Origin of the sequence: Alteromonas sp. LMIT006 (genome assembly GCF_024300645.1) — a bacterium.
Lineage (GTDB): Bacteria > Pseudomonadota > Gammaproteobacteria > Enterobacterales > Alteromonadaceae > Opacimonas > Opacimonas immobilis.
Map to the genome: position 1 here is coordinate 980,414 of NZ_CP101291.1, position 922,746 is coordinate 1,903,159.

Here is a 922,746-nt window from a genome sequence, read left to right on the forward strand (position 1 = left end):
CGTGCGGTGTGCGACCCCATTTTCCAAAAGCCACTAAACGAAATCTCATTTGGTCATGTACTGTTGCAGTTATTTAACACTGCGCGACGCTTTAATATGCAGGTGCAACCGCAACTGGTGTTACTGCAAAAAACCTTGTTGTACGTGGAAGGGCTTGGGCGACAGTTGTATCCACAACTCGATTTGTGGGCGACGGCCAAACCGTTTTTAGAAAACTGGATGAATGAGCAAATAGGCTTTAAAGCATTCTTCTCCAAAGTTCAGCAAAATGCGCCTTACTGGGTTGAAAAATTCCCGACAATGCCCGATTTGTTTTTTAATACCTTACAGCAACTCAAAGGCCTTCCAGAACGTGAAGAGAAACTGTTCCTCAAACAGCGCAGGCAACAGCGTGAATACCAAAAATCGACATTGTATGGGATGTTAGGTTCAACGTCTTTTGTTTTGGCGCTATTATTGTTTATCAATGATAAGCCGTGGTATTACGATGCCAGTGCGGTAGTAGTCGGGGTGTTATTTTGGCTAAAAGCTGCAGTGAAAACTCGATTTTTGGATGATGATTAGGTTTTAGAACTGGAAATTAGCATTGTCGCCAAAGAACCCCTCAAAGCGCAATGCTAGGCCATAAGAGCGACGAAAGTCTTCTTCTTTTAACCAGAGCACAAACGGCTCAATTTCAAAAAATAACCAAGGGCGCAGCGGATTACTGCGCAGTTTCGCACTCATATAAATATGCTCAGTATGCATGTTTGGCCTCGAGAAACCTTGAGCATAAGCATTCAGTACAAATGTTGATTGAGCCGACAAGCGATAGTATCGCTGAGCTTCAATGTTCCACTTGAACCGATTGGTCTTATCCTCAAAATACCAGCGATGACTGAATCGGTCTAACTTAGTACCAGTGCGTTCTAACAACAATGAAGCCCCAGCTTCGGTACCCCAACCATCTCGGTTATAGTAATAGACTCGACCTTCATATAACAAATTCATTTTTGGTGAAAAGCGATGATAGTCTTGGTATGTACTGCGGGCAAATACTTGGTCACGTCGCCCAAAACCCACGCGATAGCTGATTTTGTCATTGCGTGGACTAAAGTACCTTAATGCGAGAGTGGTGTTATCTTTTTGAGTTTGCAGTTCTCGACTGACATTCAGTGCGTCATCTAGGTAATTATCCTCATCATCACTGAGTAACACATCCACTTTATGCTTCAATGATGGCAGTCGCAATCCTATTTTGAATCTCGGTTCGATATTACTCCAATCTCCACTGCGTGGCTCCCAGCCTAAGCGTACCTTACCGTACGCACTTGCCTTATCACTCGGTAAGTCAGTTGGAGAAAACCAGGCATCTAACGTCTGAGCTTGTAAATGAAAGGTTTGGGTAATATTGCGTTGCCAGTCGTCAAACCATTGTTCATCGGTGTTCGATAAGTGGGTGAAAGGCGCTTCTGTGGGGTAAGACTTGGCTGGACTCTCATTTGCCGAAGCAGAGTTAAAAACAACACCAAATACGCAATACGCCAGCACACTGATGCAGCGTAAAAGCTTCATTGAGGTAAGACATGTTTTGCAACGATTCATTTTAATACTATATCAGTCGTAACAATTGAAACATAATGTTTATTTCACATGAAATCTACTGATAACTCACATATAATCATAGCAATTCAATTGTTTAAAGGGATCCGACATGGGCGGAATTAGCATATGGCAGTTACTGATCATCGCATTAATTGTGATTTTGTTATTTGGAAGCAAAAAGCTAAGAGGCTTGGGCGGTGACCTTGGTGACGCTGTGAAAGGTTTCAAAAAAGCGGTCAATGAAGACAATAATGATGCTGACTTCACGCCCGAGCAGCTCGAAGCGCAACAAAAACAACAAGCACAAGCAACCAAGAAAACTGAGCAAAAAGACTAGTGTTTGATATTGGTTTTTGGGAGCTTCTTGTCATAGGTATTATGGCGCTGTTGGTTTTAGGCCCACAGCGTTTACCCGGTGCCATCCGCAGTACGTTAGGGACGGTGCGAAAAGTCAAACAAGCAGCATCAGGATTTAAATCTGAAATGGAAGAACAATTACGGATCCATGAGTTGCACGAAAACCTGCGCAAAGCTGAAGAACAAGGCTTCAAAAACCTCGATCCTGAATTACAAAAAAGTGTTGATGAACTCAAAGCCGCGGCTCAATCTGTACATCAACCTTACAAATCTTCTACGGTAAACCCCCTCGAGCCCGAACAAGATGACAGAAAGCAATAACCTCATCGCCCATCTGATTGAACTCAGATCGCGCATTTTGAAAATGCTACTGAGTGTTTTAGTGGTCTTTCTGGCTCTGGCATATTTTGCGCAAGACATCTATCACTGGCTCGCCAGTCCTTTACTTGCGGTTATGCCAGAAGGCAGCAATATGATTGCCACCGATGTGGCATCGCCTTTTTTTACACCGTTTAAACTGACTATAGTAGTGAGTTTTTTTATTGCAATCCCATATATTCTTTACCAGTTATGGGCGTTTATTGCACCGGGACTTTACCGTAACGAAAAGCGACTCGTCGCACCTTTACTGCTTACCTCCACACTTTTATTTTATGGCGGAATGGCTTTCGCATACTATATTGTATTTCCTTTGGCCTTTGCCTTTTTTAGTTCAGTGGCACCGGAAGGTGTCGTCATTAGCACCGATATCAGTAGTTATCTTAACTTTGTTCTCAAAATTTTGTTTGCGTTTGGTGTGTCGTTTGAAATCCCAATTGTGATTATTGTCATGCTGTGGACCGGCGCTACAACAGCGGAAAATCTTCGGGCCAAACGTGCCTATGTGATTGTAGGTGCATTTGTGATCGGTATGTTGATGACGCCACCGGATGTTATTTCGCAAACTTTATTGGCCGTACCCATGTGGTTACTCTATGAATTAGGCATCATTGTTGGTAGCATCTATACCCGAAAGGCGTCAGATACAAGCGACACCCAAGACGCCTGAGATATGATAATAATAACGTTTTCAGACTAGAAAAAAGTGAAAGAGCCGCTTATGTTACGCAAACCAATTATTCTAATGACCATTGCATGGTCAACTCTTGTTCTACCACAATCAGTTTATGCTGATCAATCCGTTGCTGAAGCAGTAAAACAATGCGCACAAACCCAAAATAGCTTACAACGCTTAGTGTGTTTTGATGGCATTGCTTCGCGTCTACAAGATTATTCAGATGACGTTCTACCACGAGCTCGAGTAACGCCCAGTGCCCCTGCTAATGTAGCAGCCCAAGTACCACCTGCGACCTCAGCAATGCCAACAAGCCCTGCAAATGCAGCGGATTTGCCGTTTGAACCAAACAATAGAGTGGAGGACTTTGGTCGCGTCGAAATCGTCAAAGACACTTTGTTAGCCTCAGTTACTGCGTTGACATACGACCGTAACGATTATTTTACAGTAACGCTCAATAACGGCCAAATGTGGCGCCAAACCGAAGTCAGTCGGATTAAAATCGATGTGGGTGACCGCATTGAAATTGAAGAAGGCGTCTTTGGCAGTTTTATTTTGACTTCTGAGGCTTCGAACCGGACGGCAAGAGTGAAGCGAGTGAAATAGTTCATGGCTGTAAAATTGACTTTCCCCAACTCGCGTCCACGTCGTTTACGATTAAATGACAATATCAGAGCGTTAGTGCAAGAACACAGTTTGTCGGTAAGCGACTTTATCTATCCCATGTTTGTCAGAGAAGGGGAAGGTGAAATTGAGCCAATTACGTCAATGCCGGATGTGTATCGTTATTCTATAGATACTTTGTTAGTTCGCCTTGCCGATGTGGTGGCACTTGGTATTCCTGCGATTGCTTTGTTTCCAGTTACACCTATGTCAGCTAAATCATTGGATGCCGCAGCAGCGTTTGCTACCGATGGCCTTGCCCAACGTGCAGTTCGGGCTATTAAGGCTCAATTTCCAGATCTTCTGGTCATTACCGATGTAGCATTAGATCCGTTCACTACCCATGGACAAGACGGAATTATTGATGACTCGGGTTATGTACTAAATGACGAAACAACCGAGATTTTGGTTAAGCAAGCCCTATCTCATGCCCGAGCCGGGGCCGATGTCGTAGCGCCTTCCGATATGATGGATGGGCGAATTAGGGCAATCCGCGATGCCCTAGAAGCTGAACGCTTTATTCACACCAATATTATGGCCTATTCAGCCAAATATGCGTCTAGCTATTATGGGCCGTTTCGTGATGCGGTCGGCTCAGCTAGCAATCTAAAGGGTGGGAACAAATTCACTTATCAAATGGATCCGGCTAATTCAGATGAAGCTTTAAAAGAAATCGCGTTGGATTTGCAAGAGGGCGCGGATATGGTCATGGTCAAACCGGGAATGCCATATTTAGACATCGTTCGTCGCGTAAAAGACGAATTCAAAGTACCAACCTTTGCCTATCAGGTGAGTGGTGAATACGCCATGCACCAAGCTGCTTTTGCTCAAGGCTGGTTGCAACGTGAAGCAGTAATTCTTGAATCACTGCTGTGTTTTAAGCGCGCTGGAGCGGATGGAATATTAACGTATTTTGCAGCCCAAGCCGCAGAGATATTACAAAATTAGGGTTATTACACCGCTGCGATTTCAATGCTTTCAATAGTCAAATGCCATTTTGCTTTGTGTTGTAACCAAGCTTCGTTAGCTAGTTCAGCTTGCACTAGTTTGTTGTTGTTTAACCACATTTGGTCAATCTGAATGGTCCAACTATCATCTTGTATGGCTAACCTGATGTTGGCGTCGTGGAGTAAACTCGGGGCATGGTTGCGTTTTATATGTAATATGGTCGCAAGCCGTAATATTCTGATCATTGCCAATATGTCTTTACTCAAACTTGCCGGAAAACCATCACTACAGAAAAGGTTAACATCACCTTTGTGATTGCCAATGATTGCGGCGATGCATTCTTTTTGTAACTTGGTGAATCCGGCTAATTCATGGTGCATTAAGATATATTGAGCATGCACTTGTTGGTTTTTGTAGCCGATGTGCAAGCCAATCTCATGTAACATGCCAGCGGTATACAACAAGGTGCGGCTGTCGAGGGAGCAGATATTACTTTGTTCACAAAACTGTTGATATAAGCCAAGGGCGGTATGCGTAACTTGTTGTGCTTGTAATGGTTGAATATGAAATTGTTTGACGCAACGTGTTATGGTTTGATGGCGGCGATCATCTAAAGGTTGGTCTTCGATCATTCCGTAAATCAGTCCTTCTCGAAGAGCTCCGCCTGCTAGATTCATTGAATCAATATCCAAGCTTTCAAATAAGGCAATCAAAATGGCGAGGCCACTAGGAAAGATAGCTTGTCTCGACTCAGCTAAACCGGTAATTTCTAGCTCATCTAGATGGTTATATGCTGTACACTGACGCTTTAGTTCATCTAAATAGCTAAGGCGTATTGCATCTTTATTACCCTGTCCTTGTAATATCTCGACGATGGCTTGTGGAGTACCAGATGCCCCTAAACACAAGTCAAAATCAAAGCATTTAAATGATGCTAGATGTGGCTGAAGGATTTTTTTTGCTGAATCGATGGCTTGTGTAAACGCCTTACCACTGATTTCACCATTAGCAAAATAGCGTTCAGTGAAAGTGACACAACCCATGTCGAAGCTGTGCAAATGAATGGGAACCGTATCTCTACCAAGGATCACCTCAGTACTTGCTCCACCAATATCAATGACCAAAGTGTTACCCTTGGTCGCAGAGGTAAATGCTACCCCGCGATAGATTTCTTCAGCCTCTTCAAGCCCAGAGATAACGTTGATTTTGTGTTCGAGGATCTGCTCAGCTTGAACCACAAACTGTTGTGCATTATTAGCCAAACGCAAGGTGGCGGTTGCGACGATTTTGATGTTTTGCGCAGGAATGTCTTTTAAGCGGTCTGCAAAGGTGTGTAAACAGTCCCATCCGCGTTGCATAGACTCTTCTGACAACATATTCTGGGCATTGAGTCCTGCAGCGAGTTGGACTTTTTGTTTTACTTTGGAGACGATCTGCACATTGCCGTTTACCACGTGGACCACCACAAGATGAAAGCTATTCGAACCCATATCAACGGCTGCGAAGTATTCACCTTGAGGTTGTAACGTGGTCAAATCTTGATGTCGCATAAGCTTTTTTGTATTTTTTGAAGGGCTATTTGTTAGCCCTTGGTTTGCGATGATTTGGCTTTCCATGGCGCTTCCTTGTCGTTGGTTTGGGGGCTTTTATGTCCGTTAAAAGCATTTCAGCATCATATTCACTTACTGGTATTTGATGATCAATATACTCCTCTATAGCGGGTAAATTCAAGGCGTATTTTTCACAGGCAAAACTAATGGCGTGTCCAGTCTCTCCTGCACGACCTGTACGACCAATGCGATGGACGTAATCTTCCGCATCATCAGGTAGATCATAGTTAAAGACATGGGACACTTTGTTTATATGAAGTCCACGAGCAGCCACATCAGTGGCGACTAAAAAGTCCAAATGCCCTTGAGTAAATTGTTGTAGTATTTGTAAGCGTTTCTTTTGCGGCACATCACCACTAAGTAAACCTACTCTGTGCCCATCTGCTTTGAGCCAAGCGGTGACATTTTCACACTCGTGTTTGGTGTTGGCAAAGACCACAGCACGATCTGGCCATTCATCTTCGATCAGCGTCAACAGCAAGCGCATTTTGTCCTGGCCTGACGGATAGAACAACTCTTCTTGAATGCGTTCACCGGTTTTTTGTTCTGGTGCAACCTCAACATGAGTAGGGGTGTTCATATGCTCATATGCGAGCTCCTGGACACGAAAACTTAAGGTTGCTGAAAACAACATACTCAAGCGTTGCGAGGGTTTTGGCATACGGCGAAACAAAAATCGAATATCTTTAATAAAGCCCAGGTCGAACATACGATCTGCTTCATCGAGAACGGCAACTTCGATATGCTCTAAGCTGAAAGCTCCTTGCTTGTAAAAATCGATAATCCGACCAGTTGTCCCAATAATGATATCGACACCGTTTTGTAATTGTTGACGTTGATTTTCGTATCCTTCGCCACCATATATCAAGCCACAAGATAGGCTAGTTTCTTGACTAAGTATTTTAGCATCACTGTGTATTTGGACGGCTAACTCACGAGTTGGAGCCATGATGATTGCTCTAGGTTTGCCATGAGTTGTCTCTTTTTCGAGCAATTTATGATAGGTTGCTACTAAAAAAGCAATGGTTTTGCCCGTTCCTGTTTGCGCTTGACCCGCAACGTCATTGCCTGCCAACAATGGGGGCAGTGCCATCGCCTGAATCGGTGTGCAGTGTTCAAAATTAGCTTTATTTAAAGCACTTTGTACCTTAATATTGATTGGCAAATCTTGGAATCGAGTATCTGTTAAGTGAGTGTTTTGCATAATTTATTATGTTTTGACCTTGCATTATAATCAGATTCTTATAAAACTATGGTGAACAATTACTAGTTCATCTACATTGGAGAAAAGAATGAGCGACAAAATTATCACATTGTCTGATGATAAGTTCGAAGCAGATGTTATCAATGCTGAAGGCCCAGTCCTAGTTGATTTTTGGGCTGAATGGTGTGGCCCATGTAAAATGATTGCCCCTATTTTATCTGAAATTGCTGAAAGTTACGACGGTAAAGTCACAGTCGCTAAACTCAATGTTGATGAAAACAGTGAAACACCCCCTAAATATGGTATTCGCGGTATCCCAACCTTGTTGTTATTTAAAGGCGGTAGCGTTGTAGGAACTAAAGTTGGCGCATTATCTAAAACTCAATTAGAAGAGTTTTTAGCAGAACATATTTAATGTTTTAGTTCTGCAAAGCTCAGTCAAACCCCTCGTGCATCGAGGGGTTTTGCATTTCTGTTACAAAATACTTGTACACACATAAATTAAGTGTTAACTTTATTTTTATGACTCAAGCAAGAGTTACACAGTACATCCTTCAACGCCTGTACTGTGCTATTCCCTGTTCTTAACCATAAATACTTTCAAGCTTAATAGCTAACCTACTTGCAGACCTATTCAACTATGAATCTTACCGAATTAAAAAACAAACCCATCAGTACCCTTGTTGCCCTTGCCGAAGAAATGGGCATTGAAAATATGGCGCGAGCTCGCAAACAAGACATTATCTTTTCAATCCTTAAGACGCATGCCAAAAGCGGAGAAGATATTTTCGGTGATGGGGTATTAGAGATACTGCAAGATGGCTTTGGATTTTTGCGCTCGGCTGACTCTTCGTATCTAGCGGGTCCTGACGATATTTATGTTTCACCTAGTCAAATTCGTCGTTTTAACTTGCGCACCGGTGATACGATTTCTGGGAAAATTCGCCCCCCAAAAGACAGTGAGCGTTATTTTGCATTGCTCAAAATTCGCGAAGTCAACTATGACAAGCCTGAAAACTCGCGCAATAAGATTTTGTTCGAAAACTTAACGCCGCTGCATGCTAATGAGCGTTTGACCATGGAGCGTGGTAACGGTAGTACCGAAGACATTACTGCACGTGTATTAGATTTAGCATCGCCGACCGGTAAGGGTCAACGTGGTCTGATTGTTGCGCCACCTAAAGCGGGTAAAACCCTTTTACTTCAAAATATCGCGCAATCAATCGCGGCTAATCATCCTGAGTGCACCTTAATGGTACTGTTAATTGATGAGCGTCCGGAAGAAGTTACCGAGATGCAACGTCTGGTACAAGGTGAGGTGGTTGCATCAACGTTTGATGAGCCTGCTAATCGTCACGTTCAAGTGGCTGAAATGGTTATCGAAAAAGCCAAGCGCTTAGTAGAGCACAAAAAAGACGTAGTTATTCTGTTAGACTCGATAACTCGCCTTGCTCGTGCTTACAACACAGTAATACCTTCATCAGGTAAAGTCTTAACGGGTGGTGTGGATGCGAACGCATTACACAAACCAAAGCGTTTCTTTGGTGCTGCTCGCAACGTCGAAGAGGGTGGGAGCTTGACTATTATTGCAACGGCATTGATCGATACCGGCTCTAAGATGGATGAAGTGATTTACGAAGAATTTAAAGGTACGGGTAATATGGAATTACACCTGAACCGTAAAATCGCTGAGAAGCGAGTCTTCCCGGCAATTGACTTCAACCGTTCTGGTACTCGCCGTGAAGAACTACTCACCTCTCAAGAAGAACTGCAAAAAATGTGGATTTTGCGAAAAATCGTGCATGAAATGACGGAAATTGATGCAATGGAATTCCTTATTGGCCGCTTGGCGATGACCAAAACAAATGATGAGTTTTTTGAGGCCATGAAGCGTCAAAAAGGTTAAGTTATTTATTGCATAACCCCAAAAACCAAAAGCCCCTCACATTGAGGGGCTTTTTGGTTGTGTAAATAAGTTAAATTTGAGCGTTTTGCTGTTGTCCGACAATTTGCAGGTGAGATTTAAAAGCGGTTAATACCCCACTAGATGGGCGACTCATAACTGAAACTGCATGCCAGTGACTGACAAGAGGAAAATCAATGATGTTGAGTTCTTGAACTCGATGTTTATCAGTTTGGGCAATGGTGTGCTCTGAGAGCACCGAAATACCAATACCAGAATGCACAGCGAGTTGAATTGCTTCATTACTTTCGATAACTAATGCATCTTTTAAAAGCACATTGTTTTGTTCGCAATATCGATTGAACGTGGAAAAGGTATTTGAACCTTCCTCACGCAACAAAAATGTTTGCTCAGCTAATGCTGAAAGGTGGCAGTGATTAGGGCCACTATATTCTAGTGGTGCAACCACTTTCAACCGGTTTTGCATAAATGGGGTCACCTCAACTTCCAAGTTCTCAGGAACATTGGCAACGATATATAGGTCATCATGCTGTTCACTCATTCTCGCATCAATTTGTGATGAATTTCCAACTTTTACTTGAACATAAACGTCGGGATATTCTTTGCAGAAAGTCTTGAGTATTTGTGGCACAAGGTATTTGGCAGTAGATACCACTGCAACCTTAAAAGTACCCGCTTTTTGGCCCTTTAATGCATGAATATGGTTCTGTAAACTGCGTTGTGATTCCATTACGGAAGTGGCACACTGATAGACCGCGCGACCTGCATCGGTAAGCGCGATTGAACCATGGTGAGTCTCGAGTAATGTTATGCCATAAATCTCACTGAGTTTCTTCAGTTGCAGAGAAACGGTTGGTTGCGATAATGACAGTGCGGTTGAGGCCGCGGTAATAGAACCGCTTTCAACGACACACTTAAACACTTCAAGTAATCTAAAGGTTACGTTATTCATATCATTTATTATTATTGCAACCATCATAAAAGTAAATAGTGTATTTCTTAAACACCTCTCTTTTTTTTATCAAATTGGGATTTTTCGAGACAAATGTTTCAATTCCCTGTTTATTCTTGATAAAATGACCTGCTTTCAAACATTGTCACTGTTGTAATCAGTGGTAACTCAATAAGAGATAAGATATGGCACAAGTTGCTATTGTAATGGGTTCTACTTCAGATTGGCCCACCATGCAGAAAGCCGCAGAAATGCTCGAGTCCTTTGGTGTATCGTATAAAGCACAAGTCGTTTCGGCTCATCGCACTCCTGAATTATTAACTGAATTTGCTAAAACGGCAGAAGCGGAAGGTTATCAAGTCATCATCGCTGGTGCGGGTGGCGCTGCACATTTACCTGGAATGATCGCGGCACACACACATCTTCCTGTGTTCGGTTGCCCTGTACGTTCGAGTCAATTAAATGGTGTGGATTCCCTACTCTCAATTGTACAGATGCCGAAAGGCGTTGCCGTAGGCACGCTAGCGATTGGTGAAGCCGGCGCTGCTAATGCTGGATTACTCGCAGCGCAAGTCATTGCATTGAACAACACCGCAGTAAGACATGCCATTATTGAATTTAGACAGCAACAAACCGAGACCGTACTCGCCAACGGGCAACTGGAGCTATAACAGCATGCAAGTTCTAGTATACGGCTCAGGTCAATTGGCGCGGATGATGTATCTTGCTGGTGCGCCTTTATCAATAGATGTCAAGGCCGTAGATGTCGCGACTAAAGCGGTTGTTCACCCAGTCAGTAAGGCTGTGTTGGGCACTGATTTAGAGCAATATATTGCCGATGCGGATGTGTTGACGGTTGAATTTGAACACGTTCCAGAAGATTTGTTAGCACAAGCCAGTGCATCTGGGAAGCTAGCTCCAAATATGCCTGCTATTTTGATCGGCGCTGACCGAGTCAGAGAAAAAGCACTGCTCGACAAATTAAATATTCCCAACTGCACTTATGAAGTTATCACAGATGTTAAACAGCTAGACGGGATCGAATCTCGTTTGGGTGAGCGTATTATTTTTAAAGCTTCACGCGATGGTTATGATGGATATGGACAGTGGCGTGCCAAATCTGCAGCAGATTTGCCATTACTTGCCGCCAAATTTGTTCAGTTGGATCTGCAGTCGGTGCCAATTGTTGCGGAACGCATGTCCGATTTTTCTCGTGAACTTTCTTTGATTGGAGCTCGAAACGCCTCAGGTGATGTGGTGGTCTATCCTTTATCTGAGAACACGCACTACGAAGGCCAGTTGCACCTATCCGTCGCACCTGCTCCTGAGTACACGGATGAGCTTGCTGAACAAGCGCTGTCTATCTTTACTAAAATTGCCAACGAATTGGATTATGTCGGTGTGCTGGCAGTGGAATTGTTCCAGGAGGGTAATACGCTTTTGGTGAATGAACTCGCACCACGAGTTCATAATTCAGGGCATTGGTCCATGCATGGTGCGCATACCTGTCAGTTTGAAAATCATTTGCGTGCAGTGTGTAACTTACCACTAGGTTCGACTCAAGCAAGGACGGTGAGCGCAATGATAAACATCATTGGTTGCGACAACCTAGGTCCAGCTGCATTAGAAATGGAAGATGCACATCAGCATTGGTATGGTAAAGCAGTGCGAGCAAAGCGCAAAATGGGGCATATTAATGTCAATGCTGATTCGTATGCCGACTTGGGGCAAAAATTACTAGACTTGAACGGTCAGTTTCCCTCAGAATATTTTCCTGAACTTGGCCCACAGGCTCAATTATTACTGGTAAAGTAATCTGAGTCGTTGAGGTTCGTAAGTTGAGCCGTTCACTAATAAGGGAAATAACATGTCAAGATTGCTATGCTCTATAAGTATACTGTCAGTTGTCACATTGGCAGCCGCCTGTTCACCTCAGCAAGAATCACATTCTCACGCGCAGCCTTCACCTCAACATCATGCTCATCAAGCAACAGCTGTTGTGGATATGTCGACACTGCCCGAAGGACTTACGCTCTCTGATGTACGAATACGAGCCGCATTTTCAGGCGCAACAACTGGAGCTGCGTATGTCACTATCAACAATAATACTGAAGATGATGTGCATTTAACGTCAGTATCTGTTAGTGAAGATATCGCAATGAAGGTAGAAATCCATGACATGCGTATGGAGGGAGAAATGATGCAGATGTTTGAACTAGAAGACGGGGTCATAATCCCTGCAAAATCTCAACTTCAGCTACGTCCGGGTGGAAAACACATCATGTTGATGGGATTGGCAACTGAATTGAGTGAAGGCAAATCGCTTGAAATGACATTGAAGTTTGCACAACATCCAGCTCAAACTGTTTTGGTTCCAGTAGTTAGAATGTAAACTCAGACTTATTGAGAAACGTATAAGAATAATACTACTGCGATAGGACGGATAAACGATGCGATTCATTTCTTTTTTGTGTTTATTAATGAGTGGGATCACACTGGCTGCACCAGAAGTTACCACAAAAACCATAACTGATGGATTGGAACATCCCTGGGGCGTTGCGCCTTTACCTGATGGACGGTTTTTAGTCACAGAACGTCCTGGTTACATTACCTTAGTCGAACGAGATGGGGCGAAAACGCGTTTGACAGGTGTGCCTGAGATCACTGCAGAGCGCCAAGGTGGCGCATTAGGCATCACCTTGGATCCCGATTTTGAAAAAAACCAAACGTTTTACGCATGCTTAGTGATTGCGGATGCCTCGGGCGCGACATCTTCAGAAATACATAAAGGACAGTTAAAGGGAGCACAATGGGTTAATGTGAAACCTATTGTGATTGCTCAACCAAAAGATAAGTCTGGTTTCCATTTTGGTTGTCGACTTGCTTTTGCAGAAGATGACTCTTTGTATGTTGGGTTAGGTGATCGCTGGGTTGGTATGGAAAAAACCCAAGACTTAGATAATCATTACGGTAAAGTATTAAGAGTCACAAAAGATGGCAACCCCCATCCGCAGAACCCTTATCTGGATAGTGCTGTGCCTGAAGTATTCTCAATTGGTCACCGTAATATCCAGGGTATGGCTTGGCACAGTAAGTACTCACAAATGTGGGCTCACGAGCATGGACCGAAAGGCGGAGATGAGATCAATATTTTACGAGCAGGCGCTAATTATGGCTGGCCAACCATCACTTATGGCGTCAACTATAACGGTACGCCGATTACTGACAAGACCAAGCAAGAAGGTTTAGAACAGCCATTACATTATTATGTTCCTTCCATTGCTCCAAGTGGAATGGCTTTTTATAAAGATGATTTACTGATGGGCTCTTTAAAGTTTCGCTACCTAAATTATGTCGAACTCAAAGAGGGTAAGGTGGTTGCTGAGCATGAATTACTCAAAGACCTGGACGCTCGTATTCGCGACGTAGTAGTTCATAATGAGCAAGTTTTTGTGGTAACTGATGAAGTCAATGGGCGTCTGTTGGAAATAGTCTTTCAATAAGCTCTCTAAAACACAATTGATTGAATACTTGCAGGCTCATCAGCAAAGCAATGTTCGGATGTGAATTCAAGCCACTCATTCGTTGCGGGGTGAGTAAGTCCTAATTCACCTGCATGCAGGTGCATTCTTTCAATGCCAATACGGCTGGCTTCAGATGAATACAGCCTATCGCCCAAAATCGGATGTCCCAAACTGAGCATGTGTACTCGTAACTGATGCGAGCGACCTGTTTTGGGTTCAAGCCGTACTAAACTGGTTTTATCATCACGACTGATCACACGGTAGTGGGTAAGCGAGGCTTTACCAGTTTGGTAACAAATTTTTTGCTTAGGACGATTCGGCCAATCCACAATTAAAGGCGCATCACATACCCCTTCATCTTCAATGGGATGACCTAAAACCCGTGCGTAATATATTTTATGAGTGTTTCTTTCGGCAAACTGTTTACCTAGGTTGGTACTGGCTGTTTTGTGCATAGCAAGAACCATTAGCCCAGAGGTTGCCATATCCAACCGATGAACGATATACGCTTGCGGGAAGACGGTATTGACACGTTTTTGGATACTGTCTTGATGTGCATCACCACGCCCACGTACCGATAGAATCCATGCTGGTTTATCAACGACCAATATATCATCGTCTTGATAGATGATCTTCAGATAGGGCACCATCGGCGGTTGGTAGTTAAAAAAAGCCATGACAGCAAACTCGTTATTGTGGGTTATTGACAAGGACACGTATCGAGTCAAGGTTGACTGGTGCGTTTTCGATTTGCCAGCATGCCTCGCGCAACTGTGCCTCTAATATACTGATTTCTTCAGGTCTTACAGCTGGGTTGATATGTTGCAAATAGTGCAAACGTTCCAGCTCGGTCCCGAGTGTTAATTGCATGTGTTGGAGAGCGTTATTCTTAATGTGCACTGCTTGTTCTAAGGCAGTGTTTTCGCACGTCCTTATGGCTTGTTTAATTTGGGCTGCCAAGGCGGTGATCAGTTTGGCTGCGATGACTTTTTTGACTCTGTGAATCGACTCAACAGTCTCATTGAAGATTTGATTTGCATGATCACAGCTCACAACAAAACTTTGCGGAGTCAAATAGGGGTTGTGCTCAGCTTGAGATGCTGCTTGTATCACAAATTGACATTGCACAATAAACGCCCCAACCGGTTTATTACTATCTGAAAATAGACCGATGCTGGCTTTCCCTGTGTTATCACTGAGTAATGTTGCCATTAGTTCACGCACGAATGGATGTTCAAAACTGATAAAATGATAGTCTTCTCTAGCGGTGGCTACGCGTCTTGAAAATGTCACCGTCATACCTTCATCCGGTAAGGTTTGTAATGGGTATAACAAATCTTCTGTAGGTTGTATGACATAGCTCACGTGATCATTGATGATAAATTTAAAGCCAACCACATCTGCCATAGAGCTTAAATACTGATAAACCTCTTCACCTTCAGCTTCATCATCAAGTGCGGCGATAATGTCTGCATGTTGGTCAAAACCTTTGGCATTAAGTTCGAGTAGTTTGTTTCTGCCTTGCTCTTGTGCCGTAACCAAGTTTTTGGTGAGTGAGGCAATATTCGGTAATTCGGCATCAAAGTCAGGATCTTGTATCAGCTTAGCCAAAGGTTGTCCGAGTTCCGTTAACACTTCATTTCCGACAGTACAGGTTTGGTTAAACGCATTCAGACCGACATCAAAAAATCGGAAAAGGCGTTCTTGCGCACTATTGCGATGAAAAGGCACAATAATTTCGACCTGACTGGTTTGCCCGATGCGATCCAGGCGTCCAATGCGTTGTTCTAACAAATCTGGATTAAGTGGCAGATCGAATAAAATAAGTTGCTGACAAAACTGGAAATTTCGACCTTCTGAGCCAATTTCTGAACACAATAGCATGGGGGCGCCATCTTCGTCATCGGCGAAGAAATGTGCCGCTCGATCCCGCTCACTAATACTCATTTGTTCATGAAATACAGGTAATGAAATACCTCTCTTGATACGGATATGTTCTGCTAATTCAAGAACGGCCCGAGCGGTTCGACAGATTAAAAGGGTTTTTCCTCGAGCATTTTGTAAAAATTCCAAAAGCCAATTGACCTTTGGATCCTGTTCAAGCCAATCTTTTACCCAATCGGTATCTTCATGAATGTGGGCAATTACTCTGTCTTTAATTGTCGTGTATTCTTCCGGGGAATCTAGTGGGTGAGCAATCACCTGTCGAGCATTAGCATGGCCAATGGCCTTGCGTGTGTTGCGATAAAATAGTCTTCCCGTACCGTGCCGATCGATGAGTTCTTGAATTAATTCAAAGACACTTTTGTCAGCAATATCTGAAATGCTTAATTCGGGCAAAAATTCATGACAACGAGCAATTAAATCGTGATCCAACTGTGTGCAAGACAATAAGGCATCACTTAAATCCGCAAGGGCTTGATAGCTAGCCTGTTCAGCATGAAATTGCTCTGCACTGGTAAACCGATTTGGATCAAGTAGCTGTAATTGTGCAAAATGGGCGTCGCTACCTTGTTGATCAGGAGTCGCAGTGAGTAGTAACACACTTGGGATGAGTTGACATAGTTTGGCAATCGCCTCATATTCGCTATTGTGAGAGCTTTGCTCGGTGAGATGGTGTGCCTCGTCGACAATTAAGCAGTCCCAAGGCGTTTCACACAGTTGTTGTAGAGCCTGAGGTTGCGCTTGTAAGGTACTCACATTGGTAATGACCCATTGAGCAGTTAGCCATGGATTGTCATTTTCATCGCTCAATGCTTCAAGTCGTTCTTCATCGAACAAAGAAAACATCATATTGATGCGGCGATGCAATTCAACCAGCCATTGGTGTTGCAATGACTCAGGAACGATGATCAAAGCTCGTTGGCAGCGACCCAGTAAGATTTGTTTGTGCAAAATCATCGCCGCTTCGATGGTTTTACCCAAGCCTACTTCATCAGCAAGGAGTACTCTTGGGGCAAAACGCTGGCCTACTTGCTGAACAATATTCACTTGATGCTCCAGTGGCGTCATCCGTGCACCCAATAGGCCTATCCCAGGATGAGTGTTGTGTTTGTATTGTGCTTGGTAGGTTTGATGGCGCACATCAAACCAAGCGGTATGATTGATCTGGCCATTGAATAGGCGTTTTTCAGGTTGATTGATTTGTAAGTGATGCGCGATTTGGGTTTCAAAGAGAGTGGTACGCGCACCGTTTGGATATTCTACCTCATAGCTCATCAATCCATTGTCTTCGTCAGAGCTTATGACCTCAAAGGTACGGTTATTGATGTCTTGAGCACATTCACCGACGTCTAAGGTGAAACGCAATAAAGGAGCCGATTCGCTTGCATAGCGCGCGTCGCTATCGACAAGAGGAAAATACAAAGCGACTTGGCGTCCTTGTACTTCGGTTACTAAGCCTAATCCTAGCTCGGGTTGTTGGCTGTTAAGCCAACGTTGTCCAATCACATACATATTTTAAAACCAAATCTTTCTTATGTACCTATTATGACATCGAACGTCGGGCTTAACAAAAAAACGTGCTTTTTGTTCAAACTTGCAGTAGGGTTAAATTTGAATCTAAGTTGAGGAGTCACGGATGTCAAAAGACGCTACCAAGATTTATATATTAGATACCAATATCTTATTACACGAACCACTCGCATTTTTATCTTTCCAAGAACACGACGTCATGATCCCAATGACGGTTTTAGAAGAACTCGACCATATAAAAGACACTAAAAAAGACGTTGCTAGAGACGCTCGAGTGGCTATCCGAGCAATGGAAAATATTCTGGCGAATGCCTCACCAGAACAAATGACCGCAGGAGTCAGCTTGGCTGGACAGGGCTCCAAAGAACATGGGCCAAGTGGTCATTTATCGATTTATACGGATTTGTTGATGGAAGCCAACAAACAAGTATTTACCAGTAATGAAAACGATAATCGCATCATCAATGTTGCTTTAGACATGCAAACTACTCATCCTCAGCGCGAAGTTATCTTGGTTACCAAGGACATTAATATGCGTCTGAAAGCCAAAGGCGCAGGGATGAAGTTTGTTGAAGATTACCGTACGGATCAGCTCATTGACGATATAAAATACTTATCCACAGGATATATTAAAGTGGATGGTCGCTTTTGGGATGCTGTGAGTGATGTCGAAAGTCATACTGAGGGACGAGATACGATTCATCGGATTGCACTGTCACAACTCCCAGAGTTGTACATCAATGCATTTATTGTCGATGAGGTGAATGAATTTTGTGGCGTAGTTGAAGCAATCGATGAGACCCATGCAGAGTTACTCGATCTAGGTGTAGAGCGCTTGATGTCCCGACAAGCATGGGGGATCCACCCCAAAAATATGCCACAAGCCATGGCATTACATGCTTTGTTAGATCCACATATTGATTTAGTGATTTTGACCGGTCCAGCGGGTTCAGGTAAAACCGTATTGGCGCTAGCGGCAGCACTCGAAATGGTTGTTGAAAAAAATATGTATGACAAAATTATTGTGACGCGTTCTACACCTGAGATTGCTGAATCGATTGGATTTTTACCCGGCACGGAAGAAGAAAAAATGGCACCATGGCTATCTGCGATTACCGATTCTTTAGAAGCCTTGCATCATCAGGATGTCAATACATCTGGTTCGTTATCCTACATCATGGAAAAAGCCAACATTCAGTTTAAATCCGTTAATTTTATGCGCGGTCGAAGTATCCAAAATGCCATTGTTATTTTGGATGAATCACAAAATCTTACTGCGTCACAACTCAAAACAATCATCACTCGTTGTGGGGAAGGCACCAAATTGATTGTTGGTGGTAACTTAGCACAGATTGACAGTAATTATTTGTCTGCTGTGACATCGGGGTTAACCTATTTAGTAGAAAAATTTAAACATTTTTCTGGCTCCTCTACGATAATGCTGGATGGCGTTGTAAGAAGTCGACTAGCGGAGTTTGCAGAAAATTCGTTATAAGTTGTGAGCAGTGGCATTTTGGGGACATCTAACTAAACTTTTATCATAATTTGGTTAAAAGTATTTTCAGGCCTAGTGTCGGGTTACCGAAACAAGGACAATTTGCCTCGCAAGATTTGTCCATACATAATCCAATCGCCCAAAAAACTGTACCAAGGATGTTTAAAGGTCGCCGGTTTGTTTTTTTCAAACAATAAGTGACCAAGCCATGCGCAACCATAGCCGATCAAAGGTAAGCCCCATGCCAACACCCATTGTTGGGTAAGCAAGACATAGAACAGCAATATCAGCACTCCAGTCGAGCCAATAAAATGTAACATGCGACATTGTGGGTTGCGATGTTCTGCAAGGTAATAAGGGTAGAACTCTTTAAAGCTTGAAAAGGTCTTTTCGTTCATAGGTATTGAATGTTGTTTTTTTGAGCATATTACCAATACTGAATTGCTGTGCCAAGACTTGAGTTTTGGAATATTGCCCCCAATATTACAACAAAGATAATTAGGATTTTTATTATGCAAACCCCTCTGGCCATTACCCTTGAGAATTTTCAGCAAGTCATTTTAGAAGACAGTAAAGAAAAGTGGATTTTGTTGCAATTTTACATGCCTGAAAATCAAGCGTGTGTACAAATGACTCAGCTTTTAGCAACGGCTATACAGGGCTATGAGTCGCATTTAGTCTATGCTCAAATCAACTGTCAAAGCGAACAGCAGATTGCGATGCAATTCGGTATTCAAAGCCTACCTACAGTGATGTTAGTGAAAGATGGCCAACCTGTTGATGGCTTTGCTGGCATGTCAGATGAAGCCGGTATACAAGCATTACTGGAAAAGCATCTGCCCAAGCCGGAAGATGAGTTGTTACAAAAAGTGGCTGAGTTAGTGCATGAGGCAGACTATAGCCAAGCTTTGCCGTTGGCGAAACAAGCATTTGAATTAAACGGAGCCAATGTACAAGCGCGTTTCGTCTATGCGGATTGTTGCATTGAAACGGGGCAAGTTGAATTGGCGAAAACGCTGTTGGAGCCAGTCGGTTTGGTTGACCAAGACAACTATTATCAAGTCTTACAGGGTAAAATAGAACTCGCCGAACAAGCAGCCGAGTCACCTGAAATTAAAGCGTTGCAAGCTGCAGTCGAGGCGTCACCAAATGATCTTCAGCTCAAAATTGATTTAGCGGTGCAACTGCATTCTGCCCATCAATCAGCTGAAGCATTAGCTTTACTGTTCAGTGTCGTCCAGTGCGATATGAATTTTGGCGATGGCAAAAAAACCTTTCTAGACATGGTGAATGCCTTGCCTGATGGAGAGCCGTTAAAGTCAGAGTATCGTCGTAAAATGTACAGCCTGCTGTATTAGACCAAAAAGTCATAACAATCTACTGAACTTAGGCGTGAATTTTGTCCCGAATGTGGTAAAATCCACGCCTATTTTTTTACACACAGTAAACAGTATTGAGTTATGGCAAAGAACGTCGTCGTGCTCGGAACCCAATGGGGTGATGAGGGTAAAGGTAAAATCGTTGATTTATTAACAGAGCGTGCAACCTATGTTGTCCGTTATCAAGGTGGCCACAATGCTGGGCATACCTTAGTGATCGACGGTGAGAAAACCGTTTTGCATTTGATCCCATCGGGTATTTTGCGCGATAACGTCACTTGTGTGATTGGTAATGGTGTAGTCCTCAGCCCTGAAGCGTTATTGACTGAAATGCAAATGCTGAATGAGCGCGGAGTGCCAGTTGCTGAGCGATTGAAGATCTCTGAAGCGTGTCCGCTGATATTGCCGTATCACATTGCCTTAGATCAAGCTCGTGAAATTGCCCGCGGTGCAAAAGCCATTGGGACGACTGGTCGTGGCATTGGCCCAGCCTATGAAGACAAAGTATCACGTCGTGGTTTACGTGTAGGTGATTTGTTCAATGCCGAAGATTTTGCGGTCAAACTGAAAGACATCCTGACCTATCACAACTTCATGTTGACTGAATATTATAAAGTTGAACCAGTTGACTTTGATACGGTTTATGCGCAAGCGATGGAGTTTGCCAAGATCCTCAAGCCAATGATTGTCGACGTGACTGAGTTGTTAGATAACGCGAACAAGCAAGGTTTAGAGATTATGTTTGAAGGCGCCCAAGGTACTTTACTTGATATCGACCACGGCACGTATCCATATGTAACTTCTTCTAATACTACTGTTGGTGGTGTGGCGACCGGCGCTGGTTTTGGCCCTCTCAATCTTGATTATGTCTTAGGGATTGTCAAAGCTTATACCACACGTGTTGGTTCAGGCCCGTTCCCAACTGAACTCGATTGCGATGTAGGTCAACACTTAGGTGTTAAAGGACATGAGTTTGGTGCGACAACCGGCCGTAAACGTCGTACCGGTTGGTTTGATGCCGTGGTTATGCGTCGTGCCGTACAAATCAACTCAATTACAGGACTGTGTTTAACCAAATTAGACGTATTAGATGGCTTAGACACTCTATCGATCTGTGTTGGTTACAAAGACAAAGACGGCAATGTGTCTAATGTCCCACCAATGGCCGCTGACGGTTATGAATTGATTGAGCCGGTTTATGAAGAAATGCCAGGTTGGTCAGAAAATACTTTTGGGGTAAAAGTGTTTGAAGAGTTACCGCAAGCGGCTCGTAACTATATCAAACGTTTAGAAGATTTATGTGAAGTACCAATTGATATCGTATCAACAGGTCCTGATCGTGTTGAAACCATTGTTTTACGCGACCCATACGACGCATAATCTTCGTTTGCTATAACATCCGTCATGGTTCAGCCATTTCATCTTGCAATACCAGTCACTGATTTAGAGCAAGCTCGCCAGTTTTATGGTGAGCTTCTTGGTTGTGATATGGGGCGCAGTAGCGATCAATGGATTGATTGGAACTTCTTTGGGCATCAGCTCGTGACGCACTGTGTTGCGCAGATGCCATCTTCTCCCCAGTACAACAGTGTAGACAGTCATGCAGTGCCCGTGCCGCACTTTGGTGTCGTACTCTCTGTCGAGCAATGGCATGCGTTATGTGAAAAGGTGCGCGGCAAAGTGGATTTTGTGCTCGAACCTTATACCCGATTCGCCGGTCAAGTAGGCGAGCAACATACCATGTTCTTTACCGATCCATTTGGTAATGCATTGGAGTTTAAAGCGTTTGCTGACATGGGACAGTTATTCGCAACTGACGAATAACCCCCAGTTTTTTCAGTATGGAATTGACGTTTCACTGCTGAGCAAGTGCGACTTGCGCTTTACCCCGGCCATTGGTCTCTGATGCTGCATCGATACCGTTATCAGTTACTGCCAACAAATGAATATCACCAAAACGACTTTCTCGCACGTTGTAACCCATCTCTTCAAGTGCTTCTATGGTTTCTTCGGCCATGCCTTGGTGATGACGAATGTCGTCTTTGGGTAACAGCTGATGATGAAAACGTGGTACATCAACGGCCTCTTGAGCGCTCATTCCGTACTCTAATACATGCAAAATCGATTGATAGACGGAGCTGATGATCGTCGTGCCGCCAGGCGAACCGGTCACAACCTTGACCGCATTATTAGAATCCAACACAATAGATGGGGTCATTGATGACAGCATACGCTTTTTAGGTACAATTGCATTAGCCTCACCACCTACCGCACCAAAGAAATTGGGCACTCCCGGTTTGACGCTAAAATCATCCATTTCGTTATTTAATAAAAATCCAGCGCCTTCCACCACTATACCACTGCCAAAACCTAAGTTAATCGTCGTGGTATTTGAAACCGCATTGCCTTGCGCATCAATGATAGAGAAATGTGTTGTATCTTCGCTTTCGGGTAATCCAGGCTTCATTTTTTCGGTATCCGAAATGCCATTGCGCTTGACGCCACTGGCGCGCATCGCAATGTATTCATCCTTAATCAACTCTGCAACGGGGACATCAAAAAAATCTGGATCGCCTAAATACTCCGCTCGGTCGGCAAATACGCGTTTACCAATTTCGGCCAGTAAATGCACATATGGGGCGGAATTATGCGGATACAAAGGGGTGGATTTACCTTCATCATTATAAATTCGCGGGGCGAGGATATCGTACATTTTGAGCCATTGAGTCACTGCGATCCCCCCAGAACTCGGTGGCGGTGCGCTCAATAATGTATACTCACGCCATTGGGTTTGAATTGGTTCGCGAGCAACTGCCACGTAGTTTGCGAGATCTGCTTCAGTAATTAACCCATTGTTGTTGCGCATAAATTCAGCAATTATTTTGGCGGTCTTACCTTTATAAAAACCATCAGGTCCCAAGTCACGAATGCGTTTTAGTGTGAGTGCTAATTCGGGTTGAACAAATTTTTCACCAGCTTCAACATGCCCAAAATATTCTGGGAAATTCAAATCCAATTCGCGCTTTGCCATGCGTTCCATAAAACGTGCGACATTACGAGCGAGTTTGGGGTGCACGACAAAGCCATCTTCAGCAAGGCGTACAGCAGGCTCGACAAGCTCTGCCCACGGCAATGAGCCATGGCGCTGGTGGGCTAGCCACATACCTGCGACGGTTCCAGGGACACCGGAGGCAAGGCTATCATAGAGACTTTGTAGGCGCCGAGGATTACCTTCTTCATCTAGGTACATATCACGATGCGCCCTAGCCGGTGCCATCTCACGATAATCAATAAAATCATTTCCTTCCGGGGTATGAATCAACATGAACCCTCCACCGCCAATATTTCCAGCCTCAGGCAAGGTCACAGCCAGCGCGAACTGTACGGCAATTGCCGCATCGATAGCATTACCCCCTCGCTTCATAATGGCCATGCCCACATCTGAGCTATAGCTGTCTGGGGCGGCAATGGCCATCTGAGAGTTAGCCGAAACCGGTAAGGTGAATACGAGAGCGAGGCACAATATTATTTTTTTCATAGCCAATTCCTAATTAATCATCATGTCATCAGCAATTCGCTGATCAAAAATTCAATAAAACTCAAGATACCACCAAATACCGCATAAGGTAACTGTGTTTTTACATGAACCAATAAATCACACCAGAGACTGATACTCTCTTGTTGTCATTTCGATAAAATGAATAAGTTGTTGTGCAAAATGGGTACAGCTGGATATAAAATAGGGTATCAAATGTAATTTTACAAAATGTTTTTTATTGACTTAGGGAGTGTTAATGATGCTACCACAAGGCGTATACAGACTTCTGCATTGTTTATATGTCGCGATAACATTGTTGTTTTTTTCGGTTCAAGCCGATCCTCGCCTAGGCCAAAAACTCATGCTCGATATTCGGTATTTTTGTCAAGATGGCATAAGTATCGAATGTCGAGAACCCGTTACGGAATTACCATTAGAATTACGTGAATGGTTACAAAAATATCACATTGGCGGGGTGATTTTGTTTGCAGAAAATATTCACACGTCTAAACAGTTAATAAAGTTGACCCAAGATTTGCAGTTGAGTATGTCAGACATTGAGGCTCCGCCGTTATTTATCGCTGTGGATCAAGAAGGCGGTCGAGTAGCGCGTTTACCGCAACACGTTTTACCGGCTTTCTCTGGAAGTATGGCACTTGGCGCGACTTATGCCGGCAGTCAGGATAATTTTGCCCGTGCCGTAGCAAAGGTTCAGGCTCAAAAATTACTCAGTCACGGGATTAATGTCAACTTTGCGCCGGTGTTAGATGTGAATAGCAACCCGGAAAATCCAGTGATTAATGTCAGAGCTTTCGGCAGTGACCCAGAAACGGTGGCTGCACTTGGTAGCAGTATGGTCAAAACGTATCAAGACAATGGGATTTTGAGCGCAGTTAAGCACTTTCCCGGTCACGGTGATACTCAAGTTGACAGTCATACGGGGTTGCCTCAAGTGACGCACTCTTTATCACAAATAATGCAACAGGATATTGCGCCTTTTGCGCAGGTCATCAAAGACGCACAACCTGCATTTGTGATGACTGCACACATACAATTTCCTAACTTGGATGATACGAAATTGAGTACGATGGATGGTACTTCTATCATTGTGCCGGCCACTTTTTCCCGAAAAATTCTTCATGACTTGTTGCGAGAGCAATTAGATTTTGATGGGATTGTCATTTCTGATGCATTGGATATGGCAGGTATTGCGGATCATTTTACCTCAGAGGAAGCACTTTTGAATACATTTGCCGCTGGCAGTGATATTGCGCTAATGCCGTTTGCAATCCGTACCCCAGATGACATCGTTGCCTTCGATCGTTGGTTTCGTGCAGCTCGACAAGCATTGAGCGAGCGGATGCAAGAGACATCGTGGCAAGCGTCTTTGAGCCGTATTGCAACACAAAAAAACAGCATGCTACGCAATAAGCATTCTGCGATTACGCAGCAAATATCTGAAAAGGGAATCGATACGTTAGTGGACAACCTCGCCATGGCTAGCCTTACGGCGTTGCCTGGTTCGCAAGCCGTCACCCTAAAACCCGATGATAGGGTATTCGCGGTAATGCCCGATGACTTGCGGTGTGCTGGTTTAAGAAAAGCGTTGTATGATCAAGGCATTGTCAATCTCGAATGTATTTCGACATTGTTGGACGCATCTTTACCAGTTATATGGGACTTTGACAAATATCACTATGTTATTTTAGGCGAGTTATCACCAGCAATATCAGCAGTAGAAATGGGCGGTATGGACGATGTTTTCGCATTGCGTCAACGCACAGCCCAACGAGCATCGGCAAACGATGTTCTGCACTATATGACCTCACTATTGACAAATCAGGAGCTTGCAAAGAGAACCATTCTCATTGGACTCAGAGCACCTTATGTTGTGCGTCAACTGGCGGCACAGACGCAACCGTTAGCGACGTTTTTACTGTATGATTATCGGGTCGACGAAACGACATTTACCAGTCCGTCATTCAAATCGTTGAGTCAAATATTGACGCAAGGGCTTATGCCAACCGGAACGCTTCCGGTGGATTGAGCATTGTAGCACTCTGTACACACAAGCTGTGATTGTTTTCCTTACAAGATGATTATGCAATAAAGTATTAGGGTGAAGCGTCCCTTGCATAAAGAAAATACTTTTCTGCTTTAACCTTATACGCTTTCAACTCTATTTGCCACTTTTGTTCAAGCGCCTTTAGTTTGTCTCGATTGCCAAGAGCCATGCGTAACTCCGACGTACCAGCAAGCTTGTCAAAAAAATCAGTCGAGGTAAAAAAAGGGTCATTGTGTAGCTTACTTTGCGTAAAGGCATGTTGAATCAGACTGACATCAAAGCCGCTCAATAATGGGTTCGTTTGTTTAATCAACATTGCATGAATAGCTTGGTCTTGCCATTTGGGATATGGTGCAGCGTATGGAGTTGATATCGGCGTAATTGAAACGGTGTTGCCCGACAGTATTATCCGAGGATGCCCAATCATTTGGAAAGGAAATGGAGTACCTCTGCCGACACTGAATGTAGTTGGCTCAAGTAAACATAAGGACGCATAAAACTGAATTGCCGCAGCATTGGGTAAATTAGGGCTCGGGGGGATCGGTAACTCATACGTATCTGCTGCACTGTAATGCGCGACTGGCACAACCGTTAGAGACAAGGATTCGGCATTGGCAATCCAACGTTCTCCTTTAATCATTAAGGCTAGTTCCCCCACAGTTAACCCATGTAAAACCGGTATTGGGTGCATGCCGACAAAGGATTGCAGTTCAAGATCAAGGATAGGCCCTGCAATATGTGCAATATTAGGGTTGGGCCGGTCGAGAATGATCATGGGGATACCAAACTCCGCTGCGGCTTCCATCACATAATGCATCGTGGAGATATAGGTATAGAATCGCACTCCGACATCTTGGATATCAAAGAGAATAACGTCGATGCCTTCTAGCATGGCTGCACTTGGCTTTTTTTGTTTGCCATAGAGCGATACGATAGGTAATTGGGTCGATAGATCCACTCCGTCTAGGACGGTTTCTCCCGCACCTTTATTCCCCCGAAACCCATGTTCAGGAGCAAAAACCACACGGACATCGACCCCTTTTTCTAATAAAATATCAACTAAGTGTTGCTCGCCAACGGTTGCAGTTTGATTTACAACGAGCGCGACTTTTTTGTCTTTTAAAAGGTGTAAGTACTCACTAATTTGCGCTGCACCTAATTGATCCTGGCCGACTTGAGCCACAGCAACATGAGAGTAAACCAAATAGGCGCAACTCCAAATAAAGAGTCGCACACAATGCATGAGCATGGTCTAGTCCCTCTCTACATTGGTGGGAGATTCAAGTGCGGCGCGCAAAAATCCATGATGCTCATCCAGTAATCTGCGTGCCGTCGTGCTCTCTAATCCTGAATGCACCATTAAAATGGCCAGTTTAGCACTGTGATCGGCTGCGATGAGTGCCGCACTGGCCACATCTTCACTGCATTGAGTGGCTTGCATTACAATGCGTTTGGCGCGAGCAACGAGTTTGGCATTGCTCGCATTAACATCCACCATGAGATTTTGATATACCTTACCCAGCTTGACCATGACAGTGGTACTGATCATATTCAAAATCATCTTTTGTGAGGTACCGGCTTTCATCCGAGTCGATCCAGTGACGACCTCAGGTCCAACTGGTGCACATATAACATGTTGGGCAAGCGAGTTGATGATGCCATTAGGATTATTGCTTATCGAAATAGTAAGTGCTCGCTTTTGATTGGCATATTGCAATGCGCCAACCGCGTAAGGCGTGCGCCCAGAGGCGGCGATGGAAACCACACAATCCTTTTCAGTGATGTGCTTATCCGCTAAGTCTTGTATAGCGAGATTGGGATCATCTTCAGCGCCTTCTGCGGCTTTAATAAATGCGCTTTCTCCTCCAGCAATGCAGGCCTGAATCATGGTATCTGGCACACTGAATGTCGGGCGGCATTCCACCGCATCAATGATCCCCATCCTGCCAGAGGTGCCCGCGCCACAATATAACAAACGCCCTCCTTGCTTGAGCCTAATGACAATTGCATCCACAGCGTGACTGATTTGGGGGATGACAGAACAAATTGTAGAGGCCACCCTTTGGTCTTCTCGGTTAATGAGTGTCAATATTTCGCACGAGCTTAACGTATCTAAGTTCATTGAATCAGAATGACGGGATTCAGATAAAATAGCATTGAGTTCATCTTGTGACGCACTAGGCTGGGTCATACTTGTGATTTTCCAGATAAACAGATTAGTGTATAAACCAGTGTACCGAGACACAATTGCCATGTAAATCCTAGTTACCGCCAAACAGACAATGCAATGCCACATACGCTGTTATCAGTAACATGGACAGCGGTACACTGGTAGGTTAAATGTTGGTAAAAATACGCATAGACAGAGCAAACGCAGCCATGAAGAGTCGAGCGGCAACATGAGAACGATTGACCCACTAACCTGATATGACTAGAATCGGGATATAGCTAAAAATACCAGAATATCGAGCCATTAGTATTCAGACATATTGATGTGATTGAACGGATTGAATATTTTTTCAGCATCACGTGAAAGGACCGAAAGTTGCAACGCAAAACCTTCGCCGAGATCGACTTGGCCGCCTTACGGCACAATATTAAGCTTTTGGATGATGGCCAGGCAACGCTGATTGGTGTGGTGAAAGCCAACGCGTATGGTCATGGTATCGAGGTCATTGCGCAGGAACTTGTTCATTCAGGTATAGAGGTTTTGGCGGTCGCATTTATTGATGAAGCAGTATTGTTGAGAACACGTGGCATTCGTCAGCCAATCTTGGTGCTAGAGGGGCCAATGGCTAAAGACGAGCTTGAGTGGATGCTCGCGCATAATTGCTGGCCGATGCTGCATACGCCAGAGCAATTTACGTGGTTGCCCAAACACAGCGAGCCGAGTGTGCCCATTTGGTGCAAACTAGACACTGGTATGCATCGTTTAGGACTTAGCCCCGAAGAATTGGAACCGGTGTTATCACAAACTAGCTTGTGGGGCATCAAAAATAACATCGTATTGGCGACGCATTTTGCGTGCGCGGATACGCCCAATGACCCATTCTCTCAACAACAACTAGCGCGATTCACTCGAATTCAGCAGAAGTTTAATTGTCCAGTGAGCATCTGTAATTCTGCAGGGCATATATACCAACTGGGTCAAGGTATTGAGCAACAACAATACGCACGTGTTGGCATCAGTTTGTACGGTTGTGCGCCCAGTAATCAGGTTGAAGACATGGCTCTATTGGATTTACGCCCCGTTATGACTTTGCAAGCCCCAGTGATTGCCTTACGACAAGTCAAGCAAGGCTGTAGTGTTGGATACGGGCAAAGCTGGCGTGCAGAACGTGATTGTTTGATTGCGACGGTTGCAATTGGATACGCCGATGGATATCCACGCCATGCTAGTAATTGTGCTCATGTGATGCTCAATGGGGTGACTTGCCCAGTGGTTGGCCAAGTATCAATGGATATGATCACAATTGATGTCACTGATGCTTCAGTAAATATTGGGGATTGGGTAGAGCTATGGGGCAACAAGTACCCTGTCGAGCAGCTTGCCAACGCAATTGGAACCATCAATTATGAGTGTGTTACGCGTGTTTCAGAACGAGTGCCAAGACTGTACTTGGATCCACAGCAAATAGATTAAAAAAAGTAATCCAAAACACTAATTTAATTTACGCATGATAACTAGTCAAAATCACTAAAAAAGCGTAAATTTGCATTGATAATAATAATAATAATATAAGACAGAAATCCTTAAAGAGGCAATGCATGTTGTTATCTCTCCCTGATTCCGCACATTCTTTTTTGCGTCAAACGATTCGCCAACACTATCGCATCGACGAAGCTCAGGCAATGGCAAGTATTTTGCCTCGGGCAGAAATCCCGTTAACCCAGCGCACTCGAGCATGGGAGCGTGCCCGTAAGATGGTGTTGCACATTCGCCAAGCGCAACAGGGACACGGAGGGGTCGATGCGTTGCTCAACGAATTTTCGCTCTCCACAGCAGAAGGCATTGCGTTAATGTGTTTGGCGGAAGCCTTATTGCGCATTCCCGATACCAAAACCCAGGACGATTTAATTCGAGATAAATTGGCACGAGGCGAATGGACACCGCATCTAGGTAATAGCGATTCGCTGTTTGTAAATGCCTCAGCTTGGGGGTTATTGTTTACTGGCAACTTAGTTGAGTACGCTGATGAAAAACGCACAGCTGAGTTTGGAGTATTGAAAAAAACCCTCGGCCGTCTTGGTGAACCAGTCATTCGTAAATCCATGAATATTGCGATGAAAGTCATGGGTAAGCAGTTTGTAATGGGGGAGACCATAAACGAAGCAGTTAAACGAGCTCGTACTAAAGAATCAGCGGGTTATGCATATTCTTACGACATGCTTGGCGAAGGTGCTCGTACGCAGCATGATGCCGATCGCTATTATCAAAATTACGTCGATGCGATTCATGTTATCGGTAAAGCGGCAGAGGGCAAAGGGCCAATAAAATCCCCCGGAATTTCAGTCAAATTATCTGCGATCCACCCTCGCTATGAATGGACGCATTACGATCGAGTTATGTCGGAGTTACCGCAGAGATTAAAGTCGCTTTGTCTTCTTGCCAAACAGTACGATATTGGTTTGACAGTCGATGCCGAAGAATCAGAGCGACTGGATATTTCGTTAGACATTATTGGCCAAGTGTACAGTGATCCTGAACTAGGGCCATGGTGTGGTTTTGGTCTGGCCGTTCAAGCGTATCAAACCAGAGCGATTCATGTCATTGATTATTTGTGCGAGCTAAGTCAATCGGTCGGGCGCAAGTTAATGGTTCGTCTGGTGAAAGGTGCCTACTGGGATTCGGAAATTAAGCATTCACAACAACTTGGTGTTGCTCATTATCCGGTCTTTACCCGTAAATCTTCTACCGATGTATCTTATCATGCGTGTGCCAATAAACTGCTGGCGCATCGCGATACGATTTTCCCCCAATTTGCCACGCATAATGCGTATACCGCATCGGTCATCATCGAAGCGTCAGGCGGTTGCAAAGATGATTTTGAGTTTCAGTGTTTACATGGCATGGGTGATTCACTATATGACCAGGTTGTTTCAGAAGAAAAAATTCAATGTCGAGTTTACGCACCCGTCGGACAGCATGAAGATTTGTTGGCTTACTTGGTAAGACGATTGTTAGAAAATGGTGCGAATTCCTCATTTGTGAATGCCATAGTTGATCCAGACCTACCCGTTGAGTCCTTGTTAATAGACCCAGTGGAGCGCACAACAAGACTGGCTCAGATTGCCAATACACAAATACCTCTGCCCACCGAAATGTTCCAAGATCGCAAGAACTCAAAAGGTCTTGATATTTTTGACCAGCAGGGAATGGAGCCATTAGTAGAAAAAATTAACCAGTTTGTGTCTACTTACCTACCGCTGGATTTATCGCAAAAGCCATATCAGTCAGATGATCAACTTGTCATTTATAACCCAGCTCGGCCAAATGACGTCGTCGCAGTGCTGCCAAAAGATAATCAAGACGCAATGTTGGACAAATTAACTAAAGCCCAACAAGCACAGTTAGAATGGTCTTCAATCAGCGTAAACGCACGAGCAAAATACATTAATCAACTGGCAGATGCACTAGAAATCCATCAAGCCGAATTGATCGGATTGTGTATGCAAGAAGCGGGTAAAGTGTTGCAAGACAGTATCGACGAGATCCGCGAAGCCGTAGATTTTTGTCGTTATTATGCGGTCGAAGCTCAAACACTTGAAAAAGATCCGCGTTTATCGCCACGAGGCGTTGTTTTGTGTATTAGTCCATGGAACTTTCCGTTGGCGATATTTTTGGGCCAAGTGGTGGCAGCCTTGGTCACCGGTAATACGGTATTGGCGAAACCCGCAGAACAAACCAGTCTCATTGCGCATTACACAAGAGAATTGATGACACAAGTCGGGATCCCTTTAGATGTGTGTCAGTTAATTTTTTCTGAAGGCAATCCAGTTGGTGAGTGTTTACTTCCAGATGATCGAATCAATGCTGTAATGTTCACTGGGTCAACGCAAACAGGCACTCGAATCTCCCAAACTCTAGCTCAGCGCAAGCATGAGCAAGTGCCACTGATTGCAGAAACAGGCGGCCAAAATTGTATGATTGTCGATTCAACGGCTCTCCCTGAGCAGGTGGTTGATGATGTTATTACTTCCGGTTTTCAAAGTGCCGGGCAACGTTGTTCCGCACTGCGAGTCTTATACGTGCAGGAAGACATTGCCGATAAGGTCATTACTATGATCAGTGGGGCTATGCGAGAGCTAAATATCGGTTTGCCTTCCAATTTAGCGACCGATATAGGTCCTGTTATTGATGCCAAAGCATTGCGAAACTTGGAACAACACGCACATTACATGAGCGACTTAATTGGCCATGGACATGCTCAATGCCATTATCAATGCGAGATTGATAATGAACTAGAAGGCTACTTTTGGGCGCCGAGACTATATGAAATCGATTCTATTTCTCGACTCGAAGGCGAGGTGTTTGGGCCCTGTGTCCATGTGATTCGCTTCAAAGGCGATGAGATAGACGCGGTCGTGGAGCAAATTAATGCAACCGGCTTCGGTTTGACAATGGGGATCCATTCTCGTCTTGAATTTCGGGCAGAAGCCTTGTCACGAGCATCTCGCGCCGGTAATGTCTATATTAATCGCAATATGATCGGCGCTGTGGTGGGAGTACAACCTTTTGGTGGACGCGGCCTTTCTGGTACGGGGCCAAAAGCGGGTGGACCGAATTATTTACCCCGTCTGTTATGTGAAAAAGCAACGCCCAACGTTGGCGCTGCAGTCAGCCATCAAGATGAATTGTTACAATCGACTCAGAATTCACAGGACGAAGTCAATGCTATGTTGACTGCATCAGAAGCACAATTTTCTGCTTGGAGAGGATTATCTGTTATGCAGCGCACTTCGGTATTGCGCCAGATGTTGGCACAATTAGATGACGTACCTATGTTACTCGACTTTGCCGATGACCTTGAAAGAACACTGGGTGTGTGTCGTCAACAATTAATGGACATTGAAAAGCATTTGAAGAGCCCTAGGGTGTTACCTGGTCCTACAGGTGAGCGCAATGTTTTGCGGTATGAACCGAGAGGTATCTTGGTCTGTTTGGCTGATAAGGAAGTGTCATTTGAATACTGGGCTTTGTCTTTGGTCACAGCATTAGGCACGGGTAATATGGTAATTTCGGTCGTTTCGGATGAGTTTTATGCTCCGGCACAGGCTTTTGCGCAAAAATTAGCGAAAACAGGAAGATCATCAGACATATTTCAAATTGCAAGATTACATCATGTGCAGGCTTTATTGAAAGACGCGAGGTTAGCAGGGGTTATCATTGATAGCAAATCCATGCGTAGCGGCGTGATAAGCTCTATGCTGGCAGCGCGTGAAGGAGCAATTTTACCCGTGATCACGGCTGAATATAATGATACTCTACTGCAACGCACAGTCACAGAAAAAACCATCAGTATCGATACCACTGCATCTGGAGGCAACACCTCGTTAATGACATTGGTCGATAGCGATGACTAGTTAGGGTATTAATGGACGTTAATCAACCGCAGACACAACCTTTGGAAGTCGAGCTTAAGCTCATTACTCAGCACGATGCATTAAGTGTTTTCCAAGAAATAATACTGCCTCAATTTTCAGGTACTGTTGAGAAGGTTTCGGCAACGCTCAAAAATCAGTATTTTGATACGCCTGAACAGTTACTGAGACAGCACCGGATGGGGCTGAGAGTGCGCAGTATTAATGACGTTCATGAGCAGACTTTAAAACAAAAAGGGGCAGTCGTTGGTGGTTTGCATCGACGTCCCGAATACAATGTGCCACTTGCCACAGCAAATGTCGATATTCGGTTATTTCCAGAAGAAATTTGGCCTAGTGATTTTCATATCAATACCGTTCAAGATACGTTGGTACCTATTTTTACGACTCACTTCCACCGCACAACGTTTACCTTAGCTGATGCAAGCGGTAACGTGTTTGAGGTGGTGTTTGATGTGGGGGATATCGCAACAGATAAGGCCAACCGCGCAATCAATGAAATTGAGTTAGAGCTTGTCAAAGGACAACCAGAACAACTATTTGCCTTTGCCAAAATAATTGCCAAACACATTCCGGTTAGGGTAAATGATCTGACCAAGGCTGCGTTTGGCTATGCTTTAGCGAATGGCAAAGAGTTTAAAGTAAAACATTTACCTTATGTACTCCCACTATCTCGCCATGCAACTACTGAAGAAGCCTTTATTGCCGCGGTAAATGCTGCGTTAAGCCACTGGCAATATAACCAAAGTGTCTATATGGAGTCCTTTAAGTTACAGGCACTGACTGAAGTGGTCAAAGGAATACGTCTGCTATTACAAGCTTTGTCATTATATTTACCTGTATTACAGTGTCGCGAGTTGTTGAACCTGCATAAGCAACTGATCAAGTTTTCACAGCAATTAGATTGGGAAGATGAGATTCATGCGATTCGATACTTGCGTTCTCGTAAAGGACCTTTCAGCAAACGCATCAATAAAGAACAAGGCTTGATGGGGTACTTACAAGGTCGCAAAGAAGGTATATTAAACACGCAAGCTCCCCAAGAAATCATCTTTTCTCAACAGTCGTCTACTTTGCAATTAACAACGGCGGAGCTCATGCTATTAAAACCATGGCGAAGCGTTGCAAAAGCTTATGACGCTCCCGTTACCGAACACGCTCATGGCTGGCTTTCCCAGGGTTGGCAAACTATTCTGCAAGCGATGCCCAAGCGCGCTATGACGGTCACACAATATCTCTCTACTGAAGCTATGTTACGTCAAATATTGCGCAATGGCTTTATGCTGGCGGGATTGTTTGACGAAGAACGAGAACAATTTCGCGCTCCTTGGTTAGATCTTGCACTAGGTTTAGAAGAACTTAATGCTCTAGTGTTACTCGATGAGATTTTGTTGGAGATTGACCTCGATGAACAACATGAACTACAACAGTGGACAAAAGACAAAATCAAAGCATTGTTAAATGTAATGGAAATGACTCGTCAAGTTGCGATCAGTGCTGATATCTATTGGTGATCAGCAGTAAATAAGTTTAGAAGGGCTGGCTTGGTAATACGATATGATATGATTCTGAGTAAGTTTAATTGGATAAGTCAAAGGAATGTAGTCAGTCAACTTGTGTGTATAAGCATTGATTATCTGGTCAAAATGATCGATCTGATGGAAACTGAATTTGTTAAACGCACTGTGCAAATGCTGAAGCGTATTGATTATTACCGAGTTTGGCCGTCGCACAAAATAAATACGACGTTCAACTTGGTAAAACTGAGTGTTGAAAAACAACTGCCAGCCAGCTTCTCGCATTAATAATTTATCAGAGCTTTGGCACTCGGTCGGAATGTTATGCTCTGCTGTCCAGATAAAACAATCATGACTCGCCAACATCCCATCTCCGTGATAAATATCGATATGAGTCGGTTTTGGATTGAATGGATGCAATAAATAAAGACCAGATCGAATCGGATGGCCAATAACTACGGGACGATTTTCCTGAGTGATAAAGGTAAACATAATGTTCAGGTATTTAATCAATTCTACTGTTTTAACAATAGACGATTTCAGAAGGTTTTGCGTAATAATAAGAAATAATATCAGTAGAACTGAACTTTAATGGAAACATCAACGGCAAATAATCGTTGACTCTATGCCTGACTGAATTTTTGAGTTGTTTAAAGTGCGTCAGGTGACGAAAGTCAAATGCTTGAAAATTGGGGTTAATTGAGATTAATGAGTTGATAATCATTTTGTTGGGCTTGCGGGTAAAAAACAACGTCGTCCCTACTTGGTAAAAACTGACATTAAAAAATAACTGCCAACCGGCTTCACGCATGATGTGGAAGTCATCACACTGCATTTGCACTGGTATATTGTTCTCGGCTATCCACAAGAAGCAGTCTTTATTGGCAAAGACACCATTGCCATCGTAACTTTTAATTAGAGTAGGTTTATTGTGAAAAGGATTAAGTTGAAACAAATCATCGTAGATGTGTTTCTGGATCATAATTGGCTGATTGTCTTGGTTTGTAAACGTAAACACAGGTAATGCAGAACCCTTTATGTAAAATTGGGTAACCACTCAAAAGGGTGGAAATTTTTTTTCTAATGCTATCACTCAAATATAGACTGAGTAAATGATTTTCGCAAATAAAAGCCTCGTGGTCGAGTTAAAATTGACTCTCCTTTGCTACCGGTTGCTGGAGTTAGGGCTTTCCCATCGGCTGCTTTAGGTCGAATGTGCAGCGCAACGCCTCGTTTGGCGTTGATCTTTTCAATATTGCCAAGGCTTATCATCTCACACAGTTCTTCCCAGTCTTGCTGCAAAACTCGTTCTTGCTGAGTGTTAGGGCGCCACAGTTTTGGCATGCCGACGATGCGTTCTCGCGGTGCAATACTTCGCTCGCCTAGAATAGGTACAAACAATACACGTTGGAGTTTGTTTCTGACTGAGCTATTTTGCCAAGTGGTACCAAAAGGGATTTTGGTATGGGCAAAGCAGACATAGGTGGTCTCTAAAACTTTTCCACACCGGTCTACCGGAATAGTTTTGAGTTCCACTCCTAACTCAGGGAAGTCTTGTTGTGGTGTTGAGCCCGCGGTTGCCCCAAGCCATAATTCAATCAATTGCCCAGTAAAGCCTTTGTGTTGCCGAAAATGCTCAGGCACATTTACATTTGCTAACTCACTAAGCTCGCCTAACGACAGCCCTGCAATCAACTCAGCTCTATTCAATAGGGATGTTATGTCTGGTGGGGGGGTCGATGGAGGATGCAAAATAATATTCACTTAACGCTAGGAAATGTTAACAGTTTGTGGAAAAATGACAGTATATATAAGATTGATTTGAATTGGTATTCAAGTGATTGATACTGAAGGCTACAGAGCCAATGTCGGTATCATTATCTGCAACCAACAAGGGCAAGTTTTTTGGGCTAAACGCATAGGCCAACACACTTGGCAATTTCCCCAAGGGGGAATTGATGATGGGGAGACCCCTGAGCAGGCAATGTACCGCGAATTGCAAGAGGAAGTTGGGCTTGCGCCAAGTGATATTGAGATTCTTGGCGTAACCCGAAATTGGATCCGTTATAAACTACCAAAACGTTTTATTCGTACAGGCTCACAACCTGTATGCATCGGACAAAAACAAAAGTGGTACCTACTGCGTTTAACCTGTCCTGAAGATAGTGTTGATGTGCTGCATTCAGGGCATCCAGAATTTGACGGTTGGCGTTGGGTCAGTTATTGGTATCCCATTCGCAACGTCGTCTCGTTCAAACGGGAAGTCTATCGTCGAGCGTTAAAAGAGCTATTACCCTGGATTCAAGCGCTGACGCGTTCGCAACAACCAGGTCGTCGGCATCGCCACAAACGCAGAAAACAACGTCAAGCTGGAACTACGTATTCATGAACATGCTTACCACGCTGCAGCGTATTGTCCAAGAAGTGAATCGAATCCCAGAGATTGAACGGGCATTGCAGTATTTGGTGAGTACGATTAAAGCCACAATGCAAGTTGATTCTTGTTCTGTTTACCTTTCTAATTATGACGCACAACATCATGTTCTCACTGCAACGGATGGACTTTCTCCCGATGCGGTTGGTGCGGTCTGTATTGGTTTTTCTGAAGGATTGATAGGATTGGTAGGTCAGCGTGAAGAACCGCTAAATATCGACGATGCACATCATCATCCGCGGTTTAAACACTATCCTGAGGTAAAAGAAGAAAACTACAATGCATTTTTGGGCGTCCCAATTATCCATCAACGTCGCGTATTGGGCATCTTGACCATGCAACAAGGTGAACAACGACGGTTTAGTGCAGATGAAGAAGCTTTTTTGGTGACTCTAGCAACGCAACTTGCATTAGCGATCGCCCACGCAAATACGTTTGGCGAGTTAATGTTCTCAGAGGCCAATGCAACGCCAACAGTTGCGCAAGTGATCAATGGTGTACCTGGTTCGACAGGGCTTGGCCTTGGGCGTGGTTATGTACCGGTATTAAGCGCAGACATTGATAAAGTCATCCATCGCAAAGCAAGTGATATCTCGGAGCAGATCGTTTTATACCGGCAAGCCGTTGAGGCGACTCGCACTGAGGTTGCACAACTATCATCGAATCTGGACGATAGCTTACCAGAAGACGTCAAAGCAATATTTGTGTTGTATGACCAATTATTAGATGCCAATTCTCTTGGGCGCGAAGTTGAAGCACAAATTAAAGACGGCTGGGATGCTGCAACTGCTTTAAAACTGGTGATTCAAGATTATGCCGGTCGATTCAAAGCAATGGACGACCCATACATGCAAGAACGCGCAGTAGATATTGTGGATTTGTCTAATCGCATTCTCAAACACATTATGTTTGATGATACATATACTGCGATCCCACAGGACGATGTTATTGTGGTCGCTGAAGAACTCAGCCCGACGTTACTAGCGGAATTCCAGAAAGAACGCCTTAAAGGGATAATCACGATCCGTGGTTCACAAAACTCGCATGCGGCGATTTTAGCTCGTGCCATGGGTATCCCAGCGGTGATGGGGGTAAGCTCTATTCTGCCCAATTTGTTACACAATAAAACCTTGTTTATCGATGGTTATGCAGGTTCTATAATCGTCAGCCCGTCTGAGGTGCAAGCCAAAGAATGCGCTTTATTAATAGCCGAAGAAGAATCATTGCACGAGCGCATTGATGCGCAAAAAGACCTGCCTACCGTCACAAAAGATTCTCATCCAATGGATTTGTTTGTTAACGCAGGATTAGCGGCTGACCAAGAGCTAAAAGATAATCAAAACATTATGGGAGTCGGTCTATTTCGTACTGAAATCCCTTTTATGATGCGCGAACGCTTCCCTTCAGAAGATGAGCAATTTGAGATTTACCGCGGAATTTTGCAGGCGCATCCTGAAAAACCCATCACTATGCGCACACTTGATGTCGGTGGCGACAAGCCGTTACCTTATTTTCCTATTGTCGAAGACAATCCATTTTTAGGCTGGCGAGGGATCCGCATGACGCTCGACCAGCCGGAGATATTTTTGGTACAAGCCAGGGCCATGATTCGGGCAAGTGAGGATCTCACCAATCTACAAATTTTACTGCCGATGGTGTCATCGCTTAATGAAGTGCGAGAGGCAAAACGTTTGTTACAACAGGCGTTTTATGAAGTGAAAGAAGAATCGAACAAAAATCGCACTACTTTGATGATGCCCAAACTCGGGGTAATGCTAGAAGTCCCTGCGGCGGTACACATCATGGCACAGCTAGCTAAAGACGTGGACTTTTTCTCAGTGGGTACGAATGATTTAACCCAATATTTGTTGGCCGTTGATCGCAACAATCCACGGGTTTCTGCTTTGTATCAAAGTTATCATCCAGCCGTGTTGCAGGTGATGATGCACATTGCTGAGCAAGCTGAATTACTGAATAAGCCAGTGACCGTGTGCGGAGAATTAGCTGGCGATCCAGCTGGAGCGTTGTTGTTAATGGCAATGGGCTATACCAAACTCAGCATGAGTGCGTATAATGTGCGCAAGATCAACTGGGTATTGCGCAGTATTCGCTTGTATTCAGCTCAGCACTTGTTAAGTGAAGTACTGAACTTGTCTGATCCGCACATCATCAAATCCCATCTTGATGCCTATCTCGAATCACATCAACTGGGCGGCCTTGTGAGAGCCGGCAGTTAATACGGAGCTTTGTTTACTTTTTTATGCCTGTTGAAATCATTATATTATTGTTCTGTGTTGGGATTGGTTCGATCGTTGGTATCTTAGCCGGGATGTTGGGAATTGGTGGCGGTCTCATTATCGTGCCAGCGCTGACTTATATGTTGAGTTATTTTTTGGGCTTATCGCCTTTCTTAACGATTACCATTGCTATTGCGACATCTTTATCGACCATTATTTTGACTGGATTGTCCTCTTCTCGTGCCCATTATGCTTTGGGTAACGTCAAGCGAGACATTGTATGGTATTGCGCGTTAGGCATTGCATTTGGTGCATCTTTTGGGGCACAAACGGCCAGTGTTTTAGACGGTAGAATACTTAAGGGGATTTTTGCGGGGTTGGTGATTCTGGTTGCTTTGCAGATGATTTTGGGTAAAAAATCCAGCTCTTCTGTGTCATATACTCCGGTTATCCTCTTGGTAGTAGGCCTAATTGCCGGATTTTTATCAGCGTTAATGGGAATAGGCGGGGGGGCATTGCTTGTGCCCGCTCTAGTGTTATTTCGTGTTGAATTACGCCAAGCCATTGGTTGTGCCGCAGTATGCGGGTTGGTGATTGCGCTATTTGGAACAGTTAATTTTGTGTACACCGGTTGGTCGGTGCCGGAGTTGCCCCCGTATTCGTTAGGTTATGTATATTTGCCGGCGGCTTTGGGGATTGTCTTAAGTTCAGTCTTTACCGCACCTGTGGGCGCGCGTTGGGGGCAGGCAATGGATACGGTAAAGTTAAAACGATTTTTTGCCCTGTTTTTAGTCATTGTGAGTATTCGTATGCTTTACGACATAGGAGTGTAAATGCAACCTGAGCAAAGTTATTGGGTATTTGAAGCTATTGATCCGGTGATATTTAGTATCGGCCCTTTGGCAGTGCGCTGGTATGGATTGATGTATTTAGTGGGTTTTGTGGCCGCTTACTATCTTGCCAAATCTCGAATGAAACGCATTGGCTGGAATGAAGACGATATTGGTGATCTGTTATTCTGGGGGTTCGTCGGTGTGGTCGCCGGAGGCCGAGTTGGCTATGTGTTGTTTTATCAGTTTTCATCTTTTTTGGCTGATCCGCTGTACCTTTTCAAGATCTGGACCGGTGGAATGTCCTTTCACGGTGGTTTAATCGGGGTACTGGTGGCTTTGTGGCTGTTTGCCCGCAAGAAGACGGTCTCGTTTCTCACCGTCGGGGATTTTGTTGCACCGATTGTTCCGCTTGGCTTAGCAGCCGGTCGAATTGGTAATTTTATCAACGGTGAATTGTGGGGACGAGTCACGGATGTGCCTTGGGCGATTGTTTTTCCTGCGGCAGGTCCTGAACCGCGTCATCCCTCTCAGTTGTATCAATTTGCCCTAGAAGGTCTTACTCTATTTGTGTTGATTTGGTTGTTCTCTCGTCAGCCTCGCCCGACTGGTGCAGTGGGCGGACTGTTTCTTGCAGGTTATGGTGTATTCCGTTTCATCGTTGAATTTGCACGTCAACCGGATGCGCATTTAGGGTTGAACACGCTCGGACTGTCGCAAGGACAAATGCTCAGTATACCTATGATTTTGCTTGGTTTAGGCTTGATCGTGTATGCTTACAAATATAACAACAAAGAGGGCAAAGCATGATTTACCGCCAATACGAAGATTTGTGTCAACGCATCATTGATGAGGGTGAATGGGTCGCTAATGAACGCACCGGTAAGCGCTGTTTGACGCTAATTAATGCTGATTTGGAATACGATGTTGAGAACAATGTGTTTCCTTTGTGTACGACGCGTAAAAGTTTCTATAAAGCGGCCATAGCAGAGCTTCTAGGGTATTTACGCGGTTACGACAATGCCGCTGATTTTCGTGCCATTGGTTGTAATACCTGGAATGCCAACGCCAATGAAAATGCGTCTTGGCTGGCCAATCCTCATCGCAAAGGTGAGGACGATATGGGGCGTGTCTATGGCGTACAAGGGCGTCGTTGGCAAAAGCCGGACGGTTCAACCTTAGATCAACTACGCAAAATCGTCGATGATTTATCTAATGGGGTGGACGATCGCGGTGAGATCCTAACCTTCTACAATCCGGGCGAATTTGAGATGGGCTGCTTGCGTCCGTGTATGCACACGCATCATTTTTCATTACTCGGTGGTAAGCTGTATTTGAATAGCATGCAGCGCAGTGCGGATATTCCATTAGGTGTGAATTTTAATCAGGTGCAAGTGTATGTGTTGTTGGCGTTGATGGCGCAGATCACCGGTCACAAGCCGGGTAAGGCGTATCACAAAATAGTCAATGCTCACATCTATGAAGACCAACTCGAACTGATGCGTGATGTACAGCTCAAACGTGAACCGTTTGCCGCGCCGAAGCTGTGGATCAACCCGGAAATCAAATCACTTGAAGACATTGAAACATGGGTGACGCGAGATGACTTTAAAGTCGAAGGGTACGAATGTCATGAGCCAATCGCTTATCCGTTCGCAGTGTAGTTGCGGTCAGCAAAAGGTCTCATTTCTAACCTCTATTTAATCAGTGATGCATTACCTCAACACTGTGCGCGTTTGGACGAGTTTGAAGGCGCATATCGGTTCTATGAATTGATGATGCGCCTGTGGGTCGAACGGCGTTTAGTTATGGAAGATTAAACCAATGCCTCTAACTCCGCTTTCGCTGCGTTCAAAACGGTCTCAGGCTCTTCCATGCCTAAACCTTCTGCATGCACAACATGCACATCGGTTAGCCCCAAGAAATTAAAGAAAGTGTGTAACCAAGGAGTCAAGGTGTCCATCGGTGTGCCTTTGTATTTGCCGCCGCTGGCAATGGCGATGATGACTTTTTTGCCATCAAGCAACCCTTGTGGGCCCGTTTCGGTATAGCGAAAGGTCACGCCAGCACGCGCAATATGATCGACCCAAGCCTTGAAAGTCGAAGGCGCCCCAAAATTATACATTGGCATCCCAATCACTATGGTATCTGCCGCTTGCACTTCAGCAATCAAATCATCAGAAATTTGGGCTAATTCATTTTGTTCCGCAGTACGGGTTGAGGTATCGGTCATCCAAGCCCGCATCGCTTCGCTCGATAAAGAAGGTATTGCATTCGGGGTTAAATCACGTTTTGTAATAGCAACGCCACTTAACTTACTGACATAGTGCGCCGTTAATGCGCTAGAATTGCCGTTATCACCTTGAATTGATGCGTTGACCACAAATACTTGAGTCATCTTGTTCTCCAAAAAATAGTTTAATCAGGGTAAGTGAGATAATCATAGTATTAAATTATTTAGAATAAAAATGATAAAAATAGCGCATAATGTTCGATTTTATAGAATGAAAAAGATTCGAAAAAATAGATGGAAACATTGGGGTTTTTGCACTGGAAGTTACATCATATTGGGGTATAGTAAAAGGACGCAGCCAAGGAGAAGTTAACATGCCACGATTACTCAAAGCCAAACAACACGATATTGGTGGATTATACGTGAAACGCATTTTGCCCAATCCGGAGCAGAAGATGGTGGGGCCGTTTGTGTTTTTTGATCATATGGGCCCAGGTCAGTTTGCCCGTGGAGAAGGGATCAATGTTCGTCCGCACCCACACATCGGTTTGTCCACTTTGACGTATTTGTTTCGTGGCAGTATTTTGCATCGCGATTCGTTGGGAAATCATCTTGAAATTTATCCAGGTGACTTGAACTGGATGACCGCAGGGCGGGGTATTGTGCACTCTGAACGTGAGACCTTGGAGGTCAAAGCCAGTGAGCATGATATCGATGGATTACAGTGCTGGATTGCATTACCACCAGAGAAAGCAGAGATCGCGCCAGATTTTGCGCATGTCAAAAAACATCAGCTGCCTCACTATATTCATGACGGCATTACACTTCGCTTGGTTGCGGGCGATGCCTATGGTATGTCCGCTCCGTTCAAAACCCACTCCCCGCTGTTTTACGTGGATGCGTTGCTCGATGCTGGGAACCACATTGATAGGCCTCACTCACATCAAGAAACGGCTGTGTATGTGATCTATGGTGAGGTCGAAATTGGTAATGAAACTTATAACCAACACGATTTTGTGGTACTTGATAAAGATAAAACGATCACAGCAAATCAGCATTCACGCGTGATTATCTTAGGCGGTGAGCCTTTTGCTCAAAAACCACTGTTGGAATGGAATTTTGTGGCTTATAGCAATGAGCGTTTACAAAAGGCTAAAGAAGACTGGCGCGCTGGCAAATTCCCATCGATTCCGGGGGATGATCATGAATTCATTCCGTACTAACGATGAGTGGCTTACTGAAAAATTTGCGCTAACGCCCTTCTAAGCGATGTATTTCATGCCGGATTCGATACAAAAACCACAGACTTGGGATCACCATCACGGCCGTTAACACAAAAAACAGCGCCCAATTACCATCCAAGCCATCGACAATAAGACCGCTGGACGAGGCCAAGAGAGTGCGACCAAATACCCCCAATGAGGCCATAAGTGCATATTGAGTCGCACTGAAGGCTTGGTTGCATAGCAAGGATATAAACGCAACCAGCGCCACACTGCTCCATGCTGAGGTAAAGCCGTCCACAAATACCGTCGCAGCAAATAATGCCTGGTTAGGACCCACCATAGCCATAAGGGAGAACATCAAATTCGAACTGGCCATTGCAATCCCACCAATCATTAGCCCACGGTAAATGCCATATTTCATATTTACCGCACCACCAATCACGGCAAAAATGATCGTTACCCACCAGTTTAACAGTTTGGAGTACGTGCCAATCTCGGAATTGCTAAAGCCAATTTCTTTATAAAAGACAATGGACATTCTACCTAAGAACGCTTCTCCGATTTTGAATAAAAAGATGAACAACAAAATGGATAACGCCAAGCGCACCCCATTGCGAGTAAAAAACTCCTTAAACGGTTCAATGACCGTCACTGCAATCCAGGTAAAGTATTTGCTGTAAGCAGTGTGAGTGCCTACTTTATTTTGAAAGTCAGTTGTGGCTTGCGCTTGCGTGGCTTGTCGGTTGGTCTGCGGTTCTGATACCCACCACACTGTGATGGATAACAACAACATGACCGCAGCCATCGCCCAATACAATGTGTGCCACTCGAACACTGGCAAATCTATTAGAAAAAACGGCAATGCCCCCAGCCCACCATAGCCAGTCCACCACCCAGCAGTAGCCATCGCGGACGCGCCGGACAAGGCTTCTTTTTCATGTCGCGCAATACTGTCTACGCGAAACGCATCAATCGCAATGTCTTGTGTGGCTGAAGCTACCGCGATGCCCACCCCAAACAGTGCCACAAAATACAAATCCGACGTGATATTTAACGTACCCATCATCACACACAATACGATGATGCAACATTGCGTAAGAAGGATCCAACTGCGCCGTTGCCCTAGGCGCCCTAGCAGTGGTAAGCGTACCCGGTCTAATAAAGGCGACCACAAAAAATTGATGGAGTAGGCCACAAAAATTGACCCGAATAAACCAATGGCAGAACGACTCAGTCCTGCCTCTTGCAGCCAAGCGGTCATCGCGGAGCCAATTAACACCCATGGGAACCCACTGGCCATGCCCAAGCAGAAAATGGCAAGCAGCCGTTTATCGCGATAATAAGAAAAGCTTCGAGTGAGAGTGGCGAGCAAGATACGTCCGATGGATTTTTTGTTTTATTGTAAGTGAGCGCGCCAACAAAAGAAAGGGCTAAGGCCTAACCCCTATCCAGTCGAACGGACACGATCCATGATGTAGCAAAAAACCTTTGATTTCTTTTTGCAAATACTTTGCTTGTTTGCGGATGCTTAAATACTGGCTGATTAAATTACATTGGGTCAGATAAACTTGGTTGGTACCAATTGAGTTCTTCACGCAAGGAGACGACCGTCCCAACAATAATCAATGCAGGTGGCTTGACCTCTGCGGCTTCGACTTTGGCTTTGATATCAGTAAGTGTACCGGTGACAACATGTTGGTGCGCAAGGGTAGCGCTTGCGACAATGGCGATGGGCATATCTTTGGGCATACCGTGAGCAATGAGTTCTCGGCAAATGATATCAAGCCCGGTCATACCCATATAAAATACCAAGGTTTGATTGGTGTTGACGAGCGCTGGCCAATCAAGATTGATACTGTCGTCACGCAAATGTCCGGTGGCAAACGTCACTGATTGCGCATGATCACGGTGGGTAAGGGGGATCCCGCTATACGCTGAGGCACCAGACGCAGCGGTGATCGCAGGGACCACTTGAAAGGCTACCCCTTGCTCGACCAAGGTCTGTAGTTCCTCGCCACCACGACCAAAGATAAACGGATCGCCGCCTTTGAGACGAACGACTCGATTCCCCAATTTGGCTTGGTCAACTAATAACTGATTAATCTCTTCTTGTGGAATGGTGTGCTTAGATTTGGCTTTGCCAACATAGATCTTTTCAGCGTCGCGTCGAACCAGTTCAACAATCGCTGGTGAGACAAGCCTGTCATAGACGACCACATCGGCTTTTTGCATCAAACGCAGGGCGCGAAATGTCAATAAATCCGGATCACCCGGCCCAGCTCCGACAAGATAAACTTCCCCTTGAGCTTTTTCGCCTTTGGCGAATGCATCTAACGCTACAGCAAAATCGGCTTCTGCCTTGGAATCATTGCCTTGTAAAACATCTTCGGCAATCTGTCCATCGAGTACGTCTTCCCAAAAATATCGGCGCTGGGTCACACTGCTCAGAGATTGCTTAACCGAATCGCGAAATTTCTCACTGAAGGTACCTAATCGAGCAAAATTGACAGGAATCAACGATTCGAGTTTTTGGCGCATGTAGCGCAAAACCACAGGAGCTACACCACCACTTGACATGGCTATGATCAAGGGTGAGCGATCAACTATTGAAGGGGTAATGAATTCACATAATGGGGTATTATCAACAACATTCACAAGTTGATTACGTTCGGTCGCTAGACGATGAATCTCCCGATTCGTGTCTTCACTGTCAGTGGCCACAAACACAATATTTTTGTCATTCAGATCATCTTCGACAAACTTTCTCTGTGCTAATTGCAAATTGTGTTGCGTGGCAAGGTTTTTGACCGTATCGCACACCCAAGGGGCGACGATGGTAATATTGGAGGTACTTTTGAGGATGAGTTCTAGTTTGCGAGCGCCCACTTCTCCTGCACCCACAATCAACACCTTGAGGCTACTGCCTTTCAAAAATACCGGAAAATACTCCATCATCTACTCCTAACCGTTTCTTACATGATGATTACTTGCGAGGTTTACGCTTCTCACCGTCACGTTTACCACCGCCATCACGTTTTCCTCTTGTCGGTGGTTTATCAGACCAAGCACGGATGTCGAGCTTTTGCCCAGCCACGCGCGTATTGCGCAAATGTGATTGTAAGTCTTCAGGCATGCCTTGAGGCAAATCAACAGTAGAGTAAGTATCATAGATTTCAATGGCACCAATGTTTTTACTACTAATGTTTGCTTCGTTTGCAATCGCGCCGACAATGTTACCTGGCTTGACTTTGTGCATATGACCAACCGCGATACGGAAGCGTTGCATACCCGCTTCTGGCTTGCTGTTACCACGTTGGCGTCTCTCGCCGCGCTCACGTCCACTGCGTTCACGACCTGAGCGATCGCCACGATCACCGCGTTCAGGACGCGCATTCAAATCTGGACGGTCCGCTTCATTTAGGAATAATGGTTCATCGCCTTGCGCAAGTTTGGCAAATGCAGCCATTAACTTCTCAGGAGCGGCTTCGGTTTCGGTTTGAATCGTTTCAATCAAGGGAATAAAGCTTTCAATTGAATCGTCTTCTAACGCTTCCACTATACTCGTTTTGAAACGTACCAAGCGCGATTCGTTAAGATCTGAAATAGAAGGAATCGCCATCATTTCGATGGGTTGTTTGGTCGTACGCTCAATTTGATTCAGTAAGCGTTTTTCACGATGAGAGATGAACAAAATGGCATCACCATTACGTCCTGCACGTCCGGTACGACCGATACGATGCACATAAGATTCGCTATCGTAAGGGATATCGTAATTGATCACGTGACTGACGCGTTCGACATCCAGGCCACGTGCGACAACGTCTGTCGCCACTAAGATATCAATGGTGCCTTTTTTGAGGCGGTCAACGGTGCGCTCGCGAGCATTTTGTGGAATGTCACCATTAAGTGGTTCGACATCATAGCCCCTCGCAGATAATTTATCAGACAGCTCAATGGTCGCGGTTTTGGTGCGCACAAAGATAATTACGCCATCAAACTCTTCTACTTCAAGAATACGGGTTAACGCTTCGAGTTTATGATGACCAGCTACCTGACAATAACGTTGACGAATGGTATCAGCAGTCGTTACTTTAGGGGTGATCTTGACGTGTTCTGGCGAATGCAAATAGCGCTCGGTGATCTTTTTGATCGGCGGCGGCATGGTCGCGGAGAACAAGGCGGTTTGTTTTTGCTCTGGTGCGTGGCTCAAGATCAATTCCACATCATCAATAAAGCCCATACGGAGCATTTCATCCGCTTCGTCCAGAACTAAAAAGCGCAACTGGTCGAGTTTTAAGGTTTTGCGTTTGATGTGATCGATGATTCGACCTGGAGTACCTACAACGACTTGTACACCGCGTTTTAATTGACGGATTTGATTGTCGTACGACTGACCGCCATAGATGGGTAATACTTTGATTTTTTTGGAAAAACTAGCATACACTTGGAATGCTTCAGCGACCTGAATCGCGAGCTCCCGTGTTGGGGCTAACACTAATAATTGTGGGAAGTTCTCATCTGGGTCGATGTTGGCAAGCATCGGTAATGCAAACGCGGCGGTTTTGCCCGTACCGGTTTGTGCTTGTCCTAGCAAATCTTTGCCGTTGAGAATGTGCGGGATACTGGCCGCTTGGATCGGAGATGGTTTTTCATATCCGACTTTTTCTAATGCCTGCAAAATGGGCTCAGGTAAACCTAAGTCACTAAAAGTCAATTCGACTGTGTCTGTCATGTGGGATCCTAACTGGAAGCAGACGCTGCGGTATTACAAAACTGATCTGCTATATGAACGTGGTAATTATACGCTGTAAGTTGCCGATATACCATGTTAATGCACTTTTATTTTTGTCAGTATCGACTAAAATTTAAGATATAGAATAAAAAAGGATTTTGTCTATGGTCTCACTACAACACAAAGCTAAAGTTACATTAGTTGCTTCTTCCATTGCATTCGTATTGGTTGGATGCGGTCAGAAAACAGCGCAACAGGCATATAATGACGCCAGTCAGAAGCTAATTCAAAAGCAATATAACTCTGCAGTTATCGAGTTAAAGCATGCTATTCAACAATCACCAGATTATGCTGATGCTCGATTTTTACTTGGCAAAATCTACATGCAGCAGCAGCTTTTTGCATCGGCACAAAAAGAATTTGAAAAAGCAAAGAAAACAGGGTTTACCAATTCCGAACTGACCGTTTTATTAGCAAAAGCGTACCATAAAACCGAAAATCTCGTCGGTTTAATTAACTTAGATGCGCAACCTGACTTTACAGCAGAGCAAGACGTTCAATTTGGTTTTTATCAAGCTTATTCATTACTGCGACTAAAAAAAACCGATCAAGCAATGCTTCTTCTACAGCAATTGCAATCTGTCGATACGAACACTGAGTTTAGCCAACTGATTGATGCACTTGCTCATGTCCAAAATAGTGAACTAGAAAAAGCAGAAACGCTCTTATTATCAATGGCAAAAGCATACCCTGAATCAGTTGACACGCTCGAGATTTTGACTCGAATATATTTATCGCAAAACAACTTATCTAAGGTTTCGCCAGTTATTGAGCAGTATTTAGAAATTACGCCAGATGATTTAGAACGGAAATTTATGTTCTCACAGATACTCTTTGAAACTGGACAATATCAACGAGCATTGTCGGAGGTTGACAGCTTATTAGAGGTGACAACGAATAATCCACGAATTCATCAATTAAAAAGCATGATTCATGCTGGAACTGAGCAATTTGATCTCGCTTTTGACAGTGCAGTGAAGTCATTACAACAAGGTCTCGATAACACATCTGTTCGTTTCGTAGCGGGTATGAGCGCATTTATGTTGCAGAACTACAGTGACGCGAATGAGCACTTGAGCTTGATAGCAAGCCAAATGCCAGATAATCATCCCGGCCTCAAAATGTTAGCAGCGGCACGACTGAATTTAGGCCAATCATTAGATGCGAGTGAATTATTATCTCGGTATACCGATGTCAATCATAATGATTCAGCGCTTTTAGCAAAAGCAGGGTTTGATTTATATAAAGACGGACATTTAGCTGAAGCAAAAACGGTTATGGAGCAACTAGAAAAGATATCTGAATCTTCGATGGCGAAAACGAAGCTGGGCATTCTTAAATTGCAACTAAAAGATATAGAAGGCATTCGTGATCTAGAAGCTGCCGTTGATAAAAACCCGAACAATCAAAATGCCCTAGAAGCTTTAGCTAAGGTTTATGTGAGAACTAACCAGCTTGATAAAGCGAATGAACTTGCAACAAGGTGGCAATCAATCCACCCGGAAAATTATAAAGGTTTTCTATTAGCAGGAGAAGTTGCACTGCAAAGGGAGGATTTAAAAACGGCTAAAGTGGCTTTTGAAACCGCGACTCAACTTGCACCGGACGTACCGCAAACTCATTTGGCGCTTGTTAATATCAATATGAAACAAAAAAATTACGATGCTGCTTACCATGCAGTCAGCAACACGTTAGAGCGCTTTCCGAACAATATGAATGCCATAGCAGCACATTATGCATTGGTTAAAATGCTCCAAAAAGACGTTGATGCAATTATTCCTTTAAAAACGTATTTAGCCACAGGCAAGGTAACATCAGATGAGAAAATACTCAGCGCTGAATTGATGCAAAAAGAAGGTATGTTAGACGAGGCGGTCTCCATATTAGAGTCTATTCAAATCGACACGTCAACATCGAGAAAATATTGGACTACAAAATCTCGAGTGCTTCTGCAACGCAATGACTTCAAATCGTTAGACGAACACTATCAGAAGTGGAATCAAACTCTACCCTCTGATTTAGCCGGTTTCATTGGTCGTCTAGTCATGTTCGAACTTAAAAAAGATTTTGTTGGCGGTTTGGATTTTATTGACCAAAATCCCCTAATTGCCAGTAACAACGTGATATCCAGAGTACTCCATACTCACTTTGCAACCAAAGAACGCCGAGTACGTGTGGCACGTAGAGTGTATGATTCAATACCTGAATCGGTCCAAAAAACGCCGAATGTTCAAGGAATTTACGCCCGTTTATTACTGCTTGAGGGCAAAGTTAAAGAAGCAATAGTTCCGGCTAGAGTGGCTTTTTCGGCAAGACCAAGTGAAGATAACTTTAAATCGTATTACGATGCTTTGCGTTGGAGCGGCAAAGAAGAAGACGCATATGTGCTTGTTTCAGAGTTTAGCCAAATGAAACCTGATAACTCTCTAGCTAATTTGATATTAGCGCAAGAATATATTGAGAGTGAACCGTTAAAAGCGATGAAAAAATATCAGGCTTTTGTTGAAAAAAATCCGAAACATTTTGTAGCGTTAAATAATTTAGCGTATTTGATGACTCAACAATCTCAATATGAACAAGCACTAGAATATGCTGAAAAGGCTTTGGGGCTAGCGCCAGATAATGTTGCGGTACTGGATACCGTGGCACAAATTCACATTGCCTTAAATGCGCCGGAAGTTGCTTTAGAGTATTATCAAAAAGCGTTTGAACAAGATGTCACTAATAAAGAGATTGTTTTAAATTATGTTGAAACGTTATTGCAGAATAACCAATCGCGTATTGCACAACGAACGATTGAGCGACATGAGTTCAGTGACCGGTTATCCCAAGACCGGTTAAATGTACTGAAAGCCAAATACAATTTGTAAATGATGCTCGATAGAGTTAAAAAAGCGGACATTTAGTCCGCTTTTTTGGGTGGGGTTTGGAGATTTGTCGATGCCTAGCTCGCCGCAGGGACTAATCCTTGATTAATGGCTTCAAGATCCGCCACACTTAATGTGCCTGCCGCGCGTTTTAAGTTCACTACCGAGGTAATAAAGTCATAACGTGCATTGGCTAGGTTCTTACGGGCATTAAACAAATTACGGGTCGAATTTAACACGTCAACAATAGTGCGCGTGCCCACATCAAACCCAGCTTCAGTTGCGCGCAGGGCACTTTCCGCTGAGATGACCGCTTGCTCAAATGCTTTGATGGTCGACACATTTGCACGAATATCATTAAACGAATTGCGAACATTGCGAACGGTTGCGCGGTAGGTCTGCTCCAAAGTCTCGCTTTCAGCAACAAACTGTGAGCGTGCAGATTCGGTACGAGCAGTGGTCGCAAAACCTGAGAATATCGGTACATTCATGGTCACACCGAGAGACGAACTGTTGGTTCGAGCCAGATCGATGTCATTGTTCTCAACGTCAGCGCCACTGAGTGAGCCAGATAAAGACAATGTTGGGTAGTTCTCCGCTTTCGCACTATCAATACTTGCCTTAGCGATATCCACCGCAAATTGTGCGGCTTGAAGCTCTAAGTTATTGTCTTGTGCGAGTGTTAACCAATCCTCCACATTCGCAGGGCTCGGGGTTACGGCGCTGAACGTATCCGTGTTTAGCACGTTGACATTGTTATAAAATACACCAGTGATTTCTCTAAGCTGTTCTTTACGCAGTTCAAGGGCGTTCAGCGCACGGATTTCTGATGCAACGGTGGTGTCAAAGTTTGCTTGCGCTTCGTGTACATCGGTAATGGCGGTCAAACCAACTTCAAAACGCTGCTTGGTTTGCTCAAGTTGACGCTCGATGGCGCGCTTTTCCGCCTGCACAAATTCCACATTGTCTTGAGCGCGTAAGATATTTAAGTAAGCATCAACTACCCGAACGATTAAGCCTTGTAGGGTGGCCGCATAATTTGCTTCCGCTTGTTGCGCTGATTTTTCAGCTCGGTCTAAACCAACGTAGTTGGCATGATCGTATAATGACATGCTTAAGCCTAGACTGTAGCTTAGAGCATTTCTGTCGCTAGAAGAGACTTCAGTGGCCGAAAGAGCGCTTTCCGAATCGGAAATAGAATAGCCAATTTGCCCAGAGATCTTGGGTAACAGGGCAGAGCGAGAAAGAGTGACTCCAGAGAACGCAGTATCGCGTATCGCTTTTGCACGATTAACCACAGGATCTTTAGCCAAAGCCTGAGCATAAATTTCAGATAAATCTTGTGCTTGCACGACACCGCATAAAGTAATACCGACAAACACGCTAAGAAGGGTTTTTTTCATGGCTCTATCCACGTAATATGTTTAATTCCATTAAGTTAGGTTAAAGTGTAAAAAATTCCATCGAATTGATAAATCTTTTTACTACGACTTTATCCGGTTATGTGTAACAGAATGTAATAAATAAGGAAACAAATGTCGAAAATCCAAAGGTTTACTCACGCAGATGTGCAAATAACACAGACGGAGACCGCTTTTCGTGGATTTTTCAAAATGATGCGCTATCAACTCAAGCACAAATTATTTGCTGGGGGCTGGTCTACACCGATTCAAAGAGAGATGTTTGAGCGTGGCCATGCTGTCGCACTATTACCTTATGATCCGGTAACCGATGAGTTTGTGTTGATTCAGCAATTTCGCCTCGGTGCCATGGCAACCTGTGATAATCCATGGTTGGTCGAAGTCATTGCCGGTATGATAGATGAGGGCTACACCGCAGAAGAAGTCTGTCATAAAGAAGCTATGGAAGAGGCAGGTATTACATTAACCGATTTGCAAAAAGTAACTAGTTACTTATCCAGTCCAGGCGGCACAACGGAGCGCATTGATATTTTTGTGGCGCGCACCGATAGCACGGTTGCTGTTGGATTACACGGTTGCGACAACGAAGCAGAAGATATCAAAGTGTTGCGAGTTAAACGTGAACAAGCTCGGCAGTGGTTAAGTGACGGCACCATGAATAATGCTGCGGGGATCATTGCCTTACAGCATTTTTTCTTAAACGAAGCGACCCTCATTAGCGCATTAAAGACTCATGCATAAGAAAAACCCCATCAAACGCAAGTATGTCCCACATTTACCCAGCCTATTAGCGATGGGGGAGCACAACTATGGCAAATTAATGATGCTATTGCCCGAAGTGGACGAGGTGAATCTGCAATATGAGTTCTCTATTAATGAAACATTAACCTATCGAATCGTGATCAAAGATGCCGCGCGCTACACCACGACCGTCGACATCGCACAAGTGGCAAAAAATTTACCGAAATTTTTACTACCATCTCTTACAGTCCGGTTATATCATGACGTACGCAGCGCCGAAGTATTGGCTGCGCAAAATATTGGACGTATTAAAGCAAGTTATGATTATCCTAACTTGCACATGCATCAAAAGAATGAAAAGTTCATGGTCAATGTGTTTTTGACTGAATGGCTGACCTTTTGTATGCAACATCAACCATAACCGCCGAGGGAAAACAGATGGCAGGTTCTTTACTTTATTTACATGGATTTTTGAGCTCGCCACAGTCTGCGAAAGCATGCCAAACGTTTGCTTACCTGCAACAACACCATCCTAAAGTGCGATTTGTCGCCCCTCAGTTGAGTGGTATTCCTTCTCAAGCATGGCAACAAGCCCAAGAGGTTATGTCTGGCTTAAAAGAGGATATCATCGGCATCATGGGCAGTTCGATGGGCGGCTTTCTCGCCACGCTTTTAGCTGAAAAGCACCAGTGCAAAGCCAGTATTATTAATCCAGCGGTGGCGCCGCATATTCTCTTTCCTGATTACTTGGGTAATCATGTGAATCCATATACCAAAGAAGCGTTTGAGCTTACCTCTGAGCATATCCATACGGTCGAAAAGCTCGTTGTGAATCGCATTAACCAGCCTGATAATTATCAAGTGTTTTTGCAAACCGCAGATGAAGTACTCGATTATCGATTGGCTGAAAGGTTGTATGCTCAAGCAAATCTGCATGTGGTACAAGGTGGCGATCATGCTTATCAAAATTTTGCCAGTGAATTGCCTAAAGTCATGCGATTTTTGGGGCTAACTAAGTCTTAATTGCTCAAGGCGATAAGTATTGGTAATATCGTGACATTCTCAAGCGTCATAATACTTATAAAAGCGTAATCACCTTATGTCGAATCAATATACCGCAGATGCCATTGAAGTTCTTAACGGATTAGAACCAGTTAAGCGTCGACCAGGGATGTACACAGATACCACCCGCCCCAATCACCTCGGTCAAGAAGTCATCGATAACTCAGTGGATGAGGCGCTTGCCGGGCATGCTCGTTCAGTCAAAGTTATTTTGCACGATGATAATTCACTCGAGGTGCATGATGATGGTCGCGGGATGCCGGTGGATATTCACCCAGAAGAAAAAATCTCTGGTGTCGAACTCATCATGACTAAACTCCATGCTGGGGGCAAGTTCTCCAACAAAAACTACGAGTTCTCTGGTGGTTTGCACGGGGTAGGTATTTCAGTTGTGAACGCTTTATCAACGCGAGTTGAGGTAACAATTCGCCGCGATGCAAAGGTTTATCGCATTGTGTTTGCTAATGGTGACAAAATCGAAGACTTGGCGGTGATTGATAGCTGTGGTCAGCGCAACACTGGTACGTCCGTGCGTTTTTGGCCAGATCCTCAGTATTTTGATTCTGACAAATTCAGTGTGCGCCAACTCACCCATAATTTACGTGCCAAAGCAGTGTTATGTCCTGGCTTGCGCATTCGCTTAGACAACAAATTCACTAAAGAAACCACCGAATGGTACTATGAAGATGGCTTGCGTGATTACTTATTAAGTTCGGTAAAAGATTGCATCACTCTTCCCGAAGACGAGCCATTTGTTGGGACGTTTTCAGCTAATTCTGAAGTGGCTGATTGGGCGGTCTTATGGCTACCTGAGGGTGGTGATATGGTCACCGAAAGCTATGTGAATCTTATTCCTACCGCACAAGGCGGCACGCATGTCAATGGTTTACGTCAAGGTTTGCTGGAGTCCATGCGCGAGTTTTGTGAGTTCCGCAATCTATTGCCTCGTGGCGTAAAACTCACGCCTGATGATATTTGGGATCGCTGTGCATATATTCTATCTACAAAGATGCAAGATCCTCAATTTGCCGGGCAAACCAAAGAGCGCTTATCCTCGCGGCAAGCGGCGGCATTTGTGTCTGGAGTAGTCAAAGACGCATTTAGCTTGTGGTTGAATCAACACACTGATGTCGCTGAATTACTTGCGGAAATGTGTATTAGCAACGCCCAGAAGCGTTTGCGTCAAAGCAAAAAAGTCGCTCGCAAAAAAGTCACTCAAGGCCCGGCATTACCGGGTAAACTCACTGATTGTTCCTCGCAAGATATTGATCGTACAGAGCTATTTTTGGTTGAAGGTGATTCTGCAGGTGGTTCAGCGAAACAAGCTCGCGACCGTGAGTTTCAGGCGATTATGCCATTACGAGGTAAGATTCTGAATTCCTGGGAAGTAGATTCGTCACAAGTCTTGGCGTCACAAGAAATTCACGATATTTCGGTTGCTTTGGGCATCGATCCCGATTCTGATGATTTATCTGGTCTGCGCTATGGCAAAATTTGTATTTTGGCCGACGCGGACTCAGATGGTCTGCACATTGCTACATTATTGTGTGCGCTATTCGTTAAGCACTTCCGCACCTTAGTTGAACAAGGTCATGTCTATGTGGCGATGCCACCGCTATTCCGAATCGATGTGGGCAAAGAGGTGTATTACGCTCTTGATGAAAGTGAAAAGCAGGGTGTACTCGACCGCATAGAAGTTGAGAAAAAACGTGGAAAAGTCAACGTTCAACGCTTCAAAGGTCTAGGTGAAATGAACCCGCTCCAACTTCGCGAAACCACTATGGATCCCAATACCCGTCGGCTGGTGCAGTTGACCATTGATGATGCCCAAGGAATGTTAGAGTTGATGGATATGCTACTGGCGAAAAAGCGCTCTGGCGACCGCAAAGAGTGGCTGGAAAACAAAGGGAATTTGGCTGAAGTTTAGATGTTTAACGCACTAAAAAAAACGGTTTTTTCCTTCATCGTTATTGCATTGATAGCTGTCTTTATCGTCCTTGAAGGAAAGCCGTTAGTAAGTGTTAACTCAGCTGAGCAAGTTGAAGCTGCTCAATCGGTCACTCATCTTTTTAAAGATCTCAATCAGTTACGCGAACGCGACCGCGCCTATCACGATTTAGTTTTAACCACAGCACAAATTAATAGTTTATTAGGCTTTTTGCAACGTGCCCACCAGCCGTTATCGGCAGGGTTTTATACCCAAGATGATATTGGAAGCTTGTTAGTTACTTATCGTTTCTCTGTTTTTGGAATGACTCGCTACCTAAACCTCGATTTGCAACTTACATCCGGTTCGAGAGCGAATATAGAACGGGCTAAATTAGGTAAAATTCCCTTACCAGGAAATGCCCTTTTGTCTTTTGCGCGATGGAGTGTCAACCAATACACTCGTTCAGAGGTAGCTGACATTGCTTATAATACACTGCAAGGACTCACCTTTGCAGAGCAAACTGTAACCTTGCTAGTGGCTCCTACCTTACCTTTACTGCAAGAACTCAAAATAGTCCAAGCTCGTATGGGCTATGAAAAACCTGATTTACTCGATTTGAAAGTCCAAAATTATTTGGATTACTTAGTCAATAATCACAAAACCATTGGCGATAGTGGGCGCTCACTTGCACCTTTCATAAGAGAAATTTTCCTCGAAGCGCAAATTCAATCACAATACGGCGACCCTGCACTTGAGAATAAGGCTGCGATTCTAGCGTTAACTATATTTATGGGCGATAACCGCTTTATACGTTTATTTACCCTTAACGACCGTGTGGAGTATCGAGCTGGGCTCAAGAAACAAGTTACACTGAACAATCGACGTGACTTAGCGTTGCATTTTTTATTCTCTGCAAGTATTGAATTGTTATCCGCACAAAGTGTCTCTATTGCGGTTGGCGAATTTAAAGAATTGATGGATAGAGCAGAAGAAGGCTCAGGTTACAGCTTTGTAGATTTGGCAGCAGACCAGGCCGGGATTGCCTTTGCTGAACGAGCTACCGAGCCCAAAACTGCCGTGCAGATGCAAACTTTACTCGCACAAAAAGCCGATGAATCTTTGTATTTACCATTCGTAGATGACTTGCCAGAAGGTTTGAAAGTCAATGCCTTTACCGAACGCTTTAAAAACGTTGACAGCCCAGAGTATCAAGCCAAATTCGAGATGATCATTGCGCGAATAAATGCGCTGCCAATTAGTCAGCTTTGAGTGATTGTTTAAAGTTGTCTAACGTCGTCATCAATGACTCAATTTGTTTGACAATCGTTTGCAGTTTTTTGGTAAGCGCCTCTTTGTCAGAATAGCCATCTTGCATGGCACTGAGCTCATCCAACAACTCGCAGGTTTCAGCAACATAAGGCTCAAACGTTTTTGCTCTGGTCGAAAAGGGCGCATCCTCTGCAAAAATCGCAACATATTGTCCTTTACCTTGTTGTTGGTAAGATGCTAATAAAGCGTCAGCGTCGACTGCTTTGCGATAGATGAGTTGAAGATTCGCTTGAATTTGTTCGATGACTTTTTGCATAGCGTTGTATGATCTATTTGCAGAAAAAATAAAATAATTACTCGAGTTTATCATAAATCAGCCAATAAAAAGCCAAATTGTGTTTTTGGCGTCACAAGGCAATTACAAAGATTTATACGTCTAGCGATAAGTCGAGCCAAGTTTTGCTTTTGCGATTGCCAATTTCTCTGACCAATTTGGGGATCATATAACCAGATTGTTTGGCAATGACCTCACGCATCAAAGATACAACCTGTTCATCCGATACATAAAAATGAGAGGCCCCTTGTACTTTATCAAACGCATGCAAGTAGTAAGGTTGAATATGATTGTCGTATAGCTTTTCATTGAGATGCATGAGCGTTTTGGCATCATCATTAATGTTCCTCAAGATGACAGCTTGGTTATAAACTCGGATCAAATTACGTGATAACTGCGCAACTTTTTCACTCAGTTGAGTGCTGATTTCTTGAGGATGATTAATGTGTAACACCATATTAGCTGTTAGACGAGAGCGCTGCAAACGATCAACTAGACCTGAAGTAATACGTTGCGGAAGCACCACAGGGAGTCTGGTGTGAATACGCAATCGCTTAATGTGTGAAATGGTCTCAATTTGACTTATCAGCCAGTCTAATTGACTGTCATTGGCCATGAGCGGGTCCCCACCAGATAAAATCACTTCATCCAATATGGGATGCTTTTGAATGTATGTTAAAGCATCTTGCCACTGCTGCCGATTGTTGTGATGTTCATTGTATGGAAAATGCCGACGGAAACAGTAACGACAGTTGACGGCGCAGCCTGTGCGAACGATTAATAATACGCGATTCTCATATTTGTGCACGATACCATGATTGGCTTTATCGTGTTCTTGCGTTGGGTCTTGGCCAAAGCCATCCACGCTCAAAAACTCATCTTTGAGAGGTAACACTTGCTGAAGGAGTGGATCATTGGGATCGTGTTTGGTCATCAAATCCGCAAAAAAACGCGGTACGCGCATAGTAAATAAGCGTCTCGCTTCAATGTCTGCAAGATAATCGTTTGGGTTTAAACCTAGGTGTTCTAAGAGATTTTTAGGATCCGTGAATGCGGATGCTAATTCTTTTTGCCAATCGGTCTCTACAGTCACTATATTTTTGTGTATATTATGCACGAAATTAACCGTCAACTAACTAAGTTAAGAGGATTTATGGCGAATTTTAGCACAAATGAATTCAAAGCTGGATTAAAGGTCATGATTGATGACGAGCCATGCAATATTTTAGAAAATGAATATGTTAAACCGGGTAAAGGACAAGCGTTTAACCGTGTCAAAATTCGTAAACTGATCTCTGGCAAAGTATTAGAAAAAACCTTCAAGTCAGGTGATTCTGTTCCAGGAGCGGACGTGTTAGATACTGAGCTTTCATATTTGTATAACGATGGTGAGTTCTATCATTTTATGAATAACGAAACGTTTGAACAAGTTGCAGCAGATGCTAAGGCGGTTGGTGATAACGCTAAGTGGTTAGTTGAAAATACGGACTGTACGATTACTTTATTCAACGGCACGCCGATTGTGGTCACTCCACCTAACTTTGTTGAGTTGGAAATTACTGAAACCGATCCTGGTTTGAAAGGTGATACTGCGGGAACGGGTGGTAAGCCTGCAACACTTGCGACCGGAGCAGTGGTTCGAGTGCCTTTGTTTGTGCAAACCGGTGAGATCATCAAAGTGGATACTCGCAGTGGCGAATACGTATCACGTGCTGGCAAATAAGCATGACTGACCGCGTGGTCAATTTACAAAAAAAGGCTCGGATCTTATCTCAGATCCGAGCTTTTTTTTCAGAACGTGGCGTCCTCGAAGCAGACGTACCATGTCTAGATACTCATGCCGTAACCGACCCTTATTTGACTAATTTTGAGTGTGACTGGCAAGGTCGCAAACTGTATCTACAAACTTCACCAGAATACGCATTGAAACGATTACTCAGTGAAGGGTTTGGCGACTGTTATTATTTGGGCAAAGCATTTCGCAATGAAGCAAGATCGCCACAACACAGTCCAGAGTTTTTAATGCTTGAATGGTATCGAGTTGGAATAACACCTACTCATCTCATGGCTGAGATAGCAGAACTCCTTAACTGTATCCTAGGTGTTGACAAGACAGCTTCTATTTCCTATGCCGATGCATTTGAGCAATACGCCAATATTGATATTTGGCAAGCTGAGAATGAGCAGCTCATTGCAGCCTTTCCGGGGGAGCCGCATTTTGATCTTGCTGCAGAATCGAGAACAGATCTCATCCAAATGCTATTTAGTATCCTAGTTGAACCTCATCTCGGACAAGAGATTCCATGTTTCGTATATGACTTTCCACTGGAACAAGCAGCTTTGGCCAAAGCAAACCATGATGGGCGGACAGCACAACGTTTTGAGCTCTATTATAAAGGCTTCGAGTTAGCCAATGGTTATGGTGAATTGACTGACCCAACTGAACAGTCCAACCGTTTTCAGTGTGATATCGAAAAAAGATCTCGCTTAGGACTACCACAAGTTGCGCCCGATAATAGGTTATTGGCTGCGCTTGAACATGGGCTACCGCAGTGTAGTGGGGTAGCTCTAGGGGTCGACCGTCTGTGTATGCTGGCTTTAGGGCTTCGCCATATTGATTTGGTACAATATAATTAATTGGCTTGCTCGTAGACTTTTACGAGATCTTGTAAAACCCATTCAACAATTTGCGCTAATATCTGGTTATCAGAATGTTCTAAATGGATGAATACATCGATGGCCTTACAAATCAAGGGTGTTGTTTCTAAAATTTCATCTGGTAATGCTGAACAAGCATGAATGAGCGCTTCCACAGATTCAATTTGACAACTTCCCTGTAGAGAAATCTCCTGCAGACAGACATTAAGTTTGTCTTTTAATATTTCTGCAGTCATAAGGATTACCTACTATTAGTAATACACTAAGAGTAGGCTATTTATTACTTGGTTATTGGGATGCCCTTATAAAAGTATTCTTTAGTCTAAATGAATGCTTAGACTTAAGTTTAAAAAGTAGCAATAATACATTACTTTACAAGTTTACCTGCGCTTAAAAAACAACCAATATCAAATGTTGATAAACATCTTTTACTAGAAATTTGTGCAAAATAGAGTTACAACGTCTGCCATGACAACACAAAAATACATCATAATCACTCCATACTATTCGTTACGAGAAATAGATTTAAGGGATGCTCAACAGATTTTGGTTTTAACCAACGATCCTGACTGGCTCAAATACATAGGTGATCGGGGCATTTACAGCTACGACAATGCCTTGGCTTATATTCAAGAGCGGTTCATAGCGAGTTACCAAGAGTACGGTTTTGGCAGTTGGGCGATTATTGATAATGAAACCGGAGCGTTTATGGGGATCTGCGGTTTATTACAAAGAGAAGCGATGGCGTTTCCAGAGTTGGGATATGCTTTACTCCCGGAATATCGAGGTAGAGGCGTTATTCAAGCGCTTATCCCACCTGTTTTGGAATGGGCAAAACAGCATGAGGTTAGTTTTTTAACAGCACTAACAACACCCGATAATCACACGTCCATTCATATTTTAGAAAAGCATGGTTTTACTTTTTCACGCATTCATTTTGAGGAAGATAATTCAATTAATGTGTATCAACTTATGCTGTGAAGGAGCCCTAAAATTGAGGCGGTAAGATCTCAGCTTTTTGCAGAATAATTGGTTCAATCGGCACATCGGGTTGGCCGAAATTAATTGAATATTCTGTTTCAACCTCACCCATCGCGTCAATGACTTCAAAGCCCTCGACAACTGAACCAAAAACGGTGTAGCCCCAGTTCCGACCGGGATCGAGTGATTCGTTGTCTTTGAGATTGATAAAAAACTGTCTGGTCGCACTGTGTGGGTCAGTTTCTCTAGCCATTGCAATACTGTAGTAAGTATTTTTTAGGCCATTGCCTGATTCATTAAAGATTTTGCCGAGCGATGGTTTGCTTTTGTAATCGACTGTATAGCCTCCACCTTGCACGACAAAATCCGGCACCACTCGATGAAAAATCGTATCTTCATAACTGCGCAGGGCAACATAGCGCAAAAAGTTATTGACGGTGATTGGCGCTTTAAAGCGGTCTAGTTCAAGTATAAATTCGCCTAGGTTGGTGTTTATTTTGACTCGCGGATAAGCATTGTCTGGCTGAATCTCGGAGCCATCTTTGACTTTCAATGCGAAGCTTGGCGCACTCAAACACAGCATCACCATCACACACAAACAGTGAACATATCGCTTTCCCATGAATTAACCTTTTTTGAACGTTGATAGTATGGTGAACTTATCACTATTTGCTTTGACAGTAAAACCGCCGAAACGCTTTTTCAATATTCTGCCATAGGTTAAGTGCCGGTTCGCAACAATGCGCAATTCACCACCTGGTTTTAATGCAAAATAGCTGTCGTGAAACATCTGTATAGCAATATGCTCAGTAATGGTGTTATTTTGATGAAATGGCGGATTACACAAAATCAAATCTGCAGGTTCACGCCGTCCATAGTAGCTCAGACAGTTATTGTGCCAAAACTCGCAATTCGCTAATGCGTTAGGGTGATTGGTTGCCACATTGTGTCGTGCCGAGGCAACTGCATGGTATGATTCATCGACAAAGGTAACCGATGCTTCTGGGTTAAGGCGCAGCGCAGCGCAGCCTAATACGCCATTGCCACAGCCTAAATCAATGATGCGCTGTCCACTGACAGGATGTAGATGCTCTAACATAAATCGCGCCCCAATATCGAGCTGATTGCGAGCAAATACATTAGGCAGATTGGCAATGTTTAACTGATATTCTGGCACTTTCCAGTGACACATATCCATTTGGTAATCAGACGTTGCAGCTCTGACTTCGGCTCGCAGTAAACGAGATTTTTTCCATGCCAGACCAGTACGATTAGGGCCAATGTATTGTTCAAACAAAGCTTGCACATTCTTGGTCATGTTTTGCATTTTACTACCAACTAGCACAATACTGTGTTTATGCAATAATGGACGTAAACGCTGTAACTGATCAGCCAAAAAGGTGAGATTTTTAGGGAGTTTAATTAATGCTATATCAATTTGCTTAGAGGGTGTTTCAAGTGAGTGACACCAGTTCACCGTATCTTCCAATTCATTACTGGCAAGATTGGCTTTGGCCGCTTGCTGGGCAATCAATGAATCGCTCCAATGAGTTAAATGATATTCATGCAAGGCACATGTCAGCGCCCCAAAATCGTCGTTGAGTATCGCGATATGTGCGTTGGCTAAGCTGTCAACGTGGGTATCGGCAAGCGTGCGTAACAGATACTCATCAGAGGCATCCCATGCTTGTAGGGACTTGTGTTGTGCTCCACGAGGATAGCGATGTAATATGTGTGTGCCAAAAGCGTGTGTTAATTCAATCTGCATAGACTTATTAAAGGTGACCGATGTTCGACGAGCTCCCCATACAATTGTCATTACCGGATGCGACCGTGACCTACTATCCGCAATGGCTAGAGGCCAACCAGGCATCGTCGTATCAAATGACGTTGCAAGATGAACTACAATGGTCGCAAGATTATATCAAACTCTACGGTCGCGAGGTAAAGATTCCTCGTTTACAAGCTTGGTATGGTGAACCAGAAGCGACCTATACCTACTCGCAACTGGCGATGAAGCCTATGCCATGGCATTCGGTCTTAGCTGATTTGCGCGCCACACTTGAGCAAGAGTGTAATACTCAATTTAACTCGGTATTGGCCAACTGGTATCGCCATGGGCAAGATAGTATGGGCATGCACAGTGACGACGAGCCGGAATTAGGAGCGCAACCAGTCATTGCGTCTTTGACCTTCGGTGCAGCTCGGGGATTCATCATGAAACATAAACTAACCGGTCAAAAGGAGGTGTTGGAATTGGCACATGGCAGTTTGTTAGTCATGTCTGGTGACACCCAAACGTATTGGCAGCACGGTATAAACAAGACAAAAAAACGCATTGCTGATAGAATCAATCTCACTTTTAGACACATTACACCAGTCGAATCATGAACATTGAGCAACAAATTACGCAAAAATTAACCGATGCATTTTCCCCAGAGCATCTAGAAGTGCATAATGAAAGTCACATGCACAATGTCGCCCCAGGTAGTGAAAGTCATTTTAAAGTAGTGATTGTGAGTCAGGCGTTTGCCGATAAGCGTTTGTTACAGTGTCATCGCATGGTCAATGAAGTGCTAGCCGATGAGTTATCTAACCACATTCATGCCTTGGCGATTCATACATATAGCGCAGAAAAGTGGGCCGCCACAAATGCTGCCCCCGATTCACCGAATTGCATGGGTGGGAGTAAGCGCTAAGCTGAGCTTGATGTCAACTTAGCATTGCTTAATTATCGTTATTCGCCTTGAATAGAGCTTCTAAATTAAGTCCTTGCTGGCCCAAGAGATCGCGTAAGCGACGTAGCGCTTCGACTTGAATTTGGCGGACTCGCTCTCGGGTCAAACCTATCTCAGCCCCCACATCTTCTAATGTTGAAGGCTCATAGCCTAACAAACCAAAGCGTCTAGCAAGGACTTCGCGCTGTTTGGGATTGAGATCTTTGAGCCATCGCACAATCGAATGACGTAGATCATCGTCTTGTACTTCATTTTCAGGACCTGAGTGGTTCTCATCTTTAAGTACATCGAGCAAGCCCTTGTTTTCACCATCTTGATTGACTGGCGAATCCACGGAGCTAATGCGCTCATTGAGTTTGAGCATTTTAGAAACAGTTTCGACATCGTGACCAAGTGCAGCGGCAATGTCTTCTGCTGTGGGCTCATGGTCGAGATCTTGTGCCAGTTGACGAGCGGTACGCAAATATCCATTGAGTTCTTTGACTACATGAATAGGCAGGCGAATGGTGCGCGTTTGATTCATGATGGCGCGTTCGATGGTTTGTCTAATCCACCATGTTGCATAAGTTGAGAAGCGAAAGCCTCGTTCGGGATCGAACTTTTCTACCGCTCGAATTAAGCCTAAATTACCTTCTTCAATCAAATCGAGTAAAGCCAAACCTCGGTTGTTGTAGCGTCTAGCAATCTTGACAACCAAGCGTAAGTTACAGACGATCATCCGCTCGCGCGCTTGCATATCTCCAGACAAGGCTTTGCGTGCGTATAATACTTCCTCCTCTGCGCTAAGCAATGGAGAAAAACCAATCTCACCTAAATAAAGCTGTGTAGCGTCTAAATTACGTTGAACATCTTCAGCGATATTGACGTCATCAAAGGCGTCAGCGTCTTCTTCAGAAAACAAACTAATATCGTCTGTGTTTGATTGTGAAATTTTATCTTCGTATTCAGCGTCAAAATCCTGAGATATGAGTTCGACATCTGAATCTTGCTTTTTCTGACCCATTACTGCATCTCCTGCAAACCGGAATAATCATTAACTCCTCCTAACGTCCATTTAGGTATTTTATTATTATTTTTTGGGCAAAAATTGTTGTGGATCCAGTGATTTGCCTTTAAAGCGGATCTCAAAGCGAAGCTTTGCCTCAGTCGTCCCGGAGTTACCCATTTCGGCTATCATCTCTCCCGCCTTGACAAATTGGCGTTCCTTGACCAATATTTTATTATTGTGTGCATAAGCACTCAAATACGTATCGGTATGCTTGATAATAACCAGGTTTCCATAACCTCTAAGAGCATTTCCGACATACACGACTTTACCCTCAGCTGCTGAGACGACCGGGGTACCAATAGAGTTTGCAATAAGCAGTCCACTGTTGCCCGCTTCAGCGGTTGAAAACTTACCAACAATTTTACCTTCTGTTGGCCATACCCATCGCGAAACCCGCGAAGGGAGTGTTTTAGTTGAAGCTACTTGTGATAAAGATTTATCACTAGTAGTTTTTCCACGATACTCCTGAGTTTGAGTTGACGCAACTGGATTTTTGGACTTAGGAGCAGTATTAACTGTCTCTAATGAACTTGTATCGGCTTTAACGCTTGGTTGTTTAATGACTTTTGTTGAAAGATTGAGTTTTTGCCCAATCCTAATTTGGTACGGTTCTGTTAAACCGTTGAGTGTTGCGAGTTCCTGATAATCTTTGCCATGGAGCCACGCGATTCCATACAAAGTTTCATTTGCTTGAACTTCATGAATAAATTGCGATTGGCGGTCGTTATCCAAGCTTATTTGTGTGTCGATGACTGATATGGGCGCGGGCACTGAACGCTGAGCACAGCCAATTAACCCGATGAATGTCACTGCAAACAGCGCTATTTTTCCCACAAATACTTACCTGTAAATCAAATATAGAATCACTGCAAGTAGGATAACGCCCCAGCCAAGAATTTCAACATATTGACGCAATTTGCTTTCCATTTTTGCGCCCCCCCAATACATTAATCCAGCAACCAAAAAGAACCGTACACCTCGGCCAATTGCCGATGCGATCACAAAGGGCAAAAAGGCCATCGACATCATACCTGCAGTGATTGTAAACACTTTATAAGGTATTGGTGAAAATCCTGCTATGAAAACGACCCAAACGCCATAATGGGTAAACCATTCCATAGTGAGCGCCAATTTGTCGCTGTAACCAAAATCCACAATGATAGGATGGATAAATGCATCAAATGCAAAATAGCCTAACAAATATCCGGCGATACCGCCTAATACAGATGCAACGGTGGTAATCATTGCGTACCACCAAGCTCTTTGCGGTTGAGCCAAGGCCATGGGGGCGAGCATGACATCCGGTGGGATTGGAAATATAACCGACTCAGTAAAACTTAAGCCAGCCAGATATTTATCTGCATGGCGGTGCTGAGCCCATCCTAAACAAGCATCATATAAAGGAGTAAAGAGTTTCATGATTAAATGATCGTTCCTTGAATTAATGGCACAAAGCGCGCCTCGTCGAGTGGTATCCGTTGCACAGTTTGCCCAACTTTACGGACATAGGTTAGAGTTTGCTGAGTATCCCCAATTGGAATCAGCATACAGCCGTTGTCGTTAAGTTGCGCAACTAATTCCTCGGGTAACGTTGCCGCGGCAGCAGTTACCAAAATGCCATCATAAGGCCCTTTGGCGCGCCAACCTTCCCAGCCATCCCCATGTTTGCATGAGATGTTGTAACAATCTAATTGACTGAAACGGCGCTGAGCCTGAAATTGCAGGGCTTTGATGCGTTCAACGGTAAAGACGTGGGCAAAGAGTTTGGCGAGCACTGTGGTTTGATATCCCGAACCAGTACCAATTTCCAATATTTTGGGTGATTTGAACGAGTATTCTGCCATATGGGCACGCAGTGTTTGAGTCATGAATGCCACAGTAGATGGCTGGGATAAAGTCTGACCTTGCCCAATGGGTAAAGCGTCATTAATGTATGCTTGGTGCGATAAAGTAGAGGGTAAAAAGTGCTCTCGTGGGATATTACCCATTACTTCAAGTACTGCCTTATCTTCTATGCCATGCTGTAGTAACAGCTCGATAAGACCTTTGGCTCGGGGCAAAGTTTTGATCATCGCTGGGCCATCCATGCTGACAAAGACTGTTGTGCTTGATAGTCCGTCATATCTACGGATAAAGGTGTCACTGAAACATAACCGTTGGCAATGGCATGAAAATCGGTTCCAGGACCCGCGTCCTGTTCCGGTCCGAGCTTGCCATACCAAAAAATAGTGCGACCAAAGGGGTCTTTATCTTTCACCATATTTTCGGCTTGGTGACGATTCCCCAATCGAGTGACTTGAACGCCCTTGAGTTCCTGATAAGGGACATTTGGCACATTCACATTCAGGATACTGGTATTTGTCAAAGGCATTTCTTTTAGTTTTTGCAGTAAGTCCAATAACACTTGTCCAGCAGTAGCAAATTGCCAGTTTGTATATCCATGCATCGAAATCGCAATTGCTGGCAACCCTAGGTGACGTCCCTCGGTTGCAGCAGCGACCGTTCCTGAATAAATGACATCATCTCCAAGATTAGGACCGTGATTGATACCCGATACAACGATGTCTGGCGCAGTCATAAAATCTCCATTGACACCAATCTGTACACAATCTGATGGAGTACCATTAACCGCATGAAAACCGTTATCTAGGGTTGTCACGCGTAATGGTGAATGTAGAGAAAGTGCATTACTGGCACCTGAGTTATTGCGGTCAGGTGCAATCACAGTGACCTTATATTGGCTACTTAACGCTTGATGAGCGGCTATGATCCCTTGAGCAAAAGCGCTGTCATCATTACTTAACAAAATGTGCATTTATTCTCCCCAGTGACATAGTTCACGCAAAACGGATGTGGCAAAGCAGCCTTTTGGTAGAGTAAATTCCACATGTAGGTTATTCGCTTCCCACTGCCATTTAAGTTGAGACGGCAATAAGCGAATCGCTCGGCGTTCTTGCTTTAATCCTAATTGAGATAACGTAGCACAGATTTGTGGATATTGCGCAAACAGGTTTTCTTCTAATGCGATAGCCTTGTCTTGAGTATTTAATGACCCTCTACCAAAAAGGGCGGCAGAGATATGAATATCGCCCTCAGCGAGCCGTTTAGCGATGATGTCATCATTTCTTTCTGGAATGAAAAAGCTATTACTTCCTGCCAGCATAAATGCATCGCCAGATATTGGTTGGAAGAAACAACCTCGTTCAATTCGAGTGTGAATCAGAGTATTAAATAGCCAGCTGCGTAAGGCGGATATGGCTAGATTTTTCTTGTTGCGTTGTTTAATCGTTTTACCGTCAAGCAAATTTTTCGCGAGCTCTAGGTTACCGCCATAGCGAATAGCAGAGAGCCCATTTTCATCAGTATAATGCATCTCACCAAAACGCTGTTGTCCATAATAGTTGGGCACACCAGACTCACGAATGTGATGAAGTCGACTCTCGACGTCTGCACAATCGGAAACATCGCGTAAAATTAAGGCAAATCGATTGCCAGCCAGATGGCCGGTTTTGAGTTTTTTATGGTGTTTGGTTACGCTTAAAACGCGTAAACCTTTGAGTGCAAATTGAGTGAAATCAAGTTCAGGGTGCAGTGGGTGATGTACGCCGAAGTATTGCCTGGTGCGTCCGTATTTGTCTTTTCTTCCCGCATACGTTACCTGACGCAGTGGAAGACGGTAACACTTGGCAAGCTCCTCTGCAACATAAGCGGTATTTAAGCCAGTTTTTTCGATGTGTACGTAACTGTGCTCACCTTCCCCTGATAATTCGTAGCCAAGAATTTCATCTACCACAAAATCATCGATAACACGTTTGAAATCGGCTTTAGCCACAGGTTTTTGATAAAGGTGTGCCCAGTCTTGTGCAGGATACTTCATGTAGCGAGCTCTTAGTCTTCAGCTTGAATCAACAAGACAACTGCATGAGTGGCAATGCCTTCTTTGCGTCCGGTAAACCCGAGTTTTTCAGTCGTCGTTGCTTTAACATTTACTTGTGAGGGTTCAACCTCTAATGTGTGCGCAATATACGCTTGCATTGATGGAATATAAGGGGCCATTTTGGGCGCTTGTGCCACAATCGTGATGTCGGTATTGCCAAGTATGTAGCCTCGCTGTTTCACTTGAGAATAGACGTCACGTAAGAGGACGCCACTGTTTGCACCGGCAAAAGCAGGATCGCTATCTGGAAAATGATGACCAATATCGCCAAGCGCAACTGCACCAAGTAATGCGTCACATAATGCGTGTAATACAACATCGCCATCGGAATGCGCGAGCAACCCAGTTGTGTGAGCCACTTCAACTCCACCTAAAATTAACGGTTTATCGCCACCAAATTTGTGTACGTCATAACCATGTCCTATGCGAAAGGGAAGACTCATATTATAAGCGTCCTTGTTGTTGTAAATAAAACTCAGCCAATGCTAAGTCTTCGGGGTGGGTGATTTTTATGTTATCACTGCTACCAGCAACTAACTCAACAGGAATATCACAAAATTCTAATGCGGAAGCTTCGTCGGTCACGGTCGTATTTGTCATGGCTTGCTCAATAGCATTAATTAGGGTAGCAACACCCGATGCTTGAGGGGTTTGCGCTCCCCAGATATGTTCTCTAGGTAAGGTTTTTGCAATAGTTGAGCCATGGGCAGATTTGATGGTGTCCGTCGCCGGTCTAGCCAAAATCGCCGCTTGAGCGCTGTGCTCAAGTTTTGCAATGAGTGCGTCAATATCAGTGTGACGCAAACAAGGCCGTGCGGCATCGTGCACTAATGCGGTTGCGTCTGGGGGACATGCTTTTAGTGCAGCTAGTACCGAGTCAACCCGCTCATCTCCACCAGTGACGGCGCGCAACTTGGGATGAGACGCAATCTCTAGGGATGAGAAATGATAATCCTCAGGATGTAAGGCAACCACCACTTCTGCTAATTTAGGATAAGTTAAAAGTTGTGAAAGTGAGTGCTCAATCACTGTCTTGCTTCCGATTTTGAGGTATTGCTTGGCAATATTAGCTTGCATTCGTGAACCGATACCGGCAGCTGGAACAATGGCGATATATTGATTTGGCATAGTGTTTTATTGTTCTGATGGGAGAATGCGATAAAACGTTTCTCCCTCTTTGATAAGGCCTAATTCGTTTCTGGCGCGTTCTTCAATCGCTTCGAGACCAATTTTAAGATCCGCAATATCCGCTGCAAGAAGTCGATTGCGCTGTGCTAAATTCGCATTTTGCAACTGACGCTCAGCGACCTTTGCTTGCCCTGCCCACAAATCGGGAATACTGTGCTTACCGAACCACAACCTATGCTGTAGCAAGACCAGTAAAATCAGCAAAGCAAAATTAATAATGTGTTTTTGCTGCACAAGGAACCCCTCAAATAAGTGTATCTATTGTAGCGTTTTTTGATAAAGATACCAGTGTGAGATCACTATAGGTTTGTTCCGGCTTAGCATTATTCGACTCCGATAAGTTAATCCGCACTTGAGCTAAGACAGTCCCCGTTGTTAAGAAACACATCAAACAGTCCAGGGGTAAAAAGGTGCGCATAAATCTTGCACTCAGTCCGTGGTCACATTATCTTTGTCTTTGAAGCATAATGAACTAGTTAAAAAAGAGATGCAATGGCCTCTAATCATCCCCCAATAATCGCCATCGACGGTGGTGGCACGTCATGTGACGCAGCCCTTTTTATTCAAAATACATGCATAGATAAAGTGGTGACAGGACCGGCTAATGTGTATGTCGATCCTTCTCGAGCACAACAAAACATTGTCGCAGCGGTCAGTGAACTCGCGAGTCGTCATGATTTGGGGCTCGATCAAATCCTAGTTTCAGGAGGTTGCGCTGGAATGGGGATCGCAACGGCTCAACAAGAGATGCAAAAATGGCAATCGCCATTTTGTCGGTTAGCGCTTACTACAGATGTGCATGTTGCCAGTCTTGGAGCTAATTTAGGCGCAGACTGTCACACTATCATCGTTGGTACAGGTTCTTGTGCACTCACCTTACATCAAGGAGAGTTGACGCAAACAGGCGGGCATGGGTGTTTATTAGGCGATGACGCCTCTGGGGCATGGTTAGGTCAAGAGTTATTACGTTATTGCTTGTTGGCCAGTGATGGCCTTACCGAGACGAGTGAACTCATCGAAGCAGGATTTGCCTTTATCGGTACACGCCAAGCAGCTGAAATCGTCTCTCGCTATCACACTTTGGACAGTGCTATCTTGGCGACACTGGCGCCGCTTGTGTTTGAGCACGTTGGTGAGGATGAGCTGGCCAATCATTTGGTGGCACAAGGTGTCGATTATTTGGTGCATCTGCACGGTCATTTAGATGCTCAAATGGCACTGCCTAGTTTTGCCTATGGCAGTATTTGGAATGCTTATAAAAAGTGCAACATTGAGGAGTTAACGGTCTTACAAACACCTTTATCCGATCCACTTCATGGCGCGTATCTCTATGGGTTATCTGCATTTGGATTTCAGTCATGAAAATTCGTGCGCACAATCTGCTATTAGATAATGAGTTTGTCACAGAACAAACCGTACATATAGAATCTGGCAAAATCATCGATATTTATCCTAGTCGTAACGAAGCTGTCGAGCATGACGTGCATTATTTGGTGCCAAGTTATATCGATTTGCAAGTCAATGGTGGTGGTGGTGTATTATTACAAGAAGATGTGAAGGCATCTGATATATTAAAGGTTGTGAGTGCTCACTCTAAATTTGGTTCTGGATTTATATTGCCGACCTTGATCACGAATTCTTATCTTGCAATGCAACAATGCGCTGATGCAGTGATCCAGGCCAGAGAACAAACCAGTGCAGTGCTTGGCGTGCATTTTGAGGGGCCTTGGTTAGCTAAAGCAAAAAAAGGGATCCATCTTGAGCAACATATTCGTGCACCATCGGATGCTGAGCTTGCTTTGATTTCGGATGTTCAGCTGGGCAAAGTGCTCATTACTTTAGCCCCAGAAACCGTTCCTGTTGATGTGATTACCGACTTGGTGGCACGAGGCGTTGTTATCAGCTTGGGGCATTCTAATGCCACCCACGAACAAGTATTAGCGGCTATTGAGGCTGGAGCTTCGGGTTTTACGCATTTATACAACGCTATGAGTGGCTTGCAAGGGCGGAACCCGGGTATGGTAGGGGTCGCATTAGGCGAGGAGAGTACTTTTGCCGGGCTCATCGTTGATCATCATCACGTAAGCCCTTATGCCGTTCGCTTGGCATATCAAAATAAATCATTCCAACGTTTGTGTTTGGTCACCGATGCGATGGCGCATGTTGGTTCATCAAATGATGTTCTACCGTATTTTGATACTCAGATTACGCAACGAGATGGAAAACTCACGACCCCTGATGGGGCTTTGGCTGGATCTTGTTTGACCATGCATGAAGCCGTTTTGAATATGCATAGAGATATCGGGGTATCATTTGAGCACAGTGTCATTATGGCGTCACGTACTCCTGCAAACTGGCTGGGATTGTATGAGTATGGACGAATAGGTATTGATGTGAGTGCAAATTTACTTGGAATAAACAGTGAGTTAGTCATTACTTCTCATTGGCGTGATGGAGTGTTAGTTGAGTGAATGCGTTAACCAGCAGGTGAATCAGTATTAGACAGGTGGATAAAAAAACGCATCTCAGCTAACCAAGATGCGTTTTCTATTTTGTGTAGGTGAGTGCTACATCTTCTCAAAGATTGTTGCGATACCTTGTCCGTAACCAATGCACATGGTTGCAAGGCCAACGTTGTGACCTTGTTGCTCCATCACATTGATGAGCGTGGTAGAGATCCGCGCACCTGAGCAACCTAACGGGTGCCCCAAAGCAATCGCGCCACCATTTTGGTTGACTTTCTCATCGTATTGCTCAAGCCAACCAAGTTGCTTAATACAAGATAAAGCTTGTGCAGCAAAGGCTTCATTGAACTCGGCAATATCGATATCAGCCATGGTCATCCCAGCACGCTGCAAGGCTTTCTTGGTCGCGGGTACTGGACCAAAACCCATGATTGCGGCATCACAACCCGATACGGCCATTGCTTTGATCTTAGCGCGAGGGGTTAAGCCTAGGGCTTTGGCGCGATCAGCCGACATCAACAACATGGCCGATGCTCCATCTGAAATAGCAGAAGACGTACCAGCTGTGACCGTACCATTGGCTGGGTCAAACACAGGGCGTAAACCAGCTAAGGTTTCTACCGTCGTTTCAGGACGAATCACTTCGTCGTGTGTAACAAGTGTTAGAACGCCATTGGCGTCATGGCCTTCAATCGGCACAATTTCTTTATCCCAACGGCTTTCGAGATGAGCCTGATGCGCTCGCTGGTGCGAACGCGCAGCAAATTCATCCTGCATTTCGCGAGAAATACCGTTCTGCTTACCAAGTAACTCAGCGGTAAGGCCCATCGAGCCTGAGGCCATTGCCGTGGTGCGATTAAGCTGGGTGTTCAAATCAATGTTGTAGTCCATCGGCACATGACCCATGTGTTCGACACCACCGACCATGTAGACATCGCCTTGCCCTAACATGATACCTTTCGCGGCGTCATGCAGTGCTTGCATAGAGGAACCGCACAGACGATTTACCGTGACCGCAGCCGTTGAACGAGGAATGTCTGTCAATAGCTGTGCATTTCGCGCAACATTAAAGCCTTGTTCTTTGGTTTGTTGCACACAGCCCCAAATGATATCTTCAATCTCAACTGGATCCACCTCTGGGTTGCGTTTAAGTAATGCTGTCATCAAGTGAGCAGACAGTGTTTCTGCACGAACGTTGCGAAATACACCACCTTTAGAACGACCCATCGGGGTACGAATACAATCGATTACGACGACTTCTTTCATTTTTTCTCTCCTTTGGTCGTTTAAGCGGTGAAATATGATTGGCCAGTGGCGGCCATTTCGCGCACACCATCTGAAATTTGATAAATCGGACCTAAGTGCGCGTATTTATCTGCTAAATCAACGAAGTTTTGTAAGCCCATGGTTTCAATATAACGGAAGATACCGCCTCTGAATGGCGGGAATCCGATGCCGTATAACAGAGCCATATCAGCTTCAGCAGCGCTCGCCACAATACCTTCTTCCAAACAGCGAATGGATTCATTAGCCATAGGGATCATTAAGCGTGCAATGACTTCCTCAGCGTCAAACGTTTTAGTGGGTGCGGCGTGTTCGGCAATCATATCAATCGCGACTTGTGCGGGCGTTTTCATTGGGCGACCGCGTTTGTCTTTGCCGTGATCGTAGAAACCAACACCATTCTTTTGGCCTAAGCGATTAGCGTTGTACATTAAAGACACAGGATCGTTTTCGATTTTTTGCATGCGCTCAGGAATACCTTCTGCCATGACACTTGAAGCATGATCAGCGGTATCAATGCCTACGACATCCAATAGGTAGGCGGGCCCCATAGGCCAACCAAATTGTTTTTCCATGATTTTATCTACAGCAACAAAATCCGCGCCATCCAAAATCAGCTGACTGAAACCAGCGAAGTATGGGAACAGCACTCGGTTAACCAAAAATCCAGGACAGTCATTGACCACGATAGGCGTCTTGCCCATGGTCAAGGCCATGGCAACAACCGCTGCGATCGTTTCATCTGTGGTTTTTTCACCGCGAATGATTTCAACGAGAGGCATTCTGTGCACGGGGTTAAAGAAGTGCATCCCGCAAAAACGCTCTGGCTTTTGCAGTGATTCAGCCAATTGATTAATAGAAATCGTCGATGTGTTCGAAGTAATGATGGCATCATCTGCCACATGTGTTTCGGTTTCGGCTAATACAATCCCTTTGACTTTCGGGTTTTCAACAACCGCCTCTATCACCAAATCGGCATGGGCAATCGCACTGTAATCCAACGTTGGTGTAATATTGTTGAGGGTTGCCGCCATTTTCTTAGGCGTAACCTTGCCGCGTTGCATGCCTTTTTCAAGGATGCCTGCGGCTGTAGTCAAACCTAAATCCAGCGCTTCGGTGTTGATGTCTTTCATCACCGATGGCACGCCTTTGACGGCACCTTGATAAGCAATGCCTCCGCCCATGATACCAGCGCCCAATACGGCATTTTGCTTGACTTGTTTGGTGGCTTGTTTAGCGAGTTTTTTACCCTTTCCTTTCACCAATTGATCGGCGAGGAAGATGCCAATTTGTGCTTTCGCGGCATCGGTTTTGGCCAATTGCACAAACCCTTTATTTTCTAATGCCAACGCACCGTCTCGTTCAAGACTTGCTGCGGCTTCCACGGTATTCACCATGACGTGAGGGGCAGGGTAATGCTTCCCAACTTTGGCAAACACCATGCCTTTGGCGACATTAAAGCACATAGCTTTTTCATTCGCACCCATTGGCAGTGGAGACAGTTTACGATTGCGACGAGCTTGCCAGTCGATGTTGCCTGCGATGGCATCGTGCAGCATTTGTTTGGCGCTTTCAATAAGCTGTTCTGGGGCAACTACAGCGTCTATGGCTCCTTCCTCTAAGGCTTTTTCTGCTGTGCGAGGTGCACCAGTGCTCATCCAATCCATCGCAGTATCTGCGCCAATGATTCGAGGTAAACGCACGGTGCCACCAAAGCCCGGCATAAGTCCTAGCTTCACTTCGGGTAAGCCAATGCTCGCGGTGGTATCCGCAATTCGCAAATCACAGGCTAAGGTCATTTCACACCCGCCACCAAGCGCAAAACCGTTGATTGCAGCTATGGTTGGAACAGATAAATCTTCAAAACGGTCAAAAATCTGAGCACTCTTTGCTACCCACCCCAAGACGGTTGCTTCATCTTGTTCAAAGGCACTCGAGAATTCGGTGATGTCGGCGCCAACAATGAAGGCGGCTTTATCTGAACGAACCAAAACACCTTTGACACCAGCATCGGCTTTGATGGCTTGAGTAGCAGCGTCGAACTCGGCTAAGGTCGTTTGGTCAAATTTGTTGACGGATCCTGCGGCAGCAAAAACACATTCTGCGATTCCATCGTCGTGTAGGCGTACGGTTATATTCGTACCTTGGTACATAGGCTTCTTCTCCTTTGGCTAGACCAAAAAGTGTAGAGTTATTAAATATCTGTTGTTTTTTTGTAACTGGTCGTACAAGTTAACATTTAACAATGTTTTGCACAATAGTCCAAATTGCTTGTCTACTTATATAATTATCATAGTGTCTTTGATTAAGCTCTGTCCTATGCCAAAATCAGAATCGATGACCTGACACTATCTACGCAACGTGCTAGACTCAGCGCATTATAAAATCATAACAAAAACAACGACATTAACGAATTATGAAAGATATCGCCGTTCTATATCCTGCGCACATAGCGCATTTACAACAGGTTACCAAAGAAGCCTTAACCCGTGAGGGCCTCGATGGTTTAGTGATCCATTCCGGTCAACAAAAGCGGATGTTTTTGGATGACAATCACTACCCATTCCACGTTAATCCACAATTTAAAGCATGGTGTCCCGTGGTGGATAATCCGAACTGCTGGTTAGTTGTGGATGGTGTGAATAAGCCGAAGTTGATATTTTATCGTCCGGATGATTTTTGGCATAAAGTACCGCCAGAACCAAATGATTTTTGGACCTCTGAGTTCGATGTTGTATTACTCGCAGATGCCAATCAGGTCGAAAAGCACCTGCCGTTTGATAAAACACGCTTTGCTTATATTGGAGAATATGTTGAAGTTGCTAAAGCGCTTGGTTTTGAAAATGTAAATCCAGATAAAGCACTGCATTATTTGCATTACCACCGTGCAGTGAAAACGGAATACGAACTCGCTTGTATGCGCAAAGCTAACCAGATTGCACTTGCCGCGCATGCCAGTGCAGAAGCCGCTTTTCGTGATGGTGCTTCAGAGTTTGATATCAACTTGGCGTATCTCAAAACCGCTCGCCAAGGGGATAATCAGGTTCCGTATTCAAACATCGTTGCACTCAATGAAAACAGTGCAATATTACACTACACCGTATTAGAAACGCAGAGCCCAGCTGAATCTCGAAGTTTTTTGATTGATGCGGGGGCATCTTTTCACGGCTATGCAGCAGACATTACTAGAACCTATGCCACAGCTGAAAATGATTTTGCCAACATGATAAAGGCCGTTGATGCGTTGACGTTGCGCCTAGCCGACACACTCAAACCTGGGCTGTCGTATGTGACTGTCCATGAGTTAGCACATGATGGGATTGCTCAGATATTACATGATTTTGGTATTGTGAATCTGAGTCCGCAAGAAATTGTGGAGACTGGCATTAGCAAAACGTTTTTTCCACATGGGATTGGGCATTTCTTAGGGCTACAAGTGCACGATGTAGGCGGTCATGTACATGATGATCGCGGTACCCCAAATCCAGCACCTGATGCCCACCCATTTTTGCGCTGTACTCGCACTATAGAAGCTGGGCACGTGTATACCATTGAGCCTGGATTGTATTTTATCGATAGTTTGTTAGCAAAATTAAAAGGAACGCCTGGTTCTGCATATATCAATTGGGATCGAGTAGAAGAGTTCAAACCCTTTGGGGGGATCCGCGTCGAAGATAACGTGATTGTACATGTTTCGTACAATGAGAATATGTCTAGGCCGAACTAGTTAAGCTTACAGGTCTCGTTCCACTGCAATGTGCGCGAGACCTATTAAAGCGTCTTTGTAAGGTGATTCTGGTAGAACATTGAGGTGTTTAATTGCTCGCTCAGCCTCAGTTTTCGCAATGCTCATGGTGTAATCTAACGCGCCGGTTTGGTTCATTGCTTCAAGTATAAGGTCAAAATTAGCCAAGCCATTGCCTTGTTCAATGGCATTGCGAATGATGGTTTGGGTTGCCTCATCACTGTGCCACATTGCGTAAAGAAGTGGTAGGGTAGGCTTACCCTCAGCGAGATCATCACCCACATTCTTGCCCATATCATTGGCATTGGCAGTGTAATCGAGAATGTCATCAACCAGTTGAAACGCCGTACCTAAGTGCTTACCGTACTCTTGCAAAGCAACTTGTACACGTTCATCTTGGCGCGTAATTACTGCGGCAAGCTGTGTCGCGGCCTCAAATAAACGTGCAGTTTTGGAGTAGATGACAGCCATATAAGAGGCTTCAGTGGTGTCAGGGTCGTTGACGTTCATCAACTGCATGACTTCGCCTTGAGCAATCTCATTAGTGGCATCAGATAGGATCTGCATGACTTGCATTGAATCCAGCGTGACCATCATTTGAAAGGCACGAGAATATAAAAAATCTCCCACCAAAACACTGGCTTCATTCCCAAACATGGCGTTGGCTGTTTCACGGCCACGACGCAGTTTCGAATCATCCACGACATCATCGTGTAATAATGTCGCAGTGTGAATAAACTCAATAATGGCTGCTAGAGTGTGATGTTGAGTGTTCTCGATATTGAGAGCGCGAGCCGCAAGTACGGTTAACAAAGGACGTAAGCGTTTACCGCCACTATTAACGATGTAAAACCCCAATTGATTCACCAAACTTACATCACTTGCCACTTGTACTTGGATCAACTCATTGACCGCTCGCATATCCGCTTGTGCGAGCTCAGTTATTTGGGATAAAGACATCGTGGACATAAACAAGTATCGTTATTTGTGGAAAGCTTCGTTCAGTTTATGGGTCGCAAAATACAGTTTATAACAGCAAAAATCAATAATACCTTGCGCTTTAGTCTTTATTTTACAAGCTTTTGACGCAAAGAGAGGCGAAAAGCAAAAAAATTATATTTTATTCGGATCTCACTTGATCAACGAGTGCTCTTTGCGTATAATCCGCGCCCTGTATTTTTAATTATTGTGCAATGTGCACAGAGCGGAGTTTTATATGTACGCGGTTTTCCAAAGTGGTGGTAAACAACACCGTGTGGCTGAAGGCCAGACCGTTCGTTTGGAGAAAATCGAAGTTGCTCCAGGTGACTCGGTAGAATTCGACAATGTATTAATGGTTAGCAATGGTGACGATGTTAAAATCGGTACCCCTGTAGTTGCTAACGCAAAAGTAACTGCTGAAGTGATTACTCACGGTCGTGGCGATAAAGTCAAAATCGTCAAGTTCCGTCGTCGTAAGCACTCGCGTAAGCAGCAAGGCCATCGTCAGTGGTTCACAGAAGTGAAAATCACTGGTATTAACGCATAATAGGAGTAACTAACTAATGGCTCACAAAAAAGCTGGTGGTAGTACCAAAAACGGTCGTGATTCAGAAAGTAAACGTCTTGGCGTTAAGCGTTTCGGCGGTCAATCTGTATTAGCGGGTAACATCATTGTTCGTCAGCGTGGTACTAAATTCCACCCTGGAAACAATATGGGTATTGGCCGTGACCACACGTTATTTGCATTATCTGACGGTAAAGTTCAGTTTGATGTTAAAAACAACAAGAAAGTGGTTAGCATCGTAGCTGAATAATCAGCGCTTGCCATTTTTTAAATTATTAAAAAAATCCCGAGCATCAGATGATGGTCGGGATTTTTGTTTGTCTAATTGATTTACAGCGTTTATGCAAAATAGGCTTCTAAATCGTCACTGCCACCAATGTGTTTACCACCAATGAAGACCTGAGGTACGGTCTCACGACCAGTGACCGCTTTCAGTGAGGTAAGGGTAGCACCTCGTCCTAACACGATTTCCTCATATTCAAACCCCTTCTCTGTCAGTAACGTTTTGGCTTTATCGCAAAATGGGCAACCTGGCTTAGTAAATAGCGATGCGGCTTGTGGAACAATGGCATCCGGCGCAAGATACTTGAGCATGGTATCGGCGTCAGATACTTCAAAAGGATCTCCTGGTACATCTGGTTCAATGAACATCTTTTTAATAACGCCATCAACCACCAACATAGAATAGCGCCATGAACGCTTGCCAAAACCAATCGCTGACTTGTCTACAAGTAAGCCCATCTTATCGGTGAATTCGCCATTGCCATCTGGGATCATGGTAATGTTTTCGGCTTCTTGATCAGCCAGCCAAGAGTTCATGACAAAGGTATCATTGACTGAGATACACACAATCTCATCCACACCATGCGCATTAAATAATTTGGCAAGCTGGTTATAGCGAGGTAAATGGGTTGACGAACACGTCGGAGTAAAAGCGCCAGGTAATGAAAACACGACAACGGTACGATTCTCAAATATGGCTTTGCTGTCTAAGGTTTGCCATTCGTCATTTATACGCACCGGCCATTGACACTCTGGTACGGGTTGTCCTTCGCTATTGGGTAAGTGTAGTGCACTCATGTTGAATTCCTTCTATGGGTTATTGAGTTAGTCGTTAATGAGTATACGCACAAACTTAACAATTGATAGCCAATAAAATGAATTGGTCTTATCTAAGTTATGAATCAGTACTAATCATCCTTTAAACATTCATGTATAATTAATGGCGTTTGAACAATTAGTGACTTCTAAATGAAATTTGTAGATGAGGCGGAAATCCGCGTTGAAGCCGGTGACGGTGGTAATGGTACAATCGGCTTTCGCCGCGAAAAATTCGTGCCCAAAGGTGGCCCTGATGGAGGCGACGGTGGTGACGGTGGTTCAGTGTATCTCGTTGCCGATGAAAACCTCAATACGTTGATTGATTTTCGCTTTGAGCGCTTTCATCGCGCTGAGCGTGGGCAAAATGGCCAAGGCAGTAATTGTACCGGTCGCGGTGGAGCTGATCTTGAAATCAAAGTCCCAATTGGTACTCGCGCAACCGATACCGAAACCTTAGAAGTACTAGGTGATTTATTGCAACATGGACAGCGCTTAAAAGTCGCACAAGGCGGCTTTCATGGTCTAGGTAATGCGCGCTTCAAAAGCTCAACCAACCGAGCACCGAGACAAAAGACCAATGGCACGCCTGGTGAAATTCGCAATTTGAAGCTGGAGTTGATGTTGTTAGCTGATGTAGGGCTTCTTGGTCTGCCTAACGCCGGTAAATCAACCTTTATTCGTTCTGTCTCAGCGGCCAAACCCAAAGTGGCTGACTATCCATTTACCACATTAGTCCCTAATTTAGGTGTTGTCAGACAAGATGCTCAGCGCAGTTTTGTTATTGCCGACATTCCAGGGTTGATCGAAGGTGCGGCAGATGGTGCTGGCTTAGGTATTCAGTTTTTGAAGCATCTTGAGCGTTGTCGAATCTTATTGCACATGGTCGATGTGCTGCCTGTTGATCAAACTGATCCAGTTGAGAGTGCAAAAGCAATCGTTGCTGAGCTAGAAAAATACAGCCCGAAACTTGCCAGTAAACCGCGTTGGTTAGTGTGCAACAAGATTGATCTGATGCTACCGGAAGAGGCTGAAGTCTTGTGTGCATCCATTGCCGAAGCCTTGGGTGCTGAAAAACACTTCCAAATTTCTGCATTCCAAAAGATGAATACCGATGAGTTGTGTCGTGACATTATGGAATTCATCGAATCTTTACCACCAGAAGAAATCGTCGAAGAAGACGAAGAAGTCGAATTTAAATGGGACACGTATCACTCAGAAGTACTCGAGAGTCACTCGGATAATGAGTGGGATGACGATGACTGGGATGATGATGAAGACGATCATCCTAATGTGGTGTACACCCGCGAGTAATTATAAAATAGCTAAAACCAGCGCGCCACTTTGCGCTGGTATTGAGCGTATTCTTCACCGAACTTGTCCAACAATATTCGCTCTTCAGGCAAGATCTGAAAGCAATGCAGATAGGTCATTGCCCCTAAAGCAAATAGAATAAAGCCTGTATGCTGTAGATATAACCCACAAGCGATGATGCTCATCACAAAACTCAAATACATTGGGTTACGAGAAATGGCAAAAACGCCACTTTGAACTATCTTAGAGGTGTGATCAGGACGCATTGGGTGTACGGTCGTTTGGTGCTTCTTAAATACGTACACGCCCATGACCGCAAAGGTCATGGCACTGAATAATACAAATCCTGCAAACAAATTAGCCATGACTTGTGGAAAACCAAAATGCGGAAATATCTCGCGAGTCAGGTACATCCCTAAAATTGCCAAAATAGGTAAGATAACCGGTGGAATTTTGAGTTCAAGTGTGCGAAACATAAGCAATCATGGTCTTATCATTATTAGATACCGTACAATATAGTCAAATACTGATTAACAATGCAACTGTGAGTTTTCCATGAGCAAAATGTCGATGATAGTCGCAATGGCGCACAACCGTATTATTGGGGCAGATAATGATATGCCATGGCATATGCCGGCAGACTTAAAACACTTCAAAGCCACCACAATGGGCAAGCCTGTCGTCATGGGTCGCAAGACGTATGAATCAATAGGGAAGGCTCTACCTGGCCGGCGCAATATCGTGATTACAAGAGATAGCTCATATCAACTAAGCGATGCTGATGTCGCACATGGTATCGATGACGCTTTGGCATTATGTGCAACCGAGGACGAGGTCATGATCATTGGCGGAGGCTCAATTTATGCCTCTTTAATCGAACATGCTGATACTTTGCATTTGACCTTTATTGATGTTGACGTGGCTGGTGATACGGAGTTCCCTGATTGGCACCAATACGGACAGTGGCGAGAAGTCTCTCGTGTGGCACATCAAGCGGATGACAAAAACCCACATAACTACGAATTTGTGCAATTAGTTCGAGTTTAGTGAGTGCGCTTCTAACGCTTCCAACCGCTCTCTTTTGGCGGGATGAGTCGAAAACCATAAAGTCTCTGATTCATCGGGCATTTCGTGCAAGAGAGTCGCGAGTGCTTCACTGATTAGGCTTTGCGAAAACCCAGCCTTCGCCAATAGGTCATGTGCATAGGCATCTGAAGCCAGTTCAAAATCTTGACTGTGCTGGAACGCATACAGATTCACAATCGCCGCCAAAAAATCCTCAGAAATGCCTTCTTCTGCCCCAAAAATGACTGAAGCAATAGCCAGGCTACCCGAGACCAGCACAATCTGTTGCATCGAATGACGCTCTTCAATATGAGCGAGTTCGTGCGCTAATACGGCCGCGACTAATTCAGGCTTGGCAAGCTTGTTAACCAGATCATCCGTCACCACAATGGGGCCGCCCGGGAAGGCGAGCGCGTTGGCGCCAATGGTATCTGAGGAATGAAAAAATAACTCAGGCCGAGAAGCAATTTGGCTATGGCGATGCAATTGTTTGTACATCTCGATGATGGTTAAGCGTTTGTCTAGCGGAATACGCGAAGGTTCGAAATGCATGCTGTTGATGCGGTTATACCCCATTTCTCCGATTTCACGTTCAAGTGACATGGGAATAAGATTCACCACAACAGGGGTGGCAAAGACCAACGCAAGACGTAAAGCAATAATCAGAACAACAAAGCCACTCATCAGCAATAAAACATTACGCCAGGAAAATAACTCTAACGCAGCAATACCTTGCTGAACTTTATTTCGCTGTGAATTGACAAATGCCTCAGGTAACTTTAATTCCGCAACGAAACTAGCGCCATTATCGAAGTAGATGTGCCGCCCTTGAAACCCCTCAACGGACATCGGAATTTTAGCACCGGTTGATAAAATGAGTTGTTTATGTTGCCAATCATAATCAGCCGGAATGGTAACCGCTGATGCTGGAGCAAAGTATTCTCCACGGATCATTATAACCCCAACTCGATGCCTTCAAAGTCAGCAAACTCTTCGCCAATGGATGATTGCTCTTTTTGTGCGGTACCGATGTAATCTGAAAAATCAGGACTGGTTTGTGTGTATATATTGGCGCAAAGATAACGTGATTTGCGGACTTGCGCCCATGGGATAGCTAATCCAATAGTACAGACAATAGCAACAATATTAGAGAACAAAATCCACAGAAGACGTGGAGAGGAAATACTTGATGAAAAAACGATCTTATTGGGCAATTTTAAGTTGTTAAACACCAGTTTGAGGCAACAAACACGATACACCACATACACTAAAAATAGCATTACATAGACCGCAATCACGCCAAGGGCAAAAGACGCTTCTGCTGGCACCACAAAACCAGCGAGTAAACCTATTAGTAAAAGGGGAGATATTACAACAAGCACATACACCTTATAAAAGGCCTTGTAAGTTAATTCAACAGAGACTCTTTTACCGCCATAAGCCAAACCATTATATACATAATCAAAGGCTTTTTTGACCGCAACGGGGGCTAACAATCCAAGCGTAAATAGGGCGAGCAAAGGCATGATTTGGAAGGTTAAAAACGCCTCCCAATAATCGCCTCTAAATTGGAACCTAAGATTGCGATAGGAGGTGACTTTTGCATTAAACTCGAGTGATAGATTAATTAAATAAGGGATTGTGAAAAATAAAATAATGATTAGAAATATATAAATAGCGGGAAAAAAAGTCGCTGCTACATTTAAAAATATTAAGGTTGCAACAACAATCAATCGTCCTTTTAAAATTTGTAATCCATCGGCGTGATAACCAAATGCATAATCGTCAAGGTAGGTGTGGTTGTAGAAATACTGTAAGCGCCTGACTTTGGCCCAAGCACTGTAAATACCTAAAGTGACAATAGAAAGCAAAAGGTTGGAAAGCCAAATACTAAAGTATTCAGAAGTGATTCCTGAAAAACGCATTGCTTTGGGTTCGCCTAAGCAATGGTTTTGATGGGTATGCGAATCCTGCATTGGTTCTTCCATTGGTGTTGCTATAAGACTCTAGTCTAACAATAAATAATATTTAAAAGCAATGTAAATAATTTGTAAATTAATTATTTTTTGCTAATGAGAAAGTATAAATGTAACCATAAATACCACTAAATATTATAGAGGGAAGTATCGTTAATATAATATTGGGCGTGTTCTTTATGATGTGAATACTTGTAATTAAACTCGCTTGTTTAAGCATAGGCAAAAAATGCAATGCTGGCTGACATCCATAAACGTGGGTTCATCTTTTATCCTGTTTGTGCCGGAGCGACAACCCCAATTGCAATTAACAGCACAAGTGTAGACATCATTATGGGGATGGCGACAAGAGTGGTAGTGACAACGATATTGGCCGCTAATACCGGATTGGCATTATTTTTCTTGGCCATGATGTAACTCGCCGCAGCCGTCGGCGACGCACACATCATAAAAAGAATGCCCATCTCAATTGGATCAAGGCCAATCCAGTAACCTACAGCAAGAATAACGGCGGGGTAAACTAAACATTTACCCACATTGGCCAAAACCAGAGCAAACCAGTCACACTTCATAGCATAAAACTGCAAAGAGGCGCCGGTACAGATTAATGCAAGTGGTAAAGTGAGCTGGGCAAAATACGCAAGGCTGACTTCTGCCACCACAGGCAAACTCAAGGAAAAGTATGAAAAAATAAGTGCAATGACGATAGAACCTATGATGGGGTTTTTCGCAAGCGCAACAAGGTTGTCTTTAATGGAATGATTTTTGTCGGTGTAATGGTTCAGTAATAAAACGGCTAGCAGATTATAGATAAGGGTGGTACAGGCCATAAAGACCGATGCCGTGGCAAAAAAACTCGGATACGCATTGGCGCTTAATGCCAAACCAACGATGCCAATATTAGAACGATACGCACCTTGCACCACGACACCGCGATCAACCCGTTGTGCGACGATAAAATGACAAATAACGACAAACAGTGCGACGAGTGCAATCGTACCTAATACACTCACCAAGATCATGTTGGTATTGGCTGCGGTGGCAAAATCCGCTTGATAGATGCTGTTAAATAACAGCGCAGGCAACGAAATATTATAAATTAGCTTAGACGCATCATCGACAAACGCATCCGACACAAAGCCGATGCGTTTAAGACACACACCTACCATGATTAGACAAATGACTGGGCCGACCACGATGAGCGCGGTCATAACGGCAGAGGACATATTTTTCTCGTTGAAGTAAAGCGAACATTATGGCGCTAGAACATGTCTTGCGCAATTGATGATTGAAGTAATTCCCCTCGGATTACATTTAATTAACAGAAGTCGAGGGTGATTTGTGCTACCCTGCGCGCGGTTATTGATAGATACACAAGCGCGTGAAAATTTATGTTCGATTTTAAACACAGCAACATCAAAAACGATGTACTCTCTGGTATTACTGTTGCCTTAGCTTTGGTCCCTGAAGCGGTAGCTTTTGCTTTTGTTGCAGGGGTTGAGCCGATGATCGGTCTTTATGCCGCTTTTATGATGGGGTTGATTACGTCTGCGATAGGTGGTCGTCCTGGCATGATTTCTGGTGCCACTGGCGCAATGGCAGTTGTCATGGTGGCTTTGGTTGCGCAACACGGGGTGCAATACTTGTTTGCGGCGGTTCTGCTAGCCGGTGTACTACAGATATTGGCTGGCGTATTTCGACTCGGTAAGTTTATCAGGCTAGTGCCGTATCCGGTGATGCTCGGCTTCGTAAATGGCCTAGCGATTGTGATCTTCTTAGCGCAGCTGGGTCAATTCAAAGTGTTCAATGCTGAAGGTATTCAAGTTTGGATGCAAGGCGAGATGCTCTATATCATGCTTGGACTCGTCGCTTTAACCATGGCGATCATTCATTTTCTGCCTAAATTCACTAAAGCCATACCGTCTTCGTTAGCAGCGATTATCATTGTCACGGCCATTGTTCATGGCTTAGGCGTTGATTCACGGACCGTGATTGATTTTGTGCGTGACATGTTACCGGAGGCCGAAAAAGCCACCGCAACGCTGGCGGGGGAATTGCCAACTTTTGCAATCCCAGCAGTCCCATTCACGCTTGAAACCCTGTATATTATTCTGCCAACAGCGATCATTTTGGCGCTTGTAGGTCTAATTGAATCGCTATTAACCCTCACTTTGATTGATGAGATGACGGATACGCGCGGTCGCGGCAACAAAGAGTGTATTGGCCAGGGGGTTGCCAATTCGGTCAATGGTTTCTTCGGAGGCATGGGGGGCTGTGCGATGATTGGTCAGTCCATGATTAATATCAATTCTGGTGGTCGTGGCCGATTATCCGGTATCACCGCTGCACTGGTTTTGTTGGGCTTTATTTTATTTGCCTCTTCATTGATTGAGATGATCCCGCTTGCAGCGTTAGTCGGTGTGATGTTCATGGTGGTGATTGGTACGTTTGAATGGGCGAGTTTCCGCATCATTCGTGGCGTCAACAAAGAAGATGCCTTCGTCTTATTTCTCGTGACATTCGTGACGGTTATTGCTGACCTCGCCATTGCCGTTATAGTAGGTGTCATTGTGTCTGCGCTGGTCTTTGCATGGAAACACGCTACGCATATCAACGCCAAAACCCATACTGATGGCGATGATTGGAAAGTCTACGAGTTAGATGGGCCTTTGTTCTTTGGTTCGATAACGCATTTTAAAGCGCTGTTTGATATTCAGAACGATCCGAAAGACATCGTACTGGATTTTGCTGAGTCTCGGATCTGGGACTCATCGGGAATAGATGCTTTGGATTCACTTGCGGATAAATATGAAGCAGCAGGCAAAAAATTGCATATTCGGCATATCTCGCCAGAGTGTGCGACGTTATTGCGAAAAGCATCTAAATACGTTGAGATCAACGTCAATGAAGATCCACGCTACAAAGTAGCGACGGACGAGCTAGGCTAAATACAAAAGTTCTGTCATGATTTTGTCATCGTTGTGACATCAAATTTACGCAGAACTTTCATCAAACTGCCTTTGTTTAGAAAACAATTTGTCATTTATCTCCCTCACAATGTGCGCAACTAAACTCACATACTTAGGGAATATCCATGACAAAATTACAACCACTAGCTATTGCAGTTGGCGTTGCACTAAGTGCCTCAGTATTAGCTGATACAACAGAAGAAAATAAAGTCATCGATGAGATCACCGTGGTTGGCAAGAGCGTGTCTTTTGCCAACAGTGCCACGTCTCAAGAAATGCAACTTCAACAATCTACTCTAACTAGTGCGTTAGCTGTTATTGACAACCTTCCGGGTGTATTGGTCAACGAAGGGGACACCTTCGGAGCGGATGATTGGTCTACTACTGTGTCAATTCGTGGTTTTCAGTTGAGCTTAGACGAGCAACAAATCGGTATTACTATCGATGGTATTGCGAACGGTAACTCAAATTATGGCGGTGGTGCCAAAGCCAACCGTTACATCGACACCGAAAACCTTCGCGGTGTAGACGTCTCTCAAGGTACAGCTGATATTGCTTCTCGCTCAAACGAAGCACTAGGCGGCACATTAAACTTCACCACCGTTAACCCAACCGAAGAGCAAGAAGTATTAACGAGTTTCTCTATTGGCGATTTTGGGGCGCAAAAGGCCTTTGCACGTATTAATACTGGTGAGATTGCGTCAGGCACCCGTGCATGGTTCTCTGTTTCCAAATCGCAAAGTTCTGATTGGATTGATCAATCCGCTGAAAATGACCGTTTCCACATGGCTGCCAAAATGGTCAGCGAACAAGGTCAAATGACCTACACTGGATATGTGTCTTTTGACGACACGCATGAAGATAACTATCAACGTATCAGCCTTGGACAGTTTGCAGAAAACCCTGAGTGGGACCGTCTCACATCAGAATGGACGGGAATTCCATACGTTGACCAGGCATATCGTCGCGGCTGGTCGACTTTGCGCGAAAACCTCTTTGCTTATCTTCAAGCAGAGTATGCAATAGATAACCTAACCGTGAAAGCCAATGCTTACATGCATCGCAACGAAGGTCGCGGTGATTGGGTGCCACCGTATATCGTTAATGTTACAGATGATGGTGCAGGTAATGCCGAATCAGAAGTGACGACGGATAGAACTGTTCTGGGCGGCGCACCATTGGGTCGTTTATTCTTTGTTAACAATGCTGGTGTAGCCTTGGCACCGAATACAGAATGCCAAGGCTCAATTACTTTCCCTTACGGTGGCGCAGGCGCAGAGTATGACCCATTATGTTATGGCGCTGGTGCGGTTCCGGTTGGATCATATCGTCATACACATTATGAAAAAGACCGCGTTGGTATCAACGTAGATTTTGCTTACGATTCCATGATTGGTGATATTGTCAACACCACACGCGGTGGTTTCTGGTACGAAGATTACGAGCGTGGCGAATACCGTGACTGGCACCGTATGCTGGATTCTAAGACAGGCTATGAGTTCGACCACGTTGCTTATTGGAAGCAGTACGACCGTACTTTCCCAGTTGAAACCATGATGTTTTACATCGAAAACGAAATGGATTTTGGTGGCGTACAAGCGCGTATTGGTGCAAAACAGTTCTTGGTGGAATTAGAAGCGCAAGATAACTTCGCGAATACTTCAATTGACGTAAACTCTGATTCTGACTTGTTATTAAACGCAGGTTTAGTGGCACAAACGGGTGTTGACGGTTTAGAAATATTTGCTGGGTATGCGGAAAACTTCGCGGCAGTCAAAGACACAGTGTTAGAGCGCGACGCATCAGCCTTTGATTTGATTGAACCTGAAACAGCAGAAAACATTGATTTGGGTGTGCGTTACACGTCAAACATGATCAATGCTTCAGCAACCTTCTATGACATTACGTTTGAAGACCGCTTAGTCTTCTTGTCACCAGACTCACCGGATGCGATTAACTACTTAGTCGGTACCAACGGTTCATACGTCAATGTCGGCGGTATTGAATCCACTGGTTTTGAGTTATCCGCAACGGTATATCTCAATGATAACTGGGCGGTATATGGTTCCTATACAGCAAACGAATCTGAGTATGCGGATGGTTCATTAGATTACCCTCAAGGTAACACCGTATTTGGTTCGCCAGAAGACATGTACGTATTATCGATTGACTATGCCAAAGATAGTGTCTTTGCTGGCTTATCCAATAAATACGTTGGTAAGCGTTGGATGGATGCGGCGAATTCACAACGCATTGATGACTATATGGTATCTGATTTGTATATCGGTGCGAGTTTAGAAAACTTTGCTCAAGGTCTAAAAAATGCCGAAGTGCGTTTAACCGTCAACAACTTATTTGATAAGAGCTATTTAGGTGGCGTTGCGGGACAATCGGCATGGATTGGTGCGCCTCGTACTGCAGCATTAAATGTGAACTTCACTTTCTAACAGTTTGGATTGTCTTGTTCCCTGGAACAGTCCCACTTCCGGATGGTTGTGGGACATTTTTTTATTTGGAGATAAGGTATGCGTCCTATAGTAATCACACTCTTTTGTTTATTATCACTAAATACCCAGGCTGCGGATAATGTATTGGTCGTTACGCTTGATGGACTGCGTTGGCAAGAGCTATTTTATGGTGTCGATGAAACATTATTAGAAACGGAAGACAACCCACAGGTACGCGATGCGGTTATGGCAAGATATGGCCAAGGTACGATTGAGGAACGAAGAGCTGCTTTGATGCCGTTTTTTTGGTCTGAGATTGCCCAAAAAGGAACCCTTATTGGTGATCACCGCAATGATTCCAAAATGTCCCTGAGCAATGCTTGGTGGTTTTCATATCCCGGATACAATGAAATTTTAACGGGCGTTGCCGACGATAAAATTGACTCAAACGCATCTGAGTTCAATCAAAATAAGACGTTTCTCGAGTATTTACACAAACAAAATCATCATGTCGCTGCCTTTGGTAGTTGGGACGTATTTCCATATATTATCAATACTGAGCGCAATGACTTTGTGGTTAATGCTGGATTTACCGGGGTTAACTGGGACGATGCGTCAGAGCATGCACATTGGCTGGCAGAGCTGCAATCTCAGATCCCATCTCCTTGGTACACCGTGCGTTTAGATGCCTTTACCCATGGCTTTACACAAGAATACATCAAACAACACCAACCGAATATCATCTATGTTGCTTTAGGTGAAACTGATGATTTTGCCCATGATGGAGAATATGTGCAGTATCTTCAAGCGGCTCACCGCAGTGACAGTTTTATTAAATCATTGTGGGAGTTACTACAATCCATTCCACAATATAAGGATAACACGAATATCCTTTTGACGACCGATCACGGTAGAGGAACCACTCAATTAGACTGGACACATCATGCTTCAAAAGCGTCTCTCGATGGCTATATGAGTAAATTAAAGCCTGAATTTCCAGAAGGGATCGTCGACGCAGATCAGGTATGGTTTGCTGCTATGGGTCCCAACATCGCTCAACATGGTATTGTTCGCTCTACAGAAACGTATTCATTGAATCAATTTGCAGCAACCGTGTTAGCCACTCTTGCTATAGATCATCGTGACTTTAATCCAAAAGCAGGGAAGCCACTTCCCGTTTTAACCCCCACAGCTCAGATTACACCGGTAAATGAAACAAAGAGTCTTACTCGTATCGGATTTGGTTCTTGTCTCAAAGAAAATAAACCACAACCATTGTGGGATGATGTCATGGCGCAAAACCCTGATTTGTTTGTGTTGATGGGCGATAATGTCTATGGCGATACCGAAGATATGCAAGAATTAGCAAACAAATATCAATTGTTAGCACAACAACCAGGCTTTGCGAAACTGCGCTCGATCACGCCAGTTATTGGGATCTGGGATGATCATGATTATGGAGAAAACGACGCTGGTGCTGAATATCCTAAAAAGGCAGAATCAAAACAGATTATGCTAGATTTTTTCGGTGAGCCTAAACATTCTGAGCGCCGGATGCGCGAGGATGGAGCTTACACGAGTTACATGTTTGATGATGGTAAACGCAAAGTTCACATTATTTTGCCAGATTTACGCTACAATCGAACACCATTAGAATCTGTGAATAAGCTCAACTATACCGTTAATCGCTTGCCTAACGACCAAGGGCCTTACCGCATCATAGATGCCTCTGAGGCGACGATGTTAGGTGAACAGCAATGGCAGTGGTTAGAGACAGAATTGGCTAAGCCAGCAGACCTGAAAATCTTGATTTCCAGTTTACAAGTTGTTGCAGATTTTACCGGATGGGAAGCTTGGGCAAACTTTAAAGCTGATCAAAGTAGGCTGTATGGGTTGATCCAATCTTTGGCGTTAGATAATTTACTGATTATCAGTGGCGATACACATTGGTCAGAAATTTCTCGCCGGACTGTAGGCGACATTGATCTAGTGGATATGACAGCCTCTGGAATGACTGAAGAATGGAAGCAAATCTCTCCCAATCAATATCGAGCAAGTGAAGCGCATGCAATAGCGAATTTTGGTATGCTGACGATTGATTGGGATACCGACCCAATCAATGCCACATTGCAAATCATTGCCGAAGACGGCAAAGTGTTGATTGAACAAAATTGGCGACGCTAAGGCGTTGCTCTATCACTCAATGCCTTAAGCACATTCATCGCATCTTGTGCATCTCTTTTCGCCACAAAAATGTGGTCGTGATAATATCCTGCGACCACATTAGCGCTGATGTTTGCTTTAGACAGTGCTTGAGCAAACGCAGCAGTTAAGCCAACAGCTTCTAGTGAAGAATGCACATTTAAAGTTATGCAAGCGTAAGGGCCATCGGCCTTTATTTCTAATTCGTGAGCAATAGTTTCCTGTAAAATTAAAGTCACGCCTTCTTTTTCGACAAACATGCCTTTTGCCAATGAGTACATTTTGGCTGTCGGATGGAGCACACTTGCAAAAACAAATGTTTCTGAGTCTAACTCAGGTGCCATCGAAGCAATAAGCGTGTTTAGATCAGTGATCCCAGTCATAGTCTCGCCACTAGTGATTGCCGATAAAAAAAAGCCGATACACACTGCGTACCGGCACAAGTTTCAACTAAATCGTCTTTAGTTTAGTTCAGATAAAAATACAATCAAATCAATCATGTCATCAGGCGTCATATCTCTAGTGAATGTAGCTTGGTATTTGCCATTAACAATGAAATTTGGCACACCTGAAACGAATTTACGAAATTCGTCGATCGTTTTGTTGTTTTTACGCAACATGCTGGTAATGGTAAAAGAGCCAATTTTTTTATCAAACTCAGCGCTATCTACCCCATTTACCGCAAAGATACTGCGTAGGTCGTCGCGATTGGTAATTGCAGCACGTTGGCGATGGATGTAGTTAAAAATTGCAGTATTTAATTCTTGCTCGCGTTTTAAAGCACGCCCTAATAACATCGCACGCGTCACATCGTCTTGCAAATCTCGACCTGCAAAGCCCATGAAATTAACGTGGATTTTATTAAATTCTACGTCGGGATCTAAGCGCTTTTTCATCTCTAAAACAAGCGGTTCGAAGTTAAAGCAATGTGGGCACCAAAAACTGAAAAATTCAGTAACTTGACGCTGTTCGGATACGTCATCAGCAATGACTCGATAATGTTCACCTTCAACATAACGCGCTTGAGCACAGGCAGCGGTAGAAAACACCACAGCGAACATGATTACGATGGAACGAAAAAGGGACTTCATACTGTTTTTACTCTCATTAAGAATTGTTCAAATCATACTAATCGAGGTCTGAATGTAAACTTAATTACTTCGCTCAAGGCTGTTTACCATAGATAGCGATAGCTCAGTTGCAAGGTGCGTTCTTTGCCTCGATATCCAACAATATCGGAATAGTCTTTATCTAATAGGTTACGTCCTGATAAGCCAATACTGTGTTTGGCATCCAGCTCAATATTCAATGCCATATTAAATAGCCAGTAGGCATCGAGTTTGACAATCTGACTTGGTTGGGGCCAGGGTGGAAAAAATTGATCCAACTGAGACCCTTGATATAAGGCTTGACCTTGTAAAGACCACTGTGGAGCCAATGTGATATTGGTGGTCACAGAAGCATTGTGGCGTGACCGCCGCAGTTCACTTGCCGAGCCATCTGATGCATCTGTATAGCTGTAATGCACTGCCAAATCCCAGCTGTCGAAGGCCATACTCGACTGCCATTGCCAGCCTTGACGCTGACTGGTGCCATCGACATTGTCTGCGGTAAAGCCTCCACTATTGGCATCAAAAACAAACCCATTAATTTCATTTTTAAGGTTAGTATCAAAAATACTGAGCTGGATAGACGTGTTTTGTGCCGACCACGCAAGGCCGATTTCTTTGTTGTCTGCAACCTCCGGTTTAAGGTTTGGATTGCCTTGAAAGGTGCCAGCAAAAAAGCCAAAACGCTCAGTAAAAGTCGGTTTTTTACTTGCACGACCACTCTGCACAAAGACCCTCAAGTTAGGGCGAGCGTGATAGCTTGCACCCAGTGTATAGTCACGGCTTTGGTCAAAATCACTGTTTTGTGTTAAACGCATGGAGCCGGTTAAAACAAGTTCATCCGTTACTCGATAAGCGGTATCTGCAAAAAAAGCTTCCGAATTAATGTTTTGTGCTTGATTCGGATCGCCAAAGCCAATAGGGCCTTTTTGTGTAAAATCAATATCACTGAACTGCACTCCGGCAGACACATCCATATCTGAATGGTTAACGGTTACCCATGCCAAATAGCGATGCTCGTCGGTATCACTGGCACTAGTCAAGGCACCATTCGCGGTATTTTTGACTGCATCACGCTGATTTTGCCACTGCGCATTGAGGGTAACATTGTCACTGAGTGCTTGAGTGTAATGCAGTGAAAAGGTTTGTTTAACCCCATTCGATTCACTGTCTGCATCAATTGGCAAGCCAGTCACAGCAAAATCAGTTTCATCAAATGCTGTGACATATTCTGTATAGCGCAGAAACCCCTGCAATTGTGAAGCGTCAGATAGTTGAATAGTTGGCTTGTAGACAAACTGCATATTTTGATAGCCATCGCGTTCCCTTTGTCCTTCGACCACGGAGATGTTCTGTCCATCGGTGTGGTAGGCGGAGACACTTAAGCTATGACGATAGCTGTCTTGTTTGATGGTTTGTGTCAATGCAACATTTGCTGTGCGGTGTAAACCTAAGTCAATGTTTACTGTGTGTTGGTTCCTGTCGGCAACGAGGGTCGTAATAGATAATACACCGCTGAGCGCCCCGTCACCCCATTGCGCACCAGAGGTGCCTTGCAATAGTTCAATACTTTCGATGCTACTCAATGGGATATGGGCAAGATCGATTAAACCACCTTGGGCTTGGTCGTTGATTTGGATGCCATCAAGTAGAACGACTAAATGGTTTGTTTCACCACCGCGCACTCTCAACTCGGCAAATTGTCCTGTACCGCCGTTATTTGAAATATCAACACCGGCAAAGGTTGGTAGGATATCACTTAAAAACTGTGCTTGAGAACGCTCTATGTCGTCTCGGGTGAGGATCTGGCGAAACCCAGCAAGTTCATTAGCTGGGATCGCTAAACGAGAACTCGTCACCGTTATAGTGTCAACGGTGTCATTTTGCAAAGGTGTTTGTGCTTGAATAGAAAAAGAGGTCGCAAACGCAACAAGCGCTACGGAGGATTTTATAGAACTAAACATGAAAAATGTATCCAATCAACTAAGTGCCCACCGCACCTATGAGTGATGTGTATCCATCTGCCACTTGCAGAGATATCGGAGTTAGGCCGGTATCCGGACTGAGCACGAGTCAGTATATAAATACTGACGAGCATTTTTACCTTCCCATGTCGTTAGACACAGTGGCGATATCAAAAATGCGAACGCGCGTTCACCGTTGCGGGGGCAGTGGATGATTTGCACATCCTTCCCGATTATCTGACGTTAAGTCAGCACCTAATTCGGGCGTAGTATACTTGAATTTGACTTATTTGTTATCGGTTTCTCACTTTGTTTTTTCACTACCTCAATCAACACTTTTCGAGTACACCGTTTTTTAATTTATGGCATTAATTTAAGTGGAGGTTCATTGAGCGCTGCCAACTGTTCTTTCAAAGCGAGTATTTGATGCTCCCAATATTTGTCTTCGGCAAACCATGGAAAGGCTTGTGGAAAAGCAGGATCTGCCCACCGCTGAGTTAACCAAGCCATGTAATGTACCATGCGCATTGCCCGCAGGGGCTCAATTAAAGGCAGCTGACTGTGGTCAAAATCCGCAAATTCTTCATATGCGCCAACCAGCGTATCAAGCTGCAATAACTGTTGTTGGCGATCACCATTGAGCAACAGCCAAAGATCTTGTATGGCAGGGCCTTGACGACAATCATCTAAATCAACAAAGCACGGGCCATCTCGCCACAAAATATTCGATGGGTGACAATCGCCATGCAGACGAATGTGAGGTGTCGTGATATAACGAGCGGCAGTTTCATTGACCACAGGCTCTAATATGGCAAAAAACGCTGTGCGCAGATGCATTGGGATCATGCTTGATTCATGCAAAATAGCAAAGGGCTCATGCAGATGAGATTGCGTGGAAAACTCAGCGCGATGAACAAAGGGCTTTGCTTGCCCAATCTGATGCGTACGTCCTAAAAAGCGACCGACCACTTCAAGTTGGTCAAGATTATCGACTTCAAGTTGACGCCCACCCGCAGAAGGAAATAGGGTAAAACGACACGATTCAAAGTGATGCAATGTTTGTCTTGCAATGCACAAAGGAGCGATGACAGGCACTTCGTTGCGCTCAAGTTCCAGAGAAAAATCGTGTTCTTCTTGGATCTGAGCATCAGACCAACGCCCACTGCGGTAAAATTTGACCACATAGCGAGCGTCTTCGGTCGCAAACTGGTACACTCTATTTTCATAGCTATTTAGAGCCAGTAAACCCGAGGTAGGATAAATCCCGATGGACTCAAGGGCATTGAGTATCACATCGGGAGAAAGTTGGGCAAACGTAAAATCCGTCGCTGAGCCAAATTGCGCTGTCATGCTCTTCCTAAAGCGTATAAATTGCGCTTAACGATATAGGAATTTAGCTGGCTCTTCAATGCTGATCACTTCTCCATCACTATCGGTGGTACTTAACGTAAAGTATATTTCAGTCACGCGTTCTTCAAGGTTATAAGCATCGGTGGCAATACTGATTGGAAGATTTAACACTTCACCACCGCCGACAGTGACGTGTTGCTCGCCGATCCACTCATACGTGGCAAGGCCTGAGACACTCAAGTCAAAGGTACGAATTTGTTGTGATTTATTGAGCACTTTTAAGGTAAAGACATTTTCAATTAGACCCTGATTCGTCTCTCGATACAAGGAATTCCGGTCACGAATAATATCCAAATCAAGCGGTTTACGACTCATAAAATCTGCTGCAAGTAAACCTGTCATGACGGCTAAAACCACGGCGTAACCAATTAATTTAGGACGAATTATTTTGGTTTTGCCGCCCGCAAGTTCATGCTCTGAGGTAAAGCTAATTAAGCCTTTGGCATAGCCCATCTTGTCCATGACACCATTACATGCATCCACACATGCACCGCAGTTAATGCACTCGTATTGCAGACCATTGCGTATATCAATACCCGTCGGACAGACTTGTACACATAAGTTGCAATCGATGCAATCTCCTAATCCTTTGGCTTGCAATTGTTCTGTTGTGGCTTTGCGCGAACGTGGTCCTCTTCCTTCACCCCGTTTGGCATCGTATGCTACGGTGAAAGTATCTTTGTCAAACATAGCCGATTGGAAACGCGCATAAGGACACATGTGTAAGCACATGATTTCTCTCATCCAACCAGCGTTGCCATAGGTACATCCAGCGAACAATAAAATACTAAACGCGGCCCAAAAACTCGTATCAAGTGTGACCACGTCAATAAATAGTTCTCGTATCGGAGTAAAGTAACCCACAAACGTCATCGCCGTAAGGAGTGATATCAATAACCACGTTGTGTGTTTGGCGGATTTGCGCAAGAACTTATCGGTATCCATTTTGCGTTGGTCAAGCTTCATGCGTTTGTTGGCATTACCTTCAAACAGTTCTTCAAAATAGATGAACATATAGACCCAAGTCGTTTGTGGGCACATGAAACCACACCATACACGTCCGGCAAAGGTGGTGACAAAAAATAATGCAAACGCCGCCACAATGAATATATAAGCCAATACTGTTAAGTCTTGTGGCCAAAGCGTCATTGCAAAAAGGGTAAAACGTTGCTCAGGAATATCAAATAAAATAGCTTGCTGCCCGTTATATGTAAGCCACGGAATGACCGCAAACAAGGCGAGGAAAATAAAACCAAAGAACCGACGGAAATTTTCAATGGTGCCTTTTACGGCGCGAACATAGATACGTGAGCGAGCGGGATATTGTGTTTGCCCAGCATCATCTGCTGGTTTAACCGTTACGCGTTTGGGTACGGTTTTGGGTTTTTGCTCTGGAGGTATAACCTTGATAGGGATTTGTTCGCTCATGTGACACCTTGATTGGTTGACTCAACTATTTCGATTATAAATGATGAGTCCGGTTCCTTTATTGAAGTATATCAATGTTTTGCTGTGTTTTTTGTTATCTAACTGTATGTTTTGCGTGAATTAAATGTAAATCTTTGCTTGGTTTAGTCTGAATTCAATCTGAACTTTACCTTAGCCATCTAGTGAAATACTGTGGTTTTTGCTAGATTGGTAAATGTAACTTTTTGTAATTATCGACCGACGTTGAGGTAAACGTAATGCGTGCCCTAATCATTAGTTTTGTTGTGGTAAGTTTTTTTGCACAGATGCAAGCTAACGCGGAAGAATCAGCACAAGACATTGTGTCAGAAATAGAGCGAGTGTCCATTATATGGCAAGACTATCGCTCATTTAATGATGTGAAGCCGGTCAATCAAGGTCGAACCAAATTCGCTAAACACGTGTTTAAGGAACTCAGCGACTATTTTGCTCAACTTGCTTCAGAGCTCCCTGATGGGCAGCGCTTTGAGATCACTGTGACGGATTTAGATCTTGCCGGACAGGTATTTCCTGCAAGCTTTGTTGGTTTGGGCTCTGGTGGCCAAGATGTTCGTTTAGTGAAAGATGTACATATTCCTCGAATGGACTTAAGCTGGCGCATCTTGGACGCCAATGGAGTTCAAATAAAAGCGGCTGAAGACTCGATAAAAGACATGAGTTTTAACCAACGTCACAATCCTTTTTTCAGTCATGAATTTTTGCGTTACGAAAAAAATATGTTGCGCTCGTGGTTCAAGCGCAACATTGCTGAAGATATCGCGCAAAATTAATCGAGCGTAAACACCTTTAAGGGGATGTCGTTTACGCATTCTGCACATGAGAGTAATGATTTATGATGTTCTGCTCGAGGCAAAATGTATTTTAAATAAAACTGCCCAGTGAAAGACTTATTTTCTGTGTAAAGTGAATCTTCAACTTGATTAAGCGTATCTAAAACTGAACACCACAATATCCCAGTAACTTGATACCCACAATATTGCAAATAATCATGCGCTTGACTGGCGCTCGTTGCAGCAGAAGTCCCCATTAATGATTGCGATGTGTGATACCAATCATCCAGCAGTTGTTGTGCCTTATCGACAAGCTGCTCATCTTGGATCCTGTCAATTAACCTAGCGAGTTCGATTTGTGTTGCGCGAAGATATTCGCCATGACTGCGTGTCAACTTGCGCCCGATCAAATCACCCGCCTGGATCCCGTTGGTCCCTTCGTACAACTGTGCAATTCGATTATCACGAAGTAGCTGTTCCATGCCCCATTCGCGGATGTAACCATGTCCACCCAATATTTGAATGCCATGATGCGCAGCTTCGGTGCCAATATCCGTAAAAAAGGCTTTTGTAATTGGCGTTAAGTATGCGATCACGTGTGAGGCGTGAGATTGTTGTTCAGGTTCACCATGCTTTTCAATATCCATCAGTTTGGCGTACCACAAAGACATGGCGCGACAACCTTCGGCCAATGATTTTTGTGTCAATAACATGCGTTTGACGTCTGGCTGGGCAAGGATCGGGTCTGCTTTTTTTGAAGGGGTTACAGCACCAGATGGACTGCGTGATTGTAAGCGATCACTAGCATAGGCTAGGGAGCCTTGATAAGCGATTTCAGCGGTACCTAGGCCTTCTAATCCAACTTGAAACCGTGCATCATTCATCATGGTAAACATACACGCTAAACCGTTATTTTCTTCCCCTACAAGATAGCCAATGGCGCCATCGTAATGCATAACACACGTTGGGGAGCCCTTGATCCCCATTTTGTGCTCCAAACTACCCACGCTAAGCGAGTTTGCTGCACCTAAATTTCCTTGATCATCGATTGTGATTTTGGGGACCAAAAATAAACTAATGCCTTTCACTCCTGGTGGCGCATCCGGCAACCGCGCGAGCACCATGTGGATAATATTATCAGTCCAATCGTGATCGCCGCCGGTAATGAATATTTTGGTGCCGGTGATCCGATACGACCCGTCATCTTGGTGTTCGGCTTTGGTCGACAACAGACTCAAATCAGTGCCCGCATGAGGTTCCGTTAGATTCATCGTGCCGGTCCACTCACCACTGATGAGTTTAGCCAGATAGGTGTCTTTTAGCGCTTGCGAACCGTGTTTGGTTAATGCCAGTATGGCTGATTCTGTCAGCATAGTGGTTAAACGCCAACTGATGTTAGCTGAATTAAGACACTCATGGATGGGAACCGCCATGGTATAAGGCAATGCAGAACCGCCATAAGCGACATCGCCGAGCATCGCATTCCAGCCATTGGCAATATATTCCGCGTATGCCCGGGCAAATCCATCGGGCGTTGTAACTTTGCCATTTTTCAAGCGACACCCCTGATCATCTCCTATTTGATTGAGTGGTGCAATGACATCCTGGGCAAATTTAGCACCCTGCTCGAGGATATTTTGCGCCAATTCACTGTCATAATCAGATAGACCAAGAGCTTGATAATGAGTATCTAAATCCAGCCATGTCTGTTGTAAAAACTGTAAATCTCGGAGCGGAGCACGATATTTAGGCATAGCAAATCCTTTATGTGGTTAGACCAGTCAATCTAATTGTAGCGGATTTGTTAAATGGGTGTAAAGTTTAGTCGAGGTTTGCTCTGATGGATTTGGAACTTGGGGTTTGCAAAAACGTGTTTTTGATTGCAACGAGATCATCAGGATGATGAAGATTTTTGTGCGTCAGCGTGAAAGGATCTAACAAAACTAATTCCAAGCCGCTTGTGCTGGTTCGTGGAAATTGATTAGCGTTAATGACATTATCAAGAGAACATGCAAGCAGTTGTATTTGCGATGGTGTTATTTGTCCCAAGTTTACTAGTTTTGCATTCCAGCCTGTGGAAATAAATAGCCCCTTATGTGCCGCGCACACATTAACACCCGTCTGTGAGATTAAGCTGTATCGACCATCGGTTTGTTGTAATAGAATTTGGTCATCAAAACGAATGACACACGCGTAGGTCATGGCCGTATTTGACATTGCCCATACATCACTGCGGCATGTCGCTGTAAAGTCATTACTGGGTTGCGAACAACCACTTAAAAACCATAGGCTTAAGACTAAGGTAATAGATCTAAACATTTGCATTGTCGGTATTAATCGGGTGAATGTATAATACATTAGTGAAAGATTATATATAACTATAAATAAAAAGGATCCCCATGCTTAACGCCCTACGTTCCCCAATTTGGTACGGTGTCATCGCTTTAGTTATTTTTTTGGTTTATTTGAATTGGCCAGCGGAAGATCAACAACGGCGCGGCGGACCTCGTGCAACACCCGTAATTACTCAAGTTGTTAGCCAGCAAGCGTTGCCCATTACCGTAGAGGCATTAGGCACAGGTCGAGCAAATGAATCCATCACAATTGCAGCGCAAGATTCAGAAGTGATTGATGCTATTTATTTTGATGACGGGCAACAAGTCAGCAAAGATACTCTGTTAATTCAACTCAATGCAACACAAGAAAAAGCGCGTTTCAACGAGGTTCAAACAAATTTAGACGAAGCTTTGCGTCAGTTAACTCGGTTACAGAATTTGGCTCAGACCAACGCGACGTCCAAGCAACTTCTTGATGAACAAAATGCCCGAGTAGAAGCCTTACGAGCGCAATTAGCGGTAGCACAAGCCAATTTGGCAGATAAACAGATCACCGCTCCGTTTTCTGGTGTGTTGGGGTTGCGCAACGTGTCTACCGGAGCTTTTGTTCGAGCCGGTGAAGTGTTGACGACACTAGATGATTTATCGGTACTAAAAATGGATTTTGCGTTGCCTGAAAAACATCTTGCTACTGTTGCCGTTGGTCAAGAAGTATTTGCCACAACGAGCGCCTATCCCAATGACACCTTTGCTGGAAAAATCACAAGTATTGATTCTCGCATCGATCCGGTCACACGTTCTATCAACGTGCGCACTGTGATTGACAATGCCGATGGGCGCTTGCGTCCTGGAATGTTGCTCAAGGTAGTGTTACAAAAAGACGTGTTGCAAACCTTGGTGATTGATGAAAAAGCATTAGTGCCAGATGAAGATCGCCAGTTTGTGTTTAAAGTCGTTGACGGCAAGGCAGTAAAAACGCAAGTGCAACTCGGTGTTCGTCGTCCGGGCAAGGTACAAATCCTTGATGGATTAGTGCCCGGAGATGAGGTGGTAACCCAAGGCACCTTGAGGATCCGTGACGGGTCTTCGCTTAATGTTCTCAGCAACGAGGGCTAAATTATGTGGCTTTCAGATACGGCCGTTAAACGTCCGGTTTTTGCATCGGTCGTAAACTTACTTCTGATTGTGTTTGGGCTCGTCGCAATTAGTTTGTTGTCTCTTCGGGAATATCCAGATATCGATCCGCCTATTGTATCTGTTAATACCAGTTATCCAGGCGCGTCTGCTGAAATTATTGAAACTCGTATCACGCAACTATTGGAAGATCGCATAAGCGGTATCGAGGGAATCAAAAACATCAATTCCTCTTCGCGCAACGGTCGATCGAGTATTTCCATTGAGTTTAATCTTTCACGTGATATTGATGCGGCTGCAAATGACGTCAGAGAGCGAATTAGTCGTGCATTGGGTAACTTACCTGACCAAGCATTTCCTCCGGAGGTGTCAAAGGCCGGTGGCGATGAAGACACGATTGTTTGGTATAACTTGCGCAGTACCAATTTATCCGTGATGGAGCTGACCGATTATGCTGACCGGTTCATTGTTGACCGATTATCGGTGGTGGACGGTGTCGCCCGAGTGCGCTTAGGTGGAGGCAGCAGTTATGCCATGAAAATACTGCTCGACCGTGATGCGATGGCGGCGCGTGGCGTGACTGTCAGTGATATCGAACGCATTATTCGAGCAGAAAATGTGGAATTGCCAGCGGGGCAAATCGAATCCACTTATCGCGATTTTGACGTGCGTGTTGCTAGGAGCTTTTTGACCCCAGATGACTTTGGGCGATTGGCGATAAAGGCGAATGCCTCGGGCTATATCGTGCGCTTAAACGAAGTGGCGCAAGTTTTGTTAACTGCAGATGATGATGAAACCGATTTTCGCGGTGATGGCGTCAATATGATTGGATTGGGGATCATCAAACAATCTAAAGCCAATACGCTAGCTGTAGCAAGAGGTGCCAAAGAAGAAATTAAACGCATTGAGGAGACTTTACCGGACAATATATTTATTGTGCCCAGTTATGATTCTTCGGTGTTTATCGAGCAATCGATTCAAGAGGTATACAACACACTCGCGATTGCGATGATGATGGTCATCATTGTGATTTATCTCTTTTTAGGCAATATTCGTGCAACCTTAATCCCGGCAGTGACGGTGCCTGTGTCGTTGATTTCGGCGTTTATTGTTATGTATGCGTTAGGCTTTTCAATTAACTTATTGACCTTATTGGCATTAGTGTTAGCCATCGGCCTTGTCGTAGATGATGCGATTGTGGTCCTCGAGAATATTTATCGCCGCATCGAAATGGGCGAGCCGGCTTTACTTGCTGCGTATCGCGGTACAAGAGAAGTCGGTTTTGCGGTTGTTGCAACGACGCTCGTGTTGATTTCGGTGTTTGTGCCTTTGGTGTTTTTGGAAGGCAATATCGGCAGTTTATTTACCGAGTTTGCTCTTGCCATTGCAGCGGCAGTGGCGTTTTCAAGCTTTACTGCGTTAACGCTTTCGCCGATGTTAAGCTCTAAACTCCTCAAGAAGCGTTCGCGCAGCAGTGGCTTTGGCAAGCTTGTCGAAAAGGTGTTTAGCAGAGTTGAACTCTCATATACTTCGACGTTACAACGCACCATCAAGCAACCTATAGGTACTTTAGCATTGCTGATTGCCTCAGGGGCTGTGATTTATTTATTACAAGCAAGTTTACCGTCAGAAGTGGTGCCGCGTGAAGATCGAGGAAATTTCTATATTTTGATGCAAGCACAAGAGGGCGCGTCGTACGAATCGAATAGTGCAAACCTCAAAAAAATTGAAGATATCCTATTACCCTATTTAGAAACCGGAGAGATGGTTCGCGTGTTAGTCAGAACGCCTGGTTTCGGAGGCCGTGCCGGTATTGCGATTGTAGGTGCTGCGGATTGGGATTCGCGCAGCCGTGATACCTTTTCTTTGATGAATGAGGTAACAGGCAAGTTACAAGCGATTCCGGATGTGAGAGCCTTTGCAATTATGCGTTCAGCAATTGGCGGGCGTGGACTTGGGCGTCCAGTGCAGTTTGTATTGCAAGGCAATACCTATGAAGAGCTGGCACAGTGGCGTGACATCGTCATGGAAAAAGCACGAGAAAATCCAAAACTGCAGCGCTTGGACTCAGACTACAAAGAAACGACCCCACAAATTCTACTCAATATTGATAAAGAACGTGCGGCTGATCTGGGTGTGTCCATTTCGGATATTGGGCGAACTCTTGAAACCATGTTGGGACAGCGCAGAGTATCGAGATACATTGACCGTGGTCAAGAATACGAAGTGATCATGGAAGGCATCGAGTCAGATTATCGAGATCCAAGTAGCATCGACAATATCTTTGTGCGTTCGAGTACAAGTGGTCAACTTATTCCGATGGAGAATTTGTTGCAAGTGTCTGAGCAGGCAACATCTGCCACATTAAATCGCTATAACCGCATGCGCAGCATTACTATTTCGGCGAATTTAGCAGATGATTATACGCTGGGTGAAGCCTTGGCTTATTTAGAAAATATTGTGGCAACCGAATTACCTGATGGAGTGAGTATTGATTACAAAGGTCAGTCCTTATTACTTCAAGAATCGGGCAGCTCATTTTTGTTTATATTTGCCATGGCGTTGGCGGTGACCTATTTTGTCCTTGCTGCGCAATTTGAGAGTTGGATACACCCGTTGGTCATCATGTTGACGGTTCCTCTTGCCCTTGCTGGTGCCTTCATTGGCTTACAGTTGTCGGGGATGTCATTGAATATTTATTCCCAAATTGGGCTCGTGATGCTCATTGGTTTGGCAGCCAAAAATGGTATTTTAATCGTCGAGTTTGCCAATCAATTACGGGATGCGGGTAAAGAGTTTTCAGACGCCTTACTCATGGCTTCCAAACAACGTTTTCGCCCTATCGTGATGACGGGTTTTACGACCGTGTTTAGCGCGCTGCCTCTAGTGTTGGCAACCGGTCCTGGTGCCGAAAGTCGCTCGGTGATCGGAATGGTGATATTTGCTGGGGTGTTATTCTCGGTGTTTTTGACACTCTTTGTGGTGCCGACAATTTACTATTATTTGGCGCGTAACACTCGCTCACCGCAAGCATTAAGTCAGCAAATTGAACAATATGAGGATGAGATCCCTTATCGTAAGGGTGAGTAGAGCTTAAGGATACCCATAAAAAATCCCGCCATCGTTGCCGAGGCGGGATTTTTCAATTTAAGAGATTTAATTACTCGTCTAAGAAGCTCTTGAGTGGTTCAGAGCGGCTAGGATGACGTAACTTACGCAATGCCTTGGCTTCAATTTGACGAATACGCTCACGCGTTACATCGAACTGTTTACCAACCTCTTCGAGCGTGTGGTCAGTGTTCATATCAATACCAAAACGCATGCGCAGAACCTTGGCTTCACGTTGAGTCAATCCGGCAAGGACTTCTTGCGTGGCGTTTTTAAGGCTACCGTTGGTTGCATTATCCAAAGGTTGGGTAATGGTCGTATCCTCAATAAAATCGCCTAAGTGCGAATCTTCATCGTCACCAATCGGCGTTTCCATTGAAATCGGCTCTTTTGCGATCTTCAATACTTTGCGGATCTTATCTTCTGGCATCTGCATGCGTTCAGATAGTTCCTCTGGAGATGGCTCTCGACCCATTTCTTGAAGCATTTGACGGCTGATGCGATTGAGTTTGTTGATGGTTTCAATCATGTGCACTGGGATTCGAATGGTACGTGCTTGGTCTGCAATTGAGCGAGTAATTGCTTGACGGATCCACCAAGTTGCGTAAGTTGAAAACTTGTAGCCACGGCGGTATTCGAATTTATCTACCGCTTTCATCAAGCCGATATTACCTTCTTGAATTAAGTCCAAGAACTGTAATCCTCGGTTGGTGTATTTTTTGGCGATGGAGATCACCAAACGTAAGTTGGCTTCAACCATTTCTTTTTTGGCGCGTCGAGCTTTAGCTTCACCTATTGACATGCGGCGGTTGATGTCTTTGATGTCAGCAATCGCGAGTCCGGTTTCAGCTTCGACAGCATTCATCTTTGAAACACTGCGCTCAATGTCTTCGGTAAACGACGCGAGTGCCGCGGAATAGGCTTTGCCCGAATCCACAGCCTTGTAGAACCAATCCGTTGTGGTTTCATTGCCAGCGAAGGCTTTTATAAAGTCTTTCTTTGGCATTTTGGCTTGCATCACGCAATGCTTCATAACCAAGCGTTCTTGGATGCGCACACGGTCCATCATGTCTCGCATATTTTTGACCATGCGGTCAAACTGCTTAGGTACAAGACGAAACTCTTTGAAGACATCAGAAAGGGCTTCGATTTCCTTTTTAGCAGATTTATGAGCTCGGCCTTTTGAATTGATGACTTTTCGAGTTTTCTCGTATTGTTTACGCAAATCAGCAAATTTCTCTGCCGCGAGTTCAGGATCAACACCGGTATCGGCTTCTTGGTCTTCTGAATCATCGCCGTCATCATCTTCATCATCAAGTTCTTCTTCAGATAAGTCAGAACCGATGTGAGTAGCTGTAGGTGCCATTTCATCCACTTCATTTGGATCGACAAAACCAGATACGATGTCTGACAAGCGAATTTCTTCCGCTTCGTAAAGCTCATACTGGTCAAGTAGATAGGTAATAGCTTCTGGGTATTCAGCCACTGAGCACTGGACTTGATTTATACCCTCTTCAATGCGTTTGGCGATTTCGATTTCGCCTTCACGTGTCAGAAGTTCAACGGTACCCATTTCACGCATATACATACGAACGGGGTCAGTAGTTCTACCAATTTCACTTTCAACGGTAGCAAGTGCTTGTGCGGCAGCTTCTGCGACATCTTCATCGGTCGATGTTTCAGCCATTAATAACTCATCTGAATCCGGTGCGGATTCAAATGTTTGAATGCCCATGTCGTTGAACATGCGAATGATGTCTTCAATCTGGTCTGAATCGACGATGTCTTCAGGTAAGTGGTCGTTAATCTCCGAGAATGTGAGATAACCCTGTTCTTTACCTTTTGCAATCAGGAGCTTTATCTGAGACTGCTTACTTTGCATATATTTTATACACTTCTCATGAAAACCAATAAACGACTACTCGCATCCATACTGTGTAAACTATCGGTTTTTGAAATTGAAATGACTCGTCTTTGAGGCATTAGTAAATACTGAATTATAGCAGACTATTGCAGTATGATGCTAGTTAGTATACGTCCTAACATTATGTTTGTATCGTTAGTTAGTACTAAATATTGAAGTTTTTTTGTATTTGTCAAATTTTAATGTGTTTTTGGGTTAACAAAATGCAAATAGTTATTTATGCGCGAGTAATTTACGCAGTTCTTCTTTCTCACCAAGCGTCAGCTGGCTATGTCGAGATTTTGCCAATAATTCGTCCGCACGACCTTTAAGATATTGTTGAATTAAACGCGAAAAAGCATCGGCATACACCGTGTCATAATCTTCTGGATTGACCAGACATTCCTGCTGCATAAGTGCGGTTAAATGGGGAGACGCATCGTGGTCTTTAAACGCTTCAAACAACATACCGGTATTTGCGTTCGGATGCTCTACGCAATACGCATGGAGTTGCATAAAAATAGGCCAGCCTTTGAACCCAGCGGTGACTAGAAGTTGGGGTTGTACTTGCTGTACATCAGTCGCTAGTTGCGGCGCTTCCAAAAGTAAGCGGATTAACATCCGAACGGGGGACTGCTCAAGTTTTTGCGCCCCTTTGCTAAAATCTTTTTTGGGTTTGCGCTGAGATTGTGCCGACTTGATATCACGGTCAATTTGATATTTGTCGTGCTCACCACAGATGCGCGAAAGTTCTGAAGTGAGAAGCTCTTTTTGGTTTGTACCCAAAATACTGTCAATCAGAGGTTGGGCAACTTTTTTAAGCGCGGCTTTGCCTTCAGTTGACGTCACTGAGTGCTCTTTGAGGAGGTGTTCAAACATAAACTGTGAAAGGGGTTGTGCTTGTTGGAATAAATCTTCCATTGCCTCTTTGCCAATTTGACGCACCATGGTATCCGGATCTTCTCCATCGGGCAGAAACATAAACTTGATCTGTTTGCCATCTTGTAACATGGGTAAGGCATTTTCTAAGGTACGCCATGCCGCCTTGCGTCCAGCATTATCCCCATCGTAACAGCAGACGATTTCATCCGTATTGCGGAACATTAACTGTACATGATCGGGAGTGGTTGCTGTACCTAGGGAAGCGACAGCATAATCAATCTCGTATTGACTCAAGGCAACCACATCCATATAGCCTTCTACAACGACTAAGCGTTTTAATGAGCGATGTAATGTTCGAGCCCGATGTAATCCATAAAGCTCTGAGCCTTTATGGAAAATTCGAGTTTCGGGTGAGTTGAGATATTTGGGGCTTTGTTCGGCCTGCATCACACGACCACCAAAGCCAATAACCCGACCGCGCCGGTCGCGGATCGGGAACATCAACCTCCCACGGAAAAAATCATAGCGCTTACCGCGTTCATTCTCAGTCGTTAACTTTAAATCTAAACATTGTTGCGAGCGTTGCGGGTTGGTGGCTAATGCATCACTGAGGTATTGCCATTCATCAGGGGCAAAACCGATTTCCCAAGCTTTAGCAATTTCCCCACTTAAGCCACGTTGTTTGAGATAATCGATAACTTGAGCATGATCTGGGTGTTTACGCAATGCAACCTGAAATAACTTACAGGCTTGTTCCATTAATTCAAAGTCATTATCGGCTTGTTGTTTTTTTTGCGCAGCTTTGCTTGGATCATAGTTGGAGTGTTGTTCTCGAGGAACATCAATCCCATGGGTACGAGCCAATTCTTCAATGGCTTCAACAAACTCTAGACGGTCATAGTCCATCAAAAAACTGATGACATTACCGTGCGCACCACACCCAAAACAATGATAAAACTGTTTGTCAGGGGCAACGCTAAAAGATGGGGATTTTTCGTTGTGAAAAGGACAGCAGGCTTGGTAATTACGACCGGCTTTTTTGAGCTTTACGCGCGCATCAATAATATCCACGATATCTGATCGCGCGATTAGATCGTCAATAAATTCCCGAGGGATCCTACCCGCCATTTAATCGTTTAGCCTAATTGTGCTTTGATTAAACCACTGACTTGTCCTAAGTCCGCCCGACCTTGCATCTTTGGACGTAAAACACCCATGACTTTGCCCATATCAGCCATGCCATTGGCGCCCGTTTGGGAAATAGCCTCGACAATCATGGCATTGATTTCAGCTTCGCTGAGCGCTTGTGGCAAGAAGTCTTGCAAGATTACAATTTCAGCGTCTTCATTGTCAGCCAAATCATCACGGCCTGCGTCGCGGAATTGCTGTGATGCATCTTTGCGTTGCTTTACCATCTTGGTAATGATCTGCAAAACATCCGTATCGTTCAGCTCAACGCGCTCGTCTATTTCACGTTGCTTGACTGCTGCCAGGGCCATGCGAATAGTTCCCAAACGCAATTTGTCTTTGGCGCGCATCGCGTCTTTTTGAGCGTTTTTTAACTCATCTAGTAAAGCCATATTGGTATCCTTTGTTCTTAAAGATAATCGCAGACTATCTATTTTTTATTGTCAAATATAATACAGCAAAAACACAAAAAGCGGTTAAAAAACCGCTTTGAGTTTATACCTTGTAAACATATGAAACGCTACAAGGAATGCTAATCAATGATTAGTATAATTTAACGCGACGAGCGTTTTCGCGAGATAGCTTCTTCAAGTGACGCTTTTTCGCAGCCGCTTTTTTGCGCTTGCGTTCCCACGTTGGCTTCTCGAAGAACTCACGCTTACGGACTTCTGATAAGATACCCGCTTTTTCGCAAGAACGCTTAAAACGACGTAGTGCTACGTCAAACGGTTCGTTGTCTTTTACTTTAACGATCGGCATTAAAACTCAACCTCAATATGTCAATAATCTTCAATTCGAGTCGTGTGCGTCTAGTGCATCAATGCCGGTTTGGGCAAATAAAGCGACATTTCACGAGTCGACTTGGCTAAAAAATGGTGCGCTATACTAATCTTTATAGCGTCTGTTGTAAAGTCAGAATTGCGATTATTTGAACATTTGTGGCAAATGGTTGAAAAATCCGTACAATCCACACCATTGTTACTCCATCTCGACTAACACCATGCGTATTTTGGGAATTGAAACCTCTTGTGATGAAACCGGCATAGCTGTGTACGACAGCGAGCAGGGGTTACTCGCTCATCATCTTTATAGTCAAGTTAAATTACACGCTGATTATGGCGGTGTGGTGCCTGAATTAGCCTCTCGTGACCATGCCCGAAAAATCATACCTTTGGTACAGAAGACCCTTGCTGAAGCACATTCCTCACGCCGTGATATTGATGCAATTGCCTATACTCGAGGACCAGGTTTAATCGGAGCATTACTCGTCGGAGCAAGCGTAGGTCGAAGCTTGGCTTATGCCTGGGGCATCCCAACTGTTGGCGTACATCATATGGAAGGACATCTTTTAGCCCCCATGCTAGAGGACAATGCACCTGAATATCCATTTATTGCGTTGTTAGTCAGTGGAGGGCACTCGATGATCGTCGATGTCAAAGGCATTGGCGAGTACACTGTATTAGGTGAATCGATTGACGACGCCGCAGGTGAAGCGTTTGATAAAACCGCTAAACTGATGGGACTGGACTATCCTGGGGGGCCGCATTTGGCCAAATTGGCGGATCAAGGCGAAGCAGGTCATTATCAATTTCCTCGCCCCATGTGCGATCGTCCTGGCTTAGATTTGAGCTTCAGTGGTCTCAAAACGTTTGCGGCGAACACGATCCGCGATAATGCCAATGACGAAATCACTCGAGCCAATATCGCTTATGCGTTCCAAGAAGCGGTAGTGGATACGTTACTTATCAAATCCAAACGCGCCCTCAAAGCAACCGGATATAAGCGAGTGGTGATTGCGGGTGGAGTCAGTGCCAATCGCATGTTGCGTAGCCGTTTTGATGAAGAAATGCAAAAGCTCGGCGGACAAGCTTATTATCCTAGTTTGGGTTTGTGTACAGATAATGGGGCGATGATTGCCTATGCGGGAATGCAACGATTGTTAGCGGGGCAAGTCGAAAATGAATTCGCCAAAGTCATGCCGCGTTGGCCGTTGGAAAGTTTACCTGCATTAACCGACTAAACCCATTTATTACGTTTTTGGCTCAGTACCATGCAGAAGCCTTGCAATATTGCCACGATGTTGCCAGATGATCAGTGCGCTAAGCATACTCACCGCATATACATAGTCTGGTTTGAGCCAATAGGTTAAAGCGGGCGCGATGCAGACTGTCGTAAGAGCCGCGAGAGATGAGAAACGAAACGCTTTGTAAACCAGCAACCAAGTGGTCAGAATTCCAACCAAAACCCCCCAATCCAGAGGGATCATGCAGCCTAGCGCGGTGGCAACGCCCTTGCCCCCAGTAAAACGAAAAAATAAAGGGTACATGTGTCCCAAACTCGCGGCGACGGCAATGCAGCCAAGCTCAAATGGATTCATACCTAGCATAAAGCCCGTGTAGACTGGCACTAAGCCTTTTCCAAGATCAAATAATAAAACGCACAGCGCAGGTATTTGACCTGAAAGGCGATACACATTGGTTGCCCCAGGATTTTTTGAACCATGCGTACGTGGGTCAGGCAGTTTACCTATACGACTGATCAAAATGGCACTGGAAATTGAGCCAAGTAAGTATGCAAAAAGACACAGAAATATCGCTAAGACAGAAATATACTTCCCCTGAAACATGGATATATGTGTATAATTTACCTGTTTTTATCCACAGATGCCAAATCAATCGACGAAGGTAGACAAGTTATGTCTGATAAAGTACTCATACGCAATTTGCAATGCGATGTTCTCATTGGTGTGTATGATTTTGAGCGCGAGGCGAAGCAACGTGTGATTTTTGATATTGATTGTTTGGTGGATAATCGTAAAGCTGGTCAATCTGATGACGTCAAAGACGCCGTCGATTATGCACAAGTCGTTGGTATGATAGAAGAATTGTGCGATACCACACAGTATCATTTACTTGAAGCATTAGCAGAACATGTTGCACGTGATGCAATAGCTCGGTTTAAGGCATTGAACGGCATTGTAATCACCTTATACAAGCCCGATATCATGCCAAATGATGTGAATGTGGCCGTACAGATTGAACGGTTGCGCGGATGAGTCAGCCGCTTCACCACATATTAATCAGCGTGGGTTCGAATATTCGTAGAGAGTATTACACTCAGCGCGGACTACAATCATTGAAAGATGCATTTGGGCACATTCTGATTTCTCCCACCTACGAAAGTGCCGCGGTGGGTTTTGTCGGCAATCCTTTTTATAATCTCGTGGTCAGTGCGATGACAGATTTATCCATTGCCGAGGTAAATCGTTTATTCAAACAAATTGAAGACGCAAATGACCGCGATCGCAGTGAAAAAAAATTCGCCCCGCGCACTTTAGATATTGACCTGCTGACGTATGATGATACCGTGTGTATCGAGCCTGTGGTTCTGCCCAGGCCCGAAATTGAATACCATGCATTTTGTCTAAAACCCATGGCGGATTTGGTACCTGAGCACGTTCACCCAGGTACGGGCAAAACGTATGCCCAAATGTGGGCGAGCTTTGATCGCCCAGAGCAAACATTATGGACTATCAACAAACAATGGAACTTGAATTAATATGACGATTTTTGAAATCATCATCCTTGCGATCATCCAAGGGATCACCGAATTTTTACCCATTTCATCTTCTGCTCATTTGCTTTTACCTGAAGTGTTCTTGGGCTGGGAAGCGCAAGGCCTAGCATTTGATGTGGCGGTGCACATGGGGAGTTTATTGGCGGTTATGATTTATTTTCGTAATGACATCATTGCCATGACCATCGATTGGGTCAGCAAAGGGTTTACCCGTCAGCAGACTCCCAATAGCCGCTTAGCGTGGTGGGTCATTTTGGCGACACTACCGGCTATCGCCTTTGGTGCGGTGTTCAAAAATGTCATTGAAGTATATTTACGCACTGGCGAGGTAATTGCCTTTACGACCATCGCCTTTGGTCTATTATTGTGGTACGCCGACCGCAAAGCTTCTTTGGCTCATGAAGTCACTCATATTGGTTGGAAACACGCGCTCACGATAGGTTTTTCTCAAGTGCTCGCTCTCATCCCCGGCACCTCTCGATCAGGGATCACGATGACTACTGGTTTGTTATTGGGTTATAGCCGTGAGGCGGCTGCGCGGTTTTCGTTTTTATTATCCATTCCAGTGATTTTGGGCGCGGGGTTGTTGTCTACACTTGATCTCTTGGAAGAACCTTATCTTGTTGATTGGGCGGCCTTAGGCTACGGTGTATTATTTTCATTTGTCTCAGCTTATGCGTGTATCAGTTTATTTTTAGCTTGGATCAATCGCATTGGTATGACGCCATTTGTTATTTATAGATTAGCGCTTGGCGCGATTCTTATATTGGTTCTCATTTAGGGAGACACGTTATGTCCGAAACCATTTTTGATAAAATCATCAGCAAAGCGATCCCAGCCACCATCATATACGAAGATGAGGATGTGTTGGCATTTAACGATATTAATCCGCAAGCCCCTATACACTTTTTGGTGATCCCAAAAAAACGCATTTCTACGATTAATGATATTGAAGTCGAAGATTGTGCGGTGGTAGGTAAGCTCTCAATGGTAGCGGCCCAAATAGCCAAAGAACAAGGCTTTGCCGAGGAAGGCTTTCGCACAGTGATGAACTGCAATCAGTATGGTGGACAGACGGTGTATCATATTCATCTGCATGTTCTGGCAGGAAAACCATTAGGCTGGCCTCCCTACCAGGAGCGATTAAAAGAAGCCTAATCGTTTAACGCAAAGGTGTCTTGCAAGAACTTGGCTAAGGCTAGGATCTCAGAAGAAGATAAAGCATAGTCTGCGTCAAAGCGAGCGGCTTGCTGATCTTTTGGAATGTCTTGGTTTTGTTCTTTCAAATCATCCGCATATTTTATGCGTTTTATGCTGCAATCGGCGGTCAGTAAACAGCTGATTTGCTCATTAAGTGAAATACCGAGTTGCTCCACTAATTTGCCATGCGAAATATGTTGTAAGATCTCATCTGCTTGTAGGTCTTGATTTTTACATTTGACCACTGCACCTTCGTCATCAAACGCTTTGAGCTCCGCTTCCATGAGCAACTCAACCTCCACTGGAGGATTGTCCGTTACCCAGGCAGTTAATTGTGCGTGAACCGGCGATTTACAAAGCGGAACAACCGGAAGTGATTCTATGGCTTTGCGCAACATCGCAAGAAACACCTCCGCTTTCCCATCCGCTGATGCATCAACCACCACTAAATCATCTTTGAGTGAAATAAACCCATAGGTTTTGGCATTTTTGGTAAAAGCTTGCGGCAATAATCGTTGAATAATCTCTTGTTTCAGATCCTGTTGGGCTTTTTTACCAACTAGAGCACCGGTTTCACGTTCTACTTGGGCGACTTTGTCAGCTAATTCAGAATTGATCACAGGTGCTGGCAAAATCCGTTCTTGCTTTTTCAGACAGAACAAAAACGTATCGCCAACAATGTGAAACAGCATCTCGCTATCAGGTAATGGCGGTACAAATCCCATTGTTGCCAATTCTTGTGAGCCGCAAGGGCGAAAAGCAACATTGGATAATTGCTCGGATAAGGTGTCTTCCGAAAAAGACAAGGGTTGAGTTAGTTGGTAAAGCTTAGCGTTTTTAAACCACATGGAGGATACCTAGTTGGCAATAAATGGGGCGCAGACAATAGCAAAATTTTGCCATTGTCACAATTGAGATGCACTTTTAATAAAAATGTCATAAAGTCGGATGATAATGAGTCCAAGATATTTGAAGGAACTACCTATGTCTCGTTCTATTTTATTGATTGAAGACGAAGCGCCAATTCGTGATATGTTACGTATTGTGCTTGAACAAGCCGGTTATGAAGTTGCCGAAGCAGGTGATTTTGATGAAGGTTTAGCCAAAGTGGTTGAACCGTTTCCAGATTTGATTTTGCTCGATTGGATGTTGCCAGGTGGCAGTGGTGTCCAGTTAGCGAAACGCTTAAAAGAGCAAGAGTATGCTCGAGATATTCCCATCATTATGCTCACTGCACGTGGTGAAGAAGAAGACAAAATTCGAGGTCTTGAAGCCGGTGCGGACGATTACATCACCAAACCATTTTCACCCAAAGAACTGGTGGCACGAATCAAAGCCGTTATGCGTCGAGCCACGCCTACCACAAATGAAGAGCCGATTTCATATAGTGGTTTGGTGTTAGATCCTGTTTCGCATAGAGTGACTGCTAATGGTGACCCCGTTGATATGGGGCCAACGGAATTTAAGCTGTTGCACTTTTTTATGTCTCATGCTGAGCGTGTGTATTCACGTGAACAGTTGTTAGACAATGTTTGGGGGACGAACGTGTATGTCGAAGACCGAACGGTGGATGTGCATATTCGTCGTTTGCGCAAAGCGATTTCGCAACACGGACATGATGCGATGATTCAAACGGTGCGCGGTGCGGGATATCGGTTCTCAGCAAAATAATTTTAGCTTATTAACATTGGGGTTAGGGCGTGTATTACCCACTCTCTTTAAAAAAGAGTATCGGTATCCTAGTTGTATTTCTGCTTGTGTGGTTGGTAATAGGCAGTTGGGTCAACGATTACTTATTATCACTTAGTATCGCCATGGCGGGATTGGTCGTTTTTAATTACTATCAGCTATTTCGCTTGAACCATTGGATCTGGCATTCAAAAAGATTATCTCCCCCGTCTGTCTATGGTGCTTGGGAATACATTTATGAAGGTGTGTATTTTTTGCAGCGTCGCAACCGCGCTAAACGCAAAGAGTTAGGTGAGTTAGTTAAGCGCTTTAGGGAAGGAGCGGAAGCCTTGCCTGACGCGGTTGTGATCATCGATTCAGATTCAACGATTTTGTGGTGTAACCGTTTGGCCAGATTAGAATTGGGAATTCAATGGCCGTCTGATTTGGGCTTGCGTATAGACAACTTATTACGTCATCCTTTGTTTGTCGAGTATTTTAATGAAGGAGATTTTTCTCATCCCATTGAAGTGCCGTCTCCAATTAATCAAAACAAGACCAATGAATATCGTATTATGCCCTACGGGGATGATAACTTGTTATTGATTTCAAGGGATGTAACACGTGTATCTCAACTAGAAGATATGCGCAGAGATTTTGTGGCCAATGTTTCCCATGAAATGCGCACACCATTGACTGTGATTTCTGGGTATCTTGAAATGCTTCCTGAAAGTGCCGTTAATGCGGATCCGTTTGCTGGAAAGGCCCTGCATGAAATGTCAGAGCAAACTAAACGTATGCAACATCTGATTGAGGATTTGTTAGTCTTATCTCGCATAGAAAGCAGTTCGGAACGCATCTATGAAAATATCGTGCAAATGCCCAATATGCTATCGCAAATTGAGCAAGAAGCCTTGCGTTTAAACAAAGAGCATGGTCATTTGATTCGTTTTCACATTGATAAGTCTTTAACCATGTTTGGTGTGGAAACCGAGATCCGTTCGGCGTGTTCGAATCTCATTTTTAACGCAATCAACTATACCCCTGCAAAAGGCCAAATCGACGTTCATTGGTATCGCGACGGTGATAATGCGGTCTTTAAAGTAATAGATAATGGCGATGGTATTGAAGAAAAACATTTGTTGCGGTTAACGGAACGCTTCTATAGAGTGGATAAAGCACGTTCACGTAAAACGGGCGGTTCAGGATTAGGCTTATCCATTGTCAAACACGTCTTAAACCATCATAATTCAATGCTCAAAATAAAAAGCATCGTTGGAGTCGGCAGTGAGTTCTACTTTATTATCGGACCAGAATTGTTACCCGAAGTGGTTATGGACGCTACTATTTAGCATCTCGTTGACACTGTGTTTTCCAGCGTATTCTGATTCAGAAGAGCAACAGTTTGGAATTGTTGGCATCTTGCATTCAATTGGCTCTGATACGTTAGATGATGTCATTACTCAGTGGGCGAGTGCCTTCCAAAAACGCTACCCCCATATTCGTATTCAAATCCAGACCTCAGGTTCATCTGCTGCACCCATAGCGATTATTGGTGGCACCGCTTCGATAGGGCCAATGTCTCGTCCCTTACGAGACTCCGAGCGGCAATCATTTGTCAAGAAATATCACTACGAACCAACGATGTTAACGGTAGGCATCGATGCGATTGGTGTATTTGTCCACCCGGCCAATCCGGTGCAACAAATTTCACAATACGATTTGGATGCTGCATTTTCAGTAACTCGCTTCTGTGGAGCTCGAAATAATATTAACCGTTGGTGGGGGCTAATAAAAAGCAATGATTTGACCGAATTTGCGCAATCAGAAATCCGCTTGTATGGACGAAACTCAGCTTCTGGAACCTATGCGTTTTTTAAACAAACGGCCTTGTGTGCTGGCGATTACAAAGCTGAGGTTCATCAGCAACCGAGTTCGTCTGCGATTATTCGGTCGGTTGCCAACCAAATCGACAGTCTTGGTTATGCTTCAATAGGTGCGATTTCGAATCTGGTAAAGCCACTGGCATTGGAAAATCAATCAGGTGAATACATATCATTGAACGAACAAAATATTCAATCAGGGGCTTATCCTTTAACTCGGAACCTATATTTAATGATTAATAAACCGCCAGAGGCGGATCTCTCTCCAAGCTTGAGGGCGTTTTTGCGTTTTATTTACTCGGATGAAGGGCAGTCCATTGTGTCACAGAATGGTTATGTGCCGGTATCTGATGCTATGCGCCGTCGTGAGTTGGCTAAGTTTGCCCCGCTAAAGACCAAGCAAATCCTTGAAGTTATTCGTTAATCTTAAAAAATATGAAAGTTTTGTGACAATTTTCTCATGTAACATTACTGTCATTTTCACCATGTAATCTTCGCCAGAATTATATTTTGGAAAAAATTCCATAACTTAGTCCAAACGGAGAACAACATGCGTTTAAAGCACATCTTTCAAACGTCAGCACTTGCAGCGGCATTAGCGCTTGCTGGTTGTGGTGGTGATATCAACATTAGTGAAGGTGACATTGTTACTACTACTAATACAACCAATAATAATGCGCCAAGCACACCAACCACTCCGACTACACCAGTCGATACAGCACCGGGTCAGGCATCAGCCTTTTTATCGACTCAAGTGTCAAATGCATTGGGTGAGACAGTGGAAGTACGCACATTGTCAGGTCGTTTAACGGCGTCTGATGCGGATGCACAAGGAAAAGTCATACTTACCAATGACACAGTGTGGGCTCTAGAAGGCCCTGTCTTTGTCGGTGGTGATAATACCGATAGCGTCATTCTTGAAATTGAAGAAGGTACTATTATTTTCGGTCGCTCTGGAGCGGATTACTTGGTTGTTAGCCGTGGTTCACAAATCGAAGCATTGGGTTCTGCGTCTGCTCCTATCCTAATGACGTCTTATAACGACGTGCTTGGTGATGTTGTTGGTGCTGGTCAATGGGGTGGTTTAGTTATTCTTGGTAACGCACCAACTAACGCTTGTGAAGTAGGCGACGCAACGTGCTCAATTCAGGTTGAAGGGGTACAAGAAGGTGCTGTATACGGCGGTGTAGATAGCACTGACGATTCAGGTACATTAAACTACCTAGTTGTTAAATATGCTGGTTTCGAAATTGCACCAGATAACGAATTAAACGGTATCACGTTTGGTGGCGTTGGTTCTGGTACGACGGTTGAGAACATCCAAGTTCACGCTAACGCGGACGATGGTATAGAATTCTTCGGTGGTTCTGTAAATGCTAAGAACGTTGTTTTAACTGGTATTCAAGACGACTCAGTCGATTGGGATCGCGGTTACAACGGCAAGCTTCAGTACATTTATATCCAACACGCACGTGACAACTCTGATGCCAACCGTGGTATCGAAGGTGACGGCGATGGTAGCGGTACGAACCCTAATTTCTCAGCTCCAATGGTAGCTAATATCACCATCATTGGTAACGACTTTGACGGTGAAGATGATTCTGAAGGTGTTTTATTACGGGACCAAACGGGCGCAAAAATCATGAACATGCTTGTGACTGGCTCTGCTGGTATGGGCGAATGTTTAGAAATGGATCACGACGATACAGTGCAAGGTAACTTGCAAAACGGTGGAATCGAGATTACTCACTCTGTCATTTCTTGTGCAGAAGCATTTAAAGGCGTAGCTTCAGATCAAACTGGTCTGGATGCAGCTGGACTTGAAGCGTGGTTTGAAGGTCAAACTGGTAACCAAAACATTGCTTATGCAGACCGTGCTAACCTCGGCTTAAACATCGATGGTACGCTTACGACTGAGTCAGCATTATTGACAGCTGGCGGAAACCCTGCAAGCTTGGATAGCTTCTTTGAAACCAACTCATTCGTTGGTGCGGTAGGTGCTGATGACTGGCGTCAAGGTTGGGCATTTGGTTTTGGTGGCGGAACAGTTGACGTAGTGTCTACTGCATCTGGCTGTCCTGCAGGTACCACAACGATTGCATCTGTTGATGGGGTAACACCAACTTGTCAAGTATCAGGTCGTTTAACTGCAAACTTACGTTTAACCGCAGGTAACCACTACGCTCTAGACGGTGCAGTATTTGTCGGTGGTGACAATGTTGATTCTGCAACCTTGACTGTTGACCCAGGTGTCATCGTTTACGGTTCTTCTGGTAACGATTATCTTGTAGTTAGCCGTGGTTCGAAAATTGAAGCAAACGGTACTGCGTCAAACCCAATTACCTTTACTTCACGTCAACACGCACAAAACCCAGCTACATTGGATAATGGCGCTGCTGGTCAATGGGGTGGTTTAGTTATCTTAGGTAACGCACCATCAACTAAATGTCCTGCAGACTCAGCTTGTGCACTTCAAGTAGAAGGTGTAGCAGAAGGTGCCGTATTCGGCGGTAACAACGAAGCTGACAACTCTGGTACATTACGTTACGTTCGCGTCATGCACGGCGGTTTCGAAATCGCACCGGATAACGAGTTAAACGGTATCACGTTTGGTGGTGTTGGTTCCGGTACAACAGTTGAGTATGTACAAGTACACAAAAACGCTGATGACGGTGTTGAGTTCTTCGGCGGTACGGTTAGTGCTAAGTACGTTGTTCTTACAGGTATCCAAGATGACTCGGTAGACTGGGATAACGGCTACAAAGGCAACATGCAGTTCGTACTGGTTAAGCACGCTGACGACAACTCTGATGCAAACCGCGGTATTGAAGGCGACGGTGACGGCGGTGATGACGCAGTTAACTTTGGTTTCTCAAACCCAGTCGTTGCAAACATGACTGTGATTGGTAACGACTTCGACGGTGAAGACGATTCAGAAGGTTTACTATTACGTGACCAAACGTCTGCTAAGCTATATAACTTCGTAGTGACTGGTTCTGCTGGCATGGGCGAGTGTTTAGAGTTTGACCATGACGACACAGTACAGGGTAACCTCACTAACGGTAACATGGTTATCTCGACTTCAGTGCTAGCCTGTGCCGAGAACTTCAAAGGTGTCGCATCTACCGAAACAGGTTTAGACGCAGCCGGTGTTGAAGCATGGTTCCTAGATGCCTCTCGTAACAATGCAGTTGCAACTGACCAAGCAGCAGTGTTAAACGGTATCTACACAATTGACACTTCAGTGACTGCAACGGATGCAGCAACACTTGGTAGCTTCTTTACAACAACTGATTTCATCGGTGCGGTAAAAGATGCGCAAAACGATTGGACAGCAGGTTGGACTGTAGGTCTATAAGACCCACACCCACGCTGTAAGATGAAAAGTGCGTTACTCTATAGTTAGCTATAAGTAACGCACTTGTGTTTCAAAAATCCAAGTTCTCAGCTCACCATATGAGCTAAGGAAATGAGGTAACCATGAAAAATTCTAACCATAGGTTTCCTGTTGCACCTTTATCAATTGCTATTTTAGCAGCATTATCTTTTACGCCGGCAGTACATGCTCAGGAAAGCGAAGATGAAGTCATTGAAGAGGTTGTTGCGACGGGTACACGCTTAAAAGGAACGGCAACAGCGGTTCTTGAAGAGCGTAAAAACCAAGCATTCGTTGCAGATATCTTAGGTGCTGAGCAAATCTCACGTACCGGTGATAGCGATGCAGCATCAGCTTTACGCCGTGTGACAGGCCTTACGCTTGTCGATGGTAAATTTATTTATGTTCGTGGTTTAGGTGAGCGTTATTCATCAACGCTTCTAAACGGCGCAAATGTGCCAAGCCCGGATCCAACTCGTAACGTTATTCCACTGGATTTGTTCCCATCAGATATTATTGAAAGTCTCTCGGTACAAAAATCTTATTCACCGTCGATGCCTGCATCGTTTGGTGGTGGTAACGTGGATATTCGTTTAAAGTCTATCCCTTCAGACTTTATTTTTAATGTGTCAGCGTCTTTGGGGACGAATTCAGAAAACAGTGGCGATGCCATTGGTTATAACGGCGGTGACCGCGACTGGTTTGGCGAAGATGACGGTTCGCGTGCAGCGCCTGCTGTGATTGTTGAACGCTGGACAAATAAGAACTTTTTAGATGGTCTTGAACAAGAAACGGCTCTATCGTATTTCTCGCTAATGAAGCGCGATTACGATCCTGTTTTTGAGTCAGTTGGTCCTGATTTTGGTTTGAGCCTTTCTTTAGGCAATAACTACGACATCAATAATGATTGGCGTTGGGGTTATTTGCTGACGTCAAGCTATGACCGTGGTACTAATGTCTCGGAAGAATACGAGCTTGAACAAGCTAACCGTGTAGGTGATATAACTGAAATTGTTCGTTTTTTCGATGAAGTTTTAGTCACGGAGAAGACGGTAAAATGGTCAACTATGTTCAACCTAGGTCTCGATTATAACCGCAATCATCGCGTGGATTATTCACTCATCGCCCTGAACGATACCTCTGATGAAATCAAAGAGAAGTTTGGTAATACTGAAAACTTCAACTTAGGTGAAGGGTTGCGCATACGCGATATCGGTGTCGATTACGAAGAACGTCAAATGTTTACCAATCAAATTAAAGGCATGCATACTTTCCCAGAGTATAACTTCGCTGGTTTTGATTGGAAATATTCACTCGGTCGTTCGATTCGTAATGCTCCTGGTAGTTTTAAAACCCGTTTCTTGATGGAAGATCTCAATGGTGATGGCATGTTTGATACCACCAATGAGATTGCTTTGACAAACTCAACGGGTGCGGCGCAGTACGATTTCCAAATCTTACATGACCGGGTTGAGAACTACGGTTATAACTTTACTTTGCCCGTCACGACTGAAGATTGGGAAATGGAGTTTAAATTCGGTGCAGACTTCCTAAGCAAAGCGCGTACCGCTGAAAACCGTCGTATTGCGGTGAGCACACGTGCGTTTACTAACTCGTCTGATCTTGCTGGCGGTGCGTTCGCTGACATCATGAGTAACGATGTGCTTGCAAACGGCGATTTCCGCGAAGGTACGCCTTTGATCCGTGACTTGACGATCGCAGGTGATGATTATGTTGCTGCACAAAAAGTCGATGCATATTACCTTGAAGGTGATTTTTTCTATCAAGGCAAGTGGCGCTTTAGCGGCGGCGCTCGCTTTGAAGACTTCCGTCAAGCGGTTGTACCTTTTGATCCTCGTACGAATCAAATTGATTTGGCAGATGAAGATGATCGCGCCCAATTAGCATTCCAAGAAGATGACTTCTACCCAGCATTTGCCTTGACGTACTTTATGGAATCAGACATGCAGTTACGTGCTTCCATTGGTCAAACCGTGGTTCGTCCTGATTTGCGTGAAGTATCATCTGCTACGTATATCGACCCATTAACTGAGTTCCCAGTTGCGGGTACTCCAGGTGTACGTACTACGTCTATCTTAAACTATGATTTGCGTTGGGAATGGTACCGTGAAGCTGGTAATAACGTCTCTGTTGGTATTTTCTATAAGGATATGGAAGACCCGATTGAATCAGTACAGTCTCCAGCCCAGGATGGTCCGCCATTGATTCGTATTGCCAACGCTGAAAGCGGTACCTTGTTTGGTGTCGAAATTGAGTTCTTGCAAGATTTGATGTTTGTCGGTGACGGTATTTGGGAAAACTTGTTCTTGTCAGGTAACGTGACAATCTCTGATTCAGAAATTGAATTAGATCGTCAAAACATCGTTGAGCAAACCGGTGTGTCAGCAGCGATTACTAATACAAAACGTCGTTTAACTGGTCATTCTGAGTATGTAGTGAACCTACAGCTTGGTTTTGATTCTGATAATGGTGAGCGCAGTGCATCATTAGTGTACAACGTATTTGGTGACCGCATCTTGATCCCAGGCATTGACGGTTTTGATGATAACTTTGAGAAACCGTTCCATTCTTTGGATTTGGTCTACAAGTTTTATCCAGATTTTAACACGACATGGACATTCAAGGTGGGTAATATCCTTGGTGAAGAAAAAGAGTTAGAGTTTGAAGACACACTCTTGCGTCGTGAGAGCAAAGGCACGAGTGTCAGCTTGTCGTTCAAATACGATTTCTAATTACACTGTAATCAAATATCAAGGCGCTATACATTTTTATGTATGGCGCTTTTTTTGATGAATGACTAAGGTAATGTGAGCATGGCCATGTTATTGTGATTTAGAGAACCAAGATAGAGGAAGTTGCCGTTGCGCACTGTCGTTGTGATTTGCGTATAGCCAGAGTCTGCTTGTAAATTGTGAACCACATTCCCTTTTGCATCGACGGCAATCGTCATTGCGTAATTGGATGAAGGTTTTAAAAATGTCTTGGGCAATCCCCCAATCCACCTTCTCACCATCGGATAGGACGCAAGCTGAGTGATCAAAGGGTCATTTAAGCCAATAACACTGATCCACAATAATCCTTCATCGTCCAAAAACAGATTATCTGGCATCCCGGGTAAGTTGATAAAGGTGAGTAGCTCATTACTTGTCAAATCGAGCGCAAGCGTCCGAGACCGCCCTGTTTCGTTAATATATAAAATCGACTCGTCTGCATTTAAGGCAACGCCATTGGCAAAAAATAGCCGATCCACCAATAACTCCAAAGTATTTGTGGTTGCGCGATAGACAAAAATGCGTCCAGTGTGACTCGCTTCGATAAAATCTAGGATGAAATCGTGATAACTGAAGCGTGTTGACGCATCAGAAAAATATATATCCCCGTTGCTAGCGATGACGAGATGATCAACAAAAAGCAAAGGGATTGCTTGGTACTCATTCGCTAAAACCGTCCATGAATTATCCGGTTCAAGCCGAATTAACCCTTTATCGGCATCTGCGACAACCAGGCGTTGTTGATTGTCAAAACGCATTCCAAGAGGGCGACCTCCGGTATTAGCGATGAGTTGTGGTTGACTGGTATCGTAAGGAGGTAGGAGTTTAACGATATCGCCATTGGCTAGCCCTGTCCACAGTGCACCTTGGTCATCAAAAGTGATGTCTTCAGGACCTTGACCGCATGGCTGACAAATCAGTTGATAGTTTACTAGCTTGTTATTTGGTGAAAAGTGACCATCTAATGTCACAGCGGTTGATGGCTGCCAAACTTCTGGGCGAACAGGTGAGAGAGAATAGGGCAGAATGAGCAGCGACATGATGCATCCTAAGACACATCCTGTCACTAGCCAACTGCGATTGCACATTAGTATCTAAAAGCCCAATGGAATGCCAAAGGCAAAAAAGCCAATGAGCAACGCCGTCCAAAAGACCAAGAACGTGATGGAGTATGGCAACATGGTCACGATCATGTCACCAAAAGTGAGTTGCGGCTTGTATTTGCGCATAAAGGCCAATACCACTCCTGAGTAGACCATCATGGGAGTAATGATATTGGTTGAGGAATCCGCAACACGATAGGCAGCAGCAACCAGGTCTGGTGTCATCTCCGGATTAACTTGATATAACATGGGGACAAAAATTGGCCCTAATAGCATCCATTTTGACGTCAGTCCCCCAACGAACAAATTAATAATGGCAGTCGTTAAGATAAATCCAATGATCAATAGAATAGGGAACTGTTGTAATCCAAGCGCTTGCAAAAAGCTCGCCCCCAAATACGTAATATAGGTGCCTAGCCCAGAGTATCCTAATAATCCCAGAAAGTTATAACAGAAAAACGTCAACACCATGATATATCCCATGGTATTGGATTGTTTGATCATGGATTGAATGATGTCCATTAAAGACGTGAACGTCTTTGCACCATAACCATACGCTGCACCCGTAATGACGAAGACGAGAGTAATCATCAAAATGACGTTATTGGTAAATGGCGTGACAGTGTTACCCGCATCATCAGTAAAACTCGCCAGAGGTCCCATCGCCATAAATACAACGATTGCCAAAGATATGAGTAAGCCCCAGAATGCGAAGGTAAGGCCTCGACTTTCTTCAGGCTTCACGGCGAAGTCTTCTAAATTCATCTCGGCAGGGACTTCGTATTCGTCATTGGCATAGCGCGGAACAACGAACTTATTGGTGACCCATGTGCCCAATACGACCAGTAAAAACGTGGATACTAGAATGAAAAAGTAATGCATGGTCGCAGGGACTAACACCGTCCCTTCTGCAGTGGTAAAGGGCACGCCTTGGCTCTCAGCAAAAATCTTAGCATTCATCCCTATAATGACATCCACTGGCGTTGCAGGGATCAAATTGGCACTGAAGCCTGCTGAGACGCCAGCAAACGCGGCCGCCATACCAATGATTGGATGCTTGCCTAATCCGGCAAATAACAAACCCGCAAGCGGGATCAAAATCAAATAGCCAGCATCGGTCGCAATGGAGGACATAATGCCCAAAAAGACCAAAGAGGGAATGAGGAGTTTTTCAGGGAGTCGGTTACCGAGTTTTTTGATAAGCGTCGCAAATAAACCTGAGTATTCCGCAACACCAACGCCCAGCATCACAATTAAGATAACCCCTAACACACCTCCACCAAAGGCCAGCCAGTTCGCTACTAAGGCATTATCAAATAACCAAACGACATGTTCGCTTTCTGCCATATTTTTGATGGTATGAGTAATAGTAGAGCCATCGGCTGATTGGGTTTCGAAAGTCAAACCGCCAATCAGGGCTGTTAATATAAAAGCGAAAACAAAAAAGTAGATAAAGATGATGATGGGATCCGGGATCTTTTGTCCGGCTTTTTCGATAAATTGAATGATTTTGGATGGAGAAGTTTGCGTCGTCATGTTGTTTTTTGTGATGTTTTTTTGTTAACTAAAGCAAAAATGATAGCAAACTGCAAGTGTTACTGCTGAGATTAAGGTTGCTGAACCTGTATTTGCTGGTTGCGACACCAGTCGATAAAAGCGGATTCGTGCGCACATGGAACGCTAGCGCAAATTTGCACACTTTGCGAGTAGACGACCTCTTGAATCAATATATTTAGCTTTTGTGCTTGCTGCCGTAGCCATGGTTCTTGGTGAAACTCGCAAACGATATTATATATATGGCGCTCGATAAATGGGGTGGTGTCAGCATGTTCGAGCACCAACTTGGTTGCTTGAGAATAAGCTCTTACCAAACCTCCAGCCCCAAGCTTGATACCCCCAAAATACCGACTAATGACGATCATGACATCACCGCATTCAGAGTGAGTTAGCACATTAAGCATGGGTTTTCCTGCGGTACCAGAAGGTTCTCCATCGTCATTGTAACCTTGATTATTTGGTTGTTGCGGATTGCCTAATAAATATGCCCAGCAATGATGACGGGCATCGGGATAAGATACTTTCTCTTTGGCTAATGCATCCATTGCCTCAGCGCGTGAAGCAATGGGGTAGACGGCTGCGTGAAACAGGCTTTTTTTGATTTCATAAGTGTGAAATGCCGGCTCCGTGAGCTGTTGGTAAGTCATTTAAATAGGCTACTCAATACCTAATAACTCAACTTCAAAAATCAGGGTTGAACCGGGTTCGATTTTACCGGCTGCATTATTGCCATAGGCTAGTTCAGGCGGGATGAAAAATCTGAATTTGTCGCCAACCACCATCAGCTGGACACCCTCCGTCCAACCTGGAATAACGCGATGCAATGGAAAGCTAATGGGCTGGCCACGCTCTACTGAACTATCAAACACCACGCCATTGATCATGGTACCGTGGTAGTGCACTTTGACCGTATCTGAAGCTGTTGGGTTTTGTGTGCCGTCTCCTTTGGTTAGAATTTCGTATTGCAAACCTGATGAGGTGGTTTGAATACCATCCTTGCTTTGGTTTTCCTGTAAAAACTGCTGGCCGATAACGAGATTTTCGGCAGCGATTTTTTTGCTTTCAGAGCTTTTGTAAAAGACGAATAAAACGACTAGGGCAATAATCCCAATGATGACAAACTTCATATAATTCTCTTGGTTAACTAATAGATTTGAAAATTAATTTATTATAACAGCTTATCTGTACATTTTGAGAAGTTCCGTTACAATACACATCCTCAACGCACCCTTAGCTCAGCTGGATAGAGCGCGCCCCTCCGGAGGGCGAGGCCGCAGGTTCGACTCCTGCAGGGTGCGCCATAAACAACAAAAACCAGCCTTGTGCTGGTTTCATTCTTTTTTCATAGATTAAAGCGCTGCCTAACAAACCGCGCTACACCATCTTCATGATGATGACCTATTACTTTTGTCGACATGGCTTTGATTTCATCAATGGCGTTTGCCGGAGCGTAACATTCATCTGCAATCGCAAACATTGATGCGTCATTATCATTGTCCCCAAAACAAATAATATTGGCGTCTTCGTATTTAGCTTTGACTTGTGCAATAGCACTGCCTTTTGAAGCAAAGCGATGATGAATATCTATCCACCAATGTTCGTCAGACTCATGTGTCGGTCCAGAATACGCGATGAGTTCCTCTGTGTCATTGATTTGATGATACAACGATTTAACCTTTGTAGATGTGCCGATCATACTGATATTGGTAACGACTACCTGTTCATTAATTTTGTGCAGAGGTTGCAAGCGAAATTCACACTTTTTTTCACAATATGCTAACCATATTTTCTCAATGGTCGTTTGGGGGACAGTATGAAAGATAAAGTGCTCGGGGACTTGTTTGCCTTGAATGATACCGCTGACAAATGGGGTTAAATCAGATTGGTTGGCAAGTAACAGGATGGTTTCTACGTCTTGGGAAGTCAGAGTGTGGCTAAAATCTAGTTGTTCTTTTTGAGGATGCCATAAAGTCACGCCATTGGTGTAAATTTGTGATTGAGTTAATGGATGATTTCCCAACACCTGTGTCGCGGATGCTAAAGTGCGCCCCGTGGCAACCGTATAAGCAATCCCATGCGCATCAAGCAACTTAAGCGTATCGCGTGTAAAGTCACTTAACCCAGAGGATTGATTGAGTAAGGTGCCATCAAGATCAAAAAAGATAAAGTCCATATACTATTTTAATTTTTCTTTGGGTAGAAATTAAAAATAACGAATTTGTCGAACTTTGTATAGTGTAAGGCTCAAATACGAAAAAAGCCAATGAGCACGACACCCATTGGCTTTTGATTCTACAAGCGATTAGTGACTATACACGAACCGCAGGAATGATATCCGAACCAGCTACCGCCAAGTCTTCTTGTGGCGGTTGGAACGTGGTCAAATCGATACCAGCAACGGCTTCTTGATATTCTTGCAATGTCGGGAAACGACCTAAGATACAAGATAAAACCACCATTGGCGTTGAGCCAAGTAAAGATTCACCTTTCTTCTCAGAGCTGTCTTCAACCACACGACCTTGGAATAAACGCGTAGAAGTCGCAAGAACAGTATCACCCGGTTCGGCTTTTTCTTGGTTACCCATGCACAAGTTACATCCAGGACGCTCTAGGTATAAGATGTTGTCGTACTTAGTACGCGCAGCTTCTTTTGGATTCTCATCTGAGAATTCGAAACCAGCATATTTTTGCAGGATATCCCAATCACCTTCGGCTTTCAGCTCATCCACGATGTTGTACGTTGGTGGCGCAACCACTAGCGGTGCGTTAAAGCTGATAGGACCTTTTTGCTCAAGGTTGCGAAGCATCGCAGCAATGATCTTCATGTCGCCTTTGTGGACCATACAAGAACCCACAAAGCCTAAGTCAACTTTACGGCCATCATAGTATGATGCTGGGCGGATCACGTCGTGCGTATAACGCTTGGAGACGTCTTCGTTGTTCACATCTGGGTCAGCAATCATTGGCTCAACGATTGAGTCAAGGTCAACAACGACTTCTGCATAGTACTTAGCATTGTCATCTGGTGCTAGTGCTGGTGCTTCGCCAGATTTCACTTCTGCTATACGCTTATCAGCAAGGTCGATTAGTCCTTGAAGCATCTTCGCTTCGTTGTCCATACCCTTGTTGATCATGATTTGGATACGTGACTTAGCCAGCTCTAAAGAAGCAATCAATGTCTCATCGGTAGAGATACAGATAGACGCTTTGGCTTTCATCTCAGCAGTCCAATCGGTAAACGTAAACGCTTGGTCAGCTAATAGAGTACCGATTTGTACTTCGATAACACGGCCTTGGAAGACGTTTTCGCCAGCAAATTGCTTAAGCATTTGTGCTTGTGTGGCGTGAACGATATCACGGAAGTCCATGTGCGGCTGCATGTTGCCTTTGAATGTCACTTTGACAGACTCAGGAATCGGCATTGCCGCTTCACCTGTTGCAAGCGCAAGTGCAACCGTACCTGAGTCCGCACCGAATGCGACGCCTTTTGACATGCGTGTATGCGAGTCACCGCCGATAATGATGGCGCGATCATCCACTGTGATGTCATTCAATACTTTGTGGATTACGTCAGTCATTGAGTGATAAACGTGCTTAGGATCGCGTGCTGTGATTACACCAAACGCATTCATGAATGCCATCAATTTAGGTGTATTTGCTTTGGCTTTGTTATCCCAAACCGATGCTGTGTGACAGCCAGATTGGAATGCACCGTCAACGCTAGGAGAAATCTTAGAAGCAGCCATTGCTTCCAGTTCCTGACACGTCATTGGGCCAGTGGTATCTTGTGAGCCAACGATGTTGACTTTAACTCGTACGTCAGAACCTGCGTGCAGTGGCGTCGCAGATTTCACGCCGATTGCATTGCGGTTGAAGATTTTTTCAACGGCAGTAAGGCCTTGGCCTTCGATAGAAATTTCTTTAGATGGAGCGTATACCACAGGTGCTTCAATACCTAATGTTTCCGCTGCGAACGTTTGTAATTTCTTACCGAAAACAACTGCGTAAGAGCCGCCCGCTTTCATGAATTCGACTTTTTGCGGAGTAAAGGCGTCAGAAACGTCTACTAACTCTTGGTCGCCGTTGTAAAGTTTCTTCGCTTTGGTATCAATTGTTAGAATCGTACCAGTTGCAACTGAGTAAGCTTCTTCTAATACGGGATCGCCATTTGCGTCACGCACGATTTCGCCGTTTTCGTCAGTCTTTTTCACCCAGTTTTTAAGGTCAAGACCGATACCGCCAGTTACACCAACGGTGGTTAAGAAGATTGGCGCGATGCCATTCGTTCCTGCAACAACTGGCTTATTGTTCACAAATGGAATGTAAGGAGAAGTTTCTTCGCCCGCCCATAATGCCACGTTGTTCACACCCGACATACGCGAAGAACCAACGCCCATAGTGCCTTTTTCAGCGATCAGCATGACTTTGCAGTCTGGGTGAGCGGCTTTGAGCTCAGTGATTTCTTTTTGAGCTTCAGGAGAAATCATACATAAGCCGTGAAGCTCGCGGTCTGCACGTGAGTGAGACTGATTGCCTGGAGAAAGAAGGTCAGTAGAAATATCACCTTCAGCGGCAATATAAGTCACGACGTTGATTTTTTCTGGGATATCGTCAAGCTTAGTGAAGAACTCAGCGTTCGCATAGCTGGTTAGTATGTCTTTTGCAATCGTATTACCCGCTGCGTTCGCTTCCGCTAAACGGCTAGTATCTGCGTCATACAAGAATACTTGTGATTTTAATACTTCGCCAGCTGCTGCTGCTTGTGGGTGGTCAGAAAGTGCAACATCAAGTAGAACTTCAACAGAAGGACCGCCTTTCATATGAGAAAGTTGCTCAAGTGCAAATTCAGGCGTAATTTCAGCTACTTGTTGCTCACCTAATACGATGTCTTTCAAAAATGCCGCTTTAACACCTGCAGCTGGCGTCGTACCAGGCAATGTGTTGTAGATAAAGAAGTTTAGAGAAGCTTCGCGGTGCTCATTACCCGTATCTTTGATTTGTTCAATGATTTCTGACAACAATTCTGCGCTGTCAATTGGTTTAGGGTTTAGACCAAGTTCGTTTTTGCGAACTTCAATCTCTTTTAGATATTCAGAATAATAACTCATCGTATGTAACGCCTTTTTTTAAATCCATTAATGATTAACCCGCGGATTATATGAAAAAAGTGAGTCAATGCCCATAGGTAAGAGGTGTCATAATCATAATTCATGCTATGAATGGTTTGAAATCCTTTTATATCAAGGATTTATTACCACTATACCTTAGTTGTAATCCCTTGGTGATTGTGTGAAATCTTAGCGGGTATTGGTTTTATTTGGATTGTAAAAGGACTATTTGCTCGTTTGCGGAGACTTTTCCTTTTAAGCCGTCCTCCAGCACAACGCTCTCTAAACACTTGATGTTAAAGTGATGGCTGTAGTGTTTTTCAATTTCTTGCATATCAATGCTAAACGGTGGGCCAGATAAAGCTGATTGGTCGTAGACAAACGTGACCAATAACATGGGGCACTGTTCAGTGAGCATGGGTAACCTTCGCACATAGCGTTGTCGGATCTCTGGCGGCAAAGCCACCATGGCCGCGCGGTCGTATACCGCATCGATAGGCCCTAATTGCTCCGGCGTTAAGGCAAAAAAATCCCCCACAAACAAACAAATATTCTCATATGAGTAGCATACGTGGTCGCCAACTATTTTGATATTGGGAGATAGATTTCGCTCCGCAAAAAATTGCTCAACCGCGGATTCATTCAATTCAACGCCTATTACTTCACAGTCTTGTGAGGCTATCCATTCAATATCAACGGCTTTGCCACATAAAGGGATAAATACTCTTGCCTGGTGCGGCAAAGCCAACGCTGAAAAATACCTCGCAAGCAATGCATTGACTTGACCTTCGTGAAAGCCAATCTCTTGTTTCGTCCATCGGTCATGCCAAAATTCATGATGCATTGCTCAACGTCCTCTTTGATTAAAGGCTTTTTATGCCCATGTGATATAACGCAAAACCAAACATGTCTGCAGATTCTTCAATGCGTTTACTGATGGGGGTACCTGCACCATGGCCAGCATCCTTCTCAATACGGATAACAACGGGGTTATCGCCGGCATGATGATCCTGTAGTTCGGCAATAAACTTGTAAGAATGGGCGGGTACAACGCGGTCATCATGATCTGCGGTAGTAACCATAGTCGCTGGATAGCGCACGCCTTCTTTGACGTTGTGTACCGGTGAATACCCCAATAGATATTCGAACATTTCTTTACTTTGCTCAGACGTACCATAATCATATGCCCACCCAGCACCTGCAGTGAAGGTGTGATAGCGCAACATATCTAGCACTCCCACATCAGGAAATGCCACTGCTGCCAACGTTGGGCGTTGGGTCATGACCGCACCAACTAATAAACCTCCGTTGGATGAACCGCTTAATGCCATTTTTTCTGAGGAGGTGTAGCCGTTTTCAATTAAGTATTCACCTGCAGCAATAAAGTCGTCAAATACGTTTTGTTTCTGCATTTGCGTACCGGCTTTGTGCCATGCTTTACCGTATTCACCACCTCCACGGATATTTGGCACTGCATACACACCACCTAACTTTAGCCATGCCGCAACAATCGGGCTAAAACGTGGCGTTAAACTAATATTGAAGCCGCCGTAACCGTACAAGATTGTAGGGGTTGAACCATCTTTGACTAAGTCCTTGCGATGCGTAATGAGCATGGGTACACGTGTTCCGTCTTTCGATGTATAAAAGACTTGCTCACTGACATACTTGCTCGCATCAAATGCGGTTTTAGGTTGGGCAAACACGGTTGGCTCACCAGTTGCTAAATCCAGCGCATAAATCGTAGTCGGCGTGATGGCATTGGCAAATGTGAAATAGGTCTTGGTTGCATCGATTTTGCCATTGTTAACCGAAGCAGTGCCAACACCGGGCAAGGTAATTTCGCGAATAAGTTGACCTTCAAGATCGTATTGGAAGACCTTAGACTTAGCATCGATCATGTAATTTGCAAATAGCTGTCCACCGACGGTTGAAATGGATAGCACATTTTCAGTTTCAGCAATCACATCCACCCAATTTTCCGGTGACGGATTGGTAATCGATGTTTTGACCAAGCGCTTGTTCGGTGCATCTAGGTTAGTGATTAAATATATATCATCCCCTTTAGACGTGACCCAGTCCACATCGACACCGTCTTGGTCATAAATGACTTGCCATTGTGGGTTTTCTAACGATAAGTCTTTGACAAAATAATGATTGCCTGAGGTCGTATTTGCACCATAGGCGATTAAATAGCGACCATCTTCAGATACCCCAGCGCCGGCGTAGCGGTATTTTTCACTGTCCACGTGACCAAAGACTTTGGCATCTTCTGACTGTGCGGTGCCAATGCGATGATAATACACTTTATGTTGGTCGGTTTTGGCTGAGAGCTCAGAGCCGTCTGGCTTGTCATAACTAGAGTAATAAAATCCCTCGTTTTTGTACCAAGATAAACCGCTGAACTTAATGTCTTTGAGTGGCTCGCCTATTAGTGCTTTCGTTTCGGTGTCCATAATAAAGGCTTCGCGCCAATCACTGCCACCGGTAGAGGTCATGTAGGCAACCATCGACGCGTCTTCAGAAAACGCAACGGTCGTTAATGATACAGTGCCATCTTCACTAAAAGTATTGGGATCTAAAAATACTTCGGGTTCGCCAGCGTCTTTTTGACGAAACAACACGCTGTGATTTTGTAATCCATCATTTTTATAAAAATAGGTATACTCACCTTCGACGAATGGCGCGGTGATTCGCTCATAGTCATACATGCTTTTGAGTGTCGCAGAGATTTTGTCGCGATAGGTAATTTGTGAGAGCACTTGCTGAGTCAATGCATTTTGCGCATCCACCCAAGCTGCGGTTTCCTCACTGAGATCATCTTCTAACCAGCGATATGGGTCGGCTACTTGAGTGCCAAAATACGTATCTACGACATCGCCTTTGCGGGTTTCAGGGTAAGGCGTAGGCATTTTGGACATATCGCTCTCTTTGTTTTTTGCTAATTGTTGTGCGTTTGTGGTGTCAGGCTGACAGGCACTGAGACCAATAACCGAAGTGGCAATCGCGGCGCAAATCAGAGAGCGTCGCCACAATTTGTTAAATAAAGAGGGGGTTGGCATGGAGCTATCCTTCTTGTCGTTTTTATTATTATCACGGCAAATCACAACACAAAATTAGGAGCTTGCCAAGGGAGGAATTGTAAACACTTATTTTTGTAATATAGTTATTTTTAATCATACCGATAAAACTTTACGGAGTGATATTCACAGAAAGTTAAACCCATAGCATATGTCGAATCATTGAATCTCTTGGCCATTAAACCCACCAAGCAGCTGATGGGCGAGACGCCATCGAGCAACTCCAAACCCTTACAGTAGACTGTGATTAACCTTCATAAGCAAAAAAGCGAGCCGGATAGGCAGGATAGTTAAAGCCCGAGTTGTTCTTTTGCCAAGCCGATTACATCAGGATCAAGTGGCGGAGGAGTGATGTCTATTCCAACACTGAGTTGGTCTACAACGGTTTGCAAAACGGCCAAACGAGCATACCACTTGTGGTTGCCTGGAATAACATGCCAAGGAGAACGCACGGTAGAAGTATGAGTAAACATTTGATTAATCGCAGTTTGATAGTCAGCCCATTTTTCTCGGTTTCGCAAATCTTCGGTGGTCAATTTCCAACGCTTCATTGGATTGTGTAAACGTTCAGCAAAGCGTCTGAGTTGTTCATCTGCACTGATGTGCATGAAAATCTTAACAATCCGCGTATCGTCAGCCAATTGCATTTCTTCAAATTGATTGATTTCACAATATGCTCTATGCCACTCAGTTGTGTTGGCAATGCCTTCTACGCGTTCGACTAGCACCCGCCCGTACCAGGAACGGTCAAAAATCGCGATATTACCTTTTGCTGGCAATCGATTTTGAAAGCGAACCAGATAGTGTTGCGATAATTCCGTAGGTGTGGGCGCACTGATTGGATGTACTGAATAACTTCGCGGATCAAGCTTCTCAGTCATACGCCTGATCGCTCCACCTTTTCCGCTGGCATCAGTACCTTCAAATACAATAATGGCACGTTTATTTTGATGCCAATAAACTTGCTGGATGGCTAGTATTGATGTTTGCAAAGATATTAATGCGCTTTCATATGCCTTTTTAGAACCTTCATATTTAATAGCTGCAGAGATAGCTGATAACTGATTTGCTTGCAACGCATTTGGTGTGCTGTTCATACAATATAACCTTAAGGAGAAATGACGTATCCTAAATAAGCATAGCCGCATAATCCTTGTTCTCCCACCCCAAATAGTTCCCGCATGACAGATGTGTGAATATGACAATTTTGTAATAAAACTGTCACACATTGCATTTATTATTTCGCACAGTTTTAAATTGCCTCTAAAAGGCATCAAAGAAGGTCCTAACTATGAATCGCGTAATCTCTCTTGTGGCGCTTGTGTTAGCTGGAAGCATTGGCTTTTCAGTGCTAGCTCAAGAAGACCAAGCCGTTGAGAAAGTGGTAACAGAAGCTGGCAAAATCAATGAGTCCGCTGCTAAGTCACAAGTCAAAATTGACAACATTGCCGACCAAATTGATGGTAAGTTGCAACAGTTCAAAGCGTTGAATAAAGAAATTGAAGGGTTAAATGTATACAACTCTCAATTACAAAAGCAAATCGACAATCAAATAGACGAGATGGCTGCGTTAAACGAAGCGATTGACGAAGTCAGTGTGATTGAGCGTCAAATCACGCCACTAATGATCAATATGATTGATGGCTTAGAGCAATTTGTACAATTAGACGTTCCTTTTTTACCAGAAGAGCGCAACGCACGTATCGCCGATTTACGCAGCATGATGGACCGTGCTGATGTCGCACCTTCCGAAAAATTCCGTCGCGTAATGGAAGCGTTCCAAGTTGAAATGGATTATGGACGCACGCTTGAAGCTTACCCAGGGACACACACAGTTGCTGGTGTTGAGCGTGAAGTTGAGTTTTTACGTCTTGGTCGTACGGCTCTGATTTATCAAACACGTGATGCATCAAGTCAAGGTGTTTGGAATAAGCAAACACGTCAATGGGAAGCATTAGATTCAAGCTATCGCACACAGATCACTAAAGGTTTACGCATGGCGAAGAAGCAACTCGCACCTGATTTATTAATGTTACCAGTCGCAATTACTGACTAAGGCTAGCACGATGAAATTATCAATGAAAAATATCCTAGCGGCCGTTGCTGTTTCAGTATTGAGCTTTTCAGCAACTGCTAACGACCGCGCACTAGACTTAGATGCGTTATTGAAGCAACTTGAGCAGGGTCAATTTGCACAGACTCAAGAAAACAAAGCGCGTGAAGCCGAGTTTGTTGCCAAGCGCGCAGAACAAGATCGCATCTTACGTCAAACTCGCAACACACGTGATAATGCGTTAAAGCTTTCTGAAACGCTTGAAACTCAGTTCGAAGAAAACGAATTTAAATTAGCAGACTTAAATGACGCGTTAAACAATCGCTTAGGTTCGTTAAAAGAATTGTTCGGTGTATTACAACAAGTATCTGGCGATACCAAAAACAAATTCTACAACTCTATGATTTCAGCGGAAATTCCCGGTCGTGCAGAGTTTCTTGATGAAATGGCTCAGTCTATGGGCTCAAGCTCAAAACTTGCTTCTATTGAAGAAATTGAGCGCGTATGGTTTGAAATGCAACGTGAGATGACCGAAAGCGGCAAAGTCACTAAGTTCGAAACCACAGTCATTGAAGCCGGCGGTAACAAAGTAAACAAAGAAGTTGTTCGCGTAGGACCTTTCGCTTTGGTCTCTGACGGCAAATTCCTTGAATACAACGGAGTTACCGGCAGCGTTGCAGAATTAATTCGTCAGCCAGCAGAACGTTTTGGTAGCTCTGCAGCAAAACTACAAGCGTCTAATGGTGAATTAGTCGAGTTTGGTATCGATCCAACAGGTGGTTCAATTCTTGGCCTATTGGTTCAGGCGCCTACGTTAAAAGAACGTGTTGAACAAGGTGGCCTAGTTGGTTATATCATCTTAGCCGTCGGTGCAGTGGGTCTATTGCTTGCCTTAGAGCGTCTAGTGTCACTGACTCTGATTCGCACTAAAGTAAATTCACAGCTTAAATCGGATACCTTCAAAGACAACAACCCACTTGGTCGTGTCATGATGGTGAAAGACAAGTACCCGGATGCGGATACAGAAGCGATGGAACTGCATTTGACCGAAGCGATTTTATCAGAGGTGCCTAAATTAGGTCGCAACCTAACCATCATTAAGATTATCTCTGTGGTCGCACCATTGATGGGTCTACTAGGTACAGTAACCGGTATGATCAACACTTTCCAAGCCATTACTTTGTTCGGTACAGGTGACCCGAAACTGATGGCTGGTGGTATTTCACAAGCACTAGTGACCACAGTACTCGGTCTAGTGGTCGCGATTCCAATGACTTTGTTATACGCAATGCTTAACACGCGTAGCAAAAACATCGTCTTCATTCTTCAAGAACAAGCAGCTGGTGTGATTGCTGAGCGCGCAGAGCGGAGCTAAGTCACATGGTTGAGTTCTTAGAAGCAATCCGAGATTTTACAGAAACAGGTGGCCAAGTACTCTTGGTCATCGGGTTCTTGATCTTCGTTATGTGGTTGCTGATTTTAGAACGCGTTTTGTACATCCTAATTTGGCACAAAGAAATCAAAAACGATGTGTTGTCGCAATGGCAAGAACGCCAAGACAAAACGTCATGGAATGCAGAGCAAATCCGTCAAGCAGCCATATCACGTATGGTGATGGCACTTAACGGCAGTATTCCAATTATCCAAGCGCTTGTCGCTTTGTGTCCATTATTAGGATTGATGGGAACCGTGACCGGTATGATTGAAGTATTTGACGTCATGGCGATTTCTGGTTCTGGTAACGCGCGTTCGATGGCATCCGGTGTCTCGAAAGCCACTATCCCAACAATGGCGGGAATGGTTGGTGCACTTTCTGGCGTATTTGCCTCGACGTGGTTAACGCGTAAGGTCAAAACAGAACGTGCGCATTTAGAAGATCAAATTCAACTAGACCGTCATATTTGAGTGGCGGTGAGGGTTAAACAATGAAACAACATTTTCAAAACTTAATGGACGAAGAAGAAGCGGCGATTGATATGACGCCAATGCTTGACGTCGTCTTTATCATGCTGATCTTCTTTATCGTCACAGCGTCATTTGTCAAAGAAGCGGGTATTGATGTTAACCGTCCTGATGCGGCGACAGCAGTCAAAAAAGACCGCGCTAATATCCTCATCGCGATCAGTGACAAGGGTGAAATTTGGATCAACAAGCGCCGTGTTGATGTGCGTGCAGTACAAGCCAACGTTGAGCGTCTAAAAGCCGAAAACCCACAAGGCTCAGTTGTCATTCAAGCGGACCGCAAATCGACAACAGAGACCCTGATAAAAGTCATGGACGCTTCTCGTGCCGCGGGTGCATTTGATATATCTATTGCAGCGCAAGAACAGTAAATAGGCAGTTATTATGTCACGTTTTTTAATTGCCATTATTGTTTCTGCAGCGATAACATTAGGCTTATTCTTCCTAATGCAATCTTTGATTCAAAGTGGTGGTAGTGCTTTGACCGAACCGCCTAGAGGCAGTGTCCTGGATTTTGTTCGCGTCAAAAAAGAAGAAGCGGTTGAGAAAAAAGACCGCAAACCGAAAAAGCCGCCCAAGCCAGAAGAGCCACCTCCGCAAATGGAAACCCCACAAATGGATGCCCCAGCACCTGATGGTGAAGGCACTGGAATGGATTTCGCCTCGGATGTTTCTACCGAAATGTCACTCGATGGTGGAGTTGGCCTAGAGTCAGGAGATGGTGAGTACTTACCAATAGTCAAAGTTGCACCGGTTTATCCACGCCGTGCCTTACAGCGCGGTATCGAAGGCTTTGTGATCGTTGAATTTACAGTGAACAAGCAAGGTGCGGTGACCAATCCTATTGTGATTGAAGCCCAACCTGAAAAAATCTTTGATCAAGCCGCACTTGATGCTGCTAAGAAGTTCAAATACAAGCCTCGAGTCGTGAATGGCGAACCCATTGCGGTGTCTGGTGTGCAAAACCGCATTACTTTTAAGATTGACGGATAAGGAGAGGGATAACAATGAAATCTACTAAACGATTTTTGTCTAGCCTATCTGTTGTGGCATGCGTTTTGGCAACCAATGTTGCACTCGTTGAACCGGTCCATGCTGAAACCAAGGCCAGTGAAAAGAAGACGCGCAAAGTCCCTACTTTACGTGGCAAAGTGTATGAGCAACTCTCTCGTGCACAGACTTTTGCAGACCAAGACCAAAGTGATGAAGCCTTTGCCGTATTAGCGGAAGTCGAAGGCAAAAAGTCTTCCATGAACAGCTATGAAATTGCCATGCTGTATAACTTTTATGGATTCATTTACTACAATCTTGAGCAGCCAGATAAAGCGCTTGAGTATTTTAATAAAGTGGTGGAACAACAGCCAATCCCTGAAAGCTTCGAGCAATCTACGGTCTTTACTATTGCTCAGTTGTCCTTGATGCAAGGGGATTATAAAGCAGCAATCGCAAATCTCGAGCGTTGGGAAGACTTAAATGTAGGGCCAACGCCGCCAAAGAATTTATTCATTAAAGCGCAGGCCTATTATCAGGATAAACAATACGAACAAGCTGCAACATTCATAGACCAAGCTGTATCAGATAAAGAAGCGGCAGGTATGATTCCAGATGAAGGCTGGTTGATTTTACAACGTGCGATTTACTATGAGTTAAAGGACACGCGTAAAGTCAAAGACATCATCGTCAAGATGGTCAAGCTGTTTAACGAGCCAAAATACTGGATCCAACTTGGTGGTATGTATGGTGAGTTAGAAATGGAAAAACACCAATTAGCTATTATGGAAGCGGCGTACCAACAGGGATACTTGGTGAAAGGCGCGGACTTATTTAATATGGCACAGCTGTATTATTACCATAAAGCTCCGATTAAATGCGCCAATGTCATGCAAGCGGCCATGGATGATGGTTTATTGGAAGAAAATCTTCGCAACCTTAAGTTTTTAGGTCAGTGCTTACAGTTAGCAAAAGAGAACGAGAAGGCCGTTCCTGTGATGCGTGCTGCTGCTGAGTTAGCGCCTGATGGTGAACTATATGCTCAATTGGCTCAGTTGTTTTTGAATATTGATAAGTATGATGATGCGATTGCCAATGCTGAACTCGCTTTGGAAAAAGGCGATTTGCGCAACCAAGGTACCGTTCATTTGGTGCTGGGTATGGCCTATTACAACCAGCGTCAGTTTGTCAAAGCGCTCGACCAATTGGCCAAAGCCGAAGCGTTCAAAAATACGCGCAAGATGGCAGAGCAATGGCAACAATTCGTCTCTGGTGAAAAGCGAACGTTTGACGCCCTTCAGGCTGAGATAGCATCAGAATAAGCTCTCAATCCATTCCTAGAAGCTCCTTATGGGTTCCCCAGAAGGAGCTTTTTTATTTTTGGGAATATATTGCACAAACATAAAATTTTATCTATTTTATCCAGATAATAAATTAAATAACTTAAACTCTCCGATGCTCAAACAAATCTTTATAGCTGGCTTGGCAGGTTTATTATTTTCCTGTTCCGAAGTTCCTTCGTCACCTTCATCGACAATGAAAGAAACAACCGATATGTCAAATTACTCTCATCCATATGCGCGCATCAAACAACTGACTACAAACGCACCCGTTGCAATGCGTGAAGACGCAATTGTATCCCACCATGGATTTAGCGTAAGTGATCCATATCAATGGCTTAAAGACCAAGGCTACCCCGAAGTCAATGACCAAACCGTGTTAGATTATTTACATGCAGAAAATGCCTACTACGGTGAATTTAAAGCGCAACATCAGCCCCTCATTGATACTTTGTTTGAAGAGTTTAAAGGCAGAGTGGATGATGAATTTGTGTCAGTACCTGTTACTAATCGTGGCTATGAATATTGGTATGAGTATCAAGCAGGGAGTGATTACCGAACGTATTTGCGGCGCAACCTTGAAGACGGTGGTGAGCAAATCATTTTAGACCTACCAACCCTTGCTGAGGGAACGGATTATTTTGTCTTGGGCAGTTACGATATTAGCCCAGATAATAATTTGATTGCTTACACTATCGATACTACAGGCGATGAGCGCTATGAACTATTTATCAAAGATCTCAATACTGGAGAAATATCGAGTACGGTTTTGACTGATGTTAGAAGCAATATTACCTTTACATCCGATAGTAAGGGAATCGTCTATGACAAGTTGTCTACGCAGCGTTGGGCGACAGAATCCGTCAATTATCATCAGTTAGGGACAAAACAAGAAGTTGATATTGTACTATACGCTGAAACCAATGATGAATTTGGGTTAGGCCATTACGCCACTTCAGATGATGAGTATTTAGTTTTGTTGACTGGTACTCGTGACGTATCAGAAATCTATGTTGTGCCATTGGATAACGTGCAACAGCCGTTGCAACAACTGGTCAATCGTGACCAAGGATTCAGTGCCACCGTTGATCATGCGTTTGGAACCTTTTACATAGTCGCGAATGATACACACAGCAACTATCGTGTCGCGACCCTCGCCGATAACGCCTCAGGTTATGACAATTGGGAAACATTGATGCAAGGAGACAGCAGTTTGTATATCAAAAGCCTGGCGACGTTTCGTCATGGCTTGGTCATTAAACTGGCCCGCAATGGACTTGATGCACTGCAAGTCATCCCGTTTGCAGAAGAAGAAAGCCCTTATGACATTGAGTTTCCAGAGCAGGTCTTTTCTGCTAGTTTAGGAAACAATCCGGATTTTAATGCGACCTCTATACGTATTACTTATGAGAGTATGATTACGCCGGATACCTTGTTTGCTTATGATTTTGCAAACCGACAAAAGACAGTGCTTAAGAAGCAAAAAATTCCATCAGGTTATGATGCTTCGCTATATCATACAGAACGCCGAATGGCTCCTTCTCGTGACGGAGTCATGATCCCAGTGTCGATAGTTTATCGCAAAGATTTTGTGAAAGATGGCACGCGACCATTACACCTTTATGCCTACGGTGCGTATGGTATCGGCATGCCGACCAGCTTTTCATCTGTACGCTTGAGCTTACTCGATCGTGGGTTTGCGTTTGCCATTGCGCATACGCGAGGCGGAGATGAGATGGGCTATCAATGGTATCTCGATGGCAAAATGGAACAGCGTCAAAATGCCTTTAACGATTTTGTTGACGTGGCTAAGTTTCTCATTGCTGAACAGTATGCCTCAGCAGGTAATATCTCAATATCTGGCGGAAGTGCTGGCGGTAAAATGATGGGTGCTGTTACCATCTTGGAACCTAATTTGTGGCGCAGTGTATTACTTGATGTGCCATTTGTTGATGTACTTAATACTATGCTTGATGAATCTTTGCCGTTGACCCCACCTGAGTGGAGTGAGTGGGGTAATCCAATTAAGGATAAAGAAGCGTTTGAACGAATTTTGAGTTATTCACCATACGATAATATTGATGCGCGAGAGTATCCACCAATGATGGTGACAGGCGGCCTAAATGATCCTCGAGTGACGTATTGGGAACCAGCCAAATGGACTGCCCGTATGCGAGCAGAAAAAACCGATGATAATCTGTTGATCATGCGCATGAACATGAGTGCAGGTCACTATGCTAACTCAGGGCGTTACGGTCGATTACTAGATGCGGCAGAAGAGTATGCGTTTATATTGGCATCGCATCAAATCAACGAGTGATGATATGGCCATATCTACTGTAGAGATAAGCGAATAGCCAGCCACCCATAATTCCTGCGTTGATTTGTAGGATAAAACCAATGGGTGTGCGGGCTCCCGCAATTAAAGTGACGCCCAATATCGGTTGCATAGCAAATAGTACCAATGCCATCACCGTTCCACCGGCGAAGATCCTTAATAACGTCGAACTAGTGCGCTTGAATATACAATGTTTGAGCAAAGGCACACATAAAAAAGCCAAGCATAAAGCGACAGCTATGATGACCCCATAACTTGCTAACATCCCCCACCAATCTGCGACAAAGTGGTAAAAAATATCGCTAATCGTCAGCTGAGCATCGATTTGTGCCAAGCCAATCAGAATCATCAAAGAATGTGAAAAACTCGCAAATGTAAACGTGGTTAACCACGCTAAGCAAAAAGCAAAAAAAGTATTGAGTTTAATTATTTTCATGATTGCTTTAGACTTGATTTCATATTGCAAATATAGAAAAGCGAAAACTAAGATGCAAGGTTTTTTGTTCAACTTGATATGCATGGCTATTCTGACGATTTTTTTATCTCCAATTAAAATTACACAGGCAGCAAATTTTGATGTGCAGTCTATTGTTTCTGATTTGAATAATCCATGGTCTATCAAGAGCGATGCTTTTGGTCGCTATTGGATCACGCTCATGTCTGGAGAGTTGGTGATTGTGGAGCAAGACTCCCGGCAAATTGTCCCTTTAAACTTAGCCGAACTGTATCAGCAGGGGCAAGGGGGGTTGTTGGACATCGTATTGGTTGAAGTTAGACACGATGCTATTCAAGCAATCGTGAGCTATGCTCAAGGTAATGCGGTTGCCAATCGCTTGGCATTAAACAAAATTGCCCTCAACAAAGTGAATCATGTTTGGAAAATTACCCATCAACAGCAACTGTTTAGCGTGAAAGATGATAAGCAAACGCCGGTTCATTATGCAGGGCGTTTATTATTATTACCAGATGATACCTTGCTAGTGAATTCTGGCGACGGTTTTGATTACCGAGAAGATGCGCAGCGCGTAGAATCGCAATTGGGTAAAACTTTGCGTATGACATTAGAGGGTAAACCCGTTGCAGATGCACCGTTTGCTGACGACCCATATTTGTATAGTCTTGGACATCGCAACGCACAAGGTCTAGCCTTGGATGCGATAGGACAAATTTGGCAACATGAACATGGCCCGGCAGGCGGTGACGAAGTCAATTTATTAATGGCCGGTGCCAATTATGGCTGGCCGATTATCACCGAAGGTAAAGACTACAGTGGGGCATTAATTAGCCCTATAAAACAGGCCGCAGGAATGATGTCGCCAAAGGTGAACTGGACGCCATCAATTGCGCCATCTAGTATGGTGTACTACCGTTCAGATGCGCTTCCTGAATTATCCGGAAGTCTTCTAATCGGGACGTTAAAAACCAAAACTATTCATCGTATTGATCTGCAAAATGACTTTCGTGAAACAGTTTTAAGTCTACCCATCAACAAACGCATTCGAGATATTACCGTGGATCACCAAGGCCGAGTATTGCTGCTAACTGACGGTGAAAACGCGCAGGTTTTTATGCTCACTCAAGGACAAAACTAAATTGAAAGAACTATTTGGATTATTTTTGTGTGTGATATCGGCCTGGGCTGTCGCTTCTAGTGATTTTGGCACTGCGCGCATACAGGTATCCAATTTGAAACCGCTAACGGTTGAGTTAGCTGCCACAGACCGACAAAGGGCACGTGGCTTGATGCATCGTACTGAATTGTGTGCGGATTGCGGGATGTTGTTTGATTTTGGCGAAACTCGTTACGTTGGAATGTGGATGAAAAATACCGTTGTTCCCCTAAGTGTGGCGTATTTTAATGAACAAGGTGTCATTGTTAATATTAGACAAATGCAACCGCAAACATTACAATCCCACCCATCTGACGCACCGGTAAGGTTTGCCTTAGAAATGCCTATGGGATGGTTTAACAAAAATAAGATCCAGGCGGGTGATCGTATACGAATCATCTCAATGCAACCATAACATAAGCATAACGCAATAATAAAACGCAGCAATCCTAACGACAGAGACATTCAGAATTTATTTTAGGAATTGATGCTCATGAATACAGCGCTAACAATAGCCAAATTTGGTGGTACTTCCGTAGCTGATTATGCTGCAATGCGTGCTTGTGCCAAAATTATCCAGCAATCCGCTGACACTCGTGTCGTTGTGGTCAGTGCCTCTGCAGGCGTTACTAATCACCTAGTTTCGCTATGTCACGATGTATTGGATGATCAACAAATTGATGAAATCTTGGCGCAGATCACCAAAATTCAACATAATATTCACGAGTGCTTACCAGAATCAGCACAACGCGATGGCATTTTACAAGCGTTAATCGATGAGTTATCTCTACTTGCCAAACAGCCTTCTCTGCGCACCAATGATCAGCTCAAAGAGCAAGTGTTGTCGATGGGAGAGCGGATGTCGTCAGTGTTGTTTGCAGATGTTCTAAATGAACTTGGTGTGCCTGCTGAGAGCTTCGATGTCAGACAAGTCTTGCGTACAGATGACAATTTTGGTGCGGCCAACCCACAGCTTGCGGAGATCAAATCTTTAGCCGATACTCATTTAGCGCCGCGATTGGTTAATAAAGTACAAGTTACCCAAGGGTTTGTTGGCGCCGACAGTGAAGGGCGCACGACAACGTTAGGGCGCGGTGGTTCTGATTTTACCGCAGCTTTACTCGCAGAGGCGTTAGGGGCTCAATTATGTCAAATTTGGACCGACGTCATTGGCGTATATACAACCGATCCGCGCATTACTGATGCAGCCCGTCCACTAGCAGAACTCAGTTTTGAAGAAGCCGCTGAAATGGCAACATTCGGTGCCAAAGTGCTTCATCCAGCGACGATGGAGCCAGCCCTCAGACAAGATATAAAAGTGTTTGTTGGCTCGTCCAAAGAACCAGAAAAAGGCGGTACTGTAATAGTGCGTGACTGTGTTGAAGAGCCACCATACAGAGCCATTACCCGACGTAAAGACCAAGTTATGGTGACAGTTAAAACCCCAAAGATGATGTATGCACAGGGTTTTCTTGCAAAAGTATTTGAAATCATCGCCGAACATGAACTCAGTGTCGATTTGGTGACGACTTCTGAGATTTCAGTGTCATTTACATTGGATAATCCACCCAATTCAGTGGCTGAACGTTTGAATAAAGAAACCATTGCGGATTTAGCTGAAATATGTGATGTGACTGTCGAAAGAGGGTTCGATTTGATCACAGTGGTAGGTAATCACATGCAAACGGCGCCAGGGGTAAGTAGCAAAATACTCAGCGCAGTTGCTGACTATGAGTTGCGTATGATTTGTTTTGGCGCGAATCCCCATAACATGTCATTTTTGGTGCAAGCACAAAATAGCGATGAAATCGTGAAGGGACTTCACCGCACGCTTTTTGAATAAACCTTTTGTCAAATCAGTGTACTACGCAACGTTAAACGCCTTAATTAAAGAGAAATAGCCTGATTGTTTATCTGATATCTCTTAAATTAGGCTTTGACGCTGTAGCGAGTGCGATTCGTCAACTCATAAGCAGTCAGTTGATTCCCCCAGACATAACCTGTATCGAGGCCAATATACTGTGTCGAATTGGTCTGCCCTTGTAGGCTGGCCCAATGCCCAAATACGACACGTTTATTTAATAGATATGGGTTGTAAAACTGAAACCAGGGGCGCAGGCTTTGAGGCGCTTGCGAAGGGTTGACTTTGCAGGCAAAATCCATCGCACCATTGTGGTCAAGGTAGCGCATACGAGTAAAGGCATTCACAATAAAACGCTGTCTATCTATTGTTTTATGAGCTGGTGCCCATACTTTTGGCGTATTGCCGTACATATTTTGTAAAAAATGCGCAAAGTTCGGTTGTTGCAGCACGTGTTCGATTTCTTGGTTAAAGCGCATGGCGTCATCGAATGACCAGGCGGGATAAAGACCGGCATGAGTGATTAATGTATTTTTTTTATAACAAAGCGCCAGCGGCATATACCGGATCCACTCAAATAATTTGTCTCGGCCAGAATAAGAAAGTAGTTTTTGTAATCGGTCACTGGGTTTAGCACTGCGTATTTCTGCGCTGATTGCCAGTAAATGTAAATCATGGTTACCTAAAACCGAATGAAAATGTTCGCCAAGGTCATAACAATACTGAAGTACAGATAATGAATCCTCACCTCGAGCAACGAGATCTCCAACAGCATAGAGATGGTCTTTTTGAGGGTTAAATTTTAATTTGGTGAGAAGTTTTTTGAGGCCTTTATAACATCCTTGGATATCCCCTACGACATAATCAGCCATATCTAATGTACAATATTATCTTTCGAAAGTTGAAACATGGGGATTTCAGCTTTAAAACGAAGCCCCCGGGGACCGTCAAATTCGTAGTGACCTTCCATTGTGCCAAATGGAGTTGCAATCACTGCACCGCTAGAATAAGAATATTCTTCTCCTGCCGCTAGAATGGGCTCTTCACCTACTACACCAGCGCCATATACATTCTTTGATTCACCATTGCCATCAGTGATCATCCAATAGCGAGAGCGCAACTGAACAGTGTGCTGGCCAAGATTTCGAATGCACACGTAATAGGCGAAAGCATAGCGGTTTTCTGCAGGATCAGAGTGACTTTCAAGATATTGGCTGATTACCGATACGCGGATGTCGTCAGATAAATCCATAGTAATTACATTTAATCAGTATTATTTAAATTATTAGCAATCAGTGCATATTGTGCAAGAGATAAATTTTCAGCTCGCAAATTTGGGTCAATGCCCAATACCTCAAGCTCCTCACTACTGATACAATTTTTGAGGCTATTGCGAATCGTTTTGCGACGCTGATTAAATGCTTCAGCAGTCACTCGCGCCAATTCCTCTACGTTATTTACCTTAACAGGAGGAGTTTTATGCGGGATGAGTCTGACAACTGCACTATCTACCTTGGGCGGCGGCACAAATGCTTGCGGTGGGACTTCCAAAACCGGCATGACCTGACAGTAATATTGCGCCATTACTGAAAGCCTTCCGTAGTTTTTGTGTCCGGGGCCTGCAGCTAAGCGCAAGACGACTTCTTTTTGCAACATAAAATGCATATCTTGGATATGCTCGGCAAAACTGAACAGATGGAACATCAATGGAGTTGAGATGTTATAAGGAAGATTACCAAAAACTTTTAGTGGCTTATCCTTGATGACGGACGCAAAATCAAATTGCAATGCATCAGCAAAGTGAATGACAAGTTTGTCTTGAATAAACGGATGCGTCTCTAGTCTTTTGACCAAGTCTTTATCAAGCTCAACGACCTGTAATTGCTCTACCTGTTCACACACGGGCTCAGTGAGTGCACCAAGGCCTGGACCGATTTCTAACATAGTGGCATCGTTGGTGGGCGCAATCGCTGCAACGATTTGGTCGATGATGAATGCATCTTGCAAAAAGTTTTGGCCAAAGCGTTTCCTTGCTGTATGACCTTGATGGCTTTTACTCATGGGTATGGGATAACTCAATAGCGCTTTGAATCGCTTTTATTAAACTACCAGCATTGGCTTCACCTTTGCCAGCTAAATCAATCGCAGTGCCGTGATCAACCGAGGTGCGAATGAAAGGCAAGCCCAGCGTGATATTGACCGCTTCACCAAAGCCTTTGTACTTGAGTACTGGAAGGCCTTGGTCATGATACATTGCAAGCACAGTATCGGCTTCGGCTAAATATTTGGGATTAAAGATCGTATCTGCCGGCAATGGTCCAGTTAAATCAATTCCTTCAGCTCGCAGTAGGTCTAAAGTAGGGATGATCGTATCGATTTCTTCTCGGCCAAGGTGACCATCCTCTCCTGCATGTGGATTCAGTCCACACACGTATATTTTGGGTTTCTGAATACCAAATTTGAGTTTCAGATCCGTATGAATGATGTGAATGACCTTGTGTAAACGTTCTGCAGTAATGGCTTTTGAGACATATGCTAATGGGATGTGAGTCGTTGCTAGCGTAACTCGTAAACCGTCAGTGGCTAACATCATTACAACATCTGATGTATTGGATTGTGCAGCAAAATATTCAGTATGTCCGCTAAATGACATCCCACCTTTATTAATGATGCCTTTGTGCACCGGACCTGTCACAACCGCAGCAAAGTCGCCCTGCATATTGGCTTCGCATGCTTGGCGCAGGGTTTCGACAACATAAGGACCATTTTCAGCATTTAGCTCTCCGGCAACTACCTTGGCTTGAACGGGTATATGTTGTACATATAGAGAACCTTGAGGAGCAGGTTCTTCTTGTCCTGTGTAAGGAATAAGCGAGACGTCATGTTGCAGTAATTTAGCTCGCGCTTCGAGCATGGCACAATCAGCAAATGCGACTAAAACAGCTTGCCAATCTATGTAGGCAAGCTGTAATGTTAAATCGGGACCGATCCCTGCTGGCTCACCAGGAGTAACGGCTATTTTGGGTAATTTTGACATCATGATGTTCCATCATCAAATACTTCTATGTAGGCTTTTTCACGCAATTCACGCAACCAAGCTTCTGATTCTTCTGCGAACTTACGATTAAATAGCAATTGATAGGCTTTGTCTTGTTGGCGTTTTTCGGTGGCATCATCCACCCGACGATCCATCAATTCAATCAAGTGCCAGCCGTGAACTGAGCGCACTGGTGCACTGATTTCACCGATTGCTAATTGAGCCAAAGCATCTCTAAATGCAGGAACATACACACTAGGATCGGTCCAGCCCAACTCGCCACCTTTAATGGCCGAGCCCGGATCTGCTGAATGCTCTTTGGCAAGCTCGGCAAACGTCTTGTCACCGGCAATGATCTGGGATTTAAATTCTTCAAGCATCTGCTTTGCTTTGTCTTCGCTCAAAATGATCGATGGCTTAATCAAAATATGACGTGAATTCACCTCTTCGATTGTTGCCACCTCAATACCTCGCGTTTCCAAGATCTTGAGGAGATGGAAACCTGCGCCACTGCGAATCGGGCCAATCAATGAATCTTTAGTTCGACCTTGCACAACTTCTGCAAACAAAGTTGGCATTGCATTGATATTGAGCCAACCCAAATCACCACCTTCTAATGCTTTGGCACCAGATGATGAGGCGATAGCAATCTTAGCAAAATCAGAACCGTTGGTTAACAGCTCCAGTACTTTGTCCGCGCGTGAGCGAGCTTCTTCAATATCTGCATCAGTCGGTTCCGGAGGGAAGCCAATCAATATATGACCTAAGCGATACTCTGCCTGTTCGTTACCTTGTTCCTTGATGATGTCAACTAATCCTGCAATTTCTTGCGGGGTGATATAAATACGACGACGCACATTGGCACGTCTGACTTCACCAGTGATGAGTTCTTTGCGAACCTGTTCGCGGTATACGTCATAGGTTAAGCCGCTCGCTACGATAGAAGCGCGCAGCTGTTCAAGCGTAGCATTTTGTTGGCGTGCAATATTCTCAATGGTTTGTTCAAGCTGAGGGTCAGAAATACGGATCCCCATGCGATCAGCCATCTGCATCTGTAAGTTTTCCAGAATCAAACGTTCGATGGCCTGGGTACGCAGTGCGCGCTCAGAGGGTAATGATTGGTTTTGTTTGGCAGCATTCGCTTTAACGGTTTCGACCAATGCGTCGATTTCACTTTCTAAGATGACGCCTTGGTCAACGATAACAGCTACTTTGTCTAATGATTGTTGAGCGAACAAATGGCTCGATGCAAAGAGGCTTAGTGCAACAGCAAGGATAGTGGAAATTTTACGCATAATGACTCGTTTATTATATTTTCAATTATTATTGGGTGAAATACGGCTGTCGATAACCGAACATACCATCTAACAACATATTAGCATTCTGTTGATTTGAAGATAAGCCTTTGAAACTAAATTGTAAGCTTACTCCAGAATCAAAATTATTGATATCTCTTTGTCCGTCTAGTTGATAGCGATTGAGCAGCTGACGTTGCGCTACCAAACGAATTGACCAGCAGCAGGATTCGTATTGCAGACCAGTATATGTCTCAATAGTTCGATTTTGTTCTTGGTCGTGATACCAACGCCCGACCCATTGCCATCTATCTGACAATGGATACGCCGCACTTAAACCAATTTGATGAATGGTCTCATTGGACAAATTTCGTACATAACGCTGGTTGAATTGCAATAAACTATTATCATCACGGCGATATTCTAAAGTGGTGGATGAACGTTCCACTTTATCTGTTTTTGAAGCGAGTTGAATTTGGCTTTTTAGAAACCAGCGCGATGAGATTCTAAAATCAAAATCCGCAATGAGAGATGAGCGGTTTAATTCGTTGTCTCGTGTTAAAACACGACTATCTGAAAAATAAAAAATCTGTCCTAGGCTAAACGATGCTCGCTCGATACCTTGTGCATTGACAAAACGTGAGGTTAGGGCAATGGTCAGCTGATCATTATCTGTGATACGGTCAATGCCAGTAAATGATTGTCCGCGAAACAAATTATCCACGGTGTTGAACAACGGCGCTGTATCGTATATTCCTATATCAGATTGGTCGGCAAACTCGGTATACAAATATTGTACTTGTGGCTCGAGGGTGACAATTGAGCCAATTTCAGTCAAGGTTTGCGGTCGTTCAAAGTGCCAATGTCCGTTTACTTTGAATTGAGCAATATTGCGTTTGACATCGCGCGCAAGGGCACTGTCTTCCGCCACGTTTTGGCGGTATCGCGTAGCAAAATAGCTCATTTGCGCCGAATAATCTGACCAGGAGTTATGATAGTTAAAGGTCAGCGAAGGTGTCACATGAACCCGAGTTGCATCGTGTAAGTTCGGATTTTGATTGGTAAAATGGGTCAGCTCAGTGCGCAAATCAAAATGCCACAAACGGGATAAGGCAAAGTGACTATCACTCGAGATCCGCGGCATTGCTCGATAGTTGTCGGTCTGTTCCCCTAACACCGTAAAATCCTGTAATTCAAGATTGAATTCAGTATTTGGCATGGAGTAGCGCAGGCCAAAATAACGGTTAAGAGACGTATCAGCTCGATTATAAAAATCTGAACCAAAATCAATCACGTGATTCGCGTCATTGACATCATTAAAATCAATGCGGTATTGCAAGTGTTGTGAAAGGTTCCCAGTTTGTTGCCAACGCACAAAATATCTAGCCTCATCTTGGTTTTCATCATCCTTGTGGAGATATTCCACGTTTATCTGACCTTGATTTTGTTGTTGTAAAAAACGCAGTTCGGAAGTCAACATTAGACCACGGTTGGTCAACAGACGAGGGGCGATAGTAGCATCAATATCTGGTGCAATATTCCAGTAATACGGCGTGGTGATATCAAGTCCATTGTCGCTGGAACTCGATATTTTGGGAAACAATAATCCGGATTGTCTTTCGCTTGTCACCGGAAAGGCAAAATAGGGCAGGTAAAAAACGGGTACGCCAGCAACATAAAATCGAGTATTGAACGCTTGACCAAAGCTATCCCCTTCATCGACACTGATACGACTCGCTTTGAGAAGCCAATCTTGGCTTTGCAGCGGACAGCTGGTAAAAGTCACGTCCGACAGTGTGAGCGATTGGTCCTGTACAATACTAATCTGACTAGCCTGTCCTTGCGCATTAATAGTATTGAGTCGATATTCGGTTTCTTCCATTACAAAATTGCTTTGCCGATTATCTAAAGCAATAAGATTACTTTTGACTTGAATTTGTGGATTAACAAAAGCGATATTGCCAGAAGCTGTGACTTGCTGGCCAGAGTCATTGACCGTTGCTTGGTCGGCACCGATTTGTGCTGTGGGATGAAGAATGTCGACATTTCCAGCAAAACGAGCCACCTCATCATTGACGATATCAGCGTGTTGCGCAAGTACGATGATTTGCCCTGGTCGTGTTTCAGTTTGCAGGTCGTATGTTCGAGCTGCAATCCCATCAAACAGAGGTGGGTTCACACACTGAGCGATTGGCATAGTCTGAGGTGTGGCATTCGACTCAATTGAATCAGCATGGACGAGGCTTGAAAGCAAGGCAAGCGACGAGAGCATGCTTGTTACTATTCTCGCAAATACAGGCCTTTTCATTAATGCAATCCATCCCCAAAAAACTGCGCTATTGTACGTTTTTATAATGAATAATTCATTAATTCAGTATCAAAAAAGGGCTTTTTTCTTTCTTTATGCGCCTAATGTGTTAAAAATAGATAAATCACACTCTTCAAAGGATGAGAATCTCTTCAATGCAAGGACATATAGGTAAAATTTTAGGCACTGTCTTTGGCGCTATGGTAGGTAAGATCCCCGGCGCGTTTGTCGGCTTTGTGATAGGTTGGTACTTCGATAACGCATTAAACAAAGACTTTTCTGGAGGTATGAACTTTTCTCAGTTTTTCTCTGATAAGAGTGAACTTACGTCTAGTACGATTTTCTTTCATTCTCTTTTTGGTTGCTTAGGTCACATCGCCAAAGCGGATGGTACCGTGACGCAAAGCGAAATTGCTATTGCGACTCGTCTAATGGACGATATGAAACTCTCAGGCGCGGTTCGCAAAGAAGCGCAAAATGCGTTTCGCGCGGGCAAAGATCCACATTTTCCTCTAGAAGATCAGCTTAACGACCTAATCAAAGATGTACAAAATCGCTTCGATGTATTGAATGTATTCTTAGAAATTTTGGTTGAAGCGACGTTTGCCGATGGCGAATTATCGATCAATGAGATGAATCTACTCACCAAAATTGCAGCACAACTCGGCTTTAGTGCTAAAGAACTCAACACTAAGATCAAACAATGCGAGGCGGAAATGCGTTTTCGTCAGCGCAAACAAGCGTTTGAGCAGGCTAAAGCCGAAGCGGAAAAGCGCGCACGACAAAAACAAGACGACTTTAGACGCTATGCAGAAGACCGTGCTAGACAAGCGTATGAGCGCTCTCATAGACAATCACATCAAGCTCCGCAATACAATTCTCAAGAGCGTCTTGCGGATGCCTACCAAATTTTAGACGTGCCAGCTAACGCCGATGAAAAAACATTAAAGAAAGCCTATAAACGAGCAATGAATGCGCATCATCCAGATAAGTTGGCCGGAAAAGGATTGCCAGAAGCAGCGCTAGAGAAAGCCAAAGCGAAGGCGCAAGATATTCAAGCCGCCTATGAGCTGATAAAAAAGGAGAGAGGCTAGGATTTTTCCTTGCGAACTCTTACAATACAACAAAATATAAGGTGTAGAAAAAAGCATGACAATCAAAAAATTCAGATGGTTCGGAAGTCTAGTGTTGTTAGCGACAATGAGTTTTTCTGGCTGTTCTCAAGAGCAGTCTGCAAGTATCACTGAGCAAGCGACACCACACACCACTGAGCGCGAAACCCCAAAGTTAATCAGTGATAAGGCCTTAGCCAAATTCAATGCAGCGACCAATATTCCTGTGCAATCTGTTTCTCCCGCTCCCATAGACGGTTTTGTGCAACTGACTACACCTGCTGGGGTTTTGTATTTATCGCAAAATGGTGAGTTTTTGTTTGCGGGAAATTTATTTAACATCGAACAGGGGATGCGCAATGAAACGGAACAGGCCATGTACAAAGTGCGTCAATCCGTGATGGCATCACTGGGCGATTCAGCGATTGAGTTTAAGGCTGAAAATGAACAATATGTTGCAAATATTTTTACTGACATCACGTGTGGATACTGTCGCAAACTGCATCGTGAAATTCAAGACTATCTCGATCTAGGGATTACAGTGCGTTATTTTGCCTACCCAAGAGCGGGTCTTTCAGGACAATCGTATCGCGATATGGTCTCGATCTGGTGTTCAGACACACCGCAAGAAAATATGACTTCAGCGAAAGAAGGCAATGATGTATCTGCGCGTACCTGTGACAACCCAGTGGCTAGTCATTATAGAGCAGGTGGGCAAATCGGCGTATCCGGGACACCTAACATTGTTTTAGAAAATGGCGCATTAATTGGTGGTTATGTACCGGCACAAACTATGTTACAGCAAATTAGAGAAAAGCTTGGCTCAAGCGGAGAGCAGTAATGCTGCACTCCGCTCAGATTATTTCTCGTCAAATCACACCTGAACCCGAATGGGTGCGAACGCTTTCAGCAATATTTCCAAGCCATACTGCACTCTTTGCTCGAATTTTACAGGCGAGAAATATTCAAGATCCTCGGGCACTATCAAATAGCATGAAAGACCTGATCCACTACCGTACATTGCGTGGTTTAAACGTCGCAGTTCAAGTCCTGGCGGATGCCGTTGTGCAGGATCAGCGGATTGTCATTGTCGGTGATTTTGATGCTGATGGGGCAACTTCAACTGCCTTGTGTATGCTCGCGCTCAATGCCATGGGACATCACAATGTCCAGTATATTGTGCCAAATCGTTTTGATTTTGGTTATGGCTTATCTGTCCCCCTAGTTGATATCGCACACGAGGAATATCAAGCGGATATATTGTTGACAGTGGACAATGGGATCAGCGCCCATGAGGGCGTGGATAGAGCGAATCAACTGGGCATCAAGGTCATAGTGACCGATCATCACCTAGCCGGTGACACACTACCTGATGCAACGGCTATTGTGAATCCGAATCAACCTGACTGCGCTTTTATTGGCAAAAACAGTGCTGGGGTGGCTGTGGCTTTTTATGTGCTCAGTGCTCTGCGAGCTGAGTTACAATCCCGACAATGGTTCAACCCGCACAGGCCGATGCCAAACCTCGCGGAATTTCTCGACCTCGTTGCACTCGGTACGGTAGCCGATGTCGTTAAGCTAGATCACAACAATCGTATCCTAGTTTATCAAGGCGTTGCCCGAATTAAGCGGCAACTCTGTCGTCCTGGGATATTGGCCTTGTTAGATGTGGCAGGTAAAGTGGCGGACAAATTAACAGTCAGTGATTTAGGCTTTATCCTAGGCCCTCGCTTAAATGCCGCGGGTAGACTCGATGACATGAGTATTGGCATCGAATGTCTCATTACGCAAGATCCCTTTGTGGCGCGTCAGCTTGCCGAACAACTCGATCAGTTTAACCGTGAGCGCAAACAGATAGAACAAAGTATGCGAGATGATGCAGAGACTCACCTAGCCAGTATGCAACCTAGTCATAACGATTTACCAGCGGCACTCGTACTCTTCAACGACACCTTTCACGAGGGGGTCATAGGCATAGTGGCTGGTCGCATCAAAGAGCAGTGCTATCGTCCAACCGTAGTGTTTGCAGATGCCGGTGATGGTGAGCTAAAGGGGTCTGCACGCTCTATCCAAGGGTTACATATTCGTGATGCGCTGGAACGAGTAAATACTCGTCATCCCAAACTCATAAAAAAATTCGGCGGGCATGCCATGGCCGCAGGTCTTACCATAGAGGCGAGTGGCTTAAAACAATTTGAACAAGCGTTCATCGACGTAATAGGCGAGTTGGGTTCTGAACTGCCCAAAACCCCACAAGTGGAGACAGATGGTGCCTTGCAGGCCTCCGAATTGGATTTGGGGCTAGCTAAACAGTTGGAACAATTATGTGTCTGGGGGCAGGGATGTCCTGCACCTATGTTTGATAATGTATTTACGGTGGTTAACCAGCGAATTGTTGGTGAAAAGCACCTCAAATTGGTTTTATCTCTCAACGATCAAACTGTTGATGCGATCGCTTTTAATGTTGATGTCAGTCAATGGCCGAACCCCAGCTGTCAACACATCCATGCTGCATATAGTTTGAACGTGAATGAATTCCGTGGCAATGAATCGGTGCAGTGTCTGATTCACACCTTCCACCCGGTGTAACATGGCGCGGCTCGTGCTCAATACTCAGGCCTTTGTATTGCACAGTCGGCCATATCGCGAAACCAGTTTATTAGTCGACATGCTGACTCGAGAACAGGGTAAATTACGCTGTGTGGTGCGAGGAGCAAAGAGCAAAAAATCCCCCAAAGTTGCTTTGTTACAACCTTTTTTACCATTGCAATGTGAGTTTATGGGCTCAGGAGAGCTCCGCAACTTGGGCCAGCTAGATACCATGGGGCAAAGCTTCGCGCTTGCGGGGACTAATTTATTTTGTGGTCTGTACCTCAATGAACTTTTACTGCGTATTTGTCCCAATGAATATGCCGACCCCGAGTTATTTGATGCTTATCAAACGACTTTGCGGCATTTGGCTGGTGCACAAACGCAGTGGTTAGAGGCGTTGTTACGGGAATTCGAATTGTATTTGTTGCAGCATATTGGTGTTTTAGGCCGGTTGGATTCTGAAGCAGAAGGCGGTTTGGATTTAGTCGATGAAGGGTGTTATCGCTATCAAATTGGGATAGGTGTTATCGCTTGTATGCCAAGTGTAAAGTGGCATTTTAGTGGGCGTGTTTTCATTGATGTGGCCAATCAAATTTGGCATGAACAATCTTTGTTATGCGCCAAAATCATTTGCCGCCAAGTGATCTCTGATTTACTTGGTGATAGACCTCTCAAAAGCAGAGAACTATTCAAAACCTTACGGACTAATTCACAAAGCTCTGATTGAAGCTCAGACTCTCGTTAAGGTATACTGTCGTCAAACAAATGTAGAGTAATTGTTATGAATCAGTCCACCACGTTTGAACCGATTTTGTTAGGTGTGAATATTGACCACGTTGCGACATTGCGCAATGCCCGAGGCACGCATTATCCCGACCCAGTACATGCTGCAGATGTTGCAGAGCGAGCGGGTGCGGACGGGATCACAGTGCATTTGCGCGAAGATCGCCGTCATATCAAAGACCGCGACGTAGAGATATTAGCGAAAACCATCAATACACGTTTAAATTTAGAGATGGCAGTGACAGATGAAATGCTCGAAATTGCCATCAAAACGCAACCAACGTTTGTATGTCTTGTACCAGAAAAACGCGAAGAACTCACCACTGAAGGTGGTTTAGACGTAGTAGGCCAGTTCCAAAAAGTCAGACATGCCTGTCAAGTATTGGCTGAGGCAGGCATAATGGTCTCGTTGTTCATTGATGCAATAGAAGAACAAATCGATGCAGCAGTCGCCTGCGGTGCTCCGTACATTGAGATCCATACCGGACAATACGCAGAAGCTGCTAATCACGTAGTTGCGCAAGCAGAGCTTGCGAAACTTCAAGCGGGTATCGCTTATGCAGCAAACAAGGGGTTACGGGTCAATGCCGGTCATGGTTTGCATTATCACAACGTCAAACCGATCGCTGCCATCCCACAAATCGAAGAATTGAATATCGGTCATGCTATTATGGCTCGTGCCATGTTTGATGGGATGGAAAAAGCAGTACGAGATATGCGTATACTGATGCAAGAAGCGCGTATGCAGGCGTTGGTTTAAGCAAACAATGGCTTTGCTTGGACTCGGAACGGATATTGTTGCAGTTGCTAGATTAGCCAAGCACACACCAGATTCCCCCGCGTTTGCCAAACGTGTGTTACATCCTTGTGAATTTGAGGAATATATGTCACATAAGCAGCCAACCCGATATTTGGCGAAACGTTTTGCTCTCAAAGAAGCTGCCGTGAAAGCACTTGGCACCGGTATAGGTAATGGTGTTAACTTAGCTGATGTTTGGTGCGAATATACCAAATTGGGACAACCATGGTTGCGTTATTGTGGGGGGTTTGCCAAACAAGCAGAAGCCATGGGGGTTACGGTTGGTCATGTATCTATTTCTGACGAACAGGACTATGTTGTTGCAACGGTTATCCTGACCAATGACTAATCAGCCATGGTAAAACTCTTCCAACCCAAATCAGGTAAAAATAATAAAGGCGCTCGTGGCTTCAAAGGGAGTCAGGGTAGCTCAAAATTCTCTCCAAATAAGCCATTGATGAACGTCACAACGACGGAACTGACTCTACAAAACCAAGTGAAGTTAGAGGACCACAGCAATGTGTTCGTAAAAGGCGCCTTACCTGGGGAGCGTATCAATGCATTAATACTGGACTCCGGAAAAAACAGTTCCACAGCGGTTGCAACCAAGATTCTAAAGGCCAGCGGATCTAGAATTGACGCACATTGTCAATATGCGCTTGGACATCCGAAGATAACGCATACTGAACATGCATGTGGCGGTTGCCTATTGGGTTTTACATCTGACGAAGCACTGTTAACACTGAAGCAAAAAGCGCTATGTGAAGCAATGCAAAGGGTGTTTGGTGAACGTTATAACGATAAAGTTTGGGCAGAGCCAATAACCTCTCCAATCCAATACCGACGCAAAATCCGTCTCGCAATCGATGCTCGTAATCCGAAGCAGATCAAAGTCGGCTTTCGACAGCTCAATGGCAAAAACGTGTTACCCATTAATCAATGCGAAGTATGTGAGCCTCCACTACAGAAAGTGTTAAGCGGCCTAAGCGCCTGCGTTCCCGATTGGCATTGGTTAAAATCCATTGGCCATATTAGTCTTTTACAGACACACGCAGGCGGAGCAGTTGGTTTCCATGCTACTGGGAATTTAGGGCAAGCCGCTCTCAATGCGATGCACGTCTTCGGTGACACTCATCAATGTATGGTGTTAGTAAATGATAAAGGCGCTGGGCATTTGCCTGAATGGCAATCAACACAGTCATACGGTCAGTTGAGTGAAGGAATATGGGTGACGCCAGAACTGTGCTTAGCCACGATTGATGATGATCTGTATCCCATCACCATGGAAGACTTTATCCAGGTCAACAGGACCGTAAATGACCAAATGGTACAAGCAACCTTAGCGGCACTTGCACTGGATAAAACTGATCGCGTGTTGGATTTATTTTCTGGTGCTGGAAATTTTACTCTGCCTCTTGCTAGGCGCTGCTCTAGAGTATTGGCCGTAGAGGGGGTAGCCAAAGTCGTGGAACGTGCTGCTCACTATGCTAAGAACCAAAAGTTTGACAATATTAAGTGGTTGGCAGGTGATCTGGCGAGTTCGGATGTGCTTGGCAACATAGAAGATTTTAATGCGAACAAAATGGTGTTAGACCCGGCTCGTGCTGGAGCAGGATTTATTCTGGAACAGTGCGACTTTTCAGCAATAAAAACTATCGTCTATGTTTCTTGTAATCCACAAAGTTGGCTGTCGGATACCAAAATTCTTCACCGCAAAGGATTTCAGCTAAACCGAGTGCAGTTGTTGGATATGTTTCGGGCGACGCATCACACAGAACTATTGAGTGTGTGGACGCAAGATGAATAGAGCGTTCATCTTTCTCTGATTAGAGATTTTTTCTACCACCCTAACTAGTTTACTTGTATGATAAACCCATTAGTTATACAAGGAGTTTGTCTTGGTTTCAGTTCGCAGTGTGCATCGAGCGCAACGTCCCCCATTTGATGAATGGCTATCTCAACTAGATGTTGCGGTTGGGACCAAACGCAAACTACGCGAAATCGTTAATCACCCAGAAAACCTTCTTATTGGCCAAGAAATGGTTGAGATATTGGCCGAGTTGAATATGGATGATGTCACATTGATGGCAGCTATGGTTTTTCCTTATTGTGAAATGCACAAGTTAGACGAGGTTGCAATCAGTCAGACCTTCTCTGTTGACATTGCTAATTTAATCAGCGGTGTGCGTAAGATGGACGCAATCAAAATCTTGCAAACAAAGCATCAACGCAATGAAGCACAAGTCGATAATGTTCGCAAGATGCTTCTGGCAATGGTTGAAGATGTACGTGCAGTCGTGATCAAAATGGCAGAGCGTATTTGCACCTTGCAACGAGTTAAAAACGAGGACGAAGAAACGCGAGTGATGGTAGCACGTGAGTGTTCCACGGTGTACGCTCCGCTTGCTAACCGTTTGGGGATCGGTCAGCTCAAATGGGAATTAGAAGATTTGGCGTTTCGTTATTTGCATCCGCAAAAATACATGCAAATAGCGTCTTGGTTAGATGAAAAGCGCTCAGAGAGAACCCAATACATCGATGATTTTGTTGCAGCTTTGGAAGATGAATTAGCAGCGCAAAACATACAAGCTTATGTCTATGGTCGGCCAAAACACATTTTTTCAATCCACAAAAAAATGCACAAAAAGGGTCTCTCATTTGAGCAATTATTTGATATCAGGGCGGTGCGAGTCATTGCGCAAACGCTCCCAGATTGTTACGCCGCATTAGGTACAGTTCATGCCAAATGGCATCACCTTGTTAATGAATTTGACGATTATATTGCAACGCCCAAAGCCAATGGCTATCAGTCTATTCATACCGTCATTCGAGGTCCGGAACAACGCACTATCGAAATTCAGATCCGTACTCAACAAATGCACGATGATGCAGAACTTGGGGTGGCAGCGCATTGGAAATATAAAGAAGACCACAAAGGCAAAACCACCGCTGCAGAGGCTCGCATTACTTGGTTGCGCAAAATTCTTGCATGGCAAGAAGAGGTTGCTGAGTCCGGAGATTTGGTCGAAGAATTGCGTTCACAAGTGTTTGATGACCGAGTCTATGTGTTTACGCCCAACGGTGATGTCATTGATTTACCGGTTGGTTCTACGCCGCTTGATTTTGCCTATTATATTCACTCAAATGTCGGTCATCGTTGTATTGGTGCCAAAGTGGATGGACGCATTGTGCCCTTTACGTACAAGTTACAAAGTGGTGACCAAGTCGAAATTCTCACTGGCAAACAGCTAAACCCGTCACGCGATTGGTTACACCCTGGATTGGGCTATGTTTTTTCGTCTCGTGCCCGTGCCAAGATCCATACGTTTTTTAAAAAGCTGGATCGCGATGATCACCTCTCTGCCGGTAAAGAATTGCTCGAACGGGAGTTAGCCAAACTCCATTTTACAATAAAAGATATTCCATCTGATTTATCGCGATTTAATGTCCATCAGCTAGAGGACTTGTTTGTTGCAGTGGGTGCCGGCGATCTGCGAGTGATGTCAGTTGTACATTACATAGAGCAGTTGCACAAACCTGAGGTTGAAATAGAGCCTGTTGCACCTAAGCCCACGCCACAAAAACCGCGTAAAACCGACGGTCATATTGAAGTGGAAGGTGTAGGAAATCTGATGAGTAGTATCGCAAACTGCTGTCAGCCATTACCTGGGGAACCTATTTCTGGGTATATTACGCAAGGGCGAGGTGTCAGTGTGCACAAGCAAGATTGTGAGCAGTTAGCACACCTGTTAACTCAGCATCCCGAACGCGAAATAGAAGTCAACTGGAGTGGTGGGCAAGCGCATGGTTTACAAGCGAAAATCGCCTTAAAATGTTCAGACCGTACTGGATTGATGCGAGATATAATGACCCAGACGAGTAACGATAAAGTACCGGTTTTGGGTATCAACAGTATCAGTGACACGCAAACGGGCACATGTCAAATCGATTTGGTGGTTGAAGTGAGTCACCTCAATAGCCTCAATATTCTGCTAAAGCGGTTACGTAAAATCAAAGGTGTTATCGACGCCTTCAAATATGAGCACTAAGCATGAAGTCATCAGAGCTTGCGCAGTATGAACATCTCGTCGCCTCTGACCCTGTAGCGGGGTTAGTGGCAATCATGCGTCAATTAAGAGATCCCGATTCGGGTTGTCCATGGGACCTCAAACAAACTTTTGCAACGATTATTCCACACACCATAGAGGAGACCTACGAAGTAGCTGAAGCTATAGCGGTTGGTGAACCTCAACACCTGTGTGAAGAACTTGGGGATTTATTATTTCAAGTTGTATTTTACGCACAGTTAGGCGCCGAAAAAGGGTGGTTTGAATTTGCCGACATTGCACAAACGATGTGTGAAAAGCTTATTCGTCGACATCCTCATGTTTTTGGGGAACAAACCGAACTGAGCCCAGACGAAGTCAAGTCACAATGGGAGGCAATCAAAGCAAGCGAGAAAAAATCTCGACCCCAAACAGTACTCAGTAGTATTCCAAATGGAATGACCCCACTAATGAGGGCACAAAAAATCCAAAAACAATGCGCAAAAGTCGGTTTTGATTGGGCTGATATTGCTCCGGTTTATGCCAAAATTCGAGAGGAATTAGCTGAGGTAGCTGAAGCAGCAGAGCATCAATCACACGCTGAAGTGACTGAAGAAATAGGTGACTTATTATTTGCAGTTGTGAACTTAGCTAGACACTTAGATGTGGATGCAGAAAGTGCTTTAATTGCAGCGAATCAAAAATTTACTGATCGTTTCAACGCATTAGAAAGTCAAGTTCAACAATCAGGACAGGATATAACCGCACTCTCTCTCAAGGAACTTGATGCCATTTGGGATGAAGTAAAAAAACGTCATTAAGTTACATTTGGCTTAAGCCTAGTCTTTTATTACTTGTTATTTGAGCAGATGTTGACAGGACTCGGTCTGGGGATAATACATTAGGTCTACTAGGGACGACCGACAGTGCTATTACAGCACAGTTTGAAGTGGTAAAAGGCCCATGTCAACAAGCTAAATCCGTATTTGCTAGTGTCACCTCAGCAAGCTCTGTAATCACGCCCACAAATAAATACAGTCGCAAAATTAAATATCCTATTGCTCAATGAAATGAACAAAGCCGTTGGTATGTATGAGTAACTCGCAAAATAAGCACATTAAATTGTTGAAAAATTGAGTAATCTGCGTATAATCTTGCGCCTGCCCAGTTACAACCCATCCGTGGGAGGATGGAAGAATCAGCAAACTCGAAGGGGTTAGACGTTGATTTCACGTTGTATGCATGGTGCATACGACCGTAACTAATTATTCAATTTCGGGTGAAATGAAACAATGAAAACTTTTGTTGCAAAACCAGAGAGCGTTGAACGCGACTGGTACGTAGTAGATGCTGCGGACAAAACTCTTGGTCGCTTAGCGGCTGAAATCGCTTTGCGTTTACGTGGTAAACACAAGCCAGAATACACTCCTCACGTTGATACAGGCGATTACATCGTCGTTGTTAATGCCGAGAAGATTACTGTGACTGGTAACAAGTTCAAAGACAAAGTCTACTATGCTCACTCAGGTTACCCTGGTGGTCTCAAAGACATTACGTTTGATAAGTTACAAGCGAAAAAACCAGAGATGGTTCTTGAAGTAGCGGTTAAAGGCATGCTACCAAAAGGTCCTCTTGGCCGTGCTATGTTCCGTAAGCTTAAAGTTTACGCAGGTAGCGAACATAAACACGCTGCGCAACAGCCACAAGTACTTGACATTTAAGGAGCGAGACAATGGCAGATACCCAATATTACGGCACTGGTCGTCGCAAGAGCTCAACAGCTCGTGTATTCCTTCGTCCAGGTACTGGTAACATTACTGTAAACCAACGTCCTCTTGACGTGTTCTTTGGCCGTGAAACGGCTCGTATGGTTGTTCGTCAACCTTTAGAACTTGTTGAAATGACAGAGAAATTTGACCTATACATCACTGTTAAAGGCGGTGGTATTTCTGGTCAAGCTGGCGCCATCCGTCACGGCATTACTCGTGCGTTGATGGAATTTGATGAGACTTTACGTCCAAGCCTTCGTCAGGCTGGTTTCGTTACACGTGATGCACGTCGCGTTGAGCGTAAGAAAGTGGGGCTACACAAAGCACGTAAGAAGCCACAGTTCTCAAAACGTTAATATTTACACGTTATTTACAAATACCGCTCATAGAGCGGTATTTTTTTGCCTTTTCTTTGCCCTAATCTATCGAATCTTAGATATTTACCTATGTTATGGGTTTCAAGATACCCTAAACCCAGCAGATATAAGATCAACGACCATTGTCTTAACCTGAATCTAAGATAAATAACGCGTTAGACTTGTAATTTTTGTGTGTTTTCTTTACCATTTTGCGCAGAATTTTTTTATGGTTGATGATCCGTTTAGTTAGCGGTGTATCCCAGTTTTGGAGAAAGTGGATGAGCAATGTATCAGTAGATGCAAACAAAGCAAGCCCAGAAGCCCAGCCTGAGAATAACAACCGTCGCAAGTTTTTGACTGTTGCGACGTCGGTTATTGGTGGGGTTGGTGCAGTGGCTGCAGCAGTGCCTTTCGTCGCGTCTTGGAATCCAAGTGCAAAGGCAAAGGCTGCCGGTGCTGACGTAGAAGTTGATATCAGTGGTATCGCTCCTGGTCAGCTAATTCGTGTCATGTGGCGTTCTAAGCCAGTTTGGGTTGTGCGTCGTACTCCTGAGTTGCTAGCTAGTTTAAGCAATCATGAAGATCAACTGCGTGATCCAAACTCTGATGTCGAACAACAACCTGCATTTGCTAAGAATCAATATCGTTCTTTGAAAGAAGAGTATTTAGTTTTGGTTGGTATCTGTACGCATTTAGGCTGTTCACCTCAGCATTTAAGTGAAGGTGCATTTGCGCAATACGCCGAAGGTGTTTCTGAAGGCTTCTTCTGTCCTTGTCATGGTTCAAAATTTGACATGGCTGGACGCGTTTTCCAAAACGTACCTGCTCCCTCTAATTTGGTCGTTCCGCCGTATCAATTCCTTGATGATACGACGTTACTGATCGGCTCTGAAGCATAAGGTGGTTTGATTATGAACGGTTTTATGAATTGGATTGAACAGCGCATTCCCTTGGCTCGTGTCGCAAACATGCACGCGATTCAGTACCCTGCGCCAATTAACATGAACTTCTGGTATGTATTTGGTTTCCTTTCAACGATTGTTTTGGTAAACCAAATTTTGACCGGTGTATGGTTAACTATGAATTTCGTACCGTCAGCCGAAGGCGCTTTTGCTTCAGTTGAATACATTATGCGTGAAATCGATTACGGATGGTTAATCCGTTACATGCACTCCACGGGGGCGTCCGCATTCTTCATCGTTGTTTACTTGCACATGTTCCGCGGTATGATCTACGGTTCTTACCAAAAGCCTCGCGAGCTATTGTGGGTGTTTGGTATGCTGATTTACTTAGCGCTAATGGCGGAAGCGTTCATGGGTTATGTATTACCATGGGGGCAGATGTCATACTGGGGCGCTCAGGTAATCGTCTCATTGTTTGGTGCTATTCCAGTCATTGGTCCTGATTTAGTTGTTTGGATCCAAGGTGACTATGTTATCTCTGGAGCTACGCTTAACCGATTCTTTGCTTTGCATGTTATTGCTTTACCCTTAGTCATCGTGATTTTGGTGTTCTTACACATTATCGCGTTGCACGAAGTAGGTTCGAACAATCCTGATGGCGTTGCGATCAAGCACAAGAAAGGTTCTTTGTCAGAAGATGACAAGACGAAATTTGAGATCCATGAATACTACACTAGCAAATACGACATTGCGGATGACGTAGTACCATTCTTCCCGCACATTGTGCTTAAAGATTTGGTCGCGTTCACAGTGTTCTTAGCTGGTTTCTGTTATGTGTTGTTCTTTGCTCCAGAAATGGGTGGTAAGTTCCTAGAACATCCTAACTTTGAAATTGCAAACCCGTTGAAGACGCCTGAACATATCTTCCCAGTATGGTATTTCACACCGTTCTATGCAATCTTGAAAGCGGTACCAGACAAGTTATTCGGTGTACTCGCGATGTTTGGAGCGATTGCAGCACTCTTTGCATTACCTTGGATTGACCGTGGCAACGTTCGCTCATGGCGCTATCGCAGTGGCTTACACAAGTACAACATCCTAGTGTTCGCAGTGGTATTTGTATTCTTGGGTTATTTAGGTGGAACGCCACAAGAGAACTGGAAGATTGTTGCGTCACAGATAGCAACCCTCATGTATTTCGGCTTCTTTGGCTTACTCTTTATCTACAGCAAAAACGAGAAGACTAAACCTGTTCCAGCGAGGATCCCTAAATGAAAAACTTAGTTTTAGCCTTGGCACTTTTAGTGCCAAGCTTAGCCTTCGCTGCAGGTTCTTCGGTACCTCTTGATAAGGCTAATTTTGACCTAACGGATAAAGCGTCATTACAACGTGGTGCACGTATCTTTATGAACTATTGCTTGGGTTGTCACCAGCAACAATATCAGCGTTACTCAAGAACATTTGAAGACCTAGATATTCCTGCGGATATTGGCCAAGAGTATTTACAATTTACGGGTGAAAAAGTCACTGACTATATCACTTCGCCAATGCCACAAGAAGCTGCTGCAACATGGTTTGGTGCTCCGCCACCCGATCTAACGTTGGTGGCACGTGTACGCGGTGCAGATTGGTTGTATACCTATTTACGCACGTTCTATGTGGACCCTTCAAAAACCTTTGGTGTAAACAACCTTGTCTTCCCTAACGTAGGTATGCCTCATGTATTAGAAGAGTTACAAGGTACACCTCGCATTTATCACGAGGAAGCTTTGGTCGATGGAGAAACCGTTAAGCGTTATGCCGGCATCAAAGCCGATGGCAATGGCGTAATGAATACTGAAGAGTATGACCAGGCAATATTAGATTTGGTTAATTACCTTGAGTACACTGGTGAGCCGACTCGATTAGAATCTGAAGCGATTGGTCGTGGTGCATTAATCTTTGTATTGATTTTCTTCATCTTTGCGTACTTACTCAAGAAAGAATATTGGCGCGGATTAAAATAACACAAACGTGTAAATTTTCTGTATAATAACAAAAGGGGCAATTAGCGCCCCTTTTTTTAATTTAGCAGTAAATGATAGCTAATGTGAGTCAACAGGAGATAGCTAAATGGCAGTAGCCGTAAACAAACGTTCTATTATGACCCTTTTTTCGGATACCATTGATATCTACAGTCATCAGGCACGAATTGTGTTGGCTGAGAAAGGGGTAGGCGTTGAGATCATTTATGTGGATCCGCAAAACCTTCCAGAAGAAATGCTTGAGTACAATCAATATGGCACTTTACCTACATTAGTTGACCGTGACTTGGCTTTGTATAAGTCGCACATTATCATGGAATATTTAGATGAGCGTTTCCCGCATCCGCCATTAATGCCCGTGTATCCTGTTGCACGTGCAGAGAGTCGTTTGTTGATGCACCGTATTGAACAAGACTGGTATGTACAAGCTGGACTGATTTTCCGCGGTGAAGGTGATGTTGCAGCACTGCGTAATGAACTAAAAGAAAATCTACTAGCGCTGGCGCCTATTTTTGCGAATACCGAATATTTTATGTCTGAAGAATTCAGCTTGGTTGATTGTTACCTAGCGCCGTTGTTATGGCGTTTACCAGCATTGAATATTCAATTGACGGGCAATGGCAGCAAAGAAGTGCTGGCATACATGAAGCGCATATTTGACCGTCCATCGTTTATCGCATCGTTAACTGACCAAGAACGCGAAATTCATAAACCACTTTCATAAACCAGTATGAGTGATATTTCAATGACACCGAATCAGCCCTATATGCTTAGGGCTTTTTTTGATTGGATCGTAGACAATGATCTGACGCCGCATCTAGTAGTAGACGCAACTCAGCCTTATGTTCAAGTGCCCCAGCAATATGTTCAAGAGGGTCAGATTGTGTTGAACGTCTCACCGAGCGCATGTGTGAATTTTCATTTATCAATAGAAGGCGTGAGCTTTCAAGCTCGCTTTGGTGGGCAACCGCAACAAATCAGCTTTCCTTGTGAAGCTGTATTGGCCATATATGCAAGAGAAAATGGTGCGGGTACTGTTTTTACCCCCCCCGAACCAATGGACTCAGACATTCAAGCGGACCGTCATGAGAATGTAATCGATGACGATGAGTCTGATCCCCCACCAGAGCCACCGAAACCAGCTCGTGGTAAGCCAAATCTAAGTATTGTTAAATAGATAAAAGCGCGTTAACTAGAGTCAGTTAATTATTTCAAATACTCTATTAACGCGCACAACGTTCTGTACATTACGTGCGATGTCTACGGCAACCGTCGCTTGGGAATTATTGACTAACCCCATCAAAAATACTTCTCCACTGTTTACAATCACCTTCACAGCAGTAAGATTGACGTCATCATGGGCTAATAATTTGGCTCTTATGGTGTTGGCAATAACAATGTCTTTTGCTTGAGTAGAAGCGTTGGCCAGCGGTGTAACTCGTAATTGGTTATGAATTTTGGAAAGATATGAGTTCTCTTGTGCCGTTGCAACGATTTGTTTGACAAGGCTAGCATCTGTCACTTGTCCAGTAAGAAGCAGTTGACGGTTATACACATCGATATCAATATTTGTATTTTCCGCGTATCCTTCAATTTTGGATAAGGCGTTAGCAATACTTAGGCTGTTGGTGCGATCATCAATTTGAGTTCCGATGGTTCGAGGATCTGAAACGCTTCCAGCCGTAACCGCAGCAACACCGCCAAGCGCAATAGCAGCACAGTTAGATAATGTTAGGATTAGAGTGATGGCCAAAGCAATTCTAAGAAACATCTTTGTCTACCTTTATCGTTATTCTGGAGTTTGTGGGAACAAGGTCTCATCGATACAATCGCAGAGGTTGTGAATTGCGAGAAGATGCACTTCTTGGATCCGCGCTGTACGATTTGATGGAACACGAATTTCAACGTCGTTCGCCCCTAAAAAGCCTGCCATTTCTCCACCGTCTTTACCCGTTAACGCGACAATAGTCATATCTCGACTTAATGCTGCCTGCATGGCATTGATGACGTTTTTGGAATTTCCAGAGGTCGATATGGCAAGTAGAATATCGCCAGGTTGTCCAAGCGCACGAACTTGCTTAGAAAATACCTCATCGTAACTGTAGTCATTGGCAATCGAGGTTAATGTCGACGTATCTGTGGTTAACGCCATCGCTGGTAATGAAGGGCGTTCACGCTCATATCGATTTAATAATTCTGAGGAGAAGTGCTGCGCGTCGCCTGCCGACCCCCCGTTCCCACAAGAGAGGATTTTATTGCCATTCATCAGAGCCTCAACCATCATATTGGCCGCTTTAGCAATGGATTCTGGCAACGTTTCTGCAGCTTCAATTTTGGTTTGAATGCTTTCTGTAAAATGCGCTTTGATACGTTCGATCATGAGGTTTCCTATATTTAGACCGCTTTATACCACTTTGCACGTCGTCCGTTGATAGCAAATAGATCAATCCTGTGATCATGGTATTGTAAATTTATATTGTATTGTGCCACAAAAAATTGAATTGCTTTAGTTAAACGCTGTCTTTTTTGTTTGGTAAATGCATCTTCTGCTCGGCCATATTGTTCAGACTGGCGAAATTTTACCTCAATGAAAATCCACATTAGCCCATCGCGAAATACTAAATCAATTTCACCATAACGAGTATAAAAATTATTGGTGACAAACGTTAATCCTTGCTCCTCTAGATAGGTTTTCACTTTTTGCTCAATGGCTCGCCCTTTTTCGACGGTGTTTGCTCTGTTAAAACTTAGGGTCACGGTTGGGTAACTTGACCTACCACACGAATCGAGTTCTGTGAAATTTGAGCTTGTGGTAAACGGCGATACAAAGTGTTATTTTCTAACCGTAATTCACCTGTTAAGCCTATAAATTGTAGGTTAGGCACCTTAGATAACTTGTTGAGATTAAACAACAATTGATAGGCATCATACCCCATAGCAAAAAGGCGTTGTTCTGAAGTGCTCGCGGTTGGATTAAGGATATTATATGTCGCTTTGAGTTCTTGTGCTGTGCTATCTAATACCCACGGCATTTCAATAAAAAATACATTTTGCAGATCTCTTAGCGAATTCTGATTAAGGTCGTGGTTGTAACTGCGTGAGGAGGCATAAACCGGAGTGATTTTGTCACTGAATGTACTTAATGACGCTTCAATCATGGGATTAATAAGTTCAGTCTGTTTGGCATTGGCAAAGACAATAAAAGCATCCACATCACGACGATTGCGCGTGACACTAAATACTTCTGAACCATGAAATTGCTCCAGTTTGCGCGCGCGTTGTTGACTAGTAGCTACCCCTAGCGCTTCGGTTATTTGTTTACGCATGTCAGCATTGTTGGTAAATGTCAGGGTTTTTAGAGGCGCGTTGGGATTAATGGTTTGCCAACGCAGAGCAAACGCTTCTGCCATACGAGTAGCGGTAGCGTCTTGCGCATGAATCATTATTGGCTGTTGATACTGATTGGTATAAACGTATTCAGCCAACTGTTGTGCCTCATCTTCTGGGGCTAAGCCAAAGAAAAATTGCTGGGAAGCAACTAAATTGTCACCATTCTCTGTATTAGTTTGTTCAAGAGTTACAGGAATACGATTGAGCGCAAGTAAAATCTGCTGTGGACGCAGTAAAGGGCGAAGGGCATTGATTTCAGTTTTTAGCAAGGGACCAATCACAATATCCACATCTTGAATCTGTTGTACAATAGCTTCAACATTCACTTCATGAGTATTGATAAAGCGAAGTTGAAAATTGTGTTTAGAGGCAAAGTAAGCCGACAAAATACCATCTTTGATTTGCTTGCCACTATTCCCTAAGCGTCCTTCTAAAGGGAGTAATATGGCAATCTCTGTGTCGCTTGGAAATTCACTTGCACTGAGCAATAATTCAAAGGGAATGATATTCCCATTCAGTATTTCGTGATTTGGGTGAGAAAACTGCCACTGCGTTAATGCTATCGCTAGCTCACTTGGCACTAATGCGTATTGCCGAATGATTTTGGCAAGTGATAAGTATGCATCAACGTTAACCACACCCGTCAGAGATAATTCAGATAGTGACATTTGTTGGGTTAGCGCCCATGCCGTTTCTGCAGAGGCATCACTGGTTTGTAAATACGCTATCAGGGCTTCGCGATAATTTAGAGATTCAATATAAAGTTCGGTTAATAATTTGGCTCGTTTCTGAGCAAGAGTTTGGGTCTTTGGGACAAAACCAAGCAGGTCAATACGTGTTGCAATATCATCATTTGGGTGTTGACATGCCGACCGCAAATACCTTGCTTGCTGCCATGAGGTTGAGTTCGGTTCAACGTATGCTTCAAGACCAGCCAAGATAGCATGAACCTTATTGCAGCTTCCTGCAACTAGCAGTTCTTCAGCCAGATTCAGATACATTTCCACAGACGCTAACAATTGCCCTGTATGAAACAGTTGTTCAGCTTGGTTTAAACGTTCGTCTAACGAGGTAAAAGCCACTGGGAGAACCGGTATATTCGCTGTTGGCGCAGTTCCGGTTGCTGGTTTAGGGCTACTGCCACAGGCTACTAGCCATGAACAAAAAACAAGGGTAATGAGCCATTCTGCTCCCCTTCTTTTACACAATTGAAAATTTGTCCCTATCACACACATACCCTTACACGCTATAATATCTACTATACTGTATTTACGTCTGTTGCGCACTATGTCTGATTCGTTGGCTTCATCTAACCACACTGGAACACTGTTTATTGTACCAACTCCAATTGGTAATCTTGGCGACATTACTCAGCGAGCCTTGGAAACATTGTCAAGCGTTGCCGCGATCGGTTGCGAAGACACTCGACACAGTCGCATTTTGTTGCAACACTTTGGGATCACGACCCCGACTTTTGCGATACATGATCATAATGAATCAGTGCAGGCAAATAAAGTGATCCAAAGGCTAGAAAACGGCGAGGATATTGCTCTGGTTTCTGATGCAGGGACGCCTTTAATAAGCGATCCGGGCTTTGTACTGGTGCGAGAATGTCGGACTCAAGGTTATCAAGTTACCGCACTACCAGGGCCATGCGCATTGACTACTGCTCTATCTGCGGCAGGTTTACCAACCGATCAGTTTCATTTTTTTGGTTTTTTGCCGGTCAAACAACAAGCGAAAACTGAACAATTACAACAACTCAACCAACATGCCTTTACTAGTGTGTTCTACGAATCCCCCCGTCGTGTGTTAGATACGATGAAACTTGCGCACAGTGTTCTCAGCAATGAGATAAGTGTGGTTTTGGCTAAAGAATTGAGTAAATCGTTTGAAACTTATGTGAGTGGTTCTTGCCAAACTGTTATTGACTGGCTCGAGCAAGATTCTGCGCATCAAAAAGGTGAGTTTGTTCTCATGTTTGGTCCCGCACCTCAATCAAGTGACGAGATCAGTGAACCAGCCAAGCGACTCATGCAAACTCTATTATCTGAACTTCCCGCAAAAAAAGCAGCGGCGATAGTGGCGCAGCATTATCAACTCAAAAAGAACGCCTTATACCAATGGGCGTTGGATCAGAAAAAATAATCCAACAGCACTAGATTATCCGTATTGTATATTGGTTATAACAATCAAGGATATTTATCAAAATGAATAAATTGCTTGCTCTAGTGGGCAGTATTCTGACGTTTACTGTGATAGCTCAACCTTTGACGGTAGAATTTTCAAACTCGCCAAGTCGAGCTGTTGAGCAACATGTCTTCTTTGTGAATGACGCTCAAACGAAGCAACTTCCAGCTAAGTTGGCCGATTTAAATGAACAAAGTAATGAACGCCTAAAAAAACTCATCAACCATCATGAATTTACGGGTAAGAAAGGGGCAACCTTACACTTGGAAATGGTTGGCGATGTGGAAGAATTACTCTTAGTTGGCATTGAATCTGAAGCCAATTTAACGCCTGTAGATTGGCACAATCTAGGTGGCAAAATTGCTGCTGCGCTGCAATCTACCACACGTAATTTGAACGTGAGTGTTTACACTGCAAATCTACCACCAAATAGTGCAGCACACCTGGCTATGGGCTATCAGCTTCGGCATTACCATTTTGATAAATACAAATCAGACAAGCAAGATAGTATTTCACGCCTGACGATGGTGACCGATAACATTCCAGCGAATAAGCAATTGTTTGAAAATGACTTAACTCACGTTGCCAAAGGCACTCATTTTGCTCGAGATTTGGCTTGGGAGCCTGGCAAAGCTATATATCCGCAATCTTTTGTTGATGAAGTGAAAGCCTTGTTCAACGGTGTCGACAATGTTTCGATTGATGTATTGAGTCTGGCAGAGATGCAGCGCCTAACTATGGGGGCATTATTGGGCGTGGGTAAGGGGTCGGTTCACGAACCTAAACTTCTGGTCGTCGAATATCGAGGAGGCATCAAAGGTGGTGCACCAATTGTATTAGCTGGTAAGGGCATCACTTTTGATACAGGCGGTACCAGTATCAAGCCAAACAATGGTATGTGGGCGATGAAATCCGACATGTCAGGCGCTGCGGCCGTCGCTGGGGCAGTATATGCCAGTGCAATGCGTGGCGAAAAAGTCAATCTGGTGGGTGTCATGCCGTTGGCTGAGAATATGCCTGGGCCAGATGCGATTCGTCCCGGAGACGTGCTTGAAACCATGAAGGGCACGACTATCGAAATCATCAGTACTGACGCTGAGGGCCGTTTGATATTGGCCGATGCGGTTTACTATGCTCAGCAACGTTTTCAGCCTAAGATGTTGCTAAATATCGCAACATTGACCGGCTCTGCTGCGCGAGCGTTATCAGATGAGTACGCTGCGTTAGTGACGCGTGATTTTGCGTTTTCAACGGAAATCATGGCCGTTGGCGAGGCCTCTGGAGAGCATGTTTGGCCACTACCATTGCATCCTAACCATTTTGATCAGCTCAAATCGGATATTGCTGATATCAAAAATAGTGGGGTAGGCAACCCGGGCGCATCCATTGGCGCTGCAGTGGTAGGGACGTTTGTAGATGAGGACTTACCTTGGGTACACCTTGATATTGCAGGTGTTGATTGGTTAGACAGTGCTACAGATACTGCACCAAAAGGAGCGCATGGCTGGGGCGTAAGATTCATGGATCAGCTAGTACGTCAATATAAATAGATCGTTGGGGCGGCTAGATTAAGATAGTCGCCCTAAAAAATCTTCGTAAGTAAACTCGCGCACTAATTCGAATTCACCGTTTTCTCTTAAAATCCCAATTGCTGGATGTTGCACACCATTAAAGAAACTGGTTTTGACCATAGTGTAATGCATCATATCGTTAAAAATAATGCGTTGACCGACTGCAATCGGGGCCTCGAAACTATACTCTGGAAGTACGTCGCCCGCGAGACAGGAATTTCCGCCAAAGCGATAGCTATAGGGGTATTCCCCAGCCTCGCCTGCACCCATTATATGGGGGCGATAGGGCATCTCAAGGACGTCTGGCATGTGCGCTGTAACCGAGATGTCCAAAATGCCAATTGGCCCATTGTTCTCGACAATGTCAACGACTTCTGCGATCAATGGGCCGGTATCCCAAGCAACCGCAGAACCCGGTTCCATGATGATCTGGAGATGTGGATATTTAGCCTTAAAAGATTGTAATACATCAATCAAATGGGCTAAGTCATAACCGGGTTTGGTCATAAGATGACCACCGCCTAAATTGAGCCATTTTAGCTGCGGGAAATAGCCTGAAAACTGTTTTTCAATCGCTTTTAACAGACGTTCAGTAGCGTAGCTATCACATTCGCATAGTGCATGCACATGGAAACCATCAATGCCTTTGAGTGGTTGCCCATCTAACTGGTCTTTGGTGATCCCCAATCGAGAACCCGGTGCACATGGGTCGTATAAAGCCGTATCCGCCTCTTGATGCTCTGGATTAACCCGTAATCCCATACTCACACCGGCTTTTTCGCAAACACTTTGGTGCAGTAAAAATTGCGCCATTGAATTGAACGAAATATGGTCCACCTCTGCAACAATCTCGGGCATTTCACTGGTTTTAAATGCTGGTGAGAAGGCATGCACTTGGCCGCCTAAGGTCTTGGCTAATTTCGCTTCCCATAAAGCAGATGCAGTACCACCTTGTAAGTACTTACTAATCATAGGGAAGGCTGACCACATTGAAAATCCTTTTAAAGCAAGAATTATCTCTACACCTGTTTGCTCCTGCACTTCACGCATGAGTTCAAGATTTTTGCGAAGCTTTGCTTCTTCGAGTACATAGCAAGGCGATGGTATTGCTGGATTATTTGTCCAATGTGGCATAGCTATCCAATCCTTAAAACTGTCAGTATGACTTAGTGGTCGCTAAACGGAGCGTCGCATTCTAGTACATGCCACGGCAACCCGTGTTCGTTAAGCATCGCCATAAACGGGTCTGGATCCATTTCTTCCATATTGACGACACCCTCTTTACGCCATGTCCCATTCAGCATCAACGCAGCGCCAATCATAGCCGGAACACCCGTTGTATAAGAGACAGCTTGTGCACCGACTTCTTCGAAACAGGCTGCGTGGTCACAGTTGTTATAGATAAAAATGGTTTTCTTTTGTCCGTCTTTGATACCAGTAATATAGGTCCCGATACACGTCATGCCAGTGTAGCCTTCAGCAAGTGAGCCAGGGTTTGGAAGAACGGCTTTTAGGAACTCTAGAGGGACAATCTGCTGTCCTTGGAAGTCGATTGGCTCGATTGACGTCATACCAATGCCTTCTAACACACGTAAGTGGTTTAGGTAAGCGTCGCCAAACGTCATCCAAAAGCGGGCACGCTTAATGCTTGGGAAGTTTTTGACGATGGATTCAAGTTCCTCGTGATACATCAAGTAAGATGCGCGAACGCCAATGTTTTGATAATCCAAATCTTCGCGCACGCTGAGTGGATCGGTTTCCTTCCATTCGCCATTTTCCCAAAAACGCCCACGCTGGGTGATTTCACGAATGTTGATTTCTGGATTGAAGTTCGTTGCAAAAGCTTGACCGTGGTCACCGCCGTTACAATCGACGATATCCAAATAATGGATTTCATCAAAATAATGCTTGGCTGCGTAGGCGGTATAGACATTGGTCACACCTGGATCAAAGCCTGAGCCCAACAAAGCCATCAAACCTTTTTCTTTAAACTTATCTTGATATGCCCACTGCCAAGAGTATTCAAATTTGGCTTCGTCTTTGGGCTCGTAATTAGCCGTGTCTAAGTAATCAACGCCACACGCTAAACACGCATCCATGATCGGCAAATCTTGGTAAGGCAGGGCTAAATTAACGACCAAATCAGGTTGCGTTTGTTGAATCAGCGCAGTTACTTCATCTGCATTATCAGCGTCGACTGCAAAAACCGCTTTGACACGGTCCGCACCCACTTCGCGTTGCAGCGCTTCGCATTTTGAAACAGTGCGAGAAGCTAAGTAGATTTCTGAAAAATACTCAGTGAGACGAGCGCATTTTTTGACGGTCACCGCGGCAACACCACCAGCACCGATGATCAATACTTTTGACATAGAATTTTCCTAAAAAAGGTTAGGTCATTTTGGGCGGATAATAAACCAAAAGTCGCAATAAACCAATGATTATTGCAGATCTATTCGGAGGTAAATGGCGCCCCAATTTGTGGGTTAGCACAGGCAAAGTTAACCGGATAGTAAATCTGTTGTTGTTCGCCTTCTTGTGTGGTGACATCGCACACGACCACATCGCGTTTGTGCCCACGATCATCGACCATAAGCCCTGAATATACCAGAACTGATAAAGATTGTTGAACTTGATGAGTACGCGCCCAGATTTCGTCCTCTAACTGTTCGATTATTTGATGTTCTCGATGTACGCCTTCCGAATGGAAGATACACTGAATATCACCATCAATCGCGACAGATGCAAAGGGATAAAACGTTTCGTTATGCTTTAAAAGCGTTCGACACAAATCAATGCTCGATTGAAGCATGCGCTCAAGTGTTGTTTGAATATCAGGTTCTGACATAGACCACCACAGGTTGCATGAGTTTATAATATAAACGTTGTGTTTATAAGATTAGTTCAGAAATTCAGGCTTTTCTTGCTCCTTGTAGGCCACCGGTATGTAAGTAAATGATATGTTTGCTGTTTATTTTTTGCTGTTCGATGAGATTGTTTAATCCCCATACAGCTTTGCCAGAGTACACCGGTTCAATAGGGCAAGCTTCATGATCCCATTGATCTAAAAAATCGTTCAATTCTGGGGTCTTTTTCGCATAACCGCCTGCATGAAATTCATGATTGATGTGCCAGTTTGTGTAAGAATCACCAATAAGGGCATGCACATTATTCTCCAAATATTGCTGTCCTTTTAGCACGGCAATGCCTTGAATGAACCAGTTTGCTGGTGCTTGTTTGACTAAACCCGCCAGTGTTGTTCCGGTTGCGACGGGCACAACAATGGTCACCGCTTCTGTGGCAAACGCTTGGTGCTGTGCCAGTAATTCTTGAATGATTACACCAACCCCTGCCAATCCAGATTGCGTAAATCCACCTTCAGGAATGACTAACACGCCGTCTTGGATTGATTGATGGGGCTGTTCTCTAACCTGTTTGAAGGCTTGCTTGTCAAGGTATTCAATCTGTGTGCCCCAGTTGCTTAAATCGGTAATCATCGGGGTTGGGTGCTTTCGGTAATCACCACGGATCCGCGCGGTAAAATGGATATTTTCTCGGTAACAGATATAGCCTAAAGCATGCAAATGATTTGAAAAACCACCACCATAGCTAATGATGTGATGAATACCGTTGTGGTGAGTCAAAGTATGCACGAGTTTACGCCATTTGTTGCCACTGATAATGGGATGAATCAGGTCGTCTCGTTTGCACCATAATAATTTCGTAGCACCATGATTTTCTGCAATAGGAGCGCCGATATTTTCTGAATTCAAACTTAATTGTTGTAATGGGCTGGGCAATTTGAGTCTTATTTGCTGCATCATACGTAAAGATTAAAAACTGAAAGTTTAACGCATATATTTTATGGTACCACAGAGGTATGAGATAAGGGTAAAGGAGCCAATATGAGAAAAACTGTTGTCGTCTTCTTATGGTTATTCACCTCGTTGTTTGGGATGGATGTGAAAGCTAATGAGCAAGTGCCCACTTACGTTTTGGATTCTGTGCCTAATGCACAGATGTTAGGTGAGGGGCGATTAAAGGTACTATTTTGGAATGTGTATGATGCAACCTTATATACACCGTCAACTGGTTATCTTGCAGATACGCCATTTGCTCTAAGTCTGACGTACTTGATGGATTTTGCTGGTCAGGACATTGCCAAACGCAGCGTTGATGAAATGCAGAATCAAGGTTGGCAGGATACAACACAGCTTGAATCTTGGAAAAATCAAATGAGCAGTCTATTCCCCAATGTAAAAGAGGGGGACACGCTTGTGGGAATTCAAACAGCAGAAGGCTCCGCGCGTTTTTATTACAACGACACCTTTGTTGGGGAAGTCGAAGATAGCGAATTTAGTAAAGCGTTTTTTGGCATTTGGTTATCACCTAAGACCTCAGAGCCAAAATTACGCCGTAAATTATTAGGAGAATAGCGATGAAAAAAATACTGATGGCGCTCGGCACAATAGCCCTTTTATCAGGATGTACTTTATCCATAGATGGCAATGATTATTTAGGTAAGCAGCCGAACTTCGATTTGGAAGACTTTTTTGTGGGTGAAGTGACTGCATGGGGCATCGTACAGAATCGTTCCGGTGAGGTCGTGCAAAGATTCATTGTTGATATTGATGGCTCTATGGATGGAAACACTTTGGTGTTGGATGAAACGTTTCAATATATTGTTGGCGAGGGAGCCAAAACGCGCGTATGGCGCTTAACCCCTCAGACTGACGGCACCTATATTGGAACAGCAGGCGATATCAATGGTAACGCGACGGGTAAGGCGTTTGGCAATGCGTTTAACTTTGTTTATGAAATGGATTTAACGGTGGATGGCACGACTTACTCAGTGAACTTTGATGACTGGTTTTTTGCCATGGATGACGATACTTTAATGAATCGTTCCTACATTAAAAAGTTTGGGCTTGTGGTGGCTGAGGTAACGATATTTATGCAGCGTCAAGATTAGTTGCGGTAGAGCGTCTTAATGATGTGAAAACCAAATTTGGTTCGTACCGGCCCGTGCAGTTCTAGTACGGGCTTTTTAAACACTACATCATCAAATTGCTTGACCATTTGACCACGACGAAACTCACCCAAATTTCCACCGTCTTTTTTGCCCGAGGGGCACAGTGAATGTTTGCGCGCCAGTTCGGAGAAGTTTTTGCCTTTTTTGAGCTGGCGTAACAGGTCTTGTGCCTCTTTTTCAGTTTTGACTAGGATATGTACAGCGCAGGCTTTCACAATTCACTGCCTCCCATGCTTTCTGCCAAATCATCAAGTTTACTGCAGGTGTAATCAAATGCTTTGGGATCTTGCTCATAGGTGACAATAACACTACTATCGCTGTCATAAAAACGCGCTTTGACAGGGCCTTCTGTCCAAGGCGTAAGGGTGTTTAGAAACCTCGTAGCGTCTTGGGCATTGCCAAATTGGTATTTGATTTCGTTGATCATGTGACTCTATAAATAAAAGCGTTATCGGTAATTTCGCATGATTTCATCATGTAGCGCATTAATCTGCTGGCTCACCTTGTGTTTTGGATGACCCACCACGATGGGACGCTGCTCTGCATGAGATTCTTTGACTTTGATCGCGGAGTGTATTTTATTCTCGAACAAAGGTAAACCTTGCTCGGTTAATTGCGCGCTCAGTTTTTGTGGATAGTTGGCTTGTGCGTGGTATTGATTGATCATGATCCCGCCGAAAATTAAATCGGGATTGTGGTCGGCTTTGATTTCCATGACGTTATCGAGCAAGCGGGTAACGGCCTGTACTGAAAAGTCGTCGCAGTCCACCGGAACGACGAAACCATCCGCTGCGATAAGCGCGGCTTTGGTGTAAAAGTTAAAATTAGGCGCCGTATCAATCCATATATCATCAAAGGTGTTATCGAGCGCTTGAAGTGTTTCTCTTAACTTAAACATCTTGTAGCGTGATTCTAGCTCTCGTTCTAACTCAGCTAAGTCGGGCGCAGATGGCATCACGTTAAAATTATCAATGATACTTGGTTGGACAAAATCCATCGGGGTCTTTTTGTCACCAAACCAGCCAACGACCTGTTTGAACATATCTGCCACGGTCAAGATCTTATCATCAATGGGCGTCCCAGCATAAAAGGTACTGTTGCCTTGGGGATCTAAATCAACGAGTAGAGATGCGCGACCTTGCATGGCGCCAGATGCCGCTAAGTTGGTGCATAAGGTAGATTTGCCGACACCGCCTTTTTGATTAAATACGACCCATTTCATGTGCGATTCCTTTTATTTTATTGAGATTGTTATACAGAAAATCAAAATGTTACACTGACCCTTAATACGTAACTATAAAGAGTTTACCTTACCTAAAGGTATACAACTCGTGAATATTGGCTATAAGTGAAGGGTGATATGAAAATTTGGGTCGATGCGGATGCTTGTCCGGTGGCAATTAAAGAGATTCTGTTTAAAGCGTCTCAGCGTACTTCAGTGCCATTGACCTTAGTGGCCAATCACTATTTAAAAACACCACCCACCCCTTGGATTACCTCTATGGTAGTAGAAAGCGGATTTGATGTGGCCGATGACGAAATCGTCAAGCGCGTCGAAGCTGGTGATTTGGTGATCACAAGTGATATTCCGCTCGCGGATGAAGTCATTACCAAAGGCGCCCAAGCCTTGAGTCCTCGCGGTGAATTACATAGCAAAGAAAACATCAAGAGTCGGCTGAATATACGCGATTTTATGGATACGATGCGCGCGTCAGGTGTGCAATCTGGTGGACCACCACCGCTTAGTCAGCAGGATAAGCAGGCGTTTGCGAATCATTTGGATAAAATCTTGGCAAGGCGTTAGCAAGGCATTTGCAAAATCGCCACTTTCTTTTTACATTAAACCCTGTAGATAATTATAAAAACAGGACAGTTTATGTATCGCCTTGTATTTTCATTAGTTTTTGCTTTAACAGTCGCTTCTTTTAGCGCTTTTTCACATGCTACTTCTCCAGTGTTTGAACAAGGGCGTGTGATTAGCGATATGCCAGCTGTTTTGCCGTTTAAAGAACGTATTGAACCTATCAATGCCATGCTTGAAGAGCGCTTAGATAAGTTGTTGCCAGAGCTCATGGCTGAATCCGATATTGATATGTGGCTAGTCATCAACCGTGAGTACGGAGAAGATAAACTTTTTTATACCCTAGTGCCACAGCCAACCTTTGCCGCGCGTCGCACGACTATCTTGGTGTTTGCTAAAACCGATGATGGTGTAGAGCGCTTTAGTGTCAGTCGCTATGCCATTGGCGATACCTACCCAACCGTATGGGAGGGCGGTTCATTGGAACAACAATGGGCGCGTCTTGCTGAAGTAATTGCACAGCGCGACCCCAAGCGCATCGGTATTAACATCAGTCGTGATTGGCCGATGGCGGATGGCTTATCGGCAGGTCTAGAGCAGTTATTGCGTGAGGCATTACCGCCAAAATATGAAGAGCGCTTAGTCAGTGCTGAAAAGCTTGTGTTGCGTTGGCTTGAAACCAGAAGTCCCCTCGAACAACAAGTCTATCCGCAAGTCGTAAATATTGCGCGAGCCGTCATCGCGGAGGGCTTTTCAAATAAAGTCATTACGCCAGGAAAAACGACCACCGATGATGTGGCTTGGTATCTGCGTAATCGCTTTGAAGAATTACAGCTTCGGCCATGGTTTCAGCCTTATGTGAATATTCAGCGTCGCGGCGATGCCACCACCAAAGACGATGTGTTTATGGGCAAAGAAGGAATTGTCATTATGCGCGGAGATATACTGCATACCGATGTGGGCATTTGTTATCTCAATCAATGCACGGATACGCAAGAAATGGCCTATGTATTAAACTTAGGCGAAACCGATGCACCACAAGGTCTCAAAGATGCCATGGCGATTGGCAATACATGGCAAGATATTTTGACCAGCGAGTTTGTAATGGGGCGTACAGGCAATGAAATTCTTGCTGCGACCCAAGAAAAAGCCACAGCGCAGGGTATTTTGAGCTCTACTTATACGCATCCCATTGGTTTCGTCGGCCATGCCTCGGGACCAACCATTGGCATGTGGGATAACCAAGGCCCAACGCCAATCCGCGGTGATTATCCGCTGTATCCTGACACTGCTTATGCCATTGAGGGGAACATCAAAACCCAAGTGCCCGAATGGGATAATCAATGGGTACAAATTAAACTAGAGCAAAGCGCGTTGTTTGATGGTGAGAAAGTATGGTATCTCGCAGGTCGTCAGACCCACTGGCATTTGGTGCGCTAACCACAAATTACAAAAGCTTACAAAGCTTTACAAAGTACTACTGTATTAAAGCGCTCCAATTACCCACAATAATCATGGACTAAATCAGTTAGAGCAATCTGAACTATCCATAATTCCACTTCTTAGGACATGATTTATTGTGAAAAAAATGACATTACTCACGGCGTTTGTATTGAGCCCGTTGTCGGTAGCTGAGCCAATGCCCCTGCCTTATAATTACCTTCAGGGTGGAGCCACACAAATCGAGTTTGCTGATATCCCGCAATTTACCGCTCAAGGATTCGAAGTCATTGCGAGCAAACGCTTGGGCAGTGATTTTTTTGTGGAAGGCACTTACTTTGATACCAAAGACAACAAGTTTGGTGAGGAATTTACGGCTGATAAGTGGGAATTGTCTATCGGTTATATTCAATCAATTTCATCGGCAACACACATTGATTATCAGCTGGGTTATGGTGAGATCGATTTGGGTTTGAGTAATGGCATAGAGGCAATTTCAACTGGCACTGAATATCTTATGTTAGAAACCAATGCTCGACACATGTTATCTCATGACTGGGAAATTTCAGCAGGACTAGAATGGCAGTTTTGGCGGGAAGGTAGTGACCAAAAAGCCTATAATCTTGGCGTGCAAAAATACTGGGGCAGTTTAATTGGCGGTGTTAAGTATACCAAGTATTCAGACTCGGAAATATTTGGAGTCTATGGGCGTTATGTATTTTAGTCTACGTGATGTGAAAAGATGTATATGAAAGGCACACAAGTTACAGGGTTAGTCATCACACTCAACCCTTAGTGCAAATAATCGTAATGCCTGTCAGGATTATAATGGAAGCTCTTTTTCGGGTTATATGGCGTAAAGTTTAAGTACTTTCCTTCTTTACAGATCTCTTGGATTTTACGCCAGTACTCTGCGGTCATGATCTCGCCGTGGAGCTCCTTTAGGATATCTTTATGCACTTTGCGTCCAATAATAAAGTGCTCAAACTGCTGCGGAAAGACATCGTTTGGTGCCACAGATAAAGTATCAAGCACGTATGGATCGTCGGTGACCGGCAAATCACGAAAATTCCGTTCATCCATATAACATATCTCGTCATAGTCATAAAAAATCACCCGCCCATGGCCAGTAATTCCGAAGTTTTTGTGGAGCATATCGCCGGGGAAGATGTTGGTTAGGGCGATTTGCTTGATGCATAAACCCAACTCATCAATCGCATGACGGATTTTGTCTTCATCGGTTTCTTGATTGAGATACAGATTCAGCGGCGTCATTTTGCGTTCGATGTACAAATGCGTAATGGTCAGCGTATTGCCTTCAATGATCAGACTCGATGCACAGGTATCTTTGAGATATCGCAGGAGCTCGTCATCGATGCGATCTAAGTCGAACTTATAATTCACATACTCATGGGTATCCGCCATACGCCCGACACGGTCGGACATTTTGACCAAGCGATAACGGTTTTTGACAAAGTCTCGCGTGATTTTTTTACTCTCGGCAAATTCGTCTTTGATGACTTTAAACACAATGCCATAGCTAGGTAGGTGAAATACGGTCATTACCAGCCCTTTGATCCCTGGTGCTAACTCAAACTTATCTTGTGTTGATGCCAAATGTTCCAGGTAATTGCGATAAAATTCCGTTTTGCCATGCTTGTAAAAGCCCAAAGACATATACAGTTCGAATTGTTTTTTGTTGGGCAAAAGCTCAGCTAAGAATGCAACCAGTTCGGCAGGATACTGAGTATCCGCATTAAAATAAGAACGTGCAAAGCCAAAGATCACGGATAAATCACGACGGTCTGTTAATAAGGCATCGACAAAAATTTCGCGATCTTTGTTGATCCGCAGCGCAATGACAAATGGCAGAGTTTGCTTGGGCAAACACATGCGACCAATCAAATACGCCGCTTTACCGCGATAAAATACCGGCTTGAGCATTTCCATCGTATGCACAGAAGCCAATTCTTCAGTGGTTAATACTTCACGCAGACCGCGCTCTAGGTTGGCCAAGTCTCGTTCTTTTTCGGCGAAGGGGACATTAAATTTGTAAATGCGAAAAAGTTCTTCGTACATTTCACTGACGGTACAATCCACATCAAAACTGTTAATGACCTTCATTCGATCAGGTCCAGGCAGATAACAGCGAGTGGGCGAGATGAACATGTATTGATCGTCGATTTTTTGGTGTTTAAAAATACGGCCAATGACTGAATTATAATAGGTTTCTGCTAGTTCGAATTGTGGGTGGGTGGCGAGCAGTTTGGCATAGTTTTGTTTCATCAACATCCAAAACTCATCGCCTTCTGCATGAGGTTGGAGATGCTGATAGATTTCAGTAACAACTTCATTGAGACTTTGCTCATAGATGGTAATACGCTCTTTTATCGCTTGTTGCGAAGCCGCCCATTGGCGTTGTTCAAAGCGCTCTTGCGCTCCTTTGGTAATGCGAGAATACCAGCGATAACTTTTATCGAAACCACTTAATATTTGGTAGGCTATTTTTTGTGCGCGATCCATGAGTTAACCTGTCAAAAAAATCTAGAGCTAGTGTGATATAAGTTATGCTTATATACATTAATACAATAGTCTCAAAAGATTGCCAAGTTGAGTTAACTCAGATAATCTTAAAATCGTATAAAAACATTGACTTTTAGACGTCTATACGGATAATCACCTCATGAAAATAATACTAACAAGCACCACCGACATGATGATTATTACCACCCCAAGTGGGGCGGACGTTGGTTAGTGCACGACACAAATCTACTGAAGCCCGCATCCACTGCGGGCTTTTTCGTTTTTAAGCGTTATGTTTTAGCGTGATGGAAGCACCAAGTTCGAGATACTGGGGAAAATAGGAGCATACATGAAAGTTTTAAAATTTGGCGGTTCGTCGCTAGCTGATGCAGAGCGTTACTTAGGCGTCGCCAAAATCGTCACAGAATATCATAGCGACACCGGTGCTGCGGCAGTGCTATCTGCACCGAAGGGCGTGACTAATGCGCTTTCATTATTGATTGAGCAAGCCTCATCAGGACAGGATTTTTCTGAGTTATACGCCAAGCTCAATATGACCTTAAATGGCATTGCCCAAGAATTGGGTGAGCGTGAAGCAAATTTCCCACTTACTCAGTTAACAGATTTTATTCAAACTATTCTTGCGACACTGGATGAAAAACTGCGTGGTATGCAGCTGCTCGGTTGTGCCCCAGATAATACCGCCGCTGAATTACTTTCCATGGGTGAGTATGTATCGGTAAATATTTTGCAGTCGATTTTTGCCGCGCGAGGCATTAACGCGCAAATCGTAGACCCAGCCGAAAAAGTCCTAGCTTATGGTCCTTTCCTTGATGCGTTAGCAAATGTGGCTGAGTCCAAAGCACGTTTTGCTGATGTCGATAACTCAGGTAAAACCTTGTTAATCATGCCTGGGTTTGTCGCTGTGAATGAAGACGGCGACAAAGTTACATTAGGGCGTAATGGTTCAGATTATTCTGCGGCGATCCTCGCTGCGTGTATTGATGCTGAAGTGTGTGAGATTTGGACAGACGTGGACGGTGTGTACAACGCCGACCCACGACAAGTCGAAAATGCCGTGTTAATGGACAAACTCACCTACGAAGAAGCGATGGAGCTATCCTATTTTGGTGCCAAAGTGCTTCATCCCAAGACCATTGGCCCGATTGCTCAGCATCATATCCCATGTTTAATTAAAAACACGTTAAACCCTTCTGCTCCGGGGACTTTGATCTCGAATGAAAAGAGCGAAAAGTGGACCAATGTAAAAGGCATTTCTCATCTTGACGATATGGTGATGCTCAATATTGCCGGCCCAGGTATGAAAGGTATGGTCGGTATGGCAACACGTATTTTTGATTCGATGGCACGAGGTAATATCTCTATCACGTTAATTACCCAGTCCTCCTCTGAATACAGTATTAGCTTTTGTATCGCGCAAAAAGACCAAAGTAAAGCCTTGGATATTTTACACGATGAATTTGCCCTTGAACTACATAACAAGCTACTAGAGCCAATTGATTTCAAAGAAGATTTGGCGATTGTGACTCTGGTTGGTGATGGTATGAAGCGCAGTAAAGGCATGGCAGCTCGCTTCTTCCAGGCTTTAGCGCAAGCGCGTATTAATAACATTGCCATTGCGCAAGGCTCATCTGAACGCTCAATCTCAACGGTCATTGATGCCGATAAAGCCAAAAAAGCCATCAAAGTCGTGCATCAAAACTTCTTTGGTCGTCAGCATTTTATCGATGTGTTCCTAGTCGGCTGTGGCACAGTGGGTGCCGAATTAGTCCGTCAGATGGCGAAGCAACAAGCGGCACTTGCCGAAAAATCGATTCGCTTGCGTGTTTACGGCATTGCCAATTCCAAGCAGATTTTATTTGATAATAACGGCATTGATATCTCGGATGAAGCGGCATGGCGTGATGCTCTCACTAGTCGTGGTGTGCACTATGGCTTAAAGGAGCTCAAGCAGTTTGTCGTGGACAACAGTTTAACCAATCCTGTTTTTGTCGATTGTACCTCTGCGCAATCGGTAGCCGACCAATATGTGGATATACTCGAAGCGGGTTTCCACGTGGTGACTCCGAACAAAAAAGCCAACACTGGCTCTACCCAATATTACGCTGAAATCAAAGCGGCCACGATGACGCAAAAACGTCAGTACTTATATGAAACTACCGTTGGTGCAGGCTTACCTGTCATTGATAATTTGCAAAAATTGTTCAATGCTGGTGACGAGTTAGAAAGCTTTGAAGGGATCCTGTCAGGTTCATTGTCCTATGTGTTTGGCAAATTGGAAGAAGGGTTGAGTTTGTCAGCAGCTACAGCCGTCGCCAAAGAAAACGGCTTCACTGAACCAGACCCTCGTGATGATTTGAGTGGGATGGATGTAGCACGTAAACTCTTGATTATGGCGCGTGAGGCGGGCTTAACGCTGGAATTAAGCGATATTGATATCGAATCGGTATTGCCACCAGGATTTGATGCCAGTGGTGATATTGATACATTTATGGCTAATTTACCCAAAGCAGACGGTCACTATGCAGATTTGGTAAGCCGAGCACAGCGCGAAGACAAAGTACTGCGCTATGTGGGAAGCATTAGCAAAGACGGTAAGTGTGCAGTGAAGATCCAAGCTGTATCCCAAGACCATCCTTTGGCAGCCATTAAAGATGGCGAAAATGCCCTCGCTATTCGTTCCGCATACTACAGCCCAATTCCTTATGTCATTCGTGGGTATGGTGCGGGTGCTACTGTAACCGCTGCTGGTGTCTTTGCTGATATCTTACGTACCCAAGCGTGGAAACAAGAACTATGAGTTCACTATCATGAAAATAACTGCTTACGCGCCTGCGTCGATAGGTAATGTCAGTGTTGGTTTTGATGTCCTAGGTGCAGCTTTAGCACCCATTGACGGCACGTTATTGGGCGATAAAGTCTCCGTTGAGCCAGCGCCAGAATATGCTTTGACGGTGTCTGGACGCTTTGCCGAACGTTTACCGTCGGGTACTGAAAACAACATTGTGACTCAGTGTTATCACTTTTTTCACGAGCAAATGCAACAACGTGACTTAGCGACGCAACCGTTATCTTTGCACCTTGATAAGACATTGCCGATAGGCAGTGGATTAGGTTCTTCAGCGAGCTCAATCGTCGCTGCGTTTTATGCCTTAAATGCGTTTTATGATAAGCCTTTTGATGACAATGAGTTATTGTTTATGATGGGAGAATGCGAAGGGCAAATCAGTGGTGCGGTGCATTACGATAATGTTGCCCCTGCTTTGTTTGGTGGTATGACGCTTATGACGGGGCTAGGTAATCCGATCTGTGAACTCGTTCCAACGTTCAAGGATTGGTATTGGGTGTCGTGTTATAGCGGCATCAGTGTCTCGACTTCTGCTGCTCGAAAACTGCTGCCAACACGGTGGGATACGGCAACCACTTTGACCTTTGGCCGTCAACTTGCGGTGTTTATTCATGCCTCGCATACACAGAATGCGCAATTAGCAGCAAGTGTTTTCCATGACGTTTTGGCCGAACCCTATCGCAAGTCACTGTTGCCCCATTTCGATGAAAGTCGTGCCTATGCCATGGCACAAGGAGCCTTGGGTTTTGGTATATCAGGCTCAGGTCCAACTGTATTCGCAGCTTGTGATAATTTGCAAAGTGCTCAGGCCATTGCAACCTATCTACAAGACAACTATATTCAAAATGACGATGGTTTTTGTCATATTTGCCGCATCGACGATGCCGGCACACGCACACTATAAGTAAGGTACCTTCGATGCATTTAGTCAATTTAAAAGACGCGACTCAACAAGTTAATTTTCAGCAAGCCGTGATGACTGGATTAGGCCGGAATCAAGGTTTGTTTTTTGTCGAACACATTTCACCGCTCGATGATATAGACGCCTTGCTATCCTTATCTTTACAAGAACGCTCTAAGGTGATTTTGCAGCATTTGTTGGGGGATGAGTTTACCAGCTCTGAAGTTTCAGAATTGGTCGATAACGCGTTTAACTTTCCAGCACCTGTGGCTAAAGTTGATGATACCACCTATTGCTTAGAATTATTTCACGGACCAACGTTAGCGTTTAAAGATTTTGGTGGCCGTTTTATGGCGCAGTGTTTGGCCAAAATAGCCCAAGGTGCTCCAGTGACCATTCTTACCGCCACATCAGGCGATACTGGTGCGGCTGTGGCGCATGCCTTCCATGGTCTAGATAATGTCAATGTGGTTATCTTGTTCCCTAAGGGCAAAATCAGTCCGTTACAAGAAAAGCTATTCACCACATTAGGTGGCAACATTCACACGGTGGCCATTGATGGTGACTTTGATGCGTGCCAGGCCATCGTTAAGCAAGCATTTGAAGATCAACAAATGCGCGATGAGTTGCATTTGAACTCAGCAAACTCTATCAATATTTCTCGCCTTCTGGCCCAGGTTTGTTATTACTTTGAGGCGTTTGCTCAACTACCTGCTGAAAAGCGTGATGAGCTGGTTGTGGCAGTTCCCAGTGGTAACTTTGGCAACTTGACCGCTGGCATGATTGCTAAAGCATTGGGTTTACCAATCAAACGTTTTGTCGCGGCAACGAATTTGAATGACACGGTACCGCGTTATTTACAAAATGGTGAGTGGGCGCCGAAGCAAACGGTTGCCACGATTTCGAACGCGATGGACGTGTCTCAACCTAACAACTGGCCGCGTATTGAAGCGATGTTCGAAAAAGGAATTTTGGCAAAAGATTGCCTAACGGGTGTCGCCGTTGACGAAGATTACACTCAATTGGCCATGAAACAATTACAAAGCTTAGGCTACACCAGTGAGCCACATGCAGCGGTAGCCTATCGTGCACTGCATAATACCCTGGCAGAGAGTGAAATTGGTTTATTCTTAGGAACCGCACATCCGGCAAAGTTCAAAGAATCAGTCGAAAACATTTTGGGTGCGCCTTTAGCGTTGCCAAAGGCTTTGATGGATGTAGCAGATAAGCCCTCATTAGCAGTGGATAAACCGGCAGATTATGCTTTAATTAAACAACACATGTTTGATTTATTAGCTTAACAAAGAAGGTCTTATGACACCCAGCTGGTCGGCTTTTTTAGATACCCAGCAAGGATTGCCATATTACAAGGAGTTACAACAGGCATTGGCTCAGCGTCGCGCCTCCGGTGAAATAGTGTATCCACCGGAGAGTGACGTGTTGAAAGCGTTCAAGATGTCCGAGCTTTCCGACACTAAAGTGGTTATCCTTGGCCAAGACCCTTATCATGGGCCGCATCAAGCACATGGCTTGGCGTTTTCGGTTGCCAGAGATATCAATATTCCTCCCTCGTTACGCAATATTTTCAAAGAACTCGAACACGAATTTTCCGATTATCAAATACCCATGCATGGCGACTTGACGCGTTGGGCAGAGCAAGGAGTCTTATTACTTAATACGGTATTGACGGTCGCTGAAGGTGAACCAAATTCACATAGTGGGTTAGGGTGGCAGAATTTTACGCATGCTGCAGTGAGGTATGTGAGTGATTATGTCGATAATGTTGTATTCATGCTATGGGGAGCCCATGCACAAAAACTGTCCATACTGATTGACAACCGCAAACACTGTGTGTTGAAAGCACCGCATCCTAGTCCATTGTCGGCACATCGCGGGTTTTTTGGGTGCCGCCATTTTATCATGGCGAACCAATGGCTCACCAAAAAGGGTAAGCCCGTAATCGAGTGGTGAGATCACTACTTACTGTGATTATTCTTCTTCGTCTAAATCAAAGTTAAAATCATACTTATCAAGCTCTCTTTCAAGTTCGAGTTTAGCTTTTAAGGCTTCAATTTCTCGCCATTTGCGTTTGGTGCGTTTACTGCGACGACGAGAGGGAGGGGAATCGCTATCGATGGTGTATTGTTCTTCCAGTACACTGGTATCCATGTGTAATGCTTCCCTATCAAAATAATGCTGTCTATCCATTTGTATCTGCTCCAAAGAAGAAACCATAAGGCATATCAATTACCTGTAGGTTAAATTAATCCCTGTATGTGACAGATTCATTACGCGCGTGTGAAATTACTTACATAATTTGATTATATAGTGAACAAGCATGAATGGTAGGAAAATAATTTAGAATATTTTGTACTATTGATTACTATCAATAGAATTAAAAAAACCGTGTGAGATAAGTGCACACGGTCTTTTATTTGGCCTCAATCAAGGTTTTGCATTAGGATTGTGCATTGCGATAGCGATTGACTAAGTCTTGTGTAGAGCTATCAAGCTGAGCATTTGAGGCACCTTGCAGTGCGTCCAACACTTGATTACCTAATACTTTGCCCAGTTCAACACCCCATTGGTCGAAGCTGTTTAAGCCCCATATAGCACCTTGTACAAACACTTTATGTTCATATAAAGCGACCAGCGAGCCAAGATTAAAGGGTGATAATTCATCACACAATAAGGTGTTGGACGGTTTGTTGCCAGGCATGACTTTGTGAGCCGCAATGACTTCGCGATCGGGCATGTCCCCAGGTAAATCAGCGTAACATTCATCGAATGTTTTCCCCTGCATCAACGCTTGCGCCTGACCAAAACAATTAGCAGCCAGCATAGCGTGATGGGTTGCGTCTTGATCCGGAACTCTTAATGGGAAAATAAAATCGACCGGCAACAGAGTTTCACTTTGATGGATGAGTTGATGAAATGAGTGTTGCCCGTTGGTTCCCTCAGAACCAAAAATGATTGGACCTGTTGCGTAACCAAGTTCTGATCCATCAAGCGCATTACGCTTACCGTTACTTTCCATATCCAACTGCTGAACATAAGCTGGGAAGCCACGTAAATAATGATAGTAAGGCAGTAACACATGGCTTTGCGCATCATTAAAATTGCGATACCAAATCCCCAAAAGAGCAAGTAATACAGGCATATTTTGTTCAAGAGGCGCAGTCTTGAAGTGTGTATCCATCGCAAAGGCACCCTCAAGTAACTGCTTAAAATGAGTAAAACCAATTGCCAGCGCAATTGGTAAACCTATCGCAGACCATAGCGAATAGCGCCCACCAACCCAGTCATTCATTGGAAACACCATATCTGGCGACATTCCAAATTCTACTGCTGCAGGCACGTTAGAAGACACCGCAGCGAAGTGCTTGGCAATGGCTTGTTGAGGTGCGCCAGACCCTAGAAACCACGATTTTGCGGTTAAAGTATTTTGCAGGGTTTCTTGAGTGCTAAATGATTTTGACGACATTAATACAAACGTCGTTTCGGGATTGCACTGTGCTAAGACGTCTTGTATGTGACAGCCATCAACATTTGCCACAAAATGCACCTTAAAGACGTCGTGCTGATAAGGCTTGAGTGCTTCAGTCATGATTTTGGGACCTAAAAAAGAACCGCCAATCCCGATGCTAACCACATCAGTGATGGGCTTATCCGTGTACCCAAGGTGTGTTCGATCAATCATCGTGTCGCAAAACGCTTCCATTTTGCTTAAAGTTGCCATGACCTCTGGTATCACATCGTGACCGTCTACCAATACAGGTTCACCAGAAAAATTACGCAAAGCAGTGTGCAAAACCGCGCGGCCTTCAGTACTATTGATGGTCTCGCCGCCGAACATGGCGTCGCGTTTGGCTTCTACTTGTGACTCTTGTGCGAGCTTCACAAGGGCTGTGAAAACCTCTTGATTAATTCGGTTTTTGGCAAAATCCAAGTGCCAACCTGCCGCATCTAACTGATAGGTTTGAGTGCGTAGAGGATCGTTGGCAAACATTTCTCGCATATGCGGCAATGATTGACTCGCTAACTCCTTTAGTTTATCCCAAGCTGACAACATAGTTAAAGTTTCTCCGCCAACAGTTGCTCAAGTTTGATTTGGTCTTTGGTAAAGTTGCGAATGCCTTCGGCGAGTTTTTCGGTGGCCATCGCATCTTGATTCATATCCCAACGGAACTCGGCTTCTGTTAGTGCATTGGGCGCTGCTTGCGTTGCGCCGTTATCAACAAGTTTGACGTCCAACTCAGAGTCGGTATTGGCAAGTTCTTCTAATAATGCTGGCGCGATAGTCAAACGGTCACAACCTGCCAATTCAAGTATTTCACTGGTATTACGGAAACTGGCACCCATGACAACAGTTGGGTAGCCGTGGTCTTTGTAATAGTTGTAGATATTGGTTACTGAGATGACGCCTGGATCATTGGCACCGGTAAAATCTCCTTCGCTGTTGGCTTTGTACCAATCCAAAATGCGACCGACAAAGGGAGAGATCAAAAAGACACCCGCTTCCGCACAAGCTCTTGCTTGAGCAAATGAGAAAAGGAGTGTCAGATTACAGTTGATACCTTCTTTTTCCAATTGCTCAGCCGCTTTGATACCTTCCCAAGTGGACGCAATCTTAATTAAGATGCGGTCCTTGCTTATCCCTTCTTCTTCATACAAAGCGATCAATTTATGCGCTTTTGCGACGGTTGCTTCCGTGCTAAAAGACAGACGCGCATCCACTTCCGTGGAGATGCGTCCGGGGATGACGCCGACAATTTCTTTGCCGATCAATACTGCAAGTTTGTCTGCAGCATCAATAACTTGTTGGTCAGCATCGTTTGATTGTGCTTTTGCCCATGCAATCGAGGACTCTATCATTGAGGCATATTCAGGAATACCTGCTGCTTTCAATAACAATGATGGATTGGTGGTCGCATCGACTGGAGAATATTTTTTGATTGCTTCAATGTCACCGGTATCAGCAACAACAGTGGTAACGTTTTTCAATGCGGAGAGTAAATCAGCCATGGTAATCCTTAAAATCGATTAGCTTGATAGAATTTATCCTTTAGAATAAATCAATATGATGTTCCATAATCGAAAACGTCGATTAAGACGTAATACGATTATAGAGGAATTCAATATGCACAAGATTATCAATTTTTTTATCAAAAAACCATCTAAGCCAAAGCAAGTTTGTAAGTATTCAGATGACTGCTACTTGTATGGTAAACTAGCTCCGACCAATAAGGAGTGAATATGTTAGTTCTGTTATCCCCAGCTAAAAATTTAGATTATAAAACACCGGTTCCCGTAGCAGAGTACTCGCAGTTATCTTTGCGTGATGACACACAAGCTTTGGCGCAAGTCTGTAAAACCCTGACTCCGGCTGATTTATCTAAGTTGATGGGGATAAGCGATAAGCTCGCGATTCTCAATGCCGAGCGCTTTAATGATTTTGCCATGCCATTTGCTCCCGAAAATGCGCGTCAAGCTATGTATGCGTTTAACGGTGATGTGTACACAGGACTCGATGCGTATTCGTTGAGTGAGGAAGATGTTGCTTTTGCTCAGTCTCATTTGCGGATCCTATCGGGTTTGTACGGTGTGTTGAGACCACTTGATTTGATGCAACCGTATCGCCTGGAGATGGGCACATCTTTGGCTACCGAGCGCGGTAAAAACCTCTACGAATTCTGGGGCAACAAAATTACCGATGAGCTAAATGCAATGGGTTCAGAGGTTGTGGTCAATTTGGCTTCTAACGAGTATTTTAGCGCGGTCAAAACTAAAGAATTAGCGGGTCGTTTGATCACCCCAGTGTTCAAAGATGAAAAAAATGACAAAGTCAAAATCATCAGTTTCTACGCCAAAAAAGCACGTGGTCTGATGGCGCGTTGGATCATTGAACATCGCATCACAGACGTTGAATCATTATCGGGTTTTGATGTGGCGGGCTATCGTTTTGCACCAGAGCAAAGTGACGACACAACGTTAACATTTATCCGTTTGGAAAAGGACCGAGCGTAGTTTGGCGCTATGAGAGCATTTCCAGTAATGTGTTGTGTCAATGCACAAATAAAAAGGTACTATATTTTATCCTCTGTCAGCCTTTTTCGTTTTGATATAAAAATGATTAAGAACAACGATGAGTATTCCCACACTAACAACCAATATGACTTCTTCAAAGGTATTGAGTTTTAGTAGGTGAGAAATGAGCAGACTTGCTAATAAGCCCAAAAAAAATACCATCCATTTATTCATTTTAATTTCTTTTCCTGTTTAAAAATATATGGCCAGAAAGTTATCTACCATAAATGAGATAATACTTAATATAATAGGTTAAACTGTTCTCGATTGTTCAAAAAATATTGGTTGCTTGCAGAATGGTCTTGTTCCGAGAACGCAATGACATGGTTTTTAAAGCTATCAATTGAAACATCCAAAACTTTACCTGCCCCATAGCCTACTAAAAAACTGAGTAAAGCATTGCCGCCCGCGACAGTCTGAGTTTCTGTATTTGACAAAATTTTCATTGTTTTAACTATTGGTTCGTTTAAGGGAAAACAATCATATCTAAAGTTGAAATAAAAAGAACCTGTGAGAAAGTTCAGTTTTAATCAACATACATCTGTTGTTGAAACTCTAGCACTTCTGTTTGGCCACGGTCATTAATAGTAACCTTGAACCGATATGTTTCGCGGTCGCGGTAGGCGAGGGGAGCAAGGTAATAGACCGCATCGCCATCGACGACGCGTTTAAATTTGAGTTCCTTGCTGGTACCTATAAGGTTTCGAGCAGTGCCTTCAACATCTGGCATCTGCGCTTCTTTGGTGTCTTTATCTAAGACTGAGATATTCACCACGGCATTGAACTTAGAACGGACCAAACCATTGGCTTTGGCAATTTCGGGTGTCAAAAACGTAGAAGGGAACACAATGTAGTGAACATCCCAAGGGCCCAAAGTTTGTTTGATTTCAGCGTGTGCCGACAAACAAAATAACCCAATCAGTAAGAAGCTAAACAGTTTACGCATATCAACACCCCAGTAATTTTTAACAATGCACCGAATCTTTAAAATGCACCAATGTATTGTGATAGTAACAACTTCACAAATTGTAATGCGATAATAGCAACCAAAACGGACAAATCTAATCCGCCAATCGGTGGTATTATTTTACGAATAGGGCGTAAAAACGGTTCAGTGAGTTGCGCGATGACCAGTTCAATCGGGTTCTGTCCTTGTGATACCCAACTCAATAATGCACGAATAATTAACATCCAAAACATCAAGTTGAATACTTCCTTAACCACTTCAATGAAGCCAACAATGACTAAGCTTACAGGGTCAATAGACAATCCTCGCACCAACGCGACTATCACAAATATTTTCAAGCAGGCGATGAGTAACGCAAAAACAAACGTCGCTGTATCGAATTTACCTATTGCAGGGATAAAACGGCGTAGCGGTCCGACAACGGGTTGAGTCATCTTAACCACAAATTGAGAAAATGGATTATAAAAATCCGCACGCACCAGCTGTAACCATAAACGTAAAATCACGACCATCAAATACAGGCCAAATAGGGTTTCAACTAAAAAATGAGAAGCAGTCATGAGGTTCCTTAAATCAATGTTTGCATTTCTTCAGCGCGGTCAACTGCCGCTTGCATTGCATTACCTACGATAGCAGTTAGCCCAGCATTTTGAAAGGACTCGATCGCCTTGGCCGTTGTGCCACCTTTGGACGTGACGTTCGCTCGCAGTTCACTAAAAGGCGTATCGGCATGTTGCAGTAACATTTGACCCGCACCGGCCAGTGTTTGTGCCACGAGTAATTTGGCATCGTCTTTGGAGAAACCTAAGCTCTCAGCTTTTGCCTGCATGGCTTCTGCAAACAAGAAAAGATAGGCTGGTGCAGACCCCGCAGCAGCGATAACCGAATTGATCATTGCTTCGTCTCGTACCCACAAAGTTTCGCCGACTTGATTGAGACAGTATTCGGCCAAATCACACAACACCTTATCTGTATTCACATTGGCATACAATCCGGTCATCCCCATGCCCACACTCGATGGCGTATTCGGCATGGTTCTCACAATATCACACGATGTCCCGAGCATTTCTTGAATACGCGCAACAGTAACGCCAGCGGCGATGGAAATATACTTTTTGGACTGTCTAGATGACACAGGTAAAGCGTTTATGACGTCACTTAACATCTGCGGCTTGACCGCCAAGACGATGTAATCGGCAAATGTCATTGCGTCATGATTATCGGTACTGACGTTAATCCCCAACTGGTCTTTTAGCCTGATTAATTTTGCCTCAGAGCGATTGGTGAGTAATATTTTATCAGGACTGTAACCTGCTTTAACCATACCAGTGACGATGGCACTGGTCATATTGCCTGCGCCAATAAAGGCAATGTTGGCATGAATTGTCATTGAGGTTCCTTAATTATTTTGTTTTAGGGGTGCGTGCACCAAAAATATCAGTACCGACTCTTACCATGGTCGAACCATGTGCTATAGCAGGTGCTAAATCAGCGCTCATTCCAACCGATAAGGTATCCATACTAGGGTACTTTTGTTTCAGTTGGTCAAACAGAGAATGTAAGTTTGACAATGTTTGCGCCTGCTCAATTGGGTCAGGTTGTGCTTTTGGTATGGCCATCAAGCCACGCAATAATAAGCGAGGTTGGGTCTGGATGAAATCCGCTAAAGGTGCAATGTCATCAGACAAAACACCTGACTTGGTTGGCTCGTTATCAATATTGACTTGGATGCAGACGTTTAACGGTGGCAAATTCTCGGGCCGTTGTTCATTGAGTCTGCGAGCGATTTTTTGACGATCAATAGTGTGACACCATGCAAATTCTTTACTTATTAATGCACTCTTATTTGACTGAATTGGACCGATAAAATGCCACGTTAGGTCAGATAAATGTTGCAAGGATTGCACTTTATCAACGCCCTCTTGTACATAGTTTTCCCCAAAATGGCGCTGACCTGCTTCATACGCAAGTTCGATATCAGATACCGGTTTGGTTTTGCTGACGGCTAATAATTGAATAGTGGCAGGGTCGCGTTGTGCTGCCTCTGCGGCCTCAATAATGCGCTGCTGAATCTGGTCTAACTTTGCTGCAATGTGGTTAGTCATAATTTAATAGAATATAAGGTTATTTATGGATATTACCGAATTACTTGCCTTTAGTGTTAAGAATAACGCATCGGACCTGCATTTGTCAGCAGGGCAGCCTCCAATGAACCGCGTCGATGGTGAAATGCGTCGCCTCAATGTGCCCGCTCTTGACCATAAAGTGGTACAGGCTCTTATTTACGAGGTAATGAATGACCAGCAACGCTGCGAATTCGAAGAAAATTTCGAAGTTGATTTCTCCTTTGAAGTCAAAGGATTAGCTCGTTTTAGGGTCAATGTATTTGGTCAAAACCGAGGTTGTGCCGCCGTTTTACGAACCATACCGAGTAAAGTCTTAACTCTGGATGAAATCGGTGCACCAAATATTTTTAGAGATATTATTGACCAACCGACAGGAATTGTTTTGGTCACAGGAGCAACAGGCTCAGGTAAATCCACCACCCTTGCGGCGATGATCGATCACATTAATACCCACAAGCGCGAGCATATATTGACCATTGAAGATCCGATTGAATTTGTGCATGACAACAAACTATGTTTGATCAATCAGCGCGAAGTGCATCGTGATACCAAATCGTTTTCTAACGCATTGCGTTCAGCATTACGTGAAGATCCAGATGTGATTTTGGTTGGTGAGTTACGTGACCTAGAAACGATTCGCTTGGCCATATCCGCAGCAGAAACTGGGCATCTTGTGTTTGGCACCTTGCACACCAACTCCGCACCCAAAACCATAGATAGAATTATTGATGTATTTCCGGCAGAAGAAAAATCGATGGTGCGCTCTATGCTTTCGGAAAGTTTACGCGCGGTGATTTCACAAAACCTGTTAAAACGCCAAGGGGGAGGCAGGGTTGCTGCACACGAAATCATGCTAGGCGTACCTGCGATCCGCAATTTGATTCGCGAAGATAAAGTACCGCAGATGTACTCAGTCATGCAAACGGGGCAAGGACATGGTATGCAAACGATGGCTCAATGTGTACAGCGTCTTGTGGCACAAGGTTTAGTCTCCTCGACTGATGCTCAGGAAGTCTTTTCAGACGGTAAAAATTCAGTGAATTTCTAGGAGGCACCATGCGGATTCACCTAACGACTTGCGTTTGATGATAAAACTTGAAGAAACCTCGCCTACTGGGTTAGGCTCTCTATCAAATGTTTTGTTTGATATGGATTAATGCAAAAATTTTACGCTTCTTTTGACCCGATAGCGGTGCATCAAGTCATGCAAATGTTGCAAGACGCTGGTATTCCGGTCTTACTTAAAAACGACTTTATTCAAGGTGCCATTGGTGAAATCCCTGCGGTAGATAACGACATCGAGGTGTGGTTGGTCGATGATGAATGGCGCTCCCGCGCCGATGCCTTACTCGCGCAGTGGGAGGCCGACCGAGATGTTCAAGGATATGCGTGGGTGTGTACAGAGTGCGGCGAGGACAATGAGGCAGAGTTTGGCGTGTGTTGGTCCTGTCAAGCTTCTAGGCCATAGACGAAACTCCGCTATTCAGGCATACCTTGCTCAAGCCAATTTTCAAAAATCACACAGGCTGATACGCTATCTACTTTACCTTTGGATAGTTTTTTATACCCGCCCAATTCAAACAAGCGCGCTTTTGCATCCGTAGTGGTCAGTCGTTCATCAATCATAGTGACTTGAGTGCGGCATTGATTAGCCAGGCGATTGCCAAATTTTCGAGCGCGTAACGTCATCTCTTGCTCAGTGCCATCCATATTATATGGGATCCCTACAATACACCGCTCTGGCAGCCATTCACGATGCAGTGCTTTGACTTGTTCCCAATCAGGTATACCGTCTCTTGCTGGAATCGCTTCGAGCGGTTGAGCGGTTTCGGTAACGAGTTGCCCGACAGCGACACCGATACTTTTGGTGCCAAAGTCAAAGCACAAATAGGTACTCATGCATGACCTGCGCTTTCAGATAGTTGCCAAGGTTCAATTCCTAGAGCTTTTACTGCACTTTCCCAACGCAGATGCAAAGGCGTGTCAAAAACCAACTCTCGCGAAGCGGGAATAGTGAGCCAGGCATTATCTTGAATTTCTTGGTCGAGTTGCTCAGGACTCCAGCCGGCATAACCAAGTGCGATAATTTGTCGCTCTGGTCCTAAGTCGTTGCCCAATGCCCCTAAAATATCTTTGGATGTTGTGACCATAAAGTCATCACATAGCTGCAAACTACTTTCCCAACAGTGTTGTGGGGAATGTAAGATAAACCCGCGTTCTGGGGAAACTGGCCCGCCCTTGACGATGATTTGATCTTTTTTGGTCTCATCGACCTGAGCGTCGGGTACGGCTTGTGCTAATAGTTCTTCTAAGCGCATATTGATTGGAATATTGATCACAATGCCCATTGCCCCCTCTGTATTGTGCTCGCAGACATAGATCACACTGCGTTTAAAATACGCATCGGTGAGACTCGGCATCGCAATTAACAGATGATTAGCAAAAGACATATCTACTCCTTATATTAATTACATCGAGCTTCAATTGCCGCAAAAAGTTTTGCGCAGATATTGATATCATAGGTTGCTTCCAGTTCGCGCACACAGGTTGGTGAGGTAATATTAATTTCGGTTACGCGATCACCAATGACATCTAAGCCAACAAACAAGATATTATGCGCTTTTAACATCGGCGCAATTGTTTCTGCTAGTGCTCGGTCTGAGTCACTAATAGGCTGTGGTCGTCCCACGCCACCGGCAGCTAAATTACCTCTGGTCTCTGTCCCTTGCGGTAAACGAGCTAGACAATAAGGCATGACTTCACCATCGACAATCAATACGCGTTTATCACCGTCTTTAATTGCCGGCAGATAACGCTGAAACATCGCTAATCGAGACCCATTTTCAGTGAGCGTTTCAATCACAACACCTAAGTTATTGGCGTCGTCTTTGATGCGAAATATACCGACGCCGCCCATACCATCTAGTGGTTTGCAGATGATATCTTTGTGTTCAGCGTGAAACGCTTTAATTTGCTCTTTGTCACGGGTGACAAGGGTTGGAGGAATCAGTTCTGGAAAATAGGAAGTAAAGAGCTTTTCATTAAAATTGCGTAAGGCTTGGCTGTGATTGACGACTAATACGCCATGCGCTTCGGCCAGTGCAAAAATCTGAGTAGTAAAGACAAATTGGTCATCCACCGGTGGATCTTTGCGCATCAAAATTGCATCAAATTCGGTGAGTGCCATTTTGTTTGCTTCACTTAACGAGTAATAATTCTCTGCACCATCGGTCAGTTTTAGAATACAGGCTTGTGCATAAGGTTGACCTTGCAGGATGGATAAGTCCTTTTGTTCTGCATAATACAAGGTATGACCACGGCGAATTGCTTCTAAGCCCAAAGCAAAAGAGGTGTCTTTATAGGGGGTAATGTTGGCGATAGGATCCATTACCATTAAAATATTCAGACTCATAACAAATCTCCAAATTGTGCCTGAAGCACAGATAATACGGTAAGCGCAGCGGTTTCAGTACGTAAAACCCTAGGTCCCATTTTGATATGGGTAAAACCAGCTTCACCTGCTTGATAAATTTCAGCATCACTTAATCCGCCTTCGGGGCCAATCAGAATTCTGGCACCTTGACTGCGAATGGGCAGTGCCGGCAGAGCTTGCTCCGCATCAGGATGCAACAATAACCGTACTTGCTGTGTTGGTTGTTTTAACCATTGAGCTAGAGTGATGGGTGGATGTAAGGTCGGCAACTGGTTGCGTCCCGACTGCTCACAGGCACTGGCGATGATTTTGAGCCATTGTTGAGATTTCTTCTCCCATCGTTCCGTATTCAGTTTGACATTACAGCGCTCAGTGATGATGGGGGTAATGTCAGTGACGCCAAGTTCGGTTGCTTTTTGCAAAACGAAGTCCATGCGGTCGCCTTTGGCGATGCCTTGGCCCAAATGCAATGACAAAGGAGACTCGCAACTTAATGCAAGTTTAGCATTAACTAAGACTTCAACACTGCGTTTTTGGACAACGACTAACTCTCCAGCATATTCGTTGCCATCACCATTAAATAGGACCACAGGCTCGCCTTCTCGTAACCGTAAAACATTATGAATATAATGGGCTGTTTCGGCGGGCAATTGACAAGTCGAATCAACACTTAACGTGTCAGGGACAAAAAAACGAGATATTCTCATAAATGCAAGATGCCATTAATTTTTGTGTAATGATACCTAACCCATGCCCAGTAAAATAGTACTGTATTTAATTTTTTGTGCGGTAACGTTGGACTTTTTGACTCAGGGATTTATCAGTTGATGAAAAACTCGTGACTGGAGGGGATTATGTGTGTTTTGCCAGCATGAGGTGAAAATTTTTCTAAGTTTTTCATAAGTCCTTATTTGCATAATAACTTTTTCAGTCTATTGTATGAAATAGAATACCTCTAACATGTAAGGGATAAGGACAAGTGTTACATTCCACCCAAAATTTTATTCAAGACGCATCGTCAGAATCAGAAACGGCTACAACTGATGTCAGCGAACAAATAGCATCTGCAACAGACGTTGTGGCAAATTTCAATGTGCAAAATTTCGTAGATACTTATGCTTTGCCCTGGGGCATTAATATTGTTTTAGCGATTATAATTTATATTATTGGTAAAATGGTCGTGGGTATTTTGGTCAATGTATTTGGCAAAATCATGGCCAAATCCAAATATGACGATATGTTAGTGGACTTTTTGAAGTCGATTGTTAAAGCGGTACTCATGCTGTTTGTGATTGTTGCGTCTTTGGATCAGTTAGGCGTAGATACGACTTCATTGGTGGCGATTTTAGGTGCTGCTGGTTTGGCTATCGGTTTATCGTTACAAGGTTCACTGCAAAATTTTGCAGCAGGTGTCATGTTATTAGTGTTCCGTCCGTTCAAATCGGGTGATTTTGTCGATGCCGGTGGCGTTGCCGGTTCCGTTGTGAGTATTGGGATTTTCTCCACCATTATGAATACGCCAGATAACAAAGAAATCATTGTGCCAAACGGAGCGATTTACGGCGGTAACATCACTAACTTCTCCGCCAAACCGACTCGTCGAGTGGATATGACATTCGGTATCGGTTATGACGATGATTTGAAAAAAGCCAAAGCGGTGCTTGAAGAAATGCTCAATGCTGACGAGCGAGTCTTAAAAGACCCCAAATATACTGTGGCCGTTGCGTCGTTAGGTGACAGTTCGGTCAATATTGTCGTTCGTCCATGGGTCAAATCCAGCGATTATTGGGGCTTGCAATTTGATTTTACAGAGGCAGTCAAACTGCGCTTTGATCAAGAGGGCATCAGCATCCCGTATCCGCAAATGGATGTGCATCTAAACAAATCAGAATAATAACTGCAACTAGCAGTTATTATTTTTAATTTGTCCAGCATATTGCTTTATCACTTTAGGGATTGCATTGTGTAAATCCCTAATTCTAGTCTCTGCACTTGGATGGGTCGAAAGTAGCTCGGGAGGCACTTTTTGGCCGTCTTTGGCCGCGATCATATTTTGCCATAGTTCCACTGCAGCATAAGGGTTATAGCCAGCTTGCACCATTAATTCTAAGCCAATTAAATCTGCCTCTGATTCATGCGTGCGAGAGTAGGGAAGATTCACACCAACTTGCGTCCCTAAGCCGAGAATACTCATGTAAGTTTGTTGTTCCGCAACACTCACTTCATTGGCTTCCATGGCCACTTGAGTACCCAGTAAAAACGCTTGTGTCCCTAGTTGAATGGAGGCGCGTTCTGAGGCGTGTTGTGCAATAACGTGGCCGATTTCATGGCCAATGATCGCAGCAAGTTGGTCGGGAGTTTGCGCAACATTTAAGATCCCTGTATACACTCCAATTTTGCCACCTGGCACCGCAAAAGCATTAATTTGTTCATCATCAAATACAACTACTTCCCAGTTTTGTGTAGAGTATTTTGCATCGACAACAGGCGTGAGAGAATCTACCACACACTGAACCAGTTGGTTAGTAGCAGGGTTAGTGCTAGTGGGTACTTTTTGTTTTAATGCGGTGAACGCTGCAACCCCCTGCTTATCTAAAGTATTCCCAAATAAATTGAGTTGCGAACGACCAGTTGGAGAGGTTGTGCACCCAGTTATCAGGTATAAAGATAAAACGACACAAGAGATAGAGGCTAATAACCGCATAAATCATCCTTTAACTTATGAATGGAAATTGTTTCTCTTGTATCGTCTGTTATTTGCGTAGATTAAGCAAGTTTATAATACGCTTTTCAGTAAATCCGCTTTATCGGTCTTTTCCCAAGGATACGCTTCATTACCAAAGTGTCCGTAAGCCGCAGTTGGCAAGTAGATAGGACGTTCTAAATCAAGCATTTCAATCAGACCATACGGACGCAAATCAAAATGTTCACGCACCAACTGTGTGATAACGTCATCAGCTACCTTACCGGTCCCAAATGTATCGACGCTAATTGACGTTGGTTCCACCACGCCGATGGCGTAAGAAACTTGGATTTCACATTTATCAGCAAGACCGGCTGCAACAATGTTCTTAGCCACGTATCGTCCAGCATAAGCCGCACTGCGGTCGACTTTGGAAGGATCTTTCCCAGAGAACGCACCACCACCGTGACGCGCCATACCCCCGTAGGTATCGACGATAATTTTGCGTCCAGTCAAACCGCAATCGCCCATTGGGCCACCGATCACAAAACGGCCAGTAGGATTAATATGAAACAGAGTATCAGGTTTAATCCATTCAGCAGGTAGAATCGGCTTGATGATTTCTTCCATTACGGCTTCGCGTAAGTCAGCTGTAGTGATTGAATCACAATGTTGAGTCGATAAAACCACAGCATTAATGCCAACAGGTTTACCGTCTTCATAGGCCAAAGTGACTTGTGATTTGGCATCAGGGCGTAACCATGGTAGCTGTCCAGACTTGCGAACCTCAGCTTGGCGTTTAACCAATTTGTGTGAATACATGATCGCAGCTGGCATCAATTCAGGCGTTTCATTACAAGCAAAACCGAACATAAGCCCTTGGTCGCCTGCACCTTGTTCTGCTCGCTCACCACGGTCGACACCTTGGTTAATATCGGATGACTGTTTACCAATTGCGTTTAACACCGCACATGAGTCTGCATCAAAGCCCATTTCAGAGTTGACGTAGCCGATGTCGCGGACGGTATCTCGAGCGATTTTTTCAATATCGACCCAAGCGTGAGTATTAATTTCACCTCCGACTAAGACCATCCCGGTTTTGACAAATGTCTCGCAGGCAACACGTGCAGTAGGATCTTCTGCAAGGATCGCATCTAATACCGCATCAGAGATTTGATCGGCAATCTTATCCGGATGGCCTTCTGAAACAGATTCTGACGTAAATAAATGTTGTGCCATGATTTGGACTACACCTTAATAAAGTTAAAATTTTATAGTTATGCTTATAAACCAATCTAGTTTAACAGTTTTTCCATCTAGACGTCTATATGTCTATTTGTATTACTTTTATACGCGTCATCCTTCTCTTCAGTTCATACTCTTTAATATATTGGTCTGAAAAGTAAGCTTTTTTCCTCTGACCACTCGAATAGACGTTGCACTTGTGCAAAGGGTAAGGGAAAATGCATGCAATTTTTGAAAGATTAAGTTCAACTTTAGTCAATCGACCAGATGCAACACCTCAGGAGTGATATTTAATGTCTTCACCGCAACAACTCGCCAATGCAATCCGTGCTTTGAGTATGGACGCCGTTCAACAAGCCAACTCAGGTCACCCCGGTGCTCCGATGGGTATGGCGGATATTGCACAAGTCTTATGGTGTGATTTTTTATCCCATAATCCTGCAGACCCAGCTTGGACGAATCGCGATCGCTTTATCTTATCCAATGGCCACGGTTCGATGTTGCTCTATTCCTTATTGCATTTGTCTGGATATGCTTTGCCGATTGAAGAATTAAAAAACTTCCGTCAATTGCACTCTAAAACCCCAGGGCACCCAGAATATGGCTACGCTCCAGGTGTCGAAACAACCACTGGGCCACTAGGACAAGGAATTACCAATGCGGTAGGCATGGCGATTGCTGAGAAAACCCTAGCGGCGCAATTTAACCGTCCAGAATATAGTATTGTTGACCATTACACTTATGCGTTTTTAGGTGATGGCTGTTTGATGGAAGGAATTTCTCACGAAGCTTGCTCACTAGCAGGTACCCTAGGTCTTGGTAAGCTTATCGCGTTTTGGGATGACAACGGTATCTCAATCGATGGTGAGGTGGAAGGCTGGTTCTCCGATGACACCGTTAAGCGTTTTGAATCTTATGGTTGGCAAGTCATTGCGGATGTTGATGGTCATGATCCGGCACAAGTTGCAAGTGCAATCAGAACGGCACAAGCTGAAAGCCAAAAACCAACTCTTATCTGTTGCAAAACCATCATTGGTTTTGGTGCACCAAACAAAGAAGGTACTGAATCTTGTCATGGCGCGCCGCTCGGTGCAGAAGAAATCGCAGCCGCGCGTGCTAAGCTAGGATGGGAGCATGATGCGTTTGTCGTACCTGATGAGATTTATGCTGGCTGGGATGGCAAAGTTAAAGGCGCCAAAGCGCAACAAGCATGGGAAGAGCTCTTTGCTGCCTATGCTGAAACCTATCCTGCACTAGCCGTTGAATACAATAGACGAATGAATAATGTCTTGCCGGATAACTGGGCTAAAGCGTCACAGCAATACATTGAAGAATTACAAGCAAACCCAGCTAATGTAGCAACCCGAAAAGCATCACAAAATGCCCTAAATGCCTATGGTCCGTTATTGCCTGAATTGTTAGGTGGTTCAGCCGATCTAGCCGGATCAAATTTGACTTTATGGTCTGGCTCTAAGGGTCTTACGGCCGATGATGCATCGGGTAACTACGTCTACTACGGTGTACGTGAATTTGGTATGTCAGCGATGATGAACGGCATTGCTTTGCACGGCGGTTTTAAAGCGTATGGCGCGACCTTCTTGATGTTTATGGAATACGCTCGTAACGCGGTTCGCATGGCGGCATTAATGAAACAACCGGTGATCTTTGTTTACACACATGACTCAATTGGTCTTGGTGAAGATGGACCAACACACCAACCGGTCGAGCAGCTTGTGGCATTGCGTTCTACTCCGAATCTAGACAACTGGCGTCCATGTGACCAAGTCGAAAGTGCCGTCGCTTGGCAGGCCGCAATTGAAAGAACAGATGGCCCAACAACACTGATCTTTACTCGTCAAGGTTGTGCACAGCAGCCGCGTTCTGCAGAGCAAGTCAAAGCGATTCGTCGCGGGGGGTATGTCTTGAAAGATTGCTCTGGTACACCTGAGATCATTTTGATCGCAACGGGTTCTGAAGTGGAACTCGCTACAGATGCCGCGGCACAATTAACTGAACAAGGCAAAGCTGTGCGGGTTGTTTCAATGCCATCAACTGATGTATTCGATGCTCAATCAGCTGAATATAAAGAATCGGTATTACCTGCAGCAGTAACCAAACGTGTTGCTGTTGAAGCTTTAGCCAAAGATAGCTGGTACAAATACGTTGGTCTGAACGGTGCAATCATCGGGATGGACACATTTGGCGAATCAGCCCCGGCAGGCGAATTATTCAAACACTTTGGCATTACAGTGGATGCAGTTGTAGCCGCCGCCAATAATTTGTAATTCTAATGCTTAAAGTCGCAATAAATGGGTTTGGCCGGATCGGGCGCAATATATTACGCGCCCTATACGAATCTGGCCGTCACCAAGCCATCAAGGTTGTTGCGATAAACGATGTTGCTGCGCCTGAGGGCATGGCGCATCTGTTACAATACGATACTGCGCACGGTCGTTTTGGGCTTCCTGTGCGCCTTGATACGACTCATTCCCCTGTATTATACGTAGGTACTGATGCAATAGCATTACTGCAAGAATCCCAAATATCTGCTTGTCCTTGGGGCGAGCTCGGTGTGGATGTTGTGTTAGAATGCACTGGTCTTTACGGTGAAGCTAGACACGCCAAGATGCACATACATCAAGGCGCTAAACGTGTATTGCTGTCAGAACCGGGATCACCCGACGTAGACAACACTATTATTTACGGCATTAACCACGATACTTTGTGTGTGGATGATGTGGTCGTATCGAATGGCTCTTGTACGACCAACTGTATTGTCCCCATTATCCAAGCATTGGATGAGGCGTTCGGTGTAGAAAGTGGTACCGTAACGACTATTCACTCATCAATGCATGACCAACAAGTCATTGATGCCTATCATCCTGATTTGCGCCGTACCAGAGCCGCGAGTCAATCCATCATTCCAGTTGATACGCGTCTCGCACAGGGGATTGAACGGATATTACCGAAGTTTGCGGGCAAATTTGAAGCGATTGCTGTGCGGGTTCCGACGATCAATGTCACCGCAATGGACCTGTCCGTTACGGTGGCTCAAGATGTAACGATTGCGCAGGTAAATCAAGTTTTTCAACAGGCCAAAATTGGCAAATTAGCCGGCATTCTCGACTATACAGAAGCCCCGCTTGTGTCGGTTGACTTTAATCATGACCCACACTCTTGTATCGTCGATGGCACACAAACTCGTGTCAGTCACGGCAAACTGATCAAAACCTTAGTCTGGTGTGACAACGAATGGGGGTTTGCTAACCGTATGTTGGATACGGCATTTTCTCTTTATCAATTTACCCAAAAGTGAAGGAAGTAACATGACTATCAAAGCGATGTCAGAATTGGATTTACAAGGCAAACGCGTCTTAATTCGTCAAGATCTTAACGTGCCCGTAAAAGACGGCGTAATTACCTCAGACGCGCGTTTACGCGCATCTCTACCTACGTTGAAACAAGCTTTAGAGGCCGGCGCAGCAGTATTAGTCATGTCCCATTTGGGACGACCCACTGAGGGAGAGTTTGCCAGCGAGTTTTCAATGCAACCTGTAGCGGATTATTTAACTGAAGCTTTAGGTCAATCAGTGAGTTTGCTAGCGGACTTAGATGCAGCAAGTGTTGCACCAGGTCAAGTCGCATTACTCGAAAATGTGCGCTTTAACCAAGGCGAAAAGAAAGACTCTGATGAGTTAGCTAAGCGTTATGCTGCGTTATGTGACGTATTTGTAATGGATGCATTCGGTACTGCACACCGCGCTCAAGCATCGACTCACGGCGTGGCCAAATTTGCTCCAGAAGTCTGTGCCGGACCACTGTTAAAAGCTGAACTGGATGCACTGGGTAAAGCATTAGATAACCCTGCGCGTCCATTGGTTGCCATTGTAGGTGGCTCGAAAGTATCCACTAAGTTAACGGTACTCGACAGTCTTGCAGGCAAAGTTGATCAACTTATTGTCGGTGGCGGTATTGCTAATACCTTTATTGCTGCAGAGGGAAACAATGTGGGGAAATCATTGTATGAAGCTGATCTCGTTGCCGAAGCACAACGCCTACAAGCCCAAGCAAATGCGGCGGGTGGCAAAATCCCAGTACCATCAGATGTGGTGACTGGACAAGCGTTTAGCGCCGATACGTTAGCTGAAACCAAGTCGGTATCAGAGGTCGCTGATTCGGATATGATCTTTGATATTGGTCCTGATACGGCTAATGAGTTATGTGAAATTTTGAAAAATGCCGGTACGATAGTTTGGAATGGTCCGGTTGGTGTTTTTGAACTTGCCCCTTTTGCTTCGGGTACCAAAGCGATAGCCGAAGCGATTGCAGAAAGTGATGCATTTAGTATCGCTGGTGGTGGTGATACCCTGGCTGCAGTAGATATGTTTGGCATTGCTGAAAAAGTGTCCTATATTTCTACTGGAGGCGGTGCGTTTTTAGAATTTCTAGAAGGTAAAACACTCCCGGCAGTAGCCATCTTAGACCGATAAGAATTGCTTTAAACAAACCGCTTCCACTTATCACAAAAATAATAATAAAAAACAGTGAAATGGAAGCGAATCTGTAACCCTACACCTCTTCACAAAAGAGGCCTACATCGGAGGTAGACGTTATGTCTTCAGTCCAATCTACTATGCTAGAGAAAGTACGCTCTGGCCGTGGTTTTATTGCAGCCCTTGATCAAAGTGGCGGCTCAACCCCTAAAGCTCTTGCTCTGTATGGTGTCGAAGCAGATGCCTACAGCAATGACGATGAAATGTTCACAAGAGTGCATGAAATGCGCACTCGTATTATCACCGATGCGTCTTTCAACGGTGAAAGAGTACTTGGGGCGATTTTATTTGAAAACACCCTAGACCGTGAAATCAGTGCCAAATCTTCTGCTAATTATCTCTGGGAAGAAAAAGGCGTTGTGCCTTTTTTGAAGGTTGATAAAGGTCTTGAAGAGGAAGCCAATGGCGTGCAATTAATGAAGCCAATGCCTGAATTGGACGCGTTACTTGCCAAAGCCAATGCGCAAAATGTCTTTGGCACCAAGATGCGCTCTGTGATCAAGTCAGCAAACGCTGATGGTATCAACGCAGTTGTTGCTCAACAGTTTAGTGTTGGCAAACAGATCATAGCTGCTGGTTTAGTCCCGATCATTGAACCTGAAGTGGACATCAATAGTGCGACCAAATCTGAATGTGAAGCGTTATTACAAGACGCGTTGATTGCGCAACTGGATAACTTAAACTCGGACCAACTTGTGATGTTGAAGCTCACCTTGCCTGAGACAGATGGTTTCTACCAAGCATGTGTTGACCATCCAAATGTGGTAAAGGTTGTCGCATTGTCTGGCGGGTATTCACGTGATGAAGCCAATGCGCGCTTGTCTCGTAACCCAGGCATGATCGCGAGTTTCTCTCGTGCGTTGACACAAGGCTTGAGTGCGCAACAAAGTGATGCCGAGTTCAACCAAACGTTAGACGCCGCAATTGCAGCGATCTATCAAGCATCGATTGCTTAAGATAGTTTTAAGTCTATGTTGATAAGGCGCAGCCAATGCGCCTCTCTATCAAGATCTGCACTGAATACAGGTTTATTTTTGAGCCAGCTTTTGGCAAACTTTAATTCGATGCGATTGCCCTCACACTTAATCTTATAGTTAGGCAATATACCGTCTTGTCTTTTTTGGTTTAATAACACACTCAGTCGCAAAAGTGTCAGCATTCGAATGACTTCATCAGAACTGTATTGCTCAAACGCGGGAAACAGCTCCAACTTAATTTTTTTGCGACAAGCCTTGACTAAAAGAGCGAGTAAGCCTTGCTCCTCTAGATTGAATCCGGGTAAATCAGAATGTTCAATAATGTACGCCGAATGACGATGATAGCCTCTTGAATTGATTGCAATGCCTGTCTCGTGTAATAAACACGCAAATCCGAGCATGTTTTTGAGCGCTTCACGGCGGCACAACCAATCGTGAGGTACTTGGCTTAACATATAATGGGTACTTTGCATGACCCGTTTGGCTTGTGCAACATCAACGGCATAGCGTTCGGTCAAAGCTTGTATAGTGCGTTCTCGAGTTTGTGACTGCCACAAATCAGATTGCATTTCATACATGACGCCTTCGCGTAACGCTGAACTTGCGAAACGCATCGACGTAATCGAAAAACTCTTAAATATCCCGATGAGAATAGCCAAACCAGCCGCATAGACAGATGCACGATCAGCGTTTGCATCACCCAAACTCAGCTGCTCATAATGGCCAGCTTGAATTGCCTCATCGCGCAGACGTTTCAGATCGATTAACGTAATTTTGGCAAATTCAGACTCTTGTTGAGAGGTGATTTGCAGCAAAATGTTTTTGATGGTACCCGAGGTGCCTATACAGGTGTCCCAACCTATGTAGGAATAATGGTTTACAATCAGACTCAGGGTTTGTCTCGCCGCAGTAATCGCTTGCTTAAATCGGGTTTTATTGATTTTCCCATCAGGAAAAAAACGTTTGTTAAAGGACACACAGCCCATTTGCGTACTACGACATACTAAAGGTTGAAAACCATTACCAATGATGAATTCTGTTGACCCTCCACCGATGTCGATGACAAAACGTCTGCCCTCATCGTGTTCAGTATGCGCCACACCTGAATAAATTAAGCGAGCTTCTTCAATGCCAGAAATCACTTCTATAGGGTAAGGTAATATACGCTTGGCTCGCGAGATAAACTCGTGTGTGTTACGCGCTTTGCGCAAGGTATACGTGGCCACAATACGCACTTGTTCAGGCTTGAACCCTTGCAGACTTTCGCGCATGACTTTAAGGCCATCTAGGCCTCGTTCAATCGCTTCTTGAGACAAAAAGCCCTCATCATCTAACCCATCAGCCAGATGGACGCGTTGTTTGATGCGATGCACAATTTGCAAAGAGCCTGACACGATGCGTGTGATAACAAGATGAAAGCTGTTCGAGCCCAAATCTAAGGCAGCAATGTGTGGATACTGCGCTTCGTTGAGCTCTTGGACAATGTCTTCAGGTAACGCCAAGGTTAATCTGCCGTCTGAATATTTTCTTGATAATACGGTAATTCTTCTAGCGCTTGCAAGTACTTGTAAGTCTCGAGTTGTGATTGTAACAAACGGCGATTCCCGCGTTTTACATAGGCATTGGTTTGTTCAGCGTCAATCACACGCGCTTTTAGCGTATCTCTAAAATGCAATTCAATCATATCCGTAATTTGCTGGCGTAGGCGCTCTGAGTAAATAGGGCAACCGACTTCGATGCGTTTTTCCAAATTACGAGTCATCCAGTCCGCAGAAGATATGAATACTTTTTTATCCCCGCCGCCTTCAAAAATCATTACTCGAGGATGTTCTAAAAAGCGGTCGACGATACTGATAACAGAAATGTTTTCGCTTAAACCGGGCACCCCTGGGCGCAATGCACACATACCACGAATGATCATTCTAATTTTGACACCCGCTTGAGACGCGCGGTACAAGTCATCAATTAACTCATAATCGACCAAGTTATTGATTTTTAATGTAATACCAGAGGGTAATCCTTGATTTAAATTTTGAATTTCTTGACGGATTAGGGACTGAATTTTGGTTCGCGTATTAATCGGAGAAACTTGCAAGTGTTGGAATTTCACATTGCGATACGGGTTGATAATAAAATCAAATACCTGCAAAGCCTCTTGGGCTAAGTCTTGGTTTTTGGTAAACAACGCATAATCGGTGTAAATTTTGGCGGTTTTTTCGTTGAAGTTACCTGTGCCAAAGTGTGCATAGTGCTGTTTAACCCCTCGCTCTTCGCGTGAAACTACACATAACTTGGAGTGGATCTTGATGTTGGGGTTACCGAACACCACTTTAATGCCGGCATCCTTCATTCGTTTAGACCATTCAATATTGGCTTCTTCATCAAAGCGAGCCCGAAGTTCTACGACAACCGTTACATTTTTGCCATTATCTACGGCATCAATCAAGGAGTTAATGACTCGAGATTGTGAAGCAAGTCGATATACATTGATATAAATGTGAGTCACTTTGCGATCAAATGCCGCCTGGCGTAAGAATTCGGTAAAGTGTAAAAAGCGATGATATGGGTAATACAAAAGCACATCATGATGGGTAATAGCATCAAAAACAGTATCAAAGTTGTTGAACTGTTGTGAGCTTATTGCTGGGAGTTTTGGGTGCTCTAGATATTGACGTCCGACATTTGGAAAACCAATAAAATCTCGGAAATTTCGATAATACCCAGCTTCTTGTAAGGTGTCCGATGATTTGATTTTGAGACGCTTTGCCAAATCTAGAATCATATACTCTGGCATGTTGAAGTCGTGTATGACTCGTACAGGCTCAGCGATCAGACGCTGCTTCATACTTTCCGACATTTTTTCAACATAACTTTCGTCGATTTCATCATTAATTGAGTATTCAGCGTCTCGGGTCAATTTGAATGAATAGGCTTCGATTTCGTCAAATGGCACAAAGCCTTTGAAAATCGTAGGCATCGACATTTTGACAATATCATCGAGTAAAATAATGCGTTTTTCTTTTTTGCTTTTAGTCGAAGGCAGCAAAATAAACCGAGATATTTCCTCGGTTGGCACTTGCACAACGGCGTATTTTGTTGCGCGTTCGGCTCTTTTCAACGCGACATAAAAATACAATGCATTGCCATTTAAACGTTGTGATAAGTCAACTTTGTTATGAACTAAGATAGGAGCGATGTGACGTAAAATCTTGTTAAAAAATAGAGACTCTATCCACTCGCGATGGAACGCCGATATCGTTTCGGTCTTCTCAAGGTGAATGTTGTAACGTTCTAAAGTGCGAATGATATCTTTATGAATTTTGTCAAATTGACGCGAGTACTTAAGCACTCGTGCTTGTACTTGCTCTAACAGTGCTCTTTTTTCTTCGGCCTCAACGCATAAGTCTTTCGATTCTGCAATCGAAATAGAGCGCTTTAACTCGGCTACACGAACACGGAAGAATTCGTCTAAGTTATTTGAATATATGCCTAGAAAACGCAAACGCTCAACAACTGGGTTGTTGGTATCTGAAGCTTCTTGCAGAACTCTCTCGTTAAATGCGAGCCAACTAAGTTCTTTTGGGTAATACATTGATAGATTGTCCATGACTCTTTTCATGCAGTGAAAACTTTATCCTTATACATTGATTATATTACAATTTTAAGAAAATTAATTCGTTATCTTTGTCGATTCTTGTGTCGTACTAGATGCTGGGGTAGACTTGTTAAAAAAAAACACTAACTACGTATGCATTTCCTCGGGTTCGCACAGCATCTATTTCGGTTTCGCAAGGCTAATGCGTTTTATTTTTTATCTGCATTTAGTGCATACGTCGTTGTTATCTCTTTTCTTATTCTAATTGCAACATTGGTCATTCGTTCATTTCCAGTAATTACTACCCCAAACTATGAACTCAAAGCCGAACCATTGGTAGCGATGGAACAACAGGACATAGATGCAACAGCGACAAACACCAATGGCAAAACAGGTCTAACACTCAAATACACAGCGGGTCAATTAGAATTATTTGATGCAAATACATTCGTGTCAGCAACTCCTTTTATCGAAGTTGCTGAGATATTTCCAAGTAACATACCATACGTATTTTACCTTGTTGTCGCTAGGGATAGAGAGCCTCAACAACTATTAAGAGTTCATTGGCAAGCAAATAAACCACTGCAATTCCTGCAGCTTTTTGATCTGAGTTATGAGCAAGCATTGGTTGCAGTCATTGAATCTGATATCCATAACATCGTTCATCTGTTACTACACAACAATGGCCTCACTGAGCTGGTCATGCTTAATTTGGTGACGGCTGAAGAGTTGACTCGGATAGAACTAGAAGGTGTTGGGGCATTACATTTGGCCGACCGTGATGCGATTCATTTGCGCATTCGCGATGAAATCACAACGGTTGCAGTACTTAATTTAGAAGCCAGTGTCACGTTTAAGGAATTATTTTTACCACACGCATTTCCCGGTTATGACAGTGCCACTATGGCTTGGCAAACCAATCCAGCTCAAGATTATCAATTGCGTAAATACAATATTATGCCGTTGTTAATTGGCAGTTTAAAAGCGGCAGCGCTTGCTCTTGTCGTCGCTATCCCTATTTCTCTAGGTGCAGCGGTATACGTTGGATTCTTAGCCAAAACCAGTGCCAGAATCTGGCTCAAACCCATGATTGAAGTGCTTGAGTCTATTCCCGCTGTCATTATAGGACTGATTGCAGCAACTGTTTTGTTTAATGTTGCGGCTGGGATATTGTGGAGTGTAGTGAGCGTCATTGTGTTCATGCCAATATACATGTGTGTCTGCGCGGTGCTATATCAGATTGCCAAACGCTCTAAATTTGAACATATATTTATTCGTTTTGAATTACTGATTGTGGTGTTGAGCTTACTCTGTTTTTTATGGTTATCGAGTGTTTTCGGGACTTGGTTCTCATCATTGGATGGGGTGCAAAGTGTGACGCCGAGTAATCAAATTATGCTTATCGTTGCACTGGGTTTGGGCGTAGGTATTGCACCGACTATTTTTTCTTTGGCAGAGGATGCAATAAACGGTGTGCCCAATGCAATGATCAAAGCGTCCTATGCACTTGGTGCTACGCGGGTGCAAACGTTGTTGCAAATTGTCTTATTTACGGCATTTCCAGGGCTAATGGCTGCCGTTATGCTCGGTTTTGGTCGTGCCTTTGGTGAAACTATGATTGTGCTGATGGTGTCCGGGAATACACCGATAGCGGATTGGGAAATATTTACCGGTCTGCGTGCGTTAACGGCAAATTTGGTAATTGAAATGCCGGAGGCAAATTCGCAAAATAGCCATCTGGTTGTGTTGTTTTTTACGGCATTGATGCTGTTCTTATTCACCTTTGTACTCAATTGTTTTGCTGAGTGGTTGCGCCGACTCAATCAACAGGCTCGAGGTGGGCAACGATGATGATGTCCGTGTCTTGGTTTAAACGCTTCTGCGCAGTCAACATTCCATTAGTGGCTACAGCATTGCTGACGGTTTCATTATTATCCATTCTGTTACTTGTTATCAGTAAGGGGATGACCCATTTTTCAGTCAAGCCGATTTACCAAGTATCTCATTCTAGTTTTGCTTCGCCGGTACTAGGCATGGTCCAAAACCATGGGGCTAAGGAAACAAATATATTTTGGTTTGACCCCATAGCGAAAGAGTTACAAAGCAGTCGATTGGCGCTTTCTGAGCCGCAAATCACGCTTCATCAACAAACCTTTGTACTAAAAACTCGAACAGGTAATTTGCTTTTTGCACAAGGTCTAATGTTAGGTGACCAACCATTTAGCAAGGAGGCTTGGCAAAGGCTTTTAGATGAGAATAACGCACTTACCGAACAAATTGAGCAGCTCAATACAATAATTTACCCATTAGAACTCCGGTTCGCTCAATATAGTGAGCAAAATATCCCTTTATCAGCACCCGTATTTGCACGTTTACAAGCTGAATTAGAAACCTTACACGAACAAAAAAGACATTTGCAAAAAAAGCAACAACAAAACCGCACGGTTATCCAATTTTCAGATGGGGCAACAGCTGATTTTCCAATATCAGAGATTGCATTGATTTGGCAGCCAAATGCGATGTCATTTGGCGAAAAAATGTGGTTCAGTATGGGGGAGTTTTGGCGTTTCATCACGAGTGATCATCAAGCAATAAGTGGTAGTGCAGGGATCTTTCCTGCTCTATTTGGTACGGTTCTGATGGTTTTTTTGATGACAGTGTTTGTTATGCCAATTGGCGTATTGACCGCTATTTATCTGCATGAGTATGCCCCTGATAATCATTTTGTATCAGGAATCCGGGTGATCATTATCAATCTTGCAGGGATCCCATCAATCGTATACGGAGTGTTCGGTTTGGGCTTGTTCATAATGGGGTTGGGGACGCAGATAGACCAAATTTTTTATGCGCAAAACTTGCCGAGCCCCACCTTTGGTACACCTGGTATTTTGTGGGCATCAATCACTATGGCGCTGTTGACTTTACCAACTGTGATTGTCGCAACAGAAGAAGGGTTACAACAAGTACCTCAAACTTTGCGCAATGGCGCACTTGCATTAGGCGCCACAAAATACGAGGCGATTCGTTTTAATGTCTTACCCATGGCCTCTCCAAATATCTTGACGGGCGCGATTTTATCTATTGCCCGTGCAGCCAGTGAAGTGGCCCCTCTTTTGCTGGTTGGTGCAGTGATTTACGCGCCGACGTTACCCGTTGACGACATTTTTCCCTACCTTCATCTTGAACGTCAATTTATGCATCTTGGCGTATTGATTTTTGATAGCGTCTTTCATTCTGCAAATACCTTTGACAGCCAATCAATGATGTTTGCGATTTGTTTACTTTTGATTATAGTGGTTCTAAGTTTGAATGTGCTGGCAGCTATTTTACGTGCCAAGTTGCGTCGCAGATATGAAAGGTATAGTTAAATGGTTAAGTTGTTTAAAAGTACAAAGCCTGCTCTCAAAAAGCTAAGCACCGAAGATATTTCTGTCGAAATAAGCGACTTGTGGGTTTATTTTGGCAAGAAAACGGTTTTGCGGGATATCTCCATGGTGATCCCTAAGAATCGCATTACCAGTTTTATCGGGCAAAGTGGATGCGGTAAAACGACTTTGATCAGTAGTATGAATCGCATGAATGATTTGAACAAAAACCACCGTTGCACCGGAAGCATCACCATTGATGGGCAAAATATACACAGCAAAAACATTCATGTTGCCAAACTGAGAACTCAGGTAGGTATGGTCTTCCAGACGCCGAATCCATTCCCAATGTCTATTTATGATAACGTTGCGTTTGGATTGCGCTTGCAAAAACAAATTCCTCGACGTCAACTTGATGAAGCCGTAGAGAAAGCGTTACAGAGTGCAGTATTGTGGGATGAGGTTAAGGATCAGTTATTTGCTTCAGCCTCTATTTTGTCAGGTGGTCAACAACAAAGGCTAATGATTGCGCGTGCATTGGCATTAAAACCAAAGATTTTATTGTTAGATGAACCCACTTCAGCATTAGATCCTCTAGCTACCTTACATATTGAAGAATTGATGCAAACCCTTAAAAAAAATACCACTATTGTCATGATCACGCATAATATGCAGCAAGCTGCTCGGTTATCTGATTACACTGCGTTTTTCCATCAGGGGGAGTTGGTTGAATACGCAGATTCAGATAAGCTTTTTACTCAGCCTAAACACAAGCAAACGGAAGATTATATTACGGGGCGCTATGGCTAATTTTTCAAATAATACGCGTTTTAATTCACACATATCGCGAACGTTTAATCGTGAACTTGAAGATTTGCGCAATGCTGTGCTGGTCATGGGAGGCGAAATTGAGGTGCAATACCAAGATGCCTTAGAGGCATTGTTGCAGCACGATATCAAACTCGCCGAAAAAGTCATCTTAAATGACGTTAAAATTAACGCAATGGAAGTTGAAATCGACAGTGAATGTTTGCGTATTTTGGCTATCAGAAACCCGACTGCGAGTGATTTGAGATTAGTGATGACGGTCTCAAAAATGGTAATAGAATTGGAAAGAATGGGTGATGAAATAGAAAAAATAGCCCAATTTGTTAATTCAACCGAATTTGTTTACAGCGACGAACTTAAGTTGGGTATCACACATATGGCGCAAGATGTGCAGACTATCCTACGTGATACATTTAATGCGTTTGCTAGGCAAGATCTCAAAACCACCATGAAAATATTTGCTCTAGAGCGTTTGATCGATGAAAAATACAACGAGCTGCGCTTACAACTTGAGCAAGAAATACAACAAAATGTCCAGCATATTCATTATTGGCTCGATGTTAATACGCTCATTCGCTCTTTTGAACGCATTGCTGACCGTTGTATAAACCTTTGTGAATACTTAGTTTATTTAGCTGGTGGAAAAGATTTGCGGCATAATAGTGGCAAAAAAATTCAGAAAAAAATCCAAGCACTGATTAAGTCATAAAAGTTTAACTTAAGTTTTTCGTACATAAACTATAATAGAACAAAATTTTTGTGTATCATCCGCACTTTATCTGACTTGTCCCGACGAAAGGCTGAGCTGTGACAATTTTAGAAACCTATGGTTTATTACTCATCTTACTAGCTGCTGGCGTGGGCTTTCTCATGGCTTGGGGCATAGGAGCAAATGACGTTGCCAATGCCATGGGCACATCGGTAGGCTCAAAAGCTTTAACTCTAAAACAAGCCGTACTCATTGCTATGGTGTTTGAATTTGCAGGTGCCTATCTAGCTGGTGGAGAAGTCACCTCCACTATCCGTAAAGGCATCATTGATACGGCCTATTTCGTCGACATACCACATTACCTTGTATTAGGTATGATCTCTGCTCTCTTATCTGCGGGTATTTGGTTGGCCGTGGCGTCGTATTATGGCTGGCCGGTGTCGACGACCCATTCTATTATTGGTGCTATTATCGGTTTTACTGCCGTTGGAGTCAGTGCAGACGCTGTTGCATGGGGAAAAGTAGGTGGTATTGTCGGGAGCTGGGTTATCACGCCAGCTATTTCAGGTGTGATTGCCTATTTACTGTATATCAGTGCCAAACGTATTATCTTTGATGCCGTGGATCCAATCGCTGCGGCAAAGCGATTTGTCCCGATTTACATGGCGTTAGCTGGCTTTATGATGTCGTTGGTTACCATTAAAAAAGGGCTGAAGCACGTTGGTTTAGGGCTTGATACCGTGACTGGTTACACTATGGCAGTGGTCATAGGAATAGGTGTCGCTATCATTGGGAAATACGCAATATCTCGTATTCGTTTCAAAGAAAACGCTTCAAGCGAAGAACAAAATCGAGCAATCGAAAAAATCTTTGCGATTTTAATGATCTTAACCGCTTGTTGTATGGCATTTGCACATGGCTCAAATGATGTGGCAAATGCGATTGGACCATTGGCTGCAGTCATCAGTGTAGTCAACTCAGGTGGGCAGATTAATGCTACTGCACCTCTAGAATGGTGGGTATTACCTCTTGGTGGCATTGGCATTGTTGCAGGGCTTGCACTTTTTGGTCATCGTGTCATCAAGACGATAGGTTCGAATATAACCCATCTCACTCCGTCTAAAGGTTTTGCTGCAGAATTAGCAGCTGCAACAACCGTCGTTGTTGCATCGGGTACGGGGTTGCCGATATCGACTACGCAAACACTTGTCGGGGCCGTAATTGGCGTCGGTTTAGCAAGAGGGATTGCGGCTCTCGATTTAGAGACATTTAAGAAGATTGCGATTTCTTGGGTGGTAACATTACCTACCGGTGCTGTACTATCGATTGTGTTTTTCTTTATTCTTAAGTGGTTGTTTGGTGTATAACTGAGGACTGGACGATGAAATGGCCGAACTTGAAACATCTGCATTATTTGGTCGTTTTACACGAAGAGCAACATTTTCATCGAGCGGCCAAACGATGTTTTATAGGGCAATCCACATTATCAGCGGCCATTCAAAACTTGGAAGAGCAATGTGCGTCGCAAATACTCGAACGTGATAATAAGCAGTTTGTGTTCACGCGGTTCGGGGAAAACTTAGTTGCTCAAGCCAAGCAACTCTTGTCTCATGCGGAAGAAGTTTCAGCATATGCCAATACTGGAGGCCAATGGCAACAGTCTACGGTTTCTATTGGTGTAATACCTACCATAGCGCCATTTATCTTTACTGATATATTGACCCTCGCAAAACAAACTTATCCTCAGATGAGCCTGGCGTTGAGCGAGGATACTTCTGCAAATCTAGTGCAACAGCTCAGCGATGGTAAAATGGATGCGGTAATCCTCGCTTTACCTTATCCAATACCAAACTGTCGCCATCGTGTCTTGGGGCACGACCCATTTTTCTTGGTTGGACGTCAGGAATCTATTGCCCACTTACCTAAACCAATTGACTTTGCCAGCTTACCTCGTGAAAGTGTCTTTTTGTTGCATGCAGAACACTGCATGACTGAGCATGCGGTATCCGCGTGTCAAATTGCCTATCAAGAACAAGTCAGTCACCTTGCTGCCAGTAACATTTTGACCTTACTCCAACTTGCTCAACACCAAAATGGTTTCACATTTATACCGCAATTAGCCAAGCGTAAGGGTATTTTGGACAATACCCAGCTAAGTGCTGTTTCTGCAGGCGATGAAGCATATCGTGAAATAGCTTTGGTTTGGCGTAATACTTCTCAGCGATCTGAAATGTTTTCGTCATTGGCTTCGTTATTTGCAGAGGTCATGCCCATTCCATTATTATCAAATAACCAACAATTTTAAACTTTTAGCTAATAATAATTATTGTACTTTTCATCTATATTTAAACAAATATTTTGAGAAGACTATGATTTCACATAACCTGCTCCAACTGCAAAAGAAGCAACAAACCTTTGAGGTGACGATAGAACCGACACTTCTGAGTACTTTAAAGTTATCTGTCGATGAAACGATGGAACTCCTTAGAGTATCTGGTGCTGGAATAGTGCTATTGCAACACGAGAAGTTAAGGATGGTCGTTGCCTCTGATAAAGCTTTATCAAAAATTGAACCAAGTCAATTTTATACTCAACAAACGATTAAACAAAATAGAATTAATGAGATTATGATGCCGTTTGGCTGTCATCAAGGAGACCATAAAGAAGACAAATTCTTTCAGCAAATTTACTACTATCACGGGATCCCAATTCGCAGTCAAGATGGTCATTGCATAGGGTGTTTATTCGTGATTAATAATAAGCATTGTTCGTTATCGGCATTAGAGCGAAAAACGTTTTCTCTATTGCATAGGGCTCTTCAATTAACGATCTCAATGCATGCGCAGCAACAAATCACTACTCGGTTCTTGCAAACGCATTCTTGATTTGTATGATGCAACATTGGAAATCGCTCCTTTTTGGTCATCTCATAAAATTTCCATATTCTGGCCCAATCAATAATAATTATTTGGCATCCTTTCAGTTTCCAGTTAATCTTAAATAAAACATAAAATTAGGTCATTATGGAACAAAAAGTAGTTATAAGTGGTTCTGGACTTTTTACCCCTGAGCATTCAATTAGTAATGAAGAACTCGTTGATAGCTATAATCGGTATGCAGCACAAATCAATCAACAAAACGCCGAGGCAATTGAAGCGGGTACCGTCGTGGCATTGCCATATTCTAGTGCCGATTTTATTCACAAAGCCAGTGGCATTCGTTCTCGTTATATATACCAAAAAGAGGGCGCGCTCGATATTGATAGAATGCGCCCAAAGATTACGCCTCGGGCAGATGACGAATTATCACATCAAGCTGAGATGGGGCTTGCAGCAGCTCGAGACGCTCTGGCAAATGCCAACAAGTCCGCCAATGACATCGATTGCATCATTGTGTCTTGTGCTTACACTCAGCGAGCTTATCCTGCGATTGCAATAGAGATTCAACATGCGCTTGGTGTTCAGGGTTTCGCTTTTGATATGTTAGTAGCATGTTCTGCTGCGACGTTTGGAGTGCATCGTGCATTTGAGATGGTCAAAGCGGGTACGGCGAACTCCGTGTTAGTGATCAATCCAGAGTTGGTCTCACCACAGGTGAATTATAAGGATCGGGATAGTCATTTTATTTTTGGTGATGTTGCAACCGCGATGGTTATTGAGAGAGCAGAAACAGCTAGCTCAGCGCATGTTCATAAGGTTTTGAGCACCAAAGCCGTCACTCAATATTCGAATAACATTCGTTCTAATTTTAGTTACTTAAATCACGCGACTGATTTAGCGCCATTTGCTGCCGATATGTTATTTCACCAAGAAGGTAGAAAGGTGTTCAAAGAAGTCTGCCCAATGGCCGCTGCGCATATTGAGTCGCATTTAGGCGCACATCAATTAGTACCAAACGACGTTAAAAAATGGTTTTTGCATCAAGCGAACATCAATATGAATACGCTAATCATTAAAAAATTACTTGGTAGAGAAGCTGATAAAGATGAGGCCCCCATTGTACTAGACACTTATGCCAACACAGCCTCGGCCGGCTCAATTATCGCATTTCACTTGCACCAATCCTCCTTGCTTTCGCAAGAGTACAGCTTACTCTGTTCGTTTGGTGCGGGATACTCCATAGGGAGTTTGGTGTTACAAAAGGAATAACTAACCATGCAAGGATGCAATAGTGTTTGGAAATATCGGATTTAGCTTAACGGCTGTAGGTTTTGCCTCGCTTTTTTTGTTGCTACTGACAGTGACAAATTCCTCTCGCGTAAAGTTTTTTCTGGCATTAGCCTTTCTTCTGACTGCTTTGTGGGCATTGCAACATATTACATGGATCGTGCCGCAAAGTACTCTACAACAATACCTTCTATTTGATAGCTTAAAGCAACTCGGCTGGATCCTGCTGTTGAGTGCTGCGTTGCATAATCAAGCTGATAACGTCCGGCAAGTATTTGCGCAACGCTCTACTGTCCTCGCTATTATTGCACCTGTTTTTTGTATTGTATCGAGTATTGCTAACCCAAGTTTGACGGAATGGATTTTTTTGGCACTTACGGTTAGCGCGCTAACGATTTTATTGCAACTAGAGCTTTTGTTTCGTCAAGCGGGTGAGCAAAGGTGGGCGTTTAAGCCGTTAGTCATTTTTCTTGGCATGGTCAATGTCTTGGAGTTTGTGACGTATGCAAATGCCAGTATGGTGAACTATCTTGGCGTTCACTTTATTGCGGCAAAAGGGTATGTCTATACCTTGTTTTTACCTTTTATGTTTTTGGCGATGCGACGCATGGAGCATTGGGGGATCAAAATATTTGTATCGCGTGAAATTGTCCTACACTCAACTTTGTTGTTAGTAGCTGGCGCGTATCTGTTTTTGATGGCAGTAGTTGGTTACATTATAAAATATCAAGGCGGCACATGGGGCACATCGGTCCAAATCGTAATAGCAATTGTGGCGTTATTTTTATTGGGGGTCTTATTGGCGTCAGCTAATTTGAGACAACGTATAAAAGTATTTATTACCAAAAACTTCTTTGCTAACCAGTTTGATTATCGAGAACGCTGGATTGCACTAACCAATATTTTGGAAGTGGGGGAGAAGGAACTCAATGAAGTGTATGACACAGCCTTGCATGGGTGCTTAAAGTCAATTGAATACGACCGAGGGGTTTTATGTAAGTTTAAAAATAACGAGTTATTACCTGTTGCCTCATCCGAAGACATCCATTTACGTAGCATGGACTGGTATGCCTTAAATGCAGTGGCAGTATACTGTCAAGATAAGCCTTGGATAGTTGACCTGAATGAATTGATCGTTCATCCTGAAAACTACCCCAATATCGCATTAACTCCTGTTCAAGCAAAGCAATCTAGCTTACAGTTCATCATGCCGATTTATCACGAATCAACATTGTGGGGCGTGGTGGCTATGTACCAAGTTGAAAGTGTATTTCGAACACTCAATTGGGAGTTGCGCGATTACCTAAATGCCATATTGGCACAAGTCTCGAATTTTATTTTGCACCACGAAGCCTCTCATATGGTGGCAGAAAATGCTCAGTTTGCCGCATTTAGTCGAATGTCTGCATTTGTTGTCCATGATCTGAAAAATGTTTTGGCACAAGTCGATTTGATTCTGGCTAATGCGACACAACACAAACACAATCCTGAATTTATCGAAGATACATTCGTAACTCTTGAGCATACTCAAGCAAGAATGCAAAAAATGCTCAAACAGCTCACTGAAAAGCACACTCAAGCGCAAACTTCAGCGCAAGTTTGTGAACTATCCTCTATATTAAAAACAGTTATTCATCAACTATGTGCGACATTACAGCCAACACCAACACTATCGATCACCACTGATCTGCTGGCAAATTGCGATTGCGATAAGTTACAAAACGTGTTGTACCATATTGTCAGTAATGCACAACAAGCAACTCCAGACGAGGGAGCGATTACAATAGAGGTTAGAACGGTGGATCCAAAGCACATATTGCTTACGGTCACTGATACAGGCTGTGGTATGAGTGAGGAATTCATCAAGCATAGGTTATTCAAGCCGTTTGATACAACGAAAGGCAATGCAGGCATGGGTATTGGTGCGTATGATGCCAAACATTTTATTGAAGATATTGGCGGGCGGGTTGACGTAATGAGTGAAGAGGGTAAAGGCACTGTATTTTCACTTTATATTCCCGCAATCAGTGCCGATAAATCTACAACAGCTGAAGACAAGGAAGTGAATATATGAGCAAAGTGCTCGTTGTAGACGACGATTTAGGGATCCAAAAACAGCTTAAATGGTGTTTGACAGATTATGAACTTGCATTTGCTGATGACCGCGCATCAGCGATTACGGCTCTTCGTCGTCATGAACCTAGTGTCGTGACTTTAGATCTTGGCTTACCGCCTGACTCTACTAATGCTTCAGAAGGCCTTAAAACCCTCGAAGAAATTATTGCTCTTGCTCCACATACCAAAGTCATTGTTGTGACTGGTAACAATGATAAAGCTAATGCACTTAAAGCAATTGAGCTTGGTGCATATGATTTTTATGAGAAACCCATCGATTCAGACACTATCAAAGTATTGGTAGCTCGCGCTCAGCAAATGTCAGCTTTGGAAACTGAAAACCGACGTTTACAAAATGCTAAGCCAGCTATGGGGCGTATTATTGGAGTGAGTGAGAGTATTCAAGCTGTATGCCGTAGGGCTGAAAAGATTGCCAAAACCGATATCACTACCTTGCTATTAGGCGAGTCTGGTACAGGTAAAGAGGTGTTCGCTCGCTCAATTCACGAAGCCTCGCCGCGCGCAGAAAAGCCATTTGTGGCAATCAACTGTGCATCCATTCCTGAAAATTTACTAGAAAGTGAATTGTTTGGTTACGAGAAAGGCGCGTTTACTGGCGCGAATAAAACCACCTTAGGTAAAATTGAAACGGCGCAAGGTGGTACATTATTTTTAGATGAAATTGGCGATATGCCGATTGGTCTGCAAGCCAAAATGCTGCGTTTTTTGCAAGAGCGAGTCATCGAGCGAGTGGGGGGGCGCAGCGAGATCCCGGTTGATATTCGGGTGATATGTGCAACACATAGAGATTTGCAGACCATGGTTGCAGACGAAACATTTCGTGAAGATTTGTATTATCGCGTAGGTGAAATGGTCATTAATATTCCACCGCTAAGAGAGCGTGAACAGGATGTGTTACTCCTGGCGAAAACGTTCCTCAATCAATACGCAGAAGATTTTGCGTCAAAAGTAAAAGGGTTTAGCGAGGAGGCGCAGCAAGCTATGGTAAGTTATGACTGGCCAGGCAATATTCGACAACTGCAAAACAAACTAAAATCAGCAGTCATTTTGGCTGATGGTCAAATGGTGCAACTTCATGATCTCTCGTTGCCACAAGGTCATGCCGATCCAACGCCCAAAGTCATCAACCTTAGAGCGGTTCGTGAAGCGGCAGAGAGCAAGGCCATACGCAGAGCGTATTCACAAGCGGAACAAAACATGTCACGAACCGCTGAGTTATTAGGGGTGACTAGACCCACCTTGTATTCTTTGATTGAAAAATACAACCTAGATGACTTAAGGGTAGGTGTTTAATTGCGAATGAATTGGGTATACTTAGCGGGTAGTTGAAGCTATTAAGGATGCTCAATGTCGCAAGGTCTGAATGGGTTATGGTTGTTGTTCGTTTTGAGTACAACAGTTTCTTACGCTCAACCAAATGAATCTTTTCTTCATAGTTTTTATGATTTGCATGCCACAACATTAACCGCCACAGTTTGCCACAATGAACCGACTTTGGCGGATGCGCAATTTGTTTTTTGTGCAGAAGAATTACGTAACGCAGGCAATGCACCATTTGTCTTGTGGCACCGACAGTTTGATGGCTCAATGGCGACTGACCATCCCGTGGTCGTCTTGTTGCACGGCTTAAGTGATTCACCATTTTACTTGCAAAGTGTCGCGCAAGCGGTACATCAGGCCGGGATGAATGTAGTCGTTGGCTTGCTTCCAGGCCATGGGTTAAAAACAAACTCAGAGTCGATTCTTCACGACAATAACTTGCGCCAAATTTGGCGTGATTACACAGATAATCTCATCGCCGCTAGCAATTCTTTAGGCAATGGTATAGTTGTCGGTGGTTTTTCTACCGGTGGTGCATTGGCGGTCGATCATATCTTGAGGTATCCGGGGCAGACTAAAGGTTTGCTCTTGTTTTCTGGTGCGCTAGCGCTGGCCGATAATGCTGAAACCTTAAGTAAGATCCCGTTTGCAAAGTGGTTGAGTAAGTGGATCGATGGTGATTATCCCGAAGCGGGAACAAACCCTTATAAATATCCAAATATTTCGAGTCATGCAGCACTGATATTGATGGATATTATTCGCAATATTCGTACGGGGCTACACGACTCTACCGGACTAAAGTTGCCGATATTCGTCGCCCACTCTCAGTCTGACAATGTGACACCCATTGCTGGGGTAGAAGGTTTATTGTCCTTTTCAGTAGCAGAGCATACTGTAATCCAGATAGCAGAATCTATGGCAGTGTGTCATGCTGCAGTGCCTTTGACTAAACAGCAAGTACAGCAAATTAATGAAAAGGATCCAAATCCTCTCGTCAACTGTGACAGCCCAGAATACAATCCAATCCATGCGCAAATGATCGCAATGATGCAATTTTACTTATTAAATAGCGTCAAATAGGAGAATAATAATATGCGACAGTTTTTTTGGATCATCATCGCCATTTATGCGCTACTGTATTTTTACGCGGTGTATTTATATGACGAATTTAACCTAGGCATTGCCTTTGGTATTTTTGCAGCCATTATTGCTCAGTTTTATTATGCGCGTAAAAAGCTCGCGCAACACGAAGCCGATATCGCTTCGGGCAGGTTGGTGACAAAAGAGGTAAAAGTCAAGCCATTGTCTTTTTGGTCTTCGCCATTCCCTTATGTAGGTATCGCGTTTTTGACCTACTTAGGCGTTATTATTATTCTGTAGTGTATCAATTGGCGCTTTCGAGTGACTGGCTCACCTAAACATCAGCACATTACAAAGGGTAAAACACGACCGACGATTGTTCATCAATACACCGTTTTGTTGAATATATAAACACTGTCACAAAGTAAATCGACAAGATACTAAGTGAAAACAACAAATGTTTAACAAATCGAGGTTTCGTCTAGCCCCAAAGAAGATAAATTGGTACTATTCAAAACAAATACTGTCACATCAAATTAGAGAAAAAACATGACGATGAATTATGTACCACTCGACAAAAATGTTCACAAAGACACGAAGATTTTGACGGGTAAAGATTATACCTTTAGTGCTCAAGCACACATTAGTGCGGCGAGCATTCGCGAATTTCCACAGCTTGCTGCATGCACCCCCATTGTGTTTATCAAAGACTCAGGTAATGACAGTGTGCATACGGTTGCGATGCTAGGTGTTGAGCAAGGCCAGAACTTGTATGTTCACGAAGGCAAATGGCAAGCTCCGCACATTCCAATGAATATCCAGCGTTATCCATTTGATATTCGCCCTGATGGAGATAAGCTTGGTTTGTTCATCGATGAGAACTCTCCGTTAATTAACGCGGACGGTACTGCGCTTTTCCAAGAAGACGGTGAAGCATCTCCATTATTACAACAATCATTGCAGTTCATGGATTTCTTGGCCAATAGTGAAAAACTCACCGCTGAGTTTGTTAAACGTGTAGTTGAATTAGATCTATTGAGTGAACTTGAGTTGCGCATGGTCACTGTATCTGGTGAGCGTAAAGCGGTTAAAGGCATGATGGGAATAAACGAAGCGAAGTTGTTCGACCTCGCTGATGATGTGGTGCTTGACTTACACAAAAAAGGTTTCATGGGCGCACTTTACGCCATTATGCTATCTCTTGGTCAAATCAACCGTATCGTTGAGCTAAGTAACAATACTGATCAGCCAATCCGCTCTCTTCAAGTGGTCAACCTTGAGCAAGAAGCCGCAGCCAAAGCCAAAGCAGAAGCTCAACAAAAAACAGAATAAATCCTCATAAATTTTTTCTGAATTAAAAAAGCCCATAGCACAATGTGTTGTGGGCTTTTTGTATGCTTTTCGTACAAAAATTTACGAACTATGCTTGACGTGGATCAGCTTACCCAATAAACTGCAGATTAGTGGGTAAATGTGGCAAAAAGTGGATCATTAGGGATCACAATAACAAAACTCCTAATTGAAACAAGCGTCACTTTTAAAAAAGTCTCAATAATCATAAGTAGAAAAGGGTCTGAGGAATGTTCCGCGGCGCTAGTGCAATTAATCTCGACAGCAAGGGCAGGGTCACGATACCAACGCGTTATCGTCAATCTTTGTTGGATGATTGTCACGGTCAGCTAGTGTGTACGGTTGATACACAACAAAGCTGCTTGCTACTTTACCCACTTCCAGAATGGGAAGACATCGAACTCAAGATTTCCAAACTTTCCACCACGAATCCACATGAACGTCGCATCAGACGTTTGCTTTTGGGCTATGCCACTGAAGGCGAAATCGACCGCAATGGACGATTTTTACTGTCATCCCCACTAAGACAACATGCCCATTTAGAAAAAGAAATTATGCTTGTTGGCCAATTCAACAAATTTGAAATTTGGGACGCTGAACGTTGGCATAAGCAGATTGAAGCAGATATCGCTATGGAACAAAGCGGTGATTTTGAATTGACTGAACGCTTACAGGATTTTTCGATATGAGCCAGCATATTCATTCATCAGTGCTTTATCACGAATGTCTTGAGGCATTGGCGATTGGTTCAGAAGGAATTTATATTGATGCGACCTTTGGTCGTGGAGGACACAGTCGCGGAATTCTGAATGCCTTAAATACTGCAGGTCAATTGATTGCATTTGATCGCGACCCGAGTGCGATTGAGTATGCTCATCACCATTTTTCAGAACCCAATTTTAAGATCATTCACAGCGAGTTCGCTGCGATGGCAGACGTCTCTGAGATCCAAGAATATCATGGTAAAGTCGATGGAATATTGATGGATCTTGGTGTCTCATCGCCCCAATTAGATGAAGCTGAACGCGGTTTCAGTTTTATGCGAGACGGTCCATTGGATATGCGAATGGACACCTCAAAAGGGGTAACCGCAGCGGAGTGGCTTGCCACTGCGGATGAGCAAGACATCAGTCAAGTAATAAAAGAATTTGGTGAAGAGAAGTTCGGTAAGCGCATCGCGCATGCGATCGTTCAAACTCGAACTCATACACCGATTACCCATACTCTGCAGTTGGCACAAATCGTGACTGATGCGATGCCGGTTAAGGATAAGCATAAACATCCTGCCACGAGAACTTTTCAAGCCATTCGCATGTATCTCAATAGTGAACTTGAGCAAGTAAGAGAAGGACTTAAAGCAGCGGTAGCTATGTTAAAACCAGGTGGACGCCTAGCGGTTATTAGCTTTCATTCGTTAGAAGATCGTTTAGTCAAGCGCTTCATGAAAGAGCAGTCAAAGGGCAAAAATGTCCCTGCTAATTTACCCATTACTCAAGCTGAGATCGATGCGGATAAAGTCCTCCGTTTAGTCGGACGCGCCATAAAAGCAAGCGAAGCAGAACTTGCTCACAACACTCGCTCGCGCAGTGCTGTGTTGCGTATTGCGGAGAAGTTGTGATGTTTCAAATGCAATTACTTAGCTCTGTATTAAATGACTTGTTTGAGCAAAAACTAAGAATTTTATTGGTGCTCTGTGTGTTACTCAGTGCTTTCGGTATTATTTTGAGTACCGACGCCAACCGCAATGTATCAAGAGATCTTGAAGCTCTCATGGTGGAACAAGATGAGTTAGATGTTGAATGGCGTCATCTGATATTGGAGCAAAGTGCGTTGACTGAGCACAATCGAATTGAAGCATTGGTTGATTCTAAATTGAATATGCATCGTCCTTCTGCGACAGATGAGATTGTGGTAAAAATTGAGTAGCATTATGACGAGTAAACCAGTCAAACGGACCCAAGCCAAGAAAAAAGTTCGTCCAACTTTTCAATCTTGGCGTTATTTTGTCGTAATGTTTGGTTTAGTGATGGTGTTTGCTGGATTGGGTACACGCGCCGCCTATATCCAAATCATTGAACCTGACCAACTGATAAAACAAGGCGACTCACGTACTAAGCGGGTGCGTAATATGCCAGCTCACCGAGGGTTAATCACTGACCGTCACGGTGAGGAGTTAGCCGTAAGTATACCCGTACGAGCAGTATATGCCGATCCGAAAATCATTGCAGAAAAAGGCGCTTTGGCTGACACTCGACGCTGGGAAGCACTTGCTAAAGTACTAAATATCGATAAAGACAGTTTAATTAGCCGAGTCAGTAATCCCAAACGACGCTTTGTTTATTTGCAACGTCAAGTCTCTCCAGCTATGGCCGAATACGTTGAGGAGTTAGATATACCTGGTGTGTCATTGCGTAATGAGTCAAGACGCTACTATCCAGCCGGAGAAGTAAGTGCTCACGTATTAGGGTTCACTAATGTGGATGATGAGGGCATAGAAGGCATTGAATACTTATATGATGACCATCTGACTGGCAAGCCTTCATCAAGAACCATTCGCCGTGATGGTCGTGGACGCCAGGTTGAAATCATCACAGAGCGAGAAGGCGAGAAAGCTAAGGATATCACATTAACGATTGATCAACGTATCCAAGCACTGGCGTATCGAGAAATCAAAAAAGCACTGACCTTGTATCAAGCCTACTCAGCCTCAGCCATCGTTGTTGATGTTGAGACATCAGAAGTATTAGCGCTCGTAAACGGGCCATCATTTAATCCCAATAATCGCAGTAACATTGGTTCTCATCGGGTACGCAATCGCGTCGTGACAGATGCGTTTGAACCGGGCTCAGTGCTAAAACCTTTAGCGGTATTGAGTGCCCTTGAATTTGGCTCGGTTGAACGAGGTGATACGATTGATACTCATCCAGGCTGGATGCGTTTAGGTGGTTCACGGGTTGGCGATCCAAAAAATCTAGGCGAAATTGATTTGCGCACCATTATTCAAAAATCGAGCAATATGGGCACATCAAAACTGGCCCTTTCTGTGCAAAAAGAATTCCTGTTAGATACGTATTATAACATGGGGTTGATGACGGAAACGGGAATGAACTTACTTGGTGAAAGCCACGGTATTTTTCACGAACGCAGCCGATGGTCTGATTTTGAGTTAGCAACTTTATCATTTGGGTATGGTATATCGGTAACGACTGCGCAACTGGCAAAAATGTACACCACTTTAGCCAATGGTGGAATAAAACGAGACCTCAGAATTGTAAAAGATGGCTTTATGCGTGATGAAGAACGCGCCTTTAGCCAAGCCAATACTCAATATGTCATTGAATTAATGGAGAGTGTGACTCAAGAAAACGGTTCCGGTGTAAAGGCATCAGTTAAAGGATATCGCGTTGCTGGCAAAACCGGTACCTCGCGAAAAGCAGTTGCCGGTGGCTACGGAGAAGAGTATGTCAACATTTTTGCTGGCCTTGCGCCTGTATCAGACCCTCAGCTTGTGGTGGTAGTACTGATCAATGAACCCAGTGGTGATCTTTATTACGCAGGAGATACAGCTGCTCCGGTCTTTAGTAATATTATGAGTGGTGCATTGCAATTGCTCAATGTTGCGCCAGATGACAGCAAAAGCATGCGTCATTTAGCCCATACCTCAAACCCTGTACAAGAGTAAAGAATAATGGTTAATGTAAAAATTCACGAAGTCGTTGCTTGTCTTTCTGCCAAAATTTATGGGGAGTTTTCTGAAGGCTTAGGTGATATCACAATATCTGGAGTGAGTACTGATACCCGTTCAATTCAGCCTGGAGATTGCTTTGTAGCTTTAGTCGGGCCCAATTTTAATGGACATGCGTTTGTCAAGGAAGCGCGTCAAAAGGGAGCGGTAGCGGTTATCGTAAGTGAGCCTACCGACGCAGGTATTCCAGAACTACTGGTCGATGATACCAATATTGCACTTGGCCAGTTTGGTGCCATGGTGAAACGCAAAGTATCCCCAAAAACCATTGGGATAACAGGCAGTAGCGGTAAAACCACAGTAAAAGAAATGACCACGGCCATATTACAAGAATGCGGGGCTGTTTTATCCACAAATGGTAATTTTAACAACCATATTGGTGTACCTCTTACTTTGCTTCGTTTAGAGGAGCAACATGAATTTGCCGTGATTGAGATGGGGGCAAACCACATGGGCGAGATCGCTTATACCACCAGTTTGGTAAAACCTGATGTGGCAACGATCGTCAATGCTGCGCCTTCACATCTTGAAGGGTTTGGCAGTGTCTTTGGTGTGGCTAGAGCGAAAGGGGAAATATTCAAAGGTTTGGCAAAAGATGGTGTTGCATTGCTCAATCATGACGATCAATTTTATGATTTTTGGAAAGGCAAATTAGATAACGAATTAAATTATTCCTTCTCAATTAAGGACGCGCCAGGTGAGGGAGCAGATTACACTGCTTCACAAGTTGGGTTAGCGTTTGATGGTTGTGCGCATTTCATTATGCATACACCCGTAGGTGAAATGAATATACAACTCACTCAGCCAGGTTTACACAATGTTGGCAATGCTTTATTAGCAGCAGCGCTGGCAATTAATGTTGGCGCGAGTTTGGAAAATGTTCGCGACGGCTTAGCTAAAATGACCAACGTCGGTGGACGACTTACCGTTAAACAGCTATCCGAGCAAGTGCGCCTGATTGACGACTCTTACAATGCCAATGTCGCTTCGGTGAATGCCGCAATTGATTTGTTGTCCGCGTATCAGGGAATACGGATATTGGTGTTAGGGGATATGGCTGAATTAGGCGACAAATCGCGTCAATATCACGAGCAAGTTGGACAATATGCAAAAGACTGTGGCATCGATTATTTGTTTACGCTTGGGGTTTTAAGTCAATCTGCAAGCACAGTATTTGATGGTCAAGGTAGTCATTTTAGTGACATTGACCAGCTAGTTGACTCACTTTATCAAACGGTAATGCATCTAGATGATGACATTACGATTCTGGTCAAAGGATCACGCTCCTCAGGCATGGAACGTGTGGTCAAAGCTATGGAGGACTCACCTGTGGGAAAGTTGACTAGGCAGTATGGGGCAATCGCATGCTGATATGGTTAAGTGAGTGGTTGATGCAATTAGACGTCGGCTTCAGTGTTCTGAACTATTTGACGCTGCGTTCTATTTTAGCCGCTCTTACTGCATTAATCGCTTCTATCCTGATTGGGCCGAAAATGATCAAGGCCTTGCAACGACTGCAAATTGGACAGACGGTTCGCGATGACGGACCCGAAACACATTTACAAAAAATGGGTACTCCAACAATGGGTGGGGTACTGATTCTGGCAACGATCTGTGTTAGCGTTTTGTTATGGGCAGATCTTAGTAATGAATATGTCTGGATAACACTGACGATATTACTTGGTTACGGTGCAGTGGGTTTTGTTGATGATTATCGCAAAGTGGTGCGCAAAGATCCCAAGGGGCTGATTGCGCGATGGAAGTATTTTTGGCAGACCGTTATAGCACTTGCAGTCGCCGTGTATTTATACGCTAACACCACTTTGCCAGAACAAACGGCGTTAGTTGTCCCGTTTTTCAAAGACGTTATGCCTCAGTTAGGTTTGATGTTTATTGTGTTGGTTTACTTCACCGTAGTTGGCAGCAGTAATGCTGTTAATTTAACAGATGGGCTAGATGGATTAGCCATTGTACCGACTATCTTGGTTGCAGGCGCCCTAGCAATAATGGCTTACGCTACAGGTAACATAAATTTTTCGGAGTACTTGCATATCCCATACATTCCCCAAGCCAGTGAATTAGTGATTATATGTGCAGCTATATTTGGTGCGGGACTTGGATTTTTATGGTTTAACGCCTACCCAGCATCGGTATTTATGGGGGACGTTGGTTCACTCGCTTTAGGTGGCACTCTGGGCATAATCGCCGTGCTAGTGAGACAAGAAATCGTTCTGGTGATTATGGGCGGAATTTTTGTGATCGAAACGCTGTCGGTCATTATTCAAGTCGCGTCATTTAAATTACGCGGCAAAAGAGTATTCCGCATGGCACCGATTCATCACCATTTTGAGTTAAAAGGGTGGCCTGAGCCAAAAGTCATTGTGCGCTTTTGGATTATATCGTTGATTTTGGTCTTGGTCGGATTGGCAACCTTAAAACTCCGATAAAGAATCTATGAAAATGTATTACCGAGGATAACATGCAACTCAGTTTGCGCCAGATGTTTCAAGAACAATATGATGAGCATCCCACTGTTGAATATGATCGTGGAATTTTGCTCGTTGCCGCCATCTTAATGTTCTTGGGCATCGTCATCGTTGCATCTGCGTCCATGCCTGAAGGGATCGCTAAATACAATAATCCTTACTTTTTTATTATTCGGCATTTGGTCTTTGCCACGCTCGCCATCATTGCAGGTATGATCACATTAACTATTCCCGTTGCCCAATGGCATAAACACAGCGCTATATTGTTATTTGCGGCGTTGGCCCTGTTGGTTGCGGTTTTGTTTATTGGGCACAATGTCAATGGTGCAACTCGTTGGATCCGAATTGGTCCAATTAATATCCAAGCAGCAGAGCCGGCAAAATTGTTCTTTTTTGCGTTTTTTGCCAGTTATCTCGTGCGGCGAAATGAACAAATCCAAGAGACATGGCGAGGCATATTAAAACCAGTAGTTATGTTGAGCATTCTCGCTTTCTTATTAGGTTTACAGCCGGATCTAGGCACGATTATTGTCTTATTCGTAACCACCTTTGCGGTGATGTTTTTAGGCGGCGCAAAAGTCATAAACTTTGTTTTTTTAGTCTGCTCAGGCTTGGTATTCATAGTACTAATGATCATTTCCAAAGAATATCGAATGCGTCGAATTGAAGCGTTTCTCGATCCTTGGGCCGATCCATTTGGTTCAGGCTACCAACTGACACAGTCACTGATGGCTTATGGCCGAGGAGACTGGTTTGGTCAAGGGTTGGGCAATAGTTTGCAAAAATTGAGTTTCTTACCCGAGGCACATACCGATTTTATTGTGGCAATACTCGCCGAGGAACTTGGTTATATCGGTCTCATGTCGTTGTTGCTTTTGATTTTTGTACTTGTCTTTAAAGCCATGCGCCTCGGTAACAAATGCTTGCAAACTCAACTCCCCTATCACGGTTACCTCGCCTATGCGATAGGGATATGGTTTAGTTTTCAGACGCTGGTCAATGTTGGTGCCAGTGCAGGTATGTTGCCCACCAAGGGGTTAACCTTACCATTGGTGAGCTATGGTGGTTCAAGTTTAATTATTATGGCCATTGCGGTGGCACTCTTGGTCAGAATCGATTTTGAATATCGTTCTACGTATCGTGCGAAGCACAAACAGCTAAAACAAAAGCAAACAGAACCGCACGATCAAAATGATGACGAGGTATCTGATGCCTAAGTTACTGATCATGGCTGGCGGTACTGGGGGCCATATTTTCCCCGCTTTAGCTGTTGCAGATGCTTTAGCCAAAAAAAATTGGGAAATCGCTTGGTTAGGTACGGCTGATCGAATGGAAGCGAAGATTGTCCCCAAACACGATATTCCCTTCTACCCTATAGTAGTTAAAGGGCTTAGAGGAAATGGACTATTACGGGCTGTGGCTGCCCCTTTTATGCTCATAAGATCAGTCTGGCAAGCCTTTCGAATAATCTGTAAAGTCAAACCAGATGTCATGTTGGGAATGGGCGGATACGCAAGCGGGCCAGGCGGTGTTGCAGGATATTTATATGGTTTACCGCTGGTGTTACATGAACAAAATGCGGTGTTTGGAATGACAAATCGATGGTTGAGTAGAATAGCTAAACATACGTTAACAGGCTTTGACTTCGGTTCATCCAGGTACCGCTATGTTGGTAATCCAGTACGTGAAGATTTTTGGCAAATCCCACCGCTACAGACACCTTTGCAAAATAATATTCTCATTGTTGGTGGTAGCTTAGGTGCACAGGTGCTCAATACCGAAGTGCCGAGCATTTTACGCAATCTAAAGGTCGGTAAAGTAACCCATCAAACGGGTAAAAATAACGTTGAGGCCGTAACCAAGGCTTATGCTAATATGCCAGATGTGACGGTGTGTGAATTTATAGACGAGATGTCAAATGCATTTGCCGAACACGATATTGTAATTTGTCGAGCGGGTGCGTTAACGGTAGCCGAAGTAGCCGCAGCTGGAAGAGTGGCGATTTTTGTCCCTTATCCACATGCTGTTGACAACCATCAATACCAAAATGCACAAAGTCTTACTTTGGCAGGTGCTAGTACAACGTTATTGCAATCTAATATCCAGGACTTAGGCACTGTATTACAAAATTTATTAAACGATCCGACATTCACAATGCAAATGGGACGTAAAGCAAAAACGTTTGCATCACCGAATTCAGTTGACAATATATGTTCAGTTTTAGAGGAAGTAGTCACATGAAAGTAGCTGTTTTGATGGGTGGCAAGTCAGCTGAAAGAGACGTTTCTTTAGCATCGGGACGTGCAGTGTGCGAAGCGTTATCAACCTTAAAAATTGAACATGTAATGTTTGACCCAGCGGAGCAACCACTCTCTGAACTACAAGCAATGAATATTGATCTGGCGTTTATTATATTGCATGGCCGTGGGGGCGAAGATGGCACCATTCAAGGTGCATTAGAGTATTTAGAAATACCTTATACAGGGTCTGGTGTACTTGGTTCAGCATTGGCTATGGATAAGATCCATACCAAAGAGGTTTGGGTGGCAAGACAGTTGCCAACGCCGAATTTTGTGCGGGTAAACTCGCCTTTACAAGAAGCTGAAGCGAACAAAATTTTATGTGAATTTACGCATAATATCATGGTCAAACCGAGTCATGAGGGTTCCAGTATCGGCATGGCAAAAGTTCAAAATAGTGCAGAATTAATTGCAGCAGTGAATACTGCATTAGAACTTGATAATGAGGTGTTACTCGAAGCGTATGTGACTGGACAAGAATATACAGTCGCGATTTTGGATGACGTTGCGCTTCCGAGCATCCGCATGGTTACGCCACACGTGTTTTATGATTATGCTGCCAAATATCAAGATAATACAACTGAATATTTTTGTCCCAGCGGTCTCACCGATGACGAGGAGCAGCAATTAGCGACCCTCTGTCTCGATGCATTTCGCAGTGTTTCTGCAACTGGATGGGGACGAGTTGATGTGATGCGCGATGAGACGGGGCAATTTTTATTACTTGAGGTCAATACAGTACCAGGCATGACAACCAAAAGCTTGGTACCAAAGGCAGCGCGTCAAGCAGGAATAGATTTTCCAAACTTGGTGCTCAAAATAATGCAAACGGTGCGGTAATGACCAGCGTAGATCAAGACTCATCAATAAGTTATGAACGCTGGGTGAGTTTGATTTTTTTAACCGGTGTATTGGTTAGTTTTGCTGTTGGTGGTATGAGCTTGCGCAGCTGGATGTTGGATGCGCAAAAAGTGCCAGTGCGACATATACAAATTCTAGGAAAAACGGAATACGTTCAGCGAGAGACTTTAGTTGAATTTATTCGTGAATCCCATACCGGGAGTTTTTTTGCTTTAGATGTCAATGCCATTTATGAGAGCTTATTGGAACAACCTTGGGTATATCAGGCTTCGGTCAGAAAAAAATGGCCAGATACGTTGCAGGTATTTGTCGTTGAGCAGATTCCAGTGGCGAATTGGAATGGTGATCAGTTAATCAATTCTGAAGGCAGTGCCTTTAGTGGAAATATTCAGCTGGCAAAATTACCGAGTATGTATGGCCCTAATGGTGCTGAACAAACTGCATTAACAGGGCTTAAGGCGATGTCCAGTTTATTGACTCAACATGATTTGGTGATAGATAGTTTGTTGTTGACTGAGCGTTTTGCTTGGCAAGTTGAGCTTAAAAACGGCATCAGAATTAATTTAGGGCGACAAGATTTTATTGAGCGAGTACAACGGTTTGTGAATTTGTACCCGCTGTTATTAGAACAAAATAAATCGATAGAGTATGTTGATCTACGCTACGACACAGGTGCAGCAGTACGTTTCGTAGAAAAGACTACATCGATTTAACGAATGGTTTAAATAGGAAGATTGCGCACATGGCAAAAATCGAGACTTCAGGTTTGCTTGTTGGATTAGATATTGGTACACACAGTATTAAAGCTGTATTAGGTGAAGTGCTAGATGATGGTGATATCAATGTATTGGGTGTCGGCAATCACCTTGTAAAAGGGATGGATAAAGGCGGTGTGAACGATCTAAACCTAGTCTCTGACGCGTTAAAACGGGCTGTAGAAGAGATGGAGTTAATGGCTGATTGTCGTGTTTCATCTGCTATTTTAGGTATTTCTGGACGGCATATTGGTTGTCAAAATGAACACGGTATGGTGCCAATAAATCATAATGAAGTGACCCAGGATGATATTGTGAATGTTATACATGCTGCGCGTTCGGTGCCCATTCCTGCAGATCGTAGGATCTTGCATGTGTTGCCACAAGAGTACAGTGTTGATGTTCAAGAGAACGTTAAAAATCCGTTAGGTATGTCTGGTGTACGGATGGAAGCAAATGTTCATATTATTACCTGTGCAGATGATATGGCTAAGAATTTTATCAAGTGTACCGACCGATGTGGTATTAGTATCGACAGTACCGTTTTCTCAGCGTTAGCCTCAAGCCACTCTATACTTACCGAAGACGAAAAAGAGCTCGGTGTCTGTCTAGTCGATATCGGGGCAGGGACAGTTGATATAACTATCTATGCTGATGCGTGCGTGAGATATTCAGCGGTGATCCCGATTGGTGGCAATCAAATCACTAATGATATTGCCAAAATATTCCGCACACCATTGAATCATGCGGAACAAATCAAGATATCTCAAGCGTGTGCGCTCAAAGATCTCGTCAGCATGGAAGAAACGATCAATGTACCGAGTGTAGGTGGACGTGAAGATCGCAGCATGTCCCGCCATACGTTGGCGGAAGTGATTGAACCTAGGTTCCATGAAATTCTAGAACTCGTTTATGAACACATTAGAGATAGCGGATTATTCGAACAGGTTGCTGCGGGTGTTGTATTGACTGGTGGTACCAGCAAAATGCCGGGTGCCTTAGAATTAGCTGAGAGCATTTTCAGTTTACCAGTGCGAATCGGTAAGCCAATGAATATCAAAGGGTTAACAGATTATGTCAACGATCCAACGTATGCACAAGTCATCGGTTTATTACATTACGGAAAGCTAGAAACGATGGAAAATATATCGCCTATCAGGAATACAGAAGAAGGGATTTTTCAGCGAATAAAAGCTTGGTTTAAAGGCGAATTTTAAAAAATAATAATATATAATAGTGAAAATATATTGGAGAGCAGAAATATGTTTGAATTAATTGAAGACGATAGTACCGAAGCGGTGATTAAAGTCATTGGCGTAGGTGGTGGCGGCGGTAATGCCGTTGAACACATGGTCAAAAATAAAATTGAAGGTGTTGAGTTCATCGCAGTTAATACAGATGCTCAAGTCCTAAAAAAATCTAATGCAGATACAATCTTGCAAATCGGTAATGCTGTTACCAAAGGCCTAGGCGCAGGAGCTGATCCAAATATTGGCCGTGAAGCGGCACACGAAGATCGCGAAACCCTTCGCCAGGCTATCGACGGTGCTGATATGGTATTTATTACCGCTGGTATGGGTGGTGGCACCGGTACGGGTGCGGCGCCAGAAGTTGCTAAGATTGCTCGTGAAATGGGGATCTTAAGTGTTGCAGTGGTGACCCGTCCATTTCCATTTGAAGGCAAAAAGCGTAACGGCTATGCTTCGCAAGGTATCGATGAGCTGGCTAAACACGTTGATTCACTCATTACCATTCCGAATGAAAAACTCTTAAAAGTTTTGGGCAAAGGTACTCCGTTATTAAAAGCCTTTGAAGCTGCTAATGACGTACTATTGGGCTCAGTAAGAGGTATTGCGGAATTGATCACGACTGAAGGTCTGGTCAATGTTGACTTCGCAGACGTTAAGACAGTGATGTCAGAAATGGGGACGGCAATGATGGGTACAGGTTCCGCTACAGGTGAAGACCGTGCTGAAGAAGCCGCAAGCCAAGCAATTGCCTGTCCGTTGCTAGAAGATATCGATTTAACTGGTGCGAAAGGTATTTTGGTAAATATCACCGCAGGTCCTGATTTTGCGATCGACGAGTATGAAACTGTAGGTAACGCAGTAAAAGCTTTTGCCTCAGAAAACGCCACGGTAGTCGTTGGTACGGTTATCGACATGGATATGACTGACGAAGTGCGCGTAACAGTCGTTGCAACCGGGATTGGTACTGAAAAGCCAGATATTTCAGTGGTACCAACTTCGCCACAGGTGGCCAAATCTGTTGTTGTTGGAGCGTCTCATGCTGCTGCACCAGCACCTGATACGACTCCAGAAAAAGACGCTGAGGAGTATTTGGATATTCCAGCGTTTTTACGTCGTCAGGCAGATTAATTCATCTGATTGAATTATGATTGACTGTTAACTGGTACGACCATATAATATACCACCAGTTTTCAAGGGTTTACTATGATTAAACAACGTACAATCAAACATGCGGTTCAAGAAACCGGTATTGGCTTGCATAAGGGCAACAAGGTCACGATGACACTGCGCCCCGCTCCCGCTAATACTGGGATTATTTTCCGTCGTATTGATTTGTCTCCACACGTTGATATACCTTCCCGTGCAGACGCAGTTAAGGACACAGTGCTATGTACTTGTGTGAGTAACTCTGATGGCGTGGCAATTCATACCGTTGAACACCTTGTTTCTGCTCTAGCTGGGCTTGGCATTGATAATATTATCGTAGAAGTAAACAGTCATGAACTCCCTATTATGGATGGCAGTGCGAGTCCATTTATCTTTTTACTACAATCGGCAGGGATTGAAGAGCTCAATGCACCTAAGCAGTTTTTGCGCTTGATTAAGCCGGTTCGAGTTGAAGAAGGTGATAAGTGGGCAGAATTACTTCCGTACAATGGTTTTAAAGTTGATTTTAGAATTGATTTTGACCATCCAGTAATCAGCCAAACTCGTCAACATATGGAATTAGATTTTAGTTCTGACTCCTACATTGACCATGTATCTCGTGCAAGGACCTTTGGTTTCATGCGTGATCTTGAAACCATGAATGCGATGGACTTAGCTTTAGGCGGCAGTATGAATAATGCTGTAGCGCTCGACGAATATCGGGTCCTGAATCCTGAGGGACTGCGCTACAGTGATGAGTTTTTAAAACACAAAATCCTTGATGCCGTCGGTGATCTGTATTTAGGTGGTTACAGCATCATTGGCATGCTCAAAGCTTACAAGACGGGGCATGGCCTTAATAACAAGCTTCTCAATGCTGTGATCAACGACAAATCGGCATGGGAGTTTGTGACATACGAAGCTGGTGATGTACCGATTCAATATATTAATCCGGTACTTGCCACTATTTAGCGCCATCGTCTGCTTGAATTCCATAGCGATTCAGTTAAAATCGCTGTTTGAATATCTTTTAAACAACACATATGCGCTTGCAACTTCAACTAGAACACAGCGGTAAACGTTATCGAACAGACTTGTCGATTCGACGTGTTTTGGTCTGTTTTGTAATGGCCAGTTTAGTGTTTATTGTGTCCTCGCGTTCTACCCAAATTACTACAGAACACGCCAATCAAGTGAGTTTAGTCAAACAGGGTTTGCTGGCACAGCAAAGCATGTTAGAGCAAGTCATTGAGCAATCTGACATTGAACAAAATGCCCTACTACAGCACATCTCGGCAATGCAAGCACAGTTATCTCTGCTTTCTTTACAGCAGATAGACATTGCCAAAGCAATGAATGTCAAACTTATCGATATCCCTATACCCGTTCCAGAACTAGAATTTGAGCCATCGGTGAGTGGTTCTTTGCAAGCTCTACAACGCCAATTAGACGATCAAATTAAGCAACTAGCGATCCTTGAAAATGTCTTTAACAACACCCATATAGATATTCAACAACGTATAACCGGTCGGCCAATACAAACCGGTTGGTTATCTTCCTATTATGGAATGCGGGATGACCCCTTTACAGGGAAGCAAGCCATGCACAAAGGAATTGATTTTGCAGGGAATGAAGGCGATCCAGTTATCGCGACTGCCGCTGGCGTAGTGACTTGGTCAGGTGAGCGGTTTGGCTATGGAAATTTGGTCGAAATTAATCACGGTAATGGATTAGTCACTCGATACGGGCACAATCAGAGCTTAAACGTTGTCGTCGGGGAAGTGGTAACAAAAGGACACCGTATTGCTACCATTGGTAATACGGGGCGTTCGACAGGCGCACACGTTCACTACGAAATAATAAAACAAGGTAAACAAATTGATCCCCTCCCTTATGTTTACCGCAAATAACTAAATTTACGGAATTTATTACAGCATGTTTTCATCAATCGCACGGAAAATTTTTGGCAGTCGTAACGATCGCATTCTCAAACAAGTAAACAAACGCGTTAAGTTAATTAACCAACTTGAAGCTGAGTTAGAGGCTTTATCAGATGAAGAGCTAAAGGGTAAAACCACGTTTTTTAAACAAGCTTTAGCTGAGGGCAAAACCTTAGATGACATTCTTGTAGAGGCATTTGCTGTGGTTCGTGAAGCCAGTAAACGCGTTTACGGTATGCGTCATTTTGATGTGCAGATGACCGGTGGTGTGATTTTGCACGAAGGTAAGATTGCTGAAATGCGTACCGGTGAAGGTAAAACGTTAACTGCAACTACGGCGACTTATCTCAATGCCTTGACCGGTAAAGGTGTCCATGTCATTACAGTCAATGATTACCTTGCCAAACGTGATGCGGATGGATTGCGTCTGTTATTTTCATTCCTCGGTTTAACCGTCGGCTGTAATATTCCAGGTATGTCTCAGCAAGAAAAAGTTGAGGCATACGCGTGTGATGTAACTTACGGCACAAATAACGAATTTGGCTTTGATTACCTTCGCGATAATATGGCATATAGTCCTGAACATAGAGTTCAACGCGGTTTGTATCATGCTGTTATCGATGAGGTGGATTCGATTTTAATTGATGAAGCAAGAACGCCTCTAATTATATCTGGTGCAGCTGAAGACAGTTCTGCGCTGTATAAGCAAATTAATGCTTTGGTTCCTAAACTTGTTCAGCAGGAAAAAGAAGATACTGAAGAAGAAGTTGGTGAAGGTCATTACACGGTAGATGAGAAAGCTAAACAAGTTTATTTGACTGAAAAAGGTCAAATATACGTTGAAGAACTCATGATTCAAGCAGGCATATTAAAAGAAGGTGACTCTTTATTTGCTTCTGCGAATATTGCCTTATTACAACACGTTAACGCAGCTCTTAAAGCGCATAAAATCTTTGTCAAGGATGTGGACTACATTGTCAAAGACGAAGAAATTGTGATTGTCGATGAACACACTGGCCGTACGATGGAAGGACGTCGTTGGTCTGAAGGTTTACATCAAGCCGTAGAAGCGAAAGAAGGCGTAAAGATCCAAAACGAAAATCAGACTCTTGCATCTATTACTTTCCAAAATTACTTCCGACTGTACGAAAAACTCAGTGGTATGACAGGGACTGCAGATACTGAAGCGTTTGAATTTCAGCACATTTATGGTTTAGAAACGGTTGTTATCCCAACCAATAAGCCTATGGTCCGCAAAGACTTGTCCGATTTGATTTATCGCACAGCGGGCGAAAAATATTTAGCGATTGTTGAAGACATCAAAGAATGTGTGAAACGAGGTCAGCCAGTCTTGGTAGGCACGATTTCGATTGAAAATTCAGAGCTATTGTCTTCTGTTCTCAAAAAAGAAAAAATCAAACACAAGGTCCTCAATGCCAAGTTTCATGCGCAAGAGGCTGAAATTGTCGCCCAAGCTGGGATGCCAGCAGCTGTAACCATTGCCACAAATATGGCTGGTCGTGGCACTGACATTGTATTAGGTGGTAATTTACAAGCTGAGCTAGAAGGTGTGACTGATGAAGCTAAACGTCAAAAGTTGACCGAAGCCTGGCAGGAGCGTCATGCAGCGGTGCTAGAAGCCGGCGGCCTGCATATCATTGGTACCGAACGCCATGAATCACGGCGCATCGATAATCAGTTGCGAGGCCGTTCAGGACGGCAAGGTGATGCGGGGTCTTCGCGCTTTTATTTGTCTTTAGACGATCCGTTGATGCGTATTTTTGCATCCGAAAAAATGGGCGCAATGATGCAACGTCTTGGTATGGAAGAAGGGGAAGCGATTGAGCATCCTTGGGTAACTCGAGCCATTGAAAATGCCCAACGCAAAGTCGAAACGCGTAACTTTGATATTCGCAAACAGCTTTTGGAATATGATGATGTTGCAAATGATCAGCGTAAAGTGATCTATGAACAGCGTAATGAGCTCCTAGAAGACGGTGACATGGGCGAAACGATAGCCGCAATTCGCAATGATGTGGTTAACGATATTATCAGCGAATATATTCCACCTGAGTCATTGGAAGAGATGTGGGATGTACCCGGTTTAGAAGAGCGTTTAAGAGCCGATTTTCAAGTCGAATTGCCTTTGCAACAATGGCTTGATGAAGACGACAAGCTGTTTGAAGAAAAACTGCGCGAAAAAATTCACGCTGAGATAGATGCAGCTTACCAAGCCAAAGTTGACATGGTTGGTGAAGATGTGATGCGTCAGTTCGAAAAAGCTGTCATGTTGCAGAGTTTAGACAACCATTGGAAAGAGCATCTTGCGGCGATGGATTATTTGCGTCAGGGTATTCATTTACGTGGTTATGCGCAAAAGAATCCAAAGCAAGAATACAAACGCGAGTCTTTTGAGTTATTTGCAGCCATGCTTGACAACCTTAAAGCAGAAGTCATTAGTCTGCTGTCTAAAGTAAAAGTACAAGCTCAAGAAGATGTGGATGCAGTCGAACGTCAGCGTGCAGAACAAGCTGCAAAAGCGACCAAAACCAATGAGGATAACCAGCCGGCGGGCACTGTCAGAGTCGGTAATCGCACAGAGCCTAAAGTAGGTCGAAATGAACCTTGTCCTTGTGGCTCAGGCAAAAAGTACAAGCAATGTTGCGGTAAACTTTAATGACTCAATCTTCATCTGACATCGATGTTGCGGTTGGGGTGATCCTCAGAGATGGTGCTTGCTATATCACTAAGCGCTCTGAGACGCAACATCAAGGCGGTAAGTGGGAATTTCCTGGCGGTAAATTAGAGGGCGATGAAACCCCTTTCAATGCCTTGGTTCGTGAACTCAGAGAGGAAGTAGGGATCAGCATTCTGGATGGTGAAGCTCAGTTTGTGATTACTTTTGAGTATCCTGAGAAGACGGTTCACTTACACGTTTTTTGGGTACACTTATTCAATGGTGAACCTGAATCAAAAGAAGGGCTAGAGGGACGTTGGGTGGCGTTGAGTGAACTACCATCCTTGACATTCCCCGAGGCCAACCAACCAATCATAGATAGCTTACTGGAACTTACCAAATAAATTTATCGGCGGTGGCAAAGGCCACTGCGCTTGCTTTATAAGCAGCTTCATTAATGAAATGAGGATAAACGCTCTGCTCGCCGTCGTAATTAATACAACTTCCATCAAACATTAAAAACATAGGTTGACCTGGTTCTAGAACAGCAAAGTCACGATCTTGGATGTTTGGATGAACAAGGCCTAGTATTTTTTCTTCTTCCGACAATGGAAAATGCATCACTTCGAGAAGCCTATAGGCTTCAAAACCGCCAAACTCTGGTACTGCTTCGCGATTGTACAAGACAATATATTCAAGAATGTGACCAAGCATCTCAACACTTTGGGCATAGACATCGGCTCTACATACGCCTTGAGGTTGAGCTCCGAGTTCGAGCATAATGCCGTATCTCCCACACGTGCAAAGGTAAGGATGTTCTAAGTAACTGACTTCGTCTTCAACAAGAATGTGAGCACTTGGCATCTGTTGTTTCAGGTAGGCTGCCATATTGCGATAAAAATCATTCGATTCTAGGACGATCAACGTGGCCCCCATATTGGAGGTAGTATTGTGGATATCGATGACTAAATCGGTGCGAGGGTTATCTTTCGGCCCAATTTTACGATTGATGGTTTGGGCAAGGTTAAGCTCATATAGAGAGTTTGCTTGGTAAGCTAAGTTATCCAATGCAAATTGACGATTTAAATCTACGTCTATAAAACGAGTATTGGCAGCAACAGCATCGGGGTTTGCAATCAGGAAACTATAATCCAAAGAATCAGGCAAACTGTGAATGCCCCCAGCTAAGTTATTGATGAGATGTATTCCGGTAAGCTCGTTACCATGAGTGCCGCCTACTATTGCGACAGAAGAAATTGAGGGCATACTAATTATTCTTTAAAAAAAGTGTCTTCTTGCTGAGCTAAAAAGGCCTCAATATCTTCCTCATTGGGTATAATATTGGCTTGATGGTCTTTTGATGCACCACATGGAATGGTTTTTTCTTCATCTGCCCATTCACCCAGGTCAATTAATTGACATGTCTTCGAACAAAAAGGGCGATAAGTAAATGCCTTACTCCATTCTACCGAAGTTTGGCATGTTGGACAGTTGACGTGCATTAACAGCTCGCAAGTTTAAAAGAGATGTCTTTATTATTATCGTTTTCGGGCTGATTGTCATCATTAAAGCGAATAAATCTTACAGCGTACCTGTATTTATTGCCACTTAATGTTGGATAATAGTCTAGAGTATGGCTGTACTCAATCCGAATCAACTCAACCTTGTTGTCTGCAACACCTTGATAAAAGCCATTCGTCGCGGTAACGTCTTCTAACGGTTTTCGCTGCCGAATAAATGTCAACACTAGGCGAATCGATTCTTGTAGGAGTCGCATGGGGGCTAACCAATCTTGCATTTGTTTAATTTTTGATTCAGAGGATTGATTTAACCAAAAATGCAGTTTTGGTAAGTCAAAGCTACAAGTCGCTCCTGGGATAGAAAAGCGTTGGCGGATTGCAGATAAAAATCTGTCTTGCTTGAGACTGCAGCCGATACGAGGTGAGGTGTTTAAGGCTTCAATTGTTTGGGTTACCTCATCAAGCGCGGTGTTGAGTTTATCTTTATTTACGTTGGGAAAGGTCAGCCAATGATTTAAATGTTGAGTATAAATATTAAGGTCTCTAATCAATTCACTTTTCAGATCCACTCTTTCTATCAAATCAAGTAGTTGAAATAAATTGCGTAGAAAAGTCACTTCATTGTTTTTGGCGCAACAAGATTCAAGGTCTGCAATAGAATTGAACATATGTTCAACTCTTAAATAATTACGGACTTTTTCATTGAGTGGGAACTCAAAGTTGGCCTGATTCATTAATACACTCCATACAACATGTAGCAATAAACACCATATTTATGACTTTTTCAAGTCATAACGAAGATTTTTGTAAACATTGTGTAAAAATTCTACTTGTTTTGCTGTATCTATCTTATTTTTACTATTATCAATGACGTCGTGTGCAATGGATAGCCGTTCATTTCTTGAACACTGGTTGGCCATGATGTGTTTGATCTGCTCTTCCGAATTGTTATCCCTAGCACTTGCTCGAGATAACTGTTGGGATTCTGGCAAATCAACTACACATATTCGGTCACACCATTCGTATAATTTGTTTTCATACAGTAGAGGGACTACAAACAATACATAACTTGAACTAGCTTGTGTTAAAGACTGCTTCATCTTATCTCTAATCAGTGGATGTAAGGTTTCATTCAACCACTGAGTCTTTTCAGGAGAAACAAAGACGATTTTTCTTAACTTCGCTCGGTCAAGCGTATTCTGATCATCAAGGATATCTTTACCAAAATAGGCAACCAACTTTGCTAATCCCTCAGTTCCAGGGCCCACTACTTCTCTGGCAACGACATCGGCATCGACAATATCAATACCGTGTTGGGCAAAGCATTCAGCAACAAAACTCTTACCACTGCCAATTCCTCCGGTTAGACCAATAATCGGTACCGACATTAGGCTATCCCCATCCATGCAAAATACCAGGTAACAATCGTTTCACCATAAAGAATAGTAATCCAGCCGGCAATGCCCAAAAAAGGACCGAAGGGAAATGCGCCCTTGGGAAGAGATGGATCAGGTTGTTTTTGATTCGGGAAAACTTGTGCGATCAAAGCAACGGCTAGGGCAACCACAGATGATAATAAAATGATGAGGACTAAATGTTGCCATCCAACAAAAGCTCCTAATGCGGCTAGTAACTTAAAATCACCATAGCCCATGCCTTCTTTGCCCGTGAGAAGCTTAAATCCCCAATAAATAATCCACAGTATGAGATACCCAATAACGGCTCCCCATACGGCATCCTCTAACGACACAAACCAGTTTTGGGTTGCGCTTAATAATCCCATCCACAACAAAGGTAAGGTTAGTTGGTCAGGCAATAACATGTGGTCCAAATCTATACATACTGCGCTGATTAATGTCCAAGTGGCGATCAGCATAACGGCACATTGTAGTGTTGGTCCATAATGCAAAGCACACCATAATGAAAGCAAGGCGGACATTCCCTCAATTATCGGGTAGCGTTTAGGGATAGAGTGATCACAATGTTGACAGCGCCCTTTTTTGAGCAGGTAAGATACAATCGGGATGTTTTCTGTCGCCGTAATCAAGCGCTTACAATTAGGACATGCTGAACGTGGGTGAGCAAGATTAAATTTGTCACTTAAGGCAATACCTCCGGGAGGGTCTGGTCGTTCTTTTGGAGCAAAATAATGAATGAATTCAGATTGCCATTCGCGTTGCATCATAATGGGTAATCGATAGATCACCACGTTTAAAAAGCTACCGACTAATAAACCTAACAAACAAACCGTTACTAAGAATGCAAGTGGGTAGGTAGTAAAGGTGAAAGCGATGGATTCAAAGATATTCATTGCGCGGCCAAAATGCCAAAATGGTTAGTTTACAAAATGTTATACCACATTGCCCATTTGGAAGATAGGCAAATACATCGCAACGATTAAGCCACCGATAACGACGCCCAACACAGCCATGATTAGGGGCTCTAATAAACTGGTTAAACCATCTACCATATCCTCCACTTGGCGCTCGTAAATATCTGATATTTTTCCTAGCATGTCATCGACAGATCCTGATTCTTCACCGATAGCAATCATCTGCACGACCATATCAGGAAACAAGGTCGTCGCTCGCATTGCAATGTGCATTTGCGAACCACCTGATACCTCTTTTTTAACAAATTGAATAGCATCGCGGTAGATGGCATTGCCAGCTGCCCCAGCCGCTGAATCTAAAGCTTGAATAAAAGGCACACCCGCGGCAAAAGTGGTGGCTAAGGTTCTGGCAAAGCGAGCAATGGCGGCTTTTTCTAGGATTTCGCCGACAATAGGGAGTTTTAATATTTGAGCATCGACTTTATCTGCCACAGCAGGTGAACGCTCTATACTTTTTTTGCTCCCCCAAAAACAAGCAATAAAACTGATTAAAATGGCAAAGCCGTAATCTTGCAAAAATTGGGATATATTTAATACCAATTGTGTAAAAACAGGAAGTTCTGCGCCAAAGCTAGCAAAAATATCCTGGAATTGCGGCACCACGTAAATCAATAAAATCGTTGTGACAATCAATGCGACGACCACAACCGCAATAGGGTAGAACATGGCTTTTATTATTTTAGATTTTAAGGCTTCTGCTTTTTCTTGATAAAGTGCGATGCGTTCAAAAATCTGCTCCAGTGCACCGGATTGCTCACCACTTGCTACCAAATCACAATATAGGTCACCAAAGTGTTTGGGGTATTTGCGCAAAGCGACACTAAGCGGATTCCCCGCTTTGACCTCACTAGCGATGCTCCGTAATACGTCTCGGGCTTCTGCTTTTGCATGGCCTTTAGCTAACATATCGAGTGTCTGCATAATGCTTATACCAGCATTGAGCATTGTGGCTATTTGTCGAGTGAGGACACAGATATCTTCTGAATTGAGTTTATCTTTAGCAACTGAGAGCCAAGATTTTTTGACTAATTTAATGTGTTGCGCACTGATCCCTTGCTTGCGTAATATGAGTTTGACGTCTTTGGGCGAGGCGGCGGTCAATTTTCCTTTTACTTTATTACCGCGACGGTCAGCGCCTTGCCAATAATACATAAATGAAGACTGGGCCATAGCTTATTCCTTAACGAGTGACAAAAGGTCTGACAAAAAAGCCCAACACAATGCAGGGCTTTATTAAATATCAAATGGCATGAGTTCATTAGCATAAGGTTGCAGGGTTACAAACGGCTCCCCAAGTAACACGACCATTAGTTGCAACAGTTGGAGTCAATGTGTACGTACCTAAATCATGGGTAGCAAGAATGACACCAGCTGTTGTAGTGACGGTTACATCACCAGTAGTGATATTATCTGGAATCCCGTTAGATGAACCGTTGCAATTTGTTGTTGCTCCAGTTACTTGGACACAGACTCCGACGGCTGTCTTGGCCGCAGCTGTAGCCTGAGTGACCTCGGTAAATTCAGCTTTGTTCGTGTAGTTACTATAGGCAGGCAGTGCAATAGCGGCGAGTATGCCGATAATTGCGACCACAATCATTAATTCAATTAAGGTAAAACCCAGGTTGTTTTTGCTAGTGAATAAAGTGTTCATAATCATCTCCGCGTAATACGTTTTAGTTTGTTAAACAACGTCCGTTTACAACAGGTATGTATTCATTACTTGATTGGAAGTATATGAAGCGCGAGATGGTTTGTCGGTACGAAGGTTTATACCTATGTTTACTGTCATCACAACCATTAACATAGGTGCTAGATTGTCTGCGTATCAGTCGATGATACGCAAAGACAAATCCACAGCGAGAATATTCTTGGTCAAAGCGCCACTGGATATAAAATCCACGCCAGTTGAACTGAGCTCTGCAATTCGCTCGGCAGTAATGTTACCTGAGACTTCTAGTTTACAGCGACCGTCGTTAAGTGCTACTGCCTCTTGGATCTGTTTTGTTGAGAAATTATCAAGCATGACGATGTCTGCACCTGCCTCAAGGGCTTGCTCAAACTCGTCTAAGTTCTCTACTTCGACTTCGACAGGAAGCTCAGGGTGATTGTGGCGAGCTTGAGAGATTGCTGGTGCAATACCACCGCAGGCAAAAATGTGATTTTCTTTGATCAGGAAGGCGTCATACAGACCAATGCGATGATTTTGACCACCGCCGCATTGCACCGCGTATTTTTGTGCCAAACGCAAATGAGGAATGGTTTTACGCGTGTCCAAAATGCGCAGTGAATTATCGCCAACCAAATCGACATAGTGCGCAGTTTGTGTTGCCGTAGCGCTGAGCATTTGTAAAAAATTCAACGCAGTACGTTCGGCGGTTAATAACGCTCGAGCATTGCCCTTGATTGTAAATAATAATGTATCAGGTTCAACGATGTCACCGTCGGCAACATGAAAGCTTACTTCGGCGTTGGGGTCGCACAGCTCAAAGCAATGAGCAACCCAAGCACAGCCAGCAATAGTGGCGCGATCACGACAAATCACATGAGCGGTTTTTACCGTATCGGGCGCAATCAATTGTGCTGTGACATCTTGTAATAACCAATCAGATGCAAATGCAGCGCTAGATGTTATTCCGAGATCTTCAGCTAATGCACCGGCAACGTTGTTGTGGATTACATCAATTGAAATCAATTCGTCAGTTGCCAAATGCTGTGGATACTTTGCTTTTAAATTAGTGCTCATCGTGGAATTGTAATTGTGAGTTGCTGATTGGTCTGGGTGAATTGTAAATCTTTTAGGACATTCATGCCTAATAATATTTTGTCACTGCGCATGCCTGGGTTTAAGTGAGCTTGCACATTATTGAATGGAATATTACCAAGGATAAGTGTTGGCACTTTAGTTTCATACACTGTAACTGTGCCATTGGCTGTCATAACAGGAAACGGTCTACCCGATTCTAAGCCTAATCTTGTGGCAAGATGTGCTGGAATTGATACGCTTGTAGCACCGGTATCAAGTAGAAATGTGACCTTTTCACCATTGATCAAGCCGTCCAATAAATAATGGCCTTGTCTATTTTGTTGCAAGACCAAAGTATACCCTGATGAATCGGATACCGCCTCAGAATCTATGTTGGGGTGACGTTGTTTGGCAAGATATTCTGAATAAATAATCACCAATATAAAGAGAATGCTAAGCCAGGCTCCGATAACAAACACACCACTTATAGATGATTTTTGTGGATTGGATTCTTCCTTCAAGTTCGCTTCCCCTTCTGCTTGTATCCAAGTTGAACATGACGATAAAATACGCATTATTCATTAGACCAAAATAATATACCAATAATGATCTATCCTCTGGCTGATGTGAAGCTTTCTCCATATCAAAATGCAAGGCCTGACCATACCGACGTATCATTGTTGGTGATTCATAATATCAGTCTGCCTCCTCGCTTATACGGCGGTCACTACATAGATGATTTATTTTTAGGTAAACTTTCATCAGAGGATCATCCTTTTTTTGGGCAAATTAAAGGATTACAAGTCTCTGCACATGCTTGTATTCGTCGTGATGGGCGCGTCACGCAATATGTCCCTTTTGATAAAAAGGCCTGGCATGCTGGAGTCTCCTCGTTTCAAGGTCGCAAGGCTTGTAATGATTTTAGTATTGGTATTGAATTGGAGGGATGTGATGACATGCCGTATACATCAGAGCAATATTCAGCATTGGTGGAGTTGAGTGTTTTTATTCAAACGCATTTTTCAGCCATATCCATTGGACGAATTGTTGGGCATAATGACATAGCGTTTGGACGAAAGACCGACCCAGGTTTTGCCTTTGACTGGGCTAGATATCGGCAGGCATTACAAGCAAAACATCAACATTCACACGTTGCGATGGAATCTCTCACATGACTCTCATTTATCTGTTACTTACCTTGTTCACTGAGCGCATGGTACAAAAACCCCATTATTTGCGGACTGATTTTTACTACACCTTATATAAAAAACAGTTAGTAGAGCGAAAGCTATTGTGCCCAGAAACCACTGTTTGGCAGTTTCTTGCAATGTGGCTTGGCCCGGCTATTTCCGTTGCCATACTATTACATATACTCAATCTTGGTTTGGTTACTTTTGTCGTGACCCTATTTGTATTGTTTGTGAGCATAGGAAGCCACTCATTACGAGAAGCGTTTAAATGTTATTTGCAAGCGGCTGAGCGAGGTGATTTGCAAGCTTGTGATATGTATGCAAGGAATTTGGGGTTACCAGATCACAGCCCACAAACGTTTGCCGGGCATCTTGTCTGGCTTAATTACCAGCGCTATGCCGCACCGATTTTTTTCTTTGTTGTATTTAATGTATTCGGTGTGATCGCATATGGGACGTTACGTGTGCTCAATGGTTATGCACAAAAGCACGCCTTAGGACTACAACATACCACACAAAAAATCCTACTAGTGGTTGAATGGGTGCCAGTTCGTCTGGCTGCCGTAGGCTTTTTGATTGTAGGGCACTTTTCTCGCGCCCTTCCAGTGTGGTTGTCTTTGTGTTTTGATACGAGTACTTGCGCTAAAGACGTATTAACTAGAGTCGCAATCGCAGCAGAAGACGTTCAATCTGAGCCTGATGATCTGGTAACCGAGGCCGTTACTTTGGTCAGCTTAGCTAAACGAAATATATTATTTATCTTATCAATAGTCGCTATTTTAACCCTTTTGGGTGTCATCCAATAGTGGTAAGAGATCGTGGTGCTTTATTTTCGATTTCTCTTTAACTATTGTTTTACCAAGTCTTTTTTCCTATTTATTACAGTCCTAACGCAACTTTTATGTTTATAAAAAAACAGTGGGGTTGTGTTAATCATTGTTCTCAGTTAAACTTTGGGTAAATGGTATTACCAATGTGGTTATTTAGTAAATTTTTTTTACAAGCTGAGAACTCATGGCCGGCATTAAACAACAAAAATTATCCGATATTATTACGGAAAAACTCGAAAGTATGATCCTCGACGGTTCGTTCGTTGCAGGTGAACGCTTACCTGCAGAGCGAGTCTTGGCTGAAGAGTTTAATGTTTCTCGCCCTTCACTGCGTGAGGCTTTCCAAAACTTACAAGCTAAAGGTTTGGTTGAGCGCAAACAGGGCGGAGGCACGTTCGTCAGCTCAAAGCTCAACGCGAACATGACCGACCCATTGTTAGCACTCGTTGCGAATCGACCTGAAACACAGTTTGATCTGCTAGAGTTTCGCCATGCTTTAGAGGGTATGGCCGCTTATTACGCCGCTTTACGAGGTCAACCTGAAGATTATCAAAACTTACAGCGTGCATGGCTTGCCTTGCAAGCGGAAGAACAATTAGAGATAGCGCACGAGGCGCACTTACTGAGTGAATTTTATTTGGTGATGGCTAAAGCCACGCATAATATGATCTTGCAGCACGTCATGCGCAGCCTCAAAGGCATGTTGCAAGAAAATATCCATAAAAATCTCGAGATGCTCAAAATCGTGCCTGACGCTGGAAGCATCATTAAAGAATATCGGGAAAAAATTGTGTCTGCGATTGTGACACAAGATCCCGATACCGCTCGCACCACTAGCAATGCTTTGCTGGTATATATCGAAACCACTTTATTGGACATCAATCAGCGTGACACTGCAGTACAACGAGCCATGCGTCGCATTGATGTAAATTCAAATTAAGCTAACAGGACCCCTTATGACAGAACAAATTTTAGCTGACATCGATCCCCAAGAAACGCAGGAATGGATAGAATCCTTAGAATCTGTATTAGAAGCAGAAGGCGTGGATCGTGCTCACTTTTTACTTGAGCAACTTATTGAAAAAGCTCGTCGCAACGGCGCACATTTACCATATGATGCGACTACAGCGTATTTGAATACCATCCCACCCGGACAAGAGCCAACAATGCCTGGTGACCAAACCATTGAAACCAAAATTCGCAATGCGATTCGTTGGAATGCGTTGATGATGGTATTGCGTGGCTCTAAAAAAGACCTAGAGCTGGGTGGTCACATCTCGTCATTCCAGTCATCAGCGATGTTGTACGATGTGGGTTTTAACCATTTCTTCCGCGCGCCGAATGACAAAGACGGCGGTGATTTTGTATTTGTACAAGGACACGTTTCACCAGGTATTTACTCACGTGCGTTTATTGAAGGTCGCTTAAGCGAAAGTCAGCTAGATAATTTCCGTCAGGAAGTCTCGGGTGAGGGTCTATCTTCTTATCCGCACCCTAAATTAATGCCTGATTTTTGGCAATTCCCAACGGTTTCTATGGGCTTAGGTCCGATGCAAGCGATCTATCTCGCGCGCTTCTTGAAATACTTAACCAACCGTGGCTTAAAAGATTGTTCTGACCAACGCGTGTGGTGCTTTATGGGGGACGGTGAGGTAGATGAGCCAGAAAGCTTAGGAGCAATTGGCCTGGCATCTCGTGAAGGCTTAGATAATTTAACCTTCGTGATTAACTGTAATTTACAGCGCTTAGACGGTCCAGTTCGTGGTAACGGCAAGATCATCCAAGAGTTAGAAGGCACATTCCGCGGTGCTGGCTGGGAAGTGATCAAAGTCATTTGGGGTCGCTATTGGGATCCACTACTGGCCCGTGATACCTCAGGTAAGTTATTAGACTTGATGAATGAAACCGTGGATGGGGAATACCAAAACTATAAAGCAAACGGTGGAGCTTACACCCGTGAACACTTTTTTGGCAAATACCCAGAGCTCAAAGAAATGGTCGCCAACATGTCCGATGATGATATCTGGCGTCTAAACCGAGGTGGTCATGATCCGGTGAAGGTCTACGCAGCTTACAAAAAAGCCTCAGAAACCCAAGGCCGTCCTCAAGTTATTCTAGCGAAAACAGTCAAAGGTTACGGCTTAGGTGCGGCAGGTGAAGGTAAAAACATCGCTCACAACGTGAAGAAAATGGATAAAGAATCCATTCGTATTTACCGCGATCGTTTTAATATCCCTGTCTCTGATGAAGATTTGGAAAACTTACCGTATTATAAGTTTGACGAAGCGTCAGAAGAGTATCAGTACTTAAAAGCACGTCGTGATGCGTTACATGGGTTTATGCCGCGACGTTTACCCAAATCTACGGTAGAGCTTCCAGCGCCACCGCTGAAAGCATTTGAAGCTGTGACCAAAGGCTCAAACGGCCGTGAAATTTCTACTACGATGGCCTTTGTGCGCGTATTAACAACATTACTCAAAGACAAGCAAATGGGTAAGCACGTCGTGCCGATCATTCCAGATGAAGCACGCACCTTTGGTATGGAAGGCTTGTTCCGTCAAGTGGGTATCTATGCCAATGAAGGTCAAAAATACGTACCACAGGATGCCGATCAGGTGGCATTCTATCGTGAAGATAAAAAAGGTCAGGTATTACAAGAGGGGATAAACGAACTTGGCGCGATGTCTTCATTCGTCGCTGCAGGGACCTCTTACTCATTAAATGATGTCCCGATGTTGCCGGTTTACATTTATTATTCTATGTTTGGCTTCCAACGTGTTGGTGATATGGCCTGGGCGGCAGGCGATAGCCAATGTCGCGGTTTCTTGGTCGGTGGTACGGCAGGTAGAACCACACTAAACGGTGAAGGTTTACAGCACCAAGACGGTCATTCGCACATTCAAGCGGGCCTGATCCCAAACTGTATTTCTTACGACCCAACCTATGGCTATGAAATGGCAGTCATCGTACAAGACGGTACACGCCGTATGCTAGAAGAACAAGAAAACGTCTTCTACTACTTGACGGTAATGAACGAAAACTACGTTCAACCAGAAATGCCAAAAGGCTGTGAAGAAGGCATTATTAAAGGTATTTATAAACTGGACACTGTTGGTAAGAGCAAACTTAAAGTCAAACTCTTAGGTTCAGGTACGATTTTGCTGAAAGTGCGTGAAGCAGCTACATTACTAGCTGAGAAATTTGGCATCGAATCAGAAGTGTATTCTGTGCCTTCCTTTAACGAGTTAGGGCGTGATGGTCTTTCAGTTGAGCGTCATAACATGTTGCACCCGACTGACAAGCCACAAAAAGCTTACATCACCGAGGTACTCGAAGCCGGCAATTCAGGTCCAACCATTGCAGCCACTGACTACATCAAAGCGTATGCTGAACAAGTGCGTGCCTTTGTTCCTGGATCTTATCGCGTGTTGGGTACCGATGGTTTTGGTCGTTCAGATAGCCGTCAGAACTTGCGTCGTCACTTTGAAGTCGATGCTGAGTTTGTCGCTATTGCGGCGTTGTATGAGCTGGTGAAAGCTGGCGATTATAAAGCTCAAGACCTAGCAAAAGCGATTGTAGAGCTAGGTGTTGATGCAGACAAAATTAACCCACTTTACGCCTAAGGAGCAAAGACATGTCTGATATGAAAGATGTATTCGTCCCTGACTTGGGTGAGGATTCGGTTGAAGTCATTGAAATTTGTGTGTCGGTTGGCGACAGTATTGATGCTGAAGACGCCATTGTCACAGTAGAGTCTGATAAAGCCTCTATGGATATCCCTGCACCGTTTGGTGGCAGCGTCAGTGAGATCTGTGTCGCGGTGGGGGATAAAATCTCAGAAGGGACGTTATTGGCAAAGATTGCCAGTGCTGACTCAGGAGATGCGACAGCAACTGAAGCGCCTGTGGCTAGTGAAGCGCCTGCGGTGGAAACAGTCCAAGCGGAGGCGCCGAGCGGTGAATCCATTATACAAGTCACTGTACCTGATATTGGCGGTGATGAAAATGTAGACGTTATTGAAGTATTAGTGGCTGTAGGCGATAGTGTTGATGCCGAAGATGGCTTGATTACGCTAGAGACTGACAAAGCGTCTATGGACGTACCATGCCCAGAGGCTGGTGTCGTTAAGGCGATTCATGCCGCGGTTGGTGATAAAGTTTCTGAAGGTTCCCTTGTCATAGACTTAGCTGTATCGACTGGGGCGACTGATTCTGCCACTGCGGCACAGCCTCATGTAACAGCTGAACCACTAGCCCAACCTGCACCAGCTGTGGTCGCAACATCTGCTGCTCAAAGCACCATTCAAGTGACTGTCCCTGACATTGGTGGTGATGAGAACGTCGATGTGATTGATGTATTAGTCGCAGTGGGTGATAAAGTTGAAGCCGAAGATGGTTTGATTACGCTAGAGACGGATAAAGCGTCTATGGACGTACCATGCCCAGAGGTGGGTATAGTCAAAGCGATTCACACGTCTGTAGGGGATAAAGTATCACAGGGCTCTTTGGTTATTGATTTAGAAGTTGCCGGGGCACCAGTTGTTGATACACCAGCGGCTCCTGCTCCGGCGCCACAAGCCACTGCGCCAGCTACGGCACCCGTTGTTAGTAAAGCACCACCTGTGCCACATCACCCGTCAGCGGGAGAGATCAAGCGTACTGGTCGTGTGCACGCATCACCTTCAGTGCGTCGTTTAGCCCGTGAGTTTGGAGTTGATTTAACCCAAGTCACAGGCTCTGGCAACAAAGGCCGTATCGTAAAAGAAGACGTGCAGTCTTATGTGAAATACGAATTGTCACGTCCAAAAGCCACTGCCGCGCCAGCAACAGGTGGTGGTGAAGGCGGTCTGCAAGTGATTGCGCAACCTAAAGTTGATTTTAGCAAGTTTGGTGAGGTAGAAGAATTGCCGTTAACGCGTATTCAAAAACTATCTGGCCCTAATTTGCACCGCAACTGGGTGACGATCCCACATGTTACACAGTTTGATGAAGCGGATATTACGGATTTAGAGGATTTTCGTAAGCAGCAAAATGTGGTGGCTGAAAAGCGCAAGTTAGGCTTCAAAATCACGCCACTTGTGTTTATGATGAAAGCCGCTGCAGATGCTTTAAAAGCCTATCCAACGTTTAACTCCTCATTGTCGGTCGATGGTGAGAGTTTAATTCTCAAAAAATACTTCCATATCGGGATTGCGGTAGACACCCCTAATGGTTTGGTTGTACCAGTGGTACGTGATGTAGACCAGAAAGGTATTTATGAGTTATCACAAGAGTTGATGGAGATCTCTATCAAAGCTCGTGAGGGCAAATTAAAGGCCGCAGATATGCAAGGTTCGTGTTTTACCATTTCAAGCTTAGGCGGTATTGGCGGTACGGCATTTACGCCAATTGTCAATGCCCCAGATGTGGCGATTTTGGGTGTGTCAAAATCTGAGATAAAACCAAAGTGGAATGGTAAAGATTTTGATCCAAGGTTAATGTTGCCGTTATCTTTATCGTACGACCATCGTGTGATCGATGGTGCGCTCGCCGCGCGCTTCACGGTTCACTTGAAAAATGCGTTAGAAGATTTGCGTAACATATTGCTATAACAGTGTCTGAGTCAGGGGTTGTGAAAACCTCTGGCTCAATTTAATCGATTGAAATCGTTGTGTTTTTTTGAACATAACGGATAAAACAGGGTACAATTTCCCTGTCATATTAACTCCAAGTTTTGAGGTCATAATGAGCGAAATAAAAACGCAACTAGTCGTACTAGGTGCAGGTCCAGGCGGATATAGTGCTGCATTCCGTGCAGCGGATTTAGGGATTGAAACCGTGCTAGTGGATGCACGTGCTACGCTTGGTGGTGTGTGTTTAAACGTCGGTTGTATTCCTTCAAAAGCGTTATTACACGTGGCAAAGGTGATTGAAGAAGCGAAGCATTTATCTAGTCACGGTGTCACATTCGGTGAGCCACAAATCGATCTAGACAAAGTTCGTGCTTGGAAAGACAGTGTAGTTAGCCAGTTGACCAAAGGCTTGGGCGGCATGTCAAAAATGCGCAAAGTTAAGCATGTACAAGGTTACGGCAAATTCACAGGCTCTAACACATTAGAAGTGACAGGAGATGATGGCGTCACGACCATTACCTTTGATAATGCCATCATCGCAGCAGGTTCTGAACCAGTTGCTCTGCCTTTCATCCCAGAAGATGACCGTGTGATTGATTCAACGGGTGCACTTGAGATGAAAGACATCCCAGGCAAGATGCTTGTTCTAGGTGGCGGTATCATTGGTCTTGAAATGGGCACAGTATATCGCTCTTTAGGTTCACAGATTGACGTGGTTGAGTTTTTAGATCAGCTCGTTCCTGCTGCCGATAAAGACATCATCAAAGTCTACATGAAAACCATCAAAGACAAGTTCAACGTGATGCTAGAAACCAAAGTTACCGCGGTGGAAGCAAAAGATGACGGTTTATATGTGACGTTTGAAGGCAAAAAAGCCCCAGCAGAGCCAGTGCGTTATGACAAAGTGCTTGTTGCAGTAGGTCGTCGTCCAAACGGCTCACTTATTGCTGCTGAAAAAGCAGGTGTAACGGTTGATGAGCGTGGCTTTATTAATGTTAATAAGCAAATGCAAACTAACGTACCGCACATTTATGCGATTGGTGACCTAGTTGGTCAACCAATGCTTGCGCACAAAGCGGTACATGAAGGTCATGTGGCGGCTGAAGTCATTTCTGGTCAGAAACATTACTTTGATCCGCGTTGCATTCCTTCAGTTGCGTATACTGAGCCAGAAATTGCTTGGGTTGGTCTCACTGAAAAAGAAGCGAAAGAGCAAGGCATTAACTACGAAGCAGCAGTATTCCCTTGGGCGGCTTCAGGTCGTGCGATTGCTCAAGCAGCAACAGACGGTATGACCAAAATGATCTTCGATAAAGATACAGGTCGTGTCATTGGGGGGGCAATCATCGGTACAAATGCTGGTGAAATGCTTGGTGAAATCGGTCTTGCGATCGAAATGGGTGCGGATGCTGAAGATGTTGCATTGACCATTCATGCTCACCCAACCTTAAATGAATCCATTGGTATGGCCGCTGAAGTTTACGAAGGCAGCATCACGGATATGCCAAATCCAAAAGCGAAAAAGAAGTAATATTCTGCACGTTTAACTTATTGCAAAAAACCTGATTTAGTTTTCTAAGTCAGGTTTTTTTTGTAAATTCAAAAAAGTTGTGTATCTTAAGCACTATGCGTCAAATTGAAATCTTTGAAGTCCCTAGTCCTTGTATCGGAGTGTGTACTAATGGCCCTCGTGGTTATTGTACAGGCTGTTTTCGCTCGAGAGACGAAAGGTTGCACTGGCTTAATATCGATAATAATACACGCAAGCAAATCAACGATGCTTGCTCCAGGCGTAAAGCCTCTTACCTCAAACGCAAGCAAAGCCAAGCCAATACCTCACAACCTACTCAAGTTCAAGAGTCGATACCACAACAAGATTCTTTGTTTTAGCTCGCACAATAGACGGTTATGTCTATACTAATGCAAGCCCAAGCTATTTGATGGATCAATGAAGACATAAAATAGCTGAACAAAGATTCTTCAATGCTGGTTCATTGAAGGGTTCTGAATTAAAATGCACTGAAATCTTACAGATGTATCAACAAGCACAACCAGATGCGAATAAGATCCATAATTTAATCTACAAAACAGCAGGAATACACTATGAAATTGCGACTAGCTACTGCAATAGTTGCCGTATTAGTTGGTGCAGCGGCGCACGCAGAGGATGTCCAAAAACCGTTTACAATGGACGGTGAGTTTGGCTTTATCTTGACTTCAGGCAATACTGAAACTACCTCTTTGTCAGCCGGTTTAAAAAGCACGCAAGAGCTAACGGATTGGAGTAACGAGTACACGGCTGAAGTCCTTTACAAACAAGATGAATTAGATAATGGTACCGAAACCACTGCCCAAAAATTCTTTATTTCAGGACAGGGTAACTACAAATTGACCAATCCAAGACAACGCTTGTTTGCATTCGCTTCTTACGAGGATGATCGCTTCTCGAATTTTGCTTTTCAGTCCACTGTCGCGCTTGGTTGGAACGAAAAAGTGCTCGATACAGAACAACAAAGATTCAGTTACTCAGTCGGTCCGGGTTACAGCTTTGCTGAAGATCAAATGGGAGAAGACTTGAGCAGTGTGATCTTGCGTGGTGCCATTGACTATTCGTATAAATTATCGGATAACGCCAAATTAACCCAAGTATTTAGTACAGAATACGGTGAAGATAACGTCAAATCACGTTCGAAAACCTCAGTCAGTGCAAAACTTGCCAACGGCTTATCAATGAAAGTGTCGTTAAAGTTAGATCACAATACGGAAGTGGATGAAGGCCGCGAAAATCTCGATACTGAGACTTCCGTGACCTTAGTATACAGCTTCTTTTAGAACAAAATACGTGTTTTGATGGTGCCTTTGATCTGCACAAGTTCAGCAAAGGCATCTTCGGCACGGTCAGTTTCAACTTCAAGCACTACATAACCAATATTTTCATTCGTTTGAAGATATTGTGCTGCAATGTTAATGCCTTCTTTAGCAAAGGCTTGGTTAATTTGCGTCAATACACCAGGGGCATTTTCGTGGATATGCAATAAACGTGAATGCTTGGCATGACCTGGAAGGGAGACTTCTGGGAAGTTTACGGCAGAAAGTGTCGAACCATTGTCTGAGTACTTCGCCAATTTACCAGCTACCTCAATACCAATATTTTCTTGAGCCTCTTGCGTTGAGCCACCTACATGCGGGGTTAAGATAACATTGTCAAATTTGCGCAGTGGTGATTCAAATTCTTCATTATTTGATTTGGGCTCAACTGGAAATACATCGACAAGTGCTCCGTTAAGTTTACCTGATTCTAATGCTTGTGCGAGGGCATCGATGTCAACGACGGTACCGCGTGCAGCATTTATCAAAATCGCACCGTCTTTCATTTCAGCTAATTCTGAAGCACCAATCATATCTTGAGTATCAGCCGTCTCAGGGACGTGTAAGCTGACAATGTCAGAGGTATTTAATAGTTTTTTCAAGGTCTTTATTTGGACTGCATTACCCAATACGAGCTTGTCTTCGATATCGAAGAACTGCACTCGCATGCCGAGATGTTCAGCTAGAATAGACAGCTGTGTACCAATATGACCGTAGCCAATAATACCTAAAGTTTTGCCTCGTGCTTCATAAGAGCCTACGGCGCTTTTTTCCCATTCACCGCGATGCGCTTTGGCGTTTTTAGATGGGATCCCACGAAGCAGTAAAATCAAGCTTCCTAACACTAATTCAGCAACCGATCGAGTATTGGAAAACGGGGCATTGAACACTGGGATGCCGCGAATCTGTGTGGCTTTTAAATCAACCTGATTAGTGCCAATACAAAAACATCCAACAGCGATAAGCTTTGGTGAATTGGCAACCACATTTTCTGTGATTTGGGTACGTGAACGAATACCGACAAAGTGCACATCTTGCATTTTCTCAATCAACTCATCTTCAGGAAGAGATGTCTTGAGGTATTCAATGTTGCTGTAACCATTGCTGTGTAAGGTATCTACAGCACTTTGGTGTACGCCTTCTAGGAGAAGGATTTTGATTTTGTCTTTGGGCAATGATACTTTGCTCATGTGATTGCGTTCCTGTGTTGCGTTTGATGTCAATTAAGACATCTAGACGTCTAAAATATATAAGTGCGCAATTTAGCAAAGTTCCGTTGCTAAGGATAGTCCTTTTTCGTCTATACTAGACTTTATTGCGAGAGTGTTTTACTGAATGGAAGTAACACCATTATCTGTGGCTACCAATACAATATCAGCACCGCGTTGAGCGAATAAACCATTGGTCACAACGCCAACGATTTGGTTGATTTGCGCTTCTAATTTACGTGGCTCTAGTATTTCTAAATTGTGTACATCTAATATAACATTGCCATTGTCTGTGACAACGCCGTCACGATAAACCGGATCGCCACCTAACTTAACCAACTCCCTGGCAACATAAGAACGAGCCATTGGGATCACCTCAACCGGAAGAGGGAAATCGCCTAAGACGCCAACTTGTTTTGAGTCATCAATGATACAAATAAACTTTTTGGCAACTGCGGCAACGATTTTTTCACGCGTTAAAGCTGCGCCACCGCCCTTGATCATGTGTTTATGTTTGGTAATTTCGTCCGCACCGTCCACATAAATATCAAAGTGATCGACACTATTGAGATCAAATACATCTATCCCTAAGGCCTGTAAGCGCCGCGTTGATTCATCGGAACTCGACACTGCGCCCTCAATGAGGTGCTTTTTGTCAGCCAGAGCTTCAATGAAGTAGTTCACGGTTGAGCCCGTGCCAATGCCGATGATATCTCCATCTTTCACATACTGAAGCGCGGCAATCGCAGCTGCTTTTTTCTTTTCATCTTGTGTCATAGTATTTCTCGACCAGTTGTTTGCTGTATTTTACCTTAGGGCGTTGAACGTACAAAAACCTTTTGTTCAGTTATTACATAATCCATTGGTATATCCCACGGATTAACAGGTAGCTTAGGGACTTGCTGTACGCTGTGCGCAATACCTATAAATTCAGGGCGCTCCGGTTGGCTAACTAAATCAGCCAGAGTACGGTCATAAAATCCCCCACCCATGCCGAAACGCATACAATGTTCGTCAAAGCCAACTAATGGCGTACAAATCAGATCTAGCTGATTTGCATCAATACAACGAGAACGGTCCAGTACGGGCTCCAAAATAGCAAATTTATTCGCCTGCATTTTTGTCTTCGGCGTGTATAGTTGAAATAACAAAAAGCCATCTTTATCTGGCTCAAGAATGGGTAAATAAAGTGATTTTTGAGCTTGCCACGCCCATTCAAAAAATGGCTGTAACGACACTTCACCATCAAAGGCGAGATACACAGCAATGTGCTGACTGTTTTTTATACTGTCATGCTCAATTAAACGTGCGCATAATTTTGCGGCGGTCATGGTTTGGTACGCAGTGGTAAAACCTCTACGCAAATGCCGTAATTTTTGCCGCAATTCATGCTTGGTCATAGAGAGTACGTTTCTATCAGTAATTCAACTAAAGCGGTGTGCTCAAAGTGGGTAGCTACATTCACTTTGGGGGCATCAAGCCAAATTGGGCTGTGGGTTGTTCCTGTTGGCGCAATACTGGTTTGTCCACGATCTACTTCGCCAACTCCGATTTTGGCATGTCCTTGAATAAACCCAAAAATATCAGGTTGCACCAAATACGCCAAAGGAAATACATCGTGAAAATAACATACCCGTTGGTCTTTACCTTGAGAATAAAAGTCCATGTAAAATTGAGAGGAATCTCGGACAAAGCCACCCAACATCTCATTGGCTTCAGCAAGTTTATTCACAAAATCAGGTTCGAAAGGAATATCATACGTCACATCTAACCCAAACATAGTGAGCGACCAGTCAGCCGCAAATACTTTGGCTGCGGCATGGGCGTCATTCCAGATATTGGCTTCTGCTAAAGGGGTCACATTGCCCTTCACAAACGCCGCACCGCCCATGATGTAAACTTGTTTGATCAAGTTAGGAAGATTCGGTTCAAGATGCAGTGCGGTGGCTAAGTTACCCAAAGGTCCGACTGCAACAAGCGTAATCTCTCCGGGATATTGACGAGCCATATCAACGATGAATTGCGCAGCTGGACGAGGATCTAATGCACGTTTAGGCGCTTGGATGGGGATATCGCCAAATCCGTTTTCGCCATGTACAAAATGGGCGTAGGTAGACTCAGGCCCTACCCATGGCATCGCTACGCCTTGGGTGACCGGTATATCTTGTTCAGCAAGATCACATAAGCGAAGTGCGTTTTGTGCAGCCATTTCTACGGGAACATTGCCGTATACCGTGGTCAGCCCCAATACGTCAATGTCAGGGTGCTGAAAAGCGAAAAATATGGCCATTGCATCATCGATACCGGGATCCGTATCCAAAATGATTTTGTGTTTGCTCATGCTATCCATGCTCCGCTAAAAATTGTGAGACTTCATCATGGCTAGGAATGGAGGGCGCAGCCCCTACTCGCGTGACAGCAATCGCAGACGCTGCGCAGGCATGTCGTAATGCTTGCTTGGGTTGTTGATGGATTTGATAATGCGCTAAAAAGAAGCCGATAAAAGTATCGCCTGCCGCAGTAGTATCTACTGCATCCACCGAAAACGCTGGATACGCGATATGGTCGCCTCGACTGAACCATTCGACCCCTTGCTTCCCGAGCGTTAACAAAACAGAGCCATGTGCAAAACGCTCTTCAATGAACATCACAATGTCATCATAGTGTTCACTTCCCGCCAACTCTGCTGCTTCTATTTCGTTGACAATTAATAAATCAATAAGTTGCATGTTTAAATCGTGAATATCAGCGGTCATTGGGGCTGGGTTGAAGGCTACCTTTAAGCCTTTGGCTTTGGCTTGTTCTAGTACCGCTTTGGTACCTGTGGTTTCGTTTTGCAATAGGACCCAGTCGTCTTCGTTGGCGTCAAATAACGCTCGTTGAATGTCTTTTTCATTGATAAGGCGATTCGCGCCACCAAAGATAAAAATCGCGTTTTCGCCACTGGGTGTTACTTGAATGATCGCATGTCCAGAGGCAGTCGAAGTGCATTGAATAAAGCGACCATTGATCCCGAGTTTGATCATTTCTTGCTTAAACTGAACATCATTTTCGTTGATATAGCCGACGTGTAATACGTCGGCGCCAGCCTTAGCGAGCGCAATGGATTGGTTGGCACCTTTACCTCCGAGTAAAATTTGATAATCAGTGGTATCGAGTGTTTCACCAGGTTGAACAAAATGAGGCACTTGATAAACATGATCAATATTGATCGAGCCAAAATTAATAATCGCCATCTGTCGTTGGTCTTTAAAAAGTAATTGATGGGGATAGTATAATACGAAATGTTGCGAACGCACAAAAAGATGAATCACCCAAGATGCCGCCGCACATAATTCGCCCGAACGCCGAAATGTTCAGGGCGGAAATATCATCACTGCCGTAGGTTTCTTGATACGGGTCAAGCTTACACAAAAGCAGTTAAGTCAACTTCCTAAATAAGTAGCATCGGCCAGGGACATGTATGTACAAACGCGCACCCCAGGAGACAATTTCAGAATAGCAAACTGGGATTAAATGTCTAGTGAAATAATTTTTATTTTGTGTGCTTTGAGGAAGATCATTTGCAGAGTTTTTGCTAACATCGAGGCATGTAAACGCAAAAGGTGAACTATGGATTTTATTGGTCTGACGAAGGTCTTAGCACAACACGATATTTTGATTGATGGAGCGGAAGCGCAAGGATTAATTTGTGGCATGTTGTGTGGCGGTATGTCCACTGATGATAAGCAATGGCGCTCGGTATTTGCTGATTTGGTAAACAATGGCGTTGCCATGCCTGAAACCGTTATAGAGGGACTCAACCAGACGTTCACACAGTTAGTTTCGCAACTCACTAGCCATGATTTTGCTTTGCAGTTATTTATTCCCGATGAAGATGAACCTTTATCTGCTCAAGGCTTAGGACTCATTAATTGGGTCAATGGCTTTAATGCTGGTTTTGGTCTACACCAAACAAACTTAAAAAAATGTTCTGAAGATGTCCAAGAAGGGATTGAAGACTTAGCTCAGATCGCACGTATGGAACCGCCACTAGACGAAGAAGACATAGAGGCGGAATTGACCGAAATCATAGAATATGTGCGTATTACAGCTATGTTATGCTTTAACGAGCTTCACCCTGAAAGTGAAGAAAAGCCCACATTGCACTAATGGATTTGCCCATGTTTACACAGCGCCGTAAAGCTTTATTAGAGAGTTTGCCACCCGATAGTTATGCGATCATTTTTGCTGCGCCAGAAAAAACACGCAGCAACGATACTGAGTTTTTATTTCGTCAAGACAGCGACTTTTATTACCTCACTGGGTTTAACGAACCGAATGCGTGCTTGGTGCTTGTATCTGATACTCAAGAAGCGATTTTATTTTGCCAAGAAAAAGACCCAACCGCAGAAATATGGCATGGACGACGTTTAGGAGTCGAGCAGGCGGCTGATACTCTGGGGATCACCAAAGCGTTTGGTTTTGCTGAGATAGCCGAACACTTACCCAATATCATTAGAGGGATTGGCCAATGTGGGTATATGTTTGGCCAGCAAAGAGTATTTTGGGATACCATAGACCCCATCTTACTGTCATTGCGTAATACGCCTAAGGCACCCGATTCCGCACCGGTAAATCTATTTGATATCACGCCAATATTACATCGTAGCAGAATGCAAAAGAGTGATGCAGAGCTTGCGTTAATTCGACGCAGTTGTGACATCGCAGCGAATGCGCACAAAGCTGCCATGCGAGCCTGTCAACCAGGTCTATCGGAAGCCACTTTGGAAGCCGTTTTGCATTATCATTTTGCGTTAGAGGGGGCTCGCTTGCCTGCTTATAATTCTATTGTGGGTGGCGGTGACAACGCTTGTATACTGCATTACACGGTCAACGACCAACCCTTACGCGAAGGTGATTTGGTATTGATTGACGCAGGGTGTGAATATGAAGGGTATGCCGCAGATATTACCCGAACTTTCCCTGTCAATGGTCAGTTTAGTCCGGCTCAAGCAGAGTTATATGATGTGGTCTTAGCTGCACAGGCTGCGGCCATTGCGCGTTGTGTTGCGGGTAACGAATTTGCGGATATGCAACACGCAGCCCTTGAAGTCTTAGTCGCGGGGCTGATTGATTTAGGGATTTTGCATGGTACAGTTGAAGACAATATCGACCAGCAAACCTATCGTGCCTATTACATGCATGGGATTGGGCATTTTTTGGGACTGGACGTGCATGATGCAGGGGTTTACCAGCATAAAGGGGTGCCCACAAAGTTACAACCAAATATGGTACTGACTATTGAACCTGGACTGTATATTGCTAAAGATAGCGAGTGCCCTGAGCAGTACAAGGGGATAGGTATTCGCATTGAAGATGATGTCGTCGTGCAACACAACGGGTGTGAAGTCTTAACCAGTGGTGTGCCCAAAACCCGAGCACAAATTGAAGCCTTGATGGGCGAAGCTTACCGTGATCCATTATGTCCCTCTCAAGCATAAATACTGATGTGTGTATTGTGGGTGGCGGTAGTGTAGGTGCTCTGCTGGCCTTACACCTTGCGCATTCTACTGATTTGTCAGTGCATTTGATTGAACAACAAAGCTATGATGATGTGTGTGCCGATCCAAGGCACATTGCGTTAGCCGCTTCGACAGTTGATACCATGACTCAGCTTGGCATCGACTGTGCCACATTAGGGTACCCAATCAAACAAATTCACGTCAGTGATACTGGGTACTTGGGACAATGCCGCTTACAGGCTTCTGAGCTAAATGTGCCTGCGTTAGGATATGTTGTATCTTTATCCGCCTTAACTCGACAACTTCACTTACAGCTCGGTGATCATCCTCAAGTCATTGTCCATTACCAAAACCGTATTGCCTCTTATGAACACTCTAATGGGCACCACCACATTGCCAGTGACACCCAACAATGGGTCTGCCAATACTGTGTGGTTGCCGCCGGCAACAGCCAAATGATACCATGGCTACTGGAGACCGAGACACAAAAAGATTACGGGCAGTATGGCGTTGTGGCAAACATCAAAGTCGCTGGCAATGGCCCGCAGCGTTACCGGCATACTACCGCTTTTGAACGTTTTACCAACACCGGTCCTTTGGCCATGCTGCCAATAGAGGACGATACGTACAATATGCTGTGGTCGATGACTCAAGACCAGGCTGAAACGTTTGTGACACACTCATACACTAAACAATGTGAATTAGTGCAAGAAGCATTCGGTACTCGTCTAGGTCGGTTTATGCAGATTGAGCGACCTGTGATGTTTCCACTGCGTTTGACTCAGCAGCAGTCACAGCATCAAGGTATTATCGTATTAGGTAATGCGTCACAAACCTTACATCCTATCGCAGGTCAGGGATTCAATTTGGCTCATCGTGATGTGGTTGCGCTCGTTAGATTATTGGCTGAGAAGTATTCGCCGATAGATATTGCTGAGACTTACCGCAAAACGCGCACGCGCGATCGCCAAAGCACCATCCAGGCAACCGATTGGTTGTTGCACAGTTTCAGTCATGAATTATTGCCATTTGTCCTGCCACGTAATCTTGGGCTCCTTGCGATGCAAAAATCACGCTGGTTACGCCGGTGGTTTGCGCGTCTGGCTATGGGGTATCGATAATTCCAAGTTTGACTTAATCTCTGCAACTCGAGGCCGATAATCTTGTAGTAGAGAATATGACTCAAGGACGAATACCGTATGTACGAAAGTCACTATGGACTGACGGCGAAACCATTTCAACTCACCCCCGATCCCAATTTCTTTTTTGCCAGTAAACTGCATCGTCGAGCGATGTCATACCTGCAATATGGCTTATCCCAAGCAGAAGGGTTTATTGTCATTACAGGAGGCATAGGCACCGGGAAGACAACTCTTGCCAATAGTTTATTGGCCAATATAGAGCAAGACATCGTCGCGGTGCAGATCGTCACGCCCAAGCTTAGCCCTGATGAAGCCGTTAAGATGGTAGCGGCTAAATTTGGAATTGAGGTCAGTGAACGCAGCAAAACAGAGATATTAAAAGATCTGGAAACTTACCTCTATCAATTATCGAAAGAAGGGCAACGTGCCTTACTATTGGTGGATGAAGCACAAAACTTACCGTTAGAGACCATTGAAGAATTACGGATGCTGTCGAACTTTCAACAAAATGGCAAACCGTTATTGCAAAGTTTTTTACTCGGTCAGGATGAGTTGCAACCCATTTTGCGTGCACCCAATATGGAACAGTTCCGCCAGCGTATTGTGGCGTCCTGTCACCTTGCTGCATTGAGTCAAGAAGAGGTCTACGAATACATCCCATACCGTATGGAACACGCGGGTTGGGATAAGGAAGAGAAGGGCGATTTATTCAGTGCAGAAGCACTGGAGAGAATTTATGAGTTCACCAAAGGGATCCCCCGTAAAATCAACACATTTATGGATAGAGTGTTGTTGGTTGGGTTTTTAGAAAATACGCATAATATTGAGCTGGAGCACATTGAAAAAGTCATCGATGAAGTGTCACAAGAGATGTTTACTAGTGAAGAAATGGCCGATTATGAAGCTGGTCAAGAGGCGATGGCGCAAGTCCGTGCGCAACAAAAATTGGCTAATGAACTACCGCAAAATCAGATCGCTCAACCACTCGTCGAACCATCTGCTGCACCTCGTAATCCCAGTGTTCCTTATACCAACAAAGCACATACTCAGACACGTGATGTCGTGTTACAAACGCTTTCAGAACAAGCGCTTGAAGATGGCGAGAACGGTCAGCCATTAACGGCCGAAGAACGCTTGAAGTTGGCCGAATACGACATTGAATATTACAAATCACAGCTGGATGAGCTCGTTGGGGCGCTTGATCAAGCGCTTGCCAACAAACTCAAGCTGACCCAATACATCGATACTCTACTGAAGCATAAGTACCGTCGGTACGATAATGAAACGCGGTATCAGAAGGAAAAAGAAGAGAATAAAGGCAGTGAAGAGAAAGAGAAACCCCTTAACTAAGGGGTTTTTTTGATTATTGCTCTTCGTATGACAACGAGAAGGTGATGCGGCTTTCCGTATAATCCTCGTCTGTAAACACCCCAAACGAATTAAATCCAGTGACAGAGCCTTCTTTATCAAGGCGTTTGAGTGTCAATTCAGTATTGAGTGATCGACCAAAATCACGGCTTAAGGTCATCCCATATTCTGTGAACGTACCTTCTGAGGTGGATGCATCACTCAACAGGGTTTGGAGATACTCTTGTGTTGAGTATTCTAGGCTGATACTGGTATAGCTTCCCACCTGGTAGCCAAGTTGGAAGTCAATGATGTCGGCATCAATAATATTTTGTTGCCGCAAACGCTCTTGTGAGGTTTGCGAAAAAGTTAAACTGATCGTCGTTTTGCGTTTATCGTAAAGCAAAGCCAAGCTGTCAGACTTGCGAATGATGACAGAATCGACCAATGCAAATACCGGTTGTGAAACATTAATAAATTGCTCACCCGCGCCCAGCGTATAATCGGTAGTCTCGGGTAAGAAGCAATCATTAATGGAACTCGCTCCAGCACCACAGACAAACGGTGTCACAATCGAGCCTTGGTTGAGTAATCGAGAGGTGGACGTTACCGCTTCACTTCGAGAGGCTACTGCCCGCAGATGCTTTAAGTTATAGACAAAATTCGCACTTGAGGTGCGTCCAAAGAAACGCTTTGAAGTCCGTGCATTGAGACGAGTGCGAGAGCTGAATGCCCAATCAATTGCGCCGACCAAGTAGTCTTCCTCATCTGCCTCAGGGTCATCACTTTGACTGGTATTCCAAGTCAACGAGAGGGAACGCTCCGCAGACGGCGAATAACTCAATCCAACCCCATAACTGGTAAAATCACGAATTTGTGCATTACCGGTATCAGCAAGGGATGCTTCATTGGCGTCAAACGATGCATTCAAGGCCAATCCAACCTTACCGAACAAGCGATAACTGGCATCTAAGTTGGCATAAGTCGTGTCAAAATCTCGATTGGTAAACTCTGATGAGTCGGTTTGAGTTACTTGCAAAGACCATTTCAAGTCAGGCAAGGCATTGCCATTGACTAGATTGAGGCTGAGCCTATGAGAGTCACTTTTCAAAACTGCGCCACCATCGCGCTGCGTTTCAGAAGAAGTAACGTCGCCAGTTAAGCTCCCACCAAAGACCGAACCAGTTAACCATTCTGAGGTAAAGCCCACGCCATAGCGTTGGGTTTTATTCAAATCTCGGTTGGGAGACAAAAACAAGTTACGCCCTAGGTTATTCACATTAAAACTATTGTAGCCTTGGCGGGCATTGGCATTGATTTGTAACAGGCGCTCAATGACGGTCCATGAGGTACTCAAACTTGCGTTGGTAAAATCATAAGATTGTGTGTCTGTACCATTGTCAAAACGTTGCTGGATGTGCTCGGCATTAAGGTTGATATTGAGCAGTTTGGCATCGTATTGTATGCCAATTTGCGGACGGATTTGTTGGGTCTGCGCGGCGATAGCTCCGCTTTGTGACAACGTAAAATATTGCTCAATGTGTTCACCCGTCACCTTGGCAACGACAGATAATTCTCCAGCCGCAGCGGTTGATACTGACGTGATGGCTAACCACATCGCGACCTGTAATCGATTGAATTTCACCTATACTACTCCATTAGGTTTATGATGGTTTGGCACCGTAGTAGTAACCGTAATAATCACCGTATTTTGAGCCTTGATGAGTGGATTTGTTCATCACAAACCCAATCGCCATGTCTGGGTTCAAGCGCTCAACCGTCTCTTGAATGTCAGACAGTTTGGCTCTCCCCTCCTCAACCACCAGCACTGCTTGACCCGCAAAGCCAGCCATGATGGCAGATTCATTGATCCCCAATAACGGAGGCGTATCAATAATGACCACGCGGTCAGGGTAGCGTTTGGAAAACTCTTCAATGGTATTTTCCATGCGCTTACTCGCCAGAAGTTCAGTAGATAAGTGATGTGTTTGCCCAGCAGGTATGATTTTCAACTTAGCGACATTCGTATTGTAGAGTACCTGTGATAAATCCATCTGGTCGTTATTCAAGTATTCCATCAAACCTTGCTCTGCTTCAACACCGAGTGTACGTAACACATTTGGCTTGAGCACATCGGCATCCACTAACAATACCGTTTTGTCTTGTTCAGCCGCGATGGATAGCGCTAAGTTGATAGCCGTGAACGTTTTGCCCTCAGAAGGTCGAGCACTACTGACCATAATGATGTTACTGCGTGCTAGTGTCGTCGATAAAAAGCCAAAAGCATTTTTTAGCAGCTTACGCTTAATTTCTCGATACTCTTCATTAATTCGAGTGCGCTTGGTATTTAAAGATACAAACCCTTTTTGATCCAACTCATCCAAGTTCAAGGTGAGGCTTTGATTGTTTGAAACAGCAGATGCTTTTGTGGGAAAGGGAGCTTGCAACGTACGTTCAACCGATGTTGTCGTTTCCGTTTCTGTTGCCACAGTTTGAGGAGTATCCTCACGTTGGCGCTGGAGGGCCTTCTCGATTGAATTATCCATTACATGACTCGCTCTACGATATTGATATTGAACAGCTCAGCGCCGACTAAGCCCAAATATAAGGCTATAAGCAAACCGGATGAGACGGTAAAGGTCAACAATTTCATCTTGTTCTTGTGGCTGATGTCACTGATCTCTAAGTGACTCACGACCCCAAGGACTGGATACGCCGTTAATTGACTGAGTTGTTGTGCACGATGCAATACCGGTGACATCTGACTTAAGAAGAAGGCTAATCCGGTACCAGAGCCAAACCCCACGAGGATAACCAAGGTATAAAAAACTAAGCGCTTTGAACCTTGTGGTTCAGTGGGTACCATCGGCGGCTCCAAAATTCGGAATTTCAAATCATCTGTTGTGTCATCGGCTCGTCTTGATAACTCTGCTGACTCTTTACGCACGAGCAGTTGCTGATGTTTTTGTTGCATGATGCCGTAATCGCGGTTCAGCGCGGTGAGCTCCGCCTCGACTTGTGGGACTTGATCTATTTTGGACCGCAACATAGCAATTTTGTTGTTGAAGTCGTTTTCACGCACTTTCATTGAGGCAATGCTGCTTTCTAAACGCGAAATTTCGAGACGAATTTCTTGGGTGAGCAAGTTCATGTTATCCTCGCTCGAAGCATTTGAAGTGAGAGAGGCAATCTCGCGTTCTCTGGCCTCGAGTAATGAAGTCAGCAAATCGCGAGTTTCTACAACATCTGGATGAATATCAGTATAACGCAGCTTTAACTCATCCATGCGCTCTTGTAAGGATTCAATGCGTGCATCAAAACGTGTTGTAATGCTCAAATCACTGTATCCGCTGTCTCGCGGACTCAACTGAGACTTCAGTGAGTTAACTTGTTGTTCCGTTTCTTTGATGGTGAGTTGCAGTTCTTCCAAATTGGTCGTTATGCGAGACAGGTTATCGTAAAAGTTGCCTTGCTGTGGCAGAATATTTGAATATTTGCGTTTAAAATCCGATAAGCGCAGTTCAGACTCGCTCAGTCTTGTTTCGTATTCAGCAATTTGTTGATCGATAAATTCATTCGCATTATCCGAATCGCGTCGATTGTTGCCCAATGAGCCGGTTACAAACAGATCAAGCGTTTTTTGGACCACCGTTTTTGCCATTTCTGGGTTTTGGTGACGATATGAAATCGTGTATATGTTGTCTTTTGATGTCGTTTTGAGCTTGATGTTTTCACTCAAATTGTTGATCAGTGACGTATACTCTTGGTCTGTGGTGACAGACAAGTCTAAGTCAGTTTGACGGGCAATTTCTTCCACATTATCCCGACTTAATAACGTTTTCGCCATTTGCTCGACTTCGGCTTGGGTGTTGTTTTGAATCGTTAGACCACGCAGTAATGGCTGAATGATGGAACGTGTATCGACATAGACCACCGCGTTTGATTCGTATTCATCGGGGAGCATCGCCACGTAAGCGAAGCCGATGGGACAGATTAACCAAGAGGTCATGATAATAAATCGTTTCTTGATCCAAATACCACGCACAAAGTCAATTAATTGCGCAAGTGTCTGTTGCAAATCCTGCATAGATAAAATCCATTTTAGAAGTGAAAAGCTTAGCTAGAGCGTCGTTAAAAACGACCGACTTAATACCAAGCTTCTGGGATGATCACGATATCGCCCGGCAACATATCAATGTTTTTATTGATGTCGCCGTCTTTGACTAATCGCTCCAAATTCAAAGCAAAGCTTTTTTGCTGGCCATTGATACGACGGATCAGAACCGCATTGTCGCCGTCAGCGAACTCCGTTAATCCACCCACTGCAATCATGAGATCCAATAAGGTCATGTGTTGAGTGTAGTTGATCGCAGCTGGGTTTGTGGCTTCGCCAATGACGCGGACTTGCTCTGATAACGGACCAGAAAATGAATTTACACTCACCGTCACTCGTGGATTATTGATGTATTTGGATAATTCTTGTTCGATGTGACGAGCGAGCATAGAAGGGGTTTTGCCCGATACGGAGATGTCTTCCACTAATGAAGTGGTGACTTTGCCATCAGGTCGAACGATAAAGGAACCTGAGATCTCAGGGTTTCGCCATACAAAGATCGAAAGTTGATCACCAGGTCCAATTAAATATTGATAATTGTCCACATCGGTTGTCAGGGTGGTACGGACTTTGGCAGTTGGCAACGTTTGTGTTGCACACCCGCTAAGTAGTAAAGCAAATAGGGCACATACGGCCATCCATAGACGTGTCATTTTCATTAGATAATCCTTTAATCTTTTTACTGTCAGACTGACGGTATAGTCTTTATCGGACAAAAAACACAATACTAAAGAAAAAAAATTATGACGGGTATAGGTTAAGAAAAAAAGCCATCAGACGATACATAGTCGATAAGACAATTTTAAGTTCTCAAGGAAGAGAAAGATGGCTAAGCCTGTAGTAAAAGCCCGAAGACGCCTAACGTCACTGATATTAGCTGAAATCACGCTCGTGACGTATTTTGCTTATCTTTCTTTTTTTATAGTTGAGCTTGCCACACCATACACATCAGGCTTTCACTCAAAGTTCACAACTTACCTCGTGATTATACCTCTGTTTACGTTTCTGGCCGCATTGGCTGTAGGGTTATACGAGTCAAAATTACGTGAAAGTTACCGAGGCATAGTACGGCGCATCTTTGTCGCACAAGGCTTGGCTTTTTTTGCACTAATGGTCATCGAGGCAGTGATCCTGCGCAACTTAGACGTGCACCCCTATTACTTGGTGATCACCGCTTGCCTTAACATTATCGGAATATCAATATTTCGATATTTGTTGTTTCGTTATCACGCACTGGGTGTAGGCAAAAGCCGCATTGTTATTTTAGGAGCGGGTCAGCGAGCGTCCATTATTGAAAAGCGCATGCGACGCTCTGCGGACCGCAAAAATTTTGAATTGATAGGATTTATTCCAGTCCCTGGCGATAATCGTGATGAAAAAGGGATTCAACATGAATTGCTATTGGATATTGATATTGATGCCTCGTTCGTTGAGTTTATCCAAGCCAACAACATTGATGAAATAGTGATTGCCGCCGACCAACGCCGTGGCACGTTACCCATTGAAGTGCTGTTTGATTTGCGATTACAAGGTGTGGTGGTTACCGATTTATTGGACTTTATGGAACGTGAGGTGGGGCAGATTGTAGTGGATTTGTTGTTTCCAAGTTGGTTGATTTTCTCTAATGGGTTCAATTCTCAAAACTACGCCCGTCAATTAGTGGACAATGGTTTAAATTGGTTCTTAGCATCGCTGGTATTGTTTTTTGTGTGGCCATTTATGTTATTAACGGCATTAGCAATTTATCTTGATGACGGTCGACGAACCAAAACTTCCGTTTTTTACAAACAAATTCGTACCGGTAAAAACGGCGAACCATTTGCCATTTATAAGTTCCGTAGCATGGGCAAAGACGCGGAAAAAGACGGCGCGAAGTGGGCGACCAAAAACGACATGCGGGTCACGCGTATTGGTGGCTTTATTCGAAAATATCGCCTGGATGAATTACCACAATTATACAATGTGTTTCGTGGGGACATGTCTTTTGTTGGACCACGACCAGAGCGACCTGAATTTGTGGAACAGCTGGCGACTGAAATCCCATTTTACAATCATCGTCACACTGTAAAACCGGGATTGGCAGGTTGGGCACAATTGAACTACCCATACGGCGCAAGTGTGAATGATGCAAGGGAAAAGCTCAAATTCGATCTATATTATGTTAAACATCAGAGTTTTTTGCTCGATATATTAATACTGATACGGACCGTGGAAGTGGTTTTATTTGGCAAAGGACAATAGGGAGATTATGTCGTGCAATGGAACGCGATGACAGTGGATGTGGAAGATTACTTTCATGTGTCTGCTTTTGAACAAGCGATAGCCAAAGACGATTGGGGCTTTCTTACCCCAAGAGTCGATCACAACACTCACCGGCTACTTGATATTTTTGCCGAGCACAACGTCAAAGCGACTTTTTTTACTCTGGGTTGGGTAGCACAACGCTGTCCGGCTTTGATTCAACGCATTGCGGCAGAAGGCCATGAACTAGGCAGTCATGGGAGTAATCATGCTCGTCTCACGACCTTGACGCAGCAACAGGCCTATGAAGACATTGCGCACAGCAAAGACCGCATTGAACAGATTTCAGGCAAAGCAGTGATGGGATATCGCGCGCCGAGTTTTTCGATGAATGCCAAGACCGAATATGTCTATGACATACTGGCTCGTCTGGGGTTTATGTACTCGTCGAGTACGTATCCGATAGAACACGATTTATATGGCGTACCTCACTGGCCAAGGTTTTCCTACTGTCACCCTTCTGGCATTGTTGAGATCCCCATTCCCACCTTGCGCAAGAACCAGACCAATATAGGTATTGGTGGCGGTGGGTATTTTCGTTTATTTCCTTATTGGTTTTCTAAACGTCGGATCAATGAGTTCTTAACACAAGAAAAAAAGCCATATAGTTTTTATTTTCATCCTTGGGAAATTGACCCGGACCAACCTCGAGTCAAAGACGCCCCGTTAAAATCTAAACTCCGCCACTATGTGAACTTAAATAGCATGGAAGATAAGCTGAACAAATTGCTTCGTGATTTTGCCTGGTCTTCTATGGCGATGGCGTATGCGGATGAGCTTTCAGAGCTGGCTCCCAAAGTCCCAATGGATCTGTCGAGAACAGCATGACAACGGCGACGTACAGTCATCTAAAAGCGTCCCAAAGGATGTTTTTTTCCTTGTGCTTGGTGTTATTGGGTTGGGCGTTCTTTAGCTTTGCCGGGATCAGCAGTGCAGTCGGTATTTGGTCGGTTTCAGAGATCTTCCAGCACTGCTTTTTGGTGATCCCCGGTGCACTCTACTTGATATGGCAAGAGCGCGGTGTGTTGCAACAGTTACCGATACGACCAGCATCGCAAGCCTTGCCGGTTGTCTTTGGGCAGTTGGTGTTATATGTGGTGGGCGTTGCGGGCGATATTCAGCTGTTTATGCACGTTGCAGCGTTTTCTCTCTTGCCGACGTTAATTTGGCTCGTCATCGGTAATCGTGCGGCATACCACATCATGTTTCCTTTGATGTTCATGTTGTTTGCCATTCCTATTGGCGAAGAACTGGTGCCCTGGTTACAACAAATCACCGCGGATATCGCAGTGTACTTGTTGCAACTCACGGGTGTGCCATTGTTTCGCACAGGGTTGTACATCGAGGTACCTGGCGGGACGTTTTTGGTTGCTGAAGCTTGCTCTGGCATAAGCTTTTTCATCGCGTCAGTAGTGATTGGTAACTTGTACGCGTATATGAACTTGTTTTCTTGGCGGCGCCGAGTGAGTTTTGTGATGTTATCTATTGCGTACCCCATTGTTGCAAATGCAGTCAGGGTGTATGGCATTATCTTAACTGGGTATTTGAGTGACATGGAACACGCAGTCGGAGCAGACCATCTTGTGTATGGCTGGGTGTTTTTTGCAATGGTTATTGTGAGTTTGATTTTTTTGGGTGAGCTATTTCGTCGCGGAGACAGCAAGGTGAAGGACACTGATAAGGCTCATCCTACTGTACACAGTACGTCCACTTCCCCACAATATTGGGTGGTGATCTTGGTATTAATATTGTTAGGGGCTGCCCAGTGGTGGCAAGCACAAGTCCAGAACCGAATTGAAGCACCTTGGTCGTATTCGAACACACCTATCAAAGAAGTGATGAGTGTAGGAAATAATGCACAATGGAGAGCTTCTTTACCCAGCACTCCCTGGGCACCGCAGTTTCATCATGCAGCGGCTGAGCAATTATCTACCCACCAATACCTCGACCAAGTCTATCAAAGTTATCAAGTCTCGTTTGATGGGAAACACGGTGAGTTAGTGAGCTTTCAAAATAAACTCTATCTGCAAGATCGTTGGACGTTGGTTGAGCGCAACCAAGTGACATTGAGCGACTCCAGTGTGGTATTGGCCGATCACATAAGCTCTCCACGAGGTGAACAGCACGTGATCTATTATGCATACTGGTTTGATGGGCAGTGGTACAGCAGCAAAACCCAGGTCAAACTGATGCAAACGTTCGCAGCATTGTTGCATCGAGAGACTGTAATGCGACTGTTCGCCATCAAATTACCAGTATCAAACGATGCACTGTTACAACAGCGCCATCAAGCCATCATTAACAATCGCTTTACTGAGTATCTTTCCCGTACCGACGCCCTTCGGGTAGCTAGTATTGAGCGACTTTCACAGGAGGCGCAATAATGGGCCAAACCAAAGCTATGAAGGGCATGAAGGTATTGTTTGTTTGTCAACGCGTGCCATACCCTCCGAACAAAGGGGAAAAGCTCAGAACCTATCATCAGATTGATTATTTGACCCAGCATGGGGTGGATGTTGATGTGTTGGCCTTGGCGGAATCCCAATCCGATGAGCAAGATTGTGCAGCGTTGGCACAACATGTCTCTCGAGCCAAATGTGTTAGGTTGCCTCATAAATTACTGCGTTATCTCACGGCGTTGACACACGGCTGGGCCATCAGTGAAGGGTATTTCTATTCTGACCAGATGCAAGCAATCTTCAATGAATGGGTTGCTGAGACAGAGTATGAGGCGGTGATATTGAGTGCATCGAGTTTGTATCGCTATGCCCAGTGCAGTGGATTGTTACCGCAAGGGATGTCTCAAATGGGGGGCGGTGAGATTTTGTATCAACCAAAGCGTATCTTATTTGATTTTATGGATGTGGACTCGGACAAATGGTCTCAGTACGCAGACGCCGCGTCATGGCCGATGTCTTGGGTGTATCGAAGAGAATCCAAAAAGGTGGCTGAGCTTGAACGGCGTGCGCTCATCGATGCAGACAAGGTGTTTTTGATCGCCGAGAAAGAACGTGAGTTGTTTGTGTCTGCGCATCAGCCCAACCATGAAAACCTTGAAGCAATGGATCTCAAAAAAGCACTCGATGAACGGGTGGAAGTGATGGGCAATGGCATTGATCAGAGGGTCTTTTTTCCAGCATCCCAAGATCGTACTGGTGACACTCCACTGACACGATTCTTATTTGTCGGGGTCATGGACTACAAACCCAATGTGGAGGCCATGTTGTGGTTTGTCGAATACGTTTGGCCGTCGATCAAAATGCATTATCCTAAAGCTAGCTTGTCCATTGTGGGGATGAATCCTGTAAAGGAGATAAGAAAGCTTGATACAAGGCATGATATACAGGTCACGGGGCGTGTTGATGATGTAGTGCCGTATTTTCATCAGGCGGATGTGTTTGTGGCGCCATTTCAAATTGCACGTGGCGTACAAAACAAAATCTTACAAGCCATGGCATGTGGTCTTCCCGTGTTAGGTTCAAGTCTAGGTTTTGAGGGGATTGAGATGACCCATGGGAAAGAGGGGTTTGTGTGTAACGATGTAAGTGCTTACCTATCTGCTTTAGCAGATTTGCAAGATTCTATATTGTATCAGGACGTGGTCACTCAGGCTGAGCGATTAATCGACACACGATATTCTTGGGCTGGACAATTACAAGCCTTGGCAGAGCAGTTGTCGACTGAGCAGCGAGATGACGAGTACATGAAACAGGTGTGCGCATGAAGCGGTTGTTTTTTTTGATCATATCTTTCCTGCAACTGCCGATAATACTTTTATATATGTTGGCCAGTTTCGCGGTTGGTCAAAGTAGCCGAGACAGTGTGTTTCAAAGTTTTATGCAGTTTTTGTCTCTGGCACCAGGGAAAATAGGCAGTTATCAGCGCAATGCCTTTGCCCATTGGGTGATTAAACACTGGCATTGGAACAGTTATATTGGCTTTGGGGCATTGTTCTCACATACCGATACTGCCATCGGTGAGGGGGTCTATATTGGACCTCAGTGTAACATTGGCAAATGCTCGATAGGCAAAGACACTTTACTGGGCAGCGGGGTGCATATATTAAGCGGCAAAAATCAGCATGATTTTGCCCGCAGTGATGTGCCGATCCGTGACCAAGGGGGCGTATTTGAAAAGATATCCATCGGTCATAACTGCTGGATTGGTAATGGCGCGATTGTGATGGCCTCGGTGGGCAAAGGTTCGATTGTCGCAGCCGGTTCGGTGGTCGTGAATGATGTGCCAAGCGGTGTCATTGTTGGCGGGAATCCAGCAAAAGTGATTAAAACCATCAAGGAGGCCCCCCATGCAACTCATAATGAGTAAGTTGATGCAAGGGATGATATTTGGGATTGGCACGCTCATAATCATGGGCGGCGCGGGTATCGTGGGTGTGACTCAGTTCACCAACTACAATCTAAAAGACATTCTCTACAAAGTTCAAGAAAAAACCGGCACTGCCACCGTTATTGAGCCGTTTGCCGAGCCTGTGTCGGTTATTAAAGATTTTAGCAAAATCCCGCGTTTAACGGTTTCCCCTAATATGAAGGTACGTTACGCCTCTAATGTGCAAGAGCTCAATGAGGCGCTGGTGGATGCAAATAAAGTTGGCAACACCGTCATTTACCTAGTGGATGGGGTGTATAACATCGGAAGGACAATGAATATTAACGGTGAAAACATCACCATGATGTCAGTGTCGGGCAACCCTTATGAAACGGTGATTATGGGAAGTGGGCATGATAGCGGGATTGGAAATCTGATAAGAGTCAATCGTTCTGGTTTTCGCATGGATGGGATCACCTTGACGGATGCGTCATTCCATACCGTTCAAGTGGCAGGTGAGTTGGATGTAGATAATGTGCATTTTAATCGGATGATTTTTCAGGATGCGAAAGAGCAGCTGTTTAAAGTGTCTCACAATTACAATAATTTTCCAGAAAAAACCAGTGATAATGGAATCGTTGAACATTCTATCTTTCAATATACCCGAGGGATCGCCTACCAATATTACACCGGGGGCATTGATGCCATTGGTGCAACCAATTGGGTAGTTAAAAATAATGTCTTTCGGGATATTTCAAGTCCTGCAAAGAGGATTGCTCAATATGCAGTGCACTTTTGGATTAACTCAAAAGACAATGTCGTAGCCGATAATTTATTTATTAATAATGATCGGCATATCGGTTTTGGCTTAGGCCATCAAAAGAAAAATGTAAAACACAATCACTCCGGTGGTGCGATTCGAAATAATGTCATTCTGCACGCAAAGACAACACCCTTTGCGGATACCGGAATTGCACTAGAACAAAGTCCAAACACGCTGATTGAAAATAATATTATATATCTTAATCACAATTACCCTCGAGCTATTGAGTATCGTTTCCCTGAAACAAGTAACGTTGTAATAAAAAATAACCAAGTGAATAAAAAGATCTCGTCAAGGGACGGGGGCACAGCGGATGTTGCACAAAATGAATTATCCGTCAGCGAGGAGGTATCTTTAGCCGTCTTTTCAAAAAAAGCCACTGAGTTACATATCACGAGTATTTATTAGTGAAAGTATTCTCATCTGTAATCATGGTTGTATCCATTGTGTTAGGTATCATTAATGTATACGGTCTGACACAGTCGATGAATCAGGATGATATATCATCTGAGCATTTGCGCTTTGGCGACAGAGATAAACTCATTTCTAGTGAGCAGTTAAGTTCTGGTATCAACAAGCTAAGAGGTGAGAGTGATGCTGATTTTGCAAAACGGATTACCAAGTTAATTGCGGATGGAATATCTCACATTCATTGGGAAGATTACCAGCCTGAAAAGTTTATGCAACAAATACCAATTTGGGAAAATTGGATTTTATGGGCGATGGGTGAGTTTTCAGGTATTCCTGAATTCGAAAAATACCACTTCACACAAATTGACAAATCGATTGAGCGAGGGATTGGATTGTGTGGGGATGTGAGTATGTTGTTAAGCGAAATTTTGCGAGTTAACGGTATTGCGAATCAAATCATTACGACACAAGGTCATGTTGTTGTTGAAGCAATTGATGATGGTTTGGTTTTAGACCCTGATTTTGGTGTTTATATTGAAGCTCCATTTATAGCGATAAATGAAAATCCTGAATTAACCAAGACTGCTTACAGTTCTGCGGGTTACCCAAATGATGGCTTGTATTTATCAGAATGGTACTTGGGAGATTTTACTCGATGGGATGGGGCGATGCACTTTGTTACCCAAAAATACTATTTTGAACGCTTTTCATACGTGGCAATCTGGATGATGCCACTCTTCTTATTGTTTATAAGTTTATGGTTAAGGACGATACATGCAAACTATTCTACTGCTCAGCGAAATTTTCCCGCCGACTAGTGGTGGCAGCGGACGTTGGTTTTATGAGTTATACCGGCGTATAAACGATAAACAAGTTTTTGTTTATACGCACTCGCAAAGTGCAAACAGAGTTGTCGCTTTTCCCCATGTAATTACACGACAGCCGATGCAAAGTGCAGAATGGGGAATAGCAAGCCTGACTGGATTAGGATTCTATATTTCTCAGTGTTGGCGTGTTTTACAGTTTTGTAGACGCAATAAAGTAACTCAAATTCACGCAAGTCGGATACTACACGAGGGCTTAACGGCAGCATTGGTTAGCTTTTTGTTGCATCTAAAACTTGTCGTATTTGTCCATGGTGAGGATGTTGAAACGACCGCATACAGCCGTGAACATAATGCCCTAGCTAAGTTTATATTTAAACGCGCTGATGTGATTATTTGTAATAGCGAGAATTCTCGAAATATATTATTAAGGTCGGGCTACGGTCTTCCAGAAAAAATTCAAGTACATCACCCCGGTGCAGATATGACCCGCTATTTACCAGCTTCTCCAGATCATGATTTTAGAAATCTACACGGTTGGAATGAGCGATTTGTGTTGTTAACTGTAGGACGTCTACAAGCAAGAAAGGGTCAGGATTATATGATCCAAGCGCTGCCTGAACTTATCAAATATCATCCTAAATTGCTTTATGTCATTATCGGACATGGCGAAGAAGAGGCGAGGCTGAAATCGCTAGTTGAAGAATGTCGAGTTTCAGATTATGTGCGCTTCATGCCGAATGCGAGTGATGACGACTTACTGGCATGTTATCAACAGTGCGATTTGTTTATTTTGCCGAACCGAACGATTGATAATGATATTGAAGGGTTTGGCATGGTGCTCGTAGAAGCTCAGGCATGTGGGAAAATGGTCATTGCCGGCGATTCAGGTGGCACAAAAGAGGCAATGCTACCCGGACAAACCGGTCAAATTATCGATTGTGCTAGCGTGTCTTCTTTAATTGAACAACTTAGTCCTTATCTTGACTTTTCAGAGCGCGCCCAATATGAGCGACGAGCAATCAATTATGTGAATCAACAATTTGATTGGCAATCACACACAAAACGACTCAATCGTGTATTCGATGAATTAGCGTAAGGAGTGGGTATGTTATTAAACAAAAATTGCCCCACTGTTGCCATTGTTCATAGTGTAGCTGAAATGGGGGGAGCAGAAAGAATGTCTCAAGTTATTCTAGAACAACTCCACGGCGTCGAAGCTAATATGGTATTGATAACTCCAGAAGTTGGGCCTTTTACTGATTGGGCAAAGTTGCACAACGTGCCAGTTAAATACCTTACACAACTCCAGTTTAGTGCGAGTCAAAGTATAGCATATATCAAGCAGACCATTCGTTGGGTGCAATACTTAAAAGAAGAGAAGATAGATATCGTTCATACGGCAGACCCGTTTTGTACCCAAGCCATAATGCCAGCCTGTAAAATAGCAGGAGTTAAGGTGTTAACTCATTTTCATTTTCCATTTAGCGAGGAAGTGATACGTTGGGCATATGGGCGTTTCGCACCAGATATAGCCGTATTTTGTAGCCAAGAATTACAAACTTCCACAGGATCAGTGCTCGCAAAAATAAGCCCTAAAACCTTACAAAGTGTCGTGCATAATGGTGTTAAATATCAATCGTTTCCACCAAAAAAACGCACACCTAATCTTATTGAACCCGTCATTGGCATAGTTGCGAATTTACAAGAACGGAAAGGTCACGATGATTTTATTGATATGGCGAACATACTTACAAATGCGAACATTAATGCGCAGTATCGCGTAATCGGTGGCGATATCTTAGCGATGCCACGTGATGCAATTCTAAAAGAAAAGGTTAATACCTTAGGTTTGGCGTCACGCTTTACGTTTACAGGGCAGGTAGAGAATGTATCAGAGCAACTAGAACAACTTGATATTTATGTTTGTGCTTCACATCAAGAAGCGTTCCCTGTGTCTATTTTAGAGGCTATGGCTACACAACAAGTCATTGTATCGACAAATGTGAATGGTATTACTGAGGCCTTAGATGAAACGTGCGCTTATTTAGTGGAACCCAATTCGCCAAAGATGCTTGCTGCACAGGTGCATAAAATCCTATCTCAGCCAGAGGAGGCACTTTGCAGAGCTAAGCGAGCTAGAGAAAAGCTTGTTAATGAATTTTCACTCGAAACGTATTTAGCTAAGTTTATACAAATTTATAGAGCATTATCGACTAAGGATAGTTTACATGTCTTTAGACTGCTATTCAGTAGGCTCTTCATAAGTATTGGCAAACAAGAGGATTAGCTTATTTTCACATTCAGCAAAATGAGTTCGTTTATTATCGTGCGCTTTAAATGTGCTAACTCCATCCTTAATGCCATTAACAACGGCTTCCTTCCAAAACTTCCGTGTCCACATTAAGTCCTTTGAAGGTATGCAATAACGCAACAGCGTGTAGATGTGTTTAGGTAATTTGAGTAATTTGTCTTTTAAGGGGCGAGACAGCATCCATAGGGTGTGATTGTGATAGGTACCGCGATACCAATTAACACCGCGAGTGCCTTGATTACCACAACCGCCGTCGGCGGGGGCGCGATGAAATACAAAACAATCTTCGCCTAAAGCGACCTTACCGTGGCGATTAAATACTTCTGCCATTTCCCAATCAATTGTAGAGAATGGAGGTTTCAACCAAGACGCTGCGCCGTACTGTTCAAATGTTGTTTTTCTTGCTGACATATGGGCACAGGACATTGACGTGGCAATGCCGTGCTTAGCTGACGGGATCCAGGGATAATCGATATGACCCGCATAATAGCAACCGGCTACAGCAATGATATCGGGTTCGCGGTAATATTCTAGATGCTTCGTAATAATATCTGTGTCGGCAAAATCTAAATCGTCGTCCATGATTAGCACAATCGGGGCGTTTGCTAGTTGTGCACCCGTATTAATTGCAATCGACACCGAAGCAAAAGATGGTGCCATATAATATCTTATATTACATTGCGCGCATATCTCGGCTAGTTGTACTTTGTGCTGCTCAGGCTGTCCATCGTCAGACTGATCGATGATGATAATTTCGCCCTGCGCATACACCATGTCTACAATTTGCGGCAGGGTGAGCAAGAGTTCGTTTAATCGATTAAACGTCGGGATCACAATACTGTATTGATAGGATGGTGATTGAGCTTTCATGACGTAGCTTCCTTGTTGATAAAACGGTTAATTTTGTAAAAGAAGTGGCTGTCGATAAGGTCATTAATATAGGATAATTCTGAAATGGTGTTGGATGCTAGACGGCATAAAGCTATAAATCCTAAGGTATAAGAGAAAATGAAAACCAGACCGTTAAATATCACCTCAAGCAGTTTGTGTTCGAAGGGGTTAAGTATTATTCCTGCGAATACACTAATGACGCTTAGACCCAGAAGTCCAAATAAGGCAACTAAGCTAAGGATGCATTTTTGTAGACTGACATAGCGAATTACAGAGATTGTAAAAAATAGCAATATCAAACATAGCTCAACCGCAATTTTAGTCACAGCAAATTCCGTGATGTCCTGGAATTTTATGGATAACAAGGTTACACCAATCACTATGCAGCTGGTTAACTCGAAGATGAGAAGGGGCTTAGTTTGCGCAAAAATATAATATAATCTTGCTGCTGCAGTGTATAGGCACATAGTAATGATCAGCACTGAGAAACAGGCAAATACTGCAGAAAATTTAACCCAGTTATCGCCCATCAATACCCAAATAATAGGCTCTGCATTAAATACACAAAATATCCCTATTGGCACCGATAATGCCAGCGATATGATAACTGATACACAAAAACGATTTTGAAAATGCTCGGGCTTATTTTTTAAATGCGCAAGCTGAGCAAGTAGAGGAGTAGTCATTGGAGTAATAATGTTTTGGCTAGGGATATAGGCGAGGTATTTCATCGTGTTGTAGCTACCTAAACTTGCTTTACCAAATAGAGTACTGGCAATGAATGTATCAAATTGCGTGCGCCCAAAACCTAAGATCGCCTGCGGGATCAGCCATTTTGAAAACGACCACTGTGACGCCAGGTGCTGAACAGAAAAACGCGGTAAATACGGATAGGCAGTATAACTGCCTAGAATTTGAATGGTACTGCTGATCATTAATCCCACCACTAATGCCCAGTAGCTTTGATAAATTAGAGCGATAGACACTGCGCAAATGACAGAGACAAATTTAGCAATAATGGTGACTTTTATCAGTGGTTTATATTCTTGACGACGTCTTAACAAAAATGACGCTGGATTCTCGAAACCTTCGATCAAAATGATATAACAAAAAGCAACGATTAAAGCAGTCAGCCGTGACTCGTCAAAGAAAACTACCGCCAGAGGAATACATACGATAACTAGTACTGTAACGAGAAGGCGAATGAGTATACTTAAAGTAAAAGCAGTATTTAACACGGCACGTGTGGGGCGTCGTGAGCGAATGATGTACGCTTCACTGCCGAGCTGTGTAAAGCTACTCACAAACAAACTAATAATTGTGGCAATTGCTACCAATCCAAAGTCATCGGGCGTGAGCACTCTCGCTAAGATGAGTGTACTTATTAGACCAATAAACTTTCGTGCAAAAGAATCAAATACTAGTAGCAAACTGCCGCTAAGCATTTTGTTAATATTCATTTGCTGGTTTCCTCACGCTAAAATCAAGCGCTTCTTCTTCACTATCGCTGGCTACTTTCAGTGTTTGGGTGAACTGGTGATAGCCCAACATATTAATTAATATGAGCAAATAAAAGGCTTCGAATATTAATAAATCCAAGAAGAGCGACGTGATAAAGAATCCTAGGATCCCAATCGTTGATGCGTCTCGAATATAGCCCCAGAAAGATTGCTCCTGGTGATGCTTGAAATGCTGCTTAGTATTGCGAAAACGTGCCCACACGCTTAAGAGCATCCAAGCATAAAACACCATGGCAATGATGCCATTATTTGCGGCAATAGATATTAGAGTATTGTGAGCAATGTGTGGTGACTTTCCGGGAAAATATGCACGCGATGCTGTGACAAAGCGCTGTGGTCCCACCCCTAGCACAGGGTGTTTGAAGGCAAGATCAATCCCTATTTCCCATGATACCAAGCGCGGGTTGGCGGTTTCTCCGCTATTTTCTTTAACAACTTGATAGGTGTCATACGCACGGTCAATAACGATTTGTCCCTGCGTTAATATAAATCCAGAAAAACCAATACACAATAAAATGTTGAGGATTTTGGATTTGAGCATAAAGGCGCACAGTAATGTCATTACGCCAAGGGCAAGTAAGGCTCCACGTGAACTAGTTAACAATACCGCGTGCCACAAAAATGGTATGATAAGCAGGCATGACACTCTAATAATTTTTGTTTTGAAATAATAAAAGCCGAATAAGAAAAACGGCATAATAATCACAAACAATACGGCAAAGACGTTACCATCTTTAAACGGCGAATTTTCGGGCCCCATCAAGCGATTATTTCTAAATTGCGACCACTCTTGGTTGAAGTACGTGCTGTTGGCCCAGTAAATGTAATACGCAATAACGCCCATAAACAAGAACGTCAGAACCTTGAGACCTTTTTCGTGATTGAGTGTGCCAACCAAGATAAAGTACATCAGCACAATGGTGTTGAACGTGCCTAATAAAATCTCCGAATTCACGTTAGCAGTATACACTGGGAATGGCGAAAAAATATCGGATAAATTGACTAGTGCCCAAATTAGAATAACGAACAGGTTTTGTTTATACCAGTACCCTGACCAGTCAATTTCTTTGCGCATCACCATGATTATAAAGCCAATGATAGCCATGCCTGCACTGATTTTGTAAATCGGGATACCGTCTAAAGCCCAAAACCATATCGCTTGAGGCTGTAAAATAGACGTTGCCAAATATACCGCACTGGCTAACCAAGGCAATTTGACGATACTAAGTGCCAAAAAAGCGATGATTAAATAAACTAGGCCTTTAAACATATCTTGTTCTCTTAATTGGTGACTTGCGCATATAGCGCGCAGTACTCGTCCTGCATTTTTTGTGCTGTAAATCGATGAAGGTAAGTCGCTCTTGCACGTTCTCCAAGATGGGTTCGCAAATCGGGAGCGGCAAGTTCAATCATGGCATCCACAAGTTCGTCTTCATTATCGTTTTGGATAACAAAACCATTTTGTCTGTGACTGACTATTTCAGGATTGCCGCCCACATTTGTGACGATGGCGGGTTTACCCATTCTTAATGCGTCAATTAATGTCATTGAGGTACCTTCGCTAAACGATGTTAACAAGAACACGTCGATTAGCTGGCAATAAACCTCTGGCTCGCTTTGATAACCAGTGAACAGCACTTTGTCTTGAATACCAAGCGATGAAACCAGCGAATGAAGTTCATTGCGGGTTTCGCCATCGCCTACGAGCATGAGTGTTGCTTTAGGGTATTGTGCTAAAACACGAGAAAAAGCTTTAACCATCAGTGGGTGATTTTTGATGGGGTCAAATCTCGCCACAGTGCCAAAGACAAGCGCATCATCCGGAAGTTCGACAGCAACGTGTTTATGCATTGGAGGAGCGTTATCAGCAATGCCATTATAAATCACATGAATTTTATTGCGGTTTAAGAACTCAAAGCGATGTAGCGCATTTCTAGTAGCGTCAGAAATAGAAGTAAACCCACTTGTAAATGCAGCAAGCACAGGGTTGATAAAGCGTCTTTTCTGATTTGAAACGTCGGGGTAGAAACGCCCGTGTTCAGTAAATATAACTTTCGTTTTCAAAAAACCAAGGCAGCCAAGTGCTCCGTAGCTCCATGGCGTATATTGATGGCAGTGCAGTATATCAATATTATGTTTTGAGCAAAATTGGCGAATAGCCAATATGGTATTGATGCTAAAACCACTTTCCCATGTTAAACAGTCAATTGGAACTCCCTGCTGTTTTAACTGTGTACCAAAGGGCCCGAGCTTTGGCTGCAAACACAAAATTCGCTGTTTGAGTTCAGGGCGTTGTGCGAGCACAAGGTTTTCAATGACCTTTTCTGTACCGCCAATACGCATATCGTAGGTGAGGTGGCAAATGTTCAAGCCATATACCTCGAAAACCACATCTGAAACATCAATAAACTCCATAAAACCGTACTATGATCAGCTTTTTGTTGCTGGTGTTCATCCCACAAATGTTTAACGGCACTAATATCAAAATAATCACTAATTCCAGATGGTGAATCAAATAAGTAACGCTTTGCTAGATCATGAATATGCTCTCTAAACCAAGCCGCAAGAGGTACCAAAAATCCCATTTTCTTGCGATACAACAAATCATCGGGCAGGAGTGGTTTAAATGTTTCTTTAAGAATGTGTTTCTTGTCACCATCTTTGTATTTCATATCGATAGGCAAGGTTGCTGCAAACTCAATCACATCCTTATCCAAAATGGGCGCACGAACTTCTAATGAATTTGCCATGCTCATGCGGTCAACTTTGACTAGTATTCCACCTGGTAAATATGTCTTTAGGTCGGTGTATAATATTTTGTCAAAATGATTATCGCCATCAGCTTTATCATAAGCATCTAGCGTGATCTGCGCAGGGTGATAATTGTCTAAAGCTGATTTAAATTCAGGTTTCGCAATCTTATCCCAAGTCTTATCGGTTATTTGAGAGTTCGTAATATAAAAACCCATGGCTGGGTCTTGGCTTAAACTCGTAAGTAATGAATTTCCTTTTTTAAAGAACGTATGTGAGCTTTTCTGAAAGAGTTTAGCCAATTTGGGAAATACATTTTCGCGAATGCCTTTTGGAAACTTCTCGCGTAATTTATTTTCTAGCACGTCTAGTGTGTATTTTTCATAGCCTGCAAATACCTCATCGCCACCATCACCGGCAATCGCAACGGTCACCGCATCTCGCGCTAATTCACTGACAAAAAACGTTGGGACAAGTGATGGATCGGCAAATGGCTCATCAAAATAGCTGACAATATGCTCAAGTTCCTGAGCTACGTCTTTTTGTACGATAAATTCATGATGCTGACATTGATATTGTTCAGCTACTTGGCGCGCAAACTCTGCCTCATTAAATCGCGGATCATCAAAGCCGATAGTACAGGTGTTAACGGGGGTATCTGAGAGTTGAGACATCATCGCAACGACACCACTAGAATCAACCCCGCCACTTAAAAACGCACCAAGTTTTACATCAGCAAGCATTCTGGCTTTGGTTTTATCGTATAGCAATGTTGCAAGACGGTCTTTAGCTTGCGCAACATTATCAGTCGTCTTGTTGGCAAACGAGACATCCCAGTATTGCTCAATATGCTTTTCTCCATTTTTGAGTAACATAAAATGCCCAGGAGATAGCTTATGCACATGCTTAAAAATAGTTTTAGGGTCGGGCACATATTGATAGGCAAAAAAGTCGTATACAGCATCATCCCTAATGTCTTTTTTAATATTGGGGAGTGTTAACAGGGCTTTTATCTCCGATGCGAATGCAAATCTTCCCTCATCTTCGTAGTAATACAGTGGCTTTTTACCAATGCGGTCACGCGCTATGAATAGTTCTTCTTTGGTAATATCCCATAACGCAAATGCAAACATGCCATTGAGGTGTTCCAAGCACTCCACACCATCTCGTTGATACAACGCGAGGATAACTTCGGTGTCAGTTTGAGAATGGAATTCATAGCCTTGCGTAACTAGCTCATCTCTAAGTGCAGAGAAATTATAGATTTCGCCATTAAAGACAATGACACACTGTCGGTCTGCAGAAAACATCGGTTGAATTCCTGCATCTGACAAGTCGATGATACTAAGTCGACGATGCACTAATCCAATATGTTCATCCAAATAGGTATCACTTGCATCTGGTCCTCGATGAAGTATCGCTTCTCCCATCTGAACCAAACTTGACTCAGATAAATCCTCGTATCCTTGTTTTAGAAAACCAGCTATTCCACACATACCGAGTCGTCCATGACAATTTTAGGGCCTGAAGATAACAGCTTTTCCAATCGCTGCTTGACTAATAAACGTTTTATTGGTTGAGAAACATTTTTCACCATATTTTGTGCATGAATTTGTAGATTGATTTCATGCATATCCCTCGGCCACCTTTTAACTGGAATACTGTCCAGTATGACCTCTTGCAATTTCCCTAACTCATATCTCGCAATACGATTTTTATAGAGCTTGATATCATCAAACTTAAAAGGAGATAGCGAATCAAATTCATATCCATGCCCAAGCTTATAGGTCACTCTGTTGGGTAAGTTGTAGTCCAGAAATTGAATATCTGTGTTGACGGCTTTTGTTAAAAAAGAGTCAATCCAATTTAAACCTACTGGCATATAAAATGACTTTTTCTTTATCATCTGAATAAAGTTATTTGAAAGGCCATATAAATTACCGAAAAAACAACTCCTATCAGTAACCAAGGATTCATAGTACGCTTTATTCCTTCCAGACGCTGGAACCCCTGCAACTGCATGTGCTGATGAGTTTTGTAACTGTTCATGGAGAATTGGGAACACGTTGGATGTGAATTTTACATCAGCATCAATAAAAAAATGCGTATCTACATCAGGAGCATTTTCATGAATATACGTATTCCATGCATTGCATTTGTCTCCTAAAGATAACTCGATTACATTGAGTAAGTTGTTTGTATTTGCCATCTGTTGTGCAATTGACACGGTTTGGTCTGTGCACCCATTTGCCATCAGCGTGACATTTTTACATTCACTATCAATATTTGAAAAAACGCTCGAAAGGCTGGTTTCAATATGTTTTTCTTCATTGTATGCAAACATGCAAATAGCGTAAGACATCTTATTCCTTTACAAACTGATCAAACCACGCACCCGACTCCCCACCAAAGTGGTCATCGAGAGAGGCAAATGTTGCCAAACTTGAATCGCAACTTGCTTTAGTTGCTCACCTCCAGTTTCACCTCTCTTTTGTTTAGGTGAAGTTGCCAAACAATCCTGCCAATCCAATGCATGTGGCCTTGCCCCCCACTGTTTTTTAAACCGATAAGTCCCTTCATTAAACGTCGAACGCCCAAAATCAAAAACAGGTATTTGTTTGTCAGCAGCATATCCAATCAATGCCCCATATAGCATCATATTGGGTGCTAATCGATTGTACTTCGCTAGGGTGGATGCCCAAGGGATACTGCATTGATAAGGGTGGAGTAATATGAGACCTGCGCCAATTGCCATATCTCGGTCATACACCACTCCCATGCAAAAGCGTCCCTGATAATGCTTAACAATTGCTTCATACCAACTTTTTTTGTGAACAGGAGAGCCCAGTTCACGCATGTTTTGCGCAATAACTTGATAGAAATCATTGATCAAATCATTCCCTTCAGTCAGTTTGATAGATAATCCATTTTTTTCCGCTTTGCGGATCTGGCTGCGTAGCTTTGATTTGTAACTTGCCATCTGCTCCGAAGCATTGGATTGCAAGGGCATTTTCATGGCGACTTTTTTGCCAGTTAGTGCGTTGTCATCTAGATTATCATTAACTGAACAAATATCTCGATGCACGAAAGATGAGATGAAGTGTGATGCGCCATACTCACAGATATCTTTTATTAATTCTTGTTTAATGGCATCAGAATCTGCCAGAACATGCCCCACATCACAGTAAGGCAGTGCACAAAATGATGGCTTACCCCAGAACCGTGAAAACAACACCAAAGGAGCTACCCCGACGAGCGTATTATCTTCATATGCTAGGGCAATGATGGCATCGTGATTATAGGCTTCATACACACACACTAGCCAAGCGCTAAAATGATAAGCTGAAGCTCCTGCATGACATTCTACATACTCATCATAAATCGCTCGATTAAGTTGTGAAAGCGCGACAAATTCTGTTCTCATGACACCATCCTGATATCTTGTCTCGATGCTGATAAAGGCTGGGTGTGGCTGTTAACCTGATTTTGCATACCGAGCAGATGCGCGGCTTCAGAAATCGTTGCACACGTCACGTTGGCTTGATGTGATAGGTGTTTGAACACTCGAGTCACACTATCTAAAATATGCTTATGGGCGTCTCTATCTAGATAAAAACCCGTTCCATTGTCTAAGAAACTCGAGCTATGCAGATACATGTGAATGACCGGTCGTTCTTGACGTAAGCAATTATCGACCAAGGATTTCATATCCTCTATTGAAGAGAGTTCTGGGCTGAGATAAAGCTTGCGCAACAACGTGGTATGCCACAACAAAGCATTGGCTCGACAGTAGTGCCAGATGCCTTTTTCTGCTTTTGTTTGCAAATGTCTGCCTGTCTCATCATCCATGCGGTTAAATCCCACAGTGACAGGCAGTTCTAATAAGTGACGCTGTTGCCCAGCAAAGTTGGGCAACCCGAAGTCTGGGTAGTAGGGTACAAACGGTGCGTCATAACAGCTAAAATAATCATTGTCATACATCGGATAAACACTGGAGTCTATCCAGATGCCGCGCTCGACCAGTAACTCAAAAATGGTCTCGTTAATGCCCCAGCGCCCAGTCCGAAAGGATTGCGGCCTGATCCCTAATGTGTCTTGTGTTTTTTGGATTAAGGCATCTAATTTGGTCGCGACGTGTTCTCTAGGTAAATTCACCACATGCGATTCAAATTCTGTCGTTGGGCCAAAGTAGGGTGGGTTACACCATGGGTGCAAGTGAGCGCCCACTTCACACTGTCGATGTTTAATAACCTGCTTAATTTGTTCTAGCGAGGTTGGGTCATCCAGTACAGGATAGTCAACAAAGTAAGTAGGACGGATCCCCAGTTGTTCCATCTGATACTGAAACGATGGCAAATGCTTGACGTTATCCACCGCAAAATCAGACTCTGGGAAAGGTTCATCCCATTGCCATTCTTCTTCGGTATCTATACTCAGTACAAACAGTACGTCAGGCTTTGACATAATCTCGACTATCCTTAGTCATCATCTCTTGAAATAAGTCATCGTATTCATTCGCCATTCGTTGCGAAGAATAGTGTTGCTGTACATAGTTAACGGCATTTTCTGCAATGACTTGAGCGCTATTTGCATCATCCAATAATGTTTCCCAATGGCGCTTGAGCATAGCGATATCATGCAGTGGTGCTAGTAATCCCGTCTGTTCATGATGGATCAATTGATCAATGCCGTCGATGTCATACGCTGCAACAGGGATCCCCATGGCACAGGCTTCCATTAAACATCTTGGGATCCCCTCCAAGGTCGAAGTCATTACAAACAAATCAAAGGTTTTGAGCAACGCCAATCTATCGTCGCGAAACCCCAAAAAATGAATATCGTCTCGACAATCAAGTGCTTGTGCTCGGCGCTCTAACGCTTCACGACAATCCCCATCGCCGAGCAGCACTAATTCAATGTCCTGACGAGTGGCGGCTAATTCAGAAAAAATCTGCAGGATAGCGTCGATATTTTTACGCGAAATCATCTGCCCAATGAAGCCAATTCGTTTTTTATCCGTTTGAGCAGGCACTGTGTCGTCGTGTTTGACGCTGTATACTTCCGATAGATCGACACCATTTTGAATATAGCGTAACTTGGGTGGAGTAAGACTAAACTTCTCCACATCTTCATATAAAGCAGAAGACAAGGGTACGACATGATCAGCAAAGCGCATGGCCTGACAGCCTAACCAAATAAAAGTACGTAATTTAACGTCTGAGGCATTTTCAAAACCGTGCGGGGTAACGACGACTTTGATGCCCGCTTTTTTGGCGACAATCACGCCTAAAATATCAGATTTGTAACCATGGGTATGGATGATGTCAATGTTGTGCGCTTTGATATATTGCACCATGTGTGCGACCACAGACCAATCGAATTTACCGGTCATGGGAAACTCGGCCGTTTCGAAACCAAGTGTTTGGGCTGCACGAATGAGCTGAGTGTTGTGATTCTCTGGCTCTTGGGTCACAGCAATGATGGAGTTAATGTGCGTAGGCAGATGTTTGGTCAATGCCAAGATCCAGCGTTCCGCCCCATAAAATCCAGTAGGGCAAATAAACTGCATGACGTTTAAAGTGTGTTTCATGAATGACTGTCCGTGGTCAATTCACCAAATATTCCTCTGACCGTACCGATGGCACGCGCTGGAAAATAATAGGCGTAAAACTGTGTGATATCCCACCAAGAAACAGGAGGGGAGACGTGTTGTTTGAGGCGGATGCAGTAAGCGACAAAGGGCAGCAAAGACAACCCGATCAGGATGAATGCGGCATCAAAGTACCCAGTTATGGCGAGGAATAGGGCACTGAGTAAGGCAAACATCATCCCTGGAGGAATCAAAAAGCTCGGGATCTCACGCAACGGAATGTCGCGACCTTTCATCGATGCAATGTTGGATTGTCCTCGCCAGACTTCCTTTTTCGCCATCTCTGTTAAGACTTTATCTTCACCAATATGGACGTACTCTGTTTTGCTGGTGTAATGCAATGCACCGTGTTGCGAGAGCGCATGGGTAAAATAATAATCCTCACACGTTTCAAGATGTTCTGGAAAACCGTTGACTTTGATAACATCTGAACGCCGAACCAATAAATTGCGTCCAGGTAAAAAAGTCACATCTCGGTCAATATCCACATTGGATAATGAGGTGCGTATACGTTCTAGTACAGTGGGGTTGGCGGATGTGATTTGTTTGGCACTTACCAGCAAGCGACCAGGAACCTGAAGTTCTTGGTGTAAAGTGCGCAACCAATGTTGAGATAACTCGACATCCGCATCGATAAACGCGATGAAGGAGGCCTTTGTTTGACTCACTCCGTAGTTGCGAGATGCAGAAATGTTTCCACAACCTTTGCGATTATGCACTTTCAAATCTATATCCGGTATTGCATGTATTTCATCAGACACGGAATCATTTTGCGTGACCAAATGCACTTCCACCGCAAATCCATCACGGTCTAATTGCGCGATACTGCGTAAAGTTTGGAGTAGCATCTCTTCCCTTCCTTTGTGAGGGATGATAAATGCGACCCGTTCTTGTATATCATTGATGTGTTGAGAACCGGTGTCCGTCATATGTTTAAATCCATTTGCGTAGTACTTTATGACGTAGCTTGAGCTGGCTAAGTTCTCTTTGTATCGACCAAGGGGGTTTTCGTTTGAGGCGATAGGGTGAAATATCCTCTGGTGCAATATCGACAGTCAGGTCAGATTGTGTTGTCCAAAGCGCATGTTCTGAGTGCGTCGTTTTTCCACACTCCGTATAGAGGTACTGAGCGGATTCCCACTCCATTTGATTTTGCATGACCAGCGCTTGAATGCGCGTGAAAAAACGTTCATCACTGTTCATTAATGCTTGATGGATGTATTGCTCAATCTCTAACGCTTTGGCCAGATAATCTTGTTTATCTTGTTTTGATGAGGCTTGAATGGCTGCAAACATCAACAAATCGACTTTGCGTAAATCTTGCGCAGACCAGGTTTGATTGGGGTATTCCAGCTCATCTGCTCGGGTTAGGTAAGGGGATTCATGTGCACATATCCATGTCGCAAATCTTCCAACTAACGTTAATAAGTTTCCTCGTGCAGTAGCAAATTTGGGTAGGTCTGTCAGCCGCTCGATCAGCCTCATCAATGCTTGAAGCCAAACCGTATAAAACCAATTTTCTTCGATGTTATCCAACCCCAGTTCATCAAGTGAGTCTTCCAGGGAGACGGTGTGCAATGCAACCCATAGCCCATGATGTAAGTATTGTTCGCTTTGGGTCAATAGATGCATATCGAGTATGGCATTAAGGTAATTCGCCGTTCCACGATCCAGTGGATAGCGTCCTGTTTTGACATCTTTTAATCCAGGCACGTCTCGATTTTTCCAAGCGAGTAATCGATAATAAAGCGTCTCATCACCTTCATAATATCGAGTTACCCAGTGATATAGAGAGTTCACGGCGCCTTTGGCGTCTTCGTTACCCGTCAGGAGGTAATAGTAGGCGAGTCCGGTGGTGTAACAATGTTGTCCTCCTGGACCACCTCCCCCTGCATGCCCATCGTATACACCGCTTTGTTGGCGAGACGAGTATGTGCGATGCGAAGACGTTTCTGCATCGGCATAGTGGTCGGTGTGCCAAAATAACCCGCCATTGTATTCCGGCTTATCTGCTTGGGTATGGTAGATATCGACATTGATAACATGTATTGCCAAATCGTTCGCCAGTTCAAAATAACGGAGATCCCCACTCATGACGTATTGTTTCAATAAACCAAATAATGGGTCGTATTGATTGTTATAGACGCTGATCAAAGGCGCGCTGTCAGGATCAAGATAGGCCGATTCGTGATCGGCAAGCAGGTCTCCATAATGACGAAATCCATATAAATCAATGTGGTCTCGCTTGGCTGCAAATCCATCATGAGTGGATAGGACAGAGCCAGTGATTTCGCACCATTTATTGGTCAGCATTGAAGGCGCAATGCGCTCAATGGCCTGGCATGAATAGACATATTCAGGACAAAGAGTACACATGGGCTTGGGGAGGACGGCACAAGAGTGCACCTGTGAAGATTGTGCCGATATATGTAAAGTCCGAGTCCATTTTTCCCCAGGTTGAAGTTCACAGTAGTCCGCTAATTTGGCATTCACACCGGAGAAGACAAGGCCATCGTCTCCAGAGGTAAACGTCGATGGAAAACGTTGCCAAAAATCAGTCAACACATAATGTCTATTCTGATGTCGGATATACGGCTGCACATTGCGATAAATGGAGATTTGGTTATTGATAAACGTGTACGATTCCGTCGGCGCAACTTCGGCGGTATGCATCAAATGCGCTCGACTTCGCGACTCACTGCGACCACTGCCAAGTTGTTCAATACGATGAATGTTGGTATAGCAATGCTGGTTAATACAAACCTGAACATCACGGTGTGGCGAGCGCACTTCAAAATCCATTTCGTCAACAAAGATGGAATGTGCGTCGCCCAGATCCCACTGCCCATTGGGGTGATGAGCGCTATTGGGGTTGTGCAACGTTAACGTCATATCCATTGCACCGGTCATGGTGTTAATGGTGACTGTTTCTTCTATATTCAGTGATATCTCGCCAGCTTGAGCCTGGCGTACTATGCAAAGCTCGACAGCAAGGGGTGCTTGCTGCCCCAATATTTCATGAAAAGACCACGAGACAACAGACGTGGGCTCGATGCTCTGTTGTGTACCATGCACACGACCACTCACTTGAGTGCGGATCAGTGTTTCCCCGAACATGATCCCCTCAGGGACTACTGTGATGGGTTGGATATCGTTCAGAACGGCACAGGGGATCGAGATATCCAGTCGGTTTGTCGAACGATGTTGTATGGCCGATGGAATGATTTCAGTAGAGCTGTAGCGTTGCAGATATAAGCTAGATTCACTATTAGGTTCCAGCGATACCGCGCAACGAACATGTACAAATCGAACAGAGTGATCGGGCCATAGAGTTAATATACGGCAATGTGTATTGAGCACTTGTCCTTCTTTATTCACTACACAGAGCGAGTCTTGGCAGGTGAATTGTCCTTTAGGGCAAGGCACGCTGATTGACAGCAAGTGTTGGTGAATTGCTGTGTGACTCGGGTTCGAGACGGTAGCAAAGGCTGTTGTGAGACAGGTATCCTGTTCATTTACACCCATGTGTGTTCTCCATGTTTCGCTTGGCCAAACGTTCGAGCAATCTTGTTAAATGAACGGTGTAATAAATGAAATGCTTTGTTTTTGATAACCCTAGTGTGATAAAAGCTATATTGCTCTGTGGACAATGACGCCTTATAAGCACACTCTCCCCCCATAAAATCGTAGGTGTGCACGCCACGCTTTGCAAAGTAGGCCATGGCAAGCACGTGGATAACCAAACCTACACGATACTTGTTATCTGAGTCGCAGTAATTGATCCCAGATAAATAAAAGTAAGCGATTCCGTCCTTGATGAAAAAATACAAATAACCCAGTTTGATGGTGTCGGTGGTAAATTCAAGGATCTGAATATCAAACTGTCCCGATGCTTCATGGAATAAACGTTGATGAAATCCAACGAACTTCGGATTGGTAAAGCCGCTGCCATATTGACTCTCTTGCCAGCGGGCACTGTGATATTGCCCAGTGTCAGCAAACGCTTCGTTAAGTGCACCGCCTTTGTGGACGTGGATACCAATATCGCCATATTGCTCTGTTATATACCGAATACTGCGATTGATTTGAGAACGTTTGTTTGCAGATAAAATAGATAGTATTTGGTCCAGCCTGCTTTTGGACGACACAGAGTCATTGGTTAATTGTGTGCGATACCCCAATACCGCTTCTTGCTCTATGACGATCCCATCAAAGTGCTTAAGCGATTCAGGCCCCCATTGTTCCGGATGAGTGAGTGATGTATTAATATCAAAGCAATCCATTTTTTGGAGCTCAAAACACCATTGCACAAGAGCGTGTCGGCACTGAGCAATGTGCTCGGGCAAAGCCAGGATATCATTGTATTCGATCCACGCTTGGTCAATTTCTGGGACACCAGATTGATTCAATAATCCAATCTGATAGCCAAGCCCAATATGTTGAATGGTCTGCTCACCCACGAAACACATTCCAACAATTTCATTGTTGTAAAAAAACTGGACACATAAAGGTGAGTCTGCTTCTGTCAACCAGGATGCTTGCCACGCCCAGGTTAAAAAGGGGCTACACTGGCTCTTCTCTTGCAGAAAGAGCCAGTACTGCTTCACTGTATCGTGAGTTGTTGCGTGGTAACGCAGAGCGTCTACATAAATCGACATACCATCCCTTGCATGTGCCGGTTACAAATCCCAAAAGCTAATTAGGTTTATCGGCTTGTCACATCAAATATAGATAATTATTTTGTAAATACCAAAAAAGAGAGGCTAACCTCTCTTTGACTCTTGGGATGATTACTAATGTAATGTGTTACGATTTACGGCGACGTAAGCCCGCTAATACAAGTAAGCCAGCCCCGAGGACTCCCATGGTTGCAGGTGCGTTGGCGTTGATGATTACATCATCGGAAGCAAGGGTGACTGTGCGAGAAAAAACATCATGCCCAACAAGCGAAGGATTGCCTTGTAATAAATCTGCTTTAAACAGATCCCAAAAATCATCTGAACCTACAGGATTATTGGGGTTATTGGTTGCAGCAATAAACGGATTACAACCTCCAAATGTACAAGTTCCATCCACGCTACTATTCGAGTTTAAAACGGATCTTAAAAATGCATCAGCGTCAGTATTAGCGAATGTCAAATCAGTAGTTGGGTCTACAAAAGCATCAGATGCGTCATCAAAATCAATTTGTGCAGCAAATGAAGGGGCGTTTCCTCCGTCGATTAGGTCATCAAAACCAACACCCCATTGGTCAGTGAGGATATCATCGCCGGCTTCAATGGCAACACCACCAAATTCGAATTGAGGAATACCAGTTAGTGATGGTGGACTGACGACAAAATTATTCAGTAAAAATGAAGCAGCTAACTCAGTTCGAACATCATCAGATTGATCACCAGATGTACCATTACCGTCAACTGTAAATATATTAAATAACCCCCCTGAAAATCCTGATACGAGCTCAGTAGGTGATACTTGAGTAGAATTACCATATACAAAATAGTTTAATTCAAGGTAATTACCAGATAAGTCGAATATCTGATTGCCTGAAGTAGGGTCATCATATCCAAAGAATACTCTCTGGATACCGGCGTCAACCACTAACTCACCGGCCTCAATAGTGCCATCGTCATCTGAATCAACAAAATAGGATGTCGCAGTAAAATCACCAAAAGCGCTGTAATCACTTATTAGTACAAGTTCTTCAAATGTGATGCTTTCTGTTGGTGTTCCAGGGAAATTAACATTGATAATACTTGCGTTCGCTGAGAAAGCCCCAACTGCAGCAAGCGCTAAAAGTGTTTTGCTATAAGTTTTCATATTTCTATCCTTTTAAAGGTGTTTGTGAACGCAAATATGATTGCATACACAGATACACTGCATAGCATGTGCCAAATCCATAAGTGCTTGTTTTTATTATTTTTTTTATTTTCTTTTTGTTTAATAATTGAGCGGTTGTAAAAAAGGCTGACAGTAAAGATGAGGATAGGAAAAAGAAAAGAGTTAGAAGATGGGAGTTTATATATGTATACGCTTAGTTACTTAAGACAACGCGCTTGGCGATCTGATACTTAATACGCTGCAATAACCCATCATTACCAAACGGGCACCAGGTTTTGACCAGTTTGTTTTTGTACGCATCAAAATGCAAACCATGTGGCGCGCAGATGATGTCCCCACGGTTCAGGAGTATTTTGAGCACATTCGTGGCATTGACACCCGCGCACAATTTGACGCCCATAATGACCGATGGGCCTTTTTCAGCGGCAAAATCTGCGCGTGACGGGTCGACCAAATAATCCCGTTGCAATAGAGCTGGGGTCAGTCCCACCATAAATTTTAAAAGCTTTTCTTGTTTGCTGTGACATTTTGAAAAGCCAAAATATTCATCAAAATCCATCGAACCTGGCATGAAACACAGCATGGCGACGCCAAAGCCAATCGGACCGGTGGTGATGACAGGAATCCCTTTGTCCGCACATTTGCGAAAGACCAATTCACGGGCTTCCATCGCAAAAAAATCCAAGCTGTCTACGTACACATCAACACCTTCTAGAAACGCATCGACATTGTCTTGATTGACTCCAAAGGGGAAAGTTTTAATCTGCGCCTCTGGGTTGATCGAAAGGGTCATCTGTTCAAGCGTATCGAGCTTGGGCTGGTCAATGGAGTCCATGGTAGCACCGATTTGACGATTGAAATTATGCACATCAAACTCATCAAAATCTGAAATATGAAATTGAGTTAGCCCTAATCGAGTCAATGTTATTAGGTGTTCCCCTCCAACACCACCCAGTCCGGCTATAGCGATTTTCTTAGTGGCAAGAAGCGCTTGTTCGGCTTCTGTCACCCAACCAATATTTCGAGAAACAGCAGATTGATAATTAAATAGACTGGTCATCCTAATACACTCCTTACCCTAGAGACTGTACTTTGAGTTGATTGCGAATGAGATCAAACATGACGTTAAAACTAGGAGAGAGATGTTCAAAAAACACATCCTGGCTAATGTAATAAGGTGCGCGAATGCCATGATAGTATACCGGTGGCCCAATTTGTTTAAACTTGATACCAATAAACGCCATACTCTTCGCCAGTCGGGGCTCCATCATGACGTAGGTATGGGGAATGCGATGGTTATATACTTGTCCGGCAGCGGCAAGGTATAGACCAATAGCGATAAATGGAAAGCAACGCAACTCATCTTCTGAATAATCACTTTCGTTGATCACACCTGTTCCTGAACCATCAAACTTATCGGCTTGTCTACGGCGAAAATCAAACGGCACTGCGAGTCGGGAGATTTCGCATACCGAGCCTCGAGGGAAGTTACTTGGATGATACTCTAGTTCGGTAATGCTCTCTGAACAATAACGCTCAATGGGGAGAACTTCGTTGTCGTGCTTTGGCCACACAACTCGGACGGTTCCGGCAAACGATTGCGAGCCCAAATGTTGTAAGACGCAATGTAACGAATAGGCATCAAATTCATCTCGTTCTTGTTGCGTATCATTAGCCGGTTCAAATTCTTCTTCAATACAATAGACTTGGTATCGGATACCGTATACGACATTCTTAAGTTCTGGCTTTTGTGCGTCGAGCATCAAAAAATACCGAGAGAAGTGTTTGGAAATCTTTCTCGCATCGTTGAATTTTAAGAATAACCCCCACAGTCGCTTTAACTTTTTGAGAAGCGAGGTCTGTTTGGGTTTATTGATTGCAATATCCACACTGATATCCACTGACTACGGGTCTAGTCAGAAGTGTAGACAACAATTTTGAATTACGCCGAGAATTTGCGAATTTTTATTGAGATATCGTAGTAAAAATACGAAAGATACTCGTATAACCCCATATACACTCTGTGTAATGAGTCAATGGCAGGGGCATTTATCTGTAGTCTGATTTGTCCACTGGTGAGAAAATCCACCGGAAACAGGATTTTGTTGACCAACCCAAGTTGCGACATCAGTAAATCGATGCGACGCATGTGCGTGGCAGAGGAAACAATGATTGGATTGCCTTCTGAGATATAAGCAAAAGCTTCTTGCAGCTCGGTCTGGGTGTTAAACGGACCCTCTGGGGAACTGGGCACCAGGATAAGGTCTTCCTTAGGGATGCCCCGTGCCATAAAGTATTGTGCAGCAAACTCGTTATAAGGCGTTTGGCTTTGTGCCAAAAACGGCCCCCCGGTTAATATGATGGGTTTTTTGATGTGTTGATATAAAAAATACGCATTACTGAGACGCTGTATGGTTGCTCGGGACCACAAGGCATGTTCGGCTAAGTCACTGTTAGCAAAATAATACCCAGCTAACGGCAGTATGTGAGTCGCCTTGTGCAATCTTGGGTCAGTTAACTCAATAGACGGAGCAGTATGCTCAAGCGGTTTGAGTAACCAGCTGGAAAACGTATATTGGGAGCAGACCAACAACCATGCCACGCTCAACACTGCAAAGCGCTGTGCCAGTACGGTTCTTTTGAAGCCCATCAATACAGCTGCAAACAGTAATCCTAACAAAAACTGATTGATGGGAGAGCACAACGCGATGATGAGACTTTTCACAGATTTCATTTAATTAATAAGCAAACGTACCGAAACAGTCTAGACTAATAGTCAGTTTATTCAAAGGTATGAGTATGAAGAAGTTTGTCTTACTGGTCGCAGTGTTGGTTGTCACCACAATGAGTGTCAGTGCCAATGACTTAGTCCACACAATTAAGACCGTAAAGAACGGGGTGGTGGCAATAGGTCTGCATACTCCACTCGAGTCGAGTGCGCCAGCCATTCGAGGTACTGGGTTTGTGTTTGGCAACGGTCGATACATTGCGACCAATTATCACGTCGTCGCCCAAACGCTCGACCCAAGTATCGTACAAAATTATGTCGCGTTAGCGGGAGAGGGGCGTGCGCCTGTGATGCATAAGTTATCCATTGTTGCGATTCAGCCGGTTCACGATTTGGCGATATTGCAGTTAGAGTCTCCGTTGGCACCCCTTGTGCTCAGTGAAGATGCGTTTTTACCAGAGGGTTCGATGGTGGCATTAACTGGATTTCCAATTGGATCCGTCCTTGGTTTATATCCAGCCACACATCAAGCCATGATCGCAGCAATTACCCCAGATGCAATCCCCTTGCACAACACACAAGGGCTCAGTCAGCGTCTCATCGATAAACTACAAGCGCCTTCTATGGTCTATCAACTGGATGGTACCGCCTATCCGGGCAACAGCGGCAGTCCCTTGTATTCGCCTGTCACCGGCGAAGTGGTTGGGATCATCAACAAAGTCATTGTGAGTGAAGGCAAAGAATCGGCTATCAGTACGCCAACTGGGATCAGTTACGCCATTCCCGTGAAATACCTCAGAGCACTGGCGCAAAAACACAATATTCAAGTGTGAGTCTGAATGAAAACGATAAAAGCAATAACCAAACAACGACTATCGGAAATACTGTCAAAAATTTTGACACTCGTTCGGTCGTGGTTTGAAAATAACTAGTTAGATCAATAGCTTGATTTTCTGGTGTGAAATTTGCAGATTTATAAAAAACCATAAATTAAGTAGTGAACACTGCAGTTTTCTCACTGATGTGAAGGAGTGGAATAATGGAACACAACAACGTCTCGAGACAAGACAACCAAGCAAATGACTCGGTGTCAGCCCGCAGAAAGTTTTTAATTAAAACGTCTACAGGCTTAGGGGCTGCCACAGTCATGGCTGCCTTACCCATTAAGTCAGCTTGGGCAACTGGCGTGGTCAATTCGATTGTTGCCTCTGGCAATGGCTCAGATTTTGCCAATCGTCGCACCGGCATGGATGTGAATTTTTTGAGCGTACAACAGTTGCAAAGCTTAAATTTGGATCCCACCAGTTACGTAGGATACGAGTCTGAAATCAATACAATAAACGCTTCAACGACCCCTATGATGCCTACGGATGCAGAAATGCGCGCAGCATTTGTACTTAACCAACTTCTTGATGGAAGCCATGGTATCAATTATCCTGTGGTGGATCTCAGTGCTGACCCGTCCTTTACGGTGGCAGTTTTTGAAGATAAGATAGCCAATGCATCCGCCATGGACATCCAGATGGCTTATGATGCACTCACGGCGTAAACGCCAAACATTGAATTTGTTTAAAGGAGCTCAAGGATGAGTCAATTATCACATTTTTTACAAGCAGGGGTGCATGTCCACCCTTTTTCAGACCGCAGTGGTACGGTATTGTTTAATGAAAAAACCACACAAATGCTCACCGTGTTTTTTACCCAGGACAAGCTGAATCAAGTCCTGTCAGATTATTCTCAACAAATTCCGTTGTCAGCCGATGAATTATCTATGGTCAAATCGTTAATTCGCCAAGAGTTTATTTATCAAGAACCACTGCAACAGGCGAGCTAAGCAAGCTAAGAGACGCTGACAGTGACAGCAACTTATGATGTATTGATACCGCCGTTTAACTTTCGGGTGCAAACCGATATTGCCTTGGTGGAACAAAACCTCCACACCCTATACGGGCAACAGGTGTTGCCTGAAGGGTCTTTGCCTTTTATCGACTATCATATTGCGGTCCGCCACTCGACGGGCTTGAGACGGTGGTTTCGGCCACAAGCCTCGTTTTTTTGTGACCAACACGAACCGCTTAAGCCTTTGCATCTGAGCCAAGCGTTTGCCATGCTGGAATGGGGGATGAATTGGACCATTGCTGCGCATGAATTGCAGCATGTTATTGTGCACTCAGGGATCTTAGCCAAACACAATCAAGCCATTCTCTTCCCTGCACCTCCTGGATCGGGTAAGAGTACGATGTCGGCGTATTTGGCGTTCAATGGTTGGCGCTTGCTATCAGATGAAATGGCCGTGATCGATCCCGAAACATTTGAAGCAATCCCTTTTGCTAGACCGATTTGCCTTAAAAATAAGAGCATTGATTTGGCGCAGTCGTGGTTCCCTGATGCGCCGTTTTCCACTGTTGCAAAAGACACTCATAAGGGAGATGTTATTCACTTATCAGCACCGCTTAACGAAGACGAGCGTTTTGCTCCAGCGCGAATTAAAGGCATTGTGTTTCCTAAGTACAATCCAGATATCACAGACATACAGATCACCCAACTCAACCAATCTCAAGCCATGCATCAACTTGCGGACAATGCATTTAATTTTTCATTAATGGCACATCGAGGCTTTAAGGCTTTAACGAGTGTGGTGGAGCAAGCGGACAGTTATCATATTGAATATCGGGATGCCGCTGACGTCAAGGCCTTCCTAGAACAAGAAGTATTGGAATATGTCTAAGCTTGGTCAACAAGACTTAATCAGACTCTTCGTCATGCCTGACACCGCACTGGAATATAATGAGACACAGTGGTCGGGTATCGTGCAGTTATTGCGTCATGAAAAACTCCTCGCTCGATATGGTCATCGCTTGGCCGATCATCACCTATTAGAACAATTGCCTTTATCTGTTCAGCATCATTTTAACAACGCGATGGATGTTACCACACGGCATATTCATCAAGTTCATCATACGGTAAAACTCATCCATCGTTTGTTGGGCGAGTCTTATCCGATGATTGTCTTAAAAGGCGCGGCGTATACATTGTTGGGGGATGTCGTTAGCCGAGGGCGTATTTACAGCGATATTGATATTTGGGTGCAACAATCCGATATTGCCGGCGCTGAACAGCAACTCAAGCTGACGGGCTGGTTCAGTGGTGAGATGGATGATTATGATGACCGGTATTATCGAGAATGGGCGCATGAGATCCCGCCAATGTATCACGGTGGTACCGGCGCAGTACTGGATATGCATCATAACATTGTTCCTCCCGTGTCGGGTCGTGCTGTGGATGTGAGTTTTTTTATTCAACACATAGAAGTCACCGCTTCGGGGGTGAAAGTGTTATCACTGCCAGCACGAACACTGCACAGCACGATTCATTTGTTATTCAATGAAGAATGTGAATACGCGTTACGTGATCTGATTGATTTGCTATTGATGTTTGAGCAATTTTCATTGGATGATTGGGATATCTATTGGGCGTTGGCGCAACAAACAGGGTTTGCTCGAGAAAGTGTCATGGCCATCGATTTATGTCAAAACATGTTGAGCCTCTCGGTACCAGAAGCCATAGCAAAACAAGCCGGACGGATACAAAAGAAAGTATCAACACGCGCATTAGTCGCTGTTTATCAACGCATTATTGCCAGTTCTCATCCATTAGTGGCGAGTCGCTTAAGTAAAGTATGTGAAAGATTCATTTGGTTAAGAGGCCATTACTTAAAAATGCCCTGGACATTGTTGCTGTATCATATGATGATGAAAGCCTACCGAAGCACAGCTCAAATAGTACTCGGTAGACATATCTTTACCAAGACCGATCCAGAGTTATTGGGACCTCTTAAGACGGGACAGGATGTAAAATGTTCGCACAAGATGCAAAGGGAGATGCATAGATGAAAATATTAGTCACAGGCGCAGCGGGTTTTATTGGTGCACATGTTGTGCGCGCCTTATTAGAGCGCGGTGATCAGGTTGTGGGGTTAGATAACCTGAATGACTATTATGACCCGCAACTAAAATATGACCGACTTGAGTGGATCAACTCACATCCCAATAGAAATCTGTTTGCCTTTCATAAACTCAATGTGGCCGACCGCGATAGTCTGGCATCTCTTTTTGCCGCTGAGCGATTTGAGCGAGTGATCCACCTTGCCGCGCAAGCAGGTGTACGTTACTCAATTGATAATCCACATGCGTATATTGACAGTAATATCGTCGGGTTTATGAATATTCTGGAAGGATGTCGACACCACCAAGTACATCACCTTGTGTATGCGTCATCCAGTTCGGTTTACGGGGCGAACGAGTCTATGCCGTTTTCGGTCTCGGATAATGTGGATCATCCAGTTTCTTTATATGCAGCAAGCAAAAAAGCCAATGAATTGATGGCGCATACCTATAGTCATTTGTTCGGGTTACCTACCACAGGACTGCGCTTTTTTACCGTTTATGGCCCATGGGGACGTCCTGATATGGCCCCAATAAAGTTTGCTAAAGCTATCTTGGCTGATGCACCAATCAAGGTATATAACTATGGTAATCATCGCCGAGACTTTACGTATATCGACGATATCGTTAACGGCGTTGTGCGCATTTGTGATCATATCGCTACACCTGATCCTGATTGGCAAGGAGATGCACCAAAACCGGCTTCATCCAAAGCACCTTGGCGCGTCTACAACATTGGTGCACAAACCCCAGTGCACTTATTGACTTTCATCGAAACTTTGGAACATGCTCTTGGCAAAACAGCCGACAAACAAATGCTACCCATGCAACCAGGCGATGTACAAGATACGTTTGCTGACGTTGAAGCGCTAGTGAACGCAGTGGATTATCGTCCAGCTGTCGGTGTTGAAGAGGGCGTGGCTCGCTTTATCCGATGGTATCGTAACTATCACAGCGATGCTGCTACCTCCTGATACCCCTACTATTTGAACAAAAAAAGCCCAAGCTAACAAAGATAATATTAGCTTAGGCAAGGTTGGTATGTTTTGCGAATTTGCTTATTAACTAAGCAATTCTAGGTTTATCCACCGTGTAATGCTTTCATCTCACGACGACGTGCATGCAATAATGGTTCAGTATAACCGCTCGGTTGAACGGTACCCAAGATAATCAAATCGCGTGCAGCTTGATAGCCGATAGAATTAGCGAGATCCGGACACATTGGGATATAGTCTGCGTCGTTGGCGTTCTGTTCATCTACCAGTTGTGCCATACGCGCCATGGTTTCATCCACTTGTTCTAACGATACGAGCTTATGTTCCAGCCAGTTAGCAATGTGTTGGGCGGAAATACGAAGGGTTGCACGGTCTTCCATCAAGCCAACATTATTGATGTCAGGCACTTTTGAACAGCCTACGCCTTGATGTACCCAACGTACAACATATCCAAGGATCCCTTGAATGTTATTGTCGAGTTCACGTTGAATTTCATCCGTACTCAAGGTACGGCCAGCTTCCATTAACGGAATATCAAGGATCGTATCAATACCGTCAAAACTTTCGGCTTTCATTTGCTCTTGCAAAGCAAACACATTGATTTGGTGATAATGCAGAGCGTGTAAGGTGGCTGCCGTGGGTGATGGTACCCATGCCGTGTTCGCTCCAGCTTGTGGGTGAGCGACTTTGGCTTCCATCATATTGGCCATTTGATCAGGGATTGGCCACATACCTTTACCAATTTGCGCTTTACCTGACATTTCACATGCTAGACCTGTAGTGACGTTGGCTTTTTCGTATGCACCAATCCAAGGACGTTGCTTGAGTTCGCCTTTTGGCGCAAAGGCGCCGGCTTTCATTGAGGTATGAATTTCATCACCGGTGCGGTCTAAGAAACCAGTATTAATGAAAACGGTACGGAAACGCGCTGCGGCAATACACGCTTGTAAGTTTACTGAAGTACGACGTTCTTCGTCCATGATGCCGATTTTGAGGGTATAGCGTTCAAGACCCAGTGCATCTTCAATGGCATTAAATAAGTCATTGGCAAATGCAACTTCTTCAGGTCCATGCATTTTCGGTTTTACGATATAAATGCTGTTTTCTTTTGAATTTTGGAAAGGCGAGTTGCCTTTGAGGTCATGCATACCGATCAAAGAAGTGATCATTCCATCCATAATGCCTTCTGGGATGGGCTGATCATTGAATAAAATGGCGTCATTTGTCATCAAGTGACCCACGTTACGCACAAACATGAGGCTGCGGCCAGAAAGGGTCAAATTACCGCTGTCAAACGTGGTATAAATACGGTCGGCTTGCATCTTACGAGTAATCGCCTTGCCATTTTTGTTCATTTCGATAGATAGACTACCTTGCATCAGCCCTAACCAGTTTTGATAGACCAAGGTTTTGTCTTCGGCATCCACTGCTGCGACAGAGTCTTCGCAGTCCATAATGGTGGTTAAAGCAGATTCAATCACAATGTCTTTGATGCTGGCAGGATCCGCATCGGCAATGGGATGGTCGGTAGCGAACTGTAACTCAACATGTAAACCGTTATTGCGCAGTAAGATTGCACTTGGGTTGGTCAAACTGCCTTGATATCCGACTACTTGTTGCGGTTGTTGCAAGCTTGTGCTCGAGCCGTCTTTTAATGCTATCGCAAGCTGTCCTTCAGTAATGGTATAAGCGGTCGCATCAGTATGTGAACCGACTTCTAGAGGCGCAATAGTATCGAGGTATTGACGAGCTTGAGCAATGACCTTTTGACCACGTGTGGCATTGTAGCCATTGGTTTTTTCTGCACCATCGTCTTCACTGATCACATCCGTGCCGTAAAGAGCATCATACAAGCTACCCCAACGCGCATTGACTGCGTTCAAAGCGTAGCGAGCGTTGTTAATTGGGACAACCAGCTGAGGACCGGCAAGGGTCGCGATTTCCGCATCAACATTGGCCGTTTCGACACGACTTTCTGAAGGTGCTTCAACGAGATAACCGATTTCTTGTAAGAACGCTTTGTATTGATCAAAATCCGCCTCAGGTTGGCCAACGTGAAAACCATCTATTTGGGCTTGCAGTTGGTCGCGCTTTTCTAATAAAGCCTGATTGCGTGGCACGAAGTTTTCGAGGATTTGTTCGAATGCTGTCCAAAAATGAGCAAAGTCTACGCCTGTGTTGGCGATGGCTTGTTGTTCGATAAATTGGTCGAGTTCGGTTGCTACGGACAATTTGCCGCGGCGGATATATTGCGTCATATTCTGACTCCGGTAGTGGTACTTGCTTTGGCATTAATTATAAAGCAACACTTTATATTCTTAACATTATAAAAATGATGTTAAACATTCACGCTGTGAATGATTTTAATAATTTGCCATATTATCGGCAACTTCTGCAATTAAACGTCTCAACCACATGTGACCAGCGTCATGATGCAGTAGAGCGCTCCATGCCATTTTTAGTGCAATCGGCGGAATATCAAATGGTGGTGCAGTAATTTCAAGTTCTGGATCATCCGCGTAAATGCGAGCGGCGCGAGAAGGCAATGTGGCAATCAAGTTTTGCGTTTTGGCTAACTGCAATGCAGCATGATAGTGGCGAGTAAACACCCGAATGTTACGTTTTTTGCCTAGTTTTGTCAGTTCTGCATCGACCCATCCGAGTTTTTGCACTTCATTGGGATCAATCCCTACACCAATTCCAAATCCGGTCTTACTAACCCATATATGCTTGGCTTTAAGGTAGCTATCGAGATTGAATTTATTGGCAATATCGTTACTTTTGGCGAATACGCATGAAAAATTATCATACCAGATCACTTTTTGATGGAATGATAGGGGTAAGTCATCGAAGCGGTTTATCGCCATATCAACGCGACCTTGCTCGACATCGTGGAACGTCACGTCCGATGGCGTAATCAAATCCAGCGTGATATGAGGCGCTTGTTCGTTGATGGTATCAATCAGTTCGAGTAACAAAGTGGATTCGGCGTAATCAGAGGTCATGATACGGAAAGTACGGGTAGACGTTTCAGGATCAAAATCGGTTTCTGGTTGAATCGAGGTTTCTAGCTGACTGAGTACGTCTCGAATAACCGGTCTGAGTTCTAACGCGCGTTTGGTCGGTGTCATGCCCTCACTCGTACGCACGAGTAATGGATCTTTAAAAAGGTCACGTAGACGTTTTAAACCATTACTCATGGCTGGTTGTGTAATACTGAGCTGGTTGGCTGCTTTGGTTACACTTCCCTCTCTTAGTAACACGTCTAAATAGACTAAGAGATTGAGATCAATCTTGGAAATGTTCATGGTTACGCCTTCTTACTTGCTTAAAATCATTATATAAACTGCCATGCGCTTTGCGATACGCTATTAGTCTAATGAATGAAAGGCGATGTTTATATTTTTATAATCTATAAAAAAGCCCAGTAAAACTGGGCTTTGTGTAGGGTACTAATTCAGTACAAACAATCTAATCAATTAGTCGAACTGATTCATTGTGTTGTCGTCACCAGACGCTTTAAGCGCTTGGTCACCTGAGAAGTATTCTTTGTGTGTATCACCTAGGTCAGAACCAGCCATTGCTTGGTGCTTAACACACGCTAGACCTTGACGGATTTCTTGACGCTGAACACCGCGAACGTATGCCAACATACCTTCGTCACCGAAGTAACCTTTTGCTAAGTTGTCAGTAGACAATGCTGCAGTGTGGTAAGTCGGTAGAGTGATCAAGTGGTGGAAGATACCTGCTTCACGCGCAGCATCTGCTTGGAAAGTACGTACTTTCTCATCCGCTTCAGCAGCGAGTTCAGAGTTATCGTATTCTGCATTCATTAGGTCTGCACGGATGTATGCTGATACATCTTTACCTGCTTCTGACCATGCATCAAATACTTGCTGACGGAAGTTAAGCGTCCAGTTGAATGAAGGAGAGTTGTTGTATACAAGCTTCGCGTTAGGAACAGTCTTACGAATTTCGTTAACCATTTCTGCGATTTGACCAACGTGTGGCTTTTCAGTTTCGATCCAAAGAAGGTCAGCACCATTTTGTAGTGATGTTACACAGTCAAGAACAACACGGTCGATACCAGTGTTTTCTTTGAATTTGTAAAGACCATTAGGAAGACGAACAGGCTTAACTAATTCACCGTTTAATTTCATTACAGTGTCGCCATTCTTAAGCTCATCAACACTGCCTACAGGTGAAGTTTCTAGGAATGCATTGTACTGTTCTGCTAAGTCACCTTCAGAAGTCGATACTGGGATTTTCTGAGTTAGGCCAGCACCTAATGAGTCAGTACGTGCAACGATAACACCGTCATCTACGCCTAGCTCTAAGAATGCGTAACGAACTGCATTGATTTTCGCAAGGAAATCTTCGTGTGGTACGGTAACTTTACCATCTTGGTGACCACATTGCTTCGCGTCAGATACTTGGTTTTCGATTTGGATACAGCACGCACCCGCTTCGATGAATTTCTTAGCAAGTAGGTAAGTCGCTTCTTCGTTACCAAAACCAGCGTCGATGTCTGCAATAATTGGTACAACGTGCGTTTCGAAGTTATCGATCGCTGCTTGTGCAGCTGCAACGTCACCGCCGTTAGCGCGTGCATCGTCTAGCTCTTTGAAAAGGTTACCAAGTTCACGTGCGTCAGCTTGACGTAGGAACGTGTATAATTCTTCGATTAGGTCAGCAACAGACGTTTTTTCGTGCATGGATTGGTCAGGAAGAGGACCAAACTCTGAACGAAGTGCTGCAACCATCCAACCAGAAAGGTAAAGATACTTTTTGTCAGTTGTTTTTTGGTGCTTCTTGATAGCGATCATTTTTTGTTGACCGATGAAGCCGTGCCAGCAACCTAGAGACTGAGTGTACTGTGCAGAATCTGCATCGTACTCAGCCATGTCTTTACGCATAATACCTGCAGTGTACTTAGCGATATCTAAACCGGTTTTGAAACGGTTTTGTAATTTCATGCGAGTCGCATATTCAGGGCTAATTGCATTCCAAGCTTGGTTTTGACCGATAAGCTCAGCAAATGCGTTTTGCGTTTCTTGATAATTAGACATAGTCTTATCCTTTCTTTCAGGTTGATTCGATTGCGAAGACAAGTTGTTGCCTCGCGAACACATATACATCCTAGAAGGTTTATTTTGATAAATACAATCAATGAGTTTCATTGCCATCATTCATATAATGAATGAGATGTAGGTGGGTGGAAGCTTTTTTATTTTGCGCTTAGGTTTGATGGGACATAGCGAATGATCGTCAAAAATCTGGCTGACTATGTATACTGATTATAAAAGCCGTGAATGAGCCTAAGGTATTAGTCAATTGTGCGACATTAGCAATAAAAAATGTCACAACTATGTCATTAATCATTCAGAATCATCGTATATAATAGCCAAAATATTCATAGGGAAAATAACTATGCTAAAAAAGATATTCTTCGCATCGGCAAGTGCCATATTATTTGCTTGCTCATCCACACAGGTGCCTGATACCACTCCTGCCCCAGTCAGTGAGCTCAATCAACCTCTTAACATTATCATGGTGGTAGCAGATGGAATGGGTCCAGCCTTTACTAGTGCGTATAAATATTATCAAGATAATGCTACCACTCCTGAACTAGAAGCTACTTGGTTCGACCGACATCATGTCGGTATGTCTACTACATTTCCGGCGAAAGTCTCTGGCTTAGTCACAGACAGCGCCGCAAGTGCAACGGCATTAGCCGCAGGGGTGAAGAGCTACAATGGTGCAATTGGTATGGACGTGGATAAAATACCCGTTCGTACTGTTTTGCATGCGGCCAAAGCCAAAGGCATGAAAACAGGTTTGGCCGTGACCTCACAGATCGTACATGCGACACCTGCAGCCTATATTGCCCATAACGAATCGCGTCGTAACTATGATGCGATTGCCGATCAGTATTTTGATTTGCGTTATCAAGACGATTTTTGGGTGGATGTCATGTTAGGGGGGGGGACCGCTTATTTTGACCGCGAGGATCGCAATTTAGCTCAGGAGTTCATTGATGCCGGTTATGCCTATGTGACTGAGTATAATGCATTGGCACAAATTGAGGAGCCATCACGTGTGTTGGGTTTATTTGCTGAAAAGGGCTTACCCTGGGCAATAGATGATCCGCAACCTCAACGCTTGCGCACTTTGACTGAGCACGCTTTGAAGCATTTGCAACATGACGAGGGGTTTTTCTTGTTGGTGGAGGCCAGTCAAGTAGACTGGGCCGGACATGCGAATGACATTACCGGTGTGATGGCCGAAATGCAAGATTTGCACGACACCTTGTTGTTACTTGAAGAGTTTCAACGAGTGAACCCAAATACATTGGTCATCTTAACGGCTGACCACTCAACGGGGGGGCTGACCTTAGCGAAGGACGGTGAATACCGCTGGTCACCAGAATATTTACATAATATTCCTGTATCCGTTGAATCTATGGTGCTCACCATGCAAGAAAAAGACATGAATGGTACCGAAAGAGTACAGTATCTCGAGCAGGTGTTGGCGTTTGATTTGACGATTGAGCAAGAAGAAATTGTGGTGCTGATGGATTTATCGCAGGGCTTACGCGCGTTAACCGCGCAAATCAAACCCTTTATCGACACTAAAACCAATACCGGCTGGACCACCACGGGTCATACGGCGATAGATGTTCAAGTTTACGCATCAGGGCCTTATGCAGATAAGTTTGCTGGTCAGCAAGATAATACGGATATTGCGAAAGCGATTTTTGCAATATTAGACAATTAAATCACTGATTGAGGAACGTCTCGACTGGCTTGCCAGTGAGGCGTTTCATTTGTCCAAAGATATACCAAATCGCACCAAATAATAACAACATACTTGGTATAACAATGACTGGGTAACTTAATGCGGTCATGCGCGCAAGCTCTTCAGTGTAAGCGGTGGTACCCGGTTCAGAAACCAATATCCACTTCGCTAAACCATAGTTCAATGCTGATGATAAAAAGAATGAACTTGCTACAATATAGTTACTAATATCGATTTTTTTCTCAAAACTAGCTTCATTGTTGTTGTGTGCTAATGCTTCGCCTAGTTTTGGCCAGTTGATGAGCGTGTCATTCAGCACCAGAATTTTGATCAAGGGTTTTTTCATATAACGGGTGATGAGTACCGCAAGGCCAATAAGCCCAGGAATGGCAGCCTCTTTGATTGCAATATATTCGGCAGGCAGTTTAAGTAAGCTGATCCCACCGGTCAATAACACACTGATGATCCCTAACACCGAGAAAAAATTGACCTTTTTTTCTTTGGCTAATTCAAACAGACCATAACCAAGCGGGAACGCCAATGCCACCGCAATGCTCCACAATGGACCAAGATACTCTTCTTTACTAGCATATGACATGATCATTACAGGAATGATGATGTTAAAGGCAAGGTTACCGAAGAAATTTTGATTTTGTGGTTGGGCGGGTTTGGTATTGGTCGATGCGCTCACTGCGGCCTCTGGAAAATGAAAATAAAAAACTAGTTTGTCGCAAAAAGCTAAGCGATGCAATCCCTTAAACTATGACATGTGGAATAAAGCGTGACATATCCTGTGTGATCATATTTGCATCTTCTCGAATCGATATCCCTGCAGGTAAGTCATCCACAAGCCAGGAGCCAATCAGAGTGTAGTGTTGTTCGAACTTTGGTAATTCGGTAAAAGCCTGATAAATATACCCTTCGTTTCCATAAGGACCATCTGAACTATAAGTTGTTTGTCCATCATTAATAATAATAATATTGGCACCTTCGCGAGAAAAGATCGGTTTTTTGACCCATTTACCGGTATCTATGTTGTTGGCTTCATCAGCAAAATAGGCTGGCAATAGATTAGGGTGATTGGGAAAGAGTTTCCACAGCATAGGCAACAAGGCTTTATTCGAAATAATTGCTTTATAAGCAGGCTCTAGCCAATGCACTTGACTGGAATAAAGGTGCTCAGCAAAGGGATCGGCAAAAATGTTTTCCCATGGATAGAGTTTGAAACAATGCGAAATGACGCGGTCGAGTTTGTCGGTATAAAAGCCCTCAGGTGAGACCCCCATGTCTTCAATAAAAACAAAAAAGTCTCTTAGTCCGGCTTCTGCCGCGCAATCTTGTAAATACTGAACGGTTCCGCGATCTTCGATCGTGTCTTTGCAGCAAGCAAAGTGCATTTGCGACATCTGATAGTACTCACGCAGATTGGCAAAGCGGTGCACAAGTTTCTCTTGTAGTGAATTAAACTGGTCAGTATGAGGAGGCAATATGCCACTTTGAACTTGTTCTTCTAACCACAGCCACTGCCAGAATCCGGTTTCATATAAACTCGTCGGCGTGTCTGCGTTGTTTTCGAGTAATTTGGCGGGGCCTTTGCCATTGTAGGCAAGGTCCATACGGCTATACAAACTGGGCGCTTTATGGATCCAGCTATCGCGTACCAAATCCCACATCGATTCGGGAATACAAAATTGTCGTAAATACTGCTCGTCATGCACGACCGCATCGACTACCGCTAGACACATCTGGTGCAGTTCTGCAGTCGGGTCTTCTATCTCTTGCTCAATTTGTTGGAGTGTAAATTGATAAAAAGCGGATTCATCCCAGTAAGGCTCGCCATACATGGTATGAAAGTGAAAGCCGTATTCGAGTGCTTTAGCTTGCCAGTTTGGACGTTCTGCGCAAGTTTGTCGAATCATTGCGTGCTGAACCTAACCACCAAAACCTCGTGAGCTACTGCGGGTGGCAACGGATTTACCAAATCCACCTCTAGATAAGGTGCGACTCGCAGTTGGTTTGGCTTTGAAATCACTGCCGTATACTTTGGTCGCCGTTCTATGGGTGCCACCAAAGCTTTTGCCAGACGCGTCAAACCATTGATTTCGCAAAGATGAGCGACGCGAATACGAAGTGAATAAAGGTTGAGAATAATAGCGTTTTTTCTTTTTTTTCTTAAAATCGATATCCCAATCATCATCTTGAAACAGCATGCGACTTAGCATAAATCCGGCCATGAAAGGCATAAAGAAAGAGCCGTTTTCGTTGCTAACGTATTCACATCGGTCTTCACCAAATTCAAATTCGCAGTCGCGCTCATTACTGAATCGAGGTGCAGTTCTGACCGCGTCTTCAACCGCGCTTTCATAAGCATATTGGCACTGTTCAAAAAATCCTGGGTTGTTGTCGGTACACTCACCTAGTGAGCGATAGATATCAGCGACTTCGGGTTCTTCACCGCAACCCGATAATAAAACCGCAGCAATTCCTACAGCTAGCGGTTTGACAGCAAATACTTTGCGGTAACGATTAAGCTGGATGGCGCTGCGTTTGGTACTTTTTGAGGACATGGTCATGGTAAGTCCTTTTAGTAAGACATGCAAGCTGCGTTTAGAATACCCACGGCCACAGAAACCAAACCAAGCATGACCCCCGCAGACGTTTCATTGTTTTCAATACGTTCACTAATCATTGGCATGAACGTCAGCTTGAGTATGACAAAAGCCAGAAGCTGAGCAACCAAAGCGACCAACGCCCATACGATAAAATCTATATAAGCAACGGAATTACTTGCAGCACCGCCGACAGCGATCGCAAAACCTACCACAGCGCCACCAAACGCAACCGCAGCAGCGGTATTTTGTTGTTCTTTGATAAGTTGCCACTCATTATGGGGGGTCACAAAGGCGTAGATAATTTTAAATAAAAACAACAAGGCAATGGCAGAACCAAAATACAGTGCAAAATTACCTGTGCTGGTCAATAAATCAAGCATTATGAATTCCTTCTACAAAAGCATGCCACTGCATGTCATTAATACGACTGCGAGCGATATAAAAAACGCGGTCGCCTGGGTGAATTTGAGTGTCAAAACTTGGGTTAACGATGATGTGTTGCTTGTCATCTGCTTTAGCATAGCCGATAAAAATGGCATCGTGGATGTGTTTTATTTGGATAAATATATCCGACACTTCAATACAGCCAACATCTTGAGGCACTATGGTTGAGTACTGTTCATGCCCATCAGCGACACTTAACAAATCGTGATGCAGCAACGATGAACCTGGATCAAAGGCGGACTTGGCCAGCATTTCAACCGCTACCGATGGGGTGCATTCGACATTAGGACAATGCTGTTGTAACAAACTCACCAAAGATTCGTCATTAAAGTATGCAACTATATGAGCATTGGGATTGTGCTTTGAACAAAATAGCGCAGTCGTCATGGTAATGTCATCATGTGGATTATCAATCAAGATGGTTTTGGCACTATTGACATTTGCTTTGTTCATATCTTCTTCACGGTTAAAAGATGACACGCGAACAAATTCAATTTCACCTGGCATAGGGTTTTCAATATCGGCTTTGACACACAGTACAATGTCGACTTTTTCGGTACTTTGTTGACGTTCTTTAAGCAGTAATTGCAACAATTGAATGGTGCGTTCATCGTTCCAACCTAAGATCAAAATATGTTGTTCGTTCATGATGCTCTTTAGTCCTCTAATATCCAGTTGCCATTGTCTGCTTAGCCAAGCGGCGATTCGTCCGATTACCAAAGCAAAAAGCGACAGTCCCACCGGAATCACAAATAAACTGACGACCCATTTGCCTGCATCCGTGGTTGGCGAAAAATCACCGTATCCGACGGTCGATGTTGTGACAATAATGTAGTACACAAAATCCGTTGGCGAAGTAACACTGATTTCCCCCACGGCATATAGTAGTGCCCATGTGGTCACAACATAACCAAGCAACACCAAAGCGATATTAGTGCCACTGGCGTGATTGAAGTATTTTACAAAGGAGCGTTTGACTTTTTGCCAGAGAGTCATGTGTTTGATTAATAATTAAAATGTGAATTTAGTCTACGAAGTTGCGAACCAAAAATCCACCGCAAAATGTAAGAAAGCATGACCATTGCGTTTAATACAAAAAGCCCACTTCAGTGAGATGGGCAAATCGGCTTTTGGAGCAGACACACTAAATCACTGTGTTACACTAACTCTAGTCGGTTCCCCCAAATTCTGATGTGCGACTTTTTACACCTAGGTATATCAATCAATACCGACAGTTTTACTTGCCTTGTATGCCGACCAAAGTACAATATCGGCAAATTTCTGAGGTAGCGTATGAAAACATCTGATTTTGGCTTTGATTTACCAGAGCATTTGATTGCCAAGTATCCCACAGCAGACCGAACAGCGTCTAGGTTACTTCATTTAAATGGTAAAACAGGGGCGGTAGCAGACTATCGATTCCCACAAATGTTGGAGTTTGTGGAAGAAGGTGATTTACTCATTTTTAACGACACACGAGTCATCCCTGCGCGCTTGCTAGGGCAAAAAAGCTCAGGTGGAAAAGTCGAAGTATTGGTCGAAAGAATGCTTGACGATAATCGAGTATTAGCACATGTTCGAGCCAGTAAAGCCCCTAAAGTCGGTGCCATGTTGCGCTTAGAAAACGCGCTTGATGTCGAGATGCTGGGACGTGATGGTGCGCTGTTTGAGCTCAAATTCTTAACCGACATGAGCGTGTTAGAATGCCTTGAGCAATATGGACATATTCCACTACCCCCTTATATTGACCGTCCAGACGAAGATTCAGATAAGGAGCGTTATCAAACTGTCTATAACAACAAGCCAGGAGCTGTGGCTGCCCCTACTGCGGGTCTACACTTTGATGACGATCTATTAGCTAAACTAAAAGAGAAAGGTGTGCAAGTTGGCTTTGTCACCTTGCATGTGGGAGCAGGCACCTTCCAACCAGTCAAAGTGGATAATGTTGAAGAACACACTATGCACGCTGAATATGCGGAAGTCTCAGAAGCGATTGTGGCACAAATCAAAGCAACAAAAGCTGCGGGAAAACGAGTCATTGCAGTGGGAACAACTTCGATGCGCTCGGTGGAAACAGCAGCCAAAAAAGGCGATGAGACAGGTGAGTTACTGGTGCCTTTTTACGATGATACTGAAATTTTCATTTATCCGGGGTTTGAATTTAAAGTATTTGATGCGATGTTCACCAATTTTCATTTGCCAGAATCCACTTTGATGATGTTGATCAGTGCTTTTGCAGGCAAGGAATATGTTATGAATGCGTATCAGCACGCTATTCGCAATGAGTATCGGTTCTTTAGTTACGGTGATTCGATGTTTATCGAACGTGCTTAGTTTGATAGACTATGCGCCATATTTTGGCGTGATTTATCCAACGCCGTATTACAGCGAGAATAGTTCGTGGAATTTAAGTTATTAACAACATCTGGTAAAGCTCGTCGAGGTCAGTTGATTTTTGCCCGAGGCATCGTGGAAACGCCAGCTTTTATGCCGGTGGGTACCTATGGCACCGTAAAAGGCATGACCCCAGAAGAATTATCTGAGTCAGGTGCGCATATCTGTTTAGGCAACACCTTTCATTTAATGTTGCGCCCAGGCACTGGAATTATACAGCAGCATGGTGATTTACATGATTTCATGCACTGGGATAAGCCAATTCTGACGGATTCCGGCGGTTTCCAAGTTTTCTCTCTCGGGGACTTGCGTAAAATTGATGAAAATGGCGTTACTTTTCGCTCACCTATTAACGGTGAAAAAATTCTTCTCACCCCAGAAAAATCGATTGAAGTTCAGCGCGAACTCGGCTCTGATGTCGTTATGATCTTTGACGAATGCACGCCTTATCCGGCGACTCATGAGGAAGCTCGAGTATCGATGGAATTGTCAATGCGTTGGGCGAAACGCTCAAAAGATGCTCATGGAGATTCAGAGGCAGCATTATTCGGAATTGTTCAAGGCGGTATGTATGAAGATTTGCGTGATGTGTCGCTCGCAGGATTAACTGAAATTGGCTTTGATGGCTACGCAATCGGCGGGCTCTCAGTAGGTGAACCAAAGGAAGACATGATTCGCGTGATTGATCACATTGCACATCAATGTCCGGAAGACAAACCTCGTTATTTAATGGGGGTCGGAAAGCCAGAGGATTTGGTTGAAGCGGTGCGCCGAGGTGTCGATATGTTTGATTGCGTAATGCCAACACGTAATGCGCGCAACGGTCATTTGTTCGTCACTGACGGCGTAATTAAAATCCGCAATGCCAAACATAAGACGGATACAGGACCATTAGACGAAAAATGTGATTGTTACACTTGTAAAAATTATTCTCGGTCATATCTACATCATTTAGATAAGTGTAACGAGATCCTTGGTGCTCGTTTGAACACCATTCACAATTTGCGCTACTACCAACGAGTCATGCAGGGTTTACGCGATGCATTGGACGCCGACAGATTAGACGAATATGTAGCGGAGTTTTACACAGCGAAAGGTATGGAAGTCCCGCCCTTAGCTAGCTGATTGATTTACAATTTAACAATCAATATTAAATACAAATAACAATTGAAAGACCATAGGAAGAAACATTATGTCATTATTTATAGCAGACGCTCACGCTCAAACCGCCGGTGCTCCAGCAGGAGGAAGTGGTATTGAATTATTAATTATGTTGGCTGTGTTCGGCTTGATTTTTTACTTTTTATTGTACCGCCCGCAAGCTAAGCGTGTAAAAGAGCACAAAAATCTTGTTGCGTCTTTGGCAAAGGGCGATGAAGTGATTACTGGTGGTGGTTTAATGGGTAAAATCACCAAAGTAACAGATGAAAAAGATTTCATCGAAATTGCGTTAAACGACAATAATAATGTCTTGGTACAAAAGAACGCCGTCACAGCCGTTTTGCCAAAAGGCACGATGAAGTCGCTATAACACAAGCGCAAATGGGCACTAACAAGTGCCCATTATTGTTTTACCCCTTGCCAAATTTTAAGGACTGGTCGTGTTAAATAAGACCCCCATTTGGAAATATTTTCTTGTCGTCATCGTACTTGGTCTGTGCGCGTTATACGCTATGCCAAACTTGTATGGTGAGGATCATGCCATTCAAATCTCTGCTAGCCGTAATGCAGTCGTTAATGAACAGCTGCTAGCACGTGTTGAGTCTACGCTTGCGAACGCAGAGATCAAAACCAAACGCAGTGAATTAGACGTAGACAAACTCCTAATCAGGCTGTTTGATTCAGACTCCCAATTAGTGGCCCGAGAAACTATTCAGCGCGCGTTAGGTGACGATTACATTGTAGCCATGAACCTTGCCCCTGATACGCCCCAATGGCTAGCTGATCTCGGTGGTTCGCCAATGAAGCTAGGCTTAGATTTACGAGGTGGTGTACATTTTTTGATGGAAGTGGATATGAATTCCGCTATCGCTAAAGCCCAGGAAGATTTGGTTGGAGATTTTCGCACCTCTTTGCGTGAAGAAAATTTGCGCTATCGCTCGGTAAAACCGGTCGGGCAAAATGTCCAGGTACAATTTCGCGATCAAGACACGTTAGACAGTGCTAAATTCTTTTTGCGTAACCGCAACGGTGATTTGTTATTCAGTGAACGGGACGGCCTCATTTTAGATGTGGCTTTTTCCGAGAATCGCTTACGCTTAATCCGTGATAACGCAGTCAAGCAGAACATTACCATTATTCGTGAGCGGGTGAACCAACTTGGTGTTGCAGAGCCAGTTGTGCAAAAGCAAGGCGCAGAACGCATTGTGGTTCAATTACCGGGCATTCAAGATACGGCGAAAGCCAAAGAGATTTTGAACGCGACTGCGACTCTAGAATTTCGCATGGTTGACCAAGATAACGATGTTCGCGATGCATTGAATGGACGAGTACCGCCTTCTTCTATTCTTCTCAATGACCGTTCAGGACAGCCATATTTACTCAAAAAACGCGTCATGCTAACGGGTAATCACATTGTGGACGCCAACTCGGGCGTTGATGAATACGGAGTGCCACAGGTCAATATTTCACTTGATTCTAAAGGTGGCACGAAGATGTCCCAAGGAACCAAAGATAATATTGGTAACCCAATGGCAACGGTATTCATAGAATACAAAACGACGGGTGAGCGAGATGCGAATGGCAACCTGATTTTTGAGAAAAAAGAAGAGATTATTTCTGTCGCAACAATTCAAGCTCGCTTAGGTGCCTCGTTCCGTATTACGGGGTTAGATTCGCCTAAAGAAGCTAGAGATTTGGCTTTGTTATTAAGAGCGGGTGCTTTGATTGCTCCTATTTCAATTGTCGAAGAGCGTACCGTGGGTCCAAGTCTAGGTGCAGAGAACATTGAATTAGGTATGATTGCCATTCAATCGGGTTTGGCTTTAGTACTGATTTTTATGTTGTTTTATTATAAAGCTTTCGGCATCGTGGCGAATATCGCATTGGTCACTAACCTAGTGATGATAGTGGGTATTATGTCTATGATCCCCGGTGCAACGCTTACTCTACCTGGTATGGCCGGGATTGTTCTGACTGTTGGTATGGCCGTAGATGCAAATGTATTGATATACGAGCGAATACGAGAAGAACTCCGTGAAGGTCGCTCGCCACAGCAAGCCATTCATCATGGTTACGATAGTGCATTTTCTACTATTTTAGATGCAAATATCACGACTTTTATTGCTGGTTTGATTTTGTTCGCTGTCGGTACCGGACCAATTAAGGGTTTCTCTATTACCTTAATGATTGGCATCATCACCTCTATGTTCACGGCAATTGTTGTAACTAGAGTACTAGTGAATGCTATCTGGGGTGGTCGTCGCATTGAAAAGTTGTGGATTTAGGAGAATAACATGCAATTATTAAAAATAAACTCCACAATTAAGTTTATGAAATTGCGCATACCTGCGATGGTTTTGTCTAGTTTATTGATTTTGGGGTCACTTACCTCTTTGGCGGTAAACCAACTTAATTGGGGCTTAGATTTTACTGGTGGTACGCTCATAGAAGTGGGTTACCCTAAAGCGGCTAAGCTTGATGAAATTCGAGCGCAATTGGATGAAGCTGGCTTTTCCGATGCAATCGTACAAAACTTTGGTAGTTCACAAGATGTCTTAATCCGAATTGCTCCACGCGATGGGGTAAAAGCGGCTCAGATAGGTGACCAAATTATGGCGTCACTGCGGGCAGATGGCACAGATGTGGACATGCGTCGAATTGAATTCGTAGGTCCTCAAGTGGGAGAAGAGTTGACGGAACAAGGTGGTTTAGCCATGTTGACAGCGTTGATTTGTATCTTGTTGTACGTCATGATGCGCTTTGAATGGCGTTTTGCGCTGGGTTCTGTCAGCGCGCTTGCGCATGACGTAATCATCACGCTAGGTTTGTTTTCGGTGTTACAACTCGAGTTTGATCTGACCATATTGGCTGCAATATTAGCGGTCATAGGCTATTCACTTAACGACACGATTGTTGTATCAGACCGTATCCGTGAAAACTTTCGCAAAATTCGTAAAGAAGAACCAGAAGGTATTATCAATATCTCTCTGACCCAGACACTGAATCGAACCATTATTACATCTGTAACAACGATATTAGTTTTGTTAGCGCTATTTTTTAAAGGTGGTGCATTGATACATGGCTTCTCAACGGCGTTGTTATTTGGCGTCGTAATTGGAACTTACTCTTCAATTTATATCTCGAGTTCAGTTGCGCTGTTATTAGGTATTTCAAAAGAAGACTTGATACCTGAACAGGTTGAGAAAGAGGGCGAAGACCTAGACCCGTTATTGTAAATTGCAAAAAGAAAAGCGACCTAACATTGAGTGTTTAGGTCGCTTTTGTATGTTTAACAGGTCAACATTTTTCGCGCAAAATTAATTAAGCTTTGTTCAAATATTTTAGTAACTGTTGGGTGACTTTTGGATTGCCACACACGACATCACCTGATGCCAATATGTTTTCTCCACCTTGGAAATCAGTGACCACACCACCTGATTCACGAATCAGAAGCATACCCGCGGCGATGTCCCATGGTTTTAGCTTGGCTTCAAAATACCCATCGTATTTGCCCGCGGCTGTGTAGGCCATATCAAGTGCTGCTGAACCCGAACGACGAATATCTCCTGATTGAATTAAGATGGGTGTAAATTTTGACATGTAATCGGCAATTCGGGCTTTATCGCGAAACGGAAAAGCTGTCGCAATAATCGCTGAAGATAACTCACGACGTTTGCCACAACGAATGCGAAAGCCGTTTAACTGAGCGCCTTGTCCTTTGGTGGCGGTAAACAAATCACCGCGAATTGGGTCAAAGACGACAGCAATTTCAAGTTTGCCTTTTATTTTTAAAGCGATAGAAACAGCAAAATGTGGGATCCCTTGGATGAAGTTGGTCGTACCATCGAGTGGGTCAATGATCCATTGATAATCTGGGTTATCAAGTGTCTCACCGGATTCTTCACCGAGAAAACTATGGTCTGGGTAGGACTGTTGAATCTTACTGATTATGGCCGCTTCTGCTTCGCGGTCAACTTTAGTGACAAAATCATTTGCCCCTTTCATATCAATATTCAAATCATCGCGGTTTTCAAAGCCACGGGTAATAATGTTGCCTGCCGTGCGCGCGGCACGAATGGCGATGTTAAGCATTGGATGCATCACGGTCTCGCTTATCAGTAAAATTCAATTGTCAAAGAACTGCATTGGTGTAGGTTCGCCAACGCATTGTCATTATACGCATCAGAATGAACAGCGCAAAGATAATTTTTGTCTGAGGCATGCTTATGCTAGACTTTGCACCTATTTTTGTGATGACCTTATTTCGACATGCTTGAAAACATTAAGATTGTATTAGTGAATACCTCTCACACCGGCAACATAGGTTCAACGGCTCGGGCAATGAAAACTATGGGGTTAAGTCAATTGGTGTTGGTCGACCCGATTTCAGCACCAGATGGCAAATCCAGTGCGCTTGCCGCAGGCGCTGGAGATGTACTGGCGCAAGCTAAGACGGTTTCGAAGTTAGAAGAAGCGATTGCAGACTGTTCTTTAGTGGTTGGTACCTCAGCGCGTTCACGGACATTACCTTGGCCCATGCTTGAACCAAGAGAGTGTGGTGTTCGTATGGTAAAAGAGTCATTATCAGGGCCGGTGGCGCTCGTGTTTGGTCGTGAAAACAACGGCCTGACCAACGAAGAATTACAACAATGTCATTATCATGTTTGCATCCCTGCCAACCCTGAATATTCATCTTTAAATTTGGCCGCTGCAGTCCAAACCTTATGCTACGAAATTCGCATGGGCTATCTCAAGCAAAACGAGTATCCTGATGTCGAACAAGAATATCCTCTAGCTGAAGATTTGGAGCGGTTTTATGCCCATTTAGAAAGCACGCTTAAGGATACCGGGTTTGTGGTAGAGAATCATCCGGGACAAGTGATGGTAAAATTACGACGCCTCTTTAATAGAGCTCGCCCAGAGCGCCACGAATTAAATATCTTACGTGGCATGTTGAGCTCAATTGATAAAAAGTAAACAAAGAGACTGATATGTTTCGTTCTATCAGAGAAGATATTAAAAGTGTATACGCCAGAGATCCTGCAGCGCGAAACGCGTGGGAAATTATAACTAATTATCCTGGTTTGCATGCTATTTGGTTGCATCGCTTAAACCACAAATTATGGGGCTGGGGCTGGTATTGGCTAGCCAGAACATTGTCTAATGTAGGGCGGTTTATAACCGGTGTGGAAATCCACCCCGGAGCAACGTTAGGTCGACGCGTTTTCATTGACCATGGTATGGGGGTTGTTATAGGTGAAACGGCCAATATAGGTAATGACGTTACTCTATATCACGGTGTGACATTGGGTGGAACTAGTTGGAAAGCGGGCAAACGGCATCCTACCCTTGAAGATAATGTTGTCGTCGGCGCAGGAGCAAAAGTACTCGGTCCAATTACTATGGGGCGAGGTGCTAAGATTGGCAGTAATTCCGTGGTCGTGAAAGACGTTCCCGCCGATGCGACAGTGGTTGGTATTCCTGGGCGCATTATTATGGCCAAGCCAACCATAGATGAGTCAGGTGAACGAGCTAAAATTGCCAAAAAATACGGCTTTGATGCTTATGCAGTTTCCGATGAAAACCCCGATCCAGTTGCTAATGCGATAGGTTTATTGTTAGAGCATGTACATCAAATGGACAATAAAGTAGTAGAAATGTGCCATGCCATTCAAGAAATAGGGGGGGATGTGTGCACTCAAGATTTGCCCAAAGTCGATTTGCAAGACTTTGTTGACTCAGGCATTGAGCCAACCACTGCAAAAAGTCCCGATGATTTTGACCCGCATATTTAGCGTTACATTTTATTAACAATACTTGACTAAAATAGTCGGACAAATACTTGACTATTTTAGTCGGGATTGTACAATTACGCCATTACATGAAATGAGGTGTGATGATGAAACTAACGTCAAAAGGTCGCTACGCGGTCACCGCAATGCTTGACGTTGCTTTACACTCTACTGACGGACCAGTACCCCTTGCAGATATTTCTCAAAGGCAAGAGATTTCACTCTCTTATTTGGAGCAGTTGTTTGCTAAATTACGCAAACAATCCTTGGTTGAGAGTATTCGTGGCCCTGGCGGTGGTTACCGTCTTGGACGCCGTCCACAGGATATTGCGGTGGGTGAGGTAATTGCAGCAGTAAACGAAAGCATAGATGCGACGAAATGCGCTGGTAAAGCAGATTGTCAAGGTGGCGAGAAGTGTTTGACGCACAATTTGTGGCAGGATTTGTCTGAGCGAATTAGTGAGTTTTTGGACAGCATTAGTTTGGGCGAGTTAGTTGAAAGACAGCATTCTCACAAAGCCTCTGATATCAATAACCATTTAAACCAAAAAATCAACGTGAATATACAGTTGTAAGTGGAGCAACCATGAGTGAATTACAATTACCAATTTATTTAGACTACTCGTCAACAACCCCTGTTGACCCAAGGGTTGCCAAAAAAATGGCCGAGTGCCTACAAATGGAAGGTAACTTTGGCAATCCAGCCTCGCGTTCACATCGCTTTGGTTGGGTAGCAGAAGAGGCAGTAGATATTGCACGTAATCAAGTTGCGGATTTGGTTAATGCAGACCCACGTGAGATCGTATTTACCTCTGGTGCAACCGAATCAAATAATTTGGCAATCAAAGGTGCTGCACACTTTTATCACAAAAAAGGTAAGCACATCATAACTTTGAAGACGGAGCACAAAGCAGTTTTGGATACATGTCGTCAGCTAGAGCGTGAAGGATTTGAGGTTACTTATCTTGAGCCGATGAGCAATGGTTTGGTTGACCTTGAAGTGTTAGCAAACACGATGCGCGATGACACAGTGCTCGTCTCAATTATGCACGTCAATAATGAAATCGGTGTGATCCAAGACATCGCAGCCATTGGTGAGTTGTGTCGCAGCCGCAAGATTTTATTCCACGTTGATGCTGCGCAATCTACTGGCAAAGTCGAAATTGATTTACAGAACCTAAAAGTCGATTTGATGTCTTTCTCAGGTCACAAGACTTATGGTCCCAAAGGCATTGGTGCATTGTATGTGCGTCGTAAACCACGGGTTCGTATCGAAGCCCAAATCCACGGCGGTGGCCATGAGCGCGGTATGCGTTCAGGCACACTCGCGACACACCAAATCGTCGGTATGGGTGAAGCGTTTGCTTTAGCGAAAGCGGAAATGGCCTCAGAAAATGAGCGAATTCGCGTCTTACGTGACCGTTTGTGGAACGGTATTAAAGATATTGAGGCAGTATACTTAAACGGCGACCTAGAACAGCGGGTAGTGCACAACCTGAATGTGTCATTCGCTTATGTAGAGGGTGAATCTCTGATTATGGCGCTTAAAGACATGGCTGTATCTTCCGGTTCGGCCTGTACGTCTGCATCACTTGAGCCTTCATATGTGCTTCGTGCATTGGGTCTCAATGATGAATTGGCACACAGTTCTATTCGTTTTAGTTTTGGTCGTTTTACCACTGAAGCTGAAATAGATTACGTCATCGATGTAATTCGTAACGCAATTGATAAGTTACGTGAAATGTCTCCATTGTGGGATATGTATAAAGACGGTGTAGACCTAGAATCGGTCGAGTGGGTTCACCACTAAATTGTTTGTGCGTCTTGGCGTTAGCCAAGTGCATGAATTTAAAGATTATGAAAGGTTAAAAAAGTAAAGGTACAATTATGGCATACAGTGAAAAAGTCATCGATCATTATGAAAATCCTCGAAATGTAGGCGGATTCGACAAAAACGATCCAACCGTTGCAACGGGTATGGTAGGTGCGCCAGCGTGTGGTGACGTTATGAAGTTACAGCTCAAAGTAGGTGAAAATGGTATTATCGAAGATGCTAAATTTAAAACCTATGGCTGTGGTTCTGCGATTGCTTCGAGTTCGCTTGTAACCGAGTGGGTCAAAGGTAAAACCTTAGATGAGGCGACCACAATTAAAAACACCGATATTGCGGAAGAGCTTGCTTTACCACCAGTGAAGATCCACTGTTCAATCTTAGCTGAAGATGCAATCAAAGCAGCCGTTGCAGATTACAAAAAGAAAAACGCTTAGTTCATAGATACAAAAGTTATAGGAGATATAAGTGGCTATCACAGTAACTGACGCAGCAGCACAAAGAGCTAATGCTTTTTTACAAAATAGAGGGCATGGTCTTGGTTTGCGCTTAGGTGTAAAAACCACTGGATGCTCAGGGCTGGCTTATGTTTTAGAGTTTGTTGATGAGCTAAATGAAGACGATACTGTGTTTGAAGACAACGGGGTAAAAGTCATTATTGATGGTAAAAGTCTTGTTTACCTTGATGGTACACAGTTAGACTTTGCCAAAGAGGGGCTCAATGAAGGCTTTCAGTTTAACAATCCAAACGCAAATGGTGAGTGTGGTTGCGGCGAAAGCTTTAACGTCTAATGACGCAACTTAAAGCATGATAAACCAATAGACCATGAATTATTTTTCACTATTTAACCTTCCCGAAACGCTAACGCTGGATACTCAAGCGTTAGCGTCTTCTTATCAGACCTTACAAAAGCTCACCCATCCAGACAAATTTGCCACAGCATCGGCACAAGACCGGCGTATTGCTATGCAAAAAAATGCTCAAGTTAATGATGGTTACAGCGTGTTAAAACATCCACTGACTCGAGCACAGCATTTGTTGAGTTTGCGTGGGTTAACCATAGATAATGAACAACATACCTTGGGTGATCCTGAGTTTTTGATGCAACAAATGGAGTGGCGTGAAACGCTAGAGGAAATCGCTTCAGATGAAAATGCACTTGAACAAATGCAAGACGATATCCAAGCTCTAATAAAAGATAAGCTCACAGCGTTAGACGCCATGTTTGAAGAGGATGGCTCTGATAATGAAGACATCGCAAATGAGATTAGAAAACTCACGTTTATCTATAAATTTTCCGCGCAAGTAGAGGCGCAATTAGACAAATTGGACGATTTTTAACATGGCATTATTGCAGATTGCAGAACCTGGACAAAGTGCAGCCCCACACCAACGCAAACTTGCCGTTGGTATCGATTTGGGGACAACTAATTCACTGGTTGCGACGGTGCGCAGTGGGCAGCCACAAACCTTACCTGACAGCCAGGGCCGAACTTTATTACCTTCGGTGGTCCGTTATCACGGTGGCGAAAAGACTATCGGCTTTCCAGCACAAGCAGATGCTACTGACGATCCAGTCAATACTATCGTCTCGGTAAAACGCTTTCTTGGCAAATCCCAAGATGAAATTTTAGCAACATGGCCGAATCTACCCTACCACTTTGTGCAACAAAGCCAAGGAGTAGCACTTCTTGCAGATGGTAAATCGAGAAATCCTGTTGAAATATCAGCTGACATTTTACGTCATCTGCGTCACCGCGCAGAGGCTTCACTAGGCGATGAGTTAACCGGTGCTGTGATTACGGTTCCTGCCTACTTCGATGATGCACAAAGACAAAGCACGAAAGACGCAGCGAAATTAGCTGGTTTACACGTTCTTAGATTATTGAATGAACCCACTGCGGCAGCTATCGCATATGGTTTGGATTCTGGACGAGAAGGGCTCATTGCAGTTTATGATTTGGGTGGTGGCACCTTTGATATTAGCATTTTGCGTCTGCACAAAGGCGTGTTTGAAGTGCTCTCCACCGGAGGCAATGCCAGTTTAGGTGGTGATGATTTTGATCATGCAATTGTGCAGCACTGGACAACACAATGGGAATTGTCTGAGTCGCTGCAAAAATCACAATACAGACGATTAGTGTCTTTAGCCAAAGCGACCAAACAAGCATTGAGCGATGCCCCCTCTATTACGCAAACTATTGAGATAGACGGTCAATCCTTTGATGCTTCCCTAGAGCGTGAAACGTTTGAAAATTTAATCGCGCCATTGGTTAAACAAACAGTAAAAGCTTGTCGCAGAGCCTTAAAAGATGCAGAAGTCAGCGCTGATGAGGTGTTAGCAGTCGTCATGGTAGGGGGCTCAACACGAGTTCCATTGGTGAGAGTACAAGTTGGTGAATTTTTTGGGCAAGAACCATTAACTTCTATTGACCCAGACCAAGTGGTAGCTTTAGGGGCGGCAAGTCAAGCAGATATTCTTGCGGGAAATAAGCCCGATAGTGAAATGTTGTTACTAGACGTTTTACCTCTATCGCTTGGTATCGAAACGATGGGGGGGTTGGTCGAAAAAATTATCCCTCGAAATACCACCATACCGGTTGCAAAAGCTCAAGAATTCACCACATTCAAAGATGGGCAAACAGCGATGATGGTGCACGTATTACAAGGTGAACGTGAACTCGTCGATGATTGTCGCTCTCTGGCGAAATTCACGTTAACAGGGATTCCACCGATGACGGCGGGAGCTGCGCATATTCGTGTGACATTTCAAGTCGATGCGGATGGCTTACTCAATGTTACCGCACAAGAAAAAAGCACAGGCGTGCAAGCGGAAATCCAAGTGAAACCATCATTCGGTCTCGCTGAAGAACACATTGCAGAAATGCTCAAAGCCTCAATGGCAAATGCAAAAGACGATATGCAGCAGCGCATGTTAAAAGAGCAACAAGTAGAAGCGGCAAGAGTACTTGAAGCACTAGAAGCAGCCCTAGATGAACATAGAGAGTTATTAAGTGAAGAAGAGTTTGCACAATTGCGTCAAAGCATGGATACTCTCGCTGAAATTTCTCAAGGGCATAGCACTGATGCGATTAAGGCACAAATTGAAGTCGTGGATAATGCCTCACAAGCCTTTGCTGCTCGTCGGATGGACATATCCATTCAACAAGCGTTAGCGGGCAAACAAGTCCAAGACATCTAAATTCTGAATAAGCAGGAGACGGTAATGACCCAAGTCATATTTTTACCCCATGATGAACTCTGTCCAGATGGTGCAGTGTTAGAGGCCAAAAAAGGCGAAAGTGTTTTAGATGTTGCATTGAAGAATGGTATTGGTATCGAGCATGCGTGTGAAAAAGTGTGTGCTTGCACGACTTGTCATGTGATCATCCGTGAAGGGTTTGATTCGCTCGCCGAATCAGATGAGTTGGAAGATGATTTATTGGATAAGGCATGGGGGCTAGAGCCTGAATCCCGTCTAGGTTGCCAAGCGATTGTGCAAGACGAAGACTTGGTTGTGGAAATCCCCAAATACACTATTAATCACGCAGCCGAAGAGCATTAAAAGACGAGTAAATAAAATATTCGAGTTTTTGTCTGGTTTTGCTATAATCTGCGAAATTTTTTTAGATCAAAGAATTACAAGGAGCCTATCATGGCCTTAGAAAGAACTTTTTCAATTATCAAGCCGGATGCAGTCGCTAAAAACGTGATTGGTGCTATCTATAACCGCTTTGAAAGCGCTGGCCTTAAAATTGTTGCATCAAAGATGGTTCACTTATCTCGTGAAAAAGCTGAAGGCTTCTATGCAGAACACAAAGAGCGTCCATTCTTTGGTGCATTAGTCGACTTTATGACGTCGGGACCAGTAATGGTACAAGTGCTTGAAGGCGAGGATGCGGTAGTGAAAAATCGTGAAATTATGGGTGCGACTAACCCAGCAGATGCTGCTGCAGGTACTTTACGTTCTGATTACGCTGAGTCGATTGACGAAAATGCCGTTCACGGTTCTGATGCCCCAGAGTCAGCTGCTCGTGAAATCGCGTATTTCTTCTCAGAAGAAGAAATTTGCCCACGCACTCGCTAAGCAAAACCAAATAGAGAAAAGGGAGCTTAGGCTCCCTTTTTAGTTTAAAATAGCCTATGAATTTGGCCTGTGGCCATCGCTACTGAGATAAAGAAAATGACTGATACGGGTAAAACCAACTTATTGGATTTGAATCGCGCTGGGATGCGAGATTTTTTGTCAAGTATTGATGAAAAACCCTTCCGAGCTGATCAAATTATGCAGTGGATTTACCATCATGGTGTCAGTGATTTTGACGAGATGTCGAATATCAATAAGGTGCTAAAGGCTAAGCTCAAAGAGCATGCCGAAATCAAAGCTCCCGAAATTGCTTATCAGCAAAATGCGTCAGATGGGACGATCAAATTTGCGCTAACCTTAGAAGGTGGGCAAGAGGTTGAGTCGGTATGGATCCCTGAAACCGATCGTGCTACCTTGTGTGTCTCCTCTCAGGTTGGTTGTGCGTTAGAATGTACATTTTGTTCTACTGCGCAACAGGGCTTTAATCGGAATTTACGAGTCAGTGAAATTATTGGACAAGTGTGGCGTGTGGCAACCACATTAGGTTTGTCTAAAGATACGAAACAGCGTCCAATCACTAACGTAGTCATGATGGGGATGGGCGAGCCATTATTGAATGTCAAAAATGTGGTGCCAGCCATGGAGTTGATGATGGACGATTATGGTTTTGGTTTGTCTAAACGTCGCGTAACGCTTTCCACATCTGGTGTTGTCCCAGCGTTAGATAAATTAGCCGATCAAATCGATGTCGCTCTGGCCATTTCCTTACATGCACCGGATGATGAATTGCGCAATGAGATTGTTCCAATAAATAAAAAATACAATATAGAGACGTTTTTACGCTCGGTTCGTGGCTATTTGCAAAAATCCAAGGCCAACCAAGGTAAAGTGACGATTGAGTATGTCATGCTGTCACATATTAATGATTCGACCGAACAAGCGCATGCATTGAGTAAAGTACTGAAAGGTACACCATGCAAAATCAATTTGATTCCGTTTAATCCTTACCCCGGATCGCCATATACCTGTTCGAGTAATTCTCGAATTGACCGTTTCGCCAAGGTACTTATGGCGGATGGCTATACGGTCATGGTACGCAAGACCCGTGGAGATGACATAGATGCGGCTTGCGGACAACTCGTTGGTGATGTGGTCGACCGCACCAAACGCATGTTAAAAAAACAGATGAACGGTCCTGCTATTGACGTTAGAATAGCTAAATAATTAGATAGATTAAAACAACCGAGGAGTTTTCATGCGACGTTTATTTGTAGCGTTAGTGTGCATTGCGCTGATGGCCTGCGGCAGTACCTTGGAAGAAGAAGCAAACACAGTTACCGACCCACTAGGCGCTGCCAAAACAAGATTATCATTGGGGTTGTCATATTTGCAGGCAGGGAATTATTCTCAAGCAAAGTTTAATTTAGACAGAGCGTTATCCTTTGCACCACGGTATGCAGATGCGCATTTTGGAATGGCATATTATTACCAGCAAGTAGGTGAGACAACGCTTGCTCGCAATTCATACGATACTGCACTTGGTCTTGCACCTAACGATCCTGAAATCAGTAATTCCTACGGTGCATTTTTGTGTCTCCAAGGTGAATATGACGCTGCGGAACAACGCTTTCTTGCGGCTGTAAATGCTCGTGATTTTATTGCGGCGGCTGAGACTTATGAAAATGCTGCAGTGTGCCAACAAAGCAAAGGCGATATTGAGAAGGCCATTTTTTATCTCAAAAAATCGCTTAACCATCAGCCTAGACGTGTTACCGTACTCGCCTTATTGGCCGAACTGCAAGTGAGTCAGAAGCAATATGACAATGCCAAAGACACACTTGAGCGCTGGGAAGCTGTGACGGGCATTACTGCAGATTCAACGTATTTGCGCTATCAAATTGCTCAAGTACAAGCTGATAAATCCACTAAGAAACGTTATGCTCGTATCTTAGTGGATCGTTTTGCGCAGCATCCCAACGCTCAGAAAGTAAGCTTTGATGATGTGGTTTCTAAAGAGGTTCAACCATCTTCTATTATTGAACCAAGCACACAAAAAGAAAAAGTTGATGCAAGCACTCTTATCGTACATGAATTAAAATCTGGTGAAACCCTTTATCGATTGTCATTAAAGTATAATGTGAGTGTTGCCCAATTGATAAAATGGAATAATCTTGAAAATGTTTCACGTTTATCAGTCGGTCAAAAAATTATTGTAAGTCAACCTTAACCAAGGATTTATCAGGAATGACAGAGCAAACTGAGCACGGCCAGGTATCGACGTCTGTCGGTCAGCAACTACATAAAGTGCGGCAACAGAAACAGTTGTCAGTTCCAAATATCGCGCAACAACTTTGTTTAAAAGAGCAAATTATTTATGCGCTGGAAAATGACGAAACGTTGTCGAATGTGGCCCCTACCTTTGTCAAGGGATACATCCGCGCATATGCCAAAATTCTTGGTTTAGACGGAGAATCACTCGTCGAGCAATACAATGCTGCTCATTCAGAAGACAGTCAGTACAATGCGCCAATGATTTCATTTTCGCGCAAAGTGGCTCGCGAAAGTATTGATTCCCGCTGGATGTTGGTAACTTATGGTGTCGTCGCCATATTGATTTTGATGATCATTATTTGGTGGTATCAACAAACCCAAACCAACTCTCTTGTGGTAACGCCTGCTAATCCAATAGTGCAAGAGCCCTCAGCGGTTATAGAGCCCTCAGCGTCTACAGAGCCCTCAGCGTCTACAGAGCCCTCAGCAGATTTGAAACCGTTAAGTGAACCAGAGTCTACAGAAAATCCAGTTTCTGTTACTGCGGAAACGGTTTCTGAGTTAGAGCCATCAGCATTAGTGACTGTCCCTCTCCTAAATACTGAACAAGAGCAAAGTGCCCCAGATATTTCTCAAGTAATTACTGCATTAGAAAACGCCGATCCAGATGTGGATAGACCATTGCTTGCCAACGTGAATTTTGAAACTGAGTTAAGTGAAGAAACCTCCTCGATTGAATTAGTTTTTACCTTTGCTGAAGACTGTTGGATTAAGGTGACTGATGCAACAGGAAACGATATTGCATATGGTGTGAAGGACGCTGGGCGAGTCATGCCCGTTTCAGGTATGCCACCATTTTCTGTAGTACTTGGAGCTCCTGCAGGCGTTTCGATTAGTTATGCTGGAACTCCAGTGGATTTGTCTGGTTTTCCTTATAATCGAACTGCACGATTTAATTTGCCATTGGAGGCGCAATAGTTATGTTTACCGAATCCCCGATTAAACGTCGTCAATCTACTCGAATTAATGTGGGCTCTGTGCCGATTGGTGATGGAGCGCCGATTGCAGTACAATCAATGACGAACACACCTACTACTGATGTGGCCGCTACCGTTGCACAAATTAATCGAATTGTGGCGGTAGGCGGTGAAATTGTGAGAGTTTCGGTTCCAACTATGGAAGCGGCAGAAGCGTTTAAACAAATTCGTCAACAAGTCTCAGTGCCATTGGTTGCAGATATTCATTTTGATTACAGAATTGCCTTAAAAGTAGCCGAATATGGTGTGGATTGCTTGCGGATTAACCCGGGTAATATTGGCAATATGGAGCGAGTGCAATCGGTGGTTGATTGTGCCAAAGATAAGGGTATTCCGATTCGAATTGGTGTAAATGGAGGTTCATTAGAGCGCGATTTACAAGAAAAATATGGAGAGCCAACGCCAGAAGCGTTAGTTGAATCTGCGATGCGTCATGTTGATATATTGGATAAGCTCAATTTTGATCAGTTCAAAGTATCGGTAAAGGCATCTGATGTATTTTTAGCAGTTGGTGCATACCGCTTGCTTGCTCAGCAAATTGACCAACCTCTACATCTAGGGATCACTGAAGCGGGTGGACAACGTGCTGGCGCGGTAAAAAGTGCTGTTGGCCTAGGTATGTTACTTGCTGAAGGTATTGGCGATACGTTGCGTGTGTCATTAGCCGCCGATCCGGTAGAGGAAATCAAAGTCGGTTTTGATATTCTCAAATCATTGCGTATTCGTTCACGTGGTATCAACTTCATTGCTTGCCCAAGTTGTTCTCGTCAGGAGTTCGATGTTATTAATACGGTCAATGCACTGGAGCAACGAGTCGAAGATATTTTGACCCCAATGGACGTTTCTATAATTGGATGTGTGGTTAACGGTCCTGGTGAAGCTGAAATCTCAGATTTAGGTTTGACTGGGGCACGAAATATGAGTGGCTTTTATGAAGATGGTAAGCGTCAACGAGAACGCATTGCAAATTCTGAATTGGTTGACGTATTGGAGCAAAAAATTCGCGCAAAAGCAGCGCAACTTGATCCCTCTAAGCGCATTGATGTCACTGAAGTGTAGCAAGTTGTTAATTTACACACTTAACACTATACCTGATTACGTAAAGCCCATATAATATGGGCTTTATTTTTTGTTATACCATGTGAGATACGCAGTGGCCAAAACGTTACAAGCCATCCGTGGGATGAATGATTGCTTGCCTAATGAAACAGGTATTTGGCAATACGTCGAATCGATTTTACGCGATACAGTCGCCGCCTATGGCTACCAAGAGATCCGTATGCCGATTGTCGAAAGTACCGAATTGTTTAAACGCTCCATAGGTGAAGTGACCGATATTGTCGAAAAAGAAATGTATACCTTTGACGATCGCAACGGTGATTCATTGACGCTGAGACCAGAAGGTACAGCCAGTGCAGTGCGTGCAGGGAACCAGCATGGGTTAATTTATAACCAACAACAGCGACTTTGGTATCTAGGTCCTATGTTTCGGCATGAGCGCCCACAAAAGGGACGTTATCGTCAGTTTCATCAATTTGGTGTAGAAACTTATGGTCTCGCCGGTCCCGATATTGACGCCGAAATCATCGCCATGAGCGCACGCTTGTGGAATCAGTTTGGTATTTCTGACAAGGTACACTTACAGCTTAATTCACTGGGCTCAAATGCTGCACGCGAGGCTTATAAAGCTATTTTGGTTGAGTATTTACAGGCAAACTTTGACGCTTTGGATGAAGATTCACAACGTCGTTTAGAGTCTAATCCATTACGAGTATTGGATAGCAAAAATACCCAAGTTCAAGCCGTCGTTGCCAATGCACCTAAGCTATCAGAGCACCTTGATGAGGAATCAAAGCTGCATTTTGCTCAGTTATGTGAACGTTTGACAGATTTGGGTATCTCATACACCGTTAATGACAAACTCGTTCGCGGCTTGGATTATTACAATGCTACGGTATTTGAATGGGTGACTGATGCCCTGGGGGCACAGGGGACAGTGTGTGCTGGTGGCCGTTATGACGGTTTAGTTGAGCAACTTGGCGGCAAGCCCGCCCCAGCAGTTGGCTTTGCGATGGGAATGGAACGTATTGTTTTACTCCTGACAGAACTGGGTTTGACTGACTCCGTTGCTCCACCAGTCGATGTGTATGTCACTGCATTAGGCGATGAGGCGAATGCCTATGCCATGAAGGTCAGTGAGATATGTCGTGATTTGACCACTTTGCGAGTCATGCAACATTGTGGTGGTGGCAATATGAAAAAACAACTCAAACGCTCGGATGCTTCAGGCGCTGCGGTAACATTACTACTCGGCGTGGATGAAGCGACTGAGCAAAAGGTAACAATCAAATATATGCGTGGTGACGAACCACAGACAACAGTGGCTTTAAATGATTTGGCCGACGTTTTAACACAATATTTTAGTAACTAAAAAAGGTTATTTTTACTATGGAACAATTCGCAACAGAAGAACAACAAGTCGAGGCGATTAAACGTTTTTGGAAAGAAAACGGCACTGCTATCATTTTAGGTGCCGTTCTTGGATTGGGCGGTCTATGGGGCTGGCGTTACTATGATGAGTCACAAATCACTGCCAAAGAAACTGCTTCTGCTGCTTACAACGATATGATTCAAACTCTCGCAAGTGAAGATCTTGTAGCGGCGACACAAGATTTCGTAGCAAATAATGGCGACACAGCATATGCTGCATTAGCTGGGTTCATCGGTGCACAAGCAGCAGTCCAAGCTGATGATTATGCAAAAGCTGCTGAGTTGCTACAGCAAGTCGTTGCTTCTACAACCGATGCAACCTTACAAAATGTCGCGCGCGTACGCTTAGCTCGAACTCAGTTTCAGCTCACTCAATACGGTGAAGCTATTGCGACTCTCAATGCCATAACGGGTACTGCATTTACCGCTCAGCAAGAAGCAATTCGTGGTGATGTCCTGGTTGCACAGGGTGATTTATCAGCAGCTCGAGAAGCTTTTGTTCGCTCGCTTGCGGCGCAAAATGACCCATCTGTTCAAATGCGCTTGGACGATTTGGCAAACCAAATGGCGAGTAATGCTTCATGAGTGGCAACAAATTACGCCTAGCGACCACGTTAGTTGGTTTGCTCTTGCTCGGTGGTTGCAGTGTTTTACAACCGGTCACCGATTTATTTAAGAGTGATGAAGAACTAGAGGTGCTTACTCTAGCACCTCTAGAACCAGCTTTTGACGTTAGAACTGTGTGGCAACGTGATATTGGTAAGGGTACGGAAGGTTTCTTTTCTCGTTTAACGCCTGTTGTAGTGAATAATACGATTTTTGTCGCCGACCGCAATGGTACCGTCATCTCTCTGGACGCAGCAGGAAAGACCATCTGGCGAACGAATATTGGCTCTGCCAGTGGCTGGTTTTCCAGTGGCGAGTCAGCTAAGGTGGCTGGTGGTTTAGCTGCATTTGACGGCAATATTTGGCTCGGTACCGAAGATGGCCGAGTGTTAGCGCTGAGCCAAGAGACCGGTGACATCACGTTTGATGAGACAGTGGTGGGCGAGATTTTAGCAAAACCGACGTTTGGCGATGGCTTGGTATACGTCAACACTACCGCCGGTCGTCTATTCGCATTGGATCTAGAAACTGGCGAAGAGAAATGGATGCACGAATCGGAAGTGCCTCCATTATCGTTGCGAGGGATCTCTCAACCTACTGCTGCTAACGGCGGTGTTTTTGTTGGCACGGCAGCTGGCAAATTACAGGTCAGTGTATCTGATTCTGGTTTGGTTGCTTGGGAGGCAACGGTAACGACTCCAGCCGGTGCTACCGAACTTGAGCGTATTATAGACGTAGATACGACTCCAGTAATTGCTGGGGGGAACGTTTATATCGTGTCATACAACGGCTCTTTAGTCTCGGTTGAGTTACGTACGGGTCGAGTAGTATGGCAACGTGAATACGCCAGTTATCAAAATCTGGTTGTATCGGGTAACTCAATTTACGTTACCGATGTAACAGGCAGTGTGTTCGCAATCGACCGTCGTAACGGCGTTGAGCTGTGGTCACAAAATGCCCTTAAAGGTCGCAAACTAACTGCACCAGCGGTTCTAAATAATTCGTTGGTCGTTTCGGATGGGTTTGGCACGGTGCATTTTTTGAATACGAGTGAAGGCACTTACCAATCTCGAATTGTATTGGATAATGCTGAAGGCAAAGGCTTCTATAGTGCCCCGGTTGTCATGGATGATAAAGTTATTGTGATCAACCAAGACGGTGAGCTGACTCTGCTTGCACCTCAGTTTTAATTAGGAAAGGTTATGTTACCTGTTATCGCGCTGGTAGGGCGCCCCAATGTTGGGAAATCTACGTTATTCAATCGCTTAACCAATACTCGCGATGCTTTGGTAGCTGACTTTCCCGGATTGACTCGTGACCGCAAGTACGGTCAAGCCAAGTTTGAAGGACGACAGTTCATTGTCATTGATACTGGCGGGATTACAGGCGATGAAGAGGGTATTGATGCGGCGATGGCTGAGCAATCCTTGTTGGCGATTGATGAAGCGGATGTCGTATTCTTTTTGGTTGATGCTCGAGCAGGTCTAACCGCAGCGGATCAACTGATTGCTGATCATTTGCGTCGCCAGGATAAAACGGTACAAGTTGTTGCCAATAAGGTCGACGGTATTGACGGTGACAGCGAATCTGCAGAGTTTTATGCAATGGGACTTGGCACTGTTGCGCAGATTGCCGCGGCACATGGTCGAGGTGTTTCGCGCTTGTTGGATAATGCGTTACTGCCATTGGATGAAGCTTTTCCTGATATGTTAATTCAGGAAGAGAACATTGATGCGGACGAAGATGCCGAAGCGCAACTACAACGCCTACAAAATTTGCCGATTAAACTTGCGATTGTTGGTAAACCCAATGTTGGCAAATCAACTTTGACGAACCGCATCCTCGGAGAAGAACGCGTCGTGGTCTATGATCTCCCGGGAACAACCCGAGACAGTATTTTTATTCCGATGGAGAGGGATGATCGTGAATACGTCTTGATTGATACTGCCGGTGTGCGCAAACGCAAAAAAGTCAATGACGCGGTTGAAAAATTTTCTATTGTTAAAACGCTCCAAGCTATTGAAGAGGCGAATGTTGTTTTACTTGTGATTGATGCCAGAGAAGGTATTACTGATCAGGATTTGAGCTTGCTTGGTTTTGTCTTGAACTCAGGTCGTTCACTCGTATTAGCAGTGAACAAATGGGATGGGCTCGATACCGATATCAAAGACGAAATCAAACGCGAATTAGACCGTCGTTTAGGTTTTGTGGATTTTGCTCGATGTCACTTTATCTCGGCGCTACATGGTACTGGTGTAGGGCATTTGTTCGAATCCGTACAAGAAGCTTACGCATCGGCAACTAAGCGAATAAATACGGCGATGTTGACCCAAATTATGGAAATGGCCCAAGATGACCATCAGCCACCACTGGTTCGCGGTCGACGTGTCAAAATGAAATACGCCCATGCGGGTGGTTATAACCCTCCAGTCGTTGTGATCCATGGTAACCAAGTGCAGGATTTACCGGATTCATACAAACGCTATTTAATGAACTATTATCGCAAGTCCTTACAAATTATGGGCACGCCAATCAAAGTTGAATTCCGAGAAGGCGCAAATCCATTTGAAGGCAAGAAAAACGTGCTGACTCAATCACAGATGCGTAAACGCAAGCGCATGATGGCCTATCACAAGAAAAAATAACCGCTTAGCGAACAATCGAACGGATTTCTCCCTGCTTTAATTGAGTGGTGATTTCATCACCACTTCGTACTTGTGAAGGGGCGACAATAATTTCATTACCGTGTTTAGTGATACTGTATCCTCTGCTCAAGGTAGCTAAAGGACTAACTGAATTGAGTAATCCAGCAAGCCTTTTTAGCTCGGTTTGAGCATTGGACATGGTGTTAATTTGGGCTTGTTTAAGTCTAGTCGTTAAGTTGTGAAGGTGAGATTGTTGCAAATCTATGCGATGTTTAGGGTTACAGCGCATAAGTGTTTGCTGGGCATGAGTTACCCTATTCACTGATTGATTCAGATGCGCAGCCATCTCTTTTTGTAGGCGCATAGTGAGTTGGTCAAGATGTTGGGCTTGTTGTTGCAGACTATATTTTGGGTGGTTTTGTATAAGCTTGGCTGTGAGTTGTTCAATGCGGTGCTGAGCATTGCTTTGCAGTTGTTGTACTCCCTGACGTAGACGTCTTTCATATTGGTTCAAAGCATCAAATAAGCGTTGAGTGTCCTGACTAACTAGTTCGGCAGCTTGAGAAGGCGTTGCCGCTCGAACATCGGCAACAAAATCCGCAATCGTGATATCCACTTCATGACCCACTGCACTGACTATCGGCAAGCGTGATCCAAAAATCGCTCTGGCAACCGCTTCTTCGTTAAAGCACCACAAATCTTCTAATGAGCCACCGCCACGCCCAACGATTAATACATCCACTTCATTGCGCTGATTAGCGATGTGTAGAGCTCGAACAATTTGGGCAGTAGCAGGAGCGCCTTGAACTTGTGAGGGATAAACAATGACTTCAATCGCTGGGTTACGTTGCTCTAACACCGTCAAAATATCATGCAGTGCTGCGCCGGTTGCGGAAGTAACCACCCCGACTCTGCGTATATGTTCAGGTAAAGCTTGTTTGGTTTGAGTGGCAAATAAGCCTTCCTGCATTAATTTATTTTTAAGTGCTTCAAACTGTTGTTTGAGTAACCCCTCGCCATCTTGCTCCATATATTCGACAATAATTTGGTAATCGCCACGGGGTTCATACAAACTGACACTGGCACGGACGATGATCTTATCGCCATTTTGGGGTGTTTTTGAAACTCGGCTGTTAGCACCCTTAAACATAGCGCCTTTTACTTGAGCCTTATTGTCTTTGAGTGAAAAGTACCAATGGCCAGAAGACGCTGCAACAAAGTTCGAAATTTCACCACTTAACCAGACCTGACCCAGTTCACGCATCAGAATGTTTTTGGCCATACTATTGAGTGAACTGATACTTAAAATATTTCTTGCTGAGCCTTGTGATTGACCAGGGTTTAAACGGTTCGATTCGAACATCTGTATTTATTTCCTTTATCTTAAGAATTTTGTTGTGAAAAAAGGGGAAAACCACTACAATTGCACCGCAATTAACACCCTTTCCAAATAGGTTATTTGCATGTTACGAATTGCTCAAGAAGCGTTAACATTTGACGATGTTTTAATCGTTCCGGGCCACTCTCAGGTCCTCCCTCACACTGCATCATTACAAACCCGTTTGACTCGTAAAGTCAACTTAAATATCCCAATGATTTCAGCTGCCATGGATACGGTATCAGAAGCGCGCCTTGCGATCGCATTAGCCCAGGAAGGGGGCATTGGTTTTATTCATAAGAATATGACAGCCGAAGAACAGGCCAATCACGTTCGTCAGGTCAAAAAATACGAATCCGGTGTTGTATCCGATCCAGTTACAGTCAACCCCAGCGCAACCATTGGGGAAGTCAATGAACTAAGTGCACGTCTAGGCTACTCTGGTTTCCCAGTGATTGACGATGATAACAATTTAGTGGGCATTGTCACCGGTCGTGATTTGCGTTTTGAAACCAACCTAACCGGTTCAATCGAAACCGTGATGACACCTAAAGATCGTTTAGTGACGGTAAAGCCGGGTGCTTCAAGTGAAACAGTGCTTGAGCTGATGCACGATCATCGCATCGAAAAAATCTTAGTCGTGGACGATGCATTTAAACTACAAGGCTTAATTACCGTCAAAGACCATCAAAAAGCCGAAAACAAACCCAATGCCTGTAAAGACGAGTTTGGGCGTTTACGTGTGGGCGCGGCGGTCAGTGTTGGTGCTGGTACAGATGAGCGCATAGAACTGCTCGTGCAAGCCGGAGTGGATGTACTATTGATTGATACCTCTCACGGCCATTCTCAAGGCGTTATTGACCGTGTGGCAAAAGTTCGTCAACAGTATCCAGATGTGCAATTAATTGCTGGTAACGTGGCGACCGGCGAAGGCGCCAAAGCATTAGCGGATGCAGGTGTGGATGCCGTTAAAGTCGGGATCGGTCCAGGTTCTATTTGCACTACGCGTATTGTTACAGGTTGTGGTGTGCCACAAATTACTGCAATCAGTGATGCAGTCGATGCACTGAAAGGCACGGATATCCCAGTCATTGCTGACGGTGGCATTCGCTTCTCTGGGGATATCGCCAAAGCGCTTGTTGCTGGTGCGTCTTGCGTCATGGTCGGCTCTATGCTGGCTGGCACCGAAGAAGCCCCAGGTGAGGTCGAACTTTATCAAGGCCGCTATTACAAATCTTATCGCGGAATGGGCTCATTGGGCGCGATGAATCAATCTCAAGGCTCTTCTGATCGTTATTTCCAAGATTCAAAAAGCGCCGATAAGTTGGTTCCTGAAGGGATTGAAGGGCGCGTGGCATACAAAGGCCCGATTGCCAATATCATTCATCAACAAATGGGCGGATTGCGTTCAGCTATGGGCTTAACTGGTTCGGCAACGATTGCTGAGCTAAATACTAAGCCACAATTTGTTCGCGTAACTTCAGCAGGTATGGGGGAATCACATGTGCACGATGTCACCATTACCAAAGAAGCGCCAAACTACCGCATGGGCTAATTGCAGAGAAATTTAATGACAACTAATATTCATTCACAAAAGATCCTGATTCTTGATTTTGGTTCACAATATACACAGCTCATCGCCCGTCGTGTACGCGAAATAGGCGTATACTGTGAACTTTGGGCATGGGACGTCACGGAAGCTCAAATCAAACAATTTGCTCCAGATGGGATTATTTTATCCGGTGGTCCGGAGTCGGTGACTGAAGCGGGTTCGCCTCGTGCACCAGAATACGTATTTCATGCGGGTGTACCGGTATTGGGGATCTGTTATGGCATGCAGACTATGGCTGAACAACTCGGTGGCGCCGTTCAAGGGTCAGATCTACGTGAGTTTGGCTATGCACAAGTTGAAGTGGTCTCTCCTAATGCCTTATTTGACAAAATTGAAGACCACATTGGAGCATCCGGTAATGCATTGCTTGATGTGTGGATGAGTCATGGTGACAAAGTCTCTGCTATCCCTGAAGGGTTTGTTAAAGTCGCGCAAACTGATAGTTGTCCGTTCGCAGCGATGGCCAATGAAGAGAAAAAATTCTACGGTGTGCAATTCCACCCTGAGGTCACCCATACTCGTCAAGGCGAACGTTTGCTATCACACTTTGTGTTGGATATCTGTGGTTTGGAAAAACTATGGACACCTGATGCGATCATCGAAGACGCTATTGATCGTATTAAAGCCAAAGTCGGTGATGATGAAGTGATTTTAGGTCTCTCTGGTGGCGTCGATTCTTCGGTTGTTGCGATGCTCATTCACCGTGCCATCGGCGATAAGCTCACTTGTGTGTTCGTTGACAATGGTTTGTTGCGACTCAATGAAGGTCAGCAAGTCATGGACATGTTTGGTGCTCATTTTGGTCTAAATATTATCAAGGTTGATGCGGAAGAGCGTTTTTTAGCCGCGTTAGAAGGCGAAGCTGATCCCGAAGCCAAACGCAAAATCATCGGTCATGAGTTTGTCCGTGTGTTTGATGAAGAAGCATCTAAGTTAGTTAATGCCAAATGGTTAGCGCAGGGTACTATCTATCCTGATGTGATTGAATCAGCAGGCTCTGCGACTGGCAAAGCTCATGTGATCAAATCTCATCATAACGTAGGTGGTTTGCCTGAAGATATGGAAATGGGTTTAGTCGAACCATTGCGTGAATTGTTTAAAGATGAAGTGCGCAAGATCGGCCTTGAACTCGGTTTACCATACGATATGCTCTACCGTCATCCGTTCCCTGGACCCGGTCTAGGGGTTCGTGTGTTAGGTGAGATCAAAAAAGAATACTGTGATTTGTTGCGCCGTGCTGATTCGATCTTCATTGAAGAGCTGCATGCGGCGGATTTATACCACAAGGTATCTCAAGCCTTTACCGTGTTCTTACCCGTGCGCTCTGTCGGCGTCATGGGAGATGCGCGTAAATACGACTGGGTTGTTTCTCTACGAGCAGTAGAGACGATTGATTTTATGACTGCACATTGGGCGCACTTGCCTTATGACTTCTTAGGCAAAGTATCCAATCGTATTATTAACGAAATTGATGGTATCTCACGTGTGGTGTACGATGTCAGTGGTAAGCCTCCTGCAACCATTGAGTGGGAATAAATTGAAAGGAGGCTATGGGCCTCCTTTTTTATCAGATTATCAATTCTAGATACCATACTTAAAGCGAATCGTGTCTCGCAGGAGTTCATAAGAAACGCAGTTGAATGCCAAGTCCTACTCTTTGTTGATGTCGGTTATAATCAATTAAACTATCGCCATAGCCATTAAAGTATTGCAACAATACATCATATCGCTCAGAAAAATTATAGGTGTAATTTAGCTCAAAGCTGCCTCTGTTATTGCTAGTCTTAAGATTATTTCGCAGTTTGGCTAACAGTTTGTGCTCAGGCGTGAACTGCCAAGCATAGCCTAATTCAATTCGACCAATATAATCTAAAATATCTGGATTATCATCGCCTGATGGATCTTGAACACTCTCTTTGGCATCTTCAGGGAGGCGATACCAAGTTCTCACATAATACGCTGAGTCGACGTCGCTAAAGAGCGCAGTCAAAATCACACGATTCCAACTGCGAGAGTTAAGACCAGATTGTCCGTTTGATTGATGATTAAAGCTGACTTCAACGGCATTGAAACGATATTGCAAAAAGCTGTAATCCGCTTGCCAACGATACATTAGTTCAGGCTCATAATTGGTCTCACGAAATGGTTTAGACACTTCGGAGTTATAGACTTGCCAAAATGACTTTGCAGTAAAACCAAAATACCAACCGGTATTGGTATCGCCTAATGAATAAATAGGGATCTTGATACTGATTTGAAATTTGGCTTCTTGATTATCAATATTATTTTGGTTTAAGTCGACCTGACCGTCTGCGTTGGGATTTTTGGCGTAGGTATATGGTAAGAGGTAATTTTGTTGGTGCTGGTAAATTGCAAAAGGGACTTCATCTAAGCGCTGTTCGGCCGCGTCTCGTGCATCCAAAATGGAGGGCGCTTTGGGTGTGTTTTCAATTTCTTGAAAGGTTTCTGATGCGACGCGTTTGGCTTTTTGTAATGGTGTTTCCTCTGGACTCTGTTGGGCAAAAAGCGGTACTGAATTGGTGAGACATATGAAGAAAAATAGTTGTTTGAGCATTATTCATCCATAAAAAAGCCATGAGTACCTTAAAGTGTAGTCATGGCTAATAAAAGGTGCAATAGCACTGAATTTAAAGTGACTTAATAAACTGCAATGCGGTGTCCAGATCAAGCAGTTGTTTTTCACCGCTATGTCGAGATTTGTATTCGATTTGCTGATTGTCTAAGTTGCGTTCGCCAATCACGATAGAGTGAGGAATACCTATTAATTCCATATCATTAAACATAACGCCAGGGCGCTCTTTACGGTCGTCGAACAAAACTTCAACACCTGCGGCAAGACAATCCTCATAAAGTTGCTCAGCGACTTCTTTGATGCGATGTGACTTATGCATATTCATTGGAATGATCACAAGTTTGAATGGAGCAATTGCGTCTGGCCACTTGATCCCAAATTTGTCGTGATTTTGTTCAATCGTAGCAGCCATAATACGAGAAACACCAATACCATAACATCCCATGGTTAATGTTTCATGTTTACCTGTTTCGGTTAAGACACCACAGTTCATTGCTTTGGAGTACTTTTGTCCAAGTTGGAAAATATGTCCAACTTCGATACCACGCTTAATGGCAATTTGTCCTTTACCGTCGGGTGATGGATCACCTGCAACGACATTACGCAAATCAAAGGTATCGTATTCGCCGACATCGCGAGCCCAATTGGTCCCCGTATAATGCACATCATCGATATTAGCGCCACACACAAAATCAGCTAATGCGGCAGCGCTGCGATCCACAATCACAGGTATGGATAATCCAACAGGGCCAATTGAACCGACATTGGCTCCTATTTCTGCAAGAATGCGCTCCTCTGAGGCCAGCGCAAATGGTGCACCAATCAATGGATGTTTTTCAGCTTTGAGTTCGTTGAGTTCGTGATCGCCACGTAAGACTAATGCCACTAATGGTTGCGATCCATCTTCCTGCGCTTCACCTAATACGATCAACGTTTTTACTGTTGTAATAGGGTCGATATTCAGTAATGCAGAAACTTCAGCAATGGTTTTGGCGTTGGGTGTATCGACTTTGGTTAACGCTTGAGTGCCTTCCCCCTGTGATTCAGGGGCAACTGCTTCTGCCATTTCGACATTGGCAGCATAATCAGAATCTGTTGAGAAGGCGATATCGTCCTCACCAGAATCGGCTAATACATGAAACTCATGCGAGCCCGTTCCACCTATAGAACCATTATCCGCAATAACCGGACGATATTCTAAACCAATGCGTTCAAAGATGTTGCAGTAAGCTTGATACATTTTGTCGTACGTTGTTTGCAAACATTCTGCAGACAAATGGAAAGAATATGCGTCTTTCATCAAGAACTCACGTCCACGCATCACTCCAAAACGAGGACGCACTTCATCGCGGAACTTCGTTTGAATTTGGTACAAATTAAGCGGAAGTTGTTTGTAGCTACTGATCTCGTTCCGTACAAGGGCTGTGACTACCTCTTCATGCGTTGGCCCAAGAACAAAGTCACGTTGATGTCGGTCTTTGATGCGTAGTAATTCTGGGCCATACTCTTCCCAGCGGCCGGATTCTTCCCATAAGTCTGCTGGCTGTACTACTGGCATGAGGATTTCAATCGCACCCGCTTTGTCCATCTCTTCTCGTACAATGTTCGCAATTTTGTTAAGGACTCTTAACCCAGTTGGAAGGTAGTTGTACAAGCCGGATGCGACTTTGCGGATCATGCCCGATCGCAACATCAACTGATGTGATATGACTTCCGCATCGGCTGGGGTTTCTTTTTGAGTGGATAACAAATACTGAGTAGTGCGCATTGAATCAATGTCCTTCGTTGCGTGCGTCAAAAAATTGGGAGCATTTTAGCACAACTCCGGCAGGGCAAAAGGACTAAATTAGTCTCGTTGTACATCTCGTACATAACAGATGTTATTGACGATTAAAAAATGCCAATCGCAGCCAAATAATCTGACTTTATAGGTTCTGTCAGGCTGATTTTGATAGGCTGGACGGGGATCAGATTGTAGGATCAGAGTCACTTGTTCGAGTTGTTGTGCGGTGATGCCAATTTGCAATGCTTTGCTATGACACTCAACCATCACCCGTAACGGTTCTGGTGCGTCCGGTGCGACGCCAGCAACCGCATCAGCGATACTGTCGGCATAAGGAATGTACGGTTTGATATCATACAGTGGTGTTTCATTCACGACATCTGCACCACTGATATTGAGTGTGATGCTATTTTGATCATGCTTGACTGAATGCAGCTGGACAACCGACATGCCTAACTGATTGGGTCGAAAAGGACTTCTAGATGCAAATACACCGAGTTTTTGATTGCCTCCTAATCGCGGTGGTCTGATCAAGGGTTTAAAATCAGTTTGTTGTACTTGGTGAAAGCCAAAAATTAACCAGATATGAGAGTAGTCGACAAGTCCTCGAAAGGCGTTTATATCCTTGTAATCCGAGTGAATAATAATCTGAGACTGTACTTGCGAAAGCAATGAAGCTTGACGCGGAATGCCAAATTTTTCATCAAAGGGCGTTAAAATGGTCCCAATCGGATGGATCTCAGCCATGCACTGCACGCTTTAATTGTTGCACAAAATAGTCTTGACCAAGCGTTTGCGCAGTGGCGATATTTTTATCCGGGATCCCTTCTGGATCATCCACCATATCAAGCACTTTGCTCAAACTGTTTTCCCGCAAAATATGTAGCATCGCAAAGGGAGAACGATTGGTATAATGACTAGCGTCTCCTTCATCGACACCGGCAAAGATATATTGTGGATGAAAACTTGCTATTTGGTAGGTACCAGAGTAGCCCAGATCATCGAGCACTCTCTCAGCAAAGTATAAGTAGTCGAGATAATCATCAAACGTGGTTTCTTGCTTGATAATGATTAGGGTCGTATCTGTAGCTGGGTGTGTGTCAAGAAAGGTAAATTCAGCTTCCAATTGGTCAAACAGCTCATCGGGTTTGAGGATGTTTGATTCAACATACCGGATTTGGTCGTTGCAAAAAGGCTTCTTCGCAAAAGGGCAAAAGTTATGCCCGATTACGATATGTTCTAACCAATATTTTGTTGCCTCAACAGCAGATTGAGTCATTTTTGTGTTTGAGCCTTTACGTATGCTTCAAGTGTATTTTCGATAAGACTTGCTACCGTCATTGGACCGACGCCTCCAGGAACAGGTGTGATCCAACCCGCGCGTTCTTGTGCTTTAGCAAACTCGACATCGCCTACTAGAGAACCATCGTCTAGCCGATTGATACCGACATCAATGACAATGGCATTGTCTTTGACCCATTCGCCTGGAATAAAATTGGGTTTGCCAACGGCTACGACCAACAGGTCAGCTCGCTCAACATGGCTTTTAAGATCCTTGGTAAATTTGTGACAGGTTGTCACGGTACAACCAGCAAGAAGTAACTCTAAAGCCATCGGACGACCAACAATATTTGAAGCGCCAACGATGACTGCATCAAGACCTTTGATATCGCGTTTGGTCGACTCAATCATGGTCATAATACCTTTAGGCGTACACGGTCTAATTGCAGGGATACGTTGTGCTAAGCGACCAATATTGTAAGGGTGGAAACCATCTACGTCTTTGTATGGATTGATGCGCTCAAGGATTTCTTCAGCGTTTAGACCAGCCGGTAAAGGTAACTGGACCAAAATGCCATCGATCTCTTCGGCGTTGTTTAATTCATCTATGAGTGACAACAGTTCTTCTTGAGAGGTGGTTGATGGCAAATCGTAGCTTTTTGATACAAAGCCGACTTCATCACAGGCTTTGCGTTTGTTGTTTACATAAACCTGAGATGCCGGGTCTGAACCGACCAAAACGACGGCTAAACCAGGTGCGCGCTTATTGGCAGCAACCGCACGAGAAACATAAGAGGCGACGTCCTGTCGAACATTTTGAGCGATGACTTTGCCATCGATGAGTTGGGCTTGCATGAATGAACCTATGCGACGTATAAATATGTGTATATTGTTTCATATCGTGGATAAATTGCCAAAAATAAATTGACCAATTCAGACATTCTGTTAATATGCGCAACCCTAGTCGGTGAGTGGCGCAGCTTGGTAGCGCACTTGTTTTGGGTACAAGGGGTCGCAGGTTCAAATCCTGTCTCACCGACCATTTCTTCTACAATGATTTCCTGTTATATTTCAATTTCCAGTGCGCCCTTAGCTCAGCTGGATAGAGCAGTAGCCTTCTAAGCTATTGGTCGCAGGTTCGAATCCTGCAGGGCGCGCCATCAAATACCAAAACCCGCTTTTGCGGGTTTTGTTGTATTTGGTGCCCTGCAGGGTGAGAACCTAGGTTCGACCAAAACGTCAGGAACGTTTTGGCAGTGCCAAAGGCAGGGCATAGCCCCGAGCACAGGATGTGTGAGCTAATCCTGCAGGGCGCGCCATATACAAAAGAGACCTGCCTTGTGCAATTCCTTTCCCAGTCTGTCTAAATCTTGTATCCACTCATCACTCTTAAATCACTGATAAAAAACTGACTGCGCAAAAAATAGCGGATCAGTTTTTTCAAGATATTGATTTTAAATGATTTTTTAAAATTTATTTTTTTGCAAAAGTAATAAGGCGTTCTATAGTTAACATTAAGAATAAGTAATCAAAAGTGAAATGAGTTTAACCCAACCATGACCATTGAAGATAAAGCACTCTTTAGAATTAACGCGATTAAAGGGCAATCCTCACGCTTAGATGGTGAGGTGTTGATTGCGAGACCTGTGTCGAGTTATGTGCTGTTTTCTTCGCTGGTGATTATCATTCTTGTAGCCATTGTGTTTTTGGTTAACGCTCAGTTCCATCGTAAAGAAGCCGTCATGGGGTATCTTTCCCCAAGTGAAGGAACGTCAAAAATACTGGCGCCATCATCAGGCGTCGTTTCACAACTCTTAGTAAACAATGGTGAGTTTGTTCAAGCGGGTGAGCCTTTGGCTTTGGTCACTACCGCTCAGCAAACGTCAGACGGTCTTTCGGTAAATGAGGCGCTTGTCAACGCCACTCGCGAGCAGCTAGATTTGATGACTAACCGAATGAGTCATGCTGAAATAGCCTTTGAGCAAGAGCGTGATGTATTACAAGAGGCAATGAAGCATTCTGATAGAACTCGCGCTTATACCGCCACTCAAATTCAACTAGCTAATGAGCGATTAGTAATTCAACAGGCTCGTCTAGATAGACTAGCAGGGTTACAACTGCAAGGTGCGGTGACTCAAAACGATGTCGATACACAATCAGAGCAAGTCATTGTACTGAATCAACAAATAGCAGAACTTAAAGTTATCGAGCAGCAAGCCAGTAATCAACTGGCTGAACTTGAGGCACGATTAGCCAGCCTACCAATTGAGCATCAACAAAGTATTGCACTGCTAGAAAGTGAGAAGTCACGCCTATCTCAGCAGTTATTATCTCATCAAGCTAGTGGCGAATGGTTAATAACTGCGCCTACAACAGGTAAAGTCACTAATATAGGGTTATCAGTCGGTGATAGTGTGAGACAGCAGCAATATGTAATGACTGTCTTGCCTGAGAGTGATTCGCTTTGTGCCATTTTACTCGTCCCTTCACGTGCTTATGGTTTCGTTACCGAGGGACAAAACACCAAAATCAGATTTGATGCTTTTCCGTATCAACGCTTTGGGTTGTTTGATGGGGAAGTTATAAAAACGAGTGATTACATTGTGATGCCAGGTGAAATTGATATGCCGGTCGCTATCAATAAGCCAGTGTACAAAGTGGAAGTCGCTATGGCGTCACAAAGTATCAGCGCCTATGGTCAATCGGTTCCGTTACAACCGGGTATGACGATAAGCGCCGATATCGTGCTTGAAGAACGCAGTCTTCTAAGCTGGTTATTTGAACCGATTATCAGCCTGAAAGGGCGTGTTTAAAACTTAAAATCACACTGTAAACGTCTCAAGGAGAGATAATATGAAAGAACTAACTTTTGAGGAAGTCAAAGAAGTAAATGGTGGTAACCCTTATGTTGTTGGTGCTGCTATCGGTTGGGCTGTGAGTAAAGTATTAGATTCTGCAGCGGAATCTTTAAGTGAGGTTGACTGGGGGAGCTCTATGGGTGACGAGGATACAAATTTAGCACCCTAATACCTCCTAAGAGGGGGGCTTTGCCTCCTCTTATTTCACAAATGCTATATGCTCTTGGAAGATCGTTATGATAAACAATAAAGTTAAAAAAGCAGTTGTTTTAAAATTAAAGATGACAGCTCTATTCCTTTTGTTGCAACTTATATCAGTTGTTTTGTCAGAATTTTTAATATCGCCTTTTATCACTGGGGATGTATACAAGGATATAGAATATTATGTTGCTATTATAATTATGTTACCCATTGTTTTATTTGCAAGTAAGAGGGATGAATTTAATCTTCCAAATGAATTTTTTAATTTTAATATTGATTTTAGTTTTTTTTGGAAGGTTATTGCAGTTGTATTTTTTTACTTTTTGATCTTTTATTTCCTTGCAGAGTTTCTGAATATCTCAGGTGAAAATGATATATTTGAAATAATAAATGTGCTAAATGAAGGGAGTATATATGTTAAAGTGTTACTTGTTTTTTCGATATGTTTAGCTGCGCCAATAATAGAGGAGATTTTTTTTAGGGGGTGGCTAATAAGTAAACTCATGATGTTAGATGTTGATAAAAACTATATCATTATAACCACTTCAACTCTATTCATGTTTTCTCATATTCAGTATCAAAATATCTTTAGTTATATTTATCTTTTTATAATGGGTTTCGGCCTTGGTTGTATAAGGATTAAGAAAAATAATATTTCATATTGCATTTTAGCTCACTCATGTTTAAATTTTTTGGCCGTGTTTTCATGGATTTATTAATTTATCAAGGTCAGGAGCTAGGTAAATCAATAGGTAAAGTAAAGTGATCTACCAATCAGAAGCCGCTGAATGCGGCCTAGCCTCTATCGCCATGGTGGCAAATCACTATGGCCATAAGATTGATTTATCGACATTGCGCAGTCGCTATAACATCTCGTTTAAAGGGGCGAACCTGCAACAGTTAATGCAGTTGGCCGAGCAGTTAAACATGGTGGGTCGGGCACTTCGTTTAGAGTTGGATGAGCTTAGGGACCTAAAGACGCCCTGTATCTTGCATTGGGATATGAATCATTTTGTGGTACTTAAGAAAGTCTCGCGCAAAAGTATTACTATCCTCGACCCTGCGATGGGTGAGCGTGTCATTCCAATGAAAGAAGTCGATACGTCGTTTACTGGTATCGCATTAGAACTAACGCCCACGTCTGAATTTAAGAAAAAAGACGAACGCGCCAAACTTAGCATTACATCATTTTGGACGCGCATTGATGGCTTAACATCGTCTTTAGTCAAGCTGTTCGTTCTATCCTTGATATTGCAATTCTTGATGCTTGCTGCGCCGTATTATACGCAGTTGGTCGTGGATAATGTGTTAGTCAGTTTTGATAAACCCTTGCTGGTCGTATTGGCACTCGGGTTTGGCTTAGTGATGCTGGTATCCGTCATTACAGATGCGTTTCGTAGCTGGGTGGTGTTGCATTTGTCTTCCTCGATGAGCGTGCAAATGGCGACTAATCTGATGCGGCATTTGGTGCATTTGCCGATGGAATACTTCGATAAACGTCATATGGGCGATGTGGTATCGCGTTTTGGTTCACTGAACAGTATTCGGGATTTGTTTACCAACAAAATCGTGGAAGGCGTCATTGATGGATTAATGTCCATTGTGGTGTTGGTCATGATGTTTTTGTACGATGTTACGCTAGCATTGGTGGTGTTGGGTGTTGTTATACTGTATGCCATCATACGCATTATTCTCTATCGCCCCGTTCATCAACTCACCGAATCGAGCATTGTCGCAGGTGCCGCTGAACAATCCAACTTTATGGAAACTGTGCGAGGCATTCAAAGCATCAAACTGTTTGGCCAACAAACTCAGCGTTTAAACTTGTGGCAAAACAAATACACCGAAGCCGTTAATCAAGGCTATCGCTTAGGCAAATGGCATATTTCGTATCAAACGATTAATGGGCTGTTATTCGGGGTAGAAAATATCCTGGTGGTCTATCTTGCTGCGCTCGCTGTGATGGAAGGGGGGATGTCAGTAGGGATGCTATTTGCGTTCATGGCTTACAAAAATCAGTTTACCAATCGCATGGCGGGGTTAATCAGCAACCTTATCGACATTAAGATGACGTCATTGCATTTGGATAGATTAGCGGATATTGCCTTAACCTATAAAGAGAAGGAAGGGGCGGAGCAGCCATTTCGTGAAATCACCGGTGAATTAACACTAAACAATATTAACTTTCGCTATGCCGACAACGAACCTTTACTGTTTGATGAACTTAGCTTATCTATTAAAGCGGGCGATAACATTGCCATCATCGGCGCATCAGGGACAGGCAAATCTACGTTAATGAAGCTGATGCTGGGATTATTAACACCGCATTCTGGCAAGATTGAAGCGGACGGGGTGAACATCCAACATCTTGGTTTACGTCACTATCGACAGCAAGTGGCCTCAGTCATGCAGGACGACCAGTTAATGTCGGGGACGTTGGCTGAAAATATCAGTTTTTTTGACCCACAAATGAACATGGAGAAGGTGATGGAAGCTGCCATCTTAGCTGGTATTCATGATGATATCGCCCAAATGAACATGGGGTATAACTCATTGGTGGGCGATATGGGCAATGCGTTATCTGGCGGTCAGTCGCAAAGGTTATTATTGGCAAGGGCGCTATACAGAGAACCTAAGATGTTATTTTTGGATGAGGCTACTAGCCACTTGGATATCGAGCTTGAACAGCATGTGAATCAAGCCATTCAGCAACTTTCTATGACTCGCATTACCATTGCACATCGGCCTGAGACGATTCGAAGTGCTGATACTATTTATGAGCTTAGAGAGGGTAAAATGCATAATATCACCGCAACCTATTAATCTCTGAATGGAGAATAGAGGGACAGCGGTCTTAAATGGTCAGTGGAATCATAATACTAATTTGCGTACCTGAGCGAGTATCAATCTGAAATGTTCCCTCTAATGCTAATATACGTTGTTGCATGCCTTCCAGGCCGAAACCAGATGTATTATGTGCCGGATCGAAGCCAACGCCATCATCTTTTATGATCAATGACAAAGCCGCAGGTGTTGTTTTGAGCTCAATGGTAAAATGGGATGCATTAGCGTATTTTATGGTATTGTTGACGGCCTCTTGCACAACTCGATATACGGCAATACTGATATTATCTGAAAGAGTGATGAAGTTTGGCTCATATATGAATGAGTAATTCACTTTAAATAAAGCTAATTTATCTTTGAAATAGTCTCCTTTTAGCGTTTCATACAAGCCATCTCGGCTTAACATCTGTGGTTTTAGTTTGTGGACAATTTCATGCAATGAACGATGGATATGCCCGCTATATGTATTTAGGCTCTGAAAGGTATCGGCCGTGTCTGGATTGGAGCAGTCGGATTCAATAACGCTCAAAGCGGAATCAATGGTTTTGATATTTTCGCGCAGCGATATATTGATTTCTTTCGCTAATTGTTGTCTTTCGTACTCTTGCGCGTTGACCAATAATTGATTTACGTTACGGATGTTGTGATTCACTTCACGTAAGTGGGCATTGGTGAGGCTCAAATTAGATTGAGCATTGAGTAATTTGGACTGTGCCAAGTCCAACTCGTACAACATCGCACTGATGAGTATTCCAATCAAGTTAAACAAGCATAGGAACCAAACTGTTTCATACAGCGTAATGCCGAGCGATATTCGAGAGTATTGTTCAAAGTGATTCGTTTGAGTGGCTAGTTCATTAAGCAAATACGCTTTCTGGGTCAATGGTAATGCCGGGTCATATTGAATAATGACATGTGCGATAAACCCCAATAATACCAAATTACTTACAGTAACAAACCCTGCACATCCCGCCCAGCGGTGTTTATGACAAAACCAAAGCCCCGGTAAAATACTAAAAATAGCTAAGTATTTGATGTAATCGGCGGATAAAGCCACGATCCCAATCAGCACGATAGTGAAAACAACCAAGGCAAGAATTAGGCGGGGGAAGTTGACAGGCAGTTGTTCATGCTCGTCTGAAATAAAATAATGACTGAGGTTAAATAGCCAAATCAATATCAGGCTGAATGCAACATTGCCCAGTATGGCAAGTTTAATTTGGGTCGTACTGTATTGTTCGAGTGTGCCTAAGCCGTAATTCAGTACAAGAAAATGCACAGTGATAAAAAAAACTATGCTCAGTATCTGTAAAGAAATAGTGTGGAGTTCAAAATTATTTTGTACCGGAAGTAATCGACTCAATGGCAAAATTATCAGCAGCATAAAGCCAAAGCTAATGATACTGTTATATAAATCGAATAGCCCCATAGTAGACATGAGCCAAAGCATAAAAATGGTACTTAACAATTTTAAAAGCAGGCTGGCATATCCAGAAAATAGTAGCCAAATGGCTGTTGGTATTACCACCAATTGAGTACTCAAGCCTTGAGTCAAATTGATGATCAGCGAATCAAAAAATCCGCACAATAAGACCAGAAAAAAATGTAAAACAGTCACCGTCGACAATAATTTATTAAAGCGGAAGCCAAACATCGATATTCGCTCCGTTGGTATTGTGGATGTGCATCTTGCCACCAAGTGCTATGACATGGTTGTAAATCATAAACAGTCCATCGCCGTAATTACCGGCTAGGGTATTATCATTAAAGCCGATGCCGTTGTCACAAAAAGACAAATGTACTTGCTTGTCTTCGAGTTCAATACTAATAGAGCAAGAGTCGGCTTTACTGTGTTCAACTGTGTTTTTGATACACTCCTGGACCATGCGTACAATCGTGATTTTGTTGGTATCAGTTAGATCAATTAGGTCCTCTGTGACATAGGCATGGTATTCGATGAAGTTGTTGCCAAGATATTCATTGAAGTTTTCTTTACTCAAAGCGATGTTGAGGGGCGCATCATCAATATTTTTTGGCCGAAGCCAATACATTAACCGATAAGCATTGTTATACAGATTCCCGCATTCTATCTTAATGTCATTCAGCAACTCAGGGTGTAGTCTTGCAATATCGAATTTTTTTTCCAATACGGAAATTAACGCTCTCAAACCAATAATGCTTTGGCCGACATCATCATGTAGTTCTTGTGAAAGACGTTTTTTTTCCGCTTCTCGGATATTTACGGCCTGTTTCGATAAGTTTTGTAAATCGTTTTTGGAAATTAATAATTCAGCGTTTTGTGCCTCCAAAGTAGTTTGTCTTAGAACCAAAGATGAAGTGGCCCGGCTGTGTTCCAGTTGCAGAGCGGCTGTCACCAACCCCGTTGCAAAATAAGCGGCAATAAAGGTTTGAAAATCAACTAACAATTGGCTGTCAGCGTTATGTAAAAATATTAATAGAACCGTGTTAATCCATAATGCGCAACTCAAGCTTCCAAACCAAGTTAAGCGAATGGCAAAGTAGATGATTGGAAGGAATAAGAATAACTTCAAGAGTTCTCGAGTAAATGCATTAGTATAAAATGCAAATACCATGGCGAGTGTGAGAAGAAAGATGTTTTGCAATAATTCGGCTTTTGAAAACTCAGGAATTTTATACCGAAATTGTAATACCCACATGACGATAAGGAACAATGTAATTGCGAAGAGTAAACCTGGATAAGCGGCTATATTATGCAGGATAAACATATCCAAAACGTCTTCTGCTTTTACTTTGTCATAGACAGAAGTATCTGACAGAACAAAGTAGCCTACGCTAGTGAACCGGGTCAGCATGCCAAGCAATACTATCAAAGATATTGATTTCAGAGTGAATAAATGACGGTTAATGTGATGTTCTCGAGCGTAATAGATGAATGGCAATGTATGAATGGTCATAAACACGCTTTGTACAAAATGTCTTAACATGTCGTAATAAATAGACTCCTGTACTTGCATAGTTAGACCACTGGCAAAACAGATAGCCAGTATCGCACTGACCCAAAACCGGTAGGGTAGGAAGATAAAAATGATAAATTGGAAGCCTAGAGGAAAATACCAAATAACAAAACTAGGAATGACAACATAGTTAAATGAAAAATTAAAAAGAGAAAACTGTCCTATACTTACTAGGACAAAAATCAAGAACTGTGCAACGCATTGGTGGACAAAGGATGCTTCGATGTTAAATGTGCGGTGGACCAGAAAAGCCGCGATACTGCTGATGCTTTTTGATTGCATGAAACTGTGCGTTGATTTTATTATTGTGCGATTTTTGCATAATCCAGACAAAAAACCAACAAAATACATTTTTACCTTGACACAGATGGGGCAAGTCTTTAATATGCGCTCCGCTTTGTACGGCACAACAAATCAATGGTGGGCGTAGCTCAGTTGGTAGAGCCCCGGATTGTGATTCCGGTTGTCGTGGGTTCAAATCCCATCGTCCACCCCATTTGTTGTCTGATATGGGCAAAGTTCTCGAGAATTCATCTCACGTGTTTGCGGAAGTGGTGGAATTGGTAGACACGCTGGATTTAGGTTCCAGTGCTTCACGGCGTGAGAGTTCAAGTCTCTCCTTCCGCACCATAATTTGAGACCGGTGAGTGGCGCAGCTTGGTAGCGCACTTGTTTTGGGTACAAGGGGTCGCAGGTTCAAATCCTGTCTCACCGACCATCTCAAATTCCTGTACTTTCTCTCTGTACTAATCACGTTTCAGCCTGTATAATTCGCCGTCTTTTAAATATAGAACACACCACTGTTTAAATTTCTAGCGCATATTTGGCGCACAGTTGAGGTAGAATAATGCAAGTTTCAGTCGAGACGACTCAAGGCTTAGAGCGTAAAGTAACAGTCACAGTACCAGCCGGCAACGTTGATGAGGCAGTTAAATCACGTCTTCAGCAGTTAGCAAAAACACAGCGTATCAACGGTTTCCGTCCTGGTAAGGTACCAGTAAGCGTAATCAAAAAGCGCTTTGGCGCGGCAGTTCGACAAGAAGTGGCTGGCGATGTGATGCAACGTCATTTTTATCAAGCTATCATCCAAGAAAAAATTACCCCTGCTGGAATGCCTACTTTTGACTTGACCAAAGACGTAGATGGTGAAGATTTAGAATTCGTTGCAACGTTTGAAGTATATCCAGAAGTTGAATTGCAAGGTCTTGACAAGGTTAAAGTAGAAAAGCCAGTTGTTGAGATCAAAGACAAAGACCTAGCAGACATGATCAAAACGTTGCAAAAGCAACATGCGAACTGGAAAGAAGGCAAGCGCAAAGCTAAGAAAGACGATCGTGTAACCATTGATTTTGTCGGTACCATTGACGGCGAAGAGTTCGAAGGTGGTAAAGCTGAAGACTTCCCACTAGAAATGGGTAAGAATCGCATGATCCCAGGTTTTGAAGATCCAATTGTCGGTCTTAAGCCAGGTGAAGAGTGCGTTGCAGAAGTTACCTTCCCAGAAGATTACCACGCAGAAAACTTAAAAGGTAAAGCCGCATCTTTTGCCATCACAGTGAAAAAAGTGGAAAGTTTAGACCTCCCTAAAGTAGATGAAGAATTTGCGAAGCTGTTCGGTGTTGAAGAAGGTGGTGTTGAAGCGCTTGAAGCTGAAGTGAAGAAAAACATGCAGCGCGAACTTGATCAAGTTGTGAAATCGAAGATCAAAGAGAGCGTCATCGACGGTTTACTTGAAGCCAACGATGTTGCAATCCCACAAGCATTGATTGACCAAGAAATCGAAGCGCTGCGCGAGCAAGCAAAACAACGTTTTGCACAACAAGCGGGCGGTCAGACGGATAACTTACCTGAGTTACCAGCTGAACTGTTTACTGACAATGCAACTCGCCGAGTCAAAATTGGTCTTATTTTAGGTGAAGTCATTAAAGCCAACGATTTGAAAGCCGATGAAGATAAGGTCAATGCATTAATCGAAACGACTGCTTCAGCCTATGAAGATCCACAAGAAGTAATTGATTACTATCAAAACAATCAAGAGCTTATGCAGCAGATGCAAAACGTTGCATTAGAAGAGCAAGCGATTGAGTGGGTACTTGAACAAGCTAAAGTGAAAGAAGTTAAAACCAAGTTTGACGAGATCATGAACAAACAGGCATAAAATTTTGCCAAACGTTTGACTTTTATGGTCTTACCCTGATTAAATGCCCAGTATTATCTGGGCTTTTTTTTGCCATATATTTGCATAAGGAAATTACATTGAACCACTTTGATGAAGTACAAAACGCATTGGTCCCTATGGTCATTGAGCAAACCTCAAAAGGTGAGCGTTCATTCGATATTTATTCTCGATTACTCAAGGAAAATGTCATCTTCTTGGTAGGTCAAGTTGAAGAGCACATGGCAAATCTGATTGTGGCACAAATGCTATTTTTAGAAGCAGAAAACCCCGAAAAAGATATATTCTTGTATATCAACTCTCCAGGTGGGTCGGTGACTGCTGGCATGGCGATTTATGATACTATGCAGTTCATCAAGCCAGATGTATCCACCGTGTGTATGGGCATGGCAGCGAGTATGGGGTCGTTTTTGCTTGCTGGTGGTGCAGCTGGAAAACGTTACTGTTTACCTAACTCTCAAGTGATGATTCACCAACCATTGGGTGGTTTCCAAGGGCAGGCGTCAGACTTTGAAATTCATGCAAAAAATATTTTGCAGACAAAAGACAGACTAAATCGTATTTATTCTCATCACACGGGACAACCTGTTGAAAAGGTTGCACAAGATACTGATCGAGATAATTTTATGACCGCGCAGGAAGCATTAGAATATGGTCTGATTGACCAAATCATGACTAGTAGAAACTAATTGACATAGCAACTGCTAATTCTTAGTCTATACTTATTATAAAATCGCTATAGCGAATGCTTTTTAGCATTCGCACACTCTACCCAGTTTACGAGGCAAGTGTTAATGAGTACAAAACAAACCGGCGATGGTGACAACAAATTACTTTATTGTTCCTTTTGCGGCAAAAGCCAGCATGAGGTTCGTAAACTAATAGCAGGTCCCTCTGTGTTTATTTGTGACGAATGTGTTGAGTTGTGTAACGACATCATTCGAGAAGAAATTAAAGATATTTCTCCCAAGTCCAAAAAAGACAGCTTACCAAAACCACATGAAATCCATGCGCATCTAGACGATTACGTAATAGGTCAAGAGCATGCAAAAAAGGTTCTGGCGGTTGCAGTTTATAATCACTATAAACGCCTCAAAAACGGAGATGTCCATGACGGCGTAGAATTAGGCAAAAGTAACATATTACTTATTGGCCCAACGGGAAGCGGTAAGACATTACTTGCAGAAACGTTAGCTCGACTTTTAGACGTACCATTTACTATGGCTGATGCGACCACCTTAACGGAAGCTGGCTATGTTGGTGAAGATGTTGAGAATATTATTCAAAAATTACTGCAAAAGTGCGATTACGACGTTGAAAAAGCACAACGAGGTATTGTTTACATCGATGAAATAGATAAGATTTCCCGTAAGTCTGACAACCCATCTATTACTCGTGATGTCTCAGGCGAGGGGGTGCAACAAGCGTTGTTAAAACTCGTCGAAGGCACCATTGCATCGGTTCCACCTCAAGGTGGTCGCAAACATCCCCAGCAAGAGTTTCTACAAGTAGATACTTCCAAGATACTGTTTATTTGTGGCGGTGCGTTTGCAGGATTAGACAAGGTTATCGAGCAACGCTCCGCGAAGGGTACTGGAATCGGTTTTGGTGCTGAAGTCAAATCAGCTGATAATACTAAGGCAGTATCAGAACTGTTTAAGCAAGTTGAACCAGAAGATTTGGTTCGCTATGGTCTAATCCCCGAATTCATTGGACGTCTTCCTGTTGTCACCAGTTTAGAGGAATTAAACGAAGAAGCCTTAATACAGATTCTGACTGAACCTAAAAATGCCATTACTAAGCAATACGGCGCCTTATTTGCATTGGAAGAAGCTGAGCTTGAGTTCCGCGAAGATGCGTTAGTGGCGATAGCTCGCAAGGCAATGGAACGTAAAACGGGTGCTCGAGGTTTGCGTTCAATTGTCGAAGGTGTTTTGCTTGATACCATGTATGACTTACCGCAACTGGAAAATGTCAGTAAGGTCGTCGTAGATGAGACAGTCATTAAAGGCGAATCAAAGCCTATTCTGCTCTATAACGCCAAAGAGCAAGCCGCTGGTGCTGAAACAGATTAGTACAGTTGGTAAAGTGAAAAGGGGCGATATGCCCCTTTTTAGTTTATATTCAAATTCTAATAAAATATTGTTTATGCAAAATAAATTGAACTTTGCTTAAATATCCCCATATATAACTCATTGTCTAATATTAGGAATTAACATGTCGTTAGAACAAACCTCGACAAACATGCCTGTGTTGGCTTTGCGAGATGTGGTTGTATATCCCCATATGGTAATACCCTTGTTTGTCGGTAGAGAAAAATCAATCCAGTGCTTAGAATCAGCCATGGAGAACAACAAACAGATTTTTTTAGTTGCACAAAAAGAAGCTAGTATAGACGAGCCTGCAGTAAGCGATATCTACGAAACTGGCACAGTCGCCTCTATTTTACAGTTATTGAAACTACCAGACGGCACAGTAAAAGTTTTGGTTGAAGGTGCTATCCGGGGCAAGGTTCTGTGTTACACCCAAGAAGAACCTTTTTTCCGAGGTGACATTGAGACAATTATCGATGTTACGATTCCGGATACCGAACAAGAAATATTATCGCGCTCGGCGATTTCTCAATTTGAAGGTTATATCAAATTAAATAAAAAGATCCCACCAGAGGTATTAACATCTCTGAATGGCATCGATGACGTTGCGCGCCTAGCCGATACTATGGCTGCACACATGCCTCTCAAATTGAGCGAAAAGCAGAAAGTACTCGAAATGAATAGCGTTGAAGAGCGCTTAGAGTACCTTATGGCCTTAATGGAAGGCGAGATTGATTTGCTGCAAGTCGAAAAGAAAATACGCACTCGCGTTAAAAAGCAAATGGAAAAATCGCAGCGTGAGTATTATCTTAATGAACAAATGAAGGCAATCCAAAAAGAGCTTGGAGAGCTCGATGAGGCGCCTGATGAATTTGAGACATTGCGCAAAAAGATCGATGAAGCCAAGATGCCTCAAGAAGCCCTCGATAAGGCGAATACTGAACTGCAAAAGTTAAAGATGATGTCACCGATGTCTGCTGAAGCCACAGTGGTACGCAGTTATATCGAATGGCTAACCAATGTACCATGGCATAAGCGCAGCGCGGTCAAAAAAGACCTAGCGAAAGCAGAAGCGGTTCTAAATGCCGACCATTATGGTTTAGATAAAGTGAAAGAGCGCATTTTGGAATATTTAGCTGTGCAACAACGCGTGCGCAAGCTAAAAGGCCCAATTTTGTGTTTAGTAGGACCTCCTGGGGTGGGTAAAACCTCTTTAGGCCAATCCATCGCTAAATCGACTGGTCGTAAGTATGTTCGCATGGCATTGGGTGGAGTGCGTGATGAAGCTGAGATCCGAGGGCATCGACGAACCTATATTGGCTCTTTGCCCGGTAAACTCATTCAGAAAATGTCAAAAGTTGGAGTAAAAAACCCGTTATTCCTATTAGATGAAATTGACAAAATGTCGTCCGATATGCGCGGTGATCCTGCATCGGCTTTACTTGAGGTACTTGATCCAGAGCAAAATTCAAGCTTTAGTGATCATTACTTAGAGGTGGATTACGATTTATCTGATGTGATGTTCGTTGCGACATCTAACTCGATGAATATTCCAGGTCCATTGTTAGATAGAATGGAAGTGATTCGTTTATCTGGCTATACGGAAGACGAAAAAGTAAATATTGCGTTACAACATTTGCTCACCAAGCAAATAGAGCGCAATGGACTTAAAGCAAACGAAGTTGCTATTGAAGAAAGTGCCATTGTATCTATTATTCGCTATTACACCAGAGAAGCAGGTGTACGCGGGCTTGAACGGGAAATTTCAAAGATATGCCGCAAAGCCGTACGCATGATTCTTTTGAACGAAAAATCCGCCCCGATTCATGTTACACAAGACAATATTGAAGAGTTTCTCGGAGTCAAGCGATATGATTACGGTAAAACGGATGGTAATAATCAAATCGGGCAAGTGAATGGCTTAGCGTGGACTGAAGTGGGTGGAGATTTGCTTACCATTGAGTGCACATCTGTACCAGGTAAAGGTGCTATTACAAGGACTGGCTCTCTTGGGGAAGTTATGCAAGAGTCAATTACTACGGCCATGACTGTGGTAAGAGCTCGCGCTGAGAAACTGCGTATTAATAATAATTTTCATGAAAAACGCGATGTTCATGTGCATGTACCAGAAGGGGCAACGCCCAAAGATGGCCCTAGTGCTGGGATCGCAATGTGTACTGCACTGGTGTCTTCTTTAACGGGGAATCCAGTCCGGGCCGATGTAGCAATGACCGGTGAAATAACTTTGCGTGGGGAAGTGTTGATGATCGGTGGTCTAAAAGAAAAATTACTCGCAGCACATCGGGGCGGAATTAAAACGGTGATTATTCCAAAAGGTAACGAACGAGATTTGCCTGAAATACCAGACAACGTCAAACAAAACTTGGAAATCCACCCTGTTCAATGGATTGATGATGTATTGAACATTGCTTTGCAAGAACCGGTTGAACAATTTTCAATCAAATCCACTGCTTGAATGTCATAAAAATTGTGATTAACTGTAATAAAAATGCGGTTTTCCGCGTTTTTTTTTATAATTAGCAAAAAAAATCCCAAAATGTTAAAAAATTTTCATTTTCTGCTTTCATCCATCTTAAAATGTGGTAACTTAGGCTTTGTAAATGCTCGCAGGGTCTTATAAATAAAGAGTTATAAGAAATCAGGGCGGTGTTAAAGAATTGTTAATAAATGTTGCTTTGTGCAGTTTTTATTAATATTATTACTTGTGCTTAAAGCATTAAATCAAAACAATAATTTTAGGGGATCTTACGTGAACAAGTCTCAACTAATCGATCAAATCGCTGCTGAAGCAGAATTAAACAAGGCTCAAGCAGAGCGTGCACTTAACGCTTTTACTGGCGCGGTTACTTCAGCTCTTGCGGGCGGTGACGACGTAGCTTTAGTTGGTTTCGGTACCTTCACAGTTCGTGAGCGTGCAGCTCGCACTGGCCGTAACCCACAAACTGGTGCAGAGATTCAAATCGCTGCAGCAAAAGTACCTGCATTCAAAGCTGGTAAGAAACTAAAAGACGCTTGTAACTAAGTATTTATTTAGTAAAAAGAGCGATGGTGTATTCCATCGCTTTTTTATTTTTAGCAATACTCAAATAACGGATAGACTTTTTACTGGAGTAAACACAGGTTATGTTAGAGAGAATAAGAGAAGGGGCACAAGGCCCTTGGGCAATGATAGTGGTTGCGCTTATTGTATTGAGTTTCGTATTTGCCGGTGTCGGAAGTTACCTTACAGCACCAGCGGAGACTGCTGTCGCTAAAGTAAATGGGGAAGATATTTCAGCAAGAAGTCTAGAAAATGCTTATCAAAACGAAAGAGCTCGCCTTGAACAACAATTCGGTGAAGGAATCAGTGCCCTGTTCTCTAATACAGAATACCTTGCGAATTTTCGCAGTGAAATCCTTGATAGGCTAGTCAAAGATAAGTTAGTTGAACAAAAGGCATCTGAGTTAGGATTGCGTGTATCTAATGCTCAAATCAAAGAAGCAATAGTTAACATGCCTGAATTTCAAGTTGGGGGAAGTTTTAACAATGATCGCTATCTTGCTGTCATTCGCCAAGCCGGATTCCAAATTGACGACTTTCGGGAATACATGCGCAATCAAATGACTAAAGAGCAATTATCTCGAGCGGTAATTGGTACTGAGTTTGCTGTAGATAATGAAGCTGAGCAACAATATCGTTTAGAACAACAAACGCGTAATGCTCAATATGTGGTTGTCCCACAATCTAATTTTGCAAATTCTGTAGAAGTAACTGAAGAACAAATTACTCAGTATTATCAAACAAATATTGATAACTATGATACAGAAGAGCAAGCTGCAATTGCTTATGTGGAATTAAAAGTATCTGATTTACTTCCTTCTATAGAGATATCAGAAGATGAAATAACTGAATATTACCAGTTTAATTTCGACCAATATCGCACGGTTGAGAAGCGTCGCGTATCGCATATCTTGTTTGATTTAGAAGATCGTCAAACAGCAGAAGACGTTCTTGAAAGAATTAATGCTGGAGAGGATTTTGGTACACTCGCTCAAGAGTTTTCTATCGATACTTTCAGTGGCGAAAATGGCGGTGATTTGGATGTGATTGAACTTGGTGACATTGACCCGACATTTGATGAAGCGGCTTTTGCATTAGCTGCAGCTGGGGATGTGTCGGAGTTGATTGAAACTGAATCTGGTTTACACATTATTAAAGTGACACAAATTATACCTGAAGAAATTACTCCGTTAGATGAAGTTCGTGACGTTGTCATTGAGCAAGTAAAACAAGCTAAAGCAACTGAAGAATTTTTTGAGTTACAAACCCGTATGGCGGAGATCGCCTTTGAGGTGCCTGATACACTAGAGGACGTTGCAGCAGCGATTAACGGTTCAGTGACCACTACAGATTTATTTATTCAAGCAAATGCCCCTGTAACGCACCCTAGAGTACTAGAAAATGCCTTTTCTCAAGAATTCATTGCAGAAGGGCTTAATTCTGACTTGATTGAGATCAGTGACGAACACGTATTGGTTATGCGTAGTGTTGGTTACGAACCAGAGCGTACGCGTTCACTTGAGGAGGTAAGATCCCAAGTAGTTGCTCAACTACAATCGCAATTACAACGAGAAGCTGCGCTACGCTTTGCACAATCGGTAGTATTAAGTGAAGATATGCAAACCGCGCTTAGTGAACAAGCACTAGAGCTTGCTTCTTTCACACAATTGAGCCGTAACTCTACTGAGATTGACCCAAGTGCCGTTGATTCGTTGTTTACTCTCTCGAGTGACAATGTGGCCACGGCGATTAGTTTAGCAAATGGGGATGCAGCGGTTATCGTTCTTGGTAGCGTAAATGACGTTGATGCTACAGATGAACAAGCTGTTGCTACATTAGTACAACGCATAGCTCAGCAACGCGCACAAACAGGATTTAACGCGTTCGTTGCTTCACTTCAAGAAAACGCCGAAGTGCAGATTCTGAATTAACCTAAGAAGATAAGTTGAACACCGCCAATAACAGCAGTTATTGGCGGTTTTTTTTTCTAAATTTAAATTGAAAGTGCCGTGATAAGAAGTATTGTCGCGGGGTAAATCACGAGGTGATTAAGCAGTGAGGTACATGAGTACGGTATAAACTAAGGCAATGATTACAGAAAATATCAAGATATAAATGAATCCTTGCTTGCCTTGTTTCAGACTGTAATTATTGGCCTTTAAATACAGCATCCAAGCTAAGCACAACACTAACGGGATCATGAATAATAGTCGAATCATAAATACTTTTTTCCTTGAATAGCTTCGTCACTAATACGTATAGCTTTAATTCTAAGTTTACTTTTTGCCTTATGTGAAGACAAAGATTGCGAGTAGAGGTACGACAAAGAAGACACCGCCGATGTACGCCAAGCCATAGGTTTTTTGTTCTGCCACCTTTAACGACAGTCGGTAGGATAATTCAGGAGGTAGTTCTCGTAAGAAGGTTAAACCATAAATAACCAAAACAGCCAGAGTATTGTAAGTTAGATGAACCAAAGCAATTTGTAACGCCAAAGAGGCATTTTCGCCAGTGATGGATAGTGCTGCAATGAGCGCAGTGATGGTTGTGCCAATATTAGAGCCCAATGTAAATGGGTAAATCGCACGAGCAGTGACTATGCCATTGCCAACTAATGGCACCATCAAAGACGTGGTGGTTGAACTAGACTGTACCAGTACTGTCACAATTGTCCCTGAGGTTATGCCGCTCATTGCTCCCCGTCCTAAACTATTTTGTAAAATAGTTTTTGCTCGTCCAACCATGAGCGATTTCATAATTTTGCCCATTCCAGTGATGGCAAATATGATCATGCCCAAACCAATGAGGATCATCAAAATCCCTGCGTAAACGTTCGGCAGAACAGCTGAAACGGCGCTTATTGCATCGATTGCAGGCGAGGTAATGGCTTTAAGTGGATTGAAACCTTCAACGGAAGACGTCGCCCCAACACGGAACAAGCCAACTAAAAAACCGCTGATGTGTTCTAACAATCCAAAAACGATTTCGAGTGGTAAAAAAATCAAAACTGCAAAAATATTAAAAAAATCATGAATTGTTGCAGCATTAAAAGCGCGCTGAAACTCTTCTTTGTTCTTAATATGACCTAAGCTGACTATAGTATTGGTTATACTCGTTCCGATATTCGCCCCCATCATCATGGGGATCGCTATGGTAATTGGTAAACCACCTGCGACCATAGCAACAATCACTGATGTTACTGTGCTCGATGACTGAATCAATGCAGTGGCTACCATGCCAATGATCAAACCCATAATTGGGTTACTAGCAAACTCAAATAGTTGTTTGGCATGCTTTTCAGACGCAAGTTGGAAACCATCACCAATTGTACCGACGGCAACGAGCATTAGCCAGATGAGTAAAAAGAGCGCAATCCAGCGTATGGGTTTGGGCATGTCTGAAAGTGCGTTCATCAATATTAAAGTTCCGGTGCCGGTCTAGGATCAAAATTAGAATAGGCAAAATACGTTGTTACTAATGCCCAGGCGGTTTGGTTTTGCACAATGGCGTCAACGTCTATCTTATCCAATGTATCGTCAGCCGTGTGATGAAAATCAAAATAATATGTACCGTCTTGTCTAAGAGAGAGAACTGGAACGCCATAATTTGGCAGCATAGAGACGTCTGGTCCACCACGGGTGGTGTTGTTACCTAATTCAATATTCATTTGGGCTAAGGCATTATAAAGCAATAACGCATTATCACGCACTTCAGGAGCAAAACGAGTATCGATTCGATATATTTGTCCGGCACCAAAATCGGATTCTGCAGCCACGATGATGTTGGCTAAATCTTCTTTATTTGCTTTGGCATATTCATAAGCCCCAACCAGACCAATTTCTTCTGCAGCGTACAGAATGACCCGAATTGTTCGTTCAGGCTGACCTAGCGTATCCTTGATTAATTTGGCTGCGGCCATAACGATCCCAACGCCAGCCCCATCATCTAATGCACCGGTACCCAAATCCCATGAATCAAGATGTGCTGAAATCAGAACAACTTCGTCAGGGTGTGTTCTACCGGTTATCTCGCCTATGACATTGTATGAAGTTTGCCAACCCGTGTCTTTCGCTTGCATAGTTAGGCTGACTGACACAGTACCATAAGAATTAATTAACTTGGTTAGCTTATCGGCGTCAAGAGAGGAGAGTGCGCCAGCAGGTATTTTGGTGACTTCGTCGTCATAACGCATCACACCAGTGTGTGCAAATTGTGAATTGGCGGTGCCAACCGAACGAATAATAATAGCCAAAGCCCCTTTTTTGGCAGCTTCAACGGCTCCACGAACCCGATTAGGAACGACCTTGCCATAAAAACGTCCGGCTCGGTCTCTTTGCATTGATTGGTCAATGTAAACTATTTTATTGGTAACCAAGTCGCTCGAAGCATTACTCAATGCTTCTAACGACTCAAATTTCACTACTTCTGCTTGGATACCGGCTTCAGGAGTCGCAATCGAACCGCCAAGGGCGGTAATTGTTAATGCATGTTCCTCAGGGCTAATTACTTTGGCATTGGCGAATCCCCGCTCCCAGTTACGGACGCGAACAGGTTGTTTGTACACTCGGTCAAAACCAAGATCAGTGAAGGATTGCTCTGCCCAAGCGATGGCTTTTTTGTCACCAGCAGAGCCCGCAATTCTTGGGCCTACTTTTGATGTCAGGTCTGCAACGATATCAAAAGACAAAGTGGATTGTTGGCTCGCTTGGGTAATTTGAGCAAGTTGTCTTTGAATCACCGCATCGGGTTTGGGGGCTTGTTTGGTGGCGGGCTGTGCTGACTGTGTCGAAGCCGGAACTTGAGTATTGCTGCAACCTAATAGAGTAATAGCAAAAACAAAAATGAATGGTTTGGTAAAATGATGCATATTTGGCCTTGATTATTATTGTTTGTTCGCACTGCATGCGTTGGTATAAAGTTACCAAAGTATATTATCAAGAAATGCCGATGTTAATATGAAATTTACGTGAAACAGGCATAAAAAAACCAGCTGAAGCTGGTTTTTTTGAGCTATCACAAATAACGTGAAAGGCTTACGCCATAGCTTTAATCTGTGCTGTTAAGCGAGACTTGTGACGAGCAGCTTTGTTTTTGTGAATCAAACCTTTAGTCGCCATACGATCTAAAACTGGTTTAGCAGCGTCAAGTGCTGCTTGCGCAGCTGCTTTATCACCTGCTGCGATAGCAGCAATAACTTTTTTGATGCAAGTACGGGTGAAAGAGCGACGGCTCGCATTATGCTGACGACGCTTCTCGGCCTGAATTGCACGTTTTTTAGCAGACTTAATGTTAGCCAATGTGAACTCCGAAATATGCTACATGTAAAATTTAGGGCGCAGATTATCGGTTTTTCTGGCTCATAAGTCAAATGCTTTTAAGCAGATAAACGCAGTTAGACACAAATATAGGCAAAAAAATTCGATAAGTGCTAGTCTATGCCCATCTTTTGGAGCTTTTTACAGAATTCAATTATACACAATGCTTTTAAAGTCCGGCATTATTGTTAGTTTCATGACGTTCCTGTCTCGTATTTTGGGATTAGTACGTGATGTGGTTGTCGCACAGTTTATGGGAGCCGGTGCGGGCGCTGATGTGTTTTTCTTTGCCAACAAGATCCCCAATTTTTTACGCCGGCTTTTTTCTGAAGGCGCTTTTGCGCAAGCGTTCATTCCAGTTCTGACCGAAGTCCAAGCAAATAATGACACAGCAGAGTTTAAACAATTTATTGCCAAGGTTTCAGGTACCCTCGGCGTTATTGTGTTTTTAACCACAGTATTAGGTGTGGTTGGTTCAGGTGTGATAGCGGCAATTTTTGGTACAGGGTGGTTTATTGCCTATCTCAACGATGAACCAGCCGGAGATAAATACTTACTTGCATCTACCATGCTCAAAATTACCTTTCCGTATTTGTTCTTTGTTACCTTGGTGGGATTATCGGGTGCGATTTTAAATACGCTTAATAAGTTTGCCGTTTCATCCTTTACGCCCGTGTTACTGAATATAGTGATCATCATTTGTGCCGTTATTTTGCACAACGATTTTTCAACACCTGCTTTTGCACTTGCTTGGGGGGTGTTTATTGGAGGGGTTGTGCAACTCGTCTTTCAAATCCCTTTTTTGTTAAAAGTGGGCGCGCTAGTTCGTCCCCAATGGGGATGGCATGACCCAAAGGTTAAAAAAGTCAGAACATTAATGATCCCTGCTTTGTTTGGGGTTTCGGTGAGTCAGATAAACTTACTTGTTGATACTTTAATCGCCAGTTTTTTGATGACGGGTTCAATCAGCTGGCTCTATTACTCTGATCGTTTGATGGAATTTCCTCTTGGTTTATTTGGCATTGCGATTGCCACGATTATTTTACCAGCGTTGTCTAAAGACCATGTCGCGCAAGACAAATTACGCTTTCAGGCAAACATGAACTGGGCTATCAGAATGGTCTGTGTGTTAGGCATACCATCGGCAGTTGGGCTGATTGTCCTTGCTGAACCTTTACTTTCTTTAATTTTTGAACGTGGAGCGTTCACCGCAAGCGATGTCAGTATGGCCAGTATGAGTTTGATAGCTTATGCTTCTGGTTTGTTTAGTTTTATGTTAATAAAAGTCTTAGCACCAGGGTTTTTTGCTCAGCAAGATACCAAAACTCCGGTGAAAATTGGGATCATAGCGATGGTTGCAAACATGGGATTTAATGTGATTTTTGCGATTCCTTATGGGTTTGTTGGACTGGCAATTGCAACCGCACTATCTGCGACATTGAACGCCGGTTTGTTGTATTACCACCTGCACCAGCGGGATATGTATCGCCTGTCTTTAGCAACGTTATTGTTGTGTATTCGAGTGGTTGTTTCGAGTCTTATCATGGGCGGCGTACTCATGTATGTACAAGCTAATATTGTCTGGTCTGAATTAACTTTCGTACTTCGCTTGAGTCTTGTTGTTCAATGGCTCATTTTGGCAGCCGTTGTGTATTTTGTTTCTCTTAAAGTGTTCGGTGTCACTCTCAGCGCAATGCGCTCTCCACCGAATGGTGAAGTAAAGTAACCGCTTATTTAACAATCAGCTAAGTCTGTCGAAAAAAACTGCGGCAATTGCCTCGTCAATCTAGATGCTTCAAGGATTTTGGCATAGCCTAGTGCTGAATAAACAGGTATAATCGCGCGCCAGTATTTGACAAATTTGTTCAGCAAGCAACAGGGTAACATGCAACTGATCCGAGGATTACACAATATTCGACCGCAGCACAAAGGCTGCGTGTTGACCATTGGTAAGTTTGATGGGGTGCACCTTGGGCATCAAGCGGTATTAGGCAATCTACGGAACAAGGCAGAGGAGCTCTCTTTGCCAACGGCGGTGATGGTGTTTGAACCGCAACCTGAAGAAGTATTTACCCCCGAAAAAGCACCTGCTAGACTCTCCAGATGGCGTGATAAATATGAAGCCATGCGCGATCTGGGCATGGATAGATTGTTTTGTGTGCATTTTACCCACTCCTTCGCCAGTCAATCTGCAGCACAGTTCATCAAAGATATTCTCGTCGACAGACTGGGAGTTAAATTCTTGGTGGTAGGCGATGATTTCCGTTTTGGCAAGGGGCGCGAAGGGGATTTTGCAATGCTCGTTGAAGCGGGTAAACAATTCGGATTCTCTGTTGTCAACACAGCTAGTTTTCGCCTCGCTGATTGTCGGATTAGCTCAACCGCAATACGTCAAGCATTGGCTGAACATGATTTTGCGCTCGCTCAGCAGATGCTAGGCCGCACATTCAGTATCAAAGGGCGTGTTGTCCATGGCCAAAAGAAAGGCCGCACCATAGGGTTCCCAACGGCAAACGTCAATCTAAAGCGAGCTAAGCCGCCTGTAGTTGGTGTTTATGCTGTGTCAATAGATATATGTGGTGAGTACTATCAAGGTGTGGCTAATATTGGCGCACGACCTACGGTTTCTGGAGAAGATGCTTTGTTAGAAGTTCATATTTTTGATTTTTCCGGTGACCTATATGGACAAGTCATCGAAGTAAACGTATTACATAGACTGCGCGGCATTCAAAAATTTGCTACATTTGCAGAGCTCAAAACTCAAATTGAACAAGATGCGCTGGCAGCGCGCACGTATTTTCATCGCAGCTCAACATTGTAACTGAGCAGTATGACAAAATGATAATGTTTGGAAAAACACACAATGACCGATTATAAAGCAACACTAAATTTACCTGAAACGCCTTTTCCGATGCGTGGTAACCTTGCTCAACGTGAGCCGAAAATGCTCAAAGAGTGGACTGAGAAAAAACTCTACCAAAAAATTCGAGAAGCGCGTCAGGGGCAAACACCATTTGTATTGCATGACGGTCCTCCGTATGCCAACGGTGATATTCATATCGGTCATGCGGTCAATAAGATCCTCAAAGACATTATCGTAAAAGCCAAAACCTTGAGCGGTTTTGACGCACCGTACGTACCAGGTTGGGATTGTCATGGTTTGCCAATTGAGCTGCAAGTCGAAAAGAAAGTCGGCAAGCCAGGCCACAAAGTCAGCGCGGCTGATTTTCGAGAAAAATGTCGAGCGTATGCAGAGCGACAGATAGAAGGGCAAAAACGCGATTTTGTGCGCTTGGGTGTGTTAGGTGAGTGGAATAAACCATACAAAACCATGGACTTTTCCTCCGAAGCCAACATTATCCGTGCTCTAGGCAAAATTACTGAATCGGGGCATTTGCGTAAAGGATTTAAACCTGTGCATTGGTGTACCGATTGTGGCTCAGCTTTGGCAGAGGCTGAAGTTGAGTATAAAGATAAAGTATCACCTGCGATAGATGTGCGTTACCTTGTGAAAGATACGGCAACCGCGGCCAATGCGTTTAATGTGAGTAACGCAGAGTTGGTCAATGCCTATGTGGTGATTTGGACCACCACGCCTTGGACCATTCCAGCGAGTCGAGCCGTCTCAATACACCCTGAGCTGACCTATGCCTTAGTCCAAATAGCAGATGCCAAATTAGTCTTAGCCGAAGATTTGGTTGAAGATTGTATGCAGCGCTATGGTATTACAGAGTATGAAGTGGTCGCCACTACTCAAGGTAATGGCTTGAAACAACTTGAATTAGCGCATCCATATTTGGATTTGGTTGTGCCTGTCATTTGCGGTGATCATGTAACCACCGAATCAGGCACAGGTTGTGTACACACTGCACCGGCACATGGTGTGGATGACTTTAATGTTGGCAAAGAATATGGCATTGAAGTATACAACCCCGTTGGTGGCAACGGTGTCTATTTAGAAGATACGCCTCTTTTTGCTGGTCAGCATGTGTTTAAGGCAAACCAGCCTATTGTTGAGCATCTAGAGTCTGTAGGTGCGTTGCAATTTCAGGCGAAATATGAGCATAGCTATCCGCATTGCTGGCGCCACAAAACGCCTATTATTTTCCGGGCAACGCCACAGTGGTTCATCTCGATGGATGACAATGGTTTGCGCGACGCATCACTTGAAGAAATCAAACAGACACAATGGATCCCTGAATGGGGCGAGCAACGCATTTCCACCATGGTTGAAGGCCGTCCAGATTGGTGTATTTCACGTCAGCGCACTTGGGGTGTCCCGATTGCACTGTATATTCACAAGCAAACAGGAGATATCCATCCGCGAAGTGCTGAACTGATTGAGCAAGTTGCCCAAGCCGTTGAGCAAAAAGGCATCCAAGCTTGGTGGGATATGGATGATACTGCATTGCTTGGCGCGGAAGCTGAGCACTACGAAAAAGTTACTGATACTTTAGATGTGTGGTTTGATTCAGGGGTAACCCATCACTTTGTTGTGGATTGTCGCGACGATATTCCGGCGTCTGCGGATTTGTACTTGGAAGGTTCTGACCAACATCGTGGTTGGTTCATGTCATCTCTCATGTCATCGGTTGCTATGCACGGCCATGCTCCGTACAAACAAGTATTAACGCATGGTTTCACAGTGGATGCGCAAGGTCGCAAGATGTCAAAATCTTTAGGCAATGTCGTAGCACCACAAGAAGTCTTCAACAAGTACGGTGCAGATATTTTGCGTTTATGGGTGGCATCGACCGATTATCGAGGTGAGATGACCGTATCTGATGAAATTTTAAAGCGCGCTGCAGATGCTTATCGTCGTGTGCGTAATACGGCTCGCTTCTTACTGGCCAACCTCAATGGTTTTAACCCAGCAACCGATATGGTCGCCGATGCTGAATTGATTGCACTTGACGCATGGGCAGTTGGTAAAACCAAAACCGTTCAGGATGAGATTTTAGCTGCTTACGATCGCTATGACATGCTAGTTGTCGCACAAAAACTCGTACAGTTCTGTTCTGTCGATATGGGTTCGTTTTATTTAGATGTCATTAAAGATCGTCAATACACAGCAAAAGCGGATGGTCTAGCTAGACGTTCGTGTCAAACGGCTTTGTATCATATTGCACAAGCTTTGGTGCGCTGGATGGCTCCAGTGTGCAGTTTTACGGCTCAAGAAATTTGGGATGAGCTCAAAACCGCGCAAGATGATGAATTTATCTTTACCCAAAATTGGTATGCCGCATGGCCACAGCTTTCCGAGCAGACGCAATTTGATGATGCGTTCTGGGCATCCGTATTAGATGTAAAAGTGGCTGTGAATGGTGCGCTAGAGATTGCGCGAAAAGAACAAGGCATCGGAAGTTCGCTCGAAGCTCAAGTGACTTTGTATGTCTCGGATGAATTAGTAGAAATATTATCCCGCCTAGAGGACGAGTTGCGGTTTGTGACTATCACATCCAAAGCACAAGTTAAATCATTAGCTGATAAGCCTACGAATGCTCAAGAGACCGCGAATAAAGGACTGTTTGTCCTTGTCGAACAAGCCAGTGGCAATAAATGTGTGCGTTGCTGGCACTATCGAGATGATGTTGGTACTGACGACACTCATCCAGAACTATGCGGTCGATGTATAACCAATGTCGATGGCGAAGGTGAGACCAGACAATATGCGTAAACTCTTTAGTGAGAGCGGATTGCGATTTATTTGGATTGCTCTGTTGGGTTTGATGATTGATCAAGTCACCAAGCAGATGATTGTGGCGAACTTTGATTTGTATGAATCTATCCAAGTGACGGGGTTTTTTAATCTTACTTATGTGCGCAACTATGGCGCAGCATTTAGTTTTTTGCATGATGCAGGAGGGTGGCAGCGTTACTTTTTTACAGCAATCGCCTGGATTGTGAGCGTTGTTATTATTTGGTGGTTATATCAATCTCCCAAGTCGCAAAGATTATTGCCAGTTGCGTTTTGTTTTATCTTAGGCGGAGCGATTGGCAATGTAATCGATAGAATGGTCCACGGTTACGTGATCGATTTTTTAGATTTTTATATAGGTAGTTATCATTGGCCAGCTTTTAATATTGCAGATAGTGTGATTTTTATTGGGGCAGGATTGTTAATCGTCGATATGTTTGTCAATAAGGAAGAAGCAAATGAGCAATCTTAGTATTGTCGAAAACAGCGAAGTGATTTTGCACTTCGATTTGAAGTTAGAAGATGGCTCGGCGGCGGATAGCACTAGAGTCAATAATAAGCCTGCTAAGATGGTTATGGGCGATGGTTCATTGACCCCAAATTTTGAAAAGTGTTTGCTTGGTTTGAAAAAAGGTGAAAAGGCATCATTTACCTTGCCGGCTAATGATGCGTTTGGCATGCCTAATCCGGATAATATTTATCATGTTGACCGCTCCAAGTTTGATGCGTCTATGGAACTCAAAGAAGGTATGATCATGGGCTTTGCTCAGCCGGATGGTTCGGAGCTTCCTGGTATTATCAGAGCGGTAGAAGGCTTATCGGTGACGGTTGATTTTAATCACCCCCTGGCGGGACAGACAGTGATTTTTGATGTTGAAATCATTGATGTGATTAACTCATAGTTAAACATAAAAGGATGAATGTGATGCAGATCCAATTAGCAAACCCCCGAGGTTTTTGTGCTGGTGTTGACCGAGCTATCACGATTGTAGAACGCGCCTTAGAGATGTTTCCGCATCCCATCTATGTGCGTCACGAGGTTGTCCATAATAAATTTGTTGTGGATGGTCTTAAGGCTAAAGGCGCGGTATTTGTTGCGGAACTCGATCAAGTACCAGATGACTCGATAGTGATTTTTTCTGCTCATGGGGTCTCCCAGGCGGTGCGCAAAGAAGCCGATAGACGAGGGCTTAAGGTATTCGATGCAACCTGTCCATTAGTCACCAAAGTGCATATGGAGGTTACTCGAGCAAGCAAGCGCGGAACGGAATGTATTTTGATTGGTCACAAGGGCCATCCCGAAGTAGAAGGTACCATGGGGCAGTATGACAATCCCAATGGTGGTATTTATTTGGTTGAAACCGCAGAAGACGCTCGTGCACTACAAGTCAAAAATCCAGATGATTTGTACTATTGCTCACAAACAACGTTATCGGTCGATGATACTGCCGATGTCATTGATGCCCTGCGCGAAACCTTTCCAAAGATCGATGGCCCGCGTAAAGACGATATCTGTTATGCGACGCAAAATCGCCAAGATGCAGTAAGAGATATGGCACAACAGTGCGATCTGGTACTGGTTGTGGGAGCCACTAATAGCTCAAATTCAAACCGCTTACGTGAGCTATCAGAAAAGCTAGGTACACGTGCTTATCTAATTGCCGATGCTGATGCAATAGATCCAAATTGGCTAAATAATTGTTCTCAAGTTGGTGTCAGCGCAGGGGCATCAGCGCCAGAGATTTTAGTACGCGGAGTCATAGAGCGTCTGCAGGATTTAGGCGCTGGCGACGTTCAAGAGCTCTCAGGTCGCGAAGAAAACATCGAGTTTGCAGTTCCCAAAGAACTACAAGTTAGACAAGTCAATTAACCCCTTTCTTTTGGCCGGTTGTTTTAGAGCTGGCCATACTTAAGCACCGTTTTTTATACCCATTTCAATCTTATTGCGTCATATATTTAGTGTATGGTCGCAACGGGTATTGGATATGATTCGTATAAAATCACACGCGCAACAACGAGGCATCGGCATGGTCGAAGTCTTAGTGACTATGGTGATTTTGGCTGTTGGTCTACTTGGGGTAACGAATTTGCAGTTTGCTGCAGCCAAACACAATTCGGATGCGCTGGCCAGAACGCAGGCGATTTTGGCACTCGAGCAATTCACTGAACGCTTACGGAGTGCTGCGGTAGTGGGTTCTACAGGGGATGCCTTAGTACTCCCTGAAAAATATTTTGACCAGAGTTTGTATCAGTTTGGTCATTTATCTTGCAGCACTGGAGAAAGTCCTTATTTTTGTTACTGTGATGCCTTTCCAGGGGCTTTGACGAATTGTCATGCCTTAACCTGTGACCTAAATCAAACCGCAATTTTTGATATTTACCAAGCTTCTTGTCAAGTGGTCCAACACAATCCTGCAGCCGAACTATCGATGCAGTGTATTGATAATGATGCGACAGACAGTTTGAGCTGTAGTGGTGGCTCTCGACATATTCTTATGGTGCGCTGGCCTTCACTACCCTGGCAAAATCAAGCTCAGTTTCTGTCTACACTTTGCAATCCAAATGAGAGCGATCAATACGCTTGTGTGACTCAAGAGGTCTTTTTCTAATGGTAAGATCCATAAAAGCCCGAGGCTTTTCTTTAGTTGAACTCATGGTGGCCATGACATTAGGCGCTATTGTGAGTGTGACGATCATCCAAATTATGGTGGGCAATTCAGTCACGCAACAGCTCAACCGTGCCCTAGCATCTTCTCAAGAAAACGGCCGCTTTATTATCCATCGCTTGCGTCAAGATGTTTTGCACACCGGTTTGTACAATGAATTAGCAGGTAAGCTAGACCATTCAGTAGATATCGCAGAGGAAGCCATATTTGTTCGGCAGCATCCTATCATTATGCCAAACACGTTTGCCAGCTGGTCAACACTTGGCATTATTGATAGGGATAGTTCTGGCAGTGACGAGCTTGTGATCACCAGGCAACACACTCGAGATTGCCGTGGCTATAGCTTAGGTTATTCTGTTGCTACCGAATTTCCAGTTGTGAATCAATATTATGTGGAAGACGAAACCTTGCGTTGTCGGGGCTTTGACTTACGGGTTTTGCGAGGACAAAAAGTCGCCACCGGACACAACCGTCACAATAGTATTGCATTACTTCAAGGAGTTGTGAGTTTTCAAGTGCTCTACGGATTAGGAGATGCCAATACCGGACAAGTGAATCGTTATGTTACGGCAAGTGAGCTATCGGATCCCATGCAGGTAGTGGTCTTACGTATGGCTGTATTATTGCGCAGCCCAGAGACGATAAATGTGAGTAACACACATGACTTTATCATCCTCGATAATTCTGCAATACAACCAAGCGGTAATCACATTTATCGCCAGTTTGAAACAAGTGTGACCTTGCGCAACGCTCGCTATCAATTACAACGTGGTGAAATATGATGAAACAGCAACGCGGTATGGTGTTGATTTTTGCTTTGGTGGTGTTACTGGCGCTAACGCTCTTGGGCCTTGCGGCACTTGGGAGCAGTACTCTACAACAAAAAATGGCGGTCAATTCACAACAGCAAGCGTTGCTATTTAATGCCGCTGAGGCAGCACTTGCCGGAGTAATGTTTGAATCGGAAGACGAACAATTATTAGCAGATGATACGTTATTAGATCCCATCAGTGAGGCACGACAAGGGGATAGTTTGGATCCTACTTCGCAAGCTTTTAGCTGTTTTATTGACCAAGGATTTCCTAGCCGCACGGTAACCAGTTCAGGGTTTAGCCCAGGGACAAAGCATCAACTGAGCGGCACACAGGATTCGCAAAATCGCTTGCAGAGTTGGTCACGTACCGCGTTTGTTCGAGAACAAGCCTGTCGTGGTTCATCTAATGTCATTGGGGGGAGTCATATTCGTTGCCATGTTTTCATAGTACGTGGATGCGGTCAGTTAATTGGTAGCGATTATGCTGTCGCGAATATGATGACAGTTACGGTCTTTGCACCAGTTTCACAATAGAAAGAGGTAGAGATATATGTCAGTTCAGTGTAAGCGCATAAGTCAAACCTTGTTGACTATGACATGTGCTGGTCTATTAAGTGTCGCTGTTAGCCTATCGAGCTGGGCAAGCGATCTAGATATCTATCTTGGTTCTGGCAACGATACGGTAACTTATAAGCCCAATGTACTTTTTATCATAGATACATCTGGCTCTATGTCAAACCAAGATGGAACAGGTAAAACGCGATTGTTTCGAGTGCAACAGGCGCTCAATGAAGCACTCTCTGGTGCAACAAATATCAATGCGGGATTGATGCGTTTTTCCAATAAAGGTGGTCCGATTCTCTATCCAGTGACTGATATCGACCGTTTTGTGCCACCTCAGTTGATTGATACAGTTCAATCTGGGGCAGATGATGCCACATTTATCAATGGTGAGATGCAAATTTCGACCCATCAATTGCAAATTGCACTCGGTACACAAACGGTTACGACAGGCCTGCGTTTTCTAGAGTTGAACATTCCACAAGGCGCACAGATCACCAAAGCGTCGTTGCGTTTTGCATCCGCTTTTATCAACAGTGAACCAGTAGAAATCAAGATCTATGGCGAATTGAATGGTGATGCTCAAAATTATGCCGTAGGAGCCGCGGTGCATGAACGGGCTAAAACCACTCACTTCGTGGAATGGAACAGCGATAATATCTTTTCTTTTTCTGGAGAATATATCAGTACACCAGATATCACGAGTGTGATCCAAGAAGTCGTCAATCAATCCTCATGGTGTGGACGCAACAATATCGGATTGATTATTGTCGCCAAGGGTCTGAATGCCGGTGTTTCACGAGCCGCCTACGCTTTTGAGCAGGACAATGGACTGGCGCCTCAGTTAGTCGTTGAGTATGATGATACAACTGCTACAGGCTGTGTGGCAGGAACGATGACCTACCAAATAACAGGTCAAGGCGAAAATGCAGAAGAACGTGGTAATGGACATCAAGCCACTGGTAGCGAACTCACCTTCCAAAATACTTCGAATGAATACATCCCGAGTCCTACGAGCTACCTTTCCCCTGTGACCGACCTGCAGTGTCAAACCAATAATCACATCGTCTTGCTCTCTGATGGTGAAGCGAATAACAATCATAGTGTAAGCAAAATTCAATCATTGCTTGGCAAAACGTGTCAGTCTAGTAGTGGTGAACCTTGTGGTTTCGATTTGGTGCAAGAGCTTTCTCAGACCAATACTTCACCTATCAATGCAAGAGTGATCACTCATACTATTGGCTTTGCGGCTAATGCAACCGCCAATAATTTTCTCAATCAACTGGCACTCAAAGGTGGCGGTGGTTTTTATCAAACTGATAACTCGGAAGAGTTGGTTGATGTATTTCAACAAATTTTGCGCACTGTCAAAGATGTCAATGCAACATTTGTATCACCAGGCGTTGCAGTGAACCAACTCAATCGCTTAACTCATCGCGATGAATTGTATTTTGCTCTGTTTAATCCTTCTGAGGGCACATTATGGCCAGGCAATCTCAAGCAATATAAAATTCAAGGAGATACTATTTTGGATCAAAACAATGCCAATGCGGTTGATGGTTCAACCGGGTTCTTTTCTGAATATGCGCATTCATTTTGGTCCACGCTAGCCGATGGGAATGCTGTAGGCGAAGGAGGTGCTGCAAGTAAGCTTGGGCTTTCTCGGAACATTTACACGTTTTCGACACCCGGTAATATAGTGGCACCTGAGAATCAACTCCACGAAGACAATACGAGCATCAACACTACGGATTTAGCTCTCGGAGCATTACCTGAACCGGACACTTTGCGCACTCAAGTCTTAAAATGGGCTCGAGGGGTGGATGTACGTGATTACGATGGTGATGGTAATGTCACTGAAGTGCGTAGACAAATGGGTGCCCCGATTCATTCACAACCTGTGATTGTCGATTATGGCACAGATGATAGTGCGATCTTGGTGGCGACCAATCACGGGTTTTTGCATTCATTTGATGCGACCACTGGAGCAGAAAATTTTGCGATCATCCCACGTGAATTACTGAGTAATTTGTATGACTTTTATCAGGATGGTTCAAGCTTTAACCATATTTATGGCTTAGATGGTTCGTTGGTCTTGCGCAGGGGTGGGGATAAAACGTATCTGTATGTTGGGATGCGGCGCGGTGGACAAAACTACTACGCGTTTGACATCAGTGAGAAAGACAACCCCAAACTAGTATTTAAAATAAAAGGCGGGGAGGGGGATTTTACTCAACTTGGTCAAACCTGGTCACCGCCCACATTAACCAAAATCAAGATTAGCGATACGATCCGAGATGTGATGATTATCGGTGGAGGCTACGACGATAGCCAAGACGATAAGTTGTTGCGAGCACCGGATAGCCAGGGTAATGCAATATACATTGTAGATGCTAACACTGGAGCTAAGATACTTACGATCAGTCAATCCGCTTCAGACCTAAATGAGGCATCAATGTTGTATGCCATACCAGGTCGTATATCGAGTATCGATCGCGATAGCGATGGCTTAGTCGATCACCTATATGCAGCCGATATGGGTGGGCAGCTATTCCGTTTCGATATCTACAACGGTGAGACTGGTGCGAATTTGATAAAAGGTCAGCGCGTTGCGGATTTGGGTGGTGATGACGAAATGAACCATCGTCGTTTTGTTTATGGCCCTGATGTAACAGAAGTCATAGGACAAGGAAAACCGTATTTCGCCATTGCGATTGGTTCAGGTCATCGTGCCGATCCACTTGGCCAGACAATCGATGATAGATTTTATATGCTTAGAGATGAGGGCGTTTTTAAGCGAGACGAATATGGTCGTTTTCGTTTCTTTGACTCAGTGTTAAGCGAATCAGATTTGTATGACGCAACCGAACATTTATTAAACTCTAACGACAACTTAGTTCTAGAACACGCGATAAGTGAGCTAAACAGCAAAAACGGCTGGCGCTTTTCGCTCACTCGAAACGGTGAAAAAGTTTTATCCTCGCCATTATTACTGGATTATCAAATACTTTTTACCACTTTCACTCCCTCAGCCGGAAGCGATAGTCTATGTGCACCGCCAACGGGTCATTCCAGAGCTTATTTAATCGATCTCTTTACAGCCAATGCGGTTACGGATTTAGACAGTGGCGAAACTATTGATGTGTATGATCGCTCGGCACAGTTGAGTCAAACTGGGATTGCATCAGATCCCAAAATGTTGATTGAAAATATTGTGACCCCTGTAATCTGTATAGGGGCAGAGTGCGAGTCAGCTGTGTTTGAATATGATAATGACGGCAATGAAATTGCATGCCAAAGCGAGTTTGCCTGCTTAGTTCGCAATATTTATGGCCGCTTTAAACGTGTACAACAACAGTCTTGGCGCACTGATATCGAACGTCAGTAACCAAAGCCTGTTATCAAAGTATAGAGAGGGTAGCTCTTATGAGTAGCTTAAAAGTCACTGGGTTTAGCCTGATTGAATTGATGATTGTGATTGCCATTATTGGGATCATTGCCACAGTGGGTTTTCCTAATTACCAAACTTTCACTCAAAACGCGGGTCGTGTGGCAGCTCAAGCTGATTTGATGTCTTTGGCAGCAGCCTTAGAGCGTCACCGTGCCAGTCAGTTTAATTATGCAAAGGCTGCGAGCGGTTCTGCGGATACTGGGCCACCTGCCATTTTTCATGCATATTCACCCAGTAACGAAGCTTCGGAGAATAAACTCTACGACTTGACTATTAACAGTGTTGGCAGCCAAGGACAAACTTATATGCTCAAAGCGACACCTGTAAGTTCTGCAGCGAATGCAAATACTGGTGCGTTGTATTATTTTTCAGACGGTCGGCAGGCTTGGGATCAAAATAATGATGGCGTCATTGCTGGGAATGAATATTGTTGGCAGTGTGATTAAGTTAGTCAGAACAGCTCAAATTCACACCCGAATTGGTTTCATGAATGCCGTCATTATCGCTATCTAGGCTTGTAGAAATCCGTCCTTGCAAAGAAATAAATATGGCTCGAGCATATTGATTATCCTCAGATTGATCGCAAAACAATACGGTACTTGGTGATGCGCTTAAGCCACTCATATAAAACCTTACGACATCACTTGAGCTTGTTAGTGTAACGCCAAAAGGCACGATAGAAAGTGTTTGCAACAATATTTCTGTCGCATCCCTTTGATTGTTACCATTGGTGTCGACAAAGATCATCTTGGCTTGCCCCCAATCTGCTACACAGCCAGTATAATCTAACGTAGGACAAATACTCACATCCGTCATCTGAGTGATTGCATGACTTTTGGCAAACTGTAAAGAGGCACTTGTCGCATTAAACGAAGCAATAATGCGTTGCTGTAACAACAAACTTTGCGTGCCTGGCACGACAAGAGTAATTGCAATAGTGAGTATGCTGATAGTGATCATGATTTCGATAAGTGTTAGGCCACGTTGACGTTTCATACATAACTCCTGTTTTTTGTATTTAAGAATTGATTCATTTGCATCTATAATATTAATGCAATATGCATGCTTTTTAGGTATGCTAGAAAGTAGACTTAGTTAACAATGAATACCTATAAAAACAACGCTAAAGCCTAGTTTTGGTTTGAGTTAAACAATACAGGAATGGTTATGATCGCCAGCGAAATTATCGCAGAAATGCGTGTTCTTCCCCAAATTGATCCTGACTTTGAAGTCAAACGCCGTGTATCATTTATCAAACAACAACTTCTTGCATCACCATGTAAGCATTTGGTGTTAGGGATCAGCGGTGGAATTGATTCATGTACTTTAGGGCGGTTGGCGCAACTTGCCGTAGATGAACTTAACGCAGAACAACCTGAACAATCCTTTGCTTTTGTAGCGGTCCGCTTACCTTATGATACGCAAGCAGACGAAGCGGACGCGCAGGACAGCATCGCCTTCATTCAGCCTACGCATCAAGTAGCAGTGAATATCCAAGCGGGTGTTGAAGGGATACATAATGCAACCTCTCAGGCACTGAACGATGTCAATTTGTTGCCCGATTCGGCGACCAAAATAGATTTTGTCAAAGGAAATGTTAAAGCTCGTACTCGAATGGTTGTGCAATACGAAATTGCTGGTATGCTTAACGGATTAGTCCTAGGTACTGATCACAGCGCAGAAAATATTACGGGTTTTTATACCAAATACGGCGATGGAGCTTGTGATTTGGCACCGCTGTTTGGCTTGAACAAACGTCAAGTTCGTCAAATCGCTGCATACTTAGGTGCCCCGGAACAGGTTATTCACAAAGCGCCTACAGCTGATTTAGAATCGCTTAACCCACAGTTGGCAGACGAGCAAGCACTTGGCCTCAGTTATAATCAAATTGATGATTTCCTAGAGGGGCGTAAAGTTGAGCCTGAAGTGGCAGACAGACTGATTGCGATTTATCAAAATACACAACACAAACGGGTACCTATCCCGACTATCTATGATGAGTGAGAACACACATGAAAAAAATTGAAGCTATCATCAAACCTTTCAAAATGGATGACGTACGTGAAGCGCTAGCTGATGTTGGCATTAACGGCATGACCGTCAGTGAAGTGAAAGGCTTTGGACGTCAAAAAGGACATACTGAATTGTACCGCGGGGCAGAATATCAGGTGGATTTTTTGCCTAAAATGAAAATCGAAATTGTCGTGACTGACGATGCTGCAGATCGTGCCATTGAGGCTATCGTGTCATCTGCACAAACAGGCAAAATCGGAGATGGTAAAATCTTTGTCTATAACGTTGAACAAGCCATTCGCATTCGCACCGGTGAGCAAAACGACGAAGCGGTTTAATACTCCTAGCCCCCTTTAAAAAAGCCTGAACGATGAATATGTTCAGGCTTTTTTTTGTTAGCTAAGTCGATGACACGATTTAGTGGCTGTGACCACAACCACCTGCGCCATGAGCGTGGCCATGAGCAATTTCTTCCTCTGTGGCGGCGCGCACGTCAAGCACTTCAACATTGAAGACCAAACTCACACCAGCTAAAGGATGGTTACCATCGACAACGACCTCTCCTTCATTGACATCAATGACCATGACAGTTTGCTCACCTTCGTCGGTTTGCGCACGAAAGGTCGTACCCACTTCGATCTCATTGTCCCCAAATAGTTCTTTAGGCACCGTTTGTACCAGTTGCTCATGACGTTCTCCATAAGCATCTGCTGGCTCAACATCAACGGCAAACGTGTCGCCTTTTACCTTACCTTCAAGAGCATCTTCTAAGCCTTTGATGAGATACTGACTACCTTGCAAATGCACCATAGGTTCGGCATTGCCATTGCGTGATGAATCGATTTCGGTGCCGTCTTGTGTCGCGACGGAATAATGCATGGTGACAACGGTATTGGGGGCAATAATCATGTTCAGTTATATTTCCTGTATTAAAGTTATTCTTCGAGTGCATAAGGCAACGCTTCGATAGAAAACGTTACATCAGGTTCGTCTTTCAAGCGTAGCACAGTATCATGAGCTAGGTCATTTGGCAAAACTGCCATGGCAAACGTCGCATCAGACAGCTGGCTGTGATTCAACACTGCGCCCGCTCGGCGCCAGTTTTCACCAATAGCATACTCCAATATAGCTCCTTGGTTTAATGCGATAGACTGGGTACTAGAGATGATAAAACCAGCGCGTTTATTTTTGCCAAGATACTTGGTTCGAGCTACGACTTCCTGCCCCATATAGCAGCCTTTTTTGAAGTCAATTGCGTTGGTGATGCATTGCATATTGAACATTTGTGGCACGTATTCGTTGATTGTGTCATCAGCAACAAACGCGATCCCTTGTTGTATGAGCGTCGCATTAAATAAAGACGTTACGTCATTTGTGGCGGGTTGCTGAATGAGAGAAAGGGTCAGATTCTCTGGTAGAGTGATAGAAATATCTGAGGTACGTTCAGATACCTGCCAAGCATCCAGAGCCGTTTCAGATTGTTTGATGGCGGCACACTCCCATTGAGATGAAACGTCTTCTATTTCTACTTTTGAAAAGACAGCGTATTTTTTGAGCTCCGCCATTGAGGCGAGCGCTGCACTAGATGGTGCAATGAGTAATAGCTTATCCTCTAATTTCGCGAGGACGAAGACGGCCCATGTTTTGCCTTTAAAATCACAATGGGCACCTAAACAGGCGTGTGCATCGGGTAACGCTGCCACGTTACAAGTGACTTGGCCATGTAAATACTTGACGCGCTCCTCTCCGCTGATTTGAATGACACTATAACCTTGGACTGCGCCAGACCAGGTTTGTTCGAGTTGAGAGTGAGTGCATGGCATAATAGTCTCCTTAAAAACACTATTAAAATTGGGTTTAAACTGAGAAATTCAATCTGTAACGCAAGTTTTTTTCAAACTAGACCAAAGCACTGCTGATTCTAAAGTGTTTTTTGGTATACTGAGTTGGATTTGTAATTCATTAGAGATACTATGTTTACTGAAAAAAGACTCAACCGACTCAAATGGGCTTGTCGTCGTGGCATGTTGGAACTCGATGTATTGTTTTTACCATTTGTAGAGCAGGGTTTTCCCGATCTAGATGACGAAGGCAAACTCGTTTTTGAACGTTTGCTTACTTGTGATGATCCAGATTTGTTTGCTTGGTTTATGGGCCATCAGACATGTGAAGACAAAGAACTTGCTGGTATGGTTGATCACATCCTAGCACGGGTTAAAGTTTAATCAGGGTGCGCGTCGAGGCTCCTGAACCGCGACGCATCATTGCTTGTGCTTGGTTTGCATGGCCAATTGTCTTCACTCTTCACATTGAACGTTTATTCATATGCTATCCTCTGCAGGACAAGCGACAACCTTACCTGATCTATCGCGGCGCGAGAGTGCGTATAATGAGGTCAAGCCGTTTTCTACAAGAGATTGTTTGGCTCGAATTAGAAGATGTTGTAACAAGCAATCAATATTTTATTATCCTGACTCGATGGCAATGCTCGGACAGAACGTATCGTCGCTTGACCAAAATAATAAAACAATCCAACCACGACAGGTGAGCAGTGCTGAAGTATTTTTTCAAAAAATCCCATCCAAATGTCGCTAAAGGACTCATTGCGCCAACGTTACCAAAAACGCATCATTCTGAAACGCTTAACCTTACGACTCGTGCTGACCATATTCAGCAATACCATGATGCTTTTCACTGGCCCCAAGCACTCTCTGAGTACCTTCATCCCGCGTATCTGGCAATGCACGCTTTGCAGGCACAAGCTCCGCTGATCCTCAATCCCGCTCAGCCTTTTGCCGCGATGGGTCTGGTGCATATGAGTAATTTCATGCATTACACACGTCTACCTAAATGCGATGAAACGTTAGCAATTAGGTGTGAGTTTGGGGAACTTTGGGAGCAAAAACGAGGCTGGGTATTCACCGTCATTACACAAGCAACTGACCAATCAAAAAACGTAATTTTCAACCTTGAATCGCATTATTTATCCAGAGCGAAACACCGTTGTCACAGCGATGATATCCCAGCCTATGCCCCAACAAAAATCGCCATTCCTGAAATGGATTCTGTGGCATATAAGCAAATAATGTGTGCCTTGCCCGCAGATTTGGGAAGGAAATACGCGACACTATCAGGCGATTACAATCCCATACATTTGCATCCTTGGTTATCGCGTTGGTTCGGCTTTAAACAGCCTATTATTCACGGTATGTGGAGCAAGGCTCGAGCCTTGTCTGAAATTGCGCAAACGTGGTCGCAAGAGAGCCCTCGATTGCCAATCAATTGTTCGGTCCAATTTACCGATTTTATCCCGCTTCCCAATCGAATTACCTTGCATCAAATGCAAGATACTCAGCGAACTGTCTTACTTGGGTTACCTGAAGGGGGGGTGGTAACGCAAACGCATCGACCTTACTTTGTAGTCGAAGTCGACTTGGCCAATGCGCAGGGAGATAATATAGTTGGAGATGACGAAGCTAGCGTGTCTGGATAATCTAAGTTGTAATGCAAGCCACGAGATTCTTTGCGTTGCATGGCACACAGTACAATTAAACGAGCGACGGTTACTAGGTTACGCAGTTCGAGTAAATTATTACTGATGCGAAAGTGGCTGTAGTATTCGTGAATTTCTTGTTGCAGTAGCTCAATTCGTCGCAAGGCCCGTTGCAGACGTTTGTCCGTTCGCACAATGCCAACATAATCCCACATACACAAACGTAACTCATGCCAGTTGTGTTGGATGATGACTTCCTCATCAGAATCAGTGACTCGCGACTCATCCCACGAAGGAATAACTTCGCTGTAATGCGCATTGGCTAGCTGTGGCAAAATATGTTCAGCTGCGGAACGCGCATAAACAATGCATTCAAGTAATGAATTTGATGCCATTCTATTCGCGCCATGTAAGCCAGTATACGCGACCTCACCTACAGCATAGACATTACTTATGTCTGTTTGTGCATTGCGGTTAGTGACAATCCCGCCACAGCTGTAATGCGCTGCGGGCACAACAGGAATAGGTTGCTGCGTTATATCAATCCCAAGAGAGCGACACTTGCGATAGATATTGGGGAAGTGGCTAACAATAAAATCCGCTGGTTGATGTGAAATGTCGAGATACATACAATCTGCACCGAGACGTTTCATCTCAAAATCGATGGCTCTAGCGACAATATCACGTGGCGCCAAATCTCCTCGCTCATCGAATTTGTGCATAAATGGGGTGCCATCAGGGTGAACTAATTTGGCCCCTTCGCCACGCAATGCTTCGGTTATCAAAAAATTACCTGCATCAGGGTGATATAAACAGGTCGGATGAAATTGATTAAACTCCATGTTGGCAACGCGACATCCCGCTCGCCAAGCCATTGCAATACCATCGCCACTGGCTACATCTGGATTAGAAGTATACTGGTATACTTTTGACGCGCCTCCGGTCGCTAAGATAACAAAGCGCGCTTGGATCACATCAATATGTTTGGTTTTGCGATTATAAACATAGGCACCGAGGGCATGGGCATCACGGTGTTTGGACATGATCAAATCCACGGCGTTGTATTTTTCAAAAAGATGGATGTTTGGATGCTGAGCAACCGCGTCAACTAAGGTGTCTTGTACGGCAACGCCGGTAGCATCTGCAGCATGTAAAATGCGTCGATGAGAATGACCACCTTCTTGGGTTAGGTGATACTCAGAGTTTTTACCTGGCTCATTACGTCGGTCAAAAGGCATGCCCTTGGCAATTAACCACTCCATTGACTCTTTGGCGCGAGATGCGGTGAAACGCACAGATTCCTCATCACATAAGCCAGCTCCGGCAATTAGGGTATCTTGTACATGAGATTCTACAGAGTCTTTTTCATCAAATACCGCTGCAATTCCGCCTTGCGCATAACGCGTTGAGCCTTCGGTGACATCGGCTTTACTCAACACGATCACATTGCTAGCGTCGGCCACACTTAATGCCAAACTCAAACCGGCAGCACCACTACCAATGATCAATACATCGCAATTGTGTTGTACAGACACTGAACAATTCCTTGATAAACCCATCAAAAATAGGGATTCAATACTAAATTAAACCGTCAAAATCGCAAGTGTTATGGATTTTTTTTCAAAAAAAGGTGCTTTTTGTTGAACTTAAGGTGAATATATTAGTCCATAACAGTGCTTGGACGAGGCCTGGATAACATAAACTATAGGAGTGTGGGCTCGAATGAGCGAGCAGTTGACTGACCAACAACTTGTTGACAAAGTGCAACAAGGCGATAAGAAAGCCTTTAATTTGTTGGTGTTAAAATACCAAAATCGAGTGAGCAGTTTAGTTGCTCGTTATGTGAAAAATTCGGGTGATGTAGCAGATGTGACGCAGGAAGCTTTTATCAAAGCTTACCGAGCTCTACCTAATTTTCGTGGTGAGAGTGCGTTTTACACATGGTTATATCGCATAGCGGTAAACAGTGCGAAGAATTATTTGGTGTCGCAATCACGCAAGCCACCTGCTAGCGATGTCGATGCCCAGGAAGCTGAGTTTTATGAAGGTGCTGATGCACTCCATGAGAATTCATCCCCAGAACGCAGTTTGTTGACCAAAGAAATTGAAAAATATTTGTATCAAGCTATTGATAAACTTCCGGATGAATTGCGTATGGCAATTACGCTTAGAGAGATGGAAGGAATGAGTTATGAAGATATTGCTAGTGTCATGGAGTGTCCAGTTGGCACAGTGCGCTCGCGGATTTTCAGAGCAAGGGAAGCAATTGACGCAGTGATTGCGCCTTTGATGAATAATGCTTAATTAATAGGATTAACTATGGGTAATAAGCAAGAACAGTTATCAGCATTGGTCGATGGACAGATGCAGGCTACTGATAGCTTGACACTAGACGATGTTTATTCTGATGATATGATGCTACAAAAGTGGCAACGCTATCACACCATTGGTGATGTCATGCGTGGTGAATCCGTGACGGTTGCGGATAATAGCTTACTTGACCGCATTGCTGATGCGTTAGACGATGAGCCAACGGTCTTAGCCCCTCGCTCAAAACGCAAAACGCTAAAAGACAACGTTGTTACCTTGTTCAAGCAATCCTCTCAGTTTGCGGTGGCTGCTGGAGTGGCAGCTGTGATGATTCTGGGTGTGCAAAACTACAATCAAACTGACGTGCAACCCTTTATGACGGCGCCAACATCTGGTCCTCAAGGTGCGCTTGCACCGGTTAGTTTGTCGCAAACTCGCAATATTGCAAATCCGGATAGACAAGCTGTAGTTGAGCAACGGAAACGAATAAACGCATTACTCGTTGACCACAAACAACAATTGCAACGCAATACTGTGAGCGACGAGACAGAAGAGCCTGAGCAGCAACCATAGCTGAAATGATTCTGAGGTTTTATGAAAAAAACTCTTAAACTCAAATTCAAGTTTTTGGATTTGAGTTTCTTATTTTTAACTATCTTATCTTTGAGTTTTACAGGTCATGCTCAGACCCATTCGAATGACATCAGTACAGTCGCTCCGGATGAGTCTAAGCCAGCAATGACGGCAGAGTATGCGTTATCAAAGTTAGTCAAGGCAATGGAGCAAACTAACTACGATATGTCTTTGATCGTCTATCGCCCTGGCAGTGAGCCGATACCATATGTATGGCGACGAGGCACACTGGATGGTGAGCGTGTTGAGCTACTCAATGAGCTTAACGGACCAGGCGCTCAGATAATACGGTTTGGCAAAAAGGTCAGTTATTTTGAAGCGGACAAGCCTGCTTATACTCTGGCTCAAGAATACGTGAAAGGCCTATTGCCACATAACCTATTGCATGCTCCCGAGGCTTTCTCTCAAGCGTATGATGTCATCTATGTTGGGCGTGCCCGTGTGGCCGGCTTAAGCACCCATCAATTGCGCATTGTGAGTAAAGACAAATCGCGTTATAGCTATGCCTTGTGGCTAGATGAGGCGAGTTTCCTGCCACTTAAATTTTCAACGTTTACCTTAGAAGGGGAGTTGTTAGAACTTGTTCAGGTCACACACCTCAATGTAACAGATGAAGCACATGCAGATTTTGCTCAAGTAGAACGGGGCACCTTGCCTCCTGTTCAACATCTCAACCCGTCCAAAAACTTTACTTTGCAGTGGACAATAAGCAAACTTCCAGTGGGGATGCAAGAAGTTCAAAAACGCGTAACTCGTCTGGGTATTACCGGAGAATTAGTCGAACATTTGTTGCTTTCTGATGGATTAGTCGATGTTTCCGTTTATTTGCAACCTTCGGGTGAAGTGGCACAGGAAGATGTATTATTACGCAACCAATCGGATACCTTTTTGGCGCGAGTGAAGGATAACGTTCAGGTGACGGTGATTGGTAAGATCCCCGCACAGACGGCAAATACGATTATGCAGTATATTAGGATTAAGCCCTAAATGTTGGAAGAACAAGGCATTATCAAGGCGATTGACACGACCTCTGATGGTAAAACTGTGATTGCAGTGCAGACGTCAGTCAAAACTACGTGTGGCACTTGCGCCGTTAAGTCATCTTGCGGGACGAGTGCACTTGCTGAGTATTTTACACCTAAAGCGGATGTGTTGTATTTTGCAACAGAGCAGCCGGTTGCGCTTGGGCAAACAGTGTCGTTAGGCATACGTGAACAACATATTTTGTTGGCTTCTTTCTTAGTGTACACATTGCCTTTATTATGGTTTGTTGGTGTGGTCGTTGCCCTCCCCACGGTGTTTGTTGATAGCATTTTAGGGGATGAATTGATCGCGCTTATCTTTGCTTTAATGACAACCTTCGTTGTGTATCGAATGATTAAAGTCTACCTCAAAACACATGAAGAGAAATTTGCGCCACAATTGTGTCATGTTCTACCTGAACAAGGTGTACAAAAGAGCGCACAAATCCCTATCGCACAATTATCAGATAATGTAACAAAAGACTAATTTTGTCGCTTTTAGCCCTGTAAACCGATAAAATAGTGATAATTTGATAAATTGAGTTTTGTTACAACAATATGCTTCATAAAAATATCCGTAATTTCAGCATCATTGCCCACATTGACCATGGCAAGTCAACTCTTTCTGACCGTTTAATTCAACACTGTGGTGGCTTATCAGAGCGGGAGATGGCAGCACAAGTACTCGATTCGATGGATTTGGAGCGTGAGCGAGGTATTACGATTAAGGCGCAAAGCGTGACCTTAAATTACACCGCGAATGATGGTGAGACGTATCAGTTGAACTTCATCGATACGCCTGGACACGTCGATTTTAGCTATGAAGTATCGCGCTCGTTGGCTGCTTGTGAAGGCGCTTTGTTGGTCGTTGACGCTGGACAGGGCGTTGAAGCCCAAACCCTGGCCAACTGTTACACTGCGATTGAAATGGATCTTGAGGTAGTGCCAATCCTGAACAAGATCGATTTACCCCAAGCTGATCCCCTGCGTGTTGCAGAAGAAATTGAAGATATTGTCGGCATCGATGCACTCGATGCAGTGCGTTGTAGTGCCAAAACCGGTATTGGTATTGGCGAAGTCTTAGAAGAAATCGTCGCCAAAATTCCTCCTCCAGAAGGCGATCCTGACGCGCCACTAAAAGCGTTAATTATTGATTCGTGGTTTGATAATTATCAGGGGGTTGTATCTTTGGTTCGTGTTATTGATGGTGAATTAAAAGCCAAAGACAAGATCCAAATCATGTCAAATGGGCAGACCCATATTTGTGATAAGGTAGGTATTTTTACGCCAAAACAAAACGACACAGGCGTTATCCGCAGTGGCGAAGTGGGCTTTGTGATTGCCGGTATCAAAGAAATTCACGGAGCGCCGGTGGGAGATACCATCACGCTAGCGAACAAACCAGCTAGCGAAGTCTTACCAGGATTCAAAAAAGTCAAACCTCAGGTATATGCTGGATTGTTCCCTGTTTCGTCTGACGAATATGAAGATTTTCGTGACGCACTGGCTAAACTCAGTCTTAATGATGCATCACTCTTTTATGAGCCAGAAAGCTCGGCGGCTCTGGGTTTTGGCTTCCGTATCGGCTTCTTGGGCATGTTGCACATGGAAATTATCCAAGAGCGTCTGGAGCGTGAATACGATCTAGATTTGATCACCACTGCTCCTACGGTTGTGTACGAGGTGATTACCACAAAAGGTGAGACCGTATACGTTGATAATCCATCTAAGTTGCCGCCAATTAATGATATTGAAGACATCCGAGAGCCCATTGTTGAGGCTAATATTTTGGTGCCTCAAGAGTTTTTAGGGAATGTCATTACGTTATGTGTTGAGAAGCGTGGCTCGCAAACAAATATGGCATATCACGGTAAGCAAGTCGCGGTAACCTACGAATTACCTATGGCAGAAGTCGTGTTGGATTTCTTTGACCGACTCAAATCCACTTCACGTGGATTTGCCTCATTAGACTACAACTTTAAAAAATTCCAAAGCGCGGATATGTGTCGTCTAGACATATTAATTAATGGAGAACGCGTTGATGCCCTAGCGGTCATAACACATAAAGAAAATGCACAATACCGCGGACGTGAACTTGTTGAAAAATTACGCGAGCTGATCCCACGTCAAATGTTTGATATTGCGATTCAAGCTGCGATTGGCAACCATGTTATCGCACGCAGCACGGTTAAACAGTTACGTAAAAACGTTATCGCCAAATGTTATGGTGGTGATGTCAGTCGCAAGAAGAAACTTCTCCAGAAACAAAAGGAAGGTAAAAAACGCATGAAACAAGTGGGGAATGTTGAGTTACCACAGGATGCGTTTTTAGCAGTACTCAAGGTAGGTAAATAATGGCTCAATTGTTTTCAATTTTTCTCACGTGTTTAGCGCTAGGTCTGGGTCTGATATGGCTTATTGATCATTTTTATTTTGCGCCTAAACGTCGTGAGGCGGCGGCAGCCTCAATGGGGATTGCGGTCTCTGAATTGAAACAAGAGCCAGAGTTGCCTTACATCGTTGATACCGCGCATCAAATATTTCCCATCATTGCGTTTATTGTGGTGCTTCGTTCGTTTTTGTATGAGCCGTTTCAGATCCCGTCTGGTTCTATGATGCCGACCTTGTTGGAAGGCGATTTTATTTTGGTTGAAAAATACACCTATGGTTTACGCGACCCGATTACACGAACCAAGTTTTATGACATCGATGATCCCAAACGCGGCGATATTTTGGTATTCAAATATCCACCCGATACGCGATTAGATTATATTAAGCGAGTGGTTGGGTTGCCTGGTGATCGCATTTTTTATCGTCAAAAGCAAATCACTGTGGTACCGGCATGTCCTACAGGCAGCGATTGCGCAAAACCTTTCTTGGTTGATTTAGAACCTGTAGAGAATACAGAGTTCTCACAAAATTTAGTCCCGCTCAATCGCTTTACCGAACAACTGGGTGAGGGCACTCATGATATCTTACAGCATCCAATTTACAGTGCGTCGCCTGCGCAATTTTATCGCCAACCTGGTACGGCATTAGATGAATGGGTCGTTCCAGAAGGCGAATATTTTGTCTTAGGTGACAATCGCGATAATTCTCGAGATTCGAGGTTTTGGGGATTTGTAAAAGAAGAGCACCTGGTCGGCAAAGCTGTCGCTATTTGGATGAGTTTTGATTTTGACCGAACGGAAGCGGACATTTTACCTACATGGATCCCATCGGGTGTACGTTTTCACCGTATCGGTGGTATTCAATGAAAAAAGCCCCACAAAAGGCAAATAACCCCGGCATTGAGCCGCTAACAATATTAATGAAAACAATTGGGTATGAGTTTAATAATCCCCAATTGCTCGAACAAGCGCTTAGACATAAATCGGCTGGTCAGCCCAATAACGAACGCCTTGAGTTTTTGGGCGATGCGGTGTTGGGGATGGTGATAGCAGATTATCTATTTAACACGTTCCCCAAAACAGCCGAAGGTCGACTTACTCGGATGCGCTCATCTATTGTCAAGGGAGAGACGCTTGCAGAAGTGGCTCGTGAAAAATCCCTAGGTCAATATCTATCTCTTGGTAGTGGAGAGTTAAAAAGCGGAGGTAAAAACCGCACGTCAATACTGGAAGACATGGTTGAAGCCATTATCGGCGCCATTTATCTCGATGGTGGCATGGAGCCCTGTCGTGCCATGCTTCTAGACTGGTTTGAACCAAGACTGAAAGTACTCGACCCCAAGCTTAATCCCAAAGATCCCAAAACTCAGCTACAAGAATATCTGCAAGCGTTAAAACACCCACTTCCTGAATATGATGTAGTGGATATTACCGGTGCAGAGCACAAGCAAACCTTTACCGTGAGTTGCACAAGTGTATTGCTGCAAGAATCGGTTGAGGCGGTAGGTAGCAGTCGTCGTAAAGCAGAGCAAGCAGCAGCCAAGCGAATGCTAGAATTATTATCAGTGAGACCATCATGACCACACAAAACAATGTACCACAAACTCAGTGCGGGATGGTTGCGATTGTAGGCCGGCCCAATGTGGGTAAGTCCACTATTCTCAATCGCATTATTGGGCAAAAAGTCAGTATAACCTCACGTAAGCCACAAACTACAAGGCATCGTATTTTAGGGATCGATACCGAGGGTGAGCAACAAGCCATTTATGTGGATACTCCGGGGCTTCACAACGAAGAAAAGCGAACAATCAACCGTTTTATGAATCGAGCAGCATCCAGTTCACTTGGTGAAGTCGGCTTGATTTTGATGGTAGTCGAAGGTACGCGATTTAATGACGATGACAAACTGGTGTTAGAAAAAGTCAAAGAATCGGGTTTGCCGGTTTGGCTTGTGGTCAATAAAACCGATAAGGTACAAGATAAAACCGAACTGATGACGCATCTGCAATGGCTTAACAGTTTATTTGAGTTTGCCCATGTTATCCCTGTGTCTGCCAAAAACAACAAATATATTAATGAACTGCGTGATTTGGTGATGGCGCAATTACCGCAAAGTGAGTTTTATTTTCCAGAGGAATACGTAACGGATCGCTCCAGTCGATTCATGGCTGCCGAAATCATCCGCGAGAAACTCATGCGCTATACCGGAGACGAGTTACCCTATTCGGTCACAGTTGAAATTGAGCAATTCAAATTAACTGAAAACGGTGTGTACCGTATCAATGGATTGATCTTAGTTGAACGTGAGACGCAAAAACGCATGGTCATTGGCAAGCAGGGCAAACACCTCAAAACCATCGGCTCTGATGCGCGACGTGAACTAGAAGAACTATTTCAACATAAAGTATTTTTAGAGTTATGGGTTAAGGTCAAATCAGGCTGGGCAGATGACGAAAGAGCTTTACGCAGTTTAGGTTATGGCGAAGATTAGGACAGGAAAACCATGAGTACATTCAATCAATATCGTCGTGAATACACACTTGCTACTTTGGATGAATCACAATTAACGGATGAGCCGTTTACGCTGTTTAAAACATGGTTAGATGATGCGATCAAAGCTGACATTCCAGACCCCAATGCGATGACGGTAGCAACAGTCGATTCGTCTGGTAGACCGTCGCAACGCATTGTCCTTCTGAAAGATTTAACCGAAGAAGGCTTTGTGTTCTACACCAATCTTGGTTCGCGCAAAGCACAAGAACTCAAACATAACCCCAATATTGCTTTACATTTTCCGTGGCATTTTATTGAACGACAAGTGCGTGTGTGCGGTGTCGCTGAGCCGTTATCTCGCGCCAAAGTGGCTCAGTATTTTTTTTCGCGACCCAAAGATTCTCAGTTAGCGGCCATTGCCTCTAAGCAAAGCCAGCCTATCTCGACCAAACAGGCTCTATTGACCCAGTTTGCCCAGCTCAAAGAAAAGTTCGCTCAAGGGGAGGTTCCATTGCCCGATTTTTGGGGCGGTTATCTTGTGCGTCCAGAACAAATTGAGTTTTGGCAAGGCGGTGAGCATCGTCTGCATGACCGCTTTGAATACACTAAGCTAGAAGATGCCAGCTGGACCATTCAACGCCTCAATCCCTAATGGTTGAAGCTGGTGATCGATAGTCATTGTCATCTTGATCTAGCCTGTTTTACCGATGATCTTGATGCGGTTATTCATCGTGCTAACGAGCGCGGCGTAACGCGTTTTTTGATTCCTGGTATTGAGCCCTCTCACTGGTTACGACAGCTTCAGATCCTCAACACATTCCCGCAGGTCGATATCGCCTTTGGCTACCATCCATATTTTTTACCGCACGCGCTTTGCGCATCGGATATTCCGAAGATGATTGAGCATCTTGCTCATTGGCTTGAACGGCACCCACCGCTTGCTGTTGGGGAAATAGGTCTTGACCGAACGCTCTCTCATCCATTGGCTATTCAAGAATGTATTTTTGTGGAGCAGGTTAAATTAGCCAAAACCTATTCGTTACCACTCGTCGTTCATCATCGCAAAAGCCATGACCGTTTATTGGGCTTATTGCGACAACATCAATTTGACCATGGTGGGGTGGTGCATGCTTTTTCAGGGAACGCGGATATTGCCAGAGCTTACATTGATTTGGGATTCAAACTGGGAGTGGGTGGCACGATAACCTATCCAAGAGGAAAGAAAACGCTTAAAAGTCTGCTTGAAGTTGGAATAGAACATCTCTTATTAGAAACGGACTCTCCGGATATGCCGATGTCTGGACGACAAGGCCAGCGCAATATGCCAGAGTATTTACCGGATGTGCTAACCGTCTTATCAGAAGCTCTGCAGATGAGTCCTAGTGTTATAGAAGCACAAACTGATGCCAATTATTCGGCGACGTTCCTAGAGCCTCGTCGCACAGCAATGTAATACCAGCGCATGATTAACGCTCCAAAGACAGCTCCCAAACAAACGGTCACTAAGACTAAACTTTGTTGGCGTTGAAATGCATCAGCTTGTTGCGCCGTTAGCCTTTCATTGGTCAGAACAAAACGAATATAGCCAATATCAACCTGATTGTGCCGAATATGGCTAATATGGACTTGATGAGTATGTGGATTCAATTCAACATCAGCCAAAAAATTGTGCACACTGCCTACACTGCCAAGAGTTTCCCCATAATGATTGAATACTCTGATACCAATAATATCCCCTAGAGACATATAACCAGTCAAAATCACAGACAGTTGTTCTTGAGCTGAGGAAGAAAGGGTATTTCGCGCGTCTAGCTGCTCATGTAACCATGGAGCTAACGAGCCAGCAGCAATGTTGGCGATTTTGGTGCCTAATTCAAGAGTGTAGGATTGGTAAACATTTGCCGAGCGTTCAGATTGCAACGACCAGACTGCTAAAATTCCGTAAATGGTCACCGCGATAAAAAACACGCGCCAAATAAATCGAATAACGGGATTTTGCATAGGTCAACTGATAAAAAATACGATACAATACAACCATAAATCAATCTGTACGCAATGCCAAGTATAAACCCATTATGAATCATCTATTTTCTGCGAGCGAGCTTGTTAAGCACCTACAAACGCCTCAACTTTTTTCTTCTAGCTCTCTTACTTGGTCTGCGACAGCACCAGCGCAAGGCGATTATGTATTGACCATCGTTGGGCAATACCTCAATCGCTATATCGTCGAAGCCGTATTGCAAACGCTACCGGAGCAGACAGATTTTGTGGTTACTCTACACAGCCTATCATCTAATTTCGAGCTGGATGCTGTGGTCATACAACTTGATACTCCTGCTACCCATGATTGGCTAACCGCTCAATCAGAACGGTTTAACATTGAATTATTTTGCCAAGCGCATCAACCAAGTCTGCAAGCTGGTGGTGTAATGGTGATGGATATGGATTCTACTGTGATCCAAATCGAATGCATTGATGAGATTGCAAAGCTTGCCGGTCGTGGAGACGAAGTCAGTGAAGTAACTGAGCTGGCGATGCAAGGAAAGTTAGATTTTGCGCAAAGTCTTGTACAAAGGGTTGCCTGTCTTAAAGGCGTTCCTGCAATTCAACTGCAACAAATACGCGATGGTATTCCGTTAATGCCAGGTATTAGCTCGTTAGTTATTACCTTACAAGCACATGGTTGGCATATTGCTATTGCCAGCGGTGGTTTTACTTATTTTGCGGATTACGTAGCGGCTCGACTCGGTTTAGTAGAGGCCGTTGCCAATCAACTTGAGATAGTCGATGGCGTTCTGACGGGCAAAGTAATCGGCGCTATTTCAGATGCGCAAACTAAAGAAGATACTTTAAAGCGCTTGGCACAACAGCATAATATTCCCTTGTCACAAACCATCGCATTGGGTGACGGAGCGAACGATCTTGTGATGATGCGTGATGCTGGCTTAGGTATGGCGTTTCATGCCAAACCACTGGTGCAAGAGCAAGCGCAATGTGCAATTCGCTATCACGGTCTCAATGCTACCTTGTTTGCACTTTCAGCTTAAGAGGCAACGACCGATTCGAGCAATGTTTTTTGGTTGTCGGCGATGACCCTTTGCACCGTTTTGTGATATTTCCTTTGCGCTTGTAAGGCATTGCAATAAAATACTATCGACTTAACGACAAAATTATTTATTTTATGGCTAAGAAAAAATCGACGTATGTGTGTAATGAGTGCGGTACTGAACATCCTCGCTGGCAGGGGCAATGTAATGGTTGCAACTCATGGAATACACTTACTGAGATGAGTATAAATCAGTCGGCTTCGCCAGCGGTGCGCAATTTTTCCGGCTACGCAGGTGCCACGAGTGCCAAAGTTGAGACTCTATCAAGCATTGATTTGGCCGCTTTACCGCGCTTTAGTTCCGGATTTCATGAGATGGATAGGGTGCTTGGCGGCGGTATTGTTCCTGGTTCCGCCGTACTCATTGGTGGCTCACCTGGCGCGGGTAAATCGACCTTGCTTCTGCAAGTAATGTGCTTATTAGCACAACAAAAGTCAGTATTGTACGTCACCGGTGAGGAATCACTGCAACAAGTGGCCATGCGAGCGCAACGGTTAGGTTTAGCAAATGATAACCTGAAACTATTAGCCGAAACGAACATTGAACAAATTTGTCAAATAGCACTACAAGAAGCCCCGGATGTTATGGTTATTGACTCTATTCAAGTCATGCACGTCCCCGATATCACCTCAGCTCCAGGAAGTGTATCACAAGTGCGAGAAGGGGCTGCGTACCTGACCCGTTTTGCCAAACAAAATCACGTCGCGTTATTAATTGTCGGTCATGTGACAAAAGATGGTTCTTTGGCGGGGCCTAAGGTACTAGAGCATTGTATTGACTGTTCCATGTTGCTGGAAGGTGATGCAGACGGTCGGTATCGCACTTTGCGCAGTCATAAAAATCGCTTTGGCGCAGTCAATGAACTCGGTGTGTTCGCAATGACCGAAAAGGGCTTGAAAGAGGTCAATAACCCGTCTGCGATTTTTTTGTCACGAGATGAGCAACAATCTCCTGGTAGCATTGTGATGGTAGTGTGGGAAGGCACGCGTCCACTACTCGTTGAGATCCAAGCGCTCGTTGACCATTCACAAGCTCATAATCCCAAACGGGTTGCCGTGGGTCTAGAACAAAATCGCATGGCGATGCTACTGGCCATCTTGCATCGGCATGGTGGACTGCTCATGAATGACCAAGATGTGTTTGCCAATGTGGTCGGTGGGGTCAAGGTCGCTGAAACCAGTGCTGATTTGGCATTATTATTGGCGATGGTGTCGAGTTTTCGTAACCGAAACTTGCCACAAGAGTTGATTGCGTTTGGTGAAGTGGGGTTGTCGGGTGAAATTCGACCGGTTCCGAATGGGCAAGAGCGCTTAAGTGAAGCCGCCAAGCACGGCTTTAAAGTGGCTATTGTCCCCAAGGCAAACGCGCCTAAACGAACCATCCATGGAATGCGGGTGATTGCCGTATCGCGTTTGAGTGATGCGCTTGAGGCAATTCAAGAGATTTCTTAAGGCTACGACTGTCACAAAGCATAAATACACATAAATAAATGCATTTAACATTGACCTGATTACTTATTAGGCGTATTCTAAGTGTGTTGTCTATAGACGCATTCCCTACAGTTCCGGTCGTTGTTTTATCCTCTGCTTGCACTTTCGATTGCCTTCTATGGCAATTTTTTAGCTAATTAAATTTAGCTGTGTTTATTTATTTATATCTATAGGAAAAATTATGTCGGACGTTTCAACCGGTATCGTAAAATGGTTTAACGAATCAAAAGGATTTGGCTTCATTCAACAAGAAAATGGCCCAGATGTGTTTGCACACTTCCGCGCAATCAAAGGTGAGGGTTTCCGCACTTTGAATGAAGGTCAAAAAGTACAATTTACTATCGGTCAAGGCCAAAAAGGTCCACAGGCAGAGAACATCGAAGTTATCTAATTTCGACACTGTACACCAAAAAAGGGGCTTGATAGCCCCTTTTTTATTGGAAGTCTACTACTTGGCAATCTTCTTATATTTCAAGCGATGCGGCTCAACTACATCTTGACCAAAGTTTTCTTTGAGCCATGCCTCGTAATCAGTGTAATTGCCCTCATAGAAGTTGATCTTACCTTCATCTCGGTAGTCCATTATATGAGTTGCAACCCGGTCAAGGAACCAACGGTCGTGCGAGATGACCATGGCACAACCAGGGAATTCTAATAACGCATTTTCCAATGCACGTAAGGTCTCAACGTCCAAGTCATTAGTTGGTTCATCCAATAACAGTACGTTCCCTCCGGCTTTAAGAAGTTTGGCCAAATGCACCCGATTGCGCTCACCACCAGATAAATCTTTGATGAATTTTTGTTGATCCGTACCCTTAAAGTTAAAGCGAGAACAATACGCTCGGGCATTGATTTCAAAATTGCCAATACGAATGATATCTTGCCCATCGGATATCTCTTGGAAGACGGTTTGGTTTTCATTCATGTGGTCGCGGAACTGTTCAACCGAGGCAATTTGTACTGTCTCCCCCACATCAATGGTGCCGCTATCGGCTTGTTCTGCTCCAGTAAGCATTCTAAAGAGGGTGGATTTACCTGCACCGTTTGGACCGATAATGCCAACAATAGCACCTTTGGGCACAGAGAAAGACAAATCATCGATCAACACTCTGTCACCGTATGATTTGCTCAAGCCGTTCACATCAATGACTTTATCACCGAGGCGCTCGCCCGGTGGGATGAATAGCTCATTGGTTTCGTTTCTCTTTTGATAATCGCCGGTCGAGAGTTCAGCAAAACGAGCCATACGGGCCTTGGATTTAGCTTGACGACCTTTCGGATTTTGTCTGACCCACTCTAGTTCTTGTTTAATCGACTTTTGACGTGCACTCTCTGCTTTTTCTTCTTGTTCTAGACGCTTGTCTTTTTGTTCTAGCCACGATGAATAATTGCCTTCCCACGGGATCCCTTCACCACGGTCTAGTTCTAAGATCCAGCCAGCAACATTATCCAAGAAATATCTATCGTGAGTTATCGCTACGACGGTGCCATCATAATCGTGCAAGAAGCGCTCGAGCCAAGCCACACTTTCAGCGTCCAAGTGGTTGGTTGGTTCGTCAAGCAGCAGCATGTCAGGCTTTTCGAGTAGTAACTTACACAATGCCACGCGACGACGCTCGCCTCCGGATAATTTGCTAATGTCTGCATCCCAAGGTGGCAGACGCAAGGCATCTGCAGCTCGTTCTAGTGCAGCATCTAGGTTATGACCATCTTGCGCTTGAATAATCGCTTCAAGCTTGCCTTGCTCGGCTGCCAGTGCGTCAAAATCTGCATCTGGTTCGGCGTACGCGGCATAAACTTCATCTAAGCGAGTAAGTGCATGCTTGACTTCACCAAGCGCAAGTTCGATATTACCACGCACATCTAAAGACTCATCAAGTTTTGGTTCTTGCGGTAGATACCCGACTTTTATGCCAGGTAGGGGACGCGCTTCACCTTCAATATCGGTGTCTACCCCGGCCATGATCCGTAACAAGGTGGATTTACCTGCACCGTTTAAACCTAACACACCAATTTTGGCGCCAGGAAAAAAGCTCAGGGAAATATCTTTTAAGATGAAACGATTCGGCGGGACGATTTTGCCGACCCTGTGCATGGAGTACACGAATTGTGCCATGAGATCCTCTAAATAATTGAAAATGATTAATCGAGTGTAATTTTAGCATTGTGTCGATTCTCCACAACTGCTTTTTACAGCAGGACAATTTCTGCACACAAAATTTTGTTGAATCAACTTAGATGATTTATGATAAGACGCATATAGCTTTGTCAAAGAGATACGCATGAATATCCAAGCCCTTGCCAACCACCTAAACGCAACCTTACACAATCTTACCCAAGAGGAAGCCACACAAATTCAAATTAACAAAGTGGCGCCACTCGATGAGGCTCAAACAGGGGATATTACCTTTTTGAATGACAAAAAGTACCTGTCCAAACTGCCTGAATGTCATGCCAGTGTGGTGATATTGACGGAAGCACTTGCCCGCGATTACGCTGGTGCGGCGTTGGTGATGAAAGATCCGTATGTTGGTTTTGCGCTGGCAGCGCAACAGCTCGATCCGACCCCGCGTCCCCAATATGGGGTCCATCCCAGTGCAGTCATCGATGACACGGCTCAAGTAGGGGCTAATGCAAACATTGGCCCAAATGTAGTGATTGAAGCAGGTGCTATTATTGGTGAAGATGTCACGATTGGTCCGGGCTGTGTGATTGGGGTAAATGCAGTCATTGGTTCTGGTTCACATATCCATGCGAATGTAACGATTTATCACTCCTGTCAGTTAGGTCAAAAGGTTGCTGTACTGAGTGGTACAGTCATTGGCCCAGATGGATTTGGCTATGCCAATGACGCAGGTACGTGGCGTAAAATCCCGCAAACCGGACGCGTGATCATCGGCGATAATACCGAGATAGGTGCGTTGTGTACGATCGACCGAGGCTCCCTTGCCGACACGGTGATTGAACACAACGTGATCATTGATGACCAAGTACACATCGCTCATAACTGTCAAATTGGCTCTGGCTCGTGTTTATGTGGTGCAGTCGCCATGGCGGGGAGTGTAAAAATAGGCAAAAATGTGATTGTCGCCGGTACTGTTGCGATAAATGGCCACATCACCATTTGTGACAATGTGCAAATAACCGGCAATACCATGGTCACATCAGACATAACCGAGCCCGGGGTGTATTCCTCTGGCATGCCACACGCGCCATACAATGAATGGCGTCGAAACTCAGTGCGTTACAAGCAATTAGACCACCTCGCCAAACGAGTGAAAGCACTGGAAACAAAATAAATCATTTTGATAAAAAGTTTTAATGGGTGCACTGCTAGGTTTTTGCTTAAAAATTGCGTAAAATACGACTTTAAACATAACCTTGCTCAATCTATAGGTATTTGACTTATGCTACAGCGCAACATGAATATTGCTGATTTCGATCCTGAATTAGCCAAAGCCATCGAACTTGAAAATCAACGTCAAGAAGATCACATTGAACTTATCGCGTCAGAGAACTATTGTTCGCCACGCGTTTTGGAAGCGCAGGGTTCGCAGCTAACAAATAAATATGCGGAAGGCTATCCTGGTAAGCGTTATTACGGTGGTTGTGAGCATGTTGACGTAGTCGAAAACCTAGCGATTGAGCGTGCCAAAGCCTTGTTTGGTGCAGAATATGCCAACGTACAGCCTCACGCAGGTTCGCAAGCTAATACTGCCGTATTTGGTGCTTTGCTCAACGCAGGTGACACTGTATTGGGTATGTCCTTAGCACACGGTGGTCATTTGACCCACGGCTCTCATGTTAACTTTTCAGGCAAAATTTACAATGCAGTGCAGTATGGTATTGATGCGGATGGTGTAATTGATTATGCCGAAATCGAAGCCTTAGCATTAGAGCATAAGCCCAAGATGATCATCGGTGGCTTCTCGGCCTACTCAGGTGTGGTGGATTGGGCAAAATTCCGTGAGATCGCTGACAAAGTGGGTGCATACTTATTAGTTGATATGGCGCACGTTGCTGGTTTAGTCGCTGGTGGTGTTTATCCAAACCCAGTGCCTCACGCTCATGTGGTGACAACGACCACGCATAAGACTCTAGCTGGACCTCGTTCTGGTTTGATCTTGTCTGCGTGTGGCGATGAAGATATTTACAAAAAACTGAATTCATCAGTCTTCCCTGGCAATCAGGGGGGGCCTTTGTGTCACGTGATTGCAGCGAAAGCCGTTGCCTTTAAAGAAGCATTAGAGCCAGAGTTCAAAACCTATATGGCGCAGGTTGTGAAAAACGCACAAGCAATGGTTTCAGTGTTCCAAGAACGCGGCTATAAGATTGTTTCCAATGGCACGCAGAACCACTTGTTCTTATTAGATTTGATTGATAAAGACATCACAGGTAAAGACGCTGATGCGGCGCTAGGACAAGCTCATATTACCGTGAACAAAAACTCAGTTCCGAATGATCCGCGCTCACCGTTTGTTACTTCTGGTTTACGGATTGGGACACCTGCTATTACGCGTCGCGGGTTTAAAGATGCTGAAGCAATGCAAGTGGCTAATTGGATCTGTGATATTTTGGATAACATGGGTGATGAATCAGTTATCGCTCGAGTCCAATCAGAGGTTAGCGCTTTGACTAAGCAGTTCCCTGTATATGCGTAGCACTTTCGCTGTACAATGATTATGATTAACCGGCTATATGCCGGTTAATTTGTTTATGGAGTAGAGCATGCATTGTCCTTTTTGTCATGAGCAAGACACCAAAGTCATCGACTCACGCTTGGTCGCGGATGGTCATCAAATCCGCCGCCGGCGCGAGTGTGCGTCTTGTAGAGAACGGTTTACTACCTTTGAAATCGCAGAACTAGTAATGCCTAGAGTGATCAAACGCGATGGCACTCGTGAACCGTTTAATGAAGATAAGTTGCGTGCGGGGATTTTACGCTCCTTAGAAAAACGCCCTGTCTCAGCAGAGAAAATTGAAAAGGCAATCGTCGAAATCATGTCCAGTATTCGTGGCACTGGTGAGCGTGAAGTGAATACTGAATTTGTCGGTACACAAATCATGAATCGTCTCAAAAAACTCGATCAAGTCGCCTACGTGCGCTTTGCATCGGTCTATCGCAAATTTGAAGACATTCGTGAATTTGGGGAAGAAATTGCCAAACTAGGTCAGCAGGATCTCGATCTCGAATGAGTCTCTCGAACTTTGATTATCAAATGATGGCGCGCGCTCTGCGTTTAGCCAAGTTAGGTGAGTACACGGCACGGCCAAACCCAATGGTTGGGTGTGTGATCACCCAACAGGAGAGTATCGTCGGAGAGGGACATCATCACCAAGCAGGCACTGCGCATGCCGAAATCAACGCGCTGCAACAAGCCGGAACGCGAGCCAAAGCAGCCACGGCCTATGTCACCCTTGAGCCATGCGCTCACACAGGCCGCACTGGCCCTTGTGCCAATGCACTGATTGACGCGGGTATTGGTCGTGTAGTGGTAGCGATGCGTGATCCCTTTCCCGAAGTATCGGGCAAAGGCATTGCTAGATTAAAAGCCGCAGGTATCGTTGTTGATGGTCCTTGTTTAGAGCAACAAGCAAGAGAACTTAACGCTGGTTTTCTAACTCGAGTCGAGGCTAAGAGACCTTTTGTAACGCTCAAAATGGGGATGTCTTTGGATGGCAAAATCGCGTTAAGCAATGGCCAAAGTCAATGGATCACCTCGCCGCAAGCCAGAGCAGACGTGCAATTACATCGTGCTCAATCTGATGCGATCCTAACTGGTTCAGGGACAGTCCTCGCAGATAATCCAAATTTGCAAGTCCGAATGAACGAAGCGCCTCAGGCGTTAAAAGATGTCTTATTGCGCAATCCATTAGCGCAATTTGAGCAGCCTTTGCGTGTCGTATTGGATTCACATAACCGCGTTGGCGAACAAGGCATGTTCCAATCCGCCAATGCTCCAGTATGCGTGTTTAATGTGATACAAAATGATGCGCTACCAACTCATAATAAACAAATTCGTATACCGCTTGTCGCTGAACGTCCTAATTTGAGTGTCATGATGGAAAAGCTTGCACAAATGCAACTGAATCGTGTCTGGGTTGAAGCCGGTTCCGGATTAGCGGGTGCTTTACTTGAAGGGCACTGCGTGGATGAACTTGTCCTTTATCAAGCACCAGTGATTCTTGGGGATAAGGCTCAAGGCGCTTTTGCAATCTCTGATTTAACTCAATTGCAAGATGCGGTAAAATTCACCCTGAAAGAACAGCGTACCATCGGTCCTGATCAAAAATTCATTTTCTCGTTAGAACCTTAGGAAACCTTATGTTTACTGGTATTATTGAAGCAGTTGGCACTATCACTGGGTTAACGCAAACGGGTAAAGATATTAAACTTAAAGTGCACTGTCCTAATTTGGATATGTCAGATGTACAGCTTGGCGACTCCATTGCGACTAATGGTGTATGTTTGACTGTCGTAGAATTTGGCAATGATTATTATTGTGCGGACGTCTCGACAGAGACCATTAAGTATACCGGTTTTGCACATTATACTTCGGGCATGCAAGTTAACTTAGAAAAAGCCATGCTACCGACCTCTCGTTTTGGCGGTCACATTGTGTCAGGTCACGTGGATGGCGTGGGCTCGATCAGTCGTATCATTGACCAGCATGAATACATTGAAGTCTGGGTCAAAATGCCGCAAGACATCGCTCATTATATTGCTCATAAAGGCTCTATTACGGTGGATGGAGTAAGCTTGACAGTGAACGCACTGGATGGAGATGAGTTTATGCTGTGGCTGATCCCGCACACCTTAGAAAAAACCATTATCGGACAATACAAAATCGGTACTCAAGTCAATCTTGAGGTCGATGTGATTGCTCGTTATTTAGAACGCTTAATGCAAGGTCAAAAAGAACATAACAAACAAGACATTAGCATGGCATTTTTAGCTGAAAACGGCTATTTAAAATAGGAAACACAGACGCTTATGTCCACCTTTAATACCCCTACAGAACTGATTGAAGATATTCGCCAAGGAAAAATGGTCATTTTGATGGATGACGAAGACCGTGAGAATGAAGGCGACCTCGTAATGGCGGCAGAGCATGTCACACCTGAAGCAATTAACTTTATGGTCACTCACGCGCGTGGTTTAGTCTGTTTGCCAATGACAGCTGAGCGTTGTCGTCGTTTAAAATTACCATTGATGGTCGACAAAAATTCAGCTCAGTTCTCGACTAATTTTACGGTTTCCATCGAAGCTGCGGAAGGGGTGACAACGGGTATTTCAGCTGCGGATAGAGCCACTACCATCTTAGCCGCCGTCAACCCGGATGCCAAAGCAACGGATATTGTACAACCTGGGCATATTTTCCCTCTCATCGCCAAAGAGGGCGGTGTACTTACACGTGCTGGACATACTGAAGCTGGCGTGGACTTGGCGCGTTTGGCTGGCTGTGAACCTGCATCTGTGATCGTTGAGATCCTAAATGAAGACGGCACGATGGCACGTCGTCCAGAACTTGAACAATTCGCGCAAAAACACGGGCTTAAAATAGGCACGATTGCCGATTTAATTGAATACCGCAATCACAACGAAACGACGATTGAAGAAATCGCACGCTGTCATTTGCCAACTGAATACGGTGAATTTGAACTTGTTACCTACAAAGACGTGATTGACGGTGAGCTGCATTTTGCACTCATCAATGGCGAAATAGACTCAACCCAGCCGACCACGGTTCGCGTACACTTGCACAATACGTTTTCTGATTTGCTGGCTTCTACTCGAGGTGTGAATCGGTCTATGAATTTGGCCAAAGCGATGTCACGCATCGCGCAAGACGGTGGTGTATTAGTGCTGTTAGGCGCGAAAGAAGACCTAGAAGGGCAAATCAAACAGTTTGCCGCAGAAGACCGCGGTGAAGTGGCTCCTGGAAAAACATGGCAAGGCAGTTCTCGAACTGTGGGTATCGGCTCACAGATATTGGAAGCTTTGGGGGTCAAACAAATGCGTTTGTTATCAAAACCCATCAAATATTCAGGTTTATCCGGTTTTGGTTTAGAAGTTGTTGAGTACATCAGCGATTTCTAGTGAGACTACTGGCATTTGTGATATACTCCACACCAAATTTTTATTAAGGAATTCATTCATGAACGTAATTGAAGGCAACATGCGCGCAACGGGCAAAAAATTTGCAATTGTTGTATCGCGATTTAATAGTTTTGTTGTGGAGTCTTTATTAGAAGGCGCGTTGGATGCACTCGAGCGTCACGGTGAAGTCAGCGATTCTGATGTCACAGTGGTGCGTGTGCCAGGTGCTTATGAGTTACCGCTCGCCGCCAAAAAAATTGCTAAACAAGGCCAATACGATGCCATAATCGCGCTAGGTGCAGTGATTCGCGGGGGGACGCCACATTTTGATTTTGTAGCGGGTGAGTGTAATAAAGGTCTGGCGCAAGTGTCGTTAGAATTTAATATTCCTGTGTCATTTGGTGTGATTACTACAGACAGTATTGAGCAAGCGATTGAGCGTTCAGGAACCAAAGCAGGGAATAAGGGCGCGGAAGCGGCTCTTGGTGCGTTAGAAATGGTCAACGTGATGGCGGCCATTGATGAGGCAACTGCGTGAGTCAAAAGATGAAACCTGCAGCGCGTCGTAGGGCGCGCGAAATGGCATTACAAGGCGTCTATTCGTGGATGCTGTCGAACAACGATGTGGCCAGCATTGAGCTCAATCTTGCCACCACAAACGAAATGGGCAAAGTCGACATGCCCTATTTTCAAGAGTTATTGCAAGGTTCGATTAAGCAAGTAGCGGATTTAGACGTAGCAATAAAGCCTTACCTAGGCCGTTTACCTGAAGAACTGGATCCCATTGAAAAAGCGATTTTGCGTATCGCTACCTATGAGTTGACGCAACGTATTGATGTACCATACAAGGTCGTGATCAATGAAGCGATTGAGTTAGCTAAGGTATTTGGCGCAGAAGAAAGCCACAAGTTTGTGAATGGTGTACTTGATAAAGCCGTACGCACATTGCGCAAATACGAACAAGCCTAAATTTAGACACGTGTCCGTATGCAAGAGTTTTCACTGATTGAAACCTTTTTTGCACAACCCTCAGCGGGCACAAATCATTCTCAAGTTGTCCTTGGAATTGGCGATGACGCTGCAATTTTAGATGTTCCACCTGAACAACAACTTCTTGTCAGCACCGATACACTAGTCAGTGGTGTGCATTTTTTTCCAGATGTGGCTCCGGCGGACTTGGCCTATAAAGTGCTCGCAGTTAATTTGAGTGATATGGCAGCGATGGGGGCGACTCCAGCTTGGGTATCACTCGCACTCACGTTACCTAAACTACCGCCGCAATGGTTATCAGAATTCGCGCGAAGCTTCATGCAAACGTGTGAGGATTATCAGGTCGCATTAATCGGTGGTGATACCACTTCAGGGCCCTTATCGATTAGCGTAACGATCCATGGTCTCATTCCTCGTGGCCAAGCCGTACGACGAGATGGTGCACAAGTGGGTGATGATATCTATGTTAGTGGAACATTAGGGGATGCTGCCGCTGGGTTGAATATTCTAAACACACAAGCGGATCATTCAGAACGAGACATTATCCAGTATAATTTGCTTGAACGCTTACTAAGACCCACGCCGAGAGTGTTGTTAGGCAAGCAATTACGAGGTTTGGCAAGCAGTTGTTTGGACGTGTCTGATGGGTTGGCGGGTGATATCAAACACATCTTAAAGGCCTCATTCGTAGGCGCTCAGATTGATGTCAGTGCACTACCTTACTCTTCTGAACTACTTGATTATGTGACAGAAAAGCAAGCACAAGAGTATGCTTTAACTGGCGGTGATGATTACGAGTTGTGTTTCACTGCGCCAAAATCTCATGCAGCCGAACTCCAACAGATTGCTCAAAAGTGTAATGTGCCTATCACCAAAATAGGGCATATTACTGAATCGGCCAATAGCCTGTCATTTATATCTAATGGACAAACATATAAACTTACCAAAGGCGGATATGAACATCAATTTTAAGGATAAAAGATGCTGACAGCCGAACAAAAACAAGCAGCCCCTTGGTTTCATCCGATACATTTTCTATCCTTTGGTTTTGGCAGTGGCTTGCTGCCAAAAGCACCTGGAACATTTGGCTCATTGGCCGCTTTGCCTTTACTTTGGCTACTGACAGATATCAATTTGATGATGTTTGTTATTGTGACCCTAGTTGCTTGTATAGTTGGGATTGGGCTTTGTCATTACACAGCTCAGAAATTACAAGTGCATGATCACGGAGCCATCGTCTGGGATGAAATAGCCGGCATGCTGGTGGCTTTTATAGCCGTCCCTTTGGCGTGGGATACGGCTTTGCTTGGCTTTGTCTTGTTTCGTTATTTTGATATCGCCAAACCCAGTTTGATTGGCGTTATCGATAAGCGTTTCGACGGTGGTTTAGGGATCATGGCCGACGACATAGTCGCTGGTCTTTGTACGCTAGGGTGTTTACATCTTTACTTGATATTTACACATTAAGAAACGCGTTGACTTGAGCGACGATCCCCGCGCCATCGATTTGATGTTCGGCATACATTTCTGCTTGAGTGCCTTGCATAATGAAGGTATCCGGCAAGCCACACTGGAGCAACTTAACCTGGGTTTGTGTGTTAAACAAATATTCAGCTACTTCTGAACCCGCGCCACCTTTGATCGCACCATCTTCTAATGTTACAAGTAGTTCGTGAGTCGCAGCTAGGTCTGAAACCGCTTTTTCATCAAGAGGTTTAACAAAGCGCATATCAACGAGGGTTGCGCCTAGCGCTTCAGCAGCCTTCTGAGCCTCTGGCAACAGAGTACCAAAATTGAGTATCGCAACGTTTTTTCCTTGTAAAATACTTCGCGATTGACCCAAAGGTATCGCCGTCATGTTCGATTCAATTGGGACATTAGGCCCTCCTCCACGAGGGTAGCGTACCGCCGCTGGTCCTTGATGTTGATGACCAGTGTACAGCATTTGTCGACACTCATTCTCGTCAGCAGGCGTCATGATCACCATGTTAGGAATACAGCGCATGAAACTGATATCAAAGGCGCCTTGGTGGGTGGGACCATCGGCACCAACAATACCGGCGCGGTCAATCGCAAATAACACAGGTAAATTTTGTAAGGCCACATCGTGGATGAGCTGGTCATAAGCACGTTGTAAAAACGTCGAGTAGATCGCAACTACCGGATGCAATCCTTGCGTTGCCATACCCGCAGCAAGGGTCACTGCGTGTTGCTCAGCAATCGCCACATCAAAGTATTGCTCAGGGTAGGCTTGTGAAAACTTGACCATGCCAGACCCTTCTCGCATAGCTGGGGTAATCGCCATGAGTTTTGGATCGACTTCGGCCATATCACATAACCATTGACCAAAAATCGCCGAATAAGAGGGTGACGTCGGTTTGGGTTTCGGTAACGCTTCATCGGCAGGGTTGAATTTAGGTACGGCGTGGAATTTGATCGGATCTTTTTCGGCTACTTCATAGCCTTTGCCTTTGCGGGTAACTACATGGAGAATTTGAGGTCCTCTGTTTTGACGCATGTTACGTAAGGTATCAACCATACCTTTAACATCGTGCCCATCAATTGGACCAATATAGTTGAAACCTAATTCTTCAAAAATGGTTCCAGGCACGACCATGCCCTTAATGTGTTCCTCAGCCTTAGAAGCGAATTCCTTGAGCGGAGGCACGTTAGATAACACTTTTTTGCTACCATCGCGGATTGTATTATAAAAATTCCCAGTTAACAGGCGCGCTAAGTGAGAATTTAGGGCGCCAACATTTTCGGATATCGACATTTCATTGTCGTTCAATACGACGACTAAGTCTTTGTCCAAATCCCCGCCGTGATTCAATGCTTCAAATGCCAAGCCTGCGGTCATCGCGCCATCGCCGATGACTGCGACAGTTTTGCGATTTTTGCCTTCTTTATCTGCTGCGATAGCCATACCGAGGGCAGCGCTAATTGATGTCGAAGAATGGCCGACAGCAAATGTATCGTACTCTGACTCTAATGGCCAAGGGAAAGGGTGTAATCCGTCTTTTTGGCGAATGGTTGCCATGCGTTCGCGGCGCTCGGTTAAGATTTTATGCGGATAGGCCTGATGACCGACATCCCAAACGAGTTGATCAAATGGGGTATTGTATACATAGTGCAGTGCGACCGTTAATTCGACCGTACCAAGACCCGATGCAAAGTGTCCCGACGATTGGCTGACACATGCTAAAAGATATTGTCTGAGTTCATCGGCTAACTGAGGAAGTTTATCTTTAGGCAAAGTTCGTAACTCTGCCGGATTGTTCGCCAACGCTAATAATGGGTAGTGGTCGAGTGAGAGGGTCATGGTATTCATTATTATTTTAATAATTCCGTTTAATTATATACTGTGCAAAGTCCCTTAATGGATCCGTATGATAGGGTAATTGCTTCAAACTGGTCAACGCTTCGCTGTAGAGTTTGTCTAGGTAATTCTGTGCTGCACTGAGTCCCAATAGCGCGGGGAAAGTAGATTTGTTGGCTTCTTCGTCTGAACCGCTGGGCTTACCTAATGTAGCACTATCACCGGTCACATCAAGAATGTCATCTTGCACTTGGAAAGCTAAGCCAATTTTTTGAGCAAACTGCAGCAAGGCTTTTTGTGCGCTTTCATCCATCCCTTCAGCAAGCGCCATTGGAATCGAGACACATGCTTGCAATAATGCGCCGGTTTTTAGTTGATGTAATTCTGTCAGAGTCTTGACATCAATTTGTTGATTAGTGTGTGTTAAATCAATCGCTTGGCCGCCGCACATACCGGCGTAGCCTGAAGCATTGGTCAAGAGTCTCAAACTTTTTATTTTCTCTTCGGCAATGAGCAAAGCGTCTTTGACAACAATTTCAAAAGCCATGGTTTGCAGTGCATCACCAGCTAAAATCGCCATGCCTTCGTCAAATAAAATATGACAAGTAGGTTGACCTCGGCGCAAGTCGTCGTCATCCATTGCTGGTAAGTCATCATGCACGAGTGAATAAGCGTGAATGCATTCCACTGCGCAGGCTAGATTGAGCACTTTTGCGAATGATACGTTGAGCATCTCAGCTACCATGGTCATCAATAACGGCCTGACCCGCTTGCCGTTGCTCAACAATGCATATTTCATTGCATCCGCGAGCGGCGAGGCTTGTTCTGGTAAACTATTGATGTGTTGCTCTAATTGATAATCAATTTGGGCGCGCACATCAGCATGGTACTGTTCGAATTTCATGAGTCGCTGGAATTTTAGGAAGGATTATTCGGGCTCAAAGTCCGTCAAAGTCATATTGTCTTGAGCAAGCATTTGAACTTTTTGCTCGGCTTCTTTGAGCTGGGCTTGGCTGGCTCTCGCTAGCTTGATTCCTTGCTCAAATTTACTTAACGCGTCAGCTAAAGGCAGATCACCTTGTTCCATTTCGGTCACAATGCGTTCGAGTTGTTGCATCGCTTCTTCAAAACTGGGCGTATTGCGTTCGTTAGCATCAGACATAAGACATCCTGTTGGGGTTCAAAAGTTACCGCATTCTAACAAGGAATCAGGAGTTTGGGTATGTTTGGTATGTGATTTTCTAATTTAATCTCTAGTAAATTCGCACTATGCCGATCATTGAGGTAGTAATCGCCGAGTTGAAATTCGAGTCAATCAAGGTAAGCCTAAGTCTTTAGAGCAAAATATCAGTGACGGGTAATCCATAACCGTCACTGATACCTCTACCACACGAAAAAAAGTTAGCGGAATTGCATGTTTTGGGTATGTTTGGACTTGCCAAGTAATAGTTGTACTGTGCTAATGGTTCTCTCGCGAAATCCACCTTCACAATAATTTAGATAGTATTCCCACATTCTGGCAAAACGCTCGTCATAGCCTTTTTGTTGTAATGAATCTAAATTCTCTAAGAATGTTTCATGCCAGTGTTTAAGCGTTTGAGCATAATCTAGACCGATATCATGCAAGTCTCGGATGCTAAAATCGGTGTACTTTTTGATGTGTTGATTAATAACATATTGCGACGGTAAAAAACCGCCTGGAAAGATGTATTTTTGGATAAAATCCACACTGTTGGCATAGCTGTCGTAGCGTCTGTCATCAATCGTGATCGCTTGGAGCAACATCAACCCATTGGGCTTGAGTAAACTCGAGCACTTTTCGAAGAAATTGCGCAAAAAGCGTTTTCCAACCGCTTCAATCATCTCGATGGAAACCACTTTGTCGTATTGGCCTTCCAATAAACGATAATCGCGTTTAAGCAGAGTGATGCGATCAGCTAGACCTTCTCTAGCCACCCAATCTTCAGCCCAAGCGTACTGTTCGTCCGAAATCGTCGTTGTAGTGACTTTACAGCCATAGTGTTTGGCTGCAAAAACAGCAAGACCGCCCCAGCCGGTACCTATTTCTAAAAGATGGTCAGTCGGACTCAGCTGCAACTTATCACAGATTTGCTTGAGTTTATGTTCTTGCGCTTCGCTCAAACTGGCCTGTTCATGAGGGTAAATTGCACTGGAGTACATCATGTTGGGGCACAAAAACTCGGTATAGAGGTCATTGCCTAAATCGTAGTGAGCTTGGATATTTTTTCTGGCTTGGCTGACCGAGTTTCGTCGCAAAAAGTGCTGCACCTTATTTACAGGCATAATCATCCATTTAAAGCGCTTTTCCCATTTGTCCAACACAGGCAAATTGCGTGCAAAGATCTGGATTACATGCGTTAGATTGGGCGTATCCCAAAGCTTATCCATATACGTCTCACCGGCAGCCACACTGCCACCCAGTAATAACTGGCGATAAGCTTTGCTGTTGAGAATATTGACTTCTGCATGCAAAGTTGAATCAGCGTTGCCAAATTGGCCGACTAAGACCCCGTTTTCAGTTAAGGTTAAATACCCATCAGGGAGATGATTAAGCACTCCAATAAAGGCCGACTTAGCCCATTTATCTAAAATGCTAACGGATTCGTGTTGTGCGATGGATTGTTCTAATTGTGACATAATTTTACTTCTCACTTTGTATCGCTGGAGGGTTATCTGGTTTGCCCGGATGCCCATAAAACGGCGTGCGTTTCATAAATAGTTTTACTGCTTGCCAATAAATGCCGATCACCGTTTTGAGTGTCATACTTGGAATTTGGCGTCGCAATTGTCGCAAATTCTTGACAGATAATTCGGACCTTTTAAGAGCAATACCCGCGACAAATTCTTTGTCTTCACGGTGACAACTCAATACGAGTTTTAGGGTCTCAGCGGGTTCACTTATTTGCCAATGGTATGTCATATCCATCGGGTTAAAAGGGGATACATGAAATGCCTTTTGCGTAGGCGCTTGTTCTTTCAGATCGACCAAATAATAATGGCGCTCGTTCCATGGTGTGTTACTTACTTCCGCCAACATATGGCTGAACTCGCCTTCTCGTCGAATGTAATAAAAATTAACAGGGGAAAAATACAGGTTCAAAGTTCTAGTTTGCCCCAAAAAAAAGACCTCTCCTGTAATTTCTTCACCATCAGAAAGAGTGTTGGCCTTTGCTAATATAGCTGTTTGTAAATCGCTAATATGTGGCGCACAATAGTCTTTGCGCACAAAAGACAACCAGCCTTTGCGGTTGATATGCAGTCCATTGAGAGTATCCAGCCCCTCAATTTCACTGAGTTTTAGCCAGAATAAAGCAATATCATACTGGAAAGCATGTTTTGTGGGTTTAACTCGTTCATGCCAGACCGTGCCACGATAAATGGCACTCTCTTGTGACTGCGCTGCGAGGCTCACAAAGACTCCCCAAATTTGGCACACACTTCTAGCGCGCTGCGCACCCCATCTTCGTGGAAGCCGTTATACCAATATGCGCCACAAAAATAGGTATTGTCTACCCCGCAAATGTGCTCTTTACGCTGTTGTGCGGCCACCATTTCTGGGCTGTATTGGGGATGAGCATAATGATAAGTACCTAGAATTTTGCTGGGGTCAATCGCATCGGTATTATTCAAAGTAACACAAAATGTCGGAGCACATTTTAAGCGTTGTAAAATATTCATGTTATAAGTGACCGAAGCGGCTTTATGTTCTTCGCCTTCTTCACCTTTAATCACGTAGTTCCAACTTGCCCAAGCCAAGGGGCGTTTGGGTAATACTGAGGTGTCAGTGTGAAGCACTACCTCATTCATGGCATACGGAATCGCTCCAAGGATATCCTGCTGATCTTTACTAGGGGTATCTAACATGGCCAGCGCTTGGTCGGAGTGACAGGCAAAAATCACCTCATCAAAGAGCTCGTCACCATTAGCACTGGTGACAATCATGCCAGCATCTGTTTTACGCACAGAGGTAACAGGAGAATTCAGGCGGATCGCGTCTTTGAATCCTTCCGTTAACGGTGCAATGTACTCTCTTGAACCTCCAATAATGGTGTACCACTGAGGGCGGTCAGTAATGTTGAGGAGGCCGTGATTATTAAAAAACTGCAAAAAGAAGCGCAATGGGAAACGCTTGGTATCCGCCAGCGACATAGACCAAATGGCGGCGCACATTGGCAAGATGTAGTTGTCTGTAAAATCTGCAGAGAGATTATGATGTTGGATGTATTCAAAGAGCGTTTTATTTTGCTCTGCATGGGCTAGTGCATCGTCGCTCTTACACAATTTGTTAAATTTGAGAATGTCGCGAATGATGCGCCAAAATCGAGGACGCAAAAAATTGCGGCGCTGAGCAAACAATGAGTTGAGATTATTACCATTATATTCAATGTTTTGCGCGTGATTTTTGACGCTAAAGCTCATTTCTGTCGGCTGAGCGTTCACCCCAATTTGATTCATGAGTTGATTAAAATTCGGATAGGTCCAATCGTTAAAAACGATGAATCCAGTATCGATGGCGTACTCTTTGCCATCCACCGTCACGTCTTTGGTAGCGGTATGACCGCCAATGTAATCGTTAGCTTCAAACACAGTAATATCGTGTTTGCGGTGCAGTAGATATCCGCAGGTTAACCCAGAAATACCGGTACCAATGATTGCGATACGTTTTTTCATGTTGTGTGTCTTTTGGTTTGGCGCATGTTCATAGCGATTTTGTGCTGCCATGATTGCGGTAAACAATGCAAAAAGCGCAAGATCAGGCTCAAGCGCGTAGGGAAATAAATACTGGCGCGACGACTTTGAATGCCATCTAAAATGTCCTGTGCAGCCTCTTCAACGCCAATAACAAGTGGCATAGAGAAATCGTTTTTATCGGTCAGTGGTGTTTTGACAAAACCAGGTGAAATAGTCTGAACCTCAATTCCTAGATGAGCATAATCGACGGCCAATGATTTAGCCATGTAATTGAGAGCCGCTTTACTAGCACCATAAGCCGCGCTTCGAGGAAACGGCAGTAAGCGAGCAAGACTATCGACAAACACCAGTTTGTTACCAGAATTGAGTGATGTACTCAATGCCTCAATGACATTGGCCACACCTTGCACGTTGATCGCAAATACACGTTCAAACATACTTGCATCAAAATGCGGTAAATCAACATATTCACACGTACCGGCGTTCAGTAATACGATATCGGCAGTGATACCTGCCAATGCAGATTGAGTAGCAACTAAGTCCGTGGCATCGAATTGACAAGCGGAGATGTTATCCATCTCACTCATTTTAGAAAGTCGTTCTTGGTTACGACCACAGGCAATGACATTAAATCCTCGTTGTGCCGCCAGTATTGCAACAGCTTCGCCAATACCTGAGGTGGCGCCGGTGATCAGTAATGTTTTCATGCGCGCATACCGTGTTTAATTTTCTTGGTGATAGCACCGAGGATTGGGATATGTTCATATACCATTTGACCTAAGTCGTAATAATCTCGGTGATAAAAAATTTTGTCGTCACGTACTTTTAATAAAGTCATGCCATCCACATTAATTGTGCGACCACCGTTTAATTTGGGTGTGGCAAACGACATCACCCAATTAACTGAGTACTGAGATACATCAGAGGGATTAATCAGTTTATGCTCTGCAACAGATGTAATACTAAAGTCGCAGTGTTTTGCTCCCTGTAATAGTTTGTCAAAGTAAGCGGTTAATTGATCCTGTCCGCGATGCACGCCGATGGGATCAATCAGTTCTATATCATCACCATATATCACTTTGATATCAGTGAGTTGAGATGATTTTAAATCATTATAAAACGCGCAAAATTGGTCAATAATCGACATACAAAAAATAGATAAAGTGTTTCGTATTATTTACAGTAGTAAATGCAATTTGGATCAACAAGTTTTTTCTGTTCAGAGTTAATCTTTTCGCAGGGTTGAGCTGTATAAATGATGTGAGTTTATTTGAGGATCGCAACATTGGTTACCTTACCCCTTTTTCCTTTATCCGCGCACGTTCTTCCCGGTGGCAGAATGTCATTGCGTATTTTCGAAGCGCGCTACGTGCGCATGGTTAAAGAAGCCTGCGCAGCGGAAACAGGGTTTGTAGTTTGTATGCTCAATGCAAAAGGCAACAAAGACAACAACGAACACATTTACCCGATTGGTACATATGTTGAAGTGGTTGATTTTAATATGTTGGATGATGGTTTTCTCGGGATCACTGTGGAAGGTCTGCAATGTGTCAAAATTGTTCACATTGCCACTGAAAGTGATGGTCTTCGCATTGGTGATTGTGAAATGATATCTCCGATGGCTTTTAAGGAAAGCAAAGCCGAGTTACATCCGATGGACAAACGATTAGAGGAAATATTCGCTCGCTATCCTGAAGTGAATACTTTATATTCAGAGACCAAGTTTGATGACCCGATTTGGGTAATCAACCGTTGGTTGGAGCTACTTCCCGTGGATGCAGAAAAGAAACAAGCTTTTCTTGCCAGTGGCGATTGTACAGAGATTGTACAATACCTCTCGGAACTAGTAGAATAAAAAGTAGTCAGACAATGGAAAGCCAGTGTGTTCAGTACCATACTTCACTGGAGCCCTACATGTTGATTGGAATGACATTGGATAATTCTAAGAATAACTGCAAGCCCGCTGAAGTGGCTGATGAGATGTCAGCAGCTTTAGTCGAAGTGGCCAATGAGCGTTGTAAACGATCTTATGCAAAGGTTTTTTCGTACTTTGCACCGAGACTGCGTTCTTATGCGTTAAAACAAATGGGCAATGAAGCTTTGGCAATGGAAATGGTGCAAGACACCATGGCCAATGTTTGGCAAAAAGCGCATCTTTTTGATGCGAGTAAAGGGTCACCGTCGACATGGATTTTTACGATAGCCCGTAATATACGCTTCGATATGTTGCGCAAATTACAAAACAGAAAGGAAGATATTTGCTCAGATGATTTGTGGCCGGTGTTGTGTGAGCAGACACCAGATGCCAATGAAACATCTCTGGACGAACAAATAACTTTAGAGCAAGTTGGCCAGTTGTTTGAGAATTTGCCTGACAAGCAACGAGCCGTGATAGAAGCCATTTATTTAGATGGTAAATCGCAGCAAGAAGTAGCAGATCAACTATCGATACCATTAGGTACGGTTAAAAGTAGGACCCGTTTAGCTTTGCAGCGATTGAAGGATATGCTAGAAGATCATGATTAAGTTCCACCCAACCGATAAGCAGTTGACTCAATTTGCCGAAGGCAATATTGCTGCAACTCAAGCTTTGGTCATCTCTGCCCACTGTGATATGTGCCCTCAATGCCAAGAGTTCGTTCAAACAAAAAGTTATGAATTTGCTCAAGATATCGAAAACATACATGCACATGAACAAACCGATCCAGCATTTGAAAAAATGCTCGCGGAAATTACTGCCTTGCCGATACTAGATGTGCGACCAGACATCACGCCTCGTATTGAGTTAGATGGTAAGTTTTTTGATGTACCCAAGCCACTACAGCGCTATGTTAAACACACTGGTAATTGGTCAAAACTACTGGGTAAAGTGTGGCAGGCCCCTGTAGAAATTGGCGGAGAGTATGTTGCGAACTTTATTTACATGGAAAAAGGCGGCCAAGTGCCTGAACATACCCACAGAGGTAATGAGTTGACACTAGTGGTAAATGGAGAGTTCTCTGACGGACTCAACGAGTATGATTCAGGTGACTTCTTGATGATGGACAGTGAGCATGTACACGCTCCAATGTCTGACGCAAAAGACGGTTGTTTGGTGTTTAGTATTGTTGACCAACCGTTGCATTTTACTTCTGGTTTAGCGCGGTTGCTCAACCCATTTAGTCACTTGTTTTTCAAATAACATTCATCATAAAAAAGCCGTTTCTAAAAACGGCTTTTTTGTTTGTGTGTGATCTAGATAAACTCACTGTCAGGGTAGTTCAACTTCAAGATTTTAATCGCGTTATTCTTTAGCTCTTCTAAACCTAGTTGATCGTAGGCCGACACCATGATTTCTAAAGCGGGTTGAACTTGTGCGGTATCGCCAAAATATTCAAGCACGAATTGGCCACGGTTTGCAGCGGCAACATAAGCTCCTCGGCGCATGTAAAATCGCGCAATAGCAATTTCATACTTTGCTAAGCGGTCTTTGAGGTAGGTCATGCGCTTTTGTGCATCCGCGGCATATTTACTTTCCGGGAAACGTTCAATTAAACGTCTAAAGTCATTAAACGCTTCACGCGTTGCAGTTGGGTCACGGTCAGAGCGATCAATATTCAACAGGTCTTGAAACAAGTTGGTATCTGAGTCCATATTGGTTAACCCGCGCATGTAAAACGCATAATCAACGTCTTTATGATTTGGATTTAAGCGGATAAAGCGGTCAATCATTGCCAAGGCTTGATCGGCATCACCGGCCTTATAATAAGCATAAATCAAGTCCAATTGGATCTGCAAAGATAGAGGACCAAATGGGTAGCGTGAATCAAGATTGCTTAAAGTTTCAGCAGCGCCGTTGAAATTACCATTTTTTAGCATTTCTTTGGCCACTTCATAACTCGCTTCTGGACCAAGCAATTTGGCTTTTTCAATTTGTTCTTCATCAGCGGTATTACTGCAACCAGCAAGTGCGATAAGTGCTGATAAAGCAATGATACGTCCCATTTTTGGCATGGATATCACCCTGTTGTTATCGTTGAATTATATATACGGACAGTATTATTACACACCTTGTGAATGAAACTGATATAATTCTCACAGATTTTTTTTTTAAATACCCATCTATGTCTAATTCATCGTCTGATTCATCACAACAAGTCCAATTAACTGGCATTATCGATCAAACCCAGTTTGATCGTCGTTTAGACCAAGTTCTCGCTGAGATGTTCCCTGAGTATTCACGCAGTAAACTCAAAGAGTGGATCATCGCAGGCTTCGTCAAACTAGACGGTGAAACTATCACAACTCCAAGGCTAAAAGTGTCAGGGACAGAACAAGTCGACATTGATGCAGTTATCGCGGTTCAGGTCGAAAATATCGCTCAAGATATCGAGCTAGATATTATCTATGAAGACGAATCGGTATTGGTCATTAACAAGCCTGCAGGGTTAGTTGTGCATCCAGGTGCGGGCAACCCAACCGGAACGGTATTAAATGCTCTACTGGCCCACCATCCAGAGATTGAAACGGTTCCTCGTGCGGGAATTGTGCATCGACTCGACAAAGACACGACCGGATTAATGGTGGTCGCTAAAACCTTAGCCGCGCAAACTCATCTTGTTGAGCAATTGCAAACTCGCGTAATGAGTCGTGAGTACGAAGCGTTAGTTTACGGTACTATGGTAGCTGGAGGGTATGTTGAAGCCCCCATTGGTCGTTCAGCAACCAAACGCACCGCCATGGCGGTGAGAGAAACGGGTAAAGATGCAGTGACACATTACCGTGTGATTGAAAAATTTCGAGCCTTTACACATCTCCGTCTCAAACTAGAGACTGGTCGTACTCACCAAATCCGTGTGCACATGTCGCATATCAAGCATCCTTTAATCGGAGATATTTTGTATGGCGGTCGTCCACGCTTACCCAAGGCGGCGAGCCAGGATTTTGCTGAGGCGTTGCGAGGATTTAAACGCCAAGCTTTGCATGCAGCCCAATTGTCATTCTCACATCCAGAATCGGAAGATTGGTTGACGTTTAATGCGCCATTACCCGATGACTTTATCGCAATGCGAGACGCGTTGAGAACGGATACCGCTGAGCATGGCTTGGATGTAGACTGATTATAAATGTGATCTAGGTCAAAATAATTCTGACATTTTTGCTTGAAAGTTAACCAGCGAATACCCATTCATTGAGTATGTGAATACTAATGGGATATTCGTATGCGACTAGATAAGTTTACGACCAAATTTCAAACAGCGATTTCTGATGCTCAATCTATGGCGCTTGGGCGAGACCATCAATACATTGAACCGGCACATATCATTACGGCCTTATTAAACCAACAAGGTGGTTCGGTGCGCTCTGTGTTACAACACGCCAACGTGAATCTGAACAGTTTGCGTTCGGCACTTGCTCAAGCCATTGAAAAGCTACCTAGAGTACAAGGAGTGGGCGCTGAGGTGCAATTGAGCCGAGAGTGCATCAATCTGCTCAACTTGTGCGATAAGCTCTCGCAGCAATACAATGATCAATATATTTCTTCTGAGTTGTTTTTACTGGCCGCGGTACAAAGTAGTGGAGCAACCTCTGAACTATTAAAAAGCGTTGGAGCAAGTGTCGAAAGCATCGCCAATGCTATCAATGCTGTGCGTGATGGTCAGGCCGTGACGGATCAAAATGCAGAAGACGTGCGCGAAGCTTTAACTAAATACACTACAGATTTAACTGAGCGAGCCACGCAAGGCAAGCTCGATCCTGTGATTGGACGAGATGATGAAATTCGGCGCACGATTCAGGTATTGCAACGTCGTACCAAAAATAACCCTGTGTTAATCGGCGAGCCTGGCGTTGGTAAAACCGCTATTGCCGAAGGACTTGCTCAACGTATCGTAAACGGCGAGGTACCGGAGGGCTTAAAGCACAAACGAGTATTGTCTTTGGATATGGGCTCACTTATTGCGGGGGCCAAATACCGCGGTGAATTTGAAGAGCGCCTCAAAGCGGTATTGAATGAATTATCCAAAGAAGAAGGCAACATCATTTTATTTATCGATGAGTTGCACACAATGGTAGGTGCGGGCAAAGGCGATGGGGCAATGGATGCAGGCAATATGCTCAAACCCGCATTAGCTCGAGGGGAATTGCATTGTGTCGGTGCGACCACTTTAGATGAATATCGGCAATACATCGAAAAAGACGCAGCACTTGAACGTCGTTTCCAAAAAGTGTTGGTCGATCAACCTTCAGTAGAAGATACCATTGCCATATTGCGGGGCCTAAAAGAGCGCTACGAGTTACATCATTCTGTGGATATTACCGATCCAGCAATTGTGGCAGCCGCGACCTTGTCACATCGCTATATCTCAGACCGTCAATTGCCGGATAAAGCGATTGATTTGATTGATGAAGCCGCTTCGAGTATTCGTTTGCAAATCGATTCCAAACCAGAAGAAATGGACAAACTAGAACGTCGCATTATCCAATGGAAATTAGAAGAACAAGCGCTTTCAAAAGAGACCGACAATGCCTCTATCAAGCGACTTTCCGACATTGAGATTGAGCGCGAGCAAGCTGAGCAAAGATACAAAGAACTCGAAACAATATGGTTGTCTGAAAAAGATGCGATGCAAGGCACACAATCGATTAAAGCTGAGCTTGAACAAGCCAAGATTGATCTAGAAATTGCGCGTCGTGCAGGCGATCTCAATCGTATGTCAGAACTACAATATGGACGTATTCCAGAGTTAGAACAGCGCATTGAAAGTGCCAACGACCAAGGTGAAGTCGACACGCAGCTAGTCAAAAACAAAGTGACCGATCATGAGATTGCCGATGTACTATCGCGTTGGACAGGCATTCCAGTTGCTAAGATGCTCGAAGGCGAAAAAGAAAAGCTCATTCGCATGGAAGAGGTTTTGCACAACCGTGTGATTGGTCAAAGTGAAGCAGTCAGTGCCGTGTCGAACGCAATTCGGCGTTCTCGAGCAGGTTTGGCTGATCCGAATCGTCCAATTGGGTCATTTTTGTTTCTTGGCCCAACGGGCGTGGGCAAAACCGAATTATGCAAAACCTTGGCGGATTTTATGTTTGACAGTCAGGATGCCATGGTGCGCATAGACATGTCTGAATTTATGGAAAAACACTCAGTAGCACGCTTAGTCGGTGCCCCGCCAGGCTACGTAGGCTATGAAGAAGGCGGTTATTTGACCGAGGCTGTGCGCCGTAAACCTTATTCAGTCATCTTGTTAGATGAGGTGGAGAAAGCGCATCCAGATGTGTTTAATATCTTATTGCAAGTGCTGGATGATGGGCGCTTAACCGATGGGCAAGGGCGCACCGTGGATTTCAAAAACACCGTTGTCATTATGACCTCTAACCTCGGTTCGGACATCATTCAGGATAAGGCAGAGCAAGCGCAATATGATGAGATGAAGCAACTTGTGATGGATACGGTTGGTTTGCATTTTAGACCTGAATTTATCAATCGAGTCGATGATATCGTCGTATTTCATCCGCTTGGCTTAGAACATATTCAATCAATCGCCAAACTACAATTGTTGGGTTTGCGTCAACGTGTGTTGGATAAAGGCTATAAGCTTGAGGTGTCTGGTCGCGCGTTGGAGCAAATCGCTAAAGTCGGCTTTGATCCTGTGTATGGTGCAAGACCACTTAAACGCGCGATCCAACATGAACTTGAAAATCCCCTTGCATCAGCACTATTGGGTTCTGAAGCGCAAGGCAATACCATCAAAATCGACAGTCAAGACGATGCCTTAACGATTGAATTTGTGAATAAGTAGGATCTAATATCTGGATATCGGCGCGCAGTGATTCTGCGCGCTCTTTTTGTGGAAACACTTTGTGTTCTGCAAACAAGCGGTCTATCTGATTTTTGGGCTTCCTCATAATATCAGCAACCTTTTGAGGCAGGGTGTTGTTGAAAAAGTCGCCTCTATCTCCATGTTCGCCTAGCAAAATATTTAATCTATGTTATCTTATCGGCAAATAATCAATAGGGTTAAGCATGTCAAACAAACCTAAGAAAGGAATTTACCTTTTACCAAATTTGTTGACCACAGCAGGTTTGTTTTCTGGGTTCTATGCCATAGTAGCGTCGATGAATGGTCATTTTGTCGCTGCGGCGTCTGCGATTTTTGTGGCAATGATTTTTGATGGATTAGATGGTCGTGTTGCACGCATTACTAATACGCAAAGCGCATTTGGTGCAGAATACGATTCGATGGCGGATATGGTGTCATTTGGGGTAGCGCCAGCGTTAGTTGCATATAATTGGGCGTTGACGGATTTTGGTAAGATTGGCTGGTTGGCGGCGTTTATTTTTGTTGCTGGGGCGGCTTTGCGTTTAGCGCGATTTAACACTCAAGTTGGGATTGCAGATCCAAGGTTTTTCCAAGGATTAGCGAGTCCGGCTGCTGCTGGCATTGTGGCAGGGTATGTCTGGGTAGCGCAAGAATATCAGTTTGATGCTGGGATTCATGCTTATCCAATGGCGATTATTACCGGTCTTGCTGGGTTACTGATGGTTAGCAACTTCAAGTATAACTCTTTTAAAGAAGTAAATTGGGCTGGTAAAGTCCCGTTTGTTGCCTTGTTATTGATTATGTTGGTCTTTGTGGTCGTGGCGACCGAGCCTGCAGTCGTGTTGTTTGTGGTATTTGCTATATATGGGTTGGCGGGACCGATCAACACATTCAGAACCGTAGAAAAAGTAAAGCTTGAAGATGTGGTTTCAGGCGATGAGCACGATGAAGATGCGGAATTGACCATGACCGATGAGCAAAAAAACGCAAATTCGGACAAATAACCACCAATCAAAAATTAATTCATACTTTAACGGCTCAAAGCATTGACTTATACCACCGTTTCAGTAGAATGCGCTTCCACGTCAAACGACACTCGTTTGTCGGTGATTAGAGTACTGCGCGTGCGTAGCTCAGCTGGATAGAGTACCTGGCTACGAACCAGGCGGTCGGAGGTTCGAATCCTTCCGCACGCGCCATCTATTTCCTCAGATGTAAAATGAAGGAGGCGAACCGACTGGAGGTTCGACTAAAACGCCTGGAGCGTTTTAGCTCTGCACCGAATTATGAGGTGCACCGCGCAGCGGCGAGGGCAGGAGCCCGAGGTAATCCTTTCGCTTTACCCGCTAGGGCGCGCCATCTATTTCCTCAGATGTAAAATGATGGATATTAAAGGATAGAATTAGAAATTCCCCGGAGAGGTGGGTGAGTGGCTGACTAAATCGTCAGGAACGATTTAGCACAACGCAAAGCGTTGCCTGAAGGGCGAGTATCAGGATGATACGAGTGAAACCAGCACCAAAACCTTTGTAAAGGATAGAATTAGAAATTCCCCGGAGAGGTGGGTGAGTGGCTGAAACCAGTCCCCTGCTAAGGGACCATACAGTTTGTAGCTGTATCGAGGGTTCGAATCCCTCCCTCTCCGCCATTCTCCAATTGAGATTGGCATACAATCAGATTTTAAAGTTTTGCGCGTGCGTAGCTCAGCTGGATAGAGTACCTGGCTACGAACCAGGCGGTCGGAGGTTCGAATCCTTCCGCACGCGCCACTTACAAAAATGCCACCGTTAGGTGGCTTTTTTGTGGGCGCAAGGAAGATGAGAACCGATAAGAGGTTCGACAAATCGTCTGGAGCGATTTGGACTGCCGCAGGCATCGCGCAGCGGCGAGGGCAGGAGCCCGAGGTCAATCCTGAAGCAAAGCCACTTACAAAAATGCCACCGTTAGGTGGCTTTTTTGTGGGCGCAAGGAAGATGAGAACCGATAAGAGGTTCGACAAATCGTCTGGAGCGATTTGGACTGCCGCAGGCATCGCGCAGCGGCGAGGGCATGTGCTTATACTAACTTCAATACTTCGCTCACTAACTTGGCTATTCCACTCTCAGCTTGTACGATGTTTTCTGCAAGCATATACGCAGGTGTTGTGACGAGTTTATTTTCTTCATCAATAACAATATCTCCGACCTGTGCTGAGCAATGTTGAGCCCCCATAGCGTTCAAGGCTGATGCGGTATCTTCATCCGTACCAATTGTAGCTTTAACGCCTTTTCCATAAATATGTGAGCAAAGCGCTGGCGCAATGCACATGTAGCCTGCAGGCTTGTGCGCGTCTTTAAAATCTTTGGCTAAGTCGAGCAATTGAGAGTTCACCGTCATATTGGTCCCGTTAAAGGCAAAATCAGACAGATTTTTTGCGACACCAAAACCACCTGGAATAATCAGCGCATCAAAATTATTCGCCACACATTCAGATAATGGCTTGATGTTGCCTCTGACAATGCGCGCAGATTCAATGAGCACATTACGCGATTCGGGCATTTCTTCACCGGTCATATGGTTAATAACATGATGCTGAGCCTGATCAGGCGCAAAACATTGATAGCTTGCGCCGTTCTTTTCGAGGTGTAAAAGCGTTAACACAACTTCGTTGATTTCGGCTCCATCAAAGACGCCACACCCAGATAAAACCACTGCTATATTTTGAGACATTTTTACACCATCCTGTTTGATTTCAATGAAGTCAAAGTTACCTTTATTTTCCTGTGATTGTAAATACTCAAAGTCAATTTTGTGAATAAAATTCGTTGCCTAGAACCTGCGTCTATAATTAAACATAAAATGGTAAGACCAATTTTCGTATTCTGTCAATTTAGGCAATAAAGAATACCTGAAACGCTAGTAATAACTGACATTGTCTACTCCTCGCTTGTTATTTAAATGTAAAAATGATGAATTTTTTGGCGTTATTAATGACTATTTATGCAAATTTATAAGAAAAAAGTATTAAATTGGTCACCTTTCCCTTGTTATTGAGTATTGATCTAGTTGATAATGAAAACATCCTAAACTAATGGGAGTGTCTCTAATGGAACCTACCCAAATTAATGAGCTTTTGTTTGAAGCGGCAACACTACTTGCAACCGGAATGGCGGTGGTGTTTGTTTTTCTTACTATTTTGATCTTCAGCGTCAAGCTCATGACTAAGCTGTGTTTGGCTTTTCCTGAGTCTCAAACGCAACAACCCGCGCCTGCTATGGCAGCACCAAAACCTACTACGCAATCTAATGATGATACGTTGGTCGCAATCAAAGCGGCAGTTGACGCGTATCGTCAAGGCAATACTAGTCGTTCATAAGGAGCTATATAATGTCAAAAAAACTTCTCTTAACTGAGTTGGCGCTACGTGATGCGCATCAATCTCTTTTAGCGACTCGTATGCGTTTGGATGATATGTTACCTATTGCAGCTGAGCTGGATAAAATAGGTTATTGGTCAATGGAATCTTGGGGTGGGGCAACCTTTGATAGTTGTATTCGTTACCTTGGCGAAGATCCTTGGGAGCGCATTCGCGAATTAAAAGCCGCCATGCCCAATACCAAGCAACAAATGCTGTTACGTGGACAAAACCTGCTCGGCTACCGTCACTATGCCGACGATGTCGTCGCTAAATTTGTTGAGCGTGCGCATACCAATGGTGTTGACGTATTCCGAATTTTTGATGCGATGAATGATGTGCGCAATGTTGAAACGGCCATTAAGACGGCAGTGGATATCGGTGCACACGCTCAAGGCACATTGGCATATACCATTTCTCCGGTGCATAACTTAGAGCTCTGGTTAGATATGGCTAAGCGCTTAGAAGATTTAGGCGTACATTCGATTTGTATTAAAGACATGGCGGGTTTATTAAACCCATATGAATGCGAAACCTTAGTGACCGCACTCAAAAAGACCGTTGATGTACCCATTGCGATGCAATGTCATGCTACGACAGGTCTATCGACCGCGACGTATCAAAAAGCCATTGATGCGGGCATTGACATGCTCGATACCGCCATTTCTCCGATGTCCATGACGTATGGTCATACTGCAACAGAAACCGTGATATCTATGGTCGAAGGGACTGAGCGAGATACGGGATTTGCGCTGGAGAGTTTTGAACACATTGCTACGTACTTTCGCGATGTTCGCAAAAAATACGCACAATTTGAAGGTAGCTTAAAAGGTGTTGATGCTCGAATTTTGACTGCGCAAGTACCTGGTGGCATGTTAACCAACATGGAAAATCAATTACGCGAACAAGGGGCTGAGGACAAAATGGACGAGGTATTAAAAGAAATCCCTCGCGTCCGTGAAGACTTAGGTTTTATTCCCTTGGTGACACCAACTTCTCAGATTGTCGGCACTCAAGCGGTATTAAACGTATTAACCGGTGAGCGCTACAAATCCATCACTAAAGAAACGGCGGGTGTGTTGAAAGGCGAATACGGTGCTACGATTGCGCCGGTGAATGCTGAACTTCAAGCTCGAGTTCTAGATGGTGCTGAAGCCATAACTTGTCGCCCAGCAGATGTGTTGGCCCCCGAGCTGGAAACACTAGAAGCTGAATTAGATGAGCTAGTCAAAGCGGATGATGTGGCATTGGCCGATTCCAAAATCGATGATGTTCTGACCTATGCGCTGTTCCCACAAATTGGTTTTAAATTCCTTAAAAATCGCAATAACCCAGATGCTTTTGAGCCAGTACCAACGGCACCGGTAGAAGTTGCAAATACCTCTGGTGAGAGTCATTACTCGGTATCAGTGAATGGGGTTGAATACGCGGTAACCGTTGCTCCAGATGGCGAGTTAACCAATGCCTCACCAGTCAATCCGGTTGCGTTAACGGCGCATAGCAATGGCTCTGTTGGGGCATCAGGTAGCGCACCTGCGGCTGCTGCAAGTAATATCGAAGCGCCATTGACGGGTAATATATTTAAGCTTCTAGTTAAACCGGGTGACGCCGTGGCCGAAGGTCAAGTAGTGGTCATCATGGAAGCAATGAAGATGGAAACAGAAGTACGCTCGTTACATGGTGGCACTGTGGTTTCTGTTGAGATCAGCGAGGGCGATTCTGTGCAAGCTGGTCAAGTGATGATTGGTCTGGGGTAAGGTGACTGACGATGGATAAGTTAATGACCTTGTGGCAAAGCACGTCTCTAGCCCATTTTGAATCTGGTCAAATTGTGATGATGTTAGTTGGCTTAGGTTTACTCTATCTGGCAATTGTCAAAAAATTTGAGCCTCTATTGCTTCTACCTATTGGTTTTGGTGCGTTGTTAACAAACATCCCTTTAGCTGGACTATCTGAGCCAGGTGGCGTGTTGTATTACGTGTACAAAATCGGGATTGATTCTGGGGTATTTCCCTTATTGATCTTTATGGGGGTTGGGGCCATGACCGACTTTGGCGCGTTGATTGCCAACCCCAAAACCTTGTTACTCGGTGCGGCGGCTCAATTCGGGATATTTGCTACCTTATTTGGGGCGATTGCGCTGAATTTTGTACCGGGTTTTGAGTTCACTCTGCAAGACGCTTCTGCGATTGCGATTATTGGTGGGGCAGATGGCCCGACAGCCATTTTCTTGGCATCTAAACTTGCGCCTGAGCTACTTGGGGCGATTGCGGTAGCAGCCTATTCATATATGGCGTTAGTCCCAATCATTCAGCCACCGATTATGAAAGCATTGACCACGCCGGAAGAACGTCAGATCAAAATGGCCGAACTGCGTGTCGTCAGTAAGCGTGAAAAGATCATTTTCCCACTTGCAGTATTGATGCTAACGATCATTTTCTTACCTACGGCAACGCCATTGGTGGGTATGTTCTGCTTGGGTAACTTGATGAAAGAGTCGGGTGTGGTGGATCGCTTGAGCAATACGGCGCAGAATGAGTTGATTAATATCGTGACAATCTTCCTTGGTTTGGCCGTGGGTTCAAAACTGTCTTCACATGAATTTTTGACAGTGGAAACGTTAGGGATCCTAGCACTTGGTGCGTTTGCCTTTGGTATTGGTACCGCTGCAGGGGTATTAATGGCCAAAGTATTGGCTAAGTTCTCCAAAGAGCCAATCAACCCATTAATTGGTGCGGCAGGTGTATCGGCTGTGCCGATGGCAGCTCGAGTAGTTAATAAAGTCGGTTTGGAAGCCAATCCACACAACTTCTTATTGATGCATGCGATGGGACCAAACGTGGCTGGTGTGCTTGGTTCTGCAGTTGCAGCGGGTATATTACTGGCGTTGGTTGGTTAGGTCACGAAGACAACATTACCATAAAGTTATTTATGAAGCGCTCCTGAAAGGGGCGCTTTTTTATACCTTCAGCATCGCAAAATGCGCATGAATCAAATGCTTGGATGCCTCATGCTGAGGATCGGTAAACAGGGTCTGCGTCGGCGCGTTCTCGACCACCTCTCCGTTGTGCATGACCAGTGTACGGTCAGAAATGTGCCGGACAATTCCCAAATTATGCGAGATAAAGATAAAGGCCAAGCCAAGTTCCGCTTGCAGTTTTAATAATAGGTTTACAGTTTGCGAACGCACCGAAGGGTCCAGTGCGGCAAACGGCTCATCCGCCACTATTACTTTTGGATCTAAAATCAAAGCACGAGCTAAGGCCACCCGTTGTTGTTGCCCATCAGATAACATGTGCTTATAAAAATAATAATGATCAGGCATTAAGCCCACCAAACGCAAAGTATCACGAATTTTATCAAAGCGTTCAGATGGGGTTAATTTGGTATTTAACAGCAGTGGTTCCTCCAGCATACGGCCAACCGAAATACCAGGGTTCAATGATTGAGCGCTGTGGCTAAAGACCATCCTGACTGAATTGGCGCGATTGCTTTTATCCAGTGGGACGCCGTTAATTAATACTTCACCAGCCCCTTTCGGCACAGCCCCAGTGATGAGTTTACCAAGCAATGATTTACCTGAATTATTAGTGCCAATAATCGATACCGTTTCTCCTTCATTCACATCAAAGTTCACTGGACCAAGATAAAAAATATCTTTTTTGCCCAAGACATACCAAGGCGGGACATTGTCATAACAAAGATTGCGAATACTCAATAAACTCATACGTCTATTCCCTCATATTTTCCGTCTACATTTTCATCTGCATCAATATGAAGCGGGAAGTGACACCGATATTGACGTTTATGTATAGTGCGCGGGACGGGCGTGTTGACGCATTCTTTTTGTGCTCTGGGACAGCGAGGCCCTAAACGGCAACCTATCGGCAAATGCTGTAGGGTTGGAATCGTGCCTTTGAGTGCGGTAAGCGGCGATTTGGGCTGTAGTTCTGGGCGAAAGCTCGGCGCAGAGTCCAACAGTGCTTTTGAATAAGGATGAAACGGCTTGCGCCGCACACTGTCAAATGGTCCATCTTCAACCGTCTGCCCAGAGTACAATACAGTAATAGTATGTGCGATAGAGGAAATGGCCAGCAAATCATGGCTGACAAATAAAATACTCAAATCACTGTTGCGATTGAGGTTTTTGCATAAACTCATAATTTGTCGCTTAGTGGATGTTTCCATCCCACGAGTGGGATCATCGGCAATCAGTAATGTCGGCTGAGAGACAAGTGCCATTGCAATCATGAACTTTTGACACACATCATCGGGCAGTTCGTGCACATAGCTATTGAGGCACTTTTTGACATCTTTGATGCCCACTCGGGTAAGTTGTGCCGAAGCGATGCGATTTTGTTCGGCGCGTTGCTGCCACCACCAGCGACTGTTGATGAATTCATCGGGGATACTTTCGCGGAACTGTTCGCCGAGTTTTACGGACGGATCCAATGCGGCTTGTGGATCTTGGAATATCACAGCAATGTCTCGTCGCATGATTTTTTGTCGTTCAGACGTACTCATTTTCAAGAGATTTTGACCGCGCCATGTTAAGCGGTCAGCCGTAATGATCCATTGGGGAGGGAGTGCGCCTGAGATAGCGCGAACAATGAGGCTTTTGCCCGATCCGGATTCGCCTACTAATGCGCGGATTTCTTTTTCACAAATCGATAGAGACACCTTATCTAGCGCTTTGACCAACACCCCATTGGATTCAATTTCGAGAGTGAGATTGCGTATGTCCAATAAAATCATCAGTGGGTCAACCTATTTCGAATTGCTGAGCGTAAACTGTCACCGACGATATTGACCGATAACACCAACAAAAAAATACACATACCCGGGAAAAGCACATTCCATGGCGCGATATATGCAGTGGACAGGCCTTCGCGGACCATGACGCCTAGTTCGGGTAATAGAGTTTGCGCACCAAGATTAAGAAAACCTAATGCAGAGATATCCAATATGGCAATCGATAACGCAAGTGTCGCTTGTACAATGATATGCTCAATCAAGTTCGGCAGTATATTGTAATAAAAAATATGCCAATGACTGGCGCCATCTAGACGGGCCGTTGCAATGTAATTTTTGTTCATTTCAGTACGCACGACATCTCGAGTGGCGTGCACAAAACGCGGGATCAGGGCCAACCCAATCGCTAACATTGCGTTGGATAAACCCACGCCCAAAATTGCCACTATGATGATCGCAATTAACAAGGTAGGGATCGCCATTAATACATCCAAAATGTGATTCAATACACTCGAACGTACGCCTTTATTCATCCCAGCTAGCGTGCCTAAGGTGACGCCTATTACCATGGCGCCCAATACCAATATCACCGAGGCACCAAAGGTCACCTGAATCCCATACAAAATACGCGTTAGCATATCTCTACCGACCGCATCTGTTCCTAAGACGTGTGTAATGGTACCGTTATTTTCCCATGAGGGGGGAAGTAAAAGGGATTGAAAGTTCTGTGCGTATGGCTCATAAGGAGTCATTAACGGCCCTAATATGCCAAGCAAAATAAATACATTAAGAATGATAAATCCTGTTAAAGCGATGTGGCTTTGTTTGAACTCACGCCAGGTAGCTCCCCATGGACTGGGATATTGCTCGTCGTTGTATAGCTTATTCGCCATTAGGAAAATTGCTCCTGAGTCGGGTCAAACAGTTTACTCAAACATTCAATCAATAAGGTCACAAACACCACTACCGTAGATACGACCAGCATGCCAATACGAATAGCAGAGTAATCGCGCTCATAAATAGCTTGAATCAACCAATCGCCAATACCAGGCCACTCGGTAATGGTTTCGACAATCATAACATTGGTGACCAGCGTTGATACTTGAACCGCGAGCAGAGGTAATACAGCTAACAACGCATTGCGCATTATGTGCCGCAGGAATATTTTCCAAAAAGGGATGCCACGTGTTTGCGCTGCGGCAATGTAGTCTTGTTCTAACACATCCACCACTGCGCGGCGAGTCGTTCGCAAAAACACAGCTGTCGCCAAAAAAGCCACAGATAGCGTCGGCAGAATCATGTGACGCAATGCATCCATAAATGCTTCTTGGCGATACGGATGGTCTGACACATAAATATCAAGCAGTATAAAACCAGAGTAATGAGGAATGTCATAGAGCAAACTCAGGCGACCGGACATGGGGAGCCAACCGAGTTGCAATGACACAACCAGAATCAGCAACAACGACAACCAAAAAATGGGAAAGGACGACATCAACATGCTGATGCTCATAAAGGCATAATCGGTCTTGCGATGATGCTTCAGGCCACACCAGAAGCCTAATGGTATGCCTACAAACAAAGCCACTATGGTGGCGTAGGCGGTTAGCTCAATGGTTGCGGGTAACAATGTACTTACCTCTGCGAATAAATCGAGCCCAGTAATTGTGCTGATCCCCCATGAACCATCCAACAAGCTTTGTACATAGTACCAAAAGGCGACAAACCAGCGCTCATCCGCAAGCGCTTTGGTATAAGCGGAAGTGGGTAACTGTTCTAAAGACATTCCAGTTAGATTAAAAACCGGGTCGCCAGGGAAGAAAAAAGCCAAAACAAACGATAATCCCACCAGTATAAACAGCGTGATGAAGAATAAATTAAAATAGCGACCTAATGTTCCGAGCATATTTATTGTGCTCCCTCAGATGCTGCCTTGTACATCTCACCGAAGCGCATTCCACCGTAGGGGTTGATAACAACTCCACGTAAATGGTTGCGAAAGACTTTGTAGCGGTTTGCATGGGCAATTGGGATCAGAGGTATTTGTTCTGCGATTAATAGGTTGGCCTGAAAGTATAGCGCTTTTCGTTGCTCTATATTGGTTGTTAATAGTGCTTGTTGGATAATGGCATCGTACTGTGCGTCACAAAACATGGCGCGATTAGTACCAGATTGAATGCCACCGCAGCTAAGAAGTGGTCGATAAAAGTTATCCGGATCGCCATTATCTGCTGACCAACCAATGAGAACCGAGTCGTGTTCGCCACGATCTAATCCAGCGCGAAAACTATCCCATTCGCTGGTGACAATTTCGACTGTAATGCCTACTTCGGCAAGATAGCCACGAATGAGTTCAGCCATTCTCAATGCGTCAGGGTTATAAGAACGAACCACTGGAAGTGCCCAAAGCGTCATTGAAAAACCATTGCGATAACCCGCTTGAGCAAGCAGTTCACGAGCGCGAACAGGATTGTATTCCGTTTCAGGCGTATCCACACTAAATGCCCAAGAAGTCGGAGGTATCAGTGATCGTGAGCGAGTCGCAGAATCAAAATACACAGCATCTATGATTGTCGTTTTATCAATCGCAGATGCCAATGCCTCGCGCACTAGTACGTTGTCAAAAGGCGCTTTGCTGGTATTAAACGCCCAAAAACCCACATTTAGGCCAGTGGCTTGCTCTAATACAATATCATCACGCCCTTCTACATAAGTAATTTCGGCTTGGCTAGGGTAGGCAATTGAGTCGCATTCCCCTGTCATTAACTTAGCTAAGCGCAAGGAACTTTGTGGAGTAATATCAAAGATTAACGGGCCATCATGAGCTTGAACACTCCAATACTGAAGGTGGGGGGTGTAGCGAATGTATTGATTTTTGCGGTAGTAAGCCAACTTATATGGACCAGTACCAATCGGGTAGTGGTCAATGAGTTCAGGTTCACCGAGTTGTAACAATGTATCAGCGTATTCAGCAGATAATATAACCGAGAAGTCGGTGGCAAGGTGCGTGATAAACGATGCATCAGGTTGTTTTAAACGTATGGTGAAGCGCAGGTGATTGACTTCCTCAATCTGAATAATGTTTTCACGTAGGTTAAGACTATCAAAATAAGGATAACGACCACCGTTGACTGAATGATAAGGATGGTTCGGGTCGCTCCAGCGCTTAAAACTAAATATTACATCATCGACATTGAGAGTTCGAGTGGGGACAAAATAATCGGTAGTATGAAAGGTGATATTAGGTCTTAATTGAAAAGAATACGTCAATCCATCTCGGCTCACCCGCCATGAGCTAGCTAATCCTGGTATAGGCTTGCCAGTAGCAGGGTCAATTTCTAACAAGCGATCATAGAGTTGATGGGCACTGGCATCCACTGTTGTACTAGACGTATCAAGTTGTGGATTGAACGAAGAAGGGCTACTTTCGGAACAATAAATGATCCCCGATTGTATCGACGTCGCAGTCTTTGGTTCAGTACAGCCAAACATGGCTGTTACACTTAAGATGAATGCGAAGCGCAGATTGCGCATAGGTTATTTTCCTTCCTCTAAGAGGTTATATTTTTTTAAATACCCTCTGAGTTGGTGATACGTTAATTGTAATTTTTCAGCAGTTCGACGCTGGTTGAATTGACTATCGGCTAGCGCTTTGCGCAATACATCAATTTCAAACTCTTGACTTGCTTGCTTAAAATCCATCGGGAACTGCAACGTCTTATTTGCATTGTCCTGCGCTTGAGGCGGTGTTGTCAATACATCCTGTGGCTTAGTCGCTGCCGTTGGAGTAGCAGTATTTTTGTTTTCTGGTGTAGGGGCTTTGATGCGTTGCTGCGGACGAAAGGCCGATTCAAACGGATCTAACACAATTTCATGGACTGGGACATGCGGGTTATTGTTGCGATAGACGGCTCGTTCAACGACATTTTTGAGTTCTCGAATGTTACCTGGCCAATCATATTCAAGCAGGGTTTGTTTGGCTTTTTGACTAAAACCTGAAAATAGTTCTAGTTCCATCTCCCGGGTCATGTTGATGGCAAAATGTTCAGCTAACAGCAAAATATCCTCGCTGCGTTCACGCAACGGTGGGATCGTAATGACATCAAAGGCTAAGCGATCTAACAAATCAGCTCTAAATTCACCTTGTTCAGCTAATCTAGGCAAGTCTTCGTTCGTTGCAGCAATGAGGCGAACATCGACCTTCACCGTTTTGTTGCCGCCCACACGTTCAAATTCACCGTATTCGACCACGCGCAATAGCTTCTCTTGGATCATCGCTGAGGTGTTCGCAATTTCATCGAGGAATAACGTACCGTCATGGGCAATTTCAAAACGACCTTCACGCCGCTTACTCGCACCGGTAAAAGCCCCAGCTTCATAACCAAACAACTCACTTTCTAGCAGGTTTTCATTGAGTGCAGCGCAATTGAGTTTTTGATAATGTTGATCCCAACGGGTGGATAAGTAGTGCAAACGCGCGGCGATCAGCTCTTTACCTGTCCCGCGCTCACCGATGACCAAAACGGGTTTGTTTAATGGTGCGATTTGTGAAATTTGCTCTAGCACTTCCAAAAATACATTCGCTTGGCCAATTAAATTGTCATTTTGACGAAGGTGGCGCATAACATTCTCTGCAGTTTGGTCAATTTCACTAAATATTAGTGTTTTTTTTAAAAAGAAGCTAGCCCTGCAAATGTATTAATTTGTAAAATACTATAATTTTCAATGGTTTAGTTGATTTATTCGGGTTGGCACAATATTTGGTTGTATAACTATGCACAATGAATAACGCGCTGGGTAATGGACCAAGCGCAATGATATTGAGGAGTCATTCATGAGCATTTTTTCACGTTTTACCGATATTGTTAATTCAAATCTCAACGCACTGCTAGATAAGGCTGAAGATCCTGAAAAAATGGTGCGTTTAATTATTCAGGAAATGGAAGACACGTTAGTAGAAGTCCGCAGTGCATCAGCGAAAACCATTGCGAACAAAAAAGACATTGCGATGCAAATGGATAAGCTTCAAGCCCAAGCGAGTGATTGGGAAGCAAAGGCCGAACTAGCCATTGCCAAAGAGCGTGATGATTTGGCGAAGGCCGCCTTGCAAGAAAAAAGTAAATGCGTGGAAGCAGTCACCATGCTTGAGCGTGAATTACAATTAGTCGAGGAGCAGCTGGACAAATTACAAATCGAAACCGGCCAGTTACAAGAAAAACTCGCAGACGCCAAAGCGCGCCAAAAGGCTATCATTATGCGTCAAAATACCGCAAGCTCTCGTCTTGATGTACGCAAAACACTGGATAGCAGTAAGATTGATGATGCGATGTATCGGTTTGAACGCTACGAGAGCAAAATCAACGATTTAGAAGCACAAGTTGAAGCCTATGATTTAGGTAAAAAAACACTTAATGATGAATTTGCCGAACTTGCTGCCGATGACAAAATCAATGATGAGTTAGAGGCATTAAAGAAAAAAATGCAGTCGAAGTAGCCTGTCTTAACAAACACCGAAATTTAAGAGGAGATCCCTGATGGAAGAGTTTTTTATCATAGCCGTTGGCGTACCAATGATTTTGTTTATGTTGTTTGTGGCGCCGACTTGGTTGATCCTGCATTACCGCAGCAAACGTCAACTCGGTAAAGGGTTATCTGAAAACGATGTCAAGGATCTGCAAATACTCGCCGATCGCGCTGAGCAAATGTCTGAGCGCATTAAAACGCTCGAATCGATTCTAGATAGTGAACATCCACAGTGGAGAGAAAAAGTATGATCAAGCGACAATTGTACCGGAATCCCAAAAACAAACGTATAGCGGGCGTGTGTTCAGGAATTGCAGACTACTTTGGTTTGGAAACGTGGTTAGTACGGATCCTCACCGTCACCGCATTCTTCTTAATGGCTGGGCCATTTATGTTTGTCGCTTATGTGGTTGCTTGGTTTATCATGGACGAACGCCCCGACCACATTAAGGTGGATTCCGAAAATGTGGTCGACATGGGGGGCAAACCAACGTGGACTAACACCACGTGTTCTAGAGTAGAAATCAAACAAAAAGTGTGGCAAGCCGGTCAACCGCCACAAAAAGCGTTAGCTGAGGTGCAGGGGATATTTGCCGACACGGAACGTCGCTTGAGAGACATCGAGACGTATGTGACCAGCCCCACATTTAAACTCGACCGTGAATTAGGGAAACTCTAATTTTAAAAAAAGCAAGGATATTCAAGCACTAGAATATCCTTGAGATGGTCTTTTCAGGCGTGATTGTCACTTTGGTAAAGTGAACTTTGTTCGGTTCATTCTCGTAAAGAATGTACGACATTTATTTTGGCAATAGGGCATGCGTCTAGAAATAAGCTGTGAAGATAGACAGGGGATTACACAAGATGTACTCCGCTTGTTGAATGAAAAACAAATTGATTTACGCGGTATCGAAATAGCACAAGAGGGCAAGATATTTTTGTCTTTTCCTACGATTGATTTTGCTGAATTTCAACAAGTTATGGCGAAACTCCGTAGAGTTGATGGTATCAAAGATGTAAAAACGACACTCTTTATGCCCATCGAGCGAGAGCGCAATGAGTTACGTGCTATTATCAGAACAATGCCGGATCCGGTTTTTTCCATTGATATCAAAGGTCGCATAGTATTGATTAATGATGCGGCTAAAAACAGCGTTGACCATGAAGTTGAACTATTACTCAAAGCAGACATTCACGACTGGGTAAAAGGGTTTAGTTTTAGCAAATGGCTCGAAAATAAAGACGCTCTTGCGCAAACGCATAAAGTCAAATACGTCGAACAAGATTATATAGCGGACATTTTACCTGTCACCATCCCCGATGAGGATGAACAACTGATTCTTGCTGGTGGAGTGATTATACTCAAATCCGAGCTCAGATTAGGCCAACAGTTTAAAGCATTTCACCGCCCACCAACGGACAGTTTCGACACCTTTTATGCACAATCTCAGAACATGCGCCGTTTGATCCGAGAGGCCAAATCGATGTCGGATCAAACTAGTCCTTTGTTGATTTTTGGTGAAACAGGGACTGGGAAGGAATTGATTGCAAAAGCTTGTCATGAATCTTCGCAACGCGCTGAAGGACCATTTTTGACGCTAAATTGTGCTGCGTTACCTGATGATGTTGCTGAAACTGAGTTATTTGGCTTTGCTCAAGGTGCTTATGGTGTGAATAAAGCCAAAGCAGGATTATTGGAAGAAGCCAAGGGCGGCACTTTGTTACTGGACGAGGTTGCAGATATGTCTGCACAGTTACAAGGTAAGCTATTGAGAGTTATTGAAGACGGCGTTTTTCACCGAGTCGGTGATGATGCACCGGTTAATGTGGATGTCAGAATCATCTGTACGACAGGTAAAGATCTTGGACTGTTGGTTGAGTCAGGTAAGTTCCGTCAAGACTTATACTACCGCTTGAATGTGTTGAGCTTAGTCATGCCGGCTTTGCGTGAGCGCAAACAAGATATCATCCCGTTAGCAGAAGCCTTTATCAAACAACATTGCGTTAAACTCGGTCGCCCTGTCGCGAAGTTGAGTAAATCCAGCGTAGATTATTTAACTTCTTACCCTTGGCCAGGTAACGTCAGACAGTTGCAAAATGCGATTCAACGCGCATTGACTATTTTGGATGGTAATGAGATTTCAAAACAACATATTCATTTGCCATCTTGTGCCACGACAGTCAGTTATATCGATGAAAGTTTTGATGGCACTCTTGATGAAGAAATCAAAAAATTTGAACGAGATTTGTTGCGTAAGCTCTATCCATCATATCCCTCTACGCGGCAGCTCGCTCGTAAATTAGGGCTGTCCCATACTGCGATTGCGAACAAGTTACGAGAATACGGGATCAATAAAGCCACGATTAAACTATAACTTTAGCCTCGCTAAGGAGCTAATCTCATGCCATACTCAGATAAAGAAAGAAACGGAGATTTGGTCATGAATTTACAATTACATGGGTATTGGCGTTCCTCTGCCAGTTATAGAGTTCGTATTGCGCTTAACCTGAAAGAACTGGAATACGAATACGTTCCGGTAAGCCTTATCAATGATGGCGGTGAGCAATATTCAGATGACTATTTGAACCTCAATCCATCGCAAATGGTACCAACTCTGGTGGATTTAGACGCGGATATTCAGCTCAACCAGTCCCTTGCAATCATCGAATATTTGGACGAACGCTTCGATACTGGACTGAAACTGATCCCAACTCATCGCATTGAGCGAGCCAGAGCCAGAGCGTTAGCACAAGACCTAGCTTGTGATGTGCAACCACTGTGTAATTTGCGCGTGCTCAATCAGCTCAAAGACGAGTATGACGCACAACAAGACAAAGTCGTTGCATGGAATCAACATTGGATCCGTTTGGGACTCTCTGTCATGGAGCGAAAACTCAAAAGACGAGCGGGTAAGTTTTGTTTGGGCTTCGATGTCAGTATTGTAGATGTCGTTTTGGTGCCACAAATATACAGCGCATTGCGATTTGACGTTGACGTAGCCAAAGAGTTTCCCTTACTGTATAAGATTTACGAGCACTGCAATGAGCTTGAGCCGTTCATTAAGGCATTGCCAGAACACCAAGTAGATGCGCGTTAACCGCACAGCTACTTTAGGGGGAGTTCTGTAGTATTTTTGACTTGCTTCAGGGCGAACGTTGAACTGAGATGATCGACTAGTGGAAGATGAGTGAGTTTGCTTTTAAGTAAATGCTCATATTCTTCAATACTCTCCACAATGACTTTTAACAAATAGTCTTTTTCACCGCTTGTCGTATGACACTCTACAATCTCATCAATACTCTGTACTGCTGATTCAAATGAGGTGAGTGAATCTCCATCGTGATTCTTCAACGTAACATAAATAAACACAGAAACGCCTAAATTCAGTTTCTTGCTATTGAGTAACGTCACTTTTGCGAGGATTAGCCCTTCGGCTTCCATCTTTTTTACACGACGCCAACAAGGTGTATGAGATAGGCCTACTTTTTGACTTAAGTCAGCCATGGAGATGGTGGCGTCTTTTTGCAGAACGCGGAGAATTTCTCGGTCAAATTTGTCCAGTTTCATATAGGGTCCTGGTTGAGATATTGTTATTGTGATTTTTATAGGATATATATCCTAAAAGATAGTTTGTGACAACTGAATTATTTACTTGTAGGAAAAAAATATCATGTAACTGGCAATATAATTTATTCAACTATTCGGTTAGTATGAAGCAATGACAATCAGTTTTAAGTTCTTATGTATTCGAGTATCGCTTTTGCCAATCATGAACAAGTGAGTATTTTTTATGATGAGGCAACACAGACCAAAGCCATTATTGCTATTCATGACACGACATTAGGGCCAGCCCTCGGCGGTTGTCGGATGTTTCCTTATGCGTCTGAACAAGACGCATTAGATGATGTATTGCGTCTTGCAGAAGGCATGAGCTACAAAGCAGCGCTTGCAAATCTACCACAAGGTGGTGGAAAATCCGTCATCATTGGCGATCCACGCCAAGATAAATCGATCGAAATGATGCTTGCGATGGGACGGTTTGTTGATTCTTGTGGTGGACGTTATATCGTGGCTGAGGATTCTGGCATTAGTGTCAGTGACGTCAGAACCATGGCGACAGTGACTGAATACGCTGGTGGGTATTCAGCGCATCATCGATATGATGGGGCTGAGCATGACGGCAATCCAGCACCAGCAACCGCGTACGGCGTATTTGTCGGTATTCAGGCGGCTGTTCGCTACAAACTCAATTCAGATTTGACTGGTTTAACAATCGCGATCCAAGGTGCAGGACAAGTTGGGCGCAGACTTGCGCAACATTGTCTCGATGCAGGCGCGCGAGTATTAATCGCTGATGTCTATGCACCCAGTCTTGAAGCTCTAGCTGAACACCCCGAAGTTACTCTGTGTGATGTGCATAGCATTCATGCACAAAAATGCGATGTATTTGCCCCATGTGCCTTAGGTGGTGCAATTAATGCCAACACGATAGATGATATCGGGGCAAAGATTATTGCCGGCGCGGCGAATAACCAGCTTGCAGCTTCAGAACTTGGTGATGTGTTGCAACGAAAGGGTATTTTGTATGCGCCAGATTTTGTCATCAATGCTGGTGGCATCATTGATATCCACCACCAGGCTTTACATAGTCCGGCTGGTAACATTAAGGCGCATCTAGAGCAGATTGGTAACACATTGAACGACATCTTTGCAGAGTCAGACACTACAGGACTGGCGACATCCGGTGTTGCATTGAACATGGCAAAGCGCAAAATTGCAGCAGGTAAGCGATAGAAACTAAAACAGTTTTTGCAAATGATTCGAATTATCTGCATAATACTGGCTTCTGCGATGGCTCCTTGGTCCTCTCGCAATACTATTTTGTGAATCTGGTCAGGCCCGGAAGGGAGCAGCCACAGCAAAAGACGTATGTGCGCGGATGTGGCTGAGGGGCTGTCACCAAATCTTTACATACTTTCTTACTTATCCGACCAGTCGAACTTAATCATTTAACCTTAAGGTTTGTTCTGCCAACTTATTTTTGACATGACGTTCAAAAAAATGTCACAAAATACTTTGAACTTTTTGAAAAAGACGTAAACAGACTGTTGACCCTAGCCTATAATCTTGGTTAATATCCATGTTAGGGGTAAAAATGCCTCTGAGAATATATTCTCTATAAATCATAATAATAGTTCGTTATTAATCACATTGATAATGTTCTAGGGAGACAATACATGTTTACAAACTCAAAAGTAGCTAAGTCTATTCGTCTAGCTATTGCGTTTGGTGCAGCTTCGACTATGGCATTTTCTAATGCCGCACTAGCGCAAGAAGAAAATGAAGAAGCAGCCGAGCCTGTTGAAAAAATTCAGGTGACTGGTTCGCGTATCAAACGTGCTGATTTAGAAGGTGCGTTACCCGTTACTGTTATTGACCGTGAAGCGATTGACTTCTCAGGTCAAACGTCTGTCGCAGACTTATTACGTAACACGTCTTTCAACTCAACTGGTTCATTCCGTCCACAGTCTGGTTCATCTGCACAAGGTGTTTCTCAGATTAACTTACGTGGTCTTGGTGCGAGTCGCTCTCTAGTATTGGTTGATGGTCGTCGTTTAGCACGTTCACCATCTACTGGTTCTTCACAAGATTTGAATGGTATTCCTGCAGCAGCAGTTGAGCGTATTGAAATCCTAACTGACGGTGCATCAGCGGTATATGGTTCTGACGCAATCGGTGGTGTTGTAAACATCATCACTCGTAAAGACTTCAACGGTGTGGAGTTACGTTTAGGTGCTGCAGAAATTGAACATGAAGGCGGTGACCGTGAAGAAGGTTCTTTGATCTTCGGTGCATCTTCAGACAAAGGTTCGATGCTTGGTGGTATCTCATGGAACAGTCGTGATATCGTATTTGCGCGTGACTTCCCATGGTACAGCCCAGGCGGTTCATTCTACTCACAGAACTTCCGAGATTATAATCGTTCGGACGCTTCATGGACCAGCTTAGGTCCGAACGCATGTGACCAGGGTGAGTTCTACACAATTCCTTACGGTCCAGCAATTCCAAACTCAGACGGCGACTCAGTACGTTGCGGATTTAACTTCGCATCAGTATCAGCAGACGAAGCTTCTACAGGAAACGTTGGTTTCTTCATGAATAGCCGTTATGAAATCAATGACGATTGGTCTGTTTATGCAAATATGAATATGACTAAATCTAAGTCTTTTGGTCGTTATGCTCCATCATTGGCAATGGCATATGTTGGTCCAACTTCACCCAACAACCCAACTAATCCAGATTCGCCTTACTACGATCCTGCATTCAACCACTCGCTTTACAATCCTGCAGCAGACCCCACTGTTGGTTCTGATGGTGTGTACGTATTACACAGATTTGCTGGACTCGGTAATCGTGACAATGACGTCGACAACTATTTACAAGATATTTTGTTCGGTTTTGAAGGGGATATCGATGGTGTTTTAGTTGATTTTGGTGTTCGTAGAAATAAATCACGTACGTATGACATCGGTCGAAACTATGTTGTTATTCCTATTGCTGAACAATATATGGATCAAGGTGATTACCTGATGGGTGATGTTGATCGAAACCCAGCTGATGTATTGAATTCAATGAAAGCTACCATCTCTCGTATTGGTGATTATAATCAAGACGAAGTATACGGTACTGTTCAATTTGATTTGTTTGATATGGATGGCGGCACTGCTGTGGCTATTGTTGGTGGTGAGTGGCGTGACATTCTTTTCAACGACCAATACGATTCACTTTCAGAAGGTGGCGTAATTGGTGGTTCTGCTGGTAACTCTGCAGGTGGTGCGCGTCAAGCATCAGCCGTATTTGTTGAAGCAGTATTTCCTGTACAAGATGACTTAGAGGTAACTGCAGCTTTACGTCGTGACCGCTACTCTGACTATGGTTCTGATACATCACCAAAAGTTTCTGTACGATATAACCCAACTGATGAGCTAGTACTTCGTGCATCTTATGGTGAAGGTTTCCGTGCTCCGACGTTGGATATTTTGACTCAGAAAGAATCATTTTCTGCTGACTCTGTCCGAGACGAACAACACTGTCTTGCAGTCGGGCTAGCGGCTGATTGTTCTGATCAGATCAATGCATTCGTTATTGCAAACCCATTCTTGGAATCTGAGACTTCTAAGCAATATGCGTTTGGTGTTGCCTATGAACCAGCTGAATGGTTGGATTTCTCTTTAGATTATTTCAATATTAAGATTGACAATCGTATCAAGTCATTCTCATCTGGTGAATTGATTAATCTACAAAACGCAGGCCGTGCATTACCATCAGGTATGTCCGTAGAGCGAAATCAATTTGGTGAAATTGAGAGAGTTGTTCGTGGTTTTGGTAACCAAGGTACTCTTGAAACTTCAGGTCTTGATTTGAACTTGAACACTCGATTTGATTTAAATGAGTTTGGTGCGTTACGTCAAAACCTAACGTTCTCTTACACAAGCAAATACGATGTTGATGGTGTGGATCAAATGCAATTTGATGCATTCCCAGAATATCGTGGTGTACTTGCCAATGTATACTCAATTGGTGACTTCGATGTTGCTTGGAACGTAAACGTTATCGGTGATACTACTAATCCATCAGGTGACCCAGTTCCACATTGGATTACTAACGACGTTCAAGTTACCTACAATGCTAATTGGAATGGTAAGGTAACTGTTGGTGTTCGTAACCTATCTGGCAAAGAACCAATCTTAGGTACGGATCCAAATGGTTCACGTGATTATAACTTCAACTTATACGACGGTTATGGCCGCACTGTATACGCACGTTATACTCAATCATTCTAAGCATTTAGCTTAAAATTAGAAAGCGGGCCCTGTGTCCGCTTTTTTGTTTATGGAGATACTCTATGCGGTCTAAGCAATCTGAACAACAGGCATGGAATGCATACTGGCAACAACATAAAACCAGTAACAGCTTTGGTTGTGACTACACCGAAAATGAAGGGCCTTATGGCGTTGTGAATCGTCATTGGCTAGAGTGTTTTGATACTTTTGACAGCTCAGAAACCGTGTGCGACCTCGGTGCTGGAAATGGTGCACTGGCAAAATTGTTTATCGATTCAAGAAAACAACTAAATTGCAAAAAATGGTTTTCTACCGATCTTGCATTAACTCGTCTTGATTTTACCCATCAAAAAGTTGAAGCTAGACGAATGAATGCTGAACAAATGGAATTAATTGATCAGAGTATCGACGTATTCGTGAGTATGTTTGGGATTGAATATGCTGATTTGGATAAAGTTTTTGCTGAAATTAATCGATGTTTGTCACCAACCGGACGTTACCAGTTTTTATTACATCATCAAGATAGCGTTATAACACAGCAGTCTAGAGTCACTGTAAATGTGGGTCAAAGAATTCTCGATAATGCATTTTGGCAAACGTTATCGAACTTAAACATACATTCTTTTACTGAACTCAAACATCTATTACTTCAACAACTTAATATTCAAATGCAACAAGCAAGTGTTGACGAGCAGGACGATGTAAAGATTATCGGTCACAGCATTTTCAGTTTAGTACAGTCTTCACAATCTACTCATCAAGTTATAATCGGACTGACAGAGCTTGTTGAGCAAATAAAACAGCAAAACAGTCGTCTAATTGCTCAGATCATTGCAGCTGACCAAACTGAACAATTAACTCAGTTACTTGAAAAATCATCACTTTCTTGCTACAAATTAACCATACTGACATACAATAAAGCAATATTAGGTTGGTCAGTGATTGGAAAAAAATAACACAGAATTTAAGGAACCATTATGCGCAAACTATTGCTCGTGTTCGTCACAGTTATGTTGACGAGCACATTTGTATTTGCAAAATCACCGGCAGATATCCCACTTGAAGCTTTCTTTAAAGATGCCCAATTTACCAATATGGAAATTTCACCTGATGGGAAACACCTAGCAGTAATTTACGACACTGGTAATTCAAATACCTTAGCCATAATGGATACTGGACTCACTGAAATCAAAGCTAAGATCAACTTTGGCGAATTCATGCGAATCGACGGTAACATTATGTGGCCTCGCAACGATCGCTTCATTTTGTCCTATTCAAAGTTTGTCGGATACCTCGATACAAAGGGTTCGAACCCAATTTACGTTGCCTATGATTTGGATGGCAAAAATGGCCGTCAATTAACGGTGCCACAACGTACTTGGTATCGTATTATAAGTATGTTGCCCTCTGATCCAACTAAAATTTTGGTGACGAAGTCTCACTGGGCTGATCAGGGACAGACAAAGTTATGGACAATCGACGTTGATCGCGGTAAAGAAAGTTATATTGGTGGCGAGCCGCGAGGGGCACAATCCATTATTGCCGATTCGAATGGTATACCACGTTTTGCTACCGCTTATGAAGAAGAGGAAGACGATGCGATTGGTAAAGGTAAGATCACGTTTTTTGTTAAACAAACACCAACGAGCGAATGGCGAAAAGTGTCTTTACCAGATTTGTATCAACAAGGTACCCGCATTAGCTTATTAGGTTTTAACGCAGACAATACCATTGCTTATGTTTCTTCAGATATCAAAACCAAAGTACCGAGTATTTATGCTGTAGATCTTGCGACGCTCAAATCTACTCTAATACATGAAGAAACGGTCGCAGATATTGGTGGACGAGGTGAGTTATACAACGGCGCACTTGAGACAGTCGCGTTCTCACGTGATTATAACCGAATGGTTTTTTTATCAGAAGACAGTGAGATGAAAACCATTATGACTCAGCTCTATGCGACATTTGGCATTGATGATACGTCGTCAAATATGCGCATCACCTCGTTTACTGAGGACGGCAATCAGCTCGTTTTCAATATATCTTCAGATCGAGACCCAGGCGTGTTTTATTTATTCAATCGCGGTTTGGATGGGTCAAGCCCAAGCATTCGTGAACTGGCTGTTGCCAAGCGTGAAATCGATCCGAATCTGATGGCACCGATGACACCTATCAAGTTCACATCACGTGATGGCATCGAGCTACGTGGCTATAAGGTGATTCCAATTACGGGTGAGGCACCTTATCCAATGGTACAGATTATTCATGGCGGTCCACATGGCCCTCGTGATTATTGGGGTTGGAACCGCGAAGCTCAGTTTTTAGCTTCTCGTGGTTATGCGGTCGTTATGGTTAACTTCCGTGGCTCAGGTGGTTATGGTGATGCGTTCGAGCGTTCTGGCTATCAAGAATGGGGTGGCAAGATGATCAACGATATGACCGATGCCACCATGTGGATGGTCGAAAAAGGTTATGCCGATAAAGACCGCTTATGCGTCTACGGCGGCTCTTACGGTGGTTATGGCACGTTACAGTCACTTGTTCGTGAACCAGATTTGTATAAATGTGGCATTGGCTACGTGGGCGTTTATGACTTATTTGAAATGAAAAAAGCAGGTGATATTCCAAAGCGCGAATCGGGTCGCAAGTTTTTAGACCAGGTTTTAGGTACAGATGAAAAGCGTATGCGAGAGTTTTCACCAGCGCTAAATGTTGAAAAAATCAAAGCGGAGCTATTTATTGCACATGGTAGTGATGATGTTCGCGTGCCTATGGAACAGTACGAATCTCTTTCGGAAAATTTGAAGCGCATTGGTAAACCCTATATTTCAATGATTCGTGATGAAGGTCATGGGTATCAAAAAGATAAAAATAAGTATGATTTTTATTCGCAAATGGAGCGTTTTTTAGCTGAACACATTGGTGAATAACTTAATTGATTAAGAACCCCGCTATTCCTCAAGCTAGCAAGACATTTGTCAAGTAATTTATTTTGTTTGTAAATGAATTGTTAGCTTGAATTTCAACTCTCTATATGTGATTATACTTAAGTTATGGGTGTAACTTATGCCCGTTATTCATACAAACATATAAAAAAGTTTAACTAGCTACTTCATGCAACTTTTTCTGTTGCGTTTTAGTAAAATTAACATTAAACAATTGGTTGGGAATTATGTCCAAGATGAGCAAGAGAACTCTTATTGCATCTACCGTAATCGGCGTATTCGCTATGGGTAGCACTGCTGTCTCTGCAGATCCACTTGAAAACTTGCACAAAGAAAATGCAAAAACTCATGCGGCTGCAAAAAAATCTCAAGAAAAAATCAACTCGTTATTTGAACAAGCTCAGGATTTGCTTGTTGAGTATCGCGCAGTAGTTGACGAAACTGAAAACTTGAAAGTTTATAACGATTATGTTGCAAGCCTAGTTGCAGACCAGGAGCGCAACATTGCATCATTACAATCGCAAATTGATTCGATTGAAGAAACTAAGCAGAACATCGTTCCATTGATGTTCCGCATGATTGATGCGCTTGAAAACTTTGTTAACTTGGACATTCCGATCAATCTTGATGAGCGTCTTGCTCGCATCGATCGTTTACGTGAAGTAATGACCAATTCTAACGTGACCGTTTCAGAACAATTCCGTCAAGTACTAGAAGCGTATCAAATCGAGAACGAATACGGTGCCAAAATCGCATCTTATCAAGGTGATATTGAAGTGGCTGGCACGAATGTAAAAGTTGATTTCTTCAATCTTGGCCGAACGGCTCTGTTAGCACTTTCTCTTGATCAGAAAAACGCTTGGGTTTGGAATAATGAATCACGCGAGTGGGAAACTTTGGGTGATGAGTATTTATCATCTGTGGTAACGGCTGTACGTATGGCCAATAACCTCGTCCCGGCTGACCTCATTAAACTGCCAATTCGCGCAGCATCTAAAGCGGAGTAATGATAATGAGAACAATAATTAAATCACTAATTACCGTTGCGTCTGTTGCTGCATTGTCGTTTGGCGCTCAAGCACAACAAGCACAAACACTTGAACAATTACTCGAGCAAGTAAAACAAAACCGCGTGTCAGAAGCCCGTCAAAACACTGCACGCGAAAAAGAATTTTTATCAGCACGTGCTGATAAACAAGCTCTGTTAAACAAAGCTCAACGTGAGTTGAAAGCTGAACAGGACCGTGGTGATCGCTTAGCTAAGCGCTTTGCTGACAATGAAACGACCCTAGCAGAAAAAGCCGTTGAGCTAGACCAAGCTGTCGGTACTCTTGGCGAAATGTTTGGTGTAGTTCGTCAAGCGTCTTCTGAAGCGTTTGGTCGTATTTCTACCTCAATCGTATCTGCTCAGTATCCAGGTCGTGATACATTCCTAGCGCGTATGGCTGAAGAATCGAAAGGACTTCCAAACATTCGTGAACTAGAAGACCTTTGGTTTGCACTCCAAACCGAAATGACTGAGTCTGGCCGCGTAGTTAAATTCAATGCTGACGTAGTCAGTCTAGATGGTGGTGTACAGCAACAAGAAGTCGTTCGTGTTGGTACGTTTAACTTAATTGGTGAGCAAGGCTACTTGGTCTATGACGATGTAAATAACCAAATCATTCCATTAGGTCGTCAACCAGACGGTCACGTAGTTTCTTCTGCTACTGACTTGCGCGAAGCCACTTCAGGTTTGATTCCAACGTTTGTTGACCCAGCGCGTGGGCAAATCCTAGGCCTATTAAAAGAAAAAGCAACTTTATCAGAGCGCTATCACGCGGGTGGTATCGTTGGTTACATCATTACTGCAATGTTAGCGGTTGGTCTTTTGATTGCGGTTTACAAGCTAGTGACTTTATTCTTGATTGGTAACAAGATGAAAGCTCAGTTGAAAAACATCAACAATCCTTCAGATGCTAATCCTCTAGGTCGTATTTTGAATGTGTATGCTCAGAACAAAAACACGGACGCTGAGAACTTAGAATTGAAGTTGGATGAAGCTATCTTAAAAGAATTGCCAAGCATTGAGGCCGGTATCAATATCATTAAGATCTTCGCGGCAATTGCGCCTCTGCTTGGTCTTCTCGGTACAGTACTAGGTATGATCGCGACTTTCCAACAAATTACATTGTTTGGTACTGGCGACCCTCGTATTATGGCCGGCTCAATTTCAATGGCACTTGTTACTACTGCTCAAGGTATTATTGCAGCATTACCATTGATTCTTGCTCACAGTATCGTTGCAGCTCGCTCTAAGTCGATTGTTCATATCTTAGATGAACAAACTGCAGGTATCGTTGCAGCTCACACAGAGTCGGAGAAAGCATAATATGTTATACCTGATTGGATTATGGGAATCGGTCAGGGACTTTATCGCTACCGGCGGTGACGTTTTGTATTTCGTTGCTGCCGCGCTCTTCCTCATGTGGGTTTTAATGATAGAGCGTTATTGGTATTTGACATCGGTATTCCCGAAGGTGAAGCAACAAATCATCGACGATTGGAATGCCCGTGCAGATACGACCTCATGGTATGCGCATAGAATCCGTGACGCATGGATTTCACAAGCATCAGATGCACTGAATGCGCGAATGTTAATTATTCGTACATTGGTGGCCATGTGTCCGCTCATTGGTCTTCTCGGAACAGTTACAGGTATGATTACTGTTTTCGAAACCATGGCGACACAGGGTACTGGTAATGCACGATTGATGGCCGCAGGTATTTCCATGGCAACTATTCCGACCATGGCTGGTATGGTTGCTGCACTGTCAGGGTTATTCGTCAGCTCTCGCTTAGAATCAAAAGCGAAGTATGCACGCGAATCGCTCATTGACAGCCTGCCTCATCATTAAGAGAGGACATTATGAGTCGTAAACAAAGAGTTGAAGAAGAAGATGCAGCGATCGATATGACACCGATGCTAGACATTGTGTTCATCATGCTGATTTTCTTCATCGTCACCACTGTATTCGTCAAAGAAGCGGGTATCGAGGTGAACAAACCGGAAGCTAGCGAAGCATTTCGTCCTAAAAACGCCAATATTTTTATTGCGGTGACTGAAGACGGTGATGTTTGGCTAGACAAGCGCCAAGTTGATCCTGATTCAATTCGCGCAAACGTAGAACGCCTATTAACAGAGCAGCCGACTGATTACGTCATCATACAAGCTGATGTGAAGGCGAAACACGGTTTGGTGGTTAAGATAATGGACCAAGTAAAAGACGCAGGGATTGATAAAATTTCTGTCGCATCGAGGAGTTAATTAGTATGGTTAGATTAATACTTTCTATATTACTTGGCGCTGTCGTTGCATTTACTTTGTTTGTTGTTATGGCAAAGTTAATCGAAAACACCAATCGCCCAGCGGAAGAGGTTCCACCTACGCCGGTGATTGATATTGTCATGGACGATGTGGAAGAGGATACCAATACGCGTAATCGTGTACCACCTCCGCCACCGCCACCACCTCAGCAACCGCCCAAGATGCAGCCAACTGAGCCTGAAGAAATTGAACCTGATGCCAATGGTTTCAGTTTGAATGTACCAGGTATTGATACCGGCGGCATGAATGTAAGTTTAGGTGGTGTTGGAGCAATGCGTCGTGATGGTGAAGCGACTCCGATCGTACGTATTGAGCCAAAATATCCAGTACAGGCTGCTCGTGATGGCAAAGAAGGATGGGTTCGCTTATCTTTTACCATCAATGAAGTAGGTGGTGTTGAAGATGTTGACGTGATTGAAGCCGATCCAAAGCGTATTTTTGACCGTGAGGCGAAACGCGCTTTGCGCAAGTGGAAATACAAACCTAAGATTGTTGATGGCAAGCCGGTTAAACAACCAGGTATGCGTGTTCAGTTAGACTTTACATTGGATAAATCATGATGCAGAAACTATTAAAATTTTCAGTAGTTGCAGCCACTATGAGCCTTTCAATGGGGGTGTCTTCATTCGCGCTTGCGCAAGAAGATAAAGCTGCTAGTCCACCGCCACCTCCAGCGCTTCCAGTAGAGTGTCCAGGCTACAAGCCTGGTACTACGCAAATTGTTGGTGAGCGCGCGGGTAAACGCGTAGCCAGAGCTTTTGAAGCTTACAACAATGATTTAATTGATGAAGCTTTAGAAATTCTTATTGAGATTGATCCTTCTGATTCATTTGATGCTGCTTATGTAAACCGTTTTATCGGTAACATCATGGCAACCATTGATGGTCGTGGTCAAGAATCAAAGGGCTATTTGGTAAAAGCAGTTCAACAAAAAGAACTAAACGATTCTGAACATGCTGGTACCTTGCGCTTACTAGGCGACTTGTCTTTGCAAGAAAAAGACTATCAAGACGCGATCAACTGGTACAATAAATGGATGGATTTTACGTGTAAACAAGATCCAGACATTTATACTCGAATTGCTCAGGCTTACTACGAGCTTAAACAACTCGATAAAATCATTGCACCAGCAGATAAAGCCATTGCCTTATATAAAGAGCCTAACAAAAACCCGTATGTGTTGAAGTTGACCTCTTATTACGAGCGCAAGTTATATCCTGATACAGTTAAAGTGGCAGAGGAGTTAGTTCGCCAATTTCCTGATAACAAACAATGGTGGTCACAGCTTGGTTTCTTCTATATGTTAGTGGAAGATTACAAGCGTGCCTTATCAACGTTTGAAATGGCTTATGCACAAGGGTACTTAACTAAAGTTTCAGAAATCAAAGCTTTGGCTCAATTATATTCAACTAGTGATATTCCGCACAAAGCGGCTCTAATCCTTGAGAAGTATATCGAGTCAGGTTTAATTGAAAAGACTGAAACGAACTACTCACAGTTGGCTAATGCGTTCCATTCAGCTAAGTATCATGCGACGGCTGCAAAATACTACGGTATTGCTGCAGCAATCAACAATGATGCTGATTTGTGGCGCAAGCAAGGTGTTCTGTTGCTAGCTGCTGAAGATTACAAGGGCGCTGTTGTTGCTCTAGAAAAATCATTAGAAGCGGGCCCTGAAGATGAAGGCCGTGTGCAATTTGCGTTGATGGAAGCTAACTTCTATCAAAACAAGTTCCGCACAGCATATAAGCATGCGCTTGAAGCGAAGAAATTCCCTTCAGTTCGTCGTAATGCTAATGCATGGTCACCATACATCAAAGATAAAGCAAAGAATCGAGGTATTAAGATTTAATATCTGATTTCCTAAGTTAGTAAAAAGCTGGTCTCATTGAGTCCAGCTTTTTTTTATATTTCTGATTTGATTCGTTTAACAAGTTCAGCCTTGCCATGGCAACCTATTTTTTGGTAACGCTGCTCTGTTGTTAGATCCTGATTGTCATACCAAGTTGATAATGTCTTACTTTTAATACCACCCATTAAATGTAAGCCCATCAATGCGTAATCGGCGTTATCAAAATGCCTTTTGCCCATTTTGAAGTCGTCCAGCATAGCCATGAGAACGTCTTTGTGTTTGCCAAGCCTAGCCAACAGTTTGCTACCCAGAGTTTTAGAATTCGCCCACTGTCCTTGCAGTGCAATGAGCGCATCTAGATCATGAAGCAGTTGTTGATCGTGCCTATGCATGACCATGACATTTTGCATGCCCGAAGCGGTATTAGCTTGCCTACCATATCGTATGACTGCAAAGCCATTACGTTGCCAAAAATGTTGAGTGTGTTTTTGTAAAGAAAAAGAGCTGGTCACTTTAATGTTATCTTTGCGAGCACGGTTTAACAAATCTTGTACCAATTGTGAACCAATACCTTGTCTTCGTTTATCATGTGTTACTGCGATACGATTGATGCGCCAATGGGTCTGTTCGAGTATGCCTTGGGCTCGGTAAGTGTGCGCAAGTAGTTGTAGTCCCAGATGTCCTTGCACTCGTCTTGTGCCAGACATGATCCGCTCTTTAAGTGCATCACTTTCTGCCACAAGGTTTTCTTCAAAATATAGTAAAACGCCATTAATCCGTGATTTTTCAACATGCACGAGACAATGAGTATTCGGACAATCAAACAATCGTTGTAAATCATCTGGACGTGTTTGGTAGTGGGCTTCACTTAATAGTGAATAACAGGAAAGTAATACATCAGAGTCCTTTTTTATCTGATGAATGCCATCATTAAGTGAGACAGTGTTTTGGGTTTCTAGCGCTAAGGCTGATTCAATTGGACAGGGGATTTGAAAACGAAATGCAGTTGTTAGCTGAATAAGATGATAAGAGGATAATTGATCTACAAATATTCTTTTAAATCCTTGGCCAGTTCCTTCATAGCCATGTGTTGTTGTACTGTACACTTTTGCACCTTGTAGTGCTTGTATTTTTTTAAGTACTAAAAGACTGAAAGATGCTGCTTCATCTACTAGAATTACATCCCATAGATTGTGTATCAGCGAATTATCTGGAGAAGTAAGCGCAAGCTCTCCAGTGGCGATAGATGTGCACCTATTTCTTGGAATAGTTTGTTTGGCAAAGTGCTCAAGCGTCGTTTTGAGAACGTCAATGTTATTGTGATGTTGTTGTATACATAGCACCTTATTTCCAGAGTGTAAAAGCTGAAATGCGAGTCGAGCAAGCAAATGAGACTTGCCTCGTCCTCGTTGTGCCATGACCACTACATTTTTGTCCTTTTCGTTAGAGCATTCTAGATGGTCGACAATAGATTGCAGTGCGCTAGTTTGTTCTTGTATTGCAATATTAATTTGTTCTAAAAATTGTTTATTACTATGTACTTCTGCGACGTTATCCGACTTCGAAACATCAATGTCATAATTTGGAAAAATAGACGCTATGTGCTGTTTGAGACAGTCCCACAACGATGAACAAACCAGTGATTGATTAAGTGGATAACTCAGAGAAATGCCTGTGTATGTTGTATTCGGTTCAATAATACATAATTTGCCATGTGCTTTAACGGTACCGCTAACCGCTAGAAGGGACTGAAATCGAAAACCAGAAACACCTGTCATATCAAAAATAACAAGATCAAACTCTTGTCCAAGCGCTTGCGTGTAATGCTTAGGAGAAAGGGAGGTCGTACAATATGCAGCCAAATCCTGATGGTCACCAAGGTAAAAAACACACGCCGAATGATGACCCCTTGTTTGAAGATGTACATATTCACGGATCTTTGAATAATCCGAAAAAATAATAATTTGTCTAGACACGCGCTTTTCTTTATTCTGTTCAGTATGCAAATATATCAAAGCCATTGTGGATTTTCGAGCCAATAGTCATTGCCGTTACATGAATAAAACCAATAGCTCAAGTAGAACACTAAAAAAGCTTCGCTTAGCCCGCAATATTAGTATTGCCATACTGTATGTATTTTTATGTTTTGTTGTGATTCGTAATGAAATCTTGCATATTGAATCTCAGCTAGATGTTGAACAAAAACATTTTGTGAATCAAGTTGAGACGTTTGAAACGTCAATCATTCAAGTTATTGATAGTTTTTCGGCATTTATTGCTCAGACACCGTCCCCAAGTTCACTCCAAAAACACGATTTTGCCAATCGTTTAATCACAACATATCCATATATTTATATGATTGGGCAAATTGAAACACTTGACGAGTCCAGAATAGCGTCAATGTTATCGCCAACATTTCAATTAAAACAGATAACGGTTTCAGATAATGGCAAACTGTTATTAAAGCCAAAGCACCCAGATGAATTAAATTACGTGATTACTTGGGTGCACCCTGATGTAAGCCCAGTCAACAGTGTTATAGGGCTTGATGTCTCAAACGTTCAAAAATTACAGCCTTTATTTGCATCAGCACGCAACTATAAGCAGACACAAATAGGAGAGCCAATAACCCGAGATACATTAACCATGGAAACATTTGAAATGATCCAGGGGGGGTATGCTTTCTCGATTAACCAAGTTTCAAAGTATGTATCTAACACCGATGATATAGATAATGCTTTGTTGTCAACAATATTGTTTGAACACAAAATGCTTGTTTCGCATTTGCAGGAGTTCTTGCCAAATATCAACATGCAAGTCACGATTGATTACTTGGATCAGGCACTTGTGTATGGCAGTCCTGAGATTGTTGATAACTCCATAATGACGATTCAAAAACGGTTTGATGTTTCCCTGTTTGATTCAAAATTAAACATTGTGCTTGAACAATCAATACAGTATGAAGCCCTAAATTTAGAGCTCATTGGCCTTATGACGGTTTATTTGATCTTAAATCTTATTGTATTTGAAAAGTTACATAACAATGTGGTTAGAAAACACAGTTATTTGCAAACGGTGAACTCAAAGCTTCGCGAAAACATCAAAAACCGCTCGGATTTATTTGGTTTCATAGCACATGAACTTAAAACACCTCTGACCCTCATCTCATCGCCGACTCAGCAGCTTTTATCAGATGACAGTGTCGATCCTGATATACGTGAAAATTTACAGGTTATTCAGCGCAACACGCAGCGTATTCAAAGTATCATCGATCGGATTTTGACTATTAAACAGTTTCAGTCTAGAGATTTGGCCCCCGAGAAAATCAATATGGTCAAAGAGTTAAATGCCATTATTGCTCGTTATAGGCCTTTACTGGATAGAAAAAACTTAGATTTTGTACTGCAAGGTAATCAGTATGACTTGATTTCTTTAGTAGAAGATTTAGCCTCATATCAAATTGTGTTGGAAAACCTATTCAGTAACGCCGCGAAATATACCACCGCGAATGGTATTGTGATCGTTGATTGGTATTGTCACGACGGTTTTTTCCAAATCGATGTGCGAAATTCTTGTCCATTGATGAATGATGAAGAGCGCAGTAAGTTGTTTACTAAATACGTTCGTTCACATGATAGCGAGCAAGAAGGTGTTGGTCTTGGTCTGGGCTTAGTCAGAGAAATTTGTGAGAAAAATCAATGGATATTAAATTGTAAAAGCATCATTATCGAAAACGAGCCATTTATAGAATTTAATATTTCGATTCCTATGCGTTAAACCACCCACTTTCTTTTTTAAGATAGCTTGAATTCTGATGTATTCATTGCTATCTTCCTGCCTGCCAAGGGGTGCTTTACCTGAATGTTAGTGTTCAGGCTAAGGCTGAGATCACATGAAACCCTTACACCTGATCCGGATAATGCCGGCGTAGGAATTGGTTGAGACCTATCTAATTTAACCTTCCGAAACCGGATCCGTTTGTTATTAATACATTTAACATAATGAGATCCAATAATGAAAAACACCTTTTTATCTTTAGCCCTCATATCTGCTATTGCCAGTCATGCTCTGGTGTTTGCTACCGAGGACAATTTGGTTGAAAAAATCGAAACCATCACCGTAAATGGCGACTTCTCTGCATTAGCTTTGTCAGAACTATCTCAGAGCGCATCCGTGATTGATGCATCGACTTTACAGACGCGACAGGCTTTTCACAGTGAAGATATCTTGTCCGGTATTGCCAATGTTAATTTGAGCTCTGGCGCCTCACGGGCTCGTTTTATTCAAATTCGAGGCATTGGTGAACGCAGTCAATTTGCTGAGCCGATTAATCCATCCGTTGGAATGATGCTGGACGGTCTTGATATAAGTGGTTTGGGCGCGTTAGCTACGATATTTGACGTAGCGCAGGTTGAGGTTTTACGTGGGCCTCAGGCAACCGCTCATGGTGCTAATGGCCTTGCTGGCGTGGTAAATTTCGTGTCGATTGCCCCATCTGCAGAGCCACAAGGTTATGTCCGTTTAGGCTTGGCTCAAGACGATACATTATTGGTTGCGGCAGCATATTCGCAAGGGTTATCTGAATCTCTGAATGCTCGAGTTGCGTTTCAGCAATATCAAAGTAATGGCTTTGTCAAAAACGCCTATTTACAGCGCGATGATACTGATGACATCAAAGAAACTAATGCCCGTCTAGCCTTTCACTACCAATCCTCAACACAGCAAGCATTCACTCTGAATCTGTTTCACGGTTACGTCAATAATGGCTATGACGCCTTTTCATTGGATAACGATAATGTTTCTCGAGCTGATGAACCAGGGCATGACCGGCTCAAAGGGGAAGGGATTACTTTATCGAGTATGACGGATTTTGATTGGGGAACACTCACACTAAGTGGCGCTGCTCTTTCTTCAAATAGTTTATATAGCTATGATGAGGATTGGACCTATGTTGGCTTTCACCCTTGGGAATACAGTTCAGTTGATGCCTACTATAGAGATCGAGACAATCGTTCCTTGGCGGTGATTGCGCGTTCAGAACAAGATCTGGAACAAGCCCATTGGACCTTGGGGGTTCAATATAAAGCCAGTGATGAAAATTTACTGAGAGAGTATACTTATGCAGACAATGATTTTACGAGTCGCTATGACCCAGAAACAACCGCATTATTCGGTCAATATAACTATCCACTAGCGAACAATTTGTTGGCTGAAGCGGGTGTGCGTCTAGAACGATTCACTGCTGAATACCATGACAATTCTGGTTTTTCCGAACAGCAATCGGAAACGTTGCTCGGGGGTAAAATTGGACTGAGCTATCGTCAACCTGGCTTAACCTATTATGGCAGCATTAGCCGTGGATATAAAGCCGGTGGGTTTAACCCAAGTGAAGCAGTGAGTAACGCGCAAAGAACTTATGATGCGGAATACAACTGGAATTATGAATTGGGTGTCAAGTATCAAACTAAGCAACTATCGTCTCGCTTAGCTATTTTCCAAATGGTACGTAAAAATACACAAATCAGTGATTTTGCGGTGGTTCAAGGCCCAGATAATTCTGTACAATTTATCGATATTATTGATAACGCTGACAATGGCACCAATCGTGGCGTAGAGTTAGAAGTTCGTTGGCAGCCAGACTCTCAGATTGAGTTTGGAGCAGATGTGGGTTATCTGGATGCGTATTTTAACGGTTTTACCCGAGCAGACGGTACGCAAGTTACCAAGCAACAACAAGCGCAATCACCCCGCGGCAGTTTTCATTTTTTTGCTAATTTAGGTTTGTCTGAAACGTGGCAAGGATACCTAGTCGTGGAAGGTAAATCATCTCATCGTTTCAGCGACGGGCATGATGAAATTAATCCAGCTTATGTGTTGACCCATTTAACATTGACCAAAGATGTCGGGCCATACACCATCAGTTTCTGGGGAAAAAATCTCTTTGATACACAATACTACACCAGAGGTTTTGGTGGATTTTCAAATGACCCTAGAGATTACTATGCGCAACCTGAGCCATACTATCAATTCGGTAATGGTCGTCGTTTTGGTGTGAACTTCAACCTGGAATTCTAATGGTAGAATTATTGTCCATCTCTTGGCTCGAAGCCGTCGCAGCATTATTAGGTATACTTTATATTTATGCGGTGAGCCAAGAGTGGCCAATTGCTTGGCCAGCAGCCTTTGTGAGTACGGCACTTTATACCTATGTATTTGGGGATTCTACCTTGTGGTACAGTGCTGGGTTAAATGTGTATTACATGGGTATGGCGGTATATGGTTATTGGCAATGGACATATGGGAACAAAGCACAAATTGGAGACATTTCTAGTCGCTCCTCGCAATGGCATGTTACTTATGTCGTAACGGGGTTGGCGATAGTTTGTACCTTGGTCTTTTGGTCAGAACAGGCTTGGTTGGACTGGGCAACATTAGATGCGTTGATTATGGTATTCTCCGTCATGACGACGGTGTTAGTGGCACACAAATACCTCTCTAATTGGGTGTATTGGATGATAATTAATACTCTAGCCATGCTCCTATATTGGCAATATGCCTTGTGGTTTACCGTTGGTTTGTATTTTGTGTATCTGGTATTTTCAGTTTTTGGATGGCGACAGTGGCGCAAGCGTGCTTAGACATTTTACGTCAAATAACTCACCAGCAACCTGATGCTAAACACATATCGAGTGTTCAGTTAGACGGTACTCATCAAAATTATTGCTATCATTGGGGCGATGAGAAGTTTTTGGTCAAAATACTTCGACCTCATGCTGGAGAGCTTTTTTCGTGGGATTCTCATTGGCGTTTACAATCTTTATTGGCCGTTCATGGAATCGCCCCTAATGTGTATCATTTTGAACAGGATATCTGGGTAGAGCAGTGGATATCTAATGCTAATTGTTCTACTGATGATATTTTAGAAACTGCGCGTGCAATGGCTCGAATGCATCACATACCATTATTTGGGCGTGACGCAAGTTGTGCCAAATGGTACCCAAAATTGAGTGAAAAACTCCCCGAGTGTTGGCAAAACGATCGGGTATTTGGTCACAATGATTTACAAACGACACATATCATTGCTCAGAAAGTGGTTGATTGGGAATATGCTGGGACGACGGAAAGGGCTTATGATATCGCAAATTGTGTTGTCATAAATGGTTGGTCATCCGCGCAGCAGAATGCATTTTTGACGCATTATTGCGCACTAATATCTCCCTTGAACTATGAATTAGCCAGTGCGGTAAATGCCTACATACCCATCGTTCGAGAGATAAATTCACAATGGGTGAGCAAATTTTCTAACCCGACCATTTAAAGCTTTACCTTTAGTTTAACCCTTGTATAATGCACATCCGTTGTAGGGGCGTAGTTCCAATTGGTAGAACAGCGGTCTCCAAAACCGATGGTTGGGGGTTCGAATCCCTCCGCCCCTGCCAACTTTCTTCGAGGTAAACCAAGATGCAAGATAACGAAGAATCCAAAGATTTGTTTCCGACAGGCAAATACTGGTTCTTGTTGTATTGCAAAGGCAAAGAAGAAGAACGTGCAGTTATGCACCTCAACAATCAAGGCGTAGATGCCTTCTATCCTAAAGCTCAAATCGAAAAGATCGTTCGCGGTAAGCGAACTCAAGTCATCGAAGCTTTGTTTCCTAATTACGTTTTTGCAAAACTTGATTATGAACAACACAATTTTACTGCGATCCGTTCCACTCGTGGCGTGATTGGGTTTGTCCGTCGTGGTAAAGAGCCACAGCTGGTACCAGAATTATTGGTGACTCAATTTAAGACATTGCATGATGTGGCTCAGGTTAAAGATAAAAATTTACCTAAGCAGGGCGATATCGTATTGATTAATCATCCACAATACAACAATGTGCGAGCGATTTATCAAGAAGCTAAGGGTGACGCGCGTGCAGTGCTGTTGCTTGAGCTGATCAACAAACCAGTCGAAGTGATTTTCGACAACACAGACTTCAAAAAAGTTGACGCCTAGCTATTCATCAAAGTTTAGCGAGAAAATCCCGTATCAGAGCGTAGCGATGTCGCGGGGTAGTTCACTTAACGTATCGAATAGTCATTTCGCCATTTTCCCAAACCAACATCTCTTTGGGGTGCATTTTAGTCCATGTTTCATTGGTGGTTAAGGGTTCGGTGGCTAAAACGGTCACAACGTCATTAGGCGTGGTTTCTTCGGCAAAGTCAACGGTCACTGCAATATCTTTCAACAAAGCTGGCCCAAATGGTGCGCGACGCGTGATCCAATGTAGATTGTTTGAGCAATGTGACACCAGACTATGACCGTCAGAAAGCATAAAATTACACACGCCACTCGCATGCAGAGTATGTGATAATTCGTATACATAGTCCCATATTACACGAGCATTTTGTGGTTTTTGGTCGCCAAATTTTTCGGCTATACAGCCGAGTAACCAGCAAAAAATGAATTCACTATCCGTTGTTCCCACAGGGGTATAGCGGTTGGATAAAGTCAATTTGTCAAAGATCTCTTCAAGTTGACCATTATGCGCAAATGTCCATGTTTCGCCCCATAGTTCTCGGCTAAATGGATGGGTGTTTTCTAATACTAATGCCCCAACATTAGCTTGACGGATGTGACCAATGACGACATCACTTTTGATGGATTGTTGTTTTAGAAAGGCGGCTACATCGCAATCGGAACCGGCGGTGAGATCGCGAAAGGTTTGTGTGCCTTTGCCACGATAGAAAGTGATCCCCCAGCCATCTTTATGCACATCGGTTCTCCCTGCACGCTCGACTAATCCTGTAAAACTAAAACAAGCATCTGTAGGCACATTCGCCGACATCCCCATTAATTGACACATACATCACCTCAAATACAATGATTGGATATATTACCAAGGAATATTAAAAGATTAACGTTTTAATTTCGACGCCGATATAAAATAATTAATAAAGGATTGTTTTATATTCCAAATCAAGCTTAACATTTAAGCCTTCTAGGAGTATCGTTAACGACACCATACTTTAAAAAATAATAACGAACATGTCTAACACGATCATTTTAACTGGTGGTAGCTCTGGCATCGGTTTGGCCATGGCCAAGCGGTTTGTCAGTGATGGTTATCACGTATGTAATTTGGATATCCAGCCTTCAGCCCTTGGTGATCATTACCCGTGCGATATGCGTAACTTTACTCAAGTACAACAAATCGTGACTGATATTTGTGCTAAACATAGTGTCTACGCATTAGTGACTAACGCAGGGATTCATTTATCAGCCAACATAGAAGATACTGCTGAAGCCACGTTTGATGACTTATTTGCGCTGAATGTCAAAGGGGCTTACGCCGCAGTACAAGCAGTACTCCCCAGTTTAAAAGCGCGTCGTGATGGCGTAATTTTAGCGGTTGCATCGGACCAAGCCGTTGTCGCCAAATCCAATTCATTTGCCTATAACTTATCCAAACACGCTTTAGCCTCGCTGGTTAAAACCACTGCACTTGATTATGCATCTTATAATATCCGAGCCAATGCCCTTTGTCCTGGCACGATTGATACGCCCCTGTACCAAAGTGCCATTGCTAAGTACTGTTCGCATAGTGGCGCCGATGTTGCAGAGGTGCATCGGGAAGAAGCTGCGGAGCAACCCCTAAATCGACTTGGTACCGCAGAGGAAGTGGCCGGGTATGCGGCATTTCTGCTTTCAGACGAGGCGAGCTTTATTACAGGTTCTTTGGCAATGATGGACGGTGGATATACTGTGCGATGAACTTCATCGACCCACATATCCATCTTTGGGATACAGACCAAGGTGATTATCACTGGCTACACAACACGAATAATTTACCTTTGCACGTCAATGATTCAGCGATAACGTGTGAGGCTTATGTGCACGTTGAGGCGGGCTTTGATAATAATCAACCTTGGCGAGAACTGACCTGGCTTGAGTCTGTTGCAACCAAACCAATGCGGGCAGTGGCAACGCTTGATTTGACACTGTCCACTGCTTCATTCGTCGAAAGCTTGCGGCATTACGCAAAACATCCTTTTTGCGTAGGAGGTCGACATATTTTGGACAATGATGCGCTAGATTTATTGCACAACGCTCAAATACTCGACAATCTAGATACATTGGCGCAACATGGATACTTATTTGAGGCGCAATTTGATGTTGCCGATCAAGCGGTGGTTGCGCGAGTGTGTGAACTATTACTAGCGAACCCGGACTGGCAATGGGTCATCAATCATGCGGGCTATCCAGTGTTATCGGCAGTTGATCAAGAGCAGTGGCGCGTTGGAATCCATTGGCTATCTAAAATTCCCTCGTTAATGGTAAAGTGTTCTGGTTTTGAAATGCAAGAGAGAGATTTTGCTTGGGAAGATGCCCTGCGAGTGATTGACCATTGTATTACGAGTTTTGGTGAAAATCGCGTGATGCTGGCAAGTAACTATCCATTATTGACTTGGCGAATGTCTTATAATGAATATTGGGCGTATTTAACTCAGGCCTATGCCGATAGACCTGAGTTGTTTTATGACAATGCACAGCGCACGTATTTTGCCAACACTTAGTTAAGTTGGATTGAGCCTATTTCACTGTCACATGAGGAGAACGTTTCACTACCTCATCATTGAGTTCAATGCCAATCCCAGGTAAATCTGGCACCTTAAATGAGCCATTTTCTGGTTGATAATCTTGAATACACAGCTCGCGGTTCCAGTGCTTAATCGCATAGGTGTGGTGCTCGTGAATCAAGAAATTCGGGATCGCGGCCTCAAGCTGTAACGCCGCTGCCGTTGCCACAGGTCCACCGCACACATGCGCTTGGACGCGAATATCGTAGGTATCAGCGTAATCACAGACTTTTTTCGCTTCAGTAAAGCCACCGCTCAAGCCCACATCGGGTTGCAGTACATCAATACTTTGGTCCTCAAAGTACGGACGCACATCCCAGCGATGATACAATCGTTCACCACCGGCAATCGGGACCGTTAACTTGTCTGCAACCTTCTTGTGTACCGCAGAGTTGAGGTAATTCACCGGCTCTTCAAACATCATGCAGCCCACTTCTTCAATGACAGCTCCCATTTGAATCGCTGAAGCACAGCCCATTAGCGAGTGCGCTTCAAAGATAATATCGACATCATCACCGACTTCGCTGCGGATTGCTCTTAAACGGTCGCCAAACAGCTTCATTTGCTTAGGTGTAAACAGCTTGGTGCGGTCAAAGCTCGATTCGCCATGTTCATCATACACAATCGGATCTACTTTCACGGCATCATAGCCCTCGTCCATGGCTTTGCGAGCCGCGGCTGCATATTCTTCTGGGTGAATGAGTTTGGTGCATTCTTTATCCCAATCAAATTGTAACTGAGAGGCATAAGTGCGTAAATTATCGTTGGTCTTGCCGCCGAGTAGTTGATAGACCGGTACATTTAAAGCTTTACCTTTAATATCCCATAAAGCAGTGTCAATGGCTGACATGGCTGAATATAGAATTGGTCCGCCACCTAAGCCCCAAAAGCTTTCGCGTAGCATGCGTGACCATAGTGCTTCAGTCTTGAATGGGTCATAACCAATCAGCACCGCTTCTGCGATTTCTTTGATCATGGCTGCCGCTGCACTGTGTCCCCAGTCATAAGCAAGACCTGCTTCCCCCACACCATGAATACCTTCATCGGTATGAATACGCACAAAAATTGGGTTCCAAGGTGGACGGTCAGGGCAGTGTATATCGAATATCTCAACGTGGGTAATCTTCATTGGGTTCTCTTATATGTGTAAATTATTGATCAAAGTCGGGAAAAACCGCCTTGACTCGACGCAACATGGCTGGCCATGCTTTTTGTCCACCGGTCTGGCCTGTATGGACGATATTCGCTTGGGCTTTAATGTTAGGGACGATATGTTCTGGCAGGTAGATAAGCTCAGCACCAGATTGTTGCATTTTGAGCTGAATCTGACAGGCGCGGATTAAGTCATACATGTGCATAAACGCATCGCCAATCGTTTGTCCAACGGTTAAGGCACCATGATTGGGTAACAGCATAAAATTAGCATCGCCCAAATCCGCTTGCAGGCGCTTACATTCGCCCTCATCCACGGCAAGCCCTTCGTAATCATGGTATGACATAGATGCGAGCGCAAATGCCGCGTATTGGCTCAAAGGCAGCAATCCGTGTTTTTGTGAGGCCACCGCGATCGCATCGTCTTGGTGGATGTGAATCACACAGGTAGCGTCATCTCTTGCCGCATGCACCGCACTGTGAATAGTAAATCCAGCAGGGTTAATAGCAAAAGGACAATCCTCTTGGATAATATTGCCATCGATATCGATTTTGACCAAATTAGATGCATTGACTTCGCTAAACGTCAGGCCAAAAGGATTAATCAAAAAGTGCTCCGTCCCAGGGACTTTTGCGCTTACATGGGTATAAATTAAATCGTCCCATTGGTGTAGGACGAGTAATTTATAGCATGCTGCTAAGTCAATACGCATTTGCCATTCTTCAGGGCTAATCTTTCCAGCCAAATCGGGTGTTGGTATATCCATTATGGTGTTTTATCATTGCTTTGCATGCCGATATTGTTACACTGAGAACAAAAATTAACAATGCCGACTATGCTCAAATTCTCGCTTTTTTCCTTCAATCAGCTTGATAATCACATCCTGTACCGCTTGCTACAAATGCGCGCTGAAGTCTTTGTCGTAGAACAAACCTGTCCGTACCTGGATTTGGATGATAAAGATACTCACCCTGAAGTAGTACATTTATTGGGATATCAAGACGAGCACTGTGTTGCTTATGCGCGCTGTCTTCCCCCCGGATTAAGTTATGCATCGCCGAGTATCGGGCGAGTGTTAGTGACTGAACTAGCCAGAGGTAAAGGCTATGCATATACCTTGATGCAAGAAGCGATTGCACAATGCCAGCAACAATGGCCTGGACAGGGGATCACGATTGGGGCGCAAGTGTATCTGCAAGATTTTTATCAAAAATTAAACTTTTTACCAATTTCCGACGTCTATCTAGAGGATGACATTGAACACATCGATATGGTTTTACCAGGAGAATAAAATGAACCAATCAATTTTATTAGGTTTGCTCGTGTTAGCGTTACTTTCGCTTAAGGCAACAGCGCACGAGCACAAAAAAGAAGTAGAAAAAGAAGTCATGGTCAAAACATGGCACATGGCGGGTGACACTAAATTTGCTCCTCATGAGATGCCGCAAGCAGAAGGTACTGAAATTAAATACATGGATGGCGATAATGAACTGCATGTAAAATTAGCACCAGGCACAGAATTAACTGAAGAGGTGATTCGTCGTGCCTTTGGTGACTTACCGGAAGCTGAATTGAACCGTCTTGTGGCGGTATTAACCAAAGTGTCTTATCCAACGGATAAAGATATGCTGACGGACTCTCAAGGCATCATCGAAAAAGAAGTTGAATTTATGTTCATTGACGAACATGGCAATGAGCAAGAAATTGAAGTCAATAAGCAACACAAAATGATCGTCGTGGAAATTGACAAAGAAGGCGAAAAGGTTTCTGTCGAATCTTCGCGATACGAAACCTCTGAGGTCGAGCTGGATCTGGCAGATGCCATTATAGAGCTTATTCAAGCAGGTAAATTAGACGATGCGCAAAAGGCTCGCATCGCTAAAGCTTTGGCGCAATAATCAAACTCATAATTCATGTTAATTTTCTAAATTTCGAGAAATGGAGGTCGATAGACATATATATTTATTTCTTTGGAGAAAGCATGGACTTCGTAAAAGAACAAACACATGAACAATTTCGCCTTGTTATATCAGGTGAACTCGACGCAGAAAGCACAGAACAGATCCGTCCAGAATTTGTTCAGCTTTCTGAGAATCCAGACTTTTCAACCATCATCATTAACTTGAAAAATGTTTCCTTTATCGATTCTTCCGGAATTGGTCTGATTGTTTTTTTATTTAAAAAAATGCGAGAGCATTCAATCGAAATGATATTGTCAGACGTGCACAGTCAACCATTGGAACTCATTAAACTCTTGAGAATTGATACGGTTATTACCGTTGAAACATATGAAAGCGAGTCACTAGACACGTTAGCGAGCTGGTCCATTGAGTAAAATCATTGCTGTTTGTTTATCTCTTGTTTTGCTTCAAGGGTGTACCAACTTTCCCGAATATGGCAAAGGCGGTTTTGCTGAACATCATATTGACTTAATTGATCCATTTTATACCGATGAGCCAATGGGCCCCGAACATGGACTTAAGTTTGAATTTGAGTTGTTGCGTCAACAACTCGCCGTGTTAATCTTAGAAGGTGCTGAATGGTGTTTTCCAGCAACCGTCAAAGAAGCACAATTGCTGGAAAAGAGAGTGGCGCGAGAAATATTTGCAAAGTTGCATTTTGATGCAACAAACGATGTGATTGTATTGAGACACCTTTTGCATCGTTTAGAAAGACAGCTTGATTATGTGCTTCAAAAACAAACATGCCAACTGCCCTCAGATAAGTTAGATAGTCCCCACAGCGCATCTGTTGCCATGGATATAAACACTGAGAAAGATGAACACGTAAAAGATATTACGACCTCTCAAGCGATGCAAAATATCCTAGATTTAATCAATGCGGACAATCAGTTTGCGACCGATTCTGCAGTGGTCAATTTGAAATATGTAGCCCGTCTCGCTCGAGCCGCGGAGATATTAAAAGAGTACCCATCCATAAAAGTAAGGTTGACGGGACACACTGACAAGTATGGTTCTGTAATTGACAATGAGTCACTGGGCTTGGCGCGAGCAGAGCAAGTTGGACGATATTTAGAAGCGTTCGGTGTAGCAAGAGAGCGTTTAACAATGGAGAGTGCAGGCGAATCGCAACCGTTATTTGATGGCGATGGAAAGCACATCGATCTTACAAATCGACGAGTAATGGCAAACGTTTACGAGGAACGATAATGCATTTTTTACGTTGCTTGGGCTTAGCACTCTTTTACCTCTTTTTTTGTTTCTCTTATGCGGAGGAATACTTGATCCAACCTGGTGACGAATTAACGATCACCATCCCCGGAGAAGAAGCATTTTCAGTGCCTTTTACGGTTAATCGAGACGGCGATATCCATCTACCTGAAATAGGTAGAGTAAGGGTTGCTGGGGTCTATGAAGAAGAACTACCATTGTTTCTTACAGAGTTTTTGGCAAACGTTTATCGTGACTTGACTGGATTAGACGCATTTGTCGCCAAAAAACAAATGCTTATTTTTGTCAGTGGGTATGTCAAAGAACCCGGCGAATACGTCATCCCGAGAAGTGCAACGATACAAACCGCGTTACAGTATGCAGGAGGACTGCGCTCAGGAGCACAAATTAATAAATTGCAGCTTCGCAGACTGGATACGCAAATCTATTTTGACTACAAATCTTATCTCGATTCCGGAGACACATCTCAGCTGCCACGTTTACGTGCAATGGATGAATTGTTTGTACCAGCCTCTCCAATCATTGGTAATGTCGAGATGGAATTTGATCCAGCCAAAATACCCGATTCAGGCGATGCTGCGCGAGACAATACTGCGATTAAAGTATTTGGTGAAGTCAAAAGTCCAGGTAGCTTCTCTTTCCGACCTGGAAAAAGCATCATTGACCTTTTAATGCGAGCAGGCGGTGTGACTCGATATGCTGGCGTCGAACAAATCCGGTTAATTGCAGATGGTGAGCCTCAATTATTTAATTTGAAACGCTATTTGGAAACAGGTGATGAAGCGTTATTACCGGATATTCAACCAGGTACAACTATTTTTATTCCGATCCAAGTGGAAGAAATAAAAACAGGTGGTAACGTGGTATACATCATGGGTGAAGTAAAAAAGCCCGGTGCATTTGAAGGTAAAGAGGATGCGACGTTTATGGATATCCTCGCAAACGCAGGAGGCCCTACTCGATATGCTGAATCAAGACAAATTCGTGTCATCAAAGCCAATGGTGAAGTGATCCCATTCGATCTGACTGCATTTACCGAAGGTGGAAATAATATTTTGCCGCCTGAGATCGAAAATGGCGATGCGATCTTCATCCCTGAAAAGACCGATATCAACGAAAAGTCTTGGTTAAAAGTGACCCCTAATCGTGCGGTAAGAGTGATTGGTGAAGTCGTCAAGCCTGGACGATTTGAATGGTCGGATGAAATGTCTTTACTCGATTTGATAGCCCATACCGGAGGCCCAACATCGCGTGCTGATACCTCTACTATAGAGGTCCTTTCTCCCCAACCTGATGGTAGCACGACCTTCACGGTTTTCAATTTAGATCATTTTATCAAAACAGGCCAACCAGAATCTGCATTGCCTAAGATTTATGCGGGGGCAACTGTGAGAGTACACGATCTCCCTGTCGATCCAACAGATAATAAGTCGCAGTGGGTGAGACAATCATCTGAAAAATCCATTTATATTTTTGGTCAAGTCGGTGCACCAGGACGATATAAATTTGAAGATGATATGCATTTTTTAGATATTTTAGCAGCCGCTGATGGGCCGACCGATAAGGCGGATTTGCACAACATTCGAGTCAGTCATCGCGACTTACCATACAGCAAGGTCAGCAAACTCAACTTAGCACTGTATTTTGAGACTGGTGATGAAAACATGTTACCAGAGGTCAAAACCGGTGATTCAATATATATTCCTGAGAAGGAGCGTCTGTGGATTGATGAACCAAGTGAAAATACGGTACGTATTCTTGGCGCGATAAATAAGCCTGGGCGGTATCGCTTTACAGATGATATGACAGTCATTGATTTATTAGCACAAGCTGCTGGCACCAAAGGCGATGCTTATATTGAAAAAATCACTATTGTTAATCTTTCTTGTTGTAAAAACCAAGCACAAACCTTTGATTTGCTAGCGTTCAGTCAAACAGCAGACGTGACCAAACTGCCATTGCTCAGAGCTGGGGACACAGTATATGTGCCATATCGTTCAACAAGTGCGTTTCAAAAATGGCGTCAAGGTTTATCCGATGTCTTCCAGTTTGCATCGATAGCTGCACTTCTGGGAGTCATTTGATGTCTTATATTACCCTGAGTAACGAAATTGACTCGGTCTACTCAAAGTTGTTAACAGAACACAAACGCAGTATTGCGGTGGTTGCGACAACGGCTGGGGAAGGGGTTACCTCAATGGTGCTGGCATTGGCGAGGCGAATACTTCTATCAGGGCAAAGTGTGTTAGTGGTTGACTTTAATAGCCATAATCCATTTTTTTCGTCATCAATCTGTCTACCGCATTTTCAGCAACAAGATTTGCCACCGAGGTTGCTGACGGATGAACGTCATCAGCTAGTAATGACCGGTGTACAGGCGCCAACGAGTAAATCTAAACTACTGCACCTTAGATGCCCAGGTAAACTCGAACAACAAATTTCACAATGGTTAACTGATTTTGATTTTGTCGTTTTTGATACCACGCCATTCGGGCAAGTGAATCAGCATAATATTCCTGCACAACGGGTTGCGGCTGCAGTGGACTCCTGTATTTTGATGGTCCTTTCTGGTGTGACTACGGATGTTATGGTGCAAGAAAGTGTGAATAAACTCAATAAAGTGGATGCATCGATATTGGGAGTGGTCATTAACGATAAGTATTCGCCCACCTTGCAATCGGAGCTTATTCGGGAAGTGATGCGGTTACCTGATTTTTGGGGTAAGTTAAGAGCCACTTTCGTAAAAGTGATACGAGAAAATAAATTATTACGCATGGATGTGTAGATGAACCAAACATTATTTCAAATTAACCTAAATAACCACATATCCAGTGCTCGTAAATTCAGAGAATACTTGCAAAAAGCTTTGATGAATGTGGTCAGAGAATCGAGCGTAAAAAATAAAATTTTGCTGGTAATGAGTGAGGCCGTCAGCAATATTAATAAGCACAATGACTTGCTTGGTGTCACGGTCACCGTCAAATTTGGCAAAAGTGATACGGGGTATTGGCTTGAAATTTTAGATGATGCCCCTGCGTTTAATCCGTTAGAGGTAGAGACTGCGGAACAAGATGATGACTTTCCGTTACTTGAGAGTCAAAGAGGTATTTATCTGATCAAGCAACAATGTGATGATATTGTGTATCAATATCTAGAAAAAAGTCGACTAAATTCATTGCGCTGTACTTGGGAATATCAGTTAAAAGAACACAAGAAATCCATCCTAATTGTTGATGACAGTCACGTCGAAGTGACTATTCTCAAACATCAGCTCAGTGACGAGTATCATGTGATAACGTGTGAAAACACTATTATAGCCACACAAATCATTGAGCAAAATACGTTTGACCTGATTTTATGTGATGTGCACATGCCGAGAGTCAGTGGTATCGATTTGTATGTATATCTGCAGAAAAACAAAAAAGAGATGGTGCCTTTTATTTTTATCACTTGCAGTGAAGATATTGAGATGCTCGAACAAGCTTATCATTTAGGGGCAGACGATGTATTGTGTAAACCCATTCCAAAAACCATTTTATTAAATACTGTCAAACGAGTTTTGAAGCGCAATCAACACATGTATCGCAGGCTTCAAGACCGTATTGATAAAAAAATTTCTCAGTCTTTATTACCATCTATCCCAGAAAATCTAAAGTCTTGGAATATTGCAGTCGGCTATCGCAACACGGGTAAAGGGGGCGGGGATTTTTTATTACATCAGCCCAGTATTAGCGGCGATACTATCGTGTTGGTAGACATCATGGGACACGATGATAGTGCTAAATTCTTCTCCTTTGCTTATGCTGGATACATCAGAGGCTTGTTGTATAACAATCACTTGATTAATAATCCGCATGAACTATTACTCACCTTATCCAACATGGCGTTAAATGATGAACTCTTTTCACGTATAAATTTAACATGTTGTTTGTTGCATCTGGGGCAGGAACGGCAATTAAAGTATGTTAGTGCTGGTCATCCTGAGGGCGTTCTGATCACTTCCGATGGCGTAAGCCCGATTGAGCAAAGTGGTATTATTCCTGGGATCATTCCAAACGCCACTTATGAAACGACGACTTTTATGCTTCCAGAAGACGGCAGAGTCGCGATATTTACCGATGGATTATTTGAAGCAGCCATTGATGTTCCCTCTCGAAAAATACTTAAAGAATTGATGTTTGACACCTTGCAAAAAACAAGAGAGTGCGAAGTGCAAATTGCAATGGATGAACTTTTGTATCAGTTCGACAAATTCACACATGAACGTCCACTAGATGATTTAATCTTGTGCTTAATCGACTTAGATTAAACATAAGATTCATCGTATTATACTTTTTTCCACGGTTTACGACTTCGATATATCATGTAATCGAGGGCGCCAACCAAGCCACTTAAATGTCCTCTAAATAAATAAGACACCATTTTGACATATCGGTTATGACTTGCGAATTCGTAGCGAAGTTCTAGAAACAGCAATAGATAAAAAAGGTTTTGCAATATAAATTCGTAGACAAAAATGGGGTGACTATTCAATAACATCGCATTGGATAGATAGGTTATGATCATCAAAAACGGAATAACGACCCTCAGCGCTTTGCCAGATGCAAATAAAAAGGCAACTTGCTTATATTTGGGACGCAGCAACGACTTTAAGCGCACCACTTGTTGCACATTGCCAGCGGATATTCGTTTGCGGCGTTGTTGGTTCATTGTATGACAACTCGCCTCTAACTCTAATGCATGGACGTCTTTGAGTTGTTTGACTTTGAATCCTTGCTTAACAATACGCATAGGCAAAATAAAATCATCGTTGATGGTATCGTGTTCTAACTCAGTGAATAGTTTGCTACGGAAAATATAAAAAGCGCCATGTGCTCCAAGTGTAGAGAATAATAGCGATTCTTGTTGTTTGATTTTTGACTGATACAACCAATAAGACTGTTCTCCAGCTTGGTTGTTGTATAACTTGTAATGCGAGTTCACAACACCGACTTCTGGGTCCAAAAACATTTGTGCTGAGAGTTTTAATCCATCAATGGAGATGAGCGCTGACACATCAGACATCGCTACCAACTCAGTTCTAATAAGCTTCATACCTTCATTGATAACAGCAATCTTGCCTCGATTTGTGGGAAACTCGATCACTTGGAGGTTTAATTTTTGGCACTCAGGATATGCTTGACATTGTTTGGCAATTTCGACCGTGTTGTCGGTACAGCCATCGCACAATATCAATATATTCAACTTGTCTTGCGGATAATCTAGAATCGTAAGATTCAATACTTTATCTGCAATCCACTGTGCTTCATTATACGCAGGGATGAGTATGGTAATTCCAGGTAAGTCTTTCTCTGCAATTTCAACGGCATTTTCACCTTCCTGATGTTTACCTTTGGTCAACCATGTCAGCAACAGGGGATAAATAATATGATGGTATAAAATCAAAAATATAGCTACACCATGGATGAAAAAGAGGGCTGCAGTCATTCATAAGCTCCTTGTGTATAAATGCCAAAATATTTACTCATGGTGTGGTCAAAATGATTGTGCTCAAAGACGTGCTGGCGGGGATCACATTCAGGTGTATGGTGAAATAAATGTGTGATGGCATTACCGAGTAAATCCGGTCTTTGCACAGGAACAGCTGTCCCTGTCAGAGGGCACAAGGTTTCAGTACTGCCACCAGTATCCGTCACAATACATGGAACAGAACAAGCTTGAGCTTCGAGCGTAGATATGGGGTAGCCTTCCTTTAACGAGGGCAAGCAAAAACAGTCAAGCGCTTGATAAAAGGTTTTCATCTGTTCGACATGCCCCAAAAATACCACGCGATCTGCAACGCCAAGAGCTTGTGCATATTGCTTCAATGCACTGGCCTGAGAACCATCTCCTGCTATTGCAAGATACACAGTCGGTGGCGTGTTGATCATAGCGTCTAATAATGTTTTGTGATCTTTTACTAACTCTAAACGCCCAGCATTACCAACCCAAAAACCATATTGACGCAATCCAAAATAAGCACGCGCGTAGCTCTTGTTGCCACTGCGAAATTGCGACACATCGACGCCATTAGGAATGACTTTATTGACTTTTATTCCTGTGTTTTTTTCAAACGCACGCGCAACAAATTGTGCATCGGCGACGATTGTAGGGCGGACCACTCGCAAGATGGCTTTTTGTAATGTTCTTCTGCGAAAGTTCTCTAGATGCCAAGCGTCATGCTCTGTATGTACGACATGACATTTGGCCATTTTGGCGGCAATCCCGCCGTACAACAGCGGGCCAATATGATGGGTGTGCACCACATCAATTTTGTTTTCGAGAAAATAATCTCGAAGTTTTATGATTAATGATGGGGTAACGCCATTTTCTTTGGCAAAGCCTATCCATGGCGTTTTTAGTGTCGATAAACGCTGCCAATCTCGTAACAATTCTTCTGGCTGACCTTGCAGACTGATGACTCTAGATTGCACAGTGCCTCGCATGGCGTTTGCCATATTCAGCACCATCGTTTCGATACCACCAGGTTGTAAATGTTGAACAATATGGGCGATGCGTAATATGTTATTCGTTTGTTTTAATTGAGCTGGGCTGCGAGTTGCTTCCATGCGATGCCTCCGTATGAATATGGTTAGCTAATTGTTTTATCTCAATAAGCCATTGGGTAAGGGTGGAGGTCTCAACATTGAGAGGGGAACCTTGTTGTTTGATAGCCTTCTGTATAGATGTGATTAATTGAGCTGCGCGTAAGTCGTGTTTGGCAGTGGTCGTTAACCACTGTAGCCACCTCTGGTCATATATGCCCTGACTGATGGCAAGTAAAGTCCAATCTACATCTGGTTTGGTAGAGCATAATTCTGCGGCTGGGTAGATGAAAAACACATCGTCTTCACGGGCATCCACCGGTGAGAATGGATAAGCACTTGGCATTCGGGCATGCCATTGAAAATAACCGTCAGTTTGCCAGTGCCAAGTGGCTAACCCGGCAGCATGTCGATGTTGTTCAATATTATATAAATACACTTTTGAATCTTCTTGTGCCAACAGGTGGAAGTCGTTGTCGTTTAACTCAACAGATGAATTGACGAGTTTAGCCGAAACAGAATTGAACCATTGCGTATCTTCTGGCGCGTTAAAATGCCCTGCTGTGATATCCAGTAGCGAGTCAGTGGTCGTGGTAAAGGGCGGACTTGCGGCATTACTTGGTTCATCTGCAATCGACCAAAATAATTCAATGTTGGGAAACTCAGTGCGCACTAATGCATCGACTTTTTGGATTTGGGCAATCGCAGCGGATACTCCCATTGTTGCAACTAAGCGTTTATATGGCGCGTATGCAAGAATGGTCTGATTCAGCCCCGCTGCATCAACATTTTTTAATCGTTTTAAAAATGCTTTAGTTTCCACGTCGTTTGACGGTGTAGGCAGTCCAGGTGAAAGCGCATTTAAACCGAAGCTTTTTAATCTATCTAAGTCACAACGGTAAGCTCGATTTGGGGCGAGTGACGAAAACCATTCGCGCTGATAAGGCACTTCAAGATACACACCAACACTGGTAGTTAACTTTGGTAATGGCAGGTTTAATACAGTCACTTGAAGCGGAATTGAACGTGGATTTCCATGGACTGTGAAGATCATTTCGTAGTGGTACGTTCCAGCAAGTGTATTCGGTAGTGTTGCTACCGAAAGTGTACTGATACTGGGTAATGTCTGTTGTTCAGATATCGGATGGTGGCTGAGACGTTGCGCGGAAAAGTGCAGTAAATTACCTTGTAATGACTTACGCCGAAGTTGCCAATTTACATGTCTTGGTGTCACTATTGGGGAAGATGTAAGGGCACTCGTAATTTGTCCCTTATCCTTCTCTGTCACGCGTACAATGTTAAAATCTGCAGCAAACTCATAAGTGAAGGCCAAATGCTGTTGTTCATCTTGTGCCATCACTAGTGTTAATGGAGAGTTTATGTCTTGAATCGGCATTGGGATGAAAAGCGCATCTGTTATTGGCCAGTTTTGCCGCCACCATAACGCCTGTTGATGCGTCACGTGGTCGATTGCCTTTTCCTCACCTAATGGCTCAATCAGTAATCCCGCTAGATATTTAGCTGCTGGCTGGTCTCCGCTGAACGTCAATATATTTTGGGAAGTGTTCGTTTCCAATGTATAAGAATGATGACCATAAAAAGGCACAACGATGTCATTAAATACATCTGGTTTATCAGAATATGAAGGCTGCCTTAAATAGCGCTGCTTCTGCCAAGTATCTGGTGTCCAGTTTATCTGCTCAAGGAGCGTGTTATTAAAAGTGATGGTTCGCGTCAAAAAATGCGGGGTATATTCCCAGTCTCCCATGTCTTCAAGCCATAAATGAATACGGTAACGTCCGGGCCCGATAGGGAGTTTTAGGGTATCTATCCCTTTAATACCATCGCTGATAAGGCCATCATTGACGCCGTTGTGGCGATCCCTTTGCAGCGGAGTAAGGCGGCCTGACAGCGCAGGGTGTGTTGGGGTGATACGTTCAAAACCAGGCCAGACTTTACTATTGGGAGCACCAAAATCCCATGCAATAAGTTCTTCGGGCAAGGGCATTATCGGTTTGCTCGTGGTTGCTGCAAAGTCAATATTTGCATGTGAATTACCGGCAAAAATATAAATGGTTTGAATGTCCTCGGGCTTCATCTGTCGTTTATTACTTGTGTATAACTCACTCGTACTCAGGTGAAAAGTAAAACTCCCAGGCAGTACAGTACGTTCATAATTGACGCGTTGTGCATAGTTCGGCGACGTTCTATCATCAATTCTAACCACGACAATTTGAGGCACATTGGTATGGTTTGTCCCTTTGAATTCTAGGAATTTATTGGTTAGATCGTGTTGACTCACGTGCCAAACATGTTTTGCTTCAACATATGATGAAGCCATCATAGCCACCAGGATCAACAGAAAGCGCATATTATGTTTACTCAAGTAACCCCCCACGCAAATCTTGCGGAGCCACCCGAGGAATTCGAGTGAGTACTTCTTGACCTAACTTCAGCTCTACTTGCTTTTTGTAGCGAATGCTATGGTCGTTAATACTTGCAAAGATCGCACAGCCAATACCAAATACAACCCCTCCTAGCATGCCGGCGATTAAAAAGAGAATAGCCGATGGATTGTTAGGCACACTCGGAGTAAAGGGGATATCGATGACTTTGATGCGCTTTTCTTTTTCGAAAAAACCCAAGGCACCGGTCACTCGAGCCAGTTCATAACGTTCTAACAAATCTTCATATAAATTGCGTTTTACTTTTAGATCGCGTTGTAATTCATTGAGTTGCTTTTCTAGCTCCCCAAGTTGTGATGTCCTTTCTGCTTGCGAACGGATCATGGTTTTGAGGCTGTTTGTTTCTTCGGTGAGGGCATCCACTTTGCTACGTGCAAGTTGCAGGTGGTCTAATTGAGCAATCAGTAATAGAGGCTGTTGTGAATCTTTCGAACTATTGGCTTTACTTGCCATACTCCACAGCTGATCTACATCGATTTGGTGATCTTGATTTTGTAATGCTTCAAGCCGTTCTTCTTGCAGTCGATTCAACACTCGCATAGCGCCTTGAACCTGACTGTGATTATCGGTATAACGCGCTTTTAACAAAGCCAGCTGACTCTGTAATTGGATGATGCGTTCCTCTAGATTGGCTACCACTGGGTTGGATTTTGACAGTTGTTGGTCAATCGTCCCCAGAGTCTTTATCGCACCGGCTAGTTCGGCTTCTTTCTCAAATAAGGTTTGTTTAAGCTGTGCTAAGCGACTTACATTGCCAAGATGCAGTTCTGGAAGTTGCTCAGCGTGTTGGTTCTTGAAGGTGGCAAGCGCATTTTCTGCTGCGGCCAGTTCTATCTGACGATTGGTCAAAAGGTCGGCAAGAAATGTTGAAGAATCCGTGATAGAGGAGCGCTCTGGCGCGAGTAGTTGTTCAATAAAATGATTGGAAACCGTTTCAAGTAGAGGCACTATGCTATCGGGGTCTGAGTTTGAATATTCAATCCGAATCAAATCTTTACCCGTCATTTCCATTCTCAACGAACTGGATAACTGATTGATAACCCTCTCTTGCTCTACTTTATTGGTATTTTCATTGATCAGTTTTCGATCGATAGCCACTTGACGCAAAATATGTCGACTGTGCAATAGGGTTTGTAAAGCGGATAAGCGCTCCTTGAGCATGGCGGATACGGCGAAATCCTCCAAAAAGGGGTTCAGTTTTGACGTTTCTTGAATCAACATACTGGTGTGTGCTGTATATGTTTTCGGAGAAAGTGAACCGACCGTAAAACCAATAATGGGGAATATCAAGATGGGTAAAATGATGACATATCGGTGACGCCACCCCGCATCCAGCCATATATAGAATTGATAGCTAATATGATTCATTGGCCAAAATATCCATCACTTGTTGTGCTTTGACAGCCCAATCCTCACATTCAACCAGTCGTTGTTGTGCTGTCGTTCGGTCTTTCAGTAATACGCTATTCAAGGCTTCGCACATTTCTTGTGGAGTATGAATGACATTAATGACATGACGATAGGGGGCTAAGGCCGGAAAATCGGAGCTAATGATTGGTGTGCCAGTCGCCAAATACTCACGCAATTTTAATGGGTTACACGCTCTTATTTGAGTATTGTCAACAAATGGTAAGATCGACACATTCCAGTGTTGAGAAAACCTTGGTAATTCATGGTGGGAGACTTCGGGGTAGAAAAAAACATTTGAAAATTGTGTCAGTCGACTCACATCTACAACGACCTTGCCAACAAATACAAAATGCCAATGCGGCATTTTGGCAATCACCTTGGATAGCAATGAAAGATCTAGCCAAGCCGATATGCTGCCGTAAAATCCAGCAATCGGTTTGCCTTGTGGCAGTAATTCCGAAGCCATCGTTGGATTTGCAAATAACTGAAAATCGACGCCATGAGGAATCAAGAAGGTTTTTGGACTAGACAGTTTTTCGGCTAAAGCCTGGCTTGAGACGAAAATGACATCCGCTTTATGCAACAGTTCATCTTCTCGTTTAGAAACGATGTCATGATCAACGCCAGCCAGACCAGCAAAATCATCGCCACAGTAATACACTACCTTTTTTTCATTTAAATGCCCAACCATATCTACGGCGGTAGGCAGTGATATCCATAGGATAGGAGACTGCAACTGAAGGCGTTCAGTCACAGGGACGATTTGCTTTTTGAGAAAAATCTGACAAAGTTTCCTCGTCAACGTCCATTTGGGTACAGGTACCGTCATCGGGTTGATGATAGTCATATTTTCTGGGACGCTAGAAGACGGTTGCTCGGGGTGAGCGTGCCACCGAGCAAAGACTTTTTCTTTTAAACGCAGTAAGTCATGCAAAGTCACTTTGGGTTTGCGCAATCCGATTGAGTTTACCCAAATCACCTTTCGTTCTGTTGCGATATGCTTAATTAAATGTTGTGTGCTTGAGGGTAACTTGCCCCAGTCTTCACCAAAAACGATTAAATCTTGTCGCATGATTTTCCTTGAAAAAAGTCAAAAGTCAGTGCTGTCACACAATTTCGACCGTTCTTTTTTGATTCGTAAAGAGCGTGATCGGCATGAGCCAATAATGAAGCAACGTCGTGTTTGAATGCTCTAAACTGAGTTACGCCAAAACTCGCAGTCACTTGAATAGGTTTATTATCATAGGTCAATGCCATCGATTCTATGGCAATACGATATCGTTCAATGGGTATTTTGGCCTCTTCCAATGAGGTATCCGGCATACAGATACAAAACTCTTCCCCTCCCATGCGGCCGATGGAATCTTCATTACGCAGATGTTTTTTCAATGTCTTGCACACTTCTTTGAGCACCATATCTCCGGCATCATGGCTGTGGTTATCATTGATTTGCTTAAAAAAGTCCAAATCAAAGTAGGCCACGCATAACGCTCGTTGATGACGCTGTGAAACCGTGATGGCTTTTTTGAGAATGTCATTAAAATGCCGGCGGTTCGGTAAGCCAGTTAATACATCGGTAAGCGACTCGTGTTGCATGGTGAGGTATTTGCTCAGCTGTTTTTTACGCATCAAAAACATTCGTACAATAGCATTGACCTTGGCATGGATAAGATCTTTATCCATTGGAGTTAAAATAAAGGCATCCGCTCCTACATTGAGTCCTTGAACAAAATCTTCCCTATTGTTGGCACTGCCCATTAGCAAAATAGGACGCCAGATTTCTTCAAGTAAATCCTCCATCATTCTGATCATTCTGATCAATTCTATGTTGCCATCACTTTTTTTCTGCATATCAAGAATGATCAGTGAATATATATCAGGCTGTGCTCGCAGTGCAGCAATAGCTTGCTCGCAGCTTGTAAATGCACTGACCTGATAGTTTAGCTGCTTTAACGTCGTTTCAATATTTTGTAGTGATTGAACAGAGGCACTGACGAGCAGTACTTGTACTTCTTCATTACTGACGCGATGGGAACTGTGCATATTAATTAAATCCATTAAAAATAATTGCCTGAGATATATCTACGGTGCTTTTTTCACTAGTATAAGTATCGTCAATACCGCTTTTTCCACTCCATAAAATGTGGGTTTGCGCATTGCCTACTGGGATGGGAATGGCGAATGACTTGCTTCCTCCTGGTATCAAGGACGTTTGTATTAATACGGTTTGATTTTCATCCATTATCTGCACATTGACTAAGTTTGGACTGGTATTGGTTAATGAAATGTCATGGGCTTTGAACATTGCAAACGTATGCCCAGCTTGTGCAGTGGTGTTTGCTGTGGATGGGGTGATGGGTGGATTAGGGGATGGCGACACAGGAACATTCTGTACTGTTTCACCATCTCCTGAACCACCACAGGCACAAAGTAAGAAGCAAGTAGAGATGAATAGTATTTTATGCATGAGTAAAACCCTTATTCCGCATTGAAGATGAATTGAGAATTGATGTTTTGCTTATACCAATCAGCATATTGCTCAGGTGAGTTGAGCCAGTTGATAAACTCTGGATACGCTTTGGCAATGTCTTGTGATTCCAATGGATGGCGCCAATGACTTGGCAAGTCCAACACCCATGGCAGTGCTTTGTCAGTGACGTTAAAGGGGCGATCTAGGCTGGCGTCAACCTCATAAGACAAAGGCACGGTAAATAGTTGACCATCACGGTAAGACCCTTCCGCTTCAAAAAAATCAGTTCCAGAAAATTCTGAAAGATGGATTTCGAGGCAGCGTCCTGGTCCGTTTAAATCACTATAAGTTGGGTTGCCTGCTAACCATTGATTGAACCATGGATAGCTTTCTTGGTATCGCTCAAAGCGGAAGTGCGATATGTCATGTGCAGGATTCCCTTTTTCACTGGCAAACATAAAGTGATCATAGTTGGTTTCATTCAATGCATTAGTACTGTTGAGCCAAACCTCACGTTGTTCATCAGAATGCTTAAATTCAATGGTGAGTTGCCAAGTATTGGTCGTGGTGCCTGACGGACAAGACACGCCGTTATCAAGACTTGTGCGATACATACAGCGCACAGAATCAAACAGATTACCAGCTTGATAATGCGATAATTCCTCAAAGAGATTTTCGGATAGGGTAACCACTAAACGGTCTGATTGTGTCTCTAGAGCAAGAGGATATGGGTAATTACTAAAGCCATTGATGGCTACATCATTGCGTTTAAACTCCCCGTTCGCATATTGATATTGAGCGACATTACGACCTGCTGCATCCGTTTTTTGCAGAGTTAAGCTTGCAATATTTTCAAGTTTAATATTCGGTAAAGATAAAGCCAGGCCGTTGCGATATGTTGCACCAATAGCTTCAATCCCATAGTCAATCGTCAGTGATTTTAGTACTTCTACTTGGGTGACTTGATTATTGCGCTCAATTTCTTTTGTGCTAATGATCTTATTCGCATCATACGCAATCACCGCATCATTAAAGTCATAATCACCTTGCATAGGCCAGTTATCTTCAAAAGCCACTTTACCGGCTTTTTTATACTCAGTTTCCCGCACTGACTTCACATGGATCACATTTTCTAATCCAGCAATAGCGGCTAAAGGCGTGACCTCAACATTAAAAATAAGATCATTAAAATCTTTATCACCCATATCAGTTCGGATATCTTCAAAGCCATAAGCAAAAAAGCCAATGTCAGTTATATCGTCACTGCCGGATAAGGTATCTCTAAACAGGACGTGGTATTTATTGCCTAAACCTACCGTTGGGTTTAGTGCGGGTAAACTATAAAAAGGCTGTCCGAATTGAAAATTGGTTTTTTGTCCGCCATACCATCCGTCCCAATTATTTGAAGCAATGAAGAAACCAATGCTATGGCCAGCAGGGAGTGTGATTTTTAAATCGACTTGATCGCCTTGTACTAGCTCACCACCAGAGCCTGCTTTAGAGCTGTTAGGAAAGATCAATACATGTTCAACATCCGCAATGGTCGATGATGTAGGTGGGTTATTGGATTCATAGATAAAGTAGCCAAGGGCGTTTTTGTAGCCTGCTCCTTCGTTTAAAAAGGCCACTTTGACCGTAGCGGTCCCTTCGAAGTCATCTTTCACTCCGATGTTATTGAACGTATTTTCGAGTAAGGTTGGATCAACAGGTTGGCCCTCAGGAACTAATGCATAAAACCCATCCAATAGAAATTCATCCAGTTGATCATTGATATTGGTTAGGCGCACAGGGGTGCCCATACGGGTAAAGTGGTCTTGATGATTTTGGGTGGTCGATACATTTGGATCTAATGATGAATCCAACCAAAGCCAAGAAGAGGGATCCGTTGTCGCACTAATATTTAGGCTATAGCTTGCAGCGATGATTAAAGATAGCGAAGGAATAAGACGCATGATTAATAATCCTTTTGTTGTACAGTGTGAGGTAACAATTGTTGCTCAGTCCAATGCGCTAGACTGATAGTCATTGCCCCGAGGATGTATATTGGCCAACTAAAGCCAAACGTTAAAAAGGTGCCTGCTGCCAGGGTGCCTATGAGACCGGCTAAAAGTGCTTCGGCGGTCGTATTGATTGCCGGTGAAAATCTATCTGGAAAAGACTCAATGAGTTCCAATGTTCGTATATTGGTTTTGACAAGCATCACAATTAAGGTGATAAAAATGATCAGACCTAAATAACCTGTTTCAGCTAAGACACCAAACCAAGTGGAGTGAACGGCATGATTCAAGCCATCCCAATGCGGCGAATAAAAAAAGTAATTTGAGTAGAAGTTATCGATCCCAACGCCGGTTAGAGGGTTATCGTTGGCCATACCGATGGCGGCTTCCCATGCATAAATCCGACCCATTGCCGACGCATCTATACCTGCCTCGGCAGCGCCGCCTGAGGCGCGCCCTGAAATACCCGCGACTTGATATAGAATGAGTGCTGCGATAGCGCCACCACCCAAAAACAACAGCTTATTCTGGATTCTGCGATACGCATAAATGCCAAAAACAGCCAAAATCCCTAATAATCCGCCTCGACTTTGTGTGGCTAGAATGGCCGAAAATAATGTACAGATGCTGATAAGGCCGAATACTTTTAAGCCGTTGCTCAAGCCTTTGGTCAAAATAAAACCCACAGCAAAGGCCGATGGGAACATGAGGACTAATGACAAATCATTTGGATCACCTAGAACCGAACCAAATACCCGACCTATGGTGACGCGCGTTTCTTCAACCAGTCCAATACCATTTGCTTTGTTATGCAGTGCTTTGATGCCCACTACACAACCGGCCAACACAATCGCTTTTGCAGCAAACGTAAAATCCGTTTCTCGAGTGGTTAACCACGTGATGGCAAAACACATAATGGCAATTTTGACAAAAATATTAAGGTAATATTGAATCGCGATTGGCATGTTACTCGCCATCACGACGCCCACACTGACCGCAACAAAAAAGGCACTTAATGCCGTCAATTCTGGTCGCCACCACAGGTCGAATCTCTTCTTGTAAAAAACATTCCACCCCAGCGTGGCAAAGCTTGCCAAAGAAAGCAGCAGTGGAATTTTGAAGTTATAGAGTTGTGGTATGACTTCATGAATTCTGAAAAATGAAAAAATGACAAACAGTAATACCATCAGAAATGGATAGTGCAGCATGACCAAAATGGCTATCGGCAAGACACTGATGCCAATCACTACCAAAGGATGCGGGATGACACTCCAAGCAAGGCCTAAAATGAATATCCATAGGAGCATTAGGTAGTGTTTGGTCAGAAGGTTCGCCATGCTATTCATAATTTTCCTAGGTGAGTCTTAGACAACATCTCAACCTTGCGTGACCAGAATAAGGCAAGTAATAGCAAACACAGTAAGCCAATACATAAGAGAAGTTGATAAAGGGCACTAAGAGAAAGGTGAATAGCAAGGCCAGATAGAACGATAACCGTTGGGATCCCGAAAAGGGCTTGATATGAATAAGGTAAGGGCAGGCGTTTTTGGCTGAGCAAAAATAAACTACCCGCTTTTACTATAAAAGCCACACACATGGAGATTGCCGCACCCAAGGCGCCATAAAGTGGCACTAAACCTAACAATAAGCCTACTCCGATTATCGAAATAATGCAGTTAATGTAAAATTGCTCATGTGTATTGCGCCCGGTAAATGCACCAATATTCAGTAATTCAGCCGCTTCTTTAGCTAGCATTGCACAGGCCAGGACGAGCAAACAGTGTATGGCATCTTGATAAGTTACCGGCATCACTGTCGCGATTATGTACTCACTGGTGGTCACGATGATAAACGTCGCGATGGCAACATATAACATTCCATAAGTGGTAAATTTCGCAACCTCAGATGCGCCGTTGGTTTGGGCTAATGTGGTGAATCGTTTCGGAGCCCACCACATGGTGTAAGGTTGCAGAAGTAATACAACCCCGATTGCAAATTTGGCTGCCACCCCATACAGACCGACTTGTTCTAGTGAGGTGTAATGGGCCACGAACAAACGGTCTGCACCCATCAGCGCGAACCCAACTAAACCAGTGCCAAGAAGTGGAAATGAGTAGATTATGATTTTTTTGAATGTTTTGGGTAACCATACCCATTTAGTCGTTTGCCATTGCCAAAATGTTAGATAGACAAGCTGGATAACGACTGCAATCAAACCAGCTGCAAAAATACTGGTGACAGTAGGCGAGAATTGAATAAACCAAAGCGTGAGCCCTGCTTGGATAAATACTCGCCCAACGGTGGCAATACAAAACACCCCCGCTTTATCGTTCATTCGCAACCAGCCAAGCGGCACTGCAATCATTGCTTCGAATGAGACAATGACCAACGCTAAAATCACGGCTTCAGTTGGGATATTGCCAGGTATATATGCTTGTATTTGGGTTATAGTCAAGCTGATAAATAACAATGAAACCAAAGTCATTAAGCTGGCAAGGGTAAATACGGCACTTGCCATTACCTTCTGTCTTTGTCTATTGCGAGCGAGTCCAGCAAAGCGATATAAACTGTCTTCTAAACCAAAACCCACTATGACACTGGCAATTATGGTAATACTACTTAGCACTTCAACGCGCCCAAATTCATCAGGTGCTAGGGTGTGTGCGACAAACGGTAGCATGATCAGCGACAAGCCTTTCATAAGTGCTAAGCTGAAACCATACAATAGTGTGTGAGGTATTTTAGCGAATATCATGTGAGGTGTTTCTCTATGTGATATTTAATGTCTGCATAACTTTCTTGAGCAGAATATTGTTTGGCAAAAACAAACCCGTTTTCGGCAAGCTTTTGAGTCAGAGCTGGTTGTTCCAGTAAAACCAGCAGTTGCTCATATAAATCATTTGCATCATTAGGCTGATATTTCCAACAGTTGTTACCGTGTTCTAAGTGTTTGTCCCAATAGGCGTTATCCTTTGGAATTAAGACGCAAAGGCCTGCCGCGAGGGCTTCTAATATCGATAATCCAAACGGTTCTTTCTCACTTGTCGAAACAAAGATGGAATGCGCAAGGCGCAACTCTGATAAGTTTTCAGGTGCTTCATACCAGTTCACGTTAGTGAGTGGAATATTGACCTCTGAGGCAAAAAGATTGGGATCGTTTGCGCGGATAAAACAAATTGAGCATCTGGGGCGTGTCTTATCATCAAATTGCTTTAACGCAGCTAAAAATGTGTCTAACCCTTTCCACTTTAGGTTAGACGCTGCCCACAACACTTTTGTGTGTGTCTGTTTATTGGGCTTGTTAAAAGCGTTTTCGGATAAACCGTTAACAAAGGTTTTGCAGGTTTTAGTTACTGCAATCGTATCTAAATCAGCGTCGCATCTAGCGAGCGTCAATTCAATCGATTCTCGTGCTGAATCTAAATAGAACAAGGAATCGGTTTGCAACAGTAATTTTGCATTTAAGCGACTGGCAAAGACTGGACCATGAATAAACTGTACCCATTGCACGCGACATAGCTGTTTACATAACCAAAGTGCCATGTCATTACTCGGGAGAGAGCAACCTAAAACAGTTTTGATTTGACTGTGTCTGAAGATGACTAATAGTAGTTGAAGCGCATAGACTCCGTGCTTTAATATATATTTGTAACCATTCTCACTACCTTTTAACAAGGGAAAATGTTTCAGGCGGATGACATGATAGGTGCTGTTTTGCCATGAATCAGGATCGACAGATAAGACATACACATCTATATTTTTGTCTAAGGTTTCTAAGAAGCGCTGAGTGGCAATTTTTGAACCACCATTAAACTCAATTGTATCAATAATTAAGATGGCAGACGTTTGCTTTTGCCTGGATAGTTTTTTGCGAAAATATCCAGTTGCCATGTGTAATAGTGATTTGATCTGTAACCACAAAGACTGTGGCTTTCTTCCTTGTTTAAGTGCCTCTGTATAGATCTCACTCATTTGCTTGACATTTTGAGTGATCGTAAAGTTCTGCTGGACTCTGTGGTAACCTTCCTCGCCCATTTTCCTGGCAATATGACGTTCAGCGTATAATGTTTTACTTGCCTCGTATAGGCTGATATGAGACTCAGGCGCACACAATAACCCCGTCATCTTGTGTTGAATGACGGAGCTGATCCCGCCGACATCCGGAGCAATGCAGGGAAGTTTTGCTAAGCCAGCTTCAGCGAAGACTAAACCAAAAACTTCTTCTCGAGCACCTGAAATAAATACATCCACACCTTCTTTGATCATGCCAAAGGCATGCTTTTGCTCACCCAAGAGAAAAATATGGTCTTGCATTTTAAGTGCAACAATCAGCTGCTCTAAAGTGACTTTTTCGGGGCCATCCCCTATGATAAATAACGTTGTCTGTATGCCAGATTGATTGAGCTTATGACAGGCTCTAATGACCAAATCCATCCCTTTGCGATGGATCAGCGAGCCAATACTCGCCATCACAAAATGATCTCTGCGCAAATTGTAAGACCAGCGAAGATTGACGGTCGGTTGTGCGAAGAGTCTATGCGTATCGATGCCATTAGCGACCACATGATAGTGTGGTCTTTGGCCGCTATCACCTTGGCATTGCTCGATGATAGGTAGACTGACCCCAACCACATGATCCGCACTGTTTACGCGACATCTTACTCTTTCACTAAAAACATAGCGTGCGTGTAACTGAGTGATTAATGGGATCTGTTTATGATTGGCAACGGATACCATCCATTGAGAAGGCGCAGCACTATTACAATGAATAAGTTGTATTTGATGCAAATCAACGAGCTCTTTACCGCGCTTATAGAGAAAGCGTGTATTATTCAGCGCAAATCGAGGCGGTTCCCAATCGCCTAGAATAGTAAAATGATCTCGATAAACGATCACATTTTGTTGTCTGAATGAGTGTTCCAATAGCTTGGTATCACACCACACAATAGGTTCAAATCGTGTACGGTCCAAATTGGATACCAAGTCAATTAAGCATCTTTCACTGCCACGGATCCACTCATGTTTTGCATAATGTACAAAAAGGATTGGTACTCTAGATGAAGATTGCACAGGTAATTGTCTACCTATTGCATTGGCGTCTGATTCATCAAGTGTTGAACAGTAAATCCGTATTAACTTATTAATGTATTCCACCATACTAAATTGCTTTAATATGGTTAAGCGCGCGTTATTCCGAATACGGTTTTGCGCGTCTGTTGAAAGCGTTTGCCAATGCTCTATGGTCTTGATGTAATCAGAATGAGAATACTCAGCTAATAAAAATCCATTTTGTTCATCGACAATGAGTTGATCTAAACTACCTAAGTGATGAGTGATGACTGGAATGCCTCTCGCCATTGCCTCTAAGCATACCATCGGCATTCCTTCTTTCTTAGAAGGTAGTACCAAAATATCTAATTCTTTCCATTGCGCGTCCATAGCGTTGCAATGCCCAGTAAAGAGAATATTATGGCTAGCAGTTGTACTTAGCTCTGCAAATAATGGCCCATCTCCAACCATAATGAAGGGGTGCTCAATCAAAGTGCGTGCGATATCAATAAAGCGCTCTGGGGCTTTTTCACAGCTGAAGCGACCAACAAAGCCAATCTTGTTACCATAAGTCATAGAAATATGAGTGCAATCTAATGCATTAAACATCACTGTAGCACGGCTATTTAGTGATTTTGCGATAGGGTGACTGACCGCAATATTGTGGTCACTTAGACAGGATGATAAGCGGTCAAGAAAATCGTAATAAAAGAGCTTTCCTGTGCCTTGGTCTCCAGAATGGTAGGTAGCAACATGTTTGCTTGTGCAGAAAATTGATGCAAGGCGACACCATAAATTGGCTTTATATCCGTGTGAATGTAGGACATGAAATTTATTTTCTCTAATAAAATTAAAGAAATCACGAAAGCCGTCGTTAACTGTATATGTACGAATATTCTTACATTCTAATTTGGGTATCAGAATGTGTTCGCCGTAGTGTTTGAGGCGGATGAAGCATACTTCTAATGGTATTGCTTCACTTACATTTAGTGCAGTTGCGACACCATAGACATGAGACTCGATACCCGCATAGGTACGGGTATCTAAAACGATCCCTATTTTCACTAGTAATCTTCATTGATAAAAGGTTACTTTCTTTATCGTATGCAACTTTTCTGATTTGAGTATTTCAAAAATTTATTTTGATAATTTATGCTTTAATATAGGTTTACAAACTTTGAACTGTGCATAGTGCAGTCAGCACTAATTGCTTAGCCAGATCTTGACTGTTACTCTCTGCATAACAGCGCAGTTCGGGCGAATTACCACTGGGACGAAGGTGCACAATATCCCCAGTATTCAACGTAATGCGCAGTCCATCCACAGTATTGATTTGTTCAACTTCGGCACTCACGCCCATTGCAGTAATAAGTTGCCTAGGATGAGCACTGAGTTGTTTGATGAGTTCTTGCGAACGCTCGGTGGCAAATTCTTTGATTCGATCCGAGTCGGTGAAGCGCTGGGGGAGGGCGGCAACCAACTGACTGATCGTGGTTTGTTGAGCACACGCCTCTGCTAATATAACGATCCCAGGTAATAATGCATCGCGAGTCGGTAAGGCATGGATAGTGTGATCATTAAAGTTTACATCGGAACCTAATAAGAACCCACCATTCGCCTCAAAGCCGGCCACGGAGCGATAATCAAAATCGAGTGACGCAAAGGCCTCAATGACATAAGGAGAGCCAACCTTGGTGCGTGTGACGTGGCTAAATGCTTGACTCGCTTCAATCGCGGTATTACAGCTCACTGGCACCGCTAAGGCTTCAATCTGCAATGCTTTGGCCGTTAATAGACCAACGATATCACCGCGTAACCATACCCCTTTTTCATCACCAATTAAAGGACGGTCGCCATCCCCATCTGTCGAAAAGATCATATCGAACTGATGCGCCTCAGACCAAGCTCTCGCTTTTGCTTTATCTTCTTCACTGACTGCTTCGGTGTCGATAGGAACAAATTCATCTGAACGTTCCAAAGCAATAACTTCGGCTCCCAAGGCTTTGAATATCGGCGCGTAGAGTTCACGACCAGCACTGGAATGCTCATAAATTCCAATGCGCTTGCCGGCAAATACATCTGGGGCAAATAATCTAGTCGCTCGCTCAATGTATCTTGCAGTTGCAGCCGTTTCGATATCCGGGAGTGCGATTGCAGGACAACCAGCAAACTCAGTAGTGCAGGATAAAATAGCCTGTTCATGTGCCTTAGTAATTTCTCCCTCAGGGGTATAGAACTTAAGGCCGTTGCGGTCAAAAGGAATGTGCGAACCGGTGACCATGATACATGGGACATTTTCTTGTAGTGACGCTAAAGCTAATGCTGGGGTAGGTAATACACCACAATATACCGCTTGAATACCTAATACTTTCAGCGCGCTGATACAATAACGGGCGATGTCAGGAGAGCTTGGACGATTGTCAATACCCACTAAGACGCGATTAAATGCGTAGTCTTGTTGCATCGACTTAATAAACGCAAAAGTAAACGCATGGCATGCGAGGGGAGTAAAGTCCGCGACTAAACCTCGGGCGCCTGATGTGCCAAATTTTATGCCACTCTCGGCGATGGTTTGACTGCAAGTCGGCATATCTCATCCTTGTATATTGAACATAAACAACAAGTATTGTAAACGAGAAAAGCCGAATCTCAAGGGCAAAACCCATGTGATTCGGCTTTTTGTTATAGTGCATTAGTCCTAGTGACTGCTCATAGCTTCACTAAATAACGTCCTGTTACAGAGCCCGCCATCATATTTTGCGCAGCTTCAACACAGTCATCTAAGCCAATTTCGTGAGTAATTTGTTGAATGACACTCGGGTCGAGTTCATTGGCTAAATCATCCCAAGCGCGTTGTCGCTTGTTTTGTGGACAATAGACAGAATCGATACCGAGCAAAGAAACTCCACGTAAAATAAATGGCGCTACAGAGCTAGGTAAATCCATACCTTGTGCTAGACCACATGCTGTCACCACACCACCATATTGGGTGTTGGCAATAATATTCGCCAAAGTGTGTGAGCCAACGACATCCACCGCTCCTGCCCAATCTTGACCACCTAAAATTCGCGCTTTGCCTTCGTATTCTTTCCGATCTTTGATAGCCGTCGCTCCAAGACCGGTTAAATAATCCGCTTGCTGGGCTTTGCCACTTAACGCCGTTACAGAGTAACCTCGCTTAGCCAAGATAGCCACAGCGACAGAGCCCACACCACCGGTTGCGCCAGAGACTAAAATATTACCGGATGCTGGGCTAACGCCTGCATCACGTAAGGCATTGCAACACAGCATAGCTGTGTAACCTGCCGTGCCAATGCCCATTGCATCCTGTGGCGACATGTTTTCAGGTAATTTGATCAACCACTTGCTTTTGACACGCGCGTATTCAGCTAGGCCACCCCAGTGTTTTTCACCGACGCCCCAACCGTTCAAGACAACGGTGTCACCCACTGCAAATTCGGTGGAATCGGATTCTTCTACGACACCAACAAAATCAATCCCTGGTACCATAGGATACGATTTCGCAATGGGCGCACTGGCGGTCAATGCCAATGCGTCTTTGTAGTTAAGCGTCGAATAGGCAACTTTAACAAGTACATCGCCTTCGGGTAAATCGGTTACATTGCATTGTTCTATCGCAACTTGTTTATCTTCACGTAACACTATCGCGCGCATGAATATTCCTTTTTGTTCTTTTAGATTAGAGATTTATCTTTCATTACTGATGATATTTCATCAAGGCTTGCAGGGTCATCAATAGTTGAAGGCACCGTATAGCTTTGTCCGTCGGCAATTTGGCGTAATATTTTACGCAAAATCTTACCAGAACGCGTCTTTGGCAAACGATTCACGATTAACGCTTCTTTAAAGCAAGCGATGGGGCCAATTTGTTTGACCATACTGGCTTTTAACTCAGTAAATAAGGTCGCTTCGTCGATCTCAACGCCGTCTTTTAAGATCACCAGTCCCACAGGGAGTTGACCTTTTAACTCATCTTTGACGCCAATCACAGAACACTCTGCGACGGCAGGGTGAGCGGCAACCACTTCTTCCATTTCACCAGTGCTCAAGCGATGTCCTGCAATATTGATGACATCATCGGTGCGTCCCATAATAAAGACATAGCCGTCTTCATCGATATATCCACCATCGCCACTGCAATAGTAGCCAGGGAATTCAGTTAAATAGCTTTCTTTGAAACGTTCAAAATTCCCCCAGATGGATGGAAGGCAACTGGGTGGTAAAGGTAATTTTATCGCAATTGAGCCTTGGCTATTGGGTGGTAAAACATTGCCATCATCATCCAAAACTTCGACTTTAAAGCCAGGGGTTGGCAAGGTCGCCGAACCGGGTTTTGGCGCTTTGGCTTCTACCCCTAGTAAATTGCCACAGATCGCCCAGCCCGTTTCAGTTTGCCACCAGTGATCAATCACTGGCTTACCGGTTTTGTCGACGGTCCAGTCGTAAGTGGGTGGGTCTAGGCGTTCACCGGCCATGAAGATGTTTTTGAGAGCAGACAAATCGTATTGCTCAATCAGTTTGCCATCTGGATCTTCTTTTTTGATGGCACGAAATGCCGTCGGTGCAGCAAACAAGGTTGAAATTTTGTATTCTTCACACATACGCCAAAAACCACCCGCATCCGGTGTGCGGACTGGTTTTCCTTCGTATACGACCGTCGTGCATCCTTTTAAGAGTGGGCCATACACAATATATGAATGACCGACCACCCAACCCACATCCGATGCGGCCCAATACACATCCCCAGCTTCGACATTGTAAATTGCTTTCATAGAATAAAATAATGCAGCTGCGTGACCGCCATTATCTCTGACCACACCCTTAGGGGTGCCTGTAGTGCCAGAAGTGTACAGTATGTACAAAGGGTCTGTGCCATGCACAGGAACGGGTTCAGCAGGTGTTGCACTGGCTACGGCATCATTCCAATCAATATCTCGTGGGGCATTGATTTCTGCTGTGACTTGCTCACGTTGAAATACAATTACGCTATCGGGTTTGTGCGAAGCTTGGTCAATGGCGGCATCCACCAGTGGTTTGTACGGAATGATTTTACTGATTTCAATACCACAAGATGCGGTAACAATCACTTTGGGTGTTGCATCGTCAATGCGTACGGCTAATTCGTTTGGTGCGAAACCACCAAACACCACCGAATGAATGGCGCCTAATCGGGCTACGGCGAGCATGGCGATCACCGCTTCAGGGATCATCGGCATATAAATGACTACTCGGTCGCCTTTCGCTACCCCTTTTTCTGCTAATGCCCCTGCAAAGGTGGCTACTTTGTCTTGTAATTGCGCAAAAGTCAGCGTGTATTTGGTGTTAGAAACCGGCGAATCGAAGATAATGGCATTTTGCTCACCACGTCCAGAATTAACATGATGATCGACCGCCATATAGCAAGTATTCATTACGCCATCGGCAAACCAGCGGTCCATGCCATTGTCGTCTTTAGACAGAATTTCAGTAGGTGCCGTGTACCAAGGTAATTGATTGGCTTGTTCAGCCCAAAATGTTTCAGGTGATTCAATGGAAGCAGTGTATTCAGTTTGATATGACATGGAGTGTAGGGTCCTTGTTATGTATGTATGTGTATTATTCGTTAATCACATTATTTATACTGTAATGGATTTGTAAAAAATAGACTTCTCCGACTAAAGGAGGAGACACTTCTCTAATCACTAACGATATTGCCATTGGATTCGTTACATTTTGATACAGCACAAATATTGCGCAGTTCATGCTTATCTTTATACTTAATTATTGAATATGGTTGGTTTTATTAGGATGAAACATGAATACCTCTTTTATCGAAATGTTTTTTACTGTCCCAGTGTTTGTCATCATTTTGGTGCTACTGGTCATCAAATTTTCGGTTAAGTTTGTCCCGCAAAATCGCGCATTCATCGTTGAGCGTTTTGGTAAGTATCAATCAACCAGAGAGGCAGGGATCAATTTTTTAGTCCCGTTTATCGATCGCGTGGCAGCCGATCGCAGTCTAAAAGAACAAGCGGTCGATGTGCCTGAGCAATCTGCGATCACCCGAGATAACATTTCTTTGGCCGTGGATGGCGTGTTGTATTTCCGCGTATTGGATCCCAAAAAAGCCACGTATGGTGTTGAAGACTACGTGTTTGCCGTAACGCAACTTGCGCAAACGACCATGCGTTCAGAAATCGGTAAAATTGAATTGGATAAAACATTTGAAGAGCGTGATATGCTCAACGCAAATATTGTGTCTTCTATCAATGAAGCCTCCAGTCCATGGGGTATTCAAGTGCTTCGCTATGAAATCAAAGACATTACTCCACCAGCGTCAGTCATGGAAGCCATGGAAGCGCAGATGAAGGCGGAGCGGGTGAAACGCGCGCAAATCTTAGAGTCAGAAGGCGATAGACAAGCAGCGATTAACCGTGCTGAGGGTGACAAGCAAGCCATTGTTCTTGCAGCCGAAGCGGAACGCTCTGAACAAATTTTAAAAGCAGAAGGTGAGGCTCAGGCGATTCTGGCTGTTGCTGAAGCGCAAGCGGCAGCACTCAAAATGATTGGTGAGCAAGCCAATACAGAAGAAGGGCAAAAAGCCATCCAGTTGGATTTGGCCACTAAAGCCATTGAAGCTAAGCAAGCAATTGCCAAAGATTCTTCTGTGGTCCTGTTACCGGATAATGCAACCGATGCGGCAAGTTTAGTCGCTCAAGCAACTACGATCATCAACAAACTCAATTCAGGTCAGACCGCATGAATATATTGACTGAAAACTTAGCTGAAACACTGTTTATTTTGGGTATCGCGATGCTCATTATTGAGGTCGTAGTACTGAGTTTATCCACAATCATTTTATTCATGCTTGGTAGTGCGCTGATTTTGACTGCAATCGGTGTGTATATCGGCTTGCTATCTCCTGATATTTTGGATGCGGTACTGGCTGTGGCGATTTTGACCGCTATTCTGACTGCAGGCCTTTGGAAGCCATTCAAAAACTTGCAAGAACAACGCGATGATTCACCTGTGACCTCAGATTTGGTTGGGTTTACCTTTGTATTAGCTCAAGATGTGTCTCCAGAGAGTCAAGTGACATACAAATATTCTGGCATAGAGTGGCGTTTGGTATCAGCCGTGCCGCTCTCTTCCGGCACCAAAGTGAGGGTAAGTGAAGTGGCTGTGGGTGAATGGTTCATCGAAGCATTTTGATGAATCGATTGTTTGTGGTGTAGATATTTTGCTATGATTTTATCATCAAACATCTGAGTAGATAAAAGGTTATGGATTCTTATCAAACGGCCATTTTAGATGCGATGGGCATTGCTCGTCATTCTTACAAAGATCCTTCTGTGCAAGCCTTTGCCACTCAGCCTATGCTCACGGATCTGCAAGTGGCTATGCCGCACCTGCGTTTTGTGGTGTCCGATCAGGTTGCACTAGAAGAGGGGATTGTCAAACTTCCTGCCTCTCCGTCTGCCCAACACAAACGCGATATTTGGTTAGCGTATTGTCAACACACTCATGCACAGTAGGCAATGTCTATATTTAGGTGAGCAAGACGCCATCAGGGCCTACCAAATCATGCGCGATGCTCAGCCTCATGCGTGGTCATTTGATACGTTTCAATCTTGTTTATCACACCCTTATCAAGCCATTGGCTTATTTGACCACAGCGAACTGCAAGGTTTCTATATTATCCATGAGGTCACAACTGCAGAGCACAAAGAATGGTCGCTTATGGAAATCGTGGTAAATCCATTGCAACAAGGGCAAGGCTTGGGAACCTTGTTGTTAAATGACCTTCTGAGTCGGGCACGCAGAGTTGATGTGAATGAAATATGGTTGGAGGTCAGAGCATCGAATCACAACGCGATCCATCTCTATCGCAAAACCGGTTTTGTGCAAATTGATGTGCGCAAAAACTATTACCCAACCGATGATAATCGGGAAGATGGTTTGGTTATGTGTCACTACCCACTTTCAACATCTAATCGCAATACAACCACGATCGATTAAATCGTATATTGTACATTTCACGATCAGCTTATTTTCTTAAGGCATGGTATAATTTTTGTTTTACATCGTGAGAATATTCAATCATGTCGTCTACTTCAGAACTTCCGCCCTGTCCACAATGTCACTCTGAATATACCTACAACGACCGCAATCTTGTTGTGTGTTCTATGTGTGGTTTTGAATGGGATCCACAGTCACTTGCTGATGAAGACAACATCACAGCAACGGACGCAAATGGCACTGTGTTGCAGGAGGGGGATAAAGCCACAGTGGTCAAAGATCTCAAAATCAAAGGCAGTTCACAGGTAATAAAAGTCGGAACAAAGCTCGTGATTCGTCGTATTAAAGACGCCAAAGACCACGAATTAGACTGCCGTGTCGATGGAGTAGGCGAAATGATGGTGACGGCGAAGTTTGTGAAGAAGGCATAGTGAGAGAGAAGAATCATTCACTGCATAGACTATTTTTGGTAAGATATTGCGAATGAATGATGCGTTATAACTTGCGCTAGATAGGAACAAAAATACATGGCAAATGCCGATTTTTTAAACGAAATAAACAAGCGAAAAACGTTCGCAATTATTTCGCACCCGGATGCGGGTAAAACCACCATCACTGAAAAAGTCTTGTTATTCGGAAACGCCTTACAAAAAGCGGGTACCGTAAAGGGTAAGAAATCTGGCCAGCACGCCAAGTCAGACTGGATGGAAATGGAAAAAGAGCGTGGGATCTCCGTTTCAACCTCGGTGATGCAATTCCCTTACGGTGAACATTTGGTCAATCTTCTCGATACCCCAGGGCACGAGGATTTCTCAGAAGATACATATCGGACTCTGACCGCAGTGGATTCGTGTTTAATGGTAATTGATGCGGCGAAAGGGGTTGAAGATCGCACCCGTAAGCTGATGGAAGTCACCCGTCTGCGCGATACGCCTATCATCACGTTTATGAACAAGCTTGACCGTGATATCCGTGACCCGATGGAGCTACTTGATGAAGTCGAGAATGAGTTAAACATTGCCTGTGCCCCAATTACTTGGCCTATCGGCTGCGGTAAGTTGTTTAAAGGGGTGTACCACTTACAACGCGACGAAACGATTTTGTATGCGACTGGCCAAGGCCACACCATACAAGATGTGCGCATCATCAAAGGATTGGATAACCCCGAATTGGATGAGGCAGTAACCAACGACCTGGCAACGCAATTGCGCGAAGAACTGGAGTTGGTGATGGGGGCATCCAACGAATTTGATCAAGAACTGTTTTTAGACGGTCAGCTTACGCCTGTCTTCTTTGGTACTGCGTTAGGTAATTTTGGTGTCGATCATATGTTGGATGGCCTCACTGCGTGGGCGCCTGAGCCACAGCCTCGTGAAACGGACAAAGATACCAAAATTGGCGCAGATAATACCAAATTCAGTGGATTTGTGTTTAAAATTCAAGCCAATATGGATCCCAAGCATCGTGACCGCATTGCGTTTTGTCGAATCGTATCTGGCAAATATGAAAAAGGCATGAAAATGCGCCATACCCGAATCAATAAAGACGTCAGAGTATCCGATGCATTGACCTTTTTAGCAGGTGATAGAGCCTTGTTAGAAGAAGCGTATGCCGGTGACATCATCGGTTTGCACAATCATGGCTCGATTCGGATCGGCGATACATTTACTTCGGGAGACGATTTTCGCTTCACTGGTATTCCGAATTTTGCTCCGGAGCTGTTTAAGCGCATACGTCTCAAAGATCCACTCAAAATGAAACAATTACAAAAAGGGCTTATTCAGCTATCGGAAGAGGGCGCCGTACAAGTATTCCGCCCGCTTGCAAATAACGATTTGATCGTGGGTGCGGTGGGTGTGCTTCAGTTTGACGTCGTCGTTGCGCGTTTGAAAGCTGAGTACAATGTAGATGCCATCTACGAACATGTGAATGTTGCCACCGCGCGATGGATCTATGGTTCGGATAAAGACGTTGATAATATTAAGCGCAAGGCTGAGGCCAATGTCGCCCTCGATGGTGGTGATAATTTAACCTATATTGCGCCGACTATGGTCAATTTATCCCTCGCACAAGAGCGTTATCCCGACATTACCTTTGCCGCAACGCGCGAACAGTAAGAATTTAGAGAACCATTGTTATGAACATACAACAACTCATTGCACAGCGTTTTCAAGACGCATTGATTCAGCTTGGGCACCCAGAGGCTCCGGTGCCAGTTGGCAAGTCTACTCGTCCCGAATTCGGTGAATACCAATTCAACGGGGCCATGGCCCTTGCCAAATCCATGCAGAAAAACCCTCGCGAAATCGCACAACTTATTCTCGAAACGGTTGAGTTAGAGGATATGGCCAGTCATCTCGAGATTGCTGGTCCTGGGTTTATCAATATTCACTTACAGTCCCAGTGGTTAGCACAAGCTGTCAGCGATGCTCTCAATGATGAGTATCTTGGCATTGCAAAGCCTATCGCGCAAACCATCGTAGTGGATTACTCTTCTCCCAATCTAGCCAAAGAGATGCACGTTGGGCATTTGCGCTCCACTATCATTGGTGATGCGGTGGTTCGCGTATTAGAGTTCATGGGGCATAAAGTCATTCGTCAAAATCACATGGGCGATTGGGGCACTCAGTTTGGTATGCTGCTTGCTCATCTCAGCGACGAACTCGCCGCAGATAAAGTAGCGGAAACGGCACTGTCGGATTTAGAGGATTTTTACCGTGCCGCCAAAGTCCGTTTTGACAATGAGGACGGATTTGCTGATCGCGCTCGTGACTATGTGGTGAAGCTACAAGGGGGCGATGCTCAGTGTTTGCAATTGTGGCAGAATTTTATCGATATCAGCATTGCCCACTCACAAGAGGTTTACGATAAATTATCGGTTAGTTTGACCCGTGCAGATGTGATGGGCGAAAGCGCCTATAACGATGACCTTGCTAATGTGATTGACGCGTTGACACAACAAGGTGTTGCCGTTGAGGATGCAGGAGCGAAGGTGGTCTTCCTTGAAGAACTCGCGGATAAAAACGGTAAACCTGCGGTGTACATTGTACAAAAATCGGGTGGCGGATATTTGTATGCAACCACCGATTTAGCGGCCATTCGCTATCGCAATACGCAATTACACGCCGATAGAACCTTGATTTTTACTGACGCGCGTCAAGCTTTGCATTTTAAGCAAACCGAAATCGTCGCGCGCAAAGCGGGTTTTATCGAATCGGCACAAACATATGAGCATTGCCCCTTTGGCATGATGCTCGGAAAAGACGGCAAACCATTCAAAACACGTTCTGGCGATACGGTTAAGTTGGTGGATTTGTTAGACGAAGCGGTAGAGCGTGCGGCGACGCTGATTAAGTCACGAACGCCAGAGGCTGACAATTTAGATGAAATGGCGCACAAAATTGGTATCGGTGCAGTAAAATATGCCGATTTAGCCAAAGCAAGAACCACCGATTATGTATTTGATTGGGATACGATGCTGAGCTTTGAAGGCAATACCGCGCCTTATTTGCAATATGCATTCACCCGCATTCAAAGCATTTTTAACAAAGCCGGAGAGTTCGATGAGCAAGCCTCAATCGACATCAATGATGAGGCCGAAAAAGCCCTCGCAGTAAAATTACTGCAATACCAAGATGCGCTTGAGATAGTGGCAGTGGAGGCAACTCCTCATGTGTTATGCACCTATCTGTACGAGCTGGCTTCCCTTTATATGAAGTTTTATGAAGCGTGTCCTATTCTCAAAGATGGGGTAGCTGAAGATGTGAGAGCCTCTCGTTTACAACTCAGTGCATTGACGCAAAAAACACTTGGACATGGGTTGGGTTGTCTTGGGATTCAAACGCTCGACAAAATGTAAAAGACCAAAAGCGACTCTTCTGAGTCGCTTTTTTAATCGTTTGTTAGATATACGGCGTAGTACAAATAAAACCTTCAAAGGATATTCAAATGACTAAAATTCTCGCGTTTAGTGGCAGTCTCCGCAAATCTTCATATAACCAATCTATTGTCGCAGCAACGGCAGATGGCGCAACTCAAGCTGGTGCCGAAGTGACAGTGGTGCATTTAAAAGACTTCCTAGCGCCTCTATTCAACGAAGACTTAGAAGTAGAGCAAGGAATGCCGGCTACGGCGCAGGCCTTCAAGGATTTATTACTTGCTCACGATGGGTTTTTGATCGCGTCTCCTGAATACAACTCAAGTTACAGTGCAGCCTTGAAAAACGCCATAGATTGGGCTTCTCGAGGGGCTGAAGGTGAAGCACCGTTAGCAGCCTTTCGCGGTAAAACGGCTTTGCTAATGGGGGCATCTCCAGGTGCTTTAGGTGGTTTACGTGGTCTTGTCAATTTACGTATGTTACTTGGGAATTTGGGGGTACATGTACATCCAACACAACACGCGTTTAGTAAAGTACATACTTTGATTGATGAAACAGGTGTCGTTACTGATGAAAAAACACTGGCTAAGTGCCATGACCTGGGCGCGCAGCTAGTTCAGTTTACCTCTGTGTTAAAAGGCTAAAACTGGACAAAAATCCTTATCTCTACTAGGAATTTGACCGAAAATCCGCTACTATCCGCGACCAATATTTTCGGTCTTTTATGTTGACTCACCATGTTTGAAATCAATCCAATTACTCAAGCAATAGCTGATATTCGCAAGCGCACTGACGCGCTTAGGGGGTATCTTTGACCTCGATAGCAAAACCGAACGACTTGAAGAGGTTTCCCGCGAGTTAGAAGACCCGGCGATTTGGAATGAGCCAGAAAAAGCGCAAGCACTAGGAAAAGAAAAAAATGCCCTTGAGCAAGTTGTTGAAACCATTGCTAACCTGACTCAAGGCACAGAAGATGTTGAGGGTCTACTGGAGCTAGCTGTTGAAGCAGAGGATGAGGATACCTTTGCTGAAGCACAGTCTGAGTTAGCTGACTTGCTATCACAACTTGAAACACTTGAGTTTCGTCGAATGTTCTCCGGTCCTAATGACAGCAATGACTGTTATGTGGATATTCAATCTGGTTCGGGCGGGACGGAGGCGCAGGATTGGGCGAATATGCTCTTGCGCATGTATTTGCGTTGGGGGGAAGAACACGGCTTTAAAACCGAGCTCATAGAAGTATCTGATGGGGATGTAGCGGGTATCAAATCAGCGACCATTCGGTTTGGCGGTGAATATGCTTTCGGCTGGTTGCGCACCGAAACTGGGGTACATCGCTTAGTGCGCAAATCACCGTTTGACAGTGGTAATCGTCGCCATACCTCTTTTGCTTCGGCGTTTGTCTATCCCGAAATCGATGATGACATTGATATTGAAATCAACCCTGCAGACTTGCGCATTGATACCTATCGGGCATCGGGTGCGGGTGGTCAGCACGTCAACCGAACGGATTCCGCCGTTCGGATCACACACTTACCAACCAATATCGTGGTACAATGCCAAAATGATCGCTCACAACACAAAAACAAAGATCAAGCGTTCAAACAGCTTAAAGCGAAGCTTTATGAGTTTGAATTACAAAAACAAAACGCAGAAAAACAAGCACTAGAAGACAGTAAATCGGATATTGGCTGGGGCAGTCAAATTCGTTCTTATGTGCTGGATGATTCGCGCATCAAAGATTTGCGCACTGGAGTAGAGAATCGCAACACTCAAGCAGTGTTGGATGGTGATCTCGATAAATTTATTGAAGCTAGCCTCAAATCAGGCCTGTAAACGTAGGAAGCAACATGACTGCACCCACTCAAGATGAAAATAAACTCATTGCCGAACGTCGCGCTAAACTTGCGCAGATCCGCGAGAATTGTTCTGCGAATGGTTTTCCCAATGACTTCCGCCGTGAATTTTATGCTGCTGATGTGCAAGCCGCGCACAGCGAGAAGGACAAAGAAACGTTAGAACAAGAAGCGAATCAAATCAGTATTGCCGGTCGTATCATGGCAAAACGCGGTCCGTTTTTGTTGTTACAGGATATGACTGGGCAAATCCAAGCCTATGCGGACAAAGATACACAAAAAGCCATTAAAGCCCAATACGGACAGCTTGATATTGGTGATATCATCGGTGTGAAAGGCGATTTACACAAGTCAGGTAAAGGCGATTTGTATGTCAACATGACAGAATATCAACTCTTGACCAAATCTTTGCGTCCATTACCCGAAAAGTTTCACGGTCTTTCAGACCAAGAAACCAAATATCGTCAACGTTATGTGGATCTGATTACCTCTCCAGAAACGCGCGCGACTTTTCACATGCGCAGCAAAATTGTCAATGGCATCCGCAATTTCTTAGTGCAGCGCGACTTTATGGAAGTGGAAACACCAATGCTTCAAGTGATCCCAGGCGGCGCGACGGCCAAGCCATTTGTCACGCATCACAACGCGTTAGATATTGATATGTATCTGCGTATTGCCCCTGAGTTATATTTGAAGCGCTTAGTCGTTGGTGGTTTTGAGCGCGTATTTGAGATTAATCGCAACTTCCGTAATGAAGGCTTATCCACCCGTCACAACCCAGAATTTACCATGATTGAGTTCTATCAGGCTTATGCGGATTATAAAGATTTGATGAACTTGACGGAAGACATGTTACGTACTCTTGCGCAAGATGTATTAGGCACAACCACTGTGACGAACACGATCAAAAATGCCGATGGTGAAGTCATTGAGACCAAAACCTATGATTTTGGTCAGCCGTTCCAGCGTTTGAGTATGGGCGATGCGATTTTAAAATATTGGCCTGAAGCTAATGCAGAAGCGATTAACGATCCAGAAAATCATCTCGATGCGTTAAAAGCGATGGCAAAACAGTTGCACATCAAAGAGCCAGAAGTCGATGGTATTTGGGGGGCGGGTAAATATCTGTGCGAGATTTTTGAAGCGACCGCAGAAGAACAGCTCGATCAACCCACCTTTATTACTCAATATCCGTGGGAAGTGTCTCCGCTAGCACGTCGTAATGACGTCAATCCATTTGTCACCGACCGCTTTGAATTCTTTGTTGGTGGACGTGAACTGGCTAATGGCTTCTCTGAGCTTAACGATGCAGAAGATCAAGCAGCGCGCTTTGCCAAACAAGTTGAAGAAAAAGACGCAGGTGATGATGAAGCGATGCATTTTGATGACGATTATATTCGCGCATTAGAATATGGCTTACCACCCACAGCAGGAGAAGGGATCGGTATTGACCGTTTGGTGATGTTATTCAGTGACAGTCCAACCATCAAAGATGTGATTCTGTTCCCCCATATGAAACCGTTAACTCAAGATAGCGACAGTTAATTCAAATTAAAGACACACACAGCCTCAACGATGTTGAGGCTTTTTTGTGCATCAGATTTACAAACGCCCTTCAAGCTTATGGATATCTAACCACAAACGTTTATTAGTCGGAACTTGTAAGCCGATGCTTTCAGCTTCTTGAACAATATAGCCATTGATATGATCAATTTCTGTGCGACGTCCGTGCTTAATGTCCTGCTGCATGGATGAGTAATTATCTTGTGTATCATAAATCACGTTATTCACGGTATTCAACACTGTCGAATGGTCAATGTTTATATCTTTGGCTTTCGCGAGAATTAATATCTCGTTCAAGATTTGAATGATGAGTTTCTTATAACTCGGTGCTGATAACCCACCATTTTGCAGATCATGGATGGCTGTTAACGGATTAATGACCGCATTAACCGCCAGTTTCGTCCACAGAGCTGGCATAATGTCTTCGTGCATTTGTGCGTTATACAACGCTTGTTCGAGTGTTGCGTAATGTTGCTTAATGGTCTCTGTGCTGGTGTTTCCTCTTTGCACGGTGCCAAAGAAGGTATTGCCATGCCCAGTGTGTTTGACCGTCTTATGTGAACGATATGCAGCGGTATTTGTGATGGCCGCAATGATGTGGTTAGTTGGATAAAGCTGTTTAGCAATCTCGATTGTGCCAAGACCATTGTGAAGTAACACAATGCAACACGAAGGCTCGATAACTGTCTGTAATTGCTGTAACACGCTTGGGATGACATAGGCTTTCAATGGTAAAACCACAATGTCTTCTAAGCGAATGTCATGGTTGAGTTGTTTGGGTGTGGGTAAATTGAGCTTGCCATAACTAAGATGGTCAACGGAAAGCGTCTCAGGTGTTCGAGCAAATTGAGTATACCGCAACTTTTCCTTACAGCAGCGTGTCGCGATTAAACTACTTATGCAGCCTTGTCCAATTAGGTTTATTTTACTCGTTTTGGCCATAGTTTAGCCACTTCCTCAAATTGTTGTTGCCAGAAAGTATTATCCATTACTAAAAACTGGTTTCCGTAGTGCATCGGAGCTGTAATGTTGTATTCAACACCACGCCAAGAAAACGCGACTGCATAAGCGTGTAGGTACATCCTGTCAGAGTCCTCACCGCCATAGTGGGTATCACCTAAAATGCTCGCTCCATTGCTTTTTAATGCGGCTCTGATTTGATGCGTTTTTCCTGTATAAGGTTGCACCCAAAATGCCTTTGTCCCTGGAGGTCCTGGTTTGCGCACAAAATAACTTATTGCCGGATTGTTTTGGGAATCTTTGAGCAACCACAATCCGTCCCTGCGATTGTACATATCGCCTTTGACCCAGCCCATTTTACGTTTGCCTTTACCTGTGGAAAGCGCAAGGTAAGTCTTTTGTATCGATTTAGTTGAAAATAAATTGTCAAATAATGCTGCGGCCTCAGGGTGTTTAGCCAAGATGAGACAGCCACTGGTCTCATCATCAAGACGATGCACTAAATGCCAATCTATAGGAATGTCTGAGCAATTGTATAACGCAGGGTTAGGTGAGTTAGAACTCCTGTGCATCGTTATTGAAGGAGGCTTGTTCAGAACAACAAAGTCTGAATGATCGAGCAGTACACTGAGCACAATAAGTTCTAAGAAAGATTAAATTTTGTCAATTATAGCAAGCGCTTTTTTATAGTCCAAGATCTGTATAGATGCACGGAGCTCTTGAATGTCTTCTTCTTCCGCCTGTAATGAATTAAGCAAATGCTCTAGTTTTTCAAATGGAATGAATTGGTTTTTGGTAATGAACTCAAATAATACTGCTTTAGGATCAGCTGCAAGATCTTTAGGCAGATGTTCAACTACCTTCTTGTGAGCCGTTTCATTGATATAAAGGTTGATTTGTTTTGCAGTCTCAGCAATGAGATTAGTTAACTCATTGACATCATCAGAGCGCAAGTGCTCGTCCCGAGCAAGTGGTTCTGATTGTTTGCAAAACTCGTGTAAACGCTCCATCCCAAGGTTACCTGAAACACCTTTCAATGTGTGAATCATCAGATGTGCAGAAGTATAGTTTTGCGCCGCAATCATTGCTTTGATCTCGGACTCCGCATTTTGATAATCGTCGATAAATTTCGTTAAAAGCCGGCATAAAATGTCGTTTTTGCCACTGAGCTGTTGTTGCGCAAATTCTGAATTAAAAAATTTCATGTCAAAACTACAAATTAGAGATGGTAAGTTGATGATAGGACAGAATCATAGAAATGCGAAATAAGATCAAGCGATTCTTTCATTCTTTTGTTATGATCACAGCATTACAAAACGTTATAATAGCGCTTAGGGAAGACCTAAATTGCACTCACAACAACGCACTTTTATTGATAATTTAACATGGTTTAGTCAGCCGGCAATCGCGCGCACCTCAAGACTGATACAAAGGGGCATCGAGAGGGAGTGCCTACGTGTCACCAGCGCAGGCAAATTGTCTCAAAAAACGCATGCTAAAGAGTTGGGTTCCGCTTTAACCCATGCACATATAACCACTGATTTTGCCGAAAGTTTACTCGAGTTCATTACACCACCAACGAGTGATATTAACACCTCATTAAAACAACTTGCTGATATCCACAAATTCACGTTAGGACAAATTGGGCAAGAACGTCTATGGCCTCTATCTATGCCATGTTTTGTCGGTACTGAAGACGATATAAAACTCGCTGAATACGGCACTTCTAATGTGGGTAAAATGAAACACACCTATCGCGTCGGCTTGAAACATCGCTATGGCTCTATGATGCAAGTTATCTCAGGTGTGCACTTTAATTTTTCCTTGCCATCGGAATTTTGGCAATTGTGGTGCGAGCAAAATAACTTACCTTTTGCACAGGATTCAATATCAAAAGGGTATTTGCATTTGATTCGCAATTATCGTCGTTTGTGTTGGATTATTCCTTATTTGTTTGGTGCGTCACCGGCAATATGCCAGTCTTTTTTGCAAGGCAGAGAAACGCCCTATGAGTTCAAGAAGCTTGGCAAAGGAACCATATATTTACCTTATGCCACTTCGTTGCGAATGTCGGATTTGGGGTACACGAATTCTGCTCAAGATAGTTTGAATATTTCATATAATTCATTAACCCAATATATATCTGATTTGCGCACAGCGATTAATACGCCTTCTCCAAAATATGCTCAAATCAAATCTGGAGAAGATGGTGTTTATCATCAGCTCAACAATAATGTGCTGCAAATTGAAAATGAGTTATATTCGCCGATCAGACCCAAACAAATTACTCAATCAGGCGAAAAGCCTTCAACTGCGTTGGACAAGCGGGGAATTGAATATATTGAAGTACGTGCGCTCGATATTGATCCGTTCTCTCCAGTTGGCGTGAATGCACATCAAATACACTGGTTAGACTGTTTTTTGCTGTATTGTTTGTTATTGCCAAGTGCTGATATGAGTGCTGCAGAATACGAGCAAACTGACCGTAATTTGAAGCGCTCTGTGTTGCGTGGAAGGGAACCGGGTTTGTTATTGGAAAAAGAGGCTGAGCAAATATCCTTACATGACTGGGCGCTTGAAATAAGCGATGACTTAAAAGGAATTGCGGAAATCTTAGATAAGCAACATGCTGCGAGTGCTTACATGGAAGGCATAATGGCTCAGGAATCCAAAATCCTGTCAGCAGATAAGACGCCGTCAGGTATTTTATTGAACACCTTGTTGGCATCTGATGTTGATAATGCTCGCTACGGTTTGCAACTTGCTGAAAAGCATATGGAGCACTTTGCCACACACGAGTTCCAAATCTACGATACAGAGTATTTTGTGAGAATGGGCAAAGAATCGATAGACGCTCAAAGAAAAATTGAAGCTGCTGATAGTTGCGAATTTAGCGAGTTTTTGACGCAATATTTTCAATATAATTAACGGACAAAAAAAAGCCTGACCGAAGTCAGGCGGGAATGTTCCAGGGAAAACACATACTACGTATTAATAGAGTGGCTGTTTTGATGAAAGTTCAAAAATTATTTAAAAAAGTATTAATTTTATTCTTTCCCTTGTTAATACTGGGCTGTACAGCGTCTCCACCCCAAAACGCAGAAAATTTATGTGAGATATTTTTCGAAAAGGATGATTGGTACGATGCTGCTGCGCAAATGCGAGACAGTTATGGCGTGCCGATCCACATACCTATGGCGATGATGTATCAGGAAAGTTCCTTTCGCGCCGACGCCAAACCGCCCAAGGATTATATTTTATGGGTGATCCCTTGGGGGAGAGTCTCTTCAGCATATGGATACTCTCAAGCCAAGACACCAACATGGCAAGATTATATTCGTGAAACGGGTAATTCAGGGGCTGATCGGGATGATTTTGCAGACGCCATTGATTTTATGGGGTGGTTTATTAGCAAAAGTCAAAAAGTGAACGGGGTCTCAAAGTGGGATGCATACGCTCAGTATCTGAATTATCACGAGGGCTGGGGAGGCTATCGCCGTCAGACTTATGCAAAAAAACCTTGGTTAAAGAAGGTTGCAAAACGGGTAAAAGAGCGTGCGAGTCGTTACAGTGCGCAACTCAAAACCTGTGAAGACGAGTTATCAAGAAACTGGTTCATGCGTTTATTCACCTAATTATTTGATCAGGATCAAAGTTAACACTCCGTCCCATCACGAGCAGTTCTGGCATTTGATCTAGATCATTCCACCTTTGCCACCGGCATATAAAATGACCTTAGATAGTTTATTTTTTGAGGTGATATATGATTGATTTATTACTGACAGATCCAGTGGCTTGGGGTTCTGTATTAGGAATTTTTATCGTGGTAGTAATGTGTTTGTACTATGCGTATATGTTCATTCACAACTCTGCAGATGAGAGTAAATAATCAACGTCTGACCCATTCATCTGGAATATCCATTAGCACTAAGATGCACGCAGAGCCACCATACTGTTTGGGGGCTTGGCAGAATCCAATGATATCGGGATGCTGTACTAGGTAATGTGGAATTTTTTGTTTCAGAATACCTTGGCCGTGACCGTGCATAATGGCCACGCATAACTCGTTATGCTGTTTGGCGTCATACAGCAGTTCAAGGAGGACACGCTTCGCTTGTTGTTGGGTCAAACCATGCAAATCCGCTTCGACGTCTGGCGGAAATTCTCCTTTTCGTAATTGTTTGATTTTACTGTGATTATTCTTGTCGCCACGGTACCAAAATAGTTGTTCATTATCGCCAAAATGCGCTTCGTACATATCAGAAAATTCGACTTCTGCAGTGCTACGGGACTGTTTTTCAGCAATAAATTGGCGTTTCGTTTTGACGTTTCGGCGAGGTGGGATCTTGTCCTGCTCCAGTGGCTTAACATCACTAAACAGGTATTTAAAATCCATATTGTCATCGTCGGTCATAATTGCTCAATATCCACTGTAAAAATAAAAATGCTCCAAGCGCTTATTTTTAGTATTATATACCCACGCAAATTATCCACAAGCAAGATACAGTGAAAACATCCTCCATCCCATTATTTGTCGATATCGTATCAGATCTGCACACTATGCTAGACTGGACTCGTTTCGCTACGACTCAGATGCACCAAGCGGATCTATTTTTTGGGCATGGCACCGATAACGCATGGGACGAATCTGTCGTTTTGGTCAGTCATTGTCTTTCTTTGCCCGCAGATCTTGCGCAAAAGACGTCAGACATGTTGTTTCAGTCTCGCTTGACCAGCTTTGAAAAAGCCAATATTTACGACTTGTTAGAAAAACGAATCGAGTCTCGAGAGCCGTTACCGTATCTAACCAATCAGGCTTGGTTTTGTGGGTTGCCATTTTACACAGACAAACGAGTTTTGATCCCACGCTCGCCTATTGCTGAATTGATTCAAGATGGATTCAGTTCGTGGTTAACTCAGCCGCCGCAACTCATAATGGACTTATGCACAGGAGGGGGCTGCATTGCTATCGCAATGGCGTATGCTTTCCCTAGCGCACAAGTCGATGCTTTGGACATATCTGAAGACGCATTAGCTGTTGCCAATGAGAATATCCTAGCACACGGCCTTGAAGAGCGAGTCTTTGCGATTCAGTCGGATGTTTACAGTAGTGTTCAAGGGCAAAAATACGACCTTATCGTAGCGAATCCTCCTTATGTAGATGCGGAGGATATGGCTGATCTACCACAAGAATTTTTGCATGAGCCCGCTCTTGCTTTGGCAGCCGGTGACGATGGGTTAGATATTGTGGAAACTATTTTAAGGCAAGCAACTCAACATCTGACACCACAAGGGTGGTTGTTTGTTGAAGTAGGGAATTCTTTAGTTCATATGGAACAACGCTTTCCAGGTTTGGAGGTGGAGTGGATTGAGTTTGCCAACGGTGGAGACGGAGTCTTTGCGGTACCATTTGAAACACTCAATGCGTATTTTTAAGGCGTTATTACAAAGTTGTATAAGCGTCCTCGCATTACATAACAGAATAATATAGATAGGTGACAACAGTGGCTGGTAACAGTTTTGGACAATTATTTAGAGTAACAACGTTTGGTGAGAGTCATGGCATTGCCATTGGTGGTGTGGTAGATGGTGTGCCACCAGGGTTAGAACTTTCTGAGGCGGATTTACAAGGGGATTTGGATCGTCGCAAGCCAGGTACATCTCGCTATACAACGGCTCGTCGTGAAGACGATGAGGTGCAAATTTTATCAGGTGTGTTTGAAGGCGTGACGACTGGCTGTAGCATCGGTTTATTGATCAAAAATAAAGATCAGCGCAGTCAAGATTACTCCAAAATCGCCGATCGTTTTCGTCCTGGCCACGCCGATTATACCTATCAGCAAAAATATGGTACTCGAGATTACCGTGGGGGAGGCCGTTCATCGGCACGTGAAACAGCGATTCGAGTTGCGGCTGGCGGTATTGCCAAAAAGTATCTCAAGCAGGTTTTTGGTATTGAGGTGCATGGCTATTTGTCACAACTTGGTCCAGTGGCAATCGAAACTGTTGATCATACAATTACAAACACGAATCCGTTCTTCTGTCCCGATGCGTCCAAACTCGATGCACTGGATCAATACATGCGTGATCTCAAAAAATCAGGTGATTCTATTGGTGCTAAAGTCTCTGTGCAAATTACCAATATGCCAGTGGGATTGGGTGAACCTGTATTTGATCGATTAGATGCTGATTTGGCGCATGCCATGATGGGTATAAATGCAGTTAAAGGTGTTGAGATTGGTGATGGCTTTGGCGTCGTCACGCAAAAGGGCAGTGAGCATCGCGACACGTTGACGCCTGATGGATTTGCTTCTAATCATTCAGGTGGTGTACTAGGAGGTATTTCAACAGGACAAGATGTGTTGGTTCATATGGCACTTAAGCCTACCTCCAGCATTACTGTGCCTGGAGAAACGATTACTATAAATGGTGAAAAAACAGACGTTATCACCAAGGGAAGGCATGATCCTTGTGTCGGTATTCGAGCAGTACCCATTGCTGAAGCGATGGCTGCCATTGTCATCATGGACCATGTGCTAAGACATCGTGCACAAAACGCAGATGTGCAATCACAGACGCCTGTGATCCCAGGCGCCATCAAGTAATTACTGAGAGTATTCGCTGGGACATCGCCCAATGGTGGCGATGGTTCCATCGTCATTCAACTGTTCGAGTTTGACATCAAAGCCCCACAATCGGTGCAGGTGTTTCAACACCTCATGTCGAGATTTAGCTAACGGTATACTGTTATGAGGGACATAGCGTAACGTTAAAGATCTATCCCCTCTTACATTCACATTATGCACTTGAATATTAGGTTCAAGATTACTCAAGTTATATTGAGCTGAGAGTTTCTCTCGAATTTTGCGATAGCCGGACTCATTGTGGATTGCCGAAACTTCCACATAGTCGTTCTTAACATCATCATTGATAGCGAAAAACTTGAAATCTCGCATTACTTTGGGGGACAAAAACTGACTGATAAACGACTCGTCTTTGAAGTTATGCATTGCAAAATGCACAGTCTCAAGCCAATCTTTGCCCGCTACGTCAGGTAGGAATTCATAATCCTCAGGGGTAGGATCTGTGCACATTCGTTTGATATCCATAAACATAGCAAAGCCTAGTGCATAAGGATTGATCCCAGAGTAATAGGGGGAATTATAATTTGGTTGAGCGACGACTGATGTATGCGAGTGTAAAAACTCCATAATGAAACTGTCACTGACTTTACCTTCATCGTACAAGTGATTCAAAATATGATAATGCCAGAAACAGGCCCAACCTTCGTTCATGACTTGAGTTTGTTTTTGCGGGTAAAAATACTGAGATACTTTACGTACAATGCGCACTAATTCCCGTTGCCAAGATTCAAGTAAAGGGGCTTTTTTCTCAATGAAGTACAAAAGGTTCTCTTGAGGCTCGGGAGGAAAACGCACTTCGTCTACTTTTTCGGCTTTTTTACTCTTTGGTAGGGTGCGCCATAAATCGTTTACTTGGCTTTGCAAGTACTCGGCTCTTTCGTTTTGTCGTGCGATCTCATCAGCAATAGATATTTTGGCTGGACGTTTGTATCGGTCCACACCGTAATTCATTAAAGCATGACAGGAATCAAGAATATCTTCGACAGCCGATACTCCGTGTTTTTGCTCACATTGTGCGACATAATTTTTGGCAAACACTAAATAATCGATAATCGAAGAGGCATCAGTCCATGTCTGAAAAAGGTAATTGCCTTTGAAAAACGAATTATGCCCATAACATGCATGTGCCATAACAAGTGCTTGCATGGTTATGGTATTTTCTTCCATCAAGTATGCAATACATGGGTCAGAATTTATGACAATTTCGTAGGCTAAGCCCATTTGCCCCCGGCGATACCCTTGTTCGGTGGAAATAAACTTCTTACCGAATGACCAATGGGTGTAATTTAAAGGCATACCAATGCTGGCATAGGCGTCCATCATCTGCTCAGCAGTAATGATTTCGATTTGGTTCGGGTAGGTGTCGAGTTTGTAGATTTTAGCAACCCGGTCGATTTCTTTTTCGTAATCGGCCAGTAATTCAAAACTCCAATCTGGACCGTCACTTAGCCTATCTGATTTAGAGCGTTTCAGTTCGTCTAATGGCATCATAATTCTCCAGCTCCAGCGGTACCTGTGGCTTTGCGTTCAGCTTCTTTTTTGAACAATTCTCTAAAGATGGGAAAAATATCTTTTTCTTCTTGGATATGCTTCATCGCAAAATTACTGTACTCATTGGCCACCATCTCGTACTCACGCCATAAGCTTTGATGTTGACGTTGCGAGATCTCAATGTAGGCGTAATAACGTGTTATTGGCAACAACTGTTCACGTAATATCTTACTGCACGCAGGGGAGTCATCTGCCCAGTTGTCTCCGTCAGACGCTTGGGCTGCGTACACATTCCATTCACCAGCAGCATAGCGCTCAGATACGATTCCATGCATCATTTTGAGTGCACTCGACACAATCGTACCGCCCGTTTCTTGGGAGTAAAAAAACTCCTGTTCATCGACTTCTTTGGCTTGTGTATGATGGCGAATATAGACTACCTCGACGTCTTTATAATTCCGAGTCAAAAACAAGTACAACAAAATATAAAAGCGTTTCGCCATATCTTTAGTTGCTTGATCCATAGATCCTGATACATCCATCAAACAGAACATGACCGCTTTTGAAGTAGGAATAGGCCGCTTATCATAATTTTTGAATCGCAAGTCAAAGGTATCGATAAAAGGCACGCGTTTGATACGAGCTTTCAATTCTGCAATTTCAGTTTCTAGCGCTTGAACTTTTAAAGTATCTGGTACTGGCTCACAGAGTCGCTCAGCTAATTCAATTTCGCATTCTGCAAGGCGACGTTTCTTGCCTGCAGATAACGCAATACGCCTGGCCACTGAACCTTTAAGTGAGCGAACTATATCAAGATTTGCGGGTACGCCATCGGTTTGAAATCCAGCGCGGTAGGTTTCATACTGAATGACCTTATTGTGTTGGGTTTTTTTCAGATTAGGTAATGCGAGATCGTCGAATAACAAATCCAAATATTCATCTTTTGAGATTTGAAATGAAAACTGATCTTCGCCTTCACCTGAATCAGAAGCGTCACCTTCGCCACTGCCTCCACCACCTTCGCCCCCTTCAGGGCGAGGAATGCGGTCACCTTGGTTAAACTGATCATTCCCAGGATGGACCATATCTCGAATCCCGCCCTTATCGGTATGAAATATGGGCTCTGAAACATCTCTAGACGGAATAGAGATGCTTTCACCAGTCTCTAAATCGGTAACACTGCGTTGGCCGACTGCATCAGACACCGAGCGTTTTATTTGTTGCTTATAGCGACGCAGAAAACGCTGGCGGTTGACTGTACTTTTACCTTTGCCGTTAAGACGGCGGTCAATAAAATGCGCCATGGGCTAAGACGCCTTTCTTACTCGCAAATACCATTCGCAGAGTAAGCGTACTTGTTTTTGCGTGTACCCTTTCTCTTCCATGCGTGCGACGAAATCGTCGTGTTTTTTCTTATCGTCTGCAGATCCTTTGGTGTTAAATGAAATCACAGGCAACAAATCTTCGGTATTAGAGAACATCTTTTTCTCTATGACGGTGCGTAATTTCTCGTAACTCGTCCAATTAGGGTTTTTGCCTTCATGATTGGCTCTAGCGCGAAGAACAAAATTAACAATTTCATTGCGGAAATCTTTCGGATTACTGATGCCTGCCGGTTTTTCAGTTTTTTCCAATTCGGCGTTGAGCGCTTCACGGTCAAATAACTGTCCAGTTTCTGGATCTCGATATTCTTGGTCTTGGATCCAAAAGTCCGCATATGTGACGTAACGATCAAATAAGTTTTGACCATATTCTGAGTAGGATTCAAGGTATGCCGTTTGAATCTCTTTGCCAATAAACTCCACGTATTTGGGAATGAGATAGCCTTTTAGGAACTCTTTGTATCGCTCAGCGATGTCTCCAGGGAATTGCTCACGTTCAATTTGACGCTCGAGCACATAGAAAAGGTGCACTGGGTTTGCCGCGACCTCACTGTGATCAAAATTAAACACGCGGGATAAAATCTTAAATGCAAAACGTGTAGAAAGACCATTCATGCCCTCATCGACGCCAGCGTAATCACGATATTCTTGATAAGACTTTGCTTTGGGATCAGTATCTTTGAGACTTTCCCCATCGTATACCCGCATCTTGGAATAAATACTAGAGTTCTCAGGTGGTACCAGACGTGACAGTACTGAGAATTGCGCAAGGATATCAAGCGTGTCTGGTGCACATGGGGCACCGATGAGCTCTGAACTTTCCAGTAATTTTTTGTATATTTTGATCTCTTCCGACACGCGTAAACAATAGGGGACTTTAACGATATAAACACGGTCTAAAAAGGCTTCATTGTTCTTGTTATTGCGGAATGTTTGCCATTCAGATTCATTCGAGTGAGCCAAGATTAAGCCATCAAATGGCAGTGCAGAGAAACCTTCAGTTGGATTGTAGTTGCCTTCTTGTGTTGCAGTCAAAAGCGGATGTAGCACCTTAATCGGTGCTTTAAACATCTCTACAAATTCCATCAGCCCTTGATTGGATTTACACAATGAACCTGAATAGGAATAAGCATCTGGGTCGTTTTGAGCGTACTCTTCTAAACGACGTATATCAACTTTACCCACCAGTGCTGATATATCTTGATTGTTTTCATCGCCAGGTTCCGTTTTGGCAATACCAACTTGGTCGAGTATGGAAGGATAGACACGAACCACCTTGAATTGGGTAATATCACCATTGTATTCATGAAGGCGTTTACGTGCCCATGGGGACATAATGGTTTTGAGGTAACGCCCGGGAATACCGTATTCTTCCTGCAGTATTTTACCATCTTCATTGGGGTCAAATAGAGCAAATGGATGGTCATTCACTGGAGAGCCTTTGATGGCATATATAGGGCATTTTTGCATGAGTTCTTTTAAGCGTTCAGCAAGCGATGACTTGCCGCCACCAACAGGACCAAGTAAATATAGCACTTGTTTCTTTTCTTCTAAGCCCTGGGCCGCATGTTTTAAATAAGATACGATTTGTTCAATCGCTTCTTCCATACCGTAAAATTCAGAAAATGCAGGATACCGTGCAATGACACGATTGGAAAAAATTCGACTCAAAGTAGGATTTTGAGAGGTGTCAACCATTTCAGGTTCGCCAATGGCTTTAAGTAAACGCTCTGCGGCGTTGGCGTAGGTACTTGGATCCTCCTTGCAGAGTGCTAAATACTCTTGAATGGTAAGTTCTTCCTGTTTATGTTCTTCATAACGTTGTTGGTAATGCTCAAAAATACCCATAACTTCTCCAGGTCAGCCGATTAAACTTTCTTTTATTTTAAGCTTAGACCCAAGAACGCTGTCCTGCTTAGAAATATCGAAAGAAAAATCTTTCAATGTGTGATAAAGCTTTGAAACGTTGGAACTATTAATTGGTACGGAGATGTTTGAAATAAAGATTAAAAAAAACCCACATATAATATGCGGGTTTCTTAAATAGAATCTTGAAGCGTTTTTTATGCAGCGAAGTTTTCGCTTGCAAAGCTCCAGTTGGCTAATGCCCAAAAACCTTCAAGGTAGTTAGGGCGAACATTGCGGTAATCGATATAATACGCGTGTTCCCATAGGTCAACGGTCAATAGTGGAGTGTGGCCGTCGGTGATTGGCGTGGCAGCATTAGAAGTGTTAACGATGTCTAGTTCGCCATCAGCGGTCTTAACTAACCACGTCCAGCTAGAACCAAAGTTGTTGACCGCTTTGTCGTTAAACGCAGCTTTGAAATCAGCAAATGAGCCCCACTTAGCATTAATGGCATCAGCTAATGGACCTGTTGGTTCACCACCAGCATTAGGTGACAAGCTATTCCAATAAAAAGTGTGGTTCCAAACTTGAGCAGCATTGTTGAAAACACCGCCGTCTGATGACTTAACAATCTCTTCAAGCGATTTGCCTTCGAAATCGGTACCTTCAATAAGACCATTTAATTTGGTGACATAAGTTTGATGATGTTTGCCGTGATGAAACTCAAGAGTCTCAGCTGAGATATGAGGTTCTAGTGCATTTTTTTCATAAGGTAATGCGGGTAATTCAAAAGCCATGAAAGTTCTCCATTCGTTAGCATAATATTAGTGTTACGGTTAATGATATATGACTCATTTTGTGGAAAACAAGCCCTTATTGAATGATTAAATCATTTAACTGGTCACATAGGATATATGTTTTTTGCATAAATAAGTTCACTTCTATTTCATACCTCTTGAAAAAACAGGCATAATAACCATATCTAGTAAAAACATACTTTGAAGGTTATGCATGGAAACAGTTGAAAAGATTAAGCAACAGATCGCTGAGAACCCAATTCTTTTATACATGAAAGGCTCACCAAAATTACCCAGCTGTGGCTTTTCGTCACAAGCGTCTCAAGCACTCATGTCTTGTGGAGAGCAGTTTGCTTATGTGGATATCCTGCAAAATCCGGACATTCGAGCGGAACTACCCAAATTTGCAAACTGGCCAACATTTCCCCAGCTTTGGGTTGACGGTGAGTTGATTGGTGGATGTGACATTATTTTAGAAATGTTTCAGCAAGGTGAACTACAAGAGCTCATCAAAGAAACTGCACAAAAATACCCAAGCTCCGATTCAGAATAATCTTATTTGTTCGAAAAACGTGCAAAAAAAAAGCGACTCAACTGAGTCGCTTTTATCGTTTTGGAGCATCGTTACAATGCTACGAATGAGAAAAGGTTAGCCGACATCTTTGAATAATGATTCATCAATAATCGTGTCATCAATAATGGCTTGAGCAGATTGAATGCAGGTACCGCACTGTTCGCCTAACGTTAATACGTTCTTTAACTCTCGAATATTGCCGACACCGTGCTCTTGCACCGCCTCTTGAATATCTTTATCTGTAACGCCGAAACACATACATACAAACATTGAGGATACCTAATAAATGACTATGTAAATAATAATAGTTCTCATTTGCTATAAATGCAAATGAATTTTTTACTTTTTTTATTTAATAAGTAGAACCATGTATCGGCCATCCACCTAACGCTTGATAGTGGTTGTGCATGTGACAAAACAGCTCTGCGGTTTTTTGTGTATCGTACAAGGCACCATGGGCTTGTTTCTGGTCAAAGGCAATACCAGCGACTTCGCATGCTTTGACTAACACTGTCTGACCTAAGGTTAATGCCGCTAGTGTTGTGGTATCAAATGACACAAATGGATGAAATGGAGTGCGCTTAATCTTGCTTCTGTTGATGGCTGCATTGATGAAGCTGTGGTCAAATGCCGCATTATGTGCAGTAATGATAGAACGCTGACACTGGTTTTTCTTCTGCGCTTTACTCACCATCTTACACAGCTCTTTCATTGCTGTTTGCTCGTCAATTGCACCACGCAGAGCACAGTTCACATCGATGCCGTTGAATTCTAGAGCAGATTGCTCAAGATTGGCACCCGCAAACGGTTCAATGTGCGCATGGTAGGTTTCGTCGATTGCCAATTCACCGGTTTCAGGGAGCATTTTGAGCGTGATCGCCGCAACTTCTAATAAAGCATCAGTTTGCGCATTAAATCCAGCCGTTTCGACATCGATAATAACTGGAAAATACCCGCGAAAACGCTGATTTAATGCAAACATAACAACTCCAAAACGGCTAGTAGCATTATTATCGCAACCTCTGAAGCAGACTACTAGCACCAAATACAATTTTTGCTAAAAATGTTTCAACTAATTTTACAATTTAGCTTTGAAGGCATTGCATTTGCGATATTGACCTACAAAAATAACTCTGCAGATTCAATTATCGCTTGGCTCGTTTCTGAGCGTCTTTAATCACTTGGTTGATAAAGCTTTTACGACCGTATTGTCGAGTGATAATGCAACGGTCAAGGGAAAACCCCCTAGCTGGGCAGTATTCTCTGCCATAGAAGATGATCTGTAAATGTAAGTCGTTCCATTTTTCCTTGGGAAATAAACGTTTTGCGTCACGCTCCGTTTGCTCCACGCTTTTACCATTTGATAAGCCCCAGCGATACATTAAGCGGTGAATATGCGTATCGACTGGAAATGCAGGTACCCCAAAGGCTTGCGCCATGACGACAGAGGCGGTTTTATGACCCACCCCAGGCATGGCCTCTAATGCTGCAAAATCCTGTGGCACTTCGCCACCGTGTTGCCGAATAATCATCTCAGAGAGATGCCAGATACCTTTTGATTTCATTGGTGATAAACCGCATGGTCTAATAATGGCTTGAATTTCTTCAATACTCATTTTTACCATGTCATACGGATTATCTGCTTTGGCAAATAGCAAGGGAGTGATTTGATTAACCCGCTCGTCGGTACATTGTGCGGATAAGAGCACTGCAATTAGAAGTGTATAAGGATCTTTGTGATCCAATGGGACTGGCACTTCGGGGTACAATTCTTCGAGAATCGCAATAATGGCTTCGACTTTTTCGCTCTTGGTCATGATTTAACTCTCTGCGGTAACTCTAGCGCGTTCAACGATTTTCTCAGGTTTTGGCGCAAACTTCGCTTCTAACCTCGGATCAAGGATGTTTTTTAATGCGATTAATAACCCCATCCCAATAAATGCACCAGGGGGCAATATCGCTAACAAAAAGGGATTATCTGGCACAAAGAAAGTGATTTTTAAATCAACCGCCCAAGCGCCCAATAACAGCTCTGCTCCGCTAAACAAGGTACCACTGCCAAGAAGCTCTCTGACTCCGCCTAACAGCACCAAAACTAGCGCAAAACCAGCGCCCATAATAAAGCCATCGTAGGCTGAAGGGAGAAGGTCATGCTTGGCAGCAAAGGCTTCAGCTCGTCCAATAATCGCGCAGTTCGTTACGATCAGAGGAATGAAAATCCCCAATGCCAAATACAACTCAAACGTAAACGCTTGCATGAGCAGTTGAATAATCGTCACAAAAGCTGCGATCACCATCACAAAAATAGGAATGCGGATCTCGTTCGGCACATAATGACGCACTGCAGAAACCGTAATATTCGAGCCCATCAACACAAATAATGTGGCCAAACCCAAGCCTAAGCCGTTAATGGCTGTACTTGTTACTGCGAGTAGGGGGCACAACCCGAGAAGTTGTACGAGCGCTGGATTATTTTTCCATAATCCTTGCCATGTGAGCTCTTTGATATCAATCATTTAGGCTATCCTCAACGGCACATTGATTATTGGCGCGGGCAATTTGTGTAAGGTTTTGTTGCACATACAAAGCCGTTTTGGCAATTGCCTGAGTTAACGCTCGAGGTGTGATAGTTGCACCGGTAAAGGCGTCAAACTGACCACCGTCTTTTTTGACCGTCCATTGGATTTGGACCTCAGGTGTAATTTCACGATTATTGAATTCATAGATCCAAGGACTGATACGCTCGTCAATTTTGTCGCCCAAGCCAGGGGTTTCCATATGTTGTAAAACACGGACGCCAGTCACAGTGGTAAAACCCTCTCCAGCAAGGCCGACAATAAAGCGGATGGCACCGCTATAGCCATTCGGAGCGACACTCTCTACCGCCACAGCACTCAATTCAGAACCTAAACGCCCGCGATAGGCTTTGAGATTGCTGGTGTTACCAAGCGCTTGTACCACAGGTAAGGCAATGCAATCGTGTTGGATATCATTATCGTAATGAGTACTCGGCACCACATCACCAATGACACTGAGTAACTTTGCTTGTTCTTGCGCTGTAATTCGGTCTTTCGTTCCAAGGTAAGTCAGAGTGACTAATCCTGCGACACACAAAGCAAACACACTTAATATCGTCGCATTCTTTCGAGTATTTTGCACAATCATGATCGCGCTCCATAAGTGCGAGGTTGTGTGTAATAATCAATTAAAGGCACAGCTATATTCATCAACAACACTGCAAAAGCGACGGCATCGGGATAGCCACCAAAAGTTCGAATGATGACGGTCCAAAAGCCAATCAACACGCCAAATATAATGCGACCTTTAGGTGTGGTGGAACCAGAAACCGGGTCGGTTACAATGAAAAACGCACCAAATAAGACGGCACCCGATAACAAATGAAATAAGATTCCGCCAGTCGCATCAGGCATCAACATGTTCAGAATTGCAGCGGTCACTATCACGCCAGCCAACATGCTCAGAGGCATGTGCCATGAGATGAACTTGCGCCACAGCAAAAATAACCCACCTGCTAAATACGCCAGAGCCACCCAACTCCAGCCATACGCGAAACCTGTGTCTGAATTGAAGATAGGTGCCTGCATGGCTTCACTATAGGTTTCGCCTAATAACAATGAAGAGCGCACCGCATCCAAAGGGGTAGCTTGAGTTACACCATCTACGCCAAGTCGCAACTGAGTCATGTCGTACCCACTGACACTGAAACCCGTAAAGACCACACTTAATGCGTCTGCGAAGTCGTAAGGGTAAATGGCCATATTTTGCACGGGGGCCCACATTGTCATAGCCAGAGGGAACGAGATCAGCAACATCACATATCCGCCCATTGCAGGGTTAAACATATTAAAACCAAGGCCACCATACAGTTGTTTCACGATAGCGATACTAAAAAACGTGCCAATGACGATCAGCCACCATGGTGCAAGAGGCGGGATGCTTACGGCTAATAATAGCGCAGTGAGTACTGCCGAATAATCCGATAAGACGGGCTTGGCAGCGCGCTTTCTCAATTTCATTATACCCGCTTCTGTTACGACTGCGGTTACGATTGCCAAGATAAGTTGAATCAGTACTCCCCAACCAAAAAACCACAGCTGTGCCATTATCCCTGGGATACAGGCGTAACAGACCGCACGCATGACACTGGCAGTATCGCGACGAACTCGATTGTGCGGGGAACTTGATAAACTGAACTGCATTATTTTGACGACTCATCATTATTATTAGGCGTGCCGGCATCGTTAGCTTTGGCCGCCTGTTGTTTTTTTGCTTTAGCTCGAGCAAGTGCTGCTGCTATCTTGGCTTTTGCATCACCGCCGTTATTTTCCATGGCAGCTTTTCGTGCCTCGGCAGCTTTGCGGTGTTTTTCTTCGCGGGCGCGTTTCTCAGCTTCAAGTCGTGCCTGCCTTTGCTCAAATCGTTGCTTGGCTTTTTCTGACTTTTGTTGTTCGTCCAGCTGCGCTTTTATTTCTGCTTTGGCTTGACGATAATATTGTACTAGCGGGATCTCACTGGGACACACATAGGCGCACGCACCACACTCAATACAATCCGCCAGAGCGTATTCTTCGGCTTTCGCAAAGTCTTTTGCTTTGCTGTACCAATACAGTTGTTGCGGTAATAAACCAGCAGGGCAGACATCTGTGCAGTAACCGCAGCGAATACATGGCTTTTCATCGTCAATATCAGGCAATTCATCCGCAGCGGGTACTAAAACACAGTTTGTGATTTTGACCACAGGAACACTATCATTGGTGACCGTAAAACCCATCATCGGACCGCCCATAATCACTTTGTGACGTTTTTGTTTGGCTGGCTGATACTGAGCAAAGGCAAGTAAATCAGCCATTGGTGTACCTAACAACGCCCAAACATTCTGTGGCGCTTCGAGCGCTTCACCGGTGAGAGTCACCACACGCTGAACTAAAGCTTTGCCGTAGATGATGGCATCGGCAATTGCAAAACAAGTGCCGACGTTGAACATCATACAGCCAATGTCCATAGGTAAACCAGAGCGAGGCACTTCATGTCCGGTGAGCGCTTGAATCAATTGTTTTTCACCGCCTGCTGGGTATTTGGTAGGAACACTTGCCATGGTCATTGACGCATCTGAACCACAAGCGGTTTTAAGAGCTTCAAAGGCCTCGGGTTTGTTGCTTTCAACGGCAATGATGATTTCTTTGGGCTTCACCAAATAACGCAAGATATCAATGCCTTGTTTAATTTGCCAAGCGTGCTCGCGCATGATGCGATCATCTGAGCTGATATAGGGCTCACATTCAATGCCATTAATGATCAAACATTCCACGCCATGGTCATGTTGCGTTTTGATATGCGTTGGAAAGCCAGCACCACCTAAGCCACTGATTCCTGCATGACGGATGCGTTCAATTAATTTGACTGGTTCGATCGTTCGATAATTTTCGAAGGGCGGCATGATATGCCAATCTTCAGCGCCATCAGGTTCTAACACAATTGTGGTTTCAGGTAGGCCTGACGCATGGGCACTTGGATGTTCAGTGATGTCCGTAATGATACCTGAAGTACTGGCATGAACAGGGACCGCAAAAGGATGTGAGCTATGGGTCAATGCTTGGCCTTTTTTTACTCTATCGCCCACGGCAACGATCAGACTACCTTGCATCCCAGAATGTTGTTTAAGAGGTATATAAAGAGTTTTGGGCACCGGCATGGATGCAATAGGAGCCTGATTGGATAATAACTTTGCCTCAGGTGGGTGCACACCTCCAGGAAAATTGTGCAGTCGACCAGCTTTAATAGCTTCAACGACTGCTGCACCGTCAACACGTTCAAGAATACCCATTTTGGCAAAAGCTTCCATTATGACACCTGCTTTATATCGATGTTGCCGACAGTGCCACTGGCATTCTTACCGAGATGCCACTTGAAGTTAGCGGGCGTTTCTTTAACCGGAAGCATGTCGATACAATCAACCGGGCAGGGGGCAACACATAAGTCACAGCCTGTGCATTCATCAACTATGACCGTATGCATTTGCTTGGCAGCGCCAATAATCGCATCTACCGGACACGCTTGAATGCATTTGGTACAGCCAATACATTCTGCTTCACGAATGTAGGCTACTTTTTTGACGTCTTCAACACCATGGGCACTATCTAGGGGTTTGGGTTCTACTCCCATGAGATCGGCGAGTTTTTTGATGGTTGCTTCACCACCGGGAGGACATTTGTTGATTTCATCGCCATTGGCAATCGCTTCAGCGTACGGTTTGCAGCCTGGATAGCCACACTGACCACATTGAGTCTGTGGCAATATGGCATCTATTTGGTCCACCAAAGGATCGGACTCGACTTTAAATTTGATGGCTGAATAACCGAGGATTGCCCCAAATATCAAAGCCAGTAAGCCAAGTATAATCAGCGCAAACGCAAACAAAGACATCAAGACACCAACCCTGTAAAGCCCATGAATGCTAGAGACATCAAGCCAGCAGTGACCATGGCAATGGCCGCTCCACGAAATGGGGTGGGCACATCAGCAGCAGCTAAGCGCTCTCGCATTGCGGCAAACAATATCATGACCAATGAAAAACCCACTGCAGCACCAAAACCATACACAATGGATTCGGTCATTGAATGCTGTTCCTTAATATTAAGTAACGCTACACCTAACACCGCACAGTTTGTTGTGATCAGAGGCAAAAAGATACCGAGTAAGCGATATAATGTCGGACTGGTTTTGTGTACCACCATCTCGGTAAATTGTACGACCACTGCAATGACCAATATAAATGATACGGTACGTAAAAACTGCAAATCAAAAGGGATCAAAAGGTAAGTTTCAATTAAATAACTGGCTAAAGAAGCTAATGTAAGCACAAAGGTTGTCGCCATCGACATGCCTATGGCGGTTTCAAGTTTGCTAGACACACCCATAAACGGGCACAGTCCCAAAAACTGTACCAAGACAAAATTGTTAACTAGCACTGTACTAATGAGCAGTAATACGAATTCAGTCATTATCTGTAAGGGGTAACGGAAAAAACTTAATGTGTATATTATCTAATGTTTAACGAACATAAACAATGATTTGGGTCATTTTAATCTGGAAAAACAGGTTAAAACTTTATTTGAGTTAATATGGAATAAAACAAAGTGGATGGCTCCCCCTCCCCGACTCGAACGGGGGACCTGCGGATTAACAGTCCGTCGCTCTAACCAACTGAGCTAAGGGGGAATCGTAAGGAAGATAGGTTGAGATGGCTCCCCCTCCCCGACTCGAACGGGGGACCTGCGGATTAACAGTCCGTCGCTCTAACCAACTGAGCTAAGGGGGAATCGTCTTCTCAACGAGCGCGCATATTAAAGATTGCAGGCATCTGTGTCAACTCCAATAAGACAAAAATTTCAAAAATAATGGATCACTTTTCATGTTATTAATTTTTTAAATAAACATATAACCAAATTGAATTAATAAACATTTGAGCACTGGCTGTTTATACAGATTTTGTATTGAGTGTAACAAATCTTTAATATTTGAGCGTGAGCGTATGCTAACCTAAAATTTGAGCATATGACGTCAAAACTTTGTTCTATCTGGCCTTTTTACGTTATCCACTTTATCTGTGGATAACTATGTGTGTAGTTTTTGCTCCTGCAATATGTGTGAATTTTTGTGCAGATTAAAAATGCAACAATAGATTTTGTTAAACATCAAGATTGCCAATGAATATCGAGCCTTGGAGTGATGCAATAAGTAATAAGATTTTTTTTATGTTGCTGCGAGTGATAACGATATCTCTTGTGAATAAAGATTATCAACATTCATTAAATTACACAAAGATTCTATGGTTCATCAATACAATTTACTTTTACTGGTGGCTTTATGACCCATTTGTACAAAAAATGAATTGTAAAAAATATGTTATTCTTATGACAGTTTAATGACTTGAATTGCAGGTGCGGTATGTAAGGGGGTGTGGTAGTATTTGATGGTTAATTTAAGGATATCGTGTGTCAGAAGTAAAAGCCACCAAACCAGCTCCGAACCGGATGTTGGAAGGCTCTATTGCGCAAACGCTCAAAGAGCTTACCCTACCCATGATTTATGGCATGATATTATTGATGTCATTTGGGTTAGTCGATACATTTTTTGTGAGCTTGTTAGGTACCAATGAGCTTGCGGCAATTAGTTTTACCTTCCCTGTCACCTTCACTGTAATAAGTTTAAACATCGGCTTAGGCATAGGCACATCCGCAGTCATCGGCAAATTATTGGGCGCAGGCCAAAACCGAGACGCCCGTTTAAGTGCCATGGCTGCACTAATGAGTGTGTTTTTGTTGGTGGGCATGTTATGCGCCAGTGGCTTGTTGAGTATTGAACGGGTCTTTTCTCTGTTAGGTGCTGAATCCGCTCAGTTACCGCTGATAACTGACTACATGTCAGTATGGTATCTGGCAGGGGTACTTTTAGCTATCCCAATGGTTGGCAACTCGGTGTTGCGTGCGTCCGGTGATACCAAAACACCAAGTATCATTATGGCCTCTGGAGGGGCAATCAATGCCGTTTTGGATCCGTTTCTGATTTTTGGGTTAGGTCCATTTCCAGCAATGGGCATTCAAGGTGCGGCGATTGCGACAGCGATAGCATGGGCAACAGGTGTTGTATGGATAATTGTTTTACTGATAAAACGCGAGTTGATGGAGCCGCGTTTGCTTAATCTGACAGAGTTTCTTACACACAGCAAAGACGTATTAAGAATTGGCTTTCCGGCGGCGGGAGCGAACATGCTTACACCCATTGCCACGGGTGTTGTGACTGCCATTGTTTCAGGGTTTGGTGCGACGGCTGTGGCTGCGTGGGGCGTAGGAGGTCGTTTAGAGACGATTGCCTGCATTGTGATGCTGGCTCTGTCAATGTCGTTGCCGCCTTTACTGTCCCAGAATCTCGGGGCGAATCGCATCGATCGCGTAAAAGAAGCTTATCAACTTTCGCTTAAGTTTGTACTGGGCTTTCAATTATTGGTATTTGTGTGTTTGCTGATTACGGCACCATGGATTGCCAAAATCTTTGCCAGAGAGCCTGACGTTACCGAATGGATCACCCTATTTTTGATGATTGTGCCGCTCGGTTACGGTGTGCAAGGGGTGGTGGTTTTGACTAATTCAGCATTCAATGCTATCCATCAACCCATGCACGCATTAGCACTCAATGCGTTGAGGTTATTTGTGTTTTTTGTACCTTTTGCTTTTGTAGGCAGTATATATTATGAGTTATACGGCGTCTTTTGGGGCATCGTCCTGGCCAACGCCGTAATGGCCTTTATTTCTTATTGGATGTTCAAACACAGTTTAAATCAGCTTTCGACAGGTAGTTAAATCAGTGGCTAAGCCTTTTACAATTCAATCCAAATATTCTCCAGCGGGTGACCAGCCTACCGCCATTGCACAATTAGTTGAAGGTTTAGAGGCGGGGTTGGCACAACAAACATTATTGGGTGTGACGGGTTCTGGTAAAACTTTTACCATGGCCAATGTCATTGCCGAGGTACAAAGACCCACGCTGATTTTAGCTCATAACAAAACTCTTGCTGCTCAGTTATATGGAGAGATGAAAGAATTTTTCCCGAATAACGCCGTAGAGTATTTTGTTTCATATTACGATTACTATCAGCCAGAAGCATATGTGCCATCGACCGATACGTTTATCGAAAAAGACTCCTCGATCAACGACCACATTGAGCAAATGCGTTTATCCGCAACAAAGGCTTTGATGGAGAGAAGAGATGTTGTGATAGTCGCATCCGTGTCGGCGATTTATGGTTTAGGCGATCCCGAATCGTACATGAAGATGTTATTGCATCTGCGTCAAGGCGATACGATGGATCAGCGTGATATATTACGCCGATTGGCAGAATTGCAATATAAACGAAATGACATTGCTTTTGAACGCGGCGCATTTCGGGTGCGTGGTGATGTGATTGATATTTTCCCTGCAGATTCTGAGAAGCAAGCGATCCGTGTCGAGTTGTTTGACGCTGAGATTGAGAAGATCAGCTACTTTGATCCACTTACGGGTGAGGTGGAAAAATCTGTCGCACGAGCAACCGTCTTTCCTAAAACGCATTATGTGACGCCACGAGAGCGTATCTTGAATGCCGTTGAAAATATAAAAGACGAATTAGAACAGCGCCGCACACAACTTAAAGAAGCCAATAAACTACTGGAAGAACAGCGTATTTCTCAACGTACCCAGTTTGACATTGAAATGATGCTGGAATTGGGATTTTGTTCAGGGATCGAAAACTATTCGCGTTACTTGTCAGGCCGAGCACCCGGCGAACCACCACCGACATTAATTGACTACTTTCCCAAAGATGGCTTGTTGATCATTGATGAATCGCATGTAACCGTATCGCAGATTGGCGCCATGTATAAAGGGGACCGTTCGCGAAAAGAAACCTTGGTTGAGTACGGTTTTCGTTTGCCTTCTGCACTGGATAATCGGCCACTCAAATTCGACGAGTTTGAGCATATCTCCCCTCAGACGATTTATGTGTCGGCGACCCCTGGAAACTACGAGCTTGAAAAGTGCTCAGGCGAAATAGTCGAGCAAGTTGTCAGACCAACGGGGCTTCTTGATCCTGTTATCGAGATACGTCCTGTGGCGACACAAGTAGATGATGTATTGTCTGAAATCAATAAACGTGTAGAGCTTAATGAACGGGTATTGATTACCACATTGACCAAGCGTATGGCCGAAGATTTGTCGGAATACCTTAACGAGAATGGTGTAAAAGTCAGATACTTGCATTCAGATATAGATACAGTGGAGCGGATCGAAATCATTCGCGATTTGCGAATTGGTAAGTTTGATGTATTAGTAGGGATTAACTTGCTAAGAGAAGGCTTGGATATGCCTGAAGTGTCTTTAGTTGCGATTCTAGATGCGGATAAAGAAGGTTTTCTGCGTGCAGAAAAATCCCTCATTCAAACTATTGGCCGTGCTGCTCGTCACCTTAATGGACGTGCGATTTTGTATGCGGATAAAATCACCGGCTCGATGAAAAAAGCCATTGATGAAACGGAGCGTCGCCGCGCCAAGCAACAAGCTCATAATGAGGCAAATGGTATTACTCCGCAATCCTTGATCAAACCAATCACCGACATCATGGATATTGGCGATGACGATGCCCATCCAGCATCCGGTAAGGTGAAGCTGCGCAAAGTGGCTGAAAAAGAGAAGAAATACAAAGCCATGACCGCGACCGATATCATGGGTAAAATCAGTGAATTAGAGCAACAAATGTTTGAGGCCGCACGCGAACTGGAATTTGAAAAAGCCGCGAGTATTCGCGATGAAATCGAACAATTACGCGCCGAAGCGGTCAAGATTTCTTAATAATTTTGAACATGAACGGTTCAGGATGAATGGCAAAAATACTCGTCTTAATCCGGCGTTACGTTACTTGATCAAAGAATTATCGCATTTTGTGACGCTATCACACCGCAATTAAGACAGAATATTACTCGTACTCCAATGGATCGATAAGCTGGTTTTCGGCAAAGGCTTCAAGGCGTTCGACACACGCGCCGCATTTGCCACAGGCTTTTGTGCGCCCGTTGTAACAAGTCCAGGTATTGCTGTAATCAAGCGCTAAGGCTTTGCCAACGGCTAAGATTTCGCCTTTTGTATGATGTAGAAAAGGCGTTTCAATACTGACTGGATCATAGTTTGCAATGGCGCAAACGTCTTTCATTTTTTGTACAAACTCAGGTCGGCAATCCGGGTAGATCGCGTGATCGCCTGAATGGGCTCCGTAATAGACCGCTGGGGCTTCAAGTGACACAGCATATGCCACAGCCATCGATAAAAGTACCATATTGCGATTTGGCACGACCGTTGATTTCATGCTTTCTTCAGCGTAATGCCCTTCCGGGATCTCAATGTCATCAGTCAAAGAAGAGCCTGCCATAAGGGTATTTATGGCTGAAATATCAACAATCTTGTGGGTAATTTTCAATCCTTGACAAACTGTTTTGGCCGCCTCAATCTCTCTGACGTGACGTTGACCGTAGTTGAAGGTCAAACAGGCAACCTCGTCAGGTGCAAAACCTTGCGCTAAAACATGATGTAGTAGCGTGAATGAATCCATCCCGCCTGAATAAATAATCACCGCACGTTTTTGTTGAGCCATGAAAGCATATACCTGTCTTGTTATTTTGCGGTATTATACCTGCAAACGATACACTCATACAAAGTGTTAGAGGTAGGTTGTGAAATATCCAATCAATGAAATTTTTGAGTCGATCCAAGGTGAGGGCAGTCACACCGGCGTGCCATCCGTATTTGTTCGCATGCAAGGTTGTCCAGTCGGTTGCCCGTGGTGTGATACTCAGCATACTTGGCCGGTTGCCAAAGCCGATATCATAGCCATAGAGTCATTGCGCAGGAAACGAGAAGATGCGCCAACGCATGCTCAATTTACCGTTGAACAACTTCTCACTGAATATGAGACAAGAGGATATCGGGCAAAACACATAGTCATAACTGGCGGTGAGCCGTGTATGTATGATTTACAGCCTTTAACGTCCGCTTTAATGACTCAAGGGTTTAGCGTGCAAATTGAAACATCAGGTACGTTTCCGATCCGCTGCCATGATGACGTATTTGTTACGGTTTCACCCAAGATTGATATGCCTGGAGGCTATCACATATTACCAGAAGCTGTGCAACGTGCTGACGAGATCAAGCATGCTGTGGCGATGCAAAAACACATTGATGCGCTGGATGCTTTGCTCTCTGGGCTTGAATTAGCGCGTCAACCTTCAATTTATCTACAACCTATTTCTCAACAAACACGGGCAACAGAATTGGCGATTCAGACCTGTATTGCACGTAACTGGCGTTTATCTTTGCAAACCCATAAGTTTATTGGCATAGAATAACGTCTAGTGTTAACCTTATGTTAACTCCGAAGCGGATAGTTTTATGCGAATCTGGAAAACGTTATTTTGCAGTTTTATCGTGCAAATGCACTTTGTTGCTCAGGCAGCGGTGTGGGATATTACGTATCCCAAGAATATCAATCATGAGACCATTCATAATCAATACGCAATTGCGCTACTGGAACTCGCCCTCCAAAAAACCGGTGTGCGCTATCAACTCCAGCAAACTGATAATGTGCTCACGCAACAGCGCGCCATACAACTGCTTTCGGATAATCGACAAATTAATGTGATGTGGTCGATGACTGATGTGGATCGAGAATCGCTGTTAACGCCAATCAGAGTCCCAATTTATAAAGGGTTAATAGGTTGGCGCGTGTTATTACTGCACGAGACTAACCAAAATCAGTTCGCTAATTTGGATCCTGACAGTATGTGTGAATTGACCTTAGTTCAAGGGTTAAATTGGCCGGATAATAAGATCTTACGCAGTAACGGCTTCAATGTTGTTAATGCCTCAGATCATCTTGAAGCATTTCAATTAATGCGCGATCGGCAAGTCAGTTTATTTGCGCGTTCCGTGATCGAAGTATTAGATGAGTTAGGTAAGCCGGAATTAACGAACGGGCTCTTGCTAGAACCGAAGTATGTTTTACAGTATCCGACTGCGGTCTATTTTTTTGTAAACTCTGGGGATCGGATTTTACGTCAATTAATCGAGCAGGGCTTAGAACAAGCCGTCAAAGACGGCACAATGGATGCGTTATTTGAACAGACTTATGCGAAATTACTCGCTAAAATTGAATTGACGGATCGCATCAAAATTCCATTAAAAAACCCACTGTTGCCAAAATCGACACCAGTGGGTGATATACAATTGTGGTATGCACAATAAGGAGTTATCCCTTGTGCACATCCTTCATTGAACGACCAGAAGGGTCAGCGTTGTTTAAGAAGCTCTCATCCCAAGCCAGGGCTTCAACCGTAGAACAGGCGATTGACTTACCACCCGGTACGCATTTCGCAGCACTTTCTTGTGGGAAGTAACCTTCAAAGATGCTGCGATAATAATACCCTTCTTTAGTATCTGGGGTATTAGTTGGGAAACGGAATTCAGCATTAGCAAGTTGTTGGTCGCTGACCTCAGCATCCACAAAATCGCGAATTGAATCAATCCAAGAATAACCTACGCCATCACCAAATTGTTCTTTTTGACGCCATAGTACTTCGTCTGGCAAATACGTATTGTCGTCAAACGCTTTGCGTAAAATCCATTTTTCCATTTTGCCATCGATGCACATTTTGTCTTGCGGGTTTAAGCGCATGGCAACATCGATGAAGTTTTTATCTAAGAACGGAACACGAGCTTCTACGCCCCATGCAGAGGTGGCTTTATTCGCACGAGCACAATCAAACATGTGCAAACGGTCGAGTTTACGAACCGTTTCTTCATGCAGTTCTTTGGCGTTAGGCGCTTTGTGGAAATACAAATATCCACCAAAGATTTCGTCTGAACCTTCGCCAGAAAGCACCATTTTGATGCCCATGGCTTTGATCTTACGCGTCATTAAGTACATCGGCGTCGCAGCGCGAATAGTCGTCACATCATACGTTTCAAGATGATAAATCACATCGCGGATCGCATCTAGACCCTCTTGAATAGTAAAATGCACTTCGTGATGCACCGTGCCAATCATGTCGGCCACTTTTTGAGCAGCCACTAAATCTGGTGCGCCTTCTAGGCCAACAGCAAATGAATGTAGGCGAGGCCACCATGCGTCAGATTGGCCATCGTCTTCAACTCGTTTTGCAACATACTGGGCTGCCACGGCAGAGACTAATGATGAATCTAAGCCACCTGATAGCAGTACAGCATAAGGTACATCAGACATTAGATGGGATTTGACTGCGTCTTCGAAGGCTTTTTTCAAATCATCCAGATTGGTTTCGTTATCTTTGACATTGTCATAGCTCATCCAGTCGCGCTGATAGTATTTGACCAGTTTGCCTTCACGACTATCGAGATAGTGTCCTGGCGGGAATTCTGAAATGGTTTTGCACACAGGAGCAAGTGCTTTCATTTCCGATGAAATATAAAAATTACCGTGCTCATCATAACCTGTGTACAACGGAATAATACCAATATGATCACGAGCGATCAGATAAGAATCGTTAGCCTGGTCATACAAAACAAAGGCAAACATGCCTTCTAGTTTATCAATAAACTGTGAGCCGTATTTTTGATACAGAGGAATGATGACCTCACAGTCTGATTTGGTCTTAAAGGCATAATCCGAAGCTTCTGCAGAAGCTAATGCTTTGTGATTATAGATCTCGCCGTTCACCGCTAAGATTTCGTTTTCAGAATCACTGATAAGAGGCTGTGCGCCGGTGTCGACATCCACAATGGCAAGGCGTTCGTGGCATAAGATAGCATTATTATTATTCCAAATACCTGACCAGTCTGGGCCGCGATGGCGAAGTAATTTGGCAAGCTCTAATGCTTGGGTACGTAATTCTGAGACATCGGTTTTGATGTCTAAGATCCCGAAAATACCACACATATATAGGTTCTCTCTATGCTAAAAATAATGCTAAAAAAATATTGGTTACACGTATTTCTGTCGTTACGCTAGGTGCGTGGGAGGTGTAATTTATAAGTAGCGATTTTGGTATTGTTATTTTTGGCCCGCTAAGGGTGTTAATGTGCCAGTTTTGTGGAAAAAAGCAAGGGTAAATCACAAAAAAGGCCGGAAACTCCGACCTTTTTCATAGGAATGTCACATTCGCTGATTATTTGCGCTGAAATTCACTGGTTGCTGACCATTGTGGCCAGGTCTGCGCATTAGCAACCTGAACGGCAACGTCCATTAACATGCGAGCATCTTCTTCCATACCGCTTGGGTTGATACTTTCACGGTACTGGTCGCATACTTGGTGGTAACATCCGCGTTGAATCACGTTGATTTTTTTGCGATAGGCTGCCACCTCTTCGTTCAGCGGTGTTGCACCGCCGTACGCATAAAGAGCCGGCACTCCGGCTTTGGCAAACGAAAAGTGATCTGAGCGATAATAGTAACCGGCTTCAGGGCGAGGCTCTTGCACAACCACGCGACCTTGTTTCGTCGCAGCTGCGACGAGATATTGTTCCAGTTCTGATTTACCTTGGCCTACCACCGCAACATCTTGGGTTTGACCTAAGATATTCATTGCGTCAACGTTGATGTTGGCAACGGTTTTATTAAGCGGGATAACTGGATGGTTGGCATAGTATTTTGAGCCAAGCAAACCTTGTTCTTCCGCGGTCACAATCAAAAAACTAATTGAGCGTCTTGGTCGCTCCGATAATTTTGCCAGTTGCTGCGCAATGGTGATCAAACCAGCTGTACCGGTCGCATTGTCGTGAAAGCCATTGTAAATCTGGTCACCTTCTAGTGAAGTATCTGTGCCTAAATGATCCCAGTGTGCGGTAAAAATAATATGCTCGTCCGGCAACTCATGACCTGGCAAGGTGGCCAGGAAGTTGTAACTCGTGGAGGTTTCAAAGCTGTTCTGTACGGTTGCTGAAGCAGTCAAATTCAAAGCAGAATGATATGGACCCTGTAAGGCTTTGGCTTTTTCAGCAGCAAAGTCTTTCCCTGCAGCAGCAAATACAGATACTGCAGCGTCAAGACTTAACCACCCTTCAATCGCGACGCGAGAAGCGCCTTTATCCGGGTTAACCAATCCGTATTGCGGTCCTGACCAACTGTTCGCTACGACCGACCAACCATAAGAGGCTGGTTCAGTTTCATGCACAATTAGAGCTGCAGCGGCCCCTTGACGGCTAGCTTCTTCGTACTTGTAACTCCAACGTCCGTAATAGGTCATGGTTTTACCTTCAAAAATCCCCGCATCAGGATTTTCAAAACCTGGATCATTAACTAAGATCACAACGGTTTTGCCAGTGACATCTAATCCTTCATAATCGTTCCAATTATATTCTGGCGCATTCACACCATAGCCAACAAAGACCACCTCCGAATCGGAAACATCGATTTGCGCTTGTTCACGCTGAGAGCCAACAACCATATTATCTTTATAGGTAAATGTTTGTTCGCCGATACTTAACGAAGCATCTGGGCTCGCCGTAATTGAAATCAATTCGACGGGTTGCAAGAAAGAATCGCCTGCTGTGGGCACTAAGCCAGCTTGAGTGAAGTGTTCGATCAAATACGCAAGAGTCTTTGTTTCACCTTCTGTCGCCGGTAAACGACCACCAAATTCATCTGAAGCGAGTACTCTAGCATGTTCAATGATGGTTTCTCCGCTTAGACTATTGTAAACATCGGCAAAGCTAACCGCAGCTTGGGATGGAGTTTGCGTTTGAGACATGGTCTTGCGTTCTGCTTGGTTAGGTTGACATGCACTGAGCAGTGAGCAACACAATAAAGCGGTTACAAAATGTCGTTTCATTATTATTCTTCCTTTTTTAAAGTGCACGAAGTATACCAATAACTTGGTCTTTTCCCAAAAAAAAGCCGAGTATCTCAGTGAGAGCACTCGGCAATTTAAAGGAGTAATAAAATTAGAAAATCAAGAACAATGCCCAAACGCCGTAAATGACAACATAAGGTAATGCCGCAAGCACTAGGCACTTATTAAAATCGAAGCGCGTCCACGTACCGATAGCAACCGCTGCAATGTAGTAGTTCCAAATCATCTCAAGTCTGACAGACGTAGCAAAGTTGAACCATACTGAGTCTAAACCAATATTAAACACGTTCGCGATTGAAGTTGCTGACGCTAAGGAAGGATGGATCTCACCGCTAGCATCACCAAGTAAGATCATCAAAATAGAAATCACTGCTCCGATAATCGTCGGCAGACCTATCCACCAAGACGCGCCGTACCAATCCGTAAAACCCGCTAAGTTTTCTTCATCTGAACCGGTTACTGCTTTGTAGTAAATGGCAACAATAGCAGTAACGACAATCATTGCAAGAACGGAACCAATCGGAACATACATAGCAATATCAGCAGTTTGAGTAAATGACAACGCCGTTTCGATTTCTGCAGGACTCAAATCTCTTAAATCGGGAGAGGTTTTAAGTAATGTGTGATAGTACTCTTGGTCGACCGATGCAAAATACAAATAACCTGGTAATGAAGCGATGATTGCGGTCAGAATAAAGGGGATCCATGACCAGTTATTGTGCGTCTTTAACGCTTCAAAAACAGCGCGTGGGCGAACAAATACCTCGCTACAGGCCTGGATTGGGTTGGTCACTTCTGACATAGGAATTCCTTAAATCGTTATTATTCATAGCAACCTTATACCATTTGTTTAAACGGTGCCGATGTAAATTGTAAAAAAGTTTGTAAATCGCTATAAATATTAAGATTTTACGCTACTATAAACTCATCACTTGAAGCGTGAAACACGACAATAAGGAACCGTGCATGATTGAAATCTCGCATTTGGCTAAGAAATTCAAAGTCGAAAACCCCAAAAAGCTCAGTGAGCAAGAGCGCAAAGACCCACGTTTACAAGGCAAGTTTTTCCATTCGGTTCAAGACGTGAATTTTATGTGTGATCACGGTCAAGTTCTCGGTTTACTCGGCCCAAACGGGGCAGGCAAAACCACCACCTTACGCATGTTATCGACTGCGCTCGCGCCAGACGGAGGCAGCATCAAAATCAATGGTGTCGATGTCTTGGCCAACCCGTTGATTGCCCGCCAAAAAATTGGCTTCCTTTCCGGTTCAACTGGATTGTATGGACGCTTAAGCGGACGTGAAAATATCGCGTATTTTGGTCGTTTACATGGGATGAATGACACAGCCATCGCCAACAAGATCGACGAACTGACTGAGCTGCTCGATTTATCCACCTTTTTAGAGCGCCGCAGTGAAAATTTCTCTACCGGTATGAAACAGCGCATCTCCATAGCACGCGCCGTCGTCCATGACCCGGAAGTGGTCATTTTAGATGAACCAACAACCGGTCTGGATATTATGGCGACGCAAACGGTGATTGATTTCATCAAGGGGTTAAAAGAGAAGCAAGTACCTGTGATTTTTTCAACGCATCACTTGGATGAAGTGGAACAATTATGCGATACCGTGACCGTCATAGATGAAGGGCGTACCAAGTACAATGGAGACATTGAGTCGTTTGCGGGGTTGTCGGGTAAAACATTACACGATTCATTTATGGTCAGCATAAGCTAGGAGATAAGGACATGTGGTTAGTATTTAAAAAAGAAGTCATCGAACTATTACGTGACCGTAAAACCCTGTTTTTTATGATTGCATTGCCGTTATTGTTCTTCCCAATTATCTTTGGAGGAGTGTTTTATTTTTCCGGTAAGGCCATTCAAGAAGCGCAAGAAAAGACGTTGAACTTTGCTGTGATCGGTGGCGAGTTTGCTCCGCATCTGACCAAGCAGCTGAGTGCTAGGGATGATTTAACTCTAGTAAAAACCACATTAAAAGGTGATGACGAAGCGGGGATCAAAGATTTTGTAAAGACTGAAAAAGTGGATTTTGTGTTAGTGGTACCGGCAACTTTTAGCAATGATGTGCTGACCAGTGGCCAGCAAACGATTATGCTGTATCTCAATGATGCGGGCCTAAATATGGTACAACGCCGAGTCAACGAGGTCGTAAAAGAGATCGAAAATGCTAACCAACAATCGGCGTTTATCACCTTGGGCGTCAGTGAGGCGATGCAAAAGGGTTTACTCAATCCTATAGTGATTGAAAAAGTATCAACTGCTGATAAACGCGAGGATTTGGGTGAGAAAATCGGTGGTTTCATTCCATATCTTGTCTTCATTTTGTGTTTGCAAGGTGCGATGCTTCCCGCGACTGATATTGGTGCAGGAGAGAAAGAACGAGGCACACTCGAGACATTGCTGATCACGCCCATCCCAAGACGAGATTTGGTGATGGGAAAATTCTTTACCATAGCGTTTGCAGGGGTGACGTCTGCGATGGTCACCATAGGCAGTATGTTTGTTTGGGGCGTACTGCTTGCGCAAGGCATGGCAATTAAACTCATTACGGAATTCATGGGGGCAATCAGCCCGATCGATTTTGTGTTGATGTTTTTGATGCTAGTGCCCGTGGTAGCGATTTTTGCTTCGTTGTTACTCAGTTTATCCATCTATGCGCGAAGCTTTAAAGAAGCGCAAGGGTATATGACGCCCCTGGTGTTTTTAACCATTATTCCTATCATTATTGCGTTACTCCCTGGCATTGAGCTCAAAGGAGTATATGCCTGGATCCCACTGACAAACGTCGCGCTTGCGATGAAAGAGCTGATCAAAGGCACCATGGATTATATGGCACTTATTCCGATTTTTGTCTCGACCAGCGTGATTGCAGGATTACTGATTGCATTTTGCGTGTACTGGTTTAAGCGTGAAAAGGTACTGTTTAGGTAAATTCCAAAAAATTCAATCCTTATAGCTTTTTGAAATAAGCAAATAACTTTTGTAAATTATTTGTTATTGGTATGTTTTCTTAAAACCAAATAATATATCTAATATTATTTAGTTATTTGGGTTTTTATGGAAATTTTTGGCTATATTGCAGCTGTTTTTATGGGAATGGTATTGGGTGTCATCGGTGGCGGTGGCTCGATACTAACTGTGCCCATCCTTGTTTATCTAATGGGCGTCAATGCGACGATCGCGACAGGATACTCTTTGATCATCGTTGGTTTGACGGCTGCATTTGGAGCATTTCGTTACTTTAAACAAGGTTTAATCGATTTTAAACCGGCTTTAATATTTGCTATTCCTTCTATTTTAGCGGTCTATGCCACCCGTGCTTTCTTAGTTCCAGCTATACCTGAAGTCATCTATGATGGCGTGTTTTTGGTCACCAAAGACCTCATGATTATGGTGCTCTTTGGCATCCTAATGGTGATGTCCGCGGTCATGATGTTGCGCAATGCAAAACAGCTCAAGCCAACCGGTAAACCCCAATCGACTATTTTGATCTTGTTGGAAGGCTCAGTAGTTGGAGTAGCCACTGGGCTTCTTGGCGCAGGAGGAGGCTTCTTAATCATTCCAGCCTTGGTCTTGTTGATGGGCATGGAAATGAAAAAAGCCGTTGCTGCATCGTTATTCATTATTGCACTGAAATCCATCATAGGCTTTGGCGGGGATCTCCAAGCAGGCATCGCACTCGATTTTCAATTAATCGGCAGTTTAATTTTGTGCACGGTGTTGGGCATGTTTCTCGCAACAAAAATTGCAGACCGATTTGATGGTAAAAAACTGCAAAAAAGCTTCGCCTATTTCACCTTGACCATCGCCGTCATCATTTTTGCTAAAGAATTACTGTAAAGGAGCACTGAATATGTATGTAAAAACGTTTCACGACCCAGATACTGCGACATTTACGCACATAGTCGTTGATGAATCGACCGCAAAATGTGCAGTGATTGACTCAGTATTAGATTACGACCATTTTGCTGGGACTGTCAAAACAGATAGTGCTGATCAGGTCATCGATTACATTCGAACAAATAATTTAAAAAATGAATGGATTCTAGAAAGTCATATTCATGCCGACCACATTACCGCTTCTTCTTATTTAAAAACGCACATCGGTGGTCAAACTGCTATGAGTAAAAGAATCAAAGAAGTCTTAGAAATCTGGGTGCCAATATTCGATAGCAGCGAGGACACTTTGATTTCTGGAGATCAATTTGATCGACTCCTAGATGAAGGTGATCAAATATCGATTGGCTCAATCACCCTTGAAACTTGGCTAACCCCAGGCCACACCCCAGCGTGTGCGAGTTATTATTGTGCCGAGCACAATGCAATTTTTGTTGGGGACACTATTTTTGCACCACATCTTGGTACTGCGCGCTGTGATTTCCCGGGTGGAAGTGCAGCGGATTTGTTTAACACCGTTCAGCGTTTTTATACCTTACCTGATGAAACAGTTGTGTATCTTTGCCATGATTACCCGAAAGACGGCGAATCTCCACTTGAATCAATTACCATTGGTGAACAAAAAACGTCCAATAAACAAATCCAGCCCGATACCGAGTTTTCAGAGTATGTAGCCAAGCGTGAAGCCCGTGATGCAACGCTCTCAGTACCAAAATTACTGTATCCATCGATTCAAACGAATCTGCGTTTAGGTGAATTTGGGGTCAAGTCCAAAAATGGTTTGCAGTACATAAAAATTCCAATCAATGCGTTATAGGAGTCGAGTATGGATATCAAAATATTGACCAAAGATTTATCTGTATCCCCGCAAATTACAATAGATGATGTACGAACTCTAGCTGAGATGGGATTTAAGTCACTGGTGTGTCATCGACCTGATGGAGAAGGGGCAGATCAAGTCAATTTTGCAGAGATACAATCGATAGCCGAGGAACTTGGTTTACAGGCGGTGCATCAACCTGTTACCAGTGGTAAAGTCACTGATGAAGACGCACAGACCTTCAAGCAATTAATGTCGGATTTACCTAAACCGATGTTTGCCTATTGTCGAACCGGCACGCGCTGTACGACAGTTTGGTCATTGGCTCAAGCAACAGAAATGAGTACCGTTGAGATTTTACAGACGGCAAAAAACGCGGGATATGATATGTCAGGTGTGGTGCGACGTATCGTGAATGGTGGAGTGACGCCAACTCAACAAACTGATCGTGAATTTGATATTGTGGTAGTGGGTGCTGGTGCTGCAGGAGTTGCAGTATGCTCTAGCATTTTGGCGCGTAAACCGGATGTTAATATCGCGGTGATTGATCCTGCCGATATCCATTATTATCAGCCAGGTTGGACTATGGTGGGTGCTGGGGTCTTTACTCCAGAACAAACGGTTAAAACGCTGTCATCTCTGATCCCAAAAGGTGTGACTTGGATCAAAAATGCAGTGTCAGCATTTGAACCAGACAAAAACTGTGTGCTCCTTGATGGGTGTCATACTGTTTCATACAAACACCTTATTGTCTGCCCAGGATTAAAATTAGATTGGCACAAAATTGAAGGCCTTTCAGAAACATTAGGTAAAAATGGAGTAACTTCCAATTATCGTTTTGATTTGGCCCCTTATACATGGGAACTCGTACAAGGTTTACAGGGTGGAAAAGCGGTATTTACGCAACCACCAATGCCTATCAAATGTGCTGGTGCGCCACAAAAGGCCATGTATTTATCATGCGACCATTGGTTATCAAGTGGTGTATTGGGCAAGATTGATGTCGAATTTTACAACGCTGGTCCTGTTCTGTTTGGGGTCAAAGAGTATGTCCCAAGCTTGATGAAATACGTTGAAAAGTATCAAGCAAGCCTTCAGTTTACGCACAACTTAGTCAAAGTTGATGGTCCTAATAAACGGGCGTATTTTAAGCAAACTGGAGAGGGGGCATCCGATGAGTTAGTGGAAGTTGCCTTTGATATGTTACACGTTGCTCCTCCGCAATCGGCTCCTGACTTCATTAAAGTCAGTCCTTTGGCCGATGAAGCTGGGTGGGTTGATGTCGATCAGTCCACGTTGCAGCATAAAAAGTATAACAATATCTATGGCTTAGGTGATGCGATGAATGCACCTAATGCCAAAACAGCGGCTGCAGCACGAGTGCAAGCTCCTATTGTGGCTAATAATGTCTTATGTGACATGGGTTTGTATGAAAAACGCGCCATCTATAACGGCTACGGTTCCTGTCCATTAACAGTTGAAAAAGGCAAAATCATTCTGGCTGAGTTTGGTTATGGTGGCAAAATGTTACCGACGTTCCCAAATTGGCTCATTAATGGAACACAGCCGTCCCACTTAGCCTGGTTATTAAAAGAAAAAATTCTGCCGCCAATGTATTGGGAAGGAATGCTAAAAGGCAAGGAGTGGTTAGTCAAACCCAAAGAGTTTTTAAAATAGCTACCGATTTAAAGTGTGTTAGTTGACGCGATGGTTGGGATAACCATCGCGTTTTTTTACAAATGCACCCAAGCCAACAGACTCAACACAATCGTCGAATAACACAGTGATATGGGTAAGCCGATTTTGACAAAATCCATATACCGGTATTGCCCAGCATTGTGCACGAGTAAGTTAGTTTGATAGCCATAAGGGGTGATAAAACTGGCACTTGCCGCAAATGCCACCGCCAACGCAAAGGGCAGAATCGGCGCTCCGAGGGCTTCTACTAATACCCATGCAAACGGAAACATCAATGCCGCCGCAGCATTATTCGTGACAAATTCTGTTAATAAGAGTGTTAAAAAATACACGACTACTAATGCGATGAACATCGAGTGGCCATTAATTAACGGCGTTAATGTCTCGGTGAGTAAAGCAAAAAGCCCTGCGTTTTCCATCCCTGTTGCCAGTGACAAGGCACCCACTATTACCACCATCACATTCAAGGGAATATTGCGCTTGATCTCGGCGTGTGAGGTCACACCGGCTAAACCAAGAACCGCCAAGAGAAACAATAAACCGACTAATAACGGCACTATTTCAAACGCAGCTAGAGCGATGACTGTCCCAAAACCCAACATGGTTAGCCAATCTTGGCGAGTCGAGAGTTTGCGTTGAATGGTTTGCTCAGAGACGATGAAAAAGTGTTTATTTAAGTTGTTGCGCTGATGAAAATCAGGTCCTGTTGCCAATAACAAAAAATCACCCGACTGCAGTTTGACTTCGCCAAGCTTTCCAGAGAGCTGCTCGCCATCTCGGCGAATGGCCACCACCGCCGCATCAAACAAGGCGCGAAATCCTGAGCGCTTGAGGGTTGAACCAATCAATGAAGAGCGGTTCGAGATAACCACTTCGCTTAACTCTGAACGCATGAGCCCTGAATTCTCTGCAAATAGCTCCAACCCCTTGATATGCGACAACGCATCGACGTTTTTGACATTGCCGTTAAAAATCAATTTATCGCCCGCCACAATCACCTCATCTGGTGAAACTGGGGAGATGGTGTTGCCATGGCGCACTATCTCGACCAGGAATAACTCAGGTAGATTGCGCAAATGATTGTCTTCGATACTCAAACCAACCAGCTCAGAGTCAGGGGCAACATCAGCTTCAAGCAAATATTCTTGCTCTGCACTACCTTTGAGATTGATCTCCGGAAGCCACCCGCGCAACAGGTATAGCAAAACGCCACATACTAAACCGGCCGTCATCCCAAATAGCGTAAAGTCATAAAACGCAAAACCAGGATGGCCTTTGTCCTGCAAAAAACTGTGCACGATGAGGTTGGTTGATGTCCCAATAAGCGTTACGGTTCCGCCCAAAATGGCAGAGAATGATAATGGAATAAGTAGCTTAGAAGCCAAGTGATGCTGGTTTTGTTTGACTGAGCCAATCAGTGAGGCAACAATCGCGGTATTGTTCAGCAATGCCGAGCTAAAAAAGCTGATGCCAAATAAACGCAAATAGGACGCTTTGAAGTTAGCCGTAATCAGTTTACGCGCAACCCGTTTGAGAAGGGCTGTTTTATCAATTGCATGGCTGATAATCAGTAACAAAAGAAGAGTGACCAATCCGGGGTTTGTCGCATTGGTTAACACATCCTCGATATCAATGGTTTGTGTCAGCATCAACGCCAGAGTCGCCGTACCAAAAATCACAGACGGACGTTTCTTAGACACAATCAATGAGGTGATTGTGCCTAAGAAAATAAGCAGTACGAGGAACTGACTCAGCGACATTTACTTGAGTTTAGTAATGTCAATCGCTTCCCAGTGTGGGAAGTGCTTGCGTACTAAGGCGTTCATTTCCACTTCAAACTCACTGAACGCGTGTTGATTCGATGCTTCAGACTGATTCTGTGAAATAATCATTCCTGCACCCACAGTGGCATTGGTTAAACGATCAATGACGATAAACGCGCCAGTTTTACGGTTGCGCGTGTAAGGATCACAGGCAACTGCTTGAGTGAGTTTCAAGTCCACTTTAGCAATCTCGTTGAGTTGCAAATGCACGCCCTGAGTTTGCTCCAATGTGTTTACATCAATTAAGTAATCGATGTTGCTGATGGCACCAGCGACTTTTTGCGTGGCAAATTTGATGTTGTATTGCTTGTTTGGGATCATGGCTGCCTCGTCCATCCAGACCAGGTGTGCCGCAAAACTGCTGTTTAAGAATGGCTGATTATCCGTTTTCACAATCATATCGCCACGCGAAATATCAATTTCATCGTTGAGTGTGAGCGTCACCGCCGCCCCGGCTTTTGCACTCTCAAGCTCAGCATCAAAGGTATCGATGGATTTGACCGTGGAGGTTTTACCAGATGGCAGTGCCGTGACCGCATCACCCACCGCAATATCGCCAGACACAATCGTACCGGCAAAACCCCGATAGTTCAGATGCGGACGGTTAACGTATTGAACTGGGAAACGAAAGTCATCGTGATTGACGGTTTTGTCGACTTCGATGGTGTTGAGCATGTCCATCATCGTCTGTCCCGTATACCATGGCGTATTTGATGATAAGTTGACGACGTTATCACCTTCAAGCGCTGACATGGGAATAAACTGAATATTCTTAATCGCAAGGTTTTCGGCAAACGCCAAGTAATCTTCTTTGATTTGAGAGTAGATGTTTTCTGAATAATCCATCAAGTCCATTTTGTTGACGGCGACAATGACGTTTTTAATGCCCAATAACGAGACTAAAAACGAGTGACGTTTGGTTTGGGTTTTCACCCCGGCACGGGCATCGACCAAGATAATCGCAAGGTCACAAGTAGACGCGCCTGTCACCATGTTACGCGTGTATTGCTCGTGTCCAGGGGTATCGGCGATGATGAATTTGCGTTTGTCAGTTGAAAAATAACGATACGCCACATCAATCGTGATGCCTTGTTCACGCTCTGACTGTAGACCATCTACAAGTAGCGCTAGGTCCACTTTTTCGCCAGTGGTACCGACTTTTTTACTGTCCTTGGTGATGGCAGCAAGCTGATCTTCATAAATCATCTTGGAGTCATGCAACAAGCGACCAATCAGTGTGGATTTGCCGTCATCGACGCTGCCACAGGTTAAAAAGCGCAACATATCTTTGCTTTCGTGTTGCGCCAAATAGGCGTGAATATCAGTTTCTAATAAGGTATTACGATGTTCCATGTTAGCAACTCACTAAAAAATACGGGTTTAATAAAGATTCTTTTTGGTTATATACCAAATCAGATAACGATTCAGGGGTGGTCACTGCGACCGGAATATCCTCAACGCTAAAGGCTTTGACCATGGCGCCGGCAGCTAACGCAACGGCATGCGCAGCAGCCGTATCCCATTCAGAGGTTGGGCCTAAGCGCGGATAAAAATGTGCTTGCCCAGTGGCGACCAAACATAATTTTAACGAACTGCCCATGGCGACCAGCTCAGCTGGCTTATCCAATGCGTCCAAAAACGCCGTTGTCTCTGGGGATGCGTGTGAACGCGAGCCAACGACATTATATTGCGTCGCAGACGCTTTATCAGCAATGCTAATGGCCCTTTGGGTTCCTTGCTCTATGGTATAGGCTGAGTCGTTTACCCCGACATAAAATATGTCTAAGACAGGTGCGTAAACCACACCTAAAGTGGGTTTGCCATTTTCAATTAGGGCAATGTTCACCGTGAACTCACCATTTTTTTTGATGAACTCTTTGGTGCCATCTAGTGGATCGACTAGCCAATATGATGTCCAGCTTTGGCGCTCTGACCAATCGATAGAGGCAGATTCTTCCGATAAAATCGGTAAATCACTTATGCCTTCAAGGCCTTGGCAAATGACCTTGTGCGCAGCTAAGTCCGCTTCGGTCAAAGGTGAGCTGTCTGACTTGTCATACACGGCAAAATCACGCTCGTAAATCGCTAAAATCGCATCGCCGGCTTTTTTAGCAATGACGCTGACTTTTTCGGCTAGGTCTTGGGTCGCATAACTCATATTATACATATCCCTCAGCCACTAGCATGTTGAATAAACGCTCCACCGTTTCTTGTGCGGATTCGTCTTGATAAGTCAGATGGATCTCTGGGTTGGTCGGCGCTTCATACGCTGAATCAATCCCTGTAAAATGCGGAATATCTCCACTGCGGGCTTTTTTGTACAGGCCTTTGGGGTCACGTGCTTCACAAATCTCGAGCGGGGTATCGACAAAAATTTCGATGAACTCGCCGTCTTCCAAAATCCCTCGACAGTAATTGCGATCCGCAGCAAATGGTGAAATGAATGCGGTTAATACGAGTGTGCCCGAATCGACAAATAACTTAGCGACTTCGCTGATACGGCGAATGTTTTCGACGCGATCTTTGTCAGAAAAGCCCAAATCCCCACATAATCCATGACGCACATTGTCACCATCAAGCAAATAGGTATGCTTGTTGGCAGACACAAGTTTCTGTTCTAACAAGTTGGCAAGAGTGGATTTGCCCGAACCACTTAAACCCGTTAGCCACAATACGCGTGGGGTCTGGCCTTTTTGCGCCGCGCGGGAAGCTTTATCCGCCTCATGCTGATGCCATACGATGTTCTCACTCATTAAAAGTATCCTTCCATTTTTTTCTTCTCCATAGAACCACTTGAGTCGTGGTCAATCACACGTCCTTGGCGTTCTGAGGTTTTGGTTAAAAGCATCTCTTGAATGACCTCCGGCAACGTTTGTGCTTCAGATTCCACAGCGCCGGTTAGTGGATAACAGCCTAGCGTTCTAAAGCGCACGGACTTCATCATCGGCTCTTCGCCGGCCTCCAATGGCATTCGGTCGTCATCGACCATGATCAAGACACCATCACGCTCTACCACAGGGCGAGGTTTGGCGAGATACAACTCTGGAATTTCGATACCTTCAAGATAAATGTATTGCCAGATGTCTAACTCTGTCCAGTTCGACATTGGGAAAACACGAATGCTTTCGCCTTTGTTGACTTGGGCGTTGTAAATATTCCATAGCTCTGGGCGTTGGTTTTTGGGATCCCAGCGATGGTTGTTATCGCGAAATGAAAACACGCGTTCTTTAGCACGAGACTTTTCTTCATCGCGACGGGCACCGCCGAAGGCAGCATCAAACTGATGCTTGTCTAGCGCTTGTTTGAGAGCAACCGTTTTCATGATGTCCGTGTGTTTGGCACTGCCAACAGAAAATGGATTCACGCCTGCGTCCACCCCTTCTTGGTTGATGTGAACGAGCAAATCCAAATCGTGTTCACGCGCCATGCGATCACGAAATTCAATCATTTCACGAAACTTCCAAGTTGTATCAACATGCAAGAGTGGGAAGGGGATCTTACCTGGCGCAAACGCTTTGCGTGCTAGGTGTAATAAAACAGAGGAATCCTTACCCACCGAATACAGCATCACAGGATTATCAAATTCTGCGGCGACTTCTCGGAAAATATGGATGCTTTCAGCTTCGAGCTGTTTAAGGTGTGTCACGACATCAGACATGTGGGTGATTTCCATTCAATATACTAAAAGATTCTATGCTTATAAAAATAACACTCATCACATCATTTGATAAATGTCATTTGGCTATTAGTAAGTTAAATGTGGTATATGATATGGAACTAAGTTAATAGCTTTTTGTTATAGATAGACCAAATATCTATATCTATGTTGTTTACTCCGCCAATTTTTCTTCCATTTGTGTAAAGTGTGTCGATAACTTACCCGTTCCTTGAGGGCGTAATTTACTGACAATGACTAACGTAATAAGATTGGCGATGAAACCCGGCACAATACCATACAACCAATTTCCTGAAGGAACCCCATCAATAGTAATTGGACCATAGATCCAAAGTAATGTCACAAACGTGCCCATGAGCATCCCGGCAATGGCGCCATCACGTGAGAGTTTAGACCAATATAAACTCAGTAAAATCAATGGCCCAAAGGCGGCACCAAATCCTGCCCATGCATTACTGACTAAGTTCAAAATCGACTGATTCTCGCCAAAGGAAATGGCGACCGCGCATAAGGCGACAGAAAGCACGGCAAGGCGTGAAGCGATAACAAGTTCTTTGTCTGAAGCATTTTTGCGCCATAGTGCTTCGTAGATATCAGAGATAAGTGAACTTGAGGTCACCAGTAATTGTGAGGAAATCGTACTCATAATGGCCGCCAAAATTGCGGCTAATAAAAATCCAGCAATTAAAGGATGGAATAATACTTGTGATAGGACGATGAAGACGGTTTCCGGATCGTCTAAGGTCAAGGATGTTCCTGCCACATACGCCATACCAAATAGCCCAGTACTCAATGCGCCGAACAAGGCAATAATCATCCATGACATACCGACTTTACGTGCCGTTGGCATATCACTGACATGGCGTATTGCCATAAAACGAACGATGATATGCGGTTGTCCAAAGTAGCCCAAACCCCAAGACATCAAAGATACGATGGCAATTGCCGACAGTGCTTCACTACTGCCTACCGCAGTAAATAAAGAAAAATAGTTACTATCAATGGCGTTAATTGCTGAAATGGTATCGCCAACACCACCGAGTTCAAAGATCACCACAGTTGGCACTAATACCAAAGCAATGAGCATTAAGCAGCCTTGCACAAAGTCAGTGAGCGAGACCGCCATAAAACCACCAAATAGGGTATAGGTGACCACTACACCAGCGGTAATCAGCACCCCATATTCATAGGCTAAGCCAAAGGAGGAATCAAATAACTTACCACCGGCGACAATTCCAGATGATGTGTACAAAGTAAAAAACAAAATAATGACAATCGCCGATACGATACGCAAGATGTGTGATGAATCCGCAAAGCGTTCAGCAAAATAATCTGGAATGGTAATGGCATTATTGGCGACTTGCGTGTAAACACGTAAACGCGGTGCGACATACAAATAATTACACCATGCGCCCAGCACTAAACCAATCGCTATCCAGCTACTCGATACCCCTGAGATATACATGGCGCCAGGTAATCCAAGTAACATCCAGCCACTCATGTCCGAAGCCCCTGCAGACAGAGCGACCACTGCAGGTGACAGTTTACGCCCACCCAATAAGTAGCCTTCCATATCAGAACTGGCGTTGCGATAGGCAAACAGACCTATGCCGAGCATGGCAATAAAATAAATGGCGAGTGATAGAAGGACTTCAAATTGCATCGAATTCTCGAGTTATTATTTTTATTAATAACCCGAGTATAGCGAAGTTGGGCAGGGTGGTGCAATCCTACAGGCATCCACCCAAGATACTTACCGCGCCGCAATCCAGTTATCTATCTTTTGCGCCAATATATTGAGCGGCACGGGCCCGTCCTTCAGTACTTCATCATGGAAGCCTTTGAGGTCAAATTGGTCCCCTAATTCAGCTTCTGCTTTGGCGCGTAACTTTTGGATCTCCAGTTTGCCTATCATGTAAGCGGTAGCTTGGCCGGGTAACGCAATATAACGCTCAATCGCCTTGACCGCATCGTATTCAGAGTTTGGCGTATTCTCTACGAGATACGCGATGGCTTCTTTGCGTGACCAGCGTTTGGCATGAAGGCCTGTGTCGACGACTAAGCGACAGGCTCGCCATAACTCCATTGCCAAACGGCCAAAGTCAGAATAAGGGTCTTGATAAAAGCCCATTTCCTTTGGTAACTCTTCTGTATATAAGCCCCAGCCTTCGGTGTAGGCGGTAAACGATGCGTATTTTTGAAATTCTGGGATCCCTTCTAACTCTTGAGTGATTGCACGCTGCATATGGTGTCCGGGGATCCCTTCGTGATAGGCCAACGCTTCCATTTGATAAGAAGGCATGACACTCATGTCATATAAATTCGCGTAATAGATACCCGGTCGTGAGCCGTCTTGCGATGGCGATTGATAAAACGCTTTACCTGCCGATTGTTCGCGGAACGGCTCGACGCGCTTAATGATCATCTCCGCTTTGGGAATGAGCCCAAAATACTCTGGGATTTTTTGCTCCATCGCATCGATATATGCCTTGGCATCTCGCATGTAAGCCTCACGACCGGCATCGCTATCTTCATAATAAAATTGCGGATCGGTACGCATAAAGTCAAAGAATTCTGACAAACTGCCAGCAAAACCCACTTGTGCCATGATTTGACGCATATCGTTATGAATGCGTTGGACGTGATATAAACCGAGTTCATGGATTTCTTCTGCGGTTAAATCGGTTGTGGTGTACCATGCTAAGCGATTTTGATACCACTTATCTCCATCAGGTAAGCGCCACACGCCATCGCCTTCAGGGCTCAATAGACGTTGCTTGGTTAATTCGCTCATGAGCTTTTCGTAAGCCGGCAGAACCTTGTTGATTAAGGCACTTCGGGCTTGGTCAAGTAAACGATTGCGCTCAGCGTCTGACAGGTCTAGGGTTGCTACTTTTTTCTGAAAGTCTGCCCATATAGTCGAATCTTGCTCGCCTTCCACGAAGGGAGCGCCGCTGATCACGTTACGCGCGGCTTGCAACATTTGGTCGTATGACCATTTTGGAGGAAATACTCCCGCTTCCTCACGCAAACGCAGTTGCGTAATTAACTGGTCGAAAAAGGACTCTACACCGTTGAGTCGAGTGATGTATGCGTCTGCATCACTGACTTCACTAATACGATGAATATTGATTAAGAAACTCGGCACAAAAGTGTGTGCGCCCCAAAACTGATTAATGATGTACGTATGGTAACGAAATGCATCGTTGGCGAGTTGACGCTCGATATCCATGATGTAGATATCTAAACTAAGTTGTTCTTGTTGCGATAAACCATTGCGGTCAAACTGCCGTGCCTTGGCCAGACGAGCTTGCAAACGCGCAATGTCTTCATTTGTCGCCGCATCGCTGATATCGTCCCATTGGTCGTAGTTGTCTTTGAGCCCTTGATAAGACTGACGAATTGGGGAGCTGGCCAAATCTTCTTGGTAGCTTTGCGCAAAAAACTCATTCAGCGCTATGCTTTGAGCAGAGGCTTGTGGTTGTGCAGTTGAGGCCGTTGTTGACCTTGGGGCTTCGCTACACCCGGCCGTGCCTAAAATGATTGCTAAACTGATCGCACTTAGAGTCGTTTTTGTTGGCATCAGTGTTCTCCTGTTATTTTTTTAAGTCATATAATGTAAGTGTTGGCTAAGTGTTCGGATAAAGAGCCGGCAAGCCGTTGCTAGATGTTTGTTTAAGCAGTTGCTTACGGTGAGTCGTCGCCCAAACGGTTATCGTTTGATAATCTGCTGTGCTCAGCGTGCCATGTTGGTAGCGCTGTGCATAAAACATATTTAACCATTGGCTAAACTCATCGTCTTTGACTAAGGGAATGTATTGAACAAGCTTAGCTTGCTTCGGATACCAGCACATTAGCCAGTTTTGTAAAGCGTGTTCCACCGTATCGGCTTGCTCTGCTTTTATCGCGTTGAGTAAATATTTGAATTGAGTGGTTTCTTCCAACGAACGTTCTTCCGGTTTCTTTGTTTTTACTCGAGCGATACTGCGGGCGGGGCGCGTTAGTAATGCCCAAAACAGAAGAATCAACAAAACACCACTTAATACTTGCCAATACAATACGCGTTGATACCAAACGGTGTCTAATGTGCCTTGAACTGTTGCTGCAGGAGGTAATACAACAGTTTGCGGTAATACCGGTTGAAGATTGGTTTGCGCTGTTGCTGGATTTGGCTTGACCTGAATACTGCGTGCGGGAATACTGGCAAACTCGGTTGTGCCTGTCAGTGTATTAAACCAAGGGACTTTAATGTCTGGCAGAACAAATGACCCTGCACGACTCGGTACCAGCGCATAAGTTTCAACGCGTTGTGAAATGACGTTGTTATCTTTAACAATTGAATTGACCTGTGCTTGATCAGAATACGCTTTGACGTCTGGCGGTAAACGCGGTTCTAAATCTGGCAAAAGCGACTTGTCGACGCCAAGAGCGGATAATGTAATGGTGCGCGTAATGGGCTCACCTACGACAAAGTTATCTGTTGCATCAGACCATTCTTCATTGATCTGCACAAATTCACTTGGCAGCCATGGGTGTGGATAATTAGCTGGGATCGGTTGCACATCGAGTGATACTTCCGGTCCTAGCTGATTTACGGGTTTACTAGGGTTAAACAATCCGCCAAAGCTGCCGCGATTACGCGTGCGTACAGCACCTTCAAAAATGGGCGCAGGGATGGTCAGCGGGCCAGAAACTTGTGGAATAATGGAGTATGTGCGTTCGACCATACGGTAGCGTTTCCCATTTTGAATAATATTCGCTTCAGTGTCCTCACCCATTTGTTCCATGATGACATTTTCAAGCGGTTGCACTTGTAATGAGCCTCGCTCTAGTTCAACCGCCAAGTAGAGTTTTACCGTATAAGTAAATTGTTGCATAACATAGCCACTTTCGGGCAATAACTCTGCGGTCATAAAAATGTCCCGCATATCTTGATTAGCGCTCGTGTTGGCAGGCATGACCATGAGCTCAATCGGTTCAGAAAGGATATTGTTTACGTTTAAAGCGGGTATGGTCAGTAAGCCCTCTCGGCGGGGAAACAACAAGGTCGTCCAAGTCGTCGTAATGGTACGAGACAAGTTGATGATCTGAGTATGAGAAGAGACCGAAGTGCGTATGACTTTAAAGTCCTTTTCTAACACACTGGTGTCAAACGCGTCACGAGGCAGACTGGCATTGGCAACGACGGTCAAGGTGATGGATTCATCCGCCATGACCGGGTTTTTATCAACCGTGGCAGTGAGCGTATCAAATGCCCAAACCGGGTTGCTTAGAAACAGAAACAGGCATAGTAAAAATCGATAATGCAGTCGGTAAAACACAGATTACCACTCCTTTTTATTGGTGTTAGGTAAGCGTTGGCGCTGTCTTTGTTGATGTTCAAGTTGCATTTTGCGTTTGAGTAAGTACCCAGGATCATCAGGCACTTTATTGAGTAAACTTTGCATACGCTCTTGTTGTTCTCTCTGTTCGGGAGTTAATGGTTCCGAACTTTGCGCCATGGGTTGTTCTTGTGTCTCATTGTGTTGCTCTGATTCGCTTTCTCGATTGTTTTGGGATGCGTCATCAGCATTATCTTCGTTTGGTTCTGGTTGCGTTTGCGATTCAGTTTGCGACTCGTCTTGTGATGCTTCATTTTGCTTAGCGTCAGCTTGGTTCTGGTTATTTTGTTGCTGCTCGGGTTGTTGATCAGAAGACGGCTGTTCTGAATTAGACTCTTGAGATTGAGAGTCTTGTTCCTGATTTTGTTGGTCTTGTGACTCATCCGAGTTTTGGTCTTGACCATCTTGCGATTGTTGCTGTGGCGGCATATTCTCTAAAAATAATTCAAGCGCTTCTTTAGCGTCTTGCGCAACTTGTAATGAGGGATCTAACGCAAGGGCAGCGTCATAAGCGGCAAGTGCTTCCTCATATTGTTGGAGAGAAGCCAGTGCGTTACCTGTGTTATAGCGACCTACCGCTGATTCATCCTGCGCAAATAATGGCAAAGCTTGATCGTACAATCCTTGTTGGTATAAAGCATTAGCTTGCCATTGCACGTCATCGAATAATTCCTGTGCACGGGCAAAATCTTCGTTTTGATAAGCTGCCAGTGCTTGTTGCGCACGATTTTTTAAGCGTTTTGGTAAAACCGACAAAGGGTCGCTTACTCGGATCTCTTGTGCCGCACTGGGCGGGGGCACGAGTGCATTAGTTATTGCATTGGGCGTCTGGCTTTGTGCGATTGCGCTAGGGCTTTGTGGCAATAACCACACCATGCATAAAACAAACAGCCATTGTGGGCGCATACTCCAAAGTAACACTACCAAAACAGGAAGTAATAAATATGGCCCAAGTTCATACCATTTGTCGTTTTGTGTTTCTAATATACTCGATACGTTATCTGGAATCGCTTCAAGGGTGCTCTTAATAGCATTGATATCATCCTCGTTGGGCAACAATGGCGTAAATACACCGCGACCTACTCGTGCAAGTTTGGCTAATTCGTCATATTCTACTCTAGGGATCACAATGGCGCCTGCGTTATCTTTGAGCATCTGACCATTAAGCTGTTGTATGGGTGCTCCATTTTCAGTACCAACCGCAATGACCGAGACACTGAATTCAGAGTTGCGCAGTAGTTTGGTTAAAGAGGGTATTTGTTCGTAATCTACGCCATCGGTCAGCCATACAATGTGTCCTTGTTGATAACCTGCTTGTTGCAATAATTCAAATGCTGCTTCAAGCGCATACTGTGGTTCAGAGCCGAACACAGGCATGAGCTCGGGGCGCAATGATGGGATCAACGCATTGAGATTTTTCCCGTCTTGAGTGATCGGGCTGATGACAAAGGCATCCCCAGCGTACGCAACTAACCCAATATTGGCTTCTGGATTGGCATTGATATAGTCCATTGCTTTGTAGCGAGCTTGGCTCAAGCGATTGGGTTTTAAATCACCGGCGCGCATCGACAAGGACATATCCATCACGATAACTTGCCCGATTTGCGCTTGATAAGTTGGCTGGGGAATTTGTTGCACTGTCGGGCCAGCTAAGGCTAGCACGGTGAGCACTAAACAGGTAATGACGGCACCATGTCGAGGTTTGCGCACTTGATGTTTTGTGGTGGCTTGAGATTGGGTCAAAAAGGCCAGTAGCACAGGATTGAATAATCGATTCACAGACATCGTTTCTGCTTTGGCTCGACAAAAGATGGCATAAACACCAATCAGTAATGGCAATACCCACAACCACTGGGGACGCAAAAAATGAAATTGTTCGAGCCATAATTGCCAGGTAACGTTCATACTGGTAATCTCCAACGGAATTGGCGCTGACAGGCTGCCAACCCCCACCACAGAAGCAAACATGATAAAGCAAATAACACACCATAGTAGAATAAACTGCGCTGAGGGCGAATGGTTTGTGATTCATCCACAATGGGTTCAATGCGGTTCAATATGGCATATATTTGCTGTAATTCTTGGGTGTCTCGCGCGCGAAAATATTGACCACCTGTGTCACTCGCAATACGCGTCAAAAGGACTTCATCTAATTCTGCCGAAGGGTTCACCGCGCGTTGCCCAAACAGCGAGTTTACAATCATGCGATCAGCGCCAACACCGATTGGATAGATGGTGAGATTTTCTGCTATGGCTAATTCCAAGGCTTGTTCGGGGGTAATATTGCCTGCGGTATTTTGACCATCTGTCAGTAAGATCAGTACTTTTTTGGAGACGTTTCTACCTTGCAAACGCTTTGCCGCTAGCCCGATAGCATCACCTATAGCCGTTGATTCCCCAACCAGACCTAATACCGTATCATCGAGTAAAGTCTGTACGGTTGCTCGGTCAAAGGTAAGGGGGGCTTGCAAGTAAGCAGTATCGGCAAAAAGAATTAACCCTAGGCGATCCCCAACCCGTTGAGCGATGAAGTCGGACAGAACGTGTTTGACCATGACCAGACGGTCAACAGCTTGGCCATTCACTTCCATATCTTGAGTTTGCATTGAGCCAGATAAGTCCACGGCAATGAACATATCCCGGCCTTCTTGTGGTAAGGCTATCGGCTCGCCATAAAAAGTAGGGCGCATTAAGGCAAAAATCAAACCACTCCAAACCGCTGTAAACAATAACCAGCGCAGCCATAACGAACGCTGCTCACTGCTTCCCACACTGGTTTGACTGATATTCATATAACCTGGGATGAAGATGGGTTTAGTTTGACTGATGTGTTTGCGGCGGTGACGGAACAACCAAAACAACAGAATTGGTACTGGCCATAATAATGCCATGTACCCCCATAAAAAAGACATGTTCTCCCACCAACTAAGCATGGTATACCTCGCGTTTAGATGGGCGGCACAACAACCAGTTAAAACCAGGGATCCCGTAATCAACCCAATGTAGGCAGGCTTTGTGAGCAGCCTCAGTATAGGTGATTTCTTCACGGTAAATCGACGTTGTTAAAAGCTCTGCAACGGGGGCAAACTGGGCCTGGCGACGACCTAAAGCACGAGATAAAAACTCACTCCACTGCTCGCCAGTATAAGATTTAATGTGTTCACCGTAGTAGGCAATGGCGAGGCGCTTTAAGATTTGGTTCGCCATCTGTAACGAGTCTTCGCCAGATAATAATTGTGCTAATTCGCGCCGTGCATGATTGCGTTGCTTGATATGTTGTCGATAAAGCTTGATGGCTATCCAGAGGTATATTATAAAACCGATTAACAGCAACACGATGAGAGATAACAACCACGAGGGCGGAAACCAAGCGATGTTCTCAGGAGTTAGCGTGTTATGTGGTGGTATGAACACTTCAGGTGTGAGGTTTTGCATCACCCCTCTCCTTGGAATGTATGCAAGGTATTGAGCTGGTCAACAAGCATTTTTGATGTTTCAAGAGAAAACACCGTCAAACCAAGTTGCTTGAGCGTTTCTGCAACGTCTCGCGTTACGTCGTGGCTCGAACTTAAACCGAACGTACGTTCTGCCGTGGAATACCCATCCGTAACCGTTAGTTGAATCGGCTCAGCTAAAGCATTTGACTCAAATGGATCCGATATCGCGAAGCAACGAACTTCACAGCGTCGTCGTAATTGCTGCAATAATCCTTTTGTGAGATTATCAAGGTGGTTAAAATCACTAATGAGATTGACCTGTGACCCTGGTTTTGCAAGGTAACTGAGGCGTGTTAGGCTTTCAGCTAATGCGTCTCGATTTGGGTCAACTTGCAAAGGTTGAGTTTGCTGCAAGTGGCAAGTTTGTTGTAATAAATGCAATAAAGTAGCGGTGCGATTAGCAGGCTTAATTTCACGATGCTCGAGACTGTTAAAGACCAAGCCACCTATACGGTCACCACGATGTTTGGCTTGCCAAGCCAGAAATGCGAGGAGATGTCCTGCCAATACAGATTTTAATTGCAAAGATGAACCAAACTGCATGGAAGCTGAGACATCACACAGCAAAAACACCGGACGTTCTCGCTCTTCTCTAAAAACTTTGGTATGGGCCTTGCCCGTTCGTGCCGTCACACGCCAATCAATTGCCCGAATATCATCACCGGGCTGGTAGTGACGAGCTTCATCAAATTCCATCCCACGACCTTTATGCTTGGATAGATATCCGCCAGACATTTGTCCGGTACGACGCGCGCGCATACTCGAAGCTATCGATTGCACAACGCCCTGATACGCCATCAACATTGGCATATGCAAAGACACGGCATCTGCAGCCTTTAGTTCAGATAATGCAGCGGCAGTGTGCATGGTTAGGGCACCGCGACGTTTGCCAAAATATTGTCCAACACACCATTGACCGATACACCATTTGCTTGGGCTTCATAGGTCAAAGGTAGACGATGTCGCATGACATTGTGAAACACCGCTTGCACGTTATCGGGCGCCACAAAATCCCGACCTTGCAGGTAAGCATGAGCTCTGGCACAGCGCTCTAGGGCAATGGTGGCTCGCGGTGAAACACCCATCGCTATGTAGTTTTTGAGTTGTTTGTGGTATTTATCAGGATGGCGAGTCGCCATGACCAGTTGTACGATATATTCTTCAATTTGTGGCTGTACATGTAAACTCAATACATCTTGGCGCGCTTGCATAATAGTCGCCTGCGAGAGCGCCATTGGCTTGGCTTGACCTTGGTGTAAATCCTCACGACGCGTAAGGCGCAGTATTTCAAGTTCAGTTTGCGCATCGGGGTAGTCAATTTCAATATGCATCAAGAATCGGTCTAGTTGCGCTTCTGGAAGTGGGTAAGTGCCTTCTTGTTCTAACGGGTTTTGCGTCGCCATTACTAAGAACAATTCGGATAAATCATAGGTTTTGTTGCCAACCGTTATCTGTCTTTCTGCCATAGCTTCTAGCAAAGCGGATTGAACTTTTGCGGGCGCACGGTTGATTTCGTCGGCCAGTACTAAGTTGTGAAAAAGGGGACCAGATTGGAAAACAAATTCACCCGTTTCCGGACGAAATATATCGGTACCCGTTAAATCGGCTGGTAATAAATCAGGGGTAAATTGCACACGATGAAAATCACCTTCAATCCCATCTGCAAGGGCGTTAATGGCACGAGTTTTTGCCAATCCTGGCGGGCCTTCTACGAGTAAGTGGCCATCAGCTAACAATGCGATGAGCATGTTTTGCGTCAAACTCGTTTGACCGACAACTTGTTGATTGAGGTAAGCTTGTAAAGGCTCAAAATCAGTATACGCCATCTGTGCGTGTTCCTTTTTGTTGTTTTATCGTCATCAACTTTACACGTATATATAAGGTTTCTGAGTATAAAATCAAAGGGTTATTGCGGATAAATTGTTGCAAAACGTGTTATTGCCAAAATAAAACTGGCAAATCCCCATAAGTTTTGTAGAATACGACCATAGAGTTAGAGGTCTGACCACTTAGGTTTGGGCTCTCCACGATCAAAATAAATAGTACTTGCACAGGAAATAATATGAGCATATTGCAAACGAATAAGACGCAAAAAGGAGATCGCGTTGCCATCGTAGCTGGCTTACGTACCCCTTTTGTCAAAATGGCGACCGATTTTCATGGTGTGCCAGCGGTTGACCTCGGCAAAATGGTTGTGAACGAGTTATTAACTCGAAACGAAATCAATCCGCAAGCGATCCAACAATTGGTCTATGGGCAGGTGGTCCAAATGCCAGCAGCACCTAATATTGCCAGAGAGATTGTTTTAGGAACTGGCATGCAGACTCATACTGACGCTTATTCCGTTTCGCGTGCCTGTGCTACGAGTTTTCAATCTACAGTGAATGTTGCTGAGTCAATTTTGCTTGGGAATATCGATATAGGTGTTGCGGGCGGCGCTGATTCGACCTCGGTCTCCCCCATTGGTGTAAGTAAAAAGCTAGGTCGAGCACTGGTCGATCTGCAAAAAGCCAAAACATTTGGGCAACGCTGGCAGATTTTCAAGCGTTTAGGGCTTAAGGATTTAATACCGGTGCCGCCTGCGGTCGCAGAATATTCTACGGGACTGAGCATGGGCGATACCGCAGAGCAGATGGCCAAGACTCATGGTATTACTCGAGCTGAGCAAGATGCACTCGCGCACCGTTCGCACACATTGGCGGCGCAAAATTGGCGAGCGGGTCACATGACTCAAGAAGTCATGACAGCCTATCCTGAACCCTATAAAAAAGCCGTAACCCAAGATAATACAGTGCGCATGGATTCGGTCTTGGATTCATACGCCAAATTACGCCCGACGTTTGATCGACGCTATGGTTCAGTCACTGCAGGCAATGCGACGCCTTTAACAGACGGTGCTTCGGCTGTTTTGCTGATGAATGAAAGCAAAGCCAAGGCATTGGGCTATGCACCTTTGGGATATATTAAAAGTTATGCTTTTGCCGCCATCGATGTGTGGTCAGATATGTTAATGGGGCCTTCTTATGCGACGCCACTGGCACTTGCTCGAGCAGGAATGGCACTATCGGATCTGACTTTAATTGAAATCCATGAAGCATTTGCTGCCGTCGCATTAGCGAATATGAAGATGTTCGAGTCAGATAAATTTGCGCGTGAAAAGCTGGGTCGGGATAAAGCCATCGGCAGTATTGATATGGATAAGGTAAATGTACAGGGCAGTTCGATTGCTTATGGCCATCCATTTGCTGCTACGGGGACACGAATGATTACGCAAATGCTCAATGAATTACAACGACGTGGTGGGGGCACCGGATTGTTAACAGCTTGCGCTGCCGGTGGCCTCGGTGCCGCAATGATAGTGGAGACAGAATAATGAGTCAGGCATTTAGCATTCAAAAAAATGAAAACGGCGTTGCTATCGTCAGCATCGATGTGCCGAATGAAACGATGAACGTATTAAAAGCCGAGTTTTCAGAGCAAATCACTCAAGTGCTAGATGATCTTGAGCAGGATAATTCGGTGCAAGGTGTGGTCGTCATCAGTGGCAAAGATAATTCGTTTGTTGCCGGTGCCGATGTCAGCATGCTCGAAGCGTGTCAAACGGCGCAACAGGCCACCTCCATAGCACGTGGCGGACAAGATATATTCGACCGTATTGAACAATTTGCCAAACCAGTGGTTGCGGCAATTCATGGACCTGCACTAGGCGGTGGTTTAGAGCTCGCCTTGGCCTGTCATATTCGGGTCTGTTCCGATGACAGCAAGACCGTAATGGGCCTACCTGAAGTTCAGCTTGGTTTGCTTCCCGGCAGTGGTGGAACACAACGTTTACCAGCGCTGATCAGTGTGCAAAAAGCCATGACGATGATGCTTACCGGAAGTCAGCAACGACCGAAACAAGCCCTAAAAGCCGGTATCGTAGACCATGTTGTACCGCGCAGTATTTTGTTAGAAAAAGCTCAAGAGCTCGCTCTGGCGGGTAAGCCCAAACGTCGTAAACCCAAGCTAACCCTCGTACAGAAACTATTAGAAAGAACTCCTATTGGCCGAAATGTCTTATTTAGTCAGGCGCGTAAGCAAACGTTAAAGAAAACTCAAGGTAACTATCCGGCTCCTATGGCCATTATCGATTGTATCGAGACGGGCTTGCGCAAAGGCCGACGCAAAGGTCTTGACATTGAGTCACAACAGTTTGGTGAATTAGTCATGACGAGTGAATCCAAAGCGTTACGCAGTGTGTTTTTTGCTACGACTGAAATGAAAAAGGAAACCGGTGTAGAGGGTGTTGAGCCGGCCAAGGTCAATAAAGTTGGGGTGTTAGGAGGAGGCTTAATGGGCGGTGGTATCGCCTATGTCACAGCAACCAAAGCTAAACTACCAGTACGCTTAAAAGACATTGCACCGGAAGGGATCAAAAATGCCTTAAATATGGCTTATCAACTACTTAATAAGCGTGTGAAACGCAAAATTATGCGACATAGCGAAATGCAGGCCCAGATGGCACGTATTACCGGTACGACCGATTACTCTGGATTTAAAGATGCTGATGTTGTGATTGAAGCGGTATTTGAAAACCTAGAACTCAAACAACAGATGGTCGCTGATGTCGAATCGCATTGTGCTGAGCATACGATTTTTGCATCGAATACTTCGTCTATTCCGATTGGAGATATCGCAGCCAAAGCTGTGCGTCCAGAGCAGGTAATAGGCCTACATTACTTCTCTCCAGTGGACAAGATGCCCTTAGCTGAAATCATTCCACATGCAGGCACTTCTCCTAAAACCATTGCGACAACGGTTGCTGTGGCAAAAGCGCAAGGCAAGACGCCAATAGTGGTAAAAGATGGAGCTGGTTTTTACGTGAATCGCATCTTAGCGCCTTACATGATTGAAGCCGCGCAAATGATCCTCAATGGTGAGCCCATTGATAAAATTGACCGAACCTTGGTCAAATTTGGCTTTCCAGTCGGCCCTGTTAAATTGTTAGATGAAGTGGGTATTGACGTTGGAACCAAGATTATTCCATTTTTACAAGCTCAATTCGGCGATCGGTTCATCTCACCTGATGCGTTTGCCAAGGTGTTAGACGACGATCGCAAAGGTAAGAAAAACAGCCGGGGCTTCTATGATTATTCAGCTCAGAGCAAAGGCAAAAACGTCGATAACGAGATTTATTCTTTGCTGAATATCACTCCCGACGCACGTTTACAAAGCGAAGAAATTATCCAGCGCAGCGTGTATTTGCTTCTCAATGAAGCGGCGATGTGTTTGGATGAAGGGGTCATTCAATCTCCGCGCGATGGCGATATCGGTGCTATCTTTGGCATAGGCTTTCCGCCATTCACGGGAGGTCCATTCCGTTACATGGATAGCATAGGGATTGCGACATTAGTTGAACGTTTAGAAGCGTTTGCTCGAGTGCATGGTGAGAAATTCACACCAGCACCAATTTTGGTCAAAATGTCAGCGGAAAATAGCACATTTTATTAATAATGAGTTAATTAAATGTAATTTTTGAAGGGTTTATTTGTTAAAATAATTAAAAGCCTTAAATGTAATCGATATCTTACATCAAAATAGCCTATAGTCTGCTTTTTCTTTGTTTATTTCTGTCTTATAATGAGACAGAAATTAATAGAGAAAGCAGATGTTTTATATAATATTGTTGTTTTTGACATGTTCGCTGTATTTTTATATTGAATCGTTCAAAAGTGCTCTTTCAGCACGTCGATGGGGAACGCTAGGTATCTTGTTGGGTCCAATGGCCATTCCAATGTTTATGATGGCGCAACACGTTGCGATGCGCAAAGCATCTGGATATAACAACCTTATTTTGAAAGCATAAGTTTATTTTCTATAAACCTTCTACTATTCGTTTATCTGAACCCACAAGTGTGGTGAGGTAAACGATAGTTTGCTGGCTAGTTCTGGATATTCCTCCATATTCGCTAATTCATCACAACGATCTACCATTTTTTGATTGAACTCTATTCCTTCAGGCTTGCCAAGCATCATCCAGAAGTAGTTTGCCTGGATGGAAAATTCGCATTGTGGGATCGCTAAACTTCGCTTTAGGTGCGGAAGGACGCTTTTGATGGTCTCCATATCTAGTTGCTCGTGACATTGCTTCACAAAAATCTCGATCAGCGCCTTTACTTTTTGTGAATCGTCATTGTGTACGACGTATAATAATATTCCAGGACAACCTTTGTGAGTCAAATAAGAAACATTGCATTCATAACCGAGTTGATGTTCTTGACGAATGAAGTTAAAAAAAGCGTTCTGCAACAACATTGATACGATCATCCAATCAATATGCTCATAGATATTCGAAGTTGTCGAATAAAGAAGGCAACCAGTGTAAGTGTGTTCGACGTGATTTTGTTTGGCTTTAAATCGAAGTGAAAGGCATTGCTTGACGAGCGGATTTTGTGCACTTGTGGTATGCATGTAGGGGGCGCTTGGACTCAAAACACCTGATAATTTCTGAATAAAATCATCACTATAGCTTCCGTAAACCATGATTTCTGATTTCGCTAGGGCAAAAAAATTCTTTAGCGATATTTCAGCTTGCTGTGGCTCAAGAGCTAATAAAGCCGTCTGTTTCTCTGCCGCAGAAAGTTGTGGGGAGAAGGTTTGGGCAATCGCGTTCAGTGCAAAGGACTCAATATTCTGTATATCAGAAGTATTCAGGTTTTGGTAAACATGTTGCTTTAATTGTTGCCATTGAGCCGGGGCTAATTGTGTAAATATGTTGGTTTGAGTCATGACACTGAGCAAGTGATTAACTAAGTTATTTGCAATATCAAGCGGCGCGCGAAAATGTAAGGTCATCCCGTGTTGTTGAGCGTAGAATCGTACCTGACAGCCAAGTGCTTGGGCACAAAATTGAATAAATTGTGGTGTTGTTGTCAGATACGCGATCGATAACTTAATCGCAAGTTGACAGGCTAAAGACAAATCAGCGTGATTCAATCCTATATAACACTCGGTTAATTGTGCCGCATGCTCGGCATGGATAGCAGTCACCCCGACTTGATCTGAAATATGCTCTTTTATCACAGGTCCCGTTGCAGCAGAGTTCGTCAATAGTGGATTTAAAAAATAAAACTTCAACGCCTCATCTTGACATAGTTGGTCATTTACCAGGTTGGGTACGTTCAAATCTTCAATTTGATAGCGAGTTTTGTAATATGGAGTCACATAAATTGGGTGTTGTTCAACCCCACATTCTTCTGAGGAACATATAAATAACACTCGAGCGCGTGATGTAATGCACTGATTTACGATATCCTGAGTGGCTTTTAGCAGCGCTGAATTTATTGGCTGTGTGCATGAGGCTAGTTGGTTTATTGCAGCGAACCTACTGCGTGTTTTTTGGACTTGGTACCAATAAACGTCAGGTGCAGTAACCAAGTTAATGTGTTCAAATAGCTTAAATATGACAGAAATAATACGAGTGCGTTGTAATACGCCTTTTGCACTAAGCGAAAGGTGCAAGTTGAGACCAATATGTGATGGGATCGCTTGGTTTTTCTCTAGGTGGAACCGAGTGATCAAACCTTGTTGTTGTAACTGGGTAAGGCAAAAATTGGGAGGGGAATAATTTATGATCCAAAGCAACAGTTCAATAGCCTCATTACTCTGGGTTTCAATGACAAAGTGAACAATCAACTTTGGCATCGATGTGGGTAGATCAATGCGAATCAAACGTTGACATTCATCTTCAGTGAAAGCCGGTGGTAATTCAGGTTCTTTATGCCCTCTAATGAATGTCGGACACATTTCAGAGCTCAGCAATGATGCATGAATTTGTTGAGAGATAACATTGTTGAGAGCGTCTGAAACCACAGGGACATAACAGGTAAATTGCAAAAGACTAATGGCTCGTTTTAACCATTGGTCAATGTATTGAGTGAGTTGCTGTTCGGATAGTTGGGCAAAGGTTTCAGCATTACCGGTACTGAATTTTGTGAAAGGATGCTTGGGGTTACAAGTAACCTTATCCACTTCTTGTAAGCGCCTAATTGGATCATTGCTACCGTGACTAAACTCTTGTGCAATGGTGTTGATTTCCAGAGAAACAATATTCGCCTCAACAGTAAAATGAGTTAAGTAGTTAATAAATAGTTCAAGAATTTTGGGTATTTCTGATTCGTTACAAAGCACATCAAATACCACTTCGCAGGGGCTTGTCTTAGCTGATGGCGCCTGTCCATATTGGGTAAAAAGGGTATTCAATCCATCCACATCAGAATTGCCACGCATCAGCAAGTGTTCACACAAATGCGCCAAACCAGGACAATCACTCGGATCGCTAAAGTACCCAGACATAATACTAATGGACACACCACTTTGTTGCGCTTGGACTATTCTTAAATGACGGGAATCAAATGTATTCACAGTTGTAAATACCCATATTGTGAGTGGCAATGATATCTTACAGCACTGAACAAAAATGCCTGATACTGAAGTCTATAGGTATAAAGTATCAGTTTTGTACTGGAAAGCACACTGGTATAATCAGTGTGGTTGATATTAATAGGTTTGTCCATGAAAGTTTTTGTGATGCGACATGGTGATGCGCATCTGGCTGCAGGTTCTGATATGCAGCGTCCTTTGTCCCCCATTGGTGAAAGCGAAGCCGCTCATGCAACAGCTTGGTTGCGTGAATTCTATTTTGCTGAACGTCCCAATATCGATTATGCGATGGTTTCACCTTATTTGCGGACCAAGCAAACCTTTACCAAAATCACAGAGCAATTTACTGTCACGCGTACCGAATACACACGAGACATTATTCCCTCCGCTTCGGCTGCCATTGCACATGATTATATGGATACGGTGTTGTCACTCCATCCAGAAATCAATAATGTATTATTGGTGGCTCATATGCCATTTGTTAGTTACTTTGTGGAATCCCTGACACAGTTGACACCGCCACTTTTTGCTACAGCCTCCATCGCTGTGATTGAATATGATAAATCTCTTTCTAAAGGTCATATGTTGGAGCATAAACAAGCATATTTCACTTAAGATTTGACTGATTAGACCGATAAAAGAATATCTACTTCAATGTGAGGGTGCCATGGATGGGACCAAAAAAATCGTTACCAACTCAGATCAAAGATATACTTCGCTACCATGCAAACCGCAAAGACTTTGCTGAAGATGAAGAGTATTTCTCATTGATGCGAGACTTAGGTGAGTTGGACGAAAAAGTCCACAATGTGAAAAGGCAAATCTTGTCCAACCGCAAAGCGAAAGAGCAGGCCAAGCAGTTTCAAAAACGTCTTTTTAACACGCCTGCCGACTAATCATTCGTTTCTGGAGGGTTATAAAAAAGTGGGATTACTCTAACGGTTTCAATCATATTTTCTGACCAATCAACAATCTCGACAGGGTAGCCATTTATTCTAAGAGATAAGCGATGCTCTGGTAGAGTTTGCAGGATCTCAAGGATCAAACCATTCATTGTTTTCGGCCCATCGGTCGGGAAAGACCAGCCCATTTCCTTGTTCAAATCTCGCAAGTTAGTACTACCATCTACCAAGATGCTACCATCTTGTTGTTTGTTCGTTTGTTTATGATGGTCCGGCACCATGTTAGTGGTAAAGTCGCCGATGATTTCTTCCAGGATATCTTCAAGTGTTACCAGACCTTGAATATCCCCATATTCATCGACCACTAAGCCTATGCGTTCACGCTCGGCTTGGAATTTGTACATTAGCTTGTGTAAAGGCGTTGAATCCGGTGTGTAGTAGATTTCTTTTACTGCGCGTAACAGGGTCGCTTTACTAAATTGTTCCTTAGAGAGCAATCTAAGCGCATCACGAACGTGAATAAAACCAACGGCATCATCTATGGTATCCCGGTACAGTAGTACTCTAGTGTGGTTTGCATAGGTTAACTGCTTGGCAATATCTTTCCACTCATCGTTGATATCAATTGCAAAGATATCATTGCGCGGCACCATGATATCTTCTGCGGTCACATGTTCTAATTCCAAAATGCTTAAGAGCATGTCTTGGTGTTTTTTGGGGATTAAATTCCCCGCTTCATACACGACGGTTCTCAGTTCTTCCGTACTCAGTTCGTCCCCTGAGGCATTGGTTGGATTGATTTTGAAAATCGCCAAAATACCGTTAGTGATCCCGTTTACTACCATCACAAACGGAAACAGCAAATACATTAAAGGTTTGAGTAAAAATGAAGATGGAAAGGCGATTTTTTCAGGATATAAAGCTGCCAGTGTTTTTGGCGTAACTTCAGCAAAAACCAATACAATTAACGTTAGAGCAAAGGTCGCAATAGCAATCCCTACATCGCCGAATAAACGCAGACCGATCACCGTGGCTATCGCTGAAGCGGCAATATTGACGAGGTTATTACCAATCAAAATTAAACCAATTAATCGGTCTGGGCGATCTAACAAATTTTGTACGCGTTTCGCTGTGCGATGGCCTTCATTAGTAAGGTGCTTCAAACGGTAGCGATTGAGCGACATCATGCCAGTTTCAGAACTGGAAAAATACGCCGAACACAAAATTAATAAACCAAGAATAATAAATAAAGTACTGGTTGCGATACTGTCCAAAAAAGCAAGCCTCTACAAAAGAAATTCACGAACAAAACGACTGCCAAAGTATCCGATGGTCAATAATATGACTCCGATAGCCGTCAGAGTAGTTAGGTGTTTGGTACTCAAGCCAATGCGAGTATGTAAGACTAATGCGGTAAAAAATACCAATAATGCAATCAAACTCAATACGGTTTTGTGAGCATGTTGTTGGGTAAGCATCGATGCCGATGTTGCAAATCCTGAAAATAGGGCAAATGCTAATAAAATACTGCCTAATCCAATGAGGCGATAGACCCAGGTTTCAACTTGTAGCAGAGGGGGCAAGCCACTTAGAGACAGTGCTTTGCTTTTGAGCTGTTTGTGGATAAAACGCATTTGGTAGGCATATAAAAGGGCGACCACAACACAGCCATAAGCAGTTAACGACAATATAATATGCAAAATAGAGCCTGCTGTCAGTGTGCCTATGACAGGTTGAGTATTGGGTGGTAAGAGCATGAGTAGCGCACACAAAGCACCAAACCCAAGGGTCACGGGCAGTAGAGTTAAATTGCCCAATAATCTACCAACAACAAGCAAAACCACGACCATACACCAGGCTAGCAAGTTCGCAATATTGACCATGCTCAAGTTTGCTTCACTTGGATGAAATAAAATTGTGTTTAAGAGGTATCCGTGAGCGCTTAAGGCGATAAAGATGAAACTGTATATGATGCCGGATTGGATAGGCCATGGATGTGATTTGACTGACATCGTTTGTTGCGCATACATAAAAGCGCCTGCAGCATAAGCCAGCGCTGTACACAGCAATAAAATACTGGTCATAACATCCTCAAAAAGGGCTGCACAATCAAAAGTTGAACTTGCAAGCCTACAAAAAAGCCACATTAATACTAATAATGCAGTAATATACCTTAACTTGTCGTTAGGTAAAACGGTATAATACAGTTAATTTATCATTTAATTGAAGCACAGAGCAAGGTGGCGCAATGTTTGAGAGTTTGAGCGAACGCTTATCCAGTACGTTGAAAAATATCAGCGGCAAAGGACGATTGACCGAAGATAATATCAAAGACACGTTGCGCGAAGTGCGCATGGCGTTGCTTGAAGCGGATGTCGCATTGCCCGTGGTGCGTGACTTCATCAAACAAGTCAAAGAGCGAGCGGTTGGGGTCGAAGTGAGCAAGTCACTTCAGCCTGGCCAGCAATTTATTAAAATTGTTCAAGCTGAACTTGAAGCAGTCATGGGGAGCACTAACGAAAGGCTTAATCTAGCTTGTCAACCACCCGCTGTTGTCCTAATGGCAGGCTTGCAAGGTGCAGGTAAAACCACTACTGTTGGTAAGTTAGCCAAATTACTCAAAGAGCGAGAAAAGAAAAAAGTCATGGTGGTCAGTGCTGACGTCTATCGTCCGGCGGCGATAGAACAGCTCAAGACCCTAGCGAATGATGTAGATGTGGAGTTTTTCCCCTCCAACATCATGCAAAAACCGATTGATATTGTCGAAAGTGCGATCAACCAAGCTAAAACCCAATTCGTCGAGGTGCTTCTTGTCGATACTGCAGGTCGTCTTGCCGTTGATGAAGCTATGATGGGTGAAATTCAAGCGTTACACAAAGCAGTGAAGCCGATTGAAACGCTATTTGTGGTCGATGCAATGACCGGTCAAGATGCTGCGAATACGGCAAAAGCATTTAATGAAGCGTTGCCTCTTACTGGCGTTGTGTTAACTAAGGCCGACGGCGATGCGCGTGGTGGTGCAGCCTTGTCCGTCCGTCATATTACGGGTAAACCAATCAAATTTATTGGTATGGGTGAAAAACTCGATGCATTGGAACCTTTCCATCCTGAGCGTTTGGCATCGCGTATTTTGGGAATGGGCGATGTACTGTCGCTAATCGAAGAAGTTGAGCGCAAGGTTGACAAAAACAAGGCCGAGAAACTGGCGCAAAAAGTGCAAAAAGGCAAAGGCTTTGATTTGCAAGATTTTAAAGAACAACTCGAACAAATGCGCAACATGGGTGGCATGATGGGCTTGCTCGATAAAATGCCGGGCATGGGCAATATGTCCGCACAAATCAAAGACAAAGCTGGTGATAAGCAATTCAATCAGTTTGAGGCCATTATTAACTCAATGACTCCGGCAGAGCGGGCGCGTCCAGAGGTCATCAAAGGCTCACGTAAAAAACGCATCGCCGCAGGCTCTGGCACACAAGTCCAAGACATTAACCGCTTATTGAAACAGTTTACGCAAATGCAGAAGATGATGAAAAAAATGTCTGGCGGCGGTATGTCGAAGATGATGCAGAAGATGAAAGGCATGATGCCTCCTGGAATGGGCGGCATGGGTGGACCAGGCGGCCCAAGTGGTATGGGCGGATTAGGTGGTCCTGGTGGACTGGGTGGCATGTTCCCACCGAAGCGCAAGTAATCAATCTTTTCATACGATTTATACAAAAGGGTGGCGATTGGCTGCCCTTTTTTATGCATTCTGTCGCATATCTGCATCAAACTATTCCTTTGCTTTGTGTTAAAAACCTGCGTATAATATGCCGTCCCGTGAATTGGGCTTTGTTTAAAAACAAATTGTTCAGGGCATGGGATATTTGTTAACAGTAACGCGACAACGAGTTTGAGGCATTTATGGTTACTATTCGTTTACAGCGTGGTGGCGCTAAAAAGCGTCCCTTTTATCAAGTAGTTGTGGCTGATTCACGTCGCGCACGCAACGGCAAGTTCATTGAAAACGTTGGATTTTTCAATCCTACAGCAACAGGTCAATCAGAGCGTTTACGCTTAGACCTTGAGCGCGTTGAATACTGGACTGGCGTTGGCGCAAGTTTGTCAGAACGCGTCACTAGCTTGGTAAAAGAAGCTAAAAAAGCAGCGGCTTAATCACAGATTTTGCAACTGAATTATGAGGGTATAGATGAGTTTAGCATCTGAAACGGTGGTTATTGGCAAAATCGGCGCTCCTTACGGAGTCAAAGGTTGGGTCAAAATCAACAGCTATACCCAAGAAGGCCAAGACATTTTTACTTATTCACCTTGGTTGGTGGGTGAGCTGAGAGTTGAGGTCGGTCAATGGCGCATGCACAACAAAAGCATGGTGGCTAAGTTAGACGGAATTGAGACTCGAGATGATGCTGAACGCATCAAAAATCTCGAAATTTCAATCACTGCGGAGCAGTTACCGGCACTGAGCGACGATGAATTTTATTGGCGTGAGTTGATTGGAATGAGTGTGGTCACCGTGCAGGGATACAATCTAGGCACAGTGAAAGACGTGTTTGCCACTGGCGCAAACGACGTTCTACAAGTCAAAGCCAATCTTAACGATGCATTTGGCCAAAAAGAAAGGTTATTACCCGTGTTATTCGATCAAGTGATTACTGAAGTCGAGCGCACAACAGGTACTATTACAGTCGATTGGGATCCTGCATTTTAATGTCTGGGCCAGAAACGAGTGGACTTGCACAGCAAGCACTTCGCATTAGCGTCGTGACACTCTTTCCAGAAATGTTTTCTGGATATCTGAGTCAAGGTGTCGTAGGTCGAGCAATACGTTCTGGGTTATTACAAGTAGATTTCTTTAATCCAAGAGATTTCACCCATGATCGCCATCGCACTGTAGATGATCGCCCTTATGGTGGCGGTCCAGGTATGCTGATGATGGTACAACCTTTAGCAGATGCAATCACTGCAGCCAAAGCGGCCGCAGATGAGCAACATATTGTGGTGTACTTATCGCCACAGGGAGAAACGCTATCGCATCAAGGTGCGGTGTCGTTTAGCCAGCAAGGCCACTTAATATTAGTGGCAGGGCGGTACGAAGGCATAGATGAACGCATTATCGAAGAATACATCGATTGCGAAATATCCATCGGCGATTATGTATTAAGCGGAGGCGAGTTACCGGCTCTGGTTATGATTGACGCCATTGCTCGTTTTGTACCAGGTGTGTTAGGTCATACTGATTCTGCGTTGGAAGATTCTTTTAGCAGCGGTTTATTGGATTGCCCACATTACACGCGCCCCGAAGTGCTAGATGGCAAAGCGGTCCCTGAGGTGTTACTAAGTGGTAATCACCAAAAAATTAGGCAGTGGCGATTAACGCAATCGTTATTAAGAACGAAACAGCGACGCCCTGATTTATTAAACAAGCTAGCTCTGACTGAGGAGCAACGCACGATTCTCGCGCAACTTGAGCGCGATGCGTTGCAGCGAGATGACAGTTAACTAGATAACGAGGTATATGATGAGTAAAGTCAATCAAGATATCATCAAGAAAATTGAGCAAGCACAGCTCAAGACAGACGTCCCGGCATTTGGCCCAGGTGACACTGTAGTGGTTAAAGTTCGTGTAAAAGAAGGCGATAAAGAGCGTCTTCAGGCATATGAAGGTGTTGTTATCGCTAAGCGTAACCGTGGCCTACATTCAGCTTTTACCGTACGTAAGATTTCTTCAGGCGAAGGTGTTGAACGTGTTTTCCAAACACACAGCCCAGCGATTGCTGAGATTGAAGTGAAGCGTCGTGGTGCTGTTCGTCGTGCGAAGTTGTATTACTTACGCGAGCGTTCAGGTAAATCTGCACGTATTAAAGAAAAGCTTAATTAATTTTAATTCTCGCGATTACGTTAACAAATATGAAAACCCCGTCCTAGTGACGGGGTTTTTGTTTTTTGCTGCTTAATAGCATCATCTCCGCGTCAATAATCTGACTGTCCAAAGAACTGCCACGAGTAAAATGTAAAAATTTTGACATTCTAATAGATGTTCCTATTTTAGCTCTCAATCTCTTCAAGCCCTGTTTGGCGAATAGAACTCCCTCATCCCTCTTATTTTTTCTTATTTTTTCTTATTTTCATTTTTGGTGCAAAACTTGCAAATTTAAACATACTTGCATAGGAGATGATTGCAAAACACGGTCAATACACTGGAATGTATCGGCAACCATGAAACGATAATTAAAATATTATGGAGACAATGTAAGATATGGATAATCATGCATTAATACATAACCATACTCATTCAAGTCGCTCGGGTCATATATCGAATGCCTTTCAACCAATGAGGGAGACCGATATTGTGAATAAGTACTCTACGCTAGTAAAGCGTATTTCACACCATCTAATGGCGCGTTTACCCCCATCAGTACAGGTGGATGATCTCATCCAATCCGGTATGATTGGTTTGCTCGAAGCCGCTAAAAATTTTGATGGCAGCAAGGGGGCAAGCTTTGAGACATTCGCTGGGATCCGAATTCGCGGGGCGATGCTAGATGAAATAAGAAAGGGCGATTGGACACCGCGTTCAGTTCACAAAAATTCTCGTTCTATTGCTGAGGCGGTTGCAACCGTTGAAAAAGAAACCGGTCATGATGCAAAAGACGTTGATGTGGCGCATAAATTGGGTGTGCCTTTAGCGCAATATCATCAAATGTTGTACAACGTGAATATCGGAAATTTTGTGGGGCTTGAAGATCTAGGCGTCACGGAAGACGTTATTGTGACGGATAAGAACAACAAGATAGACACACCTTATGATGAACTGGTGCAGGGTTCATTTCAAAAAGCCCTTGCAAGAGCGATTACTACATTACCAGAGCGTGATGCGACTGTGCTCTCACTGTATTATGACGAAGATTTGAAATTACGAGAAATAGGGGAAGTCATGAAAGTCAGCGAATCTCGAGTCAGCCAAATTCACAGTCAAGCCGTGCAAAAATTAAAACGAAAGTTAGGCAGTTGGCAAACTGAAGACGCCGTTTAAATCTAAGAAGATAACTTCTCGTCAAAAGTTAACATGAAAGGACGTAAGGTTAATTTTTAAGACGTTTAGACGTCTAGACGTAAATAATTTGACATTTTATCAAAATCCGACACAATACACATATGTAACGTGTAAGGATGTGTCATGCCGATTAGGATCCCTAGTGAACTGCCCGCATTAGAAATACTTTCAAACGAAAATATTTTCGTCATGGAGATGCAACGTGCCATGACGCAGGACATTCGTCCTATGCAAGTTGGGATCTTAAATCTCATGCCCAACAAAATAGAAACCGAAGTGCAAATACTGCGCTTGCTTTCAAATACGCCTCTGCAAATCAATATTGATTTAATTCGAATCGATAACAGTGTGTCCAAAAACACGCCGCAATCGCACATGGATGCGTTTTATAAAGATTTTTCATCTATTTCAAATAAGCAATATGACGGTTTAATTATCACCGGCGCTCCATTGGGCTTTATGGATTATGAAGCGGTGACGTATTGGGATGACATTACCGCCATTTTTGATTGGGCGCAAACCAATGTTCAGTCGACCTTGTATTTGTGCTGGGCGGCACATGCCGCGATGTATCATTTTCACGGGGTGGTGCGTGATATTCGTGCACAAAAACTTTCTGGTGTGTTTGAACATCAAGTCTTAGCGCCCACAAATGAGCTGATGCGCGGTTTTGATCCCGTGTTTTGGGCGCCACATTCTCGCTTTGGGGATATTCCGGTGGCAACGTATTCCAATACCGGTAATATTGACGTATTGGCCGCGTCTGATGAGGCAGGCGCATATATTTGTGCGACCCAAGACAAGCGCAATGTGTTCATAACCGGTCATCCCGAGTATGACTGTGATACGTTAGCACAAGAATACGTTCGCGATTTGGCAAATGGCAGTGAAGCAGGCAAACCACCTCAGATCCCGGTGAATTATTTTACCAATGACGATCCTGAACATGCGCCTATTGTCCGATGGCGTTCGCATGGCACTCTACTTTACACTAATTGGCTTAATTACTATGTGTATCAAACCACTCCTTATGATTTGACACAACTCGCAACTGGCAAGAGATAACCGCGTGAAGCATACCTTATTGTCGCTCGCACAAGAGCGTATTTTATTGTTGGACGGTGCCATGGGCACTATGATCCAAGCCTTAAAGTTTGACGAAAATGATTATCGCGGAGAGCGATTCGCCGATTGGCATTGTGATGTGAAAGGCAATAACGATCTGCTCGTGTTGACTCAACCTGAGGCAATCGCAACCATTCATAAAGAGTATTTGGCAGCAGGTAGCGATATCATTGAAACCAATACATTTAATGCAACAACGATTGCTATGGCTGATTACGATATGCAAGATGTTGCCTACGAAATAAATGTTGCGGCAGCGCGGATCGCAAAAGCGGCTTGTGAGGAATACTCAACACCAGAAAAACCTCGTTTTGTTGCTGGTGTACTTGGCCCGACAAACCGCACGGCATCGATTTCTCCGGATGTGAATGATCCGGGCAAACGCAATGTCACGTTTAGCGAGTTAGTGGAAGCCTACGAATCCGCGACCAAAGGTCTGATTGAAGGCGGAGCCGATCTGATCATGTTAGAAACGATATTTGATACGCTGAATGCAAAAGCGGCGGCATTTGCGGTGGAAAATGTCTTTGTCGAGATAGGTCAATCCTTACCAGTGTTAGTGTCCGGAACGATTACTGACGCCTCAGGACGAACGTTATCTGGCCAAACAACTGAAGCCTTTTATAATTCGATGCGGCACATTCAGCCGGTTGCGTTCGGACTAAATTGTGCTTTGGGGCCAGATGCATTGCGTGCGTATGTGGCGGAACTGTCTAATGTCTGTGAGGGGTTAGTCTCTGCCCATCCCAATGCAGGCTTGCCCAATGAATTCGGTGAGTATGACATGGACGCCGTTGAGATGGCACAGCATATCGAAGAATGGGCCAGCAGTGGTTTGGTAAATATCGTGGGTGGCTGTTGCGGTTCAACCCCTGAGCATATAGCTACGATGGCAAAAGCCGTTGCAGACAAAGCGCCACGTATTATCCCTGATATTCCGGTTAAGATGCGTTTATCCGGTCTTGAACCATTTACTCATTAGGGGGGCGTAATGCAATCAGCTTCCAGTTTTATCAATATCGGTGAGCGTACGAACGTCACCGGTTCAGCCGTCTTCAAACGATTAATCCTCAATGAAGAATACGAAGCCGCTCTAGATGTTGCTCGCCAGCAAGTCGAAAATGGCGCTCAAATCATTGACATCAACATGGATGAAGCCATGTTGGATTCGAAAGCGGCCATGGTGCGTTTTCTCAATTTAATCGCTGCAGAACCCGATATTTCTCGTGTGCCGATCATGATCGATTCTTCCAAATGGGAGGTGATCGAAGCGGGACTGCAGTGTGTCCAGGGCAAGGCGGTGGTCAACTCCATCAGTTTAAAAGAAGGCCCTGAACCGTTTTTATATCAAGCTCGATTACTGAAACGCTACGGTGCTGCGACTGTGGTTATGGCCTTTGATGAGGTGGGACAGGCCGATACGATCGATCGCAAATTTGAGATCTGCAAACGCAGTTATGATTTATTAGTGAATGAGGTGGGCTTTCCACCCGAAGATATCATTTTTGATCCGAATATTTTTGCGGTGGCAACAGGGATTGAAGAACACAACAACTACGCCGTGGATTTTATTGAAGCGACGCGCATGATCCGTACTCAATTGCCTCATGCGCATGTGTCAGGCGGTTTGTCGAATATATCGTTTTCATTCCGTGGTAATAATCCGGTTCGCGAAGCCATGCACTCTGTATTTTTGTACCATGCGATAAAGGCCGGAATGGACATGGCGATCGTCAATGCGGGGCAACTTGAAGTCTATGATGAGATCCCGCAAGAGTTGCGTGATGCCGTTGAAGATGTGATCTTAAACCGTCATCCTGACGCGACAGATCGCTTATTGGAACTCGCACCCAAATACCAAGGTGATGGCAAGGCTGCTAAAGTAGAAGATTTGGCATGGCGCGAGTACCCGGTCAACAAGCGTTTAGAACACGCATTGGTCAAAGGCATTACCGAATACATCATTGAGGATACGGAAAGCGCACGTTTGGCTGCTGAGAAACCTTTGCATGTGATTGAAGGTCCACTCATGGACGGCATGAATGTGGTTGGCGATTTATTTGGTGAAGGCAAAATGTTTTTACCACAAGTGGTCAAGTCTGCACGTGTTATGAAACAAGCGGTTGCCTATTTACAACCCTTTATCGAAGCAGAAAAAGACGGTACGACCAAATCCAACGGCAAAATTGTCATGGCCACGGTCAAAGGCGATGTACATGATATCGGCAAAAACATCGTGGGTGTCGTATTGCAATGCAACAATTTTGAGGTGATTGATTTGGGTGTCATGGTGCCTTGTGACAAGATTTTGCAAGTTGCACGTGAAGAAAATGCTGACATGATTGGTTTGTCAGGTTTGATTACCCCTTCGCTGGATGAGATGGTGTATGTTGCCAAAGAAATGCAACGTACCGGCATGGACTTACCTTTACTCATTGGTGGCGCCACGACTTCCAAGGCCCATACGGCGGTCAAAATTGACGAACATTATCAGCACCCAACGGTCTATGTCTCGAACGCTTCCCGCGCCGTAGGCGTATGTCAGCAGTTATTGAACCAAGATACCCGTGAGGTATTTGCTGAAAAACTTGCCAAAGAATACGAGACGGTGCGTCTACAACATGCGCGCAAGAAACCTCGCACTGCACCGGTGACATTAGCACAAGCAAGAGACAATAAGTTTACGTGTGATTGGGATCAGGCCGAAATAATTATTCCCCGTAAATTAGGGGTAACTGAAGTGTCAGCTGACATTGCAACATTGCGTCAATACATTGATTGGACGCCGTTTTTTATGACCTGGTCATTAGCAGGTAAGTATCCACGCATCTTACAAGATGAGATTGTGGGGGCGGAAGCCACGCAGTTATTTGCCGATGCCAATACCATGTTAGATCGCTTGGAACAACAAGGTGGGTTAGAGTGTAAAGGCGTATTTGGTTTGTTTAAAGCCAATAGTGTTTATGAACGTATTGTGATTGAGAATGAGGCTGGTGAGATGTTCACAGCACACCATTTACGTCAGCAAACGCAAAAGCCCAAAGGGTTCAACTATTGTCTCGCTGATTATATTGCCCCTAAAGACTCAGGACGCACTGACTATGTTGGCGCGTTTGCGGTCACCGGTGGTATCGGTGAAGATGAGCTTGCCAAAGCATATGAGAAGCAAGGCGATGATTACAACTCCATTATGGTCAAAGCCATTGCCGATCGCTTAGCTGAAGCCTTTGCTGAATATTTACATCAACAAGTCAGAGTGGATTATTGGGGCTACGCACCGGATGAGGCCTTAGATAATAACGCGTTAATTCGTGAGCAATATCAAGGTATTCGACCAGCACCTGGTTATGCTGCGTGTCCTGAGCATACCGAAAAGCAACTTATTTGGGACTTGTTACAAGTTGAAGCGCGCATTGGCATGCAGTTGACGTCGAGTTATGCAATGTGGCCTGGTGCTTCGGTATCAGGCTGGTATTTTGCGCACCCTGACGCGCGTTATTTTGCTGTGGCACAGATCCAAGCCGACCAAGCACAAGCCTATGCTGAGGCAAAAGGCTGGACTGAGCGTGAACTAGAACAATGGTTGGCCCCGAACCTGTAAATTCCGTCGTTTGTTGTTATAATCCGTAACATAATAACAACAAGCGCGGAGTAACAGCGTTGCAACTGAATCGACATAAATTGATTTTTTACCGCAATGGGATGCCCCTGTTGGCTGACATTGCGGGCAATACGCCTTCAGTGCCGGTGGGTGATGCGGACCTTGTCATGCTAGACGTTTTGTGTCGTTTATCACAAAGCTCCCTTTTGAACAGTACCATTCGTGACAATGCGGTTTTTCAGCAATACTTTGCGCATTTGCAACCTGCTCAAATTGAACAACGATTAAGCCAATATCAAAGCGCGGGCGTGTTAGTTGATCACGTCGAGCACCCTCCCACTTTTTCTGATGTTCAACCCATCCGTCAGCATGCATCATCTGAACAAGCACCCGAAAAACTTCGTTTAAGTACCCATTTTGCTTTGTGTTTGTCCGAGGAAGGGTTGTGTGCATGGTCAGCCAACCGCGAGTGTTTTGTTTTACTCAGTGCGCTAGAAGCGATTTCTGTTCTGGCATTTGGTGACGGCAAAAGCAGAGCAGAGGTCATTCACCAAAAGGGACATTTGTTGGCAGATGTAGACCTTGATGCGTTAATGGCATCAGCTTTTGCTTTGGGATTACTGGCCGCCGAAAAAGAGCTCATTGAAACGGCTGAGCCAGTATTGACACCATTTACCACGAATACGCCAAGTGGCTTAGGCTTTCCAGTACTTTGGCAGAATTTGGCAGCAGATGGCCGAATCCCGATTTACTTTGTGCCGCATATGGAAAATCACCTCCCACTTGCTTTGGGTGTGTTGTACAGTGCGATTACGGCTTATCAAGATGGGACGTTACTATCTCGCTTTACCTTGGTGCCCATCAATTATCTCAGTCCACAACAGATCCTAGATGGGCCTTATCGCAAATTTGGTCCCGGTGTTTGGTTATTTTCTAATTACATGTGGTCGATTGATGTCAACATGCAGATATCACAAGCGGTAAAGCAACATAATTTTGCGAATTTTACGGTGCATGGTGGCCCTTCAACACCCGATTATGCTCAAGCATGTCAGGATTTTATGCGAGATAATCCTTCGGTGGACGTGGCGGTACACGGAGAGGGAGAAATCACAATCACAGATTTGTTAGACCAAGTTCAGCGTAATGACCAAGGCAAAATTGTCGCCGATAGCCATGCTCTATCTCAAGTCAACGGCATTACCTACCGTGATGGAATGACTCGCAATGTGCTGCGTACTGCTTCTCGTGAACGTATGAAAAGCCCAGACATGATCCCATCGCCTTATTTGGATGGTGTGTTTGATGGGTATCAGGGGCGAGTCGAAGCGGCCATTATTGAAACCAATCGCGGTTGTCCATACGGTTGTACGTTTTGTGATTGGGGCAGTGCCACGAATCAAAAAATTCGCAAGTTTGACCTTGACCGAGTGAAAGATGAGATTGATTGGATCGGACGCAATCGGATTCGCGTGTTGTGGATCGCAGACGCCAACTACGGGCTGTATGACCGAGACATTGATATATCCAAATACATTGTCGCAACCAAAGCCAAATATGGCTATCCCCAAGAGATCGTGGTGAATTACACCAAAAACTCCACTTGGCGCTTGGTCGAGATTATTAAAGTCTTCTCAGAAGGCGGAATCATCGGACAAGGCATCATCTCCATTCAAACCACAGATGAAAATACGTTAGAGGTCATTAATCGCAAAAATATTCGCACTCAGCGTTATGATGATCTCGCACAAGCCTTTACGGATTTGAACCTGCCATTATCCACGGATTTGATGATTGGCTTACCGGGCATGACCGTGGCGTCATTTACTGCCGATTTGCAACGTTACATTGATATGGATGTGTCGGTAAAAGCCTATCCAACGCAGTTATTACCTAATAGCCCTATGGCTGAGCCGGGTTATATGGAAAAGTATCAAATTAAAGCCGATGAGCATAATTATTTGACCTCTACCTACAGTTATACTGAGGATGATTTGGCGCGGATGAAGATGCTCCACGAAATCTACGTGATGGCAGATGGATATGGTTTGTTGCGATACATCATGCGGTATTTGCAATGGGAGCACGATATTCCAGCAGGGCAGTTCATGACGGATTTACTCGATGATATGACAAGCATTAATCAGAAGTTTCCAGCATTGGCTTGGGCGTTACGATTTTTTAATCAAGATAAATCGATGCCCTCGGGATGGGAACGATTTTATGCGCAGCTTAAAGCCTATTTGTTGCAAAGGTATAACCTAGCAGATGATAGTGGACTTAAGACGGTACTGATTGTTAATCGATATGCGATGCCGGACGATGCATTACAGTATCCTAAAACCGTGGTGCTTGAGCATGATTTTGTCAGTTATTTTCATCAAGCGCATGCTGCACGCAACCCTCTGCAAGAATTTGCCCCAACGACAATGCAGTTCAGCGACCCCAATAAACTCGCAAGTATCGACTTAGATGCGGCGCAATACGATTCGCATCAGTATTTTTGGGAGTTGCATTCTGCTGTGGCAAGACCGAAATCAATAGCGGATTTTGCGGCATAAAAAAAGGCCGCAGTATCAATGCGGCCTCATCCAAACAATCCGTATTTACCAAATACGCACGCGCTCTTCTGGCGCAAGGTACAAGGCATCACCCGGCTGAACGTCAAACGCCTCATACCATGCATCATGATTACGTGGCGCTAATGCACGGAACTGACCTGGTGAGTGAGTGCCACCGCGCAATTGATTGAGCATGCTTTCTTCGGTGCGTTTTTCTTTCCAAACTTGTGCCCACGCGAGGAAGAAACGCTGATCACCTGTAGTACCATCAATGATGGGCGCTTCTTCGCCGTTTAGGCTCAGTTTATAGGCGTGATAAGCCATCGCTAAACCGCCCACATCACCGATGTTTTCGCCTAATGAATTTTTGCCGTTCACAAAATTGCCTTCAATCGGTTCATAAGCAGAATATTGTTCGACGAGCATTTGCGTTCTTTGTTCAAATGCTGCGCGATCTTCATCTGTCCACCAATTACGTTGCACACCATTAGCATCCGATTTTGAGCCTTGGTCGTCAAAACCGTGTCCCATTTCGTGTCCGATGACTGCACCAATGGCACCGTAGTTCACAGCTGGATCGGCGTTCGGATCAAAAAACGGAGGTTGTAGGATAGCCGCTGGGAACACAATCTCATTAAATGACGGGTTGTAATAGGCATTAACACGCTGAGGTACCATGAACCATTCGTCTTTGTCGGTTGTTTTGAATTCCTTTTCGACGTCTTTTGCTTGGAAAAATTGGCGAATATTGCGAATGTTGCCAAGTAAGTCATCTTCAGAAATGTCTAAGCCAGTAAAATCCACGTCGTAATCAGGATAGCCAATTTTTGGACGAAACGCTTTGAGTTTTGCTAAGGCTTCGACTTTGGTTGCTTCACCCATCCAATCCAGGTTTTCAATCCGCTCACCCAAAGCGGTACGCAGGTTTTCCACCAAGTCTGCCATTTTTGCCTTTGAGCTTTCTGGGAAATGCTTCGCGGTATACACATTGCCAATCACAAAACCGAGACTACTGGTACCAGACATTTGTGAAATAGCACGCTTCCAACGAGGGCGGGGCTCTTGTTGACCATTCAATGTTGTACCATAAAAGGCGAAGTTCGCGTTATAAATCTCTTCGGATAAATAAGAAGCGTTGTTGGAGACTAATTGATAAGTCAAATAATCACGCCATATTGCCAAGTCCGTTTCATTGATGAGTTCAATCATAGACGCAACAGAGTCTGGTTGTGTCACGTTTAGTTGCGGAATGACATAGCCTGATGATGCAAATAAAGTCGTCCAATCTAGCTCAGAATAAGTCGTCTCCAACTCTTCTCGAGTCATTGGATTCAGTGTTAAATCGCGGTTGCGGCGTTTTTCACGGGGCCATTGGATCTCTGCCATGGCGGTTTCAAGCGCAAGAATATTTTGCGCAGCGCGTTGCGCCTCATCATTACTTAAGCCAGTAAATGCCATCATCTGTGCAATATGCTCGACAAAGGCAACACGAATATCTTCAAAACGTTCACTATCTACTAAATAGTAATCACGGTCAGGTAGGCTTAAACCACTTACACCAAGTTGTAACTGATATTCATCTGGATTGGTACGATTAAAGCCCATCCAACCACCAATTGGTGTTGAACTCCCGGTTAGCCATGCTTCACCAAAGGCCGCTGTCAGTTTGGTGACATCATCAATTTGGCTGATTTTGTCTAGATCTTGTTTGAGTGGAGCTAAGCCTAATTCATTAAGGCGCTCCGTATTCATATATGCATTGTAAAATGCCGCTACACGTTGCTCATCACCACTGAGGTCAGTCTTGGCGGCGAGTTCTTCGATGATGGCTTTCACTTGATCGTTGGACCGTTCTGCAAGAGTATCAAACGCCCCAAAACGGGTTTTGTCAGCAGGCAATTCAAAATTGTTATACCAAGTGCCGCTGGCATACATGAAAAAATCATCGCCAGGTTTAACGCTCATGTCTCGTGCTGTTAAATCCACGCCAAAGGTGCCTAATTCAGGCTGAGCGACCACGGCTTCAGCAACTTTATTTGGCAATTGCGATTGGGGGTTAGGTTGACAGCCTGAGAGCAAGACCGTTGAGGCCATGATAGCTGAAGTAATGGAAAGAGCTAAGGTTGTTTTACGCATGTCGTTGTACATCTCGTTATTATTAATTCAACGCGATAGTACAAATCTGTAAGAGGATTTTCCAGTTTTTAGAGGCTAAAAACACATGTTGTTACGAATTCTCTTGCTTAAAAGGAAGTAATGTTTCGCATTCTTGACGATATTGCTCGATGGCTGGGCGCTCACGGCCAACAAAATCTTGGACAGCGTCGTGCATTTGCGGATGAGCCAAATAATGCAAAGAGTGACAGGTGGTTGGTGCAAAACCGCGGAGAATTTTGTGTTCCCCTTGAGTACCTGGGTTAAACCGCTCAATACCTTGTTCAATGGCAAACTCAATGCCTTGGTAATAACAGCACTCAAAATGCAGACCGGAAACGTCGGTTAAAGCGCCCCAGTAGCGACCATACAAGACATTGTCGTCATAAAGATAAAAAGCTGACCCGACAGGTTGTGTCTGTTGATAGGCGATAACGAGTAAGATGTTATGTTGGCACGTGGCAAATAACTGTTCAAAAAAAGCTCGGGTTAAATAGCCATTATGGCCACTGCGTTTGAGATAGGTGACTTGGTAGCACTGATAAAAAAAGTCCATATCGGCTTGCGTGAGGTGCTCAGCAAATTTGCGTTCAATGTGAACAGATTCCTTGGCAATGTGTTTGCGTTCTTTATTGATGGAGCGACGACGGCGAGCGGTGAGAACAGATAAATAATCTTCAAAATCGGTATATTGATGATTATGCCACTCAAATTGAACTGAGGTACGGTGTGCCCAAGGGGAAGAATGAAAAGCGTCTATTTCATCTTGGTTCACAAATAAACAATGCGCTGAGGAATACCTATTTTCAGTCACAAACTGTTCAAGCGTAGCGAGTAATTCGTGATGGTTTATTTCTTGGTCTGACACTATGCCCAGACGCTGTTGGGTAACTGGGGTGAAGGGGATTGCATTGATCCATTTTGGATAATACGGTAAGCCATAACGCCGGTAGGCATCCGCCCAGCTGTGGTCAAAAATATATTCACCGTATGAGTGATACTTTTTGTAGCCAGGCATGAGGGCAACAAGATCCCCTTTTTTATACCAAGCAATGTGTTGAGGTTGCCAGCCAGAGTCACCGCCAACAGAGTGGCTATTTTCTAAACAGCTCAAAAAAGCATGACGCAAACAAGGACCACCATGAGCAAACGCAGCATCCCAAGTCGTGTGTGGAATGTTCGAGATAGAATTAAAGGTGCGTAAAGAGAGAGACATAAGGTAGAAACTGTTCTTAGCGTTGCGGTTTTAATTGATTACTTTAAACTACCACAGATAGTTCACTGAATCTTTGCCCAATGGAAAACACAACCAAAATTCGTCATCAAATTACCCACATGCTGTCGCGTCGCGAACACAGCCAAAAAGAATGTGTGGATAAGCTATTGCAAAAAGGATTTGCCGAGGATGAAATCTGGAATGTGTTGAGTCAATTTGTGGCGAAAGACCTTCAATCTGATGCGCGATTTGTATATCACTTTATTCGTCATAGTATGCATAAGGGGCAAGGTTGGTTCCGCATCAAACAAGGGATCAAAGCACATAATATTGAATCCTTTATGGTGGATGAGGCCTTAGCTGAACTGGAACCAGACTGGTTCGAATTAGCTTACCAGGTCAAGGTAAAACGCTTTGGTGAAGCGATCGCACAAGATAGTAAAGATCAACAAAAGCAGATGCGTTTTTTACAATATCGCGGGTTTAGCATGGAAGAGATCCAACATGCAACACAATACATCCATTCTGGTTTGTAGGATATTTCTTACAACTTTTGTATAAATTTCACCCTTGCTGGGTTTCTGACATCAAAATTTTATGTATAATCAATAAAATTAAGGGAAGATACGATTGTAATTTTCTTTTGCTTTCGTCAAAATTACGCCTTTTATTTTATAGCATTTTACAGGAACGAAAATGGTGCGTACTACCGCTCAAATCAGACAATCCTTTTTAGATTATTTTGCCAAGCAGGGTCATCAAACGGTGGCTTCATCTTCGCTCGTTCCTGCAGACGATCCGACATTATTATTTACCAATGCCGGCATGAATCAGTTTAAAGACGTTTTTTTAGGGACAGAACAACGTATCTACCAGCGCGCAGTGTCGTCGCAACGTTGTGTTCGTGCCGGTGGTAAACACAATGACTTAGATAATGTAGGTTACACGGCGCGTCATCATACCTTTTTTGAAATGCTGGGTAACTTCTCCTTTGGCGACTACTTTAAAAACGATGCGATTCGCTTCGCGTGGGAATTTTTGACGGTAGAGTTGGGTCTGCCTAAAGAAAAGCTTCTTGTCACTGTTTATGCTGAAGACGATGAGGCCTATGGTATTTGGCAAAACGAAATCGGTTTGTCAGAAGAAAAAATAATCCGTATTGCTACATCAGACAATTTCTGGTCAATGGGCGATACCGGTCCTTGTGGTCCTTGTTCTGAGATATTTTACGATCACGGCGAACACATCTGGGGCGGTCCTCCAGGTTCACCTGAAGAGGATGGCGATCGTTTTATTGAAATTTGGAACCTAGTTTTTATGCAGTTCAACCGTTCTGCTGATGGCACAATGGCACCTTTGCCCAAACCATCGATCGATACGGGAATGGGATTAGAACGCATATCAGCCATTCTACAAAATGTGCACAGCAACTATGAGATTGATATTTTTCAAGCGCTCATAAAAGCCGCGGCTGATGTTGTTGGCACAACTGATCTTGAAGACAAATCACTTCGAGTGATTGCCGACCATATACGTTCTTGTGCATTTTTGATTGCCGATGGTGTGATGCCATCTAACGAAGGTCGCGGATATGTTTTACGTCGAATTATTCGTCGTGCAGTGCGTCATGGATATAAGTTGGGTGCAGATGATATCTTTTTCTACAAATTAGTTTCTGCGTTAAACACTCAAATGGGTGAAGCGTATCCGGAACTAGCTGCTCAACAACCGGTGATTGAAAAAGTCTTGCGTGTAGAAGAAGAGCAGTTTGCAAAAACACTTGATAGAGGGATGCAAATCTTAAACGCAGCGTTAGCTGACCTTGAAGGAAGTGTGATCCCTGGCCAGACGGTTTTCAAGTTATATGATACCTATGGTTTCCCTGCAGATTTAACCGCTGATGTGGCGCGCGAACAAAATTTTACGATTGATGAAGATGGCTTCGCCAAGGCGATGCAAGAGCAGCGTGAAAGAGCACAGTCGGCAAGTAATTTTGGTACCGATTACAATGAGTTGTTGAGTATAAGCCATCAAACTGAATTTACCGGTTATGATAAAACTGTGTCTGACGCGACGGTGCTTGAACTCATAGTGGACAACCAATCGGTTGAATCAGTAACTCCAGGCCAAACAGCGCTCGTTATTTTAGATAAGACCGCATTTTATGCAGAATCGGGTGGTCAAGTTGGCGACTCAGGTGATTTACTTTCTACATCCGGTGATGTGCTTTTTGTGGTACAAGATACACAAAAAGTAAGCAATGCATTTGGTCATCAAGGTGTTGCACAACAATTATTAAAAGTGGGTGACGTTGTTAACACCGCTATTGATACTTCTCGACGTCAAGCCATTAAGCTCAATCACTCAGCAACTCACTTATTGCATGCAGCGTTAAGATCGTTACTGGGTGAGCATGTGCAACAAAAAGGTTCGTTAGTGGATCATGAAAAACTCCGCTTTGATTTTGCGCATTTTGAATCGATTACTAATGAACAGCTTGAAGAAATTGAGTCAATGGTGAACGCTCAAATTCGTCAAAACCATACATTACAAACTCAATTGATGGATTTGGAAGCAGCAAAAGCGGCAGGGGCGATGGCACTGTTCGGTGAAAAATACGACGATGAAGTCCGTGTGGTATCCATGGGTGCGTTTTCGACTGAACTCTGTGGTGGTACTCATGTTGACGCAACAGGTGACATCGGTTTATTCAAAATTACCTCAGAAAGTGGTATTGCTTCTGGTGTACGACGCATTGAAGCCGTAACGGGTGAAATTGCACTAAGAGCCATACAAGCACAGCAAGCATCGTTGCAATCTGTAGCTGCTGTACTCAAATCTGACTTAGCTGGCATCGTTAGCAAAGCACAGCTGCAACAAGATTCGTTCAAAAAATTAGAAAAAGAACTCATTCAACTCAAACAAAAACTGGCGTCTTCTCAGAGCAACGATTTGCTCAGTCAAGTTAAGAAAGTAGGAGATTACAACCTGTTGGTTGCAAACCTACCAGGTGTTGAAGCAAAAGCCCTACGCGGGATGTTAGATGAGTTGAAACAAAACCTTTCCTCTGGTTTCATCGTATTAGGTGTGCCAGGAGTTGGCAAGGTTAACTTAATTGCTGGAGTGACAAGTGATTTGGTTAATGTTGTAAAAGCAGGTGAACTGGTTAACTTTGTTGCTATGCAAGTTGGTGGTAAAGGGGGCGGTAGACCTGATATGGCTCAAGCTGGGGGAACTCAACCTGAGCACTTGGACAAGGCACTAGACTCGGTATATCAATTTATACAAGAAAAAATTTAGTATTTTCGATTTATTGAATAATACTTAGGACAGTGTTTTCGTGTGAACGAAACAACATGGAAGAAGTGAACCATACGTTTTCACAAACACATGGATGATAATTATAAGGAACAGGAGCAAAGCAATGCTTATCTTAACTCGTCGTGTTGGAGAAACTTTAATGGTGGGAGACGATGTAACCGTTACCGTACTTGGTGTGAAAGGCAACCAAGTTCGCATCGGTGTGAACGCCCCCAAAGAAGTATCAGTTCATCGTGAAGAAATTTACATGAGGATCCAAGCTGAAAAAGGATCTAACAATGGAACTGATTCTGGTTCTCCGGCTTAATAACCAAAGTAACCAGAACAAAAGGCCGAGCTTTGCTCGGTTTTTTTGTATTTAAATGAAATAAATTCAAATAAAGTATTGACGAGATAAATTAAGTCTGTACAATGCGCATCTCGCTTGAGGGGGTAACCGCTTAAAGCGACAGCAAGACTAGATTTTATCTGGGTTTGCGGGATTTTTGGTCAATCTGTTTTGAGTGAAAATAATCACAAAAAACATAAAAAAAAGATTGACACTGAAAATCAAAAGCGTATCATACGCATCCCGCTTGAGAGGAACACCTCAACAAGCACGAAGCTCCGGCTTCAACGTTCTTTAACAATCAGATAACAAGACAATTTGTGTGGGCACTCATTAAGAGTGTCACAACGACAATTCATATTTCGATATATTTTAATTGAAGAGTTTGATCATGGCTCAGATTGAACGCTGGCGGCAGGCCTAACACATGCAAGTCGAACGGTAACAGAAAGTGCTTGCACTTTGCTGACGAGTGGCGGACGGGTGAGTAATGCTTGGGAACTTGCCTTTGCGAGGGGGATAACCATTGGAAACGATGGCTAATACCGCATAATGTTTTCGAACCAAAGTGGGCTTAGGCTCACGCGCAGAGAGAGGCCCAAGTGAGATTAGCTAGTTGGTAAGGTAAAGGCTTACCAAGGCGACGATCTCTAGCTGTTCTGAGAGGAAGATCAGCCACACTGGGACTGAGACACGGCCCAGACTCCTACGGGAGGCAGCAGTGGGGAATATTGCACAATGGGGGGAACCCTGATGCAGCCATGCCGCGTGTGTGAAGAAGGCCTTCGGGTTGTAAAGCACTTTCAGTGGTGAGGAAAAGTTAGTAGTTAATACCTGCTAGCCGTGACGTTAACCACAGAAGAAGCACCGGCTAACTCCGTGCCAGCAGCCGCGGTAATACGGAGGGTGCGAGCGTTAATCGGAATTACTGGGCGTAAAGCGCACGCAGGCGGTTTGTTAAGCTAGATGTGAAAGCCCCGCGCTTAACGTGGGATGGTCATTTGGAACTGGCAGACTAGAGTCTTGGAGAGGGGAGTGGAATTTCTGGTGTAGCGGTGAAATGCGTAGAGATCAGAAGGAACATCAATGGCGAAGGCAGCTCTCTGGCCAAAGACTGACGCTCATGTGCGAAAGTGTGGGTAGCGAACAGGATTAGATACCCTGGTAGTCCACACCGTAAACGCTGTCTACTAGCTGTATGTGTATTTAATACGTGTGTAGCGAAGCTAACGCGCTAAGTAGACCGCCTGGGGAGTACGGTCGCAAGATTAAAACTCAAATGAATTGACGGGGGCCCGCACAAGCGGTGGAGCATGTGGTTTAATTCGATGCAACGCGAAGAACCTTACCTACACTTGACATTCAGCGAACTTAGCAGAGATGCTTTGGTGCCTTCGGGAACGCTGGGACAGGTGCTGCATGGCTGTCGTCAGCTCGTGTCGTGAGATGTTGGGTTAAGTCCCGCAACGAGCGCAACCCTTGTCCTTAGTTGCCATCATTTAGTTGGGCACTCTAAGGAGACTGCCGGTGACAAACCGGAGGAAGGTGGGGACGACGTCAAGTCATCATGGCCCTTACGTGTAGGGCTACACACGTGCTACAATGGCGAGTACAGAGGGAGGCGAACCTGCGAGGGTAAGCGGACCCCTTAAAGCTCGTCGTAGTCCGGATTGGAGTCTGCAACTCGACTCCATGAAGTCGGAATCGCTAGTAATCGCAGGTCAGCATACTGCGGTGAATACGTTCCCGGGCCTTGTACACACCGCCCGTCACACCATGGGAGTGGGATGCAAAAGAAGTAGTTAGTCTAACCTTCGGGAGGACGATTACCACTTTGTGTTTCATGACTGGGGTGAAGTCGTAACAAGGTAACCCTAGGGGAACCTGGGGTTGGATCACCTCCTTACTAAGAAAGTCGTAGACTTCTTAATGTAGTGTTCACACAGATTGTTTTGTTATTTAGAAGAAGACAAAGACGCCTAAGATTGCAGGCCTGTAGCTCAGCTGGTTAGAGCGCACCCCTGATAAGGGTGAGGTCGGCAGTTCAAGTCTGCCCAGGCCTACCAAAATTTGCGTAAGCTGTGTTGGACAATCGCTTGTGTATTATTAATACACGACGCTCATGTCCGCCTTGCCTACCCAAATTTTCGCTGTACCAAGATTTGCTTGGAAGGTGTGGTGGTTAGCAACTTGGGGTAGTCTAGCGATACATTGGGGCTATAGCTCAGCTGGGAGAGCGCCTGATTTGCATTCAGGAGGTCAGCAGTTCGATCCTGCTTAGCTCCACCATTATCGCGGTGAAGACGGTCTAGTCTAGAGGGAAGAATGCCTTAGTGTTTATATATGAAGTTATGTATAAACATTAAGGTTTTTTAAAGCCTTATATGTTCTTTAACAATTTGGAAAAGCTGATATTAATTATATTCTATAACGATATAGTAACTGAGAGAGTTTGATGATGTTTCTTAGCAATAAGATAATGTTATCCAACGTCTAAACTACTTTATCTGACGAACTGTGATTAGCTTGTCACCATGCAACGAAGCTTGTGCATTTATGCTCAAGTGGAATGAATAAACCGAATGCTTAGACATGCCAACTCTCATGTGTTGGCGCATACAAAAGGCGGTTTAGGGTTGTATGATTAAGTGACTAAGCGTATACGGTGGATGCCTTGGCAGTTAGAGGCGATGAAGGACGTGTTAATCTGCGATAAGCTTTGGGGAGCTGATAAAACGCGTTATACCCAAAGATTTCCGAATGGGGAAACCCACCACTTGTTGGTATCTTGCACTGAATACATAGGTGTAAGAGGCAAACGCGGGGAACTGAAACATCTAAGTACCCGTAGGAAGAGAAATCAATTGAGATTGCCTTAGTAGCGGCGAGCGAACGGGCAACAGCCGATGGATATTGTGTTAGTGGAACAAGTTGGAAAGCTTGGCGATACAGGGTGATAGCCCCGTACATGAAGACGCAATGTTCACATATTAAGTAGGTCGGGACACGTGTTATCTTGACTGAAGATGGGGGGACCATCCTCCAAGGCTAAATACTCCTAACTGACCGATAGTGAACCAGTACCGTGAGGGAAAGGCGAAAAGAACCCCTGTGAGGGGAGTGAAATAGAACCTGAAACCGTATACGTACAAGCAGTGGGAGCACCTTCGTGGTGTGACTGCGTACCTTTTGTATAATGGGTCAGCGACTTATATTTAGTAGCGAGGTTAACCGACTAGGGGAGCCGTAGCGAAAGCGAGTGTTAACTGCGCGTTTAGTTGCTAGGTATAGACCCGAAACCCGGTGATCTAGCCATGGGCAGGTTGAAGGTTGAGTAACATCAACTGGAGGACCGAACTCACTAATGTTGAAAAATTAGGAGATGACTTGTGGCTGGGGGTGAAAGGCCAATCAAACCGGGAGATAGCTGGTTCTCCCCGAAATCTATTTAGGTAGAGCCTCGGACGAATTCCATTGGGGGTAGAGCACTGTTAAGGCTAGGGGGTCATCCCGACTTACCAACCCTTTGCAAACTCCGAATACCGATGAGAACTATCCGGGAGACACACGGCGGGTGCTAACGTCCGTCGTGGAGAGGGAAACAACCCAGACCGCCAGCTAAGGTCCCAAAATATTGCTAAGTGGGAAACGATGTGGGAAGGCTAAGACAGCTAGGAGGTTGGCTTAGAAGCAGCCACCCTTTAAAGAAAGCGTAATAGCTCACTAGTCGAGTCGGCCTGCGCGGAAGATGTAACGGGGCTAAGCAATATACCGAAGCTGCGGCAGCGTACTTGTACGCTGGGTAGGGGAGCGTTGTGTAAGCTGTTGAAGGTGTGTTGAGAAGCATGCTGGAGGTATCACAAGTGCGAATGCTGACATGAGTAACGATAATGGGGGTGAAAAACCCCCACGCCGGAAGACCAAGGTTTCCTGTCCCATGCTAATCAGGGCAGGGTAAGTCGGCCCCTAAGGCGAGGCAGAAATGCGTAGTCGATGGGAAACGGGTTAATATTCCCGTACTTGTATAATCAGTGATGGAGGGACGGAGAAGGCTAGGCCATCGTGGCGTTGGTTGTCCACGTGAAAGTGCGTAGGGTTGATTACTAGGAAAATCCGGTAATCTATATGCCTGAGACACGAGACGAGGCTCTACGGAGCTGAAGTGGTTGATGCCCGGCTTCCAGGAAAATCTTCTAAACTTATGATTATATGAACCGTACCCCAAACCGACACAGGTGGTCAGGTAGAGAATACTAAGGCGCTTGAGAGAACTCGGGTGAAGGAACTCGGCAAAATAGTACCGTAACTTCGGGAGAAGGTACGCCCCTGTCTGTGATGGAACTTGCTTCCTAAGCGGATGGGGGTCGCAGTGACCAGGTGGCTGGGACTGTTTATTAAAAACACAGCACTGTGCAAAATCGAAAGATGACGTATACGGTGTGACACCTGCCCGGTGCCGGAAGGTTAATTGATGGGGTTAGCGTAAGCGAAGCTCTTGATCGAAGCCCCGGTAAACGGCGGCCGTAACTATAACGGTCCTAAGGTAGCGAAATTCCTTGTCGGGTAAGTTCCGACCTGCACGAATGGTGTAACCATGGCCACGCTGTCTCCACCCGAGACTCAGTGAAATTGAACTTGCTGTGAAGATGCAGTGTTCCCGCACCTAGACGGAAAGACCCCGTGAACCTTTACTACAGCTTGGCACTGAACATTGAACCTACATGTGTAGGATAGGTGGGAGGCTATGAATCATTGTCGCTAGATGATGTGGAGCCGTCCTTGAAATACCACCCTTGTATGTTTGATGTTCTACATAGGCCCCTTATCGGGGTTGTGGACAGTGTCTGGTGGGTAGTTTGACTGGGGCGGTCTCCTCCCAAATAGTAACGGAGGAGCACGAAGGTTAGCTAATCACGGTCGGACATCGTGAGGTTAGTGCAATGGCATAAGCTAGCTTAACTGCGAGACAGACACGTCGAGCAGGTACGAAAGTAGGTCATAGTGATCCGGTGGTTCTGAATGGAAGGGCCATCGCTCAACGGATAAAAGGTACTCCGGGGATAACAGGCTGATACCGCCCAAGAGTTCATATCGACGGCGGTGTTTGGCACCTCGATGTCGGCTCATCACATCCTGGGGCTGAAGTCGGTCCCAAGGGTATGGCTGTTCGCCATTTAAAGTGGTACGCGAGCTGGGTTTAGAACGTCGTGAGACAGTTCGGTCCCTATCTGGTGTGGGCGTTGGAAGATTGATGGGAGCTGCTCCTAGTACGAGAGGACCGGAGTGGACGAACCGCTGGTGTTCGGGTTGTTTTGCCAAAGGCATTGCCCGGTAGCTACGTTCGGAACGGATAACCGCTGAAAGCATCTAAGCGGGAAGCCGGCCCAAAGATGAATCTTCCCTAGACCTTTAAGGTCTCTAAAGGGTTGTTGTAGACGACGACGTTGATAGGCAGGGTGTGGAAGCGTTGCAAGGCGTTAAGCTAACCTGTACTAATTGCCCGTGCGGCTTAATCATACAACGCCTAAGCTGCTTGCGAGTGAGTAAGTGGAAGGTGTGTGACAAGCCAAGTGTAGAAATACACACAATTACAGAACAAAGATAAAGTAGTGTTACTTATCAATAGAGAATAGAGCGATATCAGATTTTTCCAGATAGTTAAAGCATAACCAGTTTATGCTTGGCGACGATAGCAATACGGAACCACCTGACTCCATCCCGAACTCAGTAGTGAAACGTATTAGCGGCGATGGTAGTGTGGGGCTTCCCCATGTGAGAGTAGCACATCGCCAAGCTCCTAATAAAACAACCCTCAGCCTTACGGCTGGGGGTTTTTTATTATGTCTGGTATATGAGTGCTACTCGAACGCAGTGACCAAATCGTCAGGAACGATTTGGAACGACCAAAGGTCGGCCCGAAGGGCGGAGGGCAGGATGCCCGGAGTAATGTAGCACATCGCCAAGCTCCTATTAACGAAAAAGCCCACCTTGTGTGGGCTTTTTTGTTTATGCAGCATAGCAATATGATGTGCTGGCATTGGAGAGTAGCATATCGTCCACCGTCGGTAGACCTTGCCGGGACGGAGCTCCTATTTATACACAAGGCTCACCCTAACGGGTGGGCCTTGTGTGTTTCTGGGGTTTTTTATTTTCTGTTTAACAAGTTTTTTGTGAACGTTAAAATCTTAAATATTTCCCGTAGTGTGCGGATATATTATTACTGATATTTTAAATATGAGAGTGATATGGATATTGTTAACGCACACACTAGCCACTCCAACACTGATACAGCACTATCGGATATTATTAAGCAGCTTAAGTCTCAGCATGATGATTACGATTTGTTAATTGTGTATTTCAATACAGATCACAATGTCAGTTCGATAAGACTGTATCTTCTTGAATATTTTTCATGTCCAATTGCACTGTCTTCGTCATGTCAAGGTGCATTGGGCATTAATGAGATTGGTGCTAATGCGAAAGCGCAAATTGTGGTTTTTGGCATCTCTGACCCTTCTGGCTGTTATGGTGTTGGTATTGCTGATGTATCTTCAGATAATCCAAGAAAAGCAGCTCAGGATGCGTTAACTCAAGCGATCAGTACTTCTGCCAATCCTTATGAAACGCCCGCGCTTATTTGGTCCATCATGCCTCCTGGCCAAGAAGAAGAGCTGATTCAGGGCTTTGCTGATATTGTTGGTCCAAATGTTCCTGTATTTGGTGGTAGCTCTGCTGACAATGATGTTTCCGGGCAATGGCAACAAGGTTCACGTACTGATATTGGTACAGCATCAGTCGTGGTTGTAACATTACAACCAAGCCATGCCATTGGCTATTCCTATAGCTCTGGTTATGAACCAACCGATACGACGCTTATTGCTCAATATTGTTCAGAACGCGTTGTTGCAAAGTTTGACGGTCAAACTGCTGCTAAGCGCTACAACGAACTGACAGAAGGGGCCATTGAGCACGCTATTCTAGGTGGAAATGTGCTCGGCAATACCACTCTTTTCCCATTAGGTAGAGCCATTCCCAATACAATAGGGATACCTGAGTATCTTTTATCGCATCCCGACTCGGTGACGACCAAAGGTGAATTAACTTTGTTTTCTCATATTGATGAAGGTCAAGAGTTAACATTAATGACAGGCAGTGTAGAAGGACTCGTGCAAAGAGCATCTGTTGTTGCTAAGAACGCCATTGATTTATTACCAGATGGGAGTGAATGTGCCGGTGTACTTATGATTTATTGCGGTGGCTGTATGCTAACCATTGGCGATAATGTAAGCCAAATGCAAACTTTCTTAGCAGCATTTTTACCTAACATCCCAATTTGTGCAGCCTATACATTCGGTGAACAAGGTGCTTTTTTGGATGGTCAAAATAGACATGGTAATTTAATGATTTCAGCGGTAGCTTTTGCACGATGAGTCTTGAAAAAGAGTCCTTGCTCGAAAACCTCAATTTGATTTATCGCTTGAAAGAACAAGCGGAGTCGCTGCGTAAAGAAAGCGATATTTTGTTGCATGGTATGCGCGATATTTTAGAAGCGTCATCACGTGATGAACTCTATGACAAAATGTTCGGAATGTTTGGCAAAATTATCCCAAATCGTGACTGTTTCATTCTTGTGCCATCTGAACTCGATCAGTTAATTTGTATGCATTCTACTGATATCCGTTTTGCTGAAACCGTGTGGCAGATGGATCCGGTGTTAGCATCGGTGATGCAAGGTAAGCCGAGTGCAATTTTTAATATTGGGATCCAGCCAGCTTGGCAACATCAAGATATTTTTCATAACGACATTAAGTCTGTTATGTATTGTCCGCTCAAAGAAGAAGGACACACCTCTATAATGGTATTTTGCGCGACAGAGATTGGCTTTTATACTCAAGAACACGTTAGCATAGCGACCCGATATCGAGACTTTATAGAGCAGACGATCTTATCTGTCAAAGCAAAGCTAGAGGCTCTGGCCACAGAACGGTTAAGAGAAGAGAAAGCCCTTGTTGAACGTTCGATGTTTCAATCTGAACGAATGGCTTCTTTAGGTTTGCTCGCAGCCGGCGTTGCGCATGAAATCAATAACCCCATCGGGTTTGTCAAATCCAATGTAGAATATCTAACCAGTTACGCCCCTAAGTTAAAAGGATTTTTTACAGAGTTGCATCGAATTTTAAAGGGACAGGATTCGGCTGAGCACAAATTAGAACTTATTGAAAACCTCTTTCCATATTTTCAATGTGATGAATTGATAGAGGAATATGATGATCTGTGTGAAGAAATGGTGGATGGTGTGGCACGGGTTAAAGATATCGTCGATAGTCTGCAGTCTTTTGTGCGCCAAGGTGACGATAATGATGCCCTATTCGTAGACATAACCCGCTGCATCAAAGATTCATTGCGTGTGGTGAACTCTAAATTTCAAAATATCGATGTCATCTTGAATTTGACGAATGAACTTCTAGCAAAAGGAACTGCAGGGCCATTTAATCAAGTGTTGGTGAATTTATTTGTGAATGCTTCATATGCTATGTCTGGGAAAGGCGAAATGACCATCACGACAAGCTCGCTAGACGATGAAGTGTGCATTTCTATCAGTGATAGTGGTTGTGGTATGTCAGAGGAATCTGCCGCGCGAATTTTTGAACCTTTCTACACAACAAAACCCCAAGGCGAGGGCACTGGGTTAGGTTTGTATATTAGCTATAGTTTAATTGAAAGCTTTGGGGGACGAATTGAAGTCGACACTGAAGAAGGTGTTGGTACGACTTTTTATATTTGGCTGAAGCAGGTAAAATAACATGCATGAATATACTCCCAACAGATTACCCCTGTTTTGATGATTGTCGAAATTTATTACCCAACCCCGAGGTTGATTGGCCGACTGCCTTAGAGCTGGAAAAGATTTTCACACTACCATTGAGCTTAGTTGATGACCCATCACCTCAAAGTGAAAACGGTATATTATTGCAAAAACTTGGCTACGAAGGCTTCATCGAAAAGACCCGTAGCGTGCCAACCCGAAGTAATTACCACGATTGGTTTAATGCATTTATTTGGTCTCAATTTCCATCCACTAAATACCAACTTAATCAATGGCATGTCCAAGACATTGAAGTCAATGGATTGCACCCTCGTTCAAGATACCGTGATAGGATTACTCACTGGGATGAATGTGGCGTTATCTTATTGCATACCAAAGAATGCGACGTACCAAGCTTGCTGGCAGAGCATGAGTGGGAAGATGCCTTTTATCGCAATAAAACGCAGTGGGGAGTGCAATGTAAAGCCGTGATTTTTGGTCATGCCATGTATGAAAGCCTACTCAACCCGTTTATCGGCTTGACAGCAAAATTCATTCCAATTGAAGTGCCACAAAACGTGATTACAGAATCAACTTCACTGCATTTAACAGATATTGACCGTCGACTATTGGGGTATTTATCCGATTGGCAATTTTCGACCAAAATGTCCCCATTACCAATACTTGGAGTACCAGGTTGGTACCCCAACCAAGGACAAAGTTTTTATCAAAATACCCAGTATTTTATGCCGAAACGTCCCTAACAAAAATGATACAATCGCCCAACTATTACAAAGAATAACAAGAGACATGTATATGAACTACTCCGGCCCCGTTGCAAAAATGCTCACCTCAGTTGATTCACAACACATTGCACAGTATACCTTGCCAATCGGTGCCGAGCGCGTTCCCATGAATCAATTCATTGGTAAACAACTCAATGTACAATTCGAACAGACGATCACTTGTATTCACTGTGCCCGTCCAACGTCCAAAAGTTTTAATCAAGGATATTGCTATCCCTGTTTACAGCGCTTAGCTCAATGCGATACCTGTATCGTAAAACCCGAATTATGTCATTACAGTAAAGGCACTTGTCGTGAGCCACAGTGGGCAGAAGCGCATTGCTTTAACGATCATATTGTTTATCTATCTAATACGGGTAACGTTAAAGTGGGCATTACGCGGCAACTACAACAGGGTGTGTCGACACGATGGATCGATCAGGGGGCGACTCAGGCAGTCGCTATGTTTAGAGTCGCTAATCGCTTGGTTAGTGGGTTAGTGGAAACCGCGTGCAAGCAATATGTAGGTGATAAAACCAACTGGCGCACCATGCTCAAAAATGAATACGAAGCACTGGATTTGGATGCTTTGAAAATCGAAATAATGAAAAAAGTGCAACCTGATATTGACAATATTCTTGCTCAATATGGTCTGCTAGCCGTTACATCAATTGAGAGCCCTGCGGTAGACATTCACTATCCAGTGCAACAATATCCCACAAAAGTCAGCTCGATTAACTTGGAAAAAGAAGGCGGTTTTACCGGCAGGCTTCTCGGGATAAAAGGACAATATTGGTTACTAGACAATGATAGAGTCATCAATATTCGTAAATACGGTGGTTATCATTGGCATATCACTGTGAGCGAATAGTCATATCAGGAGAACTCCCTACTTTTTGACCCTAAAAACCGAAACTCAAATCCAAGAGACAAACCCGCCTAAATTTTCGACACGGTTTGAATGCCTTACCGCTCTTGCACAAAATCGCACCAGACGCACATTGATGAGTATACTGGCAAACACTGCGGAGGATTCCTCATCGGCTATAAAGCGCAATAATTTCCCTTTCAACGCTATCAATCGAGCAAAGTTTCCAGTAAACTTTGCTCTTTATTTTTGTACTCTACAACAAGTTAGGAAGTCGCAGTATGTCTAACGACGAAAATTTCAAAGACCCATTTAACATTTATTATCTTTTAGCAGCAGCAGGCGTTTTAGTGGCAATGCCGTTATTAAACGTATTATGTGGTTGGTACGTATTTTATTTTTCTAAGTAAACACATTTAAACGAGGTTAACCTTGCCGGGCGAATACATAAAATCAGTAGTAAAAACTATCCCAGACTACCCAAAACCTGGGATCATGTTTCGAGATGTGACCAGTGTTCTTGAAGACCACAAGGCCTTTTCACAATGTATTGAACTACTTGTTGAACATTACAAAAATAAAAAATTCGACAAAATTGCTGGTACTGAAGCCCGAGGTTTTCTCTTTGGTGCGCCACTTGCTTTGGCTCTCGGCGTCGGTTTTATTCCTGTGCGCAAGCCAGGTAAATTACCTCGTGAAGTCATCAGTGAAGCGTATGAGTTAGAGTATGGTACGGACAATTTAGAAATGCATACTGATGCGGTACAAGAAGGCGATCGTGTGCTCTTAGTGGACGATTTGCTCGCGACAGGTGGTACTATGGTTGCGACTGCTAATTTAGTTCGTCGTCTCGGTGGGGTGGTTGAAGATGCCGCATTTATTATTTCATTGCCAGATATTGGTGGAGAAGATAAATTAGCCGAAGCAAACATCACTCCTTACGCATTATGTGAATTTGAAGGCGATTAACTAATCTATGAGCTATCAGGTCTTAGCACGTAAATGGCGGCCAAGTAAATTTGCCGAACTCGTAGGGCAATCTCACGTTGTCTCGGCTATTTCTAATGCGCTAGACAATGATAGGTTGCATCACGCTTATTTGTTTACCGGGACTCGAGGCGTAGGTAAAACGACCATTGCGCGAATTTTTGCTAAAAGTCTCAATTGTGAAACGGGCCAAGGCGCTAACCCCTGCGGTGTCTGCGGGACTTGCCAAGAAATTGACCGAGGCAGTTTTGTTGACTTGCTCGAGATTGATGCCGCATCGCGAACCAAAGTAGAAGACACTCGTGAGCTGCTTGATAATGTGCAATATCGTCCGACGCGTGGTAAATACAAAGTTTATCTAATTGACGAAGTGCACATGCTTTCTAAGCACTCATTTAATGCACTGTTGAAAACGCTAGAAGAGCCGCCCGAGCACGTCAAGTTTTTATTAGCGACCACTGATCCACAAAAACTGCCTGTGACTATTTTGTCACGTTGTTTACAGTTTAATCTCAAAGCACTTTCTCGCGAGCAAATACAACAACAGCTTTCTCATGTATTGAGCCAAGAACAGATCACTCACGAACCGTCAGCCTTGGCGCAACTGGCACGCGCAGCTAATGGCTCAATGCGGGATGCGCTTAGCTTGACAGACCAAGCCATAGCACAAGGCAATAACCAAGTTACGCTAGAAACGGTGATTGCGATGTTGGGCTTGCTGGATAAGTCACAGTTGCTCAAAATATTGCACGCGATATTGGAAAATGATTCTGAACGTGTGATTGAGCTTGTAAATGACATTGCAGTGCAGTCTCCAGATTATCAAGCGGTGTACGATGAGCTGTTATCATTGTTACATCAAGTAGCTTTGACACAACTCGTGCCCAACGCGTGTAAGTTAGAAACCATTAGTGCCAAAGCCATTTATACGTTGGCAAAAGCCTTCTCGCCTGAGCATGTTCAGTTACTCTATCAACTTGTCATTCAAGGCAAAAAAGACCTACCTTATGTAGCCGATGGTCGTTTAGGGCTTGAAATGACGTTATTGCGGTTGTTGTCATTTACTCCGGCAACGCCCACGCCTGAAATGGAAGAGGCGATTCGTACTGGTATGGCGGAACACCGTGTTGAGATTGATGAGCAAGTGGTGTTTGCCAATGTACAAACGCCAAAAGTGCATTCGACTGCCGTGGCGGAACCCAAAGCACACCAAGAGCCTTCAGCTCCGGTAGAGCCTTCAGCTCCTGTAGAGCCTTCAGCTCCGGTAGAGCCCTCAGCTCCTGCTACTGATTATTACGCGTCAGAAAGTGATAGTCTTTGGAATGCTGAAAACGAGCAAGTTCAAGATGATTTAGCCAATGATGAAGAGAATGACGCTCCTAAACGAGAAGACCTTGATACTGTCATTGATGATATGTTTGCTATGCCTGCAGAGCCAGAGCCAGAGCCAGAGCCAGAGCCAGAGCCAGAGCCAGAGCCAGAGCCAGAGCCAGAGCCAGAGCCACCTATTGAAATTGAATCCGCTTTTCCAATTGAGCCGGTATCAGCACCGGCTTATATAGATGAAGTGCCACCGATGGATGACGATGCGGATAATGCGATGATGTATGCGGAGCAAGATGAAATTTATGCTCAGGCTGAACAGCAACATCCCAATGCTTTTGAATCGGAACCGGTTGCAGAGAAGCCTGCAACGGATGACTTGTTAGGTGCTTTGGACTCACTTAAACACATCACGGTCAAAAAAACAGATGAAGAACATACATCTGCCTCTACAGCAAAGCAGTCTCCCTCTATAGAATCAGATGTAGCCATCAACGCCGAAGGTGAAACAGAGACAACCCATAATTCGGTCAGTGAGTTTGTGCCTAGTGAAAAAGAGCTCGCCGAAGCGGAAGATTTTGCAGAGCCAGAGCCAGAGCCAGAGCCAACTAGCCAGTTCGCACCATCTGCGCCAATATTACCTGAGACAAATCCTTCACAAATGGGATTGGGCACAGATAATCAAGCGCAAGCGCATTCACTTGTGCCTGGAGTTACGCCAGATAATTTGGTCGCGGAGTTACCTAATGGCGATACACTGACGCATGAGGCGCAAATTGATGAATGGTCAAACATGATCAGTCACATCAAGCCACAATCGTTTATGCAAGTGGTGATGATGCATTCTGCGATGCAGCGCACAGGTAATCAAATCACATTGACAGTGGAAGACAATCAATCTCATTTGCTCAGCGATACGTTGCACAACAAGATCCAAGAGGCGATTAGTAAGCATTTACAGCAGCCCATTGAATTGCAGATAAAAGTGGGTGTTGCGCACAACACCCCGATGCAGATCAAACAGAAAATCAAAGCATTTAGGTTACGACATGCCAATCAGCTATTTGAAAGCGATCCGGATATGCAGAAGTTGATGAATACGTTTAATGCGCAAGTCAAAGACGGTTCTATGCAACCAAAACCGTAACCATTTATAATACACATATTACATACGTTTATACCAAAGGAAAAAATCATGTTTAAAGGCGGAATGGGAAACATCATGAAGCAGGCGCAACAAATGCAAGAGCGCATGCAAAAAGCCCAAGAAGACTTAGCCAATATCGAAGTAACCGGTGAAGCTGGTGCTGGTATGGTTAAAGTGACTATGACGTGTAATCACAACGTACGTCGTGTTCACCTTGACGACTCATTAATGGAAGATGACAAAGACATGATTGAAGATTTACTTGCTGCTGCTTGTAACGATGCTGTGCGTCGTGTGGCTGAAACCAGTAAAGAAAAAATGTCAGATATCACTGGTGGTATGCCGTTACCTCCAGGTTTTAAAATGCCGTTTTAAATGAAATACTCCCCTCTCATCAGCGATCTGATTGATTCCTTGCGCCACCTTCCAGGAGTGGGTGCTAAGTCGGCACAGCGTATGGCGTTTCATCTGTTGGAACGCAATCGAGAGGGTGCGTTAAGTTTATCTGAAGCGCTTGCTGCTGCAATGGCCAATGTGAAGCATTGCCATGAATGCCGAACGTTTACCGAAAGCGAGATGTGTCATATTTGCGCTAATGATGCTCGTCAAACGAATGGGGTATTATGTATTGTCGAGTCTCCTCAGGATATTTTGGCGATAGAGCAAACTACGCAATTTCACGGTACGTATTTTGTTCTGATGGGGCACTTATCACCGATTGACGGTATTGGTCCAAATGAAATTGGCTTAGACATCCTGGCTAAGCGTCTTCAAGTTGGCAACATTAATGAAGTGATTTTGGCAACCAACCCAACCGTTGAAGGGGAGGCGACCGCGCATTATATTGCGCAAATGTGTCAGCAACAAAATATCACGGCCTCTCGTATTGCCCATGGCGTACCCGTGGGTGGCGAGCTAGAATACATTGATGGCAACACGTTGGCACACGCATTTAGTGGTCGTCGCCAGCTTTAGGATCAATGGATTTACACAACCACACAAAAATACCCTTGAAAAACCCACGGTCATCCCTACATAGCTAATATCGAAATTTTTGTCTTTAAAATCATTAGCTAGGAGACATGTCAAGATGACTGATACTGTGGAACCTCAAGGCACACAACAAGAAACACACGGTTTTCAAACCGAAGTAAAACAGCTTTTACAACTGATGATCCACTCTTTGTATTCAAACAAAGAGATCTTTTTGCGTGAGTTAGTTTCTAACGCCGCCGACGCAGCGGATAAGTTGCGTTTTAAAGCATTATCAAATGACGCGTTGTACGAAAATGACGGTGATTTGTCCGTTAAAGTTTCTGCTGATAAAGAAGCCGGAACAGTCACCATCGAAGACAACGGTATCGGTATGTCTCGAGATGAGGTCATTGCCAATTTAGGTACCATTGCCAAGTCTGGTACCAAAGAATTTTTCTCTAATTTATCGGGCGACCAAGCGAAAGACTCTCAGTTGATTGGTCAATTTGGTGTTGGTTTTTACTCTGCATTTATTGTGGCTGAAGAAGTGGTTGTACGCACTCGTGCCGCTGGCGCAGATGCGTCAGAAGGGGTGGAATGGACCTCAAAAGGCGAGGGTGAATTCACTCTGGCGCAAATCGACAAGCCTACCCGTGGTACCCAAATTATCTTGAAATTGCGTGAAGAAGAAAAAGAATTTGCGGATGATTGGCGTTTGCGTTCAATCATCACCAAATACTCTGACCACATTTCGATTCCGGTACAGATGTTTAAAGAAGAAGTACCAGAACAAGATCCGATTGAAGAAGGCGGCGAAAAAATCCCAGCGGTACCTGCGCATTGGGAAGCCATCAACAAAGCCGAAGCACTGTGGACTCGTGACAAAGGCGATATCTCTGAAGATGAGTATAAAGCGTTCTATAAGCACGTTTCGCATGACTATACCGATCCATTGACTTGGTCACACAACAAAGTGGAAGGTAAAACGGAATATACGTCATTATTGTATATCCCAAGCAAAGCACCATTTGATTTGTACAATCGTGATCATAAACACGGCTTGAAACTATACGTACAGCGCGTGTTTATCATGGATGACGCTGAGCAGTTCATGCCAAGTTATCTGCGCTTTGTCAAAGGTCTATTGGATTCTAATGACTTGCCATTGAACGTATCGCGTGAGATTTTGCAAGACAACAAAGTCACGCAATCAATGCGTCAAGGCTGTACTAAGAAAGTATTGCAAATGCTTGAGCGCATGGCGAAGAACAACCCTGAAGACTACACTAAGTTCTATGCTGAATTTGGTAATGTCCTCAAAGAAGGTCCTGCAGAAGACTTCTCTAATAAAGAAAAAATCGCAGGTCTATTACGTTTTGCCTCTACCCACACTGATTCAGATGCACCGACAGTCTCTCTAGCGGATTACATAGAGCGCATGGGCGAAGATCAAGATAAGATTTATTATGTGGTGGCGGACTCTTATCAAGCGGCTAAGACCAGCCCGCATCTTGAAATCTTTAAGAAGAAAGGCATTGAAGTCTTACTCATGTCTGAACGCATCGATGAATGGTTGATGTCGCATTTGACTGAATTCAATGAAAAGCAGTTCAAATCCATTGCGCAAGGCTCATTAGATGAGTTGGATTCTGAAGAAGATAAGAAGGCCAAAGAAGCAGCTGAAAAAGAAGTCGAAGGTGTATTAGAACGCATCAAAACGGCTTTAGGCACTAAAGTCAAAGAAGTCAAATTTACTCATCGTCTAACTGAATCGCCAGCCGTGATTGTAGCCGATGATAACGGTATGACGACGCAAATGATGAAGTTAATGCAAGCGGCAGGTCAGCCAGTACCAGAAGTTGAATATCACTTCGAACTGAACCCTGAGCACGAATTAGTCAAATACATCGCGGATGTGCAAGATGAGGAACTTTTCAAGCAATGGTCTGAGGTGTTGTTTGATCAAGCAGCTTTATCAGAGCAAGGTAGCTTAAAAGATCCTGCTAGCTTTGTGAAAAACGTCAATAGCTTGTTGCTAAAAGCAGCTAAGTAAGCGACGCTTGAACCCCCTTGAGCGGATGTCCTGAAAAAGGCATCCGCTTTTTTTGTTACCGATTAGTCGTAAGAAAGCGGATTGATACCCACTTAGGGTTGCAACCATTCCGTTAGTTGGGTAACTTTAGCCTTATTACTTTTTTAAAATTACAAATGGAGGATGCACCATGCGCATCGTATTATTAGGCGCACCTGGCGCGGGTAAGGGAACTCAAGCTCAGTTCTTAATGGGCAAATATGGTATTCCACAGATTTCAACCGGTGACATGTTGCGTTCGGCTATCAAAGCTGGCACAGAAATGGGTCTAGCGGCAAAGAAAGTGATGGATGCTGGTCAGTTGGTATCTGATGACATCATCATAGGTTTGGTCAAAGAGCGCATTGCACAAGAAGATTGTGCCAATGGTTTCTTACTTGATGGCTTCCCTCGCACCATTCCTCAAGCAGATGCGATGAAAGACGCAGGCGTAGCGGTTGATTACTGTCTTGAGTTTGATGTACCGGACGATGTGATTGTTGAGCGCATGGGCGGTCGTCGTGTTCACGCTGCTTCTGGTCGCGTTTATCATGTCGTGTACAATCCACCTAAAGTGGAAGGTAAAGACGATGAAACCGGTGATGATTTGATGATCCGTGATGATGACAAAGAAGCGACTGTGCGTGATCGTCTTGGTATTTATCACACTACTACTAAGCCACTGGTAGAGTATTACACTGCTGAAGCGGACGCAGGTAACTGTAAATACTTCAAGCTTGACGGTACGCAACCTGTGGATGCAGTCAGTCAACAGTTAGCAGAATTACTGGGTTAATTGTTTAATTAATCATAAGTCAAAAAATGAGCCGTCTATTATAGATGGCTCTTTTTTTGTGTGGATGTTAGGCAAAACCGTTTTTCAAGTTAACTGGTTCTCGGACGAAACTCCAATACCGTCGCATTAATGCAATAACGAGGCTTGCCATTAGGGCCATCATCAAACACATGACCTAGATGAATACCTGATTTAGCCGCTTTAATCTCGGTACGGACCATGCCGTAGGACAGGTCTTGATGATAGGTAACGCTATCTTTGACCGCTTCGGTAAACGATAACCAGCCAGACCCCGAGTTAAATTGATAATCGGTATCAAACAGAGGCGCTCCGGATAAGGTATCAATAAATACCCCAGAGCCGACATTTTTAAACTCTTCATATTGTCGGCAAAAACGCGCATCTGTGCCTTTGTTAAATGCCACATCAAACGCCTCGCTATCGCCAAGCTTAAAGGCTCCGAGTAATTGATAAAATTTATCCGGCGCAACATAACCTTGTACGCCGTGCACCTCTTCGCCGTCCTGCATAAATAGCAAGGTTGGTGTCGCCCAGGTTGGGCTTTTAACAGTTAAGCCTTCAAGTTGTTCAGCGCGACGGAAATGCATCGGTATAGAGCCCTGATAAGCATCTGCGACATCCGCTTTAAACTTGTCACAATACGGACAGTCGGGAGAATCAATGACAACAATGTGTTGTCCTTGTAATAAGGCTTGATTATCAATTTTGGCAACTTGTGTCACGCTTCCGTCAAAACGCACCCCTGTGGAATGATCAGGGCAGTAGCCGTTGGGGTTTTTGGCGATATAGTCTTGATGATATTCCTCAGCTGGATGAAACACATCCAGTGCTTTTATTTTGGTTTGAATAGTACCGTAGCCAGCTTTGGTCAACAGAGGTTGAAAGGCCTGAGTGACTTGTTGCGCAATGGCTTTTTGAGCGTCATTGGTATATAAAATGGTTGAGCGATATTGGGTACCTATATCATTGCCTTGGCGATTTGCCTGAGTCGGATCGTGCATTTCATAAAAGGCTTTGAGCAAGGTTTCTGTGCTGATTTGCGAAGGGTTGTACTCAATCTGAATCACTTCTGCGTAATTATCGTCATTAAATCGATGTTGGGCTTGTGTGATGTTGCGATAGGTCGGAGCAAAGCCGCGACCATCCGCATAACCTGAGACGACATTAATCACGCCAGGCATGGCCTCAAAGCGTTTCTCCGCACCCCAGAAACAGCCGAGTCCTAATACCAAGGTGTCGGACTCAATACTCATTGGCAAATCTTCGGATAGGGATATTTGCTGTATTTTGCTCTGCTCGCTATGACTCGAGGTGGACGTGCTGAAAGCTTGAGGCATAGAGAACCAAACTAACACTGCTGCGACGATAGCAAACGATAAAACGGATAAAATCTTCTGCATTGTTACTTTCCTCAACTAGGCTTAATGATAAAGACAGTTGTAAGTGGTGTGTTATTTCATTACAGTGCCACAGAATAATAAGATCGCAATCCTAAGGGAAATTCTATGTCACTTCCTATTACCGGCTTTTATACCAGCATTTTAGGTATCATTTTGGTTTATTTGTCCATTCTCGTTATTCGTGAGCGGCGTACAGGGCGCGTGAGCCTTGGTGATGGCAACGTAGAGGAGTTGCCATATTTGCAACGCACTTCTCGCGCATTTGGCAACTTTACTGAATATGTGCCCATGGCGGTGTTGTTGTTAGCGATCGCAGAGCTTAACGCCATCAATGCTTATGTCCTCCACGCTTGCGCCATGTTGTTAGTGTTTGGACGCCTTGCGCATGCGTATGGGTTGCGCCACCATCCAGGACCTTCCTGGCAACGCGTATGGGGAATGCTAGCAACTTTTGCCTGCATTGTCGTGTTGGCCGTCGCCAATATTGTGATTTTGTATTAATTACTCATAAGTATAGCGGCATTTCGCAACGCGATAGGAATAGCCAAGCGGCTGATTCTCATCTTCTGTGATGAGTAAAATCGAAAAATCATCCAACACAACCGTACGTTCATTTTCGGCTTTTTGGCACATGCTGTATGGGTAGGCTTCAAAGTGAAAGATGAATGTCGCAATGGCTTTATCGATGAATTGACCGGTTGCTTGCATGTCTTCTAGGTGTTCTTGTCCATCATTTTCAGTTGGATTTTCAGATAATGACAGTTCCAGTGGACGGTCTTGTTCTGACATCATTGCGACCTCAAACCCAGTTGCGTTAACTGAACTGGCTAAATATGGGGTAATCACTGTGACCAATCCAGAAATCACCACTGGGATCAAAATAATGCGAAACAGCATTGTGATGATGGCGTTTTTGGTATCTTCCCAGTGTACTTTTAATTGGATGCCAAAGAGCTTCAAGGGCAAACTCAAGAACAACCACAGGTTGGCCAGTATCAATCCCACCAAAAATATCAAAATGTGGCTCACTGCGATCCAAAATGGCATCAGCACCAATGTGGTAAAGCCCAAGGTAAAAACAAATGGCGTCGGCTCAACACCGGTGACTTGATTGATTTTGAGTGCAGCGAACGCCAAGGCGAGATTCGCAGTACTGGCGTACAAAATCAAGATAAAGCTTTTGCCAATTGTGGTCGCCCAGACTTTTTGAAATAGGTTTAACAGCTCTCTTATGAAACCAGCGAAGGCCAATACCATAGTTATTATCAATAAGATATTGCCACTATCGAACATCGCAAGCAATAAGCACAGCATCGCCGCAAAGTAGAATAATTGAGAGGGAGTATATTGCTTTGCCCAGCGCACAAAAGACAGTTCTCGAATATAGAGCTTAATGTGCATGACAGCGTTTGATAGCTGTGTTTGCAATCGCGTCATCCATTTGGGTGAAGTAAAACTCGAGGATGGTTGTGGCAACATAATGAGATGGGTCTGTTTTTTTGTTCATCATATCACATAAAAAATGCCCGCGAAAAGCGGGCATTGATTGGGGAAAACATACATGAATTGTGAGAGTGGTTAATTCTCGATTAAACGCGAGCCAATCTCAATTTTGCGCGGCTTTTCTGCTTCTGGAATGATGCGCTCCAAATCAATGTGGAGTAAACCATGCTCCATATCAGCGGCAAGTACTTTGACGTTGTCGCCGAGTTGGAATTTGCGCTCAAAGCTGCGCTCTGAAATGCCTTTGTGCAAGAATTTACGTTCCGCTTCGTCTTTTGGCGCGTCGTTTTTGCCAGAGACGATGAGTGTATTTTCTTGTACGGTAATCTCAATATTGTCCTGACCAAATCCAGCAACGGCCATCGTGATGCGATATTTATCGTCACCCAACAATTCAATGTTGTATGGGGGGTAGCTGGCTTGTTTTTCGTTGCGGGCAGCGGCATCAACTAATGCGGCTAAGTGATCAGAACCGATAAATGAACGGTAAAGTGGAGATAAATCGATAGTTCTCATAGTCATATCCTTCCTATTAAGCAATATGTAAAGTTTTAAATTGTGTGCCCCGGTATGTTAACCACGTCTCTTTTAAGACCTGTGTGCGCTAACTCGGCGGCGTTGTTTACCTAGTTGGTAAGTCGGCCTCTGTTGAGCACCGACAATTACTATTTAGGGACTATGAAAAATTCTTCAAGGGGTTTTTGTGATTTTTTTTGCAAAAAATGTGTGTTTCACTTTTAGAGCCAGAATAATACCGGCTAAAGTAAAGGTGATCACGTTTGCAATAATCATCGGCCAATCCATTAATACTACGCCGTAGAGTAGCCAGCACAACACGCCAAAGGTAAAGACCGAATACATGCCAATGGACAAGCTTTCCGTGTCGTTGGTTTTGATGACTTTGATTGCCTGTGGCAAGAAAGACATGGAGGTACAGGCTGCGGCAACATAGCCGATGTAAAATACGTATTCTGACATAAGGTGTCCTTAAATTTAAATCGCTTAAACGATTAAGTTCTTCTTTATTGACTATAGCTTATTTCATCCAACACGTCATTAATTGCTGAGAATGAATAGGTATTCAGATACAATTCCACGATGAACATTGAAGATATATCCTCATTATTGCGATTCAGTTTTGGATTTGAGTCATCTCATATCAAAAATATACAAATCGTACAAAGCCTGTGGAGTGGCTACGGGGCGATTGTGCGTTTTATGCAAGATGACACACCCATCATCGCTAAGCTTGTCAATAACAAAGCCATGCCGCACCACCCACGCGGCTGGGCCGGGCAAACCTCGCATGAACGCAAGCTTTCATCCTTTATCAATGAACAGACTTTTTATCAAAGCCACGCGTCTGATTTGCAAGACGTTGCTGCTGTGCCACAGTGGCTGGATACCGTGAATAGTGCTGACGCGATGGTGATGCTGTTGCAAGATGTCGATGCGGCGGGGTATGACCAGCGCTATCATCAATTAAATAATACGCGCTTTACGCAATGCCTTCATTGGTTGGCGCGTTTTCACGCATATTTTTTGCTGCATCCTTGGGATCAAACATTGTGGTCGCGCGGGAACTATTGGCACCTCGCCACGCGTCAAGATGAATATGCCACCATGGCTGATGGAGAATTAAAACGTCAGGCAAATGCATTAAATGCCTTGCTAGAGAGTGCGCAATATCAGACGTTGTTGCACGGCGATGCCAAAGTCGCTAATTTCTGTTTCAGCGATGCGCGCTGCTTAGCCTTGGATTTTCAATATGTGGGCGCGGGTGTTGGCGTGGTGGATGTCATGTATTTTCTTGGGAGCTGCTTGACGGAAAGCGAGCTTGAGGTGACAGCTGACGCTGCGTTTGATAGTTATTTTGCGGCATTAAAAAATGCCTTGCCTGAACCATACATTGTCAAACACTGGGACGCGTTGGAAAGTGAATGGCGCGCGTTAACCCCCGTCGCTTGGGCGGATTTTTCAAGGTTCTTAGAAGGGTGGTCGCCTAGCCACCATAAACTGCATGGCTACAGCGCTAGGCAAACACAAAGGGGACTGGATTTGTTAGCTCATTACCCCATGCCGTAAGCGCAGATCATGGAGCAGGGATAGCTGTCCGGCAAGGTCGACACTTCATTCAACGCTTGCCACTGCAAATCTGATAACTGAATCTGCGCTGCCGCAGCTTCAGTATGTGCCATTGAGAGTGAGGCGATTGGTGGAGTTTATTCTTGAGGGAGTGTAAAAAGTATGACTTAACTCCGATCAGGCAACTCATTACTGATATTCAACAGCGCCAAGCGCTCGGTTTCATGCTCAGTAAACGGCGCGTCGTAGTTTTCTTTGTTTAAACAAATCAAATGGTCTTTATTTTGACTAAAGCGCTGATTAATGGCTTTGAGCTGCGCAAAATAATCCGCGACCGACACATCAAAATAGTTAAAGACATTGGTTTGATTAGGCAAAAACAATAAATCACTATCGATATTGGCCATCAAATCGGCGTGTTTAAATACCGCTTGGGATTTGCTAAAGCAGGGTGAGGTACTGCGCAACACTGCCGCATCGGGGATCGCCATCGCACGCAGTTTGCCGTTGAAAGTTTGCCACGTAATGCCACACAGCGTGATGCGGATCTCTGCGGTTTGCTCCGCTGTGGTTTTAAGCGTCATTGAGGGCGAGTTACTACTTGCGATGTCTTGCAAAATATCCTGCACATCCTCAATAGAGAGTTTTTCATACGTCACTGGGCCACGCTGACTTTCAAAACTTAACTTGATTGTATCAAACAAATACATCACTTCGCCGGTGTCTTGCCATAATGACTTGTAGTGACTTTCCTCATAGGCTTTAGCAAGGATATCTGACGTATCTTTGGTTCTTGGGGCAGGGGAGAATAACTTGCTGAGTAGTTGCTTCATACTGGCTTAGTTTCAATTTGAATTAATTTATATACGCAAGAATGTCCGAAAATGAGCAATTGCAACGGCCATTTAGATCGCGTTGGCTAATTCCGCCCCTTGTCGAATCGCTGCCTTTGCATCTAGTTCAGCCGCCACGAATGCGCCTCCAATGACATGCACTGGAATATTGAGCGCCAGCATCTCGGTTTCGAGTTCACGCAAGGGCTCTTGCCCAGCACAAATCACCACATGGTCAACGTCGAGTGTTTGTTGCTTTTCGTTGACCGTGATGTGCAAGCCGTCATCGTTAATACGGTCATATGATACGCCGTTGAGCATTTTGACGCCGTGATTTTTGAGCGAGGTGCGATGGATCCAGCCACTGGTTTTACCAAGCCCTGCACCGACTTTACTGGTTTTACGCTGTAACAAATAAATATCACGTATAGGCGGCTCATGTGCAGCGACGGCCAATGCACCGGCGGTTTGATATTGTTTATCAATGCCCCAATGCGCCAGCCATGCGTCCAAATCCACCGTGAGGCTACGCTCGTTTAATAAATACTCGCTGACATCAAACCCAATACCGCCAGCCCCAATCACCGCGACTTTTTGGCCGACCTCGACTTTATCGCGTAGCACATCCAGGTAGCTCAAGACTTTGGGATGGTCGATGCCTTCAATGTCCACTTTGCGCGGGCTAATCCCTGTCGCAAGAATGATTTCATCAAAACCAGTGTCGGCAAAGGTTGCTTGTGATACTCGGGTGTTGAGGTGCACAGTAACGCCCGCTTTAGCCATGCGTTTGTCAAAATAACGCAATGTTTCATAAAACTCTTCTTTGCCCGGTATTTGTTTGGCGTAATTAAATTGACCGCCGATTTCACTCGCACTGTCATACAGGTGGACTTCATGGCCGCGTTCAGCGGCATAGCTAGCAAAGGATAAGCCGGCGGGGCCTGCGCCAACCACGGCAAGTTTTTTTGGCGTCACGACTTGTTTAAATAACAACTCGGATTCATAACAGGCGCGCGGATTAACCAAACACGAGACGCGTTTTCGGTCAAACGCATGGTCAAGGCAGGCTTGGTTACAGGCAATACAGGTATTGATCAAGTCAGCTTCATCGCGCTTCGCTTTGGCCATGAATTCACCATCAGCTAATAACGGACGGGCCATGGATACCATATCGGCTTCGCCTTTTGCCAAGATAGATTCGGCAATTTCTGGGGTATTGATGCGGTTTGTGGTGATCAACGGAATGGATACGGCATGCTTGACGCGCTCGGTGATCCAAGTAAATGCGGCGCGCGGTACCGAAGTTTGTATCGTTGGTATACGCGCTTCATGCCAGCCAATGCCGGTATTGATAAGCGTGGCGCCAGCTTGCTCGATGGCTTTGCCTAGATAAACGACCTCATCATACGTCGCACCACCCTCGACTAAATCCAGCATGGATAAACGATAGATAATAATAAAGTTGCTACCGACTTTTTCGCGTACTTGACGCACGATTTCTACAGCAAGACGCGCGCGATTTTCAAGTGAGCCACCCCAATCGTCAGTGCGCTTGTTGGTGCGCTCACAGAAAAACTGGTTAATCAAATAGCCTTCCGAACCCATGATTTCAACACCGTCATAACCAGCTTGCTGGGCATAATAAGCACAATTTGCGTAATCCTTGATGGTGCGTTTAATCCCGCGCTCAGATAAAGCTCTAGGTTTAAAAGGCGTAATCGGAGATTTGACTGCTGAAGCCGACACATTCAGCGGATGATAACCATAGCGACCCGCATGTAAGATTTGCATGCAGATTTTGCCACCCGCTTGGTGCACAGCATCGGTGACGACTCGGTGTTTTTTAGCATGGCGCATATTGCTCATGCGGGCAGCAAAGGGGCCTAACCAGCCTTCAATATTCGGGCTAATGCCACCGGTCACGATCAAGCCAACTTCTGCAGCCGCGCGTTCTGCGTAAAACGCTGCAAGCTTTTTAAAGCCACCTTTCTGTTCCTCTAGCCCAATATGCATAGAGCCCATGAGGCAACGATTTTTTAAGGTGGTAAAACCCAAATCCAAAGGTTCAAATAGGTGCGGGTAGGCGGTGGCTGTCGTCATGTCGGTGCCTTTATTTTAGTAATGTAAAAACCGTGTTATAGATTAAGTGGTCTGACCTCGCTTTGCAAATGAAAAAGTCACATATTAACTTATTCTTCTTCATCAAAGGTTTGATGTTTCAAAGCATCCGTTAACACTCGTTTGTAACGACGTTGACGGCGACGTGCTTTGGCGTTGTTGGCGCGCCAATTTTGGCGTTTGTCTTGGACGATTTCATCGAGGTCTTCGGCGCGTTCAATACGAGAGGCGTCTTTGATGGAGGTGCGTTTAGGCATAACTCACTCGGCTATTTTTGTTCTTCTACGAGTGAAAAGGGAGGAAGGTTTAGCTCGGTTTTTGAATAACCATAAAACAGTGCTTTTCGCCATTTTGGTCAAATTCTAATGTTTGTTCAATACAACGACACTCAGATATGATTCGACGGTAACCTTTTATGCCAAGTGTTGCATACGCCATTTTGACGCCCATATAATTATTGCTATGACTATCAGGCTCTTCAAGCCCACCAAAAGAGAATATACACACACCGCCAGGCGCTAATAAGTCGCGTATTTTAGTTAATGCCTTGGGTTGGTCCGCCAGTGGAATATGCCACAAAGCATCCCAACAGCTCATAAAGTCATAGTGATGAGGTGATTGCCATTGCAAAAAATCAGCATGATGAAAAAGGATATCTGGACGTTTGGCGCGTGCAATGTCCAGCATATTGGCTGATATATCTAAGCCTTCGACCGTGTCAAAATCAGCGCTGAGTAAATCAATGATGCGATTGGTACACCCGCAGCCAATATCCAGCGCACGATGATAATTGGCAGCAAAACTCAGTGCGTGTTGGTGTTGCGCAATGCCGTTAGATCGGTCAAATTCGTCAGATTCCCATAAGTGGGTGATCTGATCGTACGCCTGACCTATCTGTTTGGGCGTCATTTTATTCGGCTTATTTATGGCGCTCGCGCAAGATACCGACAACATCTTGCATCGATAAACCTGATGCTTGCAACAATACCAGCAAATGATACATCAAATCCGCAGATTCGTTTTTGAGCTCTTCCAAATCGGCGACTGTGGCAGCCAATGCGGTTTCCACGCCCTCTTCACCGACTTTTTGGGCGATGCGTTTGATGCCCTTGTTGTACAGGCTTGCGGTGTACGAGCTAGAAGGGTCGGCGCCTTTGCGAGAAGCAATGAGCTGTTCTAAATCGGCAATAAAGGTGTAGTCGGTGGCTTGTCCGTCAAACCAGCATGATTCGGTACCGGTATGGCAAGTTGGACCAACAGGGTTAGCCAACACTAATAAGCTGTCTTGGTCACAATCTGCGGTGACAGAGTGTAAGTTCAAGGTGTTGCCTGACTCTTCTCCCTTCGTCCAAAGGCGCTGTTTGGAGCGACTAAAAAACGTCACATGTCCGGTTTTAAGAGTTTTATTTAACGCCTCTTGGTTCATGTAACCTTGCATCAGCACTTTGCCGGTCACGGCATTTTGTACAATCGCAGGAATCAGGTTGTCCATTTTGGCCCATGCTAAGGCGTTGGTGTTACTGCTGTCTATTTTCATAGTGGGTTCTTTACCTTTGCGGCCTCATGATAATGTCTTCGTTGAGTAAGTAGGTTTTGAGTGCGGCAATCTCAATCACACCTTTGTGAAATACCGATGCAGCCAGAGCACCATCGACATCAGCGGATTTGAATACATCTGCAAAATGATGCACAGCACCTGCGCCACCAGAGGCAATGAGTGGTACGTTACAAATCTCTCGGATCGCACGCAATTGAGTGATGTCGTAGCCTTGACGCACCCCGTCTTGATTCATGCAGTTGAGTACGATTTCGCCCGCGCCGCGCTGTTGGACTTCGCGGACCCAATCGGCGGTTTCCCATGCCGTTTGTTGGGTACGGGTTTCATCGCCGGTAAATTGATACACTTCGTATTTGCCCGTTGCGTCATTGAAGTGGCTGTCAATGCCAATCACAATACACTGTTGTCCAAACGCATCATGCATTTCGGTGATCAAATCTGGGTTGCTCAGCGCAGGTGAATTAATGGATATTTTGTCCGCTCCCATGGATAAAATTGCAGCGGCATCTTCGACGGATTTGATCCCACCAGCCACGCAAAAAGGAATATCAATCACCTCAGCAATACGAGCAACCCAGCTCTTGTCGACCACACGGGCATCTGAGGATGCCGTGATATCATAAAAAACCAATTCATCGGCACCGGCTTGCGCATAGCCTTCGGCCAGTGGCACGATGTCACCGATGATTTCGTGATTGCGGAATTTGACGCCTTTGACAACTTTGCCATCGCGAACGTCAAGACAAGGAATGATGCGTCTTGCTAACATGAATATGCTCGTTTGGGAAACGACTCTAAAATATATTGATATATGATACGTTTTTTGGCCAAGGCTGACAATCACCTGACACTAAGAGACTGGTCGTAGCAATGGTCATGCTCATGTTTAAAGGTGCATTCTCATTTCAATGAGCGCGGCGTAAAACCCGGATTTTTGATACGCTCGAATGGCGCCTTCGTTATCTGGGTACACAGTCAACTTGAAGTTAGCAACGCCGCGCCCAGTAGCGAAGGCAATCAGCGCATCCATCACGCCGCGATTAATGCCTTTTCCTCGATGCTCTGGGACCACATACATCATCTGGATATGGCCGACCTTGTCGTATTTAAAATAGGGTTTAGCAGGCTCTATGGTAACTGCACCACAACCAACAACGCGCTCATCTATTTCTGCCACGATGAGAACAGCCTCAGGGTCGTCAACAAATCCCATGGGATCGTAATAGGTAATGTGACCTGGCGCGAGTGAGTGGTCCATGGGACGCTCTGCCGTAATGATACCTTGTAAAAAATCATCTAATATTTGTTTGTCAGCATGAGTGGCAGAACGAAATTTGACCATATTGTTATTTTTCTCCTTTCCATACCACTTGATATAGGTCACGACGACGGTCTAAAAAGTTACGCACCGAGCCTTCGTTTTGCAATTGCGCTAGCTTAGTAAAGTCCAAATCAGCAATTAAGGTCATCTCGGTATTCGGCGTGGTTTCTGATACAATTGCATCGTGTGCAAAAGCAAAATCCGAAGGCGAGAACACCGCGCTTTGCCCGTATTGCAAGTCTACATTGTCCACTTGGGGTAAATTCCCAACAGAACCAGCGATAGCAACATAGCACTCGTTTTCGATAGCACGAGCTTGGGCACAACGACGTACCCGAAGATATCCATTTTTGGTATCCGTCCAAAACGGCACACACAGAAGCTTAATTTCTTGCTCGGATAACAAACGCGCTAGCTCTGGAAACTCGATGTCGTAACAAATCAACACACCCAACTTGCCAATATCCGTATCAAAGACATTGAGTTTGTCTCCGCCTTTCATGAGCCAGGCTTGTTTTTCATGAGGGGTGGGGTGAATTTTGTATTGGGTTTCCACCCGGCCATCGCGATGACAAAAATACGCAATGTTGACCAATTCATCGTCTTCAATGACGGGTATCGAACCGGCGACAATATTAATGTTGTAACTCAAAGCCAGTTGAGTCATTGCGTTGACAATGGTCTCTGAGTACTCCGCCAAGTGCCAAATCGCATCAATTGCCTGATCAGAAGGACTTAACCCCATCAGTGGCGCGTTAAAAAACTCAGGAAAAATCGCCAAGTCACACTTGTAATCTGCCACGGCATCGACAAAGAATTCGACTTGTTGCAACATCGCCTCAACACTTTCAAAATGTCGCATTTGCCATTGAATGCAAGCAATTCGCGCAGTGGACTTATCGCTTTGAATCAGACTTGGGGTTTTGGCCTCATAATACATGTTGTGCCATTGTAACAAGGTTGCATAGCCTAAGGATTCTTTGTCTTCTGGCAAATAGCCTTTGAGTACTTGTTTGACTTCAAAATCGTTGGCGAGTTGAAAAGACAAGGTCGGGTCATGGATCTCTTTTTCTTTGACTTGTTGGATGTACTCAAACGGCGTCATGGAGTCGGCATATTGCCGGTAATTCGGAATACGCCCCCCGGCCATAATCGATTTGAGGTTTAAGTTGCGGCACAATTCTTTGCGCGCTTCATACAAGCGACGTCCTAAGCGCATGCCGCGGTATTCCGGGTGCACAAAAAACTCCACACCGTATAACACATCCCCATTTGGATCATGAGTGGTTAAATAGGTATCGCCGGTGATTTCATTGTATGTGTGTTTGTCGCCAAATTTGTCGTAGTCAACAATGACACTAAACGCAGCGGCAACGATTTGTCCTTTATCCTCTATACAAAACTGCCCTTCGGGGAAGGTATTGATTTGGGACTCAAAAGAACGTTGGCGAAAAGCACCGCCTAATCCATGGTAAACACGACCTTGGAGTTTATTAACAGCTTGATAGTCAGAACTGGTCAGGTGGCGCAATAAAAGGTGATGATCGGAATCATCGTATGGTGCGTCAGTGGTCATAGAAGATCCTTGCAATGAGATGCTTAAAGCTACTCCCACTTATATTGTTTTGCAATATATTTTAGTCAAAAGTTGTGTTGACTATAGTACTTTAGTAGGTATGATTGTAATCGTATGCAAATAAAGGATCTTTTATTCGATTTTTACGTAAAAATACAAGCAATTTAGATCATTTTTGCATTACATACTACATAACAATAATTTATCTGGAGACAAACTCTTGAAACAACAAACTCACAACAAATTCAATAAAACCGCTATCGCACTAGGTTGTGCGCTTGCTTTTACCGCAAGTGTACCGGCTATTGCTGTAGCACAAGATAGTGAACAATCGGTCGAAAAAACCGAAAAAATCATTGTTACAGGGACTCGTATCTCTGGTCGTTCGGCAGAAGACTCGCCGGTACCAGTAGATGTTATTTCGGGCGAAGATTTTCGTCAAAACGCGTCAACTGACGTGCAAGACATGTTGCGTACTTCGGTACCTTCATTCGATATCAACACTCAGCCTATCTCGGATGCGGCAACCATCGTTCGTCCAGCGAACTTGCGTGGACTTTCGCCTGACAACGTTTTAGTACTTGTCAACGGCAAGCGTCGTCACCGTGGTTCGGTTATCTCTTTCTTAGGTGGTGGTATTTCTGATGGTGCACAGGGTGTTGATATTTCTGCTATTCCATCTATGGCATTGAAGCAAGTTGAAGTATTGCGTGACGGCGCGTCATCTCAATATGGTTCAGACGCCATCGCTGGGGTATTAAACTTTATCCTGCGCGATGATTCGGAAGGTTTGGAACTGAGTGCAAAATACGGTTCAACCTTCGAAGGTGACGGTGATAATTTTGTCGTGTCGGCAAACGCTGGCTTACCACTGGGTGAAAATGGTTTCTTAAACATCACCGGTGAAATCCGTGAAGTAGATGGCACCGTGCGTTCTGTTGTTCGTAATGATGTACAAAACCTAGTGGCCGCAGGTGTCGTAACTGATCAGTTCTCTGTCATCAATAGTTACACTGATGAAGTCCCTCAATACTGGGGACAACCTGATGTTGAAGATGATGTGAAATTGTTCTTCAACTCAGCGATTGAGCTAAGTGATAATGCTGAATTGTACGCATTCGGTAACTATGCACAGCGCACGGTAACAGGTGGCTTCTTCTATCGTAATCCAACCAACCGTGGCGGTGTCTATCGCGGTCCAATGGTTGATCCGGCAACCGGTCTTGCTTCAAGCAACGCAGATGCAGTGGCATCCGTACTAGTAGGTGACATGGACGGTGGTTCTTCTTGTATCGACGGTATTCCACTTAATGGTGTTGTTCCAGACGCGGACTTCTTGGCACAAGTGACCGCAGATGATAACTGTTTCTCATTTTTAGAAACCATTCCAAATGGCTTTGTCCCGCGTTTTGGTGGGGATAATGAAGACCAATCCATCGTAGTGGGTATTCGTGGTGATTTAGAAATTGGTAACGGCATTAGCTATGATGTCAGTGCACAAACGGGTTCAAACCGTTCTGATTTCTTCATCATGAACACCATCAACGCATCGTTAGGTCCTGCAACACCACGTGATTTTACACCAGGTGGCCAGAAGCAAACGGAAACGCAATTCAACGCTAGCTTTGTGACTGCGTATGATGTGGGCTTTGATTCAGACTTAAACGTGGCGTTTGGTGCTGAGTACCGCGAAGAGCAATTCGACTTATATGCTGGCGATGAGGCTTCTTATGCATTAGGTCCATTGGCCAGCCAAGGATTTTCATCAAGCTCAAACGGCTTTGGTGGTTTCCCTAATTCAACCTCTGCAAAACAAGACTCTACTGCGTTTTATGTTGACTTAGAAGCGGATGTCACTGAGCATTTGACGATGCAAACCGCATTACGTCGTGAAGATTTCAGCGAGTTTGGAAGCACAACGGACTTTAAAGTCGCAGGTATCTATCATGTTTCAGATGATTTGCGTTTACGTGCAGCCTATTCAACTGGTTTCCACGCACCGACTGCGGGACAAGCGAACATCACCAACGTAACAACACAAAACGTCGGTGGTCAGTTGATTGACCAAGGTACTTTGCCATTGTCTTCAGCAGCCGGTCAGTTGGCTGCAGATTTTATCGAAAGTGCGGGTAACGGTCGTCCAACATTAGGCCCAGAAGATGCAACGAACTTCTCATTTGGCGCATCATTTAGCCTAGGTGATACCGATTGGACAGTGGATTACTACAACATCGAATTAACTGATCGTGTGGCATTGGGTGCAAACGTCAGCTTCGTTGATGCATTAAATTACGCAGGTGGCTCAGGCGCTAACTATGCAACCGTATCTGAAGGCTTAACTGACTTAGACGCGCGTGGCATCATTAATCGCCAAGATTTCATCGGTTTAGATGATTTGTCACAGTTCCGTTTCTTCTCAAACAGCTTCGATACGACCACAACGGGTATCGATATCGTCGGTAACTACGACTTTGCATTGGGTGAAGGTGAATCTAAGCTTGTCTTAGCGCTTAACTACAACAAAACTGAAGTAGACAACGTCGGTACATTGAACCCAATCAGTGCAGGCCGCGTGCAAGCAATTGAAGATTTGCTACCAAATACCAAAGGCAACTTATCTTGGTACCACACGCAAGGCGACTTCCGCACTATGGTTCGCGCCAACTACTACGGTGGCTGGGATGATACAGGCAATGGTGTCAACGGCATCAGTGCTGAAGTCTTAGTGGATGTCGAAGTAAACTATCAATTAAATGACAACACTGTGATTGCATTGGGTGTTGAGAACTTATTTGATACGTATCCTGACAAAAACCCAAGCGCAGGCAGCTTAGGTCAGTTGTACTCTGAAGCAAGCCCATTCGGCTTCAATGGTGGTGCATACTACTTACAAGCGCGCTTTACTTACTAATTCCTAAAGGAATTTAGATAAGCGAATACCGCCCTTTGTGTGACACGAAGGGCGGTTTTTTTTGTGCAAATCACAGTCCCATATGAATCAAAAATAGTGCTTGCCCAATCGGTATTTTGAGCGCACAATCGCGCCAATTTTTATCGCTTAATACGATGCAATCACACTTATGAACACCAACCTAGCTCAGCATTTGCCCAGTGATAATGGTACTATCGATGATATTTTGTTTACGGCCATTGCGTCGGATATCCGTGCCAAAGGGTTTAGCATTCAGCCTATGGCGCTCCCCGACGCTGTCCTGTCGCCAGTAGTCAGCCATAATCAAGCGATGTTGCAATCCCAATTCTCGCAAGCTGGGATTGGCCGGTCATTGGATTTTCAGCAAAATAACTTTGTGCGGCGGGATGAAATCAGTTGGATCACCGGTGAGTCTGAGGCCGGTCAAATCTGGCTGAATTGGACAGCAAAATTACAGACATTTCTCAATCGGCGCTTGTTTTTAGGATTGTTTTCGTTCGAAAGTCATTTTGCCCACTATCCTCCAGGGGCGTTCTACAAGCGCCATTATGATGCGTTTCACGGTCAAGCCAATCGAATCTTGTCTATAGTAGTCTATCTCAACCCACACTGGCCATTAGCTGCAGGAGGCGAACTGGTCTTATATCGAGATGATCGGGATGTTGAGGGGATTAAAGTGACGCCAGCTCTGGGTACGATTGTCACTTTTTTAAGTGAAGAGTTTCCCCATGAGGTCTTACCGGCGACTCAAGACCGCTATTCTATCGCCGGCTGGTTCCGCTTGAATACTTCCATTAATAATCAAATTGACCCGTCCCGATGATGCTTTATGCGGCATAATTGAGTCCACACTCAGTCCTTCTGCGCATAGTCATATCGGTAATTTGGATCTATGACTAACTAACCATTTGGTTGGCGATAGATAGAATTCCATTGCAATCCTTGTAGCGGTTCGTTATTCTCCGCCTCCTCATTCATTACAGTTGAATAATCATCCATGAACATTAATAAATATTTTGAAGACAACGTTATCTCGATTGGTTTTGATGCACCAGAAGGGCATGTCAGCTCTGGCGTGATGAGTCCTGGTGAGTATGCATTTGGTACCAGCCAAAAAGAACGCATGGTCGTCGTACACGGTGCATTAGAAGTGCGCCTTCCAAATACAACTGAGTGGCAAGTGTTTGCCGCGGGGACCGAATTTAATGTGGATGCCAATGTGACGTTCGATGTGAAGGTCGCAGAGCCAACGGCGTATCTTTGTTACTATAGTTAATCTTAGCAAAAGCGCTATGTATAAAAATCACTGCCCTTGATTTGAAAATATGGCGCGCTATCTTCGGCCAATAAAGCGGGTCCGTCTAAATCGATAACCGATGCATAAGTACTGAGCAACACACTTGGCGCCATCGCCAAGGAGGTGCCAACCATACAGCCCAGCATGATGATTTTTTCAAGTGTTTGGCAGGTATGTACCATCTTTATTGCTTCACTTAATCCACCTGATTTGTCTAATTTGATATTAAACGCTTGATACAAATGGGCTAAACGCTTGATATCTTCATGCGTATGGCACGACTCATCGGCGCAAATGGGGATTGAGCCAGCGTAATGCACCAGTTGCTCATCCATTCCTGCGGGGATGGGTTGTTCAATTAACGCGATGGGCAATGACTCAAGTTCCTGGATCACTTCATTGAGTAACTCAATAGACCAGGCTTCGTTGGCATCAATGACGAGCGTGGATTGGGGGGATATTTGGTGAATTTGGGTTATTTTGGCCACGATGTCATGTGCATCGAGTTTGACTTTGAGCCATTTGGGCTGGCCTAACGCTTGAGTTTCCTGCGTCATCACGTCAATGCTATCAACGCTGATCGTACGGCAAGTTTGGATGCAATCTGGATAAACAAAGGGCTTAGGAAGACGCTCGACAAGTGGGGGAAGTTTGGTCAAAGGACATTGTTCTGTTTCGGCCCACAATGCCCACAGAGCACAATTGACTGCGTTTTTAGCCGCGCCAGGTGGGAGCATTTTATCTAATACCACAAACGCATCAGTGATGTTAGCCGGTAATTGAAGAGATTGGATTTGCTCAATGACCGATGACTGGGTTTCGTTGTAGCGCGAATAGGGGACGCATTCCCCGCGACCGGTTGCCTTACCCAATCTCAATTCCACCTCCACAACATCGGCATGATGTTTCGTTGCGCGTGAAATTTTAAAGGCGCGCTTTAAGGGATATTGTCGAGGATGGGGGCTGATTGCGATCATAATTGATCAATGATCGGCGCAACGCCATGTCGTACCGGATCAACACATGGTAATCCCGTTTCATCCGAATAGGCTTGGCACGCTTGTAAAGCCGTCTGCTCATCCACCGCAGAAGTATTTAAACAAATACCAGCGACACGACAATTGGGATTGGTACGTCTGGCGTGTAATAAATTAACGTCGATGGTCTCAGTGATACTCGGTAGTGCATAATCAGGCAACCCGCGCACGTGAGTGCGACCTAATGCATGGCATACCACGATGGCATCGGGCTGCGCACCGTGTATTAAACCAATAGTGACGCCAGCAAAAGCCGGTTGAAATAACGACCCTTGTCCTTCAATGACATCCCAATGTGCTGGATCATTATCCGGAGTCAGCGCTTCAATGGCACCTGAGATAAAATCCGCCACGACACAGTCTACGGCAACGCCTTCTCCGGCAATCAATATCCCGCATTGGCCTGTAGCACGAAACGTGGCTGGCTGGCCTCGGGCTTCGAGCTCTTTGTGTAAGGCGAGGGTAGAATACATCTTGCCAACAGAGCAATCTGTGCCCACCGTTAACAAGCGTTTCCCGGTGCGTTTTGCGCCATTTCCTGTGTGATAGCGAGTCGTAGGATGGCGTATATCTTGAAGCGCAACGTGATATTGAGCCGCAGCATTAGATAGCTCGGCTTGATCGCTGAGTTTATCATGCAAACCATTGACAATATTCATGCCTAGCGCCATGGCTTCTTGAATGATCGCAAAATGCTCAGGGTCAATGTGCCCACCGGCATTGTTAAACCCCAATACAAACGTTTTTGCACCGGCCTTAGCTGCTTCTTCAAGCGAGAGTGACTGCAATCCTGTTGAAACGGTACAGTCTGGGCCTTTGATTTCACCCACGCAGAGTTCTGGGCGCCAATAAGCAATACTGGCGGCCATTTTGAGGCCAAGGATATCGGTTGCGTTGCCAAGGTAAACAGCATATGGGGGAGTAAGTTGCATGATAAAAGACGTTATTAACTTGTGATGAATGCAATGTATTTTATCTATGCTGAGATGTAAATAGGATAATGGATAAAAGCTCTGCAATGCAGAGCTTTATCCGTTCATTTCATCCGTTCAAATCACCTTAGGCTTGGTGTTTTTACCGAATCCAGAAGGGCTAGTGACTATTCGGTATACCCACTTAAACGGTTTGTTCAAGTCTTGCAAAATCAAATACAAACACGGTACGAGCACCAAGGTGACTAGGGTGGCATACATTACAGCGAAGCCTAGTCCGACGGCCATAGGGATCACGAAGGAGGCTTGTAAGCTGGTTTCGAACATGATGGGCAAGACTCCACAGAACGTCGTGATTGAGGTCAGCGTAATGGCACGGAAGCGCGCACAGCCTGCCTCTACGACGGCTTCTTTGATGGCCGTGCCTTGTCTGCGACGTTGATTAATGAAATCCGTCATGACCAAGGAGTCATTGATCACAACCCCTGCAGCGGCGATCAGACCAAACGTCGACATCATGGACAAATCCAATCCTAATAAGAAATGGCCCCATATCGCCCCAGTCATCGAAAACGGGATCACCGACATGATGATCAGAGGTTGCCCATAACTTTTGAGCGGTACGGCGAGTAAGATATAGACCAATATCATCCCGGCAACAAAAAACATGATCTGTTCGTTTTGTTGCGCTTGTTGCTCTTCGATGCTGCCACCAAGTTCGGTACGGACGTTAGGGAATCGCTCGAAAAGCTGAGGCAATAACTCATCTTTGATTTGTTTCACCACTTCATTAGGTTCGACTTGTTCCTCATCAATCGCGCCCCAAACATATACAGAACGGTAGCCTGATTCACGACGAATATACGATACGCCTTCGGTTTCTATGAGTTCCACCACATCGCCGAGCATCACTTCTCCGCCACGCGGGGTTGTGATCAAAGTGTATTTAAGATCGGAGAAGCGTTCACGCGTGAGTTGTGGATAGCGCACCATGACTTTGACTTCTTCGCCGTTGCGAATGATCCGTTGCGCTTCTCCGCCATAGAAGCTTAAGCCCACTTGGCGAGCAATGCTCGACAGATCTAAACCCAGTTGCTCAGCCACAGGCAACAACCGCATTTGGATTTCTTTGTTGGCAGGATCAATAGTTGAGCTGATATCGAACAAGCCTTTTTGCTGTTGCAATAGCTCGATAAAGTAACGACCTGCGGCATTGAGAGTAGGGATATCTGCACCATATATAGCGTATCCAAATTCACCATCCTGACCGCCGCCATTGACGTCATCTTGAATACTCAATGATTTCATGCCAGCAATTTCGGGCATGGCTTCTCGCCAGCGACGCGCCAGTTCAAAAGTGTCAATTGGGCGCAGCTCTTCATCGACCAGTGGGATCACTAAGCGACCATCGGTACGTCCTTGATTAAACGCGAGTAAATCACGGATCATCTTTTGTCCGTACTCTTTTTCGATTTGAGTATCGACGTCTAACACGACTTGCTCAATGGTTTTGATGGCATTCACTGTCGTGGCATCTGAAACGGTCTCACTCATCTCAATGCGGATCGAGGGAAAATCATGTGGCACCTTGGGGTTCGGTACCATACGCACATAGTTGGCTTGAACCAGGCCAAAGCTGATCAGCAAAATCGCGGTAAACGCCGCAAACACCGACCAGCGCCAATGCGTACAACGCTCAATAAAACGCTTGTATTTACCATTAATGAAACCAAAGTACACGCCATTAAATTTGTGGCGCCAGCTGGTTTCTTTGAGTGGTTTGAAGTGGGTGTGTGCAATATGCGCCGGCAAAATCAATTTCGACTCAATCAAACTAAAGGCCAAACATAAGATCACTACGACAGCAATATTAAAGAAGAACGCGCCTTCTGGGCCGGACGACATAACAAACGGCGCAAACACCGCCATCGTCGTTAACACCCCAAATGTGGCCGGGGTCGCCACGCGTTTGGCACCACGCACAACCGTATTCACACCGCCGCCGTCTTGTTCAATTTCAGTGTAGGCGGATTCTCCTATGACGATGGCATCATCGACCACAATTCCCAGCACCATGATGAACGCAAATAACGATAAAATATTAATGGTGACACCAAACACCGGCATCATCATGGCTGCGCCTAAGAAACAGACTGGTAAGCCGACCATGACCCAAAAGGCGAGTTTAAAGCGCAAAAACAAGGTGAGCATTAACGCAACCAGAATTGCCCCTTGCACCAAGTTTCCTAACATCATGTCCAGTCGCGCATTGAGATAATAGGTCATGTCTACAAGGATCTTGATTTGCATGCCTGAGGGGAGTTCTGAGTTTTTCTTTTCGATATACGCTTTGACGCTTTCTGCGACTGGGATCGTATCTTGGGTTTTGGTGGCTTTAACCGACATAAAAATTGCATTATCACCCGAGTAGCTAAAATAGCGCTCGCCTTCGGTGAAGCCATCTTTGATGGTGGCGACTTCTTTGAGTAGCACTCGACCCCCATTATGGCCGATCACCACTGGGATGTTGCGAAACTCTTCGCCGTTGTACATTTGTTCTTCAACTCGAACGGCGATGGTGCCGCCGTCGGTGCGAACTTGACCAGCTGAGAAGTTCGCAGAATAGCGTCGTACTGCATTTAAGACATCATTAATGGTTAGATTGTACTGACGCAAAGTATCCGGTAAAACTTCAATGGCAATTTCATCTTGCGGTGCACTGACGCTGGCAAGGGACACATTCTGCAGTTGCAGAAGTTCGTTTTCGATTTGCAAAGCAACGGGTTTGAGTTTTTCTAATGGATAATCACCCACTAAAGACATCTCAATCACGTCTTGCTGGAACTCGGCTTGGGTCACCTGAATCGGCTCCATATCTGCCGGAAAGGTACCGATACTGTCAACCCGAGTACGGATTTTGTCTAACACCACATTGATGTCTTCACCCTCGCGAATGCGTAAGCTGATGCGGCCACCGTTGCGAAACGAGCGTGAAATACTTTGTTTGACTTCGGTAATATCTTTAATCGCTTCTTCGATTTTGATTAAAATACTTTCTTCAATTTCACGAGGAGCCGCGCCTGGATAGGTGGCTTGAATGTTGATCCAGTTAATTTCGATGTTCGGAAACATCTGGCGTTGAATGGTGTTGTAACTGACTAAGCCCATAACAATGATAAACACCATCATCAAATTGGCAGCCACTGGATTGTTGGCAAAAAAGGCTATTAAACCGGTTTCTTTTTGGTATACCGGCTCTGAGGCTTGGGTGGGTGAATTAGGTAAATCGCTCATGAGAACTCCTTACTCACTTTGACTATCAGACGCGGTTGGGGTGGCCACGACTTCATTTTTGTCATTGGTGATCTTGACTTCCATCCCATCGAGTGGGTACTCAGGCAAGGTCATGACGACTTTATCATTTGGCTCTAGGCCGGAATCAATGTAAAAATACTTGCCTTCTTCACGCAACACGGTTACGTTTTTGATGCGTAATTTGTTCTCGTTATCCACCACCCAAACACGGCGATTATTGACTAACGTTTGCGGCAGTTTATACACATTTTCAATCGTAATACCCTTGAATTGCACATCGACGAAGGTACCGAATTTAAGTGGCTCAGCATCGCTTATTAGCCCGTATGGATCATTGATTTCGACCACTAACTGACTCATGCGTGTGTTGCTATCAACGATCCCCAAATCCCGGGTTATACTGCCTTTGCGAGTGGTTTTATCAATGTTTCTCGCATGCAAAGTGGCATTCGCACCAACGATATTGTCTGGTAAAAATACCGCATCAAATCCCGCTACTGGAAACACCAATTCAGCGGTTTCAATGTTATTTAAGCGCGCGACTTCAATGCCGCGATTCACAAACTGACCGACGCCAATATTGCGCATGATGATCAAGGCATCATATGGTGCTCTCACCGTGGTGTCATTGAGATCGCGTTGCGCTAACTTGAGACGAGCTTGCGCGGATTTAACCGCAGCTTGGGCACTTAATAACTGAGGTTTGCGCAAATACAAATCAGTGACGTTGACTTTGGGCAAGTTCTTCGCTTCGCGTTTGGCGACATTAGCGCGAGCCTGCTCTTCGATCAAAGCGGCTTGGGCGCGGGATAGTTCTGATTCCGCTTGCCATACAGCGGCTTCATAAGCGTCTTTTTCGATGGTAAACAATACATCACCGCGCTTAACCAATCCGCCTGCAACAAAATTAGGATGCAAGCTCTCGACTTCACCAGACACCTGCGCCGAGAGAGCGGTGGATTCTTTGGGCTTGATTTCGCCGTTGCCACTGATAATAACCGTGTGGTCGGTCGGCTGGATCGCTTGATAGCTAATGTTGGGACGTGTATCGACGGGCTTTTTTTCTTCGCTGTCTTGTGCGGTCGCTTTGATCCCTAACATACCCGCAATGCCAACCACGAGAATCGCAATGGGCATGCCGATTTTGATAAGTAAACTCTTGCGAGTGCCGTTTGCAGATGTCTGTGAAGATGCGTTCGAGATGGACATGTGTTTACCTTAAAAATTTTGACAGGATAAGCATAACTGAACTAATTGTCAGTTTGTGTCAGCAAATGTAACAATCTGTTCGATCCTCACGTCATATTTGACATAGCAAGTGCCAGATATGGCATAACTGCATGGGATGATTTTTATCATTACATTAACTTCATTTATATCAATCACTTACGGTTAACTATTTTATGGCATATAGATTGCTATTGTTATCATGTTACAAAGCAATTATGTCAAAATCGGAGAAAAAAATGAAATGTAGAATGATGTTCTTATTAGGTGCCATGACATCGCTCATCAATTGTGGTGGGAATCATAACACGGTCCCAACGCCGTTGGCTTCAACCAATCAAAATCAAAGCCAACAAACCGCCAACACGAACCCATTGTCAGCTCAACTTTCGCAACTGCCCTTAGGGACACTTTCTCCACTTGAGACAGAGGGGTTAGTGCTGATGAGAGAAGAGGAAAAACTCGCGCACGATGTATACCTGTCGTTATTCGAACTATATGGTACACCTATTTTTAAAAATATCGGTGACAGTGAACAAACGCATACCGATGCGGTGGCACAATTGCTGATTCGGTACGGCATTGACGATCCTGTACAAAACACGGCAATCGGTGCCTTTACCAATGATGAATTTACGTATTTATACAATGGATTTGTGCAATCGGGTGATGTATCCGAATTAGAGGCTTTGTATGTTGGTATAGAAATCGAAGAATTGGATATTTATGATATTGACCGGCTGAGTCAGGATGTGTATGACAATGATGATATCTTATTGGTATATAGCAATTTGATAAAAGGGTCCAGAAATCATCTGCGAGCTTTTTACAAACAAATTCAAAACAACCAAGGCAGCTACACACCGAAATACATTTCACAGTCATTATTTGATGAAATCGTTAATTCACCGGTTGAAAAAAATTAGACTTGTGTGCGTAGTCCATCCCCAGTAAACAAGGCAGCGAAGCGCTGCCTGATTACGTCGAGTAGGACTGAGTCGAATCAGTAGTTCGCATTACCCGGTGTGCGTGGGAAGGGGATCACATCACGCACATTCTGCATACCTGTGACATAGGCAACCAGTCGTTCGAAGCCCAAACCGAAACCTGCGTGAGGTACGGTACCATAGCGACGCAAGTCACGATACCAGCTGTAATCTTCTTTGCTCAGTCCCATTTCTGCTAAACGCGCATCAAAGACATCCAAACGCTCTTCCCGTTGAGAGCCACCAATGATTTCACCAATCCCTGGCGCCAAGACATCCATCGCGGCAACGGTTTTACCGTCATCGTTTAGGCGCATGTAAAATGCTTTAATGTCTTTGGGATAATTTTGCATGATGATCGGCGCACCAACGTGCTCTTCTGCCAAATAGCGCTCGTGCTCTGATGACAAATCAATGCCCCAAGAAACAGGGAATTCAAAGTCCTTGCCACAGTTTTCCAAAATCGTGATCGCATCGGTGTAATCCATGCGCACAAAATCTTGTTCGATGACTTTCTCTAAGCGGGAGATGGCGTCTTTATTGATGCGCTGAGCAAAAAACGCCATATCGTCGGCGCGTTCTTCTAATACCGCTTTGAATACATATTTCAGCATGTCTTCGGCCAGACCGGCGATGGTATTCAAATCGGCAAACGCGACTTCTGGCTCAACCATCCAAAACTCGGCCAAATGGCGCGACGTATTGGAGTTCTCGGCACGGAAAGTGGGGCCAAAGGTATATACTTTGGACATCGCTGTACAATAAGTTTCGACGTTGAGCTGACCCGATACGGTCAGGAAGGTCTCTTTGCCAAAAAAGTCTTCCGAATAGTCCACTTCGCCTTTGTCATCGCGTGGAATGTTCATCATGTCCAAGGTTGAGACGCGGAACATTTCACCGGCACCTTCAGTATCTGAAGCGGTTAGGATCGGTGTTGAGATCCACATATAGCCACGCTCATGGAAGAAACGGTGCACGGCTTGGCTCAAACAGTTGCGCACTCGTGTCACTGCGCCAATGACATTGGTACGAGGGCGAAGGTGTGCATGTTCGCGAAGGTATTCAATCGAATGGCGTTTGGCCGCCATAGGGTAGGTGTCTGGGTTTTCGACCCAACCGATCACGCGAATGTCGTTGGCCTCAAGCTCAAGCGCTTGGCCTTGCCCTTCGGAGGCTTTGACGGTGGCATCCACTTCTAATGAACAGCCCGCAGTTAATCGAGTGACTTCATCGTAATTGGCGAGGGTATTGAGGGCAATGACTTGTACGGGATCAAAACAGCTGCCATCGTGCAATGCAACGAAAGACAAACCAGCTTTAGAATCGCGTCGGGTGCGCACCCAACCTTTTACGGTGACCGTATCACCGATTGCATAAGTACCGTTTAGTACATCAGTCACTGCGGCATACGCCATAGTTAATTACTCCTAAATTTTTGCTTGCGCGGGATTATACGCATATTGAAAGCGAATGCCCAATAAAAACTAAATTTGCACCCCAGTATATATCGCATCACATAAGGCTTTAATGTGCTCTGGTTCACTGATAAACGGCGGCATGATGTACACTAATTTGCCAAAAGGGCGGATCCACACGCCTTGTTGCACAAAATGCGCTTGGATTTTGGCCACATCTACGGGGGTTTTGGTTTCTACCACACCAATTGCACCCAAAATCCGGACATCAGCGACCTGAGGTAACTCAGCGCACCGGGGTAAATAGGCCTGAAGGGCCTGTTCAATTTGCGCCACCTGTGCCTGCCATGCTCCGCTGGCGATAAGTTCTAGCGACGCCGAGGCCACAGCACAAGCCAAAGGATTGCCCATATACGTCGGGCCATGCATAAACACTCCGGGGGCGCCTTGGCACACCCCTAAGGCCACATCTTCGGTGCACAAGGTCGCAGCCATGGTCATATACCCGCCTGTCAGGGCTTTACCCAGACACAAAATATCAGGGGTAATGCCAGCGTGTTCGCAGGCAAATAACTTCCCAGTACGTCCAAAGCCCGTGGCGATTTCATCGGCGATCAACAAAATATTATACTCATCGCATAGTTGTCTTACTCGACGCACATACTCAGGGTGATACAGGCGCATCCCACCAGCACCTTGTACGACGGGCTCCAATATAATGGCGGCGATTTCGTGATGATGATCATTGAGTGTATCAACAAGAGGGGCTAGCTCATCTTCGTTCCACGTTTGGCCAAAACGGGTTTGTGGCGCGGGCACAAAAATTTGCTCAGCGAGCACATTTTTAAATAACGAGTGCATGCCATTGATGGGATCACACACCGACATGGCCGCAAACGTATCACCGTGATAGCCATTGCGCGGCGAGAGAATTTTGTGTTTGTGTGGCTGACCTTGGCAGGCAAAATATTGCAACGCCATCTTAATGGCGACTTCAACCGATACGGATCCTGAGTCGGCAAAAAATACGCGATTTAACCCCTCAGGTACCATAGCCAATAACTGTTTAGCCAGTTTAATGGCTGGCTCATGGGTCAAACCACCAAACATAATATGCGAAAACTCATCGACCTGACGCTTCACTGCGGCATTGATATGTGGGTGGTTGTAACCGTGGATCGCCGCCCACCACGATGACATCCCATCGATGAGCATCTCCCCACTGGCAAGGGTGATATGCACGCCATCGGTTTTGCTCACCTCATAGCAAGGCAATGGCTCAGTTGCCGAGGTATAGGGGTGCCAGATGTGGGCTTTGTCGTAATCGATGTTGTTCATTTGGTTGTTTTTTATACATAGGTCAACTTCGTATGTTTTATTAAGTTGACAAGTTGAAGCATGTGCATAGACTAAGCGTTAACTACGATTAAGTAAAGACTGCAAAAGTAACCAAGATGAACGCGCAAATTCCCCAGGCCCCTGATCAAATTAGACACAATTGGACGCAAAGCGAAGTAGACGCTTTGTTTGCATTGCCTTTTAACGATTTATTATTCCAAGCACAAACGGTACATCGTACGCATTTTGACCCAAATCACGTGCAAGTCAGCACCTTGTTATCGATTAAAACCGGTGCGTGCCCAGAAGACTGTAAATACTGCCCGCAAAGTGCGCGGTATGACACCGGTTTAGAAAAAGAACGTTTGTTGGAAATTGAAAAAGTCATCGAGCGCGCGAAAGAAGCAAAGGCAGCCGGCTCGACCCGTTTTTGTATGGGGGCGGCGTGGCGCAATCCCAAAGATCGCGATATGCCGTATGTTGTGGATATGGTCAAACAAGTCAAAGCGATGGGCATGGAAACCTGTATGACGTTGGGCATGCTCACGCGCGACCAAGCCTTAATGCTCAAGCAAGCGGGCCTGGATTATTACAACCATAATCTAGATACGTCTCCAGAATACTACGGCGATATCATTACCACGCGTACCTATCAAGACCGTTTAGACACACTGCAAAATGTGCGCGATGCCGGCATGAATGTGTGCAGTGGCGGGATTGTCGGCATGGGCGAGTCAGCACAAGACCGCTCGGGCTTGTTGATGGCACTGGCCAATCTTGAACGCCACCCAGAGAGTGTACCGATTAATATGCTGGTCAAAGTCAAAGGCACACCGCTTGATAAGGTGGACGACTTGGATGGCTTTGAGTTTATTCGCACCATCGCGGTGGCGCGCATCATGATGCCCAAATCCTATGTGCGGTTATCCGCAGGGCGTGAGGCGATGAACGAGCAGATGCAGGCGCTGTGTTTTATGGCGGGCGCAAATTCGATTTTTTATGGGTGCAAACTGCTCACCACATCAAACCCAGAATCTCACGCGGATGTTCAGCTATTCAAAAAGCTCGGGATTAATCGCGAAATGACCAAATCGTTTTCGGATGAAGCGTACGAAGCGGCGTTAGCCGATGAAATCTCAGCGCAAGCTCAAGCAGAGTTGTATACCGAAGTGAAATAATGGATATGTCTGATTCGTTTGCAAAGCGTTTCCGCGCAGCGCTCGCCAAAAAAGCACAAGAAGACTTACTGCGTACTCGTCGTATTGTCGAGGATGATTACGCTGGTGTGCTCAATGTCGATGGCAAGGCGTATTTGAATTTTGCCGCAAACGATTATTTGGGACTGCGTTTTGATGAGCGTGTATTGCAACCGTTTGTCGAAGGTCTGTCAAAATATGGCGCAGGCTCTGGCGCATCGCCACTGGTCACCGGTCATAGTATTGAGCATGCGCGCTTGGAAGCTTGGTTAGCTGAAAAGCTTGGCCGCGAAGCGGTGTTGTTGTTCTCTTCTGGCTTTGCAGCCAATCACGCCTTGTGCCAAGCGCTGTTACAAAAAAACGATGTGGTGGTAAGCGATAAACTGATGCATGCTTCGTTTATTGAGGGCGCCATGGTCAGTGAGGCGCACTTAAAACGCTTCGCCCACAACGATATCGCACATGCGAGGACGTTACTAGACGGGATTGATTCAAGTCATGCGGTGTTGCTTGCGTCAGAAGGCGTCTTCAGCATGGATGGTGATACTGCTCCAGTGGCTGATTTAGTTTCGCTCGCACATGAGAGTAACGCCATGTTGATGCTTGATGATGCGCATGCATTAGGAGTGTTAGGTGACAGAGGCCTTGGCAGTGTCGATGCGTTTAATTTAACACAAGACGATTGTCCGGTATTGATGGGCACCTTTGGTAAAGCGGTGGGCACATCCGGAGCGTTTATTGCCGGTTCACATGAGTTGATTGATTATCTGGTCAATCACGCCAAACACTATATTTATTCTACCGCGATGAGCGCGGCCAATGCGCGGGCGACGTTGGCCAGTCTTGAGTTGATTGTAGCCGGTGAGCAGCGGACTCGTTTATTCGCTAATATCGCCCGTTTTCGTGACGGTGTGGCGCGTCACGGGTTACCTGTTTTGGCTTCCAATACTGCTATTCAGCCGTTTATTATCGGTTCTGCCGATGGCGTGTTACAGGCATCCGACTATCTTCGTTCATTGGGGGTGTGGGTCGGCGCCATTCGCTCGCCTACCGTACCTAAAGGCTCCGACCGCTTGCGTATTACCTTATCCGCGGTGCATTGTGATAAAGACATCGATGCGCTGATTGATGCCTTGTGTTTGCTAAGAGAGCAAGAATGGGGGTAGTCAATACATCGCCCACGGTGGATAAAATGCGTGTGGCCGAACAGTTTTCACGCCATGCCTCAGAGTATGTTAAACAAGCAAAAGTTCAGCACCGCATTGCGGTTGAAGGCTTGGCTCGAGCATCAAAATGGTTTGCTGGCCGTGGTGAGTGTGTTGTCGACTTAGGGTGCGGGGTAGGGCACAACTTAGATGCGTTGAGTGAGTACGCTGAAAAAGTCATTGGGGTCGATATTGCCACTGGTATGGTGGCTAATAATGTCTCTTCGCATCTTATTGTACAAAGCGATTTTGACGAGTTGAGTTTACCAAATGCATCGGTCGATTTTGTATTTTCATCAATGGCCTTGCAATGGTCGAATTCTCCGATGCGAGTTTTGAGTCATATTCATCGCATTTTAAAGCCAGGTGGCCGAGCCATGTGTGCCATTATGGTGTCGCCAAGTTTTGTGCGGTTGCATGAGGCGTTTACCGCTGCGGGCTTACCAGGACGGATCAATGAATTTGCAGCGAGCTCAGCATGGCACAGTGAGTTATTCAGTGAGTGTCAGTTGGACGAGCAAGTGTTTGTTGATGAGTTTGACGATTTTCGTGCGATGATGGGCTCAATTAAAGAGATTGGGGCGAGTACCGTGATAAGTCAAGCCGATGTGTCTCCAATAGGTCGTGCTCAATATGAACACATTATCGATGGTTTAGAAGGTGATTACAGTCTGGATTATCGCGTGTGTTTTTTGTCTTTAGTTAAGTAGAGGGTATGAGAATTATGCAGGCGTTTTTTGTCACTGGCACGGATACGGATGTAGGCAAAACCGTCATCAGTGCGGGTCTTATGTTGGCGCTGACACAACATGGTCATTCTGTGATTGGACACAAGCCCATTTCGGCTGGGTGCGAGCTGGTTATTGAAGATGGGGAAGCCGGCTTACACAATGAAGATGCCTTGGCGTTGATGGCGCAAGCATCGGTTCAACTGCCCTATGAATGGGTCAATCCCATTGCGTTTGCACAGCCAATTGCCCCGCACATCGCAGCAGACATGGCGCATCAGGCAATCGATACAGCGGTATTGGATGAGGCGTTGGCGCGTTTACAGCAAGTCGATGCAGATGTTTTGTTGGTCGAAGGCGCGGGCGGTTGGGCGTTGCCCATTGGCAATGGCAAGCTGTTGTCTGAGTGGGTGGCCAAGCATCAATTACCCGTTGTGATCGTGGTAGCGTTGCGTCTGGGGTGTCTCAATCATGCGTTGTTAACCTATCAGGCGGTCAAAGCCAGTGGCTGTGACGTATTGGGTTGGGTGGCGAATGATTTTTGTGACCAGCCGTTTGCGCAAGAGAATATCAAAACACTCAAATCCATGTTGGATGCGCCGTGTTTGGGTGTGGTGGGTAAGGTGTCGAGAGCAGAAGAAGTCGCGGCGCAATTGGATGTGAAGGCTTTGGGTTAGAGCCAGTTACTTTTTTAAGCTTTTACAAATTCTAATTAGCTCCAATGGCTCGTATACTGGGAGCTGAATACCTTTATAGTCCTTTGGGTTTCGCGTGACAATACCATCGGCTTTGCTGCACATACCCGAATATACTTGAACTGCATCTTCGAAGTCCTTTAGTTCTGAATGTAGTGCTAAGTCTATGACTTTAGAATCAACAGATGATAGTTCGAAAATTGTAAGTAACTTTTCAATACTTGAGCGAGCGTGTTTTCGATTGTAAGTTTTTGATATTAAGTAATCTAAAGTGGTGACAGTTGTTGCACACAAGAATCCTCTTAAACGTCCTTGCTCAACAAAACTTATTAATGTCGAAGAGTTTTTTACAAATTCATCACGTTCAAGCAGGACATCGAGCACGATGTTTGTATCAAATAAGATTTTCACAAATATTTGCTTTCAAGGTGTTTTTTGTAGTCATCAACTGTCAGTTTCACTTTTTTAGAAGAACCAACAAGAGAGCGTGTAATTGGTGCGAGTTCTTGCTTTTCTTCTTCGCTTTGAATTGCTGCAAAGTAATTAGCAACCACATGCGAAAGTGAGACACCATTATGCTGAGCATACCTTTTTGCAGAATCAATAAGTCGTTCTTCTAATCTTAATGTTAGCTTGGACTGCATAACACCTCCTTAAAAAATGACGTATAAATTTATATATAATTATACGTCTAACTACGTAAAGTGCAATAATGTAAACACAAACTTTTCATTTAAGCGTCTCCGATCAGAGGAGTTTTGCAAATACCCCAAAAAAATTAAAGATAAAGATGACTCAAGTCACTTCCTTTAGACACAACCGTTTTCTCAGCGTTCAAAAACTGAATCCCATCTTCAATATCAGCCAATTCCAATGATTCTCCATGCAATATCAACGCACTGCCTTCGCGTATGCCAATGATGGGAATGTGCGGATGCAACAAACTAAACTCCATGAGCCGTTGGTCACGCGTTTCACCGTGAAAATCCTTTGGATGCTCATCGGTATAATGCGGGTTGAGTTGGAATGGGACAAAACCCAGGGCGTTGAATGAGGGTGGTTCGATGATCGGCATGTCATTGGTGGTGCGAATGGTGGCACCGCAGATATTGGAGCCTGCGCTCCAACCAATGTATGGCGTACCGGTTTTGACCGCTTCTTGAATGGGCGCTATTAAGCCTTGGGTTTGTAACTGATACAACAGATGAAACGTATTGCCGCCACCAACCAGTATGGCTTCAGCGTCTTTAACAGCTTGAATTGGGTCGCTGAAGGTATGGATCCCGACAACCTGATACTCGGGCAGTGCTTGTTGTACCATCGCCGTGTAGTCGTCATAAGAGATGCTGACCCCGGCAAAGGGAACGAATAAGAGCCGTTTGCGATCCCCAAGGTGACGGTCAATGAGATCACGATTTGGGGCTAGGTATTCTGAATTATGAGCGCGGGAGCTAGAAAGCATTAGTACGTGCATGGTGAAATATCTTCTTGTTAGCAATCATTAATGGAGTCATTCTATAACAGATTTAATCTCAAATTGAAAAACGGTTAATACTGAAGTAGTCCAAGAGGTAGAAAATTAGGCATGATAGGCTATGCTCTTGACAAACAATTTTGTTAGGAAAAACTATGTCACAATTCAATTTAAGCAACCTTAAACGCTCTCAACTCGTCATTATACCTGCCATCCTTGCCGCCTATAGCATGGGAGGTAAAGAGACATTTTTAGGTATGAAAAGTGAGCGGGTCTTTGTGATGTTACTCGCTGTCGTAGTGATTAATTTGATTCTTGAATGTCGCAAGATGGGGAAAGACGGCTAAGGAGGCATCGTTTTAAGCGAGGTTTTTGTACAGCATCAGGCCTCACATCATCAAACGTTGGTACTTTGGGTGGGGCAGCCACTCTGAAATAATGCATTTATGGCCTGCTTAGTACGTGCACGATCAATCTCAGAGAGACGGCCGGCCCTTCGTAGGATTAGCTCAGCATCTAAAGTAAATATTTTCATTCGCACGATAGAAGGATGTGCTAATCCAGTAGAGTCCAAGTCCTTGATGTGGATATCCAATGGCCAGGGAAATTGCTTTGAACTAGTGATCATTGCCAACACATATTTTCCGCTTTTAGACAATATATCATTGTTTAGAACCAAAGCAGGGCGTCTTTTAGAGGCAGATTTATCGGTAAATGGAAACGGAACCACTACGACATCAAATTGTTCATAAATCACGGTAGGCCTCTTCATCGTCTAGCGAGTTCCACTCTGTCATCGTTTCTTGCACAGCATGGGTAAATGCAAGGTCGATTGGTTGTGCCTTACGTAATGTAATGTGCCCAGATTGTTGTTCGAAAACGACTTGATCACCCGCATGTAAGCCGAGCTCCTCTCTCACGGCTTGAGGGATAGTTGCCTGATACTTTTGTGTTAACCGACTTAGACTGCTTTTCATAACTTATGCGCCTTTTGGTAATGGGTAATACAAGTATTACCCCAGTATGGGCATTTTGCAAGTCTAGTGTGGCGAGATATTATGCTGTTGCAACTTGCGGTACAAGGTGCGTCTAGATATCCCTAGTTGCTGGGCTAACTCGTCGATGTGACCCTCAAAATGTGCGATGCATTGCCGTAGATAGTCTGCTTCAGCATCAGCTAATGTTGTCAGTGCAAAGCCGTTACTGCCGGTCATTGACAGATCAACACTTTGTACGCAAGAGCTTTGCTCGTTTACGTCAGGGGAGGGCTCATACTGGCGAATGTGTTCTGGCAAATCATCTGCTGTGATCTCGTCTTCCAGTGCCAGTAAAGCGGATTGCTCAACAATGGAGCGCAGTTCGCGGATATTCCCGGGAAAAGGGTACTTCAATAATAAGGCTAAGGCATCCGGATGAAATTGTTTTGTTACCGAGTCCACAGAAAGGTTGGACGATTGTAAAAAGTGCTCAATTAACATAGCAATATCACTCTTGCGTTCGCGCAAACTGGGTAGATGGATCGGGAAGCCGGCAATACGGTAGTATAGGTCCTGTCGAAACTCCCCATCTTTGACCATCTGAGCGAGATCTTTGTGGGTCGCGCACACCAGTCTAAAATCTGCTTGTTTTTCGATTAAACCACCAACGGAACGATAGCGTTTGGTTTCAAGCAGTCGCAGTAGTTTGACTTGCATGTTTAAGGGCACATCGCCGATTTCATCAAAAAATATCGTGCCGCCTTGGGCACTCTCGACCAACCCTCGCTTTTTGAAATTGGCACCCGTAAACGCGCCTTTTTCATGGCCAAATAACTCGGACTCAAACAAATTATCATTAAGGCCTGCGCATTCAATGATCACAAATGGCGATTGACTGCGCTGGCTTGAGGTGTGCAACGCCTGTGCCACGAGCTCTTTACCCGTACCAGTTTCTCCTTGTAACAACACGGCAATGTCGGCAGTGGCTGCACGGTTAATTTTATGCAGCATGTTTTTGAATGCTGTTGATTGACCCAACAGCGTATTGGCTTTACTCGCGACAGACGCGTAGGGCACATCGGTAATGATTTCGATGTAGCCTAGTAGTTGTGCTTCGTCGTCATAAATGGGTTTCATGACGATGTCGCAGTAGCGCTTGCCATTTGGCGTTTCATGAACATGAATGACATTCGCAGGTCGCTGTGTTTCTCGACATTGTGCCAGAGGACAGGATTCACCATTTTGATCACAAGGTACATCAGAGTGATGCGATACTTTGTGGCATTTGCTCTCATCGATATCGACGAGCAAAGGCTGGCGTGCGGTATACGCATCGTTCGCCGCACGAATCGTGTATTGCTCATCGATAAACACTGCGGGTTTTTCGATCGCATTGATCATGGCTTGAATAATGTGAATGTTCATGTGTGTCAATTATGTTTTGGGTTTGTGCCAATTTTGGCACAGAAAGACCGTTTCATCTAGAAAAATGCAGGTTCAGTCGCCCGTTATGGTGACGGTTTGAATTTAGGTATTGATATTACTAGTTTTTTTATTTTTGGTATGTTTCTTGTAAGTGTAAATAACAGAGATTCAACACATGTTTTTTACGCACAGGAGACCAATATGAACGAAACGGTCATCGAGTTATCGAGATTTCAGTTTGCCTTAACGGCCATGTTCCACTTTATTTTTGTCCCGTTGACCCTTGGGTTGTCGTTTTTATTAGCGATCATGGAATCTGTTTATGTCATGACCGGCAAAGAGATCTACAAACAAATGACCAAATTCTGGGGCAAGTTGTTCGGGATTAATTTTGCCATAGGTGTGGCCACAGGTTTGACCATGGAATTTGAGTTTGGCATGAACTGGTCTTATTACTCGCATTATGTGGGAGATATCTTTGGTGCTCCTTTGGCGATTGAGGGATTGATGGCGTTTTTCCTAGAATCGACCTTCGTCGGCATGTTTTTCTTTGGTTGGGAGCGCATGTCCAAAGTCAAACACTTGATGGCAACTTGGCTGGTGGCATTGGGCTCAAATTTTTCTGCCTTGTGGATCTTAATTGCCAACGGCTGGATGCAGTATCCAGTCGGTGCTGAATTTAATATTGATACCATGCGTATGGAAATGGTGAATTTTGCTGAGGTAATATTTAATCCAGTGGCTCAAGTCAAATTTGTGCATACGGTCTCTGCAGGGTATGTTACTGGAGCCATTTTTGTTCTCGCCATCAGCTCATGGTATTTGCTCAATCATCGTGAAATCGCCTTTGCCCGTCGCTCGTTTGCGATTGCCGCCGCATTTGGTTTAGCTTCTACCTTGTCGGTCATTCTGTTAGGGGATGAATCAGGCTATGAGCTTGGCGATGTACAACAAGTCAAATTGGCCGCGATTGAAGCGGAATATACTACGCATCCGGCACCTGCGCCATTTACGGTGATTGGTGTGCCAAACGATGACACACAACATGTCGATTATGCTGTGCGAATCCCGTATGTGATGGGGATCATTGCGACCCGTTCCCTTGATGAAGAGGTTCCAGGGTTAGATCAACATCGCATCGAACATCGTGAGCGCATCATTACTGGTGGTCAGGCACTGACGATGCTGGAACGAATCAAAAACGGGACGGCGACGCAAGCCGAAACGCTCTTTTTTGATACTCATAAAGATGACATTGGGTATGGCATGTTGTTGCAGCCATTTACCAAAGATTTAGCGAACCCATCTGAGGAGGCGTTAGACAAAGCGGTGGATTACTCGATCCCGTCTGTTGCGCCATTATTTTACTCATTCCGCATTATGGTAGCTTGCGGCTTCGCGATGCTTGTTTTATTTGCTATTGCCTTTTACTACACTGCCAAAAAATCCATACCTACCCCACGGTGGGTCTATAAAGCTGCGTTTTATTCACTGCCACTGCCTTGGATTGCTTCGGAAGCGGGATGGTTTGTAGCTGAGTATGGGCGTCAACCTTGGACCATTGCCGAAGTATTACCCGTTCACGTAGCAGCCTCAAACCTGTCAGTAGGCGATGTGGTCTTTACCTTAATTGCTTTTACGTTGTTTTACACGGCGTTTTTCTTCTTGGGTTTTTATTTGATGAAAAAATACATCGTCAAAGGCCCCACTCAATATTTTGCCGAAGCCGATGCTTTGCAATCCCAAGACGCTGATTTAACTTTGTCTAAAGGAGCTCAAGCATGATTGATTATGAAACGTTAAGAGTCATTTGGTGGGCCCTGGTCGGTGTATTACTGATCGGGTTTGTGATAACCGATGGCTTTGATTTGGGTGTGGGGGCGTTGCTCACCATCATTGGCCGTACCGATCGCGAACGCCGCATCATGATCAATACTGTGGGTCCGCATTGGGATGGTAATCAAGTTTGGTTTATCACGGCTGGCGGTGCCTTATTTGCAGCGTTTCCCATGATTTACGCGACGGCGTTCTCTGGCTTCTATATCGCATTGTTTTTGGTGCTGGCGGCACTGTGGATGCGCCCGATAGGCTTTGATTATCGCGGTAAATTCGCTAAAGAAAGCACGCGCAATATTTTTGATTGGATGTTGTTTGCAGGAGGTTTAGTGCCTTCGTTGGTGTTTGGGGTCGCGTTTGGGAACTTGTTGTTAGGGGTTCCCTTTACCCTGGATGAGACCTTAAAAGCGACTTATACGGGGACCTTTTGGCAGTTGCTGAATCCGTTCGCTTTGTTGGTTGGGCTTATTTCATTGGGCATGTTACTGACCCATGGTGCAGCATGGTTACAGCTTAAAACCGACGGTTTTATTCGTGCCCGCGCACAAAAAACGGCTTTTTATCTCGGCATTGTCACCGTCGCGTTGTTCATCATTGCGGGTGTGTGTGTTGCCTGGTTTATTGAAGGGTATGTCGTCACCTCTGAGCTGGCAACCGATGGGCAATCTAATCCGTTACTCAAAACGGTTGGCACAGAAGTCGGCGCGTGGATGGATAATTATGGCCACTATCCGTTGTTTGCCCTGGCACCGCTTATGGCCATTGTCAGCGGATTGTCTTGTAGTCTGTTCTCTGCTTTAGGACAGGCTGGAAAAGCATTTGTGGCCAGTGCGTTGCATATGACTGGCATTATTTTGACGGCGGGCTTTTCGATGTTCCCTTTCTTGTTGCCAAGCTCAGTACAGCCTGCAGCGAGTTTGACCATGTGGGACGCCACTGCGTCAGAATTGACGCTCAAAATCATGTTTTTTGTTGCCTGTGTGTTTGTGCCTATAGTGCTAGGTTACACCGCTTATTGCTTCTACGTCATGCGCGGTCGTATTAAAGATAGCGATTTGGATAAGTCACATGCCATTTATTAGAGGAGTGTAATTATGTGGTATTTTGCTTGGATCTTGGGTGTCTTGCTGGCCTGTGCTTTTGGCATCATCAATGCGATGTGGTTAGAGGCCAACGAAGATTTGGATAAGGAATAACTTTTTTTGAAATTAGCGCGATGGTTCGCCACTTTACCCAATATTAGCCCTTGGCCTTTCTGGTTGAGTGTTGGGTGTAAAGTGGCGCTTTTTGTTTTGATGCTGGTCGCCTTTTGGTGTTTTGCACAGGTCATTGATGCCTTTTTGGTGAACTTACAACCGCCACCCAAAATGATGCTGTTAGCTCTTATGGGGGTGCTGTCCAGTGTATTTTTGGTCAAAGGCGCGTTTATTTATATCCAGCATTGCAGTAAACGAGTGCTTGAGAATACCCTGCAAAAACAGCTACTTGAGCGGTTTCAACAAGAGCAACACGCCTTGTTGCGCCGTCGTTCTAGTTTTTATTGGCAAAGCTTATGGTTGACCCATATTCCTGCTTTACGTGATTGGCGCTATGATTATCAAGTGCAGCAATGGGTGGCTGTGTTAACGCCCATCGTCATTGTTGCTGTGGTATTACCCGTGAATTATGTAGTGGGTTTGACCCTAGTGTTGGCCATGCCATTGGTACCATTTTTTATGTACTTGGTAGGGTGGGGAGCGGCCAATGCTCAGCGCAAACAGTTTGTCGCATTATCTCGACTCGGTGGTTTGTTTGTGGATCGGTTAAAAAAACTACCGATCATTGCCAGTTATAACGGTTTTACCCAACAATACTCGCTGTTGCTTCGAGCCAGTGAGCAATTTAATCGACGCACGATGAAAGTGGTGGCATTGGCATTTTTATCCAATACCGTATTAGACTTTTTCTCTACCATTGCCATGGCATTAGTGGCGGTGTTTATTGGTTTTCGTTTGCTTGGCGAAATCACACTCGGTCCTGATATCGAATTTGCTCAAGGATTATGGCTACTGCTCAGTGCCCCTTTGGTGTTTAATGAGCTCAAATTACTGGGGCAGTTTTATCATCAAAAAGCCCACGCAGAGACTGCCTATTCAGAGTTGCAAGCACTGTTGCCGATGACTTTAAAGCCATCAGATGAGGCCAAGTTTAATGGCATCAGGTGGGATGCTTTTCACATACCGGTCATTGACTTAAAGGCAAACCATTTGGCTTTGCAGGTGGGTGAATGTATTAAAGTATCTGGGCGTTCTGGGGCCGGCAAAACGATCTTTTTGGAAGCATTGTTGGGGCACCAATCGGCCTCACATCAACTAGGAACTGATTGCGTCATGCTCACGCAATCTCCTGTGATTTTACCCTCTAGTATTCGCGATAATCTGTGTTTGGGGCATGATTATGACCAAACGGCCATGCACAACGTCCTGACTCAAGTAGGGTTGATGGAGTGGGTGAACGCATTGCCTGAAGGGATTAATACGGTTATGGGGCAGTATCCTCGACTTTCTGGTGGACAAGCGCAGCGCTTAGCACTCGCTCGGCTGTTGTTGCACCCAGCAAGTGTGTGGTTGCTAGATGAGCCAACGGCGCATTTACCACAAGCACAACACGAAGCGATTTCCACTTTAATCAAACAGTTAAGCCTAGGCAAAACCGTTTTGTGGTCAAGTCATAAAGAATTGCCGGGTGAATGGTTTAATCAAACATGGCACATCGAATCTGGATCCGTCATGGTGCACACCCAGATGGAGGTCGAACATGGCTAAGTGCTCGCAAGCAACCCAGAAGTCATACTCATGGCGGGATATTCCATGGATAGCGCTACTCTTATCGGCTTTACAGGGCGCTGCTGGGTTATCACTGCTGATGATATCAAGTTGGTTTATTTGTGCCAGTGCAATAGCGGCGCCACAGTTCAATTACATGTTACCGGCCGTAGCCGTTCGAGGATTTGCGTTATTGCGTATTGCGTCAGGGTATTTTCATTTGTATTTTGCGCATTCGGATTTGCTGAACAAAACAGGGCGATATCGCGCTGAGCTATTTGCACAGTTGCATGATGCACGGATCACTGAACGGTCAGGGTTCACCGAAGCCCTGGCTCATCATACTGAAAGTGTTGCCAGCGTGTGGATGGGATGGGTTGCGCAGCAAGCCAATGCGATTGTGTCTATCACTCTTGCTCTGTTCGTTAGTTTGTTTTGGTCATTACCAGGCCCTTTATACACTCTAGTATTAGCATCTGTGTGGCTTATCTTACTTGGAGGGCTGATGTGGCTGGGGGTGCATTATGCAGTACGCCAAGTGGCTGCCGAGCACGCATTTCGCGAACGATCTGAGACGGCTTTAGATACAAGTGCCATTTGGCATATGGCGCCCAATCAAGGCGCTGATTTTATGGCGCAGATGGATGCATCTAAGATGTGGCAGAGTCAGCAAATAGTGCGTCGTTACAGCGATTATGCGGTGTGGTGTTTGCAAGGAGTCTCGTTTGGGTTAGTAAGCCTGATGCTGTGGTGGCTGCCGCAAGATGAGTATGGAAATGCGCTATTGATTGTGACCCCTATTTTGCTACTCACTGCACCGGATTGGTTGTCTCGTTCGTTGCAAGTCGCGCCAGTGTTTGGCCAATATCGACAAGCGCAAGCGTCATTATGCACAACGTCGGTGCAGTCTGTTCCAAGTTTCACCATACCAGAACCGTTGCAATATTTGCAAACCAATCAGCTGTTGGTAGAGGGGGGAAAGCCAGTGTCTTTGACCCTGGTATTGGGTGAGTTAATTGTGTTACAAGGGCCTTCTGGGGTAGGAAAATCCAGATGGATGCAAGGTCTCGTCGGGCATATACCCGCAAGCGGGCAGCGCTTTTGGAACGGTAAATGTCTCCAGCAGGGATTATGTCGGGATATGTTGTATGTGCCACAATCCCCACAAATCCTCAATACGACAGTGGCGGAGAACTTGCGTTTGGCTCAATCAGAGGCGAGTGATGACGATATACGAAAGGTTCTACAACAAATGGACTTAGCGCATCTGAATATCAATGCGTGGCTGGGCGAGCAGGGACTGGCCTTGTCTGGAGGTGAGGCAAAACGCTTGGCGCTTGCTCAAGTGTTGTTGAATCCGCCGAGTGTACTATTGGTTGATGAGCCATTTGAAGGATTGGATCATGAGCGCATACAACTTGTCACGGAACACTTAAATGAGCTCAAGCGCACTTCACTGGTTATCGTGGCCACCCATATTGTGCCAGATGCATTGATGGTCGATTGGGATTATACATTTTCTTAAAATCTTGCTACATTGCGCATCATGATTTAGCAATTAAACAAGTGATGATTTGCAATGGATAACTCGCAAGGAGCGATTTCGGTTGTCTTTATTTGTCTTGGCAACATCTGCCGTTCACCCACAGCTGAAGCGGTATTTCGCAAAATGGTCGCCGATCGTAACCTAGATGCACACTTTATCATTGATTCGGCAGGTACAGCCGGTTATCACGTCGGTGCCAAACCCGACGAACGGTCAGTCGAAGTGGCGAGTGCGATGGGATATGATTTTACCGGTATTCGTTGTCGCAAAGTCAGTGAAGAGGACTTTGTGAATGCGGATTATTTGCTCGCGATGGATGCCAGTAATGTGGAGAACTTGCGCAAAGTCTGTCCACAAGGGTACGAGCACAAAATTCGTCTTTTGGTTGAATTTGCTCCAGGCGATTATCCAGAGGTACCCGACCCGTATTACGGCGGGCGACGTGGATTTGAATTAGTTTTGGATTTGATTGAGCAAGGATGTGCTGGATTTATTGAGCATGTCAAACAGAATCACTAACACACTCATAGCGCTATCTATCAGCCTGCTGCTGGCGCATCTAGTTTTGACCGGCAATATCTTCAGCAATGAAATCATTCGTCATGTGTATCTGCAACTCGCTTTGCCGGAGTTACTGACGGCTTTGGTTGTCGGTATGGGTTTATGTATGGCCAGTGCATCGTTGCAAGTGTTATTACGCAACCCATTGGCCGACCCGAGTATCTTGGGGTTATCCAGTGGGGCGAGTGTCGTGGCTGGTCTATTACTCACTACCCCTTTGATGGTGGTGTTAGATTCCCCTATTGTTTTGGTTTTGGGCTGTTTTGTCGGCGCGTTGTTCAGTAGTCTGTTGTTATTGAGCTTGAGTCGGCGCCTGTCGCGAGAGCATGGACAGATTTTATTGGCCGGTATTGCTATTACAACCTTAGCCAGTGCGGTGTTGGCGTGGATCTATGTGTTGGCGCCTCCGCAACAAAGCAAAACCTTAACATTTTGGCTGTTAGGCAGCTTTGCGCAAAGTGATTGGTTGCAGTTATTTTGGGTTGGGGGGGTGGTCAGTGTGTGCAGTGTTCGATTATTGCGCCACGCACACGCCCTCAATCAACTTATGGTCGGCGAAGCGATAGCCATTACTCATGGCGTGGATGTGCCAAAACTGCGTCGTGAATGTGTGGTGCTGTGTGCGCTGATTGTCGGGGCGTGTGTGGCGATAGCCGGCTCGATTGCGTTTGTGGGCTTATTGGTACCGCATTTTGTTAGACGAATTTGGGGCGCGGATAATCGCCTTGTGATGCCGTTGAGTATGGCAATAGGGGCGCTGTTTATGGGCATGGTGGTTTTACTTAATCAAGCCACGTCGATTATTGCATTGCCTGTGTCATTGGTGACGGCCAGTATCGGTGCGCCGGTTTTTGTGTACGTATTATTAAAACATCGGGTGGCTGGATGATTCGTATTGCTCATTTGGCCATTAAAGATCGCATCGCCGTCGATCAAGCACAGTTTCATTCAGGGCAATTAAACGTGCTACTTGGGCCCAATGGCGTCGGCAAAAGCAGTCTCTTGTTGGCGATGGCAGGATTACTGGAAAAAGGTAATGCCCACAAGGCTATCCAATACGACGGTCATTCTCTTTATAAAATTTTGGATTGGCCTCATAAGCGCGGTCTCTATCAACAGACACAAGAACCTGAATTTGCGATCACGGTTGCACAAATGCTCGAGTTTTATCACTGTCCAGCTCGGACGTGTCATATGCCGGATGAGTTAGTTAATGCGCTAGGCATCGGCGAATTGCTCGATAAAGACTTACGTCAATGTTCTCAAGGACAGGCGGTAAGGGCGCATTTGGCGCGTGTGATGTTGTCTATCTGGCCGGCGCTGCGATCAGGCCAAGGTGTGCTGTTGCTGGATGAGCCATTAAATGGCTTAGATGTGCAGTATCAAATGAAATTACTGGATTGGTTGCATCAGATTGCCCACAACAACCTGGTGATCATGGCGTTACACGATATTGCGCTGGTATTGGCACAACCGAACACTTGCGTTACTTTATTAAAAGAAGGACAGCGTCATGGTCACTGTGAAGGTCAATACGCTGTCGCCGAGTTGGCGTCAGATCCTTCTACGATATGCCGTTGTTTTTCTATCAATTCTTTGCCCATTTGGGTAAGATAACGTTATTCAAGAAACATACAAAATTTGAGAATATTATGAGCAACTGGCGCATCGATTCCTGGCGTGACAAGCCAATCAAACAACAACCTACGTATCCGGACCAAGCGGCATTAGAACAAGTTGAAAGCCAACTTGCCTCGTATCCGCCCTTAGTATTTGCCGCGGAAGCCAGGCAGCTTTTGTCTGAGTTGGGCGATGTGGCTCAGGGCAATGGCTTTTTGTTACAAGGCGGTGATTGCGCAGAGTCCTTTACTGAGTTTAATGCTCCTAAGATCCGTGATACCTTCAAAGTCATGTTACAGATGGCCATTGTGCTGACCTTTGCCGGTCGCTGTCCGGTGACCAAAGTCGCGCGTATGGCGGGGCAATATGCCAAGCCGCGCTCAGCGGATATGGAGACCAAAGATGGCGTATCCTTACCGAGTTATCGCGGGGACATCATTAACTCGTTTGAGTTTACCGAAAGTGCGCGTGTGCCTGATCCCAATCGCATGCTCGAAGCCTATCGCAACTCGGCTGCGACCTTGAACTTACTCAGAGCGTTTGCGCAAGGTGGCTTGGCCGACCTCAATCAAGTGCATCGCTGGAATTTGGCATTTGTTGATAACAACCCCCTCAAAGAGCGTTATCAAGACATGGCGGATCGCATTGCCGATACGCTTGCGTTCATGGATGTGATTGGCATCAATTCAGAGAGTCACCCGGCATTACATGAAACGGCTTTGTATACCTCGCATGAAGCCTTGTTACTGAACTACGAGCAAGCGCTGACCCGCGTGGATACGTTGACAGGACTGCCGTATAACTGTTCTGCACACATGTTGTGGATCGGTGAACGCACGCGTCAGCTTGACCATGCCCATGTTGAGTTCTTCAGTGGCATCAATAACCCGATTGGCGTAAAGATTGGTCCGACAATGACACCGGATGAGTTGATTCAACTGATTGATGCATTAAACCCGAACAATGTGCCTGGACGTTTGACCCTGATCACTCGAATGGGCGCAGATAAGTTAGCAGATAACTTGCCTGTTTTATTGCGTCGTGTCAAAGCGGAAGGTCGTCACGTGGTGTGGTCATCTGACCCGATGCACGGTAATACCTTTTCAGCCTCTAGCGGCTACAAAACCCGTAATTTTGATGCGATTTTGCGTGAAATTCAGCAGTTCTTTACGGCACACAAGCAAGAAGGCACCCACGCGGGAGGCATCCACTTAGAGATGACCGGTCAGCATGTCACCGAGTGTACCGGTGGCGCGTATCAGATCAGTGATGATGATCTGGCACAAGCCTATCAAACCCAGTGCGACCCGCGCTTAAATGCCGATCAAGTGTTGGAGATGGCATTTTTGGTCTCTGATTACATCAAAGCACGTTAAGCCCCAACGGCTGAAAACACTCATCAAATACAGCCCGTTCACAGAGGATCGAGTAAACGGGCTGTCTTCTTATCCATCCTCGTGTTGCTGGGCTTGCCACAGTTGGTAATAGACGCCTTGAGCACTTAGCAGTTCTGAATGAGCGCCCTGTTCGGCAATCTGCCCATGTTTTAAAACGATGATCTGATCCGCATCCTTAATCGTGGATAACCGATGCGCAATGACAACGCTGGTATGCGCTTTTGCCAGCGCGTTCATCGCCGTTAAGATCCCTTGCTCAGATTGACTGTCCAATGATGAGGTCGCTTCATCAAAGATCACAATCGGGGGATTTTTGAGTAGCGTGCGGGCAATGGCCACGCGTTGTTTTTCCCCACCAGAGAGCTTCAAGCCACGCTCGCCCACTTGGGTGTCTAAGCCATCGGGCAGTTGCGCGACAAAATCAGACAATTGAGCCATGTTGATGGCGTTTGATACTTCATCATCACGGGCTTCCACGCGGCCGTAGCGAATATTATTGCCCAATGTATCGTTAAACAGCACGGTGTCTTGAGGCACCATGCCAAGCTGCTTGCGCAAGGAATCTTGGGTGACTTGGTCAAGCGCTTGTCCATCAATGCTAATGCTGCCTTGAGTGGGTTCATAAAAGCGCATGAGCAGTTTGGCCAGTGTGGATTTGCCGCTGCCACTGGGGCCGACGATGGCGACTTTGGCACCGGCGGGAATGGTAAAGCTGACGTCTTTAATGATGGGGCGATCACAGTGATAGGCAAATGAGACGTGGCTAAAGTCAATCTGTCCTTTCGGGCATTCGAGAGGCTTGGCATCGGGCGCGTCTTGTACGCTCGATGGGGTATTGAGCAAGCTAAATAAGTTTTCAATATTGGCGAGCGCGCCACGGATCTCACGGTACACAAACCCCAAGAAGTTCAGCGGCATAAAGATCTGCATGGTAAACGCATTGATCAACACAAAATCACCAATGGTCATGGTGCCGGCTTTGACTTCCAGCGCCGCCAAAATCATCATACTGGTCATGGCCCCGGCAATAATAAACGCCTGCCCGCCGTTTAACGCGAAGAGTGACAGGCGGTTTTTGCGTCGGGCGTGCTCCCAGGTGGCGAGATTGGAATCATATAGCTCAGATTCGTACTGTTCATTGTTGAAGTATTTGACGGTTTCATAATTGAGTAAGCTATCGATGGCGCGCGTGTTGGTGGTGTTATCCGCTTGATTGACTTCGCGCACGTATTTGGTGCGCCAATCGGTCGCTTTCATGGAGAAAAACACATAGAGCACCACAGACACGGCGATGATCCCGGCAAAGGTCGCGCCGTATTGAGTGAATAAAATAATGATGACAAAGCCAATCTCCAACAATGTCGGCCCGATATTAAACACCATAAAGCGCATCAAGAAGCTAATGCCGTTGGTGCCGCGGTCAATGTCACGCGATAGGCCACCGGTTTGGCGATTGAGGTGAAACGCGAGATCCAAGGCGTGTAAGTGTTTGAATACTTGTAGCCCAAGCCGGCGCATGGCGCGCTCCGTCACTCGACCAAACAAGGTGTCGCGCACCTCGCCTAAGATGACATTGAGAAAACGAAACCCACCATAAGCGATGACTAAAGCGATGGGGCCCAATAGCAGCGGGGTGATGGTGTTTTCATTGTTTAGGCTATCGACACTGTATTTAAGGACAAAGGGCAGGGCGACGCTGGCCAATTTGGCCGCCACAAGGCACAACAAGGCCAGTGCGACGCGCTGTTTGAACTCACCTAAATACGGTAAGAGCTTGAATAAGACTCGCCAGGTCACGGGTTGATTGTTGGGTGTGTCAAATCGCATGGAGCGCATGAGGGATTAATCTATTTGTTTCTAGTTTCAATAGGATTATAAACACTTTTACGCTGAATATGAGTCCTGTTGCAATAAAATTGCTCTTTTGTTTTTCATCATCTATATTGACTATATAAGTAATTTCTAATATATTTAATCCATCAACACAACGAGGTGCTTATGGATCTTCAACAGCTACAGAGCAACGCAACCAACGCAGAAACCTTACTCAAAGCCATGGCTAATCGCCACAGGTTGATGATTTTATGCACTTTGCTGCGTCAGGAACGCGATGTAAATAGCTTAGCGAATGAAGTGTGCTTGTCCCAGTCTGCGGTGTCTCAGCATTTGAAAGTATTAAAAGATGCTAATGTGTTGGGCGCGCGAAAAGACGGTGTCAAAGTGATTTATTCGATTGTCGATCCGCTCGTTGGTGCCATCTTGAGTAACTTATATCTGGCCTATTGCGGGCCACAATCTGATTGTTAATTATTTTTTTGAGAGAGTATTATTATGACCATTCAACAAATCACCCCAGAACAGGCCAAAACGTGGTTAGACAGCGATGAAGCGCTGCTGATTGATGTCAGAGAGCCGGCAGAACATCGTCATACTGCTATAAACAATGCGCATTTGGTGCCGTTAAGTAACTTGGAACTCGATCCCTCGATTGCAAAGGGCAAAAAAGTCATCGTGCATTGCCAAAAAGGCGTGCGCGGCAATAAAGCCTGTGAACAGTTTGTCAAACGCCACCCGGAATTGGAGTTTGTTAATATGGCAGGTGGCATTGAAGCATGGCAAGCCGATGGTTTTGCTGTTATCAAAGGACAGAGCAACGTGTTGCCTTTAGATAGACAGGTGCAAATCATTGTCGGTGGCAGTGTGCTGGCAGGTGTCGTATTATCGCAAACCGTGGCGATGCCATGGGTGTGGTTATCGGGCTTTTTTGGAGCGGGTTTACTATTTGCTGGGTTAAGTGGCTTTTGCGGGTTAGCTCGGGTGTTGGCGCTTATGCCCTGGAATCGTTAGTGGATCCGTTGAGAATATAATATGAGGTAACAATATGGATTGGATGGTGTGGGTTGAGCAATATCAGTTGCCCTTACAAGGACTGGGTATTGCGCTAGGTGCGGCGTTTTTAACATGGCTTATCATGCGTGCAAAACAGCATAAGCAGCAACACATCATCCAACACCAAGCGCAGCAAATTGTAGACATTCAGCAAGCACAGACAAAATTAAGTGAGGAGTTAGAAACAGCCCACACGACTTTATCAGAGCACAAGGCTGAGCTTGCGAGTGTCATTAGCGACAATGGGCATTTGCTCGATCGCAATGAAGAGCTCAAGGACACGCTCAAGGCCACCCAAGAACAACTGCTCAACAGCCAACAACAACTGCATCATGCCAATACACAACTGGCGAGCATGCAAGCCACTCAAGCTGAGCGCGAAGCCAATGTCAAAGAGCAGATTCAAATGCTCAATGATAATAAAGAGGCGTTACTCAAAGAATTTGAGCTGTTGTCGAAGCGGGTACTGGACGAACGCGCGCGTACTTTTAAACAAGCCAATCAAGAATCCATTCAAAGTCTATTGTTTCCGGTACAAAAAGAGCTCGGCGAATTTAAACAGCGCGTGGATACCGTTCACAGTGAGGAGACCAAACAACGCGCGGAGCTCAAAGCGGAGCTTAAACAGTTACAGTCATTGAATGTGGCTATTACCGAGCAAGCTGACCGCTTATCCACTGCGCTCTCGGGCAATAAAAAGATGCAGGGCGGTTGGGGCGAGATGATTTTGGAATCCGTGCTAGATAAAGCCGGATTGCGCCTAGGACATGACTATCAACGCGAAGTGGCGTTAAATGGCGAAGACGGTAAATATCGCCCGGATGTGGTGGTGTATTTACCGCATAAAAAGCACTTGGTGATTGATGCGAAAACCTCGTTTAATGCCTATCAAACCTATGTGAATAGTGAAGATGAGATTGAGCGCCAGCAGGCACTCAATGCACACGTAGCGGCAGTCAAAGCACGACTCAATGAGCTGGCTGATAAGTCTTATTATCGCTTGGAGGGGCTGAATTCGCCGGAAGTAGTGATCATGTTTATTCCCATTGAGTCGGCCTACGTTGAAGCGCTCCAAGCCGATGAGCAGCTGTTTGCAGGGGCATTGGAGCGCAATATTTTGATTGCGACCCCCACAACATTGCTCACATCATTGAACATTGTGCGCCAGCTGTGGCGTTTTGAAGATCAGAATAAACACGCACTGGAGCTCGCTGGTCGGGCTGAAAAGCTCTATGCCAAGTTAGCGAGCTTTGTGGATTCGATGCAAAAAGTCGGCCGGCAAATTGACACCGCCAAAGATACCTATGATAAAGCCTTCAATCAACTCTGTGCGGGTAAGGGCAATCTCATCAAACAGGCGTCTGAATTTAAAGAATTGGGTGTTGCGGTCCAGCGCGAGTTACCAGAGGACTTGGTGGATCAAGCGAGGTTAGAGTTGCCTAATGTCAAAGGGAGTGCAGCCGATTTGCTCGATACATCAGACTAGACGCCACTCGCGTAAGTCTCGCTGAACTACGATGTTCGTCGTAAGATGCCTCATTCACAAAACTTTCATTTGAGTCGTGTTAATAATACTGTTAGTTTTCATTCATTGAACATACATGGAGTGTACTGGGGATGGCATTCGCCATCAACGGATCAAATTGTGCGGTCAATTTGAGCAAGGATGCGTATCGATTACGACTCGTCCTTGCGGTAGCCTGCATAATTCTCAATAAAATTTTCAATAGTTTCAATACGTTATAATCTTCTTTTTGTGTGACTAAGAAAATTTCTTATATACACAACACACTGCGTTTGAAACACTAACCCCAGATATAATTTTATTACCTAGTACGGGTCGTTTATGAGTCAAAATAAAGCGGAATATCAAACGGCACAGCGCATCAAATTTGCCATCGTGTCAGTAGTATTTGGTATGTTTGGATTGCATCGTTTCATGCGTCATCAATACCTCAGCGGTTTCGGTTTTTTGATTGTGTTTGGTGCGATGGTGTTTATGATTGGCAACCCTACCAAACTGAGTATTGTGGTGGTAGGCTTAGTTATATTACTCATCTTGGCGGTGATTGATGCCATCACTATGCTCAGTCAGGGGCGTTTTTACTTGGATGAGCAACATGTTAAAATCAGCAGTAAAAGTTGGTAAATCATGGATTTAGTATTTTATTCTCCAACCTAGTTCTGGTAGAATTCTATAGTATTTTGTAAACGGACGACGTATGAAACCAATTTCGACTGCACTGTGCGCCAGCCTAATGGCGACATTGGTTATGGGGTGTACACTGACCCCAGGTAGCCACTTGGAGGTGGCAGAGGCTCGCACTCATTTTGAACAAAACGGTGTGAGAGTAACGTTACAACCCATCACACCAAGTGTCATTGCCGAACTCGAGCAAATGAACACCTCGGCATTTGACCCAGCTTCTTTAACCGACCTTACTGACGTGAGCGAAAGCCCTTATACCATCGGTATTGGCGATGTAATTACGGTCGTGGTGTGGGAACATCCTGAATTGACCAGTCCATTAGGTCAATTTCGTGCCTCAGACGAACAAGGCAACGTGGTGTACGAAGACGGGACCATCTTCTATCCTTATGCGGGCAACGTACCGGTATTAGGTAAAACGGTCACCGAAGTCCGCCGCATGATCACCGAGCGCTTGCAAACCTATATTGAAAACCCTCAAGTGGATGTGCGTGTCGCGGCGTACAAAAGCCAAAAATATCTGGTATCAGGTGATGTGACTCAACCAGGCGTGTTTCCGATTAATAACGTACCGCAACGCGTCTTGGACGCATTATACACTGCGGGTGGGATCAGCTCAGAAGGTAATTTGCACGCAGTGACCTTGACACGTGACAATCAACAATACCACATTCCAGTCTACGACATCTTGTATGATGGCCAACAGCAGTTCAACGTTTTGTTGCAAGACGACGATGTTTTGCATGTACAAGACAGTGCGCCGCGTCAAATTTTTGTGATGGGCGAAGTCGTGCGTCCTCAATCGGTGGCTTTGTCTAGCCAACCCATGTCGTTGACCGAAGTGTTATCGCAAGCCGGTGGCTTGAACGAGCTGCGTGCGGATGCGCGAGGGGTGTTTGTGATCCGCGATGGTCAATCGCCCAGCGATATTCTGGTGTATCAAGTAGACGTGCATCAAGCTTACAACTTTGCGTTGGCGGATGAGTTTGTGTTGAAACCACGCGATATTGTGTACGTGAGCGCCGCGCCGATTACGCGCTGGAACCGCTTTATTTCGAATATTTTGCCATCCATCACGTCGATTCGAACGCTGGATGACATCAACCAGAATTAATCTTGGGTATGTTTAGTCGAATCCTTGTTTTGTGTACGGGCAACATTTGTCGCTCTCCCGCGGCTGAACATTTGTTGCGCGCCCAATTACCTGACCATATTCACGTCGACTCCGCAGGGGTTGGGGCGATGGTAGGGCATGGTGCGGATGCCACCGTGCAAGAAATTACTCAAAAACGGGGATTGGATCTTACCACCCATGAAGCCAAACAAGTGACACGGACCATGCTGGGGCAATTTGATTTGGTGCTGGTGATGGAACAAGAACACATTGAAGCGGTGACCCGTATTGCCCCCGAAGCGCGCGGCAAAACCAAATTACTTGGATGCTGGATAGGCAATAAAGCCATTCCAGATCCGTATAAAAAATCTTATGAAATCTACACCTTAGCCGATGATATGATTGCGCAAGCCGTCGAGTCATGGATGAAATATTTACGTTAGTCGGCATTCAACAAGAAAGATGGAATCTACACCTATGCAGCAAACCAGCACACCCAACACACCTTCACAACACGATGATGAAATTGATTTGATGGAATTGTTCGCCAAACTGATGGCGCGCAAATACGTGATCATCTTTGTGGTATTGGGCTTTGCGATATTGGGTATTTTGTATGCCAAACTGCAGCCTTCCATTTACCGCGCTGAGGCGATGCTGCAAGTGGAATCCAAGCAAGGTGGGTTGCCAGGGCTAAGTGAACTCGATAATTTGTTCGTGACCGAAAGCGAGGCCAGTACAGAGGTAGAGATCATCAAATCGAAAATGGTCATCGGTGAAGTGGTTGACCGATTGCAATTGGATATTGTGGTCACGCCAAAGATTGTCCCGTTTTTCTCTGATCAATACTACAACTCCATGCGTGGAGAGGGGAATCTAGCCCCGGTCATCCTCGAAGGTTATGTGGCTGGGGGAGAGTCTGTTAAGGTGACTCAGTTCGACGTGCCCCGTGGATACTTGGATGTGGACTTTACGTTAAAACGCCTGGGGGAGGAGCGTTATCAATTGATATTGGGCGACCAGGTCGTTTTAACCGGTACCATTGGTCAATTAGCGCAGCAAAATGGCATCACAGTATTTGTGCAGCAGTTTGAAGCCCATCCTAATACGGAATTTGGTTTGACACGTGTCACGCGTCTCAAAATGATTAACGCCATCACGCAAAACTTGCAAGTCTCTGAAAAAGGCAAACAATCGGGTATTTTGACTTTGGCTTATGAAAGCAAAGACGCTGGGTTCGCTGAAACTGTCCTACAAGCGATTGCTGAAACTTATGTCCGCAAAAACGTCAACAGGAACGCAGCGGAAGCCAGTAAAAGCTTGGAGTTCTTAGAATATCGTCTGCCTGAAATTGAAGCGGAATTGACAGCCGCCGAAACGCGTTTGAACGATTATCAGGTCAGTGCCGAGTCGGTCAATATTCTGTCTGAGACCGAAGCGTTGTTGACGCAAATGGTCGCCATAGAAGAGAAAATCTCAGAGCTGCAATTACAAGAGATTGAAATTCAGCGTCGCTTTACGCCCACTCATCCAAATTATATTGCCTACGTTTCCCAGATGGCCGAGTTGCAAGCTCGCAAAGCCAGCTTCAACCAACAAATCCGAAAGTTGCCCAAAACCCAACAAGAGTTGTTGCGGTTACGTCGTGATGTAGAAGTCAACACGCAGATTTACACACAGTTGCTTAACTCCATCCAAGAGCTCAATATTTTAAAAGCCGGTACCATCGGTAATGTACGCATCATTGACGAGGCTATGGCGAATTTTTATCAGCCAGTCAAGCCCAAGCGTGCTCTGATTGTGGTCTTAGCGGCCATGTTGGGCGGCATGTTGGCCGTGGTATACGTGTTGGTCCGTGCGTTCATCAAGCGCGGGGTTGAAAACCCGCAAGACATTGAGAATTTGGGCTTGCCAGTGCTCGCAGCAGTACCATACTCGCCATTTCAAGACGAGTTGATGACCAAAAAACTGTTTTTGAAAAACAAAGCCAAAGACGATTCGCGGGCCAATTTGTTGGCCATTGAAAAACCCACAGATATTGCGGTTGAGTCGATTCGTTCGGTGCGCACCGCGTTGCATTTTGCCATGGTAGAGGCGGCCAACAACCGCATCATGGTGACGGGCCCTAGCCCGGGTATTGGTAAATCGTTTATCTCAGTGAACTTAGCGGTGACCTTAGCGGAAGCAGGCAAGCGCGTGGTGGTGATTGATGCCGATATGCGTAAAGGGACCATTTATCGTTACTTTAACCTTGAAAAGACCAACGGGTTGTCCGATTACCTGGTAGGGGATGTGGACTACGATACCATTCAGAGCCCATCAGGGGTTGAGAATTTGACGGTGATTGGGTCAGGGACCTTCCCACCGAACCCTTCCGAGTTATTGATGTCGCAACGTTTCCAGGCTTTCTTAGATAAGGTGTCTGAAGATTATGACTTGGTACTGATTGATTCACCACCCATCATGGCGGTGACCGACGCCACCATCATTGGTCAATTGACCGGCACCAATTTGGTTGTGTGTCGTTATGGGGTGAACCCCATTAAAGAGATCGAAGTGACCGCCACGCGCTTAGACCGCGCAGGCATTCCCATTAATGGGGTGGTCTTTAACGCCATGCAACAAGCCAAAGGCAAGTATGGTTATGGTTATGGTTATGGTTATGGTTATGGTTATGGTTATTATACGTACGATTATGATAATGACCAAGCGTCTGGGCGCAAGAAACGTTCACGCAAAGACAAGAAAGCCTAATATTCATTGCCTATTCAAGGCAAAAAATTAAGAAATCTAAGAAAATTTCTTATTGTGTTCATGTAATGAACTTGCTAATGTTCGCAGTATGAACATATAAATTATTTTGATAAGGGATCTCAAAATATCGTCATAGCAGTATTGTGACATAGTTGCTTGGATGCACTCGCCTTCCACAAGTTCTATCGCTTCAATAATATTGCTTGATTCCCTTATCTACTCAAGGTATATGGCAACATATTCCTTGCGGTAGCCTGCCTGGCACAAAATTTTTAACTTATTTGACCCAATACTGACTATGTCCTCAAACCAACGCGAAACGGTACGCTTACGTGTGTTACAAGCTATTGAAGCGCATCCAACGGCGTCTCAACGTGAATTAGCGAGCCTACTGGGTGTGAGTTTGGGCAGCGTGAACTTCTGTGTCAAAGCTTTGGTGGATAAAGGGTTAGTTAAAGTCGATAATTTTGTCCGCTCGGACAATAAGCGTGGTTACACATATTTTTTGACCCCAAAAGGCGTGGCTGAGAAGGGTGAAATCACAGCACAATTTTTAAAGCAAAAGATGCAAGAATATGAGCTACTGAAAGCAGAGATAAAGGCGCTAAAGCAGACATTGCACGTGGATTAAACGTCAAATATCCACCCACGCTCTTAAATACAATATGACTGTGGACGTAGCTTTCCAGCCGCCTTTGAGCATGATCTTTTCGATGGGTGTGCCTGATTCCAGTAAATCTAATGCGCCACCCACACGAAACGAATGACTACTAAAGGACTTACCTTTAATACGAGCTTGATACTGGATGTCACGTAATATTGGATTGATGCTAGGACTGTGTAAGGGTTTATCCGGTATCGTGTTCCCTCGAGTTACCGGTCTCAAGATTGGGCCACTGCATAGCTTGTATTTATCTTGCCAGCGTTGGATATATGGGCAGATGCTACCTGGAAGACCAATCCAGTGTCCGACGCCAGCTTGGTCGGTTTTGGAACGACGCAGTAAAATCGCCAGTTTACCATTTGAATGATAACGTATGTCTTCAAACTGCAAGCTGCACAATTCTGAACCGCGGCGCATTGAGTGATACCCAAGCAAGAGTAATAGGGCATTACGCAACCCCAAAGCGGTTCTGGTATTGCAGGCCTTTAACATTTTGTCTAAGTCTGCTTTTTGTAATGGGCGAGCTTGCGCCTGCAGCGAACCAAATTGACGAGTGCGTTTGCGCAAAAATAATCGAACATCTGGATCCTGTGTGACGTTTGGTTGACCAATGTATTGAAGATACATTTGGTAGCAGCTGATGCGAGAACGAATGGTGGATGTCTTGACTTCGGTACAACTATTGTTTAGATAGTCAATGAGCTGCTCTGCGCTCAATTGATTGATGTGGTAATCATTGCTGAGGCAATAGGCATTGAGATGCAGCAAATCGCGTTCGTAGGCGCGTATGGTATGTGGACTGTAAGCGCCATCCATGCGCTGGATAAATTGGTCAATGCAGTTCATGTGGTTTCGGTCGGGCTGGTGTCTAAGATAGCCTAGATGCTAGAGAATTTGGCGTCTTTTGGATACTGAACGAATGATAGGTTTTTAATTCCAAAAGACTTTTGCTCAAGTTAAGTAATTACATTATAATTACTCATAAGTTTGTACAATACAAGGGACAACCTTATGACACATCTAGTTCGAATTGGAAACTCTCACGGAATTAGAATTCCTAAACCGTTTATAGAGCAAGCTCAGCTTGATGGAAAAGAGTTAACCTTACAAATTGTAAGTGGCGGTTTATTGATAGCGCCTAAATCAACACCTAGAAATGGTTGGAAAGAACAGATAGAACAATCCCTAAGTTCTAACGAGCCAGAATCATCAGATAACGACTGGCTAGATTTACCTTTAGATTCGGATAGTGAATTAGAATGGTAAATGTTAAAAGGTTTGATGTTTGGCTTGTTGATCTCAATCCTACTAAAGGTCGTGAACTAAACAAAACCCGCCCATGTGTTGTTGTTTCGCCTGATGAAATGTCTGGATTATCCACCGTGTTAATGGCTCCTATGACAACCAAAGGATTTGAGTTCCCATGTCGTGTAGCATGTAATTTCAAGAGTAAGGATGGATTAATTCTTCTTGATCAATTAAGGGCTGTTGATAAATCTAGACTTGTAAAAAAACTCGGTTCAGTGAGTTCTAAAACTCAAAAAGAACTCTGCTCATGTCTTCAAGAAATGTTTGAGCTGTAGACGAAGAGTTTTAAAGGGTTGTTGATGGGAGTCACGAATAAATGACTGTGGCGCACATACAACACAGTAAAAATATGCAATTAAGTAAAATGATCAGGATGCCATTTTTTTCGCATCTCCGTAGTCAATTATCGCACCATCGACGATAAGGACGCGATACTGTTCATTATCGTCTTTTAAAAAATCAAGTTTATCCACAAATTTTACTTTTAAGTGGACAAAATTTTTTAATATATTAAAAATTTATGATTTATGATTTATGATTTATGATTTATGATTTATGATTTATGATTTATGATTTATGATTTATGATTTATGATTTATGATTTATGATTTATGATTTATGATTTATGATTTATGTTGATATTTTTATTTAATGATCAAGAAATATATACTTCATGCCGAAAGAATAACATTGTTTTTGTTATGTAAAATAATAATTCCGTCTCAGTTAACTAGAATAATTGAGTATGTCTTAACATTAAAACCTAAATGGAAATCCCAATGCTTAATAATAAAACAGTTTTGATCACTGGTGGAACAGGCTCATTTGGTAAGCAATTTATAAAAACAATCTTAGCAAATTACCCAGATGTAAAAGTGATTCGTATTTATTCCCGTGATGAATTAAAACAGTTTGAGTTAAAACAGCAATATATAGGCAACTCAAAACTTCGTTTTTTCATTGGTGACGTACGAGATCAAAACCGTATGATTCAAGCATGTGAAGGTGTTGATGTTATTATTCATGCTGCGGCAATTAAACAAGTAGATACTGCTGAATATAATCCTACGGAGTGTATACGGACCAATATCGATGGAGCTGAAAACGTAATTCAAGCAGCATTACAATGCAATGTTCAAGATGTGGTAGCATTATCAACTGACAAAGCATGTGCACCAATTAACTTATATGGCGCAACTAAATTAGTTTCAGATAAGCTATTTACAGCTGCAAACAACATTAAAGGCTCAAAAGATATCCGCTTCAGTGTAGTACGATATGGTAATGTTATGGGCTCACGAGGCTCTGTCATTCCTTTTTTCATGAAAAAGAAAGAAGAAGACTTACTGCCTATTACACATGAAGAAATGACTCGCTTTAATATTTCATTGCAGGATGGTGTAAACATGGTGATGTATGCACTTGAAAATCACTTAGGTGGTGAGATTTTCGTTCCTAAAATTCCTTCATACAAAATCCTAGATATCGCTGAAGCAATTGCACCAGGCGTTGAAACCAAAGTGGTTGGGATTAGACCGGGTGAAAAGCTACATGAAGAAATGATCACAGATACGGACTCACTAAATACTATTGACCTTGGTAAATACTACGCGATTTTACCTTCAGTCTCGTTTACTTACCAAGAAGCTGAATATATTGCACACCATAAAGCAGAAAAAGTACCATTTGGTTTTAAATACAATTCAGGTACCAATACTGAATGGGAAACCGTTGAGGGCTTACGAGAACTCATTAAAGAGCATGTAGACCCTAATTTTTTTGAGAGCTAAAAATGAAAGTTCTCTTTATCATTCCTGCTAGAGGTGGCAGTAAAAGAATTCCTAAAAAAAATATCAAATCTTTTTTAGGGAAGGAAATAATTAGTTACCCTATTAATGCAGCATTATCTTCGAGGTATTGCAGCAAATTAGTCGTATCAACTGATTCAGAAGAGATTATGCAAGTTGCTAATAAATATGGTGCTGAAACTCCATTTTTAAGAAGCGATAAAAACTCTGATGATTTTGCAACAACATACGATGTGATCGATGAGGTCTGTAATCGGACGACTAATATCGCAGAATTTGATTATATTTGTTGTATATATCCTACTGCTGTTTTTGTAACAGATGTGGTTTTGGATGGTGCGTTTGATTTAGTTATAAAAAATAACAGCGATGGTGCTGTATCAATTTTAGAATATAGTCATCCGATTCAGCGAGCTCTTTGCGTGGATCAATCGGGGAATCTAAGGTCTATTAATCCAGAATATTATGATGTTCGAAGCCAGGATTTAGAGCCAACTTTTCATGATGCGGGCCAATTTTACATATTTAAATTGAGTTATGCTCAGAAAGAGAAAAAGCTAATTGCCGGAAATATCACTCCGATAGTCATTCCCCCAGCACGCGCACAGGATATCGATACAATGGATGACTGGGAAATGGCAGAAATAAAATACAAACATTGCTTTTATGAATAATATTGAAAAAGTCCTAATTTTAGGTGGTTGTGGTTTGTTAGGTAAGCCTTTAACAAATTATCTGAAGGTAAATAATTTTGACGTTGTTACAGTCGCAAAAAACAGTCAAGAGGCAGATTATAATTTAGATGTCACTGATGAAGGGGCACTTTTTAGTCTTCTCATGAAAGTGTCGCCCGATTTGATCATTAACTTAGTGGCAATTACAAGTGTCGAATTTTGTGAGTACAATGTGCACGTTGCTTATAAAATGCATGTTGAACTTAATGATAATCTCAATACTTACTGTAAAAATAGCAATGCTAGGATTCTACATGTTTCTACAGACCATTTTTATGATGCCAATAATTCTACTGAAATTGAAATTTGTCCGAAAAATGTGTATGCACTGACCAAGTTGATGGGGGAAAAATCATTTAGCACAGCAAATGCGGTAATCATTCGCACAAACTTTTTTGGTAAGAGTCAAACGACTGGTCGATTAAGTTTAACCGATGTTATGTATCGACAATCAACAGAAGGTGAAAACCTTAATTTATTTGATGATGTATACTTTTCTCCATTATCGATATCTTCTTTATCTAAATATATTCTTCATATCATAAATAATTGGATTCCGGGTATTTATAATTTAGGTTCAAAAGAAGGGTTAAGCAAAAAGAATTTTGTGGTTCGATTTTTAATTAGCTGTGGTCTTAAAAATATAAATTACAAGAGTGTTTCTGTTAATGATAGTAATCTTAAGGTTGCGAGGCCAAAGGATATGAGAATGGATGTAACATTATTTGAAAATACATTTAATTGTAAACTACCATTGTTAACGAGTGAAATAGAAATTGTTGCAGGAGAATATTGTGAAAAATAAATTTAGTAGAAGTTTTAATATCGGTCAGCATTTAATTGAACGAGAAGGTGAGCCTTATTTTATTGCTGATATTGGTGCAAATCATAATGGTTCCTTGGAGAAAGCTAAAGAATTAATCTATATGGCTGCAGAAGCTGGTGCTCATGCGGCAAAATTTCAGCATTTCAAAGCCGAAACAATTGTGAGTCGTGAGGGGTTTGAGCAATTAGGCACAAGGCAAGGTCATCAGTCTGGTTGGAAAAAATCCGTATTTGAAGTTTATAAAAGTGCATCTATTAATCTAGATTGGACTGAAGCATTAGTAAGTACATGTAAAGATGCCGGCGTTGAATTTTTCACCAGTCCTTATTCTTTAGACCTTGTTGACTTTGTTGACCCTTATGTACCGGCATATAAAATAGGCTCTGGAGACATTACTTGGCCGCAAATAATCGAAAAGATGGGCTCTAAAAACAAACCACTTTTATTAGCTTGTGGCGCATCGACAATGGATGAAGTTGATGCTGCGGTTAATAAAGCCTTGAATCTTACAAGCGATATAGTTTTGATGCAGTGTAATACAAACTATACTGCATCTTTAGAAAATTTTAAATACATCAATTTAAACGTTATTAAAACGTTACGTACTATGTATCCTGATGTTGTATTGGGCTTAAGTGATCATACACCAGGTCACTCAACAGTACTTGGCGCAATCACGTTAGGTGCAAATGTTATTGAAAAACACTTCACCGATAATAATTCTAATGAAGGTCCTGATCATAAGTTTGCGATGAACCCTACATCATGGAGAGAAATGGTTGAGCGCTCTCAGGAATTAAAGTTTGCCTTAGGTGATGGGGTTAAGAAGGTTGAACATAACGAAGAAGAAACTGTTGTTGTTCAGAGAAGAAGTGTTAGGGTTAAAGAAAGCTTACCAATAGGTCACACAATTTTAGAAAGTGATTTAGAGTGTTTAAGGCCGTGTCCGAAGGATGGGATTGAACCATATAATTTGCAAAAAGTTATAGGAAAACAATTAACTTCCTCCATAGATAAAGGCGGATATTTGAAGTGGAATCAACTCAAGTAGCTATTGTAATCCCGGCATATAATGAATCGCAAACAATCAAATGCGTAATTGATGAGCTTAAAGAAGAGCTCATCGGCCATAATTTTGAAGTGATTGTAGTAAACGATTGTTCAACAGACGATACAAGTGATATCGCAACTGCAACAGGGGCAAAAGTTATAAATTTAACCCGTAATTATGGTTACTCTGGAGCGATTGAGCAAGGATTCAATTATGTAACCACTAGAGATTTTGACTATGTACTTACAATGGATGCTGATGGGCAACACCATCCGTCTTCTGTAAAAAAAATTATAGAATGTTTAGAGCAGCAGAAGCCGAAAATGGTTATTGGTGATAGAGGTGAATACGCTCGTTTAGGTGAATGGCTATATGGTAAGGTTTTTGAACGTTTATTAGGTATAAAAGACCCTTTGTGTGGTTTGAAAGCATACGCCGTAGATGCATACAGAGAAATTGGTTTTTTTGAATCCTTTGACTCCATCGGTTCAGAATTATCAGTAAGAATGCTAAATAAAGAAGCCCACTATTGCTGTTCACCTGTGATTATAAGAAACCGTAAAGGTGAGGCAAGATTTGGTAATGGCTTGAAAGTTGAGCTTAGATTAATCAAAAGTTTGTATAAATCTATCAGTTTCATAACAAAAAATTTTAAAAAGACAGAGCGACAGAATTCGATTTAAAATGATAAAAAGTCAATTTCTGAATGTCGCCGCAATTAGGTATTGAATTTATCACCATTAAAGTTAATTTTCTATTCTGCATTAGTAGACTATTTACTTAGAGAGATGAAAGAAAGGATTATCTTTGAAGAAAAACAGGCTTGTAATAAATATTTATTACAAGCCTGAACAATATGGAAAAGAGCAAGACTTTTTAGCTTTGTCATTGTTTGATGTTATTCATTTTTGTAGTGTTATTCATGCGACTGTGATAGTAAGCTATGTCGCGTCATGAAAGTCCTTTGAAAAGTTTAGCCTCAAAAGAGTTTCTAAAACTGAATTCATTAGAACTCCAATAAAATAAAAGACCATGAAAAAGTGTATAGAAATAGACGAAAGAAAAATTGGTCCCAATTATTCTTCATATATTATCGAAGAGTTATCAGCCGATCATAATGGGGATATCGAGCGAGATTTAAAAATTATGGAAGAAGCAAAGCTCGCTGGAGCAGATGCTATAAAATTGCAAACGTACACTCATGATACTATTACCATTGATTGCGATAGCGAAGATTTTCAAAGCAAAGGTGGATTATAGGATGGGCAGAAATTTTATGAGTTATACAATGGAGCTCATCTGCCATGGGAATGGCATAAGACATTGTTTGATGAGGCCGAAAAGCTTGGATTTACCATCTTTAGTACTCCATATGACCATACAGCTGTCGATTTCCTAGAAACTTTGAATGCACCTGCATATGAGATCGCGTCGTTTGAGTTGATCGACTTACCATTGATTCGAAAGGTAGCGGAAACAGGTAAGCCGATGATCATGTCAACGGGTAATGCGAATTTAGCCGAAATTGAAGAAGCGATAGCAGCAGCTAAAGCAGCAGGAGCTAAAGATATCGTGCTTCTTCATTGGACTAGTGGTTACCCAACACCTGCATCGCAGGCAAACATCTCAACTATGGCTGTAATGCGAGATGCATATGGTGTTGAAGTAGATCTTTCAGATCATACTATGGACATTGGTGTATCGGTAGCAGCAGTAGCACTAGGCGCATGTGTCATTGAAAAACACTTTACATTAGCACGTGCTGATGGTGGTCCAGTTTCGGATTTTTCACTAGAAAGAGAGGAATTAAAGTCACTAGTCACTAACTGTAATATGGCTTTTGAGTCTATAGGTAATCCAAATTTTAACAGTACAGAAGTGGAATTACAGACGAAAATACACAGACTATCACTATACATTGCCAAGGATATTAAGCAAGGTCAAATATTTACACCAGAAAATGTTCGTTCAATAAGACCAAGTAAAGGGATATTATCAAAGTATATTAATGATGTAATTGGGAAAAAAGCAAAAAATGACCTTAATTATGGAACACCATTAAAAATCAGTCATTTTGAGTAAAAAAGTATTGATTATATGTTTAGTTGTAAACTTACCTTAAAAAACAAAAGTAATAATTAGAGGTTTCTGCAACATTATAAATATTAGAGGAACGTATCAAGAAGACAAAATTAACCGAACAATAGCTGTTCATTCAACTTTATGAAAGATGCCCTGTATTCAGAGACTTGTGATTTCAAAATCAATATTGTTATAGATGTGTCATTGTCAGCAAGTTGTGTTGTAAGGATATTCGAGAATCTTGAATGCGAACTAGGGCTCCAAAATGATTCTCATGTATAATGTCTCGGAAATGACCTTTCAGCTATTCATAGATTTGTTTAAATCAAATGATGTTGAATCCGTAGACATAAGCTGGGTAAACCGAATCAAAATACGTTCATTGAGAGGTTTAATCGGTTCTATAGAACCGAAGTACTGGACCAACATTTTTTCTCAACTCTCGAGTAAATTAATGAACTGAGTAGTAGACTTGAGGTTATGTTTACGCTCTGACAACTTTAATTACCAGTTTTTAAAACACACTTGTAATCAATTACTTAGATTTTTAGGTGGTTAAAAATCTAAATCTCACTCCTAAAGAAGCTTGAATTATTCTTACGGCAAGAAAAGTGAATGATGCTAAACCTGATTGGGTTATCAACAAAGTTAAAATTGCAATTAGCGACTTATTTCAAGATAACCCAGATAAAACATCAAAAGAAGTGGTGGTAGCTTGCTATCGTCTAGCATTTGAACCTGACATTGATGATCTAAGGGAAAGTTCAGCAATAGTAATCACTCAAAAGATTGTAGAAATGTATAGCGGTTGTGTTTAGGCAGTAGAACCAAATATAGAAAATCTTCCTGAAAAATTGAAACATATTGAACTTGTAGAATTTAATATCGCAGCAAAGGTAGCTGATGTACAAGTTTTGTTGGTTGAACATCAAGAGCTTACAAAGTTTAAAGTTCCCCAATATTTAATTATAGTCACCAAGGGCGTTTGGAAATAAAAGGTTACAAACCTATACTCATGAAACTATAACTATGGTTTGTTACTCTGAAGTGTTTCAAATTCGTGGCGTTATGTGGGATAGGAAGCCCTTCTATCAGTTATATAAAGATGCTCAAATTCCATGGGAATGGAATAAACCTTTATTTCAAAAGCTCAAGAATTAGGTATTACTATCTTTAGTTCTCTTTTGATTTTACTGCGGTAGAACTTTTAGGAAAACTCGATGCTCCGGCTTAAAAGATTGCTTCCTTTAAAATGATTGACTTACCTCTTATTAAACGTGTAACTCAAACAGGTAATCCAATGATTATTTCAACGGGAATGGCGAATCAAGAAGAGATTAGTGAAGCTATTAAAACAGTAAAAAGATAATGATTGCCAGGAACTAATCGCGCTTCATTGCTTCAGTGATGATCCAGTACCTGCAGACAATTACAATCCTAGAACGATTCCAGATATTGCAAAGCGTTTTGAAGTCATTACAGGTTTATCAGACCACACCATTGATAACTCGACAGCTCTGTCATCTGTTGCTCTTGCTTCTTGTTTAATTGATAAGCATGTAACAATGTGTAGTAATGGTGGTGGTGCTGATGAAAGATTTTCGCTTGAACCTTTAGAATTAAAAGAGTTATGCAAGGATGCAAATATTGCTTAGAAATCACTTTTTAATGTAAATTTTAAAAACAACAGAAGAAGAAAAAGATAGTTCAAAATTAAAAAGATCACTATATGATGTTAAAGAAATAAAAATAGTGAGTTATTCAATTCAAAAAATTTAAAAAGTATTAGCCCTTGCTTTAGTATGAAACCAAAATCCTTTGAAAAACTTATTCGTAAAAAGCGGTAGAAGATATAAAAAATAGATTAATGTGATACTGAAAAATACTCCATAAAATATAAATCGAAAAAATCAATTATATTTTAATAATAAAATAAAATTCTATAAAGTGTTTATCCAATTCGTAATTAATATTTAAACATATGTAATGTTAAATTTTAGTGATTTAAAAAAATTTCCTATAATGGTATTGTTAAATGAATAAAATAAAAGATTATAAGCATTTGTATAAAGCTACAGAACATTCAGCGCATCCAAATCTTTTAAATAAAACTGTAAAAAATTTAAAAATAAAAAAAATGGAAATCTTGAAGCTTTTTTGCAAAAGTTTGATTTCGCCTATTCTAGTGATATTTTCGAATAAAATATTAGTTGACAAGAATAATATAATATACATTGGGAATAAAAAAAAACTGAGTAATGAGTTCGAAATATTTTGTAACCACTCTTTTTTTAAAGAATATTATATAATTGATGATTCAATGTTTAATATTACTAGATTGTCAGTGAAGAAAGAATTAATCTATGAATATTTAAGAGATTATACGTTATTAATTTATCTATTAGTTGTAGAGGGATCGTTTGAAAATAAAATAAGGGCGATGTATTCCTTAATTTTTTTAAAACACTACTATAAGATAAGATCCTTAAATTTAAACAGTGAGTGTAAATTATTGAATTTATTTTCAGGTAGTCAAATTGGACATATTCTTAATCATCAATTAAAGATATTTGGAGGAAGATCATTTATATATAGCTGGGGAAGTAATGTTGCCTCGGAAGAGCAGAAGATAGTATCCGGTGATGTCGCTTTATTGAAAAATAAATATGAAAAAGAACTATATTCAATAAGAAAACAATATATAGTTGGAAATATTTCTTACAATCAAGAGCTAAAAAAGAAGTCCATAAATAGATTAAAAGAAAATATAAATCTACTTTTTATTGATACTTGTGAAAATAAAAATTTTGATGACATTTCAAAGTTCGAATTTTATAAAAATATATTTATTATTTTATTGAAATTTGATTATGTATCAGTCAATATCAGGATGCATCCGGGAAGTGAAATTTCAACCGTTCAAAAATTAATAGAGATATTCGACTCTGAAAGGATAAATATAACATGTGATAATGTCTCTTTAGAGCAGACATGTACTATGTATGATGCAGTAATTAACGTAAATTCATCTTTATCAGCCTTATACGTTTTAAATTACATGCCAATAATAAACTTGTTCCCATTATATTTTAATATGTACGAAAATACATGTTCTAAAAACGTATATAAGCAATTTTTTGATTTACCAGGAAAAAATATATATTTTATAGATGATTTATTTGATTTATTGTGTTCAGTAAAAAAAATTAACAAATTTTTGAATGATTTTACTGGCTATGATAAATATAGATGTGAATATATCCCCAAAAGTGGTAAAGACACTGCTGATGAAATTGCTAAAGTGATGTTATCGATATGAAATATTTAAATATTTTATTTATAATAAACTCAGATTCTGGACCAGAAAACAAAAATGGTATAACGAAAATTTTACACAATATAAAACCACGGAAGTATATCAATGTGGATTTACTTTCACCATATAATTCAAACGCACCTAGTTATATAAAAAAAACATACAATTGTAAAATAAACAAATCCAAAAGAAAAAGCTCAAAAATTTCATCACTCCTTAATGGGTGGTGTGCTGAAGATTATCAGAAAAAAAATATAAATAGTGATATATTTCAATGTTTAAAAAATATTTGGTTCGATTATGATAGGATCTTTTTTATAGGTTCAAGCACCATATCTATATATGACGATATCATTAAGTTCGGTTTTTTACCGATTCTAAGTAAATCAATTTTTTTCGCTATTGATAATAAATCAGTATATTTTAAGAGAGCAATTAAAAATAACACTTTTCCTAAAAATATTTATTATTGGCTTCAATATAGATTTTTTAAAAAAAGAAGCGAGGTAAAATATAAATTTTTTGACAAAGTTCTGTTTGTTTCTGATTATGATAGTTTAATATATAAAATTGATAATCCAGTTAGTGAAAAAAAAGTATTTACATGCACAAATGGTGTAATTATTCCAAATGAGTTTGAAAATTATAAAAAAAATAATGACATATACCTTCATGGAAATTTTTCATATGTTCCAAATATTGAGGCATATAAAAATAATATGTCAATTATTAAATTCATAAGAAAGATAGATTGTGATGCAAAATTTATAATATTTGGTATCAATAGCCATTATTTTGAAAAGACAATTGAATTAACTGTGCATGGTGTGGTTGAAAACATTTACAGTTTCTTACCAAGTTATAATAATTATGTTTGCTACCAGGTAACTGGTGCCGGTGTAAAAAATAAAATATTAGAAGCCTTTTCGAAAAAAATGCTTGTATTCGCAAATAAAGAAGTAGTTAATGGTTTAAATGTAGAGCCAGGTTTTCATTATGTTGATATAAGTAATTTAATGTTTTCTGATATAGCCAATAGAATATTATCTATTACTTCTGAAGAAAGAATTTTTATATCAAATAATGCATATGAACTTGTTAAACATCAGTATTCTTGGGATTCTTTTTCAAAAAAGCTATTTGAATTGTAGTTATAATAATGCATAAATTAAAATATGTTCTAATTATTTTATCACTTTCAATGCTGGTTGTGTTAGAACCTTTTTATCTAGGCCCTTTTAAGTTTGCAATCTTATGGAAATTAGCATTACTTTATTTAGGTGTGTCTGTACTTTTTTTAAAGAAATCAATAATAATTGATAAAATATCAATTATTGCATTTTTACTAACACTTTTTTGTTTTATAGTATATGCAGATAACATTGATTATTTTGAACAAACAAAGAGTGCAGTTTACTTCATTTTTATTCCTTTTTTAATTGTATTGCTTCAAAATATTAAGTTAAATAGAAATATACAAGATAAAATAATTCTATGTGTTGCAATATCAATTGTAATAGTTTGTATTCCATATTATTTCGGGATTTTAGAATCCTATGGTACAAGGTTTGATTTAGAAACCTTTGGACTTAATTCTTACGCTTTTTTGGGGCCATTTCAAACAACACACACAGCATCCGTTTTACTAGCTGTATCTTCATCTATTCTTTTATTTTCATTCTTTAATCTGCGAGGGGATTATTTTTATAGGATTTTATTTATTATTCTTTTCTTTATTTCTATATTTTTTGTTTATAAAACTTATGTTCGAACTGGTTATTTGGTTTGTGTTCTTTCTAATTTATACATTGTATATAAATTGAAATTTAAGGATTTTGGATTTAAAAATAAATTATTTACAATAATCATATTTATATTCGTATTTTTTATGTTTGAATATATTAATCAGTCTGATGTTGTTTTTTCAAAGAGAATTGCTGATCAATATACTGATAACTCTGAAATCGGTTGGCAAACAATTGGTTCTGGCAGATTGTTATTTGCTTTCGTAAATATTAATCATTGGCTAGAGGTCTCTCTTTTACAAAAATTATTCGGCATAGGTTATGTTGAATCAGTTAACTACATGTATAATGAGATTGGTCAAAGAATAATTAGTCATAATTTATTTTTAGATCTTTTAATTCAGCATGGTGTAATTGGCTTGCTTTTATATTTGATTGTTGTTTTTTTAATTTTCAAATCTATTCGTAATTCTATGAATTTTGGATGTCCTCCATTATATTTTTCTATTTATCTATCATATATAACATATCAATTTGTTCAAGGTTCTAATATATTTCTTTTTGATGTTTTATTAGTTTTATCGTACTTGTCTTCTAAAGAATTTTTAAATAAGAATGTTACAATTAAATAGTTTAGCTTTGGCACTTGCTCTTACTAGAGCTGGGATAATAATTTCAAGGTTTTTTTTATTTTTTTACATAGCTAAAAGACTGAGTGTTGAGGAATTTGGTCAATATAACTTATATATTGTGTTTCTCTCAATTGGTGTTTTTGTAATTGGTTTTGATGTATATAATTTTTTTAATAAAGAAGTTGCTAGAGTTTTTGCTTCTGGGATTGAAAAAGTAAAATATTTATTACGTACTCAATTTTCACTTTATTATTTCGTTTATATAATTTTATTGATAATTACTTTTTATTATATTGGTACTTTAGAATTTTTTATTATTTTTATACTTATCTCTGAACATTTTGTACAGGAAGTATCAAGGGTACTTAATTTTGTTGATGAGCAATTGATGTCCGCACTATTGATTTTTGCTCGTTCTGTTTTTTATCCCCTCTTATTATTGATTTTTAGTTTTTATAGTGGTGATGTATCTTTATCACTGTTAATATATTTGTGGACGGCAAGTAATGGATTGGTTTTATTATTTTCCATTGTTTTTTTTGTTAAAAAGTTTGGTATCACAATATTAATACCAAGGATTCGTGGAATTAATAGGTATAAAAAAAATATTTTTTATGGTTGTCTTGTTTTCTTTCCAGGCTCAATAGGTTTTAAGGTTGTAGAGTTTCAAGATAGAATCTTAGCATCTAATTTTTTAAGTGATTTTGATTTAGGTATTATTTCATTTTTTAGCTCTTTAGCAAGCATAATTCCTACTTTGTATCTAACTATATTCATTCCATTGCGTTTGCCTAATCTTATAAATAATAAATTAAACTTTCATTCTTTTTTAAAGGAGTCATTGTTTTTTTTAGTGATTTTTTTTGTACTGATATTAGTGCTAGTTAATTTTTTGGTAATTTATCTCTACACTGATTATGAACATTTTTTAATTTTGGGATTTTGTTTGATTGCTACTCAGTTTATAATTAGCCTATCTCTTGTGTTTCATTACATCATTTATGCGTTGAGTGATTGTCGATATATTTCTTTACCGCCTTTTTTAGTGCTGCTGTTTACATTTGTAATGTCCTTTTATATGGAATCCGGTGCTGATATTTTTGAAATTGTAGTTGTTTTCACTTCTTCTTCTTTCTTGCTTCTTGCTTCTAGGTTCTTTATATTTAAATATTGTGTTTCAAAGGATTGCTAATGTTGCTTTCAAAATTAATTATGTTAGTTAAAAAGTTTTTTTCTATTATAAAGTATCTTGATAGATATTCGCAATATTATTTTTACTATGATAAATATGATATCTCAAAAACCTTTATATTTTCTGGACGTGATATAGAACTTTATGGCGGTGGTGTAATTAAAATAAATGGACCTGGCTACTGTGGGAATAGGACTGTGATACAATCAGTTCAAGGTTGCAAAGTTGTTATTGGTTCTAATGTTTCTATTAGCCATAATGTAAGAATATACACTTCTAGTAGAAATCCACAAGATATAGTTAGTCAACGACAACATATTAGCTATATTGAAATGGATGTTTTAATTGGTGATAATTGCTGGATAGGAGCTAATGTTTTTATCAATCCTGGTGTGGTAATTGGGAATAATTCTGTGGTTGGTGCAAATAGTGTTGTTACAAAGAACATTCCACCTAATTCTGTGTTTGCAGGTTGTCCTGCAAAAAAAATTGGTTGAAGGTTTTTATGTTTAAATTTTATCAAGAGCTATATTGTTTAGGCAGTAATACAAAAGGAAAGTTTTTTATCTTTTTTTTTCGTATTTCTTCCTATCAAGGTAGTAATATTTTATTACTTATCTTTTCTCGGTTATTTAGATTGTTTTATTCAATTATTGTTCAATGGTTTATGGGTATCGATGTTCCCCCACTTACTAAGATTGGGTTTGGTTTCACTCTTTTTCATGGAACTGGCCTAGTTATTCATCGGAATACTATTATAGGAAAAAATGTGAGAGTAAGGCAGTCTACTACTATTGGTACTGCAAAATTTGATCATGATACTCCAGTTATAGGTGATAATGTAGATATTGGAGCTAACACGGTTATTATTGGTGCAATTAATGTTGGCGATAATGTCATAATAGGTGCCGGTTCAGTTGTTACGAAAGATATCCCTTCTAATTCTATAGTAGTGGGGAATCCAGCAAGGGTTGTGTATGAGAAGGGTTAAAGTGATCGTAGTTGGTTCTTCACGCCAGACTAGAGGTGGGATAACTAGTGTAATTAAGGCTTATGAAAACTCTGATATTTGGGACAAATTCAATTGTGTTTGGGTTGAATCTCACATAGATAGTGGAATATTTAATAAGCTGTTTTATTTTATGGTTGGGCTTATAAAGTTTTTATTTGAAATTGGTGGTGCAGATATTGTGCATATACATCATAGCGAACCTGTTTCAACAATACGAAAAATTCCTTTCATTTTATTAACTAAATTATTTAGAAAAAAACTAATTATGCACTTCCACTCTTTTTCTGCTGACACTACTATATGTGGAAAATTTAGGGACTTATATAAGTTTGTGTTTAAAAAGTCGGACTTTGTAATAGTTTTATCCGAATACTGGAAGGATCTACTTTATCATGAGTTTGAATTATGTGAAAAAGTTCATGTCATTTATAATCCTTGTCTACCATTGAAAGATAACATTGTTACTAGAGAAAAAACCATTTTATTTGCTGGAACAATAACTAGTAGAAAAGGTTATAGTGTTCTTTTAAAAGCTTTCTCGATGTTTAATAAAAAGATTCCTGGTTGGAATTTGGTGTTCGCCGGTAATGGGGAGATTGAAAAAGCAAGAAGAGAAGCAAGAGATTATGGAATAATTGATAATACCAAGTTTTTGGGATGGGTTTCGGGGACTGATAAAGAAAAAGTCTTTGAAAGTGCTTCAATATTCTGTTTGCCTAGTTTTGCAGAGGGTTTTCCCATGGCTGTGTTAGATGCCGTTTCATTCGGTGTTCCAGTTATTACAACACCTGTAGGTGGTATTCTTGATGCTTTTGAACATAAAAGTAACGCACTTATTTTTGAGCCTGGAGACAGTGACGCGTTATGCTTGTGTTTAGAAGAATTAGCTTTAAATAATTCTTTAAGGGAAAGTATTAAACTACAAGCATTTAAAACTGCTAAGGATAGATTTGAAATTCAAACTTTAAATACTCTAATGGAAAAGTTGTATCTTCGGTTGTTGATGCACTAATTTTACAAAATTTTAATTAAGGAAATTTATATGAAAAAAGCTTTAATAACTGGCGTAACAGGACAAGATGGTTCATATTTAGCTGAATTCTTGTTACAAAAAGGTTATGAAGTCCATGGTATTAAACGTCGTGCATCAAGTTTTAACACTGAGCGTGTAGATCACATCTATCAAGATGTCCACGAAGATAATCCTAAGTTTTTTTTACACTATGGTGATTTAACAGATACATCAAATCTCACCCGTATTTTGAAAGAGGTTCAGCCAGATGAGGTTTACAACTTAGGTGCACAAAGCCATGTTGCTGTCTCATTTGAATCACCTGAATATACTGCAGATGTAGATGCTATTGGAACATTGCGCTTGTTAGAGGCTATACGTTTTTTAGGTTTAGAAAAGAAAACTAAGTTTTATCAAGCTTCGACCTCTGAACTTTACGGTGAAGTACAAGAAATTCCACAAAAAGAATCAACACCATTTCACCCTCGTTCACCATATGCTGTAGCTAAAATGTATGCTTACTGGATAGCAGTAAACTATCGCGAATCATATGGTATGTACGCATGTAACGGTATTCTATTTAACCATGAATCACCTCGTCGTGGTGAAACATTCGTTACACGTAAGATTACTCGTGGATTATCTAATATTTCGCAAGGTTTAGAAAAATGTTTATATCTAGGAAATATGGATGCACTTCGTGACTGGGGGCATGCTAAAGATTATGTTCGTATGCAGTGGATGATGCTTCAACAAGATACCCCTGAAGATTTTGTGATTGCAACCGGTAAGCAAATTTCTGTACGTGAGTTTGTAACACTTTCGGCTAAAGAGCTCGGTATAACCTTAGAGTTTAGTGGTGAAGGGGTTAATGAAATTGCCACTGTAGCTGCTATTGAAGGTGATAATGCTGAAGCACTAAGTTTAGGTGATGTAATTGTTCGCATAGACCCTCGTTACTTCCGCCCTGCAGAGGTAGAAACGTTACTTGGCGATCCAACAAAAGCGAAACAAAAATTAGGTTGGGAACCTGAAATTACTGTAGAAGAGATGTGTGCTGAAATGGTGCAAAGTGATCTAGCTAAAGCCAAACAGCATGCAATTTTAAAGTCGCACGGTTATGACATTAGTGTTTCTGTAGAGTAACTATAAGCCTTATAATCATAAACTTATTAACCCAGCGTAAATCTGGGTTTTATTATGGAAAGAGCAATGCAAGCTAAAACTATTTTTGTCGCTGGCCATAACGGAATGGTTGGCAGTGCAATTGTTAGGCAATTACAAAAGCAACCTGAAGTGACCGTTATCACTCGCTCTCGCTCAGAGTTAAATCTATTGGACCAAAGTGCTGTTGCTAATTTTTTTGAATCGAATGATATTGAACAAGTGTATTTAGCTGCGGCTAAGGTTGGTGGGATTATTGCTAATAATACTTACCCTGCAGAGTTTATATATGAGAACTTGATGATTCAAAATAATATAATTCATAGTGCTCATTTAGCTGGGGTAAATGACTTGCTGTTTTTGGGGTCTTCATGTATTTACCCTAAATTAGCTGAACAACCAATGCAAGAAAGTGCCTTATTAACAGGTACGTTAGAGCCAACTAATGAACCATACGCAATTGCTAAAATTTCCGGCATTAAAATGTGTGAATCATATAACCGACAATATGGGCGAAATTATCGCTCAGTGATGCCAACAAATTTATATGGTGAAAATGATAACTTTCATCCAGAAAACTCTCATGTAATACCTGCATTATTAAGACGCTTCCATGAGGCAAAATTAGCTGGTGATGACAAGGTTATTGCTTGGGGCTCAGGTAAACCTATGCGTGAATTCTTACATGTTGATGATATGGCTGCAGCCTCTATTCATATTATGAACCTTAGTAATGATGTTTATAACTCAAATACACAAGAGATGCTTAGCCATATTAATGTGGGTACGGGTATCGATTGTACTATTCGTGAGTTAGTAGAAACTGTAGCTAAAGTTGTTGGCTTTAAAGGTGATATTGAATTTGATACTTCAAAACCAGATGGTGCGCCTCGTAAGCTTATGGATGTTTCTAGATTAAAGTCTTTGGGTTGGCAATATAAAATCAGCCTAGAGGAAGGGTTAACACAGACGTATGAGTGGTTCTTAGCCAACCAAGACAACTTTAGAAAATAGTATGTTTTTAGAGCAAACAACGTTTGAGACAGTTATCGACAGTACCCCTCTGGTATCCATAGACCTTGTTGTACTTAACGAAAATAATGAAGCGTTACTTGGGCAAAGGTTAAACCGCCCAGCTGAAGGGTTTTGGTTTGTTCCAGGTGGTCGTATTTTAAAAAATGAGTCACTGGCTAATGCTTTTAAAAGGCTAACACTAAATGAATTAGGAATTGAACTTGAATTATCAATTGCTGAACTGCTTGGCCCTTATGATCATTTTTATGATGACTGTGTATTTAACGATAAAATAAAAACACACTATGTCGCAATTGCTTATGTATTAAGGCTTACAAAGCAACAGCTTGATGCATTACCATTAAACGAACAGCATGCAGCATATAAATGGCTTAGTTTTGATGAATTACTCAAATCGCCTATGGTCCACAAGCATACAAAATGGTATTTTGAAGCATTAATAGAATAAACACAGGGAATTATTATGATTTTACCAGTAATCATGGCGGGTGGTTCAGGCACACGCTTATGGCCATTATCGCGTGGCAACTATCCAAAACAATTTTTATCGCTTAACGGCGATCAGACAATGCTACAAGATACGCTAAACCGCTTAACGGGCTTAGCGCACTCAGCAGCCATGTTAATTTGTAATGAAGAACACCGTTTTATTGTAGCAGAGCAAGTGCGACAATTAGATACAGACCATGGCGGTATATTTTTAGAGCCAGTAGGCCGTAACACGGCACCAGCTATTGCTTTGGCTGCTTTTAAAGCCATTGAAAATGATCAAGATCCATTATTACTAGTACTTGCAGCAGACCATGTCATTGAAGACTCAGCGGCGTTTCAGGCTAGTGTAAATAAAGCAGCAGAGTTAGCAAACCAAGATAAATTAGTTACATTTGGTATTGTAGGTAACAGCCCTGAAACAGGTTATGGCTATATTAAACGAGGTGACGCTGTAGAGCATGGCTATGTGGTTGACAGTTTTGTTGAAAAGCCAAATTTAGAAACAGCCAAGCAGTATATTGAAAGCGGTGATTACTACTGGAATAGTGGTATGTTTTTATTTAAAGCAAGTCGCTATTTAGAAGAATTAAAAGTATTTCGTCCCGATATCTACGAGGCCTGTGAAAAAGCCATTGCAGTTCAAAACAGCGATATGGACTTTATTCGCGTAGATAAAGCTGCTTTTGAGTCCTGCCCTGATGAGTCGATTGATTATGCTGTAATGGAACACACGAAAGATGCTGTTGTTGTGCCTATGGATGCAGGCTGGAGCGACGTCGGTGGTTTTGCTGCCCTTTGGGAAGTGTCGTCAAAAGATGAAAATGGCAATGCCTTTAAAGGTAATGTAAAAGCGGTAGATACAATAAATACACTTGTATTTGGTGAGGATAAACTCGTCGCAACAGTAGGTGTTGAAGACCTAGTGATTGTAAATACGAAAGACGCTATTTTAGTTGCCCATAAAGATAAATCACAACAAGTTAAAGCGATTGTAAACCAGTTAAAAGCGGAAGGACGTTCAGAAGTGACTTTCCACCGTGAAGTGTATCGTCCATGGGGTAAATACGATTCAGTTGATAATGGTGAGCGTTTCCAAGTCAAACGTATCACCGTAAAACCAGGTGCGAAGTTATCGGTACAAATGCACCACCACCGCGCAGAGCATTGGATCGTGGTATCGGGTACTGCAAAAGTGCAAATTGATGATACAGAGCAATATATAACAGAGAATGAATCAGTTTATATTCCAATTACAGCTGTCCATGCTCTAGAAAATCCTGGAAATATTCCACTCGAATTAATTGAGGTTCAATCCGGCTCCTATCTTGGTGAAGACGATATAGTCCGTTTTGAAGATAAATATGGGAGAAAGTAATATTGCTAAAATATACTAAAGTTTTTGGTTTTGACATCGTGACTAATCCAGTTCATGAAATAGTTCAAAAGTCCCTATGCGATACTGGGACCACAGTTGTGAATACAATAAATCCACACTCATATATTGAAACAAAAAAAGATAAGGTATTTTACTGCGCTCTTCAAAGTAGTGATGTTCTAATTCCCGATGGAAGCGGAATTGAATTGGCAATTAAAATTATAAATAAAATTTCAGTAAAAAAGATAGCTGGGGCCGATTTGTTTCAGGAAACTATGCGTGTATTGAATGTGTCTCATGGTAAAGTTTTTTTATTGGGATCTTCAGACAAAGTCTTAGCAAGTATAGTAAAAAATAGCAAAAATGAATTCCCGAATGTTACTGCAAAGGTTCTATCTCCTCCTTACAAAGAAACCTTTAATAAAAATGACATCACAGTCTTTGTTAATGCAATAAATGATTTTTCACCTGATGTTTTATTTGTAGGCTTAACAGCACCTAAACAAGAAAAATTAATCAACCAGTTGAAACATGACATTAATGTGAGCATGATAAGCGGTATAGGCGCTGTATTCGACTTTTACGCCGGAACTGTAAGGCGTCCCTCAGCTTTTTGGATAAACTTACATCTAGAATGGTTGGTTCGTCTGATTGGAGAACCTAAAAGATTATGGAGAAGAAATTTTGTTTCAACACCATTATTTTTATTTGAAATTATTCTCGCAAAGCTAAAAATAAAGACATTCAAAGGTAATAATAAATCTTGTTAATTTAGTTGGTAATATAATATCCCCGAAAAAGAGAGCAGTTTTAACGTTGTTTTAAAGCCTATTTCTTAGATGGATTAAAATACCTATACGAATACATGTTAATATATTAATATTTTCACGAAATTTATCGAAAGTTCAAAGGGAGCTGCCTCGCAGTTTGTATCAATATGTCAAATATTTTAGTCACCGGTGGCGCCGGCTACATCGGTTCACATACTCTCATCCAACTAATAGAACATGGTTATTCACCAGTTGTGTTTGATAGCCTTGTTAATGCATCTATTCTTGCCCTAGAGCGAGTTGAACAAATCACTGAAACTACGATTCCGTTTGTACAAGGTGATATACGTGATGAAAACTCGTTAAGAGCTTTGTTTGAACAGTATGAATTTCAGTCTGTCATCCATTTTGCTGGATTAAAAGCGGTGGGTGAGTCGGTAGCAAATCCTATCATGTATTATGAAAATAATGTCTTTGGCAGTATGCAACTGTTTAAGATCATGTCGGAATATCAGGTCAGAAATATCGTGTTTTCTTCTTCCGCCACGGTATACGGTGACCCGGTTTCATTACCATTGCATGAGGCAATGCCTACTGGTGTACCCACAAACCCTTACGGCATGTCAAAGTTAATGATTGAGAATATACTGAAAGACCTTCATGTCAGTGATAACGACTGGCGCATTGTTAATTTACGTTATTTTAATCCGGTTGGTGCGCATAGTTCCGGGTTAATTGGCGAAGATCCCAATGGTATTCCTAATAATCTGATGCCATTTATTGCACAAACGGCAACGGGTCTTCGTCAAGAACTGTCTGTTTTTGGAAACGATTATGATACGCATGATGGAACCGGCGTCAGAGATTATATTCACGTTGTCGATTTGGCCTTTGGGCACATTCAAGCACTGAAAAAAATAGAATCTGAACGTGGTGTCTGGACAGTCAATTTGGGAACCGGTATGGGGTATTCGGTACTTGATATGGTCAAGGCATTTGAACAAGCTTCTGGCAAAATGGTGCCTTATGTTATTGTGGATCGTCGTCCGGGTGATGTGGCTGCGTGTTATGCGGATCCGTCTTATGCAAAAAAGGTATTAAATTGGGAGGCAAAAAGAGATCTAAATGATATGTGTCGTGATACTTGGAATTGGCAGTCCAAAAATCCTCAGGGATTTAATTCTATGGATCAAAAACCATAAATATTATGTCATGTGATAAGTTAAGTAGAATTTGTTATCGATAAATTAATTAGATTTTGTTTTCTGCTCTTCCAAATTACTCAATTGGGAATTTGTTTTCACAGGCCTCAAAGGAACAAACTCCCCCTCACTCTGCTTCATCGCCTCATCCATTAGCTCTGCTACACGTTTAGGCCAATTCCTAAGTAGCGTGATTGAGTACAGCGCAAATGTAACCACAAATCCCCAAAACAATATCACTTCGGACACCACAAAATATTCACCCAACACACCCACTAATGCGCAGGTTGCACTGAATGAACAGATGGTAAATAACGTAGCCAATTTACTTAGACCAACACGTTGAAATATGTGATGCAAATGGTCACGGTCCGGATAAAACGGTGACCGTCCTCGCTTGACTCTGCGATACATAATTGCAGCCATATCCATCAAGGGCAGGGCAATTAACCACAGCGCCGTGACGGGGCGCATTATAGGAGTAGCAGTTGGCTGTGTAATGGTTAACAACATCCAAATCACCAAAAAACCAATCATCATTGAGCCAGCATCGCCCATAAAGACTCTGCGCTCTCGACCCAAGAACCCCATATTCATCATGACGTAAGGCGCCATAGCGACGACCACAACGACGCACACATACGCAAGTTCATGTTGTTGGCTTAGATTCAATAAAACTGCCATGCCGGTAAATGTTACCATCGACAACCCACCCAATAAGCCATCGATACCATCGACCATGTTAAAGGCGTTGATGGCGGCCAATACTGCAAATATTGTGACAACGGATGCAGCCCAACCAAGACTCATGTCACCCAACCCAAAGATATTCCCAATAAAATTGAGTTCCAATCCGGTGAAATACATCATGACACAGGTCAAAGCGACTTGAACGGCTAGACGGTATTTGAAGCTGATATCAAATTTATCGTCAATAGCACCGACCACAATGAGGGTGAACAAACACAACAGCAAAAGTCCGGTGTGAGGTAAGATGTCAGGATGAGAAAATAAAAAATAAGAAATGGAACTGAAAACGGCAATCCCGCCAACCAGAGGCACAACCCCTTCGTGTTGTTTACGAAGGTTCGGCGTATCGACTAACCCGATGTGTTTTGCCACTTTGCGAAGTACAAATAGCGCTGCAAAGGTAAAAAAGAAGACAAAAAAGAGCTCAATAATCATCATATTCCATTAAATTCGTCTTGAACGTGGTGAGTATAGCACATAAACTGAACATTGACGATGCATGTAATATGATGGTTTTGTGACATAATATTACGGATGCAATAAGGGCATGAAAACACCGATATGAAAAGAATCTTTCAATCAATGCGATCCAAACGCTATGTGGCCAGTGTTTTATTGGTACTGTGTGATGCGCTTGCGTTTATGGGCATTGGCTTGACCTTTTCCTTGATGGATCCGTCTCTTACACCAGACCTTCCATGGACGGTGCCCATCTCATACGCCATTGCGCTGTGCATCATTATGATGCTGTTGTTCAAATACGATTTTTACACCTGTTATCATTCCCAACAACGCCATTATCAAAATAAGGTGATTGGCTTGTTAGTCAGTTTGTGCACGTTCTTTTTGTTGTGCACGGTGATTGTATTACAACACCCTGTGGATACGTTGCCGGCGCTAGTCATGATCTTTGGTTTCATGGGCTATGTCTTGTGTTCACGTCTGGTGGCGACGGTGTTTTTTAAACGCCGAGAAAAGGTGGTCTATTGGGGAGATCACATTGATATCGCCATGGCGTGTCCTGAAACGGCCAAAGCGTATTTGGTTGGACAGGTTGTGTGTCGTGACAGTATTCCGTTGGATTTCACCATTTATAAACGGGTAACGGATCATCAATTTTTTACTAAAAAATATCGTTTTCATACCTTAATCATCGATGACAAGGTGCTGTGTCGACTCAATTTGACGCAGTTCCAAGAGTTGTTGATTGAGCCAATTGTTTTACGGGTCTTTGATACACAGTCTAAACGCATCCGTCGACTCAATGCACTCGAGTTGATGCAGGCCACGCAAGCACACATCGGTGTCTATGGGACGCAAAGCCACACCACCAAGCAAACCGTTCCTGTTGTATTGGACGGGGTCTGGCCAGAGACACTCAGAAATGGCCTAATTTCACAGATAACAACAACCGATGATGTGAATGCCGCAAACGTTCGCTGTGTGTATTTGCACTGCGCACTGGACGATGAGCACGTCCAGAAAATCCAATCTGACATCGAGCCTATTGCGGTGCAAAATGCATTACGGCAAGCATTAACTGAGATTGATAAGCTCAGCGCAGAGACGCATCTGATTGTGGTGTCGCAGTTCAGGCAAGGGATGTCTTTGCCTGCACGTTTATTACAGGGATGGTTAGAATTGGCCTATCAACACAAAGCCGCAATGGTCAACGCATCCATCAATGTGGTGCGATTAGACAATACCCTTGACGATGTTGAACATTATTTGGGGACGTGCCAAACATCAGTGAACCAGCATCGCGCTTTGACCTTATTGTCCCCATATGAGCAGGTACGAGTGCATACACCGAAACAACTTTATGCCTGGGCGCGCTTTATCCACCAACTCTGTGAGAGACAACAATCAGGCATGTATCGCATCGAAAACAGTGTGCCATGGCATGAACTCATGTTGATGGAACATATGATTTTAGCCGAAGGGTTATCGCCTAAGATATATGGACAAAGTGTCCTGAGGCCGTATGAAGTCGCTATTGATTTTAGACAGGACAATGCGTTGTCGATACAAGACTATTTTAAGCACTCAGGGAAAGGGACTGGATGGCAGCATGTCATCGAATTACCTCAATCATCAATGACTCGAACGCAATTCAATCAAACCATGCATTGGTTGTTATCGCAAGATGCGGCGGCCCTATCAAGCCAAATGCTAAGGGTCTTACAAGGTGATGCGATACCTTCTGCCAAAGAGACTGATAAAGTCGTGAACGTGAGATTTGGTGAAATCTTTACGCAAAGAGGTTAACCTTTTTTGGCAAACTCATCCGAGGCTGAAGCGGTCGATGAAGTCGATGCGGGAGAACGCACGGCACGGATGGAGGACAACGTGCTGGGAGCGGTGTTCAAGACGTTTTGTGCAAAGTGATGCGGCCAGTTTTTATTTAGTGCGTAGGTGTAGACCGCAAACGTTAATAAGAAACTGATGAACATCATAGATTCTGGCAGCATGATGTATTCGCCAAGGATCCCAAAACAGGCAAACCCCGCAGCCAACGAGCAGATCACAAATAAGGTCCCGGTTTTGCTGATCCCTGCGTTGAGGCAAATGTGGTGCAAATGATCGCGATCTGGGGTAAAGGGCGATTGACCTCGTTTGATGCGTCTGAACATGATCGCCGTCATATCCATCAACGGCAACCCAATAAGCCACAACGCGGTCACTGGACGCATAGTGGCACTGGCATCGGGTTGGGTCATGGTGAGCAAGAACCAAATCACCACAAAGCCAATCATCATCGAACCCGCATCGCCCATAAACACTTTGCGTTTGTGACCCAATATGCCTAGGTTAAACATTACATATGGCACTAGGGCGGCTACCACCACCAAGCAAACAAAGGCAAGATCGTGTAATGCGTGAAGGTTCAAGACAATGGCCATACCGGTAAAGGTAATGATGGCCAGTCCGCCTAGAAGACCATCGATGCCATCGACCATATTAAATGCATTAATGGCACCAATCACTGCCAATATGGTAATAATCGGGGCCAGTGGGCCAAAGTACATGTCACCGAAGCCAAAAATATTACCGACGTAATCCAACTGCATATGGGTGTTTGCAATCACTAGGATAGTTATTCCAGCTTGTACCAATAATCGCGGCGCAACGGGCATGTCGAAGCGATCATCAATGGCGCCGAGTATAACTAATACGGCAATGCATAGAACAAACAGCTCGGCGTGGGCCAAAATGCTCGGGGATTGAATAAAATAAAAAAAGAGGGCGACAAAAACAGCTATGCCGCCCACTAGGGGAATACTGCCTTGGTGTTGTTTGCGCAGGTTAGGCGTGTCAAGTAAACCTAGTGACGGGGCCAGTTTGGAAAAACAATACAACGCGCAAAATGAAAAGAAAAAGGTAAAAACTAAATCTATCAGCACAATTAATCCCTGTCGCTTGATTGGCTAAAGTAATATCGAAGCACTTTAGAAAAACATTAAGCTAAATTTTTAACGTTGTCTCTAAGCCTTTTTCTTAGAGGAGGTTAAAATCCAAGTGTTTTTGACTTGAACGCACTCAATGCGCTATTATCATCCAAAATAATAATGATAAGTAAGTGTGATGAAAGCTCGGTCCCTCACTCTAATTCTCCTCCTCACCCTGTCAGGGTGTTTATCTACGTCCGAAAAATTCCAGCAAGATGCCCAGTTTATTGTGGAATATTTGTTGTATGATTTTCCCATGCCGGCCGATGCCGAGATTGACAGTGATGAGAGCATCATCATGGGGACTGGCAGTTCTTGGTCTGGGCGGGTGAACTTGTTTGCGCCAGAAGCGCCGGGCAAACTCATGCGCTATTACACTGACACAGGCAAGAACATGGGGTGGCAATTAAGCTCCTCGACCATCTCGGATAACATCATCATGGTGTTCAAAAAAGCCAGTCGCACCGCGACGGTGGAAATCCATCGCCGCTCGTTTTTGGAAACCAAAATTTTACGCAGTGATGGCACCAACATCACAATCAGCGTCCATCACCCCAAAGAGGGCGGTCCAGCCACACAATAAAAAAGAGCATCTGTTGGGTATCATCCTGTCATACGAAAGTTTTGTGAAACGAGGCATTTTGGTGTTGCATTCATGCGTATATATGCTTTAATGATTATATCAATTTTGAACATTACAGAATCTTCGTTGAAAAGGATTTACCATGAACTTCAAGTACTCTCAACTTGCCGTAGCATTAGCGGCATCTCTAGCTTTAGGCGGTTGCTTTGGTAGCAGCAATGTATCAACCAATGTACCAGACGTTGTCATCCCACCACCTGTTAGTACGACGATTGATGTCGAAGTAACGGGTAACGTCATTGACTCTGTCACAGGGAATGCGATTGATGGCGCCACCTTAACCTTTTTAGTCAATGGTGAAGCCACAAATGAACCACGTTTGTTAGATACTGGTTTTACACGGATTTCAGAGCTGACGGCGACGGCCGGTGCCTTTGCGTTTGGTTTTGACAGCGATACGCTCATTGATTCGGTAACTATCTTAGTCGAAGCCGATGGCTACTTGACGCAAACGATTAATTTTGACATTGCGAATGCTGCTTCAAATAACGCGCTGGCGTTCCCACTGATCGCCAAAGTCACGCCAGGTATTGCGGTGGTCGAAACGCAGGCAACTGTTACTGGTCCAGTGGCTGAAGAAATTGTGATTGAAGCTGCCGCAGAAACGGGGGCTGCAACGGTCACAATACCAGTGGGCGTGGTCTTACAGAACGCACAAGGTGAAGCGGTTACTGGAGATGTGTCATTGCAAGTTGTTGCAATTGACTCGGACGCCAGCGAGGCATCATCGGCCAGTGTTGCTGACTTGCTGCCAGCAGGTTTACAAGACGCAGGGTCAGCGGATGTCTTCTTACCGGTAGCCGCGACCGTGATTAACTTTACGGACGCGCAGGGTAATCCTATCAAGCAATTCTCTTCGCCGATTACCGTAACCATGCAGATCCCATCGTCTCGCAACGTGGCCGAGGGCGACACCTTGACGTTGAAATCCTATGATGAAATCACTGGCGTGTGGACAACAGAAGACGAAGTGGTCACCGTCGGTGCACAAAATGGTGATTTCTTCCCGGGCACGTTCCAAATCAGCAGTTTATCGATAAAAGCAGCGGGTAAACAGATCAGTAATGATGTGTGCGCAGGCTCAACCACCACCATCAACTTTACTGGCGACGCAGCGGTTGCCGGTTTGGTAGCAAACATTAGCCGCATTGCTTCGGGTTCAGCAACACGCACCTTGACCGATGACCAAGCACAATTGGCGTTAACGGACACGGCTTCAGCGTCTGAACTAGCGTCTGTTCGTGTAACGGATTCACAAGGCCGTGTATGGGGCTCAGTCACTGGCGCAACTGCATGTGGCGCGATCAATGTACCTCTGACTAATCCTGGCACTACCGTCAGCGAAAGCTTGAATGTCACCGCTATTTGTGAAGGTGACAGCACGGTCTTTACTGCTGATACAGCTGCCGTGGTTAACTATCGCTTGGCTGACAGTTCAGATGCAATGGCCTTGGCCGCTCATGTGGGCGGGGGTAACTACCGTTTGCAATTATTGAACGATGGCGCTACCTATGATGTGAATATCAACTCAAGCATTGTCGGAGTACCAGATTATTCGGTACAAATCACTGCCGATGGCCAAGACGAATCCGCACCAATCACCTATGATTGTAATGCAGGCACTGGTACTGGTGGTACCGGTGGTACCGGTGGCACTGGCGGTGGCGGTATCTAAGCGCCAATCTTGCTAACCGAACCTCAAAAAGGCTCAGACTCTGGGCCTTTTTTGTGGTTGCAACGAATGGTAAACTATTTACAGTCAAGGATGTCACCCAGGATCCATAAGGAAGACAAGATGACAATAACCCTTTCCCAAGTATGTCGACAGAGCTCAATGTGTTTGCGTATTGCGTGCGTAAGTGTCTGGGTCAGTGTGTGGACCATGGCGAGCGTTGACGTGATAGCAGGCACATCGAGCGATAGCCAATCTTCCACTGGTCGCATTTCATTACAGCCGTTTGTGATTGATACCGATGTCAACGTGCAGGGCTTTGGAGGCCTGATCAACGTCCCCAGCGCTCACGCCATCGGAGTAGGAGAGTTGTACTGGACCTATTCTACCTTGACCGACAACGGCTCGTATCGCAGCGGTGAATCCGACGGCTTATATCAAGCAGGTCATAACCTATCCTTTACAGCCAGCCCGTTTCCAGGCGTAGAAGCGACGATCCGCAACTCAGGTGGTACATGGGACGAAGGATCTGATCTGCAAGCTAACATCAAATACCAAGCGACGTTCATCCCCAAAGACTGGTTTGCCTTGGCGGCAGGCTACCAGGATATTGGTGGGATCACCAATCATCTAGACAGTTACTTTGTGGTGGCTAGTAAAGATTGGCGAAATCTACGTTTAACAATAGGCACAGGTAAAAAACTAGATAAGATAAATAGATTTACGCTTGGAACTGTCTTTCCAAGACGCTATGAAGGAGGATTTTACGGGATCCAATACCAACCGTACGAATGGCTACAACTGATGGCAGAGCACGATGGCGTCAACAATGCCGTGGCTGCCAAATTTAAAACCCCAAAACATTGGTTCGATGGCCAAATCCAACTGTATGGTTCGGTCATGACCGGCGATTACGATGCGGGCACTGGCAACGATAAGGTGTTTTTGCAAGTAGGGGTGAGAGCGAATCTATTCCAAGGCGTGGATGGCGCGTTGGATACACCCAACTATGAAACCCAATTACTGGACGAAGAACTGGGCTGGTTGATGGAGTCACACGATTATGGGGTGTACGAACCTGGTCAAGCGGCTGCGCATTCAGATTACACGCAAAGCACGCATTACGACGATAATGTGGTGTTGATGAATAAGCTGTTGGTAGCGCTTGAAAAACACGGTTTTGATAACGTCTGGGTCGGCGCCCACAGTGAGCGATTGTACGTCCGCATCGAAAACGCCCTATACAACCGTAATCAGTTTGATGCCATTGGCGTGGCATTGGGCATGACTGCGCAGTATGTGCCTGAACACATACAATCCGTGGACTTTACCTTGTCGCGTTACGAAGTCCCCACGTTCCGCGTGGCGGTGTCGGCGCAAAAATTGGTGGCGTTTTACAACGGTCAAATACGCGATCCCGGATTTGAAGCACGCGTCCCGCGCGATCGCAAAGACGTATTGGTCGACTGGGTGCGTGGGGTCAATCGCCCCTGGTTGAAACCGCGGGTAAAGTTTTCTCCAGTCTTGCCAAACTTTATCGGCACTGAGCTAGGCCAAGCGGATTTGAACTTAAGTGTGCGCGCTAATGTCCATATGCCATTATGGCGTGGGGGCGAGGTGTACGCCGATTATGATGTGAACATCTCAGAGAGTGAGGATTTTGACTTGGGCGGTGCGTTTTGGAAATATCGCCAGCCCACTGGGTTAAAAAACGTGTTCTTGCGCCAAACTATGCAACTGCCTTGGAACGTCTATGTATCCGGTGGCCTTGGCGTTGCCAAACAACAATGGCGTGAAGAGCACAATGTAGCGACCTTTCAAGCCGGCTGGCAATCACTGGATGGTCGACACCGCTTGAGTTATCACTATGGATATCTGCAGACTCGGATCCCAGAAGGGCAAGACCGCTATATCTATACTGCAGAATATCGGCATTATCTGCCACTGTTGGATGTATCCATGTATGCTGAGGCAGGTCAGTTTTGGCGCGGTGATCGCGGCTACAAAGTTGGCTTTACCACGTCATTAGGTGATTCGACCCTCAGTGTGTTCATGAGCGAGACCGACGTCAGCATCAAAGGATTGGGCTTTAGCATTCCGTTGGGCAGTCGTAAGAACATGGCCCCAAGTCAACACGGCTATCAAGTGCGCATGGCGGAGCGTTGGCACTATTCACTGGGGACGTCCAGTTATAAGGGCACGAACCGTATCTTTGTGAACATGGCACTGCGACCAGGGTATTTGGCGCAGATGCAAGGGCGGTATTTTAACTTTGACCGCTTATCGATTGCGCATTTAAACAACGCGCTACCAAGGTTGTTGATTGCGTATCGCGAGTTTGCTCAGTAGCCCCCTTTATTCTTGTGATGGCGGCAAGGTGATACTAATAAAATAACTTAGAACGAGGTGGTGAGTTTTTGCTACTTAAAATGGGAGAGTTACACTAGGAGTTTTTCTGAGTAGGGCAAAAAGCGATTGAAATACGTTCCATCAGGTACTTATACTGACATGACTGGTGCGCGGAAGGTGTACCACAAATATGGTATGTTGACTGAATTCAGGTGTGCGTATAGTGGATAGGGTTCAGGACATGTTGTACAAATTTGATGGAGTAATGTCATGTATCCTACCGTTTCATTCAAACGTTCGCTCGTTTACAGCGCAGTATTAACTGCATTGACCGTCCCGTTTTCCAAAGCAGTATTCGCAGCTGAGTCAATTGATCCAACTAAAAACAGTGCGATCAAACTGATCCAGGTCAATGACCAAACCAAAGACAAAAACCACGCAACGCTCACTTCAAACGGGCAAGGTGGTATTGTGATCACCACCAAAGACGACAGTGAAATCATTCAAAATGTCTTGACGCAATACGTCAATCGAGGAACCTCGGGCGGATTCACGGGCAACATTTTAGACATCACCGTGAACAATGACGACATCAACTCACAAAACACCTTTTATTTGAGTCAAATCGGTGGGTCGTGGTTGGTTATGAACGTCAATGGTAAAAACAACACATTCACTATTGTCGATTTGGCGGGGGTAGGATATGACCCCGATGGCACTCAGCCAAGTGGGGCAGTGACCATCAACGTGGCTGGGGACGACAACACCATTGATATTTCTCCAACGGTCTTGGGTAACATTGCCAAAACCTTACATGTGGACGTGGCCAGTTCGGACCAAGCCAGTCCCTACAATAATGTGAATGTCATTCATTTAGCGTACACGGATTTTTCTGAAATCACGACCAAGTTAGTCGATGCATCTTATTCATTCATTGATGTGGAACAAAAAGATCTGTACTTCACAGATGCAGCAGACACCGAGCTATTGCCCAACATTGTGACTATTGACGTGGTTAATGCCATAGCAACTCGGGTTGAAATCACACAAAATGGCATCAACAACATCGCGAATGTCGATGTAAAATACGACCAAAATACCATTAATATCACTCAAGACAGTCCTAGTACGCTGGATAACAACGTAGTCAACGTCAATGTCAGTGGCTTAGGGAACCGAGTAACCACGACCCAAACGGTCCTGTATCCAGCCGAAGATGCCAGCACCAATGACATTGATGTAGATATTGTGCAAGGCTACAACAACATAGTGACCGTGACACAGAACAGTTATGGGCGCATTAATCCAGACTCTACGGCAGACGTCGATATCCACGGCAGTGGTAACCAAGCCACTATTGATCAGTCTATTGACATTGGTTCATTTGGCACTGACTTTGATTGGGGGGCAAGTCAAGACATCACTTTAAATGTCACTGGGGATGACAATATATACTCATTAAAGGGATTTTGGCATCATCGCTCGGAGGTTGCGCTGACTGGTCACGGTAATACAGTGACATTAAGCGACACCGCTCATACTACAGGGACGGTCGGCGATATTGACATCACTGGGCATAACAATACGCTTGAGGTTATCGGCAAACAAAGTTCAACCAACTTCTTTGATAAGCTGTATCAATCGGGGGACGACTCAGTAAACTACAGCTTTACGGTGTTTGGGAACGACAACACCACCACCTTCACCACATTGGGATTTGTGAGTTTGAGTTCTTTGATTGATGGTGCAGATAACGATGTTAATTTAAACATCAATAGCTGGTCACATAATGACATCAATAGCGTATTGATTGGTGATGACAATGCGTTAACTTTCAACATTGGCGCCAACCCAAATAACACCTTGTATGGACATTATGGACAGTCTAATGTGACCTCCAAAATCATCGGTCATCGCAACGATGTCACCTTATCTTCCACGTTTTTGGCCAGTGATTGGGTAGGTCCAGACAAGAACAACTACGACATTGATGTCTCAGGAAACGACAACAGCCTCGTCGTGCAAGACAATCGCAACGGCGGGTCAAACTTGGATGTGGATGTCTTGGGACATGCGAATACCATCCAGATTGGCTCACAAGAGACCGGGTTGGATACCACCAAAACCTTTGTGTATGTGGCTGGCGAACAAAATATCGTCACACTCGATGCGCATGTAAATGACAGTTACATGCATGTGGAGGGTACCGGTAATGATGTGACTATGACCGGGGCTGCCGTGGCAGATTCCCACTATCGTTCGTTTATCCGTGGCATAGATAATACCGTTGACATTGATGTGACCGGCTTAACGGCCGATGCTTACGTCGATGTCTCAGGGAATAATAACGTGATGTCGTTTCATCTTGGTGCCGGTTACATCGATTACGATCTGGTGGGTTCCGGATTCGAAGGCAGTGTAAAGACCTTCAACAGTCAAGCGTATTATCAAACGTTGTCTAAGTTAGGTACGGGCACCATCACAATGATTTCAGATGGTGGGCAAGTGAACATCAGCTCAAACATGGGCGGGTAGTCTGGACGCTCATCGAGCATGATGCACTAGAGTCATACCTTACACTTACCATTAGGACAGCTTTCGCAAAGGCCAGTAGCGATGCTGTCCTGTTTTTTCTACGATTACCTTAGTTGTTTTAATCACATAAGAATATCTATGATAAGTGTCTTTTTATGTTTACTCTTCACACCCTAGTTCGGTTCGAGATTGGGTATCATTGTTGATGGGACATAACTCAGAAGGTAGGGTATCTACCGTATATCGAGCCAGATTGTCATCGTAAAGCGAGTCGGATAAGAACGCAATTAAGTCTGCGCGTTCTTGCTCGGTCAAGGATAGAGGCATAAAACGAGGATCTAAATTGTCGTTCGCCACTTGTGGGATCCCGGCGATTTTGTAATCCACGACCTCATCAATACGGCTAAAGGTGGCCCCATGACCCAATATTGAGGTATCTTTGAGGTTATATAAAGTCGGTACTTTGAAGCGGTAATTGTCCATCGCGACGCCGGTGAATCCGCCTCGACCGCGTCGCACATCCTCCGGAACCATACCTATGATGTCTCGGTTCCAATCCAAATCCCCAAACCCAATGGCCATAAACAAGTCATCAGCAACGGCCCCGACCGGCGATGACAGGGCTGGGCCAGTGTGACAACTGACGCATTGCCCTGTACCAAAAAAGACCCGGGCCCCCGCGACCTGTTGGGGGGACATGGCGTGATTGTCGCCTTGTAGCCAGCGCTGAAAAGGCGCTTGGTTAGCCAATACTGAGCGTTCATAAGCTGCCACCGCTTTTGCAGCTGCCACCGACAACGATGCATATCCTTGCGGAAACGCTTCTGCCAATAACGCTGTGTAGGTTGGGTGAGTGTTCAGTAACGAGGTGTCGCTGACATCCAAACGGTGTACACCTGCACCGGCAATCACTTGTGTTTCCAAGCCGCTTAAGCCAAATTGATTAGCCGCTTTGGGCGTGCCTTCTGGCATCAACTGCTCCACGGGCAGGCCGGCATTCACCAACCCATTTTCTTGGTGACCAAACTGTCCATTCCAGGCCATGACTTCTTGGTAGGCAGTGTTTAATACAGTTGGCGAAGCAATGGGCTGTACATCGGCCAGCAGATCCAGACCATCCGCAACGCGACGGCCTTCACCCGCCATGCCAAAGCCTTCTCCACCTTCCCCAATGCCCTGAGCAACCCCCGCTTTAAAGCCGGCTTTGGCATGATGGCAGGACGCACAGGAGTAGGTGTTGGTCATCGATGTGATCCCGGCGGTGATGCCGGTTTCATGAAAAATCAGTTTACCCAATGTTATTTTGGCTTCGGTAATGGGATTTTGGGGATCCGCAGGAATATTGGCATAGTCCGTTTCGGACGGCAGTGCAAAATACGCGACAGTATTATCCGGAGCCGCCTCTGCCATCAAGGCTTCTAATGCCTGGTAAGATGCGATGACATCCTGATCCAGTCCACTGTTGTCATACCGTGAGGTAGTCGCTGCCGGTTCGGTAGGCGGAGGGGATGGCTCACTGATTTGCGGGTCTATGCCACAAGCGGAAAGGGAGAGCAGAAGCATCCATGAGAGTAAAGCACGCATAACGTATCCATAATGTCGAAAAAAGTCGTGAATACACTTTACCTCATCGCGCTTATGATATCGCTACTATAAATATGGTACAGACAGATATGACGAAATGGTTATTGGCGGGTGAGCGAGCCGGTTGAGCTTGCTTAATCATTTAAGGACTAAGACTTTTTCTTAGATTATCCCAAAATGATTAGGAGTTTTTCCGAGTGGGCTGAAAAGTGATTGAAATCGGTTTTATGGGGTACTTATACTGAAAATGTTGGTGCGTTATGCCGTACCACAAATATGGTATGTTGACTGAATTCAGGTATGCGTATAGTGATGTGAGTTCAGGACATGTTGTACAAATTTGATGGAGTAATACCATGTACCCTACAATCTCATTCAAACGTTCGCTTGTTTACACAGCGGTATTGACCGCGTTGACCGTTCCGTTTACCAAAGCAGTGTTGGCTGAAGAAGCGGTGGATCCAACCAAAAACTCAGACATTCAGCTGATTCAATCGAATCAATCTAATGTCGAGGATAGAACTAAAGCCGATAACCTTGCGTTTATTCGCTCAGAAGGTCAAGGCGGCGTGGTGCTTAAAGGCGCGGATGCATCGGGTATCGTGCAACAGATCATGCCGGAGTTGGTCAACCGAGGCGAGCCATACGATTATTTGTCTAACGTACTCGACCTCACCATCAACAATGACAACGTGAACTCGCAAAATACTTTCTACATCTCACAGATTGGTGGCTCGTGGTTGGTCATGAATGTGGATGGTGAAAACAATACGGTCAGAATCGCCGACTTAGCGGGTATTGGCTTTGCAAAGGCCAATGCCAAAGATGCCAGTACCGACGATGCGCAAGCTCCAGAAGAAGCCACCAAAATCAATATCACCGGTGACCATAATGATTTAACCCTAACGCCAAACACAGTGGGCAACATTGCGCGTAAAATGCAGATCACGATGGATGAAGGACAGGGTCTCAGTCAATATAACGTACTCAATATCAGCTACTCGGATTTCTCTGACATCATCACCAATCTCAAAAACGCCTCATACAGCACCATTGATGTGACTCAGACGGATTTCACGGGCGATGTGGATGAGGTGTCAAACAATCCCAATATCGTGTTCATTGATGTGGTGGATGCAGACAATACTACGGTAGTACTGAATCAAACCGGGTTGGGTAATAACGCGACATTAAACGTGACCAATGATTTTAACACGATTAATTTAACGCAAAATAATCAGATTGGGGCGCTAAGTAACCAAGCCGATATCAATGTGGATGGGTACAACAATACCGTTACTGCCGAGCAAACGGTGGGACAATATGCCTATTTAGATAACAAGATTGACATTGACATTATTAATGGTGATAACAATACCATCTCCGTTATTCAAGATAATGGCAATGTCGATTTTTTTGAAGGTACTACAGCCACTGTACATGTCTCTGGCTCGGATAATGATATTGGGATTACGCAAACGGCCAATCATTCATATAGCGGTCAGCAACAAATCACGCTTAAGATCCAAGGTGACGAAAATGATTTTATGATAAATCATGGGTTTGAATGGCTCGATTTAACCGCCTCTGTCAAGGGTGATGGTAACCATCTTACGTTAGAAAATATCTCGGATAAGAGCTGGGCCGATATATGGGGTTCGCTCAATGTAATGGGCGATTACAATGACCTGAGTGCACGCTTTAATAGTGGCTATGTCAGTTTTGAACATTTTGACATTTTAGGCGGCGGAAATACCGTAGTATTAGGAGTGGGCGAAGGTGGGATGCATTATGAAAACGTCATCATTGATGGCGTACTGAACACGCTAAGAATGGATGTTTTTCGTTCATATTCGCATCTAGAAAACCTTTCCATGCTCGGTGAAGAAAACCAGATACACATACATAATATCAATAGCAATTTACGACTCAATACCGATATTTTGGGTAATCATAATCAGTTTGATTTGAACATTGAAACATTTGTTGACGATTATTATTGGGGAGGAGACAACCGCATCAATACGTCCATCCAAGGCAGTTTAAATGCTGTAGATGTATGGATTGAACAATCCGATGATGTTCAAGATTATTATGACCAAACAATCAATACTACGGTAAGCGGATTGGCCAACCGAGTCCGTTTACACTCAAGCATGTCTAATTTAAACACTCGCTCTGACCTTTCTTATGATTTGGATCTAAATGGGCATCACAATGTCGTTCTAGTTGATGATCACAGTGCGAACAATGTCACATTGGATTTTGATGTTCTAGGTAACGATAACCGTATTGAATATACCTCAGATACAGAGCACAGCGTTGATCAAACCGCAAACATTGACGTCATTGGGGATCACAACCGACTCTTGCTCAACCCATCCATTAGCAACAGCACTTATACCATAACCGGTGATGATAATTACCTGAGCATGACAGGCCATGCGGATGAACTTTCGTCCAGTATCATGTCTATCCATGGCAATGATAACACCATTGAGATGGATGTAGCCGGGCTGGATGGCGCGGTCAATATCAGCTTCGATGGGGATAACAATGTGATGGGCTTTACGTTAGGCGCGGGGTATTTGGATTACACGTTAACAGGCTCAGACTTTATTGGCGCGGTCAAAACCGTTGGTTCAGCCTATTATCAACAGATTGAGCGGTTAGGGACGGGGGTGATTAATATGGAAACTGCTGCGGGCGTCATCAATATTGCTTCCAACTGTGGCCAAACCTGTGGTAACGCGATTTAATCAAGTTTGACTTGTATGCAACGCAGTTATCATTTGTGGCACATAACGTGCCTGTTGGTTGTAAGTGTGTTGGCTGGGTGCGCATCCAGCCAGCAGACTAAGCCATCCCATCCACTGACCAGTGTTCCCCCTTTACAAGCCCACAAGGAGTTCGTGGCATCCGTCAAAACCTTTGGCGGGGACAAGGATGTCTTCACTGTTTCGGTACAAAATTTTGAAGACCTGTCTGGCTCACGCTCCGAGGGAGGGATTTCGACGTCGGTGGCCGCGTCAGGCAAATTTTTGACCGAGTTTTTGCTCAGCTCCCCCGAGTTGCGCAGCAAGTTTCACGTGTTGAATCGCACCCACCTTAACGCGCTGCTCACGGAACGCAAGCTGGCTGAGGCCTTTAATGAAGATCGCAAGGCGCGATTGATTGAACAAGCAAACCCAGTATTAAAGGAGATCCTCGCCAATTCACTGCAACCCAAATACGATTTTCCCGCGCTTGAGCCGGCTGCGTATTTGTTACATGGAGCCGTGATTGGCTATGACAAAGCCGTAGATGAATACGGTCAGGGATATGGTTTAATGGGGGCAAATACCAAAGAGAAAACCTCCATTGATCAGCTCTATGTGATGGTGCAACTCATCGACACCAACACAGGCGAAATCGTCAGTGTGGGAACGGCGACAGAACGCGTCAACAGCGTACTGTCATCCGCTGGTTTTTTTGGTTTGATCAACCCGTATCGAATTTTGGAATTAGAAGGGGGAGGGGTCAAAAACGATCCCACGACCATCGCGTTTTTTACGGCCTTACAAGCTGCCATTATGGAGATGTTTAACAATGTATAAATTATGCCTTCTTTTATTGCTGTGCTGCAGTGCCTTCGCGCACGCTGAAGCCCAACGATTCAATTTTAACAACCCGACATTTGGCGGGAATCCGTTTGTTGCCAATCACTTATTTAACTTGGCCAACAAACAGCAGATCCCCGAAAAAAAAGCCGATAACACGCAATCGGAATTGGAGTCCTTCGCGGAACAGATACGACGTCGTACGCTTTCGAGCATTTCCTCTGCGATTGCTGCTAATGTCAGTGGGTTGAGCATCGATGATCTGACGGACGAGAACGGTGTGATCAAACTCGATGGCATCGAAATCACCTATTATCAAGGCGAAAACTGTAATATTATCTTAGAACTTGCAGGTGAAAATGACGAAGAAATCGTGCTCGATATCCCTGATTTTTCATGTGGTGGTAACTAAGCAACTAAGTAACATAAGGGGGGGATAATGGCCTCCAAACCACCTTATCAGGTCGTTGTGTTAGAAGATAACTCACTGATCTTAGAACGTTTTTGCAACGTCTTGCGACAATGGCCCGATGCACAGGCCGTGCATCCATGCTTGACATTGCATGAGGCGCAAAGCGTTTTTGGGCGCCACTCTGTGGACTTGTTGGTAACCGACCTAGTGTTGCCGGATGGGGACGGGGTCAGTGCCATCACCGAGTGCTTAACCGCCCACCCAGAGGCTCAAGCCATTGTGATCTCAGCCTTGTCCAGCCGCCGTCAGGTCCTTGATTCATTTCGTGCCGGCGCAGTGGGGTATATTCTCAAAGACGAAGAAGATTATTCCATTATTGAAATCTGCGACCACATCATGCACGGTAAGTCCATCATGTCACCGTCCATCGCCAGAATGATGCTCACTGAATTGACCCAGTCCAGTGTGGTGCCGCCCGCACCGAGTGACAATCCACTGACCGCCAAAGAAACCGAAATTCTCTCTCTCATTGGCAAGGGCTACGCCTACAAAGAAGTCGCCCAGTTAAAAGACATTTCAGTGGGGACAGTGCAGGTACACATTCGCCATATCTACAAAAAATTACAAGTGAACAATCGTTCCGAAGCCTTTTATGAAGCCAAAAAAATGGGCCTCATCGATGACTAAGTTCACGCGGTGTGTGTTGCTGTTTAGCGGATTCGCCATCCTGGCGACGGTCTTCATCATGATACTGCTTGAGCAATACAAAATCCCCGCGGACGCGCTGAGTATCCACAGCGTGCTCGACGTCGACACCGGTCAAACCTTGTCATTGCCACTGCGCCGGATGAATCACACGGGCGAATCACAACAATATCGGTTCCGTGCTGAACTGCCTAAATCGGTTTTCTCTGACCACGCGGGGGATGAACCTTGGTATCTGTATCTGCCACGGTTTGAACAAAACATCACGGTTACGGTCAACGGCAAACGCATTTCCGCATCACACAACACCTCTGCCTGGCGAGGGCCATTGGTCTTTAATTCGGCGTTTATGCTCATCCCAACCGAACTTGTGTCTCAATCTCAGGTTCAGGTTGAGGTGGTGATCCGCACCACTACCTTACCTCCGGTCAGCTTGTATCCCTTGTATATTGGAACCTACTCCCAGTTGGGACCCATTTACACTCTGCAAGTTCTCCTTGAGTACGATGTGCGCCTGATCAGTACAGTGTTGCTGTGCATTGTCTGTGTCATGGCCTTGATCGTGTTTGTCAAAACGCCCACGCAACGAGCCTACTTGTGGTTAGCGTTGGCGTGTGGTTTGTTTTTGCCGATCCGCATCACCAATATCGTGCCGCTTGCGGAAGAGTGGCTGATGTATATCCCTTGGTTGTATTTTTTGCTGCCATTTGCCGCGCTGTCGATTTTGCATTATGTGCGGTATTTATCGGAAGCCTCTCGGTTTAACATTCCTTTACTTGCCCTGGCGTTGACGACCGTTGTGGGCGCGTTGTGCGCGGGATTAGGTCTATTGCCACTGCGTCAATCGGTCATCTTATTTGTCTTCCCATGGATCTTGGTGACACTCGCCGGTGCCGTGTATTTGCTGATCCAGCATGCCCATCGAACGGGGTCCTGGGTCTTTGTGCTGTTACTCACGTGCTTATTGGGGGTATGCATTGGGGTGGCACACGATGTATTGGTGCTCAATAACCTACTCGATCACGCCTTCATGGTGTCCTATCTGTGCGTTTTCTGCTTAATGATTGCTTTGTTGTTGCAGCTATACTACAAATTGGTCAGTCTGTTGGATATCGTCAATCATGCCAACGAGCGCTTAGTCGATGAGTTGGCCAAAAAAGAAGCCGCATTGCAACACAGTTATCAAGAACGCCAGGCCTTCGTTGTGCAACAATGTCTCAATGCTGAACGCGATCGCATCACGGCAGAATTGCACGATGGAGTCGCTGGACATTTAACCTCCATTCTGACCATTGCGAATGCCGCTGATCCCAAAGCGCATCCAAACCAATCCATCGTGTCTTTAACCAAGTACGCCATCAATGATGTGCGGTTGTTGGTCGATACGTTCTCCAGTGTGGGATCCGATCCGAATGTACTCTTTGCCATCATCAAAGAGCGCTGTTTTAGTCCATTGGCGAGTGCCAATATCCGTTTGCATTGGGACGTTACGACCATCCCTGAGCATTTATCCATTGATCCGGCGTTGGGTCTGGATTTGATTCGGATCATGCAAGAAATTTTGAACAATGCCATCAAGCACGGCGCTCCCACTGAGTTGTCGTGTGTCAGTGACATAGACCAACACACACTGACCATCACGGTGACGAACCAAGGCGGTATCGCACTGGACCACTCACGTTGTGCGTCGCCGGGACACGGATTACTCAATATCCGCAAACGCATTGCCAAATTTCCAGCGGGTGCGTTTGCGCTGCTGCCCATCGCGACAGGCGCGCGTGCGGTATTGTCGTTTTCGTTGGTGGATCGTCCGGCCGAGCCGACGCATCCTCCCACTTCCACTCATTCTGTCACATAAGGAGACGCATCATGTTGCACAGAACAGTATTGACCATGGCGTTACTCATCGGCCTCAGCGGGTGTCTGAGTGATTCCGATGATACCCCGCGCATCGATCGCAGCCAAGGCCCCAACCTCACCATCACCACCATTGACGTGGCTAACCTGAACTATTATGTACCCGGTGAAACCATTCGCGTGGATTTTGAGCTGGTGGTGCAGGAGTTGGATTACCCCGATGTGGACATTGATTTTTATGTCGTGCATGCTCAAGACTCAGCAGGAGAAGGCGAAGAAATCGAGGAAACCCATTATTTGGGGACCAAACGCTTATCCAAGGTCGAAAATGGGTCGGTGATTGCCTCATTTGTTGAGACCGTTCCTGACGTGACCATCACCGGCAACTATTGGATCATGGCCGTAGTAGACCCACAAAATACCGTGGAGGAGGCCTTTGAAGACGACAATCATCCCAACCTTGAGAATGAAGCCCATACCGAAGGCAATTTTCCGTATGCGATTGTCGATCTCGAGCATACGTTCAAACACGATTTTGCCATTGTCAACGCCGCTCTGAGCGAAGAAGTCCTTGTTTTAGATACCCCTGCGGTGCATGCCAACACTGCACTGGGTACCAATAACGCCGACATGCATGGGTACATCGATGCGCTGTATTATGGTCAAGAAGTGGCTCAAGCCAAATTGCTGGTGGAAGTCATGATTGATGGGAATTATGAGCCCATCGAGATCTGGGTTAATCAGGTCGACCAAGCCACCACCTTGGATCAAGAAGGGTATCAACTGTCTAAGCCCATGGATTTTACCTATAACCGAGAAGAGCATATCTTTGGTCTGGATCTGCGCTTGACGCAATCTCAGATTGAACGCTTGTACGCCTCGTACGACGCCAGTCAGCGCAATACGTTATCAGTGCGATTTGAGGTGGTGGATAACACGGACTACCAAGAAGAGTTTGATGACAGTAATAATATTCTGGATCTAGAAGTCCCTCTGTATTTCTTTGAAGATGAGACCGAAGCGACTTCTGGTAAGGCTGCCAAAGCGTACTCCTTTGACAACGGCCAGTTTGACGTTAATAGCGGGTACAGCAATGGGTTTGGGGACGCCTCCAAATTTAAGGTCGGAATTGATTTTGACTCGGACATGCAAATCGATTTGCCGACCGGATCGGCGCATTTTGAAGCCGCCGGCGCCATGGATTTATACGTCTTCAACAAAGCCAATAGTATCTTCAGTATCGATGTGGACAGCAAAGCCTCGGTGACAGGCGAAAACACTGGCGTGTCTGGCGATGTGGTGTTATTCAACAAAACCGTGTACGAGCAATCCATTTGGCGGGATGCGTATACGTTGGATTTTTCCAAAACTTGGGAAGAAAACAAAACCTTGGTTCAGTCTACGTTCTTCATCGGGCCAGTGCCATTGTCGGTGGAAGCCGGAATCAGTGGCGAAATGGGAATGGGCGCGAACTTGACCTATGAAGCACTCACGTTGACGGTGACCGGTGACTTATTCAAAGCCAGTTTAGGCGGTGCGGCCAATGGCGGGATCAACACCGGTGTCGCAAAAGCCGGTATCACCTTGGATTTGACGGTCTTAGAAAACGTATTAGCCATGGAAGCCACCACGGATATGCGCGCCTATGACAACAACACCGGTGGGCCAACCATTGATTGGTCGTTTGCCATTGTGGATGACATCAATGCGATTGAAGGCAAGTTTGGTTTATATGCTGAGACCTATGGTTTGAAATGGTGTAAGAAAAAAATCTTCGGTAAAAAAATCAAATACCCCTGTGGCACCAAAACGTACCATTATGACTATTGGTTCTATCAAACGCCGAGTATTTTTTCTAAACATTGGACCATTTATAGCGAATCAGGTCGGTTACAATGAGTATGACCTGGCGCCAACGAGCGTCTCTTGCTGTCAGTGCGCTGTGCCTTGGCGCATTGTCTGCTCACGCTCTGGCCTTGTGTGAACGCACCTTTGCGGTGACCATCGACACGCAAAGCACCTTTGCATTGACGCAACAAACCGACACCATGCAGCAATCGGTGCGTTTGTCCATAAGGCCGTTACCCAACACACCGCTGCCAGACGGGCAAACCGGGCAATGGCTTGGGATCCAAGTCGAACCTATTGCCTCTAGCGGTACCGCTGCGTCTGCGATGGAGCCGTCCATACCGCCTTTTGGTATGTTATTCGATCCGTATGGCGTGATTGTGGACCAGATGTTTTTGCCTGGGTTATCAGATGCTCAGCGTCAACAAGCCATGGGCTATGCGTACTGGTTGCAGGTGCCACAACACACCACCTCGACGCAGACCCCAACCATACCGGCCAAAGGCATTCGTTATCAGGATAATAACGGCCAGTTTGAACCCCAATTTATCATGAGCGAACCCACTCAGTTAGCTTATCGCAACACGGGGTATCTGTCGGTGGATCCGCAATTGGGTCAAGATATTGTAGTGGAGGAGGCACAAGCGTCTTACCAGTTGGATGCGTGTGGGTTTGCGGATTTTACGCAGCACACCTGGCTCACCTACACCCACCCTGCATCCGCTCAATTGTCATTGCGTGCACAACAGCATGTGCAAGGTAAGGTGATCCCAGCGGATCCAGACACGTTATTGTGGCAACTGCCGGATAATCTGCGGTTATGGCGCACTGCGCCGTCAACGCCACTGAGCGAGACGCAACGCAACGCATTGACGCAACAGCTAGAAAAATGGCTCAACACCACCGATTGGTTGAATCAACCCCCTGGGGAACTGAGTGAGGCATTGCGTGCATTTGATGCTGTGCTGGACTATATTCCCGAGTTACTTTTGCACCAAGGGTGGAGTGACGCACAACAGATGCGTATTATCCATGCCTTGGGATTACTTGACACACCACGGGCACAATCGAGCTTGGTGAGTATGTTGACGCAGGACGCGCACACCGAGACCAATCAATTTCGTGCCTTACGCGCATTGACGCAAGGTGATACGGCATTATCCGAAGAGGCGGTCCTCGCGTTAATGGCACACACCGACGTGGCGTTGCAACGGCAATCCGAGATGGACCACGCGTTATTGTTGCACATTGGTATTTTGTATGACGTACGCCCAAAGACAGCCTTGTCTGCCAAGTTGTTAAATGGGTTGCACGAAGCGTTGCACGCAGCCCCTGATCACAAGACACAAGCCACATTAATTGCGGCAGTAGGCAATACCGCACACCCAGACAGCGTAAAAATTCTGGCGCGTTTTCAACACGCTACGGATCCTGCAATCGTCGACAATTTGGCGTTCAGTCTGGGACAGATCCAAGGAGAACAGTCCTTACAGGTATTGACGCATTTGCTCAACCGTGAGGAAGTGTTGCACAAAGCCAGTGTGATAGGGGCCTTGCACGCGTTTGATTTGGACACTGGCGCCATGCAAACCATTACCACGCTGGCTGAACAGCAGAACGATCATCAGACTCGCCGTGCGGCCATCAAAACCTTGGGGGCCCAAACCCATCGTAAAACGGAAGCCGCGGCGATGTTGCGCCATCTATTGCAAAATGAGTCCAATAAAGCCAATTTTAAACGGGCCGCCAAAGCGATTGCTGAATTGGAGCGAGAGGGAGGGTAGCCGATGGAAAGACGGACATAGTAAGAAAAATTCTTACTGCAATTTTCATAAAAAAATATAAAGATGTATATAACGTGTACCGGACAAGCATATTATGAACGCAATATCCAAAATTCTCTTCGTCTTGATATCAGCACAACTCATCGCATGTGGTGGTGAGACATCAACAGGCGAAGAACGACCGCCCAACAATTCGAATATTCGGTTTCAACAAAACGAAAATGAAAGTGCACCTAATCCCAACCTTGTTAGGTTGCCTCAAGATGTCAACCCTGAATTTGTCAATGTTATCCCCACGAATACGATACAAGAAAATGACCAAGTCGTCGCGAACGCGATACAACAAATAACCGGGTTAGAGAAAATGGTTTTTCCTCAACTTGAAGGGGAATGGCAAGGCGAAATGGCGGTTAAAGGGACGAAGCAAGACACATTATTGTTCGTGGATAAGTTTGGCATGGTCATGATTGACCTGCCGGATTTGGCCAAGATAACCCACTTAACGGATATCAAACCACATGAAGAGAACGCCTTTTTGGCTAATATGACCCTCAATGGTCAGCAACTACCCATAAAAGTTGAGTACAGCAATGCGCGCATCGAGTTTATCGCCAGAAATGCTGAAAGCGTAGAGTACACATTCGCCACTTTTGGTCGAAAAAAACAACAGACCCAGTTGGACATTGCAACGCTGAACGATTTGAAATTGTCCTCCAAACCGTCCACAGATCAGCAAACTGGATTAGAGATGTATTTTGACAAGAGTGGTAATGGCGTCATGTCTTTGGGTGATTGTAAAATGTCGGCAAATGCTGTCGATAATATCACCTTCACTACTATCCGATTTATACCCAGAGAGGATGCAAAATGCCAAGGGTTTGGTTTGAAAAATGCGTCCACAAGCATTGTCAAAATGAACCAAAACAATGAACTGGAAATTCGATTTTTGGATGAAAAGAACACTCGAAGTCAAAGATTGAATATTGACCTCGAAACATTACTAGTAAGCTCTGCAGTGGTTGAAAACGGAAAATGAAACACTTTTTACTCATATTTACATTGTTCGTAGTCACCATACTCTTAACTGGATGTCGTGATAATTTTTATGTCGAAATTGAATGCAAGAGCTGTCTGGATAAATCTGGCAATGTTGATGGACGAAGTACGGACGGTCAAGGTGTATTTGCGATCTACATGATCAGTGATGGTAATGTGGTGGATGCACGTTACTTTACAGAGGATGGAAATGAAACATCCGATTTGTTTACCGCGTTTGGAAATGAACATTTTTTACCTGAGTATCTGTTAGATGAAGGCGAAGCTCGTAACAGTTTCAACAGAAGTAAACGATTATACCCTTTTAGAAACCTTCCCGGTGACGACTATCTGGATGTTGAGACCTCTAAAGCCCTCGTCCCTTCACAAATGCCGAGTGCTGACGATAACAACTACGACGTAACACGTAACATTGCCAAAAATACATCAGCATTTCGTTTCACTATCCCATTTGGTTCAAAAATATATGACGATGGCGATGAGGAGTTTCAAACCGCCTTTGGTAATGGTTATGTGTCACTTGATAATCCCATCGATAAAGTGATTGTTGTGACCCCTTTAGGCGGGGTTTTTGCAAGTCAATGCGTGCCATACCGTGATTTTTTTCAAAGTATGAATCCATCAAACCGTTTCAAAGATGTTATTTGTAACAACTTTTCGCATACCTATCTTTACGATCCTATTTATTACATTAGTTCATCAGCTACTGATCAACTTGACGGTTTAGCGGGTGAAGCTTTCTTTCTCGCTTTCCTTTACAACCCAGGTTCTTTTGTACCCTTTATAAAAACAACGAACTATAGGGTATCTAATATCGACCAACTTAATGCGTTTCCACCCTATAATTTACGATCCTATACCTATTATGACGGTTTAGAAAAATTACAAGAACTCACTGGTTCAAATGATTTTAAAAACATTGTCATTAAATCAGACATTCCCTTTACCGTTTATGCCATCGACGAGTTAACGTCACCGAATATTGCAACACCTCTAGAGTGTCTTGTTCAAGAAGGCAAAATATCAAACTTAGCGATCAATGATGAGCAAACACTTTTAACGTTAAATACATCAGTAAAAATATCCCCTTACATTGTTTTAAATGAATTTAAAAAAAACTCTTCTCTTTCAAGAATTGAAGAAGTTCAAATTTTAAGTCATGTTTCTAATGCTAATGGTGAACCTTATTATGCTTCCTTTGAAGGCATCAACCTATTCGAATTGTGTACAAATCAGAATTGTGACCCCATGACCATAAAACCGTATTCTTATAGTGAAAACGGTTTTTATCTCCACGATTTGTACAGCGATGAAAGCATGACCATTGAAGATAATTGTCAATCCAATTCGATCAGTGATATCGCGCTTTATGGTAAATATTCAAACAACACAGTCAATCGTGTCGGAGAGACGGTTCGTATTCAAGTTGACTTTACTTTTCCAACAAAAGTCAGCCCTTCAGGTCGAAACAATTTTTCAGACCACAGCATTACGTTTTCAATCGGCGAGCAAGTGGTAACGGCTTTTGGTGATGAGATAATCACGGATGGCTTATCGACAGAACAAATTGAAAATAACTATATTTCAGGAATGGTGTTTGCATTTACCGTGACTGAAGACATGTATTCAGAAGATGGTATTCAATTCAATGATTCTCGTGATGAGCTGTATTTTGATAAGCGTTATGTTTCGTTCAATCTAAGACAGTTTGAGAGGGCTATCCCAATGCATGATAGTTTGACGATTGCCAGCAACAATGTCTCTATCATGCCAGAAGTTAATGCACCGAGTGTTCTCGAATACCAAGCGATCCTGTCGCAGGAGATGCATGTTTCTCCGAATTTTAAATTGGATGATAATCAGTCGACGGCTAACGCAAAAGGCTCAGGTCCGTATTGGTCTGAAGGCCGTTTGTCTTCCGCAATATACGAAACCGCAATCGATATTTTGCCGTGGCAAAATAATACCACGCTATCGTACCGAGTTCATTTTTCAGATGAGATATCTGGATTAGATACGGATGATTTTCAGTTAGTGGATATCAATGGTCAAGCTTCTGCTGCTATCCTTGAAGTACGTCCGGCGACATTAACCGGGGCCGCGACACGATCTCAGAAAACATCATCTGACCGATATATTGTGACAATAGGAGAGTTTTCAGGACAAACTGCGTTTAAACTGGTACTAAAAGACGACGCCACATTTTACTCATCGGTGGGCGGTCGAGAAATTGAGGGCGTTGTTGAAAACTATTCAAATATGGATTTTTACGAGTTACCAGGGAGTATTATTCGCTTCAATGACGCGTTAGATACCCCCAAGCTTGGCGAGTTAATCACCTCTGATTCATTTTATCCCAATGGTGTGCCGACCGAAGTCAATATGTCACTGAATACCATCTTGCCAACCTTTATCCCCTCAAGAGACCATTTCGAAATTATCATTTTGTTGAAAGACGGTACGAGTTTCTCTAAGTTGGAACAGGATATTCAACTGAGTATTACTCCCACCTATGATGTGTGGTTAGAAGAGTTCCCTCATTTTTACAACCTTAAAATAGATTTATCCTCTCTAGCGCAAGCCAATATTGATTTTGCTAATTTGACGGTTTTTGTCAACACAGAAAATACACAGCCGCTTATGACAAAATGGGGTATAAGTCATCTTAATGCCATTGGGAGTACAGTCAATATCACAGCACCGACCGTTGATAATATTCGACTGCACTCTGTAGACAATTCGCAGGTCACATTTGCGTTAGATACCAGCGAATCGGTGTACATAAAAAACACGGAGGATTTCTTACAATGTTGTCAGCTGCAAACCGCTGCCGGCACGATATTACCATTGGCATTAACAGGCCTGAACGAAGGCACTACCTTTTTGTTGCAAGCGGATGTATCGGATTTGTCTCACAATGAACGACTCACATTCTCGTTAGAACAATGGAATTTTCCTTTAGAGGGGACTGATGGGAGCGGCGTAGGCAATACGCGCCTATCACTGCGAAATAGTTTTGATGATCTGGATATCATATTAGATAAACAGGCGGCTGAATTAACCGCAAGCTCGGTTTATTTTACCAATAGTGGGCCAACACTCACACTTCAGTTTGATGAGCTGGTCAGTACGAATTTATCCACCTTGCCCAGTTTGATTAGTACTGCAAATGATCAGGTTCTTGACGTTATTGATGTCGTTGAAAATACAGACCAAGGCTATTCGATATTTGATATAACATTTACTATCCCGCACCAGCAGACGGCAGCACAGATCAAAGTAGATCTCAGTAATGCGGTCATTCAGGATGACTTCAATAATCGTTCGTTGTTTCAAGCGCCTCAAGATTATGAGTTATGTTTTCCAAATTTGATCCTACATGACATGGAAAGCAATATATTCGGCGATGATACAGCAATCCAGTTATTAGAAGGAGCGGAAGCCAAATCAATGAGCCTGTCTCTGGCTTGTCCGCCTTCCGATACGATTACCGTGCAGGTTGTCAGAGACGGTGATGATGCGATTTCGATAAATGGAAGCACAGATCGTACTACCGAACTGACATTCACGCCGTCAAATTGGAATGAACCACAATTACTTGCACTTGAGTTATTGGATAACGATTATTTCGAAGCGGATAGAACTATTGCTCTAAGCTTTGAGTTTATTGATACAGCGTCAGATGAAATGGGTTATCAGTTGGCGCCAGGTAAAGTCATCAATTTGATGTTACAAGATGATGACTATTACTTAAGAACAGATGATCCTTATCTGGGCTTTGTGTTAGAAGAAGGCATAACGTCACCACAAATCAATGTGTCTGGAAATGCAGTAAGTGAAATTCCTACCACATTGATTTTGGAGGTCATCGGGGCTCAGTTTCTTCAACCGGTGGAAAGTTTGTTGATTAGCAAGAGTGAATCTGCCGATTTGAATGCGCAACTACTGGGCAATTCTGGCGTTAAATACGTGTTTTCAGCCGAACCGAATGGACCTACCGAAAACAATACCTCCATTCAACGGGTTGAGTTCATCGCTCAGTCTGAAGTCGTTGCGTGGTTTGATATCAAGGTTGAGCACAGTGAAGTGCTTACATCGGTGACTGAACAAGTATTGGTGGAAGGCGGTGATGCTGCAACATTAACGGTCCAATTAGATTCTCCACCCATTGAACCCACACGTTTTGCTGTTACGTCTTTTGATGAAACAGAATTAACAGTTTCGCCTGATGTTCTTGAGTTTAATGAATTTAACTGGAATCAACCTCAACAAGTAGTCATCACTCCAGTGCAAGATATTGAACAAGATGGTGATACCAATGCATCGATTTCACTCTCTGTCAGCGATACAATAGAATATAATCCGGAAAATGTTTATGCCCAGTATCCTGCCAAAACGTTTGAATTTAATGTGCGTCAATCAGCACTTTCTTCATTTACGGTGTCTGAACTGAACGGTCAAATAGCCGAAGGAGGACAAGCTCAATTTACAGTAGTGTTAAATGAGCCGCCGACATTACCCACAAACAGTCAAACAATCTTCATAACGACTAATAATAATGAGGCGAACATAAGTACAGGGGAGTTATTGTTTACCTCTGATAATTGGAATGTGCCACAAACGGTCATTGTGCAAGGTACGGATGATAACAACGTCGATGGCACGTCTAATGTGACGATCGCGATTCGCTCCGTTACGGGCTCAACATCATTACAAGGGACAAATACGTCCATCAAAACGACGGTCTCAGATAATGATACGTGGCCTAAACCTGACTTTACTATCACAGTACCTGAATTTTATGAGGGGCTTGATCAGTTCCCTTCTTGGATGCATGAAGATATAGCGCTGAATACCACGTTCACTGCGAAGCCAAATCAACCCACAAAAGCGACTTTCGAGGTGGTTTATGACGTAAATAATGAACGTGTTGGAAGAAAACAATGTCCGAGATATTCTGATGAATGTTCATTAATCAAAAAAGAACTCTTTACCCTTAGTGGGGGAGAATGGAATAGCTACGACTCTATCTACGTTGAGGGTCTGTCTAGCATTAATGACGATATCTATAATGGTACAAATACTATCACTGGTGTGATTCGCTATATTGAGGGTGACCCAGTATGGGAAGGCTTTGAAAAAGAATTTACCTACCAATTAGTGGATGATGAAATAGGGTTTCAATTAACTGACTTACCTTTGCAGATTACCTCAGGAGAATCTTGGGATTTTAATGTTTATTTATCAGCATTCCGTGTGGGGGAAATGGCTGGGTTTTTCGAAAATAGACGACCGACTGAACGATACGCTGACATTCAACTGTCGACCAATGACCCACAGGTTTCGGTATCGCCTACTTCAATGAAAATTGAATCACATACTTGGGATAAAAACCGCCCATACCATAATGAAACAGATATTAGATTAACCTATATTCAAGATGGGGACGATTTGCAAGCAGGCATATTCATTAACCAGCAGGCATTAATCTTTAATACAGATAATTGGAATGTCCCTCAAATCATAGAAATCGAAACATATGGTGAGGTTGACTCTGGTCAAAGTACAATTTACGGCGTAAGTTTAAATATTGATGAAACCATAGAAAATAGAGACAGCCGATTTGATGCTTCTGATGTTATTTTTGAGGTTGCGTTGGTGAATGAGCTACCAGAGGCTTCTGATGATTCGACGCAATCAAGAACGAATAAGCCAGGTCTCATTTTATCTGAAAATATCATTTATACGTATCCGTCAGAAACTGCCTCAATTGCAGTATCTCTTAGTCAAGCACCTCAAGGAGAGGTAAGGGTAAGGGTAAATGATTTGGGTAAACAGGTTAAATTACAACTGCGCTCAACAGGTCGTGATGGGCTAAAAGTAAAACCCAAAGACGTCATTATGTACGCTCAAAAAACACTTGGTCTTGTTGAAACGGCACTTTCTGTCACTGAGAACGAAACACAGATTGGATTACTGAATCCAAGTTATTCTGCCGCTGTTACCCTAGGGGATTCTAAATATAGTGACTTGTTCAGCATTACGGATAATATTTTATCGCTGAGTGCGCCATTGGACTATGAAGTAACCTCTGAACCCATTAGTCTGCCATTGTACATAACGGATTCATTTGGTAATCAGGTTACTCAAACCATTACCGTAACAGTCATTGATGCGAATGATGCGCCAGTAATAAACATATTGAATAGCTTAACAGCGGAAGAGGGGGAGTCTGTCAGTACTCGTTTTACTTATACCGATCAAGACGGGGATACCGTTTCTGCAACGGTCAGTACACCTCCGTCCAATGGTTTGGCGTCGGTGGATGGCACGAACGTGACCTACACACCCGCAGCCAACTTCCATGGCTCCGATAGCTTTGTTCTGACCTTAACCGATGGGAATGGTTATGAGACGACCCAAATCATCAATGTGACGGTAAACCAAGTCAACGATGCCCCGGAGGCATTTGATTTACATCGAGCGACAGAAATCGACACTGCCACAACATTTGCCTTGATAGGTAGAGATGTTGACGGTGATGTGTTGACATATGAGATAGTATCGACACCAAACAACGGTTCTCTTGTGGTTGAACAAGGTAGCAATAAGGTCACCTACACGCCTGATAATGGCTTTAGGGGCATAGATACGTTCTCTTATCGTGTCATTGATAGTTCTGATGCAGACAATAATCAAAGTGACATCAGTAGGGTGACGATAAATGTCTCCGCAAAAACCTGGCTCAGTCAGTTAGGTGAAGATATTCTCGGTGTGCCAACACGAAGTAAATATGGTAGATCCGTGAGTTTAAGTGCCGACGGTCGCACCATGGCAATTGGCGATTTCAATGAAAGACAGAATGGTGTTTTTACCTCTGGAACTGCCGGCCGTGTTCGTGTGTATACTTACCGTAACGATGATGAAAACTTAGGCTGGCAACAGCTTGGCGTCTTTTATGGTGAAGAGTTAGGTGACAAAGCAGGGCATTCAGTGAGTTTAAGTGCTGACGGTCGTACGGTAGCTATTGGCGCCTATATGAATGACGGAAACGGCTTATATTCAGGTCACGTTCGGGTATATACCTACGAAACAGGCGGAGAGAGTGCACGCTGGAAACGTTTAGGGGGAGACATTGATGGTGAGTCAACACAAGATAATTCAGGTTGGTCTGTCAGTCTCAGTGCCGATGGTCGCACTGTTGCCATTGGTGCTCCATTTAACAGTGACAATGGTCGCAGCGCGGGCCATGTACGCGTATATTCTTATCATGCAAAAGAGTGGCAACAACTGGGGGCAGATATCGATGGTGAAGCGGAAGGAGACCGTTCAGGTTACTCAGTGAGTTTAGGTGCCGATGGTCGAACACTGGCGATTGGTGCGCCTTACCATGACGGCAATGGATCATCTTCAGGTCAAACACGCATTTACCGCTATAATTACAAGTTGTTTGGTTGGGAGCAGCTGGGCACAGATATTAACGGTGAAGCAGAAGGTGATCAATCGGGTCATTCAGTGAGCTTAAGCGCTGATGGTCTCACGGTGGCGATTGGAGCGCCGTATAATGGCCAAGCACTCGAAACACCATTTGATCCCTCATCTTCAGGACATGTTCGCGTTTATCGCTATCACAACGAGACGCTTGCATGGGAGCAGTTGGGTATAGATATCCATGGTGACAGGTATGCAGCAGAGCAAGGGGATATGCGTGAAGGAAAGCAACTTGGTGACGCGTCATTTGGTCACTCTGTTAGTATAAGTGCCGATGGGCAAAAGGTCGCAGTCGGCGCAACGGAATATTTTTATCAACATGAGAATGAGATTATAACCTTTGGACATGGTCAAGTTAGGGTGTACGAGTACAACACAGAGCGTGAAACGCCCGAGTGGCATCAAGTGTCAAGTCGAGAGGCACATGTTGGTTTGAATACCTCCATCAATTTAAGTGGCGATGGCAGTACAGTGGCAGTAGGAGCGCCATATGATTATGGGCTTAGACCTTGCTTACAGACTGCAAGTATCATGAACTGGGAAGACTGTCCTCCTGCTTCAAATGACCCTTGGTATTTACAAAGTTCTGTAGGTGCTTATCGGTTGAAAGATACGGCCCCAGTTGCCATAGCGCAATCTCTTACGACAAATGAAGGGGCTGCTATTGATATCACATTAACAGGCACAGATGGGGATGGAGATAGTCTTCGTTTTACGGTCGATGACTCAACCCTTGAGCAGAACGCGATATTGACGGCTAAGGAAGGAGAAGAAAACACATATATCCTTACTCCAACGGCGTACTTCCATGGGGAGTTAATATTTACCTTTACCGCTCGAGACGGCAGATCAAACAGTATGCCTGCTAGTGTAATCGTAACGGTGAATGCGTTAGATAATGCTGTGGATGACGGTGTTGTGTATGGTTTTAATTCAGCCGATTCCGCTAGTGTTGGTGTCGAAGATACTTCTCAAGTATTAACGATGCCAAGTGTGGATAGAGATGGCCAAACATTGGTATATGATATTGTGACGCAGCCAACCAATGGTGTAATTTCGGTAAATGGTCATGTGTTCACATACACACCAAACACGAATGCGTTTGGAGAAGACAGTTTCACATACGCTGTTACAGATAATCCTGCAGATGAAACACGCTCCGTCACACAAACTGCATATATAGTTGTGACGTCAGTCAATGATGCACCGTATTCAATACCCATTCCTGAACAAGCGTTTACGCCAGGAGATTATCTTGAATTTAATGTAGTCGATTTTTTTGGTGACGAGGATGCTAATGATGAATTGGCTTTTACTTTCGCCAACCAACCTATGCTTAATTTAGAAATCATAGACGGTGTGATTAGCGGATATGTTGATACTGAAGAAAGTTTCTCAGTGACTGTGACTGCAACGGATAGTCAAGGTCTCTCAGTGTCGGCAGAAATACGGTTTGTGAGTCGTTTTGCACAATGAACACTGAGCAATAGACGGTAAGTTTACACAATAAAGCCAATTTTAAACGGGCCGCCAAAGCGATTGCTGAATTGGAGCGAGAGGGAGGGTAGCCGGTGTCGATAAGACTAGCCTAGCCACTCGGCTAGTTTTGCGGTGGTACAGTAGCGCTGTGGAGATGTTTTTTCTACGATTGTTCTATGAGATTTAACCATCAAATAAGGAAATCAATTGAAAGACATCAGAACCACTCTCAGCTGCAGAGAAAGACAAATCGCTCAACTAAAAACCATGGGAATGACCAACCGTGAAATCGCCCACGAACTAGCTATTGGCGAGCGCACAGTACGATTTCATATTCATAACATTTATCGGAAACTCAAGGTCCCCAATACTCTGACACTCAACTATGTGTACGGCGATCAGTTTCGGCCTATCTATCCGCAGTATCTTAGCTGAATTAAACCTATATAACGTCTCCCAGCTTGAACGCTACAGAATGTTGTCGTAGCGTTTTTTCTTGTATACGCTATATAAATCCCTATAATTGGGTTATTGATTAATAAATACCTAAATATGGTGATTTATGTCCGAGGTGGAATACGCGAAAGTGTTACTAGGAAAACTCATTAAACACACCCGTGCTACACAAATGGATCAACATGAATTGGCACTGCGAACTGGGACAAGCAAAAATACCATTAGTCGTTTAGAGCTTGGCCAAGGGGTAAATGTTGATATCTTATTGGCTGTTTTAGACCACTTAGAACTGCTCGCTCCATTTGTGGCAAACGTTGAAGAGCAATATGCATTAGTTAAAAATAATCCGCAACGAAGTTCTTCTAAGGTAGAGAAGGAGTTGCCGAATGACTTCTAGAGCGTATGTTTTTATTGATGGCTTGGAAGATAAGCCCGTCATCTGTGGCATTGTCGAGCTCGATCCTATCGCTAAATTAGGCAAATTCCGCTATGGTAAATCTTATCAGCAACGTGAAGATGCTTTCCCGCTTGATCCGATACATTTACCTCTTACCGAGGAGCAAATCATAACCCGAGTAAATCATGGTATGTTTGGTGTTATTTTAGATGCGGGTGCTGATAGTTGGGGACGTAAACTCATTTATGCTCTACATTCAACAAAACCGAAGAATGATTTAGAGCTTGTGATGGCCGGTTCTGGTATGGGTGTTGGTGCCCTCACATTTAGTTTGTCGAGAACGGCCAGTAAATCAAAACACAACAAAAACTCCCTCGAAGATATGGCAATCTTGTTGCAAGGTAAACAGGCTATATTAGCAGATCAGGCTCTATCTGATGAAGTCAAAAAATCGTTTCAGTTTGGCTCTAGCTTAGGAGGTGCAAGACCTAAAACGACTGTTATGGAGGACAAAATTAGTTATCTTGCGAAATTTAATCGCACTGATGACCTCTTTAATGTATGTCGTGTTGAGCATGCTTGCATGAAAATGCTATCAGAGTTAACAGACCTAAATGTGCGGGTTGCGAACACACGGTTGCTTAATAATCACGATGAAGATATTTTACTGGTCGAGCGTTTTGACTGTTTAGAGAGTCGACCGACTCATCATCTTTTGAGTGCGAATTCATTGATTAATCAAATGAAGGTCACGGAGCAGTCCAGTACAACTTTCTACAGCTATGGCGCTTTAGCGGAATTTAACATGAAATATGGTGCTGAACCGAAAGATTCCCATGAATTGTTCGCTCGCATGATATTTAATATTTGTATGGGCAATACGGATGATCATTCGCGAAATCACGCTTTCCTATATTCATTCAAGAACAAACATTGGCGATTATCTAAAGCGTATGACGTGTTGCCCATCAACAATACAAGACAGCATGGTATTGGCATTGGTGCTCAAGGCAGATTAGGTAGTATTGACAATGCTATGTCCCAGGCGAAGCGTTTTGGACTCAATAGTAGAAAGGCAAAAGCCATTGCAAATATGGTTGTGGAACTGACGTCGGAATGGGCCTTTTATTTTGGCAATAACGGTGTTTCAGAGTTGGACATCGAAGTATTAAAAGGGGTTGTCCCAGACTCTAGTAGACCCTAATATGGCTTTTCTTGTATCAAATATATTAACTGACTAACACAGTTCCATCTCATCTCCTACAACCAAGGTCTACTCAGTCCCCCAAAAGTGTAGACTAACTCCCCCGACCACCTAGCCGAAGGGATAGTTCCAATATTAAATTAACCTTATTAATATAATGAAAACAATAGTTTGTAAATATACATTAGTTTCTTAAGTCTTTCGACCAGTGGCACAAAATCCTTCTTAGCCTAAGCTTATTACACGTCGTCTAGACGTAATTAATTTAAAACTTTTAGCAACGCATAGGAGAAATTTATGCACACAACTATTCATATACTTTCCAAACGGGAACAAGAAGTCGCAAAACAAATTGCATTGGGAAAAACCAATCGAGATATCGGTGATTCTTTGTATATTTCTGAACGCACCGTAAAATTTCATTGTGCCAATATTTACAAAAAATTAAAGATTGCTAATCGCAGCACGCTCATTTCTCGTTACGCCGATCAAATCCGTCAATTACACTGATTCAAATTTTCCACAAATCGTGTAAGCGGATCGTGCATTACCGCTTCACATAATTCTGTCACCCTAAAGAGTAAATAAAGAAAAATGTCCGTTTGGTGATAGTTTTTGTCCGTTAGAGAAAAGAAATAAATCTTTGCAATATTAATTTATTGTCTACGCTATAAAAGAAATTAAAAACTAAGGAAATATTAGGTTAAGGAAGAAGTAAAAATGTCACAAGATTTGCCGTATCTGAATACCCGTGAAACACAAATTGTTAACTATTTGATACAAGGTCTTACCAATACCGAAATAGGAAAAGAGTTGCACCTTTCAGTACATACTATCAAATATCATTTAGGTCGTATCTATCAAAAGCAAGGTGTCAGTAATCGGGCATTGTTGATTAAAGCCTATTATGACAGGCAAAGTGAGTAGTTAATCTTTGTAAAACATAAGTTTAAATAACATGAACGTATTGCGTATGACTCTAAAATTGCTCCGGGTGAGTCAGACGCTTTTATCGACGCTGCAGAATTTGCTCGTTCAGTTCGAAATCGTCAAGATATGATTAACTTCGAATAGGACGCTGCAACCGCCGTGTCCACAACGCGCCAGCCATCGCCAACCCAAACCCTGGCAGCGTCCACCATGAGGGGGTTTCACCGACCACAGGCCAAGCAAAAAACGCCCCCATTGCTGGCACCAAAAACATGATCGCCGTCGCTTGCGCCAACGAACCTGTTCTGACCAAAGCGAACATCAAGAGCATGCCAATCACCGTGTTAACCACGACCAAATGCCCAACGCTCCAAAACAGTGCCTCCGACGGAACATAAATCACGCCCTCAACCAGCCAAGCGAGTGGTGCTGCGATCACTGCGGCAAAACAATATTGCACCCAAGTGGCGGTAACCGGATGAACGTGCAGTTTGCGATTCTTCTCGATGACTTGCCCAACTGACATGCCCAAAACCGCCACAAATCCCAATAACGCCCCCAGCAAATACCCCGTTTGCCCATCCATATTCAAGCCGACAATCCACCCCGCACCGGCAAGTCCGAGCCCTAATGCACACCAAGTCTGCCAAGATGGCCAACTTCGGATATACAAGGCACTGGCCAAAATAATCAACGCCGGTTGTGACGCCGCAATTAAGGCCATAATGCTCGCACTGGCGCCAAGTTTCATTCCGACATACATGGTGCCAAAATGCCCAATATGCAAAAACACACCGGTCGCAGCGAGTTGTTTGATAGTAGACAGAGGCGGCAGGGATAACCGCATGAAGATCACAAAAGGCGTGACAAATAACGCCGCCCCAACGAACCGGTAGGCGAGAAGATTAAACGGCTCAGTGTATTCCAAAGCCAGCTTAGCCACCGCGTAACCCGTTGACCAGACAACTAAAAACAGCCAAGGAAGAAGGCGTGTGAACATCGGCATACCCGTGACATAAAAATCGCCATGCTAGATGGCATGGCGATAAACGCAAGTGCGCCTTTAGTCGTATGCTATTAATGCAGTTCGTGCTCGCCAATGAGTGATGCAAAAGCTTTAGCCTAACTTGGCCTTTACCGCCTGTATATGTTCTGGAGTGACTTCACAACAGCCACCGATAATACGTGCGCCTTGGCCAAACCACTGCATCGCAAACTCAGCGTATTGCGCCGGCGCTAAATCTTGTCGACGTTGTAAAGTACTGACCGTTTCCCCAGGATACAACGACTCGACGCTGACAAATCCATTGGCATAAGCACCTGTGGTAACCCCTAAACTCAGTAATTGAGGTAACGCCGCCGTGATGGCTTCAGGGCGAGAGCAGTTTAGGAGCACAGCATCGGGCTGATACTCAGCAATCGTCATTAGGGCCTCGCTTAATGGCTCACCCCCTCGTAATTGCTGAGGCGCGCTATCTGATACTGAAAATGCCACCCAGACCGGTTTACCTGATGCTTTAGCTGCCGTACACGCTGCAGTTGCCTCAGCAATAGAGGACATGGTTTCACACAAAAACACATCACAGTCGCTTTGTAATGCCACTAGCTGTTGGTAGCTTGCCAATGACTGGGCAAAATCCGGTGCTACATTGGGTCGATAACTGGCCAATAAAGGCGGTAAACATCCAGCAATCAACACATCTTCTCTACCTGAGGCTGTAATGGCTTCTCGCGCTGCGTATAGTGCCTTTTCATGTAACGTTTCCAGCCAGTCCAATGCGTTATTAGCGTCGAGTCTGTCGGGCGTTGCGGTGTAGGTGTTTAAGGTAATGACATCGGCGCCTGTGGCAATAAATTCAGCGTGAAGCTCAGTCACTAATTCAGGCTCATAAAACATGATATCGCTCGACCAGAGATTAGAAAGCGGGCGTTTAGAGCGCTGAATCAGAGTTTGTCCCATGCCCCCGTCAAGACAAATAAATGCTTTGCCGTTCAGGCCAGTTAGACCTGCCAGCTTATGCACATGAAGAGAAGCCGTTTTATGCGTCATTTAGCCACTTAAAATAAACCTAAACAATGCGCTATGATACCTTGTATAAGCACAATAATGAAATCGTATGCATCGCCCATAAAGTATTAATTTAATGTAAGCTAATCAAATAATTTAAGAGTATTTTGTATTAATCGGCTATGTGATTAAGGGATAAAATAATGACAAAAAGCACTTCGCATATCATTGCGTCAGCAATAGCGGCGACCGCATTAGGCGCAGGTCTCATGGCTTGTTCACCTGCTAAACAAACCGCTGAACCAGCTAACGCCCATCAAGAGGGATACATTGTGGCGCAACCTGAGCATGTTAAACCTGTCGTTTATCAGGTGTTTACTCGATTGTTTGGCAACACCAATACGACCAATAAGCCATGGGGCACGGTAGCAGAAAATGGCGTGGGCAAAATGTCTGATTTCACCGATGAGGCACTGATGGGGATCCGCGAACTTGGCGTGTCTCACATTTGGTATACGGGGATCCCGCACCATGCATTAGTCGCTGATTATACTGAGTATGGTATTTCATTGGACGATCCGGACGTGATCAAAGGACGCGCCGGTTCGCCTTATGCAGTCAAAGATTATTATTCAGTGAATCCCGATTTGGCAGATGATCCAGCTAATCGCATGGCAGAGTTTGAAGCGTTAGTTCAGCGCACTCACACACACGGCATGAAGGTATTAATTGATATCGTACCCAATCACGTGGCGCGACAATATGAGTCATTGGGCAAGCCAGACGGGGTAGAGGACTTTGGTGCGAATGATGATACCAGTGTGGAGTATGCACGCAATAACAATTTTTATTACATACCAGGCCAAGATTTTATGGTGCCTGAGTCGACCGATGGCTATCGGGCATTAGGCGGTGATTCTGCGCCTTTACTCGATGGAAAATTTGCAGAAAGCCCGGCCAAATGGACGGGTAACGGCTCGCGTTTAGCGCAACCGAACATCAATGACTGGTATGAGACAGTCAAAGTCAATTATGGCGTTCGCCCAGACGGGACCTATGATTTTCCAACGTTGCCAAAAGAATATCGCAAAAAAGGACTCGCTGAGCATCATGCCTTTTGGCAGGACAAAGACTTGCCAGATTCGTGGTATAAGTTTGAACACATTGTGCACTTTTGGTTAGACAAGGGAGTCGATGGTTTTCGCTTTGATATGGCCGAGATGGTGCCCGTGGAGTTTTGGTCGTTTTTGAACTCTTCCATTAAAAACAAAAATCCTGATGCCTTTTTATTGGCTGAAGTCTACAATCCGAGCCTGTTTCGTGATTATTTACATCTAGGCAAAATGGATTACCTATATGACAAAGTGGATTTTTATGATTCGCTCAAATGGGTCATTCAAGGTCACGGCAGTACCGATGCACTTGAGCGCATTCAGTCGGAAGTGCGCGACATCGAAGAACACATGCTACACTTTTTAGAAAACCACGATGAGCAGCGCATTGCCAGTCCAGATTTTGCCGGTGACATGCACAAAGGCAAGCCTATGCTGGTAGTATCTGCCCTGATCAGTCGCTCACCGACCATGTTGTATTTTGGTCAAGATGTAGGTGAAGATGGTTCAGAAGTCCCTGGCTTTGGTGGACCCACGCGTACGTCGATTTTCGATTACATCGGGGTACCTGCACATCAGCGCTGGATGAACGAGGGTAAGTTTGACGGGGGGCAGCTCACAGAGGAAGAACAAGCGTTACGTGAGTTTTATATTAAAGTGATGGACATCGCGGCATTTCATCCCGCCATGGCAGGTGAATATATTTCTCTGCACAGTGCGAATAAAGCCACTGAAGGTTATACTGACAAGCACTTTGCGTTCACTCGATTTACCCTGGAAGACCGTTTGATTGTGGTGAATAATTTCACTACTGAACCCATGCAAACGACTCTTACGATTCCCGCAGCGGTGGTGTCGCAATTACAGCTGCGTGCAGGGGAAAATGCACTGAAAGATTTGCTTAGCGAGGCTGATTACGCGTTGCACGTAACGAATGGTGTGGGCGAGTTAACCCTGAATTTGCAAGGGCTTGAATCGGTTGTGCTTGAGGTCAACTAACATGAAACGAAACCCCATAATAAGTGGCGCGTTGTTCGCGCTGCTTGGCTTCTCGACCCAAGCTCAAGTCACATCACACGTGCATAACGACGCAACATTGATTGTGCAAACTGAGCAATACCCGATACACATTACTCAGCTCAATACTGGTGTATTTGAAATCGTGGTTGAGAGCGAACAAAATATGCTGCCATCGTTTGCATTACCAGACAATCACACGCCTAAGACTGCTGAATTAATCCAGTCTACAGACACACTCATGTTTGGTGGGCATGGATATACAGTGCACGTAGATAAAGCCACCACCCGTTTATCTTTTGTGAAAGACAATGAAGTCTTGGTTGCAGAAGAAGCCGGCGCGTTTGTTTATCCCAATATGCGTGGCTTTCGTTTTGCGATTGATGAAGGTGAAGCATTTTACGGTGGTGGACAACGTGTGTTAGGAATGGATCGTCGAGGCCACAAAATGCCATTATACAACCGTGCGCATTATGGCTATACGACCGAATCCAACCAGATGTACTATTCGCTGCCAGCAGTCCTGTCTGACCAAAACTATGCGATTTTGTTTGATAATAGTGCGAGCGGTGAGCTGGATATTGGTGCTGATGAGTCCAATATTTTAGAATTTACCGCGCAAGCAGGGCGTATGGCGTATATTGTGGTCATGGCAGAAGATACGGCGCGTTTATCACAAAAAGTTACGCAAACCACTGGTTTACAGCCTGTCCCAGCGCGCTGGAGCATGGGGAACTTTGCCTCGCGCTTTGGCTATCGCAGCCAAACACAGACGCTTGAAACCGCGCAGAAGTTTCGCGATTTAGGTGTACCCTTAGACGCTATCGTACTGGATCTGTACTGGTTTGGCCCTGAGATGAAAGGGGACATGGGTAACTTAGATTGGGATCGCACTGCATGGCCTGAGCCTGAGCAAATGATTGCACAGCTTGCTCAAGATAATGTCAAAACTGTATTGATCACTGAGCCATTTATATTAACGACCTCTAATCAGTGGGACAACGCGGTCAATAACAATGCATTAGCCAAGGGATTAAATGGACAGCCAAAGCGTTTTGATTTTTTCTTTGGCAATACCGGGTTGGTCGATGTCTTTAGCCCTGAGGGCACACAGTGGTTTAATCAATTTTATCAAACTCTTGCCGACCAAGGTGTAGCCGGTTGGTGGGGGGATTTGGGCGAGCCTGAAGTTCACCCAAGTGATTCACTACATCAGCTTAATGGCGTCACGCGCACTGCTGACGAACTACACAATGTCTATGGTCATCAATGGGCTAAGAACCTTTATGAGCTATCACGCCAACACCAGCCAGAGCAGCGCCCATTTATTATGATGCGTGCCGGGTTTCTTGGCTCCCAGCGTTTTGGCATGGTGCCGTGGACGGGGGACGTTTCACGTAGTTGGGGCGGATTGCAGTCACAAGTAGAACTCTCATTACAAATGTCGGTGTTTGGCCTTGCTTATATTCACTCTGATGTGGGCGGATTTGCTGGTGGTGAGGTGTTCGATCCTGAACTTTATATTCGCTGGACACAACATGGGGCGTTTAGCCCTGTATTTCGTCCCCACGCGCAAGAAAATATTGCACCAGAGCCAGTGTTCCATCCAGGCCCTGCGTTAGACATTGCAAGGGACTATATTCAGCTCCGCTATTCTTTGATGCCGTATATTTATTCCATGGCACTAGAAAACAGTTTGACCGGCATGCCATTGATGCGTCCGTTGAGTTTCTATCACAAAGATGCCTTTGCTCGCAGTGCTGATAGTTACTATTTTGGTAAGTCGTTCTTGGTGACGCCAGTGACAGAAGCTGGGGTGACTGAAATCGCAATCAACCTTCCGGACGGCGTATGGTTTGATTATTGGAGTAAAGCCAAACGCGAAGGGGGGCAAGAGGTCTTAGTTGATGCGCCATTAGCGCTGATGCCGGTGCATGTTCAAGCGGGGAGTTTTGTCCCGATGTTAGCTGAGGCACCCATGCACTTAGATGACTATTCCAGCCAAGACATCGTGATTGAATACTACGCTGATAACAGTGTGCAAAGTGCTGCGAGCACTTGGTATGAAGACGATGGGATATCGCCTGATAGCTTGAGTGACGCACAGTATCAACGTGTTTTGATGAGCGCTGAGCAGCGCTCAAATACGTTGTCATTGCGCTACGATGTCGTCGGAACTTATTCTACAGCACCTGCTCAGCGTAACGTTGAGCAAGTGATCTATGGCTTGCCAAAGCCAACCCAAGTTTCAGTCGATGGACAGATATTATCATCCTCCCAGTGGCGCTATACCAATGGAGCCTTAAACTTTATTTTGTCACTCAAAACGGCAGCAAGCGTGTCGGTTGCTTTTTGAACCATCATCCGGCACTTCCTCACAATGAAAGCTTAATTTACGGTAAGCTATTTATTCATTGAGTAGCTCAGCAATGGTGCTTACTAACACTTGGTTCTTAAATGGTTTTTGGATAATGGCATCTGCTCCATCTACGAGTGCTGCGTGTAAATGTTGATTCGCTGAGCCTGACACAACAATTATTTTTATATGAGCAAATTCAGTTTGCTCACGAGTAAATTTGAGTATGTCTAAGCCATTTATACCTGGCATATTAACATCTAACGTCATGACCACAGGTCGATGTTCATGTAATAATTTGCCCGCCTGGAAACCATCTGCTGCCAAAATCGGCTCCCAATGAGATTGACGAATAATTCGGCCAATACTCTTTAACATTTCTAAATCATCTTCAATGACTAAAATTTTGGGTTTTTGCAAAACCGTTCTCGGTGTTAATGATAGCAGTTCAGCTATTTGTCCAGTCGATAAGTATTCCATATATAAATCCTTTTATTTAGAATGTCACAACTCCAGAAAGTCGATTAACAGACGAAATAATAGTGTTACTGTAAACAAGGAATGTTATGAAAACAGCATATTTGTTGAAAAGCTTAATCCTAAGCGCATTTTGCTTGTCTTTTTCTTTATCGGCATTGGCTGGTGATAATGAAACGATAAATGCGACAAATACGAACAAATGGACACATCGAGTACAAGGTTTTGTGTTGTTTCGCTATGAGGATGAGCGTTTTTCTTTCCGCAGCGACCGCTCTCGCTTGCGTTTTATTGGAAATCTTGGCATTGCCTTAAGCAATGAACAGTGGTCTATTCAGTCTCGACTCACAACAGGGTTGCGTGATAAACAAAATGTCCCAGCGATGACACTTGTGCATTTTTCTGAGCAACCACAGCCGGATTCAGACATTTATGTTGACCGTCTCTTTATTCGCTATCACAGTTCTCAATGGGGAGCGGTTACTTTGGGTAAGCAGCCTTGGCCTTTAAAAAATGCAAGCGATGCTTTTTGGGATCGTCATTTGCACCCAATTGGGGTAACTTGGCAGGGGACATCAATGCCGCTTACGTTGAGTTACCTTAAGCCATTAGATGGCGCTAGCAGTACGGTAGGTGAAATGTTTCTCGCTCAGGCGCATTTAACAGGGCAATTCTCACCGGAACTTTCTTGGCAGCTGTACCCTTGGTTTGTCTCTTATCATGGCGCACAGGCTGAATATGCGACTCGAGACACATTAATTGACCACATGTCTTGGCGCCTTTCTTCATGGCTAACGTTCAAAAACTTCCAATTGGGATTAGACTTAGGTAAGAATACAGATGCTCCCAAAGAAGATTATGGCGATTTGAGTTGGGCGATTCAGCTTACCCATGGTGAGTTGCAACACGTGGGTAATGCGCAATGGCATGTTCGAGTTTTGCAAACAGAGCGCTATGGCGTTGTTACTGAATTTGCTCAAAACGCCGTTGCGGGTTTTTCTACATCAAACATTAAAGGTTTTGATGTTCGCTACCGATATAGAATTAATCCAAAAGTTTGGATTGGTACTCGGTATAGCGACATAAAAACCATCAATAAGCCTGTCAAAGAAGGTCAACGACTCCGCATTGAATTAGGTCTCACACTATAAGCGAATAGTATGAATACAAAAAAAGCCTCCATCCTAGTTGTTGACGATGAAATTAATATTTTAAAGTCACTGCGCCGTTTGTTTCGTAACAATGGATACGATGTACATACTGCAGAGTCTGGAGCAGAGGCCTTAAATTTGCTGGATGAACAGTCAAATATTCAACTAGTGCTATCCGATTTCAGAATGCCCAAAATGAATGGAGGCGAGTTACTATCGGAGATCAAACTTCGTCACCCACACATCGTCAGCATGATCATCTCTGGTTACACGGACTTTAATTCAGCCTTGACTGTATTGAACAATGGCACAGCCTTCAAATTTTTAACGAAGCCTTGGGATAATCAGAACCTGTTGGCCGAAATAGACGAGGCTTTAGCCCATGCCAAAGCACGTGAGGCGGAAAGCAATTTATTAGGCGAAACAAATTATCTAAAAGCTCAAAAAGCGTTTCAAGCTGCCGTAGAAGAATGTCAATTTGGTCATGATAATCATTGTGCCATGTATTTTACGATTGATAACGCTTTAGATCTAAAACGGAACGGCTGTGCGCTTGATTCAATACTCGTTTCACTTGCTCAAGAAATTCAGAGCTTTTGTCATGTCCCTGTTCGCTTTTTTCAACCTAATGATTCAGAAATTCTCGCGTTGGTTCCATGGCCAGACAAAGAAACAATGGCGACTAAAATGTCGCAACTCATTCGTACTATTTGTGATTCACAATGGATAATAGAAAACGAACTAGTCATCGATTTGGCCTCGAGCTATTTTGCCACAAACGATTTGAATGTAGCCCAAAATTATCTATATGAAACGTTAAAAGAAGCTCGAGTTTTATTGCGTTCTCAAGAAGAGTATGTGGCGATCACCGAGCAATACATCCAAGCCAAAAAGCGCCAGCTCACGATCAAATCAGATGTTGCTAAAGCCCTAAATAGTAATCAGTTCAGCTTGATGTATCAGCCCAAAGTGACTATGTCAAACGGTTTAATTCAAAGTGCGGAAGTGTTACTGCGCTGGAAACACGAAAAATTAGGCTGGATTTCTCCTGTTGAATTTATTGAAATTGCTGAAAATGATGGGCAAATTATCGGCATCGGTGACTGGGTACTGAAACACGGGATCGCCCAGTTGTCTAGATTGGCACGTATGAGTCACGATTTTGAACGCTTATCAATCAACGTATCGGTTAATCAATTAACCAATCTAAATATAATTAATACGATTAAACGGCATCTTGCAGAATACCAAGTGGATGCGTCGAAACTCGTACTGGAAGTGACTGAAACGAGTTTGATTAAAAACCTAAGATTGATCAGAAAAACACTGAATGGGTTGAAGCAGCTTGGTGTCAAAATCGCCATTGATGATTTTGGGGTGGGGTATTCTTCATTTGCTTATTTAAGCAAATTACCGATTGATATACTTAAGATTGATCGAGCGCTAATTGATGATATTGAATACAATACTGATACGCAAATTCTCATTAGTAACTTAGTACAAACGTGTCATGAATTGAATATTGAAGTGGTTGCTGAGGGTATTGAAACCCAGTCTGTGCTAGAAAAAGTCAATGTGACAAAGTGCGATTACGTGCAAGGATATTTTTACTCAGCTCCTGTTCAGCCTAAAGAAATAGAGCATATGTTGGTTGCTCAACCCTTTCGTCAGTAAACGCAAGCCCTTTGATAAGTGTACATGGTCGAACTATATTCACGAGGTCGTCGTTAAACCGAATTTGTTGCACTAGCCCAAAATATTTGCCTTCCCATACAGATCCATTAAACTTGTCGACCAATTCATTGAGTTGAGGTCTGTATGTTTACCAAAAGTGTTCTAACCAGTGTTTTTGCTCTTTTGCTATTATCCAGTTGCTTTAGTTGGGCAAATCAAATTGAAACCAGTAAGCAGGGGCCAATTGCCATTGCATTACACGGTGGAGCCGGAACGTTATCCCCTCAACAATTCACACCAGAACTGAAAGCGCAATATTATGCGAAACTCTCAGAGGCATTAGAAGCAGGTTATCAAATCTTGCAAACAGGTGCTGATGGACAAGACGCCGTGGTTGCTGCCATTATGATTTTGGAGAATTCTCCATTATTCAATGCCGGCGTTGGCGCAGTGTATACATTTGATGCTGAGCACGAATTAGACGCCTCAATCATGCATGGTAAAAGCCGAGAAGCAGGGGCAATAGCCGGTGTGAAACACATCAAAAATCCAATTTTGGCAGCGCAAGCGGTGATGAATCATTCGGTGCATGTCATGCTCAGTGGTGATGGGGCGGAAACGTTTGCTGAACAATTTGCGATTGAACGCGTAGACAACACCCATTTTAATACTGAGCGTCGTTTGCAATCACTGCACAAAGCCAAAGCACGTATCAAGCGCCAAGCTTCGCTGAATTATCAACACCCAGAAAAATTTGGCACCGTAGGAGTGGTTGTGCTCGACCAATCAGGTAATTTAGTTGCTGGAACCTCGACCGGTGGTATGACTGCGAAGCGTTTTGGGCGCATTGGGGATTCTCCAATCATCGGCGCAGGAACCTTTGCTGATAACGCTTCATGTGCCGTTTCAGCGACAGGGCACGGTGAATATTTTATTCGTTATCAAGTCGCCAGTGATATTTGTAAGCGCATGACTTATCAAAATCTTTCCTTAGTGGAAGCGGCCGATGAGGTAATTAATCGAGTGTTAGTTGACGCTGGGGGTGACGGTGGCGTCGTGGCGGTAGACGCTCAAGGTAATGTGGCAATGCCGTTTAATACCACAGGTATGTATCGCGCCAGTATTGATGCAAATGGTGTCAAAACAGTAGCGATTTTTGAGTAATTGACACAGATGGCATTGACTCCAGAGCAACAGGCTCAACGACAATCACACATTCCTAAAATAACGTATCCAGATCTGCCGGTTGCGCTCAAAAAAGACGAAATCAAAGAAGCGCTTGCCAAGCATCAAGTGATCATTGTGGCTGGGGAGACCGGGTCAGGTAAAACCACACAACTACCCAAAATCTGTTTGGAACTTGGCCGCGGGGTTGCCGGTATCATTGCGCATACTCAACCTCGTCGCTTAGCCGCTCGCTCAGTCGCAGACCGCATTGCTTCAGAATTAGGTGTCGCTGTGGGTGGGGTTGTTGGATGTAAAATTCGCTTTAGTGATCGTTCGGCGGACAACACCTTAGTTAAGCTGATGACAGATGGGATATTACTCGCTGAGATCCAACACGACAAACTCTTGTCTCGCTATGACACCATCATCATTGACGAAGCACACGAACGCTCATTAAATATCGATTTCTTGTTGGGGTATCTCAAACAGCTATTACCTCGCCGTCCTGAATTAAAGGTGATTATTACCTCAGCTACTATCGATCCTGAGCGGTTTTCTAAGCATTTCAATGACGCCCCAATGGTCACTGTTTCTGGTCGTACTTATCCAGTTGAAATTCGCTATCAACCGCTGTTTGATGAACACTCCGATGGCGATGGCGATCTCGCAACGGGCTTAGTCGAAGCTGTGAATGCCTTGCGCCTTGAACCTTTGGGCGACATATTGATATTTTTGAGTGGTGAGCGCGAAATCCGAGAAATTGAAACCACCCTTAACAAACAAAAATGGCGCAATACCGAAGTCATACCTTTATACGCTCGATTAGCCGCCAGCGAGCAAAATAAAATCTTTGCTCCGCATACAGGGCAACGCATTATCCTTGCCACTAATGTGGCCGAGACCTCTTTGACGGTACCGGGTATTCGCTATGTAATCGATCCTGGTTATGCGCGTATATCGCGTTATAGTTACCGTACCAAAGTGCAACGTTTGCCGATTGAAGCCATTTCACAAGCGTCAGCGCAACAACGAGCTGGTCGTTGTGGTCGTGTCGCAGATGGGATCTGCATTCGATTGTATAGCGAAGAAGATTTTGTTACCCGACCAGAATTTACCGATCCTGAGATCTTAAGAACCAATCTTGCTTCGGTCATTTTGCAAATGCTCGGGCTTGGTTTAGGGGATATTCAATCGTTTCCATTTGTGCAAGCGCCCGATCAGCGTTTTATTAATGATGGCATGCGTCTCTTAGAAGAGTTAAACGCGATTGTCAAACACAAGCGAACACTCTCACTCACCCCTTTGGGCAAACAATTAGCGAAATTACCTGTCGATCCTCGGTATGCACGCATGGTTGTGGCCGCCAAAAACTCACCAGCGCTACCTGTTGTCAGTATCATTGTGGCCGGTTTAAGTATTCAAGATCCCCGTGAAAGGCCTTTGGATAAGCAACAACAAGCTGATGAAATTCATCGCGAGTTTGCGGATGATGATTCTGATTTTATTACGTTGTATAACATCTATGAGGCATTTGTTGAGGCCAAAGCGAATCTCAATAACTCGCAGTTGCGCAAATGGTGCAAAAAGCACTACCTACATTATTTGAGGATGCGAGAGTGGCAGGATATTATTTTCCAAATCCAGCAAGTCGCAAAGCAGCTCAAATTTTTACCCACAGGCGAGCAAGAGCCCGATTATCGAGATATCCATTGTGCTTTGGCTTCCGGGTTACTTTCGCATGTTGCGATGCATGATAAAGACCGAGATTTTATCGGGGCTCGCAATGCTAAGCTCATGATCTTTCCGGGCTCCCCATTAGCTAAAAAGCGTCCAAAATGGATGATCGCAGCGGAACTCGTTGAAACATCCCGCTTATTCGCGCGATATGTCGCAAGAATCGAACCTCATTGGTTAGAGCCACTGGCTGGACACCTCAGTAAAAGCCATTTATCAGAGCCCTATTGGTCAGCCAAGAAAGGAGCGGCGATGGCGCTTGAAAAAGTCACGCTATTCGGGCTCCCTATTGTGGCGCAACGTCGCATCGTGATCAGTCAACGCGAGCCACAGATTGCACGAGAATTATTGATTCGTGAAGCGTTGGTCAATGGCTTTACCCGCATGAAGTATGAGTTCTTACAACACAATCAAGCGCAAGTTGATGTGGTAGTTGAATCAGAACAAAAAACCCGCCGACGTGATTTGCTCGTCAGTGAAGATGTGTTAGTCGATTTTTATCAAGAGCGGATCCCAGAGCACGTTGTATCCGAAGCGAGTATGCGCAAATGGCTGCAGAAACTCTCCGATACGAGTATGCTTAAATTTGACGCTGCCATGCTATGGCACAATGAAATTGGGTCAAATGCGTTGCTCGCTTATCCAGACACATGGCAACAAGGTGCTTTGACCTTGCCGTTAACGTATGTGTTTTCGCCCAATAGTGAAGATGATGGTGTGACTGTCCATATTCCACTGGCTTTGCTTAATCAAGTCACCCCAAACGGCTTTGAGTGGCTGGTACCAGGATTACGTCATGAGTTATTAGTGACCTTGATTAAAAGCCTTCCTAAACGGTTACGCCGCAATTTTGTGCCTGTGCCGCACTATGCGGATGCGTGTTTAGCAGCGCTAGAGCCTACGGATGAAGAGGGTAACTATCACGCTCTGTTACCCGCATTAGCGGATAAATTGGGCAAAATGAGTGGTATGCGATTTGCTGTAGAACAGTGGGACGATCTCGCTTTACCCGAACACTTGCAGATGCGTTATGCGGTGGTCGATGACAAGGGTAAAGTAATTCGTGCAGGACGCGATTTACTTGAGTTAAAAGACGCTCTCAAAGAACGCATTCAGGCGTCTTTAGAGCAAGTTGCCACACCTGAGCTAGAACAATCGGGGCTCGTAGAATGGAATTTTGTTGACTTACCTGAGACGTTTACGCATAAAACGGCTGGCTTTTCGATTCAAGGATATCCAGGATTGGTGGCTGAGTCTAACTCAGTTGCGATTAAAATATTCGATCAGCCTCATGTGGCTCAAGCGTCTCATCAGCAAGGGTTGTATAAACTGATCCAACTTGCTATACCATCGCCCATAAAATACTTGCATGAAAAGCTACCCAACAAAGCCAAGCTTGGGTTGTATTATAATCCGTTTGGCAAAGTAGCAGCCTTGATTGACGATTGCATTATTGCTGGGATTGCGCATTGTGTACAGGAGTACAAAAAACAACAGAAGGTGACTGACATTCGTGACAAAACGTCATTTGCTGAGGTTTGTGAGTGTGTTCGAGAGCACATTAATGATGAGGTGTTGGCTATAGCGCAGCAAGTTGAAGCGGGTCTGACCTGTGCGAATGACATCAAAAAGTCCACAAAAGGTAATATTCCACTGACCATGCTCGAAGCCGTAGGACATATTAAGAGCCATTTGGATGAGCTTGTCTACCCACACTTTGTATCAGACATTGGTGCTGAGCGGCTAGGGGATTGGCAACGTTACTTGCAAGCTTTACGCAAGCGAGTTGACAAGCTGAAAGTCGACCCCACTAAGGATCGCTTGCATCAAATTCAAATTGATAAAATCAATGCACAGATCCAAAAACTCAAAAATACGCTTCCAAAAGGCACCGCGCTACCCGATACCTATTATGAACTAAGGTGGATGGTAGAAGAGTTGCGAGTGTCTTTTTTTGCGCAGCAACTCGGCACGAAATATCCGATATCAAGCAAGCGCATTGAGCAAGCGATTGCTCAGCTTACTTAACGTAAAATCGCTTTTTATAAATTAGATTACTTTGACAAACATATCGTTTACGCCTAAACCTTAATAGTCGGATGGATTTTTTATGGAGTTTATAAAATATTGGCGTACGAAGATAATCGCAATTTTTACCGCATATTGATCAATGCACAATGCAAAATTAGTTTTGATGAACAACAGGTAATGGGTGTATGTAAGGATCTCAGCGCCACGGGAATGTCGTTTGCTTTAACCCAACAAAAATTTCCTGTTGGCACCATGCTAGAGATTGAAATCGATTCTCAAAATCGAGAGGTCCCGTCTTTTTCCGCACAAGCGGAAGTTATTCGACCAGCGGTTCAGCGCGGCGATGAGTATGTGATTGGGGTTAAGTTTCACAAAATGAACTAAGTTTGATAACCGGTATCAGGCTGACCGTTACCGGCTTTTGCATACTCTGCCGCTTTTCGCGCAAGCTCATCACAACGCTCGTTTTCAGGCTGACCTGAGTGCCCTTTTACCCAAAACCATTCAATAGTATGCCGGGCAATTGCTTTGTCCAAAGCTTGCCATAAGTCGACGTTTTTTACGGGTTGCTTGCTGGCGGTACGCCAGTTGTTTTTGCGCCAGTTGTGGATCCATTGATTAATTCCATTTTTGACATAAGTACTATCGGTTGTGAGGCTGACACGACAAGGCTGAGTAAGGGCTTCTAAGGCTTTAATGGCAGCTAATAACTCCATGCGATTATTGGTGGTTAAGGTAAACCCTTCAGCGAGTTCTTTGCGTTTACCACCGTAAGATAAAATAGCTCCATAACCGCCAGGGCCAGGATTATCGAGACAACTCCCATCTGTCCAAATTTGCACATGTTTCACGCCGAGAACTTCCGCTAATTGTTTAAAATCTTGATATACTATTCTACAAGCATAACACACAGTGAGTTTGAACATGCGTCAAATTGTTTTAGATACTGAAACGACCGGGATGAACCGCGAAACGGGGGGCCATTTTACCGAAGGCCATCGGATTATTGAAATCGGTTGTGTTGAACTGGTTGATCGAAAGTTGACCGGCAATCATTTCCATGTGTACATCAATCCGCAGCAACCAGTTGATCCTGAAGCATTTGCTGTGCATGGGATCAGTGATGACTTTTTGGCAGATAAACCGGTGTTCAAAGACGTCGCCCAAGATTTCATTAATTTTATCCAAGATGCAGAGATTATTGCCCATAATGCACCGTTTGACGTGGGCTTTATGAACTTGGAATTTGCCATGAATCCAGCCACGGCTCTGATCCGTACAGATCAAATCTGTCAGGTGACGGATAGTTTGGAGCTCGCCAAAAAGCTTCGTCCAGGACAGCGTAATAACCTGGATGCTTTGTGTAAAGAATACGGTATTGATAACTCACATCGCGATTTGCACGGAGCATTGCTCGACGCCGAGATCCTTGCCGATGTGTATTTGTTGATGACCTCATCACAAGAAGTGTTGAGCCTTGACCAACACACTGCGCAAAGTGATGCATCTGGGATTGTACGCATTACGCCCCCACAAAAACCATTAAAGGTATTAAGTGCCACGGCCGATGAAATAGAGGCGCATGAAGCGCGTCTTGATATCATTGAACAAGCAGGAGGGACGTGCTTGTATCGCCAATGATGAGAGTTTCACGGCACGCAGAAATAAGCACTTATCTTTATTTGATTCGCTATTTTAATGTGCGCGTTGTGTTTTAGCGTTGTTGTTGCTCGACAAGCTGGCGTTCAAAAAAACGTCAGCCGCAGATGAGTCAGTCTAAAATGTTCCATTAAATAAACAAAAACAGCTGTTTTTGCACATTATCTGCTCAAACTCAAAAATATGCTTCATTTTGTTAAAAAATCGGTTGACGAGAGGGGCTCATGAACGTATTATCTGCGCCCGCAATGAGGTAAAACACATTGCACGATGAAACAGCGGAGTGGTAGTTCAGTTGGTTAGAATACCGGCCTGTCACGCCGGGGGTCGCGGGTTCGAGTCCCGTCCACTCCGCCATTTTTCATCATTGTTTGCACGCGCTGGAGTGGTAGTTCAGTTGGTTAGAATACCGGCCTGTCACGCCGGGGGTCGCGGGTTCGAGTCCCGTCCACTCCGCCATGTAAACGACACTTATCTTTTTGATATACTGCGGAGTGGTAGTTCAGTTGGTTAGAATACCGGCCTGTCACGCCGGGGGTCGCGGGTTCGAGTCCCGTCCACTCCGCCATGTATCAGCATATAACTACCTTTGTTATTGAATTCCCAATCAAATTCGTCCATCATCAAAAAAAATTCCGTCTACTGTTCTATGGATCCTAAACAAATAGCTGTATGTTTATTGCAAACAGCTGACCACGTCTTTTTAACTTATGATCATGCTCATCGGCAGAGTTACCCTTTGACTTTTCGTGTTGGCGTTGGAAAAGCTACCTATTATCAATCTGTGAGGAATACATTCTGGCAAAGCCAGCCCAAACGTCAAATTACAATTGGGGCAAAGATGGTTCAAGATAAGTTATCTTCTATCAATCAAGCTAGTTTATGGCGTACAGCAAAAGAAATAAACACTCAGCGCTATTGGGATGGAAAACTCACTCCACAAACGCTTTTATGTCATACATTGCTCCACGAATACGCACATTATCATCAAGAAACAAAAGGATATAGGAGAGCAAATAGTGTACACGACGCTGGTTTTTATAGATGTCTCGATGCCTTGTATGAGGGCCCTGTGGCACAGAGTCTGATGGATGCGTTAATGGAGCATAACGTATTTTGTGAATTGGATTTTGCTGAATCAGATGAATCAATTGGTCCAGCAAATTCTCATTTTTACGTCGGTCAAATCATATCTTTTGAATATGCTAAGGAGACTCATGTTGCGACCATCTTAAAGGTAAACAGGGTGCGATTAACGGTTGAGTTAAAAAATGGCTCTACAATGTACGTCCCAAAATCTCTCGCCCGACCAATTGACGCAGATAAAAATTAAGGAGTGGGGATCTTTAGGGTGCGACTGGCGATACTCACTTCGATAAAGAAACTGAACATTCCCCCGGTGATCGCTAACATGCCCAAAATAAACAAACCCAAAATAATATTGTCTAGAGGCGTTATCAGAATACCGTTAAATAGTAATAAAATAACGGTTAAACACACGATGATCGCCGCTGCAGTCACAAAGTTGATCGCAAAGTTAGAAAAGCGCATACGACGGCGTAACGCATCAAGCTCTGCAATATGTGCGTCATTAAATTGTTCAATGATGCCTTGGCTATGACATTCTTCATACCAACGTGCCCGATCAATAATACGGGCTAACCTGCCGGTCATGACGTTCAGCATTTGACCGATACCTACCAACAAAAATACCGGTACAAGTGATAGTTGAATGAGTTGAGAAACCAAATTGTTATCTATGTGAATTTCCACAATGACGCTCTAAATAACCAATGATCATCATATTGTAACGTTAAAGGCCTATTTTTGACTACAAAAAATGCCCCCACCGCATGAAAACGAGTAGGGGCATTGGACACACACAATGATAAGGGAAATTAAGCCAGTTTAATGATGACCGCTTGCCATGGCTTCAATTGATAATGACCAGATTCGACCACTAAGTCATCGTAGTTATTCAATTTCACATCAGATGACAACAGTTCACTGTCTAAGCTGACCGTCTGGTTATCACTAGAATAGTTTAATAGGATCAATAAAGTTTCATCGTCCAACGTGCGGGTGTAACTAAAGATGTTTGGATCTTCTAGTAAATACACTTTAAACGCACCATATATTAATGATAAGTGATTTTTGCGAAATGCAGTCAACGAACGAAAGTAGTTCAAGGGCGATTTTGGATCAGCTTCTTGTGCCGCAACGTTGATAGTTGGGTAATTTGGGGTCACTTTTAACCAAGGTTTACCTTGGGTAAAGCCTGCATTCGTCGAACTGTCCCATTGAATCGGAGTGCGCGCATTGTCTCTGCCACTGAGTTTATGAGAGTCAAGTAATGCTTGGGTATCACCGCCTTCTTGCTCGGTTAATTTATACCAATTGATGGTCATCAAATCGTTATAATCTTCAATGCTCTCAAATCGAGCATTGGTCATACCGATCTCGTCACCCATGTAATAATAAGGGGTGCCTCGCATAGTTAGGAGCATCGTACTGAGTAGTTTAGATGACGCTTCACGATGCTCATCACTGTCATCGCCAAACCACGATACTTGACGTGGAAAATCATGATTAGTATGCCATGTTGTGCCCCAACCAGCGTGATCAAACTCAACAGCCCAATCGCATAATATCTTTTTATATTTTACGAGATCACGATGGTCAGAGTTGACCATTTTCCTTGAATCTAACCCTAGCTCAACATGTTCGAAATGATAGTTCATATTGAGTTCTTGACGTGTTTCGTCTACGAGATCGTGGATGTTGTGAATGTGCGTACCTGGCCCTTCAGCCACCGTCATAATATCGTAGTGTTGCAACACTTCACGATTCATTTCGTGTAAATACTCATGCAGACGTGGTCCTTGGGCATACACATCAATCATTGCTTCGCCATGGACACCTTCAAAGACCGGATAACCATCATGTTTAGAGATAAAGGTGATCACGTCCATGCGGAAACCATCGATGCCTTTTTTGAACCAAAAATGCATCATGTCATAAATCTCAGCACGGACCTTGGGGTTTTCCCAATTTAAATCCGGTTGTTCTACCGCAAAATAGTGTAAGTAGTAAGAGTTGGTCGCTTCATTGAAACGCCAAGCACTGGCGTCAGGGGCAAAAAAGCTCCAGCGCTCTGGTGGAGTACCATTTTCAGCCGGCCACCAATGGAAATAGTCGTAATACGGGTTATCTCGGGATTGAATGGCTTGTTGGAACCAGTAATGTTCGCTGGAGCAGTGGTTGACAACAAGGTCCATGACAACCTTGATACCACGTTCATGCATACCCTTGAGCAATTCGTCAAAATCCGCCATATCGCCAAACTCTGACATGATGTCGCGGTAATCTGAAATATCATACCCATTATCGTGATTAGGCGATTTATAAATTGGGTTAAGCCAGACTACGTCAATACCAAGTGATTCAATGTAGTCAAGACGGTTTATAATTCCGCGTAAATCACCTATGCCGTCACCATTACTATCCTGGAAAGAACGCGGATAAATTTGATAAACCACGGCCTCTTTCCACCATTCACGATTCATATTGGATAATAACATCGAATAAAGTCTCCACTGCCACCTGAAGTCAGCACCACCCAGGTGTTAATTAATTGTTATCAAAAGAAGATGGCAATTCTAAACTTAATCGTTTAAGAGTGCAATTTGTTTGGCTGAATAAAGGTAAAATTATTGTAATAAAATGCGTTCATTCCCAATTATGTGCTGTTTGACTAACCATGAGATAACCGGTTGTTTTTTGAACAAGAATAAAATCAAAGATGTATAGGCAAAACAGAGGGCATTTGCTACCATAATTGCATCATTTGATTGGTCTAAAAAAACAACAAAATGCATCTAACGTGTCAACACATCTCGAAGTCCTATCACGATGGTGATGATTGTATTCATGTTCTTCAAGACATTAACTTTGAGGTCGCAGCAGGTCAATCCATGGCAATTGTTGGCAGTTCAGGCTCCGGTAAAAGTACGCTGATGCATATTTTGGGTGGCTTATCCTCACCAACCTCTGGTTCAGTGTGTGTTGGTGAGCATAATTTAGCTGATTTAAGAGATGATGAGTTAGCAAAAGTACGCAACCAATACATTGGCTTTGTATATCAATTCCATCATTTATTGCCTGAGTTTACCGCGCTTGAAAACATTGCAATGCCTTTACTTATTCGTGGTGTGGCACGCCATCAAGCTATGCAAGAAGCACAGCAATGGTTATCCCAGATTCGGCTTGAAGACCGCGCTGAGCACTTTCCCGCACAGTTATCAGGAGGTGAGCGTCAGCGCATAGCCATTGCTCGTGCAATGATCACAAAACCCGCGTTTTTGCTTGCCGATGAACCGACAGGCAACCTTGATGAAAGCAATGGTCAAGTCATCTTTGAATTGTTACTCGAGTTGCAGTTCAGTCATCAGACGGCATTAATTATTGTTACGCATGATATGAATTTAGCTAAAAGCCTTGAACGTCAGTATATTTTGCAACATGGACAGCTTACCTTATGTCCCTAGCATGGTTCCTCGCTAGACGCTTTCGCGCACACGCGCTGCAAGGCAGTAGTCGATTTATCAAAAATGCAGCGGTGACAGGCATTGCTTTGGGGTGTTGCGTATTAATCGTGTTGTTATCCATTCTCAATGGGTTTGAGCAGGCGCTTAAAACACGATTGCTGGCCAGTATTCCTCATGCAGAGTTGTTTGCAGTAGAGAATAATGGTTTACCTGACGTGGCTCAATCAGTCATGGCAATTAAGCAACAACAAGGTGTTACCAATGCGTTTGCTTACAGTAAAGCAAGCGCGATGTTGCAGCGTGACAATCAGTTGGACGCATTGCAACTATTAGGATTACCGCTCGATAGCAAGCAACATCCGTTGTTTAAGTTTCGCACTGATTATGCACAAAATGCGATTTCTGATGCCGCCCATCCCTTGATTTTTTTGGGTAAACAACTGATTGCCAGCCACCAATACTTACCAGGGGATACGGTTGAGTTACTTCTGCCAAATCCGAACGACCCCAACTTTCGTTCTCCACAACTCGTTCGATTCACCTTAGCGGGTGAGTTGTATATTGGTGGAGGCGCAGACAATATTATTGGGTTAGTGGATCTGACTAGTTTACAATCACAGCTAGAACTTACCCATGCTGCTCAAGGGATCCAGATTTATTATGATGATCCTTTTGCGGCACAGGCAATGACTTATCAAATTGGTTACCAATTTCCATATCCAGTGTATATGTCTGATTGGACTCGTACCCATGGGCATTTATATCAAGACATACTATTGGTTGAATTTATTGTGTACTTGGTCTTAGGGTTAGTCATTGCCGTAGCTTGTTTTAATATCGTGGTAACCTTAATGATGACGGTAAAACACAAGCAAAAACAAATTGCCATTTTAAAAACCATGGGGATTGCACGTCAGGTACTTGTGTATACTTTTGTTTTATCTGGTTTGCAAAGCGCACTGACGGGGATAGTGGTGGGATGCGTATTCGGTATTATGATAGCGTTGAATCTATCGGATGGGGTCCAAATACTACAAAACGCATTGGATGTATCTTTGTTATCGGCAGATGTGTATTTTGTAGATGCTTTACCAGCACAGTTGCTTTGGAGTGATGTGTGGCTGACCGCCTTAATCGCGGTAATGTTGGCATTACTGGCAACGTATTACCCAGCGAAAAAAGCCGCGAGCATCGTCGCGGCAGAGCATTTACACTAGATCTTTACGTCCTCTACATCCGGGTCATTGAAGACGCTTTCGTCCAATTCACCTTCAGACTTGGCGACAATGCAGGCAACCATGCAATCCCCAGTAACATTGACGGCAGTCCGCGTCATATCTAATAAGCGGTCTACACCGATAATTAAGGCAATGCCTTCAACCGGCAAATTCACTTGTTGCAGTACCATGGCGAGCATAATTAAGCCAACACCTGGCACACCGGCTGTACCGATTGAAGCTAAAGTTGCAGTAAGGATCACCAGCAAATAATCCGTCACCGACAAATCCACGCCATAGACTTGTGCGATAAAGACGGTTGCAACCCCTTGCATAATAGCCGTGCCGTCCATGTTAATGGTGGCGCCTAAGGGGATGGTGAAACTGGCAACGCTTGGTTGCACCCCAAGCTTTTGTCGGGCAGTTGCCATCGTGACAGGGAGGGTGGCATTAGAACTTGAAGTACTAAAGGCAAACAAACACGTTTGCTTCATTTTATTTAATAGCATTCGCGGGTCTAATCCCGTAAGAGTTTTGAGTAAAACAGGATAGGTAACTAAACCATGGAATACTAAAACGAAGAATACTAAGAAAAAGTATTTCGCTAAACCTAATATGGTATCGAAGCCTATACTGGCAAATAATTTTGCCATTAATACAAAGACACCATAAGGCGCAATGGCCATGACCATCGATACGATTTTCATCATGACGTTATTCAAGTCGTTAAACGCGGCCTTTATGCGCTCTCCGGAGTCACCAGCCAAGGTCAAAGCTACACCAAAAATGACTGCAAACACAATGATTTGCAACATATTACCTTGTGCCATCGATGCAATCGGATTGGATGGAAACATATTGACAAAGACTTGACTCAAAGCAGGGGCTTCTTTGGCGCTATAGGTTGCCTCTGTGGTCAGATTCAGCCCTTCACCTGGCGCGATAATCAATGCCGCAATAATAGCAGAGCTAATGGCGATGGCAGTGGTCGTGATGTAAAGAGCGATGGATTTACCGCCTAATGAACCGAGTTTTGCCGGCTCAGATAAACTGGATGTGCCGCAAACCAGTGATATAAATACGAGTGGCACGACTAGCATCTTTAAACTGGCGATGAAAATTTGACCTAAAGCACCGAATAATCCATCCACTACATTATCGTTGAGCGAGACTCCAGCAATCACCAAATCGCCCGACTCGCCAAACACAGCATTTAAGAGTAAACCGGCTGCCGCACCGGCTACCATGCCGATAAAAATACGAACGGTTAAGCTGAGTTTTTGAGGTTCTGTCACGTTGTTTCCTTTTGTTATTCTTATCTAATGACAAGCAGATTACCGTAACAAAACCTCAGATACAACGACCTTAATCTTGTTGAAAGGAATAGACACTGCCCAAGCCAAGGATTTGGGTCAATTCATCTAAAGCAGTGTAGGATTCGGTGAGCAAATTAGGATCAGCCAAATCGGCTGGAGCTAATTCGTCTCGATAATGTTTATCCACCCATTGATACAACACTTCAAACTGCTCAGAGGTTAAGAAACACTTGGGGTTTACTGCTTTTAGTTGAGCTTTATTTAGGGCTACGCGTAACCGGAGGCAGGCCGGTCCACCGCCGTTTTTCATAGATTGCTTAACATCCAAATAATGAACGTGTTTAATCGGTGTCCCCGCGTCAGTGAGTTTGGATAAATACGCATGTACGGCGGCATTTTCACGACATTCTGTGGGCGCTATTAAGGCCATGTGAACGTCGTCTTGTTCACGATTAATGGTCAGTAACTGGGTATTAAATAAATAGCTTTTCACGGCATCTTCCACACTTACTTCGACGGTCGGGACCTCAATAAAATGCATATCTTTTATACCTACAGTCTCTCCTTTCTGAGCTAATTCAGTTTTAACTTGCACGGTATTGTGAAACGCCTGTTCATGGTAAAACAAAGTATTTTGATTCCCCACTGCAATCACGTCATTGTGAAACACACCTTGGTCAATGACGTCGGGATTTTGCAGTGCAAATACGCACTGGTTTTCATTTAAGCCGTGCAGACGCGCAACCGCTTGTGAGGCTTCTAACGTGTGACGCGCTGGAAATTTGGTAGGCGCGGGTACATCGGGTCGCATGGCTGAGCGGCCGTAGACAAAAAACTCGATACCAGTCTGGTCATATTGAGCACAGAAGCGAGTGTGATTCGCAGCGCCTTCATCGCCAAAGCTGTCTTGTTCAGGTAAATGGGTATGATGCGCAAAATGTGCCTCGTCTGAGAATACCGACTTGAGGATTGCGCCAGTTTGCGTCGGTTCAATGCTCCGATGCAGTTTATTATTTAGGTTCGCAGGCGTAAAATGCACTTTTCCATCTGCAGTATCGGCACTGGGAGACACCGTTGCGGCATTGGCTGTCCACATAGAAGAAGCCGAGTACATTGCCGCTAACAAAGCCGGTTCGGTTTTGGCGACCTTGTTGATGACTTGAGTATCACTGCCACTAAAACCCAGACGTCGTAAAATATTGATATCAGGTCGAGCGTTAGGGGCAAGTACACCTTGGGGCAAGCCTAATTCAGCCACTGTTTGCATTTTGCGGAGTCCTTGCTGGGCTGCAGCTTTGGGTTGACTGGTGCCTTTGGCATGTTGTTTGGATGCGACATTACCATAAGATAGGCCAGCATAATTATGTGTTGGGCCGACTAATCCATCAAAATTGACTTCTACGCCAGACATACAAGTTTCTCCAAAAGTATGATCGCTTGCTAGGCAACAAGCATAGTATAAGGATATAAATAAGGCGCTAGATTACTGTTAAAGCGTTGAGATGGCAAATTGATTTTATAAAAAAATCAATAAAATTAATGGCTTACATCACTTAAAGTGGGTAAGTATGAAGATTTTCTTGTTTTATATGCAATTTACCGATATATCTTTAAAAAGAGATTGAGTATCAAATTTCCCCGTGTACAGCCAGATTTGTACAGTTATATATATGTTTTTCAAAGGATAAGCGTTTTCTCATGGCAAAATCATTAGTCATAGTCGAGTCACCCGCCAAGGCGAAGACCATAAATAAATATTTAGGTAAGGATTTTATCGTAAAATCCTCCGTCGGACACATCCGCGACTTGCCAACCAAAGCATTGGGAAAAGTAGAAGCAAAGATCCCAGCTAAAGAATTAAAAACCTGGCCAGAAAAGAAAAAAGAAGAATATTTAAGACGCCATGAATACATGAAGTTGGTGGATCGTATGGGGGTCGACCCCGAAAATGATTGGCACGCCCATTACCAAATTCTACAAGGCAAAGAAAAGGTGGTCACCGAACTCAAAAAACTCGCCAAAGAAGCAGACACTATTTATCTTGCAACGGATTTGGATAGAGAAGGTGAGGCCATTGCGTGGCATTTGCAAGAGTTACTTGGTGGCAAAGGCAAAACATTCCAGCGCGTGGTGTTTAATGAGATCACTAAATCGGCCATCCAAGATGCGTTTAGCGCCCCAGGCGAAGTCAATATAAATCGGGTCAACGCTCAGCAAGCACGTCGCTTTTTGGACCGTGTAGTGGGCTTTATGCTATCGCCACTATTGTGGAAAAAAGTGGCTCGAGGGTTATCCGCCGGTCGCGTGCAATCGGTTGCCATGCGCTTGGTGGTTGAAAAAGAACGCGAAATCAAAGCCTTTACCCCAGAGGAGTTTTGGGATATTCACGCTGATTTGCGTTATTCAACAGTGTCGCTGACTGATGTTCAACTCAAAATGTTGGTCGCCAAATACCAAGATAAGGCATTTAAGCCGACCAACAAAGCAGAAGCGGAAGCGGCGACTTCTGCATTGCAAGCTCAGCAATATGTGGTTTCAGCAAGAGACAGTCGACCTACAACGTCAAAACCAAGTGCCCCATTTATTACGTCTACCTTACAACAAGCAGCTTCTACACGCTTAGGTTTTGGTGTTAAGAAGACGATGATGCTGGCACAACGCTTATATGAGGCGGGACACATCACCTATATGCGTACTGACTCAACGAATCTATCCAAAGAAGCCGTGAGCAGTGCACGCGATTTTATTAATGAACACTTTGGCGCTCCTTATCTTCCATCGCAGCCGAACATCTATGGTGCTAAAGATAACGCACAAGAGGCTCACGAAGCCATCAGGCCGTCAAATGTGAATGTGCAAGGGGCAAGCCTGTCTGACATGGAAAGAGACGCACAGCGTCTTTATGAGCTCATCTGGCGTCAGTTTGTTGCCTGTCAGATGACCCCTGCTAAATATGACTCAACCACTTTACGCGTGAAAGCCGGCGATTATGAATTAACGGCTAAGGGGCGCGTATTGAAGTTTGCCGGGTGGACCAAAGTGCAAACGCAGATCAGCAAAAAAGGCGAAGACGTTACCTTACCTGATGTCAAAGTAGGGGATGTGCTTGCGCTTGAAAAGCTCGATCCCCAACAACATTTTACCAAGCCACCAGCGCGTTTTAACGAAGCATCTTTGGTTAAAGAGTTAGAAAAAAGAGGCATCGGTCGACCTTCGACTTACGCCAGTATTATTTCTACCATTCAAGATCGTGGATATGTGCATTTAGACAATAAACGCTTTTACGCAACGAAGATGGGCGAAATCGTTACAGACCGTCTCTCGCAAAACTTTGCTGACTTAATGTCCTATGACTTTACCGCCAAAATGGAACAACGCCTCGATGATGTTGCGCACGGACATAAAGCTTGGAAAGACGTATTAAACGCCTTTTATGATGATTTTTATGCCTTATTGTTGATGGCAGAAAAACCAGAAGAAGACGGCGGCATGCATGCCAATAGTGCGGTACAAATCGAACTGGATTGTCCAGAGTGTTCGCGTCCGATGAATGTTCGTACCGCAAGCACAGGCGTGTTTTTGGGGTGTACAGGATACAACTTACCTCCCAAAGAGCGTTGCACTAAAACCTTAAACCTCACACCTGGCGATGAAGCCGTTGCTGTGGTAGACGAGGAAGATTTTGAGACTGAAGCGCTGCGTGCTAAAAAACGCTGTCCTTTGTGTGACACCGCGATGGATAGTTATTTGGTAAACGAAACCACCAAACTCCATGTGTGTGGAAATACGCCCAATTGTCCAGGTACTGAGATTGAGAAAGGCACATACAAGATCAAAGGTTATGATGGCCCCGTCTTGGAATGCGACAAATGCCAGTCTGATATGGAGCTCAAAAACGGCCGTTTTGGCAAATATTTTGATTGTACTAACGAAGCATGCAAAAACACTCGTAAGTTACTCAAAAACGGGGAGCCTGCTCCACCGAAAGAAGATCCGGTGCATTTGCCAGAATTACCATGTCAAAAGTCGGAAGGAGCCTATTTTGTTCTGCGTGATGGCGCATCAGGTATTTTCTTAGCTGCGCATAACTTCCCTAAATCTAGAGAAACGCGAGCACCTTTAGTCAGTGAGCTTAAACGCTTTAAGGACCGTATCTCGCCTAAGTTTTATTACCTAGCGGATGCACCAGCAAAGGATCCTGACGGACAACCTGCTATTGTTCGTTATAGTCGCAAAACCAAACAGCAATACGTTATGTCAGAGAATGAAAACGGTAAAGCATCAGGTTGGGCTGCTTGGTTCCAAGAAGGTAAATGGGTAGTTGATGATAAACGCAAGAAAGCGAAGTAATTTCATTTCTTAAGCGACAAAAGTTAGATATTAAAAAAGGCACTTCATTGGGAAGTGCCTTTTTGGTTTGAATGATTCAAGTCATTCGACTAGTCAACACTTGCTGGTCTAGTCATTGGAGCTTGTGCACGATTCACGACTGAGGCAATCGCTGCTTGGCGTGCAGTGCGAGCAATAGTCGGACGAGATGCATCATTTAATACGTTGATAACGATATCGCCAAACTCACTTTCTAACGCTTTTGGTAAAGCAGTAGGATGTGATGCTCGAGCTTTACTTGGTAATGCAGCTTGTTTAGTCGGTTCTGCATCCACTAACTTAGCTGGTTCAGCATCCACCGGGGGGTGAATATCAATACCCGGCTCAGTGACTGTCTCAGTAACGGCAATCTCGCTTTCAGCGACCATTTCCGTGACACTCGCCGTTTCCACTGCTTGGGTAACTTCAGCCGAGGTCGACGGTTCAGCTTGCTTACCAGATTCGGCCATAATAGTCGCATCTTCGTTTTGTTCACTCACGACTGGCTCAACAACGTCTGATTCAACCGCATCGTCCAGTGGCAGTTCTGCTTGCGCCTGTTCTTGTTTGCGTTTTTGCCCCGCTGCACGTGCATGCCGTGGTGAGCGGCGAGAGCGAGTACGACGCTCTTTGTGTTCAGAGGCTTCATTCTCAGTGTTTTCAGCAGTATGCTCTGACACCGACTCCGTTGCAACAGCTGAATCAGTGACTGGTTCAGGTTGCTCTGCCGCTGTATCCGGCGCTGAAGGTATTGTAACAGGTGCTTGAGTAGACTCAGATACGTTAGGAGTCTCGGTAACGCTTTCTTGCACAACCACTGATGAATCTAGTTCACCATTACTTTCTGCTTCAACTGGCGCTACACGAACCGACCTGCGATTATCGCGACGCTTGCGACGTTCACGTGGTGGCTTGCTGACTGTTTCCGCTTCAGCAGCTTCACTGGCTGCACGTTTTGTCTCATTGCGCTCTGTTTTTGCATTGCGGTCTCTTTTGTCATGCTGTTCGTTGCGTTCGTTACGCTGAGAACGACGTGATTTAGACTTGCGTTCTTTATCTCCATGATCCCCACGCTCTTCCCCATCACTCTTGTTAGAGCGTTTGCTTTGCGTGCGCGCTTGACCATTACGTCCATTGCGCGCTTGATTGCGACGGTTGGTATTGCGACGTTGATTCTGGTTACGGCCACGACCTTTGCCTTTCTTGGCAGGAGCTGGTTTCGGCGCGAACAAAGCGGTTAACCAAGCAATAAATTGAGTTAATATGCTTGGGGTACTCTCAACTTTTGGTGCGGGTGCTTGTGGTGGCGCAGCCATTCCTTGCAAAGCGGGTTCTTCACGTTTAACTGGTGCGGCTGCCGCAGCAGACTCTTGTTTTGCTTCAACCGATTCGGTTAATTCAAGTTTGTAACTGATGTCAGTTAATGCATCTTCTGATCGACGACGATTGATCTCGAAGTGTGGAGTGGTCAAGTTCACATTTGGCAGTACCAAGATTTGAACTTTATTACGCTCTTCTAGTTGACGTACGGCTTTACGTTTTTCATTCAAAATATACGTTGCAACATCGACCGGTAATTGCGCTTCAACTTGCGCCGTGTTGTCCTTGATGCATTCTTCTTCAATGATGCGCAAAACGGAAAGCGCTAATGACTCTGTACCTCGAATCGTACCCAGACCAGTACAACGAGGGCAGACATTATGCGCCGACTCACCTAATGATGGACGCAAGCGTTGACGTGACATCTCCAGTAAGCCAAAACGTGAAATGCGGCTTAATTGCACACGCGCGCGGTCACCACTGACTGAGTCTTTCATGCGATTTTCGACTTCACGCTGATGCTTATTCACAGACATGTCAATGAAGTCAATCACCACAAGACCACCTAAATCACGTAAGCGCAGTTGTCTAGCGATCTCTTCGGCGGCTTCTAAGTTGGTATTAAACGCTGTTTCTTCGATATCGCCACCTTTGGTCGCCCGCGCTGAGTTAATATCGATTGAGGTTAATGCTTCTGTTGGATCAATAACGATAGACCCACCAGAGGGTAGACGTACTTCGCGTTTGAAAGCTGATTCGATTTGGCTTTCAATTTGGTAGTGGCTAAATAATGGCACTTCACCAGTGTATAGTTTGACGCGATTAGCAAAATCAGGACGCACCAATTTAATATGCTGCAAGGCCTGCTCGTAGACAGACTTCTTGTCGATGACAATCTCACCCACATCACGACGCAAATAATCGCGAATAGCCCGTACAATGACGTTTGATTCCTGGTGAATCAAAAAGGGTGCAGGGCGGTCTTGAGCAACATCAGATATTGCCTGCCAATGGGTTAATAATACCTTGAGATCCCATGCCAACTCTTCAGCTGATTTACCCACACCTGCGGTGCGGACAATCAGTCCCATACCTTTGGGTAGGTCAAGTTGATCTAAGGCAGCTTTTAAGTCTGAGCGCTCATCGCCTTCAATACGACGAGAGATACCACCCGCCCGTGGGTTATTAGGCATCAGGACTAAATAAGAACCAGCTAAACTAATGAACGTAGTCAGGGCTGCGCCTTTCTGGCCACGTTCTTCTTTGTCGATTTGAATGATGACTTCTTGGCCTTCTTTGACGGCATCCTTGATGTTTGGACGTCCTTCAAATGTGTAGTCATCTGGGAAGTAATTTCTCGCGATTTCTTTGAGTGGTAAAAATCCGTGACGCTCAGCGCCATAATCAACGAACGCCGCTTCTAGGCTAGGTTCTACGCGAGTGATGGTGCCTTTGTAGATGTTGGCTTTTTTTTGTTCATGGCCGGGGCTTTCGATGTCTAAATCATATAGCTTTTGACCATCAACAAGTGCAACACGCAGTTCTTCTTGCTGCGTGGCATTGATGAGCATTCTTTTCATATTGTCATATTCTCAATTACGCTGACGCATGAGAATTAGGGCAGGGCTGTGTCCACACTTATAGTGGTCTGTTCAGACAAAGATATATACACCATGTTCACAACATGGCTTTGCTCCGCTAATTTGTGCATAGCGGGAATAAATTATCTCGTTTTTCTCTTTTAGGTATCTACATCAACCTAAAATTGCTCTAATTCTGATTAGTTTGCATCAGCAAAGGTCTTATAAAAAAATGCACAAGCGCAAACGGAGTTAGTTCTCTGTGCGTTGTGACAACGTGTCATGCTTTGTAAATACCGTGTGTTCGATGGCTTGCTATGTGCATGACGTGCGGTTTGTATTAAGTTAGTAGTGTTCGCATTATGGCGAGAGACACTTGCTTATGTAGCTTCGTACCAAAAATACAATTTCGCTGTGCATATTATCGCCTGTATTTGGAATTACTGCAACAAAATTCCATGCATGATCATAAGCTTATTGATATAATCCGCACCATGAATCAAGAATCATCTCCCCAAGTCCGCTTTGTTAACGTTGACAATGATATGTCAGGGCAACGCATTGACAATTTTTTGATCACTTATCTTAAAAGTGTCCCTAAAAGTTTGGTTTATCGCTTGTTGCGCAAAGGCGAAATCAGAGTGAACAAAAAGCGCATTAAGGCTGAATATAAATTACAGCCTTCTGACATCATTCGAATTGCCCCAATTAAGATTGAACAGAAACATACGGATCAACTCAATCCTAAACTGGATAAAATCGCATCATTAGAACAGGCAATTTTGTTTGAGGATGATCGAGTGTTAGCGATAAATAAGCCCTCTGGTCTTGCCGTGCATGGTGGCAGTGGGCTTAATTTTGGCATGATTGAAGGGCTCAGAGCGTTGCGTCCACAGCAAGATTTTTTGGAGTTAGTGCATCGCCTTGACCGCGATACATCCGGCGTGATTTTGGTCGCTAAGCGCCGTTCAGCTTTGCGCAGTTTGCACGAGCAGTTACGGGAAAAACAAATGCAAAAGCGTTACCATGCGATTGTCCACGGCCATTGGCCAGAACATCGGCACAAGGTTAAGGCGCCTTTGTACAAGAATACTTTACAATCGGGGGAACGGGTTGTGGTGGTAAGGGAAGATGGCAAACCCAGTGAAACACGCTATCGTGTGTTACAGACGTTTTGCGATGCTACTCTGGTTGAGGCTTCACCGATTACTGGGCGTACCCATCAGATCAGAGTGCATTGTCAAAGTGCAGGGCATGCCATTATTGGCGATGTAAAATACTGCGAGCCTGAAATCAATAATCAATATGCACAGAATGGCTTTTCCCGACTCGCTTTACATGCGGCTACGCTGTCTTTTATGCATCCAGCTACCCAAGAGCCTATGCGAATTATGGCTAAATACGACAAACCGTTTAAATATGTGATCCAACAACTTGAAGCCTTGTCAAATCAATCATGAAGCAACCTTATAAGTGCATTATTTTTGACTGGGATGGCACGCTGATGGATTCTGCTGATAAAATCGTTAACACGATGCAAGAAGCGGCGAGGCGTTCGGATTTGGCTGTCCCTTCTGCCCCTGCTGTTCATCAGATTGTCGGGATCAGCTTAACTCCTGCAATCGCACGTTTATTCGGTCTGTCTTGTCCAGTTAAAACACAAGAAGTTGTTGAGCATTATAAGTCAGTTTTTGTGTCATATGACCAAACGCCTTGCCCGTTATTTTTAGGTACCGAGCAATTATTAGAAAACTTAATTGACAAATATCGCTTGGCAGTTGCTACTGGTAAAGCGCGAAGGGGGTTGGAGCGTGCTTGGCAGCATACTCAGACAAAAAGTTATTTTGTTGATTCATGCTGTGCCGATGAGGCTGAATCTAAGCCATCACCGGATATGCTGTTACAGATCCTAGAACGGCAAAAGCTGGCGCCTGAAGAGTGTCTGATGGTGGGGGATACATCCTTTGATATGCAAATGGCGCAAAGCATCAATATGCCAAGGGTTGGGGTAAGTTACGGTGTGCATTCGGTGGCGCAACTCAACCAACACAATCCCGTTGCAATCATTGACTCACCCATCGAGTTACTTAACTGGCTCTAGGACATCCACACCGAGTTCGAACAGGATGGCGGTTAACTCAATCAGCGGTAACCCGACCAGCGTATTGGTATCGCGACCGTTCAAAAATTTGAATAAAGCGATACCTAATCCTTCTGATTTAAAACTCCCCGCACAATCAAACGGTTGCTCACGGTCGACATACCCCTCAATCTGCTCTTGAGTCAAATCGCGAAAGCCAACAATAAAGGGCTCGACAATGGTTTTTTCAAATTCTTGTTCGGGCAAAAGCACACACAAAGAGGTATAAAATGTGACCGTTTGACCGCTGCATTGACGTAATTGGGCAATCGCATTGTCGCGATTACCGGGTTTGGTCAAAATAGTATTATCTATGCATGCGACTTGATCAGAAGCAATGGTGATGGCATTAGGTTGTCTGGCTGCTACCACTTTGGCTTTCTGATATGCTAATCGGTGCACTAAAGCAGCGGGTGACTCATCTTTAGCTGGCGTTTCGTCAATCTCTGGGGACACAGAATCGTAGCTGAGTCCAAGTTGGTTTAACAAAGTGCGACGATATTTTGATGATGAAGCTAATATAATTTTTTTCATAGATGGTATATCGTTAGAAAATGAATAAAATAAACGATCAATCCACTATATATCCTTTGACAGTTGTTGTGCAAATCTATAATATGCGCGCCGTATGCAGAAAGTTAAATTGCCAAAATACCTTGATCCGGTCAAAGCCGCTACCAAGCGTTCTGAGTATTCAGGCGTAATGGTGTCGAAAGACATGCCAAGGTGGGAAGCGTCCGTCGCTTCATGTGATGAGTTTATCCAAGTGGATGTTAAGTTTGCAAAAGACGCGCAGGGTCTTACTTACTTCCAAGGCGAACTCAGCACAGGGGCTCAACTTATCTGTCAACGTTGTAATTCAATCATGCCGCAAGCGACACAAGTGGCTTTTTGTTTCACTCCCGTGCAGGGGAATGAACTTGAGCACGATGAATTACCTGACGCTTACGAACCGGTTGCCGTCAACGAACACGGAGAAGTGGACTTGGTGCAATTATTCGAAGACGAATTGATTATTACTTTGCCAATTGTACCTGTTCATGCAGAGGATGAGTGCAGTGTTACGCAAAACGATATGACGTTTGGTCAACTTGAACCGGAACAGGAGCGTGAAAACCCATTTGCGGTTTTACAAAAACTTAAGCGAGACCAGGAGTAAATTATGGCAGTACAGCAAAATCGTAAAACCCGCGCTAAGCGTGGTATGCGTCGTTCACATGATGCTCTCACAGGCGCAACTTTGTCTGTCGATTCTACATCAGGTGAAACGCACCGTCGTCACCACGTGACGGCTGATGGTTTTTACAAAGGCAAAAAAGTCGTAGGCAACTAAGCTCGATTTTATGTCAGTACTAACCATTGCGTTAGATTCAATGGGGGGAGATCATGGTCCCCCCATTATTATTTCTGGAGCAATAAAAGCGCTCCACCAACACTCGCATCTCTTTCTTATCTTGTGCGGCGACGCACACCTTATCAACCGTGAACTCAAAGAAGTCCAAACAGCAATTTGTCAGCGAATTAAAGTCGTGCATTGCCAAGATGTGGTTACCATGGAGGATAAACCGTCGACCGCTTTGCGTCGCAAAAAAGACTCTTCCATGCGTCGAGCGATTGAGCTAGTCGCCTCAGGTGAAGCCGATGCTTGCGTCAGTGCAGGTAATACTGGGGCTTTGTTTGCTCTTGCAGCGGTGTTACTCAAAACTTTACCCGGTATTGACCGTCCAGCACTGGTTTCGCATTTGCCTTGCCAGTCAGAGCAATCAGTATGGTTATTGGACTTGGGCGCGAATATCAGTAACTCAGACACTACCTTAGTACAAAATGCCGTCATGGGCTCAGTGCTTGCGCAAACCGTTGGTCATTTAGGTGCTAAGCGGGGTAATTTTGCCCCTAAAGTCGCCTTGTTGAACGTAGGTGAAGAACATACCAAAGGTCACGAAAGCATCCAAAAAGCCGCTAACAGGCTGAGACAATTAAATAAAATTAATTTCATTGGTTATCTGGAAGCCAATGACATTTTAAGTGGTAAAGCTGACGTCATCGTCACTGACGGTTTTACTGGAAATGTGGCGTTAAAAGCAAGTGAAGGCATTTACACCTTTCTGCGAGCGGAGATTTATCGTATTACTTGCAGCAGTTTATGGATGAAATTGCTGGCTATGTTATGTATTCCGATCCTCAAAAAACTATACAAAAAGATCAAGCCCGACCAGTATAACGGCGCGAGTTTGATAGGATTAGCAGGTATTGTGGTAAAAAGTCATGGCAACGCGAATGCAAACGCGGTAGCTTCTGCAATAACTCAAGCAGTACATGAAGTCGAGCAAGACATTCCACACAAAATAAAAACAACAATCGCCAACATATTGCTGGAGTAATACCCAATTATGTATTCAAAAATCATTGGCACGGGAAGCTATTTCCCCAGTGAGGTTCGCAGCAACGCCGACCTGGAACTTATGGTCGATACCTCAGATCAATGGATCACCGATCGCACTGGTATTAAAGAACGTCGTATTATTGGGCCAGATGAGACGGCTGGTACAATGGGTGCTGAAGCGGCTCGGTCAGCCTTCGAATATAATCAAATTGATCCTAAATCAATGGATATGATCGTGTGTGCCACAACGTCTGGGAAGACGGCTTTGCCCAGCACGGCATGCGAAATTCAACGTATTCTAGAGTTAGATGGTATTCCTGCGTTTGATGTGGCTGCAGCATGTGCCGGATTTTGTTATGCGCTCAGTGTTGCCGACCAATACATCAAGTCAGGTATGGCAAAGCGTATTTTGGTCATTGGCACAGACTGCTTGTCACGACTGGTCGACCCTAAAGATCGCTCTATGGTGATCTTATTCGGTGATGGCGCAGGCGCTACCATTATTGAAGCCTCTGAAGAACCGGGGATTTTATCCACCCATATTCATGCCGCCGGTTCCTATTCTGATTTATTGTATGTAGGGAATCCGACTCGTGGTGATGAAGCCTCCGTTCATGAAAATTGGGGGGTGATGAAAGGCAATGAAGTCTTCAAAATGGCGGTAACTAAGCTAAGTGAAGTGGTTGAGCAAACTCTTGCAGCGAATAATTTGGACAAATCCGACATTGATTGGTTAGTACCACATCAAGCTAACTTTCGCATTATCAACGCCATTGCCAAAAAGCTGAATATGTCACTTGAACAAGTTGTTATCACGCTCGAGTATTACGGAAATACGTCGGCCGCAACCGTTCCTACTGCTTTGGATACCGCTATTCGTGATGGTCGTATCCAACGTGGACAAAACTTATTGCTTGAAGCATTTGGCGGCGGATTCGCTTGGGCTTCTGCGTTAATTAAATATTAGTTCGAAAGGAATTTTTATGAGTAAAACCATTGCGATGGTCTTTCCTGGCCAAGGCTCTCAAGCGGTTGGTATGCTTGCAGAACTTGCCGAATACACGCCTATTATTACCGATACGTTTGCTGAGGCATCAGATGCCCTAGGTTATGATTTGTGGCAAGTAGTGAGCACCGATCCAAACAGCCAATTAAATCAAACAGAAGTCACGCAACCAGCATTATTAACAGCCTCGGTTGCGGTCTATCGAAGCTTGCAAGAATTAACTGATTTAACCGCTCATGCTTTGGCCGGTCATAGTCTGGGTGAGTATTCGGCCTTAACGTGTGCTGGCGTATTTTCGCTTGCGGATGCGGTGCAGCTGGTGCGTGCTCGTGGTCAATACATGCAAGCTGCAGTACCAGCAGGTGTAGGCGCTATGTACGCTATTATTGGTTTGGATGATGCCACGATTGAGCAAATCTGTGCGGATGTTGCGCAACAATCGGATGCAGTGGTGTCAGCTGTCAATTATAACTCCCCGGGTCAGGTGGTGATTGCCGGACATAAAGACGCTGTTGCTCAGGCCGGTGCTTTGTGTAAAGAGGCGGGTGCTAAGCGAGCATTGCCTCTTCCTGTTTCTGTTCCTTCTCATTGTGCCCTTATGCAGCCAGCAGCAGAGCAACTTGCCATACTGCTAGACGATATTGAGATGGCTAATCCGGTGCTTCCAGTGATCAATAACGTGGATGTTAAAGTGAATTTTGAAGCCGCAGCAATTCGCGATGCATTGGTACGTCAGTTGTATCGTCCAGTACAGTGGACGAAAACCGTTGAGTCGTTGTCAGCTCAAGGGATTACTACTGTACTAGAAGTTGGCCCAGGTAAAGTATTAACGGGCTTGAATAAACGCATTGTTAAGACGTTGGACTGTAGCAGCATTAATGCTCCAGAACATTTAGAAGTAGGATAAAAACATGTCAGATAAAAAAATTGCGTTAGTGACTGGTGCTTCACGTGGTATTGGTAAAGCCACCGCACTAGCACTCACCGAACAAGGGTATTTTGTGGTGGGTACGGCAACGAGTGAGAATGGAGCCGCTACTATTTCTGAGTATTTAGGTGAAAATGGTGCAGGCCGTGCACTGAATGTGACTGAAGAGGGGGCAATTGATGCATTAGTCGGTGAGGTCAGCACCACGTTTGGTCCGATTGCTATATTAATTAATAACGCTGGGATTACTCGCGATAACCTTCTCATGAGAATGAAAGACTCAGAATGGGATGACATAATTCAAACCAATCTCAGTGCTATTTTTAAACTGTCAAAAGCGGTTTTGCGTGGAATGATGAAACAGCGTTTTGGCAGAATTATTAATGTTGGTTCTGTCGTAGGGTCGACCGGTAATCCTGGTCAAGCGAACTATGCGGCGGCTAAAGCTGGCGTTATTGGTTTTTCTAAATCCATGGCTCGTGAAGTGGCATCTCGTGGAATTACCGTCAATGTCGTTGCGCCTGGGTTCATCGATACGGATATGACTAAGGTGCTCACCGACGAACAAAAAGCAGAAATATTCAAAGATATCCCTGCAAATCGCTTAGGCCAACCTGAAGAAATTGCTGCGGCTGTCGCTTTTTTGGCCACTGAATCGGCTGCTTACATTACGGGGGAAACCTTGCATGTAAACGGCGGTATGCACATGGGTTAAGGTTTTCTTGTAGTTTTACAACTTCTTGGCTATTATTGAGCCTTGAGGTGGTTTGACCACGAAGTTATAGCCAATCAAAACTTGCTAATATCACATTTGCAACCTAGAATACGTTAGATTTTTTTTCCAAAGAACAATTAGGGAATGTACAAAATGAGTAATATCGAAGAACGCGTCAAAAAAATTATCATTGAACAGCTTGGCGTTAAAGAAGAAGAAGTGAAATCTGAAGCGGCATTTGTTGATGACTTAGGCGCTGATTCTTTAGACACAGTTGAATTAGTAATGGCTCTTGAAGAAGAATTCGATACTGAAATCCCAGACGAAGAAGCTGAAAAGATCACGACTGTTCAATCTGCAATTGATTACATCAACGCGAACAGCGACGCATAATTTTATTTATGTGTGACTAAACGGCTCTTAACGGGCCGTTTTTTGTTTCTATTACAATAAATATATTTGCTTTAGGAGAATGTGATGGCAAAACGCAGAGTTGTCGTTACGGGTCTTGGGTTAATTACCCCAGTTGGTAATGACGTTGCTAGTACATGGCAGAACATCAAATCAGGCGTGTCAGGGGTAGGTCAAATTACCCATTTTGACGCAAGTGAGTACGGCACTAAGTTTGCAGCAGAAGTTAAAGATTTTGATGCAACACAGTACATCGATAAAAAAGAAACCAAAAAGATGGATCGCTTCATCCAGCTAGGAATTGCCGCAGGTATGCAGGCATTGGATGATAGTAAGCTTACGATTACTCCAGAAAACGCCGCTCGGGTCGGGGTTGCGATTGGTTCTGGCATCGGGGGCTTACCTCTGATTGAAGAAAACCATCATAAATTGATCAACTCTGGTCCACGTCGAGTGTCACCCTTTTTTGTCCCTTCGACCATTACCAATATGGTATCCGGCTTTTTATCCATCATGCGTGGTCTGAAAGGGCCCAACCTGAATGTAGTTACGGCCTGTACGACAGGTGTTCACAACATTGGCATTGGGGCGCGTGCCATCGCTTATGGTGATGCAGATGTCATGGTTGCCGGTGGTGCAGAATCGACGATTACTCCTTTAGCGATTGCAGGTTTTGGTTCAGCTAGAGCGCTGTCTACGCAAAATGATCGTCCACAACAAGCATCTCGTCCGTGGGATGACGAGCGTGACGGTTTTGTCATGGGTGAGGGGGCTGGTGTTATGGTGCTCGAGGAGTATGAGCATGCTGTTGCCCGAGGCGCTACGATTTATGCTGAGCTATCTGGTTTTGGTATGTCAGGCGATGCGTATCATATGACATCTCCTCCAGCTGACGGTGAAGGTGCGGCGGCGGCAATGCAAAATGCAATCAACGATGCAGCGGTTATTCCAGCACAAATTGGTTACATCAATGCCCATGGTACCTCTACGCCGGCCGGTGATATTGCAGAGATAAGTGCAGTGAAAAGTATTTTTGGCGATGCAGCGAAGGACGTCAAAGTATCTTCTACTAAATCCATGATCGGTCATTTATTAGGCGCTGCTGGTTCTGTTGAAGCTATTTTCACGGTGTTAGCATTGCGCGAACAAATTGCGCCTCCAACTATTAACCTGGATAACCCAAGCGAAGGTTGTGACTTAAATTTGGTGCCTCATGAAGCACAAGCTATGGACACAGAATACGCCTTGTGTAACTCTTTTGGTTTTGGTGGCACGAATGGTTCTTTGTTATTTAAAAAAGCGTAATTATTCGTAATTTGATGAAAACGTCATTGTTATTGAGCAATGACGTTTTTTTATGTCTTTTTTATGCGTATGATAGAGCAACTGTAGTAATGTGTGTCTGTTATGCAAATAATCCGTGACGCGATGTCTTTGAGCTCTAATCGAAACTTTAATTATGGCGATGGCTGTTTTACCACCATGCGCGTGGAATCCGGCCGTGTTGAATTTTTATCGTCTCATCTTACACGCTTGCAACATGATTCTGCTAAATTGATGATTACGCAGATAGATTGGTCAGAAGTAATGCAAGTAATCGAAGATATGGCCAAAAAAATGCAAGCGGGCGTCTTAAAGGTCTTGATTTGTCGTGGTGAAGGTGGGCGAGGCTACGATCCCAAAGGGGTAAATGAACCCTTGGTGTACTGTTCGAGTTATCCAATGCCAACCCTTAATACCCAACCTTTATCCGTAGCTATCGCACAAGGCTATCTCAGTACGCAACCTATGCTAGCAGGCAGTAAGCACTGCAATCGCTTAGAAAACGTGTTATTTAAACAGCAAGCAAACCACTTAGGTGTGGATGATGTAATTTGTTTGGATCAGAAGCACAACGTGGTTGAAGCTACGAGTGCTAATATTTTGTGGTATTTTGATGACCGGTGGCATATTCCGCATATTGAAAATGCTGGCGTAGCGGGTATTTTGCGAGCGCAGTTAATCGAGTCATTTCAATTATATGATGTGCCATTTGTGGTCGGAGATTATGGTGTCATTGATTTAGCTAAGGCCGATACGGTCGTCTTATGTAATTGTGTGCGTCACCTGCAAGTCGTTAATGAACTTCGCTTACCGATAAATAACACCCAAAATATGGCCAGTATGTCCGAAGAGGACAATATTATTTTTGCTAATTCTAAATTTCAAAGTTTGCAGCAGCATTGGCAGATTTATCTTAGTCAATTGACGCAGTGGTAGCTTATGAAGTCATTTTTAGTTGGGTTGTGTATATTATGTATCGTGTTCTGTGTCAGTTTTGGTGTTGCTTTTACTTCGATATCTTCTGATAAAGTAAAGGTGAGTGAGGTGAAAATCATCACTATTTCTCCTGGAGCAACCGTCTCCCAAGTCATGAGTCAGTTACGAAACTCACCTTTACACTTGTTGGACAAAATATGGCTAAGGCTTCATCCCGAATTCCAAAATATTAAAGCCGGTGCTTATGAAGTTGATCCGTCAATGACGTTGAGTCAAGCACTAAACAAGATTGTTGATGGTAACGTCCTGACCCACAGTGTGACCTTGGTAGAGGGACAAACGTTGCGTGAATGGTTAATGCAGCTAGCTAATGCTCCAGGCTTGGTGATGGATGTGTCATATGATCAAATCGCATGGCGTTATTATGATGAGGATAAAGAGTACCTTGAGGGCTTTTTATTACCGAATACGTATCAGTACAATCACGGTAGCCGGGTGTCTGATTTATTAAAAAGAGCTGAAGCTGCTCAAGCAATCTTGATAGAAGAGCTCTTATCTAAGGCATCTCTACCACCAGAAATCAAAAATGCAGAAGATTGGGTCATACTCGCTTCGATTATTGAAAAAGAAACGGGGCTAGCTGAAGAACGAGAGCGCATCGCAGGTGTATTTTTGAACAGGCTGCGCTTAGGCATGAGATTACAAACAGATCCCACTGTAATTTATGGTATCGGGCCTAACTTTAATGGCAATATTACGCGTCGTGATTTAAAAACCAAAACCAGCCATAATACTTATCGCATTGATGGTTTACCCCCGACACCCATCGCTGCACCGAGTGAAGCGAGTTTAACAGCCGTTCTTTATCCTGACGAGACTGACGATTTGTATTTTGTGGCCAAAGGAGATGGTAGTCATCATTTTTCGAAATCATTGGCAGAACACAATGCAGCTGTGAGAAAATACCAATTAAACAAATAAACGAAGCAAAGTGACTAAGATGCGTGGACAATTTATTGTGGTTGAAGGTCTAGAAGGCGCTGGCAAGAGTACGGTCATTGATACGATCTCTCAAGTACTGCATGAAGCAGGTAAATCCGTTGTGCGGACACGAGAGCCGGGTGGCACACCATTAGCAGAAGCACTTCGTGATTGCGTTAAAAAAGAGTGGTCAGAATCAGTAACCACCACCACTGAATTATGCTTGATGTACGCGGCTCGTTCGCAGCTACTCGAAAATGTCATTACGCCAGCTTTAGCACGAGGGCAGTGGATATTAGCCGATCGTCACGACTGGTCATCCGTTGCTTATCAAGGGGGAGGACGCCAGATCCCAATGGATGAGATTGATAGTTTGCGCAATATCACCCTCAAAGGCGTGAAACCTGACTTTACCATTTTGTTAGATATTGATCCTGAAATTGGCTTAAAACGCGCAAGTCAACGTGGCGAGTTAGATCGAATTGAACAATCTGGATTACTTTTCTTTGCACGTACCAGACAGAAGTACCTTGAACTAGCGGCTGCTCATTCTGATAGTTCTGTTGTGATTGATGCCAGTCAAAGTATCGATGAGGTAAGACAAGACGTCCTCCAAGCATTGCATCATTATCTTGGTACAGAGAAGGACATTGATAAAATATGATTTTTCCTTGGTATGAACCTGAATTGGCGCAACTGGCATCACGTCTAGAGCGTCAGACTCTCCATCATGCTCCGTTAATACTTGGCCCCAACGGTTTAGGAAAAAGTGAGTTTGCCGAAGCACTCTGCGAACTGATACTTTGCCACAGACCGGTTGCAGGTCAACCTTGTGGTAAGTGTCAGAGTTGTCAGCTAATCCAAGCACAGACGCATCCTGACAAACATCACATTACAACTGATAATCTATCTATTGGTGTTGACAGTATTCGCCAAGGAATTGATAGGCTTCAGGGCAGTGCGCAGCTTTCCCAAAATAAAGTATTGTTGCTCACTGATGGCCAGCGTATGACAACGGCTGCGGCAAACGCTTTACTCAAAACCTTAGAAGAACCGACCAATAATACCTATATCATTATGACGGCAATCAGCGCTCACAGTTTGTTACCTACGGTATTAAGTCGATGCGAGAAGCAGGTGTTGGCCCTGCCAGAGCCCAAGAAGATACAGAATTGGTTGCGTGATGAATATCGAATCGACATGTCGTTAGAAGAAATATCAGCTTATCGCGCTTTACCTAAGTTGTGTCTAGCTGCTCACTCAGAAGATGCTGTGACTTACGCTATGTTTATTGAGGCGTTGCAGAGCTTGAATTCTTCTGGTTCAGTTCTGAGTATGGCACAAAAATGGGAAGCCCATGTCCAAGATTGTTTGATCTGGCTCCAACAATGGTGTCGACAAGCCCCATCATCCAAACAGTACAAGAGTATTTATGACCTATCAGTACAGTTGATGCAAGAGGCTCAGCATCCAGGTGTTAACAAATCCATGTTGTTATACAAAATTTTAAACCGTGTAAAAGAGGTCTTATCGTGACGTTTGTAGATTCTCATTGTCATCTCGATAAAATTGATGAAAACAATCCAGACGCCATCGCCAATTACGTAGCCAATGCGCATTCTCGTAATGTTGAACATATGTTGTGTGTCGCTGTAAATGTGGCTGAATTTGATCGCATGTATGAGCAAGTGTCAGGCTTTAACAATGTTTCTGTGTCGTGTGGTGTTCATCCTTGTTACGATGAAGACGTTGTGCCAATTGAGACATTACGTGCATATGCTAACCGTGAACAGGTGGTTGCGATAGGTGAAACCGGTCTAGATTATTATCATACTCAAGATACGATTGCGGTACAGAAGCAAAGTTTTATTGACCATATTCACGTAGCGCTTGAAGTGGATAAGCCCTTAATCGTGCATACTCGCAACGCTCGCAAAGACACTATTGCTATACTTAAAGAGCATGGCAAAGGAAAGGTGCGAGGCGTACTACACTGTTTTACCGAAGATCTGGCGATGGCTGAAGCGGCTATTGAGCTAGGCTTCTACATCAGTTTTTCTGGAATTGTCACCTTTAAATCGGCAAAAGAGTTACAGCAGGTGGCCAAATCCATCCCATTAGAGCGTATGCTGATTGAAACAGATTCCCCATGGTTAGCGCCTGTACCTTATCGAGGTAAAACGAACCAGCCAGCGTATGTTGTAGAAGTTGCTGAGTGTATTGCTGAGCTTAGGGGGGTGCCCGTTGCGCACATCGCAGAGCAAACGACGGCGAATTTTTATCGGTTATTTGACTCGGTAAAAATGAGCTAAGGATTGCACAGGCATGATATGGAAACAACGTCTTGCTCGCTCTTTGCATCTATCGAGAAGCAAACCTGATAGCCGTTATCTTCAACTTGCTACATATTGCGAGGCACTTGGTGTACAAAACCGTACGATTGTGTTTCGTGGTTTTAATGATGCGGATACGCAATTGTATTTCGTAACTGAAAAAGATTGCGATAAAGTCCGCTCATTACAGAGTCAACCTCAAGCCGAGATTGCTTGGTATTTTGCTAAAACTAGAGAGCAGTATCGGTTGCGTGTTGAGTGCCAGTTGGTAGGAGATGATGCCGATATAAACGACGCACAGTGTCGGCAACAAATTTGGCAAGAGCTTTCAGTGTCTGCGCGTGAGTCCTTTAAACCAGCTAACGACAGACCTCCTGCTAACTTTATCGTTTCGGTATGTACGATTACACAGGTGGACTACTTGTATCTAGGCCAGTCACATGAGCGGTATCTATACCAACCTTGTACATCCTGGCAAGAGCAGTCGATTCCGGTGTAAGTTGACTAAATCAATCATCTGATGTCTCTTACCAAGGTCCGTATACTACATTATTTGTTTTGGTTTGTGGTGCTTTGGTCAAGTGTACTAAATTCACTCGCTTATTTTTGCACAGCATGGTTAGGTTAAACAGCTCAGAGGCAGTAAAAGAGTGTTGTTCTATGTACAGGGTATCGACTTGTTGTTGAGATACGATCTTTACGCAATAATCAAACACCATGTCTTTTGCAGGTTTCTGGATACGAATGCCATGGGTTTGTGTATCACTAAAGCGCAACGTATCAGACAATAAATAATTCCACTTACGAGCCACTTTGCCAGTTTTTAATGAACTAGAAACGTTAGCAAGTATTTGCGGAGCAAAGTCTGTTGTATTAATGTGTTGTGTGTGCAGTGACATCTCTATACCTATACTGGTTAAATAAACAGTATAGGTATATTAGTACTGTGTTTTTATACAGTCAAATGTTTTTTTACTTGGTACCAAATAAATTGTGGTGCATTTTAAAAGCATACTCGTCAGTCATACCGGCAAGATAGTCAACGATTGCCCGTTTTTCCAAGCCTATTTCACGGTTTTTCAGCCATCTGCGGTAAGTGTTCGTCGGCAGTAATCGTTCGGGATCAGACTGAAAAGCTTGAAATAATTCAATGACAATTTGCTGCCCTCGATACTCTGCGATTTGCACATCTGTCGTTTGAATAACGTGTTTCCAAACAAATCCTTTGAAACTCAACAGGTCCTGTTTATCCGCATCGGGCAGTACCGCTTGAAAATCAAGTAAAGGGGTTTTGAAGCGTTCTTGGCGAGTGATTTCGATAGCGGTTATGAAATTATTTACAATGGCACCAATGGCATTTTTACGACGATAACTCTCTTCGGAAAACAGCTCTTTTGCTAGAGTGTTAATGCGTTCGGATAAACGCGTGTTGTTGCGTTGTATGGGGGTAACGACTTCTTCCATAAATTGTGCAATATGAACTTTATGTAACACGATAGCGTCTTCCAAATCATGGATCCCATATGCTATATCATCAGCAAGTTCCATGACGGAACAATCAAAACTTTTATACAGTGTTTTACTATGTGCATTAGGAATTTCACAGAAATCCATGAATGTCTGAGCATCATCTTGGTCAATACCAGATAGCAACCATTCAAATACGTTTGCATCACACTGATACAGTCCTTTTGGTGGGATATAGTTTCGGGCAATAATTTCTCTGATGCTGCTAGCCTGACAATCAGGGTAGGGTGCACTTAGATTATCAAGATAATTTGGGTATTTAATCAGACCCAGTAAAGTACGTCTTGACAGATTCATACCATTGGCTTTGGTATAGGGTTCGAGAGCCGAAACGATGCGAAAGGTTTGTCCATTTCCTTCAAAACCACCGTTGTCTTTTAAAACATAATTTAATGCAATTTCGCCACCATGGCCAAATGGCGGATGACCGATATCATGCGCCATACATATGGTTTCGATTAAATCGCTGTCCAAAGACAACATCTTTGACTGTGTTGGAAATTTAGAATTGAGTTGTTCGGTGATCCCTGCACCAATTTGAGCCGCCTCAAGTGAATGAGTCAGACGAGTGCGATAAAAATCATTAACCCCGATACCGTGTATTTGTGTCTTGGCTTGCAAGCGACGAAATGCAGCTGAGTGCATTACTCTTGCTTTATCGCGCTGAGCCGCACTGCGGTGGTCGCCGTCCCTTAAATCGGTTCTCGGTTGAAAACGTTGTTCCCAAATTTGGTGAGTCATTCCTTAAATCCTTCTCATAAAAAAGGGCAATGCGCTCACATTACCCTTTAACTTGGTGAATGTCGATAAGACGTTATTTGAGCTCTCGCATGGAGATAACCACACCATTGTTATTCTGACCAATGGTGTAAGGACTGATTGATATCTCAACTTCTCGCCCATTTTCAGCTTTGGTCGTTTGATGGACACTTTCACCGCCGTTGTTGACGCTGTTTATGTGTTCGTGCAAACCTTCAAATTCGAACTTGAGTGACAAATCCATAAATGGACGATTCAAATCGAAGTCCATGATATTCATAAAGTTCGTTAATGGACGAGTATAACGACGAATGCGCAAATCAGAATCCAAGAACAACACGGCAAGTTCTGTGGCAGTTAATAAATTCTCTAAGTCATTATTAATATCTGTCAGTTCGACAATTTTTTGTTGATATTCGCTGTTTACCGTATACAACTCTTCGTTTACCGATTGCAATTCTTCGTTGGTTGATTGCAACTCTTCGTTGGCCGCCATGAGTTCTTCATTACTCGACTGTAATTCCTCACTAGTGGTATCCAAATCCTCTAATGCCTCACGATACATACGCTGACATTCAACAAGCGAGCTATCGAGTTCCATAATTCGTTGCTGGGTTTGTTCATCTGGGGTATAAACTACGTCAGCAACTGGCTTGCTACTGACGCTTTCTTCAATAAAGCTGATGGCGATGTATTTTTCGACTTCATCATCTTCGGTAAAGGTATAGCAGTTCAAACCATAGCTTTTAAGCATGCCCTCGGCGTCCTTTTCGCTTAACACACTTTCCATTAATACGCTTTTGTCTTCCCTAATTACTTGGTGTGCAGCAGACAAAACGTGACTGGTTAATTCAGGAATCAAAATATCAGCAACATCTTTAGTGACTTCGCCGGGCTTAAGTTTTGTCGTGAAGATCGACGTATCCCCGTAGCTGTATACCAGTTGTAGTTTGGAATCGATGATAAACGTAGGCGGAATATAACGTTCTTGTAATGACTTTATTCCGATCAAGCGATTGCGCGGCTTAATCGCACGTTTGTTGATGCGTTCGATGTATTGTGGAATGGTTTTTGGTTCATACCCGCCGCGACGGATCCCTTGCGTGGTAATCGATGAAACAGGGATGCGTAAATCTTGGGTTTTTTGGTATACGCGCAGTTTTGAGTCAATGGTGTGGAAATAGTTTGAGAAATTTCCTGGGGATTCAGCGCTACCAAGCACCATGTAGCCATTTTTCTTGAGCGCAAAATGGAAAAATGCGAGCGCTTTTTGTTGTGCTGGGGTCTGTAAATAAATCAATGTATTACGACAGCTAACCAAATCCATGTTCGAGAATGGCGGATCTTGAATGACATTGTGTGTGGCCAATACAACCAGCGAGCGTAGCTCTTTTGTAACTTGGTAATTTCCATCAGAAAGGGTATGGAAGTAGGTGCTTAGGTATCTACTGGGCACCTCATTGGAGATGCCAGTAGGGTAAATTCCGGTCGCTGCGTACGCGACAGCGGACTGATCAATGTCTGAAGCAAAAACCTTGATTTGACGCTCTAAGCCAAGTTCTCGAATTGTACTGTCAAATAACATGGCAATCGTGTAAGCCTCTTCACCGGTGGAGCAACCCGTACACCATACGCGAATAGGGTCCTTCGGAGTACTTTCCATTACTAGAGGTTTAACAACGTCTTCACGTACCTTGTCCCATAACTCTTTGTCACGGAAAAACTGAGTGACACCAATGAGTAGATCTTGTTTAACCAGTTCTATTTCATTTTCGTTTTCTTGTAGGTATTCCCAATACTCTTGCAAAGAAAGTTTATTGTTAATACTCATACGGTGCTCAATACGGCGAGCAACAGTGGACTCTTTGTAAGCTTTAAAGTCCAAGTCCGTTTGTTTTTGGATGAGCTTGAGGATCTGTTCCAAAATGCCTGTATTCTGTGATAAATGGAACTTGAATTTGTCAGTAGTGGTCGCAGTTAATGGATGCGAGATAAAGTTTTTGATGTACTTTGGCATCTCAGTGACTTTTAATACAAAATCCACTGAGCCCGTGTTTATCGCATTTTGTGGCATGCCATTAAATTGTGCTTCTTCAGGATCTTGTGCAATGACCATCGCACCAGCTTCTTTTAATGCCTGAATGCCTCGACAGCCATCTGAACCAGTCCCGGATAAGATAATACCAACCGCTTTATTTTGGGAATCTTCTGCAAGAGTCCTAAAAAACTCATTGATGGGTAAGTTGATGCGATTGTCAGGTGGCAGTTCAGACAAGTAAATCTTACCATCAGTTACTCGCATAAGTTTACCGGCAGGAATCAAATAGACAGTGTCGGCAAGTAACGTTTCACCTTCAGTCGCTTGATGCGTTGGCATGTTCGTATGCTTTTTGAGGAGTTCATCCATCATACTCTTGAAGTCGGGTGACAAATGTTGCACCACAACAAAAGCACAACCCAAATCATCGGGTAATGCATCAAATAAACTTTCTAAAGCCTCGAGACCACCAGCTGAAGCCCCGATAGCGACAATGTGAGAAGGGGTGTTGCCTGAACGAGATTCATCTTGCATCGATATATCCATAATTCATCTTTTCATTTATGTATTTAAAATAGCACACGAGCACAAACCATTCACTATTCAAGAAGTAAATATTCTAATTGTCACAGCGGCATCCTAGTGTTGCGGTATCCTTGTGTTGCAACATCGTGGAGTATTCCAGCAGCGTCGGTTGATCATCGCCAAACAACATGATGGTGTGTCCTTTTAATTATCGTTTAGTATAGTCAAAATGTTTAATATTAGTGGGAATTTTTTGGAGAGTTGTGATCGCCATGGGGACGCTAAAGATAAATGTCGAACCCACACCAACGATCGATGAAACCTTGATTTCACCTCCCATTAATTCTGCGATACTTTTACAAATCGCTAAACCCAAGCCGGTCCCACCAAAGTGGCGAGTGGTTGACTCATCAGCTTGTTTAAAGGGTTCAAAAATCGAATTCAACTTGGCAGCAGGGATGCCAATGCCTGTATCTTTTACACTAAAAGATACATTTTCTGTATCGCCAGAAATACGCAATAAAACGGCGCCTGTTTGAGTAAACTTGATGGCATTTGCCAAAAAGTTATTGAGAACTTGGTTGATCCTGATGGGGTCTGTACTGCGTTTAGGGTTAAAGCCTGGTGAGATTTCAATATCGAGCTTTAATGGTTTTTGTAGTTGTAATTTAAACTTATCAATAGCCTTTTTGCCTAAGTCGGTAATGTCGACAGCGATACTTTCAAGTGCCATTTCATGGGAGTCAATTTTAGATAAGTCGAGAATATCATTAATCAGCGAGAGGAGATCGTTTGACGACTGCATGGCCATTTCGATGAGACTTTGCGAGTCTGCATCCAAATCATAACTTTGTAGGATTTGTAATGCACCCATAATCGTATTCATTGGAGTGCGGATTTCGTGACTCATATTGGCTAAAAAACGGGTGCGAGCATTCGTCGCATCCTGTGCCTTAATCATATTTTCTTGTGCAAGCGTAGCCTGATTGACAATTTCTTGCTGGATTATTTCACTTTCAGTGGTATCTACACAGGTTCCGACGATACGAAAATTTTGTCCAGTTTCATCGATGTAAAACCGAGCATTGATTTTGATAAATGCGATACGGCCGAGTGCCGTCATTATTCTAGAGGTAATCAGGAGGGTGTTATTTTCCAACAATCCTTTACTACCCTGGTTAAAATTATCAATGAATTCCTTGCGATCCTCTGGGTGGATCATATCTACCCATGAACTAAAACCTCGAATATCATGAGCTGAGACGACATCAAAAAGCACAAACATAGAATCATCCCAATACAACTTATCGCTTGCAACATGATAATCCCATGTACCGGTATTGGATGCGTAAAGGGCAAGATTCACGCGTTCACGGAAAAACGCACTTTCCTCTTGTTCTTTTATTTCTAATGTTACATCTTGAGCCGTACCAAATCGTCTGTGGATTACCCCATCGACAAATTCACCGGTCATAGACAGTTTGATTTTTTTTTGTTTATTTTTTGCTGTGCGGATTGTGGTAATCAGTTCAAAGGGTTTTTGAAATCTTTCCAACTGCTTCAAGGCACTAGTGATTTTTTCCATATCATCGGCATTGAAAAAAATCGAGTGTTGTTCGATGACTGGGGAGTAATTCTCAATATCACAGTCAAATACTTGATACATTCCCTGCGACCACAACATCTCACCAGACACATAGTTAAATTCAAAGGAACCCAGTCTTTGTGAATCTTCTATGAACTTATTAAGTTGTGATTGAGGTTGCATTAAATCCATTTGCTTATCTGCTTAATTGTGACTTAATTCATCGACGCTAACCGCACATAATTCAGCAAACGTTTCAAGAAAAAACTCGACTTCAGGCATGTCTTCAGCAAAGTTTTGAATCATTATTGATAAGCGTTGAGCGACATGATCAAACTCGTGATTGCCAAATCGAAGTTCGTCTTTTGCTTTGAGATAAGCTGAGAGTAAATCTGCCGCTTTAACAATTTGCTTGTATTCTGGGTCCACATTATTTTGGATCAATAAAGAATCGAATAACGGTTGTAATTTAGGGGGTAATGTTGCCAGACATTCTTGCTCAGCAAGCGCTTCGAGTTTTTTGAATTCAGCCGTGAGGGCAGGATTATGGTATTTGGTTACGTGGTTGATATCTTGAAGTTTGGTTTCCGAAACCTCATGGTAGAGTGCGGTTGTTGCGACCTTGTCAGGATTAATATTACCGCCGAAATACGTGTTTCGGATGACCGCAAGCAGATGTGCAATCACAGCAACTTGGTGTGAATGCTCTGCGACATTCTCAGACTTTATGCTGTGCATCAATGCCCAACGCTTGATTAATGGCATTCGCAAAATCCAAGCTAAAAAAGCACTTTGCTGCTTCATCATGTTACTTAACCTTGTTGATAAGTAGAAAAGAAACGTTCAAGTCGAGAAAAAGCGGAAGATAAGACATCAGTATGTGGTAAGAACACTAACCTAAAATAGCATCCTTCGTTCAAATTAAAAGCTCGGCCGTGGACTAAAAGCATTTTTTCTTCTTGCAGTAAATCAAAAATCATTTGTTCGTCATTACGTATTCTGAATTTTTCAGCATCGACACGAGCGAATGCATACAAAGCTCCCATTGGTTTAACACAGGTTATACCTTCGATCTGGTTGAGCTTGTCATACGCCATGTTACGCTGTTGCAATAAACGCCCACCATCGTGTACCAGATCATTTATCGATTGGTAACCACCTAAAGCCGTTTGAATGGCATGTTGGCAAGGAACATTGGCACACATACGCATTGAAGATAGCATATTAAGACCATTAATATACTCACGAGCAATTCGCTTATTTCCCGATACCACTAACCAGCCAGCCCGAAAACCGGCAACGCGATAATTCTTTGATAAACCTGAGAAGGTGACCATAAACAAGTCATCTGCTAACGATGCAATACACGTATGCTGCGCCTCGTCATATAAGATTTTGTCATAGATTTCATCACTAAAGATGACCAAGTTATGCTCTCTGGCAATATCGATGATCGATAATAGTAATTCTTTGGAATACACCGCACCGGTCGGGTTGTTTGGATTGATTAACACAATGGCTTTCGTGTTGGCTGTGATTTTCCCGCGAATATCATCCAAATCCGGGAACCAACCCGCTTGCTCATCACAGCGATAATGCACAGGTGTGCCAGATGAAAGACTGACCGCCGCGGTCCATAGAGGATAATCTGGTGCAGGCAACAACACTTCGTCGCCGGTGTCGAGTAAAGCTTGCATTGACATCATAATCATTTCACTGACGCCATTACCAATAAAGACATCCTGAGCCGAAATGCCCATGACAGCCTTTTGTTGATAATATTGCATTACAGCTACTTTGGCAGCGTAAATCCCAGTTGCTTCCGAGTAGCCTTGTGCGGAAGGTAAATTATAGATGACGTCTTTTAAAATATCGTCGGGTGCCTCAAAGCCAAATGGGGCAGGGTTACCGATGTTTAATTTGAGGATACGATGACCTTCTTCTTCCATGATTCTGGCTTTTTCATGAATAGGGCCTCGGATGTCATAACAGACGTTATCCAATTTACTGGATTTGTTTACTAACACAATTATTTCGCTCTTGTTTCTGATACGGAAAGAATACCTTACATCACTTGATTTCACTAGTGTTTTTCATAGACAGTAGAAACTTTTCTAGTGCAGAACGGTCTTAGCTAATAGGAGGTATTATATTACCAATTTATTTGGCAGGTTTGACCTTTGCGCGTTAGCCATTGAATCTGGACCAACGATGAGTTCGTTGAGTTAGCGGGTTCCAGATTAGTTCGCTTAGGGAACAACATCGATTTTCATTAGGATATTATCCAATTTGCCGTTATAATGTTAATTGAATGTAAATTAATAGTTAACAGCTGAGGTTCAGATGTCTAGACATTTTGATGAAATGCCAGAAACGGCGATAAGTAAAAGCGGGATATCTCGTGTTATTCCATGTAAAGAACTCGAGCTGGGCGACCCGATAAAGTGGCTTTCTTTGGCTTTGCAAGATTGGCAAAGAGCCCCCATAATATCACTCTTTTATGGGCTTATTTTTGCATTCATACCTTGGGTGATAACCTATTGGGTGGCAATGACTGGGTGGCACCTTGTGATCCTCCCTGCCATAGTATGCTTTATGCTAATTGGTCCGTTTCTTGCCGCTGGTTTATATGATGTGAGCTGGGAAATCGAAAAGCAACATGAGCCTTCGCTGCGTCATTCGCTCCGCGCAATTCGCCGCAACACAGTGAATGAGTGGGCATTTGGTGTGATGCTCATGATCTTTATGGTATTTTGGCTTCGCGTAGCCTCTCTTATTCATGCCTTATATCCCGCCTACTTAGATCCTAATTTTACTAATCTTTTACCCTTTTTAGTTCTGGGTGTGGGCGTGGGGGCAGTGTTTACCGCCATCGTGTTTTTCATTACCGCATTTACACAACCGATTCTCATGGAACGTCAAGTTGACTTAGCGACGGCGGTATTAACGAGCATCAATGCCGTCTGGTTAAATAAAATGCCGATGTTGATTTGGTCAGGTATTATCTTTTCTGCCGTTGCAATTGGCTTCGTTACAGGGTTCTTAGGCTTCATCTTTCTGATGCCGCTGATTGGTTATGCGTCGTGGCATGCTTACATTGATACGATAGAAACCAAGCGCGAGCGTAATTATGAGTAATTTTATTTAATCGAATTGGTGGGCTTACGCTACGGACTTAAATTGACTTTTGAGTAATCCCCAGCGCGCCCACAAGCTATTGGCATTTTGTTGTCATTCACAAAAGACTAGGCACTGATTTACCACTATCAAACTCAAAATTACATATAACCAATTCAAACTGCTCGTGATAACATTGTTTGGTTATAACGTATCTATCTTAATAATGAACTTATCAAATAACACAACTGATATAACGCATAAGAGAGTCTGACAGGTGAGAAACAAAGCTGTTTTTTTTGACCGTGATGGCATAATCAATATCGATAAAGGGTATGTCAGCGATAGCGATGATTTTGAGTTTGTCGATGGTATTCACGCGTTAATACGCCATATTAATAGCAAAAAGTTACAGTGCATTGTAGTGACAAATCAATCTGGCATCGCCCGAGGAATGTATAGCGTTGAGCAATTTAAGCGCTTAACTCAATGGATGTTGGATACTCTGCTGTCTGATGCAGCCATCATTGATGATGTGTACTTTTGCCCACATCATCCAAGCGCAGGAGACACATCAAATACCCGTAAGTGTATTTGTCGTAAACCACAGCCAGGTATGCTGTTTTTTGCGTCGGTAGAACACGACATTGATTTGACCCAATCCATTATGATTGGTGATAGTGAACGCGATATTGAAGCTGCAATAATCGCCAATCTAAAACAGGCAATCTGGGTAACGAGCACTACAGACCCGGTAGCGCTGGAACGTTTGCATTACACCAAAGAGGCTTATCAAGCCGACACGCAGATTACTATCGTGCCGACTGTATCGAGTATTTTAGCTACCTTGCGAATTGACTGAGGTGTTTCATACTGCGATTGAATATCTGCGTATTTAGCTCTTGGTTAATCAAAGCGCCAGTTTGACTTGAAACGGAATAACTCGCCCCATTACTTTCAATGTATGAGATGGAATCGTCGTTAAAAATGACAACGCGATTATCTTCGGTTGTCACATGCCATGGACGTTGTTCACTTTGTATTGGTTTACCGGTTGAATAAGTATCTGATGCTACATTACAGCCCATACTATTCATCAAAGTTGCGGGTATGTCTTCGTTGAGTACCAAGGCAGAATTCATCGATAATGTGCTATAAGCAACACCAAGCTTTTGAGCATCATTCGATGGGCTCAAAATCAATATATTAACGCTTTCTCGGTCAAGTCCTTGCAATGCAGTGCTAATAGAAAGTGCATCGCTGTATATAATATATACAGCATTACTGAATTCTGTTGTCTCCTTAAGGGAAAAAGATCGAATGTTACGGGTAGCAAGATAGGTGTCGGCTGGGACATCCATATAGACATCTATGCCAAAACCAAATAGCAAATCAAACAATACCGGATTAGTCGTTCGTAAATATTGATGATAGAGGTTAGGTAAACCATAGGTCATTGTTTTGATCTGACTTTCAGGCGATGCACTCGAGCGATAATAGGGCGCCTGATTGAGGCTAAACGGTAGTGAATCGGCCGCTAAATGTTCCGTTGCGAAAAATACTAACCAAGGCTTATCGATAGCAACCGGACAGTAAATGGGTTGAGTGGGGTAATTTAAGGCATCAATGGCGAAGGCAAACTGGATTGACTTGCGTTGGTTGTAATCTTCGATATCCAATAATCCATAACGGGATAAAGTCGTTTTTGCAGTTGCGGGATAAGATAATGGAAACATATTATCCTGCTGTACGATAGGTTGATACAGTTTGGCATCAGCCCAGATATGTAAACCATGTGCACCGATAAAACAAGCCAAAAATATACCAATAACAGACTGCTCAATACGTTGTCGACTGAAACGGTCAATTCGTTGCCAGATAGCATTTGCAATGAGCAACTGAAAGCTCAGCCAAACCACAAACAATAAGCCGAAGAATAAAAGCTGCTCCGTCCCAAAGGTTGCCACTTGTTGTACGGTTTCGTCTACCACCAGCTCGGATTCCTGCCACGATATGTGTAATCCAGTGCGATGGTAGAGTAGTGCATCAAAAGCAAGTATGGCTTGTCCAAGGGCGGCAATGGTTGAACTTAACCCTTTGACTAAACGACTGTTGTTGATCAAATAGCACAAAGGAATAATGGCGATCACGAACCCCATAAAGGTCAAAAAACTAACGTGGCCGAGCCAATTCATCACCAAGTAGATTTGTCCAAGGAGAGATTCTGGTAATGGTTCAGCAAAGATATACATAGAGGCGATGACTAAAGCCACTAGAATATTGTAAAAGGCAAACCAATGTCCCCAACTGACTAAGCGAGAGACGCGCTGACGGCGAGGAGATTCTCCAAGAAGCATATTGAAACTATTCCTTAATCGTGCGAATGAGCACTTCACAAAATTGTGTGGCGAGTTTTTGTCTTACCTTCGCATCGACGCGTTGATTAAAAATGTGTGTGAGGGCATCACCTAAAACCATTAATGCAAGGTCGGTTTTGACGTTGTTTTGTTCAAGTACTGCGAGCACCTGCTCAAGTATTTCATTATATTGAGCGTCATTGTATTGGGATTGAACCGGCATTTTTTTACTCTTTGACACAGAATATGTAGAGAATAATACAAAAAACTCCATCATATAAGGATAAATTTTATATAATGTCTCAAAACTAAAGAGCGAATAACGACATCTATGAGTATTTTGATCCATCATTTTGTAATGCATCAATTACGAGCCAATGAGAAGGGTGCCATGAGCTTAGTTCCAAACGCATCTTGTGTTGCACTAAACCAGGCCACAACTACCTTAGCGCAAGAGATTCAGCAAGTGTTTGCGAGTAAACCCAGCAAGGGTATTGGTTCATTTGTGTTAGCAGAATCGCAAGTCGATGTGGAAGATGATGGAACCCCGCCTGAGGCACTTGTCCCGTTTGTTGAATTATTAAGCAACGCTTTCTCATCAGATGATGCTTTTTTGCACATGTCCACTCAAGCTAGTCAGTCGTTGATTACCACAATGGCACAAGATAATATCGTTGAGACCGGCTTTATTGTCTTCAGTCATTACGAGTTTTTAGCAACGGAATATTTGTTTATAGGCATAATCAATACTAAGCAACATGTGGAAGTGAGTGAAGACTTGGAATTGTTGTATTCGGACCATTTGGATATAGCCAAAATGCAACTTGCGCTGCGCATAGATTTGACGGCTTGGAAAGTCCAACCAGAACAAGAGCGATACATCAGTTTTATTAAAGGTCGTATGGGGCGCAAGGTGTCTGACTTTTTTATGCGTTTCTTACAATGTGAAGAAAAAGTCGATGTCAAACAGCAAAATCAACAGTTATTAACAACAGTTGAAACTTACCTGGCCGAAGAGTCGCTGTCGGTTGATGAAAAAAATACGTCACTAGCTGAAGTCCAAGACTACTACAAAAAGCAAATCAACAGTGGCAATAATATAAAAGTTTCTGACCTTGCCGATGTGCTACCAAAACGTGTAGACGAAAACGAAGTGGCTGATTTTAGTGTCTTTGCTGCGCATCTTGAAACTCCGTTAGAACCTGAGTTTCAGCCAGATGGTGCAGCAGTTCGCAAGCTGGCGCGTTTTTCTGGACAAGGTGGTGGCGTAACGGTTGCCTTTGACCGCAAGTTACTTGGAGATAAGGTACACTATGACCCGGTAACTGATACATTGGTGATCAAAGGAATTCCACCCAATTTGAAAGATCAACTAACTAAAGCGCAAGATTAAGGTAGACCATGCAATTATTTGTGAACGACTTAACGGTGATGGACTTTTCGTACCTGTGCCCAGAGCGAGGAATGGTGGGTGAGAGTTGGATCGTTGATGTCGAGTTAGATGGTGATTTGAACGAAGAAAGTATGATCCAAGATTTTGCTATCGTAAAAAAGCAGCTTAAGTCATTAATCGATCAATATGTTGATCATAAGCTCCTTATTCCAGTTGAGCATGAATTTACCAAGGTTGTTAGAGATTTACCAGACGAGTTAGTCAGGGTGGATTTTGTGCGACCAGAACAAAAATCAATACATTTGACATGTCCTGCAGATGCTTATGCGTTCATTTATGCAAACACCATTACCATGGCATCTGTCGGCGAATATTTGCAAGATATCTTAGCGATTCATCTACCCAATAACGTGGCTGGAATTAATCTGTCGCTGAGAACTGAACACATCCCAACTGCGTTTTATCATTACACGCATGGACTAAAAAAGCACGACGGTAATTGCCAGCGCATCGCCCACGGTCACCGCTCCAAAATCCATATTTATTACAATGATCAGAATCAGCCAGAAGCTGAGGCGCATTGGGCTTCTCGTTGGGCTGACATTTACATTGGCACACGTGAAGATGAAGTAATGTGTGATCAATTGTCGCAATATTACCCAGAGATAAGTGATGTAACCCATGTTGCTTTTCGCTATACCGCGTCGCAAGGTGATTTTGAATTAGCTATCCCACGGAGTGAATGTGAAGTCATTGAGTTAGATACGACGGTTGAATGCCTGGCTCAGTATGTGTTGACTGAAGAGCAAGCTCGAAGTGGTCAAGCCAAGGTCACCGTTATGGCGTTTGAAGGTGTAGGGAAGGGAGCCAAAATCAGCACTTTGAGTTAAAGAGAATAGTCTTTTCAGTCAGGACCCTTGCTCTTATCAGAATGTTTATTCCCTTAAAATAATTGTGGTTTTATTCGCATTTAAATAGAAATCCAAGTATAATCGCTTGCTATATTATTGCTCTGGATTTGCGTTCCAGCCCCGCAAGGAAAAACACATGACACAATATATTGTTTGCGCAATGTACAAATTTGTTGCGCTTGAAAACTTCAAAGAAATGCGTCAGCCACTGCTCGATGTAATGCTACAAAATCACATAAAAGGTACCTTGTTACTCGCATCGGAAGGCATTAACGGTACGATCTCAGGCCCTCGAGAAGGCATCGACGCCTTACTTGCCTATCTCAATAGTGATGCGCGCCTAAACCCGATTTCCTATAAAGAATCATTACACAACGAGCAACCGTTCTATCGCACTAAGGTCAAACTCAAAAAAGAAATTGTGACTTTGGGGGTTGAGGGTATTGACCCGAATCAATCGGTTGGTACCTATGTCAAACCCAAAGACTGGAATGCGTTAATAAGCGATCCTGAAGTATTTGTCGTCGATACTCGTAATGACTATGAAATTGAAATAGGCACGTTTAAACACGCAGTGGATCCAAATACCAAAACATTTCGTGAATTTCCGGAGTATGTCGCCCAAAATATGGATCCAGCAAAGCACAAAAAAGTGGCCATGTTCTGCACTGGAGGCATTCGTTGTGAAAAATCCACTGCCTTTATGAAACAACAGGGTTTCTCTGAGGTGTATCACCTTGAAGGTGGTATTTTGCAATATCTCGAGGATGTGCCTAAGGATGAGAGTCTATGGGAGGGTGACTGCTTCGTGTTTGACAATCGTGTCGCCGTTAATCACGACTTGGAAAAAAGTCATTACGACCAGTGTTATGGCTGTCGCTTACCAATCACGGAAGAAGATAAACAATCACCTCAATATGAAGCGGGCGTAACGTGTCCAAAATGTTTCGGTACACATTCAGAAGACCAACTCGAGCGATTCCGTGAAAGAGAAAAGCAGGTTCAGCTAGCAAAAGAACGCCAAGAGGTCCATATGGGCAGTGAGGCACGTGATGTGACGAAACAACGTCGACTTGCTAAAGCCCAAGCGCAACGCGAAAGACAACTAGCAAAGAATCAACAAGATAACTAATATAGCTAAAATTTAGTACTTTGGGTTAGTTGCTTCAATCTCAATTTACTGTAATATCTTATTAAATTGTATGAAGGAAGTAAGTATGTCGAAAGTTGACCTATCGCCGGAGGAGCTGGCCAGCATTAAGGAAGAATTCAACTTCTTTGATAAAGACAAAAATGGTCTTATCGAGTTACCAGAGTTTATTGAGCTCCTAACTGTGTTAAGCCCTAAAACTAAAGTCAAAGCGGTTGAAGAAGGCTTTTCTCTGATTGATAAGAACCACGATGGATCGATTGACTTTGATGAATTTGTCAAATGGTGGCAGGAAGGCTGGTGGGAGTATTAATCTAACCATTCACACCAAGTGTTTTACTCTTAATCCTCGGCTTCTGGCCGAGGTTTTCGTTTAATAGGGACATGTCCTATATCCGTACCAGAAGTATTATCGACACGTTTTGTGTGTGTTTTGGGTGCTTTTGATGTCGGTTTTTTCTTAAACGTTTTCGTTTGCTCTGTTGAAAGCTTCTTCTTTATGGCTTTTCCTTTGAACTCGCCGGGTAGAGCAGGGTGAGCATGAACTGGTAATTCCTGAGTAATGTGTTTGCTCAATGCGCGATAACTTTGCCAATCACGCGGGCCGACGAAGGATATAGCAGTGCCCTTTTCTCCTGCACGACCAGTTCTGCCGACGCGGTGAACAAATTCCTCAACGTGTTTGGGTAAGTCAAAGTTGATGACTAAATTGACTTTCCGCAAATCTAATCCACGAGCACCCAAGTCAGTACATACCAAAATATCATGTTGCCCATTCCCAAAGGCGTTAATGACATTAGCTCGCTGGTTCTGTAACAAATCACCATGCAAAGCGACACAATTCATCTTAGTTTGTTGGAGCCATGATGAAAGCCTATCTGCATCTGCTTTGGTCGCAACAAACACAATGGCTTGGTTGTACTGGCGTGTTTCTAATTCATGCTTGAGAAGGTCTTGTTTGTGTTCAACATGATCAGCAAAAAATAAAGTCTGGGTGATATCAGCATGCAGTTCATAGCTGGCATCGAGCATAATTTCTTGCGGATTATTAAGAAGACTGTCTAACAAATGTCTAAGTTTTGGATCATCCAAGGTAGCAGAAAATAATAATGTTTGTCGTTTGCGATGGTCTGCTTGTCGATGAATGGCCAGTAACTGTTCGTTAAAGCCCAAATCCAACATGCGATCGGCTTCGTCATAAACTAGAATTTCTAAGCCGTTAAGAAAAAAGCTGCGATCGGATAAGTGATCGGCAATCCTCCCTGGGGTACCGACAAGAATATGGGGATCTTTGCGTAATACTTTGGCTTGGTCGTTATAGTTATCTCCGCCGACAATTAACGCCGTTTTTAAATTCAAAGCACGAGCCATATCTCGTGTGACTTGGAAAACTTGTTTGGCTAGTTCACGAGTAGGTGCCAAAATCATCGCCCGAGGATCGCGTTTAGTCATCGCTTTTTGCGAGATAAGACGAGCAATGATAGGAATGACAAACGCTAAGGTTTTGCCTGAACCGGTTTTAGCACAGCCAAGAATATCTCGTCCATGTGCCGCATAGGGAATAGCTTGACGCTGAATAGGCGTGGTTTCAGTGAATTTTTGGTTTTCAAGTGCCTGAACAATACGATTGTCTAGGCCAAGTTCGGAAAATAACAAAAGCGTGTCTCTGATATAATTAACAAATCTAATTGTATCAAAAACACGCGTACCGACCTAGTTAGAATTGCATTTCTGGCACATGGTCTGGCACAACCAACTCACCGGCAGTTTTTTCTTTGATTTCTTCTACCGTCACACCAGGTGCTCGTTCTAATAAATAGTAAGCTTTATTTTTGACTTCTAACACAGCCAAATCAGTGATGATTTTGGTAATGCAGTTCACGCCAGTCAACGGTAAGGTGCATTCAGCCAGAAGCTTTGAATTACCGTGTTTATCAGCGTGGGTCATAGTGACAATAATGTTCTTAGCACCCGCCACTAAATCCATCGCACCGCCCATGCCTTTGATGAGTTTATTGGGGATCATCCACGAAGCAATATTACCGTTTACATCGACCTCAAAAGCGCCTAATACCGTAATATCGACATGACCACCACGGATCATGGCAAAGCTTTCTGCAGAGCTAAAGATACTGGCACCGGTTACCGCGGTAACGGTTTCTTTGCCGGCATTGATCATGTCCGCATCCACCTGCTCCTCAGTTGGATTAGGCCCCATGCCAAGTAAACCGTTTTCTGATTGGAGCATCACCGATATACCATCAGGAACAAAATTAGCAGCAAGGGTAGGGATCCCAATGCCTAAGTTTACGTAATCACCGTCTTTGAATTCTTGTGCGACACGTGTTGCGATTTGATCTCGAGTTAACGCCATAGTGATTCTCCTTATTTAGCCAAGACGCGACGTTCGATGCGTTTTTCAAATGTGCCTAGAATGACGCGGTCAACGTAAATACCAGGGGTATGGATGTGAGCGGGGTCAAGTTCGCCTGGCTCAACGATTTCTTCGACTTCTACAACTGTAATCTTACCTGCTGTGGCAGCCATTGGATTAAAATTTTGTGCGGTATGACGATAGATACAGTTACCATAGCGGTCTGCTTTCCACGCTTTGACAATTGCAAAATCACCGGTAATGCTTTCTTCGAGTATATAAGGACGTCCGTTAAACTCTTTGACTTCTTTGCCTTCACCGACAGGTGTGCCATAGCCAGTTGCGGTGTAAAACGCAGGAATGCCTGCACCACCTGCGCGCATCTTTTCGGCCAATGTGCCCTGAGGCGTTAATTCAACTTCCAGTTCTCCATTGAGCAGTTGTTGCTCAAATAAGGCGTTTTCGCCTACGTAAGAGGACACCATCTTTTTGACTTGTTTGTCTTCCAACAGAATGCCAAGACCGAAATCATCAACACCACAGTTATTTGAAACAATCGTTAATCCAGAGGTGCCCATTGTTTTGATTTGTGCAATGAGTCCTTCTGGGATCCCACATAACCCAAATCCACCTGCGATTATTGTCATATTGTCGTTTAGCCCCGCCATTGCATCGGCGTAACTTGTTACTACTTTGTCAAAACCAGCCATGTTTGCTCCTTCAAGCTGTAAGGTCATTTACCCTAGTATAAAAAGGTTTAATTATTTGTAAAATTGATTTAATTTATGTATTAATAACTTTTTGTTAATAATGTCGATATTATGCTTTCATTCAAACAACTCCAAGCGTTTATTACCCTTGCGGAGTGCCAGAGTTTTGCCCTTGCCTCGGAAAAACTCTTTGTATCTCAACCTGCATTATCGGCTACGATAAAAAAATGTGAGGAGCTGCTCGGTGGCCAGCTTTTTGAAAGAACCACTCGTCAAGTCACGTTAACCAAAGAAGGTCAGTGGTTTTATCCAAAGGCCTTACAGTACTATCGGGAATATGTCGGGTTGAATCAACACGTCAAAGAAATGTTTGCTAAAGAACAAGGTATGTTGCATTTTGCTTGTATCCCATCTTTTGCTCAGGGCGGTCTTGCTAAACATCTAAAGGCGTTTCTTGAGCTCTATCCCAACATTCATTTGCACATTCAAGATATGGTCGTAGAGCATGCAATTAATGCGGTGTTGACCGAGAAAGTGGAAATCGCCTTCACGTTTGAGCCGGAGACAGTACAAGACATAGTATTTTTGCCTTTGTTTAATGATGGATTCATGGTGGTCACTCCTCCTGAGCATCGTTTTGTAAAGCATACTCAAATCCATCTTAAAGACTTATCCGATGAACCATTTATAGCGATGGATCACCAAGCAAGCCTGCGTGTTTATGTTGATCAAGCCGCAGATTATGCAGGTATAGAGTTGAATCAAATTGCCCAAGCAAGTCAAATCGCAACCATAGGGCATATGATTCAAGCTGGACTAGGAATTTCCATATTGCCCGATTTGGCGCGCCAGCATATGTTGGATTTGGGTTTGAATTGTGTCAGTTTACCCAAGCGTGAGATATCTCGTCAGATGGGGATGGTGCGGTCTAAACACCATGGTTTATCCGTATTAGGCAATGCGTTTTGGCAGTTTATGCAACAACGAGTCACTACCACTTTGTTTTAGTCGCAAATTGGTCGTCCTCATAATGGTGAGTAGCATGAATAATACCCTGATGACAGGTTCTTATGTCGGCATTGACAAAAAGATGTTAAATCAGTTGCTATTTTTTTTTACCCATTATAAATTTATTGAATATCGATATAACCTGCCGTGCACCTATGAAACTACAGCAACTGCGCTACATCGTCGAAGTTCAAAATAACAATCTCAACGTTTCTGCCACAGCCGAGTCTTTATTTACCTCACAACCTGGGATCAGTAAGCAAGTTCGGATGCTTGAAGATGAGTTGGGTGTGCAAATTTTTGGGCGAAGCGGTAAACACCTGACGCATGTCACGGATGCTGGACAAGAAATCATTGATATCGCTCGTAAAATTATGGCGCAGGTCGAAAGTATAAAAGCGGTCTCACGGGAGCATAACTTACCGGATCAAGGCAAACTTAATATTGCGACGACTCACACTCAAGCTCGATATGCTTTACCTCAGGTTATTCAAGGGTTTATGAAACGCTTTCCTAATGTTTCTCTGCACATGCACCAAGGTACACCGTCGCAAATCAGTGATTTAGCCGCCAAAGGTGAGGCAGATTTTGCCATCGCGACTGAAAGTCTGCATTTGTATAACGATTTGTTGATGTTACCTTGCTATCATTGGAACCGTTCCGTAATCGTCAAACACGACCACCCACTCGCTCAAAAAGGCACGATTACGATTGAAGATATTGCTAAGCATCCACTAGTAACTTATGTCTTTGGTTTTACTGGGCGCAGTGAATTAGATCATGCGTTTAACCAAGCTGGTTTAACGCCCAAAATTGTCTTTACGGCAACCGATGCGGATGTCATCAAAACGTATGTGCGATTAGGTGTGGGCATTGGGGTGGTAGCATCAATGGCGATTGACGAAGAAGTGGATACCGATTTGGTGCGCATCGATGCTTCTCATTTATTTGAATACTCAACCACTAAGATTGGCTTTCGTCGAGGCAATTTTTTGCGCGGTTACATGTATGATTTTATTGAGCGTTTTGCTCCACATTTGACCAAAGCCGTGGTGGAAAAAGCCATCCAGCAAAAAAACAATGAAGACGTTGAGCGTATGTTCAAAGACTTAACGCTTCCAGTCAAATAACTTAGCATTCGATGATGTTGACAGCGAGGCCGCCACGGGCAGTTTCTTTGTATTTGTTTTTCATATCTCGGCCAGTCTCACGCATGGTCTTGATCACTTTATCTAATGATACTTTGTGTTGACCATTACCACGCAGCGCTAGGCGTGAAGCATTTATCGCTTTGATGGCGCCCATTGCGTTGCGCTCTATACAAGGGACTTGAACTAAACCACCCACCGGGTCACAGGTTAAACCCAAATTATGTTCCATGCCGATTTCGGCAGCGTTTTCGACAGCCAGTACAGTGCCACCCAAGATTTCGGTTAACGCACCGGCCGCCATGGAACAAGCAACACCGACTTCACCTTGGCAACCCACTTCTGCGCCAGAGATAGAAGCATTTTTCTTATACAAAATACCAATCGCGGCTGCGGTTAACAAAAATCGCATCGCAATTTCATCTGTGACGGGTTCGATAAACTTATCGTAATAGCTCAATACGGCAGGAATGATACCCGCAGCGCCATTCGTTGGCGCCGTGACCACCCGACCGCCAGCCGCATTTTCTTCGTTTACGGCTAAAGCATACAGATTCACCCAGTCCATAGCAGCCATGGGGTCGGCTGTTTTTTCTGTCTTGAGGCGACGATAGAGAGCAGGAGCACGACGTGTGACCTTTAAACCACCAGGTAAAATTCCTTCGTTTTGTATTCCTTGCTCAATACAGGAGCGCATTACTTGCCAGAGATTGGCACACTGTTGTTTGACTTGTTCTTTTGTGCGAATTTGAGCTTCGTTAGCCAGCATTAGACTTGAAATAGTGAGTCCGTTTGCCTGACATTGAGCAATGAGTTGTTCTGCAGTATCAAATGGGTAAACCGGCCGGGTTGTCTGTCGCGCTATGTGATCGGACGCTGAATCGACAAAATCTTTGTCGTTGATAATGAAGCCGCCACCGATACTGTAATACGTTTCGCTTTTGATTAACCGATCTTTATTATAGGCATTGATGGTCATTGCGTTGGAATGTCGCGGTAATGTTTTGTGACGATGAAATATCATCGCGCCAGAGTTTGGAAATGCGATGCGATGTTGTTGCATGAGGCTCAGATGTTGAGTGGCTGCAACATCTTCTAAAATACGCTTGACCATCTCAACTTCAATTTGCTCAGGTTGGTATCCTGACAAGCCTAAAATAATCGCTTTACCCGTACCATGGCCGATACCGGTTTGTCCTAATGAACCATATAACTCAGTGTGAATATGGGTAACTTCTTTTAGTTTGTCTTCAAGCGATTGAGCAAAATCATATGCTGCTCGCATTGGGCCCACGGTATGCGAACTTGACGGGCCAATACCAATACTGAACATATCAAAAACACTGATCATGAAAATACTTCCTGATAACTCTATGAATTATCATGAGACAAATTAATACATTTAACAATTGATTAAATTTTATTTTATATATAAAAATTATTTATCAATATCTTAGGGGAGATACGTAGCAGAGCATAGGTTCATTAGCATCCCCGCGGTGGCTCCCCAGATATAGGTATTTTGCCATGGCAGGAAGTAAACTGGGTACTTTGCGCCGTTACGCGTAACAAAATGTGAGAGGTAATTATTCGGGTTTAATAAGTATTCTAATGGGACATAGAAAGATTCACTGACTTCATTACGGTCAATCGTTATGTTGGGTACAGTGTCGAGAATGGCTACATAGGGTGTAACACTGAAACCTGAAATTGTAGGGTATTGTGATAAGGAGCCGACAATATTTTGCTCAGCAACAGCAAAGCCAACTTCTTCATGAGTTTCTCTAATTGCGGTATGCATTAAACTCGGATCAGAACCTTCGTACTTTCCACCAGGAAAACTGATTTGGCCTCCGTGGTGTTTAAGATGTACTGAGCGACGTGTGAATAAAGCGTGAAGTGTCGGTTTTGCTTGGTCCTTGGATGACGTATCAGGTGGAAATAATAAAACAAGGTTGATCATCACTGCAGCTTGCCTGGTAACTGGCAAATCGGGAAAGTCTCGCTGTGGTAAGAGGGTTGTCGGTGATTGAAACCGTGCAATAAATTCAGCGGGCTGCACCTGGTGATTGTTCCTTCAATAGCGGCAGTATTTTACTGACCTTAGCGTGTAATTCAGCATACTCAGCTTGGGCATTTGAATCAAGTACAATCCCTCCACCAGCCCAACAATAAATTTGCCCGTTTTCGCATAATAAGGTGCGTATGGCAATGTTGCTGTCCATGTCGTTTTTGATTCCCACGTAGCCAATACTGCCACAGTAAATGTGACGTGCGGTATCTTCTAATTCATGAATGACTTCCATTGCACGGACTTTGGGTGCACCAGTGATTGAGCCACCAGGAAAAGCACCTGAAAATAGTTGCCAAGGATGAACATTATCTTGTAGTTGTCCTTCAATCGTACTTACTAAATGGTGTACGGCAGGGTAGGATTCTAATGCAAACAACTTTGGTACTTTGACACTGTGCGGTTCACAGTGTTTGGATAAATCGTTGCGCAAGAGATCGACAATCATGAGATTTTCGGCGCGGTCTTTCTCCGAATCAAGCAGCGATTTAGCCGATGCTTGATCTTCTATCGGATCGACAAAGCGTGGCATAGTGCCTTTAATCGGCTTGGTATTGACTTGGTTATCTTTAATTTGGATAAAGCGTTCAGGAGAAATGGATAAAATAGCCCCTTGTTCAGTGCGAATAAAACTCGAAAACGGTGCTTGGTTATACTGACTTAACAAACAATATGCCGCGTATTCATCGCCACTGTAATGAGCAGTAAAGCGCATGGCAAAATTCACTTGATAACAATCACCACTCAAAATGTATTCGTGGATCGCATTGATGCTGTGTACGTATTGTTCTTGCGTTTTGTCGGCCTTCCAATCACTGGTGAGTGTGAATTCAGACTGATCACGTGTCACATCACCCACTTTGGGTGCCTCTAGTGGAACACGACTGAGATAACAATGGTAGTAACACTGTTCCGTACGATCATAAATAATTGATTGAGTGAAGACCCCCGCAATCATATCTGGAGTTTGATAACGATTCTTAGGCGCGGGGAGTGTTTCTAGAAATGCATTGAGCTCGTAACCAAAACTGCCAGCAATACCAACGACAAAAGGTAATTTTTGATATATCGGCAGTATTTTGCTGGGGATTTCAATGTCTGTTTCTGCAAAATAATGTGTTTGCAGGCTGGTAAGACTTTCAAACAAAGACGTTTGCAGTGTAAATGTACTGTCTTGTGCTTTGATAAGCTGAAAATGTAATTGTTGCTCGTGTGCTGTGAGCACTGCCTCTGGCGCAAATAATATCAGATCAAAGCCTGCACTAGGATGTTGCGCACTATCAAACAGCATATGAAAAGGCTGATGTGCAAACTGAGCAAACACTTGCTGTGGGGTGAGGTGATTCAGCTGGGGTAATGGCTCAATAAATAAGGTGCGTTTCATATCACTCTTTTAATAATAGTCAAATTAGTTATTAGCTGTTTAGGTTAGAGCCTAGGCCAAAGTTGTAGCTTTTTGGCTTGGTAACTGTGTTAACAAAATAGTATTATAACCTAATACATTCCAATTTAAATCTTAACATTGAGGTTACAATGACGGTCATTCGCCAAGCAGATTTTATTGAAAGCATCGCTGATTCGTTGCAGTTTATTTCTTACTACCACCCATTAGATTATATCAAAGCTGTCGAGGACGCTTACCATCGCGAAGAAAGCCAAGCAGCTAAAGACGCTATGGCGCAAATTTTAATCAATTCTCGTATGTCAGCAGAAGGCAAACGTCCTATTTGTCAAGACACAGGTATTGTGACCTGCTTCGTCAAAATTGGTATGGAAGTACAGTGGGACAAACACGATATGACTGTTCAACAAATGGTCGATGAAGGTACTCGCCGAGCTTACAACAATCAAGATAATCCTCTACGTGCTTCAATAGTGGCAGATCCCGCTGGAAAACGCATCAATACCAAAGATAACTCACCAGCCGTAGTTCACATCGATATGGTGCCAGGTAATCAGGTAGAAGTCATGATTGCGGCGAAAGGTGGCGGTTCAGAGAATAAATCTAAGATGGTGATGTTGAATCCATCTGATGATATTGCTGAGTGGGTCGCTAAAACAGTCCCTACAATGGGCGCAGGTTGGTGTCCTCCGGGGATGTTGGGGCTAGGCATTGGCGGAACGGCTGAAAAAGCGGCAGTACTTGCTAAAGAGAGCTTAATGGATCCCGTTGATATTCATGAGTTAATTGAGCGAGGCCCGGAAACGACTGAAGAAAAACTTCGAGTTGAAATCTTTAAGCGCGTTAATGCATTAGGCATCGGGGCGCAAGGCTTAGGCGGTTTGACTACGGTCGTCGACATCAAAGTCAAATCTGTGCCAACACATGCTGCCTCTAAACCCGTGGTTATGATCCCAAATTGTGCGGCTACTCGTCATGCGCATTTTCACTTAGATGGTTCAGGTCCAGCTGAACTTAAGGCGCCAAAGTTAGAAGACTGGCCAGAAGTGACTTGGGAAGTAGGTGAAAACACCCGTCGCGTTAATTTAGATGAGTTGACTCCAGAAGCCATTCAAGAATGGAAGGTCGGTGAAACGTTATTACTCAATGGTAAAATGCTTACCGGACGTGATGCCGCTCATAAACGTATCCAAACGATGTTTGATAATGGTGAAGGCTTACCCGACGGTGTAGATTTAACCAACAAGTTTATTTACTACGTGGGTCCGGTAGATGCCGTGGGTGACGAAGTAGTCGGCCCCGCAGGCCCGACCACGGCAACACGAATGGACAAGTTTACTGACATGATGCTTGAGAAGACAGGTTTACTCGGTATGATTGGTAAAGCTGAGCGCGGTCCAGCAACGGTTGAGAGCATTGCCAAACACAAATCAGCTTATTTAATGGCCGTTGGCGGCGCAGCATATCTAGTATCAAAGGCCATCAAAAAAGCGCGTGTGGTAGCGTTTGAAGATTTGGGTATGGAAGCCATTTACGAGTTCGAAGTAGAAGATATGCCAGTCACGGTTGCCGTAGATTCTGAAGGGCAAAATGCACATGCGATCGGACCAGATATTTGGAAAGTGAAAATCGCTGAAAAAAGCTAATTTTAATATACAAATAAAAACGCACTGAATGATGGATGTTCAGTGCGTTTTTTTTAAGTTCAATTTGAGTGTAATCTTAGACTTTTGCCTAATACTAAATTGACAACTATCAACTATAGTTAATTATGACAATGGTAGATAGTATGAGGCACGTTATGTGGCCGTTATCTTGTGACGGTAGTCTCAATCTCGTACTATCTGCCACCAAATCATGTCTCACACACAACTATATTCTATATCGTCTATCAGAGTATACTTTATTGTGTTAAGTAGAATGATATTTACCGATTACAAAAAAATTATTTTGTATAAAAAACTCTACAGTTACGTCAAAACTAATAGATGCTTGGATTTATGCACCTATACGAGTTTTATAAATTCTGGGTTAAGAATGATTTTCTTTTGTTTGTATAGTGCGCCAATGGCTTTTTTGTAACTGCCTTTACTGACATGAAAAGCGTGTTGGATTTCTTCAGGGCTACTTTTATCCGTGATAGTCAACAGCCCATTATGTGCCTCGAGCGCATCCAAAATTTGTTCTTCTAGAGATTTTCGCGCGCCGGGTGTGTGAAGCTGTAAACATACATCGATTTTACCATCTTCTCGAACCTGCTTAATAAAGCCCTGACATTCGTCACCAATCCGTTTGCTGCCTAATGCATCTACTTTGAATAATAATCCCAAATGAGTGTCATTAATGATGACTTTGTAGCCTAAATCGGAAGCAGCAAATATGTGCAAAACGACACTTTGACCTTGGGCAAATTCACCTGTTTTGTCTAGTTCAGGTAGGTAATGTGATAGCTTCGTACTACCCAAAATACGATCTGTATTGTCCTCATAAAATACGTAGACATAGAGCATGTCTCCAATGTTCACAGCTTGCTGTAAATGTCGCTCTGGGATCAGTAAATCCTCGTGCTCATCCATAGCTAAAAATACACCAAACTCAGTGATGTGTTTTACGGGTTGTCGGATGATGGTTCCGACAAGAGGGGTAAATGGGTGGCTCATACATTATGCTTATGGTCTAGATTTATATAATCGTTTATATTACCTGAAATGATTTATAAATGGGAATCTCGTGAAGATAAATTGTGATTTAGGAGAGGGCTTCGGTCGTTATCAGCTGTGCGATACAAGTGCCATTATGCCGTATATTGATCAAGCAAATATTGCATGTGGTATGCACGCAGGTGATCCAGTTGAAACCATTCATACCCTTAAATTAGCAAAACAGCATCATGTGACGATTGGAGCGCACCCAAGTTACCCCGATAGACAGGGATTTGGCCGTCGCCATATGCGAATGTCAGCATCTGAGTTGGCTGATTGTATCACCTATCAAATTGCGTTGCTTCTCGGTTTATGTCAGCGCTATGATTGCACCTTAAGCTATGTAAAACCTCACGGTGCGCTGTATCATGACATGGTGAGTGATACCCAAATTCGCAAAACGCTATTTCAAGTTATTAAAGACTTTGAACAGGATTTATCTTGCATGGTGCCAGCGTTTATTAAATCAAATGAAATGCTGGAAGACGCTGAACAGGTTGGGTTAAATTTGCAGTTTGAGGCGTTTGCTGATCGCGCTTATCACAATACTGGAGAACTAGTGGCACGCTCTCAACCCAATTCGGTTTTGACACTTATCGAGGCCCAAGCTCAAGCCAAAAACGTGGCAAACGGTTCACCGGTTACTACGGTTGAAGGCGATGAATTGTTGCTACACGCCGACACTCTATGTGTCCATTCTGATACCCCGAATGCCTTAGAATTAATCAAAGCTGTCGATTGCGCATGCAGATAACGAATTTATCTATTGAGCGTCTAAATGAAAACTCTTGGCTCTGCACGCCACGTCATTCATCCCTGAAAGTGACCGAATGGGTGAGGGGATTGACCACTGATCCCCCAGATTGGTTACGCGATTGCGTCATGGTCGCCAATAGTGTCATGTTAGTCACCCAAGATGAGTTTGACCCATGGCAAATACGTCGTTCAATCGCTCAGACCTTCTCATTGATTGGCCGTCACACACAACCAACTAGGCATCATCACCTCACAATTGACACAGCATGTGCACTGGATTTAGAAGAAGTGCTTGAACACGTTGCAATGGATGCAAAAGCCCTTTATGAAGCGCTAAGTAATATTGAATTTGTGGTCAGTGCCAATGGTTTTGCTCCGGGGTTCTCGTATTTGTCTGGTCTCCCTAAATCATTGCACCTCCCACGTAAAGCTACCCCAAGAACGGCCGTGCCAGCAGGTAGTTTTGCCATTGCTAGTGAATACGCTGCCATTTATCCCAAAGTATCACCAGGTGGATGGTATTTACTTGGACATTGTGAGCAAACGCTATTTGACGTTATGCAACATCCTCCGAGTTTTTTGCAATTAGGCGACACAGTCCATTTTGATTTTGTAGGGTGCCATGCTTGAGTTTTCCATGATCAATACGCCTTCGCTGTGGGTCGACCGCCATCGTCGTATGGTAGGACATATGGCAGTCACTTTATCTGGGCCATTAGATGAGTTGAGCTTTCGTCACAACCAATATCTGCTCGGTGAATACGCACAAGTGCAGCTCGAAAGTCGCGGGGGACTTCAATTTACCGTAAGTGCTCCGGTGAGTTTTTGTATTGCCGGTGCTGCGGTAGAAGTAAATGTTGCACACAAGACCTATTCAAGCTACGAAATCATTCCTGTTTTACCTAAGCAAACCGTGACTGTTGGCCTGCCAAATTCGGGGAAAATAATTTATTTATGTTTTAGTACGCAATTTTCATTACCGAAAGTGTTAGACAGTACATGTTGTGTGGCTAGAGAAGAATTTGGTGGCGAATACTGCGATGGAAAGATGTTACGAGCGCCGTATTCTTGTACGATGACTGATCCTAAAGTATTGCCTTACAAAAACATGCACTTCACTCCAGTTTGGCAAAACACTCTGAATCCGAATTTATCAGTTATTCCAGCATATCAATATACAAAATTTGATGTGGTCAATAAGATGAAATTCACTTCAGCACAGTACAGAATATCCAGTAAAGCTGACAGAATGGGCTATCGCTTAAAATCTGAAACCCTACTTGAAACGCCTACCATTACAGAATCCCAACCGATTGCATTAGGTGCGATTCAAGTTCCAAAAGATGGACTGCCAATTGTGTTACTTGCAGATAAGCAAACCACCGGAGGTTACCCAATCATTGGCTGTTTGTCACGGTTGGGTATTACGCAATTAGTACAATTGAATGACGAGTTCACATTTGAATGGACTGAACCAGAAACTGCACATAGCCAATGGCATGCGCAGTTGGCGCATGACAAAGGTCGATTAGAAACGAATAATTAGTCGTTATTTTCGCAGTTGTTTTTATTGCACTCACCATATAAATATAATGAGTGATGTGTAAGAGACATATTGTTCTCTTTGGCAACTTCGATTTGACGTTGTTCAATAACTGGGTCTTCGAACTCAACCACCTTACCACAAGTTAAGCATACTAAGTGGTCATGATGTTCTTTTTGACTGATTTCAAATACTGATTTACCACCTTCAAAATGGTGTCGAATTAGAATACCTGCATCGTCAAACTGGTTGAGTACACGATAAACAGTTGCCAAACCGATGTCTTCATCCTGTTCCAAAAGAATCTTATAAACATCTTCAGCACTGATGTGTTGGTTGTTGGGCTGTTGCAATATTTCAAGGATTTTAAGTCTGGGGAGAGTGACTTTTAAGCCTGCTTTTTTTAGTTCTTTATTTTGATCCATGATGGCAATCCCAATTCTGATTTTGTGAAAGAGTATAAGCAAACTTACAACAAATTTCACCCATAAAATAAAAAGGCACAGGATAACCCGTGCCTTTTTACAGCTTTGTATAGAGTTTAAGCTAATTCAGATAAACACATCTCTTCACGGATCTGCGCACACCAGTTTTTGACACGTTCTTCTGTCAACTCCGGCTGCCGGTCTTCATCAATTCCTAAACCAACAAAGTGGGTATCATCTGCCATCCCCTTTGAAGCTTCAAAATCATATCCATCGGTAGACCATTGTCCGATCAAAATAGCGCCTTTAGCTTCTACAATATCTCTTACCATGCCCATCGCATCTAAAAAATATTCAGCGTAGTCTTCTTGATCACCGCAACCAAAAATCGCAACCAACTTATCATTGAAATCAATTTCTTCTAGTTCTGGAAAAAAATCATCCCAATCACACTGAGCTTCACCGTAATACCAAGTTGGAATCCCAAAAAGAAGTAAGTCAAACTCAGCAATCTCTTCTTTGGTACTTTTGGCGATGTCGTGTACCTCAATTAGATTTTTTCCAAGCTCCTTTTGGATCATCTTTGCAACATGCTCAGTGTTGCCTGTATCACTACCAAAAAATAAACCGACACTTGCCATTAATTACTCCAAGACTTAATTGACACCACTGGATACCCAGAATATTTGAATCAACCCTTTTGCGACAAAACCTAATGCACCAAGACCCAGCACGCCATAGGCAACGGCTCGGCCGATAAATGGGACGTCGTTTTTTTTGAGTACATCATGAACGGCAAATCCCATTAACAAAAACAGGATCAACAAACCCAAGTTCATCATTACACTTTCAATTAATTCAAAATGTTCTGCTAACATCTGTGATAAATAGTTAAATATTCTGAGTGCATTTTAGCATAAGGCGGAACGTTTTCGCACTAGATGTTGGACTTAATGAGGATAAACTTGTGCTAAATCAAGTTTGTGACTGTAAGAATCTCGCAACAACCCGATTAAATACGACAGGTTTTTGAGCATGCAACCAGTGACCTGCAGCCTCAATGATATGCGCTTTGGCATTAGGGAAACTAGAAATGATAGCGCCCTGCATGGAGGGCTGTATGTAATCAGAATCACTGCCTTTGATAAATAGCGTAGGCACAGAAGCATGCAAACCTGTGAACGGCCAATCAATTAGTTTGGCATAATCGCGCTGTAAAAGGGGTAAATTAAATGCCCAATGCCATTTGCCATCTTTTTGTTTGAGGGATTTAAGTAAAAATTGTCTCGTGCTCTCGTCTTGTAGGGCCTTATCAAATATGGTTTTTACCTCTGAACGGCTTTTCACTGCAGCTAGTTCAACTTGGTTTAATGCATTGAAAACTGCATCGTGTCGGGGCGGATAGGCAACTGGCGCAATATCAGCAACCACTAATGACCGGATGTTCAACCTATTATTTAATGCCATGGCCATGGCTATTTTGCCACCTAATGAATGACCGACTATGTGCGGATTATCAATATTCTTAGCCTTGATCGTATCGGCAATCATTTGTGCGTAAACCACAAAATCAAACGAATCAGTCGCTGGAGACTGTCCATGAGCAGGCAAGTCGACTAATAATACATTTGCAAATCGATTGAGCTCTCTGGCGAGATTTTTTAGATTATCTAAATCCCCAAATAATCCATGAATAAGAATAACCCACTCATCAGATGATGAATCGGTCATTGTTTGGGTATGACATAAATGCATTGATTGGCGCATTGTAAAGATTGTTATCCAAAAAACTAAACAGCGTAATCTTCCAAAGAACCGCCGGATTCTAACACTTCACGGAATACTACTGGCATACGACCGATACCTGTCCATTTGGTTTCTTGGCCGTCTTGGGTAATTGCATAACGAACAGGACGTTTTTGCCCTTTGCGACGTGTTTGCTTTGGTTTTACGTTATGTTCAGCATCGAAGTCAGAAATATCGAGACCAGCTTCGATCATTTGTTGACGAATCGCTTCAATTTTAGCCTTTTTCTCCTCAAGTTCAGCTTGTTCTGCAACAAGTTGTGCACGACGCTTTTCGATAACTGATGCCAATTTTTCTTGAACATCTAATAATTCATCAATGCTTAGTGATTTTGTTGCGCCTTGTAAGCGACGCCCATGAGTCAAAATATTGACAAAATCGTTCATTTTTATTTTCCTTTTGTTTTATTATTAATGACACTCTAACAAAACGGAGTATAGTAATTTAAATTTTAATTTCAACGTTTTTTACATGTTAGGATAATTTGGGCCTCCGCCACCTTCAGGTGGCACCCATGAAATATTTTGACTCGGCTCTTTTATGTCGCATGTTTTACAATGAATGCAATTTTGACTGTTAATTTTAAATTCATCTTTGCCACTCTCGTTTTTAATGATTTCGTATACGCCAGCAGGACAATATCGTTGCGCAGGTTCTGCATAGTGTTTAAGCGTAAATGATACAGGTAAATCTGGATCAATGAGCAGCAAATGACAGGGCTGGTCTTCTTCGTGATTGGTATTACTGATATAAACAGATGAAAGCTTATCAAACGTTAGTTTATTATCTGGTTTTGGGTACTCAATTACCTTCGATTGCTCTGCGGGTTTCAGTGATTTGTGGTCAGAACCAAGATCGTAAATATTTAAAGGTGTTTTTCCTTTAAATAAATTTTGCTCAAATATATTTAAGGCACCGCCTAACACATTTCCATACTTGTGAATCAAAGAGCCAAAATTTCTAGAGCGATACAACTCATTATAGAGCCATGAAGCGTTAAATAATTGATTATGGATATCTGCCATATTTTGCTGTTCAAACAGGGCAGTAATAATCGCCTCGGCAGCTAACATACCCGATTTCATTGCTGTATGGTTGCCTTTTATTTTACTAAAATTAAGTGTACCAGCTTCACAACCCACCATAATTCCCCCAGGCATAGTCATTTGTGGAAGTGAATGCAGCCCACCTTTTGCAATGGCTCTTGCGCCATAAGAAAGACGTTGTCCGTTATTTAAATGTTTGGCAAAAACAGGATGGGTTTTTAATTGTTGAAATTCATCAAAAGGACTCAAATATGGGTTGGAATAATTTAAATCGACAATAAGGCCAACATAAACCTGATTATTATCGCCATGATAAAGATAACCACCGCCAGTTGCTTTCCCCAATGGCCATCCAGCAGAGTGCACTACTAATCCCGGTTGATGTTGATCGGCTGGTACTTCCCATACTTCTTTAAAGCCTATGGCATAGTGCTGTGGTTGTTTAACGTCTTTATCTAATTCGAACTCACTGATGAGTTTTTTTCCTAAATGGCCTCGACATCCTTCTGCAAATACAGTGTATTTTGCTCTGATCTCCATAGCTGGAACAAAGCTTGGTTTCTCTTTACCGCTGCGCGAGCGACCCATTTCTGAGGTAACGATGCCTTTTACTTCACCGTCTTCGAAAATGGTTTCAGCTGCGGCGAACCCTGGAAATATTTCCACACCAAGGTTTTCCGCTTGTTCTGCTAACCAACGACAGACATTGCCCATTGATACGATGAAATTACCTTCATTGTGCATGGTGTTTGGCGTTAACCAGTTGGGTAATCGAATTGATGTTTGGGCGTTATTTAATAAATAAATCTCATCTTTACTCACGTGAGTGTAAAGCGGAGCTTTTAACTCTCGCCAATTGGGGAGTAATTCATCTAGAGACCTTGTTTCAAGTACGGCACCAGAAAGAATATGCGCACCCACTTCAGAACCTTTCTCTACAACACACACCAAGAGTTCTCGGTCAGAGGCTTGTGCCATTTGTTGCAGTTTAATAGCACAAGACAAGCCAGCCGGTCCGGCACCGACAATTACTACGTCAAATTCCATGATTTCTCGAGTCATGTTTACTCTCTTTGTTGGCAATTTTGTTCACTCATTAATAATGTAATACAGGTTGACGTTAACGTAAACTATAAGTAGATTACATAAGTGTTACATTTGGTTAGCGTTTATCTAACACTGTAGAGGATTAATAGATTGAAAATACTGGTTCCGATCAAGCGCGTTGTCGATTACAACGTTAAAATCAAAGTCAATAATGAACACACTGCCGTCGATTTAAATAACGTCAAAATGTCCATGAATCCATTTTGCGAAATTGCTGTGGAAGAAGCGATTCGTTTAAAAGAATCTGGCGCAGCAGGTGAAGTCGTTGTTGTCTCTATCGGTAGCGCAGAGGTGGTTGAGCAGTTGCGAACCGCCCTTGCTTTAGGGGCTGACCGCGCCATACACATTGCAGGTCCTAATCAATTAGACTCGCTCGATGTGGCTAAAGTGCTCAAACATCTTGTAGATCAAGAGTCCCCGGATATAGTGATATTAGGCAAGCAAGCAATCGATTCGGACAACAATCAAACCGGGCAAATGTTAGCTGCATTAACGGGAATGCCTCAGGCGACGTTTGCTTCTAAGGTATCCCTCCAACAAGGACAGCTGCACGTCACACGAGAAGTTGATGGAGGTTTGCAAACGTTGGCGTTGAAACTGCCAGCTATTGTCACTACGGATTTACGCCTTAATGAGCCAAGATATGCCACCTTACCGAACATAATGAAAGCAAAGCGCAAGCCATTAGAGTCAATCAATATGAGCGATAGTGGAGTGACGCCACACGCTTGTTTGACGACGTTGAAGGTAACGCCACCTGCGCAGCGAAAAGCAGGCATTAAGGTGGCTGATGTGGCCGAGTTAGTGGATAAATTAAAAAACGAAGCCAAGGTGATCGCATGAGAACGTTAATTTATGCCGAACATGATAATCAACATCTAAAAGGCGAAACCGCCAAAGTAGTGGGAGCGGCTGGTGCGCTCAATACGCCTATCGATGTATTGGTTGCAGGGCACAATGTGGAAGCAGTCGTTGCCGATGCTGTAAGATTATCTGGCGTTGAACGCGTTTTGGTGGCTGATGCGTCAGAATATGTTGCACAGCTTGCAGAGAACATTGCATTACTAGTGCACTCTCTATCAAGTGAATACGATTATATCTTGGCGCCCGCTACCACAACTGGCAAAAACTTTTTGCCTCGAGTGGCCGCGCTGTGCGATGTGCCACAATTGTCTGATGTCATTGCGATCGAATCAAGTGATACTTTTGTAAGACCCATTTATGCTGGTAATGCGATTGCCACCGTACAAAGCAGCGCAAAAAAACATGTGCTGACAGTGCGAGCCAGTGCGTTTGATGCAGTGGTTTATGAAGGCAATGCCGAGGTAACCACCATCGAGTCGATTTTTAATACAGATGGTGCCTCTTTTGTCAGTGCTGAACTCTCAGCGTCTGAGCGTCCTGAACTCACCGCTGCCAGTGTGGTGGTGTCTGGTGGTCGAGGTATGCAAAATGGTAAAAACTTTGCGCTGCTTGAAGGTATTGCCGATAAGTTAAACGCCGCCATTGGTGCTTCTCGTGCGGCAGTGGATGCCGGGTTTGTGCCGAACGATATGCAAGTAGGACAAACCGGCAAAATCGTCGCTCCGGATTTATATATCGCAGTGGGAATTTCTGGGGCCATTCAACATCTTGCTGGAATGAAGGACTCAAAAGTCATTGTCGCGATAAATAAAGATGAGGAGGCACCTATCTTTCAAGTGGCCGATTATGGACTGGTAGGGGATTTGTTTGAGATATTGCCCGAATTAGAGAATTCTTTGTAATATATTCCTTAATCATTAAAAAGGCTCATCGTTGGATGAGCCTTTTGTCTTTTTAAGAATATTGGTGAGTCCAAAATCCACCTTTACACTTCAACCACAGAGTTATCATCAAAGGTCAACTCGTTGGGAATGTAGGCATCTGCTGCCCAATCATTTTGCCATTCTTTATCATCTACGAGATAGCGAAATGCATAGCGTTTATTTTTAGGTAAATTGATGGTTTGCGTAAACTCTCCGGATTTGAGTTTTTTCATAGGGTTTACTTGGGTTTCCCAATCGTTAAAATCACCAATAAGTTTTACGGTCTGTGCTGTTGCAGCTTGTTCTTTGGGTAAACGAAAGGTGACCTTACATTCGTCTTTGGATTTGAGATAGGTTTTCTTAAGTGGCATAAATAACGGTCCTTATGTAATTTTGCTACATTAATTGTAGATATATTGCTCGGATTCTCAATCTTTTTGTAATTAAATTTCATTGAATAGGTATGTATTTTGTTTACATTTGCTAACAAGTTTAGCCCTCATAAATGATATTCACAGGTTATGCCTCGTTGTAAAATAAAGCCAGTACATTGGGAGTTTTTATGAGTTTTATTCGCAAAGTTGGGTTACCTATTCTTATCTTACTGGTTGCTGTGGTAATCATGGTGGTTTTGATCATGAACAAGCCCAAACCTGATATCAAAGAAGTCGAAGAAAAAGCGTTTTTAGTTGATGTTATGCCGGTTGAGGTCACTGACATTACGTATACCGTTCGTTCACAAGGCTCGGTGATACCCAAAGTACAAAGCGCATTAACCAGTCAAGTTTCTGGGATTATCGAGTCCGTATCGAACGTATTTGTCACCGGTGGGATGTTTCACGCAGGAGATATCCTAATCACCTTAGAGCAAGCGGATCGCAAAACGGAACTGCAACTCGCTCAAGCAGAACTTGCCCGTGCGCAAGCAGCTTATGAACTTGAACTTGCACGAGGTAAAGTGGCAGAGGAAGAATGGCGCAGTGTGGGGCGCAGTCCTTCTACCACGCCAGAATTGGGTTTGCGTAAACCCCAGTTAGACAGTGAAAAAGCCAACCTTCAGGCTGCAAAGGCCAATCTTGAACGTGCAAAGCGCAATTTAGAGCGTACTGTCATTAGAGCCCCTTATAACGGTATGATCATGCAAAAGAATGTTGATATAGGTCAGTTTGTTAATACCGGAATGGTCTTAGCCCAAATTGCTAGTACTGATGTGGCTGAAGTACGTTTGCCTCTGACCGATAGCGATTTAGCGTATTTGAATCTGGATGCTTCTGCTGATGGTAATGTGATTTTGCGTGCCAATGTAGGGGGGCGACCAACACAGTGGCCTGCGAATTTAACTCGCGATGAGGGGGTGCTGAACAGCCAAAATCGCGTGATTTATGCCATCGCAGAAGTGCGCGACCCTTATGCACGCAATGCAGATACCGCGCACAAAGTATTGCGGTATGGTACCTTTGTCAGAGCAGAAATCACTGGATTGAGTGCAGACGATATGGTGGTTTTACCGCGCAATCTTGTGCGTTTAGACGGTACCGTGTTGTTGGTTGATGAAAACAATCGTATTGAAATCCGTGATGTGGAAGTACAGCGCGCAGATGATAACGACATCTATATCAGTGCTGGTTTACAACCTGGAGAGCAAATTATTACCAGTGCCGTTCCTAATGCCTATGCACAAATGCCGGTGCGCCTAGCTGGCGAGGCAAGAACGTCTGATAGCGCCTCAACGAATAGCACAGTGGAGTAAGTGATGGCGGAAACGATAAATACTCACAAAGGGATCATCGCGTGGTTTGCGCGCAACCATGTTGCAGCTAATTTGTTGATGTGGATTTTGTTGTTTGGTGGTGTATTTGGGATTATTCAAATTCAAAAACAAGTCTTTCCGACCTTTGAACTCAATATCGTTTCGGTACGTGTCCCATATTTGGGTGCGGCGCCTGAAGAAGTTGAGCAAGGAGTAATTTTAAAATTAGAAGAAGCGATTAAAGATCTCGAAGGCATCAAAAAACTGTCTTCACGAGCGGTAGAAGGGCTAGGCACGGTCACCATCGAAGTCGAAGACGATTATGATGTACAAACCTTGCTCGATGAAGTCAAGGTACAGGTCGATGCGATCCCAACGTTTCCAGCGAATACTGAAAAGCCTGTGGTTTATCGTATTAAAGCTCCGCAAGATGTCTTATGGGTGTCTGCTTATGGCGACGCGACCGAGCGAGAATTAAAAGACTTTACGAAGCGCTTACGTGACGATATTGCTAACCTACCTGGGGTATCTGATGTTCAGGTGCTCGGTGCACGTCCTTATGAGGTGGCAATTGAAGTCTCTGAAGCGACTTTGCAGCAGTATAATTTGACCTTTGATCAAGTCGTGAGTGCGGTAAGGCGCTCATCCATTGACGTTCCTGGTGGTGCCATTCGTTCAGATAACGGCAATATTCTACTTAGAGCCAAAGGCCAAGCCTATGATGCGTATGATTTTGCTAACTTGGTATTAATCTCACGTGCCGATGGCACACGGCTGTATCTTGGGGATATTGCGACTATTAACGACGGGTTTATTGAAGACAATAATTTTGCCTATTTTGATGGTAAACCTGCGATCAGTATTCGGGTAAGAGCAGTTGGCGATCAAAATTCATTAGAAATCTCTAAAGCCGTCAATGCGTATCTCGCCGAGCAAAAAGAAAACTTCCCGCCCAATATCCAAGCGGATACATGGGGAGACAGTTCGTTTTATTTGGCAGACCGCTTGAATATGATGCTTGAAAACATGGGCTTTGGAGCCTTGCTCGTGTTTTTGGTGTTATCCCTATTTTTAAAAATACGTTTGGCGTTTTGGGTGATATGGGGCTTGCCGGTGTGCTTCATGGGAACACTCGCGGTATTGCCCATGGAGTTTTTGAGTGTATCGATCAATATGATTTCACTCTTTGCTTTTATCTTGGTGCTGGGGATCGTGGTGGATGACGCCATTATTATGGGGGAGTCGGCCTATTCAGCAATTGATAAAGATGGGCATTCGGTAGACAACGTCATTAAAGGTGTCAAACGCGTGGCGATGCCTGCGACATTTGGGGTGTTAACCACAATCGCGGCGTTCTCGCCTATGATGATGGTGTCGGGTACCTTTGGCGTGATCTGGAAAACCATTGGTGGCGTGGTGATCGTGTGTTTGATCTTCTCACTCATTGAATCCAAATTAATTTTGCCTGCGCATTTGGCGCACATGAAATTGGAACCGTATGATCCAAGCAAAGCCAATGCGTTTCAACGTTTTCGGGATATCTTTGCAGAAGGCATTAAGTCCTTTATCAGTAACACCTATCAGCCATTTTTGCGCAAAGCCATCAAAAACCGCTACACCACATTAGCGAGTTTCGTTGGCGCATTGATTATTACCATCGGGTTATTCCAAGGTGGGATCGTGCGCTTTGTGTTTTTCCCATCGATTCCATCTGATTTTATGTTTGCCTCGGTTGAGCTTGAGCAAGGTTCGACTTTGCAACAGCGTGACCTAGCGATTCGCATGTTGCTAGATGGCTTGGATGAAATGAACCGCGAAGTCCGTGAGCAAACCGGTGAGGATGCAGTCAAACACGCGATTGCCTTTGATCAGGGCAGCCTCGGTGGACAGGTGTTTGTCGAATTATCCAAAGGGGAAGAACGAGAAATCAAGGATACTGAATTGGCGGATATTTGGCGTAAATATCTTCCTGAAATGGCCGGAGTCAAGGCGCTCAATCTCGGTAATCCGGGTGGGCCGGGCGGTGGCTCTGACTTGAGTTTTGAATTCAGCGGCAAAGATGTCGAGCAGCTGCGTTTAGTAGCACAAGAGCTTGAGTCCTTTTTGGAGCAGTATGATGGGGTGTCGGATATCAATGATAGTTTTAGCCAAGGTAGCGATGAGATCCAAATTAATATCCGTCCAGAAGGCGAAGCCTTAGGATTATCTTTGGCGTCTTTAGCACAACAGGTACGCTACGGTTTTTATGGTGCAGAAGCACAGCGCATTCAGCGTGATGATGAAGAAATCAAAGTCATGGTGCGCTACCCCAAAGAAGAACGCAGCTCGATTGGCCATCTAGAAACCATGCGCGTGCGCACGAGCAACGGCGAAGAAATTCCTTTTGCCCAGGTAGCGGACATCGACATTGGCAAAGGCTATGCCAGTATTAATCGAGTAGACGGTAAACGTGCAGTGAGCGTCACAGCAAAGGTCAATTCAGACATTATTGAGCCAAATACGATTGTGAAGGATTTGATGACCAAGGCGATCCCGGATTATCTCAAGCGTTACCCCGGCGTAGAATTTAAACTGCAAGGCAATACCAAGGAGCAGGGCGATGCACTGGTATCGTTATTACAAGGCTTCTTGTTTGCGTTATTTGCAATCTATGCGCTGATGGCCATTCCATTAAAATCGTATTCGCAGCCGTTGATCATCATGTCGGTCATTCCCTTTGGCATGGTTGGTGCGATTATTGGTCATTTGGTACTGGGGCAAGCGGTCAGTGTATTGTCAATTTGTGGCATCATCGCGTTGTCTGGGGTAGTAGTGAATGATAGCTTGATCATGGTGGATTTTGTCAATCGTGCACGCAAAGAAGGCGCATCACTGGTTGAAGCGGCCATGCAGGCTGGGGGACAGCGTTTTAGAGCGATTGTGCTGACGTCCTTAACTACATTTATGGGATTGCTACCGATTATTTTTGAACGCTCACTACAAGCACAAGTAGTCATTCCCATGGCAATATCGTTAGCGTTTGGTATTTTGTTTGCAACAGTGATTACCTTGTTATTAGTGCCTGCGCTGTATTTGATTTTGGATGATATCAAGGCGTTTTTCAGTAAGAGCTACGCGGCACAGAGACAGGCTGAGATGACTGAGCAGCGCATTTAATTTCATCATTAAAAATTTAATTTTAAAGCGGGTAATGTATTTGCATTACTCGCTTTTTTGTTCGTAAACAATAACTGGTAAATACAAATCTAAGTCACAAAAAAACGTACATACCACAACAGTATGTACGTTTTCACTGATACACGATTGTTAAATTATTAAGCCTTAGAAGAACTCAACTTTAAACTCAACACCCCATACTGCAGGGTCGTTCACAAAACCAGTTAGGTTATTGAAATCAATACCGCCCTTAAGGTTGTCTTCGTCTGTGATGTTGCGACCGAATAATGCAACAGAGTAATTGTTTTCAAAATCTTGATAACCGATGCGAATACCGCCTTCAAAGTTTTCATCACTTCTGAATTCATCTGATTCATATAGGAACAAGTTCGTTTCACCTTGGACTGCCCAATCGGTGAAGACAAATACTTCTGCATTGTCGCCAACCGGTTGTGCAAAGCGTGCAGTAAACGTAAATACCGTTTCAGGTGCTTGCGGGAACGGGTTGCCGTCAATTAATGCACGGTTATCTACAGTACGTGGATCACGAACGTTACAGTTGCCGGCAAATGTTGCGTTTGCGCCACAAGGGAAAACAGATAACGCGCGGTCGTTGATAGATGTGTTGTTGTAGCTATAGCCAGCAGTGAATACCAATTGGTCATGTGGAACATACTGTGCATCGACTTCAAAGCCATAACCACGTGCTTGGTCTGCATTGATTAGCGCAGTGTTGTTAGCACCACCACCAATTGCAGATAACTGTAAATCGTCAATCACATAGTAGAATGCTGCCGCATTTAAGCGCAATGTATCTTCAAGTAAATCAGATTTGAAACCAACTTCAATCGAGTTAATCGTTTCTGCGTCAGCTACAGAAGGTGCGCCTTCAAACGCCACATCACGACCTTGAATGGTTTGTGCGCGGAAACCGTTGGCATAGCGTGCAAATACCGCAGTGTCGCTATCGACTGTATAATGTAAGCTGACTTCGTAGCTAAGTTTGCCATCATCAACATTGATGTCTGCATAGTCCTGAACGCTTGCCGCACCAATGACCAAAGCAAAGCCATCGACGTTTTGCTCACCCACGACTAATGATTTTTCATCATAGGTATAACGCAAACCACCAGTAATAGTTAACTTGTCATTGATTTCATAAGTTGATTGACCAAACACAGCCCATGTGGTGTTCTCGTGGAATACGGTTGATGCACCAAAGAACCCATCAACAGACGTTACGTTAAATGACGAGTCAAAGAAGAACGCACCGGCTTGCCAGTTGTAAGGGCCATCGTTATTGCTCGCCCAGCGAATTTCTTGAGTGAACTGTTCAAGATCATTAAGTAAGTCTTGTGTGACTGCACCAAAAGGCACAAAACCAGGGAAGGTCGTTTCAACTGAACCGTCACCATTGATGTCTGCTGCTTCGTTTAATACGACACCGCCATCAACGTCACCTAATGAATAACCTTCAGCCGTTTCTAACGCGGTGATTGAGGTGAATGACACAGTATCCATATCGTATTCAACCGTTAAAGAAACGCCGTTACCTTCGTATTCTTGTGGGTTGTTATCAAAACCATTGCCCAAAAGGTTCGCATCATACCAAACGGTATTGCGGTCGTAATTTTGATTCAGTGTGCGTGAACCGCGGGATAATATGTTTGCGCGGAATACCGATGCAGTGCCGTCAAGGTCACGACCGTGAACGCGTAACAATGCAGATAAGTCATCACCATTGTCATATAAAAACTGTAGACGGTAAGCTGTTTCATCATAGCCACCAAATGCATCATCTTGACCCGAGAAACCGTTGTCAATCCAGTCATCACGCGTTTGATTTAGAACAGATACACGTGCAGAGATAGTATCGGTTAAGCCACCGCCAATTGCTGCTTCAATGTTGCGTGTGCCCATTGAGGCAAAGCCGACTTTGGCATAAGCATTAAAATCTTCCGAAGGTTTCACAGAATCAAACTTGACGATACCAGCAGTTGTGTTGCGACCGAATAGTGTCCCTTGTGGACCGCGAATGACTTCAACTTGTTCAATATCGAATATGGGTGTGCTTTTAAGCACAACGTTTTCCATTACTACATTGTCCATGACGATGGAAACAGGCTGTGAAGCCGCTAGGTCAAAATCGGTGTTGCCGATGCCACGCATATAGAAACGCGGTGCTACTCGTCCATTTGAGCTTTCTGCGTACAAACCCGGTACGCGAACGGCAAGTGATAAAATGTCGTCACCCGCTGAAAATAAACTTTCAAAACGCTCACCGTTTAATGTGGCAATTGAAATCGGTACTTCTTGAATCGATTGTGTGCGTTTTTGCGCCGTGACCGTGATGGTCTCTAAAACAGATTCGTCGTTAGTTACTTCATCAGCCTGTGCATGGCCAAATGCCAAAGCAACAGCTAACGCAACAGAAGCCTTGTTAAAAGCAGTCATGTATTCACCTAAAAATTAAATGGAATGTTGTGTAGTTATGTGGAACGTGCGGATTATATAAGGTGTTGCTTAATCTTTCTAGACTCAGGTTGTTTCGCTTGTTTTTTATTTATTTTACAAAGAGTTATTTATTCAACAAAATGATTGTGGGTTTTGTTAACCTTTATGTCACAATTAGTCCTAGATAATGAGTTTATGTAGAGTACGTTATGCTGTTTAATTCCCACGAAATTCCATTTCAAGTGTATGAGTGTCTAGCGACCAGTGAACTGACTAAAACCGAGGCTTTTGGTGAGCACGATGTCGCGACATTTAATGATGTAATGCGCACAGCTGATACCATAGCCAGTGAGTATTTTGCCCCTCACAATCATTTAGCAGATGCAAATGAACCGACGTTCGATGGACAGCGCATTTATATGCTGGATGATGTGCAAACCGCCTATCAGCATTATGCTGACGCGGGCTTTATCGCCGCTAAATTTCCCTTCGATTTAGGTGGTATGCAGTTACCTGAGACGATCACGACAGCTTGTGCGAGTTATTTTATGGCGGCGAACCCAAGTACCACAGCATATCCTTTTTTGACTAGTGCTGCGGCAAATGTCATTGCACATTGTGCGTCTGATGCCTTGCAAGCTGAGTTTCTGGAGCCGATGTTAACCGGGCAGTTTAGCGGCACCATGGCACTCACAGAACCTCATGCAGGCTCAAGTTTGGCAGAGATTACGACCAGCGCAAAACCTGCTGAAGATGGCAGTTATCGCATCAAAGGCTCAAAACTCTACATCAGCGGTGGCGAGCATGAGCTGACTGACAACATCGTGCATTTAGTACTAGCTAAAATCCCAGGTGGGCCAGCAGGCGTTAAAGGGATCTCATTGTTTATTGTGCCTAAATATCGACAAGATGCACAAGGCGCTTGGTCGGTGCGAAATGATGTGACATTAGCCGGCTTGATTCACAAACTTGGTTATCGCGGCACCACGTCGACCGCGCTCACCTTTGGTGAAAATGACGACTGTCATGGCTATCTTGTTGGTGAGCCGCATCAGGGCTTGCGTTATATGTTTATGATGATGAATGAAGCGCGAATTGGTGTGGGCTTTGGCGCTGCCATGATTGGCTATCAGGGCTATCGCTATGCGCTTAATTATGCCAAAGACCGGATGCAAGGCGGACGGGCGATTGTGGAGTACGGCGATGTGAAGCGTATGTTGTTGGCACAAAAAGCCTATACCGAAGGCGCGATGGCTTTGTGTTTTTATGGGGCGTCTTTGCTGGATGAGCAAAAGACCAGCACAGCTGAAAAAGCGAAAGACGTGGCTTTATTATTGGACTTGCTGACGCCGATTATCAAAGCTTGGCCAAGTGAATACGGCCCCAAAGCGAACGATTTGGCGATTCAAGTATTGGGTGGCGCTGGGTACACCCGTGAGTATCCAGTGGAACAATATTGGCGTGATAACCGACTCAATCCTATTCACGAAGGCACCAACGGCATTCAAGCACTGGATCTGTTGGGCCGTAAACTGTGGCAAGCCAATGGTGACGGTTGTCAGTTATTAGCAAAGAGGATGATGCAGGATATTAAAGCTGCACAGGGTGATGTATCGCTTAAATTAGCCAAAAAATTAGGCGACGCATTAACTCAATTCAATGATGGATTACCTGTGCTTGCCCAGATGTTGCAATCTGAGGACCAAGAGGCGGTCTTATCTAACGCTGACAATATGATGAAATATTGTGGCCATCTGGTCATTGGTTGGATGTGGTTAAGACAAGCGAATGTGGCATATGCGTCAAGAGATAATGCGCAAGGTGACAAGTATGATTTCTATCAAGGCAAAATACAAGCTGCGCAATATTATGCAGATTGGGAAATGCCAGCCATGCATCAGGCGTGGGCGTTGTTAGTAGAAGCGAATGCGACGTGTGCAGACACCCAGGTGTCGTGGTTTTAATCAAAAATTGAGGTGATCAAAATGGCTAAAAATAACAGAACCATCGTCATTACTGGTGCCGGCACAGGCATTGGTGCCGCGGCGGCAAAACACTTTGTGGCATTGGGCGATGATGTGATTTTACTCGATATCAATGCGCAATCACTGGCGGATACGGCCCAAACACTAGGCTCTGATAACGTCACGACACATGTACTCGATGTGGCTGACAAATCCTCAGTATTAGACGTGTTTGCCAGCATCGACAAGATGGATGTATTGGTCAATAACGCTGGTGTAGAGCATATTCCAACGCCCATGCATTTGGTGAGCGACGAGATGCTGGATAAAAACCTTAATATCAACGTCAAAGGCTTGTGGTGGTGCATGCAACAGGCACTTCATAAGATGCTTGCTCAAGGGCAGGGGAACATTATTAATATTGCTTCTGTGGCGGGCTTGCGTTCTGCGCCAATGATTGCCGCTTACTCAGCCACCAAACATGCGGTGATTGGGATCACCAAATCTGCAGCGGTTGAATATGCTCGCCAAAATATCCGCATTAATGCCGTGTGTCCGAGTTTCATCGATACGGATATGGTGCGTCGGACTCTGTCCATAATGGATGAAAAAGGGCAACGCTCGATTGTGGGAGCAAATCCAATGAAGCGTTTGGGTGATGTCGACGAAATTGCCAATGCGATAGTCTGGTTAGCATCGGATGAGTCAAGCTTCATGACAGGGCATGCCATGACGTTGGATGGGGGGATGACGGCTTAATTTACAGAAGAGCAAAAAAAGCCGAATGTCTCAATAAACACTCGGCTTTATAAATGACTTAGTGTAGGTTACAGCACACTCACCAAGGCCTTGGCCAGTGTATCCACGTTAGATTGGTTGATACCCGCAATATTCACACGCGAAGAATCAACAAAATACACGCTGTGCTCAGCACGGACTTTTTGTACTTGCTCTGGTGTGATACACAAGAAAGAGAACATGCCTTTTTGCTCGTTGACGAAGCTAAAGTCTTTGTTGGCACCGTATTCAGCCATCTTGCTGACTAACATGGCACGAAGCTGTTTCATGCGCTCACGCATTTCATCGACTTCATTAACCCACATTAGCTTCAATTCTGCATCGTGCAAAATAATATCAACCAGTGCACCGCCGTACGATGGAGGCATAGAGTAAATGCCACGCGCAACGCTTTGAATTTGCGATTGTGCAATGGATTTTGTTGCGCTGTCATTCGTAATAATCGCTGCCATGCCGACGCGCTCACGATATAAACCAAAGTTCTTAGAACAAGACGCGGCAATCATGACTTCTGGTAAGTGCTCGGTCATATAACGCATACCGTAAGCATCTGTTTCTAAATCATCGCCAAAACCTAAATACGCACTGTCTATAAACGGCACCCAACCTTGTTGTTGCGCAACGGCTGTGATCTCACGCCATTGGGCTTGTGTCAAATCCGCACCAGTAGGGTTGTGACAGCATGCGTGTAATAATACTACATCGCCTTTAGGAATGGTTTTTAATTGCTCTAGCATGGCATCAAAACGTATCGATGCGTTTGCTTTGTCAAAATATGGATAGGTTTTTAATTCAAGTCCCGCATTGCCAATCAATGGAATATGATTGGCCCACGTTGGGTCAGATACCCAAACCGTGGTGTCTTTGTTACAACGAGTGAGTAATTCAGCCAAAATGCGCAATGCACCACAACCACCGGGTGCTTGTACTGCCGCGACACGGTCTGCAATCAGCGCAGGGTGGGCTGAGCCCAATAAAAGTCCTAGCATGCCATCAATAAAGCCTTGTACACCTTGTGGTGTGATATAGGTTTTGGAATCTTCAATGGCTAATAATCGTGTTTGAGCTTCAGCAACTGCTTTGACAATCGGGGTCTTGCCATCTTCATCTTTATAAACACCCACGCCTAAATCGATTTTGTTGGGGTTGGTATCCGCTTTAAATGCGGCAGATAATCCAAGAATGGGATCGGGAGCAAGGGCAGGGAGAACTTCAAACACGGTAAATTCCTAATGTGACATTACAATAAAAGGGTATTATGCCAGTTTTTTGGGTTCTGTGAACTGAAAATGTGCATATACGACCACTTGTTTAACCGCGGTGATGCACACGTCCTGTTTCAATCCCATTGGCATCGTAACTGCGTTCCTGCCAATCCATTTTGCCGATATTATCGACGGTTAATATGGTCGAACTACGCGTCCCGTAATCAGGCGAGCAGATGAAGATGGATGAGAGCATTTTTTCCCATGGTTTGGCAATGCCAGTATCCGGTAAATGCTCATCAGACGCGGTCTCACGATTGTGTAAAATCGCAAATAAATCTTCTATATCCAATTCTCCCGATTTCTGGCAAGCTTTATTTAATGAATCGACACCCAGTTGTACTTTTGGCCATGGGGTGTTTAAGGAAGCATTGGATAAGCCGTAAACGCCTTGGCTAAGTTGATGATGTTCCAACGAATGACTATTGAACACAGACAACGAATCTGTACTGCCATAGACTAAATTATAACCATTGTACTCATCAGCCGTTTTGCGCAAGGTCTCCAAAAATATATTGTCATCACTCGTTTCGAGGGCATTGACGACGAGTTCGCCACGGGTTTTGGCGTCCATTCGTTCGCGCTGTGGGGCTCGGATATTGGTCAATGCCGCAATACGTCCGGAAGCGTGGATCCCCATCCATGTGCCACCCGCTTGCTCATCTCGTCCAGCAAACAACTGAGGATTATCACTCCAACTGTGTGAGGGCGAGGTCATGCGCGCGTGAAATTCGTCTCGGTTTGCAGCAATGATTAAGGGGAAATCTGGGTGTTGTTTGACAGCAATAAACAAAATACACATAACAATCCGTGTGCGTTAGGTAGGGTTTGATAATAAATCGAGTATACCTAATTCCAAATAATTCACAATCTAGAACCTATGTCTGCCTAATTTGTCGATTATTTGTGGTACATTATGCGCAAAAGTAAGTTTGTTTTAAGTATAGACTCGTGAAAAACATTGGTTCAACTACTCAACTAGTCCATCAAGACCGCTTGGTCAATCCACAGCAAGATGGCGCCGTCCATACACCCATCAATACTGGTGTCTTGTATCATTTTGCAGATGCGCAAGGTATTGTCGATGCCTTTCAAGGCAAAAAAGTCGCGCATGTGTATGGCCGTTCCTCATCACCAACCACCAGTGCTTTACAACAAGTGCTAACACAGCAACACAACGCTTTGGGCTGTGTGACGTTCAGTACCGGTATGGCGGCTATCAGCTCAACATTGCTCGCTTTACTCAAAGCCGGTGATCATATTGTGGTCAGTCAGTTTTTATTCGGTAACACTCGAAGCTTTTTTCATCAGTTATCAGGTTTTGGTATTGATGTGACGTTTGTGGATGTCACGGATTTGGATACGGTAACAAACAGCCTTAAAGACAATACACGCATGCTGTTTTGTGAGAGTCTGGCCAATCCTTTGACGCAATTGCCCAATTTAGATGAGATTGGCCAGTTGTGCCAAGCGCGTCATATTGTGTTTGCCGTCGATACCACAATGACTCCCCACGTGATGTGCGACGTATCCCGCTTCCCAATCAGCTTAGTGTTTACCTCTTTAACCAAATACATCGCTGGGCACGGACAAGCCATGGGGGGGGCTGTAATGGATATGGGTATCTTTGATTGGACCCACTTTCCACACATTGATGTCATCTATCAAGTGCCTGATACACGCATGTGGGGGTTGACGCAAATTCGCAAAAAAGGCCTGCGTGATATCGGCGCAACCCTTGACCCGACTTCGGCTAGTCAAGTGATGCTAGGTCAAGAAACGTTGGCGCTGCGTTACGCCAAAGCCTGTGAAAATGCGGCGACTATCGCCCGTTTTTTATCGAACCATACTGGCATCACACAGGTCTATCATCCCTCGCTTGAGACGCATCCTCAGCATGCATTAGTGCGTTCACAATTTGAAACAACAGGGGCGATTTTGGCCTTTGATTTGGCTAATGGAGTGGCGCCAGTCGCGTTTATCAATGCACTGAATACCATTTTATGTGCGACGCATTTAGGTGATACGCGAACGCTTGCTTTACCGGTAGCGCAAACCATCTTTTTTGAATTTGCTCAGGCAGAGCGAGATGCGATGGGGATTACAGATGCTTGTGTGAGATTGTCAGTGGGGATTGAAGATATCGATGATTTACTTGCTGACTTAACTCAAGCATTAGACTCGGTTAAGTGAACAAAAAACGGCCTCAATCCAATAGACAATTGAGGCCGCATTCCATTCAAGAGATGAATTAATTCACAAAATCATCCGCTAAAATGAGTTGTACTGGAGCACCACCAGTCCCATCCACTGCAAGGGCGGTATAGATCATGCCACCCATCAAAGATAGCGTACCAGTTTGCAAGGCAACGTCTGTTGTACCAGTAGGTGTTACAGTTACGACATAGTCTCCAGGGGCTAGGCTGACGTAACCAGTTTCCGCCAAATCAGGAGAAGCAAAGGGCACACTGGTAAATGCAGGACTCGCTCCCGTTAAATCGTTAGTTGCAGTCACATAAATATCCACCGCGCCTGCTGCAGGTGAGGCGTGAAAAATACGCACCTTTGCTTCGGTCGCAACACGACGGGGCATATCCATCGGCAAATCAACCGCAATGTTTGCTAAATCATTGTGTGCAATCGCAGTGTAAAATTTACCTGCTTCAAGCGTGATACTGGCATCATCTACTACCACGACACTGTTATCCGCATCGGCAGCAATATCAACTAAATAAGTACCTGCATCAACATTGGCGTAATCGGTTACCCCTAAGAAAGGCGCACCATCAAATAACGTTAAAGCGTTATTAGCAATGATATCCACCACAGGAGCATCGGCAACAGCATGAATAGCTCTGAGTGCAGCTTCTGTATTTGTATCATTGATTACAAAACTTGCACCAGTTGTTGCAACGAGAAGCTGGACGGGCGCATCGCCTGGTACGATTGATGGTACTGCAGTAATGAATAAATTTTCACCACCAGGAAGGGAGACGGTTCCAGAGTCAAACGCAACAGTTTGCGTGCCCGCAAGCGTAATACGGACTTGGTAATCACCTGAGGCAACTTCAACCAGACCCGTACTGTCAAGATAGCTTGCTGTAGCGAGAGGTTGAGCCGCTGCTAAATCCGTGCCGGGCGCAGTGACATAAATGTCTACCATAGGAACATCTGGTGCGCCATGCAGGATTTGAACGGCAACCATATCATCTGCAACGGCTGGATCAGAGGCCGGCACAATGGCCATGTCCAGAGTACCAGCAGCGACACTGCCTAATGCGACGACATTGTAATTCATGTCTGTATCAATAGAGGCGATCCGAGATAACACATCTACATTACCAGCAGGGGTAATAGCTTCAACACCCAAAGTGTAAGTCCCACGGTTGACCTCTATTAATCCAGAGGCGACTTGATAATCTACGTTAGTGAGATTATTAAAAACGGTTCCGTTTACCTTTATATTTACCATTGGAGCGTCTGCAGAGGCATGAACAACACGAACCTGCCCCGTCGTCACTACCGTTTCAGGAAACGGAGGAGAATCATTGTCAGAATCTAAACACGCACTGAGAGATAAAGCTGCGACTCCCGCAGCTAAGAATTTTAGGTAACGCATAGTATATCCTTGTTTTATTATTGATAAGGGTCAAGTCTCGTTACGCAAACTAAAAATTTTTAAATCAGGGGTGGCGAAATTTTGAACTTATGAGTGTTTCGATACTCATACATAAAGCAAGTAGTGATGACTTGTGTTCCTATGTTTAGTTGAGTGTGTTAGAGCCCCAGTGAAAGCTGGGGCTTTTTTTGTGGAGAAAGTTCAGTGGCGAGTTAAGGCTGAATAGCCTTTTGAATGTCCGCAAGCAAATCTGCATCATCGGGCTTAGTAAAAGACGAATACGAGTCAACGAGGTTGCCTTTGCGATCCACTAGGTATTTATAAAAATTCCATTTTGGTGATTTATCCGCCATTTCTGTGAGTTTGCGATACAGTGGGTCGGCATCGTCTCCACGTACAGAAATCGGCTCAAACATCGGAAAGTTCACGCCATAAGTGAGCTCGCATACTTCTGCTGTTTTGCCTTCATCTGCATATTCTTGGTTAAAACTCGCAGAGGGAAAACCCAAGATAACAAAATTTTGATCTTTGTACTGATCGTAGAGTTTTTCTAGCCCTTCAAATTGAGGGGTAAAGCCACATTTACTTGCAGTATTCACAAATAATATCGCTTTATCTTGATACGCTTCGCAAAAATTTACGGTTTCTTGTGAATTCAATTTACGCTTCATAAACTTCAGTACATCAGGACAAGTCTCTGCACTCGCTGATGAGGTACCGCCAATGACAAGTAACAGGCCAAGAATAAGTCTTTTCATGTTGATTTCCTTTGTGTGGTAAATACACTGTAAATGTGATGGAATAGTTTGAGTAAATACCCGTTATAATACGTAAAAATAATAAAGAGTGTTCATAAAATGAAACAATTTTCTCATCTTCTACTCGTTTCAAGTGTGTGTTTGATTACCGCTTGTACCGCAACGTCAGAACCTGATCTAAGCTCCAGTTCATCGCTCTCACCAGTACCGTCGGCTTCGCCAGTGGCGCAAACATTACCGTTAACGCTGAGCAAGACACCACAAGGTATCACTCTAAACAAAATCATGTCAGATCCCGATTGGTTGGGTCGTCAACCTGAAAATCCGCGCTGGCATCCATTCGCAGATAATGTCATGTACAGTCGTAAGCGAGAGGGTTCTCCTGTGCGAGATGTCTGGTATGGCGCATCTTCAGATAATGTTAATGGTGCACAACTACCACTTGAAAAGCATTTTTTAGCTGAAATCAATGATCGCATTGTCAGTCGTGATAAACGCTGGACGGCGTGGTTGTATCGTGGCTATGTGTTCGCTCATGATGCGCAAACGGGGCAAGTGAAACAATTGACTGCACACAAAGACGGTGTGAGTGTGATTCGCTTTATGCAAGATAATCGCATCAGTTTTGTATTAGACAACGCGATGTATGCGGTGGATCCGGATACACTGCAACAGGTACATTTGTTCACTTGGCACTTTGCGCATCCGCCTCAAGCGGTTCAGCCTGCGCCAGATTATATTGCGCAAGAGCAGATTAAACTCATTGATTATATTGCGAATAAACGCAATGACCGACAAGCACAAGCTGATTACACACAACGCATCCAAGCCGCTCAACCAAGTGTGTATGCGCCTGAGTTTTATTTTGCACCCGGGCATCGCTTGAGCGCAGTGAGTGTGTCACCCAATGGTGAATGGGCGGTTGTAGCTACACGCGAACAACAATCCATGCGTGAAGAGACGGATATCATGCCGCACTACATTCAAGAAGATGGACGCATTGCATCAAAACCTGTGCGTCAACGTGTGGCGGATGCGAAACCGCAAAATGATGAGTTGTACTTGCTCAATCTATCCGATGGTTCGCGTCATGCTTTGAGTTATCAAGCACTCCCAGGGTACAACGACGATGTGCTGGCTTCGGTGAAAACCGAAAATGCGGCTCGCAATAACGAGACCTATGAAGTCAATCGCTTACCTCGAGATATTACGTTGTTCAGTAGTTGGTATTGGCGTGAATCACCGATTTATTGGCATTCTAAGGGCAATGAGGTAGGGATTATGCTTGAAGCTTGGGATAATAAAGATCGCTGGATAGTGACGGTGGATTTTGCCGAGAAAAAACTCGTTACCCAGCATCGCCTTTCTGATGAGGCTTGGATTAATTATGCCTTTAATCGCTTTGGTTGGTTGCATGATGAGGTGGCCTTGTACTATCTTTCCGAAGAAGACGGCTACTCTCATTTGTATGTAAAGCCGCTTGATGGCGGTGCACGACAGCTAACTAAGGGGCAATATGAAGTCGATCAGATCACATTGAGCCCAGATGGACAAGATATTTTTTATAAGGCCAATAAAAAGCACCCAGGGATCTATGAAATTTACAAAGTCCCAGTAGCAGGTGGCGCCTCTACAGCACTAACTGATCTGAATGGCATGACAGACTATGCGCTAAGTCCATCCGGTGAGCAGTTGTTGTTAACGCATTCGTCGATGACTCGACCACCTGAATTATTTGTGACTTCTGCGAATGAGAAAACCGCCGCACAAGCTGTGACAAATACTATTTCAGAGGAATACTTGGCGCTGGGCTTTATAGCGCCTAGTATCATTGAGGTGCCTTCCTCGCACGTCGATCGACCGATTTATTCTCGTTTATATGTGGCAGATGATGCCTTGTTAGGAGAGCCTAAGCGCGCGGTGATTTTTAACCACGGGGCAGGGTATTTACAGAATTCGCATATGGGTTGGTCAGGCTATTTTCGAGAGTACATGTTTCATAACTTCCTCGTTGAGCAAGGCTATGTGGTGTTAGATATGGATTACAGAGCCTCCAAAGGATATGGACGCGATTGGCGCACGGCGATTTATCGTCAAATGGGCACACCGGAAGTGCAAGATCTCCGAGATGGTGTGAATTGGTTAGTTGCCAATGCCAATGTGGATCGTCAGCGTATCGGCACCTACGGCGGTTCTTACGGTGGCTTTATGACCTTTATGGCATTATTTACTGCGCCTGATTTGTTTCAAGCCGGGGCGGCGTTACGTCCAGTATCGGATTGGGCGCATTACAATACACCGTACACGTCGAATATCCTCAATCATCCTGATATCGATCCTATAGCGTATGAGCGTTCTTCGCCGATTTATTTTGCGGAAGGTTTGCAAAAGCCTTTATTGATCAACGCACCTATGGTCGATGACAATGTGTTCTTTGTCGATGTCGTGAGACTTGTACAGCGTTTGATTGAATTAGAAAAGGAAGATTTTGAAACGGCAATTTATCCAGTTGAGCCACACGGCTTTGTCCAGCCAAGTTCGTGGTTAGATGAATATCGCCGCATTTTTAAATTGTTCGAACAAAACTTGTAAATTACGGCTTTGAAATCTGGTCACGATGAGCATGTCGCGACCAGATTTTTTCAAGTATGAAATAACATCCGCCAGCAAACGCACCATATACATGGGCCATTGTTGCGACAGACGCATTGATGAGTTCTGCCGTAGTTGGGTCTTCAAACAACTGCTCTTGTATCAATTTGATACAAAGGCCAATGAGAAGTAGCCAGCCCGAACGACGGTGTTTGTAAATATCATGACACGCCCCCCAGACAAATAATCCGTGTAGAGAAGCAGATAAACCGACGTATTGGTCTATATCTGGGCTAAAGCACCATACCAAGATGCCACTCAGCAGTATGCCAAAACCGATCACACCTAATACATTGCGTTGGTTGTAGTACTCACCATGCAATGCCCACAACAACAATACTCCTGCACTATTGAGTAAAAAGTGATTGGTATTGGTATGCCAAAAGGCATGTGTCATTAACCGATACCATTGTCCTTGATTCACGGCATCATGTTGAAAATTGAACGTATCAATATTATAAGCAAATGGTACTGAACATATAAAAACAGTAACTATCAGCAAAAGGGGGCTTAGGAGGTGTTGACGATCAATGGGTAGGTGCTTTAACATTTAGATAACATATTGATGTTTTTGGTATATGATACGCATTGTAATTACATGCGACAAATAATAAAAATTAGGATCCCTACATGCAACACATCGCCATTGAACAATATGGGCATATTCTAACGCTTACCATCAATCGCCCAGACAAAAAAAACGCACTCACCAGAGACATGTATTTGAGTCTGGCCAATGCCATCAATTACGCCGGACACGATGAGGACGCTAGGGTCATTATTATAAAAGGGACTGATGGTGTATTCACTGCGGGCAATGATATGCATGATTTTATTTCTGCGACTCAGCAAACCGATGCCGATGTCAATGAAACCGAGCAGTTCATGCGTGCGTTGATGGAATGCGAATTACCAATTATTGCGCAAGTAGAGGGCCTTGCGATTGGAATCGGGGCAACGTTATTGCTCCATTGTGATTTTGTTTATTGTTCGCGTAACACTATCTTGAAAACCCCCTTTATCAATTTAGGCCTGGTCCCAGAATATGCATCAAGCTACATCATGCCGCGCTTGATGGGACATGTAAAAGCATCTGAGTGGTTGTTGTTAGGGGAATCTGTCACTGCTGAATCCGCGAAAGACATGGGCATGGTGAACGAAGTACTAGAAACAGAAGCGCTACAAGCAAAAGTCATGCAAACGGCGCAAAAACTCGCAGACCTGCCACAAGCGGCACTCAGACAATCTAAGCGATTAATGAAAGCGAATACCATCGCGGTGAAAGATCATATGTACGCTGAGCTCAAAATTTTTATTGCGGCAATGCAGTCCGAAGAGGCTAAACAGGCATTTGACGCATTTGTACAACGAAGTTAGAAATATGATTTAAAGCTACCGCCTTCGTTGTCACCGCAACCAACAGCCAACACCAATACCGCACAAGCAGCCCATAATTTAATTAATTTCATCCTTGTTTTATCCATAAAAAAAGGGAAGTAAATACTTCCCTTTTTATCGACAGAAATATAAATTACTGAACTTCTTCTAGGTCGCTGAACTCACCCGCAAACATTGGGCTAGATAAATAACGCTCGGTACCAGAAGCCAAAATAACAACAACAACTTTGTCTTTATTTTCTGGTCGTTCTGCATAACGCTTCGCCGCAACAACGGCTGCTCCAGAAGAAATACCCGCTAGAATACCTTCTTCTTTCATTAGGCGCTTGGCCATTTCCATACATTCTTCGTTTGAAACTTGCTCCACTTCATCGACCAAATCCAAATCTAGGTTTCCAGGAATAAAGCCTGCACCAATACCTTGGATTTTGTGTGGGCCTGGAGTAAGCTCTTCACCCGCTTTGGCTTGAGTAATCACTGGTGAGTCAGTTGGTTCTACGGCAACGGTAGTAATCGCTTTACCTTGCACTTCTTTGATGTAGCGAGAAACACCAGAGATCGTACCGCCAGTCCCTACACCAGCAACAAATGCATCAATAGTACCGTCAGTGTCATTCCAAATTTCAGGCCCTGTAGTCTTCAAGTGAATTTCAGGGTTCGCTGGATTATCGAACTGTTGCAATAACACGAATTTTTCTGGATCCGTTGCAACAATTTCTTGAGCAGCAGCAACTGCACCTTTCATGCCTTTAGCTGGTTCAGTTAATACGAGCTTCGCGCCAAGTGATTTGAGTAGTTTACGACGCTCTAAAGACATCGAGCTAGGCATAGTCAAGGTAAGAGGGTAACCCTTGGCTGCAGCAACAAACGCTAAAGCAATACCAGTGTTACCTGAAGTTGGCTCAACCAGCTCTTTTCCTTCAGTTAACACGCCACGTTTCTCTGCATCCCAAATCATATTTGCGCCAATACGACATTTGACAGAGAAAGAAGGATTTCGTGATTCGATTTTTGCATAAACGTTACCGCTGGTTACGCGGTTTAGTTTTACAAGTGGAGTATTACCAATGGCCAAAGCGTTATCGTCAAATACGCGCATAATGATTCCTTTTGTGGTTTGTGTCGGCCTAAATGCTCATTGGCTATTTAGGTATATTATTCAGTTATACCTATATAATTTATCACAGCGTTGTTTTTTTAAAGTACTCTTTCGTTATAAGATAGACGCATTAACAATAAAATTACAATCTTGAGGCGGATATGAAGTTTACTGGAACAGATAATTACATTGCGAGTGACGAATTACAACTTGCGGTTAACGCTGCCATGCTCTTGGAAAAACCGTTATTAGTAAAAGGCGAACCGGGAACAGGGAAAACCATGCTCGCGGAACAATTAGCTCAAGCGATGGATGCAGAGTTGTTTCAATGGCATATCAAATCTACGACTAAGGCTGTACAAGGCTTATATGAATACGATGCGGTGTCTCGCTTACGCGATTCACAGCTCGGTGATGACAAGGTGCATGATATTGCTAACTACATCAAAAAAGGCCCATTGTGGTGTGCATTCACAAGTAGCAAGCGCAGTATTTTATTGATTGATGAGATAGATAAAGCGGATATCGAGTTTCCCAATGACTTGTTGTTAGAACTGGATAAAATGTCTTTTTATGTGCCTGAGACGCAAGAATGGGTGAGTGCGCAGCAACGTCCGATAGTTATTATTACCTCTAATAACGAAAAAGAGCTGCCTGATGCGTTTTTGAGGCGCTGCTTTTTTCATTACATCAAATTTCCAACTGCAGATGAGCTTAAACGCATTGTCGATGTGCATTTTCCGAATCTCAAGCCACGCTTATTAGAAACCGCCTTGGAACGTTTTTTTGCGGTTCGAGACGTACCGGGCATCAAGAAAAAACCTTCCACTTCAGAGCTGATTGATTGGCTAAAACTTCTCGTAGCAGAAGACATTCCTTTGGAGGTGTTACAAAACAAAGATAACGCAAATGCAATGCCCCCATTATACGGGGCGTTACTCAAAAACGAACAGGATATGCATTTGTTTGAAAAGCTCTTATTTATGGCCCGTCGCTAAATGGAGTTTTCGGCATGTTGATTGAGTTTTTTCTCACCTTAAAACAATATCAAGTACCGGTGTCACTGCGAGAGCATTTGGATTTGCTGGATGCGCTCGACAAGGAGGTTGTCTATGCTGATTGGGAAGCTTTTTATCAGGTTTCGCGTTTGATTTTGGTTAAGGACGAAGCGCATTTTGACAAGTTTGATCGAGCTTTTGCACATTATTTTGAGGGAGTCAGTCAGCTCGAACTCTTTAGTGATGAATTACCTGCTGACTGGCTGCGCAAAGAGATTGAAAAGCGTTTATCACAAGAAGAACGAGACAAAATCGAAAAGCTAGGCGGTTTAGATAAGTTGATGGAAACCCTTAAAGAGCGTCTTGCCGAGCAACAAAAGCGCCATCAAGGTGGCAATAAATGGGTTGGTACGGGAGGGATGTCTCCGTTCGGTGCGTATGGAGATAATCCAGAAGGGATCCGAATCGGACAAGATAAAAATCGCAATTTCTCAGCAGTAAAAGTGTGGGATAAACGCGAATTCAAAAACCTCTCCAATGATGAACGCCTTTCATCTCGGAATATGCAAGTGGCGTTGCGTAAGTTGCGCCGGTTTGCACGAACTGGCGCTGCCGAAGAACTCGATATTGATGATACCATTGGCGCGACAGCAAAAAGCGCTGGTCTATTGGACTTGAAGATGCGTCCTGAAAGACATAACGCGGTAAAAGTGATTATGTTCTTTGACGTGGGTGGTTCGATGGATATGCATATTCAGCAGATTGAAGAACTGTTTTCGGCAGTGCATGCAGAGTTCAAACATCTGCGATATTTTTATTTTCACAATTGCGTCTATGAAGGAGTATGGGAAGACAACTCTCGTCGGCGTAATGTCTTATCAATATATGAAATTTTGCGAACGTATGGTAAGGATTACAAATGTATTTTCGTTGGTGATGCGACCATGGGACCTTATGAAATCACTTATCCTGGTGGCAGCGTTGAGCATTGGAATGAGCAAACCGGTGAATTCTGGTTACGATTGTTATTAAATCACTTTACCCATAGCATTTGGTTAAATCCACAACCTCACACGTATTGGGAATATCATCATTCAATAGATATTATTCGCGATATTATTGATGACAAAATGTATCCGTTAACGCTGGACGGTCTGGGGCAGGGGATTGCAAAGCTGTTACAAAAGTGAGCTATTTTTCGCTTACATTGATGCGTTTTCCAGTAGCGTTTATGGATACTTTGATACCTGTAAAACGCTCTACTCTTAAATAAAATCTAATACATTCAATTGCATGTGAAAACTGTACTGTTTAGTTTTTTATACATGTTGTATTTTTGCTCCTGAGTTACCTGTTTTCATTCTTTGCTAAGTACATCGTTAAATGGGTGACTCTTTTTGTCTATTAAACAGTAAACTTTGGAGATAATTATGATTCAAATCTCACTAGAACAATCTCGGAATGTTGTTGGTGGTTCAAATCCTGGAACAAGACGGAGAAATGCTAGAGGGTCTATAGGCAATGATCCTATTTCAAACACTACAGCTATGAATATAGGTGCTGGGCTGGGTGCATTTGGTACGATTATTGGTGTTATCCCAACTCCAATTACCTTTGGGATCGGCAGAGTACTGCAAATTGCGGGGGCAGCCGTTACAGCAGGTGCGTTAGGCGATGGGCTAAAAGATAGTCAGTAATTTATGTCACTCTGTGTCTACACTTAGTAGAGTGAGGCACTCTTAATTTATAGAGGAATTAAAGTATGTATATTGCACTTACTGTTGTTGCTTACATATCAATTGCTTATGGCATTAGTTTAAATGAAACAATCATGGGTATAAACAATAATGTATTTAAACTTGTGCTACTGATAGTTGCGCCGATGGATGTGTATTTTAGAGTACAACGAGAAGTTAGAAATATTGAAGCTAAATATCAAGCGTCAAATCCGACAGAGCCACAGTACAACAAGGTAAAATCTCGTCATCATCAATAAAAGCAAGGGGGTCAGTTGTGTAGTCGACCTCTCCAGAAATGATCTTACAACGACAGGCACCACAAAATCCTTCTCGACAATGATATTCAATCGCGATGTTATGCGCTTCAAGGTCGTCTAGTAATGTGTCTTTAGAAGTAGAAAAGGCTGTGCCGTCACGCAATGTCACAACACAACCTTTTGTCGAATTACTCATAAAGGATCAGAGTTCAAACTCGTCGAAGTCTTCTGCCGATACTTCTGAATCGATTTGACCAACCAGATAAGAGCTTATTTCTGCTTCTTGTGGAGCAACTTGCACATTATCGGAATGTAGATAGTTGTTCATCCAAGGCAAAGGATTAGAGCTGATGTCGAAAGGCTGGCCTAGACCAATCGCAGCCATACGCTGATTCGCAATATATTCTACGTATTGGCATAAAATCTCTTCGTTTAAGCCAATCATCGAGCCGTTCGCGAACAGATAGGCTGCCCATTGCTTTTCTTGCTCAACCGCTTTTAAAAATATTGCGCGAGCTTCTGCTTCACATTCTTTGGCAATTTCAGCCATTTCTGGATCATCTTTACCTTTGGCCCATAAGTTCAAAATGTGCTGAGTAGAGGTGAGATGTAAGTTCTCATCGCGCGCAATTAGGCGAATGATTTTGGAGTTACCTTCCATGAGTTCACGTTCTGCGAACGCAAAGGTACAAGCAAAGGACACATAAAAACGAATCGCTTCTAAGGCATTCACCGAGTTCATGCACAAATAAAGTTTTTTCTTTAGTTCACGCATGTTGATGGTAATTGACTCACCATTGATATCATGTGTGCCTTCACCGTGCGTTTGCCAAACTTGTGTGGCAAAAATCAAGTCATCATAATATCTTGAAATGTCCGTCGCACGCTGTTTGATTTGTTCATTATCCACGATGTCGCCGAACACAGAAGATGGATCAGTAAACAAATTACGCAAAATATGGGTGTATGAGCGCGAATGAATGGTCTCAAAGAACGACCAGGTTTCGACCCAGGTTTCCAATTCAGGAATAGAAATAATCGGTAAGAACGCAATGTTTGGGCTGCGACCTTGTACCGAATCTAATAGTGTTTGGTACTTTAGGTTCGAGATGAAGATATGCTTTTCAGCTTCACTCAGCGCTTGGAAATCCGCTCTGTCCTTGCTGACATCAACTTCTTCTGGTCGCCAGAAAAACGAAATCTGCTTTTCGATCAGCTTTTCAAAGATTGCGTGTTTTTGTTGATCATAACGCGCCACGTTGACTGGATTACCAAAAAACATGGGCTCGGCCATAAAATCGTTATTTTCTTGATTAAATGTTGTGTATCTCATGTGATAGTACTTCTTAGTTTATCGTTATCGTTGAAGCATGCAGACGCGTGTTAAATTTTACACGCGCCGCCAGCACATCCATCATCGTCATCTTGCTCAACAACAGCTTGGGCTTGTGTACCTTGAGTTGCGGCTTTGACTTCTAAATCATCACTGTTGCCAGCACCGTCACGGGTATTGTGGTAATACAGCGTTTTAATCCCAAGCTTATAGGTAGTTAATAAGTCTTTGATGAGCAATTTCATCGGGACTTTACCGCCTTCAAATTTGCTTGGGTCGTAATTAGTGTTTGCAGAGATAGTTTGGTCGATAAACTTTTGCATAATGCCGACCAGTTGTAGGTAGCCATCATTAGATGGAATATCCCACAGTAACTCGTAAGCGTCTTTGAGGTTTTCGTAATCCGGAACAACCTGCTTTAGCACACCATCCTTACTCGATTTTATACTAATGTGACCGCGTGGTGGTTCAATACCATTGGTCGCATTTGAAATCTGTGATGAGGTTTCTGAAGGCATCAACGCAGAAAGTGTTGAGTTGCGTAAACCATGTTTCACAATGCTTTCGCGCAATCCATCCCAGTCAAGGTGTAATGGCTCATCACAGATTTTATCTAGGTCTTTCTTGTAGGTATCAGTCGGCATCAAACCTTGTGAGTAAGTGGTCTCATTAAACTTAGGGCACGCCCCTTGTTCTTTGGCCAGCTCGTTAGATGCTTTTAATAGATAATATTGAATCGCCTCGAACGTACGATGGACTAATCCGTTTGCTGAGTGATCAGAATACTTGACGCCATTTTTGGCAAGATAATAAGCAAAATTAATGACACCTATGCCCAAAGTACGGCGACCCATAGTCGCGTTTAATGCTGCAGGTACTGGGTAGTCTTGGTAATCTAATAGACTGTCTAACGCACGCACGGCTAGCTCCGCAAGCTCTTCCAGTTCGTCTAATGACTCGATAGCACCCAAGTTAAATGCCGATAGAGTACATAACGCAATTTCACCATTTTCGTCATTGACATGCTCTAATGGTTTGGTTGGTAAGGCAATCTCAAGACACAAGTTGGATTGGCGCACTGGTGCCACTTCGGGGTTAAACGGTGAGTGGGTATTACAGTGGTCGACGTTTTGTAGGTAGATGCGACCGGTTGAAGCACGTTCTTGCATAAACAAGCTGACAAGCTCCATGGCTTTGATGGTTTTTTTGCGGATAGAGTCGTCTTGCTCGTATTGGGCATAAAGTGCTTCGAATTTCTCTTGATCTGCGAAAAACGCATCATACAGTCCGGGTACATCAGACGGGCTAAATAAGGTGATGTCTTGACCTTTGATCAAACGTGTGTACATGAGTTTATTGAACTGCACACCATAGTCAAGGTGGCGAACACGGTTTTCTTCAACACCTCGGTTATTTTTTAAGACAAGTAATGATTCAACTTCCAAATGCCAAATCGGATAAAAGAGGGTCGCAGCACCGCCACGCACACCGCCTTGTGAACAGCTTTTAACCGCGGTTTGGAAATACTTGTAAAAAGGAATACAGCCTGTGTGGAAAGCTTCACCGCCACGGATTTCAGAACCCAATGCACGGATGCGACCTGCGTTCACACCTATACCAGCACGTTGCGATACGTATTTAACGATCGCTGATGCAGTGGCATTGATTGAATCTAAGCTGTCGCCAGTTTCAATTAATACGCAACTACTAAACTGACGAGTAGGGGTGCGCACACCTGCCATGATTGGCGTCGGTAACGAGATCTTAAACTGTGACACCGCATCATAGAAACGTTTAACATAGTCTAGGCGAGTTTCTTTGGGGTAATTCGCAAACAAACAGGCTGCCACCAAAACGTACAAGAATTGTGCTGATTCATAAATCTCGCCCGTCACTCGATTTTGTACCAGGTATTTCCCTTCAAGCTGTTTGACCGCGGCATATGAGAAGTTCATATCACGCCAGTGATCTAAAAACTCTTCCATTTGTTCGAATTCTTCGGTGCTGTAGTCAGCGAGAAGATGCTCATCATATTTACCCATTTCAACCATACGTTTAACGTGGTCGAACAATTTTGGTGGTTCAAACTGACCATAGGCTTTTTTGCGCAGATGGAAAATAGCTAGACGAGCGGCGAGATATTGATAATCTGGCGCATCAGTAGAGATCAAATCGGCAGCGGATTTGATCAACGTTTCATGAATGTCTTCGGTCTTGATGCCATCATAAAACTGAATATGGGCTTTGATTTCGACTTGTGAGACGGAGACATTGTTGAGTCCTTTGGCGGCCCAAGTAATGACTTTGTGGATTTTGTCTAGATCGATCTGCTCGAGTTCACCGTTGCGCTTGGTGACTTGTAATTGTTTGTTCATAATGAGAGATGCCGTTTATTATAATTAGTGCAAATAGCTTTTGCATCCATTGCAAGGGCTAACAACAGGCCTTCTATGCCGAACTGAGATGTATTCACCGAACTATCATCCTTAAATGCCCAAATAAATGTTCCGTTCTCAATAGTGCCTCACAGAAAGTTAAGCACAAGATAATGTGGTTTGGTAGTGAATGCAACCACAAGATGATGTGTTTTAATGGTTAAAAACTGTACATTCTTTAAAACACTGTGCTGTAGGCCTTGCTACGACTTGCTTGTAGGCGATCGCAAATGTCATATGTGACGCAAAATGGGGATAAATTTTTTTATGAAAAATTTGAATGAGATTATGCAAACACGATATATGGAAGGGCTTGATGTTTTTAGATACTACATCTTGTGCTTGCTATTAACGTTTACGCACAAACTACCCAGGCATGGAGCAGCTCACAATGTAATTGACATCAATATTGCGATTGGACAAAAAATAGTCATTGCTGAGCGGGTTGAAATGTAGCCCAGTGGTGTTTTCAATCACCAGGTCAGTGTCATCAATCATACGCATCAGTTCAGAAGGCTTGATGAACTTTTTGTAGTCATGAGTCCCTTTGGGCACCAAGTTCAAAATATACTCCGCACCAAGAATCGCCATTAAGTACGATTTTGGGTTGCGATTGAGAGTCGAGAAAAACACCTTACCTCCGGGTTTGACGCATTGCGCAGCTGCCCGCACGACACTGGCAGGATCGGGGACGTGCTCAAGCATTTCAAGACAGGTCACTACATCGTATTGCTGTGGTTGTTGCTCTGCCTTATCCTCTGCTGAAACACATTCATAAACGACTTTAACACCGGATTCTAAACCATGCAGTTTGGCTATTTGAAGTGATTCTTCTGCTAAGTCAATGCCGGTGACAGTCGCGCCACCTTTAGCTAGTGCTTCGGATAAAATGCCACCACCGCAACCAATATCTAATATATTTTTAGCCTGTATCCCACCAGCTTGTTCAATGATATAGCCGACGCGCAGAGGGTTTATCTGATGCAGTGGTTTAAATTCACCATCGTGGTCCCACCAGCGTTCGGCAATGGCTGAAAATTTTGCGATTTCATTGTGGTCCACATTCATTGTGCTGTCTCTTAATTGGCTTGGTGATGATTCTGATCAATTAATAATACCAGAGGTCGAGATGGCTGCACAACGTTACAATATATGGGCATGAATATGACCTTGGTTATCTTTTGTGCAAATGATGCTTTTCACAAGGCTTTTAGTATATATTGCAGATTGAAAGTGATACTATCATGAGTCATCAACAACCCATATAAGAAAGAGAACGCGCTTCTAAGCGATTTTCTAAAACAACAAGTAGGGGACTAGGCAGTTTATGAGCGAGCGCGCCAAAGAAATATTACCGATTAATATCGAAGAAGAGCTAAAGAATTCCTATCTCGATTATGCTATGAGCGTTATCGTAGGACGCGCCTTACCCGATGTTAGAGATGGTCTAAAACCTGTTCATCGCCGAGTGTTGTTTGCGATGAATGAACTCAAGAACGATTTTAACAAACCGTACAAAAAATCTGCACGTGTTGTGGGTGACGTTATCGGTAAATACCATCCACATGGTGATTCTGCTGTGTACGATACCATTGTTCGTATGGCCCAGCCGTTTTCATTGCGTTACATGTTAGTGGATGGACAAGGTAACTTTGGTTCAGTGGATGGTGATTCTGCGGCGGCTATGCGTTATACCGAAGTGCGTATGGCTAAAATCGCGCATGAGCTACTAGCCGATTTGGACAAAGAAACGGTTAATTTTGTCCCGAACTATGACGGTACCGAAAAAATCCCCGAGGTACTACCAACCAAAGTACCTAATTTATTGGTAAACGGTTCATCTGGTATTGCTGTTGGTATGGCGACGAACATTCCACCGCATAATTTAACCGAAGTCATCAATGGTTGTGTCGCACTAATTGAAAACCCCGAAATTGAAGTGGATGAGCTAATGACGCACATCCCGGGTCCTGATTTCCCAACTGCAGCCTTAATTAGCGGCCGTAAAGGTATCGAGGAAGCGTATCGAACTGGTCGTGGTAAGATTTATTTGCGAGCTAAAGCAAATATCGAAACCGAAGATAATGGGAAAGAAACCATCATCATTAATGAGATCCCATATCAGGTTAATAAAGCCAGGTTGATTGAGAAGATTGCAGAACTGGTCAAAGAAAAGCGCGTTGAAGGGATTTCAGCGTTACGCGATGAGTCTGACAAAGACGGTATGCGCATTGTTATTGAAGTCAAACGTAACGAATCCGCAGAAGTATTACTTAATCATCTCTATGCCAATACGCAACTCCAAACGGTATTTGGTATCAACATGGTTGCTTTGGATAACAATCAACCAAAAGTTTTCAATCTCAAGCAAACGCTTGAAGCCTTCATTTTACATCGTCGTGAGGTCGTTACACGTCGTACTGTGTTTGAGCTGCGCAAAGCTCGCGATCGCGCTCACATTTTAGAAGGTTTGGCAGTTGCACTGGCAAACATCGACCCAATTATTGAACTTATTAAGGCGTCTCCCTCACCAGCGGAAGCTAAACAAGCGCTTGTTGCTCAAGGCTGGGCGCTTGGCCACGTTCAAGAAATGCTCGAACGCGCAGGCGATGATGCTGCACGACCAGATTGGTTATCACCGGAATTTGGTATTCGTGAAGGTCAGTACTATTTGACTGAACAGCAGGCACAAGCGATTCTGGATCTTCGTTTACACAAATTGACAGGTTTAGAATCAGATAAAATCATTGCGGAATACAAAGAACTACTTGAAGTCATTGCTGAATTACTACACATATTAAGTAGTTCTGAGCGTTTAATGGAAGTGATTCGTGAAGAGCTTGAGGCTATTCGCGAAGAGTTCGGCGATGAGCGTCGCACCGAAATCACTGCGGCAAGTCATGACATTGATATTGAAGACTTAATTGAACGTGAAGATGTAGTGGTCACTTTGTCTCATGAAGGGTATGTCAAATATCAAAAACTATCAGACTATGAGGCACAGCGTCGCGGTGGTAAGGGTAAGTCAGCCACCAAGATGAAGGATGAAGATTTCATTGAAAAGCTTCTTGTGGCCAATACGCATGACCATATCTTGTGTTTCTCAACTAGAGGACGCATGTATTGGTTGAAGGTCTATCAATTGCCATTGGCATCGCGTAATGCGCGAGGACGTCCAATTGTGAATATCTTACCGTTAGAAGAAAATGAGCGCATCACGGCCATCCTGCCTATCCAAGAGTTTATCGAAGGCAAGTACGTCTTTATGGCGACGGCGAACGGTACCGTTAAGAAGACTGAATTAACACAGTACTCACGTCCTCGAGCAAGTGGTATTATTGCTGTCAATCTTAACGAAGGGGATAGCCTTGTCGGTGTGGACTTAACGGATGGAAATAGCGAAATCATGTTGTTCTCGGATGAAGGTAAAGTGGTTCGTTTTAATGAAGACCAAGTTCGTCCAATGGGGCGCACAGCCACCGGTGTACGCGGTATTCGACTTGAAGAACAACAAAAAGTGGTTTCTTTAATTGTACCACATGGCAACGGTGCGATTTTAACTGCGACCGAAAACGGTTACGGTAAGCGCACTGTATTAGAAGAATACCCAGCCAAATCTCGTGCGACCAAAGGGGTGGTTTCGATTAAGGTGTCTGAACGAAACGGCAAGGTTGTCGGAGCGGTACAGGTTGCCGAAGAAGACGAAATCATGCTGATCTCTGATGCGGGTACCTTGGTGCGTACACGAGCGGCTGAAGTATCGACAGTGGGTAGAAATACTCAAGGTGTTACCCTTATTCGTACCGCACAAAACGAACATGTGGTAGGATTACAGCGCATCGATGAAATCGAAGGCGTTGCTGAACTGGATGAGGAATCTGGTGATGCTCAAAACGATACATCTGATAATAATAACAATACAATGACAGAGCCAGAAAACACCACGGATAATAATAGCGAGGAGTAATCGTAAGTTATCCAGATGTTTGATAAAAATAAACAGCGATGCCTAGATTATTGGCGTCGCTGTTTTTGTTTTTCCATACACACGTTTGTAGTGGAATATTGTTTAGCCCATGTTTTAGGAAAAAATCGTGCAACATTTTAATTTTTGCGCCGGTCCGGCCATGCTACCAGCTGAAGTAATGCAACAAGCCCAAGCAGAAATGCTAGATTGGCAAGGCTGTGGTTCATCCGTAATGGAAATTTCACATCGCTCAGCGCCTTTTATCGAGGTTGCCCAACAAGCAGAGCAAGATTTGCGTGAATTACTCAATGTACCAAAGAATTACAAAGTGTTGTTTTTACAAGGTGGCGGTCGTGGGCAATTTGCCGCAGCGCCGTTAAATATTGCCTCACCGGAACAGACGTCTTTACATTTAGTGACGGGCTCTTGGTCTAAAGGTGCAGTGAGTGAAGCAGCTAAATATACTCAGACGCATGTGGTCGCCAAAGACGCTATCAACGCAGAAAACAAACGTTATGTTCCAGAAGTATCAACGTGGGATGCAGCGGATGAAGTGTTAAACAATGCGGCGTATTTGCATTATTGCCCAAATGAAACGGTCGATGGCGTTGCGTTACATACACCACCACGATTTCACGACATTGATCTGGTCGCAGATATGTCGTCGAATATTTTGTCAGTGCCAATCAATGTGCAAGATTACGGAGTAATTTATGCAGGGGCGCAAAAAAACATTGGCCCTTCTGGTTTAGCCGTGGTGATAGTTCGAGAAGATTTGCTAGGTAAAGCGCAACCAGCGACTCCGTCATTTATTGACTATACTCTTGCTGCCGAGCACGACTCTATGTATAACACGCCTCCAACTTATTCTTGGTACCTTGCTGGGTTGGTTTTTAAATGGCTAAAGAATCGCGGCGGTGTTGCCGAGATTGCTAAGCTAAATCACGCTAAAGCACAGACCTTGTATCAGGCCATTGATAGTGATGATTTTTATCATAATAACGTTGCAGATGCGCATCGCTCTATTATGAATGTACCATTCACGCTTGCCGATGCATCATTAGATAGCCTATTTTTGGCTGAAGCCGAAAAAGCCGGTCTCCACGCGCTAAAAGGGCACCGCAGTGTCGGTGGCATGCGCGCGAGTATTTACAACGCCATGCCGTTACAAGGCGTTATGACGTTGGTAGAATTTATGCGTGAATTTTCACGCAAGTACGGCTAAGGACGTAGTCATGGAACAGCTTACATTATCTCCCATTGCTAAGGTTTCAGGTACAGTCAATGTGCCAGGCTCTAAATCGCTATCTAATCGAGCTCTGTTGCTAGCAGCGCTTGCCAAAGGTACCACGACATTAACGAACTTATTAGACAGTGATGATATTCGGTATATGCTCGGCGCCTTGGAGCAACTGGGTGTTCAGTATCGCCTGTCACAGAACAACACGGTATGTGAAGTCGAAGGTTTAGGTGATGTGTTTACTCAATCACCAGCAGCTGAACTATTTCTTGGTAATGCCGGGACGGCAATGCGTCCTTTGTGCGCAGTGCTTGCGGTGTCTCCTGTTACCTCGATTTTGACCGGAGAGCCACGCATGAAAGAGCGCCCCATTGGCGACTTAGTGGATGCACTAAATGATATTCATGCGGATATTTCTTACCTAGATGAGCCGGGTTACCCTGCACTTGAGATCAAAGGGCAGCGTCTCAAAGGAGGGGATATGAGCGTTGATGGTTCAGTATCTTCTCAGTTTTTGACTGCACTTTTGATGGCTGCGCCTTTGCTTACTACAGATAGTACTATTGCAATCAAAGGTGAGTTGGTCTCCAAACCATACATTGATATCACCCTGGATATCATGAAAAAATTCGGTGTTAAAGTTACGCATGACCAGTATCAGATATTTACTATCAAAGGCAATCAATCATACACAAGTCCGGGAGAGTACATGGTGGAAGGGGATGCATCCTCCGCATCTTATTTTCTAGCGGCCGGGGCAATTAAAGGTGGCAGGGTCACCGTAACTGGCGTGGGTTCTGACTCCATACAAGGTGATGTCAAATTTGCTGAAGTACTTAAAGCAATGGGCGCACAAGTTGAATATACCTCTGGTTCTATTACGGTTACCGGAGCGCCGTTAAAAGCTGTGCAGATGGACATGAATCACATTCCAGATGCCGCCATGACGATTGCTACGACAGCGTTGTTCGCAGAAGGTACCACAGTGATGACCAATATTTATAATTGGCGAGTCAAAGAAACGGATCGCTTGGCAGCCATGGCTACCGAACTTCGCAAAGTAGGAGCAGTGGTTGAAGAAGGGCATGATTACATCAAAGTTACGCCTCCTGAGCAGATGCAACACGCTCAGATTGATACGTATAATGACCATCGTGTAGCAATGTGTTTTAGTCTTGTTGCTCTAAGTGATACTCCGGTAACTATCAACGATCCGGGTTGTACAGCGAAAACATTTCCTGATTATTTCACCCGTTTTGCAACTATTTGTGGAAATGAGTGAAATTTTTGTGACAAATAGTCGATAACTTTGTCAATTATCAATAAGGGGCGTATAATTCGCCCCTTAAATTTTAGCGAAATTCAAATATTGAAATCAAAGGCGAATTAAATTAATGCAACAAGAGATCCCAATTGTCACAGTGGACGGTCCAAGCGGAGCAGGCAAGGGTACCTTGAGTCACTTGATCGCAGAATACTTAGGATGGCATTTCCTAGATTCAGGTGCTATCTATCGCGTACTGGCAGTGGCGTGTTTACATCATGGTATTGAAGTCAACGATGAGGTGTCTATTGCACCGTTGGCTTCAAGCTTAGACGTCACTTTTCCTAATGAAGACGGGCATGTTCGTATTATGTTAGAAGGCGAAGATGTTACAGATACCATTCGAACTGAAGTGGTAGGGGCTGCTGCTTCTAAGGTCGCAGCCTTTCCCAGTGTTCGTGAAGCGCTATTAAGACGTCAAAGAGGATTTGCTCAGGCCCCTGGATTGGTTGCTGATGGACGTGATATGGGAACCGTTGTATTTCCCAGCGCAATGGTTAAGATTTTTCTAACCGCTTCAGCAGAAGCAAGGGCTGAGCGTCGCTTTTTGCAGTTGCAAGCAAAGGGGCATGATGTTAATATTGCGCACCTTTTGAGCGATATACAAGCACGTGATGAACGTGATTCTAATCGCAGTGCGGCACCTTTAGTGCCTGCGACTGATGCACACATTCTTGATTCGACCACCATGTCTATAGAGGAAGTGTTTGCTCAAGCAAAAGCTATTTTAACTAGCGCGGAAATTTTTCCGGGCTAGTTTTTAGTATGTTCAAATAAGGATGTTTGGACGTTGAACCATAACCCCATAATACTCGGATGCATTGTGGATATAACTTAAATAGAAAACATTTATATGTCTGAAAATTTTGCACAGCTTTTTGAAGAAAGCTTACAACAACTTGAAACCCGTCCTGGTGCCATCGTTCGCGGCGAGATCGTTGCTATTGAGAAAGACATCGTTCTTGTCGATGCTGGCCTAAAATCTGAAAGCGCAATTCCTGCTGATCAATTCAAAGCTGCTGATGGTAGCCTTGAAGTAGCAGTTGGTGATTTTGTTGATGTGGCGCTTGACGCCGTTGAAGACGGTTTCGGTGAAACTATCCTATCTCGTGAAAAAGCAAAACGTCACGAAGCATGGGTTGAGCTTGAGAAAGCTTACGAAGAAAAAGAGACCATCAAAGGTCTAATCAATGGCAAAGTAAAAGGCGGCTTCACAGTTGAAATTAATACTGTCCGCGCGTTCCTACCTGGTTCATTGGTTGATGTACGCCCTGTGCGCGAAACGGCGCATCTTGAAGGCAAAGAATTAGAATTTAAAGTTATCAAGCTTGATGCGAAACGCAACAACGTGGTCGTTTCTCGCCGTGCCGTTATTGAAGCAGAAAGCAGTGCTGAGCGCGATGAATTGCTTGCTAACCTTGATGAAGGCCATGAAGTTAAAGGTATCGTTAAGAACCTTACCGATTATGGTGCGTTCGTTGATTTGGGCGGCGTAGACGGTCTTCTTCACATCACTGACATGGCTTGGAAACGCGTTAAGCATCCAAGTGAAGTAGTGAATGTTGGTGACGAAATCAATGTTAAAGTATTGAAGTTCGACAAAGAGAAATCTCGCGTTTCTCTTGGTATGAAGCAAATGGGTAACGATCCATGGGCTGAAATCGCTGAGCGTTTCCCAGAAGGCCAAAAACTTTCTGGTGCCGTTACTAACCTGACTGACTACGGTTGTTTCGTTGAAATTGAAGACGGTGTTGAAGGTCTAGTACACGTTTCTGAAATGGATTGGACGAACAAGAACATCCACCCATCTAAGGTCGTTAACTTAGGTGACGTTGTGGAAGTCATGGTCCTTGAAATTGACGAGGAACGTCGTCGTATTTCTCTTGGTCTTAAGCAATGTAAAGCCAATCCATGGGAAGAGTTTGCTAAGTCTTACAACAAAGGCGACAAAGTATCTGGTAAGATCAAATCAATTACCGACTTTGGTATCTTTATCGGTCTTGACGGTGGTATCGACGGCTTGGTTCACTTATCTGACATTTCTTGGAACAAGACTGGCGAAGAAGCGGTTCGTGAATTCAAGAAAGGCGATGAAATCTCTGCAGTGGTATTACAAGTTGATCCAGAGCGTGAGCGTATTTCACTTGGCGTTAAGCAAATCGACGAAGACCCATTCACTTCATACACCACTTCAACGCCTAAAGGCAGCATCGTAAATGGTACTGTTGTTGCTGTTGATGCTAAGGGTGTTACTGTTAACTTAGCAGAAGAAGTTGAAGGTTATATCCGTGTTGCAGACTTATCACGTGATCGCATCGAAGACGCTTCAGAAGAAGTTTCTGTAGGTGATGTTATCGAAGCTAAGTTTACCGGTGTCGATCGCAAGAATCGCGTTGTTAGCTTATCAGTTAAGGCTAAAGATCAAGCAGAAGAGAAAGAAGCGCTTGATAAAGTCAATCAACAAGAAGAGGTTAGCACTAACGCTATGGCAGAAGCATTTAAGGCTGCTAAAGGCGAGTAATACTAATTTCTTGTAAAAAAACAAAGGTGTAACGTCAACTAAACTTGCGTTACACCTTTTTTTCTGCAACGCTTAGACATGGCCAATGTGCGAGAGACGGTATATGACTAAATCTGAGTTAATTGAACGTTTAATGGATGTATCTTCATCTATGCAGAGTCGTGATGTTGAAGTAGCAGTAAAAGAGTTACTTGAATATATGGCGCAAACCCTTCAGCGTGGAGAACGCATTGAGATCCGTGGGTTTGGTAGCTTTTCATTACACTATCGAGAGCCTCGAGTCGGACGCAACCCCAAAACGGGACAGTCGGTACAACTTGAAGGTAAATACGTACCGCATTTTAAGCCGGGCAAAGAATTACGCGATCGGGTTGATCTGTAAACTCACTAAAATAGAGTTTAATGTGTTCAATTCAGCAAAGGAGATTTAAGTGAAGGGATTGTTGACCTTTTTGTTATTAGTGTTGGTTTTGGTGTTTGCTATTGTAATGGGCTCACGTAACCAAGACGTTATTACCATCAACTATTTGATTGCGCAATCTGAGATGCGTGAATCCACCTTGATGGCAATTACATTAGGGGCGGGTGTTGTCATTGGGATGCTGACAATGTTCTTTAATTGGTTGAAATTATCATGGCAAGTGAGTAGCCTTAAAAGCCAAGTCAAAAGATTACAAAAAGAAGACTAATTAATGCCTGAATTGGTGTTTTTATTGCTACCTGTGACCGTTTGGTATGGATGGATTATGGGGCGCAACAGCGTGCGCAAAGCACAACGAAAACAATCCACTATTCTCTCACGTCATTATTATAAAGGTTTGAACTTTTTGCTGTCTGATCAACCAGATAAGGCAGTTGATACCTTTATTAAAATGATCTCACTCAATAATGATACCGTGGAAACCCATATTGCTATGGGGAATTTTTTTCGGCATCGCGGGGAGTTAGACCGTGCAATTCGCATCCATCAAAACTTAGTATCAAGGGATGAGCTACAGGGCACTCCAAGAGAAAATGCTTTAGCCGAGTTAGGCCGTGATTATATGTTAGCTGGTTTTTTGGAGCGGGCTGAAAACGCCTTCATCAAATTGCTCGACAGTGATAAGCATCGATCACAAGCACAAGAGTATCTCTTTGAGATCTATCAGACGACCAAAGAATGGGACAAAGCCATTGAGCTGGCTCAGAATATGTTAGAAATTCAATCTGAGAATGAGCTTGTACGTACTCAATTAGCACATTTTTATTGTGAAATGGCCAATCAATGCATTAAATTATCTGATTTTTCTGAAGCTTATCCGTATTTACGTAAAGCCGTAGACGTCGATAAAACTGCGGTAAGGCCATGGTTAATGTTAGGACGCGTTTACATTGAACAAGAGCAATATCGGGATGCCGTTAAGGCGCTCAATGAAGTGCCAGGTCGAGATATGTCCTGGTTTTCTGAAGCGGTGCCATTGTTAGAGCAGTGTGCTAAAGCCTTGTCTGATGATGAGGTGTTGAGACAAAGCATTGAGCCACATTGGGATGTGTGTGCGACCTCCTATCTAGCCAAAGTGACATTGTTGGCGAAAGAAGTTGGCGATGAAGCTGCGTCTGAAACGTTATTAAAACAACTACAAAAACGTCCAACTATGCGCGGTTTTAATACCTTGCTAGGGTTATTTGTTGAGCGTCAGCAAGACAATAATGTCAAAGAAAGTTTAAATCTTTTACAACAACTGGTTTCTGAGCAAATTAAAGCTCGTCCAAAATATCGCTGCACACGATGTGGGTTCTCAGGCCGTCAAGTCTACTGGTTGTGTCCATCATGCAAACACTGGAGTGTTGTTAAACCCATCAAAGGATTGGACGGGGAGTAAATAAGAAGAAATTAATATGTCTCAATCCAATATCGATTCTAAAGTCATCGTAGCGTGTGATTTCAACAATTTACCCGATTTACATAATTTTGTTGACCAAGTAGATCCTTCACTGTGTAAGTTAAAGATCGGCAAAGAAATGTTCACGTATTTTGGACCTGATGTGGTAAAGCCATTAGTTGCAAAAGGCTTTTCTGTATTTTTGGATCTCAAATTTCACGATATCCCCAACACGGTTGCCAAGGCCTGTCTTGCTGCGGCTGATTTGGGCGTGTGGATGGTCAATGTGCATGCCAGTGGTGGTGGTAAGATGATGAGCCATACCCGAGAATTACTTGAACCTCTGGGTAATGATAGACCCTTATTGATCGCGGTGACGGTTCTAACCTCAATGGATGAAGCTCAACTTCAAGGTGTTGTGCCGGATACCAGTATTCCCACCCAAGTAGGGCGACTGGCCAAGTTAACAGCAGAATCTGGTTTTGATGGTGTGGTGAGTTCTGCGCATGAAGTGAAGCGCATTAAAGCGCTTTGTGGCAGTGATTTTACTGTCGTCACGCCTGGTATTCGTCCAGTTGGCTCGGAAGTGGGAGATCAAGTGAGAATAATGACCCCACCGGATGCCATCCAAGCTGGGGTCGATTACATGGTGATTGGGCGTCCAATTACTCAAGCAAACGACCCTCTATCAGTCCTTGAGCAAATTAACGCCTCGATTGCTTAATTACGTTAATGCATCCAAAGCTGGGGTATAGGTTAATCTCAGCTCTTCGCCTAGTGCATCTACAACGGCTTTATAAGTCACCATGCCACGATGTACATTTAAACCGTTTAATAGATGCAAGTCTTCCATCATAGCTTGTTTTGCCCCTTTATTTGCGATGGCTAAACCAAATGGCAGGGTCGCATTGTTCAATGCAATCGTAGAGGTCCTTGCTACACCACCTGGCATATTTGCAACACAATAGTGTACAACATCATCAACAATGTAAACTGGCTCTTGATGCGTGGTTGCCTTTGAGGTAGCAAAACAGCCTCCTTGGTCAATGGCGACATCCACAACTACGGCGCCTTTTTTCATATTCGCAATGTGTTCATGGGTAAGCAATTTTGGAGCTGCTGCGCCTGGAATCAACACCGCACCTACCACCAAATCAGCCGTTGAGGAATACTCAGCAATCGCATCAGCAGTAGAATAGACAGTTTTAACGCGACCTTGAAAGATGTCATCGAGTTGTCGTAAGCGGGGTAAAGAACGGTCCATGATGGTGACTTCCGCGCCTAAACCAACGGCCATCTTGGCTGAATTGATGCCTACGACACCGCCACCGACAATAAGTACTCTGCCGGGGGCTACGCCGGGGACGCCACCTAATAAAGTGCCATTACCTCCTTGGGCTTTTTCAAGATAATGTGCTCCCGCTTGTACGGCCATGCGTCCGGCGACTTCGCTCATCGGAGCAAGCAAAGGCAAACTACCGAACTTATCCGTCACGGTTTCATAGGCAATACAAGTGGCTTTTGATTCGACTAGCAATTGGGTTTGGGCTGGGTCAGGCGCCAAGTGCAAATAGGTATAGAGAATCTGTCCTTCGCGAAGCATTTTGCATTCGTTTGGCTGAGGCTCTTTGACTTTGACGATCATATCGGCTTTTTCAAACACCATCGCAGCAGATTGTTCAATGTACGCACCCGCTTGTACATAATCTTCATCGCCAAAACCAATACCAGCTCCAGCCTGGGTTTGAACAAAGACTGTGTGTCCATGATTGATATATTCCAATACCGCAGCGGGCGTTAGTCCAACGCGATATTCGTGGTTTTTTATTTCTTTTGGTACACCTATTATCATGATGTTTATCCATTGTGTTCTGTCTTATTGCAAATTATAGCGCAATGATTTAGTGATTAAATTTCTTATTTTGTTAATTTGCGGTATATTATTTGGCGAAATAACCAGATGGCGATATCTTATATGCTTATAAAAACCCCAAAACACTTAGACAGTATCGACCGAAATATTTTAAATACATTGCAACATCAAGGTCGGATCGCCAACGTTGAGTTGGCTAAACAGGTCGGATTAAGCCCAAGCCCTTGTCTTGAAAGAGTTAAACGGCTCGAAGAGCAGGGTTATATCACAGGGTATTTTGCCCAACTTGATCCGAATAAACTCGGGGCCAGCATGTTGGTGTTTGTCGAAATATCATTGAGCAAAACATCACCTGATATTTTTGCTGATTTTTCAGCCGCCGTGCAACAGCAAGATGATATTCAAGAGTGTCACTTGGTCTCTGGAAATTTCGATTTTTTACTCAAAACACGAGTGGCAGATATGGCCAGTTATCGCAAATTACTGGGCGATACTTTGCTGCGGTTACCCGGTGTGCGCGAATCGCGCAGCTATGTGGTGATGGAAGAAGTCAAACACAGTCACCGTATTAAAATAGATTTAAAGCGTCGATAGGTGTCGCAAGTGACGCATCTTGAGTATTGCTGTGATAAGATATTGAAAAAAACTCCAAAGACGAGAGATAAGAGGTGAAAATGGGGAAAATGACCGGTTTACAGCGGATCTATGAAACACTCATGATTGTGTTTTGTATGTTGGCTCTGTTCATTTTTTTGGCGCTGATGTCTTTTCACCAAGCTGACCCAGGTTGGACTCAAACGGGTTTGCAACCCAATATCCAAAACTGGATGGGACCGATTGGCGCCCACGTTGCTGATCTGTTATTTTTTAGTTTTGGCTATCTCGCGTATCTCATACCCTTTGGTTGTGCTTTCCTTGGCTGGTTTAGCTTCAAACAAATAAAAAATATACTGCAATTAGATTACTTAAATATTGCTTTGCGTCTCGTTGGTTTGGTCTTTTTAATTATTGCGTGTACGGGCATTGCGAGCATCAATTTTAATGATATGTATTATTTTTCTGCAGGTGGGTTGTTCGGTGATATCATCGCGAGTGCGTTAACACCTCAGTTTAACTTTATCGGTACGAGTTTATTATTGCTCTGTTTTTTTGCGACGGGGTTTACGTTACTTACCGGCATATCTTGGCTCAATATTATTGATAAGATAGGCGAGGGGGCATTGTGGTCAGGTCAACAAGTATTGCTTTTACCGGAACATGTTCAGCGCGTTTCTCTTCCAAAATTACCTCGCATACCGATTAAATCAGATGGGGAAGATAGCAACACTGAGCTAGAAATAACTAGAATCAAACCCGCTTCCCCCTCAGCAAAAGACCGACCGTTTAACATTAAACACGAGACGCTTTATAAGGTTGATGATGCAGAGGATGAGCCATCTCTCGTAATTAATACTGATACGGCTGCGGAGCTTACTATTGATGATGTGTCAGGTGAGTCTGAAATTAGCTCGGCTCCTCAACCACCTAAAAAAATCTACGAGTCCCCCGTTTCTCAGCCAAAGGGTGCTGTCAACTCGCCCTTAGTAAAAAGTAAAATCATCGATCCGAATGCGCCGAAACCTGAAGGCGAATTACCCTCATTCGACTTGTTAGATCGCCCAGATAAAATCAAAAATCCGATCACCCAAGAAGAGCTCGAAGGCATTGCGCGATTGGTTGAAGCAAAACTGGCGGACTTCAATATCGAAGCCAAAGTTGTAGGTGTGTATCCGGGTCCTGTCATTACCCGTTTTGAACTAGATTTGGCACCTGGTGTGAAAGTTAGCAAAATCACCACCTTATCAAAAGATTTAGCGCGTGCAATGTCTGCCATCAGCGTGCGCGTGGTTGAAGTCATCCCAGGAAAATCCGTCATTGGTTTAGAACTGCCAAACAAGAACCGTGAAATGGTGCGTTTGAGTGAAGTGATCAGCTCAGATGCGTTCCAAGCGAACGCCAGTCCACTCACTATGGTATTGGGCTCGGATATTTCAGGTAAACCTGTGGTGGTTGATTTGGCTAAAATGCCCCATTTGTTAGTCGCGGGTACCACGGGCTCGGGTAAGTCAGTTGGGGTTAATGTCATGATCCTATCCTTACTGTACAAGTCCGCACCAGAAGATGTACGCATGATCATGATTGATCCTAAAATGCTTGAGTTATCGGTCTATGAGGGAATTCCTCATCTATTAGCCGAAGTGGTGACGGACATGAAAGACGCGGCCAATGCACTGCGCTGGTGTGTCGGTGAGATGGAGCGTCGATATCGGTTGATGGCCATGTTGGGCGTGCGTAACTTAAAAGGTTACAACGCCAAAGTCACCGAAGCGATTAAGGCGGGTGAGCCCATTCCAGATCCACTGTGGCAACCCGGTGATAGTATGGATGAAACAGCACCTACGCTGACCAAGTTACCGGCCATTGTCGTGGTGGTGGATGAATTTGCTGACATGATGATGATTGTCGGTAAGAAAGTGGAAGAACTCATTGCTCGAATCGCTCAAAAAGCCCGTGCTGCAGGTATTCACTTAATTCTTGCGACGCAAAGGCCGTCGGTTGATGTGATTACCGGTCTGATCAAAGCCAATATTCCCACGCGGATTGCGTTTCAGGTATCGGGCAAGATTGACTCTAGAACGATTCTTGATCAACAGGGCGCAGAAACCTTACTAGGAATGGGTGACATGCTATATTTACCACCAGGTACAGGCGTACCAACGCGTGTGCACGGTGCCTTTGTGGACGATCATGAAGTGCATGCAGTGGTCGCGGATTGGAAGCTTCGAGGTGAGCCTGAGTACATTGATGAGATATTAAATGGTGAGCCCAGCTCAGATACATTGCTACCTGGGGAGCAGCCAGAAGGCGGTGATCAAGAACTCGATGTGTTTTTTGATGAGGCGGTAGCCTTTGTCACTGAAACACGTAAAGCGTCAGTTTCCAGTGTGCAACGGAAGTTCCGCATCGGCTATAACCGAGCCGCACGTTTAGTTGAGCAGATGGAAGCTAACGGTGTGGTATCCGCCCCGGGACATAATGGCAATCGTGAAGTATTGGCAGCACCTGCGCCAAAAGACTAAGGATAATTGCATGCGACATATTATGGGTCAAATTATTTTCATATCAATGTTTGTTACTGTGTTTGGGGCATTTGCAAGTCCGACAGCACAGCATACTTCCAAACAAAGTGTAGTAGATGCAAAAGTACAACTACAAGCGGTACTAAACCGTTTTAAAACATATCAAGCTGACTTTAACCAGGAGGTCAGAAACTCTGAAGACAGCTTAGTCCAGCAAAGCACAGGGACTATTAAAATGGCCAGACCTGAGCTATTACGTTGGCATGCGATGACTCCAGATGAAACGATTTTGGTTGCCAATGGTTCTAAAATCACTTATGCCGATATGTTTTTAGAACAAGTCTCTATTTATAATCAAGCCAACTTAGTCGATGATCATCCAATGATGTTGCTAAGCACCAATGACCCAGAGGTGTGGGCACAATTTGCAGTGACCGTCGAGTATGAACCACACATTGCAACACGTACCTTCATTGTAAAAAACCGCGACCAGGGCAGTGCAAATGAGGTAGTCACATTGATGTTTATCAATGACCAACTCAAAGAGGTACAGGTTTTTGATGGGCAAGGAAATAGGACTCAGTTTGTTTTTGATAACATAAAAGAAGACCAGCCGTTGCCATTTGATACCTTTGTTTTTTCAACACCTGAACATTTTGTCGTAGACGACCAAAGCGGTATCTAGGATATGACTACTGCACCTGTGGCGCCACTTGCGGAACGCATGCGCCCGCATACATTAGATACCTATGTCGGACAACAGCATATTCTTGGCAAAGACCAACCTTTGTTCAAAGCGATTAAACAAGGTGAATTGCACTCGTGTATATTATGGGGGCCGCCAGGTACAGGTAAAACGACCTTAGCCGATATCATTGCGCAACACGCTAACGCACAACTTATTAAATTGTCGGCTATTGATGCTGGAGTGAAAGACATTCGTCAAGCCCTTGTGCAAGCTCAGCAATACGCAACCGTGGTGTTTGTTGATGAAGTACATCGTTTTAATAAAGCACAGCAAGATGCGTTCTTACCTGCGATTGAATCAGGATTGATCACTTTTATTGGTGCAACGACAGAAAACCCGTCTTTTTCTTGCAACAATGCATTGCTATCGAGAACTCGAGTCTACGTCTTAGAAGCGTTAACAGAACAGGATATTCGCTCTTTATTGAGCCGAGCGTTACAGCAAGATGCCGTTTTATCTGAGCAATCATTAGCGATAGCTGATAGCGCGTTAGCCGCCATTGTCCACGTTGCCAATGGCGATGCGCGAAAAGCATTACTGTGTTTGGAGCTTGCGTCTGTGGGCAAGGCAAATGGGACCGTCATTGAACTTGTTGATGTGCAAGCGGCTGCCGGAGCCGCTATTCCGCATTTTGATAAAGACGGTGACCATTATTACGATTTGTTGTCTGCGTTTCACAAATCGGTTCGAGGTTCTTCGAGCGACGGAGCTTTGTATTGGTTCGCTCGGTTTTTACAAGCTAGTACGGATCCGACGCCCATCATGCGACGCTTACTGGCTATTGCTTCAGAAGATATTGGCTTAGCCGATCCAAAAGCGCTTTCATTGTGTTTAGATGCATGGGATACCTACCATCGAGTGGGTGCGGCAGAAGGGGAGCGAGCCATTGCACAGGCCTGTGTATACTGCGCCCTAGCACCAAAAAGTAATGCACTCTATACTGCTTTTAAGCTGGCAAAACGCAGCGCTGCAGATTCGGTTAACGATCCGGTACCTATCCATCTTCGCAATGCTCCAACCGCACTTGCAAAGCGACAAGGTCATGGTGTGGAATATCGCTATGCGCATAATGAGCCGAATGCTTACTCGCCAGGGCAGATGTATTTGCCTGATGGGGTGCAAGGTGATTTTTATCAACCAAATGATCGCGGATTAGAAAAAAAACTATTGGAAAAAATAGCATATCTTAAGCATTTAGAAACACAGGTTAAATCGTCATGATATACGTATGGGTGGCTTTAGGGGGGGCACTAGGTGCCTTGTTGCGATTTGTGATCAGCAATCAAGTCATGGCTGTGTTAGGTAAAGATTTTCCTTTTGGGACGTTAACGGTTAACGTCATTGGCTCATTTTTATTGGGAATAGCACTTGCTTATGCCCAACAACTTCCGGATAATTCCGATACTTTTATCAAAGGCTTTGTGATGGTTGGTGTGCTCGGCGCTCTAACCACATTTTCAACGTTCTCATTAGACACCGTTGCATTACTGCAACTTGAACAGTACGGCAAAGCCATACTTAACATTGTACTTAACCTCGTCTGTTGTTTCAGTATGACGTGGTTAGCGCTTCACATTATGAAAGGATAAGCACGACATGCTAGATGCAAGATTATTGCGCGATGACTTAGACAATACGGCTAAGCGATTGGCTCAACGTGGATTTGAATTAGATACAGTGGCCTTTGCGTCCCTTGAAGAAACACGTAAAGCATTACAAGTCAAAACCCAAGAATTGCAAAATGAGCGGAATGTGCGTTCTAAGAGTATCGGTAAAGCGAAAGCGGCAGGTGAAGATATTGCCCCATTGTTAGCTCAAGTTGGACAACTTGGCGATGATTTGGATGCAGCCAAAGCTGAGCTTGAAACCGTGCTAGTAAAAATTGATGCAATCGTAGCCGGCATTCCAAACTTGCCTCATGAAAGTGTTCCCGAAGGTAAAGATGAAGCGGATAATGTGGAAATATCGCGTTTTGGTGAGCCCACTGAGTTTGATTTTGAAGCAAAAGACCACGTTGAAATCAGCGAAGCGCTAGACAACGGATTAGATTTTGGCAGTTCAGTAAAGCTGACTGGCTCTCGATTTGTTGTTATGAAAGGTGATGTGGCCAGATTACATCGCGCATTGACCCAATTTATGTTGGATCAGCACACCCAAATTAATGGCTATGCAGAGATGTATGTGCCGTATCTGGTCAATCACGACAGTTTATACGGTACCGGGCAGTTACCCAAGTTTGGTGAAGACTTGTTTCATACCAAGCCTGCTACCGAAGAGGGGCAGGGCTTATGTTTGATCCCTACGGCAGAAGTGCCATTGACTAATATCGTGCGTGACACCATCATTGATGAGGCAGATTTGCCGCTCAAAATGACCGCGCACACGCCATGTTTCCGCAGTGAGGCAGGAAGCTATGGACGCGATACTAAAGGTCTTATTCGCCAACACCAATTTGATAAAGTTGAAATGGTACAAATTGTCAAACCGGAAGACTCTTTTGCGGCACTTGAAGAGCTTACCGGTCATGCTGAGGGTATTTTACAGGCGTTGCAGCTACCATATCGCAAAGTACTTTTGTGTACTGGTGATATGGGCTTCGGTTCTTGCAAAACTTATGACCTAGAAGTCTGGTTACCGGCACAAGATACTTATCGCGAGATATCTTCTTGTTCAAATATGCTGGACTTTCAAGCGCGACGTATGCAGGCTCGCTTTAGAGCAAAAGGCGCTAAAAAGCCAGAATTGGTGCATACTCTTAATGGTTCAGGTTTGGCAGTAGGCAGAACCCTTGTGGCAGTGCTTGAAAACTACCAAGAGGCTGATGGTAGTGTGGTAATACCTGAGGTTTTACGCCCTTACATGAATGGACAAGAGCGCATTACTGCAAAGGTGTAATCGTCTACAGACACTTGGCGGGTTTAGGTAAACCTGCCAGTTTGCTTGCCAATTTGGCAGGACCCTTTGGAAGCAATCGTTGTAAGTGTCTACTGTTCCCAACTTCTGGACCAAATTCATTAGCCAGAGCTTTGACTAACGCTCTAATGGCTGGGCTTGTATCGTACTGCTCATAAAACGCTCGCACAAAGCGAATGATCTGCCAATGAGCATCGGTGAGTTCAATGTTCTCAGACTGCGCAATGATTTCGGCTAATGTTTCACTCCATTGAGTGTGATTGAGCAAGTACCCGTGCTCATCGGTAGCAATATACTGGTCACCACACTGATAACCCATCAAAACTTCACCTCATAATCAAATTTTAAGTCTTTTGGAATACCTACCTTTATCCATTGAGGCTTGTCTAGCAAAGACTCGCTAAGATAAATATTTTCAACGTCGTATAAGGGTAAGCTACTGAGTATTTTACGTGTGGATTTACCGGAGACGTCATCCACATAATCCACTGAAAGATATTGCAGTGCCTCACCTGAAATCACCAGTATTACTTCATGTCCAACATTGCCAGCTGCCGCAACAAATTCAAATACGTCCATACAGTGGGCAAAACCGTTTTCCTGATGCCATCTAACTAATACAACTGCCATTAGAACTGCTCCAATGCGTTGGCATCGTGTAATTTGGCGTAAAACTCGGTCAAACCATATTCTTGCCAATGATGTAATTGGATATCATGGCAATCATAGCGAGCCACCACCGATCCACAATAACCAACTGTATCCGCTTGTTGTGCCCATTGATGTAATTGGATCTTATGACCTAAGGACAAATGCTGAATAGAAGCCAGAGCTTGACCATAAAAAAAGATCTGATTCACATCATGTAAGGTGAGTTTTAATAACTCTAAAATATTTTGACGGGTTAACTCAGTGGTGATGAGCAAGCTTTTGCGATTCATTGTCATACTCAATGTAACTCAATACAAATAAAAACGCCCCAAATAATGGGGCGTAGTATACGTTAGTTATGCTGATTAATCATCACTACCAAAGACGCCAAGTAAGTGCAAAATTGATGTAAACAAGTTGTAAATGTTCAAATACATGCTTACTGTTGCACGGATGTAGTTGGTTTCACCGCCGTGAATGATGCGACTGGTATCAAATAAGATTAAACCGGACATGATAAATACGATAGCAGAGCTGATTGCCATGCTGACAGCTGGTACTGCAAAGAAAATGTTTGCTAGGGCTGCAACTATCACAACTACCAAACCAACCATTAAGAAACCGCCAAGGAAGCTAAAATCTTTCTTAGTAGTCAGAACATAAGCTGATAAAGCAAAGAAAACTAACGCTGTTGCACCAAGCGCTTGCATAATGATGAAAGGACCACCTGCAAGACCAACGTAAAAGTTTAAGATGTAACCTAGTGAGCCACCCATTAAACCAGTGAAAGCAAATATCCAAAATAGGCCAGAAGCTTTGTCTGCTTTGCTGTTTACGACAAACAACATGACAAATGCGCCAATCGTCATGGCAATACTCGCGATAGGACCGATACCTACCATCATTGCTACACCAGCACAGACTGCACTGAATAGCATGGTCATGGCTAATAACATATAGGTATTGCGTAATACCTTGTTTGTTTCTAAAACAGACGGATGCGAAGCACTATATACCGTATCTCTGTTCATGTTTTCCTCCAATGGATTAAAGCGAACGTTTTCTATTGCTAAATTTATAGACTTTTGTTCATTTTTCAAGGTTTTTCGATGGTAAAAAAGTCGCAAAGCCCCAGTCTAGTGGAAATTTTGCGCAACATGCACATTTCTTCGGCAAACAATTAAAAAAAATGAATTTTTCCTTTACAAACCCTCGGTCTCTCTTTAATATGCGCATCTCTTACGGAGAGGTGGCAGAGTCCGGCTGAATGCACCTGACTTGAAATCAGGCGAAGGGTCAAACCTTCCGGGGGTTCGAATCCCTCCCTCTCCGCCAAATACAAAAAAACCCGCGCTTGTCGCGGGTTTTTTGTATTTAAGGTTTGAGGGATGAGATGAGAACCAGTGGGTTCGACAAACACAAAAAAAGCAACTGAAGTTGCTTTTTTTGTGTTTATAAATATTAGCTCTAGCAATCCTCTTCCAAGATGGTTTCAACAATCTTGGCAACTTCTTTTGGTATACTTTTGCGGTTAATCGCCCTGTCAGCATCTTGAACTTGTCGCTCTACTATTACAATACACCGCACCCAGTTCTCTATAGTCAGTCGGGTACTGCCTGTTTCATAATTCTGTATTGTACGCTCAGTGACACCTAAAATGTCAGACATCCGCTCGCGTGTGAAACCCAAAGAATGGCGTATGTTTCTGAGCAAATGCCCCAGATGTTGAGGTTCTGATATGTATTTCACGAAAAATTAGCCTTGTTATTTTAATAATTAGTATGTTCTAAGATTATTACTTTATTAGATTTATCTGTAAGAAAACTCGCATAACATACACTCGCTGTCATTATTTTGAAACGAAAACTTTTTTCGATAACCATATTTATTTACAAAAAACTGTATTTAGGCGATAACAAGTTGTATATTCTATTTGTCAAAACAAGGAACATGGACATGGTCAAAATTTTATTGGTAGACGATCACGAATTAGTGCGTGCTGGATTACGTTTAATTTTGCAAGAAGTACCTGATTTTAAGGTGGTTGCTGAAGCCAAATCTGGCGAGGAAGCCATACGTATATGTCGTAAAGATGCACCGGATATTGTATTGATGGATGTCAATATGCCAGGCATCGGTGGTTTAGAAGCAACGAAACAAATCGCGCGATTGCCAGAAAATACGCGCGTCATTTGTTTGTCAATGCATACTGAAAACCCCATTCCGAGCAAAGTTATGCATATGGGCGCATTCGGCTTCATAACCAAAGATGCTGAACCGGAAGAAATGATCCGCTGCATACAAAAGGTTCATGCTGGACAAAAGTATGTTGCTCCTGATATTGCTCAACAAATAGCTATTGGCAAATTGGACTTTGACGATGCGAATCCTTTTGAGCAATTATCCGACCGTGAGCTCGAAATTACATTGATGTTAGTAAAAGGACAGCGTGTCCCCGAGATTGCTAAATCGCTCAATATTTCAGCAAAAACTGTAAATACTTACCGTTATCGCATGTTCGATAAGCTGGATATCAACACGGATGTAGAATTAACTCACTTGGCCTTGCGCTATAAGTTGATTTCTTCCGAATTCGTGTAATGCCATCGACTGAATTTGATTATCAATCCTTCTTAGACAACCTTACTCATCACCCCGGCGTTTATCGAATGTATAATGCTGAGGATGCGGTTATTTATGTTGGTAAAGCCAAAAACCTACATAAACGCGTCTCAAGTTATTTTCGAAAACGCTACGACAACAAAAAAACCGCAGCCCTCGTTGCCAATATTGCAAAAATCGAAATTGTGGTTGTGCAAAGTGAAACTGAAGCGCTGATTCTTGAAAATAACCTCATTAAGCAATACAAACCAAAATACAACGTCTTACTTAAAGACGATAAATCTTATCCGTTTATTCATATCTCAGCACATAAGCACCCGAAGATAGGCATGCATCGTGGTCCACAAAAGGCTGCAGGGGAATATTATGGTCCATACCCCAGTGCGTGGTCAGTCAAAGAAAGCTTAAGATCGTTTCAAAAAATCTTCCAAGTACGTCAATGTGAAGACGCTTATTATCGAGCTCGTTCTCGTCCGTGTTTGCAGTATCAAATGCAAAGGTGTTCGGCACCATGCGTGGAAGGCCATGTATCGGATGAGGAATATACAGAGCAAGTGTTAATGGCGAAGTTATTTTTGAAAGGAAAAGACCAGCAAGTCATCAGTAATTTTGTAAAACGCATGGAAGATGCGAGCCACAATCTTAATTTTGAAGCCGCTGCGCGCTATCGCGATCGCATCAGTGCTTTACGTAGAGTGCAAGAACAGCAATGGGTGAGTGGTTCAGACACCGAGATGGATGTGTTTGGTTACGCTTATATTGCGGGCAATGCTTGTGTGCAGGTCTTATTCATTCGCGATGGTAAATTATTGGGCTCAAAATCCTATTTTCCCAAAGTCCCCAGCATTTTGGATAGTGAAGAAGTGTTCCGTTCGTTTGTGGTTCAGTTCTATTTGTCGGGTAATAAAGGTATACCCAAACACATAGTGTTACCAATGAAGTTGGATGAATTAGATACCATTGCCGATGCGTTGAGAAGTAAAGCGGGACATGTTGTGAAGTTCTACACTGGCGCTCGTGAGGAAAAACGCAAATATCTCGAGCTTGCCAACAAAAATGCAGAAAACGCCTTGGTCAGTAAACAAGCCGCACAAAAGTCCGTACATGCGCGGGTTTTATCTCTTGAGGAAACCCTTGAGCTTGATGAACCCATTCAGCGCATGGAGTGCTTCGACATATCTCACACATCAGGGCAACAAACGGTCGCTTCATGTGTGGTGTTTAATCGCGATGGCCCTACAACCTCCGATTACAGACGATACAATATTGAGGGGATTACGCCCGGAGATGATTATGCTGCCATGGCTCAAGTGCTGAGTCGTCGCTACAAATACAAACAGCAAGATGAAACAAAGATTCCTGATATTGTTTTTATAGACGGTGGCAAAGGGCAGTTGAGCCAAGCAGAAGCCCATTTTGCGCAATGGCCTTATGCAAAGAAACCGCTGTTAATTGGCGTGGCTAAGGGCACCAGTCGCAAAGCGGGTCTAGAAACGTTGATAATGGCCTATAGTCGAGAAACCATTCCAATGTCTCCTGATGATCCTGGTTTGCATCTTATTCAACATATACGTGATGAATCACATCGCTTTGCTATAACAGGTCACAGAGCGCGAAGACAAAAAGTCAAAACCACATCGACATTAGAGTCCATACCGGGAGTAGGGCCGAAAAAACGACAAAGCCTACTCAAATATACCGGCGGTCTGCAAGGCTTGAAAAAGGCAAGTCGCAGTGAATTAGAAAAAGTCCCAGGAATTAGTGCGGAACTCGCCGAAATTATATATGATCACCTACATAATTAAGTAATACGCAGTAACCGTCATGATGACAATCCCTAACATGTTGACTCTCTTTCGAGTAGCTTTGATCCCAATCTTTGTGACGATTTATTTTTTGGATATCCAATATGCACATGAACTCGCGGCGTTTGTATTTTGGTTGGCTGCGATCACTGATTGGTTCGATGGATATTTGGCCAGAAAGCTTCAGCAAAGTTCGCCTTTTGGTGCATTCTTAGATCCCGTCGCTGATAAACTCATAGTGACCGTTGCGTTAATCATGATAACTCATACCTATGCCACTTTGTGGATCACTATTCCTGCAATGATCATTTTGGCTCGAGAGATATTTGTCTCTGCATTACGCGATTGGATGAGTCAAAAAGGTGCAACCGATAAAGTCAAAGTCAGTATGTTAGGTAAACTAAAAACCACTGCGCAAATGTTAGCGCTGATTGGTTTATTGTCCGGATTAGAATCTTTCATGGGTTTCCCCCTGTATTGGGTGACACTGGGTTATGGTCTTTTATATATAGCTGCGATATTGTCTGTATGGTCGATGTGGGAATACGCACGGGCGGGTTGGTCAACATTAACACAGTAAAAGAGGGTGATTGATGCATAAATCAACGTTTTGGCTAAAATACCCTCATTCGCTTCATTTTTTTAGCCAAACTGCAAAAAAATCACGTTTTCTTGTTGACAGTTTTGCTGTGAAAGGTAGAATGCACGCACTCAATTGATGAGTCACATGATTCGACATTGATGCGGGTGTAGCTCAGTTGGTAGAGCGCAACCTTGCCAAGGTTGAGGTCACGAGTTCGAGCCTCGTTACCCGCTCCAAATTAACGTTTGGTACAATATGGCGCTGTGGCAGAATGGCGATGCAGCGGATTGCAAATCCGTACTATTCCGGTTCGAATCCGGTCGGCGCCTCCATTCTATAAAGCGTTTTAAGATACGCCCGGGTGGTGAAATTGGTAGACACAAGGGATTTAAAATCCCTCGCTCGTAAGAGCGTGGCGGTTCAAGTCCGCCCCCGGGCACCATTATTTAGATTTTGTATGCGGGTGTAGCTCAGTTGGTAGAGCGCAACCTTGCCAAGGTTGAGGTCACGAGTTCGAGCCTCGTTACCCGCTCCAAAATTCTTCCTAAACCCATCCAAAAATAATCTTTTTTCTCTTTTTTTAGTATATAGTTACATCATATTTATACGGAACACGTATCTTATTATGCAAATCAGAAAATGGCTGATTACTTTGGTTGTTGCAGCCGGTATATTCGCATTATTAGGTTTTATTAAATTTTCACAAATTCAAACTGCTATCGCTTTTGGTGAGTCGTTTCCTGAGCCGAGTGAGACGGTTACGCGGTTTACTCTTCAGCCAACTCAGTATGCACAGCAATATACGGTATCTGGTACTATTCTCGCGCCACAACAGGTTATTTTGACAGCTGAAGTTGGCGGGTTAATTGAGCGAGTTAATTTTTCAAGTAATGCTCAGGTGCAAAGTGGCGATGTATTCTTGCAAATTAATGCCGCCCAAGAAATCGCAGAGCTCAATGCCATTAAAGCACAAATCCAGTTAGCAAATTTAGACGTCAAGCGCACGCAACAATTAGTTGAACAACGCGCAACCGGTCAACAACAACTTGATCGCGTGAAAGCAGAACTGGCTGTGGCACAAGCCCAAGCGCAAGCAATTGAAGCCCGTATTGCCAAAAAACAAATCAAAATCCCATTTAACGGTCGTTTAGGTTTGCACTCATTAGAAATAGGGCAATTTGTGGATGCTAACACCGCCTTAGTTGAACTGGTGAATGTGGAGCAGGGGCTGTGGGTAGATTTTGCAATCCCGCTTAACAAGCGCGATTGGCTAAAGGACACGATCGCCGTGACTAATGGTAGTATCTCGTTGCCTGCCAGCGTTTTTTCACAAAGCACCAGTATCAATAATATCTCGCGTAATTTATCCATTCGAGCACAGCTACAAAACATCAACGAATGGGTGCCTGGCATGATTGTTCAAGTCAAGTTGCAATCTCCCAATGTGATAGATGCGTATGACATTCCGAATACCGCCTTGCGCTATGATGCATTAGGCAGTTATGTGTTTGTGCTTGATACAGATGAAGACGGTAAATTAAGAGCTAAACGTGAAGACGTTGTCGTGTTATCTCAAGGTGATGGTCACAGCTTCATTGAACTGTCTTTGCCCGCGGGGACTCAGATTGCCAATATCGGTGCGTTTAAATTGCGCAATGGCATATTAGTAAACCTTGCTCAACAAGGTCAGTAACCATGAACCAGAGAGAGTTACAGCCGTTTTTACAAAAACGTTGGTTGGATATTTTTTCTACCAAACCGATTTTAGCCATCGTGATCTCATTGACTATTTTCTTGGTTGGCTTAAGAGCGTATTCCAATATACCCGTGTTGCAATTTCCTCAAATTGCCAGTGCTTCCATTCAGATCACCACACCATACATCGGTGCTTCGGCAGAAGTGGTGCAGGGGTTTGTTACCGATCCTATTGAACGCGCAGCCTCAACTGTGCCTGGTGTGGATTATGTGGACAGTGCGACAACTCCAGGTTTGAGCCGGGTAACCGTCTGGCTCAATCTCAATGTTGATAGCGCCAAAGCGTTAGCCGAATTATCGGCCCGAATTGATCAAATTCGTTTTGAACTGCCTGCTGGAGCAGAAGACCCTGCTATACAAGTCGTTCGAGCGGATCGGCCATTTGCAGTGTTTTATTTGACGGTGGATTTTAGCGATGCAGATGATCGCATCACTCGTACCGAAGCGACGGATTATCTAACTCGACAAGTAGTACCCGAACTATCAACGATTCCTGGTGTACAAAGAGTGGGTATTGAAGGCGCTCGTGCACCAGCCATGCGCATATGGTTAAACCTGAATCAGTTACAGGCACTTAACATTAGTGCAGCACAAGTTGCCCAAGCTTTACGTGCCAATAATTTACTTGCCACCTTAGGGCAGACTGAAAACAATGAACAGCGCCTATCACTCGTTACAGCTACCAATCTCGCGGATACTTTTGAATTCGAACAATTGGTAGTGGCTCAGCGCAATGATTCTATCATTCGTTTAACAGACATTGCTCGAGTTGAGCTAGGTGAGGATGAAGGGCAAGATGCAGCGCGTCTTGATTACGATACGGTGTTGTATCTGTCGATCTGGCCTGTACCTGGGGCAAATGAAATTCAAATTGGCGATGAAGTGTATCAACGTGTTGCCAAAATTAATCAAGTTTTACCACAGGGTATGCAAATTAAAGACGGCTATGATGGTACCTTGTATATGCGCAGTGCCCTCTCAGAAATCTTTGGTACTCTGGCTGAAACCATTCTGATTGTTGGTTTAGTCGTGTTATTTATGATGGGATCTTTGCGTACGGCATTAGTGCCGTTAGTTACGATCCCAATTTCCATTTTGGGCGCTTTAGCAGCCATTCATTGGATGGGATTCAGTCTTAACCTGTTAACGGTTCTTGCCATTGTCTTATCGGTAGGTCTAGTTGTTGATGATGCTATCGTTGTGGTTGAAAACGTCGGTCGTCACATGCGCAATGGCATGGGGCGCATTGACGCGGCTTTAATTAGCTCACGACAGCTTTTTGCACCTGTTGTGGTCACCACTGTGGTCTTGGCCGCAGTCTATGCGCCGATTGGTATTTTGGGTGGGTTGACGGGGGCTCTGTTCAAAGAATTTGCGTTCACTCTTGCCATTGCCGTCATTCTCTCTTGCGTCGTCGCGGTTACCTTATCTCCTATTATGAGCGCCTACAGCAATCCTGAACAAGGCCGTGAAGGACGACTGACAAACTGGGTGAACCTGCGCTTTGATTGGTTGCAACGAGTATATGGTGGCTATTTGCAATGGTCTTTGACATGGCGGAACCAAATTATTTTTATGGTGGTGTTTATCTCTTTATTAAGCGTACCCTTTTATTTGGTCTCGCTTAAAGAACTCGCTCCAACCGAAGATCAGGCCAGTATTTCTGTTATCGTTGAAGCGCCGCCTGATGCATCTCTCGCATACAGTGTTGAGCACATGGACACCATAGTCGATACCTTATCCACCATTGAAGGCTCGACTTTCATGTGGCAACTGGTGAATCCTGGCGCCACCTTTGGCGGTATGGAGTTTGTAGAGCCAGACAAACGCGAACGCAAAATTCAAGATATATACTGGGATGCATTTTTTTTACTCAACACTGTACCTGGTTTAAAAGCGTTTCCGGTATTGGATTCGGCCTTACCTACGGCAGGTAATTTTGCCGTAGAGCTAGTGGTGCAAAGCACCGATTCGCATGCAGATATGCAACGATATGTGGATGAAATCCTTGCTAAAGCGAACGCGACCGGTGAGTTTTTATTTGTCGATTCCGATTTGAAAATTGATTTGCCGTTGGCTCGGATCCGCTTTGACAAAAACAAAATCGCTCAGTACGGTTTAACCGTCGCAGAGGTAACCGAGCAATTGAGTACTTTGTTATCCGGTAATTTTGTGAATCGATTTGATCAATTAGGTAAGGCATATCGCGTTATTCCAATGGTGGAAGAGCAATCACAGCGCTCTTTAGAACAAGTGTTGCAATTGCCTGTCGATATTGGTCAAGGGCAAACTGTGACGTTCTCTGATTTTGCGCATATTGAGATGGAAGTAGGGCCTCGTGTCCTGTCTAAGTTCCAACAAAAAAATGCTTTTAGGATCTTTGCTGGCACCCGACCAGACATTACCAAAGAAGCGGGCCTTTCTCGCTTAGAAGAGATTGCCAGTCGTATCATTCCGTCAGATTACAGTCTAGACTACGCAGGTGAATCGAGAGAAATTCGTCGTGACGGTAATCAACTTGAAGATGTGCTGCTGTTAGCTATTGTCTTTGTCTTTTTGGTGTTAGCCATTCAATTTAATTCATTTCGCGACCCGCTTGTGGTCTTACTCGGTTCAGTACCCGTGGCGTTATCCGCTGCGTTGATGTTCACGTTTTTGGATTTTACTACCATTAATATTTACTCTCAGGTCGGCTTTATTACGTTAGTGGGTTTGGTGGCCAAAAATGGGATCTTGATTGTAGAGTTTGCGAAACATATGCAGAGGCAAGGTGCGGCCAAGCTTGAAGCAATTACCGAAGCGGCTCAAACCCGACTGCGTCCGGTAATAATGACGACCGCCGCTACTGTACTGGGTCATCTTCCTTTATTACTAGTTACTGGGGCGGGAGCGGAGGCTCGTAACAGTATAGGTATTGTATTAGTCGCGGGAATGTTTGTAGGTACACTATTGACCTTATTGTCTTTACCCACCTTATATATGCTCCTTGCCAAGGAGCACAATAAGACAGTAACAGAGACCAACGATGTCTGAGTATTGGATGGAATTTTTCACACTCGCTGGCGTACATCTCATTGCTGTGGCCAGTCCAGGGCCTGATTTTGCAGTCGTTGTGCGACATGCCATTTCACATGGTCGAAAAATTGCTATTTGGTGCAGTATTGGCATTGGTTTCGGCATTTTATTGCACGTCGCCTATAGCCTGTTAGGTATTGGACTACTGATCAAAACCACGCCGTGGTTATATCAAAGCTTGATATTTATTGCGGCAGGGTACTTTGTTTTTATTGGTATTGGGGCTTTGCGTGCTTCTGCTCAAGAAACATCAGCTGAGTCTGAAGAAGTAAACAAGGAAGTGACCAAGCAATTGCCTATTATCCAGGCTTTTCGCGTTGGCTTTATTACCAACGGATTAAATCCCAAAGCCACTTTGTTTTTCTTATCCTTGTTCTCTGTGGTGGTGTCATTTGAGACACCATTATCGATAAAAATGATGTACGGCATATACTTAGCGATTGCGACGGGATTATGGTTTATCGTTTTGAGTATGTTATTATCAAATGCAAAAATTGACGTTTGGTTACAGCGTTATCGACAGCAAATTGATCGAGTGATGGGGGCAGTCCTGATTTTTATGGGAGCGTCTCTGTTGTATCAAGAACTGCTATCGTTATTTTAGGCGACTGTTACTCCAGGCTATATTAAGAAGAATCATGCAATACAACGAACCCTCACTTATTCAAAAAAATCTGAGTGGCGAATACGCGTTTGACATCAGAGCGTTGCTGCAATTTGCCCATCAAACAACAATACGTAATTGGCTACCTATCCTCGGTGGAGCGACTATTGCATTAGTCTTGTTGATGGTCTTTGCCATGATTCTACTGAGCGTATTTGAGGTCACAGACCCGTTCAATGTCCCAGATCATACGATGATGCAAATTGAGGTGTTAGCCACAGTGTTTGCTGCCCCTTTATCGGTTGGTCTATTACTTATGGGATTGCGCACTGCTGCTAAAAAATCGATTAAACCGGTCGATGTTTTGTCATATTATCCACGAATATTTTCTTTGGGACTGATTGGCTTACTGATTTCTTTGCTGACCAGTATTGGCCTGATGCTGTTAATCATTCCAGGATTGTATCTCTACCTTGCGACGGGATTTGTACTCCCATTGATGGCAGAAAAACATATGCGTCCCATTGCGGCTATTCAGTTATCGGTGCAGATGGTGAATCGTTATCTCAGTCAGTTTATAATCTTATTTGGCGTCATGTTCCTGTCAATGCTTGTAAGCGTATTGAGTTTTGGTATTTTGCTACTGTACTTTGTGCCGTTTTTTTATGTATTAAAAGGAAAAATATACATGGATTTGTTTAGTTACGGTGAGATTTCCGATCCCATTGATCGAATAGAAGAGCATAAAGATGACGAAACCTTTGTGGCATAAAATCGCCCTTGTTATATTCTGGGCAATATTGCTTTGGTGTGTGCTTTACCCGTTCATTAATCTTACAAAAACTAGCCAAACACCAATTAAAACGATTGAGACTGGCTACCTAGATACTACAAACGCAATACTCAAAGCGGGAAATGAGGCTACTTTTGGTGTCGTATTCAATGACCATGAGATTCAATTAGTTCCTAATTTTAGTCAAGGTAAGCCCATTCCTCAATTTGGACAAATCTCAGATGTTAAAAGCAAGAAATCGACTTATTTCGAATACATTGGGCAGATGTCTAAACGCATTAATCAAATTATTATTATCCAGCGCCAATTCTTGATATCTATTCAAAACAAGCCATCACTGAGTACCGCTGAACAACTTGCATTTAATTATTTGAGTCACACCTATCGAGTAAAAAATGCACCACAACCTGAGATGATTAAGCGCCTTCTGCATCGTGTTGCACCTATTCCAACTCCGTTAGTGCAAGTACAAACCGCAAACGAATCGGGGTGGGGTACTTCGCGTTTTGCTCGTAAAGGGTACAATTTTTTTGGATTATGGTGCTATCAAACAGGATGCGGTTTTATTCCCAATCAACGTATTGAAGGTATGAACCACGAAGTGGCACGTTTTGATTCATTGGCGAAAGCCATGTATCGCTATAAATTGAATTTAAATCGCAACAGAGCATATCGTGAGATGCGAGATATTCGCGCCCGACAAATGTCGGATGATAGTTTTGCTTTGTCTTATGCTATGATTGACGGATTAAAAGCGTATTCAGAACGTGGCGATGCATACATTGATGAGTTAAGAAATATGCTTGAATTTAACCGTGAGTTTCTACATGAGTAAAAATGTTTTTATACCATTCATCTTGGTGTTAATGTCTCCTTGGCTATATGCCGATACTATCGAAATTGCATACAAAGATCTCTATAGTCATTTGCGCAAACTTGATAATGAGGATACGCAGCATTTGCAGTTTGCTTTTGGCTTTTTGAAGGTGCCAAAGAAGCAATCTCTTTGCACGATTACGAAAGGCGAGGTCATCACGGATAAGCAAGTCCTTCCTGTAGCGATTACACCAGAACAACGTTTTACCGTCCCTTTTGAGAAAGCCTTAAAAATGGCTGATGCGTTGGTCCGTATTGAGGTGGATGCACCCAAAAATCAATGTGATATGTCGGTACAGCTTGAAACGACTGCACAGTGGTTAAAATACAATTATTCTAGGGCTGACTTAGACATCATTCTCTCGCAATATCGTAATTTCTTTAATGAAATGGGAGGCTTTATGTCGTTTATGATGCCTCAAGTGACCGGTTTACAAATACACTTTAGCGATGAGTCGTTATCGCAACCAATCGCTGATGACGTTTCTATTGTTGCGGGTGTATTACGCATAGACTCTCAGCAAATCAAAGGTTTAACGGAATTATCACTCCCTGAAAAACCGTTACGCATAACCGCATTGACACAACGATAACGAATCGTGTTCGTCAACGAACGTAACTTAACTGATAGTCAATTTGTTCTGACAGACGTTCGACCGCTTCTCGACCATTTTGTATCAGTTCTTCAGCACGATTAAATTCTAATATTCCCACATTGCGCAAATGAGGCTCAATTAAAATATGAGGTGGATCACCTGCGAGTCTTGAGCGTGTTACTCGTGCTTGCATAATATCCAATGCGCTGGACATTACACTCATTATCCCTGGTGGAGAGTCTTGTTCTTTACTCTTATCGGGTGAAAACCAAGAACGGAGTAGTGAGGTGTTTCGCGCTAAAAACTCATCAGTTTTTCGCTGACTCTCGGTGTGCTCAACGCTAAATTTTTCAATCATCTCTGGGCGGAAATCGGCAGCAAGATTGACCGCAATGACCACATCTGCACCTAATTGACGACATAAGTTAACTGGCACAGGATTGACCACAGCGCCATCAATTAACCAACGACCTTGGTATTTGACCGGTGCAAATAAGCCAGGGATCGCACAAGAAGCTCGAATACTTTCACCAATTTCACCTTCTTTAAAAACCACCTCTCGACCGGTGTGCATATCCGTGGCAGTGACGGCAAACGGCTTTTGCATTTGTGCAAAATTGGGTACACTGAATTCATCCATTAGCTTTTCAAACACTCGTTTACCTGAGGCAATACCTCCGGTATTAATCCCCACGCCGAGTAATGTTAAAATTTGCCATTCATTGAGGCTACAGGCCCATTCTTTCAGGTCTGCTAGATGACCACTTGCATAGGCTGAACCAACGTATGCACCAATAGAACACCCGGCGACGACATCAATTTGCACACCCATTTCTTCTAGTGCTTCAATGATCCCTATATGCGCCCAGCCACGAGCTGCACCAGCGCCTAATGCTAATCCGATTTTCATAAATTCCTTAAAGTGTAATAATGTGTACGTTTTCGTCACTATGCATTTGCGTTGGGGCTTCATCAAATGCAGTATCTCCCATAGCAACCGGTCCAGGTTGTGTGGAAACGCCGGCAAAGTCATATAATTGCCCATCAGCTAAATGCGAAGGTACCACGTTTTGCATTGCTTTGAACATAGACTCAATTCGACCAGGAAAACGCTGTTCCCATTCATTAAGCATAGCTTTGATTTGTTTTCTTTGGAGGTTTTCTTGTGAACCGCACAAATTACAAGGAATGATAGGGAACGCCATGTATTGGGCAAATTTTTCTATATCTCGTTCTTTGTTATAAGCAAGCGGACGAATAACAATATGCTCACCATTATCACTGACTAATTTTGGGGGCATACTTTTGAGGCGACCCCCGTGAAACATATTCAAAAATAATGTCTCCAGCATATCATCGCGATGATGGCCTAATGCTATTTTGGTTGCGCCAAGCTCTTTGGCCGTGCGATACAAAATGCCACGGCGCAAACGAGAACACAAAGAGCAAGTTGTTTTACCCTCAGGGATCTTGTCTTTAACAATACTATAGGTATCTTCGGTGACTATTTGAAAATCGACGCCAAGATTTTTTAAATACTCGGGTAAAATATGTTCAGGAAATCCAGGTTGTTTTTGATCTAAGTTGACTGCAACAAGTGAAAACTGAATCGGGGCTACTCGTTGTAAATACAACAGTGTATCAAGTAATGTGTAGGAATCTTTGCCTCCAGAGAGGCAAACCATCACTTTATCGCCGTCTTCAATCATATTGTAATCGATAACCGCTTTACCGGTTTCGCGACGAATGCGTTTAATCAGTTTGTTGATGGAAGTGGATGGTTTTGTTGCGGTGGCTAATGTATCAGACATGCATGCGCCTTAATGCCTAGTGATTGAATCGACGCGATTATATCAGTTAATGTAAGGGTGGAACAAATCCATCCGGTTTGACTGCTAAAACATCACATTTAATACTATCAATTATAAATTCTGCAGATTGACCTAATGTTTTGGAAGCCATTCCCATATCGCCAATACTGCCAATGACTAACAAAGATGCACTTAATGATGAAATAACGGAAGGGATCACCTCGTGCGGTTCTCCTTCAACAACATGTCGGTTTGTCTTAGCAACAGAGAAGCGATCACCAAACATATCTAGTGCTTGGAAGTGATGGTTTTGAATCGCTCTCGCCAATACTGAATAAGTAAAACTTTGTGTCGATTTACTCATTGGTTGGGGCACGGATGGATAGGCATTTACTAAGTGCACTTGGCTAGAGTAAATACTGGCAATTTCATCTGCGCATTCAGTGAGTTTTTCATTTAGCAGTGAGTGAGAACGATCTTCAAAGCCGGTATTCACCGCTGTGACAATATGTTCATAGTGCGTTTCTTGAGTTTGACTGACGAGCAACACCGGAAACGGAGATTTGCGTATCAAGTGCCAATCTAAAGGCGTAAAGACCGGAGAAGTCACTACCGGATCATGCTTCATTGACTTAATGATGAGATCCGCCTTTTCTTCGCGAGCAGTTTCTATAACAGACTCATAAACACGCGGATGCCAATGTACCGCTGTGAGCGTGGTTCGTGGGAGTTCATATTTCTCGAGTAGGTCTTCTAGCCAGCTGTATCTATCTGCAATGTACTCAGCCCTAAACTCTTCTCTCTCTTTCTCGCTGAGCATGTGTTTAAGCTCGTAACCAGCGTGATATACAGAAAGCATCACCATTAATTTGGCATTGATTTTGTTGGCTAATGATAAACCTCGAATTAGCGCCGGTTGTTGCGTCTGATTCGGCTCAATAACGACTAAAATGGACTCTAAATTAATCATACTAGCATGCGTTGTGTAGGATTATCTTGCTCTAATTTTCCTTGTGAACGCATCACCATCGCATCAAAATCTAAAATTGAAATTAACTTACCATCGACTTTAATGAGCTGTTCTTTTTGAAAGCGTGTTAATAATCGACTGATCGTTTCTACCGTTAACCCTAAATAGTTACCGATTTCATTACGGGTCATTGTCAGGTTAAATTCTTTGCTTGAGTAACCACGCTCAGTAAAACGCTTGGCTAAATGTGTCAAAAAATGAAGTAGACGTTCTTGTGCCGTGCGTTTATTTAAAAGCATCATCATTTGATGGTTTTGCTCGATTTCTGCACTCATGTGCGACATGATTTGATTGCGCAGTTTAGGAAAGCGCTCTGCCACTTCATTGAGTGTTTGATAGGGCAACTCACAAACCATAGCCGTTTCTAAAGCAACGGTATTACTGGTATAACTATTACCGGATAATGCATCAAAACCAATCAAATCACCTGGTAAGTGAAAAGCAACAATTTGCTCTTGGCCATCAGCCGTGGCCACGTAGGATTTGAATGAACCAGTACGCACGGCATAAAGCGAACGGAAAGGCGTATTCGCTCTAAGCAGATAATCATGCTTATGTAACGGTCGCTTGCGTTCAATGATATCATCTAATGAATCAAGTTCGTCAGAGTTTAAGGAAACCGGCAAACATAAATGACTAAAACTGCATGATTGGCAGTGTATAGAAAGTTCCGAATTTTTCATAAATACCACGCGCTCTTAAGTGTTGTAAATTTTTATTATCGTTATCTAATAATAGAATTTACATCTATATTGTTAAGTATAGCAATGAAATTGAATAGATAATAATCACACCACCCATAATTTTTCGTGATGTTGGGTGGGATAATATTTGCTGTAAACGGTCAGAACTCAACGCGACAGCTACGATGGCGGGTGCAGTGCCGAGCCCAAAAAACATCATGAAAAGGGCACCATGCCAAGGCTCAGAAACGGTTAAAGTCCAAGTTAATGTTGTATAGACTAAACCACAAGGCAACCAACCCCAGATCACTCCATAAGGTATTGCTTTTAAAGCATTATCTAAAGGTAAAAAATATTTCGAAAGGGGTTTTAATAAGCTGAATATTGGCGTAAAAAAGCGTTCAATATGTCGAATTAGCAACCACCAACCCGCAACATAAAGTCCCAATAAGCACATCAAAATGGCAGATAAAATTTGCAAAAAATTAAGTGGAATTAATCCAGAATTACCAATATGTGTGCCAAACCAAGCAACGCCAAACCCAGCTAAAGTATAACTAAAAATACGACCAAAGTTGTATCCTGCGATCAGCATCCATTTCCCTACATCGGGTTTTGCACTGAATAATAAACTGCTCGCAATACCGCCACACATTCCTAAACAATGAGTACTACCTGCGATACCGAGTAAAAATGCGGTAAAAAGTAATTCAATCACGTTTATGTTGTTCAGATTTAGGGGAGGGAGTCACATCATCATCGAACAAGATACTGTGCCCCTGGCGTTCTAAATCTTCGAATTGGTTGTTTTTAACTGCCCAAAAAAAAGCAACAATGGCGACCGCAACGATAATGATGGCAATGGGAATCAATACATATATTATGTTCATAAAGTGACATCCATTAGTTAAGTTGTCTAAATCGCAATAAACGCGCTGAGTTGTAGACAACGATTAAAGAGCTCAGAGACATTCCAAGCGCAGCTTGCCAAGGTGTCAGGACACCCATAATTGCAAATGGCAATACCACGACATTATATCCTAATGCCCACATAAAATTTTGTTTAATTGTGCGTTTGGTTTTTGCTGCCAGAGCGGTCAATAGTGGTAATTGAGCAAGGTGTTCTTGCAACAAAATAACATCCGTACTGTGTTTGGTGAAATCCGAGGCATTGCCAACCGTCACTGCGACATCAGCTTGTGCCAAAACCGGCGCATCGTTAATGCCATCACCAAGCATCATGATGACTTTTTTACTGGATTGTAATTCGGTTAAGATAGACAGCTTATCTTCAGGTCGACAACCGTGGTGGGCTTCTTTGACATTGAGAGTTTCTGCAACCTCGGATACATGTTTCGCAGCGTCACCACTGATAATCGAAAGTGAGTAGGCGTCAGCCAGTGCTGAGACAACTTCTGTTGTGTGTGGCTTTAATGCGTCAGTGAGCCAATATGCAGCAATGATTTGTTCGTTTTTACTTACGAAAACGGTTGCATTGAGAATGTGATTGGAGATAGCGCATGGCATAAATTTAGCGTTTCCAATACGGTACAAGGCCCCTTCATATTCACCACAAATACCTTGATTGATCACAACTTTAACGTCTTTTACGCTAATTGGATTACTACATTCAAAGGCTCGTGCTATGGGGTGTTCAGAAAATTGCTCAATACTAGCAACAATTGAATCAATAAGATTTTTTTGCGTTTCATCTGCATACCATGTTTGGGCAATACTAAATGCTCCAGTAGTAAGAGTGCCTGTTTTGTCAAAGACGATATGATTGACTTTGGTAATGCGTTCAAGTGTATCAGCTCGTTTAATTAAAACACCGGCTTTTTGTAACCTAGCCATAGCGGTTGTTAAAGCACTTGGGGTAGCTAAACCCAATGCGCAAGGACAAGTTGCAATCAATATTGATACGGTGATCCAAAACGCATTGTCGTTACCTAAATAAGACCAAGTAAAGAATGTTACGGTTGAAATGAATAGTACCGCGAAGACAAAATACTGCGATAGTCGGTCTGCCATTTGTGCTACTTTCGGTTTATGCGACATTGCACTCTCTTGCAAGCGTGCTATTTTATTGACCAAAGATTCTTCAAGTGTCTGCGTAACCATCATTTGCAAAGGTTGAGCTTGATTCAGTGTGCCGCCAAAGACCTTATCGCCAGGCGCTTTACTGACGGGAACAAACTCTCCTGTCAACATCGATTCTTCGATGAAACTAGTGCCTTCTATGATGACCCCATCAACGGGGATCGTATCTCCAGCTTTGACTAACACTGTTTGGTTTGGTTTAAGTTGTTTGGCTAAAACGATCTCTGTGTTCTGGTTGTCTTGAATAAGATGCGCGGATAAAGGGATATATTGCATCGAGTTAGATGCGATCTCAGTGGCTTGATAACGAGCTCGATGTTCTAAAAAGCGGGAACTGAGCAAAAAGAAAATAAACATGCAGATGGATTCAAAATACACATCGCCATCTCCTAAGATGACTGCTTTTATTCCTGCAAAATAAGTCCCTAGGATAGCAATGGAAACTGGGAGATCCATATTGACACCACGAGCGAGTAGGGCACGAATGGCACCTAGATAAAACGTAGATCCAGAATAAAAGACGACTGGAGTCGTTAATACCAAGGAGATCCAATGAAAATACTCAGCCATGGTCTCGTCGATGTTACCCAACCAGTCAAAGTAGAAGCCAAACGATAGCATCATAACTTGCATCGTCATCAAACCCGCCAAACCAAGTTGCTTGATAAAGCGTTTATGCTGTTCTTGATACATCTGCTCGTGTTCTTCTGCCGAGAACGGTCTTGCGGTATAGCCAATGGCCGCAAATTGTTTGAGTATTTCCGACAAGCTTATGTGTGCCGGATCCCATTTGACCATTGCTCGCGATGTTGAGACATTCACTGAGTTTTGGCTGATCCCAGCAACTTTACTCAGGTGCCTTTCAATCAGCCAGCCACATGCAGCACAAGTGATGCCTTCCAAAGTTAACTGAACCGATTTTAATTGACCTTCATCGGTCACAAAGTCAGCTTGTAATTCAGCAGCATCAAAAATCGATAGTTGTTCTAATATCGCTTGTTCTTCTAAACCGTTTTCTGCTTTGGCGGCTGGTGCCGTGCGGAATTTGTAATAGTCAGTGAGACCATGTTCAACGATAGCTTCGGTCACTGCCAGACAGCCCGGACAACACATAGTTTCTATGTTATCAAATACTGCCGTTTGATAGTTGGTATCAGGTGGGTTTGGAAGCCCACAGTGAAAGCAATCCGAGGCGCTCACATTCATCACTCAGGTACAAAAAGAAAGGGCTTAGCTTGGGGTAAAAAGCGTATTTGCTGGATTTTCCAAGTCTGGTCCAATGGCATAAGCGTAATTTTCCATTTACTCGTGATGTCTTGCTCGAAATTACCACGATACACACCGCTAGCATCTCGACTTAACATGATACTAAAATCCTTGGCGGCCAGAGTTGTGTGATAAAAGGTTAAGGATAGTGCTTCGCCAGATTCTGGGGCTCCTTGGAGAAAGGTCAACGCCACAGTACCATTTTCAATTTCAAGTTGTGTTTCGATCCCAAGTTGTCTAGCTGCTTCTACTTTATCAAGACGGGCATTAATCACACGTCCTTCCTTATAGTAATCATCAACCACAAGACTGTTTTCAGTCGACACAGCAAGGTGAAAATAATTGATGGAAAAAATCATCGACGCGAGCGGCACACAAATCAAAAACCAAGGCCAAAAATGTTTATACCAAGGTTTTGTATCTTCAATAGGGGATGGGGGTGCCATCGTTATTCTCCGCGGTTCATAGAATAAAAAGCCCCGTAAAAACGAGGCTTAATCTTACTTAATAATGATGTTTAGTTCTCGTTAGACAAGCTGTATACATATGCAGCAACCACGTGAATTTTATCATCACCTAAGGTTTTATTAAATGCTGGCATGACACCATTGCGACCATACTTGAGCGTTTCTGTCACGGCGCGTTTACTGCCACCGTATAACCAGACGTTGTCAGTCAGGTTAGGAGCGCCAAGCATTTGATTGCCTTTGCCGTCCATTCCATGACATGCTGCGCACACCACGTAACGCGCTTTGCCTTTACCTGCTAAAACTGGGTCAACATCACGGCCAGAGAGGCTCAATGTGTATTCGACAATTTCTTCAATGCCAGATTCGCCAAATGACTCTAACCATGCTGGCATCATACCACTGCGACCATTTTGCAATGTTTGTACGATTTTGTCACCAGAACCACCATACAACCAATCTTTATCAGTTAGATTAGGGAAGCCACCGTTTTGGCCACGCGCATCCGAGCCATGACATTGAGCACAGTTTTGTAAAAATAAACGTTGCCCAACTTTCACCGCATCAGCATGCTCTGGGTTTGTGGCAAGAGTTTCAACCGGTATTTCTGCATAAGCAGCAAAGATTGGATCAAAACGCTCGTTAGCAAACTTAATCTCGCGATCGTACTGAATCAAATCACCATTTTCGATAGAGGCTTTTAAAGAGGCTTCTGACTCTTCCAAACTCAATACTGTTTGATTAGAGCTCTGCCATCCCAATAAACCTTTGAAGCTGCCAAGACCCGGATAAAGTGCAAGGTATATAAAGCCCCAAACGATACAAATATAAAAAAGTATCGTCCACCAGCGTGGAAGGCCATTGTTAATTTCTACAATGCCATCGAACTCATGTCCCATGTTCTCGCCTTCTTTTACGCCAGTCTTGTTAGCAAGTGTCCAGCGCAATAATAAATAGCAACCAATAATCGATCCGAGCGTGATTACTGATATCCATATTGTCCAAAATAAAGTCATTTGTTTGACTCCTGATTATCTCGATTCTGTTTAGGCTCTTCATCGTCAAACACTAGATTTGCAGCCTCTTCAAAGCGGTCTTTATTGCGCTTACTAAATGCCCAATACACAACCCCAATGAAAGCGATGAAGACGATGACAGTAAAAATACTGCCGATAATTCCTTGATCCATTATTTTAAATGAGTTCCAAGTTGTTGAAGGTACGCTATAAGAGCTTCTATTTCAGTTTTACCTGCGACTTCAGCTTGTGCATTAGCGATGTCTTCATCGGTGTAAGGGACCCCAAAACCACGGAACACTTCCATTTTTTTAGCCGTCAAGTTACCGTCTAATACCGTATCTTCTAACCAAGGATAACCAGGCATATTGGATTCTGGAACCACATCACGCGGGTTGATTAAATGCACGCGATGCCATTCATCGGAATAACGACCGCCAACGCGAGCCAAGTCAGGACCGGTACGTTTTGAGCCCCATAAGAAAGGGTGCTCCCAAACCGACTCACCGGCAACAGAATAATGACCATAGCGCTCTGTTTCAGCACGGAATGGGCGGATCATCTGTGAGTGACAGCCAACACAACCTTCGCGAATATAGATATCTCTACCTTCTAATTCTAACGCAGTGTAAGGGCGCAGTCCTTTCACTGGTTCCATGGTTTGTTGCTGAAACATCAAAGGAGTGATTTGAGCCATTGCGCCTAAGGCAATAGCGAACAAAATCAAGACGGTTAGCAGACCAACATTTTTTTCAATTAACTCATGTGGATTTTTCATTATCTGTCTCCTTACGCGGTTGCTACGGCACTGTCAGTAGCCACTGCTACTTTAGGCGCTCGGATGGTCTTGTAACAGTTATAAGCCATAACAAGCATACCCGTTACCACAAAAGCACCACCGATGAAACGCATGACGTAGAATGGATAAGAAGCTTCTAGAGACTCAACAAAGCTATAAGTAAGCGTGCCATCTGAATTCACTGCGCGCCACATTAATCCTTGTAAAACACCCGACATCCACATTGCAACGATATAAATGACTACACCAATAGTCGCTAACCAGAAATGCACATTAACGAGTGAGGTGCTATACATTTTGGGTTGACCAAACAAAATTGGCACTAGGTGGTAGATTGATCCTATGGATACCATAGCAACCCAGCCTAACGCACCAGAGTGAACATGACCAATGGTCCAATCAGTATAATGTGATAATGCGTTTACGGTTTTGATTGCCATCATTGGGCCTTCGAATGTAGACATACCGTAAAATGACAAAGAAACGATCAAGAAGCGTAAAATAGGGTCAGTACGAAGTTTATGCCACGCACCTGATAGCGTCATGATACCGTTGATCATACCACCCCAGGAAGGTACGAATAAGATAATTGACATCACCATGCCTAAAGACTGTGTCCAGTCAGGTAAAGCAGTGTAGTGCAAGTGGTGAGGGCCAGCCCATATGTATAACGAAATTAATGCCCAAAAGTGGACGATAGAAAGGCGGTAAGAATATACCGGGCGACCAGCTTGTTTCGGGATAAAGTAATACATCATACCCAAGAAACCAGCAGTCAAGAAAAAACCTACAGCATTATGTCCGTACCACCATTGCATCATTGCATCCACAGCACCAGCATAAAGTGAATATGACTTGGTAAATGATACTGGGATAGACATTGAGTTACCAATATGCAATACGGCAACGGTTAACATAAACGCGCCCAAGAACCAGTTAGCAACGTAGATATGAGAGGTTTTGCGAATGATCATCGTACCGAAGAAATTAATGATATAAGCAATCCATACTAGAGCAATCAGAATATCAATCGGCCACTCAAGCTCGGCATATTCTTTAGACGATGTTAAACCCATAGGTAATGTGATCGCAGCTAAGACGATAACAGCTTGCCAACCCCAGAAGGTGAACGCTGCGAGTTTGTCAGAAAATAAGCGAACCTGACACGTACGTTGCACAATGTAATAGGAGGTAGCGAACAATGCACAACCGCCAAATGCAAAAATAACCGCATTGGTGTGCAATGGACGTAATCGTGAATAGGTGAGGTAAGGGATATCAAAGTTCAAAGCCGGAGCAAACAATTGCGCTGCAATTAATAAGCCCACAGACATGCCCACGATCCCCCAAATCACAGTCATCACTGTGAATTGCCGTACAACTTTGTAGTTGTAATCCGGCTGTACTTGAGTATTAGCGCTCATAGGGTTTCTTCCATTAGTAATAAAAATTTGTGCAGTAGAAAATAATAATGTGCTGCTTCATTGCTACATTCCACATCTACATAAAACATCTCAACATTACGATCTTAAATCTTTTATAATGAAAATGGTAGGTTATTACGACTACTGTTGATCAAGGTCAACTGAATTTACTTTTATTTAACAAAATCAGCACGAATTTATTACTCGAGGTAGCCTTTGTATTTACAAAAAAGCGTTAATATTTATATTCTTATCGTTCTATTTATGTTTATCAATGGGTGTTCGCAGCAAAATACACCTGAAGACGCTATTTCTTGCATTCTTATCGAGCAAAAATGCACCATAAACGGCAGGAATAGTCAGACTTTGGTCGAGTTTATGTCTCCGGTAGAGATAGAAGAGCTCATAAGTGTAAAAATTGATTTACCTGTTGGGCAAAAATTTATCAAAGGTTATGTAGAAGGCATCAATATGAACATGGGCAAAAGCCCGTTTATGCTAAAAGCGGAGTCTAACAACCTGATACGTGGTGAGATTTTCCTCGGTAGTTGTACTGAACCCAACATGCAATGGCAATTGATTATTTTGAGTGAGGATATAAACGAAAAACAGAATACATTGGAACAACGTATCCTGTTTAACACGAATAATTGAACTTAAAGTTGGCTTTGCAAATAGTTTTCAAGGCCAAGCGTCTTAATTAGGTTGAGTTGCTGCTCTAACCAATGAGCATGATCCATTTCGGTATCTTCTAGCAAGGTCATGAGCATGTCTCGAGTCACATAATCACGTTCTTTTTCGCATAATGCAACGGTTTCACGAAGCTTTTCTGCAACTTCATACTCAACACGCAAGTCACTTTCGAGCATTTCGGGTACAGTGTGGCCTAATTGATAGCCAGTCCGAGTCACCATGTCCGGTTGACCTTCTAAAAACAGCATGCGCTGAATTAATAACGTAGCGTGTCCTTTTTCATCGTCAAATTCATGATTAATTCGCTCATAGAGTTTGGTATAGCCCCAATCTTCGTACATTTGTGAATGAATAAAATACTGATCCATTGCAGCCAATTCATACGATAACAATGTGTTTAGTGCATCAATAATTACTTGTTTGCCCTGCATCATGGTCTCCTATATTTGTGCTTGTAGATATAGGGCCAGTCCCATATCGTCAATTTGTTGCGCTTGCGTGTCTAAGTAGTCAAGATACTCTTCTTCATATTCAAGATTTTCTACTAACAAATCTCGTGAAACAAAATCTTGCACATTTTCACATTGTTCAATAGCCTCTCTGACTAGTGCGATATGCTCGCTTTGAAAACGCTTATCACAGCTGAGCATCTCTTCTGGTTGTTCACCAATATAAAGCTTGCCTAAGGCTTGTAAGTTTGGCAATCCTTCCAGAAACAGGATACGCTCGATCAGCGCATCTGCTTGCTTCATGTCTTTAATCGACTTTTTGTATTCAGCATCATTTAATTGATTAAAGCCCCAGTTCTTATACATACGAGCATGCAAAAAGTACTGGTTGATAGAGGTGAGTTCTGATGTGAGTACTTTGTTCAATATGGCGTTGATGCCATTTGCTGCTTTCATTGGTCTCTCCGATTGACTTTATTAAAGTATATCTTATGTCTCTGTGAAACGCCAAGTGATTTCGTGCAAAAATCCAATAAAAACAATGACTTGCTAATACAAATTATTATCAATTAGATTGCTCATTTAATCCAGCCCAAGACATACTTTCTTCAGCAAAGCCCAAGCCAGCCTCAGTGAAGAAATTAAAAACTTTATCCACTCCGTGCTCGATGAGTGGCTCTACCTCATCTTCATAGCGTGCAATTGCAGCAATTTTGCCAGTATATTGAATGCGTTTGAGTTGCGCTGTCACATTAGCGGTATCTTCAATAGAGGGAAGCGCGATCAAGACTAATTCGAGTTGACGCACGTCTAAATTCTCCCATAAGTCGATGTCTTCACCGTCACCGACCATGACATTTTTACCTAGTTTGGCTAGCGATTTGGTTTTTTGCGGGTCAGAGTCCATCCCCCATACCGCGTTGCCCATTTGGGAGTGTAATGATTTAAACGCCCCTTTACCAACTCGACCCATACCAACGATTAATACTTTGCCACAAGACAGTTGCGGGTAAATATCTTGAGCCAGAGGCGTTGGATGCTCAAAGCGTTTCAATAACTCTTTATAAGAAGTATAAAAACGATGTGATTGCTTGTACAACAAACTACTGAAAACAAAGCTTAACGATGCTGCAATGGCAATAATAACAAGCCAATCCGGTTCGAGTAATGCTGAAGAAACCGCTACAGCCCCCACAATGAGTCCAAATTCAGAGAAATTAGACAATAACAAGGACGTTAAGAATGCCGTTCTAGCACGCAGACGCATCGCGATGAATAAACCAAAAAACAGCGCAAATTTAACCAATAAGAACACACACAAAAACAGCGCTATGGCCAGCATGTCGAACGTTGGCATTGCACTTAACCCTATGGTTAAGAAGAACCCAACCAAAAATAGATCTTTAAATCCGTAAAGCGCTTTGGATAATTCATTGGCTTTGGCGTGAGAAGCCAGTAAAACCCCAGCAATCAGTGCACCGAGATCGCCTTTCACACCGACGAGTTCGAATAGTGCATAGGCCCCAAAAGCAAAAATAAACCCAGTCAAAGGAAGTAATTCACCGTGTCCTGACTTGAACAAAAGTTTGTGAATAAGCGGCTGGCATGGGATCAGTAAAAAGAGACCAAGAGCATATATACTGGGTATTTTCCCTGTACTAATCACTAAAAATAATACGGCTAAGATATCTTGGATAACCAAAATTCCAATGGCCAATTTGCCGTGCCGGGTTTTCGTTTCACCTGCTTCATCCAAAATTTTGATGACGCATACCGTGCTGCTGAAACTCAGGGCGAAACTAATTAATGCAGCAGTTGTTAGAGACGTTTCTAACACTTCGATCATCAGTACATTGCCTAAGACAAAGATCATTGCGCTGAGTAATGTTAACCAGATTACAGTATGTGACAACCCAGACAGCCACACCGTCCGAGCGATAAGATCCTTAAGATGAAGCTTCAGACCAATTGTAAATAACAAAATAGTGATACCCAAGTCGGCAATCATCTGCAGCGTGTCACTGTTGCTATACCCTAAGGCATTCAAAATAAAACCAGCTGCAAGAAAACCAATTAGGGGAGGGGTATTTAATAGCTTTGCTGCAAAGCCACAAACAAATGCGACCAGCAATATGACAAAATCCATGCAAATTTATCCTATGGTAAGAATCGTTTGATCTCCTGTGCGACTAAATTAGGGGCTTCGAGCATTGGCATGTGCCCTAGATCGTCCCACACGACACTAATTCCTTGAGTGCCTTGTTGCCATATCGGCGCACAAGAGATATCAATAAGTTCATCTTTAGCGCCCCATAATAATAAAACTGGGGTACGAATGTCACCTAGACGTTCGTTTAGAAACTCATTTAGATTATAAAAATCTTTAAATATATGCTGTAAACGGCTTTTTTGCGCGACATATTGCAAGGCTAACGCTTTGCGAATAAATGTTGGCATAAATGGTGGTTTTGCCATAGTCATAGCATAGAAGGCGTCAAACTGTGATGCTTCATCCATAAAAAACGGATTCCGGCCTTGGCGAGCATGTCGTTCTAATTTACTCGGTTGTTGACTGACAACGCCCGCAGGATCTACACAAATAATACCTCGAGTATTGTGTGCAAAATCCAACGCGTACTGAGCAGCCATAAATCCGCCCATCGAGTTTCCTGCAATGAGTGTATCACGCCATTTTAAGTGCATTAATAACTCATGTAACCTTGAGGTTTGATTGGGCACTGAATAATTCAATTCTTGTGCATAACTCGATTCACCATGTCCTGGTAGGTCTGGAATTAGAATATGAAAATCACGCGTTAAGTGCCGAGCACAGCGAAGCCATACCGAATGGGTCGCACTAAAGCCATGTAACAATACCAGTTTGGGCTTACCTTCATTGTGATTATTCAAGTAATGCCATTGCACAGCACCAATGGTATGCTCATGCGCTGAAAATCCATACAACTGAGCCTCTAGACGCATCATCTGTTGATAAACCATTGCGCCTAACATTAGCGAAACCCCTTGTGGTTTGGATCATAGTCTGCAGGATCGGCGATTTTATACATACTTTTACCAATCATTTTTACTAATTTAGGAAGTGATAAGAGTTTAGATGCCCAATACGTGCGTTTAGCTTGGTTACCATAAACGATGCGAGGATTACCCGAGACGACTTCGGCAAGCACATAATCAACCATTTCATTGCTTGGGGTCGTTAGGAACTTCGCTTTGAATTTTTCGCTTTTGGCAGAGCGTGCAATATTGGTATCGACGCCACCAGGATGCACAACATGAACGCTTACGTGAGGATGTACGTGTGCGAGTTCCACCATAAGTGCTTCAGAATAGCCTTTTACAGCAAATTTGCTGGCGCAATAATCTGAAGCATTGGGCGAACCTATCAAACCAAAAATACTGCTCACATTAATAATATTCGCTTCTTTGCGTTTGACCAATAAAGGTAAAAACTGTCTTACACCATATACAACGCCCATGAAATTCACATCCATGGTCTGTTTAATTTGACTGATTGAAGAAGCCCAAACCGGAACTGTTGCGCCCTCAATTCCGGCATTATTAATCAAAATATCACAATGACCATGCGTGTCTAAAGTGAGTGTTTTTAAAGCTTGCCAGTCTTTGTTTTTGCTGACATCCATGAGCATCTTAATGCAAGGTTTGCCGTTGATTTTTTCGACCAAAGTCGCGGTTTCATCTAAACCTGCACTGTCGACATCAGTGATGATCACATGCGCACCTAGTTTGGTCAATTGCATGGCATAGCTACGTCCCATGCCCGATGCCGCGCCAGTAATGACGGCGACCTTATTTTGGTAAAACGATTGCATGGTTAACTGCTCCATTTAGTGATAATGATGATGCTCAGATTTAAAGGCTTTGCACCAGCGTCTAAAGATAAATGTAAACGTGGGTAATAATGCAACGACCTTGCCATGCGCATTTTGGTACCAGCTTTTGCAGCCGCCCCACGACCAGACGGTTTGTCGCATGGCTTTATCCAGCATTTGATTGTATTGGGTTTCTGCCTCTCTGGTCACCTCAATGGATCTTTTTTGTCGCGATAACACCGATTCAATCGCTTGGCTAACGTACTGTATTTGCGACTCGAGTACAAAGAGCGCCGAGGTATGGCCAATGCCGGTATTCGGGCCGTTAAATATGAATAGGTTAGGAAATTGAGGTACCGTTGTCCCAAGATAAGCATGGGCATAGTCGTTCCAGACTTGAGTTAGTTTGACATCATTGCGACCGACAATGTCATATGAGACTAAGCCGTCTGCCGCATTAAATCCTGTGGCAAACACCACAGCATCGAAATCGAGTCTTTCCCCTTGCACGGTCTCGATACCCTGCTCATAAAAAACGCTAACCCCATCGTGTTTATCATGTAATGTGACATTTTCTGAAGCTAATGCTGGATAGAGGGTGTTGGATAAAATAATCCGCTTACATCCAATAGTAAAATCAGGCGTTAGTTTGGCCCGCAACTCGGGATCTTGTATGTGTTTACGCAACAATCGTTTTGCTGGCCACTCACCAAGAAGTTTCAACAAAACAGGTATGTGTTTGAATCCCAAAAAGCGTATCTCGTTATACCAATACAAACTCCAGCGAATGGCATTATAGACAGGTGCAATGCGCAAACACGACTGAAACCACTTGGGAAATTTGATATCATTTCGAGGGATCACCCAATGCGGGGTTCGTTGAAAGACATGCAAGTGTTCAACTTCAGGTTGTATTGCAGGTATGACTTGCGTGGCTGAGGCACCAGAGCCAATGATCGCCACTCGCTTCCCTCGTAAATCGAGATTATCAGGCCATTGATTGGTATGAAAGTAGGGAACTTTTAATGATGACAACCCTTCAAATTCAGGAATAACTGGGGTAGATAACGCCCCAGTGCAGTTTAGTAGAAATTGCCCTTGGATGAATTCACCTTCATCTATCTCGACCTGCCAGAGTTGGTTTTGCTCATCCCATTGTGCGTTTTTAACATTTGCATTGAGCCGAATATGAGAGCTGAGACCATGCTCGTCTAGCAGTTCTTGTGTGTATTGTGCCAGTTCACTTTGCTTGGCAAACATCTGTGTCCAAGGGTACGGTTTCCCGGCTAGGGAATACAAAGGTGAATGTACATCTACTGCGGCACCAGGATAGCGATTTTGTTGCCAGGTGCCCCCAGCAAACTTGCGTCGTTCAAGCATCACAAAATCGTGCCAGCCTTTGCGTTTTAACTCAATAGCGGCAATGATCGCAGCAAAACCAGTGCCAATGATAATAGATTGATGGGGCATAGTGTTATTTGTTATTTTTTTGTTAAGTGTAAACGAATCGACATAAGCACAAAAGGCCATCAAGCAAAATATTTCACAAAAATTAAAAACTAGTCTAAAGTTTAAATACTGGGCATTTGTGGATAGGTTTATGTCGAATAATACAATTGAAGATGCAGTGGTTCAGTCACCAGAAAAGGTTTGTGATGCGCTTTCGAACGAAAGTATGGTGTATTCGTTAATTGATATGCTCAATGCCATATCATCTGAATCAGACTGGCAAGACGAAGAGTTTGAGAGCGCTTTAGAACAGATTGCTTATCAAAAAATCAAAGAGTTTTTGTAGCGCCCTTGAGTTGCCGCAAATGCCGGTTGTGTACACAGCACACTCGTACATAAAATAGGTCTAATGATAAAATTTATGCGTGTTTGTGTCCGCGAAAGGTCATTAGTGCCACAATGCTACACGCTAGAGTGATACTAATAATAACCAATAATGCTGAGCTATTGAGCTGTTGATATAACGCAAAGCGAATCAATTCGACGCCATGAGTAAAAGGATTGTAGAAACAAATCCAGTATAACCATTCACTTGATTCTCGAATTTTCCATAAAGGATAAAGAGCACTGGACATAAAAAACATGGGAAAAATGACAAAGTTCATGATGCCAGCAAAGTTCTCCAGTTGTTTGATGAAGTTTGCCAAAATGATCCCAAGGGCACCAAGAAAAAATGCCGTCATAAAAACAGCGGGTATCGCGAATACTATGCCTGTCAAACTGATGTCTACATCGACCAAAAAACACAGGGCGATAAAAATCAGCACTTGCAACAAAGACAATACGGCGCTGGCAAACAGTTTAGCAAACAATAAAAAGCTGCTGGGATAAGGGCTCATTAACAGGACTTTCATACTGCCCATTTCACGGTCATACACCATAGAAAGTGAATTTTGCATACTGTTAAACAGCACAATCATGGCGCACAAACCAGGAACAATGTATTCTTGATACAAAATATAAGTCTCGTATGGAGGCATAATTGATACCCCCAAGACACTGCGAAAACCCACGGCAAAAACAAGTAGCCAAAGTAGGGGGCGTACCAACGCACTGAGTAAGCGAGACCGGTTGTGCCAAAAACGAATTAACTCTCGTTGATTAATCGCGATAAAGGCTGTAAACCATCCATTCATTACATTGCTTCCACAGTTTGAGTCAGTGAACAGTACCATTCAAACACGGAACTGCACTTCGCGTGTGCTAACAAATCTTCGGTTTTCCCCTGGGCTTTTACTTTTCCTTTGTGTAACAAAGTAAGCGCATCTTCCATGTCTACTTCATCCATCAAATGCGTAGTCCACAACAACGTCACATTGTTGACCGTTACATACTCCCTAAGCGTGTTGAGTACCAACTGCCTTGTATCTGCGTCTAGGCCAACGGTGGCTTCATCGAGTAATAAAAATTGGGGCTGATGAATCAATGCTCGAATGATTTCTAACCTGCGTCGATGCCCTTGATTGAGCGAACGTGTACTATCGCTCAAGCGTTTAGCTAAGCCAAAAGATTGTAAGAGTGGTTCACATTGTCGCATAACAGACACTTTGGCAATGCCGTGTAAAGCGCCAAAATAGGTTAGATTTTGTTGTACCGATAAGTTGAGATCTAAGGTGGGCTGTTGAAAAACCACACCCAAGCGATGCATGATTGACCGACGCTGGGTTTTGATATCTTGCTGGTCATAGCGAACCTGACCTTTTTGCGCTGGAAGAATACCGGTCAACAGGCTGAACAAAGTGCTTTTGCCAGCACCATTGGGGCCTAGTATGACATTAAAACCTGGCCGTATAACCAGGTCAATGGCTTGTAACGCAGGTTTTGCACCATAGCTGTGATAAAGGTTTTCAACAACAATATTGGACATTATTTTACGGCCACACCCCAGGGAAAGCGTCCAACCTTAATGGTTTTAATGACTTTATGAGATTGTGTATCAATCACCGAGACGTCACTGCTCACACCATTTGTGGTTAACAATCTTGATTCATCCCCATCAAAGGCTAACTGCCAGACACGGCGACCGACTAGGATATAATCTTCTACCTCATAGGTCTCAGTATTAATGACCGCAACGTGATTAGATGGTCCCAGCGCAACAAAGGCATAGGGCTCGTCTTTTAACAGCACAATACCAACTGGTTGGATCCGGTCTTTGTGTATGCCTTTAATGGCAAAGTTGATTTGCTTAATCTCAGTGGTTGTCGCCACATCAAACACGTGCACTGTACCACCAATTTCAGCACTGACCCATAGTTTGGAATCGTCTTTGGTAAAATACGCAGAGCGAGGACGTGCACCTACAATAGAGTTTGCATAGTTTTGGTTGGTATCGGTGTTTATCCAGTGCACCATATTAGTTGTCTCTGAAGTGACAACAACGATATCTCCTGCATTACTTACAGCCAATCCCTCTGGCTCAACTCCGACATCAATTTGAGTAATGACTTGTTTGGAAGGAATATCAATAACGGTTAGCAATGCATCATCTTCATTTGCGGTATACATAATATTGTCATTGGGGTGAAGTGCAATCGTTTCTGGATCATCACCTGAGGGAAGTTCGCCAATTATTTGATCAGTTTTGGTATCCAAAATTTGTATCCGATCCGAATCAGAAGCACAGATATACGCAAGAGAATGGTCTTGGTTAAAGATAAATCCCCGTGGACGTTCGCCCACAGCAATAGTTTTTACCACTTCATAAGAATCCAAATTAATCACTGAAATCGTATCGTCTTTTTCATTGGTGACATACGCAAGTTCTGGCTCTGCATAGGTTGACGCCGAAAATAAGGTGAAGCTGATCGAACAGGTGAGAAGTAGTTTATTGGCAGCGTTCATGGTGATCATATCCTAATGTATCCAAATCTGTAGTCGGGTGTAAAAAACCTTCTAGCGGAGCGTTGGTTAACAACCCAGCGTCATGAGTAAGCGCAATTGGCATTCTCAATTGTCGGTTTTGCGGTCGAAAAGAAAGTTTTCGTCCTTTATAGGCTGCAAGAGCGAAACTCTCACTTAACATTGTCTCTGATAATGAACGAGCATCAAATACTTGGTGAATTTGTGCGGCATACCCAATCGCTCTAACTGCTAAATATGCAGTAAAATCCAAGCTTGTCATATTGCGGTGATACGTCTCAACGAAGCGGTTTTGTAATTGGCGAGCGCCCCATTGCTCAATGGTGTGGTGCCAGGTGACTGCTTTTAGCCCAAAGTCTCCAATTACAGGGGCCTGGCCGTGCACATTGAAAGGTAACGCGTAACCAAAATCACGTTGATAATCGGACACAAATAATGCGTCATAGGCACTGCGGGCTTTAGTAAACTGTGGCACTTCTTTGTAAGCAACCCGACGTAAATCAAAATCTCCCGTCCACAACTTCTCTTCTACAATATCTATTTTAAAGCGTTTCGCCATGCGTTGAATACTCTCAACGTACTGGGCGTCAGCGGGATGTTCCCCTTTAACTACAAACAATTTTTGCATGCGCTGCTGTAATAACCATTGGCCTAATGCATCAGCTTGCATCGCAAATGACGGAATAGTATGGAATAAATTGGCGCTGCAGTGCTCAGTTCTCCATTGATTGTTTTGACTACGAACATTGATAAATAAGGTATTTGGAAAGCGCTTGGTCAATTGCGGTATATATTTTAACGCATCTGTTTCATTTAGGTTGAGTAAAACAATACTGTCATCTGCGGTCAAATCTGAAGGGCTTTTATCAGTAAGATTTAATGAATAACCTAAAAAGCGTCCTGTTTGGTTTGCTTCAGGTATTGCTAGATGTGCTCCTGCAATGCCCTCGTTTTTTGGTCTACGGAGGTGATTCGGTGTGCCTGAAGAAGTAATGTCGGCACTGGTGATAATTACAATCTTAATAGTTTGATTGGTCGAAGCGTGGCTACTAGAAACAAACGAGATAAGGATTATTGAAAAAATGGTGGTAATAAACTTAGCGCCTTGCATGCTAATAAAATTGGTCATTATTGTAATAATATTGTTTATATTAATGCAGTGATAATGTGCTTTAAACCACCATTTTAATAATTCCTACTAAAGGATGAGGGCGAGTCCACTAAAGTCTAGTTATCGCCTATTAGGTGCTGGATTAAAATAAGATTTGAATTTTTAAAAACGGAAAAAACAATGAAAAAATACCTGATGTTATTAACAGTTCTTCTATCAAGTTCTGTATTTGCGCACGGAAATGTGACCCCGCAAGGTGCGGATAGCTCAGATATGCCAGAGATCCTAAATGGTGATGACGACGAAGACGGCTGGGTATTTGAGAATCCATATCGCAATCTTGAACCTGCTTTAAAAGAGAAAGTCATCAAGTTTGGTGAGTCTGCATACAGTAACAACTGTGCTGGTTGTCATGGTTTGCACGCACAATCTGGTGGTATAAACCCAGATCTTCGACAGTTAAACCCAGAGTTAATGGAAGATGACGAATGGTTTGTTGAGCGCTTGCGTTTTGGTTCATCAAAAGGCATGCCAGCCCTTGGCGGGATCCCTGAAGGTGCTGATGCGCCAATTCTTGATCAAAAAACACTGTGGGCAATCAAGACTTATGTCGAAGCACGTCGCGCAGTTGCGATTGCGGAAGGTGAGATTGACGCTGATTAATCTAATAGTTAATATGTTGAAATATTGCTAAAAGTTATTAAATGCATATGAAACAAATCCTTGTACTATTAATGAGCTTGGCTTTCTGTATAGTTTGCCAAGCTCGTTCGTTAGAAGACATACAAGAAAGTGGTCACATTGTGGTCGCAGTCTATAGTAATTATGCCCCTTATTCATTCCAAGTAGACGGTCAACCTCAAGGCATCGATGTCGAAATTGCACAAGCGATTGCCAATGATTTAAATGTCGAGTTGCAGTTGCTATGGCTAACCCCCGATGAAACCGTTGAAGATGATTTGCGCAACGCAATTTGGAAAGGGCATATTATTCATCGCACTAAAGCTGATCTAATGATGAGAGTGCCTTATGACAAGGCTTTTTCATTATTGCGCGATGATGTAGGTTTATTAGTGAATGAACTCGTGCATATGTTCGGTCCTTATCAAACCGAATCCTGGGCGGTCATGCATTCCTTAGAACGACTGCCTGAACTAACGACCATGAATTATTTTTCTTATCATCCTGTGGGTGCAGAGATTGATTCAGTGCCACATTTTTATTTAATATCGGCGTTCGGTGGACGTTTTAAGCAAAATACCACTCACTACAAAAGCATCGAAGAAGCAGTCGATACACTCGTAAAAGGTGATATTGATGCGGTTATGGGACTGCGTACGCAAATGCACTATCATTCACATCGGCTTGGCAGTGAGCAGTATCCCATTGCAAGTATGGGATTTCCACAAATGGCAAAGCAACAATGGGACATCGGCATGGCGGTGCATACGGATTTTCGTGCTTTGTCCTATGCAGCTGGTGATGTCATCATGGCAATGCTCAACGATGGTCGTCTCGAGTCTATATTTGCCAAATATCACGTACCACTGCAAGTACCCCAATATTATTCAGAATAAATCCTCCTCTTTATATCTATATAATTCTCCTACCAAAGGATGAGGATTTTCCGCCTCGCGACGAGTTCATCTTTGTTAACATGACATTTACTATTTAGTTGTGAATGGGTAATGCTGGTTTTATAACTGGCACACTGTAAACAATAGATGAGGAAACGGCAATGCCAACTAAAACACACATGAAGTCACTAGCATTATCAATGATGTTAGCTTTTTCAGCGGGTTCTGCGACTGCAGGAGTTACTGATAAAGATATCTTAGCCGACCACAAAACCAATGATGACGTTGTCACCAACGGAATGGGTCTTCAAGCACAACGCTTCAGCACACTTGATCGTATCAACAAAGAAACTGTTGATGACATGCGTGTTGCATGGGCTTTTTCACTCGGTGGTGAGAAGCAAAAAGGTCAAGAAACTCAGCCAATGATCAAAGACGGTGTGATGTATATCACTGGTTCTTATTCTCGTGTTTGGGCAGTTGATGCCCGTACCGGTGAAGAGTTATGGCAATACGAAGCGCGTTTACCAGACGGTATCATGCCTTGCTGTGACGTGATTAACCGTGGTGTAGCGTTGTATGATGATTTAGTCATCTTCGGTACTTTGGATGCCAAGTTAGTTGCACTAAATAAAGACACTGGTAAAACAGTTTGGAAAAAGACTGTTGAAAGCTACAAAGCTGGTTATTCCATCACTGCGGCACCTATTGTTGTAGATGGTAAAGTTATTACCGGTGTATCGGGCGGTGAATTTGGTATTGTAGGTGCGGTTCGCGCATACGATGCAAAAACAGGTAACCCAGTTTGGGAACGCCCGACTGTCGAAGGTCACATGGGGTATGTCTGGAAAGAAGGCAAAAAAATCGAAGCCGGTATTTCTGGTGGCGCACCTGGCAAAACATGGCCAGCCGACCTTTGGAAGCACGGTGGTGCAGCGCCTTGGTTAGGCGGTACTTACGATCCTGAAACCAATCTTTTATTCTTCGGTACAGGTAACCCTGCACCATGGAACTCACACTTACGTCCAGGTGACAACTACTTCTCATCTTCGCGTCTTGCTATCAACCCTGATAACGGTGAAATTGTTTGGCATTTCCAAACCACACCACATGACGGTTGGGATTACGATGGGGTAAACGAAGTTGTATCATTTAACTACCGTGAAAATGGTAAAACCGTTCGCGCTGCAGCAACTGCAGACCGTAATGGTTTCTTCTATGTCTTGAATCGTGAAAACGGTGATTTTATTCGCGGTTTCCCATTTGTTGATAAAATCACTTGGGCAACAGGCCTAGATGAAAAAACAGGTCGTCCAATTTATGTGGAAGACAATCGTCCAGGTAACCCAGCTGCGTCTGAAGATGGTAAGCAAGGTTCAACAGTTGTTGCAGCTCCTGCATTCTTGGGTGGCAAAAACTGGATGCCTATGGCTTATTCGCAAAGAACTGGTTTATTCTATGTTCCTTCAAACGAATGGGAAATGGATATCTGGAATCAGCCTACGTCTTACAAAAAAGGCGCAGCGTATCTAGGTGCTGGTTTTACGATTAAATCAATTAATGAAGATTACATTGGTGTGCTTCGCGCTATCGATCCAAAAACAGGTGAAGTAGTTTGGCGTCACAACAACTTTGCTCCATTATGGGGTGGGGTACTTGCAACAGCAGGTGGACTTGTCTTTACCGGTAACCCTGAAGGTCACTTAATGGCTTTTGATGACAAAACGGGTGAGGTAGTTTGGGAATTCCAAACTGGTTCAGGTATCGTTGGGTCTCCAGTGACATGGGAAATGGACGGAGAGCAATACCTCACCGTTATCTCTGGCTGGGGTGGTGCGGTCCCATTATGGGGCGGTGAAGTTGCTAAGCGTGTTAAACACCTAAATCAAGGTGGTACAGTGTGGACCTTCAAATTACCACAAAAATACGCAAAGAATTAATTTAGTTGTGTTGTAATGAAAGCCCTCTTTGGAGGGCTTTTTTATTGGTTTGGAAAATCGAATTTTTCCTCCCAAAGTACTAGTTTTTTCGCCCCATTGATGCATGGCAACCTCTGCTGAAGAAGCGCATTATAAGATACGTGAAATAAACAACTCTCAATCGAGGACAACTATGATTTACGCAAATCCCGGAAGTGAAGGCTCAGTCGTATCCTTTAAAAACAAATATGACAACTTTATCGGCGGCAAGTGGGTAGCACCAGTGAAAGGTGAATACTTCACAAATACATCACCAGTGAATGGTGGCGATATTTGCCAGATCCCTCGCTCAACAGCTGAAGACATTGACTTAGCGATTGACGCCGCTCACGCAGCAAAAGACGCTTGGGCAGCAACGTCAGTTGCAGCTCGTTCTAACATTTTATTGCAAATTGCAGATCGCATGGAACAAAACCTAGAGATGCTAGCAGTTGCTGAAACGTGGGATAACGGTAAAGCCGTTCGTGAAACACTGAATGCAGACGTGCCATTATGTGTTGATCACTTCCGTTATTACGCTGGTTGTATTCGTGCGCAAGAAGGTACGCTTTCTGAAATCGACGAAAACACTATCGCATATCACTTCCACGAACCTTATGGTGTGGTTGGTCAAGTTATTCCATGGAACTTCCCATTATTAATGGCCGCTTGGAAACTCGCACCAGCGCTTGCAGCTGGTAACTGTATCGTGCTTAAGCCAGCTGAGCAAACACCAGCATCAATCTTGTTGTTGGTCGAATTAATTGAAGATCTATTACCAGCAGGTGTATTAAACGTGGTAAATGGTTTTGGTAAGGAAGCAGGGGAAGCGCTTGCGACTTCAACTCGTATTGCTAAGATTGCCTTTACCGGTTCTACTCCAGTGGGCGAACACATTCTTAAGTGTGCAGCTGAAAACCTAATTCCTTCTACAGTCGAACTAGGTGGCAAGTCACCAAACATCTACTTCTCTGATATCATGAATCAGGAAGATGAGTTCATCGACAAGTGTGCGGAAGGTTTTGTACTCGGTTACTTTAACCAAGGTGAAGTGTGTACTTGTCCGTCTCGCGCTCTCATTCAAGAAGATATCTATGATGCATTCATGGAACGTGTACTAGCGAAGACGAAAGCGATTAAGCGTGGCAATCCATTAGACACAGAAACTATGGTCGGTGCTCAAGCATCTGGTCAACAGTATGACAAAATCCTATCTTATATCGATATCGGTAAGCAAGAAGGTGCACAGGTTGTCACTGGTGGCGAAAAAGAACTTATCAATGATGAGTTAGACTCAGGTTACTATGTTCAGCCGACTATCCTTAAAGGCGACAACAGCATGCGTGTGTTCCAAGAAGAGATTTTTGGCCCAGTTATCGCTGTCACCACTTTTAAAACGGAAGAAGAAGCTCTGGCCATTGCGAATGACACCGAGTTTGGTTTAGGTGCAGGTCTGTGGACACGCGACTCAAACCGTGCGTATCGTGTAGGTCGTAAAATTCAAGCAGGTCGTGTGTGGACGAATTGTTATCACTTGTATCCAGCTCACGCTGCGTTTGGTGGGTATAAGAAATCTGGTATCGGTCGTGAAACGCACAAAATGATGCTTGATCACTATCAGCAAACTAAGAACCTTTTGGTCAGCTATGACATCAATCCATTAGGTTTCTTCTAAGTAATCGCTTAATTTGATAAAAAGGCTCAGTCTGCTGAGCCTTTTTGCTTTCTACAAGGTGGTATATGCGTAATATTTTCATTCTTATTGCATTACTAATGTGGTTTATCTTTCCGGTAAGAGGAGAGAATGCTACGGATATCCCTCCAGATATAGCGGACCTGTTTCCAACGGCCACGCGTGTGGCGCCACCCGATACTGATATACCGGTTATTCCTGTGTATCAATTAAGTCAGCTGCTCGGTTATGTGTTCGAATCAAAAGATTTTGCCTCGTTCATGGGCTTCGCTGGGGAACCCATAAATGTCCTAATTGGCTTAGATACTCAAGGTAAGCTTACCGGGCTTAAAGTCATCAAGCACAATGAGCCAATCTTTATCCATGGATTGGGGCCTCAACCCATGCATGACTTTACTGCACAGTATGTTGGGCATTCAATTCGAGAACGATTTATTATTGGGGCGGATGATCGCACAGGCGATGCAACGTATTTTGATGGTGTCAGTAAAGCTACTGTGTCCGTGTTGGTAATCAACGATACAATTATTTCCGCCGCACTCAAAGTCGCTCGAGCTAAGTTAGACGGGTTTGTCGCGCCTTCTAATAAAATCGTTGATCCGAAAGCCATTGTGCCCTCTAGCTGGGATGAACTCGTTGCCGGTGGTTTCATTCAAGCATGGCATGTCAATTATGAAGATACACAGGATTTACCTAGCGAAATAAAACGGGCAATTGATGATATTGCTAATGAAGGTGAGGGTAACCAATTTATCGAATTGTACACGGCGTTTTTGACCGTTGAGCCAATCGGCAAGGCTATTTTGGGTGATCAAGAGTATGCGCGATTAGTCGAAAATTTGAAGCCAGGTGAGCAAGGCATTTTTGTGCTCAGTCGCGGGGATTATTCTGTTTTATCCGATGATTTTAGACCGCAAACCGTACCCAAACGCCTTAATCTCGTGCAAAATGAATTTCCAGTGTCCATTCGAGACATAGATTTTTATCATTATTACGAGCCTGAGTTTGCGATTGACCTGCCTGATTATGAGGACCTATTGGTTCTACGGTTAAAATCACAAACGGGTTTCGAAGTGTCTATGCCAATGCGACTGGAGTTTAGTTTGGATTACAATCCATCTTTTATGGTCATTGCCCAGCATGACTTTATTAATGAGGTGGTGTTACCTGACTCGTTGTTTATGGACAATCCAGATGCCCTAGTGAAAACACCTAAACCCTTGTGGATGACCATTTGGGAAGGCAAGACATCGGTTATTGCCATTACGGTTAGTTATTTGCTCCTTATCACTTTAATGTTCATTTATCAGCAGCGACTTGCGGCTCATGAAAGATTGGTGCATTGGAGTAGAGGGGCTGCATTGGTCTTTGTGTTATTCTTTATCGGTTTTTATGCACAAGGCCAGTTGAGTGTCGTTAATATTTATACTTTACTGCTCGCTTTGTATGATGGGTTCATCATCGAGATATTCCTATTAGATCCTGTGATTTTTATCTTGTGGTGTTTCGTTTTTGTTAGTTTGTTTTTATTTGGTCGAGGTCTGTATTGCGGTTGGTTGTGTCCATTTGGCGCATTACAAGAGTTTGCAGGTATGCTGGCCAAGAAGTTACACGTTAAACAAATCAAAATCACCCCAAGTACGCATCAGAGATTACAGTATTTAAAATATGTCTTATTGGTCGGTATTGTCGGCAGCGCGTTTTACTCGATGTCAATCGCCGAAAAGCTTGCCGAGCTTGAACCCTTTAAAACCAGCATTACCTTGTACTTTGTTCGTTCATGGCCTTTTGTCGTCTATGCAGTGTTATTGCTATTGCTCAGTATGAAAATCCATAAAGTCTATTGTCGATATCTGTGTCCTCTTGGTGCAGGTTTAGCAGTACTAGGGGCATTTCCACTGTTTAAATTGATCCGCAGACGAGAAGAGTGCGGCAGTCCGTGTCAGCTATGTAAAACTAAAAAATGCGATATTGATGCGATAGAACAAGACGGCAGTATTAATTATCGAGAATGTATTCAGTGCCTAGAATGCGTTGTGACCATTGAAAACCCTTCAATATGTGTCATTGATAAATATAAAGGTAAAACCAAACGAGTGCCAAAGCAAGGTAACCCCATTGCTGTCAAGGTCAGTTAACCGCTGCAATGTCACTAAACATAAGACTAAGGTATTGGTTTATCCTTCTTTAGAAGGATTGCATCCAATAGGGGATGTAAATAAAATGTAAAAAGGGCTATTAAGGAATAATAGTCTTTATATGTGCAAGGCTATTATTATGAACCATACTCTCACTGCTACTTCTGCTTCCTTAGATGTGACTGTGGCATGTGCCGAACTCTCAGGGCAACTCAACGTTAGCGATTTTCATTCTGCTTTTATTTTAATATTTTGTTCGTCTCAGTATGACTTATCCCAACTCGCAGCAAAGTTACAACAACAATTTCCTGATACTCCGTGTTTTGGTTGTACGACTGCGGGAGAATTTGCCAAAGACGGATACAAACGTGAAACCATAGTGGCGGTCAGTTTTTCTTCTGAGTATTTTATTTTTTCTAGCGCGTTGGTCACAAATTTAAAAGAGTTCGATGTTATTTCCGCAAAAGAGCTCATGAATGACTTGAATGCTCGGCTTGTGGTGGGTCAAGAAGATGGTTTTGTACCAAACAATTTTGTATTATCACTAGTGGATGGACTGTCGTCAAAAGAAGAGGAGTTTTTGTTAAACATCGATTCAGCGATGTCTGGTATCCCTCACTTTGGTGGCTCTGCTGGCGATGACCAAATGCTCAATAATACCTACGTGTTATACGATGGTAAATTCCATGACTCCGCTGCCGTCATAATCAATGTCCATTCAACATTAAAATTCAGTGTATTTACCGTCAATCACATTGCAGAGTCACTGGGTAAATTAGTCGTGACTGATGCCGACCCTGCTACACGTCAGGTATTTGAGATCAATGCAGAGCCAGCTGCTCAAGTTTATGCCGATTTGGTTGGTAAAACCGTTGAAACGCTTGAACCGGATGATTTTGCACTATATCCATTAGCAGTAAAAGTGGGCAATGAATACTTCATTCGTTCAATTCAACGGGCAACTGATGCGTTTCACAGCTTGTCGTTCTATTGTGCGGTCGATATCGGGATCGTATTAAACAAAGTGTCATTGCGGTCAATTAATGATGCCCTCCACGATAAGCTGTCAGAGTTACAGTCAGAATTGGGTAAGCCTGCCATGGTACTTGGTATGGATTGTTTTTTACGCCGTGTCGAAGTTGAACACAAAGGCTTGTGTAATGAAACAAAGGAGCTGCATCAGCAATACAATATTGTGGGCTTTAATGCGTATGGCGAACACATCAAAGGCATTCACCTAAACCAGACATTTACAGGTGTTTACCTGAGTGAGGAAACCCATGGCTGATATGGACAGTAATGCCGAGTTGCGTGAACAAATCGCCGCCCTCCAAGCTGAAAACCACAAATTGCAAACGATCAACAAAGCACTGATGTATCGCGTTGAAGAAGGCGGAGGAAATCTCAATGCAGCCTATTCGGTATTTGAACATTCAGTGCAACTTGCTTTACATGTTAATTTAAAAACCAAAGAGCTCAATTCAGCTCTAGAGCAACTCCATCTTGCCAACCAAAGGTTAAGTGTCGCTAATAATGAGGCGAACCTGCTCAAACAGCGTTTTCACGACGCGATTGAAAGCATTAATGAGGCGTTTGTCTTGCTTGATGGTAATGGCAATATTAATTTTCAAAATTCCATGTTCGAGTCGTTTTGGTATGAAACACCAATAAGGCCAAAAGTAGGGGATAACTACTATCAGCTCAAATCCAACGCCAAAAAGCAAGGCGTGATCCTTAATGTCATCCCAGGTAAAAACAATACTACAGTGTATTACATGTCCAATCAGCGCTGGTTCCAATTGACCGAGAGGCCGACCAACGATGGTGGTATTGTTTTGTTATTTACTGATATCACTGCTCTGAAACATGCCGAAACACAACGTTATGAAAAAGCGATTCAAGCCAAAAATGAGCTGTTGCAAAATCTATTAAATAATCTTGTACAAGGGGTGTTATTACTGAATGAGCACGGCCGGCCTGAAGTCTGGAACGATGCGTTTTTGCGCTACAGTGGCTTAACCAAACACACATTAATTCGCGCCAAAAACATTCATACCCTTAATCTTAAATCCAATGTGGAACTTTTGGTTGAAACCGAACAAAACGAAACTGTACAAATCTTGGAAGATGAGTCGGTCTTTCATATTAAGCGTGTAAAATTAGAAAATGCAAAATCCATCTTAACCTATTCAGATATTACAGAAAGCTATTTATACGCTGAAACGTTAAAAGAAAACGAAAAATGGTTGCGTACCATCACCGATAATATTCCGGCGATGATTGCCTATATCGATAAAGATCGAACTTTCCGTTTTGTGAATAAAAAATATCAATCCTGGTATGGTAAAGATTCGCGTATCTTAGTTAATACACAACTCAATGAAACGGTACAGTTGCCTAACTATGGTCTATTAGAACCTTTCATTAATCGTGCATTAGACGGAGAAACGGTGAGTTTTGAAAGTCGTGAAACCGATGAATACGGCAATGAAATTTATTTACTTAAATCGTATGTGCCGAATTTTAATGCAAGTCAAAAAGTTGATGGCTTCTTTGTGTTGACTACCGATATCACTGAGCGTATAAATGCAGCCCAAGCATTGCAAATTGCGTATGACGAGTTAGAAGACCGAGTCGAACAGCGTACTTATGAATTACGTGAAGCGAATGAATCCAAGTCAAAGTTTTTAGCTGCGGTCAGTCACGATTTATTGCAACCACTTAATGCAGCGCAACTTTTCGTCAATGCTTTAATCGGGCAAACCGACTCGCATCCAAATAACCCTGAATTACTGAACTCCATGCAAAATTCATTATTTGATTTGGAGAACTTAATTGTGTCCTTAGTGGATATTTCAAAACTCGATGCGGGGGTGGTGAAAGCAGACAAGACCATTTTCCCAGTCGATAAATTACTGTCTAACATTAGCTCGGATTACAAACGAATTTCAGTAAAACACAATGTATCATTCACATCCGTTCCATGTAATGTCTATGTGAACTCCGATAGTGTCTTATTAGCCCGAATATTACGTAATTATTTGAGCAATGCATTGCGACACTCACCGAACGGCAAAGTCTTATTGGGTTGTCGTCGTCAGGGAGATTTTATCAATATCGAAGTCTGGGATAATGGAGATGGCATTGCCAAAGACGATTTGGGCATTATTTTCAAAGAATTTAAGCGCTTAAAAGCCTCTCCCAGAGCGCATCAAAGTCTTGGTTTAGGACTGGCGATTGTGGATAAAATGGCAAAGGTACTCGACCACGAAATTAATGTCCGTTCAACACTCGGTCGTGGCTCGTGTTTTTCGGTCAAAGTTCCGGTTGCCTATCCACAAACATCACTGGTAGAAAAACCACAACCAGTAATGGATTTTCACGCTGATACAGCGCACAATAACATCACAATCTGGGTGGTTGATAACGATCAAGCGATTTGTTTAGGTATGCAGAGCTTGTTATCGAACTGGGGGTTTACCGTTATGACCGCTGAATCGTTAACAGAGTTATCCGCTACTTGCGATGTGCGTAACGATAGATGTGACTTGTTAATTGTAGATTATCACCTAAACGATGAAAATGGGTTTGATGTGAGTAGGGTGGTTAATCGAGAGAGAGGGGAGCGTGTACCAACTATTATGATCACCGCTAATTATAGCCCTGAACTGCAGACTTTGACCAAGCAGCAACACATAACCTTGTTGAATAAACCGGTTAAACCCCTAAAACTTAAGATGTCTTTGCAACACCTACTCAAACTAAACTAACGTTTCAAATACTGATCAAAGTCAATGTTCGCCGCACCGACAACAACTTTGACTCGATTGGTTGCGCCTAATTTCTTGAGTATCGACGAAACGTGCGACTTTACTGTTGTTTCTGAAATATTCATTTCATACGCAATGTATTTATTGGCTTCACCTTGAGTGAGGTATTTTAAAACAATTAATTCTTTACGGGTTAGAAGCTGCATTTTCTCAGGCAAAATTTCAAATTCTTTATTGCTCTTGGTCGCTGGTTTGTCTGATGCGGTGCGAATAATGTCAGATGGTAAACACACATTACCAGCAAAAATCGATGTTAAAGATTCAGTAATTTGCTCAACAGGTGAGGATTTTGAGATAAAACCAACTGCACCATAAGAGATCGTTTGCAGGATTTGTTGTTTATCGTTTTCTGCTGAAATAATCACAACGGGTATAGTCGGATATTCGTTGCGCAGTTCTAACAGTCCACTTAATCCCGATGTGCTGGGCATATTCAGATCTAATAAAACAAGATCTAAATCACCTTGTTCTTGAATAATTTGATGCGCTTCTTGAATGCTTTCGGACTGGAATATGGTGCTCCCTTTAAATTCATTCTCGATGATCCCCGCAATGGCTTGACGAAAAATCGGGTGGTCATCAACCACAAGTAATTTATACATTGTTATTTTACCTTATTGAAGCATTCCTTATGCTTTGATAGTACTCCATATTAAAATCGATTTAAAGTTGATTGGACGAAAGCCTAATAAATAAAAAAGCGCTTAATCAGCGAACTGAAAAAGCGCAATCACATCACAACGAATTTGTGTTTACTTAGAAAGTAACGACTGCACCGATTGCAAAACCAGTATTTTCATTACCAGCTAGTACTACATCATCTTCTGATTTAGTGTATTCACCGACTAAGATGACGCCAGAGCTAAGTGTGTGGAAAATAGCAACCGTGGTATTTGAGATATCACCTTCGGTATTTGCAGTAGTATTTTTGTACGTGCTTTCACCATTTGAGATAACAAAACGGTTTGCACCAGACGTGTAACTTGCTTGTACTAGATAACCGTCTTGTTCCATTGTATCTGGAGAGACACTTTGGTCTAGACCGACAGTGTTACCAACGCCTTCCGAAGAGTAACCCGAAGCCGTAAATGAGAAACCATTGGCTTTGAAGTTCACACCGTAGCCAAGACCTTGTGAGTCAGCATTTACGTTTGCGCCTTCAGATTCTTGGGTCATACCGTTCAACCATGCTGAAACACTTTCACCCGTGTATTTCACTTCAAATTCAATGCGCGGCATGTCTTCTTCTGAATTCGCTTCAGCTTTATTTGGATCCATAATACCGATCGATGCAACCAACCCGTTCGACGACGGAGTAGTATAAGTGATCTGTGACTTAGGGAACGGGTAGGTATAACCAGTTGAGATATTACCAAACGATACGTTACCGCCATCTTGTAAACCAAATAAGGTGTGGCCGTAACCTAGCAGCAACTCATCGCCTAAGATGTTTGAGCGATTGAATAAACCGAAGTCTTTACCTAATAATACTGAACCCCAGTCACCAGATACTTTGGCGTAAAATTGACGTACATCAATCAATGAAGATGTTCCTGCGTCTTGGCCGCGACGTACTAAATCAGAGTCATTGATCGACACCCAAAATGACTGACGCGTTTCTACTTTTACATCGCCAACTTGTTTTGAGAAATTAAAACCAATGATGTTAGGTAAAAAACCCATCTTGACACGACTTTGATCGGTTGAAGTACCATCTGCGGCTTCAACTTCAGTATTAGTATAAAATACGTTAACTAAACCATCAGCGCTAAACGTCATGCCATCTTCGTTATACAGCTCAACCGCTGCATTTGAGCCAAAAGAAGCAAGGGCAACTGCTGATGCTAACAAACTGGCTTTGATAGAGTGTTTCATGTTGTGTTCCTATTTGTTGTTTGTGTGTACCTTATACACAATACATCAGTACAAAAATATCTGAATAAGGCAAGTTGCTGAATTAAAACATCATTTAGACATACACTTTGTGACTAGTGCTTTAGTAGGAGGAGTAAGATAAGTGTCGTTATTTACTTAACTCGCCAGACAACAAGTTGGGGTGACGAAGCAAAAGTTCATCGACCATATTCTGAGTAGTATTACTGAGTCTTCTTTCGTCGATTACGTTGAGCGTTAATATCTCTTTTGCGGGTCTTTTACTCAAAAAAATGACTTTATCTGCAAGCTCGATGGCTTCATGTAAGTCATGCGTAACCAATATGAATTGTGTTCCATAAGCTTGCTGTAAGCGTTGTAACGTGTTGCGACATTCGTTTGCCGTCGGAGCATCTAGAGAAATAAAGGGTTCATCGAGTAACAGAATATCGGGCTGAATACAAAATGCACGAGCCAAGGCAACCCGTCTTTGCATCCCGCCAGAGAGTTGTTTGGGGTAATGGTGTTGGCTTTTACTCAACCCGATGCTGTCCAGAATGTTTTTGATATCGAGTTCCGTCAGATTAGGTTTCACCAATTGCAAATTTTGCGCGACGGTTAACCAAGGCATTAAACGTGGTTCTTGAAACATCATACTGATTGAGCTGGTCGAGATAAGTGGCGAAGGGACATCGGATAACAGCCCAGCCAGCAGATGCAATAAGGTGGTTTTACCACAGCCTGACGGACCCACAATCGCTATTTTTTGGACATCCATCGACCATTGCATGGCTTGAATGACAAGTGCATCAGCATAAGAGTATTCTGGAATATTGAGCTTATCGACCACGCGCAATCACCTTATCAAGAGGTCTAAATACAATCGCTTCTAATACAAATATGACCATGACGAACGCACAGGTATACGCCAGAATACTCGCAATATCAAAAAACTGAAAAAAACTATGCAGCGCAAAACCTATTCCATCACTGCGTCCAAGTAATTCAACGACTAGGACAATTTTCCATATCAAAGATAAGCCATTACGAGCAGACGTCATAATATAGGGATACAGCTGAGGCAAATAAACTTGCAAAAATAAAGTGCGTTTGGGGATCCTAAACACGCGTCCCACATCTAACAAGCCTTCATCAATATTACGCGCACCTTCTCGCATCGTAATGACGACCACTGGAAATTTATTGATCACAACGGCCAAAATGGCGGCGGCTTCAACCAAACCGAACCAAATGTAAGCTAAAATTATGGTGACCAGTGCGGGTATATTCAATAATATGAGTAATAATCCATCGCCAATGAGGTTAAGCTTTCGGTTTGCACCCATCATGATCCCAACGATACAGCCTAACACCAGCGCGCAGACAAAACTGATCATGACACGTGTCACAGTGACCCATAAATCATTCAGTAATGTACCTTGAGCTATGTGCCACACAAGACTTTGCATTACTGCAGTAGGGCTTGGCAAGTCTTGGGGACTGAACCACATCACACTTAATTGCCAAATGATGAGTAATGTGAATAGACTCCCCCAACGCAACACAGGTTGGGTCATCTTGCCTGTCCGTCAGTGGAAGGGGATGTGATATTTGCAGATTGTTGTTGCCATGTTTGCCACAAAGGATAAGACCCTTGCCAAAAAACTCTATCTGGTAGCTGCTTCATATCGCCTAGAAGCGCAGTTTGTTCAGCATCAACTACGATCTTGAACAGTTGTTCAAACGCATTCGCTTGCACGGGGGTGAAATCCGTTAAAATCGTTGCTGGATAAGCATCTCGCAGCGCGTGAAAAACATCGTCATTTTCAGCTTTAGTCAACGCTCTGACAGATTCCCACAAGACTGGTTTTGTGATAAAACGCTGCTTGGCACGCCAAGATTGTGTCACAAATGACTGAAATACTGTTTTATTTTGAGTCATCCAATCTTCACTGGCTACCCAACCCATCAAAGGCACTTCGGTGTCGATATTGAGGTATGCCAGCATCTCACTGACGGGTAAAAGATTGACAAAACCAGAAGCGCTTGCGCGCGCGTTGTAGTGCCAGAAATTTAGCATCAAATCCAACTGACCCGAAGTAAACATTCTGTGTAATAAGGGTGGGGCGCCAAATTTTACATTGTTTGTGGTGATTGGCGTATGTTGCATAGCCGCATAGCTTTGTAGGATCACAAAATTTTTGTCGGTTGCGCCGCCTGCAACCCCAAGAGAGTATTGTGATAGTGCTTTTATTGAAAATGGTGAGTCAGGTTTACCATACACTCCACCACTGATTTTGTGCATCGGTAAGATTTGATAATCTTTGCCAAGATGTCGTTGTCTTGCTACCCAAAATACGTCCGACATAATGACGTCTACCGTATTACTTTGTAAAGCAATGGCGGCAGCATTTTTGTTTGCCATGGGCACGACGACCAATTGAAAACCATTTTGTATATCAAGTTGTTGAGACTTAATATGCGATAATTCCCAATTGATCGTACCGTACTGCAATACGCCCACCTTGATTTCTGGTAATGACTCAGCTTTGACAAAACTGCACACTAATAAATATATCAGAACCAAAATGTAACGCATTGCTTTCTCTCTATTGTTATTGCAATCCTTTAAAATTGATAATCAACTTGTACACTGATCATGCGAGGGTGCGCTGGACCAACGAAATTTGGTGATTCAATATCAGGATATATATCTTCAAGTACTTCATCTGCTTCACCATACGTCCCGAAAGTAAAATACTCTTTATCCAAGACGTTATTGGCTCGTACCGAAAGAACTAAGTGATCATTGACGTTATAATTAGCATAAAGATTAACAATACCATATCCTGCAATAGTAGGATTTTCGTTTGCTTCATCACCACGATAATACTGTTCAGATGCAAGAAGCCATTCACCACCTAAGCGCATATCTTGGTTGATATCATATTGTCCAAGCACTTTCACTTGATGCTTTGGTTGGCCAGGAATGGTATCACCTGGCTGTACCAGGCGGTTAGCTCCTTGTGGATTTTGTGGACCAAAAGACGTAAAAGGCGATTCAAATGTCGCGTTAAGATAATTGTATGCCAAGGTTAATTTTGCCTTCTCATAACGCTGGGTTAAAGCAAATTCAAGGCCTTGACGACTGGTTTTATCAATATTGATAAAATAGCCACGTGATGCAACACTGCCAGCTTGTTGGAAAATGATGTCATCGATACTGTCTGAATGATACAAGGTAGCATCCACTTCAGTATTGGCAATATGTGTATTTACATTAAACTCAATAGTTCGGGTTACCACTTGGTCTAGTGGAGGATCGGCAACGAAACCATTCGGTAAGCGACATGGATCGTCTTCATCTGCACAGCTCAATTCCGCAGGGCTTGGTACACGTGAAGATTGAGCCCAGCTTAAGTTCATGACAGTGTCATCATTGACTTGATAAGACATTCCTATCGCTGGGTTAAACTGAGCAAAGGTGTGATCTCCGTCTAGTGATCCTTCACCGTCATCAATCAAATCTTCCATCAAAATATGGTCATGATTAAAACGACCGGCAATATTGAGTTTGAGTTTTGAGTTTATTTGAGTGGTATTACTTACGTATAGTGAGCGATGGTTAGTATCCACATCTAAGCGCACGCGCGCTTCTTCATCCATGAGTTCAGTTGATTGAACACTGCGGGTGCCTTGTGCATCATCATTATCCAAGATTCCAAATTGCGTATCAGCGCGGTAGTGAATATCACCACGTTGTTGACTTGCACCAACGATTGTCACACTTGGCATACCCATTAATTCGTGGTTATAGGTAAATTGTGCGGTAAAGCCCCAAGATTGGTTTTCAGCACGACCAGTATTGTAAGTGCCATCTAAGACGGATGGATCTAGTGATGTAATTTCAGATAACGCTAAGTCTTCATAACCAATAAAATCGACTGCTTCCACTTCGACTCCGTCTACCAGTGGTAAATCATCATCGTCATCAATAACATCTTCAATTACATGTTCATCATCGTCATCATCTTCTAGTTCACACAAGGTAATGCGGCCATCGGCAAACTGGCACGCACCATAGTCTGAGTCATCGCCATTGATGGATGAAGTCGTGTTTTCACGAATGAAGAAATTACCATGAAACTCAAGATCTTCAGTCAATTCGAAATGCGTGACAACGGATACAAAATCCAATTCATTACTGGTTTGGTCAGGGCTTGTAAATACGGTATCACGTCCTTCGTATTCTAAAATTTCAAGGGGAATAGCACCATTACCGACCAGCGTATTGTCTGTCGTCAAATAATTGATGTCTACTTGTCCCGAATCATTACGATAACTGACACTCGTAAAAAGTTGTTGAACTTCTGAAGGAGAAAAACGGCGCCAACCATCTTCTTCATATTTACTGGCCATGACATAACCAGCCCACGTACCATTATTGAGACCGGTTTGTACCGACAGTTCTTTAGAGCCATATTGCCCACCAGTTAATGACACGTTTGTAGTGGTATGACTAAATCCCGTCTTAGTGTTAAGGCTTAGAGCGCCCCCAAGCGTATTTTGTCCGAATACAGGGTTTGAGCCTGAGAAAAGCTGAACATTATCTAGGGCATCCAATGGAACAAGGTCCCAATTAACGGTATCACCGAAGGGTTCATTAAAACGCACACCGTTTAGGTATAAAGAAAGCCCTTGTGGTAAACCTAATAATGGGGACGCGGTGAAACCACGATATTGTACATCGGGCTGAAAAGGGTTGTTTTGAACATCATTCAAATTCACACTCGTAAATTGTTGACGCATGATGTCGGTCAGTGAGCGTTGTGGGCTTAATCCTAAATCTTCACTGGTCAATGATTGTCTTTGCCCAAGAATGACATCTTGGTCTAGTAGTTCAGTAGACAATGGATTGTGACCTTTGACTTCAATCTTTTCGATTGAGTCATCTGCGATTGCTGCTTGTGCTAAGGCAGCCGTAATGATGGCTGCTAGGTATGAACGTTTCATAATGTTTTCCGATTTGTTGCTGTTTTTGATTTATACTTTGCAACATACGGATTTATACGGGTAAAGCAAATTGCCAAAATGGCATACAAGAGTTAATAAATTCAATAAAAACAATATTTTGCGATATTTTGGGAAAAATTCCCACCACCAAAGACTTATCGGTAAAATACTAATTTACCGTTACATTCGTTCAATTTGCCTAAGTATGGACATAAATCCTTTTGGCCCTTGCTTATTAATGAATATTTCAGCTAACCAACCGAACCATAAATTTGGTACAGCTCCTTTTGAACGCCACACCACATGGGTTCCTCCGTGTACCTCATTTAATTTAAGTTCTCCTAAATAATGATCCACTTTAAACGGTTTTGATTTGACAATTTTGTATTGGAATTGATACGGAGGCTGGTAGTCAAAGATGGTTTCTTCAAACACGATTTTGCCAAGACGAATTGAGCGTAAAGCGCCGTCCCCATTTGGTTTAGATTTACCTTGTAGTAACAGAGAAGATTCATCACATACTTTAAACTGATCATAGTTTTGGTGATCGCTCAGTATTTGAAACACATCATTAATGGGTTTAGCAATCGTGTGTTCAACATGAATAGAAAACATATGAGGCTCCTTTAATTCTTTTTTTTACGTAAAGAGACGATATAAGTTTAGAGAAAAGTCTAAATCATTGTTTATAGTACATTTATATTTGTTGCAAAGATTGATAGCTCCACATAAATTGCGCACTATTGACATCATCTCGGCACTTACATGGCACGGACAATAATCGTCGTAGAAGAAACAACTACATTACCCACAATGGATGTGGAATCATTATCTCTTAGTAATTATTTAGCACAATACCCCAAAAAAACAGACAAAAAAGTTCGCGTCCTAAACTTGTGTGACTATTCGCGATATTTGAGTAGTGGTTATTACTGTTCACTGCTGGCAGAAGCTAGACAGCATCAGGTAATACCAAGTGTCAAAAAACTCAATGAATTTCGTAAACACGCAAAAGATGTGATGTATATTAGAAAAGAAAAATGCCGAGGTCTAGATTTACCAGATGCTCAGCAACATCTCATTGTGCTTGGCGTTTCCAAAGATATTCCTAAAGTGTTCGCTGACAAAATCTATGTACAATTTCAACTGCCCATAATAGTGTGTGATATTACTGAAGACGACGATATTTTGATGTGTCGAATTGTACATGCACAATATTCCTTTTTAGATGATGCGCAAAAGGAATTTGCGCACAGCGTGATTTTATCTCAAGCGAGTCAACAACAATGGTTTAAGCCAGTACGCACCAAAAAATATCGATGGAAATTAGCCATTTTAGCCAATCCAGAAGAACCTCATGCCCCTTCAAATCAAGGGGCTTTAAAGCGATTTAAACGTGCAGGTCATTTACTTGGAATAGATGTGGACATTGTCGATGCGGCACGTCTGCTTGATATAGAGGTGTACGATGGGTTGTTTATCCGAGAAACCACTGCGATAAACCATCACACTTATGAATTGGCGATTGCTGCAGAAGCAAGTGACTTGATTGTCATGGACGATCCCACTTCAATATTGCGTTGTTGCAACAAAGTGTTTTTACACGACGCATTTACTTACCAAAATATACCTAGTTTAAAAACATTTATCATTGCTGATAATCAAACGCATGTGATCGAAGATATTGAGAATGAGTTAGGTTATCCGGTTGTGTTGAAGTTACCAGAGAGTGCGTTTTCTAAAGGCGTGTACAAAGCAAAGGATCGTTTTGAATTACAGCTGAAGTTAACGGAATTATTTGCTGAATCGGCATTGGTGATTGTGCAAGAGTATCTAAAAACTGATTTTGATTGGCGCATTGGGGTGTTAAATGGCCGAGCAATTTATGCTTGTAAATATATGATGGCCCGCGGTCATTGGCAAATCTACAATCATTCCAGCAAGCGTTTTTCCGAAGGTGGCTTTAGTGCAATGGGAACCTTTGAAGTACCCAAAAGAGTCTTAAATGCCGCAATAAAGGCCGCCGGTATTATTGGCAATGGTTTGTATGGTGTCGATATCAAAGAAGCGGATGGACGAGCGTATGTGCTTGAAGTGAATGATAACCCCAGTATTGATCACGGTGTTGAAGATGCTTATTTGGGTAATGAGCTGTACATGCTGATCATGAACGAATTTTTACGACGATTTGAGGCTAGAGGTTTATCTTATTGAAAACATTAGTTTTTAAACCAGTTACTTTGTGTGAGCTAGACATTTTATGCAATGTAGAAAAGACATATTTTGTGACTGACCGGCTTTCACGACGTCAATTTATGCGTTTTATAAAAAACAATCGCATTTGGGGGGCGTTTTTTGGCGAAACGATAATTGGGTACTGCATTATGCTGTCAAAGCAGAACTCCTCAAAATTACGTCTTTACAGCATTGTTATCACTACAGATTTTCAAGGGCAGGGGATATGGCATTCCCTTCTAGATTACGTGATCGTTCAATTCCAAAAAGTAAAGTCATATACGGATGTGACGTTAGAGGTTGCAGTAACTAATAAAAAAGCGATCGCTGCTTACAAGCGCTATGGTTTTGTCATTACGAAAAACATCACATCGTATTATCAAGATGGAACCGATGCCTATCGCATGAGCAAAAAGCTGAGTGGTTCTTGCTAATGACTTCTATAGATACAATACTTGATGTCACTTGGGTTCGGTATATCACATTGAGTTCACTCAACTTTTCTATCTTTACCGGACGATGCACGTTTCTTTCGTTCCACTTGAACATAAACCGTATCTGTTGTCGCACTGCTCGCATGCCCCAAATCCTCAGATAGATCTTTAAGTGGTCTATCGCGCTCAATTTCCATACTAGCACCAGTGTGACGCAAATAATGAGTGCTGGCTTCTTGTAGTTTTTGTGCTGCATTGAGCCCTTGCTCAGCCTTCATTCGAGTGAACGCAGCATCAAAAATCTCTTGGATTAAACGGGCAATATGACGCCCAGTCAAACCGCCTCGACCGCGAATTTTTTCTACCAATAGCGTTTGTTCACCACGTGACGGCAAAGGTGATAGACCTCGCCATTCACGATAGCGAGAAAGAAATGGCAAATAGCTTTGCGGCACAGTGATATCGCGTATTTTTTTGCCTTTTCCGTAGGCTTTAAACCACCAATTATTACTGTCATCTAACCAAAAATGACTCATCAAAGGTGTCCAATCTTTGCGTTCTGATAACTCAGATAAACGTAAAAATAAGGTTTTCATCGTGGCAATGATAAATAAATGTCTCTCATACAGTGCATCATCATCTGCCAACGCGACTGCTGTATCGAGTAAATATTGCCACTGATGTTCGGTTAACCGGCTGATATTTTTTACCTGACTGTCTTTAATCAAATGTTTGCAGTCGCGTTTTGCCAGTGGAACTGGATTACCAAAGCAAATCTCTTCGTCAATCAGATGCCGATACAATGCACTTAACGCAACAAATGTTGATGTTAACGTTTGTTGCGATGGACGATATTGTTTGATGTCTGGTGTGCGCGATTTATCGTGTTTAGGGGTAACCAAGCGAAATGGCGACCATTCTGTATTTGATTGATAATAACCTGATTGCAGTGTGAAACGGTCATTGAGCTGTGTATTTATCCAATCTAAAGGCGGTTGTACACAAAAATCGATATATCGCAGTATGTCAGCTTTGCGCAAATCGTCCAATGGACGTTGCTCATATAAAAATACCCACAATAGAAACTTTTCAACATCGTTACGAAAACGCGTATAAGTATGCTCAGATTTATTGCGTCCGATATAGAGCAAAAAATCTTTGCACCAATGCCAGTGTTGCACACGCCATGCAGGGCCACTTGTGACAAAATCATTCAGCATTGGATAATCATCAAGTGACATTACTTGAAGCTCTGAAAATGTCGGGTATAAAGGTGTTGGTTGAGGCTTAGGCATAATTTGTATTGCATTGCTTAATTATGGTCATAAACGCATGATAATCTATCTTGGGCACTATGTCTAATACTAAAGAGTATTAGACATAGTGAGATGTATTTATTACTTACAAAACCCCCATCCTGGTATAGGCTTATAAAAGCCACAAACCAAGTGACGCAAACAAAAATGGTCTTCACCCTACAGGCGCAGCAATCTTGAACAGTTAGCCTCGAGTGGGTAAAATCTTGGCTGAATCTAGGAAGATTTAGCGATTTTGTTCCGATTTCCCATGCACCGTTTCGAGCAATATTTTACGTTCTCCCAATCTCGCTCCCACTTTTTGCGCCAGGTAAAGGGCCGTTGACAGACGGGGCACATCTTGGTCGGTAGATTAGACTTTTTCATGGTTATCCAATTTGGTTAAAAACGTTTGTGCATCATTTTGGATTTGGATCACCTTGGTTTCGTCCATTTTGTTTAGCGTGTTATAAATCATGCCCATACGGTGATTAGATTTAAGCGTTTCACGATTGCGGATCAAAAAATCCCAATACAAATAATTAAATGGACAGGCGGTGTCGCCCGTTTTTTCTTTGACGTTGTAATGACAGCCTTGGCAATAATTGGACATTTTGTTGATATACGCCCCGCTGGCCGCATAAGGCTTTGATGCCAATACTCCCCCGTCGGCAAACAATACCATGCCAGACACATTCGGCATTTCGACCCATTCATACGCATCAGCATAAACAAGCAAATACCAGTTGTTGACTTCTTCTGGCGCGAGACCGGCGACTAACGCGAAATTCCCTAATACCATAAGGCGTTGAATGTGATGTGCATACGCATTGTCTGCCGTCTCCTGCACGCATTGTTTTAAACAATTCATATTGGTATCGGCGGTCCAATAAAAATCTGGTAACGCGCGAGTGGCATTCAGAAAATTTTCTTTTTCATAGCCTGGCATTTTGAACCAGTACAAACCACGCACATATTCACGCCAGCCGATAACCTGACGAATGAACCCTTCAACGGCGTTTAATGGGGCATTACCTGCGTGATATTCCGCTTCCACCGCTTGCACAATTTCATCCGCCGTTAATAAACCCGCATTCAAATACAAGGCAATGTGTGAGTGAAACATCCACGGTTCGCCTTGTGCCATGGCGTCTTGATAATCCCCGAAAAGTGCTAAGCGTTCATGAATAAAGGCCTCAAGCACTTTCAGAGCGTCTTCACGAGTCACGGCATAATGAAAGCTGTCCAACTTTCCAAAATGATCAGCAAATTCATGTTCAACTAAATTTAATACGTCTTGAGTGATCGCATCAGGCGCAAACTGGGTTGGAGGCGGAACTCTAAGTGTTTTGGGCAGTGCCTTGCGATTTTGTGCATCATAATTCCATTTGCCTCCCTCGGGTTGACCTTCTGGCGTCATTAAGGAGTTGAGTTTTTTGCGCATTTCGCGGTAAAAGAACTCCATTCGTAATTGTTTTTTGCCTTTTGCCCAGTGAGCAAACTCCTCAACTGAAGCAATAAAGCGAGTATCGTCGCGAATATCAACAGGCATAGACAAACGTTCAGACCAAGATTGCATATCCGCTAACACGCGATATTCACCAGGGAATGTGCAAATGACTTCGTTGCATTGGTATTGCTGCACGCGCAAAGCCACTTCATCCGCTAATGAACCGGCATTGTCATTAGATAGATAATCAGTGTAATGAACTCTGTAGCCTTTATCTCGTAAACCTTGTGCAAAATGTCGCATGGCACTAAAAAGATACGCGATTTTTTTCTTATGATGTTTGACGTACGTTGCTTCACTGCGCACTTCTGCAAGCAATATCACATCGTTTTGCTCGTCGATACCGTCTAAAGCGGTGATGTGTTGGGTCAGCTGATCGCCTAGAATTAATCGTATAGCCCCCATTATGACAAGGCCTTCATTTGTTGAAACGCATCCAGTGCGCGTTCACGTGATTGTTTTAAGTCAACTATTGGTTTGGGATACTCTTTGCCTAACGTAATTTGACAGGCACGCAAAATATCTTCAGGTGCTGCCCAGGGTTGATGTATGTATTTTGGTGGAAGACGTTTGAGTTCAGGGCAGTACCGCTTCACATATTCGCCTTGCTTATCGAATTTTTCACCTTGTAACACTGGATTAAATACTCTGAAATACGGCGCCGCATCCGCCCCACTACCCGCCACCCATTGCCAGCTTGCGCTATTTGCAGCCATGTCTGCATCGAGCAAGCAGTCCCAAAACCAGCGCTCGCCTTCACGCCAATCTAGGAGCAAGTTTTTAACCAAAAATGACCCTACAATCATGCGCACTCGGTTGTGCATGTAACCGGTTTGCCACAATTCACGCATACCGGCATCGACAATAGGTACACCTGTATGCCCTGTTTGCCATGCTTTTAGTGCATCGGTATCATCTCGCCAAGGAAAGGCATCGAATTTGTTGTTAAAATTATCCGTGGGAATGGATGGCCAGTGATACAGCAAGTAATGACTGAATTCACGCCAGCCCAGTTCGGATAAAAACGTATCAAGATGTGGATTGTCAGGATCGTTTGCATACGCATCTTTTAACGCATACCACACTTGATTGACCGAAATCTCACCAAAGTGCAAATAGGGTGATAACAGTGACGTGCCTTTAACCGCTGGTAAATTCCGCGTATCTTGATACTTATCCGATGCTTCTTGAATATAGCGAGCGAGCTTATCTTTGGCGCCAGACGCCCCGGGCTGCCACATGGCTTTGATGTGCGTGTCCCAAGGAATACTCGGTAAGAGTGCTAAGTCGTCAATTTCAAGACTGTGGCCGTTACATTGAGCATACTCTAGTGAAGGCGCCTCCACTGGAAAACGTGGCTCGGGTTGGGCTAAACAGCCTTTGCGATAATACGGCGTGAATACTTTGTAGGGAGTACCGTCTTTTTTGACCACGCTCATGGGTTCCCACAACAAATGGCCATTGAAACTTTGTACATCAATGCTTTGTTTTTTTAGGGTTTGTTTGATCTGTGTATCACGCTGAATTTGCCATGGCTCATAGCCTCGATTCCAAACAACTGCATTGGCGTTATTCTGCTCGATAAGTTTGGTTAATACTTGTAATGGATCACCTTGTAAGACCAATAAATTACCATCCAGTGATGCATTGAGCGCTTTTAGTGAATGGTGCAACCACCATTTGCTGGCACCACCTAATTGTGCCAACTCTGGTGCCGAGGTATCGTAAATATAAACCGGTAATATGCTGCCTGCCTTTGCCGCTGACGTCAAAGCCGGGTTGTCGTCAATGCGTAAGTCGTTTCTAAACCAATGGATCGTAATTCTGTCTGTCATAGTTGAACCAAAATTCGGTAAATTCAGTAAAAAATGCAAAATAATGAGGTCGCCACATGTCCAAAGGTTTATATTGGTTTCAGCATGACTTGCGTTTAGCTGATAACAACGCGTTTAATCAAATTGTGTCCCGAGTGGATGCGTTGCATTGTATTTATGTATTGGACGAACAATGGCTTAACACCAATCATTACGGGTTTACCGCAATTGGCGATCATCGGCTGCGTTTTATTGCTGAATCTTTGCGCGATTTAACGGCACAACTCGAAGCATTAGGCCAAACCTTGCACGTTTATGTAGGTAACCCCGTGAACATCATTGAGGAGTTGGTTGCAGAACACACTATTCATGTTGTTGGAAAGCACAGTTATCCAGGTGTGTATGAGCAACGTCAATGGCAAGCGTTGAAAACCGCCCTACCCAATTGCGGATTTGTTACGGGCAACAGTCATACTTTGTACCACTTTTCTGACTTGCCGTTTACGCTTAATGAAATGCCAGATCACTTTACGCCCTTTCGCAAAAAGGTAGAGAAGTTTGCAGAAGTTTCACATCCAGTAACCGCTCCAGCTGTTTTACCTCCTCCCCTTATTTGTCAAAGTACTTGGGGCGATGGATATCCAGAATTTTCAGATCCTCCTTCAGTATCCGTCATACAGCATTTGCAAGGTGGCACCACTGCAGGGCTTAAGCAAATCCACTATTACATGAATGATACCAAGGCTTTGTTAACTTACAAAGAAACGCGCAATGGCCTTGATGGCTGGGAGTTCTCTAGCAAGCTATCGGCGTGGTTGGCCTGTGGTTGTTTATCGCCTCGTCAAGTATATTGGGCTGTCAAACGCTTTGAAGAATCGCATCATGCAAATGATTCGACGTATTGGTTGGTGTTCGAAATCTTATGGCGTGAATTTTTCCAATGGCAGTTGGCTAAATACGGTAAAAAAATGTTTTTCCATCGAGGGATCCAAGACAAAGCCCCTACAGGCAAACACCTTACCAAGGTGTTACACCAGTGGATCAATGGTACAACCCATTACCCAATCATTAACGCGGCAATGAATCAGTTGCGCTCTACTGGTTTCACGTCAAATCGCGCAAGGCAGCTGGTGGCGAGTTGTTTCATTCATGAACTAGGTCAAGATTGGCGCTATGGGGCAGCCTATTTTGAGCACATTTTGGTGGATTTTGACCCGTCTGCCAATTGGGGGAATTGGCAGTATTTAGCTGGCGTAGGCAGTGATCCTCGCGGGTTACGCCAATTTAATTTACAAAAGCAAACTGATATTTACGATCCACATGGCACCTTCATCCGCAACTGGACCTAAGCCTTCAGTAAACGTTGTCTGGTACAAACGAGATCTAAGGTTATGTGATCACACTCCCTTAAAAGCTCAAGAGTCCACAGGGGTACCTACTTTATTATTGTATGTTTTTGAGCCTAGCGTTATGGCTGATTCTCATTACGATGAACGTCATTGGCGCTTTGTGTATCAGTCATTACGCGCCATGCAGCAAACACTTGATGATCACAATACATTAATCCTAGTCATGCTGGATGATGTGCAAAATGCCTTCAATCGGTTAGGTCAGTATTTTTTAATACAGAGCATTTTTTCTTATCAAGAAATTGGGCTAGAGATCACGTTTACTCGTGATAAGGCCATGCAACGCTATTGCCGCGAGCAACACATCGATTGGGTTGAATACCCGCATAGCACAGTCAAGCGTGGCCCAAAGCGGATTGAAGTCTCACAAACACACTGGCATGAAGTCATGCAAGCATCATTGGATACGCCAGATTTATCAAAAATCTCGTTTGTTCCTAGTCAGTTAATCCAACCCTTGCAAGATGATGTGCCTGATGCCTGGCAACAACCTAATCCATTAATGCAACGTGGTGGAGAAGCCTGGGCGTGGCGTACGTTTCAAGATTTTTTTGTTGAGCGTGGGCGCAACTATCAAAAACACATCTCTCGCCCACACGATGCGCGTTTTTCATGTTCGCGGCTCTCGCCCTATTTAGCATGGGGCAACCTGTCTTTACGCCAAGTATATCAATATACCTTAGAGCAAAAATCGAACCTTGCTAAAACGTGGACTCGCCCCCTTAATGCGATGATTTCTCGCTTGCACTGGCATGATCATTTTTTGCAAAAATTCGAGTGCGAGCCGCAAATGCAATTTTACTGTCGCAATCGAGCATATGAACAATACCCTTATGAATCGAATGAGGAATTAGTGGCGACAAGGTTAAATGCATGGCGCGAAGCCAAAACAGGCATTCCAATTATTGATGCCAACATGCGAGCAGTGATCGCTACCGGATATATCAATTTTAGAATGCGCGCGATGTTGGTGTCTTTTTTGACGCTACATATGAATATAGATTGGCGATTAGGAGTACATCATTTGGCGAAGCAATTTTTGGATTTTGAGCCGGGCATTCATTACCCCCAATTTCAAATGCAAGCTGGGGTGACCGGTATTCACACGATACGTTTATACAACCCAGTCAAACAATCTGAAGAAAAGGACGATAAGGGTGTGTTTATAAAAAAATGGTGTCCAGAGCTTGCACAACTGCCTTTAGAACAACTTCATACACCGTGGCGTGTTGAGCAGAACTATGACCTATTCAGTCCAGTTGTCGATGCCCCTGATTATCCAAATCCTATTATTGATGTCGATCACACAGCCAAACTCGCACGAGAGCGTGCATGGTCGTTTCGTGAGCGTGATGATGTAAGAGCTGAAGCTCGCCGTCTGCTGACATTTGCTTAAAGGTTATTATCTTCTAGATATTGATTGAGAACTCGAATCTGACCTTTTTTGTACGCTGCGTAGGTTATGCGTAACGCATTTGACAGGATTTCAGAATCAGACCAACCCGTTTTTTCATTTAATTCTGAGTAACATTTTAGGGCTTTCGGGCTGACATAGCCACGTACCATTTTGCGACCAAGGGCTTTTTGCTTTTCACGAAAGCGCTTTTGCTTTTCAGCATTGGCGTTAGGATTCTTTTTTCTTTTTGTCGGTTGCATAGATAGGTCCTTATGTAAGTGTCTAGGATAATCAAACCCCAGCAAAATAAAAAGTAAAAACTACCTGATAACTGTTCAGACTTGTCACAAGCGTCCTTGTCATATAAATTACGCACTGCATTTTATAAAGGAACATTACATGACCTTAGATCAGAACAGTTATACAAAAGAAGAATTACTCGCTTGTAGTCAAGGTGAATTATTCGGCCCAGGTAACAGTCAACTACCTGCCCCGAACATGCTCATGATGGATCGCATTGTATCTATTACCGATGATGGTGGTGAGCACGGTAAAGGCTATATTGAAGCAGAACTCGATATTACTCCTGATCTTTGGTTTTTTGATTGCCACTTCCCTGGTGACCCAGTCATGCCAGGATGTTTAGGTCTAGACGCAATGTGGCAGTTGGTTGGTTTTTTCTTGGGTTGGTCAGGTGGCCCGGGTAAAGGTAGAGCATTAGGTGTAGGTGAAGTAAAATTCACTGGTCAAATCTTACCGACAGCCAAAAAAGTAAGCTACAAAATCACGATGAAACGTGTGATTAAACGCAAGCTATTTATGGGTATGGCTGATGGTGAAGTATCGGTTGATGGGCGTGTGATTTATACCGCTAAAGATTTGAAAGTTGGTTTGTTCCAGGACACGTCTGCTTTCTAAAAAACCTTGGTACACATACAAAAAAGGGAAGCATCGCTTCCCTTTTTTGTTGGTAATTTGTTTAGCGCATACCAAATGTTGATATTCGCTCTTCTACTGCCTCTCGCCAACCGCCTAACCATTCTGAACGTGCATCTGTTTCAGTGAATGGACAATTTTCTTTAGCGCGACCCGCAATACCAGCCTGATAACCTTTTGCATGTGCACGGGCCATTTTGTCCCTTTTTTGTCTCTTCATTGGCATACCTCAATATGATATAGAATTACTATGTATGTTGAATATCATTCAACTTTATTATAAGTACTCCTGTTCAAAACGAGATGCAAGAGGACAGCTATCCTCTTTTTTGGGTTATATCTTAAAGTACTGAAAAGATTAATAAATAATCAATAAATCAATTTGTAATAAAACTGTCATTTTTAGATGAAACAGTAATAACAATAGTTCACTTGCGTCGTCTAAATGCTAACAAACCTAGAGTCAACAAAGCCCACAGAGACGATGATGCGCCCTTTCGCTCAGGAATAATATTATCTTGTGCATCGCAATCAATGACCTCGCCATCTGCTAATGGCTCTAATAGTACAGGAATAATTTTATCTACCATAACTGCCTGACCATCATCGTCCGTGACCAGTTCACCGCGTACATTACGCGCTTGCCGATTGACTAATGCATTCGCAAGAATAACGTTATCATCGTTAATGGCTTGCGCACTGACAATAGTATATGGCGCTTCACAACCAATCGCATCGTTCAAATCAATAAACTCATTTGTATCCGCGTAATATATAAAGCCATGACGACGACGGTTTTGCACATTTGCCGACTCGACCTCGCCTTCACCCACGATAATATTATTGTTATTTATATCGCGACCTAAGCTAGCTGAGCCTGGGAAAAAGTCATCTGGGAATGTCGCTTGCTGGGCATCTAAGTCATATAAATAAAACTTGGTACGGACCGTGCCATTTACCTCACGAGAATAAAAACCGGTCACCATATTACTGTCATTTACGTCGTAAGCTGAACTGGGTGTTTGACCGTTTTCATTCAGAAAAGGAGTAGTTTGTCCGTCAGCAAATATCGCTGCGGTTAAGAACCTTTGAATATCGCCATTGCTGTCGGCGAACGAAGATTCGCCCACAATAGTACCCGAGTCATTAATTGCCCGCGCATTACTGTAATAAATGCGTTCAATGGAATCATTAGGGTCACGCACAAAATCAAATGGGTAGGCAAAACTTTCCTGGTCGATGATTTGACCTGAGCTGTCCACTTCCCACTTCACTGCTTGTCTAAAATTAGTGGTTGCTAAAGCATTATTTCGAGCAATATTGCGATAACATGCCTCTAGAGGCTGATCGCCTCTTACAGTTTCATCATTACAGTCGTCAATTAAGACTTGAAACTGATTTGATATCGCAATTGTTTGATGCCCCACCACATGACGATTGCTATTGACTCCATTTGCTTCACTGACACCGCCAAGTGCAGCCTCAGCAGGAGTTAACTCAACAATGTTTCCATTTAGATTAATGAAACCGCGACGCTCGAACTCTGGTAAAACAAAGGTAATTTGTGTATCGTCGGCGTTAGTGTAATTTAGCTTATCAAACATGCCTTCACTGGTACCGACATAAAGGCTTGGAGATATCGCATCATTAATGTAGATATCTGGTCCAAAAGTATAACCATTGGTCTCATCGCGTTCTTCATCAAAACCGATCACACGTTGTGCCACCTGTCCATCTATTAGGTAAGATTGATATAAAGCAATTTGTTGAACAAATACATTATTTTCTCGAGAACCACTGCGCGCAAGGGCCACTAAATAGTTGTAATCATCAAAATTGGGATTGCCAGCACGTGCCGCATCAATATCGGTTAAGTTGTCTTGAAGGGTTTGCGAATCAAAGTTAATCAATGAAAAATCTAGTGGAGGATTGTAATGGTCTTGCACTACCACTCCAGGATTGCCTTGTTCATCAAGCGTTTGTGCAAACACATTGACACCGAGTTCTTCAGTGGGTAACTCGACCACAGAGTAAGTTGCAGCAAGGCTTGAAAATGACATTGAGATTGCCATTCCAAGCGCGGAAAGGTTAAGTGGCTTAGTCATGGCTGATAATGGACCTCGTGCTGAATGGTTCTTCATATTTTAACTACCGCTTATTTGTTCTTGTAATGCTTCTAGTTCGTCCCAACGTTCATAAGCTGTATCTAGCTGAGCTTGACATTCAGATAGCGCAGTAAACACTGGTTGTTGGTCAGCAGGTGTCTGAGCAAAAAAATCGCTGCTATTGATCTGCGTTTCTAGTGTTTGTAATTCTGCTTCTAATCGTTCAATGGTACTTGGAAGCTGCTCTAATTCTCGTCTATCTTTGTATGATAACTTGTTACTGGTTTTTGTGACAGATTTTGTTTGGCTTTTAGGACTCTGGCCAGTCACATTAGTTCCAGAAGCGGATCGTTCTGATGCTTTTTTGTCCTGTTCAGCATACCAACTGTGCGCTGCGCTATACCCACCCACAAATTCAGACAGCCTTCCATCACCCTCAAAGACCAGTGAACTCGTCACGACGTTATCGATAAATTCTCGGTCGTGACTGACCAAAATGACACTGCCCTCATAATCAACCAGCAATGACTCCAACAGTTCAAGTGTTTCAACATCCAAATCATTAGTGGGTTCATCCAAAATCAGTAAGTTGGAAGGTTTCAGCATCAGTTTTGCAAGCAGTACGCGGTTTTTCTCACCACCGGATAAGGCACTGACTGGGGCTTTAATTCGGTCTGGGGTAAACAAGTAATCTTGTAAATAGCTAATAATATGACGCGGTCGACCATTTACCATGACTTCTTGTTTGCCATCCGCAACACAATCCGCGACGGTGGCATTCAAATCGAGAGCTTCGCGATGTTGATCAAAATACGCAATTTCAAGATTGGCACCTTGTATTATAGAGCCACTATCGGGCTTTATTTCACCTAACAATAAACGGATCAACGTCGATTTGCCGCAACCATTGTCACCGATAAAAGCGATTTTATCGCCACGTGCAATGTAGAGATTCAAATCGTTAACAATGGTTTTGCCTTCAATTTGATAATGTAAACCTTCTACTTCAAAAACTCGCTTACCTGATGGTGCCACGGATTGGCTTGCAATTTTGGCACTCCCCTGCACTTTTCTGCGAGCACTGTGTTGTTCGCGTAGTTTTTTGAGCGCTCTTACACGCCCTTCATTTCGGGTGCGACGAGCTTTGATGCCTTGTCTGATCCACACTTCTTCTTGAGCGAGTTTTTTGTCAAACTGAGCGTTATGCTCTTCTTCTACTGCCAGATCATGGGCTTTTTTGTCAAGGTAGGTGGCATAGTCACCAGGATAAGATGTTAACTGCCCTCGGTCGAGATCGACAATCCGCGTCGCCATACTGCGAATAAACGCCCTATCATGGCTAATAAATACGATGCACCCTTGATATTGCGTTAATGATTGCTCCAGCCATTTGACCATAGCTATATCGAGGTGGTTAGTTGGTTCATCTAACAATAAAATGTCAGGTTTTGTGACCAACGCTCTCGCCAGTGCAGCCTTACGTCGCCAGCCACCAGAAAGCGTGGATAAGGATACTTCTGCTGGTAATTTGAGCAAACTCAAAGTAGCAGCGATCGCATTCTCAAACTGCCAAGCGTTGTGAGTATCCAGTTGTTCTTGAAATTGGGTTAAACGTTGAATGTTTTGCTCAGAAGGGTCTTGAGCGACAAGGTTGGATTGTTCGTGATATGCTTGTAACAGTTTACCAACTTCAGCCAGCCCTTCAGCTACATAATCAAACAGAGTCATTTCGACAGATTCGGGTGGATCTTGCGGCAGTCTTGCTATCGATATGCCATTTTCGACGACCCGTTGACCGTCATCTAGAATGACTTCTCCCGCAATGACTTTCATTAACGTGGATTTGCCAGAGCCGTTTCGTCCAACAATACACACGCGCTCTTTGGACTCAAGCACCAAATCAATACCGTCTAATAAAGGAGGCTGACCATAAATCACCGTACCTTGGCGAATTTGAAATACACTCATAATTTGAAAAACCGTTGGATGTCTTCTTTGCCAAAAGGCCACGTCATAAAGCGATTCGCTTTCGTGTC

The 922,746-nt window shown here is 43.8% G+C and carries 835 protein-coding genes, 22 tRNA genes, 3 rRNA genes, 2 other RNA genes, 4 pseudogenes and 2 riboswitches (2 of these 868 only partly in view); of the genes and pseudogenes, 515 read left to right on the top strand and 351 right to left on the bottom strand.

Annotated features, from left to right (window positions below; genetic code table 11):
* Positions 1–564: the final stretch of a ubiquinone biosynthesis regulatory protein kinase UbiB gene (ubiB, locus tag NLG07_RS04580; protein WP_254856517.1), read on the top strand. It extends 1,080 nt beyond the left edge of the window; only the last 564 of its 1,644 coding nucleotides appear in the window; its start codon lies off the left edge, out of view; the stop codon is at positions 562–564.
* 3 nt (positions 565–567) lie between these two features.
* On the opposite strand, the gene NLG07_RS04585 is transcribed toward ubiB, so the two are convergent.
* Positions 568–1,554 carry a hypothetical protein gene (locus NLG07_RS04585; protein ID WP_254856518.1) on the bottom strand — a complete coding sequence of 329 codons (987 nt, stop codon included), beginning with the start codon at positions 1,552–1,554 and terminating at the stop codon, positions 568–570.
* 139 nt (positions 1,555–1,693) lie between these two features.
* Here NLG07_RS04585 and tatA point away from each other — a divergent pair, with 139 nt between their 5' ends.
* From tatA to hemB, 5 genes are read left to right on the top strand one after another with little or no spacing between them, the layout of a single operon-like run.
* Complete coding sequence (gene tatA, locus NLG07_RS04590; RefSeq protein WP_254856519.1) at positions 1,694–1,921, top strand: twin-arginine translocase TatA/TatE family subunit; 228 nt, start codon at positions 1,694–1,696, stop codon at positions 1,919–1,921.
* A complete protein-coding gene (gene tatB, locus NLG07_RS04595) occupies positions 1,921–2,262 on the top strand; it encodes a Sec-independent protein translocase protein TatB (protein ID WP_254856520.1) in 342 nt (113 codons plus the stop codon). Before tatA ends, tatB begins: the two co-directional genes overlap by 1 nt.
* Positions 2,246–2,989, top strand: a complete 744-nt coding sequence (tatC, locus tag NLG07_RS04600; RefSeq protein ID WP_254856521.1) for a twin-arginine translocase subunit TatC — start codon at positions 2,246–2,248, stop codon at positions 2,987–2,989. The genes tatB and tatC overlap by 17 nt, the downstream gene beginning before the upstream one ends.
* Before the next feature lie 51 nt (positions 2,990–3,040).
* On the top strand, positions 3,041–3,601 hold the full coding sequence (locus NLG07_RS04605; RefSeq protein WP_254856522.1) for a hypothetical protein: 561 nt from the start codon (positions 3,041–3,043) through the stop codon (positions 3,599–3,601).
* Between the two features lie 3 nt (positions 3,602–3,604).
* Positions 3,605–4,606: a porphobilinogen synthase gene (gene hemB / locus NLG07_RS04610; protein ID WP_254856523.1), complete on the top strand. Its 1,002-nt coding sequence runs from the start codon at positions 3,605–3,607 to the stop codon at positions 4,604–4,606.
* A 5-nt stretch (positions 4,607–4,611) separates the two neighbouring features.
* Here hemB and NLG07_RS04615 read toward each other — a convergent pair whose 3' ends face one another.
* Together NLG07_RS04615 and rhlB are read right to left on the bottom strand one after the other, a co-directional pair.
* The gene (locus NLG07_RS04615) at positions 4,612–6,156 is read right to left on the bottom strand and encodes a guanosine-5'-triphosphate,3'-diphosphate pyrophosphatase (RefSeq protein ID WP_254856524.1); all 1,545 of its coding nucleotides are present in this window, start codon (positions 6,154–6,156) and stop codon (positions 4,612–4,614) included.
* 25 nt (positions 6,157–6,181) lie between these two features.
* Positions 6,182–7,420, bottom strand: coding sequence for an ATP-dependent RNA helicase RhlB (gene rhlB / locus NLG07_RS04620; RefSeq protein WP_254856525.1), 1,239 nt, complete (start codon positions 7,418–7,420; stop codon positions 6,182–6,184).
* An 88-nt stretch (positions 7,421–7,508) separates the two neighbouring features.
* Here rhlB and trxA point away from each other — a divergent pair, with 88 nt between their 5' ends.
* Both trxA and rho read left to right on the top strand, forming a co-directional pair.
* The gene (gene trxA / locus NLG07_RS04625; RefSeq protein WP_254856526.1) at positions 7,509–7,835 is read left to right on the top strand and encodes a thioredoxin TrxA; all 327 of its coding nucleotides are present in this window, start codon (positions 7,509–7,511) and stop codon (positions 7,833–7,835) included.
* A 225-nt stretch (positions 7,836–8,060) separates the two neighbouring features.
* A complete protein-coding gene (gene rho, locus NLG07_RS04630; RefSeq protein ID WP_254856527.1) occupies positions 8,061–9,326 on the top strand; it encodes a transcription termination factor Rho in 1,266 nt (421 codons plus the stop codon).
* A gap of 70 nt (positions 9,327–9,396) precedes the next feature.
* Here rho and NLG07_RS04635 read toward each other — a convergent pair whose 3' ends face one another.
* The gene (locus NLG07_RS04635; RefSeq protein ID WP_254856528.1) at positions 9,397–10,296 is read right to left on the bottom strand and encodes a LysR family transcriptional regulator; all 900 of its coding nucleotides are present in this window, start codon (positions 10,294–10,296) and stop codon (positions 9,397–9,399) included.
* 185 nt (positions 10,297–10,481) lie between these two features.
* Here NLG07_RS04635 and purE point away from each other — a divergent pair, with 185 nt between their 5' ends.
* From purE to NLG07_RS04655, 4 genes are read left to right on the top strand one after another with little or no spacing between them, the layout of a single operon-like run.
* Positions 10,482–10,967, top strand: coding sequence for a 5-(carboxyamino)imidazole ribonucleotide mutase (gene purE / locus NLG07_RS04640; RefSeq protein ID WP_254856529.1), 486 nt, complete (start codon positions 10,482–10,484; stop codon positions 10,965–10,967).
* Positions 10,968–10,971: 4 nt separating this feature from the next.
* The gene (locus tag NLG07_RS04645; RefSeq protein ID WP_254856530.1) at positions 10,972–12,111 is read left to right on the top strand and encodes a 5-(carboxyamino)imidazole ribonucleotide synthase; all 1,140 of its coding nucleotides are present in this window, start codon (positions 10,972–10,974) and stop codon (positions 12,109–12,111) included.
* 52 nt (positions 12,112–12,163) lie between these two features.
* On the top strand, positions 12,164–12,688 hold the full coding sequence (locus tag NLG07_RS04650; protein WP_254856531.1) for a copper chaperone PCu(A)C: 525 nt from the start codon (positions 12,164–12,166) through the stop codon (positions 12,686–12,688).
* A 58-nt stretch (positions 12,689–12,746) separates the two neighbouring features.
* Positions 12,747–13,799: a PQQ-dependent sugar dehydrogenase gene (locus tag NLG07_RS04655; RefSeq protein WP_254856532.1), complete on the top strand. Its 1,053-nt coding sequence runs from the start codon at positions 12,747–12,749 to the stop codon at positions 13,797–13,799.
* Positions 13,800–13,804: 5 nt separating this feature from the next.
* Here the strand turns inward: NLG07_RS04655 and NLG07_RS04660 are convergent, their stop codons facing one another.
* A complete protein-coding gene (locus NLG07_RS04660; RefSeq protein WP_254856533.1) occupies positions 13,805–14,497 on the bottom strand; it encodes an RluA family pseudouridine synthase in 693 nt (230 codons plus the stop codon).
* A gap of 13 nt (positions 14,498–14,510) precedes the next feature.
* On the bottom strand, positions 14,511–17,270 hold the full coding sequence (gene rapA / locus NLG07_RS04665) for an RNA polymerase-associated protein RapA (RefSeq protein ID WP_254856534.1): 2,760 nt from the start codon (positions 17,268–17,270) through the stop codon (positions 14,511–14,513).
* 130 nt (positions 17,271–17,400) lie between these two features.
* Between rapA and NLG07_RS04670 the strand changes: the two genes are divergently transcribed.
* Complete coding sequence (locus NLG07_RS04670; protein ID WP_254856535.1) at positions 17,401–18,789, top strand: PhoH family protein; 1,389 nt, start codon at positions 17,401–17,403, stop codon at positions 18,787–18,789.
* Positions 18,790–18,872: 83 nt separating this feature from the next.
* On the opposite strand, the gene NLG07_RS04675 is transcribed toward NLG07_RS04670, so the two are convergent.
* Entirely contained in the window at positions 18,873–19,187 is a 315-nt protein-coding gene (locus NLG07_RS04675; protein WP_254856536.1) for a DUF962 domain-containing protein, read from the bottom strand.
* 114 nt (positions 19,188–19,301) lie between these two features.
* Between NLG07_RS04675 and NLG07_RS04680 the strand changes: the two genes are divergently transcribed.
* From NLG07_RS04680 to NLG07_RS04690, 3 genes are all read left to right on the top strand, one after another.
* Positions 19,302–20,147, top strand: a complete 846-nt coding sequence (locus NLG07_RS04680; RefSeq protein WP_254856537.1) for a tetratricopeptide repeat protein — start codon at positions 19,302–19,304, stop codon at positions 20,145–20,147.
* Between the two features lie 102 nt (positions 20,148–20,249).
* A complete protein-coding gene (locus tag NLG07_RS04685) occupies positions 20,250–21,548 on the top strand; it encodes an adenylosuccinate synthase (protein WP_254856538.1) in 1,299 nt (432 codons plus the stop codon).
* Positions 21,549–21,572: 24 nt separating this feature from the next.
* The gene (locus tag NLG07_RS04690; RefSeq protein WP_254856539.1) at positions 21,573–21,992 is read left to right on the top strand and encodes a VOC family protein; all 420 of its coding nucleotides are present in this window, start codon (positions 21,573–21,575) and stop codon (positions 21,990–21,992) included.
* Positions 21,993–22,023: 31 nt separating this feature from the next.
* On the opposite strand, the gene ggt is transcribed toward NLG07_RS04690, so the two are convergent.
* Positions 22,024–23,706, bottom strand: a complete 1,683-nt coding sequence (gene ggt, locus NLG07_RS04695; RefSeq protein ID WP_254856540.1) for a gamma-glutamyltransferase — start codon at positions 23,704–23,706, stop codon at positions 22,024–22,026.
* A gap of 256 nt (positions 23,707–23,962) precedes the next feature.
* Between ggt and nagZ the strand changes: the two genes are divergently transcribed.
* Positions 23,963–25,753 (top strand): beta-N-acetylhexosaminidase, encoded by a 1,791-nt coding sequence (gene nagZ / locus NLG07_RS04700; RefSeq protein WP_254856541.1) that lies wholly within the window; start codon positions 23,963–23,965, stop codon positions 25,751–25,753.
* Positions 25,754–25,820: 67 nt separating this feature from the next.
* On the opposite strand, the gene NLG07_RS04705 is transcribed toward nagZ, so the two are convergent.
* Both NLG07_RS04705 and murQ read right to left on the bottom strand, forming a co-directional pair.
* A complete protein-coding gene (locus tag NLG07_RS04705; protein ID WP_254856542.1) occupies positions 25,821–27,020 on the bottom strand; it encodes an exo-beta-N-acetylmuramidase NamZ domain-containing protein in 1,200 nt (399 codons plus the stop codon).
* Between the two features lie 3 nt (positions 27,021–27,023).
* Positions 27,024–27,962: an N-acetylmuramic acid 6-phosphate etherase gene (gene murQ, locus NLG07_RS04710; RefSeq protein ID WP_254856543.1), complete on the bottom strand. Its 939-nt coding sequence runs from the start codon at positions 27,960–27,962 to the stop codon at positions 27,024–27,026.
* Positions 27,963–28,316: 354 nt separating this feature from the next.
* On the opposite strand from murQ, the gene alr reads away from it, so the two are divergent.
* The 3 genes from alr to NLG07_RS04725 all read left to right on the top strand — a co-directional run bounded on the left by alr (position 28,317) and on the right by NLG07_RS04725 (position 34,887).
* Positions 28,317–29,414, top strand: coding sequence for an alanine racemase (gene alr / locus NLG07_RS04715; protein WP_254856544.1), 1,098 nt, complete (start codon positions 28,317–28,319; stop codon positions 29,412–29,414).
* Positions 29,415–29,539: 125 nt separating this feature from the next.
* Positions 29,540–33,355, top strand: coding sequence for a bifunctional proline dehydrogenase/L-glutamate gamma-semialdehyde dehydrogenase PutA (gene putA / locus NLG07_RS04720; RefSeq protein ID WP_254856545.1), 3,816 nt, complete (start codon positions 29,540–29,542; stop codon positions 33,353–33,355).
* 11 nt (positions 33,356–33,366) lie between these two features.
* Positions 33,367–34,887, top strand: coding sequence for an inorganic triphosphatase (locus NLG07_RS04725; RefSeq protein ID WP_254856546.1), 1,521 nt, complete (start codon positions 33,367–33,369; stop codon positions 34,885–34,887).
* On the opposite strand, the gene NLG07_RS04730 is transcribed toward NLG07_RS04725, so the two are convergent.
* The 3 genes from NLG07_RS04730 to mutH form a co-directional block, all read right to left on the bottom strand.
* Positions 34,888–35,382, bottom strand: a complete 495-nt coding sequence (locus NLG07_RS04730) for a hypothetical protein (protein ID WP_254856547.1) — start codon at positions 35,380–35,382, stop codon at positions 34,888–34,890.
* Positions 35,383–35,413: 31 nt separating this feature from the next.
* Positions 35,414–35,872 carry a hypothetical protein gene (locus NLG07_RS04735; protein WP_254856548.1) on the bottom strand — a complete coding sequence of 153 codons (459 nt, stop codon included), beginning with the start codon at positions 35,870–35,872 and terminating at the stop codon, positions 35,414–35,416.
* A 107-nt stretch (positions 35,873–35,979) separates the two neighbouring features.
* Positions 35,980–36,642, bottom strand: coding sequence for a DNA mismatch repair endonuclease MutH (mutH, locus tag NLG07_RS04740; protein ID WP_254856805.1), 663 nt, complete (start codon positions 36,640–36,642; stop codon positions 35,980–35,982).
* Positions 36,643–36,727: 85 nt separating this feature from the next.
* Here mutH and rppH point away from each other — a divergent pair, with 85 nt between their 5' ends.
* The 6 genes from rppH to NLG07_RS04770 are packed head-to-tail and all read left to right on the top strand — an operon-like array spanning position 36,728 to position 42,211.
* Positions 36,728–37,279, top strand: coding sequence for an RNA pyrophosphohydrolase (gene rppH, locus NLG07_RS04745; protein WP_254856549.1), 552 nt, complete (start codon positions 36,728–36,730; stop codon positions 37,277–37,279).
* A gap of 2 nt (positions 37,280–37,281) precedes the next feature.
* Positions 37,282–39,561, top strand: a complete 2,280-nt coding sequence (ptsP, locus tag NLG07_RS04750; RefSeq protein WP_254856806.1) for a phosphoenolpyruvate--protein phosphotransferase — start codon at positions 37,282–37,284, stop codon at positions 39,559–39,561.
* A 23-nt stretch (positions 39,562–39,584) separates the two neighbouring features.
* Entirely contained in the window at positions 39,585–40,394 is an 810-nt protein-coding gene (locus NLG07_RS04755; RefSeq protein WP_254856550.1) for a sulfite exporter TauE/SafE family protein, read from the top strand.
* Positions 40,395–41,201 (top strand): prolipoprotein diacylglyceryl transferase, encoded by an 807-nt coding sequence (gene lgt, locus NLG07_RS04760; protein WP_254856551.1) that lies wholly within the window; start codon positions 40,395–40,397, stop codon positions 41,199–41,201.
* On the top strand, positions 41,198–42,055 hold the full coding sequence (locus tag NLG07_RS04765) for a thymidylate synthase (RefSeq protein ID WP_254856552.1): 858 nt from the start codon (positions 41,198–41,200) through the stop codon (positions 42,053–42,055). Before lgt ends, NLG07_RS04765 begins: the two co-directional genes overlap by 4 nt.
* Complete coding sequence (locus NLG07_RS04770) at positions 42,056–42,211, top strand: hypothetical protein (protein WP_254856553.1); 156 nt, start codon at positions 42,056–42,058, stop codon at positions 42,209–42,211.
* Here NLG07_RS04770 and NLG07_RS04775 read toward each other — a convergent pair.
* Entirely contained in the window at positions 42,208–42,789 is a 582-nt protein-coding gene (locus NLG07_RS04775; RefSeq protein ID WP_254856554.1) for an FMN-dependent NADH-azoreductase, read from the bottom strand. The genes NLG07_RS04770 and NLG07_RS04775 overlap by 4 nt on opposite strands.
* A gap of 209 nt (positions 42,790–42,998) precedes the next feature.
* Here NLG07_RS04775 and NLG07_RS04780 point away from each other — a divergent pair, with 209 nt between their 5' ends.
* Entirely contained in the window at positions 42,999–43,847 is an 849-nt protein-coding gene (locus NLG07_RS04780) for a pirin family protein (protein ID WP_254856555.1), read from the top strand.
* A 28-nt stretch (positions 43,848–43,875) separates the two neighbouring features.
* Here the strand turns inward: NLG07_RS04780 and NLG07_RS04785 are convergent, their stop codons facing one another.
* The 3 genes from NLG07_RS04785 to NLG07_RS04795 form a co-directional block, all read right to left on the bottom strand.
* The gene (locus tag NLG07_RS04785) at positions 43,876–45,222 is read right to left on the bottom strand and encodes an MFS transporter (RefSeq protein WP_303049220.1); all 1,347 of its coding nucleotides are present in this window, start codon (positions 45,220–45,222) and stop codon (positions 43,876–43,878) included.
* A gap of 176 nt (positions 45,223–45,398) precedes the next feature.
* The gene (gene cysG / locus NLG07_RS04790; protein WP_254856808.1) at positions 45,399–46,802 is read right to left on the bottom strand and encodes a siroheme synthase CysG; all 1,404 of its coding nucleotides are present in this window, start codon (positions 46,800–46,802) and stop codon (positions 45,399–45,401) included.
* A gap of 31 nt (positions 46,803–46,833) precedes the next feature.
* On the bottom strand, positions 46,834–48,582 hold the full coding sequence (locus tag NLG07_RS04795; protein ID WP_254856556.1) for a DEAD/DEAH box helicase: 1,749 nt from the start codon (positions 48,580–48,582) through the stop codon (positions 46,834–46,836).
* A gap of 164 nt (positions 48,583–48,746) precedes the next feature.
* Between NLG07_RS04795 and prsT the strand changes: the two genes are divergently transcribed.
* Positions 48,747–51,512, top strand: a complete 2,766-nt coding sequence (gene prsT, locus NLG07_RS04800; RefSeq protein WP_254856557.1) for an XrtA/PEP-CTERM system TPR-repeat protein PrsT — start codon at positions 48,747–48,749, stop codon at positions 51,510–51,512.
* A 74-nt stretch (positions 51,513–51,586) separates the two neighbouring features.
* On the opposite strand, the gene tolC is transcribed toward prsT, so the two are convergent.
* Positions 51,587–52,912: an outer membrane channel protein TolC gene (gene tolC / locus NLG07_RS04805; RefSeq protein WP_254856558.1), complete on the bottom strand. Its 1,326-nt coding sequence runs from the start codon at positions 52,910–52,912 to the stop codon at positions 51,587–51,589.
* Between the two features lie 132 nt (positions 52,913–53,044).
* On the opposite strand from tolC, the gene nudF reads away from it, so the two are divergent.
* From nudF to NLG07_RS04830, 5 genes are all read left to right on the top strand, one after another.
* Positions 53,045–53,671 carry an ADP-ribose diphosphatase gene (gene nudF / locus NLG07_RS04810; RefSeq protein WP_254856559.1) on the top strand — a complete coding sequence of 209 codons (627 nt, stop codon included), beginning with the start codon at positions 53,045–53,047 and terminating at the stop codon, positions 53,669–53,671.
* Positions 53,664–54,092 carry a DUF1249 domain-containing protein gene (locus NLG07_RS04815; RefSeq protein WP_254856560.1) on the top strand — a complete coding sequence of 143 codons (429 nt, stop codon included), beginning with the start codon at positions 53,664–53,666 and terminating at the stop codon, positions 54,090–54,092. The genes nudF and NLG07_RS04815 overlap by 8 nt, the downstream gene beginning before the upstream one ends.
* Before the next feature lie 17 nt (positions 54,093–54,109).
* A complete protein-coding gene (locus NLG07_RS04820; RefSeq protein WP_254856561.1) occupies positions 54,110–54,694 on the top strand; it encodes a YqiA/YcfP family alpha/beta fold hydrolase in 585 nt (194 codons plus the stop codon).
* 76 nt (positions 54,695–54,770) lie between these two features.
* Entirely contained in the window at positions 54,771–56,660 is a 1,890-nt protein-coding gene (parE, locus tag NLG07_RS04825) for a DNA topoisomerase IV subunit B (protein ID WP_254856562.1), read from the top strand.
* Positions 56,661–57,932 carry a hypothetical protein gene (locus tag NLG07_RS04830; RefSeq protein ID WP_254856563.1) on the top strand — a complete coding sequence of 424 codons (1,272 nt, stop codon included), beginning with the start codon at positions 56,661–56,663 and terminating at the stop codon, positions 57,930–57,932.
* Here NLG07_RS04830 and NLG07_RS04835 read toward each other — a convergent pair.
* Positions 57,919–58,248, bottom strand: a complete 330-nt coding sequence (locus NLG07_RS04835; protein WP_254856564.1) for a hypothetical protein — start codon at positions 58,246–58,248, stop codon at positions 57,919–57,921. The genes NLG07_RS04830 and NLG07_RS04835 overlap by 14 nt on opposite strands.
* 112 nt (positions 58,249–58,360) lie before the next feature.
* Entirely contained in the window at positions 58,361–59,359 is a 999-nt protein-coding gene (epmB, locus tag NLG07_RS04840; RefSeq protein WP_254856565.1) for an EF-P beta-lysylation protein EpmB, read from the bottom strand.
* A gap of 60 nt (positions 59,360–59,419) precedes the next feature.
* Here epmB and efp point away from each other — a divergent pair, with 60 nt between their 5' ends.
* Both efp and epmA read left to right on the top strand, forming a co-directional pair.
* Entirely contained in the window at positions 59,420–59,989 is a 570-nt protein-coding gene (efp, locus tag NLG07_RS04845) for an elongation factor P (RefSeq protein ID WP_254856566.1), read from the top strand.
* A 2-nt stretch (positions 59,990–59,991) separates the two neighbouring features.
* Entirely contained in the window at positions 59,992–60,903 is a 912-nt protein-coding gene (gene epmA, locus NLG07_RS04850) for an EF-P lysine aminoacylase EpmA (protein WP_254856567.1), read from the top strand.
* Here the strand turns inward: epmA and NLG07_RS04855 are convergent.
* Complete coding sequence (locus NLG07_RS04855; RefSeq protein WP_254856568.1) at positions 60,900–61,160, bottom strand: hypothetical protein; 261 nt, start codon at positions 61,158–61,160, stop codon at positions 60,900–60,902. The two genes, epmA and NLG07_RS04855, sit on opposite strands and share 4 nt — an antisense overlap.
* Before the next feature lie 232 nt (positions 61,161–61,392).
* Between NLG07_RS04855 and NLG07_RS04860 the strand changes: the two genes are divergently transcribed.
* Positions 61,393–61,905: a GNAT family N-acetyltransferase gene (locus NLG07_RS04860; RefSeq protein ID WP_254856569.1), complete on the top strand. Its 513-nt coding sequence runs from the start codon at positions 61,393–61,395 to the stop codon at positions 61,903–61,905.
* A gap of 7 nt (positions 61,906–61,912) precedes the next feature.
* Here NLG07_RS04860 and NLG07_RS04865 read toward each other — a convergent pair whose 3' ends face one another.
* Both NLG07_RS04865 and NLG07_RS04870 read right to left on the bottom strand, forming a co-directional pair.
* A complete protein-coding gene (locus NLG07_RS04865) occupies positions 61,913–62,494 on the bottom strand; it encodes a peptidylprolyl isomerase (RefSeq protein ID WP_254856809.1) in 582 nt (193 codons plus the stop codon).
* 36 nt (positions 62,495–62,530) lie between these two features.
* Positions 62,531–63,724: a methyltransferase gene (locus tag NLG07_RS04870; RefSeq protein ID WP_254856570.1), complete on the bottom strand. Its 1,194-nt coding sequence runs from the start codon at positions 63,722–63,724 to the stop codon at positions 62,531–62,533.
* Between NLG07_RS04870 and NLG07_RS04875 the strand changes: the two genes are divergently transcribed.
* Positions 63,694–64,296 (top strand): alpha-ketoglutarate-dependent dioxygenase AlkB, encoded by a 603-nt coding sequence (locus NLG07_RS04875; RefSeq protein ID WP_254856571.1) that lies wholly within the window; start codon positions 63,694–63,696, stop codon positions 64,294–64,296. The genes NLG07_RS04870 and NLG07_RS04875 overlap by 31 nt on opposite strands.
* Positions 64,293–64,604 (top strand): BolA family transcriptional regulator, encoded by a 312-nt coding sequence (locus tag NLG07_RS04880; RefSeq protein WP_254856572.1) that lies wholly within the window; start codon positions 64,293–64,295, stop codon positions 64,602–64,604. Before NLG07_RS04875 ends, NLG07_RS04880 begins: the two co-directional genes overlap by 4 nt.
* 28 nt (positions 64,605–64,632) lie before the next feature.
* Here the strand turns inward: NLG07_RS04880 and rpoS are convergent, their stop codons facing one another.
* The 9 genes from rpoS to ftsB all read right to left on the bottom strand — a co-directional run bounded on the left by rpoS (position 64,633) and on the right by ftsB (position 71,050).
* Complete coding sequence (gene rpoS, locus NLG07_RS04885; RefSeq protein WP_254856573.1) at positions 64,633–65,646, bottom strand: RNA polymerase sigma factor RpoS; 1,014 nt, start codon at positions 65,644–65,646, stop codon at positions 64,633–64,635.
* A gap of 66 nt (positions 65,647–65,712) precedes the next feature.
* Positions 65,713–66,525 (bottom strand): peptidoglycan DD-metalloendopeptidase family protein, encoded by an 813-nt coding sequence (locus NLG07_RS04890; protein ID WP_254856574.1) that lies wholly within the window; start codon positions 66,523–66,525, stop codon positions 65,713–65,715.
* Positions 66,526–66,531: 6 nt separating this feature from the next.
* Positions 66,532–67,110 carry a YqaA family protein gene (locus tag NLG07_RS04895; protein WP_254856575.1) on the bottom strand — a complete coding sequence of 193 codons (579 nt, stop codon included), beginning with the start codon at positions 67,108–67,110 and terminating at the stop codon, positions 66,532–66,534.
* Between the two features lie 2 nt (positions 67,111–67,112).
* The gene (locus NLG07_RS04900) at positions 67,113–67,763 is read right to left on the bottom strand and encodes a protein-L-isoaspartate(D-aspartate) O-methyltransferase (RefSeq protein ID WP_254856576.1); all 651 of its coding nucleotides are present in this window, start codon (positions 67,761–67,763) and stop codon (positions 67,113–67,115) included.
* Positions 67,760–68,506, bottom strand: a complete 747-nt coding sequence (surE, locus tag NLG07_RS04905) for a 5'/3'-nucleotidase SurE (protein WP_254856577.1) — start codon at positions 68,504–68,506, stop codon at positions 67,760–67,762. The genes NLG07_RS04900 and surE overlap by 4 nt, the downstream gene beginning before the upstream one ends.
* Positions 68,507–69,568, bottom strand: coding sequence for a tRNA pseudouridine(13) synthase TruD (gene truD / locus NLG07_RS04910; RefSeq protein ID WP_254856578.1), 1,062 nt, complete (start codon positions 69,566–69,568; stop codon positions 68,507–68,509).
* 11 nt (positions 69,569–69,579) lie between these two features.
* Complete coding sequence (gene ispF / locus NLG07_RS04915) at positions 69,580–70,071, bottom strand: 2-C-methyl-D-erythritol 2,4-cyclodiphosphate synthase (protein WP_254856579.1); 492 nt, start codon at positions 70,069–70,071, stop codon at positions 69,580–69,582.
* A gap of 1 nt (position 70,072) precedes the next feature.
* Entirely contained in the window at positions 70,073–70,756 is a 684-nt protein-coding gene (gene ispD / locus NLG07_RS04920; RefSeq protein WP_254856580.1) for a 2-C-methyl-D-erythritol 4-phosphate cytidylyltransferase, read from the bottom strand.
* Positions 70,757–70,762: 6 nt separating this feature from the next.
* Complete coding sequence (gene ftsB / locus NLG07_RS04925; protein ID WP_254856581.1) at positions 70,763–71,050, bottom strand: cell division protein FtsB; 288 nt, start codon at positions 71,048–71,050, stop codon at positions 70,763–70,765.
* Between the two features lie 258 nt (positions 71,051–71,308).
* Between ftsB and NLG07_RS04930 the strand changes: the two genes are divergently transcribed.
* Positions 71,309–72,178 carry a BadF/BadG/BcrA/BcrD ATPase family protein gene (locus tag NLG07_RS04930; RefSeq protein WP_254856582.1) on the top strand — a complete coding sequence of 290 codons (870 nt, stop codon included), beginning with the start codon at positions 71,309–71,311 and terminating at the stop codon, positions 72,176–72,178.
* Positions 72,175–73,287 (top strand): N-acetylglucosamine-6-phosphate deacetylase, encoded by a 1,113-nt coding sequence (nagA, locus tag NLG07_RS04935; protein WP_254856583.1) that lies wholly within the window; start codon positions 72,175–72,177, stop codon positions 73,285–73,287. Before NLG07_RS04930 ends, nagA begins: the two co-directional genes overlap by 4 nt.
* A gap of 96 nt (positions 73,288–73,383) precedes the next feature.
* Here nagA and fadA read toward each other — a convergent pair whose 3' ends face one another.
* Both fadA and fadB read right to left on the bottom strand, forming a co-directional pair.
* Positions 73,384–74,547 (bottom strand): acetyl-CoA C-acyltransferase FadA, encoded by a 1,164-nt coding sequence (gene fadA / locus NLG07_RS04940; protein WP_254856584.1) that lies wholly within the window; start codon positions 74,545–74,547, stop codon positions 73,384–73,386.
* A 20-nt stretch (positions 74,548–74,567) separates the two neighbouring features.
* Positions 74,568–76,718: a fatty acid oxidation complex subunit alpha FadB gene (gene fadB / locus NLG07_RS04945; protein WP_254856585.1), complete on the bottom strand. Its 2,151-nt coding sequence runs from the start codon at positions 76,716–76,718 to the stop codon at positions 74,568–74,570.
* 263 nt (positions 76,719–76,981) lie between these two features.
* Here fadB and pepQ point away from each other — a divergent pair, with 263 nt between their 5' ends.
* A complete protein-coding gene (pepQ, locus tag NLG07_RS04950) occupies positions 76,982–78,292 on the top strand; it encodes a Xaa-Pro dipeptidase (RefSeq protein ID WP_254856586.1) in 1,311 nt (436 codons plus the stop codon).
* A 6-nt stretch (positions 78,293–78,298) separates the two neighbouring features.
* Here pepQ and ispB read toward each other — a convergent pair whose 3' ends face one another.
* Positions 78,299–79,270 carry an octaprenyl diphosphate synthase gene (gene ispB / locus NLG07_RS04955; protein WP_254856810.1) on the bottom strand — a complete coding sequence of 324 codons (972 nt, stop codon included), beginning with the start codon at positions 79,268–79,270 and terminating at the stop codon, positions 78,299–78,301.
* A 256-nt stretch (positions 79,271–79,526) separates the two neighbouring features.
* On the opposite strand from ispB, the gene rplU reads away from it, so the two are divergent.
* Together rplU and rpmA are read left to right on the top strand one after the other, a co-directional pair.
* Positions 79,527–79,838, top strand: a complete 312-nt coding sequence (rplU, locus tag NLG07_RS04960; RefSeq protein WP_254856587.1) for a 50S ribosomal protein L21 — start codon at positions 79,527–79,529, stop codon at positions 79,836–79,838.
* A 16-nt stretch (positions 79,839–79,854) separates the two neighbouring features.
* On the top strand, positions 79,855–80,106 hold the full coding sequence (gene rpmA / locus NLG07_RS04965; protein WP_254856588.1) for a 50S ribosomal protein L27: 252 nt from the start codon (positions 79,855–79,857) through the stop codon (positions 80,104–80,106).
* 89 nt (positions 80,107–80,195) lie between these two features.
* Here the strand turns inward: rpmA and NLG07_RS04970 are convergent, their stop codons facing one another.
* Positions 80,196–80,936 (bottom strand): glutathione peroxidase, encoded by a 741-nt coding sequence (locus tag NLG07_RS04970; protein ID WP_254856589.1) that lies wholly within the window; start codon positions 80,934–80,936, stop codon positions 80,196–80,198.
* Between the two features lie 171 nt (positions 80,937–81,107).
* Here NLG07_RS04970 and cgtA point away from each other — a divergent pair, with 171 nt between their 5' ends.
* Positions 81,108–82,268 carry an Obg family GTPase CgtA gene (gene cgtA, locus NLG07_RS04975; RefSeq protein ID WP_254856590.1) on the top strand — a complete coding sequence of 387 codons (1,161 nt, stop codon included), beginning with the start codon at positions 81,108–81,110 and terminating at the stop codon, positions 82,266–82,268.
* An 11-nt stretch (positions 82,269–82,279) separates the two neighbouring features.
* Here the strand turns inward: cgtA and NLG07_RS04980 are convergent, their stop codons facing one another.
* Positions 82,280–82,744, bottom strand: a complete 465-nt coding sequence (locus NLG07_RS04980) for an isoprenylcysteine carboxylmethyltransferase family protein (RefSeq protein WP_254856591.1) — start codon at positions 82,742–82,744, stop codon at positions 82,280–82,282.
* Positions 82,745–82,838: 94 nt separating this feature from the next.
* Between NLG07_RS04980 and folA the strand changes: the two genes are divergently transcribed.
* Complete coding sequence (gene folA / locus NLG07_RS04985) at positions 82,839–83,315, top strand: type 3 dihydrofolate reductase (protein WP_254856811.1); 477 nt, start codon at positions 82,839–82,841, stop codon at positions 83,313–83,315.
* On the opposite strand, the gene NLG07_RS04990 is transcribed toward folA, so the two are convergent.
* The 3 genes from NLG07_RS04990 to NLG07_RS05000 form a co-directional block, all read right to left on the bottom strand.
* Entirely contained in the window at positions 83,301–84,287 is a 987-nt protein-coding gene (locus NLG07_RS04990) for a M48 family metallopeptidase (RefSeq protein ID WP_254856592.1), read from the bottom strand. The two genes, folA and NLG07_RS04990, sit on opposite strands and share 15 nt — an antisense overlap.
* Complete coding sequence (locus NLG07_RS04995; protein WP_254856593.1) at positions 84,287–85,309, bottom strand: YjgN family protein; 1,023 nt, start codon at positions 85,307–85,309, stop codon at positions 84,287–84,289. Before NLG07_RS04995 ends, NLG07_RS04990 begins: the two co-directional genes overlap by 1 nt.
* Positions 85,310–85,578: 269 nt before the next feature.
* On the bottom strand, positions 85,579–86,535 hold the full coding sequence (locus NLG07_RS05000; RefSeq protein WP_254856594.1) for an AEC family transporter: 957 nt from the start codon (positions 86,533–86,535) through the stop codon (positions 85,579–85,581).
* A gap of 165 nt (positions 86,536–86,700) precedes the next feature.
* Between NLG07_RS05000 and NLG07_RS05005 the strand changes: the two genes are divergently transcribed.
* The 3 genes from NLG07_RS05005 (at position 86,701) to NLG07_RS05015 (ending at position 92,909) form a co-directional block, all read left to right on the top strand.
* Positions 86,701–88,257: a SulP family inorganic anion transporter gene (locus tag NLG07_RS05005; protein WP_254856595.1), complete on the top strand. Its 1,557-nt coding sequence runs from the start codon at positions 86,701–86,703 to the stop codon at positions 88,255–88,257.
* A 146-nt stretch (positions 88,258–88,403) separates the two neighbouring features.
* Positions 88,404–90,725 carry a TonB-dependent receptor gene (locus NLG07_RS05010; RefSeq protein WP_254856596.1) on the top strand — a complete coding sequence of 774 codons (2,322 nt, stop codon included), beginning with the start codon at positions 88,404–88,406 and terminating at the stop codon, positions 90,723–90,725.
* A gap of 78 nt (positions 90,726–90,803) precedes the next feature.
* Positions 90,804–92,909, top strand: coding sequence for an alkaline phosphatase D family protein (locus tag NLG07_RS05015; protein WP_254856597.1), 2,106 nt, complete (start codon positions 90,804–90,806; stop codon positions 92,907–92,909).
* Here NLG07_RS05015 and NLG07_RS05020 read toward each other — a convergent pair.
* The 5 genes from NLG07_RS05020 to ccoG all read right to left on the bottom strand — a co-directional run bounded on the left by NLG07_RS05020 (position 92,906) and on the right by ccoG (position 98,838).
* Entirely contained in the window at positions 92,906–93,310 is a 405-nt protein-coding gene (locus NLG07_RS05020) for an ACT domain-containing protein (protein WP_254856598.1), read from the bottom strand. The two genes, NLG07_RS05015 and NLG07_RS05020, sit on opposite strands and share 4 nt — an antisense overlap.
* 78 nt (positions 93,311–93,388) lie before the next feature.
* On the bottom strand, positions 93,389–94,018 hold the full coding sequence (locus NLG07_RS05025) for a thiol:disulfide interchange protein DsbA/DsbL (protein WP_254856599.1): 630 nt from the start codon (positions 94,016–94,018) through the stop codon (positions 93,389–93,391).
* An 83-nt stretch (positions 94,019–94,101) separates the two neighbouring features.
* On the bottom strand, positions 94,102–96,000 hold the full coding sequence (locus NLG07_RS05030) for a TonB-dependent siderophore receptor (protein WP_254856600.1): 1,899 nt from the start codon (positions 95,998–96,000) through the stop codon (positions 94,102–94,104).
* Between the two features lie 66 nt (positions 96,001–96,066).
* Positions 96,067–96,274: riboswitch (cobalamin riboswitch) on the bottom strand.
* A gap of 86 nt (positions 96,275–96,360) precedes the next feature.
* A complete protein-coding gene (locus tag NLG07_RS05035) occupies positions 96,361–97,350 on the bottom strand; it encodes a serine/threonine protein kinase (RefSeq protein ID WP_254856601.1) in 990 nt (329 codons plus the stop codon).
* A 27-nt stretch (positions 97,351–97,377) separates the two neighbouring features.
* Complete coding sequence (ccoG, locus tag NLG07_RS05040; protein ID WP_254856602.1) at positions 97,378–98,838, bottom strand: cytochrome c oxidase accessory protein CcoG; 1,461 nt, start codon at positions 98,836–98,838, stop codon at positions 97,378–97,380.
* A 257-nt stretch (positions 98,839–99,095) separates the two neighbouring features.
* Here ccoG and NLG07_RS05045 point away from each other — a divergent pair, with 257 nt between their 5' ends.
* The gene (locus NLG07_RS05045; protein WP_254856603.1) at positions 99,096–99,647 is read left to right on the top strand and encodes a DUF3016 domain-containing protein; all 552 of its coding nucleotides are present in this window, start codon (positions 99,096–99,098) and stop codon (positions 99,645–99,647) included.
* On the opposite strand, the gene NLG07_RS05050 is transcribed toward NLG07_RS05045, so the two are convergent.
* Complete coding sequence (locus NLG07_RS05050) at positions 99,644–101,401, bottom strand: acyl-CoA dehydrogenase family protein (protein ID WP_254856604.1); 1,758 nt, start codon at positions 101,399–101,401, stop codon at positions 99,644–99,646. The genes NLG07_RS05045 and NLG07_RS05050 overlap by 4 nt on opposite strands.
* A gap of 67 nt (positions 101,402–101,468) precedes the next feature.
* The gene (locus tag NLG07_RS05055) at positions 101,469–101,966 is read right to left on the bottom strand and encodes a hypothetical protein (protein ID WP_254856605.1); all 498 of its coding nucleotides are present in this window, start codon (positions 101,964–101,966) and stop codon (positions 101,469–101,471) included.
* A gap of 80 nt (positions 101,967–102,046) precedes the next feature.
* Here NLG07_RS05055 and NLG07_RS05060 point away from each other — a divergent pair, with 80 nt between their 5' ends.
* Positions 102,047–103,099 carry an efflux RND transporter periplasmic adaptor subunit gene (locus NLG07_RS05060; protein ID WP_254856606.1) on the top strand — a complete coding sequence of 351 codons (1,053 nt, stop codon included), beginning with the start codon at positions 102,047–102,049 and terminating at the stop codon, positions 103,097–103,099.
* 3 nt (positions 103,100–103,102) lie between these two features.
* Complete coding sequence (locus NLG07_RS05065; protein WP_254856607.1) at positions 103,103–106,207, top strand: efflux RND transporter permease subunit; 3,105 nt, start codon at positions 103,103–103,105, stop codon at positions 106,205–106,207.
* A gap of 70 nt (positions 106,208–106,277) precedes the next feature.
* Here NLG07_RS05065 and rpoD read toward each other — a convergent pair whose 3' ends face one another.
* From rpoD to rpsU, 4 genes are all read right to left on the bottom strand, one after another.
* Entirely contained in the window at positions 106,278–108,107 is a 1,830-nt protein-coding gene (rpoD, locus tag NLG07_RS05070) for an RNA polymerase sigma factor RpoD (RefSeq protein WP_254856608.1), read from the bottom strand.
* A 255-nt stretch (positions 108,108–108,362) separates the two neighbouring features.
* Positions 108,363–110,138 carry a DNA primase gene (gene dnaG / locus NLG07_RS05075; protein ID WP_254856609.1) on the bottom strand — a complete coding sequence of 592 codons (1,776 nt, stop codon included), beginning with the start codon at positions 110,136–110,138 and terminating at the stop codon, positions 108,363–108,365.
* Positions 110,139–110,146: 8 nt separating this feature from the next.
* Positions 110,147–110,590: a GatB/YqeY domain-containing protein gene (locus NLG07_RS05080; RefSeq protein WP_254856610.1), complete on the bottom strand. Its 444-nt coding sequence runs from the start codon at positions 110,588–110,590 to the stop codon at positions 110,147–110,149.
* 151 nt (positions 110,591–110,741) lie between these two features.
* Positions 110,742–110,957, bottom strand: coding sequence for a 30S ribosomal protein S21 (gene rpsU, locus NLG07_RS05085; RefSeq protein ID WP_254856611.1), 216 nt, complete (start codon positions 110,955–110,957; stop codon positions 110,742–110,744).
* Positions 110,958–111,198: 241 nt separating this feature from the next.
* On the opposite strand from rpsU, the gene tsaD reads away from it, so the two are divergent.
* On the top strand, positions 111,199–112,218 hold the full coding sequence (gene tsaD, locus NLG07_RS05090; RefSeq protein ID WP_254856612.1) for a tRNA (adenosine(37)-N6)-threonylcarbamoyltransferase complex transferase subunit TsaD: 1,020 nt from the start codon (positions 111,199–111,201) through the stop codon (positions 112,216–112,218).
* A gap of 9 nt (positions 112,219–112,227) precedes the next feature.
* Here the strand turns inward: tsaD and plsY are convergent, their stop codons facing one another.
* Positions 112,228–112,806, bottom strand: a complete 579-nt coding sequence (gene plsY / locus NLG07_RS05095) for a glycerol-3-phosphate 1-O-acyltransferase PlsY (protein WP_254856812.1) — start codon at positions 112,804–112,806, stop codon at positions 112,228–112,230.
* 87 nt (positions 112,807–112,893) lie between these two features.
* Between plsY and folB the strand changes: the two genes are divergently transcribed.
* Genes folB through NLG07_RS05115 form a run of 4 tightly spaced genes read left to right on the top strand, consistent with a single transcriptional unit; the run spans position 112,894 to position 114,932 of the window.
* A complete protein-coding gene (gene folB / locus NLG07_RS05100) occupies positions 112,894–113,253 on the top strand; it encodes a dihydroneopterin aldolase (protein ID WP_254856613.1) in 360 nt (119 codons plus the stop codon).
* A complete protein-coding gene (folK, locus tag NLG07_RS05105) occupies positions 113,250–113,756 on the top strand; it encodes a 2-amino-4-hydroxy-6-hydroxymethyldihydropteridine diphosphokinase (protein WP_254856614.1) in 507 nt (168 codons plus the stop codon). The genes folB and folK overlap by 4 nt, the downstream gene beginning before the upstream one ends.
* Position 113,757: 1 nt before the next feature.
* Positions 113,758–114,555, top strand: a complete 798-nt coding sequence (locus tag NLG07_RS05110; RefSeq protein WP_254856615.1) for an undecaprenyl-diphosphate phosphatase — start codon at positions 113,758–113,760, stop codon at positions 114,553–114,555.
* 11 nt (positions 114,556–114,566) lie between these two features.
* Positions 114,567–114,932, top strand: a complete 366-nt coding sequence (locus tag NLG07_RS05115; RefSeq protein WP_254856616.1) for a histidine triad nucleotide-binding protein — start codon at positions 114,567–114,569, stop codon at positions 114,930–114,932.
* Here NLG07_RS05115 and rdgC read toward each other — a convergent pair.
* Positions 114,929–115,822, bottom strand: coding sequence for a recombination-associated protein RdgC (gene rdgC, locus NLG07_RS05120; protein ID WP_254856617.1), 894 nt, complete (start codon positions 115,820–115,822; stop codon positions 114,929–114,931). The genes NLG07_RS05115 and rdgC overlap by 4 nt on opposite strands.
* A 136-nt stretch (positions 115,823–115,958) precedes the next feature.
* On the opposite strand from rdgC, the gene phoB reads away from it, so the two are divergent.
* The 5 genes from phoB to NLG07_RS05145 all read left to right on the top strand — a co-directional run bounded on the left by phoB (position 115,959) and on the right by NLG07_RS05145 (position 124,654).
* A complete protein-coding gene (gene phoB, locus NLG07_RS05125; protein WP_254856618.1) occupies positions 115,959–116,645 on the top strand; it encodes a phosphate regulon transcriptional regulator PhoB in 687 nt (228 codons plus the stop codon).
* Between the two features lie 29 nt (positions 116,646–116,674).
* The gene (gene phoR / locus NLG07_RS05130) at positions 116,675–117,994 is read left to right on the top strand and encodes a phosphate regulon sensor histidine kinase PhoR (RefSeq protein ID WP_254856619.1); all 1,320 of its coding nucleotides are present in this window, start codon (positions 116,675–116,677) and stop codon (positions 117,992–117,994) included.
* Positions 117,930–118,949 carry a PstS family phosphate ABC transporter substrate-binding protein gene (locus NLG07_RS05135; protein ID WP_254856620.1) on the top strand — a complete coding sequence of 340 codons (1,020 nt, stop codon included), beginning with the start codon at positions 117,930–117,932 and terminating at the stop codon, positions 118,947–118,949. Before phoR ends, NLG07_RS05135 begins: the two co-directional genes overlap by 65 nt.
* A gap of 126 nt (positions 118,950–119,075) precedes the next feature.
* Entirely contained in the window at positions 119,076–121,883 is a 2,808-nt protein-coding gene (locus NLG07_RS05140) for a hypothetical protein (protein WP_254856621.1), read from the top strand.
* A gap of 122 nt (positions 121,884–122,005) precedes the next feature.
* On the top strand, positions 122,006–124,654 hold the full coding sequence (locus NLG07_RS05145; protein WP_254856622.1) for a TonB-dependent receptor: 2,649 nt from the start codon (positions 122,006–122,008) through the stop codon (positions 124,652–124,654).
* Between the two features lie 65 nt (positions 124,655–124,719).
* Here NLG07_RS05145 and NLG07_RS05150 read toward each other — a convergent pair whose 3' ends face one another.
* From NLG07_RS05150 to NLG07_RS05165, 4 genes are all read right to left on the bottom strand, one after another.
* Positions 124,720–125,733 carry an SMP-30/gluconolactonase/LRE family protein gene (locus tag NLG07_RS05150; protein ID WP_254856623.1) on the bottom strand — a complete coding sequence of 338 codons (1,014 nt, stop codon included), beginning with the start codon at positions 125,731–125,733 and terminating at the stop codon, positions 124,720–124,722.
* 54 nt (positions 125,734–125,787) lie between these two features.
* Positions 125,788–127,332 carry an AbgT family transporter gene (locus NLG07_RS05155; protein ID WP_254856624.1) on the bottom strand — a complete coding sequence of 515 codons (1,545 nt, stop codon included), beginning with the start codon at positions 127,330–127,332 and terminating at the stop codon, positions 125,788–125,790.
* Positions 127,333–127,403: 71 nt separating this feature from the next.
* The gene (locus NLG07_RS05160; RefSeq protein ID WP_303049221.1) at positions 127,404–128,000 is read right to left on the bottom strand and encodes a YigZ family protein; all 597 of its coding nucleotides are present in this window, start codon (positions 127,998–128,000) and stop codon (positions 127,404–127,406) included.
* Positions 128,001–128,009: 9 nt separating this feature from the next.
* The gene (locus tag NLG07_RS05165) at positions 128,010–128,480 is read right to left on the bottom strand and encodes an FKBP-type peptidyl-prolyl cis-trans isomerase (RefSeq protein WP_254856625.1); all 471 of its coding nucleotides are present in this window, start codon (positions 128,478–128,480) and stop codon (positions 128,010–128,012) included.
* A gap of 97 nt (positions 128,481–128,577) precedes the next feature.
* Here NLG07_RS05165 and NLG07_RS05170 point away from each other — a divergent pair.
* Positions 128,578–128,654, top strand: a tRNA-Arg gene (locus tag NLG07_RS05170).
* A gap of 41 nt (positions 128,655–128,695) precedes the next feature.
* Here NLG07_RS05170 and NLG07_RS05175 read toward each other — a convergent pair.
* The 5 genes from NLG07_RS05175 to NLG07_RS05195 all read right to left on the bottom strand — a co-directional run bounded on the left by NLG07_RS05175 (position 128,696) and on the right by NLG07_RS05195 (position 136,638).
* Positions 128,696–129,526: an HAD family hydrolase gene (locus NLG07_RS05175; RefSeq protein WP_254856626.1), complete on the bottom strand. Its 831-nt coding sequence runs from the start codon at positions 129,524–129,526 to the stop codon at positions 128,696–128,698.
* A 136-nt stretch (positions 129,527–129,662) separates the two neighbouring features.
* The gene (locus NLG07_RS05180) at positions 129,663–132,461 is read right to left on the bottom strand and encodes a bifunctional aconitate hydratase 2/2-methylisocitrate dehydratase (protein ID WP_254856627.1); all 2,799 of its coding nucleotides are present in this window, start codon (positions 132,459–132,461) and stop codon (positions 129,663–129,665) included.
* Positions 132,462–132,666: 205 nt separating this feature from the next.
* Complete coding sequence (tmpT, locus tag NLG07_RS05185) at positions 132,667–133,305, bottom strand: thiopurine S-methyltransferase (protein ID WP_254856628.1); 639 nt, start codon at positions 133,303–133,305, stop codon at positions 132,667–132,669.
* Positions 133,306–133,324: 19 nt separating this feature from the next.
* The gene (locus tag NLG07_RS05190; protein ID WP_254856814.1) at positions 133,325–135,382 is read right to left on the bottom strand and encodes a prolyl oligopeptidase family protein; all 2,058 of its coding nucleotides are present in this window, start codon (positions 135,380–135,382) and stop codon (positions 133,325–133,327) included.
* Positions 135,383–135,831: 449 nt separating this feature from the next.
* The gene (locus tag NLG07_RS05195) at positions 135,832–136,638 is read right to left on the bottom strand and encodes a polyphosphate kinase 2 family protein (protein ID WP_254856629.1); all 807 of its coding nucleotides are present in this window, start codon (positions 136,636–136,638) and stop codon (positions 135,832–135,834) included.
* 194 nt (positions 136,639–136,832) lie between these two features.
* Between NLG07_RS05195 and NLG07_RS05200 the strand changes: the two genes are divergently transcribed.
* From NLG07_RS05200 to NLG07_RS05230, 7 genes are all read left to right on the top strand, one after another.
* The gene (locus NLG07_RS05200; RefSeq protein ID WP_254856630.1) at positions 136,833–137,597 is read left to right on the top strand and encodes a DUF3450 domain-containing protein; all 765 of its coding nucleotides are present in this window, start codon (positions 136,833–136,835) and stop codon (positions 137,595–137,597) included.
* A gap of 10 nt (positions 137,598–137,607) precedes the next feature.
* A complete protein-coding gene (locus tag NLG07_RS05205) occupies positions 137,608–138,969 on the top strand; it encodes a MotA/TolQ/ExbB proton channel family protein (RefSeq protein ID WP_254856631.1) in 1,362 nt (453 codons plus the stop codon).
* A gap of 5 nt (positions 138,970–138,974) precedes the next feature.
* On the top strand, positions 138,975–139,499 hold the full coding sequence (locus tag NLG07_RS05210) for a MotA/TolQ/ExbB proton channel family protein (RefSeq protein ID WP_254856632.1): 525 nt from the start codon (positions 138,975–138,977) through the stop codon (positions 139,497–139,499).
* Between the two features lie 20 nt (positions 139,500–139,519).
* Complete coding sequence (locus NLG07_RS05215; protein ID WP_254856633.1) at positions 139,520–139,927, top strand: biopolymer transporter ExbD; 408 nt, start codon at positions 139,520–139,522, stop codon at positions 139,925–139,927.
* A 13-nt stretch (positions 139,928–139,940) separates the two neighbouring features.
* Positions 139,941–140,549: an energy transducer TonB gene (locus NLG07_RS05220; protein WP_254856634.1), complete on the top strand. Its 609-nt coding sequence runs from the start codon at positions 139,941–139,943 to the stop codon at positions 140,547–140,549.
* 14 nt (positions 140,550–140,563) lie between these two features.
* Entirely contained in the window at positions 140,564–141,868 is a 1,305-nt protein-coding gene (locus NLG07_RS05225; protein WP_254856635.1) for a lipopolysaccharide assembly protein LapB, read from the top strand.
* 214 nt (positions 141,869–142,082) lie between these two features.
* Positions 142,083–144,206, top strand: coding sequence for a S9 family peptidase (locus NLG07_RS05230; protein WP_254856636.1), 2,124 nt, complete (start codon positions 142,083–142,085; stop codon positions 144,204–144,206).
* On the opposite strand, the gene NLG07_RS05235 is transcribed toward NLG07_RS05230, so the two are convergent.
* Positions 144,196–144,660, bottom strand: a complete 465-nt coding sequence (locus tag NLG07_RS05235; protein ID WP_254856637.1) for a hypothetical protein — start codon at positions 144,658–144,660, stop codon at positions 144,196–144,198. The genes NLG07_RS05230 and NLG07_RS05235 overlap by 11 nt on opposite strands.
* A gap of 82 nt (positions 144,661–144,742) precedes the next feature.
* Here NLG07_RS05235 and NLG07_RS05240 point away from each other — a divergent pair, with 82 nt between their 5' ends.
* From NLG07_RS05240 to lysC, 3 genes are all read left to right on the top strand, one after another.
* The gene (locus tag NLG07_RS05240; RefSeq protein ID WP_254856638.1) at positions 144,743–145,816 is read left to right on the top strand and encodes a PQQ-dependent sugar dehydrogenase; all 1,074 of its coding nucleotides are present in this window, start codon (positions 144,743–144,745) and stop codon (positions 145,814–145,816) included.
* A gap of 1 nt (position 145,817) precedes the next feature.
* Positions 145,818–146,249: a DUF192 domain-containing protein gene (locus NLG07_RS05245; RefSeq protein WP_254856639.1), complete on the top strand. Its 432-nt coding sequence runs from the start codon at positions 145,818–145,820 to the stop codon at positions 146,247–146,249.
* 78 nt (positions 146,250–146,327) lie between these two features.
* A complete protein-coding gene (lysC, locus tag NLG07_RS05250; RefSeq protein WP_254856640.1) occupies positions 146,328–147,677 on the top strand; it encodes a lysine-sensitive aspartokinase 3 in 1,350 nt (449 codons plus the stop codon).
* An 86-nt stretch (positions 147,678–147,763) separates the two neighbouring features.
* Here the strand turns inward: lysC and NLG07_RS05255 are convergent, their stop codons facing one another.
* Genes NLG07_RS05255 through NLG07_RS05280 form a run of 6 tightly spaced genes read right to left on the bottom strand, consistent with a single transcriptional unit; the run spans position 147,764 to position 154,335 of the window.
* On the bottom strand, positions 147,764–148,567 hold the full coding sequence (locus tag NLG07_RS05255; protein WP_254856641.1) for a symmetrical bis(5'-nucleosyl)-tetraphosphatase: 804 nt from the start codon (positions 148,565–148,567) through the stop codon (positions 147,764–147,766).
* A 2-nt stretch (positions 148,568–148,569) separates the two neighbouring features.
* Positions 148,570–148,947, bottom strand: coding sequence for a Co2+/Mg2+ efflux protein ApaG (apaG, locus tag NLG07_RS05260; RefSeq protein WP_254856642.1), 378 nt, complete (start codon positions 148,945–148,947; stop codon positions 148,570–148,572).
* 11 nt (positions 148,948–148,958) lie between these two features.
* Entirely contained in the window at positions 148,959–149,756 is a 798-nt protein-coding gene (rsmA, locus tag NLG07_RS05265) for a 16S rRNA (adenine(1518)-N(6)/adenine(1519)-N(6))-dimethyltransferase RsmA (RefSeq protein WP_254856643.1), read from the bottom strand.
* Entirely contained in the window at positions 149,749–150,732 is a 984-nt protein-coding gene (gene pdxA / locus NLG07_RS05270; protein WP_254856815.1) for a 4-hydroxythreonine-4-phosphate dehydrogenase PdxA, read from the bottom strand. Before pdxA ends, rsmA begins: the two co-directional genes overlap by 8 nt.
* Positions 150,732–152,030, bottom strand: coding sequence for a peptidylprolyl isomerase SurA (gene surA, locus NLG07_RS05275; protein WP_303049224.1), 1,299 nt, complete (start codon positions 152,028–152,030; stop codon positions 150,732–150,734). Before surA ends, pdxA begins: the two co-directional genes overlap by 1 nt.
* Before the next feature lie 25 nt (positions 152,031–152,055).
* Positions 152,056–154,335, bottom strand: a complete 2,280-nt coding sequence (locus NLG07_RS05280) for an LPS-assembly protein LptD (RefSeq protein ID WP_254856645.1) — start codon at positions 154,333–154,335, stop codon at positions 152,056–152,058.
* Between the two features lie 155 nt (positions 154,336–154,490).
* Between NLG07_RS05280 and djlA the strand changes: the two genes are divergently transcribed.
* The 16 genes from djlA to NLG07_RS05360 all read left to right on the top strand — a co-directional run bounded on the left by djlA (position 154,491) and on the right by NLG07_RS05360 (position 169,898).
* The gene (gene djlA / locus NLG07_RS05285; protein ID WP_254856646.1) at positions 154,491–155,429 is read left to right on the top strand and encodes a co-chaperone DjlA; all 939 of its coding nucleotides are present in this window, start codon (positions 154,491–154,493) and stop codon (positions 155,427–155,429) included.
* Positions 155,430–155,484: 55 nt separating this feature from the next.
* Positions 155,485–156,288, top strand: a complete 804-nt coding sequence (locus NLG07_RS05290; RefSeq protein ID WP_254856647.1) for a thioredoxin fold domain-containing protein — start codon at positions 155,485–155,487, stop codon at positions 156,286–156,288.
* A complete protein-coding gene (recJ, locus tag NLG07_RS05295; protein WP_254856648.1) occupies positions 156,288–158,036 on the top strand; it encodes a single-stranded-DNA-specific exonuclease RecJ in 1,749 nt (582 codons plus the stop codon). Before NLG07_RS05290 ends, recJ begins: the two co-directional genes overlap by 1 nt.
* A 1-nt stretch (position 158,037) precedes the next feature.
* On the top strand, positions 158,038–158,766 hold the full coding sequence (gene recO, locus NLG07_RS05300; protein WP_254856649.1) for a DNA repair protein RecO: 729 nt from the start codon (positions 158,038–158,040) through the stop codon (positions 158,764–158,766).
* Between the two features lie 54 nt (positions 158,767–158,820).
* A complete protein-coding gene (gene pdxJ, locus NLG07_RS05305) occupies positions 158,821–159,582 on the top strand; it encodes a pyridoxine 5'-phosphate synthase (protein ID WP_254856650.1) in 762 nt (253 codons plus the stop codon).
* 7 nt (positions 159,583–159,589) lie between these two features.
* A complete protein-coding gene (acpS, locus tag NLG07_RS05310; RefSeq protein ID WP_254856651.1) occupies positions 159,590–159,970 on the top strand; it encodes a holo-ACP synthase in 381 nt (126 codons plus the stop codon).
* Between the two features lie 6 nt (positions 159,971–159,976).
* Positions 159,977–161,428, top strand: coding sequence for a 23S rRNA (uracil(1939)-C(5))-methyltransferase RlmD (gene rlmD / locus NLG07_RS05315; RefSeq protein WP_254856652.1), 1,452 nt, complete (start codon positions 159,977–159,979; stop codon positions 161,426–161,428).
* Between the two features lie 91 nt (positions 161,429–161,519).
* The gene (relA, locus tag NLG07_RS05320) at positions 161,520–163,670 is read left to right on the top strand and encodes a GTP diphosphokinase (RefSeq protein WP_254856653.1); all 2,151 of its coding nucleotides are present in this window, start codon (positions 161,520–161,522) and stop codon (positions 163,668–163,670) included.
* 2 nt (positions 163,671–163,672) lie between these two features.
* Entirely contained in the window at positions 163,673–164,488 is an 816-nt protein-coding gene (gene mazG / locus NLG07_RS05325; protein WP_254856654.1) for a nucleoside triphosphate pyrophosphohydrolase, read from the top strand.
* A gap of 471 nt (positions 164,489–164,959) precedes the next feature.
* Entirely contained in the window at positions 164,960–165,388 is a 429-nt protein-coding gene (rplM, locus tag NLG07_RS05330; RefSeq protein ID WP_254856655.1) for a 50S ribosomal protein L13, read from the top strand.
* 11 nt (positions 165,389–165,399) lie between these two features.
* Positions 165,400–165,792, top strand: coding sequence for a 30S ribosomal protein S9 (gene rpsI, locus NLG07_RS05335; protein ID WP_254856656.1), 393 nt, complete (start codon positions 165,400–165,402; stop codon positions 165,790–165,792).
* 281 nt (positions 165,793–166,073) lie between these two features.
* Positions 166,074–166,694, top strand: coding sequence for a ubiquinol-cytochrome c reductase iron-sulfur subunit (gene petA, locus NLG07_RS05340; protein ID WP_254856657.1), 621 nt, complete (start codon positions 166,074–166,076; stop codon positions 166,692–166,694).
* A 12-nt stretch (positions 166,695–166,706) separates the two neighbouring features.
* Positions 166,707–167,972: a cytochrome b N-terminal domain-containing protein gene (locus tag NLG07_RS05345; protein WP_254856658.1), complete on the top strand. Its 1,266-nt coding sequence runs from the start codon at positions 166,707–166,709 to the stop codon at positions 167,970–167,972.
* Positions 167,969–168,703 carry a cytochrome c1 gene (locus NLG07_RS05350; protein WP_254856659.1) on the top strand — a complete coding sequence of 245 codons (735 nt, stop codon included), beginning with the start codon at positions 167,969–167,971 and terminating at the stop codon, positions 168,701–168,703. The genes NLG07_RS05345 and NLG07_RS05350 overlap by 4 nt, the downstream gene beginning before the upstream one ends.
* A 106-nt stretch (positions 168,704–168,809) precedes the next feature.
* A complete protein-coding gene (gene sspA / locus NLG07_RS05355) occupies positions 168,810–169,445 on the top strand; it encodes a stringent starvation protein SspA (RefSeq protein WP_254856660.1) in 636 nt (211 codons plus the stop codon).
* 6 nt (positions 169,446–169,451) lie between these two features.
* Complete coding sequence (locus tag NLG07_RS05360) at positions 169,452–169,898, top strand: ClpXP protease specificity-enhancing factor (protein WP_254856661.1); 447 nt, start codon at positions 169,452–169,454, stop codon at positions 169,896–169,898.
* A 21-nt stretch (positions 169,899–169,919) separates the two neighbouring features.
* Here NLG07_RS05360 and NLG07_RS05365 read toward each other — a convergent pair whose 3' ends face one another.
* From NLG07_RS05365 to NLG07_RS05380, 4 genes are read right to left on the bottom strand one after another with little or no spacing between them, the layout of a single operon-like run.
* Positions 169,920–170,492 (bottom strand): BON domain-containing protein, encoded by a 573-nt coding sequence (locus tag NLG07_RS05365; RefSeq protein WP_254856662.1) that lies wholly within the window; start codon positions 170,490–170,492, stop codon positions 169,920–169,922.
* Positions 170,493–170,510: 18 nt separating this feature from the next.
* Positions 170,511–171,101, bottom strand: coding sequence for a phosphoheptose isomerase (locus NLG07_RS05370; protein ID WP_254856663.1), 591 nt, complete (start codon positions 171,099–171,101; stop codon positions 170,511–170,513).
* A gap of 14 nt (positions 171,102–171,115) precedes the next feature.
* A complete protein-coding gene (locus tag NLG07_RS05375) occupies positions 171,116–171,478 on the bottom strand; it encodes a YraN family protein (RefSeq protein WP_254856664.1) in 363 nt (120 codons plus the stop codon).
* Positions 171,475–173,319 carry a penicillin-binding protein activator gene (locus NLG07_RS05380; protein ID WP_254856665.1) on the bottom strand — a complete coding sequence of 615 codons (1,845 nt, stop codon included), beginning with the start codon at positions 173,317–173,319 and terminating at the stop codon, positions 171,475–171,477. Before NLG07_RS05380 ends, NLG07_RS05375 begins: the two co-directional genes overlap by 4 nt.
* Before the next feature lie 79 nt (positions 173,320–173,398).
* On the opposite strand from NLG07_RS05380, the gene rsmI reads away from it, so the two are divergent.
* Both rsmI and NLG07_RS05390 read left to right on the top strand, forming a co-directional pair.
* Positions 173,399–174,259, top strand: a complete 861-nt coding sequence (rsmI, locus tag NLG07_RS05385) for a 16S rRNA (cytidine(1402)-2'-O)-methyltransferase (protein ID WP_254856666.1) — start codon at positions 173,399–173,401, stop codon at positions 174,257–174,259.
* Positions 174,260–174,321: 62 nt separating this feature from the next.
* Complete coding sequence (locus NLG07_RS05390; protein ID WP_254856667.1) at positions 174,322–175,851, top strand: leucyl aminopeptidase; 1,530 nt, start codon at positions 174,322–174,324, stop codon at positions 175,849–175,851.
* A gap of 18 nt (positions 175,852–175,869) precedes the next feature.
* Here the strand turns inward: NLG07_RS05390 and nspC are convergent, their stop codons facing one another.
* From nspC to NLG07_RS05410, 4 genes are all read right to left on the bottom strand, one after another.
* Positions 175,870–177,006: a carboxynorspermidine decarboxylase gene (gene nspC / locus NLG07_RS05395; protein ID WP_254856668.1), complete on the bottom strand. Its 1,137-nt coding sequence runs from the start codon at positions 177,004–177,006 to the stop codon at positions 175,870–175,872.
* A 32-nt stretch (positions 177,007–177,038) separates the two neighbouring features.
* Positions 177,039–178,241: a saccharopine dehydrogenase family protein gene (locus NLG07_RS05400; protein WP_254856669.1), complete on the bottom strand. Its 1,203-nt coding sequence runs from the start codon at positions 178,239–178,241 to the stop codon at positions 177,039–177,041.
* An 80-nt stretch (positions 178,242–178,321) separates the two neighbouring features.
* Complete coding sequence (locus tag NLG07_RS05405; RefSeq protein ID WP_254856670.1) at positions 178,322–178,717, bottom strand: hypothetical protein; 396 nt, start codon at positions 178,715–178,717, stop codon at positions 178,322–178,324.
* A gap of 64 nt (positions 178,718–178,781) precedes the next feature.
* On the bottom strand, positions 178,782–179,693 hold the full coding sequence (locus NLG07_RS05410) for a 1-aminocyclopropane-1-carboxylate deaminase/D-cysteine desulfhydrase (protein ID WP_254856671.1): 912 nt from the start codon (positions 179,691–179,693) through the stop codon (positions 178,782–178,784).
* An 81-nt stretch (positions 179,694–179,774) separates the two neighbouring features.
* On the opposite strand from NLG07_RS05410, the gene NLG07_RS05415 reads away from it, so the two are divergent.
* Both NLG07_RS05415 and NLG07_RS05420 read left to right on the top strand, forming a co-directional pair.
* A complete protein-coding gene (locus NLG07_RS05415) occupies positions 179,775–180,305 on the top strand; it encodes a chalcone isomerase family protein (RefSeq protein WP_254856672.1) in 531 nt (176 codons plus the stop codon).
* Positions 180,306–180,307: 2 nt separating this feature from the next.
* On the top strand, positions 180,308–180,841 hold the full coding sequence (locus NLG07_RS05420; RefSeq protein ID WP_254856673.1) for a DUF3833 family protein: 534 nt from the start codon (positions 180,308–180,310) through the stop codon (positions 180,839–180,841).
* Here NLG07_RS05420 and ppiC read toward each other — a convergent pair.
* From ppiC to NLG07_RS05435, 3 genes are read right to left on the bottom strand one after another with little or no spacing between them, the layout of a single operon-like run.
* The gene (gene ppiC / locus NLG07_RS05425) at positions 180,838–181,119 is read right to left on the bottom strand and encodes a peptidylprolyl isomerase PpiC (protein WP_254856816.1); all 282 of its coding nucleotides are present in this window, start codon (positions 181,117–181,119) and stop codon (positions 180,838–180,840) included. The genes NLG07_RS05420 and ppiC overlap by 4 nt on opposite strands.
* Complete coding sequence (locus NLG07_RS05430) at positions 181,113–181,328, bottom strand: hypothetical protein (RefSeq protein ID WP_254856675.1); 216 nt, start codon at positions 181,326–181,328, stop codon at positions 181,113–181,115. Before NLG07_RS05430 ends, ppiC begins: the two co-directional genes overlap by 7 nt.
* A 21-nt stretch (positions 181,329–181,349) precedes the next feature.
* A complete protein-coding gene (locus NLG07_RS05435; RefSeq protein ID WP_254856676.1) occupies positions 181,350–182,123 on the bottom strand; it encodes a ParA family protein in 774 nt (257 codons plus the stop codon).
* Between the two features lie 138 nt (positions 182,124–182,261).
* On the opposite strand from NLG07_RS05435, the gene NLG07_RS05440 reads away from it, so the two are divergent.
* The 3 genes from NLG07_RS05440 to NLG07_RS05450 all read left to right on the top strand — a co-directional run bounded on the left by NLG07_RS05440 (position 182,262) and on the right by NLG07_RS05450 (position 184,866).
* Positions 182,262–182,705 carry a YaiI/YqxD family protein gene (locus NLG07_RS05440; RefSeq protein WP_254856677.1) on the top strand — a complete coding sequence of 148 codons (444 nt, stop codon included), beginning with the start codon at positions 182,262–182,264 and terminating at the stop codon, positions 182,703–182,705.
* Between the two features lie 72 nt (positions 182,706–182,777).
* Complete coding sequence (locus NLG07_RS05445) at positions 182,778–184,142, top strand: M24 family metallopeptidase (RefSeq protein WP_254856678.1); 1,365 nt, start codon at positions 182,778–182,780, stop codon at positions 184,140–184,142.
* A 139-nt stretch (positions 184,143–184,281) separates the two neighbouring features.
* Positions 184,282–184,866: a hypothetical protein gene (locus NLG07_RS05450; RefSeq protein WP_254856679.1), complete on the top strand. Its 585-nt coding sequence runs from the start codon at positions 184,282–184,284 to the stop codon at positions 184,864–184,866.
* Positions 184,867–184,934: 68 nt separating this feature from the next.
* Here the strand turns inward: NLG07_RS05450 and aceK are convergent, their stop codons facing one another.
* Complete coding sequence (aceK, locus tag NLG07_RS05455; protein WP_254856680.1) at positions 184,935–186,665, bottom strand: bifunctional isocitrate dehydrogenase kinase/phosphatase; 1,731 nt, start codon at positions 186,663–186,665, stop codon at positions 184,935–184,937.
* A 349-nt stretch (positions 186,666–187,014) separates the two neighbouring features.
* On the opposite strand from aceK, the gene thrA reads away from it, so the two are divergent.
* Genes thrA through ung form a run of 4 tightly spaced genes read left to right on the top strand, consistent with a single transcriptional unit; the run spans position 187,015 to position 192,406 of the window.
* Positions 187,015–189,486, top strand: coding sequence for a bifunctional aspartate kinase/homoserine dehydrogenase I (gene thrA, locus NLG07_RS05460; protein WP_254856681.1), 2,472 nt, complete (start codon positions 187,015–187,017; stop codon positions 189,484–189,486).
* A gap of 10 nt (positions 189,487–189,496) precedes the next feature.
* The gene (gene thrB / locus NLG07_RS05465) at positions 189,497–190,438 is read left to right on the top strand and encodes a homoserine kinase (RefSeq protein WP_254856683.1); all 942 of its coding nucleotides are present in this window, start codon (positions 189,497–189,499) and stop codon (positions 190,436–190,438) included.
* 14 nt (positions 190,439–190,452) lie between these two features.
* Positions 190,453–191,736, top strand: coding sequence for a threonine synthase (thrC, locus tag NLG07_RS05470; protein ID WP_254856684.1), 1,284 nt, complete (start codon positions 190,453–190,455; stop codon positions 191,734–191,736).
* Between the two features lie 13 nt (positions 191,737–191,749).
* Entirely contained in the window at positions 191,750–192,406 is a 657-nt protein-coding gene (gene ung / locus NLG07_RS05475; RefSeq protein WP_254856685.1) for a uracil-DNA glycosylase, read from the top strand.
* A gap of 18 nt (positions 192,407–192,424) precedes the next feature.
* On the opposite strand, the gene NLG07_RS05480 is transcribed toward ung, so the two are convergent.
* From NLG07_RS05480 to tal, 3 genes are all read right to left on the bottom strand, one after another.
* Positions 192,425–192,604 carry a DUF3545 family protein gene (locus NLG07_RS05480; protein WP_254856817.1) on the bottom strand — a complete coding sequence of 60 codons (180 nt, stop codon included), beginning with the start codon at positions 192,602–192,604 and terminating at the stop codon, positions 192,425–192,427.
* A 289-nt stretch (positions 192,605–192,893) separates the two neighbouring features.
* Positions 192,894–194,507: a glucose-6-phosphate isomerase gene (gene pgi / locus NLG07_RS05485; protein WP_254856686.1), complete on the bottom strand. Its 1,614-nt coding sequence runs from the start codon at positions 194,505–194,507 to the stop codon at positions 192,894–192,896.
* Positions 194,508–194,509: 2 nt separating this feature from the next.
* A complete protein-coding gene (tal, locus tag NLG07_RS05490) occupies positions 194,510–195,460 on the bottom strand; it encodes a transaldolase (protein ID WP_254856687.1) in 951 nt (316 codons plus the stop codon).
* A gap of 231 nt (positions 195,461–195,691) precedes the next feature.
* On the opposite strand from tal, the gene yaaA reads away from it, so the two are divergent.
* Positions 195,692–196,462, top strand: a complete 771-nt coding sequence (yaaA, locus tag NLG07_RS05495) for a peroxide stress protein YaaA (RefSeq protein ID WP_254856688.1) — start codon at positions 195,692–195,694, stop codon at positions 196,460–196,462.
* A gap of 299 nt (positions 196,463–196,761) precedes the next feature.
* Here the strand turns inward: yaaA and NLG07_RS05500 are convergent, their stop codons facing one another.
* From NLG07_RS05500 to NLG07_RS05520, 5 genes are all read right to left on the bottom strand, one after another.
* Positions 196,762–196,968, bottom strand: a complete 207-nt coding sequence (locus NLG07_RS05500) for a hypothetical protein (protein ID WP_254856689.1) — start codon at positions 196,966–196,968, stop codon at positions 196,762–196,764.
* Between the two features lie 80 nt (positions 196,969–197,048).
* Positions 197,049–197,468 (bottom strand): DUF4426 domain-containing protein, encoded by a 420-nt coding sequence (locus NLG07_RS05505; protein WP_254856690.1) that lies wholly within the window; start codon positions 197,466–197,468, stop codon positions 197,049–197,051.
* Between the two features lie 38 nt (positions 197,469–197,506).
* Positions 197,507–198,049, bottom strand: a complete 543-nt coding sequence (locus NLG07_RS05510; RefSeq protein ID WP_254856691.1) for a YggT family protein — start codon at positions 198,047–198,049, stop codon at positions 197,507–197,509.
* Between the two features lie 8 nt (positions 198,050–198,057).
* On the bottom strand, positions 198,058–198,879 hold the full coding sequence (gene proC, locus NLG07_RS05515; protein ID WP_254856692.1) for a pyrroline-5-carboxylate reductase: 822 nt from the start codon (positions 198,877–198,879) through the stop codon (positions 198,058–198,060).
* A gap of 13 nt (positions 198,880–198,892) precedes the next feature.
* Positions 198,893–199,594 carry a YggS family pyridoxal phosphate-dependent enzyme gene (locus NLG07_RS05520; RefSeq protein ID WP_254856693.1) on the bottom strand — a complete coding sequence of 234 codons (702 nt, stop codon included), beginning with the start codon at positions 199,592–199,594 and terminating at the stop codon, positions 198,893–198,895.
* 25 nt (positions 199,595–199,619) lie between these two features.
* Here NLG07_RS05520 and NLG07_RS05525 point away from each other — a divergent pair, with 25 nt between their 5' ends.
* Complete coding sequence (locus NLG07_RS05525) at positions 199,620–200,663, top strand: type IV pilus twitching motility protein PilT (protein ID WP_254856694.1); 1,044 nt, start codon at positions 199,620–199,622, stop codon at positions 200,661–200,663.
* Between the two features lie 108 nt (positions 200,664–200,771).
* A complete protein-coding gene (locus tag NLG07_RS05530) occupies positions 200,772–201,083 on the top strand; it encodes a DUF2007 domain-containing protein (protein ID WP_254856695.1) in 312 nt (103 codons plus the stop codon).
* An 11-nt stretch (positions 201,084–201,094) separates the two neighbouring features.
* Here the strand turns inward: NLG07_RS05530 and ruvX are convergent, their stop codons facing one another.
* From ruvX to NLG07_RS05550, 4 genes are read right to left on the bottom strand one after another with little or no spacing between them, the layout of a single operon-like run.
* Complete coding sequence (gene ruvX / locus NLG07_RS05535) at positions 201,095–201,514, bottom strand: Holliday junction resolvase RuvX (protein WP_254856696.1); 420 nt, start codon at positions 201,512–201,514, stop codon at positions 201,095–201,097.
* Entirely contained in the window at positions 201,511–202,065 is a 555-nt protein-coding gene (locus tag NLG07_RS05540; RefSeq protein ID WP_254856697.1) for a YqgE/AlgH family protein, read from the bottom strand. Before NLG07_RS05540 ends, ruvX begins: the two co-directional genes overlap by 4 nt.
* A gap of 14 nt (positions 202,066–202,079) precedes the next feature.
* Complete coding sequence (gshB, locus tag NLG07_RS05545) at positions 202,080–203,027, bottom strand: glutathione synthase (RefSeq protein WP_254856698.1); 948 nt, start codon at positions 203,025–203,027, stop codon at positions 202,080–202,082.
* Entirely contained in the window at positions 203,024–203,755 is a 732-nt protein-coding gene (locus NLG07_RS05550) for a 16S rRNA (uracil(1498)-N(3))-methyltransferase (RefSeq protein ID WP_254856699.1), read from the bottom strand. Before NLG07_RS05550 ends, gshB begins: the two co-directional genes overlap by 4 nt.
* A 371-nt stretch (positions 203,756–204,126) precedes the next feature.
* On the opposite strand from NLG07_RS05550, the gene NLG07_RS05555 reads away from it, so the two are divergent.
* Positions 204,127–204,942, top strand: a complete 816-nt coding sequence (locus tag NLG07_RS05555; protein ID WP_254856818.1) for a mechanosensitive ion channel family protein — start codon at positions 204,127–204,129, stop codon at positions 204,940–204,942.
* A 9-nt stretch (positions 204,943–204,951) separates the two neighbouring features.
* Here NLG07_RS05555 and NLG07_RS05560 read toward each other — a convergent pair whose 3' ends face one another.
* On the bottom strand, positions 204,952–205,752 hold the full coding sequence (locus tag NLG07_RS05560) for a M48 family metallopeptidase (RefSeq protein WP_254856700.1): 801 nt from the start codon (positions 205,750–205,752) through the stop codon (positions 204,952–204,954).
* A 72-nt stretch (positions 205,753–205,824) separates the two neighbouring features.
* Positions 205,825–206,970, bottom strand: coding sequence for a methionine adenosyltransferase (metK, locus tag NLG07_RS05565; RefSeq protein ID WP_254856701.1), 1,146 nt, complete (start codon positions 206,968–206,970; stop codon positions 205,825–205,827).
* A gap of 299 nt (positions 206,971–207,269) precedes the next feature.
* Between metK and tkt the strand changes: the two genes are divergently transcribed.
* The 4 genes from tkt to NLG07_RS05585 all read left to right on the top strand — a co-directional run bounded on the left by tkt (position 207,270) and on the right by NLG07_RS05585 (position 212,485).
* Positions 207,270–209,261: a transketolase gene (tkt, locus tag NLG07_RS05570; protein ID WP_254856702.1), complete on the top strand. Its 1,992-nt coding sequence runs from the start codon at positions 207,270–207,272 to the stop codon at positions 209,259–209,261.
* A 5-nt stretch (positions 209,262–209,266) separates the two neighbouring features.
* A complete protein-coding gene (gene epd / locus NLG07_RS05575; protein ID WP_254856703.1) occupies positions 209,267–210,292 on the top strand; it encodes an erythrose-4-phosphate dehydrogenase in 1,026 nt (341 codons plus the stop codon).
* A 10-nt stretch (positions 210,293–210,302) separates the two neighbouring features.
* Entirely contained in the window at positions 210,303–211,466 is a 1,164-nt protein-coding gene (locus NLG07_RS05580; protein WP_254856704.1) for a phosphoglycerate kinase, read from the top strand.
* A gap of 122 nt (positions 211,467–211,588) precedes the next feature.
* The gene (locus NLG07_RS05585; RefSeq protein ID WP_254856706.1) at positions 211,589–212,485 is read left to right on the top strand and encodes a fructose bisphosphate aldolase; all 897 of its coding nucleotides are present in this window, start codon (positions 211,589–211,591) and stop codon (positions 212,483–212,485) included.
* Here the strand turns inward: NLG07_RS05585 and ppx are convergent.
* Together ppx and ppk1 are read right to left on the bottom strand one after the other, a co-directional pair.
* Complete coding sequence (gene ppx, locus NLG07_RS05590; RefSeq protein ID WP_254856707.1) at positions 212,482–214,008, bottom strand: exopolyphosphatase; 1,527 nt, start codon at positions 214,006–214,008, stop codon at positions 212,482–212,484. The two genes, NLG07_RS05585 and ppx, sit on opposite strands and share 4 nt — an antisense overlap.
* Before the next feature lie 2 nt (positions 214,009–214,010).
* On the bottom strand, positions 214,011–216,113 hold the full coding sequence (ppk1, locus tag NLG07_RS05595) for a polyphosphate kinase 1 (protein ID WP_254856708.1): 2,103 nt from the start codon (positions 216,111–216,113) through the stop codon (positions 214,011–214,013).
* A 141-nt stretch (positions 216,114–216,254) separates the two neighbouring features.
* Here ppk1 and NLG07_RS05600 point away from each other — a divergent pair, with 141 nt between their 5' ends.
* The 29 genes from NLG07_RS05600 (at position 216,255) to mutT (ending at position 248,619) form a co-directional block, all read left to right on the top strand.
* Positions 216,255–217,952: an ABC transporter permease subunit gene (locus NLG07_RS05600; protein ID WP_254856709.1), complete on the top strand. Its 1,698-nt coding sequence runs from the start codon at positions 216,255–216,257 to the stop codon at positions 217,950–217,952.
* Positions 217,949–219,469, top strand: coding sequence for a phosphate ABC transporter permease PstA (pstA, locus tag NLG07_RS05605; RefSeq protein WP_254856710.1), 1,521 nt, complete (start codon positions 217,949–217,951; stop codon positions 219,467–219,469). The genes NLG07_RS05600 and pstA overlap by 4 nt, the downstream gene beginning before the upstream one ends.
* Complete coding sequence (pstB, locus tag NLG07_RS05610; RefSeq protein WP_254856711.1) at positions 219,470–220,276, top strand: phosphate ABC transporter ATP-binding protein PstB; 807 nt, start codon at positions 219,470–219,472, stop codon at positions 220,274–220,276.
* Positions 220,269–221,003: a phosphate signaling complex protein PhoU gene (gene phoU, locus NLG07_RS05615; RefSeq protein ID WP_254856712.1), complete on the top strand. Its 735-nt coding sequence runs from the start codon at positions 220,269–220,271 to the stop codon at positions 221,001–221,003. Before pstB ends, phoU begins: the two co-directional genes overlap by 8 nt.
* Positions 221,004–221,101: 98 nt before the next feature.
* Positions 221,102–222,370: an inorganic phosphate transporter gene (locus tag NLG07_RS05620; protein ID WP_254856713.1), complete on the top strand. Its 1,269-nt coding sequence runs from the start codon at positions 221,102–221,104 to the stop codon at positions 222,368–222,370.
* A 14-nt stretch (positions 222,371–222,384) separates the two neighbouring features.
* Positions 222,385–223,308, top strand: a complete 924-nt coding sequence (locus tag NLG07_RS05625; protein WP_254856714.1) for a hydrogen peroxide-inducible genes activator — start codon at positions 222,385–222,387, stop codon at positions 223,306–223,308.
* Between the two features lie 64 nt (positions 223,309–223,372).
* The gene (locus NLG07_RS05630; protein ID WP_254856717.1) at positions 223,373–223,888 is read left to right on the top strand and encodes a hypothetical protein; all 516 of its coding nucleotides are present in this window, start codon (positions 223,373–223,375) and stop codon (positions 223,886–223,888) included.
* A gap of 138 nt (positions 223,889–224,026) precedes the next feature.
* On the top strand, positions 224,027–225,151 hold the full coding sequence (locus tag NLG07_RS05635; RefSeq protein ID WP_254856719.1) for a beta-ketoacyl-ACP synthase III: 1,125 nt from the start codon (positions 224,027–224,029) through the stop codon (positions 225,149–225,151).
* A 22-nt stretch (positions 225,152–225,173) separates the two neighbouring features.
* Positions 225,174–227,243, top strand: coding sequence for an XrtA/PEP-CTERM system histidine kinase PrsK (gene prsK / locus NLG07_RS05640; RefSeq protein ID WP_254856720.1), 2,070 nt, complete (start codon positions 225,174–225,176; stop codon positions 227,241–227,243).
* A complete protein-coding gene (gene prsR / locus NLG07_RS05645) occupies positions 227,240–228,598 on the top strand; it encodes a PEP-CTERM-box response regulator transcription factor (protein WP_254856721.1) in 1,359 nt (452 codons plus the stop codon). The genes prsK and prsR overlap by 4 nt, the downstream gene beginning before the upstream one ends.
* A 54-nt stretch (positions 228,599–228,652) precedes the next feature.
* Positions 228,653–229,705: a carboxylesterase gene (locus tag NLG07_RS05650; protein ID WP_254856722.1), complete on the top strand. Its 1,053-nt coding sequence runs from the start codon at positions 228,653–228,655 to the stop codon at positions 229,703–229,705.
* 12 nt (positions 229,706–229,717) lie between these two features.
* Entirely contained in the window at positions 229,718–230,005 is a 288-nt protein-coding gene (locus NLG07_RS05655) for a hypothetical protein (RefSeq protein WP_254856723.1), read from the top strand.
* Positions 230,006–230,254: 249 nt separating this feature from the next.
* Positions 230,255–231,037, top strand: coding sequence for a SapC family protein (locus NLG07_RS05660; protein ID WP_254856724.1), 783 nt, complete (start codon positions 230,255–230,257; stop codon positions 231,035–231,037).
* A 248-nt stretch (positions 231,038–231,285) separates the two neighbouring features.
* Positions 231,286–231,744: a division/cell wall cluster transcriptional repressor MraZ gene (mraZ, locus tag NLG07_RS05665; protein WP_254856725.1), complete on the top strand. Its 459-nt coding sequence runs from the start codon at positions 231,286–231,288 to the stop codon at positions 231,742–231,744.
* Positions 231,741–232,673 (top strand): 16S rRNA (cytosine(1402)-N(4))-methyltransferase RsmH, encoded by a 933-nt coding sequence (rsmH, locus tag NLG07_RS05670; RefSeq protein WP_254856726.1) that lies wholly within the window; start codon positions 231,741–231,743, stop codon positions 232,671–232,673. The genes mraZ and rsmH overlap by 4 nt, the downstream gene beginning before the upstream one ends.
* Positions 232,673–232,981, top strand: coding sequence for a cell division protein FtsL (gene ftsL, locus NLG07_RS05675; RefSeq protein WP_254856727.1), 309 nt, complete (start codon positions 232,673–232,675; stop codon positions 232,979–232,981). Before rsmH ends, ftsL begins: the two co-directional genes overlap by 1 nt.
* A gap of 4 nt (positions 232,982–232,985) precedes the next feature.
* Positions 232,986–234,737: a penicillin-binding transpeptidase domain-containing protein gene (locus NLG07_RS05680; protein ID WP_254856728.1), complete on the top strand. Its 1,752-nt coding sequence runs from the start codon at positions 232,986–232,988 to the stop codon at positions 234,735–234,737.
* A gap of 6 nt (positions 234,738–234,743) precedes the next feature.
* The gene (gene murF / locus NLG07_RS05685) at positions 234,744–236,171 is read left to right on the top strand and encodes a UDP-N-acetylmuramoyl-tripeptide--D-alanyl-D-alanine ligase (RefSeq protein ID WP_254856729.1); all 1,428 of its coding nucleotides are present in this window, start codon (positions 234,744–234,746) and stop codon (positions 236,169–236,171) included.
* On the top strand, positions 236,165–237,247 hold the full coding sequence (gene mraY / locus NLG07_RS05690) for a phospho-N-acetylmuramoyl-pentapeptide-transferase (RefSeq protein WP_254856730.1): 1,083 nt from the start codon (positions 236,165–236,167) through the stop codon (positions 237,245–237,247). Before murF ends, mraY begins: the two co-directional genes overlap by 7 nt.
* Before the next feature lie 32 nt (positions 237,248–237,279).
* Positions 237,280–238,503: a putative lipid II flippase FtsW gene (gene ftsW, locus NLG07_RS05695; protein ID WP_254856731.1), complete on the top strand. Its 1,224-nt coding sequence runs from the start codon at positions 237,280–237,282 to the stop codon at positions 238,501–238,503.
* Complete coding sequence (gene murG / locus NLG07_RS05700) at positions 238,496–239,527, top strand: undecaprenyldiphospho-muramoylpentapeptide beta-N-acetylglucosaminyltransferase (RefSeq protein WP_368501293.1); 1,032 nt, start codon at positions 238,496–238,498, stop codon at positions 239,525–239,527. The genes ftsW and murG overlap by 8 nt, the downstream gene beginning before the upstream one ends.
* Positions 239,524–240,426: a D-alanine--D-alanine ligase gene (locus NLG07_RS05705; RefSeq protein WP_254856732.1), complete on the top strand. Its 903-nt coding sequence runs from the start codon at positions 239,524–239,526 to the stop codon at positions 240,424–240,426. The genes murG and NLG07_RS05705 overlap by 4 nt, the downstream gene beginning before the upstream one ends.
* The gene (locus NLG07_RS05710; protein WP_254856733.1) at positions 240,426–241,160 is read left to right on the top strand and encodes a cell division protein FtsQ/DivIB; all 735 of its coding nucleotides are present in this window, start codon (positions 240,426–240,428) and stop codon (positions 241,158–241,160) included. Before NLG07_RS05705 ends, NLG07_RS05710 begins: the two co-directional genes overlap by 1 nt.
* Positions 241,161–241,189: 29 nt before the next feature.
* Positions 241,190–242,419 carry a cell division protein FtsA gene (gene ftsA / locus NLG07_RS05715; protein ID WP_254856734.1) on the top strand — a complete coding sequence of 410 codons (1,230 nt, stop codon included), beginning with the start codon at positions 241,190–241,192 and terminating at the stop codon, positions 242,417–242,419.
* A 45-nt stretch (positions 242,420–242,464) separates the two neighbouring features.
* Positions 242,465–243,580 carry a cell division protein FtsZ gene (ftsZ, locus tag NLG07_RS05720; RefSeq protein WP_254856735.1) on the top strand — a complete coding sequence of 372 codons (1,116 nt, stop codon included), beginning with the start codon at positions 242,465–242,467 and terminating at the stop codon, positions 243,578–243,580.
* Positions 243,581–243,655: 75 nt separating this feature from the next.
* Positions 243,656–244,570: a UDP-3-O-acyl-N-acetylglucosamine deacetylase gene (gene lpxC, locus NLG07_RS05725; protein ID WP_254856736.1), complete on the top strand. Its 915-nt coding sequence runs from the start codon at positions 243,656–243,658 to the stop codon at positions 244,568–244,570.
* A 71-nt stretch (positions 244,571–244,641) separates the two neighbouring features.
* Positions 244,642–245,508: a M23 family metallopeptidase gene (locus NLG07_RS05730; RefSeq protein ID WP_254856737.1), complete on the top strand. Its 867-nt coding sequence runs from the start codon at positions 244,642–244,644 to the stop codon at positions 245,506–245,508.
* A gap of 25 nt (positions 245,509–245,533) precedes the next feature.
* Complete coding sequence (gene secA / locus NLG07_RS05735) at positions 245,534–248,215, top strand: preprotein translocase subunit SecA (protein ID WP_254856738.1); 2,682 nt, start codon at positions 245,534–245,536, stop codon at positions 248,213–248,215.
* Entirely contained in the window at positions 248,215–248,619 is a 405-nt protein-coding gene (gene mutT, locus NLG07_RS05740) for an 8-oxo-dGTP diphosphatase MutT (RefSeq protein ID WP_254856739.1), read from the top strand. The genes secA and mutT overlap by 1 nt, the downstream gene beginning before the upstream one ends.
* On the opposite strand, the gene NLG07_RS05745 is transcribed toward mutT, so the two are convergent.
* From NLG07_RS05745 to NLG07_RS05785, 9 genes are all read right to left on the bottom strand, one after another.
* Positions 248,609–249,481: an aspartoacylase gene (locus tag NLG07_RS05745; protein WP_254856741.1), complete on the bottom strand. Its 873-nt coding sequence runs from the start codon at positions 249,479–249,481 to the stop codon at positions 248,609–248,611. The genes mutT and NLG07_RS05745 overlap by 11 nt on opposite strands.
* 5 nt (positions 249,482–249,486) lie before the next feature.
* Positions 249,487–249,717 carry a DNA gyrase inhibitor YacG gene (yacG, locus tag NLG07_RS05750; RefSeq protein ID WP_254856743.1) on the bottom strand — a complete coding sequence of 77 codons (231 nt, stop codon included), beginning with the start codon at positions 249,715–249,717 and terminating at the stop codon, positions 249,487–249,489.
* The gene (gene zapD, locus NLG07_RS05755; protein ID WP_254856744.1) at positions 249,717–250,469 is read right to left on the bottom strand and encodes a cell division protein ZapD; all 753 of its coding nucleotides are present in this window, start codon (positions 250,467–250,469) and stop codon (positions 249,717–249,719) included. Before zapD ends, yacG begins: the two co-directional genes overlap by 1 nt.
* Before the next feature lie 39 nt (positions 250,470–250,508).
* Positions 250,509–251,123 carry a dephospho-CoA kinase gene (gene coaE, locus NLG07_RS05760; RefSeq protein WP_254856745.1) on the bottom strand — a complete coding sequence of 205 codons (615 nt, stop codon included), beginning with the start codon at positions 251,121–251,123 and terminating at the stop codon, positions 250,509–250,511.
* Positions 251,123–252,046, bottom strand: a complete 924-nt coding sequence (locus tag NLG07_RS05765; RefSeq protein ID WP_254856746.1) for an A24 family peptidase — start codon at positions 252,044–252,046, stop codon at positions 251,123–251,125. The genes coaE and NLG07_RS05765 overlap by 1 nt, the downstream gene beginning before the upstream one ends.
* Positions 252,047–252,085: 39 nt before the next feature.
* A complete protein-coding gene (locus NLG07_RS05770) occupies positions 252,086–253,297 on the bottom strand; it encodes a type II secretion system F family protein (protein ID WP_254856747.1) in 1,212 nt (403 codons plus the stop codon).
* Between the two features lie 88 nt (positions 253,298–253,385).
* Positions 253,386–253,778, bottom strand: a complete 393-nt coding sequence (locus tag NLG07_RS05775) for a prepilin-type N-terminal cleavage/methylation domain-containing protein (RefSeq protein ID WP_254856748.1) — start codon at positions 253,776–253,778, stop codon at positions 253,386–253,388.
* 174 nt (positions 253,779–253,952) lie between these two features.
* Positions 253,953–254,870 carry a carboxylating nicotinate-nucleotide diphosphorylase gene (nadC, locus tag NLG07_RS05780; RefSeq protein WP_254856749.1) on the bottom strand — a complete coding sequence of 306 codons (918 nt, stop codon included), beginning with the start codon at positions 254,868–254,870 and terminating at the stop codon, positions 253,953–253,955.
* Complete coding sequence (locus tag NLG07_RS05785) at positions 254,867–255,445, bottom strand: TIGR02281 family clan AA aspartic protease (RefSeq protein ID WP_254856750.1); 579 nt, start codon at positions 255,443–255,445, stop codon at positions 254,867–254,869. Before NLG07_RS05785 ends, nadC begins: the two co-directional genes overlap by 4 nt.
* A gap of 30 nt (positions 255,446–255,475) precedes the next feature.
* On the opposite strand from NLG07_RS05785, the gene ampD reads away from it, so the two are divergent.
* The 8 genes from ampD to NLG07_RS05825 all read left to right on the top strand — a co-directional run bounded on the left by ampD (position 255,476) and on the right by NLG07_RS05825 (position 265,333).
* On the top strand, positions 255,476–256,045 hold the full coding sequence (gene ampD, locus NLG07_RS05790; RefSeq protein WP_254856751.1) for a 1,6-anhydro-N-acetylmuramyl-L-alanine amidase AmpD: 570 nt from the start codon (positions 255,476–255,478) through the stop codon (positions 256,043–256,045).
* Complete coding sequence (gene ampE / locus NLG07_RS05795; protein WP_254856752.1) at positions 256,042–256,866, top strand: regulatory signaling modulator protein AmpE; 825 nt, start codon at positions 256,042–256,044, stop codon at positions 256,864–256,866. Before ampD ends, ampE begins: the two co-directional genes overlap by 4 nt.
* Before the next feature lie 208 nt (positions 256,867–257,074).
* On the top strand, positions 257,075–257,830 hold the full coding sequence (locus tag NLG07_RS05800; protein WP_254856753.1) for a GntR family transcriptional regulator: 756 nt from the start codon (positions 257,075–257,077) through the stop codon (positions 257,828–257,830).
* 16 nt (positions 257,831–257,846) lie between these two features.
* Positions 257,847–260,513, top strand: coding sequence for a pyruvate dehydrogenase (acetyl-transferring), homodimeric type (gene aceE, locus NLG07_RS05805; RefSeq protein ID WP_254856754.1), 2,667 nt, complete (start codon positions 257,847–257,849; stop codon positions 260,511–260,513).
* A gap of 11 nt (positions 260,514–260,524) precedes the next feature.
* A complete protein-coding gene (aceF, locus tag NLG07_RS05810; RefSeq protein WP_254856755.1) occupies positions 260,525–262,480 on the top strand; it encodes a pyruvate dehydrogenase complex dihydrolipoyllysine-residue acetyltransferase in 1,956 nt (651 codons plus the stop codon).
* Between the two features lie 133 nt (positions 262,481–262,613).
* Positions 262,614–264,032, top strand: coding sequence for a dihydrolipoyl dehydrogenase (gene lpdA, locus NLG07_RS05815; protein ID WP_254856756.1), 1,419 nt, complete (start codon positions 262,614–262,616; stop codon positions 264,030–264,032).
* 95 nt (positions 264,033–264,127) lie between these two features.
* Positions 264,128–264,391 (top strand): DUF1289 domain-containing protein, encoded by a 264-nt coding sequence (locus tag NLG07_RS05820; protein WP_254856757.1) that lies wholly within the window; start codon positions 264,128–264,130, stop codon positions 264,389–264,391.
* A gap of 213 nt (positions 264,392–264,604) precedes the next feature.
* Complete coding sequence (locus NLG07_RS05825) at positions 264,605–265,333, top strand: YdiY family protein (RefSeq protein WP_254856758.1); 729 nt, start codon at positions 264,605–264,607, stop codon at positions 265,331–265,333.
* On the opposite strand, the gene serA is transcribed toward NLG07_RS05825, so the two are convergent.
* The 6 genes from serA to ssrS form a co-directional block, all read right to left on the bottom strand.
* Positions 265,330–266,559 carry a phosphoglycerate dehydrogenase gene (gene serA, locus NLG07_RS05830; RefSeq protein ID WP_254856759.1) on the bottom strand — a complete coding sequence of 410 codons (1,230 nt, stop codon included), beginning with the start codon at positions 266,557–266,559 and terminating at the stop codon, positions 265,330–265,332. The two genes, NLG07_RS05825 and serA, sit on opposite strands and share 4 nt — an antisense overlap.
* Before the next feature lie 138 nt (positions 266,560–266,697).
* Positions 266,698–267,354, bottom strand: a complete 657-nt coding sequence (rpiA, locus tag NLG07_RS05835) for a ribose-5-phosphate isomerase RpiA (protein ID WP_254856760.1) — start codon at positions 267,352–267,354, stop codon at positions 266,698–266,700.
* Between the two features lie 35 nt (positions 267,355–267,389).
* Positions 267,390–267,977, bottom strand: coding sequence for a 5-formyltetrahydrofolate cyclo-ligase (locus tag NLG07_RS05840; protein ID WP_254856761.1), 588 nt, complete (start codon positions 267,975–267,977; stop codon positions 267,390–267,392).
* The gene (locus tag NLG07_RS05845; protein ID WP_254856762.1) at positions 267,974–268,918 is read right to left on the bottom strand and encodes a nucleoside hydrolase; all 945 of its coding nucleotides are present in this window, start codon (positions 268,916–268,918) and stop codon (positions 267,974–267,976) included. The genes NLG07_RS05840 and NLG07_RS05845 overlap by 4 nt, the downstream gene beginning before the upstream one ends.
* A gap of 1 nt (position 268,919) precedes the next feature.
* Complete coding sequence (locus tag NLG07_RS05850; protein ID WP_254856763.1) at positions 268,920–269,813, bottom strand: ribokinase; 894 nt, start codon at positions 269,811–269,813, stop codon at positions 268,920–268,922.
* 71 nt (positions 269,814–269,884) lie between these two features.
* A non-coding RNA gene (ssrS, locus tag NLG07_RS05855) (6S RNA) lies at positions 269,885–270,067 on the bottom strand.
* 122 nt (positions 270,068–270,189) lie between these two features.
* Between ssrS and NLG07_RS05860 the strand changes: the two genes are divergently transcribed.
* The 4 genes from NLG07_RS05860 (at position 270,190) to NLG07_RS05875 (ending at position 274,573) form a co-directional block, all read left to right on the top strand.
* The gene (locus NLG07_RS05860; protein ID WP_254856764.1) at positions 270,190–270,729 is read left to right on the top strand and encodes a UPF0149 family protein; all 540 of its coding nucleotides are present in this window, start codon (positions 270,190–270,192) and stop codon (positions 270,727–270,729) included.
* 11 nt (positions 270,730–270,740) lie between these two features.
* A complete protein-coding gene (gene pepP / locus NLG07_RS05865; protein WP_254856765.1) occupies positions 270,741–272,060 on the top strand; it encodes a Xaa-Pro aminopeptidase in 1,320 nt (439 codons plus the stop codon).
* Positions 272,042–273,202, top strand: a complete 1,161-nt coding sequence (locus NLG07_RS05870; RefSeq protein ID WP_254856766.1) for an FAD-dependent monooxygenase — start codon at positions 272,042–272,044, stop codon at positions 273,200–273,202. Before pepP ends, NLG07_RS05870 begins: the two co-directional genes overlap by 19 nt.
* A 78-nt stretch (positions 273,203–273,280) precedes the next feature.
* Entirely contained in the window at positions 273,281–274,573 is a 1,293-nt protein-coding gene (locus NLG07_RS05875; RefSeq protein WP_254856767.1) for an XrtA/PEP-CTERM system-associated ATPase, read from the top strand.
* A gap of 13 nt (positions 274,574–274,586) precedes the next feature.
* Here the strand turns inward: NLG07_RS05875 and NLG07_RS05880 are convergent, their stop codons facing one another.
* Genes NLG07_RS05880 through NLG07_RS05895 form a run of 4 tightly spaced genes read right to left on the bottom strand, consistent with a single transcriptional unit; the run spans position 274,587 to position 279,343 of the window.
* Positions 274,587–276,215 carry a hypothetical protein gene (locus tag NLG07_RS05880; RefSeq protein ID WP_254856768.1) on the bottom strand — a complete coding sequence of 543 codons (1,629 nt, stop codon included), beginning with the start codon at positions 276,213–276,215 and terminating at the stop codon, positions 274,587–274,589.
* 19 nt (positions 276,216–276,234) lie between these two features.
* Positions 276,235–277,116 carry an XrtA-associated tyrosine autokinase gene (locus NLG07_RS05885; protein ID WP_254856769.1) on the bottom strand — a complete coding sequence of 294 codons (882 nt, stop codon included), beginning with the start codon at positions 277,114–277,116 and terminating at the stop codon, positions 276,235–276,237.
* Positions 277,116–278,657: an XrtA system polysaccharide chain length determinant gene (locus NLG07_RS05890; protein WP_254856770.1), complete on the bottom strand. Its 1,542-nt coding sequence runs from the start codon at positions 278,655–278,657 to the stop codon at positions 277,116–277,118. The genes NLG07_RS05885 and NLG07_RS05890 overlap by 1 nt, the downstream gene beginning before the upstream one ends.
* 59 nt (positions 278,658–278,716) lie before the next feature.
* Complete coding sequence (locus NLG07_RS05895) at positions 278,717–279,343, bottom strand: XrtA/PEP-CTERM system exopolysaccharide export protein (RefSeq protein ID WP_254856771.1); 627 nt, start codon at positions 279,341–279,343, stop codon at positions 278,717–278,719.
* A 166-nt stretch (positions 279,344–279,509) separates the two neighbouring features.
* Between NLG07_RS05895 and NLG07_RS05900 the strand changes: the two genes are divergently transcribed.
* Genes NLG07_RS05900 through NLG07_RS05940 form a run of 9 tightly spaced genes read left to right on the top strand, consistent with a single transcriptional unit; the run spans position 279,510 to position 289,659 of the window.
* Positions 279,510–280,925 carry a TIGR03013 family XrtA/PEP-CTERM system glycosyltransferase gene (locus NLG07_RS05900; RefSeq protein WP_254856772.1) on the top strand — a complete coding sequence of 472 codons (1,416 nt, stop codon included), beginning with the start codon at positions 279,510–279,512 and terminating at the stop codon, positions 280,923–280,925.
* 27 nt (positions 280,926–280,952) lie between these two features.
* Complete coding sequence (locus tag NLG07_RS05905; RefSeq protein WP_254856820.1) at positions 280,953–281,813, top strand: XrtA system polysaccharide deacetylase; 861 nt, start codon at positions 280,953–280,955, stop codon at positions 281,811–281,813.
* Positions 281,810–283,369 carry an exosortase A gene (gene xrtA / locus NLG07_RS05910; protein ID WP_254856773.1) on the top strand — a complete coding sequence of 520 codons (1,560 nt, stop codon included), beginning with the start codon at positions 281,810–281,812 and terminating at the stop codon, positions 283,367–283,369. The genes NLG07_RS05905 and xrtA overlap by 4 nt, the downstream gene beginning before the upstream one ends.
* On the top strand, positions 283,369–284,709 hold the full coding sequence (locus NLG07_RS05915; RefSeq protein WP_254856774.1) for a TIGR03087 family PEP-CTERM/XrtA system glycosyltransferase: 1,341 nt from the start codon (positions 283,369–283,371) through the stop codon (positions 284,707–284,709). The genes xrtA and NLG07_RS05915 overlap by 1 nt, the downstream gene beginning before the upstream one ends.
* 56 nt (positions 284,710–284,765) lie before the next feature.
* Complete coding sequence (locus NLG07_RS05920) at positions 284,766–285,311, top strand: acyltransferase (RefSeq protein WP_254856775.1); 546 nt, start codon at positions 284,766–284,768, stop codon at positions 285,309–285,311.
* Entirely contained in the window at positions 285,292–286,542 is a 1,251-nt protein-coding gene (locus NLG07_RS05925; RefSeq protein ID WP_254856776.1) for a right-handed parallel beta-helix repeat-containing protein, read from the top strand. The genes NLG07_RS05920 and NLG07_RS05925 overlap by 20 nt, the downstream gene beginning before the upstream one ends.
* On the top strand, positions 286,542–287,363 hold the full coding sequence (locus NLG07_RS05930; protein ID WP_254854539.1) for a hypothetical protein: 822 nt from the start codon (positions 286,542–286,544) through the stop codon (positions 287,361–287,363). Before NLG07_RS05925 ends, NLG07_RS05930 begins: the two co-directional genes overlap by 1 nt.
* A complete protein-coding gene (locus NLG07_RS05935) occupies positions 287,320–288,468 on the top strand; it encodes a glycosyltransferase family 4 protein (RefSeq protein WP_254854540.1) in 1,149 nt (382 codons plus the stop codon). Before NLG07_RS05930 ends, NLG07_RS05935 begins: the two co-directional genes overlap by 44 nt.
* Positions 288,469–288,477: 9 nt before the next feature.
* Entirely contained in the window at positions 288,478–289,659 is a 1,182-nt protein-coding gene (locus tag NLG07_RS05940; RefSeq protein WP_254854541.1) for a glycosyltransferase family 4 protein, read from the top strand.
* Here NLG07_RS05940 and NLG07_RS05945 read toward each other — a convergent pair.
* The 16 genes from NLG07_RS05945 to NLG07_RS06020 all read right to left on the bottom strand — a co-directional run bounded on the left by NLG07_RS05945 (position 289,615) and on the right by NLG07_RS06020 (position 309,061).
* Entirely contained in the window at positions 289,615–290,553 is a 939-nt protein-coding gene (locus NLG07_RS05945) for a glycosyltransferase (RefSeq protein WP_254854542.1), read from the bottom strand. The two genes, NLG07_RS05940 and NLG07_RS05945, sit on opposite strands and share 45 nt — an antisense overlap.
* Positions 290,550–292,034 (bottom strand): oligosaccharide flippase family protein, encoded by a 1,485-nt coding sequence (locus NLG07_RS05950; RefSeq protein ID WP_254854543.1) that lies wholly within the window; start codon positions 292,032–292,034, stop codon positions 290,550–290,552. The genes NLG07_RS05945 and NLG07_RS05950 overlap by 4 nt, the downstream gene beginning before the upstream one ends.
* Positions 292,024–293,364: an O-antigen ligase family protein gene (locus NLG07_RS05955; RefSeq protein WP_254854544.1), complete on the bottom strand. Its 1,341-nt coding sequence runs from the start codon at positions 293,362–293,364 to the stop codon at positions 292,024–292,026. Before NLG07_RS05955 ends, NLG07_RS05950 begins: the two co-directional genes overlap by 11 nt.
* Positions 293,365–293,375: 11 nt before the next feature.
* Positions 293,376–294,509 (bottom strand): glycosyltransferase, encoded by a 1,134-nt coding sequence (locus NLG07_RS05960; RefSeq protein WP_254854545.1) that lies wholly within the window; start codon positions 294,507–294,509, stop codon positions 293,376–293,378.
* Positions 294,461–296,341: an asparagine synthase (glutamine-hydrolyzing) gene (gene asnB, locus NLG07_RS05965; RefSeq protein WP_254854546.1), complete on the bottom strand. Its 1,881-nt coding sequence runs from the start codon at positions 296,339–296,341 to the stop codon at positions 294,461–294,463. Before asnB (NLG07_RS05965) ends, NLG07_RS05960 begins: the two co-directional genes overlap by 49 nt.
* Complete coding sequence (locus NLG07_RS05970) at positions 296,329–297,207, bottom strand: glycosyltransferase family A protein (RefSeq protein ID WP_254854547.1); 879 nt, start codon at positions 297,205–297,207, stop codon at positions 296,329–296,331. The genes asnB (NLG07_RS05965) and NLG07_RS05970 overlap by 13 nt, the downstream gene beginning before the upstream one ends.
* Before the next feature lie 9 nt (positions 297,208–297,216).
* The gene (locus tag NLG07_RS05975; RefSeq protein WP_254854548.1) at positions 297,217–298,269 is read right to left on the bottom strand and encodes a GNAT family N-acetyltransferase; all 1,053 of its coding nucleotides are present in this window, start codon (positions 298,267–298,269) and stop codon (positions 297,217–297,219) included.
* Positions 298,266–299,309: a polysaccharide deacetylase family protein gene (locus tag NLG07_RS05980; protein ID WP_254854549.1), complete on the bottom strand. Its 1,044-nt coding sequence runs from the start codon at positions 299,307–299,309 to the stop codon at positions 298,266–298,268. Before NLG07_RS05980 ends, NLG07_RS05975 begins: the two co-directional genes overlap by 4 nt.
* Positions 299,296–300,435 (bottom strand): glycosyltransferase family 4 protein, encoded by a 1,140-nt coding sequence (locus NLG07_RS05985; protein WP_254854550.1) that lies wholly within the window; start codon positions 300,433–300,435, stop codon positions 299,296–299,298. The genes NLG07_RS05980 and NLG07_RS05985 overlap by 14 nt, the downstream gene beginning before the upstream one ends.
* Complete coding sequence (locus tag NLG07_RS05990; RefSeq protein WP_303049188.1) at positions 300,432–301,424, bottom strand: glycosyltransferase family 2 protein; 993 nt, start codon at positions 301,422–301,424, stop codon at positions 300,432–300,434. Before NLG07_RS05990 ends, NLG07_RS05985 begins: the two co-directional genes overlap by 4 nt.
* 4 nt (positions 301,425–301,428) lie before the next feature.
* A complete protein-coding gene (locus tag NLG07_RS05995) occupies positions 301,429–304,020 on the bottom strand; it encodes a hypothetical protein (RefSeq protein ID WP_254854552.1) in 2,592 nt (863 codons plus the stop codon).
* Positions 304,011–305,153, bottom strand: a complete 1,143-nt coding sequence (locus tag NLG07_RS06000; protein ID WP_254854553.1) for a GNAT family N-acetyltransferase — start codon at positions 305,151–305,153, stop codon at positions 304,011–304,013. The genes NLG07_RS05995 and NLG07_RS06000 overlap by 10 nt, the downstream gene beginning before the upstream one ends.
* A gap of 148 nt (positions 305,154–305,301) precedes the next feature.
* Positions 305,302–306,315 carry a hypothetical protein gene (locus NLG07_RS06005; RefSeq protein ID WP_254854554.1) on the bottom strand — a complete coding sequence of 338 codons (1,014 nt, stop codon included), beginning with the start codon at positions 306,313–306,315 and terminating at the stop codon, positions 305,302–305,304.
* 214 nt (positions 306,316–306,529) lie between these two features.
* A complete protein-coding gene (locus NLG07_RS06010; RefSeq protein ID WP_254854555.1) occupies positions 306,530–307,396 on the bottom strand; it encodes a ThiF family adenylyltransferase in 867 nt (288 codons plus the stop codon).
* A 13-nt stretch (positions 307,397–307,409) separates the two neighbouring features.
* Positions 307,410–308,225, bottom strand: a complete 816-nt coding sequence (locus NLG07_RS06015; protein ID WP_254854556.1) for a PEP-CTERM/exosortase system-associated acyltransferase — start codon at positions 308,223–308,225, stop codon at positions 307,410–307,412.
* Positions 308,226–308,278: 53 nt separating this feature from the next.
* A complete protein-coding gene (locus NLG07_RS06020) occupies positions 308,279–309,061 on the bottom strand; it encodes a YdcF family protein (RefSeq protein ID WP_254854557.1) in 783 nt (260 codons plus the stop codon).
* A 74-nt stretch (positions 309,062–309,135) separates the two neighbouring features.
* On the opposite strand from NLG07_RS06020, the gene NLG07_RS06025 reads away from it, so the two are divergent.
* From NLG07_RS06025 to NLG07_RS06050, 6 genes are all read left to right on the top strand, one after another.
* Positions 309,136–309,897, top strand: coding sequence for a serine protease (locus NLG07_RS06025; protein WP_254854558.1), 762 nt, complete (start codon positions 309,136–309,138; stop codon positions 309,895–309,897).
* Between the two features lie 206 nt (positions 309,898–310,103).
* On the top strand, positions 310,104–310,613 hold the full coding sequence (locus tag NLG07_RS06030) for a hypothetical protein (RefSeq protein WP_254854559.1): 510 nt from the start codon (positions 310,104–310,106) through the stop codon (positions 310,611–310,613).
* Between the two features lie 36 nt (positions 310,614–310,649).
* On the top strand, positions 310,650–310,898 hold the full coding sequence (locus NLG07_RS06035) for a hypothetical protein (RefSeq protein WP_254854560.1): 249 nt from the start codon (positions 310,650–310,652) through the stop codon (positions 310,896–310,898).
* Between the two features lie 21 nt (positions 310,899–310,919).
* The gene (locus NLG07_RS06040) at positions 310,920–311,792 is read left to right on the top strand and encodes an HprK-related kinase A (protein WP_254854561.1); all 873 of its coding nucleotides are present in this window, start codon (positions 310,920–310,922) and stop codon (positions 311,790–311,792) included.
* The gene (locus tag NLG07_RS06045) at positions 311,785–312,957 is read left to right on the top strand and encodes a nucleotidyltransferase family protein (RefSeq protein ID WP_254854562.1); all 1,173 of its coding nucleotides are present in this window, start codon (positions 311,785–311,787) and stop codon (positions 312,955–312,957) included. The genes NLG07_RS06040 and NLG07_RS06045 overlap by 8 nt, the downstream gene beginning before the upstream one ends.
* Positions 312,954–313,982 carry an NAD-dependent epimerase gene (locus NLG07_RS06050; RefSeq protein ID WP_254854563.1) on the top strand — a complete coding sequence of 343 codons (1,029 nt, stop codon included), beginning with the start codon at positions 312,954–312,956 and terminating at the stop codon, positions 313,980–313,982. The genes NLG07_RS06045 and NLG07_RS06050 overlap by 4 nt, the downstream gene beginning before the upstream one ends.
* Before the next feature lie 107 nt (positions 313,983–314,089).
* Here the strand turns inward: NLG07_RS06050 and NLG07_RS06055 are convergent, their stop codons facing one another.
* From NLG07_RS06055 to NLG07_RS06065, 3 genes are all read right to left on the bottom strand, one after another.
* Positions 314,090–316,261 carry a malate synthase G gene (locus NLG07_RS06055; protein ID WP_254854564.1) on the bottom strand — a complete coding sequence of 724 codons (2,172 nt, stop codon included), beginning with the start codon at positions 316,259–316,261 and terminating at the stop codon, positions 314,090–314,092.
* Between the two features lie 105 nt (positions 316,262–316,366).
* Positions 316,367–317,311, bottom strand: a complete 945-nt coding sequence (locus tag NLG07_RS06060; RefSeq protein ID WP_254854565.1) for a LysR family transcriptional regulator — start codon at positions 317,309–317,311, stop codon at positions 316,367–316,369.
* 171 nt (positions 317,312–317,482) lie between these two features.
* Positions 317,483–319,072, bottom strand: a complete 1,590-nt coding sequence (locus NLG07_RS06065; RefSeq protein ID WP_254854566.1) for an isocitrate lyase — start codon at positions 319,070–319,072, stop codon at positions 317,483–317,485.
* Between the two features lie 361 nt (positions 319,073–319,433).
* Between NLG07_RS06065 and NLG07_RS06070 the strand changes: the two genes are divergently transcribed.
* Complete coding sequence (locus NLG07_RS06070) at positions 319,434–320,780, top strand: alkaline phosphatase (RefSeq protein ID WP_254854567.1); 1,347 nt, start codon at positions 319,434–319,436, stop codon at positions 320,778–320,780.
* Between the two features lies 1 nt (position 320,781).
* Here NLG07_RS06070 and NLG07_RS06075 read toward each other — a convergent pair whose 3' ends face one another.
* The 5 genes from NLG07_RS06075 to NLG07_RS06095 form a co-directional block, all read right to left on the bottom strand.
* Entirely contained in the window at positions 320,782–321,492 is a 711-nt protein-coding gene (locus NLG07_RS06075) for a VC0807 family protein (RefSeq protein WP_254854568.1), read from the bottom strand.
* 64 nt (positions 321,493–321,556) lie between these two features.
* Positions 321,557–322,720 carry a glutathionylspermidine synthase family protein gene (locus tag NLG07_RS06080; RefSeq protein WP_254854569.1) on the bottom strand — a complete coding sequence of 388 codons (1,164 nt, stop codon included), beginning with the start codon at positions 322,718–322,720 and terminating at the stop codon, positions 321,557–321,559.
* Between the two features lie 12 nt (positions 322,721–322,732).
* On the bottom strand, positions 322,733–323,374 hold the full coding sequence (locus tag NLG07_RS06085; RefSeq protein WP_254854570.1) for a DUF1190 domain-containing protein: 642 nt from the start codon (positions 323,372–323,374) through the stop codon (positions 322,733–322,735).
* Positions 323,375–323,385: 11 nt separating this feature from the next.
* Entirely contained in the window at positions 323,386–323,793 is a 408-nt protein-coding gene (locus NLG07_RS06090) for a DUF350 domain-containing protein (RefSeq protein ID WP_254854571.1), read from the bottom strand.
* The gene (locus NLG07_RS06095) at positions 323,786–324,853 is read right to left on the bottom strand and encodes a potassium channel protein (protein WP_254854572.1); all 1,068 of its coding nucleotides are present in this window, start codon (positions 324,851–324,853) and stop codon (positions 323,786–323,788) included. Before NLG07_RS06095 ends, NLG07_RS06090 begins: the two co-directional genes overlap by 8 nt.
* A gap of 297 nt (positions 324,854–325,150) precedes the next feature.
* On the opposite strand from NLG07_RS06095, the gene queA reads away from it, so the two are divergent.
* From queA to secF, 5 genes are all read left to right on the top strand, one after another.
* Complete coding sequence (gene queA / locus NLG07_RS06100; RefSeq protein WP_254854573.1) at positions 325,151–326,191, top strand: tRNA preQ1(34) S-adenosylmethionine ribosyltransferase-isomerase QueA; 1,041 nt, start codon at positions 325,151–325,153, stop codon at positions 326,189–326,191.
* 66 nt (positions 326,192–326,257) lie between these two features.
* Complete coding sequence (tgt, locus tag NLG07_RS06105; RefSeq protein WP_254854574.1) at positions 326,258–327,376, top strand: tRNA guanosine(34) transglycosylase Tgt; 1,119 nt, start codon at positions 326,258–326,260, stop codon at positions 327,374–327,376.
* A 67-nt stretch (positions 327,377–327,443) separates the two neighbouring features.
* Complete coding sequence (yajC, locus tag NLG07_RS06110; RefSeq protein ID WP_254854575.1) at positions 327,444–327,782, top strand: preprotein translocase subunit YajC; 339 nt, start codon at positions 327,444–327,446, stop codon at positions 327,780–327,782.
* 70 nt (positions 327,783–327,852) lie between these two features.
* Complete coding sequence (gene secD, locus NLG07_RS06115) at positions 327,853–329,697, top strand: protein translocase subunit SecD (protein WP_254854576.1); 1,845 nt, start codon at positions 327,853–327,855, stop codon at positions 329,695–329,697.
* A 9-nt stretch (positions 329,698–329,706) separates the two neighbouring features.
* Complete coding sequence (gene secF, locus NLG07_RS06120; protein ID WP_254854579.1) at positions 329,707–330,648, top strand: protein translocase subunit SecF; 942 nt, start codon at positions 329,707–329,709, stop codon at positions 330,646–330,648.
* An 85-nt stretch (positions 330,649–330,733) separates the two neighbouring features.
* Here the strand turns inward: secF and suhB are convergent, their stop codons facing one another.
* Positions 330,734–331,513 (bottom strand): inositol-1-monophosphatase, encoded by a 780-nt coding sequence (gene suhB, locus NLG07_RS06125; RefSeq protein ID WP_254854580.1) that lies wholly within the window; start codon positions 331,511–331,513, stop codon positions 330,734–330,736.
* Positions 331,514–331,681: 168 nt separating this feature from the next.
* On the opposite strand from suhB, the gene trmJ reads away from it, so the two are divergent.
* The 18 genes and pseudogenes from trmJ to der all read left to right on the top strand — a co-directional run bounded on the left by trmJ (position 331,682) and on the right by der (position 348,172).
* Complete coding sequence (gene trmJ, locus NLG07_RS06130) at positions 331,682–332,389, top strand: tRNA (cytosine(32)/uridine(32)-2'-O)-methyltransferase TrmJ (protein ID WP_254854582.1); 708 nt, start codon at positions 331,682–331,684, stop codon at positions 332,387–332,389.
* A gap of 11 nt (positions 332,390–332,400) precedes the next feature.
* Positions 332,401–333,207, top strand: a pseudogene (gene cysE / locus NLG07_RS06135) (serine O-acetyltransferase); the annotation flags it as partial.
* 104 nt (positions 333,208–333,311) lie between these two features.
* On the top strand, positions 333,312–333,779 hold the full coding sequence (iscR, locus tag NLG07_RS06140) for a Fe-S cluster assembly transcriptional regulator IscR (protein WP_254856821.1): 468 nt from the start codon (positions 333,312–333,314) through the stop codon (positions 333,777–333,779).
* A gap of 11 nt (positions 333,780–333,790) precedes the next feature.
* Positions 333,791–335,014 (top strand): IscS subfamily cysteine desulfurase, encoded by a 1,224-nt coding sequence (locus tag NLG07_RS06145; RefSeq protein WP_254854584.1) that lies wholly within the window; start codon positions 333,791–333,793, stop codon positions 335,012–335,014.
* Positions 335,015–335,091: 77 nt separating this feature from the next.
* Positions 335,092–335,472 (top strand): Fe-S cluster assembly scaffold IscU, encoded by a 381-nt coding sequence (gene iscU, locus NLG07_RS06150; protein ID WP_254854585.1) that lies wholly within the window; start codon positions 335,092–335,094, stop codon positions 335,470–335,472.
* A 31-nt stretch (positions 335,473–335,503) separates the two neighbouring features.
* Positions 335,504–335,827 carry an iron-sulfur cluster assembly protein IscA gene (gene iscA / locus NLG07_RS06155; protein WP_254854586.1) on the top strand — a complete coding sequence of 108 codons (324 nt, stop codon included), beginning with the start codon at positions 335,504–335,506 and terminating at the stop codon, positions 335,825–335,827.
* Positions 335,828–335,861: 34 nt separating this feature from the next.
* On the top strand, positions 335,862–336,377 hold the full coding sequence (gene hscB / locus NLG07_RS06160; RefSeq protein WP_254854587.1) for a Fe-S protein assembly co-chaperone HscB: 516 nt from the start codon (positions 335,862–335,864) through the stop codon (positions 336,375–336,377).
* A gap of 1 nt (position 336,378) precedes the next feature.
* Positions 336,379–338,238 carry a Fe-S protein assembly chaperone HscA gene (gene hscA, locus NLG07_RS06165; RefSeq protein WP_254854588.1) on the top strand — a complete coding sequence of 620 codons (1,860 nt, stop codon included), beginning with the start codon at positions 336,379–336,381 and terminating at the stop codon, positions 338,236–338,238.
* Between the two features lie 24 nt (positions 338,239–338,262).
* The gene (gene fdx / locus NLG07_RS06170; RefSeq protein ID WP_254854590.1) at positions 338,263–338,601 is read left to right on the top strand and encodes an ISC system 2Fe-2S type ferredoxin; all 339 of its coding nucleotides are present in this window, start codon (positions 338,263–338,265) and stop codon (positions 338,599–338,601) included.
* A gap of 90 nt (positions 338,602–338,691) precedes the next feature.
* Positions 338,692–339,123 (top strand): nucleoside-diphosphate kinase, encoded by a 432-nt coding sequence (ndk, locus tag NLG07_RS06175; protein WP_254854592.1) that lies wholly within the window; start codon positions 338,692–338,694, stop codon positions 339,121–339,123.
* A 96-nt stretch (positions 339,124–339,219) separates the two neighbouring features.
* Positions 339,220–340,347 (top strand): bifunctional tRNA (adenosine(37)-C2)-methyltransferase TrmG/ribosomal RNA large subunit methyltransferase RlmN, encoded by a 1,128-nt coding sequence (locus NLG07_RS06180; RefSeq protein WP_254856822.1) that lies wholly within the window; start codon positions 339,220–339,222, stop codon positions 340,345–340,347.
* Positions 340,348–340,378: 31 nt separating this feature from the next.
* Positions 340,379–341,350 (top strand): type IV pilus biogenesis/stability protein PilW, encoded by a 972-nt coding sequence (gene pilW / locus NLG07_RS06185; RefSeq protein WP_254854594.1) that lies wholly within the window; start codon positions 340,379–340,381, stop codon positions 341,348–341,350.
* A 17-nt stretch (positions 341,351–341,367) separates the two neighbouring features.
* On the top strand, positions 341,368–342,372 hold the full coding sequence (locus NLG07_RS06190) for a RodZ domain-containing protein (protein WP_254854595.1): 1,005 nt from the start codon (positions 341,368–341,370) through the stop codon (positions 342,370–342,372).
* A gap of 2 nt (positions 342,373–342,374) precedes the next feature.
* Positions 342,375–343,490, top strand: a complete 1,116-nt coding sequence (gene ispG, locus NLG07_RS06195) for a flavodoxin-dependent (E)-4-hydroxy-3-methylbut-2-enyl-diphosphate synthase (RefSeq protein WP_254854598.1) — start codon at positions 342,375–342,377, stop codon at positions 343,488–343,490.
* 94 nt (positions 343,491–343,584) lie between these two features.
* Positions 343,585–344,862 carry a histidine--tRNA ligase gene (hisS, locus tag NLG07_RS06200; RefSeq protein ID WP_254854599.1) on the top strand — a complete coding sequence of 426 codons (1,278 nt, stop codon included), beginning with the start codon at positions 343,585–343,587 and terminating at the stop codon, positions 344,860–344,862.
* Between the two features lie 17 nt (positions 344,863–344,879).
* Entirely contained in the window at positions 344,880–345,506 is a 627-nt protein-coding gene (locus NLG07_RS06205) for a tetratricopeptide repeat protein (RefSeq protein ID WP_254854600.1), read from the top strand.
* Positions 345,503–346,717: an outer membrane protein assembly factor BamB gene (gene bamB, locus NLG07_RS06210; protein ID WP_254854601.1), complete on the top strand. Its 1,215-nt coding sequence runs from the start codon at positions 345,503–345,505 to the stop codon at positions 346,715–346,717. Before NLG07_RS06205 ends, bamB begins: the two co-directional genes overlap by 4 nt.
* 12 nt (positions 346,718–346,729) lie before the next feature.
* On the top strand, positions 346,730–348,172 hold the full coding sequence (gene der, locus NLG07_RS06215) for a ribosome biogenesis GTPase Der (protein WP_254854602.1): 1,443 nt from the start codon (positions 346,730–346,732) through the stop codon (positions 348,170–348,172).
* A gap of 4 nt (positions 348,173–348,176) precedes the next feature.
* On the opposite strand, the gene xseA is transcribed toward der, so the two are convergent.
* A complete protein-coding gene (gene xseA / locus NLG07_RS06220) occupies positions 348,177–349,535 on the bottom strand; it encodes an exodeoxyribonuclease VII large subunit (RefSeq protein WP_254854603.1) in 1,359 nt (452 codons plus the stop codon).
* A gap of 100 nt (positions 349,536–349,635) precedes the next feature.
* Between xseA and guaB the strand changes: the two genes are divergently transcribed.
* Together guaB and guaA are read left to right on the top strand one after the other, a co-directional pair.
* Positions 349,636–351,105: an IMP dehydrogenase gene (gene guaB / locus NLG07_RS06225; protein WP_254854605.1), complete on the top strand. Its 1,470-nt coding sequence runs from the start codon at positions 349,636–349,638 to the stop codon at positions 351,103–351,105.
* Between the two features lie 15 nt (positions 351,106–351,120).
* Complete coding sequence (gene guaA / locus NLG07_RS06230; protein ID WP_254854606.1) at positions 351,121–352,698, top strand: glutamine-hydrolyzing GMP synthase; 1,578 nt, start codon at positions 351,121–351,123, stop codon at positions 352,696–352,698.
* A gap of 85 nt (positions 352,699–352,783) precedes the next feature.
* Here the strand turns inward: guaA and NLG07_RS06235 are convergent, their stop codons facing one another.
* From NLG07_RS06235 to folD, 5 genes are all read right to left on the bottom strand, one after another.
* On the bottom strand, positions 352,784–353,737 hold the full coding sequence (locus tag NLG07_RS06235; protein ID WP_254854607.1) for a phospholipase A: 954 nt from the start codon (positions 353,735–353,737) through the stop codon (positions 352,784–352,786).
* Between the two features lie 73 nt (positions 353,738–353,810).
* Positions 353,811–355,523: a proline--tRNA ligase gene (locus NLG07_RS06240; RefSeq protein WP_254854609.1), complete on the bottom strand. Its 1,713-nt coding sequence runs from the start codon at positions 355,521–355,523 to the stop codon at positions 353,811–353,813.
* Between the two features lie 78 nt (positions 355,524–355,601).
* Positions 355,602–356,285 (bottom strand): tRNA (N6-threonylcarbamoyladenosine(37)-N6)-methyltransferase TrmO, encoded by a 684-nt coding sequence (tsaA, locus tag NLG07_RS06245; RefSeq protein ID WP_254854610.1) that lies wholly within the window; start codon positions 356,283–356,285, stop codon positions 355,602–355,604.
* The gene (locus NLG07_RS06250) at positions 356,278–356,817 is read right to left on the bottom strand and encodes a DUF1415 domain-containing protein (protein ID WP_254854611.1); all 540 of its coding nucleotides are present in this window, start codon (positions 356,815–356,817) and stop codon (positions 356,278–356,280) included. Before NLG07_RS06250 ends, tsaA begins: the two co-directional genes overlap by 8 nt.
* Complete coding sequence (gene folD / locus NLG07_RS06255; RefSeq protein ID WP_254854612.1) at positions 356,814–357,674, bottom strand: bifunctional methylenetetrahydrofolate dehydrogenase/methenyltetrahydrofolate cyclohydrolase FolD; 861 nt, start codon at positions 357,672–357,674, stop codon at positions 356,814–356,816. The genes NLG07_RS06250 and folD overlap by 4 nt, the downstream gene beginning before the upstream one ends.
* A gap of 110 nt (positions 357,675–357,784) precedes the next feature.
* On the opposite strand from folD, the gene NLG07_RS06260 reads away from it, so the two are divergent.
* The 6 genes from NLG07_RS06260 (at position 357,785) to NLG07_RS06285 (ending at position 362,701) form a co-directional block, all read left to right on the top strand.
* Positions 357,785–357,861 (top strand) — tRNA-Pro (locus NLG07_RS06260).
* A 41-nt stretch (positions 357,862–357,902) separates the two neighbouring features.
* Positions 357,903–357,979, top strand: a tRNA-Arg gene (locus NLG07_RS06265).
* Positions 357,980–358,375: 396 nt separating this feature from the next.
* Positions 358,376–359,632 (top strand): HlyD family secretion protein, encoded by a 1,257-nt coding sequence (locus NLG07_RS06270; protein WP_254854613.1) that lies wholly within the window; start codon positions 358,376–358,378, stop codon positions 359,630–359,632.
* A 40-nt stretch (positions 359,633–359,672) separates the two neighbouring features.
* Positions 359,673–359,846: a hypothetical protein gene (locus NLG07_RS06275; protein ID WP_254854614.1), complete on the top strand. Its 174-nt coding sequence runs from the start codon at positions 359,673–359,675 to the stop codon at positions 359,844–359,846.
* A 67-nt stretch (positions 359,847–359,913) separates the two neighbouring features.
* On the top strand, positions 359,914–360,597 hold the full coding sequence (locus NLG07_RS06280; RefSeq protein WP_254854615.1) for a CPBP family intramembrane glutamic endopeptidase: 684 nt from the start codon (positions 359,914–359,916) through the stop codon (positions 360,595–360,597).
* Between the two features lie 43 nt (positions 360,598–360,640).
* The gene (locus NLG07_RS06285) at positions 360,641–362,701 is read left to right on the top strand and encodes a peptidase domain-containing ABC transporter (protein WP_254854617.1); all 2,061 of its coding nucleotides are present in this window, start codon (positions 360,641–360,643) and stop codon (positions 362,699–362,701) included.
* A gap of 31 nt (positions 362,702–362,732) precedes the next feature.
* Here the strand turns inward: NLG07_RS06285 and NLG07_RS06290 are convergent, their stop codons facing one another.
* Together NLG07_RS06290 and NLG07_RS06295 are read right to left on the bottom strand one after the other, a co-directional pair.
* Positions 362,733–364,172, bottom strand: a complete 1,440-nt coding sequence (locus tag NLG07_RS06290) for an ATP-binding protein (protein WP_254854618.1) — start codon at positions 364,170–364,172, stop codon at positions 362,733–362,735.
* A 184-nt stretch (positions 364,173–364,356) separates the two neighbouring features.
* Positions 364,357–366,000 (bottom strand): ATP-binding protein, encoded by a 1,644-nt coding sequence (locus NLG07_RS06295; RefSeq protein ID WP_254854619.1) that lies wholly within the window; start codon positions 365,998–366,000, stop codon positions 364,357–364,359.
* Positions 366,001–366,138: 138 nt separating this feature from the next.
* Between NLG07_RS06295 and NLG07_RS06300 the strand changes: the two genes are divergently transcribed.
* The 9 genes from NLG07_RS06300 to NLG07_RS06340 all read left to right on the top strand — a co-directional run bounded on the left by NLG07_RS06300 (position 366,139) and on the right by NLG07_RS06340 (position 374,979).
* Positions 366,139–366,214: transfer RNA gene (locus NLG07_RS06300), tRNA-His, on the top strand.
* Between the two features lie 49 nt (positions 366,215–366,263).
* Positions 366,264–366,348, top strand: a tRNA-Leu gene (locus NLG07_RS06305).
* An 11-nt stretch (positions 366,349–366,359) separates the two neighbouring features.
* Positions 366,360–366,436: transfer RNA gene (locus NLG07_RS06310), tRNA-Pro, on the top strand.
* Between the two features lie 129 nt (positions 366,437–366,565).
* A complete protein-coding gene (gene tig, locus NLG07_RS06315) occupies positions 366,566–367,876 on the top strand; it encodes a trigger factor (RefSeq protein WP_254854620.1) in 1,311 nt (436 codons plus the stop codon).
* Positions 367,877–367,968: 92 nt separating this feature from the next.
* A complete protein-coding gene (gene clpP / locus NLG07_RS06320; protein ID WP_303049225.1) occupies positions 367,969–368,583 on the top strand; it encodes an ATP-dependent Clp endopeptidase proteolytic subunit ClpP in 615 nt (204 codons plus the stop codon).
* A 105-nt stretch (positions 368,584–368,688) separates the two neighbouring features.
* Positions 368,689–369,969 carry an ATP-dependent protease ATP-binding subunit ClpX gene (gene clpX / locus NLG07_RS06325; protein ID WP_254854622.1) on the top strand — a complete coding sequence of 427 codons (1,281 nt, stop codon included), beginning with the start codon at positions 368,689–368,691 and terminating at the stop codon, positions 369,967–369,969.
* A gap of 142 nt (positions 369,970–370,111) precedes the next feature.
* Positions 370,112–372,463, top strand: a complete 2,352-nt coding sequence (lon, locus tag NLG07_RS06330; protein ID WP_254854623.1) for an endopeptidase La — start codon at positions 370,112–370,114, stop codon at positions 372,461–372,463.
* Between the two features lie 294 nt (positions 372,464–372,757).
* The gene (locus NLG07_RS06335; RefSeq protein WP_254854624.1) at positions 372,758–373,030 is read left to right on the top strand and encodes an HU family DNA-binding protein; all 273 of its coding nucleotides are present in this window, start codon (positions 372,758–372,760) and stop codon (positions 373,028–373,030) included.
* 101 nt (positions 373,031–373,131) lie between these two features.
* Positions 373,132–374,979, top strand: a complete 1,848-nt coding sequence (locus tag NLG07_RS06340) for a SurA N-terminal domain-containing protein (protein WP_254854626.1) — start codon at positions 373,132–373,134, stop codon at positions 374,977–374,979.
* A 117-nt stretch (positions 374,980–375,096) separates the two neighbouring features.
* Here NLG07_RS06340 and NLG07_RS06345 read toward each other — a convergent pair whose 3' ends face one another.
* The 4 genes from NLG07_RS06345 to rpsT form a co-directional block, all read right to left on the bottom strand.
* Positions 375,097–375,267, bottom strand: coding sequence for a hypothetical protein (locus NLG07_RS06345; RefSeq protein WP_254854627.1), 171 nt, complete (start codon positions 375,265–375,267; stop codon positions 375,097–375,099).
* A gap of 69 nt (positions 375,268–375,336) precedes the next feature.
* Complete coding sequence (locus NLG07_RS06350; protein WP_254854628.1) at positions 375,337–376,461, bottom strand: Na/Pi symporter; 1,125 nt, start codon at positions 376,459–376,461, stop codon at positions 375,337–375,339.
* Positions 376,462–376,466: 5 nt separating this feature from the next.
* A complete protein-coding gene (locus tag NLG07_RS06355) occupies positions 376,467–377,915 on the bottom strand; it encodes a M20/M25/M40 family metallo-hydrolase (protein ID WP_254854630.1) in 1,449 nt (482 codons plus the stop codon).
* Between the two features lie 166 nt (positions 377,916–378,081).
* A complete protein-coding gene (gene rpsT / locus NLG07_RS06360; protein ID WP_254854631.1) occupies positions 378,082–378,345 on the bottom strand; it encodes a 30S ribosomal protein S20 in 264 nt (87 codons plus the stop codon).
* 181 nt (positions 378,346–378,526) lie between these two features.
* Between rpsT and murJ the strand changes: the two genes are divergently transcribed.
* The 11 genes from murJ (at position 378,527) to NLG07_RS06415 (ending at position 391,999) form a co-directional block, all read left to right on the top strand.
* Positions 378,527–380,089 carry a murein biosynthesis integral membrane protein MurJ gene (gene murJ / locus NLG07_RS06365; RefSeq protein ID WP_303049189.1) on the top strand — a complete coding sequence of 521 codons (1,563 nt, stop codon included), beginning with the start codon at positions 378,527–378,529 and terminating at the stop codon, positions 380,087–380,089.
* Positions 380,090–380,248: 159 nt separating this feature from the next.
* Positions 380,249–381,184 carry a bifunctional riboflavin kinase/FAD synthetase gene (gene ribF, locus NLG07_RS06370; protein WP_254854635.1) on the top strand — a complete coding sequence of 312 codons (936 nt, stop codon included), beginning with the start codon at positions 380,249–380,251 and terminating at the stop codon, positions 381,182–381,184.
* 42 nt (positions 381,185–381,226) lie between these two features.
* The gene (gene ileS, locus NLG07_RS06375; protein WP_254854636.1) at positions 381,227–384,040 is read left to right on the top strand and encodes an isoleucine--tRNA ligase; all 2,814 of its coding nucleotides are present in this window, start codon (positions 381,227–381,229) and stop codon (positions 384,038–384,040) included.
* Positions 384,033–384,533: a signal peptidase II gene (lspA, locus tag NLG07_RS06380; protein ID WP_254854638.1), complete on the top strand. Its 501-nt coding sequence runs from the start codon at positions 384,033–384,035 to the stop codon at positions 384,531–384,533. Before ileS ends, lspA begins: the two co-directional genes overlap by 8 nt.
* Positions 384,520–384,963: an FKBP-type peptidyl-prolyl cis-trans isomerase gene (gene fkpB, locus NLG07_RS06385; protein ID WP_254854640.1), complete on the top strand. Its 444-nt coding sequence runs from the start codon at positions 384,520–384,522 to the stop codon at positions 384,961–384,963. The genes lspA and fkpB overlap by 14 nt, the downstream gene beginning before the upstream one ends.
* 23 nt (positions 384,964–384,986) lie before the next feature.
* Positions 384,987–385,931, top strand: coding sequence for a 4-hydroxy-3-methylbut-2-enyl diphosphate reductase (gene ispH / locus NLG07_RS06390; protein ID WP_254854641.1), 945 nt, complete (start codon positions 384,987–384,989; stop codon positions 385,929–385,931).
* 115 nt (positions 385,932–386,046) lie between these two features.
* Positions 386,047–386,670: a prepilin-type N-terminal cleavage/methylation domain-containing protein gene (locus tag NLG07_RS06395; protein ID WP_254854642.1), complete on the top strand. Its 624-nt coding sequence runs from the start codon at positions 386,047–386,049 to the stop codon at positions 386,668–386,670.
* On the top strand, positions 386,670–387,509 hold the full coding sequence (locus NLG07_RS06400) for a PilW family protein (RefSeq protein ID WP_254854644.1): 840 nt from the start codon (positions 386,670–386,672) through the stop codon (positions 387,507–387,509). The genes NLG07_RS06395 and NLG07_RS06400 overlap by 1 nt, the downstream gene beginning before the upstream one ends.
* A complete protein-coding gene (locus NLG07_RS06405) occupies positions 387,509–388,075 on the top strand; it encodes a PilX N-terminal domain-containing pilus assembly protein (RefSeq protein WP_254856824.1) in 567 nt (188 codons plus the stop codon). Before NLG07_RS06400 ends, NLG07_RS06405 begins: the two co-directional genes overlap by 1 nt.
* 58 nt (positions 388,076–388,133) lie before the next feature.
* A complete protein-coding gene (locus tag NLG07_RS06410) occupies positions 388,134–391,490 on the top strand; it encodes a PilC/PilY family type IV pilus protein (RefSeq protein WP_254856825.1) in 3,357 nt (1,118 codons plus the stop codon).
* A 38-nt stretch (positions 391,491–391,528) separates the two neighbouring features.
* Complete coding sequence (locus NLG07_RS06415) at positions 391,529–391,999, top strand: type IV pilin protein (protein ID WP_254854645.1); 471 nt, start codon at positions 391,529–391,531, stop codon at positions 391,997–391,999.
* A 1-nt stretch (position 392,000) separates the two neighbouring features.
* Here NLG07_RS06415 and NLG07_RS06420 read toward each other — a convergent pair whose 3' ends face one another.
* Positions 392,001–392,549: a GspH/FimT family pseudopilin gene (locus NLG07_RS06420; protein WP_254854647.1), complete on the bottom strand. Its 549-nt coding sequence runs from the start codon at positions 392,547–392,549 to the stop codon at positions 392,001–392,003.
* 171 nt (positions 392,550–392,720) lie between these two features.
* Here NLG07_RS06420 and nadE point away from each other — a divergent pair, with 171 nt between their 5' ends.
* Together nadE and NLG07_RS06430 are read left to right on the top strand one after the other, a co-directional pair.
* Entirely contained in the window at positions 392,721–393,557 is an 837-nt protein-coding gene (gene nadE, locus NLG07_RS06425) for an ammonia-dependent NAD(+) synthetase (RefSeq protein ID WP_254854648.1), read from the top strand.
* A gap of 8 nt (positions 393,558–393,565) precedes the next feature.
* On the top strand, positions 393,566–393,904 hold the full coding sequence (locus NLG07_RS06430; protein WP_254854649.1) for a P-II family nitrogen regulator: 339 nt from the start codon (positions 393,566–393,568) through the stop codon (positions 393,902–393,904).
* A 79-nt stretch (positions 393,905–393,983) separates the two neighbouring features.
* Here the strand turns inward: NLG07_RS06430 and NLG07_RS06435 are convergent, their stop codons facing one another.
* Positions 393,984–394,475 (bottom strand): peptidylprolyl isomerase, encoded by a 492-nt coding sequence (locus NLG07_RS06435; protein ID WP_254854651.1) that lies wholly within the window; start codon positions 394,473–394,475, stop codon positions 393,984–393,986.
* Between the two features lie 26 nt (positions 394,476–394,501).
* Entirely contained in the window at positions 394,502–395,389 is an 888-nt protein-coding gene (locus NLG07_RS06440) for a folate-binding protein YgfZ (protein WP_254854652.1), read from the bottom strand.
* 150 nt (positions 395,390–395,539) lie between these two features.
* On the opposite strand from NLG07_RS06440, the gene NLG07_RS06445 reads away from it, so the two are divergent.
* Together NLG07_RS06445 and NLG07_RS06450 are read left to right on the top strand one after the other, a co-directional pair.
* Positions 395,540–395,791: a succinate dehydrogenase assembly factor 2 gene (locus tag NLG07_RS06445; protein ID WP_254854653.1), complete on the top strand. Its 252-nt coding sequence runs from the start codon at positions 395,540–395,542 to the stop codon at positions 395,789–395,791.
* A 326-nt stretch (positions 395,792–396,117) separates the two neighbouring features.
* On the top strand, positions 396,118–397,059 hold the full coding sequence (locus NLG07_RS06450) for a MaoC/PaaZ C-terminal domain-containing protein (protein ID WP_254854654.1): 942 nt from the start codon (positions 396,118–396,120) through the stop codon (positions 397,057–397,059).
* Here the strand turns inward: NLG07_RS06450 and nadB are convergent.
* Positions 396,978–398,618, bottom strand: a complete 1,641-nt coding sequence (gene nadB / locus NLG07_RS06455; protein ID WP_254854655.1) for an L-aspartate oxidase — start codon at positions 398,616–398,618, stop codon at positions 396,978–396,980. The genes NLG07_RS06450 and nadB overlap by 82 nt on opposite strands.
* A 163-nt stretch (positions 398,619–398,781) precedes the next feature.
* On the opposite strand from nadB, the gene rpoE reads away from it, so the two are divergent.
* The 10 genes from rpoE (at position 398,782) to NLG07_RS06505 (ending at position 407,360) form a co-directional block, all read left to right on the top strand.
* Positions 398,782–399,363 (top strand): RNA polymerase sigma factor RpoE, encoded by a 582-nt coding sequence (gene rpoE, locus NLG07_RS06460; protein ID WP_254854657.1) that lies wholly within the window; start codon positions 398,782–398,784, stop codon positions 399,361–399,363.
* A 15-nt stretch (positions 399,364–399,378) separates the two neighbouring features.
* A complete protein-coding gene (locus tag NLG07_RS06465; protein ID WP_254854658.1) occupies positions 399,379–399,942 on the top strand; it encodes a sigma-E factor negative regulatory protein in 564 nt (187 codons plus the stop codon).
* A gap of 21 nt (positions 399,943–399,963) precedes the next feature.
* Entirely contained in the window at positions 399,964–400,989 is a 1,026-nt protein-coding gene (locus tag NLG07_RS06470) for a MucB/RseB C-terminal domain-containing protein (protein WP_254854659.1), read from the top strand.
* Positions 400,990–401,511: a SoxR reducing system RseC family protein gene (locus NLG07_RS06475; RefSeq protein ID WP_254854661.1), complete on the top strand. Its 522-nt coding sequence runs from the start codon at positions 400,990–400,992 to the stop codon at positions 401,509–401,511.
* Between the two features lie 71 nt (positions 401,512–401,582).
* Positions 401,583–403,379 (top strand): translation elongation factor 4, encoded by a 1,797-nt coding sequence (gene lepA, locus NLG07_RS06480; protein WP_254854663.1) that lies wholly within the window; start codon positions 401,583–401,585, stop codon positions 403,377–403,379.
* The gene (gene lepB / locus NLG07_RS06485; RefSeq protein ID WP_254854664.1) at positions 403,379–404,281 is read left to right on the top strand and encodes a signal peptidase I; all 903 of its coding nucleotides are present in this window, start codon (positions 403,379–403,381) and stop codon (positions 404,279–404,281) included. The genes lepA and lepB overlap by 1 nt, the downstream gene beginning before the upstream one ends.
* Positions 404,278–404,994, top strand: coding sequence for a ribonuclease III (rnc, locus tag NLG07_RS06490; RefSeq protein WP_254854665.1), 717 nt, complete (start codon positions 404,278–404,280; stop codon positions 404,992–404,994). Before lepB ends, rnc begins: the two co-directional genes overlap by 4 nt.
* Positions 404,991–405,905: a GTPase Era gene (gene era / locus NLG07_RS06495; RefSeq protein WP_254854666.1), complete on the top strand. Its 915-nt coding sequence runs from the start codon at positions 404,991–404,993 to the stop codon at positions 405,903–405,905. The genes rnc and era overlap by 4 nt, the downstream gene beginning before the upstream one ends.
* Positions 405,906–405,917: 12 nt before the next feature.
* Entirely contained in the window at positions 405,918–406,559 is a 642-nt protein-coding gene (gene pdxH / locus NLG07_RS06500) for a pyridoxamine 5'-phosphate oxidase (RefSeq protein ID WP_254854667.1), read from the top strand.
* Between the two features lie 12 nt (positions 406,560–406,571).
* A complete protein-coding gene (locus NLG07_RS06505) occupies positions 406,572–407,360 on the top strand; it encodes a TatD family hydrolase (RefSeq protein ID WP_254854669.1) in 789 nt (262 codons plus the stop codon).
* On the opposite strand, the gene NLG07_RS06510 is transcribed toward NLG07_RS06505, so the two are convergent.
* On the bottom strand, positions 407,318–407,908 hold the full coding sequence (locus NLG07_RS06510) for a hypothetical protein (RefSeq protein WP_254854671.1): 591 nt from the start codon (positions 407,906–407,908) through the stop codon (positions 407,318–407,320). The two genes, NLG07_RS06505 and NLG07_RS06510, sit on opposite strands and share 43 nt — an antisense overlap.
* Before the next feature lie 74 nt (positions 407,909–407,982).
* On the opposite strand from NLG07_RS06510, the gene serB reads away from it, so the two are divergent.
* The 3 genes from serB (at position 407,983) to NLG07_RS06525 (ending at position 410,895) form a co-directional block, all read left to right on the top strand.
* Complete coding sequence (serB, locus tag NLG07_RS06515) at positions 407,983–408,954, top strand: phosphoserine phosphatase SerB (RefSeq protein ID WP_254854672.1); 972 nt, start codon at positions 407,983–407,985, stop codon at positions 408,952–408,954.
* Positions 408,955–409,088: 134 nt separating this feature from the next.
* Positions 409,089–410,465, top strand: a complete 1,377-nt coding sequence (radA, locus tag NLG07_RS06520) for a DNA repair protein RadA (protein WP_254854673.1) — start codon at positions 409,089–409,091, stop codon at positions 410,463–410,465.
* A 220-nt stretch (positions 410,466–410,685) separates the two neighbouring features.
* A complete protein-coding gene (locus NLG07_RS06525; RefSeq protein ID WP_254854674.1) occupies positions 410,686–410,895 on the top strand; it encodes a cold-shock protein in 210 nt (69 codons plus the stop codon).
* A gap of 57 nt (positions 410,896–410,952) precedes the next feature.
* Here the strand turns inward: NLG07_RS06525 and ettA are convergent, their stop codons facing one another.
* On the bottom strand, positions 410,953–412,620 hold the full coding sequence (gene ettA, locus NLG07_RS06530; protein ID WP_254854675.1) for an energy-dependent translational throttle protein EttA: 1,668 nt from the start codon (positions 412,618–412,620) through the stop codon (positions 410,953–410,955).
* A gap of 166 nt (positions 412,621–412,786) precedes the next feature.
* On the opposite strand from ettA, the gene lpxD reads away from it, so the two are divergent.
* The 10 genes from lpxD (at position 412,787) to NLG07_RS06580 (ending at position 421,062) form a co-directional block, all read left to right on the top strand.
* On the top strand, positions 412,787–413,803 hold the full coding sequence (gene lpxD / locus NLG07_RS06535; protein ID WP_254854676.1) for a UDP-3-O-(3-hydroxymyristoyl)glucosamine N-acyltransferase: 1,017 nt from the start codon (positions 412,787–412,789) through the stop codon (positions 413,801–413,803).
* Between the two features lie 108 nt (positions 413,804–413,911).
* On the top strand, positions 413,912–415,165 hold the full coding sequence (gene glyA, locus NLG07_RS06540; protein ID WP_254854678.1) for a serine hydroxymethyltransferase: 1,254 nt from the start codon (positions 413,912–413,914) through the stop codon (positions 415,163–415,165).
* A gap of 67 nt (positions 415,166–415,232) precedes the next feature.
* Complete coding sequence (gene nrdR / locus NLG07_RS06545; RefSeq protein ID WP_254854679.1) at positions 415,233–415,700, top strand: transcriptional regulator NrdR; 468 nt, start codon at positions 415,233–415,235, stop codon at positions 415,698–415,700.
* A complete protein-coding gene (ribD, locus tag NLG07_RS06550; RefSeq protein ID WP_254854681.1) occupies positions 415,697–416,821 on the top strand; it encodes a bifunctional diaminohydroxyphosphoribosylaminopyrimidine deaminase/5-amino-6-(5-phosphoribosylamino)uracil reductase RibD in 1,125 nt (374 codons plus the stop codon). The genes nrdR and ribD overlap by 4 nt, the downstream gene beginning before the upstream one ends.
* 8 nt (positions 416,822–416,829) lie before the next feature.
* Positions 416,830–417,483, top strand: coding sequence for a riboflavin synthase (locus NLG07_RS06555; RefSeq protein WP_254854682.1), 654 nt, complete (start codon positions 416,830–416,832; stop codon positions 417,481–417,483).
* Positions 417,484–417,498: 15 nt separating this feature from the next.
* A complete protein-coding gene (ribBA, locus tag NLG07_RS06560) occupies positions 417,499–418,605 on the top strand; it encodes a bifunctional 3,4-dihydroxy-2-butanone-4-phosphate synthase/GTP cyclohydrolase II (protein ID WP_254854683.1) in 1,107 nt (368 codons plus the stop codon).
* A gap of 58 nt (positions 418,606–418,663) precedes the next feature.
* Complete coding sequence (gene ribE, locus NLG07_RS06565; RefSeq protein WP_254854684.1) at positions 418,664–419,143, top strand: 6,7-dimethyl-8-ribityllumazine synthase; 480 nt, start codon at positions 418,664–418,666, stop codon at positions 419,141–419,143.
* A gap of 8 nt (positions 419,144–419,151) precedes the next feature.
* On the top strand, positions 419,152–419,574 hold the full coding sequence (nusB, locus tag NLG07_RS06570) for a transcription antitermination factor NusB (protein ID WP_254856826.1): 423 nt from the start codon (positions 419,152–419,154) through the stop codon (positions 419,572–419,574).
* An 18-nt stretch (positions 419,575–419,592) separates the two neighbouring features.
* Complete coding sequence (gene thiL, locus NLG07_RS06575) at positions 419,593–420,567, top strand: thiamine-phosphate kinase (RefSeq protein ID WP_254854685.1); 975 nt, start codon at positions 419,593–419,595, stop codon at positions 420,565–420,567.
* 9 nt (positions 420,568–420,576) lie between these two features.
* On the top strand, positions 420,577–421,062 hold the full coding sequence (locus NLG07_RS06580; RefSeq protein WP_254854686.1) for a phosphatidylglycerophosphatase A: 486 nt from the start codon (positions 420,577–420,579) through the stop codon (positions 421,060–421,062).
* Here NLG07_RS06580 and dxs read toward each other — a convergent pair.
* The 8 genes from dxs to NLG07_RS06620 all read right to left on the bottom strand — a co-directional run bounded on the left by dxs (position 421,052) and on the right by NLG07_RS06620 (position 428,774).
* Positions 421,052–422,917, bottom strand: a complete 1,866-nt coding sequence (gene dxs / locus NLG07_RS06585) for a 1-deoxy-D-xylulose-5-phosphate synthase (RefSeq protein ID WP_254856827.1) — start codon at positions 422,915–422,917, stop codon at positions 421,052–421,054. The two genes, NLG07_RS06580 and dxs, sit on opposite strands and share 11 nt — an antisense overlap.
* Positions 422,918–422,933: 16 nt before the next feature.
* On the bottom strand, positions 422,934–423,818 hold the full coding sequence (locus tag NLG07_RS06590; protein ID WP_254854687.1) for a farnesyl diphosphate synthase: 885 nt from the start codon (positions 423,816–423,818) through the stop codon (positions 422,934–422,936).
* Between the two features lie 24 nt (positions 423,819–423,842).
* Entirely contained in the window at positions 423,843–424,076 is a 234-nt protein-coding gene (xseB, locus tag NLG07_RS06595; RefSeq protein ID WP_254854689.1) for an exodeoxyribonuclease VII small subunit, read from the bottom strand.
* A 239-nt stretch (positions 424,077–424,315) separates the two neighbouring features.
* Positions 424,316–425,572, bottom strand: coding sequence for a cyclopropane-fatty-acyl-phospholipid synthase family protein (locus tag NLG07_RS06600; RefSeq protein WP_254854690.1), 1,257 nt, complete (start codon positions 425,570–425,572; stop codon positions 424,316–424,318).
* Between the two features lie 4 nt (positions 425,573–425,576).
* On the bottom strand, positions 425,577–426,347 hold the full coding sequence (locus NLG07_RS06605) for a DUF1365 domain-containing protein (RefSeq protein ID WP_254854691.1): 771 nt from the start codon (positions 426,345–426,347) through the stop codon (positions 425,577–425,579).
* Complete coding sequence (locus NLG07_RS06610) at positions 426,344–427,606, bottom strand: NAD(P)/FAD-dependent oxidoreductase (RefSeq protein WP_254854692.1); 1,263 nt, start codon at positions 427,604–427,606, stop codon at positions 426,344–426,346. The genes NLG07_RS06605 and NLG07_RS06610 overlap by 4 nt, the downstream gene beginning before the upstream one ends.
* Positions 427,603–428,334, bottom strand: coding sequence for an SDR family NAD(P)-dependent oxidoreductase (locus NLG07_RS06615; RefSeq protein ID WP_254854694.1), 732 nt, complete (start codon positions 428,332–428,334; stop codon positions 427,603–427,605). The genes NLG07_RS06610 and NLG07_RS06615 overlap by 4 nt, the downstream gene beginning before the upstream one ends.
* Complete coding sequence (locus tag NLG07_RS06620; RefSeq protein WP_254854695.1) at positions 428,331–428,774, bottom strand: nuclear transport factor 2 family protein; 444 nt, start codon at positions 428,772–428,774, stop codon at positions 428,331–428,333. The genes NLG07_RS06615 and NLG07_RS06620 overlap by 4 nt, the downstream gene beginning before the upstream one ends.
* A gap of 138 nt (positions 428,775–428,912) precedes the next feature.
* Between NLG07_RS06620 and NLG07_RS06625 the strand changes: the two genes are divergently transcribed.
* The 3 genes from NLG07_RS06625 to NLG07_RS06635 are packed head-to-tail and all read left to right on the top strand — an operon-like array spanning position 428,913 to position 430,808.
* Positions 428,913–429,482, top strand: a complete 570-nt coding sequence (locus NLG07_RS06625; RefSeq protein ID WP_303049190.1) for an LON peptidase substrate-binding domain-containing protein — start codon at positions 428,913–428,915, stop codon at positions 429,480–429,482.
* 59 nt (positions 429,483–429,541) lie between these two features.
* A complete protein-coding gene (locus NLG07_RS06630; protein ID WP_254854698.1) occupies positions 429,542–430,153 on the top strand; it encodes a sigma-70 family RNA polymerase sigma factor in 612 nt (203 codons plus the stop codon).
* Positions 430,146–430,808, top strand: a complete 663-nt coding sequence (locus tag NLG07_RS06635) for a ChrR family anti-sigma-E factor (RefSeq protein WP_254854699.1) — start codon at positions 430,146–430,148, stop codon at positions 430,806–430,808. Before NLG07_RS06630 ends, NLG07_RS06635 begins: the two co-directional genes overlap by 8 nt.
* A 53-nt stretch (positions 430,809–430,861) precedes the next feature.
* Here the strand turns inward: NLG07_RS06635 and NLG07_RS06640 are convergent, their stop codons facing one another.
* Entirely contained in the window at positions 430,862–431,620 is a 759-nt protein-coding gene (locus NLG07_RS06640; protein WP_254854700.1) for an outer membrane protein assembly factor BamD, read from the bottom strand.
* A gap of 110 nt (positions 431,621–431,730) precedes the next feature.
* Here NLG07_RS06640 and rluD point away from each other — a divergent pair, with 110 nt between their 5' ends.
* The 6 genes from rluD (at position 431,731) to NLG07_RS06670 (ending at position 437,198) form a co-directional block, all read left to right on the top strand.
* Complete coding sequence (gene rluD / locus NLG07_RS06645) at positions 431,731–432,726, top strand: 23S rRNA pseudouridine(1911/1915/1917) synthase RluD (RefSeq protein ID WP_254854701.1); 996 nt, start codon at positions 431,731–431,733, stop codon at positions 432,724–432,726.
* A 102-nt stretch (positions 432,727–432,828) separates the two neighbouring features.
* On the top strand, positions 432,829–435,408 hold the full coding sequence (gene clpB, locus NLG07_RS06650; RefSeq protein WP_254854703.1) for an ATP-dependent chaperone ClpB: 2,580 nt from the start codon (positions 432,829–432,831) through the stop codon (positions 435,406–435,408).
* A gap of 224 nt (positions 435,409–435,632) precedes the next feature.
* Positions 435,633–436,433, top strand: coding sequence for a CDP-diacylglycerol--serine O-phosphatidyltransferase (gene pssA, locus NLG07_RS06655; RefSeq protein WP_254854704.1), 801 nt, complete (start codon positions 435,633–435,635; stop codon positions 436,431–436,433).
* Between the two features lie 118 nt (positions 436,434–436,551).
* A tRNA-Arg gene (locus tag NLG07_RS06660) sits at positions 436,552–436,628 on the top strand.
* 356 nt (positions 436,629–436,984) lie between these two features.
* A tRNA-Ser gene (locus tag NLG07_RS06665) sits at positions 436,985–437,077 on the top strand.
* Positions 437,078–437,121: 44 nt separating this feature from the next.
* Positions 437,122–437,198 (top strand) — tRNA-Arg (locus tag NLG07_RS06670).
* 286 nt (positions 437,199–437,484) lie between these two features.
* On the opposite strand, the gene elbB is transcribed toward NLG07_RS06670, so the two are convergent.
* A complete protein-coding gene (elbB, locus tag NLG07_RS06675; RefSeq protein WP_254854705.1) occupies positions 437,485–438,138 on the bottom strand; it encodes an isoprenoid biosynthesis glyoxalase ElbB in 654 nt (217 codons plus the stop codon).
* Positions 438,139–438,514: 376 nt separating this feature from the next.
* On the opposite strand from elbB, the gene NLG07_RS06680 reads away from it, so the two are divergent.
* The 3 genes from NLG07_RS06680 to NLG07_RS06690 are packed head-to-tail and all read left to right on the top strand — an operon-like array spanning position 438,515 to position 441,722.
* Positions 438,515–438,784: an OadG family protein gene (locus tag NLG07_RS06680; RefSeq protein ID WP_254854707.1), complete on the top strand. Its 270-nt coding sequence runs from the start codon at positions 438,515–438,517 to the stop codon at positions 438,782–438,784.
* Positions 438,785–438,795: 11 nt separating this feature from the next.
* Positions 438,796–440,580, top strand: a complete 1,785-nt coding sequence (gene oadA / locus NLG07_RS06685; RefSeq protein ID WP_254854708.1) for a sodium-extruding oxaloacetate decarboxylase subunit alpha — start codon at positions 438,796–438,798, stop codon at positions 440,578–440,580.
* Positions 440,581–440,591: 11 nt separating this feature from the next.
* Positions 440,592–441,722 (top strand): sodium ion-translocating decarboxylase subunit beta, encoded by a 1,131-nt coding sequence (locus tag NLG07_RS06690; protein WP_254854709.1) that lies wholly within the window; start codon positions 440,592–440,594, stop codon positions 441,720–441,722.
* Positions 441,723–441,782: 60 nt separating this feature from the next.
* On the opposite strand, the gene NLG07_RS06695 is transcribed toward NLG07_RS06690, so the two are convergent.
* From NLG07_RS06695 to pspF, 6 genes are read right to left on the bottom strand one after another with little or no spacing between them, the layout of a single operon-like run.
* The gene (locus NLG07_RS06695; RefSeq protein ID WP_254854710.1) at positions 441,783–442,550 is read right to left on the bottom strand and encodes an ATP-binding cassette domain-containing protein; all 768 of its coding nucleotides are present in this window, start codon (positions 442,548–442,550) and stop codon (positions 441,783–441,785) included.
* Positions 442,547–443,578, bottom strand: coding sequence for an oligopeptide/dipeptide ABC transporter ATP-binding protein (locus NLG07_RS06700; RefSeq protein ID WP_254854711.1), 1,032 nt, complete (start codon positions 443,576–443,578; stop codon positions 442,547–442,549). The genes NLG07_RS06695 and NLG07_RS06700 overlap by 4 nt, the downstream gene beginning before the upstream one ends.
* Positions 443,578–444,468, bottom strand: a complete 891-nt coding sequence (locus NLG07_RS06705) for an ABC transporter permease subunit (protein ID WP_254854712.1) — start codon at positions 444,466–444,468, stop codon at positions 443,578–443,580. Before NLG07_RS06705 ends, NLG07_RS06700 begins: the two co-directional genes overlap by 1 nt.
* Complete coding sequence (locus NLG07_RS06710) at positions 444,468–445,481, bottom strand: ABC transporter permease subunit (protein WP_254854713.1); 1,014 nt, start codon at positions 445,479–445,481, stop codon at positions 444,468–444,470. Before NLG07_RS06710 ends, NLG07_RS06705 begins: the two co-directional genes overlap by 1 nt.
* A gap of 2 nt (positions 445,482–445,483) precedes the next feature.
* Positions 445,484–447,109: an ABC transporter substrate-binding protein gene (locus NLG07_RS06715; protein WP_368501236.1), complete on the bottom strand. Its 1,626-nt coding sequence runs from the start codon at positions 447,107–447,109 to the stop codon at positions 445,484–445,486.
* Between the two features lie 3 nt (positions 447,110–447,112).
* Entirely contained in the window at positions 447,113–448,198 is a 1,086-nt protein-coding gene (pspF, locus tag NLG07_RS06720; RefSeq protein WP_254854714.1) for a phage shock protein operon transcriptional activator, read from the bottom strand.
* A gap of 211 nt (positions 448,199–448,409) precedes the next feature.
* On the opposite strand from pspF, the gene pspA reads away from it, so the two are divergent.
* The 5 genes from pspA to maiA all read left to right on the top strand — a co-directional run bounded on the left by pspA (position 448,410) and on the right by maiA (position 452,196).
* A complete protein-coding gene (gene pspA / locus NLG07_RS06725; RefSeq protein WP_254854715.1) occupies positions 448,410–449,069 on the top strand; it encodes a phage shock protein PspA in 660 nt (219 codons plus the stop codon).
* Between the two features lie 40 nt (positions 449,070–449,109).
* Complete coding sequence (pspB, locus tag NLG07_RS06730; RefSeq protein WP_254854716.1) at positions 449,110–449,349, top strand: envelope stress response membrane protein PspB; 240 nt, start codon at positions 449,110–449,112, stop codon at positions 449,347–449,349.
* Positions 449,346–449,777, top strand: a complete 432-nt coding sequence (gene pspC, locus NLG07_RS06735; RefSeq protein ID WP_254854717.1) for an envelope stress response membrane protein PspC — start codon at positions 449,346–449,348, stop codon at positions 449,775–449,777. Before pspB ends, pspC begins: the two co-directional genes overlap by 4 nt.
* A 139-nt stretch (positions 449,778–449,916) precedes the next feature.
* Positions 449,917–451,473, top strand: a complete 1,557-nt coding sequence (gene tyrR / locus NLG07_RS06740; protein WP_254854718.1) for a transcriptional regulator TyrR — start codon at positions 449,917–449,919, stop codon at positions 451,471–451,473.
* 66 nt (positions 451,474–451,539) lie between these two features.
* Positions 451,540–452,196 (top strand): maleylacetoacetate isomerase, encoded by a 657-nt coding sequence (gene maiA / locus NLG07_RS06745; protein WP_254856829.1) that lies wholly within the window; start codon positions 451,540–451,542, stop codon positions 452,194–452,196.
* Positions 452,197–452,204: 8 nt separating this feature from the next.
* On the opposite strand, the gene NLG07_RS06750 is transcribed toward maiA, so the two are convergent.
* On the bottom strand, positions 452,205–452,666 hold the full coding sequence (locus NLG07_RS06750; RefSeq protein WP_254854719.1) for an Lrp/AsnC family transcriptional regulator: 462 nt from the start codon (positions 452,664–452,666) through the stop codon (positions 452,205–452,207).
* A 174-nt stretch (positions 452,667–452,840) separates the two neighbouring features.
* Between NLG07_RS06750 and NLG07_RS06755 the strand changes: the two genes are divergently transcribed.
* From NLG07_RS06755 to NLG07_RS06805, 11 genes are all read left to right on the top strand, one after another.
* Entirely contained in the window at positions 452,841–453,893 is a 1,053-nt protein-coding gene (locus NLG07_RS06755; RefSeq protein WP_254854720.1) for a Glu/Leu/Phe/Val dehydrogenase, read from the top strand.
* Positions 453,894–453,956: 63 nt separating this feature from the next.
* Positions 453,957–454,053: signal recognition particle sRNA small type (ffs, locus tag NLG07_RS06760), an RNA gene on the top strand.
* 283 nt (positions 454,054–454,336) lie between these two features.
* Positions 454,337–456,943, top strand: a complete 2,607-nt coding sequence (locus NLG07_RS06765) for a TonB-dependent siderophore receptor (RefSeq protein WP_254854721.1) — start codon at positions 454,337–454,339, stop codon at positions 456,941–456,943.
* A gap of 62 nt (positions 456,944–457,005) precedes the next feature.
* Entirely contained in the window at positions 457,006–457,899 is an 894-nt protein-coding gene (locus tag NLG07_RS06770; protein WP_254854722.1) for a class I SAM-dependent methyltransferase, read from the top strand.
* 21 nt (positions 457,900–457,920) lie between these two features.
* A complete protein-coding gene (locus NLG07_RS06775) occupies positions 457,921–459,873 on the top strand; it encodes a S9 family peptidase (RefSeq protein WP_254854723.1) in 1,953 nt (650 codons plus the stop codon).
* A gap of 251 nt (positions 459,874–460,124) precedes the next feature.
* Positions 460,125–460,895: a DUF3450 domain-containing protein gene (locus NLG07_RS06780; protein ID WP_254854724.1), complete on the top strand. Its 771-nt coding sequence runs from the start codon at positions 460,125–460,127 to the stop codon at positions 460,893–460,895.
* Positions 460,896–460,900: 5 nt separating this feature from the next.
* On the top strand, positions 460,901–462,259 hold the full coding sequence (locus NLG07_RS06785) for a MotA/TolQ/ExbB proton channel family protein (protein WP_254854725.1): 1,359 nt from the start codon (positions 460,901–460,903) through the stop codon (positions 462,257–462,259).
* A 1-nt stretch (position 462,260) separates the two neighbouring features.
* Complete coding sequence (locus NLG07_RS06790; RefSeq protein ID WP_254854726.1) at positions 462,261–462,785, top strand: MotA/TolQ/ExbB proton channel family protein; 525 nt, start codon at positions 462,261–462,263, stop codon at positions 462,783–462,785.
* 11 nt (positions 462,786–462,796) lie between these two features.
* Positions 462,797–463,195, top strand: coding sequence for a biopolymer transporter ExbD (locus tag NLG07_RS06795; RefSeq protein WP_254854727.1), 399 nt, complete (start codon positions 462,797–462,799; stop codon positions 463,193–463,195).
* A gap of 5 nt (positions 463,196–463,200) precedes the next feature.
* Complete coding sequence (locus NLG07_RS06800; protein ID WP_254854728.1) at positions 463,201–463,815, top strand: energy transducer TonB; 615 nt, start codon at positions 463,201–463,203, stop codon at positions 463,813–463,815.
* Entirely contained in the window at positions 463,812–465,107 is a 1,296-nt protein-coding gene (locus tag NLG07_RS06805) for a lipopolysaccharide assembly protein LapB (protein WP_254854729.1), read from the top strand. Before NLG07_RS06800 ends, NLG07_RS06805 begins: the two co-directional genes overlap by 4 nt.
* A 53-nt stretch (positions 465,108–465,160) precedes the next feature.
* Here the strand turns inward: NLG07_RS06805 and NLG07_RS06810 are convergent, their stop codons facing one another.
* Positions 465,161–467,128, bottom strand: coding sequence for a GNAT family N-acetyltransferase (locus NLG07_RS06810; protein WP_254854730.1), 1,968 nt, complete (start codon positions 467,126–467,128; stop codon positions 465,161–465,163).
* 34 nt (positions 467,129–467,162) lie between these two features.
* On the opposite strand from NLG07_RS06810, the gene NLG07_RS06815 reads away from it, so the two are divergent.
* From NLG07_RS06815 to rfaH, 6 genes are all read left to right on the top strand, one after another.
* Entirely contained in the window at positions 467,163–468,884 is a 1,722-nt protein-coding gene (locus NLG07_RS06815; RefSeq protein ID WP_254854731.1) for a HAMP domain-containing sensor histidine kinase, read from the top strand.
* 57 nt (positions 468,885–468,941) lie between these two features.
* Positions 468,942–469,059, top strand: a riboswitch (TPP riboswitch).
* A gap of 62 nt (positions 469,060–469,121) precedes the next feature.
* Positions 469,122–471,182 carry a TonB-dependent receptor gene (locus tag NLG07_RS06820; RefSeq protein ID WP_254854732.1) on the top strand — a complete coding sequence of 687 codons (2,061 nt, stop codon included), beginning with the start codon at positions 469,122–469,124 and terminating at the stop codon, positions 471,180–471,182.
* Positions 471,182–471,745, top strand: coding sequence for a nicotinamide riboside transporter PnuC (pnuC, locus tag NLG07_RS06825; protein WP_254854733.1), 564 nt, complete (start codon positions 471,182–471,184; stop codon positions 471,743–471,745). The genes NLG07_RS06820 and pnuC overlap by 1 nt, the downstream gene beginning before the upstream one ends.
* Positions 471,718–472,425 carry a phosphotransferase gene (locus NLG07_RS06830; protein WP_254854734.1) on the top strand — a complete coding sequence of 236 codons (708 nt, stop codon included), beginning with the start codon at positions 471,718–471,720 and terminating at the stop codon, positions 472,423–472,425. The genes pnuC and NLG07_RS06830 overlap by 28 nt, the downstream gene beginning before the upstream one ends.
* A 44-nt stretch (positions 472,426–472,469) precedes the next feature.
* Positions 472,470–472,546, top strand: a tRNA-Trp gene (locus NLG07_RS06835).
* Positions 472,547–472,568: 22 nt separating this feature from the next.
* Positions 472,569–473,105 carry a transcription/translation regulatory transformer protein RfaH gene (gene rfaH, locus NLG07_RS06840; RefSeq protein ID WP_254854735.1) on the top strand — a complete coding sequence of 179 codons (537 nt, stop codon included), beginning with the start codon at positions 472,569–472,571 and terminating at the stop codon, positions 473,103–473,105.
* Between the two features lie 61 nt (positions 473,106–473,166).
* Here the strand turns inward: rfaH and NLG07_RS06845 are convergent, their stop codons facing one another.
* Complete coding sequence (locus NLG07_RS06845) at positions 473,167–473,955, bottom strand: class II glutamine amidotransferase (RefSeq protein ID WP_254854736.1); 789 nt, start codon at positions 473,953–473,955, stop codon at positions 473,167–473,169.
* Between the two features lie 182 nt (positions 473,956–474,137).
* On the opposite strand from NLG07_RS06845, the gene NLG07_RS06850 reads away from it, so the two are divergent.
* The gene (locus NLG07_RS06850; protein WP_254854737.1) at positions 474,138–474,863 is read left to right on the top strand and encodes an SDR family NAD(P)-dependent oxidoreductase; all 726 of its coding nucleotides are present in this window, start codon (positions 474,138–474,140) and stop codon (positions 474,861–474,863) included.
* Entirely contained in the window at positions 474,860–475,666 is an 807-nt protein-coding gene (locus tag NLG07_RS06855) for an amidohydrolase (protein ID WP_254854738.1), read from the top strand. Before NLG07_RS06850 ends, NLG07_RS06855 begins: the two co-directional genes overlap by 4 nt.
* A 16-nt stretch (positions 475,667–475,682) precedes the next feature.
* Here NLG07_RS06855 and NLG07_RS06860 read toward each other — a convergent pair whose 3' ends face one another.
* Entirely contained in the window at positions 475,683–476,858 is a 1,176-nt protein-coding gene (locus NLG07_RS06860; protein WP_254854739.1) for a mandelate racemase/muconate lactonizing enzyme family protein, read from the bottom strand.
* A gap of 22 nt (positions 476,859–476,880) precedes the next feature.
* Positions 476,881–477,651: a class II aldolase/adducin family protein gene (locus tag NLG07_RS06865; RefSeq protein WP_254856830.1), complete on the bottom strand. Its 771-nt coding sequence runs from the start codon at positions 477,649–477,651 to the stop codon at positions 476,881–476,883.
* Positions 477,652–477,717: 66 nt separating this feature from the next.
* Here NLG07_RS06865 and NLG07_RS06870 point away from each other — a divergent pair, with 66 nt between their 5' ends.
* The 7 genes from NLG07_RS06870 to NLG07_RS06900 all read left to right on the top strand — a co-directional run bounded on the left by NLG07_RS06870 (position 477,718) and on the right by NLG07_RS06900 (position 484,382).
* Positions 477,718–478,173, top strand: coding sequence for a GNAT family N-acetyltransferase (locus NLG07_RS06870; RefSeq protein ID WP_254854740.1), 456 nt, complete (start codon positions 477,718–477,720; stop codon positions 478,171–478,173).
* Between the two features lies 1 nt (position 478,174).
* Positions 478,175–478,780 (top strand): hypothetical protein, encoded by a 606-nt coding sequence (locus tag NLG07_RS06875; RefSeq protein ID WP_254854741.1) that lies wholly within the window; start codon positions 478,175–478,177, stop codon positions 478,778–478,780.
* Between the two features lie 83 nt (positions 478,781–478,863).
* Positions 478,864–479,217, top strand: coding sequence for an STAS domain-containing protein (locus NLG07_RS06880; protein ID WP_254854742.1), 354 nt, complete (start codon positions 478,864–478,866; stop codon positions 479,215–479,217).
* On the top strand, positions 479,210–480,052 hold the full coding sequence (locus tag NLG07_RS06885; RefSeq protein ID WP_254854743.1) for an OmpA family protein: 843 nt from the start codon (positions 479,210–479,212) through the stop codon (positions 480,050–480,052). Before NLG07_RS06880 ends, NLG07_RS06885 begins: the two co-directional genes overlap by 8 nt.
* Entirely contained in the window at positions 480,052–482,157 is a 2,106-nt protein-coding gene (locus NLG07_RS06890; protein WP_254854744.1) for an SLBB domain-containing protein, read from the top strand. Before NLG07_RS06885 ends, NLG07_RS06890 begins: the two co-directional genes overlap by 1 nt.
* Complete coding sequence (locus NLG07_RS06895; RefSeq protein WP_254854745.1) at positions 482,157–482,858, top strand: hypothetical protein; 702 nt, start codon at positions 482,157–482,159, stop codon at positions 482,856–482,858. The genes NLG07_RS06890 and NLG07_RS06895 overlap by 1 nt, the downstream gene beginning before the upstream one ends.
* On the top strand, positions 482,859–484,382 hold the full coding sequence (locus tag NLG07_RS06900) for a SpoIIE family protein phosphatase (protein ID WP_254854746.1): 1,524 nt from the start codon (positions 482,859–482,861) through the stop codon (positions 484,380–484,382).
* 17 nt (positions 484,383–484,399) lie between these two features.
* Here NLG07_RS06900 and NLG07_RS06905 read toward each other — a convergent pair whose 3' ends face one another.
* From NLG07_RS06905 to NLG07_RS06970, 14 genes are all read right to left on the bottom strand, one after another.
* Positions 484,400–485,560: a glycosyltransferase family 2 protein gene (locus NLG07_RS06905; protein ID WP_254854747.1), complete on the bottom strand. Its 1,161-nt coding sequence runs from the start codon at positions 485,558–485,560 to the stop codon at positions 484,400–484,402.
* Complete coding sequence (locus NLG07_RS06910; RefSeq protein ID WP_254854748.1) at positions 485,557–486,681, bottom strand: glycosyltransferase; 1,125 nt, start codon at positions 486,679–486,681, stop codon at positions 485,557–485,559. Before NLG07_RS06910 ends, NLG07_RS06905 begins: the two co-directional genes overlap by 4 nt.
* Positions 486,638–488,959: a hypothetical protein gene (locus NLG07_RS06915; protein ID WP_254854749.1), complete on the bottom strand. Its 2,322-nt coding sequence runs from the start codon at positions 488,957–488,959 to the stop codon at positions 486,638–486,640. Before NLG07_RS06915 ends, NLG07_RS06910 begins: the two co-directional genes overlap by 44 nt.
* A 76-nt stretch (positions 488,960–489,035) precedes the next feature.
* Entirely contained in the window at positions 489,036–490,490 is a 1,455-nt protein-coding gene (locus NLG07_RS06920; protein ID WP_254854750.1) for a chain-length determining protein, read from the bottom strand.
* Complete coding sequence (locus NLG07_RS06925; RefSeq protein ID WP_254854751.1) at positions 490,477–491,604, bottom strand: glycosyltransferase; 1,128 nt, start codon at positions 491,602–491,604, stop codon at positions 490,477–490,479. Before NLG07_RS06925 ends, NLG07_RS06920 begins: the two co-directional genes overlap by 14 nt.
* Positions 491,589–492,575: a GGDEF domain-containing protein gene (locus NLG07_RS06930; RefSeq protein ID WP_254854752.1), complete on the bottom strand. Its 987-nt coding sequence runs from the start codon at positions 492,573–492,575 to the stop codon at positions 491,589–491,591. The genes NLG07_RS06925 and NLG07_RS06930 overlap by 16 nt, the downstream gene beginning before the upstream one ends.
* Before the next feature lies 1 nt (position 492,576).
* A complete protein-coding gene (locus NLG07_RS06935) occupies positions 492,577–492,999 on the bottom strand; it encodes a hypothetical protein (RefSeq protein WP_254854753.1) in 423 nt (140 codons plus the stop codon).
* An 11-nt stretch (positions 493,000–493,010) separates the two neighbouring features.
* Entirely contained in the window at positions 493,011–494,954 is a 1,944-nt protein-coding gene (locus NLG07_RS06940; protein WP_254854754.1) for an LruC domain-containing protein, read from the bottom strand.
* 2 nt (positions 494,955–494,956) lie between these two features.
* Entirely contained in the window at positions 494,957–496,345 is a 1,389-nt protein-coding gene (locus NLG07_RS06945) for an O-antigen ligase (protein WP_254854755.1), read from the bottom strand.
* On the bottom strand, positions 496,342–497,754 hold the full coding sequence (locus tag NLG07_RS06950; protein ID WP_368501237.1) for a lipopolysaccharide biosynthesis protein: 1,413 nt from the start codon (positions 497,752–497,754) through the stop codon (positions 496,342–496,344). The genes NLG07_RS06945 and NLG07_RS06950 overlap by 4 nt, the downstream gene beginning before the upstream one ends.
* Positions 497,751–501,113 carry a glycosyltransferase family 4 protein gene (locus NLG07_RS06955; protein ID WP_254854757.1) on the bottom strand — a complete coding sequence of 1,121 codons (3,363 nt, stop codon included), beginning with the start codon at positions 501,111–501,113 and terminating at the stop codon, positions 497,751–497,753. Before NLG07_RS06955 ends, NLG07_RS06950 begins: the two co-directional genes overlap by 4 nt.
* 103 nt (positions 501,114–501,216) lie before the next feature.
* A complete protein-coding gene (locus NLG07_RS06960; protein WP_254854758.1) occupies positions 501,217–502,638 on the bottom strand; it encodes a phosphomannomutase in 1,422 nt (473 codons plus the stop codon).
* 119 nt (positions 502,639–502,757) lie between these two features.
* Complete coding sequence (locus tag NLG07_RS06965) at positions 502,758–503,723, bottom strand: MDR family oxidoreductase (RefSeq protein WP_254854759.1); 966 nt, start codon at positions 503,721–503,723, stop codon at positions 502,758–502,760.
* Between the two features lie 20 nt (positions 503,724–503,743).
* Positions 503,744–505,630 (bottom strand): propionyl-CoA synthetase, encoded by a 1,887-nt coding sequence (locus NLG07_RS06970; protein ID WP_254854760.1) that lies wholly within the window; start codon positions 505,628–505,630, stop codon positions 503,744–503,746.
* Between the two features lie 233 nt (positions 505,631–505,863).
* On the opposite strand from NLG07_RS06970, the gene NLG07_RS06975 reads away from it, so the two are divergent.
* From NLG07_RS06975 to lysS, 10 genes are all read left to right on the top strand, one after another.
* Entirely contained in the window at positions 505,864–506,811 is a 948-nt protein-coding gene (locus tag NLG07_RS06975) for an SPFH domain-containing protein (protein ID WP_254854761.1), read from the top strand.
* Positions 506,808–507,260 (top strand): NfeD family protein, encoded by a 453-nt coding sequence (locus NLG07_RS06980; RefSeq protein WP_254854762.1) that lies wholly within the window; start codon positions 506,808–506,810, stop codon positions 507,258–507,260. Before NLG07_RS06975 ends, NLG07_RS06980 begins: the two co-directional genes overlap by 4 nt.
* 71 nt (positions 507,261–507,331) lie before the next feature.
* On the top strand, positions 507,332–507,583 hold the full coding sequence (locus tag NLG07_RS06985) for a hypothetical protein (protein WP_254854763.1): 252 nt from the start codon (positions 507,332–507,334) through the stop codon (positions 507,581–507,583).
* A complete protein-coding gene (gene rimI / locus NLG07_RS06990; protein WP_254854764.1) occupies positions 507,573–508,067 on the top strand; it encodes a ribosomal protein S18-alanine N-acetyltransferase in 495 nt (164 codons plus the stop codon). The genes NLG07_RS06985 and rimI overlap by 11 nt, the downstream gene beginning before the upstream one ends.
* A gap of 83 nt (positions 508,068–508,150) precedes the next feature.
* Complete coding sequence (locus NLG07_RS06995; RefSeq protein WP_254854765.1) at positions 508,151–508,498, top strand: zinc ribbon domain-containing protein YjdM; 348 nt, start codon at positions 508,151–508,153, stop codon at positions 508,496–508,498.
* A gap of 96 nt (positions 508,499–508,594) precedes the next feature.
* Entirely contained in the window at positions 508,595–510,184 is a 1,590-nt protein-coding gene (prfC, locus tag NLG07_RS07000; protein WP_254854766.1) for a peptide chain release factor 3, read from the top strand.
* Positions 510,185–510,204: 20 nt separating this feature from the next.
* Positions 510,205–511,926 (top strand): arginine--tRNA ligase, encoded by a 1,722-nt coding sequence (argS, locus tag NLG07_RS07005; protein WP_254854767.1) that lies wholly within the window; start codon positions 510,205–510,207, stop codon positions 511,924–511,926.
* A gap of 89 nt (positions 511,927–512,015) precedes the next feature.
* Positions 512,016–512,588: an NADPH-dependent FMN reductase gene (locus NLG07_RS07010; protein WP_254854768.1), complete on the top strand. Its 573-nt coding sequence runs from the start codon at positions 512,016–512,018 to the stop codon at positions 512,586–512,588.
* 93 nt (positions 512,589–512,681) lie between these two features.
* Positions 512,682–513,780, top strand: a protein-coding gene (gene prfB, locus NLG07_RS07015) for a peptide chain release factor 2 (RefSeq protein WP_254854769.1) whose coding sequence is annotated in 2 segments (ribosomal slippage) — positions 512,682–512,756 and positions 512,758–513,780 — 1,098 coding nt in all. Because the reading frame shifts where the segments join, the coding sequence is not laid out codon by codon here.
* Between the two features lie 14 nt (positions 513,781–513,794).
* Positions 513,795–515,345, top strand: a complete 1,551-nt coding sequence (gene lysS / locus NLG07_RS07020; RefSeq protein ID WP_254854770.1) for a lysine--tRNA ligase — start codon at positions 513,795–513,797, stop codon at positions 515,343–515,345.
* Positions 515,346–515,402: 57 nt separating this feature from the next.
* On the opposite strand, the gene NLG07_RS07025 is transcribed toward lysS, so the two are convergent.
* The 3 genes from NLG07_RS07025 to NLG07_RS07035 are packed head-to-tail and all read right to left on the bottom strand — an operon-like array spanning position 515,403 to position 517,528.
* Positions 515,403–516,305, bottom strand: coding sequence for a ketopantoate reductase family protein (locus NLG07_RS07025; protein ID WP_303049191.1), 903 nt, complete (start codon positions 516,303–516,305; stop codon positions 515,403–515,405).
* The gene (locus tag NLG07_RS07030) at positions 516,284–516,958 is read right to left on the bottom strand and encodes a pseudouridine synthase (protein ID WP_303049192.1); all 675 of its coding nucleotides are present in this window, start codon (positions 516,956–516,958) and stop codon (positions 516,284–516,286) included. The genes NLG07_RS07025 and NLG07_RS07030 overlap by 22 nt, the downstream gene beginning before the upstream one ends.
* Positions 516,959–516,976: 18 nt before the next feature.
* Positions 516,977–517,528: an Hpt domain-containing protein gene (locus NLG07_RS07035; RefSeq protein WP_254854773.1), complete on the bottom strand. Its 552-nt coding sequence runs from the start codon at positions 517,526–517,528 to the stop codon at positions 516,977–516,979.
* A 142-nt stretch (positions 517,529–517,670) separates the two neighbouring features.
* Here NLG07_RS07035 and gshA point away from each other — a divergent pair, with 142 nt between their 5' ends.
* From gshA to NLG07_RS07050, 3 genes are all read left to right on the top strand, one after another.
* Positions 517,671–519,251, top strand: a complete 1,581-nt coding sequence (gene gshA / locus NLG07_RS07040) for a glutamate--cysteine ligase (protein ID WP_254854774.1) — start codon at positions 517,671–517,673, stop codon at positions 519,249–519,251.
* 83 nt (positions 519,252–519,334) lie between these two features.
* A complete protein-coding gene (locus tag NLG07_RS07045) occupies positions 519,335–519,958 on the top strand; it encodes a hypothetical protein (protein ID WP_254854775.1) in 624 nt (207 codons plus the stop codon).
* Positions 519,959–520,086: 128 nt separating this feature from the next.
* Positions 520,087–520,212, top strand: coding sequence for a DUF3149 domain-containing protein (locus NLG07_RS07050; protein ID WP_254854776.1), 126 nt, complete (start codon positions 520,087–520,089; stop codon positions 520,210–520,212).
* On the opposite strand, the gene smrB is transcribed toward NLG07_RS07050, so the two are convergent.
* The gene (smrB, locus tag NLG07_RS07055) at positions 520,213–520,737 is read right to left on the bottom strand and encodes an endonuclease SmrB (RefSeq protein WP_254854777.1); all 525 of its coding nucleotides are present in this window, start codon (positions 520,735–520,737) and stop codon (positions 520,213–520,215) included.
* Positions 520,738–520,883: 146 nt separating this feature from the next.
* Between smrB and prmB the strand changes: the two genes are divergently transcribed.
* On the top strand, positions 520,884–521,759 hold the full coding sequence (gene prmB, locus NLG07_RS07060; protein WP_254856831.1) for a 50S ribosomal protein L3 N(5)-glutamine methyltransferase: 876 nt from the start codon (positions 520,884–520,886) through the stop codon (positions 521,757–521,759).
* Positions 521,760–521,827: 68 nt separating this feature from the next.
* A complete protein-coding gene (gene aroC / locus NLG07_RS07065; RefSeq protein ID WP_254854778.1) occupies positions 521,828–522,928 on the top strand; it encodes a chorismate synthase in 1,101 nt (366 codons plus the stop codon).
* Here the strand turns inward: aroC and NLG07_RS07070 are convergent, their stop codons facing one another.
* The 4 genes from NLG07_RS07070 to sodB form a co-directional block, all read right to left on the bottom strand.
* The gene (locus tag NLG07_RS07070; protein ID WP_254854779.1) at positions 522,929–524,458 is read right to left on the bottom strand and encodes a SpoVR family protein; all 1,530 of its coding nucleotides are present in this window, start codon (positions 524,456–524,458) and stop codon (positions 522,929–522,931) included.
* Positions 524,455–525,762: a YeaH/YhbH family protein gene (locus NLG07_RS07075; RefSeq protein ID WP_254854780.1), complete on the bottom strand. Its 1,308-nt coding sequence runs from the start codon at positions 525,760–525,762 to the stop codon at positions 524,455–524,457. The genes NLG07_RS07070 and NLG07_RS07075 overlap by 4 nt, the downstream gene beginning before the upstream one ends.
* Before the next feature lie 3 nt (positions 525,763–525,765).
* Positions 525,766–527,688: a PrkA family serine protein kinase gene (locus NLG07_RS07080; RefSeq protein ID WP_254854781.1), complete on the bottom strand. Its 1,923-nt coding sequence runs from the start codon at positions 527,686–527,688 to the stop codon at positions 525,766–525,768.
* A gap of 215 nt (positions 527,689–527,903) precedes the next feature.
* Positions 527,904–528,485 carry a superoxide dismutase [Fe] gene (gene sodB / locus NLG07_RS07085; RefSeq protein ID WP_254854782.1) on the bottom strand — a complete coding sequence of 194 codons (582 nt, stop codon included), beginning with the start codon at positions 528,483–528,485 and terminating at the stop codon, positions 527,904–527,906.
* A 214-nt stretch (positions 528,486–528,699) separates the two neighbouring features.
* Between sodB and NLG07_RS07090 the strand changes: the two genes are divergently transcribed.
* Positions 528,700–529,038 (top strand): Grx4 family monothiol glutaredoxin, encoded by a 339-nt coding sequence (locus NLG07_RS07090; protein ID WP_254854783.1) that lies wholly within the window; start codon positions 528,700–528,702, stop codon positions 529,036–529,038.
* A 96-nt stretch (positions 529,039–529,134) separates the two neighbouring features.
* On the opposite strand, the gene NLG07_RS07095 is transcribed toward NLG07_RS07090, so the two are convergent.
* The 11 genes from NLG07_RS07095 to NLG07_RS07145 all read right to left on the bottom strand — a co-directional run bounded on the left by NLG07_RS07095 (position 529,135) and on the right by NLG07_RS07145 (position 536,398).
* Positions 529,135–529,329, bottom strand: a complete 195-nt coding sequence (locus tag NLG07_RS07095; protein WP_254854784.1) for a (2Fe-2S)-binding protein — start codon at positions 529,327–529,329, stop codon at positions 529,135–529,137.
* Positions 529,330–529,411: 82 nt separating this feature from the next.
* Positions 529,412–530,041, bottom strand: a complete 630-nt coding sequence (gene rnt, locus NLG07_RS07100; RefSeq protein WP_254854785.1) for a ribonuclease T — start codon at positions 530,039–530,041, stop codon at positions 529,412–529,414.
* A gap of 163 nt (positions 530,042–530,204) precedes the next feature.
* On the bottom strand, positions 530,205–530,876 hold the full coding sequence (gene nth / locus NLG07_RS07105; protein WP_254854786.1) for an endonuclease III: 672 nt from the start codon (positions 530,874–530,876) through the stop codon (positions 530,205–530,207).
* Positions 530,877–530,879: 3 nt separating this feature from the next.
* Complete coding sequence (locus NLG07_RS07110; RefSeq protein ID WP_254854787.1) at positions 530,880–531,575, bottom strand: electron transport complex subunit E; 696 nt, start codon at positions 531,573–531,575, stop codon at positions 530,880–530,882.
* A complete protein-coding gene (gene rsxG / locus NLG07_RS07115; protein WP_254854788.1) occupies positions 531,568–532,224 on the bottom strand; it encodes an electron transport complex subunit RsxG in 657 nt (218 codons plus the stop codon). Before rsxG ends, NLG07_RS07110 begins: the two co-directional genes overlap by 8 nt.
* Entirely contained in the window at positions 532,221–533,279 is a 1,059-nt protein-coding gene (gene rsxD / locus NLG07_RS07120) for an electron transport complex subunit RsxD (RefSeq protein WP_254854789.1), read from the bottom strand. Before rsxD ends, rsxG begins: the two co-directional genes overlap by 4 nt.
* Positions 533,279–534,922 (bottom strand): electron transport complex subunit RsxC, encoded by a 1,644-nt coding sequence (gene rsxC / locus NLG07_RS07125; RefSeq protein WP_254854790.1) that lies wholly within the window; start codon positions 534,920–534,922, stop codon positions 533,279–533,281. The genes rsxD and rsxC overlap by 1 nt, the downstream gene beginning before the upstream one ends.
* The gene (gene rsxB / locus NLG07_RS07130; protein ID WP_254854791.1) at positions 534,922–535,503 is read right to left on the bottom strand and encodes an electron transport complex subunit RsxB; all 582 of its coding nucleotides are present in this window, start codon (positions 535,501–535,503) and stop codon (positions 534,922–534,924) included. Before rsxB ends, rsxC begins: the two co-directional genes overlap by 1 nt.
* Positions 535,503–536,081, bottom strand: a complete 579-nt coding sequence (gene rsxA, locus NLG07_RS07135; RefSeq protein ID WP_254854792.1) for an electron transport complex subunit RsxA — start codon at positions 536,079–536,081, stop codon at positions 535,503–535,505. The genes rsxB and rsxA overlap by 1 nt, the downstream gene beginning before the upstream one ends.
* A gap of 140 nt (positions 536,082–536,221) precedes the next feature.
* Positions 536,222–536,298 (bottom strand) — tRNA-Asn (locus NLG07_RS07140).
* Positions 536,299–536,321: 23 nt separating this feature from the next.
* Positions 536,322–536,398 (bottom strand) — tRNA-Asn (locus tag NLG07_RS07145).
* Positions 536,399–537,113: 715 nt separating this feature from the next.
* Between NLG07_RS07145 and NLG07_RS07150 the strand changes: the two genes are divergently transcribed.
* The 3 genes and pseudogenes from NLG07_RS07150 to NLG07_RS11910 all read left to right on the top strand — a co-directional run.
* Complete coding sequence (locus NLG07_RS07150) at positions 537,114–538,439, top strand: MATE family efflux transporter (RefSeq protein ID WP_254856832.1); 1,326 nt, start codon at positions 537,114–537,116, stop codon at positions 538,437–538,439.
* A gap of 4 nt (positions 538,440–538,443) precedes the next feature.
* Positions 538,444–540,462 (top strand): excinuclease ABC subunit UvrB, encoded by a 2,019-nt coding sequence (gene uvrB, locus NLG07_RS07155; RefSeq protein ID WP_254854793.1) that lies wholly within the window; start codon positions 538,444–538,446, stop codon positions 540,460–540,462.
* Between the two features lie 4 nt (positions 540,463–540,466).
* Positions 540,467–540,577 (top strand): annotated as a pseudogene (locus NLG07_RS11910) (LysR family transcriptional regulator); the annotation flags it as partial.
* 9 nt (positions 540,578–540,586) lie between these two features.
* On the opposite strand, the gene queC reads toward NLG07_RS11910, so the two are convergent.
* Entirely contained in the window at positions 540,587–541,258 is a 672-nt protein-coding gene (gene queC / locus NLG07_RS07160) for a 7-cyano-7-deazaguanine synthase QueC (protein ID WP_254854794.1), read from the bottom strand.
* A 79-nt stretch (positions 541,259–541,337) separates the two neighbouring features.
* On the opposite strand from queC, the gene queE reads away from it, so the two are divergent.
* Both queE and NLG07_RS07170 read left to right on the top strand, forming a co-directional pair.
* Positions 541,338–542,009, top strand: coding sequence for a 7-carboxy-7-deazaguanine synthase QueE (gene queE / locus NLG07_RS07165; RefSeq protein ID WP_254854795.1), 672 nt, complete (start codon positions 541,338–541,340; stop codon positions 542,007–542,009).
* A gap of 43 nt (positions 542,010–542,052) precedes the next feature.
* Positions 542,053–542,904: a transporter substrate-binding domain-containing protein gene (locus NLG07_RS07170; RefSeq protein ID WP_254854796.1), complete on the top strand. Its 852-nt coding sequence runs from the start codon at positions 542,053–542,055 to the stop codon at positions 542,902–542,904.
* A gap of 4 nt (positions 542,905–542,908) precedes the next feature.
* Here NLG07_RS07170 and asnB (NLG07_RS07175) read toward each other — a convergent pair whose 3' ends face one another.
* The 3 genes from asnB (NLG07_RS07175) to NLG07_RS07185 form a co-directional block, all read right to left on the bottom strand.
* A complete protein-coding gene (gene asnB, locus NLG07_RS07175; RefSeq protein WP_254854797.1) occupies positions 542,909–544,573 on the bottom strand; it encodes an asparagine synthase B in 1,665 nt (554 codons plus the stop codon).
* A gap of 229 nt (positions 544,574–544,802) precedes the next feature.
* Positions 544,803–546,464 carry a M28 family metallopeptidase gene (locus NLG07_RS07180; protein ID WP_254854798.1) on the bottom strand — a complete coding sequence of 554 codons (1,662 nt, stop codon included), beginning with the start codon at positions 546,462–546,464 and terminating at the stop codon, positions 544,803–544,805.
* Positions 546,465–546,576: 112 nt separating this feature from the next.
* Positions 546,577–547,287 carry a YIP1 family protein gene (locus tag NLG07_RS07185; protein WP_254854799.1) on the bottom strand — a complete coding sequence of 237 codons (711 nt, stop codon included), beginning with the start codon at positions 547,285–547,287 and terminating at the stop codon, positions 546,577–546,579.
* Positions 547,288–547,451: 164 nt separating this feature from the next.
* On the opposite strand from NLG07_RS07185, the gene NLG07_RS07190 reads away from it, so the two are divergent.
* The 5 genes from NLG07_RS07190 (at position 547,452) to NLG07_RS07210 (ending at position 552,902) form a co-directional block, all read left to right on the top strand.
* Positions 547,452–548,222: an ATP-binding cassette domain-containing protein gene (locus tag NLG07_RS07190; RefSeq protein WP_254854800.1), complete on the top strand. Its 771-nt coding sequence runs from the start codon at positions 547,452–547,454 to the stop codon at positions 548,220–548,222.
* 11 nt (positions 548,223–548,233) lie between these two features.
* Entirely contained in the window at positions 548,234–549,439 is a 1,206-nt protein-coding gene (locus tag NLG07_RS07195) for an ABC transporter permease (RefSeq protein WP_254854801.1), read from the top strand.
* Between the two features lie 126 nt (positions 549,440–549,565).
* Positions 549,566–550,348, top strand: coding sequence for a sulfite exporter TauE/SafE family protein (locus NLG07_RS07200; protein WP_254854802.1), 783 nt, complete (start codon positions 549,566–549,568; stop codon positions 550,346–550,348).
* 13 nt (positions 550,349–550,361) lie between these two features.
* Positions 550,362–551,222: an MBL fold metallo-hydrolase gene (locus tag NLG07_RS07205; RefSeq protein ID WP_254854803.1), complete on the top strand. Its 861-nt coding sequence runs from the start codon at positions 550,362–550,364 to the stop codon at positions 551,220–551,222.
* A gap of 9 nt (positions 551,223–551,231) precedes the next feature.
* A complete protein-coding gene (locus tag NLG07_RS07210; protein WP_254854804.1) occupies positions 551,232–552,902 on the top strand; it encodes a bifunctional protein tyrosine phosphatase family protein/NAD(P)/FAD-dependent oxidoreductase in 1,671 nt (556 codons plus the stop codon).
* A 56-nt stretch (positions 552,903–552,958) separates the two neighbouring features.
* Here the strand turns inward: NLG07_RS07210 and NLG07_RS07215 are convergent, their stop codons facing one another.
* The 13 genes from NLG07_RS07215 to NLG07_RS07275 form a co-directional block, all read right to left on the bottom strand.
* Entirely contained in the window at positions 552,959–554,683 is a 1,725-nt protein-coding gene (locus NLG07_RS07215) for an SLC13 family permease (RefSeq protein WP_254854805.1), read from the bottom strand.
* Positions 554,684–556,099, bottom strand: coding sequence for a sulfate adenylyltransferase subunit CysN (cysN, locus tag NLG07_RS07220; RefSeq protein ID WP_254854806.1), 1,416 nt, complete (start codon positions 556,097–556,099; stop codon positions 554,684–554,686). It abuts the gene before it with no gap.
* Between the two features lies 1 nt (position 556,100).
* A complete protein-coding gene (gene cysQ, locus NLG07_RS07225; RefSeq protein ID WP_254854807.1) occupies positions 556,101–556,913 on the bottom strand; it encodes a 3'(2'),5'-bisphosphate nucleotidase CysQ in 813 nt (270 codons plus the stop codon).
* A complete protein-coding gene (gene cysC, locus NLG07_RS07230) occupies positions 556,906–557,499 on the bottom strand; it encodes an adenylyl-sulfate kinase (protein ID WP_254854808.1) in 594 nt (197 codons plus the stop codon). The genes cysQ and cysC overlap by 8 nt, the downstream gene beginning before the upstream one ends.
* Positions 557,499–558,404, bottom strand: a complete 906-nt coding sequence (gene cysD, locus NLG07_RS07235; protein WP_254854809.1) for a sulfate adenylyltransferase subunit CysD — start codon at positions 558,402–558,404, stop codon at positions 557,499–557,501. Before cysD ends, cysC begins: the two co-directional genes overlap by 1 nt.
* 172 nt (positions 558,405–558,576) lie before the next feature.
* Positions 558,577–560,085, bottom strand: coding sequence for a sodium/proline symporter PutP (putP, locus tag NLG07_RS07240; protein ID WP_254854810.1), 1,509 nt, complete (start codon positions 560,083–560,085; stop codon positions 558,577–558,579).
* Between the two features lie 90 nt (positions 560,086–560,175).
* Entirely contained in the window at positions 560,176–562,005 is a 1,830-nt protein-coding gene (locus NLG07_RS07245; protein WP_254854811.1) for a DUF885 family protein, read from the bottom strand.
* 46 nt (positions 562,006–562,051) lie between these two features.
* A complete protein-coding gene (locus NLG07_RS07250) occupies positions 562,052–563,743 on the bottom strand; it encodes a BatD family protein (RefSeq protein WP_254854812.1) in 1,692 nt (563 codons plus the stop codon).
* Between the two features lie 3 nt (positions 563,744–563,746).
* A complete protein-coding gene (locus NLG07_RS07255) occupies positions 563,747–565,708 on the bottom strand; it encodes a VWA domain-containing protein (protein WP_254854813.1) in 1,962 nt (653 codons plus the stop codon).
* A complete protein-coding gene (locus NLG07_RS07260) occupies positions 565,705–566,715 on the bottom strand; it encodes a VWA domain-containing protein (RefSeq protein ID WP_254854814.1) in 1,011 nt (336 codons plus the stop codon). The genes NLG07_RS07255 and NLG07_RS07260 overlap by 4 nt, the downstream gene beginning before the upstream one ends.
* A gap of 13 nt (positions 566,716–566,728) precedes the next feature.
* Positions 566,729–567,238 carry a DUF4381 domain-containing protein gene (locus tag NLG07_RS07265; RefSeq protein ID WP_254854815.1) on the bottom strand — a complete coding sequence of 170 codons (510 nt, stop codon included), beginning with the start codon at positions 567,236–567,238 and terminating at the stop codon, positions 566,729–566,731.
* Positions 567,238–568,167: a DUF58 domain-containing protein gene (locus NLG07_RS07270; protein WP_254854816.1), complete on the bottom strand. Its 930-nt coding sequence runs from the start codon at positions 568,165–568,167 to the stop codon at positions 567,238–567,240. The genes NLG07_RS07265 and NLG07_RS07270 overlap by 1 nt, the downstream gene beginning before the upstream one ends.
* A gap of 2 nt (positions 568,168–568,169) precedes the next feature.
* On the bottom strand, positions 568,170–569,126 hold the full coding sequence (locus NLG07_RS07275) for a MoxR family ATPase (protein ID WP_254854817.1): 957 nt from the start codon (positions 569,124–569,126) through the stop codon (positions 568,170–568,172).
* 236 nt (positions 569,127–569,362) lie between these two features.
* Between NLG07_RS07275 and fadI the strand changes: the two genes are divergently transcribed.
* From fadI to NLG07_RS07290, 3 genes are all read left to right on the top strand, one after another.
* A complete protein-coding gene (gene fadI / locus NLG07_RS07280; RefSeq protein WP_254854818.1) occupies positions 569,363–570,673 on the top strand; it encodes an acetyl-CoA C-acyltransferase FadI in 1,311 nt (436 codons plus the stop codon).
* Positions 570,673–572,790 carry a fatty acid oxidation complex subunit alpha FadJ gene (fadJ, locus tag NLG07_RS07285; RefSeq protein WP_254854819.1) on the top strand — a complete coding sequence of 706 codons (2,118 nt, stop codon included), beginning with the start codon at positions 570,673–570,675 and terminating at the stop codon, positions 572,788–572,790. Before fadI ends, fadJ begins: the two co-directional genes overlap by 1 nt.
* A 157-nt stretch (positions 572,791–572,947) precedes the next feature.
* Positions 572,948–573,145 carry a hypothetical protein gene (locus NLG07_RS07290; RefSeq protein ID WP_254854820.1) on the top strand — a complete coding sequence of 66 codons (198 nt, stop codon included), beginning with the start codon at positions 572,948–572,950 and terminating at the stop codon, positions 573,143–573,145.
* Between the two features lie 23 nt (positions 573,146–573,168).
* Here NLG07_RS07290 and NLG07_RS07295 read toward each other — a convergent pair whose 3' ends face one another.
* A complete protein-coding gene (locus NLG07_RS07295) occupies positions 573,169–575,703 on the bottom strand; it encodes an insulinase family protein (RefSeq protein ID WP_303049193.1) in 2,535 nt (844 codons plus the stop codon).
* Between the two features lie 150 nt (positions 575,704–575,853).
* Between NLG07_RS07295 and sixA the strand changes: the two genes are divergently transcribed.
* Together sixA and NLG07_RS07305 are read left to right on the top strand one after the other, a co-directional pair.
* The gene (gene sixA / locus NLG07_RS07300; protein ID WP_254854822.1) at positions 575,854–576,336 is read left to right on the top strand and encodes a phosphohistidine phosphatase SixA; all 483 of its coding nucleotides are present in this window, start codon (positions 575,854–575,856) and stop codon (positions 576,334–576,336) included.
* A gap of 56 nt (positions 576,337–576,392) precedes the next feature.
* Complete coding sequence (locus tag NLG07_RS07305; protein WP_254854823.1) at positions 576,393–576,617, top strand: hypothetical protein; 225 nt, start codon at positions 576,393–576,395, stop codon at positions 576,615–576,617.
* Here the strand turns inward: NLG07_RS07305 and NLG07_RS07310 are convergent.
* Positions 576,614–577,897, bottom strand: a complete 1,284-nt coding sequence (locus tag NLG07_RS07310; RefSeq protein WP_254854824.1) for an HlyC/CorC family transporter — start codon at positions 577,895–577,897, stop codon at positions 576,614–576,616. The genes NLG07_RS07305 and NLG07_RS07310 overlap by 4 nt on opposite strands.
* A 12-nt stretch (positions 577,898–577,909) precedes the next feature.
* Entirely contained in the window at positions 577,910–578,707 is a 798-nt protein-coding gene (locus tag NLG07_RS07315) for an inner membrane protein YpjD (protein WP_254854825.1), read from the bottom strand.
* A gap of 164 nt (positions 578,708–578,871) precedes the next feature.
* Between NLG07_RS07315 and ffh the strand changes: the two genes are divergently transcribed.
* The 10 genes from ffh to NLG07_RS07365 all read left to right on the top strand — a co-directional run bounded on the left by ffh (position 578,872) and on the right by NLG07_RS07365 (position 590,964).
* Positions 578,872–580,314 carry a signal recognition particle protein gene (gene ffh, locus NLG07_RS07320; protein ID WP_254854826.1) on the top strand — a complete coding sequence of 481 codons (1,443 nt, stop codon included), beginning with the start codon at positions 578,872–578,874 and terminating at the stop codon, positions 580,312–580,314.
* 212 nt (positions 580,315–580,526) lie between these two features.
* Complete coding sequence (gene rpsP / locus NLG07_RS07325) at positions 580,527–580,778, top strand: 30S ribosomal protein S16 (RefSeq protein ID WP_254854827.1); 252 nt, start codon at positions 580,527–580,529, stop codon at positions 580,776–580,778.
* Between the two features lie 34 nt (positions 580,779–580,812).
* The gene (rimM, locus tag NLG07_RS07330) at positions 580,813–581,331 is read left to right on the top strand and encodes a ribosome maturation factor RimM (RefSeq protein WP_254854828.1); all 519 of its coding nucleotides are present in this window, start codon (positions 580,813–580,815) and stop codon (positions 581,329–581,331) included.
* Complete coding sequence (trmD, locus tag NLG07_RS07335) at positions 581,331–582,122, top strand: tRNA (guanosine(37)-N1)-methyltransferase TrmD (protein WP_254854829.1); 792 nt, start codon at positions 581,331–581,333, stop codon at positions 582,120–582,122. Before rimM ends, trmD begins: the two co-directional genes overlap by 1 nt.
* A gap of 19 nt (positions 582,123–582,141) precedes the next feature.
* On the top strand, positions 582,142–582,501 hold the full coding sequence (rplS, locus tag NLG07_RS07340) for a 50S ribosomal protein L19 (RefSeq protein WP_254856833.1): 360 nt from the start codon (positions 582,142–582,144) through the stop codon (positions 582,499–582,501).
* A gap of 453 nt (positions 582,502–582,954) precedes the next feature.
* Positions 582,955–583,656 (top strand): RNA polymerase sigma factor FliA, encoded by a 702-nt coding sequence (locus NLG07_RS07345; RefSeq protein ID WP_254856834.1) that lies wholly within the window; start codon positions 582,955–582,957, stop codon positions 583,654–583,656.
* A 144-nt stretch (positions 583,657–583,800) separates the two neighbouring features.
* Positions 583,801–584,742: a homoserine O-succinyltransferase gene (gene metA, locus NLG07_RS07350; RefSeq protein WP_254854830.1), complete on the top strand. Its 942-nt coding sequence runs from the start codon at positions 583,801–583,803 to the stop codon at positions 584,740–584,742.
* Entirely contained in the window at positions 584,729–585,784 is a 1,056-nt protein-coding gene (locus tag NLG07_RS07355; RefSeq protein ID WP_303049227.1) for a homocysteine S-methyltransferase family protein, read from the top strand. The genes metA and NLG07_RS07355 overlap by 14 nt, the downstream gene beginning before the upstream one ends.
* 9 nt (positions 585,785–585,793) lie before the next feature.
* Positions 585,794–588,403, top strand: coding sequence for a methionine synthase (gene metH, locus NLG07_RS07360; RefSeq protein ID WP_254854831.1), 2,610 nt, complete (start codon positions 585,794–585,796; stop codon positions 588,401–588,403).
* 59 nt (positions 588,404–588,462) lie between these two features.
* Positions 588,463–590,964, top strand: a complete 2,502-nt coding sequence (locus NLG07_RS07365; protein ID WP_254854832.1) for a radical SAM protein — start codon at positions 588,463–588,465, stop codon at positions 590,962–590,964.
* A 45-nt stretch (positions 590,965–591,009) separates the two neighbouring features.
* Here NLG07_RS07365 and NLG07_RS07370 read toward each other — a convergent pair whose 3' ends face one another.
* Both NLG07_RS07370 and NLG07_RS07375 read right to left on the bottom strand, forming a co-directional pair.
* On the bottom strand, positions 591,010–593,100 hold the full coding sequence (locus NLG07_RS07370) for a M13 family metallopeptidase (protein WP_254854833.1): 2,091 nt from the start codon (positions 593,098–593,100) through the stop codon (positions 591,010–591,012).
* 91 nt (positions 593,101–593,191) lie between these two features.
* Positions 593,192–594,334 (bottom strand): GNAT family N-acetyltransferase, encoded by a 1,143-nt coding sequence (locus NLG07_RS07375; protein ID WP_254854834.1) that lies wholly within the window; start codon positions 594,332–594,334, stop codon positions 593,192–593,194.
* Positions 594,335–594,414: 80 nt separating this feature from the next.
* Here NLG07_RS07375 and NLG07_RS07380 point away from each other — a divergent pair, with 80 nt between their 5' ends.
* The 19 genes from NLG07_RS07380 (at position 594,415) to adk (ending at position 615,741) form a co-directional block, all read left to right on the top strand.
* Positions 594,415–594,870 carry a regulatory protein RecX gene (locus NLG07_RS07380; protein ID WP_254854835.1) on the top strand — a complete coding sequence of 152 codons (456 nt, stop codon included), beginning with the start codon at positions 594,415–594,417 and terminating at the stop codon, positions 594,868–594,870.
* 160 nt (positions 594,871–595,030) lie between these two features.
* Positions 595,031–597,634, top strand: coding sequence for an alanine--tRNA ligase (gene alaS / locus NLG07_RS07385; RefSeq protein ID WP_254854836.1), 2,604 nt, complete (start codon positions 595,031–595,033; stop codon positions 597,632–597,634).
* A 124-nt stretch (positions 597,635–597,758) separates the two neighbouring features.
* The gene (gene csrA / locus NLG07_RS07390; RefSeq protein WP_254854837.1) at positions 597,759–597,962 is read left to right on the top strand and encodes a carbon storage regulator CsrA; all 204 of its coding nucleotides are present in this window, start codon (positions 597,759–597,761) and stop codon (positions 597,960–597,962) included.
* A 394-nt stretch (positions 597,963–598,356) separates the two neighbouring features.
* Positions 598,357–599,889 (top strand): 16S ribosomal RNA (locus tag NLG07_RS07395).
* An 83-nt stretch (positions 599,890–599,972) separates the two neighbouring features.
* Positions 599,973–600,049, top strand: a tRNA-Ile gene (locus NLG07_RS07400).
* Between the two features lie 147 nt (positions 600,050–600,196).
* A tRNA-Ala gene (locus tag NLG07_RS07405) sits at positions 600,197–600,272 on the top strand.
* Between the two features lie 353 nt (positions 600,273–600,625).
* Positions 600,626–603,500: ribosomal RNA gene (locus tag NLG07_RS07410) — 23S ribosomal RNA — on the top strand.
* Positions 603,501–603,662: 162 nt separating this feature from the next.
* Positions 603,663–603,778 (top strand): 5S ribosomal RNA (gene rrf / locus NLG07_RS07415).
* Together the 16S, 23S and 5S rRNA genes with 2 tRNA genes alongside form the textbook arrangement of a ribosomal RNA operon.
* 450 nt (positions 603,779–604,228) lie before the next feature.
* On the top strand, positions 604,229–605,413 hold the full coding sequence (locus NLG07_RS07420; protein ID WP_254854838.1) for an FIST signal transduction protein: 1,185 nt from the start codon (positions 604,229–604,231) through the stop codon (positions 605,411–605,413).
* A complete protein-coding gene (locus NLG07_RS07425) occupies positions 605,410–606,786 on the top strand; it encodes an ATP-binding protein (RefSeq protein ID WP_254854839.1) in 1,377 nt (458 codons plus the stop codon). Before NLG07_RS07420 ends, NLG07_RS07425 begins: the two co-directional genes overlap by 4 nt.
* Positions 606,787–606,791: 5 nt before the next feature.
* The gene (locus NLG07_RS07430) at positions 606,792–607,553 is read left to right on the top strand and encodes a DUF3025 domain-containing protein (RefSeq protein WP_254854840.1); all 762 of its coding nucleotides are present in this window, start codon (positions 606,792–606,794) and stop codon (positions 607,551–607,553) included.
* Between the two features lie 46 nt (positions 607,554–607,599).
* Entirely contained in the window at positions 607,600–608,445 is an 846-nt protein-coding gene (locus tag NLG07_RS07435) for a DUF2797 domain-containing protein (protein ID WP_254854841.1), read from the top strand.
* A 278-nt stretch (positions 608,446–608,723) separates the two neighbouring features.
* Complete coding sequence (locus NLG07_RS11880; RefSeq protein WP_303049194.1) at positions 608,724–608,852, top strand: hypothetical protein; 129 nt, start codon at positions 608,724–608,726, stop codon at positions 608,850–608,852.
* 22 nt (positions 608,853–608,874) lie between these two features.
* Positions 608,875–609,411: an adenine phosphoribosyltransferase gene (gene apt, locus NLG07_RS07440; protein WP_254854842.1), complete on the top strand. Its 537-nt coding sequence runs from the start codon at positions 608,875–608,877 to the stop codon at positions 609,409–609,411.
* Between the two features lie 7 nt (positions 609,412–609,418).
* Positions 609,419–611,899 (top strand): DNA polymerase III subunit gamma/tau, encoded by a 2,481-nt coding sequence (gene dnaX / locus NLG07_RS07445; RefSeq protein ID WP_254854843.1) that lies wholly within the window; start codon positions 609,419–609,421, stop codon positions 611,897–611,899.
* 48 nt (positions 611,900–611,947) lie between these two features.
* Positions 611,948–612,274 (top strand): YbaB/EbfC family nucleoid-associated protein, encoded by a 327-nt coding sequence (locus NLG07_RS07450; protein ID WP_254854844.1) that lies wholly within the window; start codon positions 611,948–611,950, stop codon positions 612,272–612,274.
* Positions 612,275–612,874, top strand: a complete 600-nt coding sequence (gene recR / locus NLG07_RS07455; RefSeq protein ID WP_254854845.1) for a recombination mediator RecR — start codon at positions 612,275–612,277, stop codon at positions 612,872–612,874.
* Between the two features lie 115 nt (positions 612,875–612,989).
* Entirely contained in the window at positions 612,990–614,927 is a 1,938-nt protein-coding gene (gene htpG, locus NLG07_RS07460) for a molecular chaperone HtpG (RefSeq protein WP_254854846.1), read from the top strand.
* A gap of 169 nt (positions 614,928–615,096) precedes the next feature.
* A complete protein-coding gene (gene adk / locus NLG07_RS07465) occupies positions 615,097–615,741 on the top strand; it encodes an adenylate kinase (protein ID WP_254854847.1) in 645 nt (214 codons plus the stop codon).
* Positions 615,742–615,830: 89 nt separating this feature from the next.
* On the opposite strand, the gene msrA is transcribed toward adk, so the two are convergent.
* A complete protein-coding gene (msrA, locus tag NLG07_RS07470) occupies positions 615,831–617,162 on the bottom strand; it encodes a peptide-methionine (S)-S-oxide reductase MsrA (protein ID WP_254854848.1) in 1,332 nt (443 codons plus the stop codon).
* A 105-nt stretch (positions 617,163–617,267) separates the two neighbouring features.
* On the opposite strand from msrA, the gene NLG07_RS07475 reads away from it, so the two are divergent.
* Complete coding sequence (locus NLG07_RS07475; RefSeq protein WP_254854849.1) at positions 617,268–617,663, top strand: MAPEG family protein; 396 nt, start codon at positions 617,268–617,270, stop codon at positions 617,661–617,663.
* Here the strand turns inward: NLG07_RS07475 and NLG07_RS07480 are convergent, their stop codons facing one another.
* From NLG07_RS07480 to NLG07_RS07490, 3 genes are all read right to left on the bottom strand, one after another.
* Entirely contained in the window at positions 617,664–618,641 is a 978-nt protein-coding gene (locus tag NLG07_RS07480) for a hypothetical protein (RefSeq protein ID WP_254854850.1), read from the bottom strand. It lies immediately after the preceding gene.
* A 99-nt stretch (positions 618,642–618,740) separates the two neighbouring features.
* A complete protein-coding gene (locus tag NLG07_RS07485; RefSeq protein ID WP_254854851.1) occupies positions 618,741–619,181 on the bottom strand; it encodes an Hsp20 family protein in 441 nt (146 codons plus the stop codon).
* Between the two features lie 174 nt (positions 619,182–619,355).
* A complete protein-coding gene (locus tag NLG07_RS07490; RefSeq protein ID WP_254854852.1) occupies positions 619,356–619,643 on the bottom strand; it encodes a SemiSWEET transporter in 288 nt (95 codons plus the stop codon).
* A gap of 120 nt (positions 619,644–619,763) precedes the next feature.
* Here NLG07_RS07490 and NLG07_RS07495 point away from each other — a divergent pair, with 120 nt between their 5' ends.
* Positions 619,764–620,750 (top strand): phosphotransferase, encoded by a 987-nt coding sequence (locus NLG07_RS07495; protein WP_254854853.1) that lies wholly within the window; start codon positions 619,764–619,766, stop codon positions 620,748–620,750.
* Positions 620,751–620,917: 167 nt separating this feature from the next.
* Here the strand turns inward: NLG07_RS07495 and NLG07_RS07500 are convergent, their stop codons facing one another.
* The 8 genes from NLG07_RS07500 to NLG07_RS07535 form a co-directional block, all read right to left on the bottom strand.
* Entirely contained in the window at positions 620,918–621,583 is a 666-nt protein-coding gene (locus NLG07_RS07500; RefSeq protein WP_254854854.1) for a hypothetical protein, read from the bottom strand.
* 72 nt (positions 621,584–621,655) lie between these two features.
* Complete coding sequence (locus NLG07_RS07505) at positions 621,656–623,683, bottom strand: NADPH-dependent 2,4-dienoyl-CoA reductase (RefSeq protein ID WP_254854855.1); 2,028 nt, start codon at positions 623,681–623,683, stop codon at positions 621,656–621,658.
* Between the two features lie 89 nt (positions 623,684–623,772).
* Positions 623,773–623,958: a hypothetical protein gene (locus NLG07_RS07510; RefSeq protein WP_254854856.1), complete on the bottom strand. Its 186-nt coding sequence runs from the start codon at positions 623,956–623,958 to the stop codon at positions 623,773–623,775.
* Between the two features lie 49 nt (positions 623,959–624,007).
* Positions 624,008–624,610, bottom strand: coding sequence for a class I SAM-dependent methyltransferase (locus NLG07_RS07515; RefSeq protein ID WP_254854857.1), 603 nt, complete (start codon positions 624,608–624,610; stop codon positions 624,008–624,010).
* A gap of 10 nt (positions 624,611–624,620) precedes the next feature.
* Positions 624,621–625,238, bottom strand: a complete 618-nt coding sequence (hisIE, locus tag NLG07_RS07520; RefSeq protein WP_254854858.1) for a bifunctional phosphoribosyl-AMP cyclohydrolase/phosphoribosyl-ATP diphosphatase HisIE — start codon at positions 625,236–625,238, stop codon at positions 624,621–624,623.
* A 10-nt stretch (positions 625,239–625,248) separates the two neighbouring features.
* The gene (hisF, locus tag NLG07_RS07525) at positions 625,249–626,028 is read right to left on the bottom strand and encodes an imidazole glycerol phosphate synthase subunit HisF (protein ID WP_254854859.1); all 780 of its coding nucleotides are present in this window, start codon (positions 626,026–626,028) and stop codon (positions 625,249–625,251) included.
* 117 nt (positions 626,029–626,145) lie between these two features.
* Entirely contained in the window at positions 626,146–626,601 is a 456-nt protein-coding gene (locus NLG07_RS07530) for a GNAT family N-acetyltransferase (RefSeq protein WP_254854860.1), read from the bottom strand.
* A 4-nt stretch (positions 626,602–626,605) separates the two neighbouring features.
* On the bottom strand, positions 626,606–628,156 hold the full coding sequence (locus tag NLG07_RS07535; RefSeq protein ID WP_254854861.1) for a bifunctional GNAT family N-acetyltransferase/carbon-nitrogen hydrolase family protein: 1,551 nt from the start codon (positions 628,154–628,156) through the stop codon (positions 626,606–626,608).
* Between the two features lie 220 nt (positions 628,157–628,376).
* Here NLG07_RS07535 and NLG07_RS07540 point away from each other — a divergent pair, with 220 nt between their 5' ends.
* From NLG07_RS07540 to NLG07_RS07550, 3 genes are all read left to right on the top strand, one after another.
* Positions 628,377–631,067, top strand: a complete 2,691-nt coding sequence (locus NLG07_RS07540) for a TonB-dependent siderophore receptor (protein ID WP_254854862.1) — start codon at positions 628,377–628,379, stop codon at positions 631,065–631,067.
* Between the two features lie 169 nt (positions 631,068–631,236).
* Positions 631,237–631,911 carry a 2OG-Fe(II) oxygenase gene (locus tag NLG07_RS07545; protein WP_254854863.1) on the top strand — a complete coding sequence of 225 codons (675 nt, stop codon included), beginning with the start codon at positions 631,237–631,239 and terminating at the stop codon, positions 631,909–631,911.
* 174 nt (positions 631,912–632,085) lie between these two features.
* A complete protein-coding gene (locus NLG07_RS07550) occupies positions 632,086–632,364 on the top strand; it encodes a pyrimidine/purine nucleoside phosphorylase (RefSeq protein WP_254854864.1) in 279 nt (92 codons plus the stop codon).
* Between the two features lie 14 nt (positions 632,365–632,378).
* Here NLG07_RS07550 and NLG07_RS07555 read toward each other — a convergent pair whose 3' ends face one another.
* From NLG07_RS07555 to NLG07_RS07570, 4 genes are all read right to left on the bottom strand, one after another.
* Complete coding sequence (locus NLG07_RS07555; protein WP_254854865.1) at positions 632,379–633,362, bottom strand: dipeptide epimerase; 984 nt, start codon at positions 633,360–633,362, stop codon at positions 632,379–632,381.
* Complete coding sequence (dgcN, locus tag NLG07_RS07560; RefSeq protein ID WP_254854866.1) at positions 633,359–634,354, bottom strand: N-acetyltransferase DgcN; 996 nt, start codon at positions 634,352–634,354, stop codon at positions 633,359–633,361. The genes NLG07_RS07555 and dgcN overlap by 4 nt, the downstream gene beginning before the upstream one ends.
* Positions 634,355–634,471: 117 nt before the next feature.
* On the bottom strand, positions 634,472–637,648 hold the full coding sequence (locus NLG07_RS07565; RefSeq protein WP_254854867.1) for an efflux RND transporter permease subunit: 3,177 nt from the start codon (positions 637,646–637,648) through the stop codon (positions 634,472–634,474).
* 9 nt (positions 637,649–637,657) lie between these two features.
* A complete protein-coding gene (locus NLG07_RS07570; protein ID WP_368501239.1) occupies positions 637,658–638,878 on the bottom strand; it encodes an efflux RND transporter periplasmic adaptor subunit in 1,221 nt (406 codons plus the stop codon).
* Between the two features lie 257 nt (positions 638,879–639,135).
* Between NLG07_RS07570 and NLG07_RS07575 the strand changes: the two genes are divergently transcribed.
* Positions 639,136–639,822 carry a DUF2202 domain-containing protein gene (locus tag NLG07_RS07575; protein ID WP_254854868.1) on the top strand — a complete coding sequence of 229 codons (687 nt, stop codon included), beginning with the start codon at positions 639,136–639,138 and terminating at the stop codon, positions 639,820–639,822.
* A 77-nt stretch (positions 639,823–639,899) separates the two neighbouring features.
* Here NLG07_RS07575 and asnS read toward each other — a convergent pair whose 3' ends face one another.
* Positions 639,900–641,297 (bottom strand): asparagine--tRNA ligase, encoded by a 1,398-nt coding sequence (asnS, locus tag NLG07_RS07580; protein ID WP_254854869.1) that lies wholly within the window; start codon positions 641,295–641,297, stop codon positions 639,900–639,902.
* Between the two features lie 69 nt (positions 641,298–641,366).
* On the bottom strand, positions 641,367–642,635 hold the full coding sequence (bioA, locus tag NLG07_RS07585) for an adenosylmethionine--8-amino-7-oxononanoate transaminase (RefSeq protein WP_254854870.1): 1,269 nt from the start codon (positions 642,633–642,635) through the stop codon (positions 641,367–641,369).
* A gap of 116 nt (positions 642,636–642,751) precedes the next feature.
* Here bioA and bioB point away from each other — a divergent pair, with 116 nt between their 5' ends.
* Genes bioB through bioD form a run of 4 tightly spaced genes read left to right on the top strand, consistent with a single transcriptional unit; the run spans position 642,752 to position 646,441 of the window.
* On the top strand, positions 642,752–643,813 hold the full coding sequence (gene bioB / locus NLG07_RS07590) for a biotin synthase BioB (protein ID WP_254854871.1): 1,062 nt from the start codon (positions 642,752–642,754) through the stop codon (positions 643,811–643,813).
* A gap of 5 nt (positions 643,814–643,818) precedes the next feature.
* On the top strand, positions 643,819–644,997 hold the full coding sequence (locus NLG07_RS07595) for an 8-amino-7-oxononanoate synthase (protein ID WP_254854872.1): 1,179 nt from the start codon (positions 643,819–643,821) through the stop codon (positions 644,995–644,997).
* A complete protein-coding gene (locus NLG07_RS07600) occupies positions 644,988–645,746 on the top strand; it encodes a methyltransferase domain-containing protein (protein WP_254854873.1) in 759 nt (252 codons plus the stop codon). Before NLG07_RS07595 ends, NLG07_RS07600 begins: the two co-directional genes overlap by 10 nt.
* Positions 645,747–645,751: 5 nt before the next feature.
* The gene (bioD, locus tag NLG07_RS07605; protein ID WP_254854874.1) at positions 645,752–646,441 is read left to right on the top strand and encodes a dethiobiotin synthase; all 690 of its coding nucleotides are present in this window, start codon (positions 645,752–645,754) and stop codon (positions 646,439–646,441) included.
* Between the two features lie 6 nt (positions 646,442–646,447).
* Here bioD and NLG07_RS07610 read toward each other — a convergent pair whose 3' ends face one another.
* From NLG07_RS07610 to pepE, 3 genes are all read right to left on the bottom strand, one after another.
* Entirely contained in the window at positions 646,448–646,870 is a 423-nt protein-coding gene (locus tag NLG07_RS07610; RefSeq protein WP_254854875.1) for a PIN domain-containing protein, read from the bottom strand.
* Positions 646,867–647,103, bottom strand: a complete 237-nt coding sequence (locus NLG07_RS07615) for a DUF6364 family protein (RefSeq protein WP_254854876.1) — start codon at positions 647,101–647,103, stop codon at positions 646,867–646,869. Before NLG07_RS07615 ends, NLG07_RS07610 begins: the two co-directional genes overlap by 4 nt.
* Before the next feature lie 134 nt (positions 647,104–647,237).
* Positions 647,238–647,933: a dipeptidase PepE gene (gene pepE / locus NLG07_RS07620; protein WP_254854877.1), complete on the bottom strand. Its 696-nt coding sequence runs from the start codon at positions 647,931–647,933 to the stop codon at positions 647,238–647,240.
* Positions 647,934–648,088: 155 nt separating this feature from the next.
* Between pepE and NLG07_RS07625 the strand changes: the two genes are divergently transcribed.
* The gene (locus NLG07_RS07625) at positions 648,089–648,280 is read left to right on the top strand and encodes a hypothetical protein (protein WP_254854878.1); all 192 of its coding nucleotides are present in this window, start codon (positions 648,089–648,091) and stop codon (positions 648,278–648,280) included.
* 50 nt (positions 648,281–648,330) lie between these two features.
* On the opposite strand, the gene NLG07_RS07630 is transcribed toward NLG07_RS07625, so the two are convergent.
* The 3 genes from NLG07_RS07630 to NLG07_RS07640 form a co-directional block, all read right to left on the bottom strand.
* Positions 648,331–648,705: a type II toxin-antitoxin system PemK/MazF family toxin gene (locus NLG07_RS07630; protein WP_254854879.1), complete on the bottom strand. Its 375-nt coding sequence runs from the start codon at positions 648,703–648,705 to the stop codon at positions 648,331–648,333.
* Positions 648,680–648,910 (bottom strand): AbrB/MazE/SpoVT family DNA-binding domain-containing protein, encoded by a 231-nt coding sequence (locus NLG07_RS07635; RefSeq protein WP_254854880.1) that lies wholly within the window; start codon positions 648,908–648,910, stop codon positions 648,680–648,682. The genes NLG07_RS07630 and NLG07_RS07635 overlap by 26 nt, the downstream gene beginning before the upstream one ends.
* A gap of 63 nt (positions 648,911–648,973) precedes the next feature.
* Positions 648,974–650,335 (bottom strand): sigma-54-dependent Fis family transcriptional regulator, encoded by a 1,362-nt coding sequence (locus tag NLG07_RS07640; protein WP_254854881.1) that lies wholly within the window; start codon positions 650,333–650,335, stop codon positions 648,974–648,976.
* A gap of 201 nt (positions 650,336–650,536) precedes the next feature.
* Here NLG07_RS07640 and NLG07_RS07645 point away from each other — a divergent pair, with 201 nt between their 5' ends.
* Genes NLG07_RS07645 through NLG07_RS07685 form a run of 9 tightly spaced genes read left to right on the top strand, consistent with a single transcriptional unit; the run spans position 650,537 to position 660,078 of the window.
* The gene (locus NLG07_RS07645; RefSeq protein WP_254854882.1) at positions 650,537–652,120 is read left to right on the top strand and encodes a cytochrome ubiquinol oxidase subunit I; all 1,584 of its coding nucleotides are present in this window, start codon (positions 650,537–650,539) and stop codon (positions 652,118–652,120) included.
* Positions 652,117–653,253, top strand: a complete 1,137-nt coding sequence (cydB, locus tag NLG07_RS07650; RefSeq protein WP_254854883.1) for a cytochrome d ubiquinol oxidase subunit II — start codon at positions 652,117–652,119, stop codon at positions 653,251–653,253. The genes NLG07_RS07645 and cydB overlap by 4 nt, the downstream gene beginning before the upstream one ends.
* 12 nt (positions 653,254–653,265) lie before the next feature.
* A complete protein-coding gene (cydX, locus tag NLG07_RS07655) occupies positions 653,266–653,367 on the top strand; it encodes a cytochrome bd-I oxidase subunit CydX (protein ID WP_254854884.1) in 102 nt (33 codons plus the stop codon).
* A gap of 6 nt (positions 653,368–653,373) precedes the next feature.
* On the top strand, positions 653,374–654,975 hold the full coding sequence (locus NLG07_RS07660) for an ATP-binding cassette domain-containing protein (RefSeq protein ID WP_254854885.1): 1,602 nt from the start codon (positions 653,374–653,376) through the stop codon (positions 654,973–654,975).
* Positions 654,968–656,500, top strand: coding sequence for an ATP-binding cassette domain-containing protein (locus NLG07_RS07665; protein ID WP_254854886.1), 1,533 nt, complete (start codon positions 654,968–654,970; stop codon positions 656,498–656,500). Before NLG07_RS07660 ends, NLG07_RS07665 begins: the two co-directional genes overlap by 8 nt.
* A gap of 54 nt (positions 656,501–656,554) precedes the next feature.
* Positions 656,555–657,040: a low molecular weight protein-tyrosine-phosphatase gene (locus NLG07_RS07670; RefSeq protein ID WP_254854887.1), complete on the top strand. Its 486-nt coding sequence runs from the start codon at positions 656,555–656,557 to the stop codon at positions 657,038–657,040.
* Complete coding sequence (locus tag NLG07_RS07675) at positions 657,021–657,971, top strand: iron ABC transporter permease (protein WP_254854888.1); 951 nt, start codon at positions 657,021–657,023, stop codon at positions 657,969–657,971. Before NLG07_RS07670 ends, NLG07_RS07675 begins: the two co-directional genes overlap by 20 nt.
* The gene (locus NLG07_RS07680) at positions 657,968–658,699 is read left to right on the top strand and encodes an ATP-binding cassette domain-containing protein (RefSeq protein ID WP_254854889.1); all 732 of its coding nucleotides are present in this window, start codon (positions 657,968–657,970) and stop codon (positions 658,697–658,699) included. The genes NLG07_RS07675 and NLG07_RS07680 overlap by 4 nt, the downstream gene beginning before the upstream one ends.
* A 35-nt stretch (positions 658,700–658,734) precedes the next feature.
* A complete protein-coding gene (locus NLG07_RS07685; protein WP_254854890.1) occupies positions 658,735–660,078 on the top strand; it encodes a class II 3-deoxy-7-phosphoheptulonate synthase in 1,344 nt (447 codons plus the stop codon).
* A gap of 69 nt (positions 660,079–660,147) precedes the next feature.
* Here the strand turns inward: NLG07_RS07685 and NLG07_RS07690 are convergent, their stop codons facing one another.
* Complete coding sequence (locus tag NLG07_RS07690; protein ID WP_254854891.1) at positions 660,148–661,935, bottom strand: ABC transporter ATP-binding protein/permease; 1,788 nt, start codon at positions 661,933–661,935, stop codon at positions 660,148–660,150.
* A 162-nt stretch (positions 661,936–662,097) separates the two neighbouring features.
* On the opposite strand from NLG07_RS07690, the gene NLG07_RS07695 reads away from it, so the two are divergent.
* The 8 genes from NLG07_RS07695 to NLG07_RS07735 all read left to right on the top strand — a co-directional run bounded on the left by NLG07_RS07695 (position 662,098) and on the right by NLG07_RS07735 (position 669,696).
* Positions 662,098–662,406 (top strand): helix-turn-helix transcriptional regulator, encoded by a 309-nt coding sequence (locus tag NLG07_RS07695; protein WP_254854892.1) that lies wholly within the window; start codon positions 662,098–662,100, stop codon positions 662,404–662,406.
* Positions 662,407–662,430: 24 nt separating this feature from the next.
* Positions 662,431–662,946 (top strand): rhodanese-like domain-containing protein, encoded by a 516-nt coding sequence (locus NLG07_RS11885; protein WP_303049195.1) that lies wholly within the window; start codon positions 662,431–662,433, stop codon positions 662,944–662,946.
* 34 nt (positions 662,947–662,980) lie between these two features.
* The gene (rmuC, locus tag NLG07_RS07710) at positions 662,981–664,474 is read left to right on the top strand and encodes a DNA recombination protein RmuC (RefSeq protein WP_254854893.1); all 1,494 of its coding nucleotides are present in this window, start codon (positions 662,981–662,983) and stop codon (positions 664,472–664,474) included.
* A gap of 360 nt (positions 664,475–664,834) precedes the next feature.
* The gene (locus NLG07_RS07715) at positions 664,835–665,137 is read left to right on the top strand and encodes a TM2 domain-containing protein (protein WP_254854894.1); all 303 of its coding nucleotides are present in this window, start codon (positions 664,835–664,837) and stop codon (positions 665,135–665,137) included.
* Between the two features lie 73 nt (positions 665,138–665,210).
* Complete coding sequence (locus NLG07_RS07720; RefSeq protein ID WP_254854895.1) at positions 665,211–666,311, top strand: polysaccharide export protein; 1,101 nt, start codon at positions 665,211–665,213, stop codon at positions 666,309–666,311.
* Positions 666,312–666,319: 8 nt separating this feature from the next.
* The gene (locus NLG07_RS07725; RefSeq protein ID WP_254854896.1) at positions 666,320–666,754 is read left to right on the top strand and encodes a low molecular weight protein-tyrosine-phosphatase; all 435 of its coding nucleotides are present in this window, start codon (positions 666,320–666,322) and stop codon (positions 666,752–666,754) included.
* 34 nt (positions 666,755–666,788) lie between these two features.
* Positions 666,789–669,065: a polysaccharide biosynthesis tyrosine autokinase gene (locus NLG07_RS07730; RefSeq protein ID WP_254854897.1), complete on the top strand. Its 2,277-nt coding sequence runs from the start codon at positions 666,789–666,791 to the stop codon at positions 669,063–669,065.
* Positions 669,066–669,363: 298 nt separating this feature from the next.
* Positions 669,364–669,696, top strand: a complete 333-nt coding sequence (locus NLG07_RS07735; protein ID WP_254854898.1) for a MarR family EPS-associated transcriptional regulator — start codon at positions 669,364–669,366, stop codon at positions 669,694–669,696.
* A 3-nt stretch (positions 669,697–669,699) separates the two neighbouring features.
* Here NLG07_RS07735 and NLG07_RS07740 read toward each other — a convergent pair whose 3' ends face one another.
* The gene (locus NLG07_RS07740; protein ID WP_254854899.1) at positions 669,700–670,575 is read right to left on the bottom strand and encodes a tyrosine-type recombinase/integrase; all 876 of its coding nucleotides are present in this window, start codon (positions 670,573–670,575) and stop codon (positions 669,700–669,702) included.
* Positions 670,576–670,740: 165 nt separating this feature from the next.
* Here NLG07_RS07740 and NLG07_RS07745 point away from each other — a divergent pair, with 165 nt between their 5' ends.
* The 25 genes and pseudogenes from NLG07_RS07745 to galE all read left to right on the top strand — a co-directional run bounded on the left by NLG07_RS07745 (position 670,741) and on the right by galE (position 692,485).
* Entirely contained in the window at positions 670,741–670,995 is a 255-nt protein-coding gene (locus NLG07_RS07745; RefSeq protein ID WP_254854900.1) for a hypothetical protein, read from the top strand.
* On the top strand, positions 670,989–671,312 hold the full coding sequence (locus NLG07_RS07750; protein WP_254854901.1) for a type II toxin-antitoxin system PemK/MazF family toxin: 324 nt from the start codon (positions 670,989–670,991) through the stop codon (positions 671,310–671,312). The genes NLG07_RS07745 and NLG07_RS07750 overlap by 7 nt, the downstream gene beginning before the upstream one ends.
* Before the next feature lie 504 nt (positions 671,313–671,816).
* Positions 671,817–672,827, top strand: a complete 1,011-nt coding sequence (pseB, locus tag NLG07_RS07755) for a UDP-N-acetylglucosamine 4,6-dehydratase (inverting) (protein WP_254854902.1) — start codon at positions 671,817–671,819, stop codon at positions 672,825–672,827.
* 2 nt (positions 672,828–672,829) lie between these two features.
* Positions 672,830–673,519, top strand: a complete 690-nt coding sequence (gene pseF, locus NLG07_RS07760; protein ID WP_254854903.1) for a pseudaminic acid cytidylyltransferase — start codon at positions 672,830–672,832, stop codon at positions 673,517–673,519.
* Entirely contained in the window at positions 673,512–674,384 is an 873-nt protein-coding gene (locus tag NLG07_RS07765) for a sugar nucleotide-binding protein (protein ID WP_254854904.1), read from the top strand. The genes pseF and NLG07_RS07765 overlap by 8 nt, the downstream gene beginning before the upstream one ends.
* Positions 674,374–675,456, top strand: a complete 1,083-nt coding sequence (locus NLG07_RS07770; RefSeq protein ID WP_254854905.1) for an N-acetylneuraminate synthase family protein — start codon at positions 674,374–674,376, stop codon at positions 675,454–675,456. Before NLG07_RS07765 ends, NLG07_RS07770 begins: the two co-directional genes overlap by 11 nt.
* Positions 675,438–676,139, top strand: a complete 702-nt coding sequence (locus NLG07_RS07775) for a glycosyltransferase family 2 protein (RefSeq protein WP_254854906.1) — start codon at positions 675,438–675,440, stop codon at positions 676,137–676,139. Before NLG07_RS07770 ends, NLG07_RS07775 begins: the two co-directional genes overlap by 19 nt.
* A 463-nt stretch (positions 676,140–676,602) precedes the next feature.
* Positions 676,603–677,538: pseudogene (gene pseI / locus NLG07_RS07780) on the top strand (pseudaminic acid synthase).
* Between the two features lie 360 nt (positions 677,539–677,898).
* Positions 677,899–677,985 (top strand): annotated as a pseudogene (locus NLG07_RS07785) (integrase core domain-containing protein); the annotation flags it as partial.
* Positions 677,986–678,149: 164 nt separating this feature from the next.
* Positions 678,150–678,356 (top strand): hypothetical protein, encoded by a 207-nt coding sequence (locus NLG07_RS07790; RefSeq protein WP_254854907.1) that lies wholly within the window; start codon positions 678,150–678,152, stop codon positions 678,354–678,356.
* A gap of 434 nt (positions 678,357–678,790) precedes the next feature.
* Positions 678,791–678,907, top strand: coding sequence for an N-acetylneuraminate synthase family protein (locus tag NLG07_RS07795; protein WP_254854908.1), 117 nt, complete (start codon positions 678,791–678,793; stop codon positions 678,905–678,907).
* A gap of 16 nt (positions 678,908–678,923) precedes the next feature.
* Positions 678,924–679,193: an N-acetylneuraminate synthase family protein gene (locus NLG07_RS07800; RefSeq protein ID WP_254856837.1), complete on the top strand. Its 270-nt coding sequence runs from the start codon at positions 678,924–678,926 to the stop codon at positions 679,191–679,193.
* 380 nt (positions 679,194–679,573) lie between these two features.
* Positions 679,574–680,857 (top strand): hypothetical protein, encoded by a 1,284-nt coding sequence (locus NLG07_RS07805; protein WP_254854909.1) that lies wholly within the window; start codon positions 679,574–679,576, stop codon positions 680,855–680,857.
* Positions 680,854–682,005, top strand: a complete 1,152-nt coding sequence (locus tag NLG07_RS07810; RefSeq protein ID WP_254854910.1) for a hypothetical protein — start codon at positions 680,854–680,856, stop codon at positions 682,003–682,005. Before NLG07_RS07805 ends, NLG07_RS07810 begins: the two co-directional genes overlap by 4 nt.
* A gap of 8 nt (positions 682,006–682,013) precedes the next feature.
* A complete protein-coding gene (locus NLG07_RS07815) occupies positions 682,014–683,231 on the top strand; it encodes an O-antigen ligase family protein (protein ID WP_254854911.1) in 1,218 nt (405 codons plus the stop codon).
* Positions 683,215–684,423, top strand: a complete 1,209-nt coding sequence (locus NLG07_RS07820) for a hypothetical protein (protein WP_254854912.1) — start codon at positions 683,215–683,217, stop codon at positions 684,421–684,423. Before NLG07_RS07815 ends, NLG07_RS07820 begins: the two co-directional genes overlap by 17 nt.
* Positions 684,423–684,920: a DapH/DapD/GlmU-related protein gene (locus NLG07_RS07825; RefSeq protein ID WP_254854913.1), complete on the top strand. Its 498-nt coding sequence runs from the start codon at positions 684,423–684,425 to the stop codon at positions 684,918–684,920. Before NLG07_RS07820 ends, NLG07_RS07825 begins: the two co-directional genes overlap by 1 nt.
* Positions 684,921–684,928: 8 nt before the next feature.
* Positions 684,929–685,414: a serine O-acetyltransferase gene (locus NLG07_RS07830; protein WP_254854914.1), complete on the top strand. Its 486-nt coding sequence runs from the start codon at positions 684,929–684,931 to the stop codon at positions 685,412–685,414.
* The gene (locus NLG07_RS07835; protein ID WP_254854915.1) at positions 685,401–686,447 is read left to right on the top strand and encodes a glycosyltransferase family 4 protein; all 1,047 of its coding nucleotides are present in this window, start codon (positions 685,401–685,403) and stop codon (positions 686,445–686,447) included. Before NLG07_RS07830 ends, NLG07_RS07835 begins: the two co-directional genes overlap by 14 nt.
* Positions 686,448–686,477: 30 nt before the next feature.
* Positions 686,478–687,593, top strand: a complete 1,116-nt coding sequence (gene gmd, locus NLG07_RS07840) for a GDP-mannose 4,6-dehydratase (protein ID WP_254854916.1) — start codon at positions 686,478–686,480, stop codon at positions 687,591–687,593.
* Positions 687,594–687,659: 66 nt separating this feature from the next.
* Positions 687,660–688,625, top strand: coding sequence for a GDP-L-fucose synthase (locus NLG07_RS07845; RefSeq protein ID WP_254854917.1), 966 nt, complete (start codon positions 687,660–687,662; stop codon positions 688,623–688,625).
* A gap of 1 nt (position 688,626) precedes the next feature.
* Entirely contained in the window at positions 688,627–689,094 is a 468-nt protein-coding gene (locus NLG07_RS07850) for a GDP-mannose mannosyl hydrolase (RefSeq protein ID WP_254854918.1), read from the top strand.
* 15 nt (positions 689,095–689,109) lie between these two features.
* On the top strand, positions 689,110–690,513 hold the full coding sequence (locus NLG07_RS07855; RefSeq protein WP_254854919.1) for a mannose-1-phosphate guanylyltransferase/mannose-6-phosphate isomerase: 1,404 nt from the start codon (positions 689,110–689,112) through the stop codon (positions 690,511–690,513).
* Positions 690,514–690,611: 98 nt separating this feature from the next.
* Positions 690,612–691,283: a WecB/TagA/CpsF family glycosyltransferase gene (locus tag NLG07_RS07860; protein WP_254854920.1), complete on the top strand. Its 672-nt coding sequence runs from the start codon at positions 690,612–690,614 to the stop codon at positions 691,281–691,283.
* 167 nt (positions 691,284–691,450) lie between these two features.
* The gene (gene galE / locus NLG07_RS07865; protein WP_254854921.1) at positions 691,451–692,485 is read left to right on the top strand and encodes a UDP-glucose 4-epimerase GalE; all 1,035 of its coding nucleotides are present in this window, start codon (positions 691,451–691,453) and stop codon (positions 692,483–692,485) included.
* 45 nt (positions 692,486–692,530) lie between these two features.
* Here galE and wecA (NLG07_RS07870) read toward each other — a convergent pair whose 3' ends face one another.
* On the bottom strand, positions 692,531–693,673 hold the full coding sequence (wecA, locus tag NLG07_RS07870) for a UDP-N-acetylglucosamine--undecaprenyl-phosphate N-acetylglucosaminephosphotransferase (protein ID WP_254854922.1): 1,143 nt from the start codon (positions 693,671–693,673) through the stop codon (positions 692,531–692,533).
* Between the two features lie 123 nt (positions 693,674–693,796).
* Here wecA (NLG07_RS07870) and NLG07_RS07875 point away from each other — a divergent pair, with 123 nt between their 5' ends.
* The gene (locus NLG07_RS07875) at positions 693,797–695,503 is read left to right on the top strand and encodes a hypothetical protein (protein WP_254854923.1); all 1,707 of its coding nucleotides are present in this window, start codon (positions 693,797–693,799) and stop codon (positions 695,501–695,503) included.
* Here the strand turns inward: NLG07_RS07875 and wecA (NLG07_RS07880) are convergent.
* Positions 695,500–696,639: a UDP-N-acetylglucosamine--undecaprenyl-phosphate N-acetylglucosaminephosphotransferase gene (wecA, locus tag NLG07_RS07880; RefSeq protein ID WP_254854924.1), complete on the bottom strand. Its 1,140-nt coding sequence runs from the start codon at positions 696,637–696,639 to the stop codon at positions 695,500–695,502. The two genes, NLG07_RS07875 and wecA (NLG07_RS07880), sit on opposite strands and share 4 nt — an antisense overlap.
* Positions 696,640–696,820: 181 nt before the next feature.
* Between wecA (NLG07_RS07880) and NLG07_RS07885 the strand changes: the two genes are divergently transcribed.
* The 4 genes from NLG07_RS07885 (at position 696,821) to NLG07_RS07900 (ending at position 703,883) form a co-directional block, all read left to right on the top strand.
* Positions 696,821–697,267 (top strand): hypothetical protein, encoded by a 447-nt coding sequence (locus NLG07_RS07885; RefSeq protein ID WP_254854925.1) that lies wholly within the window; start codon positions 696,821–696,823, stop codon positions 697,265–697,267.
* Between the two features lie 142 nt (positions 697,268–697,409).
* Positions 697,410–699,002: a hypothetical protein gene (locus tag NLG07_RS07890; RefSeq protein ID WP_254854926.1), complete on the top strand. Its 1,593-nt coding sequence runs from the start codon at positions 697,410–697,412 to the stop codon at positions 699,000–699,002.
* A gap of 120 nt (positions 699,003–699,122) precedes the next feature.
* Positions 699,123–701,348 carry a YjbH domain-containing protein gene (locus tag NLG07_RS07895; protein ID WP_254854927.1) on the top strand — a complete coding sequence of 742 codons (2,226 nt, stop codon included), beginning with the start codon at positions 699,123–699,125 and terminating at the stop codon, positions 701,346–701,348.
* Positions 701,349–701,618: 270 nt separating this feature from the next.
* Positions 701,619–703,883, top strand: coding sequence for a hypothetical protein (locus NLG07_RS07900; RefSeq protein WP_254854928.1), 2,265 nt, complete (start codon positions 701,619–701,621; stop codon positions 703,881–703,883).
* Positions 703,884–704,042: 159 nt separating this feature from the next.
* Here NLG07_RS07900 and NLG07_RS07905 read toward each other — a convergent pair whose 3' ends face one another.
* A complete protein-coding gene (locus tag NLG07_RS07905) occupies positions 704,043–705,467 on the bottom strand; it encodes a cytochrome-c peroxidase (RefSeq protein WP_254854929.1) in 1,425 nt (474 codons plus the stop codon).
* Between the two features lie 356 nt (positions 705,468–705,823).
* Between NLG07_RS07905 and NLG07_RS07910 the strand changes: the two genes are divergently transcribed.
* From NLG07_RS07910 to NLG07_RS07975, 14 genes are all read left to right on the top strand, one after another.
* A complete protein-coding gene (locus tag NLG07_RS07910; protein WP_254854930.1) occupies positions 705,824–708,226 on the top strand; it encodes a hypothetical protein in 2,403 nt (800 codons plus the stop codon).
* A 153-nt stretch (positions 708,227–708,379) separates the two neighbouring features.
* Positions 708,380–709,063: a CsgG/HfaB family protein gene (locus NLG07_RS07915; protein ID WP_254854931.1), complete on the top strand. Its 684-nt coding sequence runs from the start codon at positions 708,380–708,382 to the stop codon at positions 709,061–709,063.
* A complete protein-coding gene (locus tag NLG07_RS07920) occupies positions 709,056–709,478 on the top strand; it encodes a curli assembly protein CsgF (RefSeq protein WP_254854932.1) in 423 nt (140 codons plus the stop codon). The genes NLG07_RS07915 and NLG07_RS07920 overlap by 8 nt, the downstream gene beginning before the upstream one ends.
* A 27-nt stretch (positions 709,479–709,505) precedes the next feature.
* Entirely contained in the window at positions 709,506–710,165 is a 660-nt protein-coding gene (locus NLG07_RS07925; RefSeq protein WP_254854933.1) for a response regulator transcription factor, read from the top strand.
* A complete protein-coding gene (locus tag NLG07_RS07930; protein WP_254854934.1) occupies positions 710,158–712,041 on the top strand; it encodes a hypothetical protein in 1,884 nt (627 codons plus the stop codon). The genes NLG07_RS07925 and NLG07_RS07930 overlap by 8 nt, the downstream gene beginning before the upstream one ends.
* Before the next feature lie 11 nt (positions 712,042–712,052).
* A complete protein-coding gene (locus tag NLG07_RS07935) occupies positions 712,053–713,939 on the top strand; it encodes a hypothetical protein (RefSeq protein ID WP_254854935.1) in 1,887 nt (628 codons plus the stop codon).
* Entirely contained in the window at positions 713,936–715,672 is a 1,737-nt protein-coding gene (locus NLG07_RS07940) for a HEAT repeat domain-containing protein (RefSeq protein ID WP_254854936.1), read from the top strand. Before NLG07_RS07935 ends, NLG07_RS07940 begins: the two co-directional genes overlap by 4 nt.
* Positions 715,673–715,766: 94 nt before the next feature.
* Positions 715,767–716,708, top strand: coding sequence for a hypothetical protein (locus tag NLG07_RS07945; protein ID WP_254854937.1), 942 nt, complete (start codon positions 715,767–715,769; stop codon positions 716,706–716,708).
* Entirely contained in the window at positions 716,705–725,695 is an 8,991-nt protein-coding gene (locus tag NLG07_RS07950) for a tandem-95 repeat protein (RefSeq protein ID WP_254854938.1), read from the top strand. The genes NLG07_RS07945 and NLG07_RS07950 overlap by 4 nt, the downstream gene beginning before the upstream one ends.
* 210 nt (positions 725,696–725,905) lie before the next feature.
* Positions 725,906–726,133: a helix-turn-helix transcriptional regulator gene (locus tag NLG07_RS07955; RefSeq protein WP_254854939.1), complete on the top strand. Its 228-nt coding sequence runs from the start codon at positions 725,906–725,908 to the stop codon at positions 726,131–726,133.
* A 127-nt stretch (positions 726,134–726,260) separates the two neighbouring features.
* On the top strand, positions 726,261–726,551 hold the full coding sequence (locus NLG07_RS07960) for a helix-turn-helix domain-containing protein (protein ID WP_254854940.1): 291 nt from the start codon (positions 726,261–726,263) through the stop codon (positions 726,549–726,551).
* Entirely contained in the window at positions 726,541–727,755 is a 1,215-nt protein-coding gene (locus tag NLG07_RS07965; RefSeq protein ID WP_254854941.1) for a type II toxin-antitoxin system HipA family toxin, read from the top strand. Before NLG07_RS07960 ends, NLG07_RS07965 begins: the two co-directional genes overlap by 11 nt.
* A 297-nt stretch (positions 727,756–728,052) precedes the next feature.
* A complete protein-coding gene (locus NLG07_RS07970) occupies positions 728,053–728,265 on the top strand; it encodes a helix-turn-helix transcriptional regulator (RefSeq protein WP_254854942.1) in 213 nt (70 codons plus the stop codon).
* A 210-nt stretch (positions 728,266–728,475) separates the two neighbouring features.
* Positions 728,476–728,682 (top strand): response regulator transcription factor, encoded by a 207-nt coding sequence (locus tag NLG07_RS07975; RefSeq protein WP_254854943.1) that lies wholly within the window; start codon positions 728,476–728,478, stop codon positions 728,680–728,682.
* 133 nt (positions 728,683–728,815) lie between these two features.
* On the opposite strand, the gene NLG07_RS07980 is transcribed toward NLG07_RS07975, so the two are convergent.
* Together NLG07_RS07980 and NLG07_RS07985 are read right to left on the bottom strand one after the other, a co-directional pair.
* Positions 728,816–729,685, bottom strand: coding sequence for a DMT family transporter (locus NLG07_RS07980; protein WP_254854944.1), 870 nt, complete (start codon positions 729,683–729,685; stop codon positions 728,816–728,818).
* Positions 729,686–729,802: 117 nt separating this feature from the next.
* Complete coding sequence (locus tag NLG07_RS07985) at positions 729,803–730,735, bottom strand: homocysteine S-methyltransferase family protein (RefSeq protein ID WP_368501240.1); 933 nt, start codon at positions 730,733–730,735, stop codon at positions 729,803–729,805.
* Positions 730,736–730,896: 161 nt separating this feature from the next.
* On the opposite strand from NLG07_RS07985, the gene NLG07_RS07990 reads away from it, so the two are divergent.
* On the top strand, positions 730,897–732,804 hold the full coding sequence (locus NLG07_RS07990) for an alpha-amylase family protein (protein WP_254854945.1): 1,908 nt from the start codon (positions 730,897–730,899) through the stop codon (positions 732,802–732,804).
* 1 nt (position 732,805) lies between these two features.
* On the top strand, positions 732,806–735,178 hold the full coding sequence (locus NLG07_RS07995; RefSeq protein ID WP_254854946.1) for a TIM-barrel domain-containing protein: 2,373 nt from the start codon (positions 732,806–732,808) through the stop codon (positions 735,176–735,178).
* A gap of 51 nt (positions 735,179–735,229) precedes the next feature.
* Here NLG07_RS07995 and NLG07_RS08000 read toward each other — a convergent pair whose 3' ends face one another.
* Positions 735,230–735,658, bottom strand: coding sequence for a response regulator (locus tag NLG07_RS08000; protein ID WP_254854947.1), 429 nt, complete (start codon positions 735,656–735,658; stop codon positions 735,230–735,232).
* An 86-nt stretch (positions 735,659–735,744) separates the two neighbouring features.
* On the opposite strand from NLG07_RS08000, the gene NLG07_RS08005 reads away from it, so the two are divergent.
* The 5 genes from NLG07_RS08005 (at position 735,745) to NLG07_RS08025 (ending at position 743,796) form a co-directional block, all read left to right on the top strand.
* Complete coding sequence (locus NLG07_RS08005; RefSeq protein WP_254854948.1) at positions 735,745–736,806, top strand: putative porin; 1,062 nt, start codon at positions 735,745–735,747, stop codon at positions 736,804–736,806.
* A 9-nt stretch (positions 736,807–736,815) separates the two neighbouring features.
* On the top strand, positions 736,816–738,480 hold the full coding sequence (locus NLG07_RS08010; RefSeq protein ID WP_254854949.1) for an EAL domain-containing protein: 1,665 nt from the start codon (positions 736,816–736,818) through the stop codon (positions 738,478–738,480).
* A 144-nt stretch (positions 738,481–738,624) separates the two neighbouring features.
* Entirely contained in the window at positions 738,625–739,644 is a 1,020-nt protein-coding gene (locus NLG07_RS08015; protein ID WP_254854950.1) for an isoaspartyl peptidase/L-asparaginase family protein, read from the top strand.
* Between the two features lie 9 nt (positions 739,645–739,653).
* The gene (gene hrpA / locus NLG07_RS08020) at positions 739,654–743,409 is read left to right on the top strand and encodes an ATP-dependent RNA helicase HrpA (protein WP_254854951.1); all 3,756 of its coding nucleotides are present in this window, start codon (positions 739,654–739,656) and stop codon (positions 743,407–743,409) included.
* A gap of 99 nt (positions 743,410–743,508) precedes the next feature.
* Complete coding sequence (locus tag NLG07_RS08025) at positions 743,509–743,796, top strand: PilZ domain-containing protein (protein WP_254854952.1); 288 nt, start codon at positions 743,509–743,511, stop codon at positions 743,794–743,796.
* Here the strand turns inward: NLG07_RS08025 and rnhA are convergent.
* Positions 743,793–744,263 (bottom strand): ribonuclease HI, encoded by a 471-nt coding sequence (gene rnhA, locus NLG07_RS08030; protein WP_254854953.1) that lies wholly within the window; start codon positions 744,261–744,263, stop codon positions 743,793–743,795. The genes NLG07_RS08025 and rnhA overlap by 4 nt on opposite strands.
* Before the next feature lie 73 nt (positions 744,264–744,336).
* On the opposite strand from rnhA, the gene dnaQ reads away from it, so the two are divergent.
* The 5 genes from dnaQ to NLG07_RS08055 all read left to right on the top strand — a co-directional run bounded on the left by dnaQ (position 744,337) and on the right by NLG07_RS08055 (position 746,404).
* Positions 744,337–745,053, top strand: coding sequence for a DNA polymerase III subunit epsilon (gene dnaQ, locus NLG07_RS08035; protein WP_254854954.1), 717 nt, complete (start codon positions 744,337–744,339; stop codon positions 745,051–745,053).
* Between the two features lie 298 nt (positions 745,054–745,351).
* A tRNA-Asp gene (locus NLG07_RS08040) sits at positions 745,352–745,428 on the top strand.
* Between the two features lie 25 nt (positions 745,429–745,453).
* Positions 745,454–745,530 (top strand) — tRNA-Asp (locus NLG07_RS08045).
* Positions 745,531–745,562: 32 nt separating this feature from the next.
* Positions 745,563–745,639: transfer RNA gene (locus tag NLG07_RS08050), tRNA-Asp, on the top strand.
* Positions 745,640–745,720: 81 nt separating this feature from the next.
* Positions 745,721–746,404 (top strand): hypothetical protein, encoded by a 684-nt coding sequence (locus tag NLG07_RS08055; protein ID WP_254854955.1) that lies wholly within the window; start codon positions 745,721–745,723, stop codon positions 746,402–746,404.
* Here the strand turns inward: NLG07_RS08055 and NLG07_RS08060 are convergent.
* Together NLG07_RS08060 and NLG07_RS08065 are read right to left on the bottom strand one after the other, a co-directional pair.
* Complete coding sequence (locus NLG07_RS08060) at positions 746,401–746,844, bottom strand: DUF2721 domain-containing protein (protein WP_254854956.1); 444 nt, start codon at positions 746,842–746,844, stop codon at positions 746,401–746,403. The two genes, NLG07_RS08055 and NLG07_RS08060, sit on opposite strands and share 4 nt — an antisense overlap.
* Before the next feature lie 125 nt (positions 746,845–746,969).
* Positions 746,970–748,652, bottom strand: a complete 1,683-nt coding sequence (locus NLG07_RS08065; RefSeq protein ID WP_254854957.1) for an alpha-glucosidase — start codon at positions 748,650–748,652, stop codon at positions 746,970–746,972.
* A gap of 291 nt (positions 748,653–748,943) precedes the next feature.
* Between NLG07_RS08065 and NLG07_RS08070 the strand changes: the two genes are divergently transcribed.
* Together NLG07_RS08070 and NLG07_RS08075 are read left to right on the top strand one after the other, a co-directional pair.
* Entirely contained in the window at positions 748,944–749,618 is a 675-nt protein-coding gene (locus NLG07_RS08070; RefSeq protein ID WP_254854958.1) for an ABC transporter ATP-binding protein, read from the top strand.
* Positions 749,609–750,835 carry an FtsX-like permease family protein gene (locus NLG07_RS08075; RefSeq protein ID WP_254854959.1) on the top strand — a complete coding sequence of 409 codons (1,227 nt, stop codon included), beginning with the start codon at positions 749,609–749,611 and terminating at the stop codon, positions 750,833–750,835. The genes NLG07_RS08070 and NLG07_RS08075 overlap by 10 nt, the downstream gene beginning before the upstream one ends.
* On the opposite strand, the gene NLG07_RS08080 is transcribed toward NLG07_RS08075, so the two are convergent.
* Positions 750,832–752,130, bottom strand: a complete 1,299-nt coding sequence (locus tag NLG07_RS08080) for a dicarboxylate/amino acid:cation symporter (RefSeq protein ID WP_303049196.1) — start codon at positions 752,128–752,130, stop codon at positions 750,832–750,834. The genes NLG07_RS08075 and NLG07_RS08080 overlap by 4 nt on opposite strands.
* A 70-nt stretch (positions 752,131–752,200) precedes the next feature.
* Positions 752,201–753,562 carry an N-succinylarginine dihydrolase gene (gene astB, locus NLG07_RS08085; RefSeq protein ID WP_254854960.1) on the bottom strand — a complete coding sequence of 454 codons (1,362 nt, stop codon included), beginning with the start codon at positions 753,560–753,562 and terminating at the stop codon, positions 752,201–752,203.
* Between the two features lie 287 nt (positions 753,563–753,849).
* On the opposite strand from astB, the gene topA reads away from it, so the two are divergent.
* Positions 753,850–756,501 carry a type I DNA topoisomerase gene (topA, locus tag NLG07_RS08090; protein ID WP_254854961.1) on the top strand — a complete coding sequence of 884 codons (2,652 nt, stop codon included), beginning with the start codon at positions 753,850–753,852 and terminating at the stop codon, positions 756,499–756,501.
* Positions 756,502–756,590: 89 nt separating this feature from the next.
* On the opposite strand, the gene rne is transcribed toward topA, so the two are convergent.
* The gene (gene rne / locus NLG07_RS08095; RefSeq protein ID WP_254854962.1) at positions 756,591–759,419 is read right to left on the bottom strand and encodes a ribonuclease E; all 2,829 of its coding nucleotides are present in this window, start codon (positions 759,417–759,419) and stop codon (positions 756,591–756,593) included.
* A gap of 494 nt (positions 759,420–759,913) precedes the next feature.
* On the opposite strand from rne, the gene rluC reads away from it, so the two are divergent.
* Together rluC and NLG07_RS08105 are read left to right on the top strand one after the other, a co-directional pair.
* Positions 759,914–760,879, top strand: a complete 966-nt coding sequence (gene rluC / locus NLG07_RS08100) for a 23S rRNA pseudouridine(955/2504/2580) synthase RluC (protein ID WP_254854963.1) — start codon at positions 759,914–759,916, stop codon at positions 760,877–760,879.
* Entirely contained in the window at positions 760,876–761,520 is a 645-nt protein-coding gene (locus NLG07_RS08105; protein WP_254854964.1) for an HAD family hydrolase, read from the top strand. The genes rluC and NLG07_RS08105 overlap by 4 nt, the downstream gene beginning before the upstream one ends.
* On the opposite strand, the gene NLG07_RS08110 is transcribed toward NLG07_RS08105, so the two are convergent.
* Complete coding sequence (locus tag NLG07_RS08110; RefSeq protein WP_254854965.1) at positions 761,503–762,093, bottom strand: nucleoside triphosphate pyrophosphatase; 591 nt, start codon at positions 762,091–762,093, stop codon at positions 761,503–761,505. The genes NLG07_RS08105 and NLG07_RS08110 overlap by 18 nt on opposite strands.
* A gap of 94 nt (positions 762,094–762,187) precedes the next feature.
* Between NLG07_RS08110 and yceD the strand changes: the two genes are divergently transcribed.
* The 14 genes from yceD (at position 762,188) to NLG07_RS08180 (ending at position 773,074) form a co-directional block, all read left to right on the top strand.
* The gene (gene yceD / locus NLG07_RS08115) at positions 762,188–762,718 is read left to right on the top strand and encodes a 23S rRNA accumulation protein YceD (RefSeq protein WP_254854966.1); all 531 of its coding nucleotides are present in this window, start codon (positions 762,188–762,190) and stop codon (positions 762,716–762,718) included.
* Between the two features lie 3 nt (positions 762,719–762,721).
* A complete protein-coding gene (gene rpmF / locus NLG07_RS08120) occupies positions 762,722–762,892 on the top strand; it encodes a 50S ribosomal protein L32 (protein WP_254854967.1) in 171 nt (56 codons plus the stop codon).
* 10 nt (positions 762,893–762,902) lie between these two features.
* Complete coding sequence (gene plsX / locus NLG07_RS08125; protein ID WP_254854968.1) at positions 762,903–763,940, top strand: phosphate acyltransferase PlsX; 1,038 nt, start codon at positions 762,903–762,905, stop codon at positions 763,938–763,940.
* Positions 763,941–763,949: 9 nt separating this feature from the next.
* On the top strand, positions 763,950–764,909 hold the full coding sequence (locus tag NLG07_RS08130) for a beta-ketoacyl-ACP synthase III (protein ID WP_254854969.1): 960 nt from the start codon (positions 763,950–763,952) through the stop codon (positions 764,907–764,909).
* Positions 764,910–764,925: 16 nt separating this feature from the next.
* Positions 764,926–765,855: an ACP S-malonyltransferase gene (gene fabD / locus NLG07_RS08135; RefSeq protein WP_254854970.1), complete on the top strand. Its 930-nt coding sequence runs from the start codon at positions 764,926–764,928 to the stop codon at positions 765,853–765,855.
* 4 nt (positions 765,856–765,859) lie between these two features.
* A complete protein-coding gene (gene fabG, locus NLG07_RS08140; RefSeq protein WP_254854971.1) occupies positions 765,860–766,591 on the top strand; it encodes a 3-oxoacyl-ACP reductase FabG in 732 nt (243 codons plus the stop codon).
* 153 nt (positions 766,592–766,744) lie between these two features.
* Positions 766,745–766,984: an acyl carrier protein gene (gene acpP, locus NLG07_RS08145; protein WP_254854972.1), complete on the top strand. Its 240-nt coding sequence runs from the start codon at positions 766,745–766,747 to the stop codon at positions 766,982–766,984.
* 84 nt (positions 766,985–767,068) lie between these two features.
* Positions 767,069–768,307, top strand: coding sequence for a beta-ketoacyl-ACP synthase II (fabF, locus tag NLG07_RS08150; RefSeq protein WP_254854973.1), 1,239 nt, complete (start codon positions 767,069–767,071; stop codon positions 768,305–768,307).
* Between the two features lie 102 nt (positions 768,308–768,409).
* Entirely contained in the window at positions 768,410–769,261 is an 852-nt protein-coding gene (gene pabC / locus NLG07_RS08155) for an aminodeoxychorismate lyase (RefSeq protein ID WP_254854974.1), read from the top strand.
* Between the two features lie 3 nt (positions 769,262–769,264).
* Entirely contained in the window at positions 769,265–770,242 is a 978-nt protein-coding gene (gene mltG, locus NLG07_RS08160) for an endolytic transglycosylase MltG (protein WP_254854975.1), read from the top strand.
* A gap of 19 nt (positions 770,243–770,261) precedes the next feature.
* Positions 770,262–770,906: a dTMP kinase gene (gene tmk / locus NLG07_RS08165; protein ID WP_254854976.1), complete on the top strand. Its 645-nt coding sequence runs from the start codon at positions 770,262–770,264 to the stop codon at positions 770,904–770,906.
* Positions 770,903–771,778, top strand: a complete 876-nt coding sequence (locus tag NLG07_RS08170) for a DNA polymerase III subunit delta' (protein WP_254854977.1) — start codon at positions 770,903–770,905, stop codon at positions 771,776–771,778. Before tmk ends, NLG07_RS08170 begins: the two co-directional genes overlap by 4 nt.
* Positions 771,775–772,554, top strand: a complete 780-nt coding sequence (locus NLG07_RS08175) for a TatD family hydrolase (RefSeq protein WP_254854978.1) — start codon at positions 771,775–771,777, stop codon at positions 772,552–772,554. Before NLG07_RS08170 ends, NLG07_RS08175 begins: the two co-directional genes overlap by 4 nt.
* Before the next feature lie 13 nt (positions 772,555–772,567).
* A complete protein-coding gene (locus NLG07_RS08180; RefSeq protein ID WP_254854979.1) occupies positions 772,568–773,074 on the top strand; it encodes a pyridoxamine 5'-phosphate oxidase family protein in 507 nt (168 codons plus the stop codon).
* Between the two features lie 28 nt (positions 773,075–773,102).
* Here NLG07_RS08180 and NLG07_RS08185 read toward each other — a convergent pair whose 3' ends face one another.
* From NLG07_RS08185 to NLG07_RS08210, 6 genes are all read right to left on the bottom strand, one after another.
* Positions 773,103–773,474: a hypothetical protein gene (locus NLG07_RS08185; protein WP_254854980.1), complete on the bottom strand. Its 372-nt coding sequence runs from the start codon at positions 773,472–773,474 to the stop codon at positions 773,103–773,105.
* Between the two features lie 73 nt (positions 773,475–773,547).
* A complete protein-coding gene (locus NLG07_RS08190; RefSeq protein WP_254854981.1) occupies positions 773,548–774,843 on the bottom strand; it encodes an anti-phage deoxyguanosine triphosphatase in 1,296 nt (431 codons plus the stop codon).
* A gap of 73 nt (positions 774,844–774,916) precedes the next feature.
* Complete coding sequence (locus tag NLG07_RS08195) at positions 774,917–777,433, bottom strand: chemotaxis protein CheB (RefSeq protein ID WP_254854982.1); 2,517 nt, start codon at positions 777,431–777,433, stop codon at positions 774,917–774,919.
* A 199-nt stretch (positions 777,434–777,632) separates the two neighbouring features.
* On the bottom strand, positions 777,633–779,192 hold the full coding sequence (locus NLG07_RS08200; RefSeq protein WP_254854983.1) for a hybrid sensor histidine kinase/response regulator: 1,560 nt from the start codon (positions 779,190–779,192) through the stop codon (positions 777,633–777,635).
* A 21-nt stretch (positions 779,193–779,213) separates the two neighbouring features.
* Positions 779,214–779,816, bottom strand: a complete 603-nt coding sequence (gene yfbR / locus NLG07_RS08205; RefSeq protein ID WP_254854984.1) for a 5'-deoxynucleotidase — start codon at positions 779,814–779,816, stop codon at positions 779,214–779,216.
* Positions 779,817–779,821: 5 nt separating this feature from the next.
* Entirely contained in the window at positions 779,822–781,039 is a 1,218-nt protein-coding gene (locus NLG07_RS08210) for a pyridoxal phosphate-dependent aminotransferase (protein WP_254856840.1), read from the bottom strand.
* A 313-nt stretch (positions 781,040–781,352) separates the two neighbouring features.
* Between NLG07_RS08210 and NLG07_RS08215 the strand changes: the two genes are divergently transcribed.
* Together NLG07_RS08215 and NLG07_RS08220 are read left to right on the top strand one after the other, a co-directional pair.
* Positions 781,353–782,147: a DUF2189 domain-containing protein gene (locus NLG07_RS08215; protein ID WP_254854985.1), complete on the top strand. Its 795-nt coding sequence runs from the start codon at positions 781,353–781,355 to the stop codon at positions 782,145–782,147.
* 256 nt (positions 782,148–782,403) lie between these two features.
* On the top strand, positions 782,404–782,988 hold the full coding sequence (locus NLG07_RS08220; RefSeq protein ID WP_254854986.1) for a D-glycero-beta-D-manno-heptose 1,7-bisphosphate 7-phosphatase: 585 nt from the start codon (positions 782,404–782,406) through the stop codon (positions 782,986–782,988).
* Here the strand turns inward: NLG07_RS08220 and NLG07_RS08225 are convergent.
* On the bottom strand, positions 782,969–784,483 hold the full coding sequence (locus tag NLG07_RS08225) for a DUF3413 domain-containing protein (protein WP_254854987.1): 1,515 nt from the start codon (positions 784,481–784,483) through the stop codon (positions 782,969–782,971). The genes NLG07_RS08220 and NLG07_RS08225 overlap by 20 nt on opposite strands.
* A gap of 7 nt (positions 784,484–784,490) precedes the next feature.
* Entirely contained in the window at positions 784,491–784,706 is a 216-nt protein-coding gene (locus NLG07_RS08230) for a DUF1414 domain-containing protein (RefSeq protein ID WP_254854988.1), read from the bottom strand.
* A gap of 108 nt (positions 784,707–784,814) precedes the next feature.
* On the opposite strand from NLG07_RS08230, the gene yejK reads away from it, so the two are divergent.
* The 4 genes from yejK to NLG07_RS08250 all read left to right on the top strand — a co-directional run bounded on the left by yejK (position 784,815) and on the right by NLG07_RS08250 (position 788,250).
* Complete coding sequence (gene yejK, locus NLG07_RS08235) at positions 784,815–785,876, top strand: nucleoid-associated protein YejK (protein WP_254854989.1); 1,062 nt, start codon at positions 784,815–784,817, stop codon at positions 785,874–785,876.
* 8 nt (positions 785,877–785,884) lie between these two features.
* The gene (locus tag NLG07_RS08240) at positions 785,885–786,766 is read left to right on the top strand and encodes a 6-carboxytetrahydropterin synthase (RefSeq protein WP_254854990.1); all 882 of its coding nucleotides are present in this window, start codon (positions 785,885–785,887) and stop codon (positions 786,764–786,766) included.
* A 157-nt stretch (positions 786,767–786,923) separates the two neighbouring features.
* Positions 786,924–787,919, top strand: coding sequence for a rhodanese-related sulfurtransferase (locus tag NLG07_RS08245; protein ID WP_254854991.1), 996 nt, complete (start codon positions 786,924–786,926; stop codon positions 787,917–787,919).
* Positions 787,920–788,004: 85 nt separating this feature from the next.
* Positions 788,005–788,250 carry an EF-hand domain-containing protein gene (locus tag NLG07_RS08250; protein WP_254854992.1) on the top strand — a complete coding sequence of 82 codons (246 nt, stop codon included), beginning with the start codon at positions 788,005–788,007 and terminating at the stop codon, positions 788,248–788,250.
* A 29-nt stretch (positions 788,251–788,279) separates the two neighbouring features.
* Here the strand turns inward: NLG07_RS08250 and NLG07_RS08255 are convergent, their stop codons facing one another.
* The 3 genes from NLG07_RS08255 to NLG07_RS08265 form a co-directional block, all read right to left on the bottom strand.
* Complete coding sequence (locus NLG07_RS08255; protein ID WP_254854993.1) at positions 788,280–789,593, bottom strand: DEAD/DEAH box helicase; 1,314 nt, start codon at positions 789,591–789,593, stop codon at positions 788,280–788,282.
* A gap of 61 nt (positions 789,594–789,654) precedes the next feature.
* Positions 789,655–790,311, bottom strand: a complete 657-nt coding sequence (locus NLG07_RS08260; RefSeq protein WP_254854994.1) for a CoA transferase subunit B — start codon at positions 790,309–790,311, stop codon at positions 789,655–789,657.
* An 11-nt stretch (positions 790,312–790,322) separates the two neighbouring features.
* On the bottom strand, positions 790,323–791,021 hold the full coding sequence (locus tag NLG07_RS08265; RefSeq protein ID WP_254854995.1) for a CoA transferase subunit A: 699 nt from the start codon (positions 791,019–791,021) through the stop codon (positions 790,323–790,325).
* Between the two features lie 111 nt (positions 791,022–791,132).
* Here NLG07_RS08265 and NLG07_RS08270 point away from each other — a divergent pair, with 111 nt between their 5' ends.
* Together NLG07_RS08270 and cysB are read left to right on the top strand one after the other, a co-directional pair.
* Positions 791,133–792,029 (top strand): LysR family transcriptional regulator, encoded by an 897-nt coding sequence (locus NLG07_RS08270; protein WP_254854996.1) that lies wholly within the window; start codon positions 791,133–791,135, stop codon positions 792,027–792,029.
* A 155-nt stretch (positions 792,030–792,184) separates the two neighbouring features.
* On the top strand, positions 792,185–793,159 hold the full coding sequence (gene cysB, locus NLG07_RS08275; RefSeq protein ID WP_254854997.1) for an HTH-type transcriptional regulator CysB: 975 nt from the start codon (positions 792,185–792,187) through the stop codon (positions 793,157–793,159).
* Between the two features lies 1 nt (position 793,160).
* Here the strand turns inward: cysB and NLG07_RS08280 are convergent, their stop codons facing one another.
* From NLG07_RS08280 to pabB, 3 genes are all read right to left on the bottom strand, one after another.
* Positions 793,161–794,528: an L-serine ammonia-lyase gene (locus tag NLG07_RS08280; RefSeq protein WP_254854998.1), complete on the bottom strand. Its 1,368-nt coding sequence runs from the start codon at positions 794,526–794,528 to the stop codon at positions 793,161–793,163.
* A gap of 102 nt (positions 794,529–794,630) precedes the next feature.
* Positions 794,631–795,239: a CoA pyrophosphatase gene (locus NLG07_RS08285; RefSeq protein WP_254854999.1), complete on the bottom strand. Its 609-nt coding sequence runs from the start codon at positions 795,237–795,239 to the stop codon at positions 794,631–794,633.
* Entirely contained in the window at positions 795,226–796,632 is a 1,407-nt protein-coding gene (pabB, locus tag NLG07_RS08290; protein ID WP_254855000.1) for an aminodeoxychorismate synthase component I, read from the bottom strand. Before pabB ends, NLG07_RS08285 begins: the two co-directional genes overlap by 14 nt.
* 149 nt (positions 796,633–796,781) lie before the next feature.
* On the opposite strand from pabB, the gene NLG07_RS08295 reads away from it, so the two are divergent.
* The gene (locus NLG07_RS08295) at positions 796,782–798,296 is read left to right on the top strand and encodes a fumarate hydratase (protein WP_254855001.1); all 1,515 of its coding nucleotides are present in this window, start codon (positions 796,782–796,784) and stop codon (positions 798,294–798,296) included.
* Positions 798,297–798,656: 360 nt separating this feature from the next.
* On the opposite strand, the gene NLG07_RS08300 is transcribed toward NLG07_RS08295, so the two are convergent.
* Positions 798,657–799,310 (bottom strand): S1-like domain-containing RNA-binding protein, encoded by a 654-nt coding sequence (locus NLG07_RS08300; RefSeq protein ID WP_254855002.1) that lies wholly within the window; start codon positions 799,308–799,310, stop codon positions 798,657–798,659.
* Between the two features lie 70 nt (positions 799,311–799,380).
* On the opposite strand from NLG07_RS08300, the gene NLG07_RS08305 reads away from it, so the two are divergent.
* Genes NLG07_RS08305 through NLG07_RS08315 form a run of 3 tightly spaced genes read left to right on the top strand, consistent with a single transcriptional unit; the run spans position 799,381 to position 801,654 of the window.
* Positions 799,381–800,106, top strand: a complete 726-nt coding sequence (locus tag NLG07_RS08305) for a 5-oxoprolinase subunit PxpA (RefSeq protein WP_254855003.1) — start codon at positions 799,381–799,383, stop codon at positions 800,104–800,106.
* On the top strand, positions 800,097–800,738 hold the full coding sequence (locus tag NLG07_RS08310) for an allophanate hydrolase subunit 1 (RefSeq protein ID WP_254855004.1): 642 nt from the start codon (positions 800,097–800,099) through the stop codon (positions 800,736–800,738). The genes NLG07_RS08305 and NLG07_RS08310 overlap by 10 nt, the downstream gene beginning before the upstream one ends.
* Positions 800,731–801,654: a hypothetical protein gene (locus NLG07_RS08315; protein WP_254855005.1), complete on the top strand. Its 924-nt coding sequence runs from the start codon at positions 800,731–800,733 to the stop codon at positions 801,652–801,654. The genes NLG07_RS08310 and NLG07_RS08315 overlap by 8 nt, the downstream gene beginning before the upstream one ends.
* Here the strand turns inward: NLG07_RS08315 and fur are convergent.
* From fur to NLG07_RS08345, 6 genes are all read right to left on the bottom strand, one after another.
* The gene (gene fur, locus NLG07_RS08320) at positions 801,651–802,076 is read right to left on the bottom strand and encodes a ferric iron uptake transcriptional regulator (protein ID WP_303049197.1); all 426 of its coding nucleotides are present in this window, start codon (positions 802,074–802,076) and stop codon (positions 801,651–801,653) included. The two genes, NLG07_RS08315 and fur, sit on opposite strands and share 4 nt — an antisense overlap.
* A gap of 116 nt (positions 802,077–802,192) precedes the next feature.
* On the bottom strand, positions 802,193–802,717 hold the full coding sequence (fldA, locus tag NLG07_RS08325) for a flavodoxin FldA (protein ID WP_254855006.1): 525 nt from the start codon (positions 802,715–802,717) through the stop codon (positions 802,193–802,195).
* Between the two features lie 15 nt (positions 802,718–802,732).
* A complete protein-coding gene (locus tag NLG07_RS08330) occupies positions 802,733–802,954 on the bottom strand; it encodes a DUF2788 domain-containing protein (protein WP_254855007.1) in 222 nt (73 codons plus the stop codon).
* 97 nt (positions 802,955–803,051) lie between these two features.
* Positions 803,052–803,807 (bottom strand): alpha/beta fold hydrolase, encoded by a 756-nt coding sequence (locus NLG07_RS08335; RefSeq protein WP_254855008.1) that lies wholly within the window; start codon positions 803,805–803,807, stop codon positions 803,052–803,054.
* A gap of 59 nt (positions 803,808–803,866) precedes the next feature.
* On the bottom strand, positions 803,867–804,268 hold the full coding sequence (locus NLG07_RS08340; RefSeq protein WP_254855009.1) for an H-NS family nucleoid-associated regulatory protein: 402 nt from the start codon (positions 804,266–804,268) through the stop codon (positions 803,867–803,869).
* Between the two features lie 81 nt (positions 804,269–804,349).
* Positions 804,350–805,990, bottom strand: coding sequence for an electron transfer flavoprotein-ubiquinone oxidoreductase (locus NLG07_RS08345; RefSeq protein WP_254855010.1), 1,641 nt, complete (start codon positions 805,988–805,990; stop codon positions 804,350–804,352).
* Positions 805,991–806,125: 135 nt separating this feature from the next.
* Between NLG07_RS08345 and NLG07_RS08350 the strand changes: the two genes are divergently transcribed.
* Complete coding sequence (locus tag NLG07_RS08350) at positions 806,126–806,878, top strand: electron transfer flavoprotein subunit beta/FixA family protein (protein WP_254855011.1); 753 nt, start codon at positions 806,126–806,128, stop codon at positions 806,876–806,878.
* Positions 806,875–807,801 carry an electron transfer flavoprotein subunit alpha/FixB family protein gene (locus NLG07_RS08355; protein WP_254855012.1) on the top strand — a complete coding sequence of 309 codons (927 nt, stop codon included), beginning with the start codon at positions 806,875–806,877 and terminating at the stop codon, positions 807,799–807,801. Before NLG07_RS08350 ends, NLG07_RS08355 begins: the two co-directional genes overlap by 4 nt.
* 83 nt (positions 807,802–807,884) lie before the next feature.
* On the opposite strand, the gene NLG07_RS08360 is transcribed toward NLG07_RS08355, so the two are convergent.
* The gene (locus NLG07_RS08360) at positions 807,885–808,193 is read right to left on the bottom strand and encodes an isoamylase early set domain-containing protein (protein ID WP_254855013.1); all 309 of its coding nucleotides are present in this window, start codon (positions 808,191–808,193) and stop codon (positions 807,885–807,887) included.
* A 191-nt stretch (positions 808,194–808,384) separates the two neighbouring features.
* Here NLG07_RS08360 and NLG07_RS08365 point away from each other — a divergent pair, with 191 nt between their 5' ends.
* Complete coding sequence (locus tag NLG07_RS08365) at positions 808,385–809,572, top strand: efflux RND transporter periplasmic adaptor subunit (RefSeq protein WP_254855014.1); 1,188 nt, start codon at positions 808,385–808,387, stop codon at positions 809,570–809,572.
* Between the two features lie 3 nt (positions 809,573–809,575).
* On the top strand, positions 809,576–812,728 hold the full coding sequence (locus NLG07_RS08370) for an efflux RND transporter permease subunit (RefSeq protein ID WP_254855015.1): 3,153 nt from the start codon (positions 809,576–809,578) through the stop codon (positions 812,726–812,728).
* Positions 812,729–812,893: 165 nt separating this feature from the next.
* Here the strand turns inward: NLG07_RS08370 and NLG07_RS08375 are convergent, their stop codons facing one another.
* Positions 812,894–815,182: a TonB-dependent receptor gene (locus NLG07_RS08375; protein ID WP_254855016.1), complete on the bottom strand. Its 2,289-nt coding sequence runs from the start codon at positions 815,180–815,182 to the stop codon at positions 812,894–812,896.
* Between the two features lie 209 nt (positions 815,183–815,391).
* On the opposite strand from NLG07_RS08375, the gene NLG07_RS08380 reads away from it, so the two are divergent.
* Entirely contained in the window at positions 815,392–817,146 is a 1,755-nt protein-coding gene (locus NLG07_RS08380; protein ID WP_254855017.1) for an acyl-CoA dehydrogenase, read from the top strand.
* 21 nt (positions 817,147–817,167) lie between these two features.
* Positions 817,168–817,905, top strand: coding sequence for an SDR family NAD(P)-dependent oxidoreductase (locus tag NLG07_RS08385; RefSeq protein WP_254855018.1), 738 nt, complete (start codon positions 817,168–817,170; stop codon positions 817,903–817,905).
* A gap of 68 nt (positions 817,906–817,973) precedes the next feature.
* On the opposite strand, the gene NLG07_RS08390 is transcribed toward NLG07_RS08385, so the two are convergent.
* Entirely contained in the window at positions 817,974–819,164 is a 1,191-nt protein-coding gene (locus NLG07_RS08390; RefSeq protein WP_254855019.1) for an amino acid aminotransferase, read from the bottom strand.
* Positions 819,165–819,255: 91 nt separating this feature from the next.
* Complete coding sequence (locus tag NLG07_RS08395) at positions 819,256–820,011, bottom strand: NRDE family protein (protein WP_254855020.1); 756 nt, start codon at positions 820,009–820,011, stop codon at positions 819,256–819,258.
* Between the two features lie 149 nt (positions 820,012–820,160).
* On the opposite strand from NLG07_RS08395, the gene NLG07_RS08400 reads away from it, so the two are divergent.
* Complete coding sequence (locus NLG07_RS08400; RefSeq protein ID WP_254855021.1) at positions 820,161–821,402, top strand: aminotransferase class V-fold PLP-dependent enzyme; 1,242 nt, start codon at positions 820,161–820,163, stop codon at positions 821,400–821,402.
* 58 nt (positions 821,403–821,460) lie between these two features.
* Here the strand turns inward: NLG07_RS08400 and NLG07_RS08405 are convergent, their stop codons facing one another.
* Complete coding sequence (locus tag NLG07_RS08405) at positions 821,461–822,828, bottom strand: DUF4397 domain-containing protein (RefSeq protein ID WP_254855022.1); 1,368 nt, start codon at positions 822,826–822,828, stop codon at positions 821,461–821,463.
* 212 nt (positions 822,829–823,040) lie between these two features.
* Positions 823,041–823,586 (bottom strand): glutathione peroxidase, encoded by a 546-nt coding sequence (locus tag NLG07_RS08410; RefSeq protein WP_303049198.1) that lies wholly within the window; start codon positions 823,584–823,586, stop codon positions 823,041–823,043.
* A gap of 99 nt (positions 823,587–823,685) precedes the next feature.
* Here NLG07_RS08410 and NLG07_RS08415 point away from each other — a divergent pair, with 99 nt between their 5' ends.
* On the top strand, positions 823,686–826,178 hold the full coding sequence (locus NLG07_RS08415) for a prolyl oligopeptidase family serine peptidase (protein WP_254855023.1): 2,493 nt from the start codon (positions 823,686–823,688) through the stop codon (positions 826,176–826,178).
* A gap of 1 nt (position 826,179) precedes the next feature.
* Here the strand turns inward: NLG07_RS08415 and rrtA are convergent, their stop codons facing one another.
* Complete coding sequence (gene rrtA, locus NLG07_RS08420) at positions 826,180–826,788, bottom strand: rhombosortase (RefSeq protein ID WP_303049199.1); 609 nt, start codon at positions 826,786–826,788, stop codon at positions 826,180–826,182.
* Positions 826,789–826,868: 80 nt separating this feature from the next.
* Between rrtA and NLG07_RS08425 the strand changes: the two genes are divergently transcribed.
* On the top strand, positions 826,869–827,615 hold the full coding sequence (locus NLG07_RS08425; protein WP_254855025.1) for an enoyl-CoA hydratase: 747 nt from the start codon (positions 826,869–826,871) through the stop codon (positions 827,613–827,615).
* Positions 827,616–827,769: 154 nt separating this feature from the next.
* On the opposite strand, the gene cysK is transcribed toward NLG07_RS08425, so the two are convergent.
* A complete protein-coding gene (cysK, locus tag NLG07_RS08430; protein WP_254855026.1) occupies positions 827,770–828,735 on the bottom strand; it encodes a cysteine synthase A in 966 nt (321 codons plus the stop codon).
* Between the two features lie 161 nt (positions 828,736–828,896).
* Between cysK and NLG07_RS08435 the strand changes: the two genes are divergently transcribed.
* The 3 genes from NLG07_RS08435 (at position 828,897) to NLG07_RS08445 (ending at position 831,430) form a co-directional block, all read left to right on the top strand.
* Positions 828,897–829,733 (top strand): MoxR family ATPase, encoded by an 837-nt coding sequence (locus tag NLG07_RS08435; RefSeq protein ID WP_254855027.1) that lies wholly within the window; start codon positions 828,897–828,899, stop codon positions 829,731–829,733.
* A gap of 14 nt (positions 829,734–829,747) precedes the next feature.
* Positions 829,748–830,923, top strand: coding sequence for a VWA domain-containing protein (locus tag NLG07_RS08440; RefSeq protein WP_254855028.1), 1,176 nt, complete (start codon positions 829,748–829,750; stop codon positions 830,921–830,923).
* Positions 830,924–831,280: 357 nt separating this feature from the next.
* Positions 831,281–831,430, top strand: a complete 150-nt coding sequence (locus NLG07_RS08445; RefSeq protein WP_254855029.1) for a hypothetical protein — start codon at positions 831,281–831,283, stop codon at positions 831,428–831,430.
* Positions 831,431–831,661: 231 nt separating this feature from the next.
* On the opposite strand, the gene yfaE is transcribed toward NLG07_RS08445, so the two are convergent.
* The 4 genes from yfaE to ubiG form a co-directional block, all read right to left on the bottom strand.
* A complete protein-coding gene (gene yfaE / locus NLG07_RS08450; RefSeq protein ID WP_254855030.1) occupies positions 831,662–831,925 on the bottom strand; it encodes a class I ribonucleotide reductase maintenance protein YfaE in 264 nt (87 codons plus the stop codon).
* A 6-nt stretch (positions 831,926–831,931) separates the two neighbouring features.
* Positions 831,932–833,062 carry a class Ia ribonucleoside-diphosphate reductase subunit beta gene (gene nrdB / locus NLG07_RS08455; protein WP_254855031.1) on the bottom strand — a complete coding sequence of 377 codons (1,131 nt, stop codon included), beginning with the start codon at positions 833,060–833,062 and terminating at the stop codon, positions 831,932–831,934.
* Between the two features lie 50 nt (positions 833,063–833,112).
* Positions 833,113–835,437 (bottom strand): class 1a ribonucleoside-diphosphate reductase subunit alpha, encoded by a 2,325-nt coding sequence (nrdA, locus tag NLG07_RS08460; protein ID WP_254855032.1) that lies wholly within the window; start codon positions 835,435–835,437, stop codon positions 833,113–833,115.
* A gap of 426 nt (positions 835,438–835,863) precedes the next feature.
* Positions 835,864–836,565: a bifunctional 2-polyprenyl-6-hydroxyphenol methylase/3-demethylubiquinol 3-O-methyltransferase UbiG gene (gene ubiG, locus NLG07_RS08465; RefSeq protein WP_254855033.1), complete on the bottom strand. Its 702-nt coding sequence runs from the start codon at positions 836,563–836,565 to the stop codon at positions 835,864–835,866.
* Between the two features lie 259 nt (positions 836,566–836,824).
* On the opposite strand from ubiG, the gene gyrA reads away from it, so the two are divergent.
* The 9 genes from gyrA (at position 836,825) to pyrF (ending at position 847,135) form a co-directional block, all read left to right on the top strand.
* Positions 836,825–839,464, top strand: a complete 2,640-nt coding sequence (gyrA, locus tag NLG07_RS08470; RefSeq protein ID WP_254855034.1) for a DNA topoisomerase (ATP-hydrolyzing) subunit A — start codon at positions 836,825–836,827, stop codon at positions 839,462–839,464.
* Between the two features lie 124 nt (positions 839,465–839,588).
* Positions 839,589–840,689, top strand: a complete 1,101-nt coding sequence (gene serC / locus NLG07_RS08475; protein ID WP_254856843.1) for a 3-phosphoserine/phosphohydroxythreonine transaminase — start codon at positions 839,589–839,591, stop codon at positions 840,687–840,689.
* Positions 840,690–840,699: 10 nt separating this feature from the next.
* On the top strand, positions 840,700–841,986 hold the full coding sequence (gene aroA / locus NLG07_RS08480; RefSeq protein WP_254855035.1) for a 3-phosphoshikimate 1-carboxyvinyltransferase: 1,287 nt from the start codon (positions 840,700–840,702) through the stop codon (positions 841,984–841,986).
* Between the two features lie 112 nt (positions 841,987–842,098).
* On the top strand, positions 842,099–842,785 hold the full coding sequence (cmk, locus tag NLG07_RS08485; RefSeq protein WP_254855036.1) for a (d)CMP kinase: 687 nt from the start codon (positions 842,099–842,101) through the stop codon (positions 842,783–842,785).
* Positions 842,786–842,881: 96 nt separating this feature from the next.
* Positions 842,882–844,549, top strand: a complete 1,668-nt coding sequence (rpsA, locus tag NLG07_RS08490; RefSeq protein WP_254855037.1) for a 30S ribosomal protein S1 — start codon at positions 842,882–842,884, stop codon at positions 844,547–844,549.
* Between the two features lie 103 nt (positions 844,550–844,652).
* Positions 844,653–844,931 (top strand): integration host factor subunit beta, encoded by a 279-nt coding sequence (ihfB, locus tag NLG07_RS08495; RefSeq protein ID WP_254855038.1) that lies wholly within the window; start codon positions 844,653–844,655, stop codon positions 844,929–844,931.
* 49 nt (positions 844,932–844,980) lie between these two features.
* On the top strand, positions 844,981–845,238 hold the full coding sequence (locus NLG07_RS08500) for a LapA family protein (protein ID WP_254855039.1): 258 nt from the start codon (positions 844,981–844,983) through the stop codon (positions 845,236–845,238).
* A 3-nt stretch (positions 845,239–845,241) separates the two neighbouring features.
* Positions 845,242–846,411: a lipopolysaccharide assembly protein LapB gene (lapB, locus tag NLG07_RS08505; RefSeq protein WP_254855040.1), complete on the top strand. Its 1,170-nt coding sequence runs from the start codon at positions 845,242–845,244 to the stop codon at positions 846,409–846,411.
* A 16-nt stretch (positions 846,412–846,427) separates the two neighbouring features.
* Positions 846,428–847,135 (top strand): orotidine-5'-phosphate decarboxylase, encoded by a 708-nt coding sequence (gene pyrF / locus NLG07_RS08510; protein ID WP_254855041.1) that lies wholly within the window; start codon positions 846,428–846,430, stop codon positions 847,133–847,135.
* Here the strand turns inward: pyrF and ald are convergent, their stop codons facing one another.
* Entirely contained in the window at positions 847,136–848,263 is a 1,128-nt protein-coding gene (gene ald / locus NLG07_RS08515) for an alanine dehydrogenase (protein ID WP_254855042.1), read from the bottom strand.
* Positions 848,264–848,386: 123 nt separating this feature from the next.
* On the opposite strand from ald, the gene lrp reads away from it, so the two are divergent.
* From lrp to serS, 6 genes are all read left to right on the top strand, one after another.
* A complete protein-coding gene (lrp, locus tag NLG07_RS08520) occupies positions 848,387–848,878 on the top strand; it encodes a leucine-responsive transcriptional regulator Lrp (protein WP_254855043.1) in 492 nt (163 codons plus the stop codon).
* Between the two features lie 80 nt (positions 848,879–848,958).
* Entirely contained in the window at positions 848,959–851,403 is a 2,445-nt protein-coding gene (locus tag NLG07_RS08530; protein WP_368501243.1) for a DNA translocase FtsK, read from the top strand.
* 10 nt (positions 851,404–851,413) lie between these two features.
* A complete protein-coding gene (gene lolA / locus NLG07_RS08535) occupies positions 851,414–852,088 on the top strand; it encodes an outer membrane lipoprotein chaperone LolA (protein ID WP_254855044.1) in 675 nt (224 codons plus the stop codon).
* 3 nt (positions 852,089–852,091) lie between these two features.
* Complete coding sequence (locus NLG07_RS08540; RefSeq protein WP_254855045.1) at positions 852,092–853,372, top strand: replication-associated recombination protein A; 1,281 nt, start codon at positions 852,092–852,094, stop codon at positions 853,370–853,372.
* Positions 853,369–853,740: a fluoride efflux transporter CrcB gene (gene crcB, locus NLG07_RS08545; protein ID WP_254855046.1), complete on the top strand. Its 372-nt coding sequence runs from the start codon at positions 853,369–853,371 to the stop codon at positions 853,738–853,740. Before NLG07_RS08540 ends, crcB begins: the two co-directional genes overlap by 4 nt.
* Before the next feature lie 7 nt (positions 853,741–853,747).
* On the top strand, positions 853,748–855,046 hold the full coding sequence (gene serS / locus NLG07_RS08550; protein WP_254855047.1) for a serine--tRNA ligase: 1,299 nt from the start codon (positions 853,748–853,750) through the stop codon (positions 855,044–855,046).
* A gap of 4 nt (positions 855,047–855,050) precedes the next feature.
* On the opposite strand, the gene NLG07_RS08555 is transcribed toward serS, so the two are convergent.
* The 4 genes from NLG07_RS08555 to NLG07_RS08570 form a co-directional block, all read right to left on the bottom strand.
* Positions 855,051–855,383, bottom strand: coding sequence for a TusE/DsrC/DsvC family sulfur relay protein (locus NLG07_RS08555; protein ID WP_254855048.1), 333 nt, complete (start codon positions 855,381–855,383; stop codon positions 855,051–855,053).
* On the bottom strand, positions 855,383–855,694 hold the full coding sequence (locus NLG07_RS08560; RefSeq protein ID WP_254855049.1) for a hypothetical protein: 312 nt from the start codon (positions 855,692–855,694) through the stop codon (positions 855,383–855,385). The genes NLG07_RS08555 and NLG07_RS08560 overlap by 1 nt, the downstream gene beginning before the upstream one ends.
* Complete coding sequence (locus NLG07_RS08565; RefSeq protein WP_254855050.1) at positions 855,694–856,005, bottom strand: hypothetical protein; 312 nt, start codon at positions 856,003–856,005, stop codon at positions 855,694–855,696. The genes NLG07_RS08560 and NLG07_RS08565 overlap by 1 nt, the downstream gene beginning before the upstream one ends.
* A 75-nt stretch (positions 856,006–856,080) precedes the next feature.
* A complete protein-coding gene (locus NLG07_RS08570; RefSeq protein WP_254855051.1) occupies positions 856,081–856,746 on the bottom strand; it encodes a Bax inhibitor-1/YccA family protein in 666 nt (221 codons plus the stop codon).
* A gap of 212 nt (positions 856,747–856,958) precedes the next feature.
* On the opposite strand from NLG07_RS08570, the gene NLG07_RS08575 reads away from it, so the two are divergent.
* Positions 856,959–857,050: transfer RNA gene (locus tag NLG07_RS08575), tRNA-Ser, on the top strand.
* 132 nt (positions 857,051–857,182) lie between these two features.
* On the opposite strand, the gene NLG07_RS11915 is transcribed toward NLG07_RS08575, so the two are convergent.
* Positions 857,183–857,464: a helix-turn-helix domain-containing protein gene (locus NLG07_RS11915; RefSeq protein WP_368501244.1), complete on the bottom strand. Its 282-nt coding sequence runs from the start codon at positions 857,462–857,464 to the stop codon at positions 857,183–857,185.
* 207 nt (positions 857,465–857,671) lie between these two features.
* On the opposite strand from NLG07_RS11915, the gene uvrY reads away from it, so the two are divergent.
* From uvrY to NLG07_RS08640, 13 genes are all read left to right on the top strand, one after another.
* Positions 857,672–858,316 carry a UvrY/SirA/GacA family response regulator transcription factor gene (gene uvrY, locus NLG07_RS08580; protein ID WP_254855052.1) on the top strand — a complete coding sequence of 215 codons (645 nt, stop codon included), beginning with the start codon at positions 857,672–857,674 and terminating at the stop codon, positions 858,314–858,316.
* The gene (gene uvrC, locus NLG07_RS08585; RefSeq protein ID WP_254855053.1) at positions 858,316–860,142 is read left to right on the top strand and encodes an excinuclease ABC subunit UvrC; all 1,827 of its coding nucleotides are present in this window, start codon (positions 858,316–858,318) and stop codon (positions 860,140–860,142) included. Before uvrY ends, uvrC begins: the two co-directional genes overlap by 1 nt.
* A gap of 19 nt (positions 860,143–860,161) precedes the next feature.
* Positions 860,162–860,722, top strand: a complete 561-nt coding sequence (gene pgsA / locus NLG07_RS08590; RefSeq protein WP_254855054.1) for a CDP-diacylglycerol--glycerol-3-phosphate 3-phosphatidyltransferase — start codon at positions 860,162–860,164, stop codon at positions 860,720–860,722.
* A gap of 163 nt (positions 860,723–860,885) precedes the next feature.
* A tRNA-Gly gene (locus NLG07_RS08595) sits at positions 860,886–860,961 on the top strand.
* Positions 860,962–860,982: 21 nt separating this feature from the next.
* Positions 860,983–861,057 (top strand) — tRNA-Cys (locus tag NLG07_RS08600).
* Positions 861,058–861,080: 23 nt separating this feature from the next.
* A tRNA-Leu gene (locus tag NLG07_RS08605) sits at positions 861,081–861,167 on the top strand.
* Between the two features lie 17 nt (positions 861,168–861,184).
* A tRNA-Gly gene (locus NLG07_RS08610) sits at positions 861,185–861,260 on the top strand.
* A gap of 90 nt (positions 861,261–861,350) precedes the next feature.
* Positions 861,351–862,418 (top strand): efflux RND transporter periplasmic adaptor subunit, encoded by a 1,068-nt coding sequence (locus tag NLG07_RS08615; protein WP_254855055.1) that lies wholly within the window; start codon positions 861,351–861,353, stop codon positions 862,416–862,418.
* A 2-nt stretch (positions 862,419–862,420) separates the two neighbouring features.
* Positions 862,421–865,513, top strand: coding sequence for an efflux RND transporter permease subunit (locus NLG07_RS08620; protein WP_254855056.1), 3,093 nt, complete (start codon positions 862,421–862,423; stop codon positions 865,511–865,513).
* On the top strand, positions 865,506–866,159 hold the full coding sequence (locus NLG07_RS08625) for a LysE family translocator (protein WP_254855057.1): 654 nt from the start codon (positions 865,506–865,508) through the stop codon (positions 866,157–866,159). Before NLG07_RS08620 ends, NLG07_RS08625 begins: the two co-directional genes overlap by 8 nt.
* Positions 866,160–866,193: 34 nt before the next feature.
* Entirely contained in the window at positions 866,194–866,931 is a 738-nt protein-coding gene (locus tag NLG07_RS08630; RefSeq protein ID WP_254855058.1) for a hypothetical protein, read from the top strand.
* Positions 866,909–867,787, top strand: coding sequence for a glucosaminidase domain-containing protein (locus NLG07_RS08635; RefSeq protein ID WP_254855059.1), 879 nt, complete (start codon positions 866,909–866,911; stop codon positions 867,785–867,787). The genes NLG07_RS08630 and NLG07_RS08635 overlap by 23 nt, the downstream gene beginning before the upstream one ends.
* Positions 867,780–868,421 (top strand): DUF2987 domain-containing protein, encoded by a 642-nt coding sequence (locus tag NLG07_RS08640; RefSeq protein ID WP_254855060.1) that lies wholly within the window; start codon positions 867,780–867,782, stop codon positions 868,419–868,421. Before NLG07_RS08635 ends, NLG07_RS08640 begins: the two co-directional genes overlap by 8 nt.
* A gap of 13 nt (positions 868,422–868,434) precedes the next feature.
* Here NLG07_RS08640 and rssA read toward each other — a convergent pair whose 3' ends face one another.
* The 12 genes from rssA to ccoN form a co-directional block, all read right to left on the bottom strand.
* Positions 868,435–869,334 carry a patatin-like phospholipase RssA gene (gene rssA / locus NLG07_RS08645; protein ID WP_254855061.1) on the bottom strand — a complete coding sequence of 300 codons (900 nt, stop codon included), beginning with the start codon at positions 869,332–869,334 and terminating at the stop codon, positions 868,435–868,437.
* Between the two features lie 7 nt (positions 869,335–869,341).
* A complete protein-coding gene (gene ttcA / locus NLG07_RS08650; protein WP_303049200.1) occupies positions 869,342–870,235 on the bottom strand; it encodes a tRNA 2-thiocytidine(32) synthetase TtcA in 894 nt (297 codons plus the stop codon).
* A 46-nt stretch (positions 870,236–870,281) separates the two neighbouring features.
* Complete coding sequence (gene uspE / locus NLG07_RS08655) at positions 870,282–871,205, bottom strand: universal stress protein UspE (protein WP_254855062.1); 924 nt, start codon at positions 871,203–871,205, stop codon at positions 870,282–870,284.
* Entirely contained in the window at positions 871,202–871,948 is a 747-nt protein-coding gene (gene fnr, locus NLG07_RS08660) for a fumarate/nitrate reduction transcriptional regulator Fnr (protein WP_254855063.1), read from the bottom strand. Before fnr ends, uspE begins: the two co-directional genes overlap by 4 nt.
* Before the next feature lie 64 nt (positions 871,949–872,012).
* Positions 872,013–872,666 carry a sulfite exporter TauE/SafE family protein gene (locus NLG07_RS08665; RefSeq protein ID WP_254855064.1) on the bottom strand — a complete coding sequence of 218 codons (654 nt, stop codon included), beginning with the start codon at positions 872,664–872,666 and terminating at the stop codon, positions 872,013–872,015.
* On the bottom strand, positions 872,659–872,838 hold the full coding sequence (ccoS, locus tag NLG07_RS08670) for a cbb3-type cytochrome oxidase assembly protein CcoS (RefSeq protein WP_254855065.1): 180 nt from the start codon (positions 872,836–872,838) through the stop codon (positions 872,659–872,661). The genes NLG07_RS08665 and ccoS overlap by 8 nt, the downstream gene beginning before the upstream one ends.
* Before the next feature lie 13 nt (positions 872,839–872,851).
* Positions 872,852–875,254, bottom strand: coding sequence for a heavy metal translocating P-type ATPase (locus NLG07_RS08675; protein WP_254855066.1), 2,403 nt, complete (start codon positions 875,252–875,254; stop codon positions 872,852–872,854).
* On the bottom strand, positions 875,254–875,760 hold the full coding sequence (locus NLG07_RS08680) for a FixH family protein (RefSeq protein ID WP_254855067.1): 507 nt from the start codon (positions 875,758–875,760) through the stop codon (positions 875,254–875,256). Before NLG07_RS08680 ends, NLG07_RS08675 begins: the two co-directional genes overlap by 1 nt.
* A 71-nt stretch (positions 875,761–875,831) precedes the next feature.
* Positions 875,832–876,797, bottom strand: a complete 966-nt coding sequence (ccoP, locus tag NLG07_RS08685; protein ID WP_254855068.1) for a cytochrome-c oxidase, cbb3-type subunit III — start codon at positions 876,795–876,797, stop codon at positions 875,832–875,834.
* Positions 876,794–876,970 (bottom strand): cbb3-type cytochrome c oxidase subunit 3, encoded by a 177-nt coding sequence (locus NLG07_RS08690; protein ID WP_254855069.1) that lies wholly within the window; start codon positions 876,968–876,970, stop codon positions 876,794–876,796. The genes ccoP and NLG07_RS08690 overlap by 4 nt, the downstream gene beginning before the upstream one ends.
* Positions 876,970–877,575, bottom strand: a complete 606-nt coding sequence (gene ccoO / locus NLG07_RS08695; RefSeq protein ID WP_254855070.1) for a cytochrome-c oxidase, cbb3-type subunit II — start codon at positions 877,573–877,575, stop codon at positions 876,970–876,972. The genes NLG07_RS08690 and ccoO overlap by 1 nt, the downstream gene beginning before the upstream one ends.
* A gap of 11 nt (positions 877,576–877,586) precedes the next feature.
* On the bottom strand, positions 877,587–879,020 hold the full coding sequence (gene ccoN / locus NLG07_RS08700; RefSeq protein WP_254855071.1) for a cytochrome-c oxidase, cbb3-type subunit I: 1,434 nt from the start codon (positions 879,018–879,020) through the stop codon (positions 877,587–877,589).
* A gap of 264 nt (positions 879,021–879,284) precedes the next feature.
* Here ccoN and NLG07_RS08705 point away from each other — a divergent pair, with 264 nt between their 5' ends.
* Positions 879,285–879,674: a hypothetical protein gene (locus NLG07_RS08705; RefSeq protein WP_254855072.1), complete on the top strand. Its 390-nt coding sequence runs from the start codon at positions 879,285–879,287 to the stop codon at positions 879,672–879,674.
* Between the two features lie 2 nt (positions 879,675–879,676).
* Here NLG07_RS08705 and bfr (NLG07_RS08710) read toward each other — a convergent pair whose 3' ends face one another.
* The 6 genes from bfr (NLG07_RS08710) to NLG07_RS08735 form a co-directional block, all read right to left on the bottom strand.
* Positions 879,677–880,144, bottom strand: coding sequence for a bacterioferritin (gene bfr / locus NLG07_RS08710; RefSeq protein WP_254856845.1), 468 nt, complete (start codon positions 880,142–880,144; stop codon positions 879,677–879,679).
* Between the two features lie 9 nt (positions 880,145–880,153).
* Entirely contained in the window at positions 880,154–880,618 is a 465-nt protein-coding gene (gene bfr, locus NLG07_RS08715) for a bacterioferritin (RefSeq protein WP_254855073.1), read from the bottom strand.
* Between the two features lie 109 nt (positions 880,619–880,727).
* Entirely contained in the window at positions 880,728–882,308 is a 1,581-nt protein-coding gene (locus NLG07_RS08720; protein ID WP_254855074.1) for a cation:proton antiporter family protein, read from the bottom strand.
* 11 nt (positions 882,309–882,319) lie between these two features.
* Positions 882,320–883,174, bottom strand: a complete 855-nt coding sequence (locus tag NLG07_RS08725) for an alpha/beta fold hydrolase (protein WP_254855075.1) — start codon at positions 883,172–883,174, stop codon at positions 882,320–882,322.
* Positions 883,174–884,013 carry an SDR family oxidoreductase gene (locus NLG07_RS08730; protein ID WP_254855076.1) on the bottom strand — a complete coding sequence of 280 codons (840 nt, stop codon included), beginning with the start codon at positions 884,011–884,013 and terminating at the stop codon, positions 883,174–883,176. Before NLG07_RS08730 ends, NLG07_RS08725 begins: the two co-directional genes overlap by 1 nt.
* Before the next feature lie 15 nt (positions 884,014–884,028).
* Positions 884,029–885,483, bottom strand: a complete 1,455-nt coding sequence (locus NLG07_RS08735) for an NAD(P)/FAD-dependent oxidoreductase (RefSeq protein WP_254855077.1) — start codon at positions 885,481–885,483, stop codon at positions 884,029–884,031.
* Positions 885,484–885,613: 130 nt separating this feature from the next.
* On the opposite strand from NLG07_RS08735, the gene NLG07_RS08740 reads away from it, so the two are divergent.
* Complete coding sequence (locus NLG07_RS08740) at positions 885,614–885,808, top strand: hypothetical protein (RefSeq protein WP_254855078.1); 195 nt, start codon at positions 885,614–885,616, stop codon at positions 885,806–885,808.
* Positions 885,809–885,881: 73 nt separating this feature from the next.
* Here the strand turns inward: NLG07_RS08740 and NLG07_RS08745 are convergent, their stop codons facing one another.
* From NLG07_RS08745 to NLG07_RS08760, 4 genes are read right to left on the bottom strand one after another with little or no spacing between them, the layout of a single operon-like run.
* Positions 885,882–886,658: an ABC transporter permease gene (locus tag NLG07_RS08745; RefSeq protein ID WP_254855079.1), complete on the bottom strand. Its 777-nt coding sequence runs from the start codon at positions 886,656–886,658 to the stop codon at positions 885,882–885,884.
* Positions 886,658–887,389 carry an ATP-binding cassette domain-containing protein gene (locus tag NLG07_RS08750; protein WP_254855080.1) on the bottom strand — a complete coding sequence of 244 codons (732 nt, stop codon included), beginning with the start codon at positions 887,387–887,389 and terminating at the stop codon, positions 886,658–886,660. The genes NLG07_RS08745 and NLG07_RS08750 overlap by 1 nt, the downstream gene beginning before the upstream one ends.
* The gene (locus NLG07_RS08755; protein ID WP_254855081.1) at positions 887,389–888,366 is read right to left on the bottom strand and encodes a PQQ-dependent catabolism-associated beta-propeller protein; all 978 of its coding nucleotides are present in this window, start codon (positions 888,364–888,366) and stop codon (positions 887,389–887,391) included. The genes NLG07_RS08750 and NLG07_RS08755 overlap by 1 nt, the downstream gene beginning before the upstream one ends.
* Positions 888,350–889,513: an ABC transporter substrate-binding protein gene (locus tag NLG07_RS08760; RefSeq protein ID WP_254855082.1), complete on the bottom strand. Its 1,164-nt coding sequence runs from the start codon at positions 889,511–889,513 to the stop codon at positions 888,350–888,352. Before NLG07_RS08760 ends, NLG07_RS08755 begins: the two co-directional genes overlap by 17 nt.
* 162 nt (positions 889,514–889,675) lie before the next feature.
* Here NLG07_RS08760 and pedF point away from each other — a divergent pair, with 162 nt between their 5' ends.
* The 7 genes from pedF (at position 889,676) to NLG07_RS08795 (ending at position 900,631) form a co-directional block, all read left to right on the top strand.
* Entirely contained in the window at positions 889,676–890,158 is a 483-nt protein-coding gene (gene pedF, locus NLG07_RS08765; protein ID WP_254855083.1) for a cytochrome c-550 PedF, read from the top strand.
* A gap of 47 nt (positions 890,159–890,205) precedes the next feature.
* Positions 890,206–891,072 (top strand): ABC transporter substrate-binding protein, encoded by an 867-nt coding sequence (locus NLG07_RS08770; protein WP_254855084.1) that lies wholly within the window; start codon positions 890,206–890,208, stop codon positions 891,070–891,072.
* Between the two features lie 161 nt (positions 891,073–891,233).
* A complete protein-coding gene (locus NLG07_RS08775) occupies positions 891,234–893,012 on the top strand; it encodes a PQQ-dependent methanol/ethanol family dehydrogenase (protein ID WP_254855085.1) in 1,779 nt (592 codons plus the stop codon).
* Between the two features lie 172 nt (positions 893,013–893,184).
* Positions 893,185–894,705, top strand: coding sequence for an aldehyde dehydrogenase family protein (locus NLG07_RS08780; RefSeq protein WP_254855086.1), 1,521 nt, complete (start codon positions 893,185–893,187; stop codon positions 894,703–894,705).
* Between the two features lie 65 nt (positions 894,706–894,770).
* Positions 894,771–896,861, top strand: coding sequence for a 4Fe-4S binding protein (locus tag NLG07_RS08785; protein ID WP_254855087.1), 2,091 nt, complete (start codon positions 894,771–894,773; stop codon positions 896,859–896,861).
* 139 nt (positions 896,862–897,000) lie between these two features.
* Positions 897,001–898,149 (top strand): nitric oxide-sensing protein NosP, encoded by a 1,149-nt coding sequence (gene nosP / locus NLG07_RS08790; protein ID WP_254855088.1) that lies wholly within the window; start codon positions 897,001–897,003, stop codon positions 898,147–898,149.
* Positions 898,142–900,631 carry a PAS domain-containing hybrid sensor histidine kinase/response regulator gene (locus NLG07_RS08795; RefSeq protein WP_254855089.1) on the top strand — a complete coding sequence of 830 codons (2,490 nt, stop codon included), beginning with the start codon at positions 898,142–898,144 and terminating at the stop codon, positions 900,629–900,631. Before nosP ends, NLG07_RS08795 begins: the two co-directional genes overlap by 8 nt.
* Here the strand turns inward: NLG07_RS08795 and NLG07_RS08800 are convergent.
* The 7 genes from NLG07_RS08800 to NLG07_RS08830 all read right to left on the bottom strand — a co-directional run bounded on the left by NLG07_RS08800 (position 900,628) and on the right by NLG07_RS08830 (position 908,191).
* Entirely contained in the window at positions 900,628–901,293 is a 666-nt protein-coding gene (locus NLG07_RS08800; RefSeq protein WP_254855090.1) for a response regulator transcription factor, read from the bottom strand. The genes NLG07_RS08795 and NLG07_RS08800 overlap by 4 nt on opposite strands.
* A gap of 154 nt (positions 901,294–901,447) precedes the next feature.
* Complete coding sequence (locus tag NLG07_RS08805) at positions 901,448–902,566, bottom strand: porin (protein WP_254855091.1); 1,119 nt, start codon at positions 902,564–902,566, stop codon at positions 901,448–901,450.
* Positions 902,567–902,714: 148 nt separating this feature from the next.
* On the bottom strand, positions 902,715–903,413 hold the full coding sequence (locus NLG07_RS08810) for an ABC transporter ATP-binding protein (protein WP_254855092.1): 699 nt from the start codon (positions 903,411–903,413) through the stop codon (positions 902,715–902,717).
* On the bottom strand, positions 903,403–904,140 hold the full coding sequence (locus NLG07_RS08815) for an ABC transporter permease (RefSeq protein ID WP_254855093.1): 738 nt from the start codon (positions 904,138–904,140) through the stop codon (positions 903,403–903,405). Before NLG07_RS08815 ends, NLG07_RS08810 begins: the two co-directional genes overlap by 11 nt.
* A complete protein-coding gene (locus tag NLG07_RS08820; RefSeq protein WP_254855094.1) occupies positions 904,137–905,162 on the bottom strand; it encodes an ABC transporter substrate-binding protein in 1,026 nt (341 codons plus the stop codon). The genes NLG07_RS08815 and NLG07_RS08820 overlap by 4 nt, the downstream gene beginning before the upstream one ends.
* 29 nt (positions 905,163–905,191) lie before the next feature.
* Entirely contained in the window at positions 905,192–907,576 is a 2,385-nt protein-coding gene (locus NLG07_RS08825) for a TonB-dependent receptor (protein WP_254855095.1), read from the bottom strand.
* Between the two features lie 180 nt (positions 907,577–907,756).
* Entirely contained in the window at positions 907,757–908,191 is a 435-nt protein-coding gene (locus NLG07_RS08830; protein WP_254855096.1) for an SRPBCC family protein, read from the bottom strand.
* A gap of 150 nt (positions 908,192–908,341) precedes the next feature.
* Here NLG07_RS08830 and NLG07_RS08835 point away from each other — a divergent pair, with 150 nt between their 5' ends.
* Both NLG07_RS08835 and NLG07_RS08840 read left to right on the top strand, forming a co-directional pair.
* Complete coding sequence (locus NLG07_RS08835; RefSeq protein WP_254855097.1) at positions 908,342–909,790, top strand: RimK-like ATPgrasp N-terminal domain-containing protein; 1,449 nt, start codon at positions 908,342–908,344, stop codon at positions 909,788–909,790.
* Entirely contained in the window at positions 909,787–910,245 is a 459-nt protein-coding gene (locus NLG07_RS08840) for an N-acetyltransferase (RefSeq protein WP_254855098.1), read from the top strand. The genes NLG07_RS08835 and NLG07_RS08840 overlap by 4 nt, the downstream gene beginning before the upstream one ends.
* 56 nt (positions 910,246–910,301) lie before the next feature.
* Here the strand turns inward: NLG07_RS08840 and NLG07_RS08845 are convergent, their stop codons facing one another.
* The 4 genes from NLG07_RS08845 to NLG07_RS08860 all read right to left on the bottom strand — a co-directional run bounded on the left by NLG07_RS08845 (position 910,302) and on the right by NLG07_RS08860 (position 914,885).
* Complete coding sequence (locus NLG07_RS08845) at positions 910,302–911,540, bottom strand: tyrosine-type recombinase/integrase (protein WP_254855099.1); 1,239 nt, start codon at positions 911,538–911,540, stop codon at positions 910,302–910,304.
* Positions 911,541–911,777: 237 nt separating this feature from the next.
* Positions 911,778–911,927 carry a DUF2256 domain-containing protein gene (locus tag NLG07_RS08850; RefSeq protein WP_254855100.1) on the bottom strand — a complete coding sequence of 50 codons (150 nt, stop codon included), beginning with the start codon at positions 911,925–911,927 and terminating at the stop codon, positions 911,778–911,780.
* Positions 911,914–913,455 carry a cryptochrome/photolyase family protein gene (locus NLG07_RS08855; protein ID WP_254855101.1) on the bottom strand — a complete coding sequence of 514 codons (1,542 nt, stop codon included), beginning with the start codon at positions 913,453–913,455 and terminating at the stop codon, positions 911,914–911,916. The genes NLG07_RS08850 and NLG07_RS08855 overlap by 14 nt, the downstream gene beginning before the upstream one ends.
* The gene (locus NLG07_RS08860; protein WP_254855102.1) at positions 913,455–914,885 is read right to left on the bottom strand and encodes a deoxyribodipyrimidine photo-lyase; all 1,431 of its coding nucleotides are present in this window, start codon (positions 914,883–914,885) and stop codon (positions 913,455–913,457) included. Before NLG07_RS08860 ends, NLG07_RS08855 begins: the two co-directional genes overlap by 1 nt.
* A 56-nt stretch (positions 914,886–914,941) precedes the next feature.
* Between NLG07_RS08860 and NLG07_RS08865 the strand changes: the two genes are divergently transcribed.
* On the top strand, positions 914,942–916,213 hold the full coding sequence (locus tag NLG07_RS08865) for a DASH family cryptochrome (RefSeq protein WP_254855103.1): 1,272 nt from the start codon (positions 914,942–914,944) through the stop codon (positions 916,211–916,213).
* Complete coding sequence (locus NLG07_RS08870) at positions 916,185–917,669, top strand: cryptochrome/deoxyribodipyrimidine photo-lyase family protein (protein ID WP_254855104.1); 1,485 nt, start codon at positions 916,185–916,187, stop codon at positions 917,667–917,669. Before NLG07_RS08865 ends, NLG07_RS08870 begins: the two co-directional genes overlap by 29 nt.
* On the opposite strand, the gene NLG07_RS08875 is transcribed toward NLG07_RS08870, so the two are convergent.
* Positions 917,666–917,929, bottom strand: a complete 264-nt coding sequence (locus tag NLG07_RS08875) for a hypothetical protein (protein ID WP_254855105.1) — start codon at positions 917,927–917,929, stop codon at positions 917,666–917,668. The two genes, NLG07_RS08870 and NLG07_RS08875, sit on opposite strands and share 4 nt — an antisense overlap.
* 139 nt (positions 917,930–918,068) lie before the next feature.
* Between NLG07_RS08875 and fabA the strand changes: the two genes are divergently transcribed.
* Entirely contained in the window at positions 918,069–918,587 is a 519-nt protein-coding gene (gene fabA / locus NLG07_RS08880) for a 3-hydroxyacyl-[acyl-carrier-protein] dehydratase FabA (protein ID WP_254855106.1), read from the top strand.
* 61 nt (positions 918,588–918,648) lie between these two features.
* On the opposite strand, the gene rmf is transcribed toward fabA, so the two are convergent.
* The 4 genes from rmf to NLG07_RS08900 form a co-directional block, all read right to left on the bottom strand.
* A complete protein-coding gene (gene rmf / locus NLG07_RS08885) occupies positions 918,649–918,825 on the bottom strand; it encodes a ribosome modulation factor (RefSeq protein WP_254855107.1) in 177 nt (58 codons plus the stop codon).
* 208 nt (positions 918,826–919,033) lie between these two features.
* Positions 919,034–920,746 (bottom strand): DUF3466 family protein, encoded by a 1,713-nt coding sequence (locus tag NLG07_RS08890; protein WP_254855108.1) that lies wholly within the window; start codon positions 920,744–920,746, stop codon positions 919,034–919,036.
* Between the two features lie 3 nt (positions 920,747–920,749).
* Entirely contained in the window at positions 920,750–922,678 is a 1,929-nt protein-coding gene (locus tag NLG07_RS08895; protein ID WP_254855109.1) for an ABC transporter ATP-binding protein, read from the bottom strand.
* Positions 922,675–922,746, bottom strand: the 3' end of a protein-coding gene (locus NLG07_RS08900) for a glutaredoxin family protein (protein ID WP_254855110.1). Its footprint extends 183 nt past the window's final position; the window shows 72 of its 255 coding nt (coding positions 184–255); its start codon lies beyond the right edge, outside the window; it ends in the stop codon at positions 922,675–922,677. The genes NLG07_RS08895 and NLG07_RS08900 overlap by 4 nt, the downstream gene beginning before the upstream one ends.

Coding starts and splice junctions, on each gene's coding strand:
- acpS (WP_254856651.1), top strand. CDS start 159,590: ATGGCTTTGCTTGGACTCGGAACGGATATTGTTGCAGTTGCTAGATTA.
- mazG (WP_254856654.1), top strand. CDS start 163,673: ATGAAGTCATCAGAGCTTGCGCAGTATGAACATCTCGTCGCCTCTGAC.
- NLG07_RS08365 (WP_254855014.1), top strand. CDS start 808,385: ATGAGTTTTATTCGCAAAGTTGGGTTACCTATTCTTATCTTACTGGTT.
- NLG07_RS07090 (WP_254854783.1), top strand. CDS start 528,700: ATGGAAACAGTTGAAAAGATTAAGCAACAGATCGCTGAGAACCCAATT.
- NLG07_RS07925 (WP_254854933.1), top strand. CDS start 709,506: ATGGCCTCCAAACCACCTTATCAGGTCGTTGTGTTAGAAGATAACTCA.
- cydX (WP_254854884.1), top strand. CDS start 653,266: ATGTGGTATTTTGCTTGGATCTTGGGTGTCTTGCTGGCCTGTGCTTTT.
- NLG07_RS08860 (WP_254855102.1), bottom strand. CDS start 914,885: ATGACAGACAGAATTACGATCCATTGGTTTAGAAACGACTTACGCATT.
- sodB (WP_254854782.1), bottom strand. CDS start 528,485: ATGGCTTTTGAATTACCCGCATTACCTTATGAAAAAAATGCACTAGAA.
- pepP (WP_254856765.1), top strand. CDS start 270,741: ATGTTTACACAGCGCCGTAAAGCTTTATTAGAGAGTTTGCCACCCGAT.
- pilW (WP_254854594.1), top strand. CDS start 340,379: ATGCGACGTTTATTTGTAGCGTTAGTGTGCATTGCGCTGATGGCCTGC.
- NLG07_RS05205 (WP_254856631.1), top strand. CDS start 137,608: ATGAAATTATCAATGAAAAATATCCTAGCGGCCGTTGCTGTTTCAGTA.
- NLG07_RS04775 (WP_254856554.1), bottom strand. CDS start 42,789: ATGACTCAAGTATTTGTGGTCAACGCATCAATTCAAGGTGATAACGGC.
- NLG07_RS07615 (WP_254854876.1), bottom strand. CDS start 647,103: ATGCAGTCCAAGCTAACATTAAGATTAGAAGAACGACTTATTGATTCT.
- fabG (WP_254854971.1), top strand. CDS start 765,860: ATGTCAGATAAAAAAATTGCGTTAGTGACTGGTGCTTCACGTGGTATT.
- hscA (WP_254854588.1), top strand. CDS start 336,379: ATGGCATTATTGCAGATTGCAGAACCTGGACAAAGTGCAGCCCCACAC.
- suhB (WP_254854580.1), bottom strand. CDS start 331,513: ATGCATCCAATGCTTAACATCGCCATTCGTGCCGCGCGCACGGCAGGC.
- elbB (WP_254854705.1), bottom strand. CDS start 438,138: ATGTCTCAAAATATAGCAGTGGTTTTATCTGGGTGTGGCGTCTTTGAT.
- NLG07_RS07905 (WP_254854929.1), bottom strand. CDS start 705,467: ATGCGTGCTTTACTCTCATGGATGCTTCTGCTCTCCCTTTCCGCTTGT.
- NLG07_RS06440 (WP_254854652.1), bottom strand. CDS start 395,389: ATGCCATGCACTCACTCTCAACTCGAACAAACCTGGTCTGGCGCAGTC.
- NLG07_RS08635 (WP_254855059.1), top strand. CDS start 866,909: ATGACGAAACCTTTGTGGCATAAAATCGCCCTTGTTATATTCTGGGCA.
- ccoO (WP_254855070.1), bottom strand. CDS start 877,575: ATGAAAAATCCACATGAGTTAATTGAAAAAAATGTTGGTCTGCTAACC.
- NLG07_RS07430 (WP_254854840.1), top strand. CDS start 606,792: ATGAATATACTCCCAACAGATTACCCCTGTTTTGATGATTGTCGAAAT.
- rimM (WP_254854828.1), top strand. CDS start 580,813: ATGAGTTTAGCATCTGAAACGGTGGTTATTGGCAAAATCGGCGCTCCT.
- uvrY (WP_254855052.1), top strand. CDS start 857,672: ATGGTCAAAATTTTATTGGTAGACGATCACGAATTAGTGCGTGCTGGA.
- NLG07_RS05025 (WP_254856599.1), bottom strand. CDS start 94,018: ATGAAGTCCCTTTTTCGTTCCATCGTAATCATGTTCGCTGTGGTGTTT.
- NLG07_RS04660 (WP_254856533.1), bottom strand. CDS start 14,497: ATGGCTTTTTTTAACTACCAACCGCCGATGGTGCCCTATCTGAAGATC.
- NLG07_RS08310 (WP_254855004.1), top strand. CDS start 800,097: ATGCAGATAACGAATTTATCTATTGAGCGTCTAAATGAAAACTCTTGG.
- rplS (WP_254856833.1), top strand. CDS start 582,142: ATGAGTAAAGTCAATCAAGATATCATCAAGAAAATTGAGCAAGCACAG.
- NLG07_RS04860 (WP_254856569.1), top strand. CDS start 61,393: ATGACAACACAAAAATACATCATAATCACTCCATACTATTCGTTACGA.
- NLG07_RS05730 (WP_254856737.1), top strand. CDS start 244,642: ATGCGCTTGCAACTTCAACTAGAACACAGCGGTAAACGTTATCGAACA.
- astB (WP_254854960.1), bottom strand. CDS start 753,562: ATGTCTGGCGTAGAAGTCAATTTTGATGGATTAGTCGGCCCAACACAT.
- NLG07_RS08190 (WP_254854981.1), bottom strand. CDS start 774,843: ATGACTCACCAAATTTGGGAACAACGTTTTCAACCGAGAACCGATTTA.
- hemB (WP_254856523.1), top strand. CDS start 3,605: ATGGCTGTAAAATTGACTTTCCCCAACTCGCGTCCACGTCGTTTACGA.
- NLG07_RS07715 (WP_254854894.1), top strand. CDS start 664,835: ATGAGTCAAAATAAAGCGGAATATCAAACGGCACAGCGCATCAAATTT.
- NLG07_RS08675 (WP_254855066.1), bottom strand. CDS start 875,254: ATGAATGTGAGCGCCTCGGATTGCTTTCACTGTGGGCTTCCAAACCCA.
- NLG07_RS05530 (WP_254856695.1), top strand. CDS start 200,772: ATGCAAAAATTTTACGCTTCTTTTGACCCGATAGCGGTGCATCAAGTC.
- NLG07_RS07745 (WP_254854900.1), top strand. CDS start 670,741: ATGACACATCTAGTTCGAATTGGAAACTCTCACGGAATTAGAATTCCT.
- alaS (WP_254854836.1), top strand. CDS start 595,031: ATGGTGCGTACTACCGCTCAAATCAGACAATCCTTTTTAGATTATTTT.
- NLG07_RS07210 (WP_254854804.1), top strand. CDS start 551,232: ATGGATATCAAAATATTGACCAAAGATTTATCTGTATCCCCGCAAATT.
- NLG07_RS07515 (WP_254854857.1), bottom strand. CDS start 624,610: ATGACGCCCAAACAGATAGGTCAGGCGTACGATCAGATCACCCACTTA.
- NLG07_RS05430 (WP_254856675.1), bottom strand. CDS start 181,328: ATGATCAACGAAATCAAATACCAATTTGGCAATGCCCAAGACGCTACG.
- asnS (WP_254854869.1), bottom strand. CDS start 641,297: ATGGCGTATGCCGCAGTGACTGATGTACTAAACGGTACTTATGCAATC.
- NLG07_RS06630 (WP_254854698.1), top strand. CDS start 429,542: ATGTTGATTGGAATGACATTGGATAATTCTAAGAATAACTGCAAGCCC.
- lysS (WP_254854770.1), top strand. CDS start 513,795: ATGACTGCACCCACTCAAGATGAAAATAAACTCATTGCCGAACGTCGC.
- NLG07_RS04820 (WP_254856561.1), top strand. CDS start 54,110: ATGGCAGGTTCTTTACTTTATTTACATGGATTTTTGAGCTCGCCACAG.
- pssA (WP_254854704.1), top strand. CDS start 435,633: ATGTCAAACAAACCTAAGAAAGGAATTTACCTTTTACCAAATTTGTTG.
- lrp (WP_254855043.1), top strand. CDS start 848,387: ATGCTTATAAAAACCCCAAAACACTTAGACAGTATCGACCGAAATATT.
- NLG07_RS04680 (WP_254856537.1), top strand. CDS start 19,302: ATGCAAACCCCTCTGGCCATTACCCTTGAGAATTTTCAGCAAGTCATT.
- NLG07_RS06430 (WP_254854649.1), top strand. CDS start 393,566: ATGAAAAAAATTGAAGCTATCATCAAACCTTTCAAAATGGATGACGTA.
- NLG07_RS06055 (WP_254854564.1), bottom strand. CDS start 316,261: ATGACGCAATATATCCGCCGCGGCAAATTGTCCGTAGCAACCGAACTC.
- NLG07_RS07215 (WP_254854805.1), bottom strand. CDS start 554,683: ATGTCGCTGAGTCAGTTCCTCGTACTGCTTATTTTCTTAGGCACAATC.
- pedF (WP_254855083.1), top strand. CDS start 889,676: ATGAAAAAATACCTGATGTTATTAACAGTTCTTCTATCAAGTTCTGTA.
- NLG07_RS08870 (WP_254855104.1), top strand. CDS start 916,185: ATGGCACCTTCATCCGCAACTGGACCTAAGCCTTCAGTAAACGTTGTC.
- rpsU (WP_254856611.1), bottom strand. CDS start 110,957: ATGCCGATCGTTAAAGTAAAAGACAACGAACCGTTTGACGTAGCACTA.
- NLG07_RS05560 (WP_254856700.1), bottom strand. CDS start 205,752: ATGCGGTTATTAGCCTCTATCTCTTGTGTCGTTTTATCTTTATACCTG.
- NLG07_RS08335 (WP_254855008.1), bottom strand. CDS start 803,807: ATGACCGATTCATCATCTGATGAGTGGGTTATTCTTATTCATGGATTA.
- NLG07_RS07450 (WP_254854844.1), top strand. CDS start 611,948: ATGTTTAAAGGCGGAATGGGAAACATCATGAAGCAGGCGCAACAAATG.
- cysB (WP_254854997.1), top strand. CDS start 792,185: ATGAAACTACAGCAACTGCGCTACATCGTCGAAGTTCAAAATAACAAT.
- fabF (WP_254854973.1), top strand. CDS start 767,069: ATGGCAAAACGCAGAGTTGTCGTTACGGGTCTTGGGTTAATTACCCCA.
- NLG07_RS08000 (WP_254854947.1), bottom strand. CDS start 735,658: ATGGAATACTTATCGACTGGACAAATAGCTGAACTGCTATCATTAACA.
- NLG07_RS05200 (WP_254856630.1), top strand. CDS start 136,833: ATGAATCGCGTAATCTCTCTTGTGGCGCTTGTGTTAGCTGGAAGCATT.
- NLG07_RS04765 (WP_254856552.1), top strand. CDS start 41,198: ATGATTTACCGCCAATACGAAGATTTGTGTCAACGCATCATTGATGAG.
- maiA (WP_254856829.1), top strand. CDS start 451,540: ATGAATTTACAATTACATGGGTATTGGCGTTCCTCTGCCAGTTATAGA.
- NLG07_RS08195 (WP_254854982.1), bottom strand. CDS start 777,433: ATGCAAGATGAATCTCGTTCAGGCAACACCCCTTCTCACATTGTCGCT.
- pspA (WP_254854715.1), top strand. CDS start 448,410: ATGAGCATTTTTTCACGTTTTACCGATATTGTTAATTCAAATCTCAAC.
- NLG07_RS06345 (WP_254854627.1), bottom strand. CDS start 375,267: ATGATTCGACTATTATTCATGATCCCGTTAGTGTTGTGCTTAGCTTGG.
- pyrF (WP_254855041.1), top strand. CDS start 846,428: ATGTCTCAATCCAATATCGATTCTAAAGTCATCGTAGCGTGTGATTTC.
- ftsW (WP_254856731.1), top strand. CDS start 237,280: ATGCAACTCAGTTTGCGCCAGATGTTTCAAGAACAATATGATGAGCAT.
- NLG07_RS07555 (WP_254854865.1), bottom strand. CDS start 633,362: ATGATCGCAATCAGCCCCCATCCTCGACAATATCCCTTAAAGCGCGCC.
- purE (WP_254856529.1), top strand. CDS start 10,482: ATGGCACAAGTTGCTATTGTAATGGGTTCTACTTCAGATTGGCCCACC.
- NLG07_RS07690 (WP_254854891.1), bottom strand. CDS start 661,935: ATGCGCTCCATGCGATTTGACACACCCAACAATCAACCCGTGACCTGG.
- NLG07_RS07950 (WP_254854938.1), top strand. CDS start 716,705: ATGAAACACTTTTTACTCATATTTACATTGTTCGTAGTCACCATACTC.
- cysC (WP_254854808.1), bottom strand. CDS start 557,499: ATGAGTGAGAACATCGTATGGCATCAGCATGAGGCGGATAAAGCTTCC.
- bfr (WP_254855073.1), bottom strand. CDS start 880,618: ATGAAAGCAGCAAATGGCATCAACGCCATATTGAACAAAGTACTCACA.
- NLG07_RS05280 (WP_254856645.1), bottom strand. CDS start 154,335: ATGAAAAGGCCTGTATTTGCGAGAATAGTAACAAGCATGCTCTCGTCG.
- NLG07_RS08240 (WP_254854990.1), top strand. CDS start 785,885: ATGCAATTATTTGTGAACGACTTAACGGTGATGGACTTTTCGTACCTG.
- pgsA (WP_254855054.1), top strand. CDS start 860,162: ATGATGACAATCCCTAACATGTTGACTCTCTTTCGAGTAGCTTTGATC.
- NLG07_RS04880 (WP_254856572.1), top strand. CDS start 64,293: ATGAACATTGAGCAACAAATTACGCAAAAATTAACCGATGCATTTTCC.
- ispB (WP_254856810.1), bottom strand. CDS start 79,270: ATGTCTTTATCCCAAATAACTGAGCTCGCACAAGCGGATATGCGAGCG.
- NLG07_RS07830 (WP_254854914.1), top strand. CDS start 684,929: ATGTTTAAATTTTATCAAGAGCTATATTGTTTAGGCAGTAATACAAAA.
- folK (WP_254856614.1), top strand. CDS start 113,250: ATGAGTCAGCCGCTTCACCACATATTAATCAGCGTGGGTTCGAATATT.
- guaB (WP_254854605.1), top strand. CDS start 349,636: ATGTTACGAATTGCTCAAGAAGCGTTAACATTTGACGATGTTTTAATC.
- NLG07_RS07795 (WP_254854908.1), top strand. CDS start 678,791: ATGATTGACTTACCTCTTATTAAACGTGTAACTCAAACAGGTAATCCA.
- NLG07_RS08260 (WP_254854994.1), bottom strand. CDS start 790,311: ATGGCGTTAACTCGAGATCAAATCGCAACACGTGTCGCACAAGAATTC.
- NLG07_RS06780 (WP_254854724.1), top strand. CDS start 460,125: ATGAGCAAGAGAACTCTTATTGCATCTACCGTAATCGGCGTATTCGCT.
- NLG07_RS07960 (WP_254854940.1), top strand. CDS start 726,261: ATGTCCGAGGTGGAATACGCGAAAGTGTTACTAGGAAAACTCATTAAA.
- NLG07_RS08780 (WP_254855086.1), top strand. CDS start 893,185: ATGATTTACGCAAATCCCGGAAGTGAAGGCTCAGTCGTATCCTTTAAA.
- NLG07_RS08830 (WP_254855096.1), bottom strand. CDS start 908,191: ATGTTTTCTATTCATGTTGAACACACGATTGCTAAACCCATTAATGAT.
- bamB (WP_254854601.1), top strand. CDS start 345,503: ATGAGTGGCAACAAATTACGCCTAGCGACCACGTTAGTTGGTTTGCTC.
- NLG07_RS04670 (WP_254856535.1), top strand. CDS start 17,401: ATGTCAAAAGACGCTACCAAGATTTATATATTAGATACCAATATCTTA.
- mutT (WP_254856739.1), top strand. CDS start 248,215: ATGACTCAATCTTCATCTGACATCGATGTTGCGGTTGGGGTGATCCTC.
- NLG07_RS07185 (WP_254854799.1), bottom strand. CDS start 547,287: ATGTCAGAAGTGACCAACCCAATCCAGGCCTGTAGCGAGGTATTTGTT.
- NLG07_RS05895 (WP_254856771.1), bottom strand. CDS start 279,343: ATGAAAATGACACGTCTATGGATGGCCGTATGTGCCCTATTTGCTTTA.
- rlmD (WP_254856652.1), top strand. CDS start 159,977: ATGGTAAAACTCTTCCAACCCAAATCAGGTAAAAATAATAAAGGCGCT.
- NLG07_RS07270 (WP_254854816.1), bottom strand. CDS start 568,167: ATGCACACTGCCGCTGCATTATCTGAACTAAAGGCTGCAGATGCCGTG.
- rnc (WP_254854665.1), top strand. CDS start 404,278: ATGAAAAAAGCCCCACAAAAGGCAAATAACCCCGGCATTGAGCCGCTA.
- NLG07_RS06400 (WP_254854644.1), top strand. CDS start 386,670: ATGGTAAGATCCATAAAAGCCCGAGGCTTTTCTTTAGTTGAACTCATG.
- NLG07_RS04780 (WP_254856555.1), top strand. CDS start 42,999: ATGCCACGATTACTCAAAGCCAAACAACACGATATTGGTGGATTATAC.
- NLG07_RS06005 (WP_254854554.1), bottom strand. CDS start 306,315: ATGAAAACTTATAGCAAAACACTTTTAGCGCTTGCTGCAGTTGGGGCT.
- NLG07_RS06470 (WP_254854659.1), top strand. CDS start 399,964: ATGAAAAAAACTCTTAAACTCAAATTCAAGTTTTTGGATTTGAGTTTC.
- NLG07_RS07370 (WP_254854833.1), bottom strand. CDS start 593,100: ATGCGTAAAACAACCTTAGCTCTTTCCATTACTTCAGCTATCATGGCC.
- epmA (WP_254856567.1), top strand. CDS start 59,992: ATGACTGACCGCGTGGTCAATTTACAAAAAAAGGCTCGGATCTTATCT.
- rdgC (WP_254856617.1), bottom strand. CDS start 115,822: ATGTGGTTTAAAAACGCTAAGCTTTACCAACTAACTCAACCCTTGTCT.
- rsxA (WP_254854792.1), bottom strand. CDS start 536,081: ATGACTGAATTCGTATTACTGCTCATTAGTACAGTGCTAGTTAACAAT.
- NLG07_RS06395 (WP_254854642.1), top strand. CDS start 386,047: ATGATTCGTATAAAATCACACGCGCAACAACGAGGCATCGGCATGGTC.
- NLG07_RS07075 (WP_254854780.1), bottom strand. CDS start 525,762: ATGGCGCATTTTATTGACCGCCGTCTTAACGGCAAAGGTAAAAGTACA.
- NLG07_RS05365 (WP_254856662.1), bottom strand. CDS start 170,492: ATGTTTCTTAGAATTGCTTTGGCCATCACTCTAATCCTAACATTATCT.
- NLG07_RS07495 (WP_254854853.1), top strand. CDS start 619,764: ATGAACATTGAAGATATATCCTCATTATTGCGATTCAGTTTTGGATTT.
- ggt (WP_254856540.1), bottom strand. CDS start 23,706: ATGAAAAAAATAATATTGTGCCTCGCTCTCGTATTCACCTTACCGGTT.
- NLG07_RS05175 (WP_254856626.1), bottom strand. CDS start 129,526: ATGGACTTTATCTTTTTTGATCTTGATGGCACCTTACTCAATCAATCC.
- prsT (WP_254856557.1), top strand. CDS start 48,747: ATGGTCTCACTACAACACAAAGCTAAAGTTACATTAGTTGCTTCTTCC.
- NLG07_RS06700 (WP_254854711.1), bottom strand. CDS start 443,578: ATGATTTTATTGGACATACGCAATCTCACTCTCGAAATTGAATCCAAT.
- NLG07_RS08750 (WP_254855080.1), bottom strand. CDS start 887,389: ATGTCCAATATTGTTGTTGAAAACCTTTATCACAGCTATGGTGCAAAA.
- cmk (WP_254855036.1), top strand. CDS start 842,099: ATGCAACAAGAGATCCCAATTGTCACAGTGGACGGTCCAAGCGGAGCA.
- NLG07_RS07110 (WP_254854787.1), bottom strand. CDS start 531,575: ATGATTGATATCAAAGAGCTCACATGGCAAGGATTATGGAAAAATAAT.
- putP (WP_254854810.1), bottom strand. CDS start 560,085: ATGCAATTTGAAGTCCTTCTATCACTCGCCATTTATTTTATTGCCATG.
- NLG07_RS04930 (WP_254856582.1), top strand. CDS start 71,309: ATGGCCTCTAATCATCCCCCAATAATCGCCATCGACGGTGGTGGCACG.
- rho (WP_254856527.1), top strand. CDS start 8,061: ATGAATCTTACCGAATTAAAAAACAAACCCATCAGTACCCTTGTTGCC.
- era (WP_254854666.1), top strand. CDS start 404,991: ATGACCACACAAAACAATGTACCACAAACTCAGTGCGGGATGGTTGCG.
- NLG07_RS07670 (WP_254854887.1), top strand. CDS start 656,555: ATGGATAACTCGCAAGGAGCGATTTCGGTTGTCTTTATTTGTCTTGGC.
- ftsL (WP_254856727.1), top strand. CDS start 232,673: ATGTTTCAAATGCAATTACTTAGCTCTGTATTAAATGACTTGTTTGAG.
- NLG07_RS05625 (WP_254856714.1), top strand. CDS start 222,385: ATGAAATGGCCGAACTTGAAACATCTGCATTATTTGGTCGTTTTACAC.
- ispG (WP_254854598.1), top strand. CDS start 342,375: ATGTTTACCGAATCCCCGATTAAACGTCGTCAATCTACTCGAATTAAT.
- secA (WP_254856738.1), top strand. CDS start 245,534: ATGTTTTCATCAATCGCACGGAAAATTTTTGGCAGTCGTAACGATCGC.
- NLG07_RS06580 (WP_254854686.1), top strand. CDS start 420,577: ATGCTGACAGCCGAACAAAAACAAGCAGCCCCTTGGTTTCATCCGATA.
- ribBA (WP_254854683.1), top strand. CDS start 417,499: ATGTCCACCTTTAATACCCCTACAGAACTGATTGAAGATATTCGCCAA.
- pstA (WP_254856710.1), top strand. CDS start 217,949: ATGATGATGTCCGTGTCTTGGTTTAAACGCTTCTGCGCAGTCAACATT.
- NLG07_RS05010 (WP_254856596.1), top strand. CDS start 88,404: ATGACAAAATTACAACCACTAGCTATTGCAGTTGGCGTTGCACTAAGT.
- NLG07_RS05745 (WP_254856741.1), bottom strand. CDS start 249,481: ATGCCCTCAATTTCTTCTGTCGCAATAGTAGGCGGCACTCATGGTAAC.
- ccoN (WP_254855071.1), bottom strand. CDS start 879,020: ATGAGCGCTAATACTCAAGTACAGCCGGATTACAACTACAAAGTTGTA.
- NLG07_RS05860 (WP_254856764.1), top strand. CDS start 270,190: ATGGATTTTATTGGTCTGACGAAGGTCTTAGCACAACACGATATTTTG.
- cysN (WP_254854806.1), bottom strand. CDS start 556,099: ATGGAACATCGTAATACCTTATTAGAAACTGATATTCACGCCTATTTG.
- NLG07_RS08825 (WP_254855095.1), bottom strand. CDS start 907,576: ATGAAACGTTCATACCTAGCAGCCATCATTACGGCTGCCTTAGCACAA.
- fldA (WP_254855006.1), bottom strand. CDS start 802,717: ATGGCAAGTGTCGGTTTATTTTTTGGTAGTGATACAGGCAACACTGAG.
- NLG07_RS05180 (WP_254856627.1), bottom strand. CDS start 132,461: ATGAGTTATTATTCTGAATATCTAAAAGAGATTGAAGTTCGCAAAAAC.
- coaE (WP_254856745.1), bottom strand. CDS start 251,123: ATGTCGGTACCGATTATTGGTCTAACCGGAGGAATTGGCAGTGGTAAG.
- NLG07_RS08785 (WP_254855087.1), top strand. CDS start 894,771: ATGCGTAATATTTTCATTCTTATTGCATTACTAATGTGGTTTATCTTT.
- NLG07_RS07290 (WP_254854820.1), top strand. CDS start 572,948: ATGTTTTATATAATATTGTTGTTTTTGACATGTTCGCTGTATTTTTAT.
- NLG07_RS07990 (WP_254854945.1), top strand. CDS start 730,897: ATGACAAAAAGCACTTCGCATATCATTGCGTCAGCAATAGCGGCGACC.
- NLG07_RS04585 (WP_254856518.1), bottom strand. CDS start 1,554: ATGAAGCTTTTACGCTGCATCAGTGTGCTGGCGTATTGCGTATTTGGT.
- ampD (WP_254856751.1), top strand. CDS start 255,476: ATGATCTATCCTCTGGCTGATGTGAAGCTTTCTCCATATCAAAATGCA.
- NLG07_RS07685 (WP_254854890.1), top strand. CDS start 658,735: ATGAGCAACTGGCGCATCGATTCCTGGCGTGACAAGCCAATCAAACAA.
- gmd (WP_254854916.1), top strand. CDS start 686,478: ATGAAAAAAGCTTTAATAACTGGCGTAACAGGACAAGATGGTTCATAT.
- tal (WP_254856687.1), bottom strand. CDS start 195,460: ATGGCTGATTTACTCTCCGCATTGAAAAACGTTACCACTGTTGTTGCT.
- NLG07_RS07260 (WP_254854814.1), bottom strand. CDS start 566,715: ATGTCTTTTTTATGGGGGTACATGGCATTATTATGGCCAGTACCAATT.
- NLG07_RS06420 (WP_254854647.1), bottom strand. CDS start 392,549: ATGAAACGTCAACGTGGCCTAACACTTATCGAAATCATGATCACTATC.
- NLG07_RS08110 (WP_254854965.1), bottom strand. CDS start 762,093: ATGAAAAAAATTATATTAGCTTCATCATCAAAATATCGTCGCACTTTG.
- NLG07_RS05065 (WP_254856607.1), top strand. CDS start 103,103: ATGTGGCTTTCAGATACGGCCGTTAAACGTCCGGTTTTTGCATCGGTC.
- NLG07_RS07575 (WP_254854868.1), top strand. CDS start 639,136: ATGAAATGTAGAATGATGTTCTTATTAGGTGCCATGACATCGCTCATC.
- rpoS (WP_254856573.1), bottom strand. CDS start 65,646: ATGGGTCAGAAAAAGCAAGATTCAGATGTCGAACTCATATCTCAGGAT.
- rfaH (WP_254854735.1), top strand. CDS start 472,569: ATGCAAGATAACGAAGAATCCAAAGATTTGTTTCCGACAGGCAAATAC.
- nrdA (WP_254855032.1), bottom strand. CDS start 835,437: ATGAACAAACAATTACAAGTCACCAAGCGCAACGGTGAACTCGAGCAG.
- tmpT (WP_254856628.1), bottom strand. CDS start 133,305: ATGCATCATGAATTTTGGCATGACCGATGGACGAAACAAGAGATTGGC.
- NLG07_RS07935 (WP_254854935.1), top strand. CDS start 712,053: ATGTTGCACAGAACAGTATTGACCATGGCGTTACTCATCGGCCTCAGC.
- NLG07_RS05150 (WP_254856623.1), bottom strand. CDS start 125,733: ATGTCGCTGCTCATTCTGCCCTATTCTCTCTCACCTGTTCGCCCAGAA.
- iscR (WP_254856821.1), top strand. CDS start 333,312: ATGAAACTAACGTCAAAAGGTCGCTACGCGGTCACCGCAATGCTTGAC.
- NLG07_RS05190 (WP_254856814.1), bottom strand. CDS start 135,382: ATGTCCAAAATGCCTACGCCTTACCCTGAAACCCGCAAAGGCGATGTC.
- cydB (WP_254854883.1), top strand. CDS start 652,117: ATGATTGATTATGAAACGTTAAGAGTCATTTGGTGGGCCCTGGTCGGT.
- oadA (WP_254854708.1), top strand. CDS start 438,796: ATGTCAAAAAAACTTCTCTTAACTGAGTTGGCGCTACGTGATGCGCAT.
- NLG07_RS05140 (WP_254856621.1), top strand. CDS start 119,076: ATGCGTTTAAAGCACATCTTTCAAACGTCAGCACTTGCAGCGGCATTA.
- NLG07_RS06890 (WP_254854744.1), top strand. CDS start 480,052: ATGCATTTTTTACGTTGCTTGGGCTTAGCACTCTTTTACCTCTTTTTT.
- NLG07_RS08815 (WP_254855093.1), bottom strand. CDS start 904,140: ATGACCCAACCTGTGTTGCGTTGGGGGAGTCTATTCACATTACTCATC.
- NLG07_RS08805 (WP_254855091.1), bottom strand. CDS start 902,566: ATGAAACACTCTATCAAAGCCAGTTTGTTAGCATCAGCAGTTGCCCTT.
- rpsI (WP_254856656.1), top strand. CDS start 165,400: ATGGCAGATACCCAATATTACGGCACTGGTCGTCGCAAGAGCTCAACA.
- NLG07_RS05030 (WP_254856600.1), bottom strand. CDS start 96,000: ATGTTTAGTTCTATAAAATCCTCCGTAGCGCTTGTTGCGTTTGCGACC.
- rne (WP_254854962.1), bottom strand. CDS start 759,419: ATGAAAAGAATGCTCATCAATGCCACGCAGCAAGAAGAACTGCGTGTT.
- rnt (WP_254854785.1), bottom strand. CDS start 530,041: ATGTTTGCATTAAATCAGCGTTTTCGCGGGTATTTTCCAGTTATTATC.
- rpsA (WP_254855037.1), top strand. CDS start 842,882: ATGTCTGAAAATTTTGCACAGCTTTTTGAAGAAAGCTTACAACAACTT.
- NLG07_RS04645 (WP_254856530.1), top strand. CDS start 10,972: ATGCAAGTTCTAGTATACGGCTCAGGTCAATTGGCGCGGATGATGTAT.
- NLG07_RS04995 (WP_254856593.1), bottom strand. CDS start 85,309: ATGCAGGATTCGCATACCCATCAAAACCATTGCTTAGGCGAACCCAAA.
- ribF (WP_254854635.1), top strand. CDS start 380,249: ATGCAACTGATCCGAGGATTACACAATATTCGACCGCAGCACAAAGGC.
- clpB (WP_254854703.1), top strand. CDS start 432,829: ATGCGACTAGATAAGTTTACGACCAAATTTCAAACAGCGATTTCTGAT.
- NLG07_RS08200 (WP_254854983.1), bottom strand. CDS start 779,192: ATGCAACCTCAATCACAACTTAATAAGTTCATAGAAGATTCACAAAGA.
- NLG07_RS06905 (WP_254854747.1), bottom strand. CDS start 485,560: ATGACTGCAGCCCTCTTTTTCATCCATGGTGTAGCTATATTTTTGATT.
- NLG07_RS05005 (WP_254856595.1), top strand. CDS start 86,701: ATGTTCGATTTTAAACACAGCAACATCAAAAACGATGTACTCTCTGGT.
- NLG07_RS04605 (WP_254856522.1), top strand. CDS start 3,041: ATGTTACGCAAACCAATTATTCTAATGACCATTGCATGGTCAACTCTT.
- nagZ (WP_254856541.1), top strand. CDS start 23,963: ATGATGCTACCACAAGGCGTATACAGACTTCTGCATTGTTTATATGTC.
- NLG07_RS06775 (WP_254854723.1), top strand. CDS start 457,921: ATGCGCAAACTATTGCTCGTGTTCGTCACAGTTATGTTGACGAGCACA.
- dxs (WP_254856827.1), bottom strand. CDS start 422,917: ATGACCCTCTCACTCGACCACTACCCATTATTAGCGTTGGCGAACAAT.
- NLG07_RS08295 (WP_254855001.1), top strand. CDS start 796,782: ATGACGGTCATTCGCCAAGCAGATTTTATTGAAAGCATCGCTGATTCG.
- NLG07_RS08385 (WP_254855018.1), top strand. CDS start 817,168: ATGGCTAAAAATAACAGAACCATCGTCATTACTGGTGCCGGCACAGGC.
- pseB (WP_254854902.1), top strand. CDS start 671,817: ATGCTTAATAATAAAACAGTTTTGATCACTGGTGGAACAGGCTCATTT.
- NLG07_RS06910 (WP_254854748.1), bottom strand. CDS start 486,681: ATGGAAGCAACTCGCAGCCCAGCTCAATTAAAACAAACGAATAACATA.
- NLG07_RS11885 (WP_303049195.1), top strand. CDS start 662,431: ATGACCATTCAACAAATCACCCCAGAACAGGCCAAAACGTGGTTAGAC.
- mltG (WP_254854975.1), top strand. CDS start 769,265: ATGAAGTCATTTTTAGTTGGGTTGTGTATATTATGTATCGTGTTCTGT.
- lepB (WP_254854664.1), top strand. CDS start 403,379: ATGGCTCAATTGTTTTCAATTTTTCTCACGTGTTTAGCGCTAGGTCTG.
- NLG07_RS06045 (WP_254854562.1), top strand. CDS start 311,785: ATGTCTAAGCTTGGTCAACAAGACTTAATCAGACTCTTCGTCATGCCT.
- recR (WP_254854845.1), top strand. CDS start 612,275: ATGAAATACTCCCCTCTCATCAGCGATCTGATTGATTCCTTGCGCCAC.
- NLG07_RS07425 (WP_254854839.1), top strand. CDS start 605,410: ATGAGTCTTGAAAAAGAGTCCTTGCTCGAAAACCTCAATTTGATTTAT.
- NLG07_RS07305 (WP_254854823.1), top strand. CDS start 576,393: ATGGGACCAAAAAAATCGTTACCAACTCAGATCAAAGATATACTTCGC.
- fadA (WP_254856584.1), bottom strand. CDS start 74,547: ATGAAAGAAGTCGTCGTAATCGATTGTATTCGTACCCCGATGGGTCGT.
- NLG07_RS08720 (WP_254855074.1), bottom strand. CDS start 882,308: ATGGATTTTGTCATATTGCTGGTCGCATTTGTTTGTGGCTTTGCAGCA.
- rpoE (WP_254854657.1), top strand. CDS start 398,782: ATGAGCGAGCAGTTGACTGACCAACAACTTGTTGACAAAGTGCAACAA.
- nagA (WP_254856583.1), top strand. CDS start 72,175: ATGAAAATTCGTGCGCACAATCTGCTATTAGATAATGAGTTTGTCACA.
- NLG07_RS07725 (WP_254854896.1), top strand. CDS start 666,320: ATGTTTAGTCGAATCCTTGTTTTGTGTACGGGCAACATTTGTCGCTCT.
- NLG07_RS07545 (WP_254854863.1), top strand. CDS start 631,237: ATGAACACCAACCTAGCTCAGCATTTGCCCAGTGATAATGGTACTATC.
- NLG07_RS05775 (WP_254856748.1), bottom strand. CDS start 253,778: ATGAACACTTTATTCACTAGCAAAAACAACCTGGGTTTTACCTTAATT.
- acpP (WP_254854972.1), top strand. CDS start 766,745: ATGAGTAATATCGAAGAACGCGTCAAAAAAATTATCATTGAACAGCTT.
- NLG07_RS05160 (WP_303049221.1), bottom strand. CDS start 128,000: ATGACTTACCAACAGCTCACGGAGCCGGCATTTCACACTTATGAAATC.
- NLG07_RS08560 (WP_254855049.1), bottom strand. CDS start 855,694: ATGGCAGTTGTATTAGTTAGATGGCATCAGGAAAACGGTTTTGCCCAC.
- NLG07_RS08875 (WP_254855105.1), bottom strand. CDS start 917,929: ATGCAACCGACAAAAAGAAAAAAGAATCCTAACGCCAATGCTGAAAAG.
- folB (WP_254856613.1), top strand. CDS start 112,894: ATGTCTGATAAAGTACTCATACGCAATTTGCAATGCGATGTTCTCATT.
- NLG07_RS08395 (WP_254855020.1), bottom strand. CDS start 820,011: ATGTGTATTTTGTTTATTGCTGTCAAACAACACCCAGATTTCCCCTTA.
- NLG07_RS07895 (WP_254854927.1), top strand. CDS start 699,123: ATGACAATAACCCTTTCCCAAGTATGTCGACAGAGCTCAATGTGTTTG.
- NLG07_RS05145 (WP_254856622.1), top strand. CDS start 122,006: ATGAAAAATTCTAACCATAGGTTTCCTGTTGCACCTTTATCAATTGCT.
- murQ (WP_254856543.1), bottom strand. CDS start 27,962: ATGACCCAGCCTAGTGCGTCACAAGATGAACTCAATGCTATTTTATCT.
- fadJ (WP_254854819.1), top strand. CDS start 570,673: ATGAGTCAGGCATTTAGCATTCAAAAAAATGAAAACGGCGTTGCTATC.
- NLG07_RS06290 (WP_254854618.1), bottom strand. CDS start 364,172: ATGCTTTGGCTCATGTCTACTATGGGGCTATTCGATTTATATAACAGT.
- NLG07_RS05800 (WP_254856753.1), top strand. CDS start 257,075: ATGGCCGGCATTAAACAACAAAAATTATCCGATATTATTACGGAAAAA.
- NLG07_RS05890 (WP_254856770.1), bottom strand. CDS start 278,657: ATGCAGGATTTGCAACAGACACTTGCGCAATTAATTGACTTTGTGCGT.
- petA (WP_254856657.1), top strand. CDS start 166,074: ATGAGCAATGTATCAGTAGATGCAAACAAAGCAAGCCCAGAAGCCCAG.
- NLG07_RS08370 (WP_254855015.1), top strand. CDS start 809,576: ATGGCGGAAACGATAAATACTCACAAAGGGATCATCGCGTGGTTTGCG.
- NLG07_RS08170 (WP_254854977.1), top strand. CDS start 770,903: ATGATTTTTCCTTGGTATGAACCTGAATTGGCGCAACTGGCATCACGT.
- yfaE (WP_254855030.1), bottom strand. CDS start 831,925: ATGAGTAATTCGACAAAAGGTTGTGTTGTGACATTGCGTGACGGCACA.
- NLG07_RS05945 (WP_254854542.1), bottom strand. CDS start 290,553: ATGAAAGCTCAATCACCATCCTATCAATACAGTATTGTGATCCCGACG.
- rsxB (WP_254854791.1), bottom strand. CDS start 535,503: ATGTCTTTGTTTGCGTTTGCGCTGATTATACTTGGCTTACTGGCTTTG.
- rsmA (WP_254856643.1), bottom strand. CDS start 149,756: ATGAGTAAAAGCCATCAAGGTCATACAGCAAGGAAACGCTTTGGCCAA.
- tyrR (WP_254854718.1), top strand. CDS start 449,917: ATGCGTCTAGAAATAAGCTGTGAAGATAGACAGGGGATTACACAAGAT.
- NLG07_RS07565 (WP_254854867.1), bottom strand. CDS start 637,648: ATGAGCGATTTACCTAATTCACCCACCCAAGCCTCAGAGCCGGTATAC.
- NLG07_RS05875 (WP_254856767.1), top strand. CDS start 273,281: ATGTACGAAAGTCACTATGGACTGACGGCGAAACCATTTCAACTCACC.
- tsaD (WP_254856612.1), top strand. CDS start 111,199: ATGCGTATTTTGGGAATTGAAACCTCTTGTGATGAAACCGGCATAGCT.
- NLG07_RS07965 (WP_254854941.1), top strand. CDS start 726,541: ATGACTTCTAGAGCGTATGTTTTTATTGATGGCTTGGAAGATAAGCCC.
- galE (WP_254854921.1), top strand. CDS start 691,451: ATGTCAAATATTTTAGTCACCGGTGGCGCCGGCTACATCGGTTCACAT.
- NLG07_RS08565 (WP_254855050.1), bottom strand. CDS start 856,005: ATGAATCGCAAAAGCTTGCTCATCACCACTGAGTTAACCCGTCAAAAT.
- NLG07_RS07500 (WP_254854854.1), bottom strand. CDS start 621,583: ATGAAGCAACTACTCAGCAAGTTATTCTCCCCTGCCCCAAGAACCAAA.
- proC (WP_254856692.1), bottom strand. CDS start 198,879: ATGACAATTCATGCCAACATTGCCTTTATTGGCGCAGGCAATATGACC.
- yfbR (WP_254854984.1), bottom strand. CDS start 779,816: ATGATGAAGCAGCAAAGTGCTTTTTTAGCTTGGATTTTGCGAATGCCA.
- NLG07_RS06690 (WP_254854709.1), top strand. CDS start 440,592: ATGGATAAGTTAATGACCTTGTGGCAAAGCACGTCTCTAGCCCATTTT.
- NLG07_RS05350 (WP_254856659.1), top strand. CDS start 167,969: ATGAAAAACTTAGTTTTAGCCTTGGCACTTTTAGTGCCAAGCTTAGCC.
- NLG07_RS06980 (WP_254854762.1), top strand. CDS start 506,808: ATGAATATATTGACTGAAAACTTAGCTGAAACACTGTTTATTTTGGGT.
- NLG07_RS05840 (WP_254856761.1), bottom strand. CDS start 267,977: ATGACCAAGCATGAATTGCGGCAAAAATTACGGCATTTGCGTAGAGGT.
- NLG07_RS08865 (WP_254855103.1), top strand. CDS start 914,942: ATGTCCAAAGGTTTATATTGGTTTCAGCATGACTTGCGTTTAGCTGAT.
- NLG07_RS07490 (WP_254854852.1), bottom strand. CDS start 619,643: ATGTCAGAATACGTATTTTACATCGGCTATGTTGCCGCAGCCTGTACC.
- argS (WP_254854767.1), top strand. CDS start 510,205: ATGAACATACAACAACTCATTGCACAGCGTTTTCAAGACGCATTGATT.
- NLG07_RS05820 (WP_254856757.1), top strand. CDS start 264,128: ATGCGTCAAATTGAAATCTTTGAAGTCCCTAGTCCTTGTATCGGAGTG.
- NLG07_RS06445 (WP_254854653.1), top strand. CDS start 395,540: ATGTTTACTGAAAAAAGACTCAACCGACTCAAATGGGCTTGTCGTCGT.
- NLG07_RS04895 (WP_254856575.1), bottom strand. CDS start 67,110: ATGAAACTCTTTACTCCTTTATATGATGCTTGTTTAGGATGGGCTCAG.
- tatC (WP_254856521.1), top strand. CDS start 2,246: ATGACAGAAAGCAATAACCTCATCGCCCATCTGATTGAACTCAGATCG.
- NLG07_RS06790 (WP_254854726.1), top strand. CDS start 462,261: ATGTTATACCTGATTGGATTATGGGAATCGGTCAGGGACTTTATCGCT.
- ihfB (WP_254855038.1), top strand. CDS start 844,653: ATGACTAAATCTGAGTTAATTGAACGTTTAATGGATGTATCTTCATCT.
- NLG07_RS08440 (WP_254855028.1), top strand. CDS start 829,748: ATGTTGATTGAGTTTTTTCTCACCTTAAAACAATATCAAGTACCGGTG.
- NLG07_RS04635 (WP_254856528.1), bottom strand. CDS start 10,296: ATGAATAACGTAACCTTTAGATTACTTGAAGTGTTTAAGTGTGTCGTT.
- NLG07_RS08015 (WP_254854950.1), top strand. CDS start 738,625: ATGTTTACCAAAAGTGTTCTAACCAGTGTTTTTGCTCTTTTGCTATTA.
- NLG07_RS06350 (WP_254854628.1), bottom strand. CDS start 376,461: ATGAACGCACTTTCAGACATGCCCAAACCCATACGCTGGATTGCGCTC.
- NLG07_RS06795 (WP_254854727.1), top strand. CDS start 462,797: ATGAGTCGTAAACAAAGAGTTGAAGAAGAAGATGCAGCGATCGATATG.
- serS (WP_254855047.1), top strand. CDS start 853,748: ATGCTAGATGCAAGATTATTGCGCGATGACTTAGACAATACGGCTAAG.
- NLG07_RS06820 (WP_254854732.1), top strand. CDS start 469,122: ATGAAAAACACCTTTTTATCTTTAGCCCTCATATCTGCTATTGCCAGT.
- NLG07_RS06855 (WP_254854738.1), top strand. CDS start 474,860: ATGAACTTCATCGACCCACATATCCATCTTTGGGATACAGACCAAGGT.
- NLG07_RS07810 (WP_254854910.1), top strand. CDS start 680,854: ATGAAATATTTAAATATTTTATTTATAATAAACTCAGATTCTGGACCA.
- NLG07_RS07535 (WP_254854861.1), bottom strand. CDS start 628,156: ATGACCACTGACGCACCATACGATGATTCCGATCATCACCTTTTATTG.
- NLG07_RS08890 (WP_254855108.1), bottom strand. CDS start 920,746: ATGAAGAACCATTCAGCACGAGGTCCATTATCAGCCATGACTAAGCCA.
- NLG07_RS07730 (WP_254854897.1), top strand. CDS start 666,789: ATGCAGCAAACCAGCACACCCAACACACCTTCACAACACGATGATGAA.
- sspA (WP_254856660.1), top strand. CDS start 168,810: ATGGCAGTAGCCGTAAACAAACGTTCTATTATGACCCTTTTTTCGGAT.
- topA (WP_254854961.1), top strand. CDS start 753,850: ATGGCAAAATCATTAGTCATAGTCGAGTCACCCGCCAAGGCGAAGACC.
- tolC (WP_254856558.1), bottom strand. CDS start 52,912: ATGAAAAAAACCCTTCTTAGCGTGTTTGTCGGTATTACTTTATGCGGT.
- NLG07_RS06620 (WP_254854695.1), bottom strand. CDS start 428,774: ATGTCGATTATTGACCAATTTTGCGCGTTTTATAATGATTTAAAATCA.
- NLG07_RS05410 (WP_254856671.1), bottom strand. CDS start 179,693: ATGATGCAGCAAATAAGACTCAAATTGCCCAGCCCATTACAACAATTA.
- metH (WP_254854831.1), top strand. CDS start 585,794: ATGCAATCAGCTTCCAGTTTTATCAATATCGGTGAGCGTACGAACGTC.
- NLG07_RS07420 (WP_254854838.1), top strand. CDS start 604,229: ATGGATATTGTTAACGCACACACTAGCCACTCCAACACTGATACAGCA.
- NLG07_RS08735 (WP_254855077.1), bottom strand. CDS start 885,483: ATGCCCCATCAATCTATTATCATTGGCACTGGTTTTGCTGCGATCATT.
- djlA (WP_254856646.1), top strand. CDS start 154,491: ATGCAAGGACATATAGGTAAAATTTTAGGCACTGTCTTTGGCGCTATG.
- NLG07_RS05035 (WP_254856601.1), bottom strand. CDS start 97,350: ATGACAGCGCAATTTGGCTCAGCGACGGATTTTACGTTTGCCCAACTT.
- NLG07_RS08105 (WP_254854964.1), top strand. CDS start 760,876: ATGAAGCAACCTTATAAGTGCATTATTTTTGACTGGGATGGCACGCTG.
- NLG07_RS05050 (WP_254856604.1), bottom strand. CDS start 101,401: ATGCCTAAATATCGTGCTCCGCTCCGAGATTTACAGTTTTTACAACAG.
- NLG07_RS05020 (WP_254856598.1), bottom strand. CDS start 93,310: ATGACTGGGATCACTGATCTAAACACGCTTATTGCTTCGATGGCACCT.
- uvrC (WP_254855053.1), top strand. CDS start 858,316: ATGCCATCGACTGAATTTGATTATCAATCCTTCTTAGACAACCTTACT.
- NLG07_RS08300 (WP_254855002.1), bottom strand. CDS start 799,310: ATGAGCCACCCATTTACCCCTCTTGTCGGAACCATCATCCGACAACCC.
- NLG07_RS07375 (WP_254854834.1), bottom strand. CDS start 594,334: ATGTCTCTCTCTTTACGCACCTTTAATTCTATCTCGAACATTCCACAC.
- NLG07_RS06615 (WP_254854694.1), bottom strand. CDS start 428,334: ATGAAAACATTACTGATCACCGGCGCCACCTCAGGTATTGGCGAAGCT.
- bioA (WP_254854870.1), bottom strand. CDS start 642,635: ATGAACAACATCGATTACGACAAAGCCCACATCTGGCACCCCTATACC.
- NLG07_RS07675 (WP_254854888.1), top strand. CDS start 657,021: ATGTCAAACAGAATCACTAACACACTCATAGCGCTATCTATCAGCCTG.
- NLG07_RS06715 (WP_368501236.1), bottom strand. CDS start 447,109: ATGCGCAATCTGCGCTTCGCATTCATCTTAAGTGTAACAGCCATGTTT.
- NLG07_RS07180 (WP_254854798.1), bottom strand. CDS start 546,464: ATGAAACGACATTTTGTAACCGCTTTATTGTGTTGCTCACTGCTCAGT.
- ald (WP_254855042.1), bottom strand. CDS start 848,263: ATGATAATAGGTGTACCAAAAGAAATAAAAAACCACGAATATCGCGTT.
- NLG07_RS05580 (WP_254856704.1), top strand. CDS start 210,303: ATGACTATCAAAGCGATGTCAGAATTGGATTTACAAGGCAAACGCGTC.
- NLG07_RS06590 (WP_254854687.1), bottom strand. CDS start 423,818: ATGAAATTCGAACAGTACCATGCTGATGTGCGCGCCCAAATTGATTAT.
- NLG07_RS08445 (WP_254855029.1), top strand. CDS start 831,281: ATGAATATAGGTGCTGGGCTGGGTGCATTTGGTACGATTATTGGTGTT.
- NLG07_RS08280 (WP_254854998.1), bottom strand. CDS start 794,528: ATGATCAGTGTTTTTGATATGTTCAGTATTGGTATTGGCCCGTCAAGT.
- NLG07_RS06235 (WP_254854607.1), bottom strand. CDS start 353,737: ATGCTCAAACAACTATTTTTCTTCATATGTCTCACCAATTCAGTACCG.
- NLG07_RS07435 (WP_254854841.1), top strand. CDS start 607,600: ATGTATATGAACTACTCCGGCCCCGTTGCAAAAATGCTCACCTCAGTT.
- NLG07_RS05655 (WP_254856723.1), top strand. CDS start 229,718: ATGCGACAGTTTTTTTGGATCATCATCGCCATTTATGCGCTACTGTAT.
- thiL (WP_254854685.1), top strand. CDS start 419,593: ATGCAAGAGTTTTCACTGATTGAAACCTTTTTTGCACAACCCTCAGCG.
- NLG07_RS07910 (WP_254854930.1), top strand. CDS start 705,824: ATGTACCCTACAATCTCATTCAAACGTTCGCTTGTTTACACAGCGGTA.
- NLG07_RS05480 (WP_254856817.1), bottom strand. CDS start 192,604: ATGGATACCAGTGTACTGGAAGAACAATACACCATCGATAGCGATTCC.
- cysK (WP_254855026.1), bottom strand. CDS start 828,735: ATGCGCGTATTTGACGATAACGCTTTGGCCATTGGTAATACTCCACTT.
- yejK (WP_254854989.1), top strand. CDS start 784,815: ATGAGTATTTTGATCCATCATTTTGTAATGCATCAATTACGAGCCAAT.
- NLG07_RS08745 (WP_254855079.1), bottom strand. CDS start 886,658: ATGAATGGATGGTTTACAGCCTTTATCGCGATTAATCAACGAGAGTTA.
- NLG07_RS07930 (WP_254854934.1), top strand. CDS start 710,158: ATGACTAAGTTCACGCGGTGTGTGTTGCTGTTTAGCGGATTCGCCATC.
- phoB (WP_254856618.1), top strand. CDS start 115,959: ATGTCTCGTTCTATTTTATTGATTGAAGACGAAGCGCCAATTCGTGAT.
- NLG07_RS05990 (WP_303049188.1), bottom strand. CDS start 301,424: ATGACGGACACCGGTTCTCAACACATCAATGATATACAAGAACGGGTC.
- apaG (WP_254856642.1), bottom strand. CDS start 148,947: ATGGATTTATCTGACGACATCCGCGTATCGGTAATCAGCCAATATCTT.
- nadC (WP_254856749.1), bottom strand. CDS start 254,870: ATGAGCACTAATTTAAAAGCAAAGTATCCACAGCATTTGGCAACTGAC.
- NLG07_RS06860 (WP_254854739.1), bottom strand. CDS start 476,858: ATGAAGATTACCCACGTTGAGATATTCGATATACACTGCCCTGACCGT.
- fabD (WP_254854970.1), top strand. CDS start 764,926: ATGAGTAAAACCATTGCGATGGTCTTTCCTGGCCAAGGCTCTCAAGCG.
- rsmH (WP_254856726.1), top strand. CDS start 231,741: ATGAGCCAGCATATTCATTCATCAGTGCTTTATCACGAATGTCTTGAG.
- NLG07_RS08245 (WP_254854991.1), top strand. CDS start 786,924: ATGACACAATATATTGTTTGCGCAATGTACAAATTTGTTGCGCTTGAA.
- NLG07_RS06985 (WP_254854763.1), top strand. CDS start 507,332: ATGGATTCTTATCAAACGGCCATTTTAGATGCGATGGGCATTGCTCGT.
- NLG07_RS06465 (WP_254854658.1), top strand. CDS start 399,379: ATGGGTAATAAGCAAGAACAGTTATCAGCATTGGTCGATGGACAGATG.
- NLG07_RS05420 (WP_254856673.1), top strand. CDS start 180,308: ATGAAAAAAATACTGATGGCGCTCGGCACAATAGCCCTTTTATCAGGA.
- cysD (WP_254854809.1), bottom strand. CDS start 558,404: ATGTCTGATGTCGTGACACACCTTAAACAGCTCGAAGCTGAAAGCATC.
- fadI (WP_254854818.1), top strand. CDS start 569,363: ATGAGCATATTGCAAACGAATAAGACGCAAAAAGGAGATCGCGTTGCC.
- NLG07_RS05845 (WP_254856762.1), bottom strand. CDS start 268,918: ATGAGCAAACACAAAATCATTTTGGATACGGATCCCGGTATCGATGAT.
- NLG07_RS06280 (WP_254854615.1), top strand. CDS start 359,914: ATGATAAACAATAAAGTTAAAAAAGCAGTTGTTTTAAAATTAAAGATG.
- NLG07_RS06945 (WP_254854755.1), bottom strand. CDS start 496,345: ATGAATAGCATGGCGAACCTTCTGACCAAACACTACCTAATGCTCCTA.
- aceF (WP_254856755.1), top strand. CDS start 260,525: ATGTCTGATATGAAAGATGTATTCGTCCCTGACTTGGGTGAGGATTCG.
- NLG07_RS06010 (WP_254854555.1), bottom strand. CDS start 307,396: ATGACCAGTCTATTTAATTATCAATCTGCTGTTTCTCGAAATATTGGT.
- mraZ (WP_254856725.1), top strand. CDS start 231,286: ATGTTCCGCGGCGCTAGTGCAATTAATCTCGACAGCAAGGGCAGGGTC.
- NLG07_RS06765 (WP_254854721.1), top strand. CDS start 454,337: ATGTTTACAAACTCAAAAGTAGCTAAGTCTATTCGTCTAGCTATTGCG.
- NLG07_RS08130 (WP_254854969.1), top strand. CDS start 763,950: ATGTATTCAAAAATCATTGGCACGGGAAGCTATTTCCCCAGTGAGGTT.
- NLG07_RS05680 (WP_254856728.1), top strand. CDS start 232,986: ATGACGAGTAAACCAGTCAAACGGACCCAAGCCAAGAAAAAAGTTCGT.
- NLG07_RS06770 (WP_254854722.1), top strand. CDS start 457,006: ATGCGGTCTAAGCAATCTGAACAACAGGCATGGAATGCATACTGGCAA.
- wecA (WP_254854922.1), bottom strand. CDS start 693,673: ATGATGATTATTGAGCTCTTTTTTGTCTTCTTTTTTACCTTTGCAGCG.
- NLG07_RS05825 (WP_254856758.1), top strand. CDS start 264,605: ATGAAATTGCGACTAGCTACTGCAATAGTTGCCGTATTAGTTGGTGCA.
- NLG07_RS07045 (WP_254854775.1), top strand. CDS start 519,335: ATGAAAGTTCAAAAATTATTTAAAAAAGTATTAATTTTATTCTTTCCC.
- NLG07_RS05925 (WP_254856776.1), top strand. CDS start 285,292: ATGCAACTCATAATGAGTAAGTTGATGCAAGGGATGATATTTGGGATT.
- NLG07_RS04855 (WP_254856568.1), bottom strand. CDS start 61,160: ATGACTGCAGAAATATTAAAAGACAAACTTAATGTCTGTCTGCAGGAG.
- NLG07_RS08555 (WP_254855048.1), bottom strand. CDS start 855,383: ATGGGTTATCAGTGTGGTGACCAGTATATTGCTACCGATGAGCACGGG.
- NLG07_RS05220 (WP_254856634.1), top strand. CDS start 139,941: ATGTCACGTTTTTTAATTGCCATTATTGTTTCTGCAGCGATAACATTA.
- NLG07_RS05060 (WP_254856606.1), top strand. CDS start 102,047: ATGCTTAACGCCCTACGTTCCCCAATTTGGTACGGTGTCATCGCTTTA.
- NLG07_RS07025 (WP_303049191.1), bottom strand. CDS start 516,305: ATGGCCAAAACGAGTAAAATAAACCTAATTGGACAAGGCTGCATAAGT.
- rpiA (WP_254856760.1), bottom strand. CDS start 267,354: ATGACACAAGATGAAAAGAAAAAAGCAGCTGCGATTGCCGCGCTTCAG.
- NLG07_RS04990 (WP_254856592.1), bottom strand. CDS start 84,287: ATGATCCGTGGAGAATACTTTGCTCCAGCATCAGCGGTTACCATTCCG.
- NLG07_RS05940 (WP_254854541.1), top strand. CDS start 288,478: ATGTTATTAAACAAAAATTGCCCCACTGTTGCCATTGTTCATAGTGTA.
- hscB (WP_254854587.1), top strand. CDS start 335,862: ATGAATTATTTTTCACTATTTAACCTTCCCGAAACGCTAACGCTGGAT.
- NLG07_RS07945 (WP_254854937.1), top strand. CDS start 715,767: ATGAACGCAATATCCAAAATTCTCTTCGTCTTGATATCAGCACAACTC.
- NLG07_RS07275 (WP_254854817.1), bottom strand. CDS start 569,126: ATGGCGTATACTGATTTTGAGCCTTTACAAGCTTACCTCAATCAACAA.
- NLG07_RS06805 (WP_254854729.1), top strand. CDS start 463,812: ATGATGCAGAAACTATTAAAATTTTCAGTAGTTGCAGCCACTATGAGC.
- dnaQ (WP_254854954.1), top strand. CDS start 744,337: ATGCGTCAAATTGTTTTAGATACTGAAACGACCGGGATGAACCGCGAA.
- NLG07_RS06925 (WP_254854751.1), bottom strand. CDS start 491,604: ATGCGACAAGATTTAATCGTTTTTGGTGAAGACTGGGGCAAGTTACCC.
- NLG07_RS08845 (WP_254855099.1), bottom strand. CDS start 911,540: ATGCCTAAGCCTCAACCAACACCTTTATACCCGACATTTTCAGAGCTT.
- NLG07_RS05165 (WP_254856625.1), bottom strand. CDS start 128,480: ATGAAGTTTGTCATCATTGGGATTATTGCCCTAGTCGTTTTATTCGTC.
- NLG07_RS08375 (WP_254855016.1), bottom strand. CDS start 815,182: ATGACTGCTTTTAACAAGGCTTCTGTTGCGTTAGCTGTTGCTTTGGCA.
- ccoG (WP_254856602.1), bottom strand. CDS start 98,838: ATGAGCGAACAAATCCCTATCAAGGTTATACCTCCAGAGCAAAAACCC.
- aceK (WP_254856680.1), bottom strand. CDS start 186,665: ATGGATCGCGCACAAAAAATAGCCTACCAAATATTAAGTGGTTTCGAT.
- NLG07_RS07695 (WP_254854892.1), top strand. CDS start 662,098: ATGGATCTTCAACAGCTACAGAGCAACGCAACCAACGCAGAAACCTTA.
- bioB (WP_254854871.1), top strand. CDS start 642,752: ATGAACGCGCAAATTCCCCAGGCCCCTGATCAAATTAGACACAATTGG.
- NLG07_RS06275 (WP_254854614.1), top strand. CDS start 359,673: ATGAAAGAACTAACTTTTGAGGAAGTCAAAGAAGTAAATGGTGGTAAC.
- NLG07_RS06705 (WP_254854712.1), bottom strand. CDS start 444,468: ATGGCGAATAAGCTATACAACGACGAGCAATATCCCAGTCCATGGGGA.
- NLG07_RS06830 (WP_254854734.1), top strand. CDS start 471,718: ATGGCGACAGTGGCGCAAGCGTGCTTAGACATTTTACGTCAAATAACT.
- NLG07_RS07315 (WP_254854825.1), bottom strand. CDS start 578,707: ATGACCAGTATTTTATTGCTGTGTACAGCGCTGGCTTATGCTGCAGGC.
- NLG07_RS07825 (WP_254854913.1), top strand. CDS start 684,423: ATGTTGCTTTCAAAATTAATTATGTTAGTTAAAAAGTTTTTTTCTATT.
- NLG07_RS08415 (WP_254855023.1), top strand. CDS start 823,686: ATGAAACAATTTTCTCATCTTCTACTCGTTTCAAGTGTGTGTTTGATT.
- lapB (WP_254855040.1), top strand. CDS start 845,242: ATGCCTGAATTGGTGTTTTTATTGCTACCTGTGACCGTTTGGTATGGA.
- NLG07_RS08775 (WP_254855085.1), top strand. CDS start 891,234: ATGCCAACTAAAACACACATGAAGTCACTAGCATTATCAATGATGTTA.
- NLG07_RS06070 (WP_254854567.1), top strand. CDS start 319,434: ATGCTAAAAAAGATATTCTTCGCATCGGCAAGTGCCATATTATTTGCT.
- NLG07_RS08850 (WP_254855100.1), bottom strand. CDS start 911,927: ATGAAAAAGTCTAATCTACCGACCAAGATGTGCCCCGTCTGTCAACGG.
- fdx (WP_254854590.1), top strand. CDS start 338,263: ATGACCCAAGTCATATTTTTACCCCATGATGAACTCTGTCCAGATGGT.
- ung (WP_254856685.1), top strand. CDS start 191,750: ATGACACCCAGCTGGTCGGCTTTTTTAGATACCCAGCAAGGATTGCCA.
- NLG07_RS06930 (WP_254854752.1), bottom strand. CDS start 492,575: ATGCACAGTTCCCATCGCGTCAGTAATGAAGAAGTACAAGTACTGCTC.
- NLG07_RS05215 (WP_254856633.1), top strand. CDS start 139,520: ATGAAACAACATTTTCAAAACTTAATGGACGAAGAAGAAGCGGCGATT.
- NLG07_RS07150 (WP_254856832.1), top strand. CDS start 537,114: ATGTTGGAAGGCTCTATTGCGCAAACGCTCAAAGAGCTTACCCTACCC.
- tatA (WP_254856519.1), top strand. CDS start 1,694: ATGGGCGGAATTAGCATATGGCAGTTACTGATCATCGCATTAATTGTG.
- NLG07_RS08640 (WP_254855060.1), top strand. CDS start 867,780: ATGAGTAAAAATGTTTTTATACCATTCATCTTGGTGTTAATGTCTCCT.
- NLG07_RS06845 (WP_254854736.1), bottom strand. CDS start 473,955: ATGTGTCAATTAATGGGGATGTCGGCGAATGTGCCTACAGATGCTTGT.
- lepA (WP_254854663.1), top strand. CDS start 401,583: ATGCTTCATAAAAATATCCGTAATTTCAGCATCATTGCCCACATTGAC.
- rsmI (WP_254856666.1), top strand. CDS start 173,399: ATGTCTGATTCGTTGGCTTCATCTAACCACACTGGAACACTGTTTATT.
- NLG07_RS05240 (WP_254856638.1), top strand. CDS start 144,743: ATGGCTATTCTGACGATTTTTTTATCTCCAATTAAAATTACACAGGCA.
- NLG07_RS08070 (WP_254854958.1), top strand. CDS start 748,944: ATGCATCTAACGTGTCAACACATCTCGAAGTCCTATCACGATGGTGAT.
- rplU (WP_254856587.1), top strand. CDS start 79,527: ATGTACGCGGTTTTCCAAAGTGGTGGTAAACAACACCGTGTGGCTGAA.
- NLG07_RS05015 (WP_254856597.1), top strand. CDS start 90,804: ATGCGTCCTATAGTAATCACACTCTTTTGTTTATTATCACTAAATACC.
- NLG07_RS07980 (WP_254854944.1), bottom strand. CDS start 729,685: ATGTTCACACGCCTTCTTCCTTGGCTGTTTTTAGTTGTCTGGTCAACG.
- NLG07_RS08690 (WP_254855069.1), bottom strand. CDS start 876,970: ATGGATCAAGGAATTATCGGCAGTATTTTTACTGTCATCGTCTTCATC.
- pepQ (WP_254856586.1), top strand. CDS start 76,982: ATGAAAGATATCGCCGTTCTATATCCTGCGCACATAGCGCATTTACAA.
- yaaA (WP_254856688.1), top strand. CDS start 195,692: ATGTTAGTTCTGTTATCCCCAGCTAAAAATTTAGATTATAAAACACCG.
- htpG (WP_254854846.1), top strand. CDS start 612,990: ATGACTGATACTGTGGAACCTCAAGGCACACAACAAGAAACACACGGT.
- cysQ (WP_254854807.1), bottom strand. CDS start 556,913: ATGTATAATATGAGTTATGCGACCCAAGACCTAGCCGAAAAAGTCAGC.
- NLG07_RS08425 (WP_254855025.1), top strand. CDS start 826,869: ATGCAACACATCGCCATTGAACAATATGGGCATATTCTAACGCTTACC.
- NLG07_RS07820 (WP_254854912.1), top strand. CDS start 683,215: ATGTTACAATTAAATAGTTTAGCTTTGGCACTTGCTCTTACTAGAGCT.
- bioD (WP_254854874.1), top strand. CDS start 645,752: ATGAGAATTATGCAGGCGTTTTTTGTCACTGGCACGGATACGGATGTA.
- NLG07_RS05155 (WP_254856624.1), bottom strand. CDS start 127,332: ATGACGACGCAAACTTCTCCATCCAAAATCATTCAATTTATCGAAAAA.
- NLG07_RS08005 (WP_254854948.1), top strand. CDS start 735,745: ATGAAAACAGCATATTTGTTGAAAAGCTTAATCCTAAGCGCATTTTGC.
- NLG07_RS04870 (WP_254856570.1), bottom strand. CDS start 63,724: ATGACAATTGTATGGGGAGCTCGTCGAACATCGGTCACCTTTAATAAG.
- NLG07_RS08540 (WP_254855045.1), top strand. CDS start 852,092: ATGACTACTGCACCTGTGGCGCCACTTGCGGAACGCATGCGCCCGCAT.
- cgtA (WP_254856590.1), top strand. CDS start 81,108: ATGAAATTTGTAGATGAGGCGGAAATCCGCGTTGAAGCCGGTGACGGT.
- NLG07_RS05550 (WP_254856699.1), bottom strand. CDS start 203,755: ATGAGAATATCTCGTTTTTTTGTCCCTGACACGTTAAGTGTTGATTCG.
- NLG07_RS07170 (WP_254854796.1), top strand. CDS start 542,053: ATGCGAATCTGGAAAACGTTATTTTGCAGTTTTATCGTGCAAATGCAC.
- NLG07_RS06870 (WP_254854740.1), top strand. CDS start 477,718: ATGCTCAAATTCTCGCTTTTTTCCTTCAATCAGCTTGATAATCACATC.
- NLG07_RS04900 (WP_254856576.1), bottom strand. CDS start 67,763: ATGATCAAAACTTTGCCCCGAGCCAAAGGTCTTATCGAGCTGTTACTA.
- NLG07_RS08360 (WP_254855013.1), bottom strand. CDS start 808,193: ATGCCACTTAAGAAAACCTATCTCAAATCCAAAGACGAATGTAAGGTC.
- secF (WP_254854579.1), top strand. CDS start 329,707: ATGCAATTATTAAAAATAAACTCCACAATTAAGTTTATGAAATTGCGC.
- NLG07_RS04830 (WP_254856563.1), top strand. CDS start 56,661: ATGTTTAACGCACTAAAAAAAACGGTTTTTTCCTTCATCGTTATTGCA.
- NLG07_RS05345 (WP_254856658.1), top strand. CDS start 166,707: ATGAACGGTTTTATGAATTGGATTGAACAGCGCATTCCCTTGGCTCGT.
- NLG07_RS04705 (WP_254856542.1), bottom strand. CDS start 27,020: ATGCTCATGCATTGTGTGCGACTCTTTATTTGGAGTTGCGCCTATTTG.
- NLG07_RS08755 (WP_254855081.1), bottom strand. CDS start 888,366: ATGAACGCTGCCAATAAACTACTTCTCACCTGTTCGATCAGCTTCACC.
- NLG07_RS08680 (WP_254855067.1), bottom strand. CDS start 875,760: ATGGCACCCCCATCCCCTATTGAAGATACAAAACCTTGGTATAAACAT.
- murF (WP_254856729.1), top strand. CDS start 234,744: ATGGTTAATGTAAAAATTCACGAAGTCGTTGCTTGTCTTTCTGCCAAA.
- pseF (WP_254854903.1), top strand. CDS start 672,830: ATGAAAGTTCTCTTTATCATTCCTGCTAGAGGTGGCAGTAAAAGAATT.
- NLG07_RS06030 (WP_254854559.1), top strand. CDS start 310,104: ATGGAACACAACAACGTCTCGAGACAAGACAACCAAGCAAATGACTCG.
- NLG07_RS07805 (WP_254854909.1), top strand. CDS start 679,574: ATGAATAAAATAAAAGATTATAAGCATTTGTATAAAGCTACAGAACAT.
- ispD (WP_254856580.1), bottom strand. CDS start 70,756: ATGCCAAATCAATATATCGCCATTGTTCCAGCTGCCGGTATCGGTTCA.
- NLG07_RS06880 (WP_254854742.1), top strand. CDS start 478,864: ATGGACTTCGTAAAAGAACAAACACATGAACAATTTCGCCTTGTTATA.
- NLG07_RS08380 (WP_254855017.1), top strand. CDS start 815,392: ATGCTGTTTAATTCCCACGAAATTCCATTTCAAGTGTATGAGTGTCTA.
- murJ (WP_303049189.1), top strand. CDS start 378,527: ATGCTTTTAAAGTCCGGCATTATTGTTAGTTTCATGACGTTCCTGTCT.
- NLG07_RS05920 (WP_254856775.1), top strand. CDS start 284,766: ATGTTGGCCAGTTTCGCGGTTGGTCAAAGTAGCCGAGACAGTGTGTTT.
- queA (WP_254854573.1), top strand. CDS start 325,151: ATGAAAACATCTGATTTTGGCTTTGATTTACCAGAGCATTTGATTGCC.
- NLG07_RS04815 (WP_254856560.1), top strand. CDS start 53,664: ATGCATAAGAAAAACCCCATCAAACGCAAGTATGTCCCACATTTACCC.
- lgt (WP_254856551.1), top strand. CDS start 40,395: ATGCAACCTGAGCAAAGTTATTGGGTATTTGAAGCTATTGATCCGGTG.
- NLG07_RS05540 (WP_254856697.1), bottom strand. CDS start 202,065: ATGTCTTTTGCTAATCATCTGTTAATTGCGATGCCGAGTCTCACCGAT.
- hrpA (WP_254854951.1), top strand. CDS start 739,654: ATGGCATTGACTCCAGAGCAACAGGCTCAACGACAATCACACATTCCT.
- NLG07_RS06965 (WP_254854759.1), bottom strand. CDS start 503,723: ATGCGCGCGATAGTGTTACGTGAAGATAAACAAGTTGCGATAGAACAA.
- NLG07_RS08065 (WP_254854957.1), bottom strand. CDS start 748,652: ATGTTATTATCCAATATGAATCGTGAATGGTGGAAAGAGGCCGTGGTT.
- ftsA (WP_254856734.1), top strand. CDS start 241,190: ATGGCAAAAATCGAGACTTCAGGTTTGCTTGTTGGATTAGATATTGGT.
- NLG07_RS08570 (WP_254855051.1), bottom strand. CDS start 856,746: ATGAACAGAGATACGGTATATAGTGCTTCGCATCCGTCTGTTTTAGAA.
- thrC (WP_254856684.1), top strand. CDS start 190,453: ATGCATTTAGTCAATTTAAAAGACGCGACTCAACAAGTTAATTTTCAG.
- NLG07_RS07845 (WP_254854917.1), top strand. CDS start 687,660: ATGCAAGCTAAAACTATTTTTGTCGCTGGCCATAACGGAATGGTTGGC.
- lpxD (WP_254854676.1), top strand. CDS start 412,787: ATGAATATCCAAGCCCTTGCCAACCACCTAAACGCAACCTTACACAAT.
- NLG07_RS04615 (WP_254856524.1), bottom strand. CDS start 6,156: ATGCGACATCAAGATTTGACCACGTTACAACCTCAAGGTGAATACTTC.
- NLG07_RS08055 (WP_254854955.1), top strand. CDS start 745,721: ATGGATCCTAAACAAATAGCTGTATGTTTATTGCAAACAGCTGACCAC.
- pepE (WP_254854877.1), bottom strand. CDS start 647,933: ATGCACGTACTAATGCTTTCTAGCTCCCGCGCTCATAATTCAGAATAC.
- NLG07_RS05110 (WP_254856615.1), top strand. CDS start 113,758: ATGACGATTTTTGAAATCATCATCCTTGCGATCATCCAAGGGATCACC.
- NLG07_RS08270 (WP_254854996.1), top strand. CDS start 791,133: ATGCTTTCATTCAAACAACTCCAAGCGTTTATTACCCTTGCGGAGTGC.
- NLG07_RS06950 (WP_368501237.1), bottom strand. CDS start 497,754: ATGATATTCGCTAAAATACCTCACACACTATTGTATGGTTTCAGCTTA.
- phoU (WP_254856712.1), top strand. CDS start 220,269: ATGGCTAATTTTTCAAATAATACGCGTTTTAATTCACACATATCGCGA.
- NLG07_RS07630 (WP_254854879.1), bottom strand. CDS start 648,705: ATGAAGAGGCCTACCGTGATTTATGAACAATTTGATGTCGTAGTGGTT.
- NLG07_RS05885 (WP_254856769.1), bottom strand. CDS start 277,116: ATGGATAATTCAATCGAGAAGGCCCTCCAGCGCCAACGTGAGGATACT.
- fur (WP_303049197.1), bottom strand. CDS start 802,076: ATGGATCAAAATAAAGAACTAAAAAAAGCAGGCTTAAAAGTCACTCTC.
- NLG07_RS05235 (WP_254856637.1), bottom strand. CDS start 144,660: ATGAAAATAATTAAACTCAATACTTTTTTTGCTTTTTGCTTAGCGTGG.
- thrA (WP_254856681.1), top strand. CDS start 187,015: ATGAAAGTTTTAAAATTTGGCGGTTCGTCGCTAGCTGATGCAGAGCGT.
- NLG07_RS06035 (WP_254854560.1), top strand. CDS start 310,650: ATGAGTCAATTATCACATTTTTTACAAGCAGGGGTGCATGTCCACCCT.
- NLG07_RS07035 (WP_254854773.1), bottom strand. CDS start 517,528: ATGAAATTTTTTAATTCAGAATTTGCGCAACAACAGCTCAGTGGCAAA.
- NLG07_RS04980 (WP_254856591.1), bottom strand. CDS start 82,744: ATGTTTCGCACACTTGAACTCAAAATTCCACCGGTTATCTTACCTATT.
- NLG07_RS07265 (WP_254854815.1), bottom strand. CDS start 567,238: ATGCAAAACCTCACACCTGAAGTGTTCATACCACCACATAACACGCTA.
- xseB (WP_254854689.1), bottom strand. CDS start 424,076: ATGTCTGATGCTAACGAACGCAATACGCCCAGTTTTGAAGAAGCGATG.
- NLG07_RS06680 (WP_254854707.1), top strand. CDS start 438,515: ATGGAACCTACCCAAATTAATGAGCTTTTGTTTGAAGCGGCAACACTA.
- xseA (WP_254854603.1), bottom strand. CDS start 349,535: ATGTTCGAATCGAACCGTTTAAACCCTGGTCAATCACAAGGCTCAGCA.
- NLG07_RS05510 (WP_254856691.1), bottom strand. CDS start 198,049: ATGACTGCTTCTCATTTTTTAGTTGAAACCCTATTTGGCCTGTATTTG.
- NLG07_RS08795 (WP_254855089.1), top strand. CDS start 898,142: ATGGCTGATATGGACAGTAATGCCGAGTTGCGTGAACAAATCGCCGCC.
- NLG07_RS05915 (WP_254856774.1), top strand. CDS start 283,369: ATGGGCCAAACCAAAGCTATGAAGGGCATGAAGGTATTGTTTGTTTGT.
- lpxC (WP_254856736.1), top strand. CDS start 243,656: ATGATTAAACAACGTACAATCAAACATGCGGTTCAAGAAACCGGTATT.
- guaA (WP_254854606.1), top strand. CDS start 351,121: ATGACAACTAATATTCATTCACAAAAGATCCTGATTCTTGATTTTGGT.
- NLG07_RS07475 (WP_254854849.1), top strand. CDS start 617,268: ATGTCACTTCCTATTACCGGCTTTTATACCAGCATTTTAGGTATCATT.
- nosP (WP_254855088.1), top strand. CDS start 897,001: ATGAACCATACTCTCACTGCTACTTCTGCTTCCTTAGATGTGACTGTG.
- pdxA (WP_254856815.1), bottom strand. CDS start 150,732: ATGTCAAAATTACCCAAAATAGCCGTTACTCCTGGTGAGCCAGCAGGG.
- NLG07_RS04835 (WP_254856564.1), bottom strand. CDS start 58,248: ATGCAAAAAGTCATCGAACAAATTCAAGCGAATCTTCAACTCATCTAT.
- rimI (WP_254854764.1), top strand. CDS start 507,573: ATGCACAGTAGGCAATGTCTATATTTAGGTGAGCAAGACGCCATCAGG.
- NLG07_RS08330 (WP_254855007.1), bottom strand. CDS start 802,954: ATGTTAGCAGAACATTTTGAATTAATTGAAAGTGTAATGATGAACTTG.
- NLG07_RS07200 (WP_254854802.1), top strand. CDS start 549,566: ATGGAAATTTTTGGCTATATTGCAGCTGTTTTTATGGGAATGGTATTG.
- NLG07_RS07550 (WP_254854864.1), top strand. CDS start 632,086: ATGAACATTAATAAATATTTTGAAGACAACGTTATCTCGATTGGTTTT.
- NLG07_RS07850 (WP_254854918.1), top strand. CDS start 688,627: ATGTTTTTAGAGCAAACAACGTTTGAGACAGTTATCGACAGTACCCCT.
- NLG07_RS08355 (WP_254855012.1), top strand. CDS start 806,875: ATGAGAACGTTAATTTATGCCGAACATGATAATCAACATCTAAAAGGC.
- NLG07_RS05445 (WP_254856678.1), top strand. CDS start 182,778: ATGTATCGCCTTGTATTTTCATTAGTTTTTGCTTTAACAGTCGCTTCT.
- NLG07_RS06405 (WP_254856824.1), top strand. CDS start 387,509: ATGAAACAGCAACGCGGTATGGTGTTGATTTTTGCTTTGGTGGTGTTA.
- NLG07_RS05370 (WP_254856663.1), bottom strand. CDS start 171,101: ATGATCGAACGTATCAAAGCGCATTTTACAGAAAGCATTCAAACCAAA.
- NLG07_RS06250 (WP_254854611.1), bottom strand. CDS start 356,817: ATGACTCAATCTGCTGTTGAGGCAACAAAATATTGGTTAGAACATATC.
- NLG07_RS05935 (WP_254854540.1), top strand. CDS start 287,320: ATGCAAACTATTCTACTGCTCAGCGAAATTTTCCCGCCGACTAGTGGT.
- NLG07_RS06190 (WP_254854595.1), top strand. CDS start 341,368: ATGACAGAGCAAACTGAGCACGGCCAGGTATCGACGTCTGTCGGTCAG.
- NLG07_RS08820 (WP_254855094.1), bottom strand. CDS start 905,162: ATGCGTTACATTTTGGTTCTGATATATTTATTAGTGTGCAGTTTTGTC.
- msrA (WP_254854848.1), bottom strand. CDS start 617,162: ATGCAGAAGATTTTATCCGTTTTATCGTTTGCTATCGTCGCAGCAGTG.
- NLG07_RS05705 (WP_254856732.1), top strand. CDS start 239,524: ATGAAAGTAGCTGTTTTGATGGGTGGCAAGTCAGCTGAAAGAGACGTT.
- metA (WP_254854830.1), top strand. CDS start 583,801: ATGCCGATTAGGATCCCTAGTGAACTGCCCGCATTAGAAATACTTTCA.
- ruvX (WP_254856696.1), bottom strand. CDS start 201,514: ATGAGTACCTATTTGTGCTTTGACTTTGGCACCAAAAGTATCGGTGTC.
- NLG07_RS07665 (WP_254854886.1), top strand. CDS start 654,968: ATGGCTAAGTGCTCGCAAGCAACCCAGAAGTCATACTCATGGCGGGAT.
- NLG07_RS08075 (WP_254854959.1), top strand. CDS start 749,609: ATGTCCCTAGCATGGTTCCTCGCTAGACGCTTTCGCGCACACGCGCTG.
- NLG07_RS04735 (WP_254856548.1), bottom strand. CDS start 35,872: ATGATCCAGAAACACATCTACGATGATTTGTTTCAACTTAATCCTTTT.
- NLG07_RS06800 (WP_254854728.1), top strand. CDS start 463,201: ATGGTTAGATTAATACTTTCTATATTACTTGGCGCTGTCGTTGCATTT.
- NLG07_RS07485 (WP_254854851.1), bottom strand. CDS start 619,181: ATGAGAACTATCGATTTATCTCCACTTTACCGTTCATTTATCGGTTCT.
- recJ (WP_254856648.1), top strand. CDS start 156,288: ATGCTGCACTCCGCTCAGATTATTTCTCGTCAAATCACACCTGAACCC.
- tig (WP_254854620.1), top strand. CDS start 366,566: ATGCAAGTTTCAGTCGAGACGACTCAAGGCTTAGAGCGTAAAGTAACA.
- ftsZ (WP_254856735.1), top strand. CDS start 242,465: ATGTTTGAATTAATTGAAGACGATAGTACCGAAGCGGTGATTAAAGTC.
- cysG (WP_254856808.1), bottom strand. CDS start 46,802: ATGGAGTATTTTCCGGTATTTTTGAAAGGCAGTAGCCTCAAGGTGTTG.
- aceE (WP_254856754.1), top strand. CDS start 257,847: ATGACAGAACAAATTTTAGCTGACATCGATCCCCAAGAAACGCAGGAA.
- rrtA (WP_303049199.1), bottom strand. CDS start 826,788: ATGTTAAAGCACCTACCCATTGATCGTCAACACCTCCTAAGCCCCCTT.
- clpX (WP_254854622.1), top strand. CDS start 368,689: ATGAGTACAAAACAAACCGGCGATGGTGACAACAAATTACTTTATTGT.
- trmJ (WP_254854582.1), top strand. CDS start 331,682: ATGCTTGAAAACATTAAGATTGTATTAGTGAATACCTCTCACACCGGC.
- mraY (WP_254856730.1), top strand. CDS start 236,165: ATGCTGATATGGTTAAGTGAGTGGTTGATGCAATTAGACGTCGGCTTC.
- serA (WP_254856759.1), bottom strand. CDS start 266,559: ATGAGCAAAGTATCATTGCCCAAAGACAAAATCAAAATCCTTCTCCTA.
- NLG07_RS05255 (WP_254856641.1), bottom strand. CDS start 148,567: ATGGCTGATTATGTCGTAGGGGATATCCAAGGATGTTATAAAGGCCTC.
- NLG07_RS08800 (WP_254855090.1), bottom strand. CDS start 901,293: ATGTATAAATTACTTGTGGTTGATGACCACCCGATTTTTCGTCAAGCC.
- NLG07_RS05115 (WP_254856616.1), top strand. CDS start 114,567: ATGTCCGAAACCATTTTTGATAAAATCATCAGCAAAGCGATCCCAGCC.
- NLG07_RS05440 (WP_254856677.1), top strand. CDS start 182,262: ATGAAAATTTGGGTCGATGCGGATGCTTGTCCGGTGGCAATTAAAGAG.
- NLG07_RS07645 (WP_254854882.1), top strand. CDS start 650,537: ATGAACGAAACGGTCATCGAGTTATCGAGATTTCAGTTTGCCTTAACG.
- nspC (WP_254856668.1), bottom strand. CDS start 177,006: ATGCCACATTGGACAAATAATCCAGCAATACCATCGCCTTGCTATGTA.
- NLG07_RS04675 (WP_254856536.1), bottom strand. CDS start 19,187: ATGAACGAAAAGACCTTTTCAAGCTTTAAAGAGTTCTACCCTTATTAC.
- NLG07_RS07635 (WP_254854880.1), bottom strand. CDS start 648,910: ATGAAAAGCAGTCTAAGTCGGTTAACACAAAAGTATCAGGCAACTATC.
- truD (WP_254856578.1), bottom strand. CDS start 69,568: ATGAAGTATCCTGCACAAGACTGGGCACACCTTTATCAAAAACCTGTG.
- fnr (WP_254855063.1), bottom strand. CDS start 871,948: ATGAAAAATTCGGAACTTTCTATACACTGCCAATCATGCAGTTTTAGT.
- NLG07_RS06600 (WP_254854690.1), bottom strand. CDS start 425,572: ATGTCACAATTAGAACAATCCATCGCACAACACGAATCCGTTAGCATT.
- NLG07_RS08770 (WP_254855084.1), top strand. CDS start 890,206: ATGAAACAAATCCTTGTACTATTAATGAGCTTGGCTTTCTGTATAGTT.
- NLG07_RS05970 (WP_254854547.1), bottom strand. CDS start 297,207: ATGTCTTACGCTATTTGCATGTTTGCATACAATGAAGAAAAACATATT.
- bfr (WP_254856845.1), bottom strand. CDS start 880,144: ATGCAGGGCAAACAAGTAATTATTGATGCACTAAACACATTGTTATCG.
- NLG07_RS07640 (WP_254854881.1), bottom strand. CDS start 650,335: ATGAACATTCACATTATTCAAGCCATGATCAATGCGATCGAAAAACCC.
- pstB (WP_254856711.1), top strand. CDS start 219,470: ATGGTTAAGTTGTTTAAAAGTACAAAGCCTGCTCTCAAAAAGCTAAGC.
- NLG07_RS07735 (WP_254854898.1), top strand. CDS start 669,364: ATGTCCTCAAACCAACGCGAAACGGTACGCTTACGTGTGTTACAAGCT.
- NLG07_RS06975 (WP_254854761.1), top strand. CDS start 505,864: ATGAATACCTCTTTTATCGAAATGTTTTTTACTGTCCCAGTGTTTGTC.
- NLG07_RS06060 (WP_254854565.1), bottom strand. CDS start 317,311: ATGAACATTTCCAAGATTGATCTCAATCTCTTAGTCTATTTAGACGTG.
- NLG07_RS06900 (WP_254854746.1), top strand. CDS start 482,859: ATGAACCAAACATTATTTCAAATTAACCTAAATAACCACATATCCAGT.
- NLG07_RS06340 (WP_254854626.1), top strand. CDS start 373,132: ATGTTAGAGAGAATAAGAGAAGGGGCACAAGGCCCTTGGGCAATGATA.
- NLG07_RS05985 (WP_254854550.1), bottom strand. CDS start 300,435: ATGAAACACACTTTAAACGTCATGCAGTTTATTTGCCCTACTGGATTT.
- NLG07_RS07995 (WP_254854946.1), top strand. CDS start 732,806: ATGAAACGAAACCCCATAATAAGTGGCGCGTTGTTCGCGCTGCTTGGC.
- NLG07_RS05980 (WP_254854549.1), bottom strand. CDS start 299,309: ATGTCAAAGCCTGACGTACTGTTTGTACTGAGTATAGATACCGAAGAA.
- NLG07_RS06875 (WP_254854741.1), top strand. CDS start 478,175: ATGAACCAATCAATTTTATTAGGTTTGCTCGTGTTAGCGTTACTTTCG.
- ffh (WP_254854826.1), top strand. CDS start 578,872: ATGTTTGAGAGTTTGAGCGAACGCTTATCCAGTACGTTGAAAAATATC.
- NLG07_RS07985 (WP_368501240.1), bottom strand. CDS start 730,735: ATGACGCATAAAACGGCTTCTCTTCATGTGCATAAGCTGGCAGGTCTA.
- NLG07_RS08250 (WP_254854992.1), top strand. CDS start 788,005: ATGTCGAAAGTTGACCTATCGCCGGAGGAGCTGGCCAGCATTAAGGAA.
- rpoD (WP_254856608.1), bottom strand. CDS start 108,107: ATGCAAAGTAAGCAGTCTCAGATAAAGCTCCTGATTGCAAAAGGTAAA.
- rsxD (WP_254854789.1), bottom strand. CDS start 533,279: ATGCAGTTCAGTTTATCAAGTTCCCCGCACAATCGAGTTCGTCGCGAT.
- nudF (WP_254856559.1), top strand. CDS start 53,045: ATGTCGAAAATCCAAAGGTTTACTCACGCAGATGTGCAAATAACACAG.
- NLG07_RS05955 (WP_254854544.1), bottom strand. CDS start 293,364: ATGTTTAAAGGCCTAGTTTATTTAATCATCGCTTTTTTGGCACTTAGT.
- tsaA (WP_254854610.1), bottom strand. CDS start 356,285: ATGGCTGAGATCCATCCGATTGGGACCATTTTAACGCCCTTTGATGAA.
- NLG07_RS07975 (WP_254854943.1), top strand. CDS start 728,476: ATGTCACAAGATTTGCCGTATCTGAATACCCGTGAAACACAAATTGTT.
- NLG07_RS05900 (WP_254856772.1), top strand. CDS start 279,510: ATGGCTAAGCCTGTAGTAAAAGCCCGAAGACGCCTAACGTCACTGATA.
- NLG07_RS07875 (WP_254854923.1), top strand. CDS start 693,797: ATGAAAAGAATCTTTCAATCAATGCGATCCAAACGCTATGTGGCCAGT.
- rpsP (WP_254854827.1), top strand. CDS start 580,527: ATGGTTACTATTCGTTTACAGCGTGGTGGCGCTAAAAAGCGTCCCTTT.
- NLG07_RS08530 (WP_368501243.1), top strand. CDS start 848,959: ATGGGGAAAATGACCGGTTTACAGCGGATCTATGAAACACTCATGATT.
- NLG07_RS05405 (WP_254856670.1), bottom strand. CDS start 178,717: ATGTCAGAACCTGATATTCAAACAACACTTGAGCGCATGCTTCAATCG.
- NLG07_RS06695 (WP_254854710.1), bottom strand. CDS start 442,550: ATGAGTTTATTGAGTATTCGCAATCTTTGTTATGACAATGTCCCGCCT.
- NLG07_RS05055 (WP_254856605.1), bottom strand. CDS start 101,966: ATGTTTAGATCTATTACCTTAGTCTTAAGCCTATGGTTTTTAAGTGGT.
- NLG07_RS07680 (WP_254854889.1), top strand. CDS start 657,968: ATGATTCGTATTGCTCATTTGGCCATTAAAGATCGCATCGCCGTCGAT.
- NLG07_RS07720 (WP_254854895.1), top strand. CDS start 665,211: ATGAAACCAATTTCGACTGCACTGTGCGCCAGCCTAATGGCGACATTG.
- NLG07_RS07380 (WP_254854835.1), top strand. CDS start 594,415: ATGGAAAACACAACCAAAATTCGTCATCAAATTACCCACATGCTGTCG.
- NLG07_RS06180 (WP_254856822.1), top strand. CDS start 339,220: ATGACTGATACGGGTAAAACCAACTTATTGGATTTGAATCGCGCTGGG.
- pabC (WP_254854974.1), top strand. CDS start 768,410: ATGCAAATAATCCGTGACGCGATGTCTTTGAGCTCTAATCGAAACTTT.
- tkt (WP_254856702.1), top strand. CDS start 207,270: ATGTCTTCACCGCAACAACTCGCCAATGCAATCCGTGCTTTGAGTATG.
- NLG07_RS08740 (WP_254855078.1), top strand. CDS start 885,614: ATGTCGAATAATACAATTGAAGATGCAGTGGTTCAGTCACCAGAAAAG.
- NLG07_RS06960 (WP_254854758.1), bottom strand. CDS start 502,638: ATGCCGACTTGCAGTCAAACCATCGCCGAGAGTGGCATAAAATTTGGC.
- NLG07_RS04655 (WP_254856532.1), top strand. CDS start 12,747: ATGCGATTCATTTCTTTTTTGTGTTTATTAATGAGTGGGATCACACTG.
- NLG07_RS04865 (WP_254856809.1), bottom strand. CDS start 62,494: ATGGTGATGCTGTGTTTGAGTGCGCCAAGCTTCGCATTGAAAGTCAAA.
- lolA (WP_254855044.1), top strand. CDS start 851,414: ATGCGACATATTATGGGTCAAATTATTTTCATATCAATGTTTGTTACT.
- lysC (WP_254856640.1), top strand. CDS start 146,328: ATGAATACAGCGCTAACAATAGCCAAATTTGGTGGTACTTCCGTAGCT.
- NLG07_RS06970 (WP_254854760.1), bottom strand. CDS start 505,630: ATGTCATATCAAACTGAATACACTGCTTCCATTGAATCACCTGAAACA.
- ileS (WP_254854636.1), top strand. CDS start 381,227: ATGACCGATTATAAAGCAACACTAAATTTACCTGAAACGCCTTTTCCG.
- NLG07_RS05585 (WP_254856706.1), top strand. CDS start 211,589: ATGTCTTCAGTCCAATCTACTATGCTAGAGAAAGTACGCTCTGGCCGT.
- NLG07_RS05435 (WP_254856676.1), bottom strand. CDS start 182,123: ATGAAATGGGTCGTATTTAATCAAAAAGGCGGTGTCGGCAAATCTACC.
- NLG07_RS06750 (WP_254854719.1), bottom strand. CDS start 452,666: ATGAAACTGGACAAATTTGACCGAGAAATTCTCCGCGTTCTGCAAAAA.
- uspE (WP_254855062.1), bottom strand. CDS start 871,205: ATGATTAATTTAGAGTCCATTTTAGTCGTTATTGAGCCGAATCAGACG.
- zapD (WP_254856744.1), bottom strand. CDS start 250,469: ATGAATCAGGCCAACTTTGAGTTCCCACTCAATGAAAAAGTCCGTAAT.
- NLG07_RS07600 (WP_254854873.1), top strand. CDS start 644,988: ATGGGGGTAGTCAATACATCGCCCACGGTGGATAAAATGCGTGTGGCC.
- pabB (WP_254855000.1), bottom strand. CDS start 796,632: ATGAAACGCACCTTATTTATTGAGCCATTACCCCAGCTGAATCACCTC.
- NLG07_RS06065 (WP_254854566.1), bottom strand. CDS start 319,072: ATGTCTAATTATCAAGAAACGCAAAACGCATTTGCTGAGCTTATCGGT.
- NLG07_RS06995 (WP_254854765.1), top strand. CDS start 508,151: ATGTCGTCTACTTCAGAACTTCCGCCCTGTCCACAATGTCACTCTGAA.
- NLG07_RS06295 (WP_254854619.1), bottom strand. CDS start 366,000: ATGCAATCAAAAAGCATCAGCAGTATCGCGGCTTTTCTGGTCCACCGC.
- fadB (WP_254856585.1), bottom strand. CDS start 76,718: ATGTACCAAGGTACGAATATAACCGTACGCCTACACGACGATGGAATC.
- NLG07_RS07010 (WP_254854768.1), top strand. CDS start 512,016: ATGACTAAAATTCTCGCGTTTAGTGGCAGTCTCCGCAAATCTTCATAT.
- NLG07_RS06940 (WP_254854754.1), bottom strand. CDS start 494,954: ATGCGTCTTATTCCTTCGCTATCTTTAATCATCGCTGCAAGCTATAGC.
- NLG07_RS08215 (WP_254854985.1), top strand. CDS start 781,353: ATGTCTAGACATTTTGATGAAATGCCAGAAACGGCGATAAGTAAAAGC.
- NLG07_RS05525 (WP_254856694.1), top strand. CDS start 199,620: ATGGATATTACCGAATTACTTGCCTTTAGTGTTAAGAATAACGCATCG.
- NLG07_RS06920 (WP_254854750.1), bottom strand. CDS start 490,490: ATGAATCATATTAGCTATCAATTCTATATATGGCTGGATGCGGGGTGG.
- ettA (WP_254854675.1), bottom strand. CDS start 412,620: ATGGCACAATTCGTGTACTCCATGCACAGGGTCGGCAAAATCGTCCCG.
- NLG07_RS04730 (WP_254856547.1), bottom strand. CDS start 35,382: ATGTTTACCTTTATCACTCAGGAAAATCGTCCCGTAGTTATTGGCCAT.
- NLG07_RS06710 (WP_254854713.1), bottom strand. CDS start 445,481: ATGCTCGGAACATTAGGTCGCTATTTTAATTTATTCTTCATCACGCTG.
- csrA (WP_254854837.1), top strand. CDS start 597,759: ATGCTTATCTTAACTCGTCGTGTTGGAGAAACTTTAATGGTGGGAGAC.
- NLG07_RS05500 (WP_254856689.1), bottom strand. CDS start 196,968: ATGAAAATTTTGTCAAATACAGAAACTCAGACTGTCGCGGGCGGCAAT.
- hisF (WP_254854859.1), bottom strand. CDS start 626,028: ATGTTAGCAAGACGCATCATTCCTTGTCTTGACGTTCGCGATGGCAAA.
- NLG07_RS08620 (WP_254855056.1), top strand. CDS start 862,421: ATGAACCAGAGAGAGTTACAGCCGTTTTTACAAAAACGTTGGTTGGAT.
- rluC (WP_254854963.1), top strand. CDS start 759,914: ATGAATCAAGAATCATCTCCCCAAGTCCGCTTTGTTAACGTTGACAAT.
- NLG07_RS05225 (WP_254856635.1), top strand. CDS start 140,564: ATGAAATCTACTAAACGATTTTTGTCTAGCCTATCTGTTGTGGCATGC.
- rmuC (WP_254854893.1), top strand. CDS start 662,981: ATGGATTGGATGGTGTGGGTTGAGCAATATCAGTTGCCCTTACAAGGA.
- NLG07_RS05630 (WP_254856717.1), top strand. CDS start 223,373: ATGATTTCACATAACCTGCTCCAACTGCAAAAGAAGCAACAAACCTTT.
- NLG07_RS06640 (WP_254854700.1), bottom strand. CDS start 431,620: ATGCCAAAAATGGGACGTATCATTGCTTTATCAGCACTTATCGCACTT.
- rpmF (WP_254854967.1), top strand. CDS start 762,722: ATGGCAGTACAGCAAAATCGTAAAACCCGCGCTAAGCGTGGTATGCGT.
- NLG07_RS06050 (WP_254854563.1), top strand. CDS start 312,954: ATGAAAATATTAGTCACAGGCGCAGCGGGTTTTATTGGTGCACATGTT.
- nth (WP_254854786.1), bottom strand. CDS start 530,876: ATGACCAAGAGCGAAAAAGTCGAAGCCATTATTGCGATTCTCGAAGAA.
- NLG07_RS06810 (WP_254854730.1), bottom strand. CDS start 467,128: ATGGCTTTGATATATTTGCATACTGAACAGAATAAAGAAAAGCGCGTG.
- recO (WP_254856649.1), top strand. CDS start 158,038: ATGGCGCGGCTCGTGCTCAATACTCAGGCCTTTGTATTGCACAGTCGG.
- adk (WP_254854847.1), top strand. CDS start 615,097: ATGCGCATCGTATTATTAGGCGCACCTGGCGCGGGTAAGGGAACTCAA.
- NLG07_RS05635 (WP_254856719.1), top strand. CDS start 224,027: ATGGAACAAAAAGTAGTTATAAGTGGTTCTGGACTTTTTACCCCTGAG.
- NLG07_RS08855 (WP_254855101.1), bottom strand. CDS start 913,455: ATGGGGGCTATACGATTAATTCTAGGCGATCAGCTGACCCAACACATC.
- NLG07_RS07050 (WP_254854776.1), top strand. CDS start 520,087: ATGATTGATTTATTACTGACAGATCCAGTGGCTTGGGGTTCTGTATTA.
- pspB (WP_254854716.1), top strand. CDS start 449,110: ATGGAAGAGTTTTTTATCATAGCCGTTGGCGTACCAATGATTTTGTTT.
- NLG07_RS07940 (WP_254854936.1), top strand. CDS start 713,936: ATGAGTATGACCTGGCGCCAACGAGCGTCTCTTGCTGTCAGTGCGCTG.
- iscU (WP_254854585.1), top strand. CDS start 335,092: ATGGCATACAGTGAAAAAGTCATCGATCATTATGAAAATCCTCGAAAT.
- nusB (WP_254856826.1), top strand. CDS start 419,152: ATGAAACCTGCAGCGCGTCGTAGGGCGCGCGAAATGGCATTACAAGGC.
- NLG07_RS06475 (WP_254854661.1), top strand. CDS start 400,990: ATGTTGGAAGAACAAGGCATTATCAAGGCGATTGACACGACCTCTGAT.
- NLG07_RS04755 (WP_254856550.1), top strand. CDS start 39,585: ATGCCTGTTGAAATCATTATATTATTGTTCTGTGTTGGGATTGGTTCG.
- thrB (WP_254856683.1), top strand. CDS start 189,497: ATGAAAATAACTGCTTACGCGCCTGCGTCGATAGGTAATGTCAGTGTT.
- ppk1 (WP_254856708.1), bottom strand. CDS start 216,113: ATGGACAATCTATCAATGTATTACCCAAAAGAACTTAGTTGGCTCGCA.
- asnB (WP_254854546.1), bottom strand. CDS start 296,341: ATGTGTGGAATAGCTGGTTTTCTAAAACAAGGATACGAGGATTTATCT.
- NLG07_RS08730 (WP_254855076.1), bottom strand. CDS start 884,013: ATGCAATCGTTTTACCAAAATAAGGTCGCCGTCATTACTGGCGCGGCA.
- NLG07_RS08185 (WP_254854980.1), bottom strand. CDS start 773,474: ATGTCACTGCACACACAACACATTAATACAACAGACTTTGCTCCGCAA.
- NLG07_RS07595 (WP_254854872.1), top strand. CDS start 643,819: ATGTCTGATTCGTTTGCAAAGCGTTTCCGCGCAGCGCTCGCCAAAAAA.
- NLG07_RS08435 (WP_254855027.1), top strand. CDS start 828,897: ATGAAGTTTACTGGAACAGATAATTACATTGCGAGTGACGAATTACAA.
- pnuC (WP_254854733.1), top strand. CDS start 471,182: ATGGTAGAATTATTGTCCATCTCTTGGCTCGAAGCCGTCGCAGCATTA.
- NLG07_RS06510 (WP_254854671.1), bottom strand. CDS start 407,908: ATGCAAAATCCCGTTATTCGATTTATTTGGCGCGTGTTTTTTATCGCG.
- ispF (WP_254856579.1), bottom strand. CDS start 70,071: ATGAGTCTTCCCTTTCGCATAGGACATGGTTATGACGTACACAAATTT.
- NLG07_RS05710 (WP_254856733.1), top strand. CDS start 240,426: ATGACCAGCGTAGATCAAGACTCATCAATAAGTTATGAACGCTGGGTG.
- NLG07_RS05765 (WP_254856746.1), bottom strand. CDS start 252,046: ATGAATATCTTTGAATCCATCGCTTTCACCTTTACTACCTACCCACTT.
- NLG07_RS05660 (WP_254856724.1), top strand. CDS start 230,255: ATGACGATGAATTATGTACCACTCGACAAAAATGTTCACAAAGACACG.
- pdxH (WP_254854667.1), top strand. CDS start 405,918: ATGAGTACATTCAATCAATATCGTCGTGAATACACACTTGCTACTTTG.
- asnB (WP_254854797.1), bottom strand. CDS start 544,573: ATGTGTGGTATTTTCGGGATCTTAGACATCAAAACCGATGTCTCAGAA.
- NLG07_RS04875 (WP_254856571.1), top strand. CDS start 63,694: ATGTTCGACGAGCTCCCCATACAATTGTCATTACCGGATGCGACCGTG.
- NLG07_RS07505 (WP_254854855.1), bottom strand. CDS start 623,683: ATGACGACAGCCACCGCCTACCCGCACCTATTTGAACCTTTGGATTTG.
- nrdB (WP_254855031.1), bottom strand. CDS start 833,062: ATGAGATACACAACATTTAATCAAGAAAATAACGATTTTATGGCCGAG.
- ubiG (WP_254855033.1), bottom strand. CDS start 836,565: ATGAATGTGGACCACAATGAAATCGCAAAATTTTCAGCCATTGCCGAA.
- NLG07_RS07835 (WP_254854915.1), top strand. CDS start 685,401: ATGAGAAGGGTTAAAGTGATCGTAGTTGGTTCTTCACGCCAGACTAGA.
- NLG07_RS06815 (WP_254854731.1), top strand. CDS start 467,163: ATGAATAAAACCAATAGCTCAAGTAGAACACTAAAAAAGCTTCGCTTA.
- NLG07_RS08315 (WP_254855005.1), top strand. CDS start 800,731: ATGCTTGAGTTTTCCATGATCAATACGCCTTCGCTGTGGGTCGACCGC.
- dgcN (WP_254854866.1), bottom strand. CDS start 634,354: ATGCAACTTACTCCCCCATATGCTGTTTACCTTGGCAACGCAACCGAT.
- NLG07_RS07740 (WP_254854899.1), bottom strand. CDS start 670,575: ATGAACTGCATTGACCAATTTATCCAGCGCATGGATGGCGCTTACAGT.
- NLG07_RS07750 (WP_254854901.1), top strand. CDS start 670,989: ATGGTAAATGTTAAAAGGTTTGATGTTTGGCTTGTTGATCTCAATCCT.
- trxA (WP_254856526.1), top strand. CDS start 7,509: ATGAGCGACAAAATTATCACATTGTCTGATGATAAGTTCGAAGCAGAT.
- rpmA (WP_254856588.1), top strand. CDS start 79,855: ATGGCTCACAAAAAAGCTGGTGGTAGTACCAAAAACGGTCGTGATTCA.
- folA (WP_254856811.1), top strand. CDS start 82,839: ATGATAGTCGCAATGGCGCACAACCGTATTATTGGGGCAGATAATGAT.
- NLG07_RS07625 (WP_254854878.1), top strand. CDS start 648,089: ATGTCACAATTCAATTTAAGCAACCTTAAACGCTCTCAACTCGTCATT.
- nadB (WP_254854655.1), bottom strand. CDS start 398,618: ATGGGTTTATCAAGGAATTGTTCAGTGTCTGTACAACACAATTGCGAT.
- NLG07_RS06435 (WP_254854651.1), bottom strand. CDS start 394,475: ATGATTATTGCCCCCAATACCGTTGTCACCATGCATTATTCCGTCGCG.
- NLG07_RS07570 (WP_368501239.1), bottom strand. CDS start 638,878: ATGTCCATCTCGAACGCATCTTCACAGACATCTGCAAACGGCACTCGC.
- NLG07_RS08340 (WP_254855009.1), bottom strand. CDS start 804,268: ATGAACGATTTTGTCAATATTTTGACTCATGGGCGTCGCTTACAAGGC.
- pdxJ (WP_254856650.1), top strand. CDS start 158,821: ATGAATCAGTCCACCACGTTTGAACCGATTTTGTTAGGTGTGAATATT.
- dnaG (WP_254856609.1), bottom strand. CDS start 110,138: ATGGCGGGTAGGATCCCTCGGGAATTTATTGACGATCTAATCGCGCGA.
- NLG07_RS07245 (WP_254854811.1), bottom strand. CDS start 562,005: ATGCCAACAAAAACGACTCTAAGTGCGATCAGTTTAGCAATCATTTTA.
- NLG07_RS06525 (WP_254854674.1), top strand. CDS start 410,686: ATGTCGGACGTTTCAACCGGTATCGTAAAATGGTTTAACGAATCAAAA.
- NLG07_RS07205 (WP_254854803.1), top strand. CDS start 550,362: ATGTATGTAAAAACGTTTCACGACCCAGATACTGCGACATTTACGCAC.
- NLG07_RS07195 (WP_254854801.1), top strand. CDS start 548,234: ATGTGGTTAGTATTTAAAAAAGAAGTCATCGAACTATTACGTGACCGT.
- NLG07_RS04970 (WP_254856589.1), bottom strand. CDS start 80,936: ATGAGTGCACTACACTTACCCAATAGCGAAGGACAACCCGTACCAGAG.
- NLG07_RS06000 (WP_254854553.1), bottom strand. CDS start 305,153: ATGTCGATTTATGTAGACGCTCTGCGTTACCACGCAACAACTCACGAT.
- NLG07_RS06025 (WP_254854558.1), top strand. CDS start 309,136: ATGAAGAAGTTTGTCTTACTGGTCGCAGTGTTGGTTGTCACCACAATG.
- NLG07_RS06610 (WP_254854692.1), bottom strand. CDS start 427,606: ATGAAAAAACGTATCGCAATCATTGGTACCGGTATTTCTGGGTTAACC.
- NLG07_RS08180 (WP_254854979.1), top strand. CDS start 772,568: ATGATATGGAAACAACGTCTTGCTCGCTCTTTGCATCTATCGAGAAGC.
- fabA (WP_254855106.1), top strand. CDS start 918,069: ATGACCTTAGATCAGAACAGTTATACAAAAGAAGAATTACTCGCTTGT.
- NLG07_RS06785 (WP_254854725.1), top strand. CDS start 460,901: ATGAGAACAATAATTAAATCACTAATTACCGTTGCGTCTGTTGCTGCA.
- rsxC (WP_254854790.1), bottom strand. CDS start 534,922: ATGGAAGCTTTTGCCAAAATGGGTATTCTTGAACGTGTTGACGGTGCA.
- hisIE (WP_254854858.1), bottom strand. CDS start 625,238: ATGAAAATAGACAGCAGTAACACCAACGCCTTAGCATGGGCCAAAATG.
- lspA (WP_254854638.1), top strand. CDS start 384,033: ATGCGTAAACTCTTTAGTGAGAGCGGATTGCGATTTATTTGGATTGCT.
- putA (WP_254856545.1), top strand. CDS start 29,540: ATGTTGTTATCTCTCCCTGATTCCGCACATTCTTTTTTGCGTCAAACG.
- NLG07_RS06270 (WP_254854613.1), top strand. CDS start 358,376: ATGACCATTGAAGATAAAGCACTCTTTAGAATTAACGCGATTAAAGGG.
- NLG07_RS06555 (WP_254854682.1), top strand. CDS start 416,830: ATGTTTACTGGTATTATTGAAGCAGTTGGCACTATCACTGGGTTAACG.
- NLG07_RS04725 (WP_254856546.1), top strand. CDS start 33,367: ATGGACGTTAATCAACCGCAGACACAACCTTTGGAAGTCGAGCTTAAG.
- NLG07_RS05850 (WP_254856763.1), bottom strand. CDS start 269,813: ATGGCGATTATTAATTTTGGCTCGATCAATATTGATCATGTTTATCAA.
- NLG07_RS04795 (WP_254856556.1), bottom strand. CDS start 48,582: ATGACAGACACAGTCGAATTGACTTTTAGTGACTTAGGTTTACCTGAG.
- ccoP (WP_254855068.1), bottom strand. CDS start 876,797: ATGACTTTATTTTGGACAATATGGATATCAGTAATCACGCTCGGATCG.
- nadE (WP_254854648.1), top strand. CDS start 392,721: ATGATCGCCAGCGAAATTATCGCAGAAATGCGTGTTCTTCCCCAAATT.
- prsR (WP_254856721.1), top strand. CDS start 227,240: ATGAGCAAAGTGCTCGTTGTAGACGACGATTTAGGGATCCAAAAACAG.
- gyrA (WP_254855034.1), top strand. CDS start 836,825: ATGAGCGAGCGCGCCAAAGAAATATTACCGATTAATATCGAAGAAGAG.
- NLG07_RS05785 (WP_254856750.1), bottom strand. CDS start 255,445: ATGCGTATTTTATCGTCATGTTCAACTTGGATACAAGCAGAAGGGGAA.
- der (WP_254854602.1), top strand. CDS start 346,730: ATGTTACCTGTTATCGCGCTGGTAGGGCGCCCCAATGTTGGGAAATCT.
- NLG07_RS05230 (WP_254856636.1), top strand. CDS start 142,083: ATGAAAGAAACAACCGATATGTCAAATTACTCTCATCCATATGCGCGC.
- NLG07_RS04690 (WP_254856539.1), top strand. CDS start 21,573: ATGGTTCAGCCATTTCATCTTGCAATACCAGTCACTGATTTAGAGCAA.
- NLG07_RS06415 (WP_254854645.1), top strand. CDS start 391,529: ATGAGTAGCTTAAAAGTCACTGGGTTTAGCCTGATTGAATTGATGATT.
- NLG07_RS05000 (WP_254856594.1), bottom strand. CDS start 86,535: ATGTCCTCTGCCGTTATGACCGCGCTCATCGTGGTCGGCCCAGTCATT.
- NLG07_RS08225 (WP_254854987.1), bottom strand. CDS start 784,483: ATGCTTCTTGGAGAATCTCCTCGCCGTCAGCGCGTCTCTCGCTTAGTC.
- NLG07_RS05905 (WP_254856820.1), top strand. CDS start 280,953: ATGACAGTGGATGTGGAAGATTACTTTCATGTGTCTGCTTTTGAACAA.
- sixA (WP_254854822.1), top strand. CDS start 575,854: ATGAAAGTTTTTGTGATGCGACATGGTGATGCGCATCTGGCTGCAGGT.
- NLG07_RS05045 (WP_254856603.1), top strand. CDS start 99,096: ATGCGTGCCCTAATCATTAGTTTTGTTGTGGTAAGTTTTTTTGCACAG.
- rmf (WP_254855107.1), bottom strand. CDS start 918,825: ATGAAGAGACAAAAAAGGGACAAAATGGCCCGTGCACATGCAAAAGGT.
- NLG07_RS07920 (WP_254854932.1), top strand. CDS start 709,056: ATGTATAAATTATGCCTTCTTTTATTGCTGTGCTGCAGTGCCTTCGCG.
- plsX (WP_254854968.1), top strand. CDS start 762,903: ATGTCAGTACTAACCATTGCGTTAGATTCAATGGGGGGAGATCATGGT.
- ttcA (WP_303049200.1), bottom strand. CDS start 870,235: ATGTCTGATACATTAGCCACCGCAACAAAACCATCCACTTCCATCAAC.
- epd (WP_254856703.1), top strand. CDS start 209,267: ATGCTTAAAGTCGCAATAAATGGGTTTGGCCGGATCGGGCGCAATATA.
- NLG07_RS05870 (WP_254856766.1), top strand. CDS start 272,042: ATGTCCCTCTCAAGCATAAATACTGATGTGTGTATTGTGGGTGGCGGT.
- NLG07_RS07255 (WP_254854813.1), bottom strand. CDS start 565,708: ATGAACGTTACCTGGCAATTATGGCTCGAACAATTTCATTTTTTGCGT.
- NLG07_RS08760 (WP_254855082.1), bottom strand. CDS start 889,513: ATGACCAATTTTATTAGCATGCAAGGCGCTAAGTTTATTACCACCATT.
- NLG07_RS07480 (WP_254854850.1), bottom strand. CDS start 618,641: ATGTTGCCACAACCATCCTCGAGTTTTACTTCACCCAAATGGATGACG.
- NLG07_RS07070 (WP_254854779.1), bottom strand. CDS start 524,458: ATGATGCCATTAGACGAACTGAAACGCTCTAAATCAGATAGGCTAAGT.
- yajC (WP_254854575.1), top strand. CDS start 327,444: ATGTCATTATTTATAGCAGACGCTCACGCTCAAACCGCCGGTGCTCCA.
- NLG07_RS05975 (WP_254854548.1), bottom strand. CDS start 298,269: ATGAGAACAGAATTTGTCGCGCTTTCACAACTTAATCGAGCGATTTAT.
- NLG07_RS07190 (WP_254854800.1), top strand. CDS start 547,452: ATGATTGAAATCTCGCATTTGGCTAAGAAATTCAAAGTCGAAAACCCC.
- rssA (WP_254855061.1), bottom strand. CDS start 869,334: ATGAAAATCGGATTAGCATTAGGCGCTGGTGCAGCTCGTGGCTGGGCG.
- NLG07_RS05650 (WP_254856722.1), top strand. CDS start 228,653: ATGTCGCAAGGTCTGAATGGGTTATGGTTGTTGTTCGTTTTGAGTACA.
- NLG07_RS08265 (WP_254854995.1), bottom strand. CDS start 791,021: ATGGCTGGTTTTGACAAAGTAGTAACAAGTTACGCCGATGCAATGGCG.
- NLG07_RS05960 (WP_254854545.1), bottom strand. CDS start 294,509: ATGGAGTTTATTGATGTTTCAGATGTGGTTTTCGAGGTATATGGCTTG.
- ccoS (WP_254855065.1), bottom strand. CDS start 872,838: ATGAACATAATATATGTATTGATTCCCATTGCCATCATTATCGTTGCG.
- NLG07_RS07900 (WP_254854928.1), top strand. CDS start 701,619: ATGTATCCTACCGTTTCATTCAAACGTTCGCTCGTTTACAGCGCAGTA.
- NLG07_RS08725 (WP_254855075.1), bottom strand. CDS start 883,174: ATGTTAGGCGCAATGGTTTATCAACAGATGATGCGTCTAGAGGCTCAG.
- folD (WP_254854612.1), bottom strand. CDS start 357,674: ATGCAAGCCCAACTCATCGATGGCAAAGTCATCGCTCAAAATGTTCGA.
- NLG07_RS06755 (WP_254854720.1), top strand. CDS start 452,841: ATGTATTCGAGTATCGCTTTTGCCAATCATGAACAAGTGAGTATTTTT.
- lon (WP_254854623.1), top strand. CDS start 370,112: ATGTCGTTAGAACAAACCTCGACAAACATGCCTGTGTTGGCTTTGCGA.
- NLG07_RS06085 (WP_254854570.1), bottom strand. CDS start 323,374: ATGACCATGTCCTCAAAAAGTACCAAACGCAGCGCCATCCAGCTTAAT.
- NLG07_RS05290 (WP_254856647.1), top strand. CDS start 155,485: ATGACAATCAAAAAATTCAGATGGTTCGGAAGTCTAGTGTTGTTAGCG.
- NLG07_RS07885 (WP_254854925.1), top strand. CDS start 696,821: ATGAAAGCTCGGTCCCTCACTCTAATTCTCCTCCTCACCCTGTCAGGG.
- NLG07_RS08410 (WP_303049198.1), bottom strand. CDS start 823,586: ATGAAAAGACTTATTCTTGGCCTGTTACTTGTCATTGGCGGTACCTCA.
- ribD (WP_254854681.1), top strand. CDS start 415,697: ATGAGTCTCTCGAACTTTGATTATCAAATGATGGCGCGCGCTCTGCGT.
- prmB (WP_254856831.1), top strand. CDS start 520,884: ATGCTAGACTGGACTCGTTTCGCTACGACTCAGATGCACCAAGCGGAT.
- gshB (WP_254856698.1), bottom strand. CDS start 203,027: ATGAGTCTGAATATTTTAATGGTAATGGATCCTATCGCCAACATTACC.
- prfC (WP_254854766.1), top strand. CDS start 508,595: ATGGCAAATGCCGATTTTTTAAACGAAATAAACAAGCGAAAAACGTTC.
- NLG07_RS05950 (WP_254854543.1), bottom strand. CDS start 292,034: ATGAATATTAACAAAATGCTTAGCGGCAGTTTGCTACTAGTATTTGAT.
- NLG07_RS05520 (WP_254856693.1), bottom strand. CDS start 199,594: ATGACTAACCACATTGCAGCAAAGTTAGACCAGATTCAGCAGCGCATT.
- NLG07_RS11880 (WP_303049194.1), top strand. CDS start 608,724: ATGTCTAACGACGAAAATTTCAAAGACCCATTTAACATTTATTATCTT.
- NLG07_RS06410 (WP_254856825.1), top strand. CDS start 388,134: ATGACATGTGCTGGTCTATTAAGTGTCGCTGTTAGCCTATCGAGCTGG.
- NLG07_RS05080 (WP_254856610.1), bottom strand. CDS start 110,590: ATGGCTTTACTAGATGAGTTAAAAAACGCTCAAAAAGACGCGATGCGC.
- NLG07_RS05415 (WP_254856672.1), top strand. CDS start 179,775: ATGAGAAAAACTGTTGTCGTCTTCTTATGGTTATTCACCTCGTTGTTT.
- xrtA (WP_254856773.1), top strand. CDS start 281,810: ATGACAACGGCGACGTACAGTCATCTAAAAGCGTCCCAAAGGATGTTT.
- NLG07_RS04650 (WP_254856531.1), top strand. CDS start 12,164: ATGTCAAGATTGCTATGCTCTATAAGTATACTGTCAGTTGTCACATTG.
- NLG07_RS08625 (WP_254855057.1), top strand. CDS start 865,506: ATGTCTGAGTATTGGATGGAATTTTTCACACTCGCTGGCGTACATCTC.
- NLG07_RS07530 (WP_254854860.1), bottom strand. CDS start 626,601: ATGGTCAAATTTCGTTCTGCCACTCATGCTGACAAACAAATATTAGAT.
- NLG07_RS05360 (WP_254856661.1), top strand. CDS start 169,452: ATGAGTGATATTTCAATGACACCGAATCAGCCCTATATGCTTAGGGCT.
- parE (WP_254856562.1), top strand. CDS start 54,771: ATGTCGAATCAATATACCGCAGATGCCATTGAAGTTCTTAACGGATTA.
- rplM (WP_254856655.1), top strand. CDS start 164,960: ATGAAAACTTTTGTTGCAAAACCAGAGAGCGTTGAACGCGACTGGTAC.
- NLG07_RS07970 (WP_254854942.1), top strand. CDS start 728,053: ATGCACACAACTATTCATATACTTTCCAAACGGGAACAAGAAGTCGCA.
- ribE (WP_254854684.1), top strand. CDS start 418,664: ATGAACGTAATTGAAGGCAACATGCGCGCAACGGGCAAAAAATTTGCA.
- rhlB (WP_254856525.1), bottom strand. CDS start 7,420: ATGCAAAACACTCACTTAACAGATACTCGATTCCAAGATTTGCCAATC.
- NLG07_RS07855 (WP_254854919.1), top strand. CDS start 689,110: ATGATTTTACCAGTAATCATGGCGGGTGGTTCAGGCACACGCTTATGG.
- NLG07_RS07815 (WP_254854911.1), top strand. CDS start 682,014: ATGCATAAATTAAAATATGTTCTAATTATTTTATCACTTTCAATGCTG.
- NLG07_RS08895 (WP_254855109.1), bottom strand. CDS start 922,678: ATGAGTGTATTTCAAATTCGCCAAGGTACGGTGATTTATGGTCAGCCT.
- NLG07_RS07510 (WP_254854856.1), bottom strand. CDS start 623,958: ATGCCTAAACGCACCTCCATCAAAGACGCCTCTCGTATTGAACGCGCC.
- aroA (WP_254855035.1), top strand. CDS start 840,700: ATGGAACAGCTTACATTATCTCCCATTGCTAAGGTTTCAGGTACAGTC.
- murG (WP_368501293.1), top strand. CDS start 238,496: ATGCCTAAGTTACTGATCATGGCTGGCGGTACTGGGGGCCATATTTTC.
- NLG07_RS08010 (WP_254854949.1), top strand. CDS start 736,816: ATGAATACAAAAAAAGCCTCCATCCTAGTTGTTGACGATGAAATTAAT.
- radA (WP_254854673.1), top strand. CDS start 409,089: ATGGCTAAGAAAAAATCGACGTATGTGTGTAATGAGTGCGGTACTGAA.
- NLG07_RS07080 (WP_254854781.1), bottom strand. CDS start 527,688: ATGGGTATTTTTGAGCATTACCAACAACGTTATGAAGAACATAAACAG.
- NLG07_RS05390 (WP_254856667.1), top strand. CDS start 174,322: ATGAATAAATTGCTTGCTCTAGTGGGCAGTATTCTGACGTTTACTGTG.
- ispH (WP_254854641.1), top strand. CDS start 384,987: ATGCAGATCCAATTAGCAAACCCCCGAGGTTTTTGTGCTGGTGTTGAC.
- NLG07_RS05770 (WP_254856747.1), bottom strand. CDS start 253,297: ATGGCCCAGTCTTCATTTATGTATTATTGGCAAGGCGCTGACCGTCGC.
- NLG07_RS08230 (WP_254854988.1), bottom strand. CDS start 784,706: ATGCCGGTTCAATCCCAATACAATGACGCTCAATATAATGAAATACTT.
- NLG07_RS08705 (WP_254855072.1), top strand. CDS start 879,285: ATGTTTATCAATGGGTGTTCGCAGCAAAATACACCTGAAGACGCTATT.
- pspC (WP_254854717.1), top strand. CDS start 449,346: ATGATCAAGCGACAATTGTACCGGAATCCCAAAAACAAACGTATAGCG.
- glyA (WP_254854678.1), top strand. CDS start 413,912: ATGCTACAGCGCAACATGAATATTGCTGATTTCGATCCTGAATTAGCC.
- NLG07_RS05195 (WP_254856629.1), bottom strand. CDS start 136,638: ATGAACAGCACACCAAATGCGTTGCAAGCAAATCAGTTATCAGCTATC.
- nrdR (WP_254854679.1), top strand. CDS start 415,233: ATGCATTGTCCTTTTTGTCATGAGCAAGACACCAAAGTCATCGACTCA.
- NLG07_RS06205 (WP_254854600.1), top strand. CDS start 344,880: ATGGAACAATTCGCAACAGAAGAACAACAAGTCGAGGCGATTAAACGT.
- pspF (WP_254854714.1), bottom strand. CDS start 448,198: ATGCGCCACCTTCGTCAAAATGACAATTTAATTGGCCAAGCGAATGTA.
- NLG07_RS07345 (WP_254856834.1), top strand. CDS start 582,955: ATGAGGGAGACCGATATTGTGAATAAGTACTCTACGCTAGTAAAGCGT.
- rsxG (WP_254854788.1), bottom strand. CDS start 532,224: ATGATTGTGCAAAATACTCGAAAGAATGCGACGATATTAAGTGTGTTT.
- NLG07_RS06355 (WP_254854630.1), bottom strand. CDS start 377,915: ATGCATCATTTTACCAAACCATTCATTTTTGTTTTTGCTATTACTCTA.
- NLG07_RS08835 (WP_254855097.1), top strand. CDS start 908,342: ATGGCACGGACAATAATCGTCGTAGAAGAAACAACTACATTACCCACA.
- ndk (WP_254854592.1), top strand. CDS start 338,692: ATGGCCTTAGAAAGAACTTTTTCAATTATCAAGCCGGATGCAGTCGCT.
- fkpB (WP_254854640.1), top strand. CDS start 384,520: ATGAGCAATCTTAGTATTGTCGAAAACAGCGAAGTGATTTTGCACTTC.
- crcB (WP_254855046.1), top strand. CDS start 853,369: ATGATATACGTATGGGTGGCTTTAGGGGGGGCACTAGGTGCCTTGTTG.
- yceD (WP_254854966.1), top strand. CDS start 762,188: ATGCAGAAAGTTAAATTGCCAAAATACCTTGATCCGGTCAAAGCCGCT.
- NLG07_RS06095 (WP_254854572.1), bottom strand. CDS start 324,853: ATGACTCTCTGGCAAAAAGTCAAACGCTCCTTTGTAAAATACTTCAAT.
- pgi (WP_254856686.1), bottom strand. CDS start 194,507: ATGTTGTCAGCTTGGGATAAACTAAAGGAGTTAGCGAGTCAATCATTG.
- NLG07_RS05400 (WP_254856669.1), bottom strand. CDS start 178,241: ATGTCAAAAGTATTGATCATCGGTGCTGGTGGTGTTGCCGCGGTGACC.
- NLG07_RS08615 (WP_254855055.1), top strand. CDS start 861,351: ATGCAAATCAGAAAATGGCTGATTACTTTGGTTGTTGCAGCCGGTATA.
- dnaX (WP_254854843.1), top strand. CDS start 609,419: ATGAGCTATCAGGTCTTAGCACGTAAATGGCGGCCAAGTAAATTTGCC.
- efp (WP_254856566.1), top strand. CDS start 59,420: ATGGCGAATTTTAGCACAAATGAATTCAAAGCTGGATTAAAGGTCATG.
- NLG07_RS08630 (WP_254855058.1), top strand. CDS start 866,194: ATGCAATACAACGAACCCTCACTTATTCAAAAAAATCTGAGTGGCGAA.
- NLG07_RS06080 (WP_254854569.1), bottom strand. CDS start 322,720: ATGATTCGACAAACTTGCGCAGAACGTCCAAACTGGCAAGCTAAAGCA.
- ptsP (WP_254856806.1), top strand. CDS start 37,282: ATGCTTACCACGCTGCAGCGTATTGTCCAAGAAGTGAATCGAATCCCA.
- NLG07_RS05600 (WP_254856709.1), top strand. CDS start 216,255: ATGCATTTCCTCGGGTTCGCACAGCATCTATTTCGGTTTCGCAAGGCT.
- NLG07_RS07765 (WP_254854904.1), top strand. CDS start 673,512: ATGAATAATATTGAAAAAGTCCTAATTTTAGGTGGTTGTGGTTTGTTA.
- NLG07_RS08405 (WP_254855022.1), bottom strand. CDS start 822,828: ATGCGTTACCTAAAATTCTTAGCTGCGGGAGTCGCAGCTTTATCTCTC.
- rluD (WP_254854701.1), top strand. CDS start 431,731: ATGTCTAATTCATCGTCTGATTCATCACAACAAGTCCAATTAACTGGC.
- NLG07_RS04685 (WP_254856538.1), top strand. CDS start 20,250: ATGGCAAAGAACGTCGTCGTGCTCGGAACCCAATGGGGTGATGAGGGT.
- NLG07_RS07890 (WP_254854926.1), top strand. CDS start 697,410: ATGAACTTCAAGTACTCTCAACTTGCCGTAGCATTAGCGGCATCTCTA.
- NLG07_RS06145 (WP_254854584.1), top strand. CDS start 333,791: ATGAGTGAATTACAATTACCAATTTATTTAGACTACTCGTCAACAACC.
- smrB (WP_254854777.1), bottom strand. CDS start 520,737: ATGACCGACGATGACAATATGGATTTTAAATACCTGTTTAGTGATGTT.
- NLG07_RS08345 (WP_254855010.1), bottom strand. CDS start 805,990: ATGACTCGAGAAATCATGGAATTTGACGTAGTAATTGTCGGTGCCGGA.
- NLG07_RS05995 (WP_254854552.1), bottom strand. CDS start 304,020: ATGGGTGTAAATGAACAGGATACCTGTCTCACAACAGCCTTTGCTACC.
- NLG07_RS06935 (WP_254854753.1), bottom strand. CDS start 492,999: ATGCATAAAATACTATTCATCTCTACTTGCTTCTTACTTTGTGCCTGT.
- yacG (WP_254856743.1), bottom strand. CDS start 249,717: ATGCACGTCAACTGTCCAACATGCCAAACTTCGGTAGAATGGAGTAAG.
- NLG07_RS05210 (WP_254856632.1), top strand. CDS start 138,975: ATGGTTGAGTTCTTAGAAGCAATCCGAGATTTTACAGAAACAGGTGGC.
- serB (WP_254854672.1), top strand. CDS start 407,983: ATGAATCATCTATTTTCTGCGAGCGAGCTTGTTAAGCACCTACAAACG.
- tmk (WP_254854976.1), top strand. CDS start 770,262: ATGCGTGGACAATTTATTGTGGTTGAAGGTCTAGAAGGCGCTGGCAAG.
- NLG07_RS06895 (WP_254854745.1), top strand. CDS start 482,157: ATGTCTTATATTACCCTGAGTAACGAAATTGACTCGGTCTACTCAAAG.
- queC (WP_254854794.1), bottom strand. CDS start 541,258: ATGGCTCAACAAAAACGTGCGGTGATTATTTATTCAGGCGGGATGGAT.
- lpdA (WP_254856756.1), top strand. CDS start 262,614: ATGAGCGAAATAAAAACGCAACTAGTCGTACTAGGTGCAGGTCCAGGC.
- metK (WP_254856701.1), bottom strand. CDS start 206,970: ATGGCACAACATTTATTTACGTCAGAATCTGTTTCAGAAGGCCATCCG.
- NLG07_RS06240 (WP_254854609.1), bottom strand. CDS start 355,523: ATGCGCACTACTCAGTATTTGTTATCCACTCAAAAAGAAACCCCAGCC.
- trmD (WP_254854829.1), top strand. CDS start 581,331: ATGTCTGGGCCAGAAACGAGTGGACTTGCACAGCAAGCACTTCGCATT.
- NLG07_RS05505 (WP_254856690.1), bottom strand. CDS start 197,468: ATGCGTAAACTGTTTAGCTTCTTACTGATTGGGTTATTTTGTTTGTCG.
- NLG07_RS06850 (WP_254854737.1), top strand. CDS start 474,138: ATGTCTAACACGATCATTTTAACTGGTGGTAGCTCTGGCATCGGTTTG.
- NLG07_RS06635 (WP_254854699.1), top strand. CDS start 430,146: ATGATTAAGTTCCACCCAACCGATAAGCAGTTGACTCAATTTGCCGAA.
- NLG07_RS06090 (WP_254854571.1), bottom strand. CDS start 323,793: ATGCTTGATTTATTGACCAGCACAGGTAATTTTGCACTGTATTTTGGT.
- ampE (WP_254856752.1), top strand. CDS start 256,042: ATGACTCTCATTTATCTGTTACTTACCTTGTTCACTGAGCGCATGGTA.
- NLG07_RS07095 (WP_254854784.1), bottom strand. CDS start 529,329: ATGTTTGTATGTATGTGTTTCGGCGTTACAGATAAAGATATTCAAGAG.
- surE (WP_254856577.1), bottom strand. CDS start 68,506: ATGCACATTTTGTTAAGTAATGATGACAGCGCTTTTGCTCAAGGGATC.